This is a genomic window from Nocardioides aromaticivorans, from assembly GCF_013408525.1.
GTDB classification, from domain to species: Bacteria; Actinomycetota; Actinomycetes; order Propionibacteriales; family Nocardioidaceae; genus Nocardioides; species Nocardioides aromaticivorans.
Window position 1 is genome coordinate 907,417 of the sequence record NZ_JACBZM010000001.1, and the last position, 904,577, is coordinate 1,811,993.

At 72.3% G+C, this 904,577-nt stretch carries 847 protein-coding genes, 10 tRNA genes, 2 pseudogenes and 2 riboswitches (2 of these 861 only partly in view); of the genes and pseudogenes, 347 read left to right on the forward strand and 512 right to left on the reverse strand.

Annotation, left to right across the window (positions count from 1 at the left end):
- Nucleotides 1-641 carry the 3' portion of a M23 family metallopeptidase gene (locus BJ993_RS25315; RefSeq protein WP_218864601.1) on the forward strand. The gene continues 436 nt to the left of window position 1, outside the view, so the window shows 641 of its 1,077 coding nt (coding positions 437-1,077); its start codon lies off the left edge, out of view; its stop codon occupies nt 639-641.
- Nucleotides 642-717: 76 nt separating this feature from the next.
- Here BJ993_RS25315 and pcrA read toward each other — a convergent pair whose 3' ends face one another.
- Entirely contained in the window at nt 718-3,180 is a 2,463-nt protein-coding gene (gene pcrA / locus BJ993_RS04245) for a DNA helicase PcrA (protein ID WP_179647849.1), read from the reverse strand.
- 310 nt (nt 3,181-3,490) lie between these two features.
- Here pcrA and BJ993_RS04250 point away from each other — a divergent pair, with 310 nt between their 5' ends.
- Nucleotides 3,491-4,543 (forward strand): type IV toxin-antitoxin system AbiEi family antitoxin domain-containing protein, encoded by a 1,053-nt coding sequence (locus BJ993_RS04250; RefSeq protein ID WP_179647850.1) that lies wholly within the window; start codon nt 3,491-3,493, stop codon nt 4,541-4,543.
- 176 nt (nt 4,544-4,719) lie between these two features.
- On the opposite strand, the gene BJ993_RS04255 is transcribed toward BJ993_RS04250, so the two are convergent.
- Genes BJ993_RS04255 through BJ993_RS04270 form a run of 4 tightly spaced genes read right to left on the reverse strand, consistent with a single transcriptional unit; the run spans nt 4,720 to nt 7,941 of the window.
- Nucleotides 4,720-5,085 (reverse strand): hypothetical protein, encoded by a 366-nt coding sequence (locus BJ993_RS04255; protein ID WP_036551391.1) that lies wholly within the window; start codon nt 5,083-5,085, stop codon nt 4,720-4,722.
- Nucleotides 5,086-5,127: 42 nt separating this feature from the next.
- On the reverse strand, nt 5,128-6,003 hold the full coding sequence (locus BJ993_RS26485; RefSeq protein ID WP_218864602.1) for a M15 family metallopeptidase: 876 nt from the start codon (nt 6,001-6,003) through the stop codon (nt 5,128-5,130).
- The gene (locus tag BJ993_RS04265) at nt 6,000-6,659 is read right to left on the reverse strand and encodes a LuxR C-terminal-related transcriptional regulator (RefSeq protein ID WP_036551389.1); all 660 of its coding nucleotides are present in this window, start codon (nt 6,657-6,659) and stop codon (nt 6,000-6,002) included. The genes BJ993_RS26485 and BJ993_RS04265 overlap by 4 nt, the downstream gene beginning before the upstream one ends.
- Complete coding sequence (locus BJ993_RS04270) at nt 6,652-7,941, reverse strand: ATP-binding protein (protein WP_179647851.1); 1,290 nt, start codon at nt 7,939-7,941, stop codon at nt 6,652-6,654. Before BJ993_RS04270 ends, BJ993_RS04265 begins: the two co-directional genes overlap by 8 nt.
- A 144-nt stretch (nt 7,942-8,085) precedes the next feature.
- Here BJ993_RS04270 and BJ993_RS04275 point away from each other — a divergent pair, with 144 nt between their 5' ends.
- From BJ993_RS04275 to BJ993_RS04295, 5 genes are read left to right on the forward strand one after another with little or no spacing between them, the layout of a single operon-like run.
- The gene (locus tag BJ993_RS04275; protein ID WP_179647852.1) at nt 8,086-9,264 is read left to right on the forward strand and encodes a PspC domain-containing protein; all 1,179 of its coding nucleotides are present in this window, start codon (nt 8,086-8,088) and stop codon (nt 9,262-9,264) included.
- Complete coding sequence (locus BJ993_RS04280; protein ID WP_179647853.1) at nt 9,261-9,632, forward strand: hypothetical protein; 372 nt, start codon at nt 9,261-9,263, stop codon at nt 9,630-9,632. The genes BJ993_RS04275 and BJ993_RS04280 overlap by 4 nt, the downstream gene beginning before the upstream one ends.
- Nucleotides 9,623-10,174: a YbaK/EbsC family protein gene (locus BJ993_RS04285; protein ID WP_444547290.1), complete on the forward strand. Its 552-nt coding sequence runs from the start codon at nt 9,623-9,625 to the stop codon at nt 10,172-10,174. The genes BJ993_RS04280 and BJ993_RS04285 overlap by 10 nt, the downstream gene beginning before the upstream one ends.
- Before the next feature lie 48 nt (nt 10,175-10,222).
- Nucleotides 10,223-10,756 (forward strand): SigE family RNA polymerase sigma factor, encoded by a 534-nt coding sequence (locus BJ993_RS04290; RefSeq protein ID WP_257026802.1) that lies wholly within the window; start codon nt 10,223-10,225, stop codon nt 10,754-10,756.
- Complete coding sequence (locus BJ993_RS04295) at nt 10,749-11,786, forward strand: hypothetical protein (protein WP_179647854.1); 1,038 nt, start codon at nt 10,749-10,751, stop codon at nt 11,784-11,786. Before BJ993_RS04290 ends, BJ993_RS04295 begins: the two co-directional genes overlap by 8 nt.
- Nucleotides 11,787-11,807: 21 nt before the next feature.
- On the opposite strand, the gene npdG is transcribed toward BJ993_RS04295, so the two are convergent.
- A complete protein-coding gene (gene npdG, locus BJ993_RS04300) occupies nt 11,808-12,515 on the reverse strand; it encodes an NADPH-dependent F420 reductase (protein ID WP_179647855.1) in 708 nt (235 codons plus the stop codon).
- A 156-nt stretch (nt 12,516-12,671) separates the two neighbouring features.
- Here npdG and BJ993_RS04305 point away from each other — a divergent pair, with 156 nt between their 5' ends.
- The 10 genes from BJ993_RS04305 (at nt 12,672) to BJ993_RS04350 (ending at nt 26,932) form a co-directional block, all read left to right on the forward strand.
- Nucleotides 12,672-13,718: an LLM class F420-dependent oxidoreductase gene (locus BJ993_RS04305; RefSeq protein WP_036551380.1), complete on the forward strand. Its 1,047-nt coding sequence runs from the start codon at nt 12,672-12,674 to the stop codon at nt 13,716-13,718.
- Nucleotides 13,718-14,866: an acyl-CoA dehydrogenase family protein gene (locus BJ993_RS04310; RefSeq protein WP_036551377.1), complete on the forward strand. Its 1,149-nt coding sequence runs from the start codon at nt 13,718-13,720 to the stop codon at nt 14,864-14,866. The genes BJ993_RS04305 and BJ993_RS04310 overlap by 1 nt, the downstream gene beginning before the upstream one ends.
- A gap of 167 nt (nt 14,867-15,033) precedes the next feature.
- The gene (locus BJ993_RS25605) at nt 15,034-17,394 is read left to right on the forward strand and encodes an MMPL family transporter (RefSeq protein WP_257026803.1); all 2,361 of its coding nucleotides are present in this window, start codon (nt 15,034-15,036) and stop codon (nt 17,392-17,394) included.
- A gap of 360 nt (nt 17,395-17,754) precedes the next feature.
- Nucleotides 17,755-18,807 carry a hypothetical protein gene (locus BJ993_RS04320; protein ID WP_179647856.1) on the forward strand — a complete coding sequence of 351 codons (1,053 nt, stop codon included), beginning with the start codon at nt 17,755-17,757 and terminating at the stop codon, nt 18,805-18,807.
- 81 nt (nt 18,808-18,888) lie between these two features.
- The gene (locus BJ993_RS04325) at nt 18,889-21,444 is read left to right on the forward strand and encodes a bifunctional FO biosynthesis protein CofGH (protein ID WP_179647857.1); all 2,556 of its coding nucleotides are present in this window, start codon (nt 18,889-18,891) and stop codon (nt 21,442-21,444) included.
- Between the two features lie 81 nt (nt 21,445-21,525).
- Nucleotides 21,526-22,179 carry a hypothetical protein gene (locus tag BJ993_RS04330; protein ID WP_179647858.1) on the forward strand — a complete coding sequence of 218 codons (654 nt, stop codon included), beginning with the start codon at nt 21,526-21,528 and terminating at the stop codon, nt 22,177-22,179.
- 208 nt (nt 22,180-22,387) lie between these two features.
- The gene (locus BJ993_RS04335) at nt 22,388-23,482 is read left to right on the forward strand and encodes a sugar ABC transporter substrate-binding protein (protein WP_218864603.1); all 1,095 of its coding nucleotides are present in this window, start codon (nt 22,388-22,390) and stop codon (nt 23,480-23,482) included.
- 109 nt (nt 23,483-23,591) lie between these two features.
- Nucleotides 23,592-24,377: an ATP-binding cassette domain-containing protein gene (locus tag BJ993_RS04340; RefSeq protein WP_179647860.1), complete on the forward strand. Its 786-nt coding sequence runs from the start codon at nt 23,592-23,594 to the stop codon at nt 24,375-24,377.
- 10 nt (nt 24,378-24,387) lie between these two features.
- Nucleotides 24,388-25,689, forward strand: a complete 1,302-nt coding sequence (locus BJ993_RS04345) for a sugar ABC transporter permease (RefSeq protein WP_207006607.1) — start codon at nt 24,388-24,390, stop codon at nt 25,687-25,689.
- A 19-nt stretch (nt 25,690-25,708) separates the two neighbouring features.
- Nucleotides 25,709-26,932: an ROK family transcriptional regulator gene (locus tag BJ993_RS04350; RefSeq protein WP_179647861.1), complete on the forward strand. Its 1,224-nt coding sequence runs from the start codon at nt 25,709-25,711 to the stop codon at nt 26,930-26,932.
- Here the strand turns inward: BJ993_RS04350 and BJ993_RS04355 are convergent, their stop codons facing one another.
- Genes BJ993_RS04355 through BJ993_RS04370 form a run of 4 tightly spaced genes read right to left on the reverse strand, consistent with a single transcriptional unit; the run spans nt 26,933 to nt 31,333 of the window.
- Nucleotides 26,933-28,120: an ROK family protein gene (locus tag BJ993_RS04355; protein ID WP_179647862.1), complete on the reverse strand. Its 1,188-nt coding sequence runs from the start codon at nt 28,118-28,120 to the stop codon at nt 26,933-26,935.
- Nucleotides 28,113-29,285 (reverse strand): xylose isomerase, encoded by a 1,173-nt coding sequence (gene xylA, locus BJ993_RS04360; RefSeq protein WP_036551359.1) that lies wholly within the window; start codon nt 29,283-29,285, stop codon nt 28,113-28,115. The genes BJ993_RS04355 and xylA overlap by 8 nt, the downstream gene beginning before the upstream one ends.
- Nucleotides 29,286-29,311: 26 nt before the next feature.
- The gene (xylB, locus tag BJ993_RS04365; protein ID WP_179647863.1) at nt 29,312-30,697 is read right to left on the reverse strand and encodes a xylulokinase; all 1,386 of its coding nucleotides are present in this window, start codon (nt 30,695-30,697) and stop codon (nt 29,312-29,314) included.
- A gap of 27 nt (nt 30,698-30,724) precedes the next feature.
- The gene (locus tag BJ993_RS04370) at nt 30,725-31,333 is read right to left on the reverse strand and encodes a DUF4126 domain-containing protein (protein ID WP_179647864.1); all 609 of its coding nucleotides are present in this window, start codon (nt 31,331-31,333) and stop codon (nt 30,725-30,727) included.
- Between the two features lie 43 nt (nt 31,334-31,376).
- Between BJ993_RS04370 and BJ993_RS04375 the strand changes: the two genes are divergently transcribed.
- Nucleotides 31,377-31,850, forward strand: coding sequence for a DUF5709 domain-containing protein (locus BJ993_RS04375; RefSeq protein ID WP_179647865.1), 474 nt, complete (start codon nt 31,377-31,379; stop codon nt 31,848-31,850).
- Nucleotides 31,851-31,856: 6 nt separating this feature from the next.
- Here the strand turns inward: BJ993_RS04375 and BJ993_RS04380 are convergent, their stop codons facing one another.
- Nucleotides 31,857-33,089, reverse strand: coding sequence for an endonuclease/exonuclease/phosphatase family protein (locus BJ993_RS04380; RefSeq protein WP_218864604.1), 1,233 nt, complete (start codon nt 33,087-33,089; stop codon nt 31,857-31,859).
- Between the two features lie 157 nt (nt 33,090-33,246).
- Between BJ993_RS04380 and BJ993_RS04385 the strand changes: the two genes are divergently transcribed.
- On the forward strand, nt 33,247-33,390 hold the full coding sequence (locus BJ993_RS04385) for a GPGG-motif small membrane protein (RefSeq protein ID WP_179647866.1): 144 nt from the start codon (nt 33,247-33,249) through the stop codon (nt 33,388-33,390).
- Between the two features lie 25 nt (nt 33,391-33,415).
- On the opposite strand, the gene BJ993_RS04390 is transcribed toward BJ993_RS04385, so the two are convergent.
- From BJ993_RS04390 to BJ993_RS04425, 8 genes are all read right to left on the reverse strand, one after another.
- Nucleotides 33,416-34,519 (reverse strand): FAD-dependent oxidoreductase, encoded by a 1,104-nt coding sequence (locus BJ993_RS04390; RefSeq protein ID WP_179647867.1) that lies wholly within the window; start codon nt 34,517-34,519, stop codon nt 33,416-33,418.
- Nucleotides 34,516-35,406: a DUF1295 domain-containing protein gene (locus BJ993_RS04395; RefSeq protein ID WP_179647868.1), complete on the reverse strand. Its 891-nt coding sequence runs from the start codon at nt 35,404-35,406 to the stop codon at nt 34,516-34,518. Before BJ993_RS04395 ends, BJ993_RS04390 begins: the two co-directional genes overlap by 4 nt.
- A gap of 46 nt (nt 35,407-35,452) precedes the next feature.
- Complete coding sequence (locus BJ993_RS04400; protein ID WP_179647869.1) at nt 35,453-38,077, reverse strand: EAL domain-containing protein; 2,625 nt, start codon at nt 38,075-38,077, stop codon at nt 35,453-35,455.
- 212 nt (nt 38,078-38,289) lie between these two features.
- Nucleotides 38,290-38,538: a KTSC domain-containing protein gene (locus tag BJ993_RS04405; RefSeq protein WP_179647870.1), complete on the reverse strand. Its 249-nt coding sequence runs from the start codon at nt 38,536-38,538 to the stop codon at nt 38,290-38,292.
- 25 nt (nt 38,539-38,563) lie between these two features.
- Nucleotides 38,564-38,944 carry a ubiquitination-like system serine protease family protein gene (locus tag BJ993_RS04410; protein WP_179647871.1) on the reverse strand — a complete coding sequence of 127 codons (381 nt, stop codon included), beginning with the start codon at nt 38,942-38,944 and terminating at the stop codon, nt 38,564-38,566.
- Nucleotides 38,941-40,398: a ThiF family adenylyltransferase gene (locus BJ993_RS04415; RefSeq protein WP_179647872.1), complete on the reverse strand. Its 1,458-nt coding sequence runs from the start codon at nt 40,396-40,398 to the stop codon at nt 38,941-38,943. Before BJ993_RS04415 ends, BJ993_RS04410 begins: the two co-directional genes overlap by 4 nt.
- Complete coding sequence (locus tag BJ993_RS04420) at nt 40,398-40,787, reverse strand: E2/UBC family protein (protein ID WP_179647873.1); 390 nt, start codon at nt 40,785-40,787, stop codon at nt 40,398-40,400. Before BJ993_RS04420 ends, BJ993_RS04415 begins: the two co-directional genes overlap by 1 nt.
- Before the next feature lie 3 nt (nt 40,788-40,790).
- The gene (locus BJ993_RS04425) at nt 40,791-41,081 is read right to left on the reverse strand and encodes a hypothetical protein (RefSeq protein WP_179647874.1); all 291 of its coding nucleotides are present in this window, start codon (nt 41,079-41,081) and stop codon (nt 40,791-40,793) included.
- 128 nt (nt 41,082-41,209) lie between these two features.
- On the opposite strand from BJ993_RS04425, the gene BJ993_RS04430 reads away from it, so the two are divergent.
- Together BJ993_RS04430 and BJ993_RS04435 are read left to right on the forward strand one after the other, a co-directional pair.
- Nucleotides 41,210-42,100 carry an ImmA/IrrE family metallo-endopeptidase gene (locus BJ993_RS04430; RefSeq protein WP_179647875.1) on the forward strand — a complete coding sequence of 297 codons (891 nt, stop codon included), beginning with the start codon at nt 41,210-41,212 and terminating at the stop codon, nt 42,098-42,100.
- A gap of 8 nt (nt 42,101-42,108) precedes the next feature.
- Nucleotides 42,109-42,573 (forward strand): helix-turn-helix domain-containing protein, encoded by a 465-nt coding sequence (locus BJ993_RS04435; protein ID WP_179647876.1) that lies wholly within the window; start codon nt 42,109-42,111, stop codon nt 42,571-42,573.
- Nucleotides 42,574-42,907: 334 nt separating this feature from the next.
- Here the strand turns inward: BJ993_RS04435 and BJ993_RS04440 are convergent, their stop codons facing one another.
- The 3 genes from BJ993_RS04440 to BJ993_RS04450 all read right to left on the reverse strand — a co-directional run bounded on the left by BJ993_RS04440 (nt 42,908) and on the right by BJ993_RS04450 (nt 45,818).
- Nucleotides 42,908-43,954, reverse strand: a complete 1,047-nt coding sequence (locus tag BJ993_RS04440) for an ATP-dependent nuclease (RefSeq protein WP_308645474.1) — start codon at nt 43,952-43,954, stop codon at nt 42,908-42,910.
- Between the two features lie 16 nt (nt 43,955-43,970).
- Entirely contained in the window at nt 43,971-44,936 is a 966-nt protein-coding gene (locus tag BJ993_RS04445) for an IS481 family transposase (RefSeq protein ID WP_179647629.1), read from the reverse strand.
- Nucleotides 44,937-44,999: 63 nt separating this feature from the next.
- Nucleotides 45,000-45,818: an AAA family ATPase gene (locus BJ993_RS04450; RefSeq protein ID WP_179647878.1), complete on the reverse strand. Its 819-nt coding sequence runs from the start codon at nt 45,816-45,818 to the stop codon at nt 45,000-45,002.
- A gap of 563 nt (nt 45,819-46,381) precedes the next feature.
- Between BJ993_RS04450 and BJ993_RS04455 the strand changes: the two genes are divergently transcribed.
- Nucleotides 46,382-47,683, forward strand: a complete 1,302-nt coding sequence (locus BJ993_RS04455; protein ID WP_179647879.1) for an HNH endonuclease signature motif containing protein — start codon at nt 46,382-46,384, stop codon at nt 47,681-47,683.
- Between the two features lie 26 nt (nt 47,684-47,709).
- Here BJ993_RS04455 and guaA read toward each other — a convergent pair whose 3' ends face one another.
- From guaA to BJ993_RS04490, 7 genes are all read right to left on the reverse strand, one after another.
- The gene (guaA, locus tag BJ993_RS04460) at nt 47,710-49,296 is read right to left on the reverse strand and encodes a glutamine-hydrolyzing GMP synthase (protein ID WP_036551342.1); all 1,587 of its coding nucleotides are present in this window, start codon (nt 49,294-49,296) and stop codon (nt 47,710-47,712) included.
- Complete coding sequence (locus BJ993_RS04465; protein WP_179647880.1) at nt 49,293-49,910, reverse strand: hypothetical protein; 618 nt, start codon at nt 49,908-49,910, stop codon at nt 49,293-49,295. Before BJ993_RS04465 ends, guaA begins: the two co-directional genes overlap by 4 nt.
- Nucleotides 49,907-51,145: a hypothetical protein gene (locus tag BJ993_RS04470; protein WP_179647881.1), complete on the reverse strand. Its 1,239-nt coding sequence runs from the start codon at nt 51,143-51,145 to the stop codon at nt 49,907-49,909. Before BJ993_RS04470 ends, BJ993_RS04465 begins: the two co-directional genes overlap by 4 nt.
- Before the next feature lie 17 nt (nt 51,146-51,162).
- Nucleotides 51,163-51,900 carry an ABC transporter ATP-binding protein gene (locus BJ993_RS04475; RefSeq protein WP_179647882.1) on the reverse strand — a complete coding sequence of 246 codons (738 nt, stop codon included), beginning with the start codon at nt 51,898-51,900 and terminating at the stop codon, nt 51,163-51,165.
- A gap of 1 nt (nt 51,901) precedes the next feature.
- Nucleotides 51,902-52,387, reverse strand: a complete 486-nt coding sequence (locus BJ993_RS04480; protein ID WP_179647883.1) for a hypothetical protein — start codon at nt 52,385-52,387, stop codon at nt 51,902-51,904.
- 365 nt (nt 52,388-52,752) lie between these two features.
- Nucleotides 52,753-54,468, reverse strand: coding sequence for a GMC oxidoreductase (locus BJ993_RS04485; RefSeq protein ID WP_036551328.1), 1,716 nt, complete (start codon nt 54,466-54,468; stop codon nt 52,753-52,755).
- Between the two features lie 14 nt (nt 54,469-54,482).
- Nucleotides 54,483-56,111 (reverse strand): succinic semialdehyde dehydrogenase, encoded by a 1,629-nt coding sequence (locus BJ993_RS04490; protein WP_179647884.1) that lies wholly within the window; start codon nt 56,109-56,111, stop codon nt 54,483-54,485.
- Nucleotides 56,112-56,373: 262 nt separating this feature from the next.
- On the opposite strand from BJ993_RS04490, the gene BJ993_RS04495 reads away from it, so the two are divergent.
- Both BJ993_RS04495 and BJ993_RS04500 read left to right on the forward strand, forming a co-directional pair.
- On the forward strand, nt 56,374-56,790 hold the full coding sequence (locus BJ993_RS04495; protein WP_179647885.1) for a cupin domain-containing protein: 417 nt from the start codon (nt 56,374-56,376) through the stop codon (nt 56,788-56,790).
- A gap of 34 nt (nt 56,791-56,824) precedes the next feature.
- A complete protein-coding gene (locus BJ993_RS04500) occupies nt 56,825-59,959 on the forward strand; it encodes an ATP-binding protein (RefSeq protein WP_179647886.1) in 3,135 nt (1,044 codons plus the stop codon).
- Here BJ993_RS04500 and BJ993_RS04505 read toward each other — a convergent pair.
- From BJ993_RS04505 to BJ993_RS04525, 5 genes are all read right to left on the reverse strand, one after another.
- Entirely contained in the window at nt 59,946-60,707 is a 762-nt protein-coding gene (locus tag BJ993_RS04505; protein WP_179647887.1) for a class I SAM-dependent methyltransferase, read from the reverse strand. The genes BJ993_RS04500 and BJ993_RS04505 overlap by 14 nt on opposite strands.
- A gap of 13 nt (nt 60,708-60,720) precedes the next feature.
- The gene (locus BJ993_RS04510; protein ID WP_179647888.1) at nt 60,721-61,737 is read right to left on the reverse strand and encodes a protein kinase family protein; all 1,017 of its coding nucleotides are present in this window, start codon (nt 61,735-61,737) and stop codon (nt 60,721-60,723) included.
- Nucleotides 61,738-61,813: 76 nt separating this feature from the next.
- A complete protein-coding gene (locus BJ993_RS04515; protein ID WP_179647889.1) occupies nt 61,814-63,268 on the reverse strand; it encodes an aldehyde dehydrogenase in 1,455 nt (484 codons plus the stop codon).
- Nucleotides 63,269-63,336: 68 nt separating this feature from the next.
- Nucleotides 63,337-64,533: an Rv3169 family protein gene (locus tag BJ993_RS04520; RefSeq protein ID WP_218864605.1), complete on the reverse strand. Its 1,197-nt coding sequence runs from the start codon at nt 64,531-64,533 to the stop codon at nt 63,337-63,339.
- Nucleotides 64,533-65,669: a phosphotransferase family protein gene (locus tag BJ993_RS04525; protein ID WP_179647890.1), complete on the reverse strand. Its 1,137-nt coding sequence runs from the start codon at nt 65,667-65,669 to the stop codon at nt 64,533-64,535. Before BJ993_RS04525 ends, BJ993_RS04520 begins: the two co-directional genes overlap by 1 nt.
- Nucleotides 65,670-65,775: 106 nt before the next feature.
- Between BJ993_RS04525 and BJ993_RS04530 the strand changes: the two genes are divergently transcribed.
- Nucleotides 65,776-66,372: a TetR/AcrR family transcriptional regulator C-terminal ligand-binding domain-containing protein gene (locus BJ993_RS04530; RefSeq protein WP_179647891.1), complete on the forward strand. Its 597-nt coding sequence runs from the start codon at nt 65,776-65,778 to the stop codon at nt 66,370-66,372.
- Here BJ993_RS04530 and BJ993_RS04535 read toward each other — a convergent pair.
- The 9 genes from BJ993_RS04535 to pstC (BJ993_RS04575) form a co-directional block, all read right to left on the reverse strand.
- Complete coding sequence (locus BJ993_RS04535; protein WP_179651976.1) at nt 66,365-67,081, reverse strand: carbon-nitrogen hydrolase family protein; 717 nt, start codon at nt 67,079-67,081, stop codon at nt 66,365-66,367. The two genes, BJ993_RS04530 and BJ993_RS04535, sit on opposite strands and share 8 nt — an antisense overlap.
- Complete coding sequence (locus BJ993_RS04540) at nt 67,078-68,184, reverse strand: GuaB3 family IMP dehydrogenase-related protein (RefSeq protein ID WP_036551313.1); 1,107 nt, start codon at nt 68,182-68,184, stop codon at nt 67,078-67,080. Before BJ993_RS04540 ends, BJ993_RS04535 begins: the two co-directional genes overlap by 4 nt.
- A 59-nt stretch (nt 68,185-68,243) precedes the next feature.
- Entirely contained in the window at nt 68,244-69,137 is an 894-nt protein-coding gene (locus BJ993_RS04545; RefSeq protein WP_179647892.1) for a phosphate ABC transporter ATP-binding protein, read from the reverse strand.
- A gap of 107 nt (nt 69,138-69,244) precedes the next feature.
- Nucleotides 69,245-71,707 carry a PstS family phosphate ABC transporter substrate-binding protein gene (locus tag BJ993_RS04550; protein ID WP_179647893.1) on the reverse strand — a complete coding sequence of 821 codons (2,463 nt, stop codon included), beginning with the start codon at nt 71,705-71,707 and terminating at the stop codon, nt 69,245-69,247.
- Between the two features lie 63 nt (nt 71,708-71,770).
- A complete protein-coding gene (locus BJ993_RS04555; RefSeq protein ID WP_179647894.1) occupies nt 71,771-72,733 on the reverse strand; it encodes a sortase in 963 nt (320 codons plus the stop codon).
- Nucleotides 72,730-75,309, reverse strand: a complete 2,580-nt coding sequence (locus BJ993_RS04560) for a hypothetical protein (protein WP_179647895.1) — start codon at nt 75,307-75,309, stop codon at nt 72,730-72,732. The genes BJ993_RS04555 and BJ993_RS04560 overlap by 4 nt, the downstream gene beginning before the upstream one ends.
- Nucleotides 75,306-76,937, reverse strand: a complete 1,632-nt coding sequence (locus tag BJ993_RS04565) for a phosphate ABC transporter substrate-binding protein PstS (RefSeq protein ID WP_036551583.1) — start codon at nt 76,935-76,937, stop codon at nt 75,306-75,308. Before BJ993_RS04565 ends, BJ993_RS04560 begins: the two co-directional genes overlap by 4 nt.
- Entirely contained in the window at nt 76,937-78,142 is a 1,206-nt protein-coding gene (pstA, locus tag BJ993_RS04570; protein ID WP_179647896.1) for a phosphate ABC transporter permease PstA, read from the reverse strand. Before pstA (BJ993_RS04570) ends, BJ993_RS04565 begins: the two co-directional genes overlap by 1 nt.
- Nucleotides 78,139-79,152: a phosphate ABC transporter permease subunit PstC gene (gene pstC / locus BJ993_RS04575; protein WP_179647897.1), complete on the reverse strand. Its 1,014-nt coding sequence runs from the start codon at nt 79,150-79,152 to the stop codon at nt 78,139-78,141. The genes pstA (BJ993_RS04570) and pstC (BJ993_RS04575) overlap by 4 nt, the downstream gene beginning before the upstream one ends.
- Nucleotides 79,153-79,363: 211 nt before the next feature.
- Here pstC (BJ993_RS04575) and BJ993_RS04580 point away from each other — a divergent pair, with 211 nt between their 5' ends.
- The gene (locus BJ993_RS04580) at nt 79,364-79,957 is read left to right on the forward strand and encodes a hypothetical protein (protein ID WP_179647898.1); all 594 of its coding nucleotides are present in this window, start codon (nt 79,364-79,366) and stop codon (nt 79,955-79,957) included.
- A gap of 226 nt (nt 79,958-80,183) precedes the next feature.
- On the opposite strand, the gene guaB is transcribed toward BJ993_RS04580, so the two are convergent.
- A complete protein-coding gene (gene guaB, locus BJ993_RS04585) occupies nt 80,184-81,683 on the reverse strand; it encodes an IMP dehydrogenase (protein WP_036551301.1) in 1,500 nt (499 codons plus the stop codon).
- A 69-nt stretch (nt 81,684-81,752) separates the two neighbouring features.
- On the opposite strand from guaB, the gene zwf (BJ993_RS04590) reads away from it, so the two are divergent.
- The gene (gene zwf, locus BJ993_RS04590) at nt 81,753-83,228 is read left to right on the forward strand and encodes a glucose-6-phosphate dehydrogenase (protein ID WP_179647899.1); all 1,476 of its coding nucleotides are present in this window, start codon (nt 81,753-81,755) and stop codon (nt 83,226-83,228) included.
- Here zwf (BJ993_RS04590) and BJ993_RS04595 read toward each other — a convergent pair.
- From BJ993_RS04595 to groES, 7 genes are all read right to left on the reverse strand, one after another.
- Nucleotides 83,225-84,376 carry an MBL fold metallo-hydrolase gene (locus BJ993_RS04595; protein WP_179647900.1) on the reverse strand — a complete coding sequence of 384 codons (1,152 nt, stop codon included), beginning with the start codon at nt 84,374-84,376 and terminating at the stop codon, nt 83,225-83,227. The two genes, zwf (BJ993_RS04590) and BJ993_RS04595, sit on opposite strands and share 4 nt — an antisense overlap.
- A gap of 55 nt (nt 84,377-84,431) precedes the next feature.
- On the reverse strand, nt 84,432-85,439 hold the full coding sequence (locus BJ993_RS04600) for a cytochrome d ubiquinol oxidase subunit II (protein ID WP_179647901.1): 1,008 nt from the start codon (nt 85,437-85,439) through the stop codon (nt 84,432-84,434).
- Nucleotides 85,436-86,896, reverse strand: coding sequence for a cytochrome ubiquinol oxidase subunit I (locus tag BJ993_RS04605; protein ID WP_308645475.1), 1,461 nt, complete (start codon nt 86,894-86,896; stop codon nt 85,436-85,438). Before BJ993_RS04605 ends, BJ993_RS04600 begins: the two co-directional genes overlap by 4 nt.
- A 78-nt stretch (nt 86,897-86,974) precedes the next feature.
- Nucleotides 86,975-87,916, reverse strand: coding sequence for a hypothetical protein (locus BJ993_RS04610; protein WP_051933009.1), 942 nt, complete (start codon nt 87,914-87,916; stop codon nt 86,975-86,977).
- A 56-nt stretch (nt 87,917-87,972) separates the two neighbouring features.
- A complete protein-coding gene (locus BJ993_RS04615) occupies nt 87,973-88,818 on the reverse strand; it encodes a GNAT family N-acetyltransferase (RefSeq protein ID WP_308645476.1) in 846 nt (281 codons plus the stop codon).
- Nucleotides 88,819-89,124: 306 nt separating this feature from the next.
- On the reverse strand, nt 89,125-90,750 hold the full coding sequence (gene groL, locus BJ993_RS04620) for a chaperonin GroEL (RefSeq protein WP_179647902.1): 1,626 nt from the start codon (nt 90,748-90,750) through the stop codon (nt 89,125-89,127).
- Nucleotides 90,751-90,857: 107 nt separating this feature from the next.
- Nucleotides 90,858-91,151 (reverse strand): co-chaperone GroES, encoded by a 294-nt coding sequence (gene groES / locus BJ993_RS04625; protein ID WP_028653828.1) that lies wholly within the window; start codon nt 91,149-91,151, stop codon nt 90,858-90,860.
- 227 nt (nt 91,152-91,378) lie between these two features.
- On the opposite strand from groES, the gene BJ993_RS04630 reads away from it, so the two are divergent.
- Both BJ993_RS04630 and BJ993_RS04635 read left to right on the forward strand, forming a co-directional pair.
- Nucleotides 91,379-93,550 (forward strand): MMPL family transporter, encoded by a 2,172-nt coding sequence (locus BJ993_RS04630; protein ID WP_179647903.1) that lies wholly within the window; start codon nt 91,379-91,381, stop codon nt 93,548-93,550.
- A 23-nt stretch (nt 93,551-93,573) separates the two neighbouring features.
- Entirely contained in the window at nt 93,574-94,749 is a 1,176-nt protein-coding gene (locus tag BJ993_RS04635) for a class I SAM-dependent methyltransferase (protein ID WP_179647904.1), read from the forward strand.
- Between the two features lie 41 nt (nt 94,750-94,790).
- Here BJ993_RS04635 and BJ993_RS04640 read toward each other — a convergent pair whose 3' ends face one another.
- The 3 genes from BJ993_RS04640 to BJ993_RS04650 all read right to left on the reverse strand — a co-directional run bounded on the left by BJ993_RS04640 (nt 94,791) and on the right by BJ993_RS04650 (nt 97,193).
- On the reverse strand, nt 94,791-95,438 hold the full coding sequence (locus tag BJ993_RS04640) for an MBL fold metallo-hydrolase (protein WP_179647905.1): 648 nt from the start codon (nt 95,436-95,438) through the stop codon (nt 94,791-94,793).
- A complete protein-coding gene (locus BJ993_RS04645; RefSeq protein ID WP_179647906.1) occupies nt 95,438-96,550 on the reverse strand; it encodes an S-(hydroxymethyl)mycothiol dehydrogenase in 1,113 nt (370 codons plus the stop codon). The genes BJ993_RS04640 and BJ993_RS04645 overlap by 1 nt, the downstream gene beginning before the upstream one ends.
- A 64-nt stretch (nt 96,551-96,614) precedes the next feature.
- The gene (locus BJ993_RS04650) at nt 96,615-97,193 is read right to left on the reverse strand and encodes a hypothetical protein (RefSeq protein ID WP_179647907.1); all 579 of its coding nucleotides are present in this window, start codon (nt 97,191-97,193) and stop codon (nt 96,615-96,617) included.
- Between the two features lie 139 nt (nt 97,194-97,332).
- Between BJ993_RS04650 and BJ993_RS04655 the strand changes: the two genes are divergently transcribed.
- Together BJ993_RS04655 and BJ993_RS04660 are read left to right on the forward strand one after the other, a co-directional pair.
- The gene (locus tag BJ993_RS04655; RefSeq protein WP_179647908.1) at nt 97,333-97,872 is read left to right on the forward strand and encodes a hypothetical protein; all 540 of its coding nucleotides are present in this window, start codon (nt 97,333-97,335) and stop codon (nt 97,870-97,872) included.
- Entirely contained in the window at nt 97,869-99,128 is a 1,260-nt protein-coding gene (locus tag BJ993_RS04660; protein ID WP_179647909.1) for a hypothetical protein, read from the forward strand. Before BJ993_RS04655 ends, BJ993_RS04660 begins: the two co-directional genes overlap by 4 nt.
- Before the next feature lie 49 nt (nt 99,129-99,177).
- Here the strand turns inward: BJ993_RS04660 and tsaD are convergent, their stop codons facing one another.
- From tsaD to glmS, 13 genes are all read right to left on the reverse strand, one after another.
- The gene (gene tsaD / locus BJ993_RS04665; protein WP_036551261.1) at nt 99,178-100,233 is read right to left on the reverse strand and encodes a tRNA (adenosine(37)-N6)-threonylcarbamoyltransferase complex transferase subunit TsaD; all 1,056 of its coding nucleotides are present in this window, start codon (nt 100,231-100,233) and stop codon (nt 99,178-99,180) included.
- Complete coding sequence (gene rimI, locus BJ993_RS04670) at nt 100,233-100,697, reverse strand: ribosomal protein S18-alanine N-acetyltransferase (protein ID WP_179647910.1); 465 nt, start codon at nt 100,695-100,697, stop codon at nt 100,233-100,235. Before rimI ends, tsaD begins: the two co-directional genes overlap by 1 nt.
- Complete coding sequence (tsaB, locus tag BJ993_RS04675; RefSeq protein ID WP_179647911.1) at nt 100,694-101,353, reverse strand: tRNA (adenosine(37)-N6)-threonylcarbamoyltransferase complex dimerization subunit type 1 TsaB; 660 nt, start codon at nt 101,351-101,353, stop codon at nt 100,694-100,696. The genes rimI and tsaB overlap by 4 nt, the downstream gene beginning before the upstream one ends.
- 45 nt (nt 101,354-101,398) lie before the next feature.
- Nucleotides 101,399-102,250, reverse strand: a complete 852-nt coding sequence (locus BJ993_RS04680; RefSeq protein WP_179647912.1) for a glycoside hydrolase family 16 protein — start codon at nt 102,248-102,250, stop codon at nt 101,399-101,401.
- Between the two features lie 152 nt (nt 102,251-102,402).
- A complete protein-coding gene (locus BJ993_RS04685; RefSeq protein ID WP_179647913.1) occupies nt 102,403-103,284 on the reverse strand; it encodes a glycoside hydrolase family 16 protein in 882 nt (293 codons plus the stop codon).
- A 110-nt stretch (nt 103,285-103,394) separates the two neighbouring features.
- The gene (locus tag BJ993_RS04690; RefSeq protein ID WP_179647914.1) at nt 103,395-104,255 is read right to left on the reverse strand and encodes a glycoside hydrolase family 16 protein; all 861 of its coding nucleotides are present in this window, start codon (nt 104,253-104,255) and stop codon (nt 103,395-103,397) included.
- Between the two features lie 51 nt (nt 104,256-104,306).
- On the reverse strand, nt 104,307-105,425 hold the full coding sequence (locus BJ993_RS04695) for a glycoside hydrolase family 16 protein (RefSeq protein ID WP_179647915.1): 1,119 nt from the start codon (nt 105,423-105,425) through the stop codon (nt 104,307-104,309).
- 147 nt (nt 105,426-105,572) lie between these two features.
- Nucleotides 105,573-106,493 (reverse strand): tRNA (adenosine(37)-N6)-threonylcarbamoyltransferase complex ATPase subunit type 1 TsaE, encoded by a 921-nt coding sequence (gene tsaE / locus BJ993_RS04700; protein WP_308645477.1) that lies wholly within the window; start codon nt 106,491-106,493, stop codon nt 105,573-105,575.
- The gene (locus BJ993_RS04705) at nt 106,490-107,584 is read right to left on the reverse strand and encodes an alpha/beta fold hydrolase (RefSeq protein WP_179647916.1); all 1,095 of its coding nucleotides are present in this window, start codon (nt 107,582-107,584) and stop codon (nt 106,490-106,492) included. Before BJ993_RS04705 ends, tsaE begins: the two co-directional genes overlap by 4 nt.
- Nucleotides 107,581-108,750 carry an alanine racemase gene (alr, locus tag BJ993_RS04710; RefSeq protein WP_179647917.1) on the reverse strand — a complete coding sequence of 390 codons (1,170 nt, stop codon included), beginning with the start codon at nt 108,748-108,750 and terminating at the stop codon, nt 107,581-107,583. Before alr ends, BJ993_RS04705 begins: the two co-directional genes overlap by 4 nt.
- A gap of 27 nt (nt 108,751-108,777) precedes the next feature.
- Nucleotides 108,778-110,166 carry an NAD(P)H-hydrate dehydratase gene (locus BJ993_RS04715; protein ID WP_179647918.1) on the reverse strand — a complete coding sequence of 463 codons (1,389 nt, stop codon included), beginning with the start codon at nt 110,164-110,166 and terminating at the stop codon, nt 108,778-108,780.
- A gap of 7 nt (nt 110,167-110,173) precedes the next feature.
- On the reverse strand, nt 110,174-110,527 hold the full coding sequence (locus BJ993_RS04720) for a holo-ACP synthase (RefSeq protein WP_179647919.1): 354 nt from the start codon (nt 110,525-110,527) through the stop codon (nt 110,174-110,176).
- A gap of 3 nt (nt 110,528-110,530) precedes the next feature.
- Entirely contained in the window at nt 110,531-112,375 is a 1,845-nt protein-coding gene (glmS, locus tag BJ993_RS04725) for a glutamine--fructose-6-phosphate transaminase (isomerizing) (protein ID WP_036551240.1), read from the reverse strand.
- A gap of 63 nt (nt 112,376-112,438) precedes the next feature.
- On the opposite strand from glmS, the gene coaA reads away from it, so the two are divergent.
- Both coaA and BJ993_RS04735 read left to right on the forward strand, forming a co-directional pair.
- The gene (gene coaA / locus BJ993_RS04730; RefSeq protein ID WP_036551237.1) at nt 112,439-113,425 is read left to right on the forward strand and encodes a type I pantothenate kinase; all 987 of its coding nucleotides are present in this window, start codon (nt 112,439-112,441) and stop codon (nt 113,423-113,425) included.
- 449 nt (nt 113,426-113,874) lie between these two features.
- A complete protein-coding gene (locus BJ993_RS04735; RefSeq protein WP_179647920.1) occupies nt 113,875-115,125 on the forward strand; it encodes an HNH endonuclease signature motif containing protein in 1,251 nt (416 codons plus the stop codon).
- A 19-nt stretch (nt 115,126-115,144) separates the two neighbouring features.
- Here the strand turns inward: BJ993_RS04735 and BJ993_RS04740 are convergent, their stop codons facing one another.
- The 6 genes from BJ993_RS04740 to rplM form a co-directional block, all read right to left on the reverse strand.
- The gene (locus BJ993_RS04740; protein WP_179647921.1) at nt 115,145-115,765 is read right to left on the reverse strand and encodes a hypothetical protein; all 621 of its coding nucleotides are present in this window, start codon (nt 115,763-115,765) and stop codon (nt 115,145-115,147) included.
- Nucleotides 115,766-115,812: 47 nt separating this feature from the next.
- On the reverse strand, nt 115,813-117,492 hold the full coding sequence (locus BJ993_RS04745; protein WP_179647922.1) for a serine/threonine-protein kinase: 1,680 nt from the start codon (nt 117,490-117,492) through the stop codon (nt 115,813-115,815).
- Between the two features lie 248 nt (nt 117,493-117,740).
- Entirely contained in the window at nt 117,741-118,724 is a 984-nt protein-coding gene (locus tag BJ993_RS04750) for a hypothetical protein (RefSeq protein WP_179647923.1), read from the reverse strand.
- A gap of 67 nt (nt 118,725-118,791) precedes the next feature.
- Nucleotides 118,792-120,147, reverse strand: coding sequence for a phosphoglucosamine mutase (gene glmM / locus BJ993_RS04755; protein ID WP_179647924.1), 1,356 nt, complete (start codon nt 120,145-120,147; stop codon nt 118,792-118,794).
- Nucleotides 120,148-120,254: 107 nt separating this feature from the next.
- The gene (gene rpsI, locus BJ993_RS04760) at nt 120,255-120,755 is read right to left on the reverse strand and encodes a 30S ribosomal protein S9 (protein WP_051933004.1); all 501 of its coding nucleotides are present in this window, start codon (nt 120,753-120,755) and stop codon (nt 120,255-120,257) included.
- 20 nt (nt 120,756-120,775) lie between these two features.
- Nucleotides 120,776-121,219 (reverse strand): 50S ribosomal protein L13, encoded by a 444-nt coding sequence (rplM, locus tag BJ993_RS04765; protein WP_036551228.1) that lies wholly within the window; start codon nt 121,217-121,219, stop codon nt 120,776-120,778.
- Nucleotides 121,220-121,504: 285 nt separating this feature from the next.
- On the opposite strand from rplM, the gene BJ993_RS04770 reads away from it, so the two are divergent.
- Nucleotides 121,505-122,794 carry a citrate synthase gene (locus BJ993_RS04770; protein WP_036551227.1) on the forward strand — a complete coding sequence of 430 codons (1,290 nt, stop codon included), beginning with the start codon at nt 121,505-121,507 and terminating at the stop codon, nt 122,792-122,794.
- 23 nt (nt 122,795-122,817) lie between these two features.
- Nucleotides 122,818-124,017, forward strand: coding sequence for an FAD-dependent oxidoreductase (locus BJ993_RS04775; protein ID WP_179647925.1), 1,200 nt, complete (start codon nt 122,818-122,820; stop codon nt 124,015-124,017).
- On the opposite strand, the gene BJ993_RS04780 is transcribed toward BJ993_RS04775, so the two are convergent.
- The 3 genes from BJ993_RS04780 to BJ993_RS04790 all read right to left on the reverse strand — a co-directional run bounded on the left by BJ993_RS04780 (nt 123,971) and on the right by BJ993_RS04790 (nt 130,320).
- Nucleotides 123,971-125,065: an ATP-grasp fold amidoligase family protein gene (locus BJ993_RS04780; RefSeq protein ID WP_179647926.1), complete on the reverse strand. Its 1,095-nt coding sequence runs from the start codon at nt 125,063-125,065 to the stop codon at nt 123,971-123,973. The genes BJ993_RS04775 and BJ993_RS04780 overlap by 47 nt on opposite strands.
- 80 nt (nt 125,066-125,145) lie before the next feature.
- Entirely contained in the window at nt 125,146-126,444 is a 1,299-nt protein-coding gene (locus BJ993_RS04785) for a M1 family metallopeptidase (RefSeq protein ID WP_179647927.1), read from the reverse strand.
- Nucleotides 126,445-126,453: 9 nt separating this feature from the next.
- Complete coding sequence (locus tag BJ993_RS04790; protein ID WP_308645478.1) at nt 126,454-130,320, reverse strand: Pls/PosA family non-ribosomal peptide synthetase; 3,867 nt, start codon at nt 130,318-130,320, stop codon at nt 126,454-126,456.
- Nucleotides 130,321-130,412: 92 nt separating this feature from the next.
- Between BJ993_RS04790 and BJ993_RS04795 the strand changes: the two genes are divergently transcribed.
- Complete coding sequence (locus BJ993_RS04795; RefSeq protein WP_051933002.1) at nt 130,413-132,038, forward strand: long-chain-fatty-acid--CoA ligase; 1,626 nt, start codon at nt 130,413-130,415, stop codon at nt 132,036-132,038.
- Between the two features lie 146 nt (nt 132,039-132,184).
- Here the strand turns inward: BJ993_RS04795 and BJ993_RS04800 are convergent, their stop codons facing one another.
- Genes BJ993_RS04800 through BJ993_RS04810 form a run of 3 tightly spaced genes read right to left on the reverse strand, consistent with a single transcriptional unit; the run spans nt 132,185 to nt 134,848 of the window.
- Complete coding sequence (locus BJ993_RS04800) at nt 132,185-132,949, reverse strand: ABC transporter ATP-binding protein (RefSeq protein ID WP_036551221.1); 765 nt, start codon at nt 132,947-132,949, stop codon at nt 132,185-132,187.
- A gap of 16 nt (nt 132,950-132,965) precedes the next feature.
- Nucleotides 132,966-134,012: a taurine ABC transporter substrate-binding protein gene (locus BJ993_RS04805; RefSeq protein WP_179647929.1), complete on the reverse strand. Its 1,047-nt coding sequence runs from the start codon at nt 134,010-134,012 to the stop codon at nt 132,966-132,968.
- Nucleotides 134,013-134,014: 2 nt separating this feature from the next.
- Nucleotides 134,015-134,848, reverse strand: a complete 834-nt coding sequence (locus BJ993_RS04810) for an ABC transporter permease (protein WP_179647930.1) — start codon at nt 134,846-134,848, stop codon at nt 134,015-134,017.
- Between the two features lie 127 nt (nt 134,849-134,975).
- On the opposite strand from BJ993_RS04810, the gene BJ993_RS04815 reads away from it, so the two are divergent.
- The 3 genes from BJ993_RS04815 to BJ993_RS04825 all read left to right on the forward strand — a co-directional run bounded on the left by BJ993_RS04815 (nt 134,976) and on the right by BJ993_RS04825 (nt 139,729).
- Nucleotides 134,976-137,531 (forward strand): tetratricopeptide repeat protein, encoded by a 2,556-nt coding sequence (locus BJ993_RS04815; RefSeq protein ID WP_179647931.1) that lies wholly within the window; start codon nt 134,976-134,978, stop codon nt 137,529-137,531.
- A 114-nt stretch (nt 137,532-137,645) separates the two neighbouring features.
- Nucleotides 137,646-138,158: an NfeD C-terminal domain-containing protein gene (locus tag BJ993_RS04820; protein ID WP_179647932.1), complete on the forward strand. Its 513-nt coding sequence runs from the start codon at nt 137,646-137,648 to the stop codon at nt 138,156-138,158.
- Between the two features lie 56 nt (nt 138,159-138,214).
- Nucleotides 138,215-139,729 (forward strand): flotillin family protein, encoded by a 1,515-nt coding sequence (locus BJ993_RS04825; protein WP_179647933.1) that lies wholly within the window; start codon nt 138,215-138,217, stop codon nt 139,727-139,729.
- Nucleotides 139,730-139,754: 25 nt separating this feature from the next.
- Here BJ993_RS04825 and pseI read toward each other — a convergent pair whose 3' ends face one another.
- From pseI to pseF, 7 genes are all read right to left on the reverse strand, one after another.
- Nucleotides 139,755-140,801 (reverse strand): pseudaminic acid synthase, encoded by a 1,047-nt coding sequence (gene pseI / locus BJ993_RS04830; RefSeq protein WP_179651980.1) that lies wholly within the window; start codon nt 140,799-140,801, stop codon nt 139,755-139,757.
- A gap of 10 nt (nt 140,802-140,811) precedes the next feature.
- Nucleotides 140,812-141,849, reverse strand: coding sequence for a putative sugar O-methyltransferase (locus BJ993_RS04835; RefSeq protein ID WP_179647934.1), 1,038 nt, complete (start codon nt 141,847-141,849; stop codon nt 140,812-140,814).
- A complete protein-coding gene (locus BJ993_RS04840; protein WP_036551212.1) occupies nt 141,825-142,928 on the reverse strand; it encodes an acyltransferase family protein in 1,104 nt (367 codons plus the stop codon). The genes BJ993_RS04835 and BJ993_RS04840 overlap by 25 nt, the downstream gene beginning before the upstream one ends.
- A complete protein-coding gene (locus BJ993_RS04845; protein ID WP_179647935.1) occupies nt 142,921-143,808 on the reverse strand; it encodes an NAD-dependent epimerase/dehydratase family protein in 888 nt (295 codons plus the stop codon). Before BJ993_RS04845 ends, BJ993_RS04840 begins: the two co-directional genes overlap by 8 nt.
- A 10-nt stretch (nt 143,809-143,818) precedes the next feature.
- Nucleotides 143,819-144,892, reverse strand: a complete 1,074-nt coding sequence (locus BJ993_RS04850; protein WP_179647936.1) for an ATP-grasp domain-containing protein — start codon at nt 144,890-144,892, stop codon at nt 143,819-143,821.
- Between the two features lie 74 nt (nt 144,893-144,966).
- Nucleotides 144,967-146,355 (reverse strand): UDP-2,4-diacetamido-2,4,6-trideoxy-beta-L-altropyranose hydrolase, encoded by a 1,389-nt coding sequence (gene pseG, locus BJ993_RS04855; protein ID WP_179647937.1) that lies wholly within the window; start codon nt 146,353-146,355, stop codon nt 144,967-144,969.
- A gap of 5 nt (nt 146,356-146,360) precedes the next feature.
- Entirely contained in the window at nt 146,361-147,083 is a 723-nt protein-coding gene (gene pseF, locus BJ993_RS04860) for a pseudaminic acid cytidylyltransferase (protein ID WP_218864607.1), read from the reverse strand.
- A gap of 87 nt (nt 147,084-147,170) precedes the next feature.
- On the opposite strand from pseF, the gene BJ993_RS04865 reads away from it, so the two are divergent.
- A complete protein-coding gene (locus BJ993_RS04865) occupies nt 147,171-148,394 on the forward strand; it encodes a S1C family serine protease (RefSeq protein WP_179647938.1) in 1,224 nt (407 codons plus the stop codon).
- Nucleotides 148,395-148,406: 12 nt separating this feature from the next.
- Here BJ993_RS04865 and BJ993_RS04870 read toward each other — a convergent pair whose 3' ends face one another.
- From BJ993_RS04870 to BJ993_RS04880, 3 genes are all read right to left on the reverse strand, one after another.
- Nucleotides 148,407-148,589 (reverse strand): DUF5302 domain-containing protein, encoded by a 183-nt coding sequence (locus tag BJ993_RS04870; RefSeq protein WP_036551209.1) that lies wholly within the window; start codon nt 148,587-148,589, stop codon nt 148,407-148,409.
- Nucleotides 148,590-148,659: 70 nt separating this feature from the next.
- Nucleotides 148,660-149,694 carry a GNAT family N-acetyltransferase gene (locus BJ993_RS04875; protein ID WP_179647939.1) on the reverse strand — a complete coding sequence of 345 codons (1,035 nt, stop codon included), beginning with the start codon at nt 149,692-149,694 and terminating at the stop codon, nt 148,660-148,662.
- Entirely contained in the window at nt 149,691-151,391 is a 1,701-nt protein-coding gene (locus tag BJ993_RS04880; RefSeq protein ID WP_179647940.1) for an ABC-F family ATP-binding cassette domain-containing protein, read from the reverse strand. The genes BJ993_RS04875 and BJ993_RS04880 overlap by 4 nt, the downstream gene beginning before the upstream one ends.
- Before the next feature lie 465 nt (nt 151,392-151,856).
- Here BJ993_RS04880 and BJ993_RS04885 point away from each other — a divergent pair, with 465 nt between their 5' ends.
- The gene (locus tag BJ993_RS04885; RefSeq protein ID WP_179647941.1) at nt 151,857-153,155 is read left to right on the forward strand and encodes an HNH endonuclease signature motif containing protein; all 1,299 of its coding nucleotides are present in this window, start codon (nt 151,857-151,859) and stop codon (nt 153,153-153,155) included.
- A gap of 52 nt (nt 153,156-153,207) precedes the next feature.
- Here BJ993_RS04885 and BJ993_RS04890 read toward each other — a convergent pair whose 3' ends face one another.
- Together BJ993_RS04890 and BJ993_RS04895 are read right to left on the reverse strand one after the other, a co-directional pair.
- A complete protein-coding gene (locus BJ993_RS04890) occupies nt 153,208-154,425 on the reverse strand; it encodes a hypothetical protein (protein WP_179647942.1) in 1,218 nt (405 codons plus the stop codon).
- Nucleotides 154,418-154,957 (reverse strand): SigE family RNA polymerase sigma factor, encoded by a 540-nt coding sequence (locus tag BJ993_RS04895; RefSeq protein ID WP_179647943.1) that lies wholly within the window; start codon nt 154,955-154,957, stop codon nt 154,418-154,420. Before BJ993_RS04895 ends, BJ993_RS04890 begins: the two co-directional genes overlap by 8 nt.
- Nucleotides 154,958-155,037: 80 nt before the next feature.
- Here BJ993_RS04895 and BJ993_RS04900 point away from each other — a divergent pair, with 80 nt between their 5' ends.
- On the forward strand, nt 155,038-155,721 hold the full coding sequence (locus BJ993_RS04900; RefSeq protein ID WP_179647944.1) for a maleylpyruvate isomerase family mycothiol-dependent enzyme: 684 nt from the start codon (nt 155,038-155,040) through the stop codon (nt 155,719-155,721).
- Here the strand turns inward: BJ993_RS04900 and BJ993_RS04905 are convergent.
- Genes BJ993_RS04905 through BJ993_RS04925 form a run of 5 tightly spaced genes read right to left on the reverse strand, consistent with a single transcriptional unit; the run spans nt 155,711 to nt 159,489 of the window.
- Complete coding sequence (locus tag BJ993_RS04905; RefSeq protein WP_036551200.1) at nt 155,711-155,962, reverse strand: hypothetical protein; 252 nt, start codon at nt 155,960-155,962, stop codon at nt 155,711-155,713. The genes BJ993_RS04900 and BJ993_RS04905 overlap by 11 nt on opposite strands.
- Before the next feature lie 11 nt (nt 155,963-155,973).
- On the reverse strand, nt 155,974-156,648 hold the full coding sequence (locus tag BJ993_RS04910) for an SIMPL domain-containing protein (RefSeq protein ID WP_179647945.1): 675 nt from the start codon (nt 156,646-156,648) through the stop codon (nt 155,974-155,976).
- Nucleotides 156,649-156,672: 24 nt separating this feature from the next.
- Entirely contained in the window at nt 156,673-157,272 is a 600-nt protein-coding gene (locus tag BJ993_RS04915; RefSeq protein ID WP_179647946.1) for a class I SAM-dependent methyltransferase, read from the reverse strand.
- Complete coding sequence (gene truA, locus BJ993_RS04920; protein WP_179647947.1) at nt 157,269-158,129, reverse strand: tRNA pseudouridine(38-40) synthase TruA; 861 nt, start codon at nt 158,127-158,129, stop codon at nt 157,269-157,271. The genes BJ993_RS04915 and truA overlap by 4 nt, the downstream gene beginning before the upstream one ends.
- Nucleotides 158,130-158,157: 28 nt before the next feature.
- Complete coding sequence (locus BJ993_RS04925) at nt 158,158-159,489, reverse strand: hypothetical protein (RefSeq protein ID WP_036551192.1); 1,332 nt, start codon at nt 159,487-159,489, stop codon at nt 158,158-158,160.
- 128 nt (nt 159,490-159,617) lie between these two features.
- On the opposite strand from BJ993_RS04925, the gene xseA reads away from it, so the two are divergent.
- Entirely contained in the window at nt 159,618-160,844 is a 1,227-nt protein-coding gene (gene xseA / locus BJ993_RS04930) for an exodeoxyribonuclease VII large subunit (protein WP_036551189.1), read from the forward strand.
- Nucleotides 160,837-161,055, forward strand: a complete 219-nt coding sequence (locus BJ993_RS04935; protein ID WP_036551186.1) for an exodeoxyribonuclease VII small subunit — start codon at nt 160,837-160,839, stop codon at nt 161,053-161,055. Before xseA ends, BJ993_RS04935 begins: the two co-directional genes overlap by 8 nt.
- Before the next feature lie 3 nt (nt 161,056-161,058).
- Here the strand turns inward: BJ993_RS04935 and BJ993_RS04940 are convergent, their stop codons facing one another.
- Nucleotides 161,059-161,643, reverse strand: coding sequence for a DUF4245 family protein (locus BJ993_RS04940; protein WP_179647948.1), 585 nt, complete (start codon nt 161,641-161,643; stop codon nt 161,059-161,061).
- A gap of 113 nt (nt 161,644-161,756) precedes the next feature.
- Here BJ993_RS04940 and BJ993_RS04945 point away from each other — a divergent pair, with 113 nt between their 5' ends.
- Genes BJ993_RS04945 through glpX form a run of 5 tightly spaced genes read left to right on the forward strand, consistent with a single transcriptional unit; the run spans nt 161,757 to nt 165,836 of the window.
- Nucleotides 161,757-162,170: a TOBE domain-containing protein gene (locus BJ993_RS04945; protein WP_179647949.1), complete on the forward strand. Its 414-nt coding sequence runs from the start codon at nt 161,757-161,759 to the stop codon at nt 162,168-162,170.
- Nucleotides 162,170-162,943 (forward strand): molybdate ABC transporter substrate-binding protein, encoded by a 774-nt coding sequence (modA, locus tag BJ993_RS04950; protein WP_179647950.1) that lies wholly within the window; start codon nt 162,170-162,172, stop codon nt 162,941-162,943. The genes BJ993_RS04945 and modA overlap by 1 nt, the downstream gene beginning before the upstream one ends.
- On the forward strand, nt 162,943-163,731 hold the full coding sequence (locus BJ993_RS04955; protein ID WP_179647951.1) for an ABC transporter permease: 789 nt from the start codon (nt 162,943-162,945) through the stop codon (nt 163,729-163,731). Before modA ends, BJ993_RS04955 begins: the two co-directional genes overlap by 1 nt.
- The gene (locus BJ993_RS26490) at nt 163,728-164,768 is read left to right on the forward strand and encodes a sulfate/molybdate ABC transporter ATP-binding protein (RefSeq protein WP_179647952.1); all 1,041 of its coding nucleotides are present in this window, start codon (nt 163,728-163,730) and stop codon (nt 164,766-164,768) included. Before BJ993_RS04955 ends, BJ993_RS26490 begins: the two co-directional genes overlap by 4 nt.
- Before the next feature lie 54 nt (nt 164,769-164,822).
- Complete coding sequence (gene glpX / locus BJ993_RS04965) at nt 164,823-165,836, forward strand: class II fructose-bisphosphatase (protein ID WP_179647953.1); 1,014 nt, start codon at nt 164,823-164,825, stop codon at nt 165,834-165,836.
- A 30-nt stretch (nt 165,837-165,866) separates the two neighbouring features.
- On the opposite strand, the gene BJ993_RS04970 is transcribed toward glpX, so the two are convergent.
- Nucleotides 165,867-166,700, reverse strand: coding sequence for an esterase/lipase family protein (locus BJ993_RS04970; RefSeq protein ID WP_051932996.1), 834 nt, complete (start codon nt 166,698-166,700; stop codon nt 165,867-165,869).
- A gap of 58 nt (nt 166,701-166,758) precedes the next feature.
- Here BJ993_RS04970 and BJ993_RS04975 point away from each other — a divergent pair, with 58 nt between their 5' ends.
- Both BJ993_RS04975 and BJ993_RS04980 read left to right on the forward strand, forming a co-directional pair.
- Nucleotides 166,759-167,688, forward strand: coding sequence for an alpha/beta fold hydrolase (locus BJ993_RS04975; RefSeq protein ID WP_179647954.1), 930 nt, complete (start codon nt 166,759-166,761; stop codon nt 167,686-167,688).
- Between the two features lie 165 nt (nt 167,689-167,853).
- A complete protein-coding gene (locus tag BJ993_RS04980) occupies nt 167,854-168,216 on the forward strand; it encodes a hypothetical protein (protein ID WP_179647955.1) in 363 nt (120 codons plus the stop codon).
- Nucleotides 168,217-168,240: 24 nt separating this feature from the next.
- On the opposite strand, the gene BJ993_RS04985 is transcribed toward BJ993_RS04980, so the two are convergent.
- Genes BJ993_RS04985 through BJ993_RS05000 form a run of 4 tightly spaced genes read right to left on the reverse strand, consistent with a single transcriptional unit; the run spans nt 168,241 to nt 172,495 of the window.
- Nucleotides 168,241-169,443, reverse strand: coding sequence for an ABC transporter ATP-binding protein (locus BJ993_RS04985; RefSeq protein ID WP_179647956.1), 1,203 nt, complete (start codon nt 169,441-169,443; stop codon nt 168,241-168,243).
- Nucleotides 169,444-169,458: 15 nt separating this feature from the next.
- Nucleotides 169,459-170,292: a carbohydrate ABC transporter permease gene (locus BJ993_RS04990; RefSeq protein WP_036551167.1), complete on the reverse strand. Its 834-nt coding sequence runs from the start codon at nt 170,290-170,292 to the stop codon at nt 169,459-169,461.
- Between the two features lie 2 nt (nt 170,293-170,294).
- Nucleotides 170,295-171,233 carry a carbohydrate ABC transporter permease gene (locus BJ993_RS04995; RefSeq protein WP_242530326.1) on the reverse strand — a complete coding sequence of 313 codons (939 nt, stop codon included), beginning with the start codon at nt 171,231-171,233 and terminating at the stop codon, nt 170,295-170,297.
- The gene (locus BJ993_RS05000) at nt 171,230-172,495 is read right to left on the reverse strand and encodes an extracellular solute-binding protein (RefSeq protein ID WP_179647957.1); all 1,266 of its coding nucleotides are present in this window, start codon (nt 172,493-172,495) and stop codon (nt 171,230-171,232) included. Before BJ993_RS05000 ends, BJ993_RS04995 begins: the two co-directional genes overlap by 4 nt.
- Before the next feature lie 185 nt (nt 172,496-172,680).
- On the opposite strand from BJ993_RS05000, the gene BJ993_RS05005 reads away from it, so the two are divergent.
- A complete protein-coding gene (locus BJ993_RS05005; RefSeq protein ID WP_179647958.1) occupies nt 172,681-173,883 on the forward strand; it encodes a DUF4032 domain-containing protein in 1,203 nt (400 codons plus the stop codon).
- A gap of 20 nt (nt 173,884-173,903) precedes the next feature.
- On the opposite strand, the gene BJ993_RS05010 is transcribed toward BJ993_RS05005, so the two are convergent.
- The 3 genes from BJ993_RS05010 to BJ993_RS05020 all read right to left on the reverse strand — a co-directional run bounded on the left by BJ993_RS05010 (nt 173,904) and on the right by BJ993_RS05020 (nt 177,327).
- The gene (locus tag BJ993_RS05010; protein ID WP_179647959.1) at nt 173,904-174,962 is read right to left on the reverse strand and encodes a 2,3-butanediol dehydrogenase; all 1,059 of its coding nucleotides are present in this window, start codon (nt 174,960-174,962) and stop codon (nt 173,904-173,906) included.
- Nucleotides 174,963-175,002: 40 nt separating this feature from the next.
- Complete coding sequence (locus tag BJ993_RS05015) at nt 175,003-176,193, reverse strand: hypothetical protein (protein ID WP_218864609.1); 1,191 nt, start codon at nt 176,191-176,193, stop codon at nt 175,003-175,005.
- A gap of 126 nt (nt 176,194-176,319) precedes the next feature.
- Entirely contained in the window at nt 176,320-177,327 is a 1,008-nt protein-coding gene (locus tag BJ993_RS05020; protein WP_036551156.1) for an asparaginase, read from the reverse strand.
- A 42-nt stretch (nt 177,328-177,369) separates the two neighbouring features.
- Here BJ993_RS05020 and BJ993_RS05025 point away from each other — a divergent pair, with 42 nt between their 5' ends.
- Nucleotides 177,370-178,035 carry a YdeI/OmpD-associated family protein gene (locus BJ993_RS05025; protein WP_218864610.1) on the forward strand — a complete coding sequence of 222 codons (666 nt, stop codon included), beginning with the start codon at nt 177,370-177,372 and terminating at the stop codon, nt 178,033-178,035.
- A gap of 76 nt (nt 178,036-178,111) precedes the next feature.
- Here BJ993_RS05025 and thiC read toward each other — a convergent pair whose 3' ends face one another.
- From thiC to BJ993_RS05065, 8 genes are all read right to left on the reverse strand, one after another.
- Entirely contained in the window at nt 178,112-179,806 is a 1,695-nt protein-coding gene (gene thiC / locus BJ993_RS05030; protein ID WP_179647960.1) for a phosphomethylpyrimidine synthase ThiC, read from the reverse strand.
- Nucleotides 179,803-180,498: a bifunctional hydroxymethylpyrimidine kinase/phosphomethylpyrimidine kinase gene (locus tag BJ993_RS26495; protein ID WP_179647961.1), complete on the reverse strand. Its 696-nt coding sequence runs from the start codon at nt 180,496-180,498 to the stop codon at nt 179,803-179,805. Before BJ993_RS26495 ends, thiC begins: the two co-directional genes overlap by 4 nt.
- Nucleotides 180,498-181,049: a thiamine phosphate synthase gene (locus BJ993_RS05040; RefSeq protein ID WP_179647962.1), complete on the reverse strand. Its 552-nt coding sequence runs from the start codon at nt 181,047-181,049 to the stop codon at nt 180,498-180,500. Before BJ993_RS05040 ends, BJ993_RS26495 begins: the two co-directional genes overlap by 1 nt.
- Nucleotides 181,049-181,825: a thiazole synthase gene (locus BJ993_RS05045; protein ID WP_036551149.1), complete on the reverse strand. Its 777-nt coding sequence runs from the start codon at nt 181,823-181,825 to the stop codon at nt 181,049-181,051. The genes BJ993_RS05040 and BJ993_RS05045 overlap by 1 nt, the downstream gene beginning before the upstream one ends.
- Nucleotides 181,822-182,034 carry a sulfur carrier protein ThiS gene (gene thiS / locus BJ993_RS05050; RefSeq protein WP_179647963.1) on the reverse strand — a complete coding sequence of 71 codons (213 nt, stop codon included), beginning with the start codon at nt 182,032-182,034 and terminating at the stop codon, nt 181,822-181,824. The genes BJ993_RS05045 and thiS overlap by 4 nt, the downstream gene beginning before the upstream one ends.
- Nucleotides 182,031-183,044, reverse strand: coding sequence for an FAD-dependent oxidoreductase (locus BJ993_RS05055; protein WP_179647964.1), 1,014 nt, complete (start codon nt 183,042-183,044; stop codon nt 182,031-182,033). The genes thiS and BJ993_RS05055 overlap by 4 nt, the downstream gene beginning before the upstream one ends.
- Nucleotides 183,045-183,205: 161 nt before the next feature.
- On the reverse strand, nt 183,206-183,823 hold the full coding sequence (gene thiE, locus BJ993_RS05060) for a thiamine phosphate synthase (RefSeq protein WP_179647965.1): 618 nt from the start codon (nt 183,821-183,823) through the stop codon (nt 183,206-183,208).
- A riboswitch (TPP riboswitch) is annotated at nt 183,814-183,924 on the reverse strand. (Overlaps the previous gene by 10 nt.)
- Nucleotides 183,925-183,927: 3 nt before the next feature.
- The gene (locus BJ993_RS05065; protein ID WP_179647966.1) at nt 183,928-185,013 is read right to left on the reverse strand and encodes an NAD(P)-binding domain-containing protein; all 1,086 of its coding nucleotides are present in this window, start codon (nt 185,011-185,013) and stop codon (nt 183,928-183,930) included.
- Between the two features lie 233 nt (nt 185,014-185,246).
- Here BJ993_RS05065 and BJ993_RS05070 point away from each other — a divergent pair, with 233 nt between their 5' ends.
- The 7 genes from BJ993_RS05070 (at nt 185,247) to BJ993_RS05100 (ending at nt 193,300) form a co-directional block, all read left to right on the forward strand.
- A complete protein-coding gene (locus tag BJ993_RS05070) occupies nt 185,247-186,527 on the forward strand; it encodes a choice-of-anchor P family protein (protein ID WP_179647967.1) in 1,281 nt (426 codons plus the stop codon).
- A gap of 93 nt (nt 186,528-186,620) precedes the next feature.
- Entirely contained in the window at nt 186,621-188,309 is a 1,689-nt protein-coding gene (locus tag BJ993_RS05075; RefSeq protein ID WP_179647968.1) for a fumarate hydratase, read from the forward strand.
- Nucleotides 188,310-188,450: 141 nt separating this feature from the next.
- Nucleotides 188,451-189,296 carry a FlgD immunoglobulin-like domain containing protein gene (locus BJ993_RS05080; protein WP_179647969.1) on the forward strand — a complete coding sequence of 282 codons (846 nt, stop codon included), beginning with the start codon at nt 188,451-188,453 and terminating at the stop codon, nt 189,294-189,296.
- Nucleotides 189,297-189,356: 60 nt separating this feature from the next.
- Nucleotides 189,357-189,617, forward strand: a complete 261-nt coding sequence (locus BJ993_RS05085) for a TFIIB-type zinc ribbon-containing protein (RefSeq protein WP_036551130.1) — start codon at nt 189,357-189,359, stop codon at nt 189,615-189,617.
- A 2-nt stretch (nt 189,618-189,619) separates the two neighbouring features.
- Complete coding sequence (locus tag BJ993_RS05090) at nt 189,620-190,546, forward strand: serine hydrolase domain-containing protein (RefSeq protein WP_308645479.1); 927 nt, start codon at nt 189,620-189,622, stop codon at nt 190,544-190,546.
- Between the two features lie 114 nt (nt 190,547-190,660).
- On the forward strand, nt 190,661-191,884 hold the full coding sequence (locus tag BJ993_RS05095) for a hypothetical protein (protein WP_179647971.1): 1,224 nt from the start codon (nt 190,661-190,663) through the stop codon (nt 191,882-191,884).
- Nucleotides 191,885-191,911: 27 nt separating this feature from the next.
- A complete protein-coding gene (locus BJ993_RS05100) occupies nt 191,912-193,300 on the forward strand; it encodes a class II fumarate hydratase (RefSeq protein ID WP_308645480.1) in 1,389 nt (462 codons plus the stop codon).
- 10 nt (nt 193,301-193,310) lie between these two features.
- Here the strand turns inward: BJ993_RS05100 and BJ993_RS05105 are convergent, their stop codons facing one another.
- Nucleotides 193,311-193,622, reverse strand: coding sequence for a GlsB/YeaQ/YmgE family stress response membrane protein (locus tag BJ993_RS05105; RefSeq protein ID WP_036551121.1), 312 nt, complete (start codon nt 193,620-193,622; stop codon nt 193,311-193,313).
- Between the two features lie 111 nt (nt 193,623-193,733).
- On the opposite strand from BJ993_RS05105, the gene BJ993_RS05110 reads away from it, so the two are divergent.
- Entirely contained in the window at nt 193,734-195,146 is a 1,413-nt protein-coding gene (locus tag BJ993_RS05110; protein ID WP_218864611.1) for an acyl-CoA synthetase, read from the forward strand.
- Nucleotides 195,147-195,206: 60 nt separating this feature from the next.
- On the opposite strand, the gene BJ993_RS05115 is transcribed toward BJ993_RS05110, so the two are convergent.
- Nucleotides 195,207-195,764: an aggregation-promoting factor C-terminal-like domain-containing protein gene (locus BJ993_RS05115; protein ID WP_257026809.1), complete on the reverse strand. Its 558-nt coding sequence runs from the start codon at nt 195,762-195,764 to the stop codon at nt 195,207-195,209.
- A gap of 329 nt (nt 195,765-196,093) precedes the next feature.
- On the opposite strand from BJ993_RS05115, the gene BJ993_RS05120 reads away from it, so the two are divergent.
- Nucleotides 196,094-196,450 (forward strand): DUF2200 domain-containing protein, encoded by a 357-nt coding sequence (locus tag BJ993_RS05120; RefSeq protein ID WP_308645481.1) that lies wholly within the window; start codon nt 196,094-196,096, stop codon nt 196,448-196,450.
- A 6-nt stretch (nt 196,451-196,456) separates the two neighbouring features.
- On the opposite strand, the gene phoH2 is transcribed toward BJ993_RS05120, so the two are convergent.
- The 9 genes from phoH2 to BJ993_RS05165 form a co-directional block, all read right to left on the reverse strand.
- Complete coding sequence (gene phoH2, locus BJ993_RS05125) at nt 196,457-197,788, reverse strand: RNA 5'-3' helicase PhoH2 (RefSeq protein ID WP_179647973.1); 1,332 nt, start codon at nt 197,786-197,788, stop codon at nt 196,457-196,459.
- Nucleotides 197,789-197,982: 194 nt separating this feature from the next.
- Nucleotides 197,983-198,726 (reverse strand): tRNA (guanosine(46)-N7)-methyltransferase TrmB, encoded by a 744-nt coding sequence (trmB, locus tag BJ993_RS05130; RefSeq protein WP_179647974.1) that lies wholly within the window; start codon nt 198,724-198,726, stop codon nt 197,983-197,985.
- Between the two features lie 92 nt (nt 198,727-198,818).
- Entirely contained in the window at nt 198,819-200,012 is a 1,194-nt protein-coding gene (gene tuf / locus BJ993_RS05135) for an elongation factor Tu (RefSeq protein ID WP_036551112.1), read from the reverse strand.
- Between the two features lie 99 nt (nt 200,013-200,111).
- Nucleotides 200,112-202,184 (reverse strand): elongation factor G, encoded by a 2,073-nt coding sequence (gene fusA / locus BJ993_RS05140; protein WP_218864918.1) that lies wholly within the window; start codon nt 202,182-202,184, stop codon nt 200,112-200,114.
- Nucleotides 202,185-202,318: 134 nt separating this feature from the next.
- Nucleotides 202,319-202,789 carry a 30S ribosomal protein S7 gene (gene rpsG, locus BJ993_RS05145; RefSeq protein ID WP_028654596.1) on the reverse strand — a complete coding sequence of 157 codons (471 nt, stop codon included), beginning with the start codon at nt 202,787-202,789 and terminating at the stop codon, nt 202,319-202,321.
- A gap of 1 nt (nt 202,790) precedes the next feature.
- Nucleotides 202,791-203,165 carry a 30S ribosomal protein S12 gene (gene rpsL, locus BJ993_RS05150; RefSeq protein ID WP_036551109.1) on the reverse strand — a complete coding sequence of 125 codons (375 nt, stop codon included), beginning with the start codon at nt 203,163-203,165 and terminating at the stop codon, nt 202,791-202,793.
- Between the two features lie 239 nt (nt 203,166-203,404).
- The gene (locus tag BJ993_RS05155) at nt 203,405-204,862 is read right to left on the reverse strand and encodes an NCS2 family permease (RefSeq protein ID WP_179647975.1); all 1,458 of its coding nucleotides are present in this window, start codon (nt 204,860-204,862) and stop codon (nt 203,405-203,407) included.
- Entirely contained in the window at nt 204,859-206,142 is a 1,284-nt protein-coding gene (locus BJ993_RS05160; RefSeq protein WP_179651986.1) for an MFS transporter, read from the reverse strand. The genes BJ993_RS05155 and BJ993_RS05160 overlap by 4 nt, the downstream gene beginning before the upstream one ends.
- Nucleotides 206,139-206,585 carry a MarR family transcriptional regulator gene (locus BJ993_RS05165; protein ID WP_179647976.1) on the reverse strand — a complete coding sequence of 149 codons (447 nt, stop codon included), beginning with the start codon at nt 206,583-206,585 and terminating at the stop codon, nt 206,139-206,141. Before BJ993_RS05165 ends, BJ993_RS05160 begins: the two co-directional genes overlap by 4 nt.
- An 80-nt stretch (nt 206,586-206,665) precedes the next feature.
- On the opposite strand from BJ993_RS05165, the gene BJ993_RS05170 reads away from it, so the two are divergent.
- Nucleotides 206,666-206,956, forward strand: coding sequence for a DUF2530 domain-containing protein (locus tag BJ993_RS05170; protein ID WP_242530330.1), 291 nt, complete (start codon nt 206,666-206,668; stop codon nt 206,954-206,956).
- On the forward strand, nt 206,953-207,576 hold the full coding sequence (locus tag BJ993_RS05175; RefSeq protein WP_218864612.1) for a class I SAM-dependent methyltransferase: 624 nt from the start codon (nt 206,953-206,955) through the stop codon (nt 207,574-207,576). Before BJ993_RS05170 ends, BJ993_RS05175 begins: the two co-directional genes overlap by 4 nt.
- 136 nt (nt 207,577-207,712) lie before the next feature.
- Here the strand turns inward: BJ993_RS05175 and BJ993_RS05180 are convergent, their stop codons facing one another.
- Nucleotides 207,713-208,489, reverse strand: coding sequence for a DUF3027 domain-containing protein (locus BJ993_RS05180; RefSeq protein ID WP_242530331.1), 777 nt, complete (start codon nt 208,487-208,489; stop codon nt 207,713-207,715).
- Between the two features lie 87 nt (nt 208,490-208,576).
- Here BJ993_RS05180 and BJ993_RS05185 point away from each other — a divergent pair, with 87 nt between their 5' ends.
- Nucleotides 208,577-210,061 carry an MFS transporter gene (locus BJ993_RS05185; protein ID WP_308645482.1) on the forward strand — a complete coding sequence of 495 codons (1,485 nt, stop codon included), beginning with the start codon at nt 208,577-208,579 and terminating at the stop codon, nt 210,059-210,061.
- A gap of 18 nt (nt 210,062-210,079) precedes the next feature.
- Here the strand turns inward: BJ993_RS05185 and BJ993_RS05190 are convergent, their stop codons facing one another.
- Nucleotides 210,080-210,475 (reverse strand): cold-shock protein, encoded by a 396-nt coding sequence (locus BJ993_RS05190; protein WP_036551101.1) that lies wholly within the window; start codon nt 210,473-210,475, stop codon nt 210,080-210,082.
- 133 nt (nt 210,476-210,608) lie between these two features.
- Here BJ993_RS05190 and BJ993_RS05195 point away from each other — a divergent pair, with 133 nt between their 5' ends.
- Nucleotides 210,609-211,193: a GNAT family N-acetyltransferase gene (locus BJ993_RS05195; RefSeq protein ID WP_179647977.1), complete on the forward strand. Its 585-nt coding sequence runs from the start codon at nt 210,609-210,611 to the stop codon at nt 211,191-211,193.
- Between the two features lies 1 nt (nt 211,194).
- Here the strand turns inward: BJ993_RS05195 and BJ993_RS26305 are convergent, their stop codons facing one another.
- From BJ993_RS26305 to BJ993_RS05210, 3 genes are read right to left on the reverse strand one after another with little or no spacing between them, the layout of a single operon-like run.
- Nucleotides 211,195-212,451 (reverse strand): RDD family protein, encoded by a 1,257-nt coding sequence (locus BJ993_RS26305; RefSeq protein WP_179647978.1) that lies wholly within the window; start codon nt 212,449-212,451, stop codon nt 211,195-211,197.
- A gap of 32 nt (nt 212,452-212,483) precedes the next feature.
- Complete coding sequence (locus BJ993_RS05205; protein ID WP_179647979.1) at nt 212,484-214,112, reverse strand: FHA domain-containing protein; 1,629 nt, start codon at nt 214,110-214,112, stop codon at nt 212,484-212,486.
- Complete coding sequence (locus BJ993_RS05210) at nt 214,109-215,002, reverse strand: PP2C family protein-serine/threonine phosphatase (RefSeq protein WP_242530332.1); 894 nt, start codon at nt 215,000-215,002, stop codon at nt 214,109-214,111. Before BJ993_RS05210 ends, BJ993_RS05205 begins: the two co-directional genes overlap by 4 nt.
- A gap of 267 nt (nt 215,003-215,269) precedes the next feature.
- On the opposite strand from BJ993_RS05210, the gene BJ993_RS05215 reads away from it, so the two are divergent.
- The gene (locus BJ993_RS05215; RefSeq protein WP_308645483.1) at nt 215,270-217,327 is read left to right on the forward strand and encodes a helicase-associated domain-containing protein; all 2,058 of its coding nucleotides are present in this window, start codon (nt 215,270-215,272) and stop codon (nt 217,325-217,327) included.
- A gap of 9 nt (nt 217,328-217,336) precedes the next feature.
- Nucleotides 217,337-219,010 (forward strand): DNA repair helicase XPB, encoded by a 1,674-nt coding sequence (locus tag BJ993_RS05220; protein WP_179647981.1) that lies wholly within the window; start codon nt 217,337-217,339, stop codon nt 219,008-219,010.
- Between the two features lie 77 nt (nt 219,011-219,087).
- Here the strand turns inward: BJ993_RS05220 and lon are convergent, their stop codons facing one another.
- The 4 genes from lon to BJ993_RS05240 all read right to left on the reverse strand — a co-directional run bounded on the left by lon (nt 219,088) and on the right by BJ993_RS05240 (nt 224,224).
- Nucleotides 219,088-221,424 (reverse strand): endopeptidase La, encoded by a 2,337-nt coding sequence (lon, locus tag BJ993_RS05225; RefSeq protein WP_179647982.1) that lies wholly within the window; start codon nt 221,422-221,424, stop codon nt 219,088-219,090.
- Nucleotides 221,425-221,653: 229 nt separating this feature from the next.
- On the reverse strand, nt 221,654-222,340 hold the full coding sequence (locus BJ993_RS05230; RefSeq protein ID WP_179647983.1) for a 3-oxoacid CoA-transferase subunit B: 687 nt from the start codon (nt 222,338-222,340) through the stop codon (nt 221,654-221,656).
- Nucleotides 222,340-223,035 (reverse strand): 3-oxoacid CoA-transferase subunit A, encoded by a 696-nt coding sequence (locus BJ993_RS05235; RefSeq protein ID WP_179647984.1) that lies wholly within the window; start codon nt 223,033-223,035, stop codon nt 222,340-222,342. Before BJ993_RS05235 ends, BJ993_RS05230 begins: the two co-directional genes overlap by 1 nt.
- Before the next feature lies 1 nt (nt 223,036).
- Complete coding sequence (locus tag BJ993_RS05240) at nt 223,037-224,224, reverse strand: thiolase family protein (RefSeq protein ID WP_036551085.1); 1,188 nt, start codon at nt 224,222-224,224, stop codon at nt 223,037-223,039.
- Between the two features lie 72 nt (nt 224,225-224,296).
- On the opposite strand from BJ993_RS05240, the gene BJ993_RS05245 reads away from it, so the two are divergent.
- Nucleotides 224,297-225,187 (forward strand): LysR family transcriptional regulator, encoded by an 891-nt coding sequence (locus BJ993_RS05245; protein WP_036551082.1) that lies wholly within the window; start codon nt 224,297-224,299, stop codon nt 225,185-225,187.
- A gap of 1 nt (nt 225,188) precedes the next feature.
- Here BJ993_RS05245 and BJ993_RS05250 read toward each other — a convergent pair whose 3' ends face one another.
- On the reverse strand, nt 225,189-225,644 hold the full coding sequence (locus BJ993_RS05250) for a MarR family winged helix-turn-helix transcriptional regulator (protein WP_179647985.1): 456 nt from the start codon (nt 225,642-225,644) through the stop codon (nt 225,189-225,191).
- 63 nt (nt 225,645-225,707) lie between these two features.
- Here BJ993_RS05250 and BJ993_RS05255 point away from each other — a divergent pair, with 63 nt between their 5' ends.
- The 16 genes from BJ993_RS05255 (at nt 225,708) to BJ993_RS05330 (ending at nt 239,575) form a co-directional block, all read left to right on the forward strand.
- Entirely contained in the window at nt 225,708-226,538 is an 831-nt protein-coding gene (locus tag BJ993_RS05255; protein WP_179647986.1) for a sulfurtransferase, read from the forward strand.
- 3 nt (nt 226,539-226,541) lie between these two features.
- A complete protein-coding gene (locus BJ993_RS05260; protein ID WP_242530334.1) occupies nt 226,542-226,883 on the forward strand; it encodes a hypothetical protein in 342 nt (113 codons plus the stop codon).
- A 100-nt stretch (nt 226,884-226,983) separates the two neighbouring features.
- Nucleotides 226,984-227,811: an amidohydrolase family protein gene (locus BJ993_RS05265; RefSeq protein WP_036551072.1), complete on the forward strand. Its 828-nt coding sequence runs from the start codon at nt 226,984-226,986 to the stop codon at nt 227,809-227,811.
- A 58-nt stretch (nt 227,812-227,869) separates the two neighbouring features.
- The gene (locus BJ993_RS05270; protein ID WP_051932988.1) at nt 227,870-228,403 is read left to right on the forward strand and encodes an MSMEG_0572/Sll0783 family nitrogen starvation response protein; all 534 of its coding nucleotides are present in this window, start codon (nt 227,870-227,872) and stop codon (nt 228,401-228,403) included.
- Nucleotides 228,404-228,423: 20 nt separating this feature from the next.
- Nucleotides 228,424-229,500 (forward strand): MSMEG_0568 family radical SAM protein, encoded by a 1,077-nt coding sequence (locus BJ993_RS05275; RefSeq protein ID WP_036551070.1) that lies wholly within the window; start codon nt 228,424-228,426, stop codon nt 229,498-229,500.
- A 1-nt stretch (nt 229,501) separates the two neighbouring features.
- Nucleotides 229,502-230,929 carry an MSMEG_0567/sll0787 family protein gene (locus BJ993_RS05280; protein ID WP_179647987.1) on the forward strand — a complete coding sequence of 476 codons (1,428 nt, stop codon included), beginning with the start codon at nt 229,502-229,504 and terminating at the stop codon, nt 230,927-230,929.
- Nucleotides 230,926-231,828 (forward strand): carbon-nitrogen hydrolase family protein, encoded by a 903-nt coding sequence (locus tag BJ993_RS05285; RefSeq protein ID WP_218864613.1) that lies wholly within the window; start codon nt 230,926-230,928, stop codon nt 231,826-231,828. Before BJ993_RS05280 ends, BJ993_RS05285 begins: the two co-directional genes overlap by 4 nt.
- Complete coding sequence (locus tag BJ993_RS05290; RefSeq protein WP_179647988.1) at nt 231,821-232,126, forward strand: MSMEG_0570 family nitrogen starvation response protein; 306 nt, start codon at nt 231,821-231,823, stop codon at nt 232,124-232,126. Before BJ993_RS05285 ends, BJ993_RS05290 begins: the two co-directional genes overlap by 8 nt.
- A complete protein-coding gene (locus BJ993_RS05295; RefSeq protein ID WP_179647989.1) occupies nt 232,123-233,457 on the forward strand; it encodes an MSMEG_0569 family flavin-dependent oxidoreductase in 1,335 nt (444 codons plus the stop codon). Before BJ993_RS05290 ends, BJ993_RS05295 begins: the two co-directional genes overlap by 4 nt.
- A 10-nt stretch (nt 233,458-233,467) precedes the next feature.
- Nucleotides 233,468-234,340 carry a carbon-nitrogen hydrolase family protein gene (locus BJ993_RS05300; protein WP_036551063.1) on the forward strand — a complete coding sequence of 291 codons (873 nt, stop codon included), beginning with the start codon at nt 233,468-233,470 and terminating at the stop codon, nt 234,338-234,340.
- 2 nt (nt 234,341-234,342) lie between these two features.
- The gene (locus tag BJ993_RS05305; protein WP_179651995.1) at nt 234,343-235,434 is read left to right on the forward strand and encodes an MSMEG_0565 family glycosyltransferase; all 1,092 of its coding nucleotides are present in this window, start codon (nt 234,343-234,345) and stop codon (nt 235,432-235,434) included.
- A 151-nt stretch (nt 235,435-235,585) separates the two neighbouring features.
- Nucleotides 235,586-236,494 carry a LysR substrate-binding domain-containing protein gene (locus tag BJ993_RS05310; RefSeq protein WP_179647990.1) on the forward strand — a complete coding sequence of 303 codons (909 nt, stop codon included), beginning with the start codon at nt 235,586-235,588 and terminating at the stop codon, nt 236,492-236,494.
- Nucleotides 236,495-236,501: 7 nt separating this feature from the next.
- The gene (locus BJ993_RS05315; protein ID WP_036551058.1) at nt 236,502-237,605 is read left to right on the forward strand and encodes a mandelate racemase/muconate lactonizing enzyme family protein; all 1,104 of its coding nucleotides are present in this window, start codon (nt 236,502-236,504) and stop codon (nt 237,603-237,605) included.
- 34 nt (nt 237,606-237,639) lie between these two features.
- Nucleotides 237,640-238,500 (forward strand): catechol 1,2-dioxygenase, encoded by an 861-nt coding sequence (gene catA, locus BJ993_RS05320; protein WP_179647991.1) that lies wholly within the window; start codon nt 237,640-237,642, stop codon nt 238,498-238,500.
- A gap of 5 nt (nt 238,501-238,505) precedes the next feature.
- Entirely contained in the window at nt 238,506-238,781 is a 276-nt protein-coding gene (gene catC, locus BJ993_RS05325) for a muconolactone Delta-isomerase (protein ID WP_036551053.1), read from the forward strand.
- Nucleotides 238,781-239,575 carry an alpha/beta fold hydrolase gene (locus tag BJ993_RS05330; RefSeq protein ID WP_179647992.1) on the forward strand — a complete coding sequence of 265 codons (795 nt, stop codon included), beginning with the start codon at nt 238,781-238,783 and terminating at the stop codon, nt 239,573-239,575. Before catC ends, BJ993_RS05330 begins: the two co-directional genes overlap by 1 nt.
- Nucleotides 239,576-239,600: 25 nt before the next feature.
- On the opposite strand, the gene BJ993_RS05335 is transcribed toward BJ993_RS05330, so the two are convergent.
- Complete coding sequence (locus BJ993_RS05335; protein ID WP_308645484.1) at nt 239,601-239,912, reverse strand: chorismate mutase; 312 nt, start codon at nt 239,910-239,912, stop codon at nt 239,601-239,603.
- Between the two features lie 378 nt (nt 239,913-240,290).
- Between BJ993_RS05335 and BJ993_RS05340 the strand changes: the two genes are divergently transcribed.
- On the forward strand, nt 240,291-241,472 hold the full coding sequence (locus BJ993_RS05340) for an RtcB family protein (RefSeq protein ID WP_179647994.1): 1,182 nt from the start codon (nt 240,291-240,293) through the stop codon (nt 241,470-241,472).
- Nucleotides 241,473-241,532: 60 nt separating this feature from the next.
- Nucleotides 241,533-242,153 carry an HD domain-containing protein gene (locus BJ993_RS05345; RefSeq protein WP_242530338.1) on the forward strand — a complete coding sequence of 207 codons (621 nt, stop codon included), beginning with the start codon at nt 241,533-241,535 and terminating at the stop codon, nt 242,151-242,153.
- Between the two features lie 9 nt (nt 242,154-242,162).
- Here BJ993_RS05345 and BJ993_RS05350 read toward each other — a convergent pair whose 3' ends face one another.
- A complete protein-coding gene (locus BJ993_RS05350) occupies nt 242,163-242,918 on the reverse strand; it encodes a hypothetical protein (protein ID WP_179647995.1) in 756 nt (251 codons plus the stop codon).
- A complete protein-coding gene (locus tag BJ993_RS05355) occupies nt 242,915-243,238 on the reverse strand; it encodes a hypothetical protein (protein ID WP_179647996.1) in 324 nt (107 codons plus the stop codon). Before BJ993_RS05355 ends, BJ993_RS05350 begins: the two co-directional genes overlap by 4 nt.
- A gap of 89 nt (nt 243,239-243,327) precedes the next feature.
- Here BJ993_RS05355 and BJ993_RS05360 point away from each other — a divergent pair, with 89 nt between their 5' ends.
- Entirely contained in the window at nt 243,328-243,696 is a 369-nt protein-coding gene (locus BJ993_RS05360) for a DUF8819 family protein (protein ID WP_036551040.1), read from the forward strand.
- A 33-nt stretch (nt 243,697-243,729) separates the two neighbouring features.
- Here the strand turns inward: BJ993_RS05360 and BJ993_RS05365 are convergent, their stop codons facing one another.
- Nucleotides 243,730-244,443 carry a GntR family transcriptional regulator gene (locus BJ993_RS05365; RefSeq protein ID WP_308645485.1) on the reverse strand — a complete coding sequence of 238 codons (714 nt, stop codon included), beginning with the start codon at nt 244,441-244,443 and terminating at the stop codon, nt 243,730-243,732.
- Between the two features lie 130 nt (nt 244,444-244,573).
- Here BJ993_RS05365 and BJ993_RS05370 point away from each other — a divergent pair, with 130 nt between their 5' ends.
- Entirely contained in the window at nt 244,574-245,197 is a 624-nt protein-coding gene (locus BJ993_RS05370) for an alpha-ketoglutarate-dependent dioxygenase AlkB (protein ID WP_179647997.1), read from the forward strand.
- 99 nt (nt 245,198-245,296) lie between these two features.
- Here BJ993_RS05370 and BJ993_RS05375 read toward each other — a convergent pair whose 3' ends face one another.
- From BJ993_RS05375 to BJ993_RS05400, 6 genes are all read right to left on the reverse strand, one after another.
- Nucleotides 245,297-245,695, reverse strand: coding sequence for a VOC family protein (locus tag BJ993_RS05375; protein WP_179647998.1), 399 nt, complete (start codon nt 245,693-245,695; stop codon nt 245,297-245,299).
- Between the two features lie 52 nt (nt 245,696-245,747).
- Nucleotides 245,748-246,479 (reverse strand): hypothetical protein, encoded by a 732-nt coding sequence (locus BJ993_RS05380; RefSeq protein WP_179647999.1) that lies wholly within the window; start codon nt 246,477-246,479, stop codon nt 245,748-245,750.
- A gap of 10 nt (nt 246,480-246,489) precedes the next feature.
- Entirely contained in the window at nt 246,490-247,281 is a 792-nt protein-coding gene (locus tag BJ993_RS05385; RefSeq protein ID WP_179648000.1) for a 3'(2'),5'-bisphosphate nucleotidase CysQ, read from the reverse strand.
- Between the two features lie 175 nt (nt 247,282-247,456).
- The gene (pth, locus tag BJ993_RS05390; RefSeq protein ID WP_179648001.1) at nt 247,457-248,050 is read right to left on the reverse strand and encodes an aminoacyl-tRNA hydrolase; all 594 of its coding nucleotides are present in this window, start codon (nt 248,048-248,050) and stop codon (nt 247,457-247,459) included.
- A 125-nt stretch (nt 248,051-248,175) separates the two neighbouring features.
- Nucleotides 248,176-248,823, reverse strand: coding sequence for a 50S ribosomal protein L25/general stress protein Ctc (locus BJ993_RS05395; RefSeq protein WP_179648002.1), 648 nt, complete (start codon nt 248,821-248,823; stop codon nt 248,176-248,178).
- Between the two features lie 210 nt (nt 248,824-249,033).
- Nucleotides 249,034-249,468, reverse strand: a complete 435-nt coding sequence (locus BJ993_RS05400; RefSeq protein WP_308645486.1) for a MarR family winged helix-turn-helix transcriptional regulator — start codon at nt 249,466-249,468, stop codon at nt 249,034-249,036.
- A gap of 93 nt (nt 249,469-249,561) precedes the next feature.
- Here BJ993_RS05400 and BJ993_RS05405 point away from each other — a divergent pair, with 93 nt between their 5' ends.
- Together BJ993_RS05405 and BJ993_RS05410 are read left to right on the forward strand one after the other, a co-directional pair.
- Nucleotides 249,562-250,197 carry a maleylpyruvate isomerase family mycothiol-dependent enzyme gene (locus BJ993_RS05405; RefSeq protein WP_036551028.1) on the forward strand — a complete coding sequence of 212 codons (636 nt, stop codon included), beginning with the start codon at nt 249,562-249,564 and terminating at the stop codon, nt 250,195-250,197.
- A gap of 78 nt (nt 250,198-250,275) precedes the next feature.
- Nucleotides 250,276-251,442 (forward strand): DUF8462 domain-containing protein, encoded by a 1,167-nt coding sequence (locus tag BJ993_RS05410; protein ID WP_179648003.1) that lies wholly within the window; start codon nt 250,276-250,278, stop codon nt 251,440-251,442.
- A gap of 103 nt (nt 251,443-251,545) precedes the next feature.
- On the opposite strand, the gene BJ993_RS05415 is transcribed toward BJ993_RS05410, so the two are convergent.
- Genes BJ993_RS05415 through BJ993_RS05440 form a run of 6 tightly spaced genes read right to left on the reverse strand, consistent with a single transcriptional unit; the run spans nt 251,546 to nt 258,048 of the window.
- Nucleotides 251,546-252,526, reverse strand: coding sequence for a ribose-phosphate diphosphokinase (locus tag BJ993_RS05415; protein WP_036551026.1), 981 nt, complete (start codon nt 252,524-252,526; stop codon nt 251,546-251,548).
- A gap of 33 nt (nt 252,527-252,559) precedes the next feature.
- Entirely contained in the window at nt 252,560-254,053 is a 1,494-nt protein-coding gene (glmU, locus tag BJ993_RS05420; RefSeq protein WP_179648004.1) for a bifunctional UDP-N-acetylglucosamine diphosphorylase/glucosamine-1-phosphate N-acetyltransferase GlmU, read from the reverse strand.
- A 23-nt stretch (nt 254,054-254,076) separates the two neighbouring features.
- Nucleotides 254,077-254,718, reverse strand: coding sequence for a LuxR C-terminal-related transcriptional regulator (locus BJ993_RS05425; RefSeq protein WP_179652001.1), 642 nt, complete (start codon nt 254,716-254,718; stop codon nt 254,077-254,079).
- 11 nt (nt 254,719-254,729) lie between these two features.
- Nucleotides 254,730-255,977: a sensor histidine kinase gene (locus tag BJ993_RS05430; RefSeq protein ID WP_036551023.1), complete on the reverse strand. Its 1,248-nt coding sequence runs from the start codon at nt 255,975-255,977 to the stop codon at nt 254,730-254,732.
- Nucleotides 255,974-257,296, reverse strand: a complete 1,323-nt coding sequence (locus tag BJ993_RS05435; protein ID WP_179648005.1) for an FtsX-like permease family protein — start codon at nt 257,294-257,296, stop codon at nt 255,974-255,976. Before BJ993_RS05435 ends, BJ993_RS05430 begins: the two co-directional genes overlap by 4 nt.
- Nucleotides 257,293-258,048: an ABC transporter ATP-binding protein gene (locus BJ993_RS05440; protein ID WP_036551018.1), complete on the reverse strand. Its 756-nt coding sequence runs from the start codon at nt 258,046-258,048 to the stop codon at nt 257,293-257,295. Before BJ993_RS05440 ends, BJ993_RS05435 begins: the two co-directional genes overlap by 4 nt.
- A gap of 220 nt (nt 258,049-258,268) precedes the next feature.
- Between BJ993_RS05440 and BJ993_RS05445 the strand changes: the two genes are divergently transcribed.
- A complete protein-coding gene (locus BJ993_RS05445; protein WP_179648006.1) occupies nt 258,269-258,448 on the forward strand; it encodes a DUF5999 family protein in 180 nt (59 codons plus the stop codon).
- Nucleotides 258,449-258,451: 3 nt separating this feature from the next.
- On the opposite strand, the gene BJ993_RS05450 is transcribed toward BJ993_RS05445, so the two are convergent.
- On the reverse strand, nt 258,452-259,108 hold the full coding sequence (locus BJ993_RS05450; RefSeq protein ID WP_179648007.1) for an enoyl-CoA hydratase-related protein: 657 nt from the start codon (nt 259,106-259,108) through the stop codon (nt 258,452-258,454).
- Between the two features lie 77 nt (nt 259,109-259,185).
- Between BJ993_RS05450 and BJ993_RS05455 the strand changes: the two genes are divergently transcribed.
- Nucleotides 259,186-260,202, forward strand: a complete 1,017-nt coding sequence (locus tag BJ993_RS05455) for a hypothetical protein (RefSeq protein WP_179648008.1) — start codon at nt 259,186-259,188, stop codon at nt 260,200-260,202.
- Between the two features lie 43 nt (nt 260,203-260,245).
- Here BJ993_RS05455 and BJ993_RS05460 read toward each other — a convergent pair whose 3' ends face one another.
- Nucleotides 260,246-261,223, reverse strand: a complete 978-nt coding sequence (locus tag BJ993_RS05460; protein WP_179648009.1) for a hypothetical protein — start codon at nt 261,221-261,223, stop codon at nt 260,246-260,248.
- A 168-nt stretch (nt 261,224-261,391) separates the two neighbouring features.
- Here BJ993_RS05460 and BJ993_RS05465 point away from each other — a divergent pair, with 168 nt between their 5' ends.
- Nucleotides 261,392-263,347 carry a fibronectin type III domain-containing protein gene (locus tag BJ993_RS05465; protein ID WP_179648010.1) on the forward strand — a complete coding sequence of 652 codons (1,956 nt, stop codon included), beginning with the start codon at nt 261,392-261,394 and terminating at the stop codon, nt 263,345-263,347.
- Between the two features lie 62 nt (nt 263,348-263,409).
- On the opposite strand, the gene BJ993_RS05470 is transcribed toward BJ993_RS05465, so the two are convergent.
- The 8 genes from BJ993_RS05470 to BJ993_RS05505 all read right to left on the reverse strand — a co-directional run bounded on the left by BJ993_RS05470 (nt 263,410) and on the right by BJ993_RS05505 (nt 271,655).
- Nucleotides 263,410-263,488, reverse strand: a tRNA-Gln gene (locus tag BJ993_RS05470).
- Nucleotides 263,489-263,586: 98 nt separating this feature from the next.
- On the reverse strand, nt 263,587-264,084 hold the full coding sequence (locus tag BJ993_RS05475; RefSeq protein WP_036551009.1) for a hypothetical protein: 498 nt from the start codon (nt 264,082-264,084) through the stop codon (nt 263,587-263,589).
- An 86-nt stretch (nt 264,085-264,170) separates the two neighbouring features.
- A complete protein-coding gene (locus BJ993_RS05480) occupies nt 264,171-265,319 on the reverse strand; it encodes an acyl-CoA dehydrogenase family protein (RefSeq protein WP_179648011.1) in 1,149 nt (382 codons plus the stop codon).
- A 9-nt stretch (nt 265,320-265,328) separates the two neighbouring features.
- Nucleotides 265,329-266,879, reverse strand: coding sequence for a metallophosphoesterase (locus BJ993_RS05485; protein ID WP_179648012.1), 1,551 nt, complete (start codon nt 266,877-266,879; stop codon nt 265,329-265,331).
- A gap of 13 nt (nt 266,880-266,892) precedes the next feature.
- On the reverse strand, nt 266,893-267,861 hold the full coding sequence (rlmB, locus tag BJ993_RS05490; protein WP_036551006.1) for a 23S rRNA (guanosine(2251)-2'-O)-methyltransferase RlmB: 969 nt from the start codon (nt 267,859-267,861) through the stop codon (nt 266,893-266,895).
- 77 nt (nt 267,862-267,938) lie between these two features.
- On the reverse strand, nt 267,939-269,333 hold the full coding sequence (gene cysS / locus BJ993_RS05495; RefSeq protein WP_179648013.1) for a cysteine--tRNA ligase: 1,395 nt from the start codon (nt 269,331-269,333) through the stop codon (nt 267,939-267,941).
- 46 nt (nt 269,334-269,379) lie between these two features.
- Nucleotides 269,380-270,120, reverse strand: a complete 741-nt coding sequence (locus BJ993_RS05500; RefSeq protein ID WP_207006741.1) for an SDR family oxidoreductase — start codon at nt 270,118-270,120, stop codon at nt 269,380-269,382.
- Nucleotides 270,117-271,655 (reverse strand): molybdopterin-dependent oxidoreductase, encoded by a 1,539-nt coding sequence (locus BJ993_RS05505; RefSeq protein ID WP_308645487.1) that lies wholly within the window; start codon nt 271,653-271,655, stop codon nt 270,117-270,119. The genes BJ993_RS05500 and BJ993_RS05505 overlap by 4 nt, the downstream gene beginning before the upstream one ends.
- Nucleotides 271,656-271,686: 31 nt before the next feature.
- Between BJ993_RS05505 and ispF the strand changes: the two genes are divergently transcribed.
- Both ispF and BJ993_RS05515 read left to right on the forward strand, forming a co-directional pair.
- Nucleotides 271,687-272,178, forward strand: coding sequence for a 2-C-methyl-D-erythritol 2,4-cyclodiphosphate synthase (ispF, locus tag BJ993_RS05510; protein ID WP_308645488.1), 492 nt, complete (start codon nt 271,687-271,689; stop codon nt 272,176-272,178).
- Between the two features lie 91 nt (nt 272,179-272,269).
- Nucleotides 272,270-273,223, forward strand: a complete 954-nt coding sequence (locus BJ993_RS05515; protein WP_179648014.1) for an alpha/beta fold hydrolase — start codon at nt 272,270-272,272, stop codon at nt 273,221-273,223.
- Between the two features lie 23 nt (nt 273,224-273,246).
- Here BJ993_RS05515 and nirD read toward each other — a convergent pair whose 3' ends face one another.
- Nucleotides 273,247-273,621, reverse strand: coding sequence for a nitrite reductase small subunit NirD (gene nirD, locus BJ993_RS05520; protein WP_036551001.1), 375 nt, complete (start codon nt 273,619-273,621; stop codon nt 273,247-273,249).
- A gap of 113 nt (nt 273,622-273,734) precedes the next feature.
- Between nirD and BJ993_RS05525 the strand changes: the two genes are divergently transcribed.
- A complete protein-coding gene (locus BJ993_RS05525; protein ID WP_179648015.1) occupies nt 273,735-274,436 on the forward strand; it encodes an IspD/TarI family cytidylyltransferase in 702 nt (233 codons plus the stop codon).
- Nucleotides 274,437-274,496: 60 nt separating this feature from the next.
- Here BJ993_RS05525 and BJ993_RS05530 read toward each other — a convergent pair whose 3' ends face one another.
- Together BJ993_RS05530 and BJ993_RS05535 are read right to left on the reverse strand one after the other, a co-directional pair.
- The gene (locus BJ993_RS05530; protein WP_179648016.1) at nt 274,497-275,105 is read right to left on the reverse strand and encodes a glycosyltransferase family protein; all 609 of its coding nucleotides are present in this window, start codon (nt 275,103-275,105) and stop codon (nt 274,497-274,499) included.
- A 65-nt stretch (nt 275,106-275,170) separates the two neighbouring features.
- Nucleotides 275,171-275,656, reverse strand: a complete 486-nt coding sequence (locus BJ993_RS05535) for a CarD family transcriptional regulator (protein ID WP_028654642.1) — start codon at nt 275,654-275,656, stop codon at nt 275,171-275,173.
- A 275-nt stretch (nt 275,657-275,931) separates the two neighbouring features.
- On the opposite strand from BJ993_RS05535, the gene BJ993_RS05540 reads away from it, so the two are divergent.
- The 3 genes from BJ993_RS05540 to BJ993_RS05550 all read left to right on the forward strand — a co-directional run bounded on the left by BJ993_RS05540 (nt 275,932) and on the right by BJ993_RS05550 (nt 278,479).
- A complete protein-coding gene (locus BJ993_RS05540; protein WP_179648017.1) occupies nt 275,932-277,005 on the forward strand; it encodes a UbiA family prenyltransferase in 1,074 nt (357 codons plus the stop codon).
- A 92-nt stretch (nt 277,006-277,097) separates the two neighbouring features.
- The gene (locus BJ993_RS05545; protein ID WP_179648018.1) at nt 277,098-277,733 is read left to right on the forward strand and encodes a copper chaperone PCu(A)C; all 636 of its coding nucleotides are present in this window, start codon (nt 277,098-277,100) and stop codon (nt 277,731-277,733) included.
- Nucleotides 277,733-278,479 carry a phosphoglyceromutase gene (locus tag BJ993_RS05550; protein WP_036550997.1) on the forward strand — a complete coding sequence of 249 codons (747 nt, stop codon included), beginning with the start codon at nt 277,733-277,735 and terminating at the stop codon, nt 278,477-278,479. The genes BJ993_RS05545 and BJ993_RS05550 overlap by 1 nt, the downstream gene beginning before the upstream one ends.
- A gap of 137 nt (nt 278,480-278,616) precedes the next feature.
- Here BJ993_RS05550 and BJ993_RS05555 read toward each other — a convergent pair whose 3' ends face one another.
- Nucleotides 278,617-279,180: a TetR/AcrR family transcriptional regulator gene (locus BJ993_RS05555; protein WP_242530344.1), complete on the reverse strand. Its 564-nt coding sequence runs from the start codon at nt 279,178-279,180 to the stop codon at nt 278,617-278,619.
- Nucleotides 279,181-279,288: 108 nt separating this feature from the next.
- On the opposite strand from BJ993_RS05555, the gene BJ993_RS05560 reads away from it, so the two are divergent.
- Nucleotides 279,289-280,746, forward strand: coding sequence for an MFS transporter (locus BJ993_RS05560; RefSeq protein ID WP_257026816.1), 1,458 nt, complete (start codon nt 279,289-279,291; stop codon nt 280,744-280,746).
- A gap of 70 nt (nt 280,747-280,816) precedes the next feature.
- Here the strand turns inward: BJ993_RS05560 and phoU are convergent, their stop codons facing one another.
- A complete protein-coding gene (gene phoU / locus BJ993_RS05565; protein WP_036550994.1) occupies nt 280,817-281,470 on the reverse strand; it encodes a phosphate signaling complex protein PhoU in 654 nt (217 codons plus the stop codon).
- Between the two features lie 121 nt (nt 281,471-281,591).
- Here phoU and BJ993_RS05570 point away from each other — a divergent pair, with 121 nt between their 5' ends.
- Both BJ993_RS05570 and BJ993_RS05575 read left to right on the forward strand, forming a co-directional pair.
- Nucleotides 281,592-282,815 (forward strand): sensor histidine kinase, encoded by a 1,224-nt coding sequence (locus BJ993_RS05570; protein ID WP_207006748.1) that lies wholly within the window; start codon nt 281,592-281,594, stop codon nt 282,813-282,815.
- Nucleotides 282,812-283,489 carry a response regulator gene (locus BJ993_RS05575; protein WP_036550993.1) on the forward strand — a complete coding sequence of 226 codons (678 nt, stop codon included), beginning with the start codon at nt 282,812-282,814 and terminating at the stop codon, nt 283,487-283,489. The genes BJ993_RS05570 and BJ993_RS05575 overlap by 4 nt, the downstream gene beginning before the upstream one ends.
- Nucleotides 283,490-283,697: 208 nt before the next feature.
- Here BJ993_RS05575 and BJ993_RS05580 read toward each other — a convergent pair whose 3' ends face one another.
- Entirely contained in the window at nt 283,698-284,639 is a 942-nt protein-coding gene (locus BJ993_RS05580; RefSeq protein WP_036550992.1) for a DMT family transporter, read from the reverse strand.
- Nucleotides 284,640-284,807: 168 nt separating this feature from the next.
- Here BJ993_RS05580 and BJ993_RS05585 point away from each other — a divergent pair, with 168 nt between their 5' ends.
- Together BJ993_RS05585 and BJ993_RS05590 are read left to right on the forward strand one after the other, a co-directional pair.
- The gene (locus BJ993_RS05585; RefSeq protein WP_179648019.1) at nt 284,808-285,227 is read left to right on the forward strand and encodes a YciI family protein; all 420 of its coding nucleotides are present in this window, start codon (nt 284,808-284,810) and stop codon (nt 285,225-285,227) included.
- The gene (locus tag BJ993_RS05590; RefSeq protein ID WP_179648020.1) at nt 285,224-286,384 is read left to right on the forward strand and encodes an RNA polymerase sigma factor; all 1,161 of its coding nucleotides are present in this window, start codon (nt 285,224-285,226) and stop codon (nt 286,382-286,384) included. The genes BJ993_RS05585 and BJ993_RS05590 overlap by 4 nt, the downstream gene beginning before the upstream one ends.
- Here BJ993_RS05590 and BJ993_RS05595 read toward each other — a convergent pair.
- From BJ993_RS05595 to mshA, 3 genes are read right to left on the reverse strand one after another with little or no spacing between them, the layout of a single operon-like run.
- On the reverse strand, nt 286,371-287,186 hold the full coding sequence (locus BJ993_RS05595; RefSeq protein WP_036550988.1) for an isocitrate lyase/PEP mutase family protein: 816 nt from the start codon (nt 287,184-287,186) through the stop codon (nt 286,371-286,373). The genes BJ993_RS05590 and BJ993_RS05595 overlap by 14 nt on opposite strands.
- A 34-nt stretch (nt 287,187-287,220) precedes the next feature.
- The gene (locus BJ993_RS05600; RefSeq protein WP_036550987.1) at nt 287,221-287,715 is read right to left on the reverse strand and encodes a type III secretion system chaperone family protein; all 495 of its coding nucleotides are present in this window, start codon (nt 287,713-287,715) and stop codon (nt 287,221-287,223) included.
- On the reverse strand, nt 287,712-288,995 hold the full coding sequence (gene mshA, locus BJ993_RS05605; protein WP_179648021.1) for a D-inositol-3-phosphate glycosyltransferase: 1,284 nt from the start codon (nt 288,993-288,995) through the stop codon (nt 287,712-287,714). The genes BJ993_RS05600 and mshA overlap by 4 nt, the downstream gene beginning before the upstream one ends.
- A gap of 247 nt (nt 288,996-289,242) precedes the next feature.
- On the opposite strand from mshA, the gene BJ993_RS05610 reads away from it, so the two are divergent.
- Entirely contained in the window at nt 289,243-289,983 is a 741-nt protein-coding gene (locus BJ993_RS05610) for an SDR family NAD(P)-dependent oxidoreductase (RefSeq protein WP_179648022.1), read from the forward strand.
- On the opposite strand, the gene BJ993_RS05615 is transcribed toward BJ993_RS05610, so the two are convergent.
- Complete coding sequence (locus tag BJ993_RS05615; protein WP_179648023.1) at nt 289,937-291,124, reverse strand: nucleotidyltransferase family protein; 1,188 nt, start codon at nt 291,122-291,124, stop codon at nt 289,937-289,939. The genes BJ993_RS05610 and BJ993_RS05615 overlap by 47 nt on opposite strands.
- Nucleotides 291,125-291,431: 307 nt before the next feature.
- On the opposite strand from BJ993_RS05615, the gene BJ993_RS25640 reads away from it, so the two are divergent.
- Genes BJ993_RS25640 through BJ993_RS05630 form a run of 3 tightly spaced genes read left to right on the forward strand, consistent with a single transcriptional unit; the run spans nt 291,432 to nt 293,182 of the window.
- Entirely contained in the window at nt 291,432-291,863 is a 432-nt protein-coding gene (locus tag BJ993_RS25640; RefSeq protein WP_257027209.1) for a lasso peptide biosynthesis B2 protein, read from the forward strand.
- 40 nt (nt 291,864-291,903) lie between these two features.
- Complete coding sequence (locus BJ993_RS05625; protein ID WP_179648025.1) at nt 291,904-292,899, forward strand: phosphoenolpyruvate carboxykinase (ATP); 996 nt, start codon at nt 291,904-291,906, stop codon at nt 292,897-292,899.
- The gene (locus tag BJ993_RS05630; RefSeq protein ID WP_179648026.1) at nt 292,880-293,182 is read left to right on the forward strand and encodes a PqqD family protein; all 303 of its coding nucleotides are present in this window, start codon (nt 292,880-292,882) and stop codon (nt 293,180-293,182) included. The genes BJ993_RS05625 and BJ993_RS05630 overlap by 20 nt, the downstream gene beginning before the upstream one ends.
- A gap of 120 nt (nt 293,183-293,302) precedes the next feature.
- On the opposite strand, the gene BJ993_RS05635 is transcribed toward BJ993_RS05630, so the two are convergent.
- Nucleotides 293,303-293,992, reverse strand: a complete 690-nt coding sequence (locus BJ993_RS05635; RefSeq protein ID WP_036550979.1) for an aspartate/glutamate racemase family protein — start codon at nt 293,990-293,992, stop codon at nt 293,303-293,305.
- Nucleotides 293,993-294,178: 186 nt separating this feature from the next.
- On the opposite strand from BJ993_RS05635, the gene BJ993_RS05640 reads away from it, so the two are divergent.
- From BJ993_RS05640 to BJ993_RS05660, 5 genes are all read left to right on the forward strand, one after another.
- Complete coding sequence (locus BJ993_RS05640; protein ID WP_179648027.1) at nt 294,179-295,444, forward strand: MFS transporter; 1,266 nt, start codon at nt 294,179-294,181, stop codon at nt 295,442-295,444.
- An 11-nt stretch (nt 295,445-295,455) separates the two neighbouring features.
- A complete protein-coding gene (gene typA, locus BJ993_RS05645) occupies nt 295,456-297,360 on the forward strand; it encodes a translational GTPase TypA (protein WP_036550977.1) in 1,905 nt (634 codons plus the stop codon).
- A 70-nt stretch (nt 297,361-297,430) separates the two neighbouring features.
- Complete coding sequence (locus BJ993_RS05650) at nt 297,431-298,810, forward strand: MFS transporter (protein ID WP_051932977.1); 1,380 nt, start codon at nt 297,431-297,433, stop codon at nt 298,808-298,810.
- Between the two features lie 90 nt (nt 298,811-298,900).
- Entirely contained in the window at nt 298,901-299,920 is a 1,020-nt protein-coding gene (locus BJ993_RS05655) for a TIGR03617 family F420-dependent LLM class oxidoreductase (RefSeq protein ID WP_179648028.1), read from the forward strand.
- Nucleotides 299,921-300,047: 127 nt separating this feature from the next.
- On the forward strand, nt 300,048-300,935 hold the full coding sequence (locus BJ993_RS05660; RefSeq protein WP_179648029.1) for an endonuclease domain-containing protein: 888 nt from the start codon (nt 300,048-300,050) through the stop codon (nt 300,933-300,935).
- 9 nt (nt 300,936-300,944) lie between these two features.
- Here BJ993_RS05660 and BJ993_RS05665 read toward each other — a convergent pair whose 3' ends face one another.
- The 5 genes from BJ993_RS05665 to BJ993_RS05685 form a co-directional block, all read right to left on the reverse strand.
- A complete protein-coding gene (locus tag BJ993_RS05665; RefSeq protein WP_036550974.1) occupies nt 300,945-301,727 on the reverse strand; it encodes an enoyl-CoA hydratase-related protein in 783 nt (260 codons plus the stop codon).
- Between the two features lie 34 nt (nt 301,728-301,761).
- Entirely contained in the window at nt 301,762-302,352 is a 591-nt protein-coding gene (locus BJ993_RS05670) for a rhomboid family intramembrane serine protease (RefSeq protein WP_179648030.1), read from the reverse strand.
- A 165-nt stretch (nt 302,353-302,517) separates the two neighbouring features.
- Entirely contained in the window at nt 302,518-302,991 is a 474-nt protein-coding gene (locus tag BJ993_RS05675; RefSeq protein WP_179648031.1) for a class III extradiol ring-cleavage dioxygenase family protein, read from the reverse strand.
- A complete protein-coding gene (gene folP / locus BJ993_RS05680; RefSeq protein ID WP_036550968.1) occupies nt 302,988-303,845 on the reverse strand; it encodes a dihydropteroate synthase in 858 nt (285 codons plus the stop codon). Before folP ends, BJ993_RS05675 begins: the two co-directional genes overlap by 4 nt.
- Nucleotides 303,842-304,732, reverse strand: a complete 891-nt coding sequence (locus tag BJ993_RS05685; RefSeq protein ID WP_179648032.1) for a glucosyl-3-phosphoglycerate synthase — start codon at nt 304,730-304,732, stop codon at nt 303,842-303,844. Before BJ993_RS05685 ends, folP begins: the two co-directional genes overlap by 4 nt.
- 127 nt (nt 304,733-304,859) lie before the next feature.
- On the opposite strand from BJ993_RS05685, the gene BJ993_RS05690 reads away from it, so the two are divergent.
- Nucleotides 304,860-305,039 (forward strand): hypothetical protein, encoded by a 180-nt coding sequence (locus BJ993_RS05690; RefSeq protein ID WP_179648033.1) that lies wholly within the window; start codon nt 304,860-304,862, stop codon nt 305,037-305,039.
- A 3-nt stretch (nt 305,040-305,042) separates the two neighbouring features.
- On the opposite strand, the gene BJ993_RS05695 is transcribed toward BJ993_RS05690, so the two are convergent.
- From BJ993_RS05695 to rfbA, 3 genes are read right to left on the reverse strand one after another with little or no spacing between them, the layout of a single operon-like run.
- A complete protein-coding gene (locus BJ993_RS05695) occupies nt 305,043-305,894 on the reverse strand; it encodes an N-acetylmuramoyl-L-alanine amidase family protein (protein ID WP_308645489.1) in 852 nt (283 codons plus the stop codon).
- Nucleotides 305,891-306,895: a UDP-glucose 4-epimerase GalE gene (gene galE / locus BJ993_RS05700; RefSeq protein WP_179648034.1), complete on the reverse strand. Its 1,005-nt coding sequence runs from the start codon at nt 306,893-306,895 to the stop codon at nt 305,891-305,893. The genes BJ993_RS05695 and galE overlap by 4 nt, the downstream gene beginning before the upstream one ends.
- Before the next feature lie 58 nt (nt 306,896-306,953).
- Nucleotides 306,954-307,829: a glucose-1-phosphate thymidylyltransferase RfbA gene (gene rfbA / locus BJ993_RS05705; protein ID WP_179648035.1), complete on the reverse strand. Its 876-nt coding sequence runs from the start codon at nt 307,827-307,829 to the stop codon at nt 306,954-306,956.
- A gap of 118 nt (nt 307,830-307,947) precedes the next feature.
- Between rfbA and rfbB the strand changes: the two genes are divergently transcribed.
- From rfbB to manA, 3 genes are read left to right on the forward strand one after another with little or no spacing between them, the layout of a single operon-like run.
- Nucleotides 307,948-308,946, forward strand: coding sequence for a dTDP-glucose 4,6-dehydratase (gene rfbB / locus BJ993_RS05710; protein ID WP_179648036.1), 999 nt, complete (start codon nt 307,948-307,950; stop codon nt 308,944-308,946).
- Nucleotides 308,947-308,950: 4 nt separating this feature from the next.
- Nucleotides 308,951-310,339, forward strand: coding sequence for a sugar nucleotide-binding protein (locus tag BJ993_RS05715; protein ID WP_036550956.1), 1,389 nt, complete (start codon nt 308,951-308,953; stop codon nt 310,337-310,339).
- Nucleotides 310,340-310,343: 4 nt separating this feature from the next.
- Nucleotides 310,344-311,525, forward strand: coding sequence for a mannose-6-phosphate isomerase, class I (manA, locus tag BJ993_RS05720; protein WP_051932974.1), 1,182 nt, complete (start codon nt 310,344-310,346; stop codon nt 311,523-311,525).
- A gap of 3 nt (nt 311,526-311,528) precedes the next feature.
- On the opposite strand, the gene BJ993_RS05725 is transcribed toward manA, so the two are convergent.
- From BJ993_RS05725 to BJ993_RS05735, 3 genes are all read right to left on the reverse strand, one after another.
- Nucleotides 311,529-311,849: a DUF2516 family protein gene (locus BJ993_RS05725; RefSeq protein ID WP_179648037.1), complete on the reverse strand. Its 321-nt coding sequence runs from the start codon at nt 311,847-311,849 to the stop codon at nt 311,529-311,531.
- A gap of 116 nt (nt 311,850-311,965) precedes the next feature.
- Entirely contained in the window at nt 311,966-312,562 is a 597-nt protein-coding gene (locus BJ993_RS05730; RefSeq protein WP_179648038.1) for a hypothetical protein, read from the reverse strand.
- A 5-nt stretch (nt 312,563-312,567) separates the two neighbouring features.
- A complete protein-coding gene (locus tag BJ993_RS05735) occupies nt 312,568-313,038 on the reverse strand; it encodes a helix-turn-helix domain-containing protein (protein WP_179648039.1) in 471 nt (156 codons plus the stop codon).
- Between the two features lie 168 nt (nt 313,039-313,206).
- Here BJ993_RS05735 and cysC point away from each other — a divergent pair, with 168 nt between their 5' ends.
- From cysC to BJ993_RS05750, 3 genes and pseudogenes are all read left to right on the forward strand, one after another.
- Nucleotides 313,207-315,048: an adenylyl-sulfate kinase gene (gene cysC, locus BJ993_RS05740; RefSeq protein ID WP_179648040.1), complete on the forward strand. Its 1,842-nt coding sequence runs from the start codon at nt 313,207-313,209 to the stop codon at nt 315,046-315,048.
- Complete coding sequence (locus BJ993_RS05745) at nt 315,045-316,067, forward strand: sulfite exporter TauE/SafE family protein (protein ID WP_179648041.1); 1,023 nt, start codon at nt 315,045-315,047, stop codon at nt 316,065-316,067. Before cysC ends, BJ993_RS05745 begins: the two co-directional genes overlap by 4 nt.
- 107 nt (nt 316,068-316,174) lie before the next feature.
- Nucleotides 316,175-317,187, forward strand: a pseudogene (locus BJ993_RS05750) (IS481 family transposase).
- 3 nt (nt 317,188-317,190) lie between these two features.
- Here the strand turns inward: BJ993_RS05750 and BJ993_RS25645 are convergent.
- The 3 genes from BJ993_RS25645 to BJ993_RS05760 all read right to left on the reverse strand — a co-directional run bounded on the left by BJ993_RS25645 (nt 317,191) and on the right by BJ993_RS05760 (nt 319,456).
- On the reverse strand, nt 317,191-317,319 hold the full coding sequence (locus tag BJ993_RS25645; RefSeq protein ID WP_257026819.1) for a hypothetical protein: 129 nt from the start codon (nt 317,317-317,319) through the stop codon (nt 317,191-317,193).
- A gap of 108 nt (nt 317,320-317,427) precedes the next feature.
- The gene (locus tag BJ993_RS05755) at nt 317,428-318,594 is read right to left on the reverse strand and encodes a nucleotide sugar dehydrogenase (protein ID WP_179648042.1); all 1,167 of its coding nucleotides are present in this window, start codon (nt 318,592-318,594) and stop codon (nt 317,428-317,430) included.
- Between the two features lie 88 nt (nt 318,595-318,682).
- Nucleotides 318,683-319,456 carry a DUF8612 domain-containing protein gene (locus BJ993_RS05760; RefSeq protein WP_036550944.1) on the reverse strand — a complete coding sequence of 258 codons (774 nt, stop codon included), beginning with the start codon at nt 319,454-319,456 and terminating at the stop codon, nt 318,683-318,685.
- A gap of 100 nt (nt 319,457-319,556) precedes the next feature.
- Here BJ993_RS05760 and cysD point away from each other — a divergent pair, with 100 nt between their 5' ends.
- Nucleotides 319,557-320,471, forward strand: a complete 915-nt coding sequence (gene cysD / locus BJ993_RS05765; RefSeq protein ID WP_036550941.1) for a sulfate adenylyltransferase subunit CysD — start codon at nt 319,557-319,559, stop codon at nt 320,469-320,471.
- The gene (locus tag BJ993_RS05770) at nt 320,471-321,730 is read left to right on the forward strand and encodes a sulfate adenylyltransferase subunit 1 (RefSeq protein ID WP_257026821.1); all 1,260 of its coding nucleotides are present in this window, start codon (nt 320,471-320,473) and stop codon (nt 321,728-321,730) included. Before cysD ends, BJ993_RS05770 begins: the two co-directional genes overlap by 1 nt.
- Before the next feature lie 281 nt (nt 321,731-322,011).
- Here BJ993_RS05770 and ygfZ read toward each other — a convergent pair whose 3' ends face one another.
- The 4 genes from ygfZ to BJ993_RS05790 are packed head-to-tail and all read right to left on the reverse strand — an operon-like array spanning nt 322,012 to nt 324,440.
- Nucleotides 322,012-322,995: a CAF17-like 4Fe-4S cluster assembly/insertion protein YgfZ gene (gene ygfZ, locus BJ993_RS05775; protein ID WP_179648043.1), complete on the reverse strand. Its 984-nt coding sequence runs from the start codon at nt 322,993-322,995 to the stop codon at nt 322,012-322,014.
- The gene (locus BJ993_RS05780) at nt 322,992-323,459 is read right to left on the reverse strand and encodes an adenylyltransferase/cytidyltransferase family protein (protein ID WP_036550938.1); all 468 of its coding nucleotides are present in this window, start codon (nt 323,457-323,459) and stop codon (nt 322,992-322,994) included. The genes ygfZ and BJ993_RS05780 overlap by 4 nt, the downstream gene beginning before the upstream one ends.
- Nucleotides 323,456-323,953, reverse strand: a complete 498-nt coding sequence (locus tag BJ993_RS05785) for a Fur family transcriptional regulator (protein WP_308645490.1) — start codon at nt 323,951-323,953, stop codon at nt 323,456-323,458. The genes BJ993_RS05780 and BJ993_RS05785 overlap by 4 nt, the downstream gene beginning before the upstream one ends.
- Nucleotides 323,946-324,440: a heme-binding beta-barrel domain-containing protein gene (locus BJ993_RS05790; RefSeq protein ID WP_036550935.1), complete on the reverse strand. Its 495-nt coding sequence runs from the start codon at nt 324,438-324,440 to the stop codon at nt 323,946-323,948. The genes BJ993_RS05785 and BJ993_RS05790 overlap by 8 nt, the downstream gene beginning before the upstream one ends.
- 25 nt (nt 324,441-324,465) lie before the next feature.
- On the opposite strand from BJ993_RS05790, the gene BJ993_RS05795 reads away from it, so the two are divergent.
- The 3 genes from BJ993_RS05795 to dtd all read left to right on the forward strand — a co-directional run bounded on the left by BJ993_RS05795 (nt 324,466) and on the right by dtd (nt 326,394).
- The gene (locus tag BJ993_RS05795; RefSeq protein WP_179648045.1) at nt 324,466-324,828 is read left to right on the forward strand and encodes a DsrE family protein; all 363 of its coding nucleotides are present in this window, start codon (nt 324,466-324,468) and stop codon (nt 324,826-324,828) included.
- A 115-nt stretch (nt 324,829-324,943) separates the two neighbouring features.
- Nucleotides 324,944-325,945, forward strand: coding sequence for a methyltransferase domain-containing protein (locus BJ993_RS05800; RefSeq protein ID WP_179648046.1), 1,002 nt, complete (start codon nt 324,944-324,946; stop codon nt 325,943-325,945).
- A 20-nt stretch (nt 325,946-325,965) separates the two neighbouring features.
- Nucleotides 325,966-326,394, forward strand: coding sequence for a D-aminoacyl-tRNA deacylase (dtd, locus tag BJ993_RS05805; RefSeq protein ID WP_036550928.1), 429 nt, complete (start codon nt 325,966-325,968; stop codon nt 326,392-326,394).
- Between the two features lie 9 nt (nt 326,395-326,403).
- Here the strand turns inward: dtd and BJ993_RS05810 are convergent, their stop codons facing one another.
- The 6 genes from BJ993_RS05810 to BJ993_RS25650 all read right to left on the reverse strand — a co-directional run bounded on the left by BJ993_RS05810 (nt 326,404) and on the right by BJ993_RS25650 (nt 330,762).
- On the reverse strand, nt 326,404-326,853 hold the full coding sequence (locus tag BJ993_RS05810; RefSeq protein ID WP_179648047.1) for a DUF4395 domain-containing protein: 450 nt from the start codon (nt 326,851-326,853) through the stop codon (nt 326,404-326,406).
- On the reverse strand, nt 326,853-327,305 hold the full coding sequence (locus BJ993_RS05815; RefSeq protein WP_179648048.1) for a TlpA family protein disulfide reductase: 453 nt from the start codon (nt 327,303-327,305) through the stop codon (nt 326,853-326,855). The genes BJ993_RS05810 and BJ993_RS05815 overlap by 1 nt, the downstream gene beginning before the upstream one ends.
- A gap of 113 nt (nt 327,306-327,418) precedes the next feature.
- A complete protein-coding gene (locus tag BJ993_RS05820; RefSeq protein ID WP_036550920.1) occupies nt 327,419-327,727 on the reverse strand; it encodes a DUF1416 domain-containing protein in 309 nt (102 codons plus the stop codon).
- Nucleotides 327,727-328,575 carry a sulfurtransferase gene (locus tag BJ993_RS05825; RefSeq protein ID WP_036550918.1) on the reverse strand — a complete coding sequence of 283 codons (849 nt, stop codon included), beginning with the start codon at nt 328,573-328,575 and terminating at the stop codon, nt 327,727-327,729. Before BJ993_RS05825 ends, BJ993_RS05820 begins: the two co-directional genes overlap by 1 nt.
- A gap of 150 nt (nt 328,576-328,725) precedes the next feature.
- Nucleotides 328,726-328,875, reverse strand: coding sequence for a putative leader peptide (locus tag BJ993_RS26730; RefSeq protein ID WP_373366944.1), 150 nt, complete (start codon nt 328,873-328,875; stop codon nt 328,726-328,728).
- 30 nt (nt 328,876-328,905) lie between these two features.
- Entirely contained in the window at nt 328,906-330,762 is a 1,857-nt protein-coding gene (locus BJ993_RS25650; protein WP_179648049.1) for a DUF4012 domain-containing protein, read from the reverse strand.
- Between the two features lie 112 nt (nt 330,763-330,874).
- Here BJ993_RS25650 and BJ993_RS05835 point away from each other — a divergent pair, with 112 nt between their 5' ends.
- The 5 genes from BJ993_RS05835 to BJ993_RS05855 all read left to right on the forward strand — a co-directional run bounded on the left by BJ993_RS05835 (nt 330,875) and on the right by BJ993_RS05855 (nt 336,202).
- A complete protein-coding gene (locus tag BJ993_RS05835; RefSeq protein ID WP_179648050.1) occupies nt 330,875-332,269 on the forward strand; it encodes a tyrosine-protein kinase domain-containing protein in 1,395 nt (464 codons plus the stop codon).
- Nucleotides 332,270-332,359: 90 nt separating this feature from the next.
- Nucleotides 332,360-333,208 carry a TylF/MycF/NovP-related O-methyltransferase gene (locus tag BJ993_RS05840; protein WP_179648051.1) on the forward strand — a complete coding sequence of 283 codons (849 nt, stop codon included), beginning with the start codon at nt 332,360-332,362 and terminating at the stop codon, nt 333,206-333,208.
- A gap of 15 nt (nt 333,209-333,223) precedes the next feature.
- Nucleotides 333,224-334,033, forward strand: a complete 810-nt coding sequence (locus BJ993_RS05845) for an FkbM family methyltransferase (RefSeq protein WP_179648052.1) — start codon at nt 333,224-333,226, stop codon at nt 334,031-334,033.
- 10 nt (nt 334,034-334,043) lie between these two features.
- Nucleotides 334,044-335,240: a glycosyltransferase family 61 protein gene (locus BJ993_RS05850; RefSeq protein ID WP_179648053.1), complete on the forward strand. Its 1,197-nt coding sequence runs from the start codon at nt 334,044-334,046 to the stop codon at nt 335,238-335,240.
- Nucleotides 335,237-336,202: a GDP-mannose 4,6-dehydratase gene (locus BJ993_RS05855; RefSeq protein WP_179648054.1), complete on the forward strand. Its 966-nt coding sequence runs from the start codon at nt 335,237-335,239 to the stop codon at nt 336,200-336,202. Before BJ993_RS05850 ends, BJ993_RS05855 begins: the two co-directional genes overlap by 4 nt.
- 293 nt (nt 336,203-336,495) lie before the next feature.
- On the opposite strand, the gene BJ993_RS05860 is transcribed toward BJ993_RS05855, so the two are convergent.
- The 4 genes from BJ993_RS05860 to BJ993_RS05875 are packed head-to-tail and all read right to left on the reverse strand — an operon-like array spanning nt 336,496 to nt 339,686.
- A complete protein-coding gene (locus BJ993_RS05860) occupies nt 336,496-337,227 on the reverse strand; it encodes an SDR family NAD(P)-dependent oxidoreductase (RefSeq protein WP_036550902.1) in 732 nt (243 codons plus the stop codon).
- On the reverse strand, nt 337,224-338,579 hold the full coding sequence (locus tag BJ993_RS05865; RefSeq protein WP_179648055.1) for a class I adenylate-forming enzyme family protein: 1,356 nt from the start codon (nt 338,577-338,579) through the stop codon (nt 337,224-337,226). Before BJ993_RS05865 ends, BJ993_RS05860 begins: the two co-directional genes overlap by 4 nt.
- On the reverse strand, nt 338,576-338,824 hold the full coding sequence (locus BJ993_RS05870) for an acyl carrier protein (protein WP_179648056.1): 249 nt from the start codon (nt 338,822-338,824) through the stop codon (nt 338,576-338,578). The genes BJ993_RS05865 and BJ993_RS05870 overlap by 4 nt, the downstream gene beginning before the upstream one ends.
- A 16-nt stretch (nt 338,825-338,840) precedes the next feature.
- Complete coding sequence (locus tag BJ993_RS05875; RefSeq protein ID WP_179648057.1) at nt 338,841-339,686, reverse strand: SAM-dependent methyltransferase; 846 nt, start codon at nt 339,684-339,686, stop codon at nt 338,841-338,843.
- A gap of 91 nt (nt 339,687-339,777) precedes the next feature.
- Here BJ993_RS05875 and BJ993_RS05880 point away from each other — a divergent pair, with 91 nt between their 5' ends.
- Genes BJ993_RS05880 through BJ993_RS05890 form a run of 3 tightly spaced genes read left to right on the forward strand, consistent with a single transcriptional unit; the run spans nt 339,778 to nt 342,575 of the window.
- Nucleotides 339,778-340,476 carry an LbetaH domain-containing protein gene (locus tag BJ993_RS05880; protein WP_179648058.1) on the forward strand — a complete coding sequence of 233 codons (699 nt, stop codon included), beginning with the start codon at nt 339,778-339,780 and terminating at the stop codon, nt 340,474-340,476.
- A gap of 24 nt (nt 340,477-340,500) precedes the next feature.
- Nucleotides 340,501-341,487, forward strand: coding sequence for a GDP-mannose 4,6-dehydratase (gene gmd, locus BJ993_RS05885; protein WP_036550893.1), 987 nt, complete (start codon nt 340,501-340,503; stop codon nt 341,485-341,487).
- Between the two features lie 23 nt (nt 341,488-341,510).
- Nucleotides 341,511-342,575 (forward strand): glycosyltransferase, encoded by a 1,065-nt coding sequence (locus BJ993_RS05890; protein WP_179648059.1) that lies wholly within the window; start codon nt 341,511-341,513, stop codon nt 342,573-342,575.
- 27 nt (nt 342,576-342,602) lie between these two features.
- On the opposite strand, the gene BJ993_RS05895 is transcribed toward BJ993_RS05890, so the two are convergent.
- The 3 genes from BJ993_RS05895 to BJ993_RS05905 are packed head-to-tail and all read right to left on the reverse strand — an operon-like array spanning nt 342,603 to nt 345,976.
- Nucleotides 342,603-343,469, reverse strand: coding sequence for a sulfotransferase domain-containing protein (locus BJ993_RS05895; protein WP_036550889.1), 867 nt, complete (start codon nt 343,467-343,469; stop codon nt 342,603-342,605).
- A 44-nt stretch (nt 343,470-343,513) separates the two neighbouring features.
- On the reverse strand, nt 343,514-344,710 hold the full coding sequence (locus BJ993_RS05900; RefSeq protein ID WP_179648060.1) for a hypothetical protein: 1,197 nt from the start codon (nt 344,708-344,710) through the stop codon (nt 343,514-343,516).
- Nucleotides 344,711-344,743: 33 nt separating this feature from the next.
- Complete coding sequence (locus BJ993_RS05905) at nt 344,744-345,976, reverse strand: MATE family efflux transporter (protein WP_179648061.1); 1,233 nt, start codon at nt 345,974-345,976, stop codon at nt 344,744-344,746.
- Between the two features lie 193 nt (nt 345,977-346,169).
- Between BJ993_RS05905 and BJ993_RS05910 the strand changes: the two genes are divergently transcribed.
- From BJ993_RS05910 to BJ993_RS05925, 4 genes are read left to right on the forward strand one after another with little or no spacing between them, the layout of a single operon-like run.
- A complete protein-coding gene (locus BJ993_RS05910; protein ID WP_036550882.1) occupies nt 346,170-347,150 on the forward strand; it encodes an NAD-dependent epimerase/dehydratase family protein in 981 nt (326 codons plus the stop codon).
- Between the two features lie 13 nt (nt 347,151-347,163).
- Entirely contained in the window at nt 347,164-348,354 is a 1,191-nt protein-coding gene (locus BJ993_RS05915) for a glycosyltransferase family 4 protein (RefSeq protein WP_179648062.1), read from the forward strand.
- On the forward strand, nt 348,351-349,079 hold the full coding sequence (locus BJ993_RS05920) for a hypothetical protein (protein ID WP_179648063.1): 729 nt from the start codon (nt 348,351-348,353) through the stop codon (nt 349,077-349,079). Before BJ993_RS05915 ends, BJ993_RS05920 begins: the two co-directional genes overlap by 4 nt.
- Nucleotides 349,080-349,106: 27 nt before the next feature.
- Nucleotides 349,107-349,826, forward strand: a complete 720-nt coding sequence (locus BJ993_RS05925) for a sugar transferase (protein ID WP_036550875.1) — start codon at nt 349,107-349,109, stop codon at nt 349,824-349,826.
- A 298-nt stretch (nt 349,827-350,124) separates the two neighbouring features.
- On the opposite strand, the gene BJ993_RS05930 is transcribed toward BJ993_RS05925, so the two are convergent.
- From BJ993_RS05930 to BJ993_RS26500, 3 genes are all read right to left on the reverse strand, one after another.
- Nucleotides 350,125-351,060, reverse strand: a complete 936-nt coding sequence (locus BJ993_RS05930; protein WP_036550872.1) for a UDP-glucuronic acid decarboxylase family protein — start codon at nt 351,058-351,060, stop codon at nt 350,125-350,127.
- A gap of 1 nt (nt 351,061) precedes the next feature.
- On the reverse strand, nt 351,062-352,426 hold the full coding sequence (locus BJ993_RS05935) for an O-antigen ligase family protein (protein WP_179648064.1): 1,365 nt from the start codon (nt 352,424-352,426) through the stop codon (nt 351,062-351,064).
- A gap of 174 nt (nt 352,427-352,600) precedes the next feature.
- The gene (locus BJ993_RS26500; protein WP_179648065.1) at nt 352,601-352,876 is read right to left on the reverse strand and encodes a MoaD/ThiS family protein; all 276 of its coding nucleotides are present in this window, start codon (nt 352,874-352,876) and stop codon (nt 352,601-352,603) included.
- Between the two features lie 133 nt (nt 352,877-353,009).
- On the opposite strand from BJ993_RS26500, the gene BJ993_RS05945 reads away from it, so the two are divergent.
- Nucleotides 353,010-353,756, forward strand: a complete 747-nt coding sequence (locus BJ993_RS05945) for a response regulator transcription factor (RefSeq protein ID WP_036550867.1) — start codon at nt 353,010-353,012, stop codon at nt 353,754-353,756.
- A gap of 81 nt (nt 353,757-353,837) precedes the next feature.
- On the opposite strand, the gene BJ993_RS05950 is transcribed toward BJ993_RS05945, so the two are convergent.
- The gene (locus BJ993_RS05950) at nt 353,838-355,352 is read right to left on the reverse strand and encodes an FMN-binding glutamate synthase family protein (RefSeq protein ID WP_308645491.1); all 1,515 of its coding nucleotides are present in this window, start codon (nt 355,350-355,352) and stop codon (nt 353,838-353,840) included.
- A 145-nt stretch (nt 355,353-355,497) separates the two neighbouring features.
- On the opposite strand from BJ993_RS05950, the gene mshD reads away from it, so the two are divergent.
- From mshD to BJ993_RS05965, 3 genes are read left to right on the forward strand one after another with little or no spacing between them, the layout of a single operon-like run.
- The gene (gene mshD, locus BJ993_RS05955; protein WP_308645492.1) at nt 355,498-356,346 is read left to right on the forward strand and encodes a mycothiol synthase; all 849 of its coding nucleotides are present in this window, start codon (nt 355,498-355,500) and stop codon (nt 356,344-356,346) included.
- Nucleotides 356,347-356,404: 58 nt separating this feature from the next.
- A complete protein-coding gene (locus BJ993_RS05960) occupies nt 356,405-360,991 on the forward strand; it encodes a hypothetical protein (protein ID WP_179648067.1) in 4,587 nt (1,528 codons plus the stop codon).
- Complete coding sequence (locus BJ993_RS05965) at nt 360,973-361,608, forward strand: hypothetical protein (RefSeq protein ID WP_036550864.1); 636 nt, start codon at nt 360,973-360,975, stop codon at nt 361,606-361,608. Before BJ993_RS05960 ends, BJ993_RS05965 begins: the two co-directional genes overlap by 19 nt.
- 19 nt (nt 361,609-361,627) lie before the next feature.
- Here BJ993_RS05965 and BJ993_RS05970 read toward each other — a convergent pair whose 3' ends face one another.
- The gene (locus BJ993_RS05970; RefSeq protein WP_242530353.1) at nt 361,628-362,659 is read right to left on the reverse strand and encodes an alpha/beta hydrolase; all 1,032 of its coding nucleotides are present in this window, start codon (nt 362,657-362,659) and stop codon (nt 361,628-361,630) included.
- 78 nt (nt 362,660-362,737) lie between these two features.
- On the opposite strand from BJ993_RS05970, the gene BJ993_RS05975 reads away from it, so the two are divergent.
- The 3 genes from BJ993_RS05975 to BJ993_RS05985 all read left to right on the forward strand — a co-directional run bounded on the left by BJ993_RS05975 (nt 362,738) and on the right by BJ993_RS05985 (nt 366,714).
- The gene (locus tag BJ993_RS05975) at nt 362,738-364,903 is read left to right on the forward strand and encodes an RNA degradosome polyphosphate kinase (protein WP_179648068.1); all 2,166 of its coding nucleotides are present in this window, start codon (nt 362,738-362,740) and stop codon (nt 364,901-364,903) included.
- Between the two features lie 153 nt (nt 364,904-365,056).
- Complete coding sequence (locus BJ993_RS05980) at nt 365,057-365,674, forward strand: DUF47 domain-containing protein (protein WP_036550858.1); 618 nt, start codon at nt 365,057-365,059, stop codon at nt 365,672-365,674.
- An 11-nt stretch (nt 365,675-365,685) separates the two neighbouring features.
- The gene (locus BJ993_RS05985; RefSeq protein WP_036550856.1) at nt 365,686-366,714 is read left to right on the forward strand and encodes an inorganic phosphate transporter; all 1,029 of its coding nucleotides are present in this window, start codon (nt 365,686-365,688) and stop codon (nt 366,712-366,714) included.
- Nucleotides 366,715-366,729: 15 nt separating this feature from the next.
- On the opposite strand, the gene BJ993_RS05990 is transcribed toward BJ993_RS05985, so the two are convergent.
- The 6 genes from BJ993_RS05990 to BJ993_RS26505 form a co-directional block, all read right to left on the reverse strand.
- Nucleotides 366,730-367,506, reverse strand: coding sequence for a winged helix-turn-helix transcriptional regulator (locus tag BJ993_RS05990; RefSeq protein ID WP_051932968.1), 777 nt, complete (start codon nt 367,504-367,506; stop codon nt 366,730-366,732).
- Between the two features lie 48 nt (nt 367,507-367,554).
- A complete protein-coding gene (pstB, locus tag BJ993_RS25655; protein ID WP_036550853.1) occupies nt 367,555-368,334 on the reverse strand; it encodes a phosphate ABC transporter ATP-binding protein PstB in 780 nt (259 codons plus the stop codon).
- A gap of 12 nt (nt 368,335-368,346) precedes the next feature.
- Nucleotides 368,347-369,405 carry a phosphate ABC transporter permease PstA gene (gene pstA / locus BJ993_RS25660; RefSeq protein ID WP_051932967.1) on the reverse strand — a complete coding sequence of 353 codons (1,059 nt, stop codon included), beginning with the start codon at nt 369,403-369,405 and terminating at the stop codon, nt 368,347-368,349.
- Nucleotides 369,402-370,370 (reverse strand): phosphate ABC transporter permease subunit PstC, encoded by a 969-nt coding sequence (gene pstC / locus BJ993_RS06000; protein ID WP_036550851.1) that lies wholly within the window; start codon nt 370,368-370,370, stop codon nt 369,402-369,404. Before pstC (BJ993_RS06000) ends, pstA (BJ993_RS25660) begins: the two co-directional genes overlap by 4 nt.
- Nucleotides 370,371-370,473: 103 nt before the next feature.
- Complete coding sequence (pstS, locus tag BJ993_RS06005) at nt 370,474-371,568, reverse strand: phosphate ABC transporter substrate-binding protein PstS (RefSeq protein ID WP_036550850.1); 1,095 nt, start codon at nt 371,566-371,568, stop codon at nt 370,474-370,476.
- 188 nt (nt 371,569-371,756) lie between these two features.
- Nucleotides 371,757-372,632, reverse strand: a complete 876-nt coding sequence (locus BJ993_RS26505; RefSeq protein ID WP_179648069.1) for an NUDIX hydrolase — start codon at nt 372,630-372,632, stop codon at nt 371,757-371,759.
- Between the two features lie 19 nt (nt 372,633-372,651).
- On the opposite strand from BJ993_RS26505, the gene BJ993_RS06015 reads away from it, so the two are divergent.
- The gene (locus tag BJ993_RS06015; protein ID WP_179648070.1) at nt 372,652-373,707 is read left to right on the forward strand and encodes a hypothetical protein; all 1,056 of its coding nucleotides are present in this window, start codon (nt 372,652-372,654) and stop codon (nt 373,705-373,707) included.
- Between the two features lie 64 nt (nt 373,708-373,771).
- A complete protein-coding gene (locus BJ993_RS06020) occupies nt 373,772-374,329 on the forward strand; it encodes an ester cyclase (RefSeq protein ID WP_179648071.1) in 558 nt (185 codons plus the stop codon).
- Here BJ993_RS06020 and BJ993_RS06025 read toward each other — a convergent pair whose 3' ends face one another.
- Genes BJ993_RS06025 through BJ993_RS06040 form a run of 4 tightly spaced genes read right to left on the reverse strand, consistent with a single transcriptional unit; the run spans nt 374,330 to nt 378,091 of the window.
- Nucleotides 374,330-376,546: a heavy metal translocating P-type ATPase gene (locus tag BJ993_RS06025; RefSeq protein WP_179652027.1), complete on the reverse strand. Its 2,217-nt coding sequence runs from the start codon at nt 376,544-376,546 to the stop codon at nt 374,330-374,332.
- Nucleotides 376,547-376,586: 40 nt separating this feature from the next.
- Nucleotides 376,587-377,528, reverse strand: coding sequence for a DUF8832 domain-containing protein (locus tag BJ993_RS06030; protein WP_179648072.1), 942 nt, complete (start codon nt 377,526-377,528; stop codon nt 376,587-376,589).
- Nucleotides 377,525-377,731 carry a heavy-metal-associated domain-containing protein gene (locus BJ993_RS06035; protein ID WP_179648073.1) on the reverse strand — a complete coding sequence of 69 codons (207 nt, stop codon included), beginning with the start codon at nt 377,729-377,731 and terminating at the stop codon, nt 377,525-377,527. The genes BJ993_RS06030 and BJ993_RS06035 overlap by 4 nt, the downstream gene beginning before the upstream one ends.
- Before the next feature lie 42 nt (nt 377,732-377,773).
- Complete coding sequence (locus BJ993_RS06040; protein ID WP_036550838.1) at nt 377,774-378,091, reverse strand: metal-sensitive transcriptional regulator; 318 nt, start codon at nt 378,089-378,091, stop codon at nt 377,774-377,776.
- A gap of 132 nt (nt 378,092-378,223) precedes the next feature.
- Between BJ993_RS06040 and BJ993_RS06045 the strand changes: the two genes are divergently transcribed.
- Nucleotides 378,224-379,636: an MFS transporter gene (locus BJ993_RS06045; RefSeq protein ID WP_179648074.1), complete on the forward strand. Its 1,413-nt coding sequence runs from the start codon at nt 378,224-378,226 to the stop codon at nt 379,634-379,636.
- Nucleotides 379,637-379,646: 10 nt separating this feature from the next.
- Here BJ993_RS06045 and BJ993_RS06050 read toward each other — a convergent pair whose 3' ends face one another.
- From BJ993_RS06050 to BJ993_RS06065, 4 genes are all read right to left on the reverse strand, one after another.
- Complete coding sequence (locus BJ993_RS06050) at nt 379,647-379,802, reverse strand: hypothetical protein (protein WP_179648075.1); 156 nt, start codon at nt 379,800-379,802, stop codon at nt 379,647-379,649.
- A gap of 160 nt (nt 379,803-379,962) precedes the next feature.
- Complete coding sequence (locus BJ993_RS06055) at nt 379,963-380,166, reverse strand: cold-shock protein (protein WP_036550836.1); 204 nt, start codon at nt 380,164-380,166, stop codon at nt 379,963-379,965.
- 277 nt (nt 380,167-380,443) lie between these two features.
- Nucleotides 380,444-380,516 (reverse strand) — tRNA-Lys (locus BJ993_RS06060).
- A 9-nt stretch (nt 380,517-380,525) separates the two neighbouring features.
- Entirely contained in the window at nt 380,526-380,948 is a 423-nt protein-coding gene (locus BJ993_RS06065) for a Fur family transcriptional regulator (protein ID WP_308645493.1), read from the reverse strand.
- A 183-nt stretch (nt 380,949-381,131) separates the two neighbouring features.
- Between BJ993_RS06065 and BJ993_RS06070 the strand changes: the two genes are divergently transcribed.
- Nucleotides 381,132-382,265, forward strand: a complete 1,134-nt coding sequence (locus tag BJ993_RS06070; protein ID WP_179648076.1) for a hypothetical protein — start codon at nt 381,132-381,134, stop codon at nt 382,263-382,265.
- On the opposite strand, the gene BJ993_RS06075 is transcribed toward BJ993_RS06070, so the two are convergent.
- Nucleotides 382,255-382,785, reverse strand: coding sequence for a GNAT family N-acetyltransferase (locus tag BJ993_RS06075; protein ID WP_036551437.1), 531 nt, complete (start codon nt 382,783-382,785; stop codon nt 382,255-382,257). The two genes, BJ993_RS06070 and BJ993_RS06075, sit on opposite strands and share 11 nt — an antisense overlap.
- Nucleotides 382,786-382,871: 86 nt before the next feature.
- Between BJ993_RS06075 and BJ993_RS06080 the strand changes: the two genes are divergently transcribed.
- Nucleotides 382,872-383,507, forward strand: a complete 636-nt coding sequence (locus BJ993_RS06080; RefSeq protein WP_179648077.1) for a PaaI family thioesterase — start codon at nt 382,872-382,874, stop codon at nt 383,505-383,507.
- 125 nt (nt 383,508-383,632) lie between these two features.
- On the opposite strand, the gene BJ993_RS06085 is transcribed toward BJ993_RS06080, so the two are convergent.
- Entirely contained in the window at nt 383,633-385,120 is a 1,488-nt protein-coding gene (locus BJ993_RS06085; RefSeq protein ID WP_036550833.1) for an NAD(P)/FAD-dependent oxidoreductase, read from the reverse strand.
- A gap of 285 nt (nt 385,121-385,405) precedes the next feature.
- Between BJ993_RS06085 and BJ993_RS06090 the strand changes: the two genes are divergently transcribed.
- The 3 genes from BJ993_RS06090 to BJ993_RS06100 are packed head-to-tail and all read left to right on the forward strand — an operon-like array spanning nt 385,406 to nt 387,125.
- Nucleotides 385,406-386,386, forward strand: a complete 981-nt coding sequence (locus BJ993_RS06090) for an ATP-binding protein (protein ID WP_036550831.1) — start codon at nt 385,406-385,408, stop codon at nt 386,384-386,386.
- A 23-nt stretch (nt 386,387-386,409) separates the two neighbouring features.
- On the forward strand, nt 386,410-386,802 hold the full coding sequence (locus BJ993_RS06095; RefSeq protein ID WP_179648078.1) for a fluoride efflux transporter FluC: 393 nt from the start codon (nt 386,410-386,412) through the stop codon (nt 386,800-386,802).
- Nucleotides 386,799-387,125 carry a fluoride efflux transporter FluC gene (locus BJ993_RS06100; protein WP_179648079.1) on the forward strand — a complete coding sequence of 109 codons (327 nt, stop codon included), beginning with the start codon at nt 386,799-386,801 and terminating at the stop codon, nt 387,123-387,125. Before BJ993_RS06095 ends, BJ993_RS06100 begins: the two co-directional genes overlap by 4 nt.
- Nucleotides 387,126-387,191: 66 nt before the next feature.
- Here the strand turns inward: BJ993_RS06100 and BJ993_RS06105 are convergent, their stop codons facing one another.
- Nucleotides 387,192-387,557, reverse strand: a complete 366-nt coding sequence (locus BJ993_RS06105) for a metallopeptidase family protein (RefSeq protein ID WP_207006815.1) — start codon at nt 387,555-387,557, stop codon at nt 387,192-387,194.
- Between the two features lie 51 nt (nt 387,558-387,608).
- Here BJ993_RS06105 and BJ993_RS06110 point away from each other — a divergent pair, with 51 nt between their 5' ends.
- The gene (locus BJ993_RS06110; RefSeq protein WP_179647275.1) at nt 387,609-388,127 is read left to right on the forward strand and encodes an RDD family protein; all 519 of its coding nucleotides are present in this window, start codon (nt 387,609-387,611) and stop codon (nt 388,125-388,127) included.
- A 74-nt stretch (nt 388,128-388,201) separates the two neighbouring features.
- On the opposite strand, the gene BJ993_RS06115 is transcribed toward BJ993_RS06110, so the two are convergent.
- Nucleotides 388,202-388,275, reverse strand: a tRNA-Asp gene (locus BJ993_RS06115).
- 101 nt (nt 388,276-388,376) lie between these two features.
- Nucleotides 388,377-388,449: transfer RNA gene (locus tag BJ993_RS06120), tRNA-Glu, on the reverse strand.
- A 156-nt stretch (nt 388,450-388,605) separates the two neighbouring features.
- On the opposite strand from BJ993_RS06120, the gene BJ993_RS06125 reads away from it, so the two are divergent.
- Nucleotides 388,606-388,679 (forward strand) — tRNA-Phe (locus BJ993_RS06125).
- Nucleotides 388,680-388,832: 153 nt separating this feature from the next.
- A complete protein-coding gene (locus BJ993_RS06130; protein WP_179648080.1) occupies nt 388,833-390,248 on the forward strand; it encodes a sulfatase-like hydrolase/transferase in 1,416 nt (471 codons plus the stop codon).
- Here BJ993_RS06130 and BJ993_RS06135 read toward each other — a convergent pair.
- A complete protein-coding gene (locus BJ993_RS06135) occupies nt 390,239-390,556 on the reverse strand; it encodes a PLDc N-terminal domain-containing protein (RefSeq protein ID WP_179648081.1) in 318 nt (105 codons plus the stop codon). The genes BJ993_RS06130 and BJ993_RS06135 overlap by 10 nt on opposite strands.
- 17 nt (nt 390,557-390,573) lie before the next feature.
- Nucleotides 390,574-391,833 (reverse strand): alpha/beta hydrolase domain-containing protein, encoded by a 1,260-nt coding sequence (locus BJ993_RS06140; RefSeq protein ID WP_218864618.1) that lies wholly within the window; start codon nt 391,831-391,833, stop codon nt 390,574-390,576.
- 44 nt (nt 391,834-391,877) lie between these two features.
- Between BJ993_RS06140 and BJ993_RS06145 the strand changes: the two genes are divergently transcribed.
- On the forward strand, nt 391,878-393,272 hold the full coding sequence (locus tag BJ993_RS06145; protein WP_179648083.1) for a hypothetical protein: 1,395 nt from the start codon (nt 391,878-391,880) through the stop codon (nt 393,270-393,272).
- A 13-nt stretch (nt 393,273-393,285) separates the two neighbouring features.
- Here BJ993_RS06145 and BJ993_RS06150 read toward each other — a convergent pair whose 3' ends face one another.
- The 5 genes from BJ993_RS06150 to BJ993_RS06170 form a co-directional block, all read right to left on the reverse strand.
- Nucleotides 393,286-393,468: a DUF3073 domain-containing protein gene (locus BJ993_RS06150; protein WP_036550799.1), complete on the reverse strand. Its 183-nt coding sequence runs from the start codon at nt 393,466-393,468 to the stop codon at nt 393,286-393,288.
- 155 nt (nt 393,469-393,623) lie between these two features.
- Nucleotides 393,624-394,685 (reverse strand): phosphoribosylformylglycinamidine cyclo-ligase, encoded by a 1,062-nt coding sequence (gene purM / locus BJ993_RS06155; RefSeq protein ID WP_036550798.1) that lies wholly within the window; start codon nt 394,683-394,685, stop codon nt 393,624-393,626.
- A 17-nt stretch (nt 394,686-394,702) separates the two neighbouring features.
- Entirely contained in the window at nt 394,703-396,163 is a 1,461-nt protein-coding gene (gene purF / locus BJ993_RS06160; RefSeq protein ID WP_242530357.1) for an amidophosphoribosyltransferase, read from the reverse strand.
- Nucleotides 396,164-396,196: 33 nt separating this feature from the next.
- Nucleotides 396,197-397,609 carry an FAD/NAD(P)-binding protein gene (locus BJ993_RS06165; RefSeq protein WP_179648085.1) on the reverse strand — a complete coding sequence of 471 codons (1,413 nt, stop codon included), beginning with the start codon at nt 397,607-397,609 and terminating at the stop codon, nt 396,197-396,199.
- Between the two features lie 196 nt (nt 397,610-397,805).
- Nucleotides 397,806-399,158 carry a dipeptidase gene (locus BJ993_RS06170; RefSeq protein ID WP_179648086.1) on the reverse strand — a complete coding sequence of 451 codons (1,353 nt, stop codon included), beginning with the start codon at nt 399,156-399,158 and terminating at the stop codon, nt 397,806-397,808.
- 53 nt (nt 399,159-399,211) lie between these two features.
- Between BJ993_RS06170 and BJ993_RS06175 the strand changes: the two genes are divergently transcribed.
- Nucleotides 399,212-399,772, forward strand: coding sequence for a SecDF P1 head subdomain-containing protein (locus BJ993_RS06175; protein ID WP_179648087.1), 561 nt, complete (start codon nt 399,212-399,214; stop codon nt 399,770-399,772).
- 8 nt (nt 399,773-399,780) lie between these two features.
- Here BJ993_RS06175 and BJ993_RS06180 read toward each other — a convergent pair whose 3' ends face one another.
- Nucleotides 399,781-400,137 carry a sterol carrier family protein gene (locus tag BJ993_RS06180; protein ID WP_179648088.1) on the reverse strand — a complete coding sequence of 119 codons (357 nt, stop codon included), beginning with the start codon at nt 400,135-400,137 and terminating at the stop codon, nt 399,781-399,783.
- Complete coding sequence (locus tag BJ993_RS06185) at nt 400,137-400,706, reverse strand: winged helix-turn-helix domain-containing protein (protein WP_179648089.1); 570 nt, start codon at nt 400,704-400,706, stop codon at nt 400,137-400,139. The genes BJ993_RS06180 and BJ993_RS06185 overlap by 1 nt, the downstream gene beginning before the upstream one ends.
- An 82-nt stretch (nt 400,707-400,788) precedes the next feature.
- On the opposite strand from BJ993_RS06185, the gene BJ993_RS06190 reads away from it, so the two are divergent.
- Together BJ993_RS06190 and BJ993_RS06195 are read left to right on the forward strand one after the other, a co-directional pair.
- The gene (locus BJ993_RS06190) at nt 400,789-402,096 is read left to right on the forward strand and encodes an MFS transporter (protein ID WP_179648090.1); all 1,308 of its coding nucleotides are present in this window, start codon (nt 400,789-400,791) and stop codon (nt 402,094-402,096) included.
- Nucleotides 402,097-402,138: 42 nt separating this feature from the next.
- Entirely contained in the window at nt 402,139-403,182 is a 1,044-nt protein-coding gene (locus BJ993_RS06195) for a hypothetical protein (protein WP_179648091.1), read from the forward strand.
- A gap of 4 nt (nt 403,183-403,186) precedes the next feature.
- Here the strand turns inward: BJ993_RS06195 and BJ993_RS06200 are convergent, their stop codons facing one another.
- From BJ993_RS06200 to BJ993_RS06215, 4 genes are read right to left on the reverse strand one after another with little or no spacing between them, the layout of a single operon-like run.
- Nucleotides 403,187-403,987, reverse strand: a complete 801-nt coding sequence (locus BJ993_RS06200; RefSeq protein ID WP_179648092.1) for a hypothetical protein — start codon at nt 403,985-403,987, stop codon at nt 403,187-403,189.
- 19 nt (nt 403,988-404,006) lie between these two features.
- Nucleotides 404,007-406,283 (reverse strand): phosphoribosylformylglycinamidine synthase subunit PurL, encoded by a 2,277-nt coding sequence (gene purL, locus BJ993_RS06205; protein WP_308645494.1) that lies wholly within the window; start codon nt 406,281-406,283, stop codon nt 404,007-404,009.
- Nucleotides 406,284-406,314: 31 nt separating this feature from the next.
- Nucleotides 406,315-407,211 (reverse strand): hypothetical protein, encoded by an 897-nt coding sequence (locus BJ993_RS06210; protein ID WP_179648094.1) that lies wholly within the window; start codon nt 407,209-407,211, stop codon nt 406,315-406,317.
- On the reverse strand, nt 407,208-408,314 hold the full coding sequence (locus tag BJ993_RS06215) for an alkaline phosphatase family protein (protein ID WP_179648095.1): 1,107 nt from the start codon (nt 408,312-408,314) through the stop codon (nt 407,208-407,210). Before BJ993_RS06215 ends, BJ993_RS06210 begins: the two co-directional genes overlap by 4 nt.
- 203 nt (nt 408,315-408,517) lie before the next feature.
- Between BJ993_RS06215 and BJ993_RS06220 the strand changes: the two genes are divergently transcribed.
- Nucleotides 408,518-409,903, forward strand: a complete 1,386-nt coding sequence (locus BJ993_RS06220; RefSeq protein WP_179648096.1) for a glycoside hydrolase domain-containing protein — start codon at nt 408,518-408,520, stop codon at nt 409,901-409,903.
- A gap of 15 nt (nt 409,904-409,918) precedes the next feature.
- On the opposite strand, the gene purQ is transcribed toward BJ993_RS06220, so the two are convergent.
- Together purQ and purS are read right to left on the reverse strand one after the other, a co-directional pair.
- Nucleotides 409,919-410,587: a phosphoribosylformylglycinamidine synthase subunit PurQ gene (gene purQ / locus BJ993_RS06225; protein WP_036548644.1), complete on the reverse strand. Its 669-nt coding sequence runs from the start codon at nt 410,585-410,587 to the stop codon at nt 409,919-409,921.
- Complete coding sequence (gene purS / locus BJ993_RS06230) at nt 410,584-410,835, reverse strand: phosphoribosylformylglycinamidine synthase subunit PurS (protein ID WP_036548646.1); 252 nt, start codon at nt 410,833-410,835, stop codon at nt 410,584-410,586. Before purS ends, purQ begins: the two co-directional genes overlap by 4 nt.
- Before the next feature lie 111 nt (nt 410,836-410,946).
- Between purS and BJ993_RS06235 the strand changes: the two genes are divergently transcribed.
- From BJ993_RS06235 to BJ993_RS06250, 4 genes are read left to right on the forward strand one after another with little or no spacing between them, the layout of a single operon-like run.
- On the forward strand, nt 410,947-411,942 hold the full coding sequence (locus BJ993_RS06235; protein ID WP_179648097.1) for a WXG100 family type VII secretion target: 996 nt from the start codon (nt 410,947-410,949) through the stop codon (nt 411,940-411,942).
- On the forward strand, nt 411,939-412,301 hold the full coding sequence (locus BJ993_RS06240; RefSeq protein ID WP_179648098.1) for a hypothetical protein: 363 nt from the start codon (nt 411,939-411,941) through the stop codon (nt 412,299-412,301). Before BJ993_RS06235 ends, BJ993_RS06240 begins: the two co-directional genes overlap by 4 nt.
- A gap of 10 nt (nt 412,302-412,311) precedes the next feature.
- Entirely contained in the window at nt 412,312-412,626 is a 315-nt protein-coding gene (locus BJ993_RS06245) for a hypothetical protein (protein WP_179648099.1), read from the forward strand.
- Between the two features lie 53 nt (nt 412,627-412,679).
- Complete coding sequence (locus BJ993_RS06250; protein ID WP_179648100.1) at nt 412,680-413,186, forward strand: YflT domain-containing protein; 507 nt, start codon at nt 412,680-412,682, stop codon at nt 413,184-413,186.
- A 185-nt stretch (nt 413,187-413,371) separates the two neighbouring features.
- Here the strand turns inward: BJ993_RS06250 and BJ993_RS06255 are convergent, their stop codons facing one another.
- The 4 genes from BJ993_RS06255 to BJ993_RS06270 all read right to left on the reverse strand — a co-directional run bounded on the left by BJ993_RS06255 (nt 413,372) and on the right by BJ993_RS06270 (nt 417,518).
- Nucleotides 413,372-414,928, reverse strand: coding sequence for a long-chain-fatty-acid--CoA ligase (locus BJ993_RS06255; protein ID WP_179648101.1), 1,557 nt, complete (start codon nt 414,926-414,928; stop codon nt 413,372-413,374).
- 96 nt (nt 414,929-415,024) lie between these two features.
- Entirely contained in the window at nt 415,025-415,924 is a 900-nt protein-coding gene (locus BJ993_RS06260) for a phosphoribosylaminoimidazolesuccinocarboxamide synthase (protein WP_179648102.1), read from the reverse strand.
- 29 nt (nt 415,925-415,953) lie between these two features.
- A complete protein-coding gene (locus BJ993_RS06265; protein WP_179648103.1) occupies nt 415,954-416,955 on the reverse strand; it encodes a hypothetical protein in 1,002 nt (333 codons plus the stop codon).
- Entirely contained in the window at nt 416,952-417,518 is a 567-nt protein-coding gene (locus tag BJ993_RS06270; RefSeq protein ID WP_179648104.1) for an RNA polymerase sigma factor, read from the reverse strand. The genes BJ993_RS06265 and BJ993_RS06270 overlap by 4 nt, the downstream gene beginning before the upstream one ends.
- A gap of 93 nt (nt 417,519-417,611) precedes the next feature.
- Here BJ993_RS06270 and BJ993_RS06275 point away from each other — a divergent pair, with 93 nt between their 5' ends.
- Nucleotides 417,612-418,574 carry a sulfotransferase family protein gene (locus BJ993_RS06275; protein WP_036548668.1) on the forward strand — a complete coding sequence of 321 codons (963 nt, stop codon included), beginning with the start codon at nt 417,612-417,614 and terminating at the stop codon, nt 418,572-418,574.
- Between the two features lie 291 nt (nt 418,575-418,865).
- On the opposite strand, the gene BJ993_RS06280 is transcribed toward BJ993_RS06275, so the two are convergent.
- A complete protein-coding gene (locus BJ993_RS06280) occupies nt 418,866-419,759 on the reverse strand; it encodes a hypothetical protein (protein ID WP_179648105.1) in 894 nt (297 codons plus the stop codon).
- Nucleotides 419,760-419,839: 80 nt separating this feature from the next.
- On the opposite strand from BJ993_RS06280, the gene BJ993_RS06285 reads away from it, so the two are divergent.
- Together BJ993_RS06285 and BJ993_RS06290 are read left to right on the forward strand one after the other, a co-directional pair.
- A complete protein-coding gene (locus BJ993_RS06285) occupies nt 419,840-420,196 on the forward strand; it encodes a hypothetical protein (protein ID WP_036548673.1) in 357 nt (118 codons plus the stop codon).
- A gap of 13 nt (nt 420,197-420,209) precedes the next feature.
- The gene (locus BJ993_RS06290; protein ID WP_036548675.1) at nt 420,210-420,527 is read left to right on the forward strand and encodes an antibiotic biosynthesis monooxygenase family protein; all 318 of its coding nucleotides are present in this window, start codon (nt 420,210-420,212) and stop codon (nt 420,525-420,527) included.
- 15 nt (nt 420,528-420,542) lie between these two features.
- Here BJ993_RS06290 and BJ993_RS06295 read toward each other — a convergent pair whose 3' ends face one another.
- Genes BJ993_RS06295 through BJ993_RS06325 form a run of 7 tightly spaced genes read right to left on the reverse strand, consistent with a single transcriptional unit; the run spans nt 420,543 to nt 426,274 of the window.
- Nucleotides 420,543-420,962: an SRPBCC family protein gene (locus tag BJ993_RS06295; protein ID WP_179652033.1), complete on the reverse strand. Its 420-nt coding sequence runs from the start codon at nt 420,960-420,962 to the stop codon at nt 420,543-420,545.
- Nucleotides 420,959-422,389: an adenylosuccinate lyase gene (gene purB, locus BJ993_RS06300; RefSeq protein WP_308645495.1), complete on the reverse strand. Its 1,431-nt coding sequence runs from the start codon at nt 422,387-422,389 to the stop codon at nt 420,959-420,961. The genes BJ993_RS06295 and purB overlap by 4 nt, the downstream gene beginning before the upstream one ends.
- A 58-nt stretch (nt 422,390-422,447) precedes the next feature.
- Nucleotides 422,448-422,948 (reverse strand): GNAT family N-acetyltransferase, encoded by a 501-nt coding sequence (locus tag BJ993_RS06305; protein ID WP_179648107.1) that lies wholly within the window; start codon nt 422,946-422,948, stop codon nt 422,448-422,450.
- Nucleotides 422,941-423,561, reverse strand: coding sequence for an HIT family protein (locus BJ993_RS06310; RefSeq protein ID WP_179648108.1), 621 nt, complete (start codon nt 423,559-423,561; stop codon nt 422,941-422,943). The genes BJ993_RS06305 and BJ993_RS06310 overlap by 8 nt, the downstream gene beginning before the upstream one ends.
- A gap of 29 nt (nt 423,562-423,590) precedes the next feature.
- Nucleotides 423,591-424,088 carry a GNAT family N-acetyltransferase gene (locus tag BJ993_RS06315; protein ID WP_179648109.1) on the reverse strand — a complete coding sequence of 166 codons (498 nt, stop codon included), beginning with the start codon at nt 424,086-424,088 and terminating at the stop codon, nt 423,591-423,593.
- Between the two features lie 3 nt (nt 424,089-424,091).
- Nucleotides 424,092-425,375: a phosphoribosylamine--glycine ligase gene (purD, locus tag BJ993_RS06320; RefSeq protein WP_179648110.1), complete on the reverse strand. Its 1,284-nt coding sequence runs from the start codon at nt 425,373-425,375 to the stop codon at nt 424,092-424,094.
- Nucleotides 425,376-425,407: 32 nt separating this feature from the next.
- Nucleotides 425,408-426,274, reverse strand: a complete 867-nt coding sequence (locus BJ993_RS06325; protein ID WP_179648111.1) for an alpha/beta hydrolase — start codon at nt 426,272-426,274, stop codon at nt 425,408-425,410.
- A gap of 105 nt (nt 426,275-426,379) precedes the next feature.
- Here BJ993_RS06325 and BJ993_RS06330 point away from each other — a divergent pair, with 105 nt between their 5' ends.
- Together BJ993_RS06330 and BJ993_RS06335 are read left to right on the forward strand one after the other, a co-directional pair.
- Complete coding sequence (locus tag BJ993_RS06330) at nt 426,380-426,973, forward strand: TetR/AcrR family transcriptional regulator (protein WP_218864619.1); 594 nt, start codon at nt 426,380-426,382, stop codon at nt 426,971-426,973.
- 84 nt (nt 426,974-427,057) lie between these two features.
- The gene (locus BJ993_RS06335; protein ID WP_179648113.1) at nt 427,058-429,292 is read left to right on the forward strand and encodes a serine/threonine-protein kinase; all 2,235 of its coding nucleotides are present in this window, start codon (nt 427,058-427,060) and stop codon (nt 429,290-429,292) included.
- Nucleotides 429,293-429,298: 6 nt separating this feature from the next.
- On the opposite strand, the gene BJ993_RS06340 is transcribed toward BJ993_RS06335, so the two are convergent.
- Nucleotides 429,299-431,218, reverse strand: a complete 1,920-nt coding sequence (locus BJ993_RS06340; protein ID WP_308645496.1) for a PAS domain S-box protein — start codon at nt 431,216-431,218, stop codon at nt 429,299-429,301.
- 106 nt (nt 431,219-431,324) lie between these two features.
- The gene (locus BJ993_RS06345) at nt 431,325-432,608 is read right to left on the reverse strand and encodes an adenylosuccinate synthase (protein WP_179648114.1); all 1,284 of its coding nucleotides are present in this window, start codon (nt 432,606-432,608) and stop codon (nt 431,325-431,327) included.
- A 238-nt stretch (nt 432,609-432,846) separates the two neighbouring features.
- On the opposite strand from BJ993_RS06345, the gene BJ993_RS06350 reads away from it, so the two are divergent.
- Complete coding sequence (locus tag BJ993_RS06350) at nt 432,847-433,221, forward strand: nuclear transport factor 2 family protein (protein ID WP_036548695.1); 375 nt, start codon at nt 432,847-432,849, stop codon at nt 433,219-433,221.
- Nucleotides 433,222-433,315: 94 nt separating this feature from the next.
- Here the strand turns inward: BJ993_RS06350 and BJ993_RS06355 are convergent, their stop codons facing one another.
- Nucleotides 433,316-434,764 carry a carboxyl transferase domain-containing protein gene (locus tag BJ993_RS06355; protein WP_179648115.1) on the reverse strand — a complete coding sequence of 483 codons (1,449 nt, stop codon included), beginning with the start codon at nt 434,762-434,764 and terminating at the stop codon, nt 433,316-433,318.
- A gap of 24 nt (nt 434,765-434,788) precedes the next feature.
- Here BJ993_RS06355 and BJ993_RS26510 point away from each other — a divergent pair, with 24 nt between their 5' ends.
- Both BJ993_RS26510 and lysS read left to right on the forward strand, forming a co-directional pair.
- Nucleotides 434,789-435,712 carry a diacylglycerol/lipid kinase family protein gene (locus BJ993_RS26510; RefSeq protein ID WP_308645497.1) on the forward strand — a complete coding sequence of 308 codons (924 nt, stop codon included), beginning with the start codon at nt 434,789-434,791 and terminating at the stop codon, nt 435,710-435,712.
- A gap of 22 nt (nt 435,713-435,734) precedes the next feature.
- Entirely contained in the window at nt 435,735-437,420 is a 1,686-nt protein-coding gene (lysS, locus tag BJ993_RS06365; protein WP_036549530.1) for a lysine--tRNA ligase, read from the forward strand.
- Nucleotides 437,421-437,499: 79 nt separating this feature from the next.
- Here the strand turns inward: lysS and BJ993_RS06370 are convergent, their stop codons facing one another.
- Nucleotides 437,500-439,014, reverse strand: a complete 1,515-nt coding sequence (locus tag BJ993_RS06370) for a DHA2 family efflux MFS transporter permease subunit (protein WP_308645498.1) — start codon at nt 439,012-439,014, stop codon at nt 437,500-437,502.
- A gap of 57 nt (nt 439,015-439,071) precedes the next feature.
- On the opposite strand from BJ993_RS06370, the gene BJ993_RS06375 reads away from it, so the two are divergent.
- On the forward strand, nt 439,072-439,494 hold the full coding sequence (locus BJ993_RS06375; RefSeq protein WP_179648117.1) for a DUF3151 domain-containing protein: 423 nt from the start codon (nt 439,072-439,074) through the stop codon (nt 439,492-439,494).
- Nucleotides 439,495-439,554: 60 nt separating this feature from the next.
- Nucleotides 439,555-439,833 carry a transcriptional regulator gene (locus tag BJ993_RS06380; RefSeq protein ID WP_179648118.1) on the forward strand — a complete coding sequence of 93 codons (279 nt, stop codon included), beginning with the start codon at nt 439,555-439,557 and terminating at the stop codon, nt 439,831-439,833.
- Between the two features lie 83 nt (nt 439,834-439,916).
- Here BJ993_RS06380 and BJ993_RS06385 read toward each other — a convergent pair whose 3' ends face one another.
- From BJ993_RS06385 to fbaA, 3 genes are all read right to left on the reverse strand, one after another.
- Nucleotides 439,917-440,090 carry a hypothetical protein gene (locus BJ993_RS06385; protein WP_179648119.1) on the reverse strand — a complete coding sequence of 58 codons (174 nt, stop codon included), beginning with the start codon at nt 440,088-440,090 and terminating at the stop codon, nt 439,917-439,919.
- Between the two features lie 187 nt (nt 440,091-440,277).
- Nucleotides 440,278-441,567, reverse strand: coding sequence for a threonine ammonia-lyase IlvA (gene ilvA / locus BJ993_RS06390; RefSeq protein ID WP_179648120.1), 1,290 nt, complete (start codon nt 441,565-441,567; stop codon nt 440,278-440,280).
- 2 nt (nt 441,568-441,569) lie between these two features.
- Complete coding sequence (gene fbaA, locus BJ993_RS06395; protein ID WP_179648121.1) at nt 441,570-442,601, reverse strand: class II fructose-bisphosphate aldolase; 1,032 nt, start codon at nt 442,599-442,601, stop codon at nt 441,570-441,572.
- A gap of 129 nt (nt 442,602-442,730) precedes the next feature.
- On the opposite strand from fbaA, the gene BJ993_RS06400 reads away from it, so the two are divergent.
- Together BJ993_RS06400 and BJ993_RS06405 are read left to right on the forward strand one after the other, a co-directional pair.
- Nucleotides 442,731-443,582 (forward strand): hypothetical protein, encoded by an 852-nt coding sequence (locus BJ993_RS06400; RefSeq protein ID WP_179648122.1) that lies wholly within the window; start codon nt 442,731-442,733, stop codon nt 443,580-443,582.
- Nucleotides 443,579-444,073: a SigE family RNA polymerase sigma factor gene (locus tag BJ993_RS06405; RefSeq protein ID WP_179648123.1), complete on the forward strand. Its 495-nt coding sequence runs from the start codon at nt 443,579-443,581 to the stop codon at nt 444,071-444,073. Before BJ993_RS06400 ends, BJ993_RS06405 begins: the two co-directional genes overlap by 4 nt.
- Here the strand turns inward: BJ993_RS06405 and BJ993_RS06410 are convergent.
- Entirely contained in the window at nt 443,967-445,088 is a 1,122-nt protein-coding gene (locus tag BJ993_RS06410; RefSeq protein WP_179648124.1) for an FUSC family protein, read from the reverse strand. The two genes, BJ993_RS06405 and BJ993_RS06410, sit on opposite strands and share 107 nt — an antisense overlap.
- A complete protein-coding gene (locus BJ993_RS06415) occupies nt 445,085-445,732 on the reverse strand; it encodes a TrmH family RNA methyltransferase (protein WP_036549537.1) in 648 nt (215 codons plus the stop codon). Before BJ993_RS06415 ends, BJ993_RS06410 begins: the two co-directional genes overlap by 4 nt.
- Before the next feature lie 85 nt (nt 445,733-445,817).
- Between BJ993_RS06415 and BJ993_RS06420 the strand changes: the two genes are divergently transcribed.
- Together BJ993_RS06420 and BJ993_RS06425 are read left to right on the forward strand one after the other, a co-directional pair.
- Nucleotides 445,818-446,561, forward strand: a complete 744-nt coding sequence (locus BJ993_RS06420; protein ID WP_242530362.1) for a DedA family protein — start codon at nt 445,818-445,820, stop codon at nt 446,559-446,561.
- Nucleotides 446,562-446,629: 68 nt separating this feature from the next.
- Nucleotides 446,630-447,067, forward strand: a complete 438-nt coding sequence (locus BJ993_RS06425; RefSeq protein ID WP_036548716.1) for a VOC family protein — start codon at nt 446,630-446,632, stop codon at nt 447,065-447,067.
- Nucleotides 447,068-447,187: 120 nt separating this feature from the next.
- Here BJ993_RS06425 and pyrE read toward each other — a convergent pair whose 3' ends face one another.
- Nucleotides 447,188-447,733, reverse strand: a complete 546-nt coding sequence (pyrE, locus tag BJ993_RS06430) for an orotate phosphoribosyltransferase (protein ID WP_308645499.1) — start codon at nt 447,731-447,733, stop codon at nt 447,188-447,190.
- 17 nt (nt 447,734-447,750) lie between these two features.
- Nucleotides 447,751-449,310, reverse strand: a complete 1,560-nt coding sequence (locus tag BJ993_RS06435) for a hypothetical protein (RefSeq protein ID WP_179648125.1) — start codon at nt 449,308-449,310, stop codon at nt 447,751-447,753.
- Between the two features lie 202 nt (nt 449,311-449,512).
- Between BJ993_RS06435 and BJ993_RS06440 the strand changes: the two genes are divergently transcribed.
- Both BJ993_RS06440 and BJ993_RS26310 read left to right on the forward strand, forming a co-directional pair.
- Nucleotides 449,513-450,685, forward strand: a complete 1,173-nt coding sequence (locus tag BJ993_RS06440; RefSeq protein WP_179648126.1) for a pyridoxal phosphate-dependent aminotransferase — start codon at nt 449,513-449,515, stop codon at nt 450,683-450,685.
- A gap of 57 nt (nt 450,686-450,742) precedes the next feature.
- A complete protein-coding gene (locus BJ993_RS26310; protein ID WP_179648127.1) occupies nt 450,743-453,532 on the forward strand; it encodes a serine/threonine-protein kinase in 2,790 nt (929 codons plus the stop codon).
- Here BJ993_RS26310 and BJ993_RS06450 read toward each other — a convergent pair.
- From BJ993_RS06450 to lepB, 6 genes are all read right to left on the reverse strand, one after another.
- Nucleotides 453,520-454,560 carry a hypothetical protein gene (locus BJ993_RS06450; RefSeq protein WP_179648128.1) on the reverse strand — a complete coding sequence of 347 codons (1,041 nt, stop codon included), beginning with the start codon at nt 454,558-454,560 and terminating at the stop codon, nt 453,520-453,522. The two genes, BJ993_RS26310 and BJ993_RS06450, sit on opposite strands and share 13 nt — an antisense overlap.
- 72 nt (nt 454,561-454,632) lie before the next feature.
- A complete protein-coding gene (locus BJ993_RS25690; RefSeq protein WP_257026825.1) occupies nt 454,633-454,755 on the reverse strand; it encodes a hypothetical protein in 123 nt (40 codons plus the stop codon).
- 151 nt (nt 454,756-454,906) lie between these two features.
- Nucleotides 454,907-457,498: an ATP-dependent chaperone ClpB gene (clpB, locus tag BJ993_RS06455; protein WP_179648129.1), complete on the reverse strand. Its 2,592-nt coding sequence runs from the start codon at nt 457,496-457,498 to the stop codon at nt 454,907-454,909.
- A 111-nt stretch (nt 457,499-457,609) separates the two neighbouring features.
- The gene (locus BJ993_RS25330) at nt 457,610-458,539 is read right to left on the reverse strand and encodes an Abi-alpha family protein (protein ID WP_207006860.1); all 930 of its coding nucleotides are present in this window, start codon (nt 458,537-458,539) and stop codon (nt 457,610-457,612) included.
- 76 nt (nt 458,540-458,615) lie between these two features.
- On the reverse strand, nt 458,616-459,950 hold the full coding sequence (locus BJ993_RS06465; RefSeq protein ID WP_308645500.1) for a DUF445 domain-containing protein: 1,335 nt from the start codon (nt 459,948-459,950) through the stop codon (nt 458,616-458,618).
- A 161-nt stretch (nt 459,951-460,111) separates the two neighbouring features.
- Entirely contained in the window at nt 460,112-460,741 is a 630-nt protein-coding gene (gene lepB, locus BJ993_RS06470) for a signal peptidase I (protein WP_179648130.1), read from the reverse strand.
- Nucleotides 460,742-460,966: 225 nt separating this feature from the next.
- On the opposite strand from lepB, the gene BJ993_RS06475 reads away from it, so the two are divergent.
- The 6 genes from BJ993_RS06475 (at nt 460,967) to BJ993_RS06500 (ending at nt 465,186) form a co-directional block, all read left to right on the forward strand.
- Entirely contained in the window at nt 460,967-461,557 is a 591-nt protein-coding gene (locus BJ993_RS06475; RefSeq protein ID WP_036548727.1) for a DUF6230 family protein, read from the forward strand.
- A gap of 126 nt (nt 461,558-461,683) precedes the next feature.
- Nucleotides 461,684-462,190 carry a DUF6114 domain-containing protein gene (locus BJ993_RS06480; RefSeq protein WP_179648131.1) on the forward strand — a complete coding sequence of 169 codons (507 nt, stop codon included), beginning with the start codon at nt 461,684-461,686 and terminating at the stop codon, nt 462,188-462,190.
- On the forward strand, nt 462,187-463,002 hold the full coding sequence (locus BJ993_RS06485) for a DUF6230 family protein (RefSeq protein WP_179648132.1): 816 nt from the start codon (nt 462,187-462,189) through the stop codon (nt 463,000-463,002). The genes BJ993_RS06480 and BJ993_RS06485 overlap by 4 nt, the downstream gene beginning before the upstream one ends.
- A complete protein-coding gene (locus tag BJ993_RS06490; protein WP_179648133.1) occupies nt 463,002-463,430 on the forward strand; it encodes a DUF6114 domain-containing protein in 429 nt (142 codons plus the stop codon). The genes BJ993_RS06485 and BJ993_RS06490 overlap by 1 nt, the downstream gene beginning before the upstream one ends.
- Nucleotides 463,427-464,347 carry a hypothetical protein gene (locus tag BJ993_RS06495; protein ID WP_179648134.1) on the forward strand — a complete coding sequence of 307 codons (921 nt, stop codon included), beginning with the start codon at nt 463,427-463,429 and terminating at the stop codon, nt 464,345-464,347. Before BJ993_RS06490 ends, BJ993_RS06495 begins: the two co-directional genes overlap by 4 nt.
- Before the next feature lie 50 nt (nt 464,348-464,397).
- Complete coding sequence (locus BJ993_RS06500; RefSeq protein WP_179648135.1) at nt 464,398-465,186, forward strand: DUF6230 family protein; 789 nt, start codon at nt 464,398-464,400, stop codon at nt 465,184-465,186.
- A gap of 173 nt (nt 465,187-465,359) precedes the next feature.
- On the opposite strand, the gene BJ993_RS06505 is transcribed toward BJ993_RS06500, so the two are convergent.
- Genes BJ993_RS06505 through dnaK form a run of 4 tightly spaced genes read right to left on the reverse strand, consistent with a single transcriptional unit; the run spans nt 465,360 to nt 469,450 of the window.
- Entirely contained in the window at nt 465,360-465,794 is a 435-nt protein-coding gene (locus BJ993_RS06505) for a heat shock protein transcriptional repressor HspR (protein ID WP_179648136.1), read from the reverse strand.
- Complete coding sequence (dnaJ, locus tag BJ993_RS06510; RefSeq protein ID WP_036548741.1) at nt 465,794-466,984, reverse strand: molecular chaperone DnaJ; 1,191 nt, start codon at nt 466,982-466,984, stop codon at nt 465,794-465,796. Before dnaJ ends, BJ993_RS06505 begins: the two co-directional genes overlap by 1 nt.
- A gap of 40 nt (nt 466,985-467,024) precedes the next feature.
- Complete coding sequence (gene grpE, locus BJ993_RS06515; protein WP_179648137.1) at nt 467,025-467,594, reverse strand: nucleotide exchange factor GrpE; 570 nt, start codon at nt 467,592-467,594, stop codon at nt 467,025-467,027.
- On the reverse strand, nt 467,591-469,450 hold the full coding sequence (gene dnaK, locus BJ993_RS06520) for a molecular chaperone DnaK (protein ID WP_036548745.1): 1,860 nt from the start codon (nt 469,448-469,450) through the stop codon (nt 467,591-467,593). Before dnaK ends, grpE begins: the two co-directional genes overlap by 4 nt.
- A 237-nt stretch (nt 469,451-469,687) precedes the next feature.
- On the opposite strand from dnaK, the gene BJ993_RS06525 reads away from it, so the two are divergent.
- Both BJ993_RS06525 and BJ993_RS06530 read left to right on the forward strand, forming a co-directional pair.
- On the forward strand, nt 469,688-471,247 hold the full coding sequence (locus tag BJ993_RS06525) for a LuxR C-terminal-related transcriptional regulator (protein ID WP_179648138.1): 1,560 nt from the start codon (nt 469,688-469,690) through the stop codon (nt 471,245-471,247).
- Nucleotides 471,248-471,345: 98 nt separating this feature from the next.
- Nucleotides 471,346-471,900: a hypothetical protein gene (locus BJ993_RS06530; protein WP_036548750.1), complete on the forward strand. Its 555-nt coding sequence runs from the start codon at nt 471,346-471,348 to the stop codon at nt 471,898-471,900.
- Nucleotides 471,901-471,960: 60 nt separating this feature from the next.
- Here the strand turns inward: BJ993_RS06530 and BJ993_RS06535 are convergent, their stop codons facing one another.
- The 4 genes from BJ993_RS06535 to BJ993_RS06550 form a co-directional block, all read right to left on the reverse strand.
- On the reverse strand, nt 471,961-473,496 hold the full coding sequence (locus BJ993_RS06535) for a LuxR C-terminal-related transcriptional regulator (RefSeq protein WP_179648139.1): 1,536 nt from the start codon (nt 473,494-473,496) through the stop codon (nt 471,961-471,963).
- An 84-nt stretch (nt 473,497-473,580) separates the two neighbouring features.
- Entirely contained in the window at nt 473,581-474,192 is a 612-nt protein-coding gene (locus BJ993_RS06540) for a hypothetical protein (RefSeq protein WP_179648140.1), read from the reverse strand.
- 30 nt (nt 474,193-474,222) lie between these two features.
- Nucleotides 474,223-474,654: a nuclear transport factor 2 family protein gene (locus tag BJ993_RS06545; protein ID WP_036548763.1), complete on the reverse strand. Its 432-nt coding sequence runs from the start codon at nt 474,652-474,654 to the stop codon at nt 474,223-474,225.
- 7 nt (nt 474,655-474,661) lie between these two features.
- A complete protein-coding gene (locus BJ993_RS06550; RefSeq protein ID WP_036548765.1) occupies nt 474,662-475,147 on the reverse strand; it encodes a nitroreductase family deazaflavin-dependent oxidoreductase in 486 nt (161 codons plus the stop codon).
- Nucleotides 475,148-475,193: 46 nt separating this feature from the next.
- On the opposite strand from BJ993_RS06550, the gene BJ993_RS06555 reads away from it, so the two are divergent.
- Nucleotides 475,194-476,084: a TIGR03619 family F420-dependent LLM class oxidoreductase gene (locus BJ993_RS06555; protein ID WP_179648141.1), complete on the forward strand. Its 891-nt coding sequence runs from the start codon at nt 475,194-475,196 to the stop codon at nt 476,082-476,084.
- A complete protein-coding gene (locus BJ993_RS06560) occupies nt 476,084-477,259 on the forward strand; it encodes a hypothetical protein (RefSeq protein ID WP_179648142.1) in 1,176 nt (391 codons plus the stop codon). The genes BJ993_RS06555 and BJ993_RS06560 overlap by 1 nt, the downstream gene beginning before the upstream one ends.
- 79 nt (nt 477,260-477,338) lie before the next feature.
- Here BJ993_RS06560 and BJ993_RS06565 read toward each other — a convergent pair whose 3' ends face one another.
- Nucleotides 477,339-478,187, reverse strand: a complete 849-nt coding sequence (locus BJ993_RS06565) for an aldo/keto reductase (protein WP_179648143.1) — start codon at nt 478,185-478,187, stop codon at nt 477,339-477,341.
- Between the two features lie 91 nt (nt 478,188-478,278).
- Here BJ993_RS06565 and BJ993_RS06570 point away from each other — a divergent pair, with 91 nt between their 5' ends.
- Both BJ993_RS06570 and BJ993_RS06575 read left to right on the forward strand, forming a co-directional pair.
- Complete coding sequence (locus BJ993_RS06570; protein WP_036548776.1) at nt 478,279-479,073, forward strand: SDR family oxidoreductase; 795 nt, start codon at nt 478,279-478,281, stop codon at nt 479,071-479,073.
- An 8-nt stretch (nt 479,074-479,081) separates the two neighbouring features.
- On the forward strand, nt 479,082-480,236 hold the full coding sequence (locus BJ993_RS06575) for a sulfotransferase family protein (protein ID WP_179648144.1): 1,155 nt from the start codon (nt 479,082-479,084) through the stop codon (nt 480,234-480,236).
- A 267-nt stretch (nt 480,237-480,503) separates the two neighbouring features.
- Here BJ993_RS06575 and BJ993_RS06580 read toward each other — a convergent pair whose 3' ends face one another.
- On the reverse strand, nt 480,504-480,863 hold the full coding sequence (locus tag BJ993_RS06580) for a VOC family protein (RefSeq protein WP_179648145.1): 360 nt from the start codon (nt 480,861-480,863) through the stop codon (nt 480,504-480,506).
- 126 nt (nt 480,864-480,989) lie between these two features.
- On the opposite strand from BJ993_RS06580, the gene BJ993_RS06585 reads away from it, so the two are divergent.
- Nucleotides 480,990-481,448, forward strand: coding sequence for a hypothetical protein (locus tag BJ993_RS06585; RefSeq protein ID WP_179648146.1), 459 nt, complete (start codon nt 480,990-480,992; stop codon nt 481,446-481,448).
- Here BJ993_RS06585 and BJ993_RS06590 read toward each other — a convergent pair.
- The 3 genes from BJ993_RS06590 to BJ993_RS06600 all read right to left on the reverse strand — a co-directional run bounded on the left by BJ993_RS06590 (nt 481,390) and on the right by BJ993_RS06600 (nt 486,030).
- On the reverse strand, nt 481,390-482,802 hold the full coding sequence (locus BJ993_RS06590) for a cytochrome P450 (protein WP_308645501.1): 1,413 nt from the start codon (nt 482,800-482,802) through the stop codon (nt 481,390-481,392). The two genes, BJ993_RS06585 and BJ993_RS06590, sit on opposite strands and share 59 nt — an antisense overlap.
- Nucleotides 482,803-482,842: 40 nt before the next feature.
- On the reverse strand, nt 482,843-485,815 hold the full coding sequence (locus BJ993_RS06595; RefSeq protein WP_179648147.1) for a helix-turn-helix transcriptional regulator: 2,973 nt from the start codon (nt 485,813-485,815) through the stop codon (nt 482,843-482,845).
- A gap of 62 nt (nt 485,816-485,877) precedes the next feature.
- A complete protein-coding gene (locus tag BJ993_RS06600; RefSeq protein ID WP_179648148.1) occupies nt 485,878-486,030 on the reverse strand; it encodes a hypothetical protein in 153 nt (50 codons plus the stop codon).
- Nucleotides 486,031-486,172: 142 nt separating this feature from the next.
- Between BJ993_RS06600 and BJ993_RS06605 the strand changes: the two genes are divergently transcribed.
- Complete coding sequence (locus tag BJ993_RS06605; RefSeq protein WP_179648149.1) at nt 486,173-486,862, forward strand: nitroreductase family protein; 690 nt, start codon at nt 486,173-486,175, stop codon at nt 486,860-486,862.
- Nucleotides 486,859-488,835 (forward strand): ABC transporter ATP-binding protein, encoded by a 1,977-nt coding sequence (locus BJ993_RS06610; protein ID WP_179648150.1) that lies wholly within the window; start codon nt 486,859-486,861, stop codon nt 488,833-488,835. Before BJ993_RS06605 ends, BJ993_RS06610 begins: the two co-directional genes overlap by 4 nt.
- Nucleotides 488,836-488,938: 103 nt before the next feature.
- On the opposite strand, the gene BJ993_RS06615 is transcribed toward BJ993_RS06610, so the two are convergent.
- From BJ993_RS06615 to BJ993_RS06625, 3 genes are all read right to left on the reverse strand, one after another.
- Complete coding sequence (locus BJ993_RS06615; RefSeq protein WP_179648151.1) at nt 488,939-489,868, reverse strand: putative endonuclease domain-containing protein; 930 nt, start codon at nt 489,866-489,868, stop codon at nt 488,939-488,941.
- Nucleotides 489,869-490,157: 289 nt separating this feature from the next.
- Nucleotides 490,158-490,808, reverse strand: coding sequence for a response regulator (locus BJ993_RS06620; RefSeq protein WP_036548794.1), 651 nt, complete (start codon nt 490,806-490,808; stop codon nt 490,158-490,160).
- Entirely contained in the window at nt 490,805-491,770 is a 966-nt protein-coding gene (locus BJ993_RS06625; RefSeq protein ID WP_179648152.1) for a sensor histidine kinase, read from the reverse strand. Before BJ993_RS06625 ends, BJ993_RS06620 begins: the two co-directional genes overlap by 4 nt.
- An 86-nt stretch (nt 491,771-491,856) precedes the next feature.
- Here BJ993_RS06625 and BJ993_RS25335 point away from each other — a divergent pair, with 86 nt between their 5' ends.
- The 3 genes from BJ993_RS25335 to BJ993_RS06635 are packed head-to-tail and all read left to right on the forward strand — an operon-like array spanning nt 491,857 to nt 494,026.
- Entirely contained in the window at nt 491,857-492,288 is a 432-nt protein-coding gene (locus tag BJ993_RS25335; RefSeq protein ID WP_218864622.1) for a hypothetical protein, read from the forward strand.
- Nucleotides 492,285-492,734 carry a TrkA C-terminal domain-containing protein gene (locus BJ993_RS06630; protein WP_218864623.1) on the forward strand — a complete coding sequence of 150 codons (450 nt, stop codon included), beginning with the start codon at nt 492,285-492,287 and terminating at the stop codon, nt 492,732-492,734. Before BJ993_RS25335 ends, BJ993_RS06630 begins: the two co-directional genes overlap by 4 nt.
- Nucleotides 492,731-494,026 carry an ArsB/NhaD family transporter gene (locus BJ993_RS06635; RefSeq protein ID WP_308645502.1) on the forward strand — a complete coding sequence of 432 codons (1,296 nt, stop codon included), beginning with the start codon at nt 492,731-492,733 and terminating at the stop codon, nt 494,024-494,026. The genes BJ993_RS06630 and BJ993_RS06635 overlap by 4 nt, the downstream gene beginning before the upstream one ends.
- 16 nt (nt 494,027-494,042) lie before the next feature.
- Here BJ993_RS06635 and BJ993_RS26315 read toward each other — a convergent pair whose 3' ends face one another.
- Nucleotides 494,043-495,224: a PucR family transcriptional regulator gene (locus BJ993_RS26315; protein WP_179648154.1), complete on the reverse strand. Its 1,182-nt coding sequence runs from the start codon at nt 495,222-495,224 to the stop codon at nt 494,043-494,045.
- A gap of 134 nt (nt 495,225-495,358) precedes the next feature.
- Between BJ993_RS26315 and BJ993_RS06645 the strand changes: the two genes are divergently transcribed.
- The gene (locus tag BJ993_RS06645; RefSeq protein WP_179648155.1) at nt 495,359-497,047 is read left to right on the forward strand and encodes a PHA/PHB synthase family protein; all 1,689 of its coding nucleotides are present in this window, start codon (nt 495,359-495,361) and stop codon (nt 497,045-497,047) included.
- 11 nt (nt 497,048-497,058) lie between these two features.
- The gene (gene phaZ, locus BJ993_RS06650; RefSeq protein ID WP_218864624.1) at nt 497,059-497,874 is read left to right on the forward strand and encodes a poly(3-hydroxyalkanoate) depolymerase; all 816 of its coding nucleotides are present in this window, start codon (nt 497,059-497,061) and stop codon (nt 497,872-497,874) included.
- Here the strand turns inward: phaZ and BJ993_RS06655 are convergent, their stop codons facing one another.
- Nucleotides 497,875-498,063 carry a DUF1918 domain-containing protein gene (locus BJ993_RS06655; protein ID WP_179648156.1) on the reverse strand — a complete coding sequence of 63 codons (189 nt, stop codon included), beginning with the start codon at nt 498,061-498,063 and terminating at the stop codon, nt 497,875-497,877. It lies immediately after the preceding gene.
- A gap of 70 nt (nt 498,064-498,133) precedes the next feature.
- Between BJ993_RS06655 and BJ993_RS06660 the strand changes: the two genes are divergently transcribed.
- Entirely contained in the window at nt 498,134-498,676 is a 543-nt protein-coding gene (locus BJ993_RS06660) for a DnaJ family domain-containing protein (RefSeq protein ID WP_179648157.1), read from the forward strand.
- Here the strand turns inward: BJ993_RS06660 and BJ993_RS06665 are convergent.
- Nucleotides 498,612-498,911: a hypothetical protein gene (locus BJ993_RS06665; protein ID WP_179648158.1), complete on the reverse strand. Its 300-nt coding sequence runs from the start codon at nt 498,909-498,911 to the stop codon at nt 498,612-498,614. The genes BJ993_RS06660 and BJ993_RS06665 overlap by 65 nt on opposite strands.
- Before the next feature lie 84 nt (nt 498,912-498,995).
- On the opposite strand from BJ993_RS06665, the gene BJ993_RS06670 reads away from it, so the two are divergent.
- The 3 genes from BJ993_RS06670 (at nt 498,996) to BJ993_RS06680 (ending at nt 501,454) form a co-directional block, all read left to right on the forward strand.
- On the forward strand, nt 498,996-500,084 hold the full coding sequence (locus BJ993_RS06670; RefSeq protein ID WP_036548820.1) for an HpcH/HpaI aldolase/citrate lyase family protein: 1,089 nt from the start codon (nt 498,996-498,998) through the stop codon (nt 500,082-500,084).
- Between the two features lie 3 nt (nt 500,085-500,087).
- A complete protein-coding gene (locus BJ993_RS06675) occupies nt 500,088-500,954 on the forward strand; it encodes an HpcH/HpaI aldolase/citrate lyase family protein (protein WP_179648159.1) in 867 nt (288 codons plus the stop codon).
- Nucleotides 500,955-501,049: 95 nt separating this feature from the next.
- Nucleotides 501,050-501,454 (forward strand): YjbQ family protein, encoded by a 405-nt coding sequence (locus BJ993_RS06680; RefSeq protein ID WP_179648160.1) that lies wholly within the window; start codon nt 501,050-501,052, stop codon nt 501,452-501,454.
- On the opposite strand, the gene BJ993_RS06685 is transcribed toward BJ993_RS06680, so the two are convergent.
- The 3 genes from BJ993_RS06685 to BJ993_RS06695 are packed head-to-tail and all read right to left on the reverse strand — an operon-like array spanning nt 501,451 to nt 504,449.
- Nucleotides 501,451-502,359 carry an SGNH/GDSL hydrolase family protein gene (locus BJ993_RS06685; RefSeq protein ID WP_179648161.1) on the reverse strand — a complete coding sequence of 303 codons (909 nt, stop codon included), beginning with the start codon at nt 502,357-502,359 and terminating at the stop codon, nt 501,451-501,453. The two genes, BJ993_RS06680 and BJ993_RS06685, sit on opposite strands and share 4 nt — an antisense overlap.
- The gene (locus tag BJ993_RS06690) at nt 502,360-503,262 is read right to left on the reverse strand and encodes an SGNH/GDSL hydrolase family protein (protein WP_179648162.1); all 903 of its coding nucleotides are present in this window, start codon (nt 503,260-503,262) and stop codon (nt 502,360-502,362) included.
- Nucleotides 503,259-504,449 (reverse strand): PucR family transcriptional regulator, encoded by a 1,191-nt coding sequence (locus BJ993_RS06695; RefSeq protein WP_179648163.1) that lies wholly within the window; start codon nt 504,447-504,449, stop codon nt 503,259-503,261. The genes BJ993_RS06690 and BJ993_RS06695 overlap by 4 nt, the downstream gene beginning before the upstream one ends.
- Nucleotides 504,450-504,542: 93 nt before the next feature.
- Here BJ993_RS06695 and BJ993_RS06700 point away from each other — a divergent pair, with 93 nt between their 5' ends.
- From BJ993_RS06700 to BJ993_RS06715, 4 genes are all read left to right on the forward strand, one after another.
- On the forward strand, nt 504,543-505,694 hold the full coding sequence (locus tag BJ993_RS06700) for a ferredoxin reductase (protein WP_308645503.1): 1,152 nt from the start codon (nt 504,543-504,545) through the stop codon (nt 505,692-505,694).
- A gap of 30 nt (nt 505,695-505,724) precedes the next feature.
- The gene (locus BJ993_RS06705; RefSeq protein ID WP_179648164.1) at nt 505,725-506,966 is read left to right on the forward strand and encodes a fatty acid desaturase family protein; all 1,242 of its coding nucleotides are present in this window, start codon (nt 505,725-505,727) and stop codon (nt 506,964-506,966) included.
- 88 nt (nt 506,967-507,054) lie between these two features.
- Nucleotides 507,055-507,849: a crotonase/enoyl-CoA hydratase family protein gene (locus BJ993_RS06710; protein ID WP_179648165.1), complete on the forward strand. Its 795-nt coding sequence runs from the start codon at nt 507,055-507,057 to the stop codon at nt 507,847-507,849.
- A 102-nt stretch (nt 507,850-507,951) separates the two neighbouring features.
- Nucleotides 507,952-508,104, forward strand: a complete 153-nt coding sequence (locus BJ993_RS06715) for a hypothetical protein (RefSeq protein ID WP_179648166.1) — start codon at nt 507,952-507,954, stop codon at nt 508,102-508,104.
- A gap of 12 nt (nt 508,105-508,116) precedes the next feature.
- Here the strand turns inward: BJ993_RS06715 and BJ993_RS06720 are convergent, their stop codons facing one another.
- The 5 genes from BJ993_RS06720 to BJ993_RS06740 all read right to left on the reverse strand — a co-directional run bounded on the left by BJ993_RS06720 (nt 508,117) and on the right by BJ993_RS06740 (nt 512,870).
- Complete coding sequence (locus BJ993_RS06720) at nt 508,117-508,263, reverse strand: hypothetical protein (RefSeq protein WP_179648167.1); 147 nt, start codon at nt 508,261-508,263, stop codon at nt 508,117-508,119.
- Nucleotides 508,264-508,369: 106 nt separating this feature from the next.
- On the reverse strand, nt 508,370-510,172 hold the full coding sequence (locus BJ993_RS06725) for a cyclic di-GMP-binding domain-containing protein, MshE-related (RefSeq protein WP_179648168.1): 1,803 nt from the start codon (nt 510,170-510,172) through the stop codon (nt 508,370-508,372).
- 108 nt (nt 510,173-510,280) lie between these two features.
- Nucleotides 510,281-511,210, reverse strand: a complete 930-nt coding sequence (locus BJ993_RS06730; protein WP_179648169.1) for an oxidoreductase — start codon at nt 511,208-511,210, stop codon at nt 510,281-510,283.
- A gap of 11 nt (nt 511,211-511,221) precedes the next feature.
- Complete coding sequence (locus tag BJ993_RS06735; RefSeq protein ID WP_179648170.1) at nt 511,222-512,037, reverse strand: maleylpyruvate isomerase family mycothiol-dependent enzyme; 816 nt, start codon at nt 512,035-512,037, stop codon at nt 511,222-511,224.
- A gap of 41 nt (nt 512,038-512,078) precedes the next feature.
- On the reverse strand, nt 512,079-512,870 hold the full coding sequence (locus BJ993_RS06740) for a metalloregulator ArsR/SmtB family transcription factor (RefSeq protein ID WP_179648171.1): 792 nt from the start codon (nt 512,868-512,870) through the stop codon (nt 512,079-512,081).
- A gap of 55 nt (nt 512,871-512,925) precedes the next feature.
- Here BJ993_RS06740 and BJ993_RS06745 point away from each other — a divergent pair, with 55 nt between their 5' ends.
- Nucleotides 512,926-513,411, forward strand: a complete 486-nt coding sequence (locus BJ993_RS06745; RefSeq protein ID WP_179648172.1) for an SRPBCC family protein — start codon at nt 512,926-512,928, stop codon at nt 513,409-513,411.
- A 15-nt stretch (nt 513,412-513,426) separates the two neighbouring features.
- On the opposite strand, the gene BJ993_RS06750 is transcribed toward BJ993_RS06745, so the two are convergent.
- Both BJ993_RS06750 and BJ993_RS06755 read right to left on the reverse strand, forming a co-directional pair.
- Entirely contained in the window at nt 513,427-514,170 is a 744-nt protein-coding gene (locus tag BJ993_RS06750; RefSeq protein WP_179648173.1) for a hypothetical protein, read from the reverse strand.
- A gap of 107 nt (nt 514,171-514,277) precedes the next feature.
- Nucleotides 514,278-516,143 carry an acyl-CoA dehydrogenase gene (locus tag BJ993_RS06755; protein ID WP_179648174.1) on the reverse strand — a complete coding sequence of 622 codons (1,866 nt, stop codon included), beginning with the start codon at nt 516,141-516,143 and terminating at the stop codon, nt 514,278-514,280.
- A 205-nt stretch (nt 516,144-516,348) separates the two neighbouring features.
- On the opposite strand from BJ993_RS06755, the gene BJ993_RS06760 reads away from it, so the two are divergent.
- Complete coding sequence (locus BJ993_RS06760; RefSeq protein WP_107778511.1) at nt 516,349-516,807, forward strand: RrF2 family transcriptional regulator; 459 nt, start codon at nt 516,349-516,351, stop codon at nt 516,805-516,807.
- A 625-nt stretch (nt 516,808-517,432) separates the two neighbouring features.
- Nucleotides 517,433-520,039 carry a hypothetical protein gene (locus BJ993_RS06765; RefSeq protein ID WP_179648175.1) on the forward strand — a complete coding sequence of 869 codons (2,607 nt, stop codon included), beginning with the start codon at nt 517,433-517,435 and terminating at the stop codon, nt 520,037-520,039.
- A 24-nt stretch (nt 520,040-520,063) separates the two neighbouring features.
- Here BJ993_RS06765 and BJ993_RS06770 read toward each other — a convergent pair whose 3' ends face one another.
- Nucleotides 520,064-520,744: a hypothetical protein gene (locus BJ993_RS06770; RefSeq protein ID WP_036548856.1), complete on the reverse strand. Its 681-nt coding sequence runs from the start codon at nt 520,742-520,744 to the stop codon at nt 520,064-520,066.
- A 126-nt stretch (nt 520,745-520,870) separates the two neighbouring features.
- Here BJ993_RS06770 and BJ993_RS06775 point away from each other — a divergent pair, with 126 nt between their 5' ends.
- The 4 genes from BJ993_RS06775 (at nt 520,871) to BJ993_RS06790 (ending at nt 523,707) form a co-directional block, all read left to right on the forward strand.
- Nucleotides 520,871-521,326, forward strand: coding sequence for a nuclear transport factor 2 family protein (locus tag BJ993_RS06775; protein WP_179648176.1), 456 nt, complete (start codon nt 520,871-520,873; stop codon nt 521,324-521,326).
- 35 nt (nt 521,327-521,361) lie between these two features.
- The gene (locus tag BJ993_RS06780; RefSeq protein ID WP_218864626.1) at nt 521,362-522,174 is read left to right on the forward strand and encodes an alpha/beta fold hydrolase; all 813 of its coding nucleotides are present in this window, start codon (nt 521,362-521,364) and stop codon (nt 522,172-522,174) included.
- Nucleotides 522,175-522,213: 39 nt separating this feature from the next.
- Entirely contained in the window at nt 522,214-523,152 is a 939-nt protein-coding gene (locus BJ993_RS06785; RefSeq protein WP_179648177.1) for a YncE family protein, read from the forward strand.
- Between the two features lie 66 nt (nt 523,153-523,218).
- A complete protein-coding gene (locus BJ993_RS06790; protein WP_036548865.1) occupies nt 523,219-523,707 on the forward strand; it encodes an FBP domain-containing protein in 489 nt (162 codons plus the stop codon).
- A gap of 9 nt (nt 523,708-523,716) precedes the next feature.
- On the opposite strand, the gene BJ993_RS06795 is transcribed toward BJ993_RS06790, so the two are convergent.
- The gene (locus BJ993_RS06795) at nt 523,717-524,346 is read right to left on the reverse strand and encodes a DUF2461 domain-containing protein (protein ID WP_179648178.1); all 630 of its coding nucleotides are present in this window, start codon (nt 524,344-524,346) and stop codon (nt 523,717-523,719) included.
- Nucleotides 524,347-524,473: 127 nt separating this feature from the next.
- On the opposite strand from BJ993_RS06795, the gene BJ993_RS06800 reads away from it, so the two are divergent.
- On the forward strand, nt 524,474-524,803 hold the full coding sequence (locus tag BJ993_RS06800) for a hypothetical protein (protein WP_179648179.1): 330 nt from the start codon (nt 524,474-524,476) through the stop codon (nt 524,801-524,803).
- 27 nt (nt 524,804-524,830) lie between these two features.
- On the opposite strand, the gene BJ993_RS06805 is transcribed toward BJ993_RS06800, so the two are convergent.
- Nucleotides 524,831-525,604, reverse strand: a complete 774-nt coding sequence (locus tag BJ993_RS06805; RefSeq protein ID WP_179648180.1) for a hypothetical protein — start codon at nt 525,602-525,604, stop codon at nt 524,831-524,833.
- Nucleotides 525,605-525,672: 68 nt separating this feature from the next.
- Here BJ993_RS06805 and BJ993_RS06810 point away from each other — a divergent pair, with 68 nt between their 5' ends.
- Nucleotides 525,673-525,900 carry a DUF5652 family protein gene (locus BJ993_RS06810; RefSeq protein WP_179648181.1) on the forward strand — a complete coding sequence of 76 codons (228 nt, stop codon included), beginning with the start codon at nt 525,673-525,675 and terminating at the stop codon, nt 525,898-525,900.
- Between the two features lie 280 nt (nt 525,901-526,180).
- On the opposite strand, the gene BJ993_RS06815 is transcribed toward BJ993_RS06810, so the two are convergent.
- Together BJ993_RS06815 and BJ993_RS06820 are read right to left on the reverse strand one after the other, a co-directional pair.
- Nucleotides 526,181-526,253, reverse strand: a tRNA-Gly gene (locus BJ993_RS06815).
- A gap of 30 nt (nt 526,254-526,283) precedes the next feature.
- Nucleotides 526,284-527,057 carry an SGNH/GDSL hydrolase family protein gene (locus tag BJ993_RS06820; protein ID WP_036548878.1) on the reverse strand — a complete coding sequence of 258 codons (774 nt, stop codon included), beginning with the start codon at nt 527,055-527,057 and terminating at the stop codon, nt 526,284-526,286.
- 64 nt (nt 527,058-527,121) lie between these two features.
- Between BJ993_RS06820 and dcd the strand changes: the two genes are divergently transcribed.
- Both dcd and BJ993_RS06830 read left to right on the forward strand, forming a co-directional pair.
- Nucleotides 527,122-527,697 (forward strand): dCTP deaminase, encoded by a 576-nt coding sequence (gene dcd / locus BJ993_RS06825; protein ID WP_036549574.1) that lies wholly within the window; start codon nt 527,122-527,124, stop codon nt 527,695-527,697.
- Nucleotides 527,698-527,729: 32 nt separating this feature from the next.
- Complete coding sequence (locus BJ993_RS06830; RefSeq protein WP_257026829.1) at nt 527,730-528,713, forward strand: siderophore-interacting protein; 984 nt, start codon at nt 527,730-527,732, stop codon at nt 528,711-528,713.
- 13 nt (nt 528,714-528,726) lie between these two features.
- Here the strand turns inward: BJ993_RS06830 and BJ993_RS06835 are convergent, their stop codons facing one another.
- The 6 genes from BJ993_RS06835 to BJ993_RS06855 form a co-directional block, all read right to left on the reverse strand.
- Nucleotides 528,727-530,640 (reverse strand): CocE/NonD family hydrolase, encoded by a 1,914-nt coding sequence (locus BJ993_RS06835; RefSeq protein WP_179648182.1) that lies wholly within the window; start codon nt 530,638-530,640, stop codon nt 528,727-528,729.
- 95 nt (nt 530,641-530,735) lie between these two features.
- Nucleotides 530,736-530,864 (reverse strand): hypothetical protein, encoded by a 129-nt coding sequence (locus tag BJ993_RS25700; RefSeq protein WP_257026830.1) that lies wholly within the window; start codon nt 530,862-530,864, stop codon nt 530,736-530,738.
- Between the two features lie 39 nt (nt 530,865-530,903).
- The gene (locus BJ993_RS06840; RefSeq protein ID WP_179648183.1) at nt 530,904-531,743 is read right to left on the reverse strand and encodes a DUF4097 family beta strand repeat-containing protein; all 840 of its coding nucleotides are present in this window, start codon (nt 531,741-531,743) and stop codon (nt 530,904-530,906) included.
- Nucleotides 531,744-531,771: 28 nt separating this feature from the next.
- Nucleotides 531,772-532,314 (reverse strand): hypothetical protein, encoded by a 543-nt coding sequence (locus BJ993_RS06845; protein WP_036549579.1) that lies wholly within the window; start codon nt 532,312-532,314, stop codon nt 531,772-531,774.
- Nucleotides 532,315-532,363: 49 nt separating this feature from the next.
- The gene (locus tag BJ993_RS06850) at nt 532,364-533,050 is read right to left on the reverse strand and encodes a hypothetical protein (protein WP_179648184.1); all 687 of its coding nucleotides are present in this window, start codon (nt 533,048-533,050) and stop codon (nt 532,364-532,366) included.
- Complete coding sequence (locus BJ993_RS06855; protein WP_179648185.1) at nt 533,047-533,520, reverse strand: SigE family RNA polymerase sigma factor; 474 nt, start codon at nt 533,518-533,520, stop codon at nt 533,047-533,049. Before BJ993_RS06855 ends, BJ993_RS06850 begins: the two co-directional genes overlap by 4 nt.
- 126 nt (nt 533,521-533,646) lie before the next feature.
- Between BJ993_RS06855 and BJ993_RS06860 the strand changes: the two genes are divergently transcribed.
- Entirely contained in the window at nt 533,647-534,657 is a 1,011-nt protein-coding gene (locus tag BJ993_RS06860; RefSeq protein ID WP_179648186.1) for a type IV toxin-antitoxin system AbiEi family antitoxin domain-containing protein, read from the forward strand.
- A gap of 40 nt (nt 534,658-534,697) precedes the next feature.
- Here BJ993_RS06860 and BJ993_RS06865 read toward each other — a convergent pair whose 3' ends face one another.
- The 3 genes from BJ993_RS06865 to BJ993_RS06875 all read right to left on the reverse strand — a co-directional run bounded on the left by BJ993_RS06865 (nt 534,698) and on the right by BJ993_RS06875 (nt 542,850).
- Nucleotides 534,698-536,326 (reverse strand): AMP-binding protein, encoded by a 1,629-nt coding sequence (locus BJ993_RS06865; RefSeq protein WP_179648187.1) that lies wholly within the window; start codon nt 536,324-536,326, stop codon nt 534,698-534,700.
- Between the two features lie 179 nt (nt 536,327-536,505).
- Complete coding sequence (locus BJ993_RS06870) at nt 536,506-540,144, reverse strand: (Fe-S)-binding protein (protein WP_179648188.1); 3,639 nt, start codon at nt 540,142-540,144, stop codon at nt 536,506-536,508.
- A 183-nt stretch (nt 540,145-540,327) separates the two neighbouring features.
- Nucleotides 540,328-542,850, reverse strand: coding sequence for an amidohydrolase family protein (locus BJ993_RS06875; RefSeq protein ID WP_179648189.1), 2,523 nt, complete (start codon nt 542,848-542,850; stop codon nt 540,328-540,330).
- 155 nt (nt 542,851-543,005) lie between these two features.
- Between BJ993_RS06875 and BJ993_RS06880 the strand changes: the two genes are divergently transcribed.
- The 3 genes from BJ993_RS06880 to BJ993_RS06890 are packed head-to-tail and all read left to right on the forward strand — an operon-like array spanning nt 543,006 to nt 547,112.
- Nucleotides 543,006-544,490 carry a M1 family metallopeptidase gene (locus tag BJ993_RS06880; RefSeq protein WP_179648190.1) on the forward strand — a complete coding sequence of 495 codons (1,485 nt, stop codon included), beginning with the start codon at nt 543,006-543,008 and terminating at the stop codon, nt 544,488-544,490.
- Nucleotides 544,491-544,534: 44 nt separating this feature from the next.
- Entirely contained in the window at nt 544,535-546,097 is a 1,563-nt protein-coding gene (locus tag BJ993_RS06885; protein WP_179648191.1) for a hypothetical protein, read from the forward strand.
- A gap of 49 nt (nt 546,098-546,146) precedes the next feature.
- Nucleotides 546,147-547,112 carry a sensor domain-containing diguanylate cyclase gene (locus BJ993_RS06890; protein ID WP_179648192.1) on the forward strand — a complete coding sequence of 322 codons (966 nt, stop codon included), beginning with the start codon at nt 546,147-546,149 and terminating at the stop codon, nt 547,110-547,112.
- Between the two features lie 16 nt (nt 547,113-547,128).
- On the opposite strand, the gene BJ993_RS06895 is transcribed toward BJ993_RS06890, so the two are convergent.
- The 16 genes from BJ993_RS06895 to BJ993_RS06970 form a co-directional block, all read right to left on the reverse strand.
- Nucleotides 547,129-548,091 carry a serine/threonine-protein kinase gene (locus tag BJ993_RS06895; RefSeq protein ID WP_179648193.1) on the reverse strand — a complete coding sequence of 321 codons (963 nt, stop codon included), beginning with the start codon at nt 548,089-548,091 and terminating at the stop codon, nt 547,129-547,131.
- A gap of 211 nt (nt 548,092-548,302) precedes the next feature.
- Complete coding sequence (locus BJ993_RS06900) at nt 548,303-549,652, reverse strand: dihydrolipoamide acetyltransferase family protein (protein ID WP_179648194.1); 1,350 nt, start codon at nt 549,650-549,652, stop codon at nt 548,303-548,305.
- An 11-nt stretch (nt 549,653-549,663) separates the two neighbouring features.
- Nucleotides 549,664-550,641: an alpha-ketoacid dehydrogenase subunit beta gene (locus BJ993_RS06905; protein WP_179648195.1), complete on the reverse strand. Its 978-nt coding sequence runs from the start codon at nt 550,639-550,641 to the stop codon at nt 549,664-549,666.
- Between the two features lies 1 nt (nt 550,642).
- Nucleotides 550,643-551,770, reverse strand: a complete 1,128-nt coding sequence (pdhA, locus tag BJ993_RS06910; RefSeq protein WP_179648196.1) for a pyruvate dehydrogenase (acetyl-transferring) E1 component subunit alpha — start codon at nt 551,768-551,770, stop codon at nt 550,643-550,645.
- Nucleotides 551,771-551,942: 172 nt separating this feature from the next.
- The gene (locus BJ993_RS06915; protein WP_179648197.1) at nt 551,943-552,863 is read right to left on the reverse strand and encodes a hypothetical protein; all 921 of its coding nucleotides are present in this window, start codon (nt 552,861-552,863) and stop codon (nt 551,943-551,945) included.
- 13 nt (nt 552,864-552,876) lie between these two features.
- Nucleotides 552,877-553,833, reverse strand: a complete 957-nt coding sequence (locus BJ993_RS06920) for a DUF2510 domain-containing protein (RefSeq protein ID WP_179648198.1) — start codon at nt 553,831-553,833, stop codon at nt 552,877-552,879.
- Nucleotides 553,834-553,936: 103 nt separating this feature from the next.
- Nucleotides 553,937-554,437, reverse strand: a complete 501-nt coding sequence (locus BJ993_RS06925; protein WP_179648199.1) for a hypothetical protein — start codon at nt 554,435-554,437, stop codon at nt 553,937-553,939.
- Nucleotides 554,434-555,396, reverse strand: a complete 963-nt coding sequence (locus BJ993_RS06930) for a zinc-binding metallopeptidase family protein (RefSeq protein WP_179648200.1) — start codon at nt 555,394-555,396, stop codon at nt 554,434-554,436. Before BJ993_RS06930 ends, BJ993_RS06925 begins: the two co-directional genes overlap by 4 nt.
- A gap of 18 nt (nt 555,397-555,414) precedes the next feature.
- Complete coding sequence (locus tag BJ993_RS06935) at nt 555,415-555,693, reverse strand: hypothetical protein (protein WP_036548911.1); 279 nt, start codon at nt 555,691-555,693, stop codon at nt 555,415-555,417.
- Between the two features lie 335 nt (nt 555,694-556,028).
- On the reverse strand, nt 556,029-556,919 hold the full coding sequence (locus BJ993_RS06940; RefSeq protein WP_036548914.1) for a transglutaminase family protein: 891 nt from the start codon (nt 556,917-556,919) through the stop codon (nt 556,029-556,031).
- Nucleotides 556,916-559,405 carry a circularly permuted type 2 ATP-grasp protein gene (locus BJ993_RS06945; RefSeq protein ID WP_179648201.1) on the reverse strand — a complete coding sequence of 830 codons (2,490 nt, stop codon included), beginning with the start codon at nt 559,403-559,405 and terminating at the stop codon, nt 556,916-556,918. Before BJ993_RS06945 ends, BJ993_RS06940 begins: the two co-directional genes overlap by 4 nt.
- The gene (locus BJ993_RS06950) at nt 559,402-562,740 is read right to left on the reverse strand and encodes a transglutaminase family protein (RefSeq protein ID WP_179648202.1); all 3,339 of its coding nucleotides are present in this window, start codon (nt 562,738-562,740) and stop codon (nt 559,402-559,404) included. The genes BJ993_RS06945 and BJ993_RS06950 overlap by 4 nt, the downstream gene beginning before the upstream one ends.
- A 115-nt stretch (nt 562,741-562,855) precedes the next feature.
- Nucleotides 562,856-564,199: an HNH endonuclease signature motif containing protein gene (locus BJ993_RS06955; protein WP_179648203.1), complete on the reverse strand. Its 1,344-nt coding sequence runs from the start codon at nt 564,197-564,199 to the stop codon at nt 562,856-562,858.
- Between the two features lie 428 nt (nt 564,200-564,627).
- Complete coding sequence (locus BJ993_RS06960) at nt 564,628-565,644, reverse strand: nuclear transport factor 2 family protein (protein WP_179648204.1); 1,017 nt, start codon at nt 565,642-565,644, stop codon at nt 564,628-564,630.
- Between the two features lie 4 nt (nt 565,645-565,648).
- A complete protein-coding gene (locus BJ993_RS06965) occupies nt 565,649-566,236 on the reverse strand; it encodes a DUF2510 domain-containing protein (protein ID WP_179648205.1) in 588 nt (195 codons plus the stop codon).
- Nucleotides 566,237-566,339: 103 nt separating this feature from the next.
- The gene (locus tag BJ993_RS06970) at nt 566,340-567,260 is read right to left on the reverse strand and encodes a dimethylarginine dimethylaminohydrolase family protein (protein WP_179648206.1); all 921 of its coding nucleotides are present in this window, start codon (nt 567,258-567,260) and stop codon (nt 566,340-566,342) included.
- A 150-nt stretch (nt 567,261-567,410) separates the two neighbouring features.
- Between BJ993_RS06970 and BJ993_RS06975 the strand changes: the two genes are divergently transcribed.
- From BJ993_RS06975 to BJ993_RS06990, 4 genes are all read left to right on the forward strand, one after another.
- Complete coding sequence (locus BJ993_RS06975) at nt 567,411-568,112, forward strand: GntR family transcriptional regulator (protein WP_051932533.1); 702 nt, start codon at nt 567,411-567,413, stop codon at nt 568,110-568,112.
- A gap of 223 nt (nt 568,113-568,335) precedes the next feature.
- Nucleotides 568,336-568,731 carry a phage holin family protein gene (locus tag BJ993_RS06980; protein WP_036548931.1) on the forward strand — a complete coding sequence of 132 codons (396 nt, stop codon included), beginning with the start codon at nt 568,336-568,338 and terminating at the stop codon, nt 568,729-568,731.
- The gene (locus BJ993_RS06985; RefSeq protein WP_308645504.1) at nt 568,728-569,240 is read left to right on the forward strand and encodes a low molecular weight protein-tyrosine-phosphatase; all 513 of its coding nucleotides are present in this window, start codon (nt 568,728-568,730) and stop codon (nt 569,238-569,240) included. The genes BJ993_RS06980 and BJ993_RS06985 overlap by 4 nt, the downstream gene beginning before the upstream one ends.
- Before the next feature lie 111 nt (nt 569,241-569,351).
- Nucleotides 569,352-570,194: a 3-hydroxybutyryl-CoA dehydrogenase gene (locus tag BJ993_RS06990; protein WP_277987711.1), complete on the forward strand. Its 843-nt coding sequence runs from the start codon at nt 569,352-569,354 to the stop codon at nt 570,192-570,194.
- 19 nt (nt 570,195-570,213) lie between these two features.
- Here BJ993_RS06990 and BJ993_RS06995 read toward each other — a convergent pair whose 3' ends face one another.
- The 5 genes from BJ993_RS06995 to BJ993_RS07015 all read right to left on the reverse strand — a co-directional run bounded on the left by BJ993_RS06995 (nt 570,214) and on the right by BJ993_RS07015 (nt 575,686).
- Complete coding sequence (locus tag BJ993_RS06995; RefSeq protein ID WP_179648207.1) at nt 570,214-570,957, reverse strand: hypothetical protein; 744 nt, start codon at nt 570,955-570,957, stop codon at nt 570,214-570,216.
- Between the two features lie 152 nt (nt 570,958-571,109).
- On the reverse strand, nt 571,110-572,618 hold the full coding sequence (locus BJ993_RS07000; RefSeq protein WP_036548938.1) for an aldehyde dehydrogenase family protein: 1,509 nt from the start codon (nt 572,616-572,618) through the stop codon (nt 571,110-571,112).
- A 94-nt stretch (nt 572,619-572,712) separates the two neighbouring features.
- A complete protein-coding gene (locus BJ993_RS07005; protein ID WP_207006957.1) occupies nt 572,713-573,531 on the reverse strand; it encodes a vWA domain-containing protein in 819 nt (272 codons plus the stop codon).
- Nucleotides 573,532-573,677: 146 nt separating this feature from the next.
- Complete coding sequence (locus BJ993_RS07010; protein ID WP_179648208.1) at nt 573,678-574,574, reverse strand: AAA family ATPase; 897 nt, start codon at nt 574,572-574,574, stop codon at nt 573,678-573,680.
- Nucleotides 574,571-575,686, reverse strand: a complete 1,116-nt coding sequence (locus BJ993_RS07015; protein WP_036548940.1) for an NDMA-dependent alcohol dehydrogenase — start codon at nt 575,684-575,686, stop codon at nt 574,571-574,573. The genes BJ993_RS07010 and BJ993_RS07015 overlap by 4 nt, the downstream gene beginning before the upstream one ends.
- Before the next feature lie 165 nt (nt 575,687-575,851).
- On the opposite strand from BJ993_RS07015, the gene BJ993_RS26515 reads away from it, so the two are divergent.
- The gene (locus BJ993_RS26515; protein ID WP_218864627.1) at nt 575,852-577,462 is read left to right on the forward strand and encodes a sigma-54-dependent Fis family transcriptional regulator; all 1,611 of its coding nucleotides are present in this window, start codon (nt 575,852-575,854) and stop codon (nt 577,460-577,462) included.
- A 35-nt stretch (nt 577,463-577,497) separates the two neighbouring features.
- Here BJ993_RS26515 and BJ993_RS07025 read toward each other — a convergent pair whose 3' ends face one another.
- The 3 genes from BJ993_RS07025 to BJ993_RS07035 are packed head-to-tail and all read right to left on the reverse strand — an operon-like array spanning nt 577,498 to nt 581,394.
- Complete coding sequence (locus BJ993_RS07025) at nt 577,498-577,938, reverse strand: hypothetical protein (protein ID WP_179648210.1); 441 nt, start codon at nt 577,936-577,938, stop codon at nt 577,498-577,500.
- On the reverse strand, nt 577,935-579,899 hold the full coding sequence (locus tag BJ993_RS07030; protein ID WP_179648211.1) for a primary-amine oxidase: 1,965 nt from the start codon (nt 579,897-579,899) through the stop codon (nt 577,935-577,937). Before BJ993_RS07030 ends, BJ993_RS07025 begins: the two co-directional genes overlap by 4 nt.
- Before the next feature lie 49 nt (nt 579,900-579,948).
- Entirely contained in the window at nt 579,949-581,394 is a 1,446-nt protein-coding gene (locus BJ993_RS07035) for an APC family permease (RefSeq protein ID WP_179648212.1), read from the reverse strand.
- Between the two features lie 356 nt (nt 581,395-581,750).
- Here BJ993_RS07035 and BJ993_RS07040 point away from each other — a divergent pair, with 356 nt between their 5' ends.
- Nucleotides 581,751-583,253 carry an APC family permease gene (locus BJ993_RS07040; protein WP_179648213.1) on the forward strand — a complete coding sequence of 501 codons (1,503 nt, stop codon included), beginning with the start codon at nt 581,751-581,753 and terminating at the stop codon, nt 583,251-583,253.
- Nucleotides 583,246-583,896: a helix-turn-helix domain-containing protein gene (locus tag BJ993_RS25340; protein WP_036548945.1), complete on the forward strand. Its 651-nt coding sequence runs from the start codon at nt 583,246-583,248 to the stop codon at nt 583,894-583,896. The genes BJ993_RS07040 and BJ993_RS25340 overlap by 8 nt, the downstream gene beginning before the upstream one ends.
- On the opposite strand, the gene mftF is transcribed toward BJ993_RS25340, so the two are convergent.
- Genes mftF through mftA form a run of 7 tightly spaced genes read right to left on the reverse strand, consistent with a single transcriptional unit; the run spans nt 583,847 to nt 589,683 of the window.
- Nucleotides 583,847-585,325, reverse strand: a complete 1,479-nt coding sequence (mftF, locus tag BJ993_RS07050) for a mycofactocin biosynthesis glycosyltransferase MftF (RefSeq protein WP_179648214.1) — start codon at nt 585,323-585,325, stop codon at nt 583,847-583,849. The two genes, BJ993_RS25340 and mftF, sit on opposite strands and share 50 nt — an antisense overlap.
- Nucleotides 585,322-586,062: a mycofactocin-coupled SDR family oxidoreductase gene (locus tag BJ993_RS07055; RefSeq protein ID WP_179648215.1), complete on the reverse strand. Its 741-nt coding sequence runs from the start codon at nt 586,060-586,062 to the stop codon at nt 585,322-585,324. The genes mftF and BJ993_RS07055 overlap by 4 nt, the downstream gene beginning before the upstream one ends.
- The gene (gene mftE / locus BJ993_RS07060) at nt 586,059-586,736 is read right to left on the reverse strand and encodes a mycofactocin biosynthesis peptidyl-dipeptidase MftE (RefSeq protein ID WP_179648216.1); all 678 of its coding nucleotides are present in this window, start codon (nt 586,734-586,736) and stop codon (nt 586,059-586,061) included. The genes BJ993_RS07055 and mftE overlap by 4 nt, the downstream gene beginning before the upstream one ends.
- A 5-nt stretch (nt 586,737-586,741) precedes the next feature.
- The gene (gene mftD / locus BJ993_RS07065; protein ID WP_179648217.1) at nt 586,742-587,998 is read right to left on the reverse strand and encodes a pre-mycofactocin synthase MftD; all 1,257 of its coding nucleotides are present in this window, start codon (nt 587,996-587,998) and stop codon (nt 586,742-586,744) included.
- Nucleotides 587,998-589,290: a mycofactocin radical SAM maturase gene (gene mftC, locus BJ993_RS07070; RefSeq protein ID WP_179648218.1), complete on the reverse strand. Its 1,293-nt coding sequence runs from the start codon at nt 589,288-589,290 to the stop codon at nt 587,998-588,000. The genes mftD and mftC overlap by 1 nt, the downstream gene beginning before the upstream one ends.
- Nucleotides 589,287-589,586, reverse strand: a complete 300-nt coding sequence (gene mftB / locus BJ993_RS07075; protein ID WP_179648219.1) for a mycofactocin biosynthesis chaperone MftB — start codon at nt 589,584-589,586, stop codon at nt 589,287-589,289. Before mftB ends, mftC begins: the two co-directional genes overlap by 4 nt.
- Nucleotide 589,587: 1 nt before the next feature.
- Entirely contained in the window at nt 589,588-589,683 is a 96-nt protein-coding gene (gene mftA / locus BJ993_RS07080; protein ID WP_179648220.1) for a mycofactocin precursor MftA, read from the reverse strand.
- A 119-nt stretch (nt 589,684-589,802) separates the two neighbouring features.
- On the opposite strand from mftA, the gene mftR reads away from it, so the two are divergent.
- Nucleotides 589,803-590,420 carry a mycofactocin system transcriptional regulator MftR gene (gene mftR / locus BJ993_RS07085; RefSeq protein WP_179648221.1) on the forward strand — a complete coding sequence of 206 codons (618 nt, stop codon included), beginning with the start codon at nt 589,803-589,805 and terminating at the stop codon, nt 590,418-590,420.
- A gap of 7 nt (nt 590,421-590,427) precedes the next feature.
- Here mftR and BJ993_RS07090 read toward each other — a convergent pair whose 3' ends face one another.
- Nucleotides 590,428-590,931 carry a MarR family winged helix-turn-helix transcriptional regulator gene (locus tag BJ993_RS07090; protein ID WP_179648222.1) on the reverse strand — a complete coding sequence of 168 codons (504 nt, stop codon included), beginning with the start codon at nt 590,929-590,931 and terminating at the stop codon, nt 590,428-590,430.
- Between the two features lie 117 nt (nt 590,932-591,048).
- Between BJ993_RS07090 and icmF the strand changes: the two genes are divergently transcribed.
- From icmF to BJ993_RS07105, 3 genes are all read left to right on the forward strand, one after another.
- Nucleotides 591,049-594,219, forward strand: coding sequence for a fused isobutyryl-CoA mutase/GTPase IcmF (gene icmF / locus BJ993_RS07095; RefSeq protein WP_179648223.1), 3,171 nt, complete (start codon nt 591,049-591,051; stop codon nt 594,217-594,219).
- 89 nt (nt 594,220-594,308) lie between these two features.
- Entirely contained in the window at nt 594,309-594,686 is a 378-nt protein-coding gene (locus BJ993_RS07100) for a YciI family protein (RefSeq protein WP_036548955.1), read from the forward strand.
- A gap of 190 nt (nt 594,687-594,876) precedes the next feature.
- The gene (locus BJ993_RS07105) at nt 594,877-596,151 is read left to right on the forward strand and encodes an RNA polymerase sigma factor (RefSeq protein ID WP_179648224.1); all 1,275 of its coding nucleotides are present in this window, start codon (nt 594,877-594,879) and stop codon (nt 596,149-596,151) included.
- 2 nt (nt 596,152-596,153) lie between these two features.
- On the opposite strand, the gene BJ993_RS07110 is transcribed toward BJ993_RS07105, so the two are convergent.
- Nucleotides 596,154-597,089, reverse strand: a complete 936-nt coding sequence (locus tag BJ993_RS07110; RefSeq protein ID WP_051932542.1) for an AraC family transcriptional regulator — start codon at nt 597,087-597,089, stop codon at nt 596,154-596,156.
- A 193-nt stretch (nt 597,090-597,282) separates the two neighbouring features.
- Between BJ993_RS07110 and BJ993_RS07115 the strand changes: the two genes are divergently transcribed.
- Nucleotides 597,283-597,870: a flavin reductase family protein gene (locus BJ993_RS07115; RefSeq protein WP_036548957.1), complete on the forward strand. Its 588-nt coding sequence runs from the start codon at nt 597,283-597,285 to the stop codon at nt 597,868-597,870.
- Nucleotides 597,871-597,880: 10 nt separating this feature from the next.
- A complete protein-coding gene (locus tag BJ993_RS07120; protein WP_036548958.1) occupies nt 597,881-599,467 on the forward strand; it encodes a 4-hydroxyphenylacetate 3-hydroxylase family protein in 1,587 nt (528 codons plus the stop codon).
- Nucleotides 599,468-599,587: 120 nt separating this feature from the next.
- Here the strand turns inward: BJ993_RS07120 and BJ993_RS07125 are convergent, their stop codons facing one another.
- Nucleotides 599,588-600,691: a DNA polymerase IV gene (locus BJ993_RS07125; RefSeq protein ID WP_308645505.1), complete on the reverse strand. Its 1,104-nt coding sequence runs from the start codon at nt 600,689-600,691 to the stop codon at nt 599,588-599,590.
- Between the two features lie 11 nt (nt 600,692-600,702).
- Nucleotides 600,703-601,644 (reverse strand): AraC family transcriptional regulator, encoded by a 942-nt coding sequence (locus BJ993_RS07130; RefSeq protein WP_207007014.1) that lies wholly within the window; start codon nt 601,642-601,644, stop codon nt 600,703-600,705.
- Nucleotides 601,645-601,787: 143 nt separating this feature from the next.
- Between BJ993_RS07130 and BJ993_RS07135 the strand changes: the two genes are divergently transcribed.
- From BJ993_RS07135 to BJ993_RS07145, 3 genes are read left to right on the forward strand one after another with little or no spacing between them, the layout of a single operon-like run.
- Complete coding sequence (locus tag BJ993_RS07135; RefSeq protein ID WP_179648225.1) at nt 601,788-603,023, forward strand: cytochrome P450; 1,236 nt, start codon at nt 601,788-601,790, stop codon at nt 603,021-603,023.
- A 1-nt stretch (nt 603,024) separates the two neighbouring features.
- The gene (locus BJ993_RS26520; RefSeq protein ID WP_308645506.1) at nt 603,025-604,038 is read left to right on the forward strand and encodes a 2Fe-2S iron-sulfur cluster-binding protein; all 1,014 of its coding nucleotides are present in this window, start codon (nt 603,025-603,027) and stop codon (nt 604,036-604,038) included.
- Between the two features lies 1 nt (nt 604,039).
- Nucleotides 604,040-604,336, forward strand: a complete 297-nt coding sequence (locus tag BJ993_RS07145) for an EthD family reductase (RefSeq protein ID WP_179648226.1) — start codon at nt 604,040-604,042, stop codon at nt 604,334-604,336.
- On the opposite strand, the gene BJ993_RS07150 is transcribed toward BJ993_RS07145, so the two are convergent.
- Nucleotides 604,276-605,547 (reverse strand): MFS transporter, encoded by a 1,272-nt coding sequence (locus BJ993_RS07150; RefSeq protein ID WP_036548966.1) that lies wholly within the window; start codon nt 605,545-605,547, stop codon nt 604,276-604,278. The genes BJ993_RS07145 and BJ993_RS07150 overlap by 61 nt on opposite strands.
- A gap of 149 nt (nt 605,548-605,696) precedes the next feature.
- Here BJ993_RS07150 and BJ993_RS07155 point away from each other — a divergent pair, with 149 nt between their 5' ends.
- Nucleotides 605,697-606,194: a thioesterase family protein gene (locus tag BJ993_RS07155; RefSeq protein WP_036548968.1), complete on the forward strand. Its 498-nt coding sequence runs from the start codon at nt 605,697-605,699 to the stop codon at nt 606,192-606,194.
- 105 nt (nt 606,195-606,299) lie between these two features.
- On the opposite strand, the gene BJ993_RS07160 is transcribed toward BJ993_RS07155, so the two are convergent.
- Nucleotides 606,300-606,653 carry a DUF2568 domain-containing protein gene (locus tag BJ993_RS07160; protein WP_179648227.1) on the reverse strand — a complete coding sequence of 118 codons (354 nt, stop codon included), beginning with the start codon at nt 606,651-606,653 and terminating at the stop codon, nt 606,300-606,302.
- 82 nt (nt 606,654-606,735) lie between these two features.
- Between BJ993_RS07160 and BJ993_RS07165 the strand changes: the two genes are divergently transcribed.
- The gene (locus BJ993_RS07165) at nt 606,736-607,479 is read left to right on the forward strand and encodes a helical backbone metal receptor (protein WP_179648228.1); all 744 of its coding nucleotides are present in this window, start codon (nt 606,736-606,738) and stop codon (nt 607,477-607,479) included.
- A gap of 9 nt (nt 607,480-607,488) precedes the next feature.
- Here the strand turns inward: BJ993_RS07165 and BJ993_RS07170 are convergent, their stop codons facing one another.
- Together BJ993_RS07170 and BJ993_RS07175 are read right to left on the reverse strand one after the other, a co-directional pair.
- Entirely contained in the window at nt 607,489-608,283 is a 795-nt protein-coding gene (locus BJ993_RS07170; protein WP_179648229.1) for a hypothetical protein, read from the reverse strand.
- Nucleotides 608,280-608,852, reverse strand: a complete 573-nt coding sequence (locus BJ993_RS07175) for an RNA polymerase sigma factor (protein ID WP_179648230.1) — start codon at nt 608,850-608,852, stop codon at nt 608,280-608,282. The genes BJ993_RS07170 and BJ993_RS07175 overlap by 4 nt, the downstream gene beginning before the upstream one ends.
- A gap of 168 nt (nt 608,853-609,020) precedes the next feature.
- Between BJ993_RS07175 and BJ993_RS07180 the strand changes: the two genes are divergently transcribed.
- The 5 genes from BJ993_RS07180 to BJ993_RS07200 all read left to right on the forward strand — a co-directional run bounded on the left by BJ993_RS07180 (nt 609,021) and on the right by BJ993_RS07200 (nt 612,429).
- Nucleotides 609,021-609,251 (forward strand): hypothetical protein, encoded by a 231-nt coding sequence (locus BJ993_RS07180; protein ID WP_036548979.1) that lies wholly within the window; start codon nt 609,021-609,023, stop codon nt 609,249-609,251.
- A gap of 129 nt (nt 609,252-609,380) precedes the next feature.
- Nucleotides 609,381-610,607 (forward strand): AGE family epimerase/isomerase, encoded by a 1,227-nt coding sequence (locus BJ993_RS07185; protein ID WP_179648231.1) that lies wholly within the window; start codon nt 609,381-609,383, stop codon nt 610,605-610,607.
- Nucleotides 610,604-611,527, forward strand: coding sequence for a carbohydrate kinase family protein (locus BJ993_RS07190; protein ID WP_179648232.1), 924 nt, complete (start codon nt 610,604-610,606; stop codon nt 611,525-611,527). Before BJ993_RS07185 ends, BJ993_RS07190 begins: the two co-directional genes overlap by 4 nt.
- Nucleotides 611,528-611,590: 63 nt before the next feature.
- On the forward strand, nt 611,591-611,887 hold the full coding sequence (locus tag BJ993_RS07195; protein ID WP_036548984.1) for a type II toxin-antitoxin system VapB family antitoxin: 297 nt from the start codon (nt 611,591-611,593) through the stop codon (nt 611,885-611,887).
- Nucleotides 611,887-612,429, forward strand: a complete 543-nt coding sequence (locus BJ993_RS07200; protein WP_179648233.1) for a LytR C-terminal domain-containing protein — start codon at nt 611,887-611,889, stop codon at nt 612,427-612,429. Before BJ993_RS07195 ends, BJ993_RS07200 begins: the two co-directional genes overlap by 1 nt.
- 3 nt (nt 612,430-612,432) lie before the next feature.
- Here BJ993_RS07200 and BJ993_RS07205 read toward each other — a convergent pair whose 3' ends face one another.
- Entirely contained in the window at nt 612,433-613,944 is a 1,512-nt protein-coding gene (locus BJ993_RS07205) for a potassium/proton antiporter (RefSeq protein WP_179648234.1), read from the reverse strand.
- A 72-nt stretch (nt 613,945-614,016) separates the two neighbouring features.
- On the opposite strand from BJ993_RS07205, the gene BJ993_RS07210 reads away from it, so the two are divergent.
- Together BJ993_RS07210 and BJ993_RS07215 are read left to right on the forward strand one after the other, a co-directional pair.
- Nucleotides 614,017-615,519 carry an FAD-binding protein gene (locus BJ993_RS07210; RefSeq protein ID WP_308645507.1) on the forward strand — a complete coding sequence of 501 codons (1,503 nt, stop codon included), beginning with the start codon at nt 614,017-614,019 and terminating at the stop codon, nt 615,517-615,519.
- 136 nt (nt 615,520-615,655) lie between these two features.
- Nucleotides 615,656-616,825 (forward strand): pyridoxal phosphate-dependent aminotransferase, encoded by a 1,170-nt coding sequence (locus tag BJ993_RS07215; protein ID WP_308645508.1) that lies wholly within the window; start codon nt 615,656-615,658, stop codon nt 616,823-616,825.
- 7 nt (nt 616,826-616,832) lie between these two features.
- On the opposite strand, the gene BJ993_RS07220 is transcribed toward BJ993_RS07215, so the two are convergent.
- The gene (locus BJ993_RS07220; protein WP_179648235.1) at nt 616,833-617,846 is read right to left on the reverse strand and encodes a hypothetical protein; all 1,014 of its coding nucleotides are present in this window, start codon (nt 617,844-617,846) and stop codon (nt 616,833-616,835) included.
- Between the two features lie 107 nt (nt 617,847-617,953).
- On the opposite strand from BJ993_RS07220, the gene BJ993_RS07225 reads away from it, so the two are divergent.
- Genes BJ993_RS07225 through BJ993_RS07235 form a run of 3 tightly spaced genes read left to right on the forward strand, consistent with a single transcriptional unit; the run spans nt 617,954 to nt 620,714 of the window.
- A complete protein-coding gene (locus BJ993_RS07225) occupies nt 617,954-618,406 on the forward strand; it encodes a putative T7SS-secreted protein (protein ID WP_179648236.1) in 453 nt (150 codons plus the stop codon).
- A 5-nt stretch (nt 618,407-618,411) separates the two neighbouring features.
- Entirely contained in the window at nt 618,412-619,344 is a 933-nt protein-coding gene (locus tag BJ993_RS07230; protein ID WP_179648237.1) for a hypothetical protein, read from the forward strand.
- On the forward strand, nt 619,341-620,714 hold the full coding sequence (locus BJ993_RS07235) for a hypothetical protein (RefSeq protein ID WP_179648238.1): 1,374 nt from the start codon (nt 619,341-619,343) through the stop codon (nt 620,712-620,714). Before BJ993_RS07230 ends, BJ993_RS07235 begins: the two co-directional genes overlap by 4 nt.
- On the opposite strand, the gene BJ993_RS07240 is transcribed toward BJ993_RS07235, so the two are convergent.
- Nucleotides 620,693-622,027: an acyltransferase family protein gene (locus tag BJ993_RS07240; RefSeq protein ID WP_179648239.1), complete on the reverse strand. Its 1,335-nt coding sequence runs from the start codon at nt 622,025-622,027 to the stop codon at nt 620,693-620,695. The genes BJ993_RS07235 and BJ993_RS07240 overlap by 22 nt on opposite strands.
- A 158-nt stretch (nt 622,028-622,185) precedes the next feature.
- Here BJ993_RS07240 and BJ993_RS07245 point away from each other — a divergent pair, with 158 nt between their 5' ends.
- From BJ993_RS07245 to BJ993_RS07260, 4 genes are read left to right on the forward strand one after another with little or no spacing between them, the layout of a single operon-like run.
- Nucleotides 622,186-623,196 (forward strand): AurF N-oxygenase family protein, encoded by a 1,011-nt coding sequence (locus tag BJ993_RS07245; RefSeq protein ID WP_179648240.1) that lies wholly within the window; start codon nt 622,186-622,188, stop codon nt 623,194-623,196.
- Between the two features lie 30 nt (nt 623,197-623,226).
- Nucleotides 623,227-624,918 (forward strand): FAD-dependent oxidoreductase, encoded by a 1,692-nt coding sequence (locus tag BJ993_RS07250; protein ID WP_179648241.1) that lies wholly within the window; start codon nt 623,227-623,229, stop codon nt 624,916-624,918.
- A gap of 20 nt (nt 624,919-624,938) precedes the next feature.
- Entirely contained in the window at nt 624,939-625,652 is a 714-nt protein-coding gene (locus BJ993_RS07255) for a TetR/AcrR family transcriptional regulator (RefSeq protein WP_036549005.1), read from the forward strand.
- Nucleotides 625,649-627,115 (forward strand): flavin-containing monooxygenase, encoded by a 1,467-nt coding sequence (locus tag BJ993_RS07260; protein ID WP_179648242.1) that lies wholly within the window; start codon nt 625,649-625,651, stop codon nt 627,113-627,115. Before BJ993_RS07255 ends, BJ993_RS07260 begins: the two co-directional genes overlap by 4 nt.
- A gap of 128 nt (nt 627,116-627,243) precedes the next feature.
- Here the strand turns inward: BJ993_RS07260 and BJ993_RS07265 are convergent, their stop codons facing one another.
- Together BJ993_RS07265 and BJ993_RS07270 are read right to left on the reverse strand one after the other, a co-directional pair.
- On the reverse strand, nt 627,244-628,662 hold the full coding sequence (locus tag BJ993_RS07265) for a vWA domain-containing protein (protein ID WP_179648243.1): 1,419 nt from the start codon (nt 628,660-628,662) through the stop codon (nt 627,244-627,246).
- Between the two features lie 169 nt (nt 628,663-628,831).
- A complete protein-coding gene (locus BJ993_RS07270; protein WP_036549013.1) occupies nt 628,832-629,710 on the reverse strand; it encodes an AAA family ATPase in 879 nt (292 codons plus the stop codon).
- Between the two features lie 214 nt (nt 629,711-629,924).
- Here BJ993_RS07270 and BJ993_RS07275 point away from each other — a divergent pair, with 214 nt between their 5' ends.
- On the forward strand, nt 629,925-630,296 hold the full coding sequence (locus tag BJ993_RS07275; RefSeq protein WP_179648244.1) for a hypothetical protein: 372 nt from the start codon (nt 629,925-629,927) through the stop codon (nt 630,294-630,296).
- 63 nt (nt 630,297-630,359) lie between these two features.
- Entirely contained in the window at nt 630,360-631,706 is a 1,347-nt protein-coding gene (locus BJ993_RS07280; protein WP_179648245.1) for a cation:proton antiporter, read from the forward strand.
- On the opposite strand, the gene BJ993_RS07285 is transcribed toward BJ993_RS07280, so the two are convergent.
- The 4 genes from BJ993_RS07285 to BJ993_RS07300 form a co-directional block, all read right to left on the reverse strand.
- Nucleotides 631,646-632,548 (reverse strand): alpha/beta hydrolase, encoded by a 903-nt coding sequence (locus BJ993_RS07285; protein ID WP_179648246.1) that lies wholly within the window; start codon nt 632,546-632,548, stop codon nt 631,646-631,648. The two genes, BJ993_RS07280 and BJ993_RS07285, sit on opposite strands and share 61 nt — an antisense overlap.
- Before the next feature lie 120 nt (nt 632,549-632,668).
- Nucleotides 632,669-632,758 (reverse strand) — tRNA-Ser (locus BJ993_RS07290).
- Nucleotides 632,759-632,829: 71 nt separating this feature from the next.
- Nucleotides 632,830-633,465, reverse strand: a complete 636-nt coding sequence (locus tag BJ993_RS07295; protein WP_179648247.1) for a hypothetical protein — start codon at nt 633,463-633,465, stop codon at nt 632,830-632,832.
- 193 nt (nt 633,466-633,658) lie between these two features.
- Complete coding sequence (locus BJ993_RS07300) at nt 633,659-634,306, reverse strand: hypothetical protein (RefSeq protein ID WP_036549019.1); 648 nt, start codon at nt 634,304-634,306, stop codon at nt 633,659-633,661.
- A gap of 185 nt (nt 634,307-634,491) precedes the next feature.
- Here BJ993_RS07300 and BJ993_RS07305 point away from each other — a divergent pair, with 185 nt between their 5' ends.
- From BJ993_RS07305 to BJ993_RS07315, 3 genes are all read left to right on the forward strand, one after another.
- Nucleotides 634,492-635,697, forward strand: coding sequence for a GAF domain-containing protein (locus BJ993_RS07305; protein WP_179648248.1), 1,206 nt, complete (start codon nt 634,492-634,494; stop codon nt 635,695-635,697).
- Nucleotides 635,698-635,788: 91 nt separating this feature from the next.
- Nucleotides 635,789-637,312, forward strand: coding sequence for an acetaldehyde dehydrogenase ExaC (exaC, locus tag BJ993_RS07310; RefSeq protein ID WP_179648249.1), 1,524 nt, complete (start codon nt 635,789-635,791; stop codon nt 637,310-637,312).
- Nucleotides 637,313-637,401: 89 nt separating this feature from the next.
- Entirely contained in the window at nt 637,402-637,782 is a 381-nt protein-coding gene (locus BJ993_RS07315) for a DUF779 domain-containing protein (RefSeq protein WP_179648250.1), read from the forward strand.
- A gap of 203 nt (nt 637,783-637,985) precedes the next feature.
- On the opposite strand, the gene pyk is transcribed toward BJ993_RS07315, so the two are convergent.
- The 9 genes from pyk to BJ993_RS07360 form a co-directional block, all read right to left on the reverse strand.
- The gene (pyk, locus tag BJ993_RS07320) at nt 637,986-639,428 is read right to left on the reverse strand and encodes a pyruvate kinase (RefSeq protein ID WP_179652061.1); all 1,443 of its coding nucleotides are present in this window, start codon (nt 639,426-639,428) and stop codon (nt 637,986-637,988) included.
- A 167-nt stretch (nt 639,429-639,595) separates the two neighbouring features.
- Entirely contained in the window at nt 639,596-641,107 is a 1,512-nt protein-coding gene (gene araA, locus BJ993_RS07325) for an L-arabinose isomerase (RefSeq protein WP_179648251.1), read from the reverse strand.
- A gap of 62 nt (nt 641,108-641,169) precedes the next feature.
- Nucleotides 641,170-641,847 (reverse strand): L-ribulose-5-phosphate 4-epimerase, encoded by a 678-nt coding sequence (locus BJ993_RS07330; protein WP_036549033.1) that lies wholly within the window; start codon nt 641,845-641,847, stop codon nt 641,170-641,172.
- Entirely contained in the window at nt 641,847-643,523 is a 1,677-nt protein-coding gene (gene araB / locus BJ993_RS07335; protein WP_179648252.1) for a ribulokinase, read from the reverse strand. Before araB ends, BJ993_RS07330 begins: the two co-directional genes overlap by 1 nt.
- Nucleotides 643,520-644,521: a LacI family DNA-binding transcriptional regulator gene (locus tag BJ993_RS07340; RefSeq protein ID WP_242530374.1), complete on the reverse strand. Its 1,002-nt coding sequence runs from the start codon at nt 644,519-644,521 to the stop codon at nt 643,520-643,522. Before BJ993_RS07340 ends, araB begins: the two co-directional genes overlap by 4 nt.
- Before the next feature lie 26 nt (nt 644,522-644,547).
- Nucleotides 644,548-645,561, reverse strand: coding sequence for a galactofuranose ABC transporter, permease protein YjfF (gene yjfF, locus BJ993_RS07345; RefSeq protein WP_179648254.1), 1,014 nt, complete (start codon nt 645,559-645,561; stop codon nt 644,548-644,550).
- A complete protein-coding gene (locus tag BJ993_RS07350) occupies nt 645,558-646,655 on the reverse strand; it encodes an ABC transporter permease (RefSeq protein ID WP_308645509.1) in 1,098 nt (365 codons plus the stop codon). Before BJ993_RS07350 ends, yjfF begins: the two co-directional genes overlap by 4 nt.
- Complete coding sequence (locus tag BJ993_RS07355) at nt 646,648-648,234, reverse strand: sugar ABC transporter ATP-binding protein (protein ID WP_242530376.1); 1,587 nt, start codon at nt 648,232-648,234, stop codon at nt 646,648-646,650. The genes BJ993_RS07350 and BJ993_RS07355 overlap by 8 nt, the downstream gene beginning before the upstream one ends.
- Nucleotides 648,235-648,400: 166 nt before the next feature.
- A complete protein-coding gene (locus tag BJ993_RS07360) occupies nt 648,401-649,387 on the reverse strand; it encodes an ABC transporter substrate-binding protein (RefSeq protein WP_207007084.1) in 987 nt (328 codons plus the stop codon).
- A 192-nt stretch (nt 649,388-649,579) separates the two neighbouring features.
- On the opposite strand from BJ993_RS07360, the gene BJ993_RS07365 reads away from it, so the two are divergent.
- On the forward strand, nt 649,580-650,464 hold the full coding sequence (locus tag BJ993_RS07365; RefSeq protein ID WP_179648256.1) for a helix-turn-helix domain-containing protein: 885 nt from the start codon (nt 649,580-649,582) through the stop codon (nt 650,462-650,464).
- A gap of 72 nt (nt 650,465-650,536) precedes the next feature.
- Here the strand turns inward: BJ993_RS07365 and BJ993_RS07370 are convergent, their stop codons facing one another.
- The 4 genes from BJ993_RS07370 to BJ993_RS07385 form a co-directional block, all read right to left on the reverse strand.
- Nucleotides 650,537-651,565, reverse strand: coding sequence for an aldose epimerase family protein (locus BJ993_RS07370; protein WP_179648257.1), 1,029 nt, complete (start codon nt 651,563-651,565; stop codon nt 650,537-650,539).
- A gap of 25 nt (nt 651,566-651,590) precedes the next feature.
- A complete protein-coding gene (locus tag BJ993_RS07375; RefSeq protein ID WP_036549040.1) occupies nt 651,591-652,619 on the reverse strand; it encodes a LacI family DNA-binding transcriptional regulator in 1,029 nt (342 codons plus the stop codon).
- 119 nt (nt 652,620-652,738) lie between these two features.
- On the reverse strand, nt 652,739-656,416 hold the full coding sequence (locus BJ993_RS07380; protein WP_179648258.1) for an immunoglobulin-like domain-containing protein: 3,678 nt from the start codon (nt 656,414-656,416) through the stop codon (nt 652,739-652,741).
- Nucleotides 656,417-656,445: 29 nt separating this feature from the next.
- Nucleotides 656,446-661,095: an alpha-L-arabinofuranosidase family protein gene (locus BJ993_RS07385; protein ID WP_179648259.1), complete on the reverse strand. Its 4,650-nt coding sequence runs from the start codon at nt 661,093-661,095 to the stop codon at nt 656,446-656,448.
- A 145-nt stretch (nt 661,096-661,240) separates the two neighbouring features.
- Here BJ993_RS07385 and BJ993_RS07390 point away from each other — a divergent pair, with 145 nt between their 5' ends.
- Nucleotides 661,241-665,881, forward strand: a complete 4,641-nt coding sequence (locus BJ993_RS07390) for a family 43 glycosylhydrolase (protein WP_179648260.1) — start codon at nt 661,241-661,243, stop codon at nt 665,879-665,881.
- An 84-nt stretch (nt 665,882-665,965) separates the two neighbouring features.
- Here BJ993_RS07390 and BJ993_RS07395 read toward each other — a convergent pair whose 3' ends face one another.
- Genes BJ993_RS07395 through BJ993_RS07415 form a run of 5 tightly spaced genes read right to left on the reverse strand, consistent with a single transcriptional unit; the run spans nt 665,966 to nt 671,514 of the window.
- A complete protein-coding gene (locus tag BJ993_RS07395; protein ID WP_179648261.1) occupies nt 665,966-667,213 on the reverse strand; it encodes a COG4705 family protein in 1,248 nt (415 codons plus the stop codon).
- A 48-nt stretch (nt 667,214-667,261) separates the two neighbouring features.
- Nucleotides 667,262-668,581 (reverse strand): sensor histidine kinase, encoded by a 1,320-nt coding sequence (locus tag BJ993_RS26525; protein WP_179648262.1) that lies wholly within the window; start codon nt 668,579-668,581, stop codon nt 667,262-667,264.
- Nucleotides 668,578-669,267: a response regulator transcription factor gene (locus BJ993_RS07405; protein WP_036549046.1), complete on the reverse strand. Its 690-nt coding sequence runs from the start codon at nt 669,265-669,267 to the stop codon at nt 668,578-668,580. Before BJ993_RS07405 ends, BJ993_RS26525 begins: the two co-directional genes overlap by 4 nt.
- A 25-nt stretch (nt 669,268-669,292) precedes the next feature.
- Nucleotides 669,293-670,288: an aldo/keto reductase gene (locus BJ993_RS07410; protein WP_179648263.1), complete on the reverse strand. Its 996-nt coding sequence runs from the start codon at nt 670,286-670,288 to the stop codon at nt 669,293-669,295.
- 35 nt (nt 670,289-670,323) lie between these two features.
- Nucleotides 670,324-671,514: an ROK family protein gene (locus BJ993_RS07415; protein ID WP_179648264.1), complete on the reverse strand. Its 1,191-nt coding sequence runs from the start codon at nt 671,512-671,514 to the stop codon at nt 670,324-670,326.
- Nucleotides 671,515-671,601: 87 nt separating this feature from the next.
- On the opposite strand from BJ993_RS07415, the gene zwf (BJ993_RS07420) reads away from it, so the two are divergent.
- From zwf (BJ993_RS07420) to eda, 3 genes are read left to right on the forward strand one after another with little or no spacing between them, the layout of a single operon-like run.
- Nucleotides 671,602-673,059: a glucose-6-phosphate dehydrogenase gene (zwf, locus tag BJ993_RS07420; RefSeq protein WP_207007099.1), complete on the forward strand. Its 1,458-nt coding sequence runs from the start codon at nt 671,602-671,604 to the stop codon at nt 673,057-673,059.
- 5 nt (nt 673,060-673,064) lie between these two features.
- The gene (gene edd / locus BJ993_RS07425) at nt 673,065-674,930 is read left to right on the forward strand and encodes a phosphogluconate dehydratase (RefSeq protein ID WP_179648265.1); all 1,866 of its coding nucleotides are present in this window, start codon (nt 673,065-673,067) and stop codon (nt 674,928-674,930) included.
- The gene (eda, locus tag BJ993_RS07430; protein ID WP_179648266.1) at nt 674,917-675,552 is read left to right on the forward strand and encodes a bifunctional 4-hydroxy-2-oxoglutarate aldolase/2-dehydro-3-deoxy-phosphogluconate aldolase; all 636 of its coding nucleotides are present in this window, start codon (nt 674,917-674,919) and stop codon (nt 675,550-675,552) included. Before edd ends, eda begins: the two co-directional genes overlap by 14 nt.
- A gap of 80 nt (nt 675,553-675,632) precedes the next feature.
- On the opposite strand, the gene BJ993_RS07435 is transcribed toward eda, so the two are convergent.
- The 4 genes from BJ993_RS07435 to BJ993_RS07450 all read right to left on the reverse strand — a co-directional run bounded on the left by BJ993_RS07435 (nt 675,633) and on the right by BJ993_RS07450 (nt 678,043).
- Entirely contained in the window at nt 675,633-676,271 is a 639-nt protein-coding gene (locus tag BJ993_RS07435; protein ID WP_179648267.1) for a hypothetical protein, read from the reverse strand.
- A 135-nt stretch (nt 676,272-676,406) separates the two neighbouring features.
- Nucleotides 676,407-676,982 (reverse strand): TIGR03086 family metal-binding protein, encoded by a 576-nt coding sequence (locus BJ993_RS07440; RefSeq protein ID WP_036549059.1) that lies wholly within the window; start codon nt 676,980-676,982, stop codon nt 676,407-676,409.
- 105 nt (nt 676,983-677,087) lie between these two features.
- Nucleotides 677,088-677,522 carry a nucleoside deaminase gene (locus tag BJ993_RS07445; RefSeq protein ID WP_179652067.1) on the reverse strand — a complete coding sequence of 145 codons (435 nt, stop codon included), beginning with the start codon at nt 677,520-677,522 and terminating at the stop codon, nt 677,088-677,090.
- A gap of 26 nt (nt 677,523-677,548) precedes the next feature.
- Entirely contained in the window at nt 677,549-678,043 is a 495-nt protein-coding gene (locus BJ993_RS07450; RefSeq protein ID WP_036549061.1) for a tRNA adenosine deaminase-associated protein, read from the reverse strand.
- A gap of 94 nt (nt 678,044-678,137) precedes the next feature.
- On the opposite strand from BJ993_RS07450, the gene upp reads away from it, so the two are divergent.
- The 4 genes from upp (at nt 678,138) to BJ993_RS07470 (ending at nt 682,632) form a co-directional block, all read left to right on the forward strand.
- A complete protein-coding gene (upp, locus tag BJ993_RS07455) occupies nt 678,138-678,782 on the forward strand; it encodes a uracil phosphoribosyltransferase (protein WP_036549063.1) in 645 nt (214 codons plus the stop codon).
- A 172-nt stretch (nt 678,783-678,954) separates the two neighbouring features.
- Nucleotides 678,955-680,496 carry a Re/Si-specific NAD(P)(+) transhydrogenase subunit alpha gene (locus tag BJ993_RS07460; protein WP_179648268.1) on the forward strand — a complete coding sequence of 514 codons (1,542 nt, stop codon included), beginning with the start codon at nt 678,955-678,957 and terminating at the stop codon, nt 680,494-680,496.
- Between the two features lie 2 nt (nt 680,497-680,498).
- On the forward strand, nt 680,499-681,923 hold the full coding sequence (gene pntB / locus BJ993_RS07465) for a Re/Si-specific NAD(P)(+) transhydrogenase subunit beta (RefSeq protein ID WP_179648269.1): 1,425 nt from the start codon (nt 680,499-680,501) through the stop codon (nt 681,921-681,923).
- Nucleotides 681,924-682,041: 118 nt separating this feature from the next.
- The gene (locus tag BJ993_RS07470; protein WP_036549071.1) at nt 682,042-682,632 is read left to right on the forward strand and encodes an adenylate kinase; all 591 of its coding nucleotides are present in this window, start codon (nt 682,042-682,044) and stop codon (nt 682,630-682,632) included.
- Here BJ993_RS07470 and thpR read toward each other — a convergent pair.
- Both thpR and BJ993_RS07480 read right to left on the reverse strand, forming a co-directional pair.
- The gene (gene thpR / locus BJ993_RS07475; RefSeq protein ID WP_257026833.1) at nt 682,602-683,162 is read right to left on the reverse strand and encodes an RNA 2',3'-cyclic phosphodiesterase; all 561 of its coding nucleotides are present in this window, start codon (nt 683,160-683,162) and stop codon (nt 682,602-682,604) included. The genes BJ993_RS07470 and thpR overlap by 31 nt on opposite strands.
- A complete protein-coding gene (locus BJ993_RS07480) occupies nt 683,162-683,950 on the reverse strand; it encodes a VIT1/CCC1 transporter family protein (protein ID WP_373366946.1) in 789 nt (262 codons plus the stop codon). Before BJ993_RS07480 ends, thpR begins: the two co-directional genes overlap by 1 nt.
- 89 nt (nt 683,951-684,039) lie before the next feature.
- Between BJ993_RS07480 and BJ993_RS07485 the strand changes: the two genes are divergently transcribed.
- Together BJ993_RS07485 and BJ993_RS07490 are read left to right on the forward strand one after the other, a co-directional pair.
- A complete protein-coding gene (locus BJ993_RS07485; RefSeq protein WP_242530379.1) occupies nt 684,040-684,540 on the forward strand; it encodes a SigE family RNA polymerase sigma factor in 501 nt (166 codons plus the stop codon).
- Nucleotides 684,540-685,622, forward strand: coding sequence for a hypothetical protein (locus tag BJ993_RS07490; protein WP_179648271.1), 1,083 nt, complete (start codon nt 684,540-684,542; stop codon nt 685,620-685,622). Before BJ993_RS07485 ends, BJ993_RS07490 begins: the two co-directional genes overlap by 1 nt.
- A gap of 62 nt (nt 685,623-685,684) precedes the next feature.
- Here BJ993_RS07490 and BJ993_RS07495 read toward each other — a convergent pair whose 3' ends face one another.
- Together BJ993_RS07495 and BJ993_RS07500 are read right to left on the reverse strand one after the other, a co-directional pair.
- Nucleotides 685,685-686,830 (reverse strand): acyl-CoA dehydrogenase family protein, encoded by a 1,146-nt coding sequence (locus BJ993_RS07495; RefSeq protein ID WP_036549077.1) that lies wholly within the window; start codon nt 686,828-686,830, stop codon nt 685,685-685,687.
- Between the two features lie 86 nt (nt 686,831-686,916).
- Complete coding sequence (locus BJ993_RS07500; RefSeq protein WP_257026834.1) at nt 686,917-688,452, reverse strand: MDR family MFS transporter; 1,536 nt, start codon at nt 688,450-688,452, stop codon at nt 686,917-686,919.
- Between BJ993_RS07500 and BJ993_RS07505 the strand changes: the two genes are divergently transcribed.
- From BJ993_RS07505 to BJ993_RS07515, 3 genes are all read left to right on the forward strand, one after another.
- Complete coding sequence (locus BJ993_RS07505; protein WP_179648272.1) at nt 688,451-689,080, forward strand: PadR family transcriptional regulator; 630 nt, start codon at nt 688,451-688,453, stop codon at nt 689,078-689,080. The genes BJ993_RS07500 and BJ993_RS07505 overlap by 2 nt on opposite strands.
- Before the next feature lie 211 nt (nt 689,081-689,291).
- Nucleotides 689,292-690,317 (forward strand): ATP-binding cassette domain-containing protein, encoded by a 1,026-nt coding sequence (locus BJ993_RS07510; protein WP_179648273.1) that lies wholly within the window; start codon nt 689,292-689,294, stop codon nt 690,315-690,317.
- A gap of 1 nt (nt 690,318) precedes the next feature.
- A complete protein-coding gene (locus tag BJ993_RS07515; protein ID WP_179648274.1) occupies nt 690,319-691,071 on the forward strand; it encodes an ABC transporter permease in 753 nt (250 codons plus the stop codon).
- A gap of 372 nt (nt 691,072-691,443) precedes the next feature.
- On the opposite strand, the gene BJ993_RS07520 is transcribed toward BJ993_RS07515, so the two are convergent.
- Nucleotides 691,444-693,363: a serine/threonine-protein kinase gene (locus BJ993_RS07520; protein WP_179648275.1), complete on the reverse strand. Its 1,920-nt coding sequence runs from the start codon at nt 693,361-693,363 to the stop codon at nt 691,444-691,446.
- Nucleotides 693,364-693,699: 336 nt separating this feature from the next.
- Here BJ993_RS07520 and BJ993_RS07525 point away from each other — a divergent pair, with 336 nt between their 5' ends.
- Entirely contained in the window at nt 693,700-695,871 is a 2,172-nt protein-coding gene (locus BJ993_RS07525) for a sensor histidine kinase (protein WP_179648276.1), read from the forward strand.
- On the opposite strand, the gene BJ993_RS07530 is transcribed toward BJ993_RS07525, so the two are convergent.
- The gene (locus BJ993_RS07530) at nt 695,834-696,472 is read right to left on the reverse strand and encodes a response regulator (RefSeq protein ID WP_036549085.1); all 639 of its coding nucleotides are present in this window, start codon (nt 696,470-696,472) and stop codon (nt 695,834-695,836) included. The two genes, BJ993_RS07525 and BJ993_RS07530, sit on opposite strands and share 38 nt — an antisense overlap.
- A 277-nt stretch (nt 696,473-696,749) precedes the next feature.
- Nucleotides 696,750-698,906: an MMPL family transporter gene (locus tag BJ993_RS07535; protein WP_179648277.1), complete on the reverse strand. Its 2,157-nt coding sequence runs from the start codon at nt 698,904-698,906 to the stop codon at nt 696,750-696,752.
- Nucleotides 698,907-699,028: 122 nt separating this feature from the next.
- Here BJ993_RS07535 and BJ993_RS07540 point away from each other — a divergent pair, with 122 nt between their 5' ends.
- Nucleotides 699,029-699,790: a TetR/AcrR family transcriptional regulator gene (locus BJ993_RS07540; protein ID WP_179648278.1), complete on the forward strand. Its 762-nt coding sequence runs from the start codon at nt 699,029-699,031 to the stop codon at nt 699,788-699,790.
- Between the two features lie 64 nt (nt 699,791-699,854).
- On the opposite strand, the gene BJ993_RS07545 is transcribed toward BJ993_RS07540, so the two are convergent.
- The 8 genes from BJ993_RS07545 to BJ993_RS07580 all read right to left on the reverse strand — a co-directional run bounded on the left by BJ993_RS07545 (nt 699,855) and on the right by BJ993_RS07580 (nt 708,101).
- The gene (locus BJ993_RS07545; RefSeq protein WP_179648279.1) at nt 699,855-700,607 is read right to left on the reverse strand and encodes a LolA-like protein; all 753 of its coding nucleotides are present in this window, start codon (nt 700,605-700,607) and stop codon (nt 699,855-699,857) included.
- Nucleotides 700,608-700,645: 38 nt separating this feature from the next.
- Nucleotides 700,646-701,338: an NAD-dependent deacylase gene (locus BJ993_RS07550; RefSeq protein ID WP_036549092.1), complete on the reverse strand. Its 693-nt coding sequence runs from the start codon at nt 701,336-701,338 to the stop codon at nt 700,646-700,648.
- 222 nt (nt 701,339-701,560) lie between these two features.
- Nucleotides 701,561-702,016 (reverse strand): PaaI family thioesterase, encoded by a 456-nt coding sequence (locus BJ993_RS07555; RefSeq protein WP_179648280.1) that lies wholly within the window; start codon nt 702,014-702,016, stop codon nt 701,561-701,563.
- 134 nt (nt 702,017-702,150) lie between these two features.
- Nucleotides 702,151-703,341: an elongation factor Tu gene (gene tuf, locus BJ993_RS07560; protein WP_036549097.1), complete on the reverse strand. Its 1,191-nt coding sequence runs from the start codon at nt 703,339-703,341 to the stop codon at nt 702,151-702,153.
- Between the two features lie 353 nt (nt 703,342-703,694).
- Nucleotides 703,695-704,414, reverse strand: coding sequence for a calcium-binding protein (locus BJ993_RS07565; protein WP_179648281.1), 720 nt, complete (start codon nt 704,412-704,414; stop codon nt 703,695-703,697).
- An 89-nt stretch (nt 704,415-704,503) separates the two neighbouring features.
- Entirely contained in the window at nt 704,504-705,850 is a 1,347-nt protein-coding gene (locus BJ993_RS07570; RefSeq protein ID WP_179648282.1) for an NAD(P)/FAD-dependent oxidoreductase, read from the reverse strand.
- On the reverse strand, nt 705,847-706,605 hold the full coding sequence (locus BJ993_RS07575; protein WP_179648283.1) for a transporter: 759 nt from the start codon (nt 706,603-706,605) through the stop codon (nt 705,847-705,849). The genes BJ993_RS07570 and BJ993_RS07575 overlap by 4 nt, the downstream gene beginning before the upstream one ends.
- Nucleotides 706,606-706,631: 26 nt before the next feature.
- Nucleotides 706,632-708,101, reverse strand: coding sequence for an MFS transporter (locus BJ993_RS07580; protein WP_179648284.1), 1,470 nt, complete (start codon nt 708,099-708,101; stop codon nt 706,632-706,634).
- 186 nt (nt 708,102-708,287) lie between these two features.
- On the opposite strand from BJ993_RS07580, the gene BJ993_RS07585 reads away from it, so the two are divergent.
- Complete coding sequence (locus BJ993_RS07585; protein ID WP_179648285.1) at nt 708,288-708,923, forward strand: TetR/AcrR family transcriptional regulator; 636 nt, start codon at nt 708,288-708,290, stop codon at nt 708,921-708,923.
- A 69-nt stretch (nt 708,924-708,992) separates the two neighbouring features.
- Here BJ993_RS07585 and BJ993_RS07590 read toward each other — a convergent pair whose 3' ends face one another.
- From BJ993_RS07590 to BJ993_RS07620, 7 genes are read right to left on the reverse strand one after another with little or no spacing between them, the layout of a single operon-like run.
- Nucleotides 708,993-710,450, reverse strand: coding sequence for an aldehyde dehydrogenase family protein (locus BJ993_RS07590; RefSeq protein ID WP_179648286.1), 1,458 nt, complete (start codon nt 710,448-710,450; stop codon nt 708,993-708,995).
- A gap of 13 nt (nt 710,451-710,463) precedes the next feature.
- Nucleotides 710,464-711,561 carry a Zn-dependent alcohol dehydrogenase gene (locus BJ993_RS07595; RefSeq protein WP_179648287.1) on the reverse strand — a complete coding sequence of 366 codons (1,098 nt, stop codon included), beginning with the start codon at nt 711,559-711,561 and terminating at the stop codon, nt 710,464-710,466.
- Complete coding sequence (locus BJ993_RS07600) at nt 711,558-712,316, reverse strand: enoyl-CoA hydratase/isomerase family protein (RefSeq protein ID WP_179648288.1); 759 nt, start codon at nt 712,314-712,316, stop codon at nt 711,558-711,560. Before BJ993_RS07600 ends, BJ993_RS07595 begins: the two co-directional genes overlap by 4 nt.
- A 2-nt stretch (nt 712,317-712,318) precedes the next feature.
- A complete protein-coding gene (locus tag BJ993_RS07605; RefSeq protein WP_218864629.1) occupies nt 712,319-713,911 on the reverse strand; it encodes a class I adenylate-forming enzyme family protein in 1,593 nt (530 codons plus the stop codon).
- The gene (locus tag BJ993_RS07610) at nt 713,908-714,693 is read right to left on the reverse strand and encodes a gamma-glutamyl-gamma-aminobutyrate hydrolase family protein (RefSeq protein WP_179648289.1); all 786 of its coding nucleotides are present in this window, start codon (nt 714,691-714,693) and stop codon (nt 713,908-713,910) included. Before BJ993_RS07610 ends, BJ993_RS07605 begins: the two co-directional genes overlap by 4 nt.
- Entirely contained in the window at nt 714,690-716,045 is a 1,356-nt protein-coding gene (locus BJ993_RS07615) for a glutamine synthetase family protein (RefSeq protein ID WP_179648290.1), read from the reverse strand. Before BJ993_RS07615 ends, BJ993_RS07610 begins: the two co-directional genes overlap by 4 nt.
- Nucleotides 716,038-716,694, reverse strand: coding sequence for a hypothetical protein (locus BJ993_RS07620; RefSeq protein ID WP_179648291.1), 657 nt, complete (start codon nt 716,692-716,694; stop codon nt 716,038-716,040). The genes BJ993_RS07615 and BJ993_RS07620 overlap by 8 nt, the downstream gene beginning before the upstream one ends.
- A gap of 262 nt (nt 716,695-716,956) precedes the next feature.
- Here BJ993_RS07620 and BJ993_RS07625 point away from each other — a divergent pair, with 262 nt between their 5' ends.
- From BJ993_RS07625 to BJ993_RS07645, 5 genes are all read left to right on the forward strand, one after another.
- Entirely contained in the window at nt 716,957-718,483 is a 1,527-nt protein-coding gene (locus BJ993_RS07625; protein WP_179648292.1) for a flavin-containing monooxygenase, read from the forward strand.
- Entirely contained in the window at nt 718,480-719,550 is a 1,071-nt protein-coding gene (locus BJ993_RS07630; protein ID WP_179648293.1) for an alpha/beta hydrolase, read from the forward strand. The genes BJ993_RS07625 and BJ993_RS07630 overlap by 4 nt, the downstream gene beginning before the upstream one ends.
- Before the next feature lie 5 nt (nt 719,551-719,555).
- On the forward strand, nt 719,556-720,932 hold the full coding sequence (locus BJ993_RS07635; RefSeq protein WP_179648294.1) for a flavin monoamine oxidase family protein: 1,377 nt from the start codon (nt 719,556-719,558) through the stop codon (nt 720,930-720,932).
- A 70-nt stretch (nt 720,933-721,002) separates the two neighbouring features.
- Nucleotides 721,003-721,548 (forward strand): hemerythrin domain-containing protein, encoded by a 546-nt coding sequence (locus tag BJ993_RS07640; protein WP_179648295.1) that lies wholly within the window; start codon nt 721,003-721,005, stop codon nt 721,546-721,548.
- Nucleotides 721,549-721,950: 402 nt separating this feature from the next.
- Nucleotides 721,951-722,154, forward strand: coding sequence for a hypothetical protein (locus BJ993_RS07645; protein WP_036549102.1), 204 nt, complete (start codon nt 721,951-721,953; stop codon nt 722,152-722,154).
- 106 nt (nt 722,155-722,260) lie between these two features.
- Here BJ993_RS07645 and BJ993_RS07650 read toward each other — a convergent pair whose 3' ends face one another.
- On the reverse strand, nt 722,261-722,668 hold the full coding sequence (locus BJ993_RS07650; RefSeq protein WP_179648296.1) for an ATP-binding protein: 408 nt from the start codon (nt 722,666-722,668) through the stop codon (nt 722,261-722,263).
- Between the two features lie 154 nt (nt 722,669-722,822).
- Between BJ993_RS07650 and BJ993_RS07655 the strand changes: the two genes are divergently transcribed.
- The 4 genes from BJ993_RS07655 (at nt 722,823) to BJ993_RS07670 (ending at nt 726,622) form a co-directional block, all read left to right on the forward strand.
- Entirely contained in the window at nt 722,823-723,140 is a 318-nt protein-coding gene (locus BJ993_RS07655; protein ID WP_179648297.1) for an STAS domain-containing protein, read from the forward strand.
- Nucleotides 723,137-724,822, forward strand: coding sequence for a PP2C family protein-serine/threonine phosphatase (locus tag BJ993_RS26530; protein WP_179648298.1), 1,686 nt, complete (start codon nt 723,137-723,139; stop codon nt 724,820-724,822). Before BJ993_RS07655 ends, BJ993_RS26530 begins: the two co-directional genes overlap by 4 nt.
- 130 nt (nt 724,823-724,952) lie before the next feature.
- Nucleotides 724,953-726,056 (forward strand): serine/threonine-protein kinase, encoded by a 1,104-nt coding sequence (locus BJ993_RS07665; RefSeq protein WP_179648299.1) that lies wholly within the window; start codon nt 724,953-724,955, stop codon nt 726,054-726,056.
- The gene (locus tag BJ993_RS07670; RefSeq protein ID WP_179648300.1) at nt 726,053-726,622 is read left to right on the forward strand and encodes a hypothetical protein; all 570 of its coding nucleotides are present in this window, start codon (nt 726,053-726,055) and stop codon (nt 726,620-726,622) included. The genes BJ993_RS07665 and BJ993_RS07670 overlap by 4 nt, the downstream gene beginning before the upstream one ends.
- Before the next feature lie 140 nt (nt 726,623-726,762).
- Here BJ993_RS07670 and BJ993_RS07675 read toward each other — a convergent pair whose 3' ends face one another.
- Genes BJ993_RS07675 through BJ993_RS07705 form a run of 7 tightly spaced genes read right to left on the reverse strand, consistent with a single transcriptional unit; the run spans nt 726,763 to nt 733,966 of the window.
- On the reverse strand, nt 726,763-727,638 hold the full coding sequence (locus BJ993_RS07675; RefSeq protein ID WP_179648301.1) for a bifunctional methylenetetrahydrofolate dehydrogenase/methenyltetrahydrofolate cyclohydrolase: 876 nt from the start codon (nt 727,636-727,638) through the stop codon (nt 726,763-726,765).
- The gene (gene purU, locus BJ993_RS07680; protein ID WP_179648302.1) at nt 727,635-728,480 is read right to left on the reverse strand and encodes a formyltetrahydrofolate deformylase; all 846 of its coding nucleotides are present in this window, start codon (nt 728,478-728,480) and stop codon (nt 727,635-727,637) included. Before purU ends, BJ993_RS07675 begins: the two co-directional genes overlap by 4 nt.
- Before the next feature lie 11 nt (nt 728,481-728,491).
- On the reverse strand, nt 728,492-729,604 hold the full coding sequence (locus BJ993_RS26535; RefSeq protein ID WP_179648303.1) for an aminomethyl transferase family protein: 1,113 nt from the start codon (nt 729,602-729,604) through the stop codon (nt 728,492-728,494).
- Between the two features lie 24 nt (nt 729,605-729,628).
- Nucleotides 729,629-730,810 (reverse strand): cytochrome P450, encoded by a 1,182-nt coding sequence (locus tag BJ993_RS07690; RefSeq protein ID WP_179648304.1) that lies wholly within the window; start codon nt 730,808-730,810, stop codon nt 729,629-729,631.
- 9 nt (nt 730,811-730,819) lie between these two features.
- Entirely contained in the window at nt 730,820-731,269 is a 450-nt protein-coding gene (locus tag BJ993_RS07695; protein ID WP_179648305.1) for a flavodoxin domain-containing protein, read from the reverse strand.
- Nucleotides 731,266-732,510 (reverse strand): FAD-dependent oxidoreductase, encoded by a 1,245-nt coding sequence (locus BJ993_RS07700; protein WP_179648306.1) that lies wholly within the window; start codon nt 732,508-732,510, stop codon nt 731,266-731,268. The genes BJ993_RS07695 and BJ993_RS07700 overlap by 4 nt, the downstream gene beginning before the upstream one ends.
- A 1-nt stretch (nt 732,511) precedes the next feature.
- Nucleotides 732,512-733,966: an APC family permease gene (locus BJ993_RS07705; protein ID WP_179648307.1), complete on the reverse strand. Its 1,455-nt coding sequence runs from the start codon at nt 733,964-733,966 to the stop codon at nt 732,512-732,514.
- 181 nt (nt 733,967-734,147) lie between these two features.
- On the opposite strand from BJ993_RS07705, the gene BJ993_RS07710 reads away from it, so the two are divergent.
- Complete coding sequence (locus BJ993_RS07710; RefSeq protein ID WP_179648308.1) at nt 734,148-734,750, forward strand: TetR/AcrR family transcriptional regulator; 603 nt, start codon at nt 734,148-734,150, stop codon at nt 734,748-734,750.
- A 29-nt stretch (nt 734,751-734,779) separates the two neighbouring features.
- Here the strand turns inward: BJ993_RS07710 and BJ993_RS07715 are convergent, their stop codons facing one another.
- The 7 genes from BJ993_RS07715 to BJ993_RS07745 form a co-directional block, all read right to left on the reverse strand.
- Nucleotides 734,780-735,967, reverse strand: a complete 1,188-nt coding sequence (locus tag BJ993_RS07715; protein ID WP_179648309.1) for a DUF5005 domain-containing protein — start codon at nt 735,965-735,967, stop codon at nt 734,780-734,782.
- A gap of 14 nt (nt 735,968-735,981) precedes the next feature.
- Nucleotides 735,982-737,445: an MFS transporter gene (locus BJ993_RS07720; RefSeq protein WP_218864630.1), complete on the reverse strand. Its 1,464-nt coding sequence runs from the start codon at nt 737,443-737,445 to the stop codon at nt 735,982-735,984.
- 60 nt (nt 737,446-737,505) lie between these two features.
- Nucleotides 737,506-739,068 (reverse strand): bifunctional 3-(3-hydroxy-phenyl)propionate/3-hydroxycinnamic acid hydroxylase, encoded by a 1,563-nt coding sequence (locus tag BJ993_RS07725; protein ID WP_179648311.1) that lies wholly within the window; start codon nt 739,066-739,068, stop codon nt 737,506-737,508.
- Nucleotides 739,065-740,981, reverse strand: coding sequence for an acyl-CoA synthetase (locus BJ993_RS07730; RefSeq protein ID WP_179648312.1), 1,917 nt, complete (start codon nt 740,979-740,981; stop codon nt 739,065-739,067). The genes BJ993_RS07725 and BJ993_RS07730 overlap by 4 nt, the downstream gene beginning before the upstream one ends.
- On the reverse strand, nt 740,978-741,931 hold the full coding sequence (locus BJ993_RS07735; protein ID WP_179648313.1) for a fumarylacetoacetate hydrolase family protein: 954 nt from the start codon (nt 741,929-741,931) through the stop codon (nt 740,978-740,980). Before BJ993_RS07735 ends, BJ993_RS07730 begins: the two co-directional genes overlap by 4 nt.
- A complete protein-coding gene (locus BJ993_RS07740) occupies nt 741,928-743,061 on the reverse strand; it encodes a VOC family protein (RefSeq protein WP_179648314.1) in 1,134 nt (377 codons plus the stop codon). Before BJ993_RS07740 ends, BJ993_RS07735 begins: the two co-directional genes overlap by 4 nt.
- Before the next feature lie 86 nt (nt 743,062-743,147).
- On the reverse strand, nt 743,148-744,074 hold the full coding sequence (locus tag BJ993_RS07745) for an MCE family protein (protein ID WP_308645511.1): 927 nt from the start codon (nt 744,072-744,074) through the stop codon (nt 743,148-743,150).
- Nucleotides 744,075-744,300: 226 nt separating this feature from the next.
- Between BJ993_RS07745 and BJ993_RS07750 the strand changes: the two genes are divergently transcribed.
- Nucleotides 744,301-744,978 carry a TetR/AcrR family transcriptional regulator gene (locus tag BJ993_RS07750; RefSeq protein ID WP_308645512.1) on the forward strand — a complete coding sequence of 226 codons (678 nt, stop codon included), beginning with the start codon at nt 744,301-744,303 and terminating at the stop codon, nt 744,976-744,978.
- 61 nt (nt 744,979-745,039) lie between these two features.
- On the opposite strand, the gene BJ993_RS07755 is transcribed toward BJ993_RS07750, so the two are convergent.
- The 6 genes from BJ993_RS07755 to BJ993_RS07775 all read right to left on the reverse strand — a co-directional run bounded on the left by BJ993_RS07755 (nt 745,040) and on the right by BJ993_RS07775 (nt 750,353).
- Nucleotides 745,040-746,542 (reverse strand): FAD-dependent monooxygenase, encoded by a 1,503-nt coding sequence (locus tag BJ993_RS07755; RefSeq protein WP_179648316.1) that lies wholly within the window; start codon nt 746,540-746,542, stop codon nt 745,040-745,042.
- A 1-nt stretch (nt 746,543) separates the two neighbouring features.
- On the reverse strand, nt 746,544-747,347 hold the full coding sequence (locus BJ993_RS07760; RefSeq protein WP_218864631.1) for an alpha/beta fold hydrolase: 804 nt from the start codon (nt 747,345-747,347) through the stop codon (nt 746,544-746,546).
- Nucleotides 747,348-747,421: 74 nt separating this feature from the next.
- Nucleotides 747,422-748,234 carry an alpha/beta fold hydrolase gene (locus BJ993_RS07765; RefSeq protein ID WP_218864632.1) on the reverse strand — a complete coding sequence of 271 codons (813 nt, stop codon included), beginning with the start codon at nt 748,232-748,234 and terminating at the stop codon, nt 747,422-747,424.
- A 65-nt stretch (nt 748,235-748,299) separates the two neighbouring features.
- Nucleotides 748,300-748,542 carry a hypothetical protein gene (locus BJ993_RS25345; protein ID WP_218864633.1) on the reverse strand — a complete coding sequence of 81 codons (243 nt, stop codon included), beginning with the start codon at nt 748,540-748,542 and terminating at the stop codon, nt 748,300-748,302.
- Nucleotides 748,530-749,591 (reverse strand): amidohydrolase family protein, encoded by a 1,062-nt coding sequence (locus BJ993_RS07770; protein WP_218864634.1) that lies wholly within the window; start codon nt 749,589-749,591, stop codon nt 748,530-748,532. The genes BJ993_RS25345 and BJ993_RS07770 overlap by 13 nt, the downstream gene beginning before the upstream one ends.
- A 144-nt stretch (nt 749,592-749,735) precedes the next feature.
- Entirely contained in the window at nt 749,736-750,353 is a 618-nt protein-coding gene (locus BJ993_RS07775; RefSeq protein WP_218864635.1) for a TetR/AcrR family transcriptional regulator, read from the reverse strand.
- Between the two features lie 187 nt (nt 750,354-750,540).
- Here BJ993_RS07775 and BJ993_RS07780 point away from each other — a divergent pair, with 187 nt between their 5' ends.
- Complete coding sequence (locus tag BJ993_RS07780; RefSeq protein WP_179648320.1) at nt 750,541-751,761, forward strand: MFS transporter; 1,221 nt, start codon at nt 750,541-750,543, stop codon at nt 751,759-751,761.
- A 31-nt stretch (nt 751,762-751,792) separates the two neighbouring features.
- Nucleotides 751,793-752,224, forward strand: coding sequence for a type II toxin-antitoxin system Rv0910 family toxin (locus BJ993_RS07785; protein ID WP_179648321.1), 432 nt, complete (start codon nt 751,793-751,795; stop codon nt 752,222-752,224).
- Nucleotides 752,225-752,271: 47 nt separating this feature from the next.
- Here BJ993_RS07785 and BJ993_RS07790 read toward each other — a convergent pair whose 3' ends face one another.
- On the reverse strand, nt 752,272-753,498 hold the full coding sequence (locus BJ993_RS07790) for a PucR family transcriptional regulator (RefSeq protein WP_179648322.1): 1,227 nt from the start codon (nt 753,496-753,498) through the stop codon (nt 752,272-752,274).
- Between the two features lie 127 nt (nt 753,499-753,625).
- Between BJ993_RS07790 and BJ993_RS07795 the strand changes: the two genes are divergently transcribed.
- Genes BJ993_RS07795 through BJ993_RS07810 form a run of 4 tightly spaced genes read left to right on the forward strand, consistent with a single transcriptional unit; the run spans nt 753,626 to nt 756,526 of the window.
- Entirely contained in the window at nt 753,626-754,813 is a 1,188-nt protein-coding gene (locus BJ993_RS07795; protein ID WP_179648323.1) for a cytochrome P450, read from the forward strand.
- A 5-nt stretch (nt 754,814-754,818) separates the two neighbouring features.
- Nucleotides 754,819-755,016 (forward strand): ferredoxin, encoded by a 198-nt coding sequence (locus BJ993_RS07800; RefSeq protein WP_179648324.1) that lies wholly within the window; start codon nt 754,819-754,821, stop codon nt 755,014-755,016.
- Nucleotides 755,013-756,179 (forward strand): NAD(P)/FAD-dependent oxidoreductase, encoded by a 1,167-nt coding sequence (locus BJ993_RS07805; protein ID WP_179648325.1) that lies wholly within the window; start codon nt 755,013-755,015, stop codon nt 756,177-756,179. The genes BJ993_RS07800 and BJ993_RS07805 overlap by 4 nt, the downstream gene beginning before the upstream one ends.
- The gene (locus BJ993_RS07810; protein ID WP_179648326.1) at nt 756,176-756,526 is read left to right on the forward strand and encodes a DoxX family protein; all 351 of its coding nucleotides are present in this window, start codon (nt 756,176-756,178) and stop codon (nt 756,524-756,526) included. Before BJ993_RS07805 ends, BJ993_RS07810 begins: the two co-directional genes overlap by 4 nt.
- 13 nt (nt 756,527-756,539) lie before the next feature.
- On the opposite strand, the gene BJ993_RS07815 is transcribed toward BJ993_RS07810, so the two are convergent.
- Complete coding sequence (locus BJ993_RS07815) at nt 756,540-757,484, reverse strand: 1,4-dihydroxy-2-naphthoyl-CoA synthase (protein WP_179648327.1); 945 nt, start codon at nt 757,482-757,484, stop codon at nt 756,540-756,542.
- 72 nt (nt 757,485-757,556) lie between these two features.
- On the opposite strand from BJ993_RS07815, the gene BJ993_RS07820 reads away from it, so the two are divergent.
- From BJ993_RS07820 to BJ993_RS07830, 3 genes are read left to right on the forward strand one after another with little or no spacing between them, the layout of a single operon-like run.
- The gene (locus BJ993_RS07820; protein ID WP_179648328.1) at nt 757,557-757,949 is read left to right on the forward strand and encodes a MerR family transcriptional regulator; all 393 of its coding nucleotides are present in this window, start codon (nt 757,557-757,559) and stop codon (nt 757,947-757,949) included.
- On the forward strand, nt 757,946-758,272 hold the full coding sequence (trxA, locus tag BJ993_RS07825; protein WP_306457097.1) for a thioredoxin: 327 nt from the start codon (nt 757,946-757,948) through the stop codon (nt 758,270-758,272). Before BJ993_RS07820 ends, trxA begins: the two co-directional genes overlap by 4 nt.
- Nucleotides 758,273-758,322: 50 nt before the next feature.
- Nucleotides 758,323-758,772, forward strand: a complete 450-nt coding sequence (locus tag BJ993_RS07830; RefSeq protein WP_036549707.1) for a nitroreductase family deazaflavin-dependent oxidoreductase — start codon at nt 758,323-758,325, stop codon at nt 758,770-758,772.
- Nucleotides 758,773-758,793: 21 nt separating this feature from the next.
- Here BJ993_RS07830 and BJ993_RS07835 read toward each other — a convergent pair whose 3' ends face one another.
- The 8 genes from BJ993_RS07835 to BJ993_RS07870 all read right to left on the reverse strand — a co-directional run bounded on the left by BJ993_RS07835 (nt 758,794) and on the right by BJ993_RS07870 (nt 770,668).
- Complete coding sequence (locus BJ993_RS07835) at nt 758,794-759,402, reverse strand: ACT domain-containing protein (protein WP_036549163.1); 609 nt, start codon at nt 759,400-759,402, stop codon at nt 758,794-758,796.
- Nucleotides 759,403-759,531: 129 nt separating this feature from the next.
- Nucleotides 759,532-761,331, reverse strand: coding sequence for an exodeoxyribonuclease V subunit alpha (gene recD / locus BJ993_RS07840; protein ID WP_179648329.1), 1,800 nt, complete (start codon nt 761,329-761,331; stop codon nt 759,532-759,534).
- Nucleotides 761,328-764,693, reverse strand: coding sequence for a UvrD-helicase domain-containing protein (locus tag BJ993_RS07845; protein WP_308645513.1), 3,366 nt, complete (start codon nt 764,691-764,693; stop codon nt 761,328-761,330). The genes recD and BJ993_RS07845 overlap by 4 nt, the downstream gene beginning before the upstream one ends.
- Nucleotides 764,690-768,076, reverse strand: coding sequence for an exodeoxyribonuclease V subunit gamma (gene recC / locus BJ993_RS07850; RefSeq protein ID WP_179648330.1), 3,387 nt, complete (start codon nt 768,074-768,076; stop codon nt 764,690-764,692). The genes BJ993_RS07845 and recC overlap by 4 nt, the downstream gene beginning before the upstream one ends.
- Nucleotides 768,077-768,088: 12 nt before the next feature.
- Nucleotides 768,089-769,051: a patatin-like phospholipase family protein gene (locus tag BJ993_RS07855; RefSeq protein ID WP_036549173.1), complete on the reverse strand. Its 963-nt coding sequence runs from the start codon at nt 769,049-769,051 to the stop codon at nt 768,089-768,091.
- Nucleotides 769,048-769,641 (reverse strand): sugar O-acetyltransferase, encoded by a 594-nt coding sequence (locus tag BJ993_RS07860; protein ID WP_308645514.1) that lies wholly within the window; start codon nt 769,639-769,641, stop codon nt 769,048-769,050. The genes BJ993_RS07855 and BJ993_RS07860 overlap by 4 nt, the downstream gene beginning before the upstream one ends.
- Nucleotides 769,638-770,156, reverse strand: coding sequence for a PGPGW domain-containing protein (locus tag BJ993_RS07865; RefSeq protein ID WP_036549175.1), 519 nt, complete (start codon nt 770,154-770,156; stop codon nt 769,638-769,640). Before BJ993_RS07865 ends, BJ993_RS07860 begins: the two co-directional genes overlap by 4 nt.
- Nucleotides 770,153-770,668 carry a nuclear transport factor 2 family protein gene (locus tag BJ993_RS07870; protein WP_179648331.1) on the reverse strand — a complete coding sequence of 172 codons (516 nt, stop codon included), beginning with the start codon at nt 770,666-770,668 and terminating at the stop codon, nt 770,153-770,155. Before BJ993_RS07870 ends, BJ993_RS07865 begins: the two co-directional genes overlap by 4 nt.
- A 48-nt stretch (nt 770,669-770,716) precedes the next feature.
- Here BJ993_RS07870 and BJ993_RS07875 point away from each other — a divergent pair, with 48 nt between their 5' ends.
- A complete protein-coding gene (locus tag BJ993_RS07875) occupies nt 770,717-772,306 on the forward strand; it encodes an adenylate/guanylate cyclase domain-containing protein (protein ID WP_036549181.1) in 1,590 nt (529 codons plus the stop codon).
- Nucleotides 772,306-773,460, forward strand: a complete 1,155-nt coding sequence (locus BJ993_RS07880) for a hypothetical protein (RefSeq protein ID WP_179648332.1) — start codon at nt 772,306-772,308, stop codon at nt 773,458-773,460. The genes BJ993_RS07875 and BJ993_RS07880 overlap by 1 nt, the downstream gene beginning before the upstream one ends.
- 323 nt (nt 773,461-773,783) lie before the next feature.
- Here BJ993_RS07880 and BJ993_RS07885 read toward each other — a convergent pair whose 3' ends face one another.
- Both BJ993_RS07885 and BJ993_RS07890 read right to left on the reverse strand, forming a co-directional pair.
- Nucleotides 773,784-774,374, reverse strand: coding sequence for a TetR/AcrR family transcriptional regulator (locus tag BJ993_RS07885; RefSeq protein WP_051932589.1), 591 nt, complete (start codon nt 774,372-774,374; stop codon nt 773,784-773,786).
- A gap of 10 nt (nt 774,375-774,384) precedes the next feature.
- Nucleotides 774,385-777,408, reverse strand: coding sequence for an MMPL family transporter (locus tag BJ993_RS07890; RefSeq protein ID WP_179648333.1), 3,024 nt, complete (start codon nt 777,406-777,408; stop codon nt 774,385-774,387).
- Between the two features lie 99 nt (nt 777,409-777,507).
- Here BJ993_RS07890 and BJ993_RS07895 point away from each other — a divergent pair, with 99 nt between their 5' ends.
- Nucleotides 777,508-779,220: an FAD-binding dehydrogenase gene (locus tag BJ993_RS07895; protein WP_179648334.1), complete on the forward strand. Its 1,713-nt coding sequence runs from the start codon at nt 777,508-777,510 to the stop codon at nt 779,218-779,220.
- A 67-nt stretch (nt 779,221-779,287) separates the two neighbouring features.
- Here the strand turns inward: BJ993_RS07895 and BJ993_RS07900 are convergent, their stop codons facing one another.
- Nucleotides 779,288-780,103 carry an SGNH/GDSL hydrolase family protein gene (locus tag BJ993_RS07900; protein WP_179648335.1) on the reverse strand — a complete coding sequence of 272 codons (816 nt, stop codon included), beginning with the start codon at nt 780,101-780,103 and terminating at the stop codon, nt 779,288-779,290.
- Nucleotides 780,104-780,284: 181 nt separating this feature from the next.
- Between BJ993_RS07900 and BJ993_RS26540 the strand changes: the two genes are divergently transcribed.
- Nucleotides 780,285-781,448, forward strand: a complete 1,164-nt coding sequence (locus BJ993_RS26540; RefSeq protein ID WP_179648336.1) for a helix-turn-helix domain-containing protein — start codon at nt 780,285-780,287, stop codon at nt 781,446-781,448.
- A 3-nt stretch (nt 781,449-781,451) separates the two neighbouring features.
- On the opposite strand, the gene BJ993_RS07910 is transcribed toward BJ993_RS26540, so the two are convergent.
- Nucleotides 781,452-782,600, reverse strand: a complete 1,149-nt coding sequence (locus BJ993_RS07910; protein ID WP_179648337.1) for a zinc-binding dehydrogenase — start codon at nt 782,598-782,600, stop codon at nt 781,452-781,454.
- 202 nt (nt 782,601-782,802) lie between these two features.
- Nucleotides 782,803-784,626 carry a phosphoenolpyruvate carboxykinase (GTP) gene (locus tag BJ993_RS07915; protein ID WP_036549191.1) on the reverse strand — a complete coding sequence of 608 codons (1,824 nt, stop codon included), beginning with the start codon at nt 784,624-784,626 and terminating at the stop codon, nt 782,803-782,805.
- A 471-nt stretch (nt 784,627-785,097) separates the two neighbouring features.
- Between BJ993_RS07915 and BJ993_RS07920 the strand changes: the two genes are divergently transcribed.
- Nucleotides 785,098-785,787: a hypothetical protein gene (locus tag BJ993_RS07920; protein ID WP_179648338.1), complete on the forward strand. Its 690-nt coding sequence runs from the start codon at nt 785,098-785,100 to the stop codon at nt 785,785-785,787.
- Nucleotides 785,788-785,916: 129 nt separating this feature from the next.
- Here the strand turns inward: BJ993_RS07920 and BJ993_RS07925 are convergent, their stop codons facing one another.
- Nucleotides 785,917-786,426, reverse strand: coding sequence for an Lrp/AsnC family transcriptional regulator (locus BJ993_RS07925; protein ID WP_036549193.1), 510 nt, complete (start codon nt 786,424-786,426; stop codon nt 785,917-785,919).
- 120 nt (nt 786,427-786,546) lie between these two features.
- Between BJ993_RS07925 and hppD the strand changes: the two genes are divergently transcribed.
- From hppD to BJ993_RS26545, 7 genes are all read left to right on the forward strand, one after another.
- Nucleotides 786,547-787,752: a 4-hydroxyphenylpyruvate dioxygenase gene (hppD, locus tag BJ993_RS07930; protein ID WP_179648339.1), complete on the forward strand. Its 1,206-nt coding sequence runs from the start codon at nt 786,547-786,549 to the stop codon at nt 787,750-787,752.
- A gap of 10 nt (nt 787,753-787,762) precedes the next feature.
- Nucleotides 787,763-788,974 carry a homogentisate 1,2-dioxygenase gene (locus BJ993_RS07935; RefSeq protein ID WP_179648340.1) on the forward strand — a complete coding sequence of 404 codons (1,212 nt, stop codon included), beginning with the start codon at nt 787,763-787,765 and terminating at the stop codon, nt 788,972-788,974.
- A complete protein-coding gene (locus BJ993_RS07940; RefSeq protein ID WP_218864637.1) occupies nt 788,971-789,855 on the forward strand; it encodes a hypothetical protein in 885 nt (294 codons plus the stop codon). Before BJ993_RS07935 ends, BJ993_RS07940 begins: the two co-directional genes overlap by 4 nt.
- Complete coding sequence (gene fahA, locus BJ993_RS07945) at nt 789,852-790,988, forward strand: fumarylacetoacetase (protein ID WP_179648341.1); 1,137 nt, start codon at nt 789,852-789,854, stop codon at nt 790,986-790,988. The genes BJ993_RS07940 and fahA overlap by 4 nt, the downstream gene beginning before the upstream one ends.
- Before the next feature lie 74 nt (nt 790,989-791,062).
- Entirely contained in the window at nt 791,063-792,301 is a 1,239-nt protein-coding gene (locus tag BJ993_RS07950) for a Glu/Leu/Phe/Val dehydrogenase dimerization domain-containing protein (RefSeq protein ID WP_179648342.1), read from the forward strand.
- Between the two features lie 136 nt (nt 792,302-792,437).
- A complete protein-coding gene (locus tag BJ993_RS07955; RefSeq protein WP_179648343.1) occupies nt 792,438-793,643 on the forward strand; it encodes a F0F1 ATP synthase subunit B in 1,206 nt (401 codons plus the stop codon).
- 252 nt (nt 793,644-793,895) lie between these two features.
- Complete coding sequence (locus BJ993_RS26545; RefSeq protein ID WP_218864638.1) at nt 793,896-794,717, forward strand: helix-turn-helix domain-containing protein; 822 nt, start codon at nt 793,896-793,898, stop codon at nt 794,715-794,717.
- A gap of 18 nt (nt 794,718-794,735) precedes the next feature.
- Here BJ993_RS26545 and BJ993_RS07965 read toward each other — a convergent pair whose 3' ends face one another.
- Complete coding sequence (locus BJ993_RS07965) at nt 794,736-796,511, reverse strand: sigma-70 family RNA polymerase sigma factor (protein WP_179648344.1); 1,776 nt, start codon at nt 796,509-796,511, stop codon at nt 794,736-794,738.
- Nucleotides 796,512-796,721: 210 nt separating this feature from the next.
- On the opposite strand from BJ993_RS07965, the gene BJ993_RS07970 reads away from it, so the two are divergent.
- Nucleotides 796,722-797,693 (forward strand): helix-turn-helix domain-containing protein, encoded by a 972-nt coding sequence (locus BJ993_RS07970; protein ID WP_179648345.1) that lies wholly within the window; start codon nt 796,722-796,724, stop codon nt 797,691-797,693.
- Nucleotides 797,694-797,930: 237 nt separating this feature from the next.
- Here BJ993_RS07970 and BJ993_RS07975 read toward each other — a convergent pair whose 3' ends face one another.
- From BJ993_RS07975 to BJ993_RS07985, 3 genes are read right to left on the reverse strand one after another with little or no spacing between them, the layout of a single operon-like run.
- Nucleotides 797,931-799,175 (reverse strand): acyl-CoA dehydrogenase family protein, encoded by a 1,245-nt coding sequence (locus BJ993_RS07975; RefSeq protein WP_179648346.1) that lies wholly within the window; start codon nt 799,173-799,175, stop codon nt 797,931-797,933.
- Between the two features lie 3 nt (nt 799,176-799,178).
- Nucleotides 799,179-800,198, reverse strand: coding sequence for a phosphotransferase family protein (locus tag BJ993_RS07980; RefSeq protein ID WP_179648347.1), 1,020 nt, complete (start codon nt 800,196-800,198; stop codon nt 799,179-799,181).
- On the reverse strand, nt 800,195-800,950 hold the full coding sequence (locus tag BJ993_RS07985; RefSeq protein WP_036549214.1) for an SDR family oxidoreductase: 756 nt from the start codon (nt 800,948-800,950) through the stop codon (nt 800,195-800,197). The genes BJ993_RS07980 and BJ993_RS07985 overlap by 4 nt, the downstream gene beginning before the upstream one ends.
- A 153-nt stretch (nt 800,951-801,103) precedes the next feature.
- Here BJ993_RS07985 and BJ993_RS07990 point away from each other — a divergent pair, with 153 nt between their 5' ends.
- On the forward strand, nt 801,104-801,706 hold the full coding sequence (locus tag BJ993_RS07990; protein ID WP_179648348.1) for a TetR-type transcription factor C-terminal domain-containing protein: 603 nt from the start codon (nt 801,104-801,106) through the stop codon (nt 801,704-801,706).
- On the opposite strand, the gene BJ993_RS07995 is transcribed toward BJ993_RS07990, so the two are convergent.
- The 15 genes from BJ993_RS07995 to BJ993_RS08065 all read right to left on the reverse strand — a co-directional run bounded on the left by BJ993_RS07995 (nt 801,691) and on the right by BJ993_RS08065 (nt 819,099).
- Nucleotides 801,691-802,482 (reverse strand): endonuclease/exonuclease/phosphatase family protein, encoded by a 792-nt coding sequence (locus tag BJ993_RS07995; protein WP_179648349.1) that lies wholly within the window; start codon nt 802,480-802,482, stop codon nt 801,691-801,693. The genes BJ993_RS07990 and BJ993_RS07995 overlap by 16 nt on opposite strands.
- An 80-nt stretch (nt 802,483-802,562) precedes the next feature.
- Entirely contained in the window at nt 802,563-803,060 is a 498-nt protein-coding gene (locus BJ993_RS08000; RefSeq protein WP_179648350.1) for a hypothetical protein, read from the reverse strand.
- A gap of 80 nt (nt 803,061-803,140) precedes the next feature.
- Nucleotides 803,141-803,398 carry a hypothetical protein gene (locus BJ993_RS08005; RefSeq protein ID WP_179648351.1) on the reverse strand — a complete coding sequence of 86 codons (258 nt, stop codon included), beginning with the start codon at nt 803,396-803,398 and terminating at the stop codon, nt 803,141-803,143.
- A gap of 89 nt (nt 803,399-803,487) precedes the next feature.
- The gene (locus tag BJ993_RS08010) at nt 803,488-804,444 is read right to left on the reverse strand and encodes a helix-turn-helix transcriptional regulator (protein WP_179648352.1); all 957 of its coding nucleotides are present in this window, start codon (nt 804,442-804,444) and stop codon (nt 803,488-803,490) included.
- 44 nt (nt 804,445-804,488) lie between these two features.
- On the reverse strand, nt 804,489-804,986 hold the full coding sequence (locus BJ993_RS08015) for an STAS domain-containing protein (protein WP_179648353.1): 498 nt from the start codon (nt 804,984-804,986) through the stop codon (nt 804,489-804,491).
- A gap of 154 nt (nt 804,987-805,140) precedes the next feature.
- The gene (gene atzF / locus BJ993_RS08020) at nt 805,141-806,823 is read right to left on the reverse strand and encodes an allophanate hydrolase (RefSeq protein ID WP_179648354.1); all 1,683 of its coding nucleotides are present in this window, start codon (nt 806,821-806,823) and stop codon (nt 805,141-805,143) included.
- Complete coding sequence (locus BJ993_RS26320) at nt 806,820-808,799, reverse strand: 5-oxoprolinase/urea amidolyase family protein (protein ID WP_218864639.1); 1,980 nt, start codon at nt 808,797-808,799, stop codon at nt 806,820-806,822. Before BJ993_RS26320 ends, atzF begins: the two co-directional genes overlap by 4 nt.
- Nucleotides 808,799-809,422: an urea amidolyase associated protein UAAP2 gene (locus BJ993_RS08030; RefSeq protein ID WP_179648355.1), complete on the reverse strand. Its 624-nt coding sequence runs from the start codon at nt 809,420-809,422 to the stop codon at nt 808,799-808,801. The genes BJ993_RS26320 and BJ993_RS08030 overlap by 1 nt, the downstream gene beginning before the upstream one ends.
- A complete protein-coding gene (locus BJ993_RS08035; protein ID WP_179648356.1) occupies nt 809,419-810,123 on the reverse strand; it encodes a DUF1989 domain-containing protein in 705 nt (234 codons plus the stop codon). Before BJ993_RS08035 ends, BJ993_RS08030 begins: the two co-directional genes overlap by 4 nt.
- Complete coding sequence (locus BJ993_RS08040; RefSeq protein ID WP_179648357.1) at nt 810,120-811,682, reverse strand: amino acid permease; 1,563 nt, start codon at nt 811,680-811,682, stop codon at nt 810,120-810,122. The genes BJ993_RS08035 and BJ993_RS08040 overlap by 4 nt, the downstream gene beginning before the upstream one ends.
- Before the next feature lie 53 nt (nt 811,683-811,735).
- A riboswitch (guanidine-I (ykkC/yxkD leader) is annotated at nt 811,736-811,846 on the reverse strand.
- A 451-nt stretch (nt 811,847-812,297) separates the two neighbouring features.
- On the reverse strand, nt 812,298-813,530 hold the full coding sequence (locus BJ993_RS08045; RefSeq protein WP_179648358.1) for a sugar ABC transporter substrate-binding protein: 1,233 nt from the start codon (nt 813,528-813,530) through the stop codon (nt 812,298-812,300).
- Between the two features lie 44 nt (nt 813,531-813,574).
- On the reverse strand, nt 813,575-814,594 hold the full coding sequence (locus BJ993_RS08050; protein WP_179648359.1) for an ABC transporter permease: 1,020 nt from the start codon (nt 814,592-814,594) through the stop codon (nt 813,575-813,577).
- A gap of 8 nt (nt 814,595-814,602) precedes the next feature.
- Nucleotides 814,603-816,042, reverse strand: a complete 1,440-nt coding sequence (locus tag BJ993_RS08055) for a sugar ABC transporter ATP-binding protein (protein WP_179648360.1) — start codon at nt 816,040-816,042, stop codon at nt 814,603-814,605.
- Nucleotides 816,043-816,121: 79 nt separating this feature from the next.
- Nucleotides 816,122-818,329, reverse strand: coding sequence for a N,N-dimethylformamidase beta subunit family domain-containing protein (locus BJ993_RS08060; RefSeq protein WP_179648361.1), 2,208 nt, complete (start codon nt 818,327-818,329; stop codon nt 816,122-816,124).
- Between the two features lie 17 nt (nt 818,330-818,346).
- Nucleotides 818,347-819,099: an SDR family NAD(P)-dependent oxidoreductase gene (locus BJ993_RS08065; RefSeq protein WP_179648362.1), complete on the reverse strand. Its 753-nt coding sequence runs from the start codon at nt 819,097-819,099 to the stop codon at nt 818,347-818,349.
- Between the two features lie 191 nt (nt 819,100-819,290).
- Between BJ993_RS08065 and BJ993_RS26550 the strand changes: the two genes are divergently transcribed.
- Nucleotides 819,291-820,001 carry a response regulator transcription factor gene (locus BJ993_RS26550; RefSeq protein ID WP_179648363.1) on the forward strand — a complete coding sequence of 237 codons (711 nt, stop codon included), beginning with the start codon at nt 819,291-819,293 and terminating at the stop codon, nt 819,999-820,001.
- Here BJ993_RS26550 and BJ993_RS08075 read toward each other — a convergent pair.
- Nucleotides 819,965-821,005, reverse strand: a complete 1,041-nt coding sequence (locus tag BJ993_RS08075) for a hypothetical protein (protein WP_179648364.1) — start codon at nt 821,003-821,005, stop codon at nt 819,965-819,967. The genes BJ993_RS26550 and BJ993_RS08075 overlap by 37 nt on opposite strands.
- Complete coding sequence (locus BJ993_RS08080; protein WP_179648365.1) at nt 821,005-822,417, reverse strand: glutamine synthetase family protein; 1,413 nt, start codon at nt 822,415-822,417, stop codon at nt 821,005-821,007. Before BJ993_RS08080 ends, BJ993_RS08075 begins: the two co-directional genes overlap by 1 nt.
- 193 nt (nt 822,418-822,610) lie before the next feature.
- Between BJ993_RS08080 and BJ993_RS08085 the strand changes: the two genes are divergently transcribed.
- Together BJ993_RS08085 and BJ993_RS08090 are read left to right on the forward strand one after the other, a co-directional pair.
- Nucleotides 822,611-823,345, forward strand: coding sequence for a FadR/GntR family transcriptional regulator (locus BJ993_RS08085; protein ID WP_179648366.1), 735 nt, complete (start codon nt 822,611-822,613; stop codon nt 823,343-823,345).
- Nucleotides 823,346-823,526: 181 nt separating this feature from the next.
- Complete coding sequence (locus BJ993_RS08090) at nt 823,527-824,978, forward strand: APC family permease (protein ID WP_179648367.1); 1,452 nt, start codon at nt 823,527-823,529, stop codon at nt 824,976-824,978.
- 79 nt (nt 824,979-825,057) lie between these two features.
- Here the strand turns inward: BJ993_RS08090 and BJ993_RS08095 are convergent, their stop codons facing one another.
- Together BJ993_RS08095 and glsA are read right to left on the reverse strand one after the other, a co-directional pair.
- Nucleotides 825,058-825,804: a gamma-glutamyl-gamma-aminobutyrate hydrolase family protein gene (locus tag BJ993_RS08095; RefSeq protein ID WP_179648368.1), complete on the reverse strand. Its 747-nt coding sequence runs from the start codon at nt 825,802-825,804 to the stop codon at nt 825,058-825,060.
- Between the two features lie 24 nt (nt 825,805-825,828).
- Entirely contained in the window at nt 825,829-826,773 is a 945-nt protein-coding gene (gene glsA, locus BJ993_RS08100) for a glutaminase A (protein ID WP_179648369.1), read from the reverse strand.
- 175 nt (nt 826,774-826,948) lie between these two features.
- On the opposite strand from glsA, the gene BJ993_RS08105 reads away from it, so the two are divergent.
- On the forward strand, nt 826,949-828,028 hold the full coding sequence (locus BJ993_RS08105) for an NADP-dependent oxidoreductase (protein WP_036549247.1): 1,080 nt from the start codon (nt 826,949-826,951) through the stop codon (nt 828,026-828,028).
- 78 nt (nt 828,029-828,106) lie between these two features.
- Here the strand turns inward: BJ993_RS08105 and BJ993_RS08110 are convergent, their stop codons facing one another.
- The 6 genes from BJ993_RS08110 to BJ993_RS08135 form a co-directional block, all read right to left on the reverse strand.
- A complete protein-coding gene (locus BJ993_RS08110; protein WP_036549249.1) occupies nt 828,107-828,853 on the reverse strand; it encodes an SDR family oxidoreductase in 747 nt (248 codons plus the stop codon).
- The gene (locus BJ993_RS25775) at nt 828,850-830,337 is read right to left on the reverse strand and encodes a flavin-containing monooxygenase (protein WP_207007328.1); all 1,488 of its coding nucleotides are present in this window, start codon (nt 830,335-830,337) and stop codon (nt 828,850-828,852) included. Before BJ993_RS25775 ends, BJ993_RS08110 begins: the two co-directional genes overlap by 4 nt.
- 69 nt (nt 830,338-830,406) lie before the next feature.
- The gene (locus tag BJ993_RS08120) at nt 830,407-831,645 is read right to left on the reverse strand and encodes a type I glutamate--ammonia ligase (RefSeq protein ID WP_218864640.1); all 1,239 of its coding nucleotides are present in this window, start codon (nt 831,643-831,645) and stop codon (nt 830,407-830,409) included.
- Nucleotides 831,646-831,659: 14 nt separating this feature from the next.
- Nucleotides 831,660-832,925, reverse strand: a complete 1,266-nt coding sequence (locus BJ993_RS08125; protein WP_179648371.1) for a YlbE family protein — start codon at nt 832,923-832,925, stop codon at nt 831,660-831,662.
- Nucleotides 832,919-833,638 carry an SDR family NAD(P)-dependent oxidoreductase gene (locus tag BJ993_RS08130; protein WP_179648372.1) on the reverse strand — a complete coding sequence of 240 codons (720 nt, stop codon included), beginning with the start codon at nt 833,636-833,638 and terminating at the stop codon, nt 832,919-832,921. The genes BJ993_RS08125 and BJ993_RS08130 overlap by 7 nt, the downstream gene beginning before the upstream one ends.
- Nucleotides 833,639-833,750: 112 nt before the next feature.
- Nucleotides 833,751-835,271, reverse strand: coding sequence for an AMP-binding protein (locus BJ993_RS08135; RefSeq protein WP_179648373.1), 1,521 nt, complete (start codon nt 835,269-835,271; stop codon nt 833,751-833,753).
- A 155-nt stretch (nt 835,272-835,426) separates the two neighbouring features.
- Between BJ993_RS08135 and BJ993_RS08140 the strand changes: the two genes are divergently transcribed.
- Nucleotides 835,427-836,158 carry a FadR/GntR family transcriptional regulator gene (locus tag BJ993_RS08140; RefSeq protein WP_207007333.1) on the forward strand — a complete coding sequence of 244 codons (732 nt, stop codon included), beginning with the start codon at nt 835,427-835,429 and terminating at the stop codon, nt 836,156-836,158.
- Between the two features lie 15 nt (nt 836,159-836,173).
- Here the strand turns inward: BJ993_RS08140 and BJ993_RS08145 are convergent, their stop codons facing one another.
- The 3 genes from BJ993_RS08145 to BJ993_RS08155 all read right to left on the reverse strand — a co-directional run bounded on the left by BJ993_RS08145 (nt 836,174) and on the right by BJ993_RS08155 (nt 838,857).
- Entirely contained in the window at nt 836,174-836,956 is a 783-nt protein-coding gene (locus BJ993_RS08145) for an SDR family NAD(P)-dependent oxidoreductase (protein ID WP_179648374.1), read from the reverse strand.
- Nucleotides 836,956-837,882, reverse strand: a complete 927-nt coding sequence (locus tag BJ993_RS08150) for an alpha/beta hydrolase (protein WP_179648375.1) — start codon at nt 837,880-837,882, stop codon at nt 836,956-836,958. The genes BJ993_RS08145 and BJ993_RS08150 overlap by 1 nt, the downstream gene beginning before the upstream one ends.
- 120 nt (nt 837,883-838,002) lie before the next feature.
- On the reverse strand, nt 838,003-838,857 hold the full coding sequence (locus tag BJ993_RS08155; RefSeq protein ID WP_179648376.1) for a helix-turn-helix transcriptional regulator: 855 nt from the start codon (nt 838,855-838,857) through the stop codon (nt 838,003-838,005).
- A 177-nt stretch (nt 838,858-839,034) separates the two neighbouring features.
- Between BJ993_RS08155 and BJ993_RS08160 the strand changes: the two genes are divergently transcribed.
- Entirely contained in the window at nt 839,035-839,898 is an 864-nt protein-coding gene (locus BJ993_RS08160; protein WP_179648377.1) for an SDR family NAD(P)-dependent oxidoreductase, read from the forward strand.
- 26 nt (nt 839,899-839,924) lie between these two features.
- A complete protein-coding gene (locus BJ993_RS08165; RefSeq protein ID WP_179648378.1) occupies nt 839,925-840,728 on the forward strand; it encodes an MBL fold metallo-hydrolase in 804 nt (267 codons plus the stop codon).
- A 59-nt stretch (nt 840,729-840,787) separates the two neighbouring features.
- Here BJ993_RS08165 and BJ993_RS08170 read toward each other — a convergent pair.
- Nucleotides 840,788-840,860, reverse strand: a tRNA-Arg gene (locus BJ993_RS08170).
- Between the two features lie 86 nt (nt 840,861-840,946).
- Between BJ993_RS08170 and BJ993_RS08175 the strand changes: the two genes are divergently transcribed.
- Nucleotides 840,947-841,948: a phospholipase D-like domain-containing protein gene (locus BJ993_RS08175; protein WP_036549270.1), complete on the forward strand. Its 1,002-nt coding sequence runs from the start codon at nt 840,947-840,949 to the stop codon at nt 841,946-841,948.
- A 64-nt stretch (nt 841,949-842,012) separates the two neighbouring features.
- Here BJ993_RS08175 and BJ993_RS08180 read toward each other — a convergent pair whose 3' ends face one another.
- The 3 genes from BJ993_RS08180 to BJ993_RS08190 form a co-directional block, all read right to left on the reverse strand.
- Nucleotides 842,013-842,150 (reverse strand): hypothetical protein, encoded by a 138-nt coding sequence (locus BJ993_RS08180; RefSeq protein WP_179648379.1) that lies wholly within the window; start codon nt 842,148-842,150, stop codon nt 842,013-842,015.
- 178 nt (nt 842,151-842,328) lie between these two features.
- A tRNA-Ser gene (locus tag BJ993_RS08185) sits at nt 842,329-842,419 on the reverse strand.
- A gap of 102 nt (nt 842,420-842,521) precedes the next feature.
- Nucleotides 842,522-842,980 carry a hypothetical protein gene (locus BJ993_RS08190; protein ID WP_036549272.1) on the reverse strand — a complete coding sequence of 153 codons (459 nt, stop codon included), beginning with the start codon at nt 842,978-842,980 and terminating at the stop codon, nt 842,522-842,524.
- A gap of 99 nt (nt 842,981-843,079) precedes the next feature.
- Here BJ993_RS08190 and BJ993_RS08195 point away from each other — a divergent pair.
- Nucleotides 843,080-843,164, forward strand: a tRNA-Ser gene (locus BJ993_RS08195).
- A gap of 210 nt (nt 843,165-843,374) precedes the next feature.
- On the opposite strand, the gene BJ993_RS08200 is transcribed toward BJ993_RS08195, so the two are convergent.
- Together BJ993_RS08200 and BJ993_RS08205 are read right to left on the reverse strand one after the other, a co-directional pair.
- Nucleotides 843,375-844,406, reverse strand: a complete 1,032-nt coding sequence (locus tag BJ993_RS08200; RefSeq protein ID WP_179648380.1) for a hypothetical protein — start codon at nt 844,404-844,406, stop codon at nt 843,375-843,377.
- Between the two features lie 11 nt (nt 844,407-844,417).
- Nucleotides 844,418-845,209 carry a carbon-nitrogen hydrolase family protein gene (locus BJ993_RS08205; protein ID WP_179648381.1) on the reverse strand — a complete coding sequence of 264 codons (792 nt, stop codon included), beginning with the start codon at nt 845,207-845,209 and terminating at the stop codon, nt 844,418-844,420.
- 51 nt (nt 845,210-845,260) lie between these two features.
- Here BJ993_RS08205 and mobA point away from each other — a divergent pair, with 51 nt between their 5' ends.
- From mobA to BJ993_RS08225, 4 genes are all read left to right on the forward strand, one after another.
- Nucleotides 845,261-845,845: a molybdenum cofactor guanylyltransferase gene (mobA, locus tag BJ993_RS08210; protein ID WP_308645515.1), complete on the forward strand. Its 585-nt coding sequence runs from the start codon at nt 845,261-845,263 to the stop codon at nt 845,843-845,845.
- A gap of 49 nt (nt 845,846-845,894) precedes the next feature.
- Nucleotides 845,895-846,218, forward strand: coding sequence for a DUF6457 domain-containing protein (locus BJ993_RS08215; protein WP_051932630.1), 324 nt, complete (start codon nt 845,895-845,897; stop codon nt 846,216-846,218).
- A 223-nt stretch (nt 846,219-846,441) separates the two neighbouring features.
- Nucleotides 846,442-847,419, forward strand: coding sequence for an NAD(P)H-quinone oxidoreductase (locus BJ993_RS08220; protein WP_179648382.1), 978 nt, complete (start codon nt 846,442-846,444; stop codon nt 847,417-847,419).
- A gap of 36 nt (nt 847,420-847,455) precedes the next feature.
- Nucleotides 847,456-848,052, forward strand: coding sequence for a bacterial proteasome activator family protein (locus BJ993_RS08225; protein ID WP_179648383.1), 597 nt, complete (start codon nt 847,456-847,458; stop codon nt 848,050-848,052).
- Nucleotides 848,053-848,121: 69 nt separating this feature from the next.
- Here BJ993_RS08225 and BJ993_RS08230 read toward each other — a convergent pair whose 3' ends face one another.
- From BJ993_RS08230 to BJ993_RS08245, 4 genes are all read right to left on the reverse strand, one after another.
- Nucleotides 848,122-848,793 carry a hypothetical protein gene (locus BJ993_RS08230; protein WP_179648384.1) on the reverse strand — a complete coding sequence of 224 codons (672 nt, stop codon included), beginning with the start codon at nt 848,791-848,793 and terminating at the stop codon, nt 848,122-848,124.
- Nucleotides 848,790-849,653 carry an HAD family hydrolase gene (locus tag BJ993_RS08235; RefSeq protein ID WP_036549287.1) on the reverse strand — a complete coding sequence of 288 codons (864 nt, stop codon included), beginning with the start codon at nt 849,651-849,653 and terminating at the stop codon, nt 848,790-848,792. Before BJ993_RS08235 ends, BJ993_RS08230 begins: the two co-directional genes overlap by 4 nt.
- A complete protein-coding gene (serS, locus tag BJ993_RS08240; RefSeq protein ID WP_036549289.1) occupies nt 849,650-850,930 on the reverse strand; it encodes a serine--tRNA ligase in 1,281 nt (426 codons plus the stop codon). Before serS ends, BJ993_RS08235 begins: the two co-directional genes overlap by 4 nt.
- A 157-nt stretch (nt 850,931-851,087) precedes the next feature.
- Nucleotides 851,088-852,083 carry an aldo/keto reductase gene (locus BJ993_RS08245; protein ID WP_179648385.1) on the reverse strand — a complete coding sequence of 332 codons (996 nt, stop codon included), beginning with the start codon at nt 852,081-852,083 and terminating at the stop codon, nt 851,088-851,090.
- 71 nt (nt 852,084-852,154) lie between these two features.
- Between BJ993_RS08245 and BJ993_RS08250 the strand changes: the two genes are divergently transcribed.
- Nucleotides 852,155-853,738 carry a bifunctional phosphatase PAP2/diacylglycerol kinase family protein gene (locus BJ993_RS08250; protein WP_308645516.1) on the forward strand — a complete coding sequence of 528 codons (1,584 nt, stop codon included), beginning with the start codon at nt 852,155-852,157 and terminating at the stop codon, nt 853,736-853,738.
- Between the two features lie 84 nt (nt 853,739-853,822).
- Here the strand turns inward: BJ993_RS08250 and BJ993_RS08255 are convergent, their stop codons facing one another.
- Nucleotides 853,823-854,224 (reverse strand): DUF4446 family protein, encoded by a 402-nt coding sequence (locus BJ993_RS08255; RefSeq protein ID WP_051932632.1) that lies wholly within the window; start codon nt 854,222-854,224, stop codon nt 853,823-853,825.
- Between the two features lie 64 nt (nt 854,225-854,288).
- Here BJ993_RS08255 and BJ993_RS08260 point away from each other — a divergent pair, with 64 nt between their 5' ends.
- The 5 genes and pseudogenes from BJ993_RS08260 (at nt 854,289) to BJ993_RS08275 (ending at nt 858,045) form a co-directional block, all read left to right on the forward strand.
- Nucleotides 854,289-855,119, forward strand: coding sequence for a prephenate dehydratase (locus tag BJ993_RS08260; protein ID WP_036549295.1), 831 nt, complete (start codon nt 854,289-854,291; stop codon nt 855,117-855,119).
- Nucleotides 855,120-855,167: 48 nt separating this feature from the next.
- On the forward strand, nt 855,168-856,415 hold the full coding sequence (locus tag BJ993_RS08265; protein ID WP_051932634.1) for an arginine deiminase: 1,248 nt from the start codon (nt 855,168-855,170) through the stop codon (nt 856,413-856,415).
- A gap of 159 nt (nt 856,416-856,574) precedes the next feature.
- Nucleotides 856,575-856,946 (forward strand): Crp/Fnr family transcriptional regulator, encoded by a 372-nt coding sequence (locus BJ993_RS08270; RefSeq protein WP_036549296.1) that lies wholly within the window; start codon nt 856,575-856,577, stop codon nt 856,944-856,946.
- A gap of 7 nt (nt 856,947-856,953) precedes the next feature.
- Nucleotides 856,954-857,133: pseudogene (locus BJ993_RS26735) on the forward strand (adenylate/guanylate cyclase domain-containing protein); the annotation flags it as partial.
- A gap of 69 nt (nt 857,134-857,202) precedes the next feature.
- A complete protein-coding gene (locus BJ993_RS08275) occupies nt 857,203-858,045 on the forward strand; it encodes an adenylate/guanylate cyclase domain-containing protein (protein WP_373366963.1) in 843 nt (280 codons plus the stop codon).
- A gap of 76 nt (nt 858,046-858,121) precedes the next feature.
- On the opposite strand, the gene BJ993_RS08280 is transcribed toward BJ993_RS08275, so the two are convergent.
- Nucleotides 858,122-859,063: a DUF5926 family protein gene (locus BJ993_RS08280; protein WP_036549297.1), complete on the reverse strand. Its 942-nt coding sequence runs from the start codon at nt 859,061-859,063 to the stop codon at nt 858,122-858,124.
- 10 nt (nt 859,064-859,073) lie between these two features.
- Entirely contained in the window at nt 859,074-859,874 is an 801-nt protein-coding gene (locus tag BJ993_RS08285) for a glycerophosphodiester phosphodiesterase (RefSeq protein WP_179648386.1), read from the reverse strand.
- 117 nt (nt 859,875-859,991) lie between these two features.
- Between BJ993_RS08285 and BJ993_RS08290 the strand changes: the two genes are divergently transcribed.
- Both BJ993_RS08290 and BJ993_RS08295 read left to right on the forward strand, forming a co-directional pair.
- A complete protein-coding gene (locus BJ993_RS08290) occupies nt 859,992-860,207 on the forward strand; it encodes a PspC domain-containing protein (protein ID WP_036549301.1) in 216 nt (71 codons plus the stop codon).
- Between the two features lie 30 nt (nt 860,208-860,237).
- The gene (locus BJ993_RS08295; RefSeq protein WP_179648387.1) at nt 860,238-861,014 is read left to right on the forward strand and encodes a putative protein N(5)-glutamine methyltransferase; all 777 of its coding nucleotides are present in this window, start codon (nt 860,238-860,240) and stop codon (nt 861,012-861,014) included.
- On the opposite strand, the gene BJ993_RS08300 is transcribed toward BJ993_RS08295, so the two are convergent.
- Nucleotides 860,995-862,680 carry a serine/threonine-protein kinase gene (locus BJ993_RS08300; RefSeq protein WP_179648388.1) on the reverse strand — a complete coding sequence of 562 codons (1,686 nt, stop codon included), beginning with the start codon at nt 862,678-862,680 and terminating at the stop codon, nt 860,995-860,997. The two genes, BJ993_RS08295 and BJ993_RS08300, sit on opposite strands and share 20 nt — an antisense overlap.
- 87 nt (nt 862,681-862,767) lie before the next feature.
- On the opposite strand from BJ993_RS08300, the gene BJ993_RS08305 reads away from it, so the two are divergent.
- Nucleotides 862,768-863,322 carry an RNA polymerase sigma factor gene (locus tag BJ993_RS08305; protein ID WP_036549306.1) on the forward strand — a complete coding sequence of 185 codons (555 nt, stop codon included), beginning with the start codon at nt 862,768-862,770 and terminating at the stop codon, nt 863,320-863,322.
- A 21-nt stretch (nt 863,323-863,343) separates the two neighbouring features.
- Here the strand turns inward: BJ993_RS08305 and BJ993_RS08310 are convergent, their stop codons facing one another.
- Both BJ993_RS08310 and BJ993_RS08315 read right to left on the reverse strand, forming a co-directional pair.
- Nucleotides 863,344-864,462, reverse strand: a complete 1,119-nt coding sequence (locus BJ993_RS08310; RefSeq protein WP_179648389.1) for a hypothetical protein — start codon at nt 864,460-864,462, stop codon at nt 863,344-863,346.
- 82 nt (nt 864,463-864,544) lie between these two features.
- A complete protein-coding gene (locus BJ993_RS08315; RefSeq protein ID WP_036549312.1) occupies nt 864,545-865,195 on the reverse strand; it encodes a TetR/AcrR family transcriptional regulator in 651 nt (216 codons plus the stop codon).
- A 45-nt stretch (nt 865,196-865,240) separates the two neighbouring features.
- On the opposite strand from BJ993_RS08315, the gene BJ993_RS08320 reads away from it, so the two are divergent.
- The 5 genes from BJ993_RS08320 (at nt 865,241) to BJ993_RS08340 (ending at nt 870,209) form a co-directional block, all read left to right on the forward strand.
- Nucleotides 865,241-866,263, forward strand: a complete 1,023-nt coding sequence (locus BJ993_RS08320; protein ID WP_179648390.1) for an alpha/beta hydrolase — start codon at nt 865,241-865,243, stop codon at nt 866,261-866,263.
- A 154-nt stretch (nt 866,264-866,417) separates the two neighbouring features.
- Entirely contained in the window at nt 866,418-867,254 is an 837-nt protein-coding gene (locus BJ993_RS08325) for an SDR family NAD(P)-dependent oxidoreductase (protein ID WP_179648391.1), read from the forward strand.
- Nucleotides 867,251-868,204: a ferritin-like domain-containing protein gene (locus BJ993_RS08330; RefSeq protein ID WP_179648392.1), complete on the forward strand. Its 954-nt coding sequence runs from the start codon at nt 867,251-867,253 to the stop codon at nt 868,202-868,204. The genes BJ993_RS08325 and BJ993_RS08330 overlap by 4 nt, the downstream gene beginning before the upstream one ends.
- Before the next feature lie 5 nt (nt 868,205-868,209).
- Entirely contained in the window at nt 868,210-868,707 is a 498-nt protein-coding gene (locus tag BJ993_RS08335) for an NAD(P)/FAD-dependent oxidoreductase (protein ID WP_179648393.1), read from the forward strand.
- Nucleotides 868,704-870,209, forward strand: a complete 1,506-nt coding sequence (locus tag BJ993_RS08340) for a flavin-containing monooxygenase (RefSeq protein WP_179648394.1) — start codon at nt 868,704-868,706, stop codon at nt 870,207-870,209. Before BJ993_RS08335 ends, BJ993_RS08340 begins: the two co-directional genes overlap by 4 nt.
- Nucleotides 870,210-870,320: 111 nt before the next feature.
- Here the strand turns inward: BJ993_RS08340 and BJ993_RS08345 are convergent, their stop codons facing one another.
- The 5 genes from BJ993_RS08345 to BJ993_RS08365 all read right to left on the reverse strand — a co-directional run bounded on the left by BJ993_RS08345 (nt 870,321) and on the right by BJ993_RS08365 (nt 876,145).
- Nucleotides 870,321-871,949, reverse strand: coding sequence for an ABC-F family ATP-binding cassette domain-containing protein (locus BJ993_RS08345; RefSeq protein WP_179648395.1), 1,629 nt, complete (start codon nt 871,947-871,949; stop codon nt 870,321-870,323).
- Nucleotides 871,950-872,177: 228 nt separating this feature from the next.
- The gene (locus BJ993_RS08350; RefSeq protein ID WP_051932640.1) at nt 872,178-872,819 is read right to left on the reverse strand and encodes an SHOCT domain-containing protein; all 642 of its coding nucleotides are present in this window, start codon (nt 872,817-872,819) and stop codon (nt 872,178-872,180) included.
- A 20-nt stretch (nt 872,820-872,839) separates the two neighbouring features.
- On the reverse strand, nt 872,840-874,033 hold the full coding sequence (locus BJ993_RS08355) for an ATP-binding protein (protein ID WP_179648396.1): 1,194 nt from the start codon (nt 874,031-874,033) through the stop codon (nt 872,840-872,842).
- A 64-nt stretch (nt 874,034-874,097) separates the two neighbouring features.
- Nucleotides 874,098-874,808 (reverse strand): hypothetical protein, encoded by a 711-nt coding sequence (locus BJ993_RS08360; protein ID WP_179648397.1) that lies wholly within the window; start codon nt 874,806-874,808, stop codon nt 874,098-874,100.
- A gap of 26 nt (nt 874,809-874,834) precedes the next feature.
- Nucleotides 874,835-876,145, reverse strand: a complete 1,311-nt coding sequence (locus tag BJ993_RS08365; RefSeq protein ID WP_179648398.1) for an LPXTG cell wall anchor domain-containing protein — start codon at nt 876,143-876,145, stop codon at nt 874,835-874,837.
- Nucleotides 876,146-876,288: 143 nt separating this feature from the next.
- Here BJ993_RS08365 and BJ993_RS08370 point away from each other — a divergent pair, with 143 nt between their 5' ends.
- The 3 genes from BJ993_RS08370 (at nt 876,289) to BJ993_RS08380 (ending at nt 878,712) form a co-directional block, all read left to right on the forward strand.
- Nucleotides 876,289-877,167, forward strand: a complete 879-nt coding sequence (locus tag BJ993_RS08370; RefSeq protein ID WP_036549779.1) for an Fpg/Nei family DNA glycosylase — start codon at nt 876,289-876,291, stop codon at nt 877,165-877,167.
- Nucleotides 877,168-877,380: 213 nt separating this feature from the next.
- Nucleotides 877,381-878,346, forward strand: a complete 966-nt coding sequence (locus tag BJ993_RS08375) for an IS481 family transposase (protein WP_179648399.1) — start codon at nt 877,381-877,383, stop codon at nt 878,344-878,346.
- 27 nt (nt 878,347-878,373) lie between these two features.
- Entirely contained in the window at nt 878,374-878,712 is a 339-nt protein-coding gene (locus BJ993_RS08380) for a rhodanese-like domain-containing protein (RefSeq protein WP_036549781.1), read from the forward strand.
- A gap of 35 nt (nt 878,713-878,747) precedes the next feature.
- Here BJ993_RS08380 and BJ993_RS08385 read toward each other — a convergent pair whose 3' ends face one another.
- From BJ993_RS08385 to BJ993_RS08395, 3 genes are all read right to left on the reverse strand, one after another.
- On the reverse strand, nt 878,748-879,359 hold the full coding sequence (locus BJ993_RS08385; protein ID WP_036549329.1) for a V-type ATP synthase subunit I domain-containing protein: 612 nt from the start codon (nt 879,357-879,359) through the stop codon (nt 878,748-878,750).
- Nucleotides 879,360-879,462: 103 nt separating this feature from the next.
- Complete coding sequence (aat, locus tag BJ993_RS08390) at nt 879,463-880,227, reverse strand: leucyl/phenylalanyl-tRNA--protein transferase (protein WP_308645518.1); 765 nt, start codon at nt 880,225-880,227, stop codon at nt 879,463-879,465.
- Complete coding sequence (locus BJ993_RS08395; protein WP_179648400.1) at nt 880,224-880,808, reverse strand: hypothetical protein; 585 nt, start codon at nt 880,806-880,808, stop codon at nt 880,224-880,226. Before BJ993_RS08395 ends, aat begins: the two co-directional genes overlap by 4 nt.
- A gap of 49 nt (nt 880,809-880,857) precedes the next feature.
- Here BJ993_RS08395 and BJ993_RS08400 point away from each other — a divergent pair, with 49 nt between their 5' ends.
- Entirely contained in the window at nt 880,858-881,556 is a 699-nt protein-coding gene (locus BJ993_RS08400; RefSeq protein ID WP_179648401.1) for an EcsC family protein, read from the forward strand.
- On the opposite strand, the gene BJ993_RS08405 is transcribed toward BJ993_RS08400, so the two are convergent.
- From BJ993_RS08405 to BJ993_RS08425, 5 genes are all read right to left on the reverse strand, one after another.
- Nucleotides 881,517-882,743 (reverse strand): hypothetical protein, encoded by a 1,227-nt coding sequence (locus BJ993_RS08405; protein ID WP_179648402.1) that lies wholly within the window; start codon nt 882,741-882,743, stop codon nt 881,517-881,519. The genes BJ993_RS08400 and BJ993_RS08405 overlap by 40 nt on opposite strands.
- On the reverse strand, nt 882,740-883,885 hold the full coding sequence (locus BJ993_RS08410) for a hypothetical protein (RefSeq protein ID WP_179648403.1): 1,146 nt from the start codon (nt 883,883-883,885) through the stop codon (nt 882,740-882,742). The genes BJ993_RS08405 and BJ993_RS08410 overlap by 4 nt, the downstream gene beginning before the upstream one ends.
- A 131-nt stretch (nt 883,886-884,016) precedes the next feature.
- Nucleotides 884,017-884,961 (reverse strand): hydroxymethylglutaryl-CoA lyase, encoded by a 945-nt coding sequence (locus tag BJ993_RS08415; protein ID WP_179648404.1) that lies wholly within the window; start codon nt 884,959-884,961, stop codon nt 884,017-884,019.
- The gene (locus tag BJ993_RS08420; protein ID WP_179648405.1) at nt 884,958-886,763 is read right to left on the reverse strand and encodes an ATP-binding protein; all 1,806 of its coding nucleotides are present in this window, start codon (nt 886,761-886,763) and stop codon (nt 884,958-884,960) included. The genes BJ993_RS08415 and BJ993_RS08420 overlap by 4 nt, the downstream gene beginning before the upstream one ends.
- 5 nt (nt 886,764-886,768) lie before the next feature.
- Complete coding sequence (locus tag BJ993_RS08425) at nt 886,769-888,364, reverse strand: carboxyl transferase domain-containing protein (protein ID WP_277987647.1); 1,596 nt, start codon at nt 888,362-888,364, stop codon at nt 886,769-886,771.
- A 54-nt stretch (nt 888,365-888,418) separates the two neighbouring features.
- On the opposite strand from BJ993_RS08425, the gene BJ993_RS08430 reads away from it, so the two are divergent.
- The gene (locus BJ993_RS08430; RefSeq protein WP_179648407.1) at nt 888,419-888,904 is read left to right on the forward strand and encodes a hypothetical protein; all 486 of its coding nucleotides are present in this window, start codon (nt 888,419-888,421) and stop codon (nt 888,902-888,904) included.
- Nucleotides 888,905-888,917: 13 nt separating this feature from the next.
- Here BJ993_RS08430 and BJ993_RS08435 read toward each other — a convergent pair whose 3' ends face one another.
- Nucleotides 888,918-889,715, reverse strand: a complete 798-nt coding sequence (locus BJ993_RS08435; RefSeq protein WP_218864644.1) for a polysaccharide deacetylase family protein — start codon at nt 889,713-889,715, stop codon at nt 888,918-888,920.
- A 104-nt stretch (nt 889,716-889,819) separates the two neighbouring features.
- On the opposite strand from BJ993_RS08435, the gene BJ993_RS08440 reads away from it, so the two are divergent.
- The gene (locus tag BJ993_RS08440) at nt 889,820-890,401 is read left to right on the forward strand and encodes a TetR/AcrR family transcriptional regulator (RefSeq protein WP_036549345.1); all 582 of its coding nucleotides are present in this window, start codon (nt 889,820-889,822) and stop codon (nt 890,399-890,401) included.
- Between the two features lie 52 nt (nt 890,402-890,453).
- On the opposite strand, the gene BJ993_RS08445 is transcribed toward BJ993_RS08440, so the two are convergent.
- Complete coding sequence (locus BJ993_RS08445) at nt 890,454-892,082, reverse strand: acyl-CoA dehydrogenase family protein (RefSeq protein ID WP_179648408.1); 1,629 nt, start codon at nt 892,080-892,082, stop codon at nt 890,454-890,456.
- 5 nt (nt 892,083-892,087) lie between these two features.
- A complete protein-coding gene (locus BJ993_RS08450) occupies nt 892,088-893,116 on the reverse strand; it encodes a crotonase/enoyl-CoA hydratase family protein (protein ID WP_179648409.1) in 1,029 nt (342 codons plus the stop codon).
- Nucleotides 893,117-893,180: 64 nt separating this feature from the next.
- Here BJ993_RS08450 and BJ993_RS08455 point away from each other — a divergent pair, with 64 nt between their 5' ends.
- Entirely contained in the window at nt 893,181-893,897 is a 717-nt protein-coding gene (locus tag BJ993_RS08455) for a PaaX family transcriptional regulator C-terminal domain-containing protein (RefSeq protein ID WP_308645519.1), read from the forward strand.
- A gap of 174 nt (nt 893,898-894,071) precedes the next feature.
- Here the strand turns inward: BJ993_RS08455 and BJ993_RS08460 are convergent, their stop codons facing one another.
- From BJ993_RS08460 to BJ993_RS08480, 5 genes are all read right to left on the reverse strand, one after another.
- Entirely contained in the window at nt 894,072-894,755 is a 684-nt protein-coding gene (locus tag BJ993_RS08460; RefSeq protein ID WP_179648410.1) for an SWIM zinc finger family protein, read from the reverse strand.
- Nucleotides 894,755-897,685 carry a DEAD/DEAH box helicase gene (locus BJ993_RS08465; RefSeq protein ID WP_179648411.1) on the reverse strand — a complete coding sequence of 977 codons (2,931 nt, stop codon included), beginning with the start codon at nt 897,683-897,685 and terminating at the stop codon, nt 894,755-894,757. The genes BJ993_RS08460 and BJ993_RS08465 overlap by 1 nt, the downstream gene beginning before the upstream one ends.
- A gap of 21 nt (nt 897,686-897,706) precedes the next feature.
- On the reverse strand, nt 897,707-899,086 hold the full coding sequence (locus BJ993_RS08470; protein WP_179648412.1) for a hypothetical protein: 1,380 nt from the start codon (nt 899,084-899,086) through the stop codon (nt 897,707-897,709).
- Between the two features lie 42 nt (nt 899,087-899,128).
- Entirely contained in the window at nt 899,129-900,187 is a 1,059-nt protein-coding gene (locus BJ993_RS08475) for an NAD(P)H-dependent amine dehydrogenase family protein (protein WP_179648413.1), read from the reverse strand.
- A gap of 140 nt (nt 900,188-900,327) precedes the next feature.
- Nucleotides 900,328-902,454 (reverse strand): RecQ family ATP-dependent DNA helicase, encoded by a 2,127-nt coding sequence (locus BJ993_RS08480; protein WP_179648414.1) that lies wholly within the window; start codon nt 902,452-902,454, stop codon nt 900,328-900,330.
- Between the two features lie 234 nt (nt 902,455-902,688).
- Between BJ993_RS08480 and BJ993_RS08485 the strand changes: the two genes are divergently transcribed.
- A complete protein-coding gene (locus tag BJ993_RS08485; protein WP_179648415.1) occupies nt 902,689-903,693 on the forward strand; it encodes a hypothetical protein in 1,005 nt (334 codons plus the stop codon).
- Nucleotides 903,694-903,717: 24 nt separating this feature from the next.
- Here BJ993_RS08485 and BJ993_RS08490 read toward each other — a convergent pair whose 3' ends face one another.
- Nucleotides 903,718-904,577, reverse strand: the 3' portion of a protein-coding gene (locus BJ993_RS08490) for a helix-turn-helix domain-containing protein (RefSeq protein ID WP_179648416.1). Its footprint extends 766 nt past the window's final position; only the last 860 of its 1,626 coding nucleotides appear in the window; the start codon falls outside the window, past its right edge — the gene reads right to left on this strand; the stop codon is at nt 903,718-903,720.

Here is a 904,577-nt window from a genome sequence, read left to right on the forward strand (position 1 = left end):
CGGACCCCCAGCTCGCCTCCGGCGGCGACCGGGTCGCCGCCGCCAACGCGATGACCGGCTCCTTCGGCAACGGCTCGGTCACCGAGCGGGTCGACACGGTCAGCCGCGACTCCGACCGCGACGCGCTCTCCCAGGCCAACCCCGGCGATCTCGAGGAGACGGTCGAGCTGTCGGTCAAGCAGCGCGACACCGCCCTCGACGACCTCGCGAAGGCCGCCGAGAAGGAAGCCGCCGAGATCGCCCTCAACAAGTGGGGCCTTCCGCTCAAGAGCTACCGCCTGACCGCCACCTTCGGCGAGTACGGCCTCTGGTCGAGCTACCACACCGGCCTCGACTTCGCGGCCCCCAGCGGCACCCCGATCTACGCGGTGACCAACGGCACGGTCACCTCCGCCAGCTTCGACGGCGCCTACGGCAACAAGACCGTGCTCACCCTCGAGGACGGCACCGAGCTGTGGTTCTGCCACCAGACCGCCTTCAACGTCTCCGTCGGTGACACCGTCCGCACCGGCCAGCTCATCGGGTACGTCGGCAGCACGGGCCACGTCACCGGCCCGCACCTCCACCTCGAGGTCCGCCCCGGTGGCGGCGACCCGGTGGACCCCGACGCCGCCCTCCGCCAGCACGGCGTGACGCCCTGACGCGAGCGCGTCCTCGCTCGGTCGGGAGCAACTCCTCGTCAGGAGCGTCGCACCGCCCTGCGCGAGCCGCCGTCGGCTAGAGCTTCTCCACCGGCGCGTAGCGCAGCAGCAGGCGCTTCACCCCGTCGGAGCCGAAGTCGATCGACGCGACGGACTTGTCGCCCTGGCCCTCCACGGACACGACCGTCCCGAGGCCGAACGAGTCGTGGGTGACCTTGTCGCCGGGGGCCAGCACGGGGATCGCGCGTGACGGCTTCGACTTCGCGGCGGCGTCGGCGCGCGCGGCTGCCGAGCTGAAGTTGCGGCGGCCGGCCGCGGTGGGGGCGCCCATCCCGCCACCGCCGCTGCCGTACGACGACCCGCCGCCGTCGTACCGGCCGGCGTTGCCGTAGGCGGGGCGGGACCAGCGGGTCTGGTCGGCCTCGGTGCGGCGCCAGTCGACGAGGTCGATCGGCAGCTCGCCGAGGAAGCGGGAGCCCGGGTTCATGGCGGGGGCGCCCCACGCGGAGCGGACCATCGCCCGGGAGACGTAGAGGCGCTGGCGGGCGCGGGTGATGCCGACGTAGGCGAGCCGGCGCTCCTCCTCGAGCTCGGGCTTGTCGCCGAGCGCGCGGGAGTGCGGGAAGACGCCGTCCTCCATGCCGGTGAGGAAGACGACCGGGAACTCGAGGCCCTTCGCGGTGTGCAGGGTCATCAGGGTGACCACGCCGGTGTCCTCGGGGGCGTCGGGGTCATCCGGGTCGGGGGCGTCGGGGATCGAGTCGGCGTCGGCGACGAGCGCGACCCGCTCGAGGAAGTCGCCGAGACCGGGCTCGACGGTGCCGGCGTCCACGTCGGCGGGGTCGGCCGACGGACCGGCGACCGGGTCCTCGGCGAACTCCCGCGCCACGGCGACGAGCTCGGCGAGGTTCTCGATGCGGGTGGCGTCCTGCGGGTCGTCGGAGTCCTCGAGGCTGGCGAGGTAGCCGGAGCGGTCGAGCACGGTCTCGAGGATCACGTCGGGCCGCTCCCCCGCCGCGACCATCTGCTGCAGGTCCTGGACCATCGCGACGAACGCCTCGATGTTGGTCTGGCTGCGGGTGGCCAGGCCCGGCGCCTCGCCGGCGCGCTGGAGCGCCTCCCAGAAGGTGATCCGCTCGCGGTCGGCGAACGTCGTGATCGCGAGGACGGCGCGGTCGCCGATCCCCCGCTTGGGGGTGTTGAGGATGCGGCGCAGCGAGACCTGGTCGTCGGGGTTGACCAGCATCCGCAGGTAGGCGAGCGCGTCACGCACCTCGCGCCGCTCGTAGAAGCGCACGCCGCCGACGACCTTGTAGGGCATGCCGGTGCGGATGAAGATCTCCTCGAACACCCGCGACTGCGCATTGGTCCGGTAGAACACCGCCACGTCGGACGGCTTCAACCCGCCCGCGTCGGTCAGCTTGTCGATCTCGCCGGAGACGAAGCGGGCCTCGTCGTGCTCGTCGTCGGCGACGTACCCGACGATCTTCTCGCCGTCGCCGGCGTCGGACCACAGGCGCTTCGGCTTGCGGCTGTCGTTGCGCTCGATGACCGCGTTGGCGGCGGTGAGGATGGTCTGGGTGGAGCGGTAGTTCTGCTCGAGCATGACCGTCCGCGCGTCGGGGAAGTCCTGCTCGAAGTCCATGATGTTGCGGATGTCGGCGCCCCGGAAGGCGTAGATCGACTGGTCCGCGTCACCGACGACCATCAGCTCGGCCGGCGGCACCCGGTCGGCGGGTCGCCCGTCGAGGGTGGTCGGGTCGTGCTCCTCGAGGTCCTGCCCGCAGAGCTGGTGGATGAGCGCATACTGCGCGTGGTTGGTGTCCTGGTACTCGTCGACCAGGATGTGCCGGAACCGCCGCCGGTAGGTCTCGCGGATCTCCGGCTTGAGCTGGAAGAGCCGGACCGTCTCCATGATCAGGTCGTCGAAGTCGAACGCGTTGGCCTCGCGCAACCGCCGCTGGTAGGCCTTGTACGCCGCAGCGTAGGTCTCGTCGATGCTGTTGCGGGCCTCCGCGGCGACCTCGTCGGGGTCGCGCAGCTCGTTCTTGTGGTTGCTGATCCAGTGCAGCACCGGACCGGGCTGGAACTTGCGCGGGTCGAGCTCGAGGTCGTTGCAGACCAGCGTGATCAGCCGCTTCTGGTCCTGGGCGTCGTAGATCGAGAAGTTCGACTTCACCCGCTCGTAGCCGAGGTGCTCGACCTCCTTGCGCAGGATCCGCACGCACGCCGAGTGGAAGGTGCTGACCCACATGACCCGGGCGCGGTTGCCGACCAGCTCGCTGACCCGCTCCTTCATCTCGGCCGCGGCCTTGTTCGTGAAGGTGATGGCCAGGATCGAGCCGGGGTGGGCCTTGCGCACCGCGATCAGCCACGCGATCCGCCGGGTCAGCACCCGCGTCTTCCCGGACCCCGCCCCGGCGACCACGAGGAGGGGCGTGCCCTCGTGCTTCACCGCCTCCTGCTGGGGGCCGTTGAGACCCTCCAGGAGCGCTTCTGCGGTGAGGGCCGGGGGCGTGGTGCTGTGTGCGTCGATCATGCTCCGACCAGCCTACGGCGCCGTACCGACGGTGGTGGTGCCGGGACGGAACGCTCGCCCGGGGTGGTCGCCGCTGTAACACGCTGTTCGCCCGTCTACCTGCCGGGATTCAGGGACGACACGCCGCAGAACGGTCGGATCGGCCCTGAAAACCGCCGACCAGTTGAGCGACCAGCGTGTTACATGAGGACGGCCGCCCCGCCCCGGATTCATCCACCCGCCCTCCACAGGCACTCCGTGCGCGTGGGATATCCACCGGCCGACGGCGCGAGGGGTGGCCCAGCCGGAGCGGGCGGGGACGCTCGCTCCCATGAATGCTCGTGTGGCTGCGCTGATGAGCGCCCAGTGGGGCCTGGTCACGCGCCGGCAGGCGCTCGAGGCCGGCATGACCGGCGCACGCATCGACCACCTCCTGCGCACCCACCGGTGGGAGGCGCTGCGAACGGGCGTGTACGCCGAGACCGCCTTCACTGCCCTGCTGTCCACCGCGCTCCAGCGGAAGGTCCTGGCGGACCGGGCGGCGAGTCTTCGGATCGCGGCCGCGCACGTGATGAGCCACCACTCCGCGGCCGACCTGTTGCGCATGCCACTGCTGAACGAGCGGACGCCGAACACGCACGTCACGCGGCCGGGCATCGTCGGGTCGCACCTCCGACACGGGGTCAAGCACCACCTGGCGCCCTACGCGCCGCACCAGGTGGTGACGGTCGAGGGCGTGCAGGTGCTGGACCGGGCACGTACGGCGCTCGACGTCGCGCGGGAGGAGGGCTACCTCGCCGGACTCGTTGCCGCCGACGCCGCGATGCGCGCTGGAACGAGCAGGCACGAGCTCTCGGCAGCAGCCGCCGCGATGCGTTGCTGGCCCCACGTGAACGTCGTCCGCGACGTGATCGCGTCAGCCTCGGCGTTGACCGACTCGATCGCCGAGACCCTCGGGCGCGACCTCGTCACCGAGCTGGGCTACGGCGTTCCCCAGCCACAGTTCGGGCTGACGGCCGACGGGCGGACCGTCTGGTGTGACCTGCGGCTCGGACGCCACTTCTTCGAGATCGACAGCCGCCTGAAGCTGCGACCGCTCGCGGCGGGCGGGCTGTCGGTGAGGGCGCCCGAGGAGACCTTGTGGGACGAGAAGCTGCGGCAGGACTTCGTCACCGGCTTCAAGACCGGCGTGTCGCGCCTGACCTGGGACGACTTCTTCGGACGACGGCGCCGGGCGGCCCTGGACCGGTGCCGCCGCGAGTTCCTCGATACCTGCGCCAGGTTCGGCACCGACATCTCCGACCTGGCGCAGTTCCGGCCACGGAGCCCCAAGCCCCCGGTCGCCGTACCAGCCGGACCGCTGCTACCCGCGTGGCTCCCGTAGCGCCCGCCGAGCAGACCCAGCGTGATGTAACACGTGGTTCGCGCAACATGGCGCCACTTCTCAGGGACGACACGCCGCAGAACTGTCGGTTGGGCCCTGAAAGGCGCCCCCCAGTTGAGCGGACGGCGTGTTACAGCGGGGGGCGCCCCACCGACACCAGGACGCCGGCCGCGACCTCAGGACACGCTGTGTGCGGACGACCAGAGCACCGCGACGCAGACCTCGGCGATCGACAGCACGAGCAGCCCGGCCCACAGGCCGTTCGGGATCTTCTCCTTGCGGAGGTTGGCCATGACGAGCACCAGCAGGACCAGGCCGATCACCAGCTTGACCGCGACCTTCGCGTGGTTGACCTCGACGCCGTCCATGCCCTCGAGGACCCCGACCAGCAGGAGCCCGGCGAGGAAGGCGGTGCCGACGCCGTCGCGCATCACGCCGGTGACCTTCTTGTCGCCCGGACCGACCTGCGCCAGCAGACCGCCGATCAGGGCCGAGAAGCCGAGGATGTGGGCGATGAGCAGGATGAGGCGCACGGTCTCCATGGGGCGCACTCTATGCAATCGCCGCCGCGCACGGGCAGCGGGTCAGCGGCCCGTCGCGGTGAAGTGCTGGTAGTCCTTCAGCGAGCTCCACGATCCGCCCCACGACCACCCGATCCGGGCGAACTCGCGCACGACCAGGTCGCCGGCGTGGATGACGCCGGGTTGGGTCCGGCTGCGGTCGAGGTACGCCGACGCGCGCTCCGGGAGCACGAGGTCGCCCTTGCTGTAGGGGTTCAGGAACGGGTTGACGTCGATCGCCAGGCCGTAGGCGTGGGCCGACCACGTCGTGGTTCCCCGCGAGGCCCGGCAGACCAGGCCCGCGGTGTTGTTGCCGTCGCCGGTGGGCGGGGCATCGAGGTCGGCGGTCGTCGGCAGCCGCATCTCCTCGATCGGGTACGACGCCGCGAAGAGCGCCCGGAACACCGACACCACGTCCTCGGCCCGGTCGGCGGCCACGACGAGCTCGCCGGTGTGCGCGGCGCCGTCGAAGCCCCGGAACGAGACGTTGAGGTAGGCCAGGTCGGCCAGCGCGACCGGGCAGGCGGGTGACCACGTCTCCCCCATCCGCTCCCGGATCGCCGGCGTCACCGGGCCGATGGTCGAGTGGAAGCGCCCGTCGGCCGGCGGCGGGAGCAGGTCGGTCGTCGGGTAGCGCCGTACTCGCAGCGCCTTCGGCGTCGGCAGGATCTCGCCGAAGCCGTCAGCCGTACGGGGCAGGACGTGGACGCCCAGCTCCCAGTCCGAGTACGACGGCCCGGGGGTCGGCGGAGTCTCCGACGAGGGAGCGGCGGTCGTCGTACCCGGGCTCGACGGGGAGCTCGACGGGGAGCTCGACGGGGAGCTCGACGGCTGCGGGCTGTCCGAGCACCCCGCGCCCAGCGCCGCGACGACCACCAGCGTCGCGGCGAGCGACCTCACAGCAGCCGCCGGTCCGAGGCCCAGCGGGTGAGCTCGTGGCGTGAGGAGAGCTGGAGCTTCCGCAGCACCGACGACATGTGGGTCTCGACCGTCTTGATCGAGATGAAGAGCTCCTTGGCGACCTCCTTGTAGGAGTAGCCGCGCGCGATCAGGCGCATCACCTCGCGCTCGCGCTCGGTGAGCCGGTCGAGGTCCTCGTCGACGCTCGCGAGGTCGGCGGAGAGGCCGGCTCCGGCGAAGGCGTCGAGCACGAAGCCCGCGAGTCGCGGCGAGAAGACCGCGTCGCCGTCGGCCACGCGACCGATGGCGTCGACCAGCTCAGGGCCGGTGATCGTCTTGGTGACATAGCCGCGGGCGCCGCCGCGGATGGTGCCGATGACGTCCTCGGCGGCGTCCGACACCGAGAGCGCGAGGAAGCGCACGTCGGGGTCGTTGACCCGGCGGATCACCTCGACGCCGCCGCCGCCGGGCAGGTGCACGTCGAGGAGTACGACGGCCGGCCGGTGCGTCGTGACCGCGGCCACCGCCTCGTCGACGTCGGCGGCCTCGGCCACGACCTCGACGCGACCCGCGCCCGTGGCGCCCAGCTCGGCGCTGACGCCGCGACGGAACATGGCGTGGTCGTCGACGACGACCACGCGCACCGGCTCACTCATCGGTCTCCTTCTGCTGGTGGTCCAGGTGGAGCCGGACCTCCGTGCCCTCGCCCGGCGCCGAGCGGATCTCCGCCCGGCCGCCGTGCCGCTCCATGCGGTCGATGATGCTGCGTCGTACTCCCAGCCGGTCCTCCGGGGTCGCGGCCGGGTCGAAGCCGGCGCCGCGGTCGCGGACGAACACGTCGATGCCGGTCGCGGTGATCTCGGCGTAGACGTCGACGCGCGGGACGCCGGCGTGCTTGGCCGCGTTGGTGGTCGCCTCGCGCGCGGCCATCACGATCGGGCGGGTGTGCTCGTCGTGGTCGCAGTCGCCGACCGCCACGACGTCGACGGTGATGCCGTAGGCGTCCTCGATCTCGGCGGCGGCCGCACGCAGGGCGCTGGCCACGGTCGCCTCGTCGAGCGACTCGCCGGCGTAGAGCCAGGCCCGGAGGTCGCGCTCCTGGGCGCGGGCGAGCCGGGTGGCGTCGGCGGGGTTCTTCTGGATGAGGGCGAGGGTCTGCAGCACCGAGTCGTGGAGGTGGGCGGCGACGTCGGCGCGCTCCTGCGTGCGCACCCGCTCCTCGCGCTCGGCGCTGAGCTCGGTCACCAGGCGGTAGACGAAGGGCGCGACGACGATGGAGATGCCGCCTACGCCGAGGACGATGGCCAGGGTGGCGTCGCGCGCGACGGTCAGGGAGCCGTCGCGCAGCACGAGCCAGAGCACGGCGACGCCGACCAGGCCGATGCCGGCGGCCAGCCGGCCCCATGCCGCCCAGCCGCCTCCGCCGAGGACCACCCGGACCGGGTCGACCTTGCCGGTGGCGTCGAGCCAGCGCTCCCGTTGGGCCTCGTCGGCCTGGCGCCACAGCAGGGCGACACCGGCCACCGCGATCGCCAGCGGCCAGACCCACCAGCCGGTGCCGAGGAGCGCGCCGGTCGCGAAGACCACGCCGACGCCGAGCGCCGCGAGGGTGATGACCGGCCCGATGTCGGAGAGCCGGCGCGCCCGGCCGGGGCGGCGGCCGTCGCGGGACGCGCTCTCCAGGCCGGGGGCGAGCACCGACGGCGGGGGTCCGGCGGGCAGCATCGCCCAGAGGGCGGCGTACGCGAGGACGCCCATGCCGCTGACGAAGGTCGCGACGACGAAGGCCACCCGCACCCAGAGCACCGGGACCGCGAGGTGTGCGGCCAGGCCGGACGCGACGCCGCCGAGGACCGGCTCGCGCAGGTCGCGCCAGGCGCGCCGGGGCTCCCGGGCCGCGGGGGCAGCCGGGGGCAGGGTGGTCGCAGAGCTCGTCATGGTGCCTCCATCGTCACACAGCGCCACGCGCACGAGCAGGGGGAACGACCCTGATCCGACCCTGAGCCGCACCTCCGGTCGATGCGGCAGGATCAGGGCACTCCCCGATGGTTTCGTCCCGCTCCGGACTTCAGGCTTGGAGACATGAACGCACCGAACGACACCGAGACCGGCCCGTCCGGACCGTACGGGCCCGAGCCCGGCGAGTCCGGCCCCCGCGTGACCCGCGACGAGGTCCGCGACCTCGCCCGGCTGCGCCGGAGCCGGACCGACCGCAAGGTGTCCGGTGTGGCCGGGGGCATCGCCCGCCACCTCGACATCGACCCGCTGCTGGTGCGCGTGGCCTTCGTGATCCTGACCTTCTTCGGTGGCGGCGGCCTGATCCTGTACGGCGTCGCGTGGGTCCTGGTGCCGGAGGAGGAGACCGGTGACACGGTGATCCGCACCGACGAGGGCGTGCGGACCGCAGCGCTGATCATCGCCGGCGTGCTGGCGGTCGCCTCGGTGATCGGCGACTCGGTCGGCGGGATCGACTTCCCGTGGCCGCTGCTCGTGGTCGGCCTGGTGCTGCTGGTCGTGTTCGGCAGCAAGCAGGCCAAGGGCAAGCGGGCCGGAGCGGACACGCTGGTGCCGCCCCCGCCGGGCGCGCCCGGACCGTCGTACGAGACCTACCGCCCGTGGCAGCCGCCGCAGCGCCCGCGCCCGGTCGACCCGCGGCGCCGGGGTCCGCTGCTGTTCCCGTTCACCCTCGCCCTCACCGCCCTCGCCGTCGGCGTCGTCGGCACGATGGACCTCGCCGGCGTCGACGTGGTGCCCTCGGCCTACCCGGCGACCGTCCTGGGCGTGGTCGGCCTGATGCTGCTGGTCGGCGCCTTCTTCGGCCGGGCCGGCGGGCTCATCTTCGTCGGGCTCCTGGCGGCACTGGCGACCGCGGTGACCTCCGTGGTCGACGACGACCACATCGGTGAGGTGCGGGAGACCCCGCAGAGCGCCGCACAGCTCGACGCGAGCTACGGGCTGGGGATCGGCGACATGGTGATCGACCTGACCGAGATCCCCGCCGACGAGCTGGCCCAGCTCGACGGCGACAAGCTCGAGGTCGACAACCGGGTCGGCCACATCCGCGTGATCGTGCCCGACGAGGGCCTCCGCGTCGACGTGGACGCGCAGATCGTCGCGGGCGAGGTCGTCCTGTTCGACACCAAGAAGTCCGACAGCTCGAAGAAGGCGTCCTGGGGTGACGCCGACGAACCCACCCTCACCATCGAGGCCGACATGTTCCTCGGCCAGGTCGAGGTCCTCACGGAGGAGCAGGCAGCATGAGCACGCACGAGAACCCCACCGAGCCGACCGCTGGGCCGACCGCCGGGCCGACCACCGGGCCGACCCGCGAGCAGGACGCTCCCACGCCGCCGCGGCGTACCGGGTGGCACCAGGTCAACACCGGCCACCTCGTCATGGGCACCGCCTTCCTCGGGCTGGTCGGCGCCTGGGCGCTGCTGATCAGCGACACCGTGGCCATCGAGGACCACGGCTGGGTGCTGGGCCTGCCGTGGCTGGTCGCCGGCGCGGTCGGCCTGCTCGCCACCGTGCTGCGCGGACCGCGCCGGCACTGGTCCCACGACCAGTGGTGGCAGGACCACGGCCACGGCGGCAACCACGGATCGGGCAGCATGCACGGGTGGCACTGACCGACCTCCCCCAGCTCCCCGGGCTCCGCTCGCTCCCCGTGCTCGAGCGCCCCGACCTCGTCGCCGCCCCCGTCGCCGCCGCCCTCGCGGACTGGCCGGGGGCGTCGGGCGTCGCCGTCGTCGAGATCGACCCCGAGCTCGCCGACACCGCTGCGATGAGCGCCGCCTACGACCTGCCCATGGAGGCGGGCGCCAACTGCGTCCTCGTCGCCGGCAAGCGCGAGGGCGAGGAGCGGATCGCCGCCTGCCTCGTCCGCGCCGACACCCGCGCCGACGTCAACCACACCGTCAAGCGGCTGCTCGACGTGCGCAAGCCGTCCTTCCTGCCGCTGGAGCGAGCGGTCACCGAGTCGGAGATGGAGTACGGCGGCATCACCCCCGTCGGCCTCCCCACCGGCTGGCGGCTGCTGGTCGACGCGCGGGTCGCCGACATCGACGTCGCCGTGATCGGCTCGGGACTGCGCCGCTCGAAGCTGCTCGTTCCGGGAGGCCTGCTCGTGCAGCTCCCGCGCGCCGAGGTCGTGGAAGGACTCGCCGGCTGACAACCTTTCGGCACCGCTCACCGCTTTGGGAGGGTGAGAGGAGTGCCGATGCAGCGAACGGTGGTGGAGCAGGCGATGCCCCAGGGTGCCGTGCCGGAAGACGGGTTCGACGGCTTCGTCGCCGCGCGCGGTGACGCGCTGTGGCGCTCGGCGTGGCTGCTGACCGGCGACCACCAGCTCGCCGAGGACCTGGTGCAGACCGCCCTGGCGAAGTCGTGGCGGGCATGGTCGCGGGTCGGCGCGGACGGCTTCGAGGCCTACGTCCGGCGCGTCATGTACACGACCTACGTGTCCTGGTGGCGCCGCAAGTGGCGCGGCGAGCGCCCGACCGAGCACCTGCCCGAGCGGCCGGCTGCCGTCGAGGACCGCGACGGCCGCAACGACCTGGTCGCCGCCCTCGGCGCCCTGCCCCGCGGCCAGCGGGCCGTCGTCGTGCTGCGCTACTTCGAGGACCTCACCGAGCAGCAGACCGCGGCGGCGCTGGGCATCGGCGTCGGCACGGTGAAGAGCCAGTGCTCACGGGCCCTGGCCGCGCTGCGCTCCTCTCCCCACCTGCGGCGAGAGGAGACGGACGATGAGTGAGCCGAACGACGAGACCTGGCTGCGCGAGGGTCTGGCCGGCGCCGTGCCGGAGCCGCCCGCCGCGCCCGACCGCGCCGAGGGGGCACGCGCGAAGGCCCGCCGCGCCCGTCGTACGACGGTGGCGGCGGCCGGTGGCGTGGCGGCGTCCGTGCTGCTGGTCGCCGGCGTGGTCGCGACGGTCGGCGGCAGCAGCCCGGACGACGACAAGGCCGCGGACGACGTCCCGGTGTCGCCGTACGACGCCCCGGCCTGCCCCGCCGCTCCGGTCGACACGCAGACCCAGGTCGGCCCCGACCACGTCCCGGACGGCGCGAGCTCGGTGCGCCTGTGCGGCGGCAACGAGGTGCCGATCGACGTGCCGAAGGACGCGCTCGTCGACGGCGTGGACGACGTCGCGGCCTCGATCAACGGCCTGGAGACCGCGCCATCGGACCTGGCCTGCACGATGGAGCTCGGGCCCGCCTACCAGCTGGTCTTCGCCTACCCGGACGGGTCGAGCGTCGTCGCGTCCGGCGAGCTCTACGGCTGCCGGCAGGTCGTCGTGGACGGTGTCGAGCGGGTCGGCGCGGACGAGCCGTGGGAGACGTTCATCGACCGGCTGCGGGCGCAGCGGAAGCGGCTCGACCCGCCGGCGCCCGTGGACGCCGCGACGCTCGAGTGCCCGGCCGCGACGGACACCGTCGGCGTCCCCAGCGTCGGACGGGCGCAGGACCTGGCGGTCGCGGCCTACTGCGCGGAGGACAGGCTCGGCAGCGGCACGTGGCGCCGGGCGCCGATCCCCACCGCCGACCTCACGTCACTCGTGACGGACATCCGGGCCAACACGGAGGAGAACGCCGGGATGGTCGACTGCGACGTCACCCCACCCGTCCCGCACATCGTCGGGGTCACCGCGTGGGGCGACCGGGTGGACCTGCAGGCCCAGTGCACCAATGGCTGGTTCACCGTCGACGTCGCGACGAACGCGGTCTGGTCGCCGAGCGAGGACGCCCGCGCGATCCTGGAGAGGCTGTTCGGGGAGGCCCGCTGACGGGCCTCCCCGACCGGGAGGTCAGTGGGCGTCGAGCCCGGTGACCCGGATGCCCGAGTGCGCCTTGTACTTCCGGTTGATCGAGATCAGCACCGCCGTGAACGGCTCCAGCACCCGCGCCAGGCGCAGCTTCCCGCCATCGATGCCCGGGTGACCGGTGACGGAGGCAGCCAGGTCGATCGCGACCTGCTTGCCCTCCACCGAGTCACCCACCACGATCACGTCCTCGTCGAGGAACTCCTCATCGCCCCACAGGCCCACCGCCGACACGTTGTGGAACGCGCCGACGACCACCGCCTCGGGAGCCAGCTCGGCCGCCGACTCCGCCGCCGAGCCCTCACCGCCGTTGACGACCCGCCCGTGCGCGCCGCGCTTGTCGAAGGCCAGCGGGTTCACGCACGAGATCACCGTCTTGCCCGCCAGCGCACCGGCCAGCGACGCGACCAGCTCGTCGTGCCCGTCGTAGGGCACCGCCAGCAGCACCACGTCGGCCGCCGCCACCGCGTCCTCGTTGGCCGCACCACGCGCCGACCCGGCACCGTCGACACCTGCCAGCCGCTCGGCCACCTCGGCCGCGACGGCCTCGGCCTTCTCCGCGGCACGCGAGCCCAGCACGATGTCATGGCCGTGCCGCGCGAACCGGTAGCCCAGTCCCTTGCCCTGCGGACCGGTGCCACCGATCACGGCGACGGTGTAGCGGGGGTTCCCCGCGGGAGTCTCAGAAGTCACGCTTCCTCCTATCACGGCGGCGTACGGCCGCTGCGGCCTCGGTCTCGAACAGGGAGACCATGGACATTGTGACAGTATTACTGTCACAGTTGTACTGGCGGGGTCACACCGCTCCCCTCACCGTCGAGTTCGGCCACCGCGCCGGAAGGGATTTCCATGAAGCTCTCGATGCCCCTCGTCTACGCGGGCAACCCGCGCGAGTCGGCCGACCAGGTCGTCGCGCTGGAGAAGGCCGGCCTGGACACGATCTGGGTCGCGGAGCCCTACGGCTTCGACGCGCCGACCCTGATGGGCTACCTCGCCGCGAAGACCGAGACGGTCGAGATCGGCGCCGGCATCCTCAACGTCTACTCGCGCACCCCGGGCGCCCTGCTGCAGACCGCGGCCGGCCTCGACAACGTCTCCGGTGGCCGCGCCGTGCTCGGCCTCGGCGCGTCCGGCCCGCAGGTGATCGAGGGCTTCCACGGCCTCCCCTACGACCGCCCGCTCACCCGCACCCGCGAGGTGATCGAGGTGCTGCGCGCCGGCCTGCGCGGCGAGCGCCTCGACTTCCAGGGCAAGACCGTCCAGGTCCCGCTCCCCGAGGGCCAGGGCCTCGGCCTCGGCAAGCCGCTCAAGCTGCTCAACAAGCCGGAGCGCGCCGACCTGCCGATCTGGGTCGCGGCCCTGGGCGACAAGAACGTCGCGATGACCGCCGAGGTCGCCGACGGCTGGCTGCCCTTCCTCTACTACCCCGAGAAGGCCAAGGAGGTCTGGGGCGAGCCGCTCGCCCGCGGTGCCGCCAAGCGCTCGGCCGACCTCAAGCCGCTCGAGATCAGCGCCGGAGGCATGGTCGCCATCGGCGAGGGCCCCGAGACCAAGGCGCTGCTCGACTTCATGCGCCCGCTCTACGCCCTGTACGTCGGCGGCATGGGCGCGCGCGACAAGAACTTCTACAACCAGCTCGCCTGCGAGTACGGCTTCGAGAAGGAGGCGAAGGAGATCCAGGACCTCTACCTGTCGGGCAAGAAGAAGGAGGCCGAGGCGCTCGTCCCGCTCGAGTGGCTCGAGGCGGGCAACCTGGTCGGCCCGGCGTCGTACGTCCAGGAGCGGATCGCCGCCTTCAAGGAGTCCGGCGTGACGAACCTGTCCGTCTCCCCCGCGGCCCCCGACAGCGCGGCCGCGGCCGCGACCATCGCACAGATCAAGGAGTGGGTGGCCTGATGCCCGAGCGTCCCAGCATCTACGAGACCGAGCACGAGGACTTCCGCCAGACCGTTCGCGCCTTCCTGGAGCGCGAGGTCGTCCCCTTCCACGACCAGTGGGAGAAGGACGGGATCGTCGACCGCGAGGTCTGGCGCAAGGCGGGAGCGGCCGGCCTGCTGTCCTTCGAGGTCCCCGAGGAGTACGACGGCCCGGGCATCAAGGACTTCCGCTACAACGCGATCGTGGCGGAGGAGTGTGCCCGCGCCGGCGCGAGCGGTCCGGGCTTCGCCGTCCACACCGACATCATCGTCCCGTACCTGATCGCCATCGGGAACGAGGAGCAGAAGCAGCGCTGGCTCCCCGGCACCGTCTCCGGCGACATCATCACGGCGATCGCGATGACCGAGCCGGGCGCGGGCTCCGACCTCCAGGGCATCCGCACCACCGCCGTCGACAAGGGCGACCACTACGTCCTCAACGGGTCGAAGACCTTCATCAGCAACGGCATCCTGTCCGACCTGGTCATCGTCGTCGCGAAGACGAACCCCGAGGCCGGCGCGCACGGCATCAGCCTCCTCGTCGTCGAGCGCGGCATGGAGGGCTTCACCCGCGGCACCAACCTCGACAAGCTCGGCCTCAAGGCGCAGGACACGGCGGAGCTCAGCTTCGACAACGTCATCGTCCCGAAGGCCAACCTGCTGGGCGAGGAGGGCCAGGGCTTCATCTACCTGATGCAGAACCTGCCGCAGGAGCGCGTCTCCATCGCCTGCATCGCCATCGCCGCGATCGAGGCCGCGCTCGACATGACCCTCGACTACGTGAAGTCGCGCGAGGCGTTCGGCAAGCCGATCGGCAAGTTCCAGAACACCCGCTTCACGCTGGCCGAGATGGCCACCGAGGCCTACATCGCCCGCGTGTTCGTGAACCACTGCATCGAGCAGCTCAACAAGGGCGAGGTCGACACCGCGCTGGCGTCGATGGCGAAGTGGTGGACCACCGAGCTGCAGAAGAAGATCGTGGACCAGGGCGTGCAGATGCACGGCGGCTACGGCTACATGATGGAGTACCCCATCGCGAAGGCCTACGCGGACACCCGGATCCAGACGATCTACGGCGGTACGACGGAGATCCAGAAGGAGATCATCGGCCGGTTCCTCGGCCTCTGAGCCCCCACTCCACCAGCAACGAAGGCCCCGGATGTCGAAGTCCGGGGCCTTCGTTCGTCGCATGTGCGGAAGAAGTTCCCGTCGGGCGATGAATCCGGGGCGATCTCAGGGTCGGATCCGGAGAAATCCCGATGCCGATGTCGGTCCTCACTGGAAGAGTTCCCCGCATGCACCGTCAGATCGCCGGAAAGCTGACCGGCCCCATCACCAAGTGGATCGTGGCAGCGATCGTCGTCTTCGCGGCGATGGCGCTGGCCCCCCTGAACGCGAAGCTTGTCGATGTCCAGAACAACGAGGCATCGTCCTGGCTCCCGGAGTCCGCGGAGTCGACCAAGGTCCTCGAGGAGCTGTCCGGCTCTGACACGCAGGACCCCAACGACATCCCGACGCTCGTCGTCTACAGCAGGGACGGTGGCCTGACCGCCGCCGACCTCGCTGCAATGGACGAGCAGGCTGCGAAGATCGCGGCCGACGTCGAGGGCGTCACCGACTCGACCGGCGACGGGAAGGCCGACGTCCTCTCGCCCAATGTCGCCGAGAAGGCCGGCCTCCCCCAGAAGCTCAAGTCCGACGACGACCAGGTCGCCTACCTCTACCTCGTCCTCAACTTCGGCGACGAGGGCTGGAACGCCATCCCCGACGCGGCGGACGAGATCAAGAAGATCGCGAAGATCGACGGTGTCACCGTCCACCTCGCCGGCTACGGCGGCCAGGCGGCCGATGCGGCCGAGTCCTTCGAGGGCATCGACACCAACCTGATCATGATCACCGGCCTCGTCGTGGTCGTGATCCTGCTGCTGACCTATCGCAGCGCGTTCCTCTGGGTCGTTCCCATCATCTGCGCGATGGCGGCCAACCTGATCGCCACCGGCATCGTCTACCTGCTCGCCCGCTACGCCGACCTCACCGTCAACGGTCAGAGCCAAGCCATCCTGAGCATCCTCGTCATCGGCGCCGGCACCGACTACGCACTGCTGCTCGTCGCCCGCTACCGCGAGGAGCTGCGCCGCCACGAGGACCGGCACGAGGCGATGGCCTTCGCCCTGCACCGTGCGGCCCCGGCCATCCTCGCCAGCGCCGCGACCGTCTGCATCGGCATGCTCTGCCTCGTCTTCGCCGAGCTGAACTCCACCGCTGGCCTCGGCCCGGTCATCGCGGTGGGCATCGCCGCCACCTTCCTGGTGATGGTCACCCTGCTGCCGGCCCTGCTGGTGATCTTCGGCCGCTGGATCTTCGGCCCCAGGAAGGACCAGCACGGGCGCTGGGCGAAGATCGGTGCCGGCATGCTCGTGGGCGGCGCGATCGCCGTCGCGCTGAGCTCGACGCTGGGCGACCTCGCCCCGCTGCTGGCGGCGCCGGGCTCGATCTCCCTGCTCTTCGGCCTCCTGATGCTCCTCCAGGTCGGCATCGAGCACTGGACCGGCATCCACGGCCGTCCGGACTTCGGGTCCCGCGAGCCCACCAGCGGAGGCCTGTGGGCCAAGGTCGGCAACGCCATCAAGCCCCGCCCGCGCGCGGTGTGGGTGGTGACCACCGGGCTGCTGCTCCTCGCCTGCCTCGGCCTCTTCCGGCTCGACACCGGCGGCCTGTCGACCGAGGACACGTACACGAAGGAGTTCGACTCGATCAAGGGCCAGAAGCTGCTCGTGGAGCACGGCCTGCAGGACGCGTCGAACACGATCCAGGTCGTGGCGAACGACGACGAGATCGACGCCGTCAAGGGCGCGCTGGGTGACGTCGACGGCCTCGGCGAGCCCGGTCCCGCCATCAAGATCGGCGACGGACGCTCGTTCTTCGAGGCGACGATCGGCGCCGACATCTCCTCCCAGAAGGCCTTCGACATCGTCGATGCCAGCCGTGACGCCGTCCATGACGTCAGCGGTGCCGACGCCCTCGTCGGCGGCGGCTCGGCCTTCTACCTCGACACCAAGACCGCCTCCAACCGCGACAACCTGGTGATCATCCCGCTCGTCCTGCTGGTGGTGTTCGTGATCCTGCTCCTGCTGCTCCGAGCCGTGATCGCCCCGGTGCTGCTGATCGCGACGGTGGTGCTGTCCTTCGGCGCCGCGCTGGGCATCTCGGCACTGCTGTTCGAGTACGTCTTCGGCTTCGCCGGCTCCGATCCCGGGTTCCCGCTGTTCGCGTTCGTGTTCCTCGTCGCGCTCGGCATCGACTACAACATCTTCCTGATGACCCGGGTGCGCGAGGAGACGATCAACCACGGGACGCGGACCGGTTCGCTGATCGCGCTCTCGTCCACCGGCGGCGTGATCACCTCCGCCGGCGTGGTGCTCGCCGCGACCTTCCTCGTGCTCGGCTCGCTGCCGCTGGTGTTCCTCGCCGAGCTCGGCGTGGCCGTCGCCCTCGGCGTCCTGCTCGACACGATGATCGTCCGGTCGGTCCTGGTGACGGCGCTCAACCTCGACCTCGGCGGCAAGATCTGGTGGCCGAGCAAGATCGACCAGGGCGACGCCCCGGCCGACGAGCCGCCCGCGGTCGACATCACCAAGGAACCTGTCGGAGTCTGAGTCGGGCCCTGCCTGCAGCACCTACGATGCTCCCACGGACCGTACGGGCGGTCCGTGGGAGCAAGGGGTTGTCGCCACATGAACGACCAGTCGCCGATCTGGCCGCAGGAGGAGCCGACGAATCCCCGCGGCGAGCGTCCGCAGGGGCCACCGCCGTCGAGCCCTCCCCCTGCCCAGCCGCCGACTGCCCTGCCCCCGCAGTGGAGCCCCGCTCCCCCGCCGGCAGGCCCGCCCGCCGGCCCGCCCGCGGCAGCGCCCCCGCCCGCAGGCGGCGGCTTCCCGCCGTACGGACCTCCTCCCGGCTTCGGCGGTCCCGGCGGCCCGGGAGGCTTCGGACCGCCCCCGAGGCGCAGGAGTCGCGTGGGACTGGTCGTCGGCTCGATCGTCGCGCTGGCGCTCGTCGTCGGGCTCGGCGTCGCCGGGTTCCTCTACTTCACCGGCCGGCTCGGGATCGGCCCGCTGAGCGCGGCCGACAAGGATGCCGCCAAGGCGATCGCCGACGGCGTCGAGAAGCCCGCGTGGGCCAGTGACGGCGACGTCGACTGCGCCGTCGACGACCTCGTCCACGAGCACCGCTCGGGTGAGCTGGAGAAGCGCGGCCTCGTCGACCGCAAGGGAGACGACTGGACCTACACCGGCGAGTGGCGCAGCGAGGACGCGAACGCCTACTACGAGAGCCTGCTCGACTGCACGGGCGACTGGGCGAAGCAGGTCGGCGCCGAGTGGAAGCTCGACGACACCGGCTGCCTCGACGACATCGGTACGACGACGATGGCCGCCTGGTTCGCCCAGGACTTGCTCACCCTGGGCAGCGGCAAGGACGGCGCCGAGGAGGACCGCGCCAAGGCGGTCGAGGCGCTCGACAAGTGCTACCTGAAGACCCCGCCCGCGCCGGAGGCCACGCCCACCGCCGGCTACCGGTCGGTGACGTTCACGTTCGCGGACACCTCGGCCGAGGGCGACGTCACGATCAACACCGGCGGTGCCGGCAACTGGACCCCGCTCACCGGGACGTCGGTGTCGGTCGAGACCGAGGAGGGCGGCGCCCGCGGCTGCGTGGACGCGCAGGCCGTGACGACGTACCCGTGGGGCTCGACGGCCGAGGCGGAGGAGCAGTTCTGCGGCACCGCGAAGCCGAAGCGGATCTGGTGGAAGAAGAAGGCGCGCTGCACGATCGAGCCGGGCTGCTACTCCTTCGTCCTCCACTACGAGGGCTTCAAGGACTTCGCGAGCATCACCGCGAAGTACACGAGCAACGGCGGCGACTGCCTGGCCACGAGCGGGCGGTGCTCCGACACCATCACCGCCGCCATCGGCGGACGCGGCACCGTGGTCACCTGGAGCTTCCCCGGGTCCTACCGCGGCAGCTTCGTCGCCCGCGTGGGCAACCTCAAGTCGAAGCTGCCGAACTGACCGCGCACGGTGGTCCTCGCCGTCCGCGGTGAAGTGGAACACGTTCTAATCCAAGGGTCCAGCAGGTAGCCTGACTCCGTCATGACCGATGGCCCCACCCCCCAGCAGATTCGCCGCGCACTGGCTCGTGCGGAGCGTGGCGCCGCCCTCGACCCCGCCGAGGCCGAGGCCCTCCTCGCCGCGACCGGCGAGGAGCTCGACCGGCTGTGCGCCGCGGCCGCGAAGGTGCGCGACGCGGGCCTGGTCGCCGCGGGCCGCCCGGCGGTCGTCACCTACTCCCCCAAGGTGTTCATCCCGGTCACCAAGCTGTGCCGCGACCGGTGCCACTACTGCACCTTCGTCGAGACGCCGGGCCAAGCCGCACGGGAGGGGCGGGCGCCGTACCTCTCCCCCGACGAGATCCTCGAGATCGCCCGCCAGGGCGCGGAGCTGGGGTGCCTCGAGGCGCTCTTCACCCTCGGCGACCGGCCCGAGGACCGCTGGCCCGAGGCGCAGGCGTGGCTCGACGAGCAGGGCTACGACTCGACCCTGGCCTACATCCGCGCGATGGCCATCCGGGTGCTGGAGGAGACCGGGCTGCTGCCCCACCTCAACCCCGGCGTGATGTCGTGGGAGGAGCTCAACCGGCTCAAGCCGGTCTCCCCGTCGATGGGGATGATGCTCGAGACCACCTCGCGGGGGCTGTTCGAGACCAAGGGCCTCGCCCACTTCGGGTCGCCCGACAAGGACCCGGAGGTCCGCCTCCGGGTGCTCGAGGACGCCGGACGCCTCGGGATCCCGTTCACGACCGGCCTGCTGGTCGGAATCGGCGAGACGCTGACCGAGCGGGCCGAGACGATCTTCGCCCTGCGCGCGAACCTCCGGGCCTATGGCGCCGTGCAGGAGGTCATCGTCCAGAACTTCCGCGCCAAGCCGGACACCGCGATGCGCCACGTCGACGACCTCGACCTGGCCGAGTACCGCGCCGCGATCGCGGTCACCCGGATCGTGCTGGGCCCGAAGGCGCGGATCCAGGCCCCGCCCAACCTGGTCGACCTCGACGAGTGCCGCGCCCTGCTCGGCGCCGGCGTCGACGACTGGGGCGGCGTGTCGCCGCTGACGCCCGACCACGTCAACCCCGAGCGGCCCTGGCCCTCGCTCGACCGGCTCCGCTCGATCACCGCGACCTGCGGGTTCGAGCTCAAGGCGCGGCTCACCGTCCATCCCGAGTACGTCGTCGGCTCGCTCCGCGACGGACAGGCCTGGATCGACCCGCGGCTGCACGCCCACGTGGCCGCCCTCGCCGGACCCGACGGGCTGGCGATCCCCGAGGTCCGCCCGAGCGGCCTGCCCTGGCAGGAGCCCGACGTCGTCCTCGAGTCCGCGGGCCGCACCGACCTCTTCGCCGCCGTCGACAACGAAGGACGCTCCGAGGACCGTCGGTCCGACTTCGCCTCCGTGTACGGCGACTGGGGCGCCGTCGGCGAGGCGGCAGCCCGCACGGGCCTGATCGACGGTGCGCCCGCGGTGCTGCACGCCGAGGGCGGCGCCGCCCTGCGGGCCGCGGAGGCCGCCGCCGAATCAGGGCAGGTCGACCTGTCCGACGAGCACGCCCTGACCCTGATGACGGCCGAGGGTGACCTGCTCCGCTCCGTCGTCCGGCTGGCCGACGACCTCCGCCGGCAGGTCGTCGGCGACGACGTGACCTACGTGGTCAACCGCAACATCAACTTCACCAACGTCTGCTACGTCGGCTGCCGGTTCTGCGCGTTCGCCCAGCGCAGGACCGACGCGGACGCCTACTCGCTGTCCTACGACGAGGTCGCCGACCGCGCCCAGGAGGCGTGGGACCTCGGTGCCACCGAGGTCTGCATGCAGGGCGGGATCGACCCCGAGCTGCCCGCGTCGGCGTACTTCGACATCGCGGCGGCGGTGAAGAAGCGCGTCCCCGACATGCACGTCCACGCCTTCTCACCGATGGAGGTCGTCAACGGCACGGCCCGCACCGGCCTGTCGATCGAGGACTTCCTCATCAAGGCCCGGGAGTCCGGCCTCGGTTCCCTGCCCGGAACGGCCGCGGAGATCCTCGACGACGAGGTCCGCTGGGTCCTCACCAAGGGCAAGCTGCCGGCACGCACGTGGATCGAGATCGTCTCCACCGCGCACCGCATCGGCCTCCCGACCACCTCGACGATGATGTACGGCCACGTCGACAACCCTCGCCACTGGGTCGGACACCTCAACGTCCTCAAGGGCGTCCAGGACACCGCCCGGGAGAACGGATCGTCCGGCTTCACCGAGTTCGTCCCGCTCCCCTTCGTGCACACCTCCGCGCCGATCTACCTCGCCGGCGTCGCCCGCCCCGGGCCCACCCTGCGCGACAACCTCGCCGTCCACGCGATGGCGCGGATCCTGCTCCACGGCCGGATCGACAACATCCAGACCTCCTGGGTGAAGCTCGGCGTCGAGGGCACCCGCGCCATGCTCCGGGCGGGTGCCAACGACCTCGGCGGCACCCTCATGGAGGAGACCATCTCCCGCATGGCCGGCTCCGAGCACGGCTCGGCCAAGACCGTCGCCGAGCTCACCGAGATCGGCGCGGGCATCGACCGCCCGGTCCGCGAGCGCACCACGCTGTACGCCGTACCGACGCGCTGACGCTGCGCCACCCACCCGTTCGCGTTTGCCCGACGACGAACGGTGGTACCCGGGTCCCACCCACCTCTCGGAAGGACCCCCATGAAGCGGATCATCCGCCTGCTCGTCATCGCCCTGGCAGCGTCCGTCAGTCTTGTCGCGTTCCCGTTCGGCGCCCCCGCGGCGCACGCGGACGGCTGGGGCGACGCGTGCAACCCCAACACCTACGGCGGCGCCCGCTACCGCATCGTCAGCGCCACCAAGGCCCCCGTCATCACCCACATCTCGACCTACGCGATCGGCCCCGGGGTGAGGCGGACGATCACCAAGAGCGTCGAGAAGCAGACGGTCATCACCGCCGCGGTGACCTACAGCAGCAAGGTCAACGTCGAGGCCAGCGTGGCCGCGAAGGTGCTCGTGAAGGGCGGCGCCGAGGTCAACCTCCAGCTCCAAGCCTCGGGGAGCCACACGTCGACCACGAACTCGTCGGTCACCGAGGAGGTCGCGAACACCACGAGCCGCAACGTCCAGTACGTCTTCTACAAGGGCGTCTCCAAGGCCAGCGGCCGGTTCCAGAAGCGCACGTGCACCTACTACTACTTCCCGGGCAAGAACTACGGCTACTACCGGGTGCGGGTCAAGGACGGCAACTGGCGCTCCTGGGCCATCGGTGGCTCCGGTGCCGTGCAGTGCGGCGCCGGGACGTCGCTCGGCGCCCTGGCGAAGGCCGCGCTGGCGCTGGGCTGCCCCGCCTGAACCCCGCCTGACCCGCCTGAACCGCGCTGCAGACCTCGCCGAACGCCCGCCGGAAGCTCCCGGCGGGCGTTCGCGTCGTCCGCCCGGAAACTTTTGACCTGTGACCTCTTTACGTGACCGCCGTCACTGAATATGTTGTTCCGAACAACATATGGCCTGCCCGCTTCTGCGGAGCGTTCGGCCAGAGATCGCTAGGAGGCGGTTGGAAGTGAAGCGAACCTACGGAGCGGTCGTCGCGGTGGGCCTCGGCCTCGCCCTGACGCTCACGGCATGCGGCGACGACAGCGGCAAGGGCGGCGACGGCGGCGACGCGTCGAAGGCCAAGGTCGGCGTCATCCTCCCCGACACCGAGTCCTCGGTCCGTTGGGAGGCCGCCGACCGTCCGGCACTCGAGGCCGCCTTCAAGAAGGCCGGCGTCGAGTACGACATCCAGAACACCGAGGGCGACGCCGAGAAGATGACCGCGCTCGCCGAGTCGATGATCGGCGACGGCGTCACGGTCCTGGCGATCGTGAACCTCGACTCCGCCTCGGGCGCGGCGATCCAGGAGAAGGCGGCCGCGGCCGGCGTCCCGACGATCGACTACGACCGCCTGACCCTCGGCGGGTCGGCGTCGGCGTACATCTCCTACGACAACGTCGCGGTGGGCGAGCTGCAGGGCGAGGGCCTGCAGAAGTGCCTCGGCGACAAGGCGGCGAACATCGTCTACCTCAACGGCTCGCCGACCGACAACAACGCCACCCTCTTCGCCGAGGGTGCGCACAAGGTCCTCGACGCCAACAGCAAGCTCAAGGTCGTCGGCGAGCAGGCCGTCCCCGACTGGGACAACGAGCAGGCCGCCAAGATCTTCCAGCAGCTCTACACCGCTGCCGACGGCAAGGTCGACGGCGTCCTCGCGGCCAACGACGGCCTGGGCGGCGCTGCGATCAGCGTCCTCGAGGGCGCGGGCCAGGCCGGCAAGGTCCCGGTCACGGGTCAGGACGCCACGGTCGAGGGGCTCCAGAACATCCTGGCCGGCACCCAGTGCATGACCGTGTTCAAGTCCTCGGTCGGCGAGGCCAACGCGCTCGCCGAGGCGGCGATCGCGATCGCGAGCGGCAAGGACGCGGCGACCACCGGGACCGTGAAGGACACCGAGGGCGGGCGCGACGTCCCGTCGGTCATCCTCGAGCCCGTCGCCATCTCCAAGGACAACATCGCCGAGGAGATCGGCAAGGTCTTCGCCGACGGCAGCATGACGTACGACGACGTCTGCACCGGCAAGTTCGAGAAGCTCTGCACGGACGCCGGCATCAACCCCTGATCCCCGGCAACCGGCTCGCGTCCCGGCCGGCCACGGCCGGCCGGGGCGCGAGCCAGCCCACCAATTCGTTGATTCGCCCAACAAACCCGCTTCCCACGGAGGGATCCCGATGACAGCCGAGCCCGGCGCCCCGTTGCTGGAACTGCGCAAGGTCAACAAGAGCTTCGGTGTCGTGCACGTGCTGCACGACGTGGACTTCGCCGTCTACCCCGGTCAGGTCACCGCCCTCGTCGGCGACAACGGCGCCGGCAAGTCCACCCTGGTCAAGGTCATCGCCGGCATCTACGGCCGCGACAGCGGCGACTACCACTTCGAAGGTGCCCCCGTCGCCGTGCACGGTCCCCGTGACGTCTCCGCCCTCGGCGTCGAGATCGTCTACCAGGACCTCGCGCTGTGCGACAACCTCGACATCGTCGACAACATGTTCCTCGGCCGCGAGAAGCGCAAGGGCATCGTGCTCGACGACGAGACGATGGAGACGATGGCCTGGGAGACGCTCACCTCCCTGTCGGTGCGCACCGTCAAGTCCGTCCGGCAGAGCGTGGCGAGCCTGTCCGGCGGCCAGCGCCAGACCGTGGCGATCGCCAAGGCCGTGCTGTGGAACTCCAAGGTCGTGCTCCTCGACGAGCCGACCGCGGCGCTCGGTGTCGCCCAGACCCGTCAGGTGCTCGACCTCGTGCGGCGCCTGGCCGACCGCGGGCTCGGCGTCGTGCTGATCTCCCACAACATGAATGACGTGTTCGAGGTGGCGGACCGGATCACCGCCCTCTACCTGGGCCGGGTCGCAGCCGACGTACCCGCCAAGGACCTGACCCACAACCAGGTGGTCGAGCTGATCACCGCGGGACGCTCCGGAGACCTCGGGATCCGCGACGTCGCCGCCGCGACCATCTGAGGTGACACTGATGACGACCGACATCGACATGAACAAGCCCGCTCCGTCCGCCGACGGCGGCGACTCCAGCCCCACCGGACGCTCGAGCTGGGGCAGTGAGCAGGCGCGGCTCGTCCGCGGCGAGCTCGCGGCCTACGGCAACCGGCTCCGGGGCGGCGACATGGGCTCCCTGCCCGCGGTCCTCGGCCTGGTGGTGCTGTTCGCCGTGTTCGCGAGCCTGCACGACCGGTTCCTCACGACGTACAACATGGCGAACCTGGTCATCCAGGCCGCCTCGATCTGCGTCCTCGCCATGGGCCTGGTGTTCGTCCTCCTCCTCGGGGAGATCGACCTGTCCGCCGGTGTCGCCGGTGGCGCCTGCGCGACGATCACCGCCCTCGCGATGATCGACCACGGCTGGACCTGGTGGGCAGCCACGCTGGCCGGGATCACGGTCGGCGCCCTGATCGGCCTGGCCATCGGCCTGCTGGTCGCCTACCTGGGGATTCCCTCCTTCGTGGTCACGCTGGCCTTCTTCCTCGCGCTGCAGGCCGTGCCCCTCAAGCTGATCGGCGCCGGCGGATCCCTCCGCTTCAACGACGAGGTCCTGCGCGGCCTGTCGATCAAGAACGTGCCCGTCACGGCGGGCTGGATCGTCGCGCTGGTGATCGTGCTGGCGTTCGCGGCCCTCTCGCTGTGGCGCCACACCTCGCGCGTGCGCAAGGAGCTGACCCACAAGCCGCTGCTGCTCGTGATCCTGCAGATCGCCGTCCTCGCCGCCATCGTGCTCGGCCTGACCGCCCTGCTCAGCCGCAACCGCGCGCCGAACCCGCTGGTCTTCAACATCAGCGGCATCCCGTGGGTCGCGCCCGTCGTCATCGCCCTGCTGGTGTTCTGGACCTTCGTCCTCACCCGCACCCGCTTCGGACGCCACCTGTACGCCGTCGGCGGCAACGCCGAGGCAGCCCGCCGGGCCGGCATCAACGTCAACCGCATGAAGATCGCGGCCTTCGTGATCTGCTCCGGCATGGCAGCGATCAGCGGCATCCTCGCGGCGTCGTACACCGGGAAGGTGTCGCCGGGCTCCGGCGGCGGCAACGAGCTGCTGTACGCCGTCGGCGCCGCCGTCATCGGTGGGACCAGCCTCTTCGGCGGCCGCGGCCGGGCGATCGACGCGGTCGTCGGCGGCCTGGTCATCGCCACGATCCCCAACGGTCTCGGCCTGCTCAACCAGGCCAGCTACATCAACTTCCTGGTGACCGGCGGGGTCCTGCTGCTCGCGGCCAGTGTCGACGCGGTCTCGCGGCGTCGGCGCTCGTCGGCGGGCGTGTAGCGGAGATGATGTCGCCACCATGACAGCTGCGACTCGTGGCGCGGGCACCAACCAGGAAGGCGTCCGCCGCCACAATCTCGGGACCCTCCTCCGCCACGTCCACGACACCGGCGAGCTCTCCCGCGCCGAGCTGACCGGCCGGATGGGCCTCAACCGCTCGACGATCGCCGCGCTGGTCAGCGAGCTCGACACGCTCGGCCTGATCGAGCACTCCTCGCCGGCCACGAGCCGGCGGGGAGCGGGCCGGCCGTCGGCGGGCGTGCGGATCCGGGAGGACGGTCCCTATGTCGTCGCGGTCGACCTCGGCGTCGACAACGCGGTCGTCGCGCGGGTCGGCCTCGGCGGCAAGATCTGGCACCGCGCGGCGGCGCCGATCCCGGAGGACCCCGAGGCATGGATGGTCGGCGCGACCATCGCGACCCTCGTGCGCCAGGTGGTCGCGCTGTCCCCGGCCGACGCTCCCCTGCTGGGCATCGGCCTGGCCGTCCCCGGCCTCGTGCGGCGCAGCGACGGGCTGATCCGGCACGCCCCGAACCTCAACTGGCACGACGTGTCGTTCGGCTCGATCGTCCTCGCGGCGCTCGCCCTCGACGTACCCATCGCGCTCGGCAACGACGCCGACCTCGGCGCCCTCGCCGAGCACCGGCGCGGTGCGGCGGTCGCCGTCGACGACCTCGTCTACCTCTCCGGCAACGTCGGCGTCGGCGCCGGCGTGATCACGAGCGGCCACCGGCTCGAGGGCGTCGCCGGGTACGCCGGCGAGGTCGGCCACCTCTACCACGACCCCCGCGGCCTGCCCTGCCACTGCGGCAGCCGGGGCTGCTGGGAGACGGTCGTCGGCGCGCCGGCGATCGCCGAGGCGCTGCGTTGCTCCCCCGACCAGGTGCCCCGGCTCGGCGAGATCCTCGACGAGATGACGACGGCGCCACGCGAGCTGCGGTCGATCGCCACCGACCTCGGCCGGGGCCTCGGCGCGGTCGTCAACATCTTCAACCCCAGCCTCGTGATCCTCGGCGGCTACTTCTTGCCGCTCTTCCGGCTCTGCCGGGCCGAGGTGACCGCCGGCCTCGGCGACCGGGCCCTGATGCCGGCCCGCGACTCCGTGCGCCTCACCCTGCCCGGCCTCGGCAACGACTCCGTGCTCCTCGGCGCGGCCGAGATGGCGATGGAGCCGGTCTTCACCGACCCGGTCGCGAGCCTCGGGTCCGCCATCACCGACGCCCCTGCCCGACTGGCCGGCTAGTCAGATGAGGTCGAGGGTGCCGGCGAGGACGTCCTCGAGGGCCCGCTCGGCGGCGCCGGTGGAGGCGGAGCCGGTGCCGAGCTCGCCGAGGCGGAGGTCCGGTACGCCGAGGCTGCTGCTCGCGAGGGTGGCGGCGAGCTCGGCGGTGGCGGGCGCGAGGACCAGCTCGCCGAGGGGCGCGAAGTAGCCGCCCAGGACGATCGTGCCGGGGTCGGCGACGCCGGTGACGATGGCGAGGCCGCGGCCGAGCCAGCGGCCGACCGACGCCACACCCTCCTGGACGACGACCGACGACGGCCCCTCGGACCGGGCCGCCGCGGCGACCGCCGCCGCGGTCTCCTGGGGAGTGCCGACCTCCTCGAGGCCGACGGCAGCGAGCAGCGCGTGCAGGCCCACCGATGCCTCCCAGCAGCCGGTCCGGCCGCACCCGCAGGGGGCTCCCGGCTCGCCGACCGGCAGGTGGCCGACCTCGCCGGCGAAGCCGCGGGCGCCGCGCACCAGCCGGCCGTCGTCGACCAGACCGGCACCGATGCCGACGGTGCCGGTGAGGTAGAGCAGGTGGGCGGCTCCGCGACCTGCCCCGTGGTGGAGCTCGGCGAGCGCCGAGCAGTCCGCGTCGTTGGTGACCCTGGTCCGGCCGGACCAGCCGAAGGCGGCGTCGACGGCGTCGGCGACCGCGGTGCCGGTGGCGTCGTCGAGGTTCGGCAGCCACACCGCGGTCCGGTCGTCGCCGTCTACGAGCCCCGGTACGGCGACCGTGGCGCCGACCGGCTCCAGGCCCTCGCCGGCGAGGTCCTCCGCGAGCTCCCGGGCCAGGCCCGCCAGCGCGGCGACGACGTCGCGCCCGCGGACCGGCCGGGTCGTCTCGCGGCGCACGGTGCCGGCGAGGTCGAGGGCCACCGCGGCGACGTACTCGACGTTGACCTCGAAGCCCAGACCGACCGGGCGCCCACCGTCCAGCGTCAGGAGCAGGCCGGGCCGGCCACGCTCCCCGTTGCGGACCTGATCGAGCTCGCGGACGACGCCCGCCTCCTCGAGCCCGGCGGCGATGGTGCCGACGGTCGCCTTGGCCAGGCCGGTCCGGGACGCGAGCTCGGCCCGCGAGCCCGGTCCGTCCACCCGCAGCGACCGGACGACGGCCGCGGCGTTCCGCCGCCGCAGCGACTCGGCGCCGGCAGGCTCAGCCACGGACACCGTAGAGGTGCTCGAGGGCGAGCTGGTCGAGCTTCTCCATCGCCACCTCGCGCTGGGCGAGCGCGTCGATCGCGTCGGCGTCGGGCAGCGGCCAGTCCGCCAGTCCACGCCATCCCTCGCCGTCGTCCAGCGTGGGCCGGGCCAGCTCCGGCAGCTCGGCCTCGACGAGTGCGGCCTGCACCTCGGGGTCGGCGCGGAAGGCGGTCACCTTGTCGCGCAGGATGAGGTAGTTGTCGATGCAGGCCTTCGCCGAGGCCCAGACACCGGCCTCGGTCTCGGGCCGGACCGGCTTGTAGTCGAAGTGCACCGGACCGTCGTACCCACCGGCGAGCAGGGTGTCGACCACCCAGAACGCTCCGCGGACGTTGCCGGCGCCGAAGCGCAGGTCCTGGTCGTACTTCGGACCGTTCTGGCCGTTGAGGTCGATGTGGAAGAGCTTGCCGTGCCACAGCGCCTGGGCGTAGCCCGCGGCGGCATTGAGCCCGGCCATCTCCTCGTGCCCGATCTCCGGGTTGAGGCCGACCAGCTCGGGCCGGTCGAGCGTCTCGATGAAGGCGAGCGCGTGGCCGACGGTCGGGAGGAGGATGTCGCCGCGCGGCTCGTTGGGCTTGGGCTCGATGGCGAAGCGGAGGTCGTAGCCCTGGTCGGTGACGTACTCACCGAGCACGTTGAAGGCCTCCTGGTAGCGGTCCAGCGCCGCGGGCACGTCCTTCGCGGCGCCGTACTCGGCACCTTCGCGACCGCCCCAGCAGACGTAGACCTTCGCGCCGAGCTCGGCGGCGAGGTCGAGGTTGCGCATCACCTTGCGGATGGCGAAGCGGCGCACGTCGCGGTTGTTCGAGGTGAAGCCGCCGTCCTTGAAGACCGGGTGCGTGAACAGGTTGGTGGTCGCCGTCGTGACGACGAGGCCCGTGTCGGCGAGGCCCTTGCGGAAGCGGTCGATGATGCCGTCGCGGGTGGCGTCGTCGGCGCCGAACGGGATCAGGTCGTCGTCGTGGAAGTTCACGCCGTAGGCGCCGATCGCGGCGAGCTGCTCGAGCGCGTGGACCGGGTCCATCGGGGCGCGGGTGGCGTCGCCGAAGGGGTCGCGCGCCTGCCAGCCGACGGTCCAGAGACCGAAGGAGAACTTGTCGGCGGGGGTGGGGACGGGTCGGTTCATCGTGGCTTCCTCGGACTGGTCGGGCTTCAGGGCTGGGCGAGACGGTCGCGGAGCGCGGCGTAGCGCTCGCGCACCGACGGATCAGTGGGTACGACGGGCAGGGTGGCCTCGGTCGGCAGCGGCCAGGCCGGCGGCTCGGCCGCCCCGGACAGGGCCCACGCCGCCTGGCGGGCGGCGCCCCGGGCGACGTACTCCCCCGGCGCGGGCAGCAGCACCGGCCGGCCGAGGATGGCGGGGGCGAGCGCGCGCACGGCCTCGCTGCGGGTGGCACCGCCGACCATCAGCACGCGTCGCGGCTCGGCGCCGGTCTCGGCGACGAGGGCGTCGACCGCGTCGGCGAGCGAGCAGAGCAGGGCCTCGACGGCTGCCCGGGCGAGGTCGGCGCGGGTCGTGGCGGGCGTGAGCCCGGTCCAGGTGCCGACGGCGTCGGGTCGGTTCGGCGTGCGCTCGCCGCCGTAGTACGGCGACAGGGTCACCCCGCCCGCACCGGGCGTGGAGGCGAGCGCGAGGGCGGACAGCTCGTCGTGGTCGACGCCGAGCCAGCGCGCCTGCAGGTCGAGGATGCCGGCGGCGTTCATCGTGGTGACCATCGGCAGGTAGCCGCCGGCGGCGTCGGCGAAGCCGGTGACCGTGCCGGTGCCGTCCGCCACCGGGTCGGGTACGACGGCCGAGGCCACCCCCGACGTACCGATGGAGACGAGCACGTCGCCGGCCGTCAGCGGCATCCCGAGCGCGGCGCCCATGTTGTCGCCGGTGCCGCCGGCCACCACCTGTCCGGCGGGGGTCGTGGCCGCTGCGGCGCCGGCCGCGACGACGATGGGCAGGTCGGCGTCGTGGCCGAGGGCCGCGGCGAGCAGGTCGTGGCGCCAGGTGCTCGTACGGGCGTCGAAGTAGCCCGTGCCGGAGGCGTCGCCGCGGTCGGTGAACGGCGCGGTGCCGGGGGCGGACAGGTGGCGGGACACGTAGTCGTGGGGCAGCAGCACCTGTCGCACCCGCGCCGCCTCGGCCGGTGCGTGGTCGCGCAGCCAGCGCAGCTTGGTGCTGGTGAAGGAGGCGACGAGCACGCTGCCGAGGGCGTCGGCGCAGGCCTGCGGACCGCCGAGCTCGGCGACCAGCTCCACGGCGGCCGCAGCGGAGCGGGTGTCGTTCCACAGCAGGGCGTCCCGGACGGGTCGGCCGTCGGCGTCCAGCGCGACCATGCCGTGCTGCTGGCCGGCGACGGCGACCGCCTCGGCGCGCTCGAGGAGGCCGGCGGTCGCGGTGTCGACGGCGGCCAGCCAGGCGCGGGGGTCGACCTCCGTCCCGGGCGGGTGCGGGGCGGACTGCTGGGCCACGACCGTCCCGTCGTCAGCATCGACGAGGACGGCCTTGGTGGACTGCGTCGAGGAGTCGACGCCGAGGACGAGCGGCACGACTCCTATTTAGTACGAGACTTGAACTTAAGTCAAGGCGCCCGGCGAGACACCCCTGCGTCGCGCCCGCCAGGCCTGGAAGCGGGCCCATCCGCGACGGACCAGCTTCCACGCCATCCACAGCACCAGCAGGCTCAGCACCAGCAGCACGAGCGCGACCACCGCGGCCGCGACCGGGTGGTTGACGGCGAACCAGATCACCGCGAGGACCAGCAGGTCCTCGCCGATGCTGACCGCGATGTTGGTGAACGGCTCCGGCGAGGTGTTGACCGCGATTCGCGTGCTCGTCTTGATCGCGTGCGACGCGAGCGCGCTCGTGCCGCCGACCGAGCCGCCGACCAGGTCGTTGATCGCGTTCGTGTCCCCCGCGATGAGCACCCCGACCGTCCCGCCGACCATCGGACGGATCACCGTCGAGACGACGTCCCACACCGTGTCGACGAAGGGCACCTTGTCGGCGACGAACTCGAAGGCGTACATCACCGCCGCGGCAGCCAGCACCTCCCACTTGCCGAGGGCGTCGGGGATGTCCGCGAACGAGCCGAACCGGTCGGCGAGCCCCAGCACGAGCACGACGAGATAGCTGTTGATCCCGCTGGCCCATCCCGAGGAGAAGGCGAGGGCGAGTGATTCCACCGCGCAAGCGTAAGGGTCGGCCGGGACGGGGTACTGCAGGCCGATGAGCACGGAGATCCCCGAGAACGACCCCGAGCAGTACGACGACTACAGCGTCGACGACGAGGACCAGCTCCAGCCGGAGGACACCCTGGTCGGCGACGACGTGGAGGACGAGCTGGACCGCGGGTACTCGCCGCCCGAGCGGTACTCCCCCGCCCAGCGCTACGGCACCACGCCGTGGGAGCAGGCGCACGACCGGCCGCTCGACGAGCGCCTCGCCGAGGAGGTGCCGGAGCCGGACCCGACCGCCGTGGCGGACGAGGACGAGGACGGGGTGCCGCACGAGGCCGACGAGGAGGGCATCGAGGTCGGCGACGCGCGGGCGGGACGCCTGGTCGCGCCGGACGAGGGCGTGCGCGACGACACCGAGGAGGACCTGGTGGCCGAGGACGTCGGGATCGACGGCGCCGCGGCCAGCGCCGAGGAGGCCGCCATGCACGTCGTACCGGAGGACGAGCTGGGCGCTTCCGACTGAGGCGGCTCAGCGCACGTCGAGCCAGACCATCCGGTGGTCGGAGGTCGGGAACGGATAGGCGCCGGTCAGGCGGTAGAGCGGGTCGGTGGTCGCCGGCCAGAACACGCCGCCGCCCAGGACCTTCAGCCGGCGCGAGGGAAGCACGTAGTCGACGCGCAGGTTGCCGGGCGCGCCGTCGGCGAAGTCGGCGGTGTCGAGGTCGGGGTCGCCGGTCTGCGTGAGGTTGGCGCCGCCCTGCAGGGCGGCCGCCTCCGGCGCCCCCGCGGACGACGGGGCGAAGCGGCTGTTGACCAGCGGGTGGTCGAGCAGCTGCAGCACGGCGTCGTCGACGGAGTCGCCGTCCTCGGGATCGGCGTTCTGGTCGCCGGCGATGACGAACGTCGATCCGGGGCGCAGCCCGCCGCGGACCCCGGCGTCGTCGTACAGGTAGCGGCTGCGGGCCGGACCGGAGACGTAGTCGGCCCAGAACCGGATCTCGTCGTGGTTGCGGGTGCCGTTGCGGTCCTCCGCGCCGTCGAAGGTCGGCGGGGTCGGGTGCGAGACGAGGAAGTGGACGGTGCGCCGGCCGACCTCGATCGGCAGGTCCCAGTGCGACTTGGAGGAGAGGCGGAGGACGGCCTGCTCCTGTGGCGAGTACCAGTCGGCGGGCGCGGCGGTCGCCGGGTCGTCCGGCAGCAGCGCGCCGGGCATGTCCTTCCAGAGGAAGCGCTGGAAGGTGCGCACGCCGTCGGTGTCGATCGGGTACTTCGAGTAGACGACCATGCCGTACTGGCCCGGGAACAGGCCGAAGCCGAAGGCGTCGTCGCCACCGCCGACCTGGCCGTTGTTGTTGAGGTCGAAGCCGCTCGGCACGCCGGTGTTGGAGGGCGCGATGAAGGCGTAGGGGTAGTCGACCGGGGTGGAGCCGTGGTGCGACACCTCGAGGTAGTTGTCGCGGAAGAGGTCGACGGCCTCGGGCGCGTAGTCGAACTCGTTGATGAGGACGACGTCCGGGTCGACCCGCTGGATGGTCTCCGCGACGTTCTGTGCCTGCTGGTCGTCGGGCGTCGAGAGGTCGGCGACGAGCTCTCCCTCGACGGCGCGGTTGAGCGAGGCGTTGAAGGTCGCGAACCGGACCGGCTCCGCGGGGGCGGCCGCCGCGGCAGCGGGCTGCTGCGGGACGGCACCCACGGGCACGGCGAGGGCGGCGAGCGAGGCCACGGCGGCGAGTGGGATCAGGGCAGCAGGGGTGCGTCGCACGAGGTCCTCCGAGCAGGGTTGGTCGACACCGCGACCCTAGGCCCCACCGCCGACCGTCGCACCCGCTCGCCCGGTGAAGGTTGGATGAACCGTCTGCTCCGAGGATCGCGGGGTACCTCACTTCCGGGCCGGAAGGCCCCATGGAAAGGGAGGAATCGTGGCTTTCATCTTGTGGATCCTGGCCGTCATCCTGGTGGTGTCGGGCATCGTCAGCCTCTTCCGGGGCGAGGTTCTGTGGGGGGTCGTCCTGATCGTGGTCGGACTCCTGGTGGGGCCGGGTGGCGTCAGCATCTTCACCTGACGCACCCCTGGTGCGGCGGGGTCGCTCAGCGGCCCCGCCGCACACCGCCGTAGATCCCCCGGCGCACGATCCACGGCTGCAGCACACGGTCGACGGACCACGCCGGGAACCGGAACGGGTGCCCTGACGGCGCGAACACCCGCAGCCCGTCGGCCTCCGGTCCGAGCACCGATCCCCAGCGCCGCTCCCTCCCCCGGTACGACGCCAGCGGGCGCCCCTGCAGGTGCGCGACCACGTTGCGCGCGACCAGCCGGTCGGCCCGGTTGCGCGCCGAGGTGCGCAGCGCATCGGTCGCCGCGACGTCGCCGACCGCGAAGCCGCCCGGGACCCCGGGCATCCGCAACGTCGGCTCGACCCGCACGAAGCCCTGCTCGTCGAGCAGGTCCGCCGGCAGCCACCCGCTGTTCGGTCGCACCCGGCCGACCGCCCAGAGCACCGCGTCGGCCGTGCTCGCCGGCTGTCCCGTGGACCAGGCCACCGGCCCGGTCGTGATCTCGTCGGCCCCGGACCCGGGCGGCAGCTCCGCGCGGTGCCCCGGGAGCAGCGCGACGCCGGCCGCGGCGAGCCGCCGACGCGCCACGCCCCAGGCCCGCGGGTGGTGGCGCGGAAGGGCCCGCTCCCCCGGGAACGCCAGGCTCACCGACTTCTCCGGCCACCGGGTCGCCACCTGGAGCGCGCTGCCCACCGCCGCCGCCCCGCCGCCGACGACCAGCACGGACGCGGACGCCGCCAACCGGTCGTGGGCCGAGCCGAGCGCCTCGGTGACGTCGGCCTCGGTCTGGAAGCGGGGGTGTCGCCAGAAGCCGTTGCTCACGCCGGTGGCGACCACCAGGACGTCGTACCCGATCGTGCGGTGGCGGGTCGTGACCACCCTTGCCCCGACGTCCAGCCCGGTCAGCTCGTCGTGCACCAGCTCCACGCCGTCGAGCCGCCGGAAGCGCTCGAATCCGATCCGGTAGTCGCGCGCCCACGCGTCGGGGCGGGCCAGCCGCAGGCCGAGCTCCTGGCCGCTGACCAGCCCGGGCTTGCTGGAGATACCGATGACGTCGACATCCGCACGGGCGAGGTGGATCGCGGTCAGCAGGCCGCTGTCACCGAGCCCGGCGACGACGACGCGCGGCCGGCTCATGCCGCCGGACGGCGCCGCGGGGGGCGCGGCACCAGGCGGGGCACCCGGTCGATGATGTCCTGGTACGTCGGTCGCCGCTCCAGGCTGCGCTTCTCCATCATCGGGATGCTGGCCGCCTGGAACATCACCGTCATCGCGACGCCGCCGACGACGAGCCACCACCAGTCCCCCGGCGCGCCGGCGATGCCGAACAGCGCGAGCGACCACCAGAGGGCGACCTCGCCGAAGTAGTTCGGATGCCGCGACCACGCCCACAGGCCCGACTCCATCGCCTGGCCCGGCTGGCGGTTGCGGATGAACTCCCGCATCTGCGCGTCGGCGACCAGCTGCAGCATCGCCGCGCCGATCCCCGTGACCGTGGCGACCGCGTCGAGCCAGTTGACCGGCTCACCGGGGCGCGCCAGCACGGCGTACGCCGGCACGAGCCCCAGGAACACGATCAGCGTCGGCACGAGGTGGATCCCCACCAGGTCGGCCAGCAGCTCGAAGCGACCGGCCCGCTCGCGGACCCCTGGGTAGCGGAAGTCCTCGTGGTGCAGGCCCGGCCAGTCGTACAGCCAGTTGCCGGTCAGGCGCACCGCCCAGACCGCCACGACGACGACCAGGAGCACGGTCCGGCCGTCGTCCACCCCCGCCACGTCGCGCGCGGCGAGGAGCCAGAACCCGACGAGGAACGGCGGCAGCACGCTCCAGTAGGGGTCGTAACAGCTGGAGTTGTGGAGGACCCGGCTGGCGACGAAGACCCCGAGCGTGGCGATCAGGTCGGCGATCAGTCCGTCGAGCCACAGCCACTCGGTGTCGGGGCCGGCGAGGAGCCACAGCGTCGCAGCGACGAAGGCGATCAGGTAGGCGATGCCCACGCGGGCGAGCGAAGCGGTCTTGCTCATCCGCACAGGTTAGTAGAACGTGTTCTAGAACGACAGGGCTTCGGGGTCACCGACGGGGACGGCGGTCCGCGTGGCGTCGCTTGGCGTCGTACATGCGCACGTCGGCGACGCGCAGCAGCTCGTCGGCATCGTGCCCGTCGGCACCGACGAGGGCGGAGCCGATGCTGACGCCCACGCCGACGTGCAGCGCGAAGGGGTGGCCGTCGAGCGTTGCCTGGACGGCCTCACGCAGTCGCGTGGCGACGTCGTCGTGCGTGACGCCCGGCTCGAGGCGGACCACCAGCACGAACTCGTCACCGCCCATCCGGGCCACCGTGTCGTCCGGGCCGACCGATCCGCTGAGCACGTCGGCCACCGCGCACAGCACGCTGTCGCCCGCGGCGTGGCCGAGCTCGTCGTTGACGGCCTTGAAGCCGTCGAGGTCCAGCATCACGAGAGCCTGGGACGGCCGCCCGGGCGCCGAGGCGGCACTGAGCGCCTCGTCGAGGGCGATCCTGTTCGCGACCCCGGTGAGCGGGTCGACGCGGCCCTGGGCCCGCAGGCGGTCGTGCTCCTCGTGGTGCGGCGTCACGTCGATGAGCGCGTGCAGGCGCATCGGCTCGCCGGCCGGACCGGCGAGCTCGCGGACCCGGACCTCGACCAGCCGGACCTCGCCCTCGCGGGTCACGACCGTCGCAGAGAAGCCGTCGCGTCCCGTCGACGGCTGGTCCCGGGTCGTGAGCCAGCTGCGGACGCTCTGGCCGCGCAGGGAGTCGGCCGGCACGCCCAGCAGCGCCGCGGCCTCCGCGTTGGCGTGCTGCACGAGGTCGTCGACGTCGCTGACCAGGACCGGCGTCGGGGTCGCGTCGAGGACCGAGGTCAGCCAGGCGTTCGACCGCCTCAGCTCGGCCTTCAGCTGCCGGCGCCGCCGGTCGTTGAGCATCCACAGCAGGACCAGCACGAAGCCGGTGCCCGCCAGCAGCCCGGTGACCAGGGGGTCCGCGTGGCCGACCACCGTGCCGACGGCCTCGTCGCGGTCCTGCTCGACCAGCAGCCAGCCGCCGATGGCCGGCACTCCGCTGACCGCCCAGAGGACCCCGTCCGTCCCCCGGCCCGACGCCTCCCGGGCCGCGAGCAGGCGCGGGTCGCGGGTCTGCTCCCCGACCCGCCCGGCGGAGCTCGCCAGGGTGGTGTCGTGCCGGTCGACGACGGTCACCTCGACGCCGTACTGGTCGAAGACGGAGGCGATCTCGGCCTGCAGCCCGGACAGCGCCAGCGTCGCGACGACGAAGCCCTGCACCCGACCACGGTCGTCCCGCACCGCCGCGGCGACCGCGATCGCCCACGTGCGCTGCGCGGTCATCAGCTGGTAGGCCTGCGTGACGTACGCCGTCGTCGACCGGCCCGCCGGGGCGTACCACTCGCGGTAGGCGAAATTGCGCCCGACCACGACGGGCTCCGCCTGCGCGGGCGCCAGGTCGAGCATGGTGCCCTCGGCGTCGTACAACGAGGTGTTGAAGGTCCCCACCGTCGACGAGGCGAGCGTCTCCAGCGCCAGGTCCATCCGCTCCGGGTCCCGGGTCGCCAGCGCCGTGCGCACCGCATCGCTGCGGCTGAACGCGGTGACGACGCCCCGCACCCCACCGAGGCGCATGTCGACGCCGCGGGCAGCGAGCGAGTCGATCGCCGCGAGGCGGTTGCCGGCCGCGGCGGTCAGTGTCTCGTGGCTGTCCTCGTGACCGACGGCGGCGAGCACGGCCACGAGGCCCAGCACCAGCGCCACCAGTCCGCCCAGCACGCGCGGCACGAACCGCTCGAGGAGCGTGAGCCGGTGGGCATCGGGCTCCGCGACGAGCGCGGGCAGGACCACCGCCTCCTCGTCGTGACGGAGCGCCGCTGGTACGACGTCCGACGCCAGCAGCTCCTCGAGCTCCGCCGCCGGCAGGGGCCGGCTCATCAGGAACCCCTGCCCGAACGGGCAGCCCAGGCGCCGCAGCACCGCCACGTGCTGCGGCCGCTCGATCCCCTCGGCGACGACGTGCACGCCCAGCGACAGGCAGAAGCGCACCAACGACTCCGACATCCGGTCGCGGCGGCCACCGGTGCCGAGGTACTGCACGAACGAGCGGTCGATCTTGACCCCGTCGACGTGGAAGCGGCGCAGGTAGTCGAAGCTCGCGTTGCCGGTGCCGAAGTCGTCGAGGGTGACATTGCAGCCCATCGCGGAGAGCTCGGCCAGCACCTGCTCATGCCCCCGACCGGTCTCCGAGAGCAGGGTCTCGGTCAGCTCGACGATGATGGCGTCCATCGGCAGCCCCGCCGCCTCGGTCGCCTCCCGGAACCGGACCGGCAGCAACGGGTCGTCGAGGTCCGCGGGCGACAGGTTGATCGCCAGGCACAGCCGCCGGCCGGCGGGCAGGCGACGCCAGTCCGCGACCTGCCGGGCCGCCAGCGCCAGCACCATCTCGTCGAGGTGCACGACCAGGCCCGACTGCTCCAGGACCTCCAGGAACGCGGCCGGCTGGAGGAGCTCGTCGCTCTCGGCGTCGTACACGCGGGCGAGGGCCTCGACGGCGACCATCTCGCCGGTACGGAGGTCGTAGCAGGGCTGGTAGTGGACGACCACGTCACCCTGCTCGAGGGCGTGCGCGAGCCGCTCCGCAGTCATCTCCCGCGCAGCTGCCGCTCCCATGACGCCCCCACTCCGGGCCCGCCGACCGTGCTCCCGAGGCGGTCGGGCCCCGGCCAACCATGCTAGGAGCGGGGGTCGGTGGGCTCAGGTGGTTTGGGGCGTGGTTGGGACTTTGGTCCCGGGAGTCCCGACCGATCGTCGGCGCGGCGGGGTGTCGGGCGGTGGTACGGCGTCGTGGCCGGGCTTGGGCCAGTGAAGTGATGTGGAGCCTTTCACCCAGAATGACGCGCCCCGCTGAATGTCGGGTCTTTGTCAGGCAGCGATGCGCCGGTACCGGAGTGCGCGAATCTGTCGCCCGACGCGGCGCCAGGGGTGCGGGAGGAGCATGGCCTCGTATAGGAAGCCGGGACGTCGTAGTAGTCATAGGTGCCGCCGCTGCGAAACCTGACCCGCAGGATGCGCGTGACGTGGTCGTAGCCCACGAAGGCGACGTTGTCGGAGACGACGGGGACTAGGTTCATGTTCCTCTCCTCTGGTCGAGGTTGTTCAGCCGCGGGTCCGGTTGGGGACCCAGTGGATGCGCCCGTCCTTGAGCCAGTAGTGGCATCTGTGTTGGCCTTGGTAATCGATGGACGGGTGGAGGGACGGCCGGCCGGTCTCGTCAGTGGTGACCGTCCAGCGGGTTCGCGCGGGGTTGGCCAGGTTCAGCTCGATGGTGTGGCCGCGTCCGCAGGGGCAGTCGAGAAGCGCCCATTTCGGTGTCGTCGCACCGAGGAGGTAAACGCATCGGGGGTGCAGGTCCTCGGGCAGTTCGGCTCGGCGGGCGACGGCAATGACCCGGGGCATGCGGGACTTGGCGTGGGCATTCCGCGTTCGCCGGTAGGCCCGGACGGCGCCGATCTGGGTGCGGGCGAAAAGGCGCTTCACTGGAGCACCCCGGCGAGGTCGAGGTACGGGGCGCGGGTGCCGCGGCCGATGAAATCCGGGTTGGTGCAGAAGCATCCGAGGCGCGGAGACCGGGCGTTACGGCGCAGCTCACCAAGGTGGGAGCGGAGCAGCAGTTCGGTGGCGTCGGTCTTCCCTAGGCCGGTCAGGCGCAGGAGGAACTCGGTCGCCGCGAGCGCAGCAACGCTGGTGGTGAGGGTGACGACCGCGGGCTGCGGGGTCTCGGCGGCTTGGACGTACCCCTCGCCGGCGAGACGCTTACGGGTCTCCGGGTCGAGGTTCTCCGCCGCGGCGAGCGCGGGATCGACCCGGCGCCGGCACAGCAGGCACGCCGTACCGGGAGCGACCCAGGTGACGCGCTGCTCGATCTGGACCCTCCGGGTCCCGTCCTCGCCCTCGGTTGGGGCGACCAGGACGGCGACGTCGATGACCGGCGCGATGTGCGCGAACGCCCACCGGTTCAGGATAAGGCGGGCGCCGTGCCCGTCGACGCAGCTGAATACGACGTCGGCGTGGGCGATCGCCGCGATCGCGTCCGGGTGGTTCAGCGGCTTGTCGATGCGGATCACCGGTGTGCCGAGCCCGATGGCGTCTAGGTGGTCGCCGAGGGCGTCCACCTTGAGCCGGTCGACGTCCTCGGTCGTGATGCCGTGACCGCGGGTCGGCGTCGGGTCCGTGACGACGTCGTCGTCGACGACCACGAGCTCGCCCAGTCCGAGGCGCGCGACCTGGACAGCGACCGCTGAGCCGGTGCCGCCGCCGCCGATGATGGCGGCGCGGACGTGCTTGAGGGTGCGGTTGCCGTCGGGACCGAGCATCCGGATCTGCCGGTCGAACACCGACAGGCGCTCCTTGGTCGACTCCTCGCCGTCTGCGCTGGGCGGCAGGTACAAGTGGAGGCCGGCGCCAGCGACGCGGACGGCGTCGATAACGACGAACTCCGGCGCGCGGGCGTTGAACTCCTCACCGAGGTCGAACAGGCGCGCGGCGACTTCCGGAGCGTCCGGAGTGCCGGCGAGGACGACGGCCGCGTAGTACTTCGCGCCGAACGCTCGGGCGGAGATGGCCAGGTCGATGTCGACCTGGTCGTCGTAGGTGGAGAACTTGGGCATGCCCTGCGGGTGGGTGTGCACGAACACAGGGACCTGGTTGCACGCGGCCGCCGCACGGAACGCAGGCACCCAGCCCGTGGAGGAGATCGACAGGCCCATCGGACCGCGCACGGCGTACGCCACCTCGGGGACCGGGGTGATCGTCTGGGCGACGAGCGTGACGCGCTGATCGACCTTGGTGCCTTCAGCGTCAGCGGTCGTCACGGTGGTCGCTGGGGCCTCAACGAAGGAGGTCGCGACGACCGCCGCGGTTTCGTCACGGGCTCCGAGGGCAGCGACGAGCGGGGTGAACTGGTCCTCGGTGAACGCGATGCGGCTCGACATCAGTTGCCGCCCGCCATCGCCAGGGCCCGGCGGACGTACGCGAGGTACGTCTCGAGGTTGTCGATGCCCGGGCGCCACTGACCCCCGATGTGGCGACTCCACCGCTGCCAGGACCGGCCGAGGTAGTTCTCGATCTGCTCGGTGCCCGGGATAGCCACGCCCTTAGCCGTCAGGGCCGGCGCGACCCAGAACATGTCCGGGGTCGCATCGGGGAACCCGATCGGCAGGCGCAACAGGAGGTCGACATGGCGCTGGTCAAGTCCAGGGGTCGGGAAGTCGGCGAGGACCACGTTGACGAAGCCGTCGGAGACCTCGACCGAGTGGCTGTAGCCCAGCGACTCGAGGAACGACTGGTCTTGTTCGCGGAGGACCACCACGAGCGGACCCATCGGTCAGGCCCCACCGCTCGGGTTGGTGCCCTGGCCGGGGTTGATGACGCGCGGCACGGTGAAGAACCGCATGTTGTTCTCCAGTTCGACGACCTCGCCGTCCTCGATGAGCTTGTCGAGCTCGTCGACGATGTCGAGCCACAAGTCGCGGTCGCTGCTGACTGGCGGCGACGGCACCAAGCGCAACTGCGCGCCCGTGAGCTTGTCCCCCTCGGGGTGGTACTTGGTCCCGTCGATGTAGATCGGCGTCTTCCCCGACGTCGAGTCCTTCGCCTTCTTGGTGTCCTGAGACATGGATCCTGCTCCTGTGTCTTGACGGGATCCGCCACTGTCTGTGAAAGAAAACCCGTGTTCGCAGTTGCGAACACTTCGAAGGTAGCACATTGCGTTCGCAACAGCGAACGACCTAAACTCAAGTCAAGATGCCGACTTCCCAGCTCGAACTTGCGCGCGACCTGTGCCCAGGCGTGCCCGACGCCGTGCTCGTAGAGAGCCTCGTTGAAGTGCTCGGACAGAAGCTGGACCTCGAGCCGCCGATAGATCTCCATCGAGTTGCGAGCTTCCAGGGCGTCAAGGACATTCAGGTCGCTGAGATGGACTGGGCGGGAATGCTGGCGCCCTCAGAGAGCGGCGGATTCATCATCAAGGTGCGCAGCGCGGACCGACCGCACCGAAGGAACTTCACCATCGGGCACGAGATTACGCACACACTTCTCCCTGGGTACGCCGTCATTCAGCATCGTTGCGGAGGGCTTGGAACCCGTAGCCTCCACGGCAACCGACACCTTGAGAACCTCGCCGACATAGGAGCCGCCGAGTTGCTGCTGCCTCGGCGGTTCCTTCAGCCCATCTTCGCGGACCTGGCTTTCGACATGAGTGCAGTCAAGGATGTCGCTGACAGGCACCACGCAAGTTTGGACGCGACGCTTCGACGGCTCCTTCACCTGACGAGCCGGCACGCCATCGTCGTCGACCTTCGCCAATCGGTATTGCCTGATGGCCGCACGCTCACCACGATCCATCGCGTGTTTAGTAACAGCGAATGGTGTCCGATCGCGCCCCTTCAACTGCACGGGAAGAGGGTCCCCCCGATGCACCCAATTAACGAGGTTCTTGGCTGCGCCGAAGCGGCCGACGTCGTCGACCTTTCCTTTCTTCACACGGCCACCCCAACAGCCCACATCTCGGCAATTTCCGATCCCTACATCGACAACGAAGGAAGAACTGTGATGCGTTCACTCGTCCTCGCTACGCCACGCCAAACCCAGTCTGTCCACGCCCCCGGCCACGGCCGGCTGCCTGCAGCGAGCTGACGACCACCATGTCTCCGCACAACCAAAGACTGACGTCTGCAACGAACTTGCTCGAGCGTCTTGATTCGGATGAGACCAACGCCGAGGAAATCGGCGCGCGAATCACGAATCTCCGCCATGACAAGGGCCTATCGCTTAGTGAGCTCGCGTCGATCGCGACAGTGAGCAAGTCCTATCTCTCGACTGTAGAGAAGGGCAGCGGCAGTCGCCCGGGCGCTGCGTTTCTCCACAAGATCGCGCAAGCGCTGGGCGTGACTCTCGCAGATCTCGTCGGCCGGGAATTGGTCGCCGACTCTCCAGGCATTCCGGCTGCATTGCAGGAGTTGGCGTCCGAACGGAATCTTCCGGCTCGCGATGTCGAGATGCTGGCCGGCATCGCGTTTCGTGGTGAAGCCCCGAAAACGAGGGAGCGATGGGAGTTCATCTACAACGCGATCAAGAGCAGCGCCGCAATGGATTCAGACGTCAAGTAGTTCGCGTCCAGATCACCTGAATCCGATACGTGCAAGAGTTCTGGTCCGCCACGAGCCGGCGTCAGCTCGCTACCTTGCCGGCGCAGGGTCGTTCATTGGTGCCACATCAGCCAAGATCCGCTCGGCGGCGGCTGGGCGGACAAGCGTCCGGTCGAACTCGCTCACGCGGGCATCGTTTGATCTGGCTCTTCGCTGACTGTACGAGGTATTGGCAGGCTCTAGCAGGATTCGACGGGTCGGCAGTGTTCGCCGCGAGAGTGCGGGAGCCCGCCGCTGAAGCGGCAAGGCCGCAACTGCGCGACTTCTCTCGGCGCGGAGGCCAGCGCCCCGCAGATCAGACCGGGGCGTGCCGGACGCTAGCGATGATCTGCTCCAGCCAAGTGACGAGTGGCTGGAGGGCCATTGGGAGCGGATCTCCAAGAGCAAGGCAATCGTCCAGCAAGTACGGCGCAAGATGCGGCTCAAGCTTGCCGCTCTTCTTGCGATTCGAGTTCCATCCCCTTGAGCCCATCCAGCTCGCCAACTGCTCGTAGGCGTCAGGGGCTGTCGACAAGGTGCTGGCGAAACTAGCGTCGATGGATCCGTCGCGTCCGGGGCCCAGAGCGGCGACAACGCCGGCGACACCGAGGGCGTCGAGGAACAGTCCCTCCAAGTCCGAGGACAGGACGAAGACATCGAACGGCGACAACAAGTGGTTCAACTTCTTCTGGTTGGCGAAGGCCTGGGATGCGGTCGTACTGGCCTGGTCAGCCTGCTGCATGATGCTGTCGCGTTCGGCCTTGCTCGGTTGCTGATGGCGTGAGGCGAGGATGTTCAGAACTTCGCGCTTGCCACTGCCCGCCGTGCGGACCGCGTCCCCGTCGACGATCACGTAGGAGCGGATACCAAAGACATTGGCGAGCTGCACGAGGTACTGGATCTTGCCTACACCACCCGCTTCGATAACGGTTACCCCCAGCGCATAATGGCCGCCGGGAGCGGCGCAGGCACGGCTCAGGAGCCTCTCCACGACTGAGTAGTCGCCCTCGCCTTCCACGAACACCACCGCGTTCGCGAAGACCAGTTCGCTGTTGGCTGCCGAGCAATAGCGACTCAGACGTCCGGCGTCCGTCGGGTCGAGGACGGGCTTACTTCGTTCATAGGTGGTACCGCCACTCTGGAGGGGAAGCCTTGCGATCCGGGAGATGTCGAAGGAATCGACGAGCACCGAGCTGTGCGTCGTGACGAGGACTTGGGCGTCGTCGGCAATGTCCCCGATGATCTTGGCCATCGCGCGCTGGGTTTGCGGATGCAGGAAGGCCTCAGGTTCCTCGATGGCGAACATGAGGTTCGCCCCCGTTTGAGCCTCCTTGCTCGCTACGTATCGGAGGATGCCGAGCACTAGGTGTACCCGGCCATCAGGTTGGTAGCAGCCGGCTGACTGGCGGCTTGCCTCCGAGTGCGCTGTGGCGGCGTTCAGTGTTGTAGTGCTCGATCCAGGGCGCAAGGGCGGCCTGGCGTTCGTCGTTGCTGGTGAAGACCTGGCGGTAGGCCCACTCGGTAGTCAGGGTGCGGTTCAGGCGCTCTACCTTGCCGTTCTGCCACGGGCAGTGCGGCTTGATGAACTTCTGTGTGATGCCGTGATCGGCGCACACCGTTCGTAGCGACCATCGGTAGGCCCAGGCGTTGTCCGTCATCAGTCGCTCGATCCGGGCGATGCCGTGCGCGGCGAAGTAGGCGATGGCTCGCTCGAGGAACTCTGCACAGGCGGGGCCCTTCTCATCCGGCAGGATCTCGCTGTAGGCCAGCCTGGAGTGGTCGTCGACGAGCGAGTGCACGTAGTCGTATCCGACCTTGGTGCTGCGATCACGCATGATCGATCCGGCCCCTCGGCCGTGGGCCTTCCACCCACCGCCGGCGGGGATCTTGCCGAGCTTCTTGACGTCCATGTGCACCAGCTCGCCTGGTCGTTCGCGCTCGTAGCGAACGCCAGTCTGCTTCGAGGACCGGATCACCTCACCGGTGATCGGATCTAGCTCGCGCAGGTACGGCACATGGTGGCGGCGCAGAATCCGCGACACCGTGCGCGCGGGCACGCCGACCTTCGGTCCGAGAACGTCGGGGCCGTCACGACGCTCGGCACGCGCAGCCAGGACCTTCTGCTCGACCTCGTCGCGGGTCTTGGTGGGCATCGAGTGCGGGCGCGACGACCGGGTCATGAGCCCTACTTCGCCTTCAGCAGCGAACCTGTCGATCCAGGTCTTCACACATTTGCGGGACACGCCCATCGCCGCGGCGATGTGGGCCTGAGGCCAGCCAGCCTGGTGGCGGGCAACGATCAGCCGACGACCATGAACGGTCAGCCGGGCACTACCGTGGGACACGAGAACCTCCGGGTGGAAGTGGGCCTTAGACAAGCCACATCCCATTCGGAGGTTCTCGTTTGTTCAACCAGGCTCGCCGCTACCAACGTCCTGGCCGGGTACAACTAGGGCGGACTGGAAGCCAGTTCCGCGCTCCGAGACAGCGACCGGCGCATCGGATCCGCTCTCGATCAAGGCGGACTCGAGCATCCCCCGCAGCGCGGCGCGGGGCTCGGGCAATTTGAAGCGCACCTCCGACTCTTGGAAGGGCAGGTCGGCGACGATCGCCGCCGCAGATTGATCGAGCGTCTCCCGTACCAGTGTCTCGAGCGGCTCCATCTGGTCGCGGAACTGCTGTTGAAGACCGGTACTGCGTGAGCTACCGGTGCGGATCAAGATGGCCTCGAGCGTGTCCAACAGGCGCGCGAGGGACTCCGGTTCATTGCGGTCGACGTCGCCGGCGACGCGGACAGAGGGGATCTTGACGAAGTGGAACCGGTTCAGGACCTCGAGGTAGAGACGTCGCGCGTCATCTGCCGTCACTCGCTGCGAGGTCTCGTAGGACACGGCACCGCCACGGCTGCACCGCACCTTGATCCAGAACCGGTTGTCGCGGCGCAGAATCGGGGCGAAGGCCGTGCGTTCGTCCTCGGTCAGATCGGTGAACCAGACCTGGATACTGGACAGGGTTCGGGCTCCAAGGTCCCGGTAGTAGGCATTGCGAGGCAACAGGCCGCGCAGGCTCTCGCCCGTCGGATCGGCGAAGAATGCCTCTAGCAGCCGAACCGCCGACGACTTGCCGGCGTTGTTCGGCCCGGCAACGAGCTGGATTGCCGTATCGACCTCGAGCTTGAGTGACTTGAATCCCAAGAATCGCTCGACATCGAGCTCGCAGACACGCACCCGGAGAATTTAGTTGCTGCCGAAGCGCCGCGCGGATGTTCAGCAGGAACGAGGCGCGAGCCCGGTGACGACCGGCCGCTTCGCCCCCGAGGCCGAAGAGCCTGCGTCACCTGTGCCGCGGCCCAACCCTGGGTCCGCCGGTGCGCTCGAGCCGCGCCTCGTCGCCAAATCGGGCCGGGTCGATGGCTCTGGTGGCCGATGTCCGGACGAAGGCAGACACGCCTTCCGCTCAGGGCTCCGCAGTCCACAAGCAGATTCCTGCCCCATGTGGAATGCCGCGCACTCGATTCCCGAGGTACGTCACACCGCCGCCAATGCTGCTCGATCGGAACAGCGCCAGCGGGTAGTCCACAACAGCCCACCGCCCCTTGCGCGGATATTCGAACAGATGTACGATCGGCCCACGGCCGCAAGGCGGGGTGCAACGAGAGGCCCCGGGGACCTGAGGTCGATGTCCAACAGGACATGGCACGCACCTTCCTGGTGCGGAGCCGCTGCACCGGACGGTGCCTCCTGGCGGGCGACAAGTCAGTTTGTCGCGCCTGCCCGAGGAGTTCCGCCAGATGTCCGTCGCCGTCGTCGCACCGCCGCACCCGGTCCTCGGGTGTGCGGCCGAGATGCGTGCGGCGCTGGACGCGGTGGCGGCGGTGCAGCCGACGTACATGAGCACCGCCGACAAGCAGACGGCGCTCGTCGAGCTGGCGCGCATCGAAGGGCGGGTCGCCGAGCTGCGGATGCGGGTCCTCGCGGCCTCGGGCGAGGTCGGGGAGGAGTCGGGAGCCCGGGATGCTGCGGCGTGGCTCGCGCACGCGACGCAGGCGGAGCCCGCCACCACCCGGTCCGACGCCGTGCTGGCCGAGCGACTCGAGCGCCGGCCGCTGGTGGCGGCCGCGATGCGCGAAGGGCGCGTCTCCCCTGCCCAGGCACGCGTTGTCGCCGCCGTCCTCGAGGACCTCCCTAGCCGCCCCGGCCAGGAGGTCGCCACCGATGCCGAGACCACCCTCGTCGCGTTCTGCGAGCACTTCCGGCCCAGCGAGCTGCGCCGCCTCGCCCGGCGCCTGCTGGAGGTGGTGGCACCGGAGGTGGCCGAGGCTGAGGAGGCCAAGCGCCTCGAGGAGGAGGAACGACGGGCGCTGGCTGAGGCGTTCCTCAAGTTCCACGACCTCGGCACCGGCCTCACCCGCTTCTGGGGCGCCTTGCCGACCGCCGTCGCCGAGCGGCTGAAGCGCTACCTGCAGGCCTACTCCTCGCCGCGGCGTACGAAGAAGCGCGGCGGACCCTGCGAGGACGACCCCTCCCCCGATCCCGCCGCCCCCACGGGCACCGGCGAACGCGTACCTGCCCACCGGGCCCACGCCCGGGCGTTCGCGGCCCTGCTCGAGCTGCTCGACCCCGACCGCCTGCCCGAACACGGCGGCGACGCCACGACCGTGATCATCACGATGACCCTCGATCAACTGTTGACCGACCTCGCCACCGCGGGGATGGCGTCGACGAGCAATGCCGACGGCGAGATCACCATCTCCGCCGAGGAAGCACGCCGGCTGGCCTGCCAGGCGGGCCTGGTGCCGGTCGTCCTCGACGGCAAGGGGCAGCCGCTCGACGTCGGGCGGGCCAGCAGGCTCTACCGGGCTCCGCAGCGACGGGCGATCCGGCTCCGCGACCGGCGCTGTCGGGCCGAGGGGTGCACGATCCCCGCGGCCTGGTGCGAGGTCCACCACCGCGAGCCGTGGTCCCAGGGCGGGCGCACCGACATCGCCGATGGCGTCTGCCTCTGTTCCCACCACCATCACCTGGTCCACGACCGGGCGTACGACCACCACTGGACAGCCCAGGGCGACGTGAGGTTCCACCGACGGCGGTGACGCAGACGCGCCCTACCGCCCGGACCTCACTCCCACTCGATGGTGCCCGGCGGCTTCGAGGTGATGTCGACGGTGACCCGGTTGATCTCGGCCACCTCGTTGGTGATGCGGGTCGAGATCTTCTCCAGCACGTCATACGGCAGGCGCGCCCAGTCGGCGGTCATGGCGTCCTCGGAGGTGACCGGGCGGAGGACGACCGGGTGGCCGTAGGTGCGGCCGTCGCCCTGGACGCCGACCGAGCGGACGTCGGCGAGCAGGACGACCGGCATCTGCCAGATGTCGCCGTCGAGGCCGGCGGCGGTCATCTCCTCGCGGGCGATCGCGTCGGCCTCGCGCAGGATGTCGAGGCGCTCGCGGGTGACCTCGCCGATGATCCGGATGCCGAGGCCGGGGCCGGGGAACGGCTGACGCTGGACGATCACGTTGGGCAGGCCGAGCTGGGCGCCGACGGCGCGCACCTCGTCCTTGAAGAGCTCGCGCAGCGGCTCGACCAGCTCGAACTCGAGGTCCTCGGGCAGGCCGCCGACGTTGTGGTGGGACTTGATGGTCGACGTACCGGCGCCGTGGCCGGACTCGACGATGTCGGGGTAGAGCGTGCCCTGGACGAGGAAGCCGACCTTCGTGCCCTCGGGCGCGTCCTTGATGACCTCGAGCTCGGCGCCCTCGAAGGCGCGGATGAACTCGCGGCCGATGATCTTGCGCTTCGCCTCGGGCTCGCTGGTGCCGGCGAGGGCGTCGAGGAACTGCTTCTCGGCGTCGACGATGACCAGCTTGGCGCCGGTGGCGGCGACGAAGTCGCGCTCGATCTGCTCGGTCTCGCCCTTGCGCATCAGGCCGTGGTCGACGTAGACGCAGGTGAGGCGGTCGCCGATCGCCTTCTGCACGATCGCGGCCGCGACGGCGGAGTCGACGCCACCGGAGAGGCCGCAGATCGCGCGGCCGTCCGGGCCGACCTGCTCGCGGATGCGGGCGATCTGCTCCTCGGCGATGTTGCCGATGGTCCAGGTCTGGCGACAGCCGGCGATGTCCCACAGGAAGTGCTCGAGGACCTTCTGGCCGTGCTCGGAGTGCAGCACCTCCGGGTGCCACTGCACGCCGGCGAGACCGCGGTCGACGTCCTCGAAGGCGGCGACCGGGGTGACCTCGGTCGAGGCGAGGACGGTGAAGCCCTCGGGAGCGGCCGACACCGAGTCGCCGTGTGACATCCAGACGTTGTGCTCGGCGGGGATGCCCTCGAGCAGCGTGCCGCCCGTGCCGACGGTCACGCGGGTGCGGCCGTACTCGCGGGCGCCGGTCGCGGAGACCGTGCCGCCGAGGCCGCGGGCCATCAGCTGGAAGCCGTAGCACATGCCGAAGACGGCGGGGCCGGACGTGAAGACGGCCGGGTCGATCGCCGGCGCGCCCTCCTCGTAGACCGACGACGGGCCGCCCGACAGGATGATCGCCTTCGGGTTGCGCGCGACCATCTCCGCGATCGGCATCGTGTGCGGCACGATCTCGGAGTACACCCGCGCCTCGCGCACCCGGCGGGCGATCAGCTGGGCGTACTGCGCCCCGAAGTCCACCACCAGGACCAGGTCGTGCTCGTGCTGGGTCTCCGGGGCCTCCGTCATGGGCGAATCGTATCGACCGCGCGCCCGTCCTCCGACTCGGCGCCGACCCCACGGACGACGCGCCGCACGCGCCAGGCCTCCACGGCGACGTATAGGGAGCCGCCGACCGCGAGGGCGAGCAGCGCCGGCGTGCGCCACTCGGGCCCGGCCACGCCGGACAAGCGGTCCGGGCTCGCATATCCCCACGCCACCAAGACCCCGAACATCGGCGTCCAGTACCAGAGGCGGAGGAGGGCCGCGCTCGCCGCGGCGATCCCCACGAAGCCGAGCACCGTCGATGCCCCACCCACCGACCAGCCGAGGGCGACGAGTGCCGCCGACACCGGCAGCGAGACCAGGACGAGGCATCCCATGCGGAGCGCCGGCAGCCTCATCGGCGAGCGGGGCGCCAGTAGGGCGAGCTCGGGCATCCGGTCCACCAGCGGAAAGCCGAGCGCCATGCCCGCCAGCACGGGCATGAGGTGCAGCACCGCGAGCCGGTTGCGCAGGAAGGGCAGCTCGACGTACGCGTCACTGGTGACCAGTGCGGCGAGCGCCAGGCCCAGCGACACCACCAGGGCGCCGTCGAGCGACCAGGCACGGGCCACCGCCCAGGCACGGGCGACCCGGCTCATCCGTGCGTCCTGACCTCGTCGTAGCGGCACTCCGCCAGCTGGCGGTACGTCGTGCGCACCCACGCCTCCTGAGTGGCGGGGTCGCCGTGCAGCCAGTCGTAGTCGCCGTCGTCGGGGGTCGGCTCCAGCAGCCCGGCTTGGAACTGGAGCCACCGGCCGAGCTGCCGGCGCACGTCGAATGCCAGCACCGGCGGCCCCTCCGCGTAGTCGGCCGGACAGGCGGCCGGCCGGACCAGCGTGTCGGTCGCCCGGTCGACGTCGACCGTACGTCGCACCTCGTCCTCCTGGAGGTTGACGACACCGTCACGAGGATTGGCGGGCGGGCCGTAGGGCGTCGCCACGAACCGTTCCGGCAGGCTCACCCCGATCGCGCGCAGTTCCGCCGCCTGGCGATCCACCTTGCCCGTGAAGTCGTCCAGCGGCAGGGGGAGGTCGGCCAGCAGACACACCTCGGGCTGAGCACCCGCGCAGGTGAGCGGCGGGTTGGCGATCGGGACCACGCGATCGCCCGCATCCCCCGGCGCGAACCACCAGGCGCCGACCCAGGCCGCTCCGACGCCGAGGGCGACCACCCGCCGCACGGGCGTGGCCAGGAACAGCCGGGGATGAGCCAGCACCAGGGCCACGCCGGCGAGCGCCAGACCGGCCAGGCCGATCGCCGTCGGGGGCCAGGCGCGATAGGTCATGCCACCCAGCGAGGCGGTGGCGCCACCGGTGTCGAAGAAGTCCGGCGCACCGCCGACCGTCGTCCACATGTAGAGCAGGAAGACGAGGACCACCGCCGCGGGCGCCGCCCACTCCCGCGCCGTGAGGTGGCCGATGAGCACTCCGAGGGCTGTCTGGCCGGCCAGCACCCCGCACGCCGGCACCGCGATCCAGTAGAGGACGGGTGAGGCAGGAGCCCCGCGAACGGCGGCCACCGACGAGGCGGCGACGGAAACGAGCAGCAGGGCCAGCGATGCCAGCGCCCAGATCGTCAGGAACGGCCGCAGCCAGCGCTGCCAGTCAAGCCGACTCTGCAGCACGATGTCGCCCATCGCGGACGACCGCAGCCGGGCATAGACCAGGCACGCCGCTCCCGCGGCCGCCGGCCCGATGAAGACGGTGCTGCCCACCCCGTTGTCGAGGGCCTGCTTCCACGACCCCGACCAATGGCCCACGCGCGGCGCGGTGGCGACGGCACCGGCCAGCACCAGCAGACCGAACAGGAGCGCGACCCGCGGTCGGTCACCCACCCAGACCCAGGCGCTCCTCATGAGCGCGCCGCCGCGATCGTGGCGAGGAAGGCGTGCTCCGCGGACCCGTCCGGGCCGCCTCGTTCGGCGACGAAGGCAGCCGTGGGCCCGACGTGCAACAGGCGTCCGGCCTCCAGCACCGCCACCTGGTCCGCCATCATCACCACGTCCTCCATCACGTGGCTGCTGAGCAGCGTGACCGCCGACGTCCCGAGGTCGGCGAGGATCCCCCGCAGACCCGACCGCTGCTCAGGGTCGAGGCCGGTCGTCGGCTCATCCAGCAGGAGGACGTCGGGCTCCGTCACCAGCGCCACCGCCAGTGCCAGGCGGCGCTTCATCCCACCGGAGAGGTGGCGCACCCGGTCCTGCGCCCGGGACGCGAGCCCGACCCGGTCGAGGATGTCCCCGTTCCTCGCCCGGGCCACCGTCGCCGGCACGTCGCGGACCCAGCTCGCGTAGCCGAGCGCCTCGACGACGCGGAGCTCGCCGGGAAGGTCGAGCTGCTGGGGCATGTAGCCGATGCGACCGACCACCGACCGGCGGCGCCGACCGTAGAGGTCGACGCCGCCGACGGTTGCCCGACCCCCGTCGGGCCGCCGGCAGCCGGCCAGCGTGCGGAGCAGGGTCGACTTCCCGGCTCCGTTCACCCCGACCAGGCCGCACACGCCGCGCGCCATCGTGAAGGCGTCGATGTCGACGACCGGCGCTGCGCCGCGCCCGTAGGCGCAGCGCAGCGAGGTGACCGCGACCTCCACCTCAGAGGTTGAAGGTGAAGTACGGCTGGCGGCTGCAGGCATCCGGGCTCCACGACTGGTCCTCGCAGACCTTCGAGTAGACCCGGCCCTTGTCGGCGGCGCGCGTCGAGTAGTCGTCGGCGTCGTACTGGTCCTGCCAGCTGCCGCTCTGCGTCCGCGCACTCTGGTCCGAGCTGCCGACGGCGCACCACGACGGCGCGGTGTTGCCGGTGCACACCACGTAGTAGCGGTAGCCGGTCTCCGTGTAGACGGCGTTGCCGTTGTCGCGGCGGTCGCGGTAGTAGGTGTGGTTCTTGAGGAAGCCGTCCTTCTGGTACGACGTGCCGAAGGCCGACGCACGCAGCGTGCCGTCGTAGGCGTTGAGCGGGTCGCCCGCGGAGTACCAGTTGTACGACGCCGCCATCGCGGCCGGCGCGGTGACGAGGAACAGCAGGCCGGTCAGCGCCGTGAGGAGCAAGGTCGCGACCGAGCGCGAAGAAGTGAGCATGGAACGACTCCCGAGATGAGACCGTCGGCGACGGTCGCCGAGCGGTAGCCACATACTCGTATGGCCACATCGGGAATGTCAACGAGGCCCGTGACCGGTTGTGGATATCCGGGCAGACGTCCGAAAACGCACCAGGACCCGGCCGGGGAGGGAGGGTGGCCGGGTCCTGATTGTCCACGCAGCTGATGGACAGTGCCTGGACCGAGCCCGGGCTTCGGGAGGGAGCGTGATTCCCGGGCTCGGTGGATCAACGAGACCGGGAGGGGCGGGTTACGCCGGTTGGTCACAACTTGGCCAAAAGTTCTGGGGCGGCCCCGGGAGACCCGGAACCGCCCCAGCAGTGCACTTCTGCCCCAGGCGTCGACTCAGCTCACACCGACGATGGGCAGCCGGAGCGCCGCCGGCGCGTCAGCCGGTACGACGGGCGCCTTCGGCGCCACCGGCTGGATCCGCTCGTAGCCCTCGCCGAGCGACGGGCGGGCGTCCTGCTCGCCCTTGTTGGGCCAGTAGGCCATCGCCCGCTCCGCCTGCGCGGTGATCGTGAGCGACGGGTTGACCCCCAGGTTGGCCGAGATCGTCGAGCCGTCGACGATGTGGAGGCCGGGGTGCCCGAAGACCCGCTGGTAGCCGTCGACCACGCCGGTCTCCGGGCTGTCGCCGATCGTGCAGCCGCCGATGAAGTGGGCGGTCAGCGGCCGGTTGAACGGCTCGCCGATCGTCCCGCCGGCGGTGCCGCCGCCCATCACCCGCGCCATGCGGCGTACCGCGTCGTTGGCGGCCGGGATCCACGTCGGGTTCGGCTCGCCGTGGCCCTGCTTCGACGACAGGATCCACTTGCCGGCGACCCGCTTCGGGAAGGTCGTGATCGAGTTGTCGACCGACTGCATGACGAGCGCGATGACGACCCGCTCCGACCAGTGCTTCACGTCGTACAGGTCGCGGACGCGGGTGCGCTCCTTCCACAGCTCCTTGAGCCACACCTTCCAGCGCGGCTCGGGGCCGTCGCCGTCGGTGAGCACGGTCTGCATCAGCGACATCGCGTTGCTGCCCTTGCCGTAGCGCACCGGCTCGATGTGGGTGTGCTCGTCGGGGTGCCACGAGGAGGTGATCGCCACGCCCTCGGTGTAGTCGACGTCGGCGCCCTCGGGCGCGATGGCACCGAGGATCGACTCGGAGTTGGTGCGCGTCAGGTGGCCGATCCGGTCGGAGACGTTGGGCAGGTCGCCCTCGGCCTTGAGCCGGTGGAGCAGCTTCTGGGTGCCAAGCGCGGCGGCCGAGAAGACGACCTGCTCGGCGGTGAACGTCTTCACGGCGGTACGACGGGACAGCTTCGCCTTGGTCCAGCGCGTGTCGACCCGGTAGCCGCCGCCGGCCAGCGGCCGCACCCGGGTCACCGTGGTCAGCGGGTGCACCTCGGCGCCGTTCTGCTCGGCGAGGTAGAGGTAGTTCTTGACCAGGGTGTTCTTGGCGTTGTGCCGGCAACCGGTCATGCACTCGCCGCAGTCGAGGCAGGCGTTGCGCTTCGGGCCGGCCCCGCCGAAGTACGGGTCGTCGGCCTGCTCGCCGGCCGCCTGGCCGGGACCGCCGAAGAAGACGCCGACCGGGGTCGCGTGGAAGGTGTCGCCGACGCCCATCTCCTCGGCGACCTTCTTCATGACCTCGTCCGACGGGGTCATGCGCGGGTACTCGACGACGCCGAGCATCCGCTTGGCCTGGTCGTAGTACGGCGCCAGCTCCGCCTTCCAGTCGGTGATGTGCGCCCAGGACGGGTCCTTGTAGAACGGCTCGAGCGGCTCGTAGAGCGTGTTCGCGTAGACCAGCGAACCGCCGCCCACGCCGGCGCCGGCGAGGATCAGGCAGTCCTTGACCATGTCGATGCGCTGGATGCCGTAGCAGCCGGCCGCCGGGGCGTAGAGGTACTTCTTCAGGTCCCAGGAGTTGTCGGCGAAGTCGGCGTCGGTGAACCGCGCGCCGGCCTCGAGGACGCCGACGCGGTAGCCCTTCTCGGTCAGCCGGAGCGCGGTGACGGAGCCGCCGAAGCCCGAGCCGATGACGAGGACGTCGTAGTCGAAGTCGGTCATGTGTTCCCCCTTGCTCAGGCGCGGCCGAGCTTGTCCATGATCCGCAGCGAGGCGGTCATGATCTTCGCGTAGGACTCGTCGGACATGCCGAGAACCGGCCCGAAGCGCAGCAGGCGCTGGACCGCGACCGACTGCGTCTCGGTGTAGCGGTGGATGCCCTCGCTGCCCTGGCGGCGGCCCATGCCGGACTCGCGCATGCCGCCCATCGGGGCGCTGATGCTGGCGAAGGTGGCGCCGAACGCCTCGTTGACGTTGACCGTGCCGCACTTGATCTGGCGGGCCACGGCGCGCCCGCGCGCGGTGTCGCGGGTGTAGACCGAGCCGTTGAGGCCGTACTCGCCGTCGTTGGCGCGCGCGATCGCGTCGGCCTCGTCGTGGAAGCGGTAGATCGAGACGACCGGGCCGAAGGTCTCGTGGCCGAAGCAGGTCATCTCCGGCGTGACGCCCTCGAGGATCGTCGGCTCGTAGTAGTACGGCGCCAGGTCGGGCCGCGCCTTGCCGCCGGCCAGCACGCGGGCGCCCTTGGCGACGGCGTCCTCGACGTGGGCGGAGACGGTCTCGAGCTGGTCGGCGGAGATGAGGGTGCCCATGTCGGAGTCCCAGTCCATCGTGGCGCCGAGGCTCATCGCCTTGGTCCGGGCCACAAAGCGCTCCACGAACCGGTCGTAGACGGCGTCGGCGACGAACATGCGCTCGGTCGACACGCACAGCTGGCCGGCGTTGGAGAAGGACGCCCGCACGGCACCCTCGGCGGCGCGCTCGATGTCGGCGTCGCGCAGCACCAGGATCGGGTTCTTGCCGCCGAGCTCGAGCGAGCAGCCGATGAGCCGCTCCGCCGCCTGTTTGGCGATGATCTTGCCGGTCGCGGTGGAGCCGGTGAAGCAGATGTAGTCGGCGCGCTCGATGATCGGCGTGCCGAGCACGCGGCCGGGGCCGGCGACGACCTGCCACAGGTCACGCGGGAAGCCGGCCTCCTCCAGCAGCTGCGCGCCGAGCAGCGCGGAGAGCATGGTCTGCGCGTCGGGCTTGGTGACGACGGCGTTGCCGGCGAGCAGGGCCGGCAGGCCGTCGCACAGCGCCATCGTGAAGGGGTAGTTCCACGGCGAGATGATGCCGACGACGCCCTTGGGCACGCGGTTGAGCTCTACCTTGGTCAGCACGGGTACGACGCCCGGCCGGCTCTCGGAGTCGAGGTGCTCGTGCGCGGTGCGGGCGTAGTAGCGCGCGGTGAGCGCGATGTGCAGCGGCTCGTCGAAGGCGTGCTTGCGGGACTTGCCGGACTCGAGCTGGATCAGGTCCATGATCTCGGCCTGGCGGTCGAGCACGATGTCGTGGAGACGGTGCAGGATCCGGGCGCGCTCGTCGATCGACACCCGCGCCCACGCCGCCTGGGCGACCCGCGCGCGGCGGAAGGCCTCGGCGACGTCGGCCTCGCTCGACTGCGGGATGTTGGCGACCGGGGCGCCGTTGATCGGCGAGTGCACCTGGGTCGTCGTGCCGGTGGTCGCCAGCACGCGATCGGTCAGCCGGGCGACGTACTCCGGCTCGAGGGCGTACGACGCCCGGGGGTCGTGCTCGGGGTCGTGCGGGCCGTCAACGACCGGGCCGTCGGAGGCGCCGGAGCCGGAAATCGCTTCGCTCATGGAAGGAGCGTAGGTGACCGCCGTCACCGAATCTACTGATCGGTAGCAGATGTGCTGCTTTACACATGCCTTTCCCGTGTCAAGGACCGATTTCGGGGTGTCAGACGGCCTCGTACCGGACTGAATGGTCGCGAATCGGCCGAATTCACAGCCACTGGGTCCGGTACGACGAGAAGCCCCGCTGCAACCGCACTGCAAGGCCGTCGGCGCAGGCTCCGTCCCGAGGCGGCGAGAGGCGCCGCACGGACGACCGGAGGCTCCCATGAGCGTCGACCAGCACACCCACGACCAGCACACCGACGGCCAGAACACCGACGGCCAGCACCAGAGGACCGAGCAGAAGAGCTTCAGCGCCCCCGACGAGACCCGCTCCTTCGAGCGCGGCGTCGCCGAGATCCTCACCGTCGGCGGCACCCCGATCGGCCGGCTCACCCTGCAGCCGGGCTGGCGGTGGTCGGAGCACGTCAAGGCGATCGCCGGCACCGAGCTGTGCGAGGCCCCGCACTTCCAGTACCACGTCAGTGGCGAGCTGGGGATCCTGATGGCCGACGGCACCGAGCTGGTCGCGCGGCCCGGCGACGTCACCTCGCTCCCCGAGGGACACGACGCCTGGGTGATCGGGGACGAGCCGGTCGTGGTCGTCGACTGGTGGGGTGCCTCGAACTACGCGAAGCCCTGATCCCCGACCCTCGCGGCGGCGTACCATCACGCTCGTGAGCGCACTCGCCGTGCGTGTGCTCGGGGAACTCACGGTCGACGGCTTCGACACCGCAGTGCTGGACAGGAAGGCCCGCGGCCTCCTCCTGCTCCTCGCGCTGGCCGGTGGCCGTCCGGTGCCCCTCGACGCGGCGGTCGACGCGCTGTGGGGTGACACGCCGCCGGCCCGGCCGGCGGACCAGGTCGCCGTGCTCGCGAGCCGGGTACGCCGCCTGCTCGGCCGCGACCGCGTCGAGCGCACGGACGGCGGCTACCGGCTGCGCGCCGACTGGACGGACCTCACCGAGCTGGACGCGGTCGTCCGCGAGGCGGAGCGGCGGCTCGGGCTCGGCGAGGTCGGCGCGGCGGCGAGCGCGGCCCGGGCGGCCCTCGCGCTGCTGCGCGGCCCCGTCCCGGAGGTGCGGGCCGAGGCGGACTGGGCGGCGGCCGAGTGGGCGGCCGCCACCCGGCTCGTGCAGCGCGCGCGGCGGGTCGCCGCAGCCGCCCTCCTCGAGGCCGGCGAGTGGCGCGACGCCCTCGAGCTGGCCTCGGCCGACCTGGTCGCCGACCCCCTGGACGAGCAGGCGGCCCGCACCGCCATGCGCGCCCACGCGGCCGCGGGCCGCCCCGCCCAGGCCCTCACCGTGTACGCCGACCTGCGGGCCACGCTCGCCGACGAGCTCGGCACCGACCCGGCCGGCGAGACGGCCGCGCTGCACACGGCGATCCTGCGCGGCGACCTCCCGGTGGTCCGGGCCGCGGCGCGGGTGCCCGCGCTGGTCGGGCGCGACAGCCAGTCCGCCCACCTCGACTCCCTCGTGGGACGGGCGGCGGCGGAGCGGGCGCCGCGGGTCGCACTCGTGTCGGGCGAGGCCGGCATCGGCAAGACCACCCTGCTCGCGACCTGGGCCGCGGCACGACGCGCGGCGGGCGACCGGGTGCTCGTGGGGACCTGCCGCCCGCTGGACCGGGCGGCCCCGCTGGACGTCGTGCTGTCCGCGATCGCAGCCCACCTGAAGGACGGGGACGGTGACCGCCTGCTGGCCGGCGACGCCGCGGTCCTCGCTCCCCTGCTCGGCTCGGCCGTGCCCGGCACGCACAGCGTGGACCCCGCGCTCGGGCCGTCCGTGCTCTACGGCGCCGTCACCCGGGTGCTCGGCCGGATCGCCGGCGACCGGGTGGTCGTGGTCGTCGTCGATGACGCGCACCTCGCCGGGCCGACCCTCGGCGACTGGCTGGCCTATCTGGCCCGCCGCCCGCTCCCGGTGGTGGTCGTGCTGGGGGCCCGGCCCGACGAGGGCCCGGCCTCCCCCGCGACCGACCACGTGGGCCTCGGCCCGCTCGACCGCGCCCACGTCGCGGCGCTGGTGGGCGAGCGCCGGGCCGACGAGCTGCACGCCCGCTCCGGCGGACACCCCCTCTTCCTCGCCGAGCTCGCGTCGGTGCCGTCCGGGGAGCTGCCCGAGAGCCTGGTGGCGGCGGTGACCGCCCGCTGCGACGACCTCGGGTCGGCCGGCGACCTGGTCCGGACGGCCGCCGTCCTCGGCGGCGACCTGGACATCGACCTGCTTGCCGGCGTGCTCGGCCGCAGCACGCTCGACGTGCTCACCGACGCCGAGCGCGCGGTCCGCAGCGGCCTGCTGGTCGAGGTCTCGGGGCATCTGCGCTTCCGGCACGACCTGGTCCGGACCGCGCTGGTCTCCGGCACCACCGCCGGCCGCGCCGCGCTGCTGCACCGCGAGGCCGGGCGGGCGCTCGCGCGGCGCAGCGACGCCGACCCCGCCACGGTCGCCGAGCACGCCCGCCTCGGCGGCGACCGGGCGCTCGCCGCCCAGTGGCTGCGGACCGCCGCCGCACGCGCGGCCGAGCGCTTCGACCACGCGACCGCCGAGGACCTGCTCGACCAGTCGCTCGCGCTCGCGCCCGACGACACCGTCCTGCTCGCCCGCGCGCGGGTCCGGATCCGCCGGCGGCGCTACCGCGAGGCGGAGGCGGACGCCCTCGCCGCCACCGGCGCCGGCCCGCTGCGCTGGGAGGCGGCGGCGTGGGCGGCGTACTTCGACCGGCGCTTCGACGAAGCGGCGTCGTACGCCGACGACGGCGCGCTGTCCGCCGACGACCCGGGCTCCCGCACCCGCTGCCTGGTGGCGTCGGGGCGGATCCTGCACGCCCGCGGCGAGCTCGGGTCCGCGGGTGAGCGGCTGGACGCCGCGCTGCTCGACGCCAGCGGCGAGGACCGGCTGGAGGCCGCCGCGTGGCGGGGCGTCCTGCACGCCCACCGCAGCGAGGTCGACCAGGCCCTCGCCCTGCTCCGGCCCGCCACCCGGCCGGGTGTCGGGGTCGCGCACACCCCGGCGTCGCTTCACGCGCTGCTCTTCACCGGGCACACGCTCGCGGTGGCCGGTCGCGCGCAGGAGGCGCTGGCGTGCTTCACCGACTACACGACCGAGGTCGAGCGGCGCGACGTACCGCGCTTCGCGGGCCGGGGCGTGAACTTCTCCGGCTGGGTCCTCCGCAACCTGGGCGCGACCTCGGCGGGGGTCGACGCGCACCAGCAGGCCGCCGAGGACGCGGTCGACGGCGTGGTGATCCCCGAGGTGCTGGTGGCCGCGCTCGAGGACCTCGCGGAGGAGCGACTGCGGGCCGGTGACGCGGACGCCGCGGCCGCACTGCTCGACCGGGCCCGGGACACGCTCGTCGGCGACCTGGTCTTCGGCTGGCGCCTCGCGATGAAGCTGCAGCTCCTGCAGGCGCAGCTGCACCTGCTGCGCGACGAGGCGGCCTCGGCGCTGACCGTGGCCGGCGACCTGGCCGCCGCCGCGGCAGCCACCGGCGTCCCCCGGTACGACGCCTGCGCCCGCCTGCTGGTCCACCGAGCCACCCACGCGCTCGGCGAGCCGGTCGACGCCGCGGCGGCGTGGCGGGACCTCCGGGCGGTCGAGGCCGCGGTCGGGGTCGAGGCGTGGTGGTGGGCGGGCAGCACCGGCGCCGCGCTCGGCGACCCGCGGTGGCTGGCCCGGGCGGAGGAGCTGGCGGCCGGTCTCGCGTCCCGGGCCGGCGCCCACGGGGACGTGCTGCGGGCGGAGGCCGGCCGGTCCCTCGACGGCTGGCGGTCGGCGGCACGCCGCCCCGGAGCCGTCAGGTCGCGGTGAGGACCAGCATCGGCGCCACCACGGGCGGTGCGCCGGCGAGCAGCGCCTCCGCCTCCGCGGCGACCTCCGCCCTGACTCGTGAGGGGAGGCCCGCGACGAAGGGGGCGTGGTGGGCCATGCCCAGCCGCCACGCGGCCATCACCCGCGGATCGGTGAGGCCGGTCGCGACCTCGACCCGCTCGACCCGGGCATCGGTCCAGCCGGCGGTCGTCGCGAGGGCCGCCAGCCGGTCGGGATCGCCGACCTGGCGCTCGGTGCCGTCCTTGAAGGCTTGGTACCAGGCCGGCGGGACGTGGCCGCGCTCCGCCAGCACCCGCTCGACGACCTCCTTGGCGGGGTGGGTCCAGCCCTCCGCAAAGGCCGAGGCGAGCAGCGCCGGCGCCACCCGGTGCAGCTCGGCCATCGCGGCTGCCGGGTCCGCGTGGCCGATGCTGAAGGCGGCGACCGCCAGGTCGAAGGCGCGGTCGCGGAAGGGCAGCCGGACGAGGTCGCCCGCCACCGCGGAGCCGCCGCGCCCGAGCATCGCCGGAGCGAGGTCGACGCCCACGACCCGCGCGGCCCCGCGAGCACGGGCCGCGTCACCGGCCACGCCGGAGCCGGCGCCCGCGTCGAGCACCACTCCCCCGGCGACGGCGACCGGAGCCCGGTCGATCAGGGCCTCGGCGAGCACGGCGTAGAGCGCCGCCGGCCCGCTCCGCCAGGCGGAGGCCGACCGGTCGTAGGCGTCGCCGATCGAGGCCCTGCCCATCCGTCCCACGCCTCTAGCCCACGCCGCCCAGCCGGGCCGCCGCGCGGACGACCCGCTCCTCCCACCAGGCCAGCTCGTCGTCGTACCCGCCGAGGGCCTTCTCCCAGCCGAACTGCACCATCGCTCCGAGCAGGGCCAGGTCGAGCTGCCGGTCCCACCACGGGTCGGTGGCGACGCCGCGGCGCTCGAGGGCCGCGCGGTAGAGGTCGATCGTCTCCTCCTTGGAGACCGGGAGCCGGCGGCAGTTGATCGCGAGGTACCAGGCGAGGTCGGCCGTGCCCGCGCCCCGACCGGGGGTCTCCCAGTCGAGCAGGATGGTCCGGCCCGCTGGGTCCGTGCCGAGGTTGTCGAGCTTCCAGTTCCCGTGCACCAAGGTCTGCGGGGTGGTCGCCAGCGCGGCGAGCAGCGGCCCCGGCTCGTGCACCAGTGGTACGACGACCGCGGCCGCCTTCGGCGCGACCGACTCCAGCAGCGGCCACCCCTGCGCCACCAGCCGCGGCACGAGGTGGTCCTGCCCGAGGGCGGCCTCCGCGGCGGCCATGCGGGGCGAGAGCTCGAGGTAGCGGTCCTCGGGACTGACCACGTCGATGTCGCGGCCGGTCTCCCAGAAGGCCGCGTGCAGCGCGGCCAGGTGGTCGAGGAAGCGCGCGTTCTGCTCGACCGGGATCGGGTCGTCGACGGCCGGGACGAGCCAGGCGCCGACGTCGTGCATCAGCAGCGCGGAGAGCGCGGGCCGGCGGGCGTCGTGGGCGACCGCGACGATGGGCTGGGCGATCTCGTCCGGCAGGTCGTGCAGGATGCCGCGGCGCCACAGCTCGACGGTCGCGCTGCCGGGCACGCCGGCCGCGCGCAGCGACCAGTCGTTGTCGTGGTCGAGGTACTTCACGACGTACGGCTCGCCGTCGATGCGCACCCGCTCGAGCACCGCACCCGACTTGCCGGGCGCCTCCAGGACCTCCCGGTCCGTGACGCCGGCGAGCAGCTGGTCGACGGAGTCGAGGACGTCGGGCTGGTCGGGCAGGTCGGGCATCGGGGGCTCCTCGGCTGGGGACCTTCTGTCGTCCCGAGCGTGCGGGGCCAGCCTTGCAGCCGGCTTGCAGGCAGGTCTACAGCGGCGGCGCCGCCAGGTACACCGACTTCGCCTCGGTGTACTGCGCCAGCCCCTCCGGCCCGAACTCCCGCCCCAGGCCGGAGGCCTTGAAGCCGCCGAAGGGCGCCGCGAAGTCCATCGTGTAGGTGTTGATCCCGTAGGTCCCGGTCCGCACGCCGCGCGCGACCTCGAGCCCGGCCTCGGGATCGGCCGTCCACACGGTGCCGGCGAGGCCGTACTCGGAGTCGTTCGCGATCCGCACGGCGTCGGCCACGTCGACGTACGGGATCACCGACAGGACGGGACCGAAGATCTCCTCCTGCGCGATCCGCATCCGGTTGTCGACGCTGGCGAAGACGGTCGGCCGGACGTACCAGCCCGTGTCCAGGCCGTCCGGCCGCCCGTTGCCGCCGGTGAGCAGCTGGGCGCCCTCCTCCTGGCCGAGCGCGATGTACTTCTCCACCCGCTCCTGCTGGCGCTGCGCGACCATCGGTCCGATCTCGGTGGCCGGGTCGAGCGGGTCGCCGACCTTCATCCCGCCGATCGCGGAGGCCAGGGCGGCGGCGAAGGCGTCGTGCCGCTCGCGCGAGACGAGCACGCGGGTCTGCGCGACGCAGGCCTGCCCGGAGTTCATCACGCCGAGGAACTTCAGGCCCTCGATCGCGGCGGCCTCGTCGGCGTCGTCGAGGATGATCGCCGCCGACTTGCCGCCGAGCTCGAGCGAGACCCGCTTGAGCTGCTCGCCGCAGATGGCGCCGATCTTGCGGCCTGCCGCGGTGGACCCGGTGAAGGCGACCTTGTCGACGCCGGGGTGGCGCACCAGGTGCTCGCCGACCTCGCGGCCGCCGGCGACGATCGACACGACCCCCTCCGGCACGCCCGCCTCGACGAGCAGCTCGGCCAGCAGGTAGCCGTCGAGCGGCGTCTCCGGCGCCGGCTTCACGACGACCGTGCAGCCGGCGAGCAGGGCCGGCACCAGCTTCGACAGGATGGTGAACTGCGGGACGTTCCACGGCGGGATGGCCGCGACGACGCCCACCGGCTCGTGCCGTACGACGACGTCCGCTCCGAGTGCGCCGGGCCGGGTCGACTCCCACGGGAACTCCCGGGCGATGGCCAGGAAGGCCTCGATCTGCATCCACGGCGCCGGCGCCTGCGCGAGCGAGCTGAACGAGATCGGCGAGCCCATCTCGGTGGAGATGATGGTGGCCATCTCCTCCAGCTTCGCGGCGTACAGGCCCGAGAGGTTCTGCACGACCTCGATCCGCTCGGCCGGGCTCATCCGGGGCCACGGCCCCTCGTCGAAGGCCCGGCGGGCGGCCGCGACCGCGGCGTCGATGTCGGCGGCGGAGCCCTCGGGGACCCGCGCGACGACCTCCTCGGAGTGCGGCGAGACCACCTCCAGCAGGGCGTCGGTGGCGGGCTTCGCCCAGGTGCCGCCGATGAAGAGGGCGTCGCGGTCCAGCGTCATGTCAGTTGCCTTTCGTAGCGGGTCGACAGGTCTCGAGACGGTTGCTGCGCAACCTCCTCGACCACCGGTCAGGGAGCGAGGTCGAACCAGTCGGCGAAGCCGCTGGGGTCGTGGCGGCCGAGGGAGCCGTGCTCGAACAGGCCCCACCCCTCGGTCCCGTCGGGTACGCCGGCGCCCGACCCGTGCACGGTCGCGGAGCCGACGTGGTCGATCACCCCGAACATCACCCGGCCGGCGACGGCCGGGTCGTTCATGTCGTAGGTCAGCCGCTCGGTGAAGCCGGCGCCCTTCCAGACCCCGTGGGTCCAGTCCGAGTCGCCGCCGTAGCCGCCGCCGACGTGGATCGGCACCGGCAGGTGCGAGGCGACCTCGAGCACGACCTCCTTGCCGTCGGGCGTCGTGCAGGTGACGGTGGCGCCCGTCGGGACGCGGGTGCCGGCGCCGTAGCGGATCTCCACCCGCGGCCAGCCGAGCTGCTCGACCCGGCCGTCGCGCCAGGTCCGGGTGCAGTCGTTGACGGTGCGATAGCCGTCCGGCGTCTCCTGGATGATCATCACGATGCAGAAGTCCTCGAAGCGCAGCGGCAGGTAGAGCCACCACATGCCGTCGAAGGACGGGTCTGCCGGCTTGCCCGCGGGCGCCGCCTCGCCGACCGGGCGGATGCCCCACGAGCGGTCGCGGGTGCCGACCCACCGGTCGGGGGTGACCGCGATGTCGGTGCCGTCGACGCTGAGCACGCCCTCCCAGGTGCCGACCTGGGCGAAGCGCTGCGCGTCGAGCGTCGTACCGCTGCCCTGGCGCATCACGTGCGGCAGCTCCTGGACGACCGGGAAGGAGCCCTCCCAGGTGAGGTCCATCGCGATGCCCTCGGTCTCCTCCAGCACCAGGCGCAGCCTGCGCAGCGGCTCGAGGACCTCGATCCGGTAGTTGCCGACCTGCTGGGCCATCCGGTCCGCCCCCCGCGGGTCGGCGGCGTCGCCGAGGTGGAGGCCGGTCTGCTCGTCGCCGCGGCGCAGCAGGACGTAGGCGTCCTTGGTGCCGAGGTTCGGGTAGAAGCCGAGGCCGGTGATGAGGAACAGGTCGCCGGTGCGGTCGTGGGCGTTGAGGTAGCAGCGGTCGTAGAAGTTGCGGTCGCTGCTGCCGGCCCAGGCCACGGGGCGCGGGAGCTGGTGGATGGGGAACTCGTCGAGGGGCCCGACGCCGACGTACTCGCCGTGCAGGCTGCCCTGACCCGCCACTGCGTCGCGTCCTTCCGGTCCGGCCATCAGGCACCCACCTCGGCCAGGAGCCGCTCGACGAGCGGCTTGCAGTGGAACAGGGTCTCGATGTCGTCCGGCTGCTCGATCTCACCGAAGCGCACCTGCCGCAGCCCGGTGCGCATGAACACCACGCACCAGATGACCGCGTTGTAGAGGTGGTACCAGGTGAGGTCGCCGAGCTCGACGCCGCTGAGCTCGCTGTACGTCGCCTTGACCGACTCCTCCGAGAGGAACTCCGGCATGCCGGGCAGCTCGAAGACCTGCGCGATCGTCTGGAAGACCTGGTGGGCGAAGACGATCCACGAGGCGTCGAGCTCGCGCGGGCCGATCGACGCCATCTCCCAGTCGAGGACGGCGACGGGCTCGAAGTCGCGGTACATCATGTTGCCGATCCGGGCATCGCCCCAGCACAGCACGGCATCGTCGGTCGCGGGAAGGTTGGCCTCCAGCCACGCGAGCGCCCGGTCGACGAGCGGTGAGCGGGTCAGGTCGAGGGCGGCCCACTCGTACCACGCCCGCGTCTTCGCGAGGTTGCGGGCGAGCGGCGTCGCGCCCTCGTTGCCGGTCACGGCCGGGTCGAGGAAGCCGAAGGTGGTCGTCGGGTCCGCGATGGCGTGCAGCTTCGCGATGGCCTCGACGCTGCTGCGGGCGAGCCGGTCCTGGTCGGCGGGGTCCGCGTCGTAGAGCCAGTTGTCGCCGAACGGGTAGGGCATCACGTCGGGCGGGACGATGCCCTCGACGCGGTCCATCAGGAAGAAGGGCGTCCCGAGCACGGCGCCGGTCTGCTCGAACCAGCGCACGGCCGGCACGGGCACGTCGGTCAGCTCGCCGGCGAGCCGCATGGCGTCGTACTGGTCCTGGAGGCGGTACTCCCGGAACACGGGGACGTCGGCCTGCGCGGGCGCCACCCGGGCGACGTACTCCCCCGTGCGGCGCGCGCCGTCCTCGGTCCAGGTGACGTCGAGGATGACCGTCTCGCTCGACATGCCGTTGGTGTCCACGCCCGCGTGGAGCGTCACGACCGGATCCGCGCCGGGCGGCAGCACCTCGGCGAGCCAGGCCTCGAGGCGGTCGTGCACCTCGGTCTGGTCGCGGCTCGAGCGCTGCATGGTGAAGTCCGGCGGCACCGATGCCTCCGTCATGGCCCCTCCTCGGGTCGGCGTCCCCGTGCTCGCACCATCGCTAGAACACGTTCTACAGGACGATGCGGTTACGGTACTCTTGGTATCGAAAGAGGGGAAGAGGTTCATGGGGACCGATGTCGAAGCTCCTCGGGCGACCGGCAGGCCGCGCGACCCGCGGATCGAGCAGGCCGCCCTCGCCGCCGTCCGCGACCTGCTCGCCGAGGGTGGGTACGCCGCCGTCACGGGCGCCGCCGTCGCCGCGCGGGCCGGGACGACCAAGGCCGCGCTGTACCGACGCTGGCCGGCGCTCCCCCACCTCGTCCACGAGGCGGTGTTCCCGGGCGAGCTCGCGCTCGGCACCAACCTCCGGGCCGGCCTCGACGAGGTCGTGGCCCGCCTGGTCGGCGGGACCCGCGACGCCCTGTGCACGCCCGCCGCCGCGGCCGCACTGCCCGGCCTGCTCGCCGAGGCCGGCACCTACCCCGACCTCCACGCCAGCATGATCCGCCGCTTCTCCGGCGTACTGGCGGCGATGGACGAGCGGCTCGGCGAGGCGATCGACGCAGGCGAGGCGCACCCCGATGCCCGCGCCGACGACCTCGTCCAGCTGGTGGTCGGGACAGTCATCGCGGGCGTGCTCCTGACGCCGGGCGCCCTCGACGACGCGTGGGTCGACCGGCTCACTGCGAGTGTGCTGCGCGGCCTCCGCCCGCTCAGCTGAGCGCGAGCTCGGCGCGGGCGACGCCCTCCTCGTCGCCGAGCCGGGCCAGCGGCTCGGCGTCGGGTCCGTAGACGGCCGAGCCGCCGATGAAGGTGTGCGCGCCGCAGCGGCCGGTCAGCCCCGCGACGACCACCGGGAACCGGTGGTCGAGGGCCCGCGCCGCGTAGGTGACGTCCATCCGCCGGGCACCGCCGGGGAAGTACGCCACCGAGCAGAGGTACGCCGCCGCACCGGCCGCGGCCGCCTCCGCGGCATGCGCCGGGACGCTGCCGTCGCGGCAGATCGACAGCGCGAGCACGTGCCCGTCGACGACGACCGAGGCGCCCGACTCCCCCGCGACGAACCAGTCCGGCTCGTCGCCGTCCAGGTGCTGCTTGTCGTACGGCGCCGTGGTGGTCCCGTCGGGACCGACCACCACCGACGACAGGGTCCGCCCGCGCGGGCGGGCCAGCGCGGCCGACGCCACCACGGTGGCGCCGGCCGCGACCGCGGCCTCCCGCAGCGGGTCGAGCACCGCGCCGGCCAGGTCGTCGACGGTCGGCAGGGCGCCGGCGAACGCGCTGGCGTCGTACCCGGTCAGGAAGGCCTCGGGGAGCACGACGACCCGCGCCCCGGCCTGCCGGACGAGTCGGGCGGCCGTGGCGACGTTGGACGCAAGGTCGCCCGCGCGGGACTCGGCCTGCGCGGCGGCGACGACGAGACCGCTCAGCTGGAGACGACCTCGACGCGCTGGAACTCCTTGAGCTCGGTGTAGCCGGTGGTCGCCATCGAGCGCTTGAGGGCGCCGACGAGGTTCATCGTGCCGTCGGCGACGCGGGAGGGACCGAAGAGGATCTCCTCGATGGTGCCGACCTGGTCGAGCTGCACGCGCTGGCCGCGCGGGAGGTCGGCGTGGTGGGCCTCGGCGCCCCAGTGGAAGCCGCGGCCGGGCGCGTCCGTGGCCCGGGCGAAGGGCGAGCCGACCATGACGGCGTCGGCGCCGCAGGCGATCGCCTTGGCGAGGTCGCCGGACGTGCCGATCGAGCCGTCGGCGATGACGTGGACGTAGCGCCCGCCCGACTCGTCGAGGTAGTCGCGGCGCGCGGCGGCGACGTCGGCCACCGCACTGGCCATCGGGACCGCGATGCCGAGCACGGTGCGCGTCGTGTGCGCCGCGCCGCCGCCGAAGCCGACGAGGACGCCGGCCGCGCCGGTGCGCATCAGGTGCAGGGCGGCCTGGTGGGTCGCGCAGCCGCCGACGATGACCGGGACGTCGAGCTCGTAGATGAACTCCTTGAGGTTCAGCGGCTCGGCCTGGCTCGACACGTGCTCGGCCGACACGGTCGTGCCGCGGATGACGAACAGGTCGACGCCCGCGTCGGTCACCGTCTTGGCGAACTCCTTGGTGCGCTGCGGCGACAGCGAGCCGGCGACGGTCACGCCGGCGTCCCGCATCTCCTTCAGCCGCTCGCTGATCAGCTCGGCCTTGATCGGCTCGTCGTAGATCTGCTGCAGGCGGCGGGTGGCCTCGACCCCCTGCAGGCCGGCGACCTCCTCGAGCAGCGGCTCCGGGTCGTCGTACCGGGTCCAGAGGCCCTCGAGGTTGAGCACGCCGAGGCCGCCGTACTGCCCGAACGCGATGGCGGTCGCCGGCGACATCACGGAGTCCATCGGCGCGGCGAGGATCGGCAGCGAGAAGCGGTAGGCGTCGATCTGCCAGTCGACGCTGACCTCCTCGGGGTCGCGCGTGCGCCGGGAGGGCACGATCGCGATGTCGTCGAAGGAGTACGCGCGGCGGGCCCGCTTCGCTCGGCCGATCTCGATGTCGCTCACCGGAGGAGGATATCGACAACCCCCGGCGGCACGTGCCTCAGCGCGCCTCCCGGCCGGACTCAGCCGAAGCGGCCGTTGACGTAGTCGTAGGTCCGCGGGTCCTGGGGTCCCTGGAACATCGCGGTCGTGTCGCCGTGCTCCACGATGACGCCGGGCTGGCCCTGCGCAGCCAGGAAGAACGCGCACTGGTCGGAGACGCGCGCGGCCTGCTGCATGTTGTGGGTGACGATCACGATGGTCACCTCGCGGGCGAGGTCGAGCATCGTCTCCTCGATGACGCGGGTCGACGTGGGGTCCAGGGCGGAGCAGGGCTCGTCCATCAGCAGCACCCGCGGCCGGATCGCCAGCGACCGCGCGATGCACAGCCGCTGCTGCTGGCCACCCGACAGGCCGCCACCGGGGGCGTCGAGGCGGTCCTTGACCTCGTTCCAGAGGCCGCCCTTGACCAGGCAGGACTCGACGAGGAGGTCCTTGTCGGAGCCGCGCATCTTCGTCCCGGTCAGCTTGAGGCCGGCCAGCACGTTCTCCCTGATCGACATCGCCGGGAACGGGTTGGGCTTCTGGAAGACCATCCCGATCGACCGGCGCGCGTCGATCAGCCGCTTGCCGGGGTCGTAGATGTCCTCGCCGTCCAGCAGGACCTCGCCCGCCAGCCGTGCCGAGGGCACCAGCTCGTGCATGCGGTTGAGGATCCGCAGGAAGGTGGACTTGCCGCAGCCCGACGGGCCGATCAGGGCGGTGATGCCGCCCGCCGGCATGGTCAGCGACACCCGGTCCAGCACCTTGTGGTTGCCGAACCAGGCGGTGATCTCGCGGGCCTCGAGCTCGGCGAGCGCCGTCGCCGGAGCCACGTCCACGGGGAGCGCGGGGTCCAGGCGGGGCACCGGTGCGATCGCGGTGGTGTCGTCGATCGGCCAGTCGTCGATCGGGTTGGCGTCGATGGGCGTGGTCATGGGCGTCCTTCGGGTCAGGCGGGAGCCCGGGCGGCCGTCGTACGGCGACCGCCCGGGCTCCTTGGTCACTGCTGTCGTGTCACTGCTGTCGGGTCACTGCTGTCGTGTCACCGCTGGGTGACGTAGAAGACCTTCGACGCCTTCGGGGCGAGCGTGTTGCCGCTCCAGGTGACGACGAGCTTCTTCCTGCCCACGGTGAGCCTGGCGAGCGTCAGCGTCACCTTGCCGGCGCTGAGCGTGCCCTTGCCGACGACCTTGGTGCCGTACGTGACGACCACGGTGCCGGTCGCCTTCGTGGTCGTGCCGGCGAGTGCGACCGTGATCGTGCCGCGCGCGCGGGCGCCCTTGGCGACGTACGTCGGGAAGGACTCGGCGATCGTGGCCGTGGTGCGGACCAGCAGCTTCACCGGGGTGGCGTCCGTCGACCCGTTGTACGCCGTCGGGTCGGCCGGCACGAACTGCGCGGTGTAGTTGTGGTAGCCCGGCTTGACCCCGGTGAGCGCCTTGGTGGCCACACCGGCGACGACCGCGACGCCCGAGGCGACGACGGTGCTGCCGTCGCGGAAGGTCACCGTGCCGGCGGCGGCGTTCGGGGCGAGGGCGGCCTTGACCGTGGCCTTGCGGGCGCCCGGGCTGGTCGCCGTGGTGTTCACGGTGGTGTCGACCGCGACCACGTCCTCACCGTTGACGGTGAAGTTCGTGGTGGGGTCCTGGGTCTGCTCACCGCAGACGCCACCGTCGGCGTCGGAGGCGAGCTGGGCGAACCCGGCACCCTCGATCAGCGCCTGAGCGGGCTCCGAGCAGAAGAAGCCGGTCGGGCCGAAGACGGCCTGGACCTTCTCGTTGGCCACGTCGCCACCACGGACCACGTTGTACAGCGCCCGCTGCGCGTTCCAGCCCGACTCGATCCGCAGCGTGTCACCCAGCAGACCCGCACGACCCACCGAGAACGGCGCGATCGCGTTCGGGTCACCCTTGATCGCCGAGTCGTCGTGCTCCTGCACCTCGGCCACCGAACCCGCCAGCGTGACGTCCACACCACCGTTCATCGCCTTCAGCTGCGCCACGAAGAACGACCGCGTCCCCGAGCCACCCTGCGGGATCTTCGGCGCGATCACACCCGACTTCGTCGCGTCGATCTGGCTCCAGTTCGTGAACGTGCCGTTGTAGATCCCCACGATCTGCGCCGGCGTCAACGACGCCGGAGCGTTCGACGCCACCGTCTTCGACACCGCCATCGCCAGCTCGTCGACCGCGAACGGGATCTGCTGCAGACCGTCCGAGATCTCCCCCGCGTTCAGCGAGCTCGACGACCGCGCGAAGTCCACATCGACGTTGTTCGTCCCACCGTGCAGCAGGTTCTTGCCCGCACCCGAACCGTTCGGCCGCGTGATCGAGCCCGACGGCAGCGCGATCGTGCCACCACCCGTTGCCGCGAACGACGCCACCTTGAACGACGGCGCCGGCACCTGCGCGTTCCACCCGTTCGCCAACGACCACACCGCGTGCTGGCTCGTGTCCGAACCCACACCGATCAGGTCCGCAGCGACCGGCGTGAAGTCCGCGTCGTCCGGGTTGCCCGCGCTGACGGTGAAGTTGGTGGTGGGGTCCTGGGTCTGCTCACCGCAGACACCGCCGTTCGCGTCCGACGCGAGCTGGCCGAAGCCGGCCGCGCGGATGAGCGGCCGGGCCGACGCGGAGCAGAAGAAGCCGGTCGGGCCGAAGACGGCCTGGACCTTCTCGTTGGCCACGTCGCCACCACGGACCACGTTGTACAGCGCCCGCTGCGCGTTCCAGCCCGACTCGATCCGCAGCGTGTCACCCAGCAGACCCGCACGACCCACCGAGAACGGCGCGATCGCGTTCGGGTCACCCTTGATCGCCGAGTCGTCGTGCTCCTGCACCTCGGCCACCGAACCCGCCAGCGTGACGTCCACACCACCGTTCATCGCCTTCAGCTGCGCCACGAAGAACGACCGCGTCCCCGAGCCACCCTGTGGGATCTTCGGCGCGATCACACCCGACTTCGTCGCGTCGATCTGGCTCCAGTTCGTGAACGTGCCGTTGTAGATCCCCACGATCTGCGCCGGCGTCAACGACGCCGGAGCGTTCGACGCCACCGTCTTCGACACCGCCATCGCCAGCTCGTCGACCGCGAACGGGATCTGCTGCAGACCGTCCGAGATCTCCCCCGCGTTCAGCGAGCTCGACGACCGCGCGAAGTCCACATCGACGTTGTTCGTCCCACCGTGCAGCAGGTTCTTGCCCGCACCCGAACCGTTCGGCCGCGTGATCGAGCCCGACGGCAGCGCGATCGTGCCACCACCCGTTGCCGCGAACGACGCCACCTTGAACGACGGCGCCGGCACCTGCGCGTTCCACCCGTTCGCCAACGACCACACCGCGTGCTGGCTCGTGTCCGAACCCACACCGATCAGGTCCGCAGCGACCGGCGTGAAGTCCGTGTCGTCCGGGTCCGCGGCGTGCGCCGACGGGGCGCTGGCCGCGAGCAGTGCGCTGGTCACGAGCGCGCCGCTGAGCGCTCCCGCGACGGTTCTGCGTACAGACATCTTGTTCTCTTCCTCGGGTTGTTGGTGCTACCTGGATGGAGGTGATGCAGTGGTGCAGGTCGGTCAGATCAGGTTCGGGAACAGCCGCATCGCGGCGTCCGTCGTGAACCACGCCAGGGCGATCGCGACCGGTGCGGCGACCACCCACACCAGGCCGACCGACCACCGGAGGCGCGCCGCGATGACCCCGAGCGTCAGCGCGATGAGCAGGGCCAGACCGAGGCAGACGCTGGGCAGCGACTCGACGCCGCGGGCCATCGCCTCCTCGGACGGGGGTACGGCGGGCGAGTAGCCGCCCGGGGACGGGAAGCCCTTCGGGGCCTCGGCGTCGACGTACAGCGCCTTGCCGGGACGGAAGCCGGCGAGGCGGCCCGACCCCTCGGCGGAGACGAGCGTGACGCGCGCGGCCCCCTCGGGGCGCGCCCGGTTCGGGTCGCCGGCCCGGCGTACCGCCACGACCCTGAGGTCCAGCTCGCCCTGGCCGGTGGTGACCTCGATCCGGTCACCCGCCTCGAGCTCGGACAGGTCGGCGAAGGGAGCGCCGTAGGTCGCGGCGCGGCCGAACACCAGTGAGGTGCCGACCTGGCCCGGCAGAACGCTGTCGCGCTTGTGTCCCGGTCCCGCGAACAGGTCTCCAGGCGCCGTGCCCTCGACGACGACCTCCTCGAGGTCGAGCCTGGGGATCCGCAGGAGCGCCACCGGCGCGCCCGGCTCGGCGGTGCCGTCGACGGGCGCCGTCGCCCCCGCGAGCTGGACGCGGAACTCCTCGAAGAGCAGGTCCTGCGCCCGCGCGTGGGACACCTGGGCGAGCACCAGCAGGTGCAGCACGGCCCACAGGCAGACCAGCGCGACCATCGTCGAGATGCTCGACACCAGCGCCGGCGTGCCCTGCAGGGGCTGGCGCGGTGGCCGCGGCGGGCGCTCGGCGCGACGCGCGGGCTGCGGACGGCGCGGTGGCGCCGCGCCCGGCGGGGCGTCGTGGGCCGGGGGCGCTGCCGCGGCGGGCGGGACGGTCGGCGCGGTCATGGCGTCCCCGCGCGGCGTCCGACGAGCTGCGAGACCACGGAGCTGGCGATGGCGAGGCCACCGACCAGGAGGAGGACCGGCAGCAGGACGTTGCCCAGCGACGACGTCGTCTCCTCCGTCGTGGCAGCCGTGGGCGTCGTCCCGTCCGCCGTGGTCGGGGTCGCGCCGGGACCCGCCTTCGACGGCGTTCCCGCCGGCGGCGCGGCGGCGTCACCCGAGGCCGGCGGCGCGGCGTCCGACGGCGGCGGCACCTCCTCCGGGGTCGTCGTACCGGCGCCCTTCTGCGCCTCGATCGCGCTGGCCGTCTGCTGCGCGGCGCGCCACAGGGGTGCGGTGACGCCGGTCTTGCGGATCGGGAGGTAGCCGCCCGGCAGGTCGCCGTTGCCGCGGCCGCGGACCTGTCCCTCGGAGGTTGCGATCCTGATGAAGGACGCGACCTGGCGGGCCTGCGGGCGGGCGAGGCTCTCGAGCTTCGCGGTCGTGTAGACGACCATCGTCCCCGGGTAGGCGTCGCCGGCGGCCGTGACCGCCTCCTGGGTCACGGTGAACGGGCGATGGGCCCCCGAGCGGCGCATCAGGCCGACGGCCGCGGACAGGCTCCGGTCGGTCGGCGCGACGTACCGGCCCTTGCTGGTCAGCAGCGCGGCCGACCGCATCCCGAACCGGTCGGCGTCGCCGAGGCTGACCAGGCCCACCATGAACCGCGTCCCGTAGTTCTGCCGGTCCTTGCGGCCCAGCTTGTACGTCGACGTGGCGGTGTCGTAGTCGCAGCGGGTCTGCACGTAGGGCCACGCGTCGATGAGCGCGTCGGCGATCGTGCGCAGCGTCGAGACCGGCGACGCCAGCTGGGTGAAGTACACCGTCGGGTTCTGCTTGAGGCACTCGTTCTGCGTCTCGGGGATGTAGCTGTCGAGCAGCGGCCACTCGTCGCGCGGCAGGTCGAGCGACCGGTACGCCGGGTTGACCTTCATCCCCCACGGGTCCGGCGTCCCGGCCACGAAGGCCATCGCGTCCGCGTCCTGGGCGATGTAGGACGTCAGCTGGCGGATCAGGTCGGAGGAGACCGAGAGCGAGAGCAGGGTCGCACCGGCCTCCTGGACGTTGCGGCTGAGGCCGGGGTTGAGCCTCACGAACTCGGGGTCGTCCATGATCGCCATCGGGTTGTCGCCGATGCCGGGGTGGCCGCGGCCGAGGTCGGACCCGAGATAGCTCTGGGTGAGCAGCTTCGCGAGGAGGCGGGGGTTGAGCCGCAGCCGGTCGTACTCGCCGCCGTTGTCGGGCCGGTCGATCGTGTAGCCGATGCTGAACCCGCTGATGGCGGTGGGCGCGTAGCCGACGGGGTCGGCGCCCGCCTGCTGGTGCTCGGAGGACACGAATGCGGCCGGTCCGGCGCCGTTCTCCATGTTCTCCCAGCCCGCGTTGTCGGGCATCTGGCTGAGCGCGAAGTTGAAGCGGTCGTCGCGCAGGCAGTAGGCCGGCGCCCACTGCAGCGCGGCCTGGGCCATCAGCTCGGAGCCGAAGAACTTCGTGGGCGCACGCGGGTCGAGCACGTCGCAGACGCCGGCCGGGAGGCCGAAGGTGACGGGGATGCTGAACCGGTTGCGCCAGTTGGACGCCGACCACCACAGCGACGGCGAGACCGCCTGGTCGACGCCCTCCTCCGCGAAGTTGCTGGAGCCGGCGGCGAAGCGGCCCGCCTTCCGGCAGGCCCGGTCGGTGGAGGTCATCGGCGAGGAGGGCCGGTCGCAGCTGATGCCCAGGATCGGGACCACGACGATCGAGCAGGCCACCTCGTGCGAGCAGCCGAGGGACTCGTTCTCGACGGAGGAGCGCACCTCGAACTGCACGGATCCCTTGCCGTCGAGGTCCGTGTACGCCGCCAGCTCCGAGGGCGGGAACGCCGCGTCCACGGCGGCCTCCGGCGGCATCCTGTCCGCGGCGCAGGCCGGGTAGGTCCGCCCGGCCTGCGAGACGAACTCGGTGAGGTGGGTGTTGGCGACCGTGGTGTCGAGCCCCGGGCAGTCGGCACCGGGGAACGGGTCCATCCCGGACACGGGCTGGCGGTCCGCCTCGTCGGCGTAGCGGTCGACGAGCCAGGTCGACTCGCTGCGCGAGCGCAGCCGCTGCGAGCGCTGGGCGACCGATGACGTCCAGCAGGTCTCGGGCCGGACCCGCTTCGCCAGGGGCAGGTCGGCGTCGTCGGTGCCGCGGCACTGCAGCACCATGACCGGGTACTCCTGCAGGAGCCCCTTCTCGCCGTACGGGTTGCTCGCCCGGCCACCGCTCGGCGCTGCCCCGGTCCAGCTGATCGCGACGCGCTCGCGACCGCGGAGGTCGGTCGTCCGGTCGGCCCTGACCGTCATCCGGTAGGACGTGGACAGGGTGGCGTCGACACCTCCGTCGGCGTCGAGGACCTCGCGGGTGACGGTGCGCGTGCGGGAGTAGCCGCCCTCGGCGGCGGGTGCTGCCGCGCCGGCGGCCTCCGTGGTTCCGCCCGCGGAGGGCGCACCCGGCAGCAGCCCGAGCCCGACCGCCCCGACGGCGAGCGCCAGGGCGAGCCGGCGGCGGGCGCTCATCGGCCCGCCCCTGCTGCGCGGCGCCGGCGCAGGACCGACACGAAGAGCCCGGGCAGCACGACCAGGCCGATCAGCTCGATGACCGCCAGCCAGCCGAAGGTGCGGCTGTCCGCGGGACGGTCCGAGACGAGCAGCGGGTTGGCGTAGACCTCGCCGCCGGCCGTCGACCCGCCGGTGCTGCCGGCGGCGACGACCTCCCCGGTCTCCGGGTCGACCACCGGCGGGGCGTCACCGCTCGCCGGGGCGTCACCGGAGCCACCGGCGCCACCCGTGCCGCCCGTGCCCCCGGTCCCACCGGCTCCGGGCTCGTCCGTGGACGGCGCCCCGGTGCCGGTGCCCGTGGTGCACGGGCCCTGGCCGTCCTTGTCGCACGCCGCCGGCTGTGGCGCCTTGTCGGCCAGCACGTTGTGGTTGAGGTTCTTGCCGTCGAAGGTCGGGTTGTTGCAGCTCTTCACGTCCCGGTTGGTCAGCACGACGGCGGGATCCGCCGCCTTCAGCTTCTTGACCTGCGTGAACCCGGCGGAGACGAGGTTGAGGGTCAACGGCGAGTAGCCGTAGTCGCCCGCGTCGCCCTGGCCCGCGCACAGCGAGTGGTAGAGGAAGTCGGCGAGCGTCTGGCGCTTCGCCGTGGTCATCCGCGGGTCGTCGGCACTGGTCGGGATGATCATGTACGAGTACGACGACAGCGGGTAGGCCCGCGGGTCCGGGTTGCGGTAGACCGCGTCCAGCACCTGCGTCAGCGTGGCCGGGTCGATCTTCGCCCTCGTCAGCGCGACCGCCACGTTGAAGGTCGTCGGCTCCACGTAGTAGCCCGCCTTGTTGCTGACCTTCACGACCGGGTAGCCGGCGTTCTTCGGATAGGCGTACTCGACGTACCCGATCGTGCCGTTGCCGGCGAAGCCCTTGATCGTGTTCATGACCTGGTCGGAGCCGGCCTGCGCGATCTGCCGGCCCTTCTTCGGGAAGTACGACGTCAGGCCGCTCTTGCCGAAGTAGGGGCGCCAGATCGAGGGGTACTCCGCGTCCATCCAGCGGGTGAACTGGGCCGTCGTGCCCGAGCCGTCCGAGCGCACCACGGGCGTGATCGGGATCTTCGGGAACTTGCGTCCGTTGTTGTCCCGCGTGATCTGCGCGTCGTCCCAGCTGGTGATCTGGTTGGTGAAGATCTTGGCGACCGTCTCCCCCGAGAGGCGGAGGTTGCGCACCTGCTGGGTGCCGATCTTGAGCTGGTAGGTGAACGAGGTGCCACCGGCCACGATCGGCAGGTAGGCGTAGTCGCGGTCGCTCTTGTCGGCCTGGCCGCTCTTCTCGTCGACGCCCTGGTAGGGGATCTCGGAGATCGCGTAGTCGACGGTGCCGTCGGCGAACGCCTTGCGGCCCGCGCTCGAGCCGACGCCGCTGTAGACGACCTTCATGCCCTTGCTGTCGACGTCGCCGATCCACTTGTCGACGATGAGCTTCGACCAGGTCGAGCCCTTCCCCTCGATGGTCGCGTACGCCGCCGCACGCGACGCGACGCCGTCGCGCGGCGTCTCCTCGGGGACGCTCGCCGCGGCCGTGCCGGCGAGGACGGACAGGAGTCCGAGGCCGGCGAGGATCGCGAGCGTCGTACTGCGGGCGCGGGACATCATGAGCTGCTCCGGGACGTGGGGATCTTGCGGACGGCGGTGCCGAGCGCGCGGACGAACGGTCGGACGAGGCCGCGCCGGTTGCCGCCGGCGGGTCGGGCGACAAGGCGGGCGATGACGAACAGCACGAGGACGAGGACCATCAGCACCGCGGCGGCACCGAACGCGCGGTCGATCAGCGCCGGCTCCCCGCTGCGGGCGCCGTTGTAGATGTAGAGCGGCAGCGAGTTCATGGCGCCCTCGAAGGGGTTGGTGACCAGGAAGTTGGCCGCCCCCGACGTGAGCAGGACGGGACTGGTCTCACCGATGCCGCGCGCGACGCCCAGGATCACCGCCGTCGCCAGGCCCGGTCGGGCGGTCGGCAGCACCACGTGCCACACGGTGCGCCAGCGGCTGGCGCCGAGCGCCAGGCTGGCCTCGCGCAGGGTGCCCGGCACGACGCGGAGCACGACGTCCGCGGCGCGGGCGATGATCGGCAGCATCATGACCGCGATCGCCATGCCGGCCGCGAACCCGGAGGGCGGGAAGCCGAGGGTCAGGATCAGCACGGCGTAGACGAACAGGCCGGCCACGATCGAGGGCAGCGCCGTCATCGCCTCGACGACGGTGCGGACCACGCGGGAGAACCGGCCGCCGACCTCGGTCATGAAGACGGCGGTGCCGATGCCGAGCGGCAGCGTGATGACCAGCGCGATCCCCAGCTGGATCAGGGACCCGGTGATCGCGTGCGCGACGCCACCGGCGTCGAAGGACGCCTTCGGGTCGACGCCCGCCATGTCGTCGAGGAAGAAGTTGGTGTGCAGCAGGGCCCGCCAGCCGCGGAGGAAGACGAAGGTGATGGTCGAGACGAGCGCCGCCCCGACGACGAGCGCGCCACCGGTGATCACCGCTCCCGCGACGCGGTCCTTCACCTCGACCCAGGTCCCCGTCATGGTCGTGAGCAGCGCGGTCATCGCGACGCCGCCCACGAAGAGGACGATGAGGAACCACGGCAGGCCGGCGAGCGGCAGGAAGCGCTGGGTGATCAGCCAGGCGATCGCGACCGCGGCCACCCAGGCGCCGACGCGCACGAACAGCTCGTCCGCGTTGGGCGCGCCGATCGCGAGGCGCGGCACCGGCGGCGGCGCGTCGTCGTCGCGGACCGGCAGGTGGGTGCGGGGCGTGGTGGTCGACCGCGGCGTGCTGGTCGTCGTACTCGTGCTCATGCGTCGGCGTCCGCCCCGGACCGGCTGCGGTTGACGATCATCGCGGCGCAGGTGTTGACGACCAGGGTCAGCACGAAGAGCACGAACCCGGCCGCCAGTAGGGCCGACAGCTGCGAGGGGCTCGCCTCGCTGAACTGGATTGCGATCAGGGAGCTCACCGAGATGGCGCCGACCTCGAGCACGTTCCACTTGATCTCGAAGGCGGGCGAGATGATCAGCGCGACCGCGATGGTCTCCCCGAGGGCGCGGCCCAGGCCGAGCATCGTGCCGCCGATGATGCCGCCGCGGCCGAAGGGCAGCACGACGGACGTGATGACGCCCCACTTCGTCGCGCCCAGCGCCAGCGCCGCCTCCCGCTCCCCCGGCGGGGTCTGCGAGAAGACCTGCCGCATGACGGCGCACGCCATCGGCAGCACCATCATCGCGACGGGCACGGAGGCGCAGAACGAGCTGGCGATGTAGCGGGTGGTGTCCCACACCGGGCTGTCCGGGTCGGTGTCGCGGATCTCGAAGAAGGGCACCCAGCCGAAGTGGCGCTGCAGCCAGTACGACAGCTCCGCGACGTGCGGCATCATCAGGAAGAAGCCCCACAGGCCGTAGACGATCGACGGCACCGCCGCCATCAGGTCGACGAGGGACACCAGGAAGGGCTTGACCCGCGCCGGCGCGTACTCCGTGATGAACAACGCGGTCAGCAGGGCCAGCGGGAACGCGAAGACCATCGCCAGCAGGGCGATCGAGACCGTGCCCACGACGACGCCCGCGATGCCGAGCAGGTCGACCTCGGGCTCCCAGCGCGCGGTGGTGAGGAAGTCGATGCCGTAGTGGCGCAACGTCGGCACGGTCTGCACCGCGAGGAAGACGCCGACGCCGCCGGTGATGACGAGCACGGACGCGCCGATGACGCGGAAGACGTTGACGAAGACGGCGTCTCCGCCGGACGGCCTGCGCGAGATCCGGCGGGGCTCGGCTTCAGGCGCGCCCGGGTCCGAAAGGGGCAGGCTGGTCACTCATCGTCCTCGGTCGTGGCCCACCCGAGAAGGCCGGTCACACGGCGCGCGGGACCGCGCGACGAGAGGAACGGTGACGGCAGTGCGCGTCCGGACGGTGCGAGTCAGGTGAACGACGGCGGAACGCCAGCCCCGCTGCGGTTGAAATACCGCGGCCGGGATCCACCGGCCGGGTGTTTGCCCCGGACGCCAGGCGGAGCGACCGACCTTCGTGTCACGAACCCGCCGCCTGCCCGGCCTGGTCTGCGCCGCCGTCGGCGCCCTCCTTGCCGCGTGCGACGACGGGACGGTGGGCGGGAGCGCGGAGGAGCTCCCCTACGACCCCGGGTCGCACACGGGGACCGAACGCTCGTCCTTCAGCGAGCCCGCGGTCGTCGCCCACGTCGACGACGAGCAGCTCGGCAGCCTCGAGGTGACGCCGACATCGGCGGAGGAAGGCTCGATCGACGACTTCGACAGCGTGCGCGACGACCACGCCGATGCGGCCACCCTCGCCGCCTCCCGCGTGTATTACGTGCGCTTCCGGATCGAGTACGTCGATGGCGTGGCCGCCACCTTCGTGGCTCCCGGCTTCGGACTCGCGTCGGGGAGCACCGACCTCCCCGAACTCCACCCGACGACGTCCGGCGGTCCGTGCACGACGCCCGAGGTCACCGAGCCCTTCGGCCGGGGCTCACGCCTCGAGGGCTGCGTCCCGATCTTCCTGCCTGCCGACTCCGCGGAGCCCGACACCTTGACCTGGAGCGACTCGTTCGAGGGCGTGGTCGAGGTCCTCGCGCGTTGGCCGCTGCCCGGGACCGACTGACCGCGGGCCGAGCGGAGCGAGCGCCCGTGCGGTGAGCACGACGGACGAGGCGCTCGCGCCCGTTACCTGCAGTGTCGGCTTGCCGCCAGGCGGAGGCGGGACCTACGCAAGGCAACCGCGGCGCGGCAGCGCGGCGCCCGCGGCACAGCCGCGTCGTGCGAAGCCCGCGGGCCGAGCGGAGCGAGCGCCCGTGCGGCGAGCACGACGGGCGAGGCGCTCGCGCCATCTAACGGTGGTAGTTGGGGGCCTCGACGGTCATCTCGATGTCGTGCGGGTGGCTCTCCTTGAGCGAGGCCGAGGTGATCCGGATGAACCGGCCCTTGTCCTGCAGCTCGGGGATGGTCCGCGCGCCGACGTAGAACATCGACTGCGACAGGCCGCCGAGCAGCTGGTGGGCGACGCCGGCGAGCGGGCCCTTGTAGGCGACCCGGCCCTCGATGCCCTCGGGGACGATCTTGTCGTCGCTGGTGACCTCGGCCTGGAAGTAGCGGTCCTTGGAGTAGGACTTCTTGCCGCGCGAGGACATCGCGCCGAGCGATCCCATGCCGCGGTAGGCCTTGTACTGCTTGCCCTGGTGGAAGACCACCTCGCCCGGCGACTCCTCGCAGCCGGCGAGCATGGAGCCGATCATGACGGACTCGGCGCCGGCGACGATCGCCTTGGCGATGTCGCCGGACTGCTGCAGGCCGCCGTCGGCGATGACCGGCACGCCCGCGGGCTTCGCGGCGAGGGACGCCTCGTAGACCGCGGTCACCTGGGGTACGCCGCAGCCGGTGACGACGCGCGTCGTACAGATGGAGCCCGGGCCGAAGCCGACCTTGACCGCGTCGGCGCCGGCGTCGACGAAGGCCTGGGCGCCCTCGCGGGTGGCGACGTTGCCGCCGATCACCTGGACGTGCTTCGTGGCGGGGTCGGACTTGAGCCGGCGGACCATGTCGAGCAGCAGGGTGACGTGGCCGTGCGCGGTGTCGGCGACGAGCACGTCGACGCCGGCCTCGATCAGGCCGGTGGCCCGCTCCCAGGCGTCGCCGAAGTAGCCGATCGCGGCGCCGACCATCAGGCGGCCGTCGCCGTCCTTGGAGGCCAGCGGGAACTGCTCGGACTTCACGAAGTCCTTGACCGTGATCAGGCCGCCGAGGCGGCCCTCGGCGTCGACCAGCGGGAGGCGCTCACGCTTGTGCTTGCGCAGCAGCGCGGTCGCCTCGTCACGGCTGATGCCGACGCCACCGGTGACCAGCGGCATGGGGGTCATCACCTCGTCGACCTTGGTGGTCGCCCACTCCGCGACGGGCGTGAAGCGCAGGTCGCGGTTGGTGCAGATGCCGAGGAGGCGGTTGTCGGCGTCGACCACGGGGAGGCCGGAGACGCGGTACTCGCCGCAGATCCGGTCGAGGTCCTCGAGCGTCGCGTCGGGGCCGATGGTGACCGGGTTGGAGATGATCCCGGTCTGGGTCCGCTTGACGAGGTCGACCTGGTAGGCCTGCTCCTCCGCGGACAGGTTGCGGTGCAGGATGCCGATGCCGCCCTGGCGGGCCATCGCGATCGCCATCCGCGACTCGGTCACGGTGTCCATCGCGGCGCTGATCAGCGGCGACCTCAGCGAGATCTCACGCGTCAACCGCGAGGTGGTGTCGATGTCGTCCGGCGCCAGGTCGCTATGACCCGGGAGCAGGAGGACGTCGTCGTAGGTGAGACCGAGCGCTGCGAACTTGTCAGGGACCTCCACCACACCATCGTAGTGCGTGATCCGGCTCACCCCCTTGGCCGGTGCCCACTTGTCCGGGAGGCTGGGGCCGTGAGCAACGAGCTTCCCCCACACGTCCTCGTCCTCTTCGGCGCGACCGGCGACCTCGCCGCCCGCAAGCTCTTCCCCGGCCTCTACCGGCTGGCTGCCGCGGGACGGCTGCCGGAGCACTTCGCGGTGATCGGCAGTGGGCGCCACTCCCCCGGCTCCGACGACGAGTTCCGGGGCCAGGTCCGGGCCGCGCTGGACGAGTTCGTCGGCGACGTGGACGCCGAGGTGGCCGACCGGCTGCTCGAGCGGACCACCTTCGTGACCTCCTCCGCCGACGACGGCAGCGCGCTGGCCCAGGCGGTCCGCGACGCGGAGGACCGGCTGCTCGACGAGGGCCACTGCCTGCTCGGCGACGTGCGGCGGCTGCTCTACCTCTCGGTCCCGCCCGGCGCAGTCAAGGGCATGGTCGGGATGCTCGACCGCGAGGACCTCGTCGCCCGCTCGCGCCTCGTCGCCGAGAAGCCCTTCGGCACGGACCTCGCGACCGCCCGCGAGCTGCACGCGGTCCTGTGCTCGGCGTTCGCCGAGGACCAGGTGTTCCGGATCGACCACTTCCTCGGCAAGGAGGCGGTGCAGAACATCCTCGCCCTCCGCTTCGCCAACGGCCTGTTCGAGCCCGCGTGGAACCGCCACTCGATCGAGTCGGTGCAGATCGACGTGCCCGAGAAGCTCACGGTCGAGGGCCGCGGCAGCTTCTACGAGGGCACCGGCTGCCTCAAGGACATGGTGACCACCCACCTCGCGCAGCTGCTCGGGTTCGTCGCGCTCGAGGACCCGCACGCGTTCCGTGCGTCGGCGATCCGGGCGGCGAAGGCGGCGACCTTCTCCGCCGTACGGCCCATCGACCCCGAGCGCGTCGTCTTCGGCCAGTACGACGGCTACCGGGAGGAGCCCGACGTCGCGTCCGACTCCGAGGTGGAGACCTTCGTCGCGGCCGAGGTCTGGATCGACAACGACCGCTGGCGCGACGTGCCCTTCTACCTGCGCACCGGCAAGGCGATGGCCGACGGGCGGCGCACGATCACCGTCCGGTTCCGCGACCCGCGCCACCGCTGGCTCAAGCCGGAGGGCGGCGGCAACCCCGAGCCCAACGAGCTGGTCATCGAGCTCGCCGACCAGCCGCGGATCGCGATCGACGTGCGGGCCAAGCGCCCGGGTCCGGACATGGCGCTGGTCGAGGGCGTCTTCCGGCTCGACCTCGTCGGCGACGCGCCGGGCTCCGACCCGCTCGAGGCCTACGAGCGGCTGCTGCTCGACGTGATGCGCGGCGACCGGACCCTCTTCATCAGCTCCGAGGAGGTCGACCGGCTCTGGGAGATCTTCCAGCCGGTGCTGGACCGCCGCCCGCGGACGCAGCCCTACGAGCAGGGGACGTGGGGCCCGGCCGCCGCGCTCGACCTGCCGATCGGCGGCTGGCGGCTCGGCAACCACCCGCCGGACCCGAGCCTGGGTCACGCCCCGGCGCACCAGGGCTAGCGCGGCAGCGGAATCCGCATCAGGTCCTCGCCGACCACGACCCGGCCGCCGAAGCCCTGCTGTGCGCGCCTGCGCCAGCGGCCGGTGCTGACGATGGAGTGGGCCGCAGGGACGAGGTGGCTCAGGACCAGCGTGTCGACGCCGGCGGCCTCGGCGACCGCACCGACGTCGGCCACCGAGGTGTGCGACTGCTTGAGGTGGTCGAGCGCGGCGGGCGGCAGCTCGCCCAGCGCCTCGAGGTCGATCGCCTCGTGCACGAGGATGTCCGCGCCCCGCGCGAGCGTGACGATGTTCGGAGTCAGCGAGGTGTCACCGGAGAACACGACCGACCCGTGGTCGGTGTCGAAGCGGTAGGCGTAGCTCGGGAAGGCCGGGCCGTGCGGCACCAGGACGGCGGTGACCCGCACCCGGTCGTCCTCCATCACCAGGAACGGGTCCATCGGCGGCGCCGTGTCGCCCAGCACGTCCGCGGGGACCTCGCTCGGGACCTGGAGCTCGTGGACGTCGATCAGGTCCCTCGGGTCGGGGCTCCCCGAGTCCCGGATGAAGAGGTTCGAGCTGTAGGCGTAGGCCGCGACCAGGTGCTCCGTCATGGCGGCGAGGCCCGGCGTCGGGTCCTCGGGCGCGACGGTCGGGACGTCGCCGCCCTTGAACGGCGGTCGCAGCGCGCCGGCCGGACCCGGGCCGTACACACCCACCCGCTGCGTCAGCGCATCGTTGTCGTCGGTGAGGCCCCAACCCGCGAGCAGGAAGACGTTGTAGTAGTCGGCGACGTGGTCGGCGTGCAGGTGCGTGATGAACACGGAGTCGAGGTCGGCGTACCGCAGGCCCACGTTGTAGTAGTTCGTCACCGAGCTCCGACCACAGTCGATGAGGTAGTTGCGCCCCTCGATGTGCAGTGCGCTGGCGATCCCCGCCCGATCGGGCTCGGGCGGCGGACCGGCGGCAGTGCCGAGGATGACGAGCTCGGCCGCGCCGAAGCGCTTCGGGGGCGTGATCGGACGGCCCTTGGCGGACGCGCTCGGCGCCAGCACCGCCGCGCCGAGGCCGACGGTTCCCACGGCTCCACCCCGGAGCAGGCTCCTGCGGCGTACGCCGGCCTCGGGGGCGGTGGGCAGGTCGTCCGGCTTCCCAGTGGTCTGGCACATGCCGGGCATATTAGTTCGGACCCGAACGATCTGTCGATGGGTTCGGCTCCGGATGTCAGTGGTCGGGACGGGTCCACTCCTCCGACTGCGTGAGCCGGAAGAGATAGGCCAGCGGCGGTACGACGACCAGGACGGCCAGCCCGACCGCGACGAGCAGTCCCTGCAGGGTCGCCGTGGCACCGGCCGCGTCGGTGATCGTCACCTCGTCGACGAGCAGCCACGGGTACTGCCCGACGCCCCAGCCCGACACGACTGACGCGACCGCGAGGACCGCGGTGATCCGGGCCACCGCGTAGCGGCGGCGCCAGAGCAGGTACATCGTGGCCACGCCGGCGATCGCTGCGAGCACGACGAGCGGTGCGGCGCGGCCCTCGAGCCCGTCGGCCAGCGTGGGCGCGTCGTGCTCGATCGGCACCAGCGCGGCGAAGACCAGGGCACCGGTGACCAGGCCGACGAGGAGGGCCCGCACCCGGATCTCCCCCGCCAGGCGGTGGTTGCCGCTGCGCTCGGCGTCGGCCACGAGGAAGGTCCCGGCGAGGAAGGCGCAGGTGCCGACGGCGATCAGGCCGCCGAACAGCGACGTCGGGTTCACCCACGACGACCAGCGGTCACCCGCACCGTCCATCGGCACCCGGCCCGAGACGATCGCCCCCGCGACGGTGCCCAGGAAGAACGGGGTGATGATGCTGGAGGCGGCGAAGACGACCCCGAACAGCCGGGCCTGGCCGAGCGTCTCGGCGTACTTGCGGAAGGCGAAGCTGGCGCCGCGCAGCACGATGCCCAGCAGGGCCAGCAGGAGCGGCAGCACCAGCGTCGACATCGCGGCGGCGAAGGACTCGGGGAAGCCGGTCCACCAGATGACCAGCACGTAGATCAGCCAGACGTGGTTGGCCTCCCAGACCGGGCCGATGCTGTGGTCGACGAGCGTGCGCAGCTCCGCGCCGCGGCGACTGCTGCCCGCGGTCAGGTCGAAGAAGCCCGAGCCGAAGTCGGCACCGCCCAGCACGGCGTAGGCGACGACCCCGACGAAGAGTGCGGCGGCGACCGCGACCTCGATGCTCATCGGCGCTCCCCCTCGCCCGGAGTGGCGGTGGCCGGCGCGTAGGGGCTCGGCAGGTCCACCGCGCCCTCCCGCCAGCGCCGGGCCATCGACCGGAGTACGACGACCGCGCCCACGGTCATGCCGGTGTAGACCACCGTGCTGATGCCGAGCAGCCACCACAGGCTGGCGGTGTAGTCGCCGACCGCGTCGGTGGTGCGCATGACGTCATACACGATCCAGGGCTGGCGGCCGACCTCGGTCGCGATCCAGCCCGCCTCGAGCGCGACCACCGCGAGCGGGCCGGCGACCGCGGCGAAGCGCAGGAACCACCGCTTCTCGAGCAGGTCGCGGCCCCGCCGGCGCTGCACCCAGAAGAACGCGACGACGGCCGCGAGGAGGGTGCCGATGCCGACCATCGTCTGGAAGGCCAGGTGGGTCATGTTGACCGGCGGGTGGTCCTCCTCGGGGATCGTGTCGAGGCCGGACACCGGCTTGTCGGGCGAGTTCATCGCGATCAGGGAGCCCAGGTAGGGGATGTCGATCGAGCCCTTCACCTCGCCGTCGACCAGCACTCCCCCGAGCCGCAGCGGCGACGGGCTCTCGGTGGTCTCGGCGAGCTCGAACGCCGCCAGCTTCGCCGGCTGGCGCTCGTCGAGGCCGAAGCCGAGCACGTGCCCGACGAACGGCTGGGTGACGGCCGCGACCGAGGCGAACACGAACGGCACCATGAAGCCCAGCCGGTGGTGGGCGTCGCGGCGGCCGCGGAGCATGCCGACGGCGTACACGCCGGCGACGGAGAAGCCGGCCAGCATGTAGGCGCCGACCCACATGTGCGCGAACTGCAGGAAGGCGTGGCCGTTGAAGAGCACCTTCCACGGCTCGACGTCGGTCACCTCGCCGTCGACGATCCGGAAGCCGGTCGGCACGTTCATCCAGGCGTTGACCGCGAGCACGCAGTAGGCGCCGATGATCCCGGTGACCGCCATCGGCAGCACCATCAGCACGTGCCGCTTCGGGGGCATCCGGTTCCAGCCGTAGAGGTAGATGCCGAGGAAGATCGCCTCGAGGAAGAACGCGAGCCCCTCGAATGCGAAGGGCAGGCCGAGCACGTCGCCGTACGTCCCCATCAGGCCGGGCCACAGCACGCCCATCTCGAAGCTGAGGACCGTGCCGGAGACGGCGCCGATCGCGAAGAGCACCGCCGACACCTTCGCCCAGCGCTGCGCCAGGCCGAGGGCGACCGGGTCGTCCTTGCGGATGCCGCGCAGGTGCATCACGAAGATCATCGCGGGGAACGCGACGCCGAAGCAGGCCAGGATGATGTGCCAGCCGAGCGAGAGCGCCATCTGCTCGCGGGCCGGGAGCAGGCCGGCGGGCTCGGCCTCGGCGGCGATCCGGCCGGCGACCTGGCTGGCGACCTGGCTGGCGACCTGGCTGGCGTGGGCGAGGGTGGCGGTGACGACGTCGGGGGTCAGCACGTCCCCGACGCTACCGCTTGTGAATGTGTTCACAAAGCCTCCGGGGGTGAGACCATCCTCACCCCCGGAGACCCGGGACTACTCGGAGCCGTCGTCCTTCCGCGCCTCGTCGAGCACGTCGTTCAGCTCGTCGAGGGCGTCGCCGCTCGGGGCGTTCGCCACGCCGGTCCAGTCCGGCGAGGGCAGGACCTGCTCGGTGACCTCGCCCTGCTGGACCCGGCGGATCGCGTCGACGATCTCGTCGATGTTGTTGGGCACCGCGCGCTGGCACGCCTTCAGCTCCGACTCGAGCTTCAGCGTCAGGCGCGGCTTGCCGTCCGCGACCGCCTCGGCCGTCGTACCGCTGGTGACGGCACTCTTCGAGAGGTCCGGGACGTTCGCGCAGACGTGGTAGACCTCGCCGCCGCCGGCCCAGTAGACCTTGTCCTCGCCGAGCAGCTGGACGACGGCCTGCTTCTCCGCGGTGTACTTCTCGATCGACGGCGGGTCGTAGTTCACGCCGAGCGCCACCGCGACGAGCGCGAGGACGACGCCGACGCCGCCGGCCCAGCCCTTCTGCTGCTTCGACATGTCCTTGTTGAGGAAGATCAGCACGATGATCGGCACGAAGGCGATCAGCGGGATGATCGCGCCGAGCTGGCTCTTGAGGAAGAACGAGATGCCGTTGGCGCTCGACGGCGGGTCGAGCTCCTGCGCCTTCTTCCACAGCTGCGAGCCGATGATGGTCAGGATCGCCATCACGACGAGCAGGCCGATAAGCGTCACGAAGGCCCAGGTCGGGAACTTCTCGTCGGCGACGAGGACGCCCCGGTCGTCGACCGAGGTGCTGGCCTCGAGGATCCCCTTGTTCAGGAGCAGCCCGAAGATGCCACCCAGCTCGGCCGCGATCGACAGCGCCCAGAGGACGAGGGCGATGATGCGGTAGGTCTTGGCCTTCGACTTCGCCTCGGGCGTGGCATGCCACGTCCGGTCGTCGGCGCCGTCCGAGCCGGCAGCCTTCTTGCTCGCATTGCGAACCATGGTGTTCTCCCCCGGGATTCTGGATCAGGTGGCAGAACCCTAGGGCCTTTCGTCGCCTACGCGCGCAGGTCGGTGATCGCGATCCGCACCGTGAGCGTGTCGCCGGCCATCCGGATCCGGCCGCGCATGCCCGCCGCGAGCACCATCGGCAGCACCGCCTTGGTGTCCGACGGCGCGGTCAGCACGATCTCGTCGGCGCCGGCGCCGCGGGCGGCGCGGGCGACGTCGGCGAGCAGGCGGGTGCCGACGCCGCGTCGGTGCCAGGCCGGGTCGACCCAGAGGTCCACGGGCCACGGCTCGCCGCCGGCAGGGGTGTACTCCGCGCGGCCGGCGACCTTGCCGCCGGCGAGCGCCGACACGACGGCTCCCGTGGTCACGAACTCCGGGTCGCCCGCGCCCGGCTGCTGCGGCGAGGGGGGTGCCTGCGCGTCGAGGACCTCGCCGACGAGCTCGGCGAGGGCCGCCGCGCGCTGCCGCTCGGTGGTCGTGAACGGCGTGTCACGGCGGATCTGGATGGTCGCGGAGCCGCCGACGGTCATCTCGAGGACGTCGACGTGGGCGGTGCTCGGCGCCACCTCTGCGTCGAACAGGTGCGCCGCGACGTCCGGGAAGGTCGCCGGCTGGGCGACGATCGACCGCACCGCCTGGACGTAGCGGGTCGGCTGGTCCTCCAGCGCCGCCGTCGTGACCGGTACGGCGGACACCGTCTCGCCGCCCGCACCGTCGACCAGCTCGCGGAGCTGGTCCTGGGTCCAGTCGTGAGGGACCTGCAGCACCAGCTCGTCGGTGACCGTCGCCTCGCCGGGGAAGACCTGCACGGTCTGGATGTTCACGCCCGCGCGGCCGCACGCCGCCGCGAGCTCGGCGAGCGCTCCCGGTCGGTCGGGCAGTCCGGCGCGCACTCTCCACAACATGTGCCCACTATGCCGGAGGGATGTGACCGGATGCGATCACGAAGATTTCTTGGGAGGACATCGCGAAGCCCTGCTCCGCGTGCGAATCTGGCCCCGAGCCCGAGGACGAGGACGCCGTCCGGGTGATCATGCTCGCCGCCCCGGCCGTCCAGGCCGGCCTGATGACGCCCGAGCTGCGCCCGATGCGGGTCAGCTTCCTGCGCGGCCGGGACTGAGCCCCGGCCGCGAAAAGCGGACCGGCCCGCCGTACCGGAGCGGTACGACGGGCCGGGCTGCTGCTGCGGAGCGCAGGTCTCAGTGACCGTGCCCGTGGCCGTGACCGTGGCCGGCGTCGGCCTCGGCCTCGTCCTCGGGCTTGTCGACGACGAGCACCTCGGTGGTGAGGAGCATGCCGGCGACCGACACCGCGTTGGCGAGCGCCGACCGGGTCACCTTGACCGGGTCGATGACGCCCTGGGCGACGAGGTCGCCGTACTCGCCGGTGGCGGCGTTGTAGCCGTTGCCGACACCGAGCTCGCGCACCTTGTTGGTGACGACGTAGCCGTTCGCGCCGCCGTTCTCGGCGATCCAGCGCAGCGGCTCGTCGACGGCCTTGCGGACGATCCGCACGCCGACGGCCTCGTCGCCGCTCAGGCCGAGGTCACCCTCGAGGGCCGCGGCCGCGTGGACGATGGCCGAGCCGCCGCCGGGCACGATGCCCTCCTCGATCGCGGCGCGCGTCGCGGAGACGGCGTCCTCGATGCGGTGCTTCTTCTCCTTGAGCTCGACCTCGGTGTGCGCGCCGACCTTGATCACCACGACGCCGCCGGAGAGCTTCGCGAGCCGCTCCTGGAGCTTCTCGGTGTCCCAGTCGGAGTCGGACGCCTCGATCTCCTTCTTGATCTGCTCGACGCGACCCGCGACCTGGGTCTCGTCGCCGGCGCCGTCGACGATCGTCGTGTTGTCCTTCGTGACGACGATGCGGCGGGCCTGGCCGAGCTCCTCGAGGCCGATCTGGTCGAGCTTGAGGCCGACCTCCGGCGAGATGACCGTGCCACCAGTGAGGATCGCGATGTCCTGCAGGATCGCCTTGCGGCGGTCGCCGAAGCCGGGGGCCTTGCCCGCGACGGCGGTGAACGTGCCGCGGATCTTGTTGACGACCAGGGTGGAGAGCGCCTCGCCCTCGACGTCCTCGGCGAGGATGAAGAGCGGCTTGCCGGTCTGGATGACCTTCTCCAGCAGCGGCAGGAGCTCCGCGATCGCCGAGATCTTGCCCTGGTTGATCAGGATGTACGGGTCGTCGAGGACGGCCTCCTGGCGCTCCGCGTCGGTGACGAAGTACGCCGAGTTGAAGCCCTTGTCGAACTGCATGCCCTCGGTGAACTCGAGCTCGGTCGAGGGGGTGTTGGACTCCTCGACCGTGATCACGCCGTCCTTGCCGACCTTGCTGAAGGCCTCGGCGAGCAGCTCGCCGATGTGGCCGTCACGCGAGGAGACCGTCGCCACCGAGGCGATGTCCTTCTCGTCGTCGACCTCACGGGCGGCGTCGCGCAGGGCGTCGCCGAGGGCAGCCGCCGCGGCGTCCATGCCCCGCTTGAGGCCCATCGGGTTCACGCCGGCCGCGACGGCGCGCAGGCCCTCGTGGACGAGCGCCTGCGCCAGCACGGTCGCGGTCGTCGTACCGTCACCGGCGACGTCGTTGGTCTTGGTCGCGACCTCCTTGGTGAGCTGGGCACCGAGGTTCTCGAACGGGTCGTCCAGCTCGACCTCACGGGCGACGGTCACGCCGTCGTTGGTGATGGTCGGCGCGCCCCACTTCTTGTCGAGGACGACATAGCGACCCTTGGGGCCGAGGGTCACCTTGACGGTGTTGGCGAGCTTGTCGACGCCGCGCTCGAGCGCGCGACGGGCATGCTCGTCGAACTCCAGGATCTTGGGCACTGTGTTGCTCCTTGGTGTGGAAAGGCGAAACCGCCCGCGACGTCATGCGACGTGGTCGCCGGGGCGACCGATGCGCATGACGTCCCGGGCGGTTCGAGACTCGAAGGTCAGGCGAGGACCGCGAGGACGTCGCGGGCCGAGAGGATGAGGTACTCCTGGCCGGCGTACTTGACCTCGGTGCCGCCGTACTTGCTGTAGATGACCTTGTCACCCACGGCGACGTCGAGCGGGACGCGGTTGCCGTTGTCGTCGATACGACCGGGGCCGATCGCGAGGACCTCGCCCTCCTGCGGCTTCTCCTTGGCCGTGTCGGGGATGACCAGACCGGAGGCGGTGGTCTGCTCGGCCTCGAGGGGCTTGACGACGATCCGGTCCTCGAGCGGCTTGATGTTGACCGACACGATGTCGACCTCCACTTTCTAGGCTGATGCGGTGAGTACTTCTGTTCGTGGTCCGGTCGCGAGCACCTGGGCACTCTGACCGGCGTTGGCACACTCGGACCGAGAGTGCCAGTGACGAAACTAGCACTCACCGCAAGCGAGTGCCAGAGCCACCCGTCCCCAGGATCTGGAGAGTCCCTACCAAAGTCGGTTGACCCCGCTCCGCCCGACACGGAAGCGTTGGCGCCATGTTCGCTGCGCTCGGCCGCTTCGTGACCCGTTTCCGCTGGTACGTCATCGGGGCGTGGCTGCTCCTGGCGGTGCTCGTCACCGCGACGGCACCCGCCCTGGAGTCCACCCAGGACAACTCGGAGTTCCTGCCCGACCACTACGAGTCGATCCAGGCGCTCCAGCTCCAGGAGGACAAGTTCTCCGACGCCTTCTCACCGGGCGCGATCCTCGTGATCGAGCGCGACGGGGGCGGCAAGCTGACCGCAGCCGACCAGGCCGAGGTCGCGACGATCGCCGAGGAGCTCGCGCCCGAGCTCGGCAGGAAGACCTTCCAGCAGCTGGTCATCGCGCAGGGCGAGGACGGCAGGCCCAACCTCTCGGCCGACGGCACCGTGATGTTCGCGGTCATCCCGCTGGCCGACGGCGCGACCGGCTACGACACGCAGGCGATCGACGACGCGAAGGACCTTCGCGCCGACATCAAGGAGCTGACGAAGGACTCCGACCTCGACGTCCGCGCCACCGGCGCGGTGCCGCAGAGCCTCGACTCCCAGGAGTCCAGCGAGGACACGCTGCTGATCGTCGGCATCGCCACGATCGTGCTCATCGTCGGGCTGCTCGCGCTGATCTTCCGCAGCGTGCTGATCTGCGTGCTGCCCGTCGTGGTCGTCGGCATCGTCTCGACGATCGCCACCGGCGCCATCGCCTGGGCCAACGACGTCTTCGACCTCAAGGCGGACGCCTCGGTCCAGCAGATCCTCGTCGTCGTCCTGTACGGCGTCGGCACCGACTACATCCTGTTCTTCCTGTTCCGGCACCGCGAGCGGCTGCGCCAGGGCGCGAGCGTGCGGGACTCGGTCGTCCACAGCCTCGACCGCGCGGGCGAGGCGATCGCCTCCGCGGGCGGCGCGGTGATCGTGGCCTTCATGGCGCTCATCCTCAGCTCGCTCAGCATCTTCCGCGCGATCGGCCCGGCCCTCGCGATCGCGGTCTTCGTGACCCTGCTGGCCGCGCTGACACTGGTCCCGGCCGCGGTCTCGCTGTTGGGCAAGGCGCTCTTCTGGCCCTCGAAGTCGTGGCAGAAGGAGCCGAAGCACGGCACCTTCATCAAGCTGGGCAAGGCCGTCGGCCAGCGTCCGGGCATCACCGCGCTCGTGTCCGGCGGCGCGATGACGGTGCTGGCGATCTTCGCGCTCAGCTTCAACCCGTCCTTCGACTTCAACTCGAGCCTGCCCGAGGGCGTCGAGTCCACGGAGGCGCTGGAGACCTTCCAGGAGCACTTCTCCGCGGGCGCGGCCGAGCCCGTCCCCGTGCTCGTCGACGCCGAGGGCGCCGACGTGACCGACGACCAGCTCGCTGCGTTCGGCAAGGCCCTCGGCGAGGCCGAGGGCGTGGACAGCGTCGCCGGTCCGGTGCCCTCGAAGGACCGCACCGCCTTCCAGTTCTACCTGACCCTGTCCGACGACCCCGTCTCCGACGCTGCCCAGGACAACGTCGCCGGACCGATCCGCGACGCGGCGCACCAGGCGGCGCCCGACGGCACCGAGGCGTACGTCGGCGGTACGCCCGGCATCTTCGCCGACATGTCGAAGGCGATGGCCCGTGACTACAAGGTCGTCTTCCCGGTGGCCGCAGCCGTGATCCTGCTGATCCTCGCGCTGCTGCTGCGCAGCCTGGTCGCACCGTGGTTCCTGATGGCCGCCGTCGGGCTCGGCTTCGCGGCCACGCTCGGCATCACCGTGATCGCCTTCCAGAACATCGGCGGCGAGGCCGGCCTGATCTTCATGCTGCCGATCTACATCTACCTGTTCGTGACGGCGCTGGGCACGGACTACAACATCCTGATGATCGCCCGGCTCCGCGAGGAGGCCCGCGAGGGACGCGACCCGCACAGCGCGGCCGCCCAGGCCGTCACGCACGCCGGCCCGACCATCGCCGCAGCCGGCGTCATCCTGGCCGGCACCTTCGCCTCGCTGATGCTCGGCGGCAACACCCTGATCGTGTCGATGGGCTTCGCGCTGGCGGTCGGCATCCTGATCGTGTCGTTCGTGATGTCGATGTTCTTCACGCCGGCGCTGACCTCGCTGCTCGGCCACGCTGCCTGGTGGCCGGGCCACGGCGACGAGGCGAAGGACGGGGACAACGCCGGCCACGCCGACGACACCGACGGGGTCGTCCTCACCAAGTGACGCCTGCCTGACAGGATCGGGGGGTGGACCTCGCGACCTTCCAGTGGCTGCTGACCGATGACGGGCAGGCGCTGCTGGCCGAGGCCACCGCCCTGGTCGCCGGCGGCGCGACACCGCTCGCGGCCGGCTCCGCCCTCCGTCGTACGACGACGGGCGAGCGAGCCGCCGCCGCGCTCTCGCAGGTGGAGCTCCGGGAGCGGGCCGCGGCGAAGTTCGGCGAGTCCGCCGCCCGGATGTACTTCACCCCCGACGCGCTCGAGCAGGCCACCCGGCAACGGGTGGCGGCCCACCGCGCGGGCCGGGCCGCCGCCTTCGGCGCGCAGACGCTGGTCGACCTCGGCTGCGGCATCGGCGGCGACCTCGTCGCGGCGGCACGGGCCGGCATCATCTGCGCCGGCGTGGACCTCGACCCCGTGCGGGTCGCGATCGCCGCGGCGAACCTCGCGGCGCTCGACCTGCCGGGTGCGGTCCAGGTCGCCGACGCGACGACGGTCGACCACACCGGCTTCGACCTCGCCTTCGCCGACCCGGCGCGGCGCTCGGGTGCCGGCCGCACCTTCCGCGTGGAGGACTGGACGCCGCCGTGGACCTGGGTGGAGGGCCTGCTCCGGCGCAGCGCCTGCGTCAAGGTGGCGCCCGGCATCCCGCACGACCTGGTGCCCGCCGGCGTCGAGGCCGAGTGGGTCAGCGACGACGGCGAGGTGAAGGAGGCGGCGCTCTGGTCCGGCCTGACCGCCACCGTCGCCCGCCGCGCGACGGTCATCGGCGACGGCGGGCTCGCGACCATCACCGACGAGGAGGACCCGGGAGCGGCGGAGGTCGGCACCCGCGAGGTCGGCGGCTACCTCTACGAGCCCGACGGGGCGGTGATCCGAGCCGGACTGGTGACCGCGGTCGCGGCCGGCGTCCACGGTGGCCTGGTCGACCCGAGGATCGCCTATGTCACCGGTGACGAGGCGTTCCGCAGCCCGTTCGCCCGCGGCTACCGCGTCCTCGAGCAGCTCCCCTACCGCGAGAAGCAGCTCAAGGCCGCCCTGCGCGAGCGTGGCGTCGGTCGGATCACCATCAAGAAGCGCGGCGTCGACGTCGTGCCCGAGCAGCTGCGCAAGCGGCTCGCCCTGACCGGGGACGCCGAGGCGACGGTCGTGCTCACCCGCGTCGCCGGCGAGGGCACCGCCCTGCTGGTGGAGCCCTTCTGACCATCGGGCCGGGCACGCCGCTGGACGCCGGACGCCGGGAGTCAGCGGCCGAGGGCGGCCGCCTCCGCACCGATCGTGGTGTCCTCGCCGTGCCCGGTGTGGACGACGGTGTCGTCCGGGAGCGAGAAGAGCGTCGCTCGGATCGACGCCTCGAGGGTCGGCCGGTCGCTGTACGACCGCCCGGTCGCGCCGGGGCCGCCGTGGAAGAGCGTGTCGCCGGTGAAGACGCAGCCGAGGTCGGCGGCGTACAGGCACACGGCGCCGGGCGCGTGTCCGGGCGTGTGCAGGACCCGCAGCGTGGTCCCCGCGACCGGGATCTCCAGGCCGTCGGCGAGGTCGACGTCCCAGAGGTAGCCGTCGGCGTCGTCCGGCCCGCCGTGGACGAGCTCCCAGAGCGGGCGGTCGTCGGGGTGCAGCAGGACCGGCGCCCCCGACCCGCCGTTGACCCGTTCGCGCAGGGCCGGTGCGACGCGGACGTGGTCGTCGTGGGCGTGGGTGCACACGATCGCCACGACCCGCCTCTCCCCCACCACCGCGAGGATGTCGTCGACGGAGTGCGGCGCGTCGACCACGACGCACTCGTCGTCGTCACCGACCACCCAGATGTTGTTGTCGACGTCGAAGGTCTCGCCGTCGAGGGAGAAGGTGCCGCTCGTGACGGCGTGGTCGACCCTGGGTGCGCCGCCCATCAGAGCACCACCACGGACCGGAGTACGTCGCCGTGGTGCATCCGCTCGAAGGCCGCCTCGACGTCGCCGAGGCCGACCTCCTCGGTGACGAAGGCGTCGAGGTCGAGCCGGCCCTGGCGGTAGAGGTCGACCAGCATCGGGAAGTCGCGCGAGGGCAGGCAGTCGCCGTACCAGCTGGACTTGAGGGCACCGCCGCGGCCGAAGACGTCGATGAGGGGGAGGTCCGGCACCTTCATGTCGGGTGTCGGCACGCCGACGAGGACCACCGTTCCGGCGAGGTCGCGGGCGTAGAACGCCTGCTTCCACGTCTCCGGGCGGCCCACGGCCTCGACCACCACGTCGGCGCCCTCGGCACCGTCGTAGGTCGCCGCGCAGATCCGCTTGATCTCCTCCGCCGGGTCCAGCGCTGACGAGTCGACCGTGTGCGTCGCGCCCATCTCCTTCGCCTTGGCGAGCTTCTTGGCGTCGATGTCGACCGCGATGATGGGGTTCGCGCCCGCGAGCGCGGCGCCCGCGATCGCGGCCACCCCGACGCCGCCGCAGCCGATGACGGCGATCGAGCGGCCGCGGGTGATGCCGCCCGTGTTGATCGCGGCGCCGATGCCGGCCATCACGCCACACCCCAGCAGGCCGACCGCCGCCGGACGGGCGTCCGGGTCGACCTTCGTGCACTGCCCGGCCGCGACGAGGGTCTTCTCCGCGAACGCGCCGATGCCCAGCGCCGGGGAGAGCTCCGTCCCGGCGTCCGGCCCGTCGGCCAGGGTCATCCGCTGCTTCGCGTTGTGGGTGTTGAAGCAGTAGTGCAGGTCTCCGCGCCTGCAGGCCCGGCACTCGCCGCAGACCGCGCGCCAGTTGAGGACGACGAAGTCGCCGGGAGCGACTCCGGTGACGTCCGGACCCACAGCCTCGACGATGCCGGACGCCTCGTGGCCCAGCAGGAACGGGAAGTCGTCGTTGATCCCGCCCTCCCGGTAGTGCAGGTCGGTGTGGCACACCCCGCAGGTCAGCACCTTCACGACCGCCTCGCCCGGCCCCGGGTCCGGCACGTTGATCGTGGCGATCTCCACGGGCGCACCCTTGGTGCGGGCGATGACGGCGCGGACCTGCTGCATGGCGACTCCTTGCACGGTGACGGGGGTGTCCCCCGAACCTAGCGAGCCGGAGGTTGGCCGCCGGTCACTTCCACTCGACGCTGGCGAGGATCGACTCGATCCACGCCTCGCCCTCGGCGTCCTTGCGCGGGAACACGAAGTCGATCGTCATGACGAGACCCTGGTGGATCGCGACGATGCCGTAGTAGTAGCCACGGTCGTCGACACCGCTCAGCACGGCGGTCTCGACACCGGCGATGTCGCGGTCCTCGGCCCGCGCGATCTCGGGACGCGGCCCCTGCACGGTCGGCAGGACGGCAGCGACCGCGGTGTCCAGGTCGTCGGCCTTGCCGAGGCCGTGACTCAGGTGGACCTCGTAGGAGTTGCGCGCGTCGATGTCGAGATGTCCGGACAGGCCGCCGCGCCCCTCGGCCCAGGGCTGGCCGGCCGGGAGGTGGAGGGAGGCGAGCTCGCTGCTCAGGACCTTGCCGGTGGCCGCCTCCGGGCCCTCGGTCTGCTCCGCGGAGGGGCTGCCCGTGCCTCCCGACGGATCGCCGGCGCTCGACGACCCGTCCGTGGGGCTCGCGCCCGGGTCGTCGTCGGTCGAGCACCCGCCGAGCACCACGGCGAGCGCCAGCGCCGCCCACATCTGTCGAGAACGCACCCGAGACCCCTCTCCTGATCGGACCGGTGCAGCCTAACCGTTGCCTCCGTCGCCGTGGTTTGCCGACCCGGGCGCCGGGGTACGCGCACCGCACGCAGCCCGGCACTGACCACCTCGGGATCGAAAGGCCACACCAGCGATGAATTTCCCCACGGAGTTCCGCACCGACCTGATGGCGCGACCAGCCGACGCGGAGGCCCTGGAGGGGCTCAAGCTGGTCGAGGAGAAGATCAACGACGTCATCACCGCGATCAACAGGGAGCTCGACCAGTTCGACCCCGCGATCTTCCAGAAGGACGGCGAGATCAAGCCGCAGTCCTTCGGTGACACCGACCGTGCGCCCCTGCTCGCCCTCCACCACCGCCGCGCACACCAGGTGACCGCGGAGACGCTCTCCGGGGTCCGCGAGGACCTGATCGCGTTCCGCCAGGCCTGCCGTGACGCCCGCGGCTTCGTGGAGCAGGCCGACCAGGACGCGGCCGCGGAGATCACCCTCACCCACAAGGCCGTCGAACGGCTCAACGAGGGGTCGGCCACGTCCCACGGCGAGTCGGCCAACCAACAGGCGCAGCAGGCGGGCGTGGGATCGGAGCCCACGAGCGACGACGGCACGGGCACCCCGAGCGGCAGCACGCCGACGACCGCCGACACCACCGGCACGGACGGAGAGACGTCATGAGCGGGGAGAACATCCGCCGACTGCAGCGAGCCGTGGCCCCGATGAGCCTGGGCGACGTCAAGACGTCGAAGTCGGCCTGGAGCGACGGCGCCACGAGCCTCGGCAAGGTCGAGGCCGCCCTCAACCTCGCCGAGCCCGGCATCATCGCGGGATTCGGCGCAGGCACCGACATCGCCACGGCCGCGCAGAAGGCGATCGCCGGCATGCGCACGAAGGTGGTCGAGCGCAAGACCGACATGACCAACGCCCACGACGCCCTCGACACCGTGCAGGTCGCGATGGAGGACGCCAAGGAGATCGCCCTCGCCCAGGAGGACATCGAGGCTCCGGGCGCCGCACCGACCTTCCCCACCGACGTCGGCCCCGACGAGGACGACCAGATCCGGGCCGTCAAGCAGTTCGGCGCGCAGACGCGGGTCCACAACCAGCGGGTCGCGTCCTACGACCACGCGGACGTGGAGGCGCTCAAGGCGCTGGCCGCCCTCGACACGGCCTATGACCACGCGATCCCGGTGTTCCAGAAGATCCACGGCGAGCCGGTCGAGGAGCCGGGCGGCACGCCGACGGGCACCGGACCGGGCGGCACCCCGCGTGGGGTGCGCCCGCCGACGTACACGCCTCCCCCGGGCGGCCTGATCGGCATCGACGACAACGACCCGCGCGACCCCGACTTCGGCGATCCCGACGACGGCGGCACCGACGACCCCGACTTCCCCGACATCGACCCGGGCGATCCCCGCGACCCCGGTGTCATCGACCCGGGCGGCCCCGGCGGTCCGGGCGGCCCCGGCGGCTCGGGCATCGGTGGCCCCGGTGGTCCCGGAGGCATCGGCGGTCCCGGCGGCATCAACCCCGGACTGGTCGGCGGCGGGCTGCTCGCCGGTGGGCTGGTGGGTCCGGGAGCCATCAACGGCATCCGCGGCCTGCTCTCGCGCGGCGGCCTGAGCAGCGGCGCCCCGGCGATCGGCGCCTCGAGCCGCGCGGGCGGCCCCGGCTCCCTCGGTCGCGGCGGGCTCGCGCCCGGTAGCCAGGTCGGTCGTGGTGCGGGCGGTCGTGGCGCCGGCGGTCGTGGTGCCGGTGGCCGTGGCGTTCCCGGATCACAGGGCGGGCGTGGTGGCCGCGGCGCGGCGGGAGCCGCCGGGGGCCGCGGCGGTCGCCGCAAGGACGAGGAGCGCGACGGCGCCGCCCAGGAGCTGTACGACGACGGGCAGGACTGGCTCGACGACGAGGGCACCGCGCCCGGCGTCCTCGGCTGAGCACGCCCGCCGCGCGAGGCAGCGCGGCGGGGCGGCGGGGCGGGGCCGGTCAGCCCGCGAGCACGTCCGTGACCGGGAGGCTCGAGTCGGCCGGGAGGTCCAGCGACGACGGGGTGCGCCCGCGGGCGACCATCGTGGACCCGAGGGCGGCGACCATCGCGCCGTTGTCGGTGCACAGGCCCGGCCGCGGGACGCGGACCCGGACGCCGAGTTTGCCGGCCCGCTCCTCCGCCATCGCCCGCAGGCGGGAGTTGGCGGCGACGCCGCCCCCGATCATCAGGTCCTCGATGCCCTCGGCGGCAGCCGCGTCGAGCGCCTTGCGGACCAGCACGTCGCAGACCGCCTCCTGGAAGGACGCGGCCACGTCGGCGACGGGCACGGGCTCCCCGGAGCGCTCACGGGCCTCGACCCAGCGCGCGACGGCCGTCTTGAGCCCGGAGAACGAGAAGTCGAAGCGGTGCCGCTCGAGGTCGCGGCGGCTGGTGAGCCCCCGCGGGAAGTCGATGGCGACCTGGTTGCCCTCGCGTGCGGCCCGGTCGATGTGCGGGCCGCCGGGGAACGGCAGCCCGAGCAGGCGGGCGACCTTGTCGAACGCCTCGCCCGCGGCGTCGTCGATGGTCGCGCCCATCGGGTCGACCCCGCTGTCGGTGCCGGTGATGTCGGTGACGCGCAGCAGGCTGGAGTGGCCACCGGACACGAGGAGCGCCAGGCAGGGCTCCGGCAGCGGGCCGTGCTCGAGCTGGTCGACCGCCACGTGCGACGCGAGGTGGTTGACGCCGTAGATCGGCTTGCCGAGCGAGAGGGCGAGCGCCTTGGCCGACGCGACGCCGACCAGCAGGGCACCGGCCAGGCCGGGGCCGTGGGTGACCGCGATGGCGTCGACGTCGGACAGCGCGATGCCGGCCGTGTCGCACGCACGCTGGATCGTCGGGACCATCGCCTCGAGGTGGGCGCGGCTGGCGACCTCCGGCACGACCCCGCCGAACCGGGCGTGCTGGTCGACGCTGCTCGCCACGGCGTCGGCGAGCAGGGTGTTGCCCCGGACGATGCCGACGCCCGTCTCGTCGCAGGAGGTCTCGATGCCCAGCACCAGCGGTTCGCTCATCACCACCGCCCCATTGTGACGGGTGTGGCGAGGACGAGCGCGGTCGCACCGTCGCGGTAGTAGCGCGCCCGCCGGCCGAGCTCGGTGAAGCCGTGGCGCTCGTAGAACATCCGGGCGGCCAGGTTGTCCTCGCGGACCTCCAGCAGGAGCCGCTCGGCGCCGCGGCTCGCGGCGTGCACGTGGACGGCCTCCAGCAGGGTGCGCGCGATGCCCGCGCGCCGCAGGTCCTCGGGGACGGCGATCCGCTGCAGCTCGGCGTCGACGTCGACGACGCTCACCACCGCGTAGCCGACGAACTCGTCGTCCCGCTCGGCGACGAGGACCCCGACGGTGGGCACCGTGCCGTCGACGGCCTGCTCCAGCAGCACCGGCGACCACGGGTCGAGCGGGAACGCCAGCTCCTCGAGCGCGGCGACGTCCTCGACGTCGGCCGGCCCGGCGGCGCGGACCAGGACCCCGGTCACGGCGTCGGGGTCACGTCGGGCAGCACGGCCTTCGGGGCGTGCGGGATCTCCGCGTCGGGACGGCGCAGGTACATCGGCTCGGGGTCCAGCAGGGTCACCCGGTCGGCGACGACGGCGCGGGCCAGCCAGGCGGCGTCGGGGCGCAGCGGCCCCCGCACTCCGGGGAACGCGTCGGGGTAGAGCGAGGCCCCCTCGCCCACGACGGGGCGGTCGGTCGCGAGCGCCGCCGGCCGGTCGACGACGGGCTCGCTGGTGCGCCGCCCCTCCCCCGAGTACGACGCCAGGTAGACCTCCTTGCGCCGGGCGTCCGTGGCGACGAGGAAGTCGCCGTCGACGGCCCCGGTGTCGACGGCCTCGACGGCGAGGGCGTCGAGGGAGCAGACACCGAGCACGGGGACGTCGAGGACGTGGCCCATGGTGCGGGCGGTGACGAGTCCGACGCGGAGCCCGGTGAACGGGCCGGGTCCGGCGCCCACCGCGATCCGGGTGAGGTCGGCCGGCTGCGCGCCCGCCAGGCCGAGGACCTTCGCGATCAGCGGGGCGAGCTGCTCACCGTGCCGCATCGCGACGCCCGCCGTCTCGGCGGCGACGACGTCGGTGCCGTCGTGGAGGGCGACGGTCACCGTCGGGGAGGCGGTGTCGAGGGCGAGCAGCACGGAGGCGAGGCTACCGTCCGCCGCCCCCGGGACGGAGCGCCAGGCTCAGCGCCAGGCCTTCACCCAGTCGATCTCCATGGTCGCGGGCAGGGACACCCGGCCGTCGTACAGGTTGTTGCCGCCGCCGAGGTACTGGCTGATGTTCATGATCATCCGCTTGCGGAAGCTCGGCGCGGCGTGGGTGCTGGTGAGGCAGGTCCGGCCGTCGACCTTGATCGAGAGCTGGCTGTAGCTCCACTCGAGGACGTAGGTGTGCCACAGGCCGCGCTGCGACTTGCAGCTCCACGAGGTGTTGAAGCCGTCGACCGCGCCGTAGCTGTCGGCCCAGTAGTGCAGGAAGGGCACGTTGAGCGAGGGCTGGTAGGAGTAGGTCTCCATGACGTCGATCTCGCCCGTGTTGGGCCAGTTGTCGTCCGAGGAGTAGCGCGTGTCCGGCCAGAGCCAGAAGGCCTCGTGCAGGCCGGGCAGGCTCGTGTTCCGCACCTTGATCCGGGCCTCGAACCGGCCGTACTGCTGGCTGAACCGGTAGTAGCTGCTGACCGTCGCGCCGGCGTACTTCGCGCGGGTGCCGTTGGCGCGGGCAGGGCAGCGCACGGTGCTGGTGGTCTTGACGGCGCTCAGCCGGAGCCTGCCCATGCTGACCCCGATGGTGCGCGGGCTGTTGAGCGTGCACAGGTCGCCGGTCCCCGGCTGGTTCAGCCCGATCCACTTCTTGGTGTCGAGCGTCGAGCCGCCGAAGTTGTCGACGAAGGTGCAGGTCCAGTAGCCGCCGGTGCTGCGCGCGACGACGGTCCCGCACGCATCGGCGGCGGCCGCCCGGGGAGCCGGGGCGACCGGTGCCAGCGGAACCGCGAGCGCGGCGGCCAGCAGGCACACCGTGAGCAGGGCAGACCTCAACGAGCGCATCGCATCCCCATGTCCGTCGTGAGAGCAGGCGGGCGGGGGGTGGAGCTCCCCCGAGTTCGCAGGTAAAGGTAGCCGTCGCGGGCGACAAGTGGAACCTGTACCAGTTCACAGGTTCGGCACAGGTCCCCCGGGCCGGCCTCCGGTCAGCGCCACACCTTGACGTAGTCGACCTGCATCGTGGCGGGCAGCGGCACCTGGCCGTCGTACTGGTTGCTTCCGCCGCCCAGGAACTGGGTGAGGTTGATGATGAACGGCTTCTGGTAGCTGCTCGCGCCGCGGGTGTTGGTCAGGCAGGTCCGGCCGTCGACGTAGATCGTCAGCCGGTCGGCGAACCACTCCAGCGCGTAGGTGTGCCACTCGCCGCGCGACGACGGGCAGTTCCAGGCCGTGTTGACGCCCTGGACCCCGCCGTACTGGTCGTCGCTGTAGTGCAGGAACGGGATCGCCAGGTCGGGCCGCGACGAGAAGGTCTCCGCGATGTCGATCTCGCCGGACTCGGGCCACGGCGAGTCGGAGGTGTACCGGACGTCGGGCCACAGCCAGAACGCCTCGTGCAGGCCCGGCGCGGAGGCGGCCTGGACCTTGATCCGCGCCTCGAACCGGCCGTACTGCTGGCCGAACCGGCGATAGGTGGTCGCCCATCCGGAGGCGTACGACGCCCGGGTGCCGTCGGCGCGCAGCGGGCACTGCGTGGTCGCGTCGGTCCTGATCGCCGACAGGCGCAGCGCGCCGTTGGACACCGAGATGGTGCGCGGGCTGTTGAGGATGCACAGGTCACCGGTGCCGGGCTGGCTGAAGCCCAGCCAGCGCGACGGCTCGAGGCTGGTCCCGGAGAAGTTGTCGACCATCGTGCAGGTCCAGCTGCCGCCGCCCGGCTTCGCGACCCGGGCACCGCAGTCGAGCTTGGTGGACCCGCTCGGGGCGGAGGAGGCCGCCGGCACCGGCGCCGACGGCGTCAGCGGCACGGCCAGGGCGGCGGCCAGCAGGCCGGCCGCCAGCAGTGCGGCAAGGCGGATCGGACGCATGACTTCCCCCTGGTGGACGTGCGCGAGATCCCGCGTGACGAAGGCTCCCGGGGAGGAAGGTAGCGCCTTGCACGTGCCGCCGGACAGGGGTCTCGGGACCGGATCCGGGTTCAGCGCCAGGCCTTCACCCAGTCGACCTCCATCGTCACGGGCAGGGCGACGCGGCCGTCGTATGCATTGGCGCCGGTGCCCGTGAACTGGGTGAAGCAGATGATGAAGCGCTTGTGGAAGGCGTCGCCGGAGACGTTGTTGACCAGGCAGGTGTCCCCGTCGACGAGGATCTCCAGGCGCTCGGCGGTCCACTCCAGGGTGTAGGTGTGCCACTCGCCGCGGGTCGTCTCGCACCCCCAGGCGGTGTTGACGCCGTTGTTCGGCTTCTCGCCCGCCTCGTAGTGGAGGAACGGGATCACCCGGTCGGGCTGGTGGGAGTAGGTCTCCATGATGTCGATCTCGCCCGACTGCGGCCAGGGCTTGTCGGCGCCGTACCGGACGTCGGGCCAGAGCCAGAAGGCCTCGTGGACTCCGGGGCCGTCGACGTCCTGGACCTTGATCCGGGCCTCGAACCGGCCGTACTTCTGGCTCCAGCGACCGTAGGACGTCACCCAGCCCGAGGCGTACGACGCCCGGCTGCCGTCGGCGCGTGCCGGGCAGGTCGTGGCTGCGTCCGTGCGCAGCACCGACAGCCGGAGGCTGCCGTCGGCCACGGACACCGTCCGCGGGTCGTCGACGGCGCACAGGTCGTCGGTGCCGACGACCTCGGAGACCTTCCAGGTGTCGGGGTCGAGCCGGTCACCGGAGAAGTCCTCGACGAGGGTGCACTCCCAGGCGCCGCCGCCCGGCTTCGCGAACCTCTTGCCGCACTCGTCGCTGCCCTCGATCCGCTCCCGGGTCGCCCACAGGGCCACGCCGACGCCCGCGACGAGGACCACGAGGGCCACGGCGACGACGAGGACGGGACGGGAGGGACGCACGGGGTGCCACGGTAGTGGCCGGTTGGTCGCCGTGAGGGCGGGTGCGAGAAATCAGGACCAGGCCTTCACCCAGTCGACCTCCATCGTGGCGGGCAGCGGGACCGAGCCCGTCCACAGGTTGGTGCCGACGCCGAGCAGCTGGCTGAGGTTGATGATGAACGGCTTGCGGAAGCTGGCCGCGCCGGAGGTGTTGACCAGGCAGGACCGGCCGTCGACGAACACCTCGAGCCGGTCGGCGGTCCACTCGAGGGCGTAGGTGTGCCACTCCCCGCGCTGGGCGCGGCACTTCCAGGCGGTGTTCAGCCCGGGCACCGGCCCGCCGCTGTCGGCGCTGTAGTGGAGGAACGGGATCGCGAGGTCCGGGTGCGACGAGTAGGTCTCGGCGATGTCGATCTCGCCGCTGTTCGGCCAGTCGGCGTCGGAGGAGAAGCGGATGTCCGGCCACAGCCAGAAGGCCTCGTGCAGCCCGGGCAGGTCGCTCGCCTGCGACCTCATCCGCGCCTCGAAGCGGCCGTACTGCTGGCTCCAGCGCCCGTAGGTGGAGATCCAGCCGGCGGCGTAGCTGCCCCGCGAGCCGTCGGCGCGCTGCGGGCACGGCTCCTCCTCGCTCGCCTGCACCACGCTGAGCCGGAGCGTGCCGTCGGCGACGGCCACCGTGCGCGGCCCGGCCGCGACGCAGCGGTCGCCCTGCCCGAGCATGTTCTGGCCGAGCCAGCGGTCGGTGTCGAGGCTGCTGCCGGTGAAGTCCTCGAGGAAGGTGCACGCGTAGTAGCCGCCGGTGCGCCGCTTCGGGCGCGCACCGCAGGCGTCGGTCGGCGGCGCGGGCGGCTTCAGCGGTACGACGCGCCGCACCGTGCTGGCCCGCCGCAGCGAGACCGAGCGGAACGACCGCGTCGTCGCCGGAGCCGGTACGACGACCCGGTACCTCCCGGTGCTCGCGGCGCGGACCCGTCGCACCGTCACCCAGCGGCTGGTCCGCACCTGGACGGAGACCAGGGCACGCGGCCGGGCCCGGCCGGTCAGCACGACGCTCTTGGTGGTCGTGGTCGGCCGGTCGAGGACGGGGGCCGGGGCGCGTCCCGCCTCCGCGGCCGGAACGCCGTCGGGCACGAGGCCCACCGACAGCACGACGGCCAGCACGGCCGTGACCATCACTCGCAGAGCGCGCATCTTCGACCTCCCTGTCCCGATCCGCTGCCCTTCGAGGCTAGGAATCGGGGAGGGGTCTCAGGAACCTGCGCGCGGGCCGACCTGACCGGTCCCGGAGGACCAAGCGGCTGGGACGGGGGTCCGCGGGACCGGGTCCCAACGCGGGGGTCAGGCCCGCAGGTCGACGCCGAGCCAGCGCAGGCCGACGGGGTCGATCTCGACCACCCGCGGGTCGGCCTCCGGGTCGACGTCGGTGGCCGCGGTCGCCCGCATGATCCGCACCTCGAGCCGGGCGTCGGCGAGGCCCTCGGCCAGTCCGGTCCCCCACTCCACGACGGTCACGGCCTCGTCCAGGTCCGTGTCCAGGTCGAGGTCGTCGAGCTCGGCCTGCCCGCCCAGCCGGTAGGCGTCGACGTGCACCAGCGCCGGCCCGTCGCCCAGCGACGGGTGCACGCGCGCGATCACGAAGGTCGGCGACGTGATCCCGCCGCGCACGCCCAGCCCGGCCCCGAGGCCCTGGGTGAAGGTCGTCTTGCCGGCGCCGAGCTCGCCGCTGAGCACCAGCACGTCACCGGCCCGCAGCAGGCCCGCGACGCGCTCACCGAGGTCGCGCATGTCGTCGGCCGACGGGACCTCCACGGCGAGCGGCACGGGTCGCGCCATCTCGATGTACGGCGGGTGGCGGTCGGTCTCGACGAAGCCCATGTCGCGCCAGAAGCCCGCCGTGCGCGGGAGCTCCTGGCGGGCGAGGATCACGGCTCGTCGTACACCGGGACGACGGGAGGCGGCGGCGAGCGCGGCCCTCACCAGCTCGCGCGCGAGCCCGCGCCCCTGGGCGGACGGGTCGACCCCGAAGCGGCGCAGGTAGATCGCGTCGTCGACCGGGTCGAGGACCACGGTGCCGACCGGCCGGCCGTCGTCGAGCGCCAGCAGGCCGCCCCCCGGCGCGAGCATCGCGCCGATCGTGTCGACGGTCTCGGCGAGCGCGTCGGCCGGCGGATCGAGCACGGGGCGCGCGGCGAAGGCGGCCTTGACGACGGCCAGGACGTCGTCGGCCCGCTCGGGGCCGACCTCGATGATCTCGATCACGATGCCGTCGCCCTCGCTGCGGCGGCGGTGATCAGCTGGTCGAGCTCGGCGTTGACGAGCTCGTGCCGCTCCATGATCACCATGTGGCCGGCGCCCTCGCACTCGAGGAGCCGCGAGCCCGGGATCCGCGACTGGAGCTTGCGGGAGTGGCCGATCGAGGTCAGCTTGTCGGCGGTGCCGCAGATGACCGACACGGGCACGGCGCCGAGCGCGGCCACGGTGTGGAACTTGTCGAGGCCGGCGAAGTTCGGGAAGAAGTCGGCGACCACCTCGAAGGGCGTCGCGGCGAGCATCTCGTCGACGAACTCGACGTACCCCTTCGGAACGGCCTCGCCGAAGGCGAACCGGTCGGTCGCCACGGTCGCCACGGCGGACCCGGCGCGGCGCAGGCCGTCGATGGCACGGTGGCCCAGGTGCAGCGTGCGGACCGCGCTGCTCGCCAGCGGTCCGGTCAGGCGGGCGGGCAGCATCGGCAGCAGCATGCGGCCCGGGTCGAGGCCGCCGGCGGTGGTCGAGATCAGGCCGATGCCGACGACGCGGGTGCCGATCAGCTCGGGGAACTGCTCGGCGAACGCCACGATCGACACGCCGCCCATCGAGTGGCCGACGAGGACGACCGGTCCCTCCGGGGCGACCTGGTCGATCACGGTGTGGAGGTCGCGGCCGAGCTGCTCGATCGTGGAGTGCGCGCGGTCGGAGTTGCCGGAGCGGCCGTGGGAGCGCTGGTCGTAGTAGACCGCCCGGACCAGGCCGCGGTAGGCCGCGCGCTGGAAGTGCCAGCAGTCGAGGTTGAGGCAGTAGCCGTGGACGAAGACGACGGTGACCCGCGGCGCCGCGTGGGTACGACGGAGAAGCCGGTCCATCGCGCCGGTCGCCGCCGGCGCCTCCAGCTCGTCGACCTCCACGTGCAGCGCCACGCCGTCGTCCGCCACGACCGTGACCGGCTCCGAGCGCAGGGTGCCGAACGGGATCGACTCCCCCGCCCTCCGGCTGATCTGCCGCTGCTTGCGCACGATCCCGACGGCAGCCGTGCCCGCCGCCAGGCCGAGGGCACCCGCGAGCGAGCCGGCGACCTTCCCTCGGCGGCTCATCGGGTGGGCTCCGTGGCGTCGCCGTCGACGTACCTGCGGGTCATCCGGCCCCCGATCCTCGTCACGATCTCGTAGTTGATGGTGCCGCAGGCCTCGGCCCAGTCCTGGGCGCTGGGCCCGCCGGCGGCGGGCGGCCCGAAGACGATCACCTCGCTGCCCACGGGCGGGTGGTCGCCGCCGAGGTCGACGACGACCTGGTCCATGCACACGGTGCCGCGGATCGGGCGCCGCTTCCCGTCGATGCCGACCTGGGCGGCCGCCTCGGGGGCGTCGCGACGGAAGGCGTGGCGCGGGATGCCCTCCCCGTAGCCGACCGGGACGAGACCGACGGTGGTCGGGCGGTCGGCCGTCCAGAGGTGGCCGTAGGAGACGGAGTCGCCGGCGGAGAGCTCCTTGACCATGACGAGCGGGGCCCGGACCGTCATCGCGGGGACCAGCCCGATCTCGGTGGCCTCCCCGGGCGCCGGATCGAGCCCGTACATCGCGATGCCGCAGCGGACGGCGTCGAAGCGGGACGAGGGCCGCAGGATCGCCGCGGCGGAGTTGGCGAGGTGGCGCAGCTCGGGGCGCAGGCCGGCCTGCTCGGCGAGCGCGAGCGCGTCGCGGAAGGCCTGCTCCTGGCGGTCGTTGGCCACATGAGCGGGCTCGTCGGCGCAGGCGAAGTGCGACCAGATGCCGGTGACCCGCCAGAGGCCGGCCTCCTCCCCCGCGCGGGCGCGGGCGAACACCTCGGCCCAGGCCGCGCGGGGCGCGCCACCGCGGGACAGGCCGGTGTCGACCTTGAGCTGGATCCGGGCCGGCTCGGCGCGGCCCTCGAGGGCGGCCGCGATCGCGTCCAGCTCCTCGACGGAGTAGGCACTGACGTCGATGCCCGCGTCGGCGGCGGCGCGGTGGTCGGAGTGCTGCGTGGTGATCCAGCACAGCAGCGGTCCCTCGACGCCGGCCGCGCGCAGCGCGAGCGCCTCCTCGATCGTGGCCGTCGCGAGCCACTCCGCGCCGCCCTCGAGCGCCGCCCGGGCGCTCTCGACCATGCCGTGCCCGTAGCCGTCGGCCTTCACCACAGCGATCAGCGGCACGCCGGCGGTCTGCCGCAGGAGGCGAGCGTTCGCGCGGATCGCGGCGAGGTCGACGACGATCTCGGCGGGGCCGAGGGGCGGGCGGTGCATGTCTCTCATCGTCCCATCACGGGGTGGTCAGGGTGCGGTCAGGCTCGCGATGAGGTCCGGGAGCGCCGCCGCGACGTCGCCGGCGACGATCGGCCCGTCCTGGGACGCGAGCGTTGCGGCCGCGCCGTGGAGCCACGAGCCGACCGAGGCTGCATCGAAGGGGTCGAGCCCGGTCGCGAGCAGGGCGCCGACCAGCCCGCCGAGCACGTCACCGGCCCCGGCGGTCGCCAGCCACGGGGTGCCCGTCGTGGTCACCCGGACCCGCCCGCCGGGTCGCGCGACGACGGTGTGGCGGCCCTTGAGCAGCACCACGGCGTCGTACCGGTCGGCGGCGGCGCGGGCGTGGGCCAGCGGCTCGGCCTCGATCTCCTCACGGTCGACGCCGAGCATGCGGGACAGCTCGCCGGCGTGCGGGGTGAGGACGGCGTCACGCCCCCGCGCGAGGTCGGCGAAGGCGAGCGCGTCGGCGTCGACGACCACGGGTACGTCGTCGGCGAGGGCGTCGCGCAGGGCCGGCTCGGCGGCGGCGTCGCTGCCCGAGCCGACCACCCAGGCCTGCACCCGGCCCGGCCCGACGACCTCCGGGTGGGCGGCACGGACCAGGTCGAGGACGGACTCGTCGCCGTCGTACCGGACCATGCCGGCGAGCCCGCAGGCCGCGCCCGCGACGCTGAGCAGGCCGGCGCCGGGGTAGGCGTCGGAGCCCGCGCGGATGCCGACGACGCCGCGGGTGTACTTGTGCCCGTCCGGGTCGGGCACCGGCAGCATCGCGGCGACGTCCTCGGGCTGCAGCGCCTCGATCGCGGCCGGCGGCAGGAACGGGTCGAGCCCGATGTCGACGAGGTCGACGGCGCCGCACGCCAGGGCCGCGGGGTCGAGCAGGTGGCAGGCCTTGTGCGTGCCGAAGGTGACGGTCAGGTCGGCCTCGACGTGCTCACCGGGCGTGGCGCCGGAGTCGACGTCGACGCCCGAGGGCGTGTCGACCGCGACCACCGGGATGCCGGCCGCGGCGGCCAGCGCCTCGACGGCGCCGTCGCGCAGGCCCGGGCGCCCGCCGATTCCGACGATGCCGTCGACGACCACGTCGAAGCGCACGGCGGCCCGGGGGGTGCCGACGCGGCCGCCGGCCGTGCGGAGCGCGGCCAGCCCGGCCTCGTGGACGGTCGTGGACAGCAACCACGCCTCGACGAGCGCTCCGCGCCGGGCAAGCACCGCGCCGGCGTACAGGGCATCGCCGCCGTTGTGGCCCGGGCCGACCAGCAGCAGCACCCGGCGGCCGTAGCCGCCGCCGAGCAGGTCGAGGACCGCGTTCGCGAGGCCGTACGCCGCCCGCTGCATGAGCGTCCCCTCGGGGACCGTCGCCATCAGGGCGGCCTCGGCGGCGCGGACCTCCTCGACGGTGTGGGCGCGGAGCACGACGGCCTCAGGACTCCAGGACGACGACGGCGGAGGCGATCCCGCCGTCGTGGGTCAGCGACAGGTGGACCGAGCGGACGCCGAGGCGGTCGGCGACGGCGAGCACCGAGCCGCGCATGACGAAGCGCGGGCGGCCGGTCTCCTCCGACACCACCTCCGAGTCGTGCCAGTGCATCCCGCCGGGCGCGCCCAGCGCCTTGGCCAGAGCCTCCTTGGCCGCGAAGCGCGCCGCCAGCGAGCTGATCGGGCGGTCCCGCTCGGCCTCGACGAAGAGCTTGTCGACCAGCGCGGGAGTACGACGGCACGACTCCTCGAACCGGGCGATCTCGCACACGTCGATCCCGACGCCGACCACGGCCATCGGCTACTCGACCGTGACGGACTTGGCGAGGTTGCGGGGCTGGTCGACGTCGTGGCCCAGCGCGGTGGCGAGCTCGCAGGCGAACAGCTGGAGCGGCAGGATCGCGACGAGGGGCTGCAGGAGCACGGGCACCTTCGGCAGCCGGATCAGGTCGTCGGCGTACGGCTCGATGGAGGTGTCGCCGGCCTCGGCCAGGCAGATCGTGCGGGCACCACGGGCCCGCACCTCCTGGATGCCGCTCAGCATCTTGCCGTGCAGGCTGTCGCGCCCCTTCGGGGGCACGACGCACAGCACCGGCAGGCCCTCCTCGACGAGCGCGATCGGGCCGTGCTTGAGCTCGCCGGCGGCGAAGCCCTCGGCGTGCAGGTAGGCGAGCTCCTTGAGCTTGAGCGCGCCCTCGAGCGCGACCGGGTAGCCGGCGTGGCGGCCGAGGAAGAGCACGGAGCGGGTCGTCGCGTGGGCGCGGGCCAGCTCGTAGACCGCGTCGGCGCCCTCGAGCACCGTCTCGATGTGCCCGGGCATCGCCTCGAGCTGCTCCATGATCTCGTCGATCTCGTCGCCGAAGCGGGTGCCCTTGACCTGCGCCATGTAGAGCGCGAGCAGGTAGCAGGCGACCAGCTGGGTCAGGAAGCCCTTGGTCGACGCGACGCCGATCTCGGGGCCGGCGTGGGTGTAGATCACCGCGTCGGACTCGCGCGGGATCGAGGAGCCGTTGGTGTTGCAGATCGCGAGCACCTTGGCCCGCTGGCTGCGCGCGTGCCGGATGGCCTGCAGGGTGTCGGCGGTCTCGCCGGACTGGCTGATCGCGACGATCAGCGTCGTGGAGTCGATGATCGGGTCGCGGTAGCGGAACTCCGACGCGAGCTCGACCTCGACCGGGGTGCGGGTCCAGTGCTCGATGGCGTACTTGGCGACCATGCCGGCGTAGAAGGACGTGCCGCAGGCGATGATGATGATCTTGTCGACGTCGCGCAGCTCCTCGTCAGCGAGGCGCATCTCGTCGAGCTGCAGCTGCCCCGCCGCCGTACGACGGCCGATCAGCGAGTCTGCGACAGCCCGCGGCTGCTCGAAGATCTCCTTGCGCATGAACCAGTCGTGGCCGTCCTTCTCCGCCGCGGACAGGTCCCAGTCGACGTGGAACTGCTTCGCCTCGACCGGGCGGCCGTGGAAGTCGGTGACGAGGACCTCGTCGCGCGTCATCACCACGATCTGGTCCTGGCCGAGCTCGAGCGCCTCGCGGGTGAACTCGATGAACGCGGCGACGTCGGAGCCGAGGAAGTTCTCCCCCTCGCCCAGGCCGACGACCAGCGGCGAGTTGCGGCGGGCGGCGACGACCTTGTCCGGCTCCTCGGCGTCGATCGCGACGAGCGTGAACGCGCCGTCGAGCTGCTGGCACACGCGCTGCATGGCGGTGGTCAGGTCGACCCCCGACTGGACCTGCAGCTCCACGAGGTGGGCGACGATCTCGGTGTCGGTGTCGGAGAGCAGCACGTGGTCGTCGGCCTCGACGCGCTCACGGAGCTCGATGAAGTTCTCGATGATGCCGTTGTGCACCAGCGCGACCCGGCGGGAGCCGCCGGTGTGCGGGTGGGCGTTGACGTCGTTGGGCGGGCCGTGGGTGGCCCACCGGGTGTGCCCGATCCCGGTGTGGGCCACGGGCAGCGGCGTCTCGTCGAGCACCTTCTCGAGGTTGGCTAGCTTGCCGGCCCGCTTCTCCAGGGCGATGGCCCCGCCGTCCACGACCGCCACCCCGGCCGAGTCGTAGCCGCGGTACTCCAGCCGACGCAGGCCGTCGATGACCGTGTCCGTGGCCGACCTGGGCCCGACATATCCGACGATCCCGCACATGGGCCGACAGTCTAGTTGGGACGCGGCCGTCGGCCGACACGGCGCGACTGGAAGAATCGCCACATGGTCACGGCCACCGAGACGCCGGGGGCCCACGGCGAGGACTCGCCGCGGGAGTCCTCGCCGTACGTCGAGCTCGACCGTGCCACCTGGGCGATGCTGGCCTCGGAGACCGAGAGCCCGCTGACGAGCGACGAGGTGGCGCGGCTGCGCGGCATCGGCGACCAGCTGGACCTCGCGGAGATCCGCGACGTCTACCTGCCGCTCTCCCGCCTGCTCAGCCTCCGCGTGCGCGCCGCCACGGCGCTGCACCACGCCCAGCAGGAGTTCCTCCACGGCCTGACCCCGCCGCGCACCCCGTTCGTGATCGGTCTCGCGGGCTCGGTGGCCGTCGGCAAGTCGACCGCCGCGCGCGTTCTCCAGCAGATGCTCGCCCGCTGGCCCGAGCACCCCAATGTCGCCCTCGTCACCACCGACGGCTTCCTCTACCCCAACGCCGAACTGGTCAAGCGGGGCCTCCTCGAGCGCAAGGGCTTCCCCGAGTCGTACGACCGCAAGGCCCTCATGCGCTTCGTGATCGACATCAAGTCCGGCAAGGACGAGGTCGAGGCGCCGGTCTACTCCCACCTCGTCTACGACGTCCGCCAGGACCAGAAGGTCGTCGTGAAGAAGCCGGACATCGTCATCGTCGAGGGCCTCAACGTCCTCCAGCCGGCCCGCGTCCGGGGCGACGGCCGGGTCGGGCTCGGGCTGTCGGACTTCTTCGACTTCTCCATCTACGTCGACGCCAACACCAACCACATCCGGGAGTGGTACGTCGACCGCTTCCTGCGCCTGCGCGAGACCGCCTTCCGCGACCCCGACTCCTACTTCGCCAAGTACGCCGCCCTGAGCCACGACTCGGCGGTCGACGAGGCCCGCCGGATCTGGGACACCATCAACGGCCCCAACCTGGCGCAGAACGTCCTGCCGACCCGGTCGCGGGCGACGCTCGTGCTGCGGAAGTCCGCCGACCACTCGGTGGACTGGGTGCGGTTGCGCAAGATCTGACGCCGTCGGTGGTCGCGGAGGTCGCGGGTGGTCGAGGAGGTCGCGCAGCGACCGTCTCGAGACCTCTTGCTCCGGTGCACCTGCTGTGCCCTGCGGTTTGTCCGTGGTCGGGTCTTCAAGCGCAGCGACGAGGACAGTGGGCGCGGGGCTGGGTTCCGGCTGTCGGGTGCCGTCCGCCCGGTGGTCGAGGAGGTCGCGCAGCGACCGTCACGAGACCTCTGGCTCCGGTGCACCCGCTGTGCCCTGCGGTTTGTCCACGGTCGGGTTCTCAAGCGGCAGCGACGAGGACGGTGGGCGCGGGGCTGGGTTCGGTTGTCGGATGCGGTCCGGCAGCTCCGCCGTCACTTCTTGCGCCGCCTGTCGTCCACAAGGCCCGGCGGGCGCGCCGTTGTGCACAGGCAAGTCCCGCGCCAACCGGTTGTGTCGGTCCTCCGTGATCCAATACACGTATGGCCACGCAGGACAGACACCACCAGCTCGCGGACATGTCCGCCGACGCCGTGCTGTCCTTCGCCGAGCAGCGCCACGCGGCCCGACTCGATGCCGAGCGCGACATCCTCGAAGCCGCCTACCAGTGGGCCGTCCTCCACTCACCCGACGCACTGCCGCCCGGCGACAAGCGCGGTCGCGAGCGCGCGAAGCCCGCGGGTGCGGCCGGTACGCCGCGGATCACCGAACACGCCGCCGCGACCTTCGGCGCCCGCATCCAGACCTCGCCGTACGGCGCGAAGAGGCTGATCGCCGACGCCGCCGACCTCCACCACCGCCTCCCCAACCTCTGGGCAGGCGTGAAAGCCGGGACCGTCCGCTCCACCCACGCCCGGCACGTCGCCGACGCCACCCGCGAACTGACTGCGGACGAGGCCGCCTGGGTCGACGCCGAGGTCGTGGAGATCGCTGACGGCCGGTTGGCCTGGACCCGGTTCGAAGCCATCGTCGAGGGCAAGGTCGCCGCCGCCTGCCCCGAGCTCGCGAGGGCCAAGGAGGAGGCCGCGGCGAAGGACACCTTCATCCGCCGCTCCCGCGTCGACAAGCACGGCATCATGACGATGACCATCCGCGACCACGCCGCCGTGATCCTCGGCTCCGAGGCCGGCCTCGACGCTACCGCCGACGGGTTGAAGGACCAGATGCCCGATGCCACCAAGAGCGAGCGGCGCCTGGCGGCGTTCGCGCTGCTCACCAACCCTGAGGCCCACGTCGATCTCTCGGTGGGTCCGGTGAAGCCGAAGGTCCTCATCCGGCTGCACTGCACCCCCGACTCGGCCATCGCCCGGATGGAGGGCCACGGCCCCCTGACGATCGAGTACGTCCGCCACCTGGTCGCCCACTTCGCTAGCCAGGTCAAGGTCCAGCCGGTCATCAATCTCAACCAGGGCGCCGCCGTCGACGCCTACGAGATCCCGCACCGGCTCCGCGAAGCGGTGCACCTGATCCACCCCGGCGACACGTTCCCCTTCGCCGCCAACACGACGAAGAACGTCGACCTCGACCACCAGATCCCCTACGCCGAGAGCGGACCCACCTCCACCGACAACCTCGGCCCCCTCACCCGCACCCACCACCGCATCAAGACCCACACCGGCTGGCAAGTACGACAACCCTTCCCCGGGATCGTCATCTGGCGAGACCCACACGGGGCCCACTACCTGGTCGACCAGACCGGAACACGACGAGTCGACGGCAACCACGCCGCCTGACCGTTGGCTGCCTCGCCCCTCAGGCCCAGAGGCCCTCAGCCGCGATCCGGCGCGGGTCGACGCCGTCGTCGAGCAAGGCGACCAGCCGTGCCGCCAGGATGTCCGGTGCCCCGGGTGGGACCAGCAGGTGGGTCGACCACACCATCCGGTCGTCGCGGTGGTGGATGGTGATGCGATCGCCCTCCCGTGCGGCCCAGTGGGTCGTCGCGGGCCTGAGCTCCTTCATGTGCCGGATCACCGCCCGCGGCCGTGTCTCCCAGCTCCGGTCCGCCATGGCGTCGCGGACCACGGCCACATAGCGGTCGCGCTCGAAGCTCAGGGTGGGCAGGTCGAGAGGTTGCCGCCATTCCGGCTCCAATCCCGTAGCAGGATCGGGTCCGCTGCCGGATTCGGGGAGGGCCGCGTCATAGACCCCCGTCAACGTTCGGAAGTCGGTCCACTCGACCTGCTCGCCTCGTCCGATGACCAGTCCGGCGACATTCGCGCAGCCGAACTCGCCGCAGGCGCAGCCGTAGAAGGCGATCCGGCGCGGCGGATCCTGGGGAAGCAGCGCGCCGCTGTCCAGGATGTCGGCCGGGTCGTTGCCCTCGTCCGCGCCGGACGAGGCGAGGAGGTCCTCACCGTCGACGAGCAGCCGCACGCTCGGGTAGTTGGGGACGCGGGAGTCGATCCGGATGGTCAGCTCGTTCACTCGACCACCACGCCGCGCATCTCCGACGGCGGCCGGAACCGGACCTTGCCCTCGTCGATCGCCTGCTGCGGGTCGGAGCCCTTCCGGACGTACACCGTGAAGCCGAAGCGGTAGTCGATGTACAGGACGGCCAGCTTCTCCAGCTCCTTCGAGGCGTCGTAGTAGCTCCACCGGTAGTACGCCGGGCGGCCGTCCACCTCGACGGTCTCGGGCTCGTCGCCGGACTCCTCGCGATAGTGCGGCAGGCCGCCGGCGTCCTGGCTCCACAACGAGTAGTTGACCTCGACCGGGGTTCCGTCCGACAGGTTGACATTGCACTTCCACAGTGCCGGGCGCTTCACCGCCCCACCGGCGTCGTAACAGGGACCCGAGCGGGTCAGCTCCGGGTACGCCCAGAACAGGCCGGGCAGGCCGAACGGCTCGGTGCAGGTGTCGAGCGAGGCGACCACCCGGTCGGGCTCGTTCCAGCAGCGCGGTCCCGGCTCGGCGACCGGGGAGGTGGCGGGCGACGTGGCCGGAGAGGTCCCCACGGTCATGCCGGACGTCGTCGTACCGGCTGCTCCTCCGCCGTCCCCGTCGTCACCCGAGAAGACCCCGGCCGCCGCGAGCGCGCCAGCCGTGCCGGCGACCACCACCAGCACCGCGAGGACGATGCCGACGAGCCTGCCCCGCGACCGCCGGCCCCGATCCGGACCCGACGGCGCCCGAGGCGCCGGGGGTGCGGGCGGCCCGACGGGTGGCCGGGGCGGGGGTGCGTCCCGGTCACGGGTGGACTCGCGGGTGCGCCCGGGACCGACCGGCACGCTGGGCGAGGTCATCGTGGGCGCTGCGGGGCCGGCCTCCGCCACCGTCCGCACCGAGCGCAGGAAGGACTGCATCTCGGGGGCACTGGCGAACCGGTCGGCCGGATCCTTGGCCATCGAGCGGCGGACGAGCTGGTTGACGGCGTGGCTCCACGGGTCGTCGCCGGGCAGCTGCGGGACGGGCGCCGACTGGTGGGCCACGGCCAGCTGGACCATGGTGCCCTCGTACGGCAGCCTGCCGGTCACGAGGAACCACAGCAGGCAGCCCACGGCGTAGAGGTCGGTGCGCTCGGTCGCCGGGTGCCCGTCGAAGCGCTCCGGCGCGAGATAGGCCCAGGTGCCGATCACGCCCTGCGTCTGCTCGGTGTTGACCACATCGGCCGCCTGGGCGATGCCGAAGTCGCAGAGGAACGCCCGGACGCCGCTCGCCTCGCGGCGCAGCAGCACGTTGCTCGGCTTCACGTCGCGGTGCACCAGGCCGACGGCGTGGGCGTCGGCGAGGCCGTCGAGCACCTGGTCGACGAGCCCGAGTGCCTCGGCGGGCGGCAACGGGCCCCGCGCCTCGACGAGAGCCGTCAGGTCGCCGTCGGGGATGAGCTGCGTGGAGATGTAGAGCCAGCCGTCGTGCTCTCCCGTGTCGTAGACCTGGACGACGTGCGGCGAGTCCAGACGGGCCAGGGCCTGCGCCTCCCGCCGGAAGCGCGCGACCATGTCGGGCGAGCCGACGAGCTGCGGCGCGAGCAGCTTCAGCGCGACGCGGCGCCCCAAGTCCTCGTGGACGGCGGTGAGCACGACGCCCATCCCGCCGTGGCCCAGCCGGTCGACGACGCGGTAGCGCCCGAAGACCTCACCCGGTTCCGGCAACGCGCCCATGGCTGGAACTCTAGGGCGATGCGCGGTGGACCGGGCGTGGTTCGGCGCTACTCCCCGCCGGCCGCTCACACCTGCGGCAGGTCCAGCGGGCCGTCGTAGTCCTCGACCTCGCCGGGCACCGGCTCGACGGCGTACTCACGCGAGCCGTCGAGGCCGATCCGGACGACGGCCCAGCGCTGGTCGACGTGGTCTCCGTCGCCGTCCTCCGCCCAGTCGCTGACGACGGCGAGCAGGTGCGCGTCGTCCTCCTAGACCACCTCGAAGATGCCGACCTGCTCCGCCGTCCTCAGCCGCAGCCGCTCCGTGCCCGTGCGGGCGTCGAGCACCGTGAGCTCGTGGTCGCCGGAGCCTCCGTACGTCGATGTGCCGGCCATCACCCGGGAGGAGTCCGGGGAGAACGAGACGAGACGGTCCTCGCAGGTCGTCCAGAGGACGGAGCCCTTCGGGTCGGCCACCCCCGCGCACGACCCGTCGCCGTCCTCGATGATCTCGGTGGTGCCGGCAGTGAGCCCGTTCGCAGCGACGGCCTCCACGTCGGGGATCCCGCGGTCGGTCGCGACGGGTCGGCGGCCGGGACGCAGGATCCACGCGCTCCCCGACGGACCTCCGTCGCCGATGGCCTCCCAGCGCTTCAGCAGGACGACGCAATCCGCGTCGGCGCCCGTGCAGTCGGTGCCGGTCACGGTCACCACGGTCATCGGCAGGCCGAGGTCGGTCGCGGGGATGGCGAGCTCGGTGGCCACACGACCTCCGTCCTGCACGACCACCGCCTTCCCGCCGGCGATGAAGGCGCCGAGCCGGCCGTCGGTCGAGGCGACCACACCCCCTTCCACGGCGTCCAGCTCGGTGACCCACTCCGCAACGCGGGAGCCGTCGGCGTCCAGGGCGAAGACCCGACCCTGCCCCATGTCGTCGGGAGTCGTGCCCACCAGGAAGCCGTCGTCGAGGGCGACGAATTCGGCGACCTCGACACCGGAGTCGACCGCGAGGGTCAGCCGTTCGGCTCCCCGCCGGAGCTCCGCGCCGGCGAGGTAGCCCTGCGCCGGCCCCTCGCCCACCGGCAGGTCACCCAGCGTCAGCGCACCGTCGGCGGCAGGACCACCCCGGCGGTGCTCGTCGTCGCCCGCCAGCACCACCGGTGCGGCGACCGCGACCGCGACGACACCCACCACGCCGGCCACGACGGCCCAGGGCCTCAGCGACCTCGACGACATCGACGACATCGACGACATGGAGCGAATCCTCCGCGACCGCCCCTGCCGCCGTCCCGGGAACCCGGAGATCTCCCCCGGCAGTCGGCTACAGCGCCAGCCGCTCCCGTACGACGTCAGCGAGCTGGTTCGCGACCGACTCCGCCTGCTCGGCGGTCGGCGCCTCGACCATGACGCGCACGAGCGGCTCGGTCCCCGAGGGCCGGAGCAGCACCCGTCCGGACGAGCCCAGCTCGGCCTCGGCCTCCTGGACCGCGGCGACGAGCGCGACGTCGTCGGTGCGGGTGCGGTCGACGCCGCCGACGTTGACCAGGACCTGCGGGAGGCGGGTCATCACGCCCGCGAGGTCCTGCAGGGACGAGCCGGTGGCGACCATGCGCTGAAGCACGTGCAGGGCGGTCAGCAGGCCGTCGCCGGTGGTGGCGTGGTCGCGCAGGATGACGTGGCCGGACTGCTCGCCGCCGAGCGAGTAGCCGCCGGCGCGCATGTCTTCCAGCACGTAGCGGTCGCCGACGGCGGTCTGCCGGACGGTGACGCCGGCGGCGGTCATCGCCTGCACCAGGCCGAGGTTGCTCATCACGGTCGCGACGAGGGTGTCGTCGACGAGCCGGCCGGCGGCCTTCAGCGCCAGCGCGAGGATGCCCATGATCTGGTCGCCGTCGACGACCTCGCCGGTGTGGTCGACGGCCAGGCAGCGGTCGGCGTCGCCGTCGACCGCGAAGCCCGCGTCGGCGCCGTGCTCGAGGACCGCCTTGCGCAGCGGGTCGAGGTGGGTGGAGCCGCAGCCGTCGTTGATGTTGAGGCCGTCGGGCTCCGCGCCGATGGTGATCACCGTGGCGCCGGCGAGGCGCAGCGCGTGCGGGCCGACCTCGCTGGCCGCGCCGTGCGCGCAGTCGAGTACGACGGTCAGCCCGGCCAGGGGGCGGGCGTCGGGTGCGTCGAGGGTGCCGACGAGGTGGGCGGCGTACTCCTCGACAGTGGGGCCGTAGGGGGTGACCCGGCCGACGGCACCGCCGGTGGGGCGATCCCAGTCCTGGCCGAGGTGCTCCTCGATCTCCCGCTCCAGGGCGTCGTCGAGCTTCACGCCACCGCGGGCGAGGAACTTGATGCCGTTGTCGGGCATGGCGTTGTGCGAGGCGCTGATGACGACACCGACGTCGGCGTTGAGCGCGTCGGTGAAGTAGGCGACGCCGGGGGTCGGCAGGACCCGCAGGCGGAGCACGTCGACGCCGGCGGAAGCGAGGCCGGCGACGACCGCGTGCTCCAGGAACTGTCCGGAGATCCGGGTGTCGCGGCCGACGACGGCCAGCGGGCGCGGCCGGTCGAAGTCACCGTGCTCGACGAGCACGCGGGCCGCGGCGACGCCGAGGCCGAGCGCCAGCTCGGCGGTGAGCTTGTCGTTGGCCAGGCCGCGGACCCCGTCGGTCCCGAAGATGCGGGTCACGTCGTACTCCCTCGTGTCGTGCAGGTGCTGCGGTGCAAAACGGGCGACGGGGCCACGGACCGCAGCAGCGGTGCGTGGCCCCGTCGTGGTGATCGCCTCGCGGCAGATCAGCGCTTCGAGTACTGCGGCGCCTTGCGGGCCTTCTTGAGACCGGCCTTCTTGCGCTCGGTCGCACGGGCGTCGCGGGTCAGCAGACCGGCCTTCTTCAGGGTCGGGCGGTTGGCCTCGACGTCGATGCCGTTGAGCGAGCGGGCAACGCCCAGGCGCAGCGCGCCGGCCTGGCCGGTGATGCCGCCGCCGTGGATGCGGGCGATCACGTCGAAGCGGCCCTCGAGGCCGAGAGCCGCGAAGGGCTCGTTGACGACCTGCTGGTGCAGCTTGTTCGGGAAGTAGTCCTCGATCGTGCGGCCGTTGATGGTCCAGGTGCCGGTGCCGGGCACCAGGCGGACGCGGGCGACGGCCTCCTTGCGACGGCCGGTGGCCGCGCCGGGGGCGATGGTCGCCGGGCGGGCGTCGATCGCGGCGGACGGGGAGGTCTCGCTGGTGTAGGCGACACCCTGCTCGTCGGTCTCGAAGGTCTCCTCGACCTCGGTGGTGTTCTCAGTCATCTCTGGATCCTCGAAGTCGATTACTGGGAGATCTGGGTGATCTCGAAGGGAACGGCCTTCTGGGCCTCGTGCGGGTGAGCCGGGCCGTTGTAGACCTTCAGCTTCTTGATCATCTGCCGGCCGAGGCGGTTCTTCGGCAGCATGCCCCACACGGCCTTCTCGACGGCCTTGCGGGCGTCCTTGTCGATGACCTCGCCGATCGGGGTCGCGGTCAGACCACCCGGGAAGCCGGAGTGGCGGTAGACCATCTTGGCGTTGCGCTTGTTGCCGGACAGGGCGACCTTGTCGGCGTTGACGACGATGACGTAGTCACCGGTGTCGGCGTTCGGCGCGAAGATCGGCTTGTGCTTGCCGCGCAGCAGGTTGGCGGCGGTGACCGCGAGCCGGCCGAGGACGACGTCGGTCGCGTCGATCACGAGCCAGGCGCGCTCGACGTCACCGGGCTTCGGAGCATAGGTACGCATGGAGGATTCCATTCGTTCGTGTCGGACACGTCCGAAGGCTCCGGACGTGGCATCTTCTGACGAACACTGCACCCACCTTCTGGTGGGCGACTGCCCTCGCGAGGAGAGCGGCAGGAGACGCATCGAGAAGGGTACGGCGGCCCGGACCCCCGGTCCAAATCAGGACCGGCCGCCAAGCTACTGCCCGGTAGCTCCGTGGAGCAGGAAAACCTCGCGGCTCGTGCCGACGCCACGGTTCGGGACACCGGGTTCCGGCCTCCATGACCGGCGGGCTAGGTTGCAAGGGTGACTGACTCTCTCACCGTTCGCGACAACCGCACCGGCGCGGAGTACGAGATCCCGATCGTCGACGGCACCATCAAGGCCGCCGATCTCGGGCAGATCAAGCTCAACGACGACGAGCCCGGCCTCGCGACCTACGACCCCGGATTCGTCAACACCGCCTCGTGTCGAAGCTCCATCACCTACATCGACGGTGACAAGGGCATCCTCGAGTACCGCGGCTACCCGATCGAGCAGCTCGCGGAGAAGTCGAACTTCCTCGAGGTGGCCTACCTGCTCATCCACGGTGAGCTGCCCTCCAAGGAGCAGTACGACTCCTGGGTGCACGAGATCACGTTCCACACGTTCGTGCACGAGAACGTCAAGGGCTTCATGCAGGGCTTCCGCTACGACGCGCACCCCATGGGGATGCTGATGGCGTCGGTGGGGGCCCTGTCGACGTTCTATCCCGAGTCCAGCAAGATCGCCGACCCGGACAACCGCCACATCCAGATCGTCCGGATGATCGCGAAGATGCCGACCCTCGGCGCCTGGGCCTTCCGCCACGCGCAGGGCAAGCCGTACGTCTACCCGGACAACGAGCTCTCCTACGCCGAGAACTTCCTCTCGATGCTCTTCAAGATGAGCGAGACGAAGTACGCCGGCGACCCGCGCATCGTCAAGGCGCTCGACACCCTCTTCATCCTGCACGCCGACCACGAGCAGAACTGCTCGACCAACGCGGTCCGCTCGGTGGGCTCCTCGCAGGTCGACCCGTACTCGGCCGTCGCGGCCGGCATCGGCGCCCTCTTCGGCCCGCTGCACGGCGGCGCCAACGAGGCCGTGCTCAAGATGCTGCGCCGGATCGGCACCGTCGAGAACATCCCCGCCTTCATCGAGGGCGTCAAGGCCGGCAACGAGCGGCTGATGGGCTTCGGCCACCGCGTGTACAAGAACTTCGACCCGCGCGCCAAGATCATCAAGAAGGCCTGCGACGACGTCTTCGAGGTCACCGGGGTCAACCCGCTCCTCGCCGTCGCCAAGGAGCTGGAGAAGATCGCGCTCGAGGACGAGTACTTCATCAAGCGCAAGCTCTACCCCAACGTGGACTTCTACTCGGGCCTCATCTACGAGGCGCTGGAGTTCCCGCCGGAGATGTTCACCGTCCTCTTCGCGATCGGCCGGGCCCCCGGCTGGCTCGCGCAGTGGCTGGAGCTCGTCCAGGACAAGGAGCAGAAGATCGCGCGGCCGAAGCAGATCTACACCGGCCCGCGGACCCTCGACTTCGTCCCCGCCGAGGAGCGCTGGGCGTAGTCGCGACGGGCTGAGCGCGCAGCATGCGCGTGGCCGTGGTCGGCCTCGGTACTGCCGGGGCCACCACGGCCTGTCTGCTTTTCGACCAGGGTCATGACGTCACCGTCGTCGAGCAGGCCGACGACCCGCGGCCGGTCGGCGCGGGCATCTGGCTCCAGGGCCTGGGCCAGCAGGTGCTGGACCGGCTCGACCTGCTCGGCCCGATGCGCGAGGCCTCCCGGGTGGTCCGGCGGGTCCGGATGGAGGGCCGCGGCGGGCGCCGCCTCGTCGACATCGGGTACGACGCCCGGCCGGCCTCGTCGCCGGCGCTGGGGGTCCACCGCGGCGACCTGTTCGGCCTGCTGTTCGGCGCGGTCCGCGAGCGCGGCATCCGCCTCGAGCTCGGGGCGCGGGTCAGCGCCGTCGAGCCGCGCACCGGCGGGATCGCGCTCACCGTCGACGACCCCGGCGGGCCGGACGCCCGCGACCTCGGCCGCTTCGACCTCGTCATCGGCGCCGACGGCAGCCGCTCACGGGTCCGGGCCGCGCTGGGGCTGGCCACCCGCGACCGGGAGTACCGCTACGGCGCGCTGTGGGCGATCGTGCCCGACCGGCACGGGCTGACCGGCGACACCCTCTTCCAGCGGATGGACGGCACCCGGCGCTATCTCGGGGTGCTGCCGACGGGGACCGACCGAGCGTCGTTGTTCTGGTCGGTGCGCACCGCCGACGCCGCCGCCGTGGTCGCCGGCGGACTCGACGGCTGGCGCTCGGAGGCGCGCCCGCTGGCAGGCCCCTACGCGCCGCTGGTGGACGAGGTGACCGAGCTGCTGCCGGCGTCCTACCGCACGGTGGCCGTGCGGTCGTCGTACCGGGTCGTGGGCGGGGGCCGCAGCGCCGGCGTCCTGGTCGGCGACGCCGCGCACGCGATGAGCCCCCAGCTCGGCGCCGGCACCTCCCTGGCGCTGGCGGACGCCTGGACGCTCGCGAGGGCCGTCGAGCGGCACGACGACCTCACCACCGCGCTGCAGTGGTACGACGACCAGCGCCGCGCCCACGTGCGGTGGTACCGCTGGTGGACCCGCGCGATGACCCCGGCGTTCCAGGGCGACCTGACCGCACTGGCGCTCCCCCGCGACCTGCTCGCGCCGGTGGTGGCCCGCACGCCGGGGATGCCGCGCCTGCTGGTGGGCACGCTCACCGGCGACCGGCGCTCGCTCCTCCGGACGTGGGACCTGCCGTAGCGCCCCGCTTCCGTGCCCGCCACCGCAGCCGCTCCTCCTGGAAGCGCGCCCAGTGCTCGAAGCGCCGACCGGCCAGCAGGTCGGCGGTGAGCCGCACCTCGGCCTCGTGGTAGAGCCGGCCGAGCAGGGCGTCGTACTCCGGCTTCCAGAGGTCGGAACGGCTGGGCACCGAGCTGAACTCGCAGAAGACCAGCTCGTCGGGCGCGTTGTGGAAGTCGATCCGCATGAACGGCACCGGGAGCTCGAGGCTGAGCGCCCGCGCCTGGGCCAGCTTGGCCGGGCACAGGCCGCCACGGTCGAGTGTGGTGTCCGCCGGGTCGGCGAAGGCGGGCAGCGGCTTGTGCCCGGGCACCACCGGCTGGAGGTCGGCGGTGAAGTAGGCGTACTCGACCCTCGGGAAGCGACGGATCTCCACGAGCAGCGCGACGTCGCCGTAGAAGCAGTAGGCCTTCACGTCGCGGGCCGGGAGGCCGTCGGCGCCGAGGACCAGCTCCTGAACCCGCCAGCGGTGCTCCTTGGGCGGTCCGCCCAGCTGGCGCGCGGCGACGGCCCTGATGTCGGCGATCGAGCCGAGCCGCTCCGTGGTCGCGACGCTGACCACCTCGCCGTCGCCCAGCACGAAGAAGACGCCCGCGGACTCGTTCGCCCGCAGCGGCTTGAGCACCGTGCCGGGCCGCAGGTGCGCCAGGGACTGGGTGAAGCCGCCCGCGAAGAGCACCTCGGCCACCGGCACGCCCGCCGCGGTGGCGAGCTCCCGGTCCCACGACTTGTCGACGCCGAGGAACTGCTCGGGCAGGACGCCCAGCTGCTTCTTCCGGCGGCGCGAGACGATGCTGCGCCAGAACGAGTCGGCCGGGACGAGCTCGCCGCGCCGGGCCAGGTGGGACATCGCCGGCTGGGTGAGGTCCTCCGGGGCGGCGGCGGACAGCGCGCTCAGGTAGACGTCGGGGTCGCCCTCGGCGAGCTGGTCGAGCAGCGCGCGGACCTCGGCGGAGGCGGCGCCGCGGGCGTCGAGCGCGCGGTCGAGCTCGTGGTGGGGGCTGGGCATGCGGAGACCTCGGGACGTGCTGGGGGAGCGGCCCCAGCCTCGCAGTGTCGGCCGACCGCCACCCGAGGTTCGCGGATTCTTTACCCGGGGAAGGGCGGCAGCGCCTCGTCGTACAGCCACGGGGCCAGCATGGACGCGACGTCGGTGCCCGTCCGCTCCCCCGCGAACGCGAGGAAGTCGTCGGTGGTGACATTGCTGCCGTCGTACGCCTCGACCCAGCCGGAGAGCAGGTCGAAGAAGGCGTCGTCGCCGACGGCGACCCGCAGCGCGTGGAGGGCGAGCGCGCCGCGCTTGTAGACGCGGTCGTCGAACATCAGCTCCGGGCCCGGGTCGGCGAGGACGAGGTCCTGGCCGGCCTCCGCGAGCCGCTCGTGGTGGTGGCGCGCCCAGCCGTCGCAGCTGCGCGGGCCGCCGGACTCCTCCGACCACAGCCACTCGCTGTAGCAGGCGAAGCCCTCGTGCAGCCAGATGTCCTGCCAGCGGCGCAGCGTCACGGCGTTGCCGAACCACTGGTGCGCCATCTCGTGCGCGACCAGCCGCACGTGCGACCACTCCGCCGTGCAGAAGTTGCGGCCGAAGGTGGACAGGCTCTGGCTCTCGAGCGGGATCTCGAGGTCGTCGTCGGTGATGACGGCGGCGTACTTCTCGAACGGGTAGGTCCCGAAGACCCGCTCGAAGTACTCCAGCATCGCGCCCTGCTGGTCGAAGGAGCCCGCGAGGTCGGCGTCGGACGGTGCGATCGTGGTGACCGTCGGGCCGTGGGTCGTGGAGGCGTAGCGGCCGATCTGCACGGTGGCGAGGTAGGACGCCATCGGGCGGTCCATGACATAGGTCCACTCCTCGACGCTCGCGCGGCGGCGGTGCTCGACCAGCTCGCCGTTGGAGACCACGACGTAGCCCGCGGGGGCGCCCAGGGAGATCCGGTAGGTGGCCTTGTCGTCGGGCCGGTCGTTGCAGGGGAACCAGGTCGGCGCGCCGTGCGGCTGGGCCGCGACGATCACGCCGTCGGCGAGCTCCTCCCAGCCGGCGTCGCCGTGGTGGCGGTCGATGACCGGCTTGGGTACGCCGCCGTACGCGATGGTCAGCCGCAGCTCCGCGCCGGACGGCACCGGGCGGTCGAGCTGCAGGACCAGCCGCTCGGAGCGTGCGCTCCACTTGCGCAGCCGGGCGCCGTCGACGCGGACCTTGGTGGCCCGCAGGTGCGCGAGGTCGAGCACCAGCCGGGCGGTCTCCTCGAGCGTCACCACGTCGAGGGTGGCCGTCCCGGAGAGGCGGTTGCCCTCGAGCGCGTAGACGAGGTCGAGGTCGTAGTGCCGGACGGAGTACGACGGGTCGCCGTGGCCCGGCAGGTAGGGGTCAGCGGTCGGCAGGTGCGGCATCGTCGCGCGCTACTCGGCCCACGGGCCGATCGGGTTGCCGATCCACCGCGTCTTGTCCGGCACCGTCTCGCCCCTCATCACCAGTGACACCGGCCCGACGGTAGCGTGCTTGCCCAGCGTGGCGGCAGGCAGCACCACGGAGTTCGGCCCGAGCGTCGCCCCGCGACGCAGCCGCACGGCGTCGGTCGCGAGCAGCCGGTCGTGGAAGAGGTGGGTCTGCACGACGCTGCCCTGGTTGACGGTCGCGCCGTCGCCGAGCTCGACGAGGTCGGCCTCGGGCAGCCAGTACGACTCGCACCACACGCCGCGACCGACCCGTGCGCCCATCGCCTTGAACCACAGCGTGATCAGGGGCGAGCCCGTCGCGAGTCCGGCGAACCACGGCGTGGCGAGCACCTCGATGAAGGTGTCGGCCAGCTCGTTGCGCCACACGAACGAGCTCCACAGCGGGTGCGAGCCGGCGCGCACCTTGCCGACGAGGAGCCACTTGGCGGCGATCGCGACCAGCGCGGCCACGGCGCCGGCCGCCCACAGCAGGAGGGGTACGGCGACCAGGCCGGCCACGGCGCCGTACTCGCTCCACGCCGCGAGGGTCCCCGCCACCACGGCGACGTGGAGCCCGACGGCCAGGGCCAGCGGGATGACACGGGCCAGCTCCCAGCAGGCACGGGCGACCTTGAGCCGGCGCGGCGGCGCGTAGGTGCGCTCGTCGGCGGAGCCCTGCTCGGCGCGGCGCAGCGGTGCGGGCGGACTGCCCAGCCACGACTCGCCGGCCTTGACGGTGCCGCGCGCGGGCGCGGCGGACAGCACGGCCACCAGCGAGCGCTTCGGCACCTTGCGGCCCGGCGCGGCCATCGCGGAGTTGCCGACGAACGCGCGCTTGCCGACCTTGACCCGCTCGGCGCGCAGCCAGCCGCCACCGAGCTCGTAGCCGCCGATGAGGGTGTCGTCGGCGAGGAAGGCCTGGTCGCTGACCGTCGTGAGGGACGGGATCATCAGCACCGTCGACGCCTCGACGTCGCGGCCGATCCGGGCGCCCAGCAGGCGCAGCCAGGTCGGGGTGAGCTGGGAGCTGTAGAGCGGGAACAGCCAGGTCCGGGCCTCGTCGAGCACCCGGATCGTCGACCACACGCACAGCGCGGGCCGGCTCTGCAGCGGGTGGGCGCCGGCCTTGACGCCCCGGCCCAGCAGGCGCACGACGGCGAGGACGAGGACGGCGAGGGTCACCGCGCCGAGCACCACGCCGGGGACCAGCCACGGCAGCACCGCCCGCACGGCGTCGCCTACGCCGTCGGTCCCGCCGAGGTCGGCGAGCAGCAGCGCGGGCACCAGCGCGGCGGCGATCGCGAGGGCCGGGAGCAGCGCGAGCCCGGCCGCGGCGGCGGCGTACGAGACGGCCCAGAGGCGGAGCGTGCGCCTCGTCGCGGCCGGGCGTTCGGCCCACGGGCCGCGGGCGGCCGAGCTGGCGCGGGTCGCGGGGGCGCCGGACCAGAACTCGCCGGCCGGCACCTCGCCGAACACGGCGGACCCGGGCGCGACCTCGGCGTCGTCGCCCACGACCGCGTCCGGGCCGAGCATCGAGCGGGTGCCGACGCGGGCGCGCGGACCGACCCGGATCCCGCCGACGTGCAGCGTGTCCCCGTCGATCCAGTAGCCGGTGAGGTCGACCTCGGGCTCGATCGACGCGCCCTTGCCGACCGTGAGCAGCCCGGTCACCGGCGGCAGCGAGTGGAGGTCGGCGCCCCGGGCGACCTTCGCGCCCAGCAGGCGGGCGTACCAGGTCATGTACGGCGCCCCGGCGAGCCGCGTCGCGCCGAGCTCGTCGGCGATCCGCTCGGCCATCCAGATGCGCAGGTGCACCTTCCCGCCACGGGGGTACTCCCCCGGCCGGACGCCGGCCCGCACCGCCTGCACCAGCTTGGCCGCCAGCAGCATCCGGCCGGGAGGGGTCACGAAGACCACCAGCAGCAGGGCCAGCAGCCACCACGGCACGGCCGGCAGCCAGTCGACGTCGAGCAGGTCGTGGACGACCCGGGAGAAGGCGAGCGTGCCGGCGAGCCAGCGCGGCGCGGCCAGCGCCCGCAGCAGCGGGACCGCGACCACCTGTCCGAGCTGGGTCTTGCGCGGGATCGGCAGCACCTTGCGGCTCTGCTCGGCGAGCGCGGTCGGCTCGAGCGCGTCGAGGAAGCGGGCGAGGCCGTCGACGGTCGGGTGCTCGTAGAGGTCCGCGACCGTCAGGTCGGGGTGGTCGGCGCGGAGCAGGGTGACGACCTGCGCGGCCGTCAGGCTCCCGCCGCCGAGGTCGAAGAAGTCGGCGTCCGGGCCCTCCGGGACGGCACCGACCACCTTCTGCCAGACCTCCGCGATGACGGCGGCGGTGCCGTGCAGGCCGAAGTCGGCGGGATCGGCCGTCGGCAGCGGCCACGGGAGGGCGTCGCGGTCGACCTTGCCGGAGGTGCGGGTCGGGATGTCGTCGACGACCGCGAGCCGCGGGACGAGCGCGGCGGGCATGGTCGCCCGCAGGTGGGCGGTCGCCGCGGCGCCGTCGTACGCGGGGGTGGTGGCGAGGTAGCCGACGAGGAGCTGGTTGCCGGTCGTCGTACGACGCACGGCGGCGGCCGCCGCGGTGACACCCGGCAGGGACAGCAGGGCCGAGTCGATCTCGCCGAGCTCGATCCGGCGCCCGCCGAGCTTGACCTGGTCGTCGGCGCGCCCCGCGAAGAGCAGCCCCGCGGCGTCGTTGACGACGATGTCGCCGCTCCGGTAGGCGCGGTCCCAGCCGAGCGTCGGCATCGGGGCGTACTTCTCGGCGTCCTTGGCCGGGTCGAGGTAGCGGGCGAGCCCGACGCCGCCGATGATCAGCTCGCCCCGCTCACCCTCCCCCACGGGCTCGCCCGTCGCCGGGTCGACGACCACGAGGTCCCAGCCGGCGAGCGGCAGGCCGATCCGGACCGGGCCCTGCGCGGTGACCAGCGCGCCGCACGCGACGACCGTCGCCTCGGTCGGGCCGTAGGTGTTCCAGACCTCGCGCCCCTCACGGACCAGGCGGACGGCGAGCTCGGGCGGCAGCGCCTCGCCGCCGAGGATGACCATCCGCACCCTCTCGAGCGCGTCGTCGGGCCAGAGACTGACGAGGGTCGGGACGGTCGAGACGATGGTGATGTCGTTGGCGGTCAGCCACGGGCCCACGTCGACCCCGCTGCGGACGAGGGCGCGCGGGGCGGGGACCAGGCAGGCGCCGTACCGCCAGGCCAGCCACATCTCCTCGCAGCTCGCGTCGAAGGCGACGCTGAGGCCCGCCATCACCCGGTCGCCCGGGCCGATCGGGGCGTCCTGCAGGAACATCAGCGACTCGGCGTCGACGAAGGCCGCGGCGCTGCGGTGGGTGACGGCGACCCCCTTCGGCGTGCCCGTCGAGCCCGACGTGAAGATCACCCACGCGTCGTCGTCGACCGTCGGGTCCTGCCGCTGGCGGGGCGCGGCGTCGCGGCGGGGCTCGATGACCAGTCCGGTCCCGACCAGCGCGGCCACGGCGGCCTCGCCGAAGACGAGCCGGGCGCGCTCCTCGGGGTCGTCGGCGTCGACCGGGACGTACGCCGCGCCCGCGAACAGGATGCCCATGATCGCGACGTAGAGGTCCGTCGTGCCGGACGGGAGCCGGACGCCGACCTTGTCGCCCGGGCCGATGCCGAGCTCGGCGAGGTCGGCCGCGACCGCCTCGGCCGCCTCCGCGAACTCCTCGTAGGTCACGGTGTCGTTGCCGCTGTCGAGGGCCATCGCGTCGGGGTGCTCCGCCGCCGTACGACGGAACACGTCGACGAGGGTGCGGGGGGCGGGTGCCTCGTCGCCGCGCAGCAGGGGGGACGGGGCGTTCACCTCTCCATCGTTTCGGATCGAGGTGAACGGTGGGTGGCGCGCCCGCGGTCGCTTCGTTGTGCCGGCTTGTGATGTGGGCCACAATCTGCGGGGTGAGCGCGACAACGACGTCCCCGTCCACCCACCAGGCCTGGCCCCCCGCGGTCCCTCCCGAGCCGACCTACGTCGACGACCGGCTCAACCACTGGGCGGAGGCCACGCCCGACGCCGAGGCGATGAGCTATCTCGGGCGGACCTGGACCTGGGCGCAGTGGCACGACCGGGTGCACCGCGCCGCGGGCGGCCTGCGCGAGCTCGGCATCGCACGCGGCGACGTGGTGTCCTTCCTCGACAAGAACCATCCGGCGTGCGTGGAGATCAGCCTCGCCGCCGGCTCGATCGGTGCCGCCAACGCGATCATCAACTGGCGCTCGGCCGGCGACGAGATCGACTACGCGGTCAACGACTCCGGCGCCAAGGTGCTCTTCGTCGGACGCGAGCTGATGCCGACCATCGAGGCGATCCGCGACCGGCTGCCCAACGTCCAGCACATCATCGAGGTGACCCCCGAGGGCGGGGAGGACGACGCCTACGAGCAGTTCCTGGCGTCGTCGACCCCCTGCGCGGACGGGCCCGACGTGCTCGAGGACGACGTCTGCCTGGTCATGTACTCCTCGGGCACCACCGGGCGCCCGAAGGGCGTGATGCTGACGCACCGCAACATGGTCAAGCACACGATCAACGCCCACGACGGCTGGGGATTCGAGCCCGGCGACAAGTCGATGGTCGCCATGCCGCTCTTCCACGTGGGCGGGTCGTCGTACGTCCTGTTCGGCATCCACGACGGCGTCCCCAGCGTGATGACGCGCGAGCCGGACGCCGCCTCGCTCGCGGGCGCGATCCTCGCCGGCGCCAACCGGACCTTCCTCGTCCCGGCCGTGCTGGCGCAGGTGCTCCAGGCCGGACCCGACGCGGTCAAGCTGTTCGGGGCGCTCAAGACCTACACGTACGGCGCCGCGCCGATGCCGCCGCCGCTGCTCCGCGCGGCCATGGAGGCCTGGCCGGACACCGACTTCATCCAGGTCTACGGACTGACCGAGGTCGCCGGCGTCGCCACCCACCTGATGCCCGAGGACCACCGCACCGCCGAGGCCGACGGCCACCCCGAGCGGCTGGTCTCGGCCGGGAAGCCGGTGCCCGAGTGCGAGGTCCGCATCGTCGACCCGGCCACGCTCGAGGAGGTGGCCACCGGCGAGCACGGCGAGATCTGGCTGCGCACCCCGCAGCTGATGAAGGGCTTCCTCAACAAGCCCGAGGCGACCGCCGAGGTGATCACCCCCGACGGCTGGTTCCGCACCGGCGACATGGGCCACGTCGACGAGGACGGCTTCGTGTTCGTCTCCGACCGACTCAAGGACATGATCATCACCGGCGGCGAGAACGTGTACTCCCCGGAGGTGGAGCGGGTCCTCTCCGAGCACCCGGGCGTCCTCGAGGTCGCTGTCATCGGCGTCCCCGACCCGACGTGGGGCGAGTCGGTCAAGGCGGTCGTCGCGCTCAAGGAGGGCTCGGACGCCAGCGAGGTCGAGCTCATCGAGTGGACCCGCGAGCGCCTCGCCCACTTCAAGGCGCCCAAGTCCGTCGACATCATCAGCGCGCTCCCCCGCAACCCGACCGGCAAGATCCTCAAGCGGGAGCTGCGCAAGCCGTACTGGGAGGACCAGCAGCGCCAGGTGTGACCGGCCCCGGTGGTCGAGGAGGTTGCGCAGCAACCGTCACGAGACCCCTGGCCATGGTGCGCTCACGGTGTCCGGCACCGTCCCAGCACCGGCTCGCCGGGTCTCGAGACGGGCGCCAGGGCGCCCTCCTCGACCACCGACTCGGGTCAGTGCGCGATGGCCGCCCGCACCCGGGCGGTCGTCGCCGCGAACTCCGGCAGCGCGCGGACCTGGTCCGGCGTCAGCGAGGCGTCGGCGGAGAAGGGCACCTGCTCGTCGAAGACGATCCGCCCCGGGCGCGGGCTCATCACGAGCACCCGCGAGCCGAGGAAGACCGCCTCGTCGACGCTGTGCGTGATGAACAGGATCGTCTTGCCGGTCTCGCGCCACAGCGTGAGCAGCTCGTTCTGCAGCCGCTCGCGGGTGAGCGCGTCGAGGGCGCCGTAGGGCTCGTCCATCAGCACGACCTCGGGGTCGCCGGCGAGCACGCGGGCGATCTGGGCGCGCTGCTGCATGCCGCCGGACAGCTCGTAGGGCCGCCGGTCGGCCGCGTCGGTGAGGCCGACGAGCGACAGGTAGCGGTCGGCCGTCGCCAGCCGCTCGGCCTTGCCGATCCCGCGCAGCTTCGGGCCGAGCGCGACATTGCGGCGTACGTCGAGCCACGGGTAGAGCGTCGGCTGCTGGAAGACGACGCCGCGGTCCACGCCGGGGCCGCGGACCGTCGTACCGCCGACGGCGATGGAGCCCGACGACGGCGCGACGAAGCCGGCGATCATCCGCAGGAAGGTCGTCTTGCCGCACCCGGACGGCCCGGCGAGCGTCACCAGCTCGCCGGGCTCGATGGCGAGGTCGATCCGGTCGAGCGCGGGCACGGCGCCGCCGCGGGCCCGGAACTCGTGCGCCAGGCCCGCCACGTCGATGCCCTTGCTCATCGGCTCGTCCCGCCCGTCATTCCGCCGAGGCGGCGACCGAGGCGTCCACCCCGTCGTCGTACGTCGCCGCGGGGGCCACGGCCGAGATGCCGTCCTGCTGCAGCAGGAACTTCGCCGTGCCCAGCAGGTCGGTGCCCAGCTTCTTCCCCAGCCAGTCGTCGCCGGCCTGGTCGGCCGCCCGCAGGTAGGTCAGCCCGGCGAACTGCGCCTTGGCCTCGTCGGTGCTGACGCCGACCTCGATCGCGACGCTCTCGGCCGCCTTGTCCGGGTCGTCGAGGATCTGCTCGACGGCGTAGTCCTGTGCCTTCGCCCAGGCCTCGAGGACCTTCGGGTTCTCCTCGATGAAGCTGGTCGACGCGAGGCCGAGGTCGTAGGTCGGCTTGCCGGCCTCGGCGGTGTCCTTGCTCGAGAGGATGACGGTGCCGCCCTGCTTCTTCAGCTCCGACAGGGTCGGGTCCCAGATCCACGCCGCGTCGATGTCGCCGTTGGCCCAGGCGGGCGCGATCTGCTCGGGCTCGCTGTTGATCAGCTTGTAGTCGGCCGGGTCCTCGCCCGCGTCGGCGATCGCCTGCAGCAGCGAGTAGTGGGCGGTCGAGCCGAACGGGGTGGCGATGGTCTTGCCCTTGAGCCCCTTGATGTCGGTGGCGGCGCCGTCGCGCACGACGAGCGACTCGGCCTCACCGATGACGTCGTGGATCCAGATCACCTTCACCGGCAGGCTCAGGGGTGCCGAGAGCGCCTTCGTCGACGGCGACGAGCCGGCGAGGCCGATGTCGATGCTGCCGGCGCCGAACGCCTGGACGACGTCGCCTCCCGAGGCGAAGTTGTTCCACTCGATGGTGGCGTTGGGCAGGCAGTTCTCGAGGAGCTTCTGGTCCTTCACGACGACGTCGCCGTTGGGGATCTTCTGATAGCCGATCCGGACCGTGCCCTCGACCGACTCGTCGGCCGTCCACGGGCAGTCGCTGGCGGCGGCCTCGGTGTCCTCGCCGAGGCTGCAGGCGGAGAGCGGGAGGACGACGGCGGCCAGCGCGGCGGCGGCGGTCCAGCGGGAGGTCTTCATGGTCAGGCCTTTCCTCGCCACGGGACGACGAGCTTCTCGATGGAGCGGATGACGGCGTCAAGGGCGATCGCGGTGAGGCCGATGACGAGGATGCAGGCGACCGACAGCGCGATCTTGTTCTGCGTCCCGGAGAGGTAGGCCAGGCCCCCGATGCCCGGCAGACCGTTGACGAGCTCCGCGGCCACGACCGTGGTCCACGCGAAGCCCACCGCGACGCGCAGCCCGGACAGGATGTCCGGCAGCGTCGCGGGGAGGACGACCTGGGTCGTCAGCTGCAACCCGGAGGCCCCGAGGCTCCGGGCGGCATTGAGCTGGTCCTGCTTCACCCCGCGCACCCCGTTGATGGTGGCGAGCGTGATCGGCGGGAAGGCCGCGAGGAAGAGCAGCCACACCTTCGAGGTGTCGTAGATGCCGAACCACGCGACGAGGAAGCCGATGTAGGCCAGCGGCGGCAGCGAGCGCAGGAAGTCGACGTACGGGCCGACCAGGTCGCCGACCCACCGCACGGTGCCCATCAGCAGCCCCAGCGGTACGCCGACCACGACGCCGAGCACGAGGCCCAGCCCGATCCGCCGCAGGCTCACCACGAGGTGCTCCCACAGGAAGTAGTGCTCCTCGCCACGCACGACGCGGTCCACCCCGCCACCGACCGGGTGGTAGCTGTTGGCGCGGACGAACGCGTCCCACACCTCCAGCGGACTGGGGGTCAGGTAGTGCGGCTCGACCAGGTCCGCGGCGGCGACCACCGACCACGCCACCAGGAGCACGACGAGGCTGGCCAGGAGCCCGAGCCATCGGCGCGGGCCACGGACCACATCGGGGTGCGAGGAGGACATGGCCGGGTAATCTACAGTGTCTCACTCGACATTGTTCACTTGGTATGCTGACGCGGCATCCCACCCACAGCAGAGCGGAAGGTGCGACTCGACCATGGCGCCCCGGAGCCATCGATCCCTGCGGCGCTTGGCCCGCCCCGCCCGCGCCGCCGTCCGCAGGCTCCGGCAGCGGCGGGCCGCACCCCCCACCCCGGCCGAGGAGCAGCGCGCGGCCTGGCTGGCCGAGAGCGCGGCGCACGTCGAGGCCCGTCGCTTCGAGGACGCCGAGCGGGTGCTCGACAAGGCCCTCGCCTCCGAGCCCGACGAGATCACGCTGCTCGCCGCGCGGGCCCGACTCGAGGGCCGGCGCGGCGACTGGGCCGCAGCCCGCGACCGCTGGGCCGAGCTGGTCGCCACCCGCGCCGACGACCTCAACGCGCCGGGCTGGGTCAGCGCCGTGCACAGCCACCGACGCGCCCGCGACATCGACGCGGCCGAGGCGATCGCGACCCAGGCGCTCGAGCGCTACGCCCACCGCCGGATCGTGCTCTGGGAGACCGCCCACGTCGCGATGGCGCGCGCCGACTGGGACCAGGCCGTCGTGCGCTGGGTGCGCTACTGGCGATCGGCCGCCCGCGACGACCCCGACCCGCGCCCGCTCCCCCGCCGCGCCTCGCAGGCCGACTGGTTCGAGGCCGCGTGGCACGAGGTCGTCAACCACCTCGACTCCGCCGACGCCCTGCTCGACCGGCCCGCGGGGCCCCTCTTCCACCGCGCCCTCGCCCGCGTGCTCGGCAAGTCGAGCATGGACGACGACCGGATCCGGGTCCTCGAGCGCGCGGCGCGGCTCTACCCCGACGACGCCCCCGTGGCCTACGAGCTGGCCGCCGCCCGTCTGGAGTCCGGTACGACGCCGGGCGCCCTGCCGATCGGCGCGGACGAGGTCGCCGAGGTGCGCGGAGCGCTGCCGTCGTACACGGCGACGGGGACGGGCCTGGGCCCGGTCCGGCTGGTCCGGGTGCCACGGCACTCCTCGCTCGAGCTGGCGCTGCGGTCCGGCCACTACATCGACCGTCCGGCGGTCGGCCGGCTGGTGCAGGAGATCAGCGAGCGCGACCGCTGGCCCGAGCCGCTGAGCCCGACCAACATCCTGCTGGCGCAGGCACGGGCGTGGGCGGACGAGTTCGGCGCGCGGTTCGCGTCCCCGCCGCACCTGCCGGCCGAGACCCTGTCCGACGCGGTGATGGTGAACGTCTACCACGAGTCGGCGCTGTTCGTGCCGATGCAGCGCCTCGCCGCCGAGCTGGCCGCGCGGGCCGCCGGCGAGCCGGTCCTGATCGAGGTCCTCGGCACCGAGCTCGGCTACCTCGAGGGCTACGCGTCCGGCGACTTCGACCTGGTCTTCCTCTACTTCGCGCTCCTCGAGCGGGGCGCCAACGCCTTCCTCGTGCGGATCGAGAACGAGTCGGTCGGCCGGGCGACGGAGACGGTGCGCTTCGTCCCGAAGTGGCGCTCGGTGATGGCCGCGCTCGACGTGGTCGAGGATCCGGCGCCGCACACGCGAGCGGTGGTCCCCGCGGGCATCCGCCGCGTCGTGCCGCTCGTCGAGGAGCTCGACGACGTCGTCGTCTACCAGTCCGGCTCGGTCGTCAAGGAGTTCGCCTACGACCGCTCGATCGAGCAGCAGTACCCGATCCACGCCACCGCCCGCCTCCACCCGGAGGAGAGCGTCCTGCAGACCTTCGAGTACCCGCTCACCCGGGTCGCCCGGCTCACCGGTCGCGCCCTCGGCGCCGAGGGCGGCAGGGCGAGGGGGTCGGTCGAGGTCGGCGAGCCGCTGGGCGGCACCTGGCAGGAGTGGTTGCACCGCGCGACGTCACCGCTCCTGGAGCACCTCGCCCGCACCGCCGCGGCCGACATCGAGCGGCGCGGTGTCACCGAGGCGCACATCGGCGACCACCTGTACGCCGAGAGCGTGATCGTCGGCGACACGGTCCGCCGTGCGGGCGGCCGGGTCATCGTGTGGCCGCACTCGACCAACCCGGTCCACGTCGACCTGCGCCGCGCCGACTCCTTCGACGAGGTGCACGCGGTGACGCACAGCGGCGCCGAGGCCTGGCGCCGGGCGTTCCCCGACAAGGTCGTGCACCACTCGGCCGACTCGATGCTGTCGCCGTCCCCGCCGCGGCCGTTCGAGCCCGGCAAGCCGGTCTCGCTGGTGATCTTCGGCGGTCGCTCGACACTCGGCAACATGCCGACCCTCGACACCGCCGCCCACCGCGAGCTCTACATCCGGCTCTTCGACGAGCTGGCCGCCCTGCGCGAGCACCACCCGGTCGACGTCTACTTCAAGCCCCGAGGCCTCACCGGCGAGCACGAGCACTGGCTCTTCCAGACGGTCGGCAAGACGGCCGGCTGGAAGCCGATCTACCAGCACTCGCTGCGCCTCGAGCTGCCCAACATGGTCTTCGCGTCGGTCTCGATGGGCACCTCCGCACTCATCGAGGGCCTCACCCGCGGCGTCCCGGGCTTCGTGGTCCGCGAGTTCCCCGTGCGCGACTACACGACGCTCGACGCCGAGGCGTTCCCGATCGTCCCGGCCGCCGAGGCGATGGAGCTGCTCGCGAAGGCCACCACCGCCGAGGGGTACGACGAGCTGGTGGCCCGGGAGCTGCACCACATGAAGGACGAGCTCGGGCTCTGACGCCTGCGCCGGAGGAAAATCCCGCGCGCGGGGTCGCGACGTCCGATAGGGTCGCCTGCAGGAGCGCCGGGAAGCCTGGTCGGCACAGTGTTCGTCGACCCCGAAGGGCTTCCCGTGACCGTCTTCCTCATCCTCGGCATGGTCGGGATCGCCGTCGTCCTGGCCTCGCTGGTGGCCGGTGACCTGCTCGACGGTGCCTTCGACGCACTCGAGGCCGACTGGATCTCCACGGCGGCCCTCGGCGGCTTCACCTCCGCCTTCGGATTCGGCGGCGCGATCGCCGACGGCGCGGGCGCGCCGCTGCCGGCATCGATCGCCGTCGGGGTGGTCTCCGGTGTCGTCGTCGCCTGGTTCGCCTGGTGGTTGACCCGGCTCGTCAAGGACGGCCCCAGCGACGGCACGGTCGCGATCAGCGACAGCGTCGGCCAGGTCGCCCGGGTGATCACCGCGATCCCCGCCGACGGGTACGGCGTCGTCCGGGTCGTCGTCGGCGGCCATCCCCTGCAGCTCAACGCCAGCGCCTACCAGCCCATCGAGGCGGGCGCCGAGGTCAACGTGACCGGCGTCCTGTCGCCGACCGCCGTGAGCGTCACCGAGGTGTGGCAACCGCCTGCCCGGCCGGCCTGAGCGCCCCTCCCTCCCCGAACCCCCAGCAGTCCCCACCGACAAGAAAGTCGAGACACATGAACACCGCCGTCTGGGTGCCGGTCGCCGGCATCGTCGTCCTCCTGGTCCTCCTCGTCCTGCTGGTCACCAGCCGCTACAAGGTGGCCGGCCCCAACCAGGCCTTCATCGTCACCGGCCGCAAGGGCAAGGCCGTGGTCAACCCCGAGACCGGGGAGCTGACGACGGACCTGTCCGGGCAGAAGGTCGTGCTCGGCGGCGGCGTCTTCGTCGTCCCGTTCGTCCAGAAGCTGGCGACGATGGACCTGTCCAGCCGCCGGATCTCCGTGCAGATCCGCGGCGCGGTGTCGGGCCAGGGCATCAAGCTCAACCTCGACGGCGTCGCGATCGTCAAGGTCGGCGGCAACGCCGACCAGATCCGCCTCGGCGCCCAGCGCTTCCTCTCGCAGCAGGCCGACATCGAGACCTTCACCCAGGAGGTGCTCGCCGGTGCGCTGCGCTCGATCGTCGGCGGCCTCACGGTCGAGCAGATCATCCGCGACCGGGCCGCCTTCGCCCAGCGCGTCGCCGACGAGTCGGAGAGCTCGCTCACCGGCCAGGGCCTGATCCTCGACGCGTTCCAGATCCAGGACGTGACCGACGACGGCACCTATCTCGCCGACCTGGGCCGGCCCGAGGCCGCTCGCGCCAGCCAGGCCGCCCGGATCGCTGAGGCCAACGCCCGGCAGGCCGCCGAGCAGGCGCAGATCGCCGCGGAGCAGGAGATCGCCATCGCGCAGCGGGCGCTCGCGCTGAAGCAGGCCGAGATCAAGGCCGAGACCGACGCGGCCTCCGCGCAGGCCGCGGCGGCCGGACCGCTGGCCCAGGCCGACCGCGACCAGGCGATCCTCACCGAGCAGGAGAAGGTCGCGGTCCGCCAGGCCGCGCTGACCGAGCGCCAGCTCGAGACCCAGGTCCGCAAGCCGGCCGACGCCGAGCGCTACCGCGTCGAGCAGGAGGCCGAGGCCCGTCGTACGGCGGAGATCGCGGCCGCCGACGCCCGCAAGGCCGCGACCATCGCAGCCGCGCAGGCGAAGGCCGAGGAGACCAAGCTGAGCGGTGAGGCCGAGAAGGGCCGCCGCGCGGCGCTGGCCGAGGCCGAGGCGATCGAGGGCATCAAGCGCGGTGAGGCGGAGAAGGGCCGCCGCCTCGCCGAGGCCGACGCCACCCGGGCCGAGGGTGAGGCGCAGGCCGCCGCGACCCTCGCGATCGGCCAGGCCGAGGCCGAGGCGATGGACAAGCGCGCCGAGGCGTTCGCGCACTACAACGACGCCGCGGTGCTGCAGATGCTGATCGAGGTGCTGCCGCAGATCGCCAAGGAGGTCGCCGCACCGATCGCCGCGATCGACCAGCTCACCGTGCTGTCCACCGACGGTGCCGGCGCCCTGCCGAGGCAGGTCACCGACAACGTGGCGCAGACCCTCCAGATGCTGAGGACCTCGACGGGTCTCGACCTCGAGGCCCTCATCCAGAAGTCGGTCGGCAAGGCGGGCAGCGGTACGACGCCGCCCGCCCTCGACGGCGTGGGGGCCTGACGGCGACGCTCGGCCCGGGGCCTGCTCAGTCCGCGAGCAGGTCCCAGGTCAGCGGCGTACCGCGCGGGGCCGCCTCGCGGACGCGGCGGCCCAGGACCTCGTCCCAGTGCTTCGGCGGCAGGCCGGAGCCCGGGCGGATGCTGCGGAGGTTCTGCTCGGTCAGCACCTCGCCGGCGGCGACGTCCTCGACGAGGTAGAGCGAGCGGCGACGGCCGCGGGCGCCCTCCTCGGCCTCGGTCGGCTGGTAGCGGACCTCGCCGAGGGCGACCCGCGCGGCCGCCGTCTCCGTGACGAGCTGCGCGAACTCCGGCGGCTCGAGCGAGAACGGGCTGTCGACGGCGCCGTCGTTGCGGTCGAGCGTGATGTGCTTCTCGAGGACGACGGCACCCAGCGCGACGGCCGCGACGGCGACGCCCACGCCGAGGCTGTGGTCGGACAGCCCGACCTCGCAGCCGAAGCGCTCGCGCAGGTCGGGGATCGTCAGCAGGTGCGAGTCCTCGGGCCGGGCGGGGTAGCTGGTGGTGCACTTGAGCAGCACCAGGTCCTCGCAGCCGCCCTCCCGGGCCGCCGCGACGGCGTCCTCGATCTCCTCCAGCGTGGCCATGCCGGTGGAGATGATGAGCGGCTTGCCGGTGGCCGCGGTGTAGCGGATGAGCGGGATGTCGATGATCTCCGACGACGCGATCTTGAAGCAGGGCACGTCGAGCCCGAGCAGGAAGTCGACGGCGGTGCGGTCGAAGGGCGAGCTGAAGCAGAGCATCCCGTGCTCGCGGGCGCGGGCCATGATCGGCTCGTGCCACTCCCACGGCGTCATCGCCTCGGAGTAGAGGTCGTGCAGGGTCCGGCCGTACCAGAGCGAGCCGGGGTTCTGGATCGTGAACTCCTCGCGGTCCACGTCGATCGTCATCGTGTCCGCGGTGTAGGTCTGCAGCTTCACCGCGTGCACGCCGGAGCCCGCGAGCGAGTCGACGATCGCGAGCGCCCGGTCGAGCGAGCCGTGGTGGTTGCCCGAGATCTCCGCGATCACGAACGGGTCGGCGTCGCGGCCGACCGGGATGCCACCGATCTGCATGGCCACGCCCTCAGGCCCGCCGGAGCACGACGAGCTCGCCGGCCGACTGGATCAGCGGCTCGCCGTACCGGCCGGCGACCTCGAAGCCGTGCCGGGCGAACGCGTCGACGATGAACTGCGAGGTGACCGGCTCGATCGCGCCACCGGCCCGGCCGGCCTCGGCGCGCCGCTTGCCGGCACGCGAGTTCAGCGAGACGGCGTAACGCACGCCGCGCGCGGCGACCAGGTCGACGTAATTGCTCACCACGTCGGGCTCCATCTCCTGGAAGGAGAAGGAGTTCACGAACACCTCGTAGTCGCTGCGCAGGTCGGGCAGCCGCCAGCTCGGGATGGTGCCGTGGGCGGGCACCTCGAACCCGCCGTCCGGCAGGTCGGCGGGCGTGAGGACCGGCCGGTCGAGGATCTGGGTGAGGTACCACGCGGTGATCACGACCAGCGGCGGGATGTCGGCGTCGACGTACCGGGCGTCCGGGTCGCGCTGGGTGACGATCTCGCCGAGCACGCCGAAGCCGCCGCCGATCTCCAGGAAGGAGCGCGGTGGCGCGTCGACGTGCTTGCTCAGCGCGGTGAGGCAGAGCAGGTAGTTGAGGTAGGGGCGGCTCCAGCCGACGTCGGTGCCGGTGAAGCGGAAGCGCTGGGCGTTGCCGAGCTCGTTCTCGCCGTACGACAGCAGGTCGAAGGGCCAGCGCTCCTGGTCCCAGGCGAGCTGGACGGCGTGGTAGTCGCGGCGGGCCTCGATGCTGCCGCCGAGGATGGAGCGGATCCGGGCCTCGCTGACCGCCGGGTTGGCGACCTGTGACGCCTCGATCATCTTCTGCATCGCCTTGCCCGGGTACCCGTCGCCGTAACGCGGGTAGAACCAGCTGCGCGAGGACGGCCACGACTTGAAGGTCGGCAGGCCGCGCTTGCGGAGGTCGCCGAGCAGCTGCTCGACGCCCGGGCCCCAGAAGTTCGTGGGGGTGTAGAGCGGGTCGCGCTGCTCGATGCCGGCGAGGAGGTCGTCGACCATCCCGCTCCAGTCGGTCAGCTCCGTACTCGTGTCGACCATCGCGCACTGTCCTTCAGCTTGAGGAACTTGGATTCGATCAGGTGGTAGGAGAGGGTCGCCACCGCGACGGAGAGCAGCACCTCGACGACGACGCGGGTCCAGACCTGCGAGGTCTCGGCGCCCGGCAGCTGCTGCTTGACGACGTAGTAGACGGTGTAGTGCCACAGGTAGAGGCCGTAGGAGATCTTGCCGAGCCCGCGCAGCGGCGCCCAGGTGAGCACGGCGTGCACCCAGCGCGGCCCCTTCCCGTCGCGTACGACGACCAGGATCGCGACCGCGGAGGCGAGCGTGGTCGCGGGCACCATCAGCCCGTAGACCCACACGCCCTTGTCCTGCCCGCACAGCGAGACCAGCACGGCGAGCGAGGCGGCGAAGGCCAGCCCGCCGAGGAAGCGCCAGCCGCGCCAGGCGACGACGACGGCGAGCAGGCAGCCGACGAGCAGCGAGAACGACACGACGAGGGGGTCGTTGTGCAGCCGCTGGAGGCTGGCGCCGGTGTCGATCAGCCAGTAGCGGTAGGCGAGCGACAGCCCGATCATCGCGACCAGCGCGAGCGCCAGTCCGCGCCGGCTGAGGCGCAGCACGCTGAGCAGCCCGATCAGCAGGGCCGGCCAGACGAGGTAGAACTGCTCCTCCATGGCCAGCGACCAGGTGTGCGGCGTGAGGGTGACGTACTCGCCGAGGGTGCGCACGATGTTGGTGACGTAGAGGCCCGCCCAGAGCACCTGCTCCAGCCGCTCGTCGTACCGGATCGCGACGACGGCCGTGACGATGACGTAGAGCACCATCGCCGGCATCAGCCGCAGCGCGCGGCGGATGTAGAAGCGTGAGAGCGAGATGTCGTCGCGGGTGTCCCACTCCTCCAGCAGCAGCCGGGTGATCAGGAAGCCGGACAGCACGAAGAAGACCGTGACGCCCACGGTGCCGGCGGTGCCGCTGTGGGGCAGCGCGGTGTGGTTGAAGAGGACCATCGCCACCGCGATGGCGCGCAGGCCGTCGAGCGCCGGGCGCTGGCCGAGGCGGTAGCCGTCGGCGGTGACCGCGGCCGGACGGGTGGCGGTGGCGGTCTGCTCAGCCATGGCCGACCCGCTCCCGCACCATCGCGGAGAGCCCGTACGACGCCGTCCAGCCCAGCAGGTCGCGGGCGCGCGTCGTGTCGAGGCGGTACTCCGAGGTGTCCTCCCGGTCCACCGGCTCGAAGACGACCGCGTCGTCGCCGAGGCCGCACTGGGCGGCGACCTCGCGGGCCATCTCGGCGACCGAGAAGCCTCCGGTGCCGATGTTGGCGACCAGCGGGCTGGGCAGGCCGGGGCGGGTGGCGGCGAGCTCGAGCGCCGTCGCCACGTCGCGCACGTCGACGAAGTCGCGGACCACGGCGCCCTTGCCGGACACCGTCAGCGGACCGCCGGCGAGCCCTTGGGCGGCGAGGCGCGGCAGCGCGCCGCGGCCCCCGTCACCGGGTCCGACGACCTGCGCGATCCGCAGCGCGACCGTGCCGATGCCCGAGGTGCGGGCGTAGAGCGCGAGGACGTCCTCGCCCATCCGCTTGCTGAGGCCGTAGAAGGTGTCCGGGCCCTCCGGCTCGTCCTCGCGGATCGGCCCGCGCAGGTGGCCGGGGTAGGCCAGCCGGGAGGAGGCCAGCACGAAGCGGCCGACACCGGCCGCCACGGCCGCGCGGAGGAGCTCCTCGGTCAGCGCCACGTTCGCCGGGAGGTACGACGCCAGCGGGGTCGCGAGGCTGTCGACGCTCCGGGCCGCGAGGTGGACCACCGCGTCGGCGCCGGCGAGCAGCTCGGCCGGCGCCGGGGCGGGGCTCGCCGTGAGGGCCGGCTCGTCGAGCCGGCGGAGCAGGCCGTCCTCACCCCGGCCGAGCGGCACGACGTCGTACCCCTGGGCGCGGAGGTGGGTGACGGCGTGGCCCCCGAGGAAGCCACGCGCGCCGGTGACGACGATCCTCAAGCGCGGGCCCTCAATCGTTGTCGCGCGTGATCGCGTAGCCGAGCCGCGCGACCGTGCCGTTGACGTCGCGGGCGAGCTCACCCGGCTCGGTGTGGAACTCCTCGAAGACCACCTCGCCGAGGTCGGCGAAGCTGTGGTCGGCCGGCTCGAAGGGGATCTTCGGGTCGGTCAGGTGGAAGCGCAGCGTGTGGTGCACGCCGGTCGGCAGCTCGGGGTCGCCGGGCCACTCGCCACCGGACAGCACGTCGAAGACGGTCATCATCAGGTCGAAGCCGGTGTGCACCTCGATCAGGCGCCACAGGTGGCAGCCGTCGAGGCGCGGCGCGACCTCCACGATCCGGGGACCGTCGCTGGTGAGGATCATCTGGAAGTACAGCGGTCCGTTGGTCACGCCGAGGGCGGCCACGAAGGCGTCGATGAGGCCCTTGACCTGGGCGGAGGTGACGTCGTCGAGCTCACGCGAGGGCATCGTGTGGCTGCTGGGGATCCCGGTCAGCGGCCCCTCCCAGACGTGCCGGTCGGAGGCGAGCAGCAGGTGGGCGACGCCGTCGACGACGAAGACGTGGACGGAGAACTCGGGGCCCTCGAGCAGCTGCTCGATGACCGCCGCGCCGTTGCGCGACGACGCGAGCGCGGCGGGCAGGGCGGCGACGGCCTCGTCGTGGTCCTGGACGATGGTGATGCCGCGCTGGCCCTGGTTGTCGACCGGCTTGACGATCGCCGGGTAGGCGACGAAGCCGGTGAGGTCGGCGGCGGTGCGCACGACCTGGTGCGGCACCGGGCTGAGGCCGTTCTTGGTGAGGAAGCCCCGCAGGAGGTCCTTGCGGTGGAGCGTCTCGGTGACGGCCGGCGAGTGGAACAGCGGCAGGCCGAGCTGCTCGCTGACCGCGGCGACGGTCGGCATCGCGATGTCGGAGCCGACGGAGTAGACGACGTCGACGGCCAGCTCCTTCGCGAGCGCGGCGACACCGGCGGGGTCGAGGATGTCGACGACGAAGAACTCGTCGGCGGCCGCGACGCCGGCGCCCTCGCGGACGTGTCCGCACGCGTAGACCCGCCACCCGGCAGCGCGGAGCCGGTGCATGGCGTCCGCCTGTCCCGGCAGCGCTCCGAGAATGAGCGCGGAGCGCGGCATCCTGCTCCCTCGTTCCTGATCCGTCATCGCCCGCCCTGTCCCGGAACGAGCGCTGCGAGCCGTGTCGGCTCTCCTTCGCTGCACGGCCACACTAACCGATCGAGGACGTCGTCCATGATCCCGGCGGCACGTTTGTCGAGTATATCGATATGGTTTATCGAGTCCACATCGGGGCCGTCCCGGGTGACCCGGAGACAGGCCGAGGGCACGCCGTCGACCTCGACCACGACCACCACCACGTCCGGAACGACGAGATCCGACGCGAATCGGTTCCCTGCTGCGACCCACCCCGCCGGGTCGTCGCCGCGCGCGACGGCGACCGGCGCGTCCTCCGGCCCCGCGAGTCGGAGCCGCAGCCCGTCGTCGGGACCGGTCGGACGCGTGGGGAGCACGGCGTGGGCGACCCGCGCGGCGCCGTACCCGTCGACGAGCGGGGGCGGGAGGGGCAGTGCACCCTCCGCGGCCCGGTCGAGCAGGGCGCGGTAGCCGTCGACGCCGACCTCGCCGACGAGACCTGCCCAGGTCGTCAGGCCCGCCTCCGCGAGCGCCCGGGTCACGCCGGACTGGTGCGGTGCGGTCGTCGTGACGATCGCCGGCACCTGCAGGCAGATCCGCTCCCAGGTCGCGGTGCCGCTCGCCCCGATGGCGAGGTCGGCGCGCTGCAGGCTCGGCGCCAGCGAGCGCAGCGCGACGTGCAGCTCCGCCCCCGGTACGTCGGCCACCAGGTCCTCGAGGCCGGGCGCGAGCGCCGCGCGCGAGCCCACGACCACCTCGACCCGCTCGAACGCCGGGCGGCCGCGCAGCGCCTCCAGGACGGTCCGGGTCTCCCCCGCCGGGTCGGTGCCGCCGAAGGACACCAGCAGGCGTCGCGGCGGCACGGCGGCCGGGGACGACTCCTTCCGGAGCTCGGCGTAGGCCGGGTGCAGCAGGGCGTAGCGCGGACCGAGCAGCAGCTCGCAGCCGTCGGGCACGGTGCCGTCGTAGCGGCCGGCGCTGCCGGCGCCGTACCAGTTGTGGTCGACGAGCAGGTCCACCTCGCGACGCCGCCCGGCGAGGTCGTCGACCGCGACGACCCGGTCCGCGATGCGGCGTACCTCCGCCTCCCAGACGTGGTCGAGGCCGTAGTGGTCGACGACGACCACGTCGACCGCTCCCCCGGCGCGCTCGATGGTCGCCCGGGCGTCGGCGAGCTGGGCGGCGACCGGCCACGGGCGTCCGGTGGCGTCGGCCTGCTCGGGCACGGTGAGGTTGCGGTGCCCGGCCGCCGTGATCCTCGGGTCGTCGCCGGTGGTCACCACGACGACCTCGGCGCCGCGGGCGGCCAACAGGTCGGCGAGCGCGAGCTGGCGGACCAGGTGGCCGCTGCCGATGCGGGGGCCGGCATCGGCACGGACCAGGACGACCGGTGCCACGAGCGTCAGTCCTCGGACTCCGCGAGCCGGTGGATCAGCTCGGCGCGCTCCCAGTCCTCGGGGGTGTCGATGTCCTGGACCCGCCAGTGCGGCAGCACATGGGGCACCGTGCGCGCGGCGAGCACCGAGGGCCCGGTCAGCCAGGCGTCCACCGTGCCCCAGTAGAACTGCCCGGCGTCGTGGTAGGCCTCGACCAGGTCCTGGCTGCGGGTGAGCGCGAACTCCGGCCAGAGCATGTGCATCCAGCCGTCCTCCCCGACCGCCAGGGCGCGCTGCACCGGCGCCGCGTACGACGCCGCGGACATCACGAACTGCGCGCCGGACGACCTCAGCCTCTCCCGACCCGCGGCCAGGTCGTCGCCGCTGACGAACACCGCCGCGGGGTAGACCACGCACAGCTCGTCCACCGCCTGGCCGGCAGCCGTGAGCTCGCGGATCGCGTGCTGGATGACCGGCCGGGTGCCGGTGTGGTCGTCGGACAGCTCGGCCGGCCGGCGGAAGGGCACGTCGGCGCCCGCGGCCTCGGCGATCGCGGCGATCTCGTCGTCGTCGGTCGAGACCACCACCCGGTCGAAGATCCCGCTCTCGACCAGGGTGCCCACGACCCGGGTCAGCAGCGGGACGCCGCGGAACGGCTTGACGTTCTTGCGCGGGATCCGCTTGCTGCCACCGCGGGCCGGGACCAGGGCGACCACGCCCGCGTCGGGGCTCGGCTGGGGGTCGGACACGCCCCCGACCCTAGTGGGAGGAGAGTCTGGGTGAATGCTCAACGGCGTCTCAGGGCGCTCACAGGCCCCGTCGCCACAGTAGAGGACATGACCCAGGTCCTGCCCCCGTCGCCGTCCTCGCAGCCGCCGACCCCGCCGGCACCGCCGTTCCTCCCGCCGTTCACCGCGCCGCCGACCCCGAACTCCCAGCGGCCCGGTCGATCGACGTTCGCGGCCCTCGTGCTGTCCGGTGCGCTGCTGGTCGGGGGCGGGGCCGGGGTCGGCGGGGCGGCGATCTACGACGCCGTCAACGGTCCCGACAGCTCCGGTGGAGGCGGCTCCGCTCCGCTGCAGGTCGCCGACAACGGCAATCAGCCGGCAGCCTCCGGCAGCGTCGAGGCCGTCGCCTCGAAGGTGCTGCCCTCCGTCGTCGCCCTCGAGGTCTCGGGGTCCGGCTCGTCGGGGAGCGGCTCGGGCGTCGTGCTGGACGACGACGGGATGATCCTCACCAACGACCACGTCGTGACCCTCGGCGGCCAGATCTCCGCCCAGCAGGCTGAGGTCACCGCCTCGTTCAGCGACGGCACGAAGGCCAGGGCGACGGTCGTCGGCACCGACCCGCTGACCGACACCGCGCTGGTCAAGGTCGAGGGGGTCAAGGACCTGACCCCGATCACGATCGGCAAGTCCGGCAACCTCGACGTCGGCGAGCAGGTCGTCGCGATCGGGTCGCCGTTCGGCCTCGACGCGACCGTCACCAGCGGCATCGTCAGCGCCCTCGACCGCCCGGTCGAGGTGGCGCGCGACCAGGACGGCAACGTGACGGCCTACCCGGCCATCCAGACCGACGCCGCCATCAACCCCGGCAACAGCGGCGGTCCGCTCGTCAACATGGACGGCCAGCTCGTCGGCATCAACGCGTCCATCCGCTCGACGTCCTCCGGCGCCGGTGCCGAGTCGGGCTCGATCGGGCTCGGCTTCGCGATCCCCATCGACGAGGTGCTGCCGATCATCGAGCAGCTGCGCGCGGGCGACACCCCGACCCACGCCCGGCTCGGGATCCAGGTCTCCGACGTCGCCGGGCGTGCCGGGTCGAGCGACACCACGCTCACCGGTGCTCGGATCGAGGAGCTCGAGAAGGGCTCGGCCGCGGCCAAGGCCGGTCTGGAGTCCGGTGACGTGATCACCGCGATCGACGACCACCGCATCGACGACACCGAGGCGCTCATCGCCACGGTCCGGTCCTACCGCCCCGGCGACACCGTCAAGGTGACCTACCTCCGCAACGGCAAGGAGGACACGACCGAGCTCGAGCTCGGCTCGGACGGCTGATCCACGGCTCCGTCAGGAGCCGCCGCCACCGGCCTTGCGGCGGTGCATCTTCGGGGCACCGCCGACGACCTCGGAGCCGTGCGCCTTCTCGCGGACCGGCCCGTCCTCGTGGACGCCCTTCTCCTTGCGGTTCTTGCGGTCGAGGGCCTCGCGCATCCTGGCCTTCAGGTCCTCGTTCGCTTCGTTCGCAGCCATGGGGCGGTCCTTCCGTCGCGGTCGGTGACTCCGTCCACCGTCGCACTCGCCCGGGGCGGAACCAAGTGATTTAGCGGGCGAGCCGCTTCTGCATCTCCGCCATCCGCGCCGTGGGGACGAAGCCCATGCGCTCGTTGATCGCGATCATCGGGCCGTTCTCCTCGGCGTTCCACGTCACCACGCGCCGCCCGCCCACGTCGGCGCCGGCCTGCAGGGACCGGTGGTTGGCGACCTTGACCGCGACGCCGAGACGGTGGCCGCGGTGGTCGTCGCGCACGAGCGTCCCCCACTGGTAGACGAAGCGGGGATCGTGGTCGGGGACGACGATCTCGGTGTACGCCACGACCTCGCCGGCCGCCGTCAGCGCCACGGTCCGCCAGGACGTGCGGCCCTGGGCCGCGACCAGCGCCTCGTCGTCGCGGTGGGCGGCCACGTCGACCGTCTCCGCCTCGCGCTGCATGTCACCGGTCGGCGCCTCGGTGCTGAGCGTGCTGGCGACGGCGAGCCAACCCTCGACCAGCTCGTCCGGCACCGGGCCCGCCCACGACCGCAGCCGGTAGCCCTCGTGGTGGGGCGCGGCCTCGGCCGCCAGGGCGTCGAGCACGTCGTCGGGCATCGGGAGCGGGGCGCTGCGCTGCACGTTGCCGATGCCGAACGTGTAGCCGTGGGCGACGAGGAACTCCCGGCCCGAGGTGCCGGCGCCGTCGGCCGGAGCATCGTGGGCGAACTGCGCCTCGGCGTCGACGAGGGTCCGCCCCGCGTCCACGGCGATCGACTCCGCCCGCGCCAGGAGCGCAGAGCCGATGCGACGGCGGCGCAGGGCGGGGTCGACGTGCACGTCGAGCATCGCGCTGTCGAGGTTGTCGAGCAGGGGCATCGCGAGCCAGGCCGTACCGACGAGCCGTTCGCCGTCGTACGCCGCGAGGAAGCGCTCGTCGCGCTTGCTCGACGGGTTGCGGACGACCGCCAGGAGCTCCTCGAACGCCCACGCCGTCGCGCTGTCGCCGACCTCGTGGCGCAACGAGGCCTCGGTCACCGCCGCCCAGGTGCGGATCGCCTCCGGGTCCTCTCCGGTCAGCTCGACGATCCTCGGCCCGGCGCTCACCGGACCCGCTCCACGCGACCCTCGTCCCACACCGGCTCGTCGGACTCGTAGACCGAGCCGTCCGACCCGAACACGCAGAAGCGGTCGAAGCCGCGGGCGAACCAGCGGTCGTGGGTCACCGCGACCACCGTGCCCTCGAACGCCTCGAGGCCCTCCTCCAGCGCCTCGGCCGACTGCACGTCGAGGTTGTCGGTCGGTTCGTCGAGCAGCAGCAGGGTCGCGCCGGACAGCTCCAGCAACAGGATCTGGAAACGCGCCTGCTGGCCGCCGGACAGCGACTCGAAGCGCTGCTCGGAGCTCGCCGCGAGCTCGTAGCGGTCCAGCACCCGCGCCGCCTGCTCGCGCCCCATGCCCTTGCGGCCGTTCGGGTCGCCGTCACCGCGGTGCAGGATCTCCAGCAACGTGCGGCCGGTCAGCTCCGGGTGCTCGTGGGTCTGCACGAACCAGCCGGGCCGCACCCGCGCGCCGAGCCGAGCTCGGCCGCTGTGCCGCACCGGCGCGATCTCCACCTCGCCGACCGGGCGGTGCTCGACGTCGGGATCGCTGCCTCCCGCGGCCAGCAGGCGCAGGAAGTGGGACTTGCCGGAGCCGTTGGAGCCCAGCACGGCCAGCCGGTCGCCGTACCAGACCTCGAGGTCGAAGGGCTTCATCAGCCCGGTGAGCTCGAGGTCCTCGCAGACCACCGAGCGCTTGCCGGTCCGGGCGCCGGACAGGCGCATCGTCACCTGCTGCTCGCGCGGCTGCTCCGTCGGCGGACCGGCCTCCTCGAACTTGCGGAGCCGGGTCTGCGCCGCGCGGTACTGCGACGACATGCCGTCGTTGTACTCCGCCTTGATCTTTAGCCGCAGCACCAGCGCCTTGAGCTTCGCGTGCTCCTCGTCCCAGCGGCGCCGGAGCTCGGCGAAGCGGGCGAAGCGGTCCTTGCGGGCCTCGTGGTACGACGTGAAGCCGCCCGCGTGCGTCCAGGCACTGTTGCCCGCGCCGCCCGCGCCGAGCTCGACGGTCACCACGTGCGTCGCCGTGTTCGACAGCAGCTCGCGGTCGTGGCTGATGAACAGGATCGTCTTGTCCGAGGCGGCGATCCGCTGCTCCAGCCAGATCTTCCCGGGCACGTCGAGGAAGTTGTCCGGCTCGTCGAGGAGGAGCACCTCCTCCGGTCCGGCGAGGAGGTACTCCAGCACGACCCGCTTCTGCTCGCCGCCGCTCAGGGTGGCGAGCCGGCGGTACTTGGCACGGTCGTAGGGCACGGCGAGCGCCTTGACGGTGCAGACGTCCCAGATCACCTCGATGTCGTAGCCGCCCGCGTCGGCGTACTCGGCGAGCGCGGTGGCGTAGGAGAGCTGGGTCGCCTCGTCGTCGGTGTCCATCAGGGCGAGCTCCCAGCGGTCCACCTCGGCCGCGGCGCGTCGTACCCGCTCCGGCGCGAGGGCCAGCAGCAGGTCCGCGACCGTCGGGTCCTCCCCCAGCCCGCGGTCGACCATCTGGCTCATCACGCCCAGCCCGCCACTGCGTACGACGGCGCCGGCGTGCGGCGTCAGGTCGCCCGTGATGATCCGGAACAGCGTCGTCTTCCCCGCCCCGTTGGCACCGACCAGCGCGACCTTCGCCCCCTCGCCGACCCGGAAGGAGACGTCGTCGAGGAGCACCCGACCGTCGGGAAGCTCGTACCGGACGCCGGCGACCTCTACGTGACCCACAAGCCACGATTGTCCGTGGTGCGGTGGTCGGGCGCGACCGATTTCGTCCGCTGGTCGAGGAGGTCGCGCAGCGACCGTCACGAGACCCCTGGCTCCGATGCACCCACTGCGCCCCGCCCGCCGGTGGTCGAGGAGGTCGAGCAGCGACCGTCACGAGACCCTTGCTCCGGTGCACCTGCTGTACCCCGCCCCCCGGTGGTCGAGGAGGTCGCGCAGCGACCGTCACGAGACCCCTGGCCCCGGTGCACCTGCTGTGCCCTGCGGTCGGGTGAGTGGTCGGGTCTTCAAGCGCAGCGACGAGGAGGCTGGGTGCGGGGCTGGGTTCCGGCGGTCGGGTGCGGCCCGAAAGCCTCGTGTTCACTCGTTGCGCCACTTGTTCTGCACACCCCGGCGAGGCACTTTCCCCTGTCCACAGTCGGGTTTCCGTCGCCTCGTTGTGTCGGACGTGGATGGGAGAATCCAGTCATGGATCTCGGAACCAGCGGTACCGCGACAGCTGTCTCGACAGCCTCGCTGCTGTCCGAGATCCGTGACGGTGTCGACCTCCGCGACGCCCTCATCGTCCGCGAGTGGAAGGCCATCACGTCGTGGGCCGACGCCAACATCGTCCACACCGTCGAAGGCGCCGCGACCCTGACCGAGGGCTACCTCGACACCGGTGTCCCGATCGCCGGCCCCGGCGCACCCCTCGTCAGCGAGTTCCAGCTGATGGAGCTCATCGCCGTCCTCGGCAGGTCACCGGACGGTGGACGTGCCTACGTCGGCAAGATCATCGAGTGCGCGTGGCGGCTTCCCGACCTCTACGCCGCCGTCCTCGCCGGGAAGGTCGAGCCCTGGCGTGCGCTGCGAGTCGCTGAGCTCACCCACGGCCTCGCCGCCGAAGCAGCAGCGTTCGTCGACCACCAGCTCTCGATCGCGGTCGGAACCGTGTCCTGGGCACTCATCGAACGCCTCGTCACCGAGGCGATGCTGCGGTTCGACCCCGAACGCGCCGAGGCCGAGCGGCAGAAGGCGAACGAGCACCGTCACTGCGACGTCCACATGGACGAGGTCGACGCCCACGGCGGCGTCCACCTCGACGCCTACCTCGACGCCGCTGACGGCCACGACTTCAACCAAGCCGTCGCCCGCGAAGCAGCACTGCGCGGACGGCTCGGCGACACCGACTCCCTCGACGTACGGCGAGCGAAGGCGGTCGGTGCGATCGCCCGCCGCGACCTCGCGCTCGACCTGTTGATCACCGACGACGACACCGGCGAGGTCATCGCCCAATCACCCGGACGACGAGTCGAGCTGAACGTCCACATCACCGACACCGCCCTCACCGGCGACAACACGGTCGGGCGGTGCGAGGAGACCAGGTCACCGGTCCAGCTCGAGCAGGTCAAGGAATGGCTCCAAGCCCCGACGACCACCGTCATCGTCCGGCCGGTCATCAACCTGGCCGACTGCATCCCGGTCGATTCCTACGAGATCCCCGACCGCCACCAACGCCGCGTCCGACTGAGGGACCACACCTGCCGGTTCCCGAACTGCACCCAGCAGGCAGTCCGCTGCGACCTCGACCACGCGAAACCCCACGGCCAGGGCGGCGAGACGTGCCCCTGCAACCTCACCCCCCTCTGCCGACGCCACCACCGCGCCAAGACCCACAGCCAATGGCGCTACCTCGTCATCACGCCCGGCCACTACCTCTGGACGTCACCACACGGCCACCTGTTCCACGTCGGCCCGGCCGGCACGACGATCCTCGACGGCTACTGACCACCAAGCCCCACACCCCGCCCGACCCGGCGGGGCATGAGGCATGTCCGGCTCAGCGGACCAGGCCGAGCAGGGTCTGCGCTGTCTCCTTGTCGGGGTGGACGACGAGCACGGCCCATCGCCCCCGCAGCACGTAACCGGCCCACAGCCGCCTCGCGCTGGAGCCACCAGGGCGCAGGACCCCTTCATCCATCGCCGGCTCGAAGGAGCTCGCGTCGAGGAACTGGATGCCGTCGCTCTGCTGGATGCTCCGACAGGCAGGGCCCGGTGTGTACTGGACCAACCCTCCACAACTCTTCTCCCGCCAGCCGTCGAGGATGCCGAAGGTGACGCCGTCGTGTTCGACCTCGACCACCGACACACCCGAGGGCTCGGCGGTCCCGGCGCCCGGAGTCGACTCGCCCGGCAGCAGTCCAACGGAGAAGTCTTCAGGTGCACAAGACGCGTCACTGCGGGCGCGCCCGTCCACCTCGACCGTCGCCAGCACCAGCTCGGCGACGGCCTGGGTCGGCGCCGAGGCCGTCACCATCCGGTCTCCGACCACCTGACGAACCACCACGTGCGAGGCGTCGACCTGCTCGGGCGCCGGCGCCTCCTGCCCCTTCGCCGGTACGGCGCAGACTGAGTAGCCCCTCCTGTCGGCGTCCTCACCGAGGCCCCACCAGGCCGGGACCTCGTACGACAGCGCGCCCCGGTCGAAGGAGACCCACGTGCTGCCGTCGACGACCGGTTGGCCGCCGACCCGCGCCGTCGCGAGGATCCGGCGGGCGAGGTCGCGGTCGACGGCACCGACGCTCAGGACGAGGTCTCCCGCGGTCACGTAGCCGCTTGAACGTCCGTCCTCCCCGTCCGCCAGGACGCCCGGGCCGACCATGCTGTCGTAGAGCGCGCTGCCGAAGAAGGCAGCACCGCGCCACTCAGCGCACGGATCCGCCGAAGGCGGCGACCACCGTGGCACCTCCCCCTCGCCACACGTCACCTGCCGCCAGTCCGCGGGCACCTCGGCCCGTACGTCGTCCTGGCTGATCGTCTGCCACCCCTGCGGAGCGGGGTCGTCGACGGGATCCACGGCCCGGTCGTCGCCGAGCCCGCCGACCAGCACCGCGCCGAACCCGACGACCAGCGCCACCGCGGCCCCGCCGACCGCGAGCCGCCGCTGGCGGCGTCCCCGGTGGCGGCGCCGCGCGGCGTCGGCAAGCCCGACCGCACCCGGGGCCTGCTCGGCGACGCCGGCCAGCACACCGGCGAGCTCCTGCTCGAGGTCACTCATCGAACCCACCTCCATCGGCGCCGTACCCGGCGCGCAGCACCGCGAGGCCGCGGGAGACCCGCGAGCGGACGGTGCCCTCGGCGACGCCGGTGAGCGCCGCGATCTCGTCGTACTCGAGCTGTTCGTAGTAGCGCAGCACCACCGCGGTGCGCTGCGCCTCGGGGAGCGCCCGGCAGGCGGCCCAGAGCCGCTGGCGCTCGTCGTGGGCGGGCCCGTCGCCGGGGCCGGCCACGGTCCCTCCGGGCTGGACCGACGACGACGGCGACTCGCGGCGCCGGAACTTGCGCCACCAGGACGTGTGCGCGTTGACGACCATCCGCTTCACGTAGGCATCGACGTCGTCGGCCTGCACGATCCGCTCCCAGCGCGGGAGGGCGCGCGAGAGCGCGTCCTGCACCACGTCCTCGGCGTCGGCCGCGTTGCCGGTCAGGACGTAGGCGAGCCGCAGCAGCGCGGGCCCACGGGCCGCCACCCAGCTGTCGAACGCAGGCGGGCCGGTGCGGGCCACCTCGTCCGGGATCAATGCCTTCACACCCTTCCGACGCTGGTTCCGCCGATCCTGTTGCGACCCTCCCACAGCCCTCGCCCGGGCCACCCTGCGAGGATCGCGCCATGGAGTGGATCGACCTGCTCGAGAGCACGACCGGACGGTTCGCCGACGTGCTCGCCACGGGCGACCTGGACGCCGACGTACCGACCTGTCCGGGGTGGACGCTGGCCGACCTCGGCGAGCACACCCGCTGGACCCATGCCTGGGCGGCCCACGCCGTCACCGCTGGTACGCCGGACGGCGACTCCCCTCCGCCCGGCCTCGACCGCGACGCGCTCGTCGCCGGCTACCGCGCGGCCGCCGGGGTGCTCCTCGACGCGCTGCGGGGGGCTGCGCCGGACGCCCCGGCGTGGACCTTCGGCGCCGACCGGACCAGCGGCTTCTGGCGTCGCCGGCAGGTCCACGAGGTCACCATGCACCTGTACGACGCCCTCGCCTCCCAGCGCGCGACCGACGCCTGGGGCATCGACCCCGAGCTCGCGTGGGACGGCGTCGAGGAGGTCGCGACCGTGTTCTACCCGCGCCAGGTGCGGCTCGGGCGCACCGATCCGCTGCCCGCGCCGGTCCGCCTGACGGCGACCGACCTGGCCCGGTCCGTCGTCCTCGAGCCGTCCGGGGACGGCGCGCAGTCCGACGAGGTCGAGCTCGCCGCACCCGCGAGCGAGCTGCTGCTGGTCCTCTGGGGACGCCTGCCGGCGACCGGCCCTGCGGCGGAGGTGCTCGCGCAGGCGCGGGTCACTCCCTGACCGACGACCTGGCCCACTCCGCCGGGCAGTGCTCGTGCTCGCGGCAGCAGGCGTGCGGGTACATCTCCTCGTCCGGCCACGGGTGCGACCAGCCGGCGCCGCCGAGCTCGGGGTGCGTGCACTTGTAGCGCTCCGCACGGTCGGGAGCCGTCGCGAGCTGCAGGACGGCCGCGCGCTCGTGGGTGAGCTCGCCGCGGCGGTCGAGCAGCCGGGCGACGTCGGAGAGGGTGGGAGCAGGCATCGGCGGGCAGCTCAGCCGGCGACGAAGCGGGCGTCGACCTCGGCCGACACCTCGATGTCCTCGGGCGAGAGCTCGAGCTCGGCGCCGCCGGAGCTGTCCTTCGCCGCTGCCATCCGGGCGTAGGGAGCGGCACCGCCGCCGGCGACGTGCAGGCCGTTGCCGAGCATGCCGGCGTCGGCGACCGCGACCGGCCGGACGGGACCGAGGTCGAGCGCGTCGGCGTACTCCTGGGCCCGGCGGGCGGCGTCCTGCACCGCGCGGGTGCGGACGGCGCGCTCGAGGTCCTGGCGGTTGTTCTCGGTGAGGGCCCAGACCACGCCGTCGAGGCCGAAGCCCTGCGTCGAGGAGACGTGCTGGCTGACCCAGCGGCCGAGGGCGTCGAAGTCGCGGAACTTCACCTCGACGCCGACGCTCGCATGATGGACGAGCGGGAGCTGCTTGCCGTCCTGGTTCCAGGGCCGCTGCGCCCACGTGCGCACGTGCTTCGTGGACCACCAGGTGACGGGTCCCTGGTTCGGGTCGTGGAGCGCCTTGATCGAGGACTTCACGGCGTCGAGGTCGGCGACGACCCGGTCGTACACGGGCTGGGGCTTCGGACCCTCGCACGACAGGGTGACGTGGGCGGTGCCGCGCTCGGGGCGCTGGAAGGCGCTGTAGGACCCGCGCACGGTGAACTCGGTGGCCATGGCGCCACTGTAGGAGCAGCGCGGTCAGGCGCGGCGGGTCTCGAGCACCCGGAAGCCCTTCGCGCTCGCGACCCGCTCGGTCGGGAAGCCCTGCTCGCCCAGCCAGCGCTGCAGCGAGTCGGCGCCGAGGTTCTTGCCGACGACCATCACCGCGCGACCGCCCGGCGCGAGGCGCGGCAGCCAGGTGAGCAGCAGCTCGTGCAGGGCGGCCTTGCCGATCCGGATCGGCGGGTTCGACCAGATCTCGTCGAACTCCGCGTCGGCCGGCACCTCCTCGGGCACCGATGCCGTGAACCGGTCCGCGACCCCCAGGGACTCCGCGTTCTCGGTGGCGAGGAGCACCGCGCGCTGGTTGACGTCGACGGCGGTCACGACGGCCGACGGAGCGGCGATCGCGCAGGCGAGCCCGATGACGCCGTACCCGCAGCCGAGGTCGAGGATCCTCCCGCCCGCGGGCGGCTCGGTCTCCCGGAAGAGCACCGACGTGCCGATGTCGAGCCGACCCTGGGCGAACACGCCGGAGCCGCTGGCCAGGCGCAGCTCGTGTCCCCAGACCTCCGTCTCGACGGGTGCGCGCTGGAAGGCGACCGAGGGATCGGCGGAGAAGTAGTGCTCGTCGCTCACTCGTGGTCCCCGCTCTCCCCGACGCCGGTACGACGCGCCGACGTGAGCTCCACCCGGGCGGCCAGGTCGGCGTCGGCCGGGTAGGCAACCTCCTCCAGCGTGAGCCCGTGGGCAGCGACGACCACCACGCCCGGGTCCCGGCGCCGGCCGGTGAGGATCTCCCGCGCCCAGGCGGGGTCCTTGCGCCCCTCCCCGATCGCGACCATGCAGCCCACCAGCGCGCGCACCATCGAGTGGCAGAACGCGTCGGCCTGCACGTGGCCGGTCAGCAGGCCGTCGTCGGACCGGGTCCAGCCGAAGGCGAGCAGCGTGCGGATCGTCGTCGCGCCCTCGCGCTGCTTGCAGAAGGCGGCGAAGTCGTGGAGGCCGACCAGCGACGCGGCGGCCTCGTCCATCGCCGCCACGTCCAGCTCGCGCGGCCACGCGAGCACGTGGTTGCGGGTCAGCGGGTCGACACGGGCCGGGTCGTCGACGATCCGGTAGGCGTAGCGGCGCCACAGGGCGGCGAACCGCGCGTCGAAGCCCTCCGGCGCGGGCGTGATGCGGCGTACCCGGACGTCGCGGGGCAGGAAGCCGTTGACCCGTCGGACGAGCACGTCGAGCTGGGTGAGATAGCGCGCCGCCGCCGGCGAGCCCTCCTCCGGGTCCTCCGGTACGTCGACGTGGACGACCTGGCCGCGGGCGTGCACGCCCGCATCGGTGCGGCCGGCGCAGGTCACCTGGAGCGACCCCTCGGGGACCCGCAGCACGGTGGTGAGCGCGATCGTCAGCTCGCCCTGCACGGTCCGCAGGCCCGGTTGGGCCGCCCAGCCACGGAAGTCTCCGCCGTCGTAGGCGAGGTCGATCCGCAGGCGCACCCGAGAATCCTAGGAGGTGCGGACGCGATCAGTCCCACGGAGTCGCGCCGCTGCCCTCCTTCACCTTGCGGTGGTGCGCCTCGAGCGCGTCCTCCGCGTCGGTGTCGGCGCGGCCGATGTCCTCGATCGCGAGCTCGAGGGTCTTCGCGCCGTTGCGGGTCTCCCACGAGAGGTCGCGGATCAGGTCGATGAGGATCCACTGGAAGTCGGAGAACTCCGAGCTGATGCCGTTGTAGCCACGACCGATGCTGCCGTCGCGGTAGGCCTCGTACGTCGCCAGGTAGGCCTGGCTCCGCGCCGAGTCGAGGTCGTCGGCGATGAGGGGCAGGTAGGTCCTGGTGATCTCGTCGACGAGCGCGCGGGTGATGATGATGATGTTCGCCTGCGAGTCGTCGCTGATGTCGAGGAGCGCCGGCCGCTTGAGGTCGTAGGAGCTCTGGTCGGCCCGCACCTTGCCGATGTTGGTGGTGAGGTTCTCGGCGAGGGCGTCCTCCTCGGCCTTGATCGCGTTCGACAGGTCGTCGAGCGCCTTGCCCAGGCCCTTCATCAGGCCCTCGTAGTCGAGCGAGGGCGTGGTCGCCTTCTCGCCCTTCTTGGTGGTGGTGTCGGTCAGGATCTTCAGGCCCTGCCCGGCGCCCTTGAGCGCGGTCGAGGCACCACCGGTCGCGAAGAGGCCGACGCCCTCGACGGCGTACCCGGCGACCTGGAGGACCACCTCCCAGCTGATCCCGCCGCCGTTCGCATAGGCGTCGAGCGCCTTCTGCGTCTCGCCCACGATGTCGGCGACCGTCTTGCGGGCACGGATCCAGATCTCGTTGGTGGCCGCCAGGGCCCCGCCGAGGATCACGGTGATGCCGTGGTGGCCCCCGATGGCCTTCTCCAGCTGGAGCAGGAACTCGGCCTTGAAGGTCGCGATGGTCGTGCCCGACATCGCGTGCAGGTTGGAGTTGATGCCCTGCAGGTAGCCGGGGATGTTGCCGCCGCCCGTGCCGCCCGACGGGGAGAAGGACAGCAGCCGGTTGGCCTGGCGCATCTGCTCGATGTCGTCGGCGAGGAGCGTCGCGGTGTCCGGGAGGTCGAGCCACTTCTTCAACGTCGAGTCGATGTTCGAGCGGACCGAGTCGAAGGCGGCGCGCCACTTGGCGTCCTGGCCCTCGTTGCCGATGTCCCAGAAGCCGCTCCAGCTCCAGTCGCCGCCACCCTGGCCGTCCCCGCCCGGACGGGTGACGTAGTTGTCGCCGAGGTGGTACTTGTTGCCGTCGTCGATGTGCCAGCCCTGCGACTTCATGTAGGCGTCGATCGCAGAGCGCTTGAGCTCGCCGATCAGGGTGGGCAGGTTCTCGTACGTGCGGTCGGTCATCTCTTGCTCCCTGGCTCGATGTCGTGACGTGCGGCCGGCGTCTCCCGGAGCGACCACGGCGGAACCGTCACCCTCTCGAGCGTCTCCAGCACCGCGCGTCCCAAACGGCGGCGGCTAGGCTCGCCGCCGTGGCGCTGGAGACCTCCCTCGAGAAGCCGGCTCCGGTCCGGGCGATCGCGAATGCGATCTCCGGCTGGATCGACCGGCTCGGTCCGGTGTGGGTCGAGGGCCAGGTGACCCAGGTGAGCCGCCGCCCGGGGCTGCAGACGGTGTTCCTGACGCTGCGCGACTCGGTCGCCGACATCTCGGTCCCGGTCACCTGCTCGCGGGTCCTCTTCGACGGGTTGCCGACCCGCGTCGAGGAGGGCGCGAGCATCGTCATCCACGCCAAACCGTCGTACTACGCCAACCGCGGCTCGATGTCGCTGCAGGCGCGCGACATCCGGCTGGTCGGCCTCGGCGAGCTGCTGGCCCGGCTGGAGCAGCGCCGGCAGCTGCTGGCGGCCGAGGGCCTCTTCGCCCAGGAGCTGAAGCGGCCGCTGCCGGCGCTGCCGGTCCGGGTCGGGCTGGTGACCGCGCCGAAGTCCGCCGCCGAGCGCGACGTCGTCGAGAACGCCACCCGCCGGTGGCCGGCCGTCCGCTTCGAGATCGCGTACGCCGCCATGCAGGGCCACCGCTCGGCCGCCGAGGTGATCGAGGCGGTCCGCCGCCTCGACGCGCACCCCGAGGTCGACGTCATCGTCATCGCCCGCGGCGGCGGATCCGTCGAGGACCTGCTGCCCTTCTCCGACGAGGGGCTGATCCGCGCCGTGGCCGCGGTGCGGACGCCGGTCGTGTCGGCCATCGGCCACGAGCCCGACTCGCCGCTGCTCGACCTCGTCGCCGACCGGCGCGCGTCCACGCCGACCGACGCGGCCAAGATCGTGGTGCCCGACATGGCCCAGGAGCGCGCCCGGGTCGTCGAGGCCAGGGTGCGGCTTCGCCAGGCCGTGGTCGCCCGGCTCGACCGCGAGCAGGCCCAGCTCGACGCCCTCCGCTCGCGGCCGTCCCTGGCGGACCCGACCTCGCTCCTCGACGTCCGCGCCGCCGAGCTCGACGACTGGCGGGCCCGGATCCGGCGCCAGCTCGAGTGGCAGCTCGACCGCGCCGCCGACGACGTCCACCACCACCGTGCCCGGGTGCAGGCGCTGTCGCCGCTCGCCACCCTGCAGCGCGGCTACTCCGTGCTGCAGGACGCCGACGGCCACGTCGTCACCAGCGTCGAGGGCATCGCCGCCGGGGCCGCCCTCAGCGTGCGGGTCGCCGACGGCCGCATCCACGTGACCACCACCGCCATCGAGGAGAGCCATGACTGACGCGACCACCGACGCCGCGACCCCGTCCTACGAGGAGGCGCGCGCCGAGCTCGTCGAGGTGGTCCGCCAGCTCGAGGCCGGCGGTACGACGCTCGAGGAGTCGCTCGCGCTCTGGGAGCGCGGCGAGCGGCTCGCCACGGTCTGCCAGGACTGGATCGACGGGGCGCGCGAGCGGCTCGAGGCGGTGCTCGGCCAGGGCGACGAGGACTGAGGGCTAGGGGCGGATCTTCGCCGCGGTGAGCGCGTCGATGACCGCGTGCAGGTCCTTCGCGGGCGCCGAGCCGAAGACCATCACGGTCTGGTCGCCGACCTCGGCGAGATAGGCCGTGTCGCCGCCGGCGTCGGTGTAGCCCTCCCAGTCGCGGGCCACCGGGCGTCCCACGGAGGCGGGCACGGTGTAGCCGTCGGCCGGCTCGGTCTCCTCGTCGACGGAGCCGGCGAGCATCGCCCCGAAGGAGGCGTCCTCCTGCCGGACGGCGACGAACTCGTCGTCGTCGTTGAGCATGCCGACCATGAAGAAGGGCTCCTTCTCGGTCGGCACCGTCACCGAGGTCGCGATCCAGCCGTCCGGCAGCGCCGCCGGGTAGACCGGGTGCTGGTCGGACAGCTGCAGCGCTTCGACCGTGTCGAGGTAGTCGACCGCGGTGGGCTTGGCCTCGAAGTCGGGCCGGAAGGCGCCCATGAAGTAGAGCAGCGCGCCGATCGCCGCGACGGTGACGACCAGGGAGACGACCAGGCCGGCCGCCGACCGCTGGTAGCGCCCGGGGGTGCCGGTGGACTGGGTCTGCTCGCTGCTCATGACGTCGCCAGTGTCCCAGCCGTCGACGATCGCACCACAGCCAGGGGCGGACATCGACGCAGATGCGTCGCCGATAGGTGATTTTCTGCCGCAGATGCGCCAAGGTGGGTGCCATGACCGACTACCGGGTGGCCGAGGCAGCCGAGCTCCTCGGCGTCAGCACGGACACCGTACGGCGCTGGATCGACGGTGGCCGTGTCGCCGCCGCCACCGTCGAGGGCCGTACGACGATCGCCGGCACCGACCTCGCCGCGTTGGCCGCCTCGCTGGTCGACGAGGCCGAGAAGGAGCGCACGCGGGCCGGCCAGGTCAGCGCGCGCAACCGGATGACCGGCATCGTCACGCGGGTCGTCGCCGACACCGTGATGGCCCAGGTCGAGATGGTCTGCGGCCCCTACCGGGTCGTCTCGCTGATGAGCGCCGAGGCCGCCACCGAGCTGGGCCTCGAGCCCGGCGTACGCGCGATCGCGTCGGTCAAGTCCACCAATGTCGTCGTCGAACGACCCGTCCCGAGGAAGCACGCCTGATGAAGAAGCCCCTCGCGCTGGCAGCGACCGTCCTGCTGACCCTTCCCCTCGCCGGCTGCGGTGACGACGGCGCGGGCGACTCCGGCGGCGGTGACGGGACCACGCTCACCGTCTTCGCGGCCGCCTCGTTGACGGCGCCCTTCGAGGAGCTCGAGAGGACCTTCGAGGCCGACCACCCCGGCGTCGACGTCAAGCTCTCCTTCGGCGGCTCTTCCGACCTCGTCGCGCAGATCATCGAGGGCGCCGAGGCCGACGTGTTCGCCTCCGCCGACACCAGGAACATGGACACGCTCGTCGACGCCGGCCTCGCCGCCGGCGACCCGGCCGAGCTCGCCACCAACACGCTGGAGATCGCCGTCCCGCCGGGCAACCCGGGCGACGTGAAGGGCCTCGCCGATCTCGCCGACGACGACCTGAACGTGGTGGTCTGCGCACCCGAGGTGCCGTGCGGCAACGCCGCGGTCGAGGTCGCCAAGGCCGCCGGCGTCACCCTCGCCCCCGACAGCGAGGAGCAGTCGGTCACCGACGTGCTCGGCAAGATCGAGTCGGGCGAGGGCGACGCAGGCCTGGTCTACGTCACCGACGTGACGGCCGCCGGCGACGAGGTCGAGGGCATCGAGTTCCCGGAGTCCGCCGACGTGGTCAACCACTACCCGGTCGTCGTGGTGAAGGACTCCGCGCACGCCGACCTCGCCCAGCAGTGGGTCGACCTCGTCCTCGGTGACGGCCAGGCCGTGCTCGGCGCGGCCGGCTTCGGTCCCCCGTCCCCGTGATGTCCGCGCCCACCCGGCACGTCGGCCTGCCGCGCTGGATCCACGTCCCCGCGCTGCTGGCCGGCGTGTTCGTGGTGCTGCCGGTCGCCGCGCTCGCCACCCGGATCGCCTGGTCCGACTTCCCGGGGCTGGTGAACTCCCCGGCGGCGCGGACCGCCCTCGGGCTGAGCCTGCGCACCTCGACCGCCAGCACGCTGCTGTGCCTGCTCCTCGGGATCCCGCTGGCCGTCGTACTCGCCCGGAGCGAGGCGCGGTGGCTCGGCGTCGCGCGCTCGCTGGTGCTCCTCCCCCTCGTGCTGCCGCCCGTCGTGGGCGGCATCGCGCTGCTGGCGGCGTTCGGCCGCCAGGGCCTGCTCGGGGCGCAGCTGGACGCGTGGGGCGTCCAGGTCGCGTTCTCGACGATCGCCGTGGTGATGGCGCAGACCTTCGTGTCGCTGCCCTTCCTGGTCGTGAGCCTCGAGGGGGCGCTGCGCACCGCCGGGGAGAGGTACGACGTCGTGGCGGCCTCGCTCGGCGCCGCACCGACGACGGTACTGCGCCGGGTGACGCTGCCGCTCGTGCTGCCCGGCCTGGCGTCGGGGGCCGTGCTCGCGTTCGCCCGCTCGCTCGGGGAGTTCGGCGCCACGGTCACCTTCGCCGGCAGCCTCGAGGGCACCACGCGCACGCTGCCGCTGCTGATCTACAACCTGCGGGTGACCGACGCCGACGCGGCCGTCGCCATGTCGCTCCTGCTGGTCGTCGTGGCCGTCGTGGTGATCGGCCTGGTCCGGCCGCGGGGTGCGCTGTGAGCCTCGTCGTCGACGTGCGGGTCGCCGACCGCGACGTGGAGATCGCCTTCGAGGTCGCCGCCGGCGAGACGGTCGCGATCCTCGGCCCCAACGGGGCCGGGAAGTCGACCACCCTCGACGTCGTCGGCGGGCTGCTGCGCCCGGACTCCGGCCGGGTCGTGCTCGACGGGAAGGAGCTGACGGGTGCCGACCGGTGGGTCGCGCCGCACGCCCGCCGCACCGCCCTGCTCGCCCAGGACCCCCTGCTCTTCCCCCACCTCTCCGTGCTGGAGAACGTCGCCTTCGGCCCGCGCAGCCGTGGCGCCGGCCGCGCGGCAGCGCGGGAGACCGCCCTGGCCTGGCTGGCCGAGGTCGACGCCACCGGGCTGGCCGAGCGCCGGCCGGCGCAGCTCTCCGGCGGCCAGGCCCAGCGCGTCGCCGTCGCCCGCGCCCTCGCCGCCGACCCGCAGCTGCTGCTCCTCGACGAGCCGATGGCCGCGCTCGACATCGCCGTCGCGCCCGCGCTGCGCCAGCTGCTGCGCACCGTGCTGGCCGACCGGACCGCCGTGGTCGTCACCCACCACGTGCTGGACGCGCTCCTCCTGGCCGACCGGGTGGTCGTCCTCGAGGGCGGGCGCGTCGTCGAGCAGGGGCCCGCCGGCGTCGTACTCTCCCGGCCGCGGAGCGCCTTCGCCGCCCGCTTCGCCGGCCTCAACCTGGTCAGTGGGGTCGCCACCCCCGACGGTGTACGACGCCCCGACGGCTCGGTCCTCCACGGCACCGCCACCGACCCGGCCCCGCGCGAGGGCAGCGAGGCCGTCGCGGTGTTCCGTCCCTCGGCCGTCGCCGTGCACCGTGAGCCGCCCGGCGGCAGCCCCCGCAACGTGCTCTCCGTCCGCGTCGAGGAGCTGGAGCCGCTCGGCGACGTGGTCCGGGTCCGCGCGGGCGACCTGGCCGCCGACGTCACCGTCGCGGCGGTCGCCGAGCTCGGCCTCGCGCCCGGCCAGGAGGTCAGCTTCGTCGTGAAGGCGACCGAGGTCGACGTCTACCCACGGTGAGACGCGGACGTCGCGAGTCACGTCACACCCGGCACGAACGATAAAGTTCGCCCCATGAACGACGCCCTCGCCGTGGAGCCGCCCGCCCCCGACCGCAACCTCGCCCTCGAGCTGGTGCGCGTCACCGAGGCTGCCGCCATGGCCGCCGGCCGCTGGGTCGGCCGGGGCGACAAGAACGGCGCCGACGGTGTGGCCGTCCAGGCCATGCGCGTGATGATCTCGACGATCGGCATGAACGGCACCGTCGTCATCGGCGAGGGCGAGAAGGACAACGCCCCGATGCTCTACAACGGCGAGTCCGTCGGCGACGGCACCGGCCCGGAGTGCGACGTCGCGGTCGACCCCATCGACGGTACGACGCTCACCGCCAAGGGCATGGCCAACGCCGTGGCCGTCCTGGCCGTCGCGCCGCGGGGCACGATGTACGACCCGTCCGCCGTGTTCTACATGGAGAAGCTCGTCACCGGCCCCGAGGCCGCCGACGTCGTCGACATCCGCTACCCCGTCGCCGAGAACATCCACCAGGTCGCGAAGGCCAAGGGCTCGAACACCTCCGACGTCACCGTCGTCGTCCTCGACCGGCCGCGTCACAACCAGCTCGTCGAGGACATCCGGGCCACGGGTGCGCGGATCAAGTTCATCACCGACGGCGACGTCGCGGGCGCCATCATGGCGGCCCGCGCCGGCACCGGCATCGACCTGCTGATGGGCATCGGCGGCACCCCCGAGGGCATCATCGCGGCCTGCGCGATGAAGGCCATGGGCGGCACGATCCAGGGTCGGCTGTGGCCGACCGACGACGAGGAGCGCCAGCGTGCGATCGACGCGGGCCACAACCTCGACCCCGACCACATCCTCACCACCGACACCCTGGTGACCGGCGACGACTGCTTCTTCGTGGCCACCGGCATCACCGACGGCGAGCTGGTCAGGGGCGTCCGCTACCGCGCCGGCGGCGCCATCACCGAGTCGCTGGTCATGCGCTCGCGCAGCGGCACGATCCGGACCATCACGTCCGAGCACCAGCTGTCGAAGCTGCGCAGCTTCAGCTCGATCGACTTCGACTGATCCGAGTCAGGCCTCGGGTCAGGCCCGGGGTCAGGCCGTCTCGACGACGCTGAGGGGCGTCGACGAGGCGGCGCCGTGGCGCAGCAGCGACGACGACACCACGTCGATGACCCGCGGGTCGACGGCCATGCCGATGTGCGACGCACGCACCTCAACCGCCTCGCCCTGGGGGTCGATGCACGCCTTCCAGTCGACGATGCCGTCGCGCCGGGAGTAGATGTTCGTCATCGCGACGTCGGCGCGCAGCGGCTCCTGCGACTCGGTGAAGGACAGGTGCGCGCACTCACCGCCGACGCAGTCCGCCGACATCAGCGTCGAGAAGCCGGCGTCGGAGAGCCGGTTGAGCACGCGCACGCCGCGAGTCAGCACGGCGTGGTGGGCGGCGGGCGCCCGCATCGGGCTGCCCATGGTGACGATGCCGGCGACCAGGTCGGGGCGGCGGGCGGCCAGGCCCCGGGAGATCATCCCGCCGAGGCTGTGCCCGACGAGCTGGACCCGCGCGCCCCGGCGCTCCGCGATCTGCTCGATGCGCGCCTCGAGGGTGAGCGCCGAGTTGAGGGTGCAGCCGATGTTGGCGTGGATCTGCGAGCGGTAGGTCCGGAAGCCACGGGCACGCAGCTCGGCGGCCATCGCGGTCAGCGTCCAATCGCCCGCGAGGAATCCGGGGATGAGCAGGACCGGCTCGGCCGCGCGGGCGGCGGCGCGGGCGGCGTACGGCGTCTGGCGACGCGTGCGACGGGTGGCGCCGCGTCGTACGGCGAAGCGGCCGGCCTCGGTCACCAGACTGCCCTCGCGCAGCAGCGCGGCCAGCGCCGGACGGCCGTAGCCGTCGGGCAGCAGCCAGGGCGCCAACGTGTTGCTCACGTCACAAACGGTACCCAGTTGAAACGGCAACTACACGGGATTGGGCACACTGGTTGACATGTCCCACCGTCCGACCAGCCCCGAGTCATCAGATGTGATCATCTCCGGCGAGCTGCTCGCACCGATCTGCTCCGGCGTGGAGATCTGCTACCAGACCTTCGGCGACCCCGAGGACCCGCCGCTGCTGCTCGTGATGGGTCTCGGCGGGCCGATGACGTGGTGGGACGCCGAGCTGTGCAGCCAGCTGGCCGCGGCCGGCTTCTACGTCATCCGCTACGACAACCGCGACACCGGCCGCTCCACGAAGGTGGACGGACGGGTACGCCGCTCGCAGCTCGTGCGCGCCTTCGTGGGGGCGCCGGCCCGGGCGCCGTACTCGATCGACGACCTGGCCTCCGACGCCTTCGGCCTGCTCGACCACCTCGACATCTCCGCCGCGCACGTCGCCGGGATCTCGATGGGCGGCATGATCGCCCAGACGATGGCGCTGCGCGCTCCGGAGCGGGTGCTCAGCCTGGCGAGCATCATGTCGACGACGGGCCGGCGCAGCGTCGGCCGCCAGCACCCGAGCCTGCTTCCCGCCCTCCTCGCCACCCGTGGGCCGGGCCGCGAGGACTACATCCGCGGCAGCCTCGCCGTCTGGAAGCTCATCGGGTCCCCTCGCTTCCAGCAGCCCGAGGACAAGCTGCGCAAGCGCGCCGGGGAGACGTGGGACCGGGGCGTGAGCCGCGCCGGCGTGATGCGGCAGATGATGGCGGTCCTGACGCAGCCGGACCGCACGGCGGCGCTCGGGCACCTGGTCGTGCCGACCCTGGTGATGCACGGCCTCGCCGACCGGATGGTGCACATCTCCGGCGGCCGCGCCACCGCGGCAGCGGTGCCGGGAGCGCGGGTGGTGTTCATCGAGGGGTGGGGCCACGACCTGCCCGCGCCGCTCTTCACGACGTTCACCCGGGCGATCCGGAGCAACGCCGACCGGGCGGCCTGAGTCGTCCCTCCTGTCGCAGATGCGGCCCGTCGTCCTCCACAGAGCGCCCCCTCCGGGGCGTCCTCCACAGGCCTGCGAGCGAGCCCGGCCTCCCGTCGCCGTCCCCTCCTAGCGTCTGACTCCCGCGCCGGACCTGCCGGCGCACACCACCACTCGGGAGTGCAGATGAGGATGAGGACGATCGGCCTGATGGTCGCGACGGGGCTGGTCACCGGGCTGCTGGCCCTGGCCGGCGGAGCCGCCGCGCAGGAGCGGCCCCGGGCGCCGCGCTGGGAGCCGGCCGGCGACACGATCGTGGCGGTCGAGGGCGACGCCGACCTCGGCTTCACGATCCACCACTACGACGGCACCGTGCTCTCGCCCCCGACGCTGTCGGAGACCACCGCGGAGTGCGGCGAGTACGACACCGAGGTCGCGCGGACGGCGTGCCAGGTCGAGGCCGAGACCTGGTTCCGCGACCTCGCCGACGTGCAGGCCGCCATCGCCTGGGCGCGGTACGACGCCGGGCGGCCCCGACCGGGTCGGTGACCTCGGCGGGGTGGGCCGGCGGGCTCAGCCCGCGGCGACCTCCGCGCCGGGGATGCGGCCCGCCCGCTCGTGGTCGACGGTCAGGTTCTCGCCCGTCGCGGGGTCGAAGAGGTGGATCTGGCGGCCGTCGACCCAGATCTCGGCCCCCTCCCCCTCCGTGATCCGGCTGGCGCCGTCGAGGGACACCACGAGCTGGGTGCGCATCGCCTCGCCGTCGAGGTCGCGCTCGAGCTGCTGGAGCTGCTGGGTCACCTCGGGCGGTGCCTCGAACGGGATGTAGGCGTAGGTCTCGTTGCCCAGCCACTCGACCGCGTCGACCGTGGCCGAGAAGGTGGAGCCGCTGCGGCCCTCGGCGCTCGCCAGGGAGGCGTCCTCGAAGTGCTCGGGACGGATCCCGGCGATGAGCAGTCCCCGACCGGCGGCCCGCTCGGCCTTGTCGGCCGGGATCTCGACACTGCCGAAGGGCAGCTTCACGGCGTTGCCCTCGACGGTCGCGGGCAGGAAGTTCATCGGCGGCGAGCCGATGAAGCCGGCGACGAAGAGGTTGCCCGGGTTCTCGTAGAGCTCGCGCGGCGTGGCGAGCTGCTGCAGGACGCCCCGCTTGAGGACGGCGACCCGGTCACCGAGCGTCATCGCCTCGGTCTGGTCGTGGGTGACGTAGACCGTCGTGATGCCCAGCCGCTTCTGCAGCCGCGCGATCTCGGTGCGCATCTGCCCGCGCAGCTTGGCGTCGAGGTTGGACAGCGGCTCGTCGAAGAGGAAGGCGTCGGCCTGGCGCACGATGGCCCGGCCCATCGCCACCCGCTGGCGCTGACCGCCGGACAGGTTGCCGGGCTTGCGCTCGAGGTGCTCGTTGAGCTCCAGCGTGCTCGCCGCGTCGCGGACCAGCTTGTCCACCTCGGCGTCCGGCATCTTGGCCAGGCGGAGGGGGAAGGCGATGTTCTCGTAGACCGTCAGGTGCGGGTAGAGCGCGTAGTTCTGGAAGACCATGGCCAGGTTGCGCTCGCGCGGGGCGAGGTCGTTGACCCGCCGGTCGCCGATCATCATGTCGCCCGAGGTGATGTCCTCCAGGCCGACGATCATCCGCAGCAGGGTCGACTTCCCGCACCCGGAGGGACCGACGAGGATCATGAACTCCCCGTCGGCGACGTCGATCGAGACGTCGTTCACGGCAGGGAAGCCGTCGCCGTACTTCTTGACGATGTGGTTCATCGTGATGGCAGCCATGACAGGTTCCCTCCGTTAGCCCTTCACCGCACCGGAGGTGAGGCCGGCGACGATCTTGCGCTGGAAAATCAGGACGATGACGATGATCGGGATGGTCGCGATGACCGCTCCCGCGGCGAGCAGGGACGCCGGCCGGTTGAACGGGTCGGCGCCCACGAAGAACGACAGTGACGCCGGGATCGGCCGGGCGTTCTCCGTCGAGGTGAGCGAGATGCCGAAGACGAAGTCGTTCCAGGCGAAGAAGAAGGTCAGGATCGCCGCGGTGAAGACACCGGGCGCGGCCAGCGGCACGATCACCTTCCGGAACGCCTGCCACGACGTGGCACCGTCCACCTGGGCGGCCTGCTCCATCTCCCACGGGATCTCGCGGAAGAAGGCCGAGAGCGTCCAGATCGCCAGCGGCAGCGTGAACGACATGTACGGGATGATCAGGCCCGGCCACGTGTCGTAGAGCCCGATGGCGCGCCACATGTCGAACAGCGGGCCGATGAGCGACACGACCGGGAACATCGCGATCGCCAGCGAGATCGTCAGCACGAGCTTCTTCCCGCGGAACTCCAGCCGCGCGATCGCGTACGCCGCCAGCGTCGCCACGATCACCGACAGCAGGGTCGCGATCAGGCTGATGCCGATCGAGTTGAGGATCGCGCGGCGGAACTGCTCGTTGTCCCAGACCGCCTTGTAGTTGTCCCAGCCGGCGCCCGCCCCGTCGGCGGGGAAGAAGCCGGGGCTGCCGGTCGTGATCGCGGCCTCGGACTTGAAGGACAACGAGATGATCCAGGCCACCGGCAGGAGGCACCAGACGAGGATCAGCAGGCACCCGACGACGGTTCCGATGCGGTTCTTCATGATCAGGACTCCTGCCGTGCCTGCGCCAGGTCGACGCGGAAGAGCTTGACGATGAGGAAGGCGACCAGGAGCACCGACAGGAAGAGCAGCACCGAGAGCGCGGAGCCGAGCCCGAGCTGGAACTGCTCGATGGTCTGGCGATAGGTCAGGAAGCTGATCGACTCGGTCCGTTGCGCCCCGGCCGTCATCACGAAGATGTTGTCGAAGATGCGGTAGGCGTCGAGGGCCCGGAAGAGGACGGCGACCATGATCGCCGCCCGCATGTTCGGGAGGATCACCTTCGTCAGCCGCTGGGTCCAGGTGGCGCCGTCGACCTTGGCCGCCTCGATCATGTCCTCGCTGACCTGGGCGAGGCCGGCGAGCAGGAGCAGCGACATGAACGGCGTGGTCTTCCAGATCTCCGAGACCATGATCGCGATCACCGCGGGCGTGGTGTCCCCGAACCAGTTGAACTCGTCGCCGACGAACGGCAGCCACCCGTTGATGAAGCCGTTCTGGAACGAGAACGCGAACTGCCAGGCGAAGCCGGAGACGACGGTGATGATGCCGTAGGGCACCAGGATCGAGGTCCGGATGACGCCCCGAGCGAAGATCACGCGGTGCATCACCATCGCGAAGATGAAGCCGATCACCAGCTCCACCGCCACGGTGACGACCATGTACAGGACCGTCACCCCGGTCGTCTGCCAGAAGAGCGGGTCGGTCAGCGCCGTGAGGTAGTTGCCCAGCCCGACGAAGTTGCGGTCGTCGGGGGCGGTGAGCGCGTAGTCGAAGGTCGACAGGTAGATCGCGCGGAGCATCGGGAACGCCGTGACGACCAGCATCAGCACGATGGCCGGGGCCACCAGCTTCTGCCCGAGCCGGGTCTCGGCCCGCGCGCGGTCGCTGGGCCCGGACTTCTGCGCCGGCAGCGCGGCGGCGGGAACGCTTGTCGAGCTCACAGCAGCGACTTCCCTTCGAGCACGTCCTGCAGGTACTTGCCGGACTTCTCGGGCGTGCTGTCCGGGTCGACCGAGGTCGGTGAGTGCCAGCGGGCCTGGATCGCGCCCGAGATCATCGCGTAGAACGCGCTCTTGGGCCGGGGGCCGCCTTCGTCGACGCTGGTGCGGAACAGCTCGATGAGGTCCTTCGGGTAGTTGCCGCTGGCCGCCACCTCGTCGTACGCCGAGTTGGTCGACGGCATCAGGCCGGCGTCGAGCGCGAGGTCGACCTGGGCCTGCTTGGAGGTGATGCACTCGGCGGCCTCCATGGCCCAGTCCGGGTGCTCGGAGTAGGCGCCGACCCCGATGTCGATCCCGCCGACCGGCGGCTTCGACTCCTCGCCGGCGACGGTCTGCGGGTAGCGCGTCCAGCCGAGGTCCTTGAACTGCTCCGGGGTGGTGGGCTTGCCGTCGCCGGGCTCGTAGTTCTTGTAGACGAAGGTCCAGTTGACCATGAACTCGCCCGGGCCCTCGGCCGGGAACATCTGGCCGAGGCTGGTGCCCTCGTTGGAGACGGACAGGTCCGGCTGGGCGGCCGGGGAGTCGGCGAGCTTCTGGATGATCGCGGCTGCCTTGCGCCCGGCGTCCGAGTCGAGGTCGACCTTCGCGTCGCGGCCGGCCTCGGTGTCGGAGACGATGTCGCCGCCGGCTCCCTGGACGAGGGCGTTGATCCACACGACGTAGGCCTCGTACTTGTTGGCCTGGACGCCGACGGTGCCGCCCTCGGCGGCCGCTGCCTCGATCACCTGGTCCCACGTGACCGGCTTGGTCATGTCGAGGCCCGCCGCCTCGGCGAGCGACTTGCGGTACCAGAGCACCTGGGTGTTGGCCCAGAGCGGGATGGCGAAGACCTTGTCGTCCCAGGTGACCGTCTCAGCCGCGCCCGAGAGGTAGTCGCCCTCGCCCTCGACGCTCTGCTGGACGCTGTCGGCGATCGGGCCCTCCACCTCCTGGAGCCAGCCGGCGTTGGCGAACTCGGCCACGAACACGGGGTCGAGGTTCATCAGGTCGGTCGACGAGTCCTCCGCCGCGAGGCGCCGTGCCAGCTGCGTCCGCTGGTCCGTGGCGCCCGAGGGCAGCAGCTGGACCTCGAGGTCGTAGTCGCCGGTGCTGCACTCCTTGGCGTACTTCTCGAAGACCGGCACCCCGTCCGGGTTCACGTACCAGTTCAACCTGGGCTTGCCCGAGTCGCTGCACGCAGCCAGTGCAGTGCTCGCCAGCACGCCAGCGACCGCAACCGCAGCTGCGCGCCCTGGCCTGGTTCGTCTCGACGTCATTGTCCAGCTCACCCCTCCCGAGGATGTGGCCTGCGTCACTGGGTCTACCCCAGAGAGAGGGCACTTGTCCACGTTGTTGCAGGAGCCCAGTGCCCGTGACGGCGATTCCCAGACGTCGTAGGTTCTTCGTCATGGCGCTCCACGTCGTCGCCAGTCGCACCGATCCGGCCCTGTTCCGGCTGCCGTGGTCGCGCCCGCTCGCGGAGTGGGACGACTGGTACGTCGTGCCGCTCCCGCTCGGCCTGTCGCGCCACGTCGTGCGCGTGGTCCAGGTGAACCGCCAGTTCCTCGCCGTCAAGGAGACGACGGAGGAGCTGGCCCTGCGGGAGTACGAGCTGCTGCGCGACCTGCAGCGCCTCGACCAGCCGGCCGTCGTACCTCGTGGGGTGGTGACGGGGCGCACCGACCTCGACGGCAACCCGCTGCCGGCGGCCCTGCTGACCGAGCACCTGCACTACTCGCTGCCCTACCGCACGGTCTTCCAGCACGGCCTCCGGGCCGAGCAGGTCCCGGCCCTCGTCGACGCCCTCGTCGTGCTGCTGGTGCGGCTGCACCTGATCGGCTTCTTCTGGGGCGACGTGTCGCTGTCGAACGCCCTCTTCCGCCGTTCTGCCGGGGGTTTCGCCGCCTTCCTCGTCGACGCGGAGACCGGCGAGCTGCGCGAGAGCGTGTCGGACGCGATGCGCGAGCACGACCTGACGGTGGGGGTCGAGAACATCTTCGCCGAGCTGCTCGACCTGCAGGCCAGCGGCGACACCGATATCGACGTGGACGGCCAGGCCGTGGTCGCGCACCTCGCCGAGCAGTACCACTCGCTGTGGGACGAGCTGACCGCCGCGGAGGAGTTCGGGACCGACGAGTGGTCCCGTGTCGAGCAGCGGATCGCGCGCCTCAACGACCTCGGGTTCGACGTCGACGAGCTCGACGTGCAGGCCGACTCCGACCGGGTCAGGATCCAGCCGAAGGTCGTCGAGGCCGGCCACCACCGGCGCGAATTGCACGACCTGACGGGCCTTTCGGTCGAGGACAGCCAGGCGCGCAAGCTCCTCAACGACCTCGCCGCGTTCACCGCCCACTTCGGGTACGACGACGAGGACCGCGCCGTCGTCGCGCGACGCTGGCTGCACACGATCTACAGCCCGATCGTCGCGCTGCTGCCCGACGAGCTGGCGCGGCGGATCGCCCCGGCGGAGTACTTCCACGAGGTGATGGAGCACCGGTGGGCGCTGTCCGACGAGGCCGGCCACGAGGTCGACATCTTCGACGCGGCACGCGACTACGTCGCGAACGTCCTCCCCCACCGGCCGCCGGACTCCCCGTCGGACCTGCGCTGACGGGGAGCCCGGCGGGCGTCCTACGACGGACGCACGAGGATCTTGACGTTCTCCTCCTTGTTGCGGATGAGCTCCTCGAAGCCGCCCACGACGAGGTCGTCGAGACCGATCCGGCCGGTGATGAACTGGTGCGGGTCGACCTTCCCCCGGGCGATCAGGTCGATCGTCGGACGGTGGTCGTCGGCGTACGCGAGGCTGCCGAGCACGTTGACCTCGCGGAAGACGAGGTCGTTCATCGCGACCGACGCCTCGTGGCCCCAGATCGCGACGTTGACGCACGTGCCGCCGGCCCGGGTCGACTGGATCGCCGTCTTCAGGACGACGTCGACGCCCGCGCACTCGAAGGTGACGTCGGCGCCGCGCCCCTTGGTCAGCTCCATGACCTCCGCGACGACGTCCGTCGACGTCGGGTCGAGCACGTGGGCGGCCCCCGCGACCGCGGCCTTCTCCTTGCGGACCGCGGCCGGCTCCACCACGATCACGTCCTCGACGCCCACGGCTCGCAGCGCGGCGGTGGTGACCAGGCCGATCGGCCCGGCGCCGTACACGACGGCGGTGTGGTCCGGGCGCGTGCCGGCGAGGCGGACCGCGTGGTAGGCGACCGCGAGCGGCTCGACGAGCGCGCCGACGTCGGTGCCGAGCTCACCGAGGGGGTGGATCCAGCGACGCTCGGCGACGACGTACTGCGAGAAGCCACCGCCCATCCCCGAGAGCCCGACGAAGCCGAGCGACTGGCACACGTTGTAGCGGCCGTTGGTGCAGGCGTCGCACCGCCCACAGATGATGTACGGCTCGACGACCACGCGGTCGCCGACCCGCAGGTCCGTCACCCCCTCGCCCAGCTCGGCGACGACGCCGGCGAACTCGTGGCCGAGGGTGATCGGGACGGTCTCGCCGGTCAGCGGGTGCGGCGCATCGGCCGGGGGCGCGAAGATCGGGCCCTCCAGGTACTCGTGGAGGTCGGTGCCGCAGATGCCGCACCACTCCACCTCCACCTTGACGGTGCCGGGCCGGACCGCCGGCTCGGGGACGTCCTCGATGCGGATGTCCCCGCGACCGTGGAATCGGGCTGCCTTCATGGTGCTTCCTCTCGTGGTGGGTGGATCGTGGTGGCGGCGGTCAGCCGGCCGGGACGGGGGGCACGTCCGCCGCGGGCGCGACGGGAGCGTGCAGCTCGGCGGGTGGCTCCTCGGGCTGTCCGGCGGCCTCGGGAGCGCGCAGCGGGTAGGAGCCGAAGCCCACGACGTAGAGCAGCGTCACGAGCGCGAACCAGTCGAGGAAGCCGAGTGCATTGCCGTGCAGCGCCCCCGCGACGGGCGGCTCGTGCAGCACGTGCTCGGCGAGGACGTAGTAGTAGGCGACGAAGGTCACCACCGCCAGCCCGAAGGTGATCGCCGCCCGGCACACCAGGTTGACCGCGGTGCCGTACGACGTGGGCCGGTTGCCGAAGGCGTTGCCCCAGAAGATCATCCAGGCGACCCAGCACACGCCGATCTGCGCCGGGAACTGGTCGAGCGCGGCGCCGAGCTGGTCAGCCGTCACGCTGCCCACGACGACCTCCACGACGAGGCGAAGAGCGAGGAAGAGCACCGTGCCGAGGACGACATTCCCGACCAGCGACGCGAGGGCCACGCTCGCCCGGCCGCCGGCGAGCCGCCAGGGCCAGTTCTCCCAGCACAGCCCGGTCAGGACGATGGCGATGACCACGCTGTAGTACCAGCCGAGCAGGGCGTTCAGCTCGAGGACCGGCCCACCCTCGGGGACCCGCGCAGCGACGGCCGGGATGCCGAGGACGACGTACAGCAGGATCGTGGGGCCGAGCAGGAAGGCGATCTCGCAGAGCCCCACCATCGGCTGGCGCAGCCCGCGGTCGGTCCACGGCCAGTGGTTCCAGTTGACCACCGCCATGACGTAGGTGGAGAACCCGAAGAGGACGAAGAGCGCGCCCGTGAAGTAGCCGAGCCCGCCCTCACGCCCGCCGGCGAAGTTGGGGTCCAGGGCGCCGAGGCCGTGGGCCAGGAGCCAGGTCACCGCCACCGCGAAGGTCGCGGTCGCCGTGGTGAAGGCGACACCGCGCCACGGCTGGGGGATGCGGTCGAACCCGGCGAGCTCGAGGTTGAAGCCCGTCCAGACGACGAACATCAGGGCCCAGAAGAGCGCCGCGTTGAACGGGAGCGGGTAGACGCCGAGGGGACTCGTCTCGGGGTCGGCCAGGAGGTACCAGCCGAGGAGGCTGGCGGTGACGACGACCGCCAGGTTCGCGAGCCCGAAGGCCCACCACGCCATGGGGCGCTGGGTGCTGTGCTGCATGTGGGACCACCTTGTCGATGTGTGACCTGCAGCACATCGACGCCACCCCGTGCCCCGGAACCGTTGCACGCAGTTGCAGCCCGGAAACCGTCCGAACGGACGGGGTCGTCACACCTCGGGAGTCCGCTAGGGGCGACCGCGCAGCTCGAAGGCAGCAGCGACGTCGGCGCGCGGGACCGGCCCGCCGAGCGACAGCGCCCACAGCAGCAGGCGCGCCTTCACCGGTGACAGCCAGCCCGCGCCCACGGCGCCCCGCGCGACCAGGTCGATCTCCGAGCCCGGGTAGCCGTACATCGCGCGGCCGGTCGGGCCGGAGCCGGTCCGGGAGGCGAAGACCACGGGCACCTGGCGGGCCAGGCGGCCGATCGCCTCGGCCATCGACGCCGACACGTGGCCCGCGCCGAAGCCCGCCACCACGAGGCCGTCGACGTCGTCGGCCCGGATCGAGTCGACGATGAAGCCGTCGTCGCCGAGGTAGGTGGCCAGCAGCGGCACCCGGGGGTCGCCGCCGGCGTGGCCGGGCAGGAGCTTGAGCGGCGGGATCCGGTCCGCGGGGACGCCGTACACGACCTCGGCCTCGACGCAGCGGCCGATCGGCCCGAAGACCGGCGAGCGGAAGGCGCTGGTGGACATCGAGTCGGTCTTGGCGACCCACCGCGCCTGGTGCACCTCGTCGTCGAAGGCCACCAGCACGCCACGCTCGCGCGAGCCCTCCGCCGCCGCGCACCGGACCGCGGTCAGCAGGTTGGCCGGCCCGTCGGCGCCCGCCGCCTCCGGCGAGCGCATCGCGCCGGTGACCACGAGCGGCTCGGGGCGGTCCCAGAACAGGTCGAGGAGGTACGCCGCCTCCTCGAGCGTGTCGGTCCCCTGGGTGACCACGACCCCGGTGGCCCCCTCGTCGACCGCCGCCTGCGCCCACTGCAGGGTGCGCAGGATGGTCGGCTCGTCCAGCGACGGGCTGGGCAGCCGGGCCAGCGTCTCGGCCCGGACGGTCGCGACCTCGTCGAGGCCGGGCACGGCGGCGACCAGCAGCTCGGCGGTCAGGGTCGGCACGACCTCGCTGCCGTCGGCGCTGCTGGAGGTCGAGGCGATGGTGCCGCCGAGGGCGCCGACGGCGACCGTGGGGGTGGTCATGGGTCCATCATCCCTGTCGGTGACGTCTGCCAAGGTGAAGGCATGGTGAAGGACGAGGAGCCCGGCCGGATGGGTGGCAGCGCGGAGCGGCCCGCCCGCTTCTTCGCCGACGAGGCCGAGTTCGAGGCCTGGCTGGCCCGCCACCACGACACCGAGACCGAACTGTGGATGGGGATCTACAAGAAGCACGTCCCCGAGCAGGGGCTCACCTGGGCGCGCGCGGTCCCCGTCGCGTTGTGCTGGGGCTGGATCGACTCGGTCGCCCAGCGGATCGACGACGACGCCGTCCGCCAGCGCTGGAGTCCCCGCAAGAGGACCAGCAACTGGAGCAAGGTCAACCTCGAGCTCGTCGAGCAGCTCCGAGCCGAGGGCCGCATGCAGCCCAGCGGGCTGGCGATCTGGGAGCAGCGCAAGCCCGACCCGGCGCCGTACACGCACGAGGTCGACGGCGAGCTCGTGCTCCCCGAGCCCTACGCCGCCCAGCTCGCCGCGAGCCCTGCCGCCACGGCGTTCTGGGAGGCCGCGACCCGCACCTACCGCCGGATCTGCGTCAACTGGGTGCTCAGCGCCAAGCAGGAGGCCACCCGCGACCGGCGGATGGCCCAGCTGGTCGTCTGCTCGGCAGCCGGCGAGATGATCCCGAGCCAGCGCTACGGGGAGATCCCGAAGTGGGTCGACCGGGCGGCAGCGGCGGCTCGCGACGCCTGACCGGTCGTACCGGACTGAATGGTCGTGAATTCGCCGCAACCACCGCCACTCAGTCCGGTACGACGCCGCGCCCGGTTCAGGAGGCGTCGGGCTCCACGTAGACCGTCCCGCCGAGCTCGACGAACTCGGCCGACTTCTCCTTCATCCCGAGCGCCGCGTCCTCGGGCGTGAGGTCGGAGCCGAAGCGGTCACGCACGTCCTGACTGATCCGCATCGAGCAGAACTTCGGGCCGCACATCGAGCAGAAGTGCGCGGTCTTGGCGTTCTCCGCAGGCAGCGTCTCGTCGTGGAACTCCTCGGCCGTCACCGGGTCCAGCGACAGGGCGAACTGGTCGCGCCAGCGGAACTCGAAGCGGGCCTTCGACAGGGCGTCGTCCCAGTCGCGGGCGCCGGGGTGCCCCTTGGCGACGTCGGCTGCATGGGCGGCGAGCTTGTAGGTGATGACCCCGGTCTTCACGTCGTCGCGGTTCGGGAGGCCGAGGTGCTCCTTCGGGGTGACGTAGCAGAGCATCGCGGTGCCGTGCATGGCGATCGTGGCCGCGCCGATCGCGGAGGTGATGTGGTCGTAGCCGGGCGCGATGTCGGTGGCCAGCGGGCCGAGCGTGTAGAAGGGCGCGCCGTGGCACCACTCCTGCTGGAGGCGGACGTTCTCCTCGACGAGGTCGAGCGGCACGTGTCCGGGGCCCTCGACCATCACCTGCACGTCGTGCTCCCAGGCCCGCGTGGTCAGCTCGGCGAGGGTGCGCAGCTCGGAGAGCTGGGCCTCGTCGTTGGCGTCGGCGGTGGAGCCCGGGCGGAGGCCGTCGCCGAGGGAGAACGAGACGTCGTACCGGCGGAAGATCGCGCAGAGCTCGTCGAAGTGCGTGTAGAGGAAGTTCTCCTCGTGGTGGGCCAGGCACCAGCCGGCCATGATCGACCCGCCGCGGCTGACGATGCCGGTGACCCGGTTGGCGGTGAGGGGAACGTAGCGCAGCAGCACGCCGGCGTGGATGGTCATGTAGTCCACGCCCTGCTCGCACTGCTCGATGACGGTGTCGCGGAAGACCTCCCAGGTCAGCTTGTCCGCCTCGCCGTTGACCTTCTCCAGCGCCTGGTAGATCGGCACCGTGCCGATCGGGACGGGCGAGTTGCGGATGATCCACTCGCGGGTGGTGTGGATGTCCTCGCCGGTGCTGAGGTCCATCACCGTGTCGGCGCCCCAGGTGATGGCGTGGGTGAGCTTGTCGACCTCCTCGGCGATGCTGGAGGTGACGGCGGAGTTGCCGATGTTGGCGTTGATCTTCACCAGGAAGCGGCGGCCGATGATCATCGGCTCGGACTCGGGGTGGTTGACATTGGCCGGGATGATCGCGCGGCCGGCCGCGACCTCGCTGCGGACCAGCTCGACGTCACACTGCTCGCGGGCGGCGACGTAGCGCATCTCCTCGGTCACGATCCCCGCGCGGGCGTAGGCCATCTGGGTGACGGGCGCGTCACCGGCCGCCCGGCGGGGAGCCCGCCGCTCACCGCGCCACTCCCCCTGCGCGGCACCCCGCCGGAGTGCCGAACGGCCGTTGTCGAGGAGCTGGACCTGGCGGCCGTCGTACACGGCGGTGTCGGCGCGGCCGTCGATCCAGGCGGCGCGCAGTGGCGGCAGGCCGACCTCGGGGTCGGAGCCGGGGCCCTCGGTGCAGTAGCGGTCGAAGGTCTCGCCGTTGGTCAGTGCGACGCGCGTGAAGGGGACCTTCAGGTCACCGGTCTCGATGCGGGTGTGGGCGGGGTGGACGGTCATGCGGGGACTCCTTGGGTGGGTGGGACGGGGGTGTGGACGTGGGCGACCGGGCCCCGGCCGCGGCCGAGGGTCCAGTTCCTGCTCACGTGCAGCTGTCGGGCGACGAAGGCGTCGGCGCGGGCCGCGGCGGTCGCGAGGTCGTCACCGAGGGCGAGGTACGACGCCAGGGCGCTGCTGTGCGTGCAGCCGGTGCCGTGGTCGTTGTCGGTCTCGATGTCACCGCCGCGGGTGACCAGCACGTTCGCCCCGGACGGCCGGCCGAGCGCCTCGAACTCGTCCTCGTTGGGCGTCGCCACGGTGGCCACCGGCAGCAGGTGCTCGCGGTAGGCGGCCGCGACCGCCGCCGAGCCGAGGACGGCGCCGGAGGTCGCGACGAGCACCGGGTCGACGACGAGGATCCGCCCGGCGCACCGGCGCGCGACGAGGCGCACCACGTCCGGGCCGGCGAGCATGCCGGTCTTGACCGCGATCGGGTCCAGGTCCTCGAGGACGGCGTCGAGCTGGGCCGCGACCACGTCGAGTGGCACCGGGTGGACGGCGCGGACGCCCGTCGTGTCCTGCGCGGTCACGGCGGTGACCACGCAGGCGCCGTGCACCCCCAGGGCGGCGAAGGTGGTCAGGTCGGCGGCGATGCCGGCCGCTCCGCCGGAGTCGCTGCCGGCGATCGTGACGACGACGGGAGGGTTGACCACTAGGCCACCGCCTCGAGCAGCGCGGCCACCACGGCGCCGGGGTCGGCGGCCCGCATCACGGCACCCATCACGGCGACACCGTGCGCGCCGGAATCCCTCGCCGCACGGGCGTTCCCGGGCGTGATGCCCCCGAGCGCGAAGGTCGGCAACGGCAGCCCGGCGAAGGCATCGGGCGGCAACGGCGGGCCGTAGCCGGGCTTGCTCCCGCTCGCCGTGTACGGCGACAGGGTGGCCCAGCTCGCGCCCTCGTCGGCCGCCCGGGCGACCTCGTCGCGTGAGTGGCAGGAGCGACCGAAGGTCCCGGCGGGCGCGGGCTGGTCGGCCGCGAGGTGCAGCCCGACCGCCGCGGCGAGGTCGCGGCGCGCCGCGACCACCGTCAGCCCCAGGTCGGCCAGGTCGGCGGCCAGCTGCTCTCGCTGCGGGTCCTCGAGGTCGAGCTCGCGCAGCACGACGTGGCTCAGCCCGGCCTCCCGGCAGGCCGCCATCTGGGCGCGCAGGCACCGGCCCAGCGACAGCTGGGACCGGTCGGTCAGCACCACCAGCCGCGGCATCACGAGACCCTCCCGACCATCGGGCTGGACGCCCGCGCGACGGCACGCCGCGGGATCCGGCCGGCGCGGTGGGCGAGCCGGCCCGCCTCGACGCCGAGCCGCAGGGCGTGGGCCATCGCGACCGGGTCGTCTGCGCGGGTGACCGCTGTGGCCGCGAGGACGGCGTCGCAGCCGAGCTCCATCGCGAGCGCGGCGTCGCTCGCCGTACCGACGCCGGCGTCGAGGACCACCGGCACGTCGACCGCGGCACGGACCGCCTCGATCGCGTGCGGGTTGAGGACGCCGAGCCCGGAGCCGATCGGTGAGCCGAGGGGCATGACCGCGGCACAGCCGGCGTCGACGAGGCGCCGGGCCACGACCGGGTCGTCGGTCGAGTAGGGCAGCACCGTGAACCCGCGCCGCACCAGCTGCTCGGCGGCGTCGAGCAGCTCGACGACGTCGGGCAGCAGCGAGCGCTCGTCGCCGATCACCTCGAGCTTGACCCAGTCGGTGCCGAGCGCCTCACGGGCGAGCTCGGCGGTGAGCACCGCCTCCCGCGCGGACAGGCAGCCGGCCGTGTTGGGGAGCAGCCGCACGCCCGCGGTCCGCAGCGCGGCGAGCAGGCTGCCGTCGCCGACCGACGAGGTGCGCCGCATGGACACCGTGACCAGTCCCGGCCGGGCCGCCTCCAGGACCGGCCCGACCAGCGCCACGCGGGGCAGGCCGCCGGTGCCGAGGAGGAGCCGAGAGCCGAGGGCGACGCCCGCGACGACCAGGCCGTCCGTCGTACCGCTCATCCGCCCTGCACCGCCGTCACGACCTCGACGACGTCGCCGTCGGTGAGTACGACGCCCGGCCAGGTCGCGCGCGGCACGACCTCCCCGTTGACGGCGACCGCGATGCCGGACCTCGGTGGGTCGCCGAGGCGGGCCCGGAGCAGGTCGGCGACGGTCCCCTCGGCCGTCAGCGCCTCGCCGTTGCAGGTGATCGTGCAGGTGGGGTTCATCGGTCTCCTCCGTTCACGGGGATGGGCGCCTCGAGACGGCGCGGGTCGAGGGCGGCATCGACCGCCCCGGTCTCGAGGTGGTCGGCGACGAGCTGCGCCGTGAGCGGCGCCAGCAGCACGCCGTGGCGGTGGTGGCCGGCGGCGAGGACGACCCCGTCGACGCCGCTCGGCCCGACGAGCGGCAGCCCGTCGACGGTGGCGGGCCGGTCCCGGGCGGTGGCCTCGACCAGCTCGGCCCGGTCGAGCGCCGGCCAGAGCTCCCGGGCCGCGGCCAGCAGCCGGAGCGCGCCACCGGCGGTCACGACGGGCTCGCCGTCATGCTGCTCGGAGGTCGCCCCGACGACCACCCGGCCGTCGCCGCGCGGCACCAGGTAGACCGGCTCCCCCGCGACCCAGCCGCGCACGGTGCGCTCCGGTGGGTCGTCGGAGCGGAGTCGGAGGATCTCGCCGCGCACGCCGGACACGAGGTGCGTCCACGGCTCCGGGAGCCGGGCCCCGGTCGCGACGACGGTGACGTCGGCGCCCGCCGGCTCGCCCCGCACCGGCACCCGTGCCAGCAGCGCGTCACACGCGGCCCGCGGGTCGACACTCGCCTCGCCGGGCAGCAGCGCACCCCCGGCCACGCGGGCCAGCGCCGGCTCCAGCTCCCGCACGCCGGCGCGGTCGAGCAGCCGAGCGTCGTGGCCGTGCCGGGTCAGCAGCTCGGCCTGCCTGGCGACCTGCTGGAGGTCCGCGGCGTCGTACCCGACCAGCAGGGTGCCGGCGCGACGCAGCTCGAGCCCCAGGCGGTCGGCCAGCGCGGGCCACAGCCGCAGCGACGCGGTGCCGAGCCGCAGCACGTCCTCCTCGCCGTACCAGACCTCGGCAGCCGGGCTCAGCATCCCCGCCGCCGCGTACGACGCCCCGCGGGCGGGCCGCGGGTCGACGACGACCACGTCGTGGCCACGGCGGAGCAGCTCGTCGGCGACGGTGAGCCCGACGATGCCGGCGCCGAGCACCTCGACCCGCATCAGGCCATGCCTCCCACGTCAGCGCCGTCGCGAGCGGCGTTTGCGGCCGATCTGGCAAGGCGGGGACGCGAAGGCATGCTGGATCGCACGTCGAGCGACCCCAACGCAGCCAGATCGAGTCGGAAACGTCGCGCAGCAGGCGGTGGCGTGGGAGACATGGCCTAAGCGACTGCCTGCACGAGCTCCTTCGCTGCTGCCACGGGATCGGGATGTCGCCAGATCGCGCCGATCACGGCCACGCCGTGCGCGCCTGCGGCCCGGGCGCCGGTGGCCGTGGTGGCCGTGAGGCCGCCGATCGCGACGAGCGGGAGGACGCCGGCGGCCTCGCGGACCGCGTCCACGCCCAGTGGGGCGGGCAGCCCCGCCTTGGACGTCGTCGCGAGCAGCGGGCCGAACCCGGCGTAGTCGGCACCGTCCGCGGCGGCCGCCTCCGCACCCGCGCGGGTCCGGCAGGTCGCGCCGACCAGGAGGTGCGGCGCCAGCCGCCGGGCGTCGGCGACCGCGAGGTCCTCGGCGCCGAGGTGGACGCCATCGGCACCAGCGGCGAGGGCGACGTCCAGCCGGTCGTTGACGAGCACCCGGGCGTCGTACGGGCGGACGGCGTCGAGCACCGCACGGCTCAGCGCGACGAGGTCGCGGGTCGTCAGGCCCTTGGCCCGGACCTGGAAGCCGTCCACGCCGGCCCGGGCGAGCGCCGGCAACAGCGACAGGTCGTCGGCATCGGACACGAGGCAGGTCAGCCTCGGCACATCGAGGGGAACAGCACGCAGCACAGTCATCTCATCCGTTCCTTCGCCGGCATGATCCGGATCAGGTGTGACGGTCGGAGCGGCTCCAGCTCCCTCTCAGCCCGCTGCCGCGGACTCCCGTGGGTTGTCGACGATCACGCTAGCGCACGGTCCCCGGCGCGCAACTGCGCGTCCAGGAAGCGGCGGACGGCGAGCGCCGCCGCGCGTCCCGCACGGTTGCCCCCGATCGTGCTCGCGGAGGGCCCGTAGCCGACCAGCTGGACCCGCGGGTCGCGCTCCGCGGTGGTCGCGGTCTGCACGTCGGACCCGCTCTGCAGCAGGGCGATCCCGCCGTGCGGGCTGCGCAGGTGCAGCGGTGCGAGGTGGGCCACCGCGGGCCGGAAGCCGGTGGCCCAGAGGATCACGTCGACCCGCTCGAAGCGGCCGTCGGCCCAGCGGACGCCGTCCGGCTCGATCCGCTCGAACATCGGCAGCCGCCGCTCGTAGGCGCCCAGCCGCGCGGCCTCCTGCTCCTGCGGACGCAGGGCGAGGCCGGTCACGCTGACGACGCTCGCGGGCGGCAGGCCCTGCCGCACCCGCTCCTGCACCATCTCGATCGCATGGCGACCGACGTTCTCGTCGAAGTGCTCGCGCCAGACCGGCGGGCGGCGGGTCGCCCAGAGCACGTCGGTCCGCGGTGCCAGCTCGCCGATGAACTGCACGGCCGAGGCCCCGCCACCGACGACGAGCACCCGCTTGCCGTCGAAGTGCTCCGGCCCCGGGTAGTCGGCGGTGTGCAGCTGCTCGCCGCGGAACTCCCCCGCCCCCGGGTACGACGGCACGAAAGGCTGCGTCCAGGTGCCGGTCGCGTTGACCAGCGTCCGCGTGGTCCACTGCCGCGCGCCGGCGTGCACCACCAGCAGGTCGCCCTCGGAGGTCACCCGGTCCACGCGCACGGGCCGGACGACGGGCAGCCGGTGGTCGGCCTCGTAGCGCGCGAACCAGTCGGCGAGGACCGCGTTCGCCCGGTCGGCCGAGCCGCCGGGGGCGGGCGCGTCGGGCAGGTCGGCGACGCCGTGGACGTCGTTCATCGTGAGCGAGTCCCAGCGGTGCTGCCACGCCCCGCCCGGGCGGGGGTTGGCGTCGAGGACCACGTGGTCGAGGCCGAGCCGGCCGAGGTGGTACGACGCGGACAGGCCGGCCTGGCCTGCCCCGATCACCACGGCGTCGTACACGTGCATGGTGGGAGGAACGCTCGCGAGCGCGAAACACGTCCCGGTACCCACTGCGAGTTTGGTCACCCCTCTCACGCGAGCCGGACGGAGGCGATAGCCTGTCGCCATCTGTGCGTGACCTGCGGGGGGATTGCTCCGTTGATACTGCGGGAACGGCATGGCTTTTACCCCCTCTCGGGGCGGAGCGTGGGTTCTGCCGGGGGACACGACAACGAAAAACACTGTGGGAATGGGGTCCCGTGAACGTCCGTAAGCTCTTGAGCCTGTTCGCCTTCCTGGCGACGGTCTTCGCACTGGTGGCGGTCCCGTCGCCGTCCGCGCAGGCCGCACCGGTCGACGACTGGAATTATTCCGCCAACACCGGCGCCACGTACGTCAAGGCGCTCGGCAGCACCGTCTCGTCCGACCTGACCGCGGCGACCGCGATCAGCGGCGGTCCGGCCCGAACGTCCAGCAACAGCACCGCCGCGGCCAATGTCACCGGCCTGCTGAGCGTCGGCGCCGCCGAGACCAAGACCTGGGCCACCAAGAGCGGTGGCAACATCGAGATCAACTCGTGGGCGCGCGTCGCCGGGGTCAACCTGCTCAACGGCCTGATCAAGATCGACGCCGTCGAGAGCACCGTCACCACGACCGGCAAGCCCGACGGCACCAGCTCCGCAGTGGGCAACCACAAGCTGCTCGGCATCAAGATCCTCGGCGTCAACCTCCCGGTCGACATCCCGAAGAACTACAGCGTCAACATCCCGGGCGTCGCGGCGATCAGCCTCAACGCGACCTTCCACGCCGGCACCTCCGAGCTCGCCGGCACCCGCAGCTGGGCCGTCGCCGTGCAGCTGCTCAAGCCGCGTGACGGCTTCAACGCGGGCACGGTCATCATCGCCAGCCCGGTGAACCACTACCTGCAGGAGGCCGTCCCGGCCGCCAACGCCCCGCGCCTCGGTGGCTTCGCCTACAGCAGCCGCATCCAGGCCAAGGTCGGCACGCAGATCAGCGTCGTCTCCGACCCGACCGCCTACACCGGCACGCCGTTCAACGGCAGCAACGGCACCACGCTGCGCAACTCGACGGCCACGGTGAGCCTCCCGGGCATCGCCACCCTCGGCACGCTGACCTCGACCAGCACGTCGAGCCGTGACTCGACGACCGGCAACGCCGACATCACCAACACCAACAAGACGGTGGGCCTCAACCTCCTCGGCGGCCTGATCAAGGCCGACGCGATCGAGGTCACCGCCAGCGCCAAGCTGGTCGACGGCAAGTGGACGCAGTCCATGAAGATGACGACCGTCAACCTGGTGATCGCCGGCAACGCCATCCCGGTCAACGTCTCGCCCAACACGTCGATCGACGTGGCCGGGCTGGGCAAGGTCGAGCTCAACAAGCAGGGCGTCGACGCCGGCAAGAAGATCAACCGGATCGACGGCCTGCGGATCACGCTCAACACGGCACAGGCGGGTCTCCCCGTGGGCGCCGTGATCGAGTTCGCGATCGCTGCGACGCAGATGACCACCGCCTGACACCGATCAGCAACGACGAGGGCCGGACGCCAGGGGCGCCCGGCCCTCGTCGCATGTCAGGGCAACGCCACGGACGCGATATCCTCGGTGCCCGTGGCTGAAGCAGAGTTCCGGTACTCCGACCTCCTCCCGGCGTCGCACGACGACACCCCCTACCGACTGATCACGACGGAGGGCGTCGAGACCGTCGAGGGCCCGGACGGACAGACCTTCCTCAAGGTCGACCCCGCCGCGATCCAGCGGCTCACCGCAGAGGCGATGCACGACATCAGCCACTACCTGCGCCCCGCGCACCTGAAGCAGCTGCGCAAGATCATCGACGACCCCGAGGCGTCGGGCAACGACCGGTTCGTGGCGCTCGACCTGCTCAAGAACGTCAACATCTCCGCCGGCGGCGTCCTCCCGATGTGCCAGGACACCGGCACCGCCATCGTGATGGGCAAGAAGTCCGAGGGCGTGCTCACCGGCGCCGACGACGGCGAGTGGATCAGCAAGGGCGTGTACGACGCCTACACGAAGCTCAACCTCCGCTACAGCCAGCTCGCCCCGCTGACGACGTACGAGGAGAGGAACACCGGCACCAACCTGCCGGCGCAGATCGAGCTCTACTCGACGCCGTCGAAGGACGGGAAGCCCGAGTACAAGTTCCTCTTCATGGCCAAGGGCGGTGGCTCGGCCAACAAGTCGTTCCTCTTCCAGGAGACGAAGGCCGTCCTCAACCCGAAGCGGATGCTGGAGTTCCTCGACGAGAAGATCCGCTCGCTCGGCACGGCCGCCTGCCCGCCGTACCACCTGGCGGTCGTGATCGGCGGCACCTCCGCCGAGTTCGCGCTCAAGACCGCGAAGTACGCCAGCGCGCACTACCTCGACAACCTGCCCACCGAGGGCTCGATGTCGGCCCACGGCTTCCGCGACCTCGAGCTGGAGGAGGAGGTCTTCAAGCTGACCCAGTCCTTCGGGATCGGTGCGCAGTTCGGCGGCAAGTACTTCTGCCACGACGTCCGCGTCGTCCGCCTCCCCCGCCACGGCGCCTCCTGCCCGGTCGCGATCGCCGTCTCCTGCTCCGCCGACCGGCAGGCGCTCGGCAAGATCACGTCCGAGGGCGTCTTCCTCGAGCAGCTCGAGACCGACCCGGCGCAGTACATGCCCGACGCCGGCGTGGCCGAGGACATCTCGGGCGGCGAGGTCGTGAAGGTCGACCTCAACCGGCCGATGAGCGAGATCTTGGCCCAGCTGTCGTCGTACCCGGTCAAGACGCGGCTCTCCCTCACCGGCCCGCTCGTGGTGGCCCGCGACATCGCGCACGCGAAGATCCAGGAGCGCCTGGACGCCGGCGAGGAGATGCCCGACTACCTCAAGAACCACCCGGTCTACTACGCCGGCCCGGCCAAGACCCCCGAGGGCATGGCCTCCGGCTCCTTCGGTCCCACCACCGCCGGCCGGATGGACTCCTACGTGAAGTCCTTCCAGGCCGCCGGCGGCTCGATGGTCATGCTCGCCAAGGGCAACCGCTCCAAGCAGGTCACCGAGGCGTGCAACGAGTACGGCGGCTTCTACCTCGGCTCGATCGGCGGCCCGGCCGCGCGACTGGCCCAGGACTGCATCAAGAGCCAGGAGGTCATCGAGTACCCCGAGCTCGGCATGGAGGCGGTCTGGAAGATCCAGGTCGAGGACTTCCCGGCGTTCATCGTGGTCGACGACAAGGGCAACGACTTCTTCACCGACCCGAGCGGTGCGGTCACGGTGCCCATCTCGGGCATCCGGGTGCGCTCGGCGGAGTAGCCGGCGGCCGGGGATCCGCGCCGATTCGGCGAAAACGGTCCGTCGGGCTCGCCCGCCGTGCTGTACTCCCGTCTCGGCGCCATCCGGGTGCCGCCGTTTCTCGGAAGGCTGGAGATGCTCGGTCGTACCCTTGTCCTCGCCATGGTCGCTGCGGTCCTGGCGACCCTCGTCGGCGTCGTGCCCGCCCAGGCGGCGCCGCCCGACGTCACCGCCATCACGTCGTCGAACGCGACGATCTACCCGAACATCCGCACCGCCAAGCGGCCCGGGACCACGACGATCACCGTCGTGAGCAACACCGACGATGTGAGCTCGCTGGAGATCCGGGACGCCGCGGACACCCCGGTGCGGACCTTCGACCTCTCCGAGAGCGACACCGTCGCGTGGGGCGGACGTGACACCGCCGGCAACCTGGTGCCGGCCGGGACGTACACCCTCGTCGCGTTCAACGGGACCGAGGCGGCGACCGTGACCGGCACCGTCACCGTCTCCCTGCAGCGCCTCGTCCGCAAGACGTACACCGTGCGCGTCCTGCCCACGTCGCAGTACTGGAAGTACGTCGGCAAGTGCTCGACCCTCCGCAAGCCCTCGCGGCGCGGCTGGGCCGGCTCCTACGGCTACTACGCGAACACGCGCTGCGCCACCCAGACGTGGGATGCCAGCGCGGTGATCACCGTGCACCTCGTCCGGGTCCCCCGGGCCGAGCGCTACGTCGACGCCCGGGTCGACACCTACGGCGGCGCCGCGAAGGCCAAGCCCCGCAGCCGCGGCGGGATCGAGTACTGGAACGAGCCCGGCCAGAAGTGGACTGCATTCCGCTACACCGCCTCCAACGTCGGCTGGCACAACGGCGCCACCGCGGGCGCCGCGGGGCTCGTCGACGGGGAGCGCTACCTCGCCTGGCGCTACATGGCGGCCTACAAGTCCCAGTACGACGTGGCGAAGTTCCGGATCACCGTGCACTACGACGTCCTCAGCGCCAGTTGAGCATCCGCTGGTGGGTTCCCGGACCGGGAACCCACCAGCGGGCCGGTCCGTTCACCAGGCATGCGCTGCCCCGTTGACGAGACCACGCTGGTGATGAGCGAGCGGAACGGCATCGAGATCGACTACTGCCCGCAGTGCCGCGGCGTCTGGCTGGACCGCGGCGAGCTGGACAAGATCATCGACCGCTCCGTCGGCCAGCAGCAGCCGGCCGCCCCGCAGGCCCCGCGCCCGCAGCAGTACGACCGGTACGACGACCGCCGCGACCAGGGCCACTACAAGAAGCGGCGCAAGGAGTCGTGGCTCTCCGAGCTCTTCGACTGAGCGTGGAGGCTCCCGCCCTCGGCGGCCTCCCCTGGGGCGTCGCCGTCGTCGCCTCGGGCGAGACCAGCACGAGGAGCCACCTGCTGCCCGACGACGCGGACGTGGAGATCGGCTCGGTCTCCAAGGGCGTCACCGGACTGCTCTTCCGCGACGCGGTCGAGCGCGGCGAGGTCGCTCCGGAGGACCTCCTCCAGCAGCACCTCCCGCTCGCCGGCTGCCCGGCCGGCGGGGTGACCCTGGGCTCGCTCGCCCAGCACCGGTCCGGACTCCCCCGGCTGCCGAGGATCCCCGGCATGGCCGGCCGCTCGTGGCGCCTGTGGCGCCACGCCGCCAACCCGTACGACGACACCCTGGCCGAGCTGCTGGAGCAGACCCGCGCGACCACGGTCGGCCGGCCGCGGGCGTCGTACTCGAACCTGGGCTTCGAGCTGCTGGGGCATGCCGTGGCTGCGGCGGCGGGGACGACCTACGCCGGCCTCGTGCGCGACCGGCTCGCCGCACCCCTGGGCCTCGGCAGCTGGTACGTCCCCGCGACGCCGGCCGAGCTGTCGCCGCGCGCCCTCGCCGGCACCACGCGCCGGGGCCGGGCAGCCGAGCCGTGGACCGGGGAGGGCCTGGGACCCGCCGGCGGCATCCGGTCGACGCTGGGCGACCTCGCCGCCTTCGCGGCCGCCCTGCTCGACGGCTCCGCCCCCGGAGTGGCCGCGCTCGAGCCGACGGCCTCCTTCGCCGGGCCCGCCGTCCGGATCGGCGACGCGTGGCTCACCACCACGGTGCGCGGGCGCGCGATCACGTGGCACAACGGCGGGACCGGCGGCTGGCGCTCGTTCGTGGGTGTCGACCGGGACGCGGGGCGTGCCGCGGTCGTCGTACGGGCCACGACGAGGTCGGTGGACCGGGTCGGAATGGACCTGCTGGCGCCACGCTGAGGGCCTGGCACCCGTATCGGTCACGCCTTCCACCGAAGATGCCCCGGCCGGGCGGATGCCGACGTACGATCCCTCCGGCGCCGTGGGAGCGCCACGTCTCGGGGAGGGACCTCCATGCGTCGCGCGCTCATCGCCATGCTCATCGCCTGCTCGGCCACGTTCGTCGGGGTCGCTCCGACGCATGCCGCCGGATCCCTCGATGTCGCGGGCTACCTGACCCACTTCATCGGCGCCAATCCGCCGGACGGGCCCAACTTCACCATCGACACGGACCGCGAGGGGCACTGGGTGTTCGACGCGCACGTCGAGAAGGACGGGGTCCCCGTGGCGACGGCCCCGACGGTGCATGCCGAGGGCGAGACGGGCAGCCCGGCCGGCACCTTCGACGTCACCCTGACCTCCGAGGGCCTGACGACCGGTGCCTACGAGCTCGTCGGCACCGTCACGGTCACCGCCTCCGACGGCAGTGGTGACTACACGGGCCCGCTCCACTCCATCCTGGACTCCGGCAAGTCGCCGACCATCACCGTCGACGTCGATGCCCCGGACGGCACGGTCAGCCTGTCGCGCCCGTACTTCCGGCGCAACAGCTCCGGCGAGTACGACCCCGTGTCGGTGACGTCGACCGGCACGGGCACGGACTACCGCTACTTCAGCGTGGTCGACGCCGCTGGCACCGAGGTCAACTTCCGGCCGATCTACTCGTACACCGCGGGCACCTGGTCGGACCTCTACAACGGTCGCGACTCCGACGGCCTCCTCCTGCCCGTCGGTTCGTACACGCTGCGCATCGTCGACGCAGCGAGGAATGTCGGTCCGTCCGTCTCCTTCAAGGTCCAGCAGCTCGTGCTCAGGACATACACCCGGACGGTGAGCGCCACCTCCTCCCGGATCAGCAGCTCGGTCGGCCGTTGCTCGACGCTGCGCTCACCGTCCTCGCACGGGTGGTCGGGCTCGCTCGGCTACTACGCCAACACCCGCTGCCGCTCGACCGCCACCTCTGCGACGACGGTGCTCACCCGCCACCGGGCCAGCCTGCCGTCGGCCGCGAGCTATGTCGACGTGCGCATCGACGCCTCCGGAGGCGCATCGCGTGGGTACGGCACGAGCGTCGGCGCGCTGGTCTACGAGCCCGCGTCCGCCACGGCCGACCCTGCGGCTGTGGTCCGGCTCAGTCGCACGGTCGGTTCCCACGCCGGCGTCCGGGTGGCGGCCAGCAAGGTCGTGCGGTCCGCCAGCGGCAAGAAGTGGGTCCACTGGGACGCCGGCACGGCGTCGTTCAACCACTACGACGTGAAGAGCTTCACGCTCACCGTGCGCTACAAGGTCTGGGTCTGATCCCACCGCCGGAGTAGTTTCGATGACGTGAGCAACGAGGACTTCCGGATCGAGCACGACTCCATGGGCGAGGTCCGGGTCCCGGCCGCGGCCCTCTGGCAGGCGCAGACCCAGCGGGCCGTCGAGAACTTCCCGATCAGCGGCACGCCGATCGAGCCGGCGCTCGTCCACGCGCTCGGCGAGGTGAAGGCGGCCGCGGCGCGCGCCAACGCCGACCTCGGCGTGCTGTCGTCCGACCTGGCCGACGCGATCGCGGACGCTGCCCGTGCGGTGGCGGACGGGACGTACGACGGCGAGTTCCCCATCGACGTCTTCCAGACCGGCTCGGGCACCAGCTCCAACATGAACGCCAACGAGGTGATCGCGACCTTGGCCGCCCGCGCCGGCGTGAGCGTCCACCCCAACGACCACGTCAACGCCAGCCAGTCGAGCAATGACACCTTCCCGACCGCGATCCACGTCGCCGCGACGCTGGCCGTCGTCCGCGACCTGCTGCCGGCGCTCGACGTGCTCGCGACGTCGCTGGAGGCGAAGGCGACCGAGTTCGCCGACCTGGTGAAGTCCGGCCGGACGCACCTCATGGACGCGACGCCGGTGACCCTGGGCCAGGAGTTCGGCGGGTACGCCGCCACGATCCGCTACGGCGCCGAGCGGCTGGAGTCCGTCCTCCCCCGCGTGCGGGAGCTGCCACTGGGCGGGACCGCGGTCGGCACGGGCATCAACACGCCCCCGGGCTTCGCCGCGGCCGCGATCGCCGCGCTCGCCGAGGCCACAGGTCAGGCGTTCACCGAGGCGCGCAACCACTTCGAGGCGCAGGGCACGCGCGACTCCCTCGTCGAGCTCAGCGGCGTGCTGCGCACGATCGCGGTCGGCCTCACCAAGATCTGCAACGACCTGCGCTGGATGGGCTCCGGCCCGACGACCGGCCTGGCCGAGATCCACCTGCCCGACCTGCAGCCGGGCTCCTCGATCATGCCGGGCAAGGTCAACCCGGTGCTCCCCGAGGCGACGCTGATGGTCTGCATGCAGGTCATCGGCAACGACGCCGCCGTCACCGCGGCGGGCGCCAGCGGCAGCTTCGAGCTCAACGTCGCGATGCCGGTGATCGCCCGCAACCTGCTGGAGTCGGTCCGCCTGCTGTCGACGTCGACGACCACGCTCGCGCGGCGCTGCATCGACGGCATCACGGCCGACGCCGAGCGGATGCACCGCTACGCGGCGTCGTCGCCGTCCGTCGTCACCCCGCTCAACCGCCACATCGGCTACGAGGCGGCCGCCAAGGTCGCCAAGCAGGCGCTCGCGACCGGCACGACCATCCGCGAGACCGTCCTGGCGCTCGGGTACGTCGAGCGCGGCGAGCTCACCCTCGAGGAGCTCGACGCCGCGCTCGACCTCGCCGCGATGACGCGACCCTGAACCAGCCGGCTCAGGCCTTCTTGCGGCCGGTCAGCGCGGCCGCGACGATCACCGCCACCGCCGCGACGCCGACCTGCCACGCGTGGCGCAGCCAGTCGATCCCGTTCGTGGCGTTGTCCCACGTCGCCTCGTGGTTGTCGAAGTCGCCGTTGTTGCTGCCGAACAGGCCCCAGTAGATGAAGCTGCCGACCAGCATGCCGACGATGCCGCACACGATCGTCAGCCACAGCGGGAACTTCGTCCGGTCACCCGGCGCGACGGCCTTGCCGAGCAGGCCGATGACGGCGCCGCCGACGATGGTCACGATGATGGTCCAGAGCATGACGGGCTCCTTCGGTCGTGCGGGACACCCGAGCCCCGCCCATGCAGGCATCATGCACCCGCAGGCACCCCGCATCGGGGACCCCGGCACCGGATCCGGGAGGATGCGGGTGTGGCCGAGCTCCTGACCGCCCTCGTCGACGGCACCGGGCGTCCCGTCTCCGTCGACGGTACGACGCTCACCGCGCCCGAGCTCCTCGGCGCCGCAGCCGCCCTGGGCGCACCGCTGGCCGGCCGCGTCCGGGTCGCCGTGCACGCCACGCCCACCATGGACACCGTCGTGGCCGTCGTGGGTGCGCTGCTGGCCGGAGCGACGGTCGTGCCGGTCCCGCCCGACTCGGGGGCGGCCGAGCTGCGCCACCTGCTCGGCGACAGCGCCCCCGAGTGCTGGCTCGGCGCCGCCCCTCCGGACCCGCACGGGATCGAGCACCTGCCGGTCGACCTGACCGCCCGGGCGTCGTACACGCCGGCGGGGGTGGCCGAGGACGCGCCGGCCTTCGTGCTCTACACCTCGGGGACGACCGGCCTGCCCAAGGGCGTGCTGCTCCCCCGCTCCGCGCTGGCCGCCGGCCTCGACGGGCTCGCCGACGCCTGGTCGTGGACGGCCGAGGACGTGCTCGCCCACGGCCTGCCGCTCTTCCACGTGCACGGCCTCGTGCTGGGCGTCCTGGGGCCCCTGCGCACCGGCAGCGGCCTGGTGCACACCGGCCGGCCCACGCCGGAGCGGTACGCCGACGCCGCGCGCGCCGGGGCCACGCTGTTCTTCGGGGTGCCGACCGTGTGGAGCCGCCTCGTCGAGGCGCCCGAGCACGCGGCTGCCCTGCGCGAGGCCCGGCTGCTCGTCTCGGGCAGTGCCGCCCTGCCGGTCCCCGTGTTCGAGCGCCTGCGGGAGCTGACCGGGCACGACCCCGTCGAGCGCTACGGCATGAGCGAGACCCTGATCACCGTCGCCACCCGCGCCGACGGCGTCCGGCAGGCCGGCTGGGTCGGCGTCCCCATCACCGGCGTCGAGACCCGGCTGCGCGACGAGGACGGCGCGCCGGTGCCCCACGACGGCGAATCCGTGGGCAGCCTCGAGGTCCGTGGCCCGACGCTCTTCGCCGGCTACCTCAACCGCGCGGAGGCCACCGCCGAGGTGTGGACCGAGGACGGCTGGTTCCGCACCGGTGACGTCGCCTGCATCACCCCTGACGGGCGCCACCGGATCGTCGGCCGGGCGTCGGTCGACCTGATCAAGTCCGGCGGCTACCGGATCGGCGCGGGCGAGATCGAGTCCACCCTCCTCGGCCACCGCGCCGTCGCCGAGTGCGCCGTCGTCGGCGCCCCGGACGAGGACCTGGGCCAGCGGATCGTCGCGTACGTCGTCCCCCGCTCCGACGTCGCCGACGAGGACGCGCTGGGCGCCGAGCTCACCGCCTGGGTCGGCGCGGAGCTGTCCGCGCACAAGCGCCCGCGCGAGGTGCGCTTCGTCGCCTCGCTCCCCCGCAACGAGATGGGGAAGGTGCAGAAGTCACGGCTGGCCTGAGACGGTCGGCCGTCGCGCGAGGCGACGGTCCTGCCGCCAGCGGGCGCTCGCGCGGTCCGGCTAGTACCAGCCGTGGGACTCGCTGTGGCCCCAGGCGCTGCACGGGCTGCCGTAGCGGCTCTGGATGTAGCCCAGGCCCCAGCGGATCTGCGTCGCGGGGTTGGTGGCCCAGTCGGAGCCGGCCGACGACATCTTGGAGCCCGGGAGGGCCTGCGGGATGCCGTACGCGCTCGAGCTGGGGTTGTCGGCGTTGACCCGCCAGCCGGACTCGCGGGTCCACAGCGAGTCGAGGCAGCCGAACTGGTCAGAGGAGAAGCCGAACTCCGACAGCAGGGCGCGAGCGATGTCGCGCGGGTCGGAGTCGGAGAGCCGGCGCTCGTCGGTCATCGCGGAGCCCGCGGACTCGTCGAGGGTGGCCGTCTTGACCGGGTCGGCCTCGGGCCGGCGGTCCGAGCGGGACAGCACGGGCTCGCGGCTCTCCGCGGCGACGGTCGGCTGGACCGTCCCGGCGCCGCTCAGCGCATCGATGTCGGCGCTGGCCGTGGAGGCGGGGACGTCGTTCCCGACGACTCCCGCGGCCACCGACACCCCGGTGACGGCGACGGCGACCGACGACATGACGACGACGTTGCGGGCTGCCTTGCGAGGTGCTTCGGCGAGGTGGGCATGCTTCGGCTTTCCGCGGTGCTTGGGCGCAGGCCCTTTCCCGTGGCTCGGTGCGTGCTTCGTCAAAATTCTCGACTTCGGGCTCGACGGCAGGACGCTGGTCGCCGCCCGATCGGGCCCGACACCGTTGTCATCACCGCCGGCGACCAGCGACCACCATGCCTGACGGCCGCGGCAGGTGCAAACCGAACCGCACAGGCGCACCGCCCGGTTTCGGCCGGCTCCGTCACGCTGGTCCCAGCAGTCACACGAGCCCCAGCACCGGCACCTACAGTGAGGAGGTGCACCGGATCTTCACGACCAGCGTCGCGTCCGTCTACCCCCACTACGTCACCAAGGTGGAGCGGAAGGGCCGCTCGAAGGCCGAGCTCGACGAGACCATCCGCTGGCTGACCGGCTTCAGCCAGGCCGAGCTGGAGGCGCACCTCGACGCGGGTACGACGTTCGCGGACTTCTTCGACGCCGCCGAGCTCACGCCACAGGCGTCGCTGATCACGGGCACCGTGTGCGGCATCCGGGTCGAGGAGGTGGAGGACCCGCTGATGCGCAGGATCCGCTACCTCGACAAGCTGGTCGACGAGCTGGCGAAGGGCAAGGCGCTCGAGAAGGTCCTCCGCCAGCCCGCCGACCACGGGTGAGGGGCGTCAGACGACGACGTTCTCCAGCATCTCGGTGACGAGCGCGGCGATCGGCGAGCGCTCGGAGCGGGTCAGCGTGACGTGCGAGAACAGCGGGTGGCCCTTGAGCTTCTCGACGACCGCGACGATGCCGTCGTGGCGGCCGACCCGCAGGTTGTCGCGCTGGGCGACGTCGTGGGTGAGCACGACCTTCGAGTTGGCGCCGATCCGGGAGAGCACCGTCAGCAGCACGTTGCGCTCGAGCGACTGCGCCTCGTCGACGATCACGAAGGAGTCGTGCAACGAGCGGCCGCGGATGTGGGTCAGCGGCAGCACCTCGAGCATCCCCCGGTCCAGGATCTCGTCGACCACGTCGCGCGAGGTCAGGGCGCCGAGGGTGTCGAAGACCGCCTGGCCCCAGGGCGACATCTTCTCCGACTCCGAGCCGGGCAGGTAGCCGAGCTCCTGGCCGCCGACGGCGAAGAGCGGACGGAAGACGACGACCTTCTTGTGCTGCTGGCGCTCCATGACCGCCTCCAGCCCGGCACACAGCGCCAGGGCGGACTTGCCGGTGCCGGCACGCCCGCCGAGGGACACGATGCCCACGTCGGGGTCGAGCAGCAGCTCCAGCGCGATGCGCTGCTCGGCGCTGCGGCCGTGGATGCCGAACGCCTCGCGGTCGCCGCGGACCAGGTGCACCTGCTTGTCCGGTCCGACCCGGCCGAGCGCGGTGCCCCGGTCGGACAGCATCACCAGGCCGGTGTGGCACGGCAGCTCACGCGCCTCGGGAAGGTCGAGCGTCCCGTCGTCGTACAGCTCGTCGAGGTCGGTGGCCGCGACCTCGATCTCGGCCATGCCGGAGTAGCCGGTGTCCGAGTCGCTGATCGCCTCCCCGCGGTACTCCTGGGCGTCCAGGCCGACCGCCGAGGCCTTGATCCGCATCGGGAGATCCTTGGACACCAGGGTCACCTGGTGTCCCTCGTCGGCCAGGTTGCGCGCGACCGCGAGGATGCGGGTGTCGTTGTCGCCGAGCCGGAAGCCGGAGGGCAGCGAGGCGGCGTCGGTGTGGTTGAGCTCGACGCGGACCGTGCCCCCGTCCTCACCCACGGGGACGGGCGTGTCGAGGCGGCCGTGGCTGACCCGCATCTCGTCGAGCATCCGCAGGGCGCTGCGCGCGAAGTACCCCAGCTCGGGGTGGTGCCGCTTGCCCTCCAGCTCGGTGATCACGACGACCGGAAGGACGACCTCGTGCTCCTCGAACCGGCGCAGTGCGGCCGGGTCGGCGAGCAGGACGCTCGTGTCGAGGACGTAGGTACGGCGCTGCGTGCTGGTCTGTGCCCCATCGTGACTGGATCCCACGACTCACCTCACCGGACCGCGCGCACCCACCAGGGCCGCCCCGGCCCTATTCCTTGTGGATGGACCGGGCTGCGCAGTCGTGAATCGTCACGTCGGGCCTCCCGATGTGGCCGGCTTCCCCACCTGCCACTGATCGGAAAGTACGCCCGGGGGATGTCCGTTTCGCGCGCCACGCCGGTGCGCGAACGTTAATGTCAGGTGACGCGACGGTAGGCCAGGTCGGTGATCGTGCGCTCCTTCGCGATGCCCTTGCGCTCGAACTTGGTGACCGGCCGCTCGGCCCAGCGCTCGACGACACCACCCTCGACCAGCGGCTCGGCGTCGAGCACCTCCACCATCTGCTCGGCGTAGTCGGCCCAGTCCGTCGCGAGCCGCCACAGGCCACCCGGCACGAGCCGCGTGGCCACCAGGCGCGCGTACTCCGGGACGACGAGCCGCCGCTTGTGGTGGCGGGTCTTGTGCCAGGGGTCCGGGAAGAAGGTCCACAGCTCGCTGATGCTGCCCTCGGCCAGCAGGTTCTCCAGCGTCCACACGGCGTCCACGCCGCAGAAGCGGACGTTGTCGGCGCCCGCCTCGGCGACCCGCCCGAGGCTCTCGGCGACACCCGGGCGCCACACCTCCAGCGAGAGGACGTTGTACGACGGCCGGGCGGCCGCCAGGGCCGCGGTCGCCTCGCCGACGCCGCCGCCGATCTCGACGATGAGCGGGGCCTCCCGCCCGAACCACGTGGTCCAGCTGAACCCCGGCTCGTCGACCGCCTCGTCCGGCACGACCCACCGCTCGGCGTACTCGTCCCAGGCAGCCTGCTGCTTCGGCGAGAACCGGCTCCCCCGCCGCGCGTAGGTCAGCACCTCCCGCACCCGCCGCCCGTCCTCGGTCAGCTTGTGGTGCGGTCGGGCCGGGCGTACGCCGCCCGCGTGGTCCTGCTCGTCGTTCACGCCGACATTCTCCCGGCTGGGAGCGTGCGGGCAGAAATGCAGGAAGCCCCCTGCTGCCGAAGCAGCAGGGGGCTTCCCCGAAGCAGGTCAGATCACTTGGTGATCTTCGTGACCCGGCCGGCGCCGACGGTGCGGCCACCCTCACGGATCGCGAACTTCAGACCCTCGTCCATGGCGATCGGCTGGATGAGCTCGACCGTCATGTCCGTGTTGTCGCCCGGCATGACCATCTCGGTGCCCTCGGGAAGGGTCACGACGCCGGTCACGTCGGTGGTCCGGAAGTAGAACTGCGGACGGTAGTTGTTGAAGAACGGCGTGTGACGGCCGCCCTCCTCCTTCGAGAGGATGTAGACGCTGGCCTCGAAGTTGGTGTGCGGGGTGGTGGTCCCCGGCTTCACCACGACCATGCCGCGCTCGACGTCCTCGCGCTTGGTGCCGCGGAGCAGCAGACCGACGTTCTCACCGGCCTGGCCCTCGTCGAGCAGCTTGCGGAACATCTCGACACCGGTGACGGTGGTCTTGATCGCGGTGTCGCGGATGCCGATGATCTCGACCTCCTCGTTCACCTTGACGATGCCGCGCTCGATACGGCCGGTGATGACGGTGCCACGACCGGTGATCGTGAAGACGTCCTCGACGGGCATGAGGAACGGCTTGTCGACCTCACGCTCGGGCTGCGGGATGTACTCGTCGACGGCCGACATGAGCTCGGCAACCGACTCGCCCCACTTGGCGTCGCCGTTGAGGGCCGGGAAGGCCGCAACGCGCACGACCGGGACGTCGTCGCCCGGGAACTCGTACTCGTTGAGGAGCTCGCGCACCTCCATCTCGACGAGCTCGATGAGCTCCTCGTCGTCGACCATGTCGCACTTGTTGAGCGCGACGACCAGGGCGGGCACGCCGACCTGGCGGGCGAGCAGCACGTGCTCGCGGGTCTGCGGCATCGGGCCGTCGGTCGCGGCGACCACCAGGATCGCGCCGTCCATCTGGGCAGCACCGGTGATCATGTTCTTGATGTAGTCGGCGTGACCGGGGCAGTCGACGTGCGCGTAGTGGCGCGCCTCGGTCTGGTACTCGATGTGCGCGATCGAGATCGTGATGCCGCGCTGACGCTCCTCGGGAGCCTTGTCGATCTGGTCGAACGGCGAGGCCTCGTTGAGGTCCGGGTACTTGTCGTGCAGCACCTTCGAGATCGCCGCGGTCAGCGTCGTCTTGCCGTGGTCGATGTGACCGATCGTGCCGATGTTCACGTGCGGCTTGTTCCGCTCGAACTTCGCCTTAGCCACTGGGGGCTCCTCCTGATGTGTTGTTACTTGACTCGTACTGAAGGGGTGGTGCGCCGAGGGTCTGCGTCGAGATCCCCCATGGGTCGATGACCCAGGGGACTACTCGCCGCGCGCCTTCTTGATGATCTCGTCGGCGATGTTCGTGGGAACCTCGGCGTACGAGTCGAACTCCATCGAGTACGACGCCTGACCAGAGGTCTTGGACCTCAGGTCGCCAACGTACCCGAACATCTCGGACAGCGGCACGAGGGCGGACACGACGATGTCGCCGTGACGCTCCTCCTGCGCGCGGATCTGACCGCGACGGCTGTTGATGTCACCGATGACCGTGCCGAGGAAGTCCTCGGGCGTGGTGACCTCGACGGCGAACATCGGCTCGAGGAGGCACGGGTTCGCCTTGCGGGCGGCCTCCTTGAACGACTGGATGCCGGCGATCTTGAACGCGAGCTCGGACGAGTCGACGTCGTGGTAGGCGCCGTCCTCGAGGGTGAACTTCACGTCGACCATCGGGTAGCCGGCGAGGACGCCGAACTCCATGGCCTCCTGGCCGCCGTTGTCGACGGACGGGATGTACTCGCGCGGGACGCGACCACCGGTGACGTTGTTGACGAACTCGTAGCCCGCACCGAGACCGGTCTCGGGGTCGATGTTCGGCTCCAGCGAGATGACGACCTTCGCGAACTGGCCCGACCCACCGGTCTGCTTCTTGTGGGTGTAGCTGTGGTTCGAGACGGTGCCGCGGATGGTCTCGCGGTAGGCGACCTGCGGCTTGCCGACGGTCGCCTCGACCTTGAACTCGCGCTTCATCCGGTCGACGAGGATCTCCAGGTGGAGCTCGCCCATGCCGGAGATGATGGTCTGGCCGGTCTCCTCGTCGGTCTTGACGACGAAGGTCGGGTCCTCCTCGGCGAGACGGCCGATGGCGACGCCGAGCTTCTCCTGGTCGGCCTTCGTCTTCGGCTCGATGGCGACCGAGATCACCGGCGCCGGGAAGGTCATCGACTCCAGCACGACCGGCTTGGCCGTGTCGGAGAGGGTGTGACCGGTCCGGGTGTCCTTGAGGCCCATGACGGCGACGATCTGGCCGGCGCCGACCGACGCGATCTCCTCACGCTTGTTGGCGTGCATCTGGTAGACCTTGCCGATCCGCTCCTTGCGGCCGTTGCTCGCGTTGAGCACGGTCGCGCCGGCCTCGAGCTTGCCCGAGTAGACGCGGACGAAGGTCAGCTTGCCCAGGTGCGGGTCGGCGGCGATCTTGAACGCGAGCGCGGACAGCGGCTCCTCGCTGGAGGGCTTGCGCGAGATCTCGTTCTCCTCGGTCTCCTCGGCACCCGGCTTGTGGCCGACGATGGCGTCCACGTCGAGCGGCGAGGGGAGGTAGTCGACGATCGCGTCGAGCAGGGGCTGCACGCCCTTGTTCTTGAACGCGGTGCCGGTGAGGATCGGGTTGACCTTGTCGGCCAGGGTCGCGCGACGGATGGCGGCCTTGAGGGTCGGCACGTCGAACGTGTCGCCGTCCTCGAGGTAGACCTCCATGATGTCGTCGTCGGCCTCGGCGAGGGTCTCGACGAGCTTCTCGCGGTACTCGGCGGCCTTGTCGGCGAGGTCGGCGGGGATCTCCTCGACGACGTAGTCCTCGCCCTGGGCGGTCTCGCCGCGCCAGACCTTGGCGTTCATCTCGACCAGGTCGACGACGCCGATGAAGTCGCCCTCGGCACCGATCGGGATCTGGAGGACCAGCGGGGTCGAGTTGAGCTTCTGCACGATCGAGTCGACGACGCGGTAGAAGTCCGCACCGGTCCGGTCGAGCTTGTTGACGAAGCACATCCGCGGGACGGCGTACTTGTTGGCCTGGCGCCACACGGTCTGCGACTGGGGCTCCACGCCGGCGACACCGTCGAAGACCGCGACGGCACCGTCGAGGACGCGCAGCGAGCGCTCGACCTCGACCGTGAAGTCCACGTGGCCCGGGGTGTCGATGATGTTGATCTGGTGCTTCTTCCACCAGCAGGTCGTCGCGGCCGACGTGATCGTGATGCCGCGCTCCTGCTCCTGCTCCATCCAGTCCATCGTGGCAGCGCCGTCGTGGACCTCACCGATCTTGTAGGAGATGCCGGTATAGAACAGGATGCGCTCGGTGGTGGTGGTCTTGCCGGCGTCGATGTGCGCCATGATGCCGATGTTGCGGACGACGTTCAGGTCCGTCGTGATGTCGACTGCCACGTGAGTCAGCGTTCCTTAGGTAAGGGGATGGAACCGGTGGGTGCCGGAGCGGGCGCCGCGGTGGCGGGCCCGCTCCGACGAGATCACCAGCGGTAGTGGGCGAAGGCCTTGTTGGACTCGGCCATCTTGTGGGTGTCCTCGCGCTTCTTCACAGCGGCACCGAGGCCGTTGGCGGCGTCGAGGATCTCGTTCTGCAGGCGCTCGGCCATCGTCTTCTCGCGACGCTCCTGGGCGTAGCCCACGAGCCAGCGCAGCGACAGCGTCGTGCCACGGTTGCCCTTGACCTCGACGGGGACCTGGTAGGTCGCACCACCGACGCGGCGGGACTTGACCTCGAGCGCGGGGCGCACGTTGTCGAGCGCGCGCTTGAGGGTGATGACCGGGTCGGTGCCGGTCTTCTCGCGGGTGCCCTCGAGAGCGGCGTACACGATCCGCTGAGCAACCTGCTTCTTGCCATCCTGCAGCACCTTCGACACCAGCTGGCTCACCAGCTGCGAACCGTAGACCGGGTCGACGTCGATGGGGCGCTTCGGAGCGGGGCCCTTGCGCGGCATGTCAGCTCTTCTCCTTCTTGGCGCCGTAGCGGCTGCGAGCCTGCTTGCGGTTCTTCACGGCCTGCGTGTCGAGCGCGCCGCGGATGACCTTGTAGCGGACACCGGGCAGGTCCTTCACACGGCCGCCGCGGACGAGCACGATCGAGTGCTCCTGGAGGTTGTGACCCTCACCCGGGATGTAGGCCGTGACCTCGACGCCGCTGCTCAGGCGCACGCGGGCGACCTTGCGGAGGGCGGAGTTCGGCTTCTTCGGGGTGGTGGTGTAGACGCGGGTGCAGACACCGCGCCGCTGAGGCGATCCCTTCAGGGCAGGCGTCTTGGTCTTCGACGCCTTGTCCTGGCGGCCCTTGCGGACCAGCTGCTGAATGGTGGGCACTCTTGTGCTTCCCTCTCGGTGTTGTCTCTCGGCCCGGCACCATGCCGGGCTCGGGGGTACTGCTCGCTGCTGTGCCGGATGCTGGTTCCCCCGCCGATGGCCCCGTCGGATCGGGGCTGGTCTGAGGGCATGCGGGACGTGCCGGGTCGCCCCAGACACGAGAATCGAGATTACCGGCCGCCCATAGGCGGGTCAAAATGCCGGGTCACGCCGGGAACGGCCGGTTCGCGGGCCGGCTCTCAGGTCAGCCACCGGGTGATCGGGTCGATGGCGAAGTAGACCACGAACAGGCCCGCGACGACCCACAGCAGCGCGTGGACGTCGGCGGCCTTCCCGCGGACCAGCTTGAGGAAGACGTAGGACACGAATCCGGCCCCGATGCCGACCGTGATCGAGTAGGTGAACGGCATCAGCACGATGGTCAGGAAGGCCGGGATCGCGACCTCCAGGTCGTCCCACGCGATGCCCGTGACCTGCTGCATCATCAGGAAGCCGACCAGCACGAGCGCCGGGACGGCCGCCTCCGACGGGATCATCGCCACGAGCGGCGACAGGAAGATCGTCAGCAGGAACAGCAGCCCGGTCACGACCGAGGCGAGGCCGGTGCGCGCGCCCTCGCCGACACCTGCGGCGGACTCGATGTACGACGTGTTCGACGAGACGCCGGCCGCGCCGCCGGCGATCGCGGCGACCGAGTCGACGGCGAGGATCCGCGCCGCGTTCGGCGGCATGCCCTCCTCGTCGAGCAGCTTCGCCTCGGCGCCGATGGCCGTCATCGTGCCCATGGTGTCGAAGAAGTCGGCCAGGAGGAGCGAGAAGACGAGCAGCAGCACGGTCACCACGCCGACCTGGTCCCAGGAGCCGAGCAGGTTGAACTCGCCCAGCGTGCCGAAGTCGGGGGCGTGGAAGCTGTCCGGCCAGGCCGGGACGGTCAGCGCCCAGCCGCCGGCCTTCTCCGAGACGCGGCCGAGGTCGCCGATCGCCTCGACGACGACCGCGACGACGGTCATCACGACGATCGAGATCAGGATCGCGCCGCGCACTTTGCGCACCCACAGGGCCACCATCAGCAGCAGGCCGCCGATGAAGACGAGCACGGGCCAGCCGCTGAGGTTGCCGTCGCTGCCCAGCTGCACCGGCACCGTGGTCCCGCCGGGGATCCGGGTCACGAAGCCCGCGTCGACGAAGCCGATCAGCGCGATGAACAGCCCGATGCCGACCGAGATCGCGACCTTCAGCTCTGCCGGGACCGCGCGGAAGACGGCGGTCCGGAAGCCGGTCAGCACCAGCACCAGGATCAGCACGCCCTCGATGACGATGAGGCCCATCGCGTCGGCCCAGGTCATCTGGCCGGCGATCGAGAAGGCGAGGAAGGCGTTCAGGCCCAGCCCGGTCGCCAGCGCGAGCGGGTAGTTGGCGACGACGCCCATCAGGATCGTCAGCACACCGGCGACGAGGGCGGTGCCGGCGGCGATGGCCGCCAGGCCGCCGCCCGGCACCGAGCCGCCGCCGAGGTAGTTGCCGTCGACATCGGCCGCGAACCCGAGGATCAGCGGGTTCAGCACCACGATGTAGGCCATCGTGAAGAACGTGACGACCCCGCCACGCACCTCCTGGCCGACGGTGGATCCCCGCTCGGAGATCCGGAAGTAGCGGTCGACCGGGCTGGTCCCGGGGGCGGTCTGCGCAGAGCTCACGAGGGCAGCATGGCAGGCTCGCGCACCGCTTGCGCAGAGGGCTCGCGGCCAGCGGCCAGGCTCCTCACGAGAACGGCCAGGCCGACGCCGACCAGCACCAGCACTCCCCCGACGACCAGCGTCCACCGGGCGCCGTACTGCTCGCCGATCCAGCCGATGAACGGCGAGCCGATCGGGGTCCCGCCCATGACGATCGTCATGTAGATCGCCATCACCCGCCCGCGCATCGCCGGGTCGGACTCGGTCTGGAGCAGGGCGTTGCAGGAGTTGAGGACCGTGATGACCGAGACGCCCAGGAGCGGGCAGAGCACCACGAAGAGCAGGTACGACGGCGCGAACCCGGCCACGATCTCGAGCACGCCGAACGCGACGGCCGCCCCCATCAGGAGCCGGACCCGCACCCGCGCCCGCCCGGCGGCGAGCAGCGCGCCGCTGAGCGAGCCGATCGCGAGGAAGGAGCCCAGGACGCCGTACTCCTCGGCGCCCTTGCCGAACACGTCGGTGGCCATGAGGGCCGAGGTGAGCTGGAAGTTCATGCCGAAGGTCCCGACGAAGAAGACGAGCACGAGGATCATCAGCATCTTCGGCTGGCCGCGCAGGTAGCCGATGCCTGCGCGGAGCATGCCCGGCTCGCGACCGGCCGGGCGCGGCGAGTGCAGCCCGGCGGGGTCCATCCGGCGGAGCTGGAGGATGACGGCGGCGTACGAGACGGCGTTGGCGAGGATGACCCAGCCGGTCGCGCGCATCCCGCCGCCACCGATACCGATCAGGAGGCCGGCGATGCCGGGACCGATCAGCCGGGCGGTGTTGAACGCCGCGGAGTTGAGGCTGACCGCGTTGGCCACGTCGTCGGCGCCGACCATCTCCGAGACGAAGGCCTGGCGGGCCGGCGCGTCGAAGGCGGCGCCGATGCCGAAGACGAAGGCGAGCAGGTAGACGTGCCAGGTCTCGGCGACGCCGAGCGCGGCGATCGCACCGAGGGCGAGCGCGGCGAGCGCCATCACCGCCTGGGTGACCTGCAGCATCCGGCGCTTCGGGAAGCGGTCCGCGATGACGCCGGCGTACGGCGAGAGCAGGAGCACGGGCAAGAACTGGAGCCCGGTGGTGATGCCGAGCGCGGTGCCGCCGTTGCCGGGGATGGTCAGGACCAGCCAGTCCTGCGCGACGCGCTGCATCCACGTACCGACGTTGGAGACGAGGCTGCCGGCGAAGTAGAGGCGGTAGTTGGGGTGGGCGAGGGATCGGAAGCGGGGGCTCGTGGTGACTCCTTCGTTCGTCAGTCGGCAGCGGCGATGCGCTGCAGGATGGGGGCGGCCTGGCGCAGGACGTCGCGCTCGGCGGGGGTCAGCTCCTCGAGGCGGCGCGAGAGCCACCGGTCACGGCGGGTCGCGTCGGCGTGGACCACCGCGCGCCCCTCCTCCGTGAGCCGTACGACGACCTGTCGGCCGTCCGTCGGGTGGGGCTGCCGCTCGACCAGGCCCGCGTCGGCCAGGCAGTTCACGGTGCGGGTCATGCTCGGCGGGCGCACCTGCTCACGGCTGGCCAGCGCGCCGATGGTGAGGTCACCGAGCCGGTGGAGCGCCCAGAGCACCGCCATCGACGAGAGGCTGAGGTCGTTGTCGGGGTGGCGCTCGCGCACCAGCCTCCGGCGCAGGCGCATCACCGAGAACCGGAGCTCGGTCGCGAGCCCCACGTTCGTACGCAGCTGTTCCCTGGTCGGCATGTCGTTAGTCTAAGTCATTACCTCAAGCAACTATTCCGTCCGGACTGCGCCGGTCCGGCCCCGCGGTCTACGATCGAACCGTGGAGCTCCGCGACGACCAGCCGACCCAGCACGAGATCGGCAACCGCACCTACCTGATCGCGCCCGTCGAGCCCCTCGACGTCGACGGGGTGCGGACGGTCCAGGTCGGCACCGCGCTGTTCGCGATCGCCTTCGTGGCACTGCTGCCGTTCTACGGCCGCCTCGAGGAGGACGGCCGCACCTGGCTGCTGTGGATGTGCCTGACCGGCGTCGGCCTCGGGCTGCTCGGGATGGAGTACTGCAAGCGCCGCCGCCTGGTCCGCGCCGAGCGCGAGCACGACGAGCCGTGAACGAGCCGCTCCCCCCGACCCGCTGGGCACTCGGCGGAGCGAGGAACGTCGGCTACGGGGAGCGCTTCGCCGAGCTGATCGAGCAGGGCGAGGACGTCTTCGGCGAGGCCCGCCTCGCCGACGCGATGCTGGCCCGCGGCTCCCGCGTGCTCGACGCCGGCGCCGGCATGGGACGCGTCGGCGCCTACCTGCTGGACCACGGGCACCGGGTCGTCGCGGCCGAGCCCGACCCCGCGCTCGTCGCGCAGGCCCGTCGTACCTGGCCGGGGCTGGAGGTGCTGCCGCTGGAGATCCTCGCGCTCTCCCCCGACGCGCTGGCGGCCGCCGGGGCGCCCGACGCCTTCGACCTCGTCGTCTGCGTCGGCAACGTGCTCACCTTCCTCGCCGAGGACACCGAGGTGGCCGTGCTCGAGCGGCTGGGCTCGCTGCTCGCGCCGGGCGGGCGGATCCTCGCCGGCTTCCACCTGCAGGGCGGACCGGCGAGCGCGCGCGGCTACCCGCCGGACGAGTTCGTCGCGGACGCGACCGCCGCTGGGCTGCGGGTCGACCACCGGTTCGGCGGCTACGACCTGCGGCCGGTCGACGACCTGTACGCCGTCTGGGTCCTCAGCCGCGCCTGACGCCGACGCGGCGTGAGCTGACCCCCTCGAGTGGGCACGCAGGCGCCGCGCAGCGGGGCCGAAGGCACCCTTGACGGCGGGTGTCGGACGGATAAGCGCGCGGCCGCCCGAGACCGACCGGCGGGACGACTGCGTCTCAGAGGACGTCGAGGTCGTCCGCGCTCACCGTGTCGAGCACGGGCGGCGCGGGCGGGAGCGGCTGCTGGCGCTTGCTGAGGCGCACCTCGGAGTGGCCGCCGCAGCCGTGCTGGAAGGCGACGACCCGGCCGTCGTCGTTGGCGTCGCCGTTGGCGCAGACGCCGAAGGTCTCGGACAGCGGGCCGGCAAGGCGCACCAGGAAGCCGCAGGAGTAGCACTGGTCGGGCGCGGACTTGGCGATCGGCGCGTCGGGGCCGGCCTCGCCGTCGTACCACCGCTCGGCGGCCGCGTCGCGGCCCTCGGGCGAGAGCACGCGGACCCGGCCGAGGCCGAGGTCCTTGGCGACCTGGCGGATCTGCGCCTTCTCGTCGGTGTCGAGTGGGTCGTCCCCGAAGGAGTACGTCGGCACGAGGCGCGGGTCGTCGTCGGAGACGGGGAGCAGGTCGCCCGGGGACATGTCACCCGGCTGGAGGCGGTCGCGGTAGGGGACCCACGCCGGCGCGATGATGGCGTCCTGGCCGGGCAGCAGCACGACCTCGACGACGGTGACCTTCTTCTGGCGGGAGGCGCGGGTCAGCGTGACCGCCCACTGCCAGCCCCGGTAGCCCTTGCTGGCACAGGCGAAGAGGTGCGTCACGACGCGCAGGCCGTCGACCTGGTGGCCGAGGTAGTCGCCCACGTCGGCCGCGTCGACCTCGTCGAGCAGGGCCGCGCGGGCGGCGTCGACCGCGTCAGCGGTGGCGGCGTCGGTCAGCTTGCGCTCGAGCGTGGACACCGGCACAGCATCCACCATGACGGCGACGTCCGTCACGTCGGGGGCGCCCGCGGGTGTCGGTCGGACCCAGCAGGCAAGATAGGGAGGGTGAGCACCGACGGAGCCAAGCCGCGCCCCTCCGGTGGCCACCCGCGGCCCGACGGGGCCGCGTACCCGCCGCCTCCCCCTCCCCCGCCGCCCGGCGCCGAGGTCCTGGGCGACAGCACGGGCGACACCGGGTCGGTCCGGGCCGCGAAGGCGACCGCCCGCGGCGTCGCCGGGTTCGCGCGCGTCACCGGGCGAGCCAGCCGTGCGACCGTGCGGACGGCTCGCAAGGCCGCCGGGGCGCAGGGCGCCGAGCGGTCCGGCCTCAACCGGCTGATCGAGCTGCACGCAGCCAACGCGGCCGGCGACTCGGCGTTCGCGATCGCGCTCGCCGGCACCGTCTTCTTCGCCGGAGCGACCAGCGGGCAGCGCGGCCCGGTGCTGCTCTTCCTCGGCCTGACGATGGTGCCCTTCGCCGTCGTGGCCCCGCTGATCGGGCCGTTCCTCGACCGGTTCAGCCACGGCCGGCGCTGGGCGATCGGCGCGACCTTCGCGCTCCGGGCGTTCCTGTGCTGGGTCCTCGCCGGGACGCTGACCGACGGCTCGCCGTGGTTCTACGTCGCCGCCCTCGGCGTCCTCGTCTCCTCGAAGGCCTACGGCGTCGCCAAGGCGGCGGCGGTGCCCCGCCTGCTCCCCCACGAGATCACGCTGGTCAAGGCCAACGGACGAGTGGCCCTGTCGGGTGTCGTCGGCGCCTGCGTCTCGGCCCCGCTGGCGGGCCTCGCCTACTGGATCGGCCCCGAGTGGGCCTGCCGCTACGCCTTCCTGGTCTTCACCGTCGGCACCATCGCCGCGATCCTGCTGCCCCGCCAGGTCGACTCCTCCAGCGGCGAGGAGTCGATCGACGCCCCGCGCGCCGCGGCCGACTCGCGCCGCGGCAGCGGGTTGCCGCCGCAGGTCGCCTTCGCCCTGCGCGCCAACTGCGGGCCCCGCCTGCTGTCGGGCTTCCTCACGATGTTCATGACCTTCGTGCTCGCGACCGAGCCCCTCGACGGCTGGGAGTCCAAGACCAAGTCGACCCTGCTCGTGGGCCTCGTCGTCGGCGCGGCCGGTCTCGGCAACACCATCGGCATCGTCGTCGCGTCGCTCGTGCGCAAGATCAACCCGGCCGTGATGGTCGTCGTCGCCCTGCTCGCCGACATCGCCGCGCTCGTGGTCGCCACCATCTTCTACGGGCTGCTGCCCCTCGTCGTGCTGGGCCTGACCGTCGGACTGATGCAGTACCTCGCGAAGGTCTCGCTCGACTCCACCATCCAGAGCGGCGTGCCGGTGCGGGCGCACGCGAGCGCCTTCGCGAAGGGCGACACCACGCTCCAGCTGGCGTGGGTGATCGGCGGCTTCCTGGGCGTGATCCTGTCCTACCCCGCCGTCAACGGCGTCGGGCTGGCGTTCGCCGCGGTGCTGCTGACCGCCTGGGCGGTGTTCGTGCTGCGCAGCGCGCCGTCCCGGCGCGGCAGGGCGCAGGCCGACCGGCCGGTCCCGGCCTGACGGCACCGGCGCAGGGGCTCAGGCCTCGAGCTCGTCGGCCAGGGCGCGCAGGAGCTTGGCGACCGGCTGCGACGTACGACGGTCGGGGTGGCGTCCGTGACGGTAGGCCTCGCCGACGCCGTCGAGGAGCTGCATCAGGTCCTCGACGATCGGGACCATCTCCTCGGGCTTCTTGCGGCGCGCCTCCTTCTGGTTGCGCGACACCGACGCCGGGGCGTCGAGGAGCTTGACCTGCAGCGCCTGCTCGCCGCGGCGGCCCTGGGCGATGCCGAACTCGACGCGCGTGCCGGCCTTCAACGTGGTCACGCCCTCGGGCAGCGCGTCGGAACGGACGTAGACGTCCGGGCCCTCGGTCTGCGAGAGGAAGCCGAAGCCCTTCTCCGCGTCGTACCACTTCACCTTGCCAGTCGGCACGGTCTCGACCTTCCTCGTTGATCTGCAGGCTGCGGGCGGCGATCCGACGCCCGCGACCGCACATGCTAGACGAGTGCTCCGACCGCCCGGAAAGCAGTTTCCCCGCCCTCCGCCGCCCTCCTAGGCTCGGGCCGTGGGAATCGAACGCATCACGCCGCCCGTGCCCCTGCGAACCGAGCGGCTCGTGCTGCGGCCGGTCGTCCCCGACGACGAGACCGCGATCGGCGCCTACTGCGCGGACCCCGAGGTCACCCGCTACCTCCCCTTCCCGGCCCTCGACGCCGACGGGCTCGCAAAGCGGATGGAGCGCCTGGTCGCCGCCACCGCCCCGGTCGAGGTCGGCGACTTCCTCGGCCTGGCCGTCGAGCACGAGGGCGTGCTGGTCGGCGACCTCATGCTGCGCTTCAGCGCCGCCCACGACGAGGACCAGCCGCCGTCGATCGCCGAGCTGGGCTGGGTCTTCGCGCCGGAGTACGGCGGGCGCGGGTTCGCCACCGAGGCCGCCGGCGCACTGGTCGACCTGGCGTTCACGACCTATCCCCTGCACCGGCTGATGGCGCAGCTCGACCCCCGCAACACGGCCTCGGCGCGGCTGTGCGAGCGGATCGGGATGACGCAGGAGGGCCACACCCGGGAGGACTACCCCGATCGCGACGGCGGCTGGAGCGACACCGCGGTCTTCGGCCTGCTGCGCCGCGAGTGGGAGGGTCGACGCTGACTCAGCCGTCGCGCTCGACCGTCATGGTGCGGTCGCCGAAGCGCACCTCGTCGCCGGGGAGCAGCGTGCTGGGCCGGCCGGCCGTGAGCGCCTTCGACATGCCGCGCCGCACGACGTAGGAGCCGTTGGTCGAGCCCCGGTCCATGACGACCAGGGCGCCGTCCGGGGCGACCTGGAACTGCGCGTGGGTCTTGGACAACGACATGTCCGAGGACCGCAGTGGCACGACGTGGCGGACCGGCTCGCCGTCGCGCGGCTCCGGGCGCCGACCGACGAGCGCCAGGCCCTCGACCACGAACGACTCGCCGGTGTCGAAGGCGACTCGCCACCGTGCCGCCGCAGGCTGGCCCTGCGGAGAGCCGGCAGCAGCGGGGTCGGGGCGGACACGGGTCTGCTCGGCGACCGGCTTCGGAGCGGCGGGCGCCGGGGCCGGCGTCGGCGCGGGCGTCGGGGCAGGCGTCGGCGCGGGCGCGCGGTGGGCTCCCGGCGCACGGACCGCGGGCTCCGGAGCCGGCGTGGGTGCCGGAGCCGGTGCAGGAGCCGGTGCAGGAGCCGGTGCAGGAGCCGGAGCAGGGGCAGGGGCCGGAGCAGGGGCGGGCGCCGGCGCCGGGACGGGCGAGAGGACCGGCGTCGGCGCAGGAGCGGGGGCCGGGGCGGGAGCGGGGGCCGGCGTGGGGGTCGGCGCGGGTGTCGACGCCGGGTGCTGGACCGGCGGGACGGGCATCAGCCGCAGGGCGGTGAGGTTGACGATCTGCTGCGGCCGGTCGTCCGTCTCCTCCGGCGCCACCGAGACCGGACGGATGTCGACGACGACCGCGTCGCCGATCCGGTCGTGCAGGCCACGGCGCTGCCGGCTCGGGTCGGCGGCAGCCGTCCACGCGAGGGTCGCCAGGCCGAGACCGAGGGTGGGGATGCCGGCGATGCCGAGGACGACGTACCGGCCGAGCGCGGCGAGGACCCCGATCGGCCGCCCGGTCTCACGACGCACGACCCGCAGCCCGACGGCGGCCTTGCCGGGGGTGACGCCGGTGGTCCCGACCAGGACGGCCAGCACGATGCCGAGCACCAGGTCGGCGCCGACGGCGCTGACCAGCGCCACGGGGATGGAGGTGTCGAGCAGTGCCCACACGGCGAAGCCGACAGCGCCGGACAGGCCCCAGGCGACCACACGGTCCAGCACGAACGCCGAGAAGCGGCGGTCGAGCACGGCCGGGGGGAACATCACCGGCTCCGTGGTGGGCGGGGGGACGAGAGACATGGGCAGCGCTCCGAGTAGCGGCCGCCGGCCGGTCAGGGCCGGGTGACCTGGATGGTGATCCCGTCACCGAGGTTGATGATCGCGCCCGGGATCAGCTGGACGGCGATCCCCGGCTTGAGGTCCTCGGGACCGAGGCCGGGCTGGACCAGGACGGTGCCATTGGTCGAGCCCATGTCGGTGACGACGGCGGTGCCGTGGTCGGCACCCGTGCCGGGGCGGACCTCGACGTGCGTCGACGAGATCTCGTGGAGCCGGCTGGGGACGGTGACGAGCATCGGCTGCTCGGTCGAGGTGAAGCGGCGCGCCTCCGGGGCGCGGCCGATCAGCACCGCGCGGTCGACCACGACCGTCTGGCCGTCGGAGATGAGCAGCTTCGCCACCGGCTGGGTGACCGCGGGCGCCGGCGGCTGGCCGGGGATCCCGGGCTGCGGGGGCGAGGGCACGTCCGGCCCCACGCCGGTGACGGTCTGGCCGTCGTGGTCCGGGTCGAAGGGAGCCGGCACGGGAGGCGGCGGCGGCGTGCCTCCGACGGGCTCCCACGAGCCGATGCCCAGCGGCGGCGCGTCGACGGGGGCGTCGACCGACGGCGGCGGAGGCGGCACCCAGCCGACGGGGGCGACCTCGGTCTCGCCACCCATCGGCGGCAGCGGCGGCGACGGGACGGCGGGGGTGTCCGGCTCGGCGAGCGGGTCCGCGGACGCCGCCTCCCCGGCGGGCTCCTCGACGGGCTCCTCGACGGGCTCCTCGGCGGGCTCCTCGGCACCGCCCGTGGACGGCGTCGGCGAGGAGTCCCAAGGAGTGACCCAGCCGTCGGGTGCCGGGGCACCGGGGGGCGGAGGCAGCGGGTCGCTCAACGGGTCGGGGACCACGTCCATGACCTCGGTGGCAGGGCCCTCGTCCAGCGGCGACGGCTCGTCCTCGACCATCGCGTCGGCCTCCGCCATGGCGGCCTCGGCCATCACCTCGGGCTCGGCGGGTGCAGGCTCGTCGTCGACCGCCACGTCGTCGACCACGGCGTCCTCGACGGGCTCGTCGGTGGACTCGTCGGTGGGCGCCTCGACCATCGCGTCGGCCGGCGCCGGCTTCCCGAGGTCGAGCACCGGCGCCGCCTCGGGCTCGGCCTCGGCCCCAGCAGCGGCGTCGTCCGGTCCGTCGACGGCCGGTGCGGCGGCATGCGCCCCACCCGACACGGGTACGACGGCGGGCCGGTCGACCTGCCCGATCCGCACCAGCCCGGTGGCGATGGGGAAGTCGGCCTCGCCGCGTCCGGCCTCCTCGTCCGCGGGGACGCTGACCGACAGGGCCAGGACGCCGTCGACGCTCCGCTCGACCCAGGTGTGGCTGGCGGCGCCGTCGAGCGTGACCTCCTCGTCGGCGGTCGCCAGCGTCGCGGTCACGCCTTGGCCGCGGAGCAGGACCCGGGTCGGGCCGTCGTCGTCGCTCACCAGCACGAAGCCGGGGATCCGGCTCAGGCCGGAGGCGAGCAGGCCGTCGAGCACCTCGTCGAAGCCGGCTCCGCCGTCGACGAGCGCCCACAGCGCGACGACCTGGTCCTTCTGGGACGCGGGCAGCAGCACGGTCGCGTTGGCACCGAACACGGCGAACCAGTCACCGGTGCGGTAGGACCAGGCGCCGGTCGCGCCGGTTGCGGTCTCGCTCATGGGAGGGCTCCCAACTTCTGCTCCAGGCTCAGCCGCTGCGCGTCGGCGTCGTACGGCTCTGTGTGCACCAATCCCACCACATCGACCACGACGGCCGTTGCGTTGTCGTGACCACCGGCCTCGACGGCGGCCGCGACGACCTGCTCGGCGGCGTCGCGGGGGTCCTCGCAGGAGCCGAGGATGGAGCTGATCCGCTGGTCGTCGAGCATGCCGCTGACGCCGTCGGAGCAGAGCAGCAGCCGTTCGGCCGCGGCGAGCGGCAGGAGGAAGTAGTCGGCCTCCCCGCTCACCCCACCGGGCAGCGCCGATCCCCCCAGCGCGCGGGTGATCACGTTGCGGCTCGGGTGGACGGCCGCGGCCGCCTCGGTGATCTGGCCGGTGTCGACGAGCTCCTGGACCAGGCTGTGGTCGACGCTGACCTGCTCGAGCTCGCCGTCGTTGAAGCGGTAGGCGCGCGAGTCGCCGACGTTGGCGAGCAGCCAGACGGGGCCGGAGGACGAGTCGACGAGCAGGGCGATGACGGCGGTCGTGCCCGCGGAGAAGTTGGCGTCGGCACCGCTCGCGCGCTGCTCGGCGTCGAAGGCGAGGATCCGGTCCTGGACGGCCTGCAGGGTGGCGGCGACGGCCTCGGCGCCGCGCTCGGCGTCGTACCCGTCGCTGGCGAGGCGGGCGAACTCCTCGACGACGATCGCGCTCGCGACGTCGCCGCGGTCGTGCCCGCCCATGCCGTCGGCGACGACGAACACGGGTGGGTCGGCGAGGTAGGCGTCCTCGTTGGCCTGGCGGACCCGACCGACGTCGGTGGCCGCGCCGTGGTGGAGCTCGACGTGCTGCACTTCGGAGCGTCGTGCGGTGCTCATCCGGGGAAGGCCCCCGTGCGTGTCGGCCATGTCGGTAGTTTGGCCCTCGTGGGAGCAGGTCGGAGCGGGTACCGGTCGTTGGCCGACCAGCTGCGGTCGTGGCCCGACGAGCGGCTCGTCCGCCTGCTCACGGATCGTCCGGACCTGGCCACCCCTGCCCCTCACGACTTCGGTCAACTCGCCTCGCGCGCCGGGGTGAGGAACTCGATCGCACGCGCGCTCGACGGCCTCACCCGAGGCGAGCTTTCGGTGCTTGATGCCCTCGTCGTCGCCGGCCAAACCACCGAATCGGAACTCGTGGAGCTCGTCGACGCGGACCACGGCTTCGTCGTCGCGACGGTACGACGCCTGGTGGATCTCGCGCTCGCCTGGGAGTCACCCGAGGGCCTGCGCCCGCTGAGCGTCGTCGCCGACAGCTTGGTCGGTGGCGCGGACGCCGGAGTGAGCGGGCTGCGCCCCCGGTCGGCCCAGCCGCGACCGGCCGGCGAGCTGCTCGCGGTGATCGAGGCCCTGCCCCCGCAGGCCCGTGCGCTGCTCGACCACGTGGTCGCCGGAGGCAGCACGGCGAAGTCGGGGTCGGCGCGGATCGGGCTGCGCCCCGAGGACGCCGAGACGCCCGCCGAGCTGCTGATCGCGCACCGTCTGCTGGTGCCCGCGGGATCCCTGCAGCCCGGGCTGCTGGCGGTGCCCGGCGAGGTCGGCCTCGCCCTGCGGGGCGGCCGGACGACCACCTCCCCCGTGGACGTCCCTCCGGCCGTCGCGGGTGAGCCACGCTCGCCGCGCCTCGCGGGGAGTGCGGCCGTGGGTGCGGCCACCGACGTCGTACGACGGACGGCGATGCTGCTCGAGTGGTGGAGCACCCGACCGGCGGCGGCCCTGCGCACCACCGGCCTAGGAGTCCGCGAGCTTCGGGCGACCGCGGCCCACCTCCAGGTCCCCGAGCGTGACGCCGCCCTCGTCGTCGAGGTCGCCGCCGAGGCGGGCCTCGTCGGCACCCGGGCCGACGCCGACGGCAACCCGGTGTGGGTGCCGAGCGACGAGTTCGACCGGTGGCGCGACCTGCCACCCGCCGAGCAGTGGACGGTGCTGGCGCGGGCCTGGCTGGCCAGTCCGCGGCTGCCGTCGCTCGTCGGCGAGCGCGGGCCCGACCAGAAGCCGTGGAACGCGCTGACCCCCGAGCTCGCGGCGTCCGGGATGCCCGAGGCGAAGCAGATGGTGCTGGCGGCGCTGGCCGCGCTGCCGGACGGCGAGGGCCTGTCGGCCGGGACCGGGCTGCCGTCGCTGGTGGCCCGGATCGCGTGGGAGCGCCCGCGCCGGCCGCGGACCCGCCCCGACCTGGTCGCGTGGGCGGTGGCCGAGGCGGCCGTGCTCGGAGTGACCGGTGCCGACGTGCTGTCGCCCTACGGACGCGCCCTCGTCGACGGCGAGGACCCCGCCCCCGTGCTCGCGGCGCTGCTCCCCTCCCCCGTGGACCACGTGCTCCTCCAGGCCGACCTGACCGCGATCGCGCCCGGACCGCTCCAGCCCGACCTCGCCCGGCGGCTGCAGCAGGTCGCCGACGTCGAGTCGCACGGCGGCGCCACCGTCTACCGGTTCACCGCCGACTCGGTGCGGCGGACGCTCGACGCGGGCTGGACCGCCGCCGAGGTGCACGCCTTCCTCCTGGCCGCCTCGCGCACGCCGGTCCCGCAGCCGCTGACCTACCTGGTCGACGACGTCGCCCGCAGCTTCGGCCGGCTGCGGGTGGGCGCTGCGACCGCGTTCATCCGGTCCGAGGACGAGGTGGCGCTGGCCGAGCTCGTCAACCACCCGAAGGCCGGCGGGCTCGGCCTGCAGCGGCTCGCCCCGACCGTCCTCATCTCCTCGCTGCCGCTCGACCTGCTGCTCCCCCGGCTCCGCGAGATCGGCGCCGCCCCGGTCGTCGAGGGCCCCGACGGGATGGTGCGGGTCGGCACCGCCGAGGGCCTGCGCGCGCGTACGCCGCGCACCCGGGAGAGTGCCGACGCCGGACGGGCCGCCGCACGACAGGCGGCCCACGTCGCCTCCGCCGTGCGCAGCGTGCGCGAGGGCGACGAGGAGGCGCGCTCGCGACCCGCGTCGGCCTCCGCGCCCGGCGGGGGCGTGCTCTCGGCGCTGCGGGACGCGATCGAGCGGCGCGGCGTCGTACTGATCGGGTTCACGGACAACCAGGGCGTGGTGTCCGAGCGGTCCGTGCAGCCGCTCGCCGTCGACGGTGGCCAGCTGACGGCGCGCGACTCCGACGCGGCGGCCGACGACCCTGACGCCGAGCGTCGGTATGCGGTGCACCGGATCACCAGGGTCGTGCCGCTGGGGGCCGACTCGCCGGCCACGTAGACTCGTGCGGTGACAGACGGACCCCTGATCGTGCAGTCGGACAAGTCGCTGCTGCTGGAGGTCGACCACGAGCAGGCGGCCGAGTGCCGCAAGGCGATCGCCCCGTTCGCGGAGCTCGAGCGCTCGCCCGAGCACATCCACACCTACCGGCTGACCCCGCTCGGGCTGTGGAACGCCCGCGCGGCCGGGCACGACGCCGAGCAGGTGATCGACACGCTGCTGACCTGGTCGCGCTACCCGGTCCCCCACGCGCTGCTGGTCGACGTGGCCGAGACGATGTCGCGCTACGGCCGGCTGCGGCTGGAGAAGCACCCGACCCACGGCCTCGTCCTCGCGTCGAACGACCGGCCGCTGCTGGAGGAGGTGCTGCGGTCGAAGAAGGTCGCCGGGATGCTCGGCAACCGGATCGACGACCTGCCCGACGACGAGCAGGGCGTCGCGGTCCACCCCTCCGAGCGCGGCAACCTCAAGCAGGCCCTGCTCAAGCTCGGGTGGCCGGCCGAGGACTACGCCGGGTACGTCGACGGCGAGGCCCACCCGATCGCGCTGGCCGAGGACGGCTGGTCGCTGCGCGCCTACCAGGCCGAGGCGGCGGAGTCCTTCTGGCACGGCGGCTCCGGCGTCGTCGTCCTGCCCTGCGGCGCGGGCAAGACCATCGTCGGTGCCGCGGCGATGGCCGAGGCCGGCGCCACCACGCTGATCCTGGTGACCAACACCGTGAGCGCCCGCCAGTGGAAGGACGAGCTGGTCCGCCGTACCTCCCTCACGCCGGACGAGATCGGCGAGTACTCCGGCACCGTCAAGGAGGTCCGGCCGGTCACGATCGCGACCTACCAGGTCGTGACCACGAAGCGGAAGGGCGTCTACCCGCACCTCGAGCTGTTCGACGCCCGCGACTGGGGCCTCATCGTGTACGACGAGGTGCACCTCCTGCCCGCGCCGATCTTCCGGATGACGGCGGACCTGCAGGCCCGCCGCCGACTGGGGCTCACCGCGACGCTGGTGCGCGAGGACGGCCGCGAGGGCGACGTCTTCTCGCTCATCGGTCCCAAGCGGTACGACGCCCCCTGGAAGGACATCGAGGCGCAGGGCTGGATCGCGCCCGCGGACTGCATCGAGGTCCGGATCTCGCTGCCCGACGCCTCGCGGATGGCCTACGCGACCTCCGACCCGGAGGAGCGCTACCGGCTCGCCGCCTGCACGCCGGAGAAGGTGAAGGTCGTGCGCGACCTGGTCGACCGGCACCGCGGCCAGCCGACTCTCGTGATCGGGCAGTACCTCGAGCAGCTCTCCGAGCTGAGCGAGGCCCTGGACGCCCCGGTCATCACCGGTCAGACGCCGGTCAAGGAGCGCCAGCGCCTCTTCGACGGGTTCCGCTCCGGCGAGATCGGCCTGCTGGTGGTCTCGAAGGTCGCGAACTTCTCCATCGACCTGCCCTCCGCCGAGGTGGCCATCCAGGTGTCCGGCTCGTTCGGCTCACGCCAGGAGGAGGCGCAGCGGCTCGGCCGCCTGCTCCGCCCCGGCGAGCCGGGGCCGGACGGCGAGCGGAAGGTGGCGCACTTCTACACGATCGTGTCGCGCGACACCGTGGACGCGGAGTTCGCGCAGAACCGGCAGCGGTTCCTCGCGGAGCAGGGCTATGCCTACCGGATCGTCGACGCCCAGGACCTCACGGGCGCCTGAGCGCGGACGCGCAACTACCGGATTCGTCGCGGACCGGGTGGTCCGACGACAAATCCGGTAGTTGAACCGCGACCAGGTCAGGCCGCGGCCGTCCCCTCCTGCGCGACCACCAGCGCGCGCTCGAGGATCTCGGTGACCGCACCGACCGGGGTCACGGTCAGCGCCTCCAGGATCTCGGCCGGGACGTCGTCCAGGTCGGGCCGGTTGCGCTCGGGGATGAACACCTCGGCGACACCGGCGCGCTGGGCGGCGAGCAGCTTCTGCTTCACCCCACCGATCGGGAGCACCCGCCCGGACAGCGTGACCTCACCGGTCATCGCGATGTCGGAGCGCACCGGGCGCCCGGTCAGCAGCGACACCAGGGCGGTCACCATCGTGACGCCCGCCGACGGCCCGTCCTTGGGTACGGCGCCCGCCGGGAAGTGCACGTGCAGCGACTGCTCGAAGGCGCTGGCCGGGATGCCCAGCTCCGCGGCGTGCGAGCGCACCCACGAGAGCGCGATCCGGGCCGACTCCTTCATCACGTCACCGAGCTGGCCCGTCACGGTCAGGTCCGCCTTGCCCTCGGAGGCCGACGTCTCGACGTACAGGACGTCACCGCCCATGCCGGTCACGGCCAGGCCGGTCGCGACGCCGGGGACCGACGTGCGCTCCTCGACGTCGGGGGTGAACCGCGGCCGCCCGATCAGGTCCTTGAGCTCACCGACCCCGATGTCGACGCGGTCGACCTCTCCGGACGCCAGCCGGGCCGTGGCCTTGCGGAACGCCTTGGCGAGCAGCCGCTCGACCTGCCGCACGCCCGCCTCGCGGGTGTAGTTGGCGGCGATCTCGCGCAGCGCCTCGTCGGAGATGGTCACCTCGTCGGCGCCCAGCGCGGCCCGCTCCAGCTGGCGCGGGACCAGGAAGTCGCGGGCGATCGCGACCTTGTCCTCCTCGGTGTAGCCGTCGATCGAGACCAGCTCCATGCGGTCGAGCAGCGCGGCCGGGATCGAGCCGATGTCGTTGGCCGTCGCGATGAAGAGCACGTCGGACAGGTCGAGGTCGAGCTCGAGGTAGTGGTCGCGGAAGGTGTGGTTCTGTGCGGGGTCGAGGACCTCGAGCAGCGCCGCCGCCGGATCGCCGCGGTAGTCGGAGCCGACCTTGTCGACCTCGTCGAGCAGCACGACCGGGTTCATCGAGCCGGCCTCCTTGATGGCCCGCACGACGCGGCCGGGCAGCGCGCCGACGTACGTCCGGCGGTGGCCGCGGATCTCCGCCTCGTCGCGGACACCGCCGAGGGCGACGCGCACGAACTTGCGACCGAGGGCACGGGCGACGGACTCGCCGAGCGAGGTCTTGCCGACACCCGGAGGGCCCGCCAGCAGCACGACGGCGCCGGAGCCACGTCCGCCGACGAGCTCCAAGCCGCGCTCGGCGCGACGCGCGCGCACGGCGAGGTACTCGGTGATCCGGTCCTTCACCTCGTCGAGGCCGTGGTGGTCGGCGTCGAGGACGGCGCGGGCCGCGACGACGTCGGTGTCGTCCTCGGTCGTGACATTCCACGGCAGGTCGAGGACGGTGTCGAGCCAGGTGCGGATCCAGCCGGCCTCGGGGTTCTGGTCGCTGGCGCGCTCCAGCTTGTCGACCTCGCGCAGCAGCGCCTCGCGGACGTCGTCCGGGACGTCCGCAGCCTCGACCCGGGCGCGGTAGTCGTCGCCACCCTCGGGGTCGCCCTCGCCGAGCTCCTTGCGGATGGCGGCGAGCTGCTGGCGCAGCAGGAACTCGCGCTGGTTCTTCTCCAGCGACTCCCGCACGTCGGCGTCGATCTTGTCGCTGACCTCGGACTCCGCGACGTGGTCGCGGGTCCACTCGACCAGCAGCCGCAGCCGCTCCCGGACCTCCGGGGTCTCGAGCAGCTGGCGCTTGCGGTCGTCGGAGAGGTACGGCGCGTAGCCGGCCGTGTCGGCCAGGGCGGCGGGGTCCTCGATGCGGGTGACCTGGTCGGCGACCTGCCAGGCCTCGCGGCGCTGGAGCAGGCCGACGACGAGCTTGCGGTAGTCCTCGGCCAGGGCGCGCACCTCGTCGTCGACGACGTCGTGCTCGACCGGCTCGACCTCGACCCACAGGGCCGCGCCGGGACCGGTCACGCCACTGCCGATGCGGGCTCGGTCGCCGGCCTTGAGGACGGCCGCGGGCTCGCCACCGGCGAAGCGGCCCACCTTCTCGACGGTGGCCACGACGCCGTACGACGCGTAGCGGTCCTCGAGCCGGGGAGCGACGAGGACCTTGGCCTGGTCACCCGACTCGCGGGCAGCGAGCTGGGCGGCGTCGATGGCGGCTCGGGCGGGCTCGTCGAGCTCGACCCGCACCACCATCCCGGGAAGCACCACCACGTCGGAGAGGAAGAGCACAGGGAGGTTGATCGGGTTCGTCATGAACCTTCCAATGCGTTCCGGGTATGTGGTGTTCCGGCGTTCGCGGCTGGCGAACGCGGGAACTTCCCCGGGGTTGGGGTCACCCGGCGGCTCGCGGGAGTTTCACCGGCCGGCCGGTGTTTCTCCCGCGCTTGGACGACGAAACTCACGCTTGGACGATGAAGCTTCGTCGTCCAAGCGTGAGTTTCGCCGGCCGGCCGGTGAAACTCCCAGGAGCAGCGCCCGCCGCTCAGCCCGCCCGCACCACCAGCGGCACCTCGAGCCGCTCCCGCAGCTCCTCCACCGAGATCCCCCACGTGGCGGTCACGACGACCGACTCGCCGCCGACCTCGAAGATGCCGTGGTCGGTGTAGACCCGGCTGACGCAGCCGACGCCGGTGAGGGGGTAGGTGCACGCCGGCACCAGCTTGGGCGAGCCGTCCTTGCCGAAGAGCCCCATCATCACGAGGACGTCCTTGGCGCCGATGGCCAGGTCCATCGCGCCGCCCACGGCCGGGATCGCGTCGGCGCGACCGGTGTGCCAGTTGGCGAGGTCGCCGTTGCCCGCGACCTGGTAGGCGCCGAGGACGCAGACGTCGAGGTGGCCGCCGCGCATCATGGCGAAGGAGTCGGCGTGGTGGAAGTACGACGCCCCCGGGAGCTCGGTGACGGGGACCTTGCCCGCGTTGGTGAGATCGGCGTCGACGTCGTCGCCGTGGGCGGCCGGGCCCATGCCGAGCATGCCGTTCTCGGTGTGGAGCACGACACCGAGCTCGGGCGGGAGGTGGTCGGCGATCTTCGTCGGCTGGCCGATGCCGAGGTTGACGAAGGAGCCCTCGGGGATGTCGCGGGCGATCACCTCGGCGAGCTCGTCCATGGAGAGCGGTCCACGGTCGAGGTGCTCGACGGTCGTCGTACCGGAGGCGAGAGAAGTCATCAGCGGGCTCCTTGCACGGTGTAGTGGCGGGCCTCGACCGCGACGACGCGGTCGACGTAGATGGAGGGGGTGACGACGGCCTCGGGGTCCAGCGACCCCGTCGGCACGATCTGGCTGACCTGGGCGATCGTGGTCGCCGCCGCCGTCGCCATCACCGGGCCGAAGTTGCGCGCGGTCTTGCGGTAGACGAGGTTGCCCATCCCGTCGGCGGCGTGCGCGGAGATGAGGGCGTAGTCGCCCTTGATCGGGTACTCCAGCAGGTAGGTGCGACCGTCGATCTCCCGCACCTCCTTGCCCTCGGCGAGCGGCGTGCCGACCGCGGTCGGGCAGTAGAAGGCGCCGATGCCGGCGCCGGCCGCGCGCATTCGCTCGGCGAGGTTGCCCTGCGGGACGACCTCGAGCTCGAGCTTGCCGGCGAGGTAGAGCTCGTCGAACACGTACGAGTCGACCTGGCGCGGGAAGGAGCAGATCACCTTGCGCACGCGCCCGGCCTTGAGCAGCGCGGCCAGGCCGACCTCGCCGTTGCCGGCGTTGTTGGCGACCACGGTGAGGTCCTTGGCACCCTGGCGGATCAGCGCGTCGATCAGGTCGAAGGGCATGCCGGCGAGGCCGAAGCCGCCCACCAGGACGGTGGAGCCGTCCTCGATGCCGGCGACCGCGGCGTCCGCCGTCTCCATCAGCTGGGTCCTCGCCATGTCAGCGCGCCTCCTCGTTCTCCAGGACGACGGCCAGGCCCTGGCCGACACCGATGCAGATGCCGGCGACGCCCCAGCGCTGGCCGGTCTCGCGCAGCACCTTGGCGAGCGTGCCGATGAGGCGACCGCCCGACGCGCCCAGCGGGTGCCCGATCGCGATGGCGCCGCCCTTCTGGTTGACGATCTCGGGGTCGATCGGCCAGGCGTCGACGCAGGCCAGCGACTGCACCGCGAACGCCTCGTTGAGCTCGACGGCGCCGACGTCGGACCAGTCGATGCCGGCGCGCTTCAGCGCCGCGTTCGCGGCCTCCACCGGCGCGTAGCCGAACGCCTGCGGCTCCAGCGCGTACGCCGCCCGGCCGGCCACCCGCGCGAGCGGCGTCGTACCGATCCTGTCGGCAGCGGACTCCGCCCCGAGCAGGACGGCCGATGCGCCGTCGCTCAGCGGGGAGGCGTTGCCGGCCGTGATCGTGCCGTCCTTGCGGAAGACCGGCTTGAGGCCGGCGAGCGCCTCGGGGGTGCTGCCGGCGCGGATGCCCTCGTCGCGGACCAGGTCGGTGCCCTCGACGGGGACCACGAGGTCGTCGTAGAAGCCGTCGGCCCAGGCCTGCTCGGCGAGCTGGTGCGAGCGCGCGGCGAAGGCGTCCTGGCGCTCACGGGAGATGCCGAAGCGCTCCTGCAGCTGCTCGTTGGCCTCGCCGAGGCTGACCGTCCACTCCTTCGGCATCGCCGGGTTGACCAGCCGCCAGCCGAGCGCTGTCGAGACCGCGGTGACGTCGCCGATCGGGAAGGCGCGGTCCGGCTTCGGCAGCACCCACGGGGCCCGGGTCATCGACTCCACCCCGCCGGTGAGCACGATGTCGGCGTCGCCGGTCTCGATCGCGCGGGCACCGCCGATGAGCGACTCCAAGCTCGAGCCGCAGAGGCGGTTGACGGTGACGGCCGGGACGCTGACCGGCACGCCGGCGAGGAGGGCGGCCATCCGGCCCACGTTGCGGTTGTCCTCGCCGGCGCCGTTGGCGTTGCCCCAGACGATGTCGCCGATCGCGGCGGGGTCGAGGTCCGGGGTCCGGGCGAGGACCGATGACACCACGGCGGCTCCGAGGTCGTCGGTCCGGACGCCGGAGAGCCCGCCGTTGAACCGGCCGAACGGGGTACGGACCGCTGCGTACACGTAGGAGCTGCTCATGGCATCGACGGTAGGTCGACCACTTGATATTGTGAAGTATCAATATCTGACCCATTTGAGTCGAGTTGAGATATGGATCTGCTGCGCCACCTGCGCTACTTCGTGACCGTCGCCGAGGAGCGGCACTTCGGCCGCGCCGCGGAGCGGCTGCACATGGCGCAGCCGCCCCTCTCCCAGCAGATCCGCCGTCTCGAGGCCGAGCTCGGCGTCGAGCTCCTCGTGCGCACGACCCGCCGGGTCGACCTCACTGCGGCCGGTGCCGCCTACCTGGAGCGCGCCCGGGCGATCCTGGCGTCCGTCGACGGTGCCGCCGACGAGGCCCGCCGCGTCGCCGCCGGCGCGGTCGGCCACGTGGCGATCGGCTGCGTCGGCTCGGCGACCTACAGCCTCCTGCCCGCACTCTCCCGGCGCCTGGCCGACGAGCTGCCGGGCGTCGAGTTCTCGTTCCGCGGCGAGATGCTCGTCGCCGACCAGCTCGACGCCCTGCGCGAGGGGACCATCGACCTCGCCCTCCTCCGGCCGCCGGTCGCCGACGGCTCCCTCACCGTGACCTCGCTGCGCAAGGAGCGGCTCGTGGTCGCCGTACCCTCCGGGCACCCGCTGGCCGCCCGGCACCGGGTGCGGGTCGCCGACCTGGCCCGTACCGACCTGATCGTGCACTCCGCCGGCCGCCGATCCGCGATGTACGACGTCGTGCGGCGGCTCTTCGCGGATGCCGGCGAGGCCCCGCGGATCCGGCACGAGGTCGGCGAGACCTCGACGCTGGTCACCCTCGTCGCGGGCGGCCTGGGCGTGGCCGTCGTACCGGAGCCGGTGAGCGCACTCGCCCTGGCCGGCGTCGCCTACGTGCCGCTCGTCCGTCCCGCCGCGAGCGTCGAGCTCGCGGTCGCGCACCGCACCGACCGCTCCGAGCCGCACCTGCTGCGCACGCTCGAGGTGCTGGGCGAGCTGGTCGGCGACTGACTCACGCGGTGGCCGCGGCGATCACCGCGGTGAGCCGCCGGTGCAGCTCGAGCAGCTCGTCGACGGGCATCCCGAGGCGCTCGACGATGGCCGGCGGGATGGCCTCGGCGTCGTCGCGCAGCGCGCGCCCCTTCTCGGTGAGTACGACGGCGAGCGCCCGCTCGTCACGGGGATCGCGCTCCCGCCGCAGGTAGCCGGCCGCCTCCAGCCGCTTCAGCAGCGGGGACAGCGTGCCGGGGTCGAGCTCGAGCAGGCGGGCCAGGTCGGCGACGCGCAGCGGCTCCTGCTCCCAGAGCGCGAGCATCACGAGGTACTGCGGGTGGGTCAGCCCCATCGGCTCCAGCAGCGGCCGGTAGAGCGCGATCACGCTGCGCGAGGCGATGGCCAGCGCGAAGCAGACCTGCTGGTCGAGGGCGAGCGGGTTCTCGATTCCCTCGAGGGCGTCGGACTTCGGCATGTTGTCAGCGTACCAATGATTGGTGTACAAACTGTTAGTACACCAACTAATTGGAGGAGCACCATGGCCCGCACCGATGTCCTCGTCGACGGCGACTGGCTCGAGGAGCGCCTCGGCGCACCGGGCGTCGTCGTGATCGAGGTCGACGAGAACACCGCCGCCCACGCGACCAACCACATCCCCGGCTCGACGAGCCTCGACTGGTCCACCGACCTGCGCGAGGTGCCGCGACGCGACGTCGTCGGCCAGGCCCGCTTCGCCGCGCTGCTCGGCCGCCACGGCGTGACCAACGACGACACCGTCGTGCTCTACGGCGGCGACAACAACTGGTTCGCGGCGTACGCGTACTGGGTGTTCAAGCTCTACGGCCACACCGACGTCCGGCTGCTCGACGGCGGTCGGAAGAAGTGGGAGCTCGAGGGCAGGCCCCTCGACAACCTGGTCACCCACCGCCCCGAGACGACCTACACCGCCGGCCCCGCGGACCCCGCGCTGCGCGCCTTCCGCGACGACGTGGTCGCTGGCATCGGCGTCCGCCAGGTCGTCGACGTGCGCTCCCCCGCCGAGTTCTCCGGCGAGATCCTCGCACCGGCCCACTTCCCCCAGGAGCAGCCGCAGGTCCCCGGCCACGTCCCGACCGCGGTCAACGTCCCCTGGTCGCAGGCCGCGGCCGAGGACGGCAGCTTCCGCAGCGACGACGAGCTGCGCGCCCTGTACGGCGCCGCCGGGCTCAGCCTCGACGACAGCCCGGTCACGGTCTACTGCCGCGTGGGCGAGCGCAGCGCCCACACCTGGTTCGTGCTGCACGAGCTGCTCGACCTGCCCGACGTGCGCAACTACGACGGGTCCTGGGTGGAGTACGGCTCGCTCGTCGGCGTACCGGTCGAGGTCTGAGCCGTGACCGCCGAGGCCGCTCCGCGTCGCCGACGCCACCTGATGGACCCGGCCAACCCGGTCCGGCCGGTCGACGACCGGTCCCTGACCCACGTGCAGCGCTGGGTGACGTCCACGCTGGCGGTGCTGACCATCGCCCACCTGGCGGCCGGCCTGGTGCTCGCCGCGCTCGAGACACCCACGTCGGCCACGGCCGCGCGGATCGGCCTCACCGTCATCGCGGGGGCGTTCGGCGTCCTCGCGGTGACGGCCGGGCTGGCCATCCACCGCCGGAGGGTGCTGAGCCCTTGGCTGCTGCTCGGCCTGCTGCCCACGGTCGTCGGGCTGTGGCTGGCCTTCGCATGACGCGAGCCCGGTCCGGGGTAACAGGAAACTTACGGACCGGGTAGCACCCCGTATTCCGGGCGAAACCAATCCGAAACACCCTGCCGGTGGACTTCTCGGCATGGATAAGCCCACCCACGACGCCCACCGGCACATCGGCCGACTGCCGTCGTACGGCTTCTACGGCGGCCCGCCGATCAGCCCGGACACCACGGCCCGGGCCACGGTGAAGGAGTTCTTCGCCGACCTCGACGCCGAGCGCACCGAGCGGGCGCTGGTGCTCCCCAACTACGGCGTCCCGGACCCTGACGTCGCCTTCGAGCTCAACAAGCTCGCCCTCGACGCCGCCCAGGCCGACGACCGGGTCCGCTGCGGCCTGTGGGTCTCCCCCAAGGCCTCCGATAGCGCCCGCAACGACAAGGCGCTCGGCCTCGCCGTCGAGGAGGGTGTGGTCGCCCTCAAGACCAGCTTCCTGCTCGGCGGCTCGGTGGACGACCCCGACTCCGCCGAGGAGCTGCACAAGGTCTTCACGACCGCGGCCGAGCACGACCTCGTCGTCCACGTGCACACCTCGCCGGGCGCCGCCTCCGACGTCGACCAGATCGGCAAGCTCGTCGAGCGCTACGGCGCCGACGCCCGCATCCACCTCGTCCACCTGGGCGGCGGCATGAGCGGGCACCTCAAGCTGATCGGCGGGCGCTTCTTCGACTGGATCGAGCGCGGCCTCAAGGTCTACACCGACACCAGCTGGGCGATCGGCTTCGCGCCCGCCTGGCTGTGCCAGGAGATCGAGCGCCGCGGGATCGGCCACGACCGCGTCCTCTTCGCCACCGACACCCCCTGGGGCGACCACGCCGGCGAGTACGCCCGCCTGGCCGCCGCCACCGACGACCCCGAGCTCATCGACGCGCTCTTCAGGGGCAACTTCGAGGCCCTCTACGGGGCCTGACCGCACCACTCCCCGCCCGACCCTCCACCGCGCCGTACCCACCGCCAAGGAGCACCCGATGACCGACACCGCCGCAATCGACGCCCAGATCAAGGCCAACATGGAGGCCTCGCTTGCCGAGATCCCCCACCCGTCGCAGCCGAAGGGCACCAACCTCTACGGCTCGACGAAGGTGTTCCCCGACTTCCAGGCGGAGGAGGGCGAGACCTACTTCACCCTCGTCCACGGCATCCCGCACGAGTCGTCGGTCAGCTTCGTCGCGATCCTGCAGGCCACCCGTGCCCTGCGCAAGGGCTTCGAGTCCGCCATCTACTTCTACGGCCCCGGCACCCTCGCCTGCATGTCGACCCGCGGCTTCCCGACCGTCGGCGACGCCGGCTTCCCCGGGGAGCTGAACACGAACGGGTCGCTCGAGACGTTCATCCAGGAGGGCGGCACCGTCTACTGCTGCCGGTTCGGGATGGCGCTGCACGGCCTGCGCGAGGAGGACCTGATCGAGGGCGTGGTGCCGACCCACCCGCTCGACGTGCAGGACGCCCTCATCCACTACGCCCGCAAGGGCGCCATCATCAACTCGACCTACCAGCTCTGAGCGCGGACGGGACCTGAGCCATGGCCGCGCCGACCACCACCGCCAGCTCCACCCGTGTGGACCTGGCCATCCAGGGCATCCGGCTCGCCGACGCGCCGGTCTCCCGCCGTGCGGGGGCCGGACCGAGCGACGACGGGCACCTGCTGCTCGACGGCGTCGGCGCGGCCATCCCGCTCAACCCCCGCAGCCCCTACACCGTGCAGGGCGGCAAGCTGCTGCTCGACGGCGCCGACACCGGCATGGGCGTCGAGACCATCGAGCGTCCGCGCTTCTACGACCTCACCACCGCGGACGGCGTCGCCTACGAGAAGATCGCCCGCCTCCACTCCGCGCGGGTGCTCGCCACGACGGTCGTGCAGACCTGCGTGCGCTACGACGAGTCGGAGCGCTGCCGGTTCTGCGCGATCGAGGAGTCCCTGCGCCAGGGCTCGACGATCGCGGTGAAGAGCCCGGCCCAGATCGCCGAGGTCGCCAAGGCCGCCCACGACCTCGACGGCATCACCCAGATGGTGATGACGACGGGTACGTCGAACGGTCGCGACCGCGGCGCGGTCCACCTCGCGCGCTGCGTCCGCGCGGTCCGCGAGGTGCTGCCCGACCTGCCGATCCAGGTCCAGTGCGAGCCGCCCGGCGACCTCTCCGTCATCCAGGACCTGTACGACGCCGGGGCCCGCTCGATCGGGATCCACGTCGAGTCCCTCGACGACGACGCGCGCCGGCGCTGGATGCCGGGCAAGGGCTCGGTGCCGATGAGCGAGTACCGCGCGGCCTGGGCCGAGGCGGTGCGGGTCTTCGGCTGGAACGAGGTGTCCACCTACCTCCTCGTCGGCCTCGGTGAGGACCCCGACGAGATGATCGCCGGCGCGGAGGAGCTGATCGCGATGGGCGTCTACCCGTTCGTCGTCCCGTTCCGGCCGCTCGCCGGCACCCTCGCCACCGACGTCGACCACGTGCCCGCACCGGACCCGCGGACGGTCGCGAAGGTGACCGGCCGGGTCGCGGCCGCCCTGCGCCGGGCGGGCATGCTCGGCGCGGCCCAGTCCGCCGGGTGCGCCGCCTGCGGTGCCTGCTCGGCGCTCGCCTGCGAGGGGGCCTGACATGACCCTCGACGTCTCCGTGCTGACCGGCCTGGCACCCCAGCCCGCACCGGACCGGCTCCGCGACCCGTCGTACGTCGTCGTGGAGGCGGACGCTGCCGACCGGCTCGCCTACCGGCGCCTGCGCGACGAGGTGTTCGTCCGCGAGCAGGAGCTCTTCGCCGGGACCGATGCCGACGCGGTCGACGACGACCCGCGGGCCGTCGTCCTGGTCGCCCGGAGCGGTGACGGCGAGGTGCTCGGAGGGGTCCGCATTCACCCCGCCCCGGGCCCGGACGGGCTCCCGCCCGCACGGGACCTCGGCTGGTGGCGCGGCAGCCGGCTCGCCGTCGCCGCCGACGCCCGCCTGCACCTCGGGGTGGGCGCGGCGCTGGTCCGCGCCGCGTGCGCCCGCGCCGAGGCGGAGGGCGCGCTGCGCTTCGACGCCGAGATCCAGGCCCAGCACCGGCGCCTCTTCGAGCGGCTGGGCTGGCAGGTCCGCGCCGAGCGGCTGCTGCACGGTCGCCCGCACCTGCTCGTCGACTTCCCCGTCACCCGGATCCAGCGGCTCGCCGACGCGACCAAGGCGCCGCTCGGCGGCCTGCTCACCGAGCTCGCCGCCGGCGTACCGGCCGGCTTCCTGGGCGACGACGGCTCCCCCGTCCCGGGCAGCGACCTGGTCGCCGCGTGCGACGCGATCCTGCCCGCCATGGTGGAGCGCGACCCCGAGTGGGCCGGCTGGTGCAGCGTCCTGGTGAACCTCAACGACCTCGCGGCCATGGGCGCGACGCCCGTCGGTCTGCTGGACGCCGTCGGCGCCCGTGACGCGTCCTTCGCGCGCCGGGTGCTCCGCGGCCTGACCGACGCGGCGCGCGCCTGGGGCGTGCCCGTGCTCGGTGGGCACACCCAGCTCGGCGTCCCCGGGCAGCTCGCCGTGACGGCCCTCGGCCGCACCACCGCCCCCGTGCCGGGCGGCGGGGGCCGTGCCGGGCAGCGCCTGCGCCTCACCGCCGACCTCGGGGGTGGCTGGCGACGCGGCTACACGGGAGCGCAGTGGGACTCGACGTCGCACCGCACTCCGGAGCAGCTGCGCAGCCAGGCACACGTCGTACCCACGCTGGCACCGACCGCCGCCAAGGACGTCAGCATGAGCGGCCTGGTCGGCACCACCGGGATGCTCGCCGAGGCCAGCGGGTGCCGCGCGGTGCTCGACGTGGCGGCGATCCCCACGCCCGCCGCAGCCGGCACCGCCGACTGGCTGACCTGCTTCCCCGGCTTCGCCATCGTCTCTGCCGAGGACCACCCCCACGCCGGCGACCTGCCGGACCACCTCGACACCGCCGTCTGCGGCGAGCTCGTCCCCGGGACCGGGGTCGGGCTGCGCTGGCCCGACGGCACCGTCACCGACGCCATCACGCACACCGTCACCGGATTGGGAACAGCCTCATGACCCTGATGAACCCACCGCTCGGCTCCGCCGTCGCCGCCGTCTGCGCGGGCTTCGGGCGCGACGTCGACGAGAACCTCGCGCAGATCGCCGACCTCATCGAGCAGGCCCGCGCCGAGGGCGTCAGCCTGCTCGCCCTGCCCGAGGCCTGCCTCGGCGGGTACCTGTCGGTGCTCGGCGCCGGCCGCGACGGCAGCCACGACGAGCAGCCCGAGGACCTACCGCCCGTCATGGACATCGACGGGCCCGAGCTCCGCTGCGTAGCGGCGCTCGCCGGCGACATGACCGTCGTCGTCGGGCTCTGCGAGTCGGACGGCAGCGATCGCTACAACACCGCGGCCATCGTCTCGGGGGACGGCGTCCTCGGGCTGCACCGGAAGGTCCACCAGCCGCTGGGCGAGTCGATGTTCTACGCCGCCGGCAGCGAGTTCGGGTGCGTGGACACGCCGGCCGGCCGGGTGGGCGCGCTGATCTGCTACGACAAGGCCTTCCCCGAGGCCGCGCGCTCGCTCGCCGTCGACGGCGCCGAGGTGATCGCGTGCATCTCCGCCTGGCCCGCGTCCCGCACTGCGACCGGCGACTCCATCGCCGAGGACCGCTGGACCAAGCGGTTCAACCTGTTCGACGCCGCCCGGGCCCTGGAGAACCAGGTCGTCTGGCTGGCCGCCAACCAGCACGGCACCTTCGGCAAGCTGCGCTTCGTCGCCAACGCCAAGGTCGTCGGCCCCGGCGGCGACGTCCTGGCCACCACGGGCATCCACTCCGGGATGGCTGTCGCCGAGATCGACGTGCCCAGCGCCCTCGAGACCGCCCGCCGCGCGATGTTCCACCTGCGCGACCGCCGGCCGGACGCCTACGGCGCGGTCACCGCCGCGACGCTGCAGGAGCCGGCCCATGCCTGAGATGACCTTCACCGTGCGCTGGCCCGACGGCCGCGTCCTCGACTACTACTCGCCGTCGCTCGTCGTCCACGACCACCTGGCCGAGGGCGCGTCGTACGACGTCGCCGACTTCCGCGAGCGGTCCGCGACCGCGCTCGGCCTGGCCGCCGAACGGGTCCGCGAGCGCTTCGGCTTCACCTGCAGCTCGGCCGCGGACAGCCTCCACGGCATCGACCGGCTCGCGGCGTCGTACCCCTCCGACGGCGTCGTCACCGTCCTCCGCCTCCACCCGCCCCTGCCCGAGGAGAACCCCTCATGACCGAGCCCACCACCCACCGGACCGAGGTCGTCGTCGTCGGCGGCGGCCAGGCGGGGCTGGCGACCAGCTGGCACCTCGTCCGCGACGGCGTCGACCACGTCGTCCTCGAGGCCCACACGCTCGGCCACGAGTGGGCCGACACCCGCTGGGACAACTTCACGCTGGTCACCCCCAACTGGCACTGCCGCCTCCCCGGCTACGAGTACGACGGCCCCGACCCCGACGGCTTCATGACGCGCGACGAGGTCGTCGCTTGGCTGGCCGGCTACGCACCGACCTTCGGGCCGCCGGTGCGCGAGCACACCCGGGTCACCTCGCTCACCGAGCGCGCCGAGGGCGGCTTCCGCATCGAGGCGACCGGCCCGGACGGCCCCGAGGTCTGGGAGGCCGGCAGCGTCGTGGTCGCGACCGGCGGCTACCACGTGCCGATCGTCCCCTCGTGGGCGCCGGCGCTCGACCCGTCGATCACCCAGCTGCACTCCGCCGACTACCGCAACGCGGCCCAGCTGCCCGAGGGCGGCGTCCTCGTGGTCGGCTCCGGCCAGTCGGGCGCCCAGATCGCGGAGGACCTGCACCTCGAGGGCCGCACGGTCCACCTCGCCCTCGGCGACGCGCCCCGGGTCGCCCGCTTCCACCGGGGCCGTGACTGCATGACCTGGCTGGCCGAGATGGGGCTCTACGACACCGGCGTCGCCCAGTACCCGGGCGGCCTCGCGGCCCGCGAGAAGACCAACCACTACGTCACCGGGCGCGACGGCGGGCGCGACATCGACCTGCGCGCCTTCGCGGCGGAGGGCATGCGGCTCTACGGCATGCTCGAGGGGGGCGCCGGCACCGAGCTCACGTTCCTGCCCACCCTGACCGCGGCCCTCGACGGCGCGGACGACGTCTACCGCTCGATCTGCCGCGACATCGACCGCTACATCGACGCCCACGGCATCGAGGCTCCCCCGGCCGCGCCGTACACGGCGGTCTGGGAGCCGGACACCGACCCGACCTCGCTCGACCTGGCCGCCGCCGGGATCAGCACCGTGGTCTGGGCGATCGGCTACCGCCCGGACTACCGCTGGGTCGGCGCCGGTGTCTTCGACGGCACCGGCCGGCCCACCCACAGCCGGGGCGTGACCGCCCTTCCCGGCCTGTACTTCCTCGGCCTGCCGTGGCTGCACACGTGGGGCTCGGGTCGCTTCCTCGGCATCGCCGCGGACGCCGAGCACGTCACGGGCGTGGTCACCGGCCGCAAGGGCGGCGCGCGGACGGAGCCCGCGGCCGACCTCGCCCGGCGCCGCTCGCCGGGCGAGATCGCGAGCGACGTGGCGCTGGCCGGATAGGTTGCTGCCCGTGGGAGTCCTGCGCATCGGAGCCGTCGCGGCCCACTTCGGCCGCGACGTCCCCCGGGCGCTGGCGAAGATCGAGGGGATCATCGCGGACGCGCGTGCGGTCGGCGTCGGACTGCTGGTGCTGCCGGACGCGACGCTCGGCGGCTACCTCTCCGACCTGCGGCGGCCCGACCCGGCCGCGCTGCCGCCCGGCCTCACCGAGGACTCCCCCGAGGTACAGCGGGTCGCCGCCATGGCCGGCGACATGGTCGTGTGCCTGGGCTACACCGAGGAGGCGCTCGTCGACGGCGAGCCCCGCCTCTTCAACACCGCCCTGTGCGTCACCGGCTCCGGTGTGCTCGGACGGCACCGCAAGGTCCACCGGCCGGCCGGCGAGTCCCTCGTGTACGACGCCGGCGAGGCCTTCGCCGCGTTCGACACCCCGGTCGGACGGCTCGGCCTGCTCATCGACTACGACAAGACCTTCCCCGAGGCGGCGCGCTCCCTGGCCCTCGACGGCGCGACCACGCTCGTCTGCCTCTCGGCGTGGCCCGCGTCGATCACCGACCGGGCCTCGCGCCTGCCGCAGGACCGGCAGTCGCGGCTGTTCGATCTCTACGACTGCGCCCGCGCCGCCGAGAACCAGGTCGTGTGGGTGTCGTCCAACCAGACCGGCGTGATGGGCGGGCTGCGCTTCCTCGGCCAGGCCAAGGTGGTCGGTCCGGGTGGCGACATCCTCGCCCGCACCTCGTCGAAGGGCGGCCTCGCCGTCGCGGAGATCGACATCGCCGTGGAGGTCGCGCGGGCCCGCCGGGTGCTGCACCACCTGCGCGAGCGCACCCCGTCGGCGTACCGGGCGATGCGGGCCGCCGACTGCGGCACCCCTCCGGAGTGACCATGCGGATCGCCCTGCTCACCTACTCGACCAAGCCCCGCGGCGGCGTCGTCCACACCCTCGCCCTCGCCGAGGCGCTGGTCGACCTCGACGTCGAGGTCGACGTGTGGACCCTCGCCCGCGACGGCGACACCGCCTTCTTCCGGGCCGTCGACCCGCGAGTCGGCATCCGTGCCGTCCCGTTCCCGCCCGACGACGCCGAGGACGTGGGAGCGCGGATCGTCCGGTCCATCGCGGTGCTGCGCTCTGCCTTCGAGCCCGCCCGGGCGTCGTACGACGTCGTGCACGCACAGGACTGCATCAGCGCCAACGCCGCGCTGCCGTGCGTGCGCACCATCCACCACCTCGACCAGTTCACGACCCCGGAGCTGGCGGCCTGCCACGAGCGGGCGGTCGTCGAGCCGGTCGCCCGGATCTGCGTGTCGGCCGCCGTCGCGGCCGAGGTCGAGGCGGGCTGGGGGCTGACGCCGACGGTCATCCCCAACGGCGTCGCCGCGGAGCGGTTCGCGGCCGGCGCCGCCGACCACGCGGGCAGGACGCGGTGGCGTGACGGGATCGGCAGCCGCTACGTGCTCGCCCTCGGCGGCATCGAGCCGCGCAAGGGCAGCATCGACCTGCTCGAGGCGCACGCCCTGCTCGTCGCCTCCGACCCCGCCCTCGCCGACGTCCGCCTGGTGTTCGGTGGCGGCGAGACGCTGTTCGACTACCGGGACTACCGGGCCGCCTTCGAGCAGCGCGCCGCCGCGCTGGGCACCGACCCGGTCGTGCTCGGCCCGGTCCCCGACGACGAGCTCCCGGCCCTCGTCGGCGAGGCCGCGGCCCTCGGCTTCGTGTCCACGAAGGAGGGCTTCGGGCTCGCCGCCATGGAGGCGCTGGCCGCCGGCGTGCCCGTGGTGGCGCGTGACCTCCCCATCCTGCGCGAGGTCTTCGGCGAGGTGGTGGCCTACGCCGCGGACGTGCCGGGGATCGCGGCCGCCCTGGGGACGGTCCTCCACGCCCCGCCGCCTCCCGTGGCCGGCGAGGAGCTCGCGGCGTCGTACACCTGGCGGGCGGCGGCCGAGGCGCACCTCGACTTCTACGCCGCGCTCGGCTGACGAACCCCTGCTTCCGGCAGGACCGAGGATTCATAATGTTGAGTTATGAATCCACGAACTATTCGTCTTTGTGCTTCTGGATCACCTCGATCTAGCGTGGTGGGACCGCGTGACGCCCGCCACAGCGGACCTGCCGAGGGGAGGTGACCCGATGGATCTCAAGCAGCTGCGCTACTTCGACGCCGTGGCCGAGACCTGTCACTTCGGCCAGGCGGCCGAGCGCCTCCACCTCGCCCAGCCCGCCCTCTCCCAGGCCGTACGACGCCTCGAGGCCGAGCTCGGCGTCCTGCTCCTCGCGCGGACCACCCGGCAGGTCGCCCTGACCCCCGCCGGCGAGTTCTTCCACCGCGAGGTCCGCCGGATACTCGGCGACCTGGACGCGTCGGTGCTCGGCGCCCGCAGCATCGCCGACGGCAGCCGCGGGCTGCTGCGCGTGGGCTTCACGGGCACCAGCGCGTTCACCCAGCTCGCCCGTCTCTCGCGGATGGTGCGCTCGGCGCTGCCGGGCGTCGCGCTCGAGGTGCAGGCCGACCTGCTCACCCCGGCCCAGGTCGAGCGGCTGCTCGACGGACGGCTCGACCTCGGCGTGCTCCGCGGCCCGGTCGCCGAGCCCGGCATCGAGACCCGCACCCTCCTGCGCGAGCCGCTGGTGCTGGCGCTCCCGGCCGACCACCGCCTGGTGCCGGAGGCCGCGCTCGAGGTCGTCGACGTCTCCGCCGACGAGTTCGTCGCCTACGCCGACACCCGCTCGGCGGTCAACGAGGCGATGGTCTCCAGCTGCCTGCGCGCCGGCTTCTCCCCCAACATCACCCACCGCGCGCCCGGCACCGCGGCGCTGCTCGCGCTCGTCGCCGCCAACCTCGGCGTCGCGCTCGTGCCCGAGTCGGTGCGCAGCATGCAGCTCAACGGCGTCGTGTTCCGCGACGTCGCCGACGTGAGCACCATCGACCTCTCCCTCGCCTGGCGCGCAGACGAGCCGTCGGCGCTCGTCTCCGGCGCGCTCGACGTGCTCGACCGCCAGGGCTTCTACGCCGCCGAGCCCGCCCCGAACCCCCGCTGAGGACCCCATGAAGATCACCGCGATCGAGGCGATCCCGTTCCGGATCCCCTACGCCAAGCCGCTGAAGTTCGCCAGCGGCGAGGTGCACGTCGCCGACCACGTGCTCGTCCGCGTGCACACCGACGACGGCGTGGTCGGGGTCGCCGAGGCGCCGCCGCGGCCGTTCACCTACGGCGAGACGCAGCGCGGCATCATCGCGGTGATCGAGACGATCTTCTCCCCCCAGCTGGTGGGCCTCGAGCTCACCGACCGCGAGCGGATGGCCGCCCTGATGGGCCGCACGGTCGGCAACCCGACGGCGAAGGCCGCGATCGACATGGCGGTCTGGGACGCGCTCGGCCGCACCCTCGGCCTGGGCGTCTCCGAGCTGCTCGGCGGCTACACCGATCGGATGCGGGTCTCCCACATGCTCGGCTTCGACCAGCCGGCCGCGATGGTCGACGAGGCCGAGCGGATGCGCGAGGTCCACGGCATCACCACCTTCAAGGTCAAGGTGGGGCGCCGGCCGGCCGCCCTCGACGTCGCCGTCGTCCGCGCGCTGCGCGAGGGACTGGGCCCCGACGTCGTCCTGTACGTCGACGGCAACCGCGGCTGGACCGCGTCGGAGTCGGCGCGGGCGATGCGGCAGATGGCCGACCTCGACCTGGCGTTCGCCGAGGAGCTGAGCCCCGCCGACGACGTCCTCGGGCGGCGCTGGCTCGTCAGCCAGCTCGACGTCCCGTTCATCGCCGACGAGTCGGCCACCACGCCCGCCGAGGTCACCCGCGAGGTCCTCGGCGGCTCCGCGACCGCGATCTCGATCAAGACCGCCCGCACCGGCTTCACCGGCTCCCAGCGGGTGCTCCACCTCGCCGAGGGGCTCGGCCTCGAGGTGGTGATGGGCAACCAGATCGACGGCCAGCTCGGCTCGATCTGCTCCGTCGCGTTCGGCGCCGCCCACCAGCGCACCAGCCAGTACGCCGGCGAGCTGTCCAACTTCCTCGACATGAGCGACGACCTGCTCACCGAGCCGCTCCGCATCGAGAACGGCGAGCTCGCCCTCCGACCCGGCGCCGGCCTCGGCGTCGAGGTCGACGAGGAGAAGCTCCGCCGCTACCGCACCGATCTCTGACCGCTTCGCACCACAACCCCGAGAGGAACCACCCATGAGCATCGACACCGCCACCGCCACCGCCGCCGCCTCCGGCGCCAGCGCCACCGAGCGCTTCCACGCCGACAAGTCCCCCTTCGCCGCCGTCGCCGGCACCGCGCCGGAGCGCGTCGACCGGCTCGCGCGCCGGGTGCTCGACGCCGTCCACCAGACCATCCGCGACGAGAAGGTGACCTACGACGAGTACAACGCCCTCAAGGCATGGCTGATCAACGTCGGCGAGGACGGCGAGTGGCCGCTCTTCCTCGACGTGTGGGTCGAGCACGTCGTCGAGGAGGTCGCCACCGACCACCGCGAGGGCAGCAAGGGCACCATCGAGGGCCCCTACTACGTGCCGAACGCCCCCGAGCACGGCAGCAAGGGCACGATCGACATGCGCGAGGGCGAGTCCGGCACGCCGCTGGTGTGGACCGGCACGGTCACCTCGACCGACGGCACCGCCCTCGAGGGCGCGCTCGTCGAGCTCTGGCACGCCGACGCCGACGGCTTCTACTCGCAGTTCGCCCCCGGCATCCCGGAGTGGAACCTGCGCGGCAACTTCCGCACCGACGCCGCGGGCGGCTTCGAGATCACGACGATCCAGCCGGCGCCGTACCAGATCCCGACGGACGGCTCCTGCGGCAAGCTGATCGCCGCCGCCGGCTGGCACGCCTGGCGTCCCGCCCACCTGCACGTGAAGGTCTCCGCTCCCGGCCACGAGCTGCTCACCGCCCAGCTCTACTTCCCCGGCGACGAGCACAACGACGACGACATCGCCTCGGCCGTGAAGCCCGAGCTGGTGCTGGCGCCGGTCGCCCAGCCCGACGGCAGCGTGACGGTCGACTACGGCTTCGTGCTGGACCCCGCGAAGGCCTGAGCCTGATGCTCTTCCAGGTCCGGATGGACGTCGACATCCCGCGCGACCTCGACCCTGCCGAGAGGGAGGACGTGGTCGCGCGGGAGAGGGCGTACTCCCAGGAGCTCCAGCGCGGCGGCGAGTGGCCGCACATCTGGCGGATCGTGGGGCACTACTCGAACATCAGCATCTTCGACGTCGCCTCCAACGCGCGGCTGCACGAGATCCTGTCCAACCTGCCGCTGTTCCCGTACATGCGGATCGAGGTCACCGCGCTGACCGAGCACCCGTCGGCGATCTGATGCTGCCCCCGATCGCGCTGCGCCACCTGTCCGGCGTCCCCAGCCGGCCCCTCCTGGTCGTCGGCCCCTCCCTCGGTACGACGGTCGACCGGCTCTGGGGGCCGGTCGCCGGCCTGCTCACGGGCTGGAACGTCATCGGCTGGGACCTCCCCGGCCACGGGCACAGCCCGGCGGCCGACCGGCTGACCCCGGGCTTCTCGATGGCCGAGCTGGCGGCCGCCGTGCTCGCCGCGGTCACCGACGCGGCCGGGCCCGACACCGTCTTCGCCCACGCCGGCGACTCGATCGGCGGCGCCGTGGGGGTCCAGCTCGCGCTCGACGCCCCGGAGCGGCTCACCGGCGTCGCGTCGCTGTGCAGCGCGGCCGTCTTCGGCACGCCGGCACCCTGGCACGAGCGCGCGGCACTGGTCCGAACCGAGGGCATGGCGCCGATGGTCGCGTCGTCGCCGGCACGCTGGTTCGGCCCCGCGATCACCGCGGCGGCCGACGGGCGGGTCCAGGACGCCCTGCGCGACCTGGCCGCTGTCGACCCCGAGGGCTACGCCCGCTGCTGCGAGGCGCTCGCCGGCTTCGACGCGCGCGACCGCCTCGGCGCGGTGGACGTCCCCCTGCTCGCCGTCGCCGGCGCCGACGACGTGGCGACACCTCCGCCGGTCCTGGCCGAGCTCGCGGCCGGCGTACCGGACGGGCGGCTGGAGGTCCTCCCGGGCGTGGGCCACCTGGCGCCGTACGAGGACCCGGCGGCGGTCGCCGCCCTGCTGCGCGCCTTCCTCGGCGTGAGCGTGCCGGCCTGAGCCCAGGCCACGTCGCGGCCGGGGGTCAGACCTCGGCGCCCTCGGCGTCCTCGGCGAACTGCTCGTGGTTGCGGATGACCTCCGCGATGATCACGTTGAGGATCTTCTCGGCGAAGTGCGGGTCGAGGCCGGAGCTCTCCGCCATCGACCGCAGGCGGGCGATCTGCACGGCCTCGCGGGCCGGGTCGGCGGGCGGCATGCCGGCGCTCGCCTTGAGTCGGCCGACCTGCTCGGTGCACTTGAAGCGCTCCGCCAGCAGGTGCACGAGGGCGGCGTCGAGGTTGTCGATGCTCGACCGGAGTCGGTGGAGCTCGGCCCGGGCGTCGTCAGCACTCACGTGTTCCATCCTGCCCTACGATCCGGCCAACCCCCCGATGCCAACCGAAGGACGAGAGCGAGGAGCGACCGGGTGATGTCCACCCTGGGTCGCACGCGTTCGCGCAGGTACGCCGGGACGTGGGCGGTGGGAGTTTCACCGGCCGGCCGGTGAAACTCATGGTTGGACGACGAAGTTTCATCGTCCAAGCGTGAGTTTCGTCGTCCAAGCGCGGGAGAATCACCGGCCGGCCGGTGAAACTCCCGCGAGCGGGCACCCCGAAGCCACCACCCAGGAAATGCCTAGGTCAGGCCCTTCCCCGACCCGTACCGTTCTCCGCCGGCCGCGACCGCGGCCACCACGGAACGAACGAGAAGGGCCACGACGCAGGACACCACGATGGAGAAGATCACCCCGAAGCTCCTCAACTGGGCTTCGATCCTCGAGCAGGGCACGCGCGACCAGGCGGTGACGACGGCGAGCATGCCGTTCATCCACCCGCACCTCGCGCTGATGCCCGACGCGCACCTCGGCCTGGGCGCGACGGTGGGTTCGGTCATCCCGACCCTCGGCGCGATCATCCCTGCCGCGGTGGGCGTCGACATCGGCTGCGGCATGATCGCCGTGCGCACCCGGTTCACCACCGACGAGTTGCCGACCGACCGGCGACCGCTCCGCGAGGCCATCGAGCGGGCCGTCCCGCTGTCGGCCGGTGCGGCGAACAGCCGGATCTCCCGCGCGCACACCGAGCGCCGGCTCGAGGAGCTCACCGCCGCCGCGGCCGAGGCCGGCTTCGAGCCGGGTCGCTACGCGAAGCGCTGGGACCTGCAGCTGGGCACCCTCGGGTCCGGCAACCACTTCATCGAGGTGACCGTGGACGAGGCGCGACGCGTGTGGCTCTTCCTGCACTCGGGGTCGCGCGGTGTCGGCAACAAGATCGCGCAGCACCACATCAAGGTCGCGCGTGACCTGTGCGAGAAGTGGTGGATCCCGCTGCCCGACAAGGACCTCGCCTACCTCGCCGAGGGCACCGACGAGTTCTGGGCCTACATCCGCGAGATGCGGTGGGCGCAGCGCTACGCCCTGCTCAACCGCGAGGAGATGATGGACCGGGTCGTGCGCCAGTTCGCCGAGTGGGTGGGCCTGGGCTCCGCCGACGACGTGGAGCGCGTCGAGGAGATCAACTGCCACCACAACTACACCGAGCAGGAGCACCACTTCGGCCGCGACGTGTGGCTGTCCCGCAAGGGCGCGATCAACGCCGAGCGCGGGCGTGCGGGGCTCATCCCGGGCTCGATGGGGACGGCGTCGTACGTCGTCAGCGGGCTCGGCAACGCGCTGGCGCTCAACTCGGCGCCGCACGGCGCGGGGCGGGAGTACTCGCGCTCCAAGGCCCGTCGCACGTTCACCCGTGAGCAGCTGCGGGAGGCGATGGCGGGGATCGAGTACCGCGACACCGACGCGTTCATCGACGAGATCCCGGCGGCGTACAAGGACATCGACCGGGTGATGGCCGACGCGGCCGAGCTCGTCGAGGTCCGGCACACGCTGCGCCAGATCGTGAACGTCAAGGGCGACTGAGCCTGCTGGATTGCCGACCCCTCGATGACAGGGGCTGGGGCGGTCGGTTTGAATGTCCGCATGGAGGACGACCATCCCGACCTGCCCTGGCCCCTGACCGGCGCGGACGCGCTGCGCGACGAGGTGCTGGCGGCGTACGCCGACCCGAGCCGCGGCCACCACGGGACCGGCCACCTGCGCGACGTGCTCGCACGGCTGGACGAGCTGGCCGCCGCCGGCACGCCCTTCGAACGGGTCCCGGTGCAGCTGGCCGCGTGGTTCCACGACGCCGTGTACGACGGCGAGCGGGACGCCGAGGAGCGCTCGGCCACGTGGGCCGAGGAGGCACTGGCGCCCCACGTCGACGAGGCGTCGCTGGCGGAGGTCGTCCGCCTCGTGCGGCTGACCGAGCACCACCGGCCCCAGGACGGTGACGCCAACGGCTGCGCGCTCACCGACGCCGACCTCTCGATCCTGGCCGCGCCGCAGGAGCGCTACGACCAGTACGTCGCCGCCGTGCGCAAGGAGTACGCCCACCTTCCCGACGAGGTCTTCGCCGCCGGGCGCGCCGACGTGCTGCGCGCGCTGGCTGCCAAGCCACAGCTCTTCCACACCGCCCACGGCATCGCTGCCTGGGAGGCCGCCGCGCGCAACAACATCGCGCGCGAGCTGGAGGGTCTGCCGGCCGCCGACACCGACTGACCGCCGAGGTCAGGCGAGCCGCGCCCGCGCGACGTCCCCCACCTCCCGGAGCAGCTCCAGCCGCTCCCGCTGCTCCTCGACCCACGTCGCGAGCTCACCCTTCATCTCGGTGAGCCGGTCGATGATCGCGAGCAGGCGGCGCGCGTCGTCGACGAGGTCGGTGACGGCGTCGATCCCGTGGAGCGCGACGTCCGCAGCGAGCACGCCCCAGCCGAGCGGCCCGGCCACCCGCGCGAGCAGGCGGGCCATCAACCGGCGCCCCTTCTCGACCAGCTCGACGACGAGCTCCTCGACCTCGACCGCCGTCCGCTCGGCGACCTCAGCCACCTCGCCCAGCACCGGGATGGCGACGGTCACGACCTCCGCGCACCCGCGGGCGACGCCGGCGTGCACCCCCAGCCGCAGGAGGTACGCCGCCGCCGCGTCGCCACCCCACCGGGGGTCGGCCGCGACGGCGAGCCGCGCCGTGCTGGCGGCGTACTGCACCAGGGCGGTCTCGACGTGCCGCACGGCATCGGCGTTCTGCCGGATCCGGTGGTGGTCGCCGCTGAGCGGGAGGACGAGCAACTCCTCCAGGCTCCCCTCCGGCAGCCGGCGCAGGCCGAACCCGAGGTCGTCGAGCGCGTCGATGCCGAGGTTGACGACGTCGCGGACCTCGCCGAAGGTCGCGTCGAGCGCGCGGAAGTCGGCGTCGTGCACGAGCGCGGACTCCCCCAGCGCGGGCTCGGGGAGCTCCGGCGGCTCGGGAGCCAGCAGCCCGCTCATGCGACCACCGGCATCCGCCCGCGCACCCGGAGGTCGAGCTCGCGCAGGTCACCTCCGGTGCCGGCGACACCCTCGCGGAGGTCGGCCCAGTCGGCGAGGGCCAGGCGCTCGAGCTCGAGGAAGCCGTCGGCCACCAGGTCAAGGAGCGGCGCCAGCGGCCGCAGCAGGCACAGCGGGCTCGGCTCGAAGCCGGCGCGCTGGCACACCCACGTGCGGGCGTAGCGGGTGATCGACCGGAGCTGGTCGGCGAGGAGCGCCATGTCCTCGTCGAGGCGGTCGAGGTCGGTCCAGGCAGGGATGTCGATGTCACGCTCGGCCACGGTGAGTCCTCTCGTCGGGGTGCCGTACGGCGGGTGCCGCACCCCGTGCCCGTCGCGACCGGGTTGGGAAACCCCCGCACAATGGACCTGTGGACGACAGCGTGATCTATGTGGCACGAGCACAGGTGCTGGCCGACCTGGCGGCCCGTTCGCTCGACACGCCCACGTCCGTGAACCTGCTCGAGGAGGCCTGCTCCGAGCGCCGCTGGTGGCTCGAGCAGTGGGCCGAGGGGGCGCCGTACATCGCCGGCCTGATCGCCCAGGACCTGCAGGACGCGCTGGCCGACGAGTTCGGCCGCGACCAGCGCGGCGGCCTGTGGCCGGTCTGCTCGCACTGCGCGGAGGGCCCGGTCCACGCGCTGCACGTCGACCCCGACCTCGGCGGCCCGGACCCGCAGTGGGTGTGCGAGGAGACCGGCGAGGCGGTCGCCCCGCTGGGTCGGCTGGCCGACGCCTGAGCGTGGCGCCGGGCTGAGCGGACGGACCGACCGTCAGTCGCGCAGCTGCAGGTGCAGCGTGTAGTCCTCGCCGCGCAGCACGGAGCGTGACATCTCGACGACCGTCTCGCCGTCCAGCGCGCGGCGCGTCAACCGCAGCACCGGCGACCCCTGGGGGAGCTCCAGCAAGGTCGCCTCCTCGTCCGTCGCGAGGCCGGCACTCACGGCGTCCTCGGCCCAGGTCGGCCGGTGGCCGCGGGCCGCCAGCTCGTCGTACAGGCTGGCGGGGAGGTGGTCGAGCAGGTCCCCGGCGAAGGCCGCCGGCAGGTAGGTCTCGGAGAGGCAGACCGGGCGGCCGTCGCCGACCCGCAGCCGGACCCAGCGCACCAGCGGCTCCTCCGGGTGGACCCGGAAGGCGCCGGCCATCGCCTCCCCCGCGGGGACGCTCTCGGCGACCAGGGTGCGGGTCTCGACGGCCACGCCCCGGAGGGCGAGCTCGTCGGTCAGGCCCCGCACGCCCGTGGCGGTACGACGTGGGCCGGCCACGAACGTCCCCCGGCCCGGGTGCCGCTCCAGCACGCCCTCGCCGACGAGCGCGTCGAGCGCCTGGCGAACGGTCATCCGGGCGACGCCGAAGCGGTCGACCAGCTCGCGCTCGGACGGAGCCGGCGTGCCGGGGGCCCGGTCACCGACCAGGCTGCGCACGTACTCGCGGATGGCCACGTGCTTGAGCGACCGCCCCGTCGTGCTGCCCTGAACTGCTGCCACGGTGCGAGGCTAGGGATCCGGCGCGACGGTCGTCCCGCGAATGGCGAATCCTTTGCCCCTGCGCGACACCACGCTTGCGATGGTCGAGGCAATGCGAACACCTGTTCGAAGAGCGGCGTACGCTGTCCCCATGTCGGTGGACTTCCAGAGCAGCCTCTTCGACACCGCCACCACTCCCGAGGTGGCCCGCATCGAGCGCCGGGCGCTGAGCAACGGCGCCTGGGTCGACGTCGCCCGCAACTGGCTCGCCGACGCCGACGACGTGTTCGCGACGCTCGTGCGCGACGTGCCGTGGCGCGCCGAGCGCCGGGCGATGTACGACCGCGTGGTCGACGTCCCCCGCCTCGTCTACACCTACATGATCGGCGAGGAGCTGCCGCACCCACGGCTGACGACCGCCCGTGACCAGCTGACGGCGCGCTACCGACCCGAGCTCGGCGAGCCGTTCCGCACCGCCGGCTGCTGCTTCTACCGCGACGGCCGTGACAGCGTCGCGTGGCACGGCGACACCATCGGCCGCGGCTCGACCGACGACACCATGGTCGCGATCGTCTCGCTCGGCGACCCCCGCCGGCTCCACCTGCGCCCGCGCGACCCGGAGCGCCGCGAGGAGGCCTTCGCCGTCGAGATGGGCCACGGCGACCTCGTCGTCATGGGCGGGTCGTGCCAGCGGACCTGGGAGCACGCGGTGCCGAAGGTGGCCTCGGCGGGGCCGCGGATCTCCGTGCAGTTCCGCCCCCTCAACGTCTTCTGACTCGTCGGGCCGAGCGTGTCTCCGGCGAAGGGCGGCGAGCAAGCTCGCAGGGCGACGCCTCCCGCCACGCTGCCGGCCTGTCCCGCGGCCCAGCCAGCTTCAGGCTTGGGAGGCCAGCTCCGCCGGTGAACGGACGACGCAGAACTCGTTGCCCTCCGGGTCCGCGAACGTCATCCAGCCGGATCCGGGGCCGTGGATGCCGCGGTGGTCGGCGATCGGCGTGGCGCCGTACTCGATCAGCCAGTCGATCTCCTCGTCGCGGGTGCGCTCGCGCGGGCGGAGGTCGAAGTGGACGCGGTTCTTCACCGTCTTCGCCTCGGGCACCTCGATGAACAGCACCTGGTGGCCGGTCTCGGGGTCGCGGATCATGCACTCCTCGTGGCCGGGCAGGTTGGGGTCGCCGTCGAGGTCGACATAGCCGAGGACCGGCTTCCACCACTCCGAGAGCTCGTAGGCGTTGGCGCAGTCGACCGTGGTGTGCGAGATGTACGACGTCATGGCGCCACTCTCACGAACAGCGGCGGCCGCCCACAACCGGATATCGGCAGGATCAGGGGGTCGTGGCGTCGGTGGGTGCCGCGGACTCGCCGGTCGACGGCTCGGCCGTCTGCGTCACCGTCTCGGTGACGGTCGCCGTGGCGCTCGGGGTCGCCGACCCCGAGGGCGTCGCGGAGGTCGTCGCGCCGGTCGGCTCGACGGTGGCGCTCGCGGTGTCGTTGGGCGTCGGGGTCGCCGTGTCGCTGGGCGTCACGCCCTTCTTCCGACGGTCGTCGTCGCTGTCGTCCTCACCGAGGACGCCGCCGATCGACGTACGGTCCTTGCCGTCCGTGCCGCCGGTGATGCTGGAGACGCTCTTGCCGGCGATGAGCTCGATCGCACTGATCACGACGACGGCGATGAGGAAGACGACGGCCGCCAGCACCGCCAGCCGCTTCCAGGGCAGCGCCGCCCAGCGGTTGCCCGCCGGCGCCGGCGGGACCGGGATCTCGCCGGTGGAGACCTCGCTGCTCTCGCTGTGCCGGTGGGCCCGCGCCGCCTCGCGTTCGAGGGCGGCGGCCTGCACCTCGGCGACGCGGCGTCGGCTGGACTCGATGCCCTGCTTGTAGAGGGCGGTGCTGACGGTCGCGACGACGCTGCCGAGCGCGGCGCCGATCAGGGTGCCCGCGGCGCCGAGCGTGGAGAGCAGGACGGCGACGGTGACCGCCGCACCGGCGCCCGCGAACGTCGCGGGCCAGTCGATGCCCGGTCCGCGCCGCTCGGTCGCCTCCCTGTCCGCTGCCATGGGCTGGCGGTCAGTCGGTGCCGTTCGCGGCGATGAAGGACAGGATCTTCTCGGAGAGCTCGGGACGGCACACGATCACGTCGGGCAGGTAGACGTCGGCCTGGTTGTAGACCAGCTCGCTGCCGTCGACGCGCGAGGTGAACAGCCCGGCCGCCCGGGCGACGGCGACCGGCGCCGCCGAGTCCCACTCGTACTGCCCGCCCGCGTGCACGTAGGCGTCGGCGACGTCGCGCACGACGGACATCATCTTCACGCCGGCGGACCCCATCGGGACCAGCTCGGCGTCGAGCTCGGCCGCGAGCGCCTCGACGAACGCCGGCGGGCGCGTGCGCGACACGGCGATGCGCGGACGCGTCGACGTGCGCGGGGGTACGACGGGAGGCTGGCCGGTGTTGAAGGTCTCCCCCAGCGCGGGCTGGGCCACGGCACCGGCGACGAGCTCGCCGTCCTGCCACAGAGCGACGTGGACCGCCCAGTCGTCGCGCGGCGGCTCGGAGAACTCACGGGTGCCGTCGAGCGGGTCGACGATCCAGACCTTGGTCGCCGTCAACCGGGCGTCCTTGTCGGCGGCGCTCTCCAGGGCCTCCTCGGACAGCACGGCGTCGTCGGGCCGGTGCTGCGCGAGCAGGTCCATGAGCAGCAGGTGCGCGGCCCGGTCGCCGGCGTCCTTGAGCTCCTTGCCCTCCAGCCCCTCACCACGCACCTCGAGGAGGCGGCGGCCGGCCTCCTCGGCCAGCCAGGCAGCGAACAGGTGGTCGTCGGCGACGACCTCGGGGGCGGGGGTTCCGGGCTCGAAAGTCACCGGGCCAGACTAGCGATGCCCGCCGAGTTGCCGGATTGGGCGGTCGAGTTGCCGGTTTGGGCGGTCGAGTTGCCGGTTTGAGCCCCTGTCGGTGTACAGATCGGCAACTCGGCGCCGAAAACCGGCAACTCGGCGGCGGAAACCGGCAACTCGGTGCTCGGCGACGCGCTCGCGCCTACGAGTTGAACTTCTGCTGCGTCTTCTCGAGGCCGTCGGTGATGAGCGACTCGACGGCGTCGGCGGCCGTGTCGATCTGGAACGGCAGCTCCTTGCGCTCCGTGGTCGAGTAGTTCGACAGCACGAAGTCGGCCACCTCCTGGCGGCCCGGCGGGCGGCCGATGCCGGCGCGCACCCGGTAGAAGTCGCCGGTGCCGAGGGAGGAGCGCATGGACTTCAGGCCGTTGTGGCCGTTGTCGCCGCCGCCCAGCTTGGAGCGCAGCGTGCCGAAGTCGATGTCGAGCTCGTCGTGGATCGCGATGATCCGGCTGGGCGGCACCTTGTAGAAGGTGGCCAGCGCCTTGACCGGGCCACCCGACTCGTTCATGTACGAGCGGGACTTGGCGAGGACGACGCGCGGCGAACCGGCGCCGGGGCCGCCGATCCGGCCCTCGACGACGTCGGCGCGGCCGGTCTTGTGGGCGCGGAAGCCGCTGCCCAGCCGGCGAGCCAGCTCGTCGACGACCATGTAGCCGATGTTGTGCCGGTGACCGGCGTACGACGGTCCGGGGTTGCCGAGGCCGACGACCAGCCAGACGTCGGTGTCGCTCACGTCATCGCTCCAGGTCTCGGTGTCGTCGGTCGCGGCGGATGCGTCCGGAGACGCGGAACTCCCCGGCACGGACGACCGTGCCGGGGAGATCAGTCGGCCCAGGAACCACCTGAGCCGGCCGAAGGTCACTCGCTGTCGCCACCCTCGGCGGCGTCGGCGGCCTCGGGCTCGTCCTTCTCGATGCCGGCCTCGGCCTCGGCCTGCTCCAGCTCGGCCTCGGCGGCCTCGGCGGTCTGCGCGGCGGTCACGTTGACGACCAGCGTCTCGGCGTCGGTGAGCAGGGTGGTGCCGGACGGCAGCGCGATCTGGCTGGCGAGGAACTGGGTGCCGGCCTCGGCGTCGGTGACGTCGACCTCGAACTGCTCGGGGATGTGGGTGGCCTCGGCCTCGACCTGGATGGTCGCGTTCTCGGTGACCACGAGGGTCTCGGCGGCGGCCTCGCCGACGACGATGACGGGGACGTCGACGGTGACCTTCTCGCCGCGCTTCACGGCGACGAAGTCGACGTGCTCGAGGACGCGGCGGACCGGGTCGACCTGGACCTGCTTGGTCAGCGCGAGCTGGCTCTCGCCGTTGATGTCGAGCTCGAGCAGCGCGTTGGCGCCACCGTGCTTGATCGCCATCATCGTGTCGTGGCCCGGAAGGGTGACGTGGATCGGGTCGTTGCCGTGGCCGTAGACGACGGCCGGGATCTTGTGCTCGCGGCGGATGCGGCGGGCGGCGCCCTTGCCGAACTCGGTGCGCAGCTCGGCGGTGATCTTCTCGGTGCTCATGGGGAAACTCCTCGGTCGTCCTTGTCGGGTGTGATCACCCCGGAGACAGGAGCGCCGCGCTTCCCTGGCCCGATGATCGGCAGGGCGCGCGGCGTCGTGGGACGAGCCGGCCCAGTCGATCACGGAGTCACAGAAGCGGGTGCTCCCTCGCCGAGGCAACCGGAAGAGGCTACCCAACGACGGCGGACGGGGCGAAATCCGCGCACCGGCCTACGGGGCGTAGGGGTCGGTGATCTCCCGCAGCGCGACCAGCGCGTCCTGCAGGGCCGCCATCCGCTCCGCGCCGAGGTGGCGCCGCCACTCGCGCTCGATGGCCCGCTCCTCCTTCCGCGCGAGCCGCTGCACCTCCCGGCCGCGGGGCGCGATGACGACGAGGCGGGCGCGGGCGTCCGACGGGTCGGGCACCCGTTCGACGTACCCGCACCGCTCGAGCTGGTCGACGAGCACGCTCGCACTCTGCTTGGTGATCCGCGCCTGCTCGGCGAGCTCGGTGACCCGGATGCCGTCGTCGCCGAGCCGCGCGGCGGCGCGGGCCATCGCGGGCGTCAGGTCGTCGTACCCGGCAGCGAGGACGGCGTCGGCGACGCGCTGCTCGACGTAGCGGGCACCGATGAACATCAGCAGACCCGGATGTGGTCCGGCCACGACTCCCCCTCACGAATTGCCTTGACGAACTGGTCAACAAGACTGACCATATCAGTCAGGAAGACTGACCAGTTCGGATCGAGGGAGCGCGCGATGGACAAGGCCACGCTATGGACCTGGATCCACGCCGAGCGCGCGGCACTCGCCGCCACCCTGGCCGAGATCACGCCGGAGGAGTGGGCGCACGACACGCTCTGCCCCGGCTGGACCGTGCACGACATCGCGGCGCACGTCATCTCCAACCCGCAGATCGGCTGGGGCGAGATGGGCGGCCTGATGGCCCGCAACCTCGGCCGCAGCTACAACGCCATGATCTTCCGCGAGGTGAAGCGGCTGGGCGCGCGCGAGACGCGGGAGAGCATCCTCGCCGACTTCGACCGCTTCGCCACGAGCACCCGCCACGTGCCGACGACGACCACCGTGGAGCCGCTCATCGACGCGCTGCTCCACCACCAGGACATCGTCCGCCCGCTGGGGCGACCCCACGAGATGCCACCAGAGGCGGCGGCCGTCGCCGCCGACCGGGTACGACGCCTCGCTCCGCTGATGGGCACGCGGAGGCTCGTGCGGAGCGTGCGGATGGTCGCGACCGACGTGGCGTGGACCCGCGGCGAGGGGCCGACCATCGAGGGGCCGATGCAGGAGCTGCTCATGATCGCGTCCGGGCGCCGCCCGGACCCCGCCCTGGTCTCCGGGGAGGGCACGGCCCTGGTGCCGGCACTGGCCTGACCCTCGCGACTCGCGCTCCCCCCCGGCCCGGTCGATACCCGGCTATACTTCCGGAAAGTATCGGAAGGTATCGACGCCATGGCTCCTTCGCCCGCCAATCCCTTCACACCCGGCCAGTCGCCCCGCTTCCTGGCCGGGCGCACAGCCGAGCGCCGTCGTATCCAGGACCGCCTCGCCCGGGTGTCGACGTACGGCGAGCTCGCCGGCCCGCTGCTCGTCTTCCACGCCCCGCGCGGGCTCGGCAAGACGTCCCTGCTGCGCGCGGCCGAGGCCGAGGCCGCCAGCCTGGGATTCGTGTCCGTGTGGGTCGCCTGCGCCCGCGACCAGCGGCTCCTCCCGGAGCTGGCCGAGCGCGTCCGTGGCGCGCTCGCCCGGCACGACGCGCTGGGCGACCCGGGCCGGGCCACCCGGCTCGAGGGCCTCACGATCGAGCTCGGCGTACCGGGCGCCAAGGTCCAGGCCGAGCTCGGCCGCCGCGAGACGGCCGCCGTGTCGACGCCGATCCTGGCCCTCGAGGAGTTGCTGGGCGAGGCCGCCCGCCTGGTCCGCGCACATGGCGGAGCCGGCCTGCTCGTGTTCCTCGACGAGCTCCACGCCGCCGACCCGGGCGAGCTCGCCGTACTCCTCAACGCGTGGCAGAACCTCGACGGGGCGCCGGACGCGGTCCCGCTGAGCATCATCACCGCGGGCCTCCCGGTCACACCGGAGGCGATCACCCGCGCGGCGACCTTCGGGGAGCGCAGCTCGTTCATCCCGCTCGACCTCCTCGCCCCCACCGACGCCCGCGCCGCCCTGGTCCGCACCGCCGAGGCCGAGGGCGTCAGCTGGGCCGAGGACGCACTCACCCTCGTGACCGACGAGGCCCGCGGCCATCCCTACCTGCTGCAGCTGCTGGGCAACACGACCTGGGACGCCGCCTCCCCCGCCGCCGGCGCCGTCCTGACCGCCGACGACGTACGCCGCGGCGTCCCGCACGCCCGGACCCAGCTGAACGCGATGCATCGCGCCCGCTGGGGAGCGGCCACGCCGACCGAGCAGGCCTTCCTCGTCGCGATGGCGTCAGCGGGCGAGGGCAACGTGACCCGGGCGCAGATCGCGGCGGCGATGGGCAGGGACAGCCGCGCCATCAGCGACCCGCGCGAGCGCCTCATCGAGAAGGGCGTGATCGAGCCCGTCGGCCACGGTCTGGTGCGGTTCACGCTGCCGGGGTTCGGGGCGTTCGTGAGGTCGCTCGACGAGGCGTGAGGCCAGGCCCGCAGGGTGCGCCGGTTGGGCACGAACTGCAGGCCCCAGCCCCGAAATGTTGCGGATTGGTCCCAAACCGCAGCAATTCGGAACGGCGATTCCGCTACGCGTGCCCGTCGAACATGCTCGTGACGGACCCGTCCTCGAACACCTCGCGGATGGCCCGCGCGACGAGCGGCGCGATCGACAGCGTGGTCAGCTTGTCGAACTGCTTCTCCGGCGCGACCGGCAGCGTGTTGGTGATGACGACCTCGGTGGCGACGCTGTTCTTCAGCCGGTCGACGGCGGGGTCGGACAGGATCGCGTGGGTCGCGGCGATGATCACGCCCGCGGCACCGTCGGCCATGAGGGCGTCGGCGGCCTTCACGATCGTGCCGCCGGTGTCGATCATGTCGTCGGTGAGGACGCAGATCTTGCCCTTCACGTCACCGACGACGCGGTTGGCGACGACCTCGTTGGCGACGTCGGTACGCCGCGTCTTGTGGATGAACGCCAGCGGGGCGCCGCCGAGGCGGGCCGCCCAGCGCTCGGCGACCTTGATCCGGCCGGCGTCCGGGGAGACGACGGCGAGCTCCTGGTCGCCGTACTTCTCCTTGATGTAGTCCGTCAGCACCGGCAGCGCCATCAGGTGGTCGACGGGGCCGTCGAAGAAGCCCTGGAGCTGGTCGGCGTGCAGGTCGACGGTGATGATCCGGTCGGCCCCGGCGGTCTTGAAGAGGTCGGCCATGAGGCGGGCCGAGATCGGCTCGCGGCCGCGGTGCTTCTTGTCCTGGCGGCTGTAGCCCCAGAACGGCATGACCACGGTGATCCGCTTGGCGGAGGCGCGCTTGAGCGCGTCGACCATGATCAGGTGCTCCATGATCCACTCGTTGATCGGAGTGGTGTGGCTCTGGATGACGAAGGCGTCGCAGCCGCGGACCGACTCCTCGTAGCGGATGTAGATCTCGCCGTTGGCGAACTCGCGCGCGTCGGTCGGGACCAGCTGCTGGCCCAGGATCGTCGCGACCTCGGCCGCCAGCTCGGGGTGTGCCCGGCCGGAGAAGACCATCAGGTTCTTCTCTGTCGTCTTCTTCAGACCGCTCACGCGCGTGACTCCCCTGGTCGGCGAAGGTGCTGCCTAGGATTCTGCCTGCTCGGCGGGGTCGTCCCCAAGTCCCTGCGTGTTTTCGGACTGTTCACCGGTCTGGGCGGCCAGCGCGGCGGCCGCGGCGTCCCCCTGGGCGGTGCCGGCCCGCCGGCTCAGCACCCAGCCCTCGAGGTTGCGCTGGGGTGAGGTGCTGACCGCGAGCGCCCCGGCGGGGACGTTGCGGCGCACGACGGTCCCGCCGCCGGTGGAGGCGCCGTCGCCGATCTCGATCGGGGCGACGAAGGTGTTGTTGGAGCCGGTCTTCGCGTGCCGGCCGACCTTGGTGCGGTGCTTGTTGACGCCGTCGTAGTTGGCGAAGATCGTGCCGGCGCCGATGTTGCTGCCCTCGCCGATCTCCGCGTCGCCGACGTAGGAGAGGTGCGGGACCTTCGCTCCCTCGCCGATCGTCGCGTTCTTGGTCTCGACGAAGGTGCCGATCTTGCCCTTGGCACCGAGCTCGGTGCCGGGGCGCAGGTAGGCGAACGGGCCGACGGTCGCGCCGGCGCCGATGACCGCGAGCTGCCCGTGGGTCCGTACGACCCGCGCGCCGGCGCCGATCTCACAGTCCTCGAGGGTGGTGTCGGGGCCGATGACCGCGTCCTCGGCGACGACGGTCGCGCCGAGCAGCTGGGTGCCGGGCAGGATCGTCACGTCCTGCGCCAGTACGACGTCGGCGTCGATCCACGTGGTCGCCGGATCCATGACGGTGACGCCCTCGCGCATCCAGCGGGTGACGATGCGGCGGTTGAGCTCGCGGCCGAGCTCGGCGAGCTGGGCGCGGTCGTTGGCGCCCTCGGTCTGCAGGGCGTCCTCGACGGCGTGCGCGGCGACGGTCAGGTCGGCCTCGCGGGCCAGCGCGATCGCGTCGGTGAGGTAGTACTCGCCCTTCGCGTTGTCGTTACCGATCCGGCCGATCGCGTCGGCGAGGAAGGCGGCGTCGAAGGCGAGGATGCCGGAGTTGATCTCCGTGATCGCCCGCTGCTCCTCGGTCGCGTCCTTCTCCTCGACGATCGCCTGCACGGTGCCGGCCTCGTCGCGCACGATCCGGCCGTAGCCGTGGGGGTTCGCGACGATGCCGCTGAGGATGCTGACGGCCGCGCCGGCCGCCCGGTGGAAGTCGGCGAACGCCCGGAGCGTCTCGCCCGCGAGGAGCGGCGTGTCGCCGTACGCGATGAGGACTGTGCCCTCGCTCGGCGGCGCGTCGAGGGCCTCGAGGGCGACGCGCACGGCGTGGCCGGTGCCGAGCTGCTCCTCCTGCACCGCCAGGACGGTGTCGGAGCGGACCTCGGTGACGTGCGGGGCGACCAGCTCGCGCTGGTGGCCGACGACGGTGACCACGCGGGTCGGCTCGAGCGAGCCGACCGCGGTGAGCACGTGGCCGATCATGGAGCGCCCCGCGATGCGGTGGAGCACCTTCGGGGTCTTCGACTTCATCCGGGTGCCCCCGCCGGCGGCGAGGACGATGACGGTCAGCTGCTCAGTCACCCCGTCACAGTAATCGGACCCGGTCAGCGGCCGTCCAACCAGGCCAGCACCGCCAGCACGCGGCGGTTGTCGTCGGACGCCTGCGGCAGGTCGAGCTTGGCGAAGATGTTGTTGGTGTGCTTGCCGACGGCCTTCTCGGTGACGACCAGCCGGGCCGCGATCGCCGCGTTGGAGCGGCCCTCGGCCATCAGCGTGAGCACCTCGCGCTCCCGGTCGGTGAGCCGGTCGAGGGGGCGGCTGCGCGCGGAGACGAGGGCGGCGACGACCTCCGGGTCGAGCACGGTGCCGCCATCGGCGACCTGCCGCACGGCCGCGAGGAAGGCGTCGACGTCGGCGACCCGGTCCTTGAGGAGGTAGCCGATCGAGCCCTCTCCCCCGGCCAGCAGCTGTCGGGCGTAGAGCGGCTCCACCCACTGGCTCAGCACCAGCACCGGGAACGCCGGGCGGGCCTCGCGGACGGCGGTCGCCGCCTCGAGGCCCTCGGTCGTGTGCGTCGGCGGGAGCCGTACGTCGACCACCGCGATGTCGATGTCCTCGCGGGCCAGCGCCCGGGCCAGCGAGGGTGCGTTGTCCACCGCCTCGACGACCTCGATGCCGCCGGCCTCGAGGATCCGGGTCAGGCCCACCCGCAGGAGGGCCTGGTCCTCGGCGAGCACCGCCCGCAACGGCTGCTCCGTCAGGCTGTCCGGCACGGCACCTCCAGCTCCACCAGGGTCGGTCCCCCGGCCGGGCTCAGCACCCGGACGTCGCCGTCGAAGGCGTCCAGCCGCCGCGCGACACCGGCGAGCCCGGAGCCCGTGGCGTCGGCGCCCCCGCGGCCGTCGTCGCCGACCGTGATCCGGAGCCGGTCGCCGTCGTACCTGCCGGTGACCCAGGCCCGGCTCGCAGCCGCGTGCTTGACGGTGTTGGCGAGGCACTCCGCGACCGCGAAGTACGCCGCCGACTCGACCGGCGCCGGCAGCCGCGGGACCTCGACGGCCACCGACGTGGGGACGGGCAGGGCGAGCGCGAGCGCCTGGACCGCGCCGGCGAGGCCCCGGTCGGCCAGCACCGGGGGGTGGATGCCGCGGACCACGCTGCGCAGGTCGTCGAGCGCGTCCATGGTCGTCTCGCGGGCCTCGCGCAGCAGGGCCGCCGCGGCGTCGGGGTCGGTGCGGACGAGCTTCTCGGCGAGGCCGACGTTCATGCCGACCGACGCGATTCGGGCCTGGGCGCCGTCGTGGAGGTCGCGCTCGATGCGTCGCACCTCGGCGGCGTTGTGGTCGAGCGTCTCCGCCCGCGACTCCTCGACCTGCTCGACGCGCTGCTCGAGCCGGGTGACCCGCGAGTCGCCGAGCATCGCCCGCTCGGCCAGCGCCCGTGCCCGGACGAGCGGCGGGGTGACGAACCACCACGCCACGAGGGCCGGGCCGCTGAGGACCAGCAGGAGCAGCCAGATCCAGCCGGAGGCGGTGACGGCGAGGATCAGCCAGGTGACCGGCAGGGTCAGCAGCGCCACCGGCAGCAGCGACATCGCGAAGCCGCCCGACGCCGAGAACCACAGGAAGCCGACATTGCGCCACCGCGCCGGGTCGCGCATCCAGCGCACCGGTCGCACCAGGGCGGCGACCTCGCCGGAGCGGGCGTAGCCGGGGGTGATCTCCTCGTCCAGCAGGCGACCGCTGACCCGGCGGTGCAGGGCCGTGAGCCCCGCCGTCGCCGGTACGACGGCCTGGGCGAGCAGGATCCCCAGCCCCAGCGCCGGCCCGAGCGCCAGGCAGAGGACGGTCAGGATCGCGAGGGCCAGGCTCGGGACGAAGGAGGCGGCGTACGCCGCGGAGACCAGGGTCAGGCGCAGCCGGTCGAGGAGGCCGTCGGCGGTGAGCTCGAACGGCCGCCCGAGTCGGACCGGCGCGAGGATCTGCATCGTCGTGAAGTCTGTCATCGTCCGACCACCTGTGCGCGCACGGACGTGCGGGCGGCGCAGAGGGTGAGCGCCACGACGCCCGCCACGACGGCCGGGACCAGCCACAGCCCGCCGTCCGGGACCGCGCCCTCGTGCCGGGCGATCGCGAAGGGCACGACCGTCGTCAGGGCGGCGAGGGTGCCGAGCACGACGCCGATCGCCGCGACGATCGCCGCCTCGGCCACGACGGACCGCTCGACCTGGCGCGGGGTGGCGCCGATCAGGCGCAGCCGCTGCAGCTCGTCGCGACGGTGCGCGATCGCCGCGACGAACGCGTTGACCACCATGATCGCGGCGAACAGCGACAGCATGCCGACGACGACGTTGTTGAGCAGCGTGATCGTGTCGCTGTCGGGGTTGCCGGCCGGGAGGGTGCGGGCGTCGATGTCCACCAGCAGCAGCGTCCCGACGGCGGCCGAGGTCAGCACCAGCACCGGCGCGAGCACGCCGGCGAGCAGGTGCGCCCTCCGGGCCGTGTTGTACGACGCCAGGTGCCCGCTCGCGCCCGCCCGGCCGACCAGCAGGCCGGCCGGAGCGGCGAACCACCGCAGCAGCACCGGTGCCAGCACGGCGAGCCCGACGCCGACGAGGATCGAGCTCGACCCGCTCGTGGACATCGCGGCGTAGGGGTCCTCGTCGTGCGCGGTCACCGCGACGGTGATCACGGCCATCGCGATGCCGTAGCCGACGAGGACGACGGCGGCGAGGACCCGCCACCAGCGCATCCGGCCCTGCTCCGCGGCCGCCTCCCGGAGGAGGACGCCCGCGGGGCCGCGGGTCGCGCGCCGGGCCGCCACCCAGGTGGCCACGCCGGCGGCGACCAGCACCAGCACGGCGGCGGCGCCGACGGAGGCCGGGCCGGCGTCGTACACGGTGGCGTCGGCGACGAGCCCGCCGGATCGGACCAGGTCGAACAGGGCGTGGCCGGTGACGCTCGCGACGAGCGCGCCGAGCAGCGCGGCGAGGGTCGTCACGGCGGCCGTCTCGCGGACCACGAGCCGCCGGGCCTGGCGCGGGGTGGCCCCGACCGTGCGGAGCAGGCCGATCTCGCCGGCCCGCTGGTGGGTGGTGATGCCGACCGTCGAGGCGACGGAGAAGAGCACGATCATCGAGCCCCAGCCACCGACCACGGCGCCCAGGATGACGAGGGTGTCGGCGTCGGTGCCGCTCGCGGCGGAGGACGACTCGGCCAGCGTGGCGAAGGAGCCGATGAGGACCGTGCCGAGCAGGACCGCGAGGAAGGTGGCGGTCGCCGCGAACGGCCGCTGGCGCAGGCTGCGCAGGGCCAGGGAGTTCATCGGGCCACCACCAGGTCGTCGAGGTGCGCCATCTGGCCGGCGACCGCGTCGGCGGTGGGGTGGGTCATCCGTCCCGCGACGCGGCCGTCGACGAGGAAGACCACTTCGTCGGCGTACGACGCCGCGACGGGGTCGTGCGTCACCATCACCACGGTCTGGCCCATCTCCGTCACGCTGGAGCGCAGCAGGGCGAGGATCTGGCGGGCGGTGGCGCTGTCGAGGGCGCCGGTCGGCTCGTCGGCGAGGACCACCTCGGGGTCGGTCACCAGCGCCCGCGCGATCGCGACCCGCTGCTGCTGGCCGCCGGACATGCTGCCCGGCAGGTGGTGCGCGCGGTCGCCGAGGCCGACCCGCTCGAGCAGGTGGCGGACCTTGGCGCGGTCGGGCCGGTGGCCGGCGAGCCGGGCCGGCAGCGCGACGTTCTGGGTGGCCGAGAGGTAGGGCAGCAGGTGGAAGCCCTGGAAGACGAAGCCGATCCGCTCCCGGCGCAGGCGGGTACGACGGTCCTCGTCCCAGTCGGTGACGTCCTCGTCGCCGATGAGGACCCGGCCGGAGGTGGGCCGGTCGAGGCCGGCCGCGCAGGACAGGAAGGTGGACTTGCCGGAGCCGGACGGGCCCATCACCGCGGTGAAGGTGCCGCGGCGGAACTCGAGGTCGATGCCAGCGAGGGCGGAGATCGTGGCGTCGCCGGTGCCGTAGGTGCGGGTGAGGCCGTGCACGGCGAGGGCCGTGGCGGTGGGGCTGGTGGTCATGCGGTGCTCCTGGGAGTCGTCGGATCGGATGACTCCGACGCTAGGAACGCCGCGCCCCGGCCACGATGGGCCTGCACCGCCAGTGCGGGGTGGGGTTTTCCCCACCCCGGGACCACATCCGGCCACACGCTTTCCACAGTTCGGCGAAAGCGGGTGCGATCCCGGCCGATCAGGCGTATCACGGAAGAGAGACAACCGACCGACCGAAGGGAGCACGACGATGTGCGACCACAGCCCGCAGTGCCCGTCCGCAGGCGACGCCGACTGCTGCACCGCCCACGTGACGTCCGACCACAGCGAGCAGGGCTGGTGCCGCCTGTGCAACGGGGTGATCCTGTTCGACGACGGCGCCTACCTGACGCCCGACGGGCGCCCGATGGAGCTGCGCCGCTCGGCCTGACGGCTAGGCCGAGGTCCCCCGGAGCAGCTCGAGCACCGGCGCGAACATCGTCGACTTGATCGACTCGAGCGTCGCGACGTCCTTGCCCTGGAGAGGGGCGACCCGCGCGACGGCGTCGGCCAGCAGGCCCTCCTCGGCGGCCGTCGCGTCGACGATCCCGGCAGCCTCGGCCTCGGGCCCGCCGAAGCGCGCGCCGGTCGTCATCGCGTCGACCGCGGACCGCGGCGTGAGGCGGGCCTGGATCAGCGCCGCCATGCCGGGCGTGAACGGGATCCGGATGTCCACCTCGGGCAGGCAGAAGAAGCCGCGGTCCGCCCGCATCACCCGCCAGTCGTGCGCGAGCGCGAGCATCGCGCCGGCACCGAACGCGTGCCCGTTGACGGCCGCCACGGTCGGGACCGGCAGCGCGAGGAAGCGCGCGAGCAGGCGCTCGACCCGCTGCGCGTAGCCGCCGAACTCCTCGGGGTTCGCCATCGCCCAGTCGAGGTCGAGCCCGTTGGAGAAGAACTTGCCCCCGCCGGTGGTCACCAGCGGCGTCCCTGCCTCGACGACCCGGTCGAGCGCCGCCTCGACCTCGTCCAGCCAGGCGAGGGTGAACCGGTTCTCGTCGTCGCCGATCGTGAGCACCGCGATGCCGTCGGTGATGTCCAGCGTGGTCATGTCATTGCCTCCTGTGGCCTCCGGTCGGGCTGGCCCAGTGTGGCGGCAACGGCCCGGGAGCGCACTACCCTCGCCCCATGACGAACGCCCCGCTGGCCGATCGCCTCCTCGACGCCCAGGTGGCCTGGCTGGTCGGCCGGCTCACCGGCGACGAGCTGCCCGGCATGGTCGAGCGCGACCTCCGGGCCCTCCTCGACCTGGAGTCCCGGATCACCCTGGCCGACCTCGTCGACGCCGCGCGGGCGAAGCAGATCGTCCGTGAGGCCCTCGCCACCGTCCCGGCCAGCACGGGCGCCAGCACGATCGTCACGATGGTCGCCGACGTCGTGTACGACGGCCCCGAGGCGTCGTACACGCTGGGCGAGGTGGTTGCCCGTGAGGACGTCGAGCGGATCGCCACGGAGGTGCTGTCGCGCACCGACCTCCTGGCGCGACTGCTCGACGACGTGAGCGCCAGCCCGCTCGCCTCGAGCCTGGCCTCGCGCTTCGTCGGCCGCCTCGTCGGCGAGGTGCTGCAGTCGAACCGGGCCGCGGCGGAGAGGATCCCGGGCCTCGGCGCCCTGGTGGCGCTGGGCGTGGGGGCGGCCGGTGTGGTCGCCGGTGCCGCCGACAAGCAGATCGAGGGCGTCCTCGGGATGGGCGCCACCTTCGCGACGCGGCGCCTCAACCGCGTCCTCGTCGAGACCCTCAAGGACCCGGCGGCACGGGCCGCCGTCCTCGAGGTCTACGACCTGTACGCCGACCGCCCGATCCCCCACCTGCGCGACGCCGCGAAGCGCACGGACGTCCACCAGACCGCCGGCCTGCTGCAGGACGTCGCCATCTCGGGCGCCACCAGCGAGCCGGTGCTGGCGCTGGCCGACGCCCTCGTCGAGGCGTTCTGGCGGATCTACGGCGACCACCCCGCCACCGCGTTCGCCACCGACCTCGGCCTCGACCGCGACGCGCTCGTCGCCCAGGCCACCTCGATGGCGTCGGTCGCCGTCGCGGTCGCCCACGACAACGGCGACCTGGAGCGCCTCGTGCGGGAGCGGCTCGCGCCGTTCTACGCGTCCCCGGAGGTCGCGGCGATCCTCGACGAGTCCGTCGGGTAGGCACCGGGTAGGCACCGGCCGGCCACCGGTTCGAGCGTCGGGCTCAGTCGGGTCGAGCGGTCGCCCAGGCGACGCCCAGCTCGAGCATCGAGCCCACGCCGTAGTGCGACATCGCCTCGGAGAGGCGGCGGCGGCCCGTGCGCTCGGACAGGCCCAGCGCCCGCGAGGCCGCCTCGAGCGTCGCGCCGCTGCTCATCAGGGCGAGCAGCGCGTGCCAACCGGCGCCACCACTGTGCACCGGGACCGCGCGCTCCCACATCCGCTCGAACAGCCAGTCCGCCATGGCCGCGACCGAGCGGTCGCGCACCGCCATGACCGACGTCGGCCACCGCTCGCCCCACACCACCGGGAGCGCGACCGTCGTGGCGTCGGCCACCCAGAACCAGCTGGGCGGGTCGGCGAGGAGCCGGATCTGGACGCCGCCGGCCAGCTCCTGCGCGAGCCGCTCCTGGGCGTCGGGGTGGGTCGCGTCCGCGATCGAGGCGATCACGCGGGCGTGCCGGCCCTCGCCCCGGCTGGCCTCGTGCCAGACCTCTTGCATCGCCCGATCCGCGACGAAGAGGCCCGTGGCGTCGGGCAGCACGACATCGGTGCGCCGGAGGACCTCGCGCGCCTGCCGCGCGTGCCACAGGTCGACGACCGCCTCGGGACCGTGGAAGAGCTCGACGTCCCACGCGGGGTGGCCGGGATTCGCGGTCTCCCACTCCTCGGCCAGCGAGGGCAGGCGTCCGACGATCTCGGCCAGGTCCGCGAGCCCCGCGACGAGGTCGCCGGCGAGGCCGTCCGCCCGGCGCCGTACCACCTCCGCGACCACGGCGGCGGGAGCCGCGCACCGCAGGTGGTCCCCCCGCAGGACGACATACCCCTCGGCCTCGAGCTGCGCGAGGTCGTGCCGAACGACCGCCTCCTCGCGCACCGCCAGGGCAGCCAGCTCCGGCACCGTGCCCGCCCGGGTCCGCAGCGCGACGGCGAGCAGGTCCAGGGCGGACTGTCCGACCTGCCCGAACCGGTCGTGAGACATGGGTCGATCGTGGCACGGAGGTGGTGGCGGCGCCGTGCCCCACCCGGTCGATCCGGATCCGGGCTGGCCACTTCCTGCCATGGCCGGATAAGGACACACATTCCGGCGTCCGCGCCGAAAGAGTCGGTGCACGGGCCCACGACAGCGCCCTCGGACGAAGGAACACACATGCACGTACCTCGGGCACACCTGCCTCGCACCCGACGGGTCGGCGCGGGCATCGCCACCGCCGCCGTCGTCACCGCCGGCCTCGCCTGCCTCGGGCCGGCCCACGCCGCCGACCTCGCCGACTTCCCCCGGACGGTCGACTTCACCCCGACCGACCTCGTCGCCACCGCCGACGACCTGTACGCCGTCGGCTACGTCGGTGTCGACCTCGATGGCGACTACCAGTTCGACCAGCTCGACGGCTACGTCGAGGCAGCGGGCTCGGGCGAGAAGGTCTCCCTCGGCTCCGGCGCCTGGCCGACCGCCGTCAGCGCCAGCCCCGACGGCAGCACGCTCCAGGTGATCGGCACCCGTACGGACCAGGAGGCCCCCGAGAACGGGGCCGGCGGCCACCGCTGGACGATCGACACCGCGACAATGGCGGTGACCGCCTCGGCCGGCCTCGGCCCCGGCAACGTCTTCGACGTCGCCTCGGACGGCGCCGACACCTACGTCACCACCTCGCTGAACGACACCGCGACCCTGCGGCTGCTCGGCGGCGGCGAGGTCTCCCTCGGCGACTCGATCTCTCCGGAGCGTCTCGGAGTCCTCCCCGACGGCGAGTCGAGCCAGGTCGTCGTGGCCGGCTCGGACTACGTCGGGCAGGGGACGCAGGCGACCCTGCGCATGGTCGACGGCGACGTCGTCGGCCCGAAGGTGGTGCTCGGCCCCGACGGTGGCGCCGACGAGGGCGTCACCGGGATGGACGTCGACGAGGTCAACGGACTGGTCTACGTGACCACCTTCCGCAACGTCGAGGACGGCCCGCAGGAGTACGGCCTCAACGTCATCGGCCCCGACACCGATCTCTACGTCCCGATCGACTACCCGGTCTTCTCCGTCGCGGTCTCGCCCGACGGCGGAACGGTCTACCTCCCCGGCACCGGCGTCTCGGCGTACGACGTCGACCGGCTCACGTCGTACACGGAGGACGACCCGGCTCCGGCCGCCAGCCTCGGGGGAAGCGGCTGGGTCTCCCTCGCCACCGTCGATCCCAGCGGGCGTCTCTACGCCGCCATGGACCACGACGTCACCGACCCCGACACGGGCGAGACCCTGTCGACCACCAAGAAGCTGCACGCCCTCGAGGCTCCGCCCGCGCCGACCGGACTCGCGGCCACGACCTCCGAGTGGGACGCCGGCACCCTCCTGGCCTCCTGGACCGCGGCTGCCGGCACCGGGGGCGCCACGGAGGACTCGGTGACCTACCGGATCTCCCTCCAGGACCAGGCCGGCGGTGAGCCGGTCACCAGCGAGACCTTCCTGACCGAGGAGGAGCTCAGCGGCCTGCTGCCCGGGCACACCTACACCCTGAGCGTGGCGACCACGAACGGCGCCTTCACCAGCGCCCCGGCGACCACGACCTGGACCGCCCCGACGGCCGTGGCCGCTCCGAGCGCCGTGTCGGTGTCCGGCAACGTCGCGGTCGGGTCGCGGCTCTCGGTGCGGACCACTGGCGCCTGGCCGGCGGGCACGACGCTCTCGTACGAGTGGCGCAACAGTGCCGGCCAGCTGCTCGGCCGGTCCTCCACCCTGACGGTCGGCGCGGCCCAGGCCGGTCGGCGGATCAAGGTGTCCGTCACGGGTGAGCTGAGCGGCGCCGTACCGGCCACGGTGACCAGCGCCTTCAGCCCCACGGTGGCCCTCGGCACCCTCGCCGGCCGCACCCCGGTGATCAGTGGCACGGCCAAGGTGGGCCGCACGCTGAGCGCCACGGTGGGCACCTGGACCGCCGGCACCCGGCTCACCTACCGCTGGACGGCCAACGGTCGCACCATCCCGGGCGCGACGGCCCGGTCCTACCGACCGACCCGCGCCGTGGTCGGCCAGCGGATCCGCGTCGTGGTCACCGGCTCGAAGGCCGGCTACCGCACGCTGTCGAGGACGAGTGCCCCGACCGGCGCCGTCAAACGCTGACCCGACCGAGGGCGACGAGACGTGGCCCCCCACCCGGGGGCCACGTCCGGCCAGGAGCCGAGCTCCCCGGGTAGGAGTCGAACCTACGTCGCTTGTCCTGATTCAAAGTCAGGCGGGCCCTGCCGGCAGACCAACCGGGGATTGCAGGAGCCCAGCCTAGGGTGCTCGCGTCGTACCGGACCAAGTGGTTCCGGATCACCCGGATCCACAGCCATTGCGTCCGGTACGACGCGAGCCCGTCAGGCGTTCGGCGCCAGGCAGAGCAGCGTGTTGCGCTTCTCGTACTCGAGCGGCTGAGCGGGGTTGGCGCACTTGCCGCCGGCCTTCGCCACGGAGACGACCTTCAGGCTGCTCGGCTGTCCCTTCGTGTCGGCGCAGACGACCTTGGCCTCCTCGTTGATGTCGAAGCAGTCGCCCTTCTTGGCGTCGAGCACGAGGCAGAGGCTCACCAGCTCGTCGTCCGACCCGGCTCCCTTCGTGACCTTGTAGGTCGTCTCGTTGGTGCCACAGCTGCCGTCGTCACCGACGACCTTGTGACTGGACTTCGCGTCTCCGCACGTGGCGTCCTTGGCCTCGTCGTTGAGACCGTCCTTCTCGAAGTACACGCAGTCGCCGACGTCAGGCGCCTTGGCCTGCTCGATCTTCTCCTCGCCCTTGTCGCGCACGACATAGAAGACGATGGCGACGATGATCGCGACGCCGATCCCACCAAGCTTGCCCAGGAGGCTCTTTCCCACGGGTGTCCCTTTCCGAGTAAGGGCGGTCCCGAGTCACCCTCAGCGAATTTTCAGGATCACCCTCCCACAGAGAGGGCTCGCCAAACTCACTTGAGGAGATCACGTCCGATAACCATGCGCTGGATCTGGTTGGTCCCCTCGAAGATCTGGGTGACCTTGGCGTCGCGCATCATCCGCTCGACGGGGTACTCGCGGGTGTAGCCGTTGCCGCCGAGCACCTGCACGGCGTCGGTCGTGACCCGCATCGCGGCGTCGGTGGCCGTGAGCTTGGCGATCGAGGCCTGCCGGGAGAACGGGCGGCCGGCGTCCTTGAGCCGCGCCGCGTGGAGGTACGACGCCCGCGCGCGCTCCACCTCCGCCGCCATGTCGGCCAGCAGGAACTGCATGCCCTGGAACTCGCCGATCGGCCGGCCGAACTGCTCGCGCTCCTTGGCGTACTCCACCGCGTAGGCGAGCGCGCCCTGGGCGATCCCGGTGGCGACGGCGGCGATGCCGAGCCGGCCCGCGTCGAGCGCCGACAGGGCCACCCGCATGCCCGCGCCCTCCTCGCCGACGAGCTGGCCGGCGGGGACCCGGGCGCCGTCGAAGAGGACCTGCGTGGTGACGTCGCAGTGCAGGCCCATCTTCTTCTCCGGGGCACCGAAGCTCATCCCGGCGGTGCCGTCGGGCACGACGAATGCGGACAGGCCGCGCTTCGGGTCCTCGGACGTGCGGGCGAAGAGGATGTAGTAGTCGGCGCAGGACCCGTTGGAGATCCACTGCTTGGTGCCCTTGAGGACGTAGTCGTCGCCGTCGCGGACGGCGGCCGTGCGGATGCCGCTCACGTCGGAGCCGGCCTGCGGCTCGGACAGGCAGTAGGCGCCGAGCCAGTCGCCGGACAGCATCCGCGGCAGCCAGGCATCGCGCACCTCGGCCGAGGCGTTGGCAGCGACGACGGTCGCGGTCAGGGCGTGCACGCTGGTGCCGACGCCCACGCTCGGCCAGGCCGTGGCGATCTCCTCGACGACCTGGAGGTAGACCTCGTAGGGCTGGCCCCCGCCGCCGTACTCCTCGTCGAAGGGCAGGCTCAGCAGGCCCGACTTGCCCAGCAGCCGGTAGGCCGCCTCGGGGAACACCGCGGCCTCCTCGGCCTCCGCGACCTGCGGCGCGAGCTCCTTCGTGGCGATCTCCCGGGCGAGGGCGAGCAGCTCCTCGGCCTCCTCGGTGGGCAGCAGACGGTCGACGGTGGTGGCCATGCGAGCAACCTAGTCGCGCTGGCGGGGGGCGGCACCCTCGTCGGTGGGTGATCCGTAGGTGAGCTCGGTCCACTCCCCCACGTCGTAGCGGCCGTTGGTCTGGAGGGTGACCGACTGGATGCCGGCGGGACGGCCGTCGCGATAGGTGATCAGGGCGAGGTTCGCGGCCCGCCGCAGCTTGCTGCCGATGGCGATGGCGTACGCCGCCCCGCCCGTCGTACCGACCGTGTAGGTCCAGCCCACCCGCCCGTCGGTCGCGGTGACGGCGGTGGGCCCCTCCTCGACGTGGACGTGGCCACCGACGACGAGGTCGACGCACCCCCGCTCGAGGGCCTGGTCGCCGAAGTCGGCGTCGTGGACGAGCAGGGTGTTCACCCGGTCGCCGTCCTCGTCGGCGGCGCACACGGCGTCGGTGAGCCGCTCGGCGACCTCGGCCGAGGTCAGGCCCTTCTCGTCGCGCCAGTTGCCCAGTCCGCTGGAGCGCGGGTCGTCGACGCCGAGGATCCGCGACCCACCGGGGCCGTCGAGGACCTCGCCGTCGAAGTAGCGCCAGCCGAGCTGGCTCATGTGGCTGCGGACGAAGCTGCCGTTGTCGTGGTTGCCCGCGACCGCCCAGCGCTCGTCGAGGTCGTCGAAGGCGGCCGAGACGGAGTCGAGGGAGAAGGCCTCCCAGCGCTCCCCCGTCGAGGTGTCGTCGCCCGCGTCGAGGACCGCCGTCGCGCCCGCCCGGTCCGCGATCGCGCGCGCCACGGCGTCCATGCCGACGTTGAGGTGGCGGTCGGAGACCAGCACGGCGACGCTCTCGTCGTCCCCCGGCTCGCGCAGGTCGAGGTCGGCGGCGTCGTCCGCGGCCTTCGAGTAGAACGCCTGCCCCTGCTGGTAGCTGCTGACCGCGCTGGCGACCAGGCGCTTGGTCTCCTCCGTCGTGGCGTCGCCCATGATCTCGACGTCACGGGCCTCGTCGGGGAGGGGGATCTCGTCGCCGACGTACTCGGACAGCGAGATCCACCGCTCGGGCAGCGGGTCGTGCCGGCCCCAGGTGAGCGGCGCGACGAGCACCACGAGGAGCAGCAGTACGACGAGCACCGCGATGACGCCCCGCGCCGACGGCAGCTGCGCGACCAGGGCCCGGCGCCGCTCCCCACCGACCAGGAGCCACAGCGCGAACGGCAGGGCCGCCAGCACGGTGCCCTGGAGGAGGGCGGCCACTGCCATCGTGCGCACCGAGCGCACCACCACCGCGACCTGGCCCTCCGGCTGGGACGCGATGGCGGCGTACCGCGCGGTGAGCTCCTGGAGCGACGTCGTGTCGGTCTTGCCGAGCTCGATGTCCAGGCCGAGGCGCGATCCCGACGGGGCGCGCAGGTCGGGCAGGACCGGGCCGGTGCGCAGCACGACCTCGCCCGAGAAGTCGGGACTGATCGTCGCCTCGTGGCTGGCGAGGTCGATGGTGCGCTCGCTGCCGGTGAAGATGACCGCGGCGATGGCGAGCGCCAGCACGGCCCAGCCCAGCACACCGAGGACGATCCCCAGCAGGCGGAGCAGCGACGCGCGCGTCATCGGGACGGACCGGTCAGCGGCGAGCGCGGGCCTCGGAGATGGCGTACAGCGCGACCGAGGCGGCGACGCCGGCGTTGAGCGACTCGAGCACGCCGGCCATCGGGATCGAGAGCAGGCGGTCGCAGTTCTCCGACACCAGGCGCGAGAGGCCGTCGCCCTCGGAGCCGACCACGACCACGAGCGGACCGTTGGCGAGGTCGGCGTCGGCGACCAACTCCGGGAGGGTCAGGTCGCCGTCGGCGGCCAGGCCGACGACGAAGCAGCCGGCTTCCTGGTAGGCCTGGATCTGCCGGGTGAGGTTGACCGCCTGCGCGACCGGGCAGCGCGCGGCCGCACCGGCCGACGTCTTCCACGCCGCCGCCGTCATCGAGGCCGCGCGCCGCTCGGGGATCACCACGCCGTGGGCACCGAAGCCGGCCGCGCTGCGGACGATCGCCCCGAGGTTGCGCGGGTCCGTGATCGAGTCGAGGACGACGACCAGGGGCGCCTGCCCCGCCTCGGCCGCCAGCTCCAGCAGGTCGTCGGGGTGGGCGTACTCGTAGGCCGGGATCTTCGCGGCGAGGCCCTGGTGGACCGCGCCGTCGGTGAGCCGGTCGAGCTCGCCGCGGCTGACCTCGAGCAGGCCGACGCCGTGCTCGGCGGCGAGCTTGAACACCTCGCGGAGCCGGTTGTCGCGCTCGGCGCCCTCGGCGACGTACACCGAGGTGACGGGCACGCGCTCGCGCAGCGCCTCGAGCACGGAGTTGCGCCCGGCGATCCACTCGGCGTCGCCGGGCTTGCGGCGCGAGCCGCCACGACCGCGCTTGGCCTCCGCGGCCTTCTTGGCCTGCGCGATCTTGTGCGCCTTGTGGTACTCGCGCTCGGTCGCCTTCGGCGTCGGCCCCTTGCCGGCGAGTCCACGGCGGACCTGCCCACCCGACCCGGCCTGCGGCCTCTTGCTCGACTTGCGGATCGCGCCCTTGCGGGAGGAGTTGCCAGCCACGTCAGTGTCCTTGCTCTCGGTGGTCGAGTAGCCCGCCGCGAGGGACGAGCGACGGGCGAATCGAGGCCCCAGCCATGTCAGCTCACCGTCCAGGTGGGTCCGTCGGGGGTGTCGGTGACCTCGATGCCGGCCGCCTTGATGCGGTCGCGGATCGCGTCCGCGCGCGCCCAGTCCTTGTCGGCGCGCGCCTGGGTGCGCTCCTCCAGCAGTCCGGCGACGAGGGCATCGACGGCCGCGGTGAGCCGCTCCTCGCTGTCCGAGCCACCGGCGCCGGCCCACGCGGGGTCGGCCGGGTGCACGCCGAGCACGTCCAGCATCGCGGCGACCGCGCCCGCGGTCGCCGCGGCGTCCTCGCCGGCGGCGAGCTGGCGGTTGCCCTCGCGCACGGTGTCGTAGAGGACGGCGACGGCTGCCGGCGTACCGAGGTCGTCGTCCATCGCCGCGGCGAAGGCCTCCGGCAGGTCGCCGGACGCGGGCGAACCGGCACGGTCGAGGAAGGCCTCGATGCGGCGGTAGCCCACGGCTGCCTCGTCGAGGGCGTCGAAGGAGAACTCCACGTGCGAGCGGTAGTGCGCCGCCACGACGTAGAAGCGCAGCTCGGCGCCGCGGTAGCGCTCGAGGATGGCCGGGATGGAGAGCGTGTTGCCGAGCGACTTGCTCATCTTCTCGCCGGCCGTGGTGATCCACGCGTTGTGCATCCAGTACGACGCGAAGGCGCCGCCCGCGGCCCGGGACTGCGCCTGCTCGTTCTCGTGGTGCGGGAAGCGCAGGTCGACGCCGCCACCGTGGATGTCGAACGCGTCGCCGAGGTACTTGCCGGCCATCGCGGAGCACTCGATGTGCCAGCCCGGACGGCCGCGGCCCCACGGGCTCGGCCAGCTCGCGGTCTCCGGCTCGGAGTCCTTGCGGCCCTTCCAGAGGGCGAAGTCGCGCGGGTCGCGCTTGCCGCGCGGGTCGGCGTCGGCCGCGGGCTCCATGTCGTCGACGCCCTGGTGGGTCAGCTCGCCGTACGACGGCCACGACCGGACGTCGAAGTAGACGTCACCGGAGCCGTCCTCCGCCGGGTAGGCGTGGCCGCGCTCGATGAGCCGCTCGATGAGGACGATCATCTCGGGGATGTGCCCGGTGGCGGCCGGCTCGTAGGTCGGCGGCGCGACGTTGAGCGCGGCGTACGCCTTGTCGAGCTCGATCTTCATCGCGTAGGCGAGGTTGTACCAGGGTCGTCCCTGCTCGGCCGACTTCGTGAGGATCTTGTCGTCGATGTCGGTGATGTTGCGGATGAACGTGACCTCGAGGCCCCGGTGGCGCAGCCACCGCTGGAGCACGTCGAAGTTCACCGCGGAGCGCACGTGCCCGACGTGGGGCTCGCTCTGCACCGTCAGGCCGCAGACGTAGAGACCGACCTTGCCGTCCACAAGGGGCACGAAGTCGCGGACTTCGCGGGTCGCGGTGTCGTACAGCCGGATGCTCACCCGGCAAGTCTAGGGATCCGGCGGGGTCAGTCGCGCATCGTCAGGCTCAGCAGCCGTAGCCGCCGTCGACGTCCAGCTTCTGCCCGGTGATGAAGCCCGCGCGGGGCGAGGCGAGGAAGCACACGGCCTCGGCGATGTCGGCCGCCGAGCCGAAGGTGCGCAGCGGGATGTTGCCGCGGGTGACCTCGAGCGCGCGCTCGTCCAGCTCACCGCTGCTGATCAGCCGCTCGGCCATGCCGTCGGTCAGCATGCCGGGACCGACGGCGTTGACCCGTACGCCGTAGCGGCCCTCCTCCACGGCGAGCCCGCGCACCAGCGCCTCGACGGCCGCCTTGGGCGCCGCGGAGAGGCCGTCGCGGATCGGGAAGCGGGTGGTCGCGGCGGTGGTGACGGCGGTGAGCGAGCCCCGCGACTCGCGCAGGAACGGCAGCGCCGCGTGCGCGACGGCGAAGAAGCCGGCGGCGTCGACGGCGAGCTGGGTCGCCATGTCGGCCGGCGCCACGCGGGAGAGGTGGACCATCGGCACGTGCGGGCCGGCGGCGTACACGACCGTGTGGAGGCCACCGAGCTCGGCCGCGGCGTGGCCGACGACCCGCGGCACCTCGGCCGTCTCCGCCAGGTCGAGCCCGTACGACGCCACCCCGATGTCGACGGGACGGGAGCGGTGCGTCACCGCGACCCGGGCGCCGCGCTCCTCGAGCAGCTCGGCGATCGCGCGGCCGAGACCGCCCGAGCCGCCGACGACGAGGGCGCCACCGTCGCGGTCGGTGAAGTCCTGCATCCTCATCCCTTCGCGGTGACGTCGATGGTGTGCCAGCCGGTCGCACCGTCGGGCAGCACGTCGGCGACGGCGCCGGTCTGCACCTGGCCGTCGAGGTCGATGGCGCGGACCCGGATCCGGTGGTCGCCCTCGTCGACCCGGACGGTCGCGCGCCACTGCACCCACGTGTCGACGTTGGGGGTCGTCGCGAGCTCGGCGTCCTGCCAGGGCCCGCCGTCGACCTGGACCTGCACGCCGGAGATGCCGGTGTGCTGCAGCCAGGCGGTGCCGGCGCAGAGGAGCTCGCCGGCCCGGACGTCGTCGCCGTCGTGCGGGAGGTCGATGCGCGAGGCGATCTTGACCGGCCCCTGCTCGGCCCAGCCCTTGTCGGTCCAGTACGCCGTGATGTCGTCGAAGCGGGTGACCTCCATGTCGACGACCCACTTGGTGGCCGACACGTAGCCGTAGAGACCCGGCACGATCGTGCGGACGGGGAAGCCGTGCTCGATCGGCAGCGGCTCGCCGTTCATCGCGACGGCCAGCATCGCGTTGCGGCTGCGGTCGGTGAGCGCGGCGAGCGGGGTGCCGCAGGTCCAGCCGTCCTCGGAGGTCTGGAGCACCGCGTCGGCGCCCTCCTGCGGACCGGCCTCGGCGAGCAGCCCGGCCAGCCGGACGCCGCTCCACCAGGCGTTGCCGATCAGGTTGCCGCCGACCTCGTTGGACACGCAGTTGAGGGTGATCCAGTCCTGGGTGAGCTCGCGCTCGACCAGGTCCGCGTAGGTCAGCGTGATCTCCTTGTCGACCATGCCGTGGATGCGCAGGGACCAGTCGGCAGGCTCGATGGCGGGCTTGATGAAGGTCGTGTCGATCAGGTAGAAGTCCTCGCTCGGCGTCTGCCAGGGCGGCACGTTCTCGATGTCGAACGCGACGCCGTCCGGGACGGCCGGCGCGGTGACACCCTCGATCCGCAGCAGGCGGCGGCTCTCCTCCGCCCGTCGCCGCGCACTGCCCGCGACCCGGCCGACCAGGCCGGCGGCCGCGGCCAGCGCGGCCGCACCGCCGATCGCGACGAAGAAGTGGCGACGGGTGTGGGCCGGCTCGGCCGCCGGGTCCTCCTCCTCGACGACCTCCCAGTTGCGCAGCCACTCGGCGAGCACCGCGAGCGCGACCACCCAGACGAGCAGGCCGACGACGACCGGCGCGAAGTCGATGGGCGAGGGCGTCGGCTTGGTGGCCACGGCGACGACGGCGATCCCGGCCAGCACGGCGTACCCGGCGACGGCCGCCCACCAGCGCCGGCGGGCGAGGCGGCCGAGCAGCGCGAACGCCACGGCGAGGAAGAGCAGGATGCCGACGATCAGCACCTTCTTGTCGTCGCGGTCGAAGGTGTTGATCGCCCACTTCACGACGGCGCCGGGCGTGAGGGCCGTGAATCCCTCGGCGACCGCGACGACCGGCGACTCCCGCACGTGCAGCAGTGCCGCGGCGGCATAGCTCATCGCCAGACCGAGCGCGCCGGCCACCAGGCCGGACAGTGCCCACCAGGCACGGGAGGTCCTCACACCCCGATTCTTCCTCAGGCATGATCGGCGCGTGAACACCACCGGGCTGCGCGTCGGGATCGGCTCCGACGTCCACCGTCTCGTCCCGCGCGCCGCGGGTGCCCCTCCCCTCGCCCTCGGCGGCCTCCAGTGGCCCGACGAGGACGTCGTCCTGGAGGGCCACTCGGACGCCGACGTCGCCGCGCACGCCGCCTGCGACGCCCTGCTGTCGGCCTCCGGGCTGGGCGACCTCGGCAGCAACTTCGGTACGGCGGAGCCGGAGTGGTCCGGCGCCAGCGGCGCGGCCCTGCTCGGGGAGACCCGCCGGCGGGTCGAGGCGGCCGGGTTCCGGATCGTCAACGTCGCCGTCCAGGTCATCGGCAACCGGCCGAAGGTCGGTCCCCGCCGGGCCGAGGCCGAGGCGGCCCTGTCGGGCGTCCTGGGCGCGCCGGTGTCGCTGTCGGCGACCACGACCGACGGGCTCGGCCTCACCGGGCGCGGCGAAGGCGTCGCCGCGATCGCGACGGCGCTGCTGTCGTCGTAGGGGCGTCGGCGTCCTGACCTGCGACACGCTGTCGCAGCCGGCGGCCGGCGTGGCAATCTGGTCCTCCGACACCGACGTCGAGGGGGACCGCATGAGCGACCGCAACGTGATCACCGAGGACGGACTCCGCATCCACGTGACCGTGCGCGGGCGTGATGACGCCCCGCTGACCGTGCTGCTGTCGCACTGCTGGACCGCCGAGGAGTCGGACTGGCACTACCAGGTCACCGACCTGCTCGCCCGCTACGGCCACGACATCCGGCTGATCACGTGGGACCACCGCGGGCACGGCCGCTCCGACCGCGCGCCCGAGGCGCAGTTGACGATCCCGCACCTCGCGCGCGACCTCGGCCTCGTCGTCGACACCTACGCACCCGAGGGCCCGCTGGTCGTCGCCGGCCACTCGGTCGGCGGCATGACCATCACGGCCATCCCCGAGGAGCGGCCGGACCTGATGCCGCGCATCGTGGGCGTGCTCTTCGTCAGCACCACCAGCGGCGAGCTCTCGAAGGTCACCCTCGGCCTGCCGGCCGCGGCCGGCGCCCTGCTGCGCGACCGGCTCCCGTTCGTGCTCGCCAACCGGGCGCGGATGCTCAGCCTCAGCCGGCGCGAGAAGTACCCCGTCATCGAGCGCCAGGTCACCAAGCGGTTCCTGTTCGGGCGCCCGGCGCGCCCGCGCGACGTCGGCCACGTCGTCGACCAGCTCGTGCACACCCCGCCCGAGACGATGGCGGGCTTCTTCAGGGACATGATGGAGCACGACCGGATCGGCAACCTCGCGGCCTTCGACGACGTCCCGGCCACCGTGCTGGTGGGCAGCCGCGACCTGCTCACCCCGCCCGAGCACGCCGGCAAGATCGCCCAGGGCATCCGCGGGGCCCGGCTCCTCGTCGCCCCCGACGCGGGCCACTACCTGCCGTTCGAGCGGCGTGAGCTGGTCTCCGACGAGCTCTGCGTGCTCGTCGACCGGGCGCTGGCCCGTGCCGCCGCTCAGCCGTCCAGCGAGCGCAAGGCGCCGCGCGGCAAGCACCACGCCCGCGCCTGATCCGGCCTGAACCGGTCCGGGTCTCAGGCCGCGGGGACCTTCCGGCTGCCGATGAGTACGACGCCCTCGACCACCTTGACGTCATACGCCGGGACGGTCACGTGGTGGTCGTCGAGGCAGCGCCCGTTGCGCAGGTCGAAGGCGTGGCGGTGGGCCACGGACGCGACGAACGGGGTCTCCCCCCGCCGGCCGACGATGCCGCGTGAGATCCCGCCGGCGGTGTGCCGCGCGAACGGATCGTGGTTGCCGAGCGCGTAGACCGCGTCGTCACCGGTACGGAAGATCGCAATGGCCTGTCCGTGCACCAGCGCGGTCACACCGCGATCGACCTCCAGCTCGGCCATCCGGCAGACCGGCTGCCACTCCTCCGCGGCGCGGTGGCCCGGGCGTCCCGTCATGCAGCGAACGTAGGCGGCGACTGTTCTCAGCGACGTTTCGCCGTGTAACGGGCGTGAAAACAGGTGCTCTCGGCCGCGGCCGGCCGTCGACCGGTCCTCGCTAGGCTTCGCCCGTGCCGACTCCCACCGCCGCCGTCGTCGTGCTCGCCGCGGGCAGCGGCTCCCGGGTCGGCGCCGAAGTCAACAAGATCCTGCTGCCCCTGCGGGGGGAGCCGCTCATCGCCCGGTCCGTCCGCACCGCCCTGGAGGTGCCCGGCGTCGACCCCGTCGTCGTCGTGTGCCGGCCCGGCGAGCGGGCGCTGGTGGCGGCGGCCGTGCAACCGGTCGTCGAGGAGCGCGAGGTCCTGCTGATCGACGGCGGCGCCACCCGCCAGGCCTCCGAGCAGGCTGCGCTCGACCTGCTCGCGCCCCGGGTCGCCGCGGGCGCGGTCGACGTGGTCGCGATCCACGACGGCGCCCGCCCGCTGGCCGGGGTCGAGCTGTTCGAGGAGGCGATCGCCGTCGCGCGCGAGCACGGCGGCGCCGTACCCGCGTTCGACCTGCCGGGCCTGCTCCCCCGCTCCCCGGGACCGGCGGGCGGCACCGGGGCACGGCTCGCCGGCGTGCAGACCCCGCAGGCGTTCCGCGCGGCCCCGCTGCTGGCGGCCTACGCCGCGGCCAGCGCTACCGGCTTCGAGGGCACCGACACCGCCGCTGCCTTCGCCGAGTTCGCACCCGGCGCGGACCTGGCGATCCGGGCCGTGCCGTCCAGTGCCCGCAACCTCAAGGTCACCTTCGCCGAGGACCTCCCGGTCGCCGAGCGCCTGCTGGGGTAGTCCCGGGCCAAAAGCACCGGATCTCGCCGAATTCTGGTGCTTTTGACCCGGGACTACCGCTCAGCGAGGGTCGGTCAGGGCCTGCAGAAGCGCGATGTCGTCGTCCGAGCCGACGCGGCGGGCCTCGGGCGGGGCCTCGACGAGCAGGACCCGCTCGTCGCCGTACCGCTCCCGCAGCAGGCCCACCAACGCGACGAAGTCGGTCGACGGCAGGTCCTCCCCGTCGCCGAGGAGGTCGACGACGACCGCCGGCGGCAGCACGACGGGCGAGCAGACCATGACCAGTCCGTCGCGGTCGACGGTCGCGCCGAGGACGTCGCCACCTGCCACGGGCGCGACCTCCTTCACGGTGTCGGTGACCGGCCGTACGCCGACGACGACCCGGTCCTCGACGGCGGCCCGGTCCGCACAGGAGGCGAGGAAGGCCGGTGGCGTCATCGGGCACAGCGGGTCGTGCAGCACGAGGGCGTCGCCGCGCTCGGCGAGCACCGACCAGGCCACGGTCAGGTCGACGAGGTCGATCCCGGCCTCGCCGGCCGCCCAGGCGGCGGTGGCGACCAGGGACTCGCCGTGGATCAGGTGGAACGGAAGGGCGCCACGGCCCTCATCGACGACCACCCCGGCGGCGGGGACGGAAATGTCGAAGGCGTCATACGGTTCGGGGCTCATCAGAGTCCCACCGTATGACGCCTTCGATGGTTGGCGAGGAGGTGCCTCAGGTCGCTCGACCCGAACTAGCTGGCGAGCACCTCGTCGAGGATGGTCTCGGCCTTGTCCTCGTTGGTGTTCTCGCACAGGGCGAGCTCGGAGACGAGGATCTGGCGCGCCTTGGCCAGCATCCGCTTCTCACCCGCGGACAGGCCGCGGTCGCGCTCGCGGCGCCACAGGTCGCGCACGACCTCGGCCACCTTCATGACGTCGCCACTGTGGAGCTTCTCGAGGTTCGCCTTGTAGCGCCTCGACCAGTTGGTCGGCTCCTCGACGTGCTCCGCGCGGAGCACCCCGAAGACCCGGTCCAGCCCGTCCTTGTCCACGACATCCCGAACACCCACGAGATCGAGGTTGTCGGCCGGCACACGGACCACGAGGTCCTGCTGGGCGACAATCCGAAGCACGAGGTACTGCCGTTCCTGGCCCTTGATCGTCCGCATCTCGATGTTCTCGATGACAGCGGCCCCGTGATTGGGGTAGACGACCGTTTCGCCGACGGTGAAAGTCATATGAGCAAAACCCCTTCCTAGGGCACCTATCCTACCACGCCCCAACGGCTCACCAGAAAGCGTTTGCGCAGGTCAGCACGGCAATCGGGGCGGCAACGGTGGCTTGACAACCCGGGTGAGGTGTGCGTCCCGGGCACCGTCGGCCTGTGGGACAGATCACCCGACAGGGGTACGACGGCCGCCCCCGGGCCGGCGATCCGGCGGGCGTGTGGGATTGGCGGCCCGATCGGCGGGCCCGCGCCCATGCGGGCGGCCGGTGGTCAATACTGCTCGCCATGGCAAGGATGCAGCGCTGGAAGCGCAGTCGCTCTGCCGGGGAGGGAACAGGCCCGGACGCGGAGGTCGACGAGCACACCGACGAGGAGCTCGACGTCGACCCCGCCGACGAGGCCGGTGAGGTCGATGAGGCCGGTGAGGCCGGTGAGGTCGACGAGGTCGGTGAGGTCGAGCTCGTCGAGGAGCCCGACCCGGCCGAGCCGGACGTCGACCTCGACCCCGCCGCCGAGAGCGACGAGGACCTCGAGGACCTGGACGATGATGTCGAGGAGCTGGACGAGGAGCTGGACGAGGATCTCGACGACGAGCTCGACGAGCTGCCCGAGGACGGCCGACCGCTCCTGCCGAGCGCGACGGACAGCCGGTTCGGCGGCGGGCTGCTCGCCGTCCAGCTGCTCCAGGCGGCGCACGCCAAGCAGGCCATCACCACCGCGCTCGCGATGGGCCTCGCCGCCGCCGTCTCCGGTCGTCCGGCACGCGAGACCGCCGTCGTGCTGCTCACCGTGCTGGTGGGCCAGACCATCCTCGGCTGGCACAACGACATCGTCGACCGGCAGCGCGACCAGGCCCACGGCCTGACCGGCAAGCCCGTCGCGATGGGGCGGATCTCCACCGAGACGCTCTGGTACGCCCTCTTCGTCGCCGCACTGCTGCTCGTCCCGCTCGCGATCACGACCGGCATCAAGGCCGGCTGCCTCTACCTCGCCTCGGTCGCCGTCGGCCTGCTCGGCAACGTCGTGCTGCGCACGGGCTTCTTCTCGTGGTGGTCGTGGGCGGCGTCGTACGCACTGCTTCCGGCCTACCTGTCGTTCGGCGGCTGGGGCGGCCAGGCGGAGGGCAACCCGCCCGAGCCGGTCATCCTCGTCCTCGCCGCCCTGCTCGGCATCGGCGTCCACTTCATGCGCGCGGTGTGGGGCCTGGTGGCCGACCACGAGGACGGCTGGACCTACCTGCCGCTCAAGCTGGGACTGAAGCTGGGCGCGACCCGGCTGCTGGCGCTGTCGACGGTCTACACCGCGATCGTCGCGATCCTGATCGCGGTGATGGGCGCCAAGGTCGGCCTGAGCAAGTAGCGGCCATCCCGGACCGCTAGAGTGTGGCCGCTCACCCGGTTCCACCGGCCGCCCGGCGGCCGACCACGACAGACCAGCGGAGGCCTGCCGACATGCCCCACCTGCGCCCGACCGCGATCGCCGGACTCCTGCTGGCCCTCGTGCCTGCTGCCGCGACGCTCTCGTCCTGCGGCTTCGACTACCCCACCGACCGGGTGAACACGATCGCCGCGGGCGCGAACAACCGCGACCACTCCGTCGACGCGCTCGGCATCCGGGTGCTCGCCACCGCGAAGGGTGAGGGCCGCCTGATCGGCGCCCTGTCCAACAACTACGACGACGACGCGTCGCTCGAGTCCGTCTCGTCCCCCGACGGCACCGCCCGGGCCGCCGACTTCAAGGCCATCGAGGTCGCGGGCCGCGGCACGGTCAACCTCGCCAACGTCGACCCGATCGACCTCACCGGCGACTTCACCGCCGGTGACGTGATCTCCCTCGACCTGACGTTCAGCACCGGCGAGACGGCCAGCCTCGACGTACCGGTCGTCAAGAACTGCTTCCAGTACACCCAGGTGCCGACGCCCGAAGCCGCCCAGTCCGAGGCCGCCGAGTCGGAGGACACCGAGGGCGAGGCCGCCGAGGCCGGCGCCGAGGAAGAGGCCCACGCGGGCGAGAGCCACGAGGAGGAGGGCGGCGACGCCACCTTCAACTGCGCCGACGTCGCGCCGGCCCCCGAGGGTGCGCACTGATGACCTTCACCCTCGTGCTGCTCCGCCACGGCGAGAGCGAGTGGAACGCCAAGAACCTCTTCACCGGCTGGGTCGACGTCGCGCTGACCGAGAAGGGTCGCGGCGAGGCCGTCCGCGGCGGCGAGCTCCTCAAGGAGGCCGGCCTCCTGCCGGACGTCGTCCACACCTCGCTGCAGCGCCGCGCGATCAACACCGCCGCCCTCGCGCTCGACGCCGCCGACCGCCACTGGATCCCGGTGCGGCGCTCCTGGCGCCTCAACGAGCGCCACTACGGCGCCCTGCAGGGCAAGGACAAGGCGCAGGTGCGCGAGGAGTACGGCGAGGAGCAGTTCATGCTCTGGCGCCGCTCCTTCGACGTCCCGCCGCCGGACCTGGCCGATGACGACCAGTACTCCCAGGTGGGCGACCCCCGCTACGCCGACCTCGGTGACGAGATGCCCCGCGCCGAGGCGCTCAAGCAGGTCATCGACCGCCTGCTCCCCTACTGGGACGCCGGTATCGTGCCCGACCTGCGCGCCGGCCACACGGTGCTCGTCGCCGCCCACGGCAACAGCCTGCGGGCGATCGTGAAGCACCTCGACCAGATCAGCGACGCCGACATCGCCGGCCTCAACATCCCCACCGGGATGCCGCTGGTCTACGAGCTCGACGAGGACACCCTGGCGCCCACCGTCCCCGGTGGCCGCTATCTCGACCCGGAGGCTGCCGCCGCGGCTGCTGCTGCCGTGGCCAATCAGGGTCGCTGACCCGTCTGACGCTTCGTGCCAGTTTCACCGGCCGACCGGTGAAACTGGCGCGCTTGGACGACGAAACTCACGCTTGGACGATGAAACTTCGTCGTCCAACCATGAGTTTCACCGGCCGGCCGGTGAAACTCCCACCGTCAGCCCGCCAGCACCCCGTCCGCCACGACCGCGAGCATCGCGTTCGCCGCGGCGGGCTCCAGCTCGCTGTTGTCGACGACCGCGGCGACTCCGCCGACCAGCCGGCACAGCTGCATCGCGTCGACGTCCCCGCGCAGGGCGCCCTCCCCGGCCAGCGCGTCGATGACCCGCTGGTTGGCGTTGAGGTAGGTGCGGCACTTCGCCGCGAAGGGTGAGCCCTCGTCGCCGAGCGCGCTGGTGATCCGCCAGGCGGCGCCCTTGTGGCGGGTGAGGAACTCGACGTAGGACTCGAACCACGCCAGCAGGCGGTCGCGCGGAGTGCCGTCGCCGGCGAGGGCGGTGTCGGCGGCGGCCGTCACGGTCTCGACCCAGGCCTGGATGGCGGCGTCGTAGAGGGCTTCCTTGGTCGGGAAGTGGCGGTAGAGGGTGCCGACGCCGACCCCGGCGCTCTTGGCGACCTCGTCCATCGAGACGGCGTCGAAGCCCTTCTCGCGGAACAGCTTGCGGGCGATGTCCGCGATCCGCTCACGGTTGCGTACGGCGTCGGCGCGCAACGAATTCACCCATCTCCCTTGCTAAACGGAGACACCCTCCGTATCGTTGAGGACTAACCGGAGTCATCCTCCGCTAAAGCCTACCTCGACCTTCCCGGCCAGAACAGGACATCACCCTTGTCTTCTTCAGCAACCACCACGCCGCCCGCCGCGGCACCCCGGGCAACCGCCCGGACGACCACCGCCGCGGGCATCTACATCGTCCTCCTCGCCCAGCTGATGCTGGTGCTCGACTCGGCCGTCATGAACGTCGGCCTCCCCCACATCGCCACCGACCTGAACTTCGGCGCCGCGTCGCTGTCGTGGGTCCTCAACGGCTACGCCCTCGCCTTCGGCGGCCTGCTGCTGCTCGGCGGCCGGCTGGGCGACGTCCTCGGCCGCCTCTCGGTCTTCTGGATCGGGCTCGCGGTCTTCACCCTCTTCTCGCTCCTCGGCGGCCTCGCCACCGAGCCGTGGATGCTCGTCGCCGCCCGCGCCCTGCAGGGAGTCGGCGCCGCGATCGCCGCGCCTTCGGTGCTGGCACTGATCACCACCAGCGCTCGTGACGAGGCGGCCCGCAACCGGGCGCTCGCGCTGTTCACGGCCGTATCGTCCGGTGGCGCCGCACTCGGCATGCTGCTCGGCGGCGTCCTGACCGACCTGCTCTCCTGGCGCTGGACGCTGTTCATCAACGTGCCGATCGGCCTCGCCGTCCTCCTGACGGTCCGTCGCCACGTGGCGGACACGCCCCGCCGCCCCGGCCGCTTCGACGTCGTCGGCGCGATCAGCGCCACCGGCGCCGCCGTCGCCCTCGTCTGGACGCTCATCAAGGCGCCCGAGCACGGCTGGGGATCGGCCGCGACCATCGGCGGCTTCGTCCTCGCCGCGGCGCTGGTCGTCGTCCTTCTCGTCACCGAGGCGCGCCACAGCCACCCGCTGCTGCGCCTGGGCCTGCTCCGCAGCCGGACCCGCGTCGCCACCCTGGTCACCATGGCCGCGCTGTACGGCGGCATGCTGGCCACGTTCTTCCTGATGGTCCAGTACTTCGAGGAGGACCTGGGCTACGGCCCACTGCAGACCGGCTTCGCGTTCCTGCCGATCCCGCTCAGCGTGTTCACCATGTCGCGGATCACGCCCCGCCTGGTGGCCCGGTTCCGGCAGCCGCCGATCATCGTCGCCGGCGCGGTCGGCGTGCTCGGCAGCTTCGTGTTCCTCAACCAGATCGACGCCACGACGGGCTACTGGACCGGCGTCTTCCCGGCCCTGCTCGTGATGGGCCTGAGCATGGGCGGCAGCTTCATGCCGATCACCTCGCTCGCGCTGCAGGGCGTCGAGCCGGAGCACGCCGGTGCCGCCTCGGGCCTGCTGCAGACCATGCAGCAGCTCGGCGGCGCGGTCGGCCTGGCCGTCATCGCGTCGGTCTTCGCCTCGCACGGCGTGGCGGGCGACTTCCTCGTCGGGGCGCACGCCGGCTTCGCCGCGGCGTCGGTCATCGCCGCGATCGGCCTCGCCAGCGCCGCCTCCCTGCTGGCCCGGCCGCGCGCGGTCGTCGTACCGGTCCCGGAGCGGGCGGCGGTGGACGCGGAGGCGGCCTGAGGCCCCGCCGCACGACGAGCAGAGCGGCCCGCCCCTCCCGGGGCGGGCCGCTCCGTGTGTCGGTGGAGGATCAGGCAGCCGGGGCCGGGTTGTGGCCGGTGACCACGAAGACGACGCGGTTGGCGACGGACACGGCGTGGTCGGCGATCCGCTCGTAGTAGCGGCCGAGCAGGGCGATGTCGACCGCGGCCTCGACGCCGTGGCTCCAGTCGTCGCTGAGCAGCTCGGTGAAGCTGCGGCGGCGCAGCTGGTCCATCTCCTCGTCGTCGCGGCCCAGCGCGATGGCGGCCTCGACGTCGCGGCCGGCGATCACGTCGGTCACCCGGGCGACCATGTCCTCGGCGACGGTGGCCATCCGCTCGACGGTCGGACGGACCTCGGCGGGGATGGCGATGTCCGGGACCCGCAGCCGGGCGATCTTGGCGACGTGGACGGACAGGTCGCCCATCCGCTCGAGCTCGGCGACCATCCGCAGCGCGGCGACGACCGTGCGCAGGTCGCCGGCGACCGGCTGCTGCAGGGAGAGCAGGCTGAACGCGTTCTCCTCGACCTTCTCGCGGGCGCTGTCGATCTGGGCGTCCTCGCTGATGACCCTCTCGGCGATCGAGGAGTCGCCGGTCAACAGGGCCTGGGTCGCGTCCTTGACGGCCGTGCGGACCTGGCGGCTGATGCCGGCCAGGTCCTCGAAGATGGCGTCGAGCTCGACGGTGTACGCATCACGCATGGTGCGAGACTACGGTCGCGAGGTGTCGCGCAGGCGGTGCCCGGTGAACGCAGGATGAACATCGCGAAGCACGGCTTTCCCGATTCCGGGACGCACCAGCGCATCGCCGTACGATCGAGACGTGGACCCGACGACGCAAGCCTTCCTGGCTGCGCTCCTCGGCGCCGTCGTGGCAGGCGGTGCCATGCTCGCATGGCACCTCAGCGACCGCCAGCAGAACCTCTACAAGGCTCCTGAGGAACCGCTCCTCCCCGACGGCGTCGCGGCCGTGCTCTCCGTGCTGCGCAGCAGCGCGGTCGTCGTCGACGAGTCCGATGTCGTCCTCAAGGCCTCGGCGCCCGCCTTCGCGATGGGCTTCGTGCGCGGCTCGACGCTGCTGTCCGACGAGCTCGGCGACCTCATCCGGCAGGTGCGCCGCGACGGGCAGATCCGCGAGACCGAGCTGATCGTTCCCCGCACCACGGGCAGCCCGCGCCACGTCACCGCCCGCGTCGCGCCCCTGGGCTCGCGGCTGGTGCTGGCCCTCGTGGAGGACCGCACGCGCGAGCGCCAGGTCGACGCCGTACGCCGCGACTTCGTGGCCAATGTCAGCCACGAGCTGAAGACCCCGGTCGGGGCCATGCGGTTGCTCGCGGAGGCCGTCCAGGACGCCTCCGACGACCCGGACGCCGTCTACCGCTTCGCCTCGCGGATGCTCACCGAGAGCGACCGGCTCTCGCGCCTGATCCAGCAGATCATCGAGCTCTCGCGGCTGCAGGGCGACGAGCCGCTCGAGTCGCCGGTCCCGGTCTCGATCGACGACGTCGTCGCATCGGCCGTCGACTTCGTGAGCATGACCGCGACCGCCAAGGACATCTCCGTCATCGCCGAGGGCGAGGAGGGCCTCAAGGTCCTCGGCAGCGAGAAGCAGGTCGGCGCCGCGGTCAGCAACCTCGTCGCCAACGCCGTCGCGTACTCCGAGCCCAACTCGCGGGTCGTGGTGACCCGCAAGCGCGTCGGGCACAACGTCGAGATCTCCGTCATCGACCAGGGCATCGGCATCCCCCAGGGCGAGGTGGAGCGGATCTTCGAGCGCTTCTACCGGGTCGACCCGGCCCGGCACCGCTCGACCGGCGGCACCGGCCTGGGCCTGTCGATCGTGAAGCATGTGGCCGCCACGCACGGCGGGGACGTGCGAGTGTGGTCCGTCGAGGGCCAGGGCTCCACCTTCACGCTCTCGCTCCCCCAGCACCCCCACCAGGACGAGGGGTCGCCCTTCATGGGGCTGGCCCCGCTCGCGTCGTCGCCGGACCACCCGGACCGCCGCAGGCACGACCACCAGGAAGACCAGGAGGAACGCCCGTGACACGGGTACTTGTCGTCGAGGACGAAGAGAGCTACAGCGATGCCCTCGCCTATCTGCTCCGCAAGGAGGGCTTCGAGGTCGCCATCGCGGCCGACGGCAACGACGCGCTGAAGGAGTTCGACCGCAACGGCGCCGACATCGTGCTGCTGGACCTGATGCTCCCCGGCATCCCCGGCACCGAGGTCTGCCGCACCATCCGCCAGACGTCGAACGTGCCGGTGATCATGGTCAGCGCGAAGGACGACGAGGTCGACAAGGTGGTCGGGCTCGAGCTCGGCGCCGACGACTACGTCACCAAGCCGTACTCCCCGCGTGAGCTGGTCGCCCGGATCCGCGCCGTCCTGCGCCGCGGCGCGGGCGAGGAGCTGCTGCCCGACACCCTCGAGGCCGGTCCGGTCCGGATGGACGTCGAGCGGCACGTGGTGACCGTCGACGGCGTGGAGCAGCGCCTACCGCTCAAGGAGTTCGAGCTGCTGGAGATGTTCCTGCGCAACCCGGGCCGCGTGCTGACCCGCGGCCAGCTCATCGACCGCGTCTGGGGCTCCGACTACGTCGGCGACACCAAGACGCTCGACGTCCACGTGAAGCGCCTGCGCGCGAAGCTCGAGCCCGAGCCGAGCGAGCCGAAGTACCTCGTCACCGTGCGCGGCCTCGGCTACAAGCTCGAGGTCTGAGTCCGAGCGCGGGGACCGTCCGAGGAACGAGGACGGTCCCGATCAGCGAGGAGCACGCGTCACGAGACCGGGATGCGTCGTGCGGCAGTGCTCGCCGGCACAGGGACTGCACCGGGGCCAGGAGTCTCGTGACGGTCGCTGCGCGACCTCCTCGACCACCGGGCGAGCGTCGCTGCGCGACCTCCTCGGCCACCGGCGGGATCTCCGGTCAGACCGGGTCGGCCTCCGGCTCCGCCTCGACCTCGAGGACGACGTCCGCGGCCGGCTCCGTGCTGGCCGCGGTGGTCGCATCGGCCTCCGCGGCCCGGCCACCGGCGGCCACGACGCAACCGACGAGGATGAGCGGGAAGCCGACCATCATGCCGGTGGTGACCTTCTCGTCGAGCAGCAGCACGCCGAGGACGATCGCCACGGCCGGGTTGACGTAGGTGATGATCGTCGACCGGGTCGGCCCGGCCTCCTTGATCAGCTCGAGGAAGACGACGAACGCGAGCGCGGTGCACACCAGCGCCAGCACGGCCACGCTCCCCCACGCCTTCGCGGGCAGGTCCGTCGGCGGGTCGAGGACGCCGAACGGCGCGTAGACGAGGGCCGTGAGGGTCAGCGCGCAGGCCATCACGCCCAGGCCCGAGACGTCGGCGAAACAGCGCGCGAGCACGAGCGGGCCGGCGGCGTAGCAGATCGCGACGCCGAGCATCTCGGCCACGGCGAGCAGGTCGACGTGGTCGAGGTCCAGGCCGACCAGGCAGGCGACGCCCGCGAAGCCGAGCACGAGACCACCGATCTGCGCGGTGGTGAAGCGCTCCGCGTGCGCGGAGATCAGGAAGGCCAGCGCGCCGAAGAGGGGCACCGCCGCGACCAGCAGCCCGGCCAGCGAGGACGAGATCCGCTGCTCCGCGTGCCCGAGCAGCACCCACGGCACCATGATCTCGATGAAGGCGAACAGGGCCAGCGGCTGCCAGCGGGCCAGCACCGGCGCGACCTCGCGCCGGGCGAGGGCCAGCGGCAGCAGCACGAGCGCCGCGAGCGCCGTACGGAGGAACACCAGGCCCGCGGGCGAGACGTGCTCGACCGCGATCCGGATGAAGAGATAGGGAAGGCCCCAGATCACACACATCGCCAGGAACAGCGACCAGCCGCGCTTCGTCACCGGATCAATCTAGGGACCGGCACCGACATCCGTCGCGCGGGTTTTCGGACAACCCTCTCCGAGATCCCGCCACAAGAAGTCCGGCGAGCGATGTCGAGGACGGAGGTTCGGTTCCGTCCTCGGGGCGAAGGCGGCACGATGGCCGTCTCGGAACCCAAGGAGAGCGTCATGGCGAAGTACCTTCTGCTCAAGCACTACCGCCGCACCACCGGCCCGGCCAACCTGCCCGGCACCGACGTACCGATGGACCAGTGGACGCCCGAGGAGATCGACGCACACGTCCAGTTCATGCGGGACTGGGCGGCCGAGATGGCCGAGCGCGGCGAGTACGTCGACGGGCAGGCGCTCGAGCCGCGCGGCACCTTCGTCCGGTACGACGGCGAGGGCAGGGCGCCGGTGACCGACGGCCCGTTCCCGGAGACCAAGGAGCTGATCGCCGGCTGGATGGTCATCGACGTCGACTCCGACGAGCGCGCCTACGAGGCCGCCGCGTCGTTGTCCGCCGCTCCGGGCCAGGGCGGTCGGCCGATCCACGAGTGGATCGAGGTGCGGCCCTTCTACGGCGAGCCGCCCGTGGTCACCGAGTGACCGGCGACCCCGGCAGCGACGGGCTCGAGGACCTGCTGCGCGAGCTCGGGCCGCAGGTCCTCGGCGTCCTCGTCCGCCGCGGCAGTGACTTCGCGGCCGCCGAGGACGCCGTCCAGGAGGCCCTGCTCGAGGCGGTCCGGCGCTGGCCCGACGCCCGGCCGGACGACCCGAAGGCGTGGCTGGTCACGGTCGCCGGCCGCAAGCTGGTCGACGAGATCCGCTCGGCGGCGGCCCGCCGGCGCCGCGAGGAGCGCCTGCAGCACGAGCCGGAGCCGGGCCCGACGGAGCAGGCCGACGACACCCTGCTGCTGCTCAGCCGCTGCTGTCACCCGGCGCTCACCCCCGCGTCGGCGATCGCACTGACCCTGCGCGCGGTCGGCGGGCTGACGACGGCGCAGGTCGCGGAGGCCTTCCTCGTCCCCGAGGCGACGATGGCGCAACGGATCTCCCGCGCCAAGCGGACCGTGTCGGGCGAGCGCTTCGACCAGCCGGGCGACGTCACCGCGGTGCTGCGGGTGCTCTACCTCGTCTTCAACGAGGGCTTCACCGGCTCCGTCGACCTCGCCCAGGAGGCGATCCGGCTCGCTCGGCAGCTGTCCGCCGCCACCGACGACCCGGAGGTCGAGGGCCTGCTGGCGCTGATGCTGCTCCACCACGCGCGCCGGCGCGCGCGTCGTACCCCCGAGGGCGCGGTCGTGCCGCTCGCCGACCAGGACCGGTCGCTGTGGGACACCGCGATGATCGCGGAGGGGGTCGACATCCTCCAGGCGGCCCTCGCCCGCGACAGGCTCGGCGAGTACCAGGTGCAGGCCGCCATCGCCGCCCTCCACGACGACGCCGCCACCGCCGGCGAGACCGACTGGGTCCAGGTCGTCGAGTGGTACGACGAGCTGGTCCGCCTCGCTCCCGGCCAGCCGGTCCTGCTCAACCGCGCCGTCGCGGTCGGCGCCGCCGACGGCCCGCTGGCCGGGCTGCGGGCGCTCGAGCAGGTCGAGCAAGGCGTCCCGCGCCGCGACGCCGCCGCAGCCTGGCTGCACGAGCAGGCGGGCGACCTCGGCGAGGCGGCGCGGCTCTACGCCCTCGCGGCCACCCGGGCCGGCAATGTCGCCGAGCGCGACCACCTCACCCGGCAGGCGGCACGGCTCAGGAACCGCTGAACAGCATGTTGAGGTCGGTGCCGGGGGCGTCGGCGAAGCCGTCGAAGCTGCCCGCGGCGAGCTGCGCGGCGGCCGACTCGAAGCCCCGCCACGCGGCCTTGGCGAGCGCGCCGCCGACGCTGATCCGGCGGACGCCGAGCTCCGCCCACGCGTTGACGCCGAGCGGGCTGCGGCCCCCGACGAGCACGTTGACCGGCTTCGGCGCGACCGCGGCCACCACGGCAGCGACCTGCTCCGGGTCGCTGACCCCGGGCGCGTAGAGGCAGTCGGCGCCGGCAGCGGCGTAGGCGCGGAGGCGGTCGAGGGTCGCGGGGAGGTCGGGGTGGCCGGAGATGAAGCCCTCGCTGCGCCCGACCAGCAGCACGTCGGCACCGCTCGCGTCGATCGCCTCGCGGGCGGCGGCGATCCGCTCGACGGCCACTGCGACGTCGTACAGGGCACCGCCGGAGGCGTCCTCCACCGACAGCCCGGCCACACCGGTCTCCACCGCGAGCGCCACGCTGGCCGCGACCTCGTCGGCGCTCGCGCCGTAGCCGTCCTCGAAGTCGGCGTTGACCGGCAGCCGGGTCGCGCCGACGATGTCGGCGAGGTGGTCGAGCGTCTCGTCGCGGGTCGCCGAGCCGTCGGAGCGGCCGCGGCTCCACGCGGCGCCCGAGCTCGTCGTGGCGAGCGCCCGGAAACCGAGGTGCTCGAGGAAGCGGGCCGACCCGCGGTCCCAGGGGTTCGGCAGCACGAAGCACCCCCGCTCGTGGAGGGCGCGGAAGGCGGCGCGGCGCTCGGCGACCGGGTCGGCGGAGGTCATGGGGCGACACTAGGCCCTTCGCCGACAGCCGGCGTCACTCGCTGACGCCGGCCTCCAGCCAGCCCCGGAAGGCCTCCAGGTTGGCGGTCGACTCGCCCCGCTCGATCCGCCACTCCCACTCCTTGCGGATGGAGGACTCGAAGCCGAGCTCGAGGATCGTGTTGAACGACTCGTCGGCATAGGTCAGCACCGAGCCGAGCAGCCGGTCGAGGTCGTCGGTCGTGACCGACGACAGCGGCAGCCGGGCGTCGAGGTAGATGTCGCCGTGGTGGTCGATGCCGAACGCGACGGCGTACATCCGCATGTTGCGCTCGAGCAGCCAGCGGTAGACCCGCTCGAACTGCTCGTCGGGGCGCCGGCAGACGAAGGCGTGCACGCCGAGTGCGTGCGGGCCCAGGTCGAGGCGGACCGGGGTCTGCAGCTTCTTCTCGCCGGGCAGCGCGAAGCTGAAGGTGCCCTCCGCGGTCTCCTCGAACTCGATCTCGTTGGTGGCGAGCCAGTCGCGCACGACGTCGATCGGTTGGCTCATCGCAGGGCTCCCGCTTCCTCGCGCATCAGGGAGTGCGCGCGCTGGTAGACGGCCAGGGTCTGGGCGGCGGTGGCCTCCCACGAGAACTGCTCCGCCTGCACGAGCGCGCCGGCCGCCAGACGGTCGCGGTAGGCCGGGTCGGCGACCACGCGCTCCAGCGCGACCGCCCAGTCGTGCGCCTCGTGGCTGTCGACCAGCAGGCCGCTGTGCCCGTCGCGGACGACGGTCGTCAGGCCGCCGACGGCGGCCGCGATCACGGGGGCGCCGCTGGCCTGGGCCTCGGCGGCGACCAGCCCGAACGACTCGTTGTACGACGGCACCGCGACCAGCGACGCGGCGGAGTACCACCCGGCCAGCTCGGGCTGGGGCACCGGCGGCACGAAGCGGACCACGTCGTCGATGCGCAGCTCGGCGGCCAGGTTGGCGAGGGCCGTCGGGCGCTCGAGCCCGGAACCGGACGGCCCTCCGACCACCGGCACGACCAGCCGCGGGCGCAGCTCCGGGCGGCGCACGAGGAGCTCCGCGACCGCCCGCAGCAGCACGTCGGGTGCCTTGAGCGGCTGGATCCGGCCGGCGAACAGCAGCACGAGCGCGTCGTCGGCCAGGTCGCGCTCGCGTCGCGCCCGCAGCCGGTCGGCCGGCGACAGCGGCCGGAACACGCCGGTGTCGACGCCGGGGTGCACGACCTCGACGCGGGCCGGCTCGGCGTCGTACAGGTTGATCAGCTGCTTGGCCTCGAGGTCGGTGTTGGCGATGAGCACGTCGGCGGCCTCGACCACCTGCTCCTCGCCGATCACGCGGGCCTCGGGCTCGGGCGTGTCGCCCTCGGCGAGCGCCTCGTTCTTGACCTTGGCCATGGTGTGCATCGAGTGCACGAGCGGCACGCCCCAGCGGTCGCGGGCGAGGGCCCCGACCTGGCCGGAGAGCCAGTAGTGGGAGTGGACGACGTCGAAGTGCCCGGCGGGGTGGGCGGCCTCGGCGCGCAGCACCTCGCGGGCGAAGACGCAGAGCTGGCCGGGGAGCTGCTCCTTGCTGAGCCCCTCGAACGGACCGGCGTGCACGTGGTGCACCGTCACGCCGTCGGTCATCGCCACGACGGGATCGAGGGCGGAGCTGGTGGCGCGGGTGAAGATGTCGACCGCGATGCCGGAGGCGGCCAGCCGGCGGGCCACCTCGACGACGTAGACGTTCATGCCGCCGGCGTCGCCCGTGCCCGGCTGGTCGAGCGGGGAGGTGTGCAGGCTGACCATGGCCACGCGCTCGATCGTCGAGTCCGCCATGCCACCTCCTGCTTGAGTCCGGATTCCGCCGATAGGCCAACCCTCCCAGTGTGCCCGGCATTCCCGGTCCGCTGGATCCGGGGTCGGATGGCGTGGCGAGCGACGTCAGGCGGGTGCGATGGCAAGGCGCGGGCGCGACTGCGGTCCGGCCGACCGTCGAGCGTCCGCAACGCCGCCAGCGCGCCCGAATGACGGTGCTCGGTAGCCAGTCCGGCCCCGGATCCAGCGGTCCGGTTGGATGGGGGTCATGAGCAGCCGCATCGCCGTCGTCACCGGAGCCTCCAGCGGGATCGGGGCCGCCACCGCCCGCCACCTCGCGCGCGATGGCTTCGAGGTGGTCTGCGCGGCGCGCCGCGCCGACCGGATCGAGGCGCTGGCGGCGGAGATCGGCGGACGCGCGGTCGTCTGCGACGTCACCGACGCCGGCCAGGTCGCCGCCCTCGCCGAGGCCGTCGGCCCGCGCCTCGAGGTGCTGGTCAACAACGCCGGCGGCGCCTTCGGGCTCTCCCCCGTCGCCGAGGCCGACGTCGAGGAGTGGCGCCGGATGTACGACGTCAACGTGCTCGGCCTCATGCAGGTCACCAAGGCCCTGCTCCCCGCCCTGGTCGCCAGCGGGGCCGGCGTCATCGTCAACGTCGGCTCCCTCGCCGGCCGCCGGGCCTACGAGGGCGGTGGGGGCTACACCGCCGCCAAGCACGGCACGAAGGTGGTCACCGAGACGCTGCGCCTCGAGCTGGTCGACCAGCCGGTCCGGATCTGCGAGGTGGCGCCCGGGATGGTGCAGACCGAGGAGTTCGCGCTGGTGCGCTTCGGGGGCGACCAGGAGCGGGCCGACGCGGTCTACGCCGGCGTCGCCGAGCCGCTGGTGGCCGACGACGTCGCCGACGCGATCACCTGGGTGGCCACGCGGCCGCCGCACGTCAACATCGACGAGCTGGTGATCAAGCCGCGCGCCCAGGCGGCCCCGCACAAGGTCCACCGCGCCTGATCGTCCGCCCCACGACGCGGCGCAGCGAGCGCAGCGCCGTCATCGCGCGGCGCGCCAGCGCCCGGGGGACGCCGGTCCAGGCCGTCCGCGCGTCGATCGGGTACGCCGCGTGCGCCGGCAGCACCAGCGCCACGGCCGTGTGCTGCAGGTCGGTCACCGAGCTGCTGGAGGCCAGCCGGTGGCGCAGGCCGATCAGCCCGCCGGCACCTCCCGCGAAGGTTGCCGGGACCGCGACCGCGTGCTGCCGCGCGACCCGCTCGAGGAAGCGCGGCGGCGTCCGGTCCAGCTGGGCGTGCACCGCCGCGGGGACGCCCGCGGGCAGCCCGACCGTCGCCCGGGCCACCGCGAGGGAGCGCACGGCGGCCGGTCGCAAGGGCCGCTCCAGGATCCGCTCGTCGCGGCAGAGCCGGCGCAGGTCGGCCAGCGTCCGCAGCCAGACCCACCCCTCCCGGTGCGCGGCGAGGTGGCGCAGGGCGTCGTACCTGCTCAGGGTGGCGACGCTCGACCCACCGAGGGCGACCTGCTCCGCGCGCCCGAGGAGCACCTCGAACGGAGGGTGCGCGTCCGGGGTGATCTCGAGGCGCCAGTGCAGGTCGACGTCGGCGCCCTGACCGGCGTACGTCAGCGCATTGCCCCACCGGCCGACATGGCGCCAGGCCCAGCTGCCCGGCTCGACCCGGGCGCCCTCGCGCAACCGCCACCCCGCGTCCGTCAGCACCCGGTGCGCGACGTCCAGCCGGTCCGGCGCGACGAGGAGGTCGACGTCGCCGGGTCCGCGGGCATCGGCGCGGCCGGTCGTCTGGACGGCGAGCGGCTGACCCTTGAACGCCAGCACCCCGACACCGGCCCGGTCCAGCAGCTGCCACGCCCGAACCGTCTCCAGGGCCTGCAGCAGCGTGCGCTGGCGCGCTGCTGCTCGCCACGCGTCGAGGTGCCGGACCAGCCCGTCGGGCAGCCCCAACACCCCGGCGTACGACGCCAGCAGCTCCTCGACGCGGTGCCGCTGGACCGTCGCGAACAGCTCCCGCGGGTCGGTCCCGTCGAGCGCCACGGGCTCGACCGGCAGGCCCTCCTCGGCAGCCAGCGCGGCGCGGCACAGCGCCGTCACGACCGCGAGGGCGGCGTCGCCGGGAGCTGTCACGGGGTCGAGGGTGGCACCCGTCCCGCCGGGCCGGGGACGGAACGGCCGAATCGGAGCCGGCGAGGAGGCCGAGGGGAAAGGTAAAACTTCACCAAATCGAGGCCCGGGCCGTGCCCTCGGGGCTCACAGTTCCGTTTCAGAGGTCAACGGAGACTCTCCCTCCCTCCGTTTCCCATCCCGAGGAGCCGCTCATGAAGCAGACCTACACCCCGCCCGTGCTCGAGTCCCTCAGCCTCCGGGCCACCCAGGACATCGAGCTCGACCTCGACATCATCATCGGCATCGGCAGCTGAGCGCAGCCACCCGACTGGCCGTCGCTGCGGCCTGGGTACTGCTGGGGACCGCCCGGCTGCTGACGCTCGCCCTGCCCTCGACGGTGGTGCGCCACCTGCTGGGCGAGCGACGATCGCCGAGTGCGACGGGACCTGACCCGGGACGGGTCCCGTCGCCTCCCGGGCCGCGTGGGACCGGGCGCGCGCGGCAGATCGGCTGGGTCGTGCGCGCCGCCGCCGCCCGGACACCGTGGACGTCGGACTGCTTCCCGCAGGCGCTGACGGCGCGCGTCCTGCTGCGCGCCGCCCGCGTGCCGCACGTGGTCACCTTCGGCGTACGCCGCGACGACGCCGGTGCGCTGAAGGCGCACGTGTGGGTGGCCGCCGGCGAGGTCGCCGTGACCGGCGGCTCCGGCTCCAGCTGGACCGGCGTCGGCAGCCACGCCTGGGCCCCGCGCCGCCCCTGACTGCCTCCTGACCGCGTCCTGACTGCCTCGTGACTGCCTCGTGACCCCCGCCGCCGCGCGCTCCGCCATGTACTCCGGATACGGACTCCTCGTCGACAGCGAGCTGCCGCTGCCCGAGCTCGGCACGGCCGGCTCCGCCGGGGCGCCCGCGGACGTCGTCGTCCGGGGCGGCACCGTGCCCGCTCCCGGTCCGAGCGCCACCCTCCTCCCCCTCGGGCTCTGGCTCGACGGCGACCGGATCGGCGTCGACGTCCCCGACGTCGGGCGCTTCGCCGCGGACGCGGGCGAGCGGATCACCGTCGACGCCCTCCCCGGTACGCCGCCCGACGTGGTGCGCCTGTTCCTGCTCGGCACTGCCTTCGGTGCCCTCCTGCTGCAGCGCGGCCACCTCGTGCTCCACGGCAACGCCTTCCGCGTCGGCGACGCCTGCGCGGTGGTGCTCGGCCACTCCGGAGCCGGCAAGTCGACCCTCGCCGCGGAGATGCACCGCCGCGGCCACGACGTGCTCAGCGACGACGTCGTACCGATCGACGCCGCGGGGCGCGCGCTCCCCGGCTGGCCGCGGATCAAGCTCTGGCAGGACGCCCTGGACCGGCTCGGCCGCGACAGCGGCGACCTGCGGCGGATCCGCGCCGAGCACGCGAAGTTCCACGTCCCCCTCGACCGCGCGGAGCTCGGTCCGCTGCCGGTCCGCTGGCTCTACGCCCTCGACCGGTACGACGGCCCGCTCCGCATCACGCCCGTGACCGGCGCCGCGGTCTTCACGACGCTCCACGAGCACGCCTACCGCAACGAGCTGCTCGTCGGCGCGCACCGTCGTACCCACCTGGCGCGCAGCGCCGCGCTCGCCGCGACCGCACGCCTGGCCCGCGTCGACCGGCCCCGCGGCGTCGACTCCGTGGCGGCGTCGGCCGACGCGATCCTCGCCGACATCCACCACGACATCCACCACGACATCCACCACGACATCCACCACGACAGCCGTCTCGGGCCGACCGCAGCACGAGAGGAACGCCATGTGGCGACGAGCAGCTGAGACCACCCCCGACCGCGCCCAGCGGTGGGTCCGCGACGCGAGCCTGCAGGCCGTCGAGATGAACGGCGAGTTCGTGATGATGGGCGTGGACCAGGGCGAGTACTACGCCGTGAAGGGTGTGGCCGCGACACTGTGGCGCCACCTCGCCGAGCCCCGCGACCTCGACACGCTGTGCGCCCTGGTCGCCGAGGAGTACGACGTCACGCCCGACGCCTGCCGCGCCGACGTGGCCGCGTTCGTGGAGCGGCTCAGCGACAAGGGCATGGTCGTCGCGGCGGCGTAGGCGTCACACGCGCCCCACAGGCCACAGCGGTCGGGCAGTTCATGCGCTTGTCGGGGGTTGCAACACCCGACAAGCGCATGAATCCCCGGTCGACCGGGGATTCATGCAGACCCGCAGCCCTCACGCCAACGCACGATCCAACGCCGCCGCCACGTGCAGCGTCGTACAAGGGAAAACCGGGATCTCGGAGTCGGCCTGCCGGATGAGCAGCTCGAGCTCGGAGCAGCCCAGGATCACGCCACCGGCACCGGCGTCCCACAGCTCGCTGATCATGCCGACGACCGAGCGGCGCGAGTCGTCGATGACCTTCCCGTGGACCAGCTCGTCGTAGATGATCCGGTTGAGCTCGTCGTGGTGGCCGGCGTCCGGCACGAGGACGCCGAGGCCGTGGCTGGCGATCCGGTCGGTGAAGAAGGTCCGCGACATCGCGAACTTGGTGCCGAGCAGCGCGACCGTCTCGACGCCCTGCTCCTTGCACGCCTCGGCGACGACGTCGCCCAGGTGCAGCAGCGGGATGGAGACGGCGTCCTGCACCTGCTCGGCGACGCGGTGGAAGGTGGTGGTGCAGAGCATCAGGAAGTCGGCGCCGGCACGCTCGACGGACACCGCCGCGTCGCGGAGGATCGCGGCGACGCCGTCCCAGTCCTCTGCCTCCTGCAGCGCGGTGACCTCGGCGAAGTCGACCGACGCCATCACGGTCTTCGCGGAGTGGAAGCCGCCCAGCCGTTCCTCGACGCCGCGGTTCAGCGCCTCGTAGTAGGCCGCACTGCTCTCCCAGGACATTCCGCCGACGAGGCCGATGGTCTGCATTGGTGCAGTCTCCCGCACCGGCCGACCACATCCAACAGGACCCACCGCGGGGTGGGACGGCGAAAAGCCGCGACTTCCGCTGGGCGGAAGCGTGTCATCGACTTCACCCGGACCGGTTCCTACCTTGTGACGGCGACCACAACGGTCGAACGAGGCCGAGCCGGCCGAGTCGAGGAGGAGAGCCCCTTGTCCGCACCCGCCCCCACCGGGACCCCACGCACCGACACCGCGACCGGCGCCGCCGGCAGCAGCGCCAACCGGTGGCCCGTCCTGCTGTGCTGGCTCGCCGTCGCCCTCGACGGCTACGACCTGGTCGTCCTCGGCGCGGTCATCCCGACGCTCGACAAGACCGGCGCCCTCGGCTTCACCGCCGCGTCGCTGACGACGGCCGCCACGATCGGCCTCGTGGGGGTCGGCATCGGCGCCGTGGCCATCGGCCCGCTCGCCGACCGCTTCGGCCGTCGGATCACGCTGATCTCCAGCATCCTGCTGTTCTCGCTGCTGACCCTCGCCATCGCCGCCGCGCCGTCGATGGAGGTCTTCATCGCGCTGCGCTTCCTCGCCGGCCTCGGGCTCGGCGCGTGCCTTCCCACGGCGCTGGCCTTCATGAGCGAGCACGCGGGCGACCGTCGCTCCGGCTCCGCGATGACCCGGATGATGACCGGCTACCACGTCGGCGCCGTGCTGACGGCGCTCCTCGCGCTGTGGGCGATCCCGCGGCTGGGCTGGGAGGCGATGTTCGTCGTCGGCGGCCTGGCCGGCCTCGCCGTCGTACCCCTCATGTGGGCGAAGCTGCCCGAGTCGCACGCCTTCGTGGCCGCCAGCAAGGTCGAAAGGGCCCGTCCCGTCGAGGTCGTCCGCGGCCGCTTCCTGCTGATCAGCCTCGGCCTCTGGGTCGCCTCGTTCATGGGCCTGCTGCTCGTCTACGGCCTCAACACCTGGCTGCCGAAGATCATGTCGGAGGCCGGCTACTCCCTCGAGGGCGGCATCGGTCTGCTCCTCACCCTCAACGTGGGTGCCGTGATCGGCCTGTACGCCGCCGGCCGGATCGCCGACGCCCGCGGCAACAAGTCGACGGTGCTGCTGTGGTTCGCCGTCGCCGGCGTGATGCTCGCCCTGCTGTCCATCCGGATCGACAGCACCGTCGTCGTGTACGCCGCCGTCCTGCTCACCGGCGTCTTCGTGTTCAGCGCGCAGGTGCTCGTCTACGCCTTCGTCGGCCACCTCTACCCCGCCCGCGTCCGAGGGACCGCGCTCGGCATGGCCGCGGGGGTCGGCCGGGTCGGCGCGATCGTCGGCCCGTCGCTCGGCGGCGCGCTGGTGACGGCCGGCATCGCGTACCCGTGGGGCTTCTACGCCTTCACGGTGGCGGCCGCGCTCGCGTTCCTGGCCCTGCTGACGGTCCCCGCGCACGCTCCCGCGGATGCTGGGAGTAGCGCCTCGCGCGGATAGGCTGACCCCTCGTGTCCCAGACTCGTCGCACCGATCTCCGCAACGTCGCCATCGTGGCCCACGTCGACCACGGCAAGACCACCCTCGTCGACGCGATGCTGCACCAGGCAGGCGCGTTCAGCGCCCATGAGGCCGAGGGCGTCGCCGAGCGCGTGATGGACTCCGGTGACCTCGAGCGCGAGAAGGGCATCACCATCCTCGCGAAGAACACCGCGGTCCACTACCGCGGTCCTTCGGCGCAGGAGCTGGCCGACGGCGACATGGTCATCAACATCATCGACACCCCCGGCCACGCCGACTTCGGTGGCGAGGTCGAGCGCGGCCTGTCGATGGTCGACGGCATCGTGCTCCTGGTCGACGCGTCCGAGGGGCCGCTCCCCCAGACCCGCTTCGTGCTGCGCAAGGCGCTCAACGCCGACATGCCGGTGATCCTCGTGGTCAACAAGACCGACCGGGGCGACGCCCGGATCGACGAGGTCGTCGACGAGACCTACGAGCTGTTCATGGACCTGCTCGACGACTCGCACAGCCAGGACGCGCTCGACTTCCCGGTCGTCTTCGCGTCGGGCAAGGCCGGCATCGCCTCGCTCACCAAGCCGGACAACGGCACCCTGCCCGAGGGCACCGACCTGGAGCCGCTGTTCCGCACCATCCTGGAGACCATCCCGGCGCCGGAGTACGACGACGAGGCCCCGCTCCAGGCCCACGTCACCAACCTCGACGCCTCCCCCTTCCTGGGTCGCCTCGCGCTGCTGCGCATCAAGCAGGGCACGCTCAAGAAGGGCCAGAACGTCGCGTGGATCAACCGCGAGGGCGTGGCGAAGAACGTCAAGATCACCGAGCTCCTCGTGACCGAGGGCCTCGAGCGCAAGCCAGGCGAGTCCGCCGGCCCCGGTGACATCGTCGCCGTCGCCGGCATCCCCGACATCACCATCGGCGAGACCCTCGCCGACCCGGAGAACCCGGTCGCGCTGCCGCTCATCCACGTCGACGAGCCGGCCATCTCGATGACCATCGGCACCAACACCTCCCCGCTCGTCGGCAAGGGCGGCAAGGGCCACAAGGTCACTGCGCGCCTGGTGAAGGACCGCCTCGACTCGGAGCTGATCGGCAACGTGTCGCTCCGCGTCCTGCCGACCGAGCGCCCGGACGCGTGGGAGGTCCAGGGCCGCGGCGAGCTCGCGCTGGCGATCCTCGTCGAGCAGATGCGCCGCGAGGGCTACGAGCTCACCGTCGGCAAGCCGCAGGTGGTCACCCGCGAGATCGACGGCAAGCTGCACGAGCCCTTCGAGCGCCTCACGATCGACGCGCCGGAGGAGTTCCTCGGCACGATCACCGAGCTGCTCGCCAACCGCAAGGGCCGCATGGAGGGCATGACCAACCACGGCACCGGCTGGGTGCGCATGGAGTTCGTCGTCCCGGCCCGCGGCCTCATCGGCTTCCGCACCGACTTCCTCACCGAGACCCGCGGCACGGGCATCGCGCACTCGATCTCCGAGGGCTACTTCCCCTTCGCCGGCGAGATCCGCTCGCGCCAGTCGGGCTCGCTCGTCGCCGACCGTGCGGGCGCGGCGACGGCGTACGCCATGACCTCGCTGCAGGAGCGCGGCGTGATGTTCGTCGAGCCGTCGACCGAGGTCTACGAGGGCATGATCGTCGGCGAGAACTCCCGCGCCGACGACATGGACGTCAACATCACCAAGGAGAAGCAGCAGACCAACATCCGGTCCGCCACCTCCGACAACTTCGAGAAGCTCATCCCGCCGCGCAAGCTCTCGCTCGAGCAGTGCCTGGAGTTCTGCCGCGAGGACGAGTGCGTCGAGATCACCCCGGAGACGGTGCGCATCCGCAAGGTCGTCCTCGACCAGAACGAGCGCGCCAAGATGGCGAGCCGGGCCCGCAAGGGCACCCGCTGACCCTCGCGTCGGCGGCCCGGCCAGCAGGACTCCCGTCGTCCGCGGCCGGGCGACCCGGCACAGTGTCGGGGTGAGACCGGAGACCGAGGACCGCTGGCTGTTCGCGACCCTCGCGGCGATCAGCGTCGTCACGGCGGTGGTCAGCAGCCTCGGCGCACCGCTCGTCCCCAGCATCGCCACCCGGTACGACGTCCCGCTGGCCACCGCCCAGTGGGTGCTCACCTCCACCCTCATCGCAGCCGCGGCGGCCACGCCGGCGATCGGCCGCTGGGGCAGCGGCCGGCTCCGTCGCCCGGTCGTCCTCGGTGCGCTCGGCGTCGTGCTCGCGGGCGCGGTGCTGGCGGCGCTGCCGCTCGGCATGGGCGCGCTCATCGCCGGCCGGGCCGGACAGGGCATGGGCCTGGCCGTCGCACCGCTGACCCTCGCCGTCGCGCGCGACGTGTGGACCGGCGACCGGCTGGTCTCGCGGCTCTCGCTCCTCTCGATCGCGACCGTCGCGGGGGCCGGCCTCGGCTACCCGTTCACCGGCCTGGTCGCCGAGCACGCCGGCATCGCCGGCGCCTACGGCATGGGGGCGGCGCTGGTCGCCGTCACGCTCGGCCTCGCGATCCGCTTCCTGCCCCGTCAGGCGGACGGTGAGCCGCAGCAGGTCGACCTCGCCAGCGTGGTGCTCGTGGCGGTCGGGATGGTCGCCGTCCTGCTCGCCGTCAGCCAGGGCGAGGCGTGGGGCTGGCTGTCCGCGCCGGTGGTCCTGCTCGCCGCCGGCGGCGTCGTCCTCCTCGCCGGCTGGGTCCTGCGGACCCGCCACCTCGCCACCCACGGCGGCCAGCCGCTGGTGGACCTCCGGCTCGCCGGCCGGCCGGGCGTGCTCGGGCCCAATGCCGTCGCGTTCGCGCTCGCGGTCGGCATGTACGGGTTGCTGACGGTCGTCGTACTCCTCGTGCGGGCCGACGGCAGCGCCGGCTGGGGACTCGACCGGGGTGCCGCCGCCGCAGGTCTCGTCCTCGTCCCGTACGCCGTCCTCAGCGTCACCGGCAGCCGCATCGCGCTGCGCGTGGCCAGGAGGTTCGGCGCCCACCTGCTGCTCCCGATCGGCGCGACGGTGTTCGCGTCCTCGATGGTGCTGGTGGCGTTGCGCCACGACACGCTGCCGCAGGCGCTCGTCGCGATGGCGGTCGGCGGGCTCGGCAGCGGCTTCACCTTCTCCTCGCTGCCGATGCTGATCGTGCCCCACGTGCCGCGTGAGGAGACCGGCAGCGCGATGGCCTTCAACCAGCTGCTGCGCTATCTCGGCTTCTCGGTCGGCTCCGCCGTCACCGTCGCCCTGCTCGAGGTGTACGGCGGCCACGAGGCCGCGTTCCGCGCCACGGTCCTGACCATGGCCGGGATCTGCTTCCTCGCCGGTGCGGGCGTCGCCCTCGGCGGGCGACGGACTCCGGCGCGCGCCTGAGCCACGACCAGCGGATCCGTTGGCCTCGCTAGTCCCCACGGCTCTGACGAGAGGGCGGCACGGCACGGCCCCATCCGCTTGGATGGGGCCGTGCTCGTCGATCTCCAGCTCGATGCCCGCCCCGACCGTGCCCTGGCCCGGGCCCGGGAGCTGACCGCCGCCGGCGCGGCCGGGCTGTTCACCTTCGAGGGTCCGCACGACGTCTTCCTGCCGCTCGCCGCGATCGCCGGCCAGGTCGACGCGGACCTGATGACCAATGTCGCGATCGCGATGCCCCGCTCGCCGATGCACCTGGCCCACACCGCGTGGGACCTGCAGCTCATGAGCGGTGGACGGTTCCGCCTCGGCCTGGGCTCGCAGGTCCAGCCCCACATCGAGAAGAGGTACGGCGCCCGCTGGTCCCCGCCGGCCGCGCGGATGCGCGAGATCGTCGGTGCCGTGCGGGCGATCCTGACCGCGTGGCAGGACGGCACCCGCCTCGACTTCCGCGGCGAGCACACGACGCACACGCTGATGCCGCCGACCTTCGTCCCCGGCCCCAACCCCTTCGGCCCGCCGCCGATCCTGCTCGGCGCCCTGGGCCCGCTGATGACCCGGACCGCGGCCGAGGCCGCCGACGGCCTGCTGGTGATGCCCTTCCACTCCCACCGCCACTTCCACGAGCGGACGCTGCCCGCCGTCGCCGAGGGCCTCGCGCTGACGGGCCGCACGGCCGATGCCTTCGCCGTGTTCCCCCAGGCGATCCTCGCGATGGGCCGCACCGACGAGGAGCTCGCCACCGCCCGCGCCGGCGTCCGGGCCCTGCTGGCGTTCTACGGATCCACGCCCGCCTACCGCCCCGTGCTCGACGTCGAAGGGTGGGGCGAGCTCCAGCCGGAGCTGAATCGCCTCTCGAAGACCGGCGACGTCGCCTCGATGGTGCGCCTGGTCGACGACACCCTGCTGGCCACGATCGCCGTCACCGGCACCCCCGAGGAGTGCGCGGCCGAGATCAGCCGGCGCTTCGGCGGCGTACCGGGGGTCGCGGGGCGGGTCTGCTGCTACTTCCCGGGCCACGACCCGTCGGCGGACCAGGTCGCCGAGCTGGTGGCCGCGCTCGCGGACGCCTGACGGTCACGAGCGATCCACGGTTCGCGTCCTCTCGAGCGGCATCGGTGCCCTCGAGCCTCGAACGGTGGATCCGTCGTGCCTGTGGAGAGGACCGGCACGGCGCCGGCCGGACGGCGATGATCGACCCATGTCCCGCAACGCCGACCCGACTCGCGTGGTCCTGGCCGCGGGCGGGATCTGCGACGCCGCGACATTGCGGGCCGCCTGCTCGGCGCGCGGCATCCGGAGGGCGCTCGACGCCGGCGAGATCGTCTCCCTGCGCCGCGGGAGGTACGGCGTCAAGGGCATCACCGACGCCGATCGCCTCTCCGTCGAGCTGACCGCCACGGTCACCGGGCTGAGCGCGGCGCTCGCGTGGGGGTGGGAGGTGAAGCGGCCCCCCGCCCTGCCGGACCTCACCCTGCTGCGCGGCCGGAAGGTCACCGCGGAGCAGCGCCGCCGGGCAACGCTCCACTGGTGGGACCGCCGCCCCGACGACGTGGTCACCGACGCCCGGGGGGTCCAGGTCACCGGTCGCCTCTCGACGGTGACGACATGCCTGCGCACGCTGCCCTTCGACGAAGCGCTCTGCGTCGCGGACTCCGCCCTCCGTGGAGGCATGCGTCGCGCCGACGTGGTGGCCGCGCTGGAGCGTGGGCCGCGGACCGGGCGCACCGCCGCGCTCCGCGTCGCCGGGTTGGCGGACCGCCGTGCTGCGAACCCGTTCGAGTCCTGCCTTCGTGCGGTCTGCCTCGACGTCCGCGGGCTGACCGTGCGCCCGCAGGTGCAGATCGGGCCCTACCGCGTCGACCTCGCCGACGTCGGCCTGCGCATCGTGGTCGAGGCCGACTCGCGCACCTGGCATGCCGGTCCCGACGAGCACGACGCAGACATCCGCCGCTACACCACGCTCGTGCGCCAGGGCTGGGTGGTCGTCCGGTTCAGCTACAGCGACGTCATGGACGAACCGGGGTACGTCGCCGCGGTGCTCCGTGACGTCGTGGCGATGGCCGCGGCGGGTCGACGAGCCGCCTGAGGCACCCGCTCAGCGGCGGAAGGCCGGCTTCTCCTTGGCGAGGAACGCCCGCACGCCCTCGTTGAAGTCCGGTCCGGTGTAGACCTCCCGCAGCAGCGCCTCCTCGCCCTCGATCGACGCCTCGGCCGGGCGGGAGCGGGCGAGCAGCTGGTGCTTGGTGGTCTCGATCGTCACCCGCGACGCCTGCGCGATGCCGGCGGCGAGGTCGGCGACCTCGGCGTCCAGGGCGGCGGCGTCGGCGACCGAAGCCGTGATCGCGCCGGCGGCGTACGCACGGTCGGCGGAGACGAGCCGGGAGGCCAGCAGCATCTCGCGGGTCAACGACTCCCCGAAGATCGCCTGGCAGCGGTAGAGGACGGTGCCGGAGAGGGCGTTGCCGAGGGTGCGGGCGATCGGGTAGCCGAACCGCGAGGCCGCGGTGGCGACGCGGAGGTCGCAGTGCGTGGCGACGGCGAGGCCGCCGCCGACGCAGACCCCGTCGACGGCCGCGATGGTGACCTGGGGCAGGGCCCACAGGCGGTCGAACATCTCGCGGATCCAGTTCTCGTAGTCGACGGCGTCGGCCTCGAGGAAGTCGCTGATCTCGTTGCCGGCGGCGAACGCCTTCCCGCCCGCGCCGCGCAGCACGACGACGCCGACGGAGCGGTCCTCGGCGGTCTGCTCCCAGAGCTGGCGCAGCTCGCCGTACATCGCCTTGGTGAACGCGTTGCGGCGCTCGGGGCGGTTGAAGGTCACCTCGAGCACGCCGGGGCCGAGGCGGTCGCGGTCGATGAGCAGGTCGTCAGCGGTCACGACGGCGAGGGTACCGGCGGGCGGTTCCCGTCGATCACCGCCGGCTGGAACGCGAGAAGCCCCGCTCGCTGACCGCGAACGCCGCCACCACGCCGGCCACCGCGCCGAACAGGTGGCCCTGCCACGAGACGCCCGGCGTACCCGGGAGGACGCCCCACAGCACGCTGCCGTAGACGACCAGCACCACCAGCCCGATCACGATCTCCGACGGCTTGCGGTCCACGAATCCCTGCACCGCCAGGTAGGTGATCCAGCCGAAGATCAGGCCGGAGGCGCCGATGTGCACGGAGTGGTCGCCCGCGACCAGCCACACGGCCAGGCCACCGAGCAGCCAGATCACCGCCGTCGCCGCCAGCCCGCGGCCGATCCCGGTGGCGAGGGTCAGGAAACCCAGCACCAGCGCCGGCACGGTGTTGGCGACCAGGTGCCCCCAGCCCCCGTGCAGCAGCGGCGCGGCCAGGATGCCCGGCAACCCCTCCGCCTCGCGCGGCTGGATCCCCCACCCGTCGAGCCGGTGCGACGCCGCGACGTCGATCGCCTCGATCGCCCAGAGGAGTACGACGAACGCCACCGTCGCCACCCCGGCGACCTGCCATGCCGGCTTGTCGGCCGTCCTGAGGTCCATGCCGCCAGTGTGGCCGATCCGCCCCACCCACCGCCGACTTGCCACTTTGCTGGGTCGACTTGCCACTCTGGCGCGTCGAGTTGCCACTTCAAGGTACGGAACCGGCAACTCGACCCGACAAACCGGCAACTCGACCCGGCAGAGCGGCAAGTCGGCGAGGGGGGGTCAGGACCAGAGGGCGACCCAGTACTGGACGCCGAAGGGGGCGTCGTCGTACAGGACCTCGGCGTCGGCGAGCGGGGGCAGACCCGGGAGGCAGGCGGTGTCGGCCCACAGCTCCTCGGCGAGGACCGGGTCGATGTCGGCGAACGAGGCCCGCAGCGCGTCGTCGAAGGCGGCCGCGCGCTCGTCGAGGTGGCCGGGCGCCTTCTCGGTACGTCGAGCCGAGCCGTTGCCGACGACGAGGACGCCGGTCTCGCCCTCGTCGACCACCGACCCACCCGCTGCGGCCACCAGTGCGGCGGCGACGCGCGCGCCGGAGCCGCCCGTGGCCTCCGACGCGACGACCCGGACCCGCGGCCCCAGCCGGCCGACGGCGTCGAGGCAGGCGGCGCGGAGGTCGGCGACGGGGTCCTCGATCGACGTGTACGACGGCAGCAGGGCCAGCACGCCGGGGACGAGCGCGGTGGGGGGGCTCACTGCAGCCCCCGGATCGCGCGCAGTGGCGGGCGGCGGCCGGCGATCGACCACACCATGTCGACGGTCTGGCGGGTCTCCACGACCTGGTGGACGCGGTAGATCCGGGCGCCGGCGAGGGCGCAGACCGACGTCGCGGCGAGGGTCCCGAGCAGGCGCTCGCCGACCTCCAGGCCGAGCGTCTCGCCGACGAAGTCCTTGTTGGACAGCGACACGAGCACCGGCCAGCCGGTGGCGACCATCTCCCCGATCCGGCGGGTCACCTCGAGCGAGTGGAAGGTGTTCTTGCCGAAGTCGTGGGCCGGGTCGATGACGATCGACTCCCGCGCGACGCCGGCCGCCAGCGCCCGCTCCGCGTAGGCCACCGTGTCGGTGATGGCGGAGGCGACGACGTCGTCGTAGTCGATGCGGTAGGGCCGGGTCCGCGGCGTCACCCCGCCGGTGTGGGTGCAGATGATGGCGGCGTCGTACTCCGCGGCGACGTCGACGAGCTCGGGGTCCGCGCCGCCCCACGCGTCGTTGAGGACGTCGGCCCCGGCGGCACAGACGGCGGCGCCGACCTCGGCGCGCCAGGTGTCGACGGAGATCACCAGCTCCGGGTACGACGACCGCACCCGCGCGACGAAGTCGACCACCCGCGCCTTCTCCTCGGCGGGCGAGATCTCGACGCCGGGCGCGGCCTTGATGCCGCCGATGTCGACGATCTCCGCGCCCTGCGCGACCACCTCGGCCACGCGCGCGAAGGCGGCGTCCTCGGCCCAGGTCGCGCCCTTGTCGAAGAAGGAGTCGGGCGTGCGGTTGACGATCGCCATCATCAACGCCTCGTCGTCACCGAAGCGCTGGCGTCCGAGTCTCACAGGTAGGCCTCCGCGGGCGGTCGTTCGAGGGTGGGTACGACGTGCTCGACCGGCTCCAGGCCGCGCAGGTACTGCCGCAGCACCGCCTCCTGGTCGAGCCCGTCCACGCCGGAGCGGCCCAGGGCGGCCGCGATGATCTGGGTGGCCATGCCGCCGAGGTCGCGCAGCGCCTGGTGCCGGTGGGCGCGGACCCCGAGGTCGACCTGGGCGATCGCGGACGACCCGGCGGCGCGGGCGGTGTCGACCAGCGCGGCCAGCTCGACGGCGTACCCGGTCGGGACCGACAGCCCCGCGAACCACGACCGGCGCACGGCCCACTCGCCCGCCAGCGGCTGCACCAGGGTGCCGAGCTCGGGGAACAGCAGGGCGATGAGCGGGCGCGCGACGAGCTCGGTGACGCGGCCGCCCTCGAGCGGCCCGTCGGCGCCGGGCCGGTCGTAGAAGCCCTTGACCAGCTGGACCGCCGGGTCCGACAGCAGCGGGCCGAGCAGGCCGGGCACGAAGTGGGTGTCCCAGTCGTGGAGGTCGGCGTCCATGAAGACCACGAGGTCGCCGGTCGTCACGAAGAGCGACTTCCACATCGCCTCGCCCTTGCCGGGGTGGCTGCCGAGGTCCGGCCGGATCTCGGCGGCCCGGTGGACGCGCGCGCCTGCCGACTCGGCCACGGCATAGGTGTCGTCGACCGAGTCGCTGTCGATGACGACGATCTCGTCGACGAGGTCGACGGTCTCCATCAGCGCCTCACGGACCCGGCTCACGACCGCCCCGACGGTGGCCGCCTCGTTGCGCGCGGGGACGACCAGGCTGACCCGCTGCCCCAGCGTCCCCTTGGCCCCCAGCAGGCCCTCGAGGCTCCAGTCGTCCCAGTGGGCGGCGCGGATCCCCATGCCCGTCAACCTACCGGGGCCCCGGCGCGGACCTTCTTCGCAGGTTCGTTGTCAGAACCGACGACCCGGGGTTACGGTGAGGGCTCTCGGGAATTCGGCGGGCGCTCCCTCCCCCCAGGAGATTCCTATGAGCCTTGGACGTTGGCGACGCAAGGTGCGTTGCCTGGTGAAGCACGGCCCGCGCGGCTGTCCGCACATCGAGCGGCACTCGCGGCGACCACGCCGCCGGAGGCGGCAGGCCGAGGCGCCCGGCGGCCGGCACCGCCCGCCGGTCGAGATCATCAGCCCCGCCGACCTCGTCCGCTGAGCCCTACCGGCCCAGGTAGGCCGTGACCGCGTCCGCGATGGCGCGCCCGTAGCGTCGCCGGCCGGCGTCGCTCTCCATCAGCTCCGCGTCACCGGCGGCCCGCATGTTGCCGAGCTCCGCCATCACCGCCGGCACGTCCGAGAGGTTGAGCGTCCCGAGGTCGTCGCGCACGTCGATCCCCCGCTCCCCCCGGTACGACGACACACCGATCCCCTCCGCGACGAGCGCGTCGCGCAGGGCCCGCGCCAAGCGGCGCGAGGGGCGCTCGATGTCGTCGGTCCACCCCGCGCGCAGCGCCGGCCGGATGACGTGGAAGCCGGTCGCCGACTCGTCGAGGACGCCGTCGGCGTGGATGCTGACCCGCACGTCGGCGGTCGGACCGGGCTCGCCGGGGTTGCCGATCCGCCCCCGCTCGTCGACGCACGGACCCCACTCGTCGTCGGAGTCGGCGTCCCGGGTGAGCACCACGCGCGCGCCCCGCTGCTCGAGCAGGTGCCGCGCCACGACGGCGACCTGCCAGGTGAAGGTCGCCTCGGGGTAGCCGTCGTCGGTCGCGGTCCCCGTCGTGTTGCACTCCTTCTCGAACCCGCCCGCGTCGACCGGCTCCGCGATCTCCGCGGCGTGGTGGCGGTTGCCGAGCTGGTGGCCGGGGTCGAGGACGACGACCTTGCCGGCCAGCCTCCGGTCACTACCCTCGCCGGACCCCGAGGGCGAGGGTGCCGTGGAGCCGGCGCCCGGGGAGGCGGACGGCGTCGTACCGGGGTCGGCGGGAGGTGCCTCCGTCGCGCACCCGGCGGCGAGCGCGGCGACCAGCAGCAGCGCCGCCGCGCGACCCGAGCCCCGCGTGCGGATCACGCGTAGCCCAGCACGTCCTTGCGCTTCTCGCCCCAGGCGAGCGCCGAGGCGATCGCCTCGTCGAGCGAGAGCTCGGTCTGCCACCCGAGCAGCTCGCGCGCCCTGTCGGCGTTGGCGAAGGCGCCCGGGGCGTCCCCGGGCCGCGGGGGCGCCTCGGTCACCGGCACCGGCTTGCCGACCACGCGCTCGACGGCGGCGAGCAGCTCGCGCACGGTGACGCCGTCACCCGCGCCGAGGTTGATGTAGGTGTAGGTGTCGTCGACCTTCGACAGCACCGCGTCGAACTCCTCCACCGCGCGCACGTGCGCCCGCGCCAGGTCCCAGACGTGGATGTAGTCGCGGATGCCCGTGCCGTCGCGCGTCGGGTGGTCGGTGCCCGTGATCGTGAAGGTGTCGCGGAAGCCGAGGGCGGTCTGCGCCATGAGCGGGACGACGTGCGTCGCGTCGCGCACGTGGTAGCCGGTCTCGAGGTCGGGGTCGGCGCCGATCGGGTTGAAGTAGCGCAGGATGATCGCGCGCAGCTCGCTCGCCCGGGAGAGGTCCTCGAGGACCTGCTCCATCATCCGCTTGGTCCGTGCGTACGGCGACGTCGGCTCGACCGGGTCCTGCTCGGTCACCTCGAACTGCGGCGTCATCGCGTAGAGCGACGCCGTCGAGGAGAAGATGATCCGCGGCTTCCCGAGGGCGGTCAGCTCGTCGAACATCTCCAGCGACTTCGCGACGTTGTCGCGGTAGTACTCGTAGGGCTTCTCCACCGACTCCGGTACGACGATCCGGGCGGCCATGTGGATCGTCGCCTCGATGTCGGGGTGCTCCGCGACGATCCGGCGCAGCAGCGCGCGGTCGGCGACGTCGCCCTCGTAGAAGATCCGGTCGCCGACGTACTGACGGGGACCGGTGAGCAGGGAGTCGAGGACGACCGGGACGTGCCCGGACTCCTCGAGCGCCTTGGCGGTGATCGAACCGATGTAGCCGGCACCGCCGGTGACGAGGACCTTCATGCCCGCGACGATACCGACCGACGTCTGCCGGACCGTCCTCGCCGAGCCACCCGCCGACCTACCAGTCGTGCTTCTCGTCCAGCAGCCCCAGCAGGTAGCGGCCGTAGCCGCTCTTCAGCAGGCCCTGCGCCAGATCGGTCAGCTGGGCGTCGTCGATGAACCCCAGCCGCCACGCCACCTCCTCGGGCGCGCCGACCTTCGTGCCCTGTCGCGCCTCGAGCGCGCGGACGAAATTGCTCGCGTCGTTGAGGTCGTCGAAGGTCCCGGTGTCGAGCCACGCGGTGCCGCGCGGGAGCACCTCGACCTGGAGCCGCTCCTCCTCGAGGTACATCCGGTTGAGGTCGGTGATCTCCAGCTCGCCGCGCGCCGACGGCTTGAGCGACTTCGCCTTCTCGACGACGTCGGCGCCGTAGAAGTAGAGGCCCGGGACCGCGAACGGGCTGCGCGGCTTCTCCGGCTTCTCCTCCAGCGACAGCGCCCGGCCGTCGTCGTCGAACTCCACGACGCCGTACGCCGTCGGGTCGGCCACGCGGTACCCGAAGACCGCGGCCCCGTCGAGCTCGGCGAACCGGTTGAGCGCGATGCCCAGCCGGGCGCCGTAGAAGATGTTGTCGCCGAGCACCAGGCCCGCGCCCTCGCCGGCGAGGTGCTCCTCGCCGATCAGGAAGGCCTGCGCCAGCCCGTCGGGCGAGGGCTGCACCGCATAGGTGATCTCGATCCCGAACTGCGACCCGTCGCCCAGCAGCCGGCGGAACTGGTCCGCCTCGTGGGGCGTCGTGATCACCAGCACCTCGCGGATGCCGGAGAGCATCAACGTCGAGAGCGGGTAGTAGATCATCGGCTTGTCGTAGATCGGCATCAGCTGCTTGCTGATGGCGTGGGTGATCGGGTGCAACCGGCTTCCGGTGCCTCCGGCGAGGATGATCCCGCGCATGGTGGGGGTTCCCGTTCCTGTCGACGTCGGGGACTGCGGCGCCCAAGGTACTTGAGGAAGCGTCCGCAGGTGGCCGATCGCCCAGCGGGATCCGGCGCCGGTCCCTACACTGCTCCGCGTGCAGCGCATCCTCGTCACGGGTGGTGCCGGCTTCATCGGCTCCAACTTCGTCCACCACGTCGTCCGCAACACCGACGCGACCGTCACGGTCCTCGACAAGCTGACCTACGCGGCCTCCCGCGAGTCGCTCGCGGGCCTGCCGGAGGACCGGGTGCGCCTCGTCGTCGGCGACATCGCCGACGCCGCCGTCGTCGAACCGCTGGTCGGCGAGCACGACGCGGTCGTCCACTACGCCGCGGAGTCGCACAACGACAACTCCCTCGACGACCCCTCGCCATTCATCCGCACCAACCTGATCGGCACGTTCACCCTGCTCGAGGCGGTCCGCAAGGCCGGCGTGCGCTTCCACCACGTCTCCACCGACGAGGTGTACGGCGACCTGGAGCTGGACGACCCCAAGAGGTTCACCGAGGACACGCCGTACCAGCCGTCGTCGCCGTACTCCGCCTCCAAGGCGGGCTCCGACCACCTGGTCCGCGCATGGGTGCGCAGCTTCGGCGTGCAGGCGACGATCTCGAACTGCTCCAACAACTACGGCCCGTGGCAGCACGTCGAGAAGTTCATCCCGCGCCAGATCACGGAGGTGATCGACGGCCGCCGCCCGAAGCTCTACGGCTCCGGCGAGAACGTCCGCGACTGGATCCACACCGAGGACCACTCGTCGGCGGTGCTCACCATCCTCGAGCGCGGCCGGGTCGGCGAGACCTACCTGATCGGCGCCGACGGCGAGAAGTCCAACCTCGAGGTCGTCCGGATGATCCTCGAGCTGATGGGCCGCGAGGCCGACGACTTCGAGCACGTCACCGACCGCGCCGGCCACGACCTGCGCTACGCCATCGACTCGGGCAAGCTGCGCACGGAGCTCGGCTGGACCCCGCAGTACGCCGACTTCGGCTCCGGCCTCGAGCAGACGGTCCGCTGGTACCAGGACCACGCCGAGTGGTGGCGCCCGGCGAAGGCGGCCACCGAGGCGGCGTACGCCGCGAAGGGACAGTGACCGGGTGGCCGAGACCATCGAGACGACCCCCATCCCGGGGCTGGTCGTCCTGCGGCTCGCCGTGCACGGCGACGACCGCGGCTGGTTCAAGGAGAACTGGCAGCGCGAGCGGATGACCGCGCAGGGCCTGCCCGACTTCGGGCCGGTACAGAACAACATGAGCTTCAACGCCACCGTCGGCGTCACCCGCGGCGTCCACGCCGAGCCGTGGGACAAGCTGGTCTCGGTCGCCAACGGCAAGGTCTTCGCGGCGTGGGTAGACCTGCGCGCGGGTGACAGCTTCGGGGCGACCTACTGGACGGAGATCGACGAGCACGTCGCGGTCTTCGTGCCCCGCGGCGTCGGCAACTCCTACCAGTCGCTCGCCGACAACACGGTCTACTCCTACTTGGTCAACGACCACTACGTGCCCGGGATCGCCTACCCCGCGGTCAACCTGGCCGACGAGACGGCCGGCATCCCGTGGCCGATCCCGCTCGCCGAGGCGGAGCTGTCCGAGAAGGACCGGCACAACCCGCGGCTGGCCGAGGTCACGCCGATGCAGCCGAAGCGCACCCTCATCACCGGCTGCAACGGCCAGCTCGGCCGGGCGCTCGCCCCGCTCTTCCCCGACGCGACGCTCGTCGACCTCGACGAGCTCGACCTGACCGACCCCAAGGCGCTCGAGGCGTGGCCGTGGCAGGAGTACGGCCTGGTCCTCAACGCGGCCGCGTACACCGCCGTCGACCGCGCCGAGACGCCCGAGGGCCGCGCCGCCGCGTGGGCTGCCAACGCCGCCGCTCCCGCGGCACTCGCGAGGATCGCCGCGCGCCGCGGCATCACGCTGGTCCACTACTCGACCGACTACGTCTTCGACGGCGCCGAGGTCGAGGGCGGCCACCGCGAGGACGAGCCGTTCGCGCCGCTCGGCGTGTACGGCCAGACCAAGGCCGCCGGCGACCTCGCCGTCGGCACCGCGCCCAAGCACTACGTGCTGCGCACCTCGTGGGTGATCGGCGAGGGCCACAACTTCGTGCGCACGATGGCGAAGCTCGCCGCCGACGGCGTCGACCCGGCCGTCGTCGACGACCAGGTCGGCCGGCTGACCTTCGCCACCGAGCTCGCCCGTGCCACGCAACACCTCGTCACCAGCGGGGCGGCGTACGGCACCTACAACGTGACCAACGGCGGCCGGCCGCGCTCGTGGGCCGACTACGCCCGCCGCGTCTTCGAGCTGACCGGCCACGACCCGGCCCGGGTCAGCACCGTGACGACCGAGGAGTACGCCGCCGGCAAGGACCTCTCGCCGCGACCGCTCCACAGCACGCTGGCGCTCGACAAGCTCGCGGCGACCGGGTTCGAGAGCGCAGATGCCGACTCCGCCCTCGCCGACTACGTCGCCCATCTAGGCTGACGGGGTGCTCGCGCTCACCTGTCCGACCCAGTCCTACGACTGGGGCTCCACCCACGCCATCCCCGGCTTCCAGCGCCAGGAGGCCGACGGCCGACGCGTCGCCGAGGTCTGGGTCGGCACGCACCCCCTCGGCACCGCCCGGGTGCGCGGCAGCGACGGACAGGAGCGCCCGCTGACGGAGGTCTCCGGCGAGCTGGGCTTCATGCTCAAGGTCCTCGCCGCCGACCGCCCGCTCTCGATCCAGGTCCACCCCGACGCCGACCGCGCGGCCGCCGGCTTCGCCGCCGAGGAGGAGGCCGGCGTCCCGCTGGACGCGCCCCACCGGGTGTTCAAGGATCCGTTCCCCAAGCCCGAGATGGTCTACGCCCTCTCCACCTTCGACACCCTGGTCGGCCTGCGCCGCACCTCGGAGATCGTGCGGATCCTCGAGACCGTCGAGCACCCGCTGACCGACGGGCTCAAGGACGACCTGCTCGACAACACCGGCTTCACCGGCATCGTGCGCCTGATCGAGGGCCTGCTCGCCGATCCCCCGGCGCCCGAGGTGGTCACCGAGGTCGCCGCCGCCTGCCAGAAGGCGCTCGACGGGGGCCGCGACGTGAAGCGGGCCTACGAGACCGCCGTCGAGCTCGCCGAGTCCAGCCCCGGCGACGTCGGCGTGATCATCTCCCTGCTGCTCAACCGGCTCACCCTGCAGGCCGGCGAGGCGGCGTACCTCGCGACGGGCATCATCCACGCCCACCTGCGCGGCCTGTGCCTCGAGGTGATGGTCTCGTCGGACAACGTGCTCCGCGCCGGCCTGACCACCAAGCACATCGACGCCCCCGGCCTGGTCCGCTGCCTCGAGGAGGGCACCTCCCGCGCGGCCCGCGTCGAGCCGATGGTCTTCAACTACTCGACCGACGTGTTCAGCCCGTGCGGCGACTTCGCGCTCTCGGTCACCCAGAGCTCGCCCGCCGACCCCGCCGGCGTCGTGCTGCCCGCCTCGGGCGCCCGGCTGTTGGTGTGCACGGGCGGCGAGGTGGCCCTGGCCAACCGCCGCGACGAGGTGCTGCGGCTGGCTCGCGGCGACGTCGCGTACGCCGACGACAGCGATGGCGAGCTGCGGGTCGCCGGCACCGGCGAGATCGCCCAGGCCTTCGTCCCCGCGGCCGACGCCCGCGGGCAGCTGTTCGACCTGCTGTGACCGTCAGCGGCGGCGCAGTCCGGCCAGCGCCGGACGGACGTCGGCGAGGTAGACGAGTGCCGCGATCAGCATCGCGAGGTTGACGAACGCCAGCGGGATCGGCACCAGGTGCAGCAGCAGGCCGACCCCGAGGATCGCGCACCAGGTGGTCTTGTTGAGCTTGCCCGCCGCGTCGTAGGACTCGTTGGAGTAGAGCAGCGCGCTGACGAGCGCGAACATCTTCACGGCGAGGAGCACGATCCCGACCACGATGAAGATCCAGGCCTCGATCCGCCAGCCGAGCTCGAGATAGTCCGGCAGCTGGGGGAGGAAGACGTCGCGCATGGTGCCCCGATCCTACGTGGTCCCCCGCGATCGGCAGGCGTCCGCGCGATCCCGCGAAAACGACCGCGACCCCGGGGCCGGAGCCTCGGGGTCGCGGTGCGCGGGAGCGGGTCGGCTCACTTGGCGGCGGGAGCCTTCTTGGCCGGCGCCTTCTTCGCGGGGGCCTTCTTGGCGGCCGGAGCCTTCTTGGCCGGAGCCTTCTTGGCGGGAGCCTTCTTCGCCGGGGCCTTCGCGGCCGGGGCGGCCGGGGCCTCGCCGGAGCGGAGCTTCACGACGACGCCCTCACCGCGCTTGGCGAGGTCGGCGTACAGCGCGGTGGCGGTGGCGACGTTGCCGTCGTACGCGCCCTTGACGCTGCTCTGGACCTTGGCCGGGAGGGCCTTGGCGTCGGCCTGCAGCTCGGCGAGCTTGGCCTCGGCCTTGCCCTGCAGCGACTTCGGCTCGGGGAGCTCGAAGCCCTTGACGGTGCTCTGCACGTCGGCGACGCGGGTGGTGACGTCCTTGCGGACCTCGCTCACGCGGGCGGTCACCTTGGTCTGCACGTCGGCGACGTAGGCGATGACCTTCTCGACGGCCAGGTCGGTCGCGCCGACACCGGCGTAGATCGGCTTGGCGGCGGCCGGGGGGAGCTCCGGCAGGTCGATGGACTTGAGGTCGATGGTCGGGATCTCGAGCTTGGGGAGGTCAAGCTTGGGGAGGTCGAGCTTCGGCATTCTTCTTACCCTTCGTTGGTGACGCGGTTGTCGCTGTCGGGATCGATCTCGGTCGTGATCGGGGCGGTGCCCTCGGCGTCGGTCTCCGCACCTGCCGGCGTGGCGTCGTCCGCCCCGTCGGCCGCGTTCAGTGCCAGGAACGATGCGTAGACGTCGAGGAGCGACTGCTTCTGCCGCTCGGTGAGGCCGGTGTCGCTGAGGATGGCCAGCTCCACCGAGCCCCCGACGCCGTCGTCCGGACTGAGGATCCCGGCCCGGATGTAGAGCTGCTCCGCAGAGATCCGCAGCGCCTTGGCGATCTGCTGGAGGACCTCGGCCGACGGCTTGCGGAGCCCGCGCTCGATCTGGCTGAGATAGGGGTTGGAAACACCCGCCTGGTCGGCGAGCTGCCTCAGCGAGAGCCGCGCACCGACGCGCTGCTCCTTGAGGTAGTCACCGAGCGACCCGACGGTCTTCCCGACCTTTCCCTTAGCCATGTCCCCATGGTGCTAGCAATAGTTAGCAAGGTGCAAGCAGGCAGCAAGTGAAGTCGTTCACATGAGCCGTGTTACGGGTCGGCGCGTGCGCAGGGCGGGCGCGGTGCAAGGTCCCACCTGTCAGTCTTGAAATGGGATCAACTCACTCGACTCTGTACGATCGCGAGCGTGTCGAGTCCTTCCGTCCCGCAGCACTGCCCCACGCCCCGGGAGCTCGACGACCTGGAGCTGCTCACCTCGGGCGCCGCCGGCCCGATCGTCGGCTTCAACGAGCCGGGCAGCCCGATCACGCTCGACCTCCCCGAGGCGCTCGAGACCCACCTCGACGAGGGCCACGAGGTCGAGCTCGTCGACCCCGAGGGCCTCCCCCTCGCCCGGATCGCCCGCACCCTGCGCGGCCTGAGCGTCGAGCCCCTCACCCACGCGCAGTTCGGCGCCTTCCGCAGCCTGCACCTGCCGCCGGAGACCGCCCGCGAGCGCTACGCCGGCCGCACCGTCGTCCCCGTGACCGACCTCGTCACGGACACCCAGCTCGAGCAGCTGCGCGGGCTCGGCCCGGTCCTGCTCGCCGCCCTGGTGGGCGCCGGCACTCCTGCCGTGAGCCCCGTCGGCCTGCTGCGCGCGACCGTCCGGGTCGCCGGCATGCTCGACGCGGCCGTCGTGGCGATCCCCCTCACCGACCACGGCTCCGACGCCGACGCGGCCCTGCGCCAGTCGGTCCTCGCCTGGTACGCCGGCGCCGACGACATCGTCGAGCTGAAGCCCGGTGGCCGGACGCTGCCCGAGCTCGCCGACATCGAGGCGCAGGAGCGGCCCGCCCCCGCCGACCAGGGCCTGGTGCTCTTCTTCACCGGCCTCTCGGGCAGCGGCAAGTCCACGCTGGCCCGGGCGCTCATGGACCGCGTCCTCGAGCAGGGCACCCGCTCCATCACCAGCCTCGACGGCGACGTCGTACGCCGCAACCTCTCGGCCGGGCTCACCTTCTCCAAGGAGGACCGCGAGACCAACATCCGCCGGATCGGCTGGGTCGCGGCCGAGATCGCCCGCCACCGCGGCGTGGCGATCTGCAGCCCGATCGCGCCCTTCGACGAGACCCGCCAGCAGGTCCGGGCCATGGTCGAGCAGGCCGGCGGTCGGTTCTTCCTCGTACACGTCGCGACCCCGCTCGAGGAGTGCGAGCGCCGCGACCGCAAGGGCCTCTACGCCAAGGCCCGGCGCGGCGAGATCCCCGAGTTCACCGGGATCTCCTCGCCCTACGAGGAGCCCGAGGACGCCGACGTCCGGGTCGACACGACGGGCCGCACCATCGAGGCCGCCCTCGACGACGTGCTCGCCGGCCTCGCGGCCGCTGGGATCATGGACCTGCGCGGCACCCTGCCGACGCCCGCGCCGCCCGCCGCGCGACGCACGGCCGGCCGTCCGTCGCCCCGCGCCGTCACGACCCCGGCAACCGCCGAGGGCGGTCCGCTGCGGGTGCTCTTCATCTGCACCGCCAACATCTGCCGCTCGCCGTACATGGAGCTCCGGGCGCGGGCGATGCTCGCCGGCGCCACCGACGTCGAGTTCTCCAGCGCCGGGACCCACGGCTTCCGCTCCCACCACGTCGACGCGACGATGGGCGTCGTCCTGGCCGACCGCGGCATCGACGACGAGGCGGCCGAGTCGTTCGCGAGCCGTCGGCTGACGCGCGACATGATCAACGAGGCCGACCTCGTGCTCACCGCCGAGGCGTCGCACCGGGCGTTCGTGCTCGAGGAGGTCCCCGGCGCCTTCCGCAAGGCGTTCACGCTCGGCCAGTTCGCCGAGTCGATCGAGCGGGTCGACCCCACGCTGGTGGGCGCCGCGCTCGTGACCGCGGCCGGGCACCGCCGCGCCGGGGCCGTCGACGCCCACGACATCCGCGACCCCTACCGGCGGGGTCGCGCGGCCGCCGAGGCGTCCGCCGACCAGATCGACGCCCTGCTCAGTGCGGTCCTGCCGCGACTCACCTCCCAGACAGGCATCGCATGAACGACCTGATCACCCTCACCGCGCTCTCGATCGCCGCCGCGGGCTTCTTCGTCGGCATCGTCGTCGGGCTGACGGGCATGGGCGGCGGCGCGCTGATGACGCCGGCGCTGATCTTCCTCGGCGTCGGCCACACCTCGGCGATCGTCACCGCCGACCTGACGGCGGCCGCGATCTACAAGACCGGCGGTGCGATCACGCACGCCCGGGAGGGCTCCCCCAACCTGCGGCTGGCCGGCTGGCTGATCGCCGGCTCGGTGCCGATGGCGTTCATCGGGCCGTGGCTCGTCAACGCCGTCACCGACGACCCGGCGGACCTCGAGAAGACCCTCAAGCTCTGCATCGGCATCGCGCTGCTGTTCGCCGCGTCGACGTACGCCCTGCGCCTCTACATCAACCTCGGCCGGGTCCGCAGCGGCGGCATCCTCCCCGACGACAACCCGCCGATCCGGCCGCTCCCGACCCTGCTCGTCGGCATGCTCGGCGGGCTCCTGGTCGGCATCACCAGCGTCGGCTCCGGCTCGGTCATCATGATCGCGCTGCTGATGCTCTACCCCGGCCTGTCGGCCGTGCGCCTGGTCGGCACCGACCTCGTCCAGGCCGTGCCGCTCGTGCTCAGCGCGGCGCTGGCGAACATCGCGATCCACGGCCTCGAGTGGGACCTCCTGATCCCGCTGGTGATCGGCTCGGTCCCGGGCACCCTGCTCGGCTCGCGGATCGCGCCGCGCGTGCCGCAGTCGATCATCCGCCGCGGCATCGTGATCGTGCTGACCATGTCGGGCACCGCACTGCTCTTCAAGGCCGGCCTGCACCCCTTCGGCCAGGGCCACGAGACCCTCGAGGCCGTGCTCGTCGCCGCGATCGGCCTGGCGATGCTCTTCCTGGTGCCGCTGGTCTGGGGCGTGCTGCGCAAGCGTCACGGGCTGCCGATGTTCGGCGCGCCGACGGTCAGCGAGATCGAGGCGCTGGGCGCGGACGGCAACCGCCGCGGTCGCCGGCAACCGGCGACCGACGAGCGCTAGGTGTTCTGACCACGGACGTTAGGTACGGCGGGTCGGCTGGATCATGACGAAGACCTCCGGGTGAGGTGTGGAGCTACCACGCACCCACACCCACCACGGAGGTCTTCATGACCCACGCTAACGCCACCCTCACCCCGGCCGGACGGCTGCGTCTGGCCAAGCTCGTCGTCGAGCAGGGCTGGACCTATGCCCGAGCCGCCGAGCGATTCTCGGTCGCCATCACGACCGTCCGCCGCTGGGCCACCGTTACCGCCTATCCGGCAAGTCCGGCATGGTCGACCGTTCGTCCCGCCCGCACCGCCACCCGAACCGGCTGCCCCAGCGCACCGAGCGACGGATCGTGGGTCTGCGCGTGACCCGGCGTTGGGGACCGGCCCGGATCGCCTACCACCTCGGCCTGAACCCCTCGACAGTCCACCAAGTCCTGCGCCGCTACGGCTGCCCACGGCTGAAGTGGACCGACCCGGCCACCGGCACCCGGATCAAGACCTCCTCCCGCGACAAGAACCGCTACGAGCACGCCGCACCGGGCGACCTGGTCCACGTCGACATCAAGAAGCTCGGACGGATCCCCGACGGCGGCGGGTGGCACGCGCTCGGACGCGGCACGGCCCAAGACAACCGGGTGCACGCACGACGTAGTCGCGCAGCTCGTGCCGGCGCCTCACCTTCGCGGGGCTACGTCTACCTGCACCACGCCGTCGACGACCACTCCCGGCTGGCCTACTCCGAGATCCTCGCCGATGAGCGCAAGGAGACCGCAGCCGCGTTCTGGAAGCGGGCGCGACGCTTCTTCGCTGCCCACGGCATCACCGTGAAGGCCGTGCTCACCGACAACGGCTCCTGCTACCGCAGCCGGCTCTGGGCCAAGACGCTCGGGCGCCGCGTCAAACACCGCCGCACCCGCCCGTACCGGCCCCAGACCAACGGCAAGGTCGAACGGTTCAACCGGACCCTGCTCGAGGAATGGGCCTACGCAACCACCTACACCTCAGAAGCCGACCGCGCAGCGGCGTACCCCGGCTGGCTGCATCACTACAATCACCACCGCGGCCACACCAGCCTCAAGGGCAAGTCACCCATCGACCGCGTGCCCAACCTCCCGGGTCAGAACAGCTAGGGGTCAGCGGGCCAGCACGCGGTCGTGGTCGAGCCGGAAGGGCTCGTCCTCGGCGGCGGCCCGACCGAGAGCGAGGGTCAGCGCCGTGGCGGCGGCGACCCAGAGGGCTCCCAGTCCGAGCAGTGTCTCCATGTACCAACGGTAGGCACCGGGCCCGACGCAACCAACCCTCAGATCGGTTCAACCTGCAGGGACATTGGTCCCGGGCGTGTCGCCTTGACAGCCGACGGCCCCCGTCGGTCAGTCGCGGCCGTAGATGTCGCGCGTGTAGACCTTCGCCGCCACGTCGGACAGGACGTCGGTCTGCCGGTTGGCGATGATCACGTCGGCGCGCTTCTTGAACTCCCCCAGGTCGCGGACGACCTCGGAGTTGAAGAAGGTGTCGTCGTCCAGCTCGGGCTCGTGGACGATGACCTCGACGCCCTTGGCCTTGATCCGCTTCATCACGCCCTGCACCGACGACATCCGGAAGTTGTCGGACCCGGACTTCATGGTCAGGCGGTAGACCCCGACGACCTTCGGCCGGCGGGCCAGGATGTCGGCCGCGATGAAGTCCTTGCGGGTGGTGTTGGCGTCGACGATCGCGCTGATCAGGTTCTGGGGCACGTGGCGGTAGTTCGCCTGCAGCTGCTTGGTGTCCTTCGGCAGGCAGTAGCCGCCGTACCCGAAGGACGGGTTGTTGTAGTGCGAGCCGATGCGCGGGTCGAGGCCGACGCCCTCGATGATCTGGCGCGCGTCGAGGCCGTGGATCGAGGCGTAGGTGTCGAGCTCGTTGAAGTACGCGACCCGCAGCGCCAGGTAGGTGTTGGAGAAGAGCTTGATCGCCTCCGCCTCGGTGGCCCCGGTGAACAGCACCGGCACGTCCTCGTCGAGCGAGCCGTTGAGCAGCAGCTTGGCGAACTGGTGACCGGCCTCCGTGTCCGAGCCGACGACGATGCGGGAGGGGTGCAGGTTGTCGTACAGCGCCCGCCCCTCGCGGAGGAACTCCGGGCTGAAGATGATCGACGAGCCCAGGTGGCGCTCGCGGAGCCTGCTGGTGAAGCCGACCGGGATCGTCGACTTGATGACGATCGTCGCCGACGGGTTGGCGGCGATCGCGTCGGCGGTGACGCGCTCCACCGTGGAGGTGTCGAAGTAGTTGGTGACGGGGTCGTAGTCCGTGGGCGTCGCGATCACCACGAAGGACGCGTCGCGGTAGGCCTCGTCCTTGTCGAGGGTCGCGGTGAGCGACAGCTCGCGGGTGGCGAGGTAGTCCTGCAGTTCGGCGTCGATGATCGGCGACTCGCGCCGGTTGACCATCTCGACCCGCTCGGGATCGACGTCGAGCGCCCAGACGTCGTGGTGCTGGGCGAGGATGACGGCGTTCGAGAGTCCGACATATCCGGTGCCCACTACGGCGATCTTCACGACGCGAGCGTAAGGCCCGTTCCTTAACCTGTCTGCACATCCCGGTGAACGGCGCGGTGGCCCGGCGAGACGCGGCTCACTGCGCCGCTCACTCCCACACCGAGGCGATCGGCAGGCCCCACAGGCGCGGCCCGTAGCGGTGGCCGACGGACGCCGTGTTGAGCACGACGCCGCCGCGGAAGCGGGAGCCCGCGCGCCGCGCGAGCGCCTCCAGGCGGGCGAACTGGTGCGGCCGGAGGCCCGCCGCCGTCAGCACCTCCAGGCCGTAGATGCTGTCGTCGGGCAGCTCGACCACGAATCCGACCTCCAGCCCGTTGCGCTCACGCAGGTAGGAGACCCGGTGCTCGACGACGCTGGTCGCCTGCTGGCGGAGCAGCTCGGCGGCGACCATCGTGCGCAGCAGCGGCGCGAGCCGGGGCCGACCGGAGAAGGCGGCCAGGGCGGCAGGGTCGTGCCCGGCGAGGTGGCGGGCCAGCGCGGGGTCCTCGAAGACCACCTCGGGGCGACCGATCGCGCGCTTGGCCGCCGACGCCCGGCACCCCGGCAGCAGGCGCACCACACCGATCTCGACCAGCACGTCGACGTACGGCTGGACGGTGGTGCGGGGAATCCCGGCGGCCGCGCCCAGCCGGGCGTGGTTGAGCTCGCCCAGCAACGGGTCCGCCAGGGCTCTCAGCAGGGCCGCCAGCCGTCCCGGGTCCGTACGACGGACCGCGCGGGCCCGCCGGGCGAGGCGGCGCAGCTCGTCGTCGGTGACGGGGCGGGCCGTCGCGGCGACGTACCGCTCGACGTCCCAGGTGGTCCGCACCTCGCCCGGGACGGTTCCCCGGGAGCCCAGACGGGCGACGAAGTCGGCAGCCACGGGCGTCACCCTAAGCGGCTCCCGTGGAAAACTCGTCGATTTGTCTAACGAGGTCGCGCGAATGTCCCGGTGAAAGGCCGCGCATGGCACGATGCAGCCCATGTCCCAGACCCACAGCGACTACCGGCTGAGCCAGCTGGACCAGCTGGAAGCCGAGTCGATCCACATCTTCCGGGAGGTGGCCGCCGAGTTCGAGAAGCCCGTGCTGATGTTCTCGGGCGGCAAGGACTCCATCGTCATGCTCCGCCTCGCGGAGAAGGCGTTCTACCCGGCGAAGATCCCGTTCTCGATCCTGCAGGTCGACACCGGCCTGGACTTCCCCGAGGTCATGGAGACCCGCGACCGCTGGGTCGCCCGGCTCGGCGTGAACCTCGTGGTGGCGAGCATCGACGACGCGATCAAGAACGGGATCATCCCCGACGCCGCGAAGATCAGCCGCAACCGCCTCCAGATCCCGACCCTGCTGAACGCCATCGAGGAGAACGGCTTCACCGCCGCCTTCGGTGGCGGCCGCCGCGACGAGGAGAAGGCCCGCGCCAAGGAGCGCGTCTACTCCCACCGCGACGAGTTCGGCCAGTGGGACCCGAAGAACCAGCGCCCCGAGCTGTGGAGCCTCTACAACGGCCGCCTCCACGAGGGCGAGCACATGCGGATCTTCCCGATCTCCAACTGGACCGAGCTGGACGTCTGGGACTACATCGGCCGCGAGGGCATCGAGATCCCGAGCATCTACTACTCGCACCAGCGCCGCGTCTTCGTGCGCGACGGCATGCTGATGAGCGAGACCCCGCTCAACCCGCTGCGGGAGGGCGAGGTCGTCGAGGAGCGGACCGTCCGGTTCCGCACCTGCGGTGACATCACCCTGACCGGCTGCGTCGAGAGCACCGCGTCGACGATCGCCGAGATCATCGACGAGGTCGCCGTGGCCCGCAAGACCGAGCGCGGCGCGACCCGCGGCGACGACCGGTTCTCCGAGGCAGCCATGGAGGACCGCAAGAAGGAGGGCTACTTCTGATGGCCGGCACCAACATGGACCTGCTCCGCTTCGCGACCGCTGGCTCGGTCGACGACGGCAAGTCGACCCTCATCGGGCGCCTGCTGCTCGACTCGAAGTCGATCTTCGAGGACCAGCTCGAGGCGGTCGAGGCGACCAGCGAGGCGAAGGGGTACGACTACACCGACCTCGCGCTGCTGACCGACGGCCTGCGCTCCGAGCGCGAGCAGGGCATCACGATCGACGTGGCCTACCGCTACTTCGCGACGCCCAACCGCAAGTTCATCATCGCCGACACCCCCGGGCACGTGCAGTACACCCGGAACATGGTCACCGGCGCCTCCACCGCTGACCTCGGCCTCGTGCTCGTCGACGCCCGCCAGGGCCTGACCGAGCAGTCGCGCCGCCACGCGGTGATCCTGTCGCTGCTCCGCGTCCCGCACCTCGTGCTGGCCGTGAACAAGATGGACCTCGTCGACTTCGACCAGTCCGTCTACGACAAGATCTACGCCGAGTTCACCCAGTTCGCGACGAAGCTCAACGTCCCCGACCTCGAGGTCATCCCGATCTCGGCGCTGCAGGGCGACAACGTGGTGACCCGCTCCGAGAACATGCCGTGGTACTCCGGTCCCACGCTGATGCACCACCTCGAGCACGTCCACGTGGCCTCCGACCGCGACCTCATCGACGCCCGCTTCCCGGTGCAGTACGTCATCCGGCCGAAGTCCGACGAGTTCCACGACTACCGCGGCTACGCCGGCCAGGTGGCCGGTGGCGTGCTCAAGCCCGGTGACGAGGTCGTCGTACTCCCGTCGGGGATGACGTCGAAGATCTCGAAGATCGACCTGTTCGACCAGGAGATCACCGAGGCCTTCCCGCCGATGAGCGTGACCGTCCACCTCGAGGACGACGTCGACGTGTCTCGCGGCGACATGATCGCCCGGGTCAAGAACGCGCCGACCCCGAGCCAGGACATCGACGCGATGATCTGCTGGATGACCACCGCCCCGCTGCAGCCGCGGCAGAAGCTGGCCATCAAGCACACGACCCGCACGGGCCGCGCGCTGGTCAAGGACATCCAGTACCGCCTGGACGTCAACACGCTGCACCGCGACCAGGAGACCAAGGAGCTCGGCGTCAACGAGATCGGCCGCGTCACGCTGCGCACCACGGTGCCGCTGCTCGCCGACCCGTACTCCAAGAACCGCACCACCGGCTCGTTCATCCTGATCGACGAGGCCACCGGCGTGACCGTCGGCGCCGGCATGATCAACGGCTGACCGCACCGTCGTACGACGAACGCCCGCTCCCTCGCGAGGGAGCGGGCGTTCGTGCGTTCGGCGCGAAGTGTCGGTCTTTCTCCGCCGAAGTGTCAGTCTTTCTCCTCCGAGGTGTCAGTTCTTCTCCCTCGAGGTGTCACTGCTGCACGCTGCGCCCGTGCAGAAGTGACACCTCGACACAGAACTTGTGACACCTCGACGGAGAACTTGTGACACCTCGACGGAGAACTTGTGACACTTCGACGGAGAAACTGCGCCACTTCGCGGGCGGCGAGGAGCCGTCAGCGCTGCGGGCGGAAGTGCAGACCGACCTCGGGGTCGACGACGACCTCCTGCGCGGCGGGGATGCCGTCGACGACCAGCGGGGCGGCGACGTCGGTGTTGCGCTTCAGGACGGCGAGGGCGATCGGACCGAGCTCGTGGTGGCGGGCCGAGGAGCCGACGAAGCCGGCCGCGCGGCCGCCGTCGGCCGGGAGCACCTCGGTGCCGGCGGCCGGCAGGCGGTTCTCCGAGCCGTCGAGGTGGAGCAGGGTCAGCCGGCGCGGCGGGCGGCCCAGGTTGTGGACGCGCGCGACGGTCTCCTGGCCGCGGTAGCAACCCTTGTCCATGTGCACCGCGGACCACGCCGGCGCCTGCTCGGCGTCGAGCCAGCCGACCTCGTTGGGGATCGTCCGCTCGTCGGTGTCGACGCCGAAGCGCGGCTCACCGCGGGCGATGCGCAGCGCCTCGAAGGCCCACAGGCCGGCAGCCGGCCCCGCCGCCTCGGCGTACGCCGCCAGCTGCGCGCGGGGCACCAGGTCGTAGCGGGTCTCGGACCCCGGCCGCCAGGCGACGGCCAGGTCGGCGGTCACGTCGGTGATCTCGACGCGCATCATGAACTTCATCCGCTCGAGGAAGTCGATCAGCGCCGCGGCCCGGCCGGGCTCGGTGTGCGCCGTGAACGCCTCGCCGTCGTCGACGCCGGTGAAGGCGTGCTCGACGTGGCCCTGGGGGCTCAGCACGAGCGCGGACACCCAGCGGCCGGGCTCGAGGCCCTCGAAGAACTGCGTGGTCAGCGAGTGCAGCCAGGTCAGCCGGTCGGGCCCGGCGACACGCAGCACGTCGCGGTGGGAGAGGTCGACGAAGCCCTCGCCGGCCTCGAGCGCCTTCTGCTCGCCGAACAGGCTGCCGTAGTGGGCGGCGACGGGCGCGTCGATGCCGTCGCCTGCGACCGCGCCCGGCAGGGCGAGGAGCGGGCTGGGCTGGCGGTCGGTGGTCGTGGTCATGTCAGGTCCCGGTAGTGCTCGAGCAGGCGGGTCAGGGTGCCGAGCGCGGTCTGCATCTCCTCGATGTGGACCGGGTCGAGGGTCCGGAGCATCTCCTTGATGTCGGTGCTCGAGACTCCCGACGTGCGCGGCAGGTACCTCACCTCGCAAACGTCGGAGAGGTCGTCGAACTTCCCGGCCCAGTCGTCGCCCATCACGAAGACGTCGACGCCGTGCTCGATGATGTCGGCGCGCTTCTGCTCCCACGCTCGCTCGGGCAGGACCAGGTCGACGCCCTTGATCGCGCCGACGATGGCCGCCCGGTCGTCGTACGAGACGACGGACTTCTTGCCCTTGCCGGCGTTGAACTCGTCGGTGGAGACTCCGACGATGAGCCGGTCGCCCATCGCGGCCAGCCGCTCGATCAGCCGCAGGTGCCCGATGTGGAAGAGGTCGAAGGTGCCATAGGTCAGCACGGTGGTCATGAGGGCTCTCCTTCACAGTCGGCGCAGCGGCCGAAGACGGTGAGATGGCCGAGGTCGGGCACGAAGCCCTTCGCCTCGAGCACCGCGACGAACGGGGCCGCCTCGGCGGCGTCGACCGAGGTGACCGAGCGGCAGCCCCGGCAGACGAGGTGGAAGTGCTCGTGCCCGCGCACCGAGTGGTACGTCGGGGCGCGGTCTGACAGGTGGGCGTGGCGGACCAGCCCGAGCTCCTCCAGCACCTCCAGGGTGCGGTAGACGGTCGAGGCGTTGACCGTGCTCGCGGTCTCCTGGACCTTCGCCAGCACCTCGTCGGGGGTGGCGTGACCGAGCTCGTCGACCGCGCCGAGGATCAGCTCGCGCTGGGGCGTGAGCCGGTAGCCCCGCTCACGGAGGGCGGCGCGCCAGTCGTGGCCGTCGGCGCCCTCCCCGGCGTGCTCCGCCGGGTGGTCGGCCGGGTGGTCCGCGGCGTGGTCCGCCGGGTGGTGGCTATGCACGCTTGAGCCTCGCCCAGAGGTGTGGCTGCAGGGGCTGGCCCATCGCGGCCATGTCGAACGCATAGAGGAGGTCGCCCTCGACGTTGCCGTAGAGGCGCTTGCCGGCGACGTACTCCTTCGCGGTCTCGGTGCGGGCGACCGCGTCGGTCGTCCACTCGAACTTGCCGTTGTCGGCCTCGCCCTCCCAGATCTCCGCGATGCCCGTGTTGTGGGTCAGCAGGATCTCGAAGCGGCCGTCGCCGACCGCGCGGATGAAGCCGGTCTCGATGGCGGCGTCGCGGACCTTCTCGCCGTTCTCGTCGATCACCCAGGCCCGCGCCATGTAGTGGAAGAACGGGCGGCCGTCGTGGGTGAAGATCAGCTCCTGGCCGAACTGGAACGCATCGATCGTCGGGTAGTCGCCGTGGCCGTTGCCGCGCCACGTGCCGAGCATCCAGGCGATGGGTCCGCAGTTGGGGTGCAGGTTGTCGGGGAGTTCGAAGGCCACGACCGGCCATTCTAGGCTGCTTCCCATGGCACGCTCACTCGTCGTCAAGGTCACCTGCGGCACCGATGAGCCGGAGCGCTGCAACCAGGGGTTCACGGTCGCGGCGACGGCCGCCGCCTCCGGCGTCCCGGTGTCGCTCTGGCTGACCGGTGAGGCCGCCTGGCTGGCCGTCCCCGGGCGGGCCGCGGAGCTGGACCTGCCGCTGGCGACTCCCCTGTCCGACCTCCTCGAGACGGTGCTGGCGAGCGGGTCGGTGACGGTCTGCTCGCAGTGCGCCGCCCGCCGCTCGCTCGGCGTCGACGACCTCGTGCCGGGCGCCCGGATCGCGGGCGCGCCGGTCTTCGTCGAGGAGGCCCTCGGCGAGGGCGTCCAAGCGCTCGTCTACTGACGCAACACCAAATTTTCAGGACCGGTCACCAAGAAGGCGGCGGCGCCTCTAGGGTGTGCTCACACCACCGTGCACCCCCCTCCTACGCCACGGTGGTCCGGAGGCTCCCTCGGCGATGTCCGTCACCGCTTGTCCGGCCTGTGGCTCCCCACGGCTGAAGAACTACCGACCCTCGCGGCGCACCGGCCGGAACAACTTCCGGTGCCGTGGATGTGGGCTGGTCGGCTGGTCCGACCGCGCCGACCTCGTGCTCCCCGACACGGTCGGGCTCGACGAGATCAGTGTCGAGGAGCGCGCCGCGTGGGTCGCCAGCAAGCGCGACCACGCCGCCGAGGCCGCCCAGGTCGAGGTGCTCGACGAGCTCGGCGCCCGGCTCGAGGGGGGTCCGCAGGGCCGGCTGCTGTACGACATCGGCACCGGCGACGGACAGTTCCTCGCGGTCGCGAGCAAGCGTGGCTACCAGGTCCGCGGCAACGACCTGATGGAGGCCAACGTCGTCCTGGCCGCCCAGTCCCACGGCGTCGAGGTGGACCTCGGGGACCTGGCCTTCCTCGACGTACCCGCGCAGGACGCCGTCACCATGTGGTGCGTCCTCGCCCATGTCGCCGACCCCGAGGCGCTGCTGCAGAGCTCGTTCGACCTGCTCAAGCCGGGCGGCACGCTCTTCCTCCAGACGCCGCGCCGCTCCAAGGTCGACAGCGCGGCCCTCCGCGTCAGCGCCGCCGCCCGCGGGCGGATGTCACGCTGGGTCGACCGCCGCATCGCCCCGCACCACTGGCACCTGCACACCGCGCAGAGCATGTCCGCCGCGCTGCGCGCCGTCGGCTTCGTCGACGTCGAGGTCATCCCGCGCGCCCGCTACTCGCTCAACTCCGGCGCCTACCTGGCCTCGCTCGGCGTCCCGGCGCGCGCCGCCGGTGCCGTCGGTCGTACGACGGACCGGCTGATCGACCGCGGCTGGGCACCACGGATCGTGCTGGAGGCCTACGCCCGCAAGCCCGGCACCCTCGCCGCGCCGGCCGCCGTACCCGCGGTCGAGCAGGTCCCGGCCGACGGCGGCTCGACCGGCGGCGAGCCGAAGGGCCCGAAGCCCGGGGGCCTCGCGGCGGCCGGCTGAGCGACCGGCAGGATGAGCGCATGCGCGCCGTCCTGCAACGTGTCACGTCGGCATCGGTGGTCGTCGAGGGAAGGGTCGTCGGCGCCATCGACGCCCCCGGCCTGCTGGTCTACCTGGGCGTCACCCACGACGACGGGCCGGCCGAGGTCGCCTGGATGGCCCGCAAGATCCGCGACCTGCGGATCCTGCGCGACGAGCGCTCGGTGGCCGAGGAGGGCGCACCCGTCCTCGTCGTCTCCCAGTTCACGCTGTACGGCGAGGCACGCAAGGGCCGCCGTCCCAGCTGGACCGCCGCGGCGCCCGGTCCCGTCAGCGAGCCCCTCTACGAGGCCGTCTGCGCGGCGCTCGAGGAAGCCGGCACCCACGTCGAGCGCGGGGTCTTCGGCGCCATGATGGAGGTGTCGTCGGTCAACGACGGCCCGTTCACCGTGCTGCTGGAGACTCCGTAGCCGTCGATCTCAGGTGCGGGCGGGACGCAGCCGCAGGCCGAGCAGGTACATCTCGCAGCCCAGGCAGAACGCGAAGGCCGCGTTGAGGAAGGCCGCGACGATGGCGAAGCCGGCGAAGACCTGGCCGAGCAGGGTGGCTCCCGTCGCGAGGCCGATCGTGGCGACGAGGGCGAACACCAGGCCGACGGCCTGCGCGAAGCGGGGCGGCGCCGGGTCCTCGAGGTGGTCCGGCGGGGTGAGCCGCGGCCGGACGACGGAGCGGAAGAAGAGGCCGGTCGGGGTCTTCTGGACGCCGAGGCCGGCGCCGATCGCGAAGAGGACCGCCTGGGCGCCGGTCACCACGGCCGCGATGCCCGGGTGGGCGTCGGACAGCAGCAGCGCCACGGCGAGGACGACGAAGGTCACCGCCGCCGTGAAGCGGGGGCCGCGGGGGTCGATGCCGGTGGGTGCGTCGCTCATCAGGACTCCTGGTGGAGGGGAAGGGCCGCGAGGACCTGCTCGCGTCGCGGTGCACCGGCCGCGCGGGTGATCTCGTTGCCGGCGCGGTCGAGCACCAGCGTGGTGGGTGTACGACGGACGTCCAGCTCCCGGACCAGCTCCAGGTGCTGCTCGGCGTCGATCTCGACGTGGGCCACGCCGTCGTACCGCTCGGCCACGTCGGCGAGCACCACGCGGGTGGTGCGGCAGGGGGCGCAGAACGCGCTGGAGAACTGCACCAGCGTCGCGCGCTCCCCCAGCTCGGCACTCGGCACCGACGCCGCGACGCTCGCCCAGGCCGTCGACTCCTCGACGGCGGGCGCGGGCGCGGCCGCGGGCGCGCCGGCGAAGCGTCCGTCGACCCGACGGCGGTATAGCCCGAAGCCGGCCGCCGCGACGACGGCCAGGACGAGGATGACGAGCCCGGGGTTCACAACTGCCTCCAACGCCGACGGCGGCCCCCGGATTCCGGGGACCGCCGTCGAGTGGTGTGCGTCTCGCTACGCCCGCTCGTTCCTCGCGGGCCACTCGACGAACGGGGAGGGCCTCAGATCGAGATGAGGACCTCGGCGACCGAGCCGGTCTGCGCCTGCACGGCGCGGTCGACCGGGTCGGCCTTGGGAGCGAGCGTCCGCAGCGTCCACTGGCCGTCGCCCGCGAAGAAGCGGAAGTGGCCGGTGGCCGAGGTGGGGACCTCGGCGGTGAACTCGCCGGTCGCGTCGAGCAGGCGGACGTAGGCGCCGGAGACCGGCGTCGCGTCGTCACCCGTGCCGCGCACGACCTGGCCCTGGATCACGGCCTCCTTGGTCACGTTGATGCCCTCGGTGGAGAGGCCACCGACCGTCGCGCCGCACATCAGGCGTCACCGGGCTCGTCGCCGAGCGCGATCGGAACGCCGACGAGGGAGCCGTACTCGGTCCACGAGCCGTCGTAGTTCTTGACGTTCTTCTTGCCGAGGATCTCCTGCAGCACGAACCAGGTCAGCGAGGAGCGCTCGCCGATGCGGCACAGGGCGATCGTGTCCTTGGCCTCGTCGAAGCCGACCTCGTCGTAGAGGGCGGTCAGCTCGTCGTCCGACTTGAAGGTGCCGTCGTCGTTGGCGTTCTTGCTCCACGGGACGTTGACCGAGGTCGGGATGTGGCCGGCGCGCTGCGACTGCTCCTGCGGGAGGTGGGCCGGGGCGAGGAGGCGGCCGGCGTACTCGTCGGGGCTGCGGACGTCGACGAGGTTCTGGGTGCCGATGGCGGCGACGACCTCGTCACGGAAGGCGCGGATCGAGCGGTCCTGCTCCTGCGCCGTGTACGACGTCGCGGCGCGCTGCGGCAGCTCGTCGGTCAGCTCGCGGCTGTCCAGCTCCCACTTCTTGCGGCCGCCGTCCATGAGCTTGACGTCCTGGTGGCCGTAGAGCTTGAAGTACCAGTACGCGTACGCGGCGAACCAGTTGTTGTTGCCGCCGTAGAGGACGACCGTGTCGTCGTTGGCGACGCCGCGCTCGGAGAGGAGCGCCTCGAACTGGGCCTTGTTGACGAAGTCGCGACGGACCTGGTCCTGCAGGTCGGTGGTCCAGTCGAGCTTGATCGCGTTCTTGATGTGGCCCTTGTCGTAGGCCGAGGTGTCCTCGTCGACCTCGATGACGACGACCTTCGGGTTGTCGAGGTTGTCCTCGACCCACTGGACGGAGACGAGCGAGTTCTCGCGGCTCATGGTCTTCCTTACTGGGATTGCGCGGTTGATGGCGGTGCGGATACGAGCGGTGCTGCTGGGCAGCGCGACGGCACACGGGACACAGACGGTCCGGGGCGCAGAGGCGCCAAGAGCGACGGGGACGGCGGAACGGCCGGATTCAGAGACCCGTCAGCAGGGTCGACACAGCGCCGAGCTGACGCGGCAGTTGTCCACCGCGCGCCGCTTGGTCAGCAGCAGAGTCGTCGACATGGGGAAGAGACTAGGCGGCTTTGGCCCGCAGACCCATTCGAGGTTCCAAATGGCGAGACCGTTGTCCATGATGTGGGATGGCTGGCCCGGTGAGGCCCCTCAGCGCACGGTGCAGGACGACGGCACGGTGCCGTTCGAGCTGCTCGGGAAGGCCCCCGGCGTCACCGACAGCCGCACGTCGCCGGTCTGCTCCGGCCCGCTGCTCATGACGAACTCGACCGAGTGCCGCTCCTGGGGCTGGAACTCCAGGCCGATCCGGACCAGGCCACGACCGGCGAGGCGCTCCACGACCGGGTGGGCGACGCGCTGGCCGTCGATCGACAGCTCCGTGACGTCGCCGTCGACGGGCGAGGTCACGTAGATGACCAGCAGCTGGTCGCCCGGCTCCACCCGCTGGTGGCGGTAGCCCTCCCCCGTGATCGACGGGGGCAGCGCGCGTGCGTCGGGCGGGGTGTCGCTGTGGAAGTCGATCGCCCCGGAGATCACCTGGCGGTCGCCGACGCACGAGCGCGAGACCACGCGGGCGTCGTACTTGAGGTAGTACTGCATCTTCGTCGGGCCGCCGTCGTTGATGAAGATCCCGACGCCGGGGTCCTTGCTCGCCTTGTCGGAGAACTCGCCGGCGATCATGGTGCCGGCGATCTCGGCCTCGTTGTCGGCCTCGAAGCTGGCCATCCGGATCCGGCCCTCCATGACGCCGGTGACCAGCCCCCGGATCGACTCCGCCGAATCGCCGCGCCCGGCGGCGAAGGCGTTGAAGACGGCCTTCGCGACGGCCTGCTGGTAGTCGCTGTGGATCTCGCGGTCGTTGGTCAGGCGGTAGATCTCGTTCTCGACGCCCCACACGACGTTGCCGGAGTTGACCGGCCGATACCCCGGTACGGCGACCGGGCCGGTCCCGCGCAGCAGGTAGGACACCGCCACGGGGTCCACGAAGAACATGCCGTCCAGGCGCCCGCCGACCCCACGCTCCCAGCGCTTGCGGATGATCTCGGCGGACCGCTGGAAGTCCGGCGTCAGCGTGGCGTCGACCGCGGCCAGGTTGAGGATCCGCCCGAAGATGCGGTCCTCCTCGTCGGTGAGGGTCACGACCGGTGCGCGGCTGGTCTTCGCGAGCTCCGACATGTCCATCTGCTCGACGATGTCGACGCGGCCGTCCTTCATCCGCACCAGGGACAGGGCGCCGGGGAGTCCGCCGCCGCTGCGCAGCTCGGCGTTGTTCTGCAGGACCATCAGGTAGTAGCGCGGCCGGTCCGTGCCCATCATCCGCGGGATCATCCGGGCGGCGCGGTACGTCGACCCGAGGGTCCCGCGCGCGTCGTCGACCAGGGTGCGCAGCCGGTCGAACTGGTTGCGGACAGGGCCGACGAAGTGGCTGGAGTCGACCTTCGCCAGGGTCGTGGCGGCATCGTCGAACGCCTGCTCGCTGTGCCGGGCCGGCTCCTGCATCGCGGTGATCTGCTCGACCGGGAAGCGGCCGTCGTCCGGCTGGAAGGTCTCGGCCGTCACCAGGTCGGCGGCGTCGGCGATCGGCCCGAGGCCGTCGGTGCCGATGTCGTCGAGCACCTCGGCGACGGTGGCGACGCCCTCGGCGTCGTCGCCGAACACCGGCAACGCCTCGAGGACGGCCCAGGTCGGGCCGGAGGTGTGGTCGCGGGCCGACTCCGCGGCCTCGCGGTAGTCGGCCATCGCCGCGCGGGCGCCGTCGGCGTCGGCGCGGACCAGGGCGGCGCGCATGATCGTCGCGCTGTCCCGCACCTGCGCGAGGTCCCTGTTGGTCGCCCACACGGTCCAGACCGTCCACAGGACGGCGAGCAGCGCGACCACCCCGAGGCCGGCGAGCACCACCAGCCGGGGCCGCTCGCGGCGCAGCTGCCGCAACCGGCGCACGAAGCGCGACGCGGGAGTGGAACGGCGCCGGCGCCGGACCGGAGCGTCGAGGGATCCGTCGGTCACGAGGACACGCCCCGACGGCGGTTCTGGTGGTCACTCACCGGAAGGTGTGTGCTGTTGACTAGGATCACCTCACTTGTCCGTGGCACACGGTACCGACAGCAAGGGTTGGGTCTTGGACTTCAAGCAGTTTCTGGTCGTGCTGCGCCGTCGCTGGCTCACGGTGGTGCTCCTCATCGTGATCGCCCTCGGCGTCGCGGCGGGCATCACCTTCACGCGCACCCCGATGTACGAGTCCAAGGCACAGGTGCTGCTGACGGTCGACGTCTCCAAGGCGAGCGACTCCTACGCCACCTACTTCACCGTGACGCAGCGCGCGACGACGTACGCCAAGGTCGCGAAGAGCACGGAGCTCGCGGAGGAGGTCATCGACGACCTCAACCTGACGATCACGCCGGAGAAGTTCGCCGACCGGGTCAGCGCCGAGGTCGTGGAGGCCACCTCCCTGATCGAGATCAAGATCAAGGACGAGAACGCCCGCGACGCGCAGAAGATCGCGAGCGCCTTCACCGCGCAGTACACCGACTACGTCAAGAACCTCGAGCAGCTCACCGGCACCGAGGCGGCCGTCCAGCTCAAGCAGACGGACCAGGCGACGTACAACCCCGACAAGGTCAGCCCCACCACGCTGCTCAACTTCATCGTGGCCGGCCTGATCGGCCTCCTGCTCGGCATCGGCCTCGCGGTCGCCCGCGAGCTGCTCGACCGCACGATCCGCACGGCCGACCACGTCGCCGAGCTGACCGAGTCGCCGGTCCTGGCCAGCATCGGCTTCGACGGCGACATCCGCTCCGCGCCGCTGCTCACCGACCTCGGTGGCTTCGCTGCCCGCACCGAGGCCTTCCGCCTGCTGCGGACCAACCTGCAGTTCATCGACCTCGACCACCAGCCGCGCTGCCTCGTCATCAGCAGCGCCGTGCCCGGCGAGGGCAAGACGATGACGTCGACCAACCTCGCCGTCGCGCTCGCGCAGACCGGCCGCAACACGCTGATCATCGACGCCGACCTCCGCCGGCCCCGGGTCGCCACGACGCTGGGCCTCGACCCCGCGATCGGCCTCACCACCGCGCTCGTCGGCAAGACCGAGATCCACGACGCGATCCAGGTCCACGAGGCCAGCGGCCTGCACGTGCTCGCCAGCGGCGCCAAGCCGCCGAACCCGACCGAGATCCTGCAGTCGAAGATCACCCACGACCTGATCCGGCGCCTCCGGTCGTCGTACGACATGGTGATCATCGACGCGCCGCCGCTGCTGCCGGTCGCCGACGCGTCGGTCCTGGCCAAGCTCGCCGACGGCGTCATCGTCGTCGTGCGGCACGCCAAGACCACCAAGGACCAGGTCAACGAGGCCATCAACCGCCTCAACCAGGTCGGCGCCCGTCTCTACGGCGTCGTCGTCAACATGGTCGCGAAGCGTGCCGTCGGCTCGTATTACTACTACTACTACGAGGAGACCGCCCCGTCGGGACGCGGCAAGGGTGGCTCTTCCGGCGGTCGTCGCCGGGCCTGATCGGCACTGCTCGGGCGCCGGAACCCACCTGTTCCCGAGAAGTTTCGAAGACGTCGCATCAGTACTGATAAGCCCTGCTATCTTCGCCCGGTGACGACGACCCCCGACGAGCTTCGCGAGCTCTACCTCGACCTGATGAAGCGCACCCTGACGGGCGCCCTGATGGAGGACAACGACTCGATCCTGGGCGGTGTCCGGACCGCCGGATCCCCGTCACTGAAGAAGAAGCTGGCCAACGCGGCCGGCAGCGCGGCGCAGAAGTTCGGCTTCGAGATCTCCTACAAGAAGCCCTACGACCCCGCCCTGCGCGAGACCGGAAGCGACTGGCCGGCCCGCTCGGAGTCGATGATCGGCCTCAAGCGGATGCAGAACATCCAGGACGCGATCAGCGCGATCATCGAGGACGACGTCCCCGGTGACTTCATCGAGACCGGCGTCTGGCGCGGCGGCGCGTGCATCTTCATGCGCGCCAACCTCAAGGCGTGGGGCGACACCAAGCGGACCGTGTGGCTCGCCGACTCGTTCCAGGGCCTGCCGGCGCCGAACGTCAAGGACTTCCCGGCCGACCAGGGCGACACCTTCTACCTCCAGACCGGCCTGTCCGTCGGCGAGGCCGCGGTGCGCCACAACTTCGAGCGCTACAACCTGCTCGACGACCAGGTGAAGTTCCTCGTCGGCTGGTTCAAGGACACGCTGCCCACGGCGCCCGCCGAGAGCTACTCGCTCATCCGCCTCGACGGCGACCTCTACGAGTCGACGATCCAGGCGCTCGACGCGCTCTACCCGAAGCTGTCGCCCGGCGGCTTCTGCATCATCGACGACTACGGCACGCTGCCCGACCAGGCCGGCAAGGCGGTCCACGACTACCGCGAGCAGCACGGCATCACCGACGAGATCATCGACATCGACGGCAACGGCGCCTACTGGCGCAAGTCCTGACCCGAAGGGATCCACGTGCCTGCCCTCCGCAGCACCTCCCACCTCACCAAGCGCATCCGGCAGACGCCGGGCCTGTTCCGCAACTTCCCCACGGTCTTCTGGGACCTCGGGACGCAGCGGACGCGCTTCGCCCGCGACGAGATGACCCTGCACCTGCGCAACGGCTACCAGGTGACCATCCCGAACGCCGACGGTGCCCGTTACCCGATCTACGAGATCTTCGCCGACGACGCCTACGGCATGGCCGAGCTGACGCGGGGCCTGTCGCCGAAGGCGGCCGTGCTCGACATCGGCGGCCAGGTCGGGTGCTTCGCGCTCGCGGTGGCCGCCGAGCTGCCGCAGGCGACGGTCCACGTCTACGAGGCGTCGCCGACCAGTGCGTCGTACGCCGAGCGCAACGTGCGTGACAACGGCCTCGCCTCGCGGGTGAGCGTGCACGCCGCCGCGCTGGCCGGCGAGGACGGCGAGTTCTCGCTCATCGACAACGGCGACGCCAGCGTGCTCAACGGCATCACGGCGCGCGAGGGGAAGGAGGTCGTCGTCCCGGCGGTCTCCTTCGACAATGCGGTCGCCGCCGCGCGGGCCGACGGCAACCCCGTCGAGCTGGTGAAGATGGACGTCGAGGGCGCCGAGTACGACGTCGTGCTCCGCTCCTCCCCCGCGTCCTGGGCGGACGTGCGCGCGGTCGCGCTGGAGTACCACCCGGTGGCCGGCCACTCGCTCGACGAGCTCCTCGCCTTCCTCGCGCCCCTGGGCCTGACGCCGTACCACCAGGAGGACGGCACCGAGCCGGGCCTGGGGATGGTCTGGCTCCGGCGCGCATGACCTCCCGACGATGAGCCGGCTCCCGAGTCGCCTCCAGCCGCTGTGGCCGCTGGTCAAGCGGGGACACCGTGCCGGCGCGCTCGCGATCGGCGCCGTCTCCCGCCACACCACCGGGCCGCTGCGCGACGGGGTGCGGGCGGGGTCGGCGACGTCGCGCGCCACCGCGACCGCAGAGCCCGGCACGGTCACCTTCCACCCGGTGTCGCCGGCGGTCACCCTCGACCGCCCGGCGCCGCCGGGTGACCCCGCGGGCCTGACCTTCCTGTCCTCGCGCACCCGGACCGAGATCCCCGAGCGGTTCGTGCTCGAGCTGGCGGGCGGGCAGCTCATCAGCCGGCACGGCGCGGTCGTCACGGCGGGCGGCATCCTCGACAGCGAGACCAGCCACTACTTCGGCATCTCGTCGTGGCGCGAGCACCCCGTGTTCTGGAACCCGTGGCCGGCGAGGCCCGAGGTCGTCGACGGAACCGTGGCGGTGCTCTCCGCGCGCGGGACGGGCCACAACTTCTACCACTTCGTCACCGACGAGCTGCCCCGCATCGGCCTCCTGCAGGAGGCCTTCGCCGACGTCCGTCCGGACGTGTGGGTGCTCGACCGCCACACCGGCTACCAGAAGCAGCTGCTCGGGATGCTCGGCATCGAGCCGGACCGGGTGCTGACCCCCGGCCCCGGCTTCCACCTGCAGGCGAAGCGGCTGCTGGTGCCGTCGCTGCCCAACGCCGTGATGGACGGGCCGCCGGAGTCGCAGCGCTGGCTGCGCGAGAACCTGCCGGCCAAGGAGACCACGGGCCTGCCGGAGAAGATCTACGTCACCCGCGGTACGACGCCCAACACGCGCCGCATGGTCAACGAGGACGCCGTCCGGGCCGCGCTCGAGCAGCGTGGCTTCACCTGCGTCGACCCCGGCAGCCTGTCGGTGCAGGAGCAGATCGACCACTTCGCCGCGGCTCGCGTGGTCGTGGCCCCGCACGGCGCCGCCCTCACCAACCTGGCGTTCTGCCGCGACGGCGTGCGGGTGCTCGAGCTGTTCGCACCCGGCTACACCGTCCACTGCTACTGGGCGATGACCTCCAACATCCCCGACTCGCGCTACCGCTACCTCGTCGCCCCGACCCCGGTCGGCACGGGCGACAACGAGCTGATGCAGGACATCGAGCTGCAGCCGGGGCCGATCATGGACGCCCTCGACCAGCTGCTCGCGTCATGACCTCCGCGCCGACCGCGCTGGTCACCGGCGTCACCGGCCAGGACGGCATCTACCTCGCCCGGCGGCTGCTCGCGGACGGGCTGCGCGTCGTGGGGGTCGCCCGCCCGGGCAGCGCGAGCGGGCCGCGCGTGGCGGCGTACCTCCCGGGGATGGAGGTGCGCGAGGCCGACATCACCGACGGCGCCACCCTGCGGGCACTGGTCGCCGACATCGCGCCGCAGGAGGTCTACAACCTCGCCGCCCTCAGCTCCGTCGGTCGCAGCTGGGAGGAGCCCGAACTGACCCGCCGGGTCAACCTCGACACCGTCGTCGACCTCGTCGAGGCGGCGCACGCGCTGACGGCTGCAGGCCGCCCGGTGCGCCTCTTCCAGGCGTCGTCGGCCGAGGTCGTCGGCCAGGCCGCGGACAGCCCCTACGCCCGCGCCAAGGCCGACGCCGAGCGTGTCGTGGAGAAGGCCCGGGCGGAGGGCCTGCACGCGTCGTACGCCCGCCTCTACGTCCACGAGAGCCCGATCCGCCCGCCCGGCTTCGTGTTCCGCAAGATCACCCGCGGCGCGGCCGCGATCGCCCTGGGCCGCAGCGACGAGCTGACCCTCGGCACGCTCGACGTCCGGCGCGACTGGGGCCACGCGGCCGAGTACGTCGACGCATTCGTCCGCATGCTGCGCCGCGACGAACCGGTCGACCTGCCGCTCGGCACGGGCATCGACCACTCGCTGGCCGACCTCGTCGAGGTGGCCTTCGCCGCCGCCGGCGTCGAGGACCCGTGGTCGCGGATCGTCCAGGACCCCGACCTGGTGCGGCCCGCGGACTCCAAGGTGCTGCGCGCCGACCCCGAGCCGGCCGCCGAGGCGATCGGCTGGCGGGCGACGACGTCCTTCGCCGACCTCGTGGCGCGCATGGTCGAGGTCGACCTGGAGCGGGTGCGCAGCGGCGTCGAGGACGACCCGCGCTACCTCTGAGTCCTCCTTCGAGTCCTCCTTCGAGTCCACCTTGCGCGGTCGGAGTCCGGGCGGCCCCGGTCGCGGGCGTGGGACGTCATACGAAGCGGTCGCCCCAGCGCGCGATTCGCATGACGCAAACCCGCCCGACCGGTCGCGGGCGTGGGACGTCATACGAAGCGGTCGCCCCAGCGCGCGATTCGCATGACGCAAACCCGCCCGACCGGCCCCGGGCGTGGGACGTCATACGAAGCGGTCGCCCCAGCGCCCGGTTCGTATGACGCAACCCGGCGGCGACCCAGCAGGCCGACCGATCAGCAGGTCAGGCCACCGTCGACGGCCAGCACCTGCCCCGTGACGAACCGGTTGTCGGGCGAGACCAGGAAGAGCGCGGCCCGCGCGACGTCCTCGGCGTCGCCGAGGCGACCCATGGGGGTACGCCGCTCGATCTGGCCGAGCTGCGCCTCGTCGAGGCCGTGGCTCATCTCGGTGCGCAGGTAGCCCGGCGCGATGGAGTTCACCGTGATGCCGCGCGAGCCCAGCTCACGGGCCAGCGCCCGGGTCATGCCGTCGAGGGCGGCCTTCGTGGCGCCGTACACGGACAGGCCGCGGTAGCCGGAGATGCCGACGACCGAGGAGATGTTGACGATGCTGCCGCTGCGCTGGCGCAGCATCACCCGGCTGGCGGCGCGGGTGACATAGGCGGTGCCCTTGATGTTGAGGTCGACGACCGTGTCGATGTCCTCGTCGTTGAAGAGGCCGATCACGCCCTCGCGCGCGACGCCGGCGTTGTTGACCAGGGCGTCGATGCGGCCGAAGCGCTCCACGGCGTCCTTGACGTACGCCGTCGCGTCGGCCTCCTTCGAGACGTCGGCGACCGCGAACCAGAAGCGGTCGGGGTGCTCGCGCTCCCACTCGTCCACCTTGGCGCTGCGGGACCGTGCGCACGTCGCGACCGCGTAGCCCTCCCTCAGGAAGACGTCGATCATGCCGGCGCCGAGGCCCTTGCTGCCGCCGGTGATGAGTGCCACCGGAGTTGCGGTCATCCTTCGATCCTCCTGATCGTCTTGCCGCCCTTGGTCTCGAGGGCGGCAACGAACGTGATGCTGCGCGGGTGCCAGGCCCGCGGCAGGTCCTCGACGGCGGCCCGGACGGCCGCCTTGAGCTCGTCGTGGTCGGCGTCCGCCGACGGCACGATCTCGGCGGCGACGATGGCGCCGGTGAGCCTGTTGGCGCGCCCGAAGACGCGCGCCGCCTCGACCCCGGTCACCGCGGTGATCCGGTTCTCGACGGGCAGCGGGTGGACCTTCACCCCGCCGACGTTGATGACCTCCGAGTCCCGGCCGCGGAACTCGATGCGGTCACCGACCACCTCGACGAGGTCGCCGGTGGCGCGCCAGCCGTCCTCGGTGGCGACGTCGGGCTCGCCGACGTACCCGAGCATGCCGACGCCGGAGCGCACCCACAGCTGGCCGTCGACGACCTTGAGGGTGCCGTCGGGGTTGGCGTCGGAGTGCAGCCGGTCGGCGCTGATGCCGGGCCGGCCGTCGGTCACCGAGGCGACCGAGCCGAGCTCGGTCGACGCGTAGACCTGCGAGACGCGGGCGGTCGGGAACGCGGCGCGGACGGCGGCCAGCAGGTCCGGCGGGACCGCCTCGCCGCCCAGCGTGACCTGCTGCAGCGGGGGCAGATCGACTCCGCGGGAGCGAGCCTCGGCGAGCAGGAAGCGCCAGTACGTCGGCGTCGCGCTCACGCAGTCGACGCCGGGGTCGAGCAGCGCGGCGAGGCCGTCGCGGGGCTGGCGCGGGAAGGGTGCGACGAGCGTGGCTCCGCTGCCCAGGACGTGCATGAGCACCTGCACCCCGGACATCTGGTGCGGACCGTAGGCGAGCAGCCAGCGCTGGCCGGGGCGCTGCCGGGCGCCGGCGACCGTGCCGGACAGCACCCGCCAGTCGTGGCGGGCGGCCTTCGGCGCGCCGGTCGTGCCCGTGGTGCGGATCAGGAGCGGTTGGCCGGCGGACGCGGCGGGTGGCTCCCCCACGTGCGCCAGGAGCGCGTCGGGGTCGACGACCTGGAAGGACTCGCCGAGGTCCGTACGACGGGAGACGACCACGTCGTGGCCCAGCTGCGCCGCGTGGTCGGCGAGCTCGGCCGGGTCGGTGTCCGGCTGGTACTGGCAGGGCTCGGCACCGGCGAGGGCGGCACCGGCCAGCAGCGGCACCAGCCGCGCGGCGTCCTCCTCCACGACGGCGAACCGGGTGATCCCGCGCTCGACGAGTGCCGCGGCCACGTTGCGGGCAGCGGCGAGGACCTCTGCATAGGTCCACGAGCCCCGGTGCGTCACCACGGCCGGGGAGCTGGGCTCCCCTGCCGCGGCGCGCTCGAGGAGATCGATCATGCGGTCGCGGCGGCCTCGTAGAACGCGAGGACCTCGCCGACGGTCTCCGGCATCTCCTCGCCCGCGGAGAACGGGTCGGTGCCGAACTCGTCCTCGAGCATCGCCGAGAGCTCGGCGGCCTCGAGCGAGTCGAGCTCCAGGCCACCGCCGTAGAGGTCGGTGTCGCCCGGCAGCTCGGGGTCGAACGCCTTCTTGGCTCCGGTGAGGAACGTGGCGATCACTCCACGCACACGGTCTGCGGTCACGTCTGGGTCCTTCCGATCAGGGCTTGGCTGCGCCAAGGATGCCGTAGCCGAAGGTGCCGTCGTTCCACAGCCCTTCGAGGATGTCGCACGAGCGGACGAACTCGTCCCGTGCCTGCTCGCCGATGAGCTCCACGATCTCGTGCTCGTGGGTCGCGCAGTTGCTGCGCCAGGCCTCGAACGTCGGGAGCGTCTCGTCGGAGATGTCGGTCGCGTCGGTCACCTGCAGGCCGAGCTCCTCGAGCCAGCCGGTGTAGTCCGACAGGGGCAGCATGTGGGCGTCGCCGAAGGCCGCCCGCAGCACCGCGAAGTCGTCGCGCCGGGCCCGCACCTCGAGGAACGGGATCCGGCGGCGGTTGATGATGTCGCACAGAACGAGGCGTCCGCCGGGGGCGAGCACCCGCGCGGCCTCGGACAGCAGCGCCTTGCGGTCCCGCATCAGGTGCGAGGACTCCAGCGCCCAGACGACGTCGAAGGAGCCGTCCGGCAGGCCGTTGTCGGTGCCGTCGCGCTGCTCGAAGCGGGCACCGTCGAGCCCGCGGCTCGCGGCCAGCTCGGTGGCAGCGGCCACGCCGGCGCCGCTGGTCGTGATGCCGAGCACCCGGGCGTCGTACTCCTCGACGAGGTCGCAGGCCTGGCGGCCGGTGCCGCAGCCGACGTCGAGGACGCGGTCACCGGCGGTGATGGCCGCGCGCTGGAGCATCTGCGCGGTCAGCGCGGCGGTGGCCTGCTCGAGCGGCGTCGTCGGGGTCGCGAAGTATCCGTAGTGGAACTCCTCGCCCATGATCAGGCGCCACGCCTCGTGGACGCGGTCGTAGTGCTTCTCGGGCTCGTGGCTGGCGCCATCGAGATCGGTCGTGCTCAAGGTTGGGGGGCCCTTCTGAGATCAATCCGAACGTCGTCTGCGCGTCGACCGCTACAGTCGCGCCCATCCAACCACCTCAACGGGGGATGCGATGCGACAACTGATCTGCCTGCTGATGGTTATGCTCCCCGGCACCCTCAAACGGCTCGTGGCCTCCCGCCTGCTCGGCTGGGAGATCCACCCCACCGCCCATCTCGGACGCAGCCTGGTCATGGTCGACCGGCTCGTGATGGGCCCGCACGCGAGCATCGGACCCGGCAACACGATCCGCCACCTGTCCGAGCTGCGGATGGGCGAGGGGGCGACGATCTCGTCGCGCAACTGGATCGTCGGCGTGCCCAAGGGCGCGCCCGTCTACCCCAAGCACCCGCACCGCGACCCGTCGCTGGTGATGGACGACTTCGCGCTGATCACCGTCGGCCACAACATCGACGTCACCGACCGGGTCACCCTGGGCAAGCAGGCGGCCGTCGCGGGCTTCGGGTCGCAGATCCTCACCCACAACCTCAACCTGGTCACCGACCTCTTCCAGCCGGGCAAGGTGACGATCGGCGACTACGGCGTACTGATGTCGGGCTGCACGATGCAGAACAACACCGCGATCCCCAACCGCTCGGTGGTCTCGGCCGGCTCCGTCGTGGTCACCAAACTGAAGGACGAGCTCACGCTCTACCGCGGCAACCCGGCCGAGGCGGTGCGGACCCTCCCGGAGACGCTGAAGTTCTTCCACCGGCAGGGCCGCCAGCAGCAGGTCGAGGAGCAGATGACGGAATGGGCCAATGGGGCCTGAGGGTCACCTATAGGCTCTGCGCCCATGAAGCGCGCGCTGATCACCGGCATCACCGGACAGGACGGGTCCTACCTCGCCGAGCTCCTGCTCGAGAAGGGCTACGAGGTCCACGGGCTGGTCCGGCGCCACTCGACCCTCAACCGGTCGCGGATCGACCACCTGGGCGGCACCGAGAACCTCCACCTGCACTACGGCGACCTCACCGACGGCGTCAGCCTGGTCAACCTGGTGCACGCGATCGAGCCGCACGAGGTCTACAACCTCGGTGCGCAGAGCCACGTGAAGGTCTCCTTCGAGCTGCCGGAGTACACCGCCAACACCGACGCGGTGGGCACCCTGCGCCTGCTCGAGGCGATCCGGGCCGCCGGCATCGACTGCCGCTTCTACCAGGCGTCGACGTCGGAGATGTTCGGCGCGACCCCGCCGCCGCAGGACGAGGGCACGGTGTTCTACCCGCGCTCGCCGTACGGCGCCGCCAAGCTCTACTCCCACTGGGTGACGGTCAACTACCGCGAGGCCTACGACCTCTTCGCGGTCTCCGGCATCCTCTTCAACCACGAGTCCCCGCGTCGCGGCGAGTCCTTCGTGACCCGCAAGATCACCCTCGGCGTCGCGTCGATCAAGCTCGGCATCACCGACCACCTCACCCTCGGCAACCTGGACGCGATCCGCGACTGGGGCTACGCCAAGGAGTACGTCGAGGGCATGTGGCGGATGCTGCAGCACGACGAGCCGCAGGACTACGTCCTCGCCACCGGCATCGGTACGACGGTCCGTGAGTTCGCCGAGTACGCCTTCAGCCACGCGGGCCTCAACTGGGAGGACCACGTCCGCTACAACGAGGCCTACGAGCGTCCGACCGAGGTCGACGCCCTCATCGGCGACGCCTCCAAGGCGCGCGAGGTCCTCGGCTGGAAGCCGTCGACCGACGCGAAGGGCCTGGCCGAGCTGATGGTCGACGCCGACATCGAGCAGCTCGGTCGCCTGGTCGCGCACAAGCAGGAGGGCTGAGACCGGGGCGTCCCGGGCACGCGATGAAGATCCTCATCGACGCGATGGCCGCCGAGTTCGGCGGCATCCGGACCCTCATCGACGCCGTGCTGCTGCAGTGGCACGACGTCCACCCCGACGACGAGCTGCACGTGGCCGTGCCGGCCGACTCGACGATCGGCGCCGGGACCCCGCACACCCTGCACAAGCTCCCCGTCCCGCGCCCGTACGTCGTGGGCCGGCCGTGGGCGCAGACGACCCGCATGCGCTCGCTCGCGCGCCGGCTGCGGCCCGACGCGGTGCTGGCGACGGCACCGACCACGTCGGTGCTCTCGCTGGGCGAGGGCCGGCTGGCGACGATCATCCTCGACCTGCGCCACGAGCTGCGTCCCGAGCAGTTCAGCCGCGGCCGCCGGCTGATCCGGGCCGTCTCCTACGGCCGGACCTACCAGATGGCCGACTCGTTCATCGCCATCTCCCAGCGCAGCCTCGACGACCTCCACCGGCTGCACCCGTCGACCGCCCGCAAGCCAGCGGTCGTCGCGCACCTGGGCGCCGACCACGTCCGCGCCTGGCCGCAGCCGGACCGCACCGGGCCGGCGGTGTCCTTCGCCCACCACAGCAACAAGAACCCGGACCTGCTGCTCGACGCCTGGGCCGACCTGGTCGCCCGCGGCGAGAAGGCGCCGGAGCTGCTCGTGCTCGGGGTCGGCGGCGCCCGCAAGCCCGCCCTGCAGGCCGCGATCGACGAGCGCGGCATCGCCGACGTCGTGCGGCTCGCGCCCTTCCTGCCGGACGAGGAGTTCCAGCAGGTCATCGCCGCCGCGCGGATGATCGTGTTCCCCAGCGACTTCGAGGGCTTCGGCCTGCCGACCGTCGAGGGGATGGCGCTCGGCAAGCCGGTCGTGATCGGCCCCGAGCCGGCCTGCCTGGAGGTGGCCGGCGGTCACGCGACGGTGATGGCCGACTGGACGCCGGCGGCGCTCGCCGACGCCGTCCTGCGGGCGGAGTCGGTCGACGACGAGGCCCTCGCCGCTGCTCGCGCGTGGGCGGACACCTTCACGTGGGAGCGCACCATCCGTCGTACCCGGAGCGCGCTGGAGGGCTGAGACCGCAGCGCCGGTCCGGCGCGCGCCTCAGGCCGGCTGGTAGCCGAGCAGCTCCACGAGCCCGGGCGCGACCTCCTCGAGCGCGGCGTGGTGCCGCGGCTCGAAGACCTCCTGGTGGCGCGAGGCACGCTTGCGGTAGTGCGACTCGCTGTCGGCGCTGCGCTGCTCGAGGTCCTTGGCCCGCAGGGCGTCCCTCGAGGTGTCGTTGAGCACCGTTGCGAGGTCGGCCTCCGAGAGCTCGATGCGGCAGTGGGCGAGCATCGCGCGCACCGGGCCCTCCGCGTCGGCACGGACGTCCTCGAGGCGGAAGCGGGCGACCTCGGGGTCGTCGACCCCGGCCCACGACGCCATGGCGGCGAAGTGCTCGCCGCTCAGCTCGATGATGGTCATCATCGCGTCGCCCATCGACATCTGCTTCATCTCCTCGCGCAGCCGCTCGGCCTCCTCGAGGTGGGTCGGGCGGTGCGTCTCCACCGCCGACCAGTAGCCGGAGACCACCAGGTCGCGGGGGTCGCGGCCGAGGTAGACGAGCCGGTGCGGGTGCCGCTTCGGCAGGGCGAGGTACTCCTGGTAGCTGCCGTAGAAGCCGGGCACGAACGTGCCGGCCGGGAAGCCGTTGCGCGGCGGGGTCAGCTGGTAGTCGAGCTGCGGCAGGGTGATCGTGCCGGCCGCACCGCGCACCAGCGGGTGGTCGAAGAGGGCCTTGATCCACTGGCTACCGGCCTTCTGCGGTCCCGCAGCGATGATCACTGCCGGGTCCGGGACCGCGTGGCGTGCCTCCAGGGCCCGGCCGCGCGCCCGCGCGGCGAGGTGGACGGCGCGCTTGGCCGTGTTGCGCGCGGGGGGCCAGTTGAGGGTGCGGGTTGCCCACTCACGGGCGTCGAAGCTGGACATGCTCTGCTCTCTCGGATCGGGTGGCTCGGGGCGACGACGGCGGCTCAGCCGAACATGCCGCCGCGGCCCATGCGCGACGTCACGGCGTTCACGGCCTTGGGGAAGCGCTTCTTGAAGTTGCCGAACTCCTCCGGCATCGACATGCGCGCGCTCTTGGCCGCGTCGACCGACAGCTCCTTGGCGAGGGTCTTCCACGCGCTGCGTCGCCAGGCCGTCCAGGCGGCCGCCTGGGCGGGGTCGAAGGGCGACGGCGGACGCTGGCCGCTGCGGGCCTGCACCCGCCAGGCACGGCGGAGCCGCCGCGGGATCCGGCGGCCCTCGGTGTCGTTCCAGTAGCGGTACGACGGCGCGTCCGGGAGTCGCTCCTCGTGGCGCATCACGTCGGCGGCGTACTCCTTGCAGAGCTGGTCGACCGCGGCGCTCTCGGTGCGCATGTGCGCCGTCGACATGTCGAACCGCGTCGACAGCTCCTGCGGCCGGCTGGTGTCGAAGGCGTGGAAGTGGAACAGCCGGAGCCGGTCGTCGGTGCCGACGATGTGGAAGCCGTCGGCGTCCAGGCCGAGCGGGCGCTCGTGCAGGTTGACGACGCCGACGTTGTAGCCGTGGTGGCGCAGGCTGCGGGCCTCGAAGAGGTCGGAGCCCATGTCCATCCACTTCTGGTCGACGAACAGGCCGTTGAGGTAGTCGAAGAGGCAGTCCCACTGGAGGCGGGCCCACCACCAGTCCAGGGCCGGGATCGCCCGGCGGTCGAAGCCGCAGAAGCCCAGGTTGAACACGCCGACCTGGAGCAGGTGGCCCTCGGTCACGGGCGCCTCGGGCGGGATCGGGTGGAGGAAGTGCGGCGTCAGCAGCACCCCGCCCGTGCTCGCCGCGAGCTCGCCGGGGAGCTCCTCCATCGGCGAGGTCAGGTAGGTGTCGGGGTCGAGGTAGAAGACCTGCTCGCTCGTCTCCAGCAGGCGCTTGAAGAAGAGCGGCTTGATCGCGGTCGCGAACTCGACGAGGTCGTAGTACGTCGTCATGGCCAGCACGTCCTCGAGCGGCAGCCCGAGGAAGTCGGTGCCGACGATGCGGACGCCCGGCAGGTCGGGGAATTCCGGCAGGTCGTGGTCTCGCTCGTGCTGGGCGTCGATGAGCAGGACGACCAGCTCGCCGCGGTCGTGGCGCACGAGGCTGTCGGCGAGCGCCAGTGCCTTCGGCAGGTAGTTGGTGGCAAGGATCGTGCAGTACGTCGGGCCGGTCACGCCGGGAGACCTCCGGTGGGGGTGGGGGGTTGTTCAGGGGGTGGGTTCGACGCGGTGCCGCGCTGGGGTGCGGGAGCGGATGGACAACGCCGACCACCACATCAACGCAGCGAGGACGCTTCCGCTACTCACCCCCCAGTAAGCGCCGTACGCACCGTCGATGAAAACCCCGATCGTCCCGAGCACGAGGGTGACGACGGTGGAGGCGATGTCGATCGGGACGGTCACCGAGACCGCCTTCGACCCGATGAGGTGGGCGCGGGGGCCGGCGATCAGGCCCAGCGCCAGGATCTGGACGCAGGCCGGCAGCAGCAGCGCCTCGGTGGCGTCCCACGTGTCGCTGAGGACGAGCCGGCCGAGCGCGTCGGGCAGGACGAGCAGGATGACGGCGTTCACGGCGGCGACGGCGAGCGACACGATGACGGTCCGCCGCAGGTGTCCGCCGTCGCGGTAGCTGTCGGGGTCGTTGGCGACCTCGGCGACACCGGCCGCGACGGACGCGGTCTGGAAGGTCATGTAGGGCCGCAGCAGGAGGAGGACGCCGCGGACGGCACCCATCGCCTTGGCGCCGGCCACCACGGCGATCACCACGGAGAAGCCGAGGGTCGATCCCTGCAGCGCCACGAACGAGAGCAGGAAGCGCCAGGAGTAGTACCACCGCTCCCGCAGCCAGGCCCGTCCGCCCGCGAGCCGGGGCCGGTGCTGGGCGAAGACCAGCAGCGAGGCGGCGACACCGCTGCCGACCCAGCCGAGGGTGAACCACGGCAGGCTCTCGACGTCGCGCACGAGCAGCACGCCCACGACGCCGAGGATCAGCACCAGCCAGAGCAGGTCCAGCCACAGCGAGCGCCAGGGCCGCTGGGTCGCGAACCCGAGGTACCGACCGAGGTCGTGCAGGATCAGCCCCGGCAGGCCGGCCCCGAGGATGACCAGCTCGACACCCATCGGGACGTCCAGCCACCAGAAGACCCCGCCGATGGCCGCGACCAGCGCACCGATCGCGCCACCGACGATGAGGGCAGCCGAGATCGGCGCACCCGCACGGTGGCGGGCGTCGTCGGGGTGGACCATCAGCGGGTCCCCGACCAGGGACCTGTTCACGCCCTGCGCAGCGGCGTAGATCACCAGGATCATGCCGAAGTAGCCGAAGGCCGCGGTGCCCAGCAGGTGCGCGGAGAGCAGCGCGATCAGGATGTTCGACGCGCCCGACAGCACCTGGTCCACGACGACGACGCTCAGCCGCCGCCCGGCACCTTCAGCGCGCACGGGTCTCCTTCGTGTGGTCCTGCCAGCCGGCACGCAGCCTAGTGGGCAGTGCGCGGATCCGTGGGCTTGACGTCAGGTCTGGTCTCGAGTCCGGGGGCGTGACCCGGCCGTGGTCTACTCGTTGGTCGGACATCGCTGGGGGGCGTTGTCGAGGTCGAGTCCAGCTCGAGTTCCATCTATGAGGAGATACAGCATGAACGCGCCCGTGGACGTCCTGGTCGCCGGTGGCGGCGGTTTCATCGGAGGCCACCTGGTCGCCGACCTGCTCGCCCAGGGCAAGACCGTCCGGTCGGTCGACGTGAAGCCGCTCGACGAGTGGTACCAGGTCCACCCCGACGCGCAGAACAGCGTCGGCGACCTGTCGCTCCTCGACCAGGCCGAGGCCGCGACCAAGGGCGCCCGCGAGGTCTACATGCTCGCGGCCGACATGGGCGGCATGGGCTTCATCGAGAACAACAAGGCCCTCTGCATGCTGACCGTGCTGACCAGCACCCACATGCTCCAGGCCGCGCAGAAGTACGACGTCGAGCGCTACTTCTACTCCTCGTCGGCCTGCGTCTACGCCGCCGACAAGCAGACCGACCCGTCAGTGACGGCCCTCAAGGAGTCCGACGCCTACCCGGCGATGCCGGAGGACGGCTACGGCTGGGAGAAGCTCTTCTCGGAGCGGATGGCCCGCCACTTCCGCGAGGACTTCGGCCTGACCACCCGCATGGCGCGCTACCACAACGTCTACGGCCCCGAGGGCACGTGGACCGGCGGTCGCGAGAAGGCGCCGGCCGCCGTCTGCCGCAAGATCGCGGAGGCGGTCATCTCGGGCAGGCACGAGCTCGAGATCTGGGGCGACGGCGAGCAGACCCGCAGCTTCATGTACATCGACGACTGCGTGAAGGGCTCCCAGATGATCCTGGCGAGCGACCACGTCGAGCCGATCAACCTCGGCTCCGCCGAGCTGGTCTCGATCAACCAGCTCTACTCGATCGTCGAGGACATCGCCGGCATCAAGTGCGAGCGGAAGTACGACCTCTCCGCGCCGCAGGGCGTCCGGGGTCGCAACTCCGACAACACCGAGATCAACGAGGTCTTCGGCTGGGAGCCGTCGATCAGCCTCGCCGACGGCCTCGCGAAGACCTATGCCTGGGTCTACGACCAGGTCAAGCGCGCGCAGGGCTGAGATCCGCTCCCCCGTGCGCATCCTCGTCCACGACTACTCCGGGCACCCCTTCCAGGTCGAGCTGAGCCGCGAGCTCGCCCGGCGGGGGCATGCCGTCACCCACTCGTACTGTCCCGGCTGGGTGTCCGGCAAGGGACACCTCGTCGCCGAGCCCGGCGAGACCCTGACCTTCGACCCGGTCGGCCCGACCGAGCCGATCGCCAAGGACCGCTTCGTCCGCAGGGTGCTCGTCGAGGCGCTCGTCGGCTGGGAGCTGATCCGCCAGGTCCGTCGTACCCGCGCGCAGACGGCGATGCTGTCGAACGCGCAGATCCCGACCCTCGTCGTCTTCGCCCTCGGCATGCTCGTGCTGCGGCGCAAGTGGGTGCTCTGGCACCAGGACGTGTACGCCGTCGCGGTGAAGTCGTTCGCCGGCGACAAGCTCGGCCGGATGTTCCGTGTGGTCGCCGCCGTCTTCAGCGTCGCCGAGAGGTGGGTGTCGCGGCGGGCGTCGGAGATCGTGGTGATCGCCCCGTCCTTCGTCCCGGTCCACGAGGAGTGGGGCACCGCGGACAAGGTGACCGTGATCCCGAACTGGGCCCCCCTCGACGAGATCCGCCCGGTCCCCCGCAAGAACGACTGGGCCACCGAACAGGGCCTCGACGACACCGCGACGCTCCTCTACTCCGGCACGCTCGGCCTCAAGCACAACCCGACGCTGCTGGTGGGCCTGGCCCGCGAGGTGATCGACGCCGGCCGGCCGGTCCGGCTGGTCGTCGTCAACGAGGGACCCGCGGTGGAGGTGATCCGCGCCGAGGCCGAGCGCCTCGACGTGCCGGTGACCCTGCTGCCCTTCCAGCCCTACGAGCGGCTCTCCGAGGTCCTCGGCAGCGGCGACATCCTGGTGGTGCTGCTCGAGCAGCAGGCAGGCGCCTTCTCGGTGCCGTCGAAGACGTTGTCCTACCTGTGCGCCGGCCGCCCGGTGCTCGGCATGATGCCGTCGGAGAACCTCGCCTCGGCGCTCGTGACCCGCGCCGGCGGCCTGGTGGTCGCCCCCGACGCGGAGGCCCTGCCCGGCGCCGCGGCCTGGGCGGCGGGCGTGCTGGCCGACGACGAGCTCCGGGAGGAGCTGGGCGAGGCGTCCCGCGACCTCGCCGAGCTCGAGTTCGCCCTCGCCGGGTGCGCCGACCGGTTCGAGACCATCCTCGAGCGGAGCAGCCGGTGACGGGTCCCGTCGTCCTGGTCGGCCCGAAGACCCGGCTGGGTCGCGAGGTCGTCGCGCAGCTCTCCGGCGCGCCGCTGCTCGCCGTCGCCCGCGACGCGGCCGACGCGACCGTCGTCGCCGGATTGCCGGGCCTCGACCCGTCCCGTGTCGTCGACGCCGGTGCCGGTCAGCTCACCGAGCGGATCGCCGCCCTCGGCGACGGCCCCGTGCGCCTGGTCGTCACCGCGCTCGGCCCCGTGCATCCCGAGACCCCCCGGACGTCGTACGACGCCGCGGGGGTGGTGCGCGACCTGGGCTTCGTCGAGCAGGTGCTCGCGGCGGGCCGGCCGGTCCGGATCGTGCTGGTCTCGACCATCCTGGCCCTCGCGCCCGGCGCCGACCGCCGCTACTACGGCGGCTGGAAGGCACTCGTCGAGCAGCAGCTCCAGGAGCTCGTCGACGAGTGCAACCGCCGCGGTGGCCGGGCGAGCCTCTCGGTCCTCTACCCGGGCCGGCTCCTCGACGCCGCGGAGCGCCGTGGGCGCCTCCGGCTGCACACCAGCTACCAGTCGCTGGCCGCTCGCGCGCTGGCCGCCGGGAGCACGGACCGTGGGGTCGAGCGCACCGTTGGAATTGATTCTCGGATTTGGTTCTTGGTGAGGAGTATCTCTTTAGCACTTCGATCGTTGACGCCTTCAACGAGACGTTCCGTTCCGCCACCCCCCGAGCCCGGCGAAACGGACTAGTACTTCTCCGGGGAAGGTGGGTAGTCGATGCGGACGAAGCGTGTGTTCGACCTGTTCGTGGCCATCACCGCAGCCGTCGCGTGGGTGCCGGTTCTACTCGGATCAGCCCTCATGGTCCTCGTGATGTCGGGCCGTCCGGTGTTCTACCGGTCGAACCGCTGGGTGCGGTCCGGCCAGATGGTGCGGACGGTCAAGTTCCGCACGATGGTCAAGAACGCCGACAAGCTGGTCAACCGCCAGACGGTCCCCGTCGAGGGCGTCCGGTTCCTGAACATCCCGCCCGACTCGCCGCTCTACACGCGGCCGGGCCGGATCCTCGAGAGCCTGGGGCTCACCGAGATCCCGCAGCTGATCCACGTGGTCCGCGGCGAGATGAGCATCGTCGGCAACCGGCCGCTGCCGGAGAACGTCATGCAGTGCCTGCGCGACGAGTACCCCTACGCGGAGGACCGCTTCCTGACCCCCGCCGGCCTGACCGGTCCGGTCCAGCTCGTCGGCCGCGACTCGCTCAGTGACTCCGAGCGGCTGCGCATCGAGGGCGCCTACTGCCGCGCGGTCATGCACGGCTACCGCCTGCGCCTCGACTTCACCGTCCTGCTCTCGACCGTGCTGATCGTGGCCCACATCAAGCAGCCCCTGGACTACCAGGGCGTGATGGACCTGATCGACCGCCACACCAAGCCGACCCGCGAGCGCCGCCACCGCGAGGTGCTCGTCGAGGACGCCCGCGCGACCGACGTCGCCTGACGCTCCACCCCTCCACCGCAGGGACACGACGAAGGCCGCCCCCCATCGGGGGCGGCCTTCGTCGTACGTCGGGGGTGTCGTACGTCGGGGGTCGCGGCCGGGCGCCGCTGGTTTGCGTCATACGAAGCGAGCGCCCTGGCGACCACTTCGCATGACGTCTCCTGCGAGGGTCGTCGACGGCCCCGGGACGTCATACGGATCGGTCGTCCGAGCGACCACTTCGTATGACGCAGACCCGGAGCAGCCGACGCCGACCCGGAGCCACCGACGCAGACCCGCAGCCGGCCGACCCGAGCCGTCAGAGGGCCAGGCGGTGCCGGAAGTAGTCGATCGTCTCGCGCAGGCCGTCCTCGAGCGCCACGGTCGGCTCCCAGTCCAGCTCCTTGCGGGCGAGGCTGATGTCGGGGCGCCGCTGGCGCGGGTCGTCGGACGGCAGCGGGCGGTGCTCGATCCTCGACGGACCGCCGACGAGCCGGATGACGGCCTCGGCGAGCTCCAGCATGGTGTTCTCGGTCGGGTTGCCGACGTTGACCGGGCCGGTGAAGTCCGCCGGGCTCTCCATGAGCCGCCACATGCCCTCGATGAGGTCGTCGACGTAGCAGAAGCTGCGGGTCTGCTGGCCGTCGCCGTAGATGGTGATCGGCTCACCGCGCAGGGCCTGCACGATGAAGTTGCTGACCACCCGGCCGTCGTCGGGGTGCATCCGCGGGCCGTAGGTGTTGAAGATCCGCATCACCTTGATCTCCAGCGAGTGCTGCCGCCAGTAGTCGAAGAACAGGGTCTCCGCGGCGCGCTTGCCCTCGTCGTAGCAGCTGCGGATGCCGATCGGGTTGACCTTGCCCCAGTACTCCTCGACCTGCGGGTGCACCTCGGGGTCGCCGTACACCTCGCTGGTGCTGGCCTGCAGGATCCGCGCCCGGACCCGCTTGGCCAGCCCGAGCATGTTGATGGCGCCGTGGACGCTGGTCTTCGTGGTCTGCACGGGGTCGCGCTGGTAGTGGATCGGCGAGGCCGGGCAGGCCAGGTTGTAGATCCGGTCGACCTCGACGTACAGCGGGAAGGTCACGTCGTGACGCATCAGCTCGAACCGGTGGTTGCCCAGCAGTCCGGCGATGTTGTCCTTCGTGCCGGTGTAGTAGTTGTCGACGCAGAGCACGTCGTGGCCCTCGGCGACCAGCCGATCACAGAGGTGGGAGCCGAGGAACCCGGCGCCTCCCGTCACGAGCACCCGCATGTCAGTTCCTCGCCATCGTCTTGGGGGGTTCGGTGGTGGCCGCCGCGGCCGGCGTGGCCTCGGTCGTGCCGTCCTGGTCGTCGGCTGAGAGCCAGCAGATCGCGGCCAGGCACATCGGGATCCACAGCGTGCGGTCGTAGAGGCTCGGGATCAGCAGACCCCAGCCCATGTAGCCCCACACGGTGTAGCAGAGGCGGCGGTAGGGGCTGGCGCCGAACAGCGGCCGGGCGAAGGCGAACATCACGAGCAGGAACCCGAACAGCCCGAAGATGCCGACGCCGACGGCGACCTGCAGCACGTTGTTGTGGATGTCGAAGAGGTCGATCAGCCCGTCCCCGAAGAACGGGCTCGCCCAGAACCGGTCGACACCGCTCTCGAGCCCGGCGGTGCGGGCCTGGTCGGACCCCGACGCCGAGCCGCCGCCCAGCAGCCGGTCGATGGCCGAGGTGTCGCCGGTGAGCCGCAGGACGAACGGCAGGGCCGCCACCAGGGTCGCGCCGCACACGGCGTAGAAGAAGCCGGTGATCGCCGAGCGCTCCACGATCGGGATCATCACGACGAGCACCGCGACGACGATCGTGGCGCCCCGGCTGCCGCTGAGCAGGATCGAGATCCCGGTGAGGCCGGCGAAGCCGAGGATGACGGTCCTCATGACCCAGTGCTGGTACTCGAAGAACAGGAAGATGAGCAGCGCGATCGCCATGATCGCGGCCTCGGCGAAGTAGTTGGGGTGGTTCGTCATGCCGAAGTGCCGGCCCTGGGCGGTGATGCCGCCTGTCAGGATGCCGCCGGCCCAGCTGGCCATGTGGCCGAGCACGTAGGTCCATGCCAGCCCGCGGATGACCGTGCGGCTCGGCCGCCACAGCAGGATCGCGATCGGGAAGGCGATCATCACGATCAGCCAGAAGACGAGGGCGAAGGCGCTCTCGAGCGAGCGTTCGGAGCGCAGCGTCGCGACCATGCCGAACGCGAAGACGATCACGATGCCGACGATGTAGGTCAACGGCAGCTTCAGCCGGCCCCGGAGCATCTCCGGGAGCAGCAGCGCGAAGCCCACCACCAGCAGCGCGTCGGTCGGCGTGATCGTCGCGCCCTCGGGAGCCAGTCCCTTGTACGCCGGCGCCGTGAAGAAGGCGCCTGCCAGCGTGAGGATGCCGAGACGCGTCGAGCCGAGGACGCTCAGCAGGGCGACGTACAGCGCGACACCGACGGTGACCAGCGCGGTGACCAGGTCGCCGGTGTTGGCGAGGTAGACGAGGCCGACGAGGAGGGCGACGGTCACGAAGGTGATCGCGGCGTTGCTGCCCGCAGGCGCGACGAAGGGCCGGGCCACCTGCTGGGGGCGCGCGGTCGTCTCGTTGGGCACTGCTCTCCTCGGTCAAGCGGCGTCGGACGTCGAAGGCGACCGACCTCGGGGAGTCTAGTGGTCACCCCGGAAGTTGTCCGGGAATGCCCGGTGCTCCGGGTGCGTGCATCGCCAGGCGGCGGCACGACGGCATACCGGTCTCCGATGGTGGGGGCTTGCCGGTGTCCGGCCGGATCAGCCGCCGGCGAAGGGCGGCAGGAACTCCACCGTGTCCCCCGGCCGTACGACGACCGCGGCCGGGTCGCCCGAGGAGACCGGCCGCTCCCCCACCAGCACCGAGCACACCCGGACGACGTCGCCGAACCGGCCGCCGGGGTGGCGGCGGACCACCTCGTCGCGCAGCTCGACCAGCGTCATCGGTCCGCCGGCGTCGACCGTCTCCTCCGCCACACCGGCAGCGGAGCGGGCAGCGGCCCAGTAGCGGACCCTGATGACCTCGGTCTCATTCACCGTCGCGACCCTTCCCGGTTGCCGTGCTGTTTCGCTATCCTTCCCTACACGAAAACCGGCCGGGGCCCAGCGTTGCGTTTCGGTCTCTCGACACGGTCCTGCATGACCTGCAGGTGCCAGTGAGGAGACCCAGGTGAGCACTCTTCTGCTCCTGACCAGTGCCCTTCAGCCTTCCGCGGAGGTGCTGCCCGGCCTCGCGCTGCTCGGCCACCACGTGAAGATCCTGCCGGCCGAGGGCAGCGCCCTGCTCGAGGCGCCCGAGGCCGACCTGCTGCTCGTCGACGGGCGCCAGGACCTCGCCGGGTCGCGTGACCTCTGCCGGCTGATCCGCACGACCGGCACCGACGTGCCGGTCATCCTGGTCGCCACCGAGGGTGGCCTCGCCGTGGTCAACCACGACTGGGGCATGGACGACGTCGTGCTGCACACCTGCGGTCCGGCCGAGCTCGAGGCGCGCATCAAGCTCGCCATCGGCCGGCTCACCGCCGCGCGCGACGCCGCCGACCCGGACGCCCACGTGATCCGCTCGGGCGAGGTCGTGGTCGACGACGCGACGTACACCGCGAAGGTCGGCGGGCGCGTGCTCGACCTCACCTTCAAGGAGTTCGAGCTCCTCAAGTTCCTCGCCCAGCACCCCGGGCGGGTGTTCAGCCGCCAGCAGCTGCTCCAGGAGGTCTGGGGCTACGACTACTTCGGTGGCACGCGCACCGTCGACGTCCACGTGCGGCGGCTGCGCGCCAAGCTCGGCCCCGAGAACGAGACGCTGATCGGCACCGTCCGCAATGTCGGCTACCGCTTCGTGCTGCCGTCCAAGGACAGCGCGGCGGAGGCCGACGCGGCCCGGGTCGCCGAGCGCGAGGCCGCCGCGGCCGAGGGTTGAGGAGCGTCGGCTAGGGCCGAGCCTGCGAGGTCGGAGTGACGCGTCCCGGAACCCGGTCGTTGACCTACGACATCGGCCCGATCACGACGTGTGCCCCTTCTCGTCGAAGTGGTCGGAGAGGTGCATGAAGCGCAGCACCTCCTCGCGCAACGCGGGTCCCAGCTCGCCCCAGCCGTCCTTGTACCCGTAGACCGACGCCAGTGAGCGGGCGTCGTAGTCGCCGTTGAAGATGTCGACGTCGGCGCAGGTGATCAGCGACGGGTGCGCGACGCCGACGGCGGCCGACACCCGGGTGAGCTCCTTGCGCAGTGTGCGCAGGTAGACCGCGGCGCGCTCCGCCTTCGACACCGGGTCCAGGCCGCGCACGAGCCACGGGTTCTGGGTCGCGACGCCCGTGGGGCAGTGGTCGGTGTGGCACTTCTGGGCCTGGATGCAGCCGATCGAGAGCATCACCTCGCGCGCGACGTTGATCATGTCCGCGCCGAGGGCGAACGCCACCGTGGCGTTGTCCGGGAGTCCCAGCTTGGCCGAGCCGATGAAGGTGACGTCGTCGGTCAGGCCGAGCTCGGCGAAGGTGCCGTAGACCCGCGAGAAGCCCATCCGGTAGGGCAGCGAGACGGAGTCGGCGAAGATCAGGGGCGCCGCGCCGGTGCCGCCCTCGCCGCCGTCGACGGTGATGAAGTCGACGCCGCGCTGGCGTGGCTCCATCAACCGGACGAGCTCCTCCCAGAAGTCCATCGCGCCGACGGCCGACTTGATGCCGACCGGCAGGCCGGTCTCCGCGGCGAGCATCTCGACGAAGTCGAGCATCGAGTCCACGTCGTGGAAGGCGGTGTGCCGCGATGGCGAGGAGCAGTCCTTGCCCACCGGGATGCCCCGGATCTCGGCGATCTCCGGGGTCACCTTGGGCGCCGGCAGCAGGCCGCCGAGGCCCGGCTTGGCACCCTGGCTCAGCTTGATCTCCAGGGCCTTGACCGGCGCCGACTCGACCATCGCCTTGAGACGCGGGAGGGAGAAGTTGCCGTGCTCGTCGCGGCACCCGAAGTAGGCCGTGCCGATCTGGACCACCAGCTCCGCCCCGTTGCGGTGGTACGGCGAGATCGAGCCCTCGCCCGTGTTGTGCAGGCAGCCCGCGGCGGCCGCACCCTTGTTGATGGCCGTGATGGCGTTCGAGGACAGGGACCCGAAGCTCATCGCCGACACGTTGACCACGGACCCCGGACGGAACGCCTTCGCGCGGCCGCGGGGACCACCGAGGACCTTCGCGGCGGGCAAGGTCCAGTTGTGGTCCTGGTCGCTCGGCAGCTTGTCGGCGAAGGTGCGCTGCTTGATGTACGCGTGGCCCTGCGTGTGCTCGACGTCGACGTCGGTGCCGAAGCCGAAGTAGCTGTTCTGCTCCTTGCTGGACGCATAGATCCAGGTGCGCTGGTCGCGGCTGAAGGGCCGCTCCTCCTCGTTGCTGGTGACGATGTACTGCCGCAGCTCCGGCCCGATCGTCTCCAGCCAGTACCGGGCGTGGCCGATGACCGGGAAGTTCCGCTGGAGCGCGTGCCTCTTCTGGACCAGGTCGCGCACGGCGACGGCTCCCAGGGCCACGGCTGCCCCACCTACCGCGTGGCTGAGCTTCATGGGGCAGGTCTACCGTGTCGCCCTGTCGCATGTAAACGGTGGGAAACGTCGAGCACCGGGGCCGGTCCGGGGCGCTGTCCCCGGCCGTCGCCGCGCGAGATAGCGTCGAGACGTGCCCCCCGAGACGTTCCTGACCGGTCCCGCCGCGCTCGCCGCGATCGAGGCCGTCGCCGCGGCGGCGGGCATGTACGACGGCGCGGAGCCCCTCGACGAGGCCGCCCTGCTGCGTCTCAAGCACCACGGGCTGGACGGCCTCGACGCGCACGTCACGACCGACGGCTTCGCGCTGCGGCGGGGCACCGAGGTCGACCTCGTCGTCGCGCCCGAGGCCCGCGGCCGAGGCCTCGGCGCCCGGCTGGCCGACCTGGCCGTCGCCGCCCCGGGCGAGCTGACCGCGTGGTCCCACGGCGACCACCCCGCGGCGCGCACGCTGGCCGACCGGCTCGGCTTCGCCCGCGCACGGGAGCTGTGGGTCATGAGGCGCCCGACCGTCGTACCCCTGCCGGCGGTGGCGACGCCCGACGGGATCCGCATCCGCGACTACGGCGACGGCGACGCCGACGCCCTCCTCGCGGTCAACGCCGCGGCCTTCGCCCACCACGCCGAGCAGGGCGCGCTCGACCGCGACGGGCTGGCCGAGCGGATGGCGGAGCCGTGGTTCGACCCGGCCGGCCTGCTCCTGGCCGTCGACGACGACGGCGAGCTCCTCGGCTTCCACTGGACCAAGCAGCACGACCAGCACACCGGCGAGGTGTACGTCGTCGGCATCCAGCCCACGGCCCAGGGACGGGGCCTGGGCCGGCTGCTCACCGTCGCCGGCCTGCAGCACCTCGCCTCCCGAGGGGTGGCCGAGGTGATCCTGTACGTCGAGTCGGACAACGCGCCCGCCCGCCACGTCTACGAGAGCCTCGGCTTCACGCACGCCCCGGCGGACACGCACGTGCAGTACCGGCGGGCGTGAGCGCCGTGATCTGGAACATCCCGCGTAACCAAGCGACTGCTGAGTAGATTTACCTTCCATGAGCTCTGTCACCGACGACGAGCCCGGGTCCGAGGACTCCGGGCTCGACGAGTCGCGCTCGGGGCGCGGCAAGGGACGGAGGGGACGGTTGTGGCGCCGCCACGACAAGGAGACCCCCGTCGTCGGTGAGCTCGACGACGACGACCTTCAGGAGCTGCTGCGGCGCAGCCACACCTCCGGCATGGTCGAGGGCGAGGACGCGCCGGAGCCGACGGCGCCGGCGACCCACGAGCCGGCGGCCGACCTGCTGGACGAGGCCGACCCCGACAACATCGCCGTGCGCGTGGGCAGCCGCACCGGCCCCGCGGCGACCGCGCCCGATGACGTCGACGACGTCGACTGGCGCGCCCTGGTGTCACCCGCCGAGGAGGCCGCAGAGGCTGGCGACGTCGACGGGGCCGACGAGCAGGCGGAGGAGCCGAACCTCACCGCCGTGGACGACGCCGTGGGGGACGCCACGGACGAGGTCGAGCCCACCGCGGACGACGAGGCACCCGTGGACGACGAGGCACCGGTGGACGAGGCACCGGTGGACGAGGCACCCGTCGACGCAGCAGTGGCCGAGGAGGAGTCCCCGGCAGAGGAGACGCCCGCCGACGAGGCCGACGCCGACGAGCCGGCCGGGACCGACGAGGACGAGCCGGCCGAGGACGTCGACTCCGACGACGGTCCCCAGGGCGAGTCCGACGACGACTGGGCGGCGTTGATCGACCGCGCCGTCAGCCGCGAGGAGCCGGCACCGACCGAGGGCGGCCTGGCCGCCCGGATGGCGCGGGTCCGCCAGGACCCGTCGCTCGCCGAGTACAACGGCGAGGCGCCGCCCGCGTGGCCCACGCCCGAGCCGCTCGCCGACAGCGACGGCAGCACCATCGCCGGCGACGACTGGTCGGCGATCATCTCCCGCGCGACCCGGCCCGCGGTCGCGGACCCGCTGACCGACCCGCTCACCGGCCCGCTGGAGGAGCAACCCGTCGACGACGTGCTCGACGAGGCCGCCGACGCCCCCGCGCCGGACCCGCTCACCGATCCCCTCCCCGACCCGCTGACGGACCCGTACGACGAGCCGTCCGACGCCGACGACGCCGGCGACCAGCCTTCGACGGAGGCAGCCCACGACGAGGCCGTCGATGTCGTCCCCGAGGCCCACGGCGACGCAGCCACCGAGGCCGACGAGAAGCAGGCCGCTCCCGCGCCGGCGGCCCGCGCCACCCCGGGCGACCACCACACGACCGACGAGGAGGCCGGCCAGCGGGTCATCGCGGCCGCCGTCGACGGAGGTTTCGCCGAGCCGACCCCGGTCCCCGCGCCGAAGGGCCTGGCGCGGCTGCGCCGCCGCAACTCGCCCGGTTCCGCGCCGCGGCCCGAGGCGCGACCGTTGCAGGACTTCGTCGAGCCGCCCCTGCTCGAGGAGCCGATCCCGGACATCGACGGGCCGCCCGACGTACCGCGTCGCCCCGCCGAGGTCCTCGCCCAGGCCCGTGCGGAGATCGAGGCCGAGCTGGCCCCGGCCGTCGACACCGACGAGGAGACCGCCGAGGGCGTGACCGAGGCCCCGGCGAACGCCGACGTGGTCGCCGCCCTGGCTGCCCGGATGCGACGCGACGCGGAGCTGGCCGCCGCCGAGCAGGCCGCGGAGCGGTTCGCCGCCGAGGAGGCCGCCCAGCGGGCCCACGAGGCGCGTGCCGAGGCCGACCGACTCGCCCAGGAGCAGGCGCAGACCGCCGAGACCGCCCACCGCGCCCGCGCCGAGGCCGAGGAGCTCGCCCGCGCCGAGGCCGCGGCCCGTGAGGCCGCCGAGCGGGCCGCCCGTGAGCGCGCCGAGCTCGCCGACGCCGAGTCCGCCCGCCGCGAGGAGGCCGAGCGCCACGCCATCGCCCAGGCCGAGCTGGCCGCGGCCGCCCACGCCGAGCGTGAGGCAGCCGAGGCCCGCGCCCGCGAGCAGGCCGACCTCGCCGCCAGCGCCGCTGCCGCCCGGCAGGAGGCCGAGACGGCCGCGATCTCGTACGCCGACGCCGCGCGCCAGGCCCACGAGGAGCGCGCAGCGGCCGAGGACCGCGCCCGGGTCATGGCCGAGGCCGCCGCGGTCAGTGCCGCCGAGCACGCCGAGTTCGCCCGGCGCATGCTGGAGGAGCGCGAGGCCGCCGAACGCACCTCCGCCGAGATCGCCCAGGCACGAGCCCTCGCCGAGGAGGCCGCCCGCCAGCAGGCCGCGCTCGCGCAGGAGGCCCACCGCGCCGCGGAGGCCGCCGAGGAGCGTGCCCGCCTGCTCGCCGAGCAGGCAGCGGCCAGCGCCGAGGAGCACGGCGCCCTCGCCCGCCAGGCCGTCGACGAGCGTGCCGCGGCCGAGAACGCCGCGGCCGACCACGCCCGCCTCGCCCAGGAGGCCCACCAGGCCCGTCAGGCCGCCGAGCAGGCAGCGCTGGAGCAGGCCGAGCTCGCCCGGATCGCGCTCGAGACGGCCGAGGCCGCCGAGCAGCGCTCCGAGGAGGCCGCCGCGCGCGCCTCCGAGCAGGCCGCCGCGCGCGTCGCCGCCGACGAGTCCGCGGCCCAGCAGGCACAGCGCGCCCAGGAGGCGCACGAGGCCCGTCGACTCGCCGAGGAGGCCGCGCGCGAGCAGCTGGAGCTGGCGAGCGAGGCGCAGGCCGCCGCAGCCGCTGCCCACGCCTCCGCCGCCGTGCTGGCCGAGGAGAAGAAGGCCGCCACCGAGGCGCTCGCGCTGGCCGCCGAGTTCGCGGCCGAGGCCACCCACGCCCGTACCGAGGCCGAGGCCCGCGCCGCCAGCGCCCTCGCCGAGCTGGAGCAGGCCGCCGCCGCCCACGTCAGCGCCCTCGAGAACGTCCAGGCCGAGCTCGCCCAGGCCCGCGAGGCCGCGCTCGAGCACGCACGCGCCCGGGTCGAGGCCGAGCAGGCGGCCGCCGAGCAGGCGCAGGCCCGAGCCGCCGCGGAGGCCCGCGCGATGGAGCTGGCCGAGGAGCGCGAGCGCGCGCTCGAGGAGGCCACCCGGGCCCGCGAGGCCGCCGAGGCCCGTGCTGCCGAGCTCGCCCGGGCGCGCGAGGAGGCCATCGCCGAAGCGCTCCAGGCGCGCCTCGACGCCGAGGCCAACGCCACTGCCCAGGCCCAGGCCCGCGCCGACGCCGAGACCCGTGCCAGCGAGCTGGCACGCGAGCGGGAGGAGGCGCGCGCCGAGGCGGCCCGCGCCCGCGCGGAGGCCGAGGCCAACGCGTTCCACCTCGCCGACCAGGTCGCCCAGATCCGCGCCCGGCTCGACGCGCACGACGAGGCCACCCCGACACCGGTGCCGGTCGCCCACTTGGCCGCCGCGCCCGTCGAGGAGCCGGTCGTCGAGGAGCCGGTCGCCGAGGAGCCCGTCGCCGAGGAGCCCGTCGCCGAGGAGCCCGTCGCCGAAGAGCCCGTCGCCGAAGAGCCCGTCGCCGAAGAGCCCGTCGCCGAAGAGCCGGTCGCCGAAGAGCCGGTCGCCGAAGAGCCCGTCGCCGAGGACCCCGTCGCCGAAGAGCCCGTCGTCGAGGAGCCCGTCGCCGAAGAGCCCGTCGCCGAGGAGCCCGTCCACGAGCCGTACGTGCTCACCTCGGTCGAGGACGACGGCTCGGATGCCGGCATCCTCGAGGACGACGACTCCTACCTCGTGGCCTCGGCCGAGACCGTGGACACGGCTCCTGAGACCCCCGTCGCCGAGGAGACGCCCGTCGTCGCGGCCTTCGAGCGGCCGCGATCGCTCGTCGAGCAGTGGCGGGCCGGCATCGAGCCGGTCGACGAGGCCATCGAGCCCGAGCCGATCGTCGAGCCCGAGCCCGAGCCGATCGACGAGCCCGAGCCCGAGCCGATCGACGAGGCCATCGAGCCCGAGCCCGAGCCCGAGCCCATCGTCGAGCCCGAGCCGGAGCCCGAGCCGATCGTCGAGCCCGAGCCCGAGCCGATCGACGAGATCGTCGAGCCCGACGTCGAGCCGGTCGACGAGATCGTCGAGCCCGAGGTCGAGCCCGTCGACGAGACGACCGTGATCGAGGTCGCCGAGGAGCCCGCCGCCGAGGAGCCCGCCGCCGAGGAGCCCGTCGCCCTGCGCAAGCGGCCCTCGCACCACGACGCCGGCCGCGAGGCGGTCGCCGCGTTCGCCGAGGCGCCGGCCACGGACCGCAAGCGGATCCCGTTCCACTCCAAGCGCGGCAGCGGCAGCCTCGCCGTGGTCGCCCTGCTGATCGCGGTCGCCTGCGCGGCCGTGGTCGGCCAGATGGCGTGGAAGAAGACGATCCTGGACGACATCCCGTTGAGCGCGACGCTGACCGCCGTCGCCACCGTCCTCCTGCTCTTCGCCCTGCGGGCGATCAACAGCACCCGGGTCGTGGCCATCGACGAGCACGGCGTGCTCAAGGTGGCGGTCGGCGACTTCAGCAGCCAGTTCGACCTGACCAGCCCGAACACCAAGATCGAGCTGACCGGGACGCCGGGCTCACGAAACTGGCGCGTCAACATCCTGCGCCGCAGCATGTCCCCCGTCGCCATCGACAGCCGGATGGTCGACGCCCACACCTTCCTGGAGGCACTGCGGCAATGGCGACCGGACCTCTAGGGACTGACCCCGCCGCGGATCCTGCCGCGGACACCGCCGCGCTCGCTGCCGAGCGCGACGCCCTCGCCCGCCGCTGCGCGGACGCCGAGGCCCGGGTCCGGGACCTGACGGCCGAGCTCGCCGACGCCCACGCCCGGATCGCGTCGTACGAGAACGCCGACGGTGAGCACCTCTCCCTGTTCGACGGTACGACGGACGACCGCATCACCGGCGACGGTAGCGACCCGCGGGTGCTGTCGCTCGTCCTGGGCGCCACGGCCGTCGTCTCCGGCATGGTGGCGCTGCTGGCGCTCGTCAACGGCAAGCTCGGGACGCCGTTCGGCTTCATCATGGTCGCGCTGACCCTCGGCCTCGCCTGGGGCGCGGCCCGGACCAAGGTGGTCCCGGTCGAGGTCAGCGTCGTGCGCGGGATGGTCTACATCCAGCAGGGTGAGTCGTCGCACCGCTTCGACCTGCGCAAGCCCGAGACCGCCGTCGACATGGTCGGCCGTCCCGGCGACGCGGGCTGGGCGGTCCACTTCGGCCGCCGCGGGATGGACCCGTTCGTGATCGACGCCTCGATGGTCGACCCGGACCACTTCGCGCGGCAGGTGCGGGAGTACCGCCCCGAGCTCTGACGGGGCCCGGGCGCCGCTGTCAGCCGAGCGCCGTGCGCAGCCGGTCGGCGATCTCCAGGACGGCGGCGCGGCTGCTGCGCCCCACGCCGACGATGTTCAGGAAGCCGTGGATCTGGTCCACGAAGCGGCGCAGCTCGACCTCGACGCCGGCGTCGGCGAGCCGCCGGGCGTAGGCCTCGCCCTCGTCGCGCAGCGGGTCGAAGCCGGCGGTGACGACGTACGCCGGCGCCAGGCCTGCCGGGAGCTCGACGTCGAGCAGGTTGACCCGCTCGTCGGCGCGGTCCTCGGGCGTCGGGAGGTAGACGTCGTTGAACATCGCGATCGACTCGGCCGTGAGGTAGAGCCCCTCGCCGAACAGCCGGAGGCTCTCCGTGGCGCGGTCGGCGTCGGTGCACGGGTAGACCAGCAGCTGGAACGCGAGCGGCACACCGGCGCGCGCGGCGGCGATCGCGGTCCAGGCGGCGATGTTGCCGCCGGCCGAGTCGCCGGCGACGCCGATCCGCGCGGGGTCGACGCCGAGCTCGGCGGCGTTCTCGACGACCCACTGGACCGCGGCGAAGGCGTCGTCGAAGCCGCCCGGGAACGCGCGCTCCGGCCCGACGCCGTACTCCACCGCCAGCACCGGTACGCCGCTGACCTCGGCGAGCACCCGGCAGGGGCCGTCGTGGGAGTCGAGGTCGCCGTAGAGGAAGCCGCCGCCGTGGAAGAAGACCAGCAGGGGCTGGGCATCGGTCGCGGGACGGGCACCGTGCGGCAGGTAGTGACGCGCGGGGAGCCCGGCGACGGTGAGCTCGCGGGTCGCGCCGATCGGCTGGCGACCGGCGACGAGGGCGGCGTTGTCGCGCATCGCGGCACGGCCCCGGGCGATGTCGGCGGCACCGAGCTCGCTGCGCCGGGCGACCTGCTGCAGCCGCAGCATGAGGTGCAGGTCGGTGGCGAGGGTCTGGCCGTCCAGCACGAGCGGCCGGCCGGCGGCGAGTCGCTGCACGCGCTCGGGCAGGCCCATCACGGTCTTCACGGCGGCGGACTCGACGGTGGCGCGGAGGTTCACGTCGCCAACCTACTCGAAGGTAACTTCCCCGCTCCGCAGGGACACCTCCCGTTCACCCTCGACTGCCACACTCGTCACATGACCACGGAGCCGCACGTCGTCGACGACGACACCGACGTCACCGAGACGCTGAGCGTCGTGCCCGACGACGCCGCCGCCGAGCCGCCGTACACGCCGACCCCCGCGCTCGTGGAGCACATCGAGTCGGTGGACAACCGGTTCGTGGACCGCGAGCTCTCGTGGCTGCGCTTCAACGAGCGGGTGCTGGAGCTCGCCGAGGACGAGAGCCTGCCGCTGCTGGAGCGGGCGCGTTTCCTCGCGATCTTCACGAGCAACCTCGACGAGTTCTTCATGGTCCGGGTGGCCGGTCTCAAGCGCCGGATCGCCACCGGGCTCGCGGTCCGTGCCGCGAGCGGGATGATGCCGCTGGAGGTCCTCGAGGCGATCTGGACCCGCGCCGACGAGCTGAGCCAGCGCCAGGCGCGGGTGTTCCACGACAGGATCGTGCCGGAGCTGCGCGACCAGGGCATCGCCCTGGTGCGCTGGGCCGACCTGGACCGCGACGAGCAGAAGACCTGCAAGAAGCTCTTCAAGGAGCGGGTCTACCCGGTCCTCACCCCGCTCGCCGTCGACCCGGCCCACCCCTTCCCCTACATCTCGGGCCTCTCGCTCAACCTGGCCGTGCTGATCCGCAACCCGAAGACGGGCAAGGAGCACTTCGCCCGGGTGAAGGTGCCGTCGAACTTCGACCGCTTCGTCGCGCTCGGCAACGCCCGCTTCGTGCCGCTCGAGGACGTCATCGGCGCCCACCTCGGCCGGCTCTTCCCGGGCATGGAGGTGCTCGAGGTCCACACCTTCCGGGTCACCCGCAACGAGGACCTGGAGGTCGAGGAGGACGACGCCGAGAACCTCCTCGCCGCTCTGGAGAAGGAGCTGCTGCGCCGCAAGTTCGGGCCGCCGGTCCGGCTCGAGGTCGAGGAGTCGATCGCGCCGTCCGTCCTCGAGCTGCTCGTCTCCGAGCTCGACATCAGCGAGGACGAGGTGTTCCGGCTGCCCGGGCCGCTCGACCTCCGGGGGCTGCACTCGATCGCCGACCTGCCCCGCGACGATCTCAAGTACCCCTCCTTCGTGCCGGCCACCCACGCCCGTCTCGCCGAGGTCGAGTCGTCCGCGCCGGTCGACGTGTTCAAGGCCCTGCGCCGGCGCGACGTGCTCCTGCACCACCCCTACGACTCGTTCGCGACGTCGGTGCAGCGGTTCATCGAGCAGGCCGCGGCCGACCCGCACGTGCTGGCGATCAAGCAGACGCTCTACCGCACGTCGGGAGACTCCCCGATCATCGACGCCCTGATCGACGCCGCCGAGGCCGGCAAGCAGGTCCTCGTCCTGGTCGAGATCAAGGCCCGCTTCGACGAGCAGGCCAACATCCGCTGGGCCCGCAAGCTGGAGAAGGCCGGCTGTCACGTGGTCTACGGCCTGGTCGGGCTGAAGACCCACTGCAAGCTGGCGATGGTGGTCCGCGACGAGCCCGAGGGCATCCGCCGCTACACCCACATCGGCACGGGCAACTACAACCCCAAGACCTCGCGGATGTACGAGGACCTCGGCCTGCTGACCACCAATGTCGCCATCGGCGAGGACGTCGCGCACCTGTTCAACAACCTGTCCGGGTGGTCGCGCAAGGCGACCTACGAGGAGCTGCTCGTCGCGCCCGACTCCGTGCGGACCGGCCTGGTCGAGCTCATCCACCGCGAGATCGAGCACCACAAGGCGGGTCGCGCCGCCGGCATCCGCTTCAAGGCCAACTCGGTCGTCGACGAGCAGATCATCGACGCGCTCTACCTCGCCTCCGGCGAGGGGGTGCCGGTCGAGATCCTGGTCCGCGGCATCTGCGCGCTGCGCCCCGGCGTACCCGGCCTGAGCGAGAACATCACGGTCCGCTCGATCCTCGGCCGCTACCTCGAGCACAGCCGCGTCTTCTCCTTCGAGGGCGGCGGCGAGCCGATCGCCATGATCGGCTCGGCGGACATGATGCACCGCAACCTGGACCGCCGGGTCGAGGTGCTGGTGCGGCTGCCCGAGCAGAGCCGTGACGAGGTACGACGCCTGCTGGACCTGGCGTTCGCCCCGACGACCCAGGCGTGGGAGCTCGGCGCGGACGCCCGCTGGACCCGCAATGCCGGCACGGAGCACCTCCAGGAGACGCTGATCGAGCGGCAGCGCAACCGGCGCAGCAACAGCTGATGAACCCGCGACACGCCGTCTGACCTGCAAGGACGTCGCCGCGGGGCCGTGCCGTGGGCCGCGCCACACCGACCGGCACTGGCGCGGGTTGCGTTCACGGGACCGTGACCCCCTAGCATGATGGCGTTCTTCTCCGCCTCAACGGGAGTCCATGTGGGTCTGCGTCTGCGTCCGGTCGACACTTCTTTCTACGACCTCTTCACCCAGTCCGCGCAGCACCTGGTCGGTGGCGCCGAGCTGCTTGCCGAGATGCTGTCGGACAACTCCGACAAGGCGTCGGTCGCCGAGCGCATGCGTGCCGCCGAGCACGCCGCGGACGAGACGACCCACGAGATCGTGAAGAAGGTCAACAGCACCTTCGTCACGCCCTTCGACCGCGAGGACATCTACGCGCTGGGCTCCGGCCTCGACGACGTGATGGACATGATGGACGAGGCCGTCGACCTGATCCTCCTCTACGAGGTGAAGACCCTCCCGCCCGAGCTGTCCGAGCAGGTCGAGGTGCTCCAGCGGTGCGCCGAGCTGACGGCGGCCGCGATGCCGCGCCTGCAGTCGATGCAGTCGCTCGACGACTACTGGATCGAGATCAACCGCCTCGAGAACGCCGGTGACCGCAACCACCGCCGAATCCTCGCTGCGCTCTTCTCCGGTGAGTTCAAGACCATCGAGGTGCTCAAGCTCAAGGACATCGTCGAGTCGCTCGAGGGCGCCATCGACGCCTTCGAGAAGGTCGCCAACACGGTCGAGCAGATCGCCGTCAAGGAAGGCTGACCGGTCCAGCCATGACCCTCACCCTGGCGATCGTGATCGCCGTGGTCGTCATCGCGCTCGCGTTCGACTACACCAACGGCTTCCACGACGCGGCGAACGCGATCGCCACGTCGGTGTCGACGCGCGCCCTGACGCCGCGGATCGCGCTGACCCTGGCGGCGCTGATGAACTTCATCGGCGCGCTTCTCGGCCAGGAGGTCGCGAAGACCGTCGCCGACGTCGTCACCATCGAGGACGACACCGGCCACCTGCTCGTCGGCGTGCACCACGGGCTGGTCATCGTGATGGCCGGCCTGCTCGGCGCGATCATCTGGAACCTCATCACCTGGTACTTCGGCCTCCCCTCGTCGTCCTCGCACGCCCTCATCGGCGGCCTGGTCGGCGCGGCGCTGGCCGGCGGGGTGAGCGTCAAGTGGGACACCATCGTCCAGAAGGTGCTCATCCCGATGGTCATCTCGCCGCTCTTCGGCTTCTGCGCGGCCTTCCTCGTGATGACCGCGATCCTGTGGATCTTCCGTCGCGGCAACCCGCACAAGATCAACCGCGGCTTCCGCGGCATGCAGACGGTCTCCGCCGCCGCGCTCGCCCTCGGCCACGGCCTGCAGGACGCCCAGAAGACGATGGGCGTCATCCTGCTGACGCTGGTCATCGCCTACCCCGGCTCCTACGACATCGAGACGCTCCCGATCTGGGTCGTCCTCGCCGCTGCCGGCGCCATCTCGGCCGGCACCTACGCCGGCGGCTGGCGGATCATGCGCACGCTGGGCCGCAAGATCATCCACCTCGACCCGCCGCGCGGCTTCGCGGCCGAGTCGGTCGGTGCCGGCGTGCTCTACACGACCGCGTTCGTGTTCCACGCCCCGATCTCGACGACCCACACGATCACCTCGGCCGTGATGGGCGCCGGTGCGACCAAGCGCTTCTCGGCGGTCCGGTGGGGCATGGCCCGCACCATCCTCGCCGCCTGGGTCTCGACCTTCCCGGCCGCCGCGCTCGCCGCGTGGGCCTGCTACGAGATCCTCAAGCTCGTCCTCCTCTGACCGGTCCGGCCTGAGTCAGTCGGGGTCGATGGTGAGGCTGTAGCCCCGCCCCCGGATCCGTCGTACGACGGCGACCGGGCCGAGCCGTGCCCGCAACCGGGTCACGTGCATCGCGATCGTGTTGCCGCCCGGTCGGCGGCCGTGGGTGCCCCAGAGCGCGTCACCGAGCTCGTCGTCGGTGACGATGCCCGGTGAGTGCAGCATCAGCTCGCGCAGCAGCTCGAACTCCTTGAGCGGCAGGTCCGCGATCCGCTGGCCATTGACGCGCACCGTGAACGCGCTGGCGTCGAGCTCGATCGGACCGACCTCGACCCGCGCGTGCTCCGACACCGACCGGGGGCCGTGGGACATCAGCTCCCAGAGCGACTGGGCGGCGTACGGGCGCAGCGCGACGGCGGACGCACCGGCGAGCATCAGCGAGCCCACCCCGCTCCCCCTGCGCGCGGCGGCCGCGGGGTCGGCGAGCTCGCTGAGGTCCTCCGTGCCCGCGATGACGTAGGGCGAGCCGTGCCGCCGGATCAGTCCGACGAACTCCTCGGCCGGGATGCCCGGCGCCTCCGGCGCCACCACGACGGCGTGGGGGTCGGTGCGGCCGAACTCCACCAGGCCGTCCAGGGTCGAGGCCACCCAGGTCACGTGCACGCCGTGCCCCGCCATGCCCTCGGCGAGCGTGCCCTCGTCCACGGCGGGGTCGACCACCAGGAGCTGTGCCCCGGTCGTCTCCGCCCATCGGTGGAGGTAGGCGCGCACGGACTGACGACGGGCGTCGGTACGCCCGTCCCGCTTGCCCATCCCGGCTTCCGTTCGCGGTGTGCCGCCCCCGAGAGCGGTGGACACCGATCAGCCGAAGCGACCAGAGATGTAGGCCTCGGTCGCCGGGTCGTCGGGGTTCGCGAACATCTTCTTGGTGGGGTTGAACTCCACCAGGTGGCCGGGCTCGCCGGTCGCCTTGAGGTTGAAGAAGCCGGTGTCGTCGGAGACCCGCGCGGCCTGCTGCATGTTGTGCGTGACGATCACGATCGTGAACTCGTCCTTGAGCTCGTGGATCAGGTCCTCGATCGCGGAGGTCGAGATCGGGTCGAGGGCCGAGCACGGCTCGTCCATCAGCAGGACCTGCGGCTCGACCGCGATCGCGCGGGCGATGCACAGGCGCTGCTGCTGGCCGCCGGACAGGCCCATGCCCGGCTTGTTGAGCCGGTCCTTGACCTCGTTCCAGAGGTTGGCGCCGCGCAGCGACTTCTCGACCACCGCGTCCGCCTCGGACTTCTTCAGCTTGCCCGCGTTGAGCTTGAGCCCCGCCAGCACGTTGTCGTAGATCGACATCGTGGGGAAGGGGTTGGGCCGCTGGAAGACCATGCCGACCTGGCGGCGTACGGCGACCGGGTCGACCCCGGCGTCGTACAGGTCCTGGCCGTCGACGACGATCTTGCCCTCGACGCGCGCACCGGGGATGACCTCGTGCATGCGGTTGAGCGACCGGAGGAAGGTCGACTTGCCGCAGCCGGAGGGACCGATGAAGGCGGTGACCGCGCCGGCACGGATCGTCATGTTGACGCCCTGCACGGCGAGGAAGTCGCCGTAGTAGATGTTGACGTCGGAGACGTCGATGCTCTTTGCCATTGCTAGTCCCTCTCAGCCCTTCTTCGGGGCGAAGATCTTGCCGACGATGCGAGCCACGAGGTTCAGCACCACCACGATGATGATCAGGATGAAGGCGGCGCCCCAGGCGATCGCCTCCGCGGGGGCGTCGCCCCGCACGTTCTGTCCGTAGATGAGCACCGGCAGCGTGGTCATCGCGCCGTCGAACAGGTTCATGTTGGTGCGGTCGGTCGCGCTGGCGATGAGCAGCAGCGGCGCGGTCTCGCCGATGACCCGGGAGATCGCGAGGGTGATGCCCGTCAGGATGCCGCCGAGCGCGGTCGGGAGGACGATCCGCACGATCGTCTTCCACTTCGGCGTGCCGAGCGCGTACGACGCCTCGCGGAGGTCGTCGGGCACGAGCATCAGCATCTCCTCGGTCGCCCGGACGACGATCGGGATCATCAGCAGCGAGAGCGCCACCGACCCACCGATCCCGGACACGTAGGCCGGGCCGAACACCAGGGTGAAGAGCGCGAACGCGAACAGGCCCGCGACGATCGACGGGATGCCCGTCATCACGTCGACGAGGAAGGTGATCGCCTTGGCGAGCTTGTTCTTCTTGCCGTACTCGACCAGGTAGATCGCGGCCATCACACCGACCGGCACCGAGATGACCGCGGCGCCGAGCGTGATCAGGAGCGTGCCGATGATGGCGTGGTAGATGCCGACCGGCTGGTCGATCTGCGTCTTGAAGAAGGAGTAGCTGAGGAAGGTGCCGTCGATGCGGCCGGCGCCCTTGGAGACCACCCGCCACAGCAGCGAGACCAGCGGCACGACCGCGACGAAGAAGGTGGCCCAGATCAGGCCCGTCATCATCCGGTCGGTCGCACCACGGCGGCCCTCGATGAACAGCGACCAGAGGGGCAGCGCGACGAGGTAGGCGACGACGCCGACGACCACGCCGCCGACCAGGCCCATGCCGAGCACCATCAGCAGCAGGGCGAGCGCGATCGCGATGCCACCGACGATCGCCGGCGCGACCCGCGGGAGGCGGGGCAGGACGAGCGGCGTGTGCGCCCGCTCCTGGATCTCTTCGACAGTGGTCGTCATCGGGCCATCCGCCTCTCGCTGCGGCCGATGATCCACCGGGCCGCGAAGTTCACCAGGAAGGTCAGCAGGAAGAGGACGAGGCCGGTCGCCACCAGGACGTTGAGCAGGTCGGCGCTGCGCTCCTTGTACTTGAGCGCGATGTTGGCCGCGATCGAGGTCGGGCTGGACGTGGCGATGATGTTCCAGGACAGCCCGAAGCCGACCGAGAGCACCATCGCGACGGCCATCGTCTCGCCGAGCGCGCGGCCGAGGCCGAGCATGACGGCGGAGACCATCCCGGAGCGCGAGTAGGGGAAGACCGTCATCCGGATCATCTCCCAGCGGGTGGCGCCCAGCGCGAGGGCGGCCTCCTCGTGCAGCCGCGGCGTGCGGGAGAAGACCTCGCGGGTGATCGCGGTGATGATCGGCAGGATCATGATCGCCAGCACGATGCCCACGGTGAGCCACGACTTGCCGGCCGCGTTCGGCTCCCCGAAGAGGGCACCGAGCACCGGCCACGAGCCGAAGGTGTCGTGCAGCCATTCGTGCATCGGCACGAGCTTCTTCGCGAGGTAGAACGCGCCCCACAGGCCGTAGACGACCGAGGGCACCGCGGCGAGCAGGTCGATGACGAAGGCGACCGGGGTGGCGAGCCACCGCGGTGCGTAGTGGCTGATCACCAGCGCGATGCCGAAGGCGAGCGGCACGGCGATGACCAGCGCGATGATCGACACCGTGAAGGTGCCGACCAGCAGCGGGAAGACGTAGCCCAGGAAGCTCTCGGCGTGCGGCCCGTAGACCTCGGCCGGCTTGCTGAAGCCGGTCGCACCCTTGGCGAGGAGGAAGACGAAGACGCCGGCGAGGGCGCCCAGGATGGTGAGACCGGCAGCGAGCGCAGCGCCGGAGAAGATGCGGTCACCGATGCCACCGCGGACGCTCGCCCACGCGGCGGGCTGGTCCTCGATATCGGCGGTGCGGGCTGTCACTGGGTCACCTCGTGCTCAGGGTGCTCGGGGGGAAGCGGGATGGTGCGGGAACGCCGGTGGAGGGGTGCGGACGGGCCGGGCCCGTCCGCACCCCTCCGGGGCGTCACTTGGCGGAGATCTTGGCGACGATCTCCTGCGCCTTGGCGGCGGTGTCGGCGGAGAGCTTCGCGGAGCCGGCGAAGTCGGCCGCCTCGGCCTGGCCCTCGTCGGACACGATGTACTCGAAGTAGCCCTTGACGTTGGCGGCCTCGGCCGCGTCGTCGTAGGTCTCGCAGGCGATCAGGTACGACAGCAGGATGACCGGGTAGGCGCCGGCCTCGGTCGTGGTGCGGTCGACGTCGACGGCGATGTCGGTGGCGTCACGGCCCTCGACGACCGGCGAGACGTCGACGGTCTTGGCAGCGCCCTCGGGCGACGGGGCGACGTACTCGTCGCCGACCTTCACCGAGACGTGGGCGAGGTCGCCGGTCTGGCTGGCGTCGGCGTAGCCGATCGCGCCCTCGGTGTCGGTGACGGTCTTGACGACACCGGAGGTGCCCTCGGCGGAGAGGCCGCCGGAGACGGGGAACGCGTCCTCGGCCTCGTACTTCCAGTCGCTCGGCGCGACCTTGTTGAGGTAGTCGGTGAAGTTCTTGGTGGTGCCCGAGTCGTCGGCGCGGTGCACCGGCGAGATCTTGGTGTCGGGGAGGTCGACGCCCTCGTTCTGCGAGGCGATGGCGTCGTCGTTCCACTTGGTGATCTTGCCGGCGAAGATCTTCGCGATCGTCGAGGCGTCGAGGTTCAGCTCGGTGATGTCCGGCAGGTTGAACGCGATGGCGATCGAGGAGATGTAGGCCGGGACCTCGACGATGGTGCCGCCGCAGCGCTCCTTGGCCTTGGTGAGGTCCTCGTCCTTGATGTAGGAGTCGGAGCCGGCGAAGGACAGCGCCTTGCTGATGAACTGGCTGCGGCCGTCGGTCGAACCGAGCAGCGCGTAGTCGATGGTGAGGCCGCTGTTCTTGCCCTGGAACGCGGTCTTCCAGGCCTCCTGGGCCTTCTCCTGCGACGTCGCGCCGCCACCCTTGAGGTTGCCGGACAGGCCGCCGGACTCGCCGTCGGTGCCGGTGCCCTCCTCGTTGGAGGCGCCGCAGGCGCTCATCAGCAGGGCGAGGGCGGCAACACCGGGAACCGCGGCGTTGCGGATGGACTTGAAGTTCAAGGAACTTGCCTCTCAGAGGTGAGGGGCGACTCGTTCACCTGCCCCCCGATTCGTACTGGACACCGGTGAAGTTAGGCAGCGTCGGTAACGCAACCCTCCGGCACGTCTGAACGGCCGGTGAACAGTGGCGGTCCGGGTGGCGGCGGGGCGTGTCCCCCGTTACACCGCCGCCGGACGGGCCCTCCCGGCTACGCCGGCGTCGGACGCGGCCGGTGGCGCTCGACGGCGACCACCGCACCCTTGCGCACGTGCAGCACCAGCATCTCGGCAGGCTCGAGCGGACGGTCCTCGAACGCGCCGTCGAGCCCCGCGGCGTCGTACACGAGGGGCAGGACGGGGCGGTGGGTGCACAGCACGCCGCCCTCCTCGGCGTCGAAGAGCTCCTCGACGACCTTGTGCACCGAGCGGGCCGTGGCCCGCTCCTCGCTGAGCCGCGGACGCAGGTCGACCGGGTAGCCGGTCGTCTCCGCGTAGGGCTGGACCGTCTGAATGCAGCGGGTGCTGGTCGAGGTGACGATCCGGGTGACGTCGTAGGCGGCGAGGAGGGGGACGAGCCGGTCCGCCTCGTGCTCGCCGGCCCGCAACAGCGGTCGCGCCACGTCCTCGCCCCGCCACGTGCTGCGCGAGCGCGCCTGCCCGTGCCTGAGTACGACGACCGCCCGGGTCTTGCGACGCACCCGCAGCGCGTCGTCGAGGGTGCCGCGGTCGTGCTCGTAGGTCAGCCGCTCGCGCGCCTCGTCGAAGGGCACCCACGCCACGGCGTCGATCTCTTCGTTGGGGCGGTAGCCGGTCACGTCGTCGTCTCCGACGACGCGGCCCGTCCAGTAGTGGACCGTCTTCATCCGGCGCGCGACCGGGTAGCGCTGCGACGGCAGCGGCGGGCCGAGCCGCACGTGGAGGCCGGTCTCCTCGGCCACCTCGCGCACCGCGGCGGCGACCGCGTGCTCGCCGCGGTCCAGCTTGCCCTTGGGGAACGACCAGTCGTCGTACTTGGGACGGTGGACGAGGAGGACCTCGCGACCGGGTCGGAAGGCGACCACGCCGGCAGCGAGGATGTCGGGCACGGCTATAGGTTAGTGACCCATGAGGTGGTCCCGTCGTCGCTGGCTCGCCGTCGGCGCGGTGGTCGTGGTCGTCGTGGCGGCCCTCGTGGTCGTGTGGGTCGTTCGCGACGACGAGCGCAGCCGCCTCGACCTGGCGCTCGAGCTCGCGCCGGAGTCCAGCCAGCGATTCTCGTGGACGGACTGGTCGGCGGTGCGCGACGAGGTGGGGGCCGACCTGTCGGTGGACTCCTCGGGCGAGGACGTCGACGCCTTCCTGCTGGACGCCTACGACCGCGACCTGAGCAGCACGACGGCCCTCGACGAGTCCGCGGCGACCACCCAGGACGAGCTCGGCTTCTCCCCGGCGACGATCGACTGGGAGCTGTTCGCCCAGGGCGAGGACGGCGCCCTGGTGGCGATGGGCCTGCCCGACGGGTTCGACTACGACCGGTTGCGCGACCACCTGCGTGACGCCGGGTTCGACGAGCCGGCCGACGACGACGGCGTGTGGTTCGCCGGCGCGGACGGGCTCGAGCGGCTCAGCGGCCCGGTCACCCCCGAGCTGGGCGCGCTCGCGATCGACGAGGACGCCGGCATCCTCTACGGCAGCGACGACCGGGGCTACCTCGACGAGCGGGACGACCTGGCCCGTGGCGACCGGGACGACCCCGTGGCGCGTGCCGCCGCCTCCCTCGGTACGACGCCCGGCGCGGTCGTCTACACCGGCGACCACGCGTGCGGCGAGCTCGCCATGAGCCAGGCCGACCCGACGGAGCGGACCCGCGGCGCGGAGCTGATCGAGCAGGCCGGCGGCGTGCACCCGCTGACCGCGTTCGCGATGGGGGCCGAGCCCGGCGGCGACGTCCGCGTGGCCCTGGTGCTCGACAGCGACGACCAGGCTCGTGCCGACGCCGACAGCCGGTCGCAGCTCGCGGCCGGCCCCGCGCCCGGGCAGGGCGGCACCTTTCCCGAGCGCTTCGAGCTCGGGAAGGTGACGGCCGACGGCACGGTCGTGACCATGGAGCTGGCCCCGGTGGACGACAGCCCCGTGCTGTCCGACCTCACCACCGGGCCGGTGCTGTTCGCGGCCTGCTGACGGTCGGCGACGGCGGCCGCGGCGTACGCTGACCGCTCCCCGATCCCATCGACAGGAGCGCCGGATGTCCCGCTTCACGCTGCCGCCCGCCCACGTCCTCGAGGCCCGCGAGAAGCTGGTCCTCGACCACTTCCACGACGAGGTGCGCCAGGACTGGGACGCGACGCTGTCGACCTTCCCCCACCCTCACTACGAGCTCGTGGCGTCGATGACGGTGCACGACGGCGACGACGAGGTCCGTGGCTACTACCACGACACCCGGGTCGCCTTCCCGGACCAGGACCACGAGATCATCGCGCTGCGGCACTCCCACGACGCCGTGATCGTCGAGTTCTGGCTCACCGGGACCCATCTCGGGCCGTTGGGGAAGATGCCGCCGACGGGGTCGGCCCACCGGACCCGGATGACGGCGTACTTCGTCTTCGACGAGCAGGAGCAACTGGTCGCCGAGCGGATCTACTTCGACCAGCTGACGATCCTCAAGCAGCTGGTCGGCGGGCTCGACAAGCGCAGGCCCGCCGACCTGCTGACCCTCGGCCGGGTCGTCGCCGGCGCGCTGGGGATGGCGTCGGGCGACCCCGACCCCCGACTCACGGAGACGACGCCGCCCGACCTCGGGTGATCAGCCGGCCGCCGCCCGGAACGACCGCAGCCGCAGGCTGTTGCTGACCACGAACACCGACGAGAAGGCCATCGCCGCGCCGGCCAGCATCGGGTTGAGCAGGCCCGCGGCCGCCAGCGGCAGCGCCGCGACGTTGTAGGCGAACGCCCAGAACAGGTTGCCCTTGATCGTCGCGAGCGTGCGCCGCGAGAGCCGGATCGCGTCCACGGCGACCTGGAGGTCGCCCCGCACCAGGGTGAGGTCGCTGGCCTCGATCGCCACGTCGGTCCCGGTGCCCATGGCCAACCCGAGGTCGGCCTGGGCCAGCGCAGCGGCGTCGTTGACACCGTCGCCGACCATCGCGACGACCTTGCCCTCGCCCTGGAGCCGCTTGACCACGTCGACCTTGTCGGACGGGAGTACGTCGGCGATCACGTCCGCCTCGTCGATCCCGACCTCCGCGGCGACGGTCCGCGCCACCACGGCGTTGTCGCCGGTCAGCAGCACCGGCCGGAGGCCGAGCTCGCGCAGCTGGGCGATCGCGGCGGCCGAGGTGGGCTTGACCGCGTCGGCGACCACGACGACGCCGCGCGCCCTCCCGTCCCAGCCGACGGCGACGGCGGTGCCACCGGTCTCCTGGGCCTGCTCCAGGGCCGCCTGCAGCTGCGGCGGCAGGTGCTGGGACCACTCCTCCAGCAGGCGTGGCCGCCCGACGAGCACCGCGTGTGACGCGTCGCCGTCGAGCAGCACGCCCTGCACGCCGAGGCCCTCGACGTTGGCGAAGTCCTCGACCGCAGGCAGCGGACCGGCGTCGCGCGCGGCGTCGGCGATGGCCCGGGCGATCGGGTGCTCGGAGGAGTCCTCCAGCGCGCCGGCGTACCGGAGCACCTCGGCGGCGTCCTCGCCCTCGCCCGCGACGACCTCGCGGAGGGTCATCCGGCCGGTCGTGACCGTCCCGGTCTTGTCGAGCACGATCGTGTCGACGGCGTGCGTGGACTCCAGCACCTCCGGCCCCTTGATCAGGATGCCGAGCTGGGCGCCGCGGCCGGTGCCCACCATCAGCGCGGTCGGCGTGGCCAGGCCCAGGGCGCACGGGCAGGCGATGATCAGCACCGCGACCGCTGCGGTGAACGCGGCGGCCAGGCCGTTGCCGGTGCCGAGCCAGAAGCCGAGGGTGCCGGCCGCCAGCAGGATGACGATCGGCACGAAGATGCCGGAGATCCGGTCGGCCAGGCGCTGCACCTCGGCCTTGCCGTTCTGCGCGTCCTCGACGAGCCGCGCCATCTGCGCGAGCTGGGTGTCGGAGCCGATCCGGGTCGCCCGGACGACGAGCCGCCCTCCGACGTTGACGCAAGCCCCGACGACGGGGTCGCCCGTGGCGACCTCGACCGGAACGGACTCGCCCGTCAGCATCGACGCGTCGACCGCGGAGCTGCCCCGCTCGACGACACCGTCGGTGGCGATCTTCTCCCCCGGGCGTACGACGAACAGGTCGCCGACCGCCAGCTGCTCCACCGGCACCTTCGTCTCGGTGACGCCGTCGGGCCCGAGGACCGCGACCTCCTTGGCGCCGAGCTCGAGCAGGGCCTTCAGCGCCGCCCCGGCCCGCCGCTTCGAGCGCTGCTCGAAGTAGCGCCCCGCCAGGATGAAGGTCGTCACCCCGGCAGCGGCCTCGAGGTAGATGTTGCCGCTGCCGTCGCTGCGCTCGATGGTCAGCTCGAACGGGTGCTTCATCCCGGTCGTGCCCGCGGTGCCCCAGAAGAGGGCGTAGAGCGACCAGCCGAGCGCGGCCAGCGTGCCGAGGGAGATCAGCGTGTCCATCGTCGACGTGCCGTGGCGCAGGTTGGTCCACGCGGCCTTGTGGAACGGGAACGCGCCCCACACCACGACGGGCGCCGCCAGGGTCAACGAGAGCCACTGCCAGTTGTCGAACTGCAGCGCCGGGACCATCGCCATCGCGATGACCGGCACGGTCAGGACCGCGGAGACGAGGAGCCGCTGGCGCAGTGTGGCGACCGGGTCGACCTCCACCTCCGCCGCCGAGCCCTCCGCAGCGGGAGGCTTCGGCAGCGAGGCGCCGTAGCCGGCCGCCTCGACGGCGGCCACGAGGTCGTCGGTGGTCACGCCGGCGTCGTAGGTGACCTTGGCCTTCTCGGTCGCGTAGTTGACCGTCGCGGTGACGCCCTCGAGCTTGTTGAGCTTGCGCTCGATCCGGTTGGCGCAGGAGGCGCAGGTCATCCCGGTCAGCGCGAGCTCGACCTGCTGCTCGGGCGTGGCATCAGTGTGCGTGTCCACTGCTCTCCCCGTGCTCCTCGGTCGTGCTCTCCGCGGTACCCCCGGCGGTGACGGTGAACGCCGCGGTGCGGACGACGCCGTCGTGCTGGAAGTCGAGGTAGAGGTGATAGGTCCCGTTGCTCGGGACCGCGGTGTGGAAGACGACATCGGGCCCCGGGTCCGTCCTGCCGTCGCCGGGCTCACCGTCCGGGTGGACGTGGAGGTAGGCGAGGTCGCCGGTGCGCAGCGCGACCAGGTGGCCGTAGGCACCGAGATAGGGCTGGAGGTCGGTGACCGGCTCGCCGTCCTTGCTGACGCTGAGCGTGAGCCGGGCATCGGCACCGGCGCTCAGGTCACCGTCGAGGGTGACCTCGTAGCCGTCCACGGTCGCGGTCCTGGTGTCGCCCTCCGTCGTCACGGCCTCGAAGCGGCCGTCGACCGCGAGGTCGGTGCCGAGGGTGAGCGCCTCGGCGCCGGTGGCCTTGAAGTCGGCGAACACGCGCCACGTCCCGGGCGTCAGCGCGAGGTCGGTGGACCAGGTGCCGTCGCCGTCGAGGGTCGGGTGCACGTGCTGGAAGCCACTGAAGTCCCGTCGTACGGCGATCAGGTGGAGCCGCTTCTCGTGCTGGACGTCGTACGACGTCACGGGGGCGCCGTCGGGTCCGGTGATGGTGAAGCTCACCGGGACCGCACTGCCGGCAGCAGCCTGCGCGTGGTCGAGGGTGAGGGTGTAGCCGTCCTGCGACGTCATGAGTCCTCCCGGTATCTCGGTCGTCGCCCCGGCGGTCTCGTGCTCGGCGTGGCCCCCGGTGGCGTCGCCTGCGTGCGTGTCGTGGGTCGGCTCCTCCACGTCGACCGGGCCGAGGGCCCGGCCACCGAGGAGGGCGACGCCGAACACGACCGCGGCGACGGCACCGAAGCCAGCCAGCCGCGTCGGGGTATTCATGCGAGCTGGTAGCCGGCCTCCTCGAGGGCCGCCTTCACGGCGGACTCGTCGAGGGGGGCGGCGCTGGTGATCGTGACCGCACCGGTGGGCAGGTCGACCGCGACGTCCTCGACGCCGGAGATCTCCTGCACCTCCTCGGTGACGGAGGCGACGCAGTGGCCGCAGGTCATGCCGGTGACGGTGAAGGTCTGGGTGGTGCTCATCGGAGGATTCCTCTCGTTGGGGATGGACGGGACCGGGACGCGTCAGGAACGGACCAGGCGGGCGATGGCGTCGGAGGCCTCCTTGAGCTTGATGTCGGCCTCCTCACCTCCCTCTCGGGCGGCGTTCACGACGCAGTGCGCCATGTGCTCGTCGAGCAGGCCGAGGGCGACGGACTGGAGGGCCTTCGTCATCGCGGAGACCTGGGTGAGGATGTCGATGCAGTACTGCTCCTCCTCGACCATCCGCTGCAGGCCCCGCGCCTGGCCCTCGATGCGACGCAGCCGCTTGAGGTAGTCGTCCTTGGTGCGGTTGGCGATGTAGCTGTGCTGGTGCTCCGCGCCGGAGTCGCTGTGTGCCATGGCCCTCTGGTCCTTCGTGTGCTGGGAATCGACCTACCTCGGAAGGATACCCCCCTGTGGTATTCCGTGATAGCGTCCCGATCTGTCCGATACCGTACCCCCCTAGGGTACCAAACGCAAGAGGAGATGGAGATGTCAGTCCTCACCCCACCGCAGACCGGTCGCGGCAATCGCCGCTGGCTCGGCCTCGCGGTCATCGCCGCCGCCCAGTTCGTGGTCATCATGGACACGTCGATCATCGGCGTGGCCCTGCCCGGGATGCAGCGCGACCTCGGCTTCACGCCGGAGAACCTGTCATGGGTGTTCAACGCGTACGTCGTCGCCTTCGGCGGCCTGCTGCTCCTCGGCGGCAAGGTCTCCGACGTGCTCGGCGCACGCACCGTCTTCGCCGCAGGCTGGGTCGTGCTCGCGGCCGGCTCACTCGTGGCCGCCGCGGCCGGCAACGTCGAGGTCGAGCTCGCCGGCCGCGCCATCCAGGGCGCCGGCGCCGCGCTGATCGCACCCTCGGCACTGACCCTGCTGATGATGCTGTTCGGCGGCAATCCGCGCGAGCTGACCAGGGCGCTCGCCCTGTACGGCGCCGCCGCACCGGCCGGAGGCACGGCTGGCGTCTTCCTCGGCGGCGTGATCACTGAGTACCTCAGCTGGCCGTGGGTGTTCGCGATCAACATCCCGATCGCACTGCTAGTCCTCGCGCTCGTCCCCTTGTCCATGCCCGCCGGCGCCACGGGCGGCTCACGTCGCGTGGACGTCCTCGGCGCCGCCACGGTGACCGCCGGCCTGGCGGCACTCGTGTACGCCGTCGTCCAGGCCCCCGAGGTCGGCTGGGGCGCCGCTCGCACGTGGTGGGTCCTCGGGGCCGGCGCCGCGCTGCTCGCCGTCTTCGTCGTCCAGCAGGCCCGCGGCGGCGACCCGCTCCTGCGTCTGGGCATCCTCAGAGCACCCGGCCTCGCCGCTGCGAACCTCACTCAGCTCCTGCTCGGCGCCGCGTGGATCCCGATGTGGTTCTTCCTGAACCTCTACCTCCAGCAGGTGCTCGGCTTCACCGCCTTCCCCAGCGGAGCGGCGTTGCTGCCGATGACCCTGCTGATCATGCTCGGCATGGTGGTGCTGGCACCGAAGGCCCTCGCCGCGCTCGGCGTACGCACCACCACCGTCACCGGTCTGGTCCTGCTCGCCGCGGGCATGGCGTGGCTGGCGATGATCGACGCTGACGGCAGCTACGCCGTCGACGTCCTCCCCGCCTCGCTGGCCGCTGCTCTCGGCATGTCCCTGGCCTTCATCCCGACCCTCGGCACCGCGATCTCCGCCGCCCCGCCGGAGGAGGGTGGTCTCGCCTCGGGCATCGTCAACACCAGCTACCAGGTCGGCTCGGCCCTGGGCCTCGCCGTGATGACCGCCGTCGCAGCGGGAGCGGGCGCCGACCAGCTCGGCGACGCCGTGGCGCTGACGGAGGGCTACTCCGCGGCCTTCGTCGGCGCGGCCATCGTCGCGGCGGTTGCAGCACTGGCCACCGCCGCGCTGCTGCGCGGCCCGAAGAGCTGAGTCGGCGACGTCAGGCGGGCGGGCGCGAGACGCCCAGGATGCGATCGATCTCGTCGAGCGGGAGCCGCTCGTCGGAGGCGCTGGCCGCGATGATGAGGTTGGTGGTCAGCTCGACCTCGACCAGGAGGTCGCGGTCCTCGAGGGTCACGTCGAACTGATCAGCCATCAGTTCCTCCCTCGGGCCCAGACCGGAACGGTCAACTGATCCCATCTTCCCCCCTCGACCAACCCCTAAACCTCAAAGTTCAGCAAAAATTCGTGGAGCCCCGCCGACCGGCGGGGCTCCACGTGAAGACGAGGGTCTCCTCGATCAGGCTGGGCCTGGATCAGAGGGGACGAACGTTCTCCGCCTGCGGGCCCTTCGGGCCCTGGGTGACGTCGAACTCGACCTTCTGGTTGTCCTCCAGCGACTTGTAGCCGTTGGTCTGGATCGCCGAGTAGTGGACGAAGACGTCGTCGCCGCCACCCTCCTGCTCGATGAAGCCGAAGCCCTTCTCGGCGCTGAACCACTTCACGGTGCCCTGAGCCATTGTGCTCGTTACTCCTTGTGTCGGGGCGAGAGCCGCCACCTCGGCGACCCACAGCAGATGGAATGACACGTCGCTCCGACCCGTGATGGACACCACAAACCAGAATCGCCGTCGGCCACAATCTCCGCAGGCGTTGAACCTTCCGAAACTGCATCCGCTGCAAACACGACATTACCAATCCGCGCAGACAACGGAAGTCTCCCGCTGCATCGATCTCGCGATCTGCGATGAAGGTTCTGCTACGCAGCCGTGACGACGGCGGAAACAAGGGACGGGGTAGGCCGTGTCGGGCTCGAACCGACGACCCTCGGATTAAAAGTCCGGTGCTCTACCAACTGAGCTAACGGCCCGGGGGAACTCTAGTTCCCCGCCTTCGCGGCGCTGCAGTCGGCGCACAGGCCGACCAGCTCGACGGTGTGCGCGACGTCGGTGAAGCCGTGCTCGTCGGCGACCGCGTGCGCCCACCTCTCGACCGCCGAGCCGGTGATCTCGACGGTGCGCCCGCAGGAGCGGCACACCAGGTGGTGGTGGTGCGAGGTGCTGCAGCGGCGGTACGTCGCCTCGCCGGCCGGACTGTGCCGGACGTCGACCTCGCCGGAGTCCGCCATGGCCTGGAGGGTGCGGTAGACGGTGGCCAGGCCGACCTTCTCCCCCGACTGGCGGACGGCGTCGTGGACCTCCTGCGCGCTCTGGAAGTCGACGGACTCGCGCAGCGCCGCGGTGATCGCGATCCGCTGACGGGTCGGCCGCAGCGCGGTCGGTCGCTCGTCGGTGTCGGTCACGCGCCCTCCTCTGGGAGCCGGAAGTTTGGGAATCACTCTCAATCTACCGCGTCGCGCACGGTCCGTCCGGGTGGTGCCCACTGGCCCGAACGAACCATCGAACCGGGGACGGGCAACCGGGGACGCAGGACCGGGCGCCGGAGTACGCTCGAGCGCGGGAGAGGGAAAGGGAGGACTCTGCCCATGGGGAGCAACGACGAGTTCGGGCCGGACACGGAGACCATCCGGGCCTGGCTGGCGAAGCGCGCCACCTACGCCAAGGACGCGCGCGTCATCGCCGCACCCCGCGGCACCCTCGGCACCCTCGGCACCGACGTCCCGCGCGACCCCGGACCCTCACGCCCGACCCCCTCCCCCGTCGCCGAGGCGGAGCCCGAGGAGCAGGCGGACCCGCCCGCCGAGGTGGTCGACGCGCCTGCCGTACGCCGCCGGGCCGACGGCCCGCGCCCCGACAGCCGCGACGCCGGCCGCTCCGTGCTCGACGCCCTCGGCGCGAGCCCGCCGAGCCCGCCCACGCCGGCCCCCTCCGCCACGCCGACCGATGCCACCGCGGCCGGCCGCTCGGTCGTCGACGCCCTCGGCACCGACCAGCCGCCGGCCCGCAAGCAGCGCCGCGACCGCGCGAAGCCGGCGACTCCCCCCGTGCCCGCTGCCCCCGAGCCGCCGCGCACCACGGTGACCCGCCCGTCGAGCACGGTCCGGGTCAGCGCTCCGGCCGCCCGGTCGTCGTACCAGCCCTCGACGCGGAGCGCGCCGACGCCGCCGCCGCGCCAGGAGCAGCCGGTGCGCCGCGGCCGCTGGACCGAGCCCGAGGAGCACCGCCAGGCGATCGAGGCCACCACCGACGTCGAGTTCCCCGTCCGCAGCGGCATCCGCAGGTTCCTCGGCTTCGTGCTCCTCGGCGCGCTGCTCGCCACCGGCGCGGCGTCGTACTTCGCCAACAAGGACCGCAGCATCGCCGCGATCGGGATCGCCGGCGTGCTGGCCTTCCTCACGCTCGTCGTGTGGGCTGTCCGGGCGAGCTGCGTGACGACGAAGCTGGCCATCCAGCGCGGTCAGCTCATCGTGACGCGGGCCGGGCACGCGCAGCGCGTCGACATCAGCGGCGGGCACACCGTGATCGCGATCGTCGGCGAGCCCGGCGACCGTCGCTGGACCGTCCTCTTCGAGCGCCCCGGCCTGCCACTGGTCGTCGTCAACGCCGGCATGGTCGACCCGCACTGGTTCACCAGCGCGCTCTACCGACTCCGCCCCGAGCTGCGTCCGGGGTGGTCCGACCCCGAGGTGTCCGACGAGTACGCCGGGGTCACGCCGTAGCGATCCAGTAGCGCCGCTTGCCGTTGCGCACGTCCTCGAGGACGCCGCCGTTGGCCTCGATCGTGCGCCGGGACGCGTCGTTGTCGTCCTCGCAGGTCACCAGCACGCGGTCGATGCCGAGGCGGGCGGCAGCGGCGACCGCCAGGGCCAACGCGGCCGAGGCGTGGCCGCGGCGACGGGCGGCCGGCCGGATCGAGTAGCCGATGTGGCCACCCTCCTCGAGGAGGAAGTCGTTGAGCACGTGGCGCAGGTTGAGGAAGCCGACCACCTCGTCGTCCGGCCCGCCGTCCCCGTCGGTGATCCAGAAGTACGACGACGGCACCCGGGTCCCGTCGAGGTCGCCGGGCGCGGTGAGCTCGGTCATCAGGACGAACGCGGCGCAGCCCGCCTCGGTCGGCACCGGGTCGCCCTCGAGGAACCAGTGGCCGGAGCCGTGCATCTCCGTCGTACCGCCGAAGTCCTCGACCATGGCGGCCCAGCTCTGCCAGCGGGCGGTGTCGGGGTCCACGAGTGCCGTCATGGCACCCATCCCACCATCGGCCGGGCGGTCCCGGCGAACGGGATTCCGGCCCACCCAGAACAAGAACGTGTTCTACCCTGAGTGCCATGAACTGGCCGTTCCCGCCTGACGAGACCCCCGACCACGTCGTCGAGCACGAGACGGCCATCTGGGGTCCGCTGGCCGAGGCGGCCCGCGAGCTCGTCGACCTGTGCGTCATGTCGGACGTCGACCCCGAGGAGGTCGCGGCCGCGACCGCCGACGTCGAGGCCGCCGTCGCCCGCCTGCGCAAGGTACGACGCACGCAGACCCTCGGCCAGGAGCACCTGCCGGCCGGGCGTCGGCGCCCGTGGGGCAACCCCGTCATCGGGCTGCGGAACCCGATCGCTCCCCCGCTGCAGGTCCACAGCGTCCCCGAGGGCCGCTCGGAGAGCGACTTCCACTGCGGTCCCGCGTACGAGGGCCCGCCGGGGCTCGTCCACGGCGGCGTCGTGGCGCTCATCCTCGACCAGGTGCTCGGCCATGCCGTCGGCGCGAAGGGGCGCCCCGGCATGACCGGGACGCTCACGATCGTCTACCGGCAGGGCACCCCGCTCGGCGACCTGCGCGTCGAGGCGTGGGTCGAGCGCGAGGACGGGATCAAGACCTGGGCGAAGGCGCAGATGATCGGGCCCGACGGCGTCACCGCGGAGGCCGAGGGCGTGTTCATCCTGCCCCGGGCGATCCGGGAGCAGCTCGCCTGACTTGTCAGGCTGTTCCTGCACTTGTCAGGCGTTGCAACGCCTGACAAGTGCAGGAATCCCCGGTCGACCGGGGATTCATGCAGCAGCCGCGGGTTTCGACCCCGCGGTCACAGGCGCCCGCAGGCTCAGACCTTGACCCCGCGCTTGTTCTCGTCGCTGAGCCGGGCCTCCTCGGCCGCCTGCGCCTCGAGCTCGGCGCGGCGACGCTCGGCGTCGGCGTACTCACCGGGCTCGGAGACCAGGTCGGTCGCGCCACGGGCGAGCCGCTGGAGCGCGACCCGCGCGAAGATCTGCTGCTCGGTCGAGGTCCGCTCGGAGCGGCCCTTGCCGAGGAAGGAGACGGCCCACCGGATCACCGCGGTGACCCGGTTCTTGAAGCCGGTGATGTAGAAGAGGTGGACGACGAGCCACATCAGCCAGGCGATCACGCCGGTGAGGCGGAGCTTGCCGACCATCGCCACGGCGCGGAAGCGGCTGATGATCGCCATCGAGCCCTTGTCGAAGTACTTGAACGGCGGCTGCGCGGGCTTGCCCTTGAGGCGGCCGTCGATCTCCTTCGCGGCGTACTTGGCGCCCTGGATCGCGACCTGCGCGACACCCGGGAGGTTGTCGAGCGAGATCATGTCGCCGACGACGAAGACCTCGGGGTAGCCCGGCAGCGTCAGGTCGGGGTTGACGCCGATCCGGCCGGCGCGGTCGAGCGGGGCGCCGGTCTGGGCGGCGAGCTGCTGGCCGAGCGGGTTGGCCTGGACGCCGGCGGCCCACACCTTGGCGACGGCCTCGATCCGCTCGGAGCTGCCGTCCTTGTACTTCACGGTCAGGCCGCGCTCGTCGACCTCGGACACCAGTGCACCGAGCATGACCTCGACGCCGAGCTTCTCCAGCTTCTCCTGGGTCCACTTGCCGAGCTTCGCGCCGAACGGCGGCAGCACCTGCGGCGCGGCGTCGACGAGGATGACGCGGGCCTGGCGGCTGCTGATGGCCCGGAAGTCGCGGGTCAGCGTGCGGTGGGCGAGCTCGGCGATCTGGCCGGCCATCTCGACACCGGTCGGGCCGGCACCGACGACCACGAAGGTCAGCAGGTGGTCGACGTTCTCACCGCGGGCCGCACCGAGCTCGGCCATCTCGAAGGCGCCGAAGATGCGGCCCCGCAGCTCGAGGGCGTCGTCGATGCTCTTCATGCCGGGGGCGAACTCGGCGAAGTGGTCGTTGCCGAAGTAGGACTGGCCGGCGCCCGCGGCGACGATGAGCGAGTCGTACGGCGTCACGAGCTCGCGTCCGAGGACGTGCGAGGTGATCTGGCGGTTCTCCAGGTCGATCGCCGTGACCTCGCCCAGCAGGACCTGGGCGTTCTTCTGGTTGGCGAGCACCTCGCGGGTCGGGGGCGCGATCTCGCCCTCGGAGAGGATGCCGGTCGCCACCTGGTAGAGCAGCGGCTGGAAGAGGTGGTGCGTCGTCTTCGCGATCATCGTGACGTCGACGTCGGCGTGGCGCAGCGCCTTGGTGCCGAACAGGCCACCGAACCCGGAGCCGATGACCACCACCTGGTGCTTGTCGGACCGGGGGACGATCACGCGGTCGGACTGCTCCGGCTGGGTGTCGCCTGCTGCCATGACTTCCTCCTGGACGGCGTGGACGGATGTCGACGGCCGTCCACGGGGGTGCTTCGCGAGCGGCCTCGGTGCCGCTCGGTACCCATTCTCCCGCTTCCTCTCCGCGGGTCCCAACCCGCGACGACGGTCTGGTCGGTCACACTCCTTGGTGAGCCCTTCACGACCGTCACCAAATCAGCTCGGATCTGTTGGTTTGGTTGCGAGTTCAACCGGGTATCGCACTCGGGATCAGGCCTCACCGTCGACCACCACCCCTCGGGCACTGACACCGCGAAAGGTTCCTCCGTGCAGCACCGGCAGACCCTGGAGCTGGCCCCCGGGCCGCGCAGCGTGCACGACGCACGCCGCTGGGTCGTCGCCACCTGCCGCGAGATCGGTCGCGAGGACCTGGTCGACTGCGCCGAGCTGGCGATCTCCGAGCTGGTCACCAATGCCGTGCTGCACGGCGAACAACCCGTGCGGATGCAGCTGAGCGGGACCGCCGAGCACCCCCGCTTCGAGGTCCACGACGGCTCCACGATCCCGCCGCAGCCGGTCACCCAGGCCGGCGGCTTCGACATCGACGCCTTCGACCTCGACGCCTTCGACGCCCTCGACGAGGAGCAGCTCGCCGCGCTGACCACGGTCGGCCGCGGCCTCGACATCGTCGCCCGCGCCTCGGTCGTGTGGGGCGCCGAGATCGACGACGAGGGCAAGGCGGTCTGGTTCGAGCCGGCCACGGAGCTCTCCGAGACCGGTGGCACCGACATCCAGATCACCTACGCCAGCAGCCCGTTCGCGGAGGACCACACCCGCGTCGGCGAGGTCGCGGTCCAGATCAACGGCGTGCCGGTCGTCGCCTTCGGCCGCTTCCAGCGCCACTACCGCGACCTGCGCCGCGAGATCCGGCTGCTCGCCCTCGCCCACGAGGACGACTACCCGCTGGCCAAGGTCCTCTCGGAGCACTTCGACGCGCTCGAGCGGCCGCTGCGCTCCAACATGGGCCGCGAGCAGGTCGACGAGGCCAGCGGCGAGGGCCGCAACAGCGTCGACCTGCGCCTGCGGATGCCGCGCGAGACGGCGCGCCAGATCGGCGGCCTGATCGACCTGCTCGACGCGGCCGACGAGTTCAGCCGCGCCCAGCGCCTGCTGACCGCGCCCCGCGGCGCCGAGCAGCGCGCCTTCCAGATCTGGTTCCTCGGTGAGTTCCGGCGGCAGTCGGCCGGCGCTCCCCCGGTGGCCTGGCAGGGCGGCGCCGGGTCCGGCGCCCCGTCCCGCGCACTCTGACGCCGCGGCACTAGCCTCGGCCCATGACCCCGGGACCGCGGCACTTCCTCGCCGTGGCCGCGGGCGGAGCCTGCGGTGCCCTCGTCCGGTACGCCGCCACGCAGGCCCAGCCCGACGGGGCCGGGTTCCCGTGGACCACCTTCGCGATCAACGTCGTCGGGTCGGCGCTGCTCGCGGGCCTGCTCCTGCTGCCGGTGGCCCGCCGCTCGCCGGTCTGGGCCGCCGCGCTCGGCCCCGGGGTGCTCGGCGGCTTCACCACGTTCTCGGCCACGTCGGAGCAGGTGCGCTCGCTGCTCGCCGACGGCCGCACTGGGCTGGCCGCGGCCTATGTCGTCGGCACCCTCGCCGCCGGGCTGGTCGCCGTGGTCGTCGTGGGTGGGCTCGCCCCGTCACTGCCGGCGGAGGACGAGCTGTGACGGCGCTCCTGGTCGCGCTGGGCGGCGCTCTCGGCTCGGCGCTGCGCTACGCGCTCGGCCAGCGGTACGACGACCGGTGGCACCACGGCACCCTGGCGGCCAACACCGTGGCCAGCCTCCTGCTCGGAGCCTGCGCAGGCTGGGCCCTGCACGGCAGCGCCCTCGCGCTGATCGGCACCGGGTTCTGCGGCGGCCTGTCGACGTACTCCTCGCTGATGGTGCAGTCCCGCGACCTGGGTCCGGCGCGCGGCGCGGCGTACCTCGTCGGGACGATCGCGCTGGGCCTCGGTGCCGCCACGCTCGGATTCACCCTCGCGGGGTAGTCCCGGGTCAAAAGCACCGAATTCCAGCGGATCTCGGTGCTTTTGACCCGGGACTACCGCAGCTCGTCAGGCGTAGCCGAGGTCGTGGAGGCGGTCGTCGTCGATGCCGAAGTGGTGGGCGACCTCGTGGACGACGGTGATCCGGATCTCCTCGGTGAGCTCCTCGACGTCCTCGCACATGTCGAGCAACGGGCCGCGGAACAGGAAGATCCGGTCGGGCAACTGCGGGAGCAGGCCGCCCTCGCGCTCGGTCAGCGCCACGCCGTCGTACAGGCCGAGGAGGTCGTCGGGCTCGCCCTCCGGCGGCTCGTCCTCGACGAGGACGACGACGTTGTGGACCAGCCGGGCCAGCTCCTCGGGGATTTCGTCGAGGGCGGCGTCGACGATGGCGTCGAACTCCTCGGGGCTCATCTCGACCGGCACGCGCGCCATTCTCGCCGACCGCGCCAACGACGCGACCCGCGCGCTGGCAGGATGCGTGCCATGTCGTCCTACGAGCCGCCGGCGGAGTATCCCGGCTACCCGAACCAGCCCGGCTACGGACAACCCGCGTACGGCCAGCCCGCCTACGGACAGCAGCCCGGCTACGGGCCGCCGGCGGGCCCGTGGCAGGCCGGCGCCCAGCTGGGCCTGCCCGACGGCGTGGTCATCGCCTCCCAGGGCCGCCGGGTCGGGGCCTACTTCCTCGCGATCCCGCTCGCGCTGCTCACCTGCGGCATCGGCTACCTGGTCTGGGGCGCGATCGTGTGGGGCAGAGGCACCAGCCCGGCGCTGCAGGTGCTCGGCATGCGGGCGTGGAAGCCGGAGCGGCGCGGCGTGGCGGGGTGGGGCGACATGGCCGCGCGCAACGGGCTCGACTGGCTGATCTCGATGATCACCTGCGGCATCTCGAGCATCGTGTCGTTCGTGATGTTCCTCAGCGACGAGCCGCTGCACCGCACGTTGGCCGACCGCGTCGGCGGCACGGTCATCGTGCACGACCCGCACCGCCGCCTCGGCTGAGCACGGCGCCCGGCGCAGGACGGGCGAAAACGACAAGAACCGCTCCGGTGATCCGGAGCGGTTCCTCTCTTCTGCGACCCCGACGGGACTCGAACCCGCGGCCTCCGCCGTGACAGGGCGGCGCGCTAACCAACTGCGCTACGGGGCCAGGTTGCTCTCCGTGCAGTTTCCTGCGCGGCGAAGCGGATGGAACTCTAACCCATGGCCGTCCCCGGCTCCCAATCGGGAGCGAACCCGGCGCACGACCCGCACCCCCAACCGGATTCGAACCGGCGTACCCGCCGTGAAAGGGCGGTGTCCTGGGCCGCTAGACGATGGGGGCCCTCCGCTGCGGGACGAGGCCCGCAACGGCTCGGTCAGCATAGTGCGCGAGTCCCGGCACACGCCCATCCACACGGGCCCGCGGGACACCTGCCGTCCACGAGGTGCCGCCGCTTTCGTGACTTCCGAGTCCCTCCGGTAAGGTGTGCGACTGCCCGGCCAGGTAGCTCAGTTGGTACGAGCGACCGACTGAAAATCGGTAGGTCGGCGGTTCGACCCCGCCCCTGGCCACGCGCAATCGAAGGGCCCCGCAGCAGTGCTGCGGGGCCCTTCGGCATTCCCGGCCGGACGCCGGCTCGCCGCCCCTTGGACGGACTGTGCGCGCTCACAGTCGGCATCCCTATTATCTCGATCGTCTTGATCGACTAACAAGGAGATGCACCCATGCCGGACCCGTCCCCCCGTCCTGCCGGCCTGTCGCGTCGCGGGCTCGCCGGCGCTGCCGTCGGCGCGCTCGGCGCCGCTGCCGTGGTGAGCGCGACCAGCGAGACCGCCCACGCCGAGCAGCCGTTCCAGGCCATCGCCCGCAAGGGTCCCCGGCCGCGGCCGAACTTCCTCGTCATCCTCGCCGACGACCTCGGCGCCGCCGACCTGAGCGTCTACGGCTCGCCGGACATCAAGACCCCGAACCTCGACGCCCTGGCCGCAACCGGCGTGCGCTTCACGCAGGGCTACTCGGCCGGCGCGGTCTGCTCGCCGACCCGGATCGCGCTCTACACCGGCCGCCACCCGGGCCGGATCCCCGGCGGCCTGCAGGAGCCGATCGGCCAGGTCAACGACCGCGACGGCATCCCGCCGGAGCACCCGACGCTCGCCTCGCTGCTCAAGGGCGCCGGCTACTCCACCCACATGGTCGGCAAGTGGCACGGCGGCTTCCTGCCGACCTTCGGCCCGCTCAAGTCCGGCTGGGACAGCTTCTACGGCAACTACTCCGGCGGCATCGACTACTTCAGCAAGTACGCCCACACCGGCGCCTACGACCTGTACGACGGCGAGCAGCTCGTCGAGGACCCGCGCTACTACACCGACATCCTCACCGAGAAGGCGATCGGCGTGCTGCGCTCGGTCAAGGACCAGCGCGAGCCGTGGCTGTTCAACCTCAACTTCACCTCGCCGCACTGGCCGTGGGAGGGCCCGGGCGACAAGGCGGTCAGCGACGAGATCACCGCGAAGGTCAAGGCGGGCAACCCGCAGGCGCTGTTCCACTACGACGGCGGCTCGCTGGAGAAGTACAAGGAGATGGTCGAGAACCTCGACAGCGCGATCGGCAAGGTGCTCGCCGAGCTCCGGCGCACCGGCCAGGACCGGGACACGGTCGTGCTCTTCGCCAGCGACAACGGCGGCGAGCGGTACAGCTACAACTGGCCCTTCACGGGCGTGAAGGCGAGCGTCAACGAGGGCGGCATCCGGATCCCTGCGATCCTGTCGTGGCCCGGCCGGCTCCCGAAGCGGACCGTCGACGACACCCCCGTCTCCACGACCGACTGGACCGCGACCTTCCTCGAGCTCGGCGGCGCGGAGCCGGACGCGGCGTACCCGCTCGACGGCACCAGCCTCGTGCCGCACCTCTTCGAGGGCGAGGAGGTGCCCGAGCGCGACCTGTTCTGGCGGACCCGCAACGGGCGCGCGCTGCGGCGCGGCGACCTCAAATACGTCCGGTCGGGCAGCACCGACTACCTCTACGACCTCGGCGTGGACGCACGGGAGCAGGCCAACCTGGCCGCCAGGCGACCGGCGGACCTCGCCGAGCTGCGGACCGCGTGGGAGAAGGTGAACGCGACCCTGCTCGCCTACGCCTGAGCGGTGGCGGCGCCCGCCCTGCGCAGCGCGGGGCGGGCGACCAGCCAGTAGAGCAGGGTGCCGAGCAGGCCCAGGAGCACCATCAGCAGCACGTAGACCAGCTTGCTCTGGTCGGCGGCCTCCCACGTGGAGTCGGGGATCCGCAGCGCCTGGACCAGCACGGCCAGCCAGAGCACGAAGAGCCCGACGACCGCGAGGCCGATCAGCAGCCCCCCGAGGACGACGGCGAGGCCGAAGGCGTCGCCTGAGCGGTCACCGCGCTCCTCGGCGGCGACGGGGACCAGCAGGGTGAGGGAGCTCGCGATCACGAGCCGCATTCTGCTCCTCAGCGGGCCGGGAAGGCACGCATCTCGGCCAGGACGGCGGCGCGGTCCTCCGCCAGCACGAAGCCGGCGGCGATCGCCGCCTCCGTCGCCGCCGTGTACGACGCCCGGTAGTCCTCCGGCGAGGCCCACCGCCGATGCAGGTCGGCCTCCGGCAGGGCCAGGGTCCGCCCGAACAGCCCGCAGATCACGGACGCACCGGGCGCGTCGCCGGCCAGCACCTCCACGGCCGCCTCGACGACCGGCGTGCGGACGCCTCCGCGGACGTTGCCGACCTCGTCCCTGACGAACGCGCCGTCGCGCACCTCGATCGGCGTCGCGGACGGCGCCGCCGGGCCACCGCGCGCCCAGGCCACCAGGTGGCGCAGGGCCGCCCGGACGACGTACACCTGCTGGCCGCGGTTGACCGGGTCGGGGCAGCCGAGGAAGGCCTCGAACTCGCCGATCTGGAAGAGGTCGGCGTGCGCGGCGCCCGCGACCTCCCAGACACGCAGCAGCGGACCGTCGGGCTGGCGCGCGGGCAGGTAGTTCATCCGGCCGAGCAGGTCGCCCTCGGTCTGCACGACCATGACGGGCACGTCGAGGTCGCGGCGGATCGGCGTCGGGACGCCGCTCTCGCGGGCGGCCAGCAGGTCGATGCCGCAACCCGCCTTCCCTGCCGGTGCCGCGACGTCGCCGCGGCTGTGGATGAGGAAGCCGTCGAAGAAGCGGTCGTGCGGGTGGACCTCGTTGACGTGCGTCGTGAGCAGGTACGCCGACTGGGACTCCCCGATCGCGAGCACCTGGTCCGCGCCGACCAGCGCCGCGACCGCGCGGGCGGTCTCCGTGAAGATGCCGTGCGCGTGGAGGTCGCCGGGGTGGTGGAGCCCGCCGTAGCGGTCCGGGTCGACGCCCTTGAGCCCCTGCAGCGCGGCGCCCTCGACGGCGACCACGGCGGAGCCGCCCTCCACGCCGTTGAACTGCGCCGAGACGCCGGCCCACGCGTGCCCCTGCCGCACGAGCTCGTCGGCGAGATAGGTCCAGTCCGGAGCCGCGTCCGCGCCCGAGCTGACGTTGAGCCACTCCACGACGAGGGTACCGCTCGCGGGCGCGGACTCCGGTCGCCGGAGGACCACGCGGGTGCTGAACGGGGCGGGAGTGGTGCCGCTGGCGGCGTACTCGACCTCCGACCAGCCGGCGGCCGCGAGGTCGGGTCCGGGGCGCGCGGAGGTCAGGGCGAGACCGTTGCCGCCGGTGAGCGGGGTGAGGGTGACGCGGGGCACGGGGAGATCATGCTGCATCGCCGCCTGCATGGGATCCTGCGCGGGTGCTGCCCGCGTTCGAGATCGTCGCCCGCCACCGCCCGGTGGAGGTGGTCGGGACCCCGCTCCTCACCGAGGTGTACGACGACCCGGCGGCTCAGCAGTCGAGCACCGGGAAGCTGCCCCTGCTGGCGCCGTTCGCGGCGGTCGAGGTTTCGCTCTCGTCCCGCGGCGGCGGGACCGCGGCGAGCCTCGCCGGCCCGGACGGCTCCCAGTTCTCGTCGGTGATCGACCAGGGCCGGGTCTGCATCACGGTGCGCTCGGGCGACCGGGAGAGCATCCACCGCAGCCGGCGCCACGGCAGGACCCGCTCCCCCGGCCGCCTCGCGCTCGCGCTGACCGGCACGCACGTCTCGGCGCTGACGCTCGAGGGCGGCGCCTGGGTGGTCCGGGCGCGGGTCGACCTGTCGGCGTCCGGCACGGGCGCGATCCCCGACGTGCGCGACCCCGGCTGGCTGGCCGGGGTGACGGCCTCGTGGTCGTCCACGGAGCCCGGCGCCGTCACCGGCTGGACGGCCGGGACGTTCGGGCAGCTCGGGTTGCGCGACATCAGGCTGGTGACCTGGGCCGACGGCTCGGCGTACCGCACGGACGACGGCTCGGTGCTGCTCTCTGCGACCGCTGCGGGACCGGGGTTCTTCGGCACGGCACACACCTCTACGTGGACTCTCAACGCACAAGGGGGGGTGCGGCGCGGTGCCGAGCTGTACTTCCAACGACCCGACCGTCCGGGAGGCTACGGCGACCATGCGACCCACGTGGTCCGCGACGGCGACCGGTGGCTGGTCGCCACCAGCACGTGGTCGGACTTCCCCGCCGACCCGGGGGCGCGCGCGGACGCGCGGGTCGCGGTCACGCTCGCCGAGACGACCGCCGACCTCACCCGCGGCCAGCACCTGCTGACGACCCGGGCGCTCGACCTGCCGACCGACGGCCCGAGCGTCGGCGTCTGGGACCCGCACCTGGTGCGCGACGACGACGGCTCGTGGCTGGTCGGCTACGTGAGCGCGCGGCGGTTCTTCGACTTCCACCCGGTGCTCGCGGCCGGACCGTCGCTCGACGAGCTCACCCTGCGCGGTGCCGCGACCGACCGTACGGCGACCGAGGGCACCACGCTGGCGCGCCTGGACGGCGCGTGGCGGGTCCTCGCCAGCGACGGGCGCGACAACAGGCGCGCCGTGCGCGGGCGGTTCCCCGTGTTCGACACGTCGATGCGCGAGGTCGGCACCGTGGACGCGCCGTACCCGACGAACATCCCGTGGCCGACCATCGTGCCGCCGGACCCCGACGAGCCGGGAGACCGCTGGCGGCTGGTGACCTTCGACGGGACGCCGTCAGGAGGCGCGCTCGTGGGCTACGGGACCCACGGTGACCTGCTGGTGCTGCGGGGCACTCGATGAGTGCCGCCACGCATCACTTGCGCGGGTCGTAGTCCGCCCACTTGTCGAGCACCTCGTCGTCGACCTCGTCCTCGACGCGGTCAACGGGCTCACCGTGGAGCTCAGCGGCCAAGGCCGAGAGGTCCGTGTCGTGAGTGCGGTACTTCAGGTCGCGTGCGACCTTCGTCTGCTTGGCTTTCGCTCGGCCGCGGCCCATAGGGTCCAGCCCCCTCGCACACTTGGCCGGGAACCCTCCGGGCCCCGGACTGCTGAATCAGAGTCTCGTGGGCACAACGGTACATGGCCGGTGGCTGTTCCCGCACGTCAGGGCGCCCGTTCGGACGCGCCGTGCGGCGAAGGTCACCAGCGGGGTCACCAGCCGGGGTGCTGACCCACCAGCTCGACGGTGCCCTGCTGCGCCGGGTCGACCCCGACCTCGCCCGCGACCCAGCTGTCGATGCCGAACTCGCCGAGCCGCGCCAGGGCCGCGTCGACGGAGTCCGGCGCCACCAGGGCGACCATGCCGACGCCGCAGTTGAGGGTGGCCTCGAGGTCGGGCTGGGCGACCTCGCCGACCCGGCGGACCACGTCGAAGACGGGCGCCGGGGTCCAGGTGGAGCGGTCCAGGGTCGCCTTCAGCTCCGGCGGCATGACTCGCGCGAGGTTGTTGGCGAGGCCACCACCGGTGATGTGGGCCATCGCGTGGGTCTCGGTCTCGCGGGCGATCGCCAGGCACGGCTTGGTGTAGATCCGGGTCGGCTCCAGGAGCTCCTCGCCGAGCGTGCGGCCGAACTCCTCGACGTGCCGGTCCACGGTCCAGCCGGCCTGCGTGAAGAACACGTGGCGGGCCAGGGAGTAGCCGTTGGAGTGCAGGCCGCTCGCCGCCATCGCGATCACGACGTCGCCCTCGCGGACCAGGGAGGCACCGAGGAGCGCGTCGGCCTCCACCACGCCGGTAGTGGCGCCGGCGACGTCGTACTCGTCGGGGGCGAGGAGGCCCGGGTGCTCGGCCGTCTCCCCGCCGACCAGCGCGCAGCCGGCCTCGACGCACGCCTCCGCGATGCCCTTGACGATCGCGGCGATCCGCTCGGGCACGACCTTGCCGGTCGCGATGTAGTCGGTCATGAAGAGCGGCTCGGCGCCGCAGACGACGAGGTCGTCGACGACCATGCCGACGAGGTCGAAGCCGATCGTGTCGTGCTTGTCGACCATCTGCGCGACCGCGACCTTGGTGCCGACGCCGTCGGTGGAGGTCGCCAGCAGCGGACGCTTGTACGACGTCAGGGCGCTCGCGTCGAAGAGGCCGGCGAAGCCGCCGAGGCCGCCCAGCATCTCGGGCCGGCGGGCCTTCTCGACCCATTCCTTCATCAGGTCGACGGCGCGGTCCGCGGCCTCGATGTCGACGCCGGCACGGGCATAGGCGTTCTCAGCCACGGTTCCCCTTGGTTCGCTCACGGGTTGTTGAAGACAGGAAGCGCCTCGCCGTGCGTGCTCGGCTTGAGCGTCGCCTCCAGGAGGTGCTTGCCGAGCAGGCTCTCGTCGGGCAGCTCGATCGGGTACTCACCGGTGAAGCAGGCGGTGCACAGCGTGCTCTGCTGCTGGCCGGTCGCCTCGACCATGCCGTCGAGCGAGATGTAGCCGAGGCTGTCGGCACCGACACTGGCGGCGATCTCGTCGACGTCGAGGCCGTTGGCGATCAGCTCGGCGCGGGTGGCGAAGTCGATGCCGTAGAAGCAGGGCCACTTGACCGGCGGGCTCGAGATCCGCACGTGGACCTCGGTCGCCCCGGCCTCGCGCAGCATCCGGACCTGGGCGCGCTGGGTGTTGCCGCGCACGATCGAGTCGTCGACGACGACGATCCGCTTGCCGCGGATCATGTGCTCCAGCGCGTTCAGCTTGAGCCGGATGCCGAGCTGGCGCAGCGTCTGGCTGGGCTGGATGAAGGTGCGCCCGACGTACGCGTTCTTGACGAAGCCCTGGCCGAACGGGATGCCGCTCTCGAGCGCGTAGCCGGAGGCAGCGGGCGTGCCGGACTCGGGGACCGGGATGACCAGGTCGGCGTCGACCGGGAACTCGCGGGCCAGCTGCCGGCCCATCTCGACGCGCGCCTCGTGGACGCTGCGGCCGGCGATGGTGGCGTCGGGACGGGCGAGGTACACGTACTCGAACACGCAGCCCTTGCGGCGCGGCTCGGCGAACTTGTGGGAGCGCAGGCCGTCCTCGTCGATGACGAGGAGCTCGCCCGGCTCGACCTCGCGGACCACGCTGGCACCGACGGTGGCCAAGGCGGCGTCCTCGCTGGCGACGACCCAACCGCGGTCGAGGCGGCCGAGCACCAGCGGGCGGATGCCCTCGGGGTCGCGGGCGGCGTACAGGGTGTTCTCGTTCATGAAGACGAACGAGAACGCACCCTCGACCTGCGGCAGCAGCTCCAGGGCGCGCGACTCCAGCGACTGGTCCGGGTGGTGCGCGAGCAGCGCGGTCACCAGGCTGGTGTCGTTGGTCGACGTCTCGAGGTTGCGGGCGTGGATGTCGAGCTCGCCGTCGTCGCTCGGCAGGTCCTGCACCATCTCCGCGAGGGCGGCGGTGTTGATCAGGTTGCCGTTGTGGCCGAGCGCGATCGAGCCGTCCTCGGTGGGCCGGAAGGTCGGCTGGGCGTTCTGCCACGTGCTCGCACCGGTGGTGGAGTAGCGGCAGTGGCCGACCGCGAGGTGGCCCGCGAACGACTCGAGGGTGTTCTCGTCGAAGACCTGGGACACGAGGCCCATGTCCTTGTAGACGAGGATCTGGCGCCCGTTGCTGACCGAGATGCCGGCCGACTCCTGCCCGCGGTGCTGCAGGGAGTAGAGGCCGAAGTAGGTCAGCTTGGCGACGTCCTCACCCGGGGCCCATACGCCGAAGACTCCGCACACGGCTCCAGCGTACCGGCGAAGTGGCCCCAGACCTCAGTTGGCGAGGCTGCGGCGAGACGAGCGCTCCACCACGGCCGTGGCGACCTGCGCGGCCTGGGCGCGGATCTCGGGGATGGCGGTCGACTCCCACAGCGTGCCCTTGCGCGGCGGACCGACGAGGTGGAGGTCCGGGACCGGGTTGCCGGCGGCGTCGACGACCTGCCCCTCGGCGGTCGTGTCGAGGCCGAGCGCGAGGCGGTCGGGACGGACCGTGCCGCGCGCGAGGAGCGACTGGAGCAGGGGGTCCGCGCTCTGGCGGACGTCGGAGAGGGGGCCGGTGCAGTTGACGACCGCGTCGACGTCGTACGACGTGGCGTCGGTGGTCGTCACGCGACATCGCTCGCCCCGGTCCTCGGCCGTCGCGATGCTGCTGGCGCGGACGTGGAGGCGGCCCTCGTAGCGGTAGCGCTGCAGGCGCAGGGCGACGTCGGGCGCCATCCGGTGGCGGCGCACCTCCCAGTCCCGGGCGTAGACCTCGAGGAAGCGGACCCGCTCGGCGTGCGGCAGCCGGCGCCACAGGTCCTGGGTCGCGGGCCGGACGCCGTCGACGACGGCGCGCCAGTTCACGCCGCGCTCGGCGGCGGCCGCGCACTCCTCGGCCAGCGCCGTGGCGATCTCGTCGGCGCTCACCGGGCCGGGCCCCTCGGGGACCTTCGTGACCCACGCCGTGTGCGCCTGGCCGACGTGCGGCTTCGGCAGCAGGCCGTTGCGGCTCAGCATGGTGACCTCGCGTCCGGGGCCGTCCTCGAGCAGCGTGATCACGGTGTCGATGGCGGTCAGGCCGGTGCCGACGACCACGACGGAGGCATCGGCGGGCAGCGCCCGCAGGCGGGCCAGCTCCCACGGGTTGGCGACATGCCACGGCGCCTCAGGGAGGGCCTCGCCCGTGGTCGAGGCGACCAGCGGACGGGGCGGCTGGTTGCCGTGGGCCAGCACGACGGCGGAGGCCTGGCTGCGCGAACGCTCGGTGACGATCTCGAAGCCGGTCTCCGTCGGCACGACGTCGAGCACCCGGCCGGCACGCACCCGGAGCCGGTCGTCGGCGACGTCGGCCAGCCGGTCCTGGAGGTAGATCGCGTAGTCGGCCCGGGGCAGGAAGCCCTGCGGGTCGCTGCTGCGGCCGGTCCGCAGCGCCCAGTCGAGGAGGTCGGACGGCGAGTCCGGGAAGGCGCTCATGTGCCGCGCCCGGACGTTGAGCAGGTGACGTTGGTCGTTGGTGCCGTAGGCGATCCCGCGCCCGACGATGCCGCTGGCCTCGTGGATGACCACCTCGAGGTCCGGGTCGTCGGAGCGCACCAGCAGGTTGATCGCGGTCAGCACGCCGCTGGCGCCGCCACCGATCACCGCCACCCGGTTGCGCTGGCCGACCTGCCCGGGCTGCGGCGTACCCGCCTCCGTCACCGTCATGCGAGTGAGTCTAGCGAATCACTTGACTTTGGGCCGAGTTGCCAGTTTGGCGCGTTGACTTGCCGATATGGCGGCTTGAGTTGCCAGTTCTGTCGACCCACGCAGGCAGAACCGGCAACTCGGCGGACCAGACCGGCAAGTCGACCGGCCAGACCGGCAACTCGACCGGCCAGACCGGCAAGTCGGCGGGTGGGGGTCAGGCGCCGAGGTTGCGGAGGAGGAGGGCCTCGGCGAGCAGGACCTTCTCGAACTCGGCCAGGTGCAGGCCCTCGTTGGGGCCGTGGGCGCGGGTGTCGGGGTCCTCGACGCCGGTGACCAGCACCGACGCGGCAGGGAAGCTCTCGAGGAACTCCGCGATGAACGGGATCGAGCCGCCGACGCCCATGTCGACCGGCGGGGTGCCGTCCCAGGCCTCGGCGAAGGCGGCGCGGGCGGCGTCGTACGCCGGGCCGGTGGCGTCGATCGCGATCGGCTCGCCGGTGTCGACCACCTTGGTGGAGAGCTCGGCGCCCCAGGGGACGTTCTTCTCCAGGTGGGCCTGGAGGCAGGCGACGGCGTTCTGGCCGGTGTCGCCCGGCGCGATCCGGACGGTGACCCGGGCGCGGGCGACGGGCGAGAGCGTGTTGGAGGCGCCGTCGACCTTGGGGGCGTCGAAGCCGGTGACGGTCACGGCCGGCTTGGTCCACAGCCGCTCGACGGCGGGGCCGCTGCCCACCCAGGACAGGCCGGGGATGGCGCCGGACTCGGCGCGCAGCCGCTCCTCGGGGTAGTCGACGTCGGCGGCCGGGCCGCTGACGAGGCCCTCGATGGCGGAGCCGCCGTCGGCGTCCCAGAGCGTGTCGAGCAGGCGGACGAGCGCCATGATCGCGTCGGGCTCGAGGCCGCCCCACATGCCCGAGTGGACGGCGTGGGTGAGCGTGCGCAGCTCGACGTCGACGCGGATCAGGCCGCGGAGGCTGGTGGTCAGGGCGGGCACGCCGATGTCCCAGTTGCCCGAGTCGGCGATCACGATGACGTCGGAGCGCAGCCGGTCCTCGTACTTCTTCAGCAGCTGCGGCAGGGTCGCCGAGGCGACCTCCTCCTCGCCCTCGATGAAGAGGCGGACGGTCACCGGCAGCTCGTCACCGAACGCCCGCAGCGCGGCGAGGTGGGTGATGATGCCGGCCTTGTCGTCGGCGGCACCGCGGCCGTAGAGGCGGCCGTCGCGCTCGGTGGGCTCCCACGGCGGGCTGTCCCAGTCGGCGTGGTCGTTCTCGGGCTGGACGTCGTGGTGGGCGTAGAGGAGCACCGTCGGCGCGCCCTCCGGTCCCTTCTTCTCCCCGATCACGGCGGGCGGGGCGCCGTCGAAGGCGCGCACGATCTCGACGTCGACGCCCTCGGCGGCGAACAGCTCGGCAGTGACGCGAGCGCTCTCCTCGACCTGGTCGAGGCGGGCGGGGTCAGCGCTCACGGACTGGATGCGGACAAGTGCCTCGAGGTCCGATCGGACACCCGGCATGAGGCCGGCGAGACGCGTACGCAGGTCGGTGGTGGTGACAGGTCCGGTCATGGGCCCAACCTATGACAGCCCCGCCCCCGCGCCACATCCGGCATGATCGACCGATGACGCTTTCTCGGAGCATCATCGCGACCGCCGTCGGCACCCTCCTCCTGCTGGGCCAGACGGCCTGCTCGGGCGGCGAGGACAGCACCGACGACGACGGCGACGGGGACCGCGGTCCGACCTCCTCCACCGCCGGCGACCAGGAGCCGGCGCAGTTCCGCAAGGTCGTCGCCGCAGGCGCTCCCTCGGCCTGCACGACCAGCCCGACCGCCCAGCCCGCGCCGGACTCGACGACGACCGCCTGCGACCTCGAGGGAGTGGCCTACCAGCTCGGCCCCGCCGAGCTCGTGGGCGGTGTCGACCGGGCCGAGGCCGCCGAAGGACCCGACGGCGGATGGCTGATCACGATCGACCTCGACACCGAGGCGGCGGCCACCTTCGCCGACCTGACGACCGAGCTCTCGGGCACCGGCCAGCAGGTCGCGATCGTCTCCGGCGGCACGATCATCAGCGCGCCGACGATCCAGGCCCCGATCACCGACGGCCGGGTGCAGATCGCCGGCCCCGAGATCTCCCAGGTCGAGGCACTCACGCTCGCCGACGCCCTCGAGGCCGACTGAGCGACCCGTCAGAGCGGGAGGTACGACGACAGGTCGGTCCGCTCGCCGCTCGCCCGGACCCCGCCGGACTCGACCGCGGTCGGCCAGGCGAGCGCGCCGGTCGCCAGCGCGATCCACGTCGCGGCGTCGGTCTCGATGACGGCGGGCGGCGTACCGCGGGTGTGGCGGACGCCCTCGATGACCTGCACGGCGGCGTAGGGCGGCACCCGGACCTCGACGGACCGGCCGGGCGCGCGCTCCTCGAGGACGGCCAGGAAGTGCTTCACGAGCAGCTTGAGGTCGGCCCGCTCGGCGGTGTCGGCAGCCATCCGGTCGAGCGCCTCGGCGACGGCGGCGGGGTCGGCGGGCTTGAGTCGCGCGGGCATCAGTCGCCCTCGGGGAGGTCGGGATAGGGCTGCACGAGCAGGAAGACCGAGTAGGTGTCGCGGTCCTCGCCCTGCGGCGCGGCGCGGCCGGCGTCCCGGAACCGCTCGACGACCTCCTCTACCTCGCGGGCGAGCTGGTGGGCCTCGTCGGCGGTCAGTCGTACCGACCACTCGGAGATGTTGCGGCGCTCGCTCTCCCCCTCCGTCTCGGCGAAGGCCCGCTCCACCAGGTGCTGGCCCCACTCGACGGCGTTGCGGCGGAACACGGTGTACGCCGCCCGCCCGCCCGGCTGCGCGAGCATGTCGGCGGTCCGGAACCTGATCCCGTCGGGGTCGACCAGCCGCCAGACCCGGTCGCGGCGGTCGCGGCCGGCCTCCGGGTCCTCCTCGACGAGGCCGTACTTCGCGAGCTGGCGCAGGTGGAAGCTGGCCTGGTTGGCCGGCACGTCGATGCGGCGGGCGATGTCGGCGGCGCGCAGCGAGCCCGCGGCGGACAGCTCGTGGAGGACCCGGTTGCGCGTGGGATGCGCGATCGCGCGGAGGATCCGCGGGTCGTCGTACAGGACCATGGCGGCAGCCTACCGGCGATGCGCACCACTAGTTGCGCAACAACTCTTGCGCAATTGTTGTTGCGCAACATACGGTGCGGGTATGCCGTCGTACCGGACCCTCGCCCGCAACCGCGACTTCACCGCGCTCTGGGTCGGGGCGACGGTCTCCGAGCTCGGCAGCCGGGTCACCACCTTCGCGATGCCGCTCGTCGCCTACGCGATGACCGGGTCGGCGCTGTGGGCGGCGGCGGCCGAGGCCGTCTTCCTGCTCGGCATGGTGGCCATGCTGCTACCGGCTGGGGTCCTCGCCGACCGGCGACACCGGCTGCGCATCATGCGCTTCTCGCTCGGGTCGGGCGCCCTGCTCTACGCCTCGCTCGTCGTCGCGGGCGCGACCGGACTGCTCACCCTCCCCCACCTGCTCGCCGTGGCCCTGCTGACCGGGATCGCGACCGGCCTCTTCGCCCCCGCCGAGTACGCCGCCATCCGCACCGTCGTGGCCACCGACGAGCTGCCGACCGCGCTGAGCCAGCAGCAGGCCCGCCAGCACGTCGCGGCCCTCGTCGGCGGCCCGGTCGGCGGCGCCCTGTTCGGCCTCGCCCGCTGGGCGCCCTTCGCCGCCGATGTCGTCACCTACGTGCTCGGCTGGCTGCTCCTCGGCCGGGTCCGCGCCGACCTCTCCCCGACCTCCCCGACCTCCCCGACCTCCCCGACCTCCCCGACCTCCCCGGCCGACCGGGCGCGCCCCCTGCACGACCTCGGCGACGGGCTCCGCTTCCTCTGGGGGCGCCCCTTCCTCCGGGTCCTGCTGCTGTGGTCGCCCGCGGCCAACCTGGCGATCAACGCCCTCTTCTTCACCGCCCTGCTACGGCTCGTCGAGGCGGGTTTCCCGGCGTGGCAGATCGGCCTCGTCGAGACGGCGATCGGCGCCTGCGGGATCCTGGGCGCGATCGCGGCACCCTGGCTGATCGACCGCTTCCACACCGGCCGGCTGACCGTCGCGATCGCCTGGAGCTTCGTGCCGCTCTCCATCCCGCTCGCCCTCTGGAACCATCCGTGGGCGATGGCGCTCGCCGCGTCGTTCGGCCTGTTCCTGAACCCGGCGGGCAATGCCGGGGTCGGCTCGTACCGGTTGGCGATCACGCCTCCGGAGCTGGTCGGCAGGATGCAGTCGACGATGCAGTTCGCCTCGATGGTCACGATGCCGCTCGCGCCGGCCCTGGCCGGTGGCCTGCTGGCGGTCCTCGACGGCCGCGACGCGGTGCTGGCACTGACCGGCCTGACCGCCCTGGTCGCGCTGATTCCGACGCTCTCGCTGTCGGTCCGCTCGGTCCCGCGCCCCGCCGAGTGGCCGCGGCTGCCCGATCCCGAACCGGCGCCCCAACCGGCGCCCGTACCGATCGGCTGAACCCACCCGGACACCCGCACCGTTGCTGCCACAATGACGCCCATGCGTCTCCGTCGCCCCGCTGCAGCCGTGCTCGGCCTGCTTGCCGTCCTGCCCACCCTCGCCGCCTGTGGGGGCGACGGGAGCGAGGTCAAGGTGGGCGACATCGTGGACGCGCGCACGGACGACCAGTTCGTGTCCGAGGGCAAGGCATCGTCGATCGCGCTGCCGATCGGACGGCTCGAGGTCAGCGCCGGGCGGCCCACGACCAAGCTCGCCGCCAACGACACGGCCCAGCTCGAGGCGGTCGACGCGCCCGACGGCAGCACCTTCGTCCCGATCACCTGGCAGTACGACGCGGGCACGTTCGGCGACTACGACGACTACCTCGAGTCGGACGCCACCCCGGTCGTCGACCTGGTGGCCGACAAGGTGACCTACCGCATCCCGGCGCCGGAGCCGAGCGGGACCGGGGCCGACTCCTTCTACGTCCTGGTGGAGGGCGACGGCAAGGACGCCAGCCTGGAGGTCGACTTCGACGGCGTCAGCCAGAGCGTCGACCTCGCCACCGGCGACCGCGACGAGGGCGCGGCGGCCGGCCTCTACGACCTCAAGCCCCGCCGGGAACGCACGGCCTCCTGCACGGCCGACTCCGAGTTCGACATCGAGCCGCCGTCCCGGCTGTCCGACTACGCCTGCAGCGTCACCCGCACCGCCCGGCTCCCGTACGCCGGCGGGCAGTGGGCCGAGGACGGCGAGACCTGGCTCGCCGTGACCGTGCGGACCACCCTGCGCCGCTACGACCAGATCAACACCGACCGGCGCTCGGGCGCGGTCTACCTCGCCGGATCGGTGGAGAGCACCTTCCGGATCGGCAAGACCAAGCCGACCGAGGTCCTCGAGGACAAGGCGCTGACGACCTGCCCGGACGAGGTCCGCGGCGGCTGCGTCGTGGTCTACCACCTGATCTTCAAGGCCGGCGAGGACACTCCGTCCCGGCTGAGGATGGACCAGACCTACGTCCTCGCCCTGAGCGGCGTCTGGGGCGGCTCCGAGGGCAAGGACTCGGTGAAGCTGACCAACGAGGCCAGCATCAAGCTGCGCTGACGGATCAGCCGGCCGGCCAGGTCAGCTGCAGGACCACCGGCCCTGCCGACGAGGCGAGCTCGAGCTCGGCGTCGATCGGACCGCCGTCGGGTGTCCAGCCATCGTCCTGGGGCCACGGGATCGGGCTGGCACCAGCGCCACCCACACCGGCGACGGTCTTCGTCGTCCAGTGCTCGCAGGCGGGGCACTCGTTGCTGCCCGAACCGGTCCCTCCCAGTGCGACCGTGCTTCGCCGGAACTCGAAGTACTGACCCGGGTCCGGGTAGACGACCGCGATCAGCGCGGCCTCGACACGGTCCCGCACCTGCTGGACGTCCAGCCGCACGCAGGCCCGCCCGGCGGCAGTCTCCGCGCAGGTGACGGCCGCTCGCGCCTCGGCGACCCCTGTCCGCACCGAGCTGGCGAGAGCGAACTGGCGCAGCCCCCGGTCGGTCTGGACGACCCAGCCGTCGACCATCCGCGCCGACGAGGCACGCCAGGGCCCGACCCAGCGCGCCGTCGACCGCGGGCAGGCCGACGCACCGCAGGCGGGCCGGTCGACGCTCGCCCCGGGACTGCGTTGGCGCAGCGTGAGCGGCTGCGCCCAGTGTCCGGCGGACGGTGTCACGCTCACCCGGCTCCGGTAGTGCCAGGCACCGCCGTAGCGGGCCTTCTGCTTGACCGCGCAGATCTGCATGCCCGGCTCGCTGGCGCACCGGTAGTCGGAGACGTCCCAGCGAACGGCCGCCTGGGCTGCCGCGGCCGGCAACAGAAGGGCGACGAGCGGCAGCAGGAGGACGACGAGCAGACCGGGACGGCGACTCACACCACCACGATAGCCTCGGTCAGCGGCCGAGCGCCGCCGGCAGCGTCGCGGTCCAGGCGGCCCGCAGCTCGTCGAGGGCGACCTCGAACTGACCCTCGACCGCGAGCACGTCGCCACCCGTCGTACCGAGCTCGGTGGCGGGCACGCCGTGGCGGGCCGCGACCGTCATGAGCTCCTCGACCTTGTCGGCGGGCACGGTGACGATCGCGCGGGCGGTCGACTCGGAGAACAGGCCGACGAAGGCGTCACCCTCGAGCGCCACGCGCGCGCCGACGCCGCTGACCATCGCGGCCTCGGCCAGCGCCTGGGCGAGGCCGCCGTCGGACAGGTCGTGCGCGCTGGTGGCGACGCCGACGAGGTCGCGCAGGGCGAGGGCGAGGTTGTGCTCATTGGCGAGGTTGACCGCCGGCGGCCGGCCACCGAGGTGGTCGTGCACGACGTGCGCCCACTCCGAGCCGGAGAGCTCCTCGTGGGTGGTGCCGAGCAGGACGATCCGCTCGTCCGCGGCCTGGAAGGCCGAGGGGGTACGACGGCGCACGTCCTCGATCACACCGAGGACCGCCACGACGGGCGTCGGCAGGATCGCGGTCTCGCCGGTCTGGTTGTAGAGGCTCACGTTGCCGCCGGTGACCGGGATGCCGAGCTCGAGGCAGGCGTCCTTGAGGCCCCGGCAGGCCTCGGCGAACTGCCACATCACGGCCGGGTCCTCGGGCGAGCCGAAGTTGAGGCAGTCGCTGACCGCCAGCGGCTGCGCGCCGCCGGTGGCGACGTTGCGGTAGGCCTCCGCGAGCGCGAGCTGCGCGCCGGCGTACGGGTCCAGCTTGGCGAAGCGGCCGTTGCAGTCGGTCGAGATGGAGACACCGAGGTGGGTCTCCTCGTCGACGCGGACCATGCCCGAGTCGGCCGGCTGCGCGAGGACGGTGTTGCCCTGGACGTAGCGGTCATACTGGTCGGTGATCCACGACTTGTCGCAGAGGTTCGGGCTGGCGACCATCTGCAGGAGGGTCGCGCGGAGCTCGTCGCCGGTGGCCGGCCGGGCGAGCGCCTCGGCGCCGTCGGCCTGCAGGGCGTCCTGCCAGTCCGGGCGGGCGAACGGGCGCTCGTAGACCGGGCCGTCGTGCGCGACCGTCCGCGGCGGGACGTCGACGACGGTCTCGCCGTGCCAGTCGATGACCAAGCGGCCGGTCTCGGTGACCTCGCCGATGACCGAGGCCTCGACGTCCCACTTCGTGGTGATCGCGAGGAAGGCGGCGATGTCGTCGGGCTCGACGACGGCCATCATCCGCTCCTGGCTCTCGCTCATGAGGATCTCCTCGGGCGAGAGCGTCGAGTCGCGCAGCGGCACCTTGTCGAGGTGGACGTGCATGCCGCCGTCGCCGGCGGACGCGAGCTCGGAGGTCGCGCAGGACAGGCCCGCGCCGCCGAGGTCCTGGATGCCGGCGACGACGCCGGCCTTGAAGAGCTCGAGCGTGCACTCGATGAGCAGCTTCTCCATGAACGGGTCGCCGACCTGGACGCTGGGGCGCTTGGCCGGGCCGTCCGCGTCGAAGGTCTCGGAGGCCAGCACCGAGACACCGCCGATGCCGTCGCCGCCCGTGCGGGCGCCGTACAGGACGACGAGGTTGCCCTCGCCGGACGCCTTGGCGAGGTGCAGGTCCTCGTGGCGCAGCACGCCGATGCAGCCGGCGTTGACGAGCGGGTTGCCGAGGTAGGTCGCGTCGAAGACGGCCTCACCGCCGACATTGGGCAGGCCCAGGCAGTTGCCGTAGCCGCCGACGCCGGCGACGATCCCGGGCAGCACCCGGTGGGTGTCGTCGGCGTCGAGCGGGCCGAAGCGCAGCGGGTCGACGACCGCGACCGGCCGGGCGCCCATCGCGATGATGTCGCGGACGATGCCGCCGACACCGGTCGCGGCGCCCTGGTAGGGCTCGACGTACGACGGGTGGTTGTGGCTCTCGACCTTGAAGCTGACGGCGTAGCCCTGGCCGATGTCGATGACGCCGGCGTTCTCGCCGATGCCCGCGAGCATCGGGCCGATCGGGGTCTCCTGGGGGATCTCGCCGAACTGCCGCAGGTGCACCTTGGACGACTTGTAGGAGCAGTGCTCGCTCCACATGACCGAGTACATCGCCAGCTCGGCCCCGGTGGGCCGGCGGCCGAGGATCTCGCGGATCCGGGCGTACTCGTCGGCCTTCAGGCCCAGCTCCGACCAGGGCTGCTCCCGGTCCGGGTCACCGGCCGCCACGGCCACGGTGTCGAGGGTCGAACGAACGGGTGCGGAAGCGGTGTCGGCCACGGGCGCCAATCCTATCGCCGCTCCCGGCGGATCACTTCTTCCGCTCCCCCATGAGATCGCCCACCGGCCGGGTCGCGAGCTGCCGGAGCACCTCGTCGCGGTCGGCGGCACTGTGGCCATACACCGTCACCGACCACGGCGCGTCCCGGTAGAGCAGGGCGACCTTGTACTCCCAGTCGCCGCGACGCGGCGAGATGTACCACCGGAAGAAGTCCCGCCAGCGGGTGACCGCGCCCTGCACGTCCTGGGCCGAGTACTCCGCGTGGGCCGCGTCCCAGTCCGACCACTCCGAGTAGTGCACGCGGACCTGGCCGCCCGACGACGCACGCACCCGGCAGTCCGCCTCCGCGCCACGGTTGCCCATCGTGGCGCTGCAGCGCGGCCCGTCGGCGTCGGGGAAGACCCACACCAGGCCCTCGGCGCCCCGCGGCTTCCCGCAGTCGGCGACGTCCTCGGCCGGCCTACCGTCCCAGCACGTGTACGACGCCTCGCCGGCCGTCTGCGTGACGGGGTCCTCCGCCCCGGCTCCGGTCGGCGTGGCGTCGGCCGCGCCGTCGGACGCCCGCTCCCCTCCCCCGGCCGCGGGGTCGTCGTCACCGCCCGCCAGCAGCAGCGCGGTGCCGACGCCGACCACGACCGCGAGCACCGCGGCCAGGAGCACCAGCAGGACCGACCGTCCGCGGCGGCGCCCGCCCGGCGGGCCGACCGGCGGCGGCGCTGCCGGGAGCGGGACGACCGGAGGCGGCGCGAACGGCTGTGGTGCCGGGGGCGGCGGGGGCGGAGCAGCGCCCGGGGACGCCGGGAGGGTCACCTCGGAGGCCTTCTCGAAGGACACCGGCTGCGTCGGAGCCGCCGGCGCGACGCCGCAACGCGAGCAGGGCTGCACGAGGTCGGCTCGCGGCGCCCCGCAGTGGGTGCAGAAGTTCATGGTCGTCCCCCTGGTCCGGCCTGCACGTCGAGGTCCTGGAGCGCGTCGACCTGGCTGCCCGGCACCGGGCCGAGGCCGAGCAGGTCGGTCACCAGGTTGGCCACGGCCGCGTTGCGCACGGGCGGCACGGCGTCGTACGACGGTTGTGCGTCGCCCGGATCGGCGTAGTCCGGGTTGAGGACGTACAGGTCCTCGGCGGCGACGCCCGGTCCCCAGACCACGAACGGCACCTGGAAGTCCACGAGCGCGCTGGCGTCGCCGTGGTCCTTCCCGCCGGGCGGCCCGCCGTGGTCGGCCGTCACCACCACGATGGTCTGCGCGGCCCGCCTCGGGTCCTCCTCGATCGCGTCGACGACCCGCCCGATGGCGTCGTCGGCCCGGGTGACCGCGGCGTCGTAGGCGGGGCTGTCCCACCCGCTGGCGTGGCCGGTCGCGTCGGTGAGGCCGATGTGGAGGAAGACGAGGTCGCGGCGGGCGCCCTCGAGGTCGTCGACCACGGCGTCGGTGAGGGCGGCGAGGTCCTCGTCGACGACGAACTCGTCGATCGTGCCGGGCCACGAGCGGTCCCACATCCGGAACTTGGTCTTGCCGGCGAACACCGCCGAGCTGCCGCCGGCCGCGTGGATGACGGAGAAGACCGAGGGCACCCCTGGGCGGACGTTGCGCGGCGAGTCGACATTCCAGGTGACCCCGTGACCACCCGCGGCGGCGTCGATCCGGCGGCCGGTGACCATGCCGGTGTGGTTGGGCAGCGTGACGGTGCGCTCGACGGCGGTGCGGGCGTTCAGGGTCCCGGCCCCGCCCTCGAGGAGGCCGGTGAGGACGGGCATCTGCTGGGGTGTCACGGCGTACGACGCCAGCCCGTCCACCGACACGACGACGACCCGGGGGTGCCGGGGCAGCCGGGCGGGGCGGCTCTCCGGTGCGGGGCCGCTGGTCGTCGGACCGCTGGGCGCGGAGCCGGCCGGGACGTCACCGCCACCCTGCGCCGGTGCGTCGTCGCGGGACCACCAGAACGCGGCGCCGACGAGCAGCAGGACGAGCGCGACGAGGGCCGCCACGTGGAGGGGCCTGGCCTCCGGAGCCTTCGAGGTCGCCGGCACGGGCGCGAGCGTATCGATCAGGATGCGCGGGCGCTGGCCGACGGGGAACCTCGCGGGAAGTCACCTCGCGGCCGGAGGATTTCCGGCCGCGAATGAACTACACGGTTGTAGTTCGCCCCGAACCCTGTTACTGGTGTGAAAGTTGTGGTTATCGTGACGTGGCTTCCGACAGCCTGATCCGTCTTCCCCTGGAGTTGTCCGCCATGTCTGCCCGGCTCGCCCCCTTGTCCGCCCTGCTCGCGGCGGTGCTCGCAGTGACGCTCCTGGGACCCCTGCGCGGTGACCGCGAGGACGCGACGGACCAGCCCGTCGACCTGCTCTCCGCGAGCACCAACCGGCCGACCCCCGGCAGCTTCCGGGGCTATGGCTTCGACCAGTGCCTGGCGCCCAGCCAGGCCAAGATGGACGCCTGGATGGAGCATTCGCCGTTCATGGCGGCGGGCATCTACATCTCCGGCAACTCCCGCGCCTGCCGCGACCAGCCCAACCTGACGGCGACCTGGGTGCGCAACCAGCTGGCGCGCGGGTGGCGGCTGCTGCCGATCACCCTCGGCCCGCAGGCGAGCTGCTCCACGCGCTACCCGAAGTACGGCTCCCGGGTCGACCCGGTGATCAGCGCCGACCCGACCGACGGCTACGCCAGGGCCAAGGCGCAGGGCAAGCTCGAGGCCGATCGGGCCGTGACGGTCGCGAAGGGCCTCGGCATCGTGCCGAGGAGCACGCTGTTCTACGACCTCGAGGCCTTCGACATCGGCAACGGCGCCTGCAAGGCGTCGGCCATCCGGTTCGTGCACGCGTGGACGCAGCGACTGCACCAGCTCGGCTACAAGTCGGGCTTCTACTCCAGCGCCGGCTCCGGCATCAAGATGATCGACTGGGTCTACCAGAACTACCCGGAGACCTTCGCCCTGCCGGACACCCTCTGGATCGCCCGCTGGGACGGCAACGCCAACACCTCCGTCAGCACCGACTACCTGTCCTCGAAGGCCTGGCTGCCGGGCGGCCGGCTGAAGCAGTACCAGGGTGGCCACAACGAGACCTGGGGCGGCGTGACGATCAACATCGACCGCAACTTCCTCGACCTCGGCACCGGCATGCGGGTCGCGGGCGAGACCCACTGCGGCGGCGTGGCCGTCGACCTGCCGGCCTATCTCGCGATCAAGATGCCCACGTCGACGTACACGCCCCCGGCGGACCGGGTGAAGGCGCTGCAGTGCCTGCTCACCGAGAAGAAGCTCTACGCCGGCACGATCAACGGCCGCTACGACCTCGCCACGCGCCGGGCGGCGTACGCCTGGCAGCGCAGCCGCGGCTTCGCGACCAACTCGACGTGGGGCCGCCGCGACTGGATCACGCTCACCACGGCCGGGGCGACGCCGGTGCTGAAGTACGGCTCGACCGGCGCCTACGTGCGCCGCGTCCAGCGGGCCCTCAGCGCGGCGATGCCCGACCGCAAGGTCCAGGTCACCGGTGTGTACGACGCCGCGACCGCGGCCCACGCGGGTGCCTACCGGCGCCAGGTCGGCATGTCGTCGTACAACATCGTCAACACGGCGACCTGGGCGAAGCTCCAGGCCGGGAGGTTCTGAGCCGGCGGCCCAGGATCAGGCGAAGGCCTTCTCGACGAGCGAGGTGAAGAAGCCGAGCCCGTCGAGGCCGCTGCCGGTGAGCTCCTCGACCGCGTGCTCGGGGTGCGGCATCAGGCCGACGACATTGCCGCGCTCGTTGGTGACGCCGGCGATGTCGTTGAGCGAGCCGTTGGGGTTGACCTCGAGGTAGCGCGCGACGACCTGGCCCTCCCCCTCGATCCGGGCGAGCGTCTCGGCGTCGGCGACGAAGCCGCCCTCGCCGTTCTTCAGCACGATCCGGATCTCCTGGCCCTGCGTGTAGGCGGAGGTCCACGGGGTCGTGGCGTTCTCGACGCGGAGCAGCTGGTCGCGGCAGACGAACTTGCGGTGGTCGTTGCGGATCAGCGCGCCCGGCAGCAGGTGGGACTCGCAGAGGATCTGGAAGCCGTTGCAGATGCCGAGGACGGGCATGCCGCCGTTGGCCGCCGCGACGACCTTCTCCATGACCGGCGCGAACCGGGAGATGGCGCCGCAACGGAGGTAGTCGCCGTAGGAGAAGCCACCCGGCAGGATCACCGCGTCGACGCCCTTGAGGTCGGCGTCGCCGTGCCAGAGGGCGACGGCCTCGTTGCCGCCGATGCGGACCGCGCGCTGCGCGTCGACGTCGTCGAGCGAGCCCGGGAAGGTGACGACGCCGACCTTCACTGCTGGCCCTCGACGCTGACGGTGTAGTTCTCGATGACCGGGTTGGACAGCAACGTCTCGGCCATCTTCTCGACCTCGGCGATCACCGCGTCGGTGACCTCGCCGTCGATCTCGATCTCGAACCGCTTGCCCTGGCGGACGTCGGTCACGCCGGTGAAGCCCAGCCGGGGCAGTGCGCCCTGGACGGCCTTCCCCTGGGGGTCGAGGATCTCGGGCTTCGGCATGACAGCTACGACGACTCGGGCCACGGCCTGCAGTCTAGGGCCACCGCCGCTCGCGGCTCGATTCGGCGGGGTTTTCGGACGCCCCTCGCGGGGGATGACATCGGTCGTCGTACTCAACGTCCCGGGGGAGAGACCATGGCCACCGAGCTCGCCGTCGAGCTGTCCGACCTGCGCGGCTGGAGCCGCCAGGTCGACCGCGCCGGAGATGACTGCACCACGTTGTCGTCGTACATCGCGACCCAGGTGCCCGATGGCGACTTCGGTCGCATCCTGTCGCTGATCAAGGGCGACTACGAGTCGATGGCCCGCACGGTCGAGCAGGCGCTCGCCACCGACGGCACGCGGCTCGGCCTGACGGGCGACTCGCTCGGCAAGACGCTGCGCCACTACATCGACACCGACGAGCACGTGTCCCAGAGCTTCGGCGTCGGCGCCCGCATCACCGACGACGGCAACGTGGCCGCGGCCTTCACCGACACCGGCGTCAGCACGGCCGCGCCGCCGAGCGTCAGCGGGGAGACGCTGCCCGAGGTCAGCTTCGGCTGGCTGTTCGACAAGGCGTGCGAGCTGATCAGCTGGGTGGGCGGCCCCGACCTGCGCGCGTGGGTCACCGAGCAGATCGCCGGAGACGTCGCCAAGGCCTCCACGCAGGCCTCGGCGTGGGCCAACGCCGCGACCGCGATGCGCGCCGTGCAGGGCAACCTCGACCGCGGGGACGGCGCGATCGCGCTGACCTGGAAGGGCGACGCGTCCGTCGCTGCCGGCGCCTATCTCGACCAGTGGATCAGCTCGCTGCGCGAGCAGGCGGCGTCGATGGACCAGATCGGCCAGTACCTCCTCGACATGGTCGAGCAGTCGGTCGAGATGGCCCAGGTCGTCGTCGACATCGTCAAGGAGATCATCAGCATCATCAGCGCGGGCTGGTCGATGGCGTCGATCCCGATCTACGGCCAGATCAAGCTCGTCGACAAGGTCAAGGACGCCATCAAGCTCGTCAACGACGCACGCAAGGTGATCACCGTCTTCTGGAACACGATCAAGCTGGTGGTCGACAGCATCAAGCTGACGATCACGGTGTTCGAGAGCGAGTCCCTGCCGGCTGCGCCCTCCCTGCCCGGGGTGCCCGCGTGAGCATGCCCTACCCGCAGCCGGCGGCCGAGCGGGCGTGGCAGGAGCTGCGGGCGACGCTGGCCCGGGCCCGCGCGAACCTCGACCGGGTCCGGGCGGTGCCCACGACCACGCCCGAGGAGCGCCGCGAGCTGCAGCGGGTGGCGGCCTCCGGCGCGCTCGGGCCCGAGATGCGCGAGCTGGCCCGCCACGTCGAGGCCGGGCGCACGACCTGGGCCGACGTGTTCGAGGGGACGTCGCCGTACACCGACCTGCTGCGCCCGCACCTGGACCGGATGGTCGCGCTGCACGGCGAGAGCGTGCGGCGACAGATCGAGGCGGACCCCGAGTTCGACCCGATGGCCCCGCACGATGACATGTGAGGATGGCGCGGTGTCGACCGAAGACGGCCACCGGACCGGACCGCTCGCCCAGGCCGGGGTGGCGATCGCCAGCCTCGCCGAGGCGTGGCTGCGCGACACCGCCTACGTCGCGGTCGGCCTGCTGGCCCTCGTCACCGTGGTCTGTGGCTTCGCCGCCGCGGACGACCTCGCCTACGGCGTCCTCGGCCTCGTCGCCGGCCTCGGCGCCTTCGGGGTGCCCACCGCAGCGGTGGTGCGTCGGGCCACGGCGAGCCAGGTGTGGCTCGCCCTCCTGATCGGTGCTGCGATCGGCGGCGGCGGGCTGGCCCTCATCCTCTCGGCCTGACCGGGCCGACCGAGCGTGTGCTGTCCGGCCCACCGGCAGGGCAGACTGGCTGCATGAGCACTCCCTCCCGCCCCGTGCCCGGCGCGTCCCCGCTCACGCTGGAGTTCCCCCAGTCCCTGGCCGTGTACGACGACTACGAGTCCGCGCAGCGCACGGTCGACTTCCTCGCGGACGAGAAGTTCCCGGTCGAGCACTGCATGATCGTCGGCACCGACCTCAAGCGGATCGAGCGGATCACCGGTCGGCTGACCACCGGCCGCGTGGCCCTCGGCGGGATCATGTCGGGCCTGTGGCTGGGCCTGTTCGTCGGCCTCATCTTCAGCATCTTCACCGAGGAGAACACCCTCGCGGTGATCGTGTCGACGGCCGTGATCGGCGCCGCGTTCGGCGTGATCATGGCGCTCGTCGGCTACGCCCTGTCGGGCGGCAGGCGCGACTTCTCGTCGGTCAGCGCCGTCGTCGCGACCCGCTACGAGGTGCTGGTCGAGCACAAGGTGGCCGCGCAGGCCCGGGAGCTCCTCGCGAAGCTCCCGGGCGCGCTGCCGAACCCGTTCAGCTGAGAAGGCGGCGTCCGCCCACCCGTCGCTGTCGGCCTGCCGCCAGACCGAGGTAGGACCTACGGAGGGCAACCGCGGCGCGGCAGCGTGGCGCCCGGGGCGGAGCCACGTCGGGGCGCGCCCGCGGGCCGAGCGCAGCGAGCGCCCGTGCGGTGCGCCTCGACCGGCGACACGCTCGCGCGATTGAGCTAGCTCAGCTCGCGCTTGAGGATCTTGCCGGTGGCGGTCATCGGCAGGGCCTCGACGATCTCCACGATGCGCGGGTACTTGTACGCGGCCATCTGCTCCTTGCCCCAGGCCACGATCTCCTCGGGGGTGGCGGAGGCACCCGGCTTGAGGATGACGTGCGCCTTGATCTCCTCGCCGTGGCTCTCGTGCGGGACGCCGATGACGGCCGCGAGGGAGATCGCCGGGTGGGTCAGCAGGACCTCCTCGATCTCGCGCGGGTACACGTTGAAGCCGCCGCGGATGATCATGTCCTTGGAGCGGTCGACGATGTAGTACCAGCCGTCGGCGTCCTTGCGGCCGAGGTCGCCGGAGCGGAACCAGCCCTCGTCGTTGATCGCCTCGGCGGTGGCGTCGGGCCGCTTGTAGTAGCCCTTCATGATGTTGTGGCCCTTGATCGCGATCTCGCCGATGCCGTCGGGGTCCTTGACCTCCTCCCAGCTGTCGGGGTCGATCAGCTTCATCTCGACGCCGGGGATCGGCGTACCGATGGAGCCGACCCGGATGTCCTGGCCCAGGCGCGAGAAGCTGGCGACCGGCGAGGTCTCCGAGAGGCCGTAGCCCTCGAGGATGGTCACGCCGAAGCGCTCCTCGAACTGGTGGTGGACCTCGACGGGGAGTGCGGCACCACCCGCGACCGCGACGCGGAGGTTGGCGGCGAGGGTCTTCACGTCGACCGTGTCGTCGAGCGCGTTGAGCAGGCCCCAGTACATCGTCGGGACGCCGGCGAAGAAGGTCACCGACTCCTTGAGCATCAGCGCGATGGCCGGCGCGGCCTCGAAGCGCGGCAGCATCACGACGGTCCCGCCGAACGCGAAGCCGCCGTTCTGGATGACGGTCTGGCCGAAGGAGTGGAAGAGCGGGAGCACGCACAGGAAGGTGTCGGGCCGCTCGGGGTCCGCGCCGAAGAGGTCGGTGCCGGCGAGCGCGTTGTCGCGCATGTTGCGGTGCCGCAGCTCGGCGCCCTTGGGCTGGCCGGTGGTGCCCGAGGTGTAGAGGATGACGGCCGTGTCGTCGTCGTCCACGTCGACGGTGTCGAAGGTCGGCGCCTGGCCGGCGAGCGCCTGGCCGAAGGTCTCCGTGCCCTCGATCGGCGACGGCGCGGCGGGGTCGGCGGTGACGACGAAGAAGTGCTCACAGCCGTCGGCCTGCTCGAAGCCGGCGTGGGCCTCGGCGCCGATCGGCAGGTCCGGGGTGCCCTGGAAGGCGAAGTACGCCTTCGCGTCGGAGTCGCCCAGGTGGTAGGCGACCTCGCGGCCCTTGAGCAGCACGTTCAGCGGTACGACGGTCGCGCCGGCCTTGAGGATGCCGTAGTAGATGATCGTGAAGTACGGCAGGTTCGGGCAGCTGATGGCGACCTTGTCGCCCGGCTGGATGCCCCGCGAGACCAGCAGGTTGGCCACCTGGTTGGCGGCACCGTTGACCTGCGGGTAGGACAGGCGGGTGTCACCGAAGACGATGGCGGTGCGGTCGGGGTAGTTCTGGGCACTGTTCTCGAGGAATCCGGCGAGGTTCGTCATGGCGCACAACCTACGTGCCGCCCGTGACCGCGGTCACTGTGCGCGGGACCAGACCGTGCCGACGGGCGATGTGCCCGGGACCAACCCGGGCCGCGCTCAGAAGGTGGTGCCGGTGAGCCGCTCGTAGGCCTCGATGTAGCGCGAGCGGGTCCGCTCGACGACCTCGGGCGGCAGCGGCGGCGGGGCCTCGCCCGACGCCTTGTCCCAGCCGCTCTCGGCGGACAGCGCCCAGTTGCGCACGATCTGCTTGTCGTACGACGGCTGCGCGCGACCCGGCTGCCAGTCGTCGGCGGGCCAGTAGCGCGAGGAGTCCGGGGTGAGCACCTCGTCGGCGAGCACGATCGGACCGCCGGCGCCGGTGACGCCGAACTCGAACTTGGTGTCGGCGAGGATGATCCCCTGCTCGCGGGCGATCCCCTCGGCGCGGCCGTAGACCTGCAGCGTCAGGTCACGCAGCGCGGCGGCGGCGTCGGCGCCGACGGTGGCGACCACGGCGTCGTACGACACGTTCTCGTCGTGGTCGCCGAGGTCGGCCTTCGTGGCCGGCGTGAAGATCGGCTCGGGGAGGCGGCTGCCGTCCTCGAGGCCGGCCGGGAGCGCGATGCCGCAGACCTCGCCCGACGCGCGGTAGTCGAGCAGGCCGGAGCCGGTGAGGTAGCCGCGGGCGACGCACTCGACCGGGAACATGTCCAGCCGCTCGCAGACGACCGCGCGACCGCGGACGGCCTCCGGGACGTCGGTGGAGACGACGTGGTTGGGGACGAGCGAGGCGAGCTGCTCGAACCACCACAGCGACATCCGGGTGAGGATCTCGCCCTTGTCGGGGATCGTCGTCTCGAGCACGAAGTCGAAGATCGAGAGCCGGTCGCTCGCGACCATCAGCAGCTTGCCGGTGTGCGGGCCCTCGGTGACCTCGTAGAGGTCGCGCACCTTGCCGGAGTGCAGGTGGCGGTGGCCGGGGAGCTCCGGGGCGGGCGGGATGTTCGCGAGCGTCACGGGTGACAGCCTATTGACCGTCCGCCGCCTCAGTCACAGCCGAGCCCCTGCTGGTACTCCGCCGGCACCCGGCCCCGGCCCACCTCGACGGACATCTCCCAGACCACCTCGGGGTAGTCGCCCTCGGCGTTCATCGCCCGCAGGACCGGCCACTGCCGGCTCGTGCCGAGCGCGTCCTGGGCGCGCTCCACCCCGGCCGCGTCACCGCGGTCCCTGGCCTCGATGAAGGTCTCGATCCAGCCGCACACCACCGCACCGGCGACGTCGGCGCCCAGGTGGTACGGGTCGGCCTCGGTGGACTCGATGTCGCCGGCGGCCAGGCCGGGCGGGAGGGGAACTCCCGCCAGCGCCTGTCCGATCGCGTCGTCGCGCTCCGCGCCGGTGACGAACCTGGCCGGCAGGTGGTCGTCCAGGTCGGCGGCGGCGATCGCGGTCAGCCGCGTGAGCAGGGCGTCGAACGAGGCCCGGTCCATGCCCGAGCCGCGGACCTCGAGGAAGACGTCGCCGTCGGGCCGGCGGATGACGGTGTGGTCGGTGGCGTCGTAGGCCCACAGCAGGGCGGGCAGGCCCAGCAGCGTGACCTGCTCACCGGGGTCGACCTTCGGGTCGGCGATCCGCTCGCGGTCGGCGACGTACTGCTGGTGCAGGTCCGCCTCCTTCCAGCGGATCTCCACCTGCTCGTCGCCCTTCTCGTAGTCCAGCGAGCCGTAGCCGGGCTGCACCGTGGCCGACTCCAGCTCCCAGCCGGGCTGGTCGAGCACCGCCAGGGTCCCCTTGCCGGGGGCGGCGAACGGGGGCTCGGTGACCAGGTCGGGGCCGTCCGCGAGCAGGCGCGGCAGACCGATGGCGCCGGCGATCACGACGGCGGCGGCCACGGCACCGGCGGCCGGCAGCAGCCAGCGGCGGCGCGCGGTGGGCTCCACCTCGGGGGCGGTCTCGGTGGACAGGCTCATGATCTCCTCCAGCAGCTCGGCGCGGCCCTCGTCGAGGGACAGGCCGGCGACGCCGGCATCGGTGATCGGGCGGTTCATCGGATCCCCTCCTTCGGGCCGATCGGGGCGGTGTCGCTGGGGAGATGTCCGGCCGGCGCCGGATCGTTGCCGAGCAGGTCGCGCAGGCGCGCCTTCGCTCGGGACAGTCGGGGGCGTACGACGGTGCCGGGCAGCCCGAGGACCTCGCCGATCTCGCGCGGCTCGAGCCCCTCCCACAGGTGCAGCTGCAGCACCTCCTCGTCGCGGGCGCTGAGCCGCGCCATCGCGGCCGTCACGTCCGCCCGGTGCACGACCTCGTCGGCGAGGTCGGCCATCGCCTGCGCGACCTGGACCCGCAGCCGCTGGCCGAGCGCGGCGCGGCGGGTGTCGCCGCGACGCTGGTTGGCGAGCGTGCGCCGGGCGACGCCGTAGAGCCACGGCCGGGCGGCGTCCCCGGCCGGCACGTGGGCGAGGCGGCGCCAGGCCACGAGGAAGGTGTCCGCCGTCGCGTCGGCGGCGTCCTCGGGACGGTCGGTACGACGCAGCGTGAAGCCGAGCACGGCGTCGAAGTGCGCGGCATAGAGCCGTCGGAAGTCGTCCTCGCGGGCGGCGGTCTCCCTCATGCCCCTCCCATGTCCGGATCGAGGACGATCGTTGCACCCCCTCTTCATGTGTATCTAGACTTGGTTACATCACTTAGCCCCGTGGAGGCGCAGATGACCCGGCAACCCCGCCCCGACTTCCTCCTCGTCGGCGCGCCCAAGGCCGGCACGAGCGCGCTCCACCTCGCCCTCGCCGCCCACCCCGACGTCTTCGTGACGACGCCCAAGGAACCGAAGTTCTGGCTCTGCGAGGGCGCGCCGCCCCCGCACTGGGGCGGGCCCGGCGACCGCCACTCGCAGCAGGAGTGGGTCTGGCACGAGGAGGCCTACGCCGACCTCTTCCGCCCGGCGCCACCGGGCAGCGTCCGGGGCGAGTCGACTCCCTTCTACCTCTGGCACCGCGGCGCCCAGCGGCGGATTGCGGATGCCCTCCCGGACGTCAGGCTCGTGGCCGTCGTACGGGACCCGATCGACCGGGCCTACAGCAACTGGATGCACCTCTGGTCCGACGGCCTCGAGCCGGAGGCGGACTTCGAGACCGCGTTCGCCCGGCAGGACGAGCGGATCGCCGCCGGCTTCGCGCCCTTCTGGCGCTACCGCGACCTGGGCCTGTACGGCGAGCAGCTGCGCGACCTCTTCAAGCTCGTCGACCCCGCGCGGGTGCTGATCGTCCGCTACCGCGACATCGTCGACCACCCGGTCGAGACCGTGGACCGCACCTGCCGCTTCCTCGGCATCCGCGAGGGGCAGGTCACCGGCATCCCGCGCGACAACTCCCGGCCCTATGTCGCCCCCGGCTGGCGCCCTCGCGTCTTCGGGCCGGCGGTCCGGGCCGGCGCGTGGGCCGGGCAGTTCGCGCCGCCGGAGGTGTGGCGGCGGCTCAGCGTGCCGGTCGTGGCGCGCCTGCAGACCGCCGACGCGCACCGCCCGTCACTGACGCCGGCCCAACGCGAGCGCCTGCTGCCCGCCTTCGCCCGCGACATCGAGCTGCTCTCGGACCTGACCGGCGAGGACTTCTCCGACTGGCTCTCGACCCGCGACCGGGGCTCCTTCGCCCAGCGCGCCGCCGCCCGCTGACCCACCCCCGCGCCGAGTTGGCCGTTTGGCCCGCCGAGTTGGCCGTTTGGCCCGCCGAGTTGGCCGTTTGGCCCGCCGAGTTGGCGATTTCGTCCGCCGAGTTGGCGGTTTCGCGCGCCGAGTTGGCGGTTTCGTCCGCCGAGTTGGCGGTTTCTACGGACCGAACGGCCAACTCGATCGACCGAACGGCCAACTCGATCGACCGAACGGCCAACTCGATCGACCGAACGGCCAACTCGACCGACCGAACGGCCAAGTCGACCGACCGAACGGCCAAGTCGGCAGGCTGGGTCAGCGCACGACGGTGACGAGGTCGTGGGCACCGTCCGGCCGGGCAGCCTCGACGTAGAAGCGCACCCGCCCGTCCGGGAGCGGTACGGCGGAGGCGTAGCGCCAGGCGCCGTCACTGTGCGGCGACGAGATCGGCGGGCCGTCCACGGCGACGTAGCGGGCGCCGTCCCAGGTGGCCACGCCCGTGGTCTCGAACCAGTTCGAGGCGGCGTCCGGCCGGCCGTCGTACAGGATCGTGCGGGGGCGTCCGTCGACGTCGGGCAGGACAGCGGTGGCGCGGGCGCCGCGGGCGTCCCACTCCCCCGGCCGGCCGGCGAGCACCTCACCGTGGTCGGTCCAGGAGAGGCCGTCGGGGCTGCGCAGCAGGCGGCTGGTCATCCGGTCCTCGTGGCCGGTGTCGGTGAGCGGGTGACAGCACAGGAGCATCTCCCAGCCGTCGGCGCCGTGGGTGACCACGGGGTCCTTGACGGCGACGGTGTCGTCGCCCGGGAGCACCAGGACCCGCTCCCCACCGGGCAGCTCCTCGGGGGTCGCGGCGGTGAGGCTGTCGACCCACCAGTGCTTGGAGCCGGGCGTCGCGCAGGACAGGTAGAGCCGCCAGCCGACGCCGGGGACCGGCACCAGGACGGGTCGCTCGAAGGACTCGCAGCCGAACGCGTCGCGGTGGACCTCCGCGACCGGCGTGAACCGCTCCCCGTCGTCCGAGCGCGCGACGACAACGCTGACCCCGCGGCCCTCGTCGAGCGGTCGGCGGACCCGGTAGGTGAGCCAGAAGGTGCCGTCGACCAGCACCGCGCTGGCCGCACCGGCCCAGTTGCCGGCGCCCGGCGCCGGGGCGGGTACGACGACCCGCGCGTCGTCGTACGTGGGCACGGTGAGGGCAGCCAGGCTCATGCGCCCATGATACTCGACCGAACGACTCGACATTGGGGGTCGATGCACGGGCCCCGAAGGGCGAATGGCACAGTGTCGCCATGACGGAGTCCGCGCAGACCCCCGACAGCACGCTCGCCCACGGACCGGTGGTCTGGGAGGACGAGGTCTGGATCCTCGCCCGGCACGACGCCGGCGACCTGCTCGGCCTGACCCTCCACCACCGTGAGGACGAGGGCCTGGGCCAGCTGTCCGACGAGCACGCGTCGCAGCTGGGCCGCATCGGCAACCGCTTGATCCGGATCATCGAGCACCTCCCCGAGGCCGGCCGGGTCACCCTCGGCCGCGTGCCCGGGGCCCACGTCCAGCTCACCTTCGAGGTCGCCGGCGTCTCGGTCGACCAGCTCCACGACGTCGCCGTGAAGCTCGCCAACTGGGGCGGCGACGCCCGCGCCTGAGGAGGCCACCACCATGTCGGTCGTCAAGATCAACGCCATCCACGTGCCCGAGGGCGCCGGCGCCCAGCTCGAGGAGCGGTTCGCCGCCCGAGCCGGCGCCGTCGAGGGATCGGCCGGTTTCCTCGGCTTCCAGCTGCTGCGGCCGACGGCCGGCGAGGACCGCTACTTCGTCGTCACCCACTGGGCCGACGAGGAGTCCTTCGCCGCGTGGCGCGACGGCCAGGGCCAGGCCGCGCACGCCGAGAAGCCCGGCGAGGCGCCGCGCAAGCCGGTCGCGACCGGCGCCGACCTGCTGGAGTTCGAGGTCGTGCTGGACGTGAAGCCGGCCTGATCCGGCCGTCCGCGCTCAGGCCCCGCCGGCCAACTGCGCCGCCCGGCGCAGGTCCGCGGCGACCGCGGCCCTGCTGGCGAGGGTGACCAGTCGCCCGACGCCGATGCCCCGCACGCTGAACTCGGCGACGACCGCGGACCCGTCCTCGGCCGGCGAGAAGAAGAGCGCCAGCTCGGCACGGAACGGGCCGCACCGCCCCTCCTCCACCCACCGCACGCCCGGCTCCGCGAGGGTCGTGCGCATCCGCGGCCGGACGCCCGGCACCACGGTGACGTCGGTCCAGGTCGTGCCTGCGGCCGTCGCGTCGCCGTCCACGGGTACGACGTCCGCGACCGCGCGCAGCGACGACTGCCACGCAGGGCGGTTGCGCGGGTCGGCGAGGTAGGCGAACGCCCGGTCCGCCGGGACCGGGAAGGCGACCTGGATCCGGCTCAGAGGATCGCGCCCGGGTTGTACGCCGCCGCCGCGGGGTTGGCCTCGACGATCGCGGCGACCTTGCGGACCACCGCCTGCGTCTGGGCGACGGCCGCGCCGGTGAAGGTGATCGGCTCGGCGACCAGCGACTGCAGCTGCTCGGCGGTGAGCCCCAGGCGCTCGTCGGCGGCGAGCTTGTCGAACACGTCGTTCTCGGCCTGGCCCTGGCGCACGGCCAGCGCGGTGCCGACGGCCGCCTCCTTGATCGCCTCGTGGGCGACCTCGCGGCCGACGCCGTTGCGGACGGCCGCCATCAGCACCTTCGTGGTCGCGAGATAGGGCAGGTAGCGCTCGAGCTCGCGCTGGATGACCGCGGGGAAGGCGCCGAACTCGTCGAGCACGGTGAGGAAGGTCTGGAACAGGCCGTCGACGGCGAAGAACGCGTCGGGCAGCGCCACCCGTCGTACGACCGAGCAGGAGACGTCGCCCTCGTTCCACTGGTCGCCGGCGAGCTCGCCGACCATGGAGAGGTAGCCGCGGGTGACGACGGCGAGGCCGTTGACCCGCTCGCAGGAGCGGGTGTTCATCTTGTGCGGCATCGCGGAGGAGCCGACCTGACCCTCCTTGAAGCCCTCGGTGACGATCTCGTTGCCGGCCATCAGCCGGATCGTGGTGGCGAGGTTGGACGGGGCGGCGGTCAGCTGGACCAGCGCGGACAGCACGTCGAAGTCGAGGGAGCGCGGGTAGACCTGGCCCACGCTGGTGAGCACCCGGTCGAAGCCGAGGTGGCGCGCCACGCGCTGCTCGAGGTCGTCCAGCTTGGCGGCGTCACCACCGAGCAGGTCGAGCATGTCCTGCGCGGTGCCCATCGGGCCCTTGATGCCGCGCAGCGGGTAGCGCCCGAGCAGGTCGTCGACCCGCTCGATCGCGATCATCAGCTCGTCGGCGACGGTGGCGAAGCGCTTGCCGAGGGTGGTCGCCTGGGCCGCCACGTTGTGCGACCGGCCGGCCATGACGAGGGTCTCGTACTCACCGGCGAGGCGGCCGAGCCGGGCGAGCGTCGCGATCGCGCGGTCGCGCAGCAGCGCCAGCGACTGCTTGACCTGCAGCTGCTCGACGTTCTCGGTGAGGTCGCGCGAGGTCATCCCCTTGTGGATGTGCTCGTGGCCGGCGAGGGCCGCGAACTCCTCGATCCGCGCCTTCACGTCGTGGCGGGTGACCCGCTCGCGGGCGGCGATGCTGGCGAGGTCGACACCCTCCTCGCCCTGCGCGGCGACCTTCTCGTAGGCCTCGATCACGCCGTCCGGGACCTCGATGCCGAGGTCCTTCTGCGCCTTCAGCACGGCGATCCAGAGCTGCCGCTCGAGGACGATCTTGTGCTCGGGCGACCAGATCTCGGCGAGGTCGGCGGCGGCGTAGCGGGTGGCGAGGACGTTCGGGACGGTCACGGTGCGCCATTCTCCCATGCCCGCGGCGCCACGAGGAACGAGCGGCGGCGGCCCGGACTCAGCGCAACGGCCGGACGAGCACCATCTCGCCGTCCTCGTTGGCCCCGCGCACGCCGGTGAACCCGGCCTTCGCCGCGACCCGGAGGCTGGCGGCGTTGTCGGGGGCGATCGAGGCCCGCACCCGTACGCCGGCGGCGTCGGCCCGCTCCAGCAGGGCACCGAGCGCCTCGGTCGCCAGGCCGTAGCCGCGTGCGGGCGCCACCAGGCCGTAGCCGACCTCCACCTCGGGCACCCCGTCGTCGGCCGGCTCCGGCGGCCCGAAGAAGCCGATCGAGCCGATGACGAGCCGCTGCTTCAACGACACGATCGAGCGCGGGCCCCACGGGTCGCCGTCGCGCCAGAGCGACGCGGCGCCGAGGTCGTCCTCGCGCGGGAAGTCCGGGTGCCAGTCGGGCTGCCGCTCGCCCGCGCGCAGGGCCGTGACGGTGGCGGCGTCCCACAGGACCAGCGCCAGCCGCGCGGTGGTGACGCCGACCGGAGCGCCGGCGGGCTCAGTCATCGAGGCCCACCGCCCTTCCGTCGTACGACGCCAGGGCGGTGGCGAGCGCGACGAGGTCCTCGCGCCACGGCTCCTCGGGGCCGGCCGGGAGGATGTCGTCCCAGTCGACGGCGAACGAGCCGAGCACCGAGGGCAGGCCGGCGGTGCGCGCCATGAACCAGACGTGCAGGTGCTCCGCACCGTCGCCGACCCGCATCACGTGGCAGCGGCCGATGTTGGGGAGACCTTCGACGATGCGGGCGATCCGGACGGCGAGCCGGCCGTACTCGGCCGCCATCGCGTCGTCGAGGTCGTCGAAGTCGAGGTGCTCCCACGGCTCGAGCATCACGACGAGCGGCAGCCCGCTGCGCTCGGCGAGGTGCTTGAGCCGCCACCGGTCGTTGGTCCAGATCAGCCCGGCCGGCTCGGGCGTGCAGATGGTGCAGTCGACACCGTCCTCCCCCATGCGCGGCTTCTCCGGGGCCGGCGCGGCCAGCGGCTTGGCGGCCAGCGCGCCGTCGACGACCTCCCACGGGAAGATGTCCCACTCCGCGACGGACGGCAGCGGCATGCGGCCGTCCGCGTCGGCGGCGGCCATCACCCGGGCGTGGACCTGTTCGGCGGACTCAGCCATGGCGCCACTCTGCCAGCCCGCGCGGCGCGTCAGTCAGCCAGGATCCGCTGCCACCACACGACGTCGATCCACCGGTCGAACTTCCGGCCGACCTCGCGGAGCACGCCCTGGCGCTCGAACCCGCACGCGCGGTGGAGCCCCTCGCTGGCGTCGTTGGGCAGGGAGATGCAGGCCAGCGCCGTGCGGACGCCGCCGGCCGCCATCCGGGCCAGCAGGTCGTCGTACAGGGTCCGGCCGAGGCCACGGCCCGAGGCGGCGGGGTCGAGGTAGATGGTGACCTCGCGGGTGCCGTCGTAGGCGCCCTTCGGGCGGAACTCCGAGGAGTAGGCGAAGCCGAGGACCGTGCCGTCGTCGTCCGCCGCCACCAGGAAGTGGTCACCGGGGTGCGACGAGGCGAGCAGCCCCTCCCACTTGCCGCGCGGCGGCGGGGTGAGGTCGAAGGTCGCGGTGCCCTCACGGACCTCGCGGGCGTAGATGGCCGCGACAGCATCGAGGTCACCGTCCGTGGCGACCCGGATCGTGGCCACCGCTCAGTCCTCGGTGAGCGAGGCGCCCTCGACGACGCCGAGCGGCTCGGCGGCGATGTCGGAGCGGCGTTGCAGGCCGTCGAAGCTGATCAGGTCGGCGGCGGCGTAGGCGCGGGCGCGGGCGTCGGCGACGTCGTACCCGACCGCGCGCACGGCGAGCACGCGGCCACCGGCCGTGACGAGCCGGGGGCCGTCGGGACCTTCGGCGAGGGAGGTGCCGGCGTGGATCACGTCGACGTCGGAGACACCGTTGGCCGCGCCGACGCCGGTGATGACGTCGCCCTTCGAGGACGACTCGGGGTAGCCGGCAGAGGCGAGGACGACGGTCACCGAGGCGCCGTCGCGGAAGGTCGGCGCGGGTACGTCGGCGAGGCGGCCCCGCGCGGCGGCGGACAGCAACTCCCCGAGGGGCGACTCGAGGACGGCCAGCACCGGCTGGATGTCCGGGTCGCCGAAGCGGCAGTTGAACTCGATCACCCGTGGGCCGCTCTTCGTCAGCGCGAGGCCGACATAGAGGCAGCCGACGAAGGGCGCTCCGCGGCGGCCCATCTCGTCGAGGGTCGGCTGGACGACCTGCTCCATGACCACGGACGCGAGGTCCGCGGGCGCCCAGGCCAGCGGCGAGTAGGAGCCCATGCCCCCGGTGTTGGGACCGCGACCGCCGTCGAAGATCCGCTTGAAGTCCTGGGCGGGCTGCAGCGGGTACGCCGTCGTGCCGTCGCAGACCGCGAACAGCGAGACCTCCGGCCCGTCGAGGAACTCCTCGATCACCACGGTGCCGCAGGCCGCGGCGTGCTCCTCCGCCTCGGCCCGGTCGCGGGTCACCACGACGCCCTTGCCCGCGGCGAGTGCGTCGTCCTTCACGACGTACGGCGCCCCGAACTCGTCGAGCGCGGCGGCGACCTCCTCGGGGGTCCGGCAGGTGCGCGAGCCGGCGGTCGGCACGCCCGCAGCGGCCATGACCTCCTTGGAGAAGGCCTTGGAGCCCTCCAGCTGCGCAGCGGCGGCCGACGGCCCGAAGACCGCGATGCCGGCGGCCCGGACGGCGTCCGCGACACCGGCCACGAGCGGCGCCTCGGGGCCCACGACCACCAGGTCGGCGCCGACCTCGGTCGCCAGCGCGGCCACGGCGTCGCCGTCCATCGGGTCGACCTCGTGCAGCGTCGCGAAGGCACCGATGCCCGGGTTGCCCGGCGCCGCGTGCACCTCGCTCACCGCGGGGTCGCGGGAGAGAGCGAGGGCGAGCGCGTGCTCGCGGCCACCGGTGCCGATCACGAGGGTCTTCACGGGGGTCGATCCTATTCGGGAGCGGCCGGGCGTCAGGCGCCGAGTCCGTTGCGGGACAGGAAGTCCAGCGCGGCGTCGGCGACCTCCTGCCAGTGGCTGTCGATCACCAGCGAGTGGCCGACGCCGGGGATCTCCACGATCTCGGTCACGTGGTGCTGGTTCTTGCGCTGCTTCTTGAACGCCGCGTTGGCCATCGCGAAGGGGACGATGTGGTCCTTCTCGCCGGTCACCACCAGGAGCGGGCCGCGGTCGGCGTTCTTCTTCGCCGCCTTGGTCTTCGCCGCGGGGTTGAAGTTGGCGGTCGCGGCCTGGAAGAGCGGCCGCCCGGGGGCCGGGGTGTGGAAGCCGTCGTAGAGGGCGCGAGCCTCCTCCTCGGAGACGGCGTTGGCGAAGCCGTAGCGGAACTCGTCGAAGGTCAGGGTGACCGTGCGGCCGTAGTTCAGGGGGTTGCCCAGGACCGGGAAGGCCGCCTTGAGCGAGGAGAAGGGCAGCGGCAGGACGCCCTGGCTCGGGGCCGGGTCGATGGTCACGGTGCCGGCGGCGATCCCCCGGCCGGCGATGATCTGGACGAGCAGTCCGCCGAACGAGTGCCCGATCACGATCGGCTTCCGGTCGAGGCCCTCGATGACCTCCTGGACGTGGTCGGCGACGTCGCGCACCGAGGTTCCGGCGAGCGAGCCCTCGTTGGCGAGGGCGGCGGCGACGTCCGCCTCGTCGCCGGGCCAGTCGACGGCGACGGCGGCGTACCCGCGGTCCTCGACGTAGGCCTTCCAGGCGTCCCAGCTGCTGTGCAGCAGCCAGAGGCCGTGGACGAAGACGACGGGCTGGCGGCCGGAGGCGTTGGCGGCGGCGACCTCGGCGGCCTCGCGGGGGGTGACGGTGCTGGCGGTGGTGTTCATGGCTTCCTCCTGTAGGATGTAGAAAGAACGTTCGTTCTTTTTCTTGTCCAACTGTGGAGGATCGCGATGCATTCCGTCAAGAGGGGAATTCGTAGGATCGGTCCCGTGCCCGACGCTGCGCCCCCGACCACCAAGGTCTCCGAGCCCCGCGAGCGCCTGTTGCGTACGGCGACCCGGCTCTTCTACGAGGAGGGCATCCACGGCGTCGGGGTCGACCGGGTGCTCGCCGAGGCCGGGGTCACCCGGGCCACGATGTACCGCCACTTCCCGGGCAAGGAGGCGCTCGTCGTCGCCTACCTCGAGCACGAGGACGCGGTGATCCGCGGGCTGTTCGCCGCCGCGGCCGAGGAGGCCGCGGCCCGCGACGCCGCGCCGGCCGAGCTGCTCGCCCTCGTCATCGACGGGGTCGCGCAGGATGCCACCCGGCTGCACACGCGAGGCTGCCCGTTCATCAACGCCAGCGCCGAGTACCCCGACGCCGAGGGGCCGGTGCGGGCCGTCGTACGCACGCACCGGGAGTGGTTCCGCGGCACCCTGACCGAGCTGGCGACGGCAGCCGGCTCGCCCGATCCCGCCGCCACCGCCGCGTCCCTGGTGCTGCTGCGCGACGCGATGCTCGTGGGCGGCTACCTCGACGGCCAGGACGTGGCGACGGACTTCCGCGCGACGGCCCGGAAGGTCGCAGGCCTCGACGCCTGACCCGGCTGCCGGGTTGCGCGGCGCCGGGTTCGGGCAGACTTGCGCCACACCGTTCCACCACAGTCACCAATCTCGGGGGTTTCCATGCGCGTGCCGAATGTCGGCGAGGAGTTCGGCCGGTACCGGCTCGACCGGGTGCTCGGCCAGGGCGGGATGGGCATCGTCTTCGCGGCGACCGACCCCCGACTGGGCCGCACCGTCGCCCTGAAGGTGATCACCGGGGTGCTCGCGCAGTCGCCGGAGTTCCGGGCGCGCTTCCAGGCGGAGGCGGCCGCGCTGGCGCGCCTCGACTCGCCGTACGTGATCGCGATCCACGACCACGACGAGGTCGACGGGACGCCGTACATCGTCACCCAGTACGTCGACGGCGCCGACCTCGGCACGCTGCTGAAGGACCAGGGCCCGATGCCGGCCCGCCAGGCGCTGCTGCTGTGCGCCCAGCTCGCGCGCGGGCTCGGCGACGCCCACCGGGTCGGCGTCATCCACCGCGACGTGAAGCCCGGCAACGTGCTGCTCCGCGGCGCCGGGACCGACGACGTGCACGCCTACCTCTGCGACTTCGGCATCGCGCGCTCCGACGGCATCGACGGCCCCGCGCCGACCGCGACCGGCATGGTCGCCGGCACCTGGTCCTACCTCTCCCCCGAGCGCACCGCCGGCCTTCCCGCGTCACCGGCCAGCGACCTCTACGCCCTCGGCTGCCTGCTCTGGACCTGCCTCACGGGGCACGAGCCCTACCAGGGCACCGACGTCCAGGTCGCGCTCGCGCACCAGACGGCGCCGATCCCGCAGCTGCCCGGCTCCGGCCAGCTCGTCGACGGCCTCAACGCCGTGGTCGCCAAGGCCCTCGCCAAGGACCCCGCCGAGCGGTACGACGACGCGGCGGTCCTCCGCGCCGATCTCGAGCGCCTCGCGGCGCTGGCCACCGACGAGACCATCGAGGCGCCGGTCTCCGCGCCGGGCGCGGTCACCGCCGTACGGCCGACCGGGCCCGCCGCGCCTCCGCCGCCGCCCCCGCCGCCGAGCCCCGCGGGCAGCGGCGGCGCGGCCCCCACGGCGCCGTCCCAGCCGCGCAGCCCCCACAGGCGGCGCGCCGGCCTGTTGATCGGGGTCGGCGTCGTGGTGCTCGCACTCGTCATCGGCGGCATCGCCTGGGCGCTGCTGCGCGGGGACGACGACGGGGCGGACGGCGACGAGGCCGCCAAGGAAAAGCCCGCGGGGACCTTCGGCGACCGCAACGGCGACGGCTACGGCGATGTCGTCCTCACCCAGGCACGCGACGGGCTGGAGCCCCCGTCCGCGGTCTACACCGTCCCGTCGAACGGCAAGCAGTTCGGCACGCCCGTCCGGGCGCTCCCCGCCGCACCGAGCTTCATCACCACGGTGGGCGACGTCGACGGCGACGCCCGGGAGGACGTGGTGTGGGTCGACGAGGAGGACGACGTGCTCACCGCCACGGTGCAGCCTGCCGAGGGCGACCCCTGGACCAGCCGACTGACGCTCGACCCGGCGTGGGAGATCAGCCGCGCCTCCGCCGTGCTGGGCGACGTCGACGGCGACGGCCTCGACGACCTGGTCCTCCTCGGCGACACCGAGGGCGGGGTGGGGGTCCACGTGTCACTTGCCGGGGACAAGGAGTTCGAGCCGCCGTCGCAGTGGTACCGCTCGCCGCACGCCGAGGCCAGCGGCTTCGGCACCTGGCTGTGGACGGGCGACATGGACGGCGACGGCGACGACGAGGTCCTGCTCTGGACCGATGCCGAGGAGGACGAGGAGCCCGTCCGCGGCCGCATCGACATGCTCACGGCCAACGAGACCCGCGACGGGTTCGAGCAGCTGGCGAAGGAACGGGAGTTCACCGACCCGAAGGTCAACCCGGGCATCGCACCGTGGATGATCGGCGACGTCGACGGCGACGGACGTGACGAGATCGTGGCGGTCGGCATCATCCCGCTCGGCGGCGGCGCCTACGACCTCGGCGGCCGCCTCCACACCTACGAGCTGGACGGCGACGAGATCCCCCAGCGCCAGTGGTGGCGCAACCTCTCGGAGACCGAGCTCAAGGATCCGGCCAAGAACGTCCAGGGCATCGCGCTGCGCCTCGGCATCAGCGACGTCAACGGCGACGGCAAGGCCGACGTCGTGCAGTTCGTGGAGGCCCTCGGCCCGAACGGCAAGGAGGCCAAGGACGAGGAACGCGCGCTGCAGCTGTGGGTGATGCTCTCGGACGGCACCGCGTTCGGCGACCCCCAGCTGTGGAGCACCGTCGACTGCAGCACGCAGTGCGCCGACAACTGGACCATGCTGAGCGGCGGCTGATCGCCCTCAGAGCCGGGGCAGCAGGGGCTGGATCGGCAGCTCGAGCACGAAGGTCGGCCGCCGTCCGTCGCCGGGAGGCAGGTAGGTCACGTCGCCGCCGTGGCTGCGGGCGATCTCGCGCACGAGATGCAGGCCGATGCCTGCGCCACCGGCGGGACCGGCGTGCGCGTACCGGTCGAAGAGCCGGGGCTCCAGCCGCTGGTCGACGCCGTGGCCGCTGTCCTCGACGAGCACGCGGACACCGGACTCGATCCGCTCGCCCGTCAGGTGCACCGGGGCGCGGCCGTGCCGGACCGCGTTGTCGAGCAGGTTGTCGAGCGCCTGACCCACCCGCGCGGCATCCGCGACCAGCTCCGCGTCCTGCGCGACCTCGACGGTGACGCCCTCGTGCGGGTGCACGGCCCGCGCGCGATCGGCCGCCGCCAGCAGTGCTCCGCGCAGCGACATCCGCTCCGGCTGCAGCGACAGGGCGTCGGCGTGGGTGTCCGACGCAGCGCGCAGGTCGCCGGCGAGCCGCTGGATCCGCTGGGCGCTGCTCGCCATGGCCTCGACGAGCTGGGCCCGCTGGGCGGGGTCGTCGACCTGGTCACCGAGCAGCAGCGCCGCCGCACCCTCGACCACGGCGGCCGGCGTCCGCAGCTCGTGCGCCGTCACCGCCAGCAGGTTCGCCTGCTGCTCGATCGCCTGGCGCCGCTGCTCCTCGCGCCCGCGCTTCTCGGTGTGGTCACGGGTGACCTTGGCGAAGCCCCGGTGCCGGCCGTCGTCGTCGAAGACGGCGGTGATCACCACGCTCGCCCAGAACCGGGTGCCGTCGCGGCGCACGCGCCAGCCCTCCTCGGCGTACGAACCGTCGCGCAGGGCGAGCTCGAGGTTGCGCTCGGGGTGGCTGTCGAGACGGTCCTCCTCCGGGTAGAACACCCGGTAGTGCTGGCCGACGATCTCGCTCTCGGTGTAGCCCTTGATGCGCTGCGCGCCGGCGTTCCAGCTCGCGACGCAGCCGCCGGGATCGAGCATGTAGATCGCGTAGTCGGCCACGGTCGTCACCAGCAGCCGGAACATCTCCTCGCTCTGCCGCAGCGCGACCTCGGAGGTGATGTCCTGCACCTGGGCGAAGACGTAGAGCGGCGCACCACCCGAGTCGCGGATCGGCGTCAGGCTCACCCGGAGCGTGCTCGCGCCGTCGTCGAGGACGAGGGGGTGCTCGAAGGTCGCGAAGTCCTCGCCCTGCTCGACGATCCGGAGGAGCGCGTCGTCGAGGTGGTCGCCGTGCTGCCGGGTGAGCACCCCGTAGTCGAGCCCGACGAGGTCGTCCGGCTCCCGGTCGACCATCGCGGCGAGCTGGTCGTTGGCCCGCACGATCGTCCCGTTGAGCGTGAGCGTCGCCATGCCGATGGCGGCCTGGTGGAAGACCTCGCGGTAGCGCTCGAGGTGCTCGTCGAGGGCGGCCTGGTCACGTAGGGCGCGCTCGTCGCTGCCACCGGCGACGCGCAGGCCGCCGGCCCGGCCGACGCCGGCAGCCCGGCCCGCACCGCCGCCCGCGACCGCCTCGAACGTGTCCGCGACGTGCCGCCACAGGCGCTCGGGGAGCTGCTCGATCGGGATCGACTTCTCGATGAAGTCGGCCGCACCGAGGTGGCGGGCGCGCTCTGCCAGGCCCCGGCCCTCGAACCCGGTGAAGACGACCACCTTGGTCCGGGGCGACACGGCGAGCACGAGCGGAAGGGCCTCGAGGCCGTCCAGCACCGGCATCGACGTGTCGAGCAGCATGAGGTCGGGCTCGTGCTCGTGCGCGAGCATCAGCGCCTCGCCACCGTCGCCGCCCTCGCCGACCACGTCGAACAGGCCCGAGGCCTGCAGGCGCACGCCGACCAGCATCCGCAGCTCCGGTGAGTCGTCGACCAGCACCACCGTCGCGCGCTCTGCCACCCGGGCCTCCTGCCGCTGTCCCTGCGTGCCCCACACACGCTCAAGGCCCTGTGCCCACTACGGGGCGTCACATACCCCTCGGATCCGATGGATTTTCCGGACCGCGTCAGCGCAGCGGGTGCCGCACGACCGCCTGCTCCCGCTCGGGGCCGACGCCGACGACCGAGATCCTCGCGCCGGAGCGCGCCTCGACGAACTCGACGTACTCCTGCGCGGCCTTCGGCAGCTCCTCGAAGCTGCGGCAGCCGGAGAGGTCCTCGGTCCAGCCCGGGAGATTCTCGTAGATCGGGACCGCGTGGTGGAAGTCGGTCTGGTTGACCGGCATCTCGTCGTGGCGGACCCCGTCGACGTCGTACGCGACGCAGACGGGGAGCTCGGGCAGGCCGGTCAGGGTGTCGAGCTTGGTGAGGACGAAGTCGGTGACGCCGTTGACGCGGGCGGCGTACCGGGTGATCACGGTGTCCATCCAGCCGCAGCGACGCGGGCGTCCGGTGGTGGTGCCGTACTCCCAGCCGGCCTTGCGGAGGAACTCGCCGTTCTCGTCGTGGAGCTCGGTCGGGAAGGGGCCCTCGCCGACGCGGGTGGTGTAGGCCTTGGCGATCGCGATGACCTGGTCGATCCGGGTCGGCGGGATGCCGGTGCCGGTGCAGGCACCGGCCGAGATCGCGCTGCTCGAGGTCACGAACGGGTAGGTGCCGTGGTCGACGTCGAGGAGGGTCGCCTGGCCCGCCTCCATGAGGACGACCTCGTCGCGGTCGAGCGCCTGGCTGAGCAGCAGGCCCGTGTCGCAGACGTACGGCGCCAGCCGCTCCGCGTGGCCGAGCAGCTCCTCGACGGTCTGCTCCACCGACGGCGCGCGGCGGTTGTAGATCTTGGTGAGGATCTGGCCCTTGAGCTCGAGGGCGCCCTCGACCTTGGCGGCGAGGATCTTCTCGTCGAAGAGGTCCTGCACGCGGATGCCGATCCGGTTCATCTTGTCGGCGTAGGTGGGGCCGATCCCGCGGCCCGTCGTACCGATCCTGCGGGAGCCGAGGAAGCGCTCGGTGACCTTGTCGATGGTGCGGTTGTAGTCGGCGATGACGTGCGCGTTGGCGGACAGCTTGAGCTTGCTGGTGTCGACGCCGCGCGCCTCGAGGCCGTCGATCTCCTGGAACAGGACGTCGATGTCGACGACGACGCCGTTGCCGATGACCGGCGTGCAGCCGGGGGTCAGGATGCCGCTGGGCAGCAGGTGGAGGGCGAACTTCTGGTCGCCGATGACGACCGTGTGCCCGGCGTTGTTGCCGCCGTTGAACTTCACGACGTAGTCGACCTGGCTGCCCAGGTGGTCGGTCGCCTTGCCCTTGCCCTCGTCGCCCCACTGGGCGCCGACGATCACGATTGCAGGCATTGGTTGCTCCTCGCCACGGACGGAGTCCCTCCGTCCCTCCTGGCGGGACGGCTGCTCAACGCACCACTTGTTGTTGATGGTGTCGGTCAAGCAAGAAGCCCCGGCAAGGACCGGGGCTCTCTTGCGGCGCAACGTTACCAAATCGCGATCGAACGGCTAGATTCGTGCGAAACGAGAACACGTTCTACCTTCGACCCGACCCCGACCCGACCCCCGACCCGACCTGCAGGAGCACGCCATGGGCGCCAGCCGCGAGACCATCCTCGAGACCATCCAGAGCTATGTCGACCTCGTCGCCACCGGCTCGTCCGCCGACGTCGTCGCGCTGTACGCCGACGGCGCCACCGTCGAGGACCCGGTCGGCTCGGAGGTGCGCACCACCCGCGAGTCCATCGCCGAGTTCTACGCCGCTCTCGACAGCCTGGAGCAGACCTCGAAGCTGCTGCACGCCCGGGTCTCCGGCAACGAGGCGGCCTTCGCGTTCGAGCTGGTCACGAAGGCGGGCGATGCGACGTACACGCTGGCGCCGATCGACGTGATGACGTTCGACGACGACGGGAAGATCACCAGCATGCGGGCGTTCTGGAGCGGTGAGGACATGGTGGTCGGCTGAGGCGGGAGTTTCACCGGTCGGCCGGTGAAACTCACGGTTGGACGACGAAGTTTCATCGTCCAGGCGTGAGTTTTGTCGTCCAAGGTCGGGAGTTTCACCGGTCGGCCGGTGAAACTCCCCCGAGCCGCGCCGCCACCTCTGCGACCACCGCCCGCGCCAGCGTCTCCGGCGTGTCCCCCTCCTCCTCGGGTACGACGCCGTGGACGTCCCCGCTCGCCAGCAGGTCGAGCGCGCCGACCTTCTGCAGGGCGGCCATCTCCGCGGCACGGGACGGGTCGCCGTGGACGATCACGCTCGCGCCCTCCGGCGGCAGCGGGGACAGCCACCCCCGCGAGGTCGCGAGAACGGTGCGGGCGGGCAGCAGCGCGAGCGCTCCCCCGCCACACCCCTGGCCGAGGATCACCGAGACCGTCGGTACCGACCGGGTGACCAGGCCGGCGATGCAGCGGGCGATCTCGCCCGCCATCGCGCCCTCCTCGGCGGCCTGCGACAGCTCGGCGCCGGGGGTGTCGACGACGGTGACGAGCGGCAGCCGCAGCTCCTCGGCGAGCTCCATCGCCCGTCGCGCCTCCCGCAGCGCGCCGGGCCCCATCGGCGTCGCGGCGCTCTGCCGGGAGCGGTCCTGCCCGACCAGGACGCAGGGCTGGCCGTCGAGACGGGTGAGCGCGACCAGGACCGAGTCGTCGCGCTCGCCCTCGTCGGTGCCCTTGAGCCGCAGGGTGCTGCTGGCGCCGTACCGGAGCAGGTCGCGCACGCCCACCCGACCATCGGCACGGGTCGCCTCGATGTCGTCCCAGACCGGGTGGCCGAGCGTGGTGCCGACGGCGACCGGAGTGCGGCGCTCGAGCGTTGCGGCCGACGGCGGGTCGACGAGGACGCCGAGGGCGTGGTCGACGAGCGCGGGCAGCTCCTCGGCCGGTACGACGGCGTCGATGACCCCCTTCGCGGCGAGGTTCTCCGCCAGCTGCACGCCCTCGGGGAACGGCTCGCCGTTGAGCGCCTCGTAGACCTTCGGACCGAGGAAGCCGACGAGGGCGCCGGGCTCGGCGACGGTCACGTGGCCGAGCGAGCCCCACGACGCGTAGACACCGCCGGTGGTGGGGTGGCGCAGGTGGACGAGATAGGGCAGGCCGGCGGCCTTGTGCTCCATCAGCGCCCGGGAGATCTCGACCATCTGCACGAACGCGCGGGTGCCCTCCTGCATCCGGGTGCCACCGGACGACGTGCTCGCCAGGACCGGGAGGCCCTCCGCGGTGGCGCGGCGTACGGCGGAGGCGATCCGGTTGGCCGCGGCGATGCCGATCGAGCCGGCCAGGAAGCCGAACTCGTTGACGACGAAGGCGACCGGACGCCCGCGGACCGTGCCCCGCCCGGTCAGCACCGACTCGTCGGTGCCGGCCTTCTCCGCGGCCCGGGCGAGCTCGGCGCGGTACTCCTCGGGGTGGCCGCTGAGGTCGATCGGCGCGTCCCACGACTCGTAGGAGTCGGCGTCGAGCACGAGCGCGATCAGCTCACGGGCGGTCCAGCGGCGAGAGGTCCCCATGGGGCGGAACAATAGGGTGATCACGTGACAGCGGACCGCGGGCTTCTCGTGATCACCAACTCCGACGCCGGTACGGCCGACCAGGAGGCCCTCGACGCAGCGCTCGCCGTGCTCCGGGAGCACGCCACGGTCGAGGTCGCCGCGACCTCCTCCCCCGACGAGCTCGACGACGTCCTCGGCGGCGTCGGCGACCGCACCGTGGTCGTGGCCGGCGGCGACGGGAGCATCCACGCCGTGGTCGCCGCCCTCCACCGCCGCGGCGCCCTCTCCGGTACGACGGTCGGCCTGGTCCCGCTGGGCACGGGCAACGACTTCGCGCGCACCCTCGGCCTGCCCCTGGATGCCGCCGAGGCGGCCGGGGTGGTCGCCTCGGGACGGGAGCGACGGATCGACCTGGTGGTGGACGACCAGGACGAGATCACGGTCAACAGCGTGCACCTCGGCGCCGGCGCGGAGGCCGGCGCGAAGGGCGCGCGCTGGAAGGAGCGGCTGGGCTCGGTCGGCGTCGGCAAGGTCAACCTCGGCAGGCTCGGCTACCCGATCGGCGCGGTGCAGACGGCGCTCAACCCGCCCACGCTGCGGGTGCGCGTCGAGGTCGACGGCGAGGTGGTCGCCGACCTCGACGAGAAGGTGCTCATGGTCGCCGTCGGCAACGGCGCCTCCGTCGGCGGCGGGACCGAGCTGACTCCCGACGCCGACCCCGGCGACGGGGAGGCCGACGTCCTCGTCGCGACCCCGGTCGGCACGCTCTCGCGGCTCGGCTACGCGCTGCGGCTGCCGTTCGGCCGGCACGGCGAGCACGCCGACGTACGGATCGTCCGCGGCAGCACGGTCCGGGTCACCGGCACCCCGTTCGACTGCAACAGCGACGGCGAGATCGACGGGCCGTTCCGGGAGCGCACGTGGCGGGTGCTCCCGGCGGCGTACACGATGCTCGTGCCTGCCTGAGGCCGCACTAGGCTTGCGCCTCGTGGCACGAGGACAGCAGAACCAGCAGGAGCCCAGCGACTGGGTGACCCGGACGGCCGACCTGGCGCTCCGGCACGCCGAGCAGGTCAACGGCGGCACGCTGCCCGACCTGGTCACCTGTGCGTCCGGCATCAGCCCGTCGGGGCCGATCCACCTCGGCAACCTGCGCGAGTTCCTGACCGTGCACTTCGTCGCCGAGGAGATCCGCCGTCGCGGCATCAACGTGCGCCACCTGCACAGCTGGGACGACTACGACCGGTTCCGCAAGGTGCCCGCCGGCGTCGACACCGCCTGGAACGAGCACATCGGCCGGCCGCTGTCGGCCGTCCCCGACCCGACCGGCGAGTTCGCGAGCTGGGCCGAGCGCTACAAGGCGCCGCTGCGCGCCGCGCTCGCCGACCTCGGCTGCGACATGGTCGAGGTCAACCAGACCGAGATGTACCGCGCGGGCACCTACCGCGAGCAGATCCTCACCGCGATCCGCAAGCGCGGCGAGATCGAGACCGTGATGTCCCGGTTCCGCACCAAGAAGGCCGCCGACCCGGTCGAGGAGGGCGAGTCGACCGCCGAGGAGGACACCGGGCACGGCGCCAGCGAGGACCTCGCCCGGTTCCCCTACAAGCCCTACTGCCGCGGGTGCGGCCGCGACACCGTCACCCTGACGTCGTACGACGACGAGACCACCGACCTCGCCTACACCTGCGACGTCTGCGGCGACTCCTTCGTCACCAACGTGGCCACGCAGGACGAGGGCAAGCTGGTCTGGAAGGTCGACTGGCCGATGCGCTGGACCTTCGAGGGCGTCCACTTCGAGCCGGGCGGCGTCGACCACGCGACCCCCGGGTCGTCGTACACGGTCGGCAAGGAGATCGTCGGCCCGATCTTCGGCGGCACCGCCCCGAGCTTCGTCGGCTACTCGTTCGTCGGCGTCGCCGGCATGCCGAAGATGTCGTCGTCCAAGGGCGGCGTACCGACGGCGGCCGAGGCGCTGCGGATCCTCGAGGCGCCGATCCTGCGCTGGCTCTACGTCCGCCGTCAGCCGAAGCAGGCGTTCAACGTCGACTTCGGCCAGGAGGTCCTGCGCCTGTACGACGAGTGGGACGCCCTCACGAAGAAGGCCGCCGTCCCGGAGAAGCGTGACGCCGCCGTGCTGGCGTGGGAGCGCGCCTCGGCGACGTCGAGCGCCGGCACGCTGCCGACCCCGGCGGTCGTCGTACCGTTCCGGATGCTGTCCTCCGTCGCCGACGTCACCGCCGGGTCCCGCGAGATCACCGCGCGCACGGTCGGCGCGAGCGAGGCCGACCTCGAGCCGCGGCTCACCAAGGCGGCGACCTGGATCGAGTCCTATGTCGACCCGGAGGACCGTACGACGGTCCGCGAGACGGCGGACGCCGCACGCCTGGCCGGGCTGAACGAGGACGAGGAGCTCTGGCTGCGCCAGCTGCTCGACCGGCTGCCCGACTCGTTCGCCGACACCGACGAGCTGACCACGCTGATCTACGGCGTGCCGAAGCTGGCGCGGGGCCTCGCGCTCGAGGACGCCCCGACCGACGAGGTGAAGGCCGACCAGAAGGCCTTCTTCAAGCTGCTCTACGAGCTGCTCGTCGCCGCCGAGCGCGGTCCCCGGCTGCCCACCCTCTTCGCGGCGCTCGGCCCGGAGAAGGTGCGCGCGCTGCTGACGCCCTGAGCCTGGACGAAGAAACTCACGCTTGGACGACGAAGTTTCGTCGTCCAAGCGTGAGTTCTGTCGTCCAGGCGCGGGAGTTTCACCGGCCGGCCGGTGAATCTCCCGCCACGGCCGCCGCCGGCGCCCCACCGAACCCCGCGTGCTTCGGCGCCTCGTAGAACAGCACGGCGACCAGCCCGACGGCGTACATCGCGGCGGGCAGCCACAGCGCGTCCTGCATCGCGCTGCTGAACAGCGCGGCGGCATGCGGGTCGGCGATCTTGTCCGCACCCGCGTCGCCGTGCGCCGCGGCGCCGGGGAGGTAGTGGGCGAGCCGGCTGTCCATCAGCACCGCGATCGCGGCGGCGCCGAGCACGGAGCCGACCTGGCGGGTGGCGTTGTAGACGCCCGCACCGGCGCCGGCGAGGCTCATCGGCAGGTTGCGGTTGGCGGTGGCGGCGGTCGGCGCCCAGATGCAGGCGTTGCCGATGCCGATCACGGCCATCGCGACACCCAGCTCCCAGATCGCGACGTCGGGCTCGAGCCGCCAGAGCAGGAGCAGGAAGCCGACGAGGCTGACCGCGAAGCCAAACCCGGTGACGATGCGGGGGTGGAGGCGGTCGGTCAGCTTGCCGACCGGCTGGGCCAGGAAGATCGACATCACGGCCATCGGCAGCATGAGCAGCGCCGCCTGGGTCGGCGAGTAGCCGCGGACGGCCTGGGCGTAGAGCATCAGCGGGAAGCCGAAGGCCGCCGCGATCGAGCCCATGCAGGCGATCGCGACGTTGGACACGGAGAAGTTGCGGTCCTTGAACAGGCTCAGCGGGACCAGCGGCTCGGCGCGGTTGAACCGCTGCCACAGGATGAAGGCCGCGAGCAGGACGGCGCCACCGGTGATCATCGCGATGATCCATCCGGCCCAGTCCTCCTGGTGGCCCTCCTGGATGCCGAAGCAGAGCAGGAACATGGCGGCTCCGGAGAGCGCGACGCCCAGCCAGTCGAACTTGTGCGCATGCGTCGGCAGCGCCGGCACCAGTCGCCACGCCATGACGAAGGCGAGGACGCCGACGGGGATGTTGACGAAGAAGATCCACTCCCAGCCGAGGCCGTCGGTGAGCACGCCGCCGAGGATCGGGCCGACCACCATCGCGACACCCGCGGTGGCGCCCCAGACGGCCATCGCGCTGCCGCGCTGCGCGGGCGGGAAGATCCGGGTGATGATCGCCATCGTCTGCGGCGTCATCATCGACGCACCGAAGCCCTGCACGACCCGGGCGACAATCAGCGCCTCGACCGTCGTGGTCAGGCCGCACCACAGCGAGGCCAGGGTGAAGACGGTGAGGCCGGCGAGGTAGAGGTACTTCGAGCCGAACCGGTCGCCGAGCCGTCCCGTGATGAGGACGGGCACGGCGTAGGCGAGCATGTAGGCGCTGGTGACCCAGACGACGTCGTTGACCGACGCGTCGAGGTCCTCGATGATCGTCGGCGTCGCGACGGTCACGATCGTCAGGTCGACCAGGATCATGAAGAACCCGATGACGAGGGCCCACAGGGCCGGCCACGGGGTCGACCCCTCGGTGGGGGTGCTGGTCTGCGGGGGCGCGCTCTGGGTCACGATCCGAGTCAACACCCGCGCGCCGACATCGTCTTCCCCGGGGGACACAATGGCTCCATGAGCATCACGCCCGGCGCCGACCTCATGGCCGGCCCCCCGCCCACCCACCTGCCCGTCGACCCCGCCGCCGAGCTGCTCGCGGCCGGGGAGACGCCCGCTGCCGTCGTACGCCGCCTCCCGTCCTCGCCCGTCGCCTGGGCGACCCTCGCCGAGCAGGCCCGCGACCAGGGCGCCGACGACGTGACCGTCTACGCCTACTCCCGCGTCGGCTACCACCGCTCGCTGGACCTGCTGCGCCGCAACGGCTGGAAGGGCAACGGTCCCGTGCCGTGGGAGCACGAGCCCAACCGCGGCTTCCTGCGTGCCCTCGCCCTGCTCGCCCTCGCGGCGCGCGCGATCGGCGAGACCGACGAGTGGGAGCGCTGCTCCGCGTTCCTGCGCGACTCCAGCCCGACGGCGTACGACGAGCTCCTGGGCTGACTCCCGATGCCCGGGGACCTGCCTCGTCTGGGTCCCCGGGTGTGGTGGGTCTACCTCGCGGTGGACCCACCCAAGACGGTCGCCCAGCTGTCCGACGAGGCTGGGATCGTGCCGTCGTCGGTCCGCACGCACCTGCGCCGCCTCGAGCGGGCGGGGCTGGTCCGGCCGACCCGGGAGCCCGGCGCCGAGCCGATGTGGGAGCAGGCGCGCGAGCTCGACCCGGCGACCCGCTACCGGATCGTCGGCCGGGTGCAGCGCGGCCGGCTGGTCGAGCCGCGGGACGCGCTCGCGCCCGAGCACGAGCGACCGCGGCGCTGGTGGTGGCCCCGGGGCCGCTGAGTCAGCGTCGGCGCGACCGCCGCAGCGGGTCGACCACCAGGGCGTCGACCACGGCGGCCAGCGAGGTCAGCCAGAGGCGCACGTCAGCCCCGCACGGTGAAGTACACCGCCAGCAGCACCAGGATGATGCCGAGGATCGCGGCGATGGGCAGGTCGTTGGTCCGCGCGGCGCGGTGGGCGCGGGTGGCATCGGGCCGTTCGCCCACCGGGACGGGCTCGGTGGCGCGGTGCTTGTGGGTCAGTGGGGTGGTCCGCATGGGATCTCCTTGTCCGAGACGTACACACCACCGGACGGGACCGGGGCGCGTTCATCACGCGATTTCGGAGGAATCTCCCGGGACGCGTTCTCGGAACCGGTCACGGCCGGTCTGTCGGCCGGTCGGCCTGCCGATCTGCCGGTCGGCGGGTCCGGGCATGACCCACCGGAGCAGGAGCCGGAGCCGATCAGTCGAGGATGAACCCGAACAGCGGGCTGTCCGGCGGCACCTTCTGGACCCGCAGCCGCGAGGCCTCCATCCGCTCCAGCAGTCCGGCGAGGTCGTCGCGGTGCTGCATCTCGAGGCCGACCAGCGCGGGCCCGGTCTCCCGGTTGTTGCGCTTGGTGTACTCGAAGAGCGTGATGTCGTCGTCCGGGCCGAGCACGTCGTCGAGGAAGCGACGCAGCGCGCCCGGCTCCTGCGGGAACTCGATCAGGAAGTAGTGCTTGAGGCCCTCGTGGACCAGCGCCCGCTCGACGATGTCGGCGTAGCGCGAGACGTCGTTGTTGCCGCCGGAGACGACCGCGACGACCTTGCTGCCGGGCTCGAGGCCGGCCCGCGTCTCGTCGAGGCGCAGCGCGGACGCGGCGAGCGCTCCGGCGGGCTCCGCGATGATGCCGTCGACCTGGTAGAGCGCGAGCATCTCGACGCAGATCAGGCCCTCGGGGACCGCCGCGAGCGACAGGTCGACGGACGAGCGGGCGCCGGAGACGGCCTCGTAGGTCAGGTCCCCCACCCGTCGTACGGCGGCACCGTCGACGAACGGGTCCACGGACTCGAGCTCGACGGGCCCTCCGGCGGCCAGGGCGGCGGCGAGGGAGGCGGCGCCGGACGGCTCGGCCGCGATGACCTTGACGCCCGGCACCCGCTCCGCGAGGACGGTCAGGCAGCCGGCGATCAGGCCCGCGCCACCGACCGGCAGGACGAGGGCGTCGGGCTGCCAGCCGAGCGCAGCGGACTGGGCGAGGATCTCGGCGGCCACCGTCCCCTGGCCGGCGATGATCCCGGGGTGGTCGAACGCCGGGATCACGGTCGCGCCGGAGGCGGCGGCGAAGTCGGCGGCGGCGACGGCCGCGTCGTCGTACGCCTCGCCGGCGATGACCACCTCGACCTGCTCACCACCGAGGGCCGCCACCCGGTCGCGCTTCTGGCGCGGCGTCGTGCGCGGCAGGAAGATCGTCGCGTGCACGCCCGCGCGGGCGCAGGCGAAGGCGACGCCCTGGGCGTGGTTGCCTGCGCTCGCGCAGGTCACGCCGCGGGCCCGCTCCTCGTCGGTCAGCCCGGCGAGCACGGTGTAGGCGCCGCGGGCCTTGTAGGAGCGGACCGGCGTGAGGTCCTCACGCTTGAGCCAGACGTCCAGCCCGGTCAGGGCCGAGAGCCGGTCGGCGCGCTGCAGCGGGGTCGGCGGCACCACCGACGCCAGCAGCCCGGCCGCGCGGTCGACGTCCGCGGTGGTGGGGAGGGACGCTTCAGCCACCGTCAGCCGACGGTCTTCCCGGCCGAGCGGAGGTTCTCGCACGCCTCGACGACGCGCGCGGCCATGCCCGCCTCGGCCGCCTTGCCCCAGGCACGGGGGTCGTAGGCCTTCTTGTTGCCGACCTCGCCGTCGACCTTGAGGACGCCGTCGTAGTTGCTGAACATGTGGGCCGCCACCGGGCGGGTGAAGGCGTACTGGGTGTCGGTGTCGACGTTCATCTTCACCACGCCGTAGTCGACCGCCGCACCGATCTCCTCGGCCGTCGAGCCGGAGCCACCGTGGAAGACCAGGTCGAACGGCTTCGAGCCCTCGGGCAGGCCGAGCTCCTTGACGACCGCCGCCTGCGCGTCGCGCAGGATCTCCGGGCGCAGCTTGACGTTGCCCGGCTTGTAGACGCCGTGGACGTTGCCGAAGGTCAGCGCGGTGAGGTAGCGGCCGTTCTCGCCGACGCCGAGCGCGCGCACCGTCGCCAGGGCGTCCTCGGGGGTCGTGTAGAGGTGCTCGCCCATGCCACCGTCGACACCGTCCTCCTCGCCGCCGACGACGCCGACCTCGATCTCGAGGATGATCCGGGCAGCGGCGGCCTTCGCGAGCAGCTCCTCGGCGATCTGCAGGTTCTCGTCGAGCGGTACGGCGGAGCCGTCCCACATGTGCGACTGGAACAGCGGCGCCTCGCCGCGCGCGACGCGCTCGGCGGAGATGTCGAGCAGCGGGCGGACGAAGCCGTCGAGCTTGTCCTTCGGGCAGTGGTCGGTGTGCAGCGCGATGTTGACGGGGTAGCTCTTGGCGACCTCGGCGGCGTACGCGGCGAACGCGACGGAGCCAGTGACCATGTCCTTCACGGTCGGGCCGGAGAGGTACTCCGCACCACCGGTCGAGATCTGGATGATGCCGTCGGCCCCGGCGTCCGCGAAGCCCTTGAGGGCCGCGTTGAGCGTCTGGGACGAGGAGACGTTGATCGCGGGGAAGGCGAAGGCGCCGGCCTTGGCGGCGTCGAGCATCTCGGCGTACTTCTCGGGAGTGGCGATGGGCATGCTGGTGGGCTCCTGCGGCAGTGCGGGTGCGGGTCGACTTTTCTCAACCTACCGTGACAACCGTTCGGTGGTGGGCGGCGTATCCCCCGATGACGGACCATCGACCCAGACGCACCCGGAGGCGACCCGATGCAGGACCTCATCGAACGGCTCGACGCCGAGCTCGGCCGTGCCCCCGACCCCACCTTCGACGTCGCCGGCACGCTCGCCTCCGGCCGCCGCGCGGTACGACGCCGCCGGCTCGCCGTGGGCGCCGCCGGCCTCGCCGTGGCGGTGGTCGTGGGCGGCACCGCGGCGCTCGCCTTCGACAGCGGCGGCACCTCCCGCGGCCGCGACGGCCACACCGCCGACGGGCCGACGGGGAGCCCGTCGGCGACGGTGACCAGCGACACCGGGACGTCCGCCGGCGAGGACCAGGTGCCCCTGAGCATCGGCATGGACGGCGTGGTCGATGCGCCCGAGGGCGCCGACGTGATCGAGCGGGGGCACTTCACCGCGAGCACGGGCGCCGAGGCCGAGATCCTCCACTACTCCATCGACGGCTCGGAGTACTACGCCTACGCCGCGACGGCCGACAGCAGCGTGGGCTGGACCCGGCTCCCCGCCCAGGGCCTGAGCCTGCGCGAGTGGGCCGAGCAGCAGCTCACGCGCCGTGAGGACGACGGCTCCGCCGACCGCGCCTGGGTCCGCCTCGACGAGCGCTGGCGGGTCCGCGGGCTGCCCGGGGTCCGGGTCGTCGAGCAGGTCTCCGACCCCGGCCTCGGGGAGAACTTCGCCGGACCCGGGGAGCCGACGGCGGTGGCCGAGGTCGTTCGTGACGGCCTGACCTACTTCCTCGCGATCCGCAAGGCGCCGGACGGTGCGACGGAGGCGATCCCCTACCGCAAGGACACGAGGATCACGACGCTCGCCGCCTTCCTCTCCTACGCCCGCGACCAGTACGCCACCAACGAGCAGGGCGGCAGCGAGGGACTGCGGTGAGGCGCGCGGAGCGCGAGGCGGCGTACGTCGAGTTCGCGACCAGTCGCCGCGACCAGCTGCGGCGGATCGCCTACGGCATGTGCGGCGACTGGCACCAGGCCGACGACCTCACCCAGACCGCGCTGGTCAAGCTGTACGTCGCGTGGCCGCGGATCACCCGGCACGGCACCGAGGACGCCTACGCCCGCAAGGTCCTGCTGAACGTGGCGATCGACGCCTCCCGCCGCCCGGCCCGCCGCGAGGTCCCGACCGACCGCCTGCCGGACCTCGCGGCACCGGCGGGCGTGGGCGTCGAGGATCGCGGCTCGCTCGTCGCGGCGCTCCAGCAGCTGCCCGCCCAGCAGCGGGCGACGGTGCTGCTGCGTCACTGGCTGGGGCTGTCGGTCACGGAGACGGCGGCCGAGCTCGGCATCTCGGAGGGGACCGTGAAGAGCCACACCTCGCGTGGGCTCGGCGCGTTGCGGGAGGCGATGGCGGCCGCCGACGCGTGAGCCAGGCCGCGGCCAGGCCGACGGAGGCGCCGGCGAGCGTCTCGACGAAGCGCGACCCGAGCAGCTCGCCGAGCGGCTCCGGGTGGGCGAGGTCGGTGACGAGCAGGGCGAGCGGGGTGATGAGGACCAGCGCGAGCCCGTAGTGCCGGGTCACGACCAGCTCGGTGCCGGCCTGCAGCACGGCGACCACGAGGATCGTGGCGACCGCGGACAGCGGCAGCACCAGCAGGAGACCGGCGAGCACCAGTCCGAGCAGGGTGCCGACGACGCGGTGCACGCCACGGGCGACCTGCTGGCGCAGCGTCGTCGCCGCGAGCGGTACGACGGACGCCACCATCGCCCAGTACGGGTGGGCGATGCCCGTCGCGGTCATCAGCCCGCCGGACAGGAGCACGACCACCACGCAGCGGATCGCGTGCAGCCGCTGCCGGCCGGCCGGAAGCGGAGGCAGCGGCGGCGGGTGGTCCGGCACGTCGCCGCGGCGTACCTCCACGGCGGTCTCGACGACCGCGAGCCCGACGGCGAAGGCAGCGGTGGCCAGGCAGGTGCCGATCGCGAGCGGGACCCGGTGCGGCTCGATCGGGACCGACGCGCAGGTGGCCGCGGCGAAGACGAGGAAGACCGGTCCCGGCGGTCGCCACCGCCAACGGTCCGACGCGGCGGCACCGATCCCCGACCACACCGCCGCCGCCAGCACCGCCCACCAGGCGCGGTCCTCGCCGGTGGCGACGAGGGTGCCGCTGGCGACGGCACCGGTGAGCAGCCCGGCGAGCGCGACCTGTTGGCGCCAGCGCCGGCGGTGGGGGACGGCGCCGCCGTAGATCGCCGCGAAGGCGCCGAAGGTGGCCGCGGCGCCCAGGTCCATCGCGTCGGCGGCGTGGAGGACGAGCAGCGCGACGAGCAGGGTGCCGCCGGCTCGGATCGCCGCCCACCGGGTGACGGGCGGTGGGCCGACGTGGCGCAGCTCGTCGACCAGCTGGCCGCCGAGGTGGCGAGCCCGGGCGACAGCCGTCATCCCCGCCACGCCTCGTCACTGGTCAGGTCGGCGTGCTGGCGCACCCACGAGTGCATCGCGATCGCCGCGGCCGCCGAGGCGTTGATCGAGCGGGTCGACCCGAACTGGGCGATCGAGAAGGTGCCGTCGCAGGCCGCGTGCGCCGCCTCGGAGAGCCCCGGACCCTCCTGCCCGAAGAGGAAGCAGACCCGCTCGGGGATCTCCATCGTCTCCAGGTGGGCGGACCCGGGAAGGTTGTCGATGCCGAGCAGCGGCACCTGCCGCTCGGCGAGATAGGCGTGCAGCTCGTCGACGGTCGGGTGGTGCCGGACGTGCTGGTAGCGGTCGGTCACCATCGCCCCGCGCCGGTTCCAGCGGCGGTTGCCGACGATGTGGACCTCGGCCGCGAGGAAGGCGTTCGCCGAGCGGACGATCGTGCCGATGTTGAAGTCGTGCTGCCAGTTCTCGATCGCCACGTGGAAGCCGTGGCGCCGGGTGTCGAGGTCGGCGACGATGGCCTCCATCGACCAGTACCGGTAGCGGTCGACGACATTGCGCCGGTCGCCCTCACGGAGCAGCTGCTCGTCGTACACCTCGCTGCCGGGGCCCTCCGGCCACGGTCCCGGCCAGGGGCCGACGCCCACCTCGGGCTGCCCGTGGGGCATCGGGTCGTACGGCGCCCGTTGCTCCTCGTCCACGGGATCGACCCTATCGAGCACATTGCTGGGTACCGACAGGTAGCGTTGCCGCGTGAACTCGCTGGTCGCGACCCCGCTCGTCGTGCCGATGCTGCTGGGCATCAAGTGGCTCGATCCGGAGTGGTTGCAGCACGAATACGGCAACACGTTCATCTGGATCGCCCTGGCGATCGTGTTCGTGGAGTGCGGCCTCTTCTTCCCCTTCCTGCCGGGCGACACGCTGCTGTTCGCGCTGGGCCTGTTCATCGCGGGGAGCAACACGACCGGCTACTCCGTCATCGGCATCTCCAACGAGCCCGTCGAGCTCTGCATCGCGATCGCGCTGCTCATCGTCGCGGCGTTCGCAGGCAATGTCGCCGGCTACGAGATCGGGCGCAAGCTCGGTCCGCCGCTCTACGAGCGCGAGGGCCGGGTGCTGAAGAAGAAGTACTTCGACAACACCAGTGCGTTCTTCGACAAGCACGGCAACAAGGCGCTCGTGATCGGCCGGTTCGTGCCCTTCGTGCGGACCTACATCACCGTCGTCGCCGGCGTCACGATGATGGAGCGACGCCGCTTCTTCCTGTGGAGCGCCGTCGGTGCCGTCCTGTGGGTCGTCTCGATCACGCTGCTCGGCTACTTCCTCGGAGCCGCGATCCCCGCGCTCGGCGAGAACATCGACTACGTCACGCTCGCCATCCTCGCCTTCTCCGCCATCCCCCTCGCGTGGGAGTGGTGGCGGCACAAGCGGCCCGCCGCGAAGCGCCGCAAGGCGCTCGCCCAGCCCGCGGAGGGGACGGTCGTCGAGGAGCGATGAGTCCTGCTGTCGGCGGGGGTCACTAGGTTCGGCAAGCACCTTCCACCCCGACCGACCAGGAGCGCACCGTGGCGATCAACCTCAACCCCTACATCAACTGGCGCGGCCAGGCCCGCGAGGCGATGGAGTTCTACCAGTCCGTCCTCGGCGGCGAGCTCAACGTGATGACCTTCGCCGACATGGGCGGCACCGCGGCGGAGGTCGCCGCGGCCGAGGGCGAGAGCGACTGGGTCATGCACGCGGCCCTGTCCGTTTCCGACTCCGTGCTCCTCATGGGCGCCGACCACCCCAAGCACGTGCCCGGCGAGCCGCAGACCCAGCAGGTCAGCATCAGCGGCCCGGCCGAGGACGGCGACACCCTCCGCAGCTGGTGGGAGGGCCTCTCCGACGGCGCCACCGTCATGCAGCCGCTCGAGCAGGCGGCGTGGGGCGACAGCTTCGGCATGCTGAGGGACAAGTACGGCGTCGACTGGCTGGTCAACATCGGCGGGGCTCAGGCGGGGTGAGCTGAGGGGCTGCATGAATCCCCGGTCGACCGGGGATTCATGCACTTGTCAGGGGTTGCAACGCCTGACAAGTGCAGGCATTGCCCTCCCGGTGTGACAGGTGTGCTTCGTGTGACCTCGTCAGGCCTGGGCAGCCGCCCGCGCCGCGTCGAGCTCGGCCTTGGTCAGCACCGCGCGGACCTCGAGCTCCACGTCGGCGAGCGGGTTCTCCCCCGCCGGGCTGCGGTCGATGGCGCACACGACGGTCTCGACGATCGCGCCGGCGGAGCGCAGCGCGTTCGTCGCGTCGCGCACCGCGCCGCCGGTGGTGATGACGTCCTCGATCAGCACGATCCTCCTGCCGTCGAAGGCCGGGCCCTCGGCGAGCTTGGCGGTGCCGTACTCCTTGGCCTTCTTGCGCACGAAGACGACCGGGATGCCGACCAGCTGGCTGACGGCCGTCGCGATCGGGATGCCGCCCATCTCCAGGCCCCCGAGCAGCTCGGCGTCGCCGGGCAGCAGCTGGGCGACCTCGCGGGCCACCCGGGCGAGCAGCTGCGGGTCGGCCTCGAAGAGGTACTTGTCGAAGTACTCGTTGCTGACCTGGCCCGAGCGGAGCGTGAACTCGCCCGTCAGGCGGCAGGTGGCGTCGATGTCGGCGGCGAGGGCGGTGTCCGTGGTCGTCACGGCCCTCAGGCTAGTGGCTACCGGATCCGCCCGAACGAGGTCGTCCGGTAGGTCGGCCGGTAGCCCGCCGCGCTGATCGTCACCCGTACGGCGACGCTCCGGCCGCGCCAGGCCCGCTTCAGGAACAACCGCCTCCCTGTCGCGCCGGCGACGACCCGCCCGCCGACGTACCAGCGATAGGCGGCGCGCAGGTGGTGGGCCGTCCCGGCAGCGGAGTAGCGGGGCGCGCTGACGCCGATCCAGCGACGCACGCGGGGCGTCGAGGGCTCGAGCCGCACCGGCCAGCGCGCGATCCAGGAGCTCACGATGGTCCCCGGCGCAACGACCGCCGTGGCCGGGGACGCCGAGGAGCCGGGTCCGGTGAACGGCTGCGGACAGTCGGCGCAGTCGTAGACGAAGGCGGCGCCGACGACCACCCTCAGCCGGTGGCCGACGTCGGCGGGTCGTACGACGTAGGTCGGGGACGTGGCGCCCACGATGTCCTGGCCGGAGCGGGTCCACTGGTAGGTGTGGGCGTAGACGAGGGACGGCGACCACGCTCCCGCCGTGGCCGCCAGCGTGCGGCCGACGGTCGCCGTGCCGGTCACCACCGGCGCCCCCACGGGGATCGGCGTGCCCGCGTGGCTCCAGACGCTGGCGCTCTCGACCGGCGTGCCGTCGTACACCGAACCGGGGCCGGGAACCGCCCGGACCGAGTAGGCATGGCTGGCGACGACGGGCCAGGTCTCGATGGTGTACGTCGCGCCGGTCGCCCCCTCGATGGGGACGCCGTCGACGTACCACTGGAAGTCGGTGCCGGCGGACGGGTCCGACCACACCACGTCGGAGTGCGCGGTGAGCGTCCCACCCCAGACGGCAGGACCGCTGATGCTCACGCCACCACCGACCCGGTCGACGGCGAACCCGAAGGTGTGGGTGCCGACGTCCGCGCCCTGGCTCCCGAGCTCGAAGGCCAGCACCCCGATCGCTCCTGGGCGCAGCTCCGCGCCCCAGGACCGCATGTTGTCGAACGAGAGCGCGTAGCCGTTGCCCGGAGCGTCGACGAACCGCACGGCGTACTGGTGGAGCCACGGTGGCGCGATCAGGTCGAAGCGGAACACGCCGTCGGCGTCGAGGACCTGCACGGGCACCGAGGTGAGCCGGGACCAGCCCTGGGGAATGCCCCAGTCGCCCCCGTCGTAGGCCCAGAGCTCAGCCACGACCCCGGCGGTGGTGTGTCCGGCGGGCGCAGCGACACGGCCCTGGAAGGGATACAGGGCGAGGTCGCCCAGGAGTGCCCGCGGGGCCGCGGTCGTGGTCTGGCCGCCGACGACGCTGACCGTTCCCCCGTCGTGGAGCTCACCGACGGTGCACTCGTCGACCGGCTCGTCGCCAGCCCCGGAGGGCCAGTTGGACCCGTTGCAGACCATGCCGGCGAAGTAGGTGCCGAACACGATCGAGTAGTCGCCCGCGGCCAGGCCGTCGACCTCGAAGGACCCGTCTGCGTCGGCTTCGTCGGTGGCGACGAGCGCCGGATCGGTGGCGGAGCGGACGATCACCCGCACTGCACGCACGTCGTAGCCGCTCGGAACGCTCACGCTCCCGACGATCGACCCCGTTGCCGAGGCCGCGACAGGAACCGCGGCCCCGACCGTGGCCCCGACTGCAGCCAGCGTCGCGGCACACGCCACCGTCAGCGCCGTCAGCGCCGTCCCGAGCCTCCCTCTCACCCGGCCATTGTTCCGGACATCGCTGCCGGTCGCGGCGAAATCGGGGCAACCGGGCACTAGGGTCGGACCCGTGCCTCCCGCAGCCCGTCGCGTCGCCGGCATGGGCGAGACGATCTTCGCCGAGATGTCCGCCCTCGCGGTCCGCACCGGGTCCGTCAACCTCGGCCAGGGCTTCCCCGACACCGACGGCCCGCCGGCGCTGCTCGACGCCGCATCCGCGGCCCTGCACGGCGGCGCCAACCAGTACGCCCCGGGCATCGGCGTCCCGGTCCTCCGGCAGGCCATCGCTCGCCACCAGCAGCGCAACTACGGCATCGAGCTCGACCCCGACCGGCAGGTCGTGGTGACCACCGGCTGCACCGAGGCGATCGCGGGAGCGCTGCTCGGCCTGGTCGACCCCGGCGACGAGGTCGTCGTCCTCGAGCCGTACTACGACTCCTACACCGCCATGATCGACTTCGCCGGCGGGGTACGACGCCCGGTGACCCTCCGCGCGCCCGACTTCCGCCTCGACCCCGCCGAGCTCGAGGCCGCCGTGGGACCGCGGACCAAGCTGATCCTGCTCAACACCCCGCACAACCCGACCGGCCGCGTGCTCGACGCCGACGAGCTGGCCGCGGTCGCGCGGGTCGCGCAGCAGCACGACGTGCTCGTGGTGACCGACGAGGTCTACGAGCACCTCACCTTCGACGACCACCGCCACGTGCCGATCTCGACCCTGCCGGGCATGGCTGAGCGGACGCTCACGCTGTCGAGCGCGGGGAAGTCGTTCTCGGTCACCGGCTGGAAGGTGGGCTGGGCGACCGGGCCGGCCGAGCTGGTCGGCGCCGTGACCGCCGCGAAGCAGTGGCTGACCTTCACCTCCGGCGCCCCGCTGCAGCCCGCGGTGGCCGCCGCGCTGGACGAGCAGCACGAGTTCCCCGTCCGGCTCGCGGCCGACCTGCGCGACCGGCGCGACCAGCTGGTCGGCGGGCTGCGCGAGGCCGGCCTGACGTCGTACACGCCGGAGGGGACGTACTTCGCGACCACCGACGTCAGCGCGCTCGGTTGGCGCAGCGGGGGCGACTTCTGCCGGGCACTGCCTGAGCGGGCGGGGGTGGTCGCGATCCCGTCGGAGGTCTTCTACGACGACCCGGACGGTCCCGGCGCGGGGCGGCACCTGGTGCGCTGGGCGTTCTGCAAGCGCCCCGAGGTGATCGACGAGGCGGTACGCCGGCTCGCAGCCGCCGACCTCACGGCCTGAACCACCCCGCTGCGGGGAAGCACACGACGGAGACCTCTCGGGTGGAAGGCGGCAGCGGTGCAGCAGGTCGGCAGGTACACCCTCACGGCGACCCTCGGGGCCGGCGGCTTCGGGACGGTCTACCTCGCGACCGACCCCGCCACGGGTGAACAGGTCGCGGTCAAGGTCCTCGACTGGCCCGACCACGACGACCGGCGGGCGATGTTCCGCCAGGAGGTCGCCGCCCTGCTGTCCGTGGCCAGCCCGCACGTCGTCCGGGTGCGCGACGTCATCGACCAGCCGGGGCTCGCGGCGATCGTCACCGACTACGTCGAGGGCGCCTCGCTGCGGCAGGTGCTCGACCGGCAGGGTCCGCTGACCGGGCCGCAGGCGCTGTCGGTCCTCAGCGGGGCGCTGCGCGGGCTCGCCGCCGTCCACGCCGCCGGCCTGGTCCACGCCGACCTCAAGCCCGAGAACATCCTGCTCGACCGCTCCGGCAGCTCCCGGCTCATCGACTTCGGCATCGCCGGTCCGCCGCGGGTCCTCGGCGGGCCGGACACGTGGATCGGCACGCCCGCCTACCTGGCGCCCGAGGTGGTGCTGGGCCAGCACATCGACCTGCGCTCGGACCTGTACGCCGTCGCGGCCACCCTCTTCGAGCTGCTCGCGGGCCGTCCGCCGTACGTCGGCCCGAACCCCGTCGCGACCGCACTCCTGCACGTGCAGGCCCCCGTGCCGGACCTGCGTGCCCTGCACGCCGGGGTGCACGAGCACCTGGCCGTGCTGTGCGCGCAGGACCTCGCCAAGGACCCGGTCTGGCGCCACCAGAACACCCCGGCCTTCCTGGCCAGCCTGGACCTCGCGGCGACGGCCGCGTTCGGTCCCGACTGGGCCACCGGTACCGCGGTGGCTGGCGCGACCGCCTCGGTCGGTGCGCTCGTCGGCGCGACCCTGGCCCTGCTGCCGCACGCCGGCGTCGGCATCCTCGGCGCCGCCCCGATGGCCGGGCCACTCGCCGCCGCAGCGCTCGGCGCCGCAGGGTTCGCGGGTGGTGGCGCGGCCGGCGGGCTGGCCGGCGGCGGCTTCGCCGGAGGAGGAGCCGCGGGCGGGCTCGCCGGAGGAGGAGCCGCGGGCGGTCTCGCCGGCGGTGGTGCCGCGGGTGGCCTCGCCGGGAGCGGTGCCGGGGCCGCCGGGACCCTCGGCGGCGCCGCCGCGGCCGGCGCCGGCGGGAGCGGTGTCGCGGGGACGGGCGGCGGCATCGCGGCGAGCGCCGGCGGGGTCAAGGCCGCGATCGCCGCCGCGGCGGCGGTGGCCACGATCGGTGCGGGCGCCGCGACGGTCGTCCTCCTCGACGACGACGAGCCGGCGGCCGCCCCGCCGCCGGTCGCGGTCGGTGACGTCTTCGCCTACCTGACAGCAGACACGAGCCTGGTCGTGATGAAGGGCGAGGACGAGGTCGGCAGGTTCCCCGATGCGACAGCACCAGCCTGGAGCGGCGACGGGCGCTTCCTGGTCACGACCTCCGGTGGGGACGTGGTCCTCGTCGATACGCGGGATGGCGGCGCCGACCGGTCCCGTTGCGTCGCACCGAACGGGTGCACGGAGGCGACCATCTGGGACGACGGCCGCGTGGTCGCCATCGACGGTGCACAGCTCGTCACCTTCGGACTCCCCGATCTCGCGGACCGCACCGTGCTGGCCGACGCGCCCGGGCAGGTCGTCTGGAATGACGTCCTGGCCACGGGTGACGACGTCCTCGCTTTCGGCTTCGACGAGGGGCGCGAGGGCGAGGGCTACCGCGGTGGACCTCCCGCAGTCGCCCATCACATCACTGAGAGTGGCGCTGTCGAGCCCGTTGCCGGCAGCCTGCGCTCGGTCTCCCTCTGGGGAACGACTCCGGTGCTCAGCACCCGATCGGCGTACGGCGGGACCCGGGCAGCCGTCATGAACAGCGGGAGCGGCGGCGCCTGTGTCTACGGCAACACGATCTTCCTGGTGGACCCCGCCGATCCCGGACGTCAGGTGGAGACGGATGCGAGCGCCATGGTCGCCTTGGCGCCCGACGACCACGACGAGCAGGAGTACCAGGTCGTCACCGACCTGTGGTTCGACGGCTCCGGCGTGCTGCACGCCAGCGGCAACAGCGGACTCTGCGACTTCAACGGCGGCTCGCGACCGGGGGTGCCGCAGCAGATCTGGCGCCTTGACGGAACGACCTGGGTCCCTGAGGACGACCGGCCACTCCTCACCGCGCGCACGCTCCCGTCGGGCAACCGTCTCGAGCTGGCCCGCGTGACCGCCACCGACCTGGCCGCGGAGGTCGCGCTCCTGACCCTGGTCGACGCCGACGGCAGCACGGAGATCGCCGACGACGCCACGCGTCTGTTCACTCCTCAGGTCAAGGAAGGAGTTGCTGTCGCTGCGCCAGCGGCGGCGACACCCACTGAGCTCGCGGGCGACGACGGCGTCGGTGCTCTCGTCGACGGCACCGGAGACACCTCAGCCCTGGCCACCCTCCCCCGCGACTTCCAGTCCTTCATCGGCAAGCTCGCCCGCACCCAGTACCGGCAGGCGCGTCGGGGCGGGTTCACCACCAGCGACTGCGACGAGTCCTCGACCTGGGTCAACGTCTCGTTGTACGACGCACGCGGGTTCGCCCGCGGAGGTGTCGGCGCCTGCGGCGGTTACGCGGCCCTCTGGGCGAAGGTCGGCGGCACGTGGCGGGAGATCCTCGGCACGCAGGAGAGCTGGGACTGCGCAGACCTGGTGAGGTACGAGGTGCCGGCGTCGCTCATTGCCTACGAGGGACACGCCGAGTGCTACTCCTACGCCGACGGCAACGGTCCCTACGACTACTACCGACCGTGACGCCTCAGCCGGTACCAGCTCACGACCTCGGGCCGCAGCAGCAGCCACGTGCCGACGCCGAGCACGCCCGCGACGACCACCAGGGGCGGACCGCTGAGCGTCATCACCAGGGTGAGCATCGTGGCGCACACGCCGGACACGGCCAGCGCGATCCGCGCCCAGTTCTGGCCGGTGAAGGCCAGGACGGCGAGCACCAGCGCCGCCATCGCCCACAGCACGAGCCCGGCCGCGATGACGAGGAAGGACGCGACGAACTGCTGCTCGGTGATGCCGCTCGAGGCGACCAGGTCGGGCTCCTGCTTCTTCAGCTCGGCGAAGAACTCCTCACCCTCCGCGGCGACGACCAGCGCCAGCAGCGTCATCAGGACGACCGTGAGCGCGGACAGCACCCAGGTGAGGATGCACGCGGCCAGCAGCGCCCCCGGACGTCGTACGACGTCAGGCCGGTGGGCGGGGAGCCGGTAGCCCGGCACCGGCGGGGCCGGCGGCGGACCCTGGGACGGATCGGCCGGCGCGACCGGAGGAGCCTGTGGCCCGGGCAGGGTGGGGCTGCCGGAGCGCATCGCCGCGACCCGGGCCGCGCGGCGGTTCTGGTAGGGCTGCAGCCACGGACGCCCGGCGTACCAGTCCCGGGTGGGCTGGGCCCAGAGCAGGCCGATGCCGAAGACCGCCATCGCGGCGACGACGACATTGCTCGCCAGGGCACCGAGGAAGAGAAGCGGCGCCAGCACCGCGAGGGCGATGCGGGCGCTGAGCGAGCGCTGGAAGACCTGGAAGCCGAGGATCGTCGACGCGGCGGCGGCGCCACCGCCGACGATGCACAGCACCCGCAACGTGGTCACCAGGCCGTCGACGGTCATGCCCTCGAGGTTGTTGGTGGAGAGCCAGGTCTCGATGCTGCGCTGGGCCTCGAGCGTGTGCAGGGTCGAGACCCGCTGCCACGCGGCTGCGATCAGCAGCAGCGAGCCACCGATGATCAGCACCCCGGCGAAGGTCGCCTGGGGCGGTCGGGGCTGCTTCTCGCTCATGACCCCATTCCACCAGACCGCACCACGCCTCGGGGGCGCCGGGCGGCCGGTCCGGCTCGGCTCGAGGGCAGCTCAGTGGCAGGGAGCGCCCTCGCAGCAGGGGCGGATGTAGCCGCATCCGTCGCACCGCTCGTGGGAGGTCTCCCAGCGCATCATCGTGCTGCAGTTCGGGCACGGCTCGGTCAGGTCAGCCATGGGGAAAGGCTAGGCCCGGCGCCGCCGGTCGCCGGGGCGACACGGCAGGTGGGCGGACAGGCAATTCATGCACTTGTCAGGTGTTGCAACGGCCGACAAGTGCAGGAATCCCCGGTCGACCGGGGATTCCTGCACCTCACGACCCGCCACCTCAGCCGGCGAGCACCAGCCCGTCCTCGCCCCGCTCGACCTTCACGGAGCCCCCGTCGGAGACCTCGCCGGAGATCAGCAGCCGGGCGAGCGGGTCACCGATCGCGTTCTGGATCAGCCGGCGCAGCGGCCGGGCGCCGTAGGCCGGGTCGTAGCCGGTGTCGGCCAGCCAGGCCCGTGCGTCCGGCGAGACCTCGAGCGAGATCCGCCGGGCCGCGAGCCGCGACTCCAGGGACCGGAGCAGCAGCTCGACGATGTGGCCCAGGTCGTCCCTGGTCAGCGCGTCGAAGGTGACGATCTCGTCGAGCCGGTTGAGGAACTCGGGCTTGAACGACTGCCGCACGACGCCCAGCACCGCCTCCTTCTGCGCCTCCGGGTCCATGGTCGGGTCGACCAGGAACTGCGAGCCCAGGTTGGAGGTGAGGATCAGGATCGTGTTGCGGAAGTCGACCGTGCGGCCCTGGCCGTCGGTCAGCCGGCCGTCGTCGAGCACCTGCAGCAGGATGTCGAAGACCTCGGGGTGCGCCTTCTCGACCTCGTCGAGCAGCACGACGGAGTACGGGCGGCGGCGGACCGCCTCGGTGAGCTGGCCGCCCTCGTCGTACCCGACATAGCCCGGAGGGGCACCGACGAGCCGCGCGACGGAGTGCTTCTCGGCGTACTCGCTCATGTCGATGCGGACGATCGCCCGCTCGTCGTCGAAGAGGAAGTCGGCGAGCGACTTGGCGAGCTCGGTCTTGCCGACACCCGTCGGGCCGAGGAAGAGGAACGAGCCGGTCGGCCGGTTGGGGTCGGAGATCCCGGCCCGCGCCCGTCGTACGGCGTCGGACACCGCGCGCACGGCCTCCTGCTGCCCGATCAGGCGGGCCCCGATGACCTGCTCCATCTCGAGCAGCTTGGCGGTCTCGCCCTGCAGCAGCCGGCCGGTGGGGATGCCGGTCCAGGCCTCGACGACCTCCGCGATCTGGGTGGCGCCGACCTCCTCGCCGACCAGCTTCTCGTCCGGCGTCTCGGCGTCCTCGACGGCCTCCACGGCCTTGATCTGCTGCTCGAGCACGGGGATCTGGCCGTAGAGGATCTCGCTGGCGCCGGCGAGGTTGCCTTCGCGGGTCAGCTTGTCGGCCTCGATCCGCAGCTGGTCGAGCTGGCGGCGCAACGCGCCCTCGCCCTCGAGCTCGGACTTCTCGCGCTCCCAGCGGACCTCGAGCCCGCGCAGCTCCTCCTCCTTGTCGGCGAGGTCGGCGCGCAGCGCCTCCAGCCGCTCGCGGGACGCGTCGTCGCTCTCCTTGGCGAGCGCGAACTCCTCCATCTTGAGCCGGTCGACCTGGCGGCGGAGCTGGTCGATCTCCTCCGGGGAGGACTCGATCTCCATCCGCAGCCGCGACGCGGCCTCGTCGACGAGGTCGATGGCCTTGTCCGGCAGCTGTCGGCCGGTGATGTAGCGGTCCGAGAGGGTCGCGGCGGCGACCAGCGCGGCGTCGGTGATCCGTACGCCGTGGTGCGCCTCGTACTTCTCCTGGATGCCGCGCAGGATCTGGATGGTGTCCTCGACCGACGGCTCGCCGACGAAGACCTGCTGGAAGCGGCGCTCCAGCGCGGGGTCCTTCTCGATCGACTCGCGGTACTCGTCGAGCGTGGTGGCACCGATCATGTGCAGCTCACCGCGGGCGAGCATCGGCTTGAGCATGTTGCCGGCGTCCATCTGGCTGTCGCCGCCGGCGCCCGCGCCGACGACCGTGTGCAGCTCGTCGATGAACGTGATGACCTGGCCCTCGGACTGGCGGATCTCGTCGAGGACGGCCTTGAGCCGCTCCTCGAACTCGCCGCGGTACTTCGCGCCGGCGACCATGCCCATGAGGTCGAGGCTGAGCACGCGCTTGTGCTTGAGGCTGTCGGGGACGTCGCCCGCGACGACGCGCTGCGCGAGGCCCTCGACGACGGCGGTCTTGCCGACGCCGGGCTCGCCGATGAGGACGGGGTTGTTCTTGGTCCGCCGGCTCAGCACCTGGATGACGCGACGGATCTCCTGGTCGCGACCGATCACCGGGTCGAGCTTGCCCTCCTCCGCGGCGGCGGTGAGGTCGACGGAGTACTTCTCGAGCGCCTCGTACGTCGACTCGGCGTCCTGCGAGGTGACGCGACGGTTGCCGCGGACGGCGGTGAGGGCGTCGCGCAGGGCGTCGGCGGACAGGCCGGCGTCGGTCAGCACCTGGCGGGCCGACGACTCGACGGTCGCCAGCGCGATGAGCAGGTGCTCGGTCGCGACGTAGTCGTCCTTCATGGACGCGGCGAGGTCGAGCGCGGACGCGAGCACGCGGGTCAGCGCGGCGGATCCCGCGGGCTGCTGCACCGTGGCGCCGCTGGCGCGCGGCAGCGCGTCGCGGGCGGCGGACGCCGCGTGGACGACCGCGGTGACGTCGACGCCGGCCTTGGCGACCAGGTTGGCGGCGGTGCCCTCCTCCTGGAGGAGCAGGGCGACGAGCAGGTGGACCGGCTCGACGGTGGTGTTGCCCGCCGTGGTGGCGGCGAGCTGGGCGGCCTCGATCGCCTCGCGCGCACGCGTGGTGAACTTGTCGGCCCCGAACTGGGACATACGGCGACTCCTTGGGTCAGTGGCTCCATCGTGGCCGGATTTCTCCGACCGGTCACTAGGCCCAACGTCCCTAAAGTTGAGTCTGTTCCACTCAACTTTGAGAATTTCGGATCAGGCGTCGACGTCCGGCGGTGCCTCGTGCTCGGGCAGGTCGTCGCTCGACGCCGTCTCCTCGTCGACCAGCGCGAGCTTGCAGAACTCCTCGCCGAAGGGGGTCAGGTGGATGCTGCGACGGACGACCTTGGCGAACTTGACCGAGTGCAGGGCGGCCAGCACGTCGGGCTGCGCCTCGAGCACCTGGTACTCGAGGTGGTCGTGCACCGCCTCGCGGGAGAACCACACCAGGCCGAGCCGGAAGAGGTTGTTCAGGTACGACGGCACCTGCTCCAGGTAGCGCAGGCCGGCCCGGGGCCCGACCATGTTCAGCCCGGGCGCCACGAGCTGGCTGCTCACCATGCCGATCGGGCCGCCGGTGCGGATGTCGACGCTCGGCTGCGGGCCGTTGCGCAGGAGCATCACCAGGATCCGCGCCTCGTCGGGCGCGAGCTCGTCGAGGATCCGGTCGAAGGCGGGGTGCCGGTCGTCCTGGCTCCAGACGTCACGGGACTTCTCGAGCAGCTCGTTGCCGCGCTCGCGCAGGGTCTGCGGACGGTTGGCGACGACATGGCCGTCGACGACCGGCGAGGACGTGGCGGCCGGACGGGAGCCGGCGCCGCCGAGCGACTCGCCGGCCCGGGTCAGCGCGGTGGCCACCGGCACGCCGCCGGAGACCTGGCGGGCGACCTCGCCGAGGGCGTTGACGTAGCTGCCGACGTCGCGGATGAGCGAGGCCGCCTCGTCGCGACTGGTCACCGCCTTGCCGACGCGCATCCAGTTGCGGGTCGTCAGGCGCACGCCCCAACCGGCCGTGTGCAGCGCCGCCGAGCCGGCCACGCGGGCCAGGCCCGGCAGCGACTCCGCGACGGCGGGACCGGTCAGCGCGGGCAGCCGCGGCAGGCCCTCGTCGTCCAGGCCCGCGTCGGTGGTGTTGTCCTTGGCCACGCTCACATCCTCCATCAACGACCGGTCCGCCGGTCCGCTCCGCGTCTGGCTCGTCACACTGCCCCCGCCGCCGGCATCAGTGGCCCGGCAGGCCGGGGATCCAGTGCCAGACGAACAGCCCGACGTGCAGGAAGCCGCCGGCGGCGCCCATCACGGCGCCGTGGAGGTAGAGCATCCACTCGTCCTCCTTGATGGCCGAGCGCATCATCTCCACGAAGTCCTTCGGCGGGAGCTCCTTGGTGCGCCGCGCGATCAGGACCCGGATCTTCTCCGACTGCTGCTTGCTGAAGTCCGCGTCGCGGAACGGCGTGATCGTGCGCCCGACCGCCTCCATCGCGAAGGAGTCCTTGATGCTGTCGTAGCGCCGGCCGCCCATCGCGACGTTGACCGCGCCGCGCAGCGGCCCGGCCGCCTTGTCGATCGCGGGCCGCATGGCGGTCGCGATCATCTGGCGGGTCCGGTCGCCCCGCGGTCCGTCCATGAGGAAGTCGCCGATGCGCTCGAGCGTGATGACGTCGTCGGCGATGATCCGCGCGTAGACCTCGGCGCACTCGTCCTGGCGGCGCAGGAACAGGCCCTGCACCTTGATGCCGAGGATCCGCTTCTCCTCCGGCGGGTCGAAGATCAGCCACATGCCCAGCAGGTTGGTGGTCCACCCGACGAAGACGCCGAGGATCGGCAGCAGCCACCAGATCTCGAAGGTCACGTCGATGATCGCCACCGGGATGCCCAGCAGGAAGCCGAAGATGAAGCCGAAGGCGACCATCAGGTTGAGCTCGCGCTGGCCGACGTCCTTGAACACCCGGACGACGAGCTCGGGGTTCTTGCGGAAGTGGTCGATGACCATGATCTTCGGGTCGAGCAGCTGGTTGATGTGCACGCCGATCTCGTCGGTGATCGTCTTGACCACCCCCGGCAGCTGGGCCTGGACCCTGTCGATGACGGCCTGGCGGACGGGCTTCGGCAGGTCCCGCCACAGCCGCGGGTGCTCGCGCATCATCACGTCGTGGACCAGCTGCGGCAGGTCGGGACGGAACACGTTGACGATGTGCTCGGCGATCTGGTCCGGCTCGAGCTGGGCGTAGAACTCCGCCGGCGTGCCGAGCTTCGCGATCACCTTGTCGACGGCGATGCTGCCCATCTTGGCGGCGCGCGCCGGGACGATGCCCTGCCAGCCGACGCCGCCCTCCATCAGGCCCGGGATCTCCTGGACCTTGCGCGGCATGATGCCCGCGATCTCCCTGAGGCCGGGCACCCGGAAGCCGTGGAAGTTGATCGGCTTGAAGAGCATCCACAGGCCCGACCAGTTGATGAGCCAGCCGATGACACCGGTGAAGATCGGGATCGAGACGAAGTAGATCCAGTTGACGTGGTGGGCCCAGTCGGCAAGCCCGTCCAGCACTGCGTCCACGCGCACCTCTCGTCCTCCGAGTCCCGCTGAGCCTGGTGAGCCCCATTCCGTCAAACGGTCTCGACGGCCTGAGGTTAGTGCCTGTTGTGGCGAATGGCACAGGGATCTCAGGTCACGGTGTCGCAGGAACTGCGACACCGTGTGCCCAGCGGCTCGGCAGCTCAGTCCTCGGCCACGAGCCGCACGTCGTCGGCCACCGGGCCGAAGTCGCCGAAGGGCTGGACCCGGAAGGAGATCCGCGCGGTGACCTGGTCCTGCTCGACGAAGCCGAAGGTGCGCGAGTCGTCCGACCCGCCCCAGTTGTCGCCGAGCAGCCAGAACCGCCCGTCCGGGACGGTGACCCACGCCGGCTCCTTGCCGCGCGGCAGCGTCGTACCGTCGTCGGCGCAGCAGGGCTCGACCTTCTCGCCGACGCGACCGGACCAGGCCGGGTTGTCGACGACGTACACCGTGTCCTCCCCCGCCGGCTTGATCCGTACGACGGGCGGGTCGCCCACGGCGCTCGCCTGGACCCGGTCGCCCGGCATGCCGATCACCCGCTTCACGACAGGGATCTCGCGGTCGCCGAGGGTGCTCTCGACGATGTCGAAGCGAGCCACGTCGTCCTTGCCGAAGGGATTCACGACGAGGCGGTCGCCGTCGGCGAGGGTCGGCTCCATGCTGTGCCCGGACACCTTCACGGAGAACGCGAGCACCGCGATCACGACCAGCATCGCGGCGAAGAAGACGACCAGCGCGGCGACGCCGAGCGCGGTGCGGAGCCACCTGCGGCCCTCGGCACGATGAGTCACGGCGCGAACGGTACGTGATCGGCCGGGCGGCCGGCGCCCCCTTCGGCAGGATCTGGCGAGACCTGAGAAAAATCTGTTACTCACTGTCGCGCACAACCGGTGTTGTGTGTCACACTCCGTCACGCTTGGCCAAGGACATGGGGATGCGGCCAGCGTCCACCGCCGGTTCGGGAGGGATCGGCGGACGTGTTTCCTTGGGAGGGAAATGTGAAGAAGGAAATCGGTATGGGCCGCACCCGCATGGGTCGGTTCGCAGCCGTGACGGTGCCGGCCACCCTGCTGACCGCAGGCCTTGGCGTCGCCATGTTGCAGGGAATGGTCGGCGCCGTGCTGTCGTCGGCCGACGGGTTCACGCTCAACAGCGACCGGATCACCAGCGACGGCCTCAAGGCCCGCACGGGATCCGCCGACGTCGCAGGCGGCGACCAGGCCACGCTCTACGCGGAGACCGGGTCGAACACCAACGCCAGCGGCATCGAGGTCGTCACCCCGGACGTGACCCTGCCCCTGCTGGGCATCGGTGCCCACCTCGAGGTCACCTCGACGGACACCACCATCGCCCTCGGGTCGGTGGGCCTCAACGCCAAGACGCTGAACACCCCCAACGGTGCGACGCTCGGCAGCACCACCATCGGTGTCGCGCAGTCCGAGGCGGGCTTCGCCAACACCACGACCGACAGCGGCTACGTCGCCGACGGCTTCGCCCTGACGAGCTCCTCGGCGGACCTGCCGAACGTCAACGCGACCGCCTACGCGATCACGCTGGAGAGCCTCGCGCTCGACAACCTGTCGCTCTCGGTCGCGCTCGGCAACTGATCAACTCCTGATCCAGCCGACGCCACGACCGACCGCCTGATCAGCGGACGGTCCTCTCAGCACTCCCTCGTGGGGGCGCGCCGGCGCGCCCCCACGAGGCCACCGCCTTGTCGCAAGGACCCTCGCATGACTGACATCTCCGCCGTCACCGGCACCTCCGACGTCGCCGTCGACGTCACCACCCCGGCCCCCGCGGCCGGCCGGCCGACCCGGCTGCGGCACGGGTTCACCCGCTTCCGTCGTACCCGCCCGTTCTGGGGATCGCTGATCCTGCTCGCGGGCGCCTACTTCATCGCCCGCCCGCTGCTCGGCGGGACCTTCGAGTTCTACACGACCGTCGGCGTCCGCAGCATCACCCCGCTGCTGCTCGCCGGCGGGATGGCCGCCGCCGCGTGCATCGCGCTCGTGGTTCCGGCCCAGCGGCACTTCCCGGCGATCGTCGCGATGATGCTCGCCGTCGCCTCGCTGCCCCTCGCCAACCTCGGCGGCTGGCTGGTCGGCATGGTCCTCGGGATCACCGGCGCGGGGCTCGTCTTCGCGTGGGCGCCGTACACGGACAAGCAGCTGGCGCGCTTCGCCGAGCGTGACGCGCGGCGCCAGGAGAAGCGCGACGCGCGCCGGGCCCGGCGATGACGGACCGCCGCAACCGCCTCCCCGACCGGGTACGACGGGCGGCGGCCGCGCGCTCGTCGGCGATGGTCGAGCGGGCCGAGGTCCGGCAGGGCACCCGCCGGCGAGCGCTGGTGCCGCTCGCCGGCGGGCTCGCGGCACTGATCGGGATGTTCCAGCTGGTCAGCAGCAGCGTGCTGGCGGTGAACTTCACGACCGCCGACCAGGAGTTCCAGCTGTACTCGAACTACCTGCAGGGCGCGCAGGCCGCCGGCTTCCTCTCGACCAACGACAGCTCGACCGGCGAGGACAACGGCGTCGCCGAGCTCGGGATCAGGTCGGCCAAGCTGGCGGGCCTGTGCGCGATCGCGCACGAGGACGTCCCCGTCGTCGGGGAGGTCACCTTGATGATCCTCGCCGGCGTGCCGGTGCGCAGCAGCTTCACCAACGGCGCCAACACGACGACCGACGGCGCCGGCAACGCGCTGACCTACGACGCCAACGGGCTGCTCACCGGCGGCAACCACATCACCGCCAGCAACCTGTTCCTCAACTCCCGCTCGCTCAACGGCTTCGGCAACCTCATCAGCGGCATGAACCTCGGCCAGAGCGCCGACACCGTCGACGACACGGCCGGCATCGCGTGGCCCAACGGCCAGGCCCAGCCCGCGGCGGGCGACTTCGGCCTGACCGTCGACCGGATCAACATCGGCGGTCTCGGCGGCGACACCTACGGCATCAACCTGCAGGGGGCGATCACCTTGCCGAACCTGAAGATCAAGGTCATCAAGGGCCACAAGACGCAGGCCGACTGCCCGAGCCAGGCGGCCGGCTGATGGGCGCGCTGCAGGCCCTGCGGTCGGCCCGGACGTGGTTCCGGGCCTTCCGTCGTACCCGTCCGTTCTGGGGCGGGCTGTGGTGCATCGCGGCCGGGGCGTGGATCGTGCGCTCGATGTTCTTCACGTTCGTCCTCGCGGTGAGCGGTGGCTGGAGCTACTCCGCCGGCTACATCCTCGGCGGCGCGCTGGTGCTCTTCGGGCTGGTCGCGTGGTTCGCGCCGCACTACCGCGCGCTCGTCGGGGTGCTCGCCGTGCTGCTCGGGCTCGCGGCGTTCGTGGCGGCCAACCTGGGCGGCTACCTGCTCGGCTCGGTGCTCGCGATCCTCGGCGGCTCGATGGTCTGGGCGTGGGGCGAGAAGGCACCGCGACGCTCCCGTGGCGGACGCCGTCGCGCCGCCGCGGTCGCCACCCCCGGCGCGTCGTGAACCTGTCCGTACGCCGCCAGCGGTGGCTCGTCCTCGGCGCGATCCTCGTGGTCGCGACCGCGTCCGTGCTGCTGCCGCGCACCGGCGACCGCGCGCTCGGGCAGGGCCGGAGCAGCGCCTACCAGCCGTTCGCCTGCGACCAGCCGGGCAGCGCCGACCCGCAGCAGCGGCGCCAGGAGGTGCAGCTCGACAACGGCGCGGGCGACTTCAACGCGGCCGGCCGGATGCACCCCTGCCTGGCGGGCGTGCGCTGGCACCTGCAGTCGGGCAGTGTCACCACGTCCGACCCCGGTCTCGCGATCGGGCAGATCCGCACGGCGTACGGCCGGAAGTTCCCGAACACCGTCTACTACGCCGCCGCCGGCTCGCGCACCGACCTCTACCAGGTGGCCTTCAGCGGGCTGCAGTTCTGCACCGGCGACACGACACCCGTCGCCGCCTGCCCGGCGTCCGGCACCAACGACATCCAGCTGTACGCCGACAGCGGGGACGCGCCCGCGCCGAAGTCGGCCAGCAACTACCGGCTGACCATCGACCCCGACCAGGCGATCACGATCGGCGGCTCGGGCGTGTGGACCGAGGTCCTGGCGACCGCGAACAGCTCGTTCACGGTGCCGGTCGCGCAGCTGCCGACGGCGACCCACCTGGCCTGCGGTCTCGTCGGCGGTACGGCGCGGGGCGGCTTCCTCGGCATCGGGGGCACCTGCGAGCTCAGCGCCTCGGACTTCGCCGGCGACCTCGCGCAGTGGCTCGGCGGCGGCGAGAACTACACCCTGCTCGGGGTGAACCTCGACTTCTACTACCTGGTCACGCACCGGCAGAACCCGTCGGACCCCTACACGCAGGTGCCGGTGGACGGGTCGGGCAACCCGCTCAACTCGATCCAGCTGCCGAACACCACGATCTCGGTGAGCTGATGGGGGCGACAGTGCCCGGCGTCGTCCACGGAGGGACGCGGTGGGGGCGGATGTCCGTCGTACTCGGCACCGGGCTCGCGGCGCTCGGCGCCCTCGCGACACTGACCTGGCAGCAGGCGCTCGGCTTCGACACGACCCTCGTGATCCAGGACGGCAACGCGACCTTCTCGACGTCACAACTGACCGCCGACGACGCGGCCTTCGGGATGGCGCCGGTCCGGCTCGGCAACGGCCAGTGGAAGAACCTGCTGCGCGCCGGGTTCGCGACCGCCAGCCTCAACGGGCTGTGCGTGTCGAAGACGGAGACCGTGGTCGGCAACATCAGGTACACGGTCAAGCTGACCGCCGGCGACGGCGGCGCCGGGCCGGAGACGAAGGCGGCGAACGCCGCGCTCGACGTCACCTCGCTGCGCGGGGCGGGCATCAACCTGCAGGGCAGCACGCAGATCGGCCAGGCCACGACCGACCTGACGACGACGCCCGGCGCGGCGCCGTACGAGGCGAACCCGTTCGGCGTCCCGCAGACGTACGACGGCGGCTTCTTCGGCCCCGGCACGACCGGCCCGCAGGCCTACTCCGGCACGGGCAACGGCGGCCACGTCAACGGCCAGGGCTTCACCGGGATCGACGCGACCCGCGGCGCGCTCACCCATGTCTACGGTCAGCTCTGGCAGGCCCAGGTCACCGGCAACATCACCCTGCCGAACCTCACCATCCGGGTCTACCCGTTCAAGGACGACATCGGCTTCAACGCCAACGGCACCCCGAACACGACCCCCGACGGCATCGACGACCGCTCCTGCTGGACCGAGGCCCGCCAGGGCACCTACCCGAAGTAGCCGCCCGCGGGCTGGCCTCGTAGGCGCGCGAAGTGTGAGGGTTTCTCCGCCGAAGTGTGAGGGTTTCTCCGCCGAGGTGTGTGACTCTCTCCGCTGCGCGCTGGAGACGGTGTCACACCTCGATGGAGAACTTGCGCCACTTCGGCGGAGAAAACCTCACACTTCGCGGGAGATCAGGTGCCGCGGCGCCAGACGACGATCGACTGGCCGGAGGGGGGTTGCGGGAGGGCAGGCAGGCGGGTGGGCGGGGCGGGGCGGGCGGCGACCGCCTGGCGCAGCGCCTCGTGGGCCGCCTCGAGCTCGGCGACCAGCTCGGCGTTGCGGGAGCGGAGCGCGGCGACGGCGTTCTCGAGGTCGAGGATCCGCTTGACGCCCTCGATGCCGATGCCGGCCGCGGTCAGCTCCGCGATCTCGCGCAGTCGCTCGATGTCGCGGTAGGAGTAGCGCCGGCCGCCGCCGCCCGTGCGGCCCGGGGTGATCAGGCCGACCCGCTCGTAGGTGCGCAGCGTCTGCGGGTGCAGCCCGCTGAGCTGTGCGGCGACGCTGATCACGAAGACAGCGTCGTCGGGAGCAGGCGGGGTGGGCTGCGGCGGCCGTCGCGTGGCCATCAGGACTCCTGGGCCCGGGACTCGAACAGGCCGGCCCGCAGCGAGCTGCTGGCCGACGCCGTGGCGGCGGCGTACGCCTCGAGGGCGGCCTTGGCATCGGCGTCGAGCGTCGCCGGCACCTGGACCTCGACGGTCGCGAGCAGGTCGCCGCGCGAGCCGTCGGCCTTGGCGGCACCCTTGCCGCGCACCCGGAAGGTGCGCCCGTTGGGGGTGCCGGCCGGGATGCGCAGCGTGACCGGGGCGCCGCCCATCGTCGGCACCTTGATCTCCGCGCCGAGCGCGAGCTCGGCGAAGGAGACGGGTACGTCGACGGTCAGGTGGTCGCCCTTGCGCCCGAAGACCCGGTGCTGGGTGACCTTCACGGTGACGTAGAGGTCACCGGCCGGCCCACCGTTGTCGCCGGGGGCGCCCTTGCCGCGCAGGCGGATCCGCTGGCCGTCCTTCACCCCGGCGGGGATCCGGGCCTGGATCGTGCGGGTCGCCTGGCCCAGGCCGCTGCCGTGGCAGGTCGGGCACGGGTCGTCGTAGACCAGCTGGCGTCCGCCGCAGGCGGGGCAGGTCTCGTTCATCGAGAACGCGCCGCCGACGGAGGCCGTGACGAAGCCGGTGCCCTCGCACACCGGGCAGGCGTGCGGCTTGGTGCCGGGCTTGCCGCCGGTGCCGTGGCAGGTCGGGCAGGCACCCTCGGAGCTGATCCGCAGCGACACCGTGACGCCCTCGAGCGCCTCGGTGAAGCCGATCGTCGCGGTCGTCTCCAGGTCGGCCCCGCGCGAGGGACGCGGCGCCCGCCGGCCGGCGGAGAAGCCGCCGCCGAACAGGTCGCCGAACAAGTCGCCGAAGCCACCACCGCCGCCCCCGGCGCGATCGCGGAGCAGGTCCTCGACGTTGACGCTGCCACCGAAACCGCCGCCGTAGCCGCCGCCCGCCGGGAAGCCGCCGCGGCTGAAGAGCTCGCGCGCCTCGTCGTACTTCTTGCGCTTGTCGGCGTCGCCGATGACGTCGTAGGCCTCCGCCACCGCCTTGAACTTCTCGTGCTTGGCGGTGTCGTCGGGGTGCGAGTCCGGGTGGTTGGCACGCGCGAGCTTGCGATAGGCCTTCTTGATGTCGTCCTGCGACGCGGTCTTCGCGACGCCGAGCTCCTTGTAGAAGTCCTTCGTGGCCCAGTCGGACCGGATGCCGTCGTCACTCATCGCGCACCTCCCTTCCGTTCAGTCGTGTCGTCGTGGGTCGTCAAGCCGGGTCGACCACCAGGACCTGCGCTGCCCGCACGACCCGGTCGCCGATCTTGTAGCCGGCCTTGGCGATCACCTTGCAGGTGGTCACCTCGACCTCGGCGTCGGTGCCGATGTGCGAGAGCGCCTCGTGGACGGTCGGGTCGAACGGGTCGCCGACCTCGCCGAACTTGACCAGGCCGAGCCCGGCGACGACGCGCTCGAGCTGCTCGGCCGTGGCCTTGAAGCCGCCCTCGAGCGGCTCGTGCTCGCGGGCCCGGTCGATGGTGTCGAGGACGTCGATGATCGGCGTGAGCGCGGCGTACGTCGCGTTCTCGCGGATCAGCTCACGGTCCCGGTCGACACGGCGCTTGTAGTTGAGGAACTCCGCCTGCAGGCGCTGCAGGTCGAGGGTCCGCTCCTCGAGCTCCATCTTCGTGACCGTCAGCTCGTCGGCCTCGGCCTCCGGGACCTCGGGGCCCGCGGCGCCCTCGGCAGCCTCGGCCGCCGGGGCCTCGTCGCCCTCGGGCGAGGGAGCTGCAGGCTCCTGCAGCTCCCCCTCCTCCGGGTTGAGGTTCTCCTCGGTCACTTGGCGTCGCCCTCGGTGTCCTCGTCGACGATCTCGGCCTCGACGACGTCGTCGTCGGCCTCGCCGGTGGCGCCGGTCGTGCCACCCGCGGCGGCCGAGTCGGCCTCGGCGGCGGCGTACATCGCGGCACCCATCTTCTGGCTGGACTCACCCAGCTTGGAGATGGCGGCGGTCAGCGTCTCCGCGTCGGTCTCGGCGTTCTCGAGGGCACCCTTGAGCGCCTCGACGTCCGTGGTGACCTCGGCCTTGACGTCGTCCGGGATCTTGTCGCCGTTGTCGGCGAGGAACTTCTCGGTCGTGTAGACGAGCTGGTCGCCCTGGTTGCGGACCTCGACGGCCTCGCGACGCTTGGCGTCCTCCTCGGCGTACTGCTCGGCCTCCTTGACCATGCGGTCGATGTCGTCCTTCGACAGCGCGCTGCCGCCGGAGATGGTCATCGACTGCTCGCGGCCGGACGCCTGGTCCTTGGCGGAGACGTGGACGATGCCGTTGGCGTCGATGTCGAAGGTGACCTCGATCTTCGGCACGCCGCGCGGGGCCGGCGGGAGGCCGGTCAGCTCGAAGTTGCCGAGCGGCTGGTTCTGCGACCACATCTGGCGCTCGCCCTGGGCGACCTTGATCTCGACCGACGGCTGGTTGTCGTCGGCGGTCGTGAAGATCTCGGACCGCTTCGTGGGGATGGTGGTGTTGCGCTCGATGAGGGTGGTCATAACGCCGCCCTTGGTCTCGATGCCGAGGCTGAGCGGGGTGACGTCGAGGAGCAGCACGTCCTTGACCTCACCGGCGAGGACGCCGGCCTGCAGGGCGGCGCCGACGGCGACGACCTCGTCCGGGTTGACGCCCTTGTTGGGCTCCTTGCCGCCGAGCAGCTCCTTGACCAGGTCGGTCACCGCGGGCATGCGGGTCGAGCCGCCGACGAGGACGACGTGGTCGATCGCGGAGACCGCGACGCCGCCGTCCTTGAGGACGTTCTGGAAGGGCGCCTTGGTGCGCTCGAGCAGGTCGGCCGTGAGCCGCTGGAACTCGGAGCGGGTCAGCCGCTCCTCGAAGTGCAGCGGGCCGTTCTCGCCGTGGGTGATGTAGGGCAGGTGGATCGTGGTGTCACTGGACGACGACAGCTCGATCTTGGCCTTCTCCGCGGCCTCCTGGAGGCGCTGGGCGGCGATCTTGTCCTGGGACAGGTCGACGCCGTTGGCGTCCTTGAACTTCTTGACCATCCACTCGACGATCGCGTTGTCCCAGTCGTCACCACCGAGGTGGTTGTCACCGCTGGTGGCCTTCACCTCGACGACGCCCTCGCCGATCTCGAGGAGGGACACGTCGAACGTGCCGCCACCGAGGTCGTAGACGAGGATCGTCTGGTCGTCGCCCTTGTCGAGGCCGTAGGCCAGCGCGGCGGCGGTGGGCTCGTTGACGATGCGGTCGACCTTGAGGCCCGCGATCTCGCCGGCCTCCTTGGTGGCCTGGCGCTGGGCGTCGGAGAAGTACGCCGGGACGGTGATCACCGCGTTGGTGACCGTCTCGCCGAGGTAGGCCTCCGCGTCGCGCTTCAGCTTCTGCAGGATGAACGCCGAGATCTGCTGCGGCGTGAAGTCCTTGTCCACCGGGTCGCCGATGTGCTGGGTCCAGTCGGTGCCCATGTGGCGCTTGACGGACCGGATGGTGCGGTCGACGTTGGTGACCGCCTGGCGCTTCGCGACCTCGCCGACGAGCACCTCACCGCTCTTCGCGAAGGCGACGACGGACGGGGTGGTCCGCGCTCCCTCCGCGTTGGCGATGACCGTGGGCTCGCCGCCCTCGAGGACCGCGACGACGCTGTTCGTCGTACCGAGGTCGATGCCGACAGCTCGTGCCATGTGTGTTTCCTCCGTTGTCTGTGGTGCTGGTGTTCAGCTCGGGATTCAAGTTAGTTGAGCCGGATGGACTCAAGTCTGACACAGGGCACAACGGAGGGGTACGCCGGGTTGTTCCAGCCTCCGCCGACTTTCTCCGACGACCGCCCGACCCTCCTTTCTGATCATGTCGGCCACCACCCGGTCGACCTACGATCGGAGGGCCGGGGGTGCCACCTGACCCTCGCGAGGGGGGCGGCCATGAGCCCGGAACAGGTGTCCCGCAGCCATGCCATGTGGGACCGGATCAGTCGGGGAGAGCTCAACGCCGCCGCCACCGACGCCCAGCTGCTGCTCTCCTCGCTCGAGGACCCGGCCGACCGGGCCGAGGTGCACGCGGCGCTCGGCCTGGTGCTGCAGCGGGTCGGTCGCATCGCCGAGTCGCGCGACCGCTTCGCCCGCGCGGCCGAGCTCACCCGGAGCGAGCCCCGCGTGCAGGCGTCGTACGTCGCCGACGAGGCCGGCTCGCGGTTCCTGCTCGGCGACCTGGCCGGCGCGGCGAGCGGGGCCGAGTCCGCGCGGCGCCTCGGCGAGCGCCACGCCAACCGGTTCGCGGCGTGCGAGGCGCTCAACACCCTGGCGGCCGTCGCCCTCGCCGAGGGCCGCACGACGACCGCGCTGCGCCTGACCCGCGAGGGCGTGCGGCTGCAGGCGGGCGAGCGCGAGAGCAGCGGCGGCGCACCGATGTCCCACCTCTACCTCGGCCTCGCGCTCGTCGAGCTGGACCGCTTCGCGGAGGCCGAGGCCGCCTTCACCGAGGGGCTCACCCGCGCCGCCGCCGCGGGTGCGGCCGGCCAGCTCACCTGGTTCCACTGCATGCGGGGGCTCGCCCGCTTCCTCTCCGGCGAGTGGGACGCGGCGACGGCGGACACCCGCGCGGCGCTGGAGGCCGCCGAGCGCACCGGCACCCTCATCGCCCGGCCGCTCGCGCGCGGCATCGTCGGCCTGGTCGAGGCCATCCGCGGCAATGTCGCCGTCGCCGGGCACCTCGTGGCGCCCCACGAGGGCACCCTGATCGCGGTCGGCCTGCCGGGCGAGGAGTGGCTGGCGATGGCCCGGGCCGCGATGGCCGAGGACGCGGCGGCGGCGTACGAGGCACTGGTGGAGGGCTGGCTGCACACCCGCCGGACGCCGTACTTCCTGAGCTGGCGGGCGCTCGCCCCGGCCGTCGTGCACCACGCCGTGCGCCGCGGCGACCACGCGCTCGCGGCGGACGTGGTGGGGGCCGCCGAGACGGGGGCCGAGCTCGCCGGCGACGTGCCGTCGGCGCGCGGTGCGGCACTGCGCTGCCGCGCGACGGTGGACGGTGACGCCGAGGCGGGGCTGGCGGCGATCGAGGCGCTGCGGACGTCGGGACGGCCGTTCGCGTTCGCCTCCGCCGGCCTCGAGGCGGCGCTGCTCCTCCACGCCGCCGGGTACGACGACCGCGCCCGGGCCGTGCTGCGCGAGTCCGCGGACGCGTTCCACGGCCTGCGGGCCACGCCCTGGCTCGCCTACGCCGGTCAGCGGATGGCGCAGCTCGCCGGCGAGCCGCCGGCGCCGGCCCGCCCCGCCGTCGCCCCCGGCTGGGAGCTGCTGACCCCCACGGAGCGCGACGTGGCGGTGCTGGTGGCGAAGGGGATGTCGAACCCCCAGATCGGCGCGGCGCTGTTCGTGTCACCCCGCACCGTGCAGACCCACACGTCGCACATCTACGCCAAGCTGCGGATCTCCTCGCGGGTCCAGCTGTCCGCGCTGCTGCACCAGCACGGCCTGGACTGAGATTTCTCCGCCAGTCGGCGGATGCCGGCGACCGGCCGCGCGCGGGACGCTCCTCGCATCGGTTCTCGGGTCCATCCACACCACCGCAGGAGCTCCTGATGAAGCGATCCACCTCCCCCGTCACCCACTCCGGGACCCAGCAGCGCTGGCAGGAGATCCACCGCCGCCACGCGGTCCTGCGCCGGGTCATCGACACCGGCCGGATCGACGAGGGGGACCCGGAGCTGCACGCGGCCTTCCCCGACCGCGACGACCTCGTGCGGGCGCTGGTGCAGCACTGGACGACCCTCATCGGGGGCTGCGTGGACTTCGCGCTCGAGGTCGGCGAGGAGAACGACAGCGTCGAGACGCTGCGCGAGGCCCACCGGGCGGCGATGCGGCGCGAGCCCGCGCTCTACCCGCTGATCCTGCACACCACCCGCGGCCCGCTCGGTGCGGCACTGGTGGAGCGCGAGTACCTCCGGCTCGCGTGCGCCGTCGGCATCGCCACCCCGGGTACGTCGGGCGCGGCGGCCTCGCACGAGGTCGCGCAGATCCTGGACGGTGTCCCGACGCCGGTCGCGGCGCCGCGGCCGTCGCGGCTGCGCTCGGCCTTCGAGTGGATCGCCGGCCCCGCCACCGGCCAGCACCCGGTCCAGGAGCTGCTGCACTGAGCGTCACCCACCACCCCTCGGCCCGGTCCACGTCACCGGGCGGGAGAGCCGCGGCCTGCCCTACGCGAACAGGCCCGCGAGCTGGACCCGCCCGGTGACGTCGCACTTGCGGCAGGCGGACGCGAGCTGGGCCTGCACGGTCCGCGGCGAGACGCCCAGCCGCTCGGCGATCAGCTGGTTGGTCAGGCCCTCGACCGCGAGGCGCACCACCCGCTGCTCGCCGGGCGTCAGCAGGTGCCACGGACCCGACCGGGCCGGTGCCGCCGCGGGCTCGCTGGAGACCCGCACCAGGTCACGAGCCACCTCCGCGCTCCACGTGGTGGCGCCCAAGCGGTGGAACACGGCCGACGCCTCCCGGAGGGCCGCCATCCGTCGTACCGGGTCGGGGGCGGTGCGGGCCGCGGCGACGCACCCGAAGGCGAGCGGCAGCGGCCGGCCGGCGGTGCGCAGCAGCGCCAGCCCCTCGTCGAGGCCGGCCGCCGAGCCGGAGAGCGCGGCCGCGCAGCACAGGGCCGTGGCCCGGGCGCTCGCCGTGCCAGCGGCCTCCGCCACCGCGCCGACCCGGGCGCTCACCGCCTCCGCCAGGGCCCGGTCCCCGCGCTGCACGGCGAGGGCGACGAGCGGGTGGGCGAAGACCTTCCAGGCGAGGAAGCTGGGCATCCCCCGCAACCGGAACCACGCCTCGCACAGCGCGTCGTAGCGCTCGTCGTCGTCCGCGCTCGTCGCGGCGACCGCCAGCGCGACCCACTCCTCTCCCAGCCCGCCGCCGGGGCCGAGCCGGTGCGAGCGTGCCCGCGCGATCAGCACCCGGGCGTCGCCGACGTTGCCGCGCAGGCCCTCGATGCAGGCCGCGATCCCCCACGCGAGCGGCCGGGCGGCGAGGGCGCCGGTGGCCTCGGCGCGCTCGAGCGAGCGGCGCGCCTCGTCACGGGCGGCCTCCCAGCCGCCGTCGATGAAGTGGAGCATCGCCTGGGACGCGAGGTACCACGCCAGCTGGCCGGTGTCGCCCTCCTCGAGCGCGATCCGCACGCCCTCCGCGATCGCCGCGTGCGCCTCGTCCATGCGGTCGAGCTCCGCGAGCACCATCGCCAGCAGGACGTGCGCCGTGGAGCGGTACTCCGCCTGGCCGATCCCGTCGTCGTCGTACGACGCCGCGGCCTCGGCGCACGCGAGCGCCTCCGCGAGCCGGCCGCGGCCCAGGTGCACCGCGGCGAGCGTGGTGCGGGACTGGCGCACGGCGAAGTCGATCCCGTGCTGCTCAGCGAGTACGACGGCCTCGCTCGCCTCCGCCTCGGCCTGCTCGAGCGAGCCGGACAGGACGCTCGACAGCGAGGCGACCGCCAGCACGAGCGCGCGGTCGGGACCGGACTGCCCGACCAGGGTGAGCGCCCGCGCGAACTGGTCGCGCGAGTCGGCCATCAGCCCGGTGCGCTGCATCATCAGCCCGATCGCGGCCTCGACCCGGCCGCACTGCACCCGGTCGGTGCTGATCGTCAGCAGGCGCGTGGCGAGGGCGAAGGCGCCGTCGAAGTCGCCCGCCTGGATCCGCACCCACAGGTCGAGCTCGAGGTCGGAGACCGCCGGCTGCTCGCCCATGGTCCATCGTCCCCGCCGGGCCGGGGAGCTGCCAACCGGAGGAAACGCCGGTCGCTCGGTCAGCCTCGATCCACCGGCCGAGGCTCAGCCGACGGTGACGCGGATCTCGTTGCTGACGGTGCCGTCGTCGCGGTCGATGACGCGGAACCGGTTGAGGCCGCTGACGCCGGTGAAGATGTAGCTGGAGAACGTGCCGTTGGTGACCCCGACGCTGGCCGGGAAGTCCGCCCACGCGCCGTCCTGCCACCGCTGGAGCCACAGGATGGCGCCCTCACCGCCGGGGTAGACGCCGCTGAAGTAGATCCGCTCGCCGGAGCTGACCGTGGTGTCGACCGCCTGAAGCGAGATCTCGCCGGCTCCGGGGGACGCGGTGTCCGTGGCCTCGGTGGTCTCGCTCTCCTCCGGCTCCTCGGTCGCGTCGGAGGTCGCGGTCGACTCCGTCTCGGGGTCCTCGGTGTGCAGCGTGATGAGCGGGCCACTGGCGCCGTCGGTCTCGGCCGGGGTCGGCAGGTACATCGAGTCGTGGGCCGACGAGCCGCCGCCCGCCGAGCTGTCGCCGCCGCCGAAGCCGAGCACCTTGGTGCCGACGAGGGCGGCCAGGGCGAGGATCAGGCCGACGCCCAGGCCGACGGCGACCAGCGCCACCAGCCCGTTGAGCACGGGGCGGTCGGCGTGGGGCTCGTTCGGGTGGCTCACGCGGCCCATTGTCCGGGAGCCGCCAAGAAATCAGAAACCGCGCGTCCAGACGACCTTCTCGTGCAGCCGGCGCGAGCGCCAGCCGGCGTCGGTGCGCACGAACGTGTGCTGGTACAGGCCGCCGACCTCGACGACGCGCTCACCGCCGCGACCGTCGGCGATGCGCATCGGGTTGTGGAAGTACGCCGTCACGGCGGCCTCGTCACGCGAGTCGGCGAAGTCGAAGGCGAGCTGCCCGAGCATGTGGATGCGGTGCGTCGAGAAGCCCGGGAGCGCCTCGGCGAGCCACGCCTTCACCACCGGGTACGCGTCGGCGACGCCGCCGCTCTCGGTGTAGTCGATGTGCGCGTCGGGAGTGAAGACGGTGTCGAGACGGTCGAAGTCGCCCTCGTCGACGGCGAGGGTGTAGCGGGTGATCGCGTCGGCGATCTCCGCGCGGTCGCTCAGCTCCTGCAGGTCCACGGGGCTCCTAGCGGGGTTCGAGGACGACGACCGGGATCTCCCGGTCGGTCCACGCCTGGTAGTTGTCGAAGTCGGCGTAGAGGTCGACGAGCCGGGGCCACAGCGCGGCGCGCTCGTCGGGCGCGGCGACCCGCGCACGCACGGCCCGGCTGCGCTCGCGCGGCACCGCGACCGTCGTGTCCGGGCTCGCGACGAGGTTGTGGAACCACTGCGGGTTCTTCGGCAGGCCGCCCTGCGAGGCGACGACCACGAGGTCCTCGCCGTCGGCGAGGTAGAGCAGCGGGGTGGTGAACCGGGTGCCGCTCCTGCGGCCCACGTGGTCGAGCAGCAGGACGGGGACCGGCTTGCGCCAGCCCGCGCCGATCCGCCACTTCGCGCCGATCCGTCCGTTGGTGAGCCGGTAGACCGCGACGTTGGCCCGGGCGCCGTACTTGATGATCTTCGCGACGATCGGCTTGTCGAGGCCGTCGGGCTTCGGCTTGGTCGCTGCCATGGGACTCACTCTGGCACAGATCTAGAACACGTTCTAGTGTGGGCCCATGCGCTTCTCCTTCGCCGAGGGCATGACCCAGGCCAGCTACTACGCCCCGCTCGCCCAGGCCTGCGAGGCCGCCGGCTACACCTCGATGACGATCGCGGACAGCCTGATCTACCCGCAGGAGTCCGACTCGAAGTACCCCTACACCGACACCGGGGACCGCGAGTTCCTGCTCGGCAAGGAGTTCATCGAGACCTTCATCCTCTGCGCGCACCTGTTCGCGGTCACCGAGAAGATCCGGCTCACGCCGTTCGTGCTCAAGCTCCCGATCCGCCCGCCGGTGCTCGTCGCCAAGCAGGCCTCGTCGCTCGCCTTCCTGTCGGGCAACCGGCTCGGTCTCGGCGTCGGCCTCTCGCCCTGGCCCGAGGACTTCGCCGCGCTCGGCGTCCCGTGGGAGCGGCGCGGCAAGCGGATGGACGAGTGCATCGACATCCTGCGCGGGCTCACCCAGCCCGGCGACGAGCCGACCTTCTTCGGCTACCACGGCGAGTTCTTCGACATCGAGCCGCTCCAGCAGTGCCCCGCCCCGACCGAGCGGATCCCGCTGCTCGTGGGCGGCCACTCGGACGCGGCCCTGCGCCGCGCCGTACGCAAGGGCGACGGGTGGATGCACGCCGGCGGCGACGGCGAGGAGCTCGACCGGCTGCTGACCCGTCTCGCCGAGATCCGCGAGGAGGAGGGCGACACCCGCGACGACTTCGAGGTGCACGTGATCTCTTACGACGCCTACACCCTCGACGGCATCAAGCGGCTCGAGGACAAGGGCGTCACCGACTGCATCGTCGGCTTCCGGGTCCCGTACATCAAGGGGCCCGACACCGAGCCGCTCGAGACGAAGATCAAGCACCTCGAGCAGTACGCCGAGAACATCATCGCGAAGGCCAACGGCTGATGTCCGGGTCGGCGTCCCTCGGGCTGACCGCTCCCCTGCAGGCCGCGATCGCGGAGGCCGAGGAGCTGATCGCCAACGCCCCGTTCATCCGGACCGAGGCGGACCGGCTCGAGGGCTACGACTACCTCGCCGGCCGGATCCGGATGGCGATGCAGACGGCCTTCGACTACGACCTCGAGCAGCCGGTCTTCATCAACCCGACCCACCAGTTCTCGCGCCAGGGCCTCGACAACCCGGACGCCGTGTACTTCACCGCCTACCTGCGCGAGGGCGTCTCGTACGTCATCCGGGGCAGGCGCGGCACCTCGGCCGACCTGTCCTTCCAGGTCATGGGCGGCAGCTACAGCGCGGACTCGGCGGCCACGTCGCTGATGGCCTTCGACGACCGCGAGCTCGACGTCGCCGAGGACGGGTCCTTCGAGTTCACCTACACCGCCGAGACGGGCGCCAAGACGCTGATCGTGCGCGAGGTCTTCAACGACTGGGACAACGAGACGCGCGGCACCCTGACCATCGAGCGGGTCGACACCATCGGCCAGCCGCGGCGGGCGCTGAGCGCCGACCTGCTGCGCAAGAAGTACGAGGTGGCGGCGCGGTCGCTCACCAGCTCCATCCAGACGTGGTTCGCCTTCCCCCACTTCTTCCAGTACAAGGAGCCGGTCAACACCCTCACCGCACCGGCCTCCACGCCCGGCGGCCTGTCCTCGCAGTTCTCCTCGATCGGCCACTACGAGCTCGGCGAGGACGAGGCGATGGTCGTCAGCGTCCCGCGCTGCGACGACTGCACCTACCAGGCGATCCAGATCGGCTCGGACTGGTACGCCTCGACCGACTACGAGACGCACCAGACGTCGCTGACCAAGGCGCAGGCGCACACCGACGACGACGGCGTGATGCGCTTCGTCATCTCGGAGCAGCCGCCGGCCCTGCTCGACGGCACCCCCGCGCCCGCGGCGAACTGGCTCGAGACCACCGGCCACCGCACCGGCCCGATCATGCTGCGCTGGCAGCAGCTGACCCGTGCCCTGTCGGCGGCCGACGGTCCCACGGTGGAGGTCGTGCCCGTGGCCGAGGTCGCCAAGCGGCTCCCCGGCCTGGCCGGCCTCACGCCCGAGGAGTACGCCGACCGGATCGCCGCGCGGCAGCGGGCGGTGGCGCGCCGGATGATCTCCTAGGGCGGCGGCGGGCGTGGGTCGTGTGCCTGAGACCCCGTGATCCCGATGTCTCAGGCACACGACCCCGCGACGGATCCGCTCAGGCGGGGATCCAGTCGAAGGTGTCCGGGTTCGGGCCCTGGCGACCTGCCTCGCCCTTGTCGAGCGCGGCGATCGCGGCGACCTCGTCAGCGGTGAGGGCGAAGTCGAAGACGTCGAAGTTCTCCGCCAGGCGCGCCTTGCTGAGCGACTTCGGGAACACGATGTCGCCGCGGTCGAGCGCCCAGCGCAGGAGCACCTGGGCGGGGGTCTTCCCGTGCGCCTCGGCGACCGCGAGCACCGCGGGGTCGGTCAGCTCGCCACCACCCTGGCCGAGCGGCGACCACGCCTCGACGTGCGCGCCGTGCCGCAGCGTGGCCGCCCGCGCGGCCTCGTTGGCGAAGTACGGGTGCACCTCGACCTGGTTGACCACGGGGACCACACCGGTGGCCGCGACGATCCGGTCGAGGTGGTCGGGCTGGAAGTTGGAGACGCCGACCGAGGTGGCCAGGCCCTCCTCCCTCAGCTCGAGCAGCGCCTCCCACGTGGAGACGAAATCGCCGTCGTACTGCGTGGGCAGGGGCCAGTGGATGAGCAGCAGGTCGACCCGGTCGAGGCCGAGCTTCTCCAGCGAGACGCGCGCGGAGTCCTTCGCGTCGGCGGGCCGGTGCCGGTTGTTGTTGACCTTGGTGGTGACGTAGACGTCGTCCCGGGCGAGCCCGGAGGCGGCGATGGCTGCGCCGACGCCCTTCTCGTTGCCGTACATCTGCGCGGTGTCGACGTGGCGGTAGCCGATCTCGAAGGCGTCGGACACGACGCGCTCGACGTCGTCCGGCGACACCTGCCAGACGCCGAGGCCGAACTGGGGGATGGACGTGTGGTCGTTGAGTTCGATCCGGGGAGTGCTCACGCCTGGGACAACCGGTCGGGCGCCGGACTATTCCGGCAACGCCTCTCCACGACCTCTTCCCCAAAACTGAAACACGTTCTAGTGTGTGCCCATGGTGGATCTGCTGACCGACAAGGTCGTCGTGCTGTCCGGTGTCGGCCCGGGACTGGGTCGCTCGCTCGGCGAGGAGGCCGCGAGGATGGGCGCCGACCTGGTGCTCGCCTCGCGCACGCCCAAGCGGCTGGAGAAGATGGCCGAGGTGGTGCGGGCGCACGGACGCCGCGCGCTCGTCGTACCGACGGACATCACGGACGAGGACCAGCGCAAGCAGCTGGTGGAGGCGGCGCTCGACGAGTTCGGCAAGGTCGACTGCCTCATCAACAACGCGTTCGGCATCCCGCCGATGGACCCGATCAGCACCCTCGACCTCGAGGGCCTGCGCAACGCCAACGAGACCAACGTCTTCGCGCCGCTGCGGCTCTCGGCCCTCTTCGCCGACGCGCTGGCGCAGACCGAGGACAAGGTCGGCGGCTCGATCATCATGGTCAACTCGTGCGTCATCTACAGCAGCCAGCCGGAGTACAGCGGCTACAAGCTGTCGAAGGGCACGCTCGAGCACCTCGCGCAGTCGCTGGCGACCGAGCTCGGCCCGCGCGGGATCCGGGTCAACAGCGTCGCGCCGTCGTACATCTACGAGGACGTCAACAAGGCCTACTTCGACTGGATCGCGCAGGAGTCCGGGCGGACCCACGAGGAGGTGTACGCCGAGAAGGCGGAGCCGACCGACCTCAAGCGGCTCGCCACCCCGGACGAGGTCGCGCGCGCCGCGCTCTTCCTCGCCTCCGACCTCGCCTCCGCGGTGACCGGACAGATGCTCAACGTCGACTGCGGCGAGTTCCACGCATGAGCCAGGCCATGAGCGAGCGCCAGCGCGACGACGTCGGCACCTTCGAGGACATCTGCGCCGCCGCCACCCGCACCACCGGCCTGACCGACTTCGGCTTCGCCGACGCGCCCGGCCACGAGGAGGCCTTCCGGATCCTCGTCGAGGACCTGGGCTCCCCGGAGGCCGGGCTCACCGGTACCGGCAACTACTTCATGCGCTCGCAGGTGAAGAGCGCCCTCGTCGCCCGGTTGCTCACCCAGGCGCGGTTCACCGAGTTCCCGCAGCACGCCGACGTCGTCATCGAGCGGCCGATCTTCGTCCTGGGCCTCCCCCGCACCGGCACGACGGCGCTCAGCCGGCTGCTCTGCGCCGACCCGGCTCACCAGGGCCTCGAGATGTGGCTGACGGAGTTCCCCCAGCCGCGCCCCCCGCGCGAGACGTGGGAGTCGGACCCGATCTTCAACGCGATGCAGGCGGCCTTCCGCGAGCACCACGTCACGAACCCCGAGTTCATGGGGATCCACTACTCCGACGCCACCGAGCCCGAGGAGTGCTGGCGGGTGCTGCGGCAGACCGGGAAGTCGATCGGCTTCGAGTCGCTGGCCCACGTGCCGGCGTACTCCTCCTGGCTGGCGACCCAGGACTGGACCGACGCCTACGAGCGGCACCGGCAGAACCTGCAGCTCATCGGGCTCAACGACCAGGACAAGCGCTGGGTGCTGAAGAACCCCTCGCACCTGATCGCGCTCGACGCGCTGATGGAGGTCTACCCGGACGCGCTCGTCGTGATGACCCAGCGCGAGCCGGTCACCTCCGTCGCGTCGGCCTGCTCGCTCTCCGCGGAGGCCACGGGCGGCCACTCGACGACCTTCGTCGGCGAGACCCTCGGCCGCGACCAGCTCGGCCACCTGACCCGCCAGTGGCACGCCTTCTGGCAGGCCCGCAGCAAGTACGACGAGAGCCAGTTCTTCGACGTCGACTACCGCGCCTTCGTCCAGGACCCCGTGGGCACCGTGGGCGCCATCTACGACGCCTTCGGGCTGACCTGGAGCGACGCGGCGCAGCAGGAGGTGCGCCGCCTCGACGAGGAGTCGCGCAGCGGCCCGCGCCGGCCGTCGCACAGCTACGACCTGGCCGACTACGGGCTGACCGAGGCGGAGATCCGGGAGTCCTTCACCCGCTGAGCGCACGTAGCCATGCGCGGCAGCGCGGCGGGAGGCGCCGCCGGGCAGCTTGCTGCCCTCCTCGCGCCGGAGACGCGCTCGCGCCAATGATCAGACGCGCTCACGCCAAACAGACCGCGTGGCAGCGCGGCGGGAGGGTTCGACGGCAGCTTGCTGCCTCCCGCCATCACGCCGGAGACGCGCTCACGCCAAACAGAGCGCGTGGCAGCGCGGCGGGAGGCGTGCGACGGCAGCTTGCTGCCTCCCGTCATCACGCCGGAGACGCGCTCACGCCAAACAGAGGCAGAACGGGTGACCGGCCGGGTCGAGGTAGACCCGGAAGGTCGTCCCCGGCTGGTGCTCGTGCTTGGTCGCCCCGAGGCCGACGACGACCGCCTCCCCCTCGTCGAGGTCGTCGACGTCGACGTCGAGGTGGACCTGCTGCGGGACCTCCTGGCCGGGCCAGGCCGGTGGTCGGAAGTCGTCGACCCGCTGGAAGTGGATGTGGTGGTCCCCCGAGGAGACCGTGGCCCAGCCGCCGTCGGGGTCGATCTTGGGCGACCAGCCGAGGACCGCGCCGTAGAACTCCGCGAGGAGGATCGGGTCGGGGCAGTCGAGGACGAACTGGGGATTGCGTGCGATGGGCATGTCCCGACGCTAGGCACGACCACCGACATCGCCGCCGGGCGTGGGCGCGGGGGTCGAGCAGGCGGTCGTCCACAGGCTGACGGAGGCCGGGTTTCGTCCACAGGCCGGGCTGCCCACGCTGCCTGCATGAGTGTCCACCGCGTCGTCGACCACCAGCTCTCCCTGGCGCTGCCGCGCCACTGGCCCACGCGCGAGCGACCCGCGCCGGGCATCGTGCTCGAGGCACGCTCGCCGGTGGTGCCGGCGAGCGGGCTCGCGCCCGCGCTGGTGGTGCGCACGGTCCCGCTCGACGACCTGCCCGCACCGCCGGCCGGGGTCGAGGTCGAGGACGCCGACGAGTTCGAGCTGGGTGGCCGCAGGGTCGGCTACGAGCGGCTGGGGCACGCCGTCGGGGCGACCGAGGTCGTCACCGACCAGTGGACGTGGATCGTCGGCGACACGGCCGTCGTGGTGGCCGGCACGGTGGCGCGCGCCGACTACGCGGACTACTGCGACGTGTTCGAGGACGTCGCGGCGACGGTCGTCCTCACACCGACCGGCGCCGGCGGACCCGGATCCGTGCGCCTCGCCGGGGCACGCTGGTGATGTTGCGGACCTTGGGCACGTCGTGACCGACCGCGCTGACGTCGTACCGGCTGAAGACCTCGCGCAGCACCTCCACGCCCTCCATCAGCGAGAAGCCGGCGCCGATGCAGCGCCGGACGCCGCCGCCGAAGGGGATCCACACGTTGAGCGCGGGCGCGTCGCCGCCGAGGAAGCGCTCGGGCCGGAAGACCTCGGGGTCGGCGAAGTTCGACTCCTGCTGGTGGCTCATGATGATCGACGGCCCGACGGTCGCACCGGCCGGCAGGTCCCAGCCGCCGACCGTGGCCGGCTTCATCAGGGTCCGCACGACCATCGGGATGATCGGGTGGAGGCGCATCGACTCCTTCAGCACCGCCTCCAGCCACGCGTCGTCGCCCTCGTCGGCCGCGCGCTGCGTGCGGGCGAGGAGGTCCGGGCTGCGGCCGACCTCGACCAGGGCCCACGACAGGGCCGACGCCGTCGTCTCGTGGCCCGCGAGCAGCAGGGTCACCAGCTGGTCGCGCAGCTCGGTGTCGTCGAGGCCGCTCGTCGGGTCCTCGGGGTCGGTGGCCGCGAGCAGCCGCGAGAGCACGTCGGTGCGGTCGCCGAGGTCGCTCGCGCCGCGCCGCTCGCGGATCTCGGCGTACATCAGCCGGTCGAGGTCGACCTGGTTCTCGACCGTACGACGCCACGGGCCGAGCTTCTGCAGGCGCGGGTAGGCCCAGCCGAGCAGGATCGCGGGGTTGATCTCGACGGTGTGGTTGACCGCCGGCCGCAGCTGCGCGAGCCGCTTCTCGTCGGTGACGCCGAAGACCACGCGCAGGATGACCTCGAGGGTCAGGGAGTTCATCCGCTCGAGCGCCCGGAAGGTCTCCCCCTCGCGCCAGCCGTCGACCTCGGCGGCCGCGACCTCGGCGACCATGCCGCGGTAGCCGCGCAGCGCGTGGCCGAGGAAGGCGGGCATCAGCATCTTGCGGGCCCGGTGGTGCTCGCCCCCGTCCTGGAGCAGCAGCGAGTGCTCGCCCATGATCGGACCGAGGATCGCGTTGCCCTTGCCGGCGTGGAACACCTCGGGGTCGGCCGCGAAGATCTCCTTGGTGACCTCGGGCCGCGTGAAGAGGACCAGCGGCCGGCCGCCCGGGATCAGGTTCACGGTGTAGGCGTCGCCGTACCTGCGGTGCAGCCACGGGTGGAACTGGTGCCGGAAGCGCATCAGCGCCACCGTCTGGACGATCGCGGGCCAACGCGGACCGGGCGGCAGCGCGTCCATCGGGACCGGCGGCAGGTTGCTGCCGCCGACGACGCTGGTGTGCCGGAACCGGCGCAGCGTGAGGTCGCGGGTGTCGGGGGTGGTGCGCTCGGCTTCGATCGTCACCCGGCCGACGCTACGCCCGGCTGGCGAGCCGGGCGTCCTGCTACGGGAGGAGATCGTCGCGGCGGGCGATGGCCGCCGCTTCGGTGCGGCTGGCCGCCCCGAGCTTGCCCAGGATGTTGGAGACGTGGACGCTGACGGTCTTGGTGCTGATGAACAGCTGCTTGCCGATCTCGCCGTTGGAGCGGCCCTCGGCGACGAGCGCCAGGATCTCCACCTCGCGGGCGGTCAGCCGCGCCGCGGGGCTGTCGGTGGCGGGCGTCGCGGACCGCGCCGCGCCGAGGTCGGACACGAGCAGCGGCGCACGGAGGCGGTCGGCGATCGCGCGCGCCGCCTCGGCCTCCTCCGCCGCGGCAGCGGTCTCGCCGACCAGCCGCAGGATCTGGGAGTACGCCGCCCGCACGCGCGCCTCCTCCGGCACGTGCCCCAGCTTGGTGACGCTCTCGAGCGCCTCGACCCATGCGCCGACGAGCTCGTCGCGGGACGACGCGTCGCCGCCGAGCCAGCGCACGCGCAGGTGCTCGGCGCGCAGGCGGGCCTCCCACATCTGGCCCTCGACGCCCCAGCGCCCCGGCCCGGACCGGAACCGCTCGGCGACGGTGCGGCCGTCGACCAGGAGCTGGTCGGCGCGCTGGAGCAGCGCGCGGCGCTCCGCGGCGCTGGCGGAGGGCAGGGCTGCCGCGATGGCCGCGAGCGTCAGCGAGGACAGCCGGACCCGCGCCGCGAAGTGCTCCTGCCAGATCCGGCCCAGGACGCTCACGACCTCGTCGTAGGCCGCGATCGCTGCGGCGGCGTCGCCGCGCCAGCCGTTGACGTCGATCTCGACACCGGCGCTGAACACGCCGACACCGCCCTCGTCCTCCCACAGCGAGCGGAGGCTCCGGACGCGGTCGAGCACGTCCTCGCCGCGGGCGGCGAGGATCGAGAACCGGGACGGCGCGATGATGCCGAGCGGGATGACCGGGCCGGCCCCGTCGGCGACGGCGTCGGTCAGCGCGAGCGCCTCGTCCCAGGCGCCCGTGATCAGCCGGATGCTCGCGAGCTGCCAGCGCGACTCCATGACATAGGGCGCCCAGGGCGTGCCGGCCCGCGCGCCGGCCTCGACGCCCGAGGCGAACCAGCGGGCGGCGACCTCCCACTCGGCGGAGTCCTGGTAGGACCGCCCGAGCAGGAAGCGGCCCCGCAGCTCGGCCTGGAGCGCACCGGCCTGCTCGGCCCGGGCGACCGCGGCCTCGAGCGCGGCGCGCAGCGCCTCCTGCTCCGTGCCGACGACCGTCTTGACGTGGAGCCCGCTCAGCGTCGTCACGACCTCGGAGGCGAGGACCGGCATGGCCAGGCGCTCGGCCAGGCCGAGCGCCTCGGTGGCGAAGGACTCCGCCTCGTCCTCGCGGCCGACGTTGGCGAGCACGCGGGCGTGGGCGATGAGCACCTTGGCCCGCATCGGGCTCTCGCCCTCCGGGGCGAGCGCGAGGGCCTCGGCCGACAGGGCCGCCGCGTCGAGGTCGTTCTCGGTGACGGTGAGGAGCTCGGCGTACTGGCTGAGCAGGCGGCAGCGGGCGAGCGGCGCGGTGTCGGCGGGGGTGCGCTCGAGGTGCTCCTTCAGGAGCTGGCAGGCGCGCTGGGCGTCGCCGCCGGCGACGAGCGCGTCGGAGGTGCGCGCGGCGATCTTGGAGGAGTCGATGCCGAGGCGCTCGGCGCGGTCGGCGTCCTCGAGCAGCTCGAGCGCCTGCTGGAAGTGGTCGGCCGCCTCGTCGGGACCGCCGACCGCCATCGCCTCGTCGCCCGCCTCGATGCTGGCCTCGACGGCGCGGTCGAGGTCGTTGCTGCGGCGGGCGTGCCGGGCCAGCTCGGCCGCCGTGCCGCGACCGGCCGCCTCACCGAGGGCGGTGACATAGCGCGCGTGGAGCCGGACGCGCTCGCCGGGGAGGAGGTCGTCGTACACGGCCTCGCCGAGGAGGGCGTGCCGGAAGGTGTAGTGGCGCGCGCCGGCCTCGAGGACGTTCATCTCGACCGCCTGGCGCACGCCGGCGTCGAAGTCGGCCGGGGCCAGGTCGGTCGCCGCCGCGAGCAGGTCGTGGGTGATCCGGCGACCTGCGGCGCTGGCGACGCGCACGACCTGGCGGGCCTCGTCGGAGAGTCGGTCGAGCCGGACGAGGAGCACGTCGGCGAGGTCACCCGGGACGTCCTCGCAGTCGCGGTCCTGCTTGGAGGCGACCAGCTCCTCGACGAAGAAGGCGTTGCCCTCGGCGCGGTCGATGATCGAGGCCACGGCGCGCTCGTCGAGGCCGTCGGGCGCGAGCTCGCGGACCAGGGCGCGCACGGAGTCCTCCGGCAGCGGCGAGAGGGCGAGCCGGTCGACATTGGGGATCCGCGACCACTCGGCGACCTGGCGGCGCAGCGGGTGGCGGCGGTGCAGGTCGTCGGAGCGGTAGGACACCACCACGGCCACCGGGTTGGTGAAGGCGCGCGTGAAGAGGAAGCCGATCAGGTCGCGGGTGGACTGGTCGGCCCAGTGCGTGTCCTCGATGACGAGCAGCACCGGCGCCTCGGCCGCGGCGGCCTCCAGGAGGGCGTGCACGGCCTCGAACAGGCCGGCCCGGTCGCCGTCGTGGCCGGGGACCTCGACGGCCGGACCGACCTCACGGGCCTCGCCCCCGACGCGGACGCGGCGCCCGGGGAGCAGCCGCTCGATCGCGCCGTGGGACGCCACCTGCTGGGCGACCTCGGGCAGCTCGTCGAGGATGCGGCCGACGACCTCGCTGAAGGGGAGATAGGGCAGCGCGCTCTCGCCGAAGTCGAGGCAGTGGCCGGCGTAGACCCGCCATCCCTCGACCTTGGCGCGATCACGCAGCTCGATCAGCAGCCGGGTCTTGCCGACCCCGGCGTCGCCCGACAGCAGCACCGCTCCCGGTCGTCCCTGCCAGCGGCGGCCCGCGGACGCGAGGCCCACCAGCCGGCTCAGCTCGGCGAGCTCGGAGTCACGCCCGACCATCGTCAGGCTGCTGTGTGCGGCCACGGGGACCATCATGGCCCCCGGCACCGACAGGGTGGTCGTCAAGGTGTGGTGAGGGTGGCGGGTCAGCGGGACCGGCGCTCGACGGTCGGGTCGGCGGCGGCCACGCGACGCAGCCAGGACGACCGGGTGCGTCCGGCACGGCTGGCGGCGACGCCCCTGACGGCGCGCTGGCGGCGGTAGTCGTTCTCTGCGGAGATGAAGAAGTCGTTGCTCATGACGTAGAGACTCGTCTCCTGAGGTAGGCCCGCACATCGGGCAACCTCCCTATCTGTCGGCTCCGAACCTCACCTGAGGGGGTCGGACCCGCCTGAGGGTCGGTCTGAGGTGGGATAGTTCGTGAGTTGCCGAGGAGGTCGGGTGGAGTTCGCAGAGGTCGTACGACGACGCCGGATGACGCGCGCCTACGCTCCCGACCCCGTCGACCCCGCCGTGGTCGAGGCCGCCCTGGCGGCCGCCACCCGCGCCCCGAGCGCCGGCTTCTCCCAAGGCTGGGCCTTCGTCGTGCTCGACACCCCGGACGCGGTGCGCGGCTTCTGGCGCGCACAGACCGACGCGGCGGCCGACGGGGGCAGCCCGGACCGCTGGCTCGCCGGGATGATGACGGCCCCGGTGGTCGTGGTCCCGTGCAGCCGCCGGTCGGCCTACCTGGACCGCTACGCCGAGGCCGACAAGCGGCGCGCCGGCCTCCACGAGCGCGACGAGGACCGGTGGGCGATGCCCTACTGGCACCTCGACACCGCGATGGCCTCGCTGCTGGTGCTCCAGTCCGTGACCGACGCGGGCCTGGGCGCCTGCTTCTTCGGGCTGGTCCCCGACCGGGTCGAGGCCGTGAAGGAGCGGCTCGGCCTGGTCGACACCGCCGACGAGGAGGCGCCGCACCCGATCGGTGCGATCACGATCGGGCACCCGGCCCCGCCGGCCGACCGGGCGGCGGGTGCACGGGGGTCGGCGAGCCGTCGTCGTCGTACACCGTGGCAGGAGGTGGCCCACCGCGGCCGCTGGGGCGCGGGCTGGTCGACTGACGCCGACGGGGAGGCCGCCGGATGAGGCCGAGCCCGGTGGTCACCCACCTCACCGCCGACGACCTGCGCCAGAAGGAGCCGGTGCTGCCGCGGATCGCGCGGCTGCTGCGGCCCTACCGCGCCAAGATCGCGATGGTGCTCGTCGCGGTCGTCGGCGCGGCGTCGCTGCAGGCGCTGGCGCCGTTCCTGACCCGGGCGGTCTTCGACGACGCGCTCTTCCCACTCGACGGCGGCGGCCCCGACCTCGGCCTGCTCGGCTGGCTGGTCGCGGGTCTGTGCGCCATCCCGGTCGCGGTCGCGCTCATCGGCATCTGGCAGATGTGGCTGACCTCGACCGTCGGGAACTCCGCGATGGCCGACCTGCGCGGCGACCTGTTCGAGCACCTGCAGAAGATGGAGCTCGCGTTCTTCACCGCGACCAAGACCGGGGCGATCCAGTCCCGGCTGGCCAACGACGTGGCGGGCGTGCGCACCGTCCTCACCGACACCGCGACGACGATCGTGCAGAACTCCGTGACGGTCGCGGCGGCGCTGGTCTCGATGCTGGTCCTGTCGTGGCAGCTGACCGTGATCACGCTCTTCCTGATGCCGTTGTTCGTGGTGCTGCAGTTCCGGGTCGGCCGCGTCCGCCAGCGCCTCGCGCGACGCACCCAGGAGTCGCTGTCGGAGATGACCGCGATCACCGAGGAGGCCCTGTCGGTGAGCGGGATCCTGCTCGCGAAGGTGTTCAACCGGGCCGACTCCGAGGTCGACCGCTACCGCGAGGCCAACCGCCGCCAGACCCGCCTGCAGGTGGAGCAGGCGATGACCGGGCGCACCTTCTTCGCCGTGGTCCAGACGTTCTTCGCGATCACGCCGGCGCTGATCTACCTGTTCAGCGGCTGGCTGATCACCGGCGACACCCCCGTCGGGGCGGGCGAGAGCGCGCTCACCGCGGGCACCCTCGTCGCGTTCACCACGCTGCAGGGCAGGCTGCAGATGCCGCTGCTGCAGCTGATGCGGGTCACCCTCGACGTGCAGACCTCGCTCGCCCTGTTCCGCCGGATCTTCGAGTACCTCGACCTCGAGCCCGCCATCACCGAGCGCCCCGGCGCCGTCACCCTCGACCCCGACGCCGTCCGGGGCCGGGTGGAGATGCGCGGCGTCCGGTTCCGCTACCCCGAGCCCCGCTCCCTGTCCGGTACGACGAACCGCGACCGCTTCGGCGAGAGCGGGGTGCGGATCGAGGCGGACCCCGATGGTCCCGGCGCCGCACCGGTGACCTCCGGGTGGGCGCTCGACGACGTCTCGCTCGTGGTCGAGCCGGGGCAGCTCGCCGCGATCGTGGGTCCGTCGGGCAGCGGGAAGACGACGGCGACGTACCTCGTCCCGCGGTTCTACGACGTCACCGAGGGCGCGGTGCTGATCGACGGCCACGACGTCCGCGACCTCACCCTCTCCTCGCTCGCCGACGCCGTCGGGATGGTGACCCAGGAGCCGTACCTCTTCCACGGCACCATCCGCGACAACATCGCCTACGCGAAGCCCGACGCGACCGCCGACGAGATCGAGCGGGCCGCGCGCGACGCCAACATCCACGACCGGATCATGGGCTTCCCCGAGGGCTACGAGACGATCACCGGCGAGCGCGGCTACCGCCTGTCCGGCGGGGAGAAGCAGCGCCTCGCCATCGCCCGCGTGCTGCTCAAGGACCCCGCCATCCTGATCCTCGACGAGGCCACCTCCGCGCTCGACAACGAGACCGAGCGACTGGTTCAGGAGGCCCTCGAGCGCGCCACCCGCTCGCGCACCACCATCGCCATCGCCCACCGCCTCTCGACGATCCGCTCCGCCGACGTCATCTTCGGCCTGGAGGACGGTCGCCTCGTCGAGCGCGGCACGCACCACGAGTTGATGGCCGCCGGTGGCCTCTACAAGCGCCTGTACGACGAGCAGTTCTCCCGTGAGCCGCACGGCCGGCCGGCCTGCGACAGCCGGCGGGCGGACGTCTCGTTGTAGCGGGGCCCTACCTGGTCGGCGCTGCGCGGTAGTCCCTGACGAAAAGCACCGAGATGACGTGGTTTCCGGTGCTTTTCGTCAGGGACTACCGCAGCACAGCCGCTCACGCGGTGCGGTAGCGCAGCCACCGGTCGGCCTGGTCAGCGCTGAGGGCCCGGCGTGCCTCGACGGTCGAGGTCGATGTCCACCACGTCGGCGGGTCAGCGGTCCAGGAACGCGGGCCGGTACGACGTGCGGCTGATCGGTACGCGCGCCAGAGCCGAGCCAAGAAGTCGCCGGGCCGGTCTCCGGACATCCACCGCACCATCTCCACCCCGTGGGACGCGAAGACCTCGTCACGGGCGCGGTCGCTGCGACGCTGCTCGCGGCCGAGGTGGACGACGCCGTCGTAGTCGGCTGCCACCCCTGCCGCCACGTCGATGACGTCGGGGGTCCCGATGTGCCGTCCCTCCCTGTCGAACAGGGGGACATTGGGCTTCAGCAGAGCTCCTTCGACCGCAGCCGCCCACAGCAGCCGGAGCCTGGTCTCCTGCGGGGACCAGGCGTTCTCCTGACCCAGGGTCAACGCCTGCCGCGCCTGCGGCACCCCCGTCCACGACGACTGCCCGCCGATGACCTCGCCGACCTCCGCAACCGATGCAAGGTCCGAGTACGCCGCCATGTCGAGGACCTGGACCGCAGCCAGCAGGGACGGCGCGTAGCGCATGGCGAAGGAGACCGACCACGCCGCATTCGTGACCCGAACGCCGTCGACCGTCAGCATCGCGTGCTGGCCAGCGCCCTCCCCGCACACGACCAAGCCCCGCTGCGGGCGAATGTCGAAGGTACTGATCAGCAAGTCGACCGGGAGCCGGCCACCAGTCGCGTCCGTTCCCGCGAACCACGTGCCGCCCAGCCACCGCAGTGCGGCCCAACCGGTCACCGCGTGCGGCGGCCCGAGGACGACCGAGGCCTCGAGGATCCGCTGCTCGACATCGCTCCCGTCGATCTCAGCCGGGACGTAGAACCCGCGGCTCGAACGGCGGAACCTCACGCGGTTGCGCGCCTGTCCCCGCGTCGGTCCGTCCCGACCCGTCGGATCCAGCCGGACCGGTCGCACCAGGCCCGGACGAGGCTCCTCCCATCGCACCATGCCGGCAGGTTGCGCCCGCCGTACGACATCGCGCGCCGTCGCTGGCCGGCCCTGTGGACAACGATGCTCCTCCACAGGGCAGGACGCTCCAGGTGGCCGATCCCGCTGCGGTAGTCCCTGACGAAAAGCACCACAACGCGACCGATTCCGGTGCTTTTCGTCAGGGACTACCGCACGCGACGCACCGACATCAGGGCTCCACGAGTCCCGCCCGGATCGCGTAGCGGGTCAGCTGGGTGCGGTCGTTCATCCCCAGCCGGGCGAGGATGTTGGTGCGGTGCTTGTCGACCGTCTTCTCGCTGATCGTGAGGATCCGCGCGATCTCGCGAGTCGTTCGTCCCTCCGCGACCAGCTTGAGCACCTCGTCCTCGCGCGGCGTGAGCACGGTGGTGGGGACCCGCTCGCCGCGAGCGACCCGATCGAAGTAGTCGCGGACGATCGCGCCCATGGCGCCGGGGTAGACAAAGGCCTCGCCGCGCATCGCCGCCCGGCACGCCTCGACGAGGTCCTCGTCGACGACGGACTTCAGCACGTAGCCGCTGGCGCCCAGGCGCAGCGCCGAGAAGAAGTACTGCTCGTTGTCGTGCATCGACAGCATCAGCACCCGCGGCGGGTCGGGCCGCCGGGCGATCTCACGCGCCGCCTGCAGCCCCGTCATGGTCGGCATCGCGATGTCGAGGACGACCAGGTCGACCTCGGTCTGCCGCAGCAGCGCCACCGCCTCCGCCCCGTCGGCCGCCTCGGCGACGACCTCGATGTCGGGCTGCTGCTCGAGGATGAGGCGCACCCCCCGACGGACGAGGGCGTGGTCGTCGGCCAGGAGGACCCGGATCGGCGTCACGCGACACCTCCGGTCGGGACGAGCAGCCGGACCGTCGTACCCGCACCGCGCGAGCGCACCTCGAGGGTCCCGCCGACCAGTGCCGCGCGGTCGCGCATCCCGGCCAGCCCGGTGCCGTCGGGCGTCCCGGCGGCGAGCCCGCAGCCGTCGTCGGCGACCTCCAGGGCGACGCCCGTGCCGAAGCGCAGCAGCGACAGCTCGACCCGCGTGGCCCTGGCATGGCGGACCACGTTGGTGAGCGCCTCCTGGGCGACGCGGTAGACCACGACCTCGGCATCGTGGCCCAGCTCCGGCAGGCCGGGTCCGAAGGTACGACGGACGGCCGGCCCGCCGTGCGCGGCGACATCGGTGGCCAGCGCCGCGAGCGCGGCCTGCAGGCCGAGGTCGTCGAGCACACCGGGGCGCAGCTCGCGCGCCACCCGTCGTACGTCGTCCAGACCGGACCGGGCGCTCTCGCGCAGGAGCGCCAGCTCGGCGCGCAGGTCGTGCGGGGCGCGGTCCTCCACCTGCTTGAGCCCCAGCAGCACCACCGTGAGGCTCTGGCCGACCTGGTCGTGCAGCTCGCGCGCGATCCGGTGGCGCTCCGCCTCCTGCGCGGCGAGCGCCCGGGCGGAGCTGGATCGTCGCTCCCCCTCGAGGCGCTCCAGCATCGCGTGGTAGCTGCGGACCAGCTGCGCGCCCGGACCGTCGCCCTCGGCGGTCAGGCGGCGCCCCACCCCGCCCAGCTGGACGGTCGCCATCTCCCGGATCACCTTGTCGACCGGCGCCAGCGCACTGCGCAGCAGGACCGCCGTCACCAGCAGGACCAGGCCGAGGCCGGCGACGAGGACCAACGCCTCCGAGACCACGACCTGCCGCGAGACCCGGGCCGGCGAGAGCAGCAGGACCGACACCGCCGCACACAGCACCGCGCCGTTGATCAGGCACACCTTCCAGTACAGGGACGAGTTGACGGGCCGCACGCCTCCACCCTCCCCGAAGGACGGGGCTGAGCAAATGGGGGGCGGACCCCATACCGCCGCGACGGCTCCGGCGGTTCGCTGGAGCCATGCCGCCGCCCCTCGCCCGTCTCCGACGCACCCTCGGCCGTTCGCTCGCCGTCGGGTACGACGGATCCCGCCCCCGGGGCGAGGGCGGCGGCACCCAGCACGCGCTGCCGCTGACGGTGCGCGGTCCCACCGCGGACGGCGCCGACGTACGGCTGCTCGTGGAGGCGATGGTCGCCGCGGGCCCGGCGGCGCCGGCCGACCCGGTGCGGGTGACGCGCGCGCTCCTGCTCGCCGCGGCACGGCGATGGCTGGCCGCCCACGACCTGCCGGACCTGCCCGAGGGCCTGCCCCACGCCCGGGACGCCCTGGAGCACGCCGTCGGCGAGGTGTTCGACGACCTGGACCTGCGCCTCCTGCGCCTCGACGTCGTGTCGGTCGAACACCTCCTGGCCTCCCCCTCCGGCGCCGATGGGACGGGGGTCCCGCGATGACGGCAGCCGCCGAGCTGGCGGTCTCCGTCGGGATGCTCTGCGCCGCCGTGGGCTTCGCGGTGGGGCTCGCGATCGGCCGCGGCCGCCAGCCGCGGTGGGCGGAGAAGGGCAGCTTCGTGCACAAGGTCTCGATCGGGTTCGCCACCCTCGACCGGATGGACGCCGTCCTGCTGCGCTTCGAGGTCGAGGAGGAGTCGCGGCTCGCCGGCGTCGAGGTCGGCGAGCTCAGGCTCCCGGTGGGATCGGCCGTCGCGCTGGTCACGCGCGGCGACGCCGTACTCGTGCCCGGCGACCGGACGGTCCTGCGCCGCGGCGACCAGGTCCTCGCCGTCGCCGCCCTGGGCCAGGTGGCCGAGGTCGAGGAACGCCTGCGCGCGGTCAGTCGCCACGGCCGGCTGGCCGGCTGGTACGAGACGCTCGAGCCGGTACGACGGGGCGCGGCGTGATCCTCACGTCGGCCGCCCTCTCGATCTTCATCGTCGCCTACGCCCTCATCGCCACCGAGCGGGTCCACCGCGTCGCGGCCGCGCTCGGCGGGGTGGCCGCGATGGCGGCGATCGGCCTGGTCGACGCCAACTCGGCCTTCTTCCACCACGAGACCGGGATCGACTGGAACGTCATCTTCCTGCTCTTCGGGATGATGGTCATCGTCGGCGTCCTCAAGCAGACGGGCCTCTTCGAGTTCCTCGCGCTGTGGGCTGCGCGCAAGTCCGGCGGCCGGCCCTACCGACTGCTCGTGCTTCTGGTGCTGATCAGCGCCACGGTCGCCCCGATCCTCGACAACGTCACCTGCGTCCTGCTGGTCGCACCGGTGACGATCGCGGTCTGCCGTCAGCTCGGGCTGCCGTCGGCGCCGTACCTCATCTCGTTGATCCTCGCCTCCAACATCGGCGGCACGGCCACGCTGATCGGCGACCCGCCCAACATCATCATCGGCAGCCGGGCCGGCCTGACCTTCGACGACTTCCTCGTCCACTCGCTGCCGCTGACGGTGGTCCTGCTGGTCCTGTTCGTGGTGATGGCCCGGTGGCTGTTCCGGAAGTCGTTCGGGGAGCCGGTCGACGTCGCTCACGTCCTCGCCGACCTGGAGCCGCGGGACGCGATCACCAACATGCGGATGCTGGTGCGGTGCCTGGCCGTGCTGGCGCTGGTGATGGTGGCCTTCAGCCTGCACACGGTGCTCCACCTCGACCCCTCGATGGTCGCGATGATGGGTGCCGGTGCGACCGTGCTGGTGTCGCGGACCGAGCCCGAGGAGTTCCTCGAGGAGGTCGAGTGGGGGACGCTCGCCTTCTTCATGGCGCTCTTCGTGCTCGTCGGCTCGCTCGTCCAGGTGGGGGTGATCGGGCGGATCGGCGAGCTCGCCGCCGACGCGATGGGCGATCGCGAGCTGCTCGCCGCCACCGCCCTGCTCTTCGGCTCCGGCGTGGTGGGCGCGTTCGTCGACAACATCCCCTACACGACGGCGACCGTCCCGATCGTCGAGGACATGGTCGCGGCGACCGGGTCCTCGGGCGCGGACAGTCCGCTGTGGTGGGCGTTCGTCTTCGGCGCCGACCTCGGCGGCAACGCCACGGCCGTCGCCGCCGGTGCCAATGTCGTCGTCCTCGGCATCGCGGCGAAGTCCGGGGAGCCGATCAGCTTCTGGCAGTTCACGAGGTACGGCGTCGTGACCACCGTGATGACCCTCGTCGTGGCGTGGCTCTACGTCTACCTGCGCTACTTCGTGCTGGCCTGACGCCGCTGTCCGCGGTTCAGGCCAGCCCGAGGATCCGTACGCACTCCAGCGCGACGTAGAGCTCGGCGGCGTCGACGGGACGGGCCAGGTCGCGGCCGGTGACCTCCTCGAGGCGGCGCACCCGGTAGCGGACGGTGTTGCGGTGCACGTGGAGCTCGCGGGCCGCCGTCGAGGTGGAGCCGCCGGCAGCGAGCCAGGCGCGGGCCGTGTCGATGACGACGGCGCGGTCGTCGGGCGGCAGGGCCAGCACCGGGGCGAGGACGGCGTCGACCAGCGCGCGGGCCTGGTCGGGGCTGCTGGCGAGGAGGACGGCGAGCGGGTCGCTGCCGAACCGGCCGACGTCGACCGTGCCCGGTGAGACCGCCGCGCAGGCCACCCTCGCCTGGCGCCGCGCCTCCTGGACCTCGTCGAGGCGGGAGACGACGTCGCTGACGCCGACCCGTGCGCGGGCCAGGCCGCGCAGCAACTCGACGAGGTGCTCGACGCCGAAGCCGAGGCGGAGCGCGACGACGCCCTCCTGGTGGTCGTGGTCGAGGCGCCACGCCGAGCGGACATTGGTACGACGGAGGACGCGTTCGACGTCGGCCAGGCCCTCCGCGCCGGGCGCCGGCGACTCGGCGGACACGACGACGTACTCACTCGCGCGGCCGAGGTCGAGCATGCCGGCGGTCTCGCCGACATAGGCGGTCGCGTCGGCGTCGCCGTCGAGGAGCGAGCCGACGAGCACGGCGCGCATCTGCCCGTCGCGGCGGGCGCGGTCGGCCATGGAGCGGCGGTAGGCGTCGGTGACGTCGGCGGCGAGCTGGTCGCTGACCGCCCAGATGTCGGCGGCGGCGAGGAGCAGGAGGTCGCGGTCCTCCGGGTCGGCCCGCTCGACGAGCACCTCCCAGATGAACCGGGACCCGACCCGGAAGGCCTGGAGGACCACCGCGTAGGGCACGCCCTGCTCGGCGCGGACGGTGCCCGTCTCGGTGGGCGTCTCGGTGGCGGTGACGTCGCCGGCTAGGTTGCCGAGGATGTAGCGGGTGTTGACCACGCACGAGGCGACGAGCTCGTCGTGGGACACGGTGTCGCCGGCGTCGTACACGGGGATCTCGGCGCGGATCCGCTCGGCCATCGCCGCTCCGAGCTGGTCCGACTCGGGGAGCAGGCGGGCGCTGAGCTTGCGCACCTCGGCGTTCACGTCCGGACCATCCACGGTTCCGAGCGTAGGGCCCGCGTTGTGCAGGTGCACACATGATCACCGGGAAAGTCGGTGCGCACAGCCGAAGCGGTCGACCCCTCGGCGACGGGACGCTTGTGCAGTCAACCCGGAGACCCCGAGGAGCACCGATGAGCACGAACCCCGCCACCCTGGCCGACACCGCCGCCCCGCTCGACGTACTGCTCGTCGACGCCGCGCTCGGTCCGGTCCGCCGCTTCCTGCCCGACATGTCGACGGCGCGGTGGGCGGTCTCGATGGCGCGCCGGCCGCGGCTGACCGCGCGGCGCCTGGGCGGACTCGCCGCCGAGGCCGGCAAGGTGGTGCTCGGGACGTCCGAGGTCACGCCGAAGCGTGGCGACCGCCGCTTCACCGACGCCGGCTGGACCGAGAACCCGTTGCTGCGCCGCCTCGTGCAGCTCTACCTCGCGGGCGGCCGCACGGTCGACCAGCTGGTCGACGAGGCCGACCTCGACCCGCGGGACCGCAAGCGGGTGCGCTTCCTGGTGGAGAATGTCGTCGAGGCGATGTCGCCGAGCAACGTGCCGCTGGTCAACCCGGCCTCGGCGAAGGCCGTCATCGACACCGCCGGCCTCAGCCTGGTCCGCGGCGGCACCCAGCTCGTGAAGGACCTCGCCTCGGCCCCGCGGATCCCCGACATGGTCGACACCTCGGGCTTCACCCTCGGCGACAACATCGCGGCCACGCCCGGCTCGGTGGTGTTCCGCAACGACGTGCTCGAGCTGATCCAGTACGTCCCGCAGAGCGACGAGGTGCGCGAGGTGCCGGTGATGATCGTCCCGCCGACGATCAACAAGTTCTACGCGGTCGACCTCTCCCCCGGGCGCAGCCTCGTGGAGTTCAGCACCCGCAACGACCGGCAGATGTTCGTCATCTCGTGGCGCAACCCTGACGCCCGCCACAAGGACTGGGACTTCGACACCTACGTCGGCTCGATCCTCGAGGCGCTCGACGCCGTCGAGGAGATCACCGGCAGCGCGCAGACGATGCTGGCCGGGATCTGCTCGGGAGGGATCCTCGCGAGCATCACGGCGGCGTACCTCGCGGGCATCGGCCGGCAGGACCGGCTCGCCGGCCTCGTGCTCGCCGTCACGGTCATCGACAACCACGACTCGGGCACCGTCTCGGCGCTCACCGACCCACGGATGGCCGCGCTCGCGAAGGCGCGCTCCGCCCAGAAGGGCTTCCTCGACGGCCGCTCGCTCGCCGAGGTGTTCGCGTGGCTGCGGCCCAGCGACCTGATCTGGAACTACTGGGTCAACAACTACCTGCTCGGCAAGAAGCCGCCTGCCTTCGACATCCTGTTCTGGAACGCCGACACCACGCGGATGTCAGCCGGCCTGCACGCCGACTTCGTCGACATGGCGGTCGAGAACCAGCTGATCCGAGCGGGCGCGCTGAGCGTCCTCGGCGTCCCGATCGACCTCGGCAAGGTCACCGTCGACAGCTACATCGTCGCCGGCATCGCCGACCACATCACGCCCTGGGAGAACTGCTACCGGACCACCCAGCTGCTCGGGGGCGCGACCCGGTTCATCCTGTCGACCAGCGGCCACATCGCCGCCCTGGTCAACCCGCCGGACAACCCGAAGGCGTCCTTCCACACCAACGACGACCACGGCGCCGACGCCACGACCTGGCTCAAGGGCGCGGAGACCCACCAGGGCTCGTGGTGGAACGATGTCGCGCAGTGGCTCGACGAGCGCACCGGCGAGCTCAAGCCCGCTCCCAAGGAGATGGGCTCGACCCGCCTCAGGCCGCTCGCGGACGCCCCCGGCACCTACGTCTTCGACAAGTGAGGTCTCCCGCGTTGGACCGCCCCCTCGAGCTGCGCCAGCTCACCGTGCTCGGGCACGAGATCCGCGCCGCGGTGCGTCCCGGCACCGAGCCCGGTCCCCCGCTGCTGCTCTGCAACGGGATCGGTGCCAGCCTCGACCTGCTGCAGCCCTTCGTCGACGCGCTCGACCCCCGGATCGGTGTCGTGCGCTTCGACGTGCCCGGCGTGGGCGGGTCGCCCGACCCCAAGGTGCCCTACAACTTCGCGCTGCTCGGCGTGGGCGTCGCGAAGATGATGAGCCAGCTCGGCTTCGACCGGTACGACGTCCTCGGGATCTCGTGGGGCGGCGGGCTCGCCCAGCAGCTGGCCTTCCAGCAGCCCCGCCGCGTCCGGCGCCTCGTGCTCGTCAGCACTGCCACCGGGTCGCTGATGGTGCCCGCGCCGCCGAGCGTGCTGCGCAAGATGGTCACCCCGCAGCGTTACCGCGACGCCGACTACGCCGTGCAGGTCGCCGCCGAGCTCTACGGCGGGCAGATGCGCGACCGACCCGACGACGTACGACGCCTCATGCACGCGCACTCGCGCGTCGGCTCGCGGCGCGGCTACCTGCTCCAGCTGCTCGCGGGGGCGGGCTGGTCGAGCCTGCCCGGGCTGCCCTTCATCCGGCAGCCCACGCTGGTGCTCGCCGGCGACGACGACCCGATCATCCCGCTCGTCAACGCCCGGATCATGACCCGGCTGCTGCCGCACGCGACCCTGCACGTCTACCCGGACGGCCACCTCGGGCTGGTCACCAGCGCGGACACCCTGGCGCCGCTGATCGCGGGGTTCTTGCGGCCGGAGGGCTGATCAGAAGCCGGCCGGTACGACGTGCGCGTCCGGGCCGGGGAAGGCGAGCGATTCGTGGCCGTCGTCCCACCGCACGAGGTACGGCGGCCCGCCGTCGCTCCCGCGGACCTCGAGCACCTCGGCCTCGCGCCGGTGCTGCGCGTCGGAGTGGCTCTCCACGACGAGCCGGTCACCCACGTTGGCGTGCATGACTCCACCATGCGCCCGCTCCGGCCGCAGGCACAAGGGTGGGTGGCCGGCCGTGCCTACGCTGGAGTGCATGGAGGAGGAGCCGGACCGCGACCAGCCCGCGGACCCGCGCGCGGAGAGGGCCGCCGCCCGCGCCCGGATCGAGCAGCAGCAGACCTGGGTCGACCTGCAGGTGCGGCAGGCGATGGAGCGCGGGGACTTCGACAACCTCGCCGGCGCGGGCAAGCCGATCCCCGACCTCGGCACCAGCCACGACCCCGACTGGTGGGTGAAGCGGCTCGTCGAGCGCGAGCGGATCACCGTCCTGCCCCCGGCCCTGCAGCTGCGCAAGGACGACGCGGAGCTCGACGCGCACCTCGACACCCTCGGCTCGGAGCGCGAGGCGCGGGCGTTCGTCGAGGACTTCAACGCCCGGGTCATCCGGGCCCGGTACACCCCCGTCGACGGCCCGCCCCTGATCACCATGCCCCGTGACGTGGAGGCGACGATCGAGGCCTGGCGCGAGCGCCAGACCGCCCGGCGCGCCGAGCGCGCCGCCCTCGCCGCCGTCACCGACGCTGCAGCTCCCAGGCGCCGCGGATGGCTGCGCGGAGCGCGGCGGCGTCGCCGCTGAGCAGCGCCTGCACCTTCAGGTGGCGCTCGTAGCGGGGCGGGACGCCGAAGGTCTCCGGGTGCTCGGCGACCATCCGCTCCCGCTCCTCGAATCCCGCGCGGACCACCAGCTCGCCCGGGTCGACGAGACGAGCGACGAGCCGGTCGTCGACGTACCAGGCGGGGTGCTGAGGGGTGCCCTTGCGCTTGCAGCCGGGCAGCGAGCGGGCGAACGCGTCGACCTCCTCCGGCGTCATCGCGCCACGGTACGACGACCGGACCGTCTCGGCGAGACATCCGTCATACCCGGACGGGGTGACTCACGGGTAGGTTCAGCAAACGTGAGTCACAAGAGCGCCAAGGACTTCTTCCGACCGCTCGCCGTGGGTGCCCCGGCCCCGCTGCGCGAGATCCCCGCCCGGCCCAGCCGCGCCATCCACTTCTTCGACCCGTCGAACGAGAAGATGGCCGCGAAGATCCCCGACATGGTCGGCACCGTCGACGTGCTGCTCGGCAACCTCGAGGACGCCGTCAAGGCCGACAACAAGGTCGCCGCCCGCGAGGGCCTGGTGCGGATCGCCCAGGCGACCGACTTCGGTCCGACCCAGCTGTGGACGCGCATCAACGCGCTCGACAGCCCCTGGGTGCTCGACGACCTGACCACGCTGGTGCCGGCGATCGGCGACAAGCTCGACGTGATCATGGTCCCGAAGGTGCAGGGCGCCGAGGACATCCACTACGTCGACCGGATCCTCGCCCAGCTCGAGGCCAAGGCCGGCATCACCCGCCCGATCCTCATCCACGCGATCCTTGAGACCGCCCGCGGCGTCGCCAACGTCGAGGAGATCTGCGGCGCCTCCCCGCGCATGCAGGGCCTCTCCCTCGGCCCGGCCGACCTCGCGGCCGACCGCAAGATGAAGACCACCCGCGTCGGCGGCGGCCACCCCGGCTACCTCGTGCGCGAGGACGCCCCGCGCGGCGAGGACGGCCTGCCGGACCTCGACGCGAAGCGTGCGATCTTCCAGCAGGACCTGTGGCACTACACGATCGCCAAGATGGTCGACGCCTGCGCGACGCACGGGATCTACCCGTACTACGGGCCGTTCGGCGACATCAAGGACACCGTCGCGTGCGAGGACCAGTTCCGCAACGCGTTCCTGCTCGGCTGCGTCGGCACCTGGTCGCTGCACCCGGTCCAGATCAAGATCGCCAACCGCGTCTTCTCCCCGAGCGTCGAGGACATCGCGCACGCCCGCCGCGTCGTCGCCGCCATGGGCGACGGCACCGGCGCGGTCATGATCGACGGCAAGATGGAGGACGACGCCTCCCTCAAGCAGTGCCTGGTCCTCGTCGAGCTCGCCGAGAAGCTGGCCGAGATCGACCCCGACCTCAAGGCCACCTACGACGCCATCGAGACCCCGGAGGCCTGACCCATGACCGAGTTCAAGCCGCTGCGCTCCGTCCTCTACATGCCCAGCTCCAACGAGCGGGCGCTGGAGAAGGCGAAGACGCTGCCCGCCGACGCCATCATCTTCGACCTCGAGGACGCCGTCGCCCCCGACGCGAAGCCCGGCGCCCGCGAGGCCGCCGCCGCGGCCGTCGCCTCCGGCGAGTACGGCCGCCGCCACCTGATCATCCGGGTCAACGGCATCGGCACCGAGTGGCACGACGAGGACATCCGGGTGGCCGCCAAGGCGGGCCCGGACGTCGTACTCGTGCCCAAGGTGAACTCCGCCGAGGAGGTCCTCCAGCTCGTCGACGCGCTCGCCGCCGCCGGCGCGCCGGAGAAGACCAAGCTCTGGGCGATGGTCGAGACCCCGATCGGCATGCTCAACGCGCTGTCGATCGCGACCGCCTCCGAGCGCCTCACCGGCTTCGTGATGGGCACCAACGACCTGGTCAAGGAGCTGTACGCCGAGCACGTGCCCGGCCGGCAGCCCGTGATCACCGGCCTGGGCCTCGCCCTGCTCGCGGCCCGCGCCGCCGGCATCGTGATCATCGACGGCGTCTACAACGACGTGAAGAACATCGACGGCTTCCTCGCCGAGGTCGAGCAGGGCCGCCAGATGGGCTTCGACGGCAAGACCCTCATCCACCCCGGCCAGGTCGAGGGCGCCAACACCGGGTTCGCCCCGAGCGAGCAGGCCGTCGAGGACGCCCGCGGCCTGATCCAGGCCTGGGAGGACGGCAAGGGCTCCGGCGTCGTCACCTACAACGGCAAGATGGTCGAGAGCCTGCACGTGGAGTCCGCCGAGCGCACGCTCGCGATCCACGAGGCGATCGCAGCCCTCCAGGGCTGATCCACGCACGTCCCGGACGGGGTCGTGTGCCTGAGGCAGCGGATATCCGTGGCCTCAGGCACACGACCCCGTTCGCCTTGAAGCAGGATGGTCGGATGGACAGCGAGACCCGCACCTACCGCACCGGCGACCGCGAGGCCGTCCTCGACCTGACCCGCGACTGTGCGTCGTACGCCGCCGGCCGCGGGGACGGACTGCTCCACGTCTTCGTCCCGCACGCCACCGCCGGCATCGCGATCCTCGAGACCGGCGCGGGCAGCGACGACGACCTGCTCGCGGCCCTCGCCGACCTGCTGCCCGCCGACGACCGGTGGCAGCACCGCCACGGCTCCCCCGGCCACGGCCGCTCGCACGTGATGCCGGCGCTCATCCCGCCCTACGCCACCGTCCCGGTCCTCGACGGCCGGCTCGCGCTCGGCACCTGGCAGAGCATCTGCCTGGTCGACCTCAACGTCGACAACGAGGTGCGCGAGGTGCGGTTCACCTTCCTCGCGGGCTAGGAGACCAGCGCTGCGAGGGCGTCGGCCACCGCGACCTGGTGCGCCGCGTAGGGGTGGAGCGGGGCACCCGGACCGACGGGCCTGAGCCCGGCCACCCACGGCTGCGGCGCGCAGGCGTCGTGGCCCTCGCTGGCGCTCCACATGTCGACATAGGCGACGCGCGCGGTCCGCGCCCCGTCCTCCACGGCGGCGGCGACCCGGCTGTTGACCTCGTGCACGAAGGGCACCTCGTCGGGATCGAGCGGCAGAGCCTCGCACGTCCCCCGCGCCGGGACGAGCTGCGGGTACCCGATCACCACCAGCTCGGCGCGCGGCGCCCGCTTCCGGATCGCGCGGACCGAGCGCACCGTCTCCCGCGACAGCTCCGCCAGCTCGGCCCTCAGGCGGTCCTCCGCGAAGCGCTCGTCACCGACGCACGAGCGGGCCCGCTGCTCCTGCCCGAGCTGGCCGAGACCGACGCACTGGCTCGCGAGGGCCGCGAAGAGCCCGCCGTCGTTGGCGCCGATGCTCAGGGTGACCAGCTCCGTGCGGGAGGTGACGGCGGCGAGCTGGGCAGGCACGCCGACCAGGGGCTGCGGCGCGTGCAGGTCGCGGCTGGTCGCGCCGGCACAGCTGACGTCGGCGAGGTCCAGCCCGAGGCGCTCGGCGAGGAGGTGCGGGTAGTTCGCGTCGGTGCGGAAGCAAGCGCCCGGCCCGGTCGGCTCGCCCACGCCCGGTGCTGCAGTGAAGGAGTCACCGAGGGCGACATACGACAGGCCCAGCGACTGCTCCGGCGTGGTCGTCACTGACGGGCGCACGGTCGCCGGGGCCGGGGAGCCGCCGCCCTCGCCCGACGCGGAGGAGGAGCAACCCCCGAGCGTGAGGGCGCAGAGCAGTGCGCCGGCCGCCCGCAGCCGCGCGCTCACCTACGGTCCCGACACGGTGGACTCGAGCAGGTCGGCCACGGCCGCCTGCTCCTCCGCGTACGGGTGGTACGCCGTCCCGGCCTCCGCCGGGCGGAAGCCGGCCACCCACGGCTCCTGCCCGCAGATGTCGTGGCCCTCGGAGGCGGCCCACACGTCGACGTACTCGGCCCCGGCCTTCTCGGCGGCCTCGGCCTGCGCCTCGACGAACTCCTGCAGCACGCCGCGCCCGAACGCGTAGTCGCCCTCGGCGAGGGGCAGCAGGGCGCAAGTGCCCTGCGCGGGGATGATCTGGGGATAGCCGACGATCACGACGCGGGCGTGGGGTGCCCGGTCGAGGATCGCGCCGACGGTCTCGACGATGCCGGCCTCGACGCCGTCGAAGACCTGGGGCAGCACGTCGGGGTTCTTCTGAGCGAGGTCGGAGCACGGGGCGCCGGTCGGGTTCGTCGTGGCGAGGCGGGCGCAGCTGACGACGAGGTTGCCGTAGACCGAGCCGTTGTTGGCGCCGATGCTGAGGGTCACCAGGTCGGTGTCCTCGGTGACCGCGTCGACCTGCGCCGGAACGGTCTCGGAGCCGACGACCTGCGGCTTGGTCATGTCGTCGGTCTTCGCGCCTCCGCAGCTGACGTCGGTGAGCTCGAGGTCGAGGGCGCCCGCGAGCAGCGTCGGGTAGTTGCCGTCGGTGCGCAGGCAGCCCGCCGGGCCCGTCGTCGTACCCACGCCGGGCGCGGAGGTGTAGGAGTCGCCGAGGGCCACGTAGCGGTCACCGGCCTCGATCGGCTGGCGGTTGGCGCTGGCGTCCGGGGAGTCGTCGCCATCCTTCTCGGCCGTCGTGCAGCCGGCGGCCAGCAGGACCGGCACCACCGCCGCCGCCATCAGCCCCCGAGTGGCCCACGACCTCATCCGGATTCCTCCTCCACACCGAGCGCAAGGGTCAGCGCGAGGACCGTAGCGGGATCCTCCAAACGATCGCCGTAGAGCTCGCGGAGCTGGGTCATGCGGTAGCGGATCGTCTGCGGGTGCACGAACAGCGCGGCCGCCACGTCGTCACGCCGGCCCTGGTGCAGCAGCCACGCCCGCAGCGTCTCGCGCAGCTTGGCGGCGGCGGCGGGGCGCAGCTCCGCCAGAGGTGCGAGTACGACGGCCCGCAGGTCCTCGAGCGCCCGCGGGTCGGCGGTCAGCACCAGCCGCGGCAGGTGCAGCTCAGTGTCGCCGGTGAGGCCGAGGGAGCGGGCACGGACCGCCCGGTCGAAGGACTCGCGGACCTGCATCCACGGCCGCGGCGGCCCGACGAGCGCGTCGCGGCCGCGCACGGCGCGCAGCAGCACGGCCCGGGCCCGGTCGTGCGCGTCGGGGACCATCAGCAGCGCGTCGCCGTCGAGGTCGGGCAGGTCGGCGGTCAGCAGGGTCCCGCGCTTGAAGGTCTGCAGCAGGGAGCCCGCCTGCGACTCGTGGACGAGCACGGCCGTGAGCGTGGTCGGCGGCGTCCACTCGGCCCGCTCCGCCGACGCCAGCACGGTCGCCTCGGGGGCGCCGACGAGCAGGTGGCGCGCCAGCCGTTCCGCCATCCGCTGCCGGATCCGGCCCTCGGTGGCCGACTCGTCCTGGTGGCCGGCGACGCTCGCCGCCGAGAGCTCGTCGATGTAGGCGAAGACGAGCTCGGCGAAGGACGCCATCTGGGCCGGGTCGATGCCCTGCTGCACCGCCTTCGCCGACAGGTGCTGCCAGGAGACCCGCGCACCGATCCGGTACGCCGACAGGAGCGCGTCCGTCGTACGCCCGCTCCTGACCTCGCCGCGCCCCAGCTGGTAGGCGCCGTCGACGGCGGAGGCCCGCGGCGCGAGGGCGTCCGGGCCGCGCCGGTCGCTGATGAGGGAGAGGAAGCCGCCGAGCGCGACCTGCACGGCGCCGCGGATGGTCTCGCCCATGGGCCCGCTGAAGGCGTCCTCGTAGGGCGGCACCTCGCGGATGATCTGGTCGACCACGTCGTCGGCGACCGTCGCCAGGTCGGCGCGGATCGCGGCGACGGTCTCCGGCGGGAGCAGGACGCTCTCGCCGGCCCGTGGCCTGCGCAACACTCGACGCGGCATCTCGCCCTCTTTCACTCCCTGCGAACAAAAGGAGCCGGAAGATTCACCGACTGTGGTCATGAGTTTAGCGGCCCGAGTTGGGAGTCTGGTGGTGTGAGTACGACGACCGCCGGCCCCCTCGCGGCCGCCCGCACCGGGCGGCTCTCGTCCGGGCTGCGCAACCTCCTGGACGCGGCAGTGACCCCGCTGTCCGTCGACGACCTGCTCGACCACTTCGCGCCGCTCCGCCCCGGCGCCGCCTCCGGCCTGCAGGGCCGGATCGTGGCCGTCGAGTCGGAGACCGCCGACGCCGCCACCATCGTCATCAAGCCCGGCCGGGACTGGGCCGGGCACATCCCGGGCCAGTACGTCCGGGTCGGCGTGGACGTCGACGGCGTGCGCCTGTGGCGCACCTACTCGCTGACCCACGGCCCCCGCCGTGACGGCCGGATCTCGATCACCGTCAAGGCGATCCCCGGCGGCGCGGTCTCGCAGCACCTCGTGCGCACCGCCCGTCCGGGCCAGATGCTCCAGCTCGCGCAGGCCGAGGGCGACTTCGTGCTGCCGCAGCCGAAGGCCGGCCAGCGGCAGAAGCTGCTCCTCGTCACCGCCGGCTCCGGCATCACCCCGGTGATCGGCATGCTGCGCAACCTCTACTCGCGCAACGAGGGCGAGGCCCGCGCCGCCTACGACATCGTCCTGGTGCACTCCGCGATGGCGAAGGACGAGGTCATCTTCGGCGCCGAGCTGCGTGCGCACGCCGAGGCCGGGCGCCTGCGCCTCATCGAGCGGCACACCGACACCGACGGCCTGCTGACGACGGCCGACCTCGAGGCCGAGGTCCCCGACCTGACCACGCGCACGGCGTACGCCTGCGGGCCGGCCGGGCTGCTCGACACCCTCGAGGCCTTCTACGACGAGCGCCGGCTCACGCTCCACACCGAGCGCTTCCGCCCGGCCGTCATCGCGGCCGACGCCGACAGCACCGGCGGCACGGTGACCTTCACCGGCTCGTCGGGCGTGAGCGTCGAGGCCGACGGCTCGACCCCGATCCTCGACGCGGCCGAGTCGGCCGGCGTGCTGATGCCGAGCGGGTGCCGGATGGGCATCTGCATGGGCTGCGTGCTGCCGATGAAGTCCGGCGTCGTCCGCGACCTGCGCAACGGCGAGCTCACCGTCGCCGTCCCCGGTGAGACCCACCCGGACGGCGTGAAGATCCAGACCTGCATCAGCGCCGCCGCCGGCGACTGCCACATCGACCACTGACTCCCCCCACCCACGAAGGAGCCACACCCCATGACGACTGTGACCAACAAGGCCGACAACCCGATCGCCCACCTCTCCCCCGAGGACATCGAGGCGCTCGGTGCCGAGCTCGACGCCATCCGCCAGGAGGTGCTCGACGCGCGCGGCGAGGAGGACGCGGCGTACATCCGCAAGATGGTCGACGTGCAGCGCAAGCTGGAGCTGGCCTCGCGCGCCGCGCTGCTCGTGAGCATCTTCCCGCCCGCCTGGGTCGCCGGCACCGTCGGCCTCTCGGTGGCCAAGATCCTCGAGAACATGGAGATCGGCCACAACGTCATGCACGGCCAGTGGGACTGGATGCGTGACCCGAAGATCCACTCGACCACGTGGGAGTGGGACAACGCCTCGACCGCCGAGGGCTGGAAGCACTCGCACAACGAGATCCACCACACGTACACGAACATCGTCGGCAAGGACAACGACCTCGGCTACGGCATCATGCGCGTCGACGAGGAGCAGCGCTGGTACCCGCTCTACCTCGCGCAGCCGCTGTGGAACTTCATCAACGCGTGCTTCTTCGAGTACGGCATCGCGGCGTACGACCTCGAGCTGGGCCGCAACCTGCGCACGCCGAAGGAGAAGCGCAGCGAGGAGTTCAAGCGCAACCTCGGCAACACGCTGAGGAAGATCCGCAAGCAGGCGACGAAGGACTACGTCGTCAACCCGGTCCTCGCCGCGCCGACCGGCTCGTTCCTGCCGGCCCTCGCCGCGAACTTCACCGCCAACGTCGTGCGCAACCTCTGGTCGCACTCGGTCATCATGTGCGGCCACTTCCCCGAGGGCGTCGAGACCTTCGAGCTGAAGTCGATCCCGGAGAAGGAGACGCGGGGCCAGTGGTACCTGCGCCAGATGCTCGGCTCCGCCAACATCTCCGGCTCGAAGCTGATGCACATCATGACCGGCAACCTGTCGCACCAGATCGAGCACCACCTCTTCCCCGACCTGCCCAGCAGCCGGTACGCCGAGGTCGCCCCGAAGGTGAAGGCGGTCTTCGACAAGTACGGCCTGAACTACCACGAGGCGCCGCTCCCGCAGCAGGTCTACAGCGCTTGGCACCGCGTCGTGCGCCTGTCCTTCCCGAACGGCTGGCTCGCCACCACGAACACCAAGAACCTCCCCAGCCAGCTCAAGCTGCTCTACGCGATGGCGACCGCCGACAAGCGCAAGCGCCGCGTCATGCAGCGCCTCCTCGAGAGCGCCGCCGCGAAGCAGGAGCTGGCCAAGGCGGCCTGACCCTCCACGCCCCGGACGTCATGCGATCCGGTCGCCTCGGCGGCCGCTTCGCATGACGTTCGTGGTTACTGGCGGGTAGCATGGCGCCATGAGCACCGTGACCTGCACGATCACCGACGGCATCGCCCACGTCCGGCTGGACCGTCCGGACAAGCTCAACGCGCTGACCCTCGAGACGCTCGAGGAGCTCGTCGCCACCGCCCACCGGCTGCGCAAGGACAAGACCCTGCGCGCCGTCGTCATCAGCGGCGAGGGCGACGCCTTCTGCGCCGGCCTCGACTTCGCCTCGGTCATGCGCAGCCCCGCCGGCATCGCCAAGGCGTTCATCCCGCGGCCGCTGCGCGGCACCAACCTCTTCCAGGAGGCCCCGTGGGCCTTCCGCCGGATCCCCGTCCCGGTGATCGCGGCCGTGCACGGGCACTGCCTCGGCGGCGGCCTCCAGATCGCCCTCGCCGCCGACTTCCGCGTCGCCACCCCCGACTCGCGGTGGTCCGTCCTCGAGGGCAAGTGGGGCCTGATCCCCGACATGTCCGGCATCCAGGCGCTCAAGGAGCTCGTCGGCATCGACCAGGCCAAGCTGCTCACCATGACCGCCGAGGTCTTCGACGGCACCCGCGCCCACGAGCTCGGCCTGGTGACCCGCCTCGACAACGACCCGCTTACCGGGGCGCTCGCGATCGCCAACGAGATCTCCCGCAAGTCGCCCGACGCCGTCGCGGCCGCCAAGCGCCTCTTCAACGACACCTGGACCGCCTCGGCCCGTCGTACCTTCTCCCGCGAGCGGATCGAGCAGGCCTACCTGCTGGCCGCCCGCAACACCAAGGCGGCCCGCGAGGCGGCGTTCAAGAAGGCCGAGGCGGTGTACGGCCCCCGCGGCCGCTGAGAGGACGTCCGCGGAAAAGTCTCCACATCTGTCGTATCTGGCCGATCTCGTTCGTGGTCCTTATGAAGACACACCACGACGCCAGGACGAGGAGACAGGGCCATGTGGACCACCGAGCAGACCACCCAGCAGTACCTCAGCCACGACCTGCCGTGCCCGGCCTGCGGGCACGCGGTGCACACCTACCTGGCGTGCAGCGACACCTGCGACTGCGCGCCGACGGTGATGCCGGGCACCGTGCCGCTCGCGGCCTGAGTGCCCTCCCCGTCAGAACAGCAGCGCCGAGCCGACGACGGCGGCGAGCAGCACGAGGGCGAACAGGCCCGCCCAGATCCGGGCCCGGACGCGTTCCGGCAGCGCGGCCGGCGCCGGCGGCGTCGATGGCAGGGCCTGGTGGTCGAAGATGAACGACATCGCACATCCCTTTCGTCCCGAGATCTGCCCAGCGTAGGGCCTCCTCCGGACCGGCTGTCGGAGGGTCGGCCTCCCGGGCTCGGCGGCCGGCAGGAGCGGGACGGGGTCAGGGCCGGCGCACCCTCCGCGGCCGGAGCAGGACGGCGTACAACGCCGCCCAGGCCGCGAAGGAGTAGAGCAGCCAGAGCACCGGCAGGGCGAGTGCGTCGACGCCGGCGCGCCACCCGCGGCGGCGCGCGAGGAAGGCCGCCGCCACGATCGTGACCGCGCCGACCACCAGGACCACCTCCCCGATCGCGACCGAGGCGGCGTTGCCGGCGAGCGATCCGACCATCCCGCTGCTGCGCAGGGCCGCTGCCACGCCGCCACCGAGGACGACGGGGTAGCTGAGGAGCAGCAGGATGGCGCCCAGCCGTGCCGCGACCGCCGAGGCCTCCTCGGCCGGCCGCTCGGCCCCGCGGCGCAGCAGGGCGACGGTGCGGGTCGCGACGTCGAGCACGTCCTGGCTGAACGCATCGGCCTGCTGGTCCCACCACGCGAGGGCGTCCGGGGCCGAGGCACGCACCGAGCTCGAGTCGAGGGCCTCGATCCGCGGGGTGGCATCGCCGTTCCCCCGCGGCCCGCCGCGCGACAGGAGCAGGCCGAACCCACCCAGCCGGCGCAGGAGCCGCATGTTGAAGTGCACGGCGGTCACCTCCGGCGAGCGGGCGGGGCCCCGCCCGCTCGGGCCGCCGAAGCCGAGCGCCTCGTCCGCCTCGGCCATGCGGTCGAGCGCGAACGGCTGGGACCCGCTCCGCCGCGCCACCCGCAGCCCGACGAGGGGCGGCGCCGGCGAGGCGCCCGCGAGTCGGGCGGCGAGGTCGCTCTCGAAGACCTCGACGGCCCGGCGCAGCTGGTCCGGGGCCGGCCGCTCGTCCTGGTCGTAGGCGACGACGTAGCGCCCGCGGGCCAGGGCCAGCCCGTGGTCGCACGCCTGTACGACGTCGACGAAGTCCGCCATCGGCACGCGAGCCACCCGCACCCAGCCGCGCGGGCTGGTCGCCCGGAGCGCCCTGAGGGTCTCGACGTCCTCCTGCGCCACGACGATGATCGCGTCGGTCCGGTCGCGGGGGTAGTCGAGGGCGCGGAAGTTGTCGAAGAGCTCCTCCAGGCCCTCCCGGCCGCCGCAGACCCGCACGATCACCGTGTAGAGCGGCAGCTCGCTGTCGTCCACGACCGCCGCCAGCCCGGTGCCCGTGGAGGAGCCCGGCCCGTCGAGCCCCGCCAGGAGCGCGTAGCCGGTGAGCACCTGGATCACCCCACCGACCAGGAAGGCGGCGGCAGCGGCGAGCAGGAGCACGGCGAGGACGTCGAGCGGCACCAGCACCGCAGCGGCCATGGCGACCGGGGCGCCGACGGCCGCGAGGGCGATGTGGATCGGGTGGACCAGCCGGGCCGGCGGCGTACGACGGGCGCCGGCGAGCCGCTCCACCCGCGCCGCGATGGCGACGCTGTCGAGGTCGTCGCCCCGGCACGACGCGAACTCGGGCTGGCGTCCCGGGAAGTGGTCGAGCACCTCGGCCACCAGGTCCTCGGTGGGCGGGACGGACGAGGCGACCACGACGGATCCGTCGTCGCCCAGCTCGCAGGCGATCCACCCGAGCTCGACCGTGCGCTCCAGGTCGAGCTCGACCAGGAGCGCTCCGTCGGGCGGGTCCGCGACCAGGTCCCGGCGCTCCTGCCGCCACGACCGCTCCAGCGCGTCGTAGAACTCCTCCGCCGTGAGGTGGCCGGCCTCGACCAGGTGGTCGCCGAGGTAACCGCCCTGACGGCGCTGTCGATCGGTCGCCGAGGCGAGCTGGGAGGCATCCAGCAGGCCCTCGGCGACGAGCCATTGCGCGATCGACACCATCGCAAGCCCCCCAGCCACGGATTCACCGTCCGGCGCGCCGGTGATTCCGTCACCTCAGGGTAATTGCGGGCGGCGCGACGCACGGGCAGTCGCGCGATCCTTTACCTGCGGCTCATTGCCGCCCGGTCAGGGGTAGCGGAGGTCGACGGTCTCCTCGCTGATCTCCCACAGCACGCGGGCCGCCTCCTCGTCCCTCGCCAGCCGGCTCCGGCCCACCTTGCGCGGCGCGCCACCGAGCTGGCCGGGGCCGGCCGGGCCGACGAAGGTGTTGCCGGGCAGGTCGGCGGTCGCGGCCATCAGCGACGGCCAGGCACCGGCCGCGGCCGACTGGGCGACGGCCCGCACCCCGGCGTCGAGGATCGTGGCGACACCGCCCGACGAGCGGCCGTACTGCCCGTTGGCGGCGAGGTGGGTGCCGGAGAAGCCCGGGTGCGCGGCGAGCGCCCGGACCGGCAGGCCGGCCTCGCGCAGGCGCCGGTCCAGCTCCGCCGTGGCGTAGAGGTTGGCGAGCTTCGACTGGGCGTAGACCCGCCACTTGCTGTAGCGACCGATCTGGTCGCGCGGGTTCCCCAGCGGCGGCTTGAGCGCGTAGTTGTGGAACAGCGACGACACGTTGACCACGCGCCCGTCGCCGCTGTCGGCGATCTGGGGCAGCAGCAGGCCCGTCAGCAGGAAGGGACCGAAGTGGTTGGTCGCCATCTGCAGCTCGAGCCCGTCCGCCGTGCGGGAGTACGGCGTCGCCATCACGCCCGCGTTGTTGACGAGGACGTCGATCGCGCCGATCTGCTCGACGGCAGCGGCCGCGGCACGCACCGACGCGAGGCTCGCGAGGTCCAGGTGCAGCGCCTCGAGCAGGGCGTCGGGCACCTCCCCGCGGATCGCACCGGCGGTCTCCTCGACCTTGGCCGGGTTGCGGCCGGCGAGCACCACCCGGGCCCCGCGGCGGGCCAGCTCCAGCGCGGTGTGGTGGCCCAGGCCGCCCAGCGTCGGCCCGGTGACGACGACGGTCCGCCCGGTCTGGTCGGGCAGGTCGGCGACCTTCCACTTCTCGGACATCGGCCGTCCTCTCAGGGGGTCGTGGCGAAGTGGTCGACGATGCGCTGCCCGAGCTCGCTGTCGCCGGTGATCCGGACGCCTCCCGGCGCCGCGGCACGACGGCCACCGGCGAGCACGATGAAGGACTCCCGGTCCATGTCCAGGCGCACCGTGGGCTGCTCCGGTACGACGGCCAGCGTCCGGCCGCGGCCGTCCTCGCCGATCTCGACCGCGACGGGCGCGCTGCCCTCGACCGCCAGCACCGCCGTCGTACCGACGGGAGGGGCGACGCGCTTGCCGACGACGAAGCCGAAGGCCTCGACGAGGTAGTCGGCGGTGTGCTGCGCGCCGGCCGTGTCCATGCCGCCGGGGCGTCCGACCGCGCGTCGGATGTCCTGCTCGTGCATCCACACGTCCAGCGGTCGGTTGCGCAGCAGCGTGCGGGTGCTCCAGCCGATCATCCCGAAGATGCCCGGGGCCGGCGCCGCGGCGTCCGTCGGAGGCTCGGCCACCAGCGTCGCGTGGCGCGCCGCCGTGCGGTTGCGCAGCTCCTCGACGATCGCCGTGGGGTCGGCGTCGCGCCGGGTCACCACGCCGATCTCGGTGAACTGCCCCATGGGTCCGGTGACGTGCGGCAGGTCGCCGATCTCGGCCTGCTCGTCGGGCCCACCCGCGAGCAGCGACTCGAGGTGCGCCGTGTGCGAGGCGACGGCCTTCACGTCCCAGCCGGCGAGGTCGGTGGGTGTCGTCCAGTCCTCCGGGTCCAGCTCCTCCAGCAGGGCGAGGAAGTCCTGCACGGAGCTCCACCACGCGTCGACGTACCCGGCCAGCAGCTCGGAATCGCTCACGGCGCCGACACTAGCGACTCGGCGTGCGCCGGGGAGGGTTCCTACGACGCGGACACGTCGAGCAGCCGGGCGAGGGACGTCAGCGTCTCCTCCCAGCCCAGCCGTACGCCGCCCGCCACCGCCGCGCCCTCAGGCCCGACCCCCGACAGCCGGATCGTCAGGTCCACCCGCGTGCCACCGGCATCCTCGGCCAGGGCGACGACCTGGACCAACCTGAAGAGAGGCACGCCGTCGGCGTCGAGCGGCGACAGCTCGAGCTCCAGGCGTCGGACGGGATCGACGGCCAGCACCTCGCCGGCCGCACGGTGGAGCGTCCCGTCGCCCTCGCGCAGCACGATCGCGACCCGCCCGCCGACCCACGGCTCGACGATGGCCTCGGCGACCTCGAAGTGCTCAGGCGCCCACCACCGTCGTACGACGTCCGGATCGGTCCACGCCCGCCAGACGTCCGCAGGCGCGGCGGCGACGTCGACGCCGACCTCGACCGTCCGGTCGGTGACACCGGCCGCGATGCCGGCCTCCTCCGCGGCGATCGCGCGCTCGTACTGCACCAACGCATCGTCGGAGGGGCTCCCCACCGCGACCGCTCCGAGCCAGTCGGCCAGACCGCGCAGCCGTCGGCGATCGAGCGCGACGACCCGACGGCGCCCGAGCTGGTGGACCGACACCACACCCGCCGCCTCCAGCGCCTGCACGTGCCGCGTCACCTGGGGCTGCTGGGCCCCGGTCCGCTCGACGAGCTCACCGATGGTCCGGGGCGAGGCGGCGAGGTGCCGCACGATCTCGAACCTCGTCGGCTCCGCCAGGGCCGCCAGCACCCGCTGCTCATCCACGACCGGATCCTCTCGCACCCTTGACATATGCGTTTCAACGCATACATTAGTGGACATGAACGCATCCCTCAACGACCAGCTCGCCCTCACCCGCGAGATCGCCGCGACCCCGGACACCGTCTGGGACCTCTGGACCACCGCCGACGGCATCAGCCGGTGGTGGGCCCCCGACGGCTTCCGGACCGACGTGTCCACCATCGACGTCACCGAGGGCGGCGACCTCGTCTACACGATGACCGCCGTCGACCCGGCCCAGGTGGCCTTCATGGAGCAGCACGGCCTGCCGTTGGCCACCGAGTCCCGCAAGCGGTTCACGGAGGTGGCCCGCCCGCAACGGCTCGGCTACGTCTCCCTGGTCGACTTCGTCCCGGGCACGGAGCCGTACGAGCACCTCACGACCGTCGACCTGGCGCCGACCGACAGCGGAACGCTCGTGACGATGACGATCGACCCGATGCACGACGAGGAGTGGACCCAGCGCATCGTCGCCGGCCGCGCCAACGAGCTCGACAACCTCGCCCGCCTGGTCGAGCGCGGCTGAGCAAGGAGCCCGCGGCTACGACGCGGACACCTCGATGTGGTCGTAGGCCCGGTCGAGCCGGTCCGAGCCGTAGCAGGACAGCTCCTCGGAGTTGCCGTTGGCGATCGGCCCGTCGCTGGAGCAGGTGATCTGGCCGACCTCGACGTCGCTGCCGTCGACGAAGGTGAAGGTCAGGTAGGCGTACTCGCTAGAGCCGTCGTCGCGCTCGTTGGTCGCCTCCAGGCCGACGATGGTCTCGCCGCTGTACTCGTCCTCCGGCGCCTGGACCCGCCAGCCCTGGGCGTACTCGACGCCGTCGATCTCGAAGTCCTCGCCCACGTCGACCGTGATCGGGTTGTCGCGGCCCCCGGTGCGGGCCGGGTCCCAGTCGTCGATGGAGTCCTCGACGTTGTTCGCGATCACGGCGATCGCGGCGATGATGCCGCCGCAGAAGAGGATCACGACCAGCACGATCGCGCCGATGATGATCGCGATGGCCTTGCCGCTGCCGCCGCTCGACGGCGGGACGGGGCCTCCGTAGCCCGGGCCCGGTCCGTAGCCCGGACCGCTGCCGTACGGGGGGCAGCCGCCGCCGCTGCCGTACGGGTTCGGCGGCGGGGCGACCGGCCACTGCTGCTGCGGCTGCTGCGGACCCGGCGCGACCGGCGGCTGCGGCTGGTGCGGCTGCTGCGGCGCCGGTCCGGGAGCGCCCTTCTCCAGCGAGGGGCGCTGCTGCGGGGCGTGCTGGGTCGGCTGCTGGTCCGGGGGCGGCTGCGTCACGCGCCCTTCCTACCCCGCACCGGCGCCCGGGAACCAGCGGGTGGCCGCGAAAAGGACGACGGCCGCCCCGGCAGAGCGGACGGCCGTCGTACGGGTGCTTCAGCGGATCAGAAGGCAGCCTCGTCGAGCTCCATGACGTCGAGGTTGGTGCCCTTGGCGATCGTGAGCTCGGCCGACACGCGCGGCAGGTTGAGCTGCGCGAACCACTGGGCGGCAGCGACCTTGCCCTCGTAGTAGGCCTTGTCCGAGCCGGCGTCGCCGCCGAGCTTGGTGAGCGCGACCTCGGCGCCGCGGAGCAGCAGCCAGGCGCAGACCACGTCACCGAGCGCCATCAGGACGCGGGTGGTGTTGAGGCCGACCTTGTAGATGTTCTTGATGTCGTCCTGCGCGGACATCAGGTCGTTGATCATCAGGCCGACCAGCGCCTCGGCGTCGGCCAGCGCGTTCGCGAGGAGCTCGCGCTCGTTCTTCAGCCGGCCGTTGCCCGCCTCGGACTCGATGAACGACTTGATCTCCGCCGCGAGGTGGCCCAGCGCCTTGCCCTGGTCCTTGACGATCTTGCGGAAGAAGAAGTCCTGGCCCTGGATCGCCGTCGTGCCCTCGTACAGGGTGTCGATCTTGGCGTCGCGGACGTACTGCTCGATCGGGTACTCCTGCAGGAAGCCCGAGCCGCCGAAGGTCTGCAGCGACTCGGTGCCCAGCAGCACCCACGAGCGCTCCGAGCCGTAGCCCTTCACGATCGGGAGCAGCAGGTCGTTGACCGCCTCGGCCAGCTCGTCGCGCTCACCGGCGGCCTTGGCGAGCTGGACCTTGTCCTGCCAGGTCGAGGTGAAGATGACCAGCGAGCGCATCGCCTCGGCGAAGGACTTCTGGGTCATCAGCGAGCGACGCACGTCGGGGTGGTGCGTGATCGTCACGCGCGGCGCGGCCTTGTCGGCCGACTGCGTGAGGTCGGCGCCCTGGACGCGCTCCTTGGCGTACTCGAGCGCGTTGAGGTAGCCGGTCGAGAGGGTCGCGATGGCCTTCGTGCCGACCATCATGCGGGCGTTCTCGATGACGTCGAACATCTGGCGGATGCCGTCGTGGACCTCGCCGAGCAGCCAGCCCTGGGCGGGCTCGCCGCCGCCGACCTGCGGGTCGCCGAAGGTGAGCTCGCAGGTGTTGGACACCTTGATGCCCATCTTGTGCTCGACGTTGGTGACGTAGACGCCGTTGCGCTCGCCCGTCAGCTCACCGGTCTGGTGGTCGAAGTGGTACTTCGGGACCAGGAAGAGCGAGAGGCCCTTCGTGCCCGGGCCACCGATGCCCTCGACGCCCTTCGGGCGGGCGAGGACGAGGTGCATGATGTTCTCCTGCAGGTCCGACTCGGCGCTGGTGATGAAGCGCTTGACGCCGGAGATGTTCCAGGAGCCGTCCTCGTTGGGCGTGGCGTAGGTCTTGCCCGCGCCGACGTCGGAGCCCGCGTCGGGCTCGGTCAGCACCATGGTGGCGCCCCAGAGGCGCTCGACCATGATCTCGGCGATGCGGATGTCGCGCTCGACGCCGTTGGCGTTCTTGAACACGACCGAGCCCATCGACGGACCGGTGCAGTACATCCAGATCGGCGCCTGCGCGCCGAGCACCATCTCGCCGCTGGCCCACACCAGCGACGGCGGCGCGGTGGTGCCGCCGATCTCCTCCGGCAGGCCCAGGCCCCAGAAGCCGGACTCCATCCAGGTGTCGTACGACTTCTTGAACGACGCCGGGAGCGGCGCGGTGTTGGTCTTCGGGTCGAACACCGGCGGGTTCCGGTCCGAGTCGACGAAGGACGCCGCGAGGTCCTCGCGGGCGATGCGCTCCACCTCGGAGAGGATCTCGCGCGCGGTGTCGGCGTCCATCTCCTCGTAGAGGCCGGTGCCGAGGTAGTCCTGCACGTTGAAGAGCTCGAAGAGGTTGAACTCGATGTCGCGCAGGTTGCTCTTGTAGTGGCTCACTGTTCCCACCGTTTCCAGATCGGAATGCTTCGTTGGTTGGCGGCTACTCGCCAGTAACTTCAATGATACGGGCGGTGCTAACAGGCGGCAAGCACGGAGTACGACGAATCGCTCACACCGGCCCCGCGCACGTCCCCGCCACTGGAATCGCCACCGGGACGACTGGATCGAGTGATTCGGTCGACCAATCTGCGAGACTGGACCCATGCGCGTCTCCGCCAAGTCCGACTACGCCCTGCGCGCCCTCATCGCCATGACGGAGCGGTCCGACGGCCGCGCCGTGAGTGCTGAGGAGCTCGGCCGCCTGCAGGACATCCCCCACGGCTTCCTCCAGGCGATCCTCGCCGACCTCCGCCGCGCCGGCATCGTGATGTCGCAGCGCGGCCAGTCCGGCGGCTGGCGGATGGCCCGCGAGGCGGCCACGGTCTCGGTCGCCGACGTGATCCGCGCCGTCGACGGCCCCCTCGTCTCCGTCTACGGCCTGCGTCCCGAGGCGGTCAACTACAACGAGTCCGCCGAGGTCCTCCAGCACGTCTGGATCGCGGCCCGCCGCGCCCTGCGCGAGGTCTTCGAGGACGTCTCCATCCAGCAGCTCGCCGACGGCCAGCTCCCCGACGCCGTCACCTCGCGGACCGCCGACGAGGACGCCTGGGCCCCCCACTAGTTGTCTTGCGCGAGCGCGTCTCCGCTCCGGCAGGGGGCAGCAAGCTGCCGTCGCTACGCTCCCGCCGCGCTGCCGCGCCGTTGGTCTTGCGCGAGCGCGGCTTCGCCGCAGGGCGGGCAGCAAGCTGCCGGTGACGGCTCTCGCCGCGCTGCCGCGCCGCAGTTGACCGCCGTAGGTCAAGACCTGGCATGGCGGCAAGCCGACAGTTCCCGAGCGGGTGCGCGAGCGCGTCTTCGCCTTGTCTTGCGCGAGCGCGTCTCCGCTCCGGCAGGGGGCAGCAAGCTGCCGTCGCTACGCTCCCGCCGCGCTGCCGCGCCGTTGGTCTTGCGCGAGCGCGGCTTCGCCGCAGGGCGGGCAGCAAGCTGCCGGTGACGGCTCTCGCCGCGCTGCCGCGCCGTTGGTCTTGCGCGAGCGCGGCTTCGCCGCAGGGCGGGCAGCAAGCTGCCGGTGACGGCTCTCGCCGCGCTGCCGCGCCGCAGTCGACCTCCGTAGGTCAAGACCTGGCATGGCGGCAAGCCGACAGCTCCCGAGCGGGTGCGCGAGCCCGGCTTCGCCGGCTTGGGACCCGGTCTCGACTTCGGGCCCGTTCGCTCAGCCCCTCTGCTGAGCCACCGATGCGGCTGGCATGCGCCGTGTCCTGCTCGCCCTCGCCCTCGGGTTCGCCCTCGTCGTACCGGCCGTCACGGGGATGTCCGGGGCGCCCACCCAGGAGGAGCGCTGCCCCACGAGTGACACGCTCGACTGGACGCTTCCCGGCGCCTGCCAGCACGTCGACGAGGCGCCGCCGGGCGTGGACCCCACCCAGCCGGTCTCGACGGCCGAGCTGAGGCAGCGTGACGGCGGCGGTGCCGAGGCGTACGCCGCGGCCGAGGAGCTCGGCGTGCCCGCGCCGGCCCAGGCGGCGGCCGCCAGCCCGGCCGTGACCTGCGAGGGCGATGGCAGCAGCGGCTACCGCACCCAGGCGATGTACGTCGTCGAGGCCGGTCGGACGAACCGGTTCGCCGCACTGCAGGCGAGCTTCCAGCTCTGGGCGGCCGGCGTCGACGACGTGATGAACCGCTCGGCGGCCCTGACCGGCGGGGTCCGGCACGTCCGCTTCGTCACCGACGCCGCCGGCGGCACCTGTGTCGCACGGGTGCTCAACGTGACCGTGCCGGCCGGCTCGATGACCTCCTTCGGCGCGACCGTCTCGGCGGTGCAGGCGCTCGGCTACACCGACCCCGCCCGCAAGTACCTGATGTGGACCGACGCGACCGTCCTGTGCGGGGTGGCGTCGATGTACCCGAACGACGCCGACGGGCAGGGCAACCCCAACAACGGCAGCTACGCGCAGTACGCCCGCATAGACGCGGGCTGCTGGGGCTTCGGCGACGGCGCCGCCCAGCACTCGGTCGAGGCGCACGAGCTGCTCCACACGCTCGGTGGCGTCATGAGCACCGCCCCGCACGGCACCCGCGCCGGCCACTGCTGGGACGAGTCGGACACGATGTGCTACGCCGACGGCGGCGGGTTCGCGATGCAGCAGGTGTGCCCGGCCGAGCGGGAGTACCTCCTCGACTGCAACAACGACGACTACTACTCGACGTACCCGGACCCGGGCAGCTGGCTCGACGGCCACTGGAACGCTGCCGACTCGCGGTTCCTGATCGGCGGCGGCAACGGGAGCGGCGGCGGGACGCCCGGTGCGCCGACCGTGCTCGGGGCATCGATCGCGGTCAACAACCCGGCGGTCCCCGGTCTCGGCACCCAGGCGTCGGTGACGCCGTCCCTCCCGACCGGTCGCACGGTGACGGGCGTGCAGTGGAGGTCGGCGAAGGCGGACTGCACCTTCACGGCCCCGACCGCGCTGCAGACCGAGGTGGCCTGCAACGCCACCACCAGCACCGCGACGACCGTCACCGCGACGATCACCGACTCGACCGGTGCCACGAAGTCGGTGACCAGCCCGCTGACCTTCGCGACGGGCACCGCCCGGCCGGTGACGATCGCGCTCGGCGCGGCGGGCCAGTCCCCCGCCGACGGCGGCACCGCCGCCGTGTGCACCGGCGCTGCGTTCCCGCTCACCGCCACGGTCGTCGACACCGCGAGCGGCCGGCCGGTCAAGGGCCTGGCGACCTCGCTGACCAAGCAGACCGCGACGATGACGGCGCCGGCCAGCGCGGGCGCCCCTGTCACCGCGACGACCGGCATCGCGACCCAGCCCCAGACGGCCACCGTCAGCACGACCTACCGCGGCCGCACCACCGCCGGCACCGTGTACGCCGCCGCCGGGCCGGCGACCCTCGTCGCGTCCCCGGCCCGGTGCACCACCTCGGCGACGGCGGAGCTGGCCGAGGACAGCGTCTGGTACGGCGACCCGGTCACCCTCTCCGGCACCCTCACCGCCACGGCGGGCGGCGCCACCGTGGTGCCGTCGGGCGTGAGCCTGGCGGCGCGGCTCACCACGCCGGCCGGCAAGGTGCTCTCCCTCGGCACCGCGAAGACCACCACGGACGGGACGTTCTCGCTCGCCGTGAAGCCCACCGCGACCGGCACCGTGAGCGTGTCGCTGCCCGCGGGGACGTCGTACACGGGGGCGACGGCGGACGCCGGGACGATCACCGTGGAGGTGCCGGCGACGCTGGTCACCGGCGCGGTCGACAAGACCGACGTCGGCTACGGCCAGTCGGTCGTGGTGACCGGGACGCTGCGCCGCGACGCCGGCGGCACGGAGACACCGCTGGCGAGCAAGTCGGTCAGCGTCCTCGTCACGCCTCCGGGCGGCACCGCGGTGCGGGTCGGCTCGGGGACGACGAAGGCCGACGGCACCTTCACCGCGACGGTCGCGCTCAAGGTGAGCGGCGCCCTGTCCGTGTCGTTCGCGGGCACCACCGGCCAGCCGGCGGCCAGCGCCTCCGTCGGGACGGTCACCGCCGGGACCTGGGCCACGGCGGTCACCGCCAGCGCCTCGGCCTCCTCCGTCGCGGCGGGCGGGTCGGTGACGATCTCGGGCAGCGTCGCCCGGACCTACGCCGGCGCCACGTCGCCGGCGTCCGGCGTGCGCGTGAAGGTGACCTTCAAGGCGACCGGGAGCAGCACGACCACGCTGGTGTCGTCGGTGACGACGACGGCGACCGGGACCTTCACCGCACGGGTGTTCCCCAAGGCGAGCGGGACCTGGACGGTCACGCTCTCGGACGTGCCGGGCTACGCCAACGACAGCAGCGACCCGTTGACGGTGTCGGTCAGCTGAGCGCCGGCGCCGGGCCGAGGCCGGTCAGGCGACGTCGTCGAGCTGCTTGCCGAGCTTCTTCTTGAGCTTGCGGCGCTTGCGGTCGAGCTCCTCGAGCCGGACCTCGAGCGAGGCGTTGCGGCGGGCGAGCCGCTCGAGCTCGCGCCGGGCGTCCGGCAGGGACTGCACGACCGGCGTGGCGTTGGGGACCGCGTCGAGCCGGAGCGACGTCGTACCGAAGCCGACGAGCCTGCCGAACGCCTTCCAGACGTCGGCCGGCTCCATGCCGTCGGTCTCGACCACGTGGAGGCGCTCCGGCTTCCGGACGGCGGCGGACCAGCGGCCGACGGTGGCGGCCTCGTCGTCGTTGCCGGTCGTCACCACGACGTGCACCTGGTGGCCGGCGAGCGCGTCGACGAGGAGCGCGACCTGCTCGGTCGTCGCGGAGGCCAGCAGGGCCTGGCTGAAGACGAGGTCGGCCCTCGTCCTCTGCGCGCGCCGGACGAGCCGGGTCCACTGGCCCTCGACGTCGGCGCGCTTGAGGCCCCAGGCCTTGTGGGAGCGGGTCATCTCGACGCCGGCGCGGAAGCTCTCCGCGGGCGTGCGGGCGACGGAGGCGACACCGAGCTCGACGAGCGCCTCGTGGTGGTGGGCGAGCGCGGGCTCGATCACGTCGCCGGCGCCCGGCATGCCGACGTGGATCCACGCCTTGAGCTTCTTGGCCATGCCAGCACGGTGGCACCGGTCGATGAGCGGACCGTGAACCGTCGGTGACGGGACGGCATGGGGCTCGGTGACAACCGTCACCCCGAGAGGTAGAACCTGTTCTAGATTGGGCCTACGATGGCCCGCATGATCACCTCCGACGCGATCGTCTGGAATGCCCCGAACGACCCGCACCCGGCGCGCGCGGCCTCGCAGCGCTCCTACTCCGCCGTGGCCAAGGGCGACCTCGCCGAGTGGCTGACGGTGTACGCCGAGGACGCGGTCCTCGAGGACCCGGTCGGCCCGTCGATGTTCGACCCCGAGGGCAAGGGCCACCACGGCCACGCCGGGATCTCGGCGTTCTGGGAGAAGGCGATCGCGCCGATCGCGACCTTCGAGTTCCAGATCAACGACTCGTTCGCCAACCCGGGCAGCAACACCTGCGCCAACATCGGGCGGATCCGGACGTCCTTCGCCGACGGCTCGCACACGACGACCGACCTGATCATGGTCTACGTCGTCGACGACGACGGCCGGGTGAAGTCGATGAAGGCGTTCTGGGAGCCCGACCGGACGATGGCCAGCTTCACCGCCGCGGGCTGAGGTCCGCTGCGGTCGGGGTCGGGCATGCTGGCCCGGTGACCGACCTCGTCGAGCAGCACGTCCCGACCCCGCTCGGCCGCCTGCGCGTGCAGGTCGGCGGCGAGGGCCCGGTCATGCTCTTCTGGCCGAGCCTGCTGATGACCGGCGACCTCTGGCTCGGCCAGGCAGCGCACTTCTCCGCGACCCACCGGGTGGTCCTCGTCGATCCGCCCGGCCACGGCGGCAGCGAGCCGCTCACCGCGCCCTTCACCTTCGCGGCCTGCGCCGACACCATCGCCGCCGTCCTCGACGCCCTCGGGGCGGAGTCCGCGGACGTCGTCGGGAACTCGTGGGGCGGGATGGTCGGCGCGACCTTCGCCGCCACCCACCCCGACCGCGTCCGGCACGCCGTCCTGATGAATGCGACCGCCTCGCCGGCGGGCCGGCGGCAGCGGCTGGAGTTCGGCCTGATGCTCCGGGTGGCGCGCCTCCTCGGCGGCATCCGCCCGCCGCTCACGTCCCGCGCCCTCGCCGCCTTCCTGGGACCGACCACGATGCGCGAGCGCCCCACCGTGGTCGCGGCCGTACGCCGCAGCATCGAGTCGGTCGACATCACCTCGGGCGCGTGGGCGGTGCGCAGCGTCGTACCGGACCGGCCGGACCAGCGGGCCCTGCTGGCCTCGATCACCGCGCCCACCCTGGTGGTCGCCGGACGGGACGACGCGACCTTCCCGGTCGCGGAGACCCGGGCGATGGCGCAGGCCATCCCGGGCGCACGGTTCGAGGTGCTGGACGGCGTCGCCCACCTCGCCGCACTGGAGGACCCGGCGCGGGTCAACGCGCTCGTCGACCAATTCGTCCGCGACTGAGAAGGGTTGGCACGACCAGCCGCAGGACAGGATGCGCCCATGCGCCGCACCTTCCTCCGCACCGCTCCCGCCCTCCTGCTGCTCGTGCCGCTCGCGGCCTGCGGCGACGACGACCCGGCCGCCCCCGACGCCGCTCCGCTGGGCGACGGCATCGCCTGGCGGGACGGGGCGACGGTCCACTTCCCGGGAGGCGAGGAGGTCGACAGCGGCCAGGAGGACGGCCAGGCGTGGCGGACCAGCGACGGCGTCGTCATCACCTCCTGGGACGGAGGCACGGTCTACGTCACCCCGGACGGCTCGGTCTCCGACCTCGACATCCCCGAGGAAGCCCAGGTCGCTGCGGACCCCACGCAGTCGGTGGTCGCGTGGGCGAAGGTCCAGCCCGGTGACGGTGTCGTGCACGTGCTGGACCCCGCGACAGGCAAGGAGCGGGCAGCGATCAGCACCGACTACGACGACGCCACCGAGCTCTCGATCGAGGGCGACCGGATCTGGCTCCACAGCAGCGAGCTCGCGAGCACTCTCGAGATCGACTGGCCCAGCGGCAAGGTCACCCGGTCGCCGCTGAAGTACGTCCGCAGCATCGGCAGCCGCTACGCCGTGGTCGAGGGCGGCAACGAGAACTACGTCGAGGCCGGTGCCGCGAAGCCGGGCGTCATCGACCTCGAGACCCGCAGGATGGTGCTCCGCGGCTGGGACTGGGGCCTCAGTCCCCGGAACACCTACGCCACCAGGGAGCTGAGCGACGGCGATGCGAGCACCGCCGACACCAGGATCGGCGTGCTCGACCTCGCGACCGGGAAGTACGTCGCCCGGCTCGCCGCCCGTCCCGACGACTCCAACTGGCTCAACTGGGCGTGGACGCTCGACGAGAAGACGATCTACTGGTTCGAGGGCAACGAGCTCGTGCAGTGCGCGAGCGCGACGTTCACGTGCACCAGGAGCAAGGTCGACGCGACGTTCCCGTCGGTGCTGTAGCCGGGCACCCGTCGTTCGCCGCGGGCGGCGGAAAACGGGTGGCGCCGTTCCTTAGGGTGGATCGACGTGAGCCCCCTGACCGAGCAACAGATCCGCGCCTCCTTCGTGAACTGCTCGAAGGGCGAGGCGAAGCGGCTCAACGTGCCGCGCCAGCTGACCGACCTGCCGTGGGACGACCTGGACTTCCTCGGCTGGCGCGACCCGCAGTCGCGGACGCGCGCCTACCTCGTCGCGGAGCGGGCCGGCTCGTTGACCGGCGTGGTGCTGCGGGCGTCCGACGGGAGCGGCGGCGTACCGCGGAAGAACCTGTGCACGATCTGCCTCACGCCGCACTCCGCCGGCGGCGTGGTGCTGCTGGTCGCGCCGCGGGCCGGGAAGGCCGGCCAGAACGGCGACTCCGTCGGCACCTACATCTGCGCCGACCTGCAGTGCTCGCTGTACGTGCGCGGCAAGCGGGTGACCGACCAGGGCAAGCTCCCCGAGTCGCTGACGCCGGAGCAGAAGGTCGCCCGACTCAACGAGAACCTCGACGCATTCCTGCGTCGCGTCGGGTGATCGACGGCGTCAGCTGGTCGCGGCCTCGATCCAGTTGACCAGCGGGCGCAGCCGGCGCCAGTCGTCGCGCACCCGGTCGAGCAGCTCGGCGGTGTGCACGAACGGCTCGAAGCCGTAGGAGCGCATGCCGAGCACGGTCTTCATCTTCAGCAGCTCGATGCGGGGGTGCTCCTTGTCGTAGCCCCGGGGCACGGTCTTGAGCCGCTCCCCCGCGACCTCGAAGCCGCCCTTCTCGAGGTCGCGCAGGATCCGCTGCAGCGCCTTGCCGGTCTTGTCGTCGGCCATCGCCTCGCGCAGCGCCGCCAGCCGCTCGCCGCCGGCCTCGTAGATGCCACCACCGACCCGTACGCCGGGGGCCGCGACCTCGACGTACCAACCGGTGGCCTGGGCGACGCCGACGAAGGCACCCTGGTGCGTCTTGTAGGGCGTCTTGTCCTTCGCGAAGCGCACGTCACGGTAGGGGCGGAACACCTTCGCCGGCCCGAACTCCTGGGCCAGCGCGTCGGTCAGCGCGACCATCGGCGCCTTCACCTGCTCGGTGTAGACGTCCTTGTGCGCCTCCCAGAACGACTTCGTGTTGTCGACCTCGAGGTCGTCGTAGAAGTCGAGGGCGGCGACGGGGAAACCGGTGAAGGCCATGCCCGAAGCCTAGGAGACTGCACGGATCCGATAGCCCTGGTGGGCCGGACAAGTCGGCCGGACGCGCCTAGCCTGAGGACCGGAGGGCTTGGCCCCCAAGCCCGGCACCAGAGAGGGCAAACGCGTCATGAAGAGACTGTTGGTGAGCTTCGCCGCCGCCGCTGGGCTGGCGATCGGCGTGTCGGGCACCGCGTACGCCGGCGAGGTCAACGGCAACGGCGAGGACATCCCGGCCCCAACGCACGCGGCATCCGAGTGCGTCTTCTCGGGACAGGACACCCCCGATGCCGTCGAGGGCAACCCCGAGGGCTTCGACGACGACGTCCTCGCCGTCCGCGGCAACCAGAGTCCCGGCGGCAAGGACCGCTACCACGGCGTCCAGAGCTACGGCTCCTTCGTCCGGGCGCACCTGAAGGCCTTCGTCCCGTCACCCGGCCAGGCCTGCAACCCCAGCTGAGACCCGGCCCTTCGTCGGCGCCCGTCGTCAGGAAGGGACGGCGGGCGGCCGATCCACGACGCGCGGGAACGGGACGTTCCACCGCAGCGCGTGCTGGATCGCGACGACCATCGCCTCGTCGTCCATCGGGTCGTCGGCGTCGTACCAGACCGTCGTGCGCTGGCCGTCCAGCAGGATGCCGTGTTGCGGGACGGTCATCCGCCGGTGCAGGCGGTAGGTGTGGTCGCCGATGACGAAGCCGAACGTCACCGTCGTGATGACGTTCGAGGCCTCCTCGACGTCATGGGGATCGAGGCCCGAGTCGAGCACGGTGGCCGGGACCGCCGCACCGCGGGCGATCAGGTCCAGCTCGCGGCGGTAGCGGCGACGGCGCCGTCGTGCACGCGCGGAGGCGAGGACCATCGCGACGGCACCGGCCGCGGCGAGGCCGGCCGCGCCGACGACGTACCCGCCGGCGACACCGAGCTCCCGGGCCGCGAGGAGGAGGCCGATCGCCGAGGCCGGGAGGGCGGTCCCCCACGCGTGCAGCTGCCCGACGGAGAGCGGGTGGCTGTCGGCCATGAACGACCACATCACCCAGCCGACGACAGCGACCACGAGGCCGCCGATGGTGATCATCCCGATGTCGTCGCCGGCGACATAGGCCGCGGGCGCGTCCTCGTTGGCGTCGATCACCGTGCAGCCGATCCCGTAGCCGGCGAGCACGCCACCGACCAGCAGGAGGGCCTGGGCGAGCGTCAGCCCCACCCCGTGCGAGGGGCGCGGGGTGAACGTGAACGGTGGCGGCTCCGAGATGGCCATGCGCCATGAGACCGCCTCGGCACGCCTTTCGGCAAGGGGTCTCACCAGTGACCTCCGATACTGGGGCCATGGCGAAGCGATGGAGTGACCTCGACCCCCGCGCCCGCAAGGCGATCCTCGTCGTCGGCGCGATCGACGGCGCCCTGAAGACAGTCGCGCTCATCGACCTCAAGCGCCGGACGGCCGAGGAGGTACGCGGCTCCCGCAAGGCCTGGGCCGCGGCCCTGACCTTCGTGAACTCCGCGGGCGTGCTGCCGGTCGTGTACTTCGTCCGCGGTCGTCGTACGACGGGCTGAAACGGCCAACTCGACGGGCCAAACCGCCAACTCGACGGGCCAAACCGCCAACTCGACGGGCCAAACGGCCAACTCGACGGACGAAACGGCCAACTCGACGGGCCAAACGGCCAACTCGACCGGCGGCGCGCTCGCGCCCGGTGGGCTGCAGTGTCGGCTTGCCGCCAGACCAACCCAGCCATCCGCCGGAGACAACCGCGGCGCGGCAGCGCGGCGGGAGCGAAGCTCCGGCAGCTTGCTGCCCCCGCCTTCGCGAAGACGCGCTCGCGCCATCAAACAGAGCGGATGACGAGGTTCGAACTCGCGACATTCAGCTTGGGAAGCTGACGCTCTACCAACTGAGCTACATCCGCATGCCCCGCCTTCGCGGAGCGTGGAGGATGCTACCCGATGGGTGCGAGGGAGGGACGCTTCGGCTCCACCCCGTCGCCGGAGGAGCGCCCGGTGACGCGGCGCTGGACCCACGGCGCGAGGTGCGTCCGGGCCCAGGCCAGGTCGGCGGCACGCTGCTCGCGCGCGCTGAGGACGGGTACGACGGCGGGCGCGATCGGCTGGAGGTCGTGGGCGACGCCCAGGGCGTCCAGGGCGGCGATCGCGATCTTCTGGTGGCCGACGGCGTTGAGGTGGAGGCGGTCGTCGTCCATGACCTCGGCGACGGTCCAGTCCCTCATCCGCCACATGTCGACGATGCTCGCGCCGTGCTTCTCGGCGATCTCGCGGACCCACTCGTTGAAGATGGCGGTGCGGCCGCGGATCACCTTGATGACGCCGTTGAGGCCGGGGTCGGCGATCGTGAACATCAGGACGTGGGCACCGGCGGCGCTCATCCGGCCGATCGCGTCGTCGTAGGTGGCGGCGAGGGCGTCGATGTCCACCTTGGGCCGCAGCACGTCGTTGCCGCCGCCGTGGATGGAGACCAGGTCGGGGCCGAGGGCGAGCGCGGCGTCGACCTGCTCGTCGATGATCGCGGGCAGCTTGCGGCCGCGGATGGCGAGGTTGGCGTAGCCGAAGTCCTTGCCGGCGGCGGATGCGGCGGCGGCCAGGCCCTCGGCCGTGCGGTCGGCCCAGCCGCGCAGGCCGTTCGGGCGGGCCGGGTCGGGGTCGCCGACGCCTTCGGTGAACGAGTCGCCCAGTGCGACGTACTTGCTGAAGGTCACCTCAGCATTCTGCGCCCGTGATCAGGGCCACTCGCAACCGGCACCGGCAGGTAGGGTGCGGTCCGTGCTGCTCAGCGACCGTGACATCACCGCCGAGATCGACTCCGGCCGGATCGGCCTGGAGCCCTACGACCCGGGGCTGATGCAGCCGTCGTCGGTCGACTTCCGGCTGGACCGGTTCTTCCGGGTCTTCGACAACCACAAGTACCCCTCGATCGACCCGGCGGCGGACCAGTCCGACCTGACCCGCGTTGTCGAGCCGGAGGGTGACGAGCCGTTCATCCTGCACCCGGGCGAGTTCGTCCTGGGTTCGACGTACGAGGTCGTCACGCTGCCCGACGACATCGCCGCGCGCGTCGAGGGCAAGTCGTCGCTGGGCCGGCTGGGCCTGCTGACCCACGCGACCGCGGGCTTCGTGGACCCGGGCTTCTCGGGCCACGTCACGCTCGAGCTCGCCAATGTCGCGACGCTGCCGATCAAGCTCTACCCGGGCATGAAGATCGGGCAGTTCTGCTTCTTCCGGCTGTCCTCGCCGAGCGAGCACCCGTACGGCTCGGAGAAGTACGGCTCGCGCTACCAGGGCCAGCGCGGCCCGACGCCGTCGCGCTCGTTCCAGAACTTCCACCGCACCTCGATCTGAGGCGGTCACCGAGGTTAGGTTAGCCTGACCTCATGACCGTGGAGAACACGTACGTCGCCAGCCTGCCGATGCTGCTCACCGAGCTCGAGGTGGTGCGGGCCGAGCGTGTCTCGCCGTCCTTCGTGCGGATCGAGCTCGGCGGCCCCGAGCTGGCCGAGTTCGGCACCCCGGGCCCGGTCCTCGACCAGCGGATCAAGATCGTCTTCCCGAACGCGGCCGGCACGCTGCCGTCGTTCGCCGATGCCGACGAGTCCTGGTGGACCACGTGGATGGAGATCCCCGAGGACGAGCGCGGCTCGATGCGGACCTACACGATCCGCGACGTCGTCGGCGAGGGCGCCGACACCCGGTTCGTGGTCGACATCGTGGTGCACGAGGCCAGCGGCCACGACGACCCGCTCGACGGTGCGGGCAACCGGTGGGCCCTGCAGGCCGCGGCCGGGCAGCGGCTCGTCGTCATGGCACCGCGGCGCGGCCACGAGTTCGGCGGCATCGAGTGGTCGCCGGGCGCGGCCGACCGGCTGCTGCTGGTGGGCGACGAGACCGCCGCGCCCGCGATCCGCGGCATCCTGCGCGACCTGCCGGCGGACGCGAGCGGCGCGGCCTTCCTGGAGGTGCCCGTCGACGGCGACGTGCTCGACGACGTCGTCGCGCCCCCGGGCGTCGAGGTGACCTGGCTCCCCCGCAACGGCGGCGCGCGCGGCGAGGAGCTGCACGCCGCCGTCCTCGCCCACCTGACCGGCAGTGCGCCGGCCGAGGCGATCACCGTGGGCGACGACGAGATCGACCCCGACCTCTGGGAGACCCCCGTCTACTCGTCCTCCGGCGAGCAGGTGGCCGACGCGACTGCCGTACCCACGGACGGGTCGCCGTTCGCGGGCCTCTACGCCTGGATCGCCGGCGAGTCCAAGGTCGTCACCGGCCTGCGCCGCAAGCTGGTCAACGACCTCGGCCTCGACCGCAAGCAGGTGGCGTTCATGGGCTACTGGCGCGAGGGCGTCTCGATGCGCTCGTGACCACCCGGGGCGGTCAGGGGCGCACCGGCAGCGTCACCGAGGACGGGTACGACGGACCGGTGTGCACCGTCAGCGGCACGAGCTGACCCAGCAGACTGGTCAGCGGCGAGAGCAGGTGCGGGACGTCGAACGCCTGCACGGCGACCCGGAGCCGGTGGCCGGGCTGGACGACCGCACCGGTCGGGAAGACCTCGACGTCGACCGGCGCGACCTGGCCGGAGGCGAGGTTCTTCTGGGTCGCCTTGGTGAACGGGTGCCACGGCTGGATCAGCTTGCCGTCGAGGTAGCGCGACCTGGTCGTGTCGAGCGTGCGGTGCGAGACGACCTGCCAACCGCCGGTGATCCGGCTGACCGAACCGTCGGGCGCGACGTCCTCGACCGCGACCGACAGCATCCCGTCACCGGTCGGCGTGGAGACGTAGAGGCGCGCGTTGATCGGCCCCTGGAAGCGGACCGGCGTCGACACCGGCGCGGTGTCGAAGGTGAGGCCGCCCAGGTCGTTGAACCGGTTGTTGGTGAAGCACGGGAAGTCCTTCAGCAGCAGGCTCGGCACGCCCGCGGTCCACTGGTTGGCCGAGCGCGTGCACAGCCCGGTGACCGGGACCGGCGGGACGATCGAGGTGCCGGCGGCCGGCGTACCGGTGGCGAGGCGGCCGGAGGTGCCACCGACGCTGGACGTCCCGGACAGCTTGTACTGGCGGGCCGACAGGTCGGAGGCGATCCACCTGTCGCGCTTCACCCAGCGGCCGGAGCCCTGCTCGTAGTAGGTCAGCGGGGCGATCTTGTCGAGCTGCCCGTCGCGGCCCTTGATGTAGTGGTCGAACCACCGCAGCTGCAGCTCGGCGAGCGTGCCGTAGCCGGCCTTGGGGACCTCGGCGCCGGAGGAGCCCTGCAGGTGGTCCCACGGGCCGAGGATGAGCTTCACCGGGACCCCGTTGCGCTGCAGCCGCTCGAAGTCGAGCGGGGTGCCGCGCTGGAAGAGGTCGTGCTCGCCGCCGACGAGGAAGGTCGGCACCTTCACCTTGTCGATGACCGAGATCGGCGAGCGCTCGCGGTAGAACGGCCCGTCGTACGCCGGGTCGCCGCCGAGCAGCGCCTGGACCGCGAGCGGCAGGGTGAACCCGAGGCCACCCATCAGGTGGTCGGTGGCCATCTTGAAGCCGGCCTCCGGCTCCTGCAGTCCGTACGCCGGCGGGAAGACGCCGGTCGCGGTCACGAGGCCGAGCCACAGCGGGATGAACCCGACGTCGATCTGGCCGCCCGAGGCGACGACGTCGCGGTAGACGTCGGCCGCGGGCACCTGCGGGAAGATCGCCTTGAGGCCCCGCGGCTGGCGGGCGGCGGCGAAGAGCTGCGAGATGCCCATGTACGACGCACCGGTCATCCCGACCTTGCCGTTGCTCCACGACCGGGTGGCGGCCCACTCGACGATGGCGCCGGCGTCCTTGCCCTCGCGGGCACTGAAAGCCGCCCACTGGCCCTGCGAGGAGCCGGTGCCGCGGGCGTCGACGGTGAGCTGGGCGTAGCCGCGCTTGACCAGGTAGGCCGGGTCGGCGCCGGACAGCACCGCGCCGCCGCCGGCGGAGAGCAGGGTCTTGTTGTAGGCGGTGATCGTCACGATCACCGGGAGGCGGGCGGCGACCGGCTTGCCGTCGGCCGTGGCCGGGCGGGTCAGGTCGCCGCGGAGGATGACGCCGTCGTCCATCCGGATCGCGAGGTCACGCGTGGTGACCGTCTTCGCGTACTGCTCGGGACGGGGCGTCCAGCCCGTCGCGGCGGCCTGCGTCGCCATCGGCGCCGTCGGCGTCGCGGCGGCCGGCGCCGCATCCGGTACGGCGAGCGCCGGGCTGCTCGCGGGGACGGCGACCGCGGCGGCGAGCACCGCGGTGACCAGGGCTGCGGCAGGGCGCGGCAGGCGGACGTTCATCGGGATCTCCCTCCTCCGGGCCCTTGCGGACCCGGAGGAGCAACGAGGGAGGTGCGACGGGCGTCACGTCGTGCCCGACCGGTTCCGGCAACGCCTCAGAAGGCGCTGGTGGTCCGGCGGGACCGGGCCGCCTTGGCCCGGGCGACCAGGCGCTGGCGGCTGGCGCGGCGGACCCGGTCGTCGATGTCCTGGCGGACACGCTGCTCGTGGAGCATCTCGAACATCGTTCTCTCCTCTGACGGGATCGGACTGGATCGGGCGGGTCAGGCGGGGACGAGGGCGACGTCACCGGACACGGTCGTCGCGCGGATCTCGACGTGGTCGGCGCCCGGCTCGGGCTGGCCCGCGGACGGCAGGGTCGAGCTGACCCGGCCGGTGATCGTGGTGATGTCGGTCCACACCGGCGTCCCGACCGGGACGCCGACGAGGATGTCGCCGGACGCACCCTTGGCGCTGATCCGTCCGCGGCGGGCGTTGCGCACGGTGAGGCGGCCCGATCCCGTCGTACTGGCGATGTCGTCCTCGGACTCCAGGACCTCCAGGTCGCCGGACCCGGTCTTGACGACGACCGAGCGCGAGGCGTGGCCGATCCGGACGTCACCGGACCCGGTGGAGATCGAGGCGACCCCGTCGGCGGCGTCGAGCACGATGTCGCCCGAGCCGCTGCGGATCCGGACGTCGCCGGCGACGGCCGCGATCGCGACGTCACCCGAGCCGGTGTCGATGACCGCGCTGTCGGAGATGCGGTCGAGGCGGACGCCGGCCGAGCCGGCCTTGATCCGGGTCGCCGCGACCTCGCCGGTCACGTCGATGTCGGCGCTCCCGCTCTTCACGACGAGCTGGCTGCCGGTCGGGACCTCGACCTCGATGTCGAGGGACTGGTCGCCGCGGAACAGGCCGCCGGCACGCCACTTCGGCGCCAGGACGCTGACCTTGCCGCGGTCGTGGGTGATCGTCGCCTCCTCGGCCCGGACGCCCGCGACGCGGACGTGGGTGGTGGAGGTGGCGGTGGCGACCACGACGACGCGGCCGGAGCCGTTCTCGACGTACAGGTGGACGGGGTCGGGGGTCTCGAAGGTACGGACGAGGGGTTCGCCGTTCATGTCGTGCTCCTTGGGATCTGGGGGATGGTCAGAGCCAGCCGGTCATCCGGCGGTTGCCCGGCTTGCTGGAGAAGGGGAAGTCGCCGCCGAACGGCACGCTCGACAGGTCGACGTCGACGTGGATCGCCCGCTCGCTGGTGGCGCCGCGGATCAGGTTGACCAGCCAGGTGTTGAGCGACTGGCCGGCCTGGGCGGCGAAGTCGTCGGCGCGGTTCTTGAGCGACTCGGGAAGCCGCAGGCTGACCCGGGCCAGGCCCTCGTCCTCGCCCGCGGGCGGCACCGGCGGCACGGGCGCCGCCGGCGGGGCCGGCGTCGGAGGCGTGGCCGGCAGACCGGCGTCGACGACGAAGTCGAGGTCGCGCCCGTCGAGGCGGACGTCGACGCTGCCGTCGGCCATCGCCGCGGTGATCTCGGCGGCAGCGTGGCTGATCGCCTCCATCACCGCGAGCCGGACCGCGGGGTCGAGCGCGTAGCCGAGCCGCTCGGCGATCTCCCGCGCCTCGGGGCCGGCGCTCTCGGCGGCGGCCTGGAGGTCGCGGCGGAGGCTGTCGACGTACGGCGTGATGTCCATGTGCATCACTATGACGTCACAATGACGTCAAGTCAAGGGCATTGTGGCGTCACATGACGCCATAGATGGCGCCACCCTCGTCGATCCAGAGCAGGACGTACCAGCCGTCGCAGGCCGTGCCGGGCCCGGAGACGCGCACCACGTCGCTCGTCGCCGCGCGGTACGCCGGGGGCAGGGTGTCGTCGTGCCCGCAGCCCGGGAGGCCGGCCTCCACCTGGAGCTCGCCCTTCGTGTGGAAGATGCGCGCGACCGGATCGATGCCGCAGTCGGGGAAGCCGAGCCCCGAGCACCCGGACCACCGGGCGCGGTCCGTCGGCTCGTCGACCCACGGCGGGGAGAAGCCGCCCGTCATCCGGCGGACGCGGTCGGCGAACCTCGGTGGGCTCTGACCGTTGCGCGCCCACCGGATGAACCGGTCCGTCGCCGCGGAGCGGGCAGGCGACGGCTCCCGTCGCACCGCCGGGTCCTCGCTCCGTCGCTCTCCGATGCTCGGCCGCTGCGCCGGCTCCGGCGGCACCTGCCTCCCGTCACCCAGCTGCCGCGCCACGACCCACGCGGCGCCGGCGACCAGCACGACGCAGGCCGCCACCGCGACCAGCGCCGACCAGCGTCGGTGGCGGCGCGCCTCGGGCAGCCCGGTCAGGGTCAACGGCGCCGGGCCGTCGACCTCGATGGTCGCGGCCGCGGCGCCGAGCAGCCGGCGGGCCTCGCTCTCGGTCACGGCGTCCTCGCTCATGGCGTCTCCTCGGTGGCGACGAGCGGGGCGAGCGCCCGGAGCGCGCGGGCGGTCCGTGACTTCACGGTTCCGGGGGCGACGCCCAGCGCGCGGGCGGTGTCCCGCTCGGACAGGTCGGCGAAGTAGCGGAGCACGAGCACCTCGCGGTGCTCGGGACTCATCGCGGCGAGCGCCCGCCGCACGGCCACGCCCTCGGCCCAGGCCGGGTCGGCGCCGGGCCGGTCGGGCAGGTCGGCGCTCGGCAGCTCACCGTTCCAGCGGCGCTGCCGGGCGTCGTACAGGGTGGTGACGAGGACCCGGTGGACGTAGGCGTCGGGGTGGTCGGCGGCCGCGACCCGCGGCCACGACCGGTAGCACTTCAGCAGCGCGGCCTGGACCACGTCCTCCGCGTCGGCCGGTGGGCAGCCGAGGAGCACGACGGTCCGCACCAGTCGCGGGCGTCGCTGTGCGACGTACGCACTGAAGTCCATGCCGGGCGCCTCCTCGGGTCACCCAGTGTGACCGGCGAGGGGGGCCGGTTGGTTCCGAACGAGGGAGTTCTCCACACCCCCAAGTGCGCAGGCGTGGCGCCGCTCCGCGCCGGGCAGGGCCACGGCATGCGCCCCATCGAGAGGATCCTGGCCGATCAGGACGGCGTCGTCAGCAGGCGGCAGGCGCTCGCCGCCGGGCTCAGCGCGAACGACGTACGCCGGCGGCTCCGGCGGCGGGAATGGGCGGTGATCCATGACGGCGTGTACGTCGACCACACCGGCCCGCTCACGTGGCGCCAGCGGGCGTGGGCGGCCGTGCTCGCCTGCTGGCCGGCCGCTCTCGCCGATGCGTCCGCCCGCCGAGCCCACGAGGGGCCGGGTCGACACGGCGTCGACGGCCGCGCCGAGATCCAGATCGTGGTCGACCACCGACGCAAGGTCAGGCAGCCACCGGGTGTGGACGTCCGCCGGATCCGCAGGTTCGAGCAGGTCGTGCAGTGGAACCTCGGACCGCTCCGCATGCGGTACGACGACGCGATCCTCTCGATCGCCGACAACGCGGCCACCGACCTCGCCGCGATCGCGGTCCTCGCGGACGCGTGCGGCGGCCGCCGCACGACGGCGGATCGCCTGATCGTCGCGCTCAGGGGGACGGCACGCCTGCACCGTCGCGAGTGGCTGGCGCAGGTGCTGAACGACGTCGCGGAGGGAACCTGCTCGGTGCTCGAGCACGGCTACCTGACGCGGGTCGAGCGGCCGCACGGCCTACCGCGCGGGCTGCGCCAGGTCGAGGCGCGCGACAGCGCGGGGCGACGGCTGTTCCGCGACGTGCGCTACGGCGGCGAGCGACCGCGGTGGCGCCAGATCGTCGAGCTCGACGGGCGCCTCGACCACTCCTCGGTGGCCGACCGGGACCGTGATCTCGATCGCGACCTCGATGCCGCCGTCGACAGGGAGCACACGGTGCGGCTCGGATACGGGCAGGTGTTCGAGCGGGCTTGCCGCACGGCGTCGCGGCTCGATCTTCTCCTTCACCGCCATGGGTGGCGTGGCTGCGCCCACGCCTGCCCGGATTGCCCTGCGGAGATTGCCTGGCGTGGCCAGCCTCGCCCGAACGACGAAGTGGGGAACTTCTGAGTCACACCGTGACTCAGAACTTCCCCACTCCAGCCAGTGCTCAGCCCAGGCCGAGGATCTCCGCCGACCGCTCGCGCATCTCGACCTTGCGGACCTTGCCGGTCACGGTCATCGGGAACTCCTCGACGACCATGACGTAGCGCGGGATCTTGTAGTGCGCGAGCCTCCCGGTGGCGAACTCCTTCACCGCAGCCGCGTCGAGCGGCTCGGCGCCGGCTCGCATCCGCACCCACGCGCACAGCTCCTCGCCGTACTTCTCGTCGGGGACGCCCACGACCTGCACGTCCTCGACGTCGGGGTGGGTGTAGAGGAACTCCTCGATCTCGCGGGGGTAGATGTTCTCACCGCCGCGGATGACCATGTCCTTGATCCGGCCGACGATGTTGCAGTAGCCGTCCTCGCGCATCACGGCCAGGTCGCCGGTGTGCATCCAGCCGTCGGCGTCGATGGCCTCGGCGGTCTTGGCGTCGTCGTTCCAGTAGCCGAGCATCACGGAGTAGCCGCGGGTGCAGAACTCGCCCGGCTCGCCGCGCGGCACCGTCTCCCCCGTCGCCGGGTCGACGATCTTGATCTCGACGTGGGGGGCGGCCCGACCGATGGTGGCGGTACGACGGTCGAGGTCGTCGTCGACGCGGGTCTGGCAGCTCACCGGGCTGGTCTCGGTCATGCCGTAGGCGATCGAGACCTCGGCCATGTGCATGTCGTTGACGCAACGCTTCATCACCTCGACCGGGCAGATCGAGCCGGCCATGATCCCGGTACGGAGGGTGCTGAGGTCGAACTCGGCGAAGTCGGGGGCGTTCTGCATGGCGATGAACATCGTCGGGACGCCGTACACGGCGGTGCACCGCTCGTCCTGGACGGCGCGCAGCGTGACCGACGGGTCGAAGCCGGGCGCGGGGATCACCATGGTGGCGCCGTGGGTGACGCAGCCGAGGTTGGCCATCACCATGCCGAAGCAGTGGTAGAAGGGCACCGGGATGCAGAGCCGGTCCTGCTCGGCGAAGCCCAGCAGCTCGGTCACGAAGAAGCCGTTGTTGAGGATGTTGCGGTGGCTGAGGGTGGCGCCCTTCGGGAAGCCCGTCGTGCCGCTCGTGTACTGGATGTTGATCGGGTCCGTCGGCCGCAGGCCCCGCTGGCGCTCGGTGAGCGCGTCGGCCGGGAGTCCCTCGCCGCCGGCCACCAGCTCCTGCCAGTCGTCGGTGTCGACGTACACGGTGCGCTCGAGGCCGGGCACCTCCCCCTTCGCGGTGACCTCCTCGACCATGCCCCGGTAGTCGGACGTCTTGAAGCCGGTGACCGTCAGCAGCAGGCGCAGACCCGACTGGTTGACGGCGTACGCGAACTCGTGGGTGCGGTAGGACGGGTTCACGTTGACCAGCACCGCACCGGCCTTGGCGGCGGCGAACTGCACGATGGTCCACTCGGCGCAGTTCGGCGCCCACATGCCGATCCGGTCGCCCGCGGCGATGCCGGCCGCCATCAGGCCCCGGGCCAGCTGGTCCACGGCGTGGTCGAACTCGCGCCACGTCCAGCGCCGGCCGGTGGCGACCTCGACGAGCGCCTCACGGTCCGGCCACTGCCCGACGGTGCGCTCGAGGTTGGCGCCGATGGTCTCGTCCAGCAGGGGCGTGGTGGTCTCGCCGGCGGCGTACGACAGCTCCGTCATGGGTCCATGGTGCCGTGTGGGTGAGCGCGGTCACACCCCTCGAAGGTGGGTGGGGCGGTCCGCTGCATGAATCCCCGGTCGACCGGGGATTCATGCACTTGTCGGGGGTTGCAACGCCCGACAAGTGCAGGAAAGCCCCACCCGGTGTGACGGGTGGGGCTCCTGCGATCGCTCGCGACTCAGAGGTCGAAGAGGGACTCCGCGGCGTTGATGTCGACGTCGGTGCGGGGCTGGTGCGCCTCGCCCGAGTACGACGCCGGGGCGGCCGACTGGGCCGGGGCCTCCGGCGCGGGGGCGGCCGGGGCGGGCTCCTCCTCCGCAGCGGGCTCCTCCGCAGCGGGCTCCTCGACAGCGGGCTCCTCCGCGGCCGGCTCGGCCACCTCGGCCTCGGGCTCCGCAGCCACTGCCTCGGGCTCCGCAGCCGCAGCCTCGGGCTCCGCAGCCGCAGCCTCGGGCTCCGCGGCCGCAGCCTCGGGCTCCGCCGCCGCACCCTCGGGCTCCGCAGCAGGCGCCTCCGGCTCAGCCGCCGGAGCAGGGGCCGCGGCGGCAGGACGCTCGACAGCAGCGGCCTCGGGGGCCTCGATGTCGAAGAGCGAGCCCATCGCGTTGATGTCGACGTCGGTCTTCGGCGCGCTCGCGGCACCGCCGGACGCAGCCGGGGCAGCGGCAGCAGGGGCACTGGCAGCAGGGGCAGCAGGCGCGGCCGGCTCGGCAGCGGGCGCCTCGGCGACGGCCTCGGCCTCCTCGTCGCGGGCCTCGGCCTCGACCGGCTCGGCCTCGGGGGTCGGCGCCGGAGCAGGAGCAGCCGCCGCCGGGGCAGCGGGAGCGGCCGGGGCCTCGATGTCGAACAACGAGCCACCGGCGTTGAGGTCGACCGACGGGGTCGGCGGAGCGGCGGCGACGCCGCCCTCGACCTCGGCCTGGACGACCTTCTCCTCGGTCGGCACGGGCGCCGACTCCATCTCGGCGGCGGGCGTCGCCTCCGCCTTCGGAGCCTCCGCCTTCGGAGCCTCCGCCTTCGGAGCCTCCGCCTTCGGAGCCTCCGTCTTCGGTGCCTCCGCCTTCGGAGCCTCCTCGGCCGGCGCGATGTCGAACAGCGAGCCGCCGGCACCCAGGTCGGCGGCCGGCGTGGCCTCGGCCGCGGGCGCGGGCTTCTCCTCGGCGGCCGGGGCCGCCTTCTGCTCGGCCGGCGGGGCGGCGTCGAAGAGCGAGCCGCCCTCGTCGAACAGCGAGCCACCGCCGGCCGGAGCCGCCTTCTCCTCGGCCTTCTCCGCCGGCGCTGCCGGTGCAGCAGACGCAGCCGGTGCCGCCTCGGCGGGAGCGGAGTCGAACAGCGAGCTCGAGTCGTCGAACAGCGATCCGCCACCGGCCGGGGCCGCGGGCTTCTCCTCCGCCGGCGCCGCCGGAGCAGCGGCCGGGGTGTCGAACATCGAGCCCGGGTCGTCGAACATCGACGAGCCGCCGGACGCCTTGGCCGCGGGGCCGACGTCCTCGGTCGCGGCGACCGTGTCGTCCGTGAGCGTGACGTCGCCGGCCTCCGGCTCGGCCTTGGTCTCGACCGACTGCTTCGCCTCGGCCGGAGCGGCTGCGGCGGCCGCGGCCTTCGGCTGCAGCGGCGCACCCTCGCCCGGCTTGAGCTTGGTGGCCTGCTCCCCCTTGACCGACGCGAGCAGCATCTGCGCGACGTCGAGGACCTCGACCTCCTCGCGCGCCTCGCCGTCGGCCTGCAGCTTGGTCAGGCCGTCGGAGATCATCACGCGGCAGAAGGGACAGCCCACGGCGACCTGGTCGGCGCCCGTACCGACGGCCTCCGCCGTGCGGTTGAGGTTGATCCGCTCGCCGATGTTCTCCTCCATCCACATGCGGGCGCCACCGGCGCCGCAGCAGAAGGACCGCTCGGAGTTGCGCTCCATCTCGGCGAACTCGGCGCCGGGGAGGATCTGGAGCAGGTCGCGCGGGGGCGTGTAGACCTGGTTGTGGCGACCCAGGAAGCAGGGGTCGTGGTAGGTGATCTTGCGGTTGTGCGCGCCGGCGCCCGTGGCGACCGGCGTCAGCTTGCCCTCCCGCACGAGCCGGTTGAGCAGCTGCGTGTGGTGGATGACCTCGAGCTCGATGCCGAGCTCGCGGTACTCGTTCTTGAGGGTGTTCATGCAGTGCGGGCAGGTGGAGACGACCTTCTTGGCCTTCGCCTCGGTCAGCACCTCGATGTTCTGCTGGGCCAGGCCCTGGAACACGAACTCGTTGCCGGCGCGGCGGGCGGAGTCACCGGTGCACGTCTCACCGTTGCCGAGTACGCCGAACGAGACGCCCGCCAGGTCGAGGAGTTCCGCGACGGCGCGGGTCGTCTTCTTGGCCCGGTCCTCGTAGGCGCCGGCGCAGCCGACCCAGAACAGCCAGTCGACGGACTCGAGGTCCTCGATCTGGTCACCGACGACCTTCACCTCGAAGGGCAGGTCCTTCGCCCAGTCGAGGCGGGCCGTGGCGGACATGTTCCACGGGTTGCCCTTGTTCTCGAGGCCCTTGAAGAGGCCGTTGAGCTCGGAGGGGAAGTTCGACTCGACGAGCACCTGGTAGCGGCGCATGTCGACGAAGTGGTCGACGTGCTCGATGTCGACCGGGCACTGCTGCACGCAGGCACCACAGTTGGTGCAGGCCCACAGGGCGTCCTCGTCGACGACGAAGTCGCCGCCCTCGGGGTTGTAGAACCAGTCGTCGACGCCGTCGGACTGCTCGTGCTCGGTCTTGCCGACGAGCGCACGCGGCTCGGCGCCGCCGGCGACGGCGTACGCCTCCTCGCGCATCGCCATCATCATCAGCTTCGGCGAGAGCGGCTTCTCGGTGTTCCACGCGGGGCACTGCGACTGGCAGCGACCGCACTCGGTGCAGGTGGTGAAGTCGAGGATGTCCTTCCAGGAGAAGTCCCAGATGGAGCCGACGCCGAGGGTGGCGTCCTCGTCGAGGTCGTCGACGTCGTCGAGCGTGATCGGCTTGCCGCCGGAGGTCAGCGGCTTGACCGCGCCGAGGGCCGTGCGGCCGCTCTCCTCACGCTTGAACCAGATGTTGAACCAGGCGGTGAAGCGGTGCCAGGCCACACCCATCGTCAGGTTGCTGGAGATGACGATCAGCCAGATCATCGCGGAGGTGATCTTGACCATCGCGATGAAGTAGATGATGTTCTCGAGCGTCCCGATCGACTCGTGGCCGGTCGGGTAGAGGTTGCCGAAGAACTGCGAGATCGGGAAGTGGAAGCCGTCGGCGTGCTCGGCGGCCTCGCCGCCGTGGGCCTTGGCGAGGTTGTACTCGGCGCCGCGGATGAAGAGGATCGCGGAGCTCTCCAGGAGCACCATCGCCTCGACGAAGTAGGCCTGCCACATGGTGGAGCCGAAGAAGCGGCTCTGGCGCCCGATCTGCGAGGGGCGGTGGGTGAGCCGGTAGATGATCAGCGGGATGATCGCCAGCGAGCCGAGCAGGCCGAGGATCTCGGCGACCCACTCGTAGAGGAAGAACTTGCCGAGGACGGGGATCGTCCACTCGGGGTCGAACAGCTGCGGGAACGCGGCGGCGACGGCGGTGGAGAGCGCGATGAACGCCGCGAAGGCGAACCAGTGCAGGATGCCGACCCACGTCCACTGCAGCATGCGCGTGTGGAGGACGGTCTCCTTGAGCATGGTCACGGTCCGGCCGACCGGGTTGCCGGTGCGGCCCGGCGCCGGCTGGCCCTTGCGGATCACGCCGAGCATCGCGGAGACGGCCCGGGCCGTCAGGGCGATGGCGACCACCGAGATGGCCAGCGAAATCACGATCGCAACGGTCTGCATGGGCGAATCTCCACTCGTCTGCAGGTTCAGGACACGCACGGGTGCGCGGGCCGAGCCTATTGCCACCATCGGAGATCGCGAACCGAAGGCAAGCCTTACCAATGGGTGGGGCGACAGGGCCGACGACCGGATCCTACCGGCAGGTAACTTCCGGTGGGGCGTGACGAATGCCTCAGGTATGCCTCAGGAGAAGCTGAGCCCGGTCACCCGGCCCGCCTTCGAGAAGGTCACCTTCACGGGCACCTTCGCCCGGGTCGAGGTCTTCGCACAGAAGGAGTACGACGTCCCGAGCCGCTGGTAGGGCTGGCCCACCGCGCGCAGCACGGCCTCGGTGGTCATGCCGATCGTCACCCGGCTCCGGACGGTGGAGACGCCCAGGCGCTGGTCGGCGTTGCGGCACGAGTCGGGCTTCACGCCGTACGCGCGCTCCCACATCTGCAGATAGGCCTCGGCCCCGCGGGCCATGTCGTCGACGATCTTCTCGCCGTCGCCGGCGTGCTGCGCCTCCGCGACCTGGCGTAGGTCCTCCACCCAGTCGGGGTAGAGGCCGTACTGCGCCACGCCGTCGACGTTGATGTCCCAGGTCCGCTCGCCGGCCTGCTGCCGGTCGACCTGGACGCCGCCGAGTCCGGTGAAGGGGTAGCTGACCGGGTTGGGGACGTCAGCACCGCGGGGGTTGCCCTGCGCGCCGAGGCCGTTGATGTCGGCACCGAAGCCGAACCCGAAGTAGTAGCGCGGGTCGGCCCAGCCGAGGTGGCGGCGCCACTTCGCGACGAAGCCGGTGGAGTCGCCTGCGTACGGGGTGATGAAGCCGCCCGCCTTGTAGATCCGGGGGTAGGTGTCGGGCGTCGACCACGAGTGGCTGGAGATCACGCCCGGGTAGGCGAGGTCGTCGATGACGTCCATCGAGGAGGAGCGGGCCTTGACCGAGAGGTGGTCGGGGTCGAAGACCATGCCGCGCTTCGCGAGGCCCTCGATCGTGTGCACGCCGAGCTCGGTGAGGCCGCGCTTGTTGCAATGGGCCGGCGGTCCGTAGAGCGGGGTCGCCGGGAGCAGTCCCAGGACCTTCCCGATCGCACCGAAGAGCGCGTCCTGCTGCCCGGCACTGAGGTCCGGCAGGACGCCGATCTGCGGGTTGTCCGCGGACTCGCCGTCCGCCGGCTCGCAGTGCTCCATCGCCCAGAACGAGCCGGTCTCGAGGAAGTTGGCGGTGTTGACGAGCGGCCCGATGGCACCCGCGTCGCCGGCGACCCCGGCGAGCGCGTTGTCGAACTTGTTGACGAGCTCCATCTGTCGTACGCCGAGGGCGTGCATCTCGTCGAGGTTGGCGTCGATCTCGGCCTTGGTGCAGGCCGGGAAGTCCTTGCCCAGGACCTTCTTGTACGTGCAGCCGAACGGGATGGACGTCTCGATGCCCATCACCACGGCCATCTTGCCGCTGTTGATGACCCGCCGCGCCTCGAAGGGGTCCTTCACGATCCGGTAGAAGCCCTTGCCCGGGCCGCCGAACTGGGCGTCGATGTAGTCCTGCATCTTCAGCATGTCGCTGGCCTGCAGGCGGATCGAGTCCATGTCGTCGCAGGAGTTCTTCTTCATCGGGTAGAGCTGGCAGAGCTTGTTGTTCTCGACCAGCAGGTTGACGAAGAGCCGCTGCCCGCCGCGCCACGCGCGCTCGAGCCACCGGTAGTAGGTGCCCTCGTGGGTGAGCGACTCGGGCGCCGGCCAGTCCTTGAAGGTCGGCCAGCCGACGGGATCGTGCGACGGTTCGCCGGAGAGCACCGACTCGAGCAGCGCACCCTTGCCCTGGGTGAGCGTGTGGTCCTGGCAGTCGACAAGGGCGTACGGCGCGCCGTAGGTGTGCCACGGACGGCCGCAGTGCACCTTGCCGCCGAGGAACTCGAACGCCATGCCGTGGGTGTGCGCGTCGACGAAGCCGCGCACCTCCTGGTAGGTGGTCTCGCCCGCGAAGGGGTCGCCGGTGACGTTGATCGCCGCCTCCGGGTACGACGGGCAGCCGCTCGCCGTGCGCAGCGCGAAGGTCGTGCCGGCGCCCGGCACGAGCTTGCCGCCGGCGACGGTGAGCGCCTTCCCGGCGCCGACGTCGAACCGGTAGCCGGTCCCGGCCTTCGTCGCCGTCCAGTCGGCCGCCGGGCTCGCCTTGGCAGCGACCTTCACCGCCCCGTTGACCACCGCGAGCTCGCCACCCGTCGTGTGCAGCAGGTAGCCGCCGAGGCGGGTGGCCTTGAAGTAGTAGGGGCCGAACCTCGCCAGACCGGCGGTCAGGGTGTAGCAGCCGCCGGCCATCGCGTAGCGGTCGGCCGGCACGGCCGTGCGGGCGGGGTAGGCGGCGACGCCGACGAGCTCGGGGTCCGGCAGTGCGCGCTCGGCCTCGACGTACTCCTCCGCGGCGGCGCGCTCCTCGGCGGTCGTCGGGTCGACCGCCTCGGCCTCCTCACCGACGGCGAGGCCGCGGGAGACGTCGTTCTTGGTCGCCGGGTCGTTGTGGTCGTGCGGGGCCAGCATCGCGTCGTCGTGCGGGATCCCGCGGTCCGACTTCTGCTGCTCGGCCGCGGCCGCGAGGCTCGTCGTGCTCCCGGGGCCGGCGCCGGCCACGGGGACGACGGCCGCCACGCCGATGACCCCCAGGGCCGCCGTGACGGCCAGTCCGACCCGTCGCGACGCTGCCGAATCGCGCAATCCGTCCATGCCGACCTCCCTGACCGTCCCCATGTCCGAGTGACACCGATCACTCAACGACCGAGCACGGGGAGGGTAACACCAAAACGTGACACTTGTTCAGGTTCGTCTCGCGTGAGGGGCCGCCGGGCATGATGTGCGCACCGACGGGAGAAGGAACACCCATGACCCGCATGCGCGCCGCCTCGCTGGCCCTCGCCCTCACCGCCGCCCTGGCGCTCGCCGCGTGCGGCTCCGACGACGAGCCGGAGTCCGACGGCGACCCGACGACCAGCGCGACGCCCACGAGCAGCGCTCCCACGACGAGCACGACGACGCCCTCCGCCGGCGGGAAGTACGCCGCCGCGGTCAGCGAGACCCGCGAGGACTCCGTCTACCCCGACATCGGCGACCCGCTCGTCGACGCGCTCCACTACGACCTCGGGCTGGCCTGGGACCCGGCGAAGGACCGGCTCACCGCGCACCAGACGCTCACCTTCCGGGCCACCGGCGACTCCCCCACCATCCCGCTCGACTTCAACGAGCAGCTCGGGATCTCCGAGCTGACCGTCGACGGCGAGCCGGCCGACCACGAGGTCGACGGCACCCACCTCACGATCGACCACCCGATCGAGGCCGACCAGCGCTACGAGCTCGCCCTCACCTACGCCGGCACCCCGGAGCCGGCCCCGGCCCCGAGCACCCGCCAGGACTTCACCCAGGGCGTCGGCTGGAGCATCACCGACGAGCACGAGACGTGGACGCTGCAGGAGCCCTACGGGGCGTTCACCTGGTACGCCGTCAACGACCAGCCCGCCGACAAGGCCTTCTACGACTTCACCCTCACCAGCCCGGCGCCGATGTCGGGCGTGGCCAACGGGCAGCTGACGAAGTCCACCGAGGAGGGCGGGACGTCGACGAACACCTGGCACCTCGCGGAGCCCGCGTCGTCGTACCTCGTCACGGTGGCGTTCGGCGACTTCCAGCACACGGACCTGACGTCGTCGAGCGGCGTCCCGATCCAGGTCTGGACCGACGCCGACGGCGACCCGTTGCCCGGCGGCACCGACACCGCGCCGGCGGCCGTCGACTGGCTCGAGAAGATCCTGGGCCCCTATCCCTTCGACTCGCTGGGCATCCTCGTCGTCGACAACGACAGCGGCATGGAGACCCAGACCATGATCACGCTCGGCGACAGCGACTACAGCCTGTCCCCCGCCGTGGTCGTCCACGAGGCCGCGCACCACTGGTACGGCGACACGGTCACCCCCGCGGACTGGTCCGACGTGTGGATGAACGAGGGGATGGCGATGTACCTGCAGGGCATGTGGGAGGCCGAGCAGGAGGGCGTCACCATCGCCCAGAAGATGGACGAGTGGGCCGGCTTCGAGGTCCAGCTCCGCGAGGGCGCCGGACCGCCCGCCGCCTTCGACCCGAAGCAGTTCGGCGACGGCAACATCTACTACGGACCGGCGCTGATGTGGCAGGAGCTGCGGGAGAGGATCGGGGACGACAAGTTCTTCGCGATGCTCCGCGAGTGGCCGGCCTCGCAGGAGAACGGCAACGCCGACCGCCAGGAGTACTGGGACTGGATCGAGAGGACGACCGGCGAGGAGCTGTCCGACTTCTTCGACGACTGGCTGCTGGGCGAGGAGACGCCTCCGCGCTGACCGCGCCCTTCCCACGAGACTGGAACACGTTCTACTCTCCCGGGATGCGCCTCCGCTCCCTGGCCGCGACCGCTGCTGCCGGCGTCCTCGCCCTGACCCTCGCGTCCGCCCCGTCCGCCACCGGGTCGGTCCGCACCGACGGCACCCTCGACGCCGACGGCTTCGCCCTGCCCGGGCTGCCCGCGCTGCCGACCATCCCCGGCCTGCCGATCCCGCCGCTGCCGACCGACCTGCTGGTCCCCCGCTTCACCGGCGCCGCCGTCACCGCACAGCCGCTCGACGCGCCGCCGGTGCCGCAGAACCCCTGGCTGGCCCCGAACGGTCGCAGCAGCATGCACAACGACGCCTACAGCACCGACGCGTACGCCGTGTCGGGGCCGACCGGCCGGGCGCTGACGATGCGGACGGCGTCGTACGGGATCCGGGAGTGCGCGACGATGGCCTTCGACTCGCACGACCGCATCGTCGGTCTCTGCGGCGGGCTCGAGGGCTTCACCATGATGGTGATCGACCCGGTCACGCTGCGCCCGGTCTCCCAGCTGCAGCTCTCGGCGCGCGACCTCGGCAAGGCCGCCAACCCGTTCACCGACCTGTGCGGCGGCACCTACTTCTTCCTCGACGGCCAGGACCGCGCCTACGCGACGACGACCCGGTCCGCCATCGCCGAGGTGCAGGTCGGCGCCGACGGCGGGCTCAGCAAGGGGCGCACGTGGCCGCTGACGTCGTACCTCGGCGCCGACGACTGCCTCGTGGCCACGGGCGTCGACTGGTCCGGTCGGGTCTGGTGGTTCAGCCAGCAGGGCACGGTCGGGACCCTCGACCGCGCGACCGGCGCGGTGAAGGCGCTCGAGCTGCCGGACGGCGAGGGCATCTACAACTCGGTCTCCAGCGACGAGACCGGCGGCGTCTACTTCGTCTCGACGCACCGGTCCTACCGACTCGACGCGGCCGCCGACGGCACGCCGGAGATCACCTGGGCGATCCCCTACGACCGCGGCTCGGCGAAGAAGCCGGGCATGCTCTCCCAGGGCTCGGGCACCTCGCCCACCCTCATCGGCGAGCGGTGGATCGCGATCGCCGACAACGCCGACCCGCAGAGCCACGTCATCGTCTACGACCGCCGACGCGGCGTACCGGACGGCGAGCGGGAGCACTGCTCCGTGCCGGTCCTGCAGGGTGGGGCGAGCACGACCGAGAACAGCCTCGTGGCAGCGGGCAATTCGCTGATCATCGAGAACAACTACGGGTACGCCGGTGTGCAGTCCACGCTGCTCGGGAAGTCCACGACGCCCGGCGTCTCGCGGGTGATGATCGACGACGAGGGCTGCCACGTCGCGTGGACCAACCCGACCGTCGCCCCCACGTCGGTGCCGAAGGCGTCGCTGGGCAACGGGCTCGTCTACGTGTACTCGAAGCCGCCCCGCAAGGACCTCCTCGACGCCTGGTACGTCACCGCGATCGACATCCGGACCGGTGAGACCCGCTGGAGCCGGCTCACCGGCACCGGCATCCAGTGGAACAACCACTACGCGGCGATCTACCTCGGCCCGGACGGGGCGTTGTACGTCGCCACGATCGTCGGCCTGATCCGCCTGGCGGACGGCTGAGTCCCCTTCGACCGTTCAGGCCGGCGCGCGACCTGCCGATCTGGCGGGCATGTCCGAGGCCGTGGAGGGTGCCCTGTCGGCGGAGCCCGTGCTCCCCGCGACGGGGGCGGACGCCTTCGCGGCGTCGGCACGCAGCGTGGTCGAGTACCTGAGCCGTCGTACGCCGCTCGCCGACTGGTCGGTCTCCCGCGTCGCCGGCGGCGAGCAGGTGCACGTGCACGTCCACCACGACGCACTCATCGCCACGGGCGACCGGGTGCCGTGGGACGACACCTTCTGCCGCCAGATGACCGACGGCGCCGCCCACGTCGTGCACGACGCGGTCCGCGACCCCGACTACGCCTGGCTCCCCGACGCCGGTCCCATCCGGGCCTATGTCGGCTTCCCGATCACCGACGACGGCGACCTGTTCGGGATCCTCTGCGGGGTCGGCAGCTCACCGCTCGCCGACCTCCCGCCGTTCGACGCCGACCTCGTCGAGCTGCTCAGCTCGTTGCTCTCCTCGCAGGTGGGCATCGCGCGGGCGGCCGACCGCGAGCGCCGCCGGGCGACGATCGCGGTCGCGCTCGCCGCGACCGACGAGCTCACCGGACTCGTCAACCGGCGCGGCTGGGACACCCTGGTCGCCGACGCCCAGCAGCGGATCGAAGCGTTCGGCGACCCGGTCGCCGTGGCGGTGGTCGACGTCGACGGGCTCAAGACGACCAACGACACCTTCGGCCACGCCGCGGGCGACGACCTGCTCCGGCGGACCGCCGCGGCCCTGCTGGCCGCCGGGACCGACCAGGACCGGGTCGCCCGCTACGGCGGCGACGAGTTCACGGTCCTCACCAACAACGTGGCGGTCGCCGACCTGGCCGACCACTACGCCCGCTTCGAGCGGTCCCTCGCCGAGCACGACGTGCAGGCCTCGCTCGGCCACGCCTGGACCGGGCCGGGCGACCGCACGGTCCTCGAGGCGTTCCGCCTCGCCGATGCCTCGATGTACGACGCCAAGCGGTCCCGGCGTCGCTGACGCCGCGGGCGTCGGGTCACCACAGGCAGCCGGAGGCGGCCTCGAGGGCGTCGTCGACGACGGCCGGGTCGGGCCGCGCCCCCCGCTCGACCGCGGCCAGGGCCGTGGCGCCGTGCTCGTCGACCAGCGCGCGGGCCGCGCACGCGGCGCTCCGCGCATCCAGACCCGCCTCGTCCTCCAGCACGTGCGCGATCCGCGCGACTGCGTCGCGGCCTTGCTCCTCGGGCCGGTCCCGGGCAGCCACTGCTGCCACCACTGCCACCGTCGCCACCGTCGCGCCGGTGGCGAGGGCGAGCGCCGCGGCCGCCACCGGCCACCCGCGCCGCCGGTCGCGGGCCGGCCGCCGCAGCAGGTCGCGGACCTCGGCCGCGGAGCGGGCGTCCCGCAGCGCTCGTGCGACCGGTCCCGCGGCAGCCTCGCCCAGGCAGGCCTCGAGCAGGCGGCGGAGCCCGGCGAGGTCGCCGCGGACCCCCGCTCCTCCCGCGGGTGCCGCGATCCCGAAGTCCGCCAGGTAGGCGACGGTGTCGGTGCCCCGGTGGCGCAGCAGCACGTTCGACGGCTTGATGTCGCGGTGCACGAGGCCGACGCGGTGCGCCTCGGCGAGGCCGTCGGCGACCTGCGCGACGATCGCCGCGGCCTGGCCCGGCGGCAGCGGGCCGTGCCGGAGCAGGTACCGGCCGAGGTCGCCGTCGGGCACCAGCTGGGTCGCGATGAAGAGCTGCCCGTCGAGCTCGCCGTGCGCGAAGACCTGCACGACGTGCGGCGAGTCCAGCGACGCCTGGGCCCGGGCCTCGCGGACGAAGCGGGTGCGGAACTCCGGGTCGCCGGCGAGTCCGGGCACGATCACCTTGAGCGCGACGTGGCGGTCGAGGGCGGTGTCGAGGGCGTCGTACACGGTGCCCATGCCGCCCTGCCCGAGCCGCCGCACGATCCGGTACGGGCCGAGCTGGTCAGGTGGTCCGAGTCGCGCGGGCGGCACCGGTCCGTTCTACCCGCTCCCGACATCTGGTGCGTCCGCCCATCCCCAGCCCCTCCGCCGACTTGTCACATCGAGCCGCCGACTTGCCACTTTGGCGGGTCGAGCTGCCACTTCCGTCCGGCGCCGACGAGGAAAGTGGCAACTCACTCGGTGAATGTGGCAAGTCGGCGCGACAAAGTGGCAAGTCGGCGGTCGGAACGCCCAGGCCGGGTCAGAAGAGGAGGGCGGTGCCGGGGTCGCTGATGATGCCGGCGACGTCGGCGAGGAACTGGGTGCCGGTGGCGCCGTCGACGTGGCGGTGGTCGAAGGACAGCGACAGCGTCATCACCTGGCGGGGGACGACCTGGTCGCCGACCACCCACGGCTGCGGCTTGATCGCGCCGAGGCAGAGGATGGCGGACTCGCCGGGGTTGATGATCGGCGTACCGCCGTCGACGCCGAAGACGCCGATGTTGCTGATCGTGAAGGACCCGCCGGCGAGGTCGGCCGGCTGGGTGCGTCCCTCGCGGGCCGTCGACGTGAGGTCCTCGAGGGCCCGGGCCAGCTCGACGAGCGAGAGGGCGTCGGCGTCCTTGACGTTCGGGACGACCAGGCCGCGCGGCGTGGCGGCGGCGATGCCGAGGTTGACGTAGCGCTTGACCACGACCTCCTGCGCTGCCTCGTCCCAGGTCGAGTTCACCAGCGGTGTACGACGAAGGGCGAGCAGGCACGCGCGGGCGGCCACGAGCAGCGGGCTGACCTTCACCTCCGCGAACTCGCGGCGCTCCCGCAGCCGGTCGACCAGCTCCACGGTGGCCGTGGCGTCGATGGTGACCCAGGTCGTCGCGTGGGGCGCGGAGAAGGCGGAGGAGACCATCGCCGCGGCCATCTGCTTGCGCACGCCCTTGACCGGCTCGCGGGTCTCGCGCGCACCGGCCGCTGCGGTGCTGGTCGCGGATCGGCCGGCGGCAGCGAGCACGTCGTCCTTGCTGACGGTTCCCCCGGGGCCGGTCGCGGGGACAGCGGTCAGGTCGACGCCGAGGTCGCGGGCGAGCCGGCGGACCAGGGGCTTGGCGAGGGCGCGGACGGCACCGGGGTCTCGTGACGGTCGCTGCGCGACCTCCTCGACCACCGGGGCGTCGACCACCGGGGCGGCGACCACCGGGGGCTCCACGACCGGGGCCGCAGGCACCGCGTCGCCCTTGCGCGCCCGGCGCCGGAGCGTGCGCTGCTTCGGCCCGTAGCCGACGAGCGTGGCCTGGCCGGCGGGCGGGACGTTGGTGTCGATGACCTCCGGACCGCGGGCGGGAGCGGGCGCGGGGGCGGCGGCGCCCTCCTCGCCGATCCGGATGATCGGCGTACCGACCTGGACGGTCTCGCCCTCGGCCGCCAGCAGCGCGAGCACGGTGCCGGCGAAGGGCGAGGGCAACTCGACGACGGACTTGGCGGTCTCGATCTCGACGATGACGTCGTTGACGGCGACGACGTCGCCCTCCTTGACCCGCCACGCCACGATCTCGGCCTCGGTGAGGCCCTCACCGACGTCGGGGAGCTTGTACTCGCCGGCAGTCTGGGTGCTCATCGCGGTCCTCCTCAGTAGCCGAACGTGCGGTCGACGGCGTCGAGCACCCGGTCGAGGTCGGGCAGGAACATGTCCTCGATCCTCGCGGCGGGGTACGGCGTGTCGTAGCCACCCACGCGCAGCACGGGCGCCTCGAGCGAGTGGAAGCACTCCTCGGTGACCCGGGCGGCGACCTCGGCGCCCAGGCCGAGGGTCACGTGCGCCTCGTGGACGACGACGAGCCGGCCGGTGCGGCGTACGGACTCGTACACCGGCGCGAGGTCGAGCGGCGAGAGCGTGCGCAGGTCGATGACCTCGACCGAGCGGCCCTCCTCGCCCGCGACGGTCGCGACGTCGAGGCAGGTCGACACGGTCGGGCCGTAGCCGACGAGCGTGACGTCGGTGCCAGGACGGACCACGCGCGACTCCCACAGCGGTGCGGCGGGCGCGCTCTCGTCGACGTCGGCCTTCGCCGAGTGGTAGAGCCGCTTGGGCTCCAGGAAGATCACCGGGTCGTCGCACGCGATGGCCTGCTGGATCATCGTGTAGGCGTCGGCGGGGTTGGAGCAGGTCACGACCTTGAGGCCCGGCGTGTGGACGAACTGGGCCTCCGGCGACTCGCTGTGGTGCTCGACCGCGCCGATGCCGCCGCCGTAGGGCACCCGGATCACCATCGGCACCTTCACCCGGCCCTGGCTGCGGAAGTGGAAGCGCGCCACCTGGCACACGATCTGGTCGTAGGCGGGGTAGACGAAGCCGTCGAACTGGATCTCCACCACCGGCCGGTAGCCGCGCAGCGCGAGTCCGACGGCCGTGCCGACGATGCCCGACTCGGCGAGCGGGGTGTCGATGACCCGGTCGTCGCCGAAGTCCTTCTGCAGCCCGTCGGTGATCCGGAAGACGCCGCCGAGGGTGCCGACGTCCTCGCCCATCACGAGCACCTTGTCGTCGCCCTCGAGGGCCTTGCGCAGGCCGGCGTTGAGCGCCTTGGCCACGGTCATCGTCACCATCTCAGAGCACCTCCGCGAAGGACGCGACGTGGGCGTCGTACGCCGCCTGCTGCGCCGCGAGGTCGGGGGTCGTCTCGACGTGGACCAGGTCGAAGATGTCGCGAGCCACCGGCTCCGGCAGCTCGTGGCAGACGCGGCGCATCCGTACGCCGAGCTCGTCGGCCTCGTCCGCGATCCCCGCGACGTAGGCGTCGTCGGCCAGGCCCTCGGCCCGCAGGTACGCCTCGAGGCGCGCGATCGGGTCCTTGGCCTTCCACTGGTCGACGTCGGCGCTGCGCCGGTAGCGGGTGGGGTCGTCGGTGGTCGTGTGCGCGCCCATCCGGTAGGTGTACGCCTCGACGAAGGTCGGTCCCTGGCCGTCGCGGGCCCGCTGCAGCGCCGCCTGCACGACGGCGTGGGTGGCGAGGACGTCGTTGCCGTCGACGCGGACCCCGGGGAAGCCGAAGCCGTGCGCCCGCCGGTAGAGCGGGATCCGGGACTGCCGCTCCAACGGCTCCGAGATCGCCCACTGGTTGTTCTGGCAGAAGAACACCACCGGCGCGTTGTACGACGCCGCGAACACCAGCGACTCGTTGACGTCGCCCTGCGAGGTCGCCCCGTCGCCGAAGCAGGCCATCACGGCGGTGTCGCGCTCGGGGTCGCCGGTGCCGACGGCGCCGTCGCGCTGGACACCCATCGCGTAGCCGGTCGCGTGCAGCGAGTGCGCCCCGACCACGATCGAGTAGAGCGCGAAGTTGTGGTCCTTCGGGTCCCAGCCACCCTGGTCGGTGCCGCGGAACAGGCCGAGCAGGCGGACCGGGTCGATGCCGCGGCACCAGGCGACGCCGTGCTCGCGGTAGGTCGGGAAGGCGAAGTCCTGCGGGCGCATCGCACGCCCCGCACCGATCTGGGCGGCCTCCTGGCCGAGGAGCTGCGGCCACAGGCCGAGCTCGCCGTGGCGCTGCAGGGCGGTGGCCTCGATGTCGAGGCGGCGGACCAGCACCATGTCGCGGTAGAAGCCGCGCAGCTGGTCGGCGGAGAAGTCGAGGTCGAAGACCGGATGGTGGACCCGCTCGCCCTCCGGCGTCAGCAGCTGGACCAGCTCGGGCTCGTCTTCATCGGGAGCAGGTCCGAAGACGGGGTCGGTCATTGCACCACTCCTGGGGGCCGTCGCCGTCGGGGTCACCGGGGCGGGGTGGGGGTACTTCGGCGGCCCGACTCTAGCCACAAGGGTGGGTGGCTGTGGGCCGGACCACAGATTCACCTTCCACGATACTCGCGGCCCCGCCCGAGCGGTCGTCATCTACTGGCGGGTAGCCCCGTCAGGCGTACTCGCGCGACGGCTCGTGGCCGCCGTCGTACCCCTCGTGGCCGTCGTAGCCGTCGTAGCGGTCGTCGCGGCGACGGCGCGGCCACAGCGAGCCGGCGACCAGCACGAGGCCGACCGGGGCGGCGAGCAGGAAGGTCCTCGCGTACGGCGTCAGGGAGCCCAGCACCGCGTCGAGCATGATCCGCACCATCGCCTGGCTGCCGACGTCGGCGCGGTCGACGGCGAGGTCGGTCAGGGGCTCCACCGCCAGCATCACGAGCCCGGCGCCGAGCGCGCCGCCGAGCAGCGCGAAGCCGGCCGTCCGGGCGCGCCCCCGCCACCCGGTGGCGACGAGCACCGCGAGGCCGACGAGGGCCGCCCACGCGAAGGGCAGCCAGCCGGCGGCGCTGTGCGTGGTCCGGTAGGCCGGTCCGCCCTCCGCCACCTTCGCCCGCTCGACGACGGGCACCTGCAACGGGACCGTGGGCAGCAACCCGACCGGGATGCCCCGGTCCTCGAGCACCAGCAGCACCTGCGCGACCACCGGGCCGGCGTCGACGGTCAGCGAGCCGCTCGTGTCGGCATCCGGGTCCTCCAGCAGGTCGATCACCTGGCCGTGGAGGTCGCGGTTGGCGTCGCGCCAGATCTTCGGGAACTCCCTGCTCTCGACGACCTCGTTCGCCGCCGCCTGCGCCCAGGTGTCGACGGCGCCGGGCAGCCCCACCGGCACGTGCTGCTGCAGGGCGGCGACGGCCGCCGCCGCGGCGGCGTCGGCCATCACCCGGCGCACGGCAGGGTCGTCGGCGAGCGGGGCCACCGTGTCGAGGTACTCCTGGCGGTCGTCGACGCGTTCGGTGACCCAGGTGGTGGCGATCGCCAGCGGCGCGACGAGCGTCGCGAGGACGACGAGGAGGAAGGCGGCGAAGGACCTCACGGCGCCGGGTGCGTCAGCACTCGTCCTCGTCGTCGGCGTGGTCGTCCTTGACCTTCCAGTCACCGTCCTCCTTGCAGAGGAGAGCGGTGCCCTCGTCGTCGTCGGTCTTCTCGCCGCCGAAGGCCTCGACGGCCTTGTCGTTGTCGCCCTTGTACTCGCCCTTGGACGTCCAGTCGACACGTGCGGTGTCGCCGTCCTCCTCGGCGTCCTTGATGTCGTAGGTGTACTCCCAGTCGTCGAGGATGTCCTCGAAGGACTCGCCCGCGGCGTCCTCGAACTCCTTGAAGGACTTGTCCAGGTCCTCCTGGGCGGCGTCGACGTAGTCGTCGCAGTTGTCGACGTCGTACTCCTCGAACTCGTCGTCCTGCGCGTCCTTCGTCGACAGCTCGCACAGCGTCTTCACGTCGGCCTCGGACTGGGCCTTGAGGTAGTCCTCGGTGACGCTCTTGGGGTCGCTGCCGCCCACCACCTTCACCAGGACGAAGACCGCCACGATCGCGAGGACGAGCAGCGCCACGAGCCCGCCGATGATCGCGAACAGCTTGCCCTTGCCCTTGCCGCCACCGCCGCCGGTCGGCTGGCCGTAGCCCGGGCCGCCGTAGCCCTGCTGGCCGTACGGCTGCTGCTGGCCGGGCTGGCCCCAGCCCGGCTGCCCGCCCGGCTGCCCGCCTGCCTGGCCCGGCTGGCCGTACGCCGGCTGGCCCGGCTGCTGCCCGTAGGGCTGCTGCTGCGCGGGCTGGCCGTAGCCCGGCTGCGCGCCACCCTGGTTGAAGTCGGCAGCGCGGTTGGGGGCGACCACGGTCGCCTGGTCGGTGGGACCGGGCGTCGGAGGGGTCGCGGGGGCGCCGGACGCGCCGCCCTCGGGAGGCTGGGTGTGCTCGGTCCACTGGGTGCCGTCCCACCAGCGCTGGCCGCCCTGGCCGTCGGGGTACCACCCCGGAGGGGTCGAGGGCTGGTTCGGGTCAGACATCGGCAACTCCTTGTGGAGGCGGGCGGGACCGGCCGCGCGGGCCGTGGAACGGTCGGGCGGTCATCATGTCATTGCTGCCCGCTCGCGCGGGGCTCAACCGGCCTCAACCCGCGTCGACGCCGGCCACCCGCCAGTCGCCGTCGACCTCGACCAGCTCGACGGTCCCGCGGTCGTAGGCGCCGCCGCCCTGCCACAGCTCGTCGAAACCGGACTGGTCCTCGCCGTGGTAGCGGAGCTCGACGACGTACTCGACGCGCGCCCGGCCGTCCTCCTCGTTGAGCGCCTGCACCGTGACCTCGACATCGGTGTCGTCGGCGTACGGCAGGAACGGGTTGTCGGTGCTGGCCTCCTTCGCCGCGTCGGCGTAGGCGGCGCAGTCGGCGAAAGGGTGGCCGCCGTAGAGCTCGGCGTCGCGCCACTCGAGCGTCGCGAGATCGCACTCGGCGCGCCAGTCGCCGCTCCACTGCGCCCGCAGGTAGTCCTCGGCCACCGCCTCGGGACCGGAGCCGCGCAGCGCCAGGACGAGCGCCACGACCCCGCCGGCGAGGGCGAGCACGACGAGCGCCACGACCCCGAGGACGGTACGACGCCCGGGTCGCCTCATCGCGCCAGACCGGCCACGAAGTCGAGCTTGTCCAGCACCGGGTCGGGGATCACGAACGGGTAGACGTCGTCCTTGCCCATCGAGCGGTTGATCTGGTTGAGGGCGACCGACAGCGGGATCCACACGGCCCGCACCAGGTCGTGGAAGACGCTGAACGCGGTCACGTCGACGGTCGCCAGCCCGTGCGCCGCGGCGGTCTCGCAGGTGTCGCTGATGTGCAGGTAGTGCGCGAAGGTCTCGGCGAAGTCCTCGAACGGGTGCATCGTCGCGTAGGTCGTGATGTACGACGACTCCCACCCCGCCGGCGGGCCGTCGGCGTAGTGGCGGTCGATCGCCGCCTGGTAGTCAGTGGTCTCGTCGCCGAAGAGCTCGCGGCAGCGGGCCAGCCGCTCGGGGTCCGCATCGGTGACCAGCCGCCACTGGACGAAGTGCCCGACCTCGTGGCGCAGGTGGCCGAGCAGCGTGCGGTAGGGCTCGTCGAGCTCCTGCCGGATCCGCTCGCGGCGGGCGTCGTCGGACTCGGCGAGGTCGATGGTGATCACGCCGTCGGCATGCCCGATCACGACGTTCTCGTCGACGCTGGACAGCATGTCGAAGACCAGCCCCGTGGTGTCGAAGCCGAGGTGGTCGAGCTCGACGAGGAGGTGCCGCTTCGCGGCCTCTGCCGCCGGGAACTGGGCCATGCCCTCGGCGTCGGTCTCCGCGGGTCGGGTCCGGGTCAGGTCGCAGGCGGAGCACTGGCCGCCCTCGAGCGGCGCGAGCCAAGTGCAGCCGGAGAGGTTGAGGTTGGCGCACACGTGCCAGACCAGGCCGGTCGGGTCGACGTACCGGCCCTCGGCGTCGAGCGGCACGATGTCGCGCTCCTCACGGGAGAAGCCGAGCGGGGTGCCGCAGGAGACGCAGACGGAGTTCTCGAAGAAGAGCGGGTTGCCGCACGTGCGGCAGCTGAAGGAACGCACGACCCGGTGCGCCCGCCCTCAGTTGTTGGCCGTGATCAGCCAGACGACCACCACGCACGCGATCAGCGCGAGGGCCGTGATCAGGCCCATCACGAAGCCGATCGTGCGCTTCGCGCTGGCGGGCGGCGGCGGCAGGCCGGGGCCGCCGTAGCCGGCGGGCGGGCCACCGTAGGCCGGCGGCTGGCCCGGCACCGGGCCGGGCGCTCCCCCGCCGAGATAGGCGGGCGGCGGCGGGGCTCCCGGCGCTCCCTGCGGGGGACCGGGCTGAGGCGGGACACCGTACGGCGGCTGGCTCATGGCACCACCCTAGTGCCGCGTCCGGGTAGTTGTGGAACGTTTGGCGTGCGCACGGTGCGTGCATCGCAAGGCGCCGGCGCGCAGCCATACCGGGTCGTCTCGCAAGCGTCGGCAACGCCGCGAGGTGCGTGCTGTGGGTGCGCGAAGCGCTTCAGAACTTTCCGGACGCGGCACCAGGAGGGCCGGGCGCCTGACTCCACCTCTTCCGGGCGATTCGGCCGGGCGGGGCAGGTAACACGCTGTTCGCTCGACTACCCGGCGGTTGTCGGCACGTTTCCGCGCGTTTCACCGCGTGTCGGTGCCGAGAAGTGCCGGGTAGTGCGGCGAACAGCGTGTTACAGCACGGCCGGGCCGAGCGGCGCGACGTCCACCGACACCGTCAGCCGCGACGTCTTCGCCTCGGTGAAGATCACGCCCTTCAACGGGGGTACGTCGCCGTAGTCGCGCCCCCACGCGAGCGTGACGTAGCGGTCGTTCTGCCACTGGTCGTTGGTCGGGTCGAGGGCGAGCCACTCGTCGCCGCCGAGCCAGACCGCGACCCACGCGTGCGAGGCGTCGGCGCCGACGACCCGCTCCTTGCCGGGCGGCGGCTCGGTGGCGAGGTAGCCGCTGACGTAGCGGGCGGCCAGGCCGTGGGCGCGCAGGGCGGAGAGCGTGAAGTGGGCGAAGTCCTGGCAGACGCCCGCGCGCTTGGCGAGGATCTCGGACACGGTCGAGGTGACGGTGGTGGCGGCCGGGTCGTAGTCGAAGTCCGCATGGATGCGGTGCATCAGGTCGGTGACGGCCTCGCCCACCGCACGCCCGGGCAGCAGGGAGTCGGCGGCGTAGTCGCGGGCACCCGCGTGGACCGGCACCGCCGCGCTGGGCAGCGCGAAGTCGGTCGCCTGCCAGGCGCCCGGCGCGGACGGCGCGACCAGCGGCCGCACCGACTCCCACGGCCGGGCGGCGGCGTCCTCGTCGACGGCCGGCGGGACCACCTCGACCTCGCCGCTGCCGACGACGACCAGCTCGTCGTGCGGCGTGGTGACCTGGAAGTAGGTCACGGTGTTGCCGTAGTAGTCCGCGTCGCGGCTGAGGTCGCCGGGCTCCGGGGTCACCACGACGTCGTACCCGCGCACCTGCTGCCACGGCAGCTCCCGCGGGACGAGGTGACCGATGCCGAGGCTGTCGGTGACGTCGTCGTCATAGGTGTACGTCGTGCGGTGCTCCACCCGGTAGCGCGTCATGTCGTCGCCTCCGTGAGCGTCGGGAGCACGCCGAAGCTGCGCGGGCGCGGGCCGGTGGCGAAGTGCAGGTCCCGCACGGCCTCGGCGATCCGCTCGAGCTGCCCGGTGACGTCGTCGAGGAAGGCGACCAGGTGCGGCCGCTGCACGCCGCCGATCGCGACGAGCGCCGAGACGTCGGTGCCCTCGACCTCGGCGATGAGGTCGTCGAGGAGCCGCTCGGGACGGGTCGAGCCGGTGGAGGCGACCTGACCGGCCACGTGCTCCTTGAGCCGGTGGAGGGCGAAGACGAGGGAGCGGGGGTTCTCGGGGTCCATCAGGAGCAGGTCGAGGACCCCGGCGGGGCGGACGTAGTCGCGGTAGCGGCGCCGGTGCGTCACGGAGCTCTCCGCGGCGGTGAGGACCGTCGCGAGCACCTCGCGGTCGACGTCGAGGCCGCGCCGCTCGGTGGTCAGCCGGAGCAGGTGGCACAGCTGGAGGCCGCGCTCGAGGTAGCGCCCGGCGGCGGCCATGTGCCAGCCGGCGTCGCGGATCATGCTGGCCGTCACCCCTTGCAGGGCGAGGACCGCGGTCAGCATCCGTCCGGCGGACTCGGCGACCTGGTGGCTGTGGTGCGAGCCCTCCAGCACCGTCCGCGCGCGGTCGACCGAGCCCATCGCCCGCCAGGCGTCGGCGGACATCTGGTCGCGCACCCCGGTCAGCGCGTCTCGCAGGCCGGCCAGCGAGTGCGCGGCCGACCCCGGTCGTTCCTCGTCGAGCAGCACGGAGCGCAGGTCGGCCTCGTCGTCGTCCTCGACGCGCCCGGTGAGCCGGTGGACCGCCGACATCGTCACCTCGAGGCTCATTCCGCCGGTGGTCCGGGGGCGGGTGCGGTAGTCGGCGACCAGCACGTGCGCGGCGAGCACCAGCCGCAGCATGTCCTCCGACCGCTCGGCGTAGCGGCCGAACCAGAACATGTCGTCGAGGACGCGCGGCACCGTCGCCGGCAGCGAGCGCACCGCGGTCATCGGGAGGACGTCGGTGAGGCCCTGGTCCGGCTGCGTCGTCTCGTCCTTGAGAACCCACACGTCCTTGCTGGCGACGGTCCGGTCGCCGTCGCGCGCGGTCGCGAGGCCACCGAGCAGCGGACGGTACGCCGACCCGTAGCGCAGCGTGAACGCGCGCAGCAGGACGTCGGCCGGCTGCGCGGTGCGCCCGCGCCAGGTCGGCGACTGCGAGAGCTGGAGCCGCTGCTGGCCCACGAAGGCGTGCGGCCGGGCCCGCACGGTCACCCGGATCCGCTCCGGCGAGGCACCGGCGAGGGTCAGGTCGGAGCCGTCGATGCTGCGCACCACGAGCTCGTCGAGGTGGTCGAGCACGTGGTCGAGGCCGTCGGGGTCGCCGCACCACCAGGTCGGCACCGACTCCAGCCGCAGCGGCTCGCCGAGCAGGTGCTCGCAGGCGGCGGGCAGGAAGGGCAGCAGGCCGGGGTTCTCGAGCACCCCCGAGCCGAGCCCGTTGACCACCCGGACCCGCCCCCGTCGTACGGCCTCGGCGAGGCCGGCGACGCCGAGCTGGGAGTCGCCGCGCAGCTCGAGGGGGTCGCTCCACGCGGCGTCGACCCGGCGCAGGATCACGTCGACCCGCTCGAGGCGCTGCGGCGTCTTCATCAGCACCCAGCCGTCGCGGACGGTGAGGTCACTGCCCTGGACGAGCGGGAAGCCGAGGTTGGAGGCGATCGCCGCCTGGTCGTAGTAGGTCTCGGAGTGCAGCCCCGGACTGAGTACGACGACGCGCGGGTCCGGCAGGTCACCGGTGGCCGACTGCAGCAGCGCCGAGCGGAGGGCCCACAGGTAGGGCGCCATCCGGTGCAGGTCGGCCTCACGATAGAGCTCCGGCATGACCCGGCTCAGCACGCGCCGGTTCTCGAGGGCGTAGCCGAGGCCCGAGGGCGCCTGGGTGCGGTCGCCGAGCACCCGCCACGCGCCGTCGCCGTCACGGCCGAGGTCGGTCGCCGAGAGCACCAGCGGGCGCGGGTCGCGCATCGAGGGCCGCGCCATGATCCGGGTGAATCCGCGGTGGCCGAGCACGACCGCCGGCGGCACGATCCCCTCCGCCAGCAGGGTCTGGTCGCCGTACAGGTCGGCCAGCACGGCGTTGAGCAGCTCCGCCCGCTGGGCGAGGCCGACCTCGAGCTGCTTCCACGACGAGGCGTCGACGATGAGCGGGACCGGGTCGAGCCGCCAGCGGGTGGGGCGCTCGCCCGGGCGGGAGTAGGTGACGCCGTCGTCCTCGAGGAAGCGGGCGATCTCCTCGGCGACCCGGCGCATGTCGTCGCCGTCGATCTGCGTGGCGACCTCGGCCAGGCGCTTCCAGGGAGCGCGCAGCGAACCGTCCGGCCCGACGACCTCGTCGTACCGGCTCGTGACCTCGTTGTCACCGCCGTCGTCACCGGGCCCCGCCAGGGTCGGCTGGGTCAGTCCCGCGGCGTAGTCCCGCAGAACCGTCACGGGCGACCCCGGGCGGTCCGCGAGGCGACCCGGCGCAGGTCGAGGGTGTGCGGGTACTCGGCCGAGGCGACCTCGCGCTGCAGGCGCCGGAGCGCGGCGACGTCGAGCTTGCCGGCGGTGTGGCGGCGCGGCTCGAAGCGGGCCGCGCGGCGGGCCTCCGCCTCCTGCGCGTTGACCGGCGGGTGGTCGTAGTTGCGCCCGCCCGGGTGGACCACGTGGTAGGTCGCGCCGCCCAGGCTGACGCCGGCGTCGACGTCGACCACGTCGAAGGTCAGCGGGGAGTCGACCGGGATCGACGGGTGCAGCGCCGACCAGGGCGCCCAGGCCTTGTAGCGCACGCCGCCGTAGTGACCCGTGGGCGCGGGTCCGGGGTCGACGGCGGTGAGCGGCACGGGAACACCCTGACACGTCACCAGGTGGCGCTCGGGGTCCATTCCACGCACCGTCACCTGGATCCGCTCGACCGACGAGTCGACGTAGCGTGCCGTCCCGCTGCCGGTCGCCTCCTCGCCGAGCACGTGCCACGGCTCGACGCCCTGGCGCAGCTCCATCGAGATCCCGCCGGCGACATCGGCGAAGCCGATCCGCGGGAAGCGGAACTCGGTGAAGGGCGCCAGCCACGCGGGGTCGAAGTCGATCCCGGCCGCGGCGAGGTCGGCGACCACCTCGTGGATGTCGGCGATCGCGCCCTGCGGCAGCAGGAAGTCCTCGTGCAGCCGGGTGCCCCAGCGCACCAGGGGCGCGGTCGACGGGTCGATCGGGCTCTCCCAGAACATCGCGACCAGGCTGCGCACGAGCAGCGCCTGGACCAGCGCCATCTCCGGGTGCGGCGGCATCTCGAAGCCGCGCAGCTCCAGCAGGCCCAGCCGGCCGCGCGTGGAGTCGGGGCTGTAGAGCTTGTCGATGCAGAACTCCGCGCGGTGCGTGTTGCCGGTGAGGTCGGTCAACAGGTGGCGCAGGGCCCGGTCGACCAGCCACGGCCGCGGCCCGGCGTCGCCGTCGGCGGCCTCCGCGACCAGCCGGGCCACCTCCGCGCAGGCGATCTCCATCTCGTAGACCGCCTCCGGCCGACCCTCGTCGAAGCGCGGCGCCTGGCTGGTGGGTCCGATGAAGCGGCCCGAGAAGACGTACGACAGCGAGGGATGCCGCTGCCAGTAGGTGATCAGGCTGACCAGGAGGTCCGGGCGCCGCAGGAGCGGGCTGTCGACCGGCTGGTGCCCGCCGAGGGTGAGGTGGTTGCCGCCGCCGGTGCCCGTGTGGAGCCCGTCGAGGTCGAACTTCTCCGTCGACAGCTTCGCCAGCCGGGCCTCGGAGTAGAGCGTCGTGGTGAGGTCGCTCAGCTCGGCCCAGCTGCGGCTGGGCTGGACGTTGACCTCGATGACACCGGGGTCGGGCGTGACCGACAGCTGCACCAGCCGCGGGTCGGGGGGCGGCTGGTAGCCCTCGATGACGACCGGCGTCGCGGTCGCCCGAGCCGCCGCCTCGACGACGTGCAGCAGGTCGGCGTAGTCCTCGAGCCGCGTCGTCGGCAGCAGGAAGACGTGGACGTGCCCGTCGCGCTCCTCGAAGGCCAGCGCCGTGCGGTCGGCACCCTCCGGGTCCGCGAGCACGACGGCCGGCACGCCCGCGACGAGCGGCTCCCCGGCCTCGAGGTACGACGGCTGGGCCGGCGCCTCGGGGTCGACCCAGGCGATCGCGTCCAGCGGCAGCCGGAGCCCGACAGCGCTCGTGCCCGGGGTGAGCACGAGCCGCCCGCGGCGGAAGCGCCACACCGGGCTGGTCCAGCCGGTCTCCGCGGTGGCCAGCGGGAGCACCCAGCCGGTGGGCTCGGTGACGTCGGCGTCGAGCCGGGCGACCAGCTCCGCGTCGGGGTCGTCCGTGTCGTCGGTGGCCGGCCGGTCGCCGTACGGCTGGGCGACGTGGGTGGCGAGCGCGGTGAAGGGGTCCTCGTAGGCGGGGCGCAGCTGGTCCTCCGGCAGCCCCAGCAGCCGGGTCACCTCGGCGCCGAAGGCGTGGGCCCGGGGGTCTCGCGACGATCGCTGCGCGACCTCCTCGACCACCGGGGTCGCCCACGGGTCGGCCAGCAGCGCCGGGTCGCCCCACAGCGGCTCGCCGTCGCTGCGCCACTGCAGCGAGATCGCCCAGCGCGGCAGCGGCTCACCCGGGTACCACTTGCCCTGCCCCCGGTGCACGACCCCGCCGTCGGCGTACAGCTTCTGGAGCCGGGCGGCCAGGTCGACGGCCAGCCGGCGCTTCGCGGGCCCGTCCGCGTCGGTGTTCCACTCGGGCATCGAGGAGTCCTCGAGCGAGACGAAGGTCGGCTCGCCACCCATCGTCAGCCGGACGTCACCGGCCTCGAGCCGCTTGTCGACGGCCGCGCCCAGCTCGTCGATGCGCGCCCACTGGGCCGGTGTGTACGGCGCCGTCACCCGCGGGTCCTCGTGCACCCGGGTCACGGTGTTGCTGAAGGAGAAGGTCACCTCGACCGGGTCGGTGGCGCCCTCGATCGGCGCGGCCGAGCTCGGGTGCGGCGTCGCCGACAGCGGGATGTGGCCCTCGCCGGCGAAGAGCGCGCTCGTGGGATCCATCCCCACCCAGCCCGCGCCCGGCAGGAAGACCTCCGCCCACGCGTGCAGGTCGGTGAAGTCCTCGGTCGGACCGGTCGGCCCCTCGATCCCCTCGGTCGCGAACGCGTCGGGCGCCAGCTGGACGAGGTAGCCGGACACGAAGCGCGCCGCCAGGCCGTACTGCCGCAGCAGGCTCACCAGCAGCCACGCCGAGTCGCGGCACGACCCGATCCCGCTCGCCAGCGTGTGGTCCGGCGTCTGCACGCCGGGCTCCATCCGCACCGAGTAGGCGACGTCGCGGTGCACGGCACTGTTGAGGTCGGCGAGGAACTGCACCGTCGGTACGCCGTCCGCGGGCAGCTCCGGCAGGCCGCGGCGCCACTCGTCGGCCGCCTCCGCGTCGGTCACCGGCCGCAGGTAGGGCGTGAGGTCGGCGGCGAGCTGCTCGTCGTACGCGAAGGGGAAGCGCTCGGCGTACTCCTCGATGAAGAAGTCGAACGGGTTGATCACCATCAGGTCCGCGACCAGCCCGACCGTGATGTCGAGCGTCTTGACCTTCTCGGGGAAGACCAGCCGCGCCAGCCAGTTGCCGAACGGGTCCTGCTGCCAGTTCACGAAGTGGCCCGCGGGCTCGACCGTCAGCGAGTACGCCTCGATCGGCGTGCGGCAGTGCGGCGCAGGCCGGAGTCGTACGACGTGCGGCGCCACCGCGACCGGCTCCGCGAAGTCATACGTCGTGCGGTGCTCCAGCGCGACCTTGATCGACATGGAGCCAGCCTAGGGACACCCGGGCTGCCGCGGGTTTCGGCGATGTCACGGACGCCGGGGTAGAGCGGGCGTGCCAATGGCCCCGCCGACTCCGGCGGGGCGTGGGGCGTGGTGGTCAGTGGCCGTCGAGCGGTGTCGTGCCGGCGGGGCCGACGTGGAAGTGGTGGCCGTGGGGGCTGGTCCACAGGTAGTGGCCGGGGCTGGTGACCTGGTAGCGCCAAGTGCTGTGGGTCTTGGCGCGGTGGTGCCGTCGGCAGAGTGGGACGAGGTTGCAGGGGCAGGTCTTGCCGCCCGCGGCGTGGGGTGGGGCGTGGTCGAGGTCGCAGCGGACCGCTTGTTGGGGGCAGTTGGGGAACCGGCAGGTGTGGTCGCGGAGGCGGACGCGTCGTTGGTGGCGGTCGGGGATCTCGTACGAGTCGACCGGAACGCAGTCGGCCAGGTCGATGACCGGTGGGACGATGACGGTGGAGCCCGGGACCTGGAGCCATTCCCGGATCTGTGCGGTGGTGACCGGGCAGCGGCCCTCGTCCCAGCGACCGACGGTGTTGGTGGTCGAGGAGGTCGCGCAGCGACCGTCACGAGACCCCTGTGCCTGTGCTGTCAGGGCGGTGTCGGTGATGTGGACGTTCAGCTCCACCCGACGACCGGGGGCTTGGGCGAGGACCTCACCGGTGGTCTCGTCGGCGATCAGCAGGTCGAGGGCCAGGTCGCGGCGGGCGATCGCACCGACCGCCTTCGCCCGACGCACGTCGAGGCTGGACTCGTCGCCGAGCTGGCCGCGCAGGTGCGCCTCCCGGGCGACGGCCTGGTTGAAGTCGTGGCCGTCGGCGGCATCGAGGTAGGCGTCGAGGTGCACGCCGCCGTGTGCGTCGACCTCGTCCATGTGGACGTCGCAGTGGCGGCGGTCGTTCGCGGCTTGGCGTTCAGCTTCTGCACGTTCGGGGTCGAACCGGAGGATCGCCTCGGTCACGAGGCGTTCGAGCTGCGCCCACCCGACGCCGCCGACGGCGGCGTTGAGGTGCCGGTCCACGAACCCCGCCGCCTGCTCGGGGAGGGAACGGGTGAGGTCGGCGATCCTCTGAGCCCGCCACGGCGCGACCCGGCCGTCCACCACGGCGGCGTACAGCAGCGGGAGGCGCCAGGCGCACTCGACGACCTGACCGACATACGACCGCCCACCCTCAGGGGTCCGGCCGAGCACCGCGATGAGCTCCATCAGCTGGAACTCGCTCACGAGCGGTGCACCCGGGCCGGCGATCGGGACACCGGTGTCGAGGTAGCCCTCCGTCAGGGTCGCGGCACCCTCAGCACCATCGACGATATTGGCGCCGGCCCAGGCGACGATGTTCATCCACTCCCGGACCAGGAGATGGTCACGGACCTCGGCGTCGTCAGCGATCCACGACAGCAACGACGCTGTCGAGACAGTTGTCGCGGTGCCGCTGGTTCCGAGATCCATGACTGGATTCTCCCATCGACCTCCGACACAACGAAGCGACGGAAACCCGCCTGTGGACAGGGGAAAATCCATCCGGCGCATGTGAAGAACTAGTCGTGCGACGAGTGATCACGAGGCCGCCGGACCGCACCCGACCGCGGGACCCAGCCCCGCACCCAGCCTCCTCGTCGCTGCGTTTGAAGACCCGACCACGCACCCAACCGAAGGGCACAGCAGGTGCACCGGAGCAAGGGGTCTCGAGACGGTCGCTGCGCGACCTCCTCGACCACCGGGCGGACGGCACCCGACCGCCGAACTCAGCCCCGTACCCAGCCTCCTCGTCGCTGCGCTTGAAGACCCGACCACGCACCCAACCGAAGGGCACAGCGGGTGCGCCGGAGCCAGGGGTCTCGAGACGGTCGCTGCGCGACCTCCTCGACCACCGGCGGTCACTCGGCGGTGTCGTCCGACCCGTTGATCCGCCACACGCCGTCGACCTTGACCAGCGTGAAGGTGCCACGGTCGGCCTCGCCGGCGATGGTGATGTCGACGGGGACGGAGGCCTTGCCGGCCGCCTCGTCGACGTCGGCCTTGCCGACGGTGTACTTCAGCTGGCTGGAGAAGGGCGTGATCTCCGACGGGTCGCAGCTGCCCTCGTCCTTGATGTAGGCCTCGGTGACGAGGTCCTCCGCCGTGGCGCAGTCGCCGTTGACGAAGGCCGTCATGAAGGCCTCGACGACGGACATCGGGTCGTTGGCGACCGCGTCGGCGGTGCTGGTGCCGCCGGGGGTGGTGGCCGTGTCGGTCGGGTCGCCGGTCGGGTCGTCGGTCGAGGAGGTGCTGTCGGTCGGGTCGTCGCCGCCGCTGTCGATGGCGTACGACGCCACGAGCCACGTCCCGTCGACCTGCTCGAGGTTGAAGACGTAGTCCTCCGTGCTGCCCTCGTTGTCGAAGCTCACGGGCACGGTGGCCTCGTCGCCGTCGATGACCGGGTCGCCGACCTCGGAATCGACGTCGGAGGTCGAGAGCAGCCGGAACTCCGCGGCGTTGCACGGGTCGGCGGCCTGCGCGGTCTCGGTGAGGAAGGTCTTGGCCTTGTCGCAGTCGGCATCCCCGGCCGCGGCGATCAGGCCCTCGACGACCTTGTCGGGAGCCGCGCCCGTCGACGCCGTCGTGTCGTCGTCACCCTTCTCGTCGCCGTCGTCGTCGCTGTTCGTCAGCAGCACGACCAGCGCGACGACCACGCCGACGAGGAGCAGCGCACCGATCACGCCGAGCGCGACCAGCAGGCCCTTGCCCTTGCCTCCCGAGGCAGGCGGTGGCGGGCCCCACGGACCTCCGGGCGGCGGGCCGGACGGGCCACCGCCCGGGGGCGGGAAGCCCGGCGGCGGGCCCTGCGGCGGGCCGGACGGCGGCGGGAAGCTGGTGGGCGGGACGGCGCCGTACGGCTGGTTCGGGTCGCTCATCGGATCACGGCTCCAGGAAGTCGGAGGCCCAGGACTCGAAGCCCTCGGGGTCGGTCGGGAAGTCGGACAGGAAGTCGCTGGGGAACTCGGTCGGCAGGTTGCTCGGCAGCTCGGGCAGGGGCGGCGCCTCGGAGGTCGGCTCCTCGCTCGGGAAGTCCGAGGGCTGGATCGTCGGGGTGTCGAGGGACGACGACGGTGCGTCCGGCGTCGTCTCGGTCACCGACGGGCTGGTCGCGTCGTCGGTTCCCTTGTCCTTGTCGTCGTCGTCGCGTCCGAGGAGCAGCAGCACGCCGACGACCACGACGGCGACCAGCACCAGCGCGCCGAGCACGCCGATCGCGATGCGCAGGCCCTTGCCGCCCCCGACCTGCAGCTGCTGGAGCTGCGCGGTCGCCGGTGGCGGTCCGGGCCGCGCCGCCGCTGGTACGACGACCGTCGAGTCCCCCGCGATCGGCGCGGTGTCGGGGCCGACCTGCTCCCCCGCCCCGGCCTCACCGCGGACGTGGTCGGTCCAGCCGTTGCCGTCGAACCAGCGCTCGCGGCCGCTGCCGTCGTCGTACCAGCCCGGCTGGCTGGGCGTGGGTCCGGGCACCGGAGCTCCTGGGGGGTGGGTGGACTGCAGTGGTGGACACCGTATCCACCCGGAGACCCGCTCAACCGCGGGACCGGGAAGGCGGGACCGGGAAGGCGGGAACCTAGGCCGCGGCCGTTCCCGGGTCGACGACCTGCCCGCCCGTGACCAGCTCGAGGTCGCGGCCGAGGGTGATGTCGAGCGGGTTGGTCAGGCAGCGGACCGAGCCGCCGCCGAGGTGGAACTCCGAGACGTCGACGAGGGCGACGTCGAAGCCCAGCGTGTCGAGCCAGTTGCGCACCCGGCGGGGGCACTCCGGCATCACGACGGTCCGGTCGACGACCACGGAGTTGGCGCACCAGCTGCCGATCGCCTCCTCCTCGCTGAGGATCACCGGCTGCGGGACGAGGTCGAGCAGCGCCGCGGCCGACTCCTCGTCGAAGGCCGACGGGCAGACCAGCGCGTGGTCGTCGTCGAGCGGGCAGAAGGCCAGGTCGAGGTGGTACATCCCGGGGTGCGTGATCCGCACGCCGCGCACCTGCACCCCGAGGTCGTGGGCGAGCTGCTTGAGCGCGAGCTCGTCGGTGCGGGGGCCGTGGCCGACGACCAGGTCGCCGCGGAACGGGAAGGCGTCGCCGGCCTCGAAGTGTGCACCGATCCCCTCGCGACCGATGTACGACGGCGCGAAGCCCTGCGACTCGAACCATGCCCGTGCCGCCGGGGTCTCGACCCGCCGCTGCGGGTAGCGCATGTGCGACAGCACGACGGAGCGGCGGCCGGGGCCGGTCCAGTCGGGGCGCAGCGCGACGAGGCCGAGGTTCATCGCGTAGACCATGTCGGGCGCCTGCGGCAGCGCCGGGACCTCCTCGACGGTGGCGCCGAGCGAGCGCAGGGTGCCCGCGAGCGCCTGCCACTGGTCCCGGGCGCGGACCGGGTCGGGCTGGACGGCCGGGTCCATGTACGGGTTGATGGCGTAGTCGATCCGGTACGACGACGGGTCCACCATCGCGTAGTGCCGTCCCCACTCCAGCGTCGCCGAGCTCATCGCCCCTCCTCCAGCAGTCCCTGTGGTGCCCATCGGCACGCCCACCCCGAATTGTCAGACAATCTGACAAGAAGGACAGGATAGCGTCCGCACCGCGGGACCGGGAAGCGAACCCCCGCCTGCGTGTCCCGAGGCGGCAGAATGGAGCCCATGCCTGCCGCTCCCGCCACCCGGAAGGCGTTCACCACGCTCAGCGTCGAGCACGCCTCGACCGTCTCGCGGGTCGCCGCCGAGCTGCGCCGAGCGGTCTTCGAGGGCGAGCTCGAGAGCGGCACGCCGCTGCGCGAGATCGCCCTGGCCGAGTCGCTCGGGGTCTCCCGCCCGACCGTGCGCGAGGCGCTCACCGTGCTCGTCGCCGAGGGCCTCGCCACCCGTGAGCCCAACCGCGGCGTCAGCGTGGCGACTCCCCGCGCCGAGTCGGTGCGCGACGTGTGCCGCGCCCGCTGGGTGCTCGAGGGGGCAGGCGTGCAGGCGTGGGAGTCCGCCGACGCCGTACGACGCCAGCGGGTCCGCGACACCCTGGACTCCTACACCGCGGCGGTCCGCGGCGGCGAGGCGTCGTACGAGGAGCTCAACGAGCGCCACCTGTCCTTCCACGTCTCCCTCGTCGAGCTCACCGGCAGCCCGCGCCTGGTCCAGATGGCCGAGGCGCTGATGGACGAGCTGAAGCTGGCGCTCGCCCAGGTCGACCGGCTCAACCGCAACGCCCACGACGAGGCCGAGTCGCACGAGGGCCTGGTCGAGCTGCTGGAGGCCGGCCGGCTCGAGGGGCCCGACGGCGCCCACGAGTTCCTCCGCAAGCACATCGAGGACGCCGAGGTCGAGATCATCGAGGCCCTGCGGTTGGAGTAGGCGGAGGCCGTCGCGCAGGCGATCCGGCCGGCACAGAAGCTGCACCGGGGCCGGGCGTCTCGTGACGGTCGCTGCGCGACCTCCTCGACGAGCGGCGGGGCTGCGCGACCTCCTCGACGAGCGGCGGGGCTGCGCGACCTCCTCGACGAACGGCGGGCTGCGCGACCGCCTCGACGAACGGCGGGCTGCGCGACCGCCTCGACCGACCCGGCAGACTGGGCGCATGATCGCGTTCCTGTCGCGCTGGGCCATCACCACCGCCGCCCTCGCGCTCGCCGCTCAGCTCATCGACGGCATCTGGTTCGAGGGAGCGACCCGCGGCAGCGCGGAGGTCGAGGACAAGATCGTCGACCTCGTGATCGTGGCGCTCATCTCCTGCGCGATCACCGCGTTCGTGAAGCCGGTGCTGACGATCCTGTCGATCCCGTTCATCCTCGTGACGCTCGGGCTGTTCCTCATCGTGATCAACGCGCTGCTGCTGCGCTTCACGGCCTGGCTGGCCGACGGCGTGGGCCTCGGCTTCCACGTCGACGGGTTCTGGCCGGCGGTCTGGGGCTCGATCATCATCAGCGTCACGACCTGGTTCCTCGACGCGATGGTCGGGGTCGAGGACGAGTGACGGCCACCCTCCCGGCACCGCGTACCCCGGGCCGCTACCGCATCTCCGTCGTCTGCCTCGGCAACATCTGCCGCTCCCCCATGGCCGACGTCGTCCTCAACGCGCGCGTCGCCGACGCCGGCCTCGACGACCGGGTCACCGTCGTGAGCGCGGGCACGGGCGACTGGCACGTGGGCGACGCCATGGACCACCGCGCCGCGGCCCTCCTCACCGACCGGGGGTACGACGCCAGCAGGCACCGCGCGCAGCAGGTGCTCGCGCACTGGCTCGACGAGCACGACCTCGTGCTCGCGATGGACGCCGCCAACCTGGCGGACCTGCGCGCCCTCGCCAGCGGCGTGGTCGACGGGGAGCGGCTGCGCGCGTTCCGCGACTTCGACCCGGAGGGGGCGGGCGACGTACCGGACCCCTACTACGGCGGCGACGCCGGGTTCCGCACGGTGCTCGCGATGGTCGAGCGGACCGCCGACGAGATCGTCGCCGGCCTGGAGCGCGTCGTCACCGGCTGACAAAGGGAGCACCCGTTCTTTGTGGGGTATCCCCTCGTCGCCCGCCGAGGGGCGGCGTAGATTGCTAGGACGTCCTAGTAATGCGAGCGAACGGAGCGGGGAATGACGGACATCCAGCGGGTAGGCGTCGTCGGTGGTGGCCTGATGGGCTCGGGCATCGCCGAGGTCAGCGCCCGGGCCGGCAAGGACGTCATCGTCGTCGAGTCGTCCGCCGCCGCGGTCGACGCCGCGCGCAACCGCCTGGAGGCCTCGCTCAAGCGGGCCGAGAGCCGCGGCAAGATCGAGTCCGCGGACGCTGTGCTCGCCAACATCCGCGTCGTCGACGACCTCACCGAGCTCGCCGACCGCGACATGGTGATCGAGGCGATCATCGAGGACGAGCAGGCCAAGACCGACCTGTTCCGCCGCCTCGACGAGATCGTCACCAGCCCCGAGGCGATCCTGGCCTCCAACACCTCCTCGATCCCGATCATGAAGCTCGCGGTCGCCACGAAGCGCCCGACCCACGTGCTCGGCGTCCACTTCTTCAACCCGGTGCCGGTGCTCAAGCTGGTCGAGCTGGTCCCGTCGCTGATGACCGCCGAGGCGACCACCGAGCGGGCCCGCGGCTTCGTCCAGGACGACCTCGGCAAGAACGCCATCGACTGCCAGGACCGCGCCGGCTTCGTCGTCAACGCGCTGCTGATCCCGTTCATCCTCTCGGCGATCCGGATGCTCGAGTCGGGCTTCGCCACGGCCGAGGACATCGACCAGGGCTTCGTGCTGGGCGCCGCGCACCCGCAGGGCCCGCTCGCGCTCGCCGACCTGATCGGCCTCGACACCACGCGCGCGATCGCGGAGTCGCTCTACGAGGAGTTCAAGGAGCCGCTCTACACCGCGCCGCCGCTGCTCAACCGCATGGTCGAGGCCGGCCTGCTGGGCCGCAAGACCGGGCGCGGCTTCTACACCTACTGACGCGCGCCGACCGGCCCGCTCAGGAGAGCTTGCCGACCGCGCTCGCAGGGACGCTGAGCTCGTTGCCGGCATAGGTGACGGTGTAGCCGTTCGTCGACAGCGCGGTCGCGAGCCCGATCGTCGCCTTGCACGTCGCGATCGCCGTCGACTCGAAGGGCCCCGGCCCCTCGTGCTCCACGGTGACGCCGGAGCACATCACCTTGCCCGCGACCGAGAAGGTCAGCGTCTGGCCCGGGTACCCGGTCGTCAGGTAGCCGGGACCGAACGGCACCTGGTGCAGCAGCTCCGCGCGGAAGGTCGTCGGGACCAGCCCGAGGAGGCCCTTGGCGACCTTGGGCGCCGTCAGCTGCACCGGCTCCCGCAGCACGTCGAAGGTCTGCGTCTGCCGCGGCGCGGGCTGGAACTCCTCGTCGCCGGCCTGGTCGGCGTGCACGATGCAGGTGCCCGGCGCCGTGACCCAGACGGTGATCCGGCCCGGGGTCTCGATGTCCCCGAAGACGCCGGGGGTCGCGTGGCAGGCGGTGCTGGCCGGGTCGACGGAGAACTCCACGAGGAGGCCGGACGTCGCGGAGGCGTAGGGGACGTAGTCGCCGAAGTCGTTGGTGTGCACCCAGTCCTGGCCCACCGGCGCCGTCGTCTGGAAGGTGATCGACTGCTCCTGCCGCGGGTCGTCCGGCACGGGGTCGGCGGCGGCCGCCCCGACGCTCGCGGGGACCGCGAGGGCGACGAGCACGGCAGGGACGAGCGCGCGGGCGATCTTCACGAGGACCTCCTGGAGCAGGCCGGACGTCGGCCGGAGACCCGCTCAGGCTAGTCCCGGACGGAGCCCGGCGCCCATGGATCCGAAGGCAAAGAATCAGCAGCTGGTGATCCCCGGGCCGGCCGACCGCACGACCGCCGGCCCGGGGAAGTGCGTCACGCCAGCAGCGCGTTGACCGACTTCTGCTCGGTGTAGGCGTCGATCGCCGAGGCACCGAGCTCGCGACCCCAGCCCGACTGCTTGAAGCCGCCGAAGGGCATCGCCGCGTCGAAGGCGTTGTGGCAGTTGATCCAGACCGTGCCGGCCTTGATCTGCCGCGCCGTGCGGTGCGCCTTGGTGACGTCCCGGGTCCAGACCGAGGCCGCCAGGCCGTACGGCGTGTCGTTGGCCGCCGCCACGACGCCCTCCTCGGCGTTGAACGGCGTCGCGACCACCACCGGCCCGAAGATCTCCTCGCGATAGACGCTGAAGGACGAGTCGACGTCGACCAGCACGGTCGGCTCGACGTAGTAGCCCTCGTCGCCGTGGCGCCGGCCGCCGGTCAGGGCCCGGGCACCGTCGCGGAGCCCCTGGTCGACGTACCCGAGGACGCGGTCGAGCTGGGTCTGGGAGACGAGCGGGCCGACCTCGCTGGTCGGGTCGAGGCCGGGCCCCAGCCTGCTCGCCGCGGCGACCTCGGCGACGCCCTGGGTGAACTCCTCGAAGATCTTGTCCTCGACGAGCAGCCGGGTGCCGCTGGTGCAGGTCTGGCCGTGGTTGAAGAGGAAGCCCGACGCCGTGCCCGGGATGGCGAGGTCGAGGTTGGCGTCGGCGTACACGACCTGCGGGCTCTTGCCGCCGAGCTCGAGGCTGACCTTCTTCAGGTTGCCCTTGGCGGCGTCGACGATCAGCTTGCCGACCTCGGTCGACCCGGTGAAGGCGATCTTGTCGACGTCGTCGTGCGCGGCAAGGGCGGCGCCCGCGTCGCCGTACCCGGTCACGACGTTGAAGACGCCGTCCGGCAGGCCGCAGTCGGCCATGATCTCGGCGAGTCGCAGGGCGGTGAGCGGGGTGTCCTCGGCCGGCTTGAGCACGACCGTGTTGCCGCAGGTGAGGGCGACCGGGATCTTGAAGGCGGCCATCAGCAGCGGGAAGTTCCACGGCACGATCGCGCCGCACACGCCGACCGGCTCGCGCAGCGTGTAGGCGTGCCACTGGGTGCCGGGCGCCCACGGCACGGACACCGGGATGGTGCGGCCCTCGATCTTGGTGGCCCAGCCGGCGTAATACTGGAAGAGCTCCGCGACCCAGGTGACGTCGACGGCCTGCGCCACCGCGGCGGACTTGCCGTTGTCGAGGGCCTCGAGCTGGGCCAGCTCCTCGGCGTGCTCGTAGATCGCCTCGCCGATCCGGAAGAGCAGGCGCTGGCGCTGGGCCGGCGTCCACAGCGACCACTCGCCCTCGAAGGCCTTGCGGGCGGCGCGCACGGCACGGTCGACGTCGACCGCCTCGCCGTGGGCCACCTCGGTGAGCACCTGGCCGGTCGCCGGGTCGCGCGTCTCGAAGGTGCGGCCGGAGGCGGCGTCGGTCCACGCCCCGCCGATGAACAGGCCCTTGGGCCGGGACAGCCACTCCCGCACCTGGGGCAGGACGGCGGTGTCGGTGGGCACGAGCAGGTCGGTCATTTTTCCTCCGTTGGCGTTCGACTCGATCCGTGTGGACCGAGCGTCGTCCGCCAGCGGGGACGGGGGTGTTCAGGTTCTGGACATTCGTCCGGCGTCAGCCCAGCAGCCGGTCGAGTACGACGGGCAGGTCGGCCAGCGCGGCCAGCGACTCGACCCGCGCGCCGGCGCGACGGGCGAAGCCCCGGGCCTCGTCGTCGTCGCTCGCGGGCGCGATCACCAGCAGCTCGTCGAGGGCGCGGGCGGCCGCCGTCGGGTCGACGTCGTCGGTGACCCGGCAGTCCGAGAGCAGCACGGTGATCCGGCGGCGGGCGCGCGCCGGGGCGAGCTGCTCGCGGGCGGCGCGCAGCGCGGCGTCGAGCGAGGTCATGCCGTGCCCACGCAGGCCGAGGACGCGCTCGACGGTACGGCGGGGCTCGGCGGGCGAGGCCAGGCCCACGACGACCTCGGCCCGGCGGTCGAAGGCGATCACGGACAGCTCGCCGCCGGACTCGGCAACCCGCAGGGCGCACGCGGCTGCGGCCATCCCGGCCGTGGCCAGGCGCTCGCCGTCCATCGACCCGGAGCGGTCCACGAGCAGGCACACCGCGGTCGACGGCCGCTGCCACACGAGCGAGGTGAGCTCGTCGAGGGCCGCCGGCCGGCCCTCGGCCCGGGCGACGGCGACGGCCTCCAGCGACGCGTCGAGGTCGAGGTCGCCGCCCCGGTCGGCGCGGGTCGGGCGCAGCCGGCCCGCGCCGATCCGGCCGCTCGGTCCGCTGCGGGCGCGCTCGACGACCAGCCGCGGCACCAGCGCCTGCACCTTCGCGCGCAGGACCGGGTCGGTGGCCCGGCTCATCAGGGCGAGCAGCGGGAGCACCCCGTCGGGGTCCTCGGCGACGGCGGCCTCCACCGCCTCCACGTCGAGCTCGCCCACCTCCGGGGAGAGCTCGGCGAAGCGCTGGTTGCGCGCGAGCTCGTCCCGCCCGTGGGTGCGGTCGGGGCGGCCCCGGCGCGACGCCTGCGGCTGGTCGGCCGGCGCCCCGGCCGGCTGGGGAGCGCCCGCCTCCGGAGGAGACGGGCTCAGGCTTCCCCCGGGTCGGCTCCGTCGTCGCCGGGCCGCGGTCCGAAGACGGCGGCGTACAGCTCCTCGATGACGTCCTCCGGCCTCCGGGTCGACGACTCGTCGACCCGGATCCGGCCGCTGAGCGCCACCAGTGCGGCGTCGAGGCCGACCTGCCAGTCGTCCTCCGCGACACCGCGCGAGCGGGCGAGCTGGTGGTTGATCCCGGCGAGGTCGATCGCGCCGCGCACCGACGAGCCCACCCGCAGCTCCCGGTGGCTGCGGGTCGCGCGCACCAGCGCCACGGCCCGGTCCCGCCAGGCGTCGGAGGGGAAGGGCGCCCGCAGCGCGACGATCCGCGACTCCGCCTCGGCCGACTGGTAGCCCATCGCGATCCGGCAGGTCCGGTCGTGGACGGCGCTGGACACCCGGGCCGTGCCCACGGCGTCGTACGGGTTCATCGCGGCGACCACCCCGAAGCCCGGAGCCGCGCGCACCAGCCCGAGCCGGGGTACGACGATCTCCCGCTCCGACATGACGGCGAGCAGCGTGTTGAGGGTCTCCTCCGGCACCCGGTTGAGCTCCTCGACGTACAGCAGGCCGCCCGCACGCATCGCGGTGAGCAGCGGCCCGTCGACGAACACCTCGGGCTGGTAGCCACGGCTGAGGACCAGCGCGGGGTCGAAGTGGCCGACCAGGCGCGCCGGGGTGAGCTCGGCGTTGCCCTCCACCAGCGCGAAGGAGCTCGCCCGGGACGCCGCGACCCGGCGGAGCAGGGTCGTCTTGCCGGTCCCGGGCGGCCCCTCGAGGACGACATTGGCACCGCTGGCCAACGCCGCCTCGAGCAGCTCGGTCTCCCGCTCCCGGTCGACGACCCCGCTCCCGGTGACCCCGCTGTCCTCGGTCAGGGTGGTCACGAGTGGTCGTGGACGACGACGCCCCGGACGTTCTTGCCGTTGAGCAGGTCGTCGTAGCCCTCGTTGACCTGCTCGAGCGTGTAGGTCCTGGTGAGGATCTCGTCGAGCTTGAGGTCGCCGGACTGGTAGAGCCCGAGGATGCGCGGGATGTCGACGGTGGGGTTGCAGTCGCCGAAGAGGCTGCCGCGCAGCTGCTTGCGGTAGAGCGTGAGCACCGAGCCGGGCAGCTGGATGTTGGTCTCCTCCAACTTGTTCAGCCCGGTCAGCACGACCTTGCCGCCCTTGCCCACGGCGTTGAAGCCGTCGGCGACGATCTCCGAGGTCATCAGGCCGGGGGTGAGGATGGCGGAGTCGGCCATCTGGCCGCGGGTGAGGTTGGTGATCGTCTCCATCGCCAGCTCGGCCGACTCGAAGGCGTGGGTCGCGCCGAGCTCCATCGCCTTCTCCCGCTTGTTGGGGAGCGGGTCGATGGCGATGACGTTCTTCGCGCCGGCCAGGGCGGCGCCCTGGACGGCGTTGATGCCGATGCCACCGACGCCCATCACGATCACGGTCTCGCCGGGCTTCACCTCGGCGGTGTTGACGGCCGAGCCCCACCCGGTGGGGACGCCGCAGCCGACGAGGACGGCCTTCTCCAGCGGCAGGTCGTCGTCCACCTTGACGCAGGAGTTCTGGTGGATGACGCCGAACTGGCTGAACGTGCCCAGCATGCACATGGCGCCGTACTGCCCGGCGGGGCCGGTGATCGGGAAGCGCTCGCCGGGCAGGTAGCCCTCGAGGATGGTGGCGCCCATGTCGCAGATCGACTGCTGGCCGTTGGCGCAGTAGCGGCAGGTGCCGCAGTTCGGGATGAACGAGCACACGACGTGGTCGCCGACCTTGACCCGGGTGACGCCGGGACCGACCTCCTCGATGATGCCGGCGCCCTCGTGGCCCAGGACCATCGGCAGGCGGGCCTCGAGGTCGCCGTGGGCGATGTGGACGTCGGAGTGGCAGAGGCCGGCGTGGGTGTAGCGGATCAGGACCTCGCCCTCGCGGGGCTTGTCGAGGGTGAGCTCCTCGATCTCGATGGGCTTGCCGGTCTGGTAGACGACTGCGGCCTTGGTCTTCATGGAGTTCTCCTGGGTGGGGCGCCGGGGCGTCGGCGGATGGGACGTGACGCCGGCCACACTCGCAACGACGGGCGCCGGTGGATGTTCAGAAACTGGACAACCGGGTGCCAACCCCCTGCCGTTTACTGTGACCGCGGTCACGAGGCCGCAGCCGAGGAGGGACGCGTGACGACAGGAACGGACGAGCTCCGCGACCCGATCGCGAAGTCGTGGCAGCGCGCCACGATGGCCGGGCTGACCCCGGGCAACGCGCTGGACCACCTGACCTACAGCGACGTGGACACGTCGGGCCCCCTGCTCTCGGCGGCGTCGGCGGTGCTCGACGAGCTCAACGACCAGCTGCAGGGGACGATGTTCTCGACCCTGCTCGTCGACCGCGAGGGCCGGATCGCGCAGCGCTGGTGCGGCGACCGCGGCGGTCGCCGGGCCTTCGACAACCTCGGCCTCGATGTCGGCGCCTCGCTCCTCGAGGAGGCGGTGGGCACCAACGCCCTCGGCACCGTGCTGGAGACCCGCACGAGCATCGCCATCAACGGTGGTGAGCACTTCGCCGTGCCGCTGCGGCGGTTCAGCTGCTACGGCCACCCGATCTTCCACCCGACCACGCGCCGGATCGAGGGGGTCCTCGACATCACCGCGCTCATGGAGGAGGCCAGCCCGCTGCTGCCGCCGCTCGTGGCCCGCGCCGTCGCGGACATCGAGCAGCGCCTGCTCGACCGCAGCCGGGTCTCCGACAAGCAGCTCCTCGCCGCCTTCCAGGCCGCCGGCACCCGGCGCCGCGCCGTGGTCGCGATCGGGCAGGACCTGTTCATGTCCAACCAGGCCGCCTCCGACCTGCTCGGCTCGACCGACGTCGCGCTGCTGCGGATGCTGGTCGGCGACCTGCACGACAACGCCGACGTGGACCTGACCCTTGAGTCCGGGCTGGAGGTCCGGGTCGAGGCCAGCCGGGTCGGTGGCGCGCGCGGCGGCGCCCTGCTGCACGTCGAGCCCCGCCGCGAGCTGCGCGTCGCTCCGCGGGCGGTCCGTCCGGACCTCGCCCACGCGCCGGTGCTGGTCTCCGGCCCGCCGGGCTCCGGCCGGTCGACCGAGGCGCGACGCAGCAGCGAGGTCCAGCCGGTCACCGTCCTCACCGCCGCCTCGGCCCTGCTCGACGGCGCCGAGGCCTGGGCCCGCAACTTCGGCGCGCTCGTACGCGCCGGCCAGGGGACCGTCTGCGTCGACGGCATCGACCTGCTGCCCGACGACCTGATCGACCTCGTCGCGACCCACCTCGCCGAGCGGAAGGCGCCCCGGCTCGTGCTGGTGTGCGGTCCGGTCGAAGGCCTCTCGGGGCGAGCCGCAGCGCTCGCCGGGGAGTGCACCGAGCGCCGCGTCCTCGCGCCCCTGGCGAGCCGGCCGCACGAGCTTCCCGAGCTGGTACGACGGATGCTGGCCGACCTCGGCGCCGGCTCCTCGCTGCACTTCACGCCGGGCGCGCTCCGTGCCCTCTCGGCCCAGCCCTGGCCCGGCAACCTGCGCGAGCTGCGGGCCGTCGTCGACCACGTCGTACGCCACCAGCGCACCGGCGCCGTCGTCCTCGACCAGCTGCCGGAGGCCTACCGGGCCCAGGAGCCGACGAAGAAGCTGGCGCCGATCGAGCATGCAGAGCGCGCCGTCATCGTCGAGGCCCTGCGCGAGCACGACGGCAACAAGGTGAAGGCCGCGCAGTCGCTGGGCATCTCGCGCACCACCCTCTACGCGAAGATGCGGGCGCTGCGGATCACGGTCTACTGAGACCGGATCCGCAGCGCCCGCACCCGCGGAGGCCGTCAGCGCGCTGACGACACCTCCGCGGGCAGGTGGCGCCGGCGACCCGCCAGCCGTGCCACCAGGACCCCCACGGCGAGCACGACCTCGAGCCCGGCGACCAGGCTCGCGACGTGCATCAGGTCCCATCCCTCGCCGTGGAGGTGCGCCGCCACGTGGCCCGTCGCCGCGTGGGCCGCCCCGCCGTGCGCGGCGGGGCCTCCCGTCGTGCCCATCACCAGCAGGTGGAGGGCGACCATCGCGGCGGCGGTGCCGGCCGTCCACTCCCACGCCCGGGAGTCCGACGTCCGCCACAGTGCCGGCACGCAGCGCAGGCAGGCCAGCGCCGCAGCGAGCATGAGGAGCACGGCCAGCGGCGGCATCGCGCCGAGCGCCGCCACGTGCAGGCCGACCGAGACGACCGCCAGGCCGGCAGCGACCCGGCCGGCCACCAGGCCGGTCACTTCATCCCCCGGCAGTGCGGGGTCGTCCCGGCCGGAACGTCGAGGGCCGGGTTCCGGTCGAAGAAGCCGACCGGCTTCAGCGTGAAGCCGGTGTAGTCGACCGGCATGACCGGCCAGTCCTCCGGGCGGGGGAAGTGCGTCAGGCCGAAGGTGTGCCAGAGGACGATGTCGGCGCCGTCGATGTCGCGGTCCTGCTCGACGTACCGCTCGAGGCCGTCGGTGCCGGGCGACTGGTTGACGATCTCGCCGGCCGGCCAGCGGTGGCCGTCGTCGTGCGCGCTGACCCACAGGTGGTGCGTCCCGAACGCGCCGCGCCTGGCGATGACCGAGGACGGGTCGGCGAGCAGGGTCGGCTGGCCCTCGGGGTGCAGCGCGTAGCCGACGGGCTGGCCGAGCCGGTTGGTCCGCTCCGGGTTGGTGACCAGCCAGGTCCGCGAGGCGAGGTTGTCCGCGTGCCGCCGCGCCTCGAGCTCGGTGCGCAGCCGGGTGTGCTGCTGGCGGAAGGCGTTGCCGTACGGGTTGACGTCGCTGACCGGCACCCGCACCGCGTCCACCTCGTCGACGGCGTTGGTGTGCCCGTCGACCGCCATGTCGAGGCGGGCGGAGAAGAGGTGCTGGTGGAAGGGAGCGCCCAGCCCGGGCGCCATCTCGGTCGCGAACCCGTCCGGCCCCGTGTACGCCGACGTGAACACGATCCCCGTCGCCTTGGCCTCGAGCTCGATGGTGCCGTCGAGGTAGAGGTACCAGTAGAAGCCGTAGTCGTAGTTGCCGATCGTGAGGAAGAAGGAGATCACCAGGCGGCGCTGGCGCCGCGTCTCGGCCATGCCGTTGAACAGGTCGGTGTGCTTCCACAGCACGCCGTAGTCCTCCTCGTGCAGGCAGATCGCGTTCGTCAGGGTGCGTGGCTCGCCCTTCTCGTCGGCGATCACGGCGTCGACGTAGGTGATCTCACCGAGGCAGTCGCAGCCGAGCTCGAGGGAGTTCGTGTAGCGACCGAAGATGTACTCGCCCTGGTCGAAGTAGTTGATCCAGTAGCGCGAGGGCGCCGGGTCGCCGTACGGCACGACCATCTCGGGGATCGAGGCCCGGTTGACGATGGGGCGCACCCCGCCCGGGGCGGCGTCGTCCTTCCACCCGAGCTGGTGGAGGACCAGGCCCTCGCGGACGTCGAAGGTGAACCGGAACTGCCAGTTCGCCCACTCGATGAGGTTGTCGGTGACGGTGAAGCTCGGGCCCTCGGGCTGGGTGATCTCGATCGGCTTGAGGTCGGTGCGGGTCGGCGACCCGTGCGGCTCGGCGTTCCACTCCCCCCGCTCCATCGGCACGTCCATCATCGCGTTGTCGGCGACGGCGAAGACCGCCCGCTCGGTCAGGTCGACGTAGGCGCAGACGCCGTCGATGGGGTGCGCCCACGGCAGGTCGGCCTCGTCGAGCTGCAGGAAGGCGAGCACCCGGCACATGCGGCGGCCCTGCTCGGCGGGGTCGCCGAAGTTGCCGGCCGACAGCGGCACCGCGCGGACCATCGCGGGGTCGATGCCCCGCTTCGCCATCGCGGCCAGCCAGTCGTCGCTGGCCAGCAGGATCTGCTCGATGTCCTCGAACTCCTCGTCGAGGATCGGGCCCTGGCCCTCCGCGAGGGCGTCGATCGCGCGCGTCGACTCGACGGCACCCGCGCTCACGTCGACCACGACGCTCGTCGCGGCGCCGGAGGCGCGGTCCACGAGGATGCTGGCGACGGTACGACGGAACGGGTCGCCCTCGGCGTGGGCCAGCAGCTCGGCCTTGGGCGCCTCGAGCAGGCCGACGTAGACGAAGCGGGTGTCCGGCCCGAGCAGGCCCGCGGCGTCGACGACCTCACGGTTGGCGCTCACCTCCTCCGCGGTCAGCAGGGACAGGGGGTGCGCGGTGAGCGGCGCGGTGGGCGGCGCGGTGGCGGCCGGGCGGGTCGGGGTGGCGGTCATGGTGGTCTCCTCGTGTCGGGATGGGTGGTGGAGGGCGGGGTCGGGCCGGTCAGGGCTGCGCGGGGGCAGGGACCGGGTCGGGGACGGCCTGGCGTCGTACCGCCAGGGAGAGCAGGAGGCCGGCGGCGAAGGCGCCGATGAGGAGCGCCTTGAAGCAGGTGGCGACCGTCGCCGAGCCGCCGACGAGCAGGGCCAGGTTGTCGACCGTCATCCAGGCGAAGGCGGCGAGCCCGCAGATGGCGACGGCCGGGGCGATGACGGCCTGCCAGGGCGTGGCGAGACCCGGGTGGCGACGGAAGTAGGCCACCACCGCGACCGAGGTGAGCAGCATCAGCGCGATCAGGCCGACGACGGACACGGCCGCGAACCAGGTGAACACCTCGAGCACCGGGTCGAGCTGGAAGGCCAGGCAGAGCGCCAGCAGGACCGCACCGACGACCGACGTGGTCAGGGACGCGACGTGCGGCGAGCCGTGGTGCTCGTGGGCGCGGCCGAGCGCCGCCGGCAGCACCGCGACCTCGGAAGCGGGGTCGCCGAGCGTGTGGAGGTAGCGCGAGATGACGTTGTGGAAGGCGAGGATCGCCGCGAACACGCTGGTCACGAGCAGCACCTCGACGACGTCGCCGCCGAAGCCGCCGAGCACCGTCGTGGCGGTCTCGCCGAGCATCGTGCCCGGGTCGGCGACCGCGCGGGCCACGGCGCCCTCGTCGCCCCACCACGAGACCAGCGCCCAGGCGGACAGGGCGTAGAAGCCGCCGATCAGCAGGAGCGCCGCGTACGTCGCCCGGGGGATCGTCCGGTCGGGGTCGCGCGCCTCGTTGCGGAAGATGGCGGTGGCCTCGAAGCCGATGTAGCCGGCGACGGCGAAGATCAGCGCGATCCCCGGGGCGCCGGAGGTGAATGCCGACGGGTCGAGGGCGGTGCTGGCCAGCCCCTCGTCGCCGCCGCCGCGGACGACCACCACGACGTTGAGGACCATCACGACGGCGACCTCGGCGACGAGCAGCACGCCGAGGACCCGGCCCGAGAGCTCGATGTGGCGGTAGCCGAGCAGCGCGACGACGACCATCACCGCGACGCTCCACACCCCCCACGGCAGGTCCGGCCCTCCGTGGTCGGTGACCAGGACGTCGATGGCGCTGCCGATGAAGCCGTAGACGGCCAGCTGCACGGCGGCGTACGAGACGAGCGCGAGGAAGGCGGAGCCGACCCCGGCCGGGCGGCCGAGCCCCCGGGCGACGTACGTCGAGAAGGCGCCGCCGGCGTCGACGTGCCGGGCCATGGTCGTGAAGCCGACCGCGAAGAAGAGCAGCACGACCGTGCAGACGACGTACGACGCGGGGAAGGCCGCACCGTTGCCCGCGGCGATGCCGATCGGGACGGTGCCGGCGACGACGGTCAGCGGGGCGGCTGCGGCGACGACCATGAAGACGATCGCGCCGACGCCGAGGCTGCCGGAGAGCCGGTGGTGACCGGCGGACGGGGTGGTGGACATCGGTGCTCCTTGTCGGGACGGGCCGGGATCGGCGCCTCCACGCTCGGCGGCGGACGTCTCCGTCCGGTCTCCGCCGGGTGAAGGTCTCCGCACCGCGGATGGGAACGGAGACGGGTCGTTCCGGGCGTGATGCAGCTCACTGTGCGCCGTCCCGGGGGCCGCGCTGTTCAGAAACTGGACAGCGTCGGGCGAACGGGATGACCGGGCGGACGGGCTTCTCACTCGGCCGCGCGGGACCCCCGCGGGTCGTTCTCATTCGACCCCGTCCGCGCGGTCGCGGATTCTCATTCGGACCCCACACCGGGTTCACACCGACGTAGCGACGGGAGGCCCGTCAGGCGCTAGCGTCGGCCTCGATGGACGGTGCGGACACCGGCTCCGGCCGGACTCTCGAGGGTGACCCGGTCGCGGCGCGGCTGCGGCCGTCCTCGCCTGTCGGCGGGCTCTCGCGCCGGACCCTCGCCTTCCCCCAGGTCCTGGCCCAGTCGGTCGCCGCGGTCGCACCGTCGGCGGTGATGGTGACGCTGCCCCTGCTCGCCCACCCGACCGCCGGCAGCCTGACGCCGGTCGTCTTCCTCGCCGTCGCGGCGCTCATGGTCGCGGTCGCCGGCTGCGTGAACTCCTTCGCGACGCGGATGGTCGCGCCCGGCGGGCTCTACAGCTACACCGTCAAGGGCCTCGGTCCGCGCGCCGGCCTGGTCGCCGGGCTCTCGCTGGTGATCGGGTACGCCGGCGCAGCGGCCGCCAGCGTCCTGGGCGCCACCGAGTTCCTGCTCGCCCTCCTCGACGACCTCGGCATCGACCCGTCCGGATCCGGCGCGGCCCGTCCGCTGGCCTCGCTCGCGCTGGCCGCGGCCGCGGGCGCGGTGATGGTCCGTGGCGTGCGCCTGTCGGCCGGCGCGGTGCTCGTGGTCGAGGCGCTCGCGATCTCGACGGTGGTGGTCGTGCTCGGCGTCGCGGGCTGGACCGACCTGCGCATCGACGCCGGTCTCGGGAGCTCGGTCCCGGACGGCCACTGGGGCCTCGTGCTGCTCCTGGCGCTGGTCGCCTTCGTCGGGTTCGAGTCGGCGACGACCCTCAGCAGCGAGACCCGCCGTCCGTTCAGCGCCGTACCCAGGGCGGTGCGGTGGACGCCCGTGGTCGCCGGCCTGCTCTTCGCCGGCGCCGCGCTGCTCGTGACCCGCGACGGCTTCGTCGGCACGCGCGGCTCGGGGCTGGCCTGGGACCTGTCCGGGGGTGGTGGGGCCGGGCCACGGCTCGCCGAGGCGCTGCTGCACCTGGGCGTGCTGGGCTCCTGGTTCGCGTGCGCCTGCGGCTCGACGACCGCCCTGACCCGCACGCTGTTCACGATGGCCCGTGAGGGCGTCCTGCCGGCGCCCCTCGGACGCACCCACCGCCGCTGGCGGACCCCCGCCCTGACCCTCGTGCTGGCCAGCGCGCTCGTCGGGGGCTCCGTCGCCGCGACCACCGCCCTCGGCGCCGCCCCGGACGACGTCTTCGTGTGGCTGCTCTCGCTCTCCGCCCAGGGGTACGTCGTCGCCTACGCCTTCTGCGTCGTCGCCGCCCCCGTGTTCCTCCACCGGATCGGCGAGCTGCCCCGGGCCGGGTGGCTCGTCCCCGCGCTGACCGCCACCGTCATGGCCGGCATCGTGGTCGCCGGCACCGCCCTCGACCCCGGCCGGTTCAGCCGTCCGGCGGTCGTCTACCTCGCCCTGCTCGCGACGGCGCTCGTGCTGACGCTGCTGCGGCTGCGGGCACGCGGCGTCCGGCTCGCCACCCTCGGCCTGTACGACGAGACCACCGAGGCCGACCTGCTGACCCGGCGCCGGACGGTGTGGCGAGGAGGCGGGCGTGGTTGACAGCTCCCCGATCAGCGGACGCCAGCCCAAGGCCATCCAGAACGCGCTGGCCGTGCTCGAGGCGGTCGCCCTGTCCGGCAGCGGCGTGACGGCCAAGCAGATCGCGGCGCGCCTCTCGATGCCGCCCGCGACGGTGTACCGGATCCTCAACCTGCTGGTGGCCGAGGAGTACATCGTGCGCCTCCCCGAGCTCTCCGGCTTCGCGCTGGGCCGCCGGGTCGACGTGTTCGTCGACGCCGCGCTCACCCCGACGATCGTCCAGTCCGCGCGGGACCTGCTGACCGAGCTGCGGATGACGGTGCGGGTGGGGATCCACCTGTGCTCCTGCCGGTCGGGCGTCGTACGCATCCTCGACGCCGACCCCGACTTCCCGCCGCCGCTGACCGAGCCGGAGCTCAACGCCCGCCTTCCCCGGACCGCCCTCGGCGAGCTGATGGCCGGCGGGCGCGAGCAGACCACCGCGCACCGGGTCGCCGACGTGGCGCCCGGCACCGAGTCGGTCGTGGTCGGGATCTACAACCGCGACGGCGTGCTGCACGCCGCGCTGTGGATGCTGGGCTCCCCGAGCGGCATCGCCGTCGTCCAGGAGCGGCTCACGACGATCGCGCGGCGCGCCGGCGACCTCGACCCGCTGTTGCACTGACCTCACCCCGACCGTCCGCCCGGGTGGTCCCGGGCCGGCGCGGCAGGAGGCAGCGGGGGCTGCGGTGGCGGATCGCGCCCCACCACAGGCCGCTGCCGTAGGCGAGGTCGTCGAGGCGTCGGGCGGCGAGGGCGGTGAGGGGGTCGACGCCGGTGCGCTCGCGGAGGAAGACGACCATGTCGACGGCGACCGCGGAGAACAGGGCTCGACGGACCTGGCGGCTGAAGGGCGCGGCGAGGGCGGCGAGGGGCCACCAGTGGCGCAGCAGCAGCCCGGCCTCCTGGCGGACCGCCCAGCCAGTGCCCTTGGCGGCGAGCCGGGCTGCGACGGCGTGGCGGCCGTCCTCGACCGGGAGGTGGGGCGCGAGGTTGCGGGCCGTGGCCGCTCCCGCGACGGCTGCGACGGGGAGTGACCACCAGCGGCGCTGCAGGAGCGCCCAGCCGCTGAGCGCCATGGTCGGGGAGAGGACGGCGGGGGCGACCTTGTCGCCGTGGCGGGCGGCGAGGTCGGCGCCGCCGGTGCCGTAGAAGAACTTGCGGCCCAGCCAGGTCCGGACCGTGCCGCGGACGTCGTGGTCGGCGCGGACGTCGGGGTCGTAGCGGACCACGTGGCCGGCGTCGACGAGGCGCCAGACGAGGTCGACGTCCTCGGCGACCCGCCAGCCGTCCTCGAACCCACCGATCCCCCCGCCGGGCTCCCCCGTCAGGAGGTCGGTGCGGCCGACGAGGCAGGCCGAGGGGAGCCAGCCGACGGCGGCGCCGGGGCGGACCACGCCGCCGGTGGCGCCGAGGTCGAGCGAGGACGCCGCGGCGTCGTACCTCTCGAACCAGCGGGGCCTCTCGCTCCTCACCTTGCCGATCACCTGGGGTCCGACGAGGGCGACGTGGGGGTCGGTGCAGTGACGCGCGAGGTCGAGCAGGCGGGCGGCGTCGATGGTGACGTCGGAGTCGACGAACGCGACGAGCGGCGTCCTGACGAGGCGAAGGCCGGCGTTGCGGGCGCCGGCGGGGCCGACGTTGGTCGTGAGCCGGTGGACGCGGACGCCGTGGCGGTGGGCGACCTCGGCGACCAGGTGCGGGCGTTCGGAGGCGTCGTCGACCACGATGACGGGCAGTGGGACGAGGGCGGCGAGGCAGCGGGCGAGCTGTTCGGTGCGGTCGTGGACGGGTACGACGACGGTGAGGTCGGTCAGCGGGACCTCGACCTCGTCGAGGACGGGGTTGGCGAGGTTGCCGTCGAGGAGGCGGCGCGCGAGGCGGGCGGTGGCCGCGTCCTCGACGGTCAGCCCGCCGCCGTCGAGCAGGCTGCGGGCGCGGTCGCCGAGGCGGACCGCGCGGACGGGCGAGCCGCCGACGAGCAGCCGTCCGCCATCGGCGTACACGACGTCGTCGCGCAGCCGGACCCGGAAGCCCTCCGCCAACACGGTCATGGCGCGAACCCGCCGTCGGCGTGGACGACCGAGCCGTTGAGGACCGCGGCGTCGCGGCTGCAACAGAAGGCGACGGTGGCGGCGACCTCGTCGGGCTCGAGGATGCGGCGCAGGAGCTGGTTGTCGGCGAAGGCCTCGACGTCGTCGAGGTCGTAGAGCGCGGCGGTGGCCTCGAGCATCGGGGTGCGGGTCGAGCCGGGTGAGACGGCGCAGGCGGTGGCGCCGGTGCCGACGAGGTCGGCGGCCAGGCCCTTCACCAGTCCGACGACGGCGTGCTTGGCGGCGTTGTAGGCAGCCAGGTGGTGCAGCCCGTGGTGGCCCGCGGCGGACGCGATCGCGACGAACCGGCACCCGGCCGGGTCGGGGCCGGCGAGCATCGCGGGGACGGTGACGGCGGCGGTGTTCCACACGCCCTTCACGTCGACGTCCCAGAGCAGGTCGAGATCCGCCTCCGGCGTCTCCCACAGCGGTACGCCGCCCGCGACCACGGCCGCGGCTGCGACCGCCGCGTCCAGCCGACCCCAGCGGTCCAGCGCCGCGTCGACCGCCGCCGCCAGCGCGGAGCGGTCGCGGACGTCGGCGACGACGGGAACCACCTGGTCGTGGGCCGCCGCCACCGCGAGCTCGTCGACGGCGACGACGCGGTCGCCCTGGGCGACGAGCCGTCGTACGGTCGCGGCACCGATGCCACGGGCGGCACCCGTGACGAGCACGACCCTGCCGCTCGGCGCGCTCACGGCATCCTCGCGACGAACGCGACGACGTCCTCGACCATCGACGCGAGCACCGCCGCGCCCTCGGCGGCCGACGCGCCGGCGGGGTCGCCGAGCACGCCGTTGGCCGAGACGGCCTTCACGCCGCCGGCCATCATCTGCGGGAGCAGCTCCTCGAGGGTGCCGGTGTTGCCGGCCTCCGCGCGGTCGAGGCGCACCTTCCCCGGCGCCAGGTGCAGCATCAGGGAGGTCTCGGTACGGCCTGCGTGCAGGTCCACCTCCTCGGTCGCGCAGGGCACCCAGGCGACCTCGCGACCCTCCTGCACGAGCTGCGCGACCGCGCCGCGGAGTGCGGTCAGGTTGCCGCCGTGGGCGTTGACGAACACGATCCGCGCGGCCCAGGTCGACATCGAACGGGTGAGCTCGACGACGACGTCGTGCAGCACACCGGTGCCGATCGAGCTCGTACCGGCGAAGTCCTGGTGCTCGCCGCTGGAGCCGTAGGCGATCGCCGGCGCCACCACCACGTCACGGCCCCGCTCCCCCAGCGCGCCCGCAGCACCGGTCGCGACACCGACCGCGATGACGGTGTCGGTGTCGAGGGGCAGGTGCGGGCCGTGCTGCTCGGTCGAGCCGACGGGCACGAGCACCGTCGGCCCGGCCGGCAGGCCGGGCGAGGTGGCCGAGGCGAGGTCCATCGGGCTCAGCCCCGCACGGCCGCCGGCAGCGAGGCGGGAACCCCGAGCGCCCGGTCGAAGCCCTCGGGGACCAGCAGGTGCTCCGGCCGCAGCTCGGCGGTCGAGGACAACGCCAGTCCGCGCAGGGCGGAGTCGATGCCACCGGACAGGACGTCGAGGACGTTCTCCACGCCCGCTTGGCCGTTGGCCGCGAGCCCCCACAGGTACGCGCGGCCGATCAGCACCGCCTTCGCACCCATGGCGAGCGCCTTGACCACGTCGGAGCCGCGGCGTACGCCGCCGTCCATGACGACATCGATCTGCTCACCGACGGCCTCGGCGATCGGGCGGACCATCCGGATCGCGGCCGGGGTGCCGTCGAGGTTGTTGCCGCCGTGGTTGGACACCGAGATCCCGTCGACACCGGCATCCACGGCGCGGAGCGCGTCGTCGATGCGGCACACGCCCTTGAGCACGAACGGCGTCCCGGAGATCTGCGCCCAGGTCTCACGCATCCACGCCACGTCGTCCCACGACGGGGGCGGGGTGGTCATCCACTCGTAGTAGGCACCGAAGAAGGTCGGTCCCGTCGTCTGTCCGGGAGGGGCGAGATTCGGGGCCGTCAGGTCGGGCAGCTTGCCGGTTGCCCTGAACTCCTTGCCGAACTGCCACATCCACCGCGGCTTGGTCGCGACCTTCGGAGCCAGGCGCACCATCGCCTTGAGGTCGACCTTCTCGGGGATCTCCGGGCTGCCCCAGTCGCGTCCCATCGAGAACGACCAGTCCAGGGTGGCGATCAGGCCCTTCACCCCGGCTGCGTGGGCACGCTGCATCCGCTGGACCATCGTGTCCCGGTCGCCGGTCCAGTACATCTGGAAGAACGTGGACGCGCCGGTCGCCGTGACGTCCTCGACCGACTTGGACGCGAAGTTCGACAGGCCCATGATCGTGCCCCGTGCCGCGGCCGCGCGGGCGACGGCGACCTCACCGTCCGGGTGGACCGCCTGTACGCCGGTCGGGGAGACGATCACCGGCAGGCCGATCTGCTGTCCGAACACCGTCGTGGCCTGGGACCGCTCCGGCAGCTGCCCGACCACGTGAGGGGCCAGCCCGAGCTCGGCGAACGCCGCCTCGTTGTCCGCGATCGACTGCCCCCGCTCGGAACCGGCCACCAGGGCGCCGTACACGGGCTGGGGCAGGCGCTTGCGGGCCCGCTCCTGCGCGACCGCGACCGACTCGAACCAGGGGTTCTGCTTCCAGGGGTTCTCGAACTTCTTGCTCATCAGCAGCAGCCTCCGTTGGTTCCGGTGGTCGAGGAGGTTGCGCAGCAACCGTCACGAGACCCCGGCTGGTCGAATGGGTCGAAGCCGGCGAGCGGGCTCTCGGCGCAGGCGGAGACCGGCGGCGCGGTGAGGAGCTTGAGCATCACCGGCTGGTTGCGGGTGGGGTTCGCCTTGGAGTGGTCCTGGCTCGGCGCGGGGATCGTCCGCTCGCCGGCCAGTGCGTGCTCGCCGTAGCCCTGCACGCACTCGGGGTCCGGGCCGTCCAGCGGCAGTCCGGTGAAGAACTTCGCCGCCATGCAGCCCCCGCGACAGGAGTCGAAGAACTGACACGACGAGCAGGCGCCACCGGTCTGCGGCGAGCGGAGCTCGTTGAACAGTGCCGAGTCCTGCCACACCCGCTGGAAGCCACCGTCGGCGAGCAGGTTGCCCGCCAGGAAGTTGTCGTGGATCGCGAATGGGCACGCGTACACGTCGCCGATCGGGTCGATCAGGCACACCACCCGCCCGGCACCGCACAGGTTGAGCCCGGGGAGGGACTCGCCGAACGCGGCGAGGTGGAAGAACGAGTCGCCGGTGAGGACCTCTTCCCCGTCTGCGGTGTGGGCCATCAGCCAGTCGTAGAGCTCGCGCTGCTGCTCCGGCAGCGGATGCAGCTCGTCCCACACGTCCGCACCGCGGCCGCTGGGACGCAGGCGGGTCAGCCGCAGGGTCGCGCCGAACCGGTCAGCGAGCGCCTTGAACTCGTCCAGCTGGCCGATGTTCTCCCGGGTGCAGACCACCGAGATCTTCGCGTCCTCGAACCCGGCGTCCTTCAGGTTCTGCAGCGCCCGAAGGGCGGTGTCGTAGGAGCCCGGGCCACGCACGTAGTCGTTGACCTCGGCGGTCGCGCCGTCGAGGGAGATCTGCACGTCGACGTACCCGTTGCACGCGGGCGAGGCCAGGAACGCCGCCCGCTCGGGGGTGATCCGCACCCCGTTGGTGGAGAACTTCACGCCCACGTTGTGGTTGACCGCGTACTCGAGCAGCTCCCAGAAGTCGGGGCGGATCGTCGGCTCGCCACCGCCGATGTTCACGTAGAACACCTGCATCCGCTGCAGCTCGTCGATCACCGCCTTGCACTGCTCGGTCGACAGCTCCCGCGGGTCACGCCGTCCTGACGAGGACAGGCAGTGCGCGCACTCGAGGTTGCACGCGTAGGTCAGCTCCCAGGTCAGGCAGATCGGAGCATCCAGGCCGTACTCGAACTGCTGGACGAGGCTCGCGTTCTGCGGACGTTCGGGTGCGATGGTCATGCGCTCTTCTCCTCAGCCATCGCGCCGGCCGGGCGCGGGCGGATCATGTCGGTGGCTGCCAGGCCGCGCAGCGCGGCGGCGTAAGCGGGGTGCTGGGAGGCCGGGACACCGACGGACTCGAGCGCGGTCCGCACGTCCGGCGCCTCCCCCAAGGCCCGTACGACGGCGACCAGCTCGGGCCGCTTCAGGAAGGTCAGCTTCCGGTTGCCGAAGTGGTAGGCCAGCGCCCCGAAGGGCTCGGGCCGCAGTGCCACCGACGGCGAGAGCATCCACGGCTCTCCCAGCAAGGCGTCCATGTCAGTAGACGCCGCACATGCCGTCGATCGAGACCTCCTCGATGAGGTCCTCGGCGGCCAGGTCAACGGACTGGTCCTGCTCGATCTCAGGGTTCATCGTTCCTCCTCTACTCGTGCCGATGTGGTGCCCGCCACACTATTTGCACCCATGGCAACAAGTCCCCCTCCTTTCGGAGGGGATCTGACCTCGACCTCCGAGCGATAGGTTGGCGCACCGTGACCGACGGCGAGCAGAGGAGCGTGCGCAGCAGTGCGCGGGGGCGCCCCGAGGCCACGTCGCACGCCGCGATCGAGCAGGCCGCCTTCACCCTCTTCGCCGAGCGCGGCTTCGCCCGGACGACCCTCGACGCCATCGCCGAGGCCGTCGGCGTCAGCCGTCGCACCCTCTTCCGCTACTACCAGTCGAAGAACGACATCCCGTGGGGCCAGTTCGACCGCACCCTCGACCACTTCCGCGAGCTGCTCGCCGACCAGCCCGACGACCTCCCGGTCCACGCGGCGATCCATCGCGCAGTGGTCGAGTTCAACCGCTTCCCCACCGACGCCCACCCACCGCACCGCGAGCGGATGCGGCTGATCCTGACCACGCCCGAGCTGCAGGCCCACTCCGTGCTCCGCTACGCCGAGTGGCGCCAGGTCATCGCCGAGGACGTCGCCCGCCGGACCGGCTCGCTGGCCACGGACCTGGTCCCGCAGGTCGCCGGGCACGTCTCGCTCGCGATCTCGCTGTCGGCGTACGAGCACTGGCTGGCGCGGCCGTCGGCCGGCGACGGCGACCTGCTGACCATCATCGACGACGCCATGGACGGGCTGCGCGCCTACATCGCACCCTAGGCGCGCGTCACTCCGGGAAGTCGCCCGAGGAGCGGCGTACTCGCCGCAGCAGCTGGTAGGTGTCGGCCTGCTGCCGGTCGGTGAGACCCGTGATCGCGAAGTCGATCGCGCTCACGGCCTCGGTGGCCTTCTTCACCGTGCTCCGCCCCGACGGCGTCAGCCGCGCGAGGGTACGACGGCGGTCGGCCTCGTCCGGCACCCGCTCGACGAAGCCCTGGGCCTCGAGCCGGTCGATCGCGCTCGTGACCGAGGTCGGGTGCACCATCAGCCGCTCGCCGATCTTGCTCAGCGGCAGCGAGCCGCTCCTGCTGAAGTGCAGCAGGACCAGCACCTCGTAGCGGGAGAAGGTCAGCCCGAACGGCTTGAGGGCCGCGTCGAGCGCTCCGATCATCAGCTGCTGCACCCGCATCACCGAGGTGGCCAGGCGCATGGCCGTCGCGTCGCCGAAGTGCTCCTCCCACAGGTCGCCCGCGCGATCGATCGGGTCGAAGGGCAGGCGCGGCTCGGACATGGCTCGACCGTAGTGCATCCGTCCCCCGGAAGTGGGCACCCACTTCCCAGATTTACTAGGACGTCCTACTATCGGAGGTCCGAGCACTTCCCCGATCTCCCGCGGAGGGATCCCCGCATGTCCGACACCGCCCTGCACGTCCCGCAGCACCCGGTCCGCCTGGTGACCGCGTCGAGCCTCTTCGACGGCCACGACGCGTCGATCAACATCATGCGGCGGATCTTCCAGAGCCAGGGATGCGAGGTCGTCCACCTGGGCCACAACCGGTCGGTGGCCGAGGTGGTCGAGGCCGCGATCGAGGAGGACGTGCAGGGCATCGCCGTGTCGTCGTACCAGGGCGGGCACGTGGAGTACTTCGAGTACCTCGTCGAGCTGCTCCGCCAGCGCGGGGCCGACCACATCCGCGTCGTCGGCGGTGGCGGCGGCGTGATCGTCCACGACGAGATCGAGCGGCTGCGCGCCTCCGGCGTCACCATCTTCTCCCCGGAGGACGGTCAGCGCCTGGGCCTGCCCGGCATGGTCAACACGGTCGTCGAGGCCTGCGACACCGACCTCTGGGAGACCGGCGCGGTCACCGCGGAGCAGGTCCTGTCCGGCGACCGCACCGCCCTCGCCCGCGCGATCACCGGCGCCGAGCTCGGCCGCCTCGACGAGGCCTTCCTCGCCCGCCTGCGCGAGGCGAGCAGCGGTCGTACCGTGCCGGTCCTCGGCATCACCGGCACCGGCGGCTCTGGCAAGTCGAGCCTCACCGACGAGCTCGTACGACGCCTCCGCATCGACCAGCAGGACAAGGTCCGCGTCGCGGTGATCGCCGTCGACCCGACCCGCCGCAAGGGCGGCGGCGCGCTGCTCGGCGACCGGATCCGGATGAACAGCCTCGACCTCGGCGGCCACGGCCTGGACCGCGACCGCGTCTACTTCCGCAGCCTCGCGACCCGCGGCGCGCACGAGGTGCCCGAGCACCTCACCGACGTGCTCGACGTCGTGAAGGCCGCCGGCTTCGACCTCGTCGTCGTCGAGACGCCCGGCATCGGCCAGGGCGACGCCGCGATCGTGCCCTTCGTCGACACCTCGCTCTACGTGATGACGCCGGAGTTCGGCGCAGCCTCGCAGCTGGAGAAGATCGACATGCTCGACTTCGCCGACGCCGTCGCGATCAACAAGTTCGAGCGCCGTGGCGCGGCCGATGCGCTGCGCGACGTGGGCCGCCAGATGGTCCGCAACCGCGAGGCCTTCGGCAAGCAGCCGTCCGACATGCCCGTCTTCGGCACGTCCGCCGCGACCTTCGACGACGACGGCGTCACCGCGCTCTACCAGCACCTGCGCGGCCTCCTCGCCGGCCAGGGGCTCCCCACCGCCGAGGGCCTGCTGCCCGTGGTCGAGGGCAAGCAGTCGACCCGCATCCAGCAGGTGCTGCCCGCCGAGCGGGTCCGCTACCTCGCCGAGATCGCCCACACCGTGCGCGGCTACCACGCCGACACCGAGCTGCTCGTCGAGAAGGCCCGTCGTGCCCAGCGCTTCGCCGCCGTGGCCGACGAGCTCGCCGAGATCGAGGGCCTCGCGGCCGCCGCCGCCCGCGCCAACGACGACCTGCCGCTCGACCTGCGCGACCAGCTCGAGGCGTGGCCGGCCGTCGTGGCGTCGTACGACGACGACACGGCCAGCAACGGGCGCGTCTCGCTCTCCGGCAACCACATCCCCCGCGTCGCCGTGCCGCGCTTCGAGGACCACGGCGAGCTGGTCCGCTTCTGGCGCCGCGAGAACCTGCCCGGGAAGTTCCCCTTCACCGCCGGCGTCTTCCCGTTCAAGCGCGCCGACGAGGACCCCGCCCGCATGTTCGCGGGCGAGGGCGACCCGTTCCGCACCAACCGCCGCTTCAAGCTGCTCTCCGAGGGCCAGCCGGCGACCCGCCTCTCGACCGCCTTCGACTCCGTAACGCTCTACGGCCGCGACCCCGACGAGCGCCCCGACATCTACGGCAAGGTCGGCACGTCCGGCGTCTCCGTGGCGACGCTCGAGGACATGAAGGCGCTGTACGACGGCTTCGACCTGCTCTCGCCGACGACGTCGGTCTCCATGACGATCAACGGCCCGGCCCCGACCGTGCTGGCGTTCTTCCTCAACACCGTCATGGACCAGGCCCGCGAGCGCGGCATCGACCCCTTTGATGCGATCAAGTCGGTGCGCGGCACGGTCCAGGCCGACATCCTCAAGGAGGACCAGGGCCAGAACACCTGCCTGTTCTCGACCGAGTTCTCGCTGCGCTGCATGGCCGACATCCAGGAGTGGTTCATCCAGCAGCAGGTCCGCAACTTCTACTCCGTGTCGATCTCCGGCTACCACATCGCCGAGGCCGGGGCGAACCCCATCAGCCAGCTCGCCTTCACCCTCGCCAACGGGTTCACCTACGTCGAGTCGTACCTCGCGCGCGGCATGGACATCGACGACTTCGCGCCCAACCTGTCGTTCTTCTTCTCCAACGGCATGGACCCGGAGTACTCCGTCATCGGCCGCGTCGCCCGCCGCATCTGGGCCGTGGCGATGAAGGAGAAGTACGGCGCCAACGAGCGCTCGCAGAAGCTGAAGTACCACGTCCAGACCTCGGGCCGCTCCCTGCACGCGCAGGAGATGGACTTCAACGACATCCGCACCACGCTGCAGGCGCTCATCGCGATCTACGACAACGCGAACTCCCTGCACACCAACGCCTACGACGAGGCCGTCACCACCCCGTCGACCGAGTCGGTGCGCCGGGCGCTGGCGATCCAGCTGATCATCAACCGCGAGTGGGGCCTGGCCGCCAACGAGAACCCGCTCCAGGGCTCCTACGTGATCGACCAGCTCACCGACCTCGTCGAGGAGGCGGTGCTCCTGGAGTTCGACCGGATCTCCGAGCGCGGCGGCGTACTCGGGGCGATGGAGACGGGCTACCAGCGCGGCCGGATCCAGGACGAGTCGATGCTCTACGAGCACAAGAAGCACGACGGCTCGCTGCCGATCATCGGCGTCAACACCTTCCGCGCGCCGGAGGCCGGCGACGGCACGCCCGACCACATCGAGCTCGCCCGCGCGACCACGGAGGAGAAGGACTCGCAGCTCGCGCGGGTCCGCGACTTCCAGGCCCGCCACGCCGACGACGCCGCCGCGGCGCTGGCCCGGCTGCGCGAGGCCGCGACCAGTGGCGAGAACATCTTCGCGGTCCTCATGGACGCGGCGCGGGTGTGCTCGCTGGGCCAGGTCACCGAGGCCTTCTTCGAGGTCGGCGGTCAGTACCGACGCAATGTGTGAAGTTTTTTCGAGGTCGATGTCGAAAGCCTGATCGCCCGTTCGACGTAGGTTCGGAATCACCCACCTACGAAGAAGAAGGACTGATCGACATGCCTCGATTCATGGGACTCGTGCGGATGGAAGAGGGACAGGGCAACCCGCCCCAGGCGCTGTTCGACGCGATGGACGTCTACATCGGCGAGCAGGCCCAGAAGGGCCACTTCCTCGACGGTGGCGGCCTGTTCGGCCTCGAGGACACGGTGAACTTCGTCGTCCGCACGGGTGAGGTCACCCGCGTCGACGGCCCGTACGCCGAGGCCCGCGAGGCCGTCGGCGGCTGGGCGCTGCTGCAGTACGACACCCTCGAGGAGGCGATCGCCAACCAGGAGGAGTTCGCCGCCCTGCACGCCAAGCACTGGCCCGAGTGCACGATGGTCGCCACCCTGCGCCAGATCGCCGACGAGCCGCCGGCGGCCGCCGACGCCTGACCCTCGTGGTGCGCGAAGTGTGAGGTTTTCTCCGCCGAAGTGTGAACCTTTCTCCACCGAGGTGTGCCTGGTGCACCCTCGGCAGGAGAAACCGTCACGTCTCGGTGGAGAAAGCCTCACACTTCGCGGGAGAAGCCCACGCACCTCGGCGGAGAAACCCACGCACCTCGCGGCCCCCTAGGCTGGCCGCATGGCCGACGCCACCACCGCCGACGCGATCACCGCCACCTGGCGGGAGGAGTCGGCCCGGCTGGTGGGCGTGCTGGCCCGGATGACCCGCGACGTCGGGCTCGCCGAGGACCTCGCACAGGACGCCCTCGTCGCGGCGCTCGAGAACTGGCCGGCCCACGGGGTGCCCGCCAACCCCGCCGCGTGGCTGATGACCACCGCCAAGCGTCGCGCCATCGACCACATCCGGCGCGCCGAGACCCTGCGCCGCAAGACCGACGAGCTCGGCCACGCCCTCGGCACGGAGGAGGTGAGCAGCATGCCGGACCTGGACGCGCAGGTGGACCAGATCGAGGACGACGTGCTGCGGCTCGTCTTCCTCTGCTGCCACCCCGCCCTGACCCCCGAGTCGCGCGCCGCGCTCACCCTCCGCCTCGTGGGTGGCCTCACGACCGACGAGATCGCCCGCGGCTTCCTCGTCCCGAGCGCGACGATGGGCCAGCGGATCTCGCGGGCGAAGAAGACGCTGACCGAGGCCGGCGCGCAGCTCGAGCTGCCGACCGGCGCCGAGCGCACCGCGCGCCTCGACGACGTCATGGCGGTCATCTACCTCGTCTTCACGGAGGGGTACGTCGCCACCGCGGGCGACGACTGGACCCGCCCCGACCTGGCCCAGGAGGGCATCCGGCTGGCCCGGCTGCTCGCCGCGGTCGCACCCGACGAGCCGGAGGTCCACGGCCTGCAGGCGCTGCTGGAGCTGCAGGGCTCCCGGCTGCCGGCCCGCACCGACGCCGACGGCAACCCGGTCCTGCTCGACGACCAGGACCGCAGCCGCTGGGACCAGCTGCTCATCCGCCGCGGCATCGCCGCGCTGGCCCGCGCCGAGGTGATCGCCGCGCGCGGCGTCCCCGTGGGCCGCTACTACCTGCAGGCCGCGATCGCCGCCGTGCACGCGCGCTCGGCGACCGCGGCCGACACCGACTGGACCCGCATCGCCCGTCTGTACGACGTCCTGGCGACCGCCGCGCCCGGCCCGGTCGTCGAGGTCAACCGTGCCGTCGCCCACGGTCGCGCAGCGGGTCCCGAGGCCGGGTTGGCGGTCCTCGACGCGATCGCTCCGGGCGAGCTCAGGGACTCCCCGCTCGAGCCGAGCGTGCGTGGCGACCTGCTCGAGCGGGCCGGGCGGCGCGCGGAGGCGGCGGACGCCTTCGACGAGGCGGCCCGTCGTACCCGGAATGCGGGCGAGCGGGCGCTCCTCGAGCGCAGGGCAGCCGCGAACAGGGCAGCCGCCAACTGAGGCTAACGCGACCGCAGGCTGTCGGAGGGCGCGACCCCGTACCTCTCCCGGTACGACGCCGCGAACCGCCCCAGGTGCGCGAAGCCCCACCGGGTGGCGACCTCGGCGACCGTGTCCCCGCGCCCGGCCAGCAGGTCGCCGTGGACGCGCGCGAGGCGGATCGTGAGCAGCTCCTGGGTGGGCGTGGAGCCGAGGTAGCGCTGGAAGCCCTGCTGCAGGCGGCGGATCCCGACACCTGCCTCGCGGGCCAGGTCGGCGGCGGTCCAGTCACGCGCCGGGTCGGCCTCCATCGCCTCGACGACGCGGGACACGATGCGCGGCCGGATCGTGCCGCAGCCCGGCTCGTCGGGGAAGGACGCGGCGACGAGCGCGGCGGTGAGCGTGGCGGCGAGCCGGCGGGCGACCCGCTGGTCGCGAGCGAGTGAGGGGTTGCGCAGCGCCTCGGTGCCGATCGAGCCGAGCAGGCCGATCCAGGCCCGGCCTCCGTCGGTGCGCAGGTCGAGCTGGGCCGGCAGCCGGTCGGTGTGCAGGCCGACCAGGGCGGCGACCTCCTCGACGAGGTAGTCGCGGTCCACGCGCATCCCGACGATCGAGCAGTCCGCCGACCACCGGGTCATCCGGGTCTCCTCGTTGGGCGGGCAGACGGTCGCCTGGCCGTCGAGCGAGAGCACGTGGTGGGCACCGATCTGCGCCTCCAGCACGCCGCTGCGCGGGACGTTGACCGCCCAGGCCCCGGGATGGTCGGACTCGACGGAGACCTCGGAGCCCCAGCCGATGCGGGCCAGCCGGACCGGGCCGAGGTCGACGGCACGCAGGTCCGCGGGCCCGCTGGCGCGCCCCTTCACGAGCAGCCGGTGCGGGAAGTAGGCGCGGGCGACCGCGTCGGAGAAGTCGCCCAGCTCGTGGGAGGACGCGGTGACGGTCCCGGTCGCGCTCATCGTCCACCCCCTTCGGCCTGGATCACGTGACGCCCCTCACAGTAGGCGAACTCCTTCATCCGGAAAACGCACCCGATCCACCCGAGTGCGCAATCCGGACAGCGCCTTCGCGGAGCGGATCGTCTCGCCGCCCGAGCAGGCCTAGCGTCACCGCCCATCCCGCCCATCGAGGCCCACGACGAAGGAGGCACCCGTGGACCCGCTCACCCTGCGCTCGACCTTCGGCCGCTTCGCGACCGGCGTCACCGTCATCACCTGCCGTACGCCGGACGGCGCGCACCACGGCGCGACGGTCACCGCGTTCACGCCGATCTCCCTCGACCCGCCGCTGGTGCAGGTCGCGCTGACCCGGAAGTCGAAGGCCGCCGCCTACCTCGACGGCGCGTCCTTCGCGGTCAACGTGCTGGCCGCCGACCAGGTCGACGTCGCGATGCACTTCGCCGGCCGGCCCGGCAGCGACCCGCTCCCGTGGCGCGAGGGCAGCCTGGCCCCCACCCTCGGCGGCACGGCCGCGACCCTGGTCTGCCGCGCCCACCGCACCGACGACGGCGGCGACCACCTGCTGTTCCTCGGCGAGGTGGCGGAGGTCGTCACCACCGACCGGCGACCGCTGCTCTTCCACGACAGCGCCTTCCACCAGATCGGCGACCGCTCGTCCGACGTCGTCTGGCTCGGCTGCCAGGACGACCCCCACACCGGCTGGTTCGACGCCACGACCAGCTTCGCCGCCCCGCTCCGCAGCGGGCCGTCGTACTTCATCCCGCGAGACACCCACTACTGAGGAGACAACGATGACCGACACCCTCGTCCCCGAGACCGCCCTGACGGACGGGCCGCCGACCACCAACCCGGCCGCGGACGCGCCGGCCAACCAGCAGACCAACTTCGCCTCGCGGCCGATGACCGGCGACGAGTACATCGAGAGCCTCCGCGACGGCCGGGAGATCTACCTCCACGGCGAGCGGGTCGAGGACGTCACCACGCACCCGGCCTTCCGCAACCCGATCCGCATGACCGCCCGCCTGTACGACGCCCTCCACACCGGTCCGCACGTGGACGAGCTGACCGTCCCCACCGACACGGGCAACGGCGGCGTCACGATGCCCTTCTTCAAGACGCCGACGTCGTCGGCCGACCTGCTCAAGGAGCGCGACGCGATCGCGCGGTGGGCGAAGATGACGTGGGGGTGGATGGGCCGCAGCCCCGACTACAAGGCCAGCTTCCTCGGCACCCTGCACGCCAACAAGGAGCTCTACGCGCCCTTCCAGGCCAACGCCGAGCGGTGGTACCGCGAGTCGCAGGAGAAGGTCCTCTACTGGAACCACGCGATCATCAACCCGCCGGTCGACCGCAACCTGCCGCCCGACGAGGTGGGCGACGTCTACATGAAGGTCGAGAAGGAGACCGACGCCGGCCTCGTCGTGTCCGGCGCGAAGGTCGTCGCGACCGGCTCGGCGATCACCAACTACAACTTCATCGCCCACTACGGCCTGCCGATCCGCAAGAAGCAGTTCGCGCTGATCTGCACCGTCCCGATGGACGCGCCCGGCATCAAGCTGATCTGCCGGTCGTCGTACACGGAGCAGGCGGCGCTCAACGGCGAGCCCTTCGACTACCCGCTGTCGAGCCGGATGGACGAGAACGACACCATCTTCATCTTCGACAAGGTGCTGGTGCCCTGGGAGAACGTCTTCATGTACGGCGACGTGGACCGCATCAACGCGTTCTTCCCGCAGTCCGGCTTCCTCCCGCGCTTCACCTTCCAGGGCTGCACCCGCCTCGCGGTGAAGCTCGACTTCATCGCCGGCCTGCTGCTCAAGGCGCTCGAGGCCACCGGCTCCGGCGACTTCCGCGGCGTGCAGACCCGCGTCGGCGAGGTCATCGGCTGGCGCAACCTGTTCTGGTCGCTCACCGAGTCGATGGCCCGCGACCCCGAGCCGTGGGTGGGCGATGCGGTCATCCCCAAGCTGGAGTACGGCCTGACCTACCGGATGTTCATGATCCACGGCTACCCGCGGGTGAAGGAGATCATCGAGCAGGACGTGGCCTCCGGCCTGATCTACCTGCCGTCCGGCGCCGCCGACTTCAAGTCCGCCGAGGTGCGGCCCTACCTCGACAAGTACGTCCGCGGCTCCAACGGCGTCACCGCCGTCGACCGGGTCAAGGTCATGAAGGCGCTGTGGGACTCGATCGGCTCCGAGTTCGGCGGCCGCCACGAGCTCTACGAGCGCAACTACTCCGGCAACCACGAGAACGTGAAGGCCGAGCTCCTCTTCGCCGCCCAGAACCGCGGCGACGTCGCGCAGATGAAGGGCTTCGCGGACGAGTTCCTCGCCGAGTACGACCTCGACGGCTGGACGGTCCCCGACCTGTTCTGAGCCACCCGGTGGTCGAGGAGGCCGTCGGCCAACCCTCCGTAGGAAGGTCCGCCGTGGGGGCGTCACGAGACCCCCGCAGCCGCCCACCCGCTGGCCCGTCGCGATCCACCCCGCGACGGGTCAGCGGCGCTCGTCGTACCCGCCCTCGGGCGGCACCATCTCCAGCCGTACGCCGAGCAGGCGCACCGGGCGGTCGCGCTCGACCCGGTCGAGGAGCGCCACGGCGGCGTCGGCGAGCACGTCCGGGTCGGTCGTCGGCGCGGGGAGCTTGTGGCTGCGGCTGACGGTGAAGAACGGCCGGTAGCGCAGCTTGAGACCGACCCGGAAGGCCGGCCGGCCCTCGCGCTCGATGTCGGCCAGCACCCGCAGCGTGATCCGCCGGACCGCGGCCTCGACCTCGGCCCAGTCCTCGAGGTCGGCCTGGAAGGTCTCCTCGCGACCGTGCGCCCGCGGCACCCACGGGGTCGCGTCGACCGGGCTGGTGTCCACGCCGCGCCCGAGGCGGTGGAACCACGGACCCATGGTCGGGCCGAGCTCGGCGGCGAGCTCCGCGGCGTCGGAGCGGGCGAGCTGGTCGACGGTCTCGATCCCGAGCGCCGCGAGCCGGGCCGCCGTCTTCGAGCCCACGCCCCACAGCGCCCGGGTGGGCCGGTGGCCCATCTGCTCGAACCAGGTGTCGTCGGTGATCACGTGGACGCCCGGGTCCGGCTTGCCGAAGTCCGTGGCGATCTTGGCCTGCAGCTTGTTGTTGCCGATTCCGACGGAGCAGTGCAGGCGGGTGGCGGCCAGCACCTCGGCGCGGATCTCCTGCGCGAAGGCCACGACGTCGGCCTCGCCCGCCTCCCGCTCCCCTTCGGCCGCCACGAAAGCCTCGTCCCAGCCGAGCACCTGCACGACGACGGCCTGCCCGCCCCAGCGCAGCGAGCGGAGGGTCGCCATGACGTCGGCCGACGCGGCGTCGTACGCGGGGGCGTCGACGGGCAGGAACACGGCATCGGGGCACTTGCGGGCGGCCACCCGCAGCGGCATGCCGGACCCGACGCCGAAGGCCCGGGCCTCGTACGACGCCGTCGCCACCACGCCGCGCTCGGTCGGGTCGCCCCGGCCGCCGACCACCACGGGCAGGCCGGCGAGCTCCGGTCGCCGCAGCACCTCGACGGCAGCGATGAACTGGTCCAGGTCGACGTGCAGCACCCAGCGTCCCGAGCGCGCGCGGTCGTCCACCGCGGAGCCGCTCACCGACGGGCTGCGGACGGCGGCAGCCCGTACCTGCGGCGGTAGGCGGCCGCGAAGCGGCTCGCGCTGGAGAAGCCCCACCGGGCCGCCACGTCGCTGACCGTCGTCCGCGGCCCGGAGGTGAGGTCCGCGTGCGCCCGGGCGAGGCGCACGTCGAGGAGGTACTGGGTCGGCGTACGGCCCGTCCACTGCTGGAAGGCCTCCTGGAGCCGCCGCACGCTGGTGCCCGCGACGGCGGCCATGTCGCCCGCGGTCCACGGCCGGGCCGGGTCGTCGTGCAGCTGCTCCACCACCCGCCGCACGTGCCACGGCCGGGCCGGCACGGACCGCGCGTCGGCCGGGCGGCACAGGTCGACGAGGCCGGCGGCCACCGCGCCGGCGAGCTGCTGCCGGACCACGTCGCTGTCGGCGAAGAGGTCCGGGTCGTGCAGGTTGGTCGCGAGGCTGGCGACGAGGTGGCGCCAGGCCCGGCCGCGGCCCGACTCGAGCTGCACCTGGTCGGGCAGCAGGTCACGCACGCCCACCCGGTCGCTGCCGAGCAGCCGCTCCGCCTCGACGTCGAGCCAGGCGGCGTCGAACTTCACCCCGAGCACGGTGCAGGTCGCATCCCAGTGGCTGATCAGCGACGCCGTGTCGGACCGGAAGACCGTGCCCTGACCGGCGACCGAGGCGACGGTGCCGTGCCGTCCGCGACTCTCGATGTGCCCGGTGATCGGCATGTTGACCTCGTAGGCGCCCGGGTAGTCGCAGTCGATGGCGACGTCGGCGCCCCACCCCACGTGGCCGATCAGCACCGGGCCGAGGTCGAGGGTGCGCAGCGTCAGCCGCGGCTCGTGGACCCCGCCGACGAGCCGGAGCTCGTGGGGGAAGTAGGCCTCCGCCACGACTCGCGAGGCATTGCCCCAGTCGCGCGGCGCCCGCCCCCGGATCCGCTCGGACACGCCTCGCAATCTACCTGAGACGCAGGTCACAAATCGCCCGCGCGATCCGTGCCGCCGCCGCGCGAACGGTGTCGTCGCGGGGTCCGGACCGACCTACCTTCGCTGGCACTTCCCATCGCCACAGCACCACCGGAGGAGCTCCCATGACCGCCGTACAGCAGCCCACGACCCCGCCGGACCTCTCCTGGCTGGAGTCGGTCTCGATGTCCCAGCTCGAGCGCAACCCGTATCCCACCTACGAGCGCCTGCGCCGCGAGGCACCGTTGGCGTTCGTGCCGGTGCTCGGCTCGTACGTCGCCTCGACCGCCGAGGTCTGCCGCGAGGTCGCCACCAGCCCCGACTTCGAGGCCGTGATCACGCCCGCCGGGGGACGGACCTTCGGCCACCCCGCGATCATCGGCGTCAACGGCGACATCCACGCCGACCTGCGCGGCATGGTCGAGCCGCAGCTCCAGCCCGTCGAGGTGGACCGGTGGGTGGACGACCTGGTCCGTCCGATCGCCCGGCGCTACCTGGAGGCCTTCGAGGACTCGGGCCGCGCCGAGCTGGTCGGCGACTACTGCGAGCCCGTGAGCGTCCGGTCGCTCGGCGACCTCCTCGGCCTGCAGTCGGTGTCCTCGGACCAGCTGCGCGACTGGTTCCACAAGCTCAACCGCTCGTTCACCAACGCCGGCGTCGACGAGGACGGCGAGTTCCTCAACCCCGAGGGGTTCCGGGAGGGCGACGAGGCGAAGGCGGAGATCCGAGCCACCGTCGACCCGCTCATCGACCAGTGGATCGCCGAGCCGGCCGACACCGCCATCTCGCACTGGCTGCACGACGGGATGCCTCCCGGCCAGACCCGCGAGCGGGAGTACATCTACCCGACCATCTACGTCTACCTCCTCGGCGCGATGCAGGAGCCGGGCCACGGCCTCGCCTCGACCCTCGTCGGGCTGTTCAGCCGTCCCGAGCAGATGGAGGAGGTCGTCGACGACCCGGCCCTCATCCCCCGCGCGATCTCGGAGGGCATGCGCTGGACCTCGCCGATCTGGTCCGCCACGGCGCGCATCTCGACCCGCGACGTCACGGTCGCCGGCGTCGACCTCCCGGCCGGGACGCCGGTGATCCTGTCGTACGGCGCCGCGAACCACGACACCGGCCGGTACGACGCCCCCACGGAGTTCGACCTGCACCGACCGCCCCTGCCCCACCTCGCCTTCGGTGCCGGCAACCACGCCTGCGCCGGCATCTACTACGCCAACCAGGTCATGCGGATCGCGATGGAGGAGCTGTTCGAAGCGATCCCCAACCTGGAGCGCGACACCTCCGAGAACGTGGAGTTCTGGGGCTGGGGCTTCCGCGGCCCGACCACGCTGCACTGCACGTGGGAGGTGTGAGGTGACGGTCACCATCGGCGAGCGCCGGGTCGAGGCCGCCGCGGGCCAGACCGTGCTCGAGACGTTGCTGCGGGCCGGGGTGTGGATGCCGAACTCCTGCAACCAGGGGACCTGCGGCACTTGCAAGCTGCAGGTCGTCGCCGGCGTGGTCGACCACGGCGACTCCCCGCTCGACACGCTCACCCCGGACGAGCGCGCGGCCGGCCTCGCGCTGGCCTGCCAGGCCCGGCCGTGCGGTGACACGGAGGTCGCGCTGCGCGGCGACGTCGCGGGCCGGACCACCCATCCCCTGCGCGACCTCGTCGCCACCGTGGTCGCCGTCGAGGACGTCGCCCGCGACACCCGGCGGATCCTGCTCGGGCTCGACGAGCCGCTGGCGTTCAGCGCCGGCCAGTACGTCGAGCTGGTCGTCCCCGGGAGCGGCGAGCGGCGCGCGTACTCCCTCGCCAACACCGCCGACGAGGACAAGGTCCTCGAGCTCCACGTGCGCCGAGTCCGAGGTGGGGTGGCCAGCGACCGCTGGCTGTTCGGCAGCGTCGCCGTCGGCGAGCGGGTCCGGGCGACCGGCCCGCTGGGCGACTTCCACGTGCCCGCGGCGGAGGAGGACGACGGCGAGCCGATGGTCCTGATCGGGGGCGGCACCGGCCTCGCCCCGCTGGTGGGCATCGTCCGCACCGCCCTCGAGCGCCACCCCGGTCGTGAGGTCCTCCTCTTCCACGGTGTCCGCGGGCGGGCCGACCTCTACGACGTGGGCCGGCTCGAGGAGCTCGCGGGCGCCCACCGGGGGTTCCGCTTCGTCCCCGTCCTCTCCGAGGAGCAGGGGACGCCCCATCGCACCGGCTTCCCGACCGACGCCTTCCTCGACGACGTCCCCAGCGCCCGCGGCTGGTCCGGCTGGCTCTGCGGACCGCCGCCGATGGTCGAGGCGGGCGTGCGGGCGTTCAAGCGGCGCCGGATGGCGCCGCGGCTGATCCACCGCGAGAAGTTCACCCCCGCCGACGACCAGGAGTCCTGACATGCCCACCCTGACCGTCCTCTACGGCACCCCGACCGACCCGGACGCCTTCCGCCGCCACTACGAGGCCGTGCACGTCCCGCTGGCGACGGCGCTGCCGGGGGCGACCGCGGTGCGGTACGCGCTCGACGTCGTCACCCTCGCCGGCGATGCGCCGGTGTTCGCGAGCTTCCGTGCGGAGTTCCCGACGCGGGCGTCGCTCGACGCCGCGCTCGCGTCGCCGGAGGGCCAGGCCGCTCAGGCGGACGTGCCGGCGTTCGCCAGCGGCGGCGTGACCATCCTCGTCGAGGGCGACTGAGCGGGCGCCGGCGAGAGCACCCAGTTGGCGACGCCGGCGAGCAGCACGAGCGTCGCCGCCACCACGGGTACGACGAGCGCGGCGCCCGTCCCGAACCGGTCGGCCAGGGTGCCGGTGAGCACCGATGCGCTCGCCTGGCCGACGATGACCGCCGAGCCGAGCATCGTCATCACGGTGGCCGAGCGGCCGACGGGGCTGCGCAGGGCGCCGAGGCTGTACTGCGTGACCATCGTCGGGCCGACGCCGACGCCGACCACCAGCAGGAGCAGCGACATCTGGGCGACCGAGCCGACGAACGGCAGCACCGCGGTGCCGGCGACGAGCACGCCGGCGAACACCAGCCAGCGGGCGCGGAGCGTGAAGGATGCGGGGAAGAGCGCCACGCCGAGGGCGAAGGCCGCGGAGCCGATGCCCATGACGCCGTACACGAGCCCGGCGCCCTCGGCGTTGCCGTGGTCGCCCATGAACGCGGTGAGCGAGGTGAGCATCGAGCCGAAGAAGAGGCCGACGCCGAGGATGCCCGCGATGACCACGACGAGTGCCGGACGGGCCAGCTCGGCGGCCGGTGCGGTCTCGACGGCCGTGCCCCGGGCCGAGCGCACCGCGGTCGCGCTGGGGTGCACGGCGAACGCCGACACGAAGACGAGGGTGACGACCGCGGCCGCGGCGACCGGCGCCCACGGGTCGAGGGCGGTGCCGAGCACGCCGACGAGGAACGGCCCGACGATGAAGACCATCTCGTCGGCTGCCGACTCGTAGGCCATCGTCGCGTCGAAGGTGCGCTCACGGCGGGCCGGCGAGATCCGCGCGGCGATGATCTCGACGAGTCGGCTGCGCGACATCGGCGCGATCTGCGGCGCCGTGGCACCGACCAGGAAGGCGACGGCGAGCACCGCGGCGCCGGGCAGCGGGCTGTAGACCACCCACGCCATGAGGCCGAGCGCGGTCGTCGACGCGAGCCCCGCGACGAGGAGGACCGGTCGCTGGCCGAACCGGTCGGCGGCCGCGCCGAGCAGCGGGCCGAAGCAGGCGGCGCCGAGGCCGACCATGGCCGAGCTCAGGCCCCCGAAGGCGAGCGAGTCACGGCCGGAGACGACGAGCGTGAGCACGCCGACGACCATCATCGCGTAGGGCAGGCGGGCGACGAGCGCGATCGGGAAGTACGACGGCCCGGTCGCGCGGATCAGTGTTGCGGGGTGGTGCTGGCTCATGTCCTCGAGGTCCTGCGGTCGGGTGCCGCCTTGGACCGCCGGAGCGAGCCGGCGCGAGGTAGATACACGAGTGGATCCGTTGCGTCCATGGTACGCCGCCAGGTGACGCCGGCGGCAATCCCCGGACCGGTTTGAGTAGGGTCCGGGGCATGAGCACGCAGCCGACGTACGACCAGCTCGCCCCCCTGCCCGCGTTCGCGGAGCAGCCGGTCCCGATGGGGTTCGAGGACATGAACGGCTTCCTCAACGTCCGGCACTACCTCGGCATCGGCAGCGAGGGCCTCGACGAGTCGCTGCACTCCGTCGGCATCCCGTTCAACTGGCCCCTCGTGAGCGGCTTCGCCTGCCTGTCGGCCGAGCACCACCTGACCTACCTGCACGAGCTGAAGAGCGGCGACCAGATGTCGGTCCGGGTCCGCCTCGTCGGCCGCTCCGACCGCGCCGCGCACGCGGTGGTCTACATCCTCGACGACACCAACCAGCGGGTGGCCTGCGTCTTCGAGGAGATCCTGCTCTGCGTGCGGCTCGAGGACCGCAAGACCGCCCCGTGGCCGGCCGAGGTCGCCGAGGGCCTCGACAAGCGGGTCGCCGAGCACGCCGCCATCGGGTGGGAGCCCGCGCTGTCGGGGAGCCTGGCGCTGCGCTGAGCCGGGTGCGGGAATCCCCCGCTGAGCGGGGATTCCTGCGCTTGATGACGGTTGCAACGGCCGACAACCGTCAGCTTCCCCGCTCCGGCGGGGATTCCTGCAGCGCTACAGCTGCTGCTCCTCCACCAGCACCCGGATGCCGGGCAGCAACGCCAGCGCGTTGACCACCACGGAGAAGACGAGCAGCGCCACCGCCCAGTCCTCGTGGCCGGCGTCCCACAGCGCGAGGGACGCCAGCCCGAAGACGACGACCTTCACGATCGGGCGCACCCAGGTGCCGCCGAACCGCGCCTTCGGCGAGGCGAAGAGGAACCACGCCGCCATCGCCACGAGCGGCAGCAGCCACACCAGCAGCCAGCGGGGGTCGTGGTCCCAGCCCCACACGCCGAACGCCGCCACCGCCAGCAGCTCGTCGACGAACACCAGCGCCAGCACCGACCACCCGAAGATCGCACCCACACCGGGATCATCCCGTATCCATCGATGAGCCCATAGGGGCCGCGCAGCAGCGGGTCATCGATGGATACGGCATCGTGGGGTCGTGACCGTCGACGACCTCGGGCATGACGTCCCGCTCCCCGGCCCGCCCGCGCGGGTCGTCTCCCTGGTCCCCTCCATCACCGAGGCGCTGGCCACGGACGTCCCGGAACGGCTGGTCGGCGCGACCGACTGGTGCACCCACCCTGCCGGCCTCGACGTCACCCGCGTCCGCGGCACCAAGAACCCCGACCTGGCGGCAATCCGCGCCCTCTCCCCCGACCTCGTGGTCGCCAACAAGGAGGAGAACCGCGAGCTCGACGTGCGCCGCCTGCGCGACGCGGGCGTCCCCGTGTGGGTGACCGACATCGAGACGGTGCCGCAGGCGCTCACCTCCCTGACCCGCCTGTACGACGAGGGGCTGGCCCTCGACGCCCCCGACTGGCTGCGGGCGGCGCGGGCCCGCTGGTCGGCCCCCGTCCCGCAGGTGCGGGGGCGGGTCGTCGTACCGGTGTGGCGCGACCCGTGGCTGGTGGTCGGTCCGCGCACGTACACCGGCGACCTGCTGCGCCGGCTCGGCTGGGAGAACGCCTTCGACGCGGGCGAGGACCGCTACCCCAAGGCGGACCTGGCGGACCTCGACCGCGACGACATCGACCTCGTCCTGCTGCCGGACGAGCCCTACGTCTTCACCGCCGACGACGGGCCGGAGGCGTTCACGAGGGTGCCGACGAGGCTGGTGTCGGGGCGGCTGCTGACCTGGTACGGCCCGGCCATGGTGGAGGCGTACGACGCCCTGTCCGGGTGAGGGCCGCGGTCACTGCGTGATGTCGCGGCTCGTCCCGTCGGCCAGGTGGACGGTGAACGACCACGAGTCGTCCGGGTTCGCCGAGCTCGGCGGCACGCCGGGCCACCACGCCGCGAACCGGTTGCCAACGACCGAGGCCTCGATGTCGAGCCCCGACGAGGTGTGCACGGTGACCGCGGTGACGTCCTTGCCGACGAAGCCCGCGGTCCAGGTGAACCAGCCCTCGTCGGTGCTGCCGCTCATGGCGCCGGTCTCCTCGATGTCGCCGGCGGCGACGACCGGGGCCGCCGGCGGGTCCGCGTCGTAGCTGCCGAAGTAGTCGTCGTCGACGCTGCGCACCCCTCGCTCGACCATCTCCTCGGGCATCAGGCAGGTCGCCTCGCCAGCGGGACCGCTGAGCAGCACGTAGGTCCACTCGCCCCGCCGCTCCGCCACCACGACCCGCTCGCGTGCGTCGGGGAAGGCGTGGGAGGTGCGGCAGACGTCGCCCGCCCGGGCGGCGGCCGTCCCGGTCAGGGTCTCGGGCTCCGGCGTCCACGACCCGTAGGCACCACCTCCCCCGACCAGCAAGGCCGGTACGGCGACGCCGGTCGCGCTGGCCAGGCCGAGCCCCACGAGCAGCCGCCGCCGACGCCGGGGGCGGACCGGCTCGACCGGGACCCCGCCCTCGGCTGGAGTCGCCACGATCCGCGCGAACATCGCGTCGGCGCGCTCGCGCTGGGCGTCGGTGAGCTCGGCCGGGGGTGCGGGGTCGAGCTGGCGCACCGCAGCGGTCATCAGGGTCTCGGCAGTGGGCGTGTTCATCGGGGGCTCCTCTCGGAAGCAGGACGGCCGGGCAGGCGGTCGCCGGCAGGGGTGGCATCGAGGTGGCGGCGCAGCGTGCGCCGCGCGCGGGACAGCCGCAGGCGGAAGGCGGTCGGCGTGATGCCGAGCACCGCCGCGGCCTCGGATGCGGTGAGCCCGTCGAGGACGGAGAGCGCGATCGCCTCCTGGTCGGAGGCGCTCAGCCGCGGCCAGGCGGCGGCGACGTCGACCCGGCAGGCCACGAGGTCCGGGTGCTCGCCGGCGTCCGCGGGACCGCGGGGTGCGTCGGCGAGACGGACAGCCACCGCCCCGTGCCGGTCCTCGCGGCGGCGGGCGTTCTGCAGGGTCTTCCGGGCGACCCCGAAGAGCCAGGCGCGCGCGTCCGAGAGGTCGGTGGGTACGTCGTCCAGGCGGCGCCAGGCGACGAGCATGACCTCGCCCACGACGTCCTCGGCGTGGCTCGGGTGCACCCGCCTGCCGACGAAGCGGAGCAGGTCGGCGTACGCCGCGTCGTAGACCGCGCGGAAGCGCTGTTCGCGCTCCTGCGGCGACGAAGTGGTGGTGTCCATGCCCTGTACCTGTCGAGAACGGCGCACGTGTGTCATCCGATCTTCGCCGCCCGGCGAGCACCGTGCGAGGACTCACCAACAACGCTGTCGTGCGTGTCACAGGCTGTGACACCAATTCGTAACCGTTGGGCCGGGTTACCGAAACCTCACCAACGCACAGTGGTTGTCATGAAGAAGACGACCTCTCCTGAGACCCAGACCGGCCGTCACCTCGAGTCCGTCGGCACCAACACCGCCGAGACCGTCGAGGACGCCGCCGCCCGTGCCGTTGCCCGCCGCGCCAAGCTGCGCGACCGCCACGCCCAGAACCTCACCCGCCTGATGGACCAGCGCAGCGACCTGCGCGGGGTGAACTCGCTGGCCGACTTCGTCGACGACTCCATCCGCTGGACCGCCTGACTCCCTCCGCTCACCCTCCGCGCTCCCTCCGCACGGCGCCCCCCAGCCCCTCGCGGCTGCCCGACGACCGGACACGCTCCGGTTGGCGAGCAGCCGCGAGGCCCATGTGCGGGTGACTACCCTCGGCCCATGACGTGGTCCGAGGAACCGGCGCACACCACGCTGCTCGCCGAGGAGCACGACCGCCTCCTCGACTTCGGCGCCTCGGCGCTGGTCCACCCCGCCGGTGGCGCAGCCTGGCTGGACGACCGCGGCGGCGCCGACCTCGGCCGCGGCGTGCTGACGTGGATCACCTGCCGGATGGTCCACGTCCACAGCCTCGCCGCCCTGACCGGCCGGACCGGCTCCGCCGAGCTCGCGCGGCAGCTCCTCGACGGGCTGGCCGGACCGCTCCGCGACACCGGCCACGGCGGCTGGTTCCACCGCCTCGACGCCGACGGCCGGCCCGACCTCGCGGCCGGCAAGTCCTGCTACGACCACGCCTTCGTCCTGCTCGCCACCTCCAGCGCGGCGGTCGCGGGGATCGACGGCGCCGAGGCGCTGCTCGCCACCGCCGGCGACGTCTTCCTCGAGCGGTTCTGGGACGACGACGCGGGCCGCTGCCGTGACCACTTCTCCGCGGACTGGACCGGCCTGGACCCCTACCGGGGCCTCAACGGCAGCATGCACGCCGTCGAGGCGATGCTCGCCGTCGCCGACGCCACCGGTGACGACGCCTGGCGGCGGCGCGCCGCCCGGGTCGCCGGCCTCGTGGTCGACCTCGCGGCGTCGTACGACGGACGGCTGCCCGAGCACTTCGACAGCGACTGGACGCCCCTGCTCGACCACAACGAGGATCGGCCGGCCGACCCCTTCAAGCCGTACGGCGCCACCGTCGGCCACGGCCTCGAGTGGTCCCGGCTGCTGCTGACCCTCGAGGCCGCGCTCCCGGGGAGCGACGACCGGCTGCTGCCGACCGCCCGGCTGCTGTTCGACCGTGCGGTCGGGGACGGCTGGGACGTCGACGGTGCGCCCGGCTTCGTCTACACCACGGACTGGTCGGGCCGCCCGGTCGTGCGCGACCGCATGCACTGGGTCGTCGCGGAGGCGCTCGCCGCCGCGGCCGCGCTGTCCCGTCATACCGGCGAGGAGCAGTACGACCACTGGTTCGCGCGGTGGTGGCAGTACGCCGAGGACCACCTCGTCGACCGCGACGCCGGCTCGTGGCACCACCAGCTCGACCAGCGGAACCACCCGGCGGCCGGGGTGTGGCCGGGCAAGCCCGACCTCTACCACGCGGTCCAGGCGACGCTGCTCCCCCGGCTGCCGCTGGCCCCGACCATCACCCGAGCGATCGCGGACGGAGCACTCGCATGAGCCGGCAGCCGGAGGTCCTCGTCGCGGGCGAGGCCCTGATCGACATCGTCCAGCAACCGGGCGCGGAGCCCGTCGAGCTGCCCGGGGGCAGCTGCGCCAATGTCGCGCTCGCCCTCGGCCGGCTCGGGTGGGAGCCACGGCTGGCGACCGCGCTCGGCGACGACGAGCGCGGCGACCGGCTCCGCGACTGGCTCGCCGTCAGCGACGTGACGGTCGACGCCGTCGTCCCTCCCAGCGGGCGGACCAGCACGGCCGCGGCCGTGCTCGACGCCACCGGCGCCGCCCGCTACGAGTTCGACCTCTCGTGGGAGCTGCCGCAGATCGACGACCAGCCGTACGACGCCGTCCACGTCGGCTCGATCGCCTCCGTCCTCCCCCCGGGCGCCGACGCCGTCCGCGACCTCGTCCGCCGCACGCGTCGCCACGCGCTCGTCTCCTTCGACCCCAACGCCCGTCCGGCGATCACCACCGACGCGGGCGCCGCCCGAGCGCGGGTCGAGGAGCTGGTCTCCCTGGCCGACGTCGTGAAGGTCAGCGACGAGGACCTCGGGTGGTACTTCCCGGGGGTCGACCCGGCCGACGCCGCGGCCGTATGGGGCGGGCTCGGGCCGGCGGTGGTCGTCGTGACGCGGGGCGGCTCGGGAGCCACCGTCGTCCGCGCCGGCGGGCAGCGGTTCGACGTACCGGGCGTGGCGGCGGTGGTCGCGGACACCATCGCGGCCGGCGACACCTTCACCGCGGGGCTCCTCGACGCCCTGCTCTCGGCCGGAATCCACGGCGCCGACGCCTACGCACGGATCACGGCGCTCGACGACGACCAGCTGGTCCGGGTCGTCCACCACGCCCACGCCGCCGCGGCGATCACGGTGTCGCGTCCGGGCGCCGACCCGCCGACACGGGACGAGCTGGGCACGCCCTGATCCTCCGTCCGGCGCCGTGCGCGCGGCCGGGAGGTGCCCGCCGCCCCCGTAGAATCCGGATCCGTGATCTTCAAGCGCGTGGGGGTCGGGCGTCCCTACCCCGACCACGGCCTCACCTCGAAGGGGTGGGCAGCCGTGCCCCCGCGCCAGGTCCGCCTCGACGAGCTGGTGACGACCAAGGACACGCTGCAGCTGTCGTCGCTGCTCGACGAGGACTCCACCTTCTACGGTGACCTCTTCGCCCACGTGGTGTTGTGGAGGGAGGAGTTCTACCTGGAGGACGGGCTGCACCGCGCGCTGCGGGCGGCCCTGCAGCAGCGCAACGTCCTCCACGCGCGCGTGATCCGGATGGAGGGGTGATGGACGGGCTCGACCTCAAGGAGGGCAACCGGTCGGCGATCACGCTCGCCGTGCTGGCCGTGGTGTTCCTCGCCGGGCTGGCCTGGGCGTGGAACCGCGTCACCGAGCCGTTCCCGGAGAAGGTCGAGGCGGCGCCCTGCACCGACACCCTGATCGCGGCCGGCGAGGACGTCGCCCCGCCGCAGGTCATGGTCACCGTCCTCAACGCCGGCGGCGGCAACGGCCTCGCCGGGCAGACGATGGGCAAGCTGGTCGCCTTCGGGTTCAGCGAGGGCGACACCGGCAACGCCCCGGCCAACACCGGCCCGGTCTCCGCGCAGGTGTGGGCGAGCGACCCCGGCGACCCGGCGGCGATCCTGCTGGCGTCGTACCTCGGCGACGACGTGGAGATCGTCGACCAGCCCTCCGGCTACCCCGGTGTGACGATCGTCGTCGGCAAGCGCTTCGACAAGGTCCGCAAGGGCCGGCCGACGGTCACCGCCCAGAAGGACAGCTACGTCTGCACGCCGCCGCTGAGCAGCAACCCCGACGACCTGTCCTGAGCGTCATTCGCGGCGTCGCTCGTCGTCGCCCAGCCACTGCGCGAGCCGGCCGCCCGCGCTGACCTGGCGCAGCCGCTGCTCGGTCGCCTCCCGCAGCTTGCGCGGCGTGACGACGAGCAGGTCGTCGCCGTGGCGGAGGACGGTACGACGCTCCGGCACCATCGCCTGCCCGTCGCGCACGATCATCGACACATTGGCCCCGACGGGCAGCCGCAGCTCGCCGACCTCGACGCCGTGCAGCTTCGACGCGGGGCTGATCGTCACCTGGAGCAGGTCGGCGGCGACCTTCTCCAGGGGCGCGGCCTCGAGGTCGAAGCCGCGTGGCTCGGAGCGCCGGGTCACGCGCAGCACCCGCGCCACCCACGGCAGCGTCGGCGCGGTGATCAGGGTGTCGAGCACCACCAGCACGAAGACGATGTCGAAGAGCCGGGTGGCGCCGTCGACGCCCTCGGCCAGCGGGATCGTGGTGAGCACGATGGGGACCGCGCCGCGCAGGCCGGCCCACGACAGGAAGCCGAGCTCGTTCCACGGCATCGGCCGCACCACCGCGCTGACCACGACCGACAGCGGACGCGCGATCGCGGTGAGGATCGTGCCGGCCAGGACGGCGGTGCCGATCACCGCCCAGTCGATGCGGCCCGGCGACAGCAGCAGGCCGAGCATCACGAACAGGCCGATCTGCGCCAGCCAGGCGAGGCCCTCGACGAACGACCGGGTGGTCGCCCGGTGCGGGAGGTCGGCGTTGCCGAGGACCAGCGCGGCGACGTACACGGCGGCGAACCCGCTCGCATGGACGGCCGCCGCGGCGCCGTACCCGATGAGGGTGAGGCAGAGGACGGCGATCGGGTAGAGGCCGGACGACGGCAGCGCGACCCGGCGCATGACCCACGCGCCGCCGAAGCCGGCGGCGAGGCCGAACGCGACGCCCGCGACGAGCTCGTAGACGACGATGCCGGTGGTGCCGAGCAGGCCGTGGTCGCCGACGGCGCCCGACGCGACGAGGGTGACCAGGACGACGGTCGGCGCGTCGTTGAGGCCGGACTCGGCCTCCAGGGCGCCGGTGACCCGCTTCGGCAGCGGGACGACGCGCAGCACGGAGAAGACGGCGGCGGCGTCGGTGGGCGAGCAGACCGCGCCGAGGAGGATCGCCAGCTCCCACGACAGCCCGAGGACGAAGTGGGCGCCGAGGGCCATCACGCCGACCGAGACGAGCACGCCGATCGTCGCGAGGGAGAGGCCCATCCGCATGGCCGGGCGCGCGTCCCGCCAGTTCGTGGTGATGCCGCCCTCGGCGAGGATGACGGCGAGCGCTCCGAAGCCGAGCGCGTGCGCGAGCTGCGCGTCCTCGAAGGTGATGCCGACGCCGGACTCACCGAGCGCGACGCCCATCAGGAGGTAGACGAGAAGACTCGGGAGGCCCACCCCGGAGGACATCCGGACCGCCAGGACGGCGAGGAACGTGACTGCGGCGCCGATCAGCAGGAAGGTGTCGAGCTGGTGGACGTCGAACGTCATGCGATTGTCACTCGGCTTTCGTCGGGTGGCGGGGGCCTAGTCTATCGGTAGAACGTGTTCTAAATTGATCCTGTGACGAGTGCCGACAGCAACCTCCCCGCCGGTCTGGCGATTCCCGCCGTGCTGCCCGCGAGCGACCTCCCGCCCGACGCCGAGAGCTTCGACGTGGTCGTCGTCGGCTTCGGGATCGCCGGCGGCTGCGCCGCCCTCGAGGCCGCCCGCGCCGGCGCCCGGGTGCTGCTCCTCGAGAAGGCCGCCGTGCACGGCGGCACCTCGTCGATGTCGGGCGGGCACTTCTACCTCGGCGCCGGTACGGCGGTGCAAGAGGCCACCGGCCACGAGGACTCGGTCGAGGCGATGGTCGGCTACCTGATGGCGTCGACGAAGGACCCCGACGAGGTCAAGATCCGCGCCTACTGCGAGGGATCGGTCGCCCACTTCGACTGGCTCGAGTCCCTGGGCTTCCAGTTCGAGCGCTCGTACTTCCCCGGCAAGGCCGTCATCCAGCCCGGCACCGAGGGTCTGATGTTCACCGGCAACGAGAAGGTCTGGCCCTACCGCGACCAGGTCGCGCCCGCGCCGCGCGGGCACAAGGTCCCCGTCCCCGGGGACACCGAGGGCACCAGGATCGTGATGGACCTGCTCCGCTCGCGCGTCGAGGAGGCCGGCGTCGAGGTCCGCTACGAGACCGGCGCGACCAACCTCGTCGTCGACGGCGACCCCGCGACCGGTGCGGTCGTCGGCCTCGCCTGGAAGTCCTTCGAGCGGACCGGCCTGGTCCGCGCCGGCTCCGTGGTGATCGCCGCCGGCGGCTTCGTCATGAACGCCGACATGGTCGCCCGCTACACGCCCGCGCTCGGGGTCAACCTGTTCACCCTCGGCTCCACGTACGACGACGGGCTGGGCATCCGCCTCGGCGAGTCCGTCGGGGCAGCCCTGGAGAACATGGAGGAGCCGTTCATCACGGCCCCCTTCTACCCGCCGTCCTCGCGCTGCAAGGGGATCATCGTCAACAAGGACGGCCAGCGCTTCGTCGCCGAGGACAGCTACCACGCGCGGACGTCGTACCACGTGCTGCAGCAGCCGGACGCCGTCGCCTATCTCATCGTCGACAGCGAGCACCTCGGCGAGGACCACATGCCGCTGGTGCCGCTCAAGGACGGCTTCGAGACCCTCGAGGAGATGGAGGACGGCCTCGACATGGCCCCGGGCACGCTGGTCAAGACCGTCGAGCGCTACAACGAGCACGCCGCCGCCGGCGAGGACCCCGACTTCCACAAGCACCCCGACTGGATCGCCCCGCAGACGGCCGGCCCGTGGGCGGTCCTCGACCTCTCGCTCGGCAAGGCGCTCTACGCCGGCTTCACCATCGGCGGCATGGCCACGACGGTCGACGGCGAGGTCCGTCGTACCGATGGCACGGTCGTGCCCGGCCTGTACGCCGCCGGCGCCTGCGCGTCCAATATCGCCCAGGACGGCAACGGGTACTGCTCCGGCACGCAGCTCGGGGAGGGGTCGTTCTTCGGGCGGCGGGCGGGTCGCCACGCCGCGGGAGTTTCACCGGCCGGCCGGTGATTCTCCCGCCCTTGGACGAGAGAACTCACGGTTGGACGATGAAACTTCGTCGTCCAACCGTGAGTTTCACCGGCCGGCCGGTGATTCTCCCGTCCTTGGACGAGAAAACTCACCACCGCCGCCTACCCTCGACCCCGTGACCGACCGCCTCACCGCCGCCACCCGGGCGAACGTCCCGCCCTTCCACGTCATGGACCTCCTGGCCGCGGCGGCCGAGCGGCAGCGCACGCACGGCGACCTGCTCAACCTCGTGGCGGGCCAGCCCAGCACCGGCGCACCCGCGCCCGTCACCGCCGAGGCGGTCCGCCTGCTCAACACCGGCGACCCGCTCGGCTACACCACCGCCACCGGCATCCTCGAGCTGCGCGAGGCGATCGCCGGCCACCACCGCAGCCGCTACGGCATCGAGGTGGCGGCCGAGGACGTCGTGGTCACCACCGGCTCCAGCGGCGGCTTCCTGCTCGCCTTCCTCGCGGCCTTCGACACCGGCGCCCGCGTCGCGATCGCACGCCCCGGCTACCCCTGCTACCGCAACGTGCTCGCCGCCCTCGGCTGCGAGGTGGTCGAGATCGCGACCGGCCCGGAGACCCGCTTCCAGCCCACGGTGGAGCAGCTCGACGAGGCCCATGCGCGGCAGCCGCTCGACGGCCTCGTGGTCGCGAGCCCCGCCAACCCGACGGGCACCATGCTGCAGCCGGAGGAGCTCGCCGCGATCGCCCGCTGGTGCGAGGACCACCAGGTCCAGCTGGTCTCCGACGAGATCTACCACGGCATCCAGTACGCCGGAGCCAGCGCCGGCTGCGCCTGGGAGACCTCCCGCGAGGCGGTCGTCTTCGGCTCGTTCTCGAAGTACTTCTCGATGACCGGCTGGCGCCTGGGCTGGATGCTCGCTCCGGAGCGGCTGCGTCGCCCCGTCGACGTGCTGACCGGCAACTTCAGCATCTGCCCGCCCGTCCTCGCCCAGCATGCGGCGCTCGCGGCGTTCGACCCGACGTCGTACGCCGAGCTCGACGGCCACGTGCAGCGCTACGCCCACAACCGCGCCGTCCTGCTGGAGGGACTCCCCCGGCTCGGCATCACCGAGCTGGCCCCGGCCGACGGCGCGTTCTACGCGTACGCCGACGTGCGGCACCTGACGCAGGACTCGATGGCCTACGCCCGCGACCTGCTGGCCCGCACCGGTGTCGCCGTGGCGACGGGCATCGACTTCGACACCGTCGACGGCGGCCACTTCCTGCGCTTCAGCTTCGCCGGCGCGACCGACGACATCGTCGCCGCGCTCGACCGGCTCGACGGCGCGCTCTGACGCCCGGCTACTCCAGGCCTGCCGGGCAGGTGCTCGGCGGCGAGGACGTGTAGACGCAGGCGGCGAAGCTCGGCAGCGGCGGGAGCACCTCAGGCGGCAGCACCAGCAGCCGCGGGTCGTCCAGCGCCGCCAGCATGGACTCGACGGAGATGTCCGTCAGGCCGATGAGCTCCTCGTCGCCCGGCTCGCCCTCCAGCTCCCCGACGGACTCGCTGACGGTGACCTCGGGACGCCCCGACGCGGCGTCCCCGGGGATCCACACGTAGTGCCCGCCCCCGCCGTCGTAGGTGTAGACCGACTCGTAGGCCGTGGCTCCCGCGGGGGTGGTGTGCACCTCGCAGAAGGACCCCTCCACGGTCGGATCGCACCCGACCTCGCCGCGAGCGGCGGCGTAGTCGGTGGCGATGTGCTCGACGTAGAGGGAGTAGGTGTGCATCCCCGTGTGGCTGACCACCTGCCACTCGGTCGCGCCGGCGCGGGCGGCGCCGGTGAGCTCCCGGCGCTGGTCGCCGTCGAGGTTGTCGGGTGCCGTGCTCCAGCTGAGCGCGCTCACCGTCCCGGTCTCGGCGGACGAGGGGAACACCTCCTCCGAGACGGCGACCAGGTCGCTCTCGACGGTGACCGGGTCGAGGGTCGTCGGCGTGGGCTCGTCCGACGGCTCGTCCGACTGCTCGTCGGACGGATCGTCACTGCTCGACGACGTCGTGTCGCCGGAGTCGTCGTCGCGCAGCAGGAGGAAGGCCGCGACCCCACCGCCCGCGGCGAGCAGCAGCACGAGGACCACCAGCCCGACGACGAGGCCGACCCGGCTTCCCCCGCGCCGCGGCGGAGGCGGCCCCCAGGGCTGCTGGCCGTAGGGCGGCGGCGCGAGCGGCGGGGGTACGACGGGCGGTGGCGGGACGGCACCGGCCGGCGGGGCGGCAGGCGGTCCGACCTGGGTCGGCGCCGAGGACGGGTCGAAGCCCGGACCGGCCGGACGGCCCTGTCCTGGGTACGGCGGGGGTTGGCCTGCGTCCGACATCGCTCACTCCGGCTGAGAAGGTTCCCGGCGATCATGGCACTCTGGCTCCTGGTCCGCTGCGCAAACGAGAGGTTTGCGCCACAGTTTTCGGGGGAAGGGCGCGACTCATGTACGGCGACACCGAGCTGATCAGGCGTCGCGTCTCCGCGCTGCGCGACCAGGGCGCGGACGTGCGGGCGCTCGCGGACGAGCTGGTGGCCCGCGTCGACGGGCTCGGCTGGAGCGGACGCGCCGCCGAGGCGATGCGCGAGCGCGTCACCGAGCGTGCCCGCCACCTGCGCATCGCCGCGGACCGTCACGTCTCGGCCGCCGACGCGCTGGCCGACCACGCCGAGGCGGTCGACACCACCGCGGAGGAGATCGCGGCCATCGAGGCCCGCGTCTCGGCGAAGGTCGCCGACGCGCAGGCGCGCATCGACGCGATCGCCGCCCGCAACGAACGCTCCGACGGCCCGCAGATCACCCCGGACCCCCACGACGAGGCGCTCGCCGCCTTCGTGGCCCCACCGCCCGGCCACCGCGACTGGCTCTCCGTCGACCTCCCCGGACTGGAGCACTGACGCCCGTGCCGACCATCGACCTGACGACCGTCGCGACGCTGGACGACAACCGGCCTGCGCAGCCGCTCGACGCAGCGCCCCGCCGCATCGGCGTGACCCTCAGGGAGCTCCAGCACGCGGCCGCCCTGGCCGGTGACGCGCCGCTGCCCTTCGACGTCGCGGAGCCGGTGGCCGCCGACGCGATGCAGTCCCGCCTGGGCAGCAGCCCCACGACGACCGACGACCAGTCCTACCGCGCCGTCGTCGCCGCCCTCCACGACCCCGGCGACGCCCTCACCCGCCGCGGTCTGCTCACCGACGGCGTCCTCGACCCGGGGCTCGCCGGTGCGATCGGCCTCCTCGCCGCGCCGCGGACGGCGGTCGACATCGACCTGCGGATGGCGGGGGTGCAGGCGAAGGTCTGGCACCGCCAGGACCGCTCCGCGGTGGCGTCGCTCGCCACGGTCGACGGCATCGTCTTCGAGCTCGGCTGGTTCGGCATCGACGCGTGGGCCGGCGAGCTCGCCCGGGCCGCCGCCGTGAGCGAGGACGTCGAACTCGGCGCGTCCACCGTCCCGTCGTACGTCGACCTGCCGTTCGAGCTCGCCGACGCCGCCGCCGAGGCCACCCGGGTGGGCCGGGGCGACCTCCTGCCGGTCCTGGCAGCGCGCCACTCCGGGGCCGTGCTCGGTCCCGACGGGGTGCTGCCCGACGACGCCGTCGCCCGGCTGCTGACGTCCCTCGCCGGCGAGGCCCAGGGGCGCCTGCGGGCGCTCGTCGCCGACGTGTCGGGCGATGCCGTCGACACCGTCGGGGTCGTGTCCTGGACGCTCCTCGCCGACGGCTGGCGGGCGCTGCGTCCGCACCAGCTCGACGGCGTGCCCCGGCTCGAGGTGCGCTCGGTGGAGCCGGCCGACCTCGCCAAGGTCGTGGCCCCGGTCCTGGAGGGAGCCCGATGAACCGGCCCGAGACCACCTCCGTCGACCAGACCCCCGTCGAGGAGCAGCCGCTGACGCCGGTCCAGGCGGCCGACCTGGCCGACAAGTACGACCAGATGCTGCGCCTCGCCGACGTCTTCGACGACGCCGGCGCCCAGATGCGGGAGTGGGCCAAGCTAGGCCGCGACGTGCTCTCCGAGCCCGAGGTCACCGCCTCCGCCGAGCTGTCGAAGACGACCTGGGCGACCGCCGAGGAGGAGCTCCGCGCCGCGACCACCGGCAAGGACGGCCTGCTCAGCCGCTCCATCGAGCTCGACGCCGACGCCCTCGTGCTGCGTGCGACCGTGCTGACCTACCGCTGGATCGACGAGCTGCAGGCAGCGGCGTACCAGACCCTCGGCTCGATCGCGGGCAAGGCGATCGGCTACCTCGCCCCGCAGGTCAGCCTGGGCGGAGCGATCGTGGCCGCCGGCCTCATCGAGACCGACTCGCTCGACCGCGACGGCGTCGCGACCTATCTCAACGAGCTCGCCGAGGCGAACCCCGAGCTGATGGAGCACGTCACCACCGGTGGCGGCCTACTCGACAGCCTCCAGATGCGAGGGCTGCTGACCGCCGGCGTCCTGTCCGGCGAGGGCGGCCGGGCCGCTCGGGCCGGCGGGCTGCGCGCCTCGGGCATCGCTCCGATCGGCGACGACTGGGGCTCCGCCCTGCGCGATGTCGCCGTCGACCTGCCGGACGCCGCCGAAGCCCCTGCGCCGGCCACGGCCGGGCTCAGCGACGAGGACGCCGCCCCGACCGGCCTGGGCGACCTGATGGCCCTGCTGGCCGACGGCGACGACAGCCTCCCGGTCCGGATCCTGCGGGTCGGCCCGGACCGCCTCCTCGCGTTCCTCTCCGGCGCTGCCGCCCCGGCCCGTAGCGCCGGCCGGCTGCGCCTGGTGTCGGGCGACGCCTCCGGTCACGCCGAGGCCGTCGTCCGCGCCCTGGCGGCTGCGTCGGCCGACAGCGACGGCCAGACGCGGGTGATGCTCGTGGGGCGTGGCAGCGGCGGCGCGGCGGCGATCGAGATCGCGACCCGCACCGACCTGCCGGGCTTCGTCGTCGACCAGGTCGTCACCGCCAGCGCGCCGGCCGCCCAGCTGCCCGCGCTCCCGGCCGACGTCCAGGTGCTCTCGCTCGAGGACCGCAGCGACCCCGTCGCGCTCCTCGGCTCGCTGATCAACGCCGCCACGGCCAACCGCGTCACCGTCGTGTACGACGCCGGGTCGGACCCCGACGTCCCGCCCCTCGTCGCGGGCGGGCGGGCAGCGGACCGCGCCGACCACCCGGACCTGGTGGCGTCGCTGGCCCGCTGGCGCGAGCTGGGCTATCTGCGACCCCCGGCCTGAGACGGCAGCCGCAGGACACCGCCGAGGACGCACGCGGCGATCGGCACCAGCGGGAGGTACCAGAGGATCTCCCCGTCGCGGGCGATCCCCATCGAGGCCAGCGTCCCGAGGCCGGCGCAGGTGCCGACGACGGCGAGCACGGGCCGGAGCGCTGAGGGAGCGGGCCGCGGGTCGGGGGCCGGGGTCTCGAAGCGCCCGACGAGCGCGACCGCACCGGCGGTGAGGACGGCGAGGGTCGCGAAGTAGAGCGGCCGGGTCGCCCACCAGCCGGCGGTGTCGGGCAGGCGGTGCAGGCCGAACCCGTCGAGCAGCATCGAGCCGCCGACCAGCACGCCGAGCATCGTGAGGTGCCACAGGTAGATGCTCATGATCCGGGCGTTGACCAGCACCGTCAGCACCCACACACGGCGGCGGGCCACGAGGCGGCGCAGGATCGGCTCCAGGGTCAGCACGACCCCGGCCTGCAGCAGTCCGAGGAAGCCCTGGGTGACGCGGGTCGGGTAGGCGTTGTCGATCTCACCGGTCGACAGGCCGACCATGGAGACGGCGTACGGACCCTGGACGGTGAGCACGTAGAGCACGCCGAAGCCGACGGCGACGAGGGCGATCCGGCGGGCGGGCGAGGCCAGCTGTCCGTCGAGCCAGGCGTAGCCGAGCATGTGGACGGTGCTCCACACCACGACGTAGTTGAGGAAGCCGACGGCGACGAGGTCCTGGCTGACGCTGACGAGGTCGATGAGGCCGCCGAGGGCGAGGCCGCCGCCGATCGACCACCAGCCGAGGCGCTCCCAGGCGAGGAGCGTGAGCGGTGCGACGGCGACGACCACCACGTAGGCGGCCATGAACCACGTGGGCACGAGCGAGGCGCGGCTGGCGATCCGGAGCAGGTCGGCGTCGACGCCGGCGGCGTGCGCGGACGGGGCGACGACCGCCCAGAAGAGCATCAGCGGGAGCACCGGAAGCACGAGCCGGCGCAGCCGTGAGCGCAGCCAGGCGCCGTACCCCTCGTCGCGACGCCGGGCCGAGCGCCACGACAGCGCGTTGGAGTAGCCGCCGACGAGGAAGAAGACCGGCATCACCTGCAGCACCCAGGTCAGCGGGTGGGTCCAGCCGGCGAGGTCGAGCAGGTCGCCGCGGTGCAGGCCGCCGTCGCGGTCGACGTACACGGCGGCCATCAGCCAGTGGCCGAGGACGACGACGAGGATCGCGGTGGCTCGGAGCAGGTCGACGACCCGGTTGCGCTCGACGGGGGTCTGGTCGGCGAGGGAGGCGACGGTCGGGAGCAGGCGGGACGGGCTCGTGGCGGTGGGCATGGGAGCGATCCTCGTCACTCCGCCCGCTGCCCACCCGGGTGGAAGTACTCAAAAAGGAAACCAGTTCCTTGACAAACCCGGGGTCAATGTATGCAACATGTTGTTGCGCTAACAGAGTGCATGCTCCCGCTTTCGACGATGAAACGGATCGAGGAACGATGACCGCCACCGCTGACCGCACCGCCGAGATCGCCCCTGACACCCTCCCGGTGACCGAGGGCCTCAGCTACCAGGAGACGCTCAAGGTGCTCTCCGAGGCCTCGGTGCACCAGCACTTCGACGCATTCCTCGACATCGCGTGGGACAGCCCGGAGTTCGAGGTCGTCCCGAACGACCCGCGCTGGGTGCTCCCGGAGATCGACTCGCTCGGCGGCACGGACTGGTACAAGTCGCTCCCGCTCGAGCGCCAGATCGAGATCGGCCAGTACCGCCTCGCGAACATCATGAAGGTCGGCCTGCAGTTCGAGCAGGTGCTGATCGGCGGCATCATGAGCCACCTCATCGCGATGCCCAACAACCGTGCGGAGTTCCGCTACTCCACGCACGAGGTGACCGAGGAGTGCCACCACACCCAGATGTTCCAGGAGGGTGTGAACCGGATCGGCGTCGACGTCCAGGGCGGGCCGAAGTGGTTCGTGAAGATCGCGCCCTTCCTGTGCCTGGCCGGCGGCCCGCTCCCCAACATCTTCTTCTTCGGCATCCTCGCGGGCGAGGAGCCGATCGACTACCTGCAGAAGTCCGTGCTCCGCTCGGGTCACGAGATGCACCCGATCATCGAGCGGGTCATGCAGATCCACGTCGCCGAGGAGGCGCGCCACATCGGCTTCGCCCACTCCTACCTCGTCGAGCGCTCGAAGGACTACGGGAAGCTGCAGCGCTTCGGCCTGTCGCTGGCCTACCCGATCATCATGCGCACGCTCTGCGACGTGATCATGAAGCCGAGCCGCCAGATGCAGAAGGACCTGGGCATCCCGAGGTCGGTCATGCGCGAGGTCTACTGGAAGTCCGACAAGTCCTCCAAGCTGCTGCGCGACACCTTCGGCGACGTGCGCATGCTCGCCGACGAGCTGGGCCTGATGAACAAGGTCTCCCGCCAGGTCTGGAAGGCGCTGGGCATCGACGGCCCGTCGTCGCGCTTCCGCAGCGAGCCGAAGTCCGCCGCGGTCTGACGACCGCGCCGACTCCGATCACCAGCTGCCATGGCCTATGTCGTCACGCAGTCGTGCTGCGCCGACGCCTCGTGCGTCGTCGCCTGCCCGGTCAACTGCATCCACCCCGCCCCCGGTGAGCCGGGCTTCGGCACCACCGAGATGGTGTACGTCGACGCGACCGCCTGCGTCGGCTGCGGCGCCTGCGCGACCGCCTGCCCCGTGGGCGCGATGGTCCCCGACGCCGCGTTGACCACGAAGCAGCTGCCGTTCATCGACCTCAACGCCGCCTACTACGACGCCTTCCCGCACGCCGACCGGACGCCGGTCGCGCTCGTGCCGCAGCAGCGCCGGCTCACCCGGACGGGCCCCTTCCGGGTGGCCGTCATCGGCGCCGGCCCGGCCGGCCTCTACACCGCCGACGAGCTGCTCAAGCACCCCGAGGTCGAGGGCGTCGACGTCTACGACCGGCTCCGGACGCCGTACGGGCTGGTCCGGCACGGCGTCGCGCCGGACCACGCGTCGACCAAGCTGGTCACCCGGCTGTTCGAGGCGATCGAGCGGCAGCCGCGGTTCCGCTACTTCCTCGGCGCCCCGGTCGGCGACGAGCTGACGCTCGCCGACCTGCGAGGCACCTACCACGCCGTCGTGTACGCCGTCGGCGCCTCCGCCGACCGGGCGCTGGGCATCCCCGGCGAGGACCTCGCGGGCTCGGTCCCGGCGACGGCGCTCGTCGGCTGGTACAACGGCCACCCCGACCAGCAGGACCTCGACGTGCCCCTGGCGGCCGCGTCCAACTCCTCGGGCCGGGCGGTCGTCGTCGGCAACGGCAACGTGGCCCTCGACGTCGCGCGGATCCTGACCCGGCCGGTCGAGGTGCTCGAGCGGACCGACCTCGCCCCGGCCGCGCTCGAACGGCTCCGCGACAGCGGCGTCCGCGAGGTCGTCGTGCTCGGGCGCCGCGGACCCGCCCAGGCCGCGTTCACGGTCCCCGAGCTCATCGGCCTGGCCGCCCTCGACGACGTCGACGTCGTCGTCGACTGCGACCCGGCGCTGCTCGACGGCGAGGACCAGCGCAGCCAGCTGCTGCGCGACCTCGCCGCCCGGACGGTCGACCCCGCGTCGACGAGGCGCCGCATCGTGCTGTCGTTCGCGGTCTCCCCCGTCGAGCTGCTCGGCGAGGACGGCCGCGTCACCGGCGTCCGCGTCGCACGCAACCGTCTGGTCGTGGGCGACGACGGCGCCGTCAGGGCCGAGGCGACGGACGACACCTTCGACCTCGACGCCGGCCTCGTCGTCCGCTCCGTCGGCCACCGCGGCCTGCCCGTCGCCGACCTGCCGTTCGACGAGCGCACCGCGACGGTCCCGAACCACCAGGGCCGCGTCGAGCCGGGCGTGTACGTCGTCGGCTGGATCAAGCGCGGCCCGGTCGGCTTCATCGGCACCAACAAGACCGATGCCCAGGAGACCGTCGAGACCATCCTCGACGACCTCGACGCCGGGCTGCCCGAGCCGGCCGGCACGCTGGCCTCGGCCGCGGCGCTGGTCCGCGATCGACTGCCCGAGTCGACCGACCTCGGCGGCTGGCAGCGGATCGACGCCGCCGAGCGCGAGCAGGGCGCCGCCCTGGGTCGCCCCCGCGCCAAGATCACCGACCCCGACGCGCAGCGCGCGATCGCTGCCGTGCCGCCCGTCGTACGCCGGCGTGGGATCCTTCGGCGTACGGTGTCGCTCACACCGTGAGCATCCGAGGGGGTGTCGCCATGGGGACGGCGAAGCGCGACAACACCGACGGCCGCAAGCGGCGCTGGCAGGAGCACAACGCAGCGCGCCGCCAGGCCGTCATCGACGCTGCCATCGTCGTCCTCAACCGCGACCTGGCGCCGGGCGACGAGATCAGCGTCCAGCAGATCGCCGACGAGGCGTCCGTGCACCGCACCGTGCTCTACCGCTACTTCGAGGACCGGGTCGACCTCGACCTCGCCATCCAGCGCGAGATCTGCCTGCGCGCGGGCGAGGTGCTGCTGTCGACGATCACCCTCGAGGGGACCATCCAGGAGATCGTCCACCGCGTCATCGGCGCGTACGTGGACTGGGGCACCGAGAACATCGCGCTGATGCGCTTCGCCGAGCGCCAGGTCAACGGCACGACCGAGCGCCCGCTCGACGACGCCATCGGCCAGTTCGCCGAGCAGATCGAGATCCTGATCGGCGGCATCCTCGCGCTCCTCGACGCCGACGTCAGCGAGGACGACCGCGACGCCCTGACCCCGTGGGTCTTCCTGCTGGTCGGGGGCGTGATGGCCGCCGTGCGCAACTGGAGCTCGCGCGAGGAGCTCCGCCCCGCCGCCCCCGCCTTCACCGACCTGCTGGCCGAGGTGACCTGGCTGCAGATCGAGGGACTCGTGTCCAGCCGCAACATCGAGGTGCCCGACGTCCCCGTCGAGCAGCTCCTCAACCTGAAGGAAGCACCATGACCGAACCGTCTGCCTCCGCCGAGCACGTCGACGTCCTCATCGTCGGCGCCGGCCTCTCGGGCATCGATGCGGCCTACCACGTGACCCACGGGCTGCCCGGCAAGTCGTACGCCGTCCTGGAGATGCGCGACTCGCTCGGCGGCACCTGGGACCTGTTCCGCTACCCCGGCATCCGCTCGGACTCCGACATGCACACCCTCGGCTTCGGCTGGAAGCCGTGGAAGGGCACGAAGGCGATCGTCGACGGACCGGACATCCTCGCCTACCTGAAGGAAGCCGCCGCCGAGAACGGCATCGACCAGCACATCCGCTACCACCACAAGCTGGTGCACGCGGAGTTCTCCACCGAGGACGCCCGCTGGACCGTCACGGTCGAGCGGACCGACACCGGCGAGACCACCCAGCTGACCTCGAGCTTCCTGTGGTCGACCTCCGGCTACTACCGCTACGACGAGGGCTTCACGCCCGAGTTCGCGGGCGTCGACGACTACGAGGGCCAGCTGATCCACCCCCAGCACTGGCCCGAGGACCTCGACTACCAGGACAAGCGGGTCGTCGTGATCGGCTCCGGCGCCACCGCCGTCACGCTGATCCCGGCGCTGGCCAACTTCGGCGCCGGCCACGTCACGATGCTGCAGCGGACGCCGACGTACATCATCAGCCAGCCGACGTACGACAAGGTGTCGGCCGAGATGTACAAGCGCCTGCCCGACAAGCTCGCGCAGAAGCTGGTGCGCACCCGCTACCTGACCAGCCGGATCGCGTTCTACGAGTTCTGCCAGGCCCGGCCGAAGGAGTCGCGCGCCCTGCTGCGCAAGCTGCTCGAGCGCCAGCTGCCCGACGACGTCAGCTTCGACGAGCACTTCAAGCCGCCGTACGACCCGTGGGACCAGCGCCTGTGCGCCGTGCCCGGTGGCGACCTGTTCAAGGCCCTGCGCCAGCACAGCGTCGACATCGTGACCGACCACATCGACCGGTTCACGCCCAAGGGCATCCTGCTGAAGTCCGGCCAGGAGCTCGAGGCCGACATCATCATCACCGCCACCGGACTCAACCTGCAGATCTTCGGCGGCGCCACCCTCGGCGTCGACGGCCAGGTGGTCAAGCCCGCCGACACCATGGCCTACAAGGGCCTGATGCTCAGCGACATCCCGAACTTCGCGTTCATCATCGGCTACACCAACGCGTCCTGGACGCTGAAGGCCGACCTGGTGTGCGAGTACGTCGTCAAGCTGATCCAGCGCATGGACGAGACCGGCACCCGGACCGTCGTACCCCGGCGCGACCCCTCGGTGACCGAGGAGCCGTTCCTCGACTTCGAGGCCGGCTACGTGATGCGGTCGATCGACTCGCTGCCGAAGCAGGGCTCGGAGTTCCCGTGGCGGCTGAAGATGAACTACTTCAAGGACATCCTGGTGTTCCGGAAGCCGGTGGAGGACAAGGCGCTGGAGTTCACTGCCTGAGGGTGGGAGTTTCACCGGCCGGCCGGTGATTCTCCCGTACTTGGACGACGGAACTCACGCTTGGACGACGAAGTTTCATCGTCCAAGCGTGAGTTTCACCGGTCGGCCGGTGAAACTCATTTCCCGCCCTACCACGCCAGGTCGTGCACGAACTCCTGCAGCTGCGCGAGGTTCCGGCACTCGATCATCGGCACGATCTCGCTGTAGGTCGGTGCGGCCGAGTCACCGGTCCCCCAGTTGCGCTCGTGCTCGGGGTTGAGCCAGAACGACCGCTTCACCGCGCCGGTCAGTCGGCGCAGCGCGTCCTCGTGGAGGTCGCTGTAGTTGGAGCGGGCATCGCCGAGGATCAGCAGGGTCGTCTTCGGGGTGAGCGCGTCGGCGTGGTTCTCCTCGAACTTCGTGAACGCGCGGCCGTAGTTGGTGCGCCCCCACAGCGCCGCGTGCGACGCCGACGCCGAAAGGTCGGCCAGCACGTCGACGGGGTCGGCGCCGAGGCGGAAGTGGCCGGTGACCTCGTGCACGTGGTCGATGAAGGTGAAGGCCCGCATGCTCTGGAAGACCTCGCGCAGCGCGAAGACGAAGAGCAGCGTGAACTGCGCGAAGTTCGCCACCGAGCCGCTCACGTCGCAGAGCACGACCAGGTCGGTGCGGTGGGGTCGCTTGGGGCGGTGGTGGGTGGTGATGGGCACGCCGCCGGTGGCGATCGACGCCCGGACGGTACGACGGAAGTCGAGCGGCGCCGTGCGGGCGTGCCGCGAGTGCTGCTCCTTCGCGAGGCGGGTCGCGAGGCGGCGCGCGAGGGGGAAGATCTCCTTGCGCATCTCCTCCAGGTCGGTGCGGCGGGCCGCCATGAACGCGAGCTTGTCGATGCTGGGCCGGATGGCCACGTCGGCGACGTGGTCGGGGCCCTTCTCCTCCGCGATCCGGCGCCGGGCGTCGTCCTCGACCATCGCGGTGAACTGCCCGATGCGGCGGTTGGCGCGGCGTCGCGCCTCCTCCTCGCCGACGGCGTCGGTCATCAGGCCCTGCACCAGCCGGTCGACCAGCTCCTGCGGCGCGACCCGCTGGAGGGCGGTGTAGGCCGACCACGACGAGAGTCCCGGCCCGCGACCGGGCATCGCGCCGAAGGTGCCGACCATCTCGGCCGCCATCTGCCGCAGCTGGCTCTCGTCGATCATCCCGGCCTCGAGCATCTCGGCGAGCCGGTCGCGGAAGTCGCCGAGCGCCGCGGCGTTGTCCTTGACCGGGCCGCCCTGCGCGCCGCCCTCCGCCGCCTCCTCGCCGGCCGCAGCCGCGGCCGCGCCGTTGCCCACCATGGCCGGGAAGTAGACGTCGAAGAGCGCGTCGAAGGTCGTACGCTGCGCCTGCTTCTTCACCATCGTCGCGGCGAACGCGTCCCGCACGGTGGCCCGGTCGCTCCACTTCAGCGCGGACAGGGCGGCGACCGCGTCGAGGTCCTCCGCGAGGGACACGGACAGGCCGGCGCCGCGCAGCGCCTCGACGAAGGCGAGGTGGCGGTCGAGGAGCCCGGAGCGGTCGGCGTTCATGGTGCGGTCATGTCTCCCGTCCTTCGGTGGATGCCCTGCTCGTCCAGCGCGTGCGATGGCAAGGCGCCGGCGTGCAGGCATGCTGGGCGCACGTCGAGCGCCGGCAACGCCGCCAGCGTGCGTGCTGGGCGGACAGGGCGCCGCCAGAGGATGGGAGACATGGCCGAAATCAAGCCCGGTTGAGCTTGAGCTCCTTCGCGGCGCGCTCGTGGTCGGACTGGTGCTTGAGCACCGCACCGAGGGTCTGCGCGATCGCGGCCTCGTCGAGGTCGCGGATCTCCAGGGCGATCAGGGTCCGCGCCCAGTCGACCGACTCGGCGATCGACGGCGCCTTCTTCAGCTCCAGCTCCCGCATCCGGGCGACCGTCTCGACGACCTGCTGGGCGATCCGGTCGTCGAGGCCGGGCACCTGCTGCTGCAGGATGTGCCGCTCGCGCTCGGCGTCGGGGTAGTCGATGTGCAGGTAGAGGCAGCGGCGCTTCACGGCCTCCGAGAGCTCGCGGCTCGCGTTGGACGTCAGGACGACGTACGGCCGCCGCGTCGCCGCCACGGTCCCGAGCTCGGGGATGGTCACCTGGAAGTCGCTGAGGACCTCGAGCAGGAGGCCCTCGACCTCGATGTCGGTCTTGTCGACCTCGTCGATCAGCAGCACGGTCTGCTCCTCGCGCCGGATCGCCGTCAGCAGCGGCCGGGTGAGCAGGAACTCCTCGGTGAAGATGTCGTCGTGCGTGGAGCTCCAGTCCTGCCCGCTGCTGCTGGCGGCGTTGGCGGCCTGGATGCGCAGCAGCTGCTTCTTGTAGTTCCACTCGTAGAGCGCGCGCGCCTCGTCGAGCCCCTCGTAGCACTGCAGGCGGACCAGCTCGGCCCCGGTCGCACGCGAGACGGCCTTCGCCAGCTCGGTCTTGCCGACACCCGCCGGGCCCTCCAGCAGCAGCGGCTTCTCGAGCGCGCCGGCGAGGAAGGTGGTGGTCGCGGTCGCCGCGTCGGCGAGGTAGCCCGCGCCCTCGAGCCGGGTGGCCACGTCGGCCGGTGAGTCGAACCAGGTCATGGGGCCATCCTGCCTGCTGGAGCGACGCCGCGGTCAGCCGGCCGTCGGGACAGGCCCGGACGAGGCCGGCGTCGCGTGCATCCCGGCGCGCAGCAGCCGGGATGGTTCGGTCCTGTCCCAGATCACATCCGAGGGTCGTGACCCCGACCCGTCCGGGTCGTTGAGTTCGACAACGGGGACAACCACGACGACGACAGCAGACCAGGGGGAAGCGATGTCCGATGCTGCTGCCCCGACTGCCTGGCTGCGCGTCGCCGTCCACTCGGTGCGTACGGCGACCACGGTGGCCGGACTCACGCTCCTCGTCGGCTTCGGCGCCCTCGGCGTGGTGACCGAGCCGGCACCGACCACGCCCGCCGAGCGGATCGGCATGTCGTCGGGTCCGCTCGACGACATGATGCAGGCCAACCGCTGCTCGTTCACCGGCTTCGACCGCGACGTGATCCCGAGCAAGGCGATCGTCCGTACGCCCGAGGGCGACACCGAGCTGGTCTCCTTCGACCGCGGCTGGGACGTCTTCAGCGGCAAGATCGCCGGCGAGCTGGTGGCGGTGTGCCTCGGCCCGGAGGCCCCGGCCGCCCGCTGACACCCCGGTACCCCGCGGCATCCCGGGTACTGCTCCGCCTGCCGGACGGCGGAGGGAGACGGTGTGACGGCTGACCTGGCCTATCTCGTCGCGGGCGGAAGCCTCCTGCTGGCGATCGTCCTGCCCGTGCTGCTCGACCGGTGGGCCATCTCGGCCCCGATGGTGCTCGTCGCGGTGGGCGTCGTCATCGGCCTCTCGCCCCTGCCCGACGGCCTTCCCGTCGAGCCGACGGAGAACCGGGCGCTCATCGAGCACGTCACCGAGCTCGTCGTCATCGTCGCCCTGATGGGGGTCGGCCTGGCCCTCGACCGGCCACTGGCGATGAGGAGCGCCCGGTCCTGGCGGTCGTGGGGCTCGACGTGGCGCATGCTCGGCATCGCGATGCCCCTGTCGATCCTGATGGTCACCGCCATCGGGATGCTGGCCGGCCTGGGACTGGCCGCCGCCCTGCTGCTGGCGGCCGCCCTCGCGCCCACCGATCCCGTCCTCGCCTCGGACGTCCAGGTGGCCGGGCCCAGCACCGGCAGCCACGAGGTCGACGAGCCCGACGAGCTGCGCTTCACCCTGACCAGCGAGGCGGGCCTCAACGACGGCCTCGCCTTCCCCTTCGTGTACGCCGCCGTCCTGATCAGCACCGGCGTCATCTCGACCTCGGACGGCGTGGACTGGTCCGGCTGGCTCGGCTGGCTCGGCTGGTACGCCGTCGGCAAGGTCGTCCTCGGCGTCGGCATCGGCATCGGGGTCGGCCGCCTCCTCGCGCGGGTCGCGTTCCGCTCGGCGAGCCGGTCGCTCCGGGTGGCGGAGCGGGGCGAGTCGCTGACCGCGATCGCCGCGCTGGTCACGGCGTACGGGCTGACGGAGGTCTGCGGCGGCTACGGGTTCCTCAGCGTCTTCGCGTGCGCGATGACCTTCCGCTCCGCCGAGCGCGCCCACGACTACCACGCGGCCATGCACGAGGTCACCGAGCGGCTGGAGCGGCTGCTCACGCTCGGCCTCCTGCTCGCCCTGGGCATCGCGCTGAGCCGCGGCCTGATGGACGACCTCGACTGGCGCAGCGTGGTGATCGGCCTCGGCCTGCTGGTGGTGGTCCGGCCGCTGTCCGGCTGGATCGCCCTGCTGGGCTCGCGCAGCGGGATGAGCGCGGCCCAGCGCGCCGCGGTCGCGTTCTTCGGGATCCGGGGCATCGGCTCGGTCTACTACCTCGCCTACGCGACCGGTGAGGCGCCGGGACTCGCCACGGACTGGATGTGGTCCACGGTCGCCTTCACGATCACGACGTCCGTGGTGCTGCACGGCGTCCTGGCGACCCCCGTGATGCGGCGGATCGGCGAGGGGCCCGACGATCCGGCTCAGGAGGCGAGCGCGCCGCCGAGGAAGGCCAGCACCCGCGGTGCCATCCGCCGCCAGTAGCCGCTGTCGTGGTCGCCCAGCTGGAACCCGCCCGCGGGCGGGTCGGCGAACCCCTCGACGTAGTCGCGGCTCGTGGCGTAGAACGGATCGCCCTTGCCGCAGTCGACCCGCACCGCGATCCCGTCCAGCTCCCGCTGGCGGCCCATCACGGTGACCCGCTCGAAGTCGGCGGCGTCGTCGTACGCACCGGGTGCCGTGTCGTCGTAGTCGTGCCACAGCGCGGGCGACAGCGCAGCGACGGCCGCGACCCGGTCGGGACCGAGGACCGACCCGAGGTGGAGGGCGCCGAAGCCGCCCATCGACCACCCGACGAAGCCGATCCGGCCGGTGTCGAGGCCGGCCTCGGCGAGGCGCGGCAGCAGCTCGTCGAGGACCATCGCCTGCGCCCGGTCACCGTCCGCGCGGTCGTGCCAGTAGGTCTCGTCGCCGTCGATGCTCGCGATGGCGAAGGGCGGTACGCCGCGGGCGACCGCGTCCGCGAGGAAGCGGTCGAGCGCGAGCCGGTCGCGGCGGAAGGCGCTGGTGTGGCTCTGCCCCCTTCCGTGCAGGGCGACGACGACCGGCAGCGCCGTCGTGGCGGTAGGACCCGGCGGACGCGCGAGCGCCCAGCCGACGTCCCTGCCGCGCGCCCGGGAGCGGAAGGACGCGAAGTCGAGCCGGCCGGGCGCCACGTCGGGCGCCACGCCGTCGGCGCCGTCGTGGCCCAGGTGGTGGTAGAGCGAGGCCTTGCCGGGGAGCACCTCCAGCTCCACGCCGGCCAGGGCGGCACCGCCGGCGGCGAGGGCCGTCGTACCTCCCCACAGCAGCCGGCGGCGGGTGATGCGTGTCGGGCGCCTGGTCATCCGCACCTCCTTCGGACGTACGACGCCCGTCCCCGGCTGCCGGTTGACAGCGATCGCCGCGCGGAGTGCAGCGAAATGCAGATCGGACCGGGCCCCTTGCGGGACCCGGTCCGGTCTGGCTGGCGGTGGCGGAGGGATTTGAACCCTCGGTGGACTTGCGCCCACAAACGCTTTCGAGGCGTTCTCCTTAGGCCGCTCGGACACGCCACCGCCGGGAAGGTTACCGGAGGGTGACGGGAGGCCGGAAATCCACCCGCCCGTCAGCTCCGGGGGCGCTCACCTCAGTGGTTGACGCGCCCGTGGGTCGGCCGGCTCGCGAAGTCGAGCCCGCTCGCGCTGCCGGTGGGCGTGTAGACGGCGCTGATCTCGCCGCCGTACAGGAAGGAGCCGCTGCCGTCCTCGGACACCACGAGCTGCACGGTGTGGCTGCCCTTGGCCGCCGGCACGACCAGCGTGGTCGAGCCCGACTGGCCGGGGCCGCCGTCGGCCTGGAAGTCCAGCGCCTTGTAGGCATCGACCACCTTGCCGTCGATCCGCAGGGCGTAGTTCAGGTAGCCGACACCGGTGAGGGTGGCGTCGTCCTCGGCGTAGAGGCTGGCCGTGACCGTGAGGTAGCCGGCCCTGGCCAGGGAGAGCGACTTCGACACGACGGGCGTCCAGGCAGCGGTGGTGAAGTCGTTCGTCGTGGTGTTCTTCATCGCGCCCCACGCCCGGGGCTCGTCGGCGATGTCGACGTGGGTCAGGCTGGCGTCCTTGATGTCGGCTCCGGTGACGGTGCCGTTCTTGATCTGCGCGCCGGTGATGAGCGCGCCCGCGACCGCGCCGCCCGTCGTACCCAGCAGCAGGGCGACGACGAGCAGGGCGAGGGCGAGGGGTGAGAGGCGGCCGGCTGACCGACCGATCCCGGAATTGCGCATGACGGATCTCCTTGGGGGGATGGGAGCGTCCCGCAGGGAGCCTGCGGAGCAATCCGACGCTGGCACCGGGGTCTCAGCCGTGCAGGCAAACGGGACATTCTTTACCGACGCCGCCGATCGGGTACGACGAAGCGGGGGCGCCGTCTCCGGCACCCCCGCCCGTCTCGGCGTGGATCAGTGTGATCAGCGTGGATCAGCGGTTGGCGATCCGCGGGTGACCGGTGCGCGGCGTGAACGCCGAGCCGCTCTTCGAGCCGGTCGGCGACCAGACCACGTTGACCGAGCGCTCGCGGATGAACGTGCCGCTGGCGTCGTCACGCGCCACGAGCGAGACCGTGTGGGTACCGGCGGTCACGGGGAGCACGATGCTGGTCGAGCCGTGCTCGGAGAAGTTGGTGCTGCTGGTGTCGAGCACCGTGTGGCTGGTGACCGTGTTGCCGTCGACCCGGATCGCGAAGGGCAGGTAGCCGTCCGAGCCGAGCGAGGCGTCTGCCTCGACGTACAGGTTGGCGGTGACGAACACGTAGCCCGCGCGCGGGACGGTGAAGCTCTTGCTCACGATCGGCGTGAACGAGTTCGCGGTGAAGTCGTCGATCCAGCCGCTCGAGCCGTAGCCCAGGCTGGCGCCGTAGACACGGGGCTCGTCGTTGATGTCGGTCGCCGTCAGGCTCCCGTTCTTGATGTCGACACCGGTCACGGTGCCGTCCTTGATCTGGGCGCCGGTGATCAGCGCACCGGCGACGGCGCCGCCGGTGGTGCCGAGCAGCAGCGCGACGACCAGGAAGGCGAGGGCGAGGGGCGACAGGCGGGCGGCGGACCGACCGGACTGGGTGATGCTCATGGTGAATCTCCTTTGGGGGAACGGAAACCTTCAGCCCCTCGGAGGCGCCGGCAGCCCGCCCTGATACATCCACCCCGGAAAAACCTCGTCCGGACGTTGCAACGTCGATGCAACGTTGCGTCGGCATCGTCGATCGGAACGAGAGACGCTGGTCACACGGGGGACGAAGGTTGTCTACTGGACTCATGACGCAGGAGCCCGCACCGCAGGGCATGCGGGCGGAGGTCGCTGCCTCCTGGGAGCGCTCGGCCGCGGCCGGCGTCGACGTCGGCCAGGCCGAGGCCCCGGTGACCCTCGACGTCCCGGACCTGCGCGGTCAGCGCGAGGCCCACCCGCTCGCGCGCGTCTTCCCGCTCCTCGACGACGTCCTCGGCCGCGAGGTCCGCGACTGCGGCGCCGTGATGGCCCTCGCCGACGCCGAGGGCACCCTCCTGTGGGTCTGCGGTACGACGGACCGGCTCCGCCACGCCGAGCGGATCGGCTTCGTCGAGGGCAGCAACTGGGACGAGCGGCTGGCGGGCACCAACGCGCCGGGGCTCGCCCTCGCCACCGGCCGCGACGCGTTCATCACCCGCGACGAGCACTTCCGCTCCTCGGTGCGGTCGTGGAGCTGCGCCGCGACCCCGATCCACGACCCGGGCACCAGCCAGGTGCTCGGCGTCCTCGACGTGACCGGAGGCGACGAGATCGTCGTCCCCCAGACGATGGCGATGGTGCGCGCGGCCGCCCGCCTCGCGGAGGCCGAGCTCGCCCGGCACCTGCCGCCCCCGCCGGTCGCGGACCGCCCCACGGGACTGCGGCTCCTGCTCGAGCTGCTCGGCCACAACGAGGCGCTGGTGACGGTCGACGACGGCCGGGGCAAGCTGACCCGGCTGCGCCTGTCGCGCCGCCACAGCGAGATCGTGGCCCTCCTCGCCTCCTCCCCCGGCGGCCTCACCGGCGACGAGCTCGCCGTGATGCTCTACGAGGAGGACGGCGGCACCTCCACGCTGCGCGCCGAGCTCAACCGGCTGCGCGGGCTGCTCGGCGAGGAGCTCCTCGCCTCGCGCCCCTACCGGCTCACCGCCCCGGTCACCGGCGACTGGCTCGCCGTCGAGGCCCAGCTGGCGGCGGGCGACCTGCGCTCCGCGATGAAGGGGTACGGCGGCCCGGTGCTCCCGCGCTCGACCGCGCCCGGCGTCGTCCGGCTCCGCGAGGCGCTGGCCGCGTCCCTGCGCCAGGCCCTGCTGCGCTCCCGCGCGCCCGAGCTGATGTCGGCGTGGACCCGGTCGGGCTGGGGGCGCGACGACTACGACATGTGGCTGGCCCAGGCGGCCGTCGTACCGGCCAGCTCGCCGATGCGCGCGCTTGTCGACGGCCAGATCGCCCGTCTGGACAGGGAATTGGCGTAGCCGCTCCTGCGGCAACGGATCTGCAACGTTGCGGCTCCTACCGTCGTGATCGCCGTCACACCGACGATCCCGACACCGCTCTGGAGCAACCATGACCGTCTACGCAGCACCCGGACAGCCCGACTCCCTCGTCTCCGTCGCGAGCCGCTACGGCCACTACATCGGTGGCCAGTGGGTCGACCCGATCAAGGGCGCCTACTTCGAGAACATCTCGCCGGTCAACGGCAAGCCGTTCACGGAGATCGCCCGCGGCACGGAGGAGGACATCGAGGCCGCCCTCGACGCCGCCCACGCTGCCGCTCCGTCGTGGGGGAAGACCTCCACGACGGAGCGGGCCAACATCCTGCTGAAGATCGCCGACGTGATGGAGGCCAACCTCGCCTCCATCGCGGTCGCCGAGACCTGGGAGAACGGCAAGCCGGTCCGCGAGACCCTCGCCGCCGACATCCCGCTCGCGATCGACCACTTCCGCTACTTCGCCGGCGCGCTGCGCGCCCAGGAGGGCTCGATCGGCGAGATCGACGAGAACCTGATCGCCTACCACTTCCACGAGCCGCTGGGCGTCGTCGGCCAGATCATCCCGTGGAACTTCCCCATCCTGATGGCCGTGTGGAAGCTCGCCCCCGCGCTGGCGGCCGGCAATGCCGTCGTACTCAAGCCTGCGGAGCAGACCCCGTGGTCGATCCTCAAGCTGATCGAGCTGATCGGCGACCTGCTGCCGGCCGGCGTCGTCAACGTCGTCAACGGCTTCGGCGTCGAGGCCGGCAAGCCGCTGGCCTCCTCGTCGCGCGTGGCGAAGGTCGCCTTCACGGGTGAGACCACGACCGGCCGGCTGATCATGCAGTACGCCAGCCAGAACATCATCCCGGTGACCCTGGAGCTCGGCGGCAAGAGCCCGAACATCTTCTTCGAGTCCGTGGCCAACGAGCGCGACGCCTTCTACGACAAGTCGCTCGAGGGCTTCGCGATGTTCGCCCTCAACCAGGGCGAGGTCTGCACCTGCCCCTCGCGCGCCCTCGTGCAGCGCAGCATCTACTCCGACTTCGTGCACGACGCCGTCGCGCGGGTCGAGAAGATCAAGCAGGGCAACCCGCTCGACGACACCACGATGATCGGCGCCCAGGCCTCGAACGACCAGCTCGAGAAGATCCTGTCCTACATCGAGATCGGCAAGGAGGAGGGCGCGAAGCTCCTCACCGGTGGCGAGCGCAACGTGCTCGAGGGCGACCTCGCCGAGGGCTACTACGTCACGCCGACCATCTTCGAGGGCGACAACTCGATGCGGATCTTCCAGGAGGAGATCTTCGGCCCGGTCGTCTCGCTGACCGGCTTCGACGACGAGGCGGACGCCCTCAAGATCGCCAACGACACCCTCTACGGCCTCGGCGCCGGTGTCTGGTCGCGCGACGGGGCCCAGGCCTTCCGCGCGGGCAAGGAGATCAAGGCCGGCCGCGTGTGGACGAACAACTACCACGCCTACCCCGCCCACGCCGCGTTCGGCGGCTACAAGCAGTCGGGCATCGGCCGCGAGAACCACAAGATGATGCTCGACCACTACCAGCAGACGAAGAACCTGCTGGTGTCGTACAGCCCCGACGCCCTCGGCTTCTTCTGAGCCGACGGCAGCCACCTGGTGCGGGGGACGTATGACGTCCCCCGCACCGGGGACCACTGCACCACCGACACCACCATCCAGGAGGATCCGTGCCCAGCAGGGTCGATGTCACCGAACCGGCGGCGGAGCTGATCCGCAGCCTCACCGAGGCGCACGGGCCGGTGATGTTCCACCAGTCCGGCGGGTGCTGCGACGGGTCGGCGCCCATGTGCTACCCGGACGGCGACTTCCTGCTCGGTGGCGCCGACATCCACCTCGGCGACCTCGACGTCGGCCTGGACCGGGCGGTCCCGGTGTGGATGTCGAAGGCGCAGTTCGAGTACTGGTCGCACACGCACCTGACGATCGACGTCGTCAAGGGACGCGGCGCCGGCTTCTCGCTCGAGGCGCCGCACGGCGTGCGCTTCCTCATCCGCTCGCGGCTGCTGACCGACGCGGAGCACACCGAGCTCACCGAGGCGACGGCGTGATCGCCCGGGAGGTCGCGCTGCTCGCGCGGGACCTGCTGCTGTGGGCGGTGCGGTCGCGGGCTGGCGGCGTACGGATGTAACACGCTGTCCGCCGATCTTCCCGGCACTTCTCAGGGCCGACACGCCGGAAATGCCGCCGATCTGCCCTGAAGCTCGCCGAGCAGTTCGGCGAACAGCGTGTTACTGCAGCCGCGCGGCGAGGATCAGCGCTGGCCGATCCGGTGGATCCAGAGCGCGTTGGTCGAGCCGGGCACTCCCGGCGGGCTGCCCGCGACGATCACGACGAGGTCGCCCTCGAGCACCCGGCCGGTGCGCAGCAGCTCGTGGTCGACCTGGGTGACCATGTCGTCGGTGTCGAGGGGCGGCGCGGTCAGGTAGGTCTCGACGCCCCAGCTGAGCGCGAGCTGGGCGCGCACCTTCGGGTCCGGCGTGAAGGCCAGGACGGGGATCCGGCTGCGCAGGCGGGCCACGCGACGGGCCGAGTCGCCGGACTGGGTGAACGCGACGACGTACGTCGCCCCGGTCCGCTCGGCGACCTCCTCGGCGGCCTTGGTGATCACCCCGCCGCGCGTGTGTGGGTCGAACTCGATCCGGTCGAAGCGTCCGAACTGCTGGTCGTCGAGGGCGCTGCGCTCGGTGGAGGCGATGATCCGGGCCATCGTCTCGACGGTGGTGATCGGGTGGGCGCCGACGCTGGTCTCGCCCGACAGCATCACCGCGTCGGCGCCGTCGAGGACCGCGTTGGCGACGTCGCTGGTCTCCGCGCGGGTCGGCGCCGGGTTGGTGATCATCGACTCGAGCATCTGGGTCGCGACGATCACCGGGCGCGCGTTGCGGCGGGCCGCGACGATGACCTGCTTCTGCAGGAAGGGCACCTCCTCGAGCGGGCACTCGACGCCGAGGTCGCCGCGGGCGACCATCACGCCGTCGAAGGCGCGCACGATCTCGTCGAGGTTCTCGATGGCCTGCGGCTTCTCGATCTTCGCGATCACCGGGACACGGATGCCCTCCTCGGCCATGATCGCCCGCACGTCCGCAGCGTCGGAGGCGTTGCGCACGAAGCTCAGCGCGACCACGTCGACGCCCAGGCGCAGCGCGAAGCGCAGGTCTGCGGTGTCCTTCGCCGAGAGCGCCGGCACGGAGACCGCGACGCCCGGGAGGTTGATGCCCTTGTGGTCGCTGACCGGTCCGCCGACGAGCACCTCGGTCACGACGTCGGTCTCGCTGACCTCCACCACCCGCAGCCGGATCTTGCCGTCGTCGATCAGGATCGGGTCGCCCGGGCGCACGTCGCCCGGCAGGCCGTCGTACGACGTCGCGCAGATCTCGCCGTTGCCGTCGACGTCGCGGGTGGTGATCGTCCAGCGCTGGCCCCGGCGCAGCACGGTGGCGCTGGCGAAGCGGCGCAGCCGGATCTTCGGCCCCTGCAGGTCGGCGAGCACCGCGACCGCGTGGCCGCTGGCCTCCGACGCCTCCCGCACCCGGCGGTAGACCTCGGAGTGGTCGGCGTGGGTGCCGTGGCTCATGTTGAGCCGGGCGACGTCCATGCCGGCATCGACGAGCGCGCGGATGCGGCGCTCGGAGGCCGTCGCCGGACCGAGCGTGCAGACGATCTTGGCGCGGCGACCGCGCGGGAGGGCCGGCACGCGCTCGGCGGCCCCGTCGGCGTCGGCGTCGATCACGGGGTCGGGGCGGTCGAGTAGGCCGGTCACGGCAGGTCTCCTTGAGGGGAAGGAAGTGGATGCACCGGGGGCCGCCGGCTGGCGGGCTGAGCGACCCCCGGTGAGTCTATTGGATCGATCCAATCAACCGATCAGAGACCCTCGGCGAGGCGGTGGTACGCCGCACTCCACCGGAGCTCGCGCTGGAAGGCGCGGGGCGTGGTGTCGGCGTCGATCACCGCGACCTCGACCCCGCTCATCTCGGCGAAGTCGGCGAGCACCTCCACGCCGATCGCCTTCGACAGCACCGTGTGGTGCGGTGCGCCGGCCATCAGCCAGGCCTCGGCCGAGGTGGCGAGCGAGGGCCGGGGCTCCCAGACCGCGCAGGCCACCGGCAGCTGCGGCAGCGCCTCGTCGGGCTCGACCACGTCGACCTCGTTGACCGTCAGGCGGAAGCGGTCGCCGAGGTCGGAGAGGCCGGCGACGACGGCGGCGCCGGGGTCGGCGGTGAAGCGCAGCCGCACCGGGTCCTCCCGACCGCCGATCGAGAGCGGGTGGATCTCCAGCGACGCGCGGTCGTCGGTGAGGGTCGGGCAGACCTCGAGCATGTGCGCGCCGAGGATCTTCTCCTCGCCCGGGACCAGGTGGTACGTGTAGTCCTCCATGAAGGAGGTGCCGCCCGGCAGGCCCTCGGCCATCACCTTCGTGGCGCGCAGCAGGACCGAGGTCTTCCAGTCGCCCTCGCCGCCGAAGCCGTAGCCGTCGGCCATCAGCCGCTGCACGGCCAGGCCGGGCAGCTGCCGCAGCCCGCCGAGGTCCTCGAAGTTCGTGGTGAACGCGCCGAAGCCGCCCTCCTCGAGGAAGGTGCGCAGACCGGCCTCGATCCGGGCGCCGTACCGCAGCGACTCGTGGCGCTCGCCGCCGGGGAGCAGCTCGGGGGCGATGGCGTAGAGGTCGGCGTACTCGGCGACGAGCTTGTCGATGTCGGCGTCGGCGACCTGGTCGACGACGGCGACGAGGTCGTTGACGCCGTAGGTGTTGACCGAGACGCCGAAGCGCAGCTGGGCCTCCACCTTGTCGCCCTCGGTGACGGCGACGTCGCGCATGTTGTCGCCGAAGCGGGCGAGCTTGAGCTGGCGGAGCTCGGCGCGACCGCGGGCCGCGCGGGCCCACTCCTCGATCCGGCGGCGGACGACGGGGTTCTCGACGTGGCCGGCGACGGTCTTGCGCGGAACGCCCAGGCGGGACTGGATGTAGCCGAACTCCCGGTCGCCGTGGGCGGCCTGGTTGAGGTTCATGAAGTCCATGTCGATCGTCGACCAGGGCAGCGCCATGCCGGCCTGCGTGTGCAGGTGCAGCAGCGGCTTCTGGAGGGCGTCGAGGCCGGCGATCCACATCTTCGCCGGCGAGAAGGTGTGCATCCAGGTGATCAGGCCGACGCAGGCCGGGTCGAGGTTGGCCTCGAGGACCTGGCGGTGGATCGCGGCCGCGTCGAGCAGGACCGGCTTCCACACGACCCGTACCGGGAGGTCCGACAGCTCGGCGAGCCGGTCGGCGATGGCGCGCGACTGCTCGGCGACCTGGTCCAGGGTCTCCGGTCCGTAGAGCGACTGGCTGCCGGTGAGGAACCAGATCTCCTGCTCGGCGTTGGCGTTGGCGGTCACGTGGTGCTCCTTGTTCTCAGGCGCCCCCGAGGGCGTCGTGGTGGTGTTGGCCGGTCAGCGGGTCAGCGCTGGCCGTAGACGTTCTGGTAGCGGTCGTAGAGGGCGTCGACGCTGGGCTGCGCGATCGGGATCGGCTGGCCGAGCTGTCGGGAGAGGTGCACGGAACGGGCGACGTCCTCGCACATGACGGCCGCCTTCACGGCGGACCTCGCGTTCGGGCCGACGGTGAAGACGCCGTGGTTCTGCATGAGGACGGCGGGTGAGCGGCTCTCGCGCAGGGTCTCGACGATCCCCCGGCCGATCGAGTCGTCGCCGATGATCGCGAACGGCCCGACCGGGATCTCCCCACCGAACTCGTCCGCGCACATCGTGGTGACGCACGGGATCGCCTCGCCGCGCGCGGCCCACGCCACGGCGTACGGCGAGTGGGTGTGGACGACACCGCCCACGTGGGGCAGGTGGCGGTAGACGTAGGCCTGCGCCTCGGTGTCGGAGGACGGCGCGTGCTCGCCCTCGACGACCTTGCCGTCGAGGTCGCAGACGACCATGTTGTCCGGCGTGAGGTCGTCGTACGAGACGCCGCTGGGCTTGATCACGAGCAGGTCGTGGCCGGGCACCCGGGCCGACACATTGCCGGCGGTCCACACGACGAGGCCGTACTTGGGCAGCTCGGCGTGCAGCGCCGCGACCTCGCGGCGGACCTGGCGGATCGTCTGGTCGACGTCGGTCACGACGCTCATCAGGACTGCTCCTTGCCCGCGACGGCCTCGCGCCGGATCGCCTTGAGCCGGCGCATGGCGGTCACGCCGCGGCCGAAGTGGTCGTGCAGCTCGCGGTACTCCGCGAACAGCCGGTCGTAGGCCTGCGCCCGGGTCTCGTCCGGCACGTAGACCGCCTTGCGGACCTTGCCCATCGCCTTCGCGGCCGTGGGTACGTCGGGGTAGGCGCCCGCCGCGACGGCGGCGTGGATCGCCGAGCCCAGCGCAGGTCCCTGGTCGGAGTCGATGACCGACAGCGGCAGCCGCGTGACGTCGGAGTAGATCTGCATCAGCAGCGCGTTCTTCTGCAGGCCGCCCGCGACGACGAACTCCTCGACCGGTACGCCGCTGTCGCGGAAGGTCTCCACGATCACCCGGGTCCCGAAGGCGGTCGCCTCGAGCAGCGCGCGGTAGACGTCCTCCGGCCTCGTCGCGAGGGTCAGCCCGACGACGAGGCCGGAGAGCTCGTGGTCGACCAGCACCGAGCGGTTGCCGCTGTGCCAGTCGAGGGCGACCAGGCCGTGCTCCCCGATCGCCTGCTGCGCGGCCAGGCAGGTGAGGTGCTCGTGCACCGACTCCCCCGCCGCCGCGGCCGTCTCGGCGTACGACGCCGGGACCGCGTTGTCGACGAACCAGCCGAAGATGTCGCCGACCCCGCTCTGACCGGCCTCGTAGCCCCAGCGGCCGGCGATGATGCCGCCGTCGACGACACCGCACATGCCGGGGACCTCGCGGAGCACGTCGGCGCTCATCACGTGGCAGGTCGACGTCCCCATGATCGCGACCATCTGGCCGGGGTCGACGGCCTGCGCGGCCGGTGCCGTGACGTGCGCGTCGACGTTGCCGACCGCGACGGCGATGCCCTCGGGCAGGCCGGTCCAGGCCGCCGCCTCGGCGGTCAGGCGACCGGCGGCGGCGCCGAGCTCGCCGACCGGGTGAGCCAGCTTGTCGGCGACGAAGCCGCCGAAGCCGGGCGCGAGCGCCTCGAGGAAGTCGGTCGACGGGTAGGCGCCGTCCTGGAGGATGCCCTTGTAGCCGGCGGAGCAGGCGTTGCGGACGTACTCCCCGCAGAGCTGCCACACGATCCAGTCGGCGGCCTCGACCCAGTGCTCCATGCGGTCGTAGAGATCGCGGTCCTCCTCGAACAGCTGGAGGCCCTTGGCGAACTCCCACTCCGAGGAGATCAGCCCGCCGTAGCGCGGGAGCCAGGCCTCGCCGCGCTCCTCGGCCAGCCGGTTGATCCGGTCGGCGTGCGGCTGGGCGGCGTGGTGCTTCCAGAGCTTGACGAAGGCGTGCGGGCGGTCGGCGAGCTCGGGGAGCTCGCACAGCGGGGTGCCGTCCGCGAGGGTCGGCACCATCGTGCACGCGGTGAAGTCGGTGGCGATGCCGATGACGTGGGCCGGGTCGATGCCGGCGGCCGAGACCGCCGCAGGTACGGCGATCCGGAGCACCTGGCGGTAGTCCTCGGGCACCTGCAGCGCCCACTCCGGCGGCAGTGCCTCGCCCGTCCCGGGCAGGGCGGTGTCGACGACCGCGTGCTCGTAGGCGTGCACGGCCGAGCCGAGCTCGGCCCCGTCGGACACCCGGACGACGACGGCACGGCCCGAGAGGGTGCCGTAGTCGACGCCGATCGTGTACTGCTCCTGGCCCGCGCTCATCGGGGGGTCTCTCCTCGTTCTCGTGGTTCGTGGGTGCTGGCCCGGACGACCAGCTCGGGCTCGATCAACCGCTCGGGTGAGCCCTCGCCGTCGATGGCCGACCGCAGGATCTGGATCGCACGGCGTCCGACCGCGTCGAAGTCCTGGCGGACCGTGGTCAGGGGCGGGATGAGGTACGCCGCCTCGGGGATGTCGTCGAAGCCGACGACGCTGATGTCGTCCGGGACCGAACGGCCGGCCTCGCTCAGCGAGCGGAGCAGGCCGAGCGCCATCTGGTCGTTGGCGCAGAACACGGCGGTCACGTCGTCCCGCGCGGCGATCTGTCGCCCGGCCTCGAAGCCGCTGCGGGCCGACCAGTCGCCCTCGACGTGCAGCAGCGGGGGCAGCCCGGCGTCGTACATGGCGTGGCGGTAGCCGGCGAGGCGGGCCCGTGCCTCCGTCCACGCCGACGGGCCCGAGACGTGCAGGATCCGCTCGTGGCCGAGGTCGACGAGGTGGCGGGTGCCGGCGGCGGCACCGGCCACCTGGTCGACACCGACGGTCCACTCGGCCTTGGCGTCGTCACCCTCCACGACGACGACGGGGACGCCGCGGCCCGCGTGGGCGCGGGCCGCGTCGACCGCGTCGTCGTTGGCGGCGATGAGGACGATGCCCTCGACGTGCTGGTCGCGCAGGTGGTCCATCGCGTCGACGAACTCGTCACGGGTCTGCATCTGCACGTTGACGGAGCTGACGAAGTAGCCCGCGTCGCGGCCGGCGGCCTGGATCGCGCGGTGCACCGTGCTCGGGCCCCAGAACCCGCTGCGGGAGCCGATCACGCCGATCGTCCCGGAGCGACGGGTGACCAGGCTGCGCGCGGCGGTGTTGGGCCGGTAGCCGAGCTGGTCGATCGCGCGGAGCACCCGCTCGCGGGTCTCCGGGCGGAGGTTCGTCTGGCCGTTGACCACGCGCGAGACGGTCTGGTGGGAGACCCCGGCGAGACGGGCGACGTCCGCCATCACCGGGATCCTTCGGGGCGCCTCGCTCATGTCGCCTGCCGCCGCGTCATGAGGCGCTGGATGACGACGAACACCAGGAGCAGCACGCCGATGGCGATGCGGGTCCACCAGGAGGTGAGGGTGCCGTCGAAGGTGATGAAGGTCTGGATCACGCCGAGGACGAGGACGCCGACCAGCGCACCGAACACGTAGCCGCGCCCGCCGGTGAGCAGGATGCCGCCGATGACCGCCGCCGCGATGGCGTCGAGCTCCATGCCGACCGCGTGCAGGCTGTTGCCCGACGGGGTGTTCAGGGCGAAGAGCAGGCCGCCGAGGCCCGCGCAGAACCCGCTGACGGCGTACACGCCGACCTTGACCGCACCGACCCGCAGGCCCATCAGCATCGCCGACGACTCGTTGCCGCCGATGGCGTAGACGGTGCGCCCGAAGCGGGTGAAGGCGAGGACGTACGCCGCCACCACGACCGCGACCAGGGCCACGACGACCGACCAGCGGATCCAGTACGTCGACCACAGGGTGAGCGGCTCGTAGGCCCACTTCATGAAGGTCTCGTCGGTGATCGGGATCGACTCGATGCTGATCAGGTAGGCCACCCCGCGGGCGAGGAAGAGGCCGGCGAGGGTGGCGATGAACGGCTGGATGTCGAAGTAGTGGATGAGCAGGCCCAGCACCGTGCCGAGCAGGGTCGAGACGACCAGCACCGCCAGGATCGCGGCCGGCAGGGACCAGCCGGACTGCAGGGTCTTGGCCAGGATCATCGTCGACATCGCGACCACCGAGCCGACCGAGAGGTCGATGCCGCCGGTCAGGATCACGAAGGTCATGCCGACCGCGAGCACGATCAGGTGCGCGTTGTTGATCATCAGGCTGAGGAAGACCTGCGGGTCACCGAAGTTCTCGTAGCGCACGCTGCCGGCGCCGAACATGCCTGCGAACAGGGCGATCGTGACGATCAGCGGGAGGAACCGCGGCGGCGGCGAGTAGGTGCGGATCCGGTCCCACAGCGAGGTGGTGCCGACGGTGGCGACTGCGGCGCTCATACCGGGTTTCCCTTCGAGACGGCGGGGCGTCGTACCCGCAGCGCGGCACGCGCCCGCGGCGACTGGAGGAGGCACACCGCGACGACCACGACCGCCTTGAACAGGTAGTTGGCCTCGGACGGGATGCCGACGTTGGGGATGGTGCGGGCCAGCGTGGTGATGAACAGCGCCCCGACGAGGGTGCCCGCCAGCGAGAAGCGCCCGCCGGTGAGGGCGGTGCCGCCGATGACGACCGCGAGGATCGCGTCGAGCTCGATCCACAGGCCGAGGCTGTTGGCGTTCACCGAGTTGGTGTTGGCGGCGATGATCAGGCCGGCCAGTCCGGCGCAGAAGCCACCGAAGACGTAGACCGTCCAGATGATCGTGCGGGCCCGCACGCCGGCCAGGCGGCTGGCCTCGGGGTTGATGCCGACCGCCTCGATGAGCATGCCCAGCGCCGTACGACGGGTGAAGATCGCCGCCGCCACGACCATCCCGACCGCGATCAGCGAGGCGATGGGAAGGCCGAGGACGTAGCCGGTGGCGAGGTCGCTGAAGGTGTCGTTGTTGACGGTGGTGATCTGTCCGTCGGTGACGAGCATCGCCAGGCCGCGGCCCGCCACCATCAGCACGAGGGTGGCGATGATCGGCTGGATGCCCAGCACGGAGACGAGGAAGCCGTTCCAGACGCCGAGCACCACGCAGACCGCGAGGGCCCAGGTGCAGGCCATGATCGCCGTGGTCACGGCTGCCTCGTCGCCGGCGCCGACGATCCGCGTGCAGGCCACCGCGCCGGCGATGGCCGCGATCGCACCGACGGAGAGGTCGATCCCTCGGGTGGCGATGACCAGGGTCATGCCGAGCGCGACCAGCAGGACCGGCGCACTGTTGCGGGCGATGTCGATGACGTTGCCGTAGAGGTGGCCGTCCTGGATGCGCACGTTGAGGAAGGACGGCGTCGCGACGACGTTGACGACCAGGAGCAGCAGCAGGGCGAGGATCGGCCACACCAGCGTGCTGCCGAGGAAGCGGGTCACCAGCGTCGGGCGCGCAGCGGCGTGGCCGTTCTCGCCGGTCGGCGCCGGGCTCGGGGCCGGGGTCAGGGTGTCAGTCACGGGAGGTCTCCTCCTCGGTCCGGGAGCCGGCGTCACCCTGGCCGGCGATGATCTCGAGGACGTCGCTCACCGTGACGTCGTCGTTGCGGCGCTCGTCGATCTTGCGGCGGTCGCGCATCACGACCAGGCGGTCGCTGAGGCGCAGCACCTCCTCCAGCTCGGCGGAGATGAAGACGACGGACATGCCCTTCTCGGCCAGCTCGGCGACCTTGGCCTGGATCTGCGCCTTGGCCCCGATGTCGATGCCGCGGGTCGGCTCGTCGAGGATGAGCAGCTCGGGCTCGGTGATCAGCCAGCGGGCGAGCAGCACCTTCTGCTGGTTGCCGCCCGACAGGTTGCGCATCAGCGCGTTCGGGTCGGCCGGCCGGATGTCGAGGGCCTTGATGTACTCGTCGACGAGGCGGGTGCGCGTCGACTGCGGGATCGGGCGGAGCCAGCCCCGGGAGGCCTGCAGCGCCAGCAGCATGTTGTCGGCGACGGTGAGGTCGGCGATCACGCCCTCGGCCTTGCGGTCCTCGCTCGAGAACGCGACCTTGCGGTCGATCGCGTGGCGCGGGCTGCGCAGCTTCCGGCGCTCCGACCTGATCTCGAGGGTGCCGTGGTCGGCGGTGTCGGCGCCGAAGAGGAGGCGGGCCAGCTCGGTGCGGCCGGAGCCGAGGAGGCCGGCGACACCGACCACCTCGCCGTCGTACAGGCAGAGGTCGGTGGCCTCGAGCGAGCCCTTGCGGCTCAGGCCGACCGCCTTGAGGACGGGCTCACTGGCGGTGACGTCCTTGGCGGCAGCGCGGTCGAGGCGCTCCAGGGCCTCGAGCTCGCGGCCGATCATCAGCTTGACCAGCTCGAGCTGGCTGGTGTCGGCGACCATCCGCTCCTCGACGAGGCGGCCGTTGCGCAGGATCGTCATGCGGTCGGCGATCGCGTAGATCTGGTCGAGGAAGTGGGAGACGAAGACGATGGCGACGCCGTCCTCGCGCAGGCGGCGCATGACCTCGAACAGCTTCTCGACCTCGTCGGCGTCGAGGCTGGAGGTCGGCTCGTCCAGGATCACGACCCGCGCCTCGACGTCGACCGCGCGGGCGATCGCGACGAGCTGCTGGATGGCGATCGGGTGGTCGCCCAGCATCGAGCGCGGGTCGATGTCGAGGCCGAGTCGCTCGAGGGTGGCGGCGGCGCGGCGGTTCATCGCGCGCACGTTGATGCCGCCGAGGAAGCGGGGCTCACGGCCGAGCAGCATGTTCTCGGCGACGGTGAGGTTGGGGACCAGGTTGACCTCCTGGTACACCGTGCTGATGCCCGCGGCCTGGGCCGCGGCCGGCGTGGAGAACTGGTGCTCCTCGCCGCCGACGACGATGGTGCCGGAGTCGATCGTGTAGACGCCGGTGAGCGCCTTGATGAGGGTGCTCTTGCCCGCGCCGTTCTCGCCCATGAGGGCGTGCACCTCGCCGGGCAGGAGCCGCAGCGAGACGCCGTCGAGGGCACGCACGCTGCCGAAGGTGATCGAGATGTCGCGCATCTCGATCACCGGCTCGGGGGTCTGCGCCGCCGGCACGCCGCCGGCGTGCTGCGTCGTCGTGGTCACCGATCGCTCCTCGTGCGTCGTCGTCATCGTTCTCTCCGGTCGCTCTCTCGGGGCTCTGCTTCGTGGGCTGCCCCGGTGCCGGCGGGCCCGCCACGGTGGTGGCGGACCCGCCGGAAGGGGTGGCACGCGCCCCCGGAAGGGGAGGAGGGCGCGCGCCCGGGCCTGCTCAGTACTTGCGGTCCGCGAGCACCTCGGTGGCCTGCTCCTGGGTGAACGTGGTCTCCTCGGTGACCACGCGCTCCGGGACCTCCTCGCCGGCGACGACCTTCTCCGCGAGGTCCATCAGCTGGTCGCCGAGGAGCGGGTTGCACTCGACGATGAAGTTGATCTTGCCCTCGGACAGGGCGGTCATTCCGTCCTTGACGGCGTCGACCGTGATGATCTTGATGTCCTTGCCGGGCTCGAGGCCGGCGGCCTCGATCGCCTCGATGGCACCCAGGCCCATGTCGTCGTTGTGGGCGAAGACGACGTCGATGCCCTTCTCGGAGTTGAGGAAGGACTCCATGACCTGCTTGCCGCCGTCGCGGGTGAAGTCACCGGTCTGCGACTTGCTGATCGAGATCTTCGAGTCGGAGGCGATCGCGTCGGCGAAGCCCTCGGCGCGGTCGATGGCCGGCGCGGCGCCGGTGGTGCCCTCGAGCTGGACGACGTTGACGTCGCCGTCACCGTCGACGTCGGCGTCGGCCGCGTTCTCGACGAGCCACTCGCCGGCCTTCTTGCCCTCCTCGACGAAGTCGGAGCCGAGGAAGGTCTTGTAGAGCGAGGTGTCCTTGCTGTCGACCGCGCGGTCGGTCAGGATGACCGGGATGTTCGCGGCCTTCGCCTCCTGGAGGACGGCGTCCCAACCGGTCTCGACGACCGGGCTGAACGCGATCACGTCGACCTTCTGCTGGATGTAGGACCGGATCGCCTGGATCTGGTTCTCCTGCTTCTGCTGGGCGTCCGAGAACTTGAGCTCGATGCCCGCGCTCTTGGCCGAGGCCTTGATCGAGTCGGTGTTCGCGGTCCGCCAACCGCTCTCCGCACCGACCTGGGCGAAGCCCATCACGATCTTGCCGTCGTCCTTGCCGGAGCCGGAGTCGTCGCTGCCGCAGGCGGCGAGCGCCGCTGCGCACATGAGGACCGCGCTGGCGGCGGTCACGGTCTTCTTCACCACTGGAATTCCTCCACAGTCTGTCGGGCTTGTCCGCCCTGTGACCGGTGTCACTGGGGAAGAGTGTGAGCGCTAACATTCTGTGACGTCAAGGGGTTCGGGACCACGAATCCGAAGAAATGTGAACGCTCACCCGTGAACCTGCGGAATCCCGGTGGGATCCGGTGGGCGTCCCGGCGAAAGGCCACCACCGTGACCACGCTGCTGCGCTCCGAGCGCGCCCGCCGCGGCCTCCGGGCCACCGACCTCGCCCAGGAGATCGGCGTCCACCCGATGTCGATCCTGCGCTGGGAACGACGCGAGCGGCTCCCCGGGCCGGTCCACATCCACGCCCTCGCGCGCGCGCTCGAGCTCGAGCCGGCGCACGTCGCGGGCTTCTTCGACGACGCCCGCCCGACAGCGCCCGGGGCGGCCGGACACCGCGGCCAGGCACTGCGGGGACTGCGCTGGCGCGCCTCGGTGTCGGCCGCCCGGCTCGCGGCCGAGGTGGGCGTGCCGGCGTCGACCGTCTACAACTGGGAAGCGGGGCGCGCGCGGATCCCCGCCGAGCGGATCACCGCCCTCGCCGAGGCGCTCGGCCTGTCCGCCGAGGCGCTCGTGGCCCGGCTGGCAGCGCCGACGACGGTCCTCGGCCGGCCGCGCCCGCCGATGGGCCCCCTGCGTCGCCTGCGCCACCGGGCCCGGCTCAGCCAGGCCCGGGCCGCCGCCGCAGCCGGGGTGGACCGCCACGCCCTCGGCCAGTGGGAGCGCGGCGCCGGTACGCCGCCCCTCTCCGCGATCCGTCGCCTCGCCTCGGCCTACGGCGCTCCCGTCGCGCAGGTCGCCCGGGCCGCGGGGATCGAGCCGCCGCACCTGCTCGACCGCGCCCGCTGGCGACCCGGCGACCTGCCCGGGGTGATCAGGACCCTGCGCGAGTGGGCCGGCCTCACCCAGGGCGAGCTGGCCCGCCGGTGCGGCTGCAGCACGGCCGCCGTGCGGACGTGGGAGTCCGCTCGCGTCGTACCCAGTGGGCGGATGGTGGCGCGGCTGGAGCTCGCCTTCGGCCTGCCGGCGGGGGCCCTGCAAGCAGCCTTGTGAGCATGCAGGACCGACACTTCGGCTGTGCATGACTGACACCTCGGCCGTGCAGGACTGACACTTCACGGGGAATCAGGCGAGGGACGAGAAGAGCCAAGCCATGCGGTTGCGGTAGGTCTGGCCGGGGCGGAGGACGGCGGAGGGCCAGTCCGGATCGGTCGTGCCGTCGGCGGGCTCGCGGTTCGGGGTGTCGGGGGCGAGCTGGGGCTCGAGGCAGAGGCCGTCGCCTTGGCGGAGCATGCGGCCGGCGCGGTCGAGGGAGGTGCCGGCGAGGAAGTTGCCGGTGTAGACCTGCAGCCCCGGCTGGTCCGACCAGAGCTCCAGCCGGGTGCGGGTGACGGGCCCGTCCAGGACCGCGACCGGGCGCCAGCCCGAGCCGTCGAGGACGAGGTTGTGGTCGATCCCGCGGGCGTCACGGACCTCGGGGTGGTCGGCCCGGACCGGGTCGCCGAGCCGGGTCGGCCGGCGCAGGTCGAAGGGGGTGCCGTCGACCGCCGCGTGGCCCCCGGTGGGGATCGAGTCGGCACCGACCGGCGTGTAGCGGGAGGCGTCGACCTGCAGCAGGTGGTCGTCGATGGTCCCGCTGCCGTGCAGGTTGAAGTAGGCGTGGCTGGTCAGGTTGACGATCGTCGGAGCGGTGGTGGTGGCGGTGATGTCGAGCCGGACCACGTCCCCCTCCACCCGGTACGCCGCCCGCACGGTCAGCTCGCCCGGGTAGCCCGCGTCACCGTCGGGGCTCACCAGCTCGAGGGTGACCTCGTCGGCGGACTTCTCGACGACGTCCCAGGTGCGGGTGTGGAACCCCTCCGGACCACCATGGAGGTGGTGACCGCGGTCATTGGCCGGGACCTCGTGCTCGATGCCGTCGAGGGTGAAGCGGCCGTGCGCGATGCGGTTGGCGTAGCGGCCGACGATGCTGCCGACGTAGTCGGTCGAGGCCCGCACCGCTTCGCCGTCGGCCAGGCCGAGCACGACGTCACGGCGTACACCGTCGCCGCCCGTGACGAGCAGGCGCTGGACGGTGGCACCGACCGGCAGCACGTGCAGCTCGGGACCGGGGGCGTGGCCGATGACGACCACGTCGGGGGCGCTGTGGTTCACGATGTGAACGCTAACATCATCGGACTCACCGCGGCCGGGGCATGCCCGTCGACGAGCGGATCAGCAGCTCCGGCTGGGCGAGCTCGACCGCGGGCCGCTCCTCCCCACCGAGGGCCCGGACCGTCAGGTCGACCGCCCGCCGCCCCAGCTCCGGGAAGTCCTGCGCGACCGTCGTCAGGGACGGGAAGTAGAAGCCGGCCTCAGGGACGTTGTCGAAGCCCACGACGCTGACGTCGCCGGGCACGTGACGGCCGGCCTCGTGGAGGGCCTTGAGCACCCCGAGCGCCATCGCGTCGTTGGCGACGAAGACCGCCGTGACCGAGGGGTCCTGGGCGATGCGGCGGCCCGCGTCGTACCCGCTGCTCGCCGACCAGTCCCCCGGGACCTCGGGCCCCGGGAGCAGGCCACGCGCCTCGTGGGCACGGCGCCAGCCCTCACGGCGCTGGGCGGCCTCGGTCCAGTCGGCCGGGCCGCTGACGTGGGCGACCGAGCGGTGACCGGCGTCGAGCATGTGGTTGGTGGCCAGCCGGCCGCCGGCGACCTGGTCGATGCCGGCGGCCATCGACTCCCCCGGCTCGACGCCCTGCGCGAGCACCACCGGGATCGGCAGCGACAGGGAGCGCACCAGGTTGTGGGCGTCGCGGTGGGCCACCGCGACGACGATCGCCTCCACGGCCTGGTCGAGCAGCCGGTCGACCGCATCGCGCAGTGCCTCCTCGGACAGCTCCAGCACGCCGACCACGGAGACGTCGTAGCCGGCCTCGCGGCCGGCCTCCTGCACGGCGCCGGCGATCATGCTCGGGCCGTAGAGGGCGAGGTGGGCGGAGACCATGCCGATCCGGCCGGACCGGTTGGTGGCGAGCAGGCGGGCGGCGGCGTTGCGGCGGTAGCCGAGCTCGACGATCGCGGCGTGGACGCGCTCACGGGTGTCCTCACGCACGAGCGGCGAGTCGTTGAGCACCCGCGACACGGTCTGGTGCGAGACGCCGGCCAGCGCCGCGACGTCCGCCATGCTCGGCGAGCGACGCCGGCCGCTCGCGCTCTCTCCCGCCATGGCGGCCACCCTAGTGCTGCAGGCGGCCGCCGCGGCGGATTGTTGGAGAGCGCTCACATGTCCGGCCGGGGTCTCGTGACGGTTGCTGCGCAACCTCCGCGACCACCGGCGGTCGCGGCTCAGCGGACGGTGATGCTCCTGACCGCGCTCGAGCCGGTGGCGACGGCGGACTGCGCGACCACCGCCTGCACGGACCAGCGCCCGGCCGCCAGCCGCGGCAGGCGCCAGGAGGCCCGGCCCGACGCGGGCACGGTCACCGTGGTCCGCCGCACCACCGTGCCGCTACGGCGCAGCACGAGGGTCAGCTTCCCGACCGCCACCCCGGACGGGCTGGTCGCGACCGACACCCTCGCCACCGAGCCGCGGCCGGACCGGTCCGGCGCCGTGACGGAGAGGGCGGTCGTGGAGCGGGCGCGGGTGAGGGTCAGCTGCACCTGGTCCTCGCCGGCGCGGTGGGTGGCGTCGCCGTCGTACCGGATGACGATGGTGCGCCGGCCGAGGCCGGACAGCCGGCCCGTGTCGACCACGATGCTCGCCCTGCCGTCCGCCAGGTTGGCGGAGGCGAGGACCTGCCCGTCGGCGATCGCACGGACGCTGCCGGTCGCGACCCCGTCGGGGGTGGTGACCCGCACCGCGACCGGCACGTCGGTGCCGAAGCGGACCGTGTCGGCCGACGCGACCGCGACGACGGCCGTCGGCGACAGCTCGTCCCCGGCGGCCGGGACCACGAGCGTGTTGGTGGCCTCGGCCGTGCCGGCCCGGTCGATCGCGCGGTACTCGACGTCGACGGCGTCGTCGCCGACCCCGAACGCCCCCGTGTACGACGTCCAGGCGCCGCCGTCGAGGCGGTACTCGATCGCGTCCACTCCGGACGTGGCGTCGGCGGCCCGCACGGTGACGGTGCGCCCGGTCCGCGACGCCCGGCTGACCGGCGCCTCGGTGTCGACCTTCACCTCGCCGGTGACGACCGCCGAGGTGTTCCCGGTGACGTCGTGGGCCCGGCCGCGCACCTCGTGGACGCCGTCGCCGACGACCTCGAGCGAGGCGGAGTCGCCGGACACCGGCACCCACGCGCCGCCGTCGAGGGAGTGCTCGACGGACGCGACGCCGGTGTCGTCGGTCGCGGAGACCGACGCCGTGGCGGGCGAGCTGACCCACCAGCCGTTGGCACCGTCGGCGTCCGAGCCCACGGTGACCACGGGGTCCGCCGCGTCGGTGACGGTCACCGTCGCGACCGGGTGGTCGGCCGATCCGCGGGAGACGGTGCCGGTGACGGTGAACGTCCCCGCCTCGTCGTACGACGACGGGTCGATCGGGTCCCACTCGACGCCCACCTGTCCGGCGGAGCCGTCCCCGAAGGTCGCCGCGACCTTGGCCGGCAGGACCGGCGCGGTGCCGGCGCGGGTCGAGACCGCCACGTCGGACACCGACTCCACCAGCAGGTCCGGCTGGTAGCCGGCGCGCAGCGTGTCGAGCTCGGCCTGGGTCACCGGGATGACCGTGCCGTGGCGCGGGCTGCTCGGCAGGTCGGCCGTCGGGACGGACGTCCAGCTGCCCGAGCCGATGTCGTCGGTGGTGAAGGCGAGATAGCCCTGGCCACCGTGGTAGCTCGGCTGGTCGATGAAGAGGTACCAGCGGTCGGGGTCCTCGTTGTCGCGGAAGACGGTCGGGCCCTCACCGCCGGTGAACGTGCCGCCCCACGGGTTGGCCTGGCCGTAGCCGATCTTCTCCTTCACCAGCTGCCAGCCGGGCGTGGAGGTGGTGGTCGGCAGCGAGCCGGTGACCGTCGCCCGGAGGTCCGGCGACCGCTCCTGGCGCGGGATCATGTAGGCCTCGTCCTTCACCAGGCGGTAGAAGGTGTCGCCGTCCTGCACGACGGTCGCGTCGATCATGCCCTTGCCGGTGCCGCGCTTGACGTTGATCCACGGCTTCGGGTCGGAGAAGGTCACGAAGTCGCGCGTGGTCGCGTACATCATCTGCTGGTACTGGGTGTTGATGTCGCGGCCGGCCGTGTCGGTCGTCGGGTAGAGCGCGGAGGCCCAGTAGACGACGTACTCACCGGCCTCCTCGTCGTAGAAGGCCTCGGGCGCCCAGGTGTTGCCGGCGTAGTCCGAGGAGACCTTCACGTGACGCTGGTTGCCCCAGTGCACGAGGTCGGTGGACTCCCAGATCTCCATGTACTTGCTGCCGGTCTCCTGCGCCTGGCCGAAGTCGACGGCCGGGTAGGCCTTGAGGTCGGTCGCGAGCAGGTAGAAGCGGTCGCCCTCGTGGGAGCGGATGACGAACGGGTCGCGCAGGCCCTTCTCACCGAAGGCCGACTCCAGCACCGGCTGGCCGTCGTTCAGCTCGTCGTAGTCGAGCGGGTCGTTGCCGCGGCTGGCGCCGAGGTAGATCTTCTCGCCGTCGTCGGTGCTCTCCCCGGCGAAGTAGGCGAACGCGTAGCCCTCGTAGTCCGGCGTCTGCGGGGCCGGCTGGACGCGGACGACGATGTCGCGGGTCGCGGTGCCGGTGCCCTTGGTCGCGGTGACCGTCAGCGTGACGTCGACCGCCGGATCGCCGTACGACGGCCGGGTGACCTCGCCCGTCGCGGTGACCAGGTCCGGCGAGCCCGACGACCAGGCCAGCGTCGCGCCGTGCAGGCCGGTGGTGGGCAGCGTCAGGTTGCCGCGCACGTCGTCGGGGTGCACGAGCTCGACGGCGGCGACGGCGTCCTGTGCCTTGCCGGTGTCGTCGAGCTCCTCGGGCAGCACCGTCACGTCGAAGGTGCGGGTCCGGGTCTCCGTGCCGCGGGTGAGCGTGGCGGTCAGGGTGGCCGTCGCCGACGGCGAGCCGTGGGCCGGCCGGGTGACGACGCCGGTGCTGCTGACCCGCGCGGGGTCGCTGCTGGCCCATGCGATCGAGGTGGTCGTCGAGGCACCGGTCGCCGGCAGGCTGAGGTTGCTGACGACGGCGCTGGTGTCGCCCAGGGTGAGCGCCGCGGCGTCGGCGTCGACCACCGGCGTCACCACGTCGTCGGCGAGCTCGGCCGACTCCGCCGCGGTGAGCGCCCGGTCGTAGATCCGGAAGTCGCGCAGCCTGCCCTTGAACGACCCGTCCCCCGAGTACGCCGACCGGCCGAGCTGGTTGAGCGTGGTGGTGCCGTCCGGCGTACCCATCAGTGACGGCTTGGTCGTGATCGAGTCGCTGGACGCGACGAGGGCACCGTCCTCGTAGAGCCGCGCCGATCCGGGAGCGCCGACCGCACCGCCGGTGACCGTGTAGGTCACGTGCTTCCAGACCCCGGCCTGCAGCTTGGTGGGCCGGGAGGTGCTCTGCTCGGTGGAGTAGCCGCCCTCCGCGATGGTCGCGCGGAATCGTCCGCTCGAGTCGTTGGTCGTGAACAGGTAGCCGGTGCCGTTGGGGAAGGTCGCCGCGTTGCCGAGGTTGTACATGAACCAGTTGCCGGACAGCGAGGGGTCGACCAGCACGTCGAAGTCGACGGTCACGTTGTCGACGCCGGCCAGCAGGTTGTCGGGCAGCTTGATGTAGTTGCCCGAGCTGTTGGCGCCACCGTTGAACGTGAAGCCGTCGCCGGCGTTCCAGCTCGCGGTGCCGTTGACGGTGCCGTTGCGGCCGTTGCCGGACGAGTCCGCCGCGACCGTGCCGCTGGTCTCGTCGAGCTTCCACCAGCCGATGAGGCCGGTGACGTCGGTCTCGTCGGCCTGGGCGACCGGGGCCGGCCCGGTGGCCGCCGCCGCGAGGCCGACGGCGGTGCCCAGGGCGGCGACGACGAGCCGCCGGAGGGGATGTGCTGTCACGGAGTCTCTCCTGGTCATCGGGTGCGTCCTCACGGGATCCGCACCGAGGTGCGCGTCGTGGACGGCTCGACGGTCGTCGAGCCGGCGTAGCGGGCGACCACGACGTGGCTGCCCCGGGGCAGGCGCGGCAGGCGGACCTGGCCGCGGCCGCTGGTCAGGCGCACCGTCCGGGTGAGGACGGTGCGGCCGTCCCGCAGCACGGAGACCGTCGCCGAGCCCGACACCGCGACCGCGGCGGTGACCCGCACCGTCACGAGCGGCTGACGGGTCGAGACCTTCGACAGGGCGAGGGTGGTCCGCGAGGACGCCTTCACCACCTTCACCACGACCGTGTCCGACGAGGCGCCGTGGGTCGCGTCGCCCGCGTAGTCGACGGTCAGGGTGTGGCTGCCGGTGCCGAGCTTGGCCGAGCCGACCTTGAGCGTCGCCCTGCCGGAGGCCAGGTCGGCCGACGCCAGCACCGTGCTGCCCTTGCGCAGGACCACCGCGCCGGTGGGGGTCGCCCCCGCACCGCTGACGGTGACCTTCACCGACACCGGGCTGCCGAGGCGGACCGTCGATGCGGTCGCGACCGCGGCCGTGGTGGAGGCGGGCACCGCGCCGACCCCGGGGACCTCCAGCCGGCCGGCGTCCTCGGCGTTGCCGAACACGTCGGTGGAGCGGTAGTCCACGACGTGCACGTCGTCGTCGAGGCCGACCGGGGCGTCGTACGACGTCCAGGGTCCGGCGTCGATGCGGTACTCGGTGCCGCCCTCGCCGATCCCGGCTCCGGTGTCCGCCGCGGTCAGCGTGACCGTGCGGGCCTCGCCGTCCAGCGCCGCCTTGGTGACCGGGGCGGCAGCGTCGACGCCGACCGTGAGCGGTCGCACCTCGCCCACGTTGCCGGCCTTGTCGACCGCACGGACCGCGACCTCGTGGACGCCGTCACCGGCGACCTCGACGTCGGCCTCGGCCCCGGCGACCTCGTGCCACGCACCCCCGTCGAGCGACCACTCGACATGGTCGACCGCGCGGTTGTCGCTGGCCGCGACGTGCACCGTGGCGGGGTCGCGGTACCAGCCGCGGACGCCGTCACCGGACACCGACAGGTCGTCGACCACCGGCGCCTCCGCGTCGGTCGTGTGCATCCGGAGGAAGGTGACCGACGAGGCCGGGAACTCGTACTCGAAGTCGTTCGAGAGCCCCGAGACCTGGCGCTCCTTCGGCCAGATGCGCTGCGGGTCGGCCTTGGTGTTGGTCGCGCTGCGCGACGGCGCGGTCAGCGAGGTCACGGTGCCGGTCGGCTCGATGCCGGCGTCGGTGACGTGGACCTGCGTGGTGACCGGGCTGGTCGCGGTGTTGACGACCTTGGCGACCAGGTCGCCCGTGGCGTCGTCCTTCGTCACGACCTGGAACAGCTGCTCGCTCGCGTCGACCTGGTCGTAGGTCAGCTTGAGGACGCCGTCCTGGTAGAGGCGGATCGTCGTACCGTCGACCTCGATCTTGAGGTGGTAGGTCGTGCCCGTCGCGATGCTGTCGCCCTCGAGCGCGACGACCTCGCTGGCGCTGCCGCCGTCGGCCCGCTGGAGCACCGACCGGGTGTTGCCCCAGCCGCCGATGTTCCACCAGTAGAAGTTGTTGGCGCCGGTGGCGCCGAAGCCGACGAGGAAGCCCTCGGCGCCGGACAGCTTCGTGGCGTCGAGCTCGAGCGTGTAGTTGCTCCAGTCCTTGTCGTAGGCGCCGGTGATGATCGAGCGGGCGTCGTTGACGCTGGTCGACGACTGCACGTAGCGACCGCCCGTCACCGACCAGGAGCCGGTCTGCGCGGCCCACTTCGACGCGTCGGCGAAGTCGTCGCTGAAGACGGTCTCGCCGGTGTCGTCGTTCCTCACCGTCACGTTGTCGTACGCCGCGCTGGTGCTCCAGGTGGAGAGGAAGACGCCGCCCTTCACGTCCTGCGGGTCGTTGACGGTCCCGTCGAATGTGCTGGGCACCACCCGGTCGCCGACGTTGTTGCCGAACATCTTCTGGACCTGCCAGTCGGCGGACTCCCACGACTCGTCGTTGTCGAACCAGATCGCGTCCGGGGACCACTGCACGTGGTTCTCGTTCGCCAGCAGCGGTGCGTACGACGCCAGTCGCACCACGTCGCCGTTGCGCTGCAGGCCGGTCATGTAGGCCGCCTCGACGAGCGCGTTGCCGAAGGTGTTGCCGCGGCTGGCGTACTCACCGAGGAAGACGCCCGGGCCCTCGCGGTCGTAGTCGTCGTAGCGGTGGTTGTTGTCGAGGAACCAGTCCGGGTCGTTGTAGTAGTGCTCGTCGACGAGGTCGACCTCCTGCGCCCGGTTGAAGCTCCAGAGGGTGTCGAAGCGGGTGCCCGCGTCGTCGGGGCCGGAGTTCGAGATGATCATGATGTCCGGGTACGCCGCCTCGACGGCCGCCTTGAACTGCGGGAAGTTCGCCTCGAACGTGGTGGTGTTCTCCTCGTTGCCGAGGCCGATCATCTCCAGGCCGAACGGCTCGGGGTGGCCGAGCTCCGCGCGGACCGCGCCCCACTCGGTGTCGACGTCACCGTTGGCGAACTCGATCAGGTCGACCGTGTCCTGGACCCAGCGGTCGATCGACGCCTGGTCCTTCATCTCGGGGATGGTGCTGCCGCAGCCGTTGGCCCCGACCGAGAGCACCGGCAGCGGCTCGGCGCCGAGGTCCTCGGCGAGCTCGAAGTACTCCAGGTAGCCGATGCCGTAGGTCTGGTTGTAGCCCCAGAAGTTCTTGTTGGTCGGCCGCTCCTCGACCGCGCCGATCGTCTCCTTCCACTGGTAGGTGCGCTGCCGGTCGGTGTAGCCGCTCTCCGCGTAGGACTTGAAGGTCCCGACATTGGTGACGCAGCCACCCGGGAACCGGACGAAGCCGGGGTCCATCGCGGCGACCCGCTCGGCGAGGTCCTTGCGCAGCACCGAGCGGCCGTTGACCGGTCCGACCCAGGTGTCGCGCGGCAGCACGGACACCATGTCGACGGCCAGCGTCGACGGAGCGCCCGCCAGGACGGCGATCCGGGCGTTGTCGCTGGTCGCGGTCGCGGTGATCGCGGCGTCGACCTTCTGCCAGGTGCCGTTCCCGGCGACCTGCACCGTGCCGGTGCCGAGGACGCTCGCTCCGTCGGCGCTCTCGAAGCGCAGCGTGAGCGACTGGGCGGTCGTCGTACGGACCCAGACGGAGGCGTCGTAGACGTCGCCGCTCTTCACGGCGACACCGTCGAAGCCGCCGTTGACCACGCCGTCCCCCGCCGCCGCGGCGACCAGCCTCAGGTAGTTGCGGTTCATGTCGTTGAGGCGGCCGCCGTCGTCGACGACGGCCGCGCTGGATGCGCCGCCGCTGCGATTGGCCAGGCTCCACGCGGTCATGGCGTTGAAGGAGCCGTTGTCGGTGCTGTTGAACTCGAAGGACCGGTTGCGCACGAGCTCGGCGTAGATGCCACCGTCGGCCGCGTAGTTGATGTCCTCGAAGAAGATGCCGAACATGTCGGGGTTGAGCTCGGCGCCCTCGCCGTCGGCGTCGATGTCCAGCGTCGCGGTGCTGTCCTCGACCTCGGTGAGGACGAAGCGCACCGCGTCGGCGTCGCTGCCCGCGACGAGGTGGCCCTCGCCGTCGACGACCACGTGGTCCGCGCCGGCCGCGCCGCCGTCGATGCGGAGCACGACCGTGCCGCCGCCGGCGTCGGTGATCCGCAGCGGCGTCGGCTCGGCCGCGCCGTCGCCCACGGTCAGTGCGCCACCGCTGACGACCACCGCGCCGGCGCCGGTGGTGAGCCCGACCGCTCCGTCACCGAGGGCGGCGGCCTGGAGGCGCATGCTCGACGTCGGCTGGTCGGCGGTCAGGGCGAGTGCGTCGCCGTCGCGCACGAGGTACGGCGCGTCGGCGTCGTCGGCCTGGAGCGTGAAGCTGCCGCTCGGCACCGTGTCCGCGCCCTGCGCGTGGGTGATCTCGAAGGACTCGAAGGCCGCCTCGGTGGGGGTGCCGTCCTGCGCGGCGAGGGCGTAGAGGCCGACCTGCGTGGTCGCGAAGGGCACGGTGGTCGTGGCCGCGGTGACCCAGCTGCCGGTGCCCTCGTCGAGGTAGCTGGTGGTGATGGTGTCGCCGGTCCGCTGCAGGCGCAGGGTCTCGGCCGTCGACGCCGGGCGGTCGGCGAACGCGACCGCACTGAACGTCGCTGCCGCCTCACGGTCGGTCTCGATCGCGATGCCCGACGGGGACAGGGACCCGACGAAGGTCAGGCCGGCGCGGACGTAGTTGTCCATGTCCTGCCACGCGATCAGGCCGGCGCCCTGGTAGACCTTCGCGACCGGCACGCTGAGCTCGGCGGTGGCGGTGAAGTCACCCGCCGGTACGTCGAGCATCACCACGTTCTTCGCGGTGTTGTTGGTCTGCCAGGTGTCGCCGGGCTGGCCGCTGAGGTGCAGGGCGCCGCCGCTGACCTCGAGCGCCGAGGGCTCCGGGTTGACGACGTCCCAGCGCCCACCGAGGGCGCTGCCGTCGAAGGCGTCGGACCAGGTCACCGCGTCGGCGGCGGTGGCCGGCGCGGCGGTGACGCCGAGGCCGGCGGCGCTGGCGAGCGCTCCGGCCAGCAGCGCGAGCGATGCGACAGCGGCGGTCCTGCGACGGCGGCCGAGGCGGGGCAGGGGCGATGTGACGAGCGACACAGGAAGATTGTTAGCGCTAACATCACGTCGGCGTCAAGGTCTGGGTGCCGACTTCCTCGATCCTTTGGAGCCGCTGTGGGCCGGGGTTGACGCGCCGCGTGATCGCAGTCACACTCCCGTGTTAGCGCTCACACACGGAGGAACGATGCCCCACCTGCCGACGGCCCTGCGCCGTCTCCCCGCCCTGCTGGTCCTGGCCCTGGTCGGCGGCCTGCTCCTGCTCGTGCCGACGGCCCGCCCGGCGCTCGCCGCCGATGTCACCGACGGGCTCGTGCTGCGCTACGACCTCGACCAGGCGTCCGGCACGACCGTCACCGACAGCTCCGGCAACGGCCGCGACGGCACCCTCGTCGGCGGCAGCTGGGGCAACGGGGTGCTCACCCTCGACGGGGTCGACGACCACGTGAAGCTCCCCAACAACGTCACCGCCGGGCTCGACGCGATCACCGTGCACCTCGACGTGTTCGTGGAGCAGAGCCAGGCCACCCCGTTCTTCCTCTGGGGCCTGGGCAACCCCGCCACCTCCTCGTCCGGCAACGGCTACCTCTTCGCGAGCGGCAACGCCTTCCGCGCGGGCATCACCACCGGCAACTGGTCGGGCGAGAAGGTCACCTCCCGCAGCAGTGGCGGCAACCTGGCGCGCGGCGTCTGGAAGTCCGTGACCTACACGCAGACCGGCACCACCGGCACCCTGTTCGAGGACGGCGCGCAGGTCGGCCAGAACACCGCGGTCACCGTGCTCCCGAGCGCCATCGGCGGCGGCACGACCACCAACAACGTCCTCGGCGAGTCCACCTACGCCGCCGACAACAGCCTCAAGGGCAAGGTCCGCAACTTCCGGATCTACAATCGGGCGCTCAGCGCGAGCGAGGTCGCCCAGATCTCGCTGACCGACGCGAACCGCCTCGCCGCCGACGAGGACGCCCTCACCCTCGGCGACCTCTCGTCCGTGACGAGCGACCTGACGCTGCCGACGACCGGCTCCTTCGGCTCCGCCATCAGCTGGGCGTCCTCGGACCCCGCCGTCATCTCGACCTCCGGCGCGGTGACCCGCCCCGGCGCCGGCGACGGCCCCGCCGAGGTCACCCTCACCGCCACCCTGACCCGCGGCACCGGCACCGCCACCCGCACCTTCGTCGCCACCGTCCCGGCCGACGACAGCGACCAGGCCAAGGCCGACGCCGCCGCAGCCGCGATCGAGCTGGTCCACCCCGACGACGTGCGCGGCAGCCTCACCCTCCCGGAGACCGGCGCCGGCGGCGCGACCATCAGCTGGGCCAGCGCCGAGCCGGCCGTCGTGGCTGCCGACGGCGTCGTGCACCGGCCCGCCCACGGTGCCGGCGACACCACCGTGACCCTCACCGCCACCGTGACCGTGGGATCCGCCACGGCGACGCGCGACATCGAGCTGACGGTGCGGGCGTCGCCCGCGTCGGCGGCGTACACGGGCTATGCGTTCAGCTACTTCACCGGCAACTCGATCGCCGGGGAGAAGATCTACTTCGCCGCGAGCCGCGGCAACGACGCGCTGACGTGGGACGAGCTCAACGACGGCCAGCCGGTGCTCGAGTCGACGATGGGCGAGATGGGCCTGCGCGACCCCTTCCTCATCCGCTCCCCCGAGGGCGACCGGTTCTACCTGATCGCCACCGACCTCTCGATCGGTCGCAACGGCGACTGGGACCGCTCGCAGCGAACGGGCTCGCGCTACCTGGAGGTCTGGGAGTCGACCGACCTGAAGAACTGGTCGGAGCAGCGGCACGTGCTCGTCTCCCCCGAGACCGCCGGCAACACCTGGGCGCCGGAGGCCTACTGGGACGAGGACCTGCAGCAGTTCGTGGTGTTCTGGGCCTCCAAGCTGTACGCCGAGGACGACCCCAACCACACCGGCAGCACCTACAACCGGATGCTCTACGCCACCACCCGCGACTTCGTGACCTTCAGCAAGGCGAAGATCTGGCAGGACATCGGGTCGTCGCGGATCGACTCCACGGTGATCAAGGACAACGGCACCTACTACCGCTTCACCAAGGACGAGGGCGCCGGGACCACGGGCTGCTCGGACATCATCCAGGAGAAGAACGACTCCCTGACCGAGCCCGACCTGGTCGGCAGCAAGGCCTGGGCGTTCCAGGAGGGCTGCATCGGCAAGAACGCCGGCACGTCCGCCGTCGAGGGCCCGTCGATCTTCAAGGCCAACACCGGCGACGACTCGGGCAGCAACTACTACCTCTTCGTCGACGAGTACGGCGGCCGTGGCTACATCCCGCTCGGCACCGACGACCTGGAGAACCCCGACTGGCAGGTGGCGAGCAGCTACGACCTGCCCGCGAGCCCGCGCCACGGCACGGTCATCCCGGTCACTCAGGCCGAGCTCGACAGCCTGCGCGAGGGCATCGTCGTCCCCGAGCCGCCGACGCCGGTCGAGGCCGACGAGAACGGCCTGGTCGCGCACTACGCCCTCGACGAGACGAGCGGCTCCGTGGCCGCCGACTCCTCCGGCCACGGGTACGACGGCACGGTCTCCGGTGACACGACGTGGACCGACGGCGCGCTGAGCCTGGGCGGCACCAACGGCCACGTGAAGCTGCCCGACGACATGATGGCCGGCCTCGACGCGATCACCGTGTCGACGGAGGTATGGGTCGACCCGACCCAGGCGACGCCGTACTTCATCTGGGGCCTCGGCAACACCGACAGCGGCGGCGCCGGCAACGGCTACCTCTTCACCACCGGCAACAGCGCCTACCGCACGTCGATCGCCAGCGGGAACTGGAACACCGAGCAGACCGCCACCAGCGGCGCCGCCCTCGGCCGCGGTGCGTGGAGGACGCTGACCTACACGCTGCAGGACGGCACCGCGACGCTCTACCTCGACGGCGTGAAGGTCGGCGAGAAGACCGGTGTCACCATCAAGCCCGGCGACATCGGCGACGGCCGCACGAGCGCCAACTACATCGGTCGCTCGGTCTACACGGCCGACAAGTACCTCAAGGGCCGGGTGCGGGACTTCCGCCTCTACAACCGCGCCCTCACCGGCGCCGAGGTGCGCGACCTCGCCGCCGACCCGACCGCGATCCTGGGCGTCGACCTCGGCACACTCAAGGTCCCGGCCGTCATCGACAGCGCCTCGTCGACGGTGACCCTGCCGGTCGAGCCGGGCACCGACCGGACCGCCCTCGACCCGTCGTACGACGTGAAGGCCGGCTCGACGCTCGACGTCGACGGACCGGCGGACTACTCGTCGCCGCGCACCGTGACGGTGACGGCCCCGGGCGGTGCGACGCGGGCATGGACGGTGCGAGCGGTCGAGATGAGGTCGCCGGTGCTGCCGGGCCTGTACGCCGACCCGAACATCGCGGTCTTCGACGGCACCTACTACATCTACGCGACGACCGACGGCACTCCCGGTTGGGGTGGCAAGGACTTCTACGTCTGGAAGTCCACGAACCTCGTCGACTGGGAGCGCTCGGAGCAGCCGTTCCTCACCCTCGACGGGGCGAACGGCAACGTGCCGTGGGCGTCGGGCAACGCGTGGGCGCCGACGATCATCGAGCGCGGCGGGAAGTACTACTTCTACTTCTCGGGCCACAACCCGACGTACAACCGCAAGACCATCGGGGTCGCGGTCGCCGACAGCCCGGAGGGCCCGTTCACGGCCCAGCCGGAGGCGATGATCCTCAACAACGAGGCGGTCACGTCGGGCCAGGCGATCGACCCGGCGGCCTTCCGCGACCCGGCGACCGGCAAGTACTACCTCTTCTGGGGCAACGGCTCGCCGGTGTACGCCGAGCTGTCCGACGACATGCTGTCGATCAAGGCGGAGACCCTCGGCAGGATCACGGGACTGACCAGCTTCCGTGAGGGCTCGTTCGTCAACTACCGCCAGGGGACCTACCACCTGACCTACTCGATCGACGACACCGGATCGCCGGACTACCGGGTCGGCTACGCGACGGCGACGAGCATCGACGGCCCGTGGACCTACCGCGGCGTGATCCTCCAGAAGGACCCGTCGCAGGGCATCCTCGGCACCGGCCACAGCTCCATCGTCAACGTCCCGGGCACCGACGACTGGTACATCGCCTACCACCGCTTCGGCATGCCGGGCGGCGACGGCACCCACCGGGAGACCACGATCGACCGGCTGACCTTCGGCGAGGACGGGCTGATGCAGGTCGTCACCCCGACCCTCACCAGCGTCGACCCGCTGGCGGAGCCAGAGCCCGAGGCGCCCGTCAACACGGCGCTGCCGACGATCACCGGCACCGCGCAGGTCGGCCGCAAGCTGGTGGCGAAGCCGGGGACGTGGGACCGGACGGGGCTCTCGTTCACCTACCGCTGGCGGCGCGACGGTACGACGATCGCCGGCGCCACCGCGTCGTCGTACGTCGCCCGGGGGGCCGACGTCGGCCACCGGCTGTCGGTCGAGGTCACCGCCACCCCGGCCACCGGCCCGGCCGGCAGCGCCACCTCGGCCGCGACGAAGCCGGTCGCCAAGGCCGGGTCGACGGTGCGGCTGCGGCTGTCCGACAGCACCCCCAAGGCCCGCCAGAAGCTGACCCTGCGGATCACCGTCACCTCCGTCCCCGCCGGGACCACGACCACGGGCCGGGTCACCGTCCTGGTCGACGGTCGCCGCATGTCGGTGCCGACGCTGCGGTCCGGAACGGCGGTCGTGACCCTGCGGCTCCCGAGGGGAACGCACGCGATCCGGGCGTCGTACGGCGGCTCGGCCTCGGTCGCGGCCGCCACGGCGACGATGCGGGTCGGGGTCCACAGGTAGCGGCCGGCAGGAGCTGGTCGGCGGGGACCGCACCGTGCTGGACGGTGCGGTCCCCGCCGCCGCGGGCGGCCCGGGCGGTCGGCCTCAGCCCAGGGTCCCGAGCAGGTCGTCGAGAGCCCCGGACTCCTGCTGCTGGTCGGGCGAGGAGCTGCGGACGGCGGTGAGGACCGCGTCGATCTCGTGGTCGACATAGGTCCAGGTGACGCAGTCCTTCGCCACCAGGCGGGACTCCGCGTCGTCCCAGGCCGTCTCGAGGTCGGTCGCGCGGGATGCGGCACCGGTCTGGTCACCGGACGCCACGAGGTCACGGGTGTCCTGCGAGATCGAGCGGAAGCTCGCGACGTCACCGGCCGGGAACGCCGCGATGTCCGGGCTCCCGCCGTCGGAGCACGAGGGTGCGGCGCCCTCCTCCGCGGCCAGGGCGTCGCTGTGCGGCTGCGCGTTCGCCCACGACAACAGGCCGAATGTCGCGACCGCCGCGGCCGCCAGGACGGCGAGCGAGACCCGCTCCCGCACGGGCGTGCGGGACCGTTCCGCGGCGGTCGCGGCGCCCTCGACGATCACGTCGGCGCGGGACATCGACAGGTAGACGACGGCCGCCAGGATCGCTCCGAGGAAGACCAGGCTGGTCCCGAGGGTGCCGAGGCCGAGGCCCTGCTCGTCCGACGGCGAGGCGAGCCAGTCGCCGATGTTGGCACCGAGCGGACGGGTCAGGATGTAGGCGAGCCAGAACGCGAGGACCGGGTTGGCGCCGTACCTCCACACCGCGGCGATGACGGCGATCAGGGTGAGGGGCAGCAGCACGGACTTGCCGGGCGCCCATCCGGTCAGCTGCAGCGTCCAGTCGCCCGTCGCCGTGCCCAGCGCGAAGGTCACCAGGACGGCGAGCCAGTACCACGCCTCGCGCGGGGTGGTCACGATGCTGTGGATCGAGAGGGTCCGCTCCCGGAGGTACCAGGCGCCGAAGACCGCTGCGAGGAGCGCGGCGAACACGGTGCTGCTGATCCAGAGGGGAACGCCCAGCCGGTCGGTCAGGATGTCGGTGTAGAGCGTGCCGGTCACGCTGACCACCACCACCGTCAGCCAGTAGACCGCCGGGACGTAGGCCCGCAGCCGCATCTGCGCGGCCAGCACGACCACGAACACCACGGTGAAGAGCATCGCCGTCGGGAGCAGGCCGAAGCCGAGGGTCTCGTTGACGTAGTCGGCGAAGCTCTCACCGACGGTCGTGCAGAGGATCTTGATGATCCAGAACCAGACGGTGACCTCGGGGACCTTGTTGAGCATCTGTCGCGGCAGCACGCGGGCCGGCGCAGCGGGAGACGTCGTCATGGGTCAGAGGATCGGCGAGCGAACCTGACATGGACCTGATCACCCGCCCTACGCGGTCGGGAGCACGATCACCACGCGGGTGTTCATCGGACCGTCGGTGACGGTCACCTCCCCACCCGCGCTGCGGGCGATGCGTCGCGACAGCGGAAGTCCGAGACCGGCGCCACCGCCCGTCGTACGACCGGGCTCGAAGACCAGCTCCCGCTCGCCCTCACCGATCCCCGGGCCGTCGTCGTCGACGTGGACCGCCACGAACCCGGGCCGGTACGGCGCCGCCGACACCACGACGCGGCCGGCGACGGCCCGCGCGTTGTCGAGCACGGGCCCAAGGGCACGCGCGGCAAGGCCCACCGGGAGGAGGACCCGCAGCTCGGGGTCGACCCGGACCTCGACCCTGGTCCCGGCCGTGGAGCCGAGCGCCTCGCCGATCGCGTCGAGGAGGAGGCAGGAGCCGGACGGCGCCGAGGCCGAGCCCGCGCGGGCGAGCTCGAGCAGGCTCTCGATGGCGGCACCCATTCGGCGCGTGGCACCGGCGATCTCCTCCGCCTTCTCGCGTCCCGCCTCCGGCAGAGCGGGGTCGAGCAGCAGCAGGTCGGCGTTGACCTGCACGGCGGTCAACGGCGTGCGCAGCTCGTGGGCGAGCTCCGACGTCAACCGCTGCTCCGAACGGATCGCCTGCGCGACCCGCTCGAGCAGGCGGTCCAGCGTGCGCCCCAGACCGGCCAGCTCGTCGCGCCCGGCACCCGGGGCGAAGCGCAGGGCGAGGTCGTGCTCGCTCCAGTCGTCGGCGGCGCGGGTCATCGCGACCACCGGCGCCAGGGCCCGCCGGCTGACCCAGAACGCCAGCACGGCGGCCAGGACGACCATCAGCCCGCCCGCCCCCGCGCAGACCAGCAGGGCCAGGCGCTCGCCGCGCTCGTACGGCGCCAGCCGCTCGGTGACCACGACGACGCCGGCAGCACCGTCCGGCGTGGTGAACGGCTCCGCCCGGACCCGGGACTCGTCCGCGCCCCGCGGCTGCTCGACGGTCCGGACCCGGTCCGTGGTGGCGAGGTCGGCGTAGGTGCTGCGCTCCGAGGCGGGAGGGGTCCCGGCTGCCAGGCGACCCTCGGCGTCGTAGACCGCCACCCCCGCGTCCAGCCGCTCCTCGGGGACGACGACCGCACCGCCGGGCCCCGCGGACGCCGAGCCGATCACCGCCTCGGCACGGTCCTCGAGCACCGTGTCGAGGCTGTGGGTGGTCGCACTCGCCAGCACGAGCTGGACGACGATCGTCAGCACCACCGCGACCAGGGCGGTCACTGCCGCGGTCAGCACGACCAGCTGCGCGCGGAAGGAGCCCCCGCGGGGGGAGGGTCCCGAGGTCACGGCTGGTCGTCCGTGCGGGCACCCAGCCGGTAGCCCACGCCGCGCACCGTCTCCACCAGCGCAGGTGCGTCCGCCTCGACGAGCTTGGCGCGCACCCGGCGCATCAACGAGTCCACGGTGTTGTCGCTGACGATGGCGCCGTCGGGCCAGGCCGCGGCGATGACCGCGGCGCGACGGACCACGTCACCGGGCCGCGCCGCGACCGCGGCCAGCATGCGGAACTCCGTCGGCGACAGCAGCACCTCGCCGCTGTCGGTCCGCAGCGCGTGGGTGGCGGGATCGAGCACCAACCCACTGTCGTCGCGCTGGAGGGCGAGCTGACGCCCGCGGCGCCCGAGGACCGCGACCCGCGCCAGCAGCTCCTTCACGTCGAACGGCTTGGCCACGTAGTCGTCGCCGCCGGCGCTGAACCCGGCCAGCCGGTCGTGCACGGCGCCGAGTGCCGTCAGGAAGAGCACGGGGGCAGCCTGGCCGCGGGCCTTGAGGGCCTGGCAGACGTCGCGCCCGTCGGCGTCCGGGAGCCCGACGTCCATGATGATCACGTCGAGATCGGCGGTGGCGAACAGGCTCAGTGCCTCGGTCCCGTTGTGGGCGACCACCGCGTCGTGCCCGGCGTAGGTGAGGGCGCCGCGCAGCGCCCGGCGCAGCGCCGGGTCGTCCTCGCAGATGCCCACAGTGAGGTCCATCCCGGACATCATGCCCGGGCGGACCTCACCAGCGGGGGTGGATGGCCTCGCGGAAGTCGCGGTCGTAGATGGCCCGGACACCGTCGAGGAAGGCGTCGGGGAGCGGGTCGACGAGGCCGGCAGCGGCATTGGCGGCGGCCTGGGCGGTGCTGCGGGCGCCGGGGATCACGGTGGTGACGCCGGGCTGCTGCCAGCACCACGCGATCGCGGCCTGGGCCGGCGTGACGTCCGGGCCGAGCGTGGCGCGGACGAGCGCCGTGAACTCCTGCGCCGCGGCGACGCCGGTGCGGTAGTCGACGCCGGAGAAGGTCTCGCCGACGTCGAAGGAGCTGCCGTCGCGGTTGTAGTTGCGGTGGTCGTCGGCGGCGAAGACGGTGGTCTCGTCGTACCGGCCCGAGAGCAGGCCGGAGGCCAGCGGGACGCGGGCGATGATCCCGACCTCGGCGGCCGCGGCGGCGGGGAGGACCTCGTCGAGCGGCTTGAGCCGGAACGCGTTGAGGATGATCTGGACCGACTGGACGCCCGGGCGGCGGATCGCCGAGAGGGCCTGCGCGCAGGTCTCGACGCTGACGCCGTACGCCGCGATCACGCCGTCGGCCACCAGCTCGTCGAGGGCGTCGTAGGTCGCGTCGTCGTCAATTACCTCCGACGGCGGGCAGTGCAGCTGGACGAGGTCGATCGTGTCGACGCCGAGGTTGCGGCGCGAGCGGTCCAGCCAGGCCCGGAAGTTGGCCATGACGTAGTTGGCCGGCACCTGCTCCATCCGGCGGCCCATCTTGGTGACGGCGGTGAAGCCGGCGTCCGCGTGGTCGGCGAGGAAGCGGCCGACGATCTGCTCGCTGCGTCCGTCGCCGTAGACGTCGGCGGTGTCGTAGAAGGTGACGCCGGCCTCGGCGGAGGCCTCGAGCACGGCCCGGGCGTCGGCCTCGCTGACGTCACCCCAGTCGGCGCCGAGCTGCCAGGTGCCGAGGCCGACCACGGAGACGTCGCGGCCGGTGCGTCCGAAGGTGCGCTGTTGCATGGGGGTCCTTGCTTCGTGGGGGTGGGTGGATCGGGTCAGCCGCGGGCCCGGGCGAGCCGGGTGTCGATCGCGGCCGGGCTGAGCACGGCGTCCAGCGCGAGGGCGGCGCAGCCGACGAGGCCGGCCCGGTCGCCGTAGGTCGCGGGGAGGAACTGCAGCTCCCGCGTCGCCAGCGCGGAGGCGCGGGCGTAGACGGCCTCGCGGACACCGGCGGCGTACACGTCGTAGGCGCCGGCCATGTCCCCGCCGAGGACGACGGCGCGCGGGTTGAGCAGGTTGATCGCCACGGCGAGCAGCTCGCCGACCTGGCGGCCGCTCTCGCGCAGCAGCTGCTTGGCCTCGGGGTCGCCGGAGAGGGCCTGGGCGACGAGGTCGCGGATGTGGTCGACGGTGCGGCCTTCCTCGCGGAGCCGGGCGACGAGGGCCCAGCCGGCGGCGAGCGTCTCGAGGCAGCCGACGTCGCCGCAGCGGCAGGGCCGGCCCGCCGCCTCGGGGACCTTGGTGTGTCCGAGGTCGCCGGCACCACCGCGCGCGCCGCTGATGATCCGGCCCCCGGCGAGCACGCCGAGGCCGATGCCGGTGGACGCCTTGACGACGAGCAGGTCGTCGATGGTCGTCGCGTGGCCGAGGAACTCCGAGCGCGCCATGGTGTCGGCGTCGTTGGCGAGGAGGAGCGGGGCGTCCGCCACCTTCTCCAGGTACGGCGCCAGCGGCACCCCGTCCCAGCCGGCCATCACCGGGGTGTCGACGCTGACGCCGCGGTCGGCGTCGACGACGCCGGGCAGCGAGACGCCGATGCCCAGGACCGGTGGGAGGTCGCGGGCCAGCAGCGCCCGGAGGTGCTCGGCGACGCCGGGCATCACGTCGTCGGGCCCGGCGCCGATCTCGTGCTCGACGGCGGAGGAGGCGAGCTCGGTGCCGCCGAGGTCGAAGACGGCGACCTGGGAGCGCGAGCGACCGATCGCGGCGGCCAGCACCACGCCGGCCTCGGTGTTGAAGACCAGGCTGCCCGGCGGGCGCCCCCCGGTGGAGGCGAGCTCGGCGCCGAGCTGCAGCAGGCCGGCGTCGGTGAGCGCGTTGACTCGCGCGACGACGGCGGTGCGGGACAGGCCGGTGAGGGTGCGCAGGTCGGCGCGGGTCGAGGCCCGGCCGCTGCGGAGCAGGGCGAGCAGGTCGCCGGCGGTGGCGGACTCCCGCACCACCGGCGGCACCCGTACGTCAACCATGCGCGGAGTCTAAGCCCTTCCACTTAGATCCTAAAGAGACCTAAGTGGGGTTTCCCAAGAGCATGGTTAGGCCCTACGGTTGTGACTGTGAGCGCACACATCCCCGACCTGGTCGTCCCGGCCTGCGACTTCACCGTCTTCGGCGGCACGGGCGACCTCGCCCTCCGCAAGCTGCTCCCCGGCCTCTACCAGCGCGAGCGGCAGCGCAACCTCCACCCCGACACGCGGATCATCGGCGTCTCGCGGCACGACCTCGACGACGCGGGCTACCGCGACCTGGTCACCCAGGCCCTCTTCGAGCACGTCCCCGACGACCAGTTGGAGGCCGGCGCCGTGCACCGGCTGGTCAGCCGCCTCCACCACCTCCGCCTCGACGCCACCGACCCCGAGGGCTGGGACGGGCTGCACGCCCTCCTCAAGGACACCCCGGGCTCGGCCACCGAGGACACCATCCGCGTCTACTACCTCGCCGTCGGCTCGGGCGTCTTCGGCCCGATCTGCGACCGGCTCGACGACCTCGGCCTGGTCACCCCCCAGTGCCGAGTCGTCCTCGAGAAGCCGATCGGGTCCGACCTCGACTCCTCGCGGGTCGTCAACGACGCGGTCGGCCGGGTCTTCGAGGAGTCGCAGGTCTACCGGATCGACCACTACCTCGGGAAGGAGAGCGTGCAGAACCTCCTCGTCACCCGGTTCGCCAACACCTTCCTCGAGCCGGTCTGGAACTCCCGCTGGGTCGACCACGTCCAGATCACCGTCTCCGAGACGCTCGGCGTCGCAGGTCGCGGCGGGTACTACGACCAGGCCGGCGCGCTGCGCGACATGGTCCAGAACCACCTGCTCCAGATGCTCTGCCTGGTCGCGATGGAGCCCCCGACGTACGTCGGCGGCGACCCCGTCCGCGACGAGAAGCTCAAGGTGCTGCGCGCCCTCAAGCCGCTGACCGGCGCCGACGTCGACAGGCTCACCGTGCGCGGCCAGTACACGACCTACGGCGAGGAGATCGGCGGGCCGAGCACCACCGAGACCTATGTGGCGCTGCGCGCCGAGGTGCAGAACTGGCGCTGGGCCGGCGTCCCGTTCTACCTGCGCACCGGCAAGCGGCTGGCCCGCAAGGAGTCGACCATCGAGGTCGTCTTCAAGGAGCCGCCGCACGCGATGTTCCCGCACAGCGAGGGCGTCACCACGCCCAACCGGCTCACCATCCGGATGCAGCCCGACGAGGGCATGCAGCTGCACCTGACCGCCAAGCACCCGGGTCCCGGTGGCATCCGCCTGCACCCGGCCTCGCTCGACCTCAGCTACGACGACGCCTTCGACGAGCGCAGCCCCGACGCCTACGAGCGCCTGCTGCTCGACGTGATGCGCGGCATCCCGACCCTGTTCATGCGCCGCGACGAGGTCGAGGCCGCGTGGGAGTGGGTCGAGCCGATCCTCGACCAGTGGGAGCAGGCCGGCGTGGAGCCGGTCCGCTACCACCCCGGAACCAACGGCCCCGCGGCCGCCGCGACGCTGCTGGCGCGCGAGGGCCGCACCTGGCAGGAGTGAACTCGATGACCGCACCCACCCTCCACCCCGTCCTCGCCGACGTGACCCGTCGGCTGACCGAGCGCAGCGCCGCCACCCGAACGGCGTACCTCGCTCGCGTGCGTGAGGCGGCCCTGCGCGGACCCGCGCGCGGCCGCCTCGCGTGCGCCAACCTCGCGCACGGCTTCGCCGCGTCTGAGGGCCCCGAGAAGATCGAGCTCGCCCGCGGCCAGAAGCCCAACCTGGCGATCGTGACGAGCTACAACGACATGCTCTCGGCGCACCAGCCGTACGGCGACTACCCGCCCGTCCTCAAGGCCGCGGTGATCCGTGCCGGCGGGCTCGCGCAGGTCGCGGGCGGCGTGCCGGCGATGTGCGACGGCGTCACCCAGGGCCGCGACGGCATGCAGCTCTCGCTGTACAGCCGCGACGTGATCGCCATGTCGACGGCCATCGCCCTCTCCCACGACATGTTCGACGGCGCCCTGCTCCTCGGCGTCTGCGACAAGATCGTGCCCGGCCTGCTGATCGGCGCCCTCTCGTTCGGGCACCTGCCCGCCGTGTGGGTCCCCGCCGGGCCGATGGCCTCGGGGCTGCCCAACAAGGAGAAGGCCCGCGTGCGCCAGCTCTTCGCCGAGGGGAAGGTCGGGCGGGAGGAGCTGCTCGAGGCCGAGGCGGCGTCGTACCACTCGAAAGGGACGTGCACCTTCTACGGCACGGCCAACTCCAACCAGCTGCTGATGGAGGTGATGGGCCTGCACCTGCCGGGCTCGTCCTTCGTCAACCCCGACAACCCGCTGCGCGACGCGCTCACCCGCGAGGCCGCAGCCGTGGCCGTGCGCCGGACCCAGCAGTACGACGCCAGCCCCACCCTCGGCGAGATGGTCGACGAGAAGGTCGTCCTCAACGCCTGCGTGGCGCTCCTCGCGAGCGGCGGCTCGACCAACCACACCCTGCACCTGGTCGCGATCGCGCGTGCCGCGGGCATCCTGCTCACCTGGGACGACCTGGCGGACCTGTCGGCCGTCGTACCGCTGCTGGCGCGGGTGTACCCCAACGGCGCCGCCGACGTGAACCACTTCCACGCCGCCGGCGGGATCGGCTTCCTCGTCCGCACCCTGCTCGACGCGGGCCTGCTGCACGAGGACGTCGAGACGATCGTCGGGCACGGCCTGCGCCGCTACACCGAGGAGCCGGTGCTCATCGACGGCGAGCTCACCTGGCGCCCGGGCCCGGCCGAGAGCCTGGACCTCGACGTGCTCCGCCCGGCCTCGGACCCGTTCTCGGCGGACGGCGGTGTGAAGGTCGTGCGCGGCCCGCTCGGCACCGGCGTCGTGAAGACGTCCGCGGTGGCGCAGGAGCACCGGTTCGTCTCCGCTCCCGCGCGGGTCTTCGACGACCAGCACGACTTCCTGCTCGCCTTCGCCGACGGCCAGCTCGACGGCATCGACCTCGTCGCGGTGATCCGCTACCAGGGTCCGGCGGCCAACGGCATGCCCGAGCTGCACAAGCTCACGCCCGCCCTCGGCGTGCTGCAGGACCGCGGCCAGAAGGTCGCGATCGTCACCGACGGCCGGATGTCCGGCGCGTCGGGCAAGGTGCCGGCCGCCATCCACGTCACCCCCGAGGCGGCCCTCGGCGGCCCGCTCGCCAAGGTGCGCGACGGCGACCTGATCACCCTCGACGCCGACGCCGGCACGCTGGTGGTCGACGCGGACCTCGCCCACCGCGAGCCGACCGGCTCCGCCCCGTCGGGTACGACGTGGGCCGGCACCGGTCGCGAGCTGTTCGCCGCGTTCCGCGCCACCGTCGGACCGGCCGACGAGGGTGCGTCGATCTTCCCCGTCCCCGCCGCCGCTGCCAGCCTGGAGGCTCCCCTTGTCCGCTCCTGAGTCCTCGCCCTCGTCCGTGCTCGACATCGTCCCGGTCATGCCCGTCGTCGTGATCGACGACCTCGCCGCCGCCGTCCCGGTCGCCCGGGCGCTGGTCGACGGCGGCCTGCCCGCCATCGAGCTCACCCTGCGCACGCCCGTCGCCCTCGACGCCCTGCGGGCGATCGCCGCCGAGGTCCCCGAGATCACCCTCGGCGCCGGCACGATCACGACGCCCGCGCAGGCCGAGGCCGCGGTCGCGGCCGGTGCCGGCTTCCTCGTCTCCCCCGGGCTCACCCCCGACCTGCTCGCGGCGATGCTCGCGACCGGCGTGCCCTTCCTCCCCGGCACGTCCACGGTGTCCGAGGTGCTGGCGGTCCTCGAGGCGGGCCTGACCGAGATGAAGTTCTTCCCGGCCGAGGCCGCCGGCGGGGCGCCGTACCTCAAGTCCGTGGCGGGCCCGCTCCCGCAGGCCCGCTTCTGCCCGACCGGCGGGATCACGCCGGCGTCGGCGCCGTCGTACCTCTCGCTGCCGAACGTGGGCTGCGTCGGTGGCTCCTGGCTCACCCCCGCCGATGCGATCGCGGCCGGCGACTGGGAGCGGATCAGCAAGCTGGCCGCGGAGGCAGCCGCGCTGCGCTGACCCGTCCGGACGTGCACGAGGCCGCCCGCCCCCGACCAGTGGTCGAGGGCGGGCGGCCTCGCTGCTGCGGGGGGAGACCCTCAGTGGTTGGTGCTGCGCGGCACCGTGCGCGGGGCGAGGTACGTGACCGGACCGCTGCCGACCGGGGCGTAGGCGGCGTTGATGCTGCCGCCGTACAGGTAGCTGCCCGTGCTCGTCTCCCTCACCACCAGGGCGACGGTGTGCGTGCCCTTGGCCACCGGCACGGTGACGGTCGCCGACCCGTTGGCACCGTGGTTCTCGGAGTTCTCCGACGCGTACTGCAGGCGACGGTAGTTGCCGAGGTTGATGACCTTCCCGTCGATCTTGATCGAGTAGAAGAGCGAGCCGAGACCGGCCGTGCCGTTGAGGTCCTCGGCGTAGAGGTCGCCGGTCACCTGCAGGAAGCCCGCCTTGCTCACGGTCAGCGAACGACTCACGACGGGCGTCCAGGTCGACGACGTGAACGGTCCCGTCGCCGTCGAGACCTTGCCCCAGACGCGCGTCTCGTCGAGGACGTCGGTCGAGGTGAGGCTGTTGTCCTTGATGTCGACACCGGTGACGGTGCCGTTCTTGATCTGGGCACCGGTGATCAGGGCGCCGGCGACCGCGCCTCCGGTGCCGACGGCGAGCATGCCGAGGACCGCGAGGACCACGACGAGGGGAGAGAGGCCGGCGAACCGGCGTGAGGTGGTGGGCATGGGAGAACCTCCGGGAGGGGAGTGGGGGACGAAACGACATTCCTCCCTCACCCGCCACTCCGCCGCGGAACGGCGTTTTCTTTACCCGTCCGCCTGCGACTCCCGGCAGCGGCCCGGTGACCGACTCCGTCGCCCTCAGGCGCGGCGACCGAGCAGCGCCAGCAGCTCGACGAGCGGGGTCGCGCCCGCCGGCACCGGCAGCACCGGGCCGAAGGCAGGCCCCCGGCCCGCCGCCGCCTCGGGGGTCGAGAACGGCCGCGCGAAGGACAGGCACGCCTCGACGTCCGCGTCCGTCGCGTCGTAGGGCCGACCCAGGGCCGTCGCCAGGTCCCAGCCGTGGACGACGACCTCGTTGAGGGCCACCGCCGCCGCCACGTCACCGGGCAGGTCGACGCCGCCGGCCGCCGTCATCCCGTCGTACGCCGCCGGCTCGCGCCACGACTCTGCGAGCTCCTTCAGGTCGGCGGCGATCCGGTCGCGCCAGCCGGGCTCGAGGCGCGACGCGTCGCCGCTGCCGCCCTGCTCCGAGCCGGGGACCGGCTGCTTGCGCGCGGCGCCGGTGAAGGCGACGGCGAGGCCACCGACGTGGTCGACGAGGTCGCCGACGGAGTACTCCGGGCACGGGGTCCGCAGCGCCAGCTGCTCGTCGGTCACCGAGGCGACGAGGTCGGCCAGGGTCGAGGTGGCAGGTCCGAGATCGAGGGTCGTCATGTCCGGTACCGACCGGCTCCCGGGCCCGGACTCATCGGCCCCGGCACGGTAGTCCCTGACGAAAAGCACCGGAATCAGTCCCGTTCCGGTGCTTTTCGTCAGGGACTATCCCCGGTGGGCGGCGAAGAAGGCGTCCAGCAGCGCGGTCGACTCCTCGGCGAGGACCCCGGCGAGCACCTCGGGGCGGTGGTTGAGCCGACGGTCGCGTACGACGTCCCACAGCGACCCGACGGCACCCGCCTTCTCATCGAACGCGCCGAAGACGACGCGGTCGACCCGCGACAGCACGGCCGCGCCGGCGCACATCGTGCACGGCTCGAGGGTCACGACCAGGGTGCAGCCCGAGAGCCGCCACTCCCCCCGCGTGTACGCCGCCGCGCGCAGCGCGACGACCTCCGCGTGGCCGGTCGGGTCGCCGTCCTGCTCGCGGACGTTGCGCCCGGCGCCAATCACCCGGAGGTCCTCGTCGAGGACGACCGCGCCGATCGGGACGTCACCGAGGTCACCGGCGTCGCGGGCGTGCTGGAGCGCCTCCCGCATGCCGGGGAGCCAGGGGGTCTCCGCGCTCACGCGGAGGTGAGGCCGACGACGTCGTCGAAGAGCTCGCCGAAGCCCATGCCGCGGGCGATCTCGGACAGCATCTCGTCGGGGTAGAGCTCGTCGTCGTCGAGGACCTCGGCGAGGAACATCGCGTCGACGCCCAGGTCGCTGAGCAGCTCGAGGTCGCCGGCCGGCTCGGGGTCGTCCTCGTCGTCGACGGCGGGGAGGCCGAGGTGCTCGACGACCTCGGCGGCCAGCTCCCACTCGGAGGCGGCCGTGATGTCGGAGAGCATCACCCGGGTCTGCTGGCCGGAGACGCGGACCACCACGAAGAAGTCCTCCTCCACCGCGACCAGCCCGACGACACCGCCGTCGCCCGGGAAGCGACGCAGCGCCGAGACGAGGGTCTCGACGTCGGTCGCGTGGTCGGGGGTCAGCTCGGCGAGCTGCCAGACGCCCTCCTCGCGGTAGGCGGCAAGCGCGAAGTCGACCGATTCGGTGGCCGGGCCGGCTGCGGACATGCAGCAAGCGTGACACGGGAAGCCCCGTGGGGCCAGAGGAATTACGCCCGGTCACCGCCTCGAAGGGAAAGTCCGTCTCATCTAGGGTTCTGCCATGCGCACCCTGGTCGTGGACCACCCGCTCGTCGCCCACAAGCTGACCGTCCTCCGCGACAAGGAGACGGACTCCCCGACGTTCCGCTCGCTCGCGGACGAGCTGGTCACCCTGCTCGCCTACGAGGCGACGCGCGACGTGCGGGTCGAGGCCGCCGACATCGTCACCCCGGTGGCCCCGACGACGGGCATCCGGCTCGCGTCGCCCCGGCCCCTCGTCGTACCGATCCTCCGGGCGGGGCTCGGCATGCTCGACGGGATGATGCGGCTGCTGCCGACCGCCGAGGTGGGCTTCCTCGGCATGGTCCGCAACGAGGAGACGCTCGAGGCGGTGACCTACGCCGAGCGGCTGCCCGACGACCTGACCGGGCGCCAGTGCTACGTGCTCGACCCGATGCTCGCGACCGGCGGCACCCTCGCGGCGGCGATCCGCTTCCTCGTCGACCGGGGCGCCGACCACATCACCGCGGTCTGCCTGCTGGCTGCGCCGGAGGGCTGCGAGCGGCTGGAGGCGGAGCTCGCCGACCTCGACATCCCGGTCACGGTCGTGACCGCGGCGATGGACGAGCGCCTCAACGACAAGGGCTACATCGTCCCGGGCCTCGGCGACGCGGGCGACCGGCTCTACGGCATCGCCGCCGGCTGAGAGCTCCCGATTGGATCGATCACAGCGCGTCGAGCGCTGCACACGGTTGCACCGCATAGATGTACGTCACACATAAGACGGCGCCCGTGAACCCGTGAGCCCTGTGTAGTTTGACCAGCGCTGTGCCCGGACCCCGGGCACCCCACTGTGTCCACTGAACGCTGGAGGCTCGATGCTCATCGGCATCCCGCGCGAGTCGAAACCGGGCGAGACCCTGGTTGCGGCAACCGCCAAGACCGTATCCCAACTGACCAACCTCGGTTACGACGTCGTCGTCGAGTCCGGCGCCGGCGTCCACGCCGACCAGCCGGACAGCGCGTTCGTCGACGCTGGCGTCCGCGTCGGTACGACGGAGGAGGTGTGGGCCGCCGACGTCGTCGTCAAGGTCAACGCCCCCACCGACGAGGAGATCGGCCGCCTCCGGCAGGGCGCCACGATCATCTCGATGATGGCGCCGGGCCGCAGCCCCGAGCTGCTGGAGAGGCTCCAGGCGCAGGGTGTCACCGCCCTCGCGATGGACGCCGTCCCGCGGATCTCGCGCGCGCAGTCGATGGACGTGCTGTCCTCGATGGCCAATGTCGCCGGCTACCGCGCCGTCGTCGAGGCCGCGCACGAGTTCGGCCGCATGTTCACCGGCCAGGTGACCGCCGCCGGCAAGATCCCGCCGGCCCGCGTGTTCGTCGTGGGCGCCGGCGTCGCCGGCCTCGCCGCGATCGGTGCCGCGTCCGCGATGGGCGCCGTGGTGCGCGCGTTCGACGTGCGCCCCGAGGTCGCCGAGCAGGTCGAGTCGATGGGCGCGCAGTTCGTCGAGCTCGACCCCACGCTCTTCGCCGAGAAGTCCTCCGACGGCTACGCCAAGGAGATGACCGAGGAGCAGGTCGCCGCGACCGCCGCGATGTACGACGAGGAGGCGCGTGCGGCCGACATCGTCATCACCACCGCGCTGATCCCGGGACGCCCGGCCCCGTCGCTGCTCACCGCCGAGACCGTCGCCGGCATGCGCAACGGCTCGGTCATCGTCGACATGGCCGCGGCCAACGGCGGCAACGCCGCCGGCACGGTCGCCGACCAGAAGGTCGTCACCGACAACGGCGTGACCATCCTCGGCTACACCGACCTCGCCGGTCGCCTCGCCGCGCAGACCTCGCAGCTCTACGGCACGAACATCGTCAACCTGCTCAAGCTGCTGACCCCCGAGAAGGACGGCAACCTGGGCCTCGACTTCGAGGACGTCGTCCAGCGCGGCATCACCGTGGTCAAGGAGGGCGAGTCGACGTGGCCGCCGCCGGCCGTGCAGGTCTCGGCCGCGCCCGCTGCCGCTCCGGCCGCCGCCGCGCCCGTCAAGGAGGCCAAGCCTCCGATGTCGGCCGGCACGAAGGTCGGCCTGGTGCTCGGCGCGATCGGCCTGTTCTGGCTGGTGAACGCCCTGGCCCCGACCGACGAGCTGCGTCGCCACTTCACCGTGCTGATGCTGTCGATCGTCATCGGCTACTACGTCATCGGCAAGGTGGCGCACGCGCTGCACACGCCGCTGATGTCGGTCACCAACGCCATCTCCGGCGTGGTCGTGGTCGGTGCGCTCGTGCAGGTCGCCACCGACGACAAGCTGGTGCTCGGCATGTCCGTGGTCGCGATCCTGCTCGCCTCGATCAATGTCTTCGGTGGGTTCGCGGTCACGCGCCGCATGCTCGCGATGTTCAGCAAGGGAGCCTGACCATGAATATCGACTCCATCACCGGAGCGGCGTACATCGTCGCTGCCCTGCTGTTCATCCTGTCGCTGGCGGGCCTGTCCCGCCACGAGTCGGCCCGCAGCGGCCTGACCTTCGGCATCGTCGGCATGGCCGTCGCGCTCGTCGCGACGGTGGCCGGGGTCATCGACGTCAGCGAGTACGTCGACGACCAGGCCCTGGTCATCATCCTGATGCTGGCCGCGATCGCCGTCGGCGGCGCGATCGGCCTGTGGCGCGCGAAGATCGTCGAGATGACCGGCATGCCGGAGCTCATCGCGGCGCTCCACTCGTTCGTCGGCCTCGCGGCCGTGCTCATCGGCTGGAACGGCCACGTCCTCGGCTCGCACGAGTCGCTGGACAGCCTGGTCAACATCCACGAGGCCGAGGTCGCGATCGGCATCTTCATCGGCGCGGTCACCTTCACCGGCTCGATCGTCGCCAACCTGAAGCTGTCGGCGAAGATGAAGTCCGCGCCGCTGATGCTGCCGGGCAAGAACTTCATCAACGTCGGCTCGCTCGTCGTGTTCGCGATCCTGACCGCGGTCTACGTCTCGCTCGACACCCACGACAACACCTCGGCCGACATCCTGCTGGGCGTCCTGACGCTGCTGGCGCTGGCGCTCGGCTGGCACCTGGTCGCCTCGATCGGCGGCGGCGACATGCCCGTCGTCGTGTCGATGCTGAACTCGTACTCCGGCTGGGCCGCGGCCGCGTCGGGCTTCCTGCTCGGCAACGACCTGCTCATCGTCACCGGTGCGCTCGTCGGCTCCTCCGGTGCCTACCTGTCCTACATCATGTGCAAGGCGATGAACCGCTCGTTCATCTCCGTCATCGCCGGTGGCTTCGGCATCGAGGCGCCCGCCGGTGACGACAAGGACTACGGCGAGCACCGCGAGATCCAGGCCGACGCCGTCGCCGAGCTCCTCGCCGGCGCGTCGTCCGTCGTGATCACGCCGGGCTACGGCATGGCGGTCGCGCAGGCGCAGTACCCCGTCGCCGACCTGACCGCGAAGCTGCGGGCCAAGGGCATCGACGTCCGCTTCGGCATCCACCCCGTCGCGGGCCGACTCCCGGGCCACATGAACGTGCTGCTCGCCGAGGCCAAGCTGCCCTACGACATCGTGCTCGAGATGGACGAGATCAACGACGACTTCGCCGACACCGACGTCGTCCTCGTCATCGGTGCCAACGACACGGTCAACCCGGCCGCGTCCGAGGACCCGACCTCCCCGATCGCCGGCATGCCGGTGCTCGAGGTCTGGAACGCCAAGGACGTCATCGTCTTCAAGCGCTCCATGGCCGCCGGCTACGCCGGTGTCCAGAACCCGCTCTTCTTCCGCGAGAACAGCCAGATGCTGTTCGGTGACGCGAAGGACCGGGTCGAGGACATCGTCCGGGCCCTGGGGTGACGTTGGGCTGACGCCTTCCTGACAGCTGTACGACGAAGGGCCCGGATCCGCGAGGATCCGGGCCCTTCGTCCGTCCGGGGCAACGTGGGTGCAGCGTCGCGCGCCGTACGGTCCGGCCATGCGACTCCTCCTGATGGGCCCGCCCGGCGCGGGCAAGGGCACCCAGTCCGCCGCCCTCGCGGCTCGCTACGGCATCCCCGCGATCGCGACCGGCGACATCTTCCGCAGCCAGGTCGCCGAGCGGACCCCGCTCGGCGTCACCGCGCAGGGCTACATGGACCGCGGTGAGTACGTCCCCGACGAGGTCACCAACGCGATGGTCGCGGTACGGCTCGGGGCCGCCGACTGCGCGAGCGGCTTCCTGCTCGACGGCTACCCGCGCACCGCCGAGCAGGTCGTCGAGCTGGACGCGATGCTGGCTGCCTCCGGCGCCTCCCTCGACGCCGTCGTGGTGCTGGCGGTCGACACCGAGGAGCTCGTCGAGCGGCTGGTCCGCCGCGCCGGCCTCGAGGGCCGCACCGACGACACCGAGCCGGTCATCCGCCGCCGGCAGGAGGTGTACGCCGAGCAGACCGCCCCGCTCGTCGCCCTCTACGCCGCGCGCGGGCTGGTCCGCGAGGTCGACGGAACCGGGACGGTCGTCGACATCGCCGCCCGGATCGACGCCGCCCTCGGGGCTCAGAGCACGATCGAGGCGAGCGTCTCGTAGCGAGGCGTACGACGAGGACCCTCGCCGAGGTGCGAGGCGACCACCTCGACCGACGACAGCGCCCAGGTGGGGCCGGCGTAGGTGTCGAGCAGGCGCACCCAGCTGGTGAGCTCGGTCGGCCGACCACCGGTGCGGGCCACCGTGAGGTGCGGCCGGAAGCGCTGGCCGTCGACCTCGATCCCGCAGGAGACCGCCGCGTTGCGGGTCCGGACGGCGAGCCGCTCGAGCAGCTCGGCGTCGCCGGCCACGCCGGTGGCGAGCACCCGGCCCTCGCTGACGTTGGGGAAGACGACCGACCCCGCCAGGACCAGCTCGCCGGCCGAGACGTCGTCGAGCGACTCGGCCAGCCGGTCGACGTACTCGTCGACCTTGCGCTCGCCCGCGGACGGCATGAAGGCCAGGGTGAGGTGCATCTGCTCGGGGCGGGTCCACCGGAAGTCGGCGGCCGCCCGCCGCGGCTCGAGGAAGGCGTCGAGGTGGTAGACGGCCTCCTGCGGCGGCACCACGGCCGCGAAGACGCGCAGCGTCATCAGACCTGGGTGCCGACCAACTGGCCGATGCCGTAGGTCACCGCCATGGCGAGCAGGCCTCCGATGACGTTGCGCACGACCGCGGCCCGCGGCGGGCCGTAGCCGAAGCGCGCACTCGCCCATCCGGTGAGCGCCAACGCCGCCGCCACCGAGGCCACGGTGACGGCCACCCGCAGGTCCTGCGAGAAGAGCAGGATGGTCAACAGGGGCAGCAGCGCGCCGAGCGTGAAGGAGACCATCGACGCCCAGGCGGCGGTCCACGGGTTGGTGAGGTCGTCGGGATCGATGCCCAGCTCGACCTCGGCGTGCGCCGCGAGCGCGTCCTTCTCGGTCAGCTGCTTCGCGACCTCGAGCGCCAGGTCGGGCTCGAGGCCCTTGTCGACGTACAGCCCGGCCAGCTCGGCGAGCTCGTCCTCGGGGTCCTCGCGCAGCTCGCGCCGCTCCTTGGCGAGCAGAGCCTCCTCGGAGTCGCGCTGCGTGCTGACCGAGACGTACTCCCCCGCGGCCATGCTCATCGCCCCGGCTGCGAGCCCGGCGACACCGGCGATCAGGATCGCCGTCCGGTCGCTCGTGGCCCCGGCGACACCGAGCACGATGCCCGCGGTCGACACGATGCCGTCGTTGGCGCCCAGCACCCCCGCCCGCAGCCAGTTGAGCCGGTCGTTGAGACCCGTGCCGTGGGGCTCGTCCTCGTGGGGGCCGATCGCCTCCCCTGCCATCTCCGTGTCCGCGCTGCTCACAGCTCCATGATCCCCGATCAGCGGGTCCTCATGCGACCGCGATTCCACGGCGGGGCGGAAAGATGGGCAGCCATGTCGTCCCCAGGGGCGTCCCGTTCCGTCTCCACGGGCACAGGACGGAACACACAGGAGGTGTGGTGGGAGCACGCGAACGGCGCGACCGGGAGTTCACGGCCTATGTCGCCGAGCGGTCCGTGGACCTCAAGCGGACGGCGTACCTGCTGTGCGCCGACCCGCACCGGGCCGAGGACCTGGTGCAGACGGCCCTGACGAAGCTCTACGTCGCCTGGGACCGGATCGAGCGCCGCGGGGCCGTCGACGCCTACGCCCGCCAGATCCTCGTGCGCGCCGCCATCGACGAGAGCCGGCGGCCGTGGCGGCGCGAGGTCGTCACCGACCGGCCGCCCGAAGCGTCCGCGACGTCCCCCGAGTACGACGACGGGCTGGCCGCCGAGCTGGCCGCCCTGCCGCCACGCCAGCGCACCGCCGTGGTGCTGCGCTACTGGAACGACCTCTCCGTCGAGGAGACCGCGCGGCTCATGGGCTGCACCCCCAGCACCGTCAAGACCCAGGCCGCACGCGGGCTCGACCGGCTCCGGTCGCTGCTGGCCACCCCCACCGCCGAAGGAGGCTCCTGATGGACACCGAGCTGCGCCACCGCCTGGACCGGATGGCCGACGCGCCGGGCTTCGCCCCGGCCGACCCCACGACCGCGATCGCCGCCGGCGCCCGGGTCCGCCGGCGTCGCACCTTCACGACCGCGTTGAGCGCGGCGAGCGTGCTGGCCGTGCTCGGCCTCGGCACCGCCGCTGTCGTCACGTCGAGCAACGGCTCACCCTCGCTCGACTTCAGCGACCCCGGCACGCGCGCCGCGGCCGTGGGCGCGGGCGGTCCCGAGGACGGCTACCCCGACCTGGTCGTCGGGATCGTGGGCACGCCCGACGACGGCACGGTCAGCATCGAGGGATTCGGCTGGCCGCTGGCGGACCAGCCGGTGGTGAGCAGCCCCGCCGGGCAGGTGTCCTTCGCCGACATCGACAAGGTCGACGCCGAGTCGATGTGCCTGCCGATGCTGAACCAGGCCGCGCCCGGGGTCCCGGACGCCGCGTGGCACCACTCGGGGGCGTGGATCGACGGCTTCCCCACACGTGCCGGGCTGATCACGGTCTTCGAGGCGGACTTCGACGGGACGACGTACGACGCGTCCTGCACCCTGCCCGGCGACGCCGTGACCGAGCGTCGGCCGGACCTGGACCGGTTGCCGTCGTCCCCGGCCGGAGTGCTCCGCCAGTGCGGCTACCTGGCCCACGTCGACCTGCGGTCGTGGCAGGTGGTCGCCGAGACCACCCGCGGCGGCACCCTGGCGGCCGCGCTGGTCGCTCCCGACGGCACCTTCGGGCGCTGCATCCTCTCGACCGACCGCCGTCAGCGCCTGGTGCAGCTGTCGAAGCGGAGGGACGACGTCGTGCTCTACACCGACTCGCCCACCGCGCTGACCCTGGTCGGGCGGACCGACCCGTCCGTCGTACGACTGCAGGTGGCGACGCCGGCCGGTGACGTGGACGTCCCGGTCGTGGCCGGGACCTATGCCGCCGTGCTCCCCTCCGGCGAGCCCACGTCGGTCACCGCGTACGACGCCGGCGGCACCGCGACGGAGGTCCCGCTGGTGGCGCCGACGCTCTGCTTCACCTCGATCGAGACCGAGAACGACGGCTGCTGAGAAGCACGGACCGGCCGCCTCCCGAGGGAGACGGCCGGTCCGGAGCAGGTGCCAGCAGGGGCTCAGAGGCCGAGGTCGCGGCCGATGAGCTCCTTCATGATCTCGTTGGAGCCGGCCCAGATCTTCGTGACGCGGGCGTCGCGCCACGCGCGGGCGACGCGGTACTCGTTCATGAAGCCGTAGCCACCGTGGATCTGCACGCAGTGGTCGAGGACCTCCGACTGGACCTGCGAGGAGTACCACTTGGCCTTGGCGGCGTCGATCGCGGTCAGCGTCTTCTGCGAGTGGTTGAGGACGCACTTGTCGATGTACGCCTCGGCCGCCTCGATCCGGGTGACCAGGTCGGCCAGCAGGAACTTGTTGTGCTGGAAGGTGCCGATCGGGACACCGAACGCCTGGCGCTCCTTGGCGTACTCGATCGTCTCGAGCAGGATCTGCTTGGCGTGCGCGACATTCGCCACCGCGCAGCCGAGGCGCTCCTGCGGCAGCTTCTGCATCATGTGGATGAAGCCCATGTTGAGCTCGCCGATGATCTCGGCGTCGGTGACCCGCACGTTCTCGAAGAACAGCTCGGCGGTGTCGGACTCCTCCATGCCGACCTTGTCGAGCTTGCGGCCGCGCGAGAAGCCCTCCATGGTCGCCTCGATGCCGAACAGGGTGATGCCCTTGGGGCCCTTCTCCGGGTCGGTGCGCACGGCGGTGACGAACAGGTCGCCGGAGTAGCCGTTGGTGATGAAGGTCTTCGAGCCGTTGATGATCCACGAGTCGCCGTCGCGGACCGCGGTGGTCTTCAGCGCCGCGAGGTCCGAGCCGCCGGACGGCTCGGTCATGCCGATGCCGAGCACGATCTCGCCGGACGCGACGCCCGGGAGCCAGCGCTGCTTCTGCTCCTCGGTGCCCAGCTCGACGATGTACGGCGCCGTGATGTCGGCGTGGATGCCGTGGCAGGTCGGGTACGCCGCACCGACCTTCGCGAGCTCCTCCTGCAGCACCGCGTTGAACCGGAAGTCGCCGGCGTCCGAGCCGCCGTACTCCTCGGGGATGCACAGGCCCAGCAGGCCCTGCTTGCCCGCCTCGAGCCAGAACTCGCGCGGGAGCGCCTTCGCGGCGATGTACTCGTCGGTGTGCGGCAGCACGGACCGGTCCACGAACTCCTTGACGGATGCGCGGAATGCCTCGTGGTCCTCGTCGTAGATCTCACGCTTCATGGGCGCGATCCTACTCGCGAGTCACATGTGCGGTCGTTGTCGTCGCGCACAAGAAAACCCGCCCGCGCATTGGTCGCGGGGACCGCTCACTCCGAGGCCGGCTCGAACCTGTTCGGCATCACCAGGCCGGCCACGACCAGGGCCAGCGAGGCCAGCAGGACGCCCACGAAGACCGCGTGCAGGGCGGGGTCGAGCACGGCGACCGGGAGCGCCTCCAGGTCCACCTCGCCCGCCGCGCGCCCACCGCCGACGCGGCTGGCGACGACGCCGTTGGCGACGGCACCGAAGACCGCGACGCCGACGGCGCTGCCCACCGAGCGGGCGAACATGTTGGTGCCGGTGGCGACCCCGCGGTTGCGCCACGCGACGGCCGACTGGGCGGCCACGATGCCCGGGCTGGCGACGTACCCCAGGCCCAGGCCGAGCACCAGGCAGCCGAGCGCGAGCAGCCACACCGGGCTGTCGGGTCCGACGAGCGCGACGATGCCGGTGCCGGCCAGGCCGAAGACGGAGCCCGCGAGCAGGCACGGCCGGAAGCCCCAGCGCACGTAGACGCGGCCGGCGGTGCTGGCGGCGATCGGCCAGCCGATCGCGAGCGCGGCGACGGCGAGACCGGCGACGATGGCGCCGGCCCCGAGGACGCGCTGGGCGTAGACGGGGACGTAGGAGGTGACGCCGAGCATCACCATGCCGACGACGAAGGCGCCGATGGTCGCAGCGTTCAGGACTCGGTCGCGGAAGACCCAGAGCGGAAGGACGGGGTCGGCGACGCGCCGCTCGACGGCGATGAAGGCGCCGAGCAGGACGGCGGCGGAGGCGAAGATCGCGACGCCGGCGGGCGACCACCACGCCCAGCGGATGCCGCCCTCCAACAGCCCGAGCAGCACCAGCACCGCAGCGGCGGCGAGCAGCACGGCCCCGGCGACGTCGATCGGGCGCCGCTCGGAACGGGCCTCGGCGGCCGCCGTCTCGTGGAACCGGCGCGCGAGCACGACCGCGGCCAGCGCGCCGAGCGGCACGTTGATCCAGAAGATCCAGCGCCACGAGAGGTGCTCGGAGAAGACCCCGCCGAGGGTCGGGCCGACGACGGCGGCGGTCGCCCAGACCCCGGCGACATAGCTCTGCGCGACGGCGCGCTCGGCCACCGAGTAGATGTCGCCCATGATCGTGACGCCCGCCGGCTGGATCGCACCCGCGCCGAGTCCCTGGACGGCCCGGAAGACGATCAGCGCGGTCATGCTCCACGACAGCGCGCACAGCACCGACCCCAGCACGAAGAGCCCGATCCCGAGCAGCATCAGCGGCTTGCGCCCGAAGACGTCGGCGAGCTTGCCGTAGATCGGGGTGGTGACGGCCTGCGCGAGGAGGTACGTCGAGAACAGCCACGGGAACTGCGTGAACCCGCCGAGGTCCTCGACGACCGCGGGCACCGCGGTGGCCAGGATCGTGGTGTCGATCGCGACCAACGCGGTGCTCAGCATGACCGAGGCGAGGATCGGACCCCGGTCGCTGCGCAGACCGACGCTCGCCCGGGTCACGGGAGCGGCGGTGGAGGACGTCACGACCAGCCGCAACCCACGACCGACGGTGACCATTCCCGCCCGCTCATAGAATCCGGCCATGGCCTCCACCGACACCCGCATGCTGCTGCTGGGTGCGGTCGCGCTCTTCGAGCCGGTCAACGGCTACCAGATCCGCCGCGAGCTGCTCTCGTGGAGCGTCGACGACTGGGCCAACCTCAACCCGGGCTCGATCTACAACGGCCTCGCGACGCTCACCCGCCAGGGCCAGCTGGTGCGCCACGACCTGGCCGACGGCGGCCGCGACGTCGCCGTCTACGAGATCTCCGACGAGGGACGCCTCGAGCTGGAGCGACTGGTCACCGCCGGCCTCGAGGAGGTCAGCGTCGCGGACCGGAAGGGCTTCAGCGCCGCCTTCGGCCTGCTGCCCCTGGTCCCGCCGGACCGTGCCCTGCGCTCCCTGGTACGACGCCGGGTGGCCCTCGAGGAGGTCGTCGCCCGCCTCGCCCAGCCCCCGGCACCCGACGCGGCGCCGCCGCACGCCCTGCGCGGCGTGGCGCTCTGGCTCGACCTCGCCGTGGCCGAGCTGGCGTGGCTGCGGGAGACGATCGAGGAGATGAGGGCCGGCCGGCTGCAGCTGGACGCGACGACGTGGACGCCGCCCGCGGACGACCCGGGCTGGCAGATGAACGCCGACCGCGAGCGCTACCGGGCCCTGCTCGGACGCTGATCGTCCGGGGGCCGGCCGGGTGGTGCGGTTCACCAACCGAATTCGTCGTCGCGCGCCGACGTACACGACAAATTCGGTTGGTGAACCGCAAAACCCGGTGACGATGAGTCCGGCCGCGTGGTGCGGTCGTACCCGGGGGCGACGTGTTGACAGCGAGGTGTTCAAGTTTGAATACTCGGATTGTTCAACCTTGACTACGAGGGGATCGACGATGATCGAAGCACGAGGACTCGTGCAGACCTTCCACACCGGGCAGGGCAAGCAGAAGCGGGAGGTGCACGCCGTCCGCGGTGTCGATCTCGACGTCGCGGAGGGCGAGGTCGTCGGCTTCCTCGGCCCGAACGGTGCCGGCAAGACCACGACCCTGCGGATGCTGACCACCCTGCTCACGCCGACGGCCGGGACCGCACGCGTCGCCGGGTACGACGTCGCGACCCGCCCCGTCGACGTACGGCGCAGCATCGGGTACTGCTCCCAGGTCGGCTCGACGTTCTCCGGCGCCTACGCCGGGGACGAGGTCGTCGACCACGGGATGCTCTACGGGATGTCGAAGAAGGCGGCCGTCGCCAAGGGCGAGGAGCTCTTCGACAAGCTGCAGCTCGAGGGGCTGTGGCGGCGGATGCCGAAGAACATGTCGGGCGGCCAGAAGCGACGCCTCGACATCGCGATGGCCCTCATCCACTCGCCGTCGCTCGTCTTCCTCGACGAGCCCACCACCGGCCTCGACCCGCAGGCGCGGATCAACCTGTGGCAGCACATCGCCGACCTGCGGGCGAAGGAGGGCGCGACCGTCTTCCTCACGACCCACTACCTCGACGAGGCCGACGCGCTGGCCGACCGGATCGTCATCATCGACCAGGGGACGATCGTCGCCAGCGACACGGCCGACAACCTCAAGGCGGCCGTCGCCGGCGACCTGGTCGACCTCGAGGTGAGCACCGACGAGCAGGTGGCGATCGCGCGCGACAAGCTCGCCACGATCAGTGGCGAGGTCGAGGTCGACGGCCACCACGTCCGCGGCCGGGTCGCCCGCGCAGGCAAGGCCGTGCCCGGCCTGCTGCGCGACCTCGACACCTCCGGCGTCGCGCTCGAGTCGATCGAGGTCGTCCGGCCCACGCTCGACGACGTCTTCCTGACCCTCACCGGCCGCTCGCTGCGCGACGCCGAGGCGGCCGCCGACGCCGCGGACGCAGCCGGCGCGGCCGGCGCCACCGAGCCCGCCCCCGAAGGAGCCTGACATGACGACCTTCCTCCGCGAGTCGTGGATCGTGTTCAACCGCCAGCTGCGGATGAACCTGCGCAATCCCGCTTGGGTCATCATCGGCATGCTGCAGCCGGTGCTCTACCTGCTGCTGTTCGGGCCGCTGCTCAAGCCGGTCATCGAGCAGCTCGGCGGCAACCAGTACACGTGGTTCGTGCCCGGCATGCTGGTCCAGCTCGGCATCTTCGGCGCCTTCTTCGCGGGCTTCTCCCTGATCGGCGAGTGGCGCGAGGGCGTCATCGAGGCCGAGCGGGTCACCCCGGCCCACCGCTCGGCCCTCCTCTTCGGGCGGCTCTACCGCGACCTGCTGCAGCTCTTCGTGCAGGCGGTGATCCTCGTCGTACTCGGCCTCGTGCTCGGGATGGACACCTCGGTCGGCGGCATCGTCGTCGGCGTCGTACTGACCCTGCTGCTCGGCGGCGCCTGTGCCGCGGCGTCCAACGCGCTGGCGCTGACCACGAAGAGCGAGGACGTGATGGCGCCCATCATCAACGTCGTGATGATGCCGGTGCTGCTGCTCAGCGGCATCCTGCTCCCGATGAGCTTCGGCGCCGGCTGGCTCGAGCGACTCAGCGACTTCATGCCGATCAAGCACGTCGTCGACGCGGTCCGCGCGTCCTTCTTCGGCGACTTCGACAGCTCGATGCTGTGGGGCGTCGGCTGGACGTTCGTGCTCTTCGGCCTGGCGGTCTGGTGGGGGACGGCGGTCTTCAAGAAGGAGAACGCCTGAGGGTCGGCGCCGGTGGCGCGCGGCGGAGGTGCGCGGCGGTGGTGCGCGGCGGTGGTGCGCGGCGGTGGTGCGCGGCGGTGTCCGGACGTCATACGAAACGGTCGTCCCGGCGCTCGACTCGTATGACGCAAACCCACCCGGGCCGCCGCCGCCGCGGGACGTCATACGAAACGGTCGCCCCGACGCTCGACTCGTATGACGCAAACCCACCCCGGCCGCCGCCACCGCCGGACGTCATACGAAACGGTCGCCCCGACGCTCGACTCGTATGACGCAAACCCACCCCGGCCGCCGCCACCGCCGGACGTCATACGAAACGGTCGCCCCGACGCTCCCTTCGTATGACGCAAACCGCGAGCGGCTCACCGGGAGTCACTCGGAGGGCGCCCCCGACGGCGACTCCTCGGCGCCGGGCAGGGCGCCGAGGCCCTTCTCGATGGTGTCGAGGTACTCCTGCAGCGGGAAGACGTCGCCGTCCGCGGGCTTCTCGATCGTCACGTCCTTGTCGAAGTCCGAGAACTCGAAGTGGTCGACGTCGCTCTCCTCGATCCGCATCAGGTAGTGCGGCTCGTCGATCCGGACGTCGAGCACCTCCCGCTGCGAGCCTTCCTTCTGCTCGATCCGGACGGTCTTCTCCCCGCCGACGGAGCTCTGGCCGACCTCGGTGGCGGTGGCGTCCTCGCGACCGTCGCGCTCGAGGAACTCGTCGAGGTCGCAGAAGGCCTCGGTGCTCTCCAGCAGGCTGTTCTCGGCCACCCACTTGTCACCGATGACGCCGAGGATGAGCGTGGTGGTGGTCGGGTCGCTGGTGCTGGCGTTCCAGAACGCCCGGTCGGCGCGGAGGTAGACGGTCTCGTCGACCCGGAGGATCTCGGCGGTGCCGCCGGACGACGCGGACTTCATCGTGCCCCGGCAGTCGCCGCTGGTCGTGGCGGTGACGTCGACGGTGATCGTGTCGCCGCCGTCCGCGAACTGGCCGCGGATGCGGGCGTTGCGGACCACCGACATGTCCTTCTCGGCGGCCTGCAGGATCTCCTTCGGCTGCAGGGCGAGGAAGTCGTCGCCACCCTTCCCGCCGGGGTCGTCGTCCCCGCCGGTCAGCAGGGCAGCGGCGATGCCGCCGGCCAGGGCGACCGTGGCGGCGACGCCGCCGGCGATCCACCACGTCCGCCCCCGGCGGGTACGACGGGGGGTCGGCGTCGAGCTCAGCCACGCCGGCGGCGCCGGGGACGGGTCGGGTGACGGCGTGGGCCGCGGGACCGAGGGCGGCCGCGGGGGTGTCGTGGCGCCCGGAGCCGGAGGAGCCGGCGGGGCGGGAGGGGCCGGGGTGGGTGCCGGGCGCGCGCCGGTCGGCCGCACCGCCGGCCGCACCGCCGGCCGCACCGCCGGCCGCAACGCAGTCGCACCCTTGCCCTCGGGCACGGCGGCCCCGGGCGTGACGGGGAGCCGCAGGGCGGCCTGCAGGTCGCTGCCCATCTCGGCCGCGGACTGGTAGCGCTCGGCGGGCTCCTTCGCCATGGCGGTGCGCAGGATCCGGTTGGTCGCGTGGACCATCGCGCTGTCGCCCTCGAGCTGCGGCACCGGCTCGCGCACGTGGGCGGCGATCAGCTGGAACTCCGACATCCCCTGGTACGGCGGCGTGCCGGTCAGGGCCACCCAGAGCACGCACCCGAGGGCGTAGATGTCCGTCGACGGGCCCGCCTTCGCGCCACCGTGCAGCTCGGGCGCCATGTAGGAGGGGGTGCCGGCGGTCGTCGTACTGAACCTCGTGGCGTCGGCGTTCATCCGCCGGGCGATGCCGAAGTCGGCGAGATAGGCGCGGATCGAGCCGGGGCGGCGGCGGACCAGGACGTTGCCCGGCTTGATGTCGCGGTGCACCAGTCCGGCGTCGTGCGCGTCGGCGAGGCCGCTCGCGACCTGCTCGATCACCTCGAGGGCCTCGACGAGCGTGGGCGGACCCTCGTCACGGATCATCTGGCCCAGGTCGCCGCCGGGGATCAGCTGGCTGGCGATGTAGAGGTAGCCGTCCTCCTCGCCGTGGGCGTAGACGGTGACGACGTGCGCCGACTCCAGCGACGCCTGGGCGCGGGCCTCGCGGGTGAACCGCTCGCGGAACTCCGGGTCGTGCGCGAAGAGGGGCGCGATGACCTTGAGCGCGATCTCGCGGCCGAGGTTCTCCTCGCGGGCGCGGAAGACCACGCCCATGCCGCCCTGGCCGAGCTGCTCGAGCAGCAGGAACCGGCCGACCCGCGTGCCGGGCGCGGGTTCGGGCGGCGGGGACGAGGGGGGCACACCCCGTTTCTACCGGACGCAGGCGCCGGAGACATGACCCGGACGCACCGGTCTCGTATCCGGACCTCCCGCGGAGGGGGAGGAGCGGAGCCGAGAGGAGAGGAGCGCCGCACCCGGCCGGTGTGCCGAGACCCCCAGGACCGGTCCCCGGTCAGTGTCCTCCGTCCGCGGCGGAACGGAGCGGAGCGGCGCGCCTCTCGCTGGACCACTTCCCCCACGGTGCGGTCCACCACCAATCCTTCCGGCCGCGAGCAGGGCGCCGAAACCAGAGGAATGGAGGACATCAGTCCAGTGGAACGGCCGCGGGGCCGGGCAAATCGCCCTAACCTCCGAGGAATGGGGGCTCATCGGCTGTCCGGGCGCTCGTTCGGCGCCTCGGTCGAGCGCGGCCTCAACCTGTCCATCGGCATGGTGATCCTGGCCAAGACGCTGGTGTTCGCGGTCCAGTTCGCAGCCATGGACAGCTTTGACCCGGTCGAGGTGAGCTCGGCGGCGGCGATCATCATGTGCGTCGGGACGGTGGCGCTGCGCTGCCTCGGTCGCGGACCGTCCGGCTTCGACGTCCTCCTGTGCACGGTCGCCCTCGTCGTCGGCGCGTGGATGCCCCGCGACAGCGTGCCGGTGGCCGGTGCCGCGGACTCCCCCATCGTCCACCTCGTCGAGCCGATGCTGGTCGTGATCGCCGTCCGGCGCCAACGGGCCGTTCCCGCGATGCTCCTCATCGCCGCGCTCTTCGTCACCCTGCGCTGGGAGAGCGCCGGCAGCACCGACGGGCTGGTCTTCGGGCTGCAGGAGGCCGTGCTGATCTGCGGTACGGCGTTCGCCGCGCTCTACCTCGTCACCCAGATGCGCCGCGCGTCGGCCCGCGCCGAGGCGCTGATCGCGAGCCACCGCGAGGTCCACCGCGCCCACCTGTCGGCGGCCGAGGTCGAGACGACCGCCTTCCTCCACGACGACCTCGTGCCGACCCTCCTCGCCGTCGGCAGCATCCCCGGCGCGGCCGAGACGCGAAGCGCCGCGGGATCGGCGCTCGCCCGGCTGGCCGGGCCCGCGCACGGGGAGGACGCCGCCGACGTCGCGACGGCGCTGCGCTCGGCGGCCGCGCGGGAGATGCTCGACGTCGACCTCGTCGTCCGCGGGCCCCGCACCCACCTGCCGGAGGCCGTGCGCGAGGCGATGGTCGGCGCGGCCGTCGAGGCGCTGCGCAACGTGTCGCGCCACAGCGGTCAGCGGCACGCCACCGTGACCCTGGTACGACGCCCGACGGCCCTGAGGATCCGGGTCGAGGACCACGGCGCCGGCTTCGCCGGGACGCCCGGTGTCGGCATCCGGGTCGCCATCGTCGGCCGGATGGAGTCGATCGGCGCGACGGCGCGGATCACCGGCACCCCCGGCGCCGGCACGGTCGTCGAGCTCGTGTGGCGCGGTCGCCTGGTGAGCCGGCTGCTGGGCATGGCGCCCGAGCACGACCGGCTGATCCGGGCCGCCGTCGTCGACCCGGGCCGGGTGGCGCTGCGCGCGGTCGCGATCCTCGCCGCCGGCTACCTCGCGACCGCTGCCCTGCTGACGATCGACGTCCCCCTCCAGCCGTGGTCCTACGGCGGGGCCGCGGTGATCGCGGTCGTGGTGGTGCTGCTGACCCGGGCGATGAGCCGCGGACCGTTGCACCCGGCGGCGTTGCTGCTCGTGGGCGGCGTGCCGGCCGTCGTACTCCTGGTGGCGCTGCCGAGCGTCTCGGCCGACGGCCTCGGCGGCACGGAGTCGTGGCTGATCGAGTTCAGCGCGCTGCCGGCGCTCGCCACCGCATGGGTCATCTCGGTGCGGATGGTGCTGCTCCTGCTCGTGCCGAACGCGGTGGTGATCACGCTCGTCGCGCTCGACAAGGGCGCCACGGCCGTCGACCTGCCCCACATCCTGTTCGTCCAGCCGCTCAACGCGCTCTTCGTCGCGGTCATCGTCGCCGTGTGCCGGCGGGCGGGCCGGGTGCTGACCGAGCCGGAGGCGAGCCAGTCCACCGCGTGGGCCCGGGCGGTGCGGGTCGCCCTCGGGCCGACCCTGCGCCCGGTCGTGGCGGCGCTGCGCAGCGTCGGCGACGACACCGCCGCGCCCGGCCCCGGGCCCGGCCTGCTGGCCCAGGCCGTGCGGGACTGCCTCTACCTGCCCGGCCCCGAGCACGAGGCGCTGCGGGCCGAGCTGGACGCGCTGCGGCGTACCGGCGCCCAGGTCGACACCATCCTCCCCGAGCCGCCGCCGGCAACGCGGACCCTGGCCGCGGCCCTGGGAGCGGTACGACGGTTCGGGCCCAGCCACGTGACGGTCTCCGGCAACGCCGACGAGGCCACCGTGGTGATCGTGCCGGGGCCACCGCCCGAGGTCGTGGAGCGGCTCCCCCGTCAGCTGCCGGTGGCGTGGCAGGTGGACGCCGACCCGGAGGCGTGCGTGATCACCGGCCCGCCGGACCTGGCCACCCTCATTCGTCGAGGTGACCCTCAGCCCGCGCCCGGCTGATCAGCCCGTGCACGTTGCCGATGTCGACGCCGCCCTCGCGGTAGGCGCGGGCGGCACGGGAGAGGTGCTCGCGCACGGTGACCTCGCTGATGCCCAGCTGGCGGGCGACGAGGCGGTAGGGGAGGCCGGTACTGACGGCCCGGAGGATCTCGATCTGCCGCTCGGACAGGCGGGTCGCCAGGGAGGCGTCGGTGAGCAGCGCGGCGGCGACCTGGCCGGAGCAGGCGAGCTCCCCGGCGAGGGCGTCGCGGATCGACTGCGCGATCCGCTCGGCGGGGTCGACCTTGAGCACGAGACCGGCGGCGCCGGCGGCGATCGCACGGCGGACCGGGACCGGCTTCTCCTCGGCGGTGAACAGCAGCACCACGATCCCGAGCGCGGTCAGCCGGGCCACGGCCTCCTCGGCCGGCGGCTGCTCGGGCATGTGCAGGTCGAGCAGCACCACGTCGAGGCCGTCGGGCGCCGCCTCGAGCAGCGCGTCGACCGAGTCGGCGATCGCGACCAGGTGGAGGTCGGGCGCCGTCTGCGTGAGGGCAGCACCGACCCCGGCAAGCACCACCGGGTGGTTGTCGATCGCGCCGACCCTGATGAACGGCCCCATGGGGACAGTATGGGGACGTCCAGGGCCCGATCCGGGCGGAATTCCCAGATCTGTCATCGTCCCGGCCGGGAGCGGGCTGAACCGGCCCGTCGTCGCGAGCGGCGTGAGGCGCGTCCGATGGCAAGGCGCCGGCGCGAACGCATGCTGGACGCACGTGGAGGGTCGGCAACGCAGCCAGCGGGCGCGCATCGCGCCGCGCAGCAGGCGGGACGGTTCAGCCCGCTCCCGGGGCCCGTGGGTGGACGGGCCCCGGCCGGAGTCCGGGTGACCGGGCAGGTCAGACGCCGGCGGGCACCTTCGCGGGCTCGGCCGCCGGGTCGTCGTACTCCTCGCGGAAGCCGTGGCGCTCCCACCAGCGGGCCATCGGGGCGGGCGCCCACCAGTTCCAACGGCCCAGCAGCTTCATCGTCGCCGGCACGAGCAGGGCCCGCACGACCGTGGCGTCGACGAGGATCGCGACCAGCATCCCGAGGCCGAGCATCTTCATGAAGACGACGCCACTGAGGCTGAACGCCCCGATCACGACGGCCAGCAGGAGGGCCGCGCTGGTGATGATCCGGCCGGTCTTCTGCACGCCGGTCTGGACGGCGCGGTCGTTGTCGCCGGTGGCGTCCCACTGCTCGCGGACGCGCGAGAGCAGGAAGACCTCGTAGTCCATCGAGAGGCCGAAGAGCACGGCCAGCATGACGATCGGGTTGGTCAGGTCGAGGAAGCCCTGCGGCGTGAACCCGAGCAGGTCGGCGAGGTGCCCGTCGCTGAAGATCCAGGTGACCACGCCGAAGGACGCGGTGATCGAGAAGGCGTTCATCAGCACGGCCTTGAGGGGCAGCACCACCGAGCCGAAGGCGAGGAAGAGCAGCACCAGCATCACGCTGATCACGATCAGGCCCATCAGCGGCAGGTGGTCGCCGACGGACTCGGCCAGGTCGACGGTGTCCGCGGTCAGGCCGCCGACGAGCGCCTCCGAGCCGGCCGGGCTGTCGACGGCCCGCAGGTCGCGGACCACCTGCTGCGACTGCTCGGTCTGGCTGTTGCCCCGCCACGCGACCCGCAGCAGCGTGGTGTCGCCCTCGACCTCCACGGGACGGACGTCGACGACCCCGGGCACCGCGCCCAGCTCCTTCGTGTACGACGCCAGGCCGGCCTCGTCCGCGCCGGTCACCAGCACGTTGGCGGTGGAGCGCTCGGCCCCGAACTCGGAGTTGAGCCGCTCCGCGGCCATGTGCGAAGGGGTGTCGTCGGGCAGGACGCGGTAGTCGACGCTGCCCCACTTCACGCCGAGGAACGGCGAGGCGACGACGAGCAGCACGGCGACCACGCCGACGGCCACGAGGACCGGGCGGCGCATGACCGCGGCGGCGAGCCGGGCCCACGCGCCGTGGTCGGTCTCGACGGCCGCACTGCGCTGCAGGAACGGGATCCGGCCGGCGTCGATGCGGGTGCCGAGCAGGGCCAGCGCGGCCGGGAGGACGGTGAGGGCGGCGACCATCGCGATCAGGACCGCCGCGATGCCGCCGTACCCGATGGACTTGAGGAAGGTCTGCGGGAAGACGAGCAGCGAGCTCATCGCCGCGGCCACGGTGAGCGCCGAGAAGGCGACGGTGCGACCCGCGGTCGCCATCGTGCGCACGAGCGCCTGGCGGGTGTCACCCGGGGTGCGGGCGATCTCCTCGCGGAAGCGGGAGACCACGAAGAGCGCGTAGTCGATCGCGAGGCCCAGCCCCAGCAGGGTGATGATGTTGGGCGCGAAGATCGAGACGTCGACCACCTCGTTGAGGCCGGCGATCGTCGCCCGGGCGCCGAGCACCGCGACCGCGCCGACCAGCAGCGGCATCAGGGCCGCGACCACGCTGCGGAAGATGATCAGCGACAGCAGCAGCACGATCGGCATCGAGACGAGCTCGGCGCGCAGCAGGTCGGACTTGGTCTCCTCGTTGACGTCGCTGTAGACGGCGTACGGCCCGGCGAAGGCCACGTCGAGCGAGCTGGTCTCCACGACCGGCCGCAGCTCGTCGTAGGAGTCGATGAAGTCGTTCTGGGTCTCTCCGGCCAGGGACACGTAGACGGCGGTGGCGTGCCGGTCCTTGCTGACCATGGCGGGGTCCTCGACGTCGTACCAGGTGAGCACGGAGACGACGGTGTCGGCGGGGATGGCGTCGACGGTCCGCTCCACCTCCCTCTCGAAGCCGGGGTCGCCGACCGTCGCGTCGTCGCTGGAGAAGAGGATGATCGCGTCGATCGAGCGGTTGCCGAAGGTGTCCCGCTCGAGCGAGAGCTCGCGCGAGGACTCCGTGCCGGGGTCGTCGAAGCCGCCGGCCGAGAGCTTGTCCTCCAGGCCGATGCCGGCGATCGCGGCGGCGGCCGTGATGCCGAGCCCGACCAGCAGGACGACGACCGCCCGTCGTACCACCAGGGCGCCCCATCGCTCGATCATGACGTCTCCTCCGGGTTCGGCCCGAGTGCCAGTGAAACTGCGTCAGTTTCGTTAACGCCGTTAACCGTAAACGGTGTAAACTCGCCGCGTCAAGTGCTCTCCCCCACCACCCGAGGAGTCCTGTGGGCCAGTTGCGCGCGCCCGTCACCCGCCGCGAGAAGCAGCGCGAGGCGACGTACGACGAGATCGTGGCCGTCTCCGCCCAGCTGCTCGCCGAGGGCGCCGACCTGTCCCTGCGCGCGGTCGCGGGGCGGATGGGGATGACCGCCCCGGCGCTCTACCGCTATGTCGCGAACTACCAGCAGCTCGTCGACCTGGTCGCCTTCGAGCTCGACAAGGCGGCGACCGCGGAGTGGGCCGCGGCCGCCGAGCGCTTCACCGAGGACGACCCGGCCGCCCGGCTGGCGGTGGCGTGCGTGCGCTTCCGGAACTGGGCGCTCAGCAAGCCCCGCGAGTTCGCGCTGGTCTTCGCGAACCCCATCGCCGAGGCCGACAGCCAGCGCCGCGAACTGCTCACCGTCTCGACGTCGGGGCACTTCTTCACCGACCTGCTCTGGCAGATCTGGGAGCAGCGACGCTTCCCGTTCCCGTCGCTCGACGAGCTCGACCCGGTCATCCGCGACGCCGTCCTCGACCCGCTCATCCCGGCCCGGGCGGAGCACATCCCGGCCGAGGACCGCGGCCTGCTCTGGATCTACATGCGCTCGTGGTCGGCGCTCTACGGCGTGGTCACCCTCGAGTCCACCGGCCACTGCGACCCCCGGGTGATCGAGTCCGGCCAGCTCTTCCGTGCCACCGTGCTCGACTGGCTCGAGCCGCTCGGCCTCGGCGACGACCGGGAGCGGCTGGCCGCGATCATGGACGAGGAGCTCGCCCGGCGCTGACCGCCGGAAACGACGCGACCCGGCGCGTCGTACGCGCCGGGTCGGGTCGGTGGAGCGGGTCGGGTCAGTTGAGCTTGGCCAGGTCGAAGATCTCGCCGGCCGCGGGCTTCTCGACCTCGAGCGGCTCGTCGAAGCGGCTGAAGCCCATCGCGCCCTCCTCGGGGACGTCGAAGCGCACGAAGTAGTGCGGGTCCTCGGCCGCGACGTAGGCCGTGCCCTGGTTGCCGTCGTCGGAGGTGAAGGCGATGGTGACGGTCTCCTTGCCGGAGACGTCCTGCGTTCCGGTCACCTTGGAGTCGTCGCCGGCGATGTCGTCGGAGTTGAGGTCGGACAGCAGCTCGTCGAGGTCGCAGAGCTCGGCGAAGCCCTCGGGGTCCGAGGAGTCGGTCGTCCACTTGTCGCCGATCAGGCCGGTGATCACCGACGCCTGCTCGCCGCCCTGGCTCTTCCAGAACGCGTCGTCGGCCTTGAAGTAGGAGACGCCCTCGACGGCGATGATGTCCATCGAGCCGACGCCCTCGATCTGCATGGTGCCCTCACAGTCGCCACCGCGGCTGACGGTGACGTCCATCAGGATCTTCTGGCCCTCGTCGTCGACGATGTTGCCGGCGAGGTGGACGGTCTCGAGGGCCTTCATCGCCGCCTCGACGTCCTCGCCGATCTGGTCGACGGGGGTGTCCTCGTAGTTCGAGGTCTGGCTCGACTCGCTCGACTTGTCGTCGCCGGCGGAGTCGGAACCCTTGCTGTCGTCGTCGCCGCAGGCGGCGAGTCCGAGGGCGAGGAGGGGCAGCAGTGCGATCGAGAGTGCAGGGCGCATGGCGAAACGGTAGCCGCTGCGGCGCCTGCGACCGGTGATCAGGTCCAGAGGACCTCGCGCGTCCAGGCGGGCACGAGGTCGCCGGCGCGGCCGTGCCGGGCCTCGTGGAAGAAGTGGGTGCCCTCGCTGGGCTCCAGGTTGAGCTCGAGGGTACGGGCGCCGTGGCGGCGCGCGTGCTGCACGAAACCGGCAGCCGGGTAGACCGCCCCCGACGTACCGATCGAGACGAACATGGTGGCGTCGGTCAGCGCGTCGGTGATGCGGTCCATCTCGTAGGGCACCTCGCCGAACCACACCACGTCCGGCCGCAGGTCGTGCACCCCGCAGCCGGGGCAGGCGGGCTCGTCGAGCAGGGTGCCCGTCCACGGCGAGGCGACCCCGCAGGAGCGGCACAGCGCCTTGAGCAGCTCGCCGTGCATGTGCACCACCCGCGTCGACCCGGCCCGCTCGTGCAGGTCGTCGATGTTCTGGGTGACGACGAGCAGCGCGTCGCCCATCGTCTCCTCGAGCTCGGCCAGTGCGCGGTGCGCGGCATTCGGCTCGACCGTCGCCAGCGCGGCCCGGCGCTCGTCGTAGAAGCGCTGCACGGTCGCCCGGTCGCGCTCGAAGCCCTCCGGCGTCGCGACGTCCTCGACGTGGTGGCCCTCCCACAGCCCGTCGGCGTCGCGGAAGGTCGGCACCCCGCTCTCGGCGGAGATGCCGGCACCGGTCAGGACGACGATCTGGGGCACGACCGGAGGCTACCCGTCGTACCCGTGACGGGCGTCACCCGTCCCACCCCCGCCCGCCGACTTGCCACTCTTACCGGCCGAGTTGCCACTTCGGCCGATCGAGTTGTCACTTCGGTGGATCGAGTTCCCGAGGCTGCGGACGTGCGCGCAACTCGACTCGGATCTTCGGCCAGTCGACCCAGAAAAGTGGCAAGTCGCCGGCGAAACGGGGCAAGTCGACGGTCAGTGGAAGATGCGGCTGGTGACGGAGGCGGTGGCGACGAGGGTGTGGTCGGCGTCGTGGACCGCGACCTGGGTGTGGGTGCCGGTGCGGGTGCGGTGCACGACCTTCGCGGTCGCGACGAGGTCGGAGCCGGCGACGGCGAGATAGGCGACGTCGAGGTGGGTGGTCGCGCCGCCGGTCGCTGCGTCGGCGGAGGTGAGGCCGGACGCCGAGGCCGACGCCCCGGCGACGTCGACGAGGGTCGCGACGACGCCGCCGTGGAGTACGCCGGGGACCGTGGTCAGGTCGTCGCGGAAGCGCAGTCCCAGGCGGACCTCGTCGACGCCCGCGTCGAGGACGGTGATGCCGACGTGCCGGGCGATCGGCGACGCCGCGAGCACGCCCTCGATCCACTGCCGGGCGAGGGGGTCGAGCGGGTCGAGCCGGCCGGGCTGATCGGTCGTGACGGCGGACATGGGGCCTCCTCGGGGCGGGCTGGCGGGGTGAGTCTCCGAGGGTGGCCGACCGGGCGTCGTACCGTCGATGACGTGGGAGGTCATGGCTGCGCCCGGCACGCATCTCGTGCGTGCCGGGCGCAGCACCTCGTGGGTCAGTCCTCCAGCAGGCTGGTGACCGTGCCCGCGGCCACGGTCCGGCCGCCCTCACGGACGGCGAAGCCGAGGCCGACCTCCATCGCGACCGGCTTGCCGAGCTCGACGGTCACCTCGACCGTGTCACCCGGCATCACCAGCGCGACGTCCCCCAGGTCGATCCCGCCCGACACGTCGGTCGTGCGGAAGTAGAACTGCGGGCGGTAGTCGGCGGCGAACGGCGTGTGCCGTCCACCCTCGGCCGCGGTCAGCGCGTGCAGGTTCGCGGTGAACCTGGCGTGCGGGCGGACCGAGCCCGGTACGGCGAGGACCTGCCCGCGTCGTACGTCCTCACGACGCACGCCGCGCAGCAGGACGGCCGCGTTGTCGCCGGCCTGGACCTCGTCGAGCGTCTTGCCGAAGGTCTCCAGCCCGGTCGCCACGCTGGCCACCGTCGGGCCGAGCCCGACGACCTCGACCGTGTCGCCGACGCGGAGCGAACCCCGCTCGACCGCACCGGTGACGACCGTCCCGCGGCCGCTGATGGTGAGCACGTTCTCGATGGGCATCAGGAACGGCTCGCCGAGCTCGCGGTCGGGGACGGGGACGTAGTCGTCCACGGCCTGCAGCAGGTCGACGATCGACTGCGTCCAGCGCGGGTCGCCCTCGAGGGCCTTCAGCCCGGAGACCCGGACCACGGGGACCTCGTCGCCGGGGAACCCGTACTCGCCGAGCAGGTCGCGCACCTCCAGCTCGACGAGGTCGAGCAGGTCCTCGTCGTCGACGGTGTCGGACTTGTTGAGCGCGACGACGAGGTACGGCACGCCGACCCGCTGCGCCAGGAGTACGTGCTCCCGGGTCTGCGGCATGGCGCCGTCCTGCGCCGACACGACGAGGATCGCGGCGTCCACCTGGGCGGCGCCGGTGATCATGTTCTTGACGTAGTCGGCGTGGCCGGGCATGTCGACGTGGGCGTAGTGACGGGTCGCCGTCTCGTACTCCACGTGGGCGATGTTGATGGTGATCCCGCGCTGGACCTCCTCCGGTGCCCGGTCGATGCCGTCGAAGGCGACGAACGAGTTGCGGGTCGGGTCGGCGTCCGCGAGCACCTTCGTGATCGCGGCGGTCAGCGTGGTCTTGCCGTGGTCGACGTGACCCATCGTGCCGATGTTGAGGTGCGGCTTGGTCCGCACGAACTGGCTCTTGGCCATGGTGGTGCTTTCTGTGAGTGATGCGTCGGCAGGACGTCGTGGCGCGGCGGCATGCCAGGGCCGCGCGCCCGGGACCGGGAGGAGACGACCCTCCTCCTTCGGTCCCGCTGGGGCGGGAGGAGGGTCAGCGTCGCGCGCCGGCCAGCTTCACGTTCGCGGCGTCGGCGCACGGCGCAACAGCCGACAGGACGACTGTCGGGAGTGCGGTGCGGGCGGCGAACATGCGGGTCACGGTAGGCAACAACGCGGGCGGGTGCCACTGGATTCCCGAGCGGTACGGCGGCGGACGCCGACCGACCGCGCACCGTCGACGGTGCGCGGCCGGTGGCCCGGGAGCCGGTCCGGAGGACGGCTCAGTGGATCGTGTCGGTCGCGTTCTTGTTGGTGACCGCGACGTCGAAGTTGTCGACGTCCACGTCGTCGCGGTGGGCGGCGTCGTGCTCGATGACGTCCTTGACCGCGAACTTGTCCTTGCCCTGGCCGCCGACGAGGTGGTCGTAGGCCGGGGTGACCTCGTGCGACTCGAGGGTGTCGTCGCCGTACTGGCCCTCGAGCCAGTCGACGCCCTCGTAGCCGTTCAGGTAGTCGTTGCCGTCGCCGCCGTAGAGGTCGTCCGACCCGTCGGCCACGTTCGCGCCGGCGTAGCTGATGAGGACGTCATTGCCCTCCTCGCCGCGGAGCACGTCGTCGCCGGCGCCGCCGTTGACGGTGTCGTTGTCGAAGCCGCCCATGACGAAGTCGTTGCCGGAGTCACCGAAGACCTGGTCGGCGCCGCTGCCGGTGTAGAGGTCGTCGTTGCCGGTGCCGCCGTAGACGGTGTCGGCGCCGGTGCCGGAGAGGACCTCGTCATCACCGCCGAGGGCGTAGATGGTGTCGTTGCCGGAGGTGCCGATGATCTTGTCGGCGCAGCCGGTGCCGTAGGTCGTCACGCCGGGCTTGGCGAAGACGAGGTTCGGCTCCGAGCCGCAGGTCCCGGCGTGGGCGGCGGTCGAGGTGGCGGCGAGGCCGGCGAAGGCGGCGGCGCCGGCGAGGGCGAGCTTGGCGGCGATCTGGATGCGGGTGGAGCTGGTCATGGCAGTGGTCCTTGCGTGAGGTGGTCGGCGCCGGGCGGGTGCCGGGCTCACGGGTAGGAGCGCCGCACGGCGCCGACCTTGCAAGAAACTCAGGCCATTTCTCGCGCACCCTTCCGCGCATTGCGGCGACTGCCGTTGACCATGTCGTTGAAGCGGTCGACGGCCCAGATGGTGCGGAGGCCGGCGCGGCCCATCATGACCGGCCGCGGGAACCTCGGCTCCTCCTGCCAGATCGTCTCGAGGTCCTCGTGCCGCTCGCCGTCGACGATGGCGTCGGCGATCAGCGTCCCGACGTACGGCGCCTGGGCGAGCCCGTGCCCGTTGCAGGCGATCGAGTAGTGGACGTCGTCGCCGATCCGGCCGGCGAGCGGCAGCCAGGAGGAGGTGATCGCGATCCACCCGCCCCACGCGCGCTCGACCGCGACATCGGCGAGCGACGGGAAGCGCCGGGCGAAGGCACCGGCCAGCTCCTCGACCAGCCCGGGGTCGGGCGTCCGCTCCGGCAGCGGGTACGACGTGCCGCGCTCCAGCCGTCGTACACCGAAGACGATCGTGCCCCTCGGCGTGAGCCGGTAGTTCTCCATGATCGCGTGCTGCGTGACCAGCCCCATCCCACTGGTCCAGCCGAGGGCCTCGATGCGCCCGGGGTCGATCGGCTCGGTCTCGACCTCGATCACGTAGATCGGCACCGAGAGGTGCTTCGGGGTGATGTCCCACTCGCCGGCGAAGGCGTTCGTCGCGAGGACGACCTGGTCGGCCCGCACCTGTCCGCCCGACGTCGTCAGGACGATCTGCCCGCCATCCCGCACGACGTCGGTGACCTTCGTCTGCTCGAAGACCCGCGCGGCGGAGTCGAGCAGGACCCGGCGCATGCCCAGCGAGAACTTGCCCGGGTTCATCCGGCCACCGACCGTCTCGCGCATCCCGCCGACGAAGCCGCGCGGGATGCCGAGCTCGGCAGCGGTGCCGACCTCGACGTGCCCACCGGCGCGGGTCACGATCTTCGCGACCCGGCGTACCCGCCCCATCTGTCCGCGGGAGACGGCGGCGAAGGCGTTGCCCGTCGCCTCGTACTCGCAGTCGATGTCGTGCTTGGCGATGAAGTCCTCGACGTGATGGGCGGCGTTCTCGGCGAGCCGCATCATGCCGGGCATCTTCTTGCGGGAGAGCAGGTTGAGCAGCTGGAGGTCGCCGCCGGGGGCGCCGGCCAGCTGGCCGGCGTTGCGCGAGCTCGAGCCGTGGCCGCAGAACTCCGCCTCCACCAGCACGACGTCCTGGCCGCGCTGCGCGAGCCGCAGGGCGGTCGACATCCCGCCGATGCCACCGCCGATGACGGCGACCTGGCAGGTCACGTCGCCGTCGACGGCGGGCCGCAGGTCGGTGGGTGCGTCGACCCAGCCGCTGAAGGACTCGTAGGTGACGCCGTCGGTCCTCATGCCCGCACCGCCTTGCGGTGGTCGTCGGCCGGAGCGATGCCCGATGCCTTGTTGTGGTCGTCGAGCGCGCGGTAGGCGAACAGGTAGGTCAGCATCTGCAGCCCCCACACGGTCAGCGCGAACGTGTAGAAGAGCGCGCGGTCCTCGAGCGGGTCGACCGAGTCGGGCAGCGGGAAGAAGTCGTAGGTCAGCGCGATGGCCGTCGCCGCGAGGCTGACGGCGAGCGTCGCGACGGCGACCCGGGTGGCTCCGATGTCCCACAGCCGCTTCACGAAGTACAGCAGGAAGGCCAGCGTCACCAGGTTGACCACCAGGTAGAAGGTGGCCGGGCCCTGGTGCAGGACGAACTCACCGTTGGCGTCAACGTGGGCGCGGTACTTCGGCTGCGCCAGGAACAGGCCGCTGCCGATCGCCAGCGCGAAGATGCCGAGCTCGACCGCCAGGCTCGCCTTGTAACGGTGGGTCACGGCCATCAGGCCGACCACCAGCAGCAGCGTGATCCCGATCGATCGGGAGAACGCGTCGAGGAAGAACGCGAAGGCGTACTGCCCGCTCGCCTCACCACCCTCCGGGTCGTCCGCGAAGCGCAACGCCCACACCAGGAAGTTGGTGCCGGAGGTCGCCACGATGCACCACTCGATGCCGAGCAGGTAGTTGCGGTGGTGCTTGAGGAAGCGCCAGCCCGCCCAGTAACCGCACACGATCATGACCAGGTCGGCGACCAGGAAGGTCAGGCCGTAGATGTCTTCTTTCATGACAGTTCCTTCGTTCGTTGGGACGGTCAGGCCACGACGCCGCCGGTACGACGCCGGCTGCGGTTGGTCGAGACCAGGACGGTGAGCACGACGGCCAGGGCGAGCGCGCCGGCGAGCCAGTAGCCGACGCCGTACAGGTTCTCGGCGGCGACCTCGAGGGTGGTTCCGGGAACCGGCACGAGCGAGGCGCTGAGGTCGGCGCTGACCAGGGCGGTGCCGAACGCGAAGCCGACGGCGAGGAAGGTGCCGGCAACGCCGGTCGCCATCCCGGCCTTCTCCTCGGGGACAGCCAGCTGCACCAGCGTGAAGCCGGCGGCGTAGCCGATGCTGCAGCCGAGTCCGATGACGGCGGCGCCGACGAGGTAGTGCCACTGCTGGTCGTGGGCGAGGGCGAGCCAGGCCAGGCCGGCCGCGCTGATGAGCGCGCCGCTCACGAAGACCGGGACCACGCGGCCGTTGTTGACGGGGCGGTCGGCGATGGCGCCACCGACCACGAAGGTCAGCGCGAAGGGCAGCATCAGCCAGCCGGTGTCGAGCGCGCTCAGGCCGAGACCGTAGGCGTCCACGGGGCGCAGCGCCGCGGGGATGATCTGGGCATAGGTGCTGACGAGGAGCAGGAAGGCGGCGTTCACCGCGGCGAACAGGGTGATGCAGATGCACGACGCGGTGACGAGGGGCGCCTTCATCAGCGCGACATCGAAGACCGCGTTCGACGACCGGCGCTCGACCCGGAACCAGGCGATGCCACCGACCACACCGAGCACGAGCGGGATCAGGGCGGCGTTCCCCCACACCAGGCCCTGGGTCAGCGTCAGCAGGATCGCCGCGACCCACGCGATCATCCACACGGTGCCGACCACGCCGATGCGCCCGCCGCGCTCGGCCGGCGGGAGGTGCGGGATCAGCAGGTACGACGCGACCGTGGTCACCGCGCCGATCGCGGTGAGGACCACGAAGAAGCTCTGCAGCGAGAGGGTCTGCACGATGAGACCGCCGCCGATCATCCCGGCGACGATGCCGACGCCGGTGCCGATGACCAGGACCGCGACGGCGACGGTGATGCCGCTCTCGCCCAGGCCCCGGCGCAGGAACCCGAGGGGCAGCACCTGGGCGGCCCCGCCGAAGCCCATCAGCGCGCAGCCGACCAGCAGCGTCGGGTAGGAGTCACCGATCGCCGGGACGAGGGCGCCGACGGTGAGGAAGGCCGCGGCGGCGACGTTGGCGTTGCGGTCGCCGTGCAGGTCGGCCAGGCGGGGCAGCAGGATGAATCCGGCGCCACCACCGAGGGTGAGGACCGTGTAGAGCCAGGTCACCTCGGCGACGGTGGCGAGGCCGTACTGCGCCTGGATGACGGGCAGCAGCGGCGGAAGGATGAAGATCACCGCGTTGGTCAGCACGACCAGCAGGGATCCGATGCCGACGAGCGTTGCCCGGCCGGGCTCACGGCCTCTCGTCGTACGACGGCCGGTTCCGGCTGCCTGTTGGGTCTGGGACATGACTGGTCTCCGATTCGGGCGGTGGTGTGATCCGGCTCATACGGTACGCCGAAGTTAGTCATCCAATCAAGATGTATGACCAAGATGTTTGACCAAGTTCCTAGCCCGTCGCGCGGGAGGCTCTGGTAGGGTCTGGTTGACTTAGACAAGCGTCCTAGTCGGGGCGCCCGATCACGGAGGCCGCCGATGGCACGGATTCCCGTCGCCCAGCGACGTCGCGAGCTCGTTGAGGCGGCGGTGGAGGTGATCTCCACCCATGGGATCGACGGCGCCACCACGCGCCGGATCGCCGACCAGGCGAAGGCGAACGTCGCGATGGTCCATTACTGCTACGACTCGAAGGAGGACCTCTTCGCCGATGTCTTCGAGTTCGTCGCCGGCAGGTTCCGCGAGGTCATCGAGCAGAGCGACCCGCACACGACGGTGCTCGAGACGGCCCAGGCGATGCTGCGCGGTCTCATGGAGTGCTACTGCGACTCGCCCAGCTTCGCTGCGACCACGATCGAGCTGATCAACTGGGCCCGGCGCCAGCACGGCGATCGCGGGATCGCCGTCTACGACCAGGCCCTCGGCGCCGGCCTCGAGGCCATGCGCCGGGTCGCCGCCGCGGAGGGCGTCGCCGACGAGGTCGTCGAGGACATTCCCTACGTCGTCGGGGCACTCTCCGACGGCTTTGCCATCAACTTCTTGACGTACGGCGACCGGGAGGCCGCCGATGCCCTGATGGACGTCACGGCCTCGGTACTCGAGAGCTGGCTCTCGGCGCGGCTCGGAAGCGCCGCCGCCAAGCGCCCGCGACGCAAGCGCGCGGCCAGCGCCTGAGGCACCGACCGCGCGCCGCGCCCGCGGTCACAGCGACACGGTCACAGCGACACGGTCACAGCGGCAAGGTCACAGCGGCAGGTCGGGCGAGTCCACGCCCACGACCCGGTCACCGCAGAACACCCGGACCGACTCGTTCGGCCCATGGCCGCCGATGCCCGACGGGCCCCAGAAACTCTGGGCCGAGTCGTCGCCGAGGTCGGCGATCTTCGCGCCGTTGACCCGCACCTCCCCTGCCACGACCCGCGCGCCGACCTCGATCGCCCGGTCGGTGTCGGTGCCGAAGACGTAGGCGTCCAGGCCCGACGGGTTCGCATTCGCGATCCGCAGGGCGTCCTCCGCAGAGTCGACCCCGTGCACGGAGACCACCGGGCCGAACAACTCCGCGGTCGCCTGTGCCGCGTCAGCACCCACGGCCACGGTCGGCGAGAGGAAGAACCCGCCGAGATCGGGCAGGCGCGCCGGCTGGTGGATCTCGGCGCCCAGGCCGCGCAGGCCGTCGATCCGGGCCTGCAGGGTCTGGAAGTGCGGGGCGTTCGAGATCGGACCGACCTGGCTGTCCTCGTCGAGCGAGTGGCCCACCACGAGCTTGGAGACCCGCTCGGTCAGCGCCTCGACGAGCGGCCCGACGAGGGCCGGCGGCGCGAGCACCTTGCCCGGCCCCTCGCACCACTGTCCGTTGAGCTTGGTCATCCCCTCGAGGATGCCGTCGGCGGTGACGTCCACGTCCGCGTCGTCGAGTACGACGACCGGGTTGTTGCCACCCAGCTCGAGCTGCAGCACCTTGAAGTCCTCCGCTGCCGCCCGAGCGATGGCACGGCCGGCGCCGGGCCCACCCGTGAAGGAGACGATCTTGACGCGCGGGTCGCCGGTCAGCCGGGCGCCGACGTCACCGGTGCCGTGCACCAGCTGGAGCGCACCGGACGGCAGGCCCGCCTCGACGAAGCACTCGACGACGACCTGGGCGCTGCCCGGCGCGTGCTCGGAGGGCTTCAGGATGACCGGGCAGCCGGCCGCGACCGCGCTCGCCACCTTGGCCGCCGGGATGAAGCTGGGCCCGTTCCACGGCGTGAGGATCGCGGCCGGACCCCACGGCACCTTGTGGAGCCGGACGTCGCGGCCGCCGGCGTCGAGGGCCGTGACGCGAGGGATCGCGCGCAGGTCGGCCGCCGAGGCGCGGATCCGGTGGGGCAGGAAGGCCGCCACGAGGCGGGTGACGCCGATCGGCGTACCGCTGGTCAGGGCGTCGGTGCGGGCGATGTCCTCGATCCGCGCCTCGACGAGATCGGCGACCCGGTCGAGGACGGCCGCGCGCTCGTGGCGCTCCTCCTCGCCCCAGGGACGGGCGTCGTACGACTGCTCGGCGTGGCGCAGCGCCCGCTCGACGTCGTCGGCCGAGGTGGACACGAGCCGGTGGACCGGCTCCCGGGTGTTGGGGTCGACATTCCAAGCGTCGCCGGTCGTGCCCTCGCACCACTCGTCGGCGATGAAGTTGACGGGCTGCGGGATGGTGATCTGGTTGCTCATGGGAGTCCCTCTCTCAGGCCCGCAGGTCGACGACGATGCGGGTGACGTCACCGGACTTCATCTGCTCGAAGCCCTCGTTGATCTCGGCGAACGGGACGACCCGGGTGACCATCTCGTCGAGCAGCAGCCGGCCCTGCTGGTAGAGCCGGGCGAACTGGGCGATGTCCTCGCGGGCCTGGCCCGAGCCCATGTAGGAGCCGATCAGCCGCTTCTCCTGGAAGAAGAAGTCGAGCGCGGGCACCGTCAGCTCCGTGCCCATCGGCGCGATGCCCACCAGGCACGCGGTGCCGGTCGGACGGAGCAGGGCGAGCGCCGTCTCCGCGGTCCGGGCCGAGCCGACCGCCTCGAAGGCGTAGTCGACGCCGTCGCCGAGCAGGCGGTGCAGCTCCGCCACGGTGTCGCCGTCGCCTCCGTTGATGGTGTGCGTGGCGCCGTACCCACGGGCGGCCTTGAGCCGGTCGTCGTCGAGGTCGATGGCCACGATCGCGGAGGCGCCGGCGAGCCGCGCGCCCTGGATGATCGCGGAGCCGACCCCGCCGCAGCCGATCACCGCGACCGTGCTGCCGGGGCGCACCTGCGCACCGCGGAAGACCGCGCCGACGCCGGTGATGACGCAACAGGACAGCAGGCAGCCCACGTGCAGGGGGACGTCGTCGGGCAGCTTCACCAGCGCGCTCTCGCGCAGCAGGATGTGCTGCGAGAACGCACCGATCGCCGCGAGCCGCTCGATCGGGCGCCCGTCCACGGTCTCGAAGGCGGGCCGCTGCCGCAGGCGCACCTCGTCCAGCCGCAGGCACTGGGTCGAGTGCCCCGCGTCGCAGTTGACACAGCCACCGCACGGCGGCGTCAACGCGCCGGTGACGCGGTCGCCGGGCCGCAGCGAGGTGACGGCCGAGCCGACCGACTCCACGATGCCCGCGACCTCGTGGCCCACGACGACCGGGAGCTCGGTCGGCACGGTGCCGGTCATGTAGTGCAGGTCGCTGTGGCACAGGCCCACGTTGGTCACCGCGATCCGCACCTCGTGCGGCGCCGGGTCGTCCACGCGGATGTCGGTCAGCTCCAGCGGTGCGCCGATCTCGTTCAGGACGGCGGCTCGGGTGGTGATCATGCGGTGGCCTCCTCAGCCTTGGTGGTCCAGAAGCCGGCGACGCCGGCGGTGAGCAGTCCGCTCGTCCACGCCTCGTGGGCGGCGGCGTCCTCGCGCTCGAACGCCGCCTCGACCTCCGCGAGCAGCGGCCGCAGCAGGGCGAGGTGGAGCGCGGTGGTCCCGCCCTCCGGCGTCCAGGCGTGGACGATGTCGATGGCGCGGTCGAGCAGGGTGTCGGGATCGACGACCTCGTCGAGCAGGCCGATCCGCAGCGCCTCGTCCGCAGGGACGCGCGGCGACGCCAGCACCATGCGCATCGCGTGGTTGCCGACGAGGCGGCGCAGCAGCAGGCTGGTGGCGTTGGAGATGGTCAGCCCACGCCCGTTCTCCGGCTGGAAGTACGACGTCGCGGGCGTCCCGATCCGCGTGTCGCAGCACAACGTGATCTCCGAGGCACCGCCCACGGCGATGCCGTTGACCGCCGCGACCACCGGCACCCGGGTCTCCAGGATCGCGCGGGTGATGTCGTGGAAGCTCTCGAACGCGGCGTGCACCTCCTCCTCGGTGGTCGGCGCCTGGCTGAGGTCCTCGCCGGCGGAGAAGGCGCGGCCCCGGCCGGTGAGGACGATGCCGCGCACCGTGTCGCCGGTGCCGTGCTCCCGGATCAGCTCGGCCAGCCGGAGCCGGGTGATGACGTCGAGGGCATTGAGCTTGTCCGGACGGTCGAGGGTGAGCACGGCGACGTCGCGGACGACGTCGGAGGTCAGGGAGGTCATGGTCAGCTCCTTCGGGGAGAGAAGTCGTGGGTGGTCCCGGGCTGTTCGGCAGCCCGGGCCTTGAGCGCGGGCTTCGAGACCCGCTCGGAGGGCGTGCGCGGGAAGTCGGCGACGAACTCGACGTACCGCGGCACCTTGAAGCGGGCGAGCTCTGCGCCGGCCCGCGTCACGATGTCCTGGGCGGTGGCACGGTCGGCGCGGACGCCCTCCCTGAGCTGGAGGAACGCCTTGACCTCCTCACCCAGGACCTCGTCCGGCTCCGCGACGACGGCCGCCGAGACGACCCGGTCGTCGCGCTCGAGCACGGCCTCGACCTCCGCGCAGGCGACGTTCTCGCCACCGCGGCGGACCATGTCCTTGATCCGGCCGACGATCTGGATGCCGCCGTCGGGCCGTCGTACGACGAGGTCACCGGTGTGCAGCCAGCCGTCGCGCAGCGTGCTCGCGGTGGCGTCGGGCCGGTGCCAGTAGCCGCTCATCATCGGCCGCCCGGAGATCACCAGCTCGCCGGGCTCACCGGCCGGCACCTCGCCGGCCGCCGGGTCGGCGGGGTCGACGACGCGCACCTGTTTGGTCGGCACCGGCCGGCCGAGGCTGCCGCTCCCGACCGAGGCGGTGTCCTCGAACGCGCTGTAGAGGTCGATCCCCGACTCGGTCATGCCGTAGACCTCGCGCCAAGGCGCACCCCACCGCTCCTCGAGCTGGGCGTGCAGGGCGACCGGAATGGCCGAGCAGAAGACCGCCCGCAGGGCGTTGTCGCGGTCCTCGTCGGCCGGTGGCTGCTTGAACAGCAGGGTCGGCATCGAGCCGAGGACGTAGACGAAGGTGGCCCGGTGCCGTCGTACGTCGGCCATGAACGTCGACGCCGAGAATCGCGGCAGCACGACGAGCGGCGCAGCGACGGTGAGCGCCACGGCGGTGTTCCACTGGGGGTCCATGTAGGAGAACGGCTGCGCCGTCAGCAGCACGTCGTCCCTGCCGAGCCCGGCCGTGCCGGAGCAGAGCCAGCCCAGCCGCACCCAGTAGTCGTGGGTCAGCATGCACGCCTTCGGGAAGCCCGTCGTGCCCGACGTGTACTGGAGGTTGGCCAGCGTGTCCGCGTCGACGACCCGGTCCGGCGCCGTCGCCGGGAAGGGCTCGGAGCCGTCCTCGGCGACGTCGAGCACGTCGACCTCCAGCCCCTCCGCACGGGCCACCTCGGCGACGAGGCCGACACGCTCGGCGTCGGTGAGGACGACGCGGGCGCCGGAGTCCCGCAGGACGAAGGCGAGGTCGGCGCGCTGGTACGAGCAGTTGACCGGTACGACGACCGCCCCCGCCTTGAGCGCCGCGAGCCAGCCGACCGGCCAGTGCACGACATTGGGCAGCATGATCGCGACCCGGTCGCCGGGACGGACCCCGTCGACCTCGATCAGGCGGTGTGCGAGGCGCGACGTCCAGGCGTCGATCTCGGCGAAGGTCCACGACCAGTCGCCGAAGCGGAGGAACTCGCGCTCACCCGAGTCGGCCGCGCGCTGCGCCAACAGCCCGGTCAGGGTGGGGATGGTCGGGTCGGCCGCCATCGGGGCGGCGTCGACGAAGGGATGGAGGCTCACGGGTGACTCCTGTTCTCGAGCAGGCGGGTCGCCTCCCGGACGACCCAGGTCAACGTCGGGTCGGCGCTCTTCATCCACTCCGGGTGCCACTGCACGCCGAGGACCGGGTGGCCGGGCACCTCGATCGCCTCGACGACGCCGTCGGAAGTGCGGCCGGTCACGACGACCCCCACCCCGCAGCGGTCCACGGCCTGGTGGTGCCAGGAGTTCGTGACCACGTCGCCGTCGAAGAGTCCGGCGACGATGGACCCGGGCTCGAAGGAGACGAGGTGGTCGACGGTCCCGTCGGTGGGGGCCGTCTCCGCGGAGAGGTGGCTGATCGCGCCGGGCGGCAGGTCCGCGACGAGCGTGCCGCCGAGCGCGACGTTGAGCACCTGCAGGCCGCGGCAGACGCCCAGCACCGGGATCCCCCGGTCGAGGGCCGCCCGGACCACAGCGATCTCATAGTCGTCGCGCTCGCGGTCGTGGACCATCGGGTTGGTCCGCGGGTCGATGCCGCGGACCACCGACGTGTCGCCACCCCAGCAGGCCGGATGCATGTCCTGGCCCCCGGTGACGACCACACCCGTCAGCCAGTCGCACACGGCCTCGGGGTCGGTGTCGTAGGACAGGTGCACCGGCAGCCCGCCGGCCTCGGCGATCCGCGTCGCGAAGTCCGACATCGCGGTGTCGATGCACCGGTCGCCGTACCTCTCGTCGGAGCCCTCGATCAGGGAGAGGCGGAAGCGGCGTCCGGTGATGCCGATCAACGGCCGCCGTGCGGCCTCGCTGCGCGCGCTCACGGGAACTCGAAGTAGCGCCGGGACTCCCACGCGGAGAGCTCTGCTAACGGGTCGCCGCCCTTGGTGTGGAACTCCATCCACTCCCAGCGACGCGACGCGACCCAGAAGTCGACGAACTCGTCGCCGAGGTACTCCCGCAGCAACGGGTCGGCGGCGAGCGCGGCACCGGCCTTCGACATGGTGTCGGGGATCCGTTCCACGCCCGAGCTGTCGGGCAGGGCCCAGGCCATGTCCGTGACCTGCGCCGGCGGCTCGATCTGCTTCTCGATCCCGGCGAGGACGCCGGCCAGCACGACGGCGATCGCGAAGTAGGGGTTCACGTCGGCGCCGGGCAGCCGGTACTCCAGCCTCGAATACTTGGGGTGGCCCGTGATCGCACGGACCGCGGCGGTCTTGTTGTTGACGCCCCAGCTGATCGTGGTCGGCGGACCGGTGAGGTCGACGAGCCGGCGGTACGACGTGATCTGCGGCATCACGATCGAGGTCGCGCCCGCCATCGTGGCGAGCAGGCCGCCGACAGCGTGGCCCATCACCTCGGAGAGGCCGTCCTCGGCGAAGAACTGGTTCACCCCGTCGCTCTGGAGGGAGATGTTGATGTGCGCGCCCTGACCGAAGCCGGCGGTGGGCTTGGCCATGAACGAGACCGTGTGACCGAGCTCGTGCGCGACCTCGCGCATCACCTGCCGGGTGCGCGCCCAGCTGTCCCCGAGCCGGACCGGGTCGGTCGGCGCGATGTTGAGCTCGGTCTGGCCGGGCGCCGCCTCGTCGGTCCACGCCTCCCAGCCGATGCCCACCTCGTCGAGACGGTCGACCACGGCCTCCATGTAGGAGACCCAGTCGCTGGACCTGGCCAGGTGGTACGTCGCCCCGGTGCTGCCGCCCAGCGGAGTGAGGTCGCGGTAGCCCCGCGCGCGGGCCTCCTGGACGGACTCCTCGAAGAGGGTCGCCTCGATCTCGACAGCGGCGGTGGCGGTGTAGCCATGGCCGGCGAGTCGGGCCACGAGCCCCTTGACGAGGTTGCGCGGGCAGATCGGGACCGGCCTGCCATCCTTGAGCCAGTAGTCGCCGATCACCGAGTCCAGGCCCGGCTTCCACTCGACGAGAGTGGTCAGGTCCGGGACCATCGCGATGTCGTAGAGGTTGCCGCGCCACTCGGGGAAGGCGTCGCCGAAGACGATCTCGTTGCCGAGGTCGATCGCGAACAGGATGTCGGCGAATGCGAAGCCGCTCTCCTTGCCGGCCTCGAACTTCGCCGGCGACACGTTCTTGCCGAGCAGGCTGCCCTCGTGGTTCGTCGCCTCGAGGCGGACGGCCTTGCGGACGGTGGTGCCGGTGGTGGCGGTCTCAGACATCGAAGCGGACCTTCCAGGAGGCAGCCGTCATCACGGACAGCTGCGAGAGGGTGCCCTGGATCCGCACGCCGGCGGCCAGGGAGACGAGGAGGTCGTCGGCGCCGCTGAAGATGCCGGCGAGGAGGTCGGCGGGGCCGGCGATCCCGTAGGTCGTCGTACCCTCACCGAAGCGGTCGTGCTCGGAGCCGTCCGGGCCGACCGCCTCGACCACCAGGACGTCCGGTATGCCCGGGATCTCGCGGGTGGCCGCCCAGAAGCGGCGCGCGGCCTCGCGCCAGTGCGGGACCGGCGGGGTCAGTGCCTGCAATGCTGCGGCCGCCAGGACGCCGTCGCCCTCAGGCTCCTGCGTGAGCGCGAAGCGCGCGTTCAGGTCGACCACGACGGTCGCGCCGGGCTCCGGCTGCGCGCCGGACGCCACGTCGATCGTCCCGCCGCTGAAGGCGATGGTCGCGACCTGCGGGGTGTCGTGGGAACGGACCACCACGGTCCCGACGGTCGTCTCGAGCACCTCCTGGGCATGACCGGAGTGCAGTGCCTGCTGCAGGGTCCGTCCGACCAGGCGCGCCAGCGGAGTGGCGTCGTCCTCGCTCACGACCCGCACCACCCCCGGTCGCGTCGGTGGCGCGGTGATCGTCGTGGTTGCTGCCATGCGCTCGGTCCTCTCAAGATCGCTCAGTCAGTGTCTTAGTCACACGACTAAAATGCTTGACCATGATGGTGAGGGGGATCACGGTGCGCTGTCAACCACCTCGCGCAAATCGATCTCGACGGAACACCCCCGGCGCCGCCCCGGCAGCGGATCCCAGATCGGCCTTGACGAAAGGTGATGCGTGACACACACTTAGGCACCTGACCTAAACAGATGACTAAGACTGATCTCAGGACAGTCACGCACAAGGAGGACGCGCACCATGACCCAGCCCAGCCACCCGACCGAGACGGCCGACATCGTCGTCATCGGCGCCGGCCTCTCGGGCATCGGCGCCACGAAGTACCTGATGGACGACTTCCCGGACAAGAAGGTCCTCCTGCTCGAGGGCCGCGACGCGGTCGGCGGGACCTGGGACCTCTTCCGCTACCCCGGCATCCGCTCCGACGACTCGGTGCACACCTACGGCTACGAGTTCAAGCCGTGGCTGCACGAGGAGGCGATCGCCGGGGGCGACCTGATCCGCGGCTACATGGAGGAGACCATCGCCGAGTTCGGGATGGACGAGATCCTCCGCCTACGGCACCGCGTCACCGCTGCCGACTGGTCCAGCGAGGACGCGCAGTGGACGCTGCACGTGACGGTGACCGACGAGGCCGGCAACGAGTCGCACAAGATCGTCCAGGCCGGCTTCGTCTTCAGCGGCACCGGCTACTACAAGTACGACGAGGGCTTCGAGCCCCGCTTCGAGGGTCGCGAGGACTTCCAGGGCGACATCCTGCACCCGCAGCACTGGCCCGCGGACTACGACCACAGTGGCAAGCGTGTGGTGATCATCGGCAGCGGCGCGACCGCCGTCACGATGCTCCCGGCGATGCTGAACGGCGAGGGCGCGGCGGCCCACGTGACCATGCTCCAGCGCACCCCGAGCTATGTCGCGTCGATGCCCCGGGTGGACAAGATCGCCCAGTTCCTGTTGAAGGTCTTCGGCAAGAAGCTCGGCTACCGCCTCACCCGGATCAAGAACATCTGGCGCGACCACTTGCTCGTGACGGTTCTCGTCAAGTTCCCCAACTTCGGGCGCAAGCTCCTGCGCAGCATGACCGTCAAGGAGCTCCCCGCCGGGTTCGACGTAGACACACACTTCGCGCCGCCGTACAGCCCCTGGGACCAGCGGCTGTGCGCCACCCCGGACGGCGACTTCTTCGAGGCGATCCGCAACGGCAACGCCGACGTCGCCACCGACCAGATCGAGCGGTTCACCGAGAAGGGCATCCTCCTCACCTCCGGGAAGGTTCTCGAGGCCGACGTGATCGTCACCGCGACCGGCCTGGTCATGCAGATGCTCGGCGGCATCAAGCCGACCGTCGACGGCACCCCTGTGGACGTCGCCGACACGGTGCTCTACCACGGTGCCCTCATGTCCGGAGTGCCGAACTGGGCGATGATGCTCGGCTTCACCAAGGCGACCTGGACCCTGCGCATCCGCAATGTCACGCGCCTCGTCGCCGACGTGATCCGCGAGATGGACCGCAAGGGGTACGACACCGCACTCCCCGTCCCGCCGGAGGGGATGGCCACCCAGAGCCTCTTCGACCTCTCGGCGGGTTACATGCAGCGCGCCCAGTCGGAGCTGCCGCGCCAGGGTGCGGGCAAGCCATGGCGGATGCACACGACCTTCGTGCGGGACAACCGGCTCTTCAAGGGGCGCCTGATCCACCGCGACCTGCAGTTCTCGAAGCGCGCCGTCGAGGCGCCGCACCTGGTCAGCGTCGAGGCCGCGTCATGAGCACCCCGCCGAGCACGCAGCACTTCACGGTGGCGCAGCGCCTGCAGCGCACTCTGCTCGTCTTCCTCAGCCGTCTGCCGGCCTCGCTCCAGCGCCTGCTGGCCCGGCCGGCGACCAACACGGCCGGCGACACCATGGCACCCGATGTCGCGCTGCTGATGAAGCTCGGGGAGTCCGGTCCGGACTACAGCGACCTGCCGCCCGTCGAGGCACGGGCGACGACTGAGCGGGACCTGCTCCTGTTCGCCTCGCGGATCGCTCCGTGCGCGATCGAGGAGGAGATCGCGATCGGCGACGGCCTGCTGGCGACGCGCTACAGCAACGGCACCCCCGAGCGCGGCCTCGTCCTCTTCTTCCACGGCGGCGGGTTCGTCATCGGCAGCCGGGCGAGCTACACCGCACCCGTGCGCATGCTCGCCCACGGCACCGGCGCCGACGTCGTGTCCGTGGAGTACCGGCTCGCGCCCGAGCACCCCTTCCCTGCCGCGCAGGACGACGCCCTCGCCGCCTGGCGGTATGTCGTCGAGCACGCCGCGTCGTGGGGCGTGGACCCGCACCGGGTCGTCGTCGCGGGCGAGAGCGCCGGCGGCAACATCGCCGCCGTCCTGTGCCAGCAGGTGCGAGGAGAGGCCGTGCAGCCGATGCTGCAGGTCCTCATCCAGCCGGTGACGGACCTCGTCGACCACCGGCCCTCGCAGGACGAGTTCGCCGCCTCCCCGGCCCTGTCGGCCAAGCAGGTCGCGTGGTTCGTCGAGAACTACCTCCCTGCCGGGACCGACGTCGCGGACCCGCGGGTGTCCCCCTACCGGGCGTCCTCCCTCGAGGGGCTGGCTCCTGCGATCGTCAACCTCGCCGGCTTCGACCCGCTCCATGACGACGGGCTGGCCTACGCGACGGCCCTCCTCGAGGCCGGCGTCCCGGCGCAGGTGGACCGCGAGGCGGGCCTGGTCCACGGCTACCTCTCCTACACCGCGGTCAGCCCGAGCTGCCGGAAGGCGACCGAGCGCCTCGTCGCCTCGATCTCCGGAGCGCTGGACCGCACCCCCACCATCACGAAGGCGAGCTGAGCAGCATGGCCACGACACGCAAGGACACGACCCCGGACAGGGTCCGCGAGGAGACCCACGAGGTCGTCGTCATCGGCGCCGGCATGGCCGGGCTGATGGCCGCGACCACGCTGGCCGACCGTGACGTCGTAGTCCTGGAGGCGAGCGACCGGGCCGGCGGCCGCGTCGACACCGTCCGCAAGGGCGACTACTGGATCAACGTGGGCACCCAGTTCACCGAGGGCACGGGACCGCTCATCGACGCGCTCCACCGGCACCGGGTCCACCTCGGGACCCTCGAGGGCAAGTCGGTCGCCCTGTCGCTGGGCGGCAAGCAGGTCGACACCTCCAACCCGTTCGCGCTGATGTTCCGCTCGAAGATGACCTGGGGCGACCGCCTCGGCCTCGCGGCCGTCGGCACCCGCATCCTCGCCAACGTGCCCTTCCTCGAGATGAGCCCGGACAACCGGTGGGCCAACCGGGTCCGGGCCAAGCTCGACAACCGGCGTGCCGACTTCGTGCTGCGCGGTGTGAGGTCCGAACTCGCCCGCGAGATGGTGCGGTCCTGGTCGGGCCAGTGGATGGGCTGCGAGCCCGAGGAGACCGCCGCCACCCAGTTCGTCTTCTCGATGGGCATCCTGCTCACCGACCCCGAGAAGGTCGACAACCTCACCCTCCCCGAGGGCGGCAACCAGACCCTGACCGACATCCTCGCGGCCGACCTCGGAGACCGGGTCCGGCTCGGCTCGCCGGTGCACACGGTCGAGTGGACCGAGGACGGCGTCGTCGTGGACTACGAGGACGCCGCCGGACCGGCGCGGATCCGCGCCCGGCGGGCGATCGTCGCCGTCCCCGCGGACATCGCCGTGAAGATCATGCCCGGCCTCCCCCCGGACCACCGGACGGCCTTCGAGGCCATCCACTACGGGCGGTACGTCGTGGTGGGCTTCTTCACCCACGAGGAGGGCCCGCAGCGGTGGGACGACTTCCTCGCCGTCTCGACGCCCGGGCTCTCCTTCCAGGCGGTCTTCAACCACGCCGCCGCTCTGCGCCGGGGCGTGCGCAAGCCCGGGGGCGCGCTGGCCTGCTTCGCCGGCGGCGCCGAGGCCGACCGGCTCTTCGAGCTCGGCGACGAGGAGATCGTCGCGCGGTTCACCGCCGACCTGCTGCGCCTCTACCCCGAGCTCGAGGGCAAGGTGGAGCCGGGCATCCTGCGGCGCCACCCGCGCGTCGTACCGTTCTGGGCGCCGGGGGGCCGGGCCACGCTGGCCACCCTGCGCGAGCCGCTCGGCCCGGTGCACCTGGCGGGCGACTACCTTCTCGACATGCCCTCGCTGGCCGACGCCGCGGCCTCGGGCCAGCAGGCAGCGGAGCGGGTGCTGGCGAGCCTCGGCGCGCGCTGAGCGGGGATCGGTTTCCGTACGCCGGGTCGGGTACCGCCGGCGTACGGAACCCGCACCCCTGGAGGTGGAGATGACGGCGACGAAGAACGTCGTGCAGATGTTGACCGACCAGCACCGCCACATCGAGAAGCTCTTCGACGAGGTCCAGACGACCGCCGGTGAGGCGAGGGCCCGCGCCTTCGCCGAGCTGCGGCGCATGCTGTCGGTGCACGAGGCGGCCGAGGAGATCGTGACCCACCCGAACGTGACCCGGTACGGCGGCGGCGACGTGGTCGAGGCCCGTCAGGAGGAGGAGCACGAGGCGAAGGAGCTGCTGTCCTCCCTCGACGGCATGGACACCACGTCGCCCGACTTCGAGACCGGCATCGCCCGCCTGCGAGGGATGGTGACGGAGCACGCGAGGAACGAGGAGGAGCAGGAGTTCCCGCTGCTGCTGGCCGAGGCCGGCCCGGCGGAGCTCGAGAAGATGGCCGCCGCGCTCAAGGCGGCGGAGCAGATCGCGCCCACGCACCCGCATCCAGCCGTCGGCGAGTCGGCCGTGCTGAATGCCGCGGTGGGCCCGCTGGCCGGGCTCGTGGACAAGGTGCGCGACGCGGCGCGGTCGGCGATGCACTGAGCGGCCGATCCGCTCACGTCCGCCCAGGTCCGCCCCCTCACCCCCCGATGAGGGGGCGGCCGGCCCCCCGTTGGGCGGCCGGCCGCCGACGCCCCCAGGGGTGGGTGGCGGGTCGCCGGCGCCGGCCAGCGACGAGGTGCCCCGATCTCGCGATTCCAGACCCATCGGATCCGCTGGTCCACCGTCGACGTGCTGCCGGTGAATGTCGCGCACGACGCCGGGTACCGGACGTCCGCCGGCAGACAACCGGCTCCGAGGGGGGAACACGATGACCGTCCAGCACCACCATCCGGGACCGACCGAGACCGACGAGACGTCGGGCCTGGTCCTGGTCCTCGCCATCCTGGCCATCGCCGCGGCGCTGGTCCTCGCGCTGACCTGAACACCAAGGGGGAAACCATCATGTACATCGGACTCGGAATCGTCCTGCTGGTCCTGGGGCTCATCCTCGCGCTCGACGTCATCACCGTCGACCTGGACTTCATCAACGACGGCGCGCTCGGCACGATCCTCATCGTCGCCGGCATCATCGCCATCGTCGTCTCGCTGATGTACGCACCGCCGTGGCGGCGTCGCGACGACGTGGTCGACCGCCGCACCTACTGACCGGCGCACCGACCGACCCAGGCGCACAGAGCGAGGCCCCACCCGGACATCCCGAGCCGGGTGGGGCCTCGTGCGTCCGGACCGAGCCTCACACGGTCGCGCGGCCTCACTCGGCCGCGGCGGGGCAGCGCAGCTCGGCGCGGACGGTGCGACCGTGCTCGGCCGGCTCCCACCACCACCGGTCGCTGAGCGCGTCGACGAGGAACAGGCCTCGCCCGCTCGGGCGGACACCCGGGCCCGGGACGATCTCGGGCACGCTGTCGGATCCTCCGTCGGTGACCGCCACGTGCAGCCGGTCGCCGACCAGCCGTACCTCGACCCCGATGTCGTCGGTGCGGGTCGGACGGGCGTGGGAGAGCGCGTTGGCGACCAGCTCGGAGAGGACCAGCACGGCGTCCTCCACGAGCGCGACGGGCTGGGCCGCCGGGCGCAGCACGTCGCGCAGCTCGGTGCGCGCCAGTCCGACGGACGACGGATGGATGGGCACTGCGAACGCATGGACGACGTCGGCCATGCCGCACCCCCAACCACGTGTGGAGCATCGGGCCGGCTCGTCCCGGTCGCTGCTCGCCCACGAATCTAGCGTCTGCGGCCGGCTCGTGCAGTAGGGTCTGACGACGGTCCAGCAGCGGCCGAGCACCACCAGCAGTCGCGAGCGAGGAACGCTGATGACGCAGCTCACCGCCTCCGCGCTGGGCCCCACCTGGCAGATCCAGGTCTCGGGAGAGATCGACATCGCCGCGAGCGACGACCTCCTCGGGCTCGCCCTGACCGGCCTGGACCAGCACGAGCACCTGAGGCTGGACCTCGCCGGCGTGACCTTCATGGACTCCGGCGGGCTCGGGATCCTCCTCCAGATCCGCCGCCACGCCATCGACACGGGCAAGCTGCTCACCCTGCGGTCGCTGGGTCCCGGAACCCGCCGGCTCCTCGAGGTCGTGGGTCTCAAGCAGCTCTTCGAGGTCGAGGAGGACCCCGCGCCGTGACGGCCGGCGAGTCCGATCAGCCGTCCAGCCCCGACCGACGCCGCGACCGCGTGTCCGCGGCGATCGTGATCCTCGGCCTGGTCACCACCGCACTGAGCGTGGTGCTGGCCATGCGCACGGACCGGAGCAACGAGGAGCGTCTGCTGCAGGTCCAGACCGACCAGGCCGCCGCCGTCCTGGAGGCCGCGACGATGGGCCTGCAGGAGCCTCTCTCGTCCGCGCTCGACGTTGCCGCCAGCGTGCTGCCCCGGCGCCTTCGCACCGTGTTCGAGGAGCGGTTCAGCCGCAACATCGGCACCGACCAGCTGTTCCAGGTGGGAGCGCTGTGGCGGCGGGGACCCAAGGGCCTGAGCCAGGTCGCGGCGGTCGGCGGCCGGCCGGGCATCGCCGCACCCAGTGCGCGAGCGGAGAGACTCGTCGCCCGCTCGCTGAGGGCACGGACGATGGCCGTGGACTGGAGCACGGTCGGGAAGCAGATCCGCATCGTCTTCGTGCTCGCCGACCCGGCGTCGCGGTTCGTGGTGTTCGCCGGGCGCACCGTGCCGAGGAACCGCCAGAGCCCCGTCGACGCCGACTCCGGGTTCGCCGGCCTCGACTACGCGCTCTACCTCGGGGACGGCACCCGGACCGAGGACATGGTGATGACCGACGTCGAGCCCTCGACGCTGCCGCTCGACGGGCTGACCTACTCCACGACCGTGCCCTTCGGCGACGACGTGTTGAGGTTGGTGACGCGTCCCCGCGAGCACCTGGGCAGCGACCTGGGCTGGCAGCTCCCGTGGCTGCTCGGCCTGGGCGGCCCCCTGGCCACGCTGCTGGCGCTGCTCCTCACCCGTCACCTGCTCCGGTCCCGCGAACGCGCCGAGGCGGACACCCGGACCATCACCTCGCTCTACCGCCGCGTCGAGGGCCTGTACGACGAACAACGTGAGCTCTCCGTGCGGTTGCAGCGCGCGCTGCTGCCCCGGACGCTCCCGCAGGTGCCCGGCTTCGACATCGCGGCGACCTATGTCGCCGGCGCCCAGGGCATCGACATCGGAGGCGACTGGTACAGCGTCGTCGAGGCCGAGGGGGACGAGTTCGCGTTCGTCGTCGGCGACGTGTCGGGGCACGGCATCGACGCCGTCGCGGAGATGGCGCGGGCGCGCTTCACGCTCCGCGCCTACCTGATGGACGGCGACAGCCCCGCGGCCGCGCTGGAGAAGTGTGCCCACCAGTTCGACATCGCCGTCGACGGCCACATGGTCACCGTCCTCGCCGGCACGGGGAACTGGCGCACCGGCGAGCTCACCATCGCCAGCGCCGGCCATCCGGCGCCGCTGGCGGTGTCCGCCGACGGCGCCACCGCCTTCCTGCCGGTCCGGACCGGTCCTCCGCTCGGCGCCGGGGTGGCCGCGTTCGAGGCGACCACCGCGACGCTCGACCCGGGCACGACGCTGCTGTGCTTCACCGACGGGCTCGTCGAGCGTCGTACCGAGGACATCGACGCGGGGTTCGCCCGGCTGGCCGAGGTGAGCGCGGCCCACCACCCCGCCTCCGCCCCGCTCGAACCGTTCCTGGACGAGCTGCTCGAGCGGATGCGCGACCCCGACCGCAGCGACGACATCGCCGTGCTGGCGCTGCGCCGCAACCTCGAGCTCGGTTCCGGCGGGCCGGTTGGCCCACCACCCGCCGGAACCTGACACGGCGCGCATCGTCCCCGACGAACGCCCTGCTGGCGGTGGTGGTACCCCCGCGAGAGGTCTCAAACGCCCCGAGGTGCGATGGCCCACTCGGTCGTTGAACGGGGCACTCCCCGGGTACTGCTCCCCCATGAGCAGCGATTCGGTCATCGTTCTCGACGACCGCTACCGGTTGCTCGACGAGCTGGGGCACGGCGGGATGTCCGACGTCTTCCGGGCGACCGACGAGCTGCTCCAGCGCGAGGTCGCCGTCAAGGTCCTGCGCGAGGTCGAGGATCCCGTCCTGCGCGCCCGCTTCATCGCGGAGGCCCAGCTGCTGGCCCGGCTGAACCACCCGGGCCTGGTCACCCTCCTGGACGCCGGCATCCGCGCCGACCGGCCCTATCTCGTGATGACCCTCGCGGAAGGCCCGACCCTCGCCGCGCAGCTCGCGGCCGGCGCCCTGCCGGCGCAGACGGTCGCCGAGATCGGGACGCAGGTGGCCGCCGCCCTTGCCTACGCGCATGCCCAGGGCGTCACCCACCGGGACGTGAAGCCGAGCAATGTGCTGCTGTGTGGCGACTCGCGGGCGCTGCTCGCCGACTTCGGCATCGCCCGTCTCGCCGGCGACCTCGAGCAGCACACCCGGACCGGGGAGACCATCGGCTCCCCTGCCTATCTCGCGCCCGAGCAGGCCGCGGGCGAGGCCGTCACCTCGGCAGCCGACGTCTACTCGCTCGGCCTGGTGCTGCTGGAGGCCCTCACCGGGGAGCGGGCCTTCCCCGGCGCCCCTCTCGAGACCGCCGTGCAGCGGCTCGTCGCGTCGCCGCCCATGCCCGTGTCGCTGCCGCGCCCCTGGCGGGACCTGCTGACGGCGATGACCGCCCGCGACCCGGCCGCCAGGCCCACCGCCGAGGACGTGGCCGCCGCGACCGCCGCCATCGCCACCGGGACCGTCCCCGCCCTGCCCGACCCCGGCGAGAGCACCCAGCCGCTCGCGGTCACGACGGACGGCTCCGCAGCGGCCCCCGCGGAGGGCGGCCGTGCGGCCGCGCATCGCGGCCCGCGGCGCCGGTGGCTCCTCGTGGCGGCCCTGGTCGTCGTGGCGGTCGCCGCCGCCCTCGTCCTCCTCCTCCTCCGACCGTCGGGCGACCCCGAGCCCACGCGCGGGGGCACGGAGGTCCCCGCGAACGTGCCCGAGCGGTACCAGCAGCCCCTGCAGGAGCTGCACGACGCGATCGAGGAGCCACGATGAGCCGGCGTACCCGTCTCGCCCGGGCGCTCGCCACCGCGCTCCTCGCAGGCCTCCTCGCGGGATGCGGTACGACGGAGGCGAGGTCTGCGGCCGACGACGTACCCGCGCTCGCGGCCGCGCTCGCCGAGGTCGACGACGCGATGGCCGCGCGGCGGTATCCCGCCGCACAGCGGCTACTGCGGCAGCTGATCGCCGATGTCCGGCGCTTCGAGGAGACGGGTGACCTCGACGGCGCGGCCGCGAGCGACATCGAGGCCGCTGCCCGCGCGCTGCTGCGTGAGCTCACCCGGCGGGGCGGCCCGGCCACGGACCTGCCGACGGCGACGAGCGACGGCGCGGACGAGGGCGACGAGCCGACGGGGGAGGCGACGCCTCGCCCGCACAAGTCGCGCAGCAGCGAGCCGACACCCGCGCCGACGCCGGAGTCGACCGCCCCGCCCACCGCGGAGCCGTCGGGGACCACCGAGCCGCTCGACCCGACGCCCACGGCCGGGACCGAGCCCGCGACCGAGGAGGCACCGGCGCCGTCCGAGCAGGCCACCCCGGCGGCAGTGACGACTCCCTGAGTCGTCCGGCGTTCCGCGGCGGTGTCCAGCGGAGGTGCGCCGGTGCGAGAGCGGCCGCGTCACCACGGACGCCACCTCCGCCGCCATCGCTGTCGCTGTCGCAGGAACGTAACTGGTGCAATACGAGAGATGTGTCGTCGTCACGAGTGCGTTGTCGCGGCGTGCGTCAAACGGGTCTCGGCGGCCTCCACGACGTTGCTCAGCAGCATGGCCCTCGTCATCGGTCCGACGCCGCCGGGATTCGGCGAGACCCAGCCGGCGACGTCGTGGACCCCTCCTGCGACATCGCCCGCGATCTTGCCGTCTGCGGTCCGCGAGACACCGACGTCGAGGACGACGGCGCCGGCCTGGACCATGTCCGGGCCGATGATCCCCGGCACCCCCGCTGCCGCGACCACGACGTCAGCAGCCCGGGTGTGCGTCGCGAGGTCCCGGGTCCCGGTGTGGCACAGCGTGACCGTCGCGTTCTCCGTACGCCGGGTCAGGAGGAGTCCGAGCGGCCTTCCCACCGTCACGCCACGACCGACGACCACCACCTCGGCGCCGTCGAGGTCCAGGCCGTAGCGGCGCAGGAGCTCGACGATCCCGTTCGGGGTGCACGGCAGCGGAGCCCGTCGGCCGAGCACGAGCCAGCCGAGGTTGGTGGGGTGGAGGCCGTCGGCGTCCTTCTCGGGGTCGATGAGACCGAGGACGGCGTTCTCGTCGATGTGCGCAGGGAGCGGCAGCTGCACGATGTAGCCGGTGCAGGCCGGGTCGGCGTTGAGCCGCAGGACCGCCTCCTCGACCGCGGCCTGGGAGGCATCGGCAGGCAGGTCGACCCGGATCGAGTGGATGCCCACCTCCGCACAGTCGCGGTGCTTGCCGGCGACGTACCAGGCCGACCCGGGGTCGTCCCCCACGAGGATCGTCCCCAACCCGGGGACGACGCCGTTCTCGCGAAGCTTCTCCACGCGGCCGGAGAGCTCGGCCTTGATCGCGGCGGCGGTCGCGACACCGTCGAGGATGCGCGCGCTCATGCGAAGACCACCGTGCGCGCGCCGACCAGCAGCACGCGGTCCTCCGCGTGCCGTCGTACCGCCCGCGACAGCACGGTGCGCTCGACGTCCCGGCCCAGCGCGACGAGCTGGTCGGCGGTGTAGGCGTGGCTCACCCGGTGGACGTCCTGCTCGATGATCGGGCCCTCGTCGAGGTCCGCGGTGACGTAGTGGGCGGTCGCCCCGATCAGCTTCACGCCCCGCGCGTGGGCCTGGTGGTACGGCTTGGCGCCCTTGAAGCCCGGCAGGAAGGAGTGGTGGATGTTGATGACCCGCCCGGAGAGCTTGCCGCACAGGTCGTCGGACAGCACCTGCATGTAGCGGGCCAGGACGACGACGTCGATCCGGTGGTGCTCCACGAGGGCGAGCAGGTCCGCCTCCGCCTGCGCCTTGGTGTCCTTGGCGACCGGCAGGTGGACGAACTCGATGCCGGCCTGTGCCGCGATCGGCGCGAGGTCGAGGTGGTTCGACACGATGACCGGGATGTCGACCGGCAGCTCACCGGTGCGGTGGCGGTAGAGCAGGTCGACGAGGCAGTGGTCGAACTTCGAGACCATCACCAGCACGCGGCGACGATGGTCCGCGTCCCGGAGGCCGATGACCGGGTCGAAGCCGGCCAACGCGTCGTCGACGCTCCGGCGCACCACCTCGGCGCTCGTCTCGGGCGATTCGAACTCGGCGCGCAGGCAGAAGGTGCCGGTGTCGGGGTCGGTGAACTGCTGGTTGTCGACGATATTGCCCTTGACGTTGACGACGCCGTCGGCGAAGGCACGGACGATGCCGGGTTGGTCGGGGCACCGCAGGGTGAGCACGTAGCGGTTCATGGAAGTCCTCCTCAGCTCCGCACGCGGTTGCGCTCGGGGTCGTGGACAGGCGTGCGGACGACGACGGCCTTGCCGCCGGGGAGGTCGAGCTCGGTGCCGATCCTCGCGGCCGTGGCGGCGACGCGGGCCAGCCCGAGCGTGGCACCGTCGAGGGCCGGCGACGGCACCGCCATCGTGACGAAGCCGACGTCCGCCCCGTCACGGAGGAGCCGGGCCCCGTCGGCGGCATCGGGGTCGCAGTCGAGGGTCACCGAGACGACCCGGGTCCGGACGGCGTCCTTGTGGGCGAGCAGCGCCGCTCGTCCCTGGAAGTCGGCCTTGTCGAGGTCGACGGCCCAGCCCATCCGGCACTCGAAGGGCGTGCTGGTCTCGTCGTACTCGAGCTCGCCCATGATCATCCCGGCCTCGACACGCGCCTGCATGAGCGCGGCCGCCGCCGCCGGCTGCACGCCCAGGTCCGGTCCGGCCGCGAGGAATGCGTCCCAGAGCTCGAGGGCTCGCTCCACCGGCACCATGACCTCGTAGCCGAGCTCGGCGGTGAAGCCCATGCGGTTGACGTGCGCGCGGATGCCTGCGACCTCCATCGCGGGGTCGAACGTGTAGTAGGGAAAGGCCTCGTTGGACATGTCACGGTCGGTCAGGCGCTGGAGGAGCGCCCGACTGTGGGGTCCCTGCACCGACAGCACGGCCAGCGTGTCGCGGATCTCGGCGACGTGGACGTCGTGTCCGGCGCCGGCGGCCTCGAGCGCCTCGCCGGTGGCCGGGTTGCCGCCGATGACCCGGACGTGGTCGGCGCCGAGCACCGCCGCGGTGACGTCGTCGAGCATGTAGCCGTTCGGCGTGACCACGACGCCGTAGGCGATGCGTCGCGGACCGAGCTCGCGCAGGTTGCGGGAGAAGACCGCGTCCGCGACGGCGAGCGCGTCGGGTCCCACGAGGTCCCACTTGTAGAGCATGGAGAACTCGAGCAGTGCGACGCGGTTGCGGATGGCGTCGTACTCGGTGTCGGGATCGGTGTACCAGAGCGGTACTGCGAAGCCGTAGACGTCGATCACCTCGCCCGTCGACTCGGGGAAGCGCGGCGAGAAGGGGGTCGAGCGGAGCTCGTCGGTCTGGATGGTCACAGGGGTCTCCTGGGTCGGGCCCGGTCAGCGGACCGTGATGGGAAGTGCGGTGATGGAGCGGATGAAGTCGGAGTGGTTGTGGTCCACCGGGCCTGCCAGCTCGAGAGCCGTGAACCGCTCGGTCAGTGCGCCGAAGACCACGTGGGCCTCGGCGCGGGCGAGCACCTGACCGGCACACCCGTGGATGCCGCCGCCGAACGCGAGGTGCTTGCTGAGGTCGACGTCGCGGTCGAGCCGGAAGGTGTCCGGCTCGGCGAAGACGAGTGGGTCGCGGTTGCCGGCACCGATGAACAGCACCAGCACCTCCCCTGCGGGGATGTCGACCCCGTCGAGGGTGATCGGCTGCGTGGTGGTGCGGACGACGAACTGCTCGGGCGTGTCCAGCCGGAGCGTCTCGTTGACGATCGCCTCGCGCAGCTCGGGCCGGTTGCGGTAGTCGTCGAAGATCTCGGGTCGCTCCGCCATCAGCTCGATGCCGTGGGCGATCAGGTAGGTGATGTCCAGGTGCCCCACGGCGAACAGCAGGGTGGTCGACGCGATCACCTCGTCGTGCGACATCGTGCCCTCGTCCTCGAAGGCGAGGAAGGCATCCAGCAGTCCGTCGCCGGGCTGGCGCCGCTTGTCCGCGATCAGGCCTTCGATGTGGCCGACGAACCAGTCGAACGCCGCCGCGGTGCCGGCGGCCTCCTCCTCGGTCGGCGCGAGACCGAGGCTCTTGCCGATGTCGTACGTCGCCTGTCGCACCCTGGCCCCGTCGGTGTCGGGGACGCCGAGCAGGTGGCTGATGGTCGCGAAGGTGACGGGGAAGGCCAGGTCGTGGACGGCGTCGAAGGTCCGCGAACCCGCTGCGACCACCTCGAGCCGGGCGTCCACCTCGGCGCGCGTGATGTCGGTCCAGGTCTTCACGGCCCTGGGCGTGAACCACCGGCTGTGGGTCCGTCGTACGCGGGTGTGCTTCGGCGCGTCGGCACCCAGCATGCTGTCGTGCAGGGGGCCTGCGGGGCCGTAGTCGAGCTCGGCGACGCCGAGCGTGCGGTCGTAGAGCAGGTGGCGGATGGCGTCGTACGAGGTGATCGCCCAGAAGCCGTCGGGATGGCGGTGGACGGGATGCTGGGCACGGAGCGCGGCGTAGAACGGGTAGGGATCCGTCCGGTACGCCTGCGTCAGGTACGGCAGCGGGTCGGTGGTGGGCTGCAGGGTCGTCATCGCCACACCTCACGCCGCCGCGACGGCTGCGTCGGCAAGGACAGCTCGGGCCCACGCGATCGCCGAGGCGACCAGGTCCTCGCTGCTCGACGCATCGTGGCGGCCGAAGTCCCCGAAGCGCTCGGCCCCCAGGGCGTCGAGGCACTCCGCCAGCCGGTTCCCACCGAGGCTGTAGGACTCGGCGTAGCTGCTGTCGCCGAGGCCGAAGATCGCATAGCGGACTCCGGTCAGGTCGGGCTTCTGCGCCTGCAGGCCGTCCACGAACGGCTGGGCGGAGGCAGGCAGCTCGCCGTCGCCGTAGGTGGAGCAGAGCACCAGGTAGACGGTGGATGCGGACAGGTCGTCGGGGTCGAGGTCCTGGAGGTCGAGGGACCGCGCGTCGGCGACCGCAGCGGCGATCTCCTCGGCCGCCATCTCGGCGTTCCCTGACTCGGTTCCGTACAGGACGTCGATGCTCATGCTGGTTCTCCTTGGAGGTGGTTGAGGCGGGGGCGCGCCAGCTGGAGCAGCGCGCGCCTGTCGGTGACCTTGTTGCGGACGCGGCCGTGGGCAGCGGTGGCCCGTTCGTAGCGATCGATCGCCTGCCAGCCCTCGAGATCCGTCGCGGGCAGCGCGGCGAAGCACCGATGCGGCTCGCTCCGGCTCGTCGGCCGGTGCTGCGCGCCGAGGTCGCCGGCGACCACCTCAGCGACGAGGCGGGCGTCGGTCCGGGCGTCCGGGATCGTTCCGCGCGGGCCGCGGCGGGCCCAGCCCACGGCGTACAGTCCGGTCCCGAGCCGTCCGTCCTCGACCCGGGCACCGTCCGGTACGAGAGGGGCCGGGCCGGTGAATCCGATCGCCGAGACGACCGTGTCGGTGGCGACGGAGTGCTCCGTGCCGGTCCGGTCGGCGAAGACGACCTTCTCGACCCGGTCCTCTCCCTCGATCCGCGAGGGCGTCCACCCGAACCGGAACCGCACCACGACCCGGTTGCCGCGTCGCTGGTCGTCCGCGAGGTGCCGTAGTGCGTCGGACCGGGGGCTGGCCGAGGCGCTCGAGGACTCCGGGACGTCGAACGTCGCTCCCGCGACCTGGGCCAGCTCCTTGACCATGACCGGGTCGAACCGGGCCTCGTCGGCCGTACCGCGTCCGACGATGACGACCTCGCCGACATCGGCGGCCACCAGTGCCGAGGCCACCTCGCCCGGCAGGTCGCTGCCCGTGAACTCGTCCTGCGCCTTCGCGAGCAGGCGGGCGACGTCGATGGCGACGTTGCCGTTGCCGATCACCACCGCACGACGGCCGAGGCGGGGGCGTGCGTGGGTCGCATCAGGATGTCCGTTCGCCCACCGGGTCAGCCAGCCGGACGGGATCACGCCGGGCAGCTCCTCGCCCGCGATCCCGAGGCGTCGGTCGCGGCACAGCCCGGTGGCGATGACGACCGCGTCGAACTGCGAGCGCAGGACCTCGAGGCTGACGTCCGCACCGACCTCGACGTTGCCGACGAACGTGACGTCCGGGTGCCCGAGGACGCGGTCGAACTGCCGGGTGACGGCCTTGGTGCCCTGGTGGTCGGCCGCGACGCCGTACCGCACCAGGCCGTACGGGACGGGAAGCCGCTCCACGAGGGTGATCCGAACTCCCGGCAAGGTCCTCAGGAGGGCCTGGGCCGTGTAGCAGCCCGCGGGTCCGCTCCCGACGATCGCGACCTGGAAGGTCATCTCAGGCCGCCGTCTCGACGGCGGTGCCGACGACGCCGTGGGCTCGACGCCTGAAGGCCGTCGAGACCATCCACCCGAGAAGCGTCACCGCCGGGACGGACCACAGCAGGACGGCGCACGTGGTCGCGCTGCCACCCGTGAGGGTCTGGAAGTTCTTCACGATGATGTACAGCTCGCCGAGCATCAGCACCACGGAGACGGCGGGGGCCACGGCTGTCGTCCACAGGTTGGCGTGCACGCGGTGGGACCGGAAGTACCGGATGATCGAGACGGAGACGAGCACGTAGAGGACGACCAGGGCCGCGACGGCCGTGCCGCTGAGCCACCCGAACAACGTCGCCACGGGGTTCTTGTCGCCGATCATGAACCATGCCATGACCAGGACGACGGTGACCGACTGGGCTGCGGCCGCGACGGCCGGAGCCTGGTGGCGATTGGTGCGGGACAGCTGCCGCGGCAGCTCGTCGTGCTCGGCCATGGCGTGCAGGTACCGGTTCACGATGTTGTGGAAGGCCAGCAAGCCGGCGAGCAACGACGTGCACAGCAGCACGGAGGTCAGGTCCGCCGCCCAGCCGCCGAGCACGGCACCGATCGGGACGAGGACGAAGTCGCCAGGGTCCGTGGCGAGGGTGCCGAGCGCGGCCTCCTGGGCACCGCCCGCCCCGTAGTAGGAAATGGCGACCCACATGATGAAGGCGAAGAAGACCGCGATGAGGCTCACCGAGAGATAGGTCGCGCGTGGAACCGTGCGCTGGGGGTCCCGGGCCTCGCCGGCGTAGATCGCCGTCGACTCGAAGCCGAACATCGACGCGATCGCGAACAGCACGGCGATGCCCGGTGCTCCCGCGACGATGGCGTCGGGGCCGAAGCTGGCGGCGATGTCGAAGCCCTGGGGCGCACTTCCCCGCACGATGACGCCGATGGCGAAGGCCAGCAGGATGGCCACCTCGGCACTCACCAGCACCGCCATCACTCGCGCCCCCACCTCGATGTTGCGGCGACCGAAGGCGTAGACGAGGGCAACGGTGGCCAGCACCACCACCCACCACGCCACGTCGACGTGCAGGTACCGGTCGATCAGGGCGCTGGTCGTGGCCCCGAACAGTCCGTACATCGCGGCCTGGATCGTGTTGTAGGTGATGAGCGCCAGCCACGACCCGATGCGAGCCATGCTCACGCCGAGCCCCGCACGGATGAGCGCGTAGAAGCCGCCGACGCTGTCGACGTACCGGGTGATCGTGGTGAAGCCGACCGCGAACAGGATGATGACGAGGCCCACGAGCAGGTAGGCGCCCGGCGCGCCGGCACCGTTGCCGAGGGCGACCGCGAGAGCGGCTGCGCCGACGATGCCGGTCAGGGGTGCTTGGGCAGAGAGGACGAAGAAGAGGATCCCGACCACGCCGACGGCGTCCTTGCGCAATGTCGTGGTGGGCCCGGTGGGTTCGGCGACAGACATGTGTACCTCGCTGAGGTTGATCCCAGGGTCGAAACTATCCAAGTGGAAAGTTCTTGGGAACAAGTAATCCGGATCACACTAAACTTGTCAAGTGGCAAGTTTCAGGCTCGGACAGGTCGGCTCTCACGGCGCCTTCCCTCGTCGAGCGTTCGATAGGTTGGAGGCGACCCCGAGGAGCACCATGAGCAACGAGTCATCCCGCGCCGTGCAGTACGGCGGCGGTCGCGAGGCGCTCCTGGAAGCGACGATTCGCGTCGTCGCCCGCGCGGGCCTGCGCAAGGTGACGAACAGGGTCGTCGCCGAGGAGGCTGGCGTCACCCACGGCTTGGTGAGCCACCACTTCGGCAACCGGGACAACCTGATCGCCGAAGCCCTGAGGTACGTCCTCGAGCGGAGCCTGGACAGCTCGACGCTCGAGTCCGGCACCGGCTCGATCGACGACTTCGCCCGGACCCTGGTCGAGATGGCGACCAGCGATGCCGACGGCCAGGCGTTCCAGTACGAGCTGATCCTGGAGAGTCGCCGGCGACCCGAGCTCCGGCCGCTGGTCGCCGGCCTCTACGAGACCTACCGGGACGCCACTCGCCGCGAGCTCGCGCGCATCGGGCTGGCCGACGTTCCGGGCCTGGACCACGCTGTGTTCGCCACGCTCGACGGGCTGGTCTTCCAGGAGCTGGCCGACCCCGACCCGGCACGCATGCAGTCGGCACTCGACGCCCTGCACGACCTCCTCCGCGCGGCCACGGCCTCGACGAACGCCACGGCGAGCGCTTCTCGGCGCTGACCGGGCGCAAGGTCCCTCGCCGGGACGGCCTATCCGTGCGGCCCCGGCAGGGCGACCCGGAGGAAGCGCGGGCGGTAGCGCCGCGGGTCGTCGCGGACGACCTCGAAGTCGGTGTTGCTGACGCTGTAGCTCACGACGACGGTGCCGGGCTCGGGCAGGAGGTCGGGGTGCGCCAGCGGCATGTAGCGGAGGGTGCCCGAAACGGCGTCCGACGGGATGGACGCCGACGCCGGCTGAACCGTGAAGGGTCCCGCCGCGCTCGGGGCGGTCCAGACGGTCAGGTCGGTGCCGAGGACCTCGTCCCTCTTGCTCAACGCGTACCAGGTCCGCCCCACCCGGAAGACGCTCAGCGTCTGTGACACTCCCCCGCGGTGGTCGATGAGCTCCACGGCGCTCCGGGCCCTCGCCGACCACGCCCGGCCGTCCCAGTACTGCCAGGTCGCGGGGTCGCCCACGGACTCGGGTCGGGTCCGCGCGACGCGGAGGTCGAAGCCGTTGAGTCCCGCGTCCGCAGGCCGGGAGGTGCCGTAGAGGTAGACCCATCCGCCGTCGACAACGGCGGCCGCTCCCCACATGGGCTGGTTCGTGTCGGCCCGGTCCGGTCCGATGTCGCGCACCGACTGCAGCTCGGGCACCCCTCCACGGGGTACGTCGAAGCGCGCCACCGCGGGGCCGAGGATCTCGAAGTCGAACACGCCCGAGCCACCGGTCGAGCGGACCCGCTGCAGCCCGACCCCGACGATGTCGTGGCCCTGGCGCTCGATGCGGGCGATCGACATCGGCCAGTAGCCGACCCCGTCCTCGCGGTCGGGCACGAGCGCACCGTGGTCATGGGGCATGACCACCTGTCCGCACCCGGGCGAGAAGACCAACATCGAGTTGCGCACGAAGCGCTGGCCGTCGAAGTCGCTCGCCCGGAGCGTGTCGCCGAAGACGAAGAGGCGGCGTCCGTCCTGCAGCTCGACGCTCGCGCCGACGTCGCCGCCGGCGAAGCCCTCGCTGCCGCGGGCCTTCGTCACGAACTCGTTGAGGGCCCGGACGGTCTCGAGGTCGCCGGTGTGGATGCAGGGCTCGAGGGCCGCGGAGGAGACCGCCGGGGAGGTCGTGGGCGGCGCGTCGTGGTCGTCGTCCGGCGCGCGCAGCACGAGCAGCGCGCCTGTCAGGGCCAGCGCCAGGATCACTCCCGCCGGCACGACGCGCCACGGGGACCAGCTCACGGTCCCATCCTGCATCACGTCGCGGTGGGCGGCTCACCTCGCCGGGGGGCCCGGAGCGCCGCGCCGATCGCGGAGACAACGAGGACCACGCAGATGACCAGGAGGGACGCCTCCAGGCCGTCCATGAACGCGAGCCTGACCGCATCCGCGAGCGAGCCCGCCTGCTCTCCGAGCTGGGCGGCCACGTGCAGTCCCGCGGCCGGCGAGTCCTGGACCGCTTCACGAGCCTCGGCGGGCAGGGCACCCAGGTCCGGCAGGTTGTCGGCGTACACGCTCCCGAAGACCGAGCCCATGACCGCGATCCCGACCGCCGAGCCGACCTCGCGCGTGGCGTCGTTGACCGCCGACGCGACCCCCTGCTGCCCGGCGCCGAGGGAGCCGACGATGGCGCTGGTCGCGGTCGACGTGGACAGGCCGATGCCGAGGCCCGCGACGAGGATCCCGCCGAGGAAGGGCAGGTAGCCCGCGTCGACGTCGAGGCGGGCGACCCAGAACAGGCCCGCCGCCAGCAGTGCGAGCCCGCTCGACATCACGACATTGGTACCGATGCGCTCGACCAGCCACGGCGTGACCCGTGAGGCAGGCAGGACGACGATCGCGACGGGGACCAGCGCCACGGCGGCCTCGAGCGGGCTGTACTCGAGGATGAGCTGGAGGTACTGCAGGCCGACGAAGAAGAACCCGAAGACGGCCATGAACTGCACGAGCACGGTGATGGCGCCGCTGCGGAAGCCGGGCCGGCCGAAGAGCCGTGGGTCCAGCAGCGGCTCGTCGTGGCGGGCCCCGAGGACGGCGTAGCCCGCGAAGCAGACGACGGCCACGACCGCCGTGACCATCACGACCGGCTCGGTCCAGCCCTTCTCGTTGCCCTCGATGATGGCGAACACCAGGGTGCCGATGGCGACCGACGAGAGGACGGCGCCGGCGACGTCGGGGCGGCCCTGGTCCTCGTCGCGCGTGTTCGGCGCCCAGGCGAGTGCCGCCACGGCGGCTGCGACGGCGACGGCGGCGGAGCCGACGAAGATCGACCGCCACGTCCACTGCTCGAGGAGGGCACCGGCAGCCAGCATCCCGAGGATCGCCCCGGCTGCCGCGACACCCGACCAGACGGCCACACCGCGGGCCCGCTGGTCCGCCGGGAAGGCAGCGGTGATCGTCGACAGGGTGCCCGGCATGATCATCGCCGCGCCCACACCCATGACGACCCGCCAGATGATCAGCGCGTCGCTGGTGTCGGCGTACGACGCCAGCAGCGAAGCGGCACCGAACACCACCGCACCGACGACCAGGACGTTGCGCCGCCCCCACCGGTCGCCGAGGGCACCGAGCGGCAGCACCAGCGCGGCGAGCGCGACGGTGTAGCCGTCCGCGATCCAGGTCAGGGCCGTCGTCGACGCGTCGAGGTCGACCGCCAGCTCCGGCAGGGCCAGGTTGAGGGCGGAGACCGACCCGACCACCAGTACCAGCGACAGGCACATCGCGAAGAGGGTCAAGTCGGTCGATCGGGATCCCTGCCGGGACTCGGTACGCAGCATCGTCTAGCTCCGTTGTGCTTGAAGGGTCGTTCGGGAACGGTTGAAGGGTGCGCGCCTGACGACGGCGTCCACCGTTCCCACGGTCATGACGGTCCGGTCCGGTCGCACCAGCGCCGCCTGGTGGCGGCCCAGCCAGCGGTCCAGCTCCGGGGTCTCCCGAGCGTCGATCACCACCGTGTCGTGGCACCGGAGGAGCTCGTCATCGCGATCGTCCGGAATCGCGCGCGACACGACCACCCAACGATCACCCGCGGCAGCGTCGAGGCGCTCCCCCGCCGCCACGACCGGGTTGGGACACAGCGTTCCGGCAAGGCCACGACCCGGTCGACGGCGGTCGACCAGCGACGAGCGGGACAGGGCCGGGGTGGTGCTGTCGAGGACGCGGCCGCGTACGCCGGGCAGGTGCACCAGGAGCGGGACGACGATCCCGCGCAGGCGGTCGCCGAGCGGCCCGCCGGCCGTCATGGCTCGTCCGACCAGGCTGGCGAGGCGGATCATGGCGCGCGCGTGCGGCGCACGCTCGGCCTCGTAGCTGTCGAGCACCTCGACCGGGAGGATGCCATCGACGACGGCCGCGACCTTCCAGGCGAGGTTGGCCGCGTCCCGGATGCCCGCGCCCATGCCCTGCCCGATGAACGGCGGGGTCAGGTGCGCGGCGTCGCCGAGGATGAAGACCCCGTCCCGGTGCCAGCGGTCGGCCAGTCTCGCCCGGAAGGTGTACTCCGCCAGCCGGACGAGCTCGAAGTCGGTCGTGTCGGTGTCCCACGGGGCCAGCAGCGGCGCCAGCGCGTCGAGATCCTGGTAGTCGGCCGCCGACTCGTCGTCCCGGAGTGCGAACTCCCACCGGTGCCGGGTCTCGCCCATGCGGGTGTAGGTGGCGGCGCGGTTGCTGTCGCAGACCTGGTGGACGCCACCCCAGTGCCCGAGGTCGCGCGGCGTCACGATGTCCACCACGAGCCAGCGCTGGTCGCCGAGCCCGAGGTCCTGCATCGTCGATCCGATGGCGGCACGGACGGTGCTGTTCGCGCCGTCGCACCCGAGGACGAACCGCGGACGGACCCGGTGGACCTCTTGGGTGCCGAGGTCGACGTACTCGACCTCGGGGCGGTTCTGGCCGTTCGGTCGGACCGCGCGGACCTCGACGTCACCCCGGAAGCCCACCAGGGGCAGCTCACGCATCCGGGCACGCAGGACGGTCTCGAGCTCCGGCTGATCGAACATGTTGGCCTGTGGATAGCCGTTGGACGTGCAGGGGACCGTCCGGTCGAACTGGGCCAGCGCGACATGACGAGGCGAGAGCAGCCTCAGGCCGGCTCCGGCGATCGTGATGCGGTTGACCTGCTCGGCCACACCGAGGCGGGCGAGGATCCGGTAGACCTCGTCATCGAAGTGCGCCGCGCGTGGCTGGGGGAACACGTCGGGCCAACGGTCCAGGACCAGCGTCCGGACTCCTGCCTGGCCGAGGAGGATGGCGGCCGTGACCCCGGTGGGACCAGCGCCGACCACGACAACATCTGGCTCCTCGGACGGCCCCCCGCCGTGCCGGACACCGGCCGCCGCGGTCACGACGCGACCACCTCGCTGGCCAGGGCGAACTGGTCCAGCAGGTCGCGGACGGCGACGGCATCGGCGTCGGGCCCGACGGTGACGACGACACGGACCGATCCGTCGGCCACGAGACCCTCGATGCCGGTCACGCCGACGAGGTCCGCGAGGGCGTCCTCGACGGCCCTTCGTGCGGCATCCGCGCGCAGGGCGAGCTTGTAGGGCTTGCCGACGTCGGTGACCGGAAGGGCGTCGAGGATGGTGACGGACTTCGGCCTTGCCGCGGGCTCCAGGCTGGACGCAGCGACGAAGGCCTCCAGGTCCCCGGCGCTGGTCTCGGTCCCTGCCGCGACGGTGACGTAGGCGACCGGGACCTCGCCGGCGCGGGGGTCCGGTCGACCGACAGCGGCTGCGTCGGCCACGGCGGGGTGGGCGCGCAGCGCGTCCTCGATGGCGGCGGGGTCGATGTTGTGCCCGCCCCGGATGATCAGGTCCTTGGCCCGGCCGGTCAGGTGGAGGAAGCCGTCGTCGATGCGCGCCAGGTCGCCCGTGTCGAGCCAGCCGTCGCGGACCTTGCCGAGGTGGTCCAGGACGAAGCCGTCGTCGCCCCGGCCGGTCACGTAGCCCGCGAACACGGTCGGACCACCGATCAGGAGGGTGCCGACAGCGCCCGCCGGTACGTCGGTCCACGAGCCGTCCGGCGCGACGTCGACCACGCGCAGCTGCTGGTAGGGCAGTCGCTTGCCGACCGACCCCGGACGGGGGTCGGACACGAAGGAGCGGGCGCTCGCGCAGGTGCCCTCGGTGAGGCCGTAACCCTCCAGCAGGGGGACGCCGGTGTGGTTCTCGAACGCGGTGCGCACGGCCGGTGGAAGGGCGGACGCCCCGACCACGGCGAAGCGCAGTGACGAGATGTCGGCGTCGACCGGGCATCCGGCCAGTACGGCGTACACCGTGGGGACGGCGCTCATGGTGGCGACGGAGTAGTGCTCGACGATCTTCCAGATCTCGCTGTACAGGGCGGGATCGCGGTAGCCGAGCGGGCCGGCCCACACGACGCGCTGCCCCTTGAGCATCGGCGCGAGCATCGTGACGTGCAGGGCGTTGACGTGGAACAACGGCAGTGCGCCGAGGATGGTCGCCGGCTCGCCGCTGGTGTCGGCGGTGGAGTCGGCGGTGGAGTCGGCGGCGATGAGCCACGCGTCGATGACCTGGTTGGCGTGGGTGTGCGCGGCCAGCTTGGGGATGCCCGTCGTGCCGCCGGTGTGGAAGACCGCGGCGATGTCGCCGGAGGTGTGCGGGTCGTCGTAGCCGGGCTGCTCGGCCGCGGCCGCGTCGGCCAGGTACTCGACCGCGACGTCACCGTCGACGTCAGGGTGCGCAGCGACAGGCGTGCGGGTGCGGTCGGTCGGGTCGAGCAGGTACAGGTGGTCCAGGTGACCCGCGGCGGCGAGCCCGGAGACCTTGTCCCAGATCCCGCCGTCGAGGTCGGACGAGGCCACGACGGCGTGCCGCACACCGGCGCGCTCGAGGAGCGTGGCGAGGTGCTCGGCGCTGAGACCCCCGTTGAGCGGGACGGCGACACCGGCCGCCTGGACACCCAGCATCGCGGGGACGAGCTGCAGGCAGTTCGGGGCGACGATCGCGACCGGGGTGGTGGGTGTGACGCCTCGGCGCACGAGCGCGTTGGCGACCCGGTCGACGCCGTCCAGCAGCTCGGCGTAGGTGAGGCTGGCCGCCTCCCGCCACCGGGTCGCGTCCGGCATCACGCTGACTGCGACGCGCTCCGACCACTGCCCGGCCGCGCGCCGGAGGACCTGGTACGTCGTGGCCGGCAGGTCCCGCTCGGCCAGCGGGACGGCCTCGATCCTCTCCACGTCCTCCGGGGCCTCGAACGTCGGCCAGGCGGTGGGGAGTGCCGTCGGCGCACTCACCGGTCGGCCTCGGACGCGTACCGGACCGTCGTGCGCTGTCGTCCGAGGTCCAGCTTGCCGTCGAGGGTCGCGACCTGGATCTCGACCACGTCGCCGTCCGCGAGGTACGCCGTGTTCCTCGCCTGCGCCTTGAAGAAGGCCTTCCACTTGGTGGCCGGCGGGAGCAGCGCTCCGATGATCTCGACCGGCTTGCGCGGGGCCTTCAGCGCCGTGCCGCCGGGCGTCCCCGTGAGGACGAGGTCGCCCGGGGACAGCGGCTGGAAGCGCGTCAGCCCCTGGAGCGCTTCGACCGGCTTGTAGAGCATGTCCTCGGCGACGACCGCGTCCTGCCGGACCTCGCCGTTGACCCACAGCTGGAGCCGCAGCTCCTCGAAGCGCTCCCAGTCACCGGGCTCCAGGACGACCAGCCGCGGGCCGACCGGGGTGAAGGTCGGATAGGACTTGGCCTCGAAGAACTGGGTCTTCGGCAGCTGCAGGTCACGGGCCGAGACGTCGTTGGTCACGACGAGCGCGGCGACGTGGTCGGCGATGTTCTCCTTGGTCAGTGTGGTCCCGACCGGGAGCTCCTTGCCGATCACCAGTCCGACCTCCACCTCGTAGTCGAGGAAGCGGACGTGGGACGGCTTGACGATGTCGTCGGCGGGTCCGCTGATCGAGTGCGAGGTCTTGCGGAAGAAGGTCAGCGGCACAGTGTCCGGGTTGAACCCGGAGTCCTTGATGTGGCTGACGAAGTTCGTCATCTGGGCGACGACACGGCACGGCGCGGTCACCGGCGCCTGCAGCCCGTCGCCGGGCAGGTCGCTCTCCTCGCCCGCGACGGCGAGGTCGATGGCCGCCCGGTCGGCGAGCAGCTCGGCGGTCGTGATCGCCGCGGTGTCGATGAGGGTGCCGGTGCGGTCCGACTTCTCGACGTACCAGCGGTCGGCGGTGCGGATGACGTTGATGCTCATGAGTTGGCCACCTTCAGGAGCCCGCGCAGGCGGGTCAGGTCGAATTCGTTGTCGGACCTCCGCAGGGCGGAGAGCATGGAGCGGGCCTCGGCCAGGGACTCGCGGCCGGGCTTGAGGCCCATGAAGTCGGCGGAGGCAGGCGGCCCCCACTGCGCGAGACCGGAGGCCGTCATGGGCGCCCACCCGGGCTCGAGGGTGTTGTCGAACAGGTCCCCGTCGGTGAAGTGCTCGACGAGGAAGCCGTTGTCGTCGCGCCAGTAGTCGAAGATCTGGCTGCCCTGGATGTGGCGACCGATCCCCCACGAGCGGTGGTAGCCCGCGTCCAGCAGGAACTCGCCGCCCGCGGCGAGCGCGTCGAGGTCAGCCACCTGGTACGCCGAGTGCACGTACCGCGCGCGAGGACCGAGGGTCATCGCGAGGGTGTGGTGGTCGGCGGGCTCGCTGCCACGGTCGCAGCGGATGAAGCTCATCGTCGGCCCCAGGGCCCGCTGGCCGTCGTAGTAGAGGAAGTCACTGACGATGAGGCCGAGGTGCTCGAGGTACCAGTCGAGCGCCGCCCGGTAGCGCGGCGTCTGGAGGACGACGTGGCCGAGCCGCTCGACCTTCGCGGGCTCCCGGGGCGGCCGCTGGGTGGCGTTCACGCGGGGGCGCCGGTCGCCGACGTTGTGGGCGAGCGGCTCCTGGCCCGGCAGCGCCGGGAGCGCGTGGCAACCGGTGACCACCCGGACCCGCGCGCCACTGGGGTCGCGGGCGTCCACGGTGAGACCGCCCAGGCTCTCCGGCAGTGGCGCCACCGGGACGTCCAGGTGGCCGGCGAGGCGGAGCAGGTCGGCGTCGTCCGCGGCGAGGAACGCAGGTCCGGTGAACCGGGAGCGTGCGCCACGCCGGACGATGACGGCGGGGGTCCCCGCCAGGGTGCCGCGCAGGTGGAGCTCGTCGCGGTCCTTGAAGCTGGTGGCGAACCCGAAGGCGTGCGCGAAGACCTCGGCGCCGTCGAGGTCCGGCTTCTCGAACTCGAGCCAGGCCAGGTCGCGCACCTTGATGACGGGGTTCCTCGTCCGGCCGGGGTGCTCGCCGGGAAGTGCTCCCTGCTCACTGTGCAGGTCGTTGTGCGTGTGATGGGTCGACACGGGCCCTCCTCTTGTCTGACGTAATCGTCAATCAAAAGGCGTCGATCGTCAAGGTCTGATGACGAATTCATCAGAAACGGCGGTCGTCACCCTGCCTTCCCCGCGGGAAGCGGCGGCAGGTTGAAGATGTAGCCGTCCAGCCACGGGCCGTTCCCGGCGACATTGGCGAAGAGCCGGGCAAAGGGCGCGAAGGCCATGAGGCTCGCTTCGACGTTGTCCTCGTTCTTGCGCAGCACGGCCAGGACCGAGTCGAGATGCTTCAGCGCCGGCGCGAGATCAGCCCGGCTGTCGGCGATCAGCCCGGTGAGCACACGACTCATGTCAGCAGTCGCGACGAGGAGCTCGTGGATGGCCTCCCGCCGGTCGACGAGGGCCCGGAACAGCACGTCGGCGTCGTCCATCAGCGCGACGATGTCATCGTCGCGGCTCGCCAACGCGCGGCTCACCCGGGCGAGGTCCTGGAGCAGCCGCTCGAGCTCGGCGTCGCGACCGGCCACCGTCCGCGCCAGCCCCGAGACCCCGCGGAGCGCAGCCCGGAACTCCTCCGGCGTGTTGCGGGTCAGGTCCGCGAGCGTGGTCAACGACGCGGCGAGCTGGTCCGTGTCGATCGCCGCCGCCCGGTCCGACAGGCCGCTGAACGCGTCGATCACGTCGTACGGCGCCGTCGTACGGGACAACGGGATGACATCGCCCTCGTCCAGCTCGCCCCGCCCGGCCGGCTCGAGCGCGAGGAACATCGCACCGAGGAGCGTGCGGACCTTGATGACGGCCCGGGTCTCCGAGCCGAGCTCGGCCGCGCCGTCCACGTCGAACCCGACGCGGACCCGTGCGTCGACGAGCTCGATGCTGGTCACCTTGCCCACCCGGACACCGGTCACCAGGACCGGGTCCCCCAGCTTGAGGCCGCCCAGGTCCGAGAACTCCGCGTAGTAGGTGTCGCCACCGACGAAGGGCAGGTCGCCCGCCCGGACGCCGGCAACGAGCGAGAGGCAGATTAGGAGCAACCCGGCCACACCGACCCGAATCGGGTCTCGATCCCGGAACGACCTCATCGCGCGGACACCGGGAGGCGGGGCGCTTCCTGCGCGCGCACGGGAACAGCGGACATGTCGTCTCCTTTTGCTTGACGCAATCGTCAATCACAGGCGAGCCGCGGTCAAGGTTCGTTGACGGATTCGTCATTCATCTCGCGCCGGGCGCTAGAGTGACCCGTCAGGCAGGCGAGGTGAGGAGCAACAGGTGTCGGAGGCGATGGCCAGGGCGGCGAGCGCACGAGGCGCACGGCAACGGGCCCAGACCAGGGCCGCCCTGATCAAGGCAGCCCAGCGGCTGCTCGCCGAGGACCGTGCGCATGTCGCGATCCTCGAGATCACCCAGCTCGCCGACGTGGGGATGGGGTCGTTCTACAACCACTTCGAGAGCCGGGAACAGCTGTTCGAGGCCGCTGTCGACGATGCCCTCGAGCAGCAGGGCGCTTTCCTCGACCTGGTCACCACTGACCTCGACGACCCCGCGGAGGCCTTCGCGCGGAGCTTCCGCATGGTCGGCCGCCTGCACCGCCTCGTTCCCGAGCTGAGCAAGGTGATGCTGTCCCACGGGGCCGCTCTGGTCGCCTCCGACCACGGCCTCGCCCCGCGCGCGCTGCGCGACATCGCGGCCGCCGTCGCCGCGGGCCGCTTCCGCGACGTCGAGCCCACCGCGGCGCTCCTCATCGTCGGCGGGGCCGCACTCACCCTGGGCGAGCACCTCCACCAGCATCCGGACGCCGACGACGCCGCCCTCACCGACACCGTCACGCAGTCCCTCCTCGTCATGCTGGGCCTGAGCATCGAGGAAGCACACGCTGTCGTCAGCCAGCCACTGCCGGGCCCCGGCGGCCCGCTGGACGAGCTGCTCGCCGAGATCCGGCCCGCCTGAGCTGGGCGCGCGGACGCGACCCTCTCTCGCGAGCGCACCCGAGGCCATCGCGACCGCTCCATCACCGCGGACACATCAACGCGCTCGCCCGGCGCAGCGCGGCCTGCCAGTCGCGAGTCGCGACATGGGCGACATATCCATCGGGACGAACCAGGATGTGCGCTGGCTGCCGGAGTCCGTACGCTGCCGTGACACCCGCGGCCCCTGCGGTCGGGATCGGCACCATCTCGAGCTCGGCTCCCTTGCTCGGCCAGGCGAGACCACCCAGCGCCTCGATCGCGGCATCCCCGACCGCAAGGAGCGTGAAGTGCGGTCCGCGGAAGGCGTCGAACAGCGTTCCCTGATGACCGTCGGGAAGCCGAAAGCGGGCATCCGGCGCGCGGTCGCCGGCCTGCACCGCGGAGTCGGTGGCACCGGGGATCTCCGTAGCAAGCGGCCCGCCGCGATAGCTCAGCTGCAGCTGGCGCTCCTCGTCGCCCCGCTTGGCCGCGGCGAGCGGTCGGTTCGAGATGCTCTGGTAGAGCACGCTGGACAGGCCGAGGACGCGGGCCGCGACCGGTCGACGCTCGGCCTCGTAGGTGTCGAGCAGCTCGTCCGGCGCGCCCGCGATCACCTGAGCGAGCTTCCATCCGAGGTTGTGGGAGTCCTGCACTCCGGTGTTGAGCCCCTGCGCCCCGGCCGGCGTGTGGACGTGCGCCGCATCGCCGACGAGGAAGGCACTGCCCGCGCGGTAGCGCTCGGCGAGGCGAACGTTGGGCCGGAACACCGAGGACCATGAGACGCCGCGAACCCGCAGGCCGGCGCGGCCCGTGGCCTCGCGGACCATTCGGTCGATGGCCGCCGGATCCCGCTCCGGCGTCTCCCCGCCCTTGAGGCGCAGCATGAGCTGGAAGCTGTCACCCGGCAACGGGCACAGGGCGACGAATCGGCCGCCGCTGCGTGGCCAGACGTGCCAGCGGTTGCGCGCGAGGCCCTCCACAACGACGTCGGCGACGATCATGCGATCGCCTTCGTCGGTGTCGCCCACGAAGGCGATCCCCGCCCGGCTCCGCACCGCACTGGCCCCACCGTCGGCGCCGACGATGTAGCGGGCACGAATCGCCTCTTCGCCCCGTGGGCCGACGACGGTCGCGACCACGCTGCCGCCCGTGGTCGGGCCGTCGTACTCCACCAGTCGGGTCGAGAACTCGACGGCGCCACCGAGGTCCGCGAGCCGTCGACGCAGGCAGGCATCCGTGTCGTACTGCGGGATGAGCCTGGTCTCCGGGTAGGGGACGTCGTCGGTCGGCTCGTGCCGGGCCATCATCCGCCACGGAATGGTCACGGGGCCGACGTGGACGCCGAGCAGCGGATAGCGGAGGGAGCGATCGAGGACGTCGTCGACGAGTCCCAAGTCGTCGAAGACCTCGAGTGTCCGTGGCTGCACGCCCTTGGCCCGCGAGCCGGAGAACCCGGCGTCGGCCGCGTCGATGATGCGGTGCCGGACGCCGCGCCTGGCCAGGTCGCAGGCCAGGGTCAGGCCGGCAGGGCCGGCGCCCACGATGAGTACGTCGAGCTGGGTCATCTCAGAGCTCCGTGAGGAAGGTGGTCAGCAGGCCGGCGAACTCGAGGGGTCGCTCGAAGGGCGCCATGTGGCCGCAGTCAGGGAGGTACTCCGCACGCGCCGGCCTCAGCAGCTCGACGGCCGGCGCGAGCCCGGTCGGCGGGGTCACCCGATCGTTGCCTCCCCAGACCAGCATCGTGGGCGGCAGTGCCCGCCGGGCGCTGTCGAAGAGGGCATGCTGGTCCGTGAGGGGAAAATGCTTCAGGGTCGAGGTCAACGCGTACATCGAGCCCTCGTACTGGAAGCCGTCCAGGACCAGCTGCCGCAGCCGCGACGCATCCTCCGCGGACTCGACATTGCGCGCGAGGTGGCGCAACAGGTTTCGGCGCAGCAGGTTCTTGCCGATCAGCGGGAGCACCGGACCGCGGTCGGGGAGCAGGGAGATCGGATTGCGTTCGGCAGCCAGGCCTGCCGGGCCGCTGAGCACCAGCGACGCTACGGATGCGTCCGCGGAACCGGCGTACGCGAGGGCGATCAGGGCACCCATGGACGAGGCCACCAGATGCTGGGGCGCCAGCTCCAGGTGCCGGACCAGATCGTCGAGCTGGCGCACGAACAGCTCGCGACCGTAGCGGCCGCGCACCCTGTCGGACATGCCGCGGCCATAGGCGCTGTAGGTGAGGGTGCGCAGGCCGCGATCGTGGAGCTCGCCGACCACGCCGTCCCAGAAGTCGAGTGGGATGGTCAGTCCGGGCACGAAGACGACCGTGGGCCCCGGCTCCGGTCCCGCGAGCTCGTAATGGGTCACGCCGTCGGACAGGACCACGAAGTCCCCGCGACGTCCGCGCCTCGCCGACGCATCGAGCCGCGCCGTCTCTCCCCGGGCGACAAAGTACCGCATCACTGCTCCTGCTCGTCGAGATCTCGGGAGAACCTCGTGATCGCGCCACTGATGACGTGAGGCGCCTCTGCGGGCATCAGGTGACCGACGTCGGGCAGGAGGACTTCTCGGCACCCCGGGATGTCCCGGCCGAAGTGCTGGCCGTCGACGAGGTCGCTCCTCAGGACGAGCGTCGGGGTCGAGATATCGACGAGCTCGCGAGACCGGTCGGGCTGCTCGGTGCCGGCGAAGTCGATGAGGGCCTGCCTGGCGTCCGCGCCCGACGTGAAGGCGTGGACGCGGTCGACCATGGCGTCGTCCATGACCGACGAACCGGGTCCGGCGAGGCGGACCAGGCTCCTGCGCGTCGCGGCAGGCGACCCGAGGTGGCGGACGAGCGGGCGCGTCAGGGGATGGCGCGCCAGTCGCAGGACCAGCGGCACCGACTTGTCGGGATATCCCGTGGCGTTCATCAGGACGAGGCCGGTGAGCCGGCCCGGATGGGAGAGCGCATAGGTCCATGCGACCTGTCCGCCGAAGGAGTGCCCGGCGAGCACGAAGCGCTCGAGGCCCACCGCATCAGCGAAGCGATCGAGGAAGGACACATAGGCGCCGACGGAGTAGTCGCGGTCGGGGCGCGGGCCCGTCACGCCGAACCCCGGCAGGTCGACCCGGACGACGTCGAAGTCGCGGGCGAGGATCGCCACTGCTGCATCGAAGATGTGCAGCGACGAGCCGCTGCCGTGGAGCAGCAGCAGCGTGGGCCCTTGACCCGTTCTGCGGAGGTGCACCTTCATGCCGTCGAGCTCGACGAGTGCCGAGGTCTCGTCCATGTACTCCATTGTGGTTACTCCGTATCCATTAAATGGGCATGCCCGGTCCCGTGCGGACGGGTGCACTAGGGCCGGCAGGACGTGAGTACGACGGAGCGCGCACCGGCGCGGGCCAACAGGCCCTCGGCGGACTCGGTCAGCCGCTCCACGACGTGGCGGACGTCGACACCCACGAGCTGCCCGTCGGCCTTGACCGTCCGCCCGTCGACGAGAACCGTCTCGACGTTGCTGGTGTCCATGTTCAGCACGGCGCCGGGGGCATGGAGGACCGGCCCGGCATTGAGTGCGCGGCCGTTCAGGACGAGCACGTCCGCGCGCTTGCCGGGGTCAGCGAACCGACGAGGTCGTCGACCTGAGCGGCCCGCGCGCCACCGATCGTGGCCATCTCGAGGATGTCCCGGGGCGACAGCAACCTCCCGTCGCGCCCGACATCCACCCCGCGGCTCGAGGCGACGTCGGCTCGCCCACCGCGGTGCAGCGCGTACGCCGCGCGCATCTGGGAGAAGAAGTCGACCGGCCCGATGCTGACCGCGTCGGTGCCGAGGCCCACGGTCACCCCGTGGTCGACAGCATCGTTGAGCGCAGGCGGCCCCATGGCCAGGGTCTGCTCGGCGATGCACGACGCGGAGACCTTCCCACCGGTACGGGAGATCGCCTGCCAGGTGGAGGCATCGAGCCCGAGGCAGTGGATGTACGTCAGGTGCGCTCCGAGCAGGCCGTCCTCCTCGAACTCCTCGAGCAGCCGGCCGAAGCTCGCGTCGTTGACGTGCGCGAAGACGGGCAGGACCAGATCCCGGGCGAGGCGGAAGAGGTCCTCGTCGACGTGATAGCCCAGGGCCAGCCGGATCAGGTCCGAGCCTGCGGCCCCGAGCAGGCGCCGGATGTCGTCGGGGTGGCTGTACCGGTCATCCACCTCATGGTCGCCGAACACCGGCGAGTAGCTGAAGACCGCCCGGATCCCCGAGCGCCGGATGCCCTCGAGCGCCGCATCCGTGTGCTCCGGTGTGTAGGAGCACTGCGAGGTGTCGACCACGGTGGTGGTCCCGGCCGCGAGGTTCTCGAGGGCTCCCCCCAGCTCCCCCCAGTACACGTCGGCGGGCGCGTACTGGTGGAACAGCGCATCCTCGCCCGTCCGCGACTGGAGGAAGTAGTCCATGTCCAACGCATCCGACCAGTAGTTGCGCAATGCGGTCTGGAACATGTGGTGGTGGGAGTTGACGAAGCCGGGCAGGACGATCTTGCCGGCACAGTCGATGACCTCGGCCTCAGCCGCCGGGATGCCCGATCCGACCTCCACGATGACGCCGTCATCGATCAGCACGTCCCCGGACTCAAGGTCACCCACGACCGGGTCCATGCTCAGCACGGTTCCCCCGCGCAGGAGTCTCCTGGCTGTCACAACGCACCTCAGATCCGCCGAAACCCTATAACGGATACACCGTATCCGTTATAGGCGACGGAGGTCAACCCTGGTGTCGCAGACCGCCGGGGCGACAGCCTGTCAGGCGGTCTCCTCGCGACCCCGAAGCACGGCGAGGCCCTCGATGATCAGGTCGAGGCCGAACTCGAACTCCGTCTCGATCGGCACCGGCATCAGGTCGGCGACCGTCGCAGTGGCGGGGAACCGCCGTCCATCGAGCGAGTCGATCTGCGCAGAGACCTCCGCGGCCTCCCGATCCCGGTCCGGCGCGGTCGACCCGCCCAGCTGCATGGCGTAGCCGAGGACGTGCCTGGAGATCGTGGTGTAGGCACCGACCGCGAGCTCACGGGAGAACCCGCGCTCGAGCAGCAGTGCGAGCGCACGCTCGCGCTGGACCATCGCGTGCGGACCGAGCGGGATGCGCTGCGCCAGCAGCGGGGCGGCGTTGCGATGCCTGCACAGCACGCGGAAGAGGGCGCGAGCCAGCTCACGACACGCGTCCTCCCAGCCCTCCGCCACCGCATCGGCGTCCACGCGGACCTCGCCCAGCACCCGGTCCGCGACCTCGGCGAGCAGTTCGGACCTTCCCTCGAAGTGTCGGTACAGGGTGGCCGTGCCGGAGCCGAGGCGTTGCGCCAGGGCACGCAGGGAGAGCGCGTCGAGGCCCTCGTCGTCGACGATGGCGAGGGCTGCCGCCACGATGTCCTCCCGCGGCACGGGCGGCCGTCCGGGCGAGCGTCGAGGGCCGGCAGCCGCGGAAGCGTGACGGAGGTCGGACACCTGCCCAGTATGGGTCGGCTTGACCACCGACACAATAACGGTTACAACGTATCCGTTATCAACAGGAAGGCCGACCTGCCGGGCGGCCGGCTGACGAGGAGTTCCCATGGGCGCCCGCCACGAGGTCCGGCGCGATCGCACACCGCGGCCGACGATCGCGCCCTGGCTGGTCGCCGCCGCGTTCGCGGCGACGATGCTCGGGACGACGCTGCCGACGCCGTTGTACGTCCTCTACCAGCGTCAGCTCGGCCTGTCGACGCTCGCGGTCACCGTCATCTTCGCGGCCTACGCCGCCGGAGTGCTCCTCGCGCTCCTCCTCTTCGGACGCGCGTCCGACGCGATCGGGTACCGCCGCACGCTGCTGCCGGGCCTGGCCTGCGCTGCCGCGAGCTCAGTCGCATTCCTCCTCGCCGACAGCTTCGAGGTGCTGATCGCGGCCCGCCTGCTGTCAGGTCTCTCGGCTGGCGTCTTCACCGGAACCGCAACCGCCGCGATCGTCGCGCTGGCGCAGGACAGGGAGCGCGCCGTCCTGGTCGCCACCGCAGCAAACATGGGAGGACTGGGCGCGGGTCCCGTCGTCGCGGGCCTCCTGGCGCAGTACGCCCACCACCCACTGCAGCTGACCTACGTCGTCCACCTGGGGCTTCTCACCATGGCCGCAGCCGGCATCTGGGCGATCCCCCGCCCGAGGGAGCCCGTCGGGGGAAGCGGCTTCCGCTGGGGAGCCCGGCTTTCCGTGCCACGCAGCGCGAGACTCGTCTTCGCACGCTCGGCAGTTGCGGTCTTCGCCGGATTCGCCATGCTCGGGCTGTTCACGGCCGTGGTGCCGCTCTTCCTCGCGCAACTGCTCCAGCTCCCGAACCCTGCCCTGGCTGGACTGGTCGTCGGAGCGCTTTTCGGCGCATCGACCTTCGGACAGGTCGTCGCACCGCTCCTGGGCACGCGCGCGCCTCGGGCCGCGGGCACCGCGCTGACCCTCGGCTCACTCGCGCTGGCCGTTGCCGTCGCCACGACGGATCTCACCCCCCTGCTGGTGGCGGTCCTGCTCGCCGGCACCGGCCAGGGCATCACCTTCCGGACGTCCGTCGCGCTGCTCCAGGACGCAGCGCCCGCACATCAACGCAGCGAGATCACGTCCAGCCTGTTCGTGGTCGCCTACGTCGCGATCTCGGCCCCGATCCTCGGCGAGGGCCTCGCTGCCCAGGTCGTGGGTCTGCAACCGGCCGGCATCGGATTCAGTCTCGCTGTCGCAGCGGTGGCCGCGTCGGCGACCTGGAGCCTTGCAAGGATCCCGCCCACCCGCGCGGCCCCCGACTGCTCGCCATGAGCACGTCCCACCCACACCAAGGAGAAGAAGAATGCGAACCGTCGAAGCCAGCGCCACCGTCCCTGCGGATCCGGGGCAGCTGTGGCCCTTCATCAGCGAGCCGCCGCGGTGGGCCGAGTGGCTCACCATTCACAAGTCCTGGAAGAGCGATCCTCCGCCGGTAGCGGTCGCGGGCGCCAAGGCGACAGCGTCCGCGACGGCGATGAACATGCCGATCAGCATCGACTGGACCTTCGAGGAGGTCGATCCGCAGCGGTCCGTGCGCATGAGCGGGGTCACGCGGGCCCGGGTCGAGCTGGCCCTCACGATCCGCCTGATCCCCGGCGACGGCGGCACCCGCGTCGACCTCGTCACCAGTGTCGACGGCGGGATGATCGACGGCCCCATGGGCATCGTCTTCAAGAACGCCCTGAGCGCGGCGCTCCACAAGTCGCTCAGGAAGCTGGGGGAGATTTCCGGATAGTGGCCACGGGCGTGGGGGCCGGGCACATCGGCCACGCCTCGCCGCACTCAGGCCACCAGGATCCGGGCGATCTCGAGCGCGAGGGACACCTCGAGCGTGCGGTCCGCGAGCGGCTGCGGCAGGAGGTCGCGAGCGCGCTCGAGCCGCGCGGCGACCGTGTTGCGGTGGGCGAACTCCAGCTGAGCGGTCCGGCTCAGGTTGCACTCCTGGCGGAGGTAGGTCCGCAGCGTGGCGCGCACCTCCGCCGGAGCGTCGGCGAGCGGGCCGAGGGTCCGCGCGACGAAGTCGCGGGCCTGGTCCTCGTTGGCGCTCGCGAGGGCCAGGACCTCGACCTCGTCGTACGACGTCAGCGAGCTCCGCAGGGGCAGGCGGCGGGCCAGCCGCTGGGTGGCGGCGGCCTCCTGGTGGCTCTTGCGGAACCCGGCGAGCCCCGCAGCCGGGCGTCCGAGCGCCACCCGTATCCCGTCCATCGGTTGCAGGCGCTCCGAGACGCCGGACGACGCGCCGCCCGAGAGCCAGACCCACGCCGTCGACGGCGCGACGCGAAGGGTCAGCGGACGGGCGGCGCCGGACATCCGGGCGAGGTCGTTCGTGACCGACTCGATAGCGCCATCCGTCACGGCCTCGTCGGACCAGACGATCGCGGCGGCGTGGGCACGCTCGACGTCGTACCCGAGGAGCTGCGTGGCGCGACGCTCGGAGATCGGGGCGCCTTCGAGGATCAGCGCCACGGCCTCGGCCCGCGCGGCGCTCGCCGCGTCGCGCAGCTGCGCCCGGTCGGCGCGGATCGTCGCGGTGATGCCCTCGAGGGTGTCCTCGACGTAGGCGAAGATGGACTGGGACATCAGCACGAGGAGCTCGTGCAGTGCCTCGTGGTCGTCGGTCACGCGGAACGCGACATCGGTCGCCGTGCGCAGCGCGAGGTTCTGCCCGGTGCGGAACCCGCTCAGGATCGTCTCGTCGAAGCCGTGCCGGACCACGTCCCTGGCGAAGTCGAGGTTCTCCGGGCTGAGGTTCGCGGGCACCGGCAGGCCGGGCTTGCGCATGTTGGCCAGCGCCCACACCATCACGTTCGACCGTCCGGCAGCGCGCAGCGCATCACCCAGCCCCGGCGCGAGCTCGAGCAGCTCCCGGTTGACCTCGAAGCTCGCCGCGTCGATGGCCGCCAGGAGCTCGTCGGCCTCCTCGAGCATGACCTCGACGGCTCGCCGCAGGAGGGTGGCGATGGCGGGCGGCGGCGGATCCCACTCCCTGGCCAACGACCGGGACGTCACGCCGAGCCTCGCTCGCACTGTGCGTCATGCATGGTCACGCCAGCAATCTACAGCGTGATGCCCTTCTGGCGCGGGGGATGCGCGGTTGACACTCGTCACGCACCAGCAGCCACGGAGGAGAGCACCCATGCCGCACAGGCCCGTACCGACGGACACCGGAAACCTCTACTCGCGCTCGGCGATCCTGCATCCCTATCCCCACTACCAGCGCCTGCGCTCGCTGGGCCCCGTGGTCTGGCTCCAGCGACACAAGGTGTACGCACTCCCCCGCTACGCCGAGTGCAAGACCGTCCTGCTCGACGACACGACCTTCGTGTCGGGCCGGGGCGTGGGGCTCAACCCGATCTCGAACCGCTTCTCGCGCGGCACGACCCTGAACAGCGACGGCGCCGAGCACGCCGAGCGGCGCAGCCTCGTGGCGCACCGGCTCACCCCCCGTGCCCTCCGGGCGCTGCAGGAGCAGGTCGACGAGCAGGCCGGGCTCGTCGTCGCCGACGCCGTCCAGCGCCGGCACGTGGACGGCGTCGAGGAGCTGGCGATGGCGCTGCCCATGTCGATCGTCCCCGACCTGATCGGGTGGCCGGAGGAGGGCAGGGACCGCCTCCTGGCGTGGGGTGCCGCAACCTTCGACGCGCTGGGCCCGATCAACGGGCAGTCGGTCCGCAGCATCCAGCCGACCCTGCAGATGCTGCGCTACGCACGCACCGTCGCCCAGCAGCGCACCCTGCAGGAAGGCAGCCTCGGGGCGGACCTCCTGAAGGCCGTCGACGAAGGGCGCCTGGACGCATCCGGCTGCCCCAAGCTGCTGGTCGACTACCTGGCACCGTCGATCGACACCACCCTCAGCGCCATCGCCAGCGCGCTGTACCTGTTCGCGCAGCACCCCGACCAGTGGCAGGCCCTGCGTGCCGACCGCGGCCTGCTGTCGAACGCGATCAACGAGGTCGTCCGGCTGGAGTCGCCGCTGCGGGCCTTCGGCCGCCAGCTCGCCGAGGACACCTCCCTCGCCGGCACCGACCTGCCCGCGGGCAGCCGGGTCCTCGTCATGTACGCCTCTGCCAACCGGGACGAGTCGGCGTGGACCGATCCGGCAACGTTCGACATCACCCGCGAAGCGAGCCACCAGCTCGGGTTCGGCCACGGCACGCACGGATGCGCCGGGCAGGGCCTGGCCCGGCTGGAGATCCGGTCCATCCTCGGGCACCTGCTCGACCGGGTGGAGCAGATCCGGCTCACCGGAGAGCCGACCTGGGCCGTCAACAACATCATCCACCGCCTCGAGCACCTCCCGCTCGAGCTGATCCCCGCAGGGTGACCACCATGAGGATCCACGTCGAGTACGACCGGTGCGAGGGCCACGGCCTCTGCGCCGAACAGGCACCGCAGCTCTTCAGCCTCGATGACGACGCCGAGCTGACCTATCACGCAGAGGGTTCCGACGTCCCCGCTGACCAGCAGGCGCCAGCGCGAGCGGCCATCGCGTCGTGCCCGGTCGCCGCGCTGCGGGAGACCTCGTGACTCGGCCCGGAGCCGTGGTGATCGTCGGCGAGTCGATCGCCGGCCTGACCGCCGCTCGCGAGCTCCGCGCCCAGGGGTACGACGGGACCGTGACCATCATCGGGAGCGAGCCCGAGGGCGCGTATGCACGGCCGCCGCTGTCCAAGGCCGTGTTGAAGGACGCTTCAGGCGAGACCGGGCTCTCCTACCCGTGCGCGGACCTCGACCTCCGGCACGTCCGCTCCCCCGCCGTCGCACTGGACGCCCCCGGCCGGGTCGTGACGACCGACGACGGACGAGCCGTGCCGTACGACGCCCTGCTCGTCGCGACCGGCGCGACGGCGCGACGACTGGCGACCCCGGACCAGCGCGGCGAGCTCGTGCTGCGCACCCTCGCGGACGCACGCGCGATCCGGGAACGGATGGACCACGCTGCGTCGGTCATCGTCATCGGCGCCGGCTTCCTCGGCATGGAGGTGGCCAGCGCGGCCGCCGCGAGGGGACTGGACGTCACCGTCATCGACACCGAGCCCCCGCTGCGCCGGCTGCTCGGCTCGTACCTCTCGGACCGCCTTGCGGCCCACGCGGCGGCCCGAGGAGTCCGGACCCGCCAGGTCTCCGGCCCCGTCGAGCTTGCCGGAACCCCGGTCCGCGGGGTGACACTGCCGGACGGGGACACGCTGACGGCGGACCTCGTCGTCACGTGCGCCGGCGACCTCCCCGCGGTCGGATGGCTGTCCGGCACTCCGCTGGCAGATCCTGCGGGCATCGCGATCGACGAGCGCTGCTCGACCTCGGTGCCCGGCGTGTTCGCCGCGGGAGACGTCGCCCGCCTCAGCCCCTCCGCGGGCTGCAGCGGCAGCCGCGCGCCGTTCTGGTCCAATGCGGTCGCGCAGGGCAAGGTCGCCGCTGCCTCCATGCTCGGGCAGGACAGCCCGCTGCGGCCGACCGACGACTACTTCTGGACGGAGATCCTCGGGCTCTCCATCAAGGTCGCCGGCCCTCTTCCGCTCACCGGTGCGCCCGCGTCGGTGGACGGGGACGTCCAGGCGGGCGACGCCATCCTGCGCTGGGACCGACCCGGACAGCGGACGACCGCCGTCGCCTTCGGCCGCAAGGTGCCGGTCGGCCGGCTCCGCGCCCTCGCCCGCGACAGCGCTTCGAGCCACAAGGAGAAGTCATGAACACCACGGCCGTCCTCACCGCCCTCCTCGCGGTGCCCTTCACTGCCATCGGCGCCGCGAAGCTCGCCGCCGTCCCGTCGATGCGGGCCCGAGCCGCACACGTCGGTCTCGGCGTCGACGCGTACCGGGCCATCGGTGCGCTGGAGCTCGCCGGCGCGGCGGGACTGGTCGCCGGGGCCGCGGTTCCTCTGCTCCGCATCCTCGCCGCCCTCGGCCTCCTGCTCCTGCTGGTCGGAGCGGTGGTCGCCCACCTGCGCGTGAAGGACGGGCCGAAGGAGATGGCTCCCGCCCTCGTGCTCGGAGCCCTGGCGGCCGCGCTCCTCGTCCTGAGCGTCCTCAACTACTGATCAGGGCGGGGCGTCAGTAGTACCAGGGGTACGGCGACCAGTCCGGCTCCCGCTTCTCCAGGAACTGGTCCCGCCCCTCCTGCGCCTCGTCCGTCATGTAGGCCAGCCGGGTGGTCTCGCCGGCGAACAGCTGCTGGCCGACGAGGCCGTCGTCGAGCAGGTTGAAGGAGTACTTGAGCATCCGCTGCGCGGTCGGGCTCTTGCCGTTGATCAGGCGGCCCCACTCGAGCGCGGTGGCCTCGAGCTCGGCGTGGGGCACCGAGCGGTTGGCCGCACCCATGCGGACGGCGTCGTCGGCGTCGTACGTCTGACCGAGGAAGAAGATCTCGCGGGCGAACTTCTGGCCGACCTGACGGGCGAGGTACGCCGAGCCGTAGCCGCCGTCGAAGGAGCCCACGTCCGCGTCGGTCTGCTTGAAGCGGGCGTGCTCCTTCGAGGCGAGGGCGAGGTCGCAGGTGACGAAGAGGCTGTGGCCGCCGCCGGCCGCCCACCCCGGTACGACGCACAGCACGACCTTCGGCATGAACCGGATCAGCCGCTGGCACTCCAGGATGTGCAGCCGCGCGAGCTTCGCCTTGTCGATCGCGCTCGGCTCCTCGGCGCCGGTGTCGCCGGAGCCGATCTCCTTGTCCTCGTACTGGTAGCCGGCCCGGCCGCGGATGCGCTGGTCGCCGCCGGTACAGAAGGCCCACTTGCCGTTCTTGGCGCTCGGGCCGTTGCCGGTGAGGATCACGCAGCCGACGTCGGCGGACTGGCGCGCGTGCTCGAGGGTGCGCAGCAGCTCGTCGACGGTGTGCGGCCGGAAGGCGTTGAGCACGTCAGGCCGGTCGAACGCGATCCGGACGGTGCCGTGCGCGCGCGCCCGGTGGTAGGTCAGGTCGGTCAGGTCCTCGAACCCGGGGACCTCCACCCACTGGGTGGGGTCGAACGTCTCGCTCACGCCCTCGATCGCACTCATGGACCGAACGCTAGCGGCTGCCGAGATCGAGCCTTGACCTTGACCCCAGGGGCAAGGTCTACCGTCGTACGCGTGCTCATCAAGGACCTCGCCGAGCAGGCCGGCGTCAGCGTCAAGGCGGTGCGCTACTACGAGTCGCGCGGCCTGATCACGCCCGACCGGGCGCCCAACGGCTACCGCGAGTACGACGCCGCCGACGTCCTCGTCGTCCGGGAGATCCGCGCGCTGCTCTCCCTGGGGCTGACCGCCGACGAGACGGTGCCCTTCGTCGAGTGCCTCCGCGCGGGCAACGACCGCGCGGACGTCTGCCCGGCGTCCCTCGACGCCTACCGGCTGCGCATCGCCGAGATCGACCAGCGCATCGAGGAGCTGCGCCGGCTGCGCGGCGAGCTGTCCGGGCTGCTGCACGACGCCGAGAGCTACACCCCCGACACCACCGAACCCGACACCCAGGAGACGAGATGACCCTGCAGGAGATCACCGACGCCGACTTCGAGCACGAGGTGCTCGCGTCCGACCAGCCGGTGCTGGTGGAGTTCTGGGCGCAGTGGTGCGGTCCGTGCCACCAGGTCGCGCCCGTGCTCGCGAGCATCGCCGACGAGCGCGCCGGAGCGCTACGCGTCGTGAAGCTGAACAGCGACGAGAACCCCGTCACCTCGGCCCGCTACCGCGTCATGGGGTTGCCGACGATGATCGTCTTCCGCGACGGCGAGCCCGTGCACGAGCTGCGCGGCGCACGCCCGAAGGCGGCGCTGGACCGGGAGATCGACCACGCGCTGGCGGTCTGAGGCCGGGCGCTCGCTGGAATAGCGCCGATCCGCGTGGTCTTGTGGAGGTCATGGCACTTCAAGGTGAGTACGAGCCGAGCAGTCAGAAGTGGGTCCGCGACCAGGTCGCGGCGTACGAGGCCTCCGGCGGCCGGGAGGCGAACACCCTCCAGGGCGGCAAGGACCCGATCGTCGTGATCACGAGCGTCGGCGCGAAGTCCGGCAAGCTCCGCAAGAACCCCGTCATGCGGGTCGAGAAGGACGGCGTGTACGTCGCGATCGCGTCCAAGGGCGGCGCGCCGGACAACCCGAGCTGGTACGCCAACTTCGTGGAGCACCCCGTCGTCGACCTGCAGGACGGACCGGAGCCCAAGCCCTACCGGGCGCGGATCGCCGAGGGCGACGAGCGGAACAAGTGGTGGGCGCACGCCGTCGCGACCTGGCCGACCTATGCGTCGTACCAGGAGAAGACGGACCGGGAGATCCCGGTGTTCGTGCTGGAGCCGGTCGAGGCGGCCTGAGCCAGCAGTCGGCGCGGCGGGTCAGCTGTTCGCGATCGTCACGGCGAGGCCACACAGGTGGCCGAGCCGGGCGATCTCGGAGTCGGCGTAGTCGGGCCCGCCGCGGCGGCCGATGACGACGATCTCATTGCCGTCGAGGCGGCTCGCCGCGAACAACGTGACCTCGTCGTCGGGCGACTCGAGCCGGGTCGGGCTCTCGATCTCCACGAACTCGAACTCCTCGGGCGCGGCGCTCGTGCCGTAGACGACGCCCTTCGCGCGGTGCACGCGCGCGGCCCAGTCGACGCGGAAGGTCGCGGGCAGCAGGTCGACCAGCTTGTCGAAGGCCTGCGCGGGCGACGCGGTGAGCTCCTCGACCGCCTCCAGGTCCATGACCAGGTTGCCGCCCGCGGGGTAGCGGCTGATCCACAGCACCTCGACCCCGTCGAGCGCGCTGCACGCCGAGACCACCGAGTCCGGCATCATCCCGTGCGCGACCTCGAGCAGCACGTCGTCGACGGCCGTGCCGTCGTCGCGCTTCTCGACGATCTCGATCGCCTCGATGTCGCCGCCCGCCATACCGATGGCCGTCGCGACGCGACCCAGCGAACCGGGGACGTCGGGCAGCAGCACTCGCAGCAGGAACGGCATGACCTCGACCCTAACCCGCGTGCGTTTCGTGATCGTTGCGCGCCCACGCGTTGGGCGTGCCGGGGCGGTACCCACACCTCGGTGGAGAAACCCTCACACCTCGGCGGAGAAAACCGCACACTTCGCGCCTCACGAGAGTCGCTGGCGGAGGCCGGTGGCGCGCTGGGCGGTGGTGTCCACGGCGGCGCGTACGGCGGCCTCCGAGCCGACCACGACGACACGCTCCTTCGCACGGGTGACCGCCGTGTAGAAGAGCTCGCGGGTGAGCAGGCGCGAGTCGGCGTCGGGCAGCAGGACCACGACCTCGTCGGCCTGGCTGCCCTGGCTCTTGTGGATGGTCATCGCGTGCATGGTCTCGATCGCGCCGAGGCGGGCCGGGGCGAACGGGCGGGGCGCGCCGGCGCCGGCGATCCAGGCGCGGGGACGGCCGGAGGCGTCCGGGACGACCACGCCGGTCTCGCCGTTGTAGACGTCGAGGGCGTAGTCGTTGGAGGTGACGAGGAGCGGGCGGCCGGGGTACCAGGCCGAGCCCAGCGGCGCGCCGAGCTCGGCGGCGAGCCACTGCTCGGCGTGGCGGTTCCACACCTGCACGCCGTAGGGACCCTCGCGGTGGGCGCAGAGCAGGCGGAAGCGCTCGAGGGCGGCGATCGCGGCGGCCGGTCCGGCGTCGACCGCGGCGGTGCGGACGTCGAGGGCGGCGGTCGTGATCCGGGCGCGCAGCGCGGTGACGGGGTCGTCGGTCTCGACGTACTCGACCTCGCCCGTGCCCGCCCGCAGCGCCGCGAGGACGCCGTCGGCCGCGTCGGGTCCGTCGTCGCGCAGCGCGAGCGCGAGCGCCTTGATCTGCTCGGTGGAGCGGTGGTTCTCGGTGAGGGCGACGACCGGTGAGTCCGGGTGCCCGGCGAAGCCGGCGACCAGGTCGGACAGCACTGCGCCGGCGCCGACCGAGGTCAGCTGGCGCGGGTCGCCGACGAGCACCAGCCGGCTCTCCGGCCGCACCGCCTCCAGCAGCCGGGCCATCATCGTCAGGTCGACCATCGACGCCTCGTCGACCACGATCAGGTCGTGCTTGAGCCGGTTGGACCGGTTGTGCGCGAAGCGGGTCGTGTTGTCGGGCCGCCAGCCGAGCAGCCGGTGCAAGGTCATCGAGTCCGGCGTCGCGACCTGCCCGGGCCCGTCGCCCAGCGCACCCAGGGCCGCCAGCTCCTCCGCCACGGCCTCCTGCAGGCGGGTCGCCGCCTTGCCGGTCGGCGCGGCGAGCGCGATCGACATCCGCCGCTCGTGGAGGGGCGCGAACTGGTCGGCCAGCGCCAGCACCACCCGCGCCACCGTCGTGGTCTTGCCGGTGCCGGGACCGCCGGTGAGCACGGTCGTCCGGTGCCGCGCCGCGTGTACGACGGCCGCGGACTGCTCCGCGCTCAGGTGCTCCCCCGACACCCGCTCCAGCGTGGTGGCCAGCACCGCCTCGTCGACCTGCGGCGGCCCGAGCGCGGTGCGAGCCCGGAGGTCGTCGGCGACCTGCCGCTCCAGGCGGTGGTAGCGGTCGAGGTAGACGAGGCCGAGCTCGTGGTGGACCACGCCGGCCGCGACGAGGGGCGAGGCCGCGAGCGCCGCCGCCCACTCCGCCGGGTCGGGCCAGGCAAGGGCGTCCCGTGACGGTCGCTGCCCGACCTCCTCGACGACCTGGCTGAGGTCGGGCAGCGCCTCGAGGTCGAGCCCGACCGAGCCGCCGCGCACCGACCGCACCGCCAGCGCCACGGCCAGCCGGACGCGGTCGTCGTCCTCGCCGCCCAGCGCGGCGACCCGCTCGGCGACACGGACGTCGGCGGCGTCGACCACCCCCGCGGCGTTGAAGGCGGCGAGCAGCCCGTCGGCCCCGCGGGCGACCCGCGGGTCGTGCGGCGAGGTGGCCTCGAAGAGATCGGTCACGGTCGCACCCCGTCCAGCAGGTCGGACAGCTCGGCCACCAGCGTCGCGGGTGGGCGCCAGGTGAACACCCCGGCGGGGGAACCGTCGACGACCGGCGTCCCCGGTCCGCACATGCCGCGCAGGTAGAGGTAGGCGACGCCGCCGAAGTGCCGCTCCGGGTCGTAGCCGGGCTGGCGCCAGCGCAGGAAACGGTGCAGCACGACGGCGTACAGGAGCGCCTGGAGGGGGTAGTCGGAGTGGCCCATCGCGTCCTCGAGGGCAGCCTTGTCGTAGGAGGCGGCGGTGAGCGGGGCGTCCATCGGGCCCAGCCAGTTCGTCTTGTAGTCGACGATGACGTAGCGGACGGCGTCGGCGCCCGGGACCCGCAGCACGACGTCGACCGACCCCGTCAGGTAGCCGCGCAGCACCTGGCCCCCGAGCAGCGGGTTGTCGAGCGCGTCGGCGTAGGCGCGGACCGGGTCGTCCGCGGGCAGGTGCCGGCGCAGCAGCGTCGCGATGTCGCCGAGCAGCACCGTGTCGTCCTGCGCCAGACCCGTGTCGCCGCCGGCCAGCGGCAGTTCGAAGTCGAGCTCGCAGAGCCGGTCGCGGGCGCCGATCCGGCGCAGGGTGGCGCCGTCCATCAGCGGGCCGAGCGGCGAGTCGAGGACCGCGACGAGCGCGTCGGCGAGGACCTCGCGGTCGAGCTCGACCGGCCACCAGGTCAGCTGGTCGTCGATGTGGGCGAGCAGCTCGGCGCGCAGGTCGTCGGCGCCCGGGTCGGCGTGCTCGAGCACCGCGTGCACGAGGGAGCCGAAGGTGGCGCCCACGGGCAGGTCGGCCATCGGCGACGGCAGTGCATCCGGGGTTTCGAGGCTCGGCGCTGGCGCGCCTCGCACCTCAACCGCCGGAGAGAGGTCCTCGTCGTCCTTGACCGCCACCTCGGGCTCGCTCGCCACCCCCGGCTGCCCGTGGGTCGCGGCGACGTCGACCTTGCTCAACGCCGAGTAGGAGGTACGCCGCCACTCCGTGTCGACCGCCCGCGTGAACGACCGCGCGCCCAGCTCGGGCACCTCGGGCGGCACGAACGCACCCGCGTGGTCGGCAGTCACGGCCATCTCCGGCGACGGACCACCGCGGTCGCGCCAGGCGGCGAACAGGCTGGTGACGGTGTCCTCGTCGGGGACGGCCGGCGCCGGCGGGACCGTGGGCTCCATCCCCTTGCCGTCGGCCGCCGGCCGGCGCATCAGCAGCCGGTGCAGGGGCGACGCCTCCGCGTTGCGGGTCGGCGCCCACCACGCGACGACCTGGCTCTGCGCGCGGGTCAGCGCGACGTAGAGCAGCCGCAGCCACTCGCCGGCCTCCTCGTCGGCCCACCGGCGCACGTGGTCGCCCCAGTCGGGGCCCGAGCCGCCGACGTCGATGCAGCGCCGGCCCTCGGCGTCGTGGAAGAGCGGCCGCTGCGGCTTGCCGACGTGGCGGTCGGCGAGGGCGGGGAGGTAGACGACGGGGTACTGCAGGCCCTTGCTCGCGTGGATCGTGACCAGCTGGACGGCGGCCGCGTCGGAGTCGAGTCGCCGGGTCCGCTCGGCACCGCGGCCGTCGCGAGCCTCGACGACCTGCTCGCGCAGCCACGCCAGCAGGGCGACCGCACCCATCTGCTCGCGCTGCGCGACCTCGTGCAGCACCTCGCCGATGTGACGGATGTCGGTCAGCGTGCGCTCGCCGCCCACCCGGGCGAGCAGCCGCTCCGGCATGCCGCCGGACACGGCCGCCTCGACGACGGCGGCCACGCCGCGGCGGGCCAGCGCCTCCGACCACGACCGCAGCCGGTCGCCGAGCTCGTCGGTCAGGTCGTCGCCGCCGCGGTCGAGCCCGGCGGCGTCGACGCCGAGGAAGCAGGTGAGCGCGGCGGCGCGCACCCGCGGGGTCCGGTGCGGCTGCTCCAGCGCCTCCAGCAGCGAGAGCCACTCGCCGGCCGCCGGGGTCGCGAACACGCTCCCGCCGCCGGCGATCACCGCCGGGACGCCCACCTCGAGCAGCGCGGCGCGGGCCGCGGACAGGTCGGCGTGGCGGTAGCAGATCACCGCGACGTCGCTGGGCCGCAGCCGGCGCCCCTCGAAGGTCGCCTCGCTCGTGACGAGGTCGCGGATGTCGTGGGCGAGGTCCCGGGCGATGTGGGGGCGCACCTTGCCGACGGGCAGGGCCGTGGAGCCGCGCCGGCCGAAGGTCTCCCGTCGCACGACCCGCACCCGGAACGGCGCCGGCCTCGGCGCCCCCGCCAACCGCGACTCCTGGTGGTGGGCGGTCACCTCGCGCACGACGATCCGCGCGTCGCCCAGCTCGGCTCCCTCCAGCAGCGCCTGGAAGCCGGCGAGCAGGCCGGCGTCGCTGCGGCGGTTGACCCCCAGCGTCTGGCGGGTCGTGGCCGTCCCGGACGCGGTGAGGTAGGTCGTCACGTCTCCCCCGCGGAAGGCGTAGATCGCCTGCTTCGGGTCGCCGATCAGCACCATCGTGGAGTGGCCGGAGAAGGCGCGGTCGAAGACCTGCCACTGCACGGGGTCGGTGTCCTGGAACTCGTCGACGAGCACGATCCTCCAGCGCTCGCGCATCCGCACCCGCGCCGGGGAATCGTCGGGCTCGAGCGCCGTGGCGAGCTGGCTGAGCAGGTCGTCGTACGACAGCACGCCGAGGCGGCGCTTGCGCCGGTCGAGCTCGGCGCGGACGGCGCTGGCGAAGGCCACCCGGCGACCGGCCGGGTCCTCGCGGGGCAGGTCGTCGGGGACCAGCCACGCCTGGGGGTCGTTGACGACCGTGCGGGCGATCGCCATCGCCTCGCTGTGCTGGAAGACGGGCGCCGAGCCGTCGGGCTGGTGCGCGAACGCACGGAGGTAGAGGTCGTCGACGACCTCGACCAGCAGGTCGTCGAGGTCCTCCACCAGCCGGGCCCGGGCGTCGGTGTCGCCCGCGACACCGAGCGAGTCGAGGACCAGCGAGCAGAACTGGTGGATCGTCGCGATCGTCGCGGCGTCGAAGTCGGCCAGCGCCTGGGCGACCCGCGCGTGGCGGAGGCGCCGGACGTCGGGCGGGCAGTCGAGCAGCAGCTGGATGACGTCGGTCGCCGCGGGGTCGGGGACGGCGTCGTCGGCGAGCGCGCGCTCGGCCTCGACGAGCTGGTGGCGCACCTGCTCGCGCAGCTCCTGGCTGGCCGCACGACCGAACGTCACGACGAGCAGCTGCTCGAGGGGCACGCCCTCCTCGGCGACATAGCGGGTCACCAGGGCCCCGATGGTCCAGGTCTTGCCCGTGCCGGCGCTGGCCTCGAGCAGGGTGGTGCCGGTCGGCAGCGGGCCGCGGATGTCGAACGGGGGGAGTGATTCACTCACAGCTGCGCCACCCTCTCCGCGCCGCCGAGCAGCGGCTCCCACAGCTGCCACGCCACCTCCGGCAGCCCGGCCTCGAGCAGGACCTCGACCGCCGCACCGGCGCCCCAGATCCGGCGGTGGGCCGGGTCGTCGTCCTCGCCCTTGATGCCCCAGTCGTTGTAGGGGTCGGTCGCCCAGGCCTTCGCCGCGGCCTCGGCCGGGTCGACGTCCATGCCGCGCAGCTGCTTCGCGTGGGCGTCCGCCCAGGCGTACGCCGTGTCGAGGGGCATCGGCAGCGGGCGGGCGCGGCCGGCGTCGTACAGGTCGACGACGGAGCGCAGCCACTGCGCCGCCCGGTGGTCGAGCGGGCCGACGAGGGCACGCTGCGGCCCCGCCTTCGAGCGGGCGATGGCGTGACCGGTCCAGCTCTCGTCGGGGTGGGCCGCCGACAGGGCGAGCACTTCGAGCCAGGAGGCGAGCCGCTGCTTCGGCTTGAGCCGGGAGTACGACAGCGACACGACCTGGTTGCCGTGGACGCGCGGCACGGTGCCGGTCAGCCGGCGGCCGTCACCGAGGTCGACGTCGACGTCGATCGTGCGCGGGGCGGCGGTGCGGACCTGGGCGCTGCGGGTGAACAGCTCCTGGCACTCCTGGACGACCTTGGTCAGCTCGCCGCGGCCCAGGTCGAAGGGTGGGAGCGTGCCGCGCAGCTGCTCGGCGGTCATCACCGCTTGCGCTGTCGCGCCCGGGTCGTCGGCCGCGAGCACCTCACGCAGCAGGCGGTCGCCGATCTGCCAGACCTCCAGCCCGTTGAGGGACACCGGGATCGCGTCGGCGACCTGGTCGGGCTCGAACGGGGTCGCCACGTCGAGGCGGCTGCGCAGGAAGGTCCGGGCAGGGCGGTGCACGAAGGCCACCAGGTCGGCGAGGGTCACGTCGGCCACCGGCGCGGGCGGCAGCGCGCCGTCGAGGAACGGCGGGGCCGGGGTGCGCTCGCGCACCGACGCCCGGGCTCCCGCGAGGGAGGCGCGGTCGAAGCTGAACGGCCCGCGGGTGCCGAGCTCGCCCGGCGCGTGATTGCGCACGTCGTACGACTGCAGCGGGTGGCGCACCACGACGTGGTCGCGCACGGGCGCCGCCGCCGTGCGGTCGAGGGCGTCGACCAGCTCCCCGAGGGGTACGGCGGGCGGCCGCTCCGCTCCCGTGTGCTCGGTCGCGCCGGTGTAGGTGACCACCAGCCGCTCCCCCGCCGCGAGGATCGCGTCGAGCAGCAGCTGCCGGTCCTCGCCCCGGCGGTCGCGCTCGCCGACGAGCGGGTCGCGGCCGAGCACGTCGTCGCCGTCGACCCCGGTGGCGCGGGGGAAGACGCCGTCGTCGAGGCCGACCAGGCACACGACGCGGTGCGGCACCGAGCGCATCGGGACCATGGTGCAGACGGTGAGGGTGCCGGTGCGGAAGTTGGCGCGGGTGGGGCGCCCCGCCAGCCGGGCCTGGAGCAGCGCACGCACGTCCGCCAACCGGAGGGGGACGTCGGTCGCGCTCTGCTCCGCGCTGGCCCGGGCCCGGGCGAGCTCGCGCTCGAACTGCGGCAGCTGCCACGCGTCGTCGGTGTCGACCTCGCACAGGTCGCGCACGCCGGTCGCCACCGCGTCGAACCAGTCGCCCGCCGCCTGCGCCGCGTCGAGAGCGGTCAGACAGGCGCCGAGCCGGGTGACGGCCTCGCCGAGCCGACCGACCAGCTCGATCTCGCCACTCGCGATGTCATCGACCGGGAGCCCGCGGCCGAGGCTGCGGTGGTCGTCGCCGCTCATCGCGACGCCCAGGAGCAGCCGGTCGAGCCCGGCCCGCCAGGTGTTGTGCTCGAAGCCCTCCATCGCGTACGCCGCCCGCTGCGTGCCGTCGATCCCCCAGCGCACACCGGCCTCCGCGACCCAGCGGGTGATCCGGGCCAGGTCGTCGTCGCTGAACCCGAACCGCCGCCGGCACAGCGGCCGCGACAGCAGGTCGATCACCTGCGACGCGGTCGCCCGGCCGCCGGCCAGCTCGACGAGCGCGACCGCCACCGAGAGCAGCGGGTTGGTGCTGCTGGCGGCCCGGTCGGCGAGTCGGACGCGCAGCTGGTGGGCCGGGTGCAGCCCGTCACCGGACTCGTCGTCGGCGATCAGCTCCCCGAGGCCGAAGCCGGCGGAGATGAGCGGGGCGTAGGTCTCGATGTCGGGACACATCACGACGATGTCGCGCGGCTCGAGCGTCGGGTCGTCCTCCAGCAGACCGACCAGCACCTCGCGCAGCACGTCGATCTGGCGGGCCGCGCCGTGGCAGGCGTGGACCTGGATGCTGCGGTCGTCGTCGCCGGTCAGCCTCGCCGCGCGGGTGTCCGCACCGGGAGCCGCGTTGGCCCGCAGGTCGCCCTGCAGCCAGCCGAGCAGCGTGTCGGGCGTGGCCGGCTCCGGGGCCGCGCCCGCGTCGACCGCCTCGCCCGCGGCGACCCGGGCGCCCAGCACGGTCGCCAGCTCGCGGGAGTCGCGGCCGAGCGAGGCGAGCAGCGGGTGGCCCGCCAGCCCGGCCGACGTCGCCTCGGACCGGCGGCGCACCTCGGCGCCGTCCGCCACGACGGCGTCCCACAGGGCGGCCGACGGCTGGGCCAGCCAGAGGTGGACGTCGCGGTGGGTGGCGAGGGCGACCAGCAGGTCGATCTCCGTCTCGGGCAGCCGGGTGTGGCCGAAGAGCGAGAGCCGGTCGGGCAGCTCGAGGCCGTCGAGCTCTCCGGCGCGCAGGGCCGCGCAGACCCGGGCGTGGCGCTGGTCGGGCGCCTCGTCGTGACCGGCCGCGGCCATCCGGGCGAGCAGCCGCCGCCACAGCTCCGCCTCCCAGACGAGGTCGGGCGCCAGCGCGCCTCCGGCACCGTCGGTGTCGCGGCCCTCGCGCCAGTCGGTGACGAGCGCGGGCCGCTGGACGGCGTACGACGAGAAGAGCTCCGCCAAGCGCCGGGCGACCGACCACCGCCGGCTCCGGCGCAGCTCGCCCTCCTCGCCACCGATGCCGTGCCCGAGGTGGGTCGACAGGGTCGCGCACCACGGCTGGCCGACGCTGTCGTCGATGGTCGCCAGCAGCGGCCAGACCAGCCGGTCGGGGTGCCACGGGTCGTCGGCCGCGCGACCGAGCAGCAGCCCGACGAGCGAGGCCGGCTGCAGGAAGTCGACACCGGCGCACACGCCGTCGCCCCCGCGCGGGCCCGTGCCGAGCCGGTGCGAGAGCCGCTGGGTCAGCCACCGCTCCACGCCCCGCGCCGGCACCACGACGACCTCGCTCGCGAAGGGGTCGTCCGGCGGGGTCGCCAACAGCGTGCCGAGCTCGTCGGCGAGCAGGTCGGTGCGCGCGGCGCGGTGGAGGTGGAGGGTCATGACGGGCCGAGACTAGACGTCGGGTCCGACCGATTCCTCACGACCCAGCGCGGCGTTCATCGTCACCCGTCCCCGCTCGATCGCGTTCGCGATCGAGTCCAGGTCGCTGCTCAGCCGGCCCACGTCCGGCGAGCCGAGCGGCGGGCGCACCTCGACCAGCGTGGCCACCGGCGCGGCGCTGGACTCGGCGAGGTGGAGGTCGTCGGCGGCGTAGGTCTTGTGCCGGTCGACGTGCGCACGCCCCGCCTTCCACCCGTGCCGGAGGAAGTACGGCGCCAGCAGGGCCCGCTCCAGCCGCGACGGCGGCTCGGCGTACTGGTCCGAGCGCCGCGTGCGCAGCACGAGCACGTGCGTGGCCCCGTCGGCCAGCGCCCGGCGGTAGGGCACGCCCTCGGAGAGCCCGCCGTCGACGTACGTCCGTCCGCCGATGCGCACCGGACGGCCCGCCAGCAGCGGCAGGCACGAGCTGGCGCGCAGCGCGGTCTGCAGGCTCCGCCGGTCGGTGACGTACGACGCCAGGTCGGTCCCCTCGCCGGTGCGGGCGTCGGTCGCCATCGGGTGGAAGCCGATCGGGTTGGCGAGGATCGCCTCGAAGTCCATCGGCGTGATCGACTCGTAGACGTGGTGGACGAGCAGGCCGAGGTCGATGAGCGGTCCGCCGCGCAGGACCCGCCGCGGGTTGGTGATGCCGGCGGCCGCGACCTCGGGCCAGGCCCAGCTGCGCATCCACCGCTGCGCCTCGCCGGTCAGCAGCCACGCGGCGTTCAACGCGCCGCCGGAGGTGCCGTAGACGTCGTCGAAGGCGTCGGTCAGGCCGGCCTCGTCGAGCGCGAGCGCCATGCCCGCGGAGTAGGCGGCGCGGTTGCCGCCGCCCTCGATGGCCAGCGCGATCCGGAGCCCGTCGTCACGTCGCCCGGGCCGGCTGCCCGCCGCACGCCGGGCCTCGAGCGCCTCGAACAGGGAGAGCCCGCTCATGACCGGTCGAGCTCCCTCACCACCCGGGCCGGGTTGCCGAGCGCGAGCACGCCGGCGGGCAGGTCCTTGGTGACGACCGATCCCGCGCCGACCACGGTGTCCGCCCCGATCGTGACGCCGGGGCACACGATCACACCGCCGCCGAGCCAGACGTTGTCGCCGATCGTGATCGGCTTCGCGGCCTCCCACTTGTCCCGGCGGGGACCCGCCTCGAGCGGGTGGATGGGCGTCAGCAGCTGGACGTTGGGCCCGATCTGGACGTCGTCGCCGATCACGATCTCCGCGACGTCCAGGGCCACGAGGCCGAAGTTGGCGAAGGTACGGGCACCGACCCGGATCTGCGTGCCGTAGTCGACCTGCAACGGCGGCCGGATCGTGACCTCCTCGCCCACCTCGCCGAGCAGCGCCTCGAGCAGCTCGCGACGACGCTCACCCTCCCGGGCGGACGTCGCGTTGTACGCCGTCGTGAGGTCGACCGCGCGCTGGTAGGCCTCCAGCAGGTCGGCGTCGTCGGCGACGTACCAGTCGCCCGCGAGCATCCGCTCGCGCATGCTCCGGTCGTCGCCGGGCTCGGGACGTCGGAAGGTCACGACTCCTCCTTGTGCCGCCGCATCCGCTCGCGTTGCTCGTGGGCGTCGTCGTCGGCCTCGTCGATCTTCGACTCCAGCGCGGCCCGCGCCTCGGGCTTGCCGTGGAAGCGGCGGTAGGAGTAGACGAGCAGCCCCAGCGCGATCAGCGACGACAGGATGAGCGTGACGCCCGTCCACGGTCCGCCCACGAGCCACCACTTCTCGTCGATCGGCCACCACGACGGGACGTCGGGCTTGACGATCCAGAGCGCACCGAACGCGCCCAACCCGAGCGCGCCGAGGGTCGAGGCGATGATCCGGGGCCAGGTCTCGACGCCCTCCGCGGCGGCCCGAAGGGCACGGAGCAGGACGGGGTCGAGCAGCCGCTCGGCCCAGGTGTACTGCTGCGAGAGCACGGCGAGGCCGGCCGCCATCAGCAGCAGCCCGGGACCGGGCAGCACCATCGCGGCGATGCCGGCGAGGAGCAGGACCCAGCCGAGGATCTCCAGCAGGATCCGCTTCGCTGCCCCGGTCACCGGCCGCCTCCGAACTTGTCGAGCCAGACCAGTACGTCCTCGTCCGCCTTGCCGTGCGCGGCGGCGATGCGCGCCCACCTCAGGGCCATCGCGTGGAAGCGGAGCGGGTTGTAGACGTCCTCCTCGCGGGAGAAGAGCCCGTCGCCGGCGTACGTCATGATCGTGATGTTCGGCTCGGTCAGCATCGTCCCGTCGCCCGGGTCCGGCATCGGGTTGAGCACCTCGCAGACCAGGCGGCCCTGCTCGGCGTCGACGACCTGCCAGCTGATGGGGAAGCCCGGCATGACCCGGCCCGGGTACGACGTCATCGTCCGCACCGCCCACTCCCGGATCTCGTCACGGCCGTGGAAGGTACCCATCGCGTGCTCGACGTACTCCGCGTCCGGCGTGAACAGGTCGGCGTAGCCCGTCCAGTCGCCGGTCTCCGCCATCACGGCGACCTTCTCGTGGAAGACGGCGTAGGCGTCGGTGATCTCGGCGGCCGTGAAGGCGACCGCGGGGGTGCCGGTCATGGAGTCGATCCAATCAGGTGAGGGCAACCGGGGCACTACGCTTCGGTCATGCCGCGGGGATCCTTGTCCAGCCGGAGGGGCCCCTTCGGCTCCCGGCTGCTCGGCCCGCGCGACCAGGGGCCCCGCCAGCTCCGCATCCGGATCCAGGTCCTGCTGACCGTCCTGCTGGTCTCGACCAACCTGATCGGCGCGCTCGTCGTCTTCGTCGTCAACACCTGGGCGATCCCCTCGCCGTCCCCGAACAGGGAGATGGTGATCGCGCTGGCGATCGCCATCCCGACGTACGTCTTCACGGCGGCGGCCGTCGGCGCCATCTGGGGTACGACGACGTCCCTGCGCGCGCTGCGCTGGGCGACCCAGCCGGGCGTCGACCCCGACCACACCCAGCGGGCGCGTGCCCTGCGGGTCCCGCTCACCCTCACCACGATGCAGCTGCTGATGTGGGGCGTCGGGACGGTGCTGTTCACGCTGCTCACCGTCTTCCTGCAGCCCTCGCGCGCCCTCGGCACCGGACTGACCGTGGGCATCGGCGCCGTCGTCGTGGCCGGCGTGTCCTACCTCCTGACCGAGTTCTCGCTGCGCCCGATCGCGGCGCGGGCGCTCGCCGACGTGCGGGTGACCGAGAAGGTGCGCGGCGTCGGCGTGGGCCCGCGGATGGCGATCTTCTGGATCCTCGGCACCGGCGCGCCGGTCGTCGGCCTGATGATCGCCGCGATCCTGGCGCTGACGCCGGCCGGTGAGGACGCGACCCTGCAGCAGCTCGCCGTCGTCACGATCATCGTCTGCGGGATCGTGCTCGTCTTCGGCTTCCTGCTCACCGACCTCAACGCCCGCGCCGTCGTCGCGCCCCTGCTGTCGCTGCGCGACGCGATGCGCGAGGTCGAGGCGGGCCACCTCGACGCCGACGTCGTCGTGTACGACGGCACCGAGCTCGGGCAGCTGCAGTCCGGCTTCAACGACATGGTCACCGGGCTCCAGGAGCGCGAGCTGATCCGCGACCTGTTCGGCCGCCACGTCGGCCAGGAGGTCGCGGCGGCGGCCGCCGCGGTCGGCGCCGGAGAGGTCGAGCTGGGCGGCGAGACCCGCGTGTGCTCGGTGCTCTTCGTCGACCTGGTCGGCTCGACGACGTACGCGACCCAGCACGGGCCGACCGAGGTCGTCGCCGTGCTCAACCGGTTCTTCGGCGTCGTCGTCGACGAGGTCGACCGCCACCACGGACTGGTCAACAAGTTCATCGGCGACGCGGTGCTCGCGATCTTCGGCGCCCCCGTCGAGCACGCCGACCACGCCGCCGCCGCGCTCGCCGCCGCGCGGGCGATGGCGAGCCGGCTCGCCGTCGAGGTGCCCGAGGTCGGCGCCGGCGTCGGCGTCGCGACCGGCCAGGTCGTCGCCGGCAACGTCGGCCACGAGCAGCGCTTCGAGTACACCGTCATCGGCGACGCCGTGAACTCCGCCTCCCGCATCACCGACCTCGCCAAGGACGTCCCCGGCTGCGTGCTCGCGGCGTGGGACTCGGTCGAGGCGGCGCGGGAAGCGGGGTCGATGGAGGCCGAGCGCTGGGTCGAGCACGGTGAGACCATGTTGCGCGGGCGAGGCGAACCGACCCGCCTGGCCGTACCGGCAGAGGGGGCCGTGTGATGCGTCGGATGATCGGGGCGTACGTCGCGGGGGTGGTCGCCGTCGCGGGGGTTGCTGCTCCGGCAGCGGCTGAGGACGAGCCGCCGCCGCAGGTGCGGATCGTCAACGCTCCGCCCTTCATTCCGATCGACGCCAAGCCCGTGCTCATCGGCGCGACGCTCGACCAGACGCCTGCGGGCGATCCCCCCGTGCTCTACGAGTGGGACCTCGACGGGGACGGGTTCGACGACGGCACCAACAACGCGATCATCTGGAACCCGGCGGAGCATGACCTCGGGACCTTCACGATCACGGTTCGAGCCACCGTCAACGGAATCACGTCGACGGCCTCGACGGAGATCCTCGTGATAGCTGCCTTCAAGGTCGGACTCGGCAATCCGGTCGCTGTCGCAGGCCGCAAGAGCTCCATCGGCGCGACCGTCTCCAACTACCCGCTCAACAGCGTCCTGACGTTCTCGTGGGAACTCGACGGCGACGGGGACTTCGATGACATCGCCGATCCCCATGACGACCTCGTCGAGCCGATCTGGGCCACGCCGGGCGAGTACCCGATCCAGGTCAAGGTGATCCACGACCAGCTGGCAGACCCCGTCCCTGTCACGGCATCCACCATCGTCAAGGTCATTCCGCCCGTCACCCTCACCGCCGCCAGCATCAGCGGAACGTTGAAGGCGGGCTCCCTGCTCACCGCCACGGGCGCGACCCCGACACCCTCCGACGCCGAGCTCACCCGGAGCTGGCTGCGCGACGGCACGCCGATCGCCGGCGCGACCGGGACGACGTACAAACTGACGACGGCTGACGCAGGCCGGCGCATCAGCGTGCGGGTCGATGCCGCCAGGGACGGCTGGGGTGACGCCCTCCCGGTGAGCAAGACCGTCAACGTCGCCGCCGCCTGCACCGTCCGCCCCACCTTCACCGGCACCGCCCGCGTCGGCCGCACGCTCACCGGCAGCAAGGGCACCTGGCGACAGGTGGGCCACACCTTCAGCTACCGCTGGCTGCGCGACGGCAAACCCATCACCGGCGCCACCCGGACGACGTACACGACGACCCGCGCGGACCGCGGCCACCTGATCACCTTCCAGGTGACGGCGAAGCGGAGCGGCTTCCCGACGGTGACGGCGAAGAGCGCCGCCCGCAGGATCTCCTGACCACGCGAGTGCCCCGACCGCGCCGGCGCCGTTGACGTCATACGAAGCGGGCGTCATAGCGCTCGGTTCGTATGACGCCCCGCCCCCACCACCACGCGGTCCGGGGGAGGTCATACGAAGCGGGCGTCATAGCGCTCGATACGTATGACGTCCCGCCCCACCACCACACGCCCCGGGGGACGTCATACGAAGAGGCCGTCATGACGCTCGGTTCGCATGACGCCCCGCCCCCACCCCCACGCGCCCCGGGGGAGGTCATACGAAGCGGGCTCTCCGACGCTCGGTTCGTATGACGCCCGCGACGGATCCCGCTCGGAGTCGACTCAGCCGATCGCGTCGAGGGCCCGGGCGACCCGCTCGAGCAGCCGGCCGGTGTCGACCTCGGGCAGCACGTCGCCGAGCTGGGCGTCGCGCTGCAGGACCGCCAGTCCGTGGACCGCGGCCCAGCCCATGACGGCCAGCTCCTCGGTCGGGACGGCGGCGCCCCAGCCCTCGGCCTGGGCCGCGGAGACGATCTGGACGAGCAGGTCGCGGTGCAGGCGGCGCACGTCGAGCAGGCGCGGGTCGTCGGCGTGCAGCAGCTCGGGGCGGAACATGACGTCGAACATCGTGGGGTGCCGCGTCGCGAACTCCACGTACGCCGCACCCGCGGCCGCGACCTGGGCCCCCGACGCGATCCCGTCGGCCCCGACCGCCTCGACCGCTGCGGCCGACTGCTCGAGCAGCAGCTCGAAGCCCTCGACGGCCAGCGCGGTGAACAGTCCGGCCCGGTCGTCGAAGTGGTGGGCGGTGGCCTGGTGGGACACCCCGACCCGGCGGGCGATCCCGCGCAGGCTGGCCTTGGCGGGGCCGCTGGTCGCGATCTCCTGCTCGGCGGCGCGGAGCAGGCGCTGACGCAGGTCGCCCACGGTCATCGCCCGAACCTCATGCCCCCGATTCTGCCCCAGCCTGCTCCGGGCGCTGCGGCCACCACAGCCGCCGTCCGAGCAGGGTCGCGAGCGCCGGGACCAGGAGCGAGCGCACGACGAAGGTGTCGAGCAGCAGGCCGACCGCGATCGTGAAGCCGACCTGGCCGATGGTCGTGACCCGTCCGGCGAGCAGCGCCATCATCGACACCGCGAAGATCACGCCGGCCGAGGTGATCACGCCGCCCGTGGCCGCGGTCGCCCGCGCGATGCCGGCGGCCGACCCGTCGGGCGCCTCCTCGTGCATCCGTTTCGTCAGCAGGAGGTTGTAGTCGGCGCCGACGGCCACGAGGATCACGAAGGCGATGGCGGCGACGGTCCAGTCGAGCTGGATGCCCAGTCCGTACTGCCACACCAGCACGGAGAGGCCGATCGCGGCGCCGTACGACAGCACCACCGTGGCCATCAGCGCGAACGCCGCCACCAGGCTGCGCAGCAGCAGGAGCAGCACGAGGAAGACCGCGACCAGCGCGCCGGCAGCGATGACCTCGAGGTCGGACTGGGAGTAGTGCCGCAGGTCGTTGTTGGTCGCCGCCATGCCGGTGACCGCGACCGTGGCGTGGTCGAGCCGGGTCCCGTTGAACGACGTCTCGATGATGTCGAGGACCTCCTCCGAGCGCTGCGCCGCCTCGGGCCCGAAGGCATCGGTGTCGCCGAGGACCGCAATCCGCGCGGTGCGGCCGTCCTCGGAGACGAACAGCCTGCTGGCGCTGGCGAACGACTGGTTCGAGAGCGCCGTCGGCGGCAGGTAGAACCCGCCCGCACCCGCGCCGTCGGCCTCGCGCCGCGTCGTGCGGAGGTGGCGTACGGCGACCGCGAGTCCCTCCTCGAGCTCGGGCAGCGACGCCGCGACCTGCTCGGTGCCGCCGCGCAGCCGGTCCGCACCGGTGGCGAGCTGGTCGGCCCCGCCGGACAGCTCGTCGAGCCGGTCGGCGAAGGTGCGCTGGCCGGCGGCCAGCTGCTGGGTGCCACCGCGCGCCTGCGCGAGGCCGCTGCGGAGCTGGCGCAGGCCGGCGCGGAGGTCGCCGGTCCCCCGCGCGAGGGTCCGGGCGCCGCGGGCCGCCTCGCGCAGGCCGGGCAGGAGCTGGTCGCGCTCGGCCTCCCAGATCCTCTTGATGCCGGTCCGGGCCTGGCGGCAGGCCGGGTCGAGGCCGCAGGTGAGGGACTTGGTGGCCAGGGCGTCGTACACGAGGCCGAGGGAGTCGACCGCGAGCTGGACCTGGTCGGCGGCGGTGGTGAGCCCGTCGGCGAGGGAGGCCGCGCCCTCGCGCAGCCCGCCCGCGCCGGTCACGCTGGCGTCCGCACCGTCGAGCAGCTTGGTCATCCCGCGGGAGAGGCGAGCCGTGGCGGTGGCGATCCGGTCCGCACCGGCGACCGCCCGGTCCGCGCCGTCGGCCAGCTGGCTGGCGCCGTCGTCGAGCTGCCCGGCCCCGTCGGCGAGCTGCTCCGCGCCACCAGCCCCCTTCGCGACCCGGTCCTTGGCCTCGCCGAGCCGGTCGCCGATGAGGCCGGACTGGTACGCCACCGACGCCTGGGTGATCGGCTCGCCGGTCGGCCGGGTGATCGTGCGGACGAGCGCGACGCCCTCGTGCTGCTCGACCGCCGCGGACGCGCGCTCGATGAGGGCGAGGTCGCGGGTGTTGCGCAGGTCGTGGTCGGCCTGGATGACGACGTAGTCGGGCAGCACCTCGTTGACGGGGAAGTGCCGGGCGAGCAGGGCGTACCCGCGGTTGCTCTCGGCGTCGTCGGGGAGCGGCTCGCGGATGTCGTACGACAGGTCGACCAACGGGAAGAGCGCCGCCAGGAGCGCGAGCGGGACCAGCGACGCGGCGAGCATCCGCACGGGGTGGGCGGCGACGAGGTTCGCGACCCGCTGCCAGGCCCCGGCGGCCTTCGACTCGCGGGGCTCGGCCCAGCCCCGCTTGCCGGCGAGCGCCAGCAGCGCCGGGGTGAGGGTCAGGCTGAGGACCAGGTTGACCGCGATGCTCACGGCGACCGCCGGCCCCGTCGTGTTGAAGAAGCCGAGGTCGGCGAAGACCATGCACAGCGTCGCCAGTACGACGGTGACGGCCGACCCGGCGATCACCCCGCCGACGCGGGTCGCCGCGATGGCCGCGGCCTGCGCCGGCTCGACGCCGAGGCGCCGCTGCTCGTGGTAGCGGGCGACCAGGAAGACCGCGTAGTCGGTGCCGGCGCCCAGCACGATCGCGGTGAGGAAGGAGCCACTGAAGGTGGAGACCGCGAAGAAGTCCTCCATGCCGCACCATGCGACCACTGCCCGCCCGACGCCGAGGCCGAGCCCGACGACGCCGAGCACGATGAGCGGGATCGCGACGGCGCGGTAGATGAGGAAGAGGATCAGCGCGATCAGGCCGATGGTGACGATGGTGATCCGTACGACGCTGTGCTCGGTCTCCGTCGTCAGGTCGACCACCGTCGCGGTCGGCCCGGTGACCTCGACGGTCAGGCCGTCGGGCGCGCGCTCGCGCACGATGTCGCGGACCGCCGTCACCTGCCGCATCGACGCCGGGGCGCCGGTCGCGCCGGTGATGCCGACCAGCAGGTAGCGCGCCTGCCCGTCCTTGCTGGTGAGCGCCTTGCGCAGCTCCGGGCGGCGCAGGTCCTGCACGAAGACGACGTCGTCCTTGTCCTTCGCCAGCTCCGTGACGAGCGACTCGGCGTAGCGCCGGTCGGCCGCGGTCAGCCCGGCGGGGCGCTCCATCGCGACCACGATGTAGCTCTCGCTGCCGCCGTTGCCGAACGCCTCGTCCATCGCCTCGACGGCGACCATCGACGGCGCGTCGTCGGGGACCATCGGCGAGGAGTCCTGCCCGGCGATCACCTCGAGCTGCGGCACCGCCACGTTCATCACCACGGTGAAGGCGAGCCAGGCGCCCACGACCCACGCCGCCCGTCGTACGACGAGACGGGCGAAGCCCGCCGCCTTCGTGCCGGTGTCCCCGCCGGCCGTCCCCATGCCCATCCGCCGAAACTAGAACCCGTTCCTTGCCAGTGGCAAGGAGATGTGTCGGGAGCCACTCGACGCCCTCCTGCCGACCGCTGGTGTGGCAGGCTCCACCGCGTGAGCGCAGACCCCGCCTTCCAGCCCGATGCCATCGTCGTGGGAGCCGGCCTCGCCGGGCTCGTCGCGACCTACGAGGCCACCCGCGCCGGCAAGAAGGTGCTGGTCCTCGACCAGGAGAACCGCGCCAACCTCGGCGGGCAGGCGTTCTGGTCGCTGGGCGGGCTGTTCTTCGTCGACTCCCCCGAGCAGCGCCGGATGGGCATCAAGGACTCCCGTGAGCTGGCCTGGCAGGACTGGCAGGGCTCGGCGGCGTTCGACCGGATCGGCGAGGACCCCGACGACGAGGGCCCTGACCGCGGCGAGGACCACTGGGGCAGCCGGTGGGCAAAGGCGTACGTCGACTTCGCGGCCACCGAGAAGCGCGACTACCTCCACGGGCTCGGCCTGAAGTCACTCACCTTCGTGGGCTGGGCCGAGCGCGGCGACGGCTCCGCCAGCGGCCACGGCAACTCGGTGCCCCGCTTCCACCTCACCTGGGGCACCGGGCCCGAGGTGGTCCGGATCTTCCAGGAGCCGGTCGAGGCCGCGGAGGCGGCCGGGCTGGTGCGCTTCGGGTTCCGGCACCGGGTCGACGAGCTGGTCGTCGAGGACGGTGCGTGCGTCGGCGTGCGGGGCTCGGTCCTCGAGCCCTCCGACGACCTGGCGCGTGGCGTGAAGTCGTCGCGCGAGGTCGTCGACACCTTCGAGCTGCGCGCGCCCGCCGTCGTGGTGACGTCCGGCGGCATCGGCCACAACTTCGAGCTGATGCGCGCCAACTGGCCCACCGAGCGGGTCGGTCCGGCGCCCGAGCACATGATCGCCGGCGTCCCGGCCCACGTGGACGGGCGGATGCTCGCGATCACCGAGTCCGCGGGCGCCAGCCTGGTCAACAAGGACCGCATGTGGGCCTACGTCGAGGGCATCCACAACTGGGACCCGGTCTGGCCCGACCACGCGATCCGGATCCTGCCCGGCCCGTCGTCGATGTGGTTCGACGCCGACGGCCACCGGCTGCAGGGCATGTCGGGTGTCCCGGGCGCCGACTCGATCGGGTCGATGAAGCAGGTCCTCGCGACCGGCGCCGACTACTCGTGGTTCGTGCTGACCCAGTCGATCATCGAGAAGGAGTTCGCCCTCTCCGGCTCCGAGCAGAACCCCGACTGGACCGACAAGGACATCAAGCTGATGCTCAAGGAGCGGCTCGGCAAGGGCGCGACCAGCCCGGTCGAGGCGTTCAAGGAGCACGGCGAGGACTTCGTCGTCGCGTCCACCCTCGAGGAGCTCGTCGAGGGAATGAACAAGATCGCCCGCGGCGGCCGGGTCCTCGACGCCGCGCTGCTGCGCCAGCAGATCGAGGACCGCGACCGACAGGTCGACAACGCCTACTGCAAGGACGCGCAGGTGATGGCGATCCACAACGGCCGCAAGGACCGCACGGGCAAGATCATGCGCGTCGCCAAGCCGCACAAGATCCTCGACCCCGCCCACGGCCCGCTCATCGCCGTCCGGCTGAACATCCTCAGCCGCAAGACCCTCGGCGGCATCGAGACCGACCTCGACAGCCGGGTCGTGCGCCCCGACGGCTCACGCTTCCCCGGCCTGTACGCCGCCGGCGAGGTCGCCGGGTTCGGCGGCGGCGGGGTCCACGGCTACAACGCGCTCGAGGGCACCTTCCTCGGCGGCTGCATCTTCTCGGGAAGGGCCGCCGGCCGCTCCATCGCCCGCAGCTGACCGCGCACGAGTCGGGTGGGTGAGCGTGACCCCTGGGTCACCCTCACCCACCCGACTCCGGCCTCGGTCAGTCCAGTGCGGCGGCCACGATCGCGCCGCCCTCCCGGTTGCCCAGCGCGTTCGGGTGGTACGGCGACGCCGCGCTGGTCGGGATCAATCCCTCCACCCACTTGGTGGCGATCGGCGCGCAGACACCGTGGTCCCGGCTCGGGGTCGCGAGGTCGACGTACGACGCACCGTTGCTCGCGGCCACCGCAGCCAGCTTGGCGTTGAGGCGGTCGAAGATGCCCTGCAACCACTTCGCGTCGACGGACCAGATCGGGTCGATTGGGTAGCAGCCGCTGGTCCCCCAGTAGGTGTAGTAGCTCACGAGGTACACCCGGGCACCGGGTGCGCGGGTATGGACCGACTGCACTGCGGACGCGATGCGCGCGCCCACCGCATCGATCTGGCTGGAGTACGTGTCCGGCTGGTAGCTCGAGCACGCGATGCCGAACGGCGCCGGGAGCGGCTGCATGCAGCTCGGCACGAGGACACCGAGGTTGAGGTCGTTGGCGCCGATCGTGATCGTCACGATGTCCGTGTCCGGCTTCACCGCGTCCAGCTGGGGAGCCATGTAGCCGAACCGCCGACCGGTGAGGTCCGACGTCGTCGCGCCCGAGCAGGTCACATCGGTCAGGGTCGCGCCGATCGTGCGCGCCGCAACGGACGGCCAGTTGTCGTCCGAGCGCAGGCAGTCCCAGCTGTTCTGGGTGGTCACCAGCGGGCCCGCCGCCTGGGAGTCGCCGATCGCGACCATGGTCAGGCCGTCCTCGGCCTGCGCGGGCGCCGCGACCGCGCCGGCGGCCACCGTCGCGGCGGCCAGGGCCAGAGTGCCGAGCACCCCGCCGGCTCGTGCTCCGAATTTCTTCACCATCATCGTCAGACCTCTCGCTCGTGGCGGGCGACGTCGCCCGTCAGGAATGATGGGCCACAATCCCGCGCCCCGGCGCTGGCGTTCTCGACCAAGATGAGCGGACCCACATTGTGACGGATCACAACGAGCCCGTCTGGGCGGGCTGCCCGTGTCGGCCCTTCTCGACCGCGACCACGACGCGCTGGTCGACATCGTCCTCGAGGAGCTGGTCGCCCACGTGCCCGTCTATGACCGGCTGCCACGCGAGCTCATCGACGGCGACGTCCGCCGCGTCGTCGACCACGCGCTCCGCCTCTTCCCGACCTCGCTCGCCGGAGGCCCCTCCACCGAGGAGCTCGCCTCGCTCACCGAGTCAGCGGCCCTGCGCGCCGACGAGGGGGTACCGATGGAGATGGTGCTCGCGGCGTACCACCGCGGCGCCAGGGTCGCGCTCGACCACTGCTTCGGGCAGGCCCGTCCCGACGAGCTGGACGATGCCCGTACGGTCGCGATCACCCTCGTCGACTTCATCGAACGGCTGACGACCGCCGTCGCGGCCGGTTTCGCGCGACATGGACGCACGGTCCTCGCCGAGCAGGCCGACGCGCGGCAGCGCCTCCTGGGCGCCCTGCTGGCCGGCGAGGGCTACCGGGAGGCGGCCGGACCGGCGGAGCTGGCGCTGCCCGAGGAGCTGCTGGTGGTGCGTCTCGTGGTCGGCCCCCACCCCGACGAGGCGGACCCGGACGTCGACCGCGAGGTCGCCGCGCGGCGCAAGCTGCGCCGGCTGCGCGGCGAAATCGACCGGCACTATGCCGCCCCGGTGCTCTGGCAGCCGTCGGTCGACGGCGGCCTCCTGCTCGTGCCCAGCGCCGACGACGGACGCCTCCGCAAGGCACTGCGGTCGGCCCGCCGGATCGCCGGCGCACCCGTCTGGGCGGCTGTCGCCGTGGCCAGCCCGGCAGAGGTGGCTGCCACCGCACCGCTCTGCGACGAGGTGATGGACGTCGTTCGCTCGACGGGCCGGCCGGAAGGGGTCTACGCACTCGCGGACGTGGCGCTCGACTTCCAGCTGCGGCAGGCGTCTCCTGCCCAGCCCGTTCTGGCGGCGCTCCTCGGCCCGCTCGACGACCATCCCGACCTGCTGCGGACACTCGAGGTGCACCAACGTGCCGGGATGAGCCGGCGCCGGGCGGCCGTCGAGCTCGCGGTCCATCCCAACACGGTCGACAACCGGCTGCGTCGCGTCGCGGAGCTCACCGGCCTGGACCCGACCGACCCGTCCGCCGTACCAATCATCTGGGCAGCCCTGATGGCCCGCGCCGTGGTCCGTTGAACCTCAGAGCGACGGGTCGACCAGGATCTTCGCGTGCCGCTCGGGGTCGGCGAGGTCGGTGAACGCGCCGGCCACCCCGTCGAGGCCGACCGTCCCGGTGACCAGCGGACGGACGTCGACCTTGCCGGAGGCGATCCACTGCAGGGTCTGGTGGAACTCGCTCGGGTCGTAGGCGAAGACGAAGCGCAGGTCGATCTCCTTGTTGATCGCCATCGACGGGCGGAACGAGTCCTGACCCATGCACACCCCCACCACGACGACGCGGGTGAGCAGCGGTGCGTTCGCGACGACGTGCTCGATCATCCCGGGCACGCCGACGCACTCGAAGACGACCGGCCCGCGCGGCGTCGCGCCCACCTTGTCCGCCGCACGCATCAGGTGCGCCCACGGCAGGAGCGGTACGGCGCGCAGCTTGTCCATCGCGTCGAGGCCGAGCTCGGCCAACGCGATCGCCTCGGTGAGGTAGCGCTTCGACTCGGCGAAGGACGCCCAGGGCGACTCCTCGGCCGGGTCCACCACGACGTCGGCGCCCATCTTCTCGGCGAGCGCCCGGCGACCCGGCGAGAAGTCGCTGGCGATGACGTGCCGCACGCCGGTCGCCTTGAGCATCGCGATCACGGCGAGCCCGATGGGGCCGCAGCCGATGACGACCGCCGTGTCCTTCGCCCCGACCTGTCCCCGTCGTACGGCGTGCAGGGCGACCGCCATGGGCTCGGTCAGCGCGGCCGCGTCGGCGTCGAGGCCGTCCGGGACGCGCATCGTCATCGCGGCGTCGACGAGCACCTGCTCGGCGTACCCGCCCGAGGCCTGCGCCGTCAGCCCGGTCAGGTGCACGCCGCGGTCGGTGCGCAGCACCGGCAGCGAGACGACGCGGGTGCCGACCGGCCAGGACCTCTTCGTGCGCGGGCCGTAGTCGGCGACGGTGCCGACGAACTCGTGGCCCATCACGACCCGGTCGGTCGAGCGCATGAAGTCGTCGTACCCGAGCTCGGCGACGTCGGCGGCGGTCTCGTCGCAGTGCGTGCGGGCGTGGAGGTCGGAGCCGCAGATGCCGCACCGCTCGACGTCGAGCAGGACCTGCCCGCGCGTCGGGGTCAGGTCGGGCAGGTCCTCGACGGTGAGCTGGGCCTGGTGGCAGACGACGGCGCGCATGGCGGGAGGCTACGCGGGCGGGTGGGAGTTTCACCGGCCGGCCGGTGATTCTGTCGCGCCTGGACGACGAAACTCACGCTTGGACGACGAAGTTTCATCGTCCAAGCGTGAGTTTCACCGGTCGGCCGGTGAAACTCCCAGCGACGAAAAGCACAGCACCCCGGCTCCGAGGAGCCGGGGTGCTGCGAGGAGTCGCTGGGACTCAGGCGTTGTCGAGCGCCTGGGCGACGCGGCGGTGCGCCTCCCAGATCTCCTCGGGCAGGCCGTCGAACTGGGCGAGGTGCTTCTCGCGGAAGCCCATCTCCTGCTGCCAGCGCGGGACGTCGATCGTCAGGATCGTGTCCAGGTCGGCGAGGGCCTGCTCGTCGAGGCCCTCCAGGTTGAGCTCCTCGCGCTTCGGCAGCACGCCGACGGGCGTCTGGACGCCCTCGACCTCGCCGTTGAGGTACTCCATCAGCCAGTTCAGCGGGCGGAGGTTCTCGCGGTAGCCCGGCCACAGGAAGCGGCCGTCCTCGCCACGCTGGAACCAGTTGACGTGCGCGAAGATCGGCTTCGTCGTCGCCCGGCCGAGGACCTCGAGCCAGTGCGCGGCGTAGTCGGCCTCGGAGTACGACATGAACGGGCGCATCGACATCGGGTCGTAGCGGAGCACGCCCTCGAGGCCGTCAGCGGCCGCGGTCGCCTCGGCGCCGAGCGTCAGGCCGTCGTACACGCCCTCGGCGACGTCGCGGATCGCACGGATCAGCGGCTCGCGGTCGCGGGTGCGGCCACCGAAGATGATGCCGTGGATCTCGACGCCCTTAGGGTCCTCGAAGTCCTTCGCGACGTTGGGCACGTTGGCCAGCGTGGTGGTGAAGCGGCTGTTCGGGTGCGCCCACGGGTCGTCGGCGTTCTCGGGGGCCCGGTCGGCGATGATGTCGCCCTTCCAGTCCTCCCAGCCGTCGAGGTCGGTCGGCTTCTCGCTCTTGCCCTCCCACCAGACCTCCTGGGTCTTGGCGTTGTAGGCGACGTTGGTGAAGATGGCGCCGGTGCCCGGGACGATCGAGTCGATCGCGGTCGGGTTGGTCTTCTCGTTGGTGTCCTTGGCGACACCGAAGACACCGTTCTCCGGGTTCATGCCGTAGAGCTTGCCGTCGTCGCCGACCCAGATCCACGCGATGTCGTCGCCGTAGAACTCGACGTAGTAGCGGTCGCCGAGGGCGTCGGGGGCCAGCGTCATGGCGAGGTTCGTCTTGCCCGAGGCCGACGGGAAGCCACCGCAGATGTTGTACTTCTTGCCGGTCTGCTTGTCCGTGATGCCGAGCAGCATGAACTGCTCCACGAGGAAGCCGTTCTTCCAGCCGTCGTAGGCGCCCTGGCGCAGGCCGTGGGCGATCTTGCCGAGCAGCGCGTTGCCGCCGTACGACGAGCCGAAGTGCAGGATCGTGCGCTCGTCGGCGACGGTCACGAAGTAGCGCTTGTCGTCGGGCGTGCCCTGGCCGAGGTTCTCCAGGTCGCCGGTGACGTGCACGGCCTTGACGAACGAGTCGCCCAGGTCGTTGATGTACTCCACGCCGACCCGCGCCATGCGGATCATCTGGAGGACGACGTTGCGGTTGTCGGTCAGCTCCACACCGGCGGCGAACTTCTCGACCGGCGAGCCCTTCGGCGACATGAGGTAGGGGATGACGTACATCGTCTTGCCCTCGGAGGCGCCGGTCATCAGCTCGACGAGCTTCGGCTTCATCTCCGCGGAGGGCTTCCAGTTGTTGTAGACGCCCTTGTCGGCCTCGTTGGAGGTCGCGACGATGGTGCGCTCCTCGGCGCGCGCGGTGTCCTTGTAGTAGGAACGCGAGTAGTAGAGACCCTCGCCGGCGGGAAGCAGCTCACCTGCGTCCAGCGACTCCTGGATCAGGCGCGCGTCGTCGGCCGCGGACACGACCTCGATGCGCTCTGCACCCGTGATGTTGGCCCAGTGTGCGACGTACTCACGAACGTGGGGGTTGGTGAGACCCGCCTCGTCGAGCGTCCGCTCCACATCAACCATTTGTTTCGCCAGCCTTTCGGTCCTTGTCAAGGTGTGGGCACGCTACCCCACAGCCCACCCGTAAAAATCCGGGGTTCGAATCACTCTGATCCGTGGACACCGTCGTCCGCGTGACAGTCACCATGACACCCGTTTCGCCTTCGCGCACATCGGCGCCACCACCCGAGATCGGGCCGCCTGCGGCGCCGTCCGCATTGGATCGATCGAATGCCGGAGCGGATTGACGAGCCTCCGGCGGGGTAGGACCGGCGCATGAGCTACCCACCCCAGCCGCCCCCCGCCGGACCTCCGGGCTGGGGCCCGCCGTAGGGTCCGCCCTCCGGTCCACCCCAGGGTCCGCCCCAGGGTCCGCCGCCCGGGTGGGGCCCGCCGCAGGGCCCGTCGGGTTGGGGTCCGCCCGGGCAGCCGCCGTACGGCGGAGGCGGCCCGAAGCGCAACGTCGGGCTGATCATCGGGATCGTCGCGCTCGTCGTGCTGCTGGTCGGCGGCATCGTGACGACGGCCGTCCTGCTCGCCACGCGCGACGACGACGGGGACAGGAAGGCCGGCGGCGACAGGTCCTCGTCGACCTCGGAGAGCACCGACACCCCGAGCCCCACCGAGGCCTCGTCCGCCACGGCGGACCCCTCGCCGATCGACCCGTCGTCGGCGACGACCCCCGCGACGCCGTACTCACCGACCGACGACACCGGCGACGACATCCACGGCGACGTGAAGACGTCCGACTTCCCCGGCGACTGGGACTTCCAGTACGGCGACGTGAAGCACAACGCGACGCTGCGCGACTCCTGGGACTACGACAGCTGCGGCCCCGTCGAGGACGGCTCCGTCTTCACCCAGCAGCGGTGCGAGTACGCCGTCCAGTGGAGCTATGCCGCGCTCGGCGGCAAGGCACGCGTCACCCACGTCTTCCTGGTCTTCGACTCCGAGCGCCACGCGAAGGCCGCGGAGGCCAAGCTCGACGACAAGGACCTCGACCTGCGCGACGAGTCGGTCATCAAGGACTTCGTGCAGGGCAAGTGGAACAAGAGCGTCTACGGCAACATCGTCGGCGTTACGGTCGGTACGACGAACGCCACCGTCCCGGACCGGAGGCTCCAGTCGCTGGTGAACTACATGAACACCGACTACCGCCTGGCCCTGCTCTGGAAGGGCTTCTGAGCGCGGCCGGTGGAACCACCCCGGAAAAATTGAAGCCGCCGCTGGCGTCTCGGGTCACCAGCGGCGGTGGAAGAACGATGACAGACGAGAGCGGCCGCTGTCAGCCCGTCGAAAGTAAAATTTCGCCGGTCAGCTGCGGTAGGCCGGAGCCCGGCGACTGGGCGCCGCGTCGGCACTGGCCAGCAGCGGCAGCACCCGGGGCGCGATGAGCACCGACAGCACCATGACGCTCGTCGAGCGCACGACCGACGACGACTGGTCGATGCGGACGAGGGTCGCCTGCAGCTCGGGGTGGGAGCGGGTGGCGACCCGGCACAGGACGTCGTACGAGCCGGTCGTGACATAGGCCTCGAGGACCTGCGGGATCGCGGCGAGGTCGCGGCTCACCTCGTCGAGCGCACCCTGGGAGATCTCGAGGGTGACATAGGCCTGCACCTCGTAGCCCGCGGCGGCGACGTCGAGCGTGGGGTCCCAGTCGGCGATGACGCCGGCCTCCGTCATCCGTCGCAGCCGGCTCTGGACGGTCGCCCGCGCGACCTGGGTGAGCCGGGACAGCTCGAGGTCGCCGGCCCGCGGGTGCTCGGTCAGCGCGGTGAGCAGCGCGATGTCGACCTGGTCGAGGGCGAGCGGATCAGCCATGATCCGATGCTAGTCAGATTGACCAGTCGATGCACCGTCCACCTAGGCAGAACTGGCCATTCTGACGACCTCCTGATGCGCAGGTTGTGCGGCCTCCGTCGACCCTGTTGTGCTGCTCACATGTCCCTCCAGGAGACCCTGACCAGCGAGGAGCGGCTCGCCGAGCTCGACCTCGACACGTTGAAGCAGCTCGTCGGCCTCGTCGAGTACGACGACCGCGAGGACCCGTTCCCGGTGACCGGCTGGGACGCCGCGGTCTGGGCGGTCGGCAACGCCACCCAGTCGGCCCACTTCTTCATCTCCGCCTTCGGCATGGAGCTGGTGGCGTACTCCGGTCCGGAGACCGGCAACCGCGACCACATGGCCTACGTCCTCAAGAGCGGCGCGGTCCGGTTCGTGATCAAGGGCGGCGTCGACCCGCACAGCCCGCTGCTCGACCACCACCGCAAGCACGGCGACGGCATCGTCGACATCGCGCTCGAGGTCCCCGACGTCGACAAGTGCATCGAGCACGCCCGCTCCGTCGGCGCGACGGTCCTCGAGGAGCCGCACGACCTGACCGACGACCACGGCACCGTCCGGGTCGGCGCGATCGCGACGTACGGCGACACCCGCCACACCCTCGTCGACCGCAGCCGGTACGACGGCCCGTACCTCCCCGGCTACGTCGCCCGGACCTCCACCTTCGTCAAGCGCGACGGGGCGCCGAAGCGGCTCTTCCAGGCCCTCGACCACATCGTCGGCAACGTCGAGCTGGGCCGGATGGACGACTGGGTCGAGTTCTACCGCAAGGTCATGGGCTTCACGAACATGGCCGAGTTCATCGGCGACGACATCGCCACCGACTACTCGGCGCTGATGTCGAAGGTCGTCGCGAACGGCAACCACCGCGTGAAGTTCCCGCTCAACGAGCCGGCGATCGCGAAGAAGAAGTCGCAGATCGACGAGTACCTCGAGTTCTACGACGGTCCCGGCGCGCAGCACCTGGCGCTGGCCACCAACGACATCCTGCGCACCGTCGACGCGCTGCGCGCGGAGGGCATCGAGTTCCTCAACACGCCGGACTCCTACTACGAGGACCCCGAGCTGCGCGCCCGCATCGGCGAGGTCCGGGTCCCGGTCGAGGAGCTGCAGAAGCGCGGCATCCTCGTCGACCGCGACGAGGACGGCTACCTCCTGCAGATCTTCACCAAGCCGCTCGGCGACCGGCCGACGGTCTTCTTCGAGTTCATCGAGCGGCACGGCTCGCTCGGCTTCGGCAAGGGCAACTTCAAGGCGCTCTTCGAGGCCATCGAGCGCGAGCAAGAGCGCCGCGGGAACTTCTGAGGCGACGGCGATGGCCCACTACCAGCGGATCGGGTTCGTGCCGCCGAAGCGGCACACGCAGCACCGCGCCGACGACGGACAGCTCTACTTCGAGGAGCTGATGGGCGAGGAGGGCTTCTCCTCCGACTCCTCGCTGCTCTACCACCGCACGATCCCGTCGGCGGTCGTCGAGGCCCGGGTGTGGGACTTTCCCGACCTCACCACGACCCCCAACCACCCGCTCGTCCCCCGCCACCTCACGCTGCACGACCTCTTCGACGACAGCCCCGACGGCGCCTGGACGGAGGTCGACGCCGTGACCGGGCGCCGGCTGGTGCTCGGCAACGGCGACGTCCGCATCTCCTACGCCGTCTGCGGGAAGGCCTCGCCGCTCTACCGCAACGGCATCGGCGACGAGTGCGTGTACGTCGAGAGCGGCACCGGCCTCGTCGAGACGGTGTTCGGCGTGCTGGAGGTCGGCCAGGGCGACTACGTCATCCTGCCGCGCGCGACGACCCACCGTTGGGTGCCGACCGGCCGCGAGCCGCTGCGCCTCTACGCCATCGAGGCCAACAGCCACATCACCCCGCCCAAGCGCTACCTGTCCCGGTTCGGGCAACTGCTCGAGCACGCGCCGTACTGCGAGCGCGACCTGCGCACGCCGGCCGAGCCCTTCCTCCCGGACGAGCAAGGTCCGGTCGAGGTCTTCATCAAGCACCGCGGGCCAGGCCCTGGCGGCATCGCGGGCACGGTGCACGTCGTACCCGACCACCCGTTCGACGTCGTCGGCTGGGACGGCTGCCTCTACCCGTACGTCTTCAACATCGCCGACTTCGAGCCGATCACCGGCCGCGTCCACCAGCCGCCGCCGGTGCACCAGGTCTTCGAGGGCAACAACTTCGTGGTCTGCAACTTCGTGCCGCGCAAGGTCGACTACCACCCGCTGTCGATCCCGGTGCCCTACTACCACTCGAACGTCGACTCCGACGAGGTCATGTTCTACGTCGGCGGGGACTACGAGGCGCGCAAGGGCTCCGGCATCGGGCAGGGCTCGATCAGCCTGCACCCGGGCGGCCACGCGCACGGCCCGCAGCCGGGCGCCTACGAGCGGTCGATCGGCGTGGAGTTCTTCGACGAGCTCGCCGTCATGGTCGACACCTTCCGCCCGCTCGAGCTCGGCGAGGGCGGCCAGGCGTGCGACGACGGGGTCTACGTGACGTCCTGGGTCCGGGGGCAGTCGTGACCTTCCCGTTGCTCCTGGACGACGCCGCCATCTTCCCGCCCGGCAACCTGCCGCTCGCCGACGCGGTCCGTGCCCACCTGGCCCACGGCGTGGCACCGTACGCCGACCTGGTCGGCCCGCTGGTCGTCGCCCTCGCCGACCTGCCGGCCCTCGCCGAGGCGACCGCCGACCTGCCGGCCGGCAGCATCGCGCTCAGCGTCACCGTTCCGGCGCCGGCGCTGGTCGGCGACGTGGTCGACCGGGTGCGCGGGATCCGCGCCGCGCGGCTGGCCGCGCTCGAGGTGGCGGTGCCCGAGGGCGTCGCCGCGACCGACGTGGTGCCGGTGCTCGACGCCGCGCTGACGGGGGTTGGACGACGAAACTCACGGTTGGACGATGAAGGTTCGTCGTCCAACCGTGAGTTTCACCGGCCGGCCGGTGAAACTCCCACCACCGTCTACGTCGAGCTCCCCCGCGACGACCGCCGCGACGCCCTCGTCGCCGAGCTCGCCCGGACGTCGTACCACGCGAAGCTGCGGACGGGCGGGGTCCGGGCGGACCTCTACCCGGACGAGGCCGAGCTGGCCGCTGCCGTGGTGGCGCTGGTCCGCGCGGGCGTGCCCTTCAAGGCGACCGCCGGACTGCACCACGCACTGCGCAACACCGACCCGGAGACCGGCTTCGAGCAGCACGGCTTCCTCAACCTGCTCGCCGCGACCGCGGCTGCCGGCGACGGTGCCGGTGTCGAGGAGGTCGCCGCGATCCTCGCCGAGCGCGACGCGCGGCGGCTCCCCGACGGCCCGACCACCACGCTCCTCGGCTCGATCGGGACCTGCTCCATCACGGAGCCGGTCGACGAGCTGACCGAGCTCGGCCTGCTCCCGGAGGTGGCAGTGCGATGACGAACCCGACCAACGACAGCGAGCTCTACGGGCTCACCAACCTGCCCTACGGCGTCTACTCCGTCGACGGCTCCGCCCCCCGCGGCTGCACCCGGCTCGGCGACCACGTCGTCGACCTCGGCGTGCTCCTCGGTGACGCCACCTTCGAGCAGCCGACGCTCAACGCCTTCCTCGCCCAGGGCAAGGCGCGCTGGGACGAGGTCCGGGCGGCCGTCACGGCAGCGCTGGCCGACGGCCTCCCCGCGGCGGGCACGCACCCGATCGACGACGTCGTGCTGCACCTGCCGTTCGAGGTGGCCGACTACGTCGACTTCTACGCCTCGGAGCACCACGCCTCCAACCTGGGCCGGCTGTTCCGCCCCGACAACCCGAACCCGCTGCTCCCGAACTGGAAGCACCTGCCGGTCAGCTACACCGGCCGCGCCGGCTCGGTGGTGGTCTCCGGCACGGAGGTCGTCCGCCCGTGCGGGCAGCGCAAGGCACCCGATGCGGAGCTGCCGACCTTCGGCCCGTCGGTCCGGCTCGACATCGAGGCCGAGCTCGGCTTCGTCGTGGGCGTCGGCAACGAGATGGGTACGCCGATCGCGACCGCCGACGCGGACCAGCACCTCTTCGGGGTGGTCCTGTTCAACGACTGGTCGGCGCGCGACATCCAGGCCTGGGAGTACGTCCCGCTCGGGCCGCACCTGGGCAAGTCCTTCGCCTCGACGATCTCCCCGTGGGTGGTCCCGATGGCCGCGCTCGACGCCGCGCGGGTGGACACGCCGACCCAGGAGCCCGCGGTGCTCCCCTATCTCGCCCTCGACCGGCCGTGGGGCCTGGACATCGACCTCGAGGTCGAGTGGAACGGCGAGGTCGTCAGCCGGCCGCCGTACTCCTCGATGTACTGGTCGCCCGCTCAGATGCTCGCCCACCTGACCGTCAACGGCGCCCCGACCCGCACCGGCGACCTGTTCGCCTCCGGCACCATCTCCGGCCCCGGCAAGGACCAGGTCGGGTCCTTCATCGAGCGCGGCGAGGGCTTCCTCGAGGACGGCGACGAGGTCGTCCTGCGCGCCACCGCGCCCGGCGCCGACGGCACCCGGATCGGCTTCGGCGAGTGCCGGGGTCGGATCGCGAAGGCCCGCTCATGACCACCACCAGCTCACCCGGTCTCGTGACGGTTGCTGCGCAACCTCCTCGACCACCGAAGAAGGAGGACTCCGACATGAAGAACCTCCTCGACCGCTTCGAGGCCAAGGCGCCCGAGATCGTCTTCGAGTGGCACGACTCCGAGACCGAGGCCAAGGGCTGGGCCGTCATCAACTCCCTGCGCGGCGGCGCGGCCGGCGGTGGCACGCGGATGCGCGCGGGCCTGGACCGCAACGAGGTCGAGTCGCTGGCGAAGACGATGGAGGTGAAGTTCACCGTCTCCGGGCCGGCGATCGGCGGCGCCAAGTCGGGCATCGACTTCGACCCGAGCGACCCGCGCCGCGAGGGCGTGCTGGCGCGGTGGTTCAAGGCCGTCACCCCGCTGCTGAAGACCTACTACGGCACCGGCGGCGACCTCAACGTCGACGAGCTGCACGACGTCATCCCGCTGACCGAGCGCTACGGCCTGTGGCACCCGCAGGAGGGCATCGTCAACGGCCACTTCGCCGCCGACGAGCGCGAGCTCGTGCAGCGTGTCGGCATGCTGCGCCTCGGCGTCTCCAAGGTCGTCGAGGACCCGCGCTACACGCCGGACCGCGACGCGAAGTACACGATCGCCGACATGGTCACCGGCTGGGGCGTGGCCGAGTCGGTCGTCCACTACTACGCGACGTACGGCGCCGCGTCCGGCCAGGGCCTCGCCGGCAAGCGCGTCATCGTGCAGGGCTGGGGCAACGTGGGCTCCGCGGCGGCGTACTACCTCTCGCTCGTGGGCGCCCGCGTCGTCGGGATCATCGACCGCGACGGCGGCCTGATGAACCCCGACGGGTTCACGCCCGAGGAGGTGCACGCGCTGTTCGTCGGCAAGGAGGGCAACGCCCTGCGCGCCGACGGGCTGGTCCCGTTCGCCGAGCTCGACGACGCGATCTGGGACATGGGTGCCGAGATCTTCCTGCCCTGCGCGGCCTCGCGCCTGGTCACCGTGGAGCACGTGAAGCGGCTCGTCTCGGGCGGCCTGGAGCTGATCTCGGCGGGCGCCAACGTCCCGTTCGCCGACCCGGAGATCTTCTACGGCCCGACCTACGAGTTCGCCGACCAGCACGTCGCGGTGATCCCCGACTTCATCGCCAACTGCGGCATGGCGCGCACCTTCACGCTGCTCATGGAGGGCATCGGCGAGGTCTCCGACGAGATGATCCTCGGCGACGTGTCGCGCACCATCCGGACCGCGCTGGAGAAGTGCCACGAGCGCTCGCCGCACCCGACGCTCGTCGCCGCGACGGCCCTGGAGATCGCGCTCGACCAGCTGGTCTGAGCGCGCGGCCGTCTCGGGCGGGCAGGACCGGCGTGGCCAGGCCGGTGGACCGCGCCTATCGTGGCCCTGTGTCACGGCGTACGAGCGCGGAACCCACCGTGGGGTCCGAGCGCCGCACCTGAGGGGACGGATGGACATGGCCGACGACGACTTCCGCCTGCCGGGCGAGCCCACCCACCCGGGTGAGTCCGCACCCGAGGTCGGGAACGACGACGACACGACGACCAGGTCGGCCAGCGCGGCGGCCGAGCCCGCCGCGGAGCAGTCCGGGGAGGCGCCGGTGGAGCGGCCGAGCGAGCCCCTGACCGACCCGCTGCCCGACCCGCTGCCCGACCCGCTCGACGGGTCGCGGCCGTTCGCCGACGACGAGCCGGAGCCGCGCGAGTCGCGCTCGCTCAAGGAGGCGTGGCCGATCGCCGGCGCCCCCGCCCCGGCCGCCGCACCCGAGGCTCCGGCGGCCGAGTCCTCCGACGCACCGGCCGCCGTACTGCCGTCCGCACAGCACTTCCAGGACCTGATCGCACTGCGCCGGGAGGCCGAGGAGTCCGCGGCCGCCGCGCTGCACGAACGCCGGGAGGCGACCAGCCAGGCCTCGAGGATCATCGAGGAGGCGATGCGCGCGTCGGAGACCCTGCAGAGTGAGGCGAGGCAGGACCTCGAGCGCCGTCGCTCCACCGCCGAGGCCGAGGCCGCCGCGATCCTCGAGCGGGCGCGCGCCGAGGCCGCCGAGATCGTCCGCGCCGGCGAGAGCGACGTCCGCGAGGCGCAGCGCCTGCGCCTCGAGGCGTCGGCGGAGCGCGAGCGGATCAACACCGAGCTCGAGCGGATCCGCCGCACCGCCCAGGAGGAGCTCTTCGCCGAGGCCAACCGGCACGCCGCCCGGATGGACGAGATCCGCACCCGGGTCCTGCACGGGGTGGAGGCGATCACCGGCGGGCTGCGCGAGCCGGCACGCGACGCGCTCCCGGCCATCTCCCCCGCTCCGGAGCCGCGGGCGGCCGACGTACGCCAGCCGGACAGCCACACGCACGACGACGCCCGGCCGAAGCCGGCGGACGCCGCGCCGGCGGACGCGACGTTCACGGTGGGCGCGCCTCCCGCTCCGGAGCCGGCCACCGAGCCGGACCCGGCTCCTGCCGCCTTCTGGGGCACGCCCGACCCGAGCCCGGCCACCCAGGTGACCCCGTCGGTGACGCCGTCGGTGACGCCGCCCCCGGGCATCCCGGCGGACGCCCCGATCACGCCGTACACGCCCGCAGCGAGCGACGGTTCCGCGGCCCGGGACGCGGTGGACGAGCGGGTCGACCGCGGCAAGCGTGGCTGGCGCAGCCGCCGCTCCTGACCCCTTCGGACAGCAGCATCGGATTCTCAGATCCGGTACCACTGGACACAGAGCGCGTGCCTGTGACACGCCGTCTCCCTACCATGCTTTCACGGCTGCGCTCACCCGGCAGGTGGGGACCTTGAGGTAGACGCGGCCGCGGAGAGTCCGTCGCATTGGGGGCTGCGGACGTCCGCGACACGGACAGGGCGCAGGCTGATGTGGGGGATCGTCGCACGCTTCGAGGATCGCGCATCCAGGGACGCGGACCTCGTGGCGACCTGGCGGGCCACGAAGGGACCCCTGGAGTCCGGGGACGCCCGCCCGCGCTCGGTGCGCCTGGCGGTGGCCGCCAACGCCCTCGCGCTGGTGCAGTACGACGCCGACGACGACGTCCTCGACCTGCAGCGGATCACCGTCGATCTCGGCCGGCGGCAGGTCGCCGGCCTGCAGGACGAGATGCTGGCGAGGTCCGACACCGAGGCCGGCCGCCCGGTCACCACCCGACTGGTGCGCGTCCTCGGTCAGCGGGCCTGGGGACGGGCCGCGCGAGCGAGCGACACCCTGACCGGTGGCTCGGCCGAGCTGCGCGCCCTGTGCTCCGAGGCCGCCCTCGAGCTGCTCATGGTCGGCCCCCGCGACACCGCCCCTGCTCCCGCCCTGACCTCGCGGGAGGACCTGCTCGAAGCCTTCGCCACCGGTGACGTCCTGCTGTGGCGCCGGCTCGTCGCCGCCGCCCTCGCCGAGCCGTGGGCGGGCCGCGCCGACGAGCACCTCGCGCTCCTCGACCAGGAGCAGCGGCCGAGCGAGTTCGATAGCGTCCGCGCCCTCGCCGCGATGGCCCGCCGGATCGCCGAGGAGGACGAGCGCCGGGCGGTCGCCGACCACATCCGGAACACCATCGCGAGCACCGGCCTGACCCAGCGGGAGTTCGCCACGCTCGTCGGCACCTCGCCCTCGCGCCTCTCGACCTACGTGACGGGGAGCGTCACCCCCTCGGCGGCGATGCTGCTCCGGATCAACCGCATGGCGAAGCGCGCCCGCGTCGAGGCCGCCCGGGCCGGCAGCCCCGGTCGCTCGGACGAGCCGGCCTGACCCGTCCGGCCGGGCCGCTCAGAAGGGGCGGACGCCGACGGCGTCGCCGTCGGCGCGCAGGGTGGCCGTGCCGGTCGGCTGCGCACGCTGCAGGCCGTCGAGCGCCGCCGCGTGCAGGGTGAGCGGCGGCGGGGCCGCACCCGTGTAGTCGAACTCGCAGACGACCGGTCCGGTGAGCGCGTCGCCGAGGCCGATCCCGACCTGCAGCCCGATCGGGAGGCCGCCGGCCGTGTGGCAGGTCCAGCCCGCGCTCGCACCATCCTTCTGCACGAGCACGGCGTCCTGGTCGAAGTCGAAGGTGAGGGTCAGCGCGTGCGGGGCCGTGTCGGTGACGGTCACGGCGCTCGCGATGTCCCAGTGCCCCCAGACCGGGTGCGGGACCTCCGCGGAGGAGACCGACGCCAGCTGGACGCACGAGCTGGCCTCGCCCAGGTCGCCGGAGAAGGTACGACGCGAGCCGCTCCGCAGCACGTAGCCGGACCGTGCCGTCGCCTCGACCGTCCACGCGCCCGTCAGCCCGTCGCCTGCCGTGCGCTCGTAGCGCACCCCGCGCGTGGTGGGCAGGGTCAGGCTGCCCGTGGTGCCGCAGCCGGCGACCGGGCGGGCGGTCGGGGCGACCGCCTCGACGACCACCGGTGCGGCGACCGGACGGGGGCGCGGGCGCGGCGTGGCGGCCGGCTCGGTGGGCGTGTCGACCGCGGCCGGCTCGACCGGGGCCACGTCGTCGACGACCGGCACGACCGGGTCGCGGCGCGGCGCGGGATCGGCCGGCGGGTCCTCCTCGTCCTGCACGCCCGCGACGGCCGGCGGGGGCGTGCTCGGGTCGGCGCCCGCGGAGGCGGGGTCGGTGTCGTTGCCCGACGTGACGACCATGGTGACCCCGGCGGCCGCGGCCGCGACGGCAGCCGCGGCGGCGACGGCGATCGTGGTCGTCGTACTCGAGGAGCTGGAGCCGCCCGCGCCGCCACTGCCGGACGCACCGGCACCGGCGAGGCCGGTGACGCCGACGAGCCAGGCCAGGCCCTTGCCGGAGGCGGGCAGGGCACCGAGCAGGACGACCGGGAAGATCCAGGCAGCGAGCTTGCGGTTGACCCGGTCGACCTGGACGTAGGCGGCCAGGCACTCCTCGCAGGCCCCGACGTGGGCGGCGACCTTCTCCTCGGCGCGGGTGCTGAGGTCGCCACGGACGTACTGGCTGAGGCGGGCGCGGGTCCAGGCGCAGTCGGAGGCGGCCGCCTCGGCGACGACGTGCTGGTCGAGGTAGGCGCGGCGCAGGCCCTCGCGGGCGCGGTGGGCCAGCGAGGAGACGGCACCGGCCCGCATGCCGAGCAGGTCGGCGACCTCGCCCGGCTTGCGGCCCTCGACCTCGACGTGCCACAGGACCTTCTGCCACGACTCGGGCAGGGTCGCGAACGCGTGCGCCGCGGTGTCGGCCTCGAGGTCCTCGACCAGCTCCTCGGTCGGCGGCTGGGCGTCGTCGAAGAGCCACGGCTGGTCGGACACGGGCGCCTCGCGGGGGGCGCGCAGCGAGTCGCGGAAGCCGTTGCGGATGGTGACGTGGAGGTAGGCGCGGAAGTTGTCGCGCGGTCCGCGCCCGGCGCGGAGCTGGGCGAGGACGCGGGCGAACGACTCGGCGACGAGCTCCTCGGCCTGCTCGGCGCCGACCAGGATCGTCGCGAGCTTGCGGGCGTCGTCGACGTGGTCGCGGTAGAGCTGGTCGAAGTCGACGCTCCCGGGCGCACCCGAGGGCAGCACGTCGTCCGTGCTGTTCGCTGCGGCTCCGTCCGCGGTCACGATGTCTCCTGCTCTGCCGGCGCGCCCCCCAGGCGCAGAACGGCCCCCGTTGATCGTAGGCGCCATCGGGAACAACGGTGCCTCGGGAAAAAAGTTCGGGCAAATCCGCAAAACCGCGTGATGTTCCGTGCCGGGACCCGTCTGGGTGGGTGCAGGTGCCGCGGAAGGGACGGCACCTGCGGCCAGATCCCACCCAGCCGAGGACGTCGCATGAGCTCTCTCGCCACCCGCACCCAGGCGGCACCGACGCCGACGCCCGAGCTGCGCAACCAGTTCGCCAGCCACCCCGTGCCGGTGCAGGCCGGCACGACCCTGCGACGCATCCTCTTCGCGACGCTCGACCGTGCCGACCAGGTCGCGTCCGAGCACGTCGAGGTCTGGGAGCAGTTCGTGCGGATCCTGGAGCAGAACCAGAACGACCCACGCTCGACGGCCCGTTGCGCGGTGCTCGCCAACCTGGTGGCGCTGGTCGTCTTCGACGAGCCGGCCGACTACGCCGCGACGGTGGAGCTCGCGGCGCAGGTCGGGCAGCCGCGCCTCGCCCGGCTGCAGCACCGGGCGTCGGTCGCGCTGGAGACCGACCCGGCGATGCCGTGGACGACGACCGCCGTACGCCGCCTGGTCCGGTGGGACCTCGCTGCCCGGCTCGGCCGCCAGGTCCCGGCGGGGGTGGACGAGGACGTCGCGACCACGTGCGCCGTCATCGCGCAGAACCTCGTCTTCGAGGACATCGACCCGGAGCGCTCGTCCGGCGACCCGATCACCAGCGTCGCCCAGCTGCACGACCTCGTCGACCGCGGCTCGATCATCGAGTGGCGCAACCACCTCGGCGCGATCGCGGCGAGCCCGTGGGGCCCGTACGCCGACCAGCTGCTCGAGATCGGCCGCGCCTCCGACCGCCCGTCGGCCCTCGCGGCGATCGCCAGCTCGATCGAGCAGTGCCAGGAGTGGTGCCGCGACCGCGAGCGCGACCAGGTCGCCCGCGAGATCCGCCACCTGGTCGCGGTGAGCGGCTCCTCGCAGCGCGAGTTCGCCTCGCGCATCGGCACCTCGCCGTCCCGCCTGTCCACCTACGTCCGCGGCACGGTCACCCCGTCCGCGGCGATGCTGCTGCGCATCCAGCGGGCCTCCCGCATGCTGCAGCGCCAGTCCGGCCGCACGGTGCTCGCACCGCGTCGCTAGGACACCACCAGCCACCACGACGGGAGCGTGGCGGCCTGGTCGGGACCGCAGGGCTGGGGGGCTCGCGGTCCCGACCAGGAGTCGGGCGCTCCGGGCCCGGGCCTCCCGGGTCCGCCCGGGCCCGCACGGCGCAGTAACACGCTGTTCGCTCAACTACCCGCCACTTGTCGGCGCCCTGCGCGGCGTGTCGCCGGCGTGTCGTGCCGAGAAGCGCCGGGTAGTCGGGTGGACGGCGTGTTACTTCCCGCCGCGCCGGGCCGCCTGCCGACCCAGCTCCGCCTTCGCGAGGGCGTTCTTGTGGACCTCGTCGGGGCCGTCGGCGAAGCGCAGGGTGCGGATGCCGGCGTACATGTTGGCCAGCGGGAAGTCCTGCGACAGGCCGCCGGCGCCGTGCACCTGGATCGCCTTGTCGAGGATCCACTGCACGGTCTCGGGGGTGGCGATCTTGATGGCCTGGATCTCGGTGTGCGCGCCCTTGTTGCCGACGGTGTCCATCAGCCACGCGGTCTTGAGCACCAGCAGACGCAGCTGCTCGAGCTTGACCCGGGACTCCGCGATCCAGGTGCGCACCGTGCCCTGGTCGGCGATCGGGCGCCCGAACGCGACCCGCGACTCCGCCCGCTCGCACATCATCTCGATCGCGCGCTCAGCGATGCCGATCGAGCGCATGCAGTGATGGATCCGGCCCGGGCCCAGGCGGGCCTGGGCGATGCCGAAGCCGCCGCCCTCCTCGCCGATCAGGTTGCCCACCGGGACCCGGACGTCGGTGAAGCGGAGCTCGGCGTGGCCGCCGTGCTCGTGGTCGTCGTACCCGTAGACCTCCATGCCGCGCACGACCTCGAGGCCCGGGGTGTCGCGCGGGACGATCACCATCGACTGCTGGCGGTGCCGCTCGGCGGAGGGGTCGGTCTTGCCCATCACGATGAAGACCTTGCACTTCGGGCTCATCGCACCGGTGATCCACCACTTGCGGCCGTTGAGGACGTACTCGTCGCCGTCGCGCACGATCGACATCGCGATGTTGGTCGCGTCCGAGGAGGCGACGTCGGGCTCGGTCATCGCGAAGGCCGAGCGGATCTCGCCGTTCAGCAGCGGCTCCAGCCACTGCTGCTTCTGCGCCTCGGTGCCGAAGAGGTGCAGCACCTCCATGTTGCCGGTGTCGGGCGCGGCGCAGTTCATCGCGGCGGGCGCGAGGTGGATGCTGCGCCCGGAGATCTCCGCGAGCGCGGCGTACTGCAGGTTGGTGAGGCCGGCGCCCGCGACGCCGTCGTGCTCACCGGGGAGGAAGAGGTTCCACAGGCCACGACTGCGCGCCTCGGCCCGCAGCTCCTGGATGACCGGGGTGGAGTCCCAGTCCCAGCGGTCGTCGAGCTGCTCGAGCTGCTCGTGGAAGACCTTCTCAGCGGGGTGGACGACCTCGTCCATGAAGGCGAGCATCGTGGCCCGCAGCTCCTCGGTGCGGGCGTCGAATCCGAAGTCCATCGGTTACTTCTCCTTGATTGCGGTGAGTCCGGCGTCGAGCAGGGGGTGGATCGCGTCGCCGATGTCGGCGAAGCCCTCGCCCACGGTCTGGCCGGCGAGGTGGCGGTAGTGGATGCCCTCGAGGATGGCCGCGAGCTTGAAGGCGGCCAGGCCGAGGTACCACCCGAAGCGGGAGAGGTCGCGCCCGCTGCCGGCGGCGTACCGCGCGACGATCTCGTCCTCGGAGAGGAAGCCGGGCGCGAGCGACGCGTCGGTGACGGCCTCGCCGATCGAGGCGCCGAGGCGGTGGTAGGTCAGCATCAGCGCGAGGTCGGTCAGCGGGTCGCCGAGGGTGGCCATCTCCCAGTCGAGGACCGCCGTCGCCCGGTCGCTGTCGTCGACGAGGACGTTGTCGAGGCGGAAGTCGCCGTGCACGATGCCCGCGGCCGACTCGGTCGGGACGTCGGCGGCGAGCAGGGCGTGCAGCTCGTCGGCCGCCGGCAGGTCCCTCGTGTACGACGCCGCCAGCTGCTTGCGCCAGAGCGCGACCTGCCGGCCGAGGAAGCCCTCGGGCCGGCCGAAGTCCGCGAGCCCGACGGCCGCGGGGTCGATCGCGTGCAGTGCGGCGAGCGCGTCGACGAGCTGCGCGGAGATGGTCCGGGTGCGCTCCTCGCCGAGCGCGGCGAGCTCGGAGGCGCGGCGGTAGGGCGTGCCGGCGACGCGCTCCATCAGGTAGAACGGCGCGCCGAGGACGTCGGTGTCGTCGCAGAAGGCGTAGGTGCGCGGCACGGGCACGCCGGTTCCCTGGAGGGCCGACATGACGCGGTACTCCCGGCCCATGTCGTGGGCGGTGGCGAGGACGTGGCCGAGCGGGGGGCGCCGCAGGATCCAGCTCGTCGTACCGTCGGTGACGGTGTAGGTCAGGTTGGACTTGCCGCCCGCGATCAGCTCCGCCGTCAGGTCGGTGCCCGCGTCGGGGAGCACGCCCGGCAGCCAGCCGGCGAGGCGCCCGAGGTCGAGCCCGGGCAGGTCGGCGGCGCTCACACGCCACCGCCGAGCGTGATCCCGCCGTCGACGACGAGGGTCTGGCCGGTCATCCAGCCGGCGTCCGGGCTGAGCAGGAAGGCCACCACGCTGCCGATGTCCTCGGGCACGCCGAGCCGCTTGAGCGGGTAGGCGGCGGCGACCTCCTCCTCACGGCCCTCGTAGAGCGCCGTCGCGAAGCGGGTCTTGACCACCGCCGGCGCCACGGCGTTGACCCGGATGTCCGGGCCGAGCTCGACCGCGAGCTCCTGGGTGAGGTGGATCAGCATGGCCTTGCTGGCGCCGTAGAACGCGATGCCCGGCGCCGGGCGGAGGCCGGCGACGGAGGCGACGTTGACGATCGCGCCGCCGTGCTCGCCGAGCCACTGGCGGTGCATCTGCTGGGCCCACGCGATCGCGGCGACGCAGTTGGTGTCGACGATCTTGCGGGCGACCGCGAGGTCGATCTCCATCAGCGGCCCGTAGGTCGGGTTGATGCCGGTGTTGTTGACGAGGAGGTCGGCGCTGCCGAAGGTCGCGATCGCCCGCTCGACGACCTCGGCCTGGTGGTCGCCGTCGTCCGCGTGGCCGGCGACGCCGAGCGCGACCTCCGGTCCACCGAGGGCGTCGACCGCCTCGGCGAGCGCGCCCTCCTTGCGACCGGTCACCACGACCCGGGCGCCGTCGGCGACCAGCCGCTCCGCGATCGCCAGGCCGATCCCCCGGCTCGCGCCGGTGACGATCGCCGTCTTCCCCTCGAACCTCGTGCCCACGTGCCGTCCTCGCTCCTTCGGTTACTAAGCGCTTGCTTAGTGATAGCGTCCACTGTGCACGTGGCACCCCCGCCCCGTCAAGCAGCAGCCCGAGCACCGGCCCGAGCACCAGTCCGAGCACCAGTCCGAGCAGCGTCCCGAGGAGGTACGACGATGGCCTCACCGTCCCGCGCCGAGGCGACCCGCGCTCGGCTGCTCGCGGCAGCGGTGGCCGCCTTCTCCGAGAAGGGCTTCCACGGCACCACCACCCGCGACATCGCCGGGGCGGCCGGGATGAGCCCGGCCGCGGTCTACGTGCACCACAAGTCGAAGGAGGAGCTGCTCCACGTGATCTCCCGCGACGGCCACCAGGCCGCGCTGGACGTCGTACGGCAAGCACGGGCGACGACCTCCGACCCGGTCGAGCAGCTCGCCGCGGTCGCCCGCGGGTTCGCGATGTTCCACGTCGAGCACCACACGATCGCCCGCATCCTCAACTACGAGCTGGCCGCGCTGAGCCCGGAGCACCGCGCCGAGATCGACGTGCTGCGCACCGGCATCGACCGCGAGCTGCGCGACCTGGTCGCCACCGGCGTCGCGGCCGGCGCGTTCGACATCCCCGACCCGGCCCTGGCCGCGACGGCGCTGGCCTCGATGGGCATCGACATCGCCCGGTGGTACCGCGAGGACGGGGAGTGGAGTCCCGACCAGATCGGCGACTACTACGCCGACCTGGCGTTGCGACTGGCCGGTGCCGCTCCTCAGACGTCGAGCTGAAGGGGCCGGTGGTCGGAGACCTCCGGCGCCTCGACCACCCGGAAGTCCCGCACCGCCGCGGGATCGGAGACCAGCAGGTAGCTCGCGTGCCGCACCGGCTTGGGGTAGTTGCTGGTCCGGGTGTCAGCCGTCCCGACTAGGTCGGTCAGCCCGATCCCGGCCAGCACCGCAAAGGTCTCGCTGTCCGGCAGCACGTTGAGGTCGCCGCACACCACGACGAGGTCGCCCGGCTCGCGCATCGCGTCGACCAGCGCGCCGAGCCGCTCCGCCTGCGCGCGCCGCGCGGGGCTGTCGCCCTTCCCCGCGTCGTCGCGCAGGCCGTGCAGGTGCCCGAGCGTGACGAAGCGGCCGTCCTGCTCGAAGCGGGCCACCTGGGCGGCCCGGGGCCGGTTGCTGTGCGGCCAGGCGTCGCCGTGGTCGGTGTACCGACCGTGCACGTACGCCGACCGCGCCCCCACCACCAGCGTCGCCGGGCCCGCGAACAGGCCCAGCCCGAAGTGCTGCCGGTGCACCGCGCCGGTGTCGTCGGTCACCGGGCCGGAGTCGCTCACCGTGAACCAGCCGTCGTACGCCGGGAGGGCCGCCTCCACGTCGGCCATCAGGTCCGCCCGCTGGGGCAGCACCCGCGCGTCGTCCTCGAACCGCGTCCAGCCGCCGAGGTCGGGCGTCCGGGTCACCTCCTGCAGGCAGACCACGTCGGCCGCCGTCGTCGGCAGCCAGGCGACCAGGTCGTCGTACCGCGCTCCACCCCAGGCGTTCACCGACACGATGCGCACGCCGGGAACCCTACGGCCCGCTCAGCGACGGGCTGGGTCAGGGATGCGGTACGGCGGGCGGTGTGGCACCACGACCAGCTTCATGACACGGGGGCGTCGGCGATGATCCGGTCGTGCGAGACCCGCACGTGCAGGCGTTCGAGCGTGCGCACGTGCTCCCGACCTCGTTCGATCAGCCGGTCCAGGGTGTAGGGGTCGAGCCGCGCGTCGTCGTCCGCGGCGGCGCGCAGCACCTCGAACCCGGCCAGCTTGCCGCTCACCGCGAGCCGGAGCGTCTCCAGCTCGACGACATCGGTCAGCGGCGCCCGGGTGAAGAGGCGCCCGTTGGGCTTGAGCCGGCCGAGCAGCTCACCGGCACGGGCCGCCGTCGTACCGACGGCGCTGGGGCTCACGCCGACCGAGCGCATGATCTCGCGCAATGCCTCGCGGTCGGCCGCCACCTCGCCCGCGAGGTCGCGGATCTCGGCGGCGGCGTCGGGGTCGCGGTGGTTGCGGCCGACGCGCCGGAACGCATGCACCCCGGCCGTGGAGCCGACCCAGTGGTGCTGCAGATAGGCCTTCAACACCTCGTCGTTCACGGGGGAATCACTCCTCGGGGTCGATGGGACCCGGGAGGTACCCGCACCCGTCGATCGCACACGAAGGGAGGAGGCGGGCCTCAGCCGACGGTGCGGCCCTCGTGGCACTCGGCACAGGTCCACCACTGGACCAGCAGGCTGCCGTCGCGGCCGTAGGTGGCGGGTCCGAGCTCGTGCGGCGTGACCCGCTCGCAGGCGAGGCACTCGAGCTGCCTGCTCGCGCCGCCGGCAGGCGGGCGGTGCCGCTTCCTCGCCAGCTCGAGGGGGCTGGGCCCCTGCTCACCGGACCGGGACGCGGCCGGCTGGTCGGGCGAGGGCAGGGTCGATTCCATGGTCATGTCGCACACCTCTCCGGCGTGGACGATCACGCTCCCCCTCGACGGTAGGCGGGCGCACGGCCGACCGGTATCCGACGAGCGCCGACTTCCTATCCGCTGTGCGCAGGGCCCTCGCCGCGCAGCGTCGCACCCGGCGTCTCGCCGTAGGCGCGGCGGTAGGCCTGCCCGAAGTGGCCCTGGTGGAGGAAGCCCCAGCGGGTCGCGATCTCGGCGACGCCGACACTCCCGTCGCCCTCCACGAGCTCGCGCCGGACACGTGCCATCCGAACCTCGCGCAGGTAGGCCATCGGCGTGGTGTCGAGGTGGCGCCGGAAGGCCAGCTGCAGCGAACGGACGCTGACGTGGGCCCAGCCGGCGACCTGGGCCGGCGTGATGTCGAGGTCGGCGTTGTCCTCGATGAAGGCGACCGCGCGGCGCAGGGCGGCCGGGTGCGCGTCGCGGCTGTCCGTCGTACGGGCGTCGAGGCGAGCCGTGCTCGGGAACGCGGCGAGCACCTGGGCGGCCACATACCGGGCCGCGGCGCCGAGCAGGAGCGGGCTCGCCGCCGCCACGGGGTCGGACAGGACCGCCTGGTCGAGGTGGTCGATGGCAGCGCGGAGCCGCCGGGCGGCGTCGGCGCTGGTCGGCCGGTGGTCGAGCAGCTCGATGACCTCCCCGCCCGCGGGCGAGGCGACGTCGTTGAGGATCGCCGGGTCGATCATGGTCACCGTGTAGCTCGCGTGGTTGACCTTCCCGGCGTAGGGGCGGTCCGGCGGCGCCAGTGTGAACATCTCACCGGGTCCGAAGGCCTGGGCCTCGCTCCCGTCGGGGCCGTGGTCCTCGATCGCGCCGGACGTGACGTCGCACAGGCAGATCCGGCCGAGCGGCTCCACGTCGTACGACATCTCGAAGTCGAACACGACGCGATCGACGTTGATCGCCGCGGACGCCACGCGCGCGATGCGCGCGGCGGCCGTGCCCGTCGTGCTGGCGATCCGCATCGGCGCATAGCTGGCCGCGAGGAACTCCTCGGTCTGGCTCAGGTCAGAGCTCTCGAACAGCAGCATCGCCGCACCTCCCCCTCGATGCTCGAACGGGCGGGGCGCACTCCTCAACCAATGGCGTTGCCTTCCTCGCACTCCGTGCAGCGCCACCACTGCACGAGCACTCCACCGTCCGTGCCGACGGTCTGCTCGCCCACGACGTGGGGAGTCCTCCTGCCGCACGGGACGCACTCCAGCCGACGGCTCGGCACGCTCCCGGACGTCCCGGAGGCAGCGTCCACACCCAGCACGACGGCGACCTCCGGCGTCAGGACCCGGGTGACCGCGATGCTGGGCTCGACCACGACCAGACGCGCATCCTCGGCGGCGGCCCGGACGCGGCAGGCCAGCAGGCCCTTCGTCCCGGCGCAGTCCATGAAGGTCACGCGGTGGAGGTCCAGCAGGACCCGCGGAGGCCGGGCGTGCAGGCACGTGATGACCGCCGCGTCCAGCAGCTCACGGCCCTCGAGGTCGAGGTCACCGGCCACGTCGACGTACGCACCGTTCGGGTCGGCGCCGCGCGCGCGTACGGACGCGGAGAACGCGGGTGAACGGGGAGGTCTCATCGCCGATCCCTGGGCTAGTCGTTCGACCAAGAATGGTGACGCCCTGGGTGGCGAGACTCGGAGAATCCTCAGTACCCCGACGGTACGCCGCTCGCGCGCGGATCTCCAGAGCGCGACGGGTCGGCGTCGGTCAGGGCAGCTGGACGCAACCTCGTCACCACCCGCGGCGCAGGGCCAGGCTGGCCCAGTGCCCGAACCGGCGCCAGGCCGCGCGCCGCTCCCGCTGGTGCGCCCGCCAGGCCAGGTAGGCACGCCAGCCGCCGTGACGGGTGATGTCGCGGTCGGCCCGGGCGGCGTCGGCGGTGCAGAGGAAGCCGAGCACCTCGCTGCCGTCGGCGAGCTCCAGTGGTCCGAGGGCGAGCGGGGCAACGACCGTCGTGGCGAAACCACCGAGCTCGCGGGCGGGGAGACGCCACACCTCGACCTCGAGTCCCCGGCCCGGTGCGTGGGTCGGCCTGGGCAGCCGGGTCAGGCCAGGGCGCGGCAGGGGTCCGTCGACGAGGAACATCCGGTAGTCCCGCGCGGTGCGGGTGGTGCCCACCAGCGCGGCCCCCCGGGAGACCAGGGTGTCGTTGAGCGGTTGCCCGCTCAGGTGCGCACCGGCGACGGCGAGGAGCACGGTGTCCTGCTCGTCGTCGCCGTCCCCGGCCGACGCCACGAGCCCGAGGCCCGGCTCACCGCACCAGCGGGCGCCGAGCTCGGCGAGCAGGTCGTCGCCACCGGCCGGCGCGAGGAGCTGCACACCGAACGGGAGGCCGTCGGACCTGGACGGGCCGGGGACCGCGATCGCGCAGAGGTCCAGCAGGTTGGTCATGTTCGTGAACGTGCCCAGCCTGCTGTTGACCCCGACCGGGTCCCCGGCGACCTCGGCCAGCGTCGGGTGGCCGGGGGTCACCGGGAGCAGCAGGACGTCGACCTCGGCCCACGCGGCCTCGCTCTGCCGGGCCAGCTCGGCCAGCCGGGTGAGCCCGGCGAAGGCGTCGGCTGCGGTCAGGGAGGCGCCGTTGCGGACGATCGAGCGGACCGTCGGGTCGACGGCGTCGTCCTCGTCGAGCGCATCGCCGAAGGCGAGCCAGCGCTCGGCCAGCCACGGCCCGGAGTAGAGCAGCCGGGCGGCCTCCAGGAACGCGCCGACGTCGATGCGCCGCACCTCGCCGAGCGCCTCCGCCGCCGCGACCGCCTCCGCCCAGGCCGCGGCGTGCTCCGGGTCGAGGTCGAGCGGGAGGTCCGGCACGCCGATGGTGTACGACGCCGGGACCGCACGTTGCTCGAGCCGGCGCGAGTAGGGGTCCTCGGCGTCGTACCCGACCATCTGCTCGTACGCCGCCCGCGCGGTCGTGACGTCGCGGGCGAAGACGGTGACGCAGTCCAGGGTCCGGCAGGCCGGCACCACCCCGCGGGTGGAGACCAGGCCCTTGCTGGGCTTGATGCCGACGATCCCGTTGAAGGCCGCCGGGACGCGCCCGCTGCCGGCGGTGTCCGTGCCGAGGGCGAAGTCGACCTCGCCGCGGGCGACGGCGACCGCACTGCCCGAGCTCGACCCGCCGCTGACATGCTCGTCGGAGAGGACCGAGCTGCAGGCGCCGTACGGCGACCGGGTCCCGACGAGACCGGTGGCGTACTGGTCGAGGTTGGTCTTGCCGACGACCACGGCACCGGCACGGACCAGCCGGTCGACGACCGGTGCGTGCCCGGTGGCGGGGGTGGTGCGCCGCGGGTCCCCCGCCGTGGTCGGCACGCCGGTCACGTCGATGTTGTCCTTGACCGCGAAGCGCAGCCCGTGGAGCGGCCCGGGCAGCGCCGGGGCGGGGTCGACCCGCGAGATCCAGGTCGTCATGCGCCCCACCTCGCGCGCTCGGCCACGAAGGCGTCGCGCCGACGCGCCCGCAGCGGCGCGATCTCGTCGGCGTGCGCCAGCTCCAGGTCGCGCACCTCGCTGACGGAGAACGTGGCGGGTGCGGTGACCAGGTCCGTCCGGCCGGCCTTGATGTCGGCCCGGGCGTCGGCGAGCTCCTCCGCCAAGACCGGCACGAACCTGATCCGGTCGAACTGGCGCAGCAGCCACGGCTGGGGATCGCGCTCGGAGAGCCGCCAGACCGGGACCGTGCGGCCCACGAGCTGGTAGCCGCCGGGCCCCTCCATGCCGTACACGCAGAGGTAGATGCCGCCGATCCCGACCGCGTTCTGCGGGGTCCAGGTGCGGGCGGGGTTGTACTTCGTGGTGACCAGCCGGTGCCGCGGGTCGATCGGCACGGCGACCGGGGCTCCCAGGTAGACGTCGCCGAGGCCGACGACCAGGTAGGTCGCGGCGGCGACGATGTCGAACACCTCGTCCCGGGCGTCGAGGTCGTTGACGCGGCGGATGAACTCCACGTTGTCCGGGCTCCACGGGGCGTCGGGGTTCACGGTGGAGTAGCGGCGCATGGCCTCGTGCGCCTTCGGGTGGTCGAAGGCGATCGGCAGGGTCACCGAGCGGGCGTCGAGCACCGCCGTCGCCGGGTCGTCCAGGCCGGTGGCGAGCTCGCCGAGCAGGCCGGCGAGCCGGGCCAGCGGGAGGGCGGTCTGGTCGACGGCGACGAGGAGGGAGCGGACGCCCTCGACGATCTCCGCGACGCCGGCCGGCCGGTGCGCGCGCAGCGCGTTGGCCAGCAGGTGGATCCAGACCCGCACGGTCAGGTCGAACTCCATCGGCCCGGCCTCGACCAGCAGGTGCCGGTCGCCGGAGGGACGGATCGTGAAGGCCGGCTGGTGGCCGTCGGCGGGCCGCTCGACCAGGGCCGCGGGGCGCTCCGACCCGGCCGGTGTCGCCGACGAGGTCCGCTCGGGGGCGCTGGTGCTGCCGTGCAGGGTCTCGGGGTCGGCGGGGTAGCCGAGGTGGACGGTGCGGGCGGCGAGGGCGGCGGTCGCCTCCTCGGGCGTCACCGCCACGAGCCGGACCCGGTCGCCCGGCCGGAGCTGCCCGAGGATCCAGCGGTCCGCCTCGATGGTGACCGCCGGGACGACGAAGCCACCGAGCGACGGACCGTCGACGCCCACGATCACCGGCGTGTCCCCCGAGAGCATGATCCCGCCGACCGGGTACGCCGAGTCGTGCAGGTTCGAGGGGTGGAGGCCCGCCTCGCCGCCGTCGGTGCGCGACCACGACGGGGTCGGGCCGACCAGCCGGATCCCCGTGCGGTCGGCGCGGTGGTCGACCGTCCAGGTCGTCGCGAAGAACTCCTCCACGCCCTCGGGAGTCAGGTGGTCAGGGGCCCCGTGCGGACCGGGGATCACGCGCAGCGTCCACGTGTCACCCATCTCCGGGAGGCACACGACGCTGGGCGCCAGCTGGTTGTGCAGCGGCCCGAGCGGGACCACGTCACCCTCGACCAGGGCGCGTCCGTCGAGCCCGCCGAACCCACCGAGGACGAAGGTCGACCTGCTCCCCAGCACCCGCGGCACGTCCAGCCCGCCGGCCACGGCGACGTACCCGCGCATGCCTGGACCGTCGAGCGGGCCGACGTCGAGGACCGCCCCGGCGCGGAGCCACCGGACCTCGCCGGGAGACAGGAGCCGGCCGTCGATGGTCGCCTGCCGAGCGGCGCCCCCGACGCAGACCAGCCGGTCCTCGTCGGTGGTCAGGACAGGTCCGGTGACGACGCACTCCAGCCCGCCGACGTACGTCGGGTTGCCGACCGCTGCTGCCACCAGGGCGAAGGTGAGGTCGTCGAAGGCGCCCGACGGCGGTACGCCGACGTCCCAGTAGCCGGTGCGTCCCCGGCCGTCCTGCACGGTCGTCTGCACCCCGGGACGCAGGATCGTGAGCTTCCCCATCACGCCCACCGGCCGATCAGCCGGACGGGGGTGGGGTCCCAGCCGTTGCACGGGTTGTTGAGCTGCGGGCAGTTGCTGATCAGGACGAGGAGGTCCCGCGACGCCCGGAGCTCGACGTACTTCCCCGGCCCCGACAGCCCGTCGTCGAACTTCAGGGCGCCGTCGGGCTGGACGGGCACGTTCATGAAGAAGTTGATGTTGTGGCCGAGCTGGCGCTGCCCGATGCCCGCCGGGGCGCCGTACCGGAGGAAGGTCTGGCGGCAGGCGTGCTGGTGCCGGGTGTGCTCGCCGTACCGGATGACGTTGGACTCCTGGGCGCAGGCGCCGCCGATGGTGTCGTGGCGTCCGCAGGTGTCGTCGCTGATCACCGCGAGCTCGTCGAGCCGGGTCGAGAGCAGCCGGGAGCCGGTGGTGAGGTAGACCGCTCCCTGCTCGCGCACGGTGTCGAAGGCGGAGTAGCGGTTGTTGACGTCGTGGGCGTCGTACAGGAGCGTGTCGACGGCCTGGTTGCCGTGCAGGTCGACGATCCGTAGCGTCGCACCGGCCGGCAGCTCGAGGAGTGCTCCGTCGCCGGCGCCGACGACGGTGTCGATCCGGATCGTGTCGTCGATCGTCGCGGTCATGCCAGGACCCTCCGGCTCATCTCGAGCGAGCGGGCCGTCTCGTCGCGGAAAGCGATGCTCGGGTCGTCGGCCGCGACCGGTGCGGCCGGTCCGACGGCGACCTCGACCCCTGCCACCGGGTGGTCGAAGGTGGCGAGCGGGTGCTGGGCCGTGCTGAGCACGACGAGCAGGTCGACCTCGGTGCGCAGGGTGACGGTGTCGCCGGCGACCGTGTGCCCGGCCTGCCAGGCGAGCGAGGCAGCGGTGTCGTCGGCGATCGCGACCTTCGTGAACAGGTTGACGCACCCGTGCAGGTCGGCCTCGCCGAGGCCGTACTTCGCCAGCTCGAGCAGGAGCTCCGAGCGGGCCGGGCGTCGCCAGTCGTTCCGCTCGACCTGGTACGACGTCGGCGCGAAGCGGGCAAGGTGCGCCTCGTGCCCGAAGCCGGTGAGGCAGTCGTGCCAGGCCAGGGTGGAGTGGGTCACCGAGGCGAGGGCGAGCCCCCGGTCCGACATCAGGGTCATCGGCGGGCGGACGCACGCCGACATCTGGGCCTTGAGGGTGTCCGGGAGGTTGAGCCGGTCGAGGCGGTCGGCCGCGAACAGCAGCAGCGAGGCGTTGGCGTCGGGCCCGAGCGCGGTGATGGTGATCGAGCGGCCCGCGGGGACGGTGGCCGACCACGTGGCTCCGCCGGGCATCTCGTGGCGGTACGTCGTGCTCATGCCCCCTCCTCCACGAGGCCGGCGCCGAAGCTGGGCGCCCGCGCGGGCAGGGGCTGGCCGATCGCCTCGTGGTAGGCGCGGCGCTGGACGGCGTACGCGATCGCACCGCCGGCGGCGGTCACCGCGAGCGTCACCAGCGGGAGGTAGTGCAGGTACCAGCCCTCGCCGGCCGGGTCGTAGACCTCGGCGCGGGGCCAGGCGAGGTTGATCGTCATCAGGGCGCCGTAGACGACCGCGACGGCGTTGACGACGATCCCCCAGCGCCCGAGGGAGAGCAGCGGCCGGCCGTTCTCGTCGGTGCCCTCCGGGAGCGCCTCGCCCCGGAGGCGCCGGAGCAGCAGCGGCGCGGTCACCATGAGGTAGGCGATGTAGAGCAGCATGATGCAGACGCTCGCCAGGCCGAGGAAGAGGCCGGCGTTGCCGACGTTCACGAGCAGGCACAGCGCCGCGCCCACGCCGGGGACGACGGTCGCCAGCACCGGGGTGCCGGTCCGGGGCGACACCACGCGGAGTCGCGACGAGAAGGGCAGCACGTCGTCGCGCGCCATCGAGAAGATCATCCGGGCGGCCGCGGTCTGGATCGCGAGGGTGCAGACGCACACCGCGAAGGCGACGTCGAGGAGCAGCAGCTTGCCGACGGTCGTGTCGAGCTGGCTGGTGATGACGTACGGCAGGCCACCCAGGCCGAGGTCGTCGGCGCCGAGGCTCGGCGCGGCCATCAGCGCGGCGACGATGAGGAAGGCACCGGCGAGGCCCGACGCCGTCATGGCGCGCAGGATCGTGCGCGGCGTCGTCGCCCGCGGGTTGTGGGTCTCCTCGGCGAGCTCACCAGCGCTGTCGAACCCGACCAGGACGTACGCCGCCATCAGCGCGGAGATCAGCAGCGGGGCGACGTACCCGGTGCTCGCGTCGAGGTTGGTGGTGTGCAGCACGACGGACGGACCCCGCTCGGCGTGGCCGAACAGCAGGATCACGAGGAGGACGACACCGATCAGCTCGCAGGTGACACCCACCGAGTTCACGATCGCGGTCATCCGCACGCTGAGCGCGTTCAGCGTCGTCGTCGCGGCCAGGAGCAGGCAGCCGAGCAGGACGGCGTTGGCCGCACCGTCGCGCGAGGCGAGGGCCGTGTCGGTGCCGATCACCTGGAACCCGCTCCACACCGAGGGGAGCACCACCTGCAGCGCGATCGCCGCCGCCGCGACCGTGATGGTCTGCGCCAGGACCATCGTCCACCCGGCGGCCCACCCGACGACGGACCCGCCGAGGCGCCGCGCCCACTGGTAGATGGCGCCGGAGAGCGGGTAGCGGGCGGCCAGCTCGGCGAAGCAGAGCGCCACCATCAGCTGACCGGCGAAGACGGCCGGCCAGGTCCAGAAGAACGCCGTACCGCCGAAGCTGTAGCCCAGCCCGAAGAGCTGGAAGACGGTGGTCAGGATCGAGACGAACGAGAATCCGGCGGCGAAGGACGCGTAGGTCCCCACCCGCCTCGAGAGCTGTTGCCGGTACCCGAAGGTCCGGAGGTCGCTGGCCGCCACCTGGTCTGTCGAGATGCTCATTGCTGCCTCCGAGCTGTGAGCCCGGAATGCGCAGGGGCAACCCGGGGCCTGAGGCCTCCCGGGTTTTTGTCCCGCCGTGGAACGGAGCGTGCTGCCGGTGCTCCGCCTCCCCTCTCGGACCAGACCTCCCGACGAGCGGGAACGGAACCCTAGGGGCGCCCCACCTGTCGATCGGTGGGTCGGGAACAGTCAAGGCGGCGGATGTTTCCGCGGGTCGGGTCCGTCCGTGAACGATGTGTTACGGATGGCCCGGCCCACCGACCGGGCACCCGATCCCGGAAGTGACGAAAGCGCCTGTGGGAATTCGAGCCCCAAACCTTCTGATCCGTCGTCAGACGGCTTTCGCGCTGGCAGGCGGCAGCGAGGCGTGCGGCTGAGCGAAAATCAAGGTGCTTCGTCGTCGATCGGCGCTCTCTGGCGTACTCAACTGTCACCAAGGTGTCCCCAAGACCCAGGCCTCGGGGAGCCTCCACGACGCTCCAGCGAAACCTCGTGCGTTATTCGGCAGCGAGACACGTACGGCTACATCCGCCGCATCCGATACGCCGGGTTCTGATCCCATGTCGCAGCCGGCCGCGGCACTCGGGCCGCGGCCGACCAAGGTGAAGGAAGGTCTCAGCGAAGGTCTTTGACGTTCCCGAAGAGCTGAAGCACGCCGGTATCGGCGAGGTAGTCGTTGCCGACTTCTCTGGTACCGAAGACGGTCTCGCCATCGGCGACGGGGACCAGGGGCGGGAGCTGGTACGCGTCCGGGTCACCGTCGCGGTAGTAGTCGGTCATCGGCGCCACGATGGAGTCCTCGATCGCGAAGTCCTTGGTGAGGACCGCCTCGGGCGCGAGCGTCTGGAACGGCAGGTCCACGCCGTCCTCGATAGCAGCCGCCATGGCCATCAGGTACTGGCCCCAGTGCCCGATGAACATATCGCCCTGCGCGACCCAGCTCGGGTTCGTCCGCAGCTGGTCGAGCGCCTCGGGAGAGCCGCCGAGCCCGGCGGTCAGGGTCTGGCCTCCTCGACCGGCTTGGTCCACTGCCTGCCAGGCGCCGAGGGTGGAATCGTCCGCGACGGAGTAGACCACCAGGTTGCGATCGGCAGGGATTCCCGACAGGGCACGCCGCACGGCGTCGTACGACGGCGCCCGCTGTGCCTGTCCGTCCACCTGGACCATCGAGTCACCCAGGATCGAAGTGGTCGTCGTCAGCTCGTCGATCTCGTCGATCACCTGGAGACCCGGGATCCACGTGGCGATCTCGCGGTAGAAGTACGCGTTGCAGTTGTTGATCTGCTCGCCGAAGCTCGCCGCATTGACCAGGAGCACGGTCGTGTCGTCACCCGTCCACCCCCTCTCCTTCGCGACCGTGCCGACGGCCTTCGCGGTGTCGGTGCACAACTCGGGGTTGCTGAGGTTGAACCACTGGCAGTAGTCCTTGCCGGGCGTGTTGACCGCGATGCACGGGATGTCGGCTCGCTGGTAGATCCGCTCGATCGAGGCGTACACACCCTCGATGGGGTTGTACGACAGCACGAAGTCGGGTTTCGCCTGGCCGATCAGAGTGGCGTTCTGCGACACGGTCGCCGCGTCGAGCTTGTTGTCGTACGTCTCGAGCTCGACGCCCGTCTCTTCAGCCGCCGTCTTCACGCCATCCCGCATCGTGACGTACAGCGGCGCAGCATCCGTCGCGTTCGTGTAGGCCATCGTGCGGCCAGCCAGCGGTCCGTCACCCGAGCCCTCGCCGCTGCCGCCCGAGCTGCTGCAGCCGGTGAGCGTCAGGGCGACGACGACCGCGACCGAGGTCAGGGGGTGTCGCCACCCGCGGGCAGCGCCCGGACTACCGATACGCAGTTCCATGCTTCCTCCAGGGTTGTACCGACGACACGGTGCCGACGGGGGTCTCATCGGGCTGATCGGTCGATCACGCCGCGCAGTCGGCTGAAGCCGACGGCCGCCAGCAGCACGGCGCCCGTGGCGATCTGCTGGTAGAAGGTCGAGACGTGCAGCAGGGTCAGTCCGTTGGCCAAGGTGCCGAGCACCAGGACACCTGCCGCAGTGCCCAGCGCGCCACCGGCGCCGCCGAGCAAGGACCCACCACCGAGCACTACCGCCGCGACCGACAGGAGCGCGGCGTCCTTGCCGAGGTTGCCGTCACCGGCGAGCAGCTGGCTGGCGAGGATCACGCCGCCCAGTGCGGCGAAGGCGCCGCTGGCGACGTACGTGCTGACGGCGAGGGCATCGGTGCGCATGCCGGCGAGACGTGCTGCTTCGCGGTTGCCGCCGATCGCGTAGAGCGACCGCCCGTAGACGGTGAACCGGAGCACCAGGGCAAGGGCGACGGCAGCCAGCGCGAAGAGCCAGACCTGGTTGGGCAGCCAGAACAGATCGGTCTCGGCCATGAAACCGGCAGCCATGTCGTCGATCGGCACGCTCTGCCCGCTGACGAGGGAGAAGGCGATGCCACCGGAGACGGACAGCGTGCCCAGGGTCGTGATCAGCGGGTTGATGCCGCCCTTGGTGACGATCAGGCCGTTGACGACGCCTACGGCGGCGCCGGTTGCCAGTGCGATGACGAGCGCCAGCATGATCGGCCGCCCGTCATTCACCTGTTGGGCATAGACGACCGCGGCCAGTGGTGCCACACCTGCAACGGAGAGGTCAAAGCCGCCGGCGATGATCACCATGGTCTGGCCGAGCGACACGACGCCGATGAAGGCGACGCTGGTCAGGATCCCGACGAGGTTGTCGTCGGTCAGGAAACGAGGCGTCGACACAGAGAACACGACGACCAACGCGAGCAGGAAGCCGGCGATGCCAAGAGACTGAACGGCGCCCTGACGCAGGGACGCTGCCCTGCTGCCGCCTGGCGCGTCGGTTCTGGCATGGCCGGCGATCGCACGTTGCTGGGTCTCGATGGTCATGTCTGCTCCTAAGCGGCCGCGTGGTGCACGGCGTTGTCCTGGGTGATGGCGTCGCCGACGAGCTCGGCGACGACCCGGCCGTCGCGGATCACGACCACCCGGTCACTGACATCGACGACCTCTTCCACGTCCGAGGTCACGACGAGCACTGCGGTGCCGGCATCGGACAGTGCGCGCAACGCCTCGTGGATCTCGTGGCGGGCGCCGACGTCGACCCCCCGGGTCGGCTCGTGGGCCACCAGCACCCGGGGATCGGCGGCGAGCCGGCTGGTGAGCAGGATCTTCTGCTGGTTCCCGCCCGAGAGCTGGCCCACCGGCTGGCCGAGGGAGGCGTGCCGAAGCCGGAACCGGCCGGCGTAGGAGCGGGCGACAGCGGACTCGGCCTCCGCTCGCAGCACACCCCAGCGGGTGATCCGGCGCAGCACGAGCATGGCGGCTGACGTCCGGATGGGCTGGCCGAGCACCAGCCCGTCGCGCTTGCGATCGGCGGGAACGTAGGAGATGCCGGCCAGGATGGCCGCGCCGGGGCTCGTCAGGACTGCGGGAGGCCGGTCGTCGATCGTCACGGTGCCCCGGACGTCCCGACGGCGGCCGCCGAGTGTCTCCGCGAGCAGGCCAGCGCCCGAGCCACGGATGCCGTAGACCCCCAGCACCTCTCCCTGACGGACCTGCAGCGTGACGTCCACCAGTCCCGGCCTGCCCGGCACCGACCAGTCCGCGACGTCGAGGACCACCGGCCCCGCCGTCGGCCTGGAGCGGGCGGGTCCGGCCGGAGCACCACGGGATCCGATCATGTGCGCGATGAGGCCGGACGGGGTGGTGGAGGACGGCAGAGCGGAAAGGACTCGGCTGCCGTCGCGGAAGACGTCGAGGCGATCCGCGAATCGAGTCACCTGCTCGAGGTGGTGGGAGATCACCACGATGCCGATGCCCTGCGCCCGCTGCGCGTCGAGGACGCGATAGAGCCGCGTCGCCTCGTCCTCGGTCAGCGCGGCGGTGGGCTCGTCGAGGATCAGCACTCGCGAGTCGCGGCCGAGTGCCTTGACGATCTCGACGACCTGCTGGTCGGACACGCCGAGCCGTGCCATCGGCGCCGAGGGCTCGACCCAGAGCCCGAGTCTTCGCATCAGATCCGCGGCCGCCGCCTCAATTCCCTGCGTCGAGGTCAGGCCGTACCGTCCCGGGAGCCGGTTGAGCATGATGTTCTCGGCAACGGTCAGCTGCGGTACCTGGGCCAGCTCCTGCGGGATCAGGGCGATCCCCCGTCGCAGCGCGTCACGCGGCGAGCCAAGCGTGACCCCGTCGCCCGCCACGGTGATCGTTCCGGCGTCAGGACGCAGGGCGCCGGTGAGGATCCTGGCGAGGGTCGACTTGCCCGCGCCGTTCTCACCGAGGACGGCAACCGCCTCGCCCGCCGCCACGGCGAAGTCCGTCGGGGCGAGTGCCACGTTGGCGCCGTACCGCTTCGTGACGCCGCTGGCAACGAGCAGGTCAGGCGCTTCGGGGCACGTGTTCCGCTGACCCATCTCAGGCCTCGCGACGGGCGACGAACGCACGGATCACGTTCTCGGTCATCCGGGAGACGCCGTTGCGACCGTCGTGGTGCAGCAGGGCGCCGGACCATGCGATGGATCCGGTCGAGAAGACCTCTCCTCCGCCCGGGGTGCGGAAGTAGACGATGTCGGCACGGACCTCGGGATCCTGCTGACCGCCTCCGTGGTCGGGCAGGTTCATCGCGATCTCCTCGACGACCCGCTGGTAGAAGTTGGTGTGATCGCGCGACGAGGCCAGCACCACCGCGTCGGGGGGTGTGCCCAGCGCTACGTCGGCGCGGTCGATCTCGTCGCCCGCGGCTCCGCCCATGACCGCGCCATAGGCACCGATCGGGTCCTCGTCGACTCCGGCCATGATCCAGGCGTGCTCGGGGTCCTTCGCAGCATCGGACGGGTAGTAGGGCTCCGAGCGTCCCCAGCCCTGGGCGGCAAATCCCACGCCGGCCAGCTGTTGCGGTGCCCGGCCGCGGTGGCGCCAGAGCCCACCGGGGAGCCCGGTGGACATGAGGGCGACCTCTCCCGGCAGCGACTCCCAGCACCGCACCCCCGCCTGGCCGCGCCGGATCTCGACCACCAGCGGTGCATCGGACAGGACGCCGGTCACCCAGTACCAGCCGTTGCCGCCGAGGTAGAGCAGGCCACCACCGCCGCCGCGGTAGTCGGTCAACGCGTCCAGCATCTCCTCCGACGTGTACTCCGGGTGTGAGCCGGAGATCACGGCGGCGTACGGACGCAGGTAGTCCGCGCCGCGGAGGTGGATCTCGTGGTCGGTGGCGAAGTCGGCGTCGATGCCTCGTCGCGCGAGCCACTCGACGAGGTACATGTCAGAGGAGAAGGCGCGACCTGCACCGACGATCCACATCCGGTAGCCACGGCGCATGTTGACGATCTGTCGCCGGGCGGCGGACAGCATCACCCCGCTTCCGTCGGGGTGGTGGTCGTACATGGACAGGCCGTACGACGGATCGCCCACGTGAGCGAGGTCCTCGTCGGCGACGACGACTTCCTGGTCGGTCATGGCGGAGGCGTCGAGGCCGTTGAACAGCGCCTCGTTGGCGTAGGCCAGGTAGGTGAAGGTCGGCAGGACCACCAGCACCTTCTGGCGCGGGTCGTCCTGCTTCGGCACGACCGTGATCGGGACGACGTCCTCGCCGTCCTCGTTGCTGACGACGACGCCGTACACGCCGCTGGACAGGTCCGCGGGCAGGGGTGCTGCCACCACCGGGGCCCAGCGGGCGTCGACGAGGTCGGTCGCGTGGAAGTGTGCGGCGGCGTACTGGTCGGGCACCCTCGTGAAGTCGAGGCAGCGACCCGTGAAGGTCCGGCCCGTGACCGCCCGGGCGGGACCGTTGACCAGCCTGCCTGCGGGTTGGCCGGGCGCGAGCGGGCGGGCCTCGGCCGGGTCGTCGCCGTGCTGGAAGGCAAGGTCCCAGCCGGCGACGAGGTCGAGGGTAGCCACGTCCCGTCGGCCGGCAGCGACGTCCTCCAGGTCGGACTCGGTCAGAGCGGCCGCGCACACGAACGGCCGCTCGATCTTGCCGGTGAACAGCTCGTCGGCGAGCCCGCACGTACCTTGATCGACCACCTCGACCGCGCGCCCCGACCGGCCTGCGACAGTGATGTGTCGCGTCAGGTCGACCGGGCGGCCGGCACGACCTGTGCGCGCGACGGCTGCCGCGCCGCGGAGGGAGTCGACCGGCACCACGACCACCGTCGCCGTCGCCCCGTCGACCATGCCCGCGACGAGGTGCCACTGGTGGTTCTCGAGGCGCCGGCCGGTGGCGACCAGGGTTACGTCGCCGTCGACCAGCGCCGGCTCGCCGTCGATCAACTGAAGCGCGAGGCCGTCCGCCAGGGCAACCAGGGTCTGGACGGGCTGCGCCGCGACGTTGCCAGACCACACGAACGCGCCCAATGTCGTCGCCGGCGCGTTGGCACGGGCGAGGGACCCCGGGGCGCCGTGCAGGAACGAGCCCACGCACGTCGGCTGGTCCGAAGCGTCGTACCTGCCGGCGGCGGACCACGACACCGCCTGGTCGAGCGACCTGTCGTTCGCCGACGAGCTCCGCAGCCGGACGAGGCGGACGTCGACCGGACCAGCGGCCTGGACGTGGACGCTGAGCAGGTCGCCGCGCTCGTAGGAGAGGCGGTCGGTGTAGGCGCGGACATCGGGGTTGCGCATGGGATCTCCTCGGAGGGTCAGATCGGGCCGGCGGCGAGGTAGCCGCCGTCGACGGGGAGGTTCACGCCGTGCACGTAGTCGGCCATCGGCGATGAGAGGAACAGGACCGCGTCGGCGATCTCAGCGGGTGCCGCCCACCGGCGGACCGGAACGGCGGCGGCGATGGTCGCTTTCGTCTGCTCGTCGTAGAGGTCGGCGAGCTCGGTGCTGGTGAAGCCGGGAAGCACCGCGTTGACGTTGACGCCACGCGGGGCGCAGTCGAGCGCCATCTGGCGGACCAGGTTGACCCACAGCCCCTTCGACGCGCAGTACGCGGAGAAGCCGGCGTTGCCGACCATGCCAGAGACCGAGCCGATCACCACCACCTTGCCGGTGCCACGCGTCAGCATGTGGCGCACCGACGCACGGGTGCACGCGAAGATCCCGTCGACGTTGACGTCCATGTGGCGGCGCCACAGGTCGTCCTCGCACGCGTCAACCGGCGCGGCCTCGATCACGGCGGCGCTGAGGACTGCGATGTCCACCGCGCCCATTGCCTCCAGTTCGCCGAAGACTCGCGGGACGTCCGCGGTCCTGGAGATGTCGAGCGCCCGGTGGCTGATGCGCGCGGCCACCTCGGAGGAGCCTTCGAAGGCGAGGGGCTCGTCGCGCCGCGAGAGCGTGACCACCTCGGCACCTGCCTCGGCCAGCGCCCAGGCACTGGCACGACCGATGCCGGTCGCTCCTCCGACCACGATCGCGCGCTTCCCGGTGAGATCTATCGTCCGCACAGCGGTGTCCTCTCGCTACTTCCAGGTCGTTGTTGCGGACCCGGCATCCGTGAGCGGCGAGCGTAGGAACACGGAGGGGAGCGGCGACATCGGCCGAAGTACGTAACTCGCTCCAGGACGAGTCAGGCCGAAGGCAAAATCGTCACCGAAAGGACTAACGGTTGAAACATTGGCCCTATAGACTGAGTGACGTGGATCACTCCTGTCACGAGTTCCTCGCCGATGCGCTCGAGACACGCGCAACAACGCGTTGCCGCTTGCTGGCCGAGTCGCTCGTCCACCGCACGGGTGCCGACGCCGTCGGGCTGATGGGCATCTCTCCGGAAGACGGAACGCACGTCCCGGTCCTGAACGTGGGCTACGACCCGACCACCTTCGAGCAGCACGCCAGCGCGCGCTACACCCGACACACCCCCGGGGTGCAACAGATCCTGGCGCGCGCGGGGCGCATCCACTCGTGGGAGGACATCCCCGGCTTTCGTGAGTCCTACCAGGCGCAGGCGGTCTACCAGCCGGCCGGCTTCCACAACGGCATATCGGTCGCGCTCGCCACCGCGGAGCAGACCGTGGTGGGGATGCTGCATGTCAGCACCCGGCGCGACCACATGGACAGCGACGCCCTCGAGCTCGTCGAGCGCGCACGCCCGGTCCTCACGGAATGGGTGGACACGATGACGCGTTTCCAGCTCGCCCGGCTCAGCCGCCGACAGTTCGAGATCCTCGCCCGGATGCGAGACGGCATGTCGAACGCAGAGATCGCCGCCGATCTCGTGATCGCTCCCCGCACCGTGACCACACACATCGAGCACATCCTGCGCCGGCTCGGGGCGACCAACCGCACCCAGGCCGCCGTATGGGCGGAGCGTTACGGCCTGCGCTGGTCCGCGTCCGGCTCGGGCTGACCAGGCGCCCCCGGCGGCGGGGTCGCACCCACGTCGGACCAGGCCTGGGCAGGGATGAGCGCAGGGTCCTTGTAGATCGACCACCGGCACCGTTCGCGTCCCGTCCCTTCAGCACTGGCGCGCACCGGCGGCTCGATGACCCTCAGCGGAATGCCGATCCGTTCGATCGGTGCACGCTGCTGAAGCTGGCAGCAGTGCACGCAGTAGAGACAGACGCCGCGAGTGCGCCACGCCCAGTCGTGCTCGCCGTCGGTGAACTCGCGCTCGTCGCGGCCAGTGTCACCCGCCTCCCGGTAGGTACGTCCTCCCGATCCGCAGGGAGCGAACTCGAGCACCCAGCGGTCGGGCTCCTCCCTGACCGCGAAGGAGCCGTCGCGCTCGGGTCCGGTGAGGTGACCGCGGACGGCCTCGAAGATGTCCAGGGCGAGTCGCTCGACCGACCGGGACCACGGGTGCACCGTGAGGTCGTACCGGTCCGCGATCGCGTCGTAGTAGTGACCGAGCAGCGCGTCCCAGAGGGCGCCGACGGACTGCTCGCCGAGATGACGAGAGCCGAGGGCGAGCAGGCCGGCGATTTGGTCGGTCGCGGGGTCGTGCACGGTCAGCCACGTCGAGCGGGCGCGTTCGAGCAAGCGTCCGGCGTCACCCGGCCGCACGCTCGCAACCGCGACGACCTCGTCGACCATGGCCCGGAATTCCGCCCAGCCTTGGTGCAACGCGTCCGCGACCGCCTGGGCTGTCACCCGCGCCGGGCTGAGATCGACCCCGGGCACGCCGCGATCGTCGAGCAGCTCGGGGAGCTGGACCAGCCACAGCGCATAGAGGTCGTACGCCTCCTGTGCCTCTTGCGCGGTCATCCGTGCCAGCGCGATGGCATCGCCGATGCGGTGCTCGCGCAGCGCCTCACCGGCCAGTGCGTACGACGAGCGCCCCTGCCCGAGCCAGGAATCGGCCCGTACGTCATGGCCCAGCAGGTCGCTGTGCCGGGTGACGGCTTCCGTCATCAGGCGCGCTCGAAGAACCGGCGCTTCTCCCAGTCCGTGACGGTCTCGGTCAGGAAGGCGAGCTCCTCGTCGCGCCCGAGATCCAGCAGGTGCTGGTGGACGTCGGCGCCCAGGCCCGACCTCAGGCTCTCGCTGGTAGCGAACAGCTCGATGGCGGCAGGCAGCGAGGTGGCCAGCGTGGGCACGTCGTCGCGGTAGTACATGTTCCCGGTCTCGACCGGCGGCATGGCCAGCCCGGCCTCGATCCCGTTCGCGCCGGAGGCCGCCATGGCGCCCAGCGCGACGTACGGGTTCACGTCCGCCCCCGGGACTCGGTTCTCGACCCGGCGCGTGGAGCCCTCGCCGACGAGGCGCAGGGAGCAGGTGCGGTTGTCGTCGCCGACCGCGATCACCGTCGGCGCGAAGGAGTGCGCTTGGAAGCGGCGGTAGGAGTTGAGCGTCGGGGCGTACATCAGCGTCGCTCCGGCCATCCCCTCGGCAACGCCGGCGACGTAGCCGTCAAAGGCCCGCTGATCACCGATCGGCGTCGTGCCGGTCACGTCCCAGAGGCTCGTGTGGATGTGACAGGAGCTGCCGTCGCCGTCGATGGCCCACTTCGCCATGAAGGTCGCCGAGACGCCCATCCGGGCGGCGATGCTCTTCACGCCGAACTTGTAGAGGAAGTGCCGGTCGGCCATCTCGAGGGCGCCTGCGTGGCGGAGGTTGATCTCCTGCTGACCGTAGCCGTACTCGTGGGCGTAGCCCTCGGTCTCGACGCCCGCGAGGTCCATCTGGCGGATCACCTCGTTGACGAACGGCTCGGCCTTGATCGCCGCGACGGCGTCGTACGCCGCGTGGTAGCGGCTCGCCGCCGTCAAGCCCTTGTGGTCGGCATTCCACGCCGCCTCGTACGACTCGTCGAACAGGTAGAACTCGAGCTCGGTCGCGGCCTGGATCGTGACACCCAGGCTCTCGAGCCGCTCCAGCTGCCGCTTCAGGATCTGGCGCGGAGCGAAGGCCAGCGGGGCACCGTCGGGCGCGAAGGGGTCACAGATGACGACCGGGGTCGTCGGCAGCCACGGCAACCGGCGGATGGTGGTCATGTCGGGGACGAGCGGGACGTCCGGAACGCCCGCGCCCATGCCGCCGATGTGGTCGAGCCCGGAGCGGACGATCTGCTCGATGTCGATGCCCCACAGCATGAGCGGCACCTTGAACGCGCCCACCTCGTCGTAGTCCTTGAGGAAGCGCTGGGTCGGAACCCGCTCGGCCAGGCAGCGCCCGCTGTTGTCGGGCGTGATCAGCATGATCCCGTCGACCAGCCCCGCGCTCGCCTCGGCACGGAGCTGGTCCAGCGACATCGGGCCGTAGCTCAGTCCGTCGGGACCAGGGATGGCCACCGAGCCGGCGAACGACGAAGACGTAAGGGTCATGACAGCTCCTCAGGAGGTTCCGGACCCGCTTGTTTGGTCCAGCAAGTAGACCTAAACGGTAGGTCGCTCGGCGCGGACTGTCAACGAGTCGACGTGACTTCCGTCAAAAAAGGCTGACTGGAACACTCATTAGACCTAATATGTCTCCACCCGCCGCACGCCGATGCGAACGGGCAGCTACCGGAGGCCGCTCATGACGGAACACCGCCCCCTCGCCCCGGTCCGTCAGGTCGCCGCTCACGAGCTGGTGGTGGACCAGCTGCGACGCTCGTTGAACCAGGGACAGTTCCGGCCCGGCGACAGGTTGCCGTCCGAGCGCGAGCTCGCCGAGATGCTGCAGGTCTCACGGACCACCGTGCGGTCAGCGGCAGCGGTGCTCGAGAGCGAGGGCCGGCTGTCGGTGCGCCGCGGGCGCGGCGGCGGCTTCACCGTTCTAGAGCCGGACCACGACTCGCCCGCCACGCGGCGAGAGATCCGCGCCAACCGACGTGCGATTCGCGACCTGTTCGACCTGCGCCTCGTCGTCGAGACCGGTGCCGTCGCCCTCGCCGCCCTGCGCCGCACCGACGAGGAGCTCATCGCGCTCGAGCACCGCCTCGGGCGGATGCAGCAGGTCATCCGCGAAGAGCGACGGCGACCCAGCACCTCCCTGGTCCGTGAGTTCCAGGCCTTGGACAACGGGTTCCACCTCGCGCTGGCGAGTTGCTCGCGCAACGAGCACCTCGTCGAGCAGGTGGCCGCTGCCCGTCAGGCCATGTGGACACCGGTGGGATCGGTCTTTCGTCACCTCGAGAGCAACGCGAACGACCTGCACGCCGACATCCTCGACGCGGTCCGCGCCGGCGAGAGTGACGCCGCGGCGGCACTGATGTCCGAGCACATCACGGCCACCCGGACCACGCTGGAATCGTGGCTCGATCGCACTTGACACAGATCACAAAAGGTCAGAAGATCAAACCAATAGAGCAATACATGGTATCCGCCGCTCGCCCGCACCGGGGAGCTTCAGCCGAACCGCGCTCACTTCCGGCACCTTACGCCGCTCGGGCGGTCCGCAGCGATCCCATCCACCCCGCTCCCCACGGAGCAGGAGCAAGGAGCACAGCGACATGTCCGCAACGAGAGAACCCCAGACCGGCCTGGACGGATCCGCCGACCGGGCCGCACTGTTGCATCGTGGCCTCGGCGTCGGCTCGATCGTCTTCATGGTCGTCGCCGCCGTGGCCCCCCTCGGGGCCGCTTGCGCGGTGATCCCGCTCGTGTTCGCACTCAGCGGCAACCCGACCGCACCGCTCTACTTCATCGGGGCTGCCGCGGTCCTCAGTGTGTTCGCCGTCGGCTTCACCCTGATGAGCCGGCACGTGCGCAACGCCGGCGCCTTCTACTCCTACGTGCAGGCGGGACTCGGAAAGGTCGCTGGAGCCGGTACGGCATCGCTGGCGCTGGCGTCGTACGTCGTCCTCCTGATCGCGCTGTATGCACTCCTCGGTGCGTCGGCTGCCGCAGCCCTCGACCAGTACCTGGGCGTCGATGTCGCCTGGTGGCTGTGCTCCTTCGCCTTCTTAGCGATCATCTCCTTGCTCGGCTACCGCGACATCGAGGTCAGCGCCAAGGTCCTCGGCGTCGCCCTGGTGCTGGAGGCACTCGTGGTGCTGGTGATCGACCTGGCGGTCCTGCTGCGCGGCGGCAACGACGGGATCTCCGCCGAGCCGCTGAACCCGAGCCACCTCCTCGACGGCGCCCCCGGGCTCGGACTGATGTTCGCCTTCTTCGCCTTTGTCGGCTTCGAGGCGACCGCTGTGTTCCGCAGCGAGGCCAAGGACCCCGAACGCACGATCCCCCGGGCGACGTACGTCGCGATCGCGATCATCGGCAGCCTCTACGCCTTCACGTCCTTCGCCATGGCGAACGGACTCGGCGCCGACCAGGCCGCGACGGCGGCCGGAGCCGACCCGGCGAACGTCATGCAAGGGCTGGCCCAGCGCTACGCCGGAGGCGTCGTCGAGGACGCCGTGATCCTGCTGCTGGTCACCAGCGTCTTCGCCTGCTGCCTGTCCTTCCACAACGTGGTCTCCCGGTACCAGTTCAACCTGGCCAATGGTCGGGTCCTGCCTGCCGCCCTGGGGGAGGTCCACCCGACGCACCGCGCACCTTCGCGTTCGTCCGTCGTCGTCACCGGGTTGTCCGCGACCATCCTCGCCGCGCTCACGGTGGCCGGCCTCGAGCCGGTACTCGAGATCTACACCTGGCTCTCGGGGGCCGCGACCCTCGGCATCCTGGTGCTCATGCTCCTGACCAGTGTCGCGGTGGTCGCCTTCCACCAGCGCGGCAACGGCTCCGACCCGGTCTGGAACTCGGTGATCGCTCCGGTCCTGGCGTTCATCGCGCTGGCGTTCGTGACCTACAAGGTGCTCGACAGCCTGGATCTGCTCGTCGGGGGACAGACCGCGGCGAACTGGGTCTGCATCGGCCTGGCGGCATCCTTCGCCGTCGGTGCCGGCACGACCGCGTTCGCCCGGATCACCTCCCCCGAGCTGTACGACGAGATCCTGGAGGACTGAGCACCTCAGGAAAGAAGGGCCGGGAAGCGACGAGGCTGCCCGGCCCTTCGCGTTGCGTTCGGCATGTGATCGCCCTGGCTCAGGCCGGGGCCGCGGACCTGACCTGCACCCCGCACTCCTCAACGAAGCCGACGAGCAGGTCGAGCGACGAGGGCTCGTTGGGCCACAGGATCTCGGGGTGCCACTGCACTCCGACGAGCCGCCGCTCGGGGAGCTGCACGGCTTCGACCAGCCCGTCGGGGGCGTGCGCCACGGCGGTGAGACCTGGCGCGAGATCCCTTATCCCTTGATGGTGCTCGCTGTTGACGGCGATCGTGCCGGCGTCGCCCAGCCACGCTGCCAGGAGCGTGCCGGGTTCCACCTCCACGTCGTGGCAGACCCGGTCGAGCACCTCCTCCCCCGCGCGGTGCGCGATCGGCCCGGGCCGGTCGCGCGCCAGATCTGCGTAGAGGGTCCCGCCGAGAACCACGTTGACGAACTGGAGGCCGCGGCAGATCGCGAGCACCGGGATCCCGGAGGCGAACGCCGCATCGAGGGCACTTCGCTCGGCGACGTCACGCGCGTGGTTCACACCCCGGAGGAGCTCGTCATCGGTCGCACCTCCGTACAGCGCCGGGTCGACGTCACCACCGCCGCTGACGACCAGGCCATCGAGGCGACGCACCAGGCCATCGATCCTGGGCTGCTCGACAGCGCAGTCGATCCCGACAGGAGTGGCACCAGCCGCCACGAAGCCGTGGAAGAGACTGCGCCACAGGGCGAAGTCCTCCAGGTCCTGCGACGAGTAGGTGATGCCGACGACCGGGCGATCGAGGTAGGCGTTCAAGGGATTCCTCCTGGTGGTGCGGGACTAGAAGACGGACCAGCCGGAGGTCCGGGAGAACTGCTCGATCGCCGCAACACCACCGACGGAGTTGCCCTCGCGATCGAGCGGCGGGCTCCAGGCGCACACGGTCCCGACGCCGGGAAGTACGGCGAGAACGCCACCGCCGACTCCGCTCTTTGCGGGCAGGCCCACCCGGTAGGCGATGTCCCCGGCGGCGCCGTACATCCCGGCGGTCAGCAGCACCGCATTGATGCGTCGCACGTTGTCCGAGTCCAGGACCCGTCCGTGCAGCCTGCGATCCACGAGGAACCGGCCGGCCCTGGCCACGCCGAGTGCCGAGCCGGTGATCGCGCACTGCGCGTAGTAGTGGGCGAGCACGTCGTCGACGTCATTGAGAAGACGACCATGCTCGGCCAGCACGTGGGCGAGGGCGCGGTTGCGGTGGTCGGCCCCCGCCTCTGAGGCCGAGACAGCGGCGTCGGACGCCACCGCCGGATCGCCGGCGAGGTCCCGCACCAGCTCGGCGACCGTCTCCACTGCCGAACCGGTGTGGTGCAGCAGGCGGTCGGTGACGATGAGCGCGCCAGCGTTGACGAACGGATTCCGCGGTCGGCCCGCTGAACGCTCCAGCTCCGCGACCGAGCCGTACCCCAGCTCCGTGGGCGCCCAGCCGACGTGCGCCCAGGCCTCCGGCTCGACGCGCAACAGCGCGACGAGAGCAAAGAGTTTGGTGAGACTCTGCAGCGAGAACTGGACGACACAATCGCCGACACCCAGCTCGGCGCCGTCGACGGTGGTCACGGACAGCCCGAAGGATGCGGGGTCGACCGCCGCCAGGGCTGGGATCTTCGACGTGACCTCACCGGCGTGCGCAGCACTCCTGCCGTGGTCGATCGCCGCCCGGGCGTGCGCCAGCAGCTGGTCGGGGTGGGAGGAACGCGGGCTGAGCACCCCGACCCGGCGCGTCATGACTGGTCCCGGCACGCCGTCTCCTTCGCTCGATTGGCCGTAGCCTACGAAACATTCAAAGGATCATGCAATATTCCAAATAGTCGGCGCTCGACCGACGGCTTCCCTTGCCGCCCGCTCCCGCATCGTGAACAATTGGTCGATTTTGTGAACCTATTGGCGTAGTGTTCGTTCCATGACCACACCTCTGAACCGCCGGCTGCTCCTCGGCCGACGTCCGACCTGGACCGCCACCCTCGACGACTTCGTGCTCGAGGAAGTCCCCACCACCCCACCCGGCCCCGGCGAGGTTCTCGTCCGGGTGCTGTCGCTGGCCTTCGACCCCGCGATGCGCGGCTGGATGAACGACGGGCCGTCGTACGCGCCCCCGGTACCCATCGGTGAGGTGATGCGCGGGCACGCCGTCGGCGAGGTCGTGGCCTCCGGCGTCGACGCGGTGAGCGTCGGCACGCTGGTCACCGGGAACTTCGGCTGGCAGACCTACGCCCTCGCCGCCTTCGAGGAGGGCACCCTGAGCCACCTCGAGCACGTCAGCGAGGCGAGCGCGAGCAAGCCGGTCGCACGCCGGGTTCCTGACGGAGTACCGCCGACCTCCGTGCTCGGCATCCTCGGCACGACCGGTCTCACCGCCTACTTCGGCATGCTGGAGCTGGGCGCACCGCGGCCCGGGGACGTCGTCCTGGTCTCGGGAGCCGCGGGCGCGACCGGATCCGTGGCCGGGCAGCTGGCCCGGCTCGCGGGAGCCACCACGATCGGCATCGCGGGCGGGGCCGAGAAGGGCGCGTGGTTGCGCGAGGTCGCCGGCTTCGACCACGTCATCGACTACAAGTCAGAGGACGTTGCGACACGGCTCGCCGAGATCGCCCCCGACGGGGTCGACATCTTCTTCGACAACGTCGCGGGCAGGATTCTTGAGGCCGGCATCAGCAACATCGCACAGCGCGGCACCGTGGTCCTGTGCGGCGGCATCTCCAGCGGCTACTCCGACGAGGCCGTCGCCTACGGACCCACCAATCTCTCGACGATCACCGTCCGCAGCTGCACCATGAAGGGCTTCATCGTCACCGACTTCGCCGTCCAGTTCGACGCAGCATCGCGCCGACTGACCGAGTGGGTCCAGGACGGCTCCCTGGCGTGGGCCGAGGACGTGGTCGAGGGCGACGTCACCGACGCCGTCGCCACCATGAACCGTCTCTTCGACGGCAAGAACCTCGGCAAGCAGATCCTGCAGCTCGCGGTCCCCACGAAGGCCTGAGTCCCGCCCTCATACGACCAGGGCCCGACCGGATCATCCGGTCGGGCCCTGGTGCGCTTCGAGGCACTGACGTCGTCGTCAGTCCTCCGGGGTGACGTAGGCAGCTGAGATGCCACCGTCCACCACGAGCTCGATGCCGTTGACGAAGCTCGAGGCGTCGCTGAGGAGGAAGAGAGCCGCCCGGGCCATCTCCTCAGCCGTCCCGAAGCGTCCGGCGGGGATGTGCACCATCCGCCGTGCGACATCGTCAGCGCTGAACAACGCCTCCAGCATCGGCGAGGCAACTGGTCCCGGGCTCAGGCTGTTGACCCGCACGCCCCGGCGCGCCAACTCGACGCCGAGCTCGCGCGACAGGGCCACCACGGCACCCTTGGAGGCGGTGTAACCGATCTGCGACACCGCAGAGCCCATCCGGGCGACCAGTGACGCGGTGTTGACGACGGAGCCGCCACCGCCCGCGACCAGGTGCGGGATGCCGTGCTTGCAGCACAGCAACACGCTGGTCACGTTCACCTGCAGCGTCCGCTCGAACACGGCCACGTCGACGTCGAGGGTCGAGCCGTCGTCAGCGAAGGCGGCCCCGGCATTGTTGAACAGTCCGTCGATGCGCCCGAACCGCGCCGCCACGCCGTCGTACAGGTCCGCGACCTCGTCCTCCCGGGTGAGGTCGCAGGTCACGAAGTGGTCGGCCTCGGTGTCGTCAGCGGCGCGGAGGTCGACCCCGGTCACCACCGCTCCCTCGGCCTTGAGTGCCGTGATCGCCGCGCGGCCGATGGCTCCAGCGGCACCGGTGACGACGACGACCTTGCCCTCGAGCGCGCTCACTCGGCGTCCGTCCCGAACCACCGGGCCAACCGCAACCCGAGCAGGTACGACGTCGGGCTGTACGGCCACTGACTGACGACCTTCCCGCTGGTGCCCTGGAAGTAGTTGGCCACCTCGCCCCACACGGTCTTGCCCAGACGCCGCTGGAGACGCCGGTTGTAGAGGTCGTGGAGCCAGGTCTTGACCGTGATCTTCGAGACCTGTCCGGACGCGAGTCGGCGCACCTGCTTGGCCGCGAACCGCGCCTGGGCCTCGTAATAGGTCACCAACGGGATGCCGCTGGTGTTGGGGCCGAAGATCATGAAGAAGTTGGGGAAGTTGGGCGTCATCACGCCGAGGAAGGCGTCTGCGCCGCCCTCCCACTGCTCGCGCAGGACGATGCCGTCCTCGCCGGTCGTGCGGTAGGTGCTGATGAAGTTCGCCGCGTCGAAGCCGGTGGCCAGCACGATGATGTCCAGGTCGTGCTTCTCCCCGGTGGCGTCGACGACCCCGCTCGGCGTCACGTCGGCGACGGCATGCGGGACCAGCTGCACCTTGGGCGAGCGCAGACTGCGGTAGTAGGTGTCGCTGATGACGGTGCGCCGCGCCTCGACCGAGAAGTCCGGCGTCAGCAGCCGCTCCAACTCCGGGCGGTCGCCCATCTCCTGGTGGAGGTAGTCCCGAGCCGCCGCCAGCCTCTTCTTGTTGACCCGGCCGTCCACACGGGCATGGCTGGCGTTGTACTGCCTCAGGTCGTAGTCCAGGTAGAGACGGTAGCGACGGAAGTAGTAGACCGGCTTGAGCTTGTTCCACCGGCGCTCCGCCGGGGTGAAGTCGCGGGCTCCCTTGGGCAGCAGCCAGTTCGGCTCGATCTGGAAGACCTTGACGGAGCTGCCCTGGCGCTCGGCCTCGGTGACGACCTGGACTGCCGACGAGCCGGTGCCCAGTACACCGACGGCCTTGCCCTCGAGCGAGAGCTCGTCACGCCAGGTCGAGGTGTGGCACAAGTCGCCCTCAAAGACGGTCTCGCCCCGCATGAACGGCGGCACCAGCGGCGTGTTGAGGAAGCCGACCGCCGAGATGACCGCCTTGAAGGGCCCATGCTGGCGCCCGGCCTCGTCCCGGATGGTCCAGGTGCGCGAGGACTCGTCCCACGACACGTCGGCGACGCCAGTGCTCAGCAGGGTGCGCTCGTAGAGCCCCCACTTGCGCGCGACCCCCTGGAGGTAGGCGAGCAGCTCCCTCCAGTCCGCATGGGTACGGGTCCAGTCGTGCGGCTCGAACGAGAAGGAGTAGATGTGCGACTCGAGGTCCACCTCGGCACCCGGGTAACGGTTGACCAGCCAGGTTCCACCGATGTCGTCCGAGCGCTCGAACAGCACGAAGTCGCGCACGCCCTCCTTGCGAAGGGCCGTCGCCGCGGCGATGCCACTGAAGCCGGTGCCGATGATCGCGACGTCGTGCGGGCCGGCCAGCGGCTCTTGGTTGGGGGTGAGTGGCTTCACGGTGACCACCATTCGGAGTAGTTGGTTGTTTGGTCTAGTCTTTCGTCCTTTTGTGTGGACGTCAAGGGCTCAAGCCCGCTCGACATGCCTCGCCAGCTCAAAGGGAGTGATGTTCTCGTCGAGCCACGCGCGGTAGCGCGCCAGCTCCGCACGCCGGGTCGCCGCGAAGGCTTCCGCGAACCGCCGCGGCAGGAGGCGGTCGACGAATGACGAGTCCTCGAAGGCCGCGATCGCCGCGCCCAGGCTGACGGGCACGGTCCTGCGGCTCGGCAGGCGAGGCTGCGGGAGGGCGAGATCGCGCTCGAGGCCGTCGATGCCACCGGCGAGAACGGCCGATGCGCTGACGTAGGGGTTCGCATCGGCGCCACCGCGCCGGTGCTCGACCCGGGCAGAGGCGTCCGGACGCAGCACCACCCGACAAGCTGCGCGACGGTCGTCGTAGCCCCACGAGGCGCTCGTGGGGACCCACATCCGAGGGTCGATCCGCTTGAACGAGTTCACGTGCGGGTTGAACATCAGGGTCAGGTCAGGAAGCGAGTCGACGAGACCCGCGACGAATCCGGCGGCCTCCGCCGTCAGCTCGCCACCGGCGAAGAGGTTGACCCCGTCGCGCTCGAGGCTCGCGTGGACGTGGCCCGCGGCACCTTCACGGCCGCCGAAGGGCTTGGCCATGAAGGAGGCGATCAGGTCGCGCTCGGCGCAGAGCTCGGCAAGGTAGCGGCGAGCCCGGGCCGCGCCGTCGGCGGCATGGAGAGCCGGGCCGTGGGCGATGGAGACCTCGATGAAGCCAGCGTGCACCTCGGACCGTACCGCCGAGAGCGGATGCCCGATCGCCGCCATCCGCCGCGCCAGCTCGGCAACCAGGTCGGACATGGCGCCGGCCCGGGCGAGCCGGGCGGGGAGAGGCAGGTCACGGCCTGCGTCCGCCTCGAAGACCCACACCTCGTACTCGAACCCGAGCACTGGCGCGAGCCCGAGGGCACCGAACCTCTCCACGAGGTTCTGGACCATCGTCCGCGGCGATACGCCGACTGGATCCCCGTGATGGTCGACGACGTCGCCGATGACCGCCTCAAGGCCCGCCCATGGCAGGGAGACCCGTGTCAGCTCGTCGAGCTCGATGGAGGCGTCCGGATAGCCGTTGCCCGCGTGACCCAGGACGGTGTCGGTCATGTCCCCCGAGAGCGACACGCCGTAGATCGTCGTGCTGTGCGCCGCCCGGTCCCCGGGACGAAGCCTGTCCGCGCGGATGAGCTTCTCCCGGAGACCGTGCTCGAGATCGGGCACCTCGAGCCGCGCGAGCGGCACGTCCGGTGGCACGGTCAGGCCGATGCCTCGAACGCGGCCATGGCCGCCTCGAAGCACTCACGAGGCGCCCGGATGATTCCCGCGCCGATCTGGCCGCCGTCACGGCCGGCCAGTCCGACGTCCATGACGGGTGTGGTCCCCGTCTCCAGCACCTTTCGCGCGTCGATGGCGGTGGGCGTGCCGCGGAAGTCGAAGAGCGGAATGCGGTAGGTCGAGCTCTCGCCGTGCGTGATGTCGTACATCTGCCGGTTCCGCTCGATCATCACCTCGGCCGAGCCGCCCTGGTACTCCTGCAGCGTCAGCGCGCAGGCCTGGGCGAAGCCGCCGAGGCCGACGGTCTCGGTGATCGGGGACTCGCCGCCCATCCACGTGATCTCGTCCTCCGCGTGACCGGCGAACAGCTTGCCCTCGTGGACCGGCGGCGGACCCTCGAACCACCGGTCGCCCAGGCCGGCGATCTTGATCGCAAAGCCGCGGCAACTGAACGCCATCGCCGAGACCAGGGTGGAGCGCGGGACGACCATTGCGTCCGCCGTGACCTTCGCTGCCGCCATCGAGAGACGCAGGAAGAAGTAGTCGTTCTCCGCGAGGTGCACCATCGTCTCCCGCACGCCGGGAACCTCGTCGTGCACCATGTCGAGCACGGCCGGGAGGATCTCGCGGTTGAACAGCATGGAAGCGGCAGCGTTGCGGCTGTGGACCTCGTCGCCCATGCGCAGAGCCCGCGCGATGAGCGACTTGAGCGGAACGCCACCCGTGCGCCGGATCGCCTCTCCGACGACCGGCGCCAGCACGGTGTTCACGTGCAGCAGCCGCTCGTGGACGCCCTCGTCGTAACAGCCGTAGTTGAGCCGACGCGGCTCCTTGCCCTCGTAGAAGTTGCAGAACCCGATGTTTCCGTGGGCGCGGTTCTCCACGACGAAGACCGGCATGGAGGCGGTGTAGATGCCGGCGAGCGAGCCGACCGCGCTGTAGTCGTGGCAGGCACCGATCCGGATCACACCCGATGCGAACTTCGCCACTGCCTCGTCGCGGGACGCCGCGAGCCCCTCGAACAGGGCTCCGCCGATCAACGCCTCCCGCTGGCCGCCGACGTACTCGGTCCACGGCATCGGCGCCCCGGACGTCAGCACCAGGTTGTCGTCGTACCCGGGGATCACGTCGCGGGCAGTCGCGACGTCGACCACCCACGGGTCGGCCACGTCCAGGCGCCGGAACGCCTCGGCGTTGGCCACGCCGATCTCGTCGTCGAGGACCTCGACGGCGGGCGCGGTCACCATGCGACGACACCGCCGTCGACAAGGAGGGTCTGCGCGGTCACGAACGACGACCGCTGCGACACAAAGAACTCGACGACCTCGGCGACCTCGTGCGGCTCACCGATCCGGCGCAGCATCGCATGGGCGGCGGAGGCCTCCTCGCCACCGGACACCCGTGCCATGGACGGACTCATCGGCGCGCGGATGACGCCGGGGGCGACGTTGTTGACGCGGATGCCCCGCGGGGCGAGCTCGGCGGCGAGATAGCGCGTGTACGCCGCGACGCCGGCCTTGGTCGCGCCGTAGACCGAGGCACCGGTGAACCGGCCGAAGTGGCCCGTCAACGACCCGATGTTGACGATGGAACCACCCTCGCCCAGCCGGTCGACCGCGGCCTCGACGACTCGTGCCATGCCGGCGATGTTGACCTGGAACATCAGGTCGAGCTTGGCCTCGTCGAGCTCACCGACGAACGAGTCACGCAGGATGCCCGCGCAGTTGACGATCCCGACGAGATCCTCCCCGGCCGGCACCGCCGCGGTCACCGCGGCCTGAACGGACGCGGTCGAGGTGACGTCCATGACGACGAAGGGGTGGGCGAACTCGTCGACGCCCTCGGGAACCGACGACTCGAGGTCCGCGGCGACCGGGCGGTAGCCGCTCTCCGCGAGTCGCGCGCAGATGGCGCGGCCGATGACTCCGCCGCCGCCGGTGACGATGACTGTGCCAGACACTGTGCTGCCTTCCTGTAGTGGGCAGCGAACGCACTCGTTTCTGCCCATTTGAATGGGTCAATCGGCCTTTTCTGCGGCCAAGGCGAGCCCCATGGCACGCCGGTGGGGGCGGTCAGTTCACCTGACGGGTGCGACCGCCCCAGAAGTCCTCGCGGAGCTTGAATTTCTGCAGCTTCCCGGTGGCCGTGCGCGCCAGCTCGCTGCGGAACTCGATCCGCTTGGGCGTCTTGTAGCCCGCGAGCCTCTCGCGGCAGTGGGCGATGAGCTCGGCCTCGCTGACGTCAGCGGAGCAGACGACCAGCGCGGTGACCAGCTCGCCCCACTTCTCGTCGGGAATCCCGATCACCGCCGCCTCCCGGACGGCCGGATGGCCCGCGAGCACGTCCTCGACCTCGATCGACGACACGTTCTCACCACCCGTGACGATGACGTCCTTCTTGCGGTCCTGAATCGTCAGGTAGCCGTCGCTGAGCGCTCCCCCGTCCCCGGTGTGGAAGACCCCGCCTTCCTGCGCCCTCGCGGTTTCCTCCGGGTTGCGCCAGTAGGCGTCGAGGTTGTGGTTGCTCGCGACGACCACCTCCCCGTCCTCGGCGATCGCGACCCGGACCCCGATCGCCGGCGCGCCCGCCCGTCCCAGCAGGCGCGCCTGCTCCTGCTCGGACAGGTCGGCCCATTCGTCCCGCATCCGGGACATGGTCAGGAACGGCGAAGTCTCAGTGAGGCCGTAGATCTGAATGAACTCCCAGCCGAGCTCGTCACGGATCCGCTCGATCAGGCGGGTGGGCGGTGGCGCTCCCGCCACGACCACGCGGACCCGGTTCCGCCCTGGGACCGGCCCTTGCCAGAGACGTGCCGCCTCGACCACCGCTGCGAGGACCGCAGGCGCCGCACACATCAACGTGACGCCGTGCTCCTCGACCCGTCGCAGGATCTCCGCGCCGTCGACCTGGCGGAGCACGACGTGCACGCCGCCGAACCCGGTGATCGCGTAGGGCATGCCCCAGCCGTTCGCGTGGAACATCGGGAGGGTGTGCAGGTAGACCTCGGACTCGTCGACTCCGAGGTGCCAACCGAAGGTGACCGCGTTGAGCCACAGGTTGCGGTGGGTGAGCTGCACTCCCTTGGGGCGCGCCGTCGTACCGGAGGTGTAGTTGATGGTCGCGGTGGCGCCTTCGTCGCCCGCCCAGGGCCGAGGCTCTGCAGGGTTCGACCACAGGTGCTCGTCGTCCTCACCGAGGACGAAGGTGTGGCGGCAACCCACCTCGGCAGCGACCTCGCGCAGCGACGGATCGACGAACAGGACCTCGGCGCCGCTGTGTTCCACGATGTACGCCACCTCGGCCGCCGTGAGCCTGAAGTTGACCGGCACGAGGACACGCCCGAAGGCGCTCACCCCGTAGAACGCCGCCAGGAGCCGAGCCGAGTTCTGTGAGAGGACGGCGACGCGCGCCCCCTCGGGCAGCCCCAGCTCGTCGAGCGAGGCAGCCAGCGAGCGAGCGCGTTGGGCGAGCTCGCGGTAGGTGATCGGCTCCCAGGCGCCCGCCGCCTGCGGCTCGTCGAGGACTGCGGTGCGATCAGGGAAGACCGATACCGCTCGATCGAGGAAGTCGAGGATGGTGAGTGGGTAGAACATCGCTTCTCCACTGGGTGCCGTGCGGGAACTGTGGTGAGGACCCTACGGATCTATTGGACTAAAGACAAGACCCATAGACCATTTGATTGGCGGCGGAGCAGATCAGCGGCAGCGCGGCGGTGATGGAGTAGCCTGCGCCTGACGAGGAGGTGTCAGTGTCCGATCACCCGAACCTGGGGCCGATCCGCCAGATCGCGGCGCACGAACTGGTGCTGGACCAGATCCGGCGCTCGATGGACTCGGGCCAGTTCCGTCCCGGCGACCGGCTGCCAGCGGAGCGCGATCTCGCCGAGATGCTCGACGTGTCGCGGACGACCGTGCGGGCCGCCATCGCCGTGCTCGAGCGCGAGGGCCGGATCTCCGTTCGCCGAGGACGTGGAGGCGGGTTCCTCGTCCTGGAACCGACCTACGACCCCGCTGAAGCGCGTCACGAGCTCAAGCGCAACAAGATCGCGGTCCGCGACGCCTTCGACTACCGGGTCATCGTCGAGTCCGGTGCGGCGCGCCTGGCTGCAGAGCGGCGCAAGGCGGCCGACCTGCCGAAGCTCGCCGACCTCGTGACGCGGATGGACGAGACCATCAAGGCAGGTCGCGAGGACGGGGCCACGGGCCACGTGACCGAGTTCCAGCTCCTCGACTCCGCCTTCCACCTCGGCATCGCCGAGGCGTCCGGCAACCAGCAGCTCCTCGAGGCCGTCTCCCGAGGGCGTCAGCGCATGTGGCTCCCCGTGGGCGCGATCTTCGGCCACATCGAGGACAACGCCAACGACCACCACGCTGACATCCTGGCCGCGATCCGGGCCAAGGACGCCGACCTCGCCGCGGCGGCGATGGCAGACCACATCAACGAGACGCGGAAGACCATCGAGGCGTGGCTCAGCAGGTGACCGACGTCCTGCAGCTCATCCCATGTTGGTGAGCCAGCCTCCGTCGACGACCAGGTCGGTACCGGTGACGAAGGATGCGTCGTCCGACAGCAGGTAGGTGACGGCAGCGCACACGTCCGCCGTCGTACCGACGCGACGAAGGGGTACCCGGGCCGCCATCGACTGCTCCCGCGCCGGGTCGTTCTCGTAGATGCCGGCGATCATCGGGGTGACGATGGCTCCTGGACACACCGTGTTGGACCGAATGCCCTCCGGCCCGTACTGGGCAGCCAGCCCGCGGGAGAGGCTGATCAGCCCTGCCTTCGAGACCTGGTAGGCATCCAGGGCGCCATCCGCGCAGCGCAGGCCGGCGATGCTCGCAATGTGCACCAGGGAGCCGGCCCCGTGCGCGCGCATACCGGGCAGGACCGCCCGAGTCATCAGCATCGACCCGGTGAGGTTGATGTCGAGCACGCGTTTCCACGCCGCCGGATCGATGTCGACGATCGAGCCGTCCACGAAGGGCGGAGGAGGGAGGCCGGGATCAGCGAACCACGCGACTCCGGCCGCGTTCACCAGCATGTCGACGACACCGGTTGCAGAGATCGACCCGGCAAGGCTCACGACCTCTGGCGCGAGCCCCGAGTCCGAGATGTCACCGCGGCAGAAGGTGACCCCGTCGGGCAGCTCAGTCGGAGCCTCCTTGACGTCGACCGCGACGACCCGTGCACCCCGCGCAGCGAGATCCACGGCGATGGCGAGCCCCATTCCCCCGCCCGCTCCGGTGACGACAGCCGTCCGTCCGGAGAACGACGACATCACGCGGTCCCCACGTGGCGCTGGAGGAAGGCGCCGATGTCGCCGATGGCGACGGTCGCGTCGTCGAAGAGGTCGGGGAACTGGACGAAGCCGTGGATCATGCCGTCGTACTGGCGGTGCTCGGTGGGCACGCCCTGGGACCGCAGCCGTTCGACGAGCGCAAGACCCGCCTTGCCGAGCGGGTCGTACTCCGCCGTCAGGACGAAGGTCGCGGGCAGTCCGGAGAGGTCCGCATCGAGCGGCGAGGCGTAGTCCGACTTTGCGTCCTCCGGCGTTGAGAAGTAGGCGTCCTTGTGCCACTGCACCTCGTCACGGAAGAGCACGTAGCCCTCGAGCTCCACGTCGAAACCGCGGTCGAGGTCGAAGGTCGTCGCCGGGTAGATGAGAACCTGGCAGGCAAGTTCGGGCCCGTCGTCATCCCTGGCGAGAAGGCTCACGGCCGCCGCAAGATTGCCGCCGGCGCTGTCACCCACCACCGCGATGCGCGTTCTGTCGGTGGCGAGCTGGTCGGCATGGTCAACAGCCCACACCAGCGCTGCGTAGCAATCGTGCGGTGCGGTCGGGAACTTTGCCTCAGGCGGGCGGCGATACTCGACGCTCAGTACCGCACATCCGGACTCGTTGGCGATCGCGCGGCACACACCGTCGTGCGACGCGAGACTGCCCATCTGCCATCCCCCACCGTGAAGGTAAACGACCAGGGGAAGCACGCCTCCAGCTCGAGGGCGATAGAGGCGGACCGGGATGTGCTCTTCGCCCGTCGCCACTACCAGCTCCTCGACCGAAGCGACCTCCTGGACATCCATTCCGGCGAACATGCGCTCGAAGTTGTCGCGGGCGACCTCGACGGGCAGCAGGTGACTGTTTGGCTGGTCGCTGGCAGCTGCGTCGTCGAGCAGCTGACGGGCAACGGGATGAAGGGACACAGGGATCTCCGTCGGACGATAGAACTAATGGCACATTCTTTGCGCCTTTAGGCTAGGTGTGCGGATCCCGGCGGTCAAGCGACGTGTCGGCGACCCGGCGACGTCACGTCGCCGGCGCGCTCAGCCTTTGGTGGACGCCAGTGACCAGCTCGCCAGCAGTGCGAGGGCCCGGCTGGACGGGGACCTCGGCTCGGTGGTGTAGACGAAGAGCGTGGTGTGGGGGTCGCCCGGGAGGGTGAGCGTCTCGTACTCGACGATGAGGTCGCCGACGAGCGAGTGCCGAAGCGCCTTGGAGCCGTGCGTTCGCTGATAGACCCGGTGCTCGTCCCACCAGCGGGCGAACTCCGGGCTGTTGTTCCGCAGGTCGGCGATCAGCTCGGCCGTCGCGCGGTCAGCGGGGTCGTTTCCCGCTTCCAGGCGCAGGCTCTCGACGGTGGCGCGCGCCTGCTGCTCCCAGTCCACGAACAGCGACTGTGACTCGGGGTCGAGGAACATCCATCGGGCGTAGTTCCGCTCGCTCGCCGGCCTGCTCTCGAAGTCGGTGAAGAGTGCGCGGCAGAGCCGGTTCTGGGCCAGGACATCGCTGCGGCGGCCGAGCACCAGCGCGGGCGCGCCCTCCAAGGACTCGATGAGTTGCCGGACACCCGGACGGACGCGTTGCACGGGCCGGGCACGAAGGGGCGCAGCGGCGCTGTTGAGGCCAATGAGGTCCAGGAGGTGCGCCCGGCCTGCGGCGTCGAGGTCCAGGGCCCGGCCGAGCGCCTCGACCACTGCTGCGGACGGTTGGATGCGACGGCCCTGCTCCAGGCGGGCGTAGTAGTCGGTGGAGACGCCGGCAAGCAGCGCCACCTCCTCGCGGCGCAGGCCACGCACCCGGCGTACCCGACCGTCCGACGGCAGGCCGGCCCGGTCGGGCGCAACCTGCTCACGGGCGCGCCGCAGGAAGTCCGCGAGCTCGGTGTTCTTCTCCGCCATGTGTCCAGTGTGCGTGAACCGGGGGCGGCGGCGCCGAGCCGAAGGTAGGACTGGCGGTCCTCGGTTGCTCCGTCCTCGGACCAGCAGGGCGTGCGGAGGCCACTCGTGGAGCAGGTTGCGCGGCAACTCTGGATGCATCGGCCCCGACAGGGGGGCCTCACCTGACCGGAGGAAGTCATGACCCGTCCCACTCACCGTCCCGCCACCTGGTTCGTCACGGGCACCTCACGCGGCCTCGGCCTCGAGCTCGTCTCCCAGCTGCTGCAGCGCGGCGACAACGTCGCCGCGACCACCCGCTCGGCAGACCGCCTTGTCTCCGCGCTCGGAGCGGACGTCGGCGCCGGCCGACTGCTCCCCCTCGAGGTCGATCTCCGCGACGAGGAAGCCGTCACGCAGGTGGTGCGTCGGACCACCGACCACTTCGGCTCGCTCGACGTGGTCGTGAACAACGCCGGATACGGCTTCCTCGCGGCCGTGGAGGAGACGTCGAGCCAGGACGTTCGTGACATGCTCGACGTCCAGGTCGTCGGCGCCTACAACGTGCTCCGCGCCGCGGTGCCCGTCCTGCGCCGTCAGAAGTCCGGCCACGTCGTGAACGTGTCCTCGGTCCTCGGGCTCACCGCCGTCGCTGGCTGGGGGCTCTACAGCGCCGGCAAGTTCGCGCTCGAGGCGATCAGCGAGGCGCTGGCAGCCGAGCTCGCCGACTTCGGCATCCGCGTCACCATCGTCGAGCCCGGCTACTTCCGGACCTCCTTCCTGACCACGGACTCGCTGCGGCTCCCCGAGGCGACCAGCGACGCCTACCCCGGACTCCGCGCCATGGTCCAGGACCACCTTGAGCTGCAGGGCAGCCAGCTCGGCGACCCCGCGCGGGGTGCGGCTCGCATCATCGAGCACGTCGTCCGCGACGAGGATGCTCCGCTCCGGGTGCTGCTCGGCTCAGACGCGCACGCCTACGCCACCGCCAAGGTCGCCGCACTGCAGGAGAATCTCGACCACACCCGCGAGACCGCGCCGCTCACCGACTTCCCGGTCGGCTGAGGCGTCCGGACGCAAGGGAGGACGTCATGCGCATCGGGGAGATCGACCTCCACCCGCTGACGGACGGGACGTTCCGAGCAGGTCCGACCTACTTCGGGGACCACGTCACCGCCGAGAGCCACCCGGGCTTCTTCGGTCGCGACGGCAAGGCCTGGTTGCCGATCGGATGCTTCCTGATCCGAACCGCCACCCAGACGATCCTGGTCGACGCGGGGATGGGGCCGGCGATGCGGGACGACGGCGAGCGACGCCTCCTGGTGGGCGGCCAGCTCCTGCTGGGCCTCCGCGCGTCAGGCGTGCTGCCGGGTGACATCGACGCGGTCATCTGCACACACCTGCACGCCGACCACTGCGGCTGGTTGTTCGACCTCTCCGGCGCGCCGGTGTTTCCCCGGGCAGATCTCTGGGTGGGCGCCGCGGACTGGACGCACTTCGTCACGAACCCGGACGTGTGGATGTTCGACCACATCCGGCACGGCTTCACGGCGATGGACGGCGCACGCCTGCACCTCGTGGACGCAGACACGACGGTGGCACCCAGCATCGACATCGTCATGACGCCGGGGCACACACCGGGACATCTCTCGGTGATCGTGTCCTCGGGCGGCCATCGGGCACTCCTCCTCGGCGACGCCATCGTCTGCCCGATCCAGCTGGACGAGCCCACCTGGCAGTCCATCGGTGACGTCGACCCGCAACTCGCCGCCCGCGTCCGCGAACGGCTCTTCCGCGAGCTCGAGGGCGAGAACGTCGTCGGCGCCGGCGCACACTTCCCGGAGTTGCGATTCGGACGAGTCCTGGCGGGAGAGCTCCGACGCTGGGCGGGGTAAGTTCGCCCGAATGACGAAAGCGCAGGTCACCCGAGGCTGACCTGCGCTTTCGTGTCCTGCGCGCCTGTAGGGATTCGAACCCCAAACCTTCTGATCCGTAGTCAGATGCTCTATCCGTTGAGCTACAGGCGCTCGTCGCTGGGCGACCGGTAGAGAATAGCCGAGCAGGCACGCCGATGCCGAATCAGCGCGGCCTCCCCTTGTGGAAGCATGTCCACATGGCAGGGATCAGGCCGGAGGACCGGGAGCTCTTCGAGCGTGAGGCGGCCGGTCTCTACGAGCAGGTCCTCGCCGAGGGCGGCATCGCCGAGGACGACCCGCGGGTGTCCGACAAGGGGGCCTCCCGCCCCGCCTTCGACCTGCTCGTGCGACTCGGGCTGCTCCAACGCGACGGCGGTGGTACGACGTGGCGGCCGCTCGAGCCGAGCAGCGCCCAGTCGCGCGTGGTCACCCCGCTGGGGACCGAGGGCGCGCGCCTGATCGACGAGTCGGCGCGCTGGGCGAGCGCCTTCGCGGGGCTCAGCCAGAGCTGGCGGCGCTCACCGGCGGCCAACGAGACGGGGCCGTTCCTGTACCTGCACGGTGACGCCGTCCAGCCGTACCTCACGACGCTCGTGAGCGAGGCCCAGGAGGAGCTGCTGACCGCGCAGCCCCAGGCCAACCGCAGCACCCGGACCGTCACCCAGGCGGCCGAGCGCGACATCGCCGCCCTGCAGCGCGGGCTCGTCATGAAGACGCTCTACCAGCACAGCGCGCGGCGCCACCCCGCCACGCACAAGTACGTCGCCCACGTGACCGAGCACGGCGCCGAGGTACGCACCCTCGACGAGTTCTTCGACCGGATGATCGTGGTCGACCGCCGGGTCGCGCTGATCCCGGCTCCGGACAGCCCGACCACGGCGGTCGTCGTACGCGAGCCGGCGATCGTCGCCTACCTGGTCGACGTCTTCGAGCGGACCTTCGCCCGCGGCCGGCCGTTCGCGAGCGGCGGGCAGAGCGTGATGAAGGAGATCGCGTCGGAGCAGCGCGCGATGACGATCCGGATGCTGATCGAGGGCCACGCCGACGCGGTGAGCGCGAAGCGGCTGGGCGTCAGCCCGCGCACGTACGCCGGCTACGTCGCCGAGCTCAAGGAGGAGTACGACGCGGAGACGCGCTTCCAGCTCGGCTACACGATGGGCCAGCTGGGCATCGCCGGGCAGGAGACGGACGGTTCGTAAGCGCGACCGACCCCGGTCCGGGCATCGCCCGGACCGGGGTCGGTGACAGTCAGTGGGCCCGCGGTCAGCGGTCGTAGTGGCGGACCACCACGCGCGACGGCCAGCCGGTGTCGGCGTCGGCAGCCGACGGCAGCGAGACAACGCCGAGCGAAGCGATTAGGGCAACGGTCGCCAGCGCGAACCGACGTGCGGCCTTCTTCATTTCCAGTCTCCTGTCGAAGGGGGCACCCGATTGCCCCAGAACACGCTCCTTGACTCCCAAGCGTGGTACATCATCCGCGCGGTGGCAAGGCGTGGTGACCCGTTATCACAACCGACACACGGATACCCACCGGAACGAGAAAGATCCGCCCGGTTGCCCGGGCGGATCTTCGCTGCTGCGGAGGCGGAGGGATTTGAACCCTCGATGGGGTTGTAGCCCCAAACCCGCTTAGCAGGCGGGCGCCATAGACCAGACTAGGCGACGCCTCCTCCGCTCGGCCGGACGCGAGGGACCAGCCAGCGGAGCAAGGTTACAAGCACCGGCGTGCGGCACCCAATCGGCCCACCCGCAATGGCGTACGCCGGCGGGGCTCAGCGGTGGGCGCGCTTGAGGTGGTCGCGTACGTCGCGGGCGAAGTCGTCCTTGTCGCCGGCCACCAGCTGCACCGGGATCGTCGTGGAGCGCCCGTCCTTGAGCCGCAGCACGAGGCACTCGATGTCGCTGGGAGCGGCCGCGACGGCGTCCTCCACCTCGGTCCAGCGGGCCTCGGTGACGCCGGCCGCCCGGACCAGGCGCACCTGGTAGCCCGTGTCGGTCAGCCGCACCACGACCAGCTTGCTGCGCAGCCACCACGCGAGCGCGATCAGGCCGAGGACTCCCAGCGCGAGGACGACGACCAGGAGGTCGGCGTTGAGGTCGAGCGCGACGGCGGCGGCCGTCGTACCGAGCAGGACGACGGCCAGCAGCACGAGATAGGCCCCCACGAAGCGCGCCATCACCGGCGGCGCGAGCCGGTAGTCGGAGACCGACGGGGCGAGGGGGTTGCTCATGGGTCGAATTGAACAAGACCCGACCGCGGACGGCGAATCCGCCGGCTCCTCCTACACTCGTTCTCCGGCTCGTGTGTCGCTCCGGTGGCGACGGGCCGAGGAGGGGTGCCGGAGTGGCCGATCGGAACCGCCTTGAAAGCGGTCGTAGGGAGACCTACCGCGGGTTCGAATCCCGCCCCCTCTGCTGAGGCGCCGCGGAGCAAGCCTCTGCCGAGGGGCGTCGGCGTCGGGATGTAACACGCTGTCCGCCCGACTACCCAGCGGTTCTCGGCACGAATCCGGCCCGCGATCGGCGTGTCGACGCCGAAAAGCGCCGCCCAGTGGGGCGAACAGCGTGTTACATCACCCGGCGCCGACCGAGCAGCCACCCGACCGAGCAGCCACCCGACCGCCGTCAGAGCAACGGGGCGAAGCGTCCCGGCTCGGGGCGTACGGCGGCGGCCTGCTCGGCGCCGCGGCTGCGCCGCCCCCGGTTGCCGGTGAGGGCCAGGTCGAGGCGGATCAGGACCCAGCCGAGGAGGAGGCCGACGACCAGCCCGTAGACCACGGACAGGGCCGCCTCGCTGACCGAGACGGCGGGGTTGGCCAGGGCGGTCGCGGTGGGCGAGGTGGCGGCGACGCCGAAGGCGCAGACCCACCAGCCCTGGCGGCGGCGGGCGCGCATGTGGACGCCGTAGGCGAGGGCGGGTACGCCGAGGACGGTCTCGATCGGACGCGGGAACGCGCCCAGGTGGTCGCGGCTCCAGCGCACCCAGGAGAGCAGCTCGTCGACGAGGCCGGTGGAGCCGTAGTGGCGCAACAGCTCGGCGTAGAGAAGCGTGGCGGCGAGGATCGCCCCGCCGATGGCGACCACGACCATGCCGCGCCGGCCGAGGCCGTGGAGGCCGGCCCCGAGGCGGTAGACGAGGACGATCGCGCCGAGGAGGGCGAGCCCCAGGCCGACGTACTCGAAGCGCTCCTTCTGGATCGCGGGCTCGAAGCCGACGGTGGCCATCGCCCCGACACCGGCGACGATGAGGGCGATGACGCACTCCCGCGCGGAGGCGAGGAAGCCGGAGGCGGGGACGGTGAACATGACCCCCAGGACGGCCGCGACGGCGGAGGTGCTGACGGCGGCACCGGTCAGGAGGATGTCCTGGTCGCTCAGGACCGCGACCAGGCCGACGGTGAGGGCGAGCGCCCCGAAGACGAACGGCCGGCCACCCGTGCGGGCGGCGAGGGCGGCGGAGAAGGTCGTCGCGATGACCAGCGAGCCGACCGTGCCGAACCACGACGGACCGACCGGCACCATCGCCGCCACGAGGGCGGCGGTGCCGACGACGCCCAGGACCCACCAGGCGACGAGCGGGACCCGCGAGGCGCCGAACTCACCGATCCGCTGCTCGAGCGGCACCCGGGCAGGGGTACGGGAGGCGGCACGGGACACGAGGAGCCAGATTACAGACGACGGTTGAGAAGTGACGGGTTGACGCGGCGGGCCTCGTCGAGCACGGAGCGCTCGGCCGTGGCACGGATCACCTCGGGGGCGTCCGGCGCGCCCGGGCCGGCCTCGGCCACGACCTCGCCGAACGGGTCGACGACCATCGAGTGGCCGCAGTAGCGGGGCGAGGGCTGGCCGACCGCGGCGACGTACACGGTGTTCTCGATGGCACGCGCGGTCAGCAGGGTGCGCCAGTGGTGGACCTTGCGCGGCCCGGCGACCCAGGCCGCCGGCACGACGATGACCTCGGCGCCGCGGTCGACCAGCGCCCGGGCGAGCTCGGGGAAGCGCAGGTCGTAGCAGGTCATCAGGCCGACCTGCCAGCCCGCGACCTCCACGACGACCGGCTCCACCGGACCCGCCGTGAGGCGGTCGGACTCGCGGTAGCCGAAGGAGTCGTAGAGATGCACCTTCCGGTACGACGCCTCGGCGCTCCCCCGCAGCACGAGGGTGTTGTACGGCCGCTCCGGCGCGGGGCCCTGCTCGAACATGCCCGCCAGCACCGCCGTCTCCCCCGCCGCAGCCGCCGCGGCGACGGCCGTGGCGAACGGCCCGTCGAGGGGCTCCGCGAACGGGCTCACGTCGGAGCCGGCCTCGCCGAAGTCGCGGGCGAAGGCCTCGGGCAGCACGACCAGGTCGCTGCCGGCCGCGTGGGCGGCGGCGAGCTCGGCCAGCGCCGCCCGGTTGGCCTCCGGCTCGAGGGCCGAGGCGGCCTGGACCAGGGTGAGGCGGAGCGTGGGGACGGTCACGGTGCAAGGGTAGGTCGCTACCGTCAGGTGGGTGCTTGCGAGACTGGACGGGTGATCGAGCTGGGACTGTCCGGATTCGCCGCCGTGATCCTCGCGGGCGGCCAGGCCTCGCGCCTCGGTGGCGCCGACAAGGCCACGATCGAGCTCGGCGGCCGGTCGCTGCTCGAGCGGGCCATCGACGCCGTGGTCGACGCCGGCGAGGTCGTGGTGGTCGGACAGCAGGTCCCGACCGAGCGTCCGGTCACCTTCGTGCTCGAGGACCCGCGCTTCGGTGGTCCTGCCGCCGGCCTGCTGACCGGCCGCGACTCCCTGCTGCGCCGGTTCCCGACGATCGCGGTGCTCGCCGTCGACATGCCCCACCTGACCTCCTCGACCTTCCGGCGGCTCCACGAGGCGGCGGTCGGCCACGAGGGCGCGGTGCTGACCCGGGACGGCCGGCGGCAGCTGGCGTTCGTCGTGGAGACGGAGCGGCTCGACGCCGTACGCCCGGACCGGGAGGCACAGCACGGGCTCGCCATCCGCGCGCTGCTGGACCCGCTCGACCTGGTCGACGTCGCCTCCGTCGGGTCGGAGGCGCGCGACGTGGACACGTGGAGCGACCTGCGCGACCTGGCGTCCGAGGCCGAGGACCGCTGACACGCCCGGGACCCTTGTCAGACGGCGGCCTCTGGATCACTCTGGACGGGTGAACCTCCACGACTGGATCGACGAGTTGTGCGACGTCCTCGACATCGAGGCCGAGGCCGACGAGGGCCTGCTCGTCGACCTCTCCGGGATCACCCGTGACAACGTCCATCCGGCCGCGGGTGTGGTGACCGCGTTCCTGCTGGGCATCGCCGCCGGGGAGCAGGGGGCCGACCCGGACGGGGTCGAGCGCCTCGCCGCGAAGGCCCAGGCGCTCGCGGAATCCTGGGACCGACCAGCCGGCGCGGCCTCCGAGGAGGACGAGGACGTGGAGTTCGAGGAGCTGGCCGACGCCGACTACTCGGACGAGGACTCCCTGGTCTAGGCCGAGCGCGCCTTCCGCGACGCTGCCGGCCGCTGGTCTGATGGTCTGATGGTCGGCTGGTCGGCTGGTCGGCTGGTCGGCTGCGGGTGCAGTAGCACGCTGTCCACCCGACAAGGCGCCGCTTGACGGCGACGACATGCCGATTCCGGCGCCGAATCGTGCCGTCGACTGCCGGGTGGTCGGGTGGACAGCGTGTTACTGCCCGTCCTGCAAGACTGGCGCCATGCGCGCCGTCACCCAGTCCAGCCCCGGAGGACCCGAGACCCTCGTCGTCACCGAGCTGCCGGACCCCGTGCCGGGTCCCGGCGAGGTGCTGATCGAGGTCGCCGCGACCGCGGTCAACCGCGCCGACCTGCTGCAGCGGCAGGGCTTCTACCCGCCCCCGCCCGGGGCGTCGGACGTGATCGGGCTCGAGTGCAGCGGCACGGTCGCCGCGGTCGGTGAGGGCGTCACCGCCTGGGCCGTCGGCGACCAGGTCTGCGCGCTGCTCGCGGGTGGCGGCTACGCCAGCCTCGTCGTCGTACCGGAGGGACAGGTGATGCCGGTCCCCGACGGCGTCGACCTGGTCACCGCGGCGGCGCTGCCCGAGGTCGCCTGCACGGTGTGGTCCAACGTCTTCATGGTCGCCGCGCTGCGACCCGACGAGGTGTTCCTCGTGCACGGCGGCGCCGGCGGCATCGGCACCTTCGCCATCCAGCTCGCCTCCCGCCTCGGTGCGCGGGTGTTCACCACCGCCGGCAGCGAGGACAAGCTGGCCCGCTGCCGCGAGCTCGGCGCGGAGGTGGCGATCAGCTACCGCGACCAGGACTTCGTCGAGGTCGTCCGCGAGGCGACCGACGGGCACGGCGCCGACGTCGTGCTCGACAACATGGGCGCGAAGTACCTCGGCCGCAACGTCGACGTGCTGGCCACCGAGGGCCGGCTCGTGATCATCGGCATGCAGGGTGGCTCGAAGGCCGAGCTCAACATCGGCCAGCTGCTCTCCAAGCGCGGCGCGGTCATCGCCACCACGCTGCGCGCGCGGCCCACCGAGGGCAAGGCGCGGATCTGCGCGTCGGTCGTCGAGCACGTGTGGCCGCTGGTGGCCGACGGGTCGATCGAGCCGGTCGTGTCCGCCGTGCTCCCGCTCGACGACGTCGCCGAGGCGCACCGCCTCATCGAGGGCGGCGACAACGTCGGCAAGGTGCTGCTGACGCCCTGATCGGCTGCAGATCCACGGGTTCGTTAGGTTGGAGGCATGACCGAGAGCGGCGACGAGCAGATCGTGGTGGTGGGACCGGACGGACAGCCGATCGGCACGGTGCCGGCGTCGGCGGTCGAGCAGGGCGCGGTCGACGACGACCACGATGACGACGGCGAGCGCGCGCTGACCGACCTGGTCGAGCAGCCGGCCAAGGTGATGCGCATCGGCAGCATGATCCGCCAGCTCCTCGAGGAGGTGAAGGCGGCCCCGCTCGACGAGGCCAGCCGCGCCCGCCTCGCCGCGATCCACCGCTCCTCGATCGCCGAGCTCGAGCAGGGCCTCGCCCCCGAGCTGGTCGAGGAGCTGGAGCGGCTCTCGCTGCCCTTCTCCGAGGACGCCACGCCGTCCGAGGCCGAGCTCCGCATCGCCCAGGCCCAGCTCGTCGGCTGGCTCGAGGGTCTCTTCCACGGCATCCAGACCGCGATCTACGCCCAGCAGATGGCGGCGCGGGCGCAGTTCGAGCAGATCCGCCGGGCGCTGCCGCCGGGCATGTCCCTGGGCGGTCAGGCGGCCGACCAGCCGGCGCCCGGTGCGCCCGGGGGGCAGCCGGAGCACAAGGACGAGCCCCGCTCCGGGGGCATGTACCTCTGAGGGCGGAACCCCTCCCCTGAGCCGGCGGCAGCGGCCGCCGGCCGACCGGGCCCGGCCCGGGTCCGGGCTTCAGCCGCGGTGGCGGCCGACCCGGGAGATCAGTACGAGGCCGAGGATGCCGATCAGGCTGACCGCCGCGCCCGGCGCGACCACGCGGCCGAGGTCGGGCGGACCGTCGGTGCCCTCCGGCTTGGAGAGGACGGCGTCCGGGGTCTCCGGCTCGGCGGTGAGCGCCGTGCGGATCTCCTCCAGGGTGGCTGCGTCGAGCGAGGTGCCGGAGGCGTAGCCGTCGCAACCGTCGGCGCGCAGCACGGAGCCCTCGTCGGTGGCGAAGAACAGGTAGCGGCGGGACCGGCGCAGCGGCTCCTCGCCGCCCTCCACCCCGACGAGCACGACGTCGACGCGCCGATCGGCCGCCAGGTCGCCGGTGACCGGGACGTCGACCAGCACGTCGTACAGCAGGTCCCGGGTCGCGGGGCTCGTGGTCGTCCCGGACGTGGCACCGGGGTGGACCCGCACGCGGTCGAGCCGGACCACGCGGCCGACGAAGACGTCGGAGGCACCCTCCGCGTTGGCCGCCACCGCCTGGGTGTCGGTCACGTCCAGCGCGCCGCAGCCGGGCGGGATCGGGCCGGCGGCGGCAGGCGCAGCCGACGCGGGACCGCCGAGCGGAAGCAGCAGGCCGGCAGCGGCCGCCGCCAGGGCAGCAGGCGCAGCCAGGAGCAGCCGACGGGGGGTCACGCGTCCATCCCACCAGATCCGGCGGCCGGGAACCAGCGACCGAGCTCGACGGCGGCGCCGTCGTCGTCGACGCTCGCGGTGACGTCGTCGGCCGCCTCCTTCACCTCGTCGACCGACTGGCCCATGGCGACACCGCGCCCGGACCACTGCAGCATCTCGATGTCGTTGCGGCCGTCGCCGATCGACAGCACGTCCGCCCGGTCGATGCCGAGCTGCTGGGCGACGTACTCCAGTCCGGAGGCCTTGGAGACCCCGACCGGGGCGAGGTCCAGCCACGCGGTCCAGCCGACGACGTAGTCGGTGCCGTGCAGGCCCAGGCCGGAGGCGAGCTTCACGAAGTCCTCGGCGGTCGCCTTCGGGTCGCGGATGATCACGCGGCTGACCGGCTCGGCGACCATCTCCTCGACCGCGGCGACGATGGACTCGCCACCGAGCTCGCCGTCGGGGAAGGGCGCGGAGACGCGGTAGCCGACACCGCGCTCCTCGACGGCGACGAGCGCCTCCGGATGCTTCTCGAGTACGGCGGCCACGGCCGGCGCCGCGTCGAAGGTCACCTCGTGCACGACCTCCGCCGGCGGGTAGCGCAGCACGACCGCGCCGTTGGCCGCGACGATCCAGATCCGCTCACCGTGGCCGTGCAGGTCGAGCATGTCGGCGACGACGGTCATGTTGTGCGGAGCACGTCCCGACGAGAGGACCACGTGCGCCCCGCTGTCGAGCACCCGCTGGACGGCGTCGTGGACAGCCGGGGTGACCTCCTCGTGGCTCATCCCGAGACCGGCGACCCAGCGCAGGAGGGTGCCGTCGATGTCGAGGGCGACCAGGCGCGGGCGCCAGCCGGGCTGGCCGGGAGACGTCATCGCGCCACCGGCTCGAGCACCTCGAGGCCGCCCATGTACGGCTGCAGCGCCTTCGGCACCCGCACCGACCCGTCGGCCTGCTGGTGCGTCTCCAGCACCGCGACGATCGCGCGGGTGATGGCGGTCAGCGTGCCGTTGAGGGTGGCGATCGGGCCGGTCCTGTCACCGAACCGGCCACGGGTGTCGAGGCGACGGGTCTGGAAGTCGGTGCAGTTGGAGGTCGAGGTGAGCTCGCGGTACTTGCCCTGCGTCGGGATCCACGCCTCGCAGTCGAACTTGCGGATCGCGCTCGCGCCCAGGTCGCCCGCCGCGATGTCGACGACGCGGTAGGCGAGCTCGAGCTTGTCGAGGAACTCCTTCTCCCACGCGAGGAGCCGCTCGTGCTCGGCGGGCGCGTCCTCGAGCGTGGCGTAGATGAACATCTCGACCTTGTCGAACCAGTGGACCCGGATGATCCCCTTGGTGTCCTTGCCGTGCGAGCCGGCCTCCTTGCGGAAGCAGGGGCTGAAGCTGGCGTAGCGCCGGGGCAGGCTGGCGCCGTCGAGGATCTCCTTCGAGTGGTAGGCCGCCATCGGCACCTCCGAGGTGCCGACGAGGTACATGTCCTCGCCCTCGATGCGGTAGATGTCCTCGCCACCGCCCTGGTCGAGGTAGCCGGTGCCCTCCATCGCCTCGGCCCGCACCAGCGACGGCGCGATCACCTGGGTGAAGCCGGCGTTGCGGGCCTGCTCCATCGCGAGGTTGACCAGCGCCAGCTCGAGCTGCGCGCCGACACCGGTGAGGAAGTAGAAGCGGCTGCCGCTGACCTTGGCGCCACGCTCGAGGTCGATCGCGCCGAGCATCCGGCCGAGCTCGACGTGGTCGCGCGGCTCGAAGCCCTCGGCCGCGAAGTCGCGCGGCGTACCGACCTCCTCGAGCACCACGAAGTCGTCCTCCCCGCCGCTCGGGGTCTCGTCGGCGACGACATTGGGGATCGCCTTGAGCGCGTTGGTCCACGCCTCGTCGGCCGCGGCCTGCGCGGCCTCCAGCTCCTTGACCTCCGCGGCGAGCGCCTTGACCTGCTCGAGCAGCGCCTGCTTCTCCTCGCCCTTGGCCTGGGCGACCTGCTTGCCGAAGGCCTTCTGCGCGGCGCGCTTCTCCTCGAACTCCGCGATGGCGGTACGACGGGCGGCCGCCGCCTCGAGCGCGCGGTCGACCACGTCGGGGGACGCCCCGCGCTTGGCCTGCGAGGCGCGGACGCGGTCGGGCTCGTCACGGAGGATGCGCGGGTCGATCATGCCGCTCAGGCTATCGGCCGGGGGCGAGCGGGCGCGCGCGGGATTCGGGGCAGTGGCGGTGCAGGAATCCCCGGCTGAGCGGGGAAACTTGCGGTTGATGACGGATGCAACCGTCACCAACCGCAGGAATCCCCGCCTAGCCGGGGATTCCTGCACCTCAGAACAGCGCGATGCGCTCCGGCGCCGGGAACAAGCCGTCCAGCTCGGCGAGGTCCTCCTCGGTCGGCACCCACTGGTCGGCAGCCGCGTTCGCCGCCACCTGCTCCACCGACGTCGCCCCCGCGATCACGGACGCGACCGGGGTCTGCGCGAGCAGCCAGCCGATCGCCACGGTGACCTCGGAGACGCCCCGCTCACGGGCGAAGGCGGAGTAGGCCTGGAGGGTCGGCGAGACGGCGTCCTCGAGCAGGTGCTGGCGGGTCCGCGCGAGCCGCGAGCCCTCCGGCGCCTTGCCCGAGGCGTACTTGCCGGTGAGCAGGCCGTTGGCGAGGGGGAAGTAGGGCAGCACGCCGATCCCGAACTCCGCCGATGCCGGGAGCACCTCGAGCTCGGCCCGGCGGTCGGTGAGGTTGTAGTTGTTCTGCGCCGAGACGAACCGCTCGACGCCGAGCTCGCGGGCGACGTACTCGGCCTGCGCGATCTGCCAGCCGGACCGGTTGGAGTGGCCGATGTAGCGGACCTTGCCCTCGCGCACGAGGTCGTCGAGCGCCGACAGGGTCTCGTCGATCGGCGTCCGCGGGTCGGGCGTGTGGAACTGGTAGAGGTCGATCCAGTCGGTGCCGAGCCGGCGCAGCGACGCCTCGACGGCGTTGCGGACGTAGCGGCGCGAGCCGCGGGCGCCGAAGTCGGGTCCGTTCGCGCCGCCGGCGTCCATCCCGAACTTGGTCGCCACGACCACGTCGGACCGGCGGGAGCCGAGGGCCTTGCCGAGCCGCTCCTCGGCGAGCCCCGGCGTGGCGCCGTAGGTGTCCGCGACGTCGAAGAAGGTGATCCCGGCGTCGATCGCGGCACGCACGACCCGGTCCGACCCGCGCTGCGACTCGGTCGCCGCGCCCGGCCGGCCGAGGTTGTTGCAGCCGAGGCCGACGGCGGAGACGACGAGGCCGGAGCGGCCGAGGCGACGGAGCGAGGGGGTGTACGACGAGTCGGTCACGCCTCCGACGTTAGCGAGCCCACGTTCGACGGAAGTCTTGTGGGTGCGGACCGTTGGCCTATCCTCCGTGAGTGCTCGACCGTCCCCGCCAGACCCCGCTCCTGGCCTCGCTGGTCCTCTTCGCGCTCTTCGCAGCGGTGGCTGCCGCCGTCGCCGCCGACTGGTCGTGGTTGATGGAGATCGACGGCGAGGGCGCCGACGCGCGCGGCTGGGCCGCCGACCGGTCGTGGCTCGAGCACGCGCTGCGCGCGATCGAGGTCGCCTTCAGCACCTGGCCGATGACGGCCGCCACGGCGGTCTTCGCGGTCGTGATGTTCGTCAAGGGCCACCGCCGGGCCGGCATCCTCATCGCCGTCGTGATGGCCGCCACCGCGCTGGCCACCTACGGCACCAAGGTGCTCGTCGGCCGCGGCCGCCCGGTCTGGCAGGACCCGGAGTACTTCCTGCACTCCAACGCCTTCCCGTCCGGCCACACGTCGTCGGCGGCCGCCTTCGCCGGCCTGGTGATCCTGCTCGCCGTGATGCTGGTACGACGGGCCGGCATCCGCCGCCTGATCAGCTCCGTCGCGGTACTGGCCTACGTGCTGGTCGCCGCCGACCGGATCCTGCTGGGCCGGCACTACCCGAGCGACGTCGTCGGCGGCACGCTGCTGGGCGTCGGCGTGCTCCTGCTCGGCGTCGCGCTCTACAGCCCGCTCCCCCGCAGCCACGCGCTGAAGGCCGAGCCGCTGCCCGAGCCGTTCCCGTCCGCCCGCAACCTCGCGGTCGTGCTGAACCCGATCAAGGTCGAGTCGGTCGAGCAGTTCCAGGCGCTGGTGACCCAGATGGCGCTCGAGGCCGGCTGGAACGCGCCGCGCTGGTACCTCACCACCGTCGAGGACTCCGGCACCGGCCAGGCCGAGCAGGCCTCGGTCGAGGGTGCCGACCTGGTCATCGTCTGCGGCGGCGACGGCACGGTGCGCGAGGTGTGCGCCGAGCTCGCCGGGACCGGGATCCCGGTGGGCGTCGTACCGGCTGGCACGGGCAACCTGCTGGCCCGCAACCTCGAGATCCCGCTGTTCATCCGCGCGGCCATCGACATCGCGCTCACCGGCCAGGACCGGGCGATCGACATGGTCGCCGTCGAGGGCGACGGCCTCGAGCCCAGCCACTTCATGGTGATGGCCGGCATGGGCTTCGACGCCGCGATCATGGAGGGCGTCAACGAGGACCTGAAGAAGAAGGTCGGCTGGCTGGCCTACGTCCTGTCCGCGCTCAAGGGCCTGATGTTCCCGGCGATGAAGCTCGAGATCTCCATCGACGACATGCCCTTCACCAAGCACCGCGCCCGCACCTGCGTCATCGGCAACGTCGGGAGCCTGCAGGGCGGCATGGTCCTGCTCCCCGACGCGGCCATCGACGACGGCCTGCTCGACGTGGTGCTGCTCTACCCGCGGCGCTTCCTCAGCTGGATCCCGCTCGTGCTGCGCGTCCTCACCCGGCGCGAGCACAACGCGGGCGACTCGGTGGCGCGGATGACCGGCCGGAAGGTCGTCGTACGGGCGGCGGGCGAGGTGCCACGCCAGCTGGACGGCGACACCATCGGCGCCGGCACCGAGCTGAGCATGGAGTGCATCCACGGCCGGGTGCTGGTGCGCGTCCCGCGGACCCTGTAGGCGCGGTTCACCTACCGAATTCGTCGCCGGAACGGCCCGGGCACGACAAATTCGGTAGGTGAACCGCAGCCCCCGCGCGGCAGGTCAGCTGCGGGCCATGCGGGCGTGCGCGACCGCCTCGTTCTCCTCCGGCGACAGCTCCTGGTCGCTGCTCCAGGCGGCGACGGACTTGGCGTAGGTGCGGGCCTCGTTGCGCCCCCGGATCGACGTCAGTACGACGCCGTCGCCGGCGTCGTCGAGGAGCGCGAGCGACCACGACAACCGCCCGCCCATCTCGTCGAAGGCGTCGTAGCGGACCACCGCGAGGTGGCGCAGCGCCCCGACGGCCTCGGCGCGCAGCGCGGCGACCTCGCGGCGCAGCCCGGCGGCGTCGGCCGGCAGGTCGTCCCCGGGGGCCGCGGACCGGCCGGCGGCACCGTTGCGGAGCGCGACCACGAGGGCCACGGCGGCGAGCACGAGGGCGAGGATCGCGAGGACGACGGCCATGGGGCCGACCGTAGTCGGCCGAGACGCCGCGATCAGGCACACGCGCCGCCACTACGATCGGGGCATGGCCCGCATCGCGTACCAGGGGGAACCCGGCGCCAACTCGCACATCGTGTGCAAGCAGCACTACCCGGACGCCGAGGCGGTCCCCTGCGCCTCCTTCGAGGACGTCTTCGCGGCGGTCGCGAGCGGCGACTGCGACCTCGCCCTCATCCCGATCGACAACTCGATCGCGGGCCGGGTGGCCGACATCCACCACTTCCTGCCCGAGTCCGGGCTGCACATCATCGCCGAGCACTTCCTGCGCATCCAGTTCCACCTCATGGTCAACCCGGGCGCGAGCGTCGACACGATCCGCACCGTGCACAGCCACGTCCACGCGCTCGGCCAGTGCCGCAAGGTGATCCGCGAGCTCGGGCTGACCCCGCTCATCTCCGGTGACACCGCCGGCGCCGCCCGCGAGGTCGCCGAGGCCGCCGACCTGACCCAGGCCGCGATCGCCCCGCCGCTGGCCGCCGAGATCTACGGCCTGGAGATCCTGCGCGAGGACGTCGAGGACGAGGACCACAACACGACCCGCTTCGTCCTGCTGTCCCCGGAGTACGTCCAGGCCCCGCAGGGCAACGGCCCCGTCGTCACCAGCTTCGTCTTCAACGTGCGCAACCTGCCGGCCGCGCTCTACAAGGCGCTCGGCGGCTTCGCGACCAACGGCATCAACATGACCAAGCTCGAGAGCTACATGGTCGGCGGCCAGTTCGCCGCGACCCAGTTCCTCGCCGAGGTCGACGGCCACCCCGACGACCCGGGGCTCAAGCGGGCGCTCGAGGAGCTCACCTTCTTCACGACCGACATCAAGGTGCTCGGGGTCTACCCCGCCGACCCGTTCCGCGGCTGACCGGCCGAGCCGCCCGTCGTACGACGCCGACGACACTAGGGTGTCGTCATGGTGGCCCCATCCCCGACGAGCACGCCCCCGTCCGGTGCCGACAGCGAGGTGGGCCGGCTGCGCTCGGTCCTGCTGCACCGGCCCGGTCCCGAGCTGCAGCGGCTGACGCCGCGCAACAACGACCGGCTCCTCTTCGACGGCATCCCGTGGGTCGCGCGGGCCCAGGAGGAGCACGACGCGTTCGCGGAGGCCCTGCGGGCCCGCGACGTCGAGGTGCTGTACCTGACCGAGCTGCTGACCGAGACCCTCGCCCAGCCGGCCGCGCGCGCCGCCGTCACCGACACCACGCTGACCGGGATGAGCGGGCGCGACCTCGGCGACCCGGTCCGCGCCTACCTGCGCTCGATGTTCGGCGACGCCTCGCCGGAGGAGCTGACCTACCTGCTCACCGCGGGCGTCCGCAACGACGAGGTCCGCTCGGGCATCGCGACCGGCACGCTGGTGACCTCGCTGCTCGCCGAAGAGCGCTTCCTCGTCGCGCCGCTGCCCAACCTGCTCTTCACCCGCGACTCCTCGGTCTGGCTGCGCGACCGGGTGGCGATCACCTCGCTGGCCATGCCGGCGCGGCGCCGCGAGACCCAGCTGACCGAGCTGATCTACCACTTCCACCCGCGCTTCGCCGGGACCGGCCGGATCCACGGCCACCACCTCGAGCACGTCGAGGGCGGCGACGTCCTCCTGCTCGCTCCGGGCGTGATCGCCGTCGGCGTCGGGGAGCGTACGACGCCGGCCGGGGCCGAACGACTCGCCCGGCAGGTGTTCGCGGGTGGCCTCGCGACCACCGTGCTCGCCGTACCCATCGCGCAGGAGCGCGCGACCATGCACCTCGACACCGTGTGCACGATGGTCGACGTCGACAAGGTGGTGATGTACCCCAACATCGCGGACACCCTGACGGCGTACGCGGTGACCCCGCGCGAGCCGGGCTCGCCCGAGCTGGAGGTCGCCGCTCCCGAGCCGTTCCTGGTGGCGGCGGCCAAGGCGATGCAGATCGACACCCTCCACCGCATCGACACCGGCCTCGACCCGGTCACCGCCGAGCGCGAGCAGTGGGACGACGGCAACAACACCCTGGCGCTGGCGCCGCGGCTCGCGGTCGCCTACGAGCGCAACGAGGGCACCAACGCGCGCCTCGAGGAGGAGGGCATCGAGGTCATCCGGATCGCGGGGTCCGAGCTCGGCTCGGGACGAGGCGGTCCGCGGTGCATGAGCTGCCCCGTGTCGAGGGATCCGATCCCGGGATAACCCGACTAATCCGGACACGTTGTAACGGTTGTCACGCAGGCGCTCCCGCTGACGTGCCGTGGCGACTAAGGTCGGCACAGGCATGGGGAGCGTCCCGGCGACACCAGGCGACGACAACCGGGCCACGACGAACCGGGCAGGCACAGCGAAAGGGTCAGCATGGCAACGTTCTTCGAGCACTTCAGCCCCCAGGAGATCGCGCGGATCAGCGCGACCGGACGGCGGGTGAAGCTCCCCGAGGGCTGGTCGCCGATCTGGGAGGACACCCCGGCCGACAAGGCCTACATCCTGCTCTCCGGAACCGTGTCGGTCCGCCGCGACGGCGTCGAGATCGCCCAGCTCGGCCCGGGCGACATCGTCGGCGAGGCCGCGATCGTCGGCCAGAAGCTGCGCACCGCGACGATCGTCGCGCTGACCCCGCTCGACACGATCCACCTGACCGACGAGATCCTGCGCGAGCTCGACGCCGAGTGGCCGGCCTTCCACCAGGCGCTGGTCGACGTCGCGCAGTCGCGCTTCGGCGACGCCTGAGCCCTCACGCGTGAGCCAGATCGACGACCCCGCCGCCCGTGACGGCGGGGTCGTCGGCGCACTCGAGGAGCACCTCCTCGGCCAGGCCCCGCACCTGACCCAGGAGCAGGTCGCCGCCGCCGCCGGCGTCCCGCTCGCCACCGCCAACGAGCTGTGGCACCTGCTCGGCTTCGCCCACGTGCCCGACGACGCCGTCGCCTTCACCGACGCGGACGTGCGCGCCCTCCAGCTCGCCAGCGACCTGGTCCGGCTCGGCGTGCTCAGCGCGGAGCGCCAGGAGGGCCTGGTCCGCACCTGGGGCCGCAGCTTCGCCCGCCTCGCCGACTGGCAGGTCGCGCTGCTCGCCGACGTCGCCCGCGAGATGGGCGCCGACCCGACCGAGGGCCTGCTCGCCGTCTCCGACGAGGTGATGCCGCGCGTCGAGCAGCTCCAGTCCTACGTCTGGCGCCGCCACCTCCTCAGCGCCGGCGCCCGGCTGATGGCCGAGTCCACGTCCGGAGCGTCCGCGACGCTGGCGGTCTGCTTCGTCGACATCGTCGGCTACACCTCCCGCTCCCGCACGCTCACCGACCGCGAGCTGGTCGCCTGGCTGGAGTCCTTCGAGACCGCCGTCCTGCAGCTCACCGTCGACCGCGGCGGCCGGATCATCAAGAACATCGGCGACGAGCTCCTCATCGTGGCCGACTCCCCCGAGGCGATGGCCGACATCGCGCTCGCGCTCACCGCCCGCGGCGCCGACCCCGACGACCCGTTCCCCGCGGTCCGGGCCGGGGTCGCGTACGGCGAGGTGGTGACCCGGCTGGGCGACGTCTTCGGCCCCGTCGTCAACATCGCCGCCCGGCTCACGTCGGTCGCCCGGCCGAGCACCGTGCTCGTCGACCTGGGCGCCTACGAGGCGCTGTCCGGGCGCACCGTCGCGCACGACGAGGAGCACCCCGACGACCACGCTGGCGACCGGGCGGGCGACCGGGCGGGCGAGCACGGCGAGGACGAGGCCGGCGGGTCGTCGTACCGGTTCCGGCGGTTGCGGCGGGTGTCGGTGAAGGGGTACTCGCGGCTGAAGGTATGGGTGCTGCAGGAATCCCCGCCTGGGCGGTGAAACTCGCGCCTGATGACGCGTGCAACCGTCGTCAAGCGCAGGAATCCCACGTCAGCCGGGGATTCCTGCCCCCACCTCAGCGGATGGTGACCTGACGGTTCGCGAGCCCGTTGCGGGCCGAGCGCTGCTCGGTGGTCAGCTCGGAGGTGTCGGCGAGGGCGGCGTCGAGCTTCTCCTTGAACGCGGCCGCGGCGTCCTCGAGGGCCTCGGGGCCGGTGCCGACGGCGAGGTCCCAGACCGGCGCGAGCAGGCCGTGCGCGCGGAACATCCCGACGAAGCGGGCGTCGGGGACGATCACGTCGTCGCCGGACACGTGGAGGCGGGCGAGGGCGTCGAGCAGCGCGTCCTCGGGCTCGGGCATCACCCAGCGCAGGTGCTCCTTCGCGCCCATCCGGGTCCAGTACGCCGCCGTCACCTGGGTCAGCCGGGCTGTCGGGGCCGCAGCGCCCTCGGCCTGCTCGAGGGCCTGGGCGAGCTCGGAGCTGGCCTCCATGTCGGCCACCCAGTAGTCGAAGCCCTCGTGCACCTCCACGCTCAGCGGGCCGTCGGCGACGAGGTCCTGCAGGCGGGGCGCGTCGGCCGCGGGGGCACTGGTGAGGCCGATCATCCCGGCGCCCGGGTCGGCGGCGAGGGCGTCGACGAGGACGGCGCCGAGGTCACGCGAGGGGTCGCCGAACGCGTGCTGGACCTGCAGGCCGAGCCACACCTCGCCGCTGTCGCGGACCATCGCGGGCGCCGCCATCGGGAGGAGGGTGCAGAGCTTGACCACGCGGTCGGCGTACTCACCCTTGAGCGGCAGCAGCGCGGTCGCGGCGGGAACCAGCTCGCGCATCGCGACGATGTCGGTCTCGGAGGCGAGGCCCTCGAAGGGGCGCTTGACGAAGACGTCGCCGCCACCGGGGGCACCGTGGCACGCCTTGTAGCGCTTGCCGGAGCCGCACGGGCAGGGCTGCCGCGGACCGACCTCGCCGGGAGCGGTCGCGGTCGCGGACGTCTTGGTGCGGTTCTTCTTCGCCATGCGGCGAAGACTATTCGGACGCGCCGAAGCGGGTGTCGAGCAGGTCCAGCATGAACCTCGGCTTGTCGCTGATGACGGCGCTCACCCCGAGGTCGAGGCAGAGGTCGAGGTCCTTCTCCTTGTTGACCGTCCACACGTGGACGTCACGGGAGTTGCGGCCGAGGCTCTCGCGGATCTTCGGGTGCTGGCGCAGCATCTTGATCCCGGGGCCGACGATCCAGTCGCGCCCGATCATCCGCTTCAGCACCGGCCAGTGGTTCGGCTTGTCGAAGAGCTGCACCAGCTGGATCTCCGGCGCCAGCCGCTCGACCCGCTGCAGGGCGGTGTAGGAGAAGCTCATGATCCGCACCGGCGCACCGGCCTGGTCCCAGCCGAAGTCGCGCAGCATGTCGACGAGCCGCTTCTCGACGAGCCCGCCGTAGCGGGTCGGGTGCTTGGTCTCGATCGCCACCTCGATGCGCCGGTCGTAGTCGGCGACGGTCTCGAGCAGCTTGCGCAGGGTGAGCACCCCGCGACCGTCGTCCTCGTCGGCCGCCTCGGCCTCGTCGTCGAGGTCGGCCCACGGGTTCTTCCACGACGCGAAGTCGAGCTCGTTGAGCTCGGCGAGGTCCATGGTGGAGACCAGGCCCCTGGTGGCCGCCGTACGCCGCAGGTCGCGGTCGTGCACGCAGACGAGGTGCCCGTCGGCGGTCAGCCGCACGTCGCACTCCAGGCCTCCCGCACCGGTGCCCATCGCCTCCAGGTAGGCGTTCAGGGTGTGCTCGGCGATCTCGTGACTCGCGCCCCGGTGGGCGACGACCTGTGGCCGCATGGCTGCATCATGACAGGCCGTAGGGGTTCCGCGGGCACGACCCTCAGGGTCGGGATCCGGGTCGAACCGGGGTCGATCCCCGATGTCCCCGGAGCGCGAACCGGGCACCGTTGGGGCATGAGCAACTACGACAGCTACTCGCCCACCCGCGGCCGCCGCCTGACCCGCCGCAGCCACGACAAGATGGTCGCCGGCGTGTGCGGCGGCATCGCCGACCACCTCGGCATCGACGCCACCCTGGTCCGCCTCCTGCTGGTCGCCGCCGTGATCTTCGGCTTCGGCGCCGGCATCGTCCTGTACGTCGCCGGCTGGATCCTGATGCCGCAGGCCTGATCCTCCCGACGGTCTCCTAGGCTGGCGGGGATGCCTGACCTCGTCGCCCGTCTCCGTGCCGCCGGCTGTGTCTTCGCCGAGGAGGAGGCCGCGCTCCTCGTGGAGGCGGCGCCCGACGCCGCCGCCCTCGAGGAGCTGGTACGACGCCGGGTCGGCGGCGAGCCGCTCGAGCTCGTGCTCGGCTGGGTCGCCTTCGACGGCCTGCGGGTGGCGGTCGACCCCGAGGTGTTCGTCCCGCGCCAGCGCACGACGTGGCTGGTCGAGGTCGCCGACGCCACCCTCACCGCATCGGCCGGCGACCGGCCGGGCGTCGTGGTCGACCTGTGCTGTGGCAGCGGCGCCATCGGCCTCGCGCTCGCGCACCGGCGCCCCGGCGCCACCCTGCACGCGACCGACGACCACCCGGCCGCGGTGGCCTGCGCCGCCCGCAACCTCGCGCAGGTCGGCGGCACCGTGCACCTCGGCGACCTGGCCTCACCGCTCCCGATGGACCTGCGCGGCCGGGTCGACGCGCTGCTGGCGAACGTCCCCTACGTGCCGAGCGCCGCGGTCGCCGCGATGCCGCCGGAGTCGCGCGACCACGAGCCGCGCAGCACGGTCGACGGGGGCGCCGACGGGCTCGACGTGCTCCGCCGGGTCGCGGCGCTGGCGCCGGAGTGGCTGCGCCCCGGGGGATCGATGCACTCCGAGGTCGCGCTGGCGCAGGTCGATGCCGCTCTCGTCGTACTCACCGACAGCGGGCTGCTCGCCCGGGTCGACCAGGACGAGGAGCGGGACGCGACGGTCGTCAGCGGGACCCGGCGGTAGCGCCGTCGGACACCGCGTCGAGCAGGATGGCCAGGCCCTTCTTGTCGACCGTCCGTCCGGACACCGAGATCTCCAGCGACGCCTCGCCCGCGGCGTTCGGCAGCCAGCGGAAGAAGTTGTAGCGCACCCGGTTGTTGCCGTCGCGGTAGGTGAAGTAGATCGTGTCCGAGGTCTGCTGGTAGACGTCCGGGTCCTGCAGCTTCTCGAGCTGGCTCACCTTGGTGTCGACCATCTCCGAGACCCGGGCCGGGGTGGCGAGCACGCGGAGCCGGACGCTGTAGCCGCCGACGAGGGGCTCGTCGGCGGGCCGCCAACGGACCTGGCCGACACGGTCGATCTGGGCCTCGGGCAGCAGGCCGGCATCCTCGTTGTCGGCGCCGACTCGGTAGGCGACCCAGCCGACCGGCACCGGATAGGTCCATGCGTGGCCACCCGAGCGGACCACGTGCGTGTCGTACTCCTGGCCGGCCGGCACCCGCAGCGTCGGGAAGTCGATGTCCTCGGCCGGCTCCCCGAGCGGCGACTCGCTGTCGGTCGGCTCCCCGGACGCGCCGCCCGTGGGCGACTCGCTGGCCCCTCCCGAGGGCCCGTTCGCCGGGTCGTCCTCCCCGAGCAGCCGGGTGACGCCGTAGGCGGCGCCGAAGGTGACGGCGAGGACCAGCAGGAAGGCCAGCACCAGCGGCAGTACGCCGCGACGACGGCGGGCCGGCGCGCCGTCGCCCGGGGTGGAGGCGGGCTCGACGGGGACGCGCGTCGGCGCCGGGGTGTGCGGTGGCGGCGAGGCGAGCTCGGTGACGATCACCTGCGGGGGCGCGAGCCGGCGCTCCGCCGTACCGGTGAGGGCATCGCGCTGCACCGCGGTCCGCTCGGCCCACCGCAGGCCCGCCACGAACGACGGCACGTCCGGCCACCGGTCCTCGGGGTCGAGGGCCAGGGCGCGCAGCACCACGGAGTCGAAGGCGGGCGCCACGTCGGCGACCGTCGACGGCGCCGGCGGCAGCTCCGGGCGCACCAGCGCGCCGAGCCCGCCCTCGCGGACCAGTCGTCCGGTGAGCAGCTGGTAGCCGACCGCGCCGAGGGCGTGCACGTCGGCGCGCAGGTCGAGGCCGATCCCGTCCGCCTGCTCGGGGGCCATGTACGACGGGGTGCCGACCACCTGGGTCAGCCCGCTCGCGTGCAGCATCGCCTTCGCCACGCCGAGGTCGGCGACGAGGACCCGCTCGCCGCCGTCCGGCGTGGAGCGGAGGAGGAGGTTCTGCGGCTTGATGTCGCGGTGGATCACGCCGTGGCGGTGCAGGACGGCGACGCCGTCGCCCGCCTGCGCGAGCAGGTCGACGACCCGGCCGGACGCGAGCGGCACGCCCGGCTCGACGAGGTCGGCGACGGTGCCGCGGTCGGCGTAGGACATGACGAAGTACGGCGTCCCGTCGACCTCGCCGATGTCGTAGACCCGGACGACGTGGTCGGAGTCGGCGCGGCGCAGGATGCGCGCCTCCTCGAGGAAGCGGTCGCAGACGTCCTGGCGCAGGGCCCAGTTGTCGGCGAGCGCCTTGACCGCGACTGGGGAGTCCAGCTCGTCGTCGTGGTAGAGCCAGACGGTCGCGAAACCACCGGCTCCGATCCGGTCGACACGTCGGAGCCTCCCGAGTCGCTCCGGCAGGGACACGGTGCGTATTGTGCCTGACGAGGGACGGGGCAAACGCTCGCGACTCCCCGGCAGCGCACGCGACACCGGCACTCGGGAGGGCAGGTCATGGAGCAGCTCGGCCCCGACGAGCTCGACGAGCTGGCCTTGCGGGCCGCCGGCGGCGACCGCGACGCGCTGGAGGACCTGCTCGCCGCCATCCAGCCGCGGGTACGCCGCATCTGCGGGCGGATGCTGCTCCACCCGCAGGACGCCGAGGAGGCCACCCAGGACGCCCTCCTGCTGGTCGCCACCAAGATCGGCAGCTTCGCCGGCCGCAGCAGGTTCACCACCTGGCTGCACGCGGTCGCGTCCAACAGCGCCCGGTCGACGTACCGCACCCTCAAGCGGCGCTCGGCCGAGCACGCCGTCGACGACCTCCCCGTGCACGCCGACCCCCGCACCACCAGCGTGATCGCCGGCAGCAGGCTCGACCTGCTCGAGGCGCTCGAGGTGCTCGCCGCCAGCAACCCCGACCTCGTCGAGCCGCTCGTGCTGCGCGACGTGCAGGAGCTCGACTACAACGAGATCGCGCGCCTGCTCGACACCCCGCTCGGCACCATCAAGTCGCGGATCCACCACGCCCGGCAGGCGATCCGTCCGCTGCTGCGGGTCCACGACTGACGGCGTCCGGCCCCGGGCCGGTCAGCCGCGGGTGCCGAGCACGGCGGTGTCCGGCACGCGCTTGACGTCCTCGCACCTCGCCGCGCGCGTGTCGCACCGCTTGATCGTCGCGGCGAGGGTCCGGTCGTCCAGGGTCAGGGTGAAGACGGTCGTGTCGTCGGCCCAGGTGGCGCCGGCGAGCAGACCGGTCGGGTCGAACTCGCTCTCCTTCTCGCCGGTGGCCGGGTCGACGACCCGCACCCACGAGGGTCCCGGGCCGTCGCCCGTCGTACCGGTCAGGAGCAGGCGCTTCCCCGACGGCGACCACGGCTCGAGCGAGGCCGGTCCGACCTCGCACTCCTTCCACCACGACCCGGCGTCGTCGGACGCTCCGCCGGTGAGGCAGTCGCCGACCGGGGTCTCCGGCGCGTAGTCCGCGTTGCGGTAGGCCGCGACGGCCTGCGACCCGTCCGGCGACGTGAGCGGTACGTCGACGCCCCGCGGACCCCAGTCCTGGTGGGTCCAGCCGTCCTGCTCGGTCTCGACGAGGCGGGTGGAGTCGCCGGCGGTCCAGCCGGTCACCAGCCCGCCGGCGCCGATCGCGACACCGGGGAGGCTGTTCACGACGTCGATGAAGGGCGGCTCCTCACCCGGCCCGTCGATCACGTCGAGCGGCTCGGTGGTCCGGTCGGCGAAGGTCGCGACGCGCCAGCTGACGCCGTTGCCGAAGACCACCCGGTCGCGCTCGGCACTGATGTCCGGGTGCCCGCGCCACTCCCCGATCCGCCACGCCTCGCCGCTCTCGGGGACGAAGGTGCCGGTGAAGATCGGGTCCCCGCTCGTGTCGGAGTCGACGTTGACGACGAGCCAGCCGCCGTCGACCTCGGCGAGGGAGGAGATCGTGCCGGAGGCGACCTGGGCCGGCACCGCCGCATTCCTCGCGCCGTCGTGGATGGCCCCGTCGGCGTAGTAGAGCGGGACCAGGTCGGTCGATCCCTTCGCCGACGGGCCGTCGTCGGTCGGCGTGGACCCCGGCTCGCTGGACCGGCCCGCCGGCGGGTCCTCGTCACCGGACCCGACCGTGCTCACGGCGAGCGTGATCCCGCCGGTCGTCCCGAGGACGGCGGCGGCGGCGAGCGACACGACGGCGGTGCGGTTCATGGCAGGACCCTTCCACGTTGATCTTGCCCGGTGTGACGCAGGCGGACCCCCATTGGTTCTGGCCCGTTGGCCCCCGCCCCGATCAGCCGCGCAGGAACTGCGGCGCCAGCCCGGCGCCCACGGCAGCGAGGTGCTCGACCAGCTCGTCGGCGCCGGCCTCGACCAGGCCGGAGCGCCACGCCAGCATCACCTCGACGAACCCGCCGATCCCGGTGAGCACGGCGACGCGGAAGCCGACCTCGTCGATGTCGTCGCGCAGGTAGGGCCGGGCGAGGTCGATCATCAGGGTCACGGCGAGCTGGATGGTCTCGCGGCGCCGCTGCTCGAGCACCGCGCTGCCGGCGTGGTCGCCGAAGACGATCTGGGCGCGCTGCGGCTCGTCGCCGATGTGGTGGACGACCGCGTGCAGGGCGGCGTGCAGCTGGTCGAGCGGGTCACCGTCCGCGTGGGGAGCGATCGCCGCGAGCATCATCGCGAGGGTCTCGTCGCGCATCTGGTCCCAGATGGTCGCGAGCAGGGCGTCGCGGTCGGCGAAGCTCTCGTAGAAGTAGCGGTCGGTCAGGGCCGCGCGGGCGCAGACCCCGCGCATGGTGACGGCGGCCCAGCCGCTCTCCTGCCAGATCTCCAGGGCGGCGGCGACCAGCGCCTCACGACGCTCCGCGCGCCGCTGCTCGGCCGACTTCCCGCCGTACCGGCGACGGGGTGCGGGTGCCTCCGCCCGGACTTCCTCCACCCGAACATCTTGACGGCATGTGCCCTCAGAATGCAATGTGACGGCATGCGCCTTCAGAAACAGGGCCGACCGGGCAGCGTCGCCCGCGGCTCGGTCCGCAGCCGGATCGCCGCCGAGGCGACCTCCCGCACGCTGCGGCCGCTGACGACCCTGATCCCCGCCAACCGCCACGGCGTGCGCTTCTCCCGGCACCTCGTCGCCGGCAGCCTCGCCCTCTTCGGGCCCGCCCTCTGCGGCAGCCGCGTGGTCCGGGTCGCGCGGCCGGTCACCAGCGGGCCGACGCCCCGCGGCGAGTGGGTGCGCGGCCCCGGCGCCGAGCGCGAGGACGGCGTCGTCCTCTACGTCCACGGCAGCGCCTACACGATCTGCTCGGCCCGCACCCACCGCGGCATCACCACGCGCCTGTCCGCGAAGACCGGGCTGCCGGTCTTCGCCTGCGACTACCGGCTGGCGCCGAGCCACCGGTTCCCGGCAGCGGCCGACGACGTGCGGGCGGCGTACGACTGGCTGATCGGGGAGGGCCACGAGCCCGAGCGGATCGTGCTCGCCGGCGACTCCGCCGGCGGCCACCTCGCCGTCGACCTGGCGCTCGAGCTGATCCGGGAGGGCCGTACGCCGCCCGCCGCCCTCGTCGCCTTCTCGCCCGTCCTCGACCTCACCATGTCGCTGGCGGCCGCACGGGAGCGGATGCGCCCCGACCCGATGATCTCCGCGGCCCGGGCCGCCCGGCTGCTCGACCTCTACATCGCCGGCCACTCGCCCGCCACGCCGCGGCTGCGCTTCTCCTTCGACGGCGCCGACCGGTTCCCGCCGACGCTGGTGCAGGCCGGCGCGCGCGAGATGCTCGCCGCCGACGCGATCGAGCTGGCGCGCGGGCTCGAATCCGCCGGCGCCAGCTGCCGCCTCGAGGTCTGGCCCGACCAGATGCACGTCTTCCAGGCCCTCTCCCGGGTCGTCCCGGAGGCCGACCGGGCGCTCGACGTGGCCGCCGGCTTCATCGACGAGCAGCTCGAGGTCCAGCGCCGCCGGGCCGCGCTCGCCCTCGTCCCCCCTGCCAAGGAGGCCTAGTGGCCGTGTCTCCCATTCCCCGGCGGCGCCCAGCACGCGCGCTGGCGGCGTTGCCGACGCTCGACGTGCGCCCAGCATGCCTTCGCGCCGGCGCCTTGCCATCGCACGCACCGGACGACCTGACCATCCACCGAGGAATGGGAGACACGACCTCATGACCCGACGCACGAAGCACGCCGACGCGGTCGTCACCGGTGCGGGCAGCGGGATCGGCCGCGCCTTCGCCCGCGAGCTGGCCCGCCGCGGCGGCCGGGTGGTCTGCGCGGACCTCGACGAGACGGCGGCCAAGGAGACCGTCGCGGCGATCCAGGCGGCCGGCGGCGAGGCCCTCGCCGTCGCCTGCGACGTCGCCGACGTCGCGCAGGTCCAGGCGCTCCACGACACCGCGGTCGACTGGCTCGACCGCGCACCCCGCCTGGTCGTCAACAACGCCGGCATCGGTGCCGGCGGCAAGGTCATCGGCGAGGCCCCGCTCTCCGACTGGCAGCGCACCCTGGGCGTCAACCTCTGGGGCGTCATCAACGGCTGCCACGTGTTCGTCCCGACCCTGCGCCAGGCCGGCCGTGGCGGCGGCGTCATCAATGTCGCCTCCGCGGCCGGCTTCACGGCGGCGCCACGGATGGCCGCCTACAACGTCAGCAAGGCCGGTGTCGTCAGCCTCTCCGAGACCCTCGCCGCCGAGCTCGCCGGCACCGGCATCGCCGTCACCGTGCTCTGCCCGACCTTCGTGCGGACCAACATCTTCGACGGCGAGCTGATCGACCCCGGCGCCGCCGGCATGGCCCGCCGCATCGCCCGGATCGCCGGCTTCTCGGCCGACCGGGTCGCCCGCACGACGCTCGACGCCCACGACAAGGGCCGCCTGTACGTCGTACCCCAGCTCGACGCGCAGCTCCTCTGGCGCACCAAGCGCCTGCTGCCCGCCCCCTACACCCGCGCGGCCGGACTGCTCGGCCGCTTCGTCCCCGACGAGGAAGGTGCCTCCCGATGACCACCACCGCCAGCGCGACCACCGGCTACGACTTCGACGCGATGCTGCAGACCATCAAGGACAAGCAGTGGTCGCTCGCCGACATCGACTGGGACGCCCCCGGCGCCGAGCTCGTCACCGACGAGGTGCGGGCGAAGATGAAGCCCTTCATGGCCGACCTGGTCTGGATCGAGCACGTCGGCGCCCGCGGCTTCGCGTCGCTGGCGAAGAAGGCGCCGACGCCCACGATCAAGCGGATCTACGAGTACTTCCACGCCGAGGAGCAGAAGCACGCCAACGCCGAGCTCGCCCTGATGAAGCGGTGGGGCATGCTCGACGACGAGGGCAACCCGCCCGAGCCGAACATCAACGTCAAGCTCGCGATCAAGGTGCTCGACGACTACGGCGACACCCTGCCGCTCACCGGCCTGGCCACGCTGATCCCGCTGCTGGAGTGCGCCCTCGACGGCGCGCTCGTGAAGTTCCTGCTCGACGAGGTGCACGACCCGGTCTGCCACGAGGTGTTCCGGCACATCAACTCCGACGAGGCGCGGCACATCACCGTCGACTTCCAGGTGCTCGAGCTGATCGGCGCCGGCCCGCTGCACAAGCTCCTCATCGAGTCGCTGGCGCTGCTCTCGCCGCAGGTGATCATCGGCCTCGTCGTCGTGTTCACGCCGCTGATCAACAAGATGCGCGACAACATCGTGGCGATGGGCCTGCCCGAGCAGAAGCTCTACAACGCGGTGAAGCGCTTCGCCACGATCGGCTCCCGGGGCGCGCACACGGCCCGGATCCCGGCGTACCACGTGCTCAAGGCGCAGGCCGCGATGGTGGTCGACCGCACGTCGCCGTACCACCGCCTGCTCGCCGACCCGATGGTCAAGCTGACCTCCTTCGTCCCGGCGAGGGTGCTCGGCAGGCCGCAGGCGTGGGTGGACGAGCTGACCCACGAGCCGGTGGCGTCGTGACGGCCGTGAGCACCCCGGCCACGCCCGCCAGCCGGTACGACGGCGAGCTGCTCCGCGGCGCCGAGTGGCGGGGGCGCGCGTTCACCGGTCGGTCGGTCGCCGTGATCGCGCCCGGGCGCGAGGCCGCGGTGATCGTGCCCGAGGTGGTCCGCACCGCCCGGGCCGTGAAGGTCTTCCAGGAGGAGCCGGACTGGCTGCTCCCGCTGCCCCTGCCGCTCCCCCGCGCGCTGGCCGTCCCCGCCGCGCGGCTCAACCTGCGGCTGCGGGTGCGCGACCCGTGGACCCGCCGCCTGCTCACCCCGGACGCCCGCTTCAACCGACACCGCCCGCGGGTCGACGGCCGCTACTACGCGGCCCTGCAGGAGCCCCACTGCACGCTGGTCCCGTGGCCGGTCTACGCGCTGGTCGCCGGCGGCATACGCAGCGCGGAGGGCATCGAGCACCACGTCGACTGCATCATCCTCGGCACCACCGCCGCCCACCGAGAGGACCTCTTCGCATGACGCAGCCGTCCGGCCTGCTCGCCCGGCCCGACCACGAGGTCGTCATCATCGGCGGAGGCTTCTCCGGCATCGGGGCCGCGATCCTGCTGTCCCGCGCGGGCTTCGAGGACTACCTGCTGCTCGAGGCCGGCGACGGGCTCGGCGGCGCGTGGCACTGGAACACCTATCCCGGCGTCGCCGTCGACATCCCGTCCTTCAGCTACCAGTTCTCGTTCGAGCAGGTCGCCGGCTGGTCGCGGGTCTACGCGCCCGGCCGGGAGCTGAAGGCCTACGCCGAGCACTGCGTCGACAAGTACGACGTACGGCGGCGTACCCGCCTGCGGACGAGCGTCACCGCCGCCACCTTCGACGACGAGGCGCACCTGTGGCGGCTCGACACCTCCTCCGGGGAGAGCATCACGGCGCGGCACGTCGTCAGCGCGACCGGCGTCCTCACCCAGCCGAAGCTGCCCGACATCGACGGGCTCGCCGACTACACCGGCACCGTCATGCACACGGCGCGCTGGGACCACTCGGTCGACCTGACGGGGCGGCGCATCGCGATCATCGGCACCGGCGCGTCCGCCGTACAGGCGATCCCGCACCTGGCCCGGGCGGCCGAGCACCTCACCGTCTTCCAGCGCACGCCGATCTGGTGCCTGCCCAAGCCGGACGCCCCGCTGCCCGGTGTCGCGCGCGCGGCTCTGCGGCGGATCCCCGGCGCCAAGCGGGTCTCGCGGCTCGCGAGCCAGTCCTTCGTCGAGCTGACGTTCCCGGTCGCGGCCCACTTCGCCGGGCTGGTCCCGGTGGCCGCCGCCGGCGAGCGGCTCGGCCACGCCTATCTCCGCCAGGCCGTCCGCGACCCCGCGGTCCGCGAGCAGCTGACCCCTCGCTACGCGCTCGGCTGCAAGCGGCCGAGCTTCTCCAACTCCTACCTGCCGACCTTCAACCGCGACGACGTGACGCTGGAGACGACGGCGATCTCGGCGGTGACGCCGACCGGCGTGCGGACCGTCGACGGTGCCGAGCACACCGCCGACGTGCTGATCCTCGCGACCGGCTTCAAGGTCTTCGAGAAGGGCAACATGCCGCCCTTCACGGTGCGCGGCGCCGGGGGCCTCGACCTCGACAAGTGGTGGGAGGAGAACCGCTTCCAGGCCTACCAGGGCGTCTCGGTGCCGGGCTTCCCCAACTTCTTCACGATCCTCGGGCCCTACGGCTACAACGGGTCGTCGTACTTCAACCTGATCGAGACCCAGGGCACCCACATCGTCCGAGCCCTGCGCCGGGCCCGGAAGGTCGGCGCCACCCGCGTCGAGGTGACGCCCGAGGCGAACGCGGCGTACTTCGCCTCGGCGCTGGGACGGCGCAAGCACCAGGTCTTCTTCCAGGACTCCTGCGGGCTGGCCAACAGCTACTACTTCGACGACAACGGCGACGTGCCCTTCCGGGCGGCGACCACGCTCGAGACGATGTGGGCGGCACGGCGCTACCCGCTCGACGCCTACGCGTTCACGGGCTGAAGCGCGAGCTTCGGCCGGGTCTGCGGTTCAACTACCGAATTCGTCGCCGCGCCGTCGATTCTGCGTCAAATTCGGTAGTTGCGTGACCAACCCGGAGCCGCCGACGGCCGGTTACCCGAGGGCGAGGGTCGCGCCCTCCCACCGGCGCCGCAGCCAGCGGTCGTGGGAGGCGACGACGACCGTGCCGGGGCTGGTGCCGATCGCCTCCTCGAGCTCGGTGACCAGCGCGAGCGAGAGGTGGTTCGTCGGCTCGTCGAGGAGCAGCAGGTCCGGCTCGGTGGCGACCGCGACGGCCAGGGCGAGACGACGACGCTGCCCCACCGAGAGGAGTACGACGGGCTTCGGGTGCTCGCGCGGGTGGAGCAGGCCCAACGAGCGCAACGGACGCCGCCGGGCGAGCTCGTCGCCGACCAGGGCGGCGTAGGCGTCGGCCGCGCTCGCGGTCAGGTCCGGGAACACCGGGTCCTGGGTGAGCTCGACGACCCGCGGTGCGCCGACCTGCACCGTGCCGGTCGTCGGCAGCACCCGTCCGGACAGCACGCCCAGCAGGGTCGACTTCCCCGAGCCGTTGGCGCCCGTGACGAGCAGGTGCTCCCCGGCGGCGACGTCGAGGGTCGGCAGGCGCAGCCGTCCGGCGACCGACAGGTCGCGCACGGTCACGACGCGGCCGCCGCCGACCGCGGCGGCGGTCAGCCCGGTCGAGAGCCGCAGCGGCGCCGGCGGCTTGCGGACCTGGTCCCGCTCGGCCTCCTCCAGGCGTCGCTCGGCGTCCTTCTTGCGGCGGGCGAGCGCGCGGTCGACGTTCTGGCCCTTGAAGGCATGGATGAACTTGTCGTTGTCGCGCGGGCCGCGGCCGGGCGCGATCGCGGACTTCTCGATCCGGGTCGCCTCGCGGAGCCGGGCGATCTCCTCCTGCTGCTCCTCGTAGGCCTGCTCCCACCGGCGTCGCGCGGCCTCGCGCTCGGCGGCGTAGGCGGACCAGCCGCCGCCGTACCGTCGTCCGCCGCGGCCGTCCGTGCCCATCCCGACCGGGTCGAGGTCCACGAGGTCGGTGCAGACCTCGTCGAGGAACACCCGGTCGTGGCTCGTCAGCAGGACGACGCCCGGCAGGTCCCTCAGGAAGCCGACCAGCAACGCGACAGCATCGTCGTCGAGGTGGTTGGTCGGCTCGTCGAGCAGCAGGCAGGTCGGCCGTCGCGTCATCAGGGTCGCCAGCGCCAGCCGCGTCCGCTGGCCGCCGGACAGGCTGGCGACGCGGCGGTCGTGGTCGAGCCCGTCGAGCCCGAGCTGCTCGGCCGCCAGCAACGCGCGGCGGTCGGCGTCCCAGGCGTCGTGGGCCAGGGCGTGCTCGAGCGCGGCGGCGTACTGGTCGGCGACGGCGGGGTCGTCGAGCCGGTCCGCGAGCCGCTCGACCGCGGCGACCGAGTCCCGCAGCGGACGGAGCGCGCCCGCCAGGACGTCGGCGATCGTGGCGTCGTCAGGGAACGGCGGCTCCTGCGTGAGGAACGCCCGGTCACCCGGCGCCTCGACCGACCCGCTGACCTGCGCCAGGCGCGGCAGGGAGCCGTCGATCGCCCGCAGCAGGGTGGACTTCCCGGCGCCGTTCTCGCCGATGAGGCCGATCCGCCGTCCGGGCTGGGCGACGAGGTCGATCCCGTCGAGGACGGTACGACGCCCGAACGCGACGGACAGGTCGCGCACGACGACGGGAGGGAGGGTGGCGGTGGTGGGAGCTGACATGACGAAGCCTTCGGACGAGACGAGGACTCGCCGGGCGGGGCCGCGGACGCGAGTCGGGTCAGGCAGTCATCAGCATGATGGGACGAGCCTACGGGGGTGTCCCTGACGGGCGCGAGTGATTTACCGGGCGTCTCGTGACGGTCGCTGCGCGACCTCCTCGACGACCGGAGGACCTGCGCGACCTCCTCGACGACCGGAGGACCTGCGCCACTCCTCGACGACCGGAGGTCAGAGCTCGTCGAGGATGCGGGCGCGCGCGGCGTCGTACTCGTCGCGGCTGACCAGGTCGCGCCGGAGCAGGTCGTCGAGCTCGGCCAGGCGCTCGGCCGCGGGGCGGTCGTCGGCCGGCTTGCGGAGGCCGACCGGCGCGACGGGCTTCGCGGCGTCCCAGTCGATCTCCCACTCGTCGGTCTCGGGGTCGATCAGGATCGGCAGCTCGCCGGCGTGCAGCAGCGGGATGTGGATGTCGGGCACCACGCTGCGCACCTGGGCCTCGAAGGGTGTGATGTCACCGCCCTCGATCATCAGCCTGATCACGAGCATCGGCTGGTCGTTGATCCGCACCCCGGTCTGCTCGAACGACAGCACCCGCCCGCGGGCCCGCCTGCCGCGCGTGCGCAGCTGGTACATCCGCTGCTGGCTGTGGGTGCGGCGGTTGGCGATCGCCAGCGCGATCACCACGTCGAGGACGGTGATGCCGATGCCGGTCGGCAGCAGCCAGCCCGAGCCCGGCTCGTCCTCGGGCACGACCAGGCCCATCACGAGGAAGATCGGCCCGACGATGCCGCACAGCAGCATGAAGAGCAGGGTCGGCACGAGGTTGCGCACGAAGGACCGCGGCTGCGGCACGTCCTGGGGGGAGACGGTCACAGCCACAGGCTAGAAGGAATTCAGGCCTGCGTGCGGAGATAGCGCCCGAAGTGCGGCACGGTGAAGGCGATCCGCCCGCGTTCGCCGGAGTAGATCAGCCCCTTCTTCAGCAGCGAGTCACGGGCCGGTGACAGCGACTGCGGCTTCTTCCCGAGTACGACGGCCACGTCGGCCGTCGCGACCGAGCCGACCGGGTCCTCGTCGTCACCGGCGGCGTCGGCCATGGCGCGCAGGTAGTCGCGCTCCGCGGGGGTGGCCCGCTCGAAGCGCGAGCCGAAGAAGCCGACGGCGAGCTCGCGTTCGGCCTCGGGCCCGGCCACCGCCACGTCGTCGCCGGTGATCGGCGAGCGCGGCGCGAGGTCCCACACGGCGCGGCCGTAGGCCTGGATGAAGTAGGGGTAGCCGCGGGTGGCGTCGTACATGGCGTCGAGCGCGTCGGGGGTGAACTCGGCCTCCTCCTCGGAGGCGGGCGCGACGAGGGCCCGGTCGGCGGAGTCGCGGGAGAGCCGGTCGATGCGCTGGTAGGAGAACAGCCGCTCCGAGTAGGACTTGCTCGCCGAGAGCACGGCGGGCAGGTGCGGCAGGCCGGCGCCGACCACGATCACGGGGAGGCCGTTCTGGCTGAGCTCGTGGCAGGCGGCGCACAGCGCGGAGATGTCGTCGGCGCCGAGGTCCTGCATCTCGTCGATGAAGATGCCGACGCCCTTGCCGACGTCGGCCGCGAGCCCGCCCACGTCGGTGAGCAGCTCGACGAGGTCGATCTCGACGTCGCCGGAGTCGGCGCGGCCGCGGACCACGGGGACGTCGATGCCGGGGCTCCACCGGTCGCGCAGCTTCGCGTCGGTGCCGGCCTCGCGCTGGGCGAACGAGCGGATGACCCCGAGCACGTGGTTGGCCTCCGCGGGCTCGGGGTGGCCGAGCTCGCGGACCGCCTGGTGCAGCGCCGAGGACAGCGGCCGGCGCAGCGACTGGTCGGGGCGCGCCTCGAGCTTGCCGGTCCCCCAGCCCTTGCGGACCGCGGCCGAGCGCAGCGCGTTGAGCAGGACCGTCTTGCCGACGCCGCGGAGCCCGGTCAGCACGAGCGAGCGCTCCGGGCGCCCGCGCGAGACCCGCTCGAGGACGACGTCGAACGCCGCCAGCTGCTCGTCACGACCGGCGAGCTCGGGCGGGCGCTGACCGGCGCCGGGCGCGTACGGGTTGCGGATCGGGTCCATGATCCGACGCTATCCGGCTCTCTAGCGCGAGCCCTAGATTCGCCTAGCGTGTCGCAGAGACCGCTCAGGAGGTGCTGACGACCTTGCCGTCGGGCGGCGCGACCAGCTCGACCCCGCTGTCGTGCTCGGCCAGCGTGAAGCTGCTCCGCCCACCCCGCCGGGTCTCGACCGCCAGCAGCAACGGCGCCCCCTCGGCCGCGATGGAGACCGTCATCGGGGAGCCGTCGTCGTCCTTGCCGGTCAGCGTCCGGACAGGGGCGCCGTCGACCTCGCCCGTGCCGGCGTCCTCGAAGCCCGCGAACCGGTCCTCCTCGGGCAGCAGCTCGGCCAGGTCGCACTGGTGCGAGCTGGGCCGGGGCGCCGCCTGCCACCTGCCGGTCAGCGAGCGCACCTTGTCGGCGTCGTACTGCAGGGGGCCGCGCATCATCGCGGCATCGGCGAAGACGTAGACGGTGTTGCCGACGGTCCGGGTCACCAGCCGTCCCCGGCGCGAGCTGTGGAAGGTCGACTGGCAGGTGCCGTCGGCGGTCACGACCAGCTCGCCCGTGCCGCGGAGCCGGCCGGCCTGGCTCGTGACGGTGGTCGTGCCGCGGTAGGTCACGTCCTCGAGCGCCTGCATCGCCTCGAGGGAGGCGGCGAGCACCTCCTCGGGCTCCTTGCCGGCGATCGCGCTGCCGGGCCCCTCCGGGTCGTCGCCGCCGCAGCCGGACACCCCCGCCAGGGTGAGTACGACGGCCGCCAGGCCCGCAGCCGTCCGGCTCGTCCGCATCCGCACGGGCCGAGGCTAGCGGTTGCGGTCCGTCAGTCGGCGCGGACCGGCTCCCGGCGTCCGCGCACGAGCGCGGCACCGGCGACCACGCTGGCCGCGCCCAGTCCCAGCAGCCACGGCTGGGTGCCGTTGCCGGTCGCCGGCAGCACGTCGGCGCTGCCGCCGGTGGCCGTGGTGGCGGTGGTGGCGATGCCGCCGACCTCGCCCTCGGTCTGGTCGACCACGACGTCGCCGTCGAGCAGGTCGTCGCCGGTCGGCTCCTCGGCACCGTCGTCCTCGCCGCCGACCTCTCCCCCGTCGCCGCCGTCGGTCGGCTCCTCCGGGCAGTCGTCGGTCGCCGGGACCTCGGGGCTGACGAGCACCTGCTCGGTCCACGCCTCGGCGTCGACCCGGTCGTGGGCCTCGGCGTCGACCACCGTGGTCTCCGAGCCGGGGACCTTCTCCCAGCCGTCGCCGTCGGGTGCGGTGGCCGAGGTGGCGCCGGTCTCCTCGTGGACGGGTGCGCCGGCGCGGGTGGCTCCGGTGGCGTCGTACCCGTCGGGGGCGGTGGCGCCCTGCGGCACCCAGACCAGGTCGGTGACGGCCGCGGCGGTCTCGGTCCACGCGCCGCGGGTCCAGCCCGCGCCGGCCGGCGTCTCTCCGTCGGGGAGCTCGACGCTCTCCGGGGAGCCTGCGGTCAGGCGGGTGGCGCCGGTCGCGCTCGACCCGGCGGGCGGCGTCGCACCGTCGACGACCCAGGCGGTCTCCTGGTGGCTGAGCTCGGTGACCTCGGCGACGGCCGACCTGTCGACGACCCACACCTGCGCGGTGACCGCCGGGGTCACGACGACGACGTCGGTCGCGCCGGTCCACTCCCAGCCCTTGCCGTTGTCGCCGGCGTTCCAGCCCTCCGCCTCCCAGCGGGTGTTGCCGGTCTTCTGCTGGACGTACTCCCACAGCGTCCGGACGACGGCCGGGGTGACCACCCGGGTCTCGACGTGACCCGCCTCGGGCACGGCCGGGACGTGGGCGCGGTCGATGACGGTCCACACGAACTCACGCTCGAGGACGTCGACGGTGCGGCTCCAGGTCCACGTGCCCCGTGCCGGCTGGACGAGCGCGGCGAACGCGCTCTCCGTCGTCGCGACCGAGCGCTGCCAGCGCCACTCCGGGTGGGTCACGGCCGGGACCGCGGTGATGACGGCGGGGTGCTCGACGGTGTCGTAGACCGCCGGGACGGCCGGTTGGCCACAGGTCGCCTCGTCCGCGGAGGCCGCGGATGCGCCCGGGCCGAAGCCGATCACGGCTGCGGTCGCCAGGGCGATCGGGGCGAGGACGAGGCGGGGAAGATGGCGCTGGCTCATCGGAAGGGCCTTTCGGGACGGGGGGTGTGGCCGCGTTCCCGAGTGCGACATGCCGACCAACCGAGCCGGTGGAGCCGGGGTCACTGCCCGTCGGCGCAATCAGGACAAAGTCCCGCGTCGGGCCGTTGTTCTACGCTGGCTGCGTGCCCGAGCTGCCCGAAGTCGAGGCGCTGGCCCTGGACCTCCGGGGCCGGCTGGACGGTCGCGCCATCACCCGCGTCCACGTCGCCGCGTTCAGCGCCCTGAAGACCTACGACCCGCCGCTGTCCGCGGTCGAGGGCACGCTCGTCGACGACGTACGACGACACGGCAAGTTCCTCGACATCGAGGCCAGCGGCCTCCACCTCGTGCTCCACCTCGCCCGCGCCGGCTGGGTGCGGTGGAAGGACGAGGTCCCCGCGCTGCCGCCCCGCCCCAGCACGAAGTCCACGCTCGCCGTGCGGATCGTGCTCGACGAGCAGGACGGGACCACCCCCGGCCTCGACATCACCGAGGCCGGCACCAAGAAGTCGCTCGCGCTCTACCTCGTGCGCGACCCCCTCGACGTCCCCGGGATCGCCAGCCTCGGGCCCGACCCGCTCACCGACGACTTCACCCGGGAGCGCCTCGCCGGCATCCTCGCCGACGCCGGCCGCAAGCAGCTCAAGGGCGTGCTGCGCCACCAGGGCACGATCGCCGGCATCGGCAACGCCTACTCCGACGAGATCCTCCACGCCGCGCGGATGTCACCCTTCAAGCCCGCCGACAGCCTCGACGAGGCCGAGCTCACGACCCTGTACGCCGCGATCCGCGACACCCTGGGCGACGCCGTCGACCGCTCGCGAGGGCTGGCCGCCAGCGAGCTCAAGGCCGAGAAGAAGTCGAACCTCGCCGTCCACGGCCAGACCGGCAAGCCGTGCCCGGTGTGCGGCGACATCGTCCGCGAGGTGTCCTTCGCCGACTCGAGCCTGCAGTACTGCCCCACCTGCCAGACCGGCGGGAAGCCGCTCGCCGACCGCAGGATGAGCAAGCTCCTCAAGTGAGCCCGCCGCGCGTGCCCGTCGCGTCGACGATGGCAGTGGCACAGCGGCTGCACCGGAGCAAGGCGTCTCGTGACGGTCGCTGCGCGACCTCCTCGACGACCCCGCCTAGGTGTACCCGGCCAGGACGTTGGTAGCGGCGAGCCTGGCTGAACGAACGAGAACCTCCGGATGGGATGTGGCTTGTCTAAGGCCCACTCCAACCCGGAGGTTCTCGTGTCCCACGGTAGTGCCCGACTGACCGTCCACGGTCGCCGGCTGATCGTCCAACGCCACCAAGCCGGCTGGCGCAAGGCCCACATCGCCGCCGCGATGGGCGTGTCTCGCAAATGCGTGAAGACCTGGATCGACCGCTACGCCGCCGAAGGCGAAGCTGGTCTGGAAACCAGGTCGTCGCGCCCCCATACGACGCCCACCAAGACGACCCCCGAGCTCGAGCAGAAGGTCCTCGCCGCACGGGCGGAGCACCGCGACGGGCCAGACGTCCTCGGGCCCAAGGTCGGGTTGCCGCCCCGGACGGTGTCACGGATCCTGCGCCGCCACCGGGTCCCTTACCTGCGCGAGTGCGACCCGATGACCGGTGAGGTGATCCGCTCGTCGAAACAGACCGCGACCCGGTACGAACGCGACCGGCCGGGCGAGCTGGTCCACATGGACGTGAAGAAGATCGGTCGGATCCCCGACGGCGGCGGCTGGAAGGCCCACGGGCGAGGAGCGGGGTCGATCCAACGAGATCGGTCGACCAAGGTCGGCTTCGACTATGTCCATTCACTCGTCGACGACCACTCCCGACTGGCCTACTCAGAGGCCTTGCCCGACGAGAAGGGCACCACCTGCGCGGCGTTCCTCGAGCGCGCGATCGCCTACTTCGCCGCCCACGGGATCACCCAGATCGAGCGGTTGATGACCGACAACGCCTGGGCCTACCGCTACTCCTTGCGCGCGACATGCACCAAACACGGCATCGTGCAGAAGTTCATCCGCCCTCATTGCCCGTGGCAGAACGGGAAGGTCGAAAGGCTGAACCGCACCCTGGCCACCGAGTGGGCCTACCGCCAGGTCTTCACCAGCAACGACCAGCGTGCAGCCGCCCTTGCTCCTTGGATCGAGCACTACAACACTGAACGCCGCCACAGCGCACTCGGAGGTCGACCGCCGATCAGCAGGCTGCTACCAACCTGATGGCCGGGTACACCTAGAGTGGGCGGCATGATCCCCACCGTCGAGATCGAAGGCGTGCCGGACCCGCTCCCCGAAGGGCTGGTGGTCCTCGACGTGCGCGAGGACGACGAGTGGGCGGCGGGACACATCGACGGCGCGGTCCACATCCCGCTGATGGAGCTTCCGGCGCGGCTCGGGGAGTTCGTCGAGCTCGAGGCGCCGCAGACGCTCGTCGTGTGCAAGGGCGGCGGCCGCTCGGCGCGGGCCGTGGCCTACCTGGCGCAACAGGGCTACGACGTGGTCAACCTGGCCGACGGGATGATCGGGTGGGAGCGGGCCGGCCGGGCCATGGTGTCGGACACCGGCCAGCCCGCTGAGGTCATCTGAGCGCTCCGTCGGGCACGCTCAGCTGACCGGGCGGATCACTCCGTCGCGGCGCTCTCGGTGAGCTTCTCGAGCTCCGACTGCAGGCTCTCGAGGTCCTCCGGCGACAGCTCGGTCGGGATGTCGGTGGGGACGCCGTCGGTCGGGATGTCGGTCGGCAGGCCCTCGGTCGGGACCTCGGTGCTGACCTCCGGGTCGTTGCCCTCGGACTCGTCGGAGCCGGAGTCGTCGCAGGTCTTGTTCTCGTACTCGGTGTACGCGTCGACCTTCTTCTTCTCGTCCGAGGAGAGGTCCTTCTCGAAGGGGTCCTCGTCGGAGTTCTCCTTGAAGGCCTTCTCCCAGTCGTCGGCGCTGAAGCCCTTGATCGTGTCGAGCTGGATCTCGTAGCCCTCGCGCGCGTCGTCCGGGATGTCCTCGGGGGTGCCGACCTCCTCGACCTCGTCGGCCTGCTTCTTGACGAGCTCCTCGACCTTGTCCCAGTCCTTGTCCTCGATGGCCTTGAAGAACTCCTCGCCGCCCTCCTCGTCCTGGGTCACCTTGCAGAAGTCCTTCACCGAGGCGTCGGTGGGGGCGCCGCCACAGGCGGAGAGGGAGAGCGTGAGCAGTACGGCGGCGCCGGCGGCGGCCAGCGGGCGCTTGATCGGAGTCATCCGAGCGAATCCTTTCCTGGGGAGCACGGGACCGGGATGTGCCCGCGCGGGCAGGGCGCCGACCAGCGCCGGCTCCCCGGCACGAACCTTGCCCTGTCCGGTCTCAGCCTATGCACAGGTTTCGGAAGTCGGCGTCCGGGACCGCCAGCAGCGACTCCAGCCCACCGACGTACGACGCCCGGGAGACCTGCTCCACGCCGAGGCTGGTGAGGTGCGGTGTCGCCCACTGCACGTCGACCAGCCGGCGCCCGGCCGCGCCGTCGGCGTCGCTCGCCAGCAGCCGGACCAGGCCGAGCAGCGCAGCCTTCGACGCGTCGGTCTCGTGGTGGAACATCGACTCCCCGGCGAACAGCCCGCCCACCGCGACGCCGTACAGGCCACCGACGAGGCGGCCGTCGCGCCACGCCTCGACGGAGTGCGCCCAGCCCAGGCGGTGCAGCTCGGTGTAGGCCCGCGCGACCCGGCGGTCGATCCACCCGTGCGGGCGGCGCGGGTCGGCGCAGGCGGCGAGCACCTCCCCGAAGGCGGTGTCGACCCGGATCTCGAACGTGCGCGCCGAGCGGCGCAGCGACCGCGACACCCGCATCGCGTCCAGGCGCAGCACGCCGCGGTGCGCCGGGCACCACCACCCCACCGAGCGGCCCTCGGGCATCGGGAACAGGCCCGCCCGGTACGCCGCCAGCAGGGTCCCCGGCTCCAGGTCCGCGCCGACCGCCACCAGGTCGCTGCTGTCGTGCGCGGCGAAGTCGGGGTCGTCGTCCGGGTCGCCGTCGGCGGGGTCGTCGAGCACCGGCAGCGCCGCGAGGTCCTCCCGGCTCGGGAAGACCCAGGGCGTCGGCGGCGGCTCGACCGGCCCGGACGCGGTCACTGCGTGGTGATCGACGACGGGGCTGCGGTGCCCCCGTCGGCGGTTCCGAGCACCGACGGGCACTGCTGGCCGGCCCAGTTGAAGAACTCGGCCGCCTTCGCGTTCTCCTCGGCCGTGAGGCCGGGAACCTCGCCGCTGTCGCTCGCGAACGCCCTCTTCGCCTCGGCCCAGCTCAGCGACGTGATCGCCCGGACCGAGGCGTCACGGCCCTCGCGGTCGCGGGCGGGGGTGCCGGCGGGCAGGTCGACCTCGCCCAGGGCGGCGTACACGTCCTGGATCTCGGCCCACTGGCTCTCGTCGGGCGCCGCGGTGATCGGGTCGACGACCTCGATGATGTCGGCCAGGGCGGTGCACAGCTCGCTGTCGGCCGGCAGCGGGCTCGGCGCCGTCGCTCCCTCGGTCCCGGCGGTGTCGTCGGTGGCCGCGCCGACCGGCCCGTCCGTCGCCGCCGAGGAGGACCCGGCGGCCGAGGGGGTGGCGTCGCCCGAGGCCTTGTCGTCGTCGGAGCCGCAGCCGGTGAGGGAGAGCCCCAGGAGCAGCGCCGTCGCGGTGACGACGAGCGGTCGGGCGAGCGGTCGCATCGGATTCCTCACGTCGGGTGGTTGACCCCTCCACCCTACGATCAGGGACATGGCTTCCCGTCTCAAGAAGGGCCTCGCCGTCGAGGCGGCCCGGCAGATCGCTCCCCGGGTGACCCACCTGGCGCCCGGACTCACGCAGTCGTTCGTGCGGGAGGCGTTGCAGCGGGCCATCGCAGGCGTCGGGCCCCTGCCGCCGGCCGCCCACGCGGCCGAGGCGCAGCTGCGCGAGCAGCACGGCAACGTCGACAGGGCGGTGCGGGAGATCATCCAGAACCACGTCGCGTACGCCGGCGTGGAGGGCCTCGCGACCAACCTCGGCGGCCTGGTGACGGCGGCGATCGTCGCGCCGGCCAATATCGCCGGGCTGGCGCTCATCCAGTGCCGGATGGTGGCCGGGATCGCGCACCTGCGCGGCTACGACCTCGACGACCCGCGGGTCCGCAACGCGATCCTCGAGACGGTCCTCGGCGAGGAGACAGTCATGAAGATGGTGAAGAAGCACCAGCTGCCCGCTCCCCCGATGGCCGTGGCGACCGCGCCGCAGCACGACCCGGGGCTGGACCAGACCATCGCGACCGTGCTCGCCAACGAGCTGATCGGCCGGGTGATCGGCAAGCGCATCGCGACCACCGTCGGCAAGCGGGTGCCCGTCGTCGGCGGCGCGGTCGGCCTGGTGGCCGACGGGTGGAGCACGTGGCGGGTCGGCCGCTACGCCGACAGGGAGTTCCTGCCCCGCGCCTTGCGGTAGGCGCCGAGCGCCTGGCGGCCGCGGGGGCTGCCCTCGAGCCGCTGCACCGTCCACTCCATGGTGCGCATGAGTCGCGGCGTCCGGGCGCGGATCAGCTCGCGCCGGGTCTCCTCGAGCTTCGTGCGCAGCCGGTCGGCCTCCGCCTGCCGCTCGGCGGCCTCGACGAGGAGCGCCCGGATCGCCTCGAGCCCCGCCTGCGCGACCTGGCGCTCGGCCGGCTTGTCGGGATCGGCCCAGCGCTCGGGGTCGGGCGCGGTCCCGCGGAGGTCCTCGAGGTCGCCGACGACGTCGTACCGGCGCTCGGCGAGCTCGGTGATCCAGGAGTCGGTCAGCTCGGCGACCCAGGGGTACTCGCTCGGCGGCAGGCTCAGCCGCGGGGAGTCGGTCCGCTTCGACAGGGTCTGGTGGGCGAGCAGCTCACGGACGAGCGGCCGGTAGTGGACCGGCGGGAGGTCGCGGGTGGCGGCGCGGTTGATCCGCCGCAGCAGCGCCGACTCCGGGACGCCGAGGCTCGGGTTGGCCCGCTCGGTGCCGAGGTCGAGGTCGAGGTCGTCGAGGCCGAAGGCGGTGCTGAATCGCTGCCAGAGCAGCTCCTTCGGACCGCCGGGGCGCGGGACCGTCACGATGTGGATCCGCTCCGGCGGGATCGTCGCTCCCCACCGGGCGAGGATGTCGGGGATCTCCTGGACGCCCCAGAACCACGCACCGACGCGGTGGCTGCGCTCCGGGTCGCGGATCAGCTCGAGGAAGCGGGCGTAGCGGAAGGTCGCGCGGTGCTTGACGTTCTCCTGCCACTCGGCGGGGATCTGCCGGACGAGGTCGCGCACCGAGATGATCAGGTGGACCTCGGTGCCGCCCCCGCCGGGCTCGTGGCCCAACGACGCCAGGGCCCGCTTGACCTGGCCCCGCGACGCCGTGGCGAGGATCTCGTGGCTGATGATCGCGGTGCCGTCGTGCTCGCGGACCTGCGCGGCGAGCTGGTCCCAGGCGCCGACGGCCTCCCGCTCCAGCCCGCCCCAGCGCAGCCGCATCAGGTCGAGCGCGGCGAGGAAGTGCGCGTCGAAGCGCTCGGCGGGGTAGAGCACCCCTTGGCGCAGCAGCTTCGAGCGGTTCTGGAAGAGCACGTCCTGGAGGTACGACGTGCCCGTCTTCGGCGTACCGACGTGCAGCAGGACCTTCGAGCTCACGCGTCTGCCTCCTGCTGGGTGGTCACCGGGTCGAGGAGCAGCCCGAGCGCGAGTGCCAGCACCTCGGCGTCGACCGGGGCCACGGGCTCCGCGGGCAGCGGGCCCGGCAGCAGCCGGTCGAGGTCGCCGAGGACAGGGTAGCCAGCGGCCTCGAGGTCGTGGCGGGTGCGCTCGGCCATGCTGCTGAGCCAGCCGCCGAACCGGGCCGGGACGGTCGGCGCCGCACCACCTCGGCCGGCCAGCCGGGGGGCGAGGGCGGCGCGCAGGAGTTCGGGACGCTCGGCCCGGTCGACGAGCAGGCCGAGCGGCTCGCCGACCCTGCGGACCAGGTCGATCGCGTTCGCGCCCAGCCGCGGCGGCTCCTGCAGGCGGGCGGTGCCGAGCTCGGCCGCCAGCGCGGCGGGGTCGAGCACGACGGTGACCCGGTCGGCGCCGTACTTGTGCGTCGCGGAGCGGGCCATCCGCGGCAGGTCCGCGCGCGGCGGCAGGTGGCCGAAGCTGGAGGAGTTGCGCAGGAAGTCGTGCCAGGTCGGGCCGCCCTGGTCGAAGGCGCGGGCGGTCCAGGCGTGGACGAGGACGGTGGCGAGGTCGTCGGCGAGGAGGTACGCCGTCGGGCGGCGCCCGCCCTGCGGCCGGCCTGCAGCGGCGAGTCCCGCGCGGACGGAGTCGGCGCGCCACTGGACACCGACCACCACGAACGCCTTCGTCCACGGCCGGCGGGCGGCGCGGGCGCGCTCGACCAGCGTCGGCTCGGGCGTCGGCGCGCCGGCCGTCGCGGCGACGTCGTCGGCGATCAGGCCGGCAGCGACCCGGAGCAGCTCGTCGTCGGGGAGGGTGTCCGGGTCGACCGGTCGGGGGCCGAAGCGCTCGGGGTCGTCGGCGCCGAGCAGCGGGAGCTCGCCCCGTCCGCGGCCGGAGACCCCGGCAGCGAGCACGCGGTCGGCCATCGCCACCGGCACCCGCCGGCCGGCTGCCTCGGCCGCGACGTTGAGCCGGCGCAGGAGGCCGAGCTGCTGGGCGCCCGGCAGGTCACCGGCGAGCGGCTCGCCGTCGGCGCTGCCGTCGTCCGGCCACTCCCGCCAGGGCGTCGTGGACCCCTCCCGCAACGCTGCCGCCCATCCCCAGGCGCGTCCTCGACTCATGCGCCAACGGTAGAGGGGCACCCGTTGCGCCGAGCTCGCCGGTCCCGGGGGTTGGCCGCGCAACTACCGAATTCGTCGTGTTGCCGGGCAATCCGCGACAATTTCGGTAGTTGCGCGGCAAGCCAGGAGCCTCAGCCAGCAGACCCCAGCGCTCGTACGACGGCCGATGGGCTCGGTCGTCCGAGCTGTCCGGCCATCCAGGTGCTCGTCCCGACCACCGCGCCGAGGTCGACACCGTGCTCGATCCCGAGGCCGGTGAGGAACCAGACCAGGTCCTCGGTGGCCAGGTTGCCGGTGGCGCTCTTCGCGTAGGGGCAGCCGCCCAGGCCGCCCGCCGAGGCGTCGTACGTCGTCACGCCCTCCTGCAGGCCGGCGTGCACGTTGGTCAGCGCCTGGCCGTAGGTGTCGTGGAAGTGCAGGGCCAGCCGGTCGGTGGGGACGCCGGCGGCGACGAACGCCTGCACCAGCGCGCGGACGTGGCCGGCCGTCGCGACGCCGATCGTGTCGCCGAGGCTGAGCTGGCCGACGCCGAGGTCGAGCAGGCGCTTGCCGACGGCGACGACCTGATCGACCGGGACCGCACCCTCCCAGGGGTCGCCGAAGCACATCGAGACGTAGCCGCGGACGTCCATCCCCTGCGCCACGGCGCGGGCGACGGTGGGGGCGAACATCTCGAACTGGGACTCGAGGGTGCGGTTGAGGTTCTTCTCCGCGAAGGTCTCCGTGGCCGACGCGAAGACCGCGACGTGGCGCATGCCCAGCTCCACGGCACGGTCGAGACCGCGCTCGTTGGGGACGAGCACCGGCAGCTCGCGCGCCCGGTCGCCGAGGTCGGCGGTCAGGCCGGTCATCAGCTCGGCGGCGTCGGCGAGCTGCGGCACCCACTTCGGGTGCACGAAGCTGGTCGCCTCCACGATCGGCAGGCCCGCCTGCAGCAGCCGCTGCACGAACTCGGCCTTGACCCGGGTGGGCACCGAGGTCTTCTCGTTCTGCAGGCCGTCGCGGGGACCGACCTCGTAGATGGTGACCTTCGTGGGCAGGCCCGGCTCGGGGACGACCATCGGCAGGGCGCTCATGCGTGGGCCTCCTCGACCACGAACAGCACGGCACCGAGCGCCACCTGCTGCCCGGTGCTCGCGCCGACCGAGGCGACCGTGCCGTCGTACGGCGCCTTGAGCGCGAGCTCCATCTTCATCGCCTCCACGACCCCGAGCACCTGGCCCTCGGTCACGGTGTCGCCCTCGGCGACCCGCACGTCGAGGACGGTGCCGGGCATCGGCGCGACGATCGTGCCGTCGCCCGCCGCCACGCCGTGGTCGGTGCTGGCGTCGGGACGGGTGAAGACGTAGCGCTGGCCGTGGTGGGCCAGCTCGACCTGGTGCTGCGTGACGCGCGCGACCGTGCCGGCGGGGACCCGCGGGGCAGCGGTGGCGGACTCGTCGAACTCCACGACCGGTGCGGCGGGCGCGCCACCCATCCGGAAGCCGTCGCCCGCGAACGGACCCGACGGCTCGCTGTGCGCGTCCAGCCACAGCCGGGCCGCGATCTGCCGCGCGGGGGCGGGGTCCGGGGCGGGCACCTGGTTGCGGTCCAGCCACGCGGTGTCGATGCCACCGGGCTCGGCGAAGACCTCACTCGATGCCAGCTCCCGCAGGAAGCCGGTGTTGGTGGTGAGACCGAGGATCGCGGTCTCGTCGAGGGCGGCGACGAGCGCCCGCCGGGCGGCCTCGCGGTCGGGGCCGGAGACGATCACCTTGCCGAGCATCGGGTCGTACGACGTGCTCACGACCTGGCCGGACTCGAGGGCGTGGTCGACGCGAGCCCGCGCGGGCCACGAGACGACGGCCGCCGTACCGGCCTGCGGGAGGAAGCCGCCGAAGGCGTCCTCGGCGTAGATCCGGGCCTCGACGGCGTGGTCGCGGAAGCCCAGCCCGGCCTGGTCGAACGGCAGCGGCTCGCCGGCGGCGACCGCCAGCTGCAGCGCCACGAGGTCGGTGCCGCTGTGAATCTCGGTGACCGGGTGCTCGACCTGGAGGCGGGTGTTCATCTCGAGGAAGTAGAAGTCGCCCGTGGCCGCGTCGAGGAGGTACTCGATCGTCCCCGCGTTGACGTAGCCCACCGACGCGGACAGCGCGACGGCGGAGGCGTGGATCCGCTCGCGCAGGTCGTCGGCGAGCGCCGGGGCCGGCGCCTCCTCGATGACCTTCTGGTGGCGGCGCTGGACGGAGCACTCGCGCGTGCCGAGGTGGACCACGTGGCCGTGGGTGTCGCCGAGGACCTGGACCTCGATGTGGCGACCGCGCTCGACGTACTTCTCGATCAGGATCGTGTCGTCGCCGAAGGCGTTGATCGCCTCCCGCTTCGCGGCGGCCACGGCCTCGGGCAGCTCCGCGGCCGATCGGACCACCCGCATGCCCTTGCCGCCGCCACCGGCCGCGGCCTTCGCCAGCACCGGGTAGGCGAATGTCGCGGGGTCGTCGTCCACGTCGTACGACGGCACGACGGGGACGCCCGCCGCCACGGCGAGGTCGCGGGCGGCGTCCTTGCGGCCCATCTGCTCGATCACCTCGGGCGTCGGGCCGATCCAGGCGATGCCGGCGCCGGTGACGGCGCGGGCGAAGCCGGCGTTCTCCGACAGGAAGCCGTAGCCGGGGTGGATCGCGTCGGCACCCGCCTCCTTGGCGGCGGCCAGGACCGCGTCGCCGTCGAGGTAGCTCGGCACGAGGATCGCGACGTCGGCGTCGCGCACGTGCAGCGCGTCGGCGTCGACCTCGGTGTGGACGGCGACCGTGCGGATGCCGAGCTCGCGGCAGGTGCGGAACACCCGGCGGGCGATCTCGCCGCGGTTGGCGACGAGGACGGAGCGGATCTCGTTCATCGCAATCACATCCGGAAGATTCCGTAGGAGGGATCGGGCGTGGGCACGGCCGTGGTGACCTCGAGCGCCATGCCGAGGATCCGCCGGGTGTCGGCCGGGTCGATGACGCCGTCGTCCCAGAGCCGCGCCGAGGCGTAGTACGGCGAGCCCTGGGTCTCGTACTGGTCGCGGATCGGCTGCTTGAACGCGTCGTCGTCCTCGCGCCCGGCGACGGTGGCGAGCACGTTGGCCGCCTGGTCGCCGCCCATCACCGAGATGCGGGAGTTCGGCCACATCCAGAGGAAGCGCGGGTCGTAGGCCCGCCCGCACATGCCGTAGTTGCCGGCCCCGAAGCTGCCGCCGATGACGACGGTCAGCTTGGGCACGACCGAGCAGGCGACGGCGGTGACCAGCTTGGCGCCGTCGCGGGCGATGCCGCGGTTCTCGTACTCGCGCCCGACCATGAAGCCGGTGATGTTCTGCAGGAACAGCAGCGGGATGCCGCGCTGGTTGCAGAGCTCGACGAAGTGGGCGCCCTTGAGCGCGGACTCGCTGAACAGGATGCCGTTGTTGGCGACGATGCCGACCTGGTGGCCGTGGATGCGGGCGAACCCGCAGACGAGCGTCTCGCCGTACAGCTGCTTGAACTCCTGCAGCCGGCTGCCGTCGACGAGGCGGCGGATGACCTCGCGGACGTCGTACGGCGTCCGGGTGCTCGACGGCACGACGTCGTAGATCGTCTCCGGCGCCTCCAGCGGCTCCTCGACCTCGACACGCTCGCGCGCGGCGGGGGCGGGGAGCGTGTCGACGATCCCGCGCAGGATGCGCAGGGCGTGCGCGTCGTCGTCGGCGAGGTGGTCGACGACCCCGGACCTCCGCGCATGCACGTCACCGCCGCCGAGGTCCTCCGCGCTGACGACCTCACCGGTCGCGGCCTTCACCAGCGGCGGGCCGCCGAGGAAGATCGTGCCCTGGTTCTTCACGATGACGGTCTCGTCGGACATCGCGGGGACGTAGGCGCCACCGGCGGTGCACGAGCCCATGACCGCGGCGAGCTGCGGGATGCCGCGGGCCGACATGTTGGCCTGGTTGAAGAAGATCCGGCCGAAGTGCTCCCTGTCGGGGAACACCTCGTCCTGCATCGGCAGGAAGGCGCCGCCGGAGTCGACGAGGTAGATGCAGGGCAGGTCGTTCTCGGCCGCGATCGCCTGCGCGCGCAGGTGCTTCTTCACCGTGATCGGGTAGTACGTCCCGCCCTTGACGGTGGCGTCGTTGGCGACGACCAGGCAGTTGCGGCCCTGCACGCGACCGATGCCCGCGACGACGCCGGCCGACGGGACGGCGTAGTCGTCACCGTCCTTGCCGTACATGCCGTACGCCGCCAGCGGCGCCACCTCGAGGAACGGGCTGCCCGGGTCGAGCAGGCCGTCCACGCGGTCGCGCGGGAGCAGCTTGCCGCGGTCGGTGTGCTTGGTGCGGGCCGCCTCGCTGCCGCCCTGGCGGACCCGGGCGAGCCGCTCCCGCAGCTCGGCGCTCAGTTCCCGAAGGCTGGGCTCGCGGAGGCTGGGCTCGTTGAGGCTGGGCTCGCTCGCGGGGGCCTCGGTGGTCGTCGTCTCGGACACGAGGGCTAGGTTAACGATCATTAACCTGTGGTGGCAACCCCCTACGGTGGGTGCGTGAAGCGCAGCCTCGCCGTCACCGCGGCCGTCCTCTTGACCGTCCTCACCAGCGGGTGCTCCGACAGCGACGAGCCGGACGACGCACCGTCGGCGTCCGGCAGCCCGTCCGGCAGCCCGTCGAGCAGCGCATCGAGCAGCGCACCCGAGGGCTCGTCCGAGGGCGGCGCCGGCGAGGTCGAGAACGAGACCTATCCGCGCGGCGCCGACGTCGCCGCGTTCTGCGACGTGCTCGCCGAGATCGACGGCGCGATCGACGGGGCGCAGCCCGGCAGCGAGGAGGACTGGGAGCGGATCCTCTCGGCCTTCGAGGGCCTCGACGCGCTGGGCGTGCCCGACAACCTGCCCGAGAGCGCCGTGTCCGAGCTGGTGCACGTCGAGCTGCTCGTCCAGGCGAGCGGGTCGGTGGAGGAGTTCACCGCCGCCGTGCAGGACTCACCGCCGCCGTCCGACACGGTGGACGGCTACATCGACGACAACTGCTGATCCCGCCCGCCCCTCAGCAGTCGAGCAGGCCGAACACGTAGCCCCGCTCCTGGAGCCGGGTGATCACCTGCTCGAGGGCGGCGACGGTCTGGCTGCGGTCACCACCGCCGTCGTGCATCAGCACCAGCGCGCCGTCGTGGACCTGCGCCAGGACGCGGCGCACGATCCGGTCCGTGCCCGGCTTCGCCCAGTCCTCCGGGTCCACGTCCCACAGCACCGTGCGCTGGCCGCGGGCACCGATCACGTCGGCGACGCGCGGGTCGGTGGCGCCGTACGGCGGTCGCACGCACCGGGCCCGGCCCCCCAGCGCGGCGTCGGTCCGGTCGAGCTGGTCGCGGATCGCCCGGCTCCGCAGGTCGGTCAGCTTCGCGTGGCTCCACGTGTGGTTGCCGATGAGGTGGCCCTCGGCGCGGACCCGGGCGACGAGGTCCGGGTACGCCGCCACGTTCTGCCCCACCTCGAAGAAGACCGCGTGCACGCCGTGCCGGCGCAGGACGTCCAGCACCTGCGGCGTCCAGCGCGGGTCCGGGCCGTCGTCGAAGGTCAGGTAGACGGTGCCGCGCTTCCCGGCCCGCTCGGGCGGGCCGGCCGGTGCGGGCGGCGGGGTCTCCTCGGGCGGCGCGTCGGCCCTATCGCCGGGCCCGCGGTCGGGCGACGGGTCGACCTCCGCCGCGACGGGCGCCGCCTTCGCCGCTGCCGGGTCACCCACGACGTCCGAGGCGAGCCGCGGCAGCAGGCCGGCGACCATGGTGGTGAGCACCACGGCCACCAGGCCGACGACCACCCAGGCCGCGCTCCGACGTTGCCCCACTGACGACATCCCTGTTCCTCCTCGCTGCTTGCAGGAGGTGAGACGCCTGTCCGCCCCGGTTGGTTGTCGGATGTGGCACGTTCGACATGCCCTAGCCTGTCGCAATGGCCGAGTCCCGTCGTGAGCAGATCCTGGCCACAGCGGCGGACCTCTTCGCCGCGCGAGGCTTCCACGGGGTCTCGGTCGCCGAGCTCGGCGCCGCGTGCGGCATCTCCGGCCCCGCGCTCTACAAGCACTTCTCGTCCAAGCAGGCGATGCTGGCCGAGATGCTGACCTCGATCAGCGAGGAGCTGCTCGCGGTCGGCCGCGAGCGCGTCGCGGCCGGCGACGGCGACCCGGCCGCAGCGCTGCGCGGGCTGGTCGACTGGCACGTGCAGTTCGCGACGACGCAGCGAGCGCTGATCGTCGTACAGGACCGGGACTGGGAGTCGCTGCCCGAGGACGCCCGGGAGCAGGTACGCCGCCTGCAGCGCGCCTACATCACGCTGTGGGCCGACCAGCTCCGTGCCCTGCGCGACGACCTCGACAAGCCGAGCGCGCACGCCGCCGCCCAGGCCGCCTTCGGCCTCCTCAACTCCACCCCCCGCGCCGGCCACGGCATCCCCGACGTCCGGCTGCGCGAGCTGCTGGGCTCGATGGCGCTGGCCGCCCTCGGGGTCGCCACGCACCAACCGGAATTGTCGTGAATCCCCGGTCGGGACGACGAATTCGGTAGTTGCGCGGCGAACCAGGGGCGCCTCAGAAGCCGGGTTCGGTGCGCTCCAGGATCGGGGCGAGGTCGAGGCCGGCGGGCATCGTGCCGAACGCGCTGCCCCAGTCGCGGGCGAGGCGGGTGGCGCAGAAGGCGTCGGCGACGGCGGTGGGGGCGTTGCGGATCAGCAGGCCGGCCTGGAAGACGACCGCGATCTGCTCCACCAGCCGGCGGGCGCGCAGCTCGATGTCGTCGAACTGGGTGAGCTCCTTCTTCAGCGAGGTCACCGCGTCGTCGTACCGCTGGTCGCTGCCGAGGGCCAGCTCGGCCTCGGTGAAGAACGCGTCGAGCGACTCCGGCTCGCGGCCGATGGCGCGCAGCGCGTCGAGCGCGGCGACATTGCCGGAGCCCTCCCAGATGGAGAGCAGCGGCAGCTCGCGGTAGATCCGGGCCAGGTCGAAGTCCTCGATGTAGCCGTTGCCGCCCAGGCACTCGAGCGCCTCGTTGGCGAGGACCGGGCCGCGCTTGCAGACGTAGTACTTGGTCGCGGCGAGCGCGAGCCGGCGCAGCGCGCCCTCGCCTGCGTCGCCGTGGACCGCGCGGTCGTTGGCGCCGGCCAGCCGCATCATCGCGGTGGTCGCGGCCTCCGACTCGACGGCGAGGTCGGCGAGGACGTTGCGCATCAGCGGCTGGTCGATGAGCAGCTTGCCGAACGCGGCGCGGTGGCGGGCGTGGTGGGCGGCGTACACGAGCGCGGTCCGCATGCCCGACGCCGAGCCGATGACGCAGTCGAGACGGGTCATGTTCACCATCTCGACGATGGTCTTGACGCCCTTGCCCTCCTCGCCGACGAGCCAGCCGACGGCGTTGTCGTACTCGATCTCCGAGGACGCGTTGGACTTGTTGCCCAGCTTGTCCTTGAGCCGCATGAACCGGATCGGGTTGGCCTCGCCGCCGGGCAGCACGCGCGGCAGCAGGAAGCAGGACAGGCCGCCCGGCGCCTGGGCGAGGGTCAGGAACATGTCGGACATCGGTGCCGAGGTGAACCACTTGTGCCCGACGACCCGGTAGCTGCCGTCGGCCTGCGGGGTCGCGGTCGTGGTGTTGGCGCGGACGTCGGAGCCGCCCTGCTTCTCGGTCATCGACATGCCGGCGATCAGGCCGCGCTTGGTCTCCGGGTCGCGCAGGCCGAAGTCGTAGGCACGGTTGGTGAGCAGCGGCTCGAAGCGAGCGGCCAGCTCGGGGTTCGCCCGCAGGGCCGGTACGACGGCGTAGGTCATCGAGATCGGGCAGCCGTGGCCGGCGTCGACGTTCCAGGCGTAGAACTTCGCGGCGCGGGCGACGTGCGCGCCGGGACGGTCGTCGGCCCACGGGGCGGCATGGATGCCGTGGCTGACGGCGGTCTCCATGAGCTGGTGGTACGACGGCACGTACTCGACCTCGTCGATGCGGCGCCCGTAGCGGTCGTGCGTCAGCAGCCGCGGCGGCACCCGCTCGGCCAGGCGGCCCCAGTCCATCGCCTCCGGGGTGCCGGCGAGGCGGCCGACCTCGCGGATCTCCGGCAGCGCCCAGCCGGCGCCCTCGCGCTCGATGCCCTCGAGCAGGGCGGGGTCGGCGGAGGTGTCGTGGCCGACGAGCGGCGGGACCTGGTTGGTGACCTCGTGCGTGCTGCTCATCGCTCTCATCCCCTGTCGGTGGGCTGGTTCGTGACATTGCTGGTCCGCGGGCCGCCGTCGTCGTACGGCGCCCCGTCGCGCTCGCGGACCGCCTGCCGGAAGCCGGCCTCGGCGGCGCGCTGCTGGAAGGCGTAGCCCTCGCGGGTGTGGCGCGAGATCCCGTCGAAGACGGTGCTGATCATCTGGCTGTTCTGCACGCCCTGCGCGAGGAGCGCGGAGTTGAGGGCGAGCTTGACCATCATCAGCTGGTTGAGCGGCATCGCGGCGATCCGCTGCACCAGTGCCTCGGTGCGCTCCTCGAGGTCCTCGGGCTCGGGCGCCTCGATGGCGAGGCCCCACTCGACGGCCTCGCGCCCGGTGAGGGTGTCGCCGGTGAGCAGGAGCCGCTTGGCGCGCTGGTCGCCGAGCCGGTGCGCCCACAGGCCGGCGGACGGGACGCCCCACACGCGGGTGGGCGGGTAGCCGATCTTGGCATCGGCGGCGATCACGATCTGGTCGCAGTGCAGGGCGATGTCGGTGCCGCCGGCGACGCAGAAGCCGTGGATGCTCGCCACCGTGGGCTTGTCGGCGTGCAGCAGGCTCGCGAAGCCGCGGGTGAACCGGCTCATCATCGCGTAGTCGACCATCGGGTCCCACGTGCCGGCGGGATCGTGGTTGTGCATCTGGACGGTGGGGTCGAGGACGGTGCCCTCGCGGGGAGTCGCTCCCGTCATCTGCCCATCCAGGAGTCCTTCGGCAGAGGCGGCGAGGTCGTAGCCGCCGCAGAATCCCTTGCCGCGGCCGCTCAGCACGATCACGTGCACCCGCGGGTCGAGGTCGGCGCGCTCGACCGCATCGGCGAGCTCGACCGGGGTGTCGGGGGTGATCGAGTTGCCCTGCTCGGGGCGGTTGAAGGTCAGCCGCGCGACGCGGCCGTCGACCTCGTAGGTCAGCGTCCGGTAGGCCGGGACGTCGTCGCTGCGGGGAGCCGCCGAGCGGTACGGCGAGTCGGGGCCCTCGTGCGCGGGACGGCGCCAGCCGGCGGCATCGGTCATGACGGCGACGTTACATCTTTGGCGACGGTTGTGTCGAGATCTGTAGCGTGGCAGGATCCTGCGCGTGGTGGTCCTCGCTCCGCTCCCGGCGCGCTCGGTGGTACTGAGCCTGCTGCTGGGGTCCCACCCCGACCGGATGGCGGCCGCCGACCTGGTCCGCGCCGGCGAGCACTTCGGCATCCCCGCCTCCACCACGCGCGTCGCGCTCACCCGCGCCGTCGCGGCCGGCGACCTGCACCGCGACGCCGGCGACTACCTGCTCGGCGAACGGCTCGCGGCACGCCAGCGCCGCCAGGACGAGGCGGTCCTCGACGCCGAGACCCCCTGGGACGGCGGGTGGGAGCTCGCGGTCGTGGTCGTCGCCGGCCGACCCGGCCCCGAGCGGGCCGCGCTGCGGGAGCGGCTGGCGTCGTACCGGCTGACAGAGCTGCGCGAAGGCGTCTGGACCCGGCCCGCCAACCTGCGCCGGCCGCGGTCGTACGCCGACGACGCCGTCCTCAGCACCTTCACCGCCACCCCCGACGAGGACCCGGTCGCCCTCGCCGCCGGGCTCTGGGACCTGCGCGCCTGGGCTGCCTCCGGCCGGCAGCTGGTCGACCTCCTGGCGGTCACGACCGACCCGGCCCCGCGGCTCGCGGTCGCCGCGCAGGTCGTGCGCCACCTCGCCTCGGACCCCCTCCTCCCCGCCGCGCTGCTCCCCCGCGACTGGCCGGCGGCGGCGATGCGGGCGGCGTACGCGGACTACCAGGCGGAGCTGCGGGCGCTGGCGATCGGACGCTGACCGGTCCCGTGGCTGGTCGGCCTGCCCCGGGCCGGGGATGTAACACGCTGTCGGCCGAACTGGGCGGCGGTTGTCAGGGCCGACACGCCGTCTCCGGGCAGGAATTGTCCTGAGAATCGCCGGGTAGATCGGCGAACAGCGTGTTACATCAGCAGGCGGCGAGCGGCCGCGGCATCAGCCGCCAGCACCGTCGGCGTCGGACTCGAACGCCTCGATCATCGCCCGCGCCCGGAGCGCCGCGTCGACGGCGAGCTCGACGTCGTCAGCAAGGTCGCCCACGCGCTCCTCGCCGGGGGCCGTGCCGGACCCGCCGACGGCGTGGGCGTGGAGGGCGGCGAGCAGCGCCTCGCGGTCCAGGCCGCGCAGCGCGAGCAGGACGAGCGGGTCGGCGTCGACCAGCCAGCCGGCCTGCACCAGCACCGCGATCGCGTGCGGACAGGGGTCCAGGTAGTGGGGGCAGGTGCAGGTCGCCACCAGCTCGCCGCCGTACGGGAGCAGCTCGACGCCCACCTCCTCGGCGTGCTCGACGAGGTCGTGCGGCAGGTTGCCGGCGAGCAGCTCCGCGATCCGCCCGGACTCGGCGGCGACCGCCTCGACGAATGCGCGGCGGCCGTCCTCGTCGAGGACCGGAACCGCGACCTCGACCGTCCACGCATCGTCGCCGTCGCGCACGGCGGCGACCAGGGCGCCGGTGTCGACGGTGATCCCGCCGACGTCGCCGCGGCGGGCGTGGGCGCGGCCGGGGCGCAGCTCGGCATCGGAGTACGCCGCCTCCTCGGCCGCGCGCTGCCAGGCCTTGCCCCACCAGGTGCGGACCCCGCGGGGAGGCTGGGTACGACGCGCGTAGGTCGTGCGCATCACTCGGCGTCCTGCTCGGCCTCGGCCGCCTCGGCGGCTTCGGCTGCCTCGCGCGCGGAGCGGCGCAGGGTGACCAGGTCGCGCAGCTCCTCGTTGCTCAGCTCGGTCAGCGCCGCGTCGCCGCGGGCCAGGACGGCGTCGGCGAGCTGGCGCTTGCGGGTGAGCAGCTGGGCGACCCGCTCCTCGATGGTGCCCTGGGTGATCATCCGGTGCACCTGCACCGGCTTGGTCTGCCCGATCCGGTAGGCGCGATCGGTCGCCTGCTCCTCGACGGCGGGGTTCCACCAGCGGTCGACGTGGATGACGTGGTCGGCGCGGGTGAGGTTGAGGCCCGTGCCACCGGCCTTGAGGGAGAGCAGGAACACCGGCACGCCGTGCTCGTCGTCGGCCGCCTGGAAGCGGCGCACCATGGCCTCGCGCTGCGCGACGGGCGTTCCGCCGTGGAGGAACTGGTGGGGCACGCCCGCCGCCGAGAGGTGCTGCTCGATCAGGCGGGCCATGGCGACGTACTGGGTGAAGACGAGCACCGCACCGCCCTCGGCGAGGACGGTGGCGACCAGCTCGTCGAGCAGCTCGAGCTTCTCCGAGCGTCCCTGCAGGCGCACCGCTCCGGACCCGCCGGCAGCGCGGCGGGAGGAAGTCGCCACGAGCTTGCTCGCCCCTGACGCCGGAGACGCGCTCGGCTCCAAATTCTGGCGTAGGAACTGCGCGGGGTGGTTGCAGATCTGCTTGAGGCCGGTGAGCAGCGCGAGCACCAGGCCGCGGCGGGTCTCGGGGTCGGCGCGCTCGATGCGCTCCATCGAGTCGCGCACGAACGCCTCGTAGAGCACCACCTGCTCGCGGGTCAGCCCGAGCAGGTGGTCGGTCTCGGTCTTGGGCGGCAGCTCCGGCGCGATGCCCGGGTCGGACTTGCGGCGGCGCAGCAGGAACGGCCCGATCAGGTCGGCGAACTGGCGCGCCTTCGTCGGCTCCGTGCCGGACTCGATCGGGGCGCCCCACACCCGCCGGAACGCCTGGCGGCTGCCGAGCAGGCCCGGCACGCACCAGTCGAGGATCGACCACAGCTCGGTGAGGTCGTTCTCGACCGGGGTGCCGGTCAGGGCGACCCGGGCGCGGTTGGGCAGCTGGCGCAGGGCGCGGGCGGTCGTCGTCCGGGAGTTCTTGACGTGCTGCGCCTCGTCGGCCACGACGAGGTCCCACTCGACGGCGGCGAGGGTGGCGGCGTCGCGGCGGAGGGTGCCGTACGTCGTCAGGACGAACCCCCCGCGGAGGTCGTCGAGCGAGCGCGACCCGCCGTGGAAGCGGCGCACGGCGACGCCGGGCGCGAAGCGGTGCACCTCGCTCTCCCAGTTGCCGAGCAGACTGGCCGGGCACACGACGAGGGTCGGCGCGTCACCGGTGAGGCCGGCCGACCGGCGGTGCAGGTGGAGCGCGATCAGGGTGATCGTCTTGCCGAGGCCCATGTCGTCGGCCAGGCAGGCGCCGAGCCCGAGGCCGGTCAGGTCGGCCAGCCAGGTCAGCCCGTGGCGTTGGTAGTCGCGCAGCCGGGCATCGAGCCCGGGCGGCTCCCGAAGGGGCTCGCGGGTCGCCGCGGCGAGGACCTGCTCGCGCACCCGGAGCAGGCTCGCTCCGACGATGACCTCGGCCGTGCCGGGGTCCTCGTCGGCGGCGGGAACCTCGGTGGTGCCGGTCAGCGCCGCGGCGAGCGCCTGGGCACCGGTGGCCTTGCGGATCAGCCGCTTGCGGGCCCGCAGCGCGGTGGTCGGGTCGACGATCGTCCACGCCCCGCGCAGCTTGACGACCGGGCTCGCGGCACGCGCCAGCTCGGCCATCTCCTCGTCGGTCAGGGGCTCGCCGTGCAGCGCGACCTGCCACGAGAACGCGAACAGCCCCTCGGCCGAGAACGGGCTCTCCTGCAGCGGCAGCTCGGGGTTGCGCGGCCCCGGGTCGCCCTTGTCGCGCTGCCGGTCGAGGACCGCACGGGTGGTGAGCTCGGGGCCGAGGGCGCGCGGCCAGTGCACGTCGACGCCGATCTCGCGCAGGGCGCCGACCTGGGTGAGCAGGCTGGAGATCTCGTCGCCGTCGAGGGTCAGCTGGTCGGGCACGGCCAGGCCGAGGAAGCGGTCGGCCACCGGCCACACGTCGGCCGCGCCACGCAACGCGATGCTCGCGTGGATCCTCGCCCGCGGCCCGAAGCCGTGCTCCTCCTCGGAGCCCGTCCACAGCACCGCCGCGTCACAGACGTGCAGCGGGTCCCGCTCGTCGTGGACCTGCAGCACGACGCGGACCGAGCCCGCGACCAGCTCCTCCTCGTCGGCCTCGACGCGGAGCGAGACCCGCACCAGCTCGGGCAGGTCGGCGACGCGCTTGCGGCTGCGGGCCGCCTCCTCCTCGCGGGCCGTGCGCTCGGCGAGCCGGCGGCGGACCCGGTCGGCGAAGTCATCGGGCCCGCGCCCGGGCTCGTCGCTGCCGGCGTCCGGCGCGGACGTCGTGCGACGGGTGGCGGTCCGCACCGCCGGGGCCGCGCGGGGCATCGCGTCGGCGACGGCGTCGAGCACCCGGCGGACCAGCCCCGCCGCCTCGTCGGCGCCCAGGTCGTCGTGCGCGCGGGCGGCGGCCAGGCGTCGTACGGCGTCGTGGTCGCGGTCGTCGAGGCCGTCGACCCGCCATCCCGCGCGCCCGTCACCGCTCGTCGGCGCCACCTTGCCGGCGGCGACCAGCCGGAGCCCGAGCAGCGCGGCGCCGCTGAGCAGGGCGACGCTCGGGTGCGCGTCGTCCGCGGTGTGGGCGCGGCTCAGCACGGGCAGCGCGGCGCGGACCGGGAGGGCGACCGTGCGGCGCGCCGGCACCGCGTCGGTGAACTCGATCAGCGGCTCGCCCTCGTCACCGGACCGGAAGGTCGCCGGGCCGGAGACGGGAACGAAGCTCACACGGGGACGTTAACGGGTGGGTCAGACAGAGGGGTCCGGGCTCAGCTCGTTGGCCGTACGACGACCGCGGAGCCGCGCGAGGACGACCCCGCCCAGGAGCACCACACCACCGGCGCCGGCCAGGACGCCCGCCCACACCGACGGGTGCTCGGCCGCGAGCGCCGCGGTGGCGAGCGGGACGAGGATCGCCGGCGCGGCGATGGCGAGGATGGTGAAGCCGGAGTGGTTGGAGACCGCGGCGGCCAGGGCCCACAGGACCGTGAGTACGGCGGCGAAGGCCAGCACCCACCACACGTCGCTCTCGTGGAAGGTGACGGCGAACCAGCCAGGGCCCCCGTCGGCACCGTCGGGTCCGCCGGGCTCCTCGCCGAAGCCGCCCACCGCGCCGAAGAAGAACGGGACGAAGTAGCGCGCCGCGATGAAGCTCAGCATGATCCCGACCAGCCCGACCAACCCGAAGACCCCCACGACCACGCCGGTGACCGCCCGGCTGGGCAGCGCCCACCCGAGCAGCGTCACCACGACGACGAAGACCGAGACCAGGACCGCGCCGGTGACCTCCGGGTGCCCGTCGCCGATGCTGTCGGCGACGAAGTCGTCGAACGCGAGGCCGTAGATCAGCGCCAGACCGGCGATCGCGACCACCACGAAGGCGGCGCGGCGTGCGGCGACGTACCCGATCGCGGCGAGCACCACGACCACGGAGCCGATGAGGTAGCCGACCCAGTTGCCGTCGTCGTCGATCCCGATGCCGATGCAGACCGCGACGCCGAGGATGCCGACGACGCCCGGCCAGGTGACGACGTCCTCGCGCGCCCGGCCGCCGGTCTTCCTGCTGGACAGCGCGCCGAGGAGCGCGATCGCGAGCAGGCCACCGGTGGCCGCGAGGGCGATGCCGTAGTTGGACCAGTCCAGGTCGCCGTCGCTGCGCGCCCGGACCGCCGCGATGACGACGGCCGCGGCGAGCAGGCCGGTGCCGATCGCGACGACCGCGCCGGTGAACCCGGCCCGCGAGGCGCGCATCGGGAACTCCGGCTCGGTCGGGCCGCCTGGCTGCGCCGGGGGCTCCCCGGCGAAGCCGCCGAGCGGGATGCCGTCGTTGCCGGTGGGGATCGCGGTCGTCACCGGCGAGGCCGGCGCGAACTCCGTGGACGGGGCGTCCGCGGGCGTCATGGTCGGCGGGGGCGGCGGCGGGCCGTCCGCGCGCAGCGGCTGGGTCTCCCCCGGGTCGCCGGCGCTGTCGCCGGCGCTGTCCCCGTCGTCCCCGTCACCGTCGTAGAAGGCGTCCGCCGGGGGCTGCGGGTCGCGGGGGCGCATCACCGTCCTGTCCGGCTCGAACGGCGGCGGGGTGTCGCTGCTGCCGGCTGCCGGCTGGTCCGGGGACGGGGAGTCGTCGGTCATACCGGCCAATCTAGGCCCGCGAACGCCCGGATCCGGGGAGGCTCAGACCACCAGCCGCCCGGTGATGGGCGGCAGGTCGGCGAGGGTGACGATGCCGGGATCGGCCGCGACGACGTACGGGACCGCATTGGTCACGGGCAGCGCCGTGTAGATCATGCCGAGCCCCATGAAGCCGGGCTCGGTCCAGTCCTCCGGCGGCAGGCAGTGCAGGACGGTACGCATGTTGGGGCGGCCGAAGACCTGGATGACGTGGCCGTGCGCGAGCGGCTTCGGCGGGGTGACATGGCTGCCCATCGTCCAGTTGAAGCCCACGCTGACGACATTGCGCTCGCCCACCCAGCCGCGGTGGTAGCCCATCACGCCGCCGACGGTTCCTGCCGGGATCGTCATGAAGCCGAGGTCGGAGTCGCCCGTCGCGGGGGTGAAGGTGACGTCGAAGGTCATCCGGTCCAGCTGGACGCCGAGGGCGTCGGCCATCATCGCCGCCGACTCGGCGAAGACCTCGCTCTCGCGACGCACCGACTCCGCGAGGCCGGGGGTGTCCGGGTCCTGCGAGAAGCCCATCGCGATCTGGGTGCCGGCCGACTCGTACGTCGAGCAGTCGACCGACTCGGTGATCCGGATCTCGTCCACCCGGTCGCACGAGCCGCTGAGCACCATCCCCACCAGGTTGGTCATGCCCGGGTGCGCCCCACTGCCGAAGATCGTCGACCGCCCCTGCTCGCAGGCCTTCTCGATCCGGGCCCGGTCGTCCGGGGTCTGCTTGCCGCCCGTGATCCAGGCGGCGCTGGTGCACACGTTGATCCCGGCCTCGAGCAAGCGGACCAGCTCGTCGACGTCGGGCCAGAGCGGGTTGTAGCAGCACGCGTCGGGCTGCAACGCGAGCAGCGCGTCGACGTCGTCGGTGGCGATCACCCCCGTCGGCTCGGGCCAGCCGCACAGCTCGGCCGCGTCCTTGCCGACCTTCTCAGCGCCGTGGGCGTAGACGCCGACGAGCTCCATGTCCGGCCGGGCGAGGATCGCGTACGCCGACCTGCTGCCGATGTTGCCGGTGGTCCACTGGATCACGCGGAGGGGACGGTCGAACCGGGGGGCGCTCATGGCGCGAGGGTAGAACGCGTTCTAGTTCGTGTCGAGGACCGTTGTCGAGCCTGGACGACGAAACTCACGCCTGGACGATGAAACTTCGTCGTCCAACCATGAGTTTCACCGGCCGGCCGGTGAAACTCCCACCCACCCGCTCACCCGCTCGTCGCCAGCACCAGCGGTACGACGCCCGCCGCTCCGGCGTCGTACAACGCCACCACGGCGAGCGTCATCGACCACCCGGTCACCGTGCGGTCGTCGACCAGGAGCACCCGGGCCCCGTCGACCGTGGCGTGCTCGTCGAGGCGGAGGGCGCAGCGGCGCTGGACGGCGGCGACCCGCTGGGCGGAGTTGGTGGCGCCGCGGTCGGGACCCACGGTCGGGTCGACGACCGCCCACCGCCCGACGACCGGCACCTGCAGGAACCGCGACAGCCCGGCGGCGAGGTCGGCGGTGAGCTGGGGGCGCTGCTCGGACTCGGCGACGACGATCGCGTCGACCTCGGGCCGCCAGTCCTGCAGCATGCCGACCATCGCCCGGGCTATGCCGTCGGGCACCGGGCCGTCCTCGGCACCGGCCGCGAAGAGCGCGCGCAGCGCGGGCCCGTGGCCCAGGTCGGTGAACCGGGCGATCGCACGGCCCTCCTCGGCGGGCGGGTTGATCTTGCCGGAGAGGCCGATGCCGATCGCGGCCATGCCCGTGGGCCACAGCTTGCGCGGCTCGATCGGCACGCCGGGGCGGGCGAGCCGGTCGGCAGCCTGCGAGACCGCCTCCGTCGACACCTCGGCGGACAGGGTCAGGCCGCCGCAGTTGTCGCACCGTCCGCAGCGCCAGCCCGGGTCGGCGAGGACCTCGGGGTCGTCGAGCTGGCGGCGGAGGTAGAGCATGCGGCACTCCTCGCTCATGAGGTAGTCGAGCATCGCCCGCTGCTCGACCTCGCGCGCGGCGGCGACGCGGGCGTAGCGCTCCGCGTCGTAGTCCCACGGCCGGCCGGTCGACTCCCAGCCGCCGCGCACCCGCCGGACCGCGCCGTCGACGTCGAGCACCTTGAGCATCGTCTCCAGGCGGTTGCGGGACAGGTCGACGCGCGGCTCGAGCGCGGCCGTGCTCAGTGGTCGGCCCTCCTCCGCCAGGGCGGCCAGGGTCTCGCGGACCAGCTCCTCGCGCGGGAAGGCGAGCGAGGCGAAGTAGGCCCAGATGTCGCGGTCCTCGATCGCCGGCAGCAGCACCACGGACGCGCCCTCGGGCGGCAGGTCGCCGCCGCGACCCGCGCGGCCGACCTGCTGGTAGTAGGCCACCGGGCTGTTGGGCGCCCCGAGGTTGACCACGAACCCGAGCGAGGCGTCGAAGCCCATCCCGAGCGCGCTGGTCGCGACGAGCGCCTTGACCTCGCCGTCGATCAGCGCCTGCTCGAGGGCCAGCCGCTCGGTCTGCTCCGTCTGCCCCGAGTACGCCGCCACCGCGTGGCCACGACTGCGCAGGTAGTCGGCCACCTCCTGGGTCGCGGCGACCGTCAGGCAGTAGACGATGCCGCTGCCGAGCTGCTCGGAGAGGTGGTCGGCCAGCCACGCGAGCCGCTGCTCGGCGGTCTTCAGGCGCACCACGCCGAGCCGCAGCGACTCGCGGTCGAGCGATCCCCTGAGCACGAGTGTGTCCGCTCCGAGCTGCTCCGAGACGTCGTCGGTGACCCGCTGGTTGGCGGTCGCCGTCGTGGCCAGCACGGGGATGCCCGCCGGCAGGTCCTGCAGGAGGGTGCGGATCCGGCGGTAGTCGGGGCGGAAGTCGTGCCCCCAGTCGGAGATGCAGTGCGCCTCGTCGACGACGAGCAGCCCGCAGGTCGCGGCCAGCCGGGGCAGCACCTCGTCGCGGAAGCCGGGGTTGTTGAGCCGCTCGGGGCTCACCAGCAGGACGTCGACCTGGCCGTCGCCGATCTCGGCGTGCAGCTGGTCCCACTGCTCCACGTTGGTGGAGTTGACCGTGACCGCACGGATGCCGGCGCGCTCGGCCGCCGCGATCTGGTTGCGCATCAGCGCGAGGAGCGGGGAGATGATCACCGTCGGCCCGCTCCCCTGCTCGCGCAGCAGCAGGGTCGCCACGAAGTAGACCGCCGACTTGCCCCATCCGGTGCGCTGCACCACCAGCGCCCGGCGCCGGTCGACGACCAGCGCGGCGATGGCGGCCCACTGGTCGTCGTACAGGCGCGCGTCGGGACGGCCGACCAGGGCGCGGAGGTGCTCCTCGGCGCGGTCGCGGGTGGCCGTGGACGCGGCTTCGGTGGTCATGGCTCGTGTCTACCAGCGGAGCCCGACACTCCCCGAACCCCTGTCCACAGATCCGATGGTCGGCGACTTTTCGGGATTTCGCGCACACGACCCGACCGGCCCGCTAATGTCTTCCTTGCAACCGCTGGTGACCCGAGACGCCAGCGGTTGCACCTATTTCCGGGCAGATCTGCGGACAGGTCGACGGGCAGGACAGCAGGCATGGAATCCCACCCGGCCGGACATCATGGGCCCATGACCACGGGCGAGCAGGACTACACCACCTACACCCCGCCCGTCGCCGTCGAGGCCGAGCCGACGCCCCGGAAGACGCCGGCAGCCGACCCCGAGCCCGTGGCGTGGCTGCTCTGGCCGGCCCGGGTCGTCGCCTTCTGCGTCGTCCTGCCCGTCCGCGCCGTGTGGGAGGTGCTGCGCGGCGCGGCGCTGGAGAGGGCCTTCGGCGCCCTCGGTCGCGCCCTCCTCGCGGTTCTCCGACCCGTCACCACCGTCCTCCTCGCTCCGCTGCGCTGGATCGGCCGCGCGCTGCTCCCTCCCCTGGCGGCCGCCGTGGGCGCCGTCCTCGCCTGGCTGGTCGACCGCCTCCTCCGGCCGGTGACGCGCGCCCTCGCGCACGCCCTGCGCCTGCTGGGCCGTGGCCTCGGCGCCGCGTGGAGGGCCGTCACCGGCGCGATCGCCGCGGTCGTCTCGGCGATCGGCCGCGGGCTCCGGGCGCTCGGCCGCGGCGTCGGCAGGATCCTGCGGGCACTGGTCGTCCGGCCCCTCGAGGTCGTCCTCGGCCTGCTCGCGGCCGGGACCGGCCTGCTGGCCCGGGCCCTGGCCGCACCCCTCCAGCTGATCTGGCGCGCGGTCCTCAAGCCCGTCGGTACCGCCCTCGTGGTCGCGGTCGTCGCGCTCGTCATGGGGGTGGGCCGCTTCCTCCTCCAGCCGCTGCTGCGCGCGATCGGCGCGGTGCTGCGGGGCGCCGGCGACGTCATCGGGTGGGCGTGGCACGCGGCCGGCCGCGTCCTCGCCCTCCTCGGCCGGGCCCTCGTCTGGCCCTTCGTGTGGCTCTACCGCCGCGTCCTCACGCCGCTCGGGCATGCGATCCGCGGCCTCTGGCGCGCGGTCGTCCTCGCTCCCTGGCGCGCCGTCCGTCGTACGACGTCAGCGGCTCTCGCCGCGGTGCGGGCATCGGTCCGCGACGCGCGCCGGCACGTCGCCGACCAGGTCCGGCGTGCGGTCGGCCGACCGCCCCGCTGACCCCGCTCCGCGCTGGGCGCCGACTCAGGCCTCCGCGGCCCGACCCGCCCACCAGGTCCGCGCGAGGTCGAACCGGGAGCCGACGTCCCAGCGGACCAGGATGTCGGCGACGTGCTTCTCGACGCCCTTGACCGAGATGCCGATCTCCGCGGCGACCTGCCTGTTGGTCCGGCCGGCGGCGACCAGGGCGGCCACCTCCTCCTGCCGGGGGCTCAGGGTCGGCCGGGCCGCCGGCTCCACGGCATCGACGCCGACGGCGGCGAGCAGGCCGACGCGGGTCGCGACGCCGAATGCGCACAGCACCCGCGAGACGTGGGCGCGGACCGTGCCCGGCGAGAGGAACAGCGCCGCCGCGATCTCCTCGACGTCCTGGCCGGCGAGCACCGCGCGCGCGACCTCGGCCTCCCGCGCGGACAGCACGGCCCAGCCGCCGCCGGCGATCGGCGGCAACCGCCGGCCCGACGCGGCGAGGGCGGCGCCGGCCGAGCGTCGTACGGCGGCGTGGCCGGTCGCATCGCTCCCGGTGACGAGGTCGCGCAGCCGCCGGGACGCGGCGCCGACCTCACGGCGGGCCAGCTCGGCCCGGGCGACGAGGATCTCGCCCTCCGCCACCTCGAACTGGCGGCCGTCGTCGGCCGAGACCTCGACGCTGCGCGTCGCCAGCTCCACGGCGGCGTCGGCGTCGCCCGCGGCGAGGGCGTGGCGGGCCCGGGCACGCAGCACGACGGTGTCGGCGATCGGGTGACCCGCGAGCTCCTCCAGCCCGGCGAGCCAGGCCGCCGCGGCCTCGAGGTCCTGGCCGTCGAGCGCCGCCGTCAGCAGGATCTCCAGCCCGAGCGCGCGGTCGATGATCGTGCAGCGGCTGAGCCCCTCGTCGGCGCCCG

What these genes read in the sequence shown, in the direction of transcription:
- BJ993_RS05280 (WP_179647987.1), top strand. Translation starts at nt 229,502, where the DNA reads ATGACCCTCGACGTCTCCGTGCTGACCGGCCTGGCACCCCAGCCCGCA.
- BJ993_RS06285 (WP_036548673.1), top strand. Translation starts at nt 419,840, where the DNA reads ATGACGGAGTCCGCGCAGACCCCCGACAGCACGCTCGCCCACGGACCG.
- BJ993_RS05630 (WP_179648026.1), top strand. Translation starts at nt 292,880, where the DNA reads ATGTGGCGACGAGCAGCTGAGACCACCCCCGACCGCGCCCAGCGGTGG.
- edd (WP_179648265.1), top strand. Translation starts at nt 673,065, where the DNA reads ATGACCGCACCCACCCTCCACCCCGTCCTCGCCGACGTGACCCGTCGG.
- BJ993_RS07800 (WP_179648324.1), top strand. Translation starts at nt 754,819, where the DNA reads ATGAGGATCCACGTCGAGTACGACCGGTGCGAGGGCCACGGCCTCTGC.
- BJ993_RS05445 (WP_179648006.1), top strand. Translation starts at nt 258,269, where the DNA reads ATGTGCGACCACAGCCCGCAGTGCCCGTCCGCAGGCGACGCCGACTGC.
- BJ993_RS05745 (WP_179648041.1), top strand. Translation starts at nt 315,045, where the DNA reads ATGAACGACCTGATCACCCTCACCGCGCTCTCGATCGCCGCCGCGGGC.
- BJ993_RS05925 (WP_036550875.1), top strand. Translation starts at nt 349,107, where the DNA reads ATGCGGACGAAGCGTGTGTTCGACCTGTTCGTGGCCATCACCGCAGCC.
- BJ993_RS05410 (WP_179648003.1), top strand. Translation starts at nt 250,276, where the DNA reads ATGGCTCCTTCGCCCGCCAATCCCTTCACACCCGGCCAGTCGCCCCGC.
- BJ993_RS06400 (WP_179648122.1), top strand. Translation starts at nt 442,731, where the DNA reads ATGCAGGACCTCATCGAACGGCTCGACGCCGAGCTCGGCCGTGCCCCC.
- BJ993_RS06030 (WP_179648072.1), bottom strand. Translation starts at nt 377,528, where the DNA reads ATGAATACCCCGACGCGGCTGGCTGGCTTCGGTGCCGTCGCCGCGGTC.
- BJ993_RS08165 (WP_179648378.1), top strand. Translation starts at nt 839,925, where the DNA reads ATGCGCATCGGGGAGATCGACCTCCACCCGCTGACGGACGGGACGTTC.
- BJ993_RS07765 (WP_218864632.1), bottom strand. Translation starts at nt 748,234, where the DNA reads ATGGACGAGACCTCGGCACTCGTCGAGCTCGACGGCATGAAGGTGCAC.
- icmF (WP_179648223.1), top strand. Translation starts at nt 591,049, where the DNA reads ATGTCCGACACCGCCCTGCACGTCCCGCAGCACCCGGTCCGCCTGGTG.
- BJ993_RS07435 (WP_179648267.1), bottom strand. Translation starts at nt 676,271, where the DNA reads ATGCCCACCACCTCACGCCGGTTCGCCGGCCTCTCTCCCCTCGTCGTG.
- BJ993_RS08310 (WP_179648389.1), bottom strand. Translation starts at nt 864,462, where the DNA reads ATGAACCGCACCGCCGTCGTGTCGCTCGCCGCCGCCGCCGTCCTCGGG.
- BJ993_RS05010 (WP_179647959.1), bottom strand. Translation starts at nt 174,962, where the DNA reads ATGAAGGCAGCCCGATTCCACGGTCGCGGGGACATCCGCATCGAGGAC.
- BJ993_RS08045 (WP_179648358.1), bottom strand. Translation starts at nt 813,530, where the DNA reads ATGGAACTGCGTATCGGTAGTCCGGGCGCTGCCCGCGGGTGGCGACAC.
- BJ993_RS05430 (WP_036551023.1), bottom strand. Translation starts at nt 255,977, where the DNA reads ATGACAGACTTCACGACGATGCAGATCCTCGCGCCGGTCCGACTCGGG.
- BJ993_RS05025 (WP_218864610.1), top strand. Translation starts at nt 177,370, where the DNA reads ATGGTGAAGGACGAGGAGCCCGGCCGGATGGGTGGCAGCGCGGAGCGG.
- BJ993_RS07515 (WP_179648274.1), top strand. Translation starts at nt 690,319, where the DNA reads ATGACGACCTTCCTCCGCGAGTCGTGGATCGTGTTCAACCGCCAGCTG.
- BJ993_RS04955 (WP_179647951.1), top strand. Translation starts at nt 162,943, where the DNA reads ATGTCCGCGCCCACCCGGCACGTCGGCCTGCCGCGCTGGATCCACGTC.
- BJ993_RS07585 (WP_179648285.1), top strand. Translation starts at nt 708,288, where the DNA reads ATGGCACGGATTCCCGTCGCCCAGCGACGTCGCGAGCTCGTTGAGGCG.
- BJ993_RS04685 (WP_179647913.1), bottom strand. Translation starts at nt 103,284, where the DNA reads ATGCGTCCGATCCGCCTTGCCGCACTGCTGGCGGCCGGCCTGCTGGCC.
- BJ993_RS07110 (WP_051932542.1), bottom strand. Translation starts at nt 597,089, where the DNA reads ATGAGCGCGACCGGGACCGTCACCGCGTCCTCCCACGAGCTGGGCGAC.
- BJ993_RS06760 (WP_107778511.1), top strand. Translation starts at nt 516,349, where the DNA reads ATGCGCGTCTCCGCCAAGTCCGACTACGCCCTGCGCGCCCTCATCGCC.
- BJ993_RS08440 (WP_036549345.1), top strand. Translation starts at nt 889,820, where the DNA reads ATGGCCGAGTCCCGTCGTGAGCAGATCCTGGCCACAGCGGCGGACCTC.
- BJ993_RS07225 (WP_179648236.1), top strand. Translation starts at nt 617,954, where the DNA reads ATGTACGGCGACACCGAGCTGATCAGGCGTCGCGTCTCCGCGCTGCGC.
- catA (WP_179647991.1), top strand. Translation starts at nt 237,640, where the DNA reads ATGAGCATCGACACCGCCACCGCCACCGCCGCCGCCTCCGGCGCCAGC.
- BJ993_RS06490 (WP_179648133.1), top strand. Translation starts at nt 463,002, where the DNA reads ATGGGCGCGCTGCAGGCCCTGCGGTCGGCCCGGACGTGGTTCCGGGCC.
- BJ993_RS08485 (WP_179648415.1), top strand. Translation starts at nt 902,689, where the DNA reads ATGACCACGGGCGAGCAGGACTACACCACCTACACCCCGCCCGTCGCC.
- BJ993_RS04280 (WP_179647853.1), top strand. Translation starts at nt 9,261, where the DNA reads ATGAGCACGCACGAGAACCCCACCGAGCCGACCGCTGGGCCGACCGCC.
- BJ993_RS07565 (WP_179648281.1), bottom strand. Translation starts at nt 704,414, where the DNA reads ATGACCAGCTCCACCCGCATCCAGATCGCCGCCAAGCTCGCCCTCGCC.
- pstA (WP_051932967.1), bottom strand. Translation starts at nt 369,405, where the DNA reads ATGACGACCACTGTCGAAGAGATCCAGGAGCGGGCGCACACGCCGCTC.
- BJ993_RS08075 (WP_179648364.1), bottom strand. Translation starts at nt 821,005, where the DNA reads ATGACGGAAGCCGTCACCCGGCACAGCGACCTGCTGGGCCATGACGTA.
- BJ993_RS07950 (WP_179648342.1), top strand. Translation starts at nt 791,063, where the DNA reads ATGAAGAACCTCCTCGACCGCTTCGAGGCCAAGGCGCCCGAGATCGTC.
- tuf (WP_036549097.1), bottom strand. Translation starts at nt 703,341, where the DNA reads ATGGCCAAGAGCCAGTTCGTGCGGACCAAGCCGCACCTCAACATCGGC.
- BJ993_RS04775 (WP_179647925.1), top strand. Translation starts at nt 122,818, where the DNA reads ATGCGCGTGGCCGTGGTCGGCCTCGGTACTGCCGGGGCCACCACGGCC.
- BJ993_RS07700 (WP_179648306.1), bottom strand. Translation starts at nt 732,510, where the DNA reads ATGACCTTCCAGGTCGCGATCGTCGGGAGCGGACCCGCGGGCTGCTAC.
- BJ993_RS07000 (WP_036548938.1), bottom strand. Translation starts at nt 572,618, where the DNA reads ATGACCGACCTGCTCGTGCCCACCGACACCGCCGTCCTGCCCCAGGTG.
- BJ993_RS04420 (WP_179647873.1), bottom strand. Translation starts at nt 40,787, where the DNA reads ATGGGTCCGCTCGTGGTGGTCCTCCGCGAACAAGACCAGTCGTTCCTC.
- BJ993_RS07330 (WP_036549033.1), bottom strand. Translation starts at nt 641,847, where the DNA reads ATGAGCGTCGTGACCGACGTCGACCAGACGATCCGCCAGGTCCGCCGC.
- BJ993_RS05095 (WP_179647971.1), top strand. Translation starts at nt 190,661, where the DNA reads ATGCGTCGCGCGCTCATCGCCATGCTCATCGCCTGCTCGGCCACGTTC.
- BJ993_RS06535 (WP_179648139.1), bottom strand. Translation starts at nt 473,496, where the DNA reads ATGGGCGAGCAGCCGGCGGTCTCCGACCTCGAGCTCGACCTGTGGGTG.
- BJ993_RS07830 (WP_036549707.1), top strand. Translation starts at nt 758,323, where the DNA reads ATGGCACTTCAAGGTGAGTACGAGCCGAGCAGTCAGAAGTGGGTCCGC.
- dtd (WP_036550928.1), top strand. Translation starts at nt 325,966, where the DNA reads ATGCGCGCCGTCCTGCAACGTGTCACGTCGGCATCGGTGGTCGTCGAG.
- BJ993_RS05485 (WP_179648012.1), bottom strand. Translation starts at nt 266,879, where the DNA reads ATGACGCGCGCGTCGCTGCTCCGCCTGCTGGGGATCGTCCTCGGTGTG.
- BJ993_RS08270 (WP_036549296.1), top strand. Translation starts at nt 856,575, where the DNA reads ATGGCAACGTTCTTCGAGCACTTCAGCCCCCAGGAGATCGCGCGGATC.
- BJ993_RS06940 (WP_036548914.1), bottom strand. Translation starts at nt 556,919, where the DNA reads ATGACGCGCTACCGGGTGGAGCACCGCACGACGTACACCTATGACGAC.
- BJ993_RS05040 (WP_179647962.1), bottom strand. Translation starts at nt 181,049, where the DNA reads ATGCCGCGGCTGGTGGTGCTGACCGACCGGTCCCAGCTGTCGCTGGGC.
- BJ993_RS08135 (WP_179648373.1), bottom strand. Translation starts at nt 835,271, where the DNA reads ATGTTCTACCCACTCACCATCCTCGACTTCCTCGATCGAGCGGTATCG.
- BJ993_RS06570 (WP_036548776.1), top strand. Translation starts at nt 478,279, where the DNA reads ATGGTGGATCTGCTGACCGACAAGGTCGTCGTGCTGTCCGGTGTCGGC.
- BJ993_RS07450 (WP_036549061.1), bottom strand. Translation starts at nt 678,043, where the DNA reads ATGTCCGCAGCCGGCCCGGCCACCGAATCGGTCGACTTCGCGCTTGCC.
- BJ993_RS06525 (WP_179648138.1), top strand. Translation starts at nt 469,688, where the DNA reads ATGAGCCCGGAACAGGTGTCCCGCAGCCATGCCATGTGGGACCGGATC.
- BJ993_RS06190 (WP_179648090.1), top strand. Translation starts at nt 400,789, where the DNA reads ATGCCGTCGTACCGGACCCTCGCCCGCAACCGCGACTTCACCGCGCTC.
- BJ993_RS08340 (WP_179648394.1), top strand. Translation starts at nt 868,704, where the DNA reads ATGACGCAGCCGTCCGGCCTGCTCGCCCGGCCCGACCACGAGGTCGTC.
- BJ993_RS06195 (WP_179648091.1), top strand. Translation starts at nt 402,139, where the DNA reads ATGCGTCTCCGTCGCCCCGCTGCAGCCGTGCTCGGCCTGCTTGCCGTC.
- BJ993_RS07200 (WP_179648233.1), top strand. Translation starts at nt 611,887, where the DNA reads ATGGACGGGCTCGACCTCAAGGAGGGCAACCGGTCGGCGATCACGCTC.
- BJ993_RS04405 (WP_179647870.1), bottom strand. Translation starts at nt 38,538, where the DNA reads ATGAACCTAGTCCCCGTCGTCTCCGACAACGTCGCCTTCGTGGGCTAC.
- fbaA (WP_179648121.1), bottom strand. Translation starts at nt 442,601, where the DNA reads ATGCCCATCGCCACTCCCGAGAAGTACGCCGAGATGCTCGACGCCGCC.
- BJ993_RS06785 (WP_179648177.1), top strand. Translation starts at nt 522,214, where the DNA reads ATGCGCCGCACCTTCCTCCGCACCGCTCCCGCCCTCCTGCTGCTCGTG.
- BJ993_RS07035 (WP_179648212.1), bottom strand. Translation starts at nt 581,394, where the DNA reads ATGTCCACCACCCCGTCCGCCGGTCACCACCGGCTCTCCGGCAGCCTC.
- BJ993_RS05230 (WP_179647983.1), bottom strand. Translation starts at nt 222,340, where the DNA reads ATGACTTCTCTCGCCTCCGGTACGACGACCGTCGAGCACCTCGACCGT.
- BJ993_RS06220 (WP_179648096.1), top strand. Translation starts at nt 408,518, where the DNA reads ATGTCTGCCCGGCTCGCCCCCTTGTCCGCCCTGCTCGCGGCGGTGCTC.
- BJ993_RS07180 (WP_036548979.1), top strand. Translation starts at nt 609,021, where the DNA reads ATGAAGAAGACGACCTCTCCTGAGACCCAGACCGGCCGTCACCTCGAG.
- BJ993_RS06730 (WP_179648169.1), bottom strand. Translation starts at nt 511,210, where the DNA reads ATGTCCGAGAAGTGGAAGGTCGCCGACCTGCCCGACCAGACCGGGCGG.
- BJ993_RS06175 (WP_179648087.1), top strand. Translation starts at nt 399,212, where the DNA reads ATGACGCTTTCTCGGAGCATCATCGCGACCGCCGTCGGCACCCTCCTC.
- BJ993_RS04945 (WP_179647949.1), top strand. Translation starts at nt 161,757, where the DNA reads ATGACCGACTACCGGGTGGCCGAGGCAGCCGAGCTCCTCGGCGTCAGC.
- BJ993_RS06485 (WP_179648132.1), top strand. Translation starts at nt 462,187, where the DNA reads ATGACGGACCGCCGCAACCGCCTCCCCGACCGGGTACGACGGGCGGCG.
- BJ993_RS07415 (WP_179648264.1), bottom strand. Translation starts at nt 671,514, where the DNA reads ATGGTTGACGTACGGGTGCCGCCGGTGGTGCGGGAGTCCGCCACCGCC.
- BJ993_RS04350 (WP_179647861.1), top strand. Translation starts at nt 25,709, where the DNA reads ATGACAGCTGCGACTCGTGGCGCGGGCACCAACCAGGAAGGCGTCCGC.
- galE (WP_179648034.1), bottom strand. Translation starts at nt 306,895, where the DNA reads ATGAAGGTCCTCGTCACCGGCGGTGCCGGCTACATCGGTTCGATCACC.
- BJ993_RS05375 (WP_179647998.1), bottom strand. Translation starts at nt 245,695, where the DNA reads ATGACGTCGTACATCTCGCACACCACGGTCGACTGCGCCAACGCCTAC.
- BJ993_RS07535 (WP_179648277.1), bottom strand. Translation starts at nt 698,906, where the DNA reads ATGATCGAGCGATGGGGCGCCCTGGTGGTACGACGGGCGGTCGTCGTC.
- BJ993_RS04825 (WP_179647933.1), top strand. Translation starts at nt 138,215, where the DNA reads ATGAACACCGCCGTCTGGGTGCCGGTCGCCGGCATCGTCGTCCTCCTG.
- BJ993_RS04305 (WP_036551380.1), top strand. Translation starts at nt 12,672, where the DNA reads ATGAAGCTCTCGATGCCCCTCGTCTACGCGGGCAACCCGCGCGAGTCG.
- BJ993_RS07340 (WP_242530374.1), bottom strand. Translation starts at nt 644,521, where the DNA reads ATGGCGGACGTCGCCCGTCTCGCCGGGGTCTCCCACCAGACCGTCTCG.
- BJ993_RS05105 (WP_036551121.1), bottom strand. Translation starts at nt 193,622, where the DNA reads ATGCTCTGGACCATCATCGTGACCATCGTCGGCGGCGCCGTCATCGGC.
- xylA (WP_036551359.1), bottom strand. Translation starts at nt 29,285, where the DNA reads ATGAACCGACCCGTCCCCACCCCCGCCGACAAGTTCTCCTTCGGTCTC.
- BJ993_RS06355 (WP_179648115.1), bottom strand. Translation starts at nt 434,764, where the DNA reads ATGGGGACCTCTCGCCGCTGGACCGCCCGTGAGCTGATCGCGCTCGTG.
- BJ993_RS07490 (WP_179648271.1), top strand. Translation starts at nt 684,540, where the DNA reads ATGGACACCGAGCTGCGCCACCGCCTGGACCGGATGGCCGACGCGCCG.
- purU (WP_179648302.1), bottom strand. Translation starts at nt 728,480, where the DNA reads ATGAACCGCTACGTGCTCACCCTGCGGTGCCCCGACCAACCCGGCATC.
- mshA (WP_179648021.1), bottom strand. Translation starts at nt 288,995, where the DNA reads ATGGCGGACTCGACGATCGAGCGCGTGGCCATGGTCAGCCTGCACACC.
- glmS (WP_036551240.1), bottom strand. Translation starts at nt 112,375, where the DNA reads ATGTGCGGGATCGTCGGATATGTCGGGCCCAGGTCGGCCACGGACACG.
- BJ993_RS06655 (WP_179648156.1), bottom strand. Translation starts at nt 498,063, where the DNA reads ATGCACGCCAACGTGGGTGACCGGCTCGTCGTGGAGAGCCACTCCGAC.
- catC (WP_036551053.1), top strand. Translation starts at nt 238,506, where the DNA reads ATGCTCTTCCAGGTCCGGATGGACGTCGACATCCCGCGCGACCTCGAC.
- BJ993_RS06885 (WP_179648191.1), top strand. Translation starts at nt 544,535, where the DNA reads ATGCGCCTCCGCTCCCTGGCCGCGACCGCTGCTGCCGGCGTCCTCGCC.
- fusA (WP_218864918.1), bottom strand. Translation starts at nt 202,184, where the DNA reads ATGGCGCACATCGACGCCGGCAAGACCACCACCACCGAGCGCATCCTG.
- BJ993_RS05880 (WP_179648058.1), top strand. Translation starts at nt 339,778, where the DNA reads ATGCGACAACTGATCTGCCTGCTGATGGTTATGCTCCCCGGCACCCTC.
- BJ993_RS04270 (WP_179647851.1), bottom strand. Translation starts at nt 7,941, where the DNA reads ATGACGAGCTCTGCGACCACCCTGCCCCCGGCTGCCCCCGCGGCCCGG.
- BJ993_RS06150 (WP_036550799.1), bottom strand. Translation starts at nt 393,468, where the DNA reads ATGGGCCGCGGCCGAGCGAAAGCCAAGCAGACGAAGGTCGCACGCGAC.
- BJ993_RS06020 (WP_179648071.1), top strand. Translation starts at nt 373,772, where the DNA reads ATGTCCCGCTTCACGCTGCCGCCCGCCCACGTCCTCGAGGCCCGCGAG.
- BJ993_RS05610 (WP_179648022.1), top strand. Translation starts at nt 289,243, where the DNA reads ATGAGCAGCCGCATCGCCGTCGTCACCGGAGCCTCCAGCGGGATCGGG.
- BJ993_RS04705 (WP_179647916.1), bottom strand. Translation starts at nt 107,584, where the DNA reads ATGAGCCGCCGAGGGAAGGTCGCCGGCTCGCTCGCGGGTGCCCTCGGC.
- BJ993_RS07665 (WP_179648299.1), top strand. Translation starts at nt 724,953, where the DNA reads ATGAGCAGCGATTCGGTCATCGTTCTCGACGACCGCTACCGGTTGCTC.
- BJ993_RS08355 (WP_179648396.1), bottom strand. Translation starts at nt 874,033, where the DNA reads ATGGACCCGATCCGCAACCCGTACGCGCCCGGCGCCGGTCAGCGCCCG.
- BJ993_RS05670 (WP_179648030.1), bottom strand. Translation starts at nt 302,352, where the DNA reads ATGGACCTCAGGACGGCCGACAAGCCGGCATGGCAGGTCGCCGGGGTG.
- BJ993_RS06935 (WP_036548911.1), bottom strand. Translation starts at nt 555,693, where the DNA reads ATGAGCCAGCCGCCGTACGGTGTCCCGCCTCAGCCCGGTCCCCCGCAG.
- BJ993_RS07545 (WP_179648279.1), bottom strand. Translation starts at nt 700,607, where the DNA reads ATGCGCCCTGCACTCTCGATCGCACTGCTGCCCCTCCTCGCCCTCGGA.
- BJ993_RS08190 (WP_036549272.1), bottom strand. Translation starts at nt 842,980, where the DNA reads ATGAGCAACCCCCTCGCCCCGTCGGTCTCCGACTACCGGCTCGCGCCG.
- BJ993_RS07525 (WP_179648276.1), top strand. Translation starts at nt 693,700, where the DNA reads ATGGGGGCTCATCGGCTGTCCGGGCGCTCGTTCGGCGCCTCGGTCGAG.
- pcrA (WP_179647849.1), bottom strand. Translation starts at nt 3,180, where the DNA reads ATGATCGACGCACACAGCACCACGCCCCCGGCCCTCACCGCAGAAGCG.
- BJ993_RS07595 (WP_179648287.1), bottom strand. Translation starts at nt 711,561, where the DNA reads ATGATCACCACCCGAGCCGCCGTCCTGAACGAGATCGGCGCACCGCTG.
- BJ993_RS06775 (WP_179648176.1), top strand. Translation starts at nt 520,871, where the DNA reads ATGATCACCTCCGACGCGATCGTCTGGAATGCCCCGAACGACCCGCAC.
- BJ993_RS08325 (WP_179648391.1), top strand. Translation starts at nt 866,418, where the DNA reads ATGACCCGACGCACGAAGCACGCCGACGCGGTCGTCACCGGTGCGGGC.
- tsaD (WP_036551261.1), bottom strand. Translation starts at nt 100,233, where the DNA reads ATGAGCGAACCGCTGGTGCTGGGCATCGAGACCTCCTGCGACGAGACG.
- BJ993_RS05820 (WP_036550920.1), bottom strand. Translation starts at nt 327,727, where the DNA reads ATGTGCGGCGCGACGGTCGGTGGCCTCTCCACCGAGGGCATCAACGTG.
- BJ993_RS05285 (WP_218864613.1), top strand. Translation starts at nt 230,926, where the DNA reads ATGACCCTGATGAACCCACCGCTCGGCTCCGCCGTCGCCGCCGTCTGC.
- BJ993_RS06110 (WP_179647275.1), top strand. Translation starts at nt 387,609, where the DNA reads ATGTCGTCCTACGAGCCGCCGGCGGAGTATCCCGGCTACCCGAACCAG.
- BJ993_RS04485 (WP_036551328.1), bottom strand. Translation starts at nt 54,468, where the DNA reads ATGACCGACTTCGACTACGACGTCCTCGTCATCGGCTCGGGCTTCGGC.
- BJ993_RS07440 (WP_036549059.1), bottom strand. Translation starts at nt 676,982, where the DNA reads ATGACGACCCTCGATCTCGGACCTGCCACCTCGACCCTGGCCGACCTC.
- BJ993_RS04550 (WP_179647893.1), bottom strand. Translation starts at nt 71,707, where the DNA reads ATGTCTGTACGCAGAACCGTCGCGGGAGCGCTCAGCGGCGCGCTCGTG.
- BJ993_RS04630 (WP_179647903.1), top strand. Translation starts at nt 91,379, where the DNA reads ATGTTCGCTGCGCTCGGCCGCTTCGTGACCCGTTTCCGCTGGTACGTC.
- BJ993_RS04985 (WP_179647956.1), bottom strand. Translation starts at nt 169,443, where the DNA reads ATGGCTGCCATCACGATGAACCACATCGTCAAGAAGTACGGCGACGGC.
- BJ993_RS08445 (WP_179648408.1), bottom strand. Translation starts at nt 892,082, where the DNA reads ATGAGCAGCACGCACGAGGTCACCAACCAGGTCCCGCCGCTCGTCGGC.
- BJ993_RS05855 (WP_179648054.1), top strand. Translation starts at nt 335,237, where the DNA reads ATGACCTCCGCGCCGACCGCGCTGGTCACCGGCGTCACCGGCCAGGAC.
- BJ993_RS05020 (WP_036551156.1), bottom strand. Translation starts at nt 177,327, where the DNA reads ATGACCACCCCCACGGTCGCCGTCGGCGCCCTCGGCGGCACCATCGCC.
- BJ993_RS07300 (WP_036549019.1), bottom strand. Translation starts at nt 634,306, where the DNA reads ATGAGCATCACCCAGTCCGGTCGGTCCGCCGCCCGCCTGTCGCCCCTC.
- BJ993_RS04465 (WP_179647880.1), bottom strand. Translation starts at nt 49,910, where the DNA reads ATGAGCCGGGTCGCCCGTGCCTGGGCGGTGGCCCGTGCCTGGTCGCTC.
- BJ993_RS06505 (WP_179648136.1), bottom strand. Translation starts at nt 465,794, where the DNA reads ATGGCCACGCGACGGCCGCCGCAGCCCACCCCGCCTGCTCCCGACGAC.
- BJ993_RS04480 (WP_179647883.1), bottom strand. Translation starts at nt 52,387, where the DNA reads ATGCTCACTTCTTCGCGCTCGGTCGCGACCTTGCTCCTCACGGCGCTG.
- BJ993_RS08295 (WP_179648387.1), top strand. Translation starts at nt 860,238, where the DNA reads ATGCCTGACCTCGTCGCCCGTCTCCGTGCCGCCGGCTGTGTCTTCGCC.
- BJ993_RS08380 (WP_036549781.1), top strand. Translation starts at nt 878,374, where the DNA reads ATGATCCCCACCGTCGAGATCGAAGGCGTGCCGGACCCGCTCCCCGAA.
- BJ993_RS04255 (WP_036551391.1), bottom strand. Translation starts at nt 5,085, where the DNA reads ATGGAGACCGTGCGCCTCATCCTGCTCATCGCCCACATCCTCGGCTTC.
- BJ993_RS06810 (WP_179648181.1), top strand. Translation starts at nt 525,673, where the DNA reads ATGGCGAAGCGATGGAGTGACCTCGACCCCCGCGCCCGCAAGGCGATC.
- BJ993_RS05540 (WP_179648017.1), top strand. Translation starts at nt 275,932, where the DNA reads ATGGCAAGGATGCAGCGCTGGAAGCGCAGTCGCTCTGCCGGGGAGGGA.
- BJ993_RS07295 (WP_179648247.1), bottom strand. Translation starts at nt 633,465, where the DNA reads ATGCGCAATTCCGGGATCGGTCGGTCAGCCGGCCGCCTCTCACCCCTC.
- BJ993_RS07975 (WP_179648346.1), bottom strand. Translation starts at nt 799,175, where the DNA reads ATGGACTTCGGATTCGACGCCCGCACCGAGGAGCTGCGGGCCACGATG.
- BJ993_RS07145 (WP_179648226.1), top strand. Translation starts at nt 604,040, where the DNA reads ATGCCCACCCTGACCGTCCTCTACGGCACCCCGACCGACCCGGACGCC.
- mftD (WP_179648217.1), bottom strand. Translation starts at nt 587,998, where the DNA reads ATGAGCAAGAAGTTCGAGAACCCCTGGAAGCAGAACCCCTGGTTCGAG.
- BJ993_RS05395 (WP_179648002.1), bottom strand. Translation starts at nt 248,823, where the DNA reads ATGAGCACCGAGAAGATCACCGCCGAGCTGCGCACCGAGTTCGGCAAG.
- BJ993_RS07625 (WP_179648292.1), top strand. Translation starts at nt 716,957, where the DNA reads ATGACCCAGCCCAGCCACCCGACCGAGACGGCCGACATCGTCGTCATC.
- BJ993_RS04925 (WP_036551192.1), bottom strand. Translation starts at nt 159,489, where the DNA reads ATGACCGACCGCACGTACGAGAACCTGCCCACCCTGATCGGCGAGCTC.
- BJ993_RS06795 (WP_179648178.1), bottom strand. Translation starts at nt 524,346, where the DNA reads ATGGCCTTCACCGGTTTCCCCGTCGCCGCCCTCGACTTCTACGACGAC.
- cysD (WP_036550941.1), top strand. Translation starts at nt 319,557, where the DNA reads ATGTCCCAGACCCACAGCGACTACCGGCTGAGCCAGCTGGACCAGCTG.
- BJ993_RS06210 (WP_179648094.1), bottom strand. Translation starts at nt 407,211, where the DNA reads ATGAACTTCTGCACCCACTGCGGGGCGCCGCGAGCCGACCTCGTGCAG.
- BJ993_RS06250 (WP_179648100.1), top strand. Translation starts at nt 412,680, where the DNA reads ATGAGCACTCCCTCCCGCCCCGTGCCCGGCGCGTCCCCGCTCACGCTG.
- BJ993_RS04310 (WP_036551377.1), top strand. Translation starts at nt 13,718, where the DNA reads ATGCCCGAGCGTCCCAGCATCTACGAGACCGAGCACGAGGACTTCCGC.
- BJ993_RS04495 (WP_179647885.1), top strand. Translation starts at nt 56,374, where the DNA reads ATGAGCGTCGACCAGCACACCCACGACCAGCACACCGACGGCCAGAAC.
- BJ993_RS26305 (WP_179647978.1), bottom strand. Translation starts at nt 212,451, where the DNA reads ATGTCTCTCGTCCCCCCGCCCACCACGGAGCCGGTGATGTTCCCCCCG.
- BJ993_RS07575 (WP_179648283.1), bottom strand. Translation starts at nt 706,605, where the DNA reads ATGAAAGAAGACATCTACGGCCTGACCTTCCTGGTCGCCGACCTGGTC.
- BJ993_RS07590 (WP_179648286.1), bottom strand. Translation starts at nt 710,450, where the DNA reads ATGAGCAACCAGATCACCATCCCGCAGCCCGTCAACTTCATCGCCGAC.
- BJ993_RS07640 (WP_179648295.1), top strand. Translation starts at nt 721,003, where the DNA reads ATGACGGCGACGAAGAACGTCGTGCAGATGTTGACCGACCAGCACCGC.
- BJ993_RS06185 (WP_179648089.1), bottom strand. Translation starts at nt 400,706, where the DNA reads ATGGTCCTGTACGACGACCCGCGGATCCTCCGCGCGATCGCGCATCCC.
- BJ993_RS05550 (WP_036550997.1), top strand. Translation starts at nt 277,733, where the DNA reads ATGACCTTCACCCTCGTGCTGCTCCGCCACGGCGAGAGCGAGTGGAAC.
- BJ993_RS07655 (WP_179648297.1), top strand. Translation starts at nt 722,823, where the DNA reads ATGACGCAGCTCACCGCCTCCGCGCTGGGCCCCACCTGGCAGATCCAG.
- BJ993_RS05055 (WP_179647964.1), bottom strand. Translation starts at nt 183,044, where the DNA reads ATGCGGGTCGAGGTGCTCGGCGCCGGCATCGTCGGGCTCACCGTCGCC.
- BJ993_RS05660 (WP_179648029.1), top strand. Translation starts at nt 300,048, where the DNA reads ATGTCCCGCAACGCCGACCCGACTCGCGTGGTCCTGGCCGCGGGCGGG.
- BJ993_RS07785 (WP_179648321.1), top strand. Translation starts at nt 751,793, where the DNA reads ATGCGAACCGTCGAAGCCAGCGCCACCGTCCCTGCGGATCCGGGGCAG.
- BJ993_RS06680 (WP_179648160.1), top strand. Translation starts at nt 501,050, where the DNA reads ATGGACAGCGAGACCCGCACCTACCGCACCGGCGACCGCGAGGCCGTC.
- BJ993_RS05295 (WP_179647989.1), top strand. Translation starts at nt 232,123, where the DNA reads ATGACCGAGCCCACCACCCACCGGACCGAGGTCGTCGTCGTCGGCGGC.
- BJ993_RS04905 (WP_036551200.1), bottom strand. Translation starts at nt 155,962, where the DNA reads ATGCCTGCTCCCACCCTCTCCGACGTCGCCCGGCTGCTCGACCGCCGC.
- modA (WP_179647950.1), top strand. Translation starts at nt 162,170, where the DNA reads ATGAAGAAGCCCCTCGCGCTGGCAGCGACCGTCCTGCTGACCCTTCCC.
- BJ993_RS26730 (WP_373366944.1), bottom strand. Translation starts at nt 328,875, where the DNA reads ATGGACAACGGTCTCGCCATTTGGAACCTCGAATGGGTCTGCGGGCCA.
- pseI (WP_179651980.1), bottom strand. Translation starts at nt 140,801, where the DNA reads ATGCAGATCGGTGGCATCCCGGTCGGCCGCGACGCCGACCCGTTCGTG.
- BJ993_RS04865 (WP_179647938.1), top strand. Translation starts at nt 147,171, where the DNA reads ATGACCCAGGTCCTGCCCCCGTCGCCGTCCTCGCAGCCGCCGACCCCG.
- BJ993_RS06085 (WP_036550833.1), bottom strand. Translation starts at nt 385,120, where the DNA reads ATGGCAGCAGGCGACACCCAGCCGGAGCAGTCCGACCGCGTGATCGTC.
- BJ993_RS05545 (WP_179648018.1), top strand. Translation starts at nt 277,098, where the DNA reads ATGCCCCACCTGCGCCCGACCGCGATCGCCGGACTCCTGCTGGCCCTC.
- BJ993_RS05265 (WP_036551072.1), top strand. Translation starts at nt 226,984, where the DNA reads ATGGATAAGCCCACCCACGACGCCCACCGGCACATCGGCCGACTGCCG.
- BJ993_RS06975 (WP_051932533.1), top strand. Translation starts at nt 567,411, where the DNA reads ATGCCTGCCGCTCCCGCCACCCGGAAGGCGTTCACCACGCTCAGCGTC.
- BJ993_RS07405 (WP_036549046.1), bottom strand. Translation starts at nt 669,267, where the DNA reads ATGGACCTCACTGTGGGCATCTGCGAGGACGACCCGGCGCTGCGCCGG.
- BJ993_RS05085 (WP_036551130.1), top strand. Translation starts at nt 189,357, where the DNA reads ATGCGCTGCCCCGTTGACGAGACCACGCTGGTGATGAGCGAGCGGAAC.
- BJ993_RS06715 (WP_179648166.1), top strand. Translation starts at nt 507,952, where the DNA reads ATGTGGACCACCGAGCAGACCACCCAGCAGTACCTCAGCCACGACCTG.
- BJ993_RS07100 (WP_036548955.1), top strand. Translation starts at nt 594,309, where the DNA reads ATGCCTCGATTCATGGGACTCGTGCGGATGGAAGAGGGACAGGGCAAC.
- BJ993_RS08105 (WP_036549247.1), top strand. Translation starts at nt 826,949, where the DNA reads ATGACCACACCTCTGAACCGCCGGCTGCTCCTCGGCCGACGTCCGACC.
- atzF (WP_179648354.1), bottom strand. Translation starts at nt 806,823, where the DNA reads ATGACGACCTGGATCTCGCGGGTCGACCCCGCCCCGGCGCTGCCCGGG.
- pntB (WP_179648269.1), top strand. Translation starts at nt 680,499, where the DNA reads ATGAATATCGACTCCATCACCGGAGCGGCGTACATCGTCGCTGCCCTG.
- BJ993_RS04565 (WP_036551583.1), bottom strand. Translation starts at nt 76,937, where the DNA reads ATGTCCCGCGCCCGCAGTACGACGCTCGCGATCCTCGCCGGCCTCGGA.
- BJ993_RS07580 (WP_179648284.1), bottom strand. Translation starts at nt 708,101, where the DNA reads ATGTCCCAGACCCAACAGGCAGCCGGAACCGGCCGTCGTACGACGAGA.
- BJ993_RS05340 (WP_179647994.1), top strand. Translation starts at nt 240,291, where the DNA reads ATGGAGAAGATCACCCCGAAGCTCCTCAACTGGGCTTCGATCCTCGAG.
- BJ993_RS04785 (WP_179647927.1), bottom strand. Translation starts at nt 126,444, where the DNA reads ATGCCGCACCTGCCGACCGCTGACCCCTACCTGCCGGGCCACGGCGAC.
- BJ993_RS06280 (WP_179648105.1), bottom strand. Translation starts at nt 419,759, where the DNA reads ATGAGCCTGGCTGCCCTCACCGTGCCCACGTACGACGACGCGCGGGTC.
- BJ993_RS26320 (WP_218864639.1), bottom strand. Translation starts at nt 808,799, where the DNA reads ATGGGGAAGCTCACGATCCTGCGTCCCGGGGTGCAGACGACCGTGCAG.
- BJ993_RS04515 (WP_179647889.1), bottom strand. Translation starts at nt 63,268, where the DNA reads ATGACGCTGGACCGCGACGCCCTCTTCATCGGCGGCACCTGGGCGAAG.
- BJ993_RS06040 (WP_036550838.1), bottom strand. Translation starts at nt 378,091, where the DNA reads ATGGCACACAGCGACTCCGGCGCGGAGCACCAGCACAGCTACATCGCC.
- BJ993_RS05960 (WP_179648067.1), top strand. Translation starts at nt 356,405, where the DNA reads ATGAGCTCTGTCACCGACGACGAGCCCGGGTCCGAGGACTCCGGGCTC.
- nirD (WP_036551001.1), bottom strand. Translation starts at nt 273,621, where the DNA reads ATGACGGGACGCCCGGGCCACCGCGCCGCGGAGGAGTGGCAGCCGGTC.
- BJ993_RS04780 (WP_179647926.1), bottom strand. Translation starts at nt 125,065, where the DNA reads ATGCCCAGCCCCCACCACGAGCTCGACCGCGCGCTCGACGCCCGCGGC.
- BJ993_RS04595 (WP_179647900.1), bottom strand. Translation starts at nt 84,376, where the DNA reads ATGTGCCAGACCACTGGGAAGCCGGACGACCTGCCCACCGCCCCCGAG.
- BJ993_RS07970 (WP_179648345.1), top strand. Translation starts at nt 796,722, where the DNA reads ATGAGCTCTCTCGCCACCCGCACCCAGGCGGCACCGACGCCGACGCCC.
- BJ993_RS07705 (WP_179648307.1), bottom strand. Translation starts at nt 733,966, where the DNA reads ATGTCTGTCGCCGAACCCACCGGGCCCACCACGACATTGCGCAAGGAC.
- BJ993_RS05045 (WP_036551149.1), bottom strand. Translation starts at nt 181,825, where the DNA reads ATGAGCGGTACGACGGACGGCCTGGTCGTCGCGGGCGTCGCCCTCGGC.
- BJ993_RS04980 (WP_179647955.1), top strand. Translation starts at nt 167,854, where the DNA reads ATGAGGATGAGGACGATCGGCCTGATGGTCGCGACGGGGCTGGTCACC.
- BJ993_RS08180 (WP_179648379.1), bottom strand. Translation starts at nt 842,150, where the DNA reads ATGAAGAAGGCCGCACGTCGGTTCGCGCTGGCGACCGTTGCCCTAATC.
- BJ993_RS04265 (WP_036551389.1), bottom strand. Translation starts at nt 6,659, where the DNA reads ATGAGTGAGCCGGTGCGCGTGGTCGTCGTCGACGACCACGCCATGTTC.
- BJ993_RS05305 (WP_179651995.1), top strand. Translation starts at nt 234,343, where the DNA reads ATGCGGATCGCCCTGCTCACCTACTCGACCAAGCCCCGCGGCGGCGTC.
- BJ993_RS08410 (WP_179648403.1), bottom strand. Translation starts at nt 883,885, where the DNA reads ATGAGTCGAGGACGCGCCTGGGGATGGGCGGCAGCGTTGCGGGAGGGG.
- BJ993_RS05850 (WP_179648053.1), top strand. Translation starts at nt 334,044, where the DNA reads ATGAGCCGGCTCCCGAGTCGCCTCCAGCCGCTGTGGCCGCTGGTCAAG.
- BJ993_RS06870 (WP_179648188.1), bottom strand. Translation starts at nt 540,144, where the DNA reads ATGCAGACCGTTGCGATCGTGATTTCGCTGGCCATCTCGGTGGTCGCC.
- BJ993_RS04640 (WP_179647905.1), bottom strand. Translation starts at nt 95,438, where the DNA reads ATGGGCGGCGCACCCAGGGTCGACCACGCCGTCACGAGCGGCACCTTC.
- BJ993_RS06900 (WP_179648194.1), bottom strand. Translation starts at nt 549,652, where the DNA reads ATGAGCACCCAGACTGCCGGCGAGTACAAGCTCCCCGACGTCGGTGAG.
- BJ993_RS06025 (WP_179652027.1), bottom strand. Translation starts at nt 376,546, where the DNA reads ATGACCTGCGCCTCCTGCGCCAACCGGATCGAGCGCAAGCTCAACAAG.
- BJ993_RS08280 (WP_036549297.1), bottom strand. Translation starts at nt 859,063, where the DNA reads ATGGCGAAGAAGAACCGCACCAAGACGTCCGCGACCGCGACCGCTCCC.
- BJ993_RS06770 (WP_036548856.1), bottom strand. Translation starts at nt 520,744, where the DNA reads ATGGCCAAGAAGCTCAAGGCGTGGATCCACGTCGGCATGCCGGGCGCC.
- BJ993_RS04505 (WP_179647887.1), bottom strand. Translation starts at nt 60,707, where the DNA reads ATGGGCAGGGCCTCGATCGGCGACGCCTACGACCGGTCGGCCTCCGCC.
- BJ993_RS05310 (WP_179647990.1), top strand. Translation starts at nt 235,586, where the DNA reads ATGGATCTCAAGCAGCTGCGCTACTTCGACGCCGTGGCCGAGACCTGT.
- BJ993_RS04890 (WP_179647942.1), bottom strand. Translation starts at nt 154,425, where the DNA reads ATGAGTGACCTCGAGCAGGAGCTCGCCGGTGTGCTGGCCGGCGTCGCC.
- BJ993_RS06350 (WP_036548695.1), top strand. Translation starts at nt 432,847, where the DNA reads ATGGGCGCCAGCCGCGAGACCATCCTCGAGACCATCCAGAGCTATGTC.
- BJ993_RS07505 (WP_179648272.1), top strand. Translation starts at nt 688,451, where the DNA reads ATGGCCTCCACCGACACCCGCATGCTGCTGCTGGGTGCGGTCGCGCTC.
- BJ993_RS05015 (WP_218864609.1), bottom strand. Translation starts at nt 176,193, where the DNA reads ATGCAGCACAGCACCCAGCGCCCCATGGCGTGGTGGGCCTTCGGGCTC.
- BJ993_RS05255 (WP_179647986.1), top strand. Translation starts at nt 225,708, where the DNA reads ATGGCCCGCACCGATGTCCTCGTCGACGGCGACTGGCTCGAGGAGCGC.
- BJ993_RS05115 (WP_257026809.1), bottom strand. Translation starts at nt 195,764, where the DNA reads ATGTCGTCGGTCGCCGTCGCCGTCACCGGGGTGTCGGTGGCCGCGGGA.
- BJ993_RS04250 (WP_179647850.1), top strand. Translation starts at nt 3,491, where the DNA reads ATGAATGCTCGTGTGGCTGCGCTGATGAGCGCCCAGTGGGGCCTGGTC.
- BJ993_RS04345 (WP_207006607.1), top strand. Translation starts at nt 24,388, where the DNA reads ATGACGACCGACATCGACATGAACAAGCCCGCTCCGTCCGCCGACGGC.
- BJ993_RS06860 (WP_179648186.1), top strand. Translation starts at nt 533,647, where the DNA reads ATGCGCCCCATCGAGAGGATCCTGGCCGATCAGGACGGCGTCGTCAGC.
- BJ993_RS06410 (WP_179648124.1), bottom strand. Translation starts at nt 445,088, where the DNA reads ATGACGGCTGTCGCCCGGGCTCGCCACCTCGGCGGCCAGCTGGTCGAC.
- BJ993_RS07650 (WP_179648296.1), bottom strand. Translation starts at nt 722,668, where the DNA reads ATGGCCGACGTCGTCCATGCGTTCGCAGTGCCCATCCATCCGTCGTCC.
- BJ993_RS07555 (WP_179648280.1), bottom strand. Translation starts at nt 702,016, where the DNA reads ATGTCCGCCGTCACGACCGATCAGCCCGGCCGGCTCGACCCGCTCGAC.
- BJ993_RS08395 (WP_179648400.1), bottom strand. Translation starts at nt 880,808, where the DNA reads ATGCGACCGCTCGCCCGACCGCTCGTCGTCACCGCGACGGCGCTGCTC.
- thiE (WP_179647965.1), bottom strand. Translation starts at nt 183,823, where the DNA reads ATGACTGTGCTGCGTGCTGTTCCCCTCGATGTGCCGAGGCTGACCTGC.
- BJ993_RS04525 (WP_179647890.1), bottom strand. Translation starts at nt 65,669, where the DNA reads ATGACGGAGGCATCGGTGCCGCCGGACTTCACCATGCAGCGCTCGAGC.
- BJ993_RS07390 (WP_179648260.1), top strand. Translation starts at nt 661,241, where the DNA reads ATGCCCCACCTGCCGACGGCCCTGCGCCGTCTCCCCGCCCTGCTGGTC.
- BJ993_RS04490 (WP_179647884.1), bottom strand. Translation starts at nt 56,111, where the DNA reads ATGAGCGAAGCGATTTCCGGCTCCGGCGCCTCCGACGGCCCGGTCGTT.
- BJ993_RS04455 (WP_179647879.1), top strand. Translation starts at nt 46,382, where the DNA reads ATGTCCGTCGCCGTCGTCGCACCGCCGCACCCGGTCCTCGGGTGTGCG.
- BJ993_RS07635 (WP_179648294.1), top strand. Translation starts at nt 719,556, where the DNA reads ATGGCCACGACACGCAAGGACACGACCCCGGACAGGGTCCGCGAGGAG.
- BJ993_RS07260 (WP_179648242.1), top strand. Translation starts at nt 625,649, where the DNA reads ATGACCGAACCGTCTGCCTCCGCCGAGCACGTCGACGTCCTCATCGTC.
- BJ993_RS06375 (WP_179648117.1), top strand. Translation starts at nt 439,072, where the DNA reads ATGAGCATCACGCCCGGCGCCGACCTCATGGCCGGCCCCCCGCCCACC.
- BJ993_RS07810 (WP_179648326.1), top strand. Translation starts at nt 756,176, where the DNA reads ATGAACACCACGGCCGTCCTCACCGCCCTCCTCGCGGTGCCCTTCACT.
- araB (WP_179648252.1), bottom strand. Translation starts at nt 643,523, where the DNA reads ATGAGCGCGGGCCAGGAGCAGTACACGATCGGCGTCGACTACGGCACC.
- BJ993_RS05895 (WP_036550889.1), bottom strand. Translation starts at nt 343,469, where the DNA reads ATGTCCAGCTTCGACGCCCGTGAGTGGGCAACCCGCACCCTCAACTGG.
- BJ993_RS05460 (WP_179648009.1), bottom strand. Translation starts at nt 261,223, where the DNA reads ATGTCTCACGACCGGTTCGGGCAGGTCGGACAGTCCGCCCTGGACCTG.
- BJ993_RS07285 (WP_179648246.1), bottom strand. Translation starts at nt 632,548, where the DNA reads ATGACCAGGCGCCCGACACGCATCACCCGCCGCCGGCTGCTGTGGGGA.
- BJ993_RS06960 (WP_179648204.1), bottom strand. Translation starts at nt 565,644, where the DNA reads ATGAGCGACCCGAACCAGCCGTACGGCGCCGTCCCGCCCACCAGCTTC.
- BJ993_RS06555 (WP_179648141.1), top strand. Translation starts at nt 475,194, where the DNA reads ATGCGCTTCTCCTTCGCCGAGGGCATGACCCAGGCCAGCTACTACGCC.
- BJ993_RS06415 (WP_036549537.1), bottom strand. Translation starts at nt 445,732, where the DNA reads ATGCCCCACGGGCAGCCCGAGGTGGGCGTCGGCCCCTGGCCGGGACCG.
- BJ993_RS06270 (WP_179648104.1), bottom strand. Translation starts at nt 417,518, where the DNA reads ATGAGGGAGACCGCCGCCCGCGAGGACGACTTCCGACGGCTCTATGCC.
- BJ993_RS07695 (WP_179648305.1), bottom strand. Translation starts at nt 731,269, where the DNA reads ATGAGCATCGACGTCCTGTACGGAACCGAGTCAGGGAACGCCGAGATG.
- BJ993_RS04610 (WP_051933009.1), bottom strand. Translation starts at nt 87,916, where the DNA reads ATGGTTCGCAATGCGAGCAAGAAGGCTGCCGGCTCGGACGGCGCCGAC.
- BJ993_RS08040 (WP_179648357.1), bottom strand. Translation starts at nt 811,682, where the DNA reads ATGAGCATCTCGACAGACCAGGTGGCGGCCAGCGACCTCCGGACCTTC.
- BJ993_RS06500 (WP_179648135.1), top strand. Translation starts at nt 464,398, where the DNA reads ATGTCCGTCGTACTCGGCACCGGGCTCGCGGCGCTCGGCGCCCTCGCG.
- BJ993_RS06645 (WP_179648155.1), top strand. Translation starts at nt 495,359, where the DNA reads ATGAGCACGAACCCCGCCACCCTGGCCGACACCGCCGCCCCGCTCGAC.
- BJ993_RS08480 (WP_179648414.1), bottom strand. Translation starts at nt 902,454, where the DNA reads ATGACCACCGAAGCCGCGTCCACGGCCACCCGCGACCGCGCCGAGGAG.
- rpsI (WP_051933004.1), bottom strand. Translation starts at nt 120,755, where the DNA reads ATGACTGAGAACACCACCGAGGTCGAGGAGACCTTCGAGACCGACGAG.
- BJ993_RS04545 (WP_179647892.1), bottom strand. Translation starts at nt 69,137, where the DNA reads ATGACCACGCCCATCGACGCCAACCCGATCGACGACTGGCCGATCGAC.
- dnaJ (WP_036548741.1), bottom strand. Translation starts at nt 466,984, where the DNA reads ATGAGTGACGACGGCATCCGGTCCGACTGGGCCACGAAGGACTTCTAC.
- BJ993_RS04850 (WP_179647936.1), bottom strand. Translation starts at nt 144,892, where the DNA reads ATGCACCGGCTCCGCGCTGCCGGGTGGCGGGTCTACGCGTGCGGACAC.
- BJ993_RS05985 (WP_036550856.1), top strand. Translation starts at nt 365,686, where the DNA reads ATGACCCTCACCCTGGCGATCGTGATCGCCGTGGTCGTCATCGCGCTC.
- BJ993_RS06880 (WP_179648190.1), top strand. Translation starts at nt 543,006, where the DNA reads ATGACCCGCATGCGCGCCGCCTCGCTGGCCCTCGCCCTCACCGCCGCC.
- BJ993_RS06235 (WP_179648097.1), top strand. Translation starts at nt 410,947, where the DNA reads ATGGCCACCGAGCTCGCCGTCGAGCTGTCCGACCTGCGCGGCTGGAGC.
- BJ993_RS07275 (WP_179648244.1), top strand. Translation starts at nt 629,925, where the DNA reads ATGTCCGATGCTGCTGCCCCGACTGCCTGGCTGCGCGTCGCCGTCCAC.
- BJ993_RS05290 (WP_179647988.1), top strand. Translation starts at nt 231,821, where the DNA reads ATGCCTGAGATGACCTTCACCGTGCGCTGGCCCGACGGCCGCGTCCTC.
- BJ993_RS07615 (WP_179648290.1), bottom strand. Translation starts at nt 716,045, where the DNA reads ATGTCTGAGACCGCCACCACCGGCACCACCGTCCGCAAGGCCGTCCGC.
- BJ993_RS07220 (WP_179648235.1), bottom strand. Translation starts at nt 617,846, where the DNA reads ATGTCGGACGCAGGCCAACCCCCGCCGTACCCAGGACAGGGCCGTCCG.
- BJ993_RS05275 (WP_036551070.1), top strand. Translation starts at nt 228,424, where the DNA reads ATGGCCGCGCCGACCACCACCGCCAGCTCCACCCGTGTGGACCTGGCC.
- BJ993_RS08005 (WP_179648351.1), bottom strand. Translation starts at nt 803,398, where the DNA reads ATGACCATGGAATCGACCCTGCCCTCGCCCGACCAGCCGGCCGCGTCC.
- dnaK (WP_036548745.1), bottom strand. Translation starts at nt 469,450, where the DNA reads ATGGCACGAGCTGTCGGCATCGACCTCGGTACGACGAACAGCGTCGTC.
- BJ993_RS06850 (WP_179648184.1), bottom strand. Translation starts at nt 533,050, where the DNA reads ATGAGCGAGGACGCCGTGACCGAGAGCGAGGCCCGCCGGCTGCTCGGC.
- BJ993_RS04910 (WP_179647945.1), bottom strand. Translation starts at nt 156,648, where the DNA reads ATGGCCACCGAGTTCACCGTGCGCGGGTCCTACAGCGCCTTCCAGCGC.
- BJ993_RS25690 (WP_257026825.1), bottom strand. Translation starts at nt 454,755, where the DNA reads ATGGCTGACCTGACCGAGCCGTGCCCGAACTGCAGCACGATGATGCGC.
- BJ993_RS06660 (WP_179648157.1), top strand. Translation starts at nt 498,134, where the DNA reads ATGGAGGAGGAGCCGGACCGCGACCAGCCCGCGGACCCGCGCGCGGAG.
- BJ993_RS05795 (WP_179648045.1), top strand. Translation starts at nt 324,466, where the DNA reads ATGGCACGCTCACTCGTCGTCAAGGTCACCTGCGGCACCGATGAGCCG.
- BJ993_RS05685 (WP_179648032.1), bottom strand. Translation starts at nt 304,732, where the DNA reads ATGGGGATCCGCGCCGCCCACTGGGACGACTGGAGCCTCGAGGGCCTG.
- BJ993_RS07770 (WP_218864634.1), bottom strand. Translation starts at nt 749,591, where the DNA reads ATGGACCCGGTCGTGGGTGACCTTGAGTCCGGGGACGTGCTGATCGAT.
- BJ993_RS05800 (WP_179648046.1), top strand. Translation starts at nt 324,944, where the DNA reads ATGTCCGTCACCGCTTGTCCGGCCTGTGGCTCCCCACGGCTGAAGAAC.
- BJ993_RS08125 (WP_179648371.1), bottom strand. Translation starts at nt 832,925, where the DNA reads ATGGTGACCGCGCCCGCCGTCGAGGTCCTCGACGACGAGATCGGCGTG.
- BJ993_RS04340 (WP_179647860.1), top strand. Translation starts at nt 23,592, where the DNA reads ATGACAGCCGAGCCCGGCGCCCCGTTGCTGGAACTGCGCAAGGTCAAC.
- glpX (WP_179647953.1), top strand. Translation starts at nt 164,823, where the DNA reads ATGAACGACGCCCTCGCCGTGGAGCCGCCCGCCCCCGACCGCAACCTC.
- BJ993_RS05315 (WP_036551058.1), top strand. Translation starts at nt 236,502, where the DNA reads ATGAAGATCACCGCGATCGAGGCGATCCCGTTCCGGATCCCCTACGCC.
- BJ993_RS04415 (WP_179647872.1), bottom strand. Translation starts at nt 40,398, where the DNA reads ATGTCGAGCCGCATCGCGTTCACCGAGGACCAGTTCACCCCGCTCGTC.
- BJ993_RS06950 (WP_179648202.1), bottom strand. Translation starts at nt 562,740, where the DNA reads ATGTCGATCAAGGTCGCGCTGGAGCACCGCACGACGTATGACTTCGCG.
- hppD (WP_179648339.1), top strand. Translation starts at nt 786,547, where the DNA reads ATGTCCCTCCAGGAGACCCTGACCAGCGAGGAGCGGCTCGCCGAGCTC.
- BJ993_RS07630 (WP_179648293.1), top strand. Translation starts at nt 718,480, where the DNA reads ATGAGCACCCCGCCGAGCACGCAGCACTTCACGGTGGCGCAGCGCCTG.
- BJ993_RS07040 (WP_179648213.1), top strand. Translation starts at nt 581,751, where the DNA reads ATGGACGGTGCGGACACCGGCTCCGGCCGGACTCTCGAGGGTGACCCG.
- BJ993_RS04395 (WP_179647868.1), bottom strand. Translation starts at nt 35,406, where the DNA reads ATGAGCAAGACCGCTTCGCTCGCCCGCGTGGGCATCGCCTACCTGATC.
- BJ993_RS07795 (WP_179648323.1), top strand. Translation starts at nt 753,626, where the DNA reads ATGCCGCACAGGCCCGTACCGACGGACACCGGAAACCTCTACTCGCGC.
- BJ993_RS04900 (WP_179647944.1), top strand. Translation starts at nt 155,038, where the DNA reads ATGGAGTGGATCGACCTGCTCGAGAGCACGACCGGACGGTTCGCCGAC.
- BJ993_RS07885 (WP_051932589.1), bottom strand. Translation starts at nt 774,374, where the DNA reads ATGACCGTGGGCGACCTGCGTCAGCGCCTGCTCCGCGCCGCCGAGCAG.
- BJ993_RS07910 (WP_179648337.1), bottom strand. Translation starts at nt 782,600, where the DNA reads ATGCGCGCCGTCGTCTGCCACCAGGCCCAGCTCACCGTCGAGGACCTG.
- BJ993_RS05240 (WP_036551085.1), bottom strand. Translation starts at nt 224,224, where the DNA reads ATGAGCAGCTCCTACGTGTACGCAGCGGTCCGTACCCCGTTCGGCCGG.
- BJ993_RS04990 (WP_036551167.1), bottom strand. Translation starts at nt 170,292, where the DNA reads ATGAAGAACCGCATCGGAACCGTCGTCGGGTGCCTGCTGATCCTCGTC.
- BJ993_RS08460 (WP_179648410.1), bottom strand. Translation starts at nt 894,755, where the DNA reads ATGCGCACGACCTACGCGCGTCGTACCCAGCCTCCCCGCGGGGTCCGC.
- BJ993_RS05380 (WP_179647999.1), bottom strand. Translation starts at nt 246,479, where the DNA reads ATGGCAGCGGACAGGGAGGCGACCGAGCGGCGCGGACCGGGCATCGAC.
- BJ993_RS08450 (WP_179648409.1), bottom strand. Translation starts at nt 893,116, where the DNA reads ATGACCGATGCCGCCGGCTGGCGCCGTCCCGCGCACGAGGGCCCCGAC.
- BJ993_RS06705 (WP_179648164.1), top strand. Translation starts at nt 505,725, where the DNA reads ATGACGACTGTGACCAACAAGGCCGACAACCCGATCGCCCACCTCTCC.
- BJ993_RS04840 (WP_036551212.1), bottom strand. Translation starts at nt 142,928, where the DNA reads ATGGCTGAGCAGACCGCCACCGCCACCCGTCCGGCCGCGGTCACCGCC.
- BJ993_RS05825 (WP_036550918.1), bottom strand. Translation starts at nt 328,575, where the DNA reads ATGAGCCGCGAGAACTCGCTCGTCTCCGTCCAGTGGGTCGAGGACAAC.
- BJ993_RS07460 (WP_179648268.1), top strand. Translation starts at nt 678,955, where the DNA reads ATGCTCATCGGCATCCCGCGCGAGTCGAAACCGGGCGAGACCCTGGTT.
- exaC (WP_179648249.1), top strand. Translation starts at nt 635,789, where the DNA reads ATGACCGTCTACGCAGCACCCGGACAGCCCGACTCCCTCGTCTCCGTC.
- BJ993_RS05250 (WP_179647985.1), bottom strand. Translation starts at nt 225,644, where the DNA reads ATGCCGAAGTCCGACGCCCTCGAGGGAATCGAGAACCCGCTCGCCCTC.
- BJ993_RS07855 (WP_036549173.1), bottom strand. Translation starts at nt 769,051, where the DNA reads ATGAGCGGGCTCTCCCTGTTCGAGGCGCTCGAGGCCCGGCGTGCGGCG.
- BJ993_RS08175 (WP_036549270.1), top strand. Translation starts at nt 840,947, where the DNA reads ATGGCAGGGATCAGGCCGGAGGACCGGGAGCTCTTCGAGCGTGAGGCG.
- phoU (WP_036550994.1), bottom strand. Translation starts at nt 281,470, where the DNA reads ATGCGTGATGCGTACACCGTCGAGCTCGACGCCATCTTCGAGGACCTG.
- BJ993_RS25605 (WP_257026803.1), top strand. Translation starts at nt 15,034, where the DNA reads ATGCACCGTCAGATCGCCGGAAAGCTGACCGGCCCCATCACCAAGTGG.
- BJ993_RS08305 (WP_036549306.1), top strand. Translation starts at nt 862,768, where the DNA reads ATGGAGCAGCTCGGCCCCGACGAGCTCGACGAGCTGGCCTTGCGGGCC.
- gmd (WP_036550893.1), top strand. Translation starts at nt 340,501, where the DNA reads ATGAAGCGCGCGCTGATCACCGGCATCACCGGACAGGACGGGTCCTAC.
- BJ993_RS05965 (WP_036550864.1), top strand. Translation starts at nt 360,973, where the DNA reads ATGGCGACCGGACCTCTAGGGACTGACCCCGCCGCGGATCCTGCCGCG.
- BJ993_RS05435 (WP_179648005.1), bottom strand. Translation starts at nt 257,296, where the DNA reads ATGAACTCCCTGGCCCTGCGCAGCCTGCGCCAGCGGCCGTTCGCGGCG.
- upp (WP_036549063.1), top strand. Translation starts at nt 678,138, where the DNA reads ATGCGCACCCTGGTCGTGGACCACCCGCTCGTCGCCCACAAGCTGACC.
- BJ993_RS07255 (WP_036549005.1), top strand. Translation starts at nt 624,939, where the DNA reads ATGGGGACGGCGAAGCGCGACAACACCGACGGCCGCAAGCGGCGCTGG.
- BJ993_RS04400 (WP_179647869.1), bottom strand. Translation starts at nt 38,077, where the DNA reads ATGGGAGCGGCAGCTGCGCGGGAGATGACTGCGGAGCGGCTCGCGCAC.
- BJ993_RS05635 (WP_036550979.1), bottom strand. Translation starts at nt 293,992, where the DNA reads ATGCAGACCATCGGCCTCGTCGGCGGAATGTCCTGGGAGAGCAGTGCG.
- BJ993_RS06830 (WP_257026829.1), top strand. Translation starts at nt 527,730, where the DNA reads ATGACCGTGGAGAACACGTACGTCGCCAGCCTGCCGATGCTGCTCACC.
- mftA (WP_179648220.1), bottom strand. Translation starts at nt 589,683, where the DNA reads ATGAACCCTGAGATCGAGCAGGACCAGTCCGTTGACCTGGCCGCCGAG.
- glsA (WP_179648369.1), bottom strand. Translation starts at nt 826,773, where the DNA reads ATGACGCGCCGGGTCGGGGTGCTCAGCCCGCGTTCCTCCCACCCCGAC.
- BJ993_RS06335 (WP_179648113.1), top strand. Translation starts at nt 427,058, where the DNA reads ATGCGCGTGCCGAATGTCGGCGAGGAGTTCGGCCGGTACCGGCTCGAC.
- BJ993_RS04935 (WP_036551186.1), top strand. Translation starts at nt 160,837, where the DNA reads ATGACTGACGCGACCACCGACGCCGCGACCCCGTCCTACGAGGAGGCG.
- BJ993_RS04330 (WP_179647858.1), top strand. Translation starts at nt 21,526, where the DNA reads ATGAAGCGGATCATCCGCCTGCTCGTCATCGCCCTGGCAGCGTCCGTC.
- BJ993_RS05770 (WP_257026821.1), top strand. Translation starts at nt 320,471, where the DNA reads ATGGCCGGCACCAACATGGACCTGCTCCGCTTCGCGACCGCTGGCTCG.
- BJ993_RS07915 (WP_036549191.1), bottom strand. Translation starts at nt 784,626, where the DNA reads ATGGTTGATGTGGAGCGGACGCTCGACGAGGCGGGTCTCACCAACCCC.
- BJ993_RS05005 (WP_179647958.1), top strand. Translation starts at nt 172,681, where the DNA reads ATGGCGCTCCACGTCGTCGCCAGTCGCACCGATCCGGCCCTGTTCCGG.
- BJ993_RS06045 (WP_179648074.1), top strand. Translation starts at nt 378,224, where the DNA reads ATGTCAGTCCTCACCCCACCGCAGACCGGTCGCGGCAATCGCCGCTGG.
- BJ993_RS08415 (WP_179648404.1), bottom strand. Translation starts at nt 884,961, where the DNA reads ATGAGCGCCCTGCCGATGGTCGTCCCCGAGCCGGGCCTGCCCACGAAG.
- rpsG (WP_028654596.1), bottom strand. Translation starts at nt 202,789, where the DNA reads ATGCCGCGCAAGGGCCCCGCTCCGAAGCGCCCCATCGACGTCGACCCG.
- BJ993_RS08255 (WP_051932632.1), bottom strand. Translation starts at nt 854,224, where the DNA reads ATGGCCGTCGTCCTCGCGATCCTCGCCCTCGTGCTCGCCGCCGTGGCC.
- BJ993_RS08155 (WP_179648376.1), bottom strand. Translation starts at nt 838,857, where the DNA reads ATGGCGGAGAAGAACACCGAGCTCGCGGACTTCCTGCGGCGCGCCCGT.
- BJ993_RS06015 (WP_179648070.1), top strand. Translation starts at nt 372,652, where the DNA reads ATGAGGTGGTCCCGTCGTCGCTGGCTCGCCGTCGGCGCGGTGGTCGTG.
- BJ993_RS05735 (WP_179648039.1), bottom strand. Translation starts at nt 313,038, where the DNA reads ATGGCTAAGGGAAAGGTCGGGAAGACCGTCGGGTCGCTCGGTGACTAC.
- BJ993_RS25700 (WP_257026830.1), bottom strand. Translation starts at nt 530,864, where the DNA reads ATGTTCGAGATGCTCCACGAGCAGCGTGTCCGCCAGGACATCGACGAC.
- BJ993_RS07890 (WP_179648333.1), bottom strand. Translation starts at nt 777,408, where the DNA reads ATGGGCATGGGGACGGCCGGCGGGGACACCGGCACGAAGGCGGCGGGC.
- BJ993_RS04940 (WP_179647948.1), bottom strand. Translation starts at nt 161,643, where the DNA reads ATGAGCAGCGAGCAGACCCAGTCCACCGGCACCCCCGGGCGCTACCAG.
- BJ993_RS06805 (WP_179648180.1), bottom strand. Translation starts at nt 525,604, where the DNA reads ATGGCCATCTCGGAGCCGCCACCGTTCACGTTCACCCCGCGCCCCTCG.
- BJ993_RS04735 (WP_179647920.1), top strand. Translation starts at nt 113,875, where the DNA reads ATGGCCACGCAGGACAGACACCACCAGCTCGCGGACATGTCCGCCGAC.
- BJ993_RS05890 (WP_179648059.1), top strand. Translation starts at nt 341,511, where the DNA reads ATGAAGATCCTCATCGACGCGATGGCCGCCGAGTTCGGCGGCATCCGG.
- BJ993_RS06695 (WP_179648163.1), bottom strand. Translation starts at nt 504,449, where the DNA reads ATGCCGCGTCGAGTGTTGCGCAGGCCACGGGCCGGCGAGAGCGTCCTG.
- BJ993_RS05270 (WP_051932988.1), top strand. Translation starts at nt 227,870, where the DNA reads ATGACCGACACCGCCGCAATCGACGCCCAGATCAAGGCCAACATGGAG.
- BJ993_RS05930 (WP_036550872.1), bottom strand. Translation starts at nt 351,060, where the DNA reads ATGCGGGTGCTCGTGACGGGAGGCGCCGGGTTCCTCGGCTCCCACCTC.
- BJ993_RS06255 (WP_179648101.1), bottom strand. Translation starts at nt 414,928, where the DNA reads ATGACGAACCTCGCCGGATTCCTCGAGAACAGTGCCCAGAACTACCCC.
- BJ993_RS07135 (WP_179648225.1), top strand. Translation starts at nt 601,788, where the DNA reads ATGACCGCCGTACAGCAGCCCACGACCCCGCCGGACCTCTCCTGGCTG.
- BJ993_RS05405 (WP_036551028.1), top strand. Translation starts at nt 249,562, where the DNA reads ATGGACAAGGCCACGCTATGGACCTGGATCCACGCCGAGCGCGCGGCA.
- BJ993_RS04375 (WP_179647865.1), top strand. Translation starts at nt 31,377, where the DNA reads ATGAGCACGGAGATCCCCGAGAACGACCCCGAGCAGTACGACGACTAC.
- BJ993_RS06480 (WP_179648131.1), top strand. Translation starts at nt 461,684, where the DNA reads ATGACTGACATCTCCGCCGTCACCGGCACCTCCGACGTCGCCGTCGAC.
- trxA (WP_306457097.1), top strand. Translation starts at nt 757,946, where the DNA reads ATGACCCTGCAGGAGATCACCGACGCCGACTTCGAGCACGAGGTGCTC.
- BJ993_RS07445 (WP_179652067.1), bottom strand. Translation starts at nt 677,522, where the DNA reads ATGCGGGAGGCGCTCCAGCACGCCCGCGACGCCGGTGACCTCGGTGAC.
- BJ993_RS06800 (WP_179648179.1), top strand. Translation starts at nt 524,474, where the DNA reads ATGAAGAGACTGTTGGTGAGCTTCGCCGCCGCCGCTGGGCTGGCGATC.
- BJ993_RS05080 (WP_179647969.1), top strand. Translation starts at nt 188,451, where the DNA reads ATGGTCGCTGCGGTCCTGGCGACCCTCGTCGGCGTCGTGCCCGCCCAG.
- BJ993_RS06530 (WP_036548750.1), top strand. Translation starts at nt 471,346, where the DNA reads ATGAAGCGATCCACCTCCCCCGTCACCCACTCCGGGACCCAGCAGCGC.
- BJ993_RS06845 (WP_036549579.1), bottom strand. Translation starts at nt 532,314, where the DNA reads ATGGACATCACGCCGTACGTCGACAGCCTCCGCCGCGACCTCCAGGCC.
- BJ993_RS05600 (WP_036550987.1), bottom strand. Translation starts at nt 287,715, where the DNA reads ATGAGCCAACCGATCGACGTCGTGCGCGACTGGCTCGCCACCAACGAG.
- BJ993_RS07710 (WP_179648308.1), top strand. Translation starts at nt 734,148, where the DNA reads ATGAGCAACGAGTCATCCCGCGCCGTGCAGTACGGCGGCGGTCGCGAG.
- BJ993_RS08260 (WP_036549295.1), top strand. Translation starts at nt 854,289, where the DNA reads ATGGCCCGCATCGCGTACCAGGGGGAACCCGGCGCCAACTCGCACATC.
- BJ993_RS05530 (WP_179648016.1), bottom strand. Translation starts at nt 275,105, where the DNA reads ATGAGCCCCGAACCGTATGACGCCTTCGACATTTCCGTCCCCGCCGCC.
- guaA (WP_036551342.1), bottom strand. Translation starts at nt 49,296, where the DNA reads ATGACGGAGGCCCCGGAGACCCAGCACGAGCACGACCTGGTCCTGGTG.
- BJ993_RS07105 (WP_179648224.1), top strand. Translation starts at nt 594,877, where the DNA reads ATGGCCGACGCCACCACCGCCGACGCGATCACCGCCACCTGGCGGGAG.
- BJ993_RS05370 (WP_179647997.1), top strand. Translation starts at nt 244,574, where the DNA reads ATGTCGGTGGACTTCCAGAGCAGCCTCTTCGACACCGCCACCACTCCC.
- BJ993_RS07925 (WP_036549193.1), bottom strand. Translation starts at nt 786,426, where the DNA reads ATGGCTGATCCGCTCGCCCTCGACCAGGTCGACATCGCGCTGCTCACC.
- BJ993_RS07410 (WP_179648263.1), bottom strand. Translation starts at nt 670,288, where the DNA reads ATGCAACAGCGCACCTTCGGACGCACCGGCCGCGACGTCTCCGTGGTC.
- BJ993_RS07155 (WP_036548968.1), top strand. Translation starts at nt 605,697, where the DNA reads ATGAGCACGCAGCCGACGTACGACCAGCTCGCCCCCCTGCCCGCGTTC.
- BJ993_RS05165 (WP_179647976.1), bottom strand. Translation starts at nt 206,585, where the DNA reads ATGCCGACCAGGGAACAGCTGCGTACGAACGTGGGGCTCGCGACCGAG.
- BJ993_RS06450 (WP_179648128.1), bottom strand. Translation starts at nt 454,560, where the DNA reads ATGAGCGAGAAGCAGCCCCGACCGCCCCAGGCGACCTTCGCCGGGGTG.
- BJ993_RS04430 (WP_179647875.1), top strand. Translation starts at nt 41,210, where the DNA reads ATGCCGACTTCCCAGCTCGAACTTGCGCGCGACCTGTGCCCAGGCGTG.
- BJ993_RS07600 (WP_179648288.1), bottom strand. Translation starts at nt 712,316, where the DNA reads ATGACCTCCCTGACCTCCGACGTCGTCCGCGACGTCGCCGTGCTCACC.
- BJ993_RS05730 (WP_179648038.1), bottom strand. Translation starts at nt 312,562, where the DNA reads ATGCCGAAGCTCGACCTCCCCAAGCTTGACCTCCCCAAGCTCGAGATC.
- BJ993_RS08400 (WP_179648401.1), top strand. Translation starts at nt 880,858, where the DNA reads ATGGCTTCCCGTCTCAAGAAGGGCCTCGCCGTCGAGGCGGCCCGGCAG.
- BJ993_RS07875 (WP_036549181.1), top strand. Translation starts at nt 770,717, where the DNA reads ATGCCGCGGGGATCCTTGTCCAGCCGGAGGGGCCCCTTCGGCTCCCGG.
- BJ993_RS06875 (WP_179648189.1), bottom strand. Translation starts at nt 542,850, where the DNA reads ATGGACGGATTGCGCGATTCGGCAGCGTCGCGACGGGTCGGACTGGCC.
- BJ993_RS05245 (WP_036551082.1), top strand. Translation starts at nt 224,297, where the DNA reads ATGGATCTGCTGCGCCACCTGCGCTACTTCGTGACCGTCGCCGAGGAG.
- BJ993_RS04555 (WP_179647894.1), bottom strand. Translation starts at nt 72,733, where the DNA reads ATGACCGCGCCGACCGTCCCGCCCGCCGCGGCAGCGCCCCCGGCCCAC.
- BJ993_RS07185 (WP_179648231.1), top strand. Translation starts at nt 609,381, where the DNA reads ATGACGTGGTCCGAGGAACCGGCGCACACCACGCTGCTCGCCGAGGAG.
- BJ993_RS07645 (WP_036549102.1), top strand. Translation starts at nt 721,951, where the DNA reads ATGTACATCGGACTCGGAATCGTCCTGCTGGTCCTGGGGCTCATCCTC.
- recC (WP_179648330.1), bottom strand. Translation starts at nt 768,076, where the DNA reads ATGACCCTCCACCTCCACCGCGCCGCGCGCACCGACCTGCTCGCCGAC.
- BJ993_RS07235 (WP_179648238.1), top strand. Translation starts at nt 619,341, where the DNA reads ATGAACCGGCCCGAGACCACCTCCGTCGACCAGACCCCCGTCGAGGAG.
- BJ993_RS06665 (WP_179648158.1), bottom strand. Translation starts at nt 498,911, where the DNA reads ATGACGCCGGAGGAGGTCGACGCGTTCGCCCGCTCGCTGCCCGGCTGC.
- BJ993_RS07755 (WP_179648316.1), bottom strand. Translation starts at nt 746,542, where the DNA reads ATGACCCAGCTCGACGTACTCATCGTGGGCGCCGGCCCTGCCGGCCTG.
- BJ993_RS06070 (WP_179648076.1), top strand. Translation starts at nt 381,132, where the DNA reads ATGGGGAGCAACGACGAGTTCGGGCCGGACACGGAGACCATCCGGGCC.
- BJ993_RS06710 (WP_179648165.1), top strand. Translation starts at nt 507,055, where the DNA reads ATGAGCACCGTGACCTGCACGATCACCGACGGCATCGCCCACGTCCGG.
- BJ993_RS06580 (WP_179648145.1), bottom strand. Translation starts at nt 480,863, where the DNA reads ATGCCCATCGCACGCAATCCCCAGTTCGTCCTCGACTGCCCCGACCCG.
- BJ993_RS08220 (WP_179648382.1), top strand. Translation starts at nt 846,442, where the DNA reads ATGCGCGCCGTCACCCAGTCCAGCCCCGGAGGACCCGAGACCCTCGTC.
- BJ993_RS07305 (WP_179648248.1), top strand. Translation starts at nt 634,492, where the DNA reads ATGACGCAGGAGCCCGCACCGCAGGGCATGCGGGCGGAGGTCGCTGCC.
- BJ993_RS06610 (WP_179648150.1), top strand. Translation starts at nt 486,859, where the DNA reads ATGAGGCCGAGCCCGGTGGTCACCCACCTCACCGCCGACGACCTGCGC.
- BJ993_RS06305 (WP_179648107.1), bottom strand. Translation starts at nt 422,948, where the DNA reads ATGACTGAGCCCGCCGGCGCTCCGGTCGGCGTCACCACCGCGCGGCTG.
- BJ993_RS04745 (WP_179647922.1), bottom strand. Translation starts at nt 117,492, where the DNA reads ATGGGCGCGTTGCCGGAACCGGGTGAGGTCTTCGGGCGCTACCGCGTC.
- BJ993_RS05860 (WP_036550902.1), bottom strand. Translation starts at nt 337,227, where the DNA reads ATGACCGCAACTCCGGTGGCACTCATCACCGGCGGCAGCAAGGGCCTC.
- BJ993_RS04800 (WP_036551221.1), bottom strand. Translation starts at nt 132,949, where the DNA reads ATGAGCAAGGGCATCGACGTGGCGGGCCTGGCGCACGAGTTCCGGGCC.
- BJ993_RS07500 (WP_257026834.1), bottom strand. Translation starts at nt 688,452, where the DNA reads ATGGCCGGATTCTATGAGCGGGCGGGAATGGTCACCGTCGGTCGTGGG.
- BJ993_RS07150 (WP_036548966.1), bottom strand. Translation starts at nt 605,547, where the DNA reads ATGAGCCAGCACCACCCCGCAACACTGATCCGCGCGACCGGGCCGTCG.
- BJ993_RS05350 (WP_179647995.1), bottom strand. Translation starts at nt 242,918, where the DNA reads ATGAGCGGGCTGCTGGCTCCCGAGCCGCCGGAGCTCCCCGAGCCCGCG.
- BJ993_RS05535 (WP_028654642.1), bottom strand. Translation starts at nt 275,656, where the DNA reads ATGACTTTCACCGTCGGCGAAACGGTCGTCTACCCCAATCACGGGGCC.
- BJ993_RS07375 (WP_036549040.1), bottom strand. Translation starts at nt 652,619, where the DNA reads ATGGCGGGAGAGAGCGCGAGCGGCCGGCGTCGCTCGCCGAGCATGGCG.
- BJ993_RS05810 (WP_179648047.1), bottom strand. Translation starts at nt 326,853, where the DNA reads ATGAGCGACGCACCCACCGGCATCGACCCCCGCGGCCCCCGCTTCACG.
- BJ993_RS06170 (WP_179648086.1), bottom strand. Translation starts at nt 399,158, where the DNA reads ATGACCGGACCTGTCACCACCACCGACCTGCGTACGCGTCTCGCCGGC.
- BJ993_RS04530 (WP_179647891.1), top strand. Translation starts at nt 65,776, where the DNA reads ATGGGGACCGATGTCGAAGCTCCTCGGGCGACCGGCAGGCCGCGCGAC.
- BJ993_RS07880 (WP_179648332.1), top strand. Translation starts at nt 772,306, where the DNA reads ATGCGTCGGATGATCGGGGCGTACGTCGCGGGGGTGGTCGCCGTCGCG.
- BJ993_RS08090 (WP_179648367.1), top strand. Translation starts at nt 823,527, where the DNA reads ATGTCCGCAACGAGAGAACCCCAGACCGGCCTGGACGGATCCGCCGAC.
- BJ993_RS04325 (WP_179647857.1), top strand. Translation starts at nt 18,889, where the DNA reads ATGACCGATGGCCCCACCCCCCAGCAGATTCGCCGCGCACTGGCTCGT.
- BJ993_RS08265 (WP_051932634.1), top strand. Translation starts at nt 855,168, where the DNA reads ATGGTGGCCCCATCCCCGACGAGCACGCCCCCGTCCGGTGCCGACAGC.
- fahA (WP_179648341.1), top strand. Translation starts at nt 789,852, where the DNA reads ATGACGAACCCGACCAACGACAGCGAGCTCTACGGGCTCACCAACCTG.
- BJ993_RS07270 (WP_036549013.1), bottom strand. Translation starts at nt 629,710, where the DNA reads ATGACCTGGTTCGACTCACCGGCCGACGTGGCCACCCGGCTCGAGGGC.
- BJ993_RS06265 (WP_179648103.1), bottom strand. Translation starts at nt 416,955, where the DNA reads ATGAACCGCCCGATCACCGATGCCGGCGTCGCCGGCCTGTCCCTCGAC.
- yjfF (WP_179648254.1), bottom strand. Translation starts at nt 645,561, where the DNA reads ATGAGCGCCGCAGTCGCCACCGTCGGCACCACCTCGCTGTGGGACCGG.
- BJ993_RS04805 (WP_179647929.1), bottom strand. Translation starts at nt 134,012, where the DNA reads ATGAAGACCTCCCGCTGGACCGCCGCCGCCGCGCTGGCCGCCGTCGTC.
- BJ993_RS05450 (WP_179648007.1), bottom strand. Translation starts at nt 259,108, where the DNA reads ATGACCACGCTGGACATCACCGACGGCATCGCGGTGCTCACGATCGGC.
- BJ993_RS08060 (WP_179648361.1), bottom strand. Translation starts at nt 818,329, where the DNA reads ATGCGCAACCCCGATGTCCGCGCCTACACCGACCGCCTCTCCTACGAG.
- BJ993_RS05210 (WP_242530332.1), bottom strand. Translation starts at nt 215,002, where the DNA reads ATGGCCGACACGCACGGGGGCCTTCCCCGGATGAGCACCGCACGACGC.
- BJ993_RS25645 (WP_257026819.1), bottom strand. Translation starts at nt 317,319, where the DNA reads ATGGAGACACTGCTCGGACTGGGAGCCCTCTGGGTCGCCGCCGCCACG.
- BJ993_RS05975 (WP_179648068.1), top strand. Translation starts at nt 362,738, where the DNA reads ATGACCACGGAGCCGCACGTCGTCGACGACGACACCGACGTCACCGAG.
- BJ993_RS06675 (WP_179648159.1), top strand. Translation starts at nt 500,088, where the DNA reads ATGACCGAGTTCAAGCCGCTGCGCTCCGTCCTCTACATGCCCAGCTCC.
- BJ993_RS04425 (WP_179647874.1), bottom strand. Translation starts at nt 41,081, where the DNA reads ATGTCTCAGGACACCAAGAAGGCGAAGGACTCGACGTCGGGGAAGACG.
- BJ993_RS07870 (WP_179648331.1), bottom strand. Translation starts at nt 770,668, where the DNA reads ATGACCGGCACCCCCGCGGTCGCCTTCACGGCCGCCGAGATCACCGAC.
- BJ993_RS04295 (WP_179647854.1), top strand. Translation starts at nt 10,749, where the DNA reads ATGAGTGAGCCGAACGACGAGACCTGGCTGCGCGAGGGTCTGGCCGGC.
- BJ993_RS06835 (WP_179648182.1), bottom strand. Translation starts at nt 530,640, where the DNA reads ATGAACGTCCGCCTGCCGCGCCCTGCCGCAGCCCTGGTCACCGCGGTG.
- BJ993_RS08010 (WP_179648352.1), bottom strand. Translation starts at nt 804,444, where the DNA reads ATGCTGCTGTTCGAGAGCTCTGACCTGAGCCAGACCGAGGAGTTCCTC.
- BJ993_RS08050 (WP_179648359.1), bottom strand. Translation starts at nt 814,594, where the DNA reads ATGACCATCGAGACCCAGCAACGTGCGATCGCCGGCCATGCCAGAACC.
- BJ993_RS06920 (WP_179648198.1), bottom strand. Translation starts at nt 553,833, where the DNA reads ATGTCTGACCCGAACCAGCCCTCGACCCCTCCGGGGTGGTACCCCGAC.
- thpR (WP_257026833.1), bottom strand. Translation starts at nt 683,162, where the DNA reads ATGACGCTGCGCGTCTTCGCGGCCGTGGTGCCGCCGCAGGAGGCCGTC.
- BJ993_RS07835 (WP_036549163.1), bottom strand. Translation starts at nt 759,402, where the DNA reads ATGCCGTTCCTGCTGCGAGTGCTGCTGCCCGACGTCCCCGGTTCGCTG.
- BJ993_RS06560 (WP_179648142.1), top strand. Translation starts at nt 476,084, where the DNA reads ATGTCCGGGTCGGCGTCCCTCGGGCTGACCGCTCCCCTGCAGGCCGCG.
- BJ993_RS07935 (WP_179648340.1), top strand. Translation starts at nt 787,763, where the DNA reads ATGGCCCACTACCAGCGGATCGGGTTCGTGCCGCCGAAGCGGCACACG.
- BJ993_RS08470 (WP_179648412.1), bottom strand. Translation starts at nt 899,086, where the DNA reads ATGACCGACGACTCCCCGTCCCCGGACCAGCCGGCAGCCGGCAGCAGC.
- BJ993_RS08145 (WP_179648374.1), bottom strand. Translation starts at nt 836,956, where the DNA reads ATGTCGTCGTTCTCCGGACGGACGGCTGTCGTCACCGGAGCGGGCGGG.
- BJ993_RS07205 (WP_179648234.1), bottom strand. Translation starts at nt 613,944, where the DNA reads ATGACGTTCGACGTCCACCAGCTCGACACCTTCCTGCTGATCGGCGCC.
- BJ993_RS06475 (WP_036548727.1), top strand. Translation starts at nt 460,967, where the DNA reads ATGGGCCGCACCCGCATGGGTCGGTTCGCAGCCGTGACGGTGCCGGCC.
- thiS (WP_179647963.1), bottom strand. Translation starts at nt 182,034, where the DNA reads ATGAACCCCACCTGCACGATCACCTGCAACGGCGAGGCGCTGACGGCC.
- BJ993_RS04885 (WP_179647941.1), top strand. Translation starts at nt 151,857, where the DNA reads ATGGATCTCGGAACCAGCGGTACCGCGACAGCTGTCTCGACAGCCTCG.
- BJ993_RS04560 (WP_179647895.1), bottom strand. Translation starts at nt 75,309, where the DNA reads ATGAGCGCCCGCCGCCGGCTCGCCCTGGCGCTCGCCGTCGGGGCGGTC.
- BJ993_RS04810 (WP_179647930.1), bottom strand. Translation starts at nt 134,848, where the DNA reads ATGTCCTCCTCGCACCCCGATGTGGTCCGTGGCCCGCGCCGATGGCTC.
- BJ993_RS07955 (WP_179648343.1), top strand. Translation starts at nt 792,438, where the DNA reads ATGGCCGACGACGACTTCCGCCTGCCGGGCGAGCCCACCCACCCGGGT.
- BJ993_RS05480 (WP_179648011.1), bottom strand. Translation starts at nt 265,319, where the DNA reads ATGGCCACCACCGTCGACCGTCTGCTGCCCACCGAGGAGGCCGAGGAG.
- BJ993_RS08035 (WP_179648356.1), bottom strand. Translation starts at nt 810,123, where the DNA reads ATGAGCACGACGTACCGCCACGAGATGCCCGGCGGAGCCACGTGGTCG.
- BJ993_RS04390 (WP_179647867.1), bottom strand. Translation starts at nt 34,519, where the DNA reads ATGAGCCGGCCGCGCGTCGTCGTCGCCGGGCTCGGTGACAGCGGCCTG.
- coaA (WP_036551237.1), top strand. Translation starts at nt 112,439, where the DNA reads ATGGTCACGGCCACCGAGACGCCGGGGGCCCACGGCGAGGACTCGCCG.
- BJ993_RS07530 (WP_036549085.1), bottom strand. Translation starts at nt 696,472, where the DNA reads ATGGGGCCGTTCATCAGGGTCGGCGCGATCGACAACCACCCGGTGGTG.
- BJ993_RS07570 (WP_179648282.1), bottom strand. Translation starts at nt 705,850, where the DNA reads ATGAGGACCGACGGCGTCACCTACGAGTCCTTCAGCGGCTGGGTCGAC.
- BJ993_RS07015 (WP_036548940.1), bottom strand. Translation starts at nt 575,686, where the DNA reads ATGAAGACCAAGGCCGCAGTCGTCTACCAGACCGGCAAGCCCATCGAG.
- BJ993_RS06385 (WP_179648119.1), bottom strand. Translation starts at nt 440,090, where the DNA reads ATGCGGACCACCCCACTGACCCACAAGCACCGCGCCACCGAGCCCGTC.
- BJ993_RS05515 (WP_179648014.1), top strand. Translation starts at nt 272,270, where the DNA reads ATGAGCGACCGCAACGTGATCACCGAGGACGGACTCCGCATCCACGTG.
- BJ993_RS07495 (WP_036549077.1), bottom strand. Translation starts at nt 686,830, where the DNA reads ATGAAGCGTGAGATCTACGACGAGGACCACGAGGCATTCCGCGCATCC.
- BJ993_RS04275 (WP_179647852.1), top strand. Translation starts at nt 8,086, where the DNA reads ATGAACGCACCGAACGACACCGAGACCGGCCCGTCCGGACCGTACGGG.
- BJ993_RS07675 (WP_179648301.1), bottom strand. Translation starts at nt 727,638, where the DNA reads ATGAGCGCGCGCATCCTCGACGGTGTCGCGACCGCCGCCGCGATCAAG.
- BJ993_RS07120 (WP_036548958.1), top strand. Translation starts at nt 597,881, where the DNA reads ATGACCGACACCCTCGTCCCCGAGACCGCCCTGACGGACGGGCCGCCG.
- BJ993_RS06925 (WP_179648199.1), bottom strand. Translation starts at nt 554,437, where the DNA reads ATGAGGCGACCCGGGCGTCGTACCGTCCTCGGGGTCGTGGCGCTCGTC.
- BJ993_RS08080 (WP_179648365.1), bottom strand. Translation starts at nt 822,417, where the DNA reads ATGACCCTTACGTCTTCGTCGTTCGCCGGCTCGGTGGCCATCCCTGGT.
- BJ993_RS08420 (WP_179648405.1), bottom strand. Translation starts at nt 886,763, where the DNA reads ATGAACGAGATCCGCTCCGTCCTCGTCGCCAACCGCGGCGAGATCGCC.
- BJ993_RS08235 (WP_036549287.1), bottom strand. Translation starts at nt 849,653, where the DNA reads ATGACGTCTCCCGGCCAGCCCGGCTGGCGCCCGCGCCTGGTCGCCCTC.
- BJ993_RS06075 (WP_036551437.1), bottom strand. Translation starts at nt 382,785, where the DNA reads ATGACGGCACTCGTGGACCCCGACACCGCCCGCTGGCAGAGCTGGGCC.
- BJ993_RS06325 (WP_179648111.1), bottom strand. Translation starts at nt 426,274, where the DNA reads ATGAACACCACCGCCAGCACCGTCACCCCCCGCGAGGCCGCCGAGGTC.
- BJ993_RS05330 (WP_179647992.1), top strand. Translation starts at nt 238,781, where the DNA reads ATGCTGCCCCCGATCGCGCTGCGCCACCTGTCCGGCGTCCCCAGCCGG.
- BJ993_RS06585 (WP_179648146.1), top strand. Translation starts at nt 480,990, where the DNA reads ATGAGTGTCCACCGCGTCGTCGACCACCAGCTCTCCCTGGCGCTGCCG.
- lon (WP_179647982.1), bottom strand. Translation starts at nt 221,424, where the DNA reads ATGACGAACCCGATCAACCTCCCTGTGCTCTTCCTCTCCGACGTGGTG.
- BJ993_RS06575 (WP_179648144.1), top strand. Translation starts at nt 479,082, where the DNA reads ATGAGCGAGCGCCAGCGCGACGACGTCGGCACCTTCGAGGACATCTGC.
- pstB (WP_036550853.1), bottom strand. Translation starts at nt 368,334, where the DNA reads ATGGCAAAGAGCATCGACGTCTCCGACGTCAACATCTACTACGGCGAC.
- BJ993_RS08015 (WP_179648353.1), bottom strand. Translation starts at nt 804,986, where the DNA reads ATGAGACCTCCCCGTTCACCCGCGTTCTCCGCGTCCGTACGCGCGCGC.
- BJ993_RS07175 (WP_179648230.1), bottom strand. Translation starts at nt 608,852, where the DNA reads ATGGACACCACCACTTCGTCGCCGCAGGAGCGCGAACAGCGCTTCCGC.
- BJ993_RS06275 (WP_036548668.1), top strand. Translation starts at nt 417,612, where the DNA reads ATGACCCGGCAACCCCGCCCCGACTTCCTCCTCGTCGGCGCGCCCAAG.
- ygfZ (WP_179648043.1), bottom strand. Translation starts at nt 322,995, where the DNA reads ATGACCACGACCACCGACCGCCAGCCCAGCCCGCTCCTCGCCCTGCCG.
- BJ993_RS07395 (WP_179648261.1), bottom strand. Translation starts at nt 667,213, where the DNA reads ATGACGACGTCTCCCGCTGCGCCGGCCCGCGTGCTGCCGCGACAGATG.
- BJ993_RS07250 (WP_179648241.1), top strand. Translation starts at nt 623,227, where the DNA reads ATGGCCTATGTCGTCACGCAGTCGTGCTGCGCCGACGCCTCGTGCGTC.
- BJ993_RS07090 (WP_179648222.1), bottom strand. Translation starts at nt 590,931, where the DNA reads ATGTCCGAGCCGCGCCTGCCCTTCGACCCGATCGATCGCGCGGGCGAC.
- BJ993_RS07735 (WP_179648313.1), bottom strand. Translation starts at nt 741,931, where the DNA reads ATGAGCATCAACGTCATCCGCACCGCCGACCGCTGGTACGTCGAGAAG.
- BJ993_RS08160 (WP_179648377.1), top strand. Translation starts at nt 839,035, where the DNA reads ATGACCCGTCCCACTCACCGTCCCGCCACCTGGTTCGTCACGGGCACC.
- BJ993_RS07990 (WP_179648348.1), top strand. Translation starts at nt 801,104, where the DNA reads ATGGCCTCACCGTCCCGCGCCGAGGCGACCCGCGCTCGGCTGCTCGCG.
- BJ993_RS08345 (WP_179648395.1), bottom strand. Translation starts at nt 871,949, where the DNA reads ATGTCAGCTCCCACCACCGCCACCCTCCCTCCCGTCGTCGTGCGCGAC.
- pdhA (WP_179648196.1), bottom strand. Translation starts at nt 551,770, where the DNA reads ATGACCGACCCCGTCTTCGGACCTGCTCCCGATGAAGACGAGCCCGAG.
- BJ993_RS07620 (WP_179648291.1), bottom strand. Translation starts at nt 716,694, where the DNA reads ATGGCAGCAACCACGACGATCACCGCGCCACCGACGCGACCGGGGGTG.
- BJ993_RS06035 (WP_179648073.1), bottom strand. Translation starts at nt 377,731, where the DNA reads ATGAGCACCACCCAGACCTTCACCGTCACCGGCATGACCTGCGGCCAC.
- BJ993_RS04645 (WP_179647906.1), bottom strand. Translation starts at nt 96,550, where the DNA reads ATGCAGCAGGTCCGCGCCGTCATCGCCCGCACCAAGGGTGCGCCCGTG.
- BJ993_RS08030 (WP_179648355.1), bottom strand. Translation starts at nt 809,422, where the DNA reads ATGACCGCGACGATCGACGACACGATCCGGATCGACACCGTCGTCGGC.
- BJ993_RS07780 (WP_179648320.1), top strand. Translation starts at nt 750,541, where the DNA reads ATGGGCGCCCGCCACGAGGTCCGGCGCGATCGCACACCGCGGCCGACG.
- BJ993_RS05910 (WP_036550882.1), top strand. Translation starts at nt 346,170, where the DNA reads ATGAACGCGCCCGTGGACGTCCTGGTCGCCGGTGGCGGCGGTTTCATC.
- BJ993_RS07245 (WP_179648240.1), top strand. Translation starts at nt 622,186, where the DNA reads ATGACCGCCACCGCTGACCGCACCGCCGAGATCGCCCCTGACACCCTC.
- BJ993_RS05725 (WP_179648037.1), bottom strand. Translation starts at nt 311,849, where the DNA reads ATGCGCGACGTCTTCCTCCCCCAGCTGCCGGACTATCTCGAGCTCGGC.
- BJ993_RS06865 (WP_179648187.1), bottom strand. Translation starts at nt 536,326, where the DNA reads ATGACGGAGCTGTCGTACGCCGCCGGCGAGACCACCACGCCCCTGCTG.
- BJ993_RS06980 (WP_036548931.1), top strand. Translation starts at nt 568,336, where the DNA reads ATGATCGCGTTCCTGTCGCGCTGGGCCATCACCACCGCCGCCCTCGCG.
- BJ993_RS08365 (WP_179648398.1), bottom strand. Translation starts at nt 876,145, where the DNA reads ATGAGCCAGCGCCATCTTCCCCGCCTCGTCCTCGCCCCGATCGCCCTG.
- BJ993_RS04655 (WP_179647908.1), top strand. Translation starts at nt 97,333, where the DNA reads ATGAATTTCCCCACGGAGTTCCGCACCGACCTGATGGCGCGACCAGCC.
- BJ993_RS06720 (WP_179648167.1), bottom strand. Translation starts at nt 508,263, where the DNA reads ATGTCGTTCATCTTCGACCACCAGGCCCTGCCATCGACGCCGCCGGCG.
- BJ993_RS06855 (WP_179648185.1), bottom strand. Translation starts at nt 533,520, where the DNA reads ATGGACTTCAGTGCGTACGTCGCACAGCGACGCCCGCGACTGGTGCGG.
- BJ993_RS05440 (WP_036551018.1), bottom strand. Translation starts at nt 258,048, where the DNA reads ATGACCACCAGCCCCACCGCCACGGCCCTCGCCGTGCACGGCCTCACC.
- BJ993_RS07030 (WP_179648211.1), bottom strand. Translation starts at nt 579,899, where the DNA reads ATGACCGCCACCCCGACCCGCCCGGCCGCCACCGCGCCGCCCACCGCG.
- BJ993_RS04750 (WP_179647923.1), bottom strand. Translation starts at nt 118,724, where the DNA reads ATGTCGTCGATGTCGTCGATGTCGTCGAGGTCGCTGAGGCCCTGGGCC.
- mftB (WP_179648219.1), bottom strand. Translation starts at nt 589,586, where the DNA reads ATGGACGCCTTGCTGGGAGAGCCGTGGATGCTCTCGCCGTCGGTGGCA.
- BJ993_RS08225 (WP_179648383.1), top strand. Translation starts at nt 847,456, where the DNA reads ATGACCGAGAGCGGCGACGAGCAGATCGTGGTGGTGGGACCGGACGGA.
- BJ993_RS07470 (WP_036549071.1), top strand. Translation starts at nt 682,042, where the DNA reads ATGCGACTCCTCCTGATGGGCCCGCCCGGCGCGGGCAAGGGCACCCAG.
- BJ993_RS05595 (WP_036550988.1), bottom strand. Translation starts at nt 287,186, where the DNA reads ATGACCTCCGCCGACCCGGTCGCCGAGCGCCGCGCCGCCTTCCGCGCC.
- BJ993_RS05865 (WP_179648055.1), bottom strand. Translation starts at nt 338,579, where the DNA reads ATGATCGATCTCCTCGAGCGCGCCGCGGCAGGGGAGCCCAGCTCCCCG.
- clpB (WP_179648129.1), bottom strand. Translation starts at nt 457,498, where the DNA reads ATGTCCCAGTTCGGGGCCGACAAGTTCACCACGCGTGCGCGCGAGGCG.
- BJ993_RS08290 (WP_036549301.1), top strand. Translation starts at nt 859,992, where the DNA reads ATGAGCAACTACGACAGCTACTCGCCCACCCGCGGCCGCCGCCTGACC.
- BJ993_RS07170 (WP_179648229.1), bottom strand. Translation starts at nt 608,283, where the DNA reads ATGAACACGCCCACTGCCGAGACCCTGATGACCGCTGCGGTGCGCCAG.
- BJ993_RS06105 (WP_207006815.1), bottom strand. Translation starts at nt 387,557, where the DNA reads ATGGCGCGCGTGCCGGTCGAGATGAGCCCCGAGGAGTTCGACGCCATC.
- BJ993_RS05455 (WP_179648008.1), top strand. Translation starts at nt 259,186, where the DNA reads ATGACGAACGCCCCGCTGGCCGATCGCCTCCTCGACGCCCAGGTGGCC.
- BJ993_RS07690 (WP_179648304.1), bottom strand. Translation starts at nt 730,810, where the DNA reads ATGACGACCCTGCAGCCCACCACCGACCCGCTGCCGTACCTGACGCAG.
- rfbA (WP_179648035.1), bottom strand. Translation starts at nt 307,829, where the DNA reads ATGCGCGGGATCATCCTCGCCGGAGGCACCGGAAGCCGGTTGCACCCG.
- BJ993_RS06745 (WP_179648172.1), top strand. Translation starts at nt 512,926, where the DNA reads ATGAACGCATCCCTCAACGACCAGCTCGCCCTCACCCGCGAGATCGCC.
- BJ993_RS05500 (WP_207006741.1), bottom strand. Translation starts at nt 270,120, where the DNA reads ATGAGGATGCAGGACTTCACCGACCGCGACGGTGGCGCCCTCGTCGTC.
- mftC (WP_179648218.1), bottom strand. Translation starts at nt 589,290, where the DNA reads ATGACCATCGCACCCGAACGTCCGCAGAACGCGAGCCTCGTCCAGCAG.
- BJ993_RS25335 (WP_218864622.1), top strand. Translation starts at nt 491,857, where the DNA reads ATGCCGCCGCCCCTCGCCCGTCTCCGACGCACCCTCGGCCGTTCGCTC.
- BJ993_RS07670 (WP_179648300.1), top strand. Translation starts at nt 726,053, where the DNA reads ATGAGCCGGCGTACCCGTCTCGCCCGGGCGCTCGCCACCGCGCTCCTC.
- BJ993_RS05990 (WP_051932968.1), bottom strand. Translation starts at nt 367,506, where the DNA reads ATGGGCAAGCGGGACGGGCGTACCGACGCCCGTCGTCAGTCCGTGCGC.
- BJ993_RS06050 (WP_179648075.1), bottom strand. Translation starts at nt 379,802, where the DNA reads ATGGCTGATCAGTTCGACGTGACCCTCGAGGACCGCGACCTCCTGGTC.
- serS (WP_036549289.1), bottom strand. Translation starts at nt 850,930, where the DNA reads ATGATCGACCCGCGCATCCTCCGTGACGAGCCCGACCGCGTCCGCGCC.
- mftE (WP_179648216.1), bottom strand. Translation starts at nt 586,736, where the DNA reads ATGGACCTCGCCTCGGCCACCTCGCCCGGCCTGCCGGCCGGGCCGACG.
- BJ993_RS06055 (WP_036550836.1), bottom strand. Translation starts at nt 380,166, where the DNA reads ATGGCTCAGGGCACCGTGAAGTGGTTCAGCGCCGAGAAGGGCTTCGGC.
- BJ993_RS04835 (WP_179647934.1), bottom strand. Translation starts at nt 141,849, where the DNA reads ATGGTCGACACGAGTACGGAGCTGACCGACTGGAGCGGGATGGTCGAC.
- BJ993_RS07240 (WP_179648239.1), bottom strand. Translation starts at nt 622,027, where the DNA reads ATGCCCACCGCCACGAGCCCGTCCCGCCTGCTCCCGACCGTCGCCTCC.
- BJ993_RS06080 (WP_179648077.1), top strand. Translation starts at nt 382,872, where the DNA reads ATGAACTGGCCGTTCCCGCCTGACGAGACCCCCGACCACGTCGTCGAG.
- BJ993_RS05065 (WP_179647966.1), bottom strand. Translation starts at nt 185,013, where the DNA reads ATGCACGTGTACGACGCCGTGGTGATCGGGGCAGGCCAGGCCGGCCTG.
- BJ993_RS06550 (WP_036548765.1), bottom strand. Translation starts at nt 475,147, where the DNA reads ATGGCAGCGACCAAGCCGAAGCCCGACGGCCTCGACAAGCCGATCGTC.
- BJ993_RS06095 (WP_179648078.1), top strand. Translation starts at nt 386,410, where the DNA reads ATGACCCCGGGACCGCGGCACTTCCTCGCCGTGGCCGCGGGCGGAGCC.
- BJ993_RS04510 (WP_179647888.1), bottom strand. Translation starts at nt 61,737, where the DNA reads ATGCCCGACCTGCCCGACCAGCCCGACGTCCTCGACTCCGTCGACCAG.
- BJ993_RS06130 (WP_179648080.1), top strand. Translation starts at nt 388,833, where the DNA reads ATGCCGGACCCGTCCCCCCGTCCTGCCGGCCTGTCGCGTCGCGGGCTC.
- BJ993_RS04600 (WP_179647901.1), bottom strand. Translation starts at nt 85,439, where the DNA reads ATGAGCATCGAGGTCGCGGTCGCCGCCGCACTCTTCGTCGGGGTCGTC.
- BJ993_RS05345 (WP_242530338.1), top strand. Translation starts at nt 241,533, where the DNA reads ATGGAGGACGACCATCCCGACCTGCCCTGGCCCCTGACCGGCGCGGAC.
- BJ993_RS05780 (WP_036550938.1), bottom strand. Translation starts at nt 323,459, where the DNA reads ATGACCACCGTGCTGACCTATGGCACCTTCGACCTCTTCCACATCGGG.
- BJ993_RS04695 (WP_179647915.1), bottom strand. Translation starts at nt 105,425, where the DNA reads ATGCGCGCTCTGCGAGTGATGGTCACGGCCGTGCTGGCCGTCGTGCTG.
- thiC (WP_179647960.1), bottom strand. Translation starts at nt 179,806, where the DNA reads ATGACCGTCCACCCCGCCCACACCCGCATCGAGACCGGTGACCTGAAG.
- BJ993_RS07190 (WP_179648232.1), top strand. Translation starts at nt 610,604, where the DNA reads ATGAGCCGGCAGCCGGAGGTCCTCGTCGCGGGCGAGGCCCTGATCGAC.
- BJ993_RS04975 (WP_179647954.1), top strand. Translation starts at nt 166,759, where the DNA reads ATGTCCCACCGTCCGACCAGCCCCGAGTCATCAGATGTGATCATCTCC.
- BJ993_RS07815 (WP_179648327.1), bottom strand. Translation starts at nt 757,484, where the DNA reads ATGAGTGCGATCGAGGGCGTGAGCGAGACGTTCGACCCCACCCAGTGG.
- BJ993_RS06180 (WP_179648088.1), bottom strand. Translation starts at nt 400,137, where the DNA reads ATGCCCGCGCGACTCAAGCCCGCCGACCCCGCCGCCGTCGCCGAGGCG.
- BJ993_RS04520 (WP_218864605.1), bottom strand. Translation starts at nt 64,533, where the DNA reads ATGGCCGGACCGGAAGGACGCGACGCAGTGGCGGGTCAGGGCAGCCTG.
- BJ993_RS06690 (WP_179648162.1), bottom strand. Translation starts at nt 503,262, where the DNA reads ATGAGGTCGTGGGCCACTCGGGGGCTGATGGCGGCGGCGGTGGTGCCG.
- BJ993_RS06600 (WP_179648148.1), bottom strand. Translation starts at nt 486,030, where the DNA reads ATGAGCAACGACTTCTTCATCTCCGCAGAGAACGACTACCGCCGCCAG.
- BJ993_RS06955 (WP_179648203.1), bottom strand. Translation starts at nt 564,199, where the DNA reads ATGGATCTCGGAACCAGCGGCACCGCGACAACTGTCTCGACAGCGTCG.
- BJ993_RS08475 (WP_179648413.1), bottom strand. Translation starts at nt 900,187, where the DNA reads ATGAGCGCCCCCCGGTTCGACCGTCCCCTCCGCGTGATCCAGTGGACC.
- BJ993_RS05205 (WP_179647979.1), bottom strand. Translation starts at nt 214,112, where the DNA reads ATGAGCGAGACCGCAACCGGCGCGACCGGCGCCTGGTCCTACCGCACC.
- BJ993_RS06905 (WP_179648195.1), bottom strand. Translation starts at nt 550,641, where the DNA reads ATGGTGACGATGACCGTGGCCAAGGCGCTCAACGCCGGCCTGCGCAAG.
- BJ993_RS08385 (WP_036549329.1), bottom strand. Translation starts at nt 879,359, where the DNA reads ATGACTCCGATCAAGCGCCCGCTGGCCGCCGCCGGCGCCGCCGTACTG.
- BJ993_RS04870 (WP_036551209.1), bottom strand. Translation starts at nt 148,589, where the DNA reads ATGGCTGCGAACGAAGCGAACGAGGACCTGAAGGCCAGGATGCGCGAG.
- BJ993_RS04435 (WP_179647876.1), top strand. Translation starts at nt 42,109, where the DNA reads ATGTCTCCGCACAACCAAAGACTGACGTCTGCAACGAACTTGCTCGAG.
- alr (WP_179647917.1), bottom strand. Translation starts at nt 108,750, where the DNA reads ATGCACCGCCCGCCCCTCGGCCCCGCCGAGATCGTCGTCGACCTCGCC.
- BJ993_RS07720 (WP_218864630.1), bottom strand. Translation starts at nt 737,445, where the DNA reads ATGTGCCTGTCGCTGGTACTGGTGGTCGGGTCGGTCTCCGCCCTCAAC.
- BJ993_RS04660 (WP_179647909.1), top strand. Translation starts at nt 97,869, where the DNA reads ATGAGCGGGGAGAACATCCGCCGACTGCAGCGAGCCGTGGCCCCGATG.
- BJ993_RS06630 (WP_218864623.1), top strand. Translation starts at nt 492,285, where the DNA reads ATGACGGCAGCCGCCGAGCTGGCGGTCTCCGTCGGGATGCTCTGCGCC.
- BJ993_RS06840 (WP_179648183.1), bottom strand. Translation starts at nt 531,743, where the DNA reads ATGAACGGCGAACCCCTCGTCCGTACCTTCGAGACCCCCGACCCCGTC.
- BJ993_RS08330 (WP_179648392.1), top strand. Translation starts at nt 867,251, where the DNA reads ATGACCACCACCGCCAGCGCGACCACCGGCTACGACTTCGACGCGATG.
- BJ993_RS08085 (WP_179648366.1), top strand. Translation starts at nt 822,611, where the DNA reads ATGACGGAACACCGCCCCCTCGCCCCGGTCCGTCAGGTCGCCGCTCAC.
- BJ993_RS05235 (WP_179647984.1), bottom strand. Translation starts at nt 223,035, where the DNA reads ATGGCGAGGACCCAGCTGATGGAGACGGCGGACGCCGCGGTCGCCGGC.
- BJ993_RS06165 (WP_179648085.1), bottom strand. Translation starts at nt 397,609, where the DNA reads ATGACGGTGACGGAGGCGGGTACGCCGCAGCCCGGGCAGGTCGGCCAG.
- mftF (WP_179648214.1), bottom strand. Translation starts at nt 585,325, where the DNA reads ATGACCGTGTTGGCGGAGGGCTTCCGGGTCCGGCTGCGCGACGACGTC.
- BJ993_RS05585 (WP_179648019.1), top strand. Translation starts at nt 284,808, where the DNA reads ATGGCGAAGTACCTTCTGCTCAAGCACTACCGCCGCACCACCGGCCCG.
- BJ993_RS08285 (WP_179648386.1), bottom strand. Translation starts at nt 859,874, where the DNA reads ATGCGGCCACAGGTCGTCGCCCACCGGGGCGCGAGTCACGAGATCGCC.
- BJ993_RS06290 (WP_036548675.1), top strand. Translation starts at nt 420,210, where the DNA reads ATGTCGGTCGTCAAGATCAACGCCATCCACGTGCCCGAGGGCGCCGGC.
- BJ993_RS04290 (WP_257026802.1), top strand. Translation starts at nt 10,223, where the DNA reads ATGCAGCGAACGGTGGTGGAGCAGGCGATGCCCCAGGGTGCCGTGCCG.
- BJ993_RS06765 (WP_179648175.1), top strand. Translation starts at nt 517,433, where the DNA reads ATGCGCCGTGTCCTGCTCGCCCTCGCCCTCGGGTTCGCCCTCGTCGTA.
- BJ993_RS06890 (WP_179648192.1), top strand. Translation starts at nt 546,147, where the DNA reads ATGTCCGAGGCCGTGGAGGGTGCCCTGTCGGCGGAGCCCGTGCTCCCC.
- BJ993_RS05690 (WP_179648033.1), top strand. Translation starts at nt 304,860, where the DNA reads ATGAGCCTTGGACGTTGGCGACGCAAGGTGCGTTGCCTGGTGAAGCAC.
- BJ993_RS06345 (WP_179648114.1), bottom strand. Translation starts at nt 432,608, where the DNA reads ATGCCTGCAATCGTGATCGTCGGCGCCCAGTGGGGCGACGAGGGCAAG.
- BJ993_RS05465 (WP_179648010.1), top strand. Translation starts at nt 261,392, where the DNA reads ATGCACGTACCTCGGGCACACCTGCCTCGCACCCGACGGGTCGGCGCG.
- BJ993_RS04720 (WP_179647919.1), bottom strand. Translation starts at nt 110,527, where the DNA reads ATGGCCGTGGTCGGCGTCGGGATCGACGTGTGCGAGATCGCCCGGTTC.
- BJ993_RS07265 (WP_179648243.1), bottom strand. Translation starts at nt 628,662, where the DNA reads ATGAACGCCGACCGCTCCGGGCTCCTCGACCGCCACCTCGCCTTCGTC.
- BJ993_RS06310 (WP_179648108.1), bottom strand. Translation starts at nt 423,561, where the DNA reads ATGGCTGAGTCCGCCGAACAGGTCCACGCCCGGGTGATGGCCGCCGCC.
- BJ993_RS07510 (WP_179648273.1), top strand. Translation starts at nt 689,292, where the DNA reads ATGATCGAAGCACGAGGACTCGTGCAGACCTTCCACACCGGGCAGGGC.
- BJ993_RS06970 (WP_179648206.1), bottom strand. Translation starts at nt 567,260, where the DNA reads ATGAGCTCGGCGACGCTGGAGTGGGGACGGCACTACGCGATGGTGGAC.
- rplM (WP_036551228.1), bottom strand. Translation starts at nt 121,219, where the DNA reads ATGCGTACCTATGCTCCGAAGCCCGGTGACGTCGAGCGCGCCTGGCTC.
- pstA (WP_179647896.1), bottom strand. Translation starts at nt 78,142, where the DNA reads ATGAGCACGAGTACGACGACCAGCACGCCGCGGTCGACCACCACGCCC.
- BJ993_RS08320 (WP_179648390.1), top strand. Translation starts at nt 865,241, where the DNA reads ATGCGCCTTCAGAAACAGGGCCGACCGGGCAGCGTCGCCCGCGGCTCG.